Origin of the sequence: Ruegeria sp. HKCCD6119, assembly GCF_013110585.1 — a bacterium.
GTDB lineage: Bacteria > Pseudomonadota > Alphaproteobacteria > Rhodobacterales > Rhodobacteraceae > Ruegeria.
This window is the reverse complement of record NZ_WVQV01000001.1, coordinates 621459-1451879: the sequence shown is the minus strand read 5'-3', so window position 1 is coordinate 1451879 and position 830421 is coordinate 621459. Positions and strand designations below refer to the sequence as shown.

Here is an 830421-nt window from a genome sequence, read left to right as displayed (position 1 = left end):
GATCGAGCCAAAAAGCTCGGGATCACGATCAGAAAGGGACTGGGTGAAAAATCCGGTATCACGAAGATTGGCGTTCATGGGCGCTCCACATGGCTGGGTAAAAATCTTGCGGATTTCCTATCGGAAACGCCACATTCGCAAAAGGCTTAAAGCGACGATTTGGCCCGCTGCGGCGTCAAGACTGGCCTATCGGGGAAAGGTATGTTTGTTTCGGAACCAAATGTGCAGCACCGGAAACCGGAAAACATGAAAAAAAGAATCGCCTTTCTTGCCAGTGAGGTCAAAGTGGCGCAAACGGCCCGGGATATTCTGGTGTCCAAACACGGTAATGTGGCGCCCCGCGACGCAGATGTTGTGGTTGCTCTTGGGGGTGATGGCTTCATGTTGCACACTTTGTACAATGTGCAGCATCTCGATACTCCGGTTTACGGGATGAATCGCGGCACGATCGGCTTTCTGATGAATGAGTATCACGAAGACGATCTGATGGCGCGGTTGGAGGATGCCGAAGAAGAGGTTATCAACCCGTTGGCCATGCAGGCGATGGACCAATCAGGAAAACTGCACCAAGCCTTGGCGATCAACGAAGTGTCATTGCTACGCGCCGGTCCTCAGGCAGCAAGGCTCAAGATCAGCGTAGACGACCGGGTGCGCATGGCCGAATTGGTCTGTGACGGGGCATTACTTGCCACTCCTGCGGGATCGACCGCCTATAACTATTCCGCGCATGGGCCGATTGTTCCGATTGGCGCTGACGTTCTGGCCCTGACACCCATCGCGGCGTTTCGCCCACGGCGGTGGCGCGGTGCCTTGTTGCCGAAAATGGCGAAAGTCAGGTTCGATGTGGTCGAAGCTGACAAGCGACCGGTCATCGTGGCTGCTGATTCCGTTTCTTTCCCGGATATAGACTGGGTCGAGATCAGGTCGGAACCAGCCATTGCGCACCGTATCCTTTTCGACCCCGGCCATGGGTTGGAAGAACGTCTAATATCCGAACAATTCACGTAAAATCGGCCATCTCCCAATTTTTTCTCACGCCTATGTGAAGCAGTTCACAGGAATTCCCTTAACGATTGGCTAATGTGAAATAGCCCGGAGAACACGCCAAGGTGGGAGTGAGTGGCCACCTGAACGGCGTATTCGAATGATTGCGCAGATTTTGCGCTGGCGAGGGTGGGTGGTGCTACGCTCGTCATCAGAAATCCGGGCTTATTTTAGCAGTCGGACCCCGGGTACAATGTCCCGGGGTCTATTTTTTGCAGCCGCCCTGCAACTCTGACTTCTCCCAAAGCGGCAGGCACATTTGGCCCACGCGTGCCTCGATTGCCGAGGCCGCATCCACCGCCAGATCTTCGCGCCAGCGCTGTGCTGCAATCTGAACATTGATCGGCTGTGGGCCCTTTGGCAATTCAGCCAGCCGGGCCGGGACACATGCCGCAGGCAGGCCCAGAAAGTTCATCGCATAGGAATAAACGGCGCACCCCAGAACCTCATGCACTCCGTCGGCGCCTTCGGTGTCCCGGTCAGGTTTGAAGAACGGCTGTGGCAGGAAAGGCGACAGCACCAAAGGGTAATCTTGTAAAAACAGGGACCATTCCCGCGCATAGTGGCTTCGTTTGGCCAGCATCTGAACCATCTCGGTTTCGACAATTGGCGGGAACTCCTGGAAATAGACCGCAAAGATATTCTGAATGGTTTTCGAACCGACCGTTTCGATATCTGATTGCATGAGCGTGAGCACTTCGCCCATCAGCGTACGGTAACCGATCCGACCGCATTCAAATACATCAGGCGGGTCAATCTCTTGCACCACATAACCCGCATCGGTCAGTGCGTCCCGTGCCGTGTCGAGCGCTTTTTCCACCTCGGGGTGCAGGGCATAGCCGAATGTGTTCTTGGTAAAGGCCACCTTGACGGGCGCGTCAGGATCGGGACCACGCCAGGGCATCGGCACGTGAAACGGGTCACGCGCGTCGGCGGCGATCAGGCTGGGCATGGACAGATGCAGGTCAGCAGCCGACCGGGTTATCAGACCCTGAACTGACATCGACTGCGCCAGCAAACCGCGTTCGACTTTCTGGCTTGGGTTCCATGCCGGGACACGCCCCAGCCCGGGTTTCACGGTCACGGCTCCGTTGGCCGCCGCGGGAAAGCGCAGGCTGCCGCCGATATCGTTGCCATGGGCCAGCGCGCCGATTCCGGCCATGACCGCGACGCCAGCGCCACCGGAAGAGCCGCCGGGCGAGATATGCCGCCCCCAGGGGTTGTGCGTACGCCCATACAGCGGATTGTCCGTGTCGGCGCGGAAAGAGAACTCGGGCGTGTTGGTTCGCCCGACAACAACAGCCCCTGCCTTTAGCAGATTGCTCACAACCGGGGCGTCATCCGGTGCAATCACATCTTTCAATGCGACGACACCGTTGGTTGTGGCATGGCCTTTTTGGTCAACGTTCACCTTGATCGTGACCGGCACGCCATGCAGCGGACCCGTGGGTTTGCCGCCAGCCCGCGCATTGTCCAGCGCTTCGGCACGTTCCAACGCTTGCTCGCGCAGGTCTTCCACCACCGCATTCAAACCGGGGTTGACCTCATCCATTCGCTCGATCGAGGCCCGAACCGCCTCGGTTGCACTCAGGTCGCCGCGTCTTGTCAGGGTGGTCAGGTCTGTGGCGCTGAGACGCCAGATATCGGTGTGTGTCATGGGTCCTCACTGTCTTAACGTGACAGTAGAGGGGCTGCTTCCGGTTGCAAGAGAAGACAAAAAATGGGCGGCTAATGCCGCCCCTCGGGTTACTTGGCGTAACCGATTGTCTGCAAGGCCTCTTTGATCTCGTCAAGAATGGCTGGATCATCGATCGTTGCAGGCATTTTGTAATCCTGACCGTCTGCAATCGACACCATCGTACCCCGCAGGATTTTACCCGAACGTGTCTTGGGCAACCTGTCGACGACGACGGCCAGTTTAAAGGCCGCCACCGGGCCGATCTTTTCCCGCACCATCTTGACGACCTCCTGAACCACGTCGCCATGATCCCGATCAGCGCCGGCATTCAGGCACAGGAACCCAACGGGCATCTGACCTTTAAGCTGATCCGATACGCCGATCACCGCGCATTCCGCGACGTCCGGGTGAGCGGCAAGCACTTCCTCCATCCCCCCGGTCGACAGGCGGTGACCCGCGACGTTGATGACATCATCGGTGCGGGCCATAATGTAAAGATATCCGTCCTCGTCGATCATGCCGGCATCGCCGGTTTCATAATACCCGGGGAAATGCTCCAGATATGACTTCCGGAACCGTTCTTCGGCGTTCCACAAGGTCGGCAGGGTGCCCGGAGGCAATGGCAGTTTGACCGCGATGGCCCCCAGTTCGCCGGCTTTCATTGGGTGGCCGCCTTCGTCGAGAATTTGCACATCATAGCCGGGCATCGGTTTCGCGGGCGAACCCAGCTTAATCGGAAGCTCTTCGATACCCAGCGGATTTCCTGCGATGGCCCATCCGGTTTCGGTCTGCCACCAATGGTCGATCACCGGAACCTTCAGCGCATCCTGCGCCCAGATGATGGTGTCGGGGTCAGCCCGTTCCCCCGCAAGATACAGTGCCCGCAGATGAGACAGATCGTACTTGGCGATCAATTCGCCTTTGGGGTCTTCTCGTTTCACGGCACGGATCGCCGTAGGGGCGGTGAAGAAGCTTTTAACCTTGTGTTCCGAGATCACGCGCCAGAAGGTTCCCGCATCAGGGGTGCCGACCGGTTTGCCTTCGAACACAATCGTCGTGTTGCCGTGGATCAGGGGGGCATAGCAGATATAGGAATGTCCAACGACCCAACCCACATCGGAGGCCGCCCAGAATACATCACCGGGATCAACGTCATAGATGTTCTTCATGGTCCAGTTCAGTGCCACCAGATGTCCGGCAGTGGGACGCACGACACCCTTGGGTGCCCCCGTGGTGCCCGATGTGTACAGGATGTAGGCCGGATCATTGCCGTCGACGGGAACACATTCCGCCGGTTCGACACCGTACTGGAACCCGTGCCAGTTGTAGTCGCGCCCTTCGATCAGCTGCGCAACTTCCTGTTCGCGCTGAAAGATGACGCAGAAATCCGGCTTGTGCTTGGCAAGTTCGATGGCACCGTCCAGAAGCGGCTTGTAGTGTACGACCCGGCCAGGTTCCATACCGCAGGACGCTGCAATGACGGCTTTGGGTTTGGCGTCGTCGATACGGACCGCCAGTTCGTTGCTGGCAAATCCGCCGAACACAACGGAATGCACAGCGCCCAGACGTGCGCAGGCCAGCATCGCCTCAAGCGCCTCGGGGATCATCGGCATGTAGATGATGACGCGGTCACCTTTCTCGATACCTTTCGCCCGCAGCGCGCCGGCAAGATTGGCCACGCGGTTGCGCAGCTCGACATAGGAAATCTCGCGCTTGGTATGGGTGATCGGGCTGTCATAGATGATGGCTGTCTGCTCGCCGCGCCCGTTTTCCACGTGGCGGTCCACGGCGTTCCAGCAGGTATTGACCCGTGCGTCGCTGAACCATTCATACAAAGGCGCGTTGTCGTCGAACAGAGCTTTGCTGGGTTCTTTGACCCAATCGATCCCCTTGGCGGCGTCCATCCAGAACGCCTCGGGGTCTTTCTTCCAACTGTCATAAACGTCCTGATACGCCATCTCGTCCTCCTCACAACGACTTGGTCTTTGTGTTAGGACCCAGAAAACTATCGGGCAAGCGCGTCAAATGACGACGCGTCAGTTTATCGCAAAATATTTGCAGTAATTCGCGCAACAGCTTGCAAATTTTTGCAAACATCTTTTCCAGCATTGGATTTTCTGCGCCAAAAAGGCCATTTTGCAAACTTGCAAATTCGACTGTGCAAAAGATCACGTCCGAGGCGACTCGGCGCAAAGCCAATTCACCATTCTTTCGTGTGCCCCATGGCTACCAAGGAGAAGCAACCACATATAGCAGTCAAAAGGTGAGAATTGTGTTAACCGCACCCCTATGGGGGATGCGGTGCAGGGCGTGGGGCGGCCGGCTTAGCCGTAATGCGCCACCGGTGTCCCCGCGATGGCAGCCATGTTCAGCAAACCGCGTGCGGTAATGGACGGGGTGACGATGTGCGCCTTGTTGCCCATTCCCATCAGAATGGGGCCAACTTCGATCCCGTCCGCTTTCATTTTCAGGATATTGCGCACGCCGCTGGCCGCATCCGCATGAGCAAAGATCAGCACATTTGCCGCGCCCTGTAGGCGAGAACCCGGAAAAATTCGTGCCCGAAGATCCGCATCAAGGGCCGCATCTAGGTTCATTTCGCCTTCATAGACAAAGTCGCGCGGTTTCTGGTCCAGGATGTCCAATGCAGCGCGCAGGCGCTTTCCCGATCCTTCTGCCTGATTGCCGAATTGTGATTGCGAACAGAATGCGATCTTGGGTTCGATCCCAAATCGGCGAACATGCCGCGCGGCGCCAATGGTGGATTCCGCCAGTTCTTCGGGTGTCGGCAATTGCCGGACATGCGTATCGGCGATGAACAGGGGGCCGTCTTCCAAAATCATCAGCGACAACGCGCCGTGCGGACGCAGGTTTCCATCGTCAAGCACCTGTTCAACATAATTCAGATGCCAGCGATACTCGCCGAACGTGCCGCAGATCAGGCTGTCAGCCTCGCCCCGATGCACCATAATCGCGCCGATGGCGGTTGTATTTGTGCGCATGATCGCCTTGGCCAGATCCGGGGTCACACCTCGGCGCTGCATGATCTGATGATACGAGTTCCAGTAATCGTAATAACGCGGATCGTTTTCCGGGTTCACGATCTGGCAGTCTGTGCCCGGGCGAATGGTCAGGCCCAGTTTTTCGCATCGGGATTCGATGACTTCGGGGCGTCCGATCAGGATCGGTGTTTCCGTTGTTTCCTCAAGAATGGCCTGTGCAGCCCGCAGCACCCTTTCATCTTCGCCTTCGGCAAATACGATGCGACGGGATGCGACGGCCGCGGCCTCGAATACGGGGCGCATCAAAAGCGCCGACTTGAAAACAGACTGGTTGAGTTTTTCCTTATAGGCCTCAAGATCCTTGATGGGGCGCTTTGCGACGCCGCTTTCCATGGCTGCCTTGGCAACGGAAGACGAGACGACACCCACCAAACGCGGATCAAAAGGTTTCGGAATCAGGTAATCCGGCCCAAAGGTCAGTTGCTCGCCCTTGTAGGCGGCTGCGGCCTCGGCGCTTGTCGTCGCGCGGGCCATTTCCGCAATGCCGTCAACGCAGGCGATCTGCATTGCGTCATTGATCTCGGTGGCGCCCACATCCAGAGCGCCCCGGAAGATAAACGGAAAGCACAATACGTTGTTGACCTGATTGGGAAAATCGCTGCGCCCCGTGGCGATGATCGCGTCCGGTGCAACCTCACGCGCGGCCTGAGGCAGAATTTCTGGCGTTGGGTTGGCCAGTGCGAAGATGATCGGACGATCGGCCATTTTCTGAACCATTTCAGGCTTCAGGACATTCGGGCCACTCAGGCCCAGAAACAGATCCGCATCGCCGATTACATCATCCAGAGTCCGCAATTCCGTTTTCTGCGCAAACTGCGACTTGTGCGGGTTCATATCCTCGGCGCGCCCCTCGTAGACGAGCCCGTGAATATCGCACAGCCAGATGTTTTCCTGTTTCACACCCAGTTTCACCAGCATGTTCAGGCAGGCAATCCCCGCAGCCCCGCCGCCGGTTGATACGACTTTGATGTCCGCAAAGGATTTCCCCGCCACATGCAAAGCGTTCTTGGCCGCAGCCCCGACGACAATTGCGGTTCCGTGCTGATCGTCGTGAAAAACGGGAATGTTCATGCGCTCGCGGCACAGCTTTTCGACAATGAAACAATCCGGTGCCTTGATGTCTTCCAGGTTGATGGCCCCGAATGTCGGTTCTAGTGCGCAGACGATATCCGCCAGCTTTTCCGGATCAGGCTGGTCTACTTCGATATCAAAACAGTCAATACCAGCGAATTTTTTGAACAGGACGGCTTTGCCCTCCATCACTGGTTTCGAGGCCAGCGCCCCGATATTGCCCAGACCAAGAACCGCGGTGCCGTTGGATACCACGGCGACAAGGTTGCCGCGCGCCGTGTACTTTTCCGCGTTTGCGGCGTCGGCTTTGATTTCAAGGCTGGCCTCGGCCACGCCGGGCGAATAGGCGCGCGCCAGATCGCGACCGTTGGCCATCGGTTTCGTGGCCTTGATCTCAAGTTTTCCGGGTTTCGGATGGGCGTGATAGTCAAGCGCGGCCTGTCGCAGGCTGGGGGTGTCAGACATTGAAGTTTCAGTTCCCTCTTAGAATTTGATTTAACATTAAACTATTCGTCCAAGCTTGGCTACGTTGCGTAATTTTGCCGACGTGGCGCAGTTGCACACCCGAAATGGGTTGAATTTTGACATATTTTTTTTACATCTAGGCAACTTTGCGAAACGAACAAACACTCAGGCAAGACGAAGCAGTAATGACTTTCAAGGCAAATGATCAGGTCGATGGCCTGTTTTCCGGTTCTGTGTCGGATACCGGAGTTGTGCGGCTAATCCTTTGGTTGGCGGTGCTGTCAGGTGTTGTGCTTCTTGGTGCTGTTGGCATCTGGCCAGAACAGGCACTGGTTTTCAATCAGGAAGGCGGGTTGTTTGAAACAATTTCCGCCGCGTGTTTGTTTGCAGCAGGTGTGGCGGCTTTGTGGCGATATCCAGGTGTCACCCGGCTGTATATCGGGCTGACATTCCTGTTGTTGGCCGAGCGTGAGCTGGAAGCAGGCGTTTATCCTGAAGGCAGTTTGCCGTTCCTGATCCTTGACGGTCTGGATGTGGTGCTGGACGTCACTCTGGTCAGGGTCGTTCTGGCCTGCGTTGTTCTGGGCGGTGTCATCTGGCATGGGATCCCGACGGGATGGTGTGCTGTCAAACAGCGCGCGTCTTTTCTGATCGTGTTCATTGCGGCCGGCTGTCTTGCCGTCATCGCTCAGCTTCTTGAAGAATTCACCGGTCTGCACGGCCAAGCTTTGTCGTCAGTTGTGAAGACGCGCCTTTTTGTGATGGAAGAAACGCTCGAGATGTTCTTTTCGATTGGCATTTTGGCCTCTGTTCTGATCGGATGGTCAAAATCTAATTCTGACGAGACATCTCATGACAAAGACATACGTGCCTTCCCGGACCCAAGCTGAATTCCGGTTGCCTACCCAGGAAATTCGAAACGACATCCCCTTTTATACCAAGGTGTTGGGGATGCAGATGGACATGATCTATCCCGCGGACGATCCGCGCGTCGCAGTGTTTTCGGGGCACGGTCTGCGGCTGCGGATTGAAAAAGACGCGCCCGAAGCTCCGGGAACATTGCGCATCCTGACAGATGACCCGGAAAGCTTTGCAGATGGCCAACGCGTTCTTGTCGCGCCGAATGGGACCCGGATCGAAATCGAAGAGCGTAATCCGCCGCTGGTGATGCCTGAAACAGTTCATTCCTTTGTGGTGCGCAGGCTCAAGGATCAGGCGCCATGGATCATCGGTCGGGCGGGGATGCACTATCGCGATCTGGTGCCGGATCGTCTGGGTGGATCGATCATCGCCAGCCATATCCGCATCCCGGACGGGGGCCCGGTGCCCGATATGGTGCATTTTCACAAAGTCGGGTTCCAGCTTATATTCTGCATTCATGGCTGGGTGGATGTCGTCTACGAGGATCAGGGAGAGAAAATGCGCCTGACCGCAGGGGATTGCTTTATCCAGCCGCCGGAAATTCGTCACCGCGTGCTCGAGGCGTCAGACAATGTTCAGGTCATCGAGATAGGTGTGCCAGCGGAACATGTCACGGAAATCGACCATGATATGCAGCTTCCCACGCCGCATTTTCGCCCGGACCGTGAATGGCAGGGGCAGCGCTTTGTCTACAACCAGGCCAAGGATGCTGAATGGGTGCCATTCCGTCTTCCAGGTTACATCTGCCGCGATACGACAATTGCCGAGAACACCAAAGGGGTCGCTGGCGTCCAGGTCGTACGCAAAGGGCAGGGCGATACCGAATGGGCCAGTCACGATACGGACATTCACTTTACCTTCGTGATGGACGGGGCGGTAACACTGGAAGGCGAGGGGCGCGAGCCCTACCGGCTGGAGCAAGGAGATGCCTTTGTCATCCCGCCCGGGATGCGCACGCGCTTGTCCTCGCCCTCGGACAACATCGAGTTGCTGGAAGTAACCTTGCCCGGTACGTTCACGACAACACTGGGCTGACTGAAAAACACTGGCTGGGGGCTTCAATTCCTCGGCCTTTTTACGTAACGATCCAAATTTCTGACCAGATGATCAAAAAACGGGGAATCGCCATGTCGCTCAAAGACGCTGCCTTGTCAGTCCGCGAAAACGCCTATGCGCCTTATTCGAATTTCAAGGTTGGCGCAACGCTTCGGACTTCGACGGGTCAGATCTTTTCCGGGTGCAACGTTGAAAACGTGGCCTATCCCGAAGGCACTTGTGCCGAGGCCGGCGCAATTGCCGCGATGGTCGCCGCAGGTGAGCAGGAACTGACCGAGGTCTATGTGGTCGCCTCCAGCCCTCAGCCTGTGCCGCCTTGCGGTGGGTGTCGCCAGAAACTGGCCGAGTTTGGCAAGCGCGACGTTAAGGTTACTCTGGCAACCGTGGACGGTGCTGAATTTAAGACAACCATCGGGGATTTGTTGCCGGGCGCATTCGACGCTTCTCATATGGAGGATGTCTGAACGCATGGATGCCCGCTCGATCATAGCAAAACTGCGCAGGCAGGAGGTGCCCGGTCGCGAGGAGCTGACCTGGTTTGCGCAGGGGCTTGCGGATGAAAGCGTCAGCGACGCGCAGGCCGGGGCATTCGCCATGGCTGTCTGCATGGGCGGATTGGGCCCTCGGGGGCGTGCGGATCTGACGATTGCGATGCGCGACAGCGGTGACGTTCTGACGTGGGACGTGGACGGGCCAGTGATCGACAAGCACTCGACCGGAGGGGTCGGGGATAGCGTCAGTCTGGTTCTTGCTCCGGCGCTGGCGGAATGTGGGGCGTATGTCCCAATGATCTCGGGCCGGGGTCTTGGGCATACCGGCGGAACGCTGGACAAGCTAGAGGCGATACCGGGAGTCAGCACTCAGATCGGGCAAGACCGCCTTGCGCAGATTTTACGCGATACCGGCGCGGCCATCGTCGGGGCGACCGGCCAGATCGCGCCGGCAGACAAGCGCCTTTATGCGGTGCGGGATGTGACCGCGACGGTCGAGAGCCTGGATCTGATCACGGCGTCGATCCTGTCCAAAAAACTGGCCGCCAGCCCGGACGCGCTGGTTCTGGATGTCAAAACCGGCAGCGGTGCTTTCATGAAAACGATGGAAGATGCCCGCAAATTGGCCACCGCATTGACCGAGACAGCAAACGCAGCAGGCTGCCGCACGTCGGCGGTGATCACGGATATGAACCAACCATTGGCCCCGGCGTTGGGGAATGCCTTGGAAATCGCGGAAGTGATGAAGGTGCTGACCACGTCGAATGCGTCCCCTTTGGCAGACATTTCCGCCGAGCTGGGGGGGGTCCTGCTGACCGATGCAGGAATGTGCGGAACGGTTGAGGAAGGGCGTGAGAAGATCTTTGAAACCATCCGTGACGGCCGCGCTGCCGAACGGTTCGGGCGTATGATGGCAGCGGTTGGTGGCCCGGTTCAGTTTGTCGATACCTGGGCCCGCTTCCTGCCTGAGGCGAATGTCATCCAAGAGGTTCCGGCCCCGCAGGACGGCTTCATCTCGGCCGTTGACGGAGAAGCTCTGGGTCTTGCCGTGGTTGCGCTGGGCGGTGGCCGTCAGGTCGAAAGTGATGAGATCGACCCCGCCGTCGGAATATCCAGTGTTCTTCGGCTTGGGGATCGCGTGTCAAAAGGCGCGCCGATTGCAGTGATCCATGCTGCTCGGGAAGATGCCGCGCGCCGAGCAGCTGAAACCGTGCTGAGCGCGATTGAGATCAGCGATATGGCTCCGACGCTTCCGGATCTGATCCACGAAAGGATCAGCGTATGAGCCGTGCATTTCTCGTCGTCATGGACTCCGTTGGAATAGGCGGTGCGCCTGATGCCGATCGTTTTTTCAATGGCGACGTCCCGGATAGTGGGGCAAATACGCTGGCCCATATCGCGCAGGCCTGTGCCTTAGGGCGGGCCGAAGACGGGCGCTCGGGCCCTTTGATCCTGCCGACCCTCGATGCGCTGGGTTTGGGTGCGGCTGCGCGACTGGCGTCTGGGGACGCAACCCCCGGATTGAACGCGAAACCCAATGGGCTGTGGGGCTGCGCGCGCGAGCATTCGCCCGGCAAAGACACGCCCTCGGGCCACTGGGAACTGGCAGGTCTGCCGGTGCCGTGGGATTGGCACTATTTCCCGGATACTGTTCCGGCTTTTCCCGCGGACCTGAGCCGCGCAGCCGCTCAGGCCGCCGGGACCGAAGGCATCCTTGGCGATTGCCATGCCTCGGGCACGGCGATCATCGCCGAACTGGGTGCCGAGCATATGCGAACCGGCTGGCCGATCTGCTACACCTCAGCCGACAGTGTGTTTCAGATCGCAGCCCATGAAGAGAGTTTCGGACTGGACCGTTTGCTGGGTATGTGCCGCGCACTTGCACCGCGCTTGCACAAGATGAAAGTGGGCCGTGTCATTGCGCGCCCCTTTGTCGGCTCGCCAGAGGCGGGATTCGAACGGACTGCCAACCGCAAGGATTTCGCCATTCTGCCGCCCGCACCGGTTCTGACCAATTGGGTGCAGGATGCCGGGCGGAAGGTGCACGCGGTGGGCAAGATCGGCGACATCTTTTCCATGCAGGGTATCGACACGCTGCGCAAAGGGTCGGACGCTGAACTCATGCGGCACCTTTCAGAGCTGGTGGATGACGCCGAACAGGGTAGCCTGACTTTTGCCAACTTTGTTGAATTCGACAGTCTTTACGGCCACCGCCGCGATATCAGCGGCTATGCCCGAGCGTTGGAATGGTTCGATCACGAGATCGGCAAGATCCTGGCCGGGCTGCGCTCCGACGACCTGTTGTTGTTGACCGCCGATCATGGCAATGATCCCAGCTGGACCGGGACAGATCACACACGTGAACAAGTGCCGGTTCTGATTTCCGGGTCGGGCACGGGGCAGATCGGCCAGGTAGACTTTGCCGATATTGCCGCCAGCATCGCCCACCACCTGAACATTCCGGCGCAAGGGCCGGGAAGGAACTTTCTATGAGCGTCGCCGATCTGCCGAAAATAGAACTGCACCTGCATCACGAAGGCGCCGCGCCACCGGCATTCATACGTCAGCTTGCGCATGAAAAACGAGTGGATCTGAGCGGTATCTTCAAGCCGGACGGATCCTATGATTTCCGCGATTTCGCGCATTTCCTGAATGTGTATGAAGCTGCTTGCGAAGTCCTGAAGACGCCCGAAGACTTCCGGCGGCTGACATTGGCCATTCTTGAAGAAAGCGCCAAAAACGGTGTCGTCTATTCTGAGACTTTTCTGAGCCCCGATTTTTGTGGCGGCGGCGACCTGCACGCCTGGCGGGACTATCTGAACGCCATTCAGGACGCGGCGGACGAGGCCGAGCGCAAGTTTGACATCACCCTGCGCGGCGTCATTACCTGTGTGCGCCATTTCGGCCCCGATCAAGCCAAGCGCAGCGCCTATTGCGCGGCAGAGACTGCGGGCGACTGGATCACCGGTTTTGGCATGGGTGGCAATGAATCCGTTGGCACTCAGGGCGATTTCAAATGGGCGTTTGACTGCGCGCGCGAGGCCGGCCTGCGGCTGACGACACACGCCGGTGAGTTTGGAGGCCCTCAAAGCGTGCGCGATGCCGTCCGCGATCTGGGGGTCGAGCGCATCGGGCACGGTGTTCGCGCCATCGAGGATCCGGACCTTGTTCGCGAACTGGTCGACCGGGACATCACTCTTGAGGTCTGTCCGGGATCGAATGTGGTTCTGGGGCTTTTCCCGGATTTTGCGACACATCCAATCGCGGCCCTGCGTGATGCGGGCGTGAAGGTCACCGTCTCAACGGATGACCCGCCATTTTTTCACACGACCATGCGGCGGGAATATGAAATGCTGAACGTAGCTTTCGGCTGGGAGGCCGAAGATTTTGCGGCCCTGAACGAGACCGCCCTGAATGCGGCCTTTTGCGATGACGCCACCCGTGCGCGGGTCAAGAAGAGACTGGAGAAAACATGAGCGAACATCTGACCATCGTCGATCACCCTCTGGTGCAACACAAACTGACGCTCATGCGGGACAAGGGCACTTCGACCGCCGTGTTCCGGCAGTTGCTGCGCGAAATAACGCTGCTGCTGGCCTATGAGGTCACGCGCGACATTCCCCTGACCACGCGTAATATCGAAACGCCGATGGAAGAGATGGACGCTCCCATACTGGCGGGCAAGAAAATGGCGCTGGTGTCGATCCTGCGTGCCGGAAACGGGATGCTGGATGGGGTGCTGGAGCTTGTTCCCTCTGCGCGTGTCGGCTTTGTCGGTCTGTATCGCGACGAAGAAACGCTGAAGCCCGTGCAGTATTACTTCAAGGCACCCGAGAGCCTGAAAGACCGTTTGGTTATCGCGGTGGATCCGATGCTGGCCACCGGCAACAGCTCGGCCGCGGCGATTGACCTGCTGAAAGAGGCGGGGGCGACGGATATCCGGTTTCTGTGCCTGTTGGCCGCGCCGGAAGGTGTGGCGCGTATGAAAGAGGCGCACCCGGATGTGCACATCGTCACTGCCGCATTGGACCGCGAGCTGAACTCGAAAGGCTATATCATGCCGGGTCTGGGTGACGCGGGCGACCGGATGTTCGGAACCAAGTAACCCGGCTTATTCACCGCATATGTTTTGTAGCCGGACCCAATCACGGTCCGGCAACACCTGTTCCAGTGTCCGGCCGGCCATGGGATCGGCCTCGATCAGACCCAGTACTGATTCACCGGTAATGTCCTGAGCGTAGGCGTAAGGGGTAGAGGGCAGGGCGTTTTGCGAGAACATCGCCAGCAAGTCATCGTCCGGAAGGGAAGGTCGGGGCTGCGAAAGGACCTGTTCGGTATAGGTGTCGATGATCTCAGGTGTCAGTTCCCCGGTCGTCAACAGCCGAAAGGCCGAGGCCGCTCCGGTTCTGTCCAGCAGATCATCCAGCGGGTCGTTGAGCGCCGCCCGCGCGCGTTCTGCAATAACATAGCCTGCTGCGACAGCAGGGTCTTCGTGGTCTTCAACCAGCGCCCGGTTCAACAGAACGGTGCCACCCGGCAAGCTGAGACTGTCCTGAACGCCGGCGGGCAGAATAATGATTTGCCGTACGCCCGTACGACTGGCCAACCGATCCAGTGACGCCTGCGCATCCACAGACGAGCAGGCCTGTCCCGAGACGCGCTCGATCCGACGCAGTATCGTGTCTCCGATTTCCTGTCGTTTGATTTCGGGCACGACCGAGACAACATGGTTTTGCAACGCACCGGGCAGCCAAAACAACAATACGGCCAGAACCGCGGCCACAACGCCTCCGACGCTCATCCAGCGCAAACGGCCGGGATGGGGGCGCGAACGTTCGATGGCATGTTGCAGCCGATCGATCGCTTCAAGCATCGTGGTTTCGGATTCTCCCAGTTCCAGTGTCTCATCCGGATCACCGTCGGGGCAAAAAACAGCCGGAAAGACACCGGGGTTCTGTCTTTCAAGCGCCGCCAAAGACCAATGCGTCAAAGCCCTGTCATTGAAATCGGAGATGGTCAGGGTCGCCTTGCCAATCGATACCACAACTTCGCGCCGCTGTTCATCGGGCGAAGGGCGCCACAGACCGGTGGCTTCGATCCGCTGGTACTGTTTCAGGGCCGTCATCTGGTTGGGGTCTGCTCGAAATTGTTTTGCCGCAGCTTAGCATGGTGAAAACGCCGTGCGCAAACCTGTTGCGCAGGTATTCCGATTTGTGCTGGATACCCGTCAGGAAAAAGATCGCCGATCTTTGATTGCAACAAGGGCGCGAACATGCAGGCAGATACGACCACCTCTCCGGTGCTGGCTTCAGCCCTTATGGTAGCAGCTATGGCAATTATCGGCGTGATCGACAATGTTGTGATCCTGCTGGCCGAGACGGTCGGGCTGTGGCAGTTCCATTTTATGCGGGCATTGCTGATGCTGCCGCTGATTGTCGGGCTGTCCCTATTGGGGCTGGGCGGGCTGAGGCCGCAACGGTGGAGGGCGGTCATCTTACGTAGTCTTCTGATTACGACGGCCATGTTTTTCTATTTTGCATCGCTGTCGATGATGCCGATTGCGCAAGCTCTGGCAGGGTTGTTCACCTCGCCGATTTTCGTGCTGTTGATTTCGTCCATTGCGCTTGGGCAAAAGATCGGGCCGTGGCGCATTCTGGCTGTGTTGGTCGGTTTTTCGGGCACTCTTCTGGTTTTGCAGCCAAACCCTGTCGAATTTGACATGCGTTCGGTTTTTCCAGTTGCGGCAGGTTTTTTCTATGCCTTGAGTTCGATCATGACGCGGACATATTGCGCGCGTGAAAGCACGGTTGCGATGCTGGCTGCGATGGTCATTACCCTTGGGCTGTCGGGGGCCGTGGGCGCCGCCTTGTTCACGCTTGCACCCGTTGCCACGCTGGACGGGCCGGACGGCTTTGTTACACGGGGTTGGGTCTGGGAAGTGGGGCCCGCGCTGCAATGGATTGTTATTCAGGCGGTCGGGTCGACGATTGCGGTCTTCATGCTCATCAAAGCCTATCAGGTAGGCGAGACCTCTTACGTGGCCGTGTTCGAGTACTCGGTGATGATTTTCGGGCCGCTCTTTGCATTCGTCGCACTGGGTCAGACCCTCGATTTGATGCAAGTGTCCGGGATTGTCCTGATCGCGACGGCAGGGGTTTTGCTGGGCTGGCGGGCCAGGCGGTCATCCACCCAGCAAGATTTTGCCTGACACGTACAATAGCGCTCTGCCAACGTTTTTTGCACGCTGCAACCTCAACAAGCAGGTTCATTTCAACGGAACAGGTGCAAATGGATTCGTAAGATCCATTCATGCTGACCGTTTCGGAAATTGCACAAAAGCCTGTCTATGTCTTGCAAGTGTTTACCAAATCGCCCCGGAAATGCGCTGTGACGGCCCAAAATGGGCAAAAATATGTCTGAAATAAGACAGCCCCGATTTTTGATGTTAGCTGTTTGGCATAGTGAGTTTGTGCCAAAGGGGGTTAGGCACGTGTCTGAAGTTACGAGTATTTCTGTTTATCTTGATCAGTCGTCCGACACTGATCCAACCAGTTTGAACCATGCCGTGAACGCGCGCCGTGGTGGTTTTTTGAGCGACACGAAGGTTGCGACAACCAGCGGATGGAAACCGGTTGAGCGCATTGCAGTCGGCGATCTCGTCCGAACTCTGGATCACGGGTTCAAAGAGGTGCGCCGCATCTCGACCAGCGTCGTGGTCATTCCTGCTGAAGAGCGCCGTTCCGAGTATTTGCCGGTTTTCGTGCCGGCACGCGCCGCGTATAACGGGCGCCCCGTTTGGCTGATGCCCGAGCAGGGCATCGCTCTGAACCTGTCGCAGTTTGATGCCAATGTCAGCGGATGTTCCGTCGTATCCGCAAGACTGCTGAATGGCGTGGGTCGGCTTATGTCGCAGGCACCGGGATCGTCGTTCGAGGTCCGTTCCCTGTTTTTCGACGAAGATCAGGTGATCTTTATCGAGGGCGGCCTGCAAGCTTACTGCCCTTCCGGTCTGTTTAACATGCGCGGCAGGGTCAGCGGGGCTGGTTACGATGTCGCCGATGAAGAGACCGGCCCAAAGCTGGTCAACCTGATTGCAAGCAGGGGAGATATGTCAGCCCTTGCCAACCCATTGGGTGCCCTGCCTGCACCCATTCCGCAGGAACCGATATTTCCGATCCGTCCGCCCTCTGGGGTCAGGCGGCCGGGTCGACCGGGGCGTCCAAACGCGCCGGTGCTGTTTCTGCGGCCCGAATGGCAGATCTAACCAAACACTGACAAAAACGATGCAGGCGCGTGATCTCACGCGCCTGCGTCACTGATTCAGGCAGCCTTTGCTTCGGGGTTGAAACGCCCGTAGAAGGTTTGACCCTTTTCTGCCATCTCACGCAGCAGCGGCGGGCAGGCAAAGCGTTCGCCATATTTCTCGGCCAGCTGATCACATCTTTCGGCTGCGTAGGGCGTACCGATTATGTCGAGCCAGCTGAGCGGACCACCGGACCACGGCGCAAAGCCCCAGCCCAGAATGGCGCCCACGTCGCCTTCACGGATGTCTTCCAGAACACCCTCTTCCAGCGCGCGGACAGCTTCCAGAACCTGAGCAAACATCAAACGTTCCTGCACTTCGATCAGGTCAGGCTGGTCATCGGCAAGCGGATACTTGTCTTGCAGGCCCTTCCAGTATTCGACGCGCTTGCCCTTCTCGTCATAGTCGAAGAAACCGGCATTCGCCTTGCGGCCCAGGCGGCCCTGTTCTTCCATCCAGAAGATCAGATCGTCCGAGGGGCTTTCCGGATAGGCATTGCCCATGGCTGCCTTGGTCGCCCGAGCGATCTTGGCCCCCAGATCAATCGAGGTTTCATCGGTCAGTTGGATCGGACCAACCGGAAAGCCCAACTGACGCGCAGCGTTGTCGATCAGCACGGGGCTCACGCCTTCGGTGATCATCCGTGCGCCTTCGTTGATGTACGGAATGATGCAGCGATTGGCGTAGAAGAAGCGCGCATCGTTGACCACGATCGGCGTCTTGCGGATCTGGCGCACGTAGTCTAGCGCCTTGGCAACGGCGCGATCACCAGTTTCCTTGCCCTTTATGATCTCGACCAGCAACATCTTCTCGACCGGTGAGAAGAAGTGGATGCCGATGAATTGGTCGGGACGCACGCTTGCCTTGGCCAGATCGGTGATCGGCAGGGTCGAGGTGTTCGAGGCAAAGATGCAGTCCTCGGGGATGATTGCCTCGACCTTTTTGGTCATCTCGGCCTTTACGCCCATGTCTTCAAACACGGCTTCGATGATCAGGTCACACCCATTCAGATGGTCCAGATCCGGTGTCGACGTGATGCGGGCCAGCATGGCCTCTTTCTTTTCGGCCGTGACCTTGCCGCGCTTGATACCCTTGTCCAGATAGGTTTCGGTGTAAGCTTTGCCTTTGTCGGCCGCCTCTTGATCGCGGTCGACCAGAACGACTTCCATGCCAGCTTGGGCCGAAACCAGCGCGATACCGGCCCCCATCATCCCAGCGCCCAGAACGCCGATCTTCTTAACACGCTGATCGGGCACACCTTTCGGACGGACCGCGCCTTTTTCAAGCGCTTCCTTGTTGAGGAACAGTGACCGGATCATCGCCGACGAGGACGGGTTCATCAGAACGTTGGTGAACCAGCGGGCTTCAATTTTCAAAGCGGTGTCAAAGTCGACCAGCGCGCCTTCATAGATTGCGCTCAGAAGGGCTTTGGCCGCGGGGAAGGCGCCTTGCGTTTTCCCATGAACCATGGCGCTCGCGCCCACGAAGGTCATGAAACCGGCAGGATGGTAGGGCGCACCACCGGGCATCTTGTATCCCTTCGCGTCCCAGGGTTTCACCAGGTCGGCGTCCTTGGCATTCAGAACCCATTCCTTGGCAGCGGCAACCGGATCGTCGGCAACTGCGTCGATCAACTGCGCGCCCTTGGCCTTGGCCGGGTCCATCATCTTGCCCTCAAGCAGCACCGGGGCCGCCGCCATGGCGCCCACCATGCGGCTGTAACGGATGGTGCCGCCGCCGCCGGGGAAGATGCCCAGCAGGATTTCGGGCAGCCCGATCTTGGACTTTGGATTGCTGGTCATGACGCGGTGATGACATGCCAGTGCGATCTCGGTCCCGATCCCGGCGCAGGTTCCGTTGATCGCGCAGGCGATGGGCTTGCCACCTTTCTTGGTCTTGGGGTCCATGCCCGCCAATTCCAGTTTGCGCAGGATGTGATGCCCGCCCATGACGAAATCAAACAACGCCTGCGCAGGTTCGTCCCCCGCTTCCTGACGGATAGTGGCCAATGTGTTCAGGTCCATTCCGCCGGCAAACGAGCCTTCCTTGCCCGAGGTAATGACAATACCTTTGATCTCGTCGTCGCTCAGGGCCTGATCAATCAGTTGGCTGACTTCTTGAAAAGCCTCGCGGGTCAGCACGTTCATGGATTTTCCCTGGGCGTCCCAGGTCACAAAGGCGACGCCGTCCGCGTCTTTGGTCAGAGTGAAATCAGTCATTGTCATCTCCAATCTGGTCAGCCGTCAGCGGGCTGCCGTCTTTCCGGGTGAAAGAGAATCCGTTTTCATCATCCTTCACCATCATGTCTATGTCGCTGTAATAGCCAGTCTCGGTCGGGGTCCGTGTACCCACCACCAGAAAGGTCGCGGGCGCATCGGTCTTGTTCACAAGGTGGTGGCCATTGGCCTCACCAGCGGGCCAAGCGGCGCAGTCACCGGGCAGCATCTCATGCTCACCATCGTCATCGATCAGCACGCATTTGCCGCTGAGCATGATGGCAAACTCGTCCTGCTCCATATGGTAGTGGCGCAGCGACGAGAGGCCCTGAGGCTCCAGCCGCACGATGTTGACCCCGTATTGGGTCAACCCGCCCGCATCCCCGACGCGCTGCACGAAACGACCAGCGGTCGCCTCGGCCAGCTTGCCCGGATAGGACGAGCCCCTCTTGAACGGGATCTGAGAGAGATCCAGCTTGGGCATCAGACCCGCTCGATAATCGTTGCCGCACCCATGCCGGACGCAATGCAAAGCGTGGCCAGACCGGTTTCCTTGTCCTGACGCTCCAGTTCATCCAGCAAGGTGCCGATGATGATCGCACCGGTTGCGCCCAGCGGGTGACCCATCGCGATTGACCCGCCGTTGACGTTCACCAACGCCGGGTCGACATCAAACGCCTGTTGGAACCGCAGTACGACCGAGGCGAAGGCTTCGTTCACTTCGAACAGGTCCAGATCGCTGATCTTCATGCCGTTGTCGGCCAGAATTTTCTCGGTCACTGGAACTGGGCCGGTCAGCATGATGGTCGGGTCGGTACCGATTTTGGCGGTGGCCTTGATGCGGGCGCGCGGTTTCAGGCCGTATTTCTCGCCGAATTCCTTGTTGCCGATCAGCACGGCCGCAGCCCCATCCACGATGCCCGAGCTGTTGCCCGCATGGTGGATGTGATTGATCCGCTCAAGATGTGGGTATTTCAGCATCGCCACCTTGTCGAAGCCGGGCATCTGCTCGCCCATCATCTGGAAGGACGGGTTCAGCGCGCCAAGGCTTTGCATGTCGGTGCCCGGGCGCATGTATTCGTCGCGGTCCAGAATGGGCAGGCCGTTCTGGTCTTTGACCGTGATGATCGACTTTTCGAACCGGTTGTCGGCCCAAGCTTCGGCCGCGCGCTTTTGCGATTCAACCGCCAGAGCGTCTGCGTCATCGCGGCTGAACCCGTACTCTGTGGCAATGATGTCGGCCGAGATGCCCTGCGGCACAAAGTAGGTCTCCATCGCCAGAGAGGGGTCAACGGCAATCGCCGCCCCGTCGCTGCCCATGGGAACACGGCCCATCATCTCGACGCCACCGGCGATATAAGCGTCGCCCGCGCCGCCCTTGACCTGGTTTGCGGCCAGGTTCACGGCTTCCATCCCGCTCGCGCAGAAGCGGTTGATCGCCAGGCCGGGGATCGACTGGTCCAGATCCGAGGCCAGAACCGCCGAACGTGCCAGACAGCCGCCTTGCTCCATCACTTGCGTGACGTTGCCCCAGATCACGTCTTCGACGGCGTGGCCTTCCAGGTTGTTGCGTTCCTTCATCGCGTTCAGGGTCAGGGCGGACAGGCGTACCGAGGTCACCTCGTGCAGGCTGCCATCCTTGCGGCCCTTGCCGCGCGGGGTGCGCAGGGCGTCATAAATATAAGCTTCGGTCATGGGTCTTCTCCTCAAGCTCGATCCGACGGGTTGCCGGGCATCAGGTCATAGGGGTGTTTCCAGCCGGGCTGTTCGGACAGGCGAGTCAGCCAGGCGTCGATGTTGGGCCAGTCGGCACGGTCAAAGCCGAATGGTTCGGGGTAATACAGATAGCCGCAGCAGCTGAGATCGGCGTTGGTCACGCCGTCGCCGACGATCCAGTCACGGCCTTCCAGATGCGCGTTCAGCACCTGATAAGCGGCCTTCAGGCGGCCCTGGTTGAAGGCGATCACATCCGGGTTGCGATGCTGTTCGGGCAGAAAGTTGATCAGGAACCGGGTCAGGCCCACCATCGAGCTAAGCTTGTGATTGTCCCACAGCACCCAGCGCAGGATGTCATAGTTCTCTTCCCGGTTTTTGCCTCCGAACTTGCCTGATTTTTCAGTCACATAGGCCTGAATGGCACCGGATTGGGAGGTTTGGAAATCGTCATCGACCATGAAGGGCGCTTCGCCCATCACGTTGATTTCCGAACGGAACTCGGGGCTTCGGGTGACGCCGTTGAAGAAATCGACAAAGACCGGTTCCCAATCGAGGCCAGACATTTCCAGCGCCAGAGCGGCCTTGTAGGAATTGCCGCTTTCTCCGAAGCAGTGCAGTTTTATGGTCATGCAATCGCCCCTCCCGTGGCGTTTAGTGCATCTTTCATCCTAGCTTGGCGGTTCTGGTGCCTAGCGCTTGCGCGCCTCCAACTCGGAATTGAAAAGACGCAATCGATGGGTAAGGTTGTCTTCATCAATGACGCTGTTGAAATTTTCGAACAGAAAAGACAGCGCTTCGCCTTCATCTAATCCTGCCTCACGGGCAAAAGCCCTGAGCTTTCGATAGCCGTCCTCGGTCATGGCGACCGGGAATCGGCGGGTCAGGCGAAATCGTTTTGGCATTGTATCTCCTCCGAAAACCGGCTCCGGGGCGGGCCCCCAGAACCGGAGAAAGATCAGAAGTTTGCAGCCTCCAGCGCCATGACCGTATCTGCGCCAGTTTGAATGCGCGACAGATGCAACGCCGTGGCGGGCAGACGGCGGGCCATGTAGAAGCGGCCGGTGTCGATCTTGGTCTCGTAGAACTCTTTGTCCGACGTGCCACTGTCCAGCGCTTCTTGTGCGGCCTTGGCCATACGGGCCCACATCAGGCCCAGGCAGACATGGCCAAACATGTGCATGAAGTCATAGGAACCGGACAGCGCGTTGTTCGGATTTTTCATGCCTTCCTGCATGAAATACATACCAGCCGCCTGCAGATCCTTGGACGCAGCCTTCAGCGGTTCGATGAAGGCTTTGTCATAAGCCTCGTTCTGGCCTGAGTTTTCCTTGCAGAAGGTTTTGACCATGTCGAAGAAGGCCATGACGTGCTTACCGCCATCCTGCGCCAGTTTGCGGCCAACAAGGTCCAACGCCTGTACGCCGTTGGCGCCTTCATAGATCATGGCGATCCGCGCATCGCGGGTATATTGCGACATGCCCCATTCCTCGATGTAGCCGTGCCCGCCATAGACTTGCTGCGCCTGAACGGTCATGTCGTAACCTTCATCCGTCAGGAAGCCCTTGATGACCGGGGTCAGCAGCGAGATCAGCCCGTCCGCATCCTTGTCACCCGACCGGTGCGCCTTGTCGATCATGGTCGCGCCCCAAAGGATGAACGCGCGTGCGCCTTCGGTGAAGCTTTTCTGATCCATCAGATTGCGACGGATGTCAGGGTGAACGATCAGCGGATCAGCCGGGCCATCGGGGTTCTTTACACCGGTTACATCGCGCCCCTGCAAACGATCCTTGGCATATTCCAGAGCGTTCTGGTACGCCGCTTCGGCCTGCGACAGGCCCTGCATACCCACACCCAGACGCGCTTCGTTCATCATGGTGAACATGGCGCGCATGCCCTTGTGCTCTTCGCCCAGCAGCCAGCCGGTGGCTTCGTCATAGTTCATGACGCAGGTCGAGTTACCGTGGATGCCCATTTTCTCTTCGATCTTGCCGACCGAGACGCCGTTGCGTTCGCCCAAAGAGCCGTCTTCGTTGACGATGAACTTGGGGACGATGAACAGCGATACGCCTTTGATACCCTCGGGGCCGCCCGGAATCTTCGCCAACACCAGATGGATGATGTTGTCGGCCATGTCGTGATCGCCAGCCGAGATAAAGATCTTCTGGCCCGAGATTTTGTAGCTGCCGTTGCCCTGCGGTTCCGCTTTGGTGCGCATCAGGCCCAGATCGGTGCCGCAATGCGGTTCAGTCAGGTTCATGGTACCGGTCCATTCACAGCTGACCATTTTGGGCAGGTACTTGTTCTTCTGCTCGTCCGTTCCGTGCGCCAGAATCGCCGAGGCCGCGCCGTGCGTCAGGCCCTGGTACATGGTGAAGGCCTGGTTAGAGCCCGAGAACATCTCACCCACAGCAGTGCCCAGCACATAGGGCATGTTTTGGCCGCCATACTCTTCCGGCATGTCGAGGCCAGTCCAGCCGCCTTCCTTCATCTGCTCGAAGGCTTCCTTGAACCCGGTCGGGGTGTACACAATACCGTTTTCCAACCGGCACCCTTCGGTGTCGCCAACCACGTTCAGCGGATGCAGAACATTGGTGGCAACTTTGCCAGCTTCTTCCAGAACCGCGCCGGTAAACTCGGCTTCCAGTTCGTTATAGCCGGGTATGTCCGACTGCGAGACATTCAGTACGTCGTGCAGGATGAACTGCATGTCTTTGGTTGGCGCGTTGTAAACGGGCATGTGAAGCTCCCTTAATTCATATGTCCGGATGACAGGTCGAGGTTACTCGGCTGCCTTCTTTTCCTGTTTCATCGAGGCGATGACTTTCTCGCCCCAGCGCAACTGCTCTTTCAGATCGTCGATGGCCTGCGTCAGCTCTTCGCGGCGCGCTTCCATGTCCTCCAGACGCTCGCACGCGATTTCATAGGTGCGGGTCATCTGTGTGACCTGCTGGTCGCCGACATGGTACAAATCCAGCAATTGCCGAATTTCTTCCAGGCTGAACCCAAATCGTTTGCCGCGCAGGATCAGTTTGAGCCGCGCCCGATCACGCTTGGTGAACAGACGTTTCTGGCCTTCACGGATCGGGAACAGAAGTTCCTTGGCCTCATAGAACCGCAAGGTGCGTGGCGTGACATCATAGGTCTCGCACATCTCACGGATGGTCATCACATCTTCGGTCATTCGTCATACTCTCGTCACTGGCGTCATGAGATATGAGTTGCGCAGTTGGTACGCGCTTTACAACACGAGAGTGACGTTTACGTAATCCAGACGCTACGTCATTTCAAAGTTGACGTAACATCCGGTCACGTAAGCACGGTCTGACGCAATTTTCTTTCCGTAGCGTCATGCGGAATTTCCCGCCAAAGCTGTCGCAATTGCGGAAACACCGCGCATCTGCTTGCGCAGATTCAGGGTGATCAATTCGAATTTTCGGATTGGGGGCGGCTATCCCAAGGACTTGGCCGTCTGGTCGCGCAGACGCTTGAGCTCGTCCATGGCTTCGTCCAGTTGCTGGCGCTGCTGCTGAAGCTCGTTCATCTGGCGATCCGCCATCTCGACGAAGGTGGCCATTTGCGCCTCATTGCCCTGATCTTCGTAGATCAAAAGCCATTGGCGGATCTCTTCCAGAGGAAATCCGAACTTGCGGCCGCGCATGATCAGCTTCATCCGCGCGCATTCGCGCGGGCCGTAAAACCGGGACCGACCTTCACGGTCCGGTTGCAAAAGTTCGATGTATTCGTAATAGCGCAGAGTGCGCGGGGTTACGTCGAACTCGGCGCACATCTCTTTGAATGACAAACGGTTGTTGGACATTCCCGATCTCCTTGTCAGCAACCTAGGCGGTCCCGATCCCAAGCGCAACAGGTGGGCTTGCCCTTTGCGGAAACAGCGGCTCATAAAGGACGGGCAGAGAACAGGACGCAAACCAATGGTCGACAAGACAGTTTTAGCCCGCCAGTTTATCGAGGCGATCCCCCATGCACGGGCATTGAACCTCAAGCTCACGCAGATCGGCGAGGGCGAGGCAGAGATCACGTTGCCCTACAATGAGGATCTGATCGGTGATCCGCGCACAGGGGTAATTCACGGTGGGGCGATTTCCACAATTCTGGACACGTGCTGCGGTGCTGCCGTGATGAGCCACCCGTCGGCCCCAGGCGGGACAGCCACGATCGATCTGCGCATTGACTACATGCGCGCGGCGACACCGGGTCAGACGGTGACTGCGCACGCCGTCTGCTATCACATCACGCGGAACGTGGCGTTTGTTCGAGCGACGGCTATGGACCATGACAAAGACCTGCCGGTGGCCACGGCCTCGGGGTCCTTTACGGTTGAGGGGAAATAACATGGCAAGACCTCGTCCCGAACCAATGCAGGTGGTCAAGCAGCGACGCGATGCAGCGTTGCGAGCGCTGGTTGACGGCGTCCCGTATATCCGCTTTCTCAATATCAGCTTCGACCGGCGCGGGGACGAACTGACCGGTGTTCTGAACTTCGACGACAAGTTGATCGGCAACCCGTTTCTGCCTGCGATTCACGGCGGTGTAACCGCGGCATTCCTCGAAGTGACCGCTGTCATCACCCTCAGTTGGGAACATATGTTCCCACGTATCGAAAGTGGCGAGATCGACGGAGAGGCGATTGTGACCGACCCGAATATCCGCTTTCCCAAGACCATCGACTTTACCGTCGACTATCTGCGCTCGGGCCTTCCACGGGACGCATATGCACGGGCCTTCATCAGCAGATCCGGGCGGCGGTATGCCTCGGTCCGGGTCGAAGCCTGGCAGGATAACCATGCGAAACTGTTTGCGCAGGCTTCCGGACATTTCCTGATGCCGCAACCTCCCAGAGATAAGAGCTGACCGTGCAGGACACCTCGGCGCCCATCACGCACAGGCGGGTGCTGAAGATCGCGGTGCCCATAGTTCTGTCGAATGCCACCGTGCCGATACTGGGTGCGGTGGATACGGGCGTTGTCGGTCAGATGGGCGAGGCGGCCCCGATCGGGGCGGTCGGCATCGGGGCTGTGATCCTGTCCACAGTCTATTGGATCTTCGGTTTCCTGCGGATGGGCACGACCGGGATGGCGGCGCAGGCACGCGGAGCAGGCGATACCGTCGAAACCCGGGCGCTGCTGATGCGCGGCCTGATCCTGGGAGGCGCGGCAGGGCTGTTCTTTATCCTTGCGCAGGTGGCCGTGTTTGCGGGTGCGTTCGCGCTTTCCCCGGCAAGCCCCGAAGTTGAAGCTCTGACCCGATCCTATCTGGAAATCCGCATCTGGGGGGCGCCCGCCACCATCGCGTTATATGCCGTTACCGGCTGGCTGATCGCCGTCGAACGTACGCGCGGCGTGTTCATCCTTCAGGTCTGGATGAACGGGTTGAATATCGGTCTAGACCTGTGGTTCGTTTTGGGCCTTGGCTGGGGGGTCGAGGGGGTTGCCATTGCCACCCTGATTGCAGAATGGACCGGATTGGCTTTGGGGTTGTGGCTTTGCCGGGATGGGTTCGCAGATGGAATCTGGCGCGATTGGGCTCGGGTTTTCGATGCCGCCCGGCTGCGGCGTATGTTGCAGGTCAACGGTGATATCATGCTGCGATCGGTTCTGTTGACCGGATCGTTCACGACATTCCTTTTTGTCGGCTCGGATCTGGGTGACGTGAATCTGGCGGCCAATCAAGTTTTGCTGCAATTTCTTGAAATCACCGCCTTTGCGCTTGATGGGTTTGCCTTTTCCGCCGAAGCGCTGGTCGGAGGCGCAGTCGGTGCCAGAGACAGGTATCAGGTGCGTCGCGCCTCTGTCATGGCCTCGCAATGGGGTGTCGGGGGGGCGCTGTTACTGGCGGCGGTTTTCTTCGTTGCCGGACCGGCACTGATCGACCTGATGTCAACTTCACCACAGGTGCGTGAAGCCGGGCGCGAATACATGTTCTGGGCCGCGATCGCCCCGGTGATCGGGGTGGCAAGCTGGATGTTCGACGGTATCTACATCGGCGCCACCTGGACCCGCGCCATGCGAAACGCGATGATTCAGTCGGTGGCGATCTATGTGGTCGCTTTGTTCATGCTGGTGCCTGTCTTCGGCAACCACGGCCTGTGGGCTGCGCTGATGGTTCTCAATATCGCGCGTGGTGTGACGATGGGCTGGCGCTATCCCAAGCTTGAGGCCCAGGTGGCCTAGAGCAACGTCAACAGGTTTTCCGGCGGACGCCCGATGGCGGCTTTGTCTCCGGCAATTGCAAGAGGGCGCTCGATCAGGATCGGGTCTTCGGCCATGGCACGGATCAGATCTTCGTCGGGCGAGGTTTTGGCCAGACCCAGTTCCTTGAACCGTTTTTCTCCTGTGCGCATCATTTCGATCGGCGACAGCCCAAGGGCGGATTGTGCAGCGCGCAACTCGTCGATTGACGGCGCGTCTTCCAGGTACTTTCGAACGCAGACCTGTGCACCGTTTTCTTCCAAAAGCGCCAGACCGGCGCGGGATTTGGAACAGCGGGGGTTGTGCCAGTATTCGATCACAGCCAATCCTCTCGTTTGCTGCCGACGGCTTGGGATACGGTGTCAAAACCGTCACGCGCCAGCAAGTCATCCAGCCCTTTGGCGATGTCGGCCGCCAGGGAAATGCCGCCATACACCATTGCGGTATAGAACTGCACGGCCGATGCCCCGGCACAGATCTTGGCATAGGCTTGCTCGGCAGTGCTGATGCCGCCCACGCCGATCAGGGGGATATCCCCGTCAGTCAGTTTGCTCAGCCGAGCCAGTACGCGGGTCGACTTTTCAAACAGCGGGGCGCCCGACAAACCACCACGTTCGTCTTTCTGCGCGCTGCGCAACCCGTCGCGGGACAAGGTGGTATTGGTGGCGATCACAGCGTCCACCCCGGTTTCGCGTGCGACCTCGGCAATGTCCTGCAATTCCGCCTCGGTGAGATCCGGAGCGATTTTCAGGAAGATCGGCAGCGGGCGCGGCAGCGCGTCACGTGTCTCGATCACACCGCTCAACAACGCGGTGAGAGCGGCTTTGCCCTGCAAATCCCGCAGCTTCTCCGTATTCGGGGATGATACGTTGACGGTTGCAAAATCCAGGTGTTCGGCACAATGGGCCAGCACTTTGACAAAATCGCCGGCACGGTCTTCGCTGTCCTTGTTGGCCCCCAGATTCAGGCCGATGACCGCGTCTTTGGGGCGGTCTGCCAGCCGTTTGGCCATCACCTCCATGCCTTCATTGTTGAAGCCAAAGCGGTTGATGGCTGCCTTGTCCTCGGTCAGGCGAAACAGGCGGGGTTTGGGGTTTCCCGGTTGCGGGCGCGGCGTGACCGCCCCGACCTCGACAAAACCGAACCCGGCGCGGGACAGCGGGGCCAAAACCTCACCATTCTTGTCGAACCCGGCGGCCAGCCCAACCGGGTTCGGCAAGGTCAGCCCGGCAACGACCGTTTTCAGGCGCGGCGTCGTTACCGGCCCGGGTGCAGGAGCAAGCCCTGACTTCAACGCCCTGATCGACATCCCGTGGGCGGTCTCGGGGTCCATGCGGTGCAGGGCGGCAAGGCCCAGTTTTTCTATCAGTTTCATCCGAATGTCGCCCCGGCTTCACCAGAACCGCATCGGATCAGGCGCGACGTTTCCACCGCCGCCTGACGGTGGATCACCGCCGCCTGATAGGCCGGGTCGGTGACCATTTCCAAAAATGCATGTACCGTCGGATAGCGGGCAATGAAAACGGCATCCCACACCTCGTCCGCCGGGCCAATCAGGGTTGATTCAAACACCCCACGCCAGAGAATGCGCGCCCCGATACGTTCAATGATCGCAGCGGTTTCAGCCCCGTAGTTCTGATAGGCTTGCGCTCCGGTCAGGTCTGCATCCGCCAGTTCATGCGCGGGTGGGTACTGCGCCTTGGCCCGAAAGTTCACCAGGTTGAGCATTTCGATCGGCTTGTCCCGATCCAATGCCTTGAAGGCCTCGAACTGGTCGCGGTCCGGGTCAATATAGGATGTCATGACATATCCTTTGGGAACTGGTGCGCGGTGCCGTCAAACGGCAGAGGGCGTGACCAGACAACATCGCTCATCCGGATCTGGCGATAGAGATGCGGGAACAGGGCACCGCCGCGCGAGACCTCCCATTTCAGGTCGTCGCCCATCGCATCTGCGTCACAGGCCAGCAAAACCAGACCATCGACACCGGCAAAATGTTTGGCTGCTGTTTCAGCGGCTTGTTCAGCGGTGGAAAAGTGGACAAACCCGTCAGCGACGTCGATCGGAGCACCGTCCGAGGCACCCTGGTTCTGCAAGGTGGCCCACTCTTCGGCTCGGAAAATCTTGTAAATCAGCATACGGACCTGATGCCCCGCGCGGAAGATGGAATCAAGTCGGATTTCTTCTTTGACTCTCTGCCGTCATGCGCGCACGATCACCACAAATAATAACTGGGAGTACCATAATGCAGACCCGAATTTTGACTTCAGTCGCGGTTCTGAGCCTGACCGCCGGAGTTGCGGCAGCCGACTACAAGTTGACAATTTTGCACACCAACGATTTTCATGCTCGTTTCGAGCCGATCAACAAATACGACAGCGGATGCGATGCGGAAGACAATGCCGAAGGGAAGTGCTTTGGTGGATCGGCGCGCCTGGTCACAGCCGTGAAAGACGCACGTGAACGTGCCGACAATTCGATTTTGGTGGATGGCGGCGATCAGTTTCAGGGGTCTCTTTTCTACACGTACTACAAGGGCAAGGTTGCTGCCGAGTTCATGAACAAGCTGGGCTATGATGCCATGACCGTGGGCAATCACGAGTTTGACGACGGCCCGGAAGTGTTGCGTGGCTTTATCGACTCGGTTGATTTCCCGGTCCTGATGTCCAATGCCGATGTTCGCGACGAAGAACTTCTGACTGACCACATCAAGAAATCCACCGTGATCGAGGTGGGGGGCGAAAAGATTGGCCTGATCGGGCTGACGCCGATCGATACGCATGAACTTGCGTCGCCCGGTCCCAACGTGACCTTTTCAGACCCGGTGCCCGCGGTTCAGGCCGAGGTCGACAAGCTGACGGGCGAAGGCGTCAACAAGATCATCGTACTCAGCCATTCGGGCTATGGCGTCGATCAGCGTGTCGCGGCTGAGACAAGCGGCGTCGACGTGATCGTTGGCGGCCATTCGAACACCTATCTTTCGAATGCATCGGACAAGGCCGTGGGCCCTTATCCGACGGTGGTCAACGGTGTGCAGATCGTTCAAGCCTATGCCTACGGCAAGTTTCTGGGCGAACTGAACGTCACGTTTGATGATGACGGCAATGTGGTCGAAGCGGTTGGTGAACCCTTGATCATGGACAACACCGTGACCGAGGATCAGGCCGCATTGGATCGGATCGCGGAACTTGCTCAGCCTCTGGATGAAATCCGAAACAAGGTTGTCGCCAGCGCGGCCGAGGCCATCGAGGGGGATCGCTCTGTATGTCGCGTACAGGAATGCCAGATGGGCAATCTTGTTGCCGATGCGATGCTGGCGCGGGTTGCCGATCAGGGCGTTCAGATTGCCATCGCGAACTCGGGTGGTTTGCGGGCGTCTATCGACCCCGGAGACGTGACCATGGGCGAAGTGCTGACCGTGCTGCCGTTCCAGAACACGCTGTCCACTTTTGAGATCACCGGGCAGACCGTTATTGACGCGCTGGAAAACGGCGTAAGCCAGGTGGAAGAGGTCAAGGGCCGGTTCCCGCAAGTGGCAGGCCTGCGCTTTACCTGGGATCCCAGCGTAGCGCCGAACGAAGGGCGTATCATTGATGTGATGGTCGCCGAGGGTGATGGGTTCGTTCCGATCGACCCGAACAAAACCTACCTGGCCGTAACCAACAACTACGTCCGCAATGGCGGCGATGGGTATTCAATGTTCGAGGGCGACGACAAGAACGCCTATGACTTCGGTCCGGATCTTGCGGATGTAACCGCGGAATATCTGGCCGAAAACGCGCCGTACCAGCCTTATGTCGACGGACGCATCCAGCAGAAGTGACACTGTTTTTGAAAAGAAAAGCCGCGTCACCATGATGCGGCTTTTCTTTTATTGCGGGTCAACTGAAATCGTATTCCGGCCAAAGTTCCGGGTCAAAGCCATCCAGCATCGGTTTGATCTGATCCGCGACCTCGCGCCAGCGTCCGATTGACTTGGTCGAGATCTTGTTGCGCACCTGATCCACGCTGGCCGTTCGCACCTGTCTGGTGTTCTTTTCGGGATGTACCATGGATTGGCACCACTCAATACCGCAAAACTCGGCAACGCGCTGGCTGTGGGTCAGGGGGTCCGCCACCAGTTCTTCATAGGGCATTGTCAGAATGCGGTTTCCGAACAGCTTATCCCAATGAGACATGTAACGGCGATACAGATTTGCGGTATGCGCGATCGCTTCAAGGTTGGATGTGTCGTTCATGCCATCTGCTAGGAACCGCTGGATCCATTTTGACAAACCGACATCGCGTGGATCCCGCAACATGTTGATGATCCGGGCATTCGGGAAGGCTGCAAGAATGAAGCCGACATTTTGATAGTTGTGCGGCATCTTGTCGACAAAGGCGATTGAATCCGCCGGAATCCCAGGCATCTGGTCCAGGTAGCTTTGGGCAATCGCCTTCGCGGCTTCTGAATCGAGCGACGTGCCAGACGAATAAAACTTGGCGGAAAGGTCGGTCATCAGCATTAGCTCGCCGCAACCGGCGATACCGGGCGCAGAGCTCAGCATCATCTCCATCAAAGTGGTTCCGGATCGCGGCTGACCGATAACAAAAATTGGTACCGGCATACTGTTTTGCTCTGCACTGACCCCAGGCGACCCTTCAGGGAACAGGTTCAGAATATCGGATATTTTGTTCTCTTCGATTTCGGGGTCGTAGGGCAGAATACTCTGTTGGATTGCGTTTGCCTTTGCAAATTGCGGCAACGCCTTGGCCAAGCCTTCGCTTTTTTCGATCAGATGTGCTTTGGCAAACTCGAGCTCTTGCAATGGTTGATCTGTCTGAGCGATGGCCTCGTTCAACGCAGGGATCATCTGCGGCACGTTTTCCGGTGCGGTCAATATTGCGGATTGCAACAGGGCATTCGGGTTGTGGGGATCGGTTTCCAGTATGTTTTGCAGAACTTTGATCGCTTGGGCTCTGTCACCGGCCTGATGCAGATTGATGGCCGTTTGCAATGCAATCGTTGTGTTCTTTGGTGCCAACTCGTACGCGCGTTGGATATCCCGCGTGCTTTCTTCGACAAAACCGATGCTTTGGAAGGCGCGGGCACGCTTTGAAAGCAATTCCGCGTTGTCCGGATCTGACGCCAGTTTGTGTGTTGTGAACTGGATGATGGATCGCCAGTTTTCCCCTTGGCGCTGAATTTCGTCGATGACTCTGGTGAGTTCCCGATTGTTTGGAAATCGTTCAATCTTTTTCTTTGCGTAGGTCAATGCCTGCACAATTTGCCCTGTTTGCATCAAGGCGTTAGCCAGATTCTCGGCAAATTGTGGATCATCGGGCTTCATCCGCGAGGCTTCAATGAAATGCGGAATGGATTTCCTGTACTGCTTCATTTCGGTCAAAACGAAACCGGCGATGGCTTGGTAGTCAGCGTCCTTTGGGAATTTCTTGATACCCAGCTGGGCCTTTTTCAGCGCCTGTGGCAGCTTGCCCGCATCCAAAAGGGCCATTGCTTTGCTCTTGAGGGATTGCGTTATTTGGTTTTCCGTATGACCCCGTAAGATCCTGTGCCAGTATCAATGTAGCATCGGTGGTTCATTACCCATGTGCGGACGGTTTGCAATAACTCTTCCCAATGACGCGATGGCGCAGCTGTTTTCCGCGCGCCCGGCGAACGCATTGCCAACCGTGCCGAACTTCAATGTTTGTCCGACAAATCAGGTGCATGTTGTTCGGGGTGGTGACTCAGGTCGGCGTCTGGATGCGCTGCGCTGGGGGTTCTTGCCACATTGGTACAAGACGGAAACCGCCGGGCCTTTGCTGATCAACGCCCGTGCCGAGACTTTGGCGGAAAAGCCTGCCTTTCGTGATGCCTGCCGGTCGCGTCGCTGTCTGATTGTCGCAACAGGGTTCTACGAATGGACCAAGACGGACGAGGGAAAGCGCTTGCCCTGGTACATCCATCGCAGGGACGGCGCCCCCATTGCCTTTGCGGGGATCTGGCAGGACTGGGGGGTGGATGAAAACCGTCAGAGCACCTGTGCCATCGTGACGACGGCGGCCAACGAAAACCTTGGCACCATCCATCACCGGATGCCCCTGATCCTCGAACCCGAGCATTGGTCATTGTGGTTGGGAGAAGCGGGAAAGGGCGCTGCTCGTCTGATGCAGCCGGGGGCAGAGGATGTGCTGACGTTTCATCGCGTTGATCCGGTCGTGAACTCGAACCGGGCCAGCGGACCTGATCTGATCAAGCCTTTGCACGAGTGAGGGCGTGCGGCCTTTTCTTTGCAAACGCGGCAAGCTAGACCTTCGGCATGGCCCTGACCTTTTCTGATCTGACACAGCTTTATGCGCATGGTTTTGACACGGTCATCGATGTGCGCAGCCCGGCAGAGTTCGCTGAAGATCATCTGCCAGGCGCGATCAACCTGCCGGTTCTGAACAACGAGGAACGCGCCCGTGTCGGGAGCATGTATGTACAGGAGAGCCCGTTTCTGGCGCGTAAACTCGGGGCCGCTCTGGTGTTCCGCAATGCGGCCAACCACATCGAGCAACATCTAAGCCACCACGAAGGAAGCTGGCGCCCTCTGGTCTATTGCTGGCGCGGCGGACAGCGTTCCGGGTCGTTCACATGGATGCTGCAACAAATCGGCTGGCGCGCGGATGTAATCGAGGGCGGCTATCGCACCTACCGCAGGCTGGTGAATGCTTATTTGTACGATGATCCGTTGCCCCATCGGTTGGTGGCGCTGGATGGCTATACCGGAACGGCCAAGACAGAATTGCTGGCACTTTTGCAGTCACGCGGAGTGCAGGTTCTTGACCTCGAAGCACTGGCCAATCACCGGGGTTCCCTGCTGGGGGAAAGGCCGGGCGGCCAGCCCAGCCAGAAAGCTTTTGAATCGGCCCTGGCAGGGGCGCTTTGTGCGATGGATACGGCGCGCCCGGTCGTTATCGAAGCGGAATCGTCCAAGATCGGCAGCCTGATATTGCCGCCCAGCCTGTGGAACGCTTTGTGTTCAGCCCCACGGGTGAACATCACGGCTCCGCTCGAGGCGCGCGCCGCCTATCTCGTTCAGGCCTACGACGACATCCTGTCTGACGGCGACCGTTTGCGGGACCGGTTGTCGCCGCTGCGCTTTCATCGCGGGCACGAGGTCGTGGATGGTTGGATGCAGCTGATCGAAGCAGGTCAAAAACAGGTGCTGACCCAGGCCCTGATGGAGCAGCATTACGACCCGGCATACGCAAACGCGCGGCGATCCCGTTCCGTCAAGGTTCTGGCCGATATTGAGATCGCCCTTTTTAACGATGCCGGCCTGAGCGAGGCGGCCACCCGGATCGAAACCCTGCTGGATCAGTCCTGAAGGCGCAGTCCCGGTGCATCGGTGAGCTCGCCGATTGCCATGGCCGGATATCCGGCGTTCCTGAGGTCTTCCAGGACGGTATCGGCATCCTTTGCCGCCACTGCGGCCAGCAGGCCGCCCGCTGTCTGCGGGTCGAATATCAGGGCGGCTTTGCCCTCGGGGGGCAGGGCAGGTGCTATTGCCCGGTTGTCTGCAAAAAGGGTTGATCGAACACCCCGGTCCGTCAGTTCCTGCGCGCCATCCATCAACTCCACGGCATCCAGATCCATCGTGGCCCCGCATCCGGAAGCGTCGCAGATACCTTGCAGATGTCCGGCCAGACCAAACCCGGTCACGTCGGTCATCGCATGGGCCCCGGCCAATATGCGGGCCGCCTTTCCCTGCGGCTGCGCCATGTGCCGGTAGGCTGCGGCGACCCAGGCACCATTGGCCTGGCCTGCCATCTCGGCCGCCATAAGAACGCCGCTTCCTATGGGTTTGGTCAGGATTAGACAGTCGCCCGGTTGCCCGCCGGCCAGTGTTATCGGGTCGCCGTCGCACAGGCCGGTCAGTGTGAATCCGATTGTCATCTCGTCACCCATGGAACTGTGCCCGCCCGCGATATCGGCACCGGCGTCCCGCATGACGTCTCCTGCGATCGACATGATTTCCGACATGGTACGGCGTTGCAGGGCAGCAGACATGCGCGGAAGGATGATCGTTGCCGTGGCCGCCTGAGGTGCGGCCCCCATGGCCCACACATCCCCCAGGGCATGTACAGCGGCGATGCGCGCCATAAGTGCGGGATCATTGGTAAAAGCCCGCAGGTGATCTGATGTCATGACCTGCCGAACCCCGCCCGTCTGAAGCAGAGCCGCGTCGTCGCCGGGCAGGGGGATGATATCCGGGCGAACGGGATCGGGCTGCGATTTCAGCGCCACCTGCAATGCTCCGCGCCCGACCTTTGCACCGCATCCGCCACACATCGGTTTTTCGCCTAGCGCCTCGACAAGCCCGGCGGCATGTGCGCGCGGCAGCGCGGGGGGCTTCATCTGCGGCAGGTCCCGGAACTTGTTCATGAAAGTCTGGTCGATGTGGTTCTTCCATTTCCACATCATCGCTCCGCTGTGGGACAACCCCAACCGCTCGCCCAGCGCTGATTTGCCGCCCAGCGAAATCAGCTTCAGGTAATCTTTCTGCGGGACGTACTTGCGCATCCGTCCAGCCCCCAACGCCGCGCGCAGATTGTCGAACAGAACCGGTGCTTCGCGCACTGCATAAACACCGGCTTTGGGTCTGGGATTGTCCGTAAGATAGGCGCAATCACCGGCGGCAAAAACCACGGGATCGCTGGATTGCAGGTAGCTGTTTACCCGGATGAAGCCATCCTCAAGGTCCAGCCCGGTCTTTTCGATCCAGCCATAGGGGCGGGCTCCGGCCGCACCTGTCACGAAACCGGCCGGGATTTTGCGCCCGTCCTGCAAAGCGACGTGATCCGAAGCGATCCGGCTGATCGCGGCGTTTTCGATCACCTCTACACCAAGATCCTGCATCGCACGGCGGATCGTCTCTGCCGCTTTGGGTTTGGTGGCCGTCAAGGCAATGGCATTGTCGATCAGCGTAACCTGCGCTGACCGACCCTTGGCCCTGAGCGCATGAGCCATCGCCATGACCAGTTCAACCCCGGCGATTCCACCGCCGATCACGACGACCGAGGCAGGGCCGTTGCCCGCCAGATAAGCAGCCCATTCTGCCGCGAATGGTCCAAGTGGTTTGGCCGGTACAGCATGTTCCGCAAAGCCGGGCATTGCGGGCATGTCCGAAGTGATCCCAACATTGATCGATGCCACATCGAAACCCACCGGAGGACGCCCGGGAACATGGATTTCCTGACGTTCGGTATCGATTCCATCGACCGCGCCCAGAATGACGCGTGCGCCTGCGAAGCGGGCCAGTATGACCAGATCGATGTCCAGCCGCCACCGGTCATAGTGCCCGGCGACATAGCCTGGCAGCATTCCGGAATACGGGGCCGTCGGGCCGGGGTTTATCACGGTCACACGCGCCCCGGGCAACGGGTCCATCCCCCATTTGCGCAGCAGCAGCGCGTGGGTGTGGCCTCCGCCAACAAGAACCAGATCGCGGGTCAGGGGCAGCGGAGGAATATGCATCGGTTTCAATTCGCGCTATGATCCGGAACGTCTTCGACCTGCTCGACGGCGTGGGTGGCCCAAAGTTCATCCTCGCCGGCATCCGGCAGGTCTTCGGGTTTTTCATGCCGGTGTATGTGCCATTTTGCAATGAACAGGGCCGTGATCGGAGCGGTCAGGAACAGGAACAGAGTGATCAGCAGCTCGTGCAGGGACAGCTTTCCTTCCAGAAGAACAGAATGCACGATCGAAGCCAGAAGCACGCCGCCCACCCCCAAGGTCGTTGCCTTGGTCGGGGCGTGCAGGCGGGACATTGGGTCATTCAGCTTGATCATGCCAAAAGACCCGACAAAGCCGAAGATACCCGAGACGATCAGGAAAAAGGCGATCAGCAGTTCCACGATGAATGTCATCCCGCCCTCATTCGATAATGTTGCCGCGCAACATGAAGCGCGCATAGGCCACGGTGGAAACAAAACCGAGCATGGCAATGATCATGGCGGCCTCGAAAAAGATCTCGGTCCCCTGATCCAACCCATATAGGATCATCAGGGCGATTGTGTTGATTACCATAGTGTCCAAGGCCAGAACCCGGGTGCCGACCCCGTCAGCGGTGATGATACGCCACAGACACATCATGATCGCCGCACCGAAACAGGCAAATGCAAAATAAATCGCGTAGTCGATCATTCGAAAATCTCCTTCAGGCGACGTTCATAGCGCTGTTTGATCTGGTCCCGCACGGCCTCGGGGTCGGGGGCATCAAGACAGTGTACCAGCAGATTATGCCCCTGAGCTGACAAATCACAACTGACGGTGCCCGGAGTCATCGTGATGGTGCCCGCAAGAACCGTGATCGCTTCGGGTGTGCGCAGCTCAAGCGGGACACAGACCCAGTTGGGCTGGCGGTTGTCATTGCGTTTGAACAGGATGATCCGGGCCACCGTCACGTTCGCAACCACGATATCCCAAAGCACCACCAGCATGTATTCCACAACCATTGGCCAGTTGCGAAGTTTGGGACGATCCGGCCAGTAGGGTTGTGTGACGAATGGAATGATGATCCCGAGGATCAGGCCAAAGATCAAAGAATTCAGCGAAGGCTTGTTCGCCAGCAGAATCCAGACAAGCGTCAGCAAAATCGTCAGGTGAGGGTGCGGGAAAATTCGGCGCAGCAGTTTCATCACTCTTCCCTTCCCAAGACGGCAGAAATGTAGTTTTCAGGGGTAAACAACTGCTCTGCGGTTTTGCTCGTGTACTCCAGGGCCGGACCCGCGAACAGGGTCAGCAGGACCAGACCTGCCACGGCCCCGAACACAGCCGTAAAAGCAAGGCCGGGTTGCGGTTCGGGGGCGGCGGCAGACGCGTTTTCGCCTTCGGCGGTTTCATCGGTTGTGACAACCTCAGCGTCGTAGCTTTTCCAGAAGATCAGCGTCCCGGCACGGGCCAGCCCGACGATGGTGACGAATGATCCAATCAGGATAACGGCCCAGGCCGTGGTGGCATCGGATGCATCGCGCGAAGCGTCCAGAACCAAAAGCTTGCCAACAAAGCCGGACAGTGGCGGCATTCCAGCCATCGCGATGGCACCGACAAAGAACAGGGCGGCAATCAACCCGCTTTGCGGCATCGGCGGCTTGGGGGCTATGGCCCCTCCCTGCCGTTCCATGATCAGGTCAGCAATGAGGAACAGCAACGCGGTCGCAAGTGTCGAATGGAACACGTAATAAAGGGCGGCTGCCGTCGCGCCGGGCGTGAACTGTGAAATCGCGATCAGCAAAGTACCCATGGACGCGATGGCGCAAAAGGCAACCATGCGGGCAATATGCTGCGATCCCAAAATGCCGACGGCGCCGACAGCAAGCGTCAGCAGCGCCGCGGGTTGCAACCAATCGCCAACCAGACCCTGCGTGACTTCGACGTCGGGACCGAAGGCCAGAGTGTACATTCGCAGGATCGAATAGGCTCCTACCTTGGTCATGATTGCAAACAGGGCCGCAACCGGCAGCGGGGCGTTGGCATAGCTGGCGGGCAGCCAGAAGTGCAGCGGCAGAACGGCAGCCTTGATGCAGAAGACCAGCAGCAACAACACCGCACCAACCCGCAACAATGCGGTATCTTCGGCTGGGATCTCCGCAACGCGCACGGCGATGTCCGCCATGTTCAGCGTTCCGGTCACGCCATAGATCGTGCCAAGGGCAAACAGAAACAGGGTCGACCCCAACAGGTTATACGCCACATACTGCACACCCGCTTTCAACCGTACCGCGCCACCGCCATGGGTCATAAGGCCGTAAGACGCGATCAGCAGCACCTCGAAGAACACGAAAAGGTTGAAGGCGTCGCCGGTCAGGAAGGCGCCACAGACGCCCATGAGCTGGAAATGAAACAGCGCGTGGAAATGCTTGCCCCGGTCATCCCAGCCCGAGGCGATGGCATAAAGCACGATCGGCAGGGCCAGCAGGGCGGTCAGCAGAACCATCATTGCGGACATGCGATCCAGCACCATAACGATGCCAAAGGGGGCGGGCCAGTCGCCAAGCTCGTACACCTGAATGTCCCCGCCCGAGGCCTGAGCCGTGATTGTCAGCGCAATCCCAAGCAAAGCCACGACACCCGCGACCGAGAAGATACGTTGCAGGTCCAGATGGTATCGCAGGACCATGATGATGAAAGGGGCCAGAATTGCGGGCAGGACGATCGGCGCAACGATCCAGTGGTTCATGCGTCATCTCCCGGCGCGTCAACACTGTCCTGGGCGGTCATGTCGATATGGTCATTCTTGGCGGACAGGTATGCGCTGAGCGAGATCATCACGATCACGGCGGTCATCCCGAACGAGATCACGATGGCCGTCAGGACCAGCGCCTGTGGCAGTGGGTCGGTATAGGGCACGTCCTTGTACTTGTTCAGAACCGCAGGCGCGTTCAAAGCCAGTCGTCCGGTCGCGAACAGGAAAACGTTCACCGCGTATGTGATCAGAGACAGGCCCAGAATGACCGGAAACGTCCGGCGGCGCAGGATCAGGAAGATCCCGGCAGCGGTCATGATACCGACGGCAGAGGCTACGAGCGCTTCCATCAGGCCTGCTCCTTCTCTTGTTGCTCTTCCGGTGGGTTGTCTCGCAGGGGATTGATATCCATCGGGAATTCCTGTGCCATCCCCGGTTGCCACGCAAAGCGGGACAGGCTGTCCAATGCCAGCATGACCGCACCCAGAACCGCCAGGAATACGCCTGTATCAAACAGCATGGCGGTGGCCCATTCGAATTCCTCAAGCGGAGGCCAGTTGATGTAGCCGAAATCGCTGGTCAGGAAGGGGCGTTCGTTGAACCACGCGCCCAACCCGGTTGCCGCAGCGATCAGAACACCCCAGCCGATGGTGCCGTGGTAATAGAACCTCTGCCGCTCGATGGCCCAGGTATAGCCGCTGGCCATGTATTGCATCAGATAAGCGATGGCGACGATCAGGCCGGCAATAAAGCCTCCGCCGGGCTGGTTGTGCCCGCGGAAAAAGATATACGCCCCGACCATCAGTGCGATCGGCATCATGACGCGGGTGACCACAACCATCATCAGCGGATGCGAATCCCCGGATTGCGGCCAATGCGGTTTGCGGTTCAGCAGGTAACTGCGGACATTTGTCCCGAGAACGGATTCCGTCAGCGCAAAGATGATCAGCGCGGCGATGCCCAGAACGATGATCTCGCCAAAGGTATCAAAACCCCGGAAGTCGACGAGGATCACATTGACCACATTGGTGCCGCCGCCGCCTTTGTAGGAATTGGCCAGATGGAACTCTGAAATCGTCGGGAACGCGAAATCGCGCATCATCATCGCGTAGATCAGCGCACCGGTGCCAAGGCCCGCGACCACGGAAATCGCCGCGTCCCGCCAGCGCCGCGCCGCCGAACTGTCCCAGGGCGTTTCGGTCGGCAGGAAGTTCAGCGACAGCAACAAAAGGATCATTGTCACCACCTCGACCGAGATTTGCGTCAAGGCAAGGTCCGGGGCCGAGAGATAGTTGAAGGCAATCGAAACGATCAGGCCGACGACACCGATCAATACCAGTGACAAAAGACGATTCCGGTGGAACCACATAATGCCCAGCGTCGCACCCACAAGGCAGATCCAGCCAATGATCGGAATGATCTGAGCCGGCAGCGGAACGCGGGTTTCAATGCCGATGGTTCCGGTCGAATACGCGTAATAGCCCAGGCCAACGGTAAAGGCGACAAAGATGATCGCATAGCGGCTGAGGACCCCGTTGTGCATCTCATCGGTGATCCAGCGGCTCAGCCGGGTCAGCGCTTCTATGATTGCCTCAAAGATCTGCTTGGCTTCGGGGCGGGGCAGGGCGTTCCAGATCCGCTCACCTCGTCTGTGCAACGCCAGCAGGAATAGACCGCCCAGCGTGGCCACGACCGACATGTAAAGCGCCGGTGTGAAGCCATGCCAGAGTTTCAGCGAGTAATACGGAAGCTTCTCGCCGCCGATCACCGCGCTGGACACTACTGCGACCAATGGGCCGACAATGGTCGCGGAATAAAGGCCGATCAGAATGACAAGTACGACCAGGAAAGCGGGCGCAATCCACAACCCTACGGGCGGATCATGCGGATGTGCCGGATAATCTTCCCGCTGAGGTCCAAGAAAGACGTGGCTGACGAAGCGGAAGGAATACGCGGCCGAGAACAACGCAGCCAACAGCGCCAGCCCCGGCACCAGGTAATGAGAGTGCATCCATGTGGTGTGCACGGTTTCCTCAAGCATCATTTCTTTGGACAGGAAACCGTTCAGAGGCGGCAGCCCGGCCATCGAGAGGGCGGCAATCGTGCCGATTGTGAAGGTGATCGGCATCAGGTGGCGCAAGCCACCCAGTCTTTTGATATCGCGCGTGCCGGTTTCGTGATCCACGATCCCGGCGGTCATGAACAAGGCGGCTTTGAACGTTGCATGGTTGATGATGTGAAACACGGCAGCGACGGCTGCAATCTTTGTGCCAAAGCCCAGCAGCATGGTGATGAGGCCCAGATGCGAAACGGTCGAAAACGCCAGCAGCGCCTTAAGGTCGTCCTTGAACAACGCGATAGACGCGCCAATCAGCATGGTGACCAGCCCCGTCGTGGCGACGATATAGAACCACGCATCCGTGCCTGCCAGAACCGGCCACATCCGTGCCATCAGGAACAGGCCCGCTTTCACCATGGTGGCAGAGTGCAGATAGGCTGAAACTGGTGTCGGCGCGGCCATGGCGTGCGGCAGCCAGAAATGAAACGGGAACTGCGCCGACTTGGTAAAACAGCCCAGCAGGATCAGGATCAGCGCAGGCATGTAGTAGGGTGAGGCCTGGATCAGTTCTTTGTTCTGCAAAATGACGCTGAGATCGTAAGACCCCACGATATTGCCGAGGATCAGCATCCCGGCGATCATCGCCAAGCCGCCAGAGCCGGTGACGGCCAAGGCCATGCGCGCGCCCTGTCGACCTTCGGGAAGGTGCTTCCAATAGCCGATCAGCAGGAATGAGCTGAGCGATGTAAGCTCCCAGAAAACAATCAAAAGCAGGATATTGTCGGACAGGACAATACCAACCATCGCCCCCTGAAACAGCAGCAGGTAGGTATAGAACTGCCCCATCGGATCTTCGCGCGACAGGTAGAACCGTGCGTAGAGAATGATGAGCAATCCAATGACGAGGATCAGCAACGCGAACAAAAATCCCAGGCCGTCCAGCATGAAGTTCGCGTTCAGCCCCAGCCCCGGTATCCAGTTGAACCGGGCGGTCACGACGTCTCCGCGCATCACCGCAGGGGCATGGATCAACAGGCCCATCAGGGCCAGGAATGTGGTTAACCCGGCGGCGGAGGCGGCTGCGTTCCGACCTGCCCGGATCAGCAGGGCAGGAAAAACAGCGCCGAGGAAGGGAAGGGCCGCGATAAGGAATAGGGACAAGTGCGATACTCCGGTCTGGGCGGTCAGTGTGAAGCCAATTTTGTAAGGATATTTTCCCGACTGTCCAGATATTGTAACTTTTTTACAGAGTCCTATTGGCCCCATCAAAAACTCTGCAAGGATTCGAAAAAATGACGTGATCTTGATGCGGGCCGGGTTTTTCGGCGCCCCCGTTTCAGACCATCTGTGATAGAACACATGTCAGCGAACAGGAGGCTCAAGCTTGGCCGAGAAAGTGAACGGAGCCCGAAGATGGATGTTGATCGGCGTATGCGCGGCGATTGCAGGCGGGTTTGCGATCAGGGAATACCGTTTGATCCCCGAAGACCACGACGGCGGCCGGATAACGGTTGCCGAGGCCCATGAGCAGGCCTCGAAGGGAAACGTTCTGTTGATCGATATCCGCACGCCGCGTGAATGGCGCGCATCGGGCATAGCCGAAGGTGCCGTGCCGCTGGACATGCGGCGCGAGGATTTTGTCAAAGCACTGACGGAATTGGCTGGCGGCGATCCGGCGACCCCGGTGGCCTTGATTTGCGCGCGCGGCGTTCGCTCGGCACGCCTGAGCAACCGCCTGATCGAAGCTGGATTCACCAATGTGATCGACGTGCCCGAGGGTATGTTAGGTTCGGCCGCAGGGCCGGGATGGGTTCGGGCCGGATTGCCGGTGCGCAAATATGATGAGGATGCAGGATGATCCGGGAATTCAGTCTGGCGTTGGCCTTGGCAGTGACCGGGCAGACCGCTTTCGCGGGGTGTGCCGGTCAAGAGGATACCTGTGAGACACCCATGGGTGCCTATCACATCGAACTGCCCGACGCGGACAATGCGCCCATGGTGGTGTTCCTGCATGGGTATGGCGGCAGCGGGTCGGGCACGATGCGCAATCGCGGGATGGTCGAACCGCTGTTGGAGCGCGGCTATGCGGTGATGGCCCCTGAGGGGTTGGAAAGGCCCGACCGGGGCGGCACCAAAAGCTGGAATTTCTATCCCGGTTTTGGTGAGCGGGACGAAGCCGCCTTTCTGACCGAAGCGGTGCAAGACGCGGCACGGCGGTTTGGCATCGACACTGACCGTGTCCTGCTGGGCGGGTTTTCCGCCGGAGCTTTCATGGTCAACTATCTGGCCTGCGAGAGCCCCGATACGTTCTCGGCCTATGTCCCGGTGTCCGGTGGTTTCTGGCGCCCGCACCCCGAAACCTGCAAAGGTCCGATCCGCATGTTCCACACGCATGGCTGGACCGACAATGTGGTGCCGCTGGAGGGGCGCTTGCTGGGCGGAGGACGCTTTCAGCAGGGTGATATCTATGCGGGTCTCGAAATCTGGCGCGATGCGAACGGTTGTGTCGATCACAAACCGACCGCGTTCAGCACGACGAGTGATTTCATGCGCCGCCGCTGGACCACCTGTGCCGAAGGCAGCGCGCTGGAATTTGCTCTGTTCCCCGGAGGGCACACCGTTCCCGCGGGCTGGGCCGACATGATAATCGATTGGTACGAAGGGCTTCCCGGCAGTTGATCACTCGGCCGGGGTCATGTTGCCTTTGCCTTCGACCAGTCGCTTCAGTTCATCGCGATAGCGGCGCGCTGACCGGGTAATGGCGGGTTCGCTGAAGTCTTCCCGCATTCCGACCATCTTGCGCGCGGCACCTGCCGAGACACCGCTGAGCGCGGACAACGGGATAGCCAGCGCAAGGCTGATGGCGATTGGGGCCAGCCAGACCGACACCAGACCGGACAGGATACCGACGCTCAGCGCCACTCCGCTTACGGTTTCCAGCGCATGGCACAGGATCAGCGTTCGCAGACCATAGGTGCCACCGTCGCGGGCCTGAGGCGACCAGCCGCGCTGAATGCCAAAAGCCGTACGGAACACAGCGATCATCTGTTGAACCATCAGGATCGGAGCGTAAAGGATCGACAACAGAACCTCGGCCACGAAAGAGGCAAGGAATTTGCGCCCGCCACCGAAATCCGCGTAGCGTACACCGCTCAACGGCAGGGCCAGAACGCCCAGAACCTTGGGGGCCAACAGCATCGCGTACATGACCAGAATGATCAGCACGTGACGGGTTTCCGACATCTCGGGCCATTGTGGGAACAGAGGATTGTCGGGGCTGAAATAATGCAAGACAGAGGCATCCTGACCCTGACCGATCAGCGCCCACATCAACAATAGTGCAAACCACAACGGGGACATCAGATAGCCGACCGCGCCGTGGAACATGTGAAACCGCGACACCGCACGGAATCCGGAAGAACCGAGCAGTTTCAGGTGTTGCAGGTTGCCCTGGCACCAGCGGCGATCCCGCATGGCGTGATCGATGAGGGTCGGCGGTGTTTCTTCATATGACCCGCGAATACGCGGCAGAAATCGCACGGCCCATCCAGCGCGGCGCAGCAGGCCGGCCTCGACGAAATCGTGGCTCATGATCAGCTTGTCCTGACCGCTGAACGAACGCAGCTTGGGCAGGCCGGCGCTGGTGGCAAAAGCTTTGGTGCGGATAATCGCGTTGTGGCCCCAATAGTTGCCTTCTTGCCCGCACCAACGGGCCAGACCTTCGGCAAAGGCGATGCCATAGACACCATTTGCAAATTGCTGCATCCGGGCAAAGACTGACTGTGCGCCGATCAGCTGCGGATAGCTTTGAATCAAGCCCGCACCCGGATCGCATGCCAGTGCATCAGTCAGGCGATGGATTGCGCGCCCGGTCATCAGGCTGTCAGCATCCAGCACCAGCATGGCATCCCAATCCGCGCCCCAACGGCTGACCCAGTCGGCGATGTTGCCTACTTTGCGGTCGGTATTCTGTTCGCGGCGGCGATAATACAGCTCAAGCCCGGGTGCCAGGGTGGTGCGCAGTGCTTCGACGCTGGCCTGTTCCTGCGCCGCAATCTCGGGATCGCGCGTGTCCGACAGAATGAACATGGCATAGTGGTGTTTACCGCCGCGCGCCTGAAGATCCTCCAGCATGGTGCGGGCATTGCCCAACACGTTCCAGGGGACTTCATTGTAGACCGGGGTCAGCAGGGCCACCCGCAGGGGTTGCGCCGCGGTCCGACGCTCGGGCCGTTCCTGTTTCGCCAGCGACACCATGCCCAGCAAAACAGTGCAGACGGTAAAGGAAATCCAGAAGAAGTTGAACGAAATCAAGGTCAAAAGGATGGCTTCGACCACGTTGATGCCTTCCGCGTCAAACCAGTCACTCATGACCCACAGCAAGGCCAGAGTGGCGGCCATCGCGGGCGAAAAAGCCAGCGCGCGCCAGAAACCGGCAGAGGATTTGTGCTGACCGGAAGGCGCATCGGCATCCCGGAACCGTGCGCTGAAGTTCTGCGCAGGCATCGCCAGAGGGGCCTCGGGCGGCATGATATGCAGATCGCGGCTCATGTGGTCCAACGGTACAGCCAGACTTCCGAGGCAGGCTGTTTGTCTTTCAACAATTGTGCGCGCAACTCGACATGGTTGCGTTCGCCGGGCTGGAATGAAAACGCCAGCCGTGGACCGCCGGTATCCGGGTTGCGCTGCAAGACGCCTTCCGAAGTTTCCGCATGTGGCGAATCCACAAAGACCGTGATTGCGCCCAGGTCCTCGAACAGTTCGCTGCCTTCAAAATCGATGATGGCCAGCCGGCCTTCGCCAAAGGTGTTCTCGCCCATCGCGGTGTTGATCACGCGCGGCATCGGTGTGCGCTGGGGTTCTTCCCCCCAGATCAGGCGATAGGACAGATCAACCTGACTGCCTGCCGCATAGGGTTCAGCGGGCCTCCAATAGGCGACGATGTTGTCATAGATTTCCTGATCTGCCGGGATCTCGACCAGCGTGACCGAGCCTTTGCCCCAGTCTTCCTGGGGCTCGACCCACAGGCCCGGGCGCTTGTGGTAATTGGCCTCGAGATCGGCGTAGTCCGAAAACTCTCGTTTGCGCTGCATCAGACCAAACCCGCGTGGGTTTGTATCGACGAAGGATGAGACCTGCAATCGGGTCGGATTGGCCAACGGACGCCACAGGACCTCGCCCGCGCCATTGCGGATCATCAACCCGTCGCTGTCGTGCACAGCAGGGCGGAAATCGTCGAACCGGCTGTGGTTGGTCTGGTCGAACAGGAACATCGAAGTTCCCGGAGCGATCCCTACATGGGGCAGGTCTTCGCGCGGGAACAGCGTTGCCTCGACATCCATGATGCAATCCGCGCCCGCCGTGACGTTGAAACGATAGGCGCCGGTCACGCTGGGGCTGTCCAACAATGCATGCACGACCATGTTGCGTTGGCCCGGTTCGGGACGTTCCAGCCAGAAACGGATGAATTCGGGAAATTCCTCGCCGTCCGGGTCGCCGGTTTTCAACGCCAGACCCCGCGCGGACAGTCCGTAAACCTCGTGCAGGCCAATGGCGCGGAAATAGCTGGCCCCCTGCCAGACGCAGAATTCATCTGTCTTGCCGGGGCGGTGCATTTCAGTTCGCAGGCGCAGGCCCGAGAAGCCCAGCGTGTCATCGATCGGCAGTTGCGGCACGTCTTCTGACTTGTCGAACATTTCCAGATCGAAGGCGACCGGCTTGGTCATGCCGTTCTCGACCGTTTCCACCTTGACGGTGCGCGGGAAATAGAGGCCGGGGGTGAAGAAATCCACGTTGAAGGGCGTGTCGGTTTCATACCACAGCGCCCGGTCAAGCCGGAACCGGATGGAACGGTACTGCTGATAGGTCAGATCCTGCCATTCCTGCGGTACCATCTCGCGTTCCACATAGGGGCGGCTGGCCAGATCGCGGGCCACCTCGATTACATAGTCGCGGTCAAAAGGCGTCTCACCGCTCGTCGCATAAGCGGATGGAGCGAAGGCCAAAGCAGTCGTCGAGACGAGGAATGCGCGACGGGTAAAATTCATTTCTTCGACTTCCAGGGTTGTGACTTGAACCAAGCTGCCAGATAGGCAACGCCGATGATCATCGCAAACCCAATAATGTTGGCGACAAAGACAGTGGCGACATCCCGCCCAGCCTGATCCAGCGCGACACCGATCAGCCGTGCCGCAGCCATGGAAAACACAAATACGGCAAGGGATTGCTGGCCGACCTTGGTGACGACGGCCAGCAGGAATTGCCAGATACGTGCGCCCAGACCATGACCCGTCGCGATCAGGCGGTGGCCGTGTTCGCCCGCTGCAACCCATCCCAGATAGGCCAGCGACAGAAAGTGGACATATCGAAGAAGGCCGAACTCGGTTTTGCCACGCAGCTCTTCGGTCAGGGGCCAGCCCTTGCGGATCACTGCGCCAAGCTCGGGTGCAGCCGTGTTGATCCAGGTGAAGACTTTCCATGACCCGAACGGGGCTGACAACACGACAAAGGCAATCGCCACCCAGATCAAGGATTTCGACACGGGCGGGGCCGGAATCCAACCGCGCATGAAGGCGAAGCCTGTGAAAAACAGCAATTGCCATCCGAAGGGGTTGAAGAACCACTGGCGCTGGGACCAGGGTTCAGCGGGAAGGGCAAGCGCGCCGGTTTGCGCGACGAACCAGATGGCCACGCAAACTGCCGCCATCAGCCAGAAACTGACTCGATAGAGCGCCATGTAAAGCGGCATAAGCGCCAGTACGACCAGATACATCGGCAGGATATCGAAGTAGTTCGGCACATAGGTCAGTGTGAAAATCCCGACCATTTGCGGGGCCGGGTCATTGAAGAAATGCTGAAGGTTCAACGACGAGACATAGGTTTTCTCGAACGCGCCGGTCTGATCCAACGCGGCCATTGTCATTGCAACAAAGAAGAACAGGGCAATATGCGCCCAATAGACCTGCCAGATGCGGTAGGCCACTCGGGCGGTGCCCATCCACCATCCCTTGCGCAGAAATGCCCCGCCAAACGCAATGGCCGAGGCCATGCCCGAGCAGAACACGAAAATCTCGGTTGCGTCCGAGTACCCAAAGCGGGCAGGAATCCACTTTGCCCAGGGGTCGTTGGGAATATGGGCGATCAGGATGATGAACATCGCGATGCCGCGATAGAAATCCAGACGCGGATCACGCGCACTGGCAGGGGCTGCGGCCGGGGCCGCAGCGGGTACAAAATCAGAAGCGGGCGATATGGTCGCCATACGTTTTCTGTCCTTCTTGGTCTTCTTGTTATTCGGCGGGGACGCTTTGGACGTCACCGCTGTCGCGGGCCGCGTCGATCAGGGCGCGACGCGCGATGGCATAATTGTCTTCGCCCCCGGCGCGCTTGGCGCGACGGTCATCCAGAATGCGTTCCACCGCGTCCAGGCGACCTGCGCGCAGGCCGGAATCAATGGTAATGCGTTCAAATACATCACGTTGCGCGTGGCTGCCACCGGCCAGTTGCATGGAATCGCGCGCCGCGAGCAGATGATCAAAGGCGGTTCCATAGTGGCCGTCGCCAAAGGCCTCCAGGCCCATGGCCGCAGCGATACCGGGGTCTGCCATGCGGCGGGTGGTGTCGTCGTCGGCGCGGGCCGCATCCTTGTTCATGCGGTTTAGCATCTTGGCCGTGGCATCAGCGCGATTGTCACCGGTAAGCGCCAGCAGATAATGCAAATCCGCAAAGATCAGGCAGCCGTCTTCCGTTCGTGCGGCACTCAGATCAGCCAGCTCTTCCCAGCGATTTCCGACATTTACCCCCTCAAGTTCAAGCCGCATCAACAGCGAAGTGCCGTTTGAAATGTCACGATAATCGTCAGTTTTGTCCTTGCGGATATGGTTGTCATACAGTTCGATCACCTGATCGACCTGACCCAGATCCAGATGCATCAGTGCCTTGTGCCACCACACGTGGTAACGGAAGTTGTTGCAGTGGGCCCAGGCCGCCTCGCGACCGGCCAGCCAGTCAAGGCCCAGCTGCGCATTGCCCGTCATTTCGTGGACATGGGCCACCGCGTGCAGGCCCCAGGCATCATCGGACACCATCCACAGCGCCTGACGGCCCGCGATTTCGGCCTTTTCATAAGCGCCTGTTTCTTCCAGCGCGAAAGAATGACAGCCCAGCAGATAGCCGCGCCCGGGGTGGTCCGGCTCATAAGCGGGCATCACACGCTCGATCGAGCGGCGCATCCCGTTTGCATCACCCAGAACGAAGCGGGTCGCATGGCTTAGTTTCATCGCCAGGGTGTCCTGCGGATGGTCACGCAGAATCGCTTCAAATTTCTGAACCGCCTGTGCCTGTTGTCCGGCCAGATACAAGGCCAGCGCATCCACGTAGAGACGTTCGCGTTCAGTTACAGGTTGACGTTCCATCGCCGCGTTGGCAGCAGCCAGCGCTTCGACAGCAACCGCCATCATCTCGCGCCGCCCAAGCAGCGCCATGAACAGACCTTTGACCGCTTGACCCAGCGCGAAGTCGGGCTCGAGTTCCAGCACTTTGCCCAAGTGCTGGGGCGTGACAGCGGCATGAGCCATGAACCCAAGCAGAACACCATTCCACGCTTCGACTGCCGCCGGCTGGGTCAGGGTGTTCATCTGTCCGAAAACGTCTTGTTTCATACTTGGGTCCAATCTGATTGCGATATTTGACACTGTTCGATGTACCAGAGTGTGCGAGAGGGACGTAACAGTATCGACGCTGCTCTCGAATTGGTGAAATGACGTGTGCGAAAAAGATGAAAAAAACCGCCGATTCAAGGGCATGTTTCAGCGACATGTCGCCTAGATGTGCAAGTATTTCAATCCTCGAACGGGTTTTCGGCGCTCAGAACAGCCTCAGTATCGGCCCCGCAGACCGGTGGGGCGTTTCGATATGTTACAGGTGTACGAGACAGGTTCAGAGGATTCCCGATCAGGTTGACCTGACCCGGCTGGGCCTGCATGGCAATCTGCATCTGTCTTGCGGCCACTTGTTCCGTGTTGAACACCTGATCCAGCGTCTGCACCGGGCCGACGGGCACTTTGACAGCCTCCAGACCGGAAATGACGGTGTGGGTGTCCAGCGCCTTCACTGCGGGGCGAAGAATCGAATTCAGCGCATCACGATGTTCCAGACGGGCCGGGTTGGTCGCGAATCTCGGATCGTCTGCCAGTTCAGGAGCATTGATGAAGTTGCAGAGTTTTTTGAATTGGCCGTCGTTTCCGACCGCGAGAATCACGTGCCCATCGGCGGTTTCGTAGACGTCATAAGGAACGATGTTGGGGTGCCCGTTTCCGCGTCGTTGCGGAACATTGCCTGACGTCAGATAGTTGACGCCTTCATTGATCAGCCAGGCGATCTGAGAATCCACCAGCGCCAGATCGATCTGCTGGCCCTCGCCGGTCAAGTCGCGGTGGCGCAGCGCGGCCAGGATACCCACGGTTGCATACATCCCGCACATCACGTCAGCAATGCCAACACCCACTTTCATGGGCGCGCCCTCGGGGTCGCCGGTCAGCGACATGATCCCGCCATAGCCCTGCGCCATCAGGTCATAGCCGGGCTTGCTGGCATTCGGGCCGGTTTGACCATAGCCCGAGATTGAACAGTACACGAGGCTTGGAAACTCTTGCGACAGGGTGGCATAGTCCAGCCCGTATTTGGTCAGCCCGCCCGGTTTGAAGTTCTCGATCAGGATGTCCGCATGTGACGCCAAGCGTCTGATTTCCGCCTGACCCTCGGCCGAGGAGATATCCAGCGCCACGGATTTCTTGTTGCGGTTGGCAGACATGAAATAGGCGCTCAGATCCGAGCGGTTGCCCTGGGCATCGCTTACGTAGGGCGGGCCCCATTGCCGCGTGTCATCGCCACCGGTTGCCGGGTTTTCGATCTTGATGACGCTTGCGCCCAGATCGCCCAGAAGCTGCGTGCATGTTGGGCCTGCCAGGATCCGGCTAAGGTCCAGAACCTTGACACCCTTCAACGGGCCTTCAGATGCGGCCATCATAGCCTCCACGCTCAACTTCAGCAGCAATCACCGTAAATGTCTCAGCCTTTACAGCAGCTTCCAGTGCGGCGCGCAACTCTGTCCTGTTACGAACCGTATGGCCATTGCCGCCAAAGGCCCGGCCCATGGCAGCAAAATCATGATGGCCGAAATCCACGCCCGTGTTGCGCATCTGTCGCTGACGTTGTTTCAGCTCGATCAGGGCAAGGCTGGCATCCACGAAGACCAGAAAAATCGGGTTGCCGCCCATTTCAGCCGCTGTCGACAACTCGCCCGCAACCATCAGGAACCCCGCATCCCCCGAGAAGCTGATCACCGGGCGGTCGGGTTCGGCCAGTTTCAGGCCAATGGCCATGGGTACGGCGCATCCCATCGTGCACAACGCCGAGGACTGGATCAGCCCGCGTTCTTCGCTGCACGCCCACATCTGGCTCAGCAGAATGCGGTGTGCACCGCTGTCGGCCGTGGCCAGTGTTTCAGGCGGCAGGACAGCGCGGGTTTCGGCAATGACGGCAGCGGGCCCCCAGCTTTCATCGGTGGGGAAGGCCTTTGCCAGCGCGGCTTTGACCTGCGCGGGTTCGTTGCCCGGCCATGTTTCACGGGCCGGGTTGCCTTTGGCTATTGCCTCCAATGTCTCGCCCGTGTGGGCAACAAGGTTCAATCCAGCCTGATGCATGTAGTGGTCGTTGACCACGGCAGAGATATCGATGACGCGCTTTTCTTCCGGATCCCAGATCTCACGCCAGCCGGGGCGCATTTCGATCGGGTCATATCCCAGGCACAATACCAGATCCGATTGTTCGATCAGAGGCACAAGATGCTTGTCAGCCAGCGGCGACAGCCCCGCGCCGCCCAGACACAGCGCGTGATCCTCGGGCACGACGCCTTTGGCCTTGTAGGTCGTCACGAAAGGAATGCCAAAATGCTCCAGGAACGCCTGCACGACACTGCGCGAGTCGTCATAGAGGACATCCAGACCGATGATGGCGATGGGGCGTTCGGCCTCGGCCACCCAGCGGCGGGCCTTCTCAAGGCATTCCCCACCGGGGCTGACCGGCGCGACCTTGGCCAGCCGGCGGCGTTTCACGCCGTTAACAGGCGTGTCGGCAACCGAGATCGGGACATCGATATGAACCGGGCCGGGTCGTGGCTGCATGGCCAGCGACACCGCCTTGTCGGCAATGATATCCGCGCCTTTGGCTGTCAGCGTATAAGTGCCTTTGGTGATCGAGCGATAAACCCGGCTGTGATCCATGACCTGATGGGTATAGGTCAACGCTTCGTCCGCATCGACGCATCCGGTCAGAACGACCATCGGCACACGATCCTGCAAAGCGTTCGCTACCACATTGATCCCGTTCATTGCGCCCGGACCCAGAGTGGCCACCAGAATCGCAGGTGCACTGTCGCGATGATGAACGGCCTCGGCCATGAACCCGGCAGAGTTTTCGTGCTTGGTCAGATGAAAGGTGATCCCAGCCTTTTCCAGCGCATCGACCAGCGTCAGAACCTCGCCCCCCGGCATCCCGAATGCGTGTCGGCACCCCGCTTCATATAAGCGTTGGGCCAGAATATCCGCAGCGCGGGGCGAGGGGTCTTGCATCAGTCATGCTCCGATAGAACCGTTTCAAGCAGATTGCGGAGGACGTTCCCGGACGCAAGGCGGTTCACGCCAGTGTGACTATTTGACTGCGCGTTCAGCGATCGATTGAAACGTCGAGTCAAGCTCTGCTGCAATATCCATCAGGTTCTGACCGCCTTCCGAGGCGTAGGGCGCAAAGACGAAACTGGGGGTTTTATACGACAGGTTCGCCGTCCCGTCTTTGTTCTCGGTAACGTAAAACCGGATCGGGGCCTCGATCATCGCGTGGACCGAGGTTTCCAGAACCCGCACGGCGTAGTCATTGTTGAACGCGCCGATCACGCGATTTCCGGGAATCGATATCCCACGTGCTGCCGCCGCTTTGGTCGGGCCCGCCTGAGTCACGACGATCAGCCCGTTTTCCTTGATCGCGGCTTTGGTTGCGTCAACCAGTTCCGCATACGGTTTCTGGGTTGGGTATACGGCCCAGCCCTCGGGCGCATTCTGAGCCCACAGGGGCAACGCGATCAGGCAGAGCAGGGGAATGAAGGCTTTCATCAACGCGTCTCCGGTATCTTACTCTGACCTGTGTGCCAGACTTGAGAGTTCTGCGCAGTCACGAATCCGTGTTCGCCGCGCGCTGCTGCACGTCGCGTTTCTTCAGCACGTAGATATCCATGATCCAGCCATGGTCGGCTCGGGCTCGGGCGCGCGTGTCAAGGATCCGCTGCGCGACCTGATCCAAAGGGCCGCTGATCAGCAGCTCTTCTTTCATGCCCACATAGGCCCCCCACCAGATGTCATACTCTGCCATCCTGAGGGACTGGAACGAGCATTCCCCGTCCAGCATGACGGCGACTTTCGAAGCGGTTTCAGGCCAGCCTTCATCCCGGATACGACGCCCGGTGGTCACGACATAGGGTGCGCCCAGATCATTGATCGGGATCGCATGAGCCGCGGTCAAAGCCTGCAAGGCCGTGATGCCCGGAATCACCCTGGTGTTGGGCTTGGGGTCCAGACGCGCCGCAATGCGCAGCGAACTGTCATACAGGGACGGGTCGCCCCAAATCAGCAGAGCAATGTGCTGCGCCCCCGGGTGAGCCTCGATCGCCTCGTGCCAGCGCAGCGCAATGGCGTCGTGCCATTCGTCCACGCCGCGCAGATAGCCATCGTCCGCCCGGCGCCTTGGGATGTCAAAATAGGCTAACCTTGGCGGTGTCTCGGTTACCCGGTCGATGATGTCCTCACGCAGCCCGGCCAGATCGGCCTTGTTTTCGCCCTTGCGGGGAATCAGGATCAGATCGGCCGACCGGATCGCCTGCGCGCCCTGAAAGGTCACGTGATCCGGGTTGCCGGTGCCGATGCCAATCAGGCTCAGATCAATCATCTTCGAACTCCGCCAGCGGCCCGTAAAGGATCAGGGCCGGAGCCGTGCCGATCTCGGATTTTAGCTGTTCGGCCAAAGCACCGATGGTGTTGCGCGTCAGCTTTTGATCCGGGGTCGAAACAGATTCAGCCATCAGGGCAGGCGTGTCCAATGACAGGCCGTGTGAATGCAGCGCTTCTGCCAGAAGCGGGAAAGTACGTTTGCCCATGAATACAACGGTGGTGGCCTGAGAATCGGCCAGTGCGGTCAGGTTCAGATCGTCCGGCAGCGCGCCGCTGACGTCATGTCCCGTCACGAACTGCACGCGCCGTGCGGTCAGACGGCGCGTCAGCGGGATACCTGCGGCAGCTGCGGCAGCCACCGCAGACGGGATGCCGGGGATGATCTCGAATTCAATGCCCGCATCTCGAAGGGCAACAAGCTCTTCTTCAAGCCGCCCGAACATGCCGCCATCGCCGGATTTCAACCGCACGACATGTTGGCCGGTCCGGGCGTAATCCACAAGCAACCGGCTGACATGGTCCTGCTTGGGCGAGGGGCGACCGGCCCGTTTGCCCACGCCCACAAGATCGGCGTCTTCGCGCGCGTGGCTCAGAATCGGCCCGCTGCTGAGGTCATCGAACAAAATCGCATCGGCTTTTTGCATCCTGTTGACGGCCTTCAACGTCAGCAACTCCGGATCGCCGGGGCCCGAGCCGATGAAAGACACAAATCCGCTCATGCAGTTGCCTCCGCAATCAGGTGAAAGTACGTACCTGTGACATTGCCGCGAACAGAGCCGGTCTGAGGTCCCTCTGCGCCTTCGGCATCAAACACACGGGCCAGCGGCGGGTCAGGTTGATCCACGATCGAGGAATAGTGGAACTCATGCCCGCGCAGCGCTGCATTCCGCTCAAATCCCGGCATCGGGGCCAAAAGTTCGGCCTTGCGATAGCCCAGGTTGAATTTGCGTTTTTGGTAGGACGTCACCAAACCCAGCAGGCCAGCCATTTCATGCCGCACGCCATCCTTGTCGATCAGCGCATGACCCAGCGCCATGTATCCACCGCACTCACCATGCACAGGCCTTGTTTCCGCGTGCTTGCGCAGACCCGCGAGGAAGGTTTTTGCAGCAGCCAACGTCCCGGCATGCAGTTCAGGATATCCGCCGGGAAGCCAGACCAGGTCGGCATCCGCCGCCGGGGCTTCGTCTGCCAGTGGCGAGAAGGGTAGGATTTCGGCCCCGGCGGTGCGCCAGCCTTCCAGCAAATGTGGATAGGTGAAAGAAAAAGCCGCATCCCGTGCCAATGCAATCCGCTGGGCCGGAGGGCGCGGCAGCGCGTCTGACGATGGCCCAATGGGGCCTGAGGAAGCCGCCTGTTTGATCGCCTCGAGATCCACATGTTCGCGCAGAAATGCGGCATAGCCCACGATGGCGCTTTCCAGATCCGGGTGTTCGACGGCCTGGATCAACCCCAGATGCCGCTCGGGTAGGGTCAGATCGCCTCGGCGCGGAAGCACACCCAGAACCGGCAGGCCTGCACGTTCCATCCCGAGCCGGGTCAGACGCTCGTGCCGGGGGCTGGCACAGCGATTCAGAATGACGCCGGCAAAGGGCAGATCGGGGTTGTACATCCTGAACCCCAGCGCGGTGGCCGCCGCAGATTGCGCCTGACCGCCGACGTCCAGCACCAACACAACCGGCCAACCCATCCGTGCAGCGGTCTCGGCGCTGGACCCATGACCCAACTCACCCGGCTTGGCCACGCCATCGAACAGGCCCATCGAACCTTCCGCCACCACGATGTCGGCGCCTTCGGCCTGCGCAGAGATCGCGTTCAACAAAGGATCGCCCATCGCCCAGCTGTCAAGATTGAACGAAGCCCGCCCGGACGCGGCTCGGTGGAAGGCAGGGTCGATATAGTCCGGTCCGCTCTTGAACGGTTGAACGGTCAGGCCATCCTCGGCCAACGCGCGCAACAGGCCCAGCATGACCGTTGTCTTGCCCGTGCCCGAAGACGGGGCGGAAATCAGAAGGCCCGGAGGGTTAATCATCACCATGGCTCCAGCTTGACCAGGGGCTCTCGGCGCTTTGCGGGCGATAGCGGCGGTCGTAATCTTTCGAATACAGGCAGCTTTCGTCGAAACCTTCGCCCGCCAGTGCCGGACCGACCATGATCAACGCAGTCCGCGAGATGCTGTCATCCAGCGCCTCTTTGAGCGTTCCCAGCGTCGCGCGGATGATCCGTTCATCCGGCCAGCTTGCGCGATAGACCACGGCGACCGGACAGTCGGCCCCATAGGCCGGGGTCAGATCGGCAATGACGTTGTCCAGATTGCCGATCGACAGATGAATGGCAAGTGTCGCCCCCGTGCGTGCGAAATTCTCCAACGTCTCGCCTTCGGGCATGGAAGATGCACGGCCCGGCGTCCGGGTCAGAACCACGGATTGCGCCAGCCCGGGCAGAGTAAGCTCGGCTCCCAAAGCCGCCGCAGCCGCCGCAAAGGACGGAACGCCTGGGGTTACGCTGACCGGGATGCCCATTTCCTTGAGGCGGCGGATCTGTTCCCCCATCGCCGACCAGACCGACAGGTCGCCGGAATGCAGACGGGCCACATCCTGGCCGGCCTGATGTGCGGCCTCGATCTCGGCCATGATCTGATCCAGATCCATTGGCGCGGTGTTCACGATTCTTGCGCCTTCCGGGCAGTGGCTAAGAATTTCTTCCGGAACCAGGGAACCTGCATAAAGGCAAACGGGGCAGGATGCGATGATGTCGCGCCCGCGCAGCGTCAGCAGGTCGGCGGCGCCCGGTCCGGCGCCGATGAAATGAACGGTCATGTTTGTCCTCCGATGGCTATGGCGCATGTGGCCAGCCGGTCGTCTGAAATCTGTCTGGGTGAAAGCAGCCGCGCGCCCGAGCCAACAAGCTTTCCGGCGGCAGCCAAGGCGGATGCTTCGGCCACGCTTCCGGTGCCATAGGTGGCCCGGCTACGGGTCGAGCAAGTGAGTGTGCGTTGCCCGGCCAGATCGCCTGCGGCAACGAAATGTAAGGGCAGAGACACCTCTTCTGCAAAGGATGTCAGGGCCGAATGACCTTCCTTGTCGGCCACGGTTGCCAAGGCGGCGACGTCGTGGTTTGCGGCTGCCGCGTCAAACGCTTCACGCAAACTGTCGGCTGTCGCAGAAGAGGAGAAACCGAGGCCAGCAACGATCATAGCGTCACGCTCCACTGCACCACCGGATAGGCGGACTTCCAGCCGCGCCTTGGTCCTAGCGGGGCTGATTGTGCAAGTTCTATCCGAAGCAGGTCACCGCCCAAGTCTTCGTGCCAACGTGCCAGCAGGGCCTCGCTTTCCAATGTGACCGCATTGGCGACAAGGCGTGTGCCTTTAGGAAGCGCATCGCGCAGCCACGCCAGCAGATTGGCGCTCAATCCTCCGCCGATGAAAACGGCATCCGGCAGGTCGACACCTGACAGCGCTTCTGGTGCGGTTCCGTGTACTACATTCAATCGATCTTGCCCCAACGTATCTGCATTTCGGCGGATTCGCTCAGCCCGGTCGGCACGGGGCTCGAAACACGTCGCGGAAAGGGTCGGATCACACATCAGCCATTCGATGCTGATCGAACCTGTGCCTCCACCTATATCCCACAGATGTTCGCCGCGTTGCGGGGCAAGCGCCGAGAGTGTCAGGGCGCGGATCGGGCGTTTGGTGATCTGACCGTCCGTCTCGAAGATGTGGTCCGGTTTGCCAGACGCCTTGGAAAGGGCAGGTCCTGCACCGGAAACCTCCAGACCGACGCAGACCGGATGGTCGAACGTACCCAACAGCGCCTCGGTCAGCGTGACTGTTCGGGTGTTTTCGCGCGGGCCACCTAGGGCCTGCATCACATGCAGGGCCGAGTCGGCAAAGCCTGTCTCGGTCAGATACCGTGCCAGTTCCGCCACGGACTTTCCGTCACGCAGCAACAGGATCGCGTGCGCTCCCGGTGCCAGATGAGGACGCAAACGGGTCAGCGGCGCGGCGTGCAGGCCGAAGGTCAGTGTGCTTTCCAAAGGCCAGCCGAGCCGGGCAGCCGCCAGCGAAAAGGTGGATTGGCCGGGCAGGGCGGTCCATTCACCGGCATCGAAATTGCGCGCAATGACAGAGCCTGCGCCAAACCAGAACGGATCGCCCGAGGCCAGAACAACGGTCTGCCGGCCACGCAATCCTTTCAGGATCGGCAGACCTTCCGAGAACGGCACAGGCCATTCGACACGCTCCGCCCCTGTTTCGCGCAGCAATGACAGGTGGCGCGGCGGCCCCATGATCACTTCGGCCCGGTCCAGCACTTGACGGCCGGATGGCGACAGGCCATCAAACCCATCTTCGCCCAGTCCCAGAACGGTCAGCCACGGAGATTCAGACATGACAACCCTCCTGATCCTTGGTGGCACGACCGAGGCCAACGCGCTGGCCAAAGCTGTTTCGCAACAAGGGATTGCGGCTGTGTATTCCTACGCCGGACGGGTGAAAAACCCGCGTCCTCAGCCCTTTCCGGTAAGGGTCGGCGGTTTCGGCGGTCCGGAGGGTCTGGCTGCCTATATCCATGAGAATGCCATCACCCATGTCGTGGACGCGACCCATCCCTTTGCGGCCCGGATGAGTCGGAACGCGATCGAGGCATGCGCCGCGACGCGGGCGCCATTGGCCGCGTTGACCCGCGCGGCCTGGGTGTCGCAGCCCGGCGATGTCTGGCGTCATGTGCCCGACATCGCTGCCGCCGTCGACGCATTGTCCGGCGATGCTCAGCGTGTTTTCCTTGCCGTTGGCCGCATGCACCTTGAGGACTTCACGGTCCAGCCCCAGCATCGCTATTTGCTGCGTCTGGTGGATGCGCCCAATGAGCTGCCCTTGCCGAACGCAGAGGTGGTCGTCGCCCGAGGGCCGTTTACCGAAGCCGACGACCGGGCGTTGATGCAGCGCCATGGGACGCAGCTGGTCGTGTCCAAGAACGCAGGCGGCACGGGCGCGCGCGCCAAGCTGGACGCGGCGCGGGCGCTGGGCGTGCCCGTGCTGATGATCGACCGCCCGGTTCTGCCGAAGCGGACCGAGTTTTCGCAGGTCGCACAGGTTCTGGACTGGCTGTCTCATCCCTGATCCTCACCAGGGGTGAAGCGAGGGGTGTAAACGATGGGTGCGCCATCGCGCTCGATGACGCGCGTTCGGGATGACCCCACGATCACCACAGTCTGCATATCCGCCATGTCGGGCGTGGCTTCGGCCAGTGTCGAAATGCGCATCTCTTCATCGGCCCGCGATACGGCGCGGGCGAACAGGATCAAACGTTCGGGCTCACACTCTTCACGCAGGATTTCCAGCGTTTTTACAAAGCCTTCCGGGCGAGACTTCGAGCGGGGATTGTAAAAGGCCATCGAGAAATCCGCCTGTGCGGCAAGGCGCAGGCGTTTTTCGATCAATGACCATGGTTTGAGGTTGTCGCTGAGGTTGATGGCGCAGAAATCATGTCCCATCGGGGCACCCGCGCGCGCGGATGCAGCCAACATCGCCGTGATCCCCGGCAGCACATCGATCTGAAGGTCACGCCATTCCGCAGGGCCGTTTTCCAGTGCTTCGAAGACGGCCGCCGCCATGGCAAACACGCCGGGATCGCCCGAGGATACAACGACCACCCGTTTGCCATCGGCAGCCATTTGCAGCGCGTGTTGCGAGCGGTCGATTTCGACCCGGTTGTCACTGGCATGCAGTGTAAGGCCGGGGCGCTCGGCAATACGCGCCACATATGGGATATAGCCCACAACATCGGTGGCTTCGGCCAGCGAGGCTGTTACTTCTGGTGTAACAAGCGCCTCATCACCCGGCCCCAGACCGGCAATCTTGACCCAGCCGCTCATGGTCGCCGCCCCTGACCGTGCACGACGATGATCGAGAAATACGGGGTGATCTTCTCGCAGGCTTCGGACAGCTTGGTCACTGTCTGGTTCGGCATCTGCGCATATTCCACGATCCACGCCCGGTCATACAGGCCAGCGGTCTTCAGAGCGCGCTTCACCTTGTCGATGTTGCGTCCGATTTTCATCACGACCAACGCATCGGTCAGAGCCATGCGTTCCGCCAGCGTTTCTTCGGGCAGGGTGCCAACCAGCACGGTCAGCACGTCATCACCCCAGGTGATCGGATCGCCCGTGGCCGTCCACGCACCGGACATGCCGGTGATGGCTGGCACAACCTCGACCGGAGCTTCGTCACGCAACCGATTGTATAGATGCATGAACGAGCCGTAGAAAAACGGATCTCCCTCACACAAGACCACCACATCCTCGCCCTGTTCGGACAGGGCCTTGAGATGGGCGGTGCAGTTTTCGTAGAAAGCTGCCAGCAATTCGTTGTAGCGCGGGTCTGTCACCGGGATCTCGGTGGTTACGGGATATTCCATCGGAAACTCGACCGCGCCTTCAGGGATCATCCCGTTGACGATCTTGCGGGCCTGACCACTGCGACCTGGTTTGCGGAAATACGCCACATGCTTTGCATTGCGCAGCAGGCGATCAGCCCGGACGCTCATCAAATCTGGATCGCCGGGGCCAAGGCCCACACCGTATATGGTGCCCATCTTCATTCAGCCCGGCTTGCGATGGCGTTGATGGCCGCCACCGTGATGGCGCTGCCGCCCAGACGACCTTTGACGATGCAGGATGGCACCGGTTGCGCCTGCCACAGCGCATCCTTGGATTCCACCGCGCCGACGAAGCCAACCGGGCAGCCGATGATCGCGGCAGGGCGCGGGCAATCCGGGTCTTCCAGCATGTTCAGCAAATGGAACAGTGCGGTGGGCGCATTGCCTATGGCGACCAGCGCGCCCTCCAGATGCGGCCGCCACAGCTCCAGCGCAGCGGCGGAACGGGTGTTGCTCATCTCGGCAGCCAGGGGGCGCACGCGTTCGTCATGCAGGGTACAGATCACCTGGTTGTCGGCGGGCAAGCGGAAACGGGTGACACCTTCGCTGACCATGCGCGCATCACACAGGATCGGTGCGCCATTTTCCAAAGCAGTGCGGGCCGTCTGCACGAAGCCGGGCGAGAAATGCACGAACTCTTCCAGTCCGACCATACCCGCGGCGTGGATCATGCGAACGGCAACCTGCTCTTCATCGGCATCAAACCGGGCCAGATCAGCCTCTGACCGGATGGTGGCGAAGCTTTCCTTGTAGATCGCCGCGCCATCGGTTTCGTATGTATAGGGCATCAGGTGAAGTCCATAGTCATGAGTGTTTCCGGGTCGAGCCCGCGTTGGCTGGGCTCATCCCCCGCGCGGCCCTGTTTGACAAGATCAAATCGTCCGTTTGCGCCCACCAATGTGATGTCGGCAGGACCCATGCGAGCGCATCCCTTGCTACAGCCTGAAACATGCAGGCGTCCGGCCACCCGCGACGCCAACGCCCGGGCGATGTCGCGCGTCTCGGTCTGCGCCTGCGGGCAGAACGGCGCGCCGGGGCAGGCGTCGGTGGTCATCAACGGATCGGTTCCATTTTCGACAAAGGCCGGGGCAGGTATCGCCGCCCCGCCTTCCAGCAGGATCAGCCGCCACGGGGTGACGCGCAGGGCGCAAGCGCCGCTGTCCTCGATCAGGTCATACAGCTTGCGCGCAGGCAGCGACCCAAAAGCCGCGCCGTAAAGGGCACCCAGTTCACAGGGGCCCGGTTGAAGCTTTGCGCCAACAGAACCGGGCGCACATCCTTGCCATTCCTGCGGCAGGGCGTCGATGACACGCGCCATGCGGCGTGTCTCGGGCGTGTAGGTTTCGGCAAACCACATCGCCAGCGCGATCACGTGGTCAATGGCGTCGGTCTCGGTCACGCTCCGCCCGGTTTCGCAGCCATCGGCGCGCAGGATCAGGCCGCCTGCACTGGTTTCCAGACGAATATCAGCCGAATCCGACGCCAGCAGACGTTCGGGGCCCGTGTCGATTGCAAAACCGAACTTTGCCGGCAGGGCCGGCAGCTCCGCAAGCCGGTCAATCAGTTCATGGGTCAGCCGAGCAGTCAAATCGCCCGCCTGATAGAGCGGTGTAACCAGAATATTGCGGCGTATTTCGATACCGGGTTCCGCATCCAGCAGGTTCAGCGCGGCAAGCTCTTTGAGCAGAGGCTGATGGTCTTCCTCTTCCACGCCCCGCAATTGCAGATTGGCGCGATTGGTCAAATCGATCGAGCCGTTGCCAAAGCGGTCAGCCAGATCGCACAGTCCCAGTGCCTGATCGGCGTCCAGACGCGCCAGCCGGGGCCTGACCCTGACGACCAGACCGTCACCGGACATCATCGGACGATGGGCGCCCGGGCACCAGCCCTGAACGATCGGTGCACTCATCTCAATCCCTCCAGATCAGCCCTGATAGAGTTCCGGCGCGTGTTCCAAAGCCCGGCCTCAAGCAGCGCGCGAAACCGGTCCTGCATGGCCTGACGCGCCTTGGGATTGGCCTCTTGCAGGAACGCGTCGACCTCTTCGTTGCCCAGAGTGGCATCGTGGTAGAGGTCAAAAAGATGCGGTGCGACCGTGCCAGACAGATGCGCGAAAGAAGCCATATGATCCAGCGTTGCCGCGATTTCGGCCGCCCCCCGGAAACCATGGCGTTGCATTCCGGCGATCCAGCAGGGGTTGGCGGCACGGGCGTGGACGACTCGGCTGATTTCTTCACGCAAAGTTCGGGCACGCGGGTTTTCGGGGTTGGTGTTGTCCAGATGGTACAGCTGCGCGGTTCCGCCGGCGATCTTCTTGGCGGCGGCAAAGCCTGCCTCGTGCGTGGCATAATCGTTGGCCAAAAGAAGATCGGTTTCGGTCAGGTCCTGCAAGTGGACAAAGCTGTCCGCATTTGCAACGCGTTGGGTGATGCCGTCCTTGTCCTGCGAGATGTGTTCGCCTTCCAATGCAAAAGAGCTGGCCTCTAGCCACGCTTCACCGGCCTGCGCACGGGCCTCGTCGGTATACACTTCGGAAAGTTCGGTCATATTGACGCCGTAACTTCCGGGCGCAGGTCCATAGACCCGCGCTGCCGGCGCCTGCCCGGCATAGGGGTTCCAGTCCGTTGCCTCATCGCGCGCGGCCAATGCGCGAACCGCTTGGCCAAACAAGGCGGACAGCGTCGGGAAAACATCCCGGAACAGGCCCGAGACCCGCAGGGTCACGTCTAGGCGCGGGCGGCTCAGGTCGGTGATCGGCAGAACCTCGATGCCGGAAACCCTCTCGGACCCTTTGTCCCACACGGGTTTGACGCCCAGCAGGTGCAAGGCCATGGCGAATTCCTCGCCCGCCGTGCGCATGGTGGCTGACCCCCACAGATCGATGATCAGCCCCTTCGGGTAATCGCCTTCTTCCTGAAGATGGCGCCGCACCAGTTCCTCGGCCAGTTTCACACCCTGAGCATAGGCCGCACGGGTCGGAACCGACCGCGGATCGGTGGTGTAAAGGTTCCGCCCGGTGGGCAGAACATCTGACCGGCCACGATAGGGGGACCCCGAAGGCCCGGCATCAATCCGCTTGCCTTCGAGCGCTTTGATCAGCGCGTCGCGTTCGGCGTTGGCCGAAGGGGCCGGATCGAAACTGCCCGTCACCTCGGGCACGCGCCCAAAGATGTGCAGCCCGTCGCCAAACTGGCTTTCCTTGATGTCACAGACAAAGCGGTCGATGCGGGTGATGGCCTCGGCGGTGCAGGTTGCCTGATCGAGGCCGAGATCGCTTTCCAGCCCTATCGCCTGCGCCTCATCACGGATATCTTCCTGCAAGCGGTCGCGGCGTTTGGGGTCAAGCCCGTCGGCGTTCGAAAACTCATCCAGCAGCGATTCAAGCCGCACCATCCGATCCGGCGTGCCACTTTCCTTCATCGGGGGCGGGATGTGGCCCAGTGTGACGGCTCCGATCCGGCGCTTGGCTTGCGCGGCCTCGCCCGGGTCGTTCACGATGAACGGGTAGATTACAGGCAGATCGCCGATCAGCGCCTCGGGCCAACAATCGGCAGACAAGGCGACCGATTTTCCGGGCAACCATTCCAGCGTTCCATGCGCGCCGATATGGATCAGCGCATCGGCACCCAACCCTTTGCGCAGCCACAGATAGAAGGCGACATAACCGTGGCGCGGGGTGCGCAAGAGGTCATGATAGTCGTCATCCCGCAGCTCGGGCGTGCCGCGTTCGGGTTGCAGCGCGACCAGCGCCTTGCCGCGCCGAAGCGCGGTGAAATGGAAGGCCCCATCGGCACAGGCCGGATCATCCTCGGGCGCGCCCCAAACGGTGTGCAGATCAGCGCGCAGGGTCTCGGGCAATTCCGCAAGCGCATCCTGATAATCCCCAAGCGACCACGAAATCCGTGCGTCCAGAAGAGTGTCGGCAATCGGCTCGCCAGTCGCGATGTCATAGCCTTCTTCGTCAAGATCGGACAGCATCGCCTGGGCCGAGGCCAGCGCGTCGAGGCCAACCGCATGGGCCATCTGCCAGTCTTTGCCGGGATAGGTGGACAGGACCAACGCAGGAATCTGATCTGCCTTGGGTTTGTCGTTCAGTGCAAGCCAGCCCGATACACGGTCGATGATCGCTTCGATCCGGTCCGGTTCGGGACGGTGTGCAAAGCGCGCGTATTCCAGATGCGGATCGCGTTTTCCGGGTTCCTTGAAAGACGCAACTCCTGCTGAGATCCGTCCATCCACCTCGGGCAGTACCACATGCATGGCAAGATCGGCCGGGGACAAACCGCGTTCCGCCTCGGCCCAGGCTTTGCGGCGCGAGGTGGCGAGAGCGACCTGAAACACCGGCACGCCTGCAGCGTCCAGAGGCGACGTTCCCGACGCGCCTTTTCCCGAAAACGAAGTGGCGTTGACAATGGCAGATGGGTTCAGCGCAACAACCTGTTCCCGCAACCATTCGGCGGCTACAGGCGCCTTGAGAGACGGGGCAAACAGGCCCACCGCCGCGTATCCACGGGCGCGCAGGCTGCGGATCAGGGCTGCGATCGGGGCGGTGTCTGCCGAGGTCAGGTAAGCGCGGTAAAAGGTGACGAGGATTCGTTTAGTCTTGCCTTCGAATGCGGTTTCCACCGGGATTACGCCGCGATCCGGACACCACACGCCACTTTCGGGCAAGGTCTTGGCGCCCATCACCGGACCGGCATAAAGCCCCGCCGCCAAAGCCATCTGCGCCAGCGCGGCCTGTGCCGCGACCTCGCCGCCGGTATCGCACAGATGCGCCAGACGCCGCAGGGTCGAGACCGGCAGGGTGGAATAGTCATCCAGCCGCGTGTCCTCGCGCCCGTCGGCGGGCAGCACCGCCAGTGCGATGCCCTTGGCCTGCGCCAGCGCCAGAACCTGCTGCAACCCATAAGCCCAGTAGGGCATCCCGCCGATCAGACGGATCAGAATGCCCTTGGCGCCTTGAAGCGTCTGTTCGACATAGGTATCGACCGACAGCGGGTGTTTCAGAGCCGTCAAATTCGCCAGCCGCAGGGTCGGCATTCGCCCTTCCGGTCCGCCACCACGATGCCAGCCCGCCGCGAAAGCGCCTAGGTCGCTGTCCGAAAAGGACAGCACCACCAGGTCCGCCGGGCTCTGGCCCAGATCGGTTGGGGTCTCGGTTTCCTCGAGCCCGTGGCTTTCGCGAAAGACGACGTGCATGGCTTACTCGGCGGCCTCACGCACACCCACGAGGATTTCGCGGATTTCCGCCTCTTTGATATCGTCATGCTCGGCGATGACGACCAGACGCGAACGGCGTTCTTCACCGGGTTCCCACGGGCGGTCATACTGGTGACGCACGCGGGCACCCACTGCCTGGACCAGCAGGCGCATGGGTTTGCCCTGAACGGCGGCATACCCTTTGACGCGCAGGATGTTCAGTTCATTGGCCAGGCGTTCGATATTGGCGACCAGTTGGGCCGGATCGGTCTGCTCGGGCAGCTCGACGATGATGCTTTCGAAATCGTCATGCTCGTGATCGTGATGGCCGTCGTGATGCGAGGGTCGGGCGTCCATGTCATCCTCGGCGGCGGCTTCCAGACCCAGCACAACGCGCACGTCCACGGCACCTTCGGCCACTTCGACGACGGGCAGGGGGCGCGGCGCCTCGGCGGCGATGATCTCGCGCGCTTTGGCCACGCCTTCTGGGCCGGCGAGGTCGGGCTTGGTCAGCAGGATGATGTCAGCGCAGGAGATCTGATCCTCGAACACCTCGGACAGGGGCGTTTCGTGGTCGATCGAGTCATCGGCCATGCGCTGCGCATCCACTGCTTCGACATTGGGCGCGAAGCGGCCTGCGGCCACGGCCTCGGCATCGGCCAGGGCGATCACGCCGTCGACGGTGATCTTCGAGCGGATGTCAGGCCAGTCGAATGCCTTGAGCAGCGGTTTCGGCAGGGCCAGACCGCTGGTTTCGATCAGGATGTGATCCGGGCGTGGCTCCAACGCCATCAGGGCCTCGATGGTGGGAATGAAATCATCTGCCACGGTGCAACAGATGCAGCCATTGGCCAGTTCCATGATGTTTTCCGCCGGGCAATCAGGAATGGCGCAGGATTTCAGGATGTCGCCATCGACGCCTACATCGCCGAACTCGTTGACCACGACAGCAAGGCGCTTGCCCTGTGGGTTCTGCATCAGGTGACGCACCAAAGTGGTCTTGCCCGAGCCCAGAAAGCCGGTGATCACTGTGACGGGGAGTTTTTCGAGGTTCGACATGTCAGGCTCCAATGGGGGGAATGCGCGAGGCACAGTTCTTGCGAAAATGTTCGGGGCGTTCGCGCCATTTCACCAAACCATCTTCGGTGGCCAGATACTTGGTCGCGCCGTCGACGATGACGTCGACATGATCTGTTTCGTTCAGGTTTTCATACACGAAGGTCCAGCGGCCCGGCCCGCGCAACACGATCGAACAGCCTTGATCACAGTTTGACAGGCATTCAACGGCTTTCAGGGTGACACCGTCGGGCAGGTCCGCCTGTTCCAGAGCCTTGTGTAACAAAGCGCCCGGGCGTTGCGTGTCATCTTCCACAGGCAGGCCGCGACGGCAGGTGGTACAGACCAGCAACTCGACTGGTGCGGTATCGGTCATGTCTCTCATCCCCCCAAATCCTCTTCGCGGGGGACGGGGTTTCATGCGGGCCACGAATGGTCATGGACCCGACACCGGAACACCCCGCCCGGTTTCAACTTCGGTTGTTGGCAGGTCTCCCGGCTTGCGGATGCCAGAGGCGGGCCTCTGTCGGATGTCCCGCCTTCCCGGCTTTCGGGCCAGTGGCATTGGGCATCCTCTCCGTTCACGGTCGCGGGGGCGGCTGCGTTTGGCGGCAAGACCGTTGACGCATTCCCTTTTCATCGGCTGTCACCGACACCAACGAAAGGGACATGCGGCACCGCTGGCCTGCTTGTCAAGCGAGTCGCGCGCAACAATGATGCAGAGGCATGGAAAGCGACCTGTGGGCGTCGATGGGCGGCATGGCGTGCCGGGCTCCAGCCCGAGATGGGCCGGGCGACGAACAGTATGTTAGCAAGGGGCGTAGACTATGGTGAACGGGTGCCTTGACTGAACGTGTCAAGATGATGGGAAAGACCACCGAACACCCCGGATCCTCTTGCGCTAATAGATGACGTTGATCATGAGCAGCGAGACGACCAGAAACAGCGCCGTCATTATTCCGCCGGAGCGGACGAAATCCATCACCTTGTATCCGGCCGGACCCATGATCAACGCGTTTACCTGATGGGTTGGGATGATGAAGCTGTTCGAGGTCGATATGGCGACCGTCAGGGCAAAGACGGCCGGGTTTCCACCCGCCGCCACCGCAATCGATACTGCCAGAGGCACCAGCAGGACCGTGGCCCCCACGTTGGACATGACCAAAGAAAAGGCCGTCGCCAGAATGGCGATGCCGGTTTGCAACGACCAGAGCGGCCAGCCGTCCAGAATTATCATGATCTGCTGGGCGATCCACGCGGCCGTGCCTGTGTTCTGCACGGCTTGTCCCAAAGGTATGAGGCAGGCGAGCAGGAATACGGTGTTCCATCCGACCGCGCGGTACGCCTCGTCCACGCTGAGCACACGGGTCAGCATCATGCCCACCGCGCCGGTAAGAAGACAGAGTGAAAGCCGGACGTCCGTGAACAGGATCAACGACAGCGAAATGGCGAAGAATGCCAGGGCCCAGCCGACTTTTTGCGGCCTCAGCTCGTCCTGAGGAAAGTCTGTCGTCACAACGACGAAATCCGGATCTCGTTTGATCCGCATCAGGTTGTCCCATCTGGTATGGGCCACAAGCATGTCGCCCGCCTGAAACTTTTCGAGCCCGATCTGAGTGGATTCGTGATCCTCGGTCTCGACATGGCTCAGCGTCTCTTCGCCGCGGTGAATGGCCAGCAGCGACATCCCGTAGGTCTTGCGAAACAAAAGCTCGCGGGGGCATTTGCCGATCAGCTTGCTGTCAGGCGTGATGACCACCTCGGCCACGCCTGCATTGGTTGGGGCGAACTCTTCGACGAAAATGTCCAAGTCCGGAAGAACGGTCAGCCCGTATTTCTCGGCGAACTTCTCGACCTCCCAACGGCGGCCGACGATGGCCAGCCGACACGGCGCTGCAATTTCCGCTGTCAAAACCTGAACCATCGAGGTTTTGCCGCGATAGAAGGTTGAAATGATGTACAGGTGGTTTTCGTGGTTGATGTCGGCCAGAATCTCGCCGACCAGGGGGCTGTCCTCGGGCACCACGACTTCGAACACATCAGCTTTGAGGCCATAGACCCTTTGCAGGTATTCCTGTGTCCCTTGTCCGGTACCCGTATTGTCAGGTCCTTCAGCCTCGGGCAAAACCCAGCGTCCCAACAGCAGAAAGTAACCAATTCCCGTCAGGATCAGAACCGCACCGATCGGCGTGACCGAGAACAGGCCGAAGGGCTCCATTTTTTGAGAGGCCGGCAGACTGTCATTTGCCGTCAGGATCAGATCGTTCAGCAGGATAAGAGGAGACGACCCCACCATTGTCATTGTGCCGCCCAAAATGGCGCAGAATCCCATTGGCATGAGCAGGCGCGACAGCGGTATGCCTGACCGTGTGGAAATTCGGCTGACAACCGGCAGAAACAGAGCAGCGGCGCCGACATTCTGCATGAACGAGGATATGACGCCAACGGTGCCGGAAATGATTGGTACAACCCTGCCTTCGGATTTGCCGCCGTATTTGAGTATGACGGCAGCCACCTTGTTCATGATCCCCGTCTTGTCCAGACCGGCCCCGACGATCATGACCGCAATGATCGAGATGACGGCATTGGATGCGAAGCCGTCGAACAGAAGGGTGACATCCGCCAGATTTTCCAGCCCGGGCGCGTAGCTGAGCAAGCCTATGAGAACCAGAACCAATATGGCGGAAAGGTCGATCCTTATGATCTCGGAAACGAACAGAAAAACGGTGAAAGCCAGAAGGGTGCAAACGACCCCCATCTCGAAGGTGAAGGCAATATGTTCCACAATACGTCCAGAACTTTTTCTTTGTTAGAGTCCTAGTTCATCTCTCCCGACTTGTCATGAAGTTTCGTTTTTCGGCGATGTTGAGACATAATGTTGCTCAATGGTTGCTGTGGGAGCAATGCTTTCGGGAACCCCGTTTGACGAACACGTCAGAAAGAAGGATTGACCAAATTGCATGAAGAAACCAGCACGTTTCGTACCGGCGCGATGCCGTTCCAACCAGGTCGAAGCAGCACAGGTAATGGCGGGTCAATTTTAGCCACGAACAACAGACAATCCGACAGCTTTGTTTGCAGTACCATTCTGCCGCCGCCTGAACCGCGCAAAAGGCCGGCTTGGCCGTCCCTGATCGCAAACTGCGCACAAGAATGGTTTACACCTAAACGGGCCGGACAAATAATTCAGGTCACCAATTCTGATCATTTCGAGGTGAAGATGCCAAGGAAGTACGGCGGGGTGTTGCCTGAACGCAAGCTGGCGGCATATGCCCAGAATGCTCGCTGTCGGATGGAACAGAAGAAGATCGCAACACGAAAAATCCAATAGTTGGTTGGATATTGAACCTCGAGGAGGGAAAAAGTATCGCAAGTCGTTGGGGGTATTGGAGGCGAGTACCGGAATCGAACCGGTGTACACGGATTTGCAATCCGCTGCGTCACCACTCCGCCAACTCGCCTTTTCAAGTAAAATCAAATACTTGCCGTGGTGTGCGTGGGGTTTTAGCAGCTTTCCCAAGGGGCGTCCAGAGGATTGCGCGCATTTTTGACGACCAGATTGAAATTTGCCGAAGCCCGCAACCGCAAACGCACAGGTGCAAGGGGGTTGCGTCAACAGGGCCGTTGCTGGGCGTTTCAGGATGTGGCAAAAGCCGGGTAACTTTGGGAATGACTCGAGAGATCCTATGACAGATTTCGCTGCCCGGCGCCGCACTATGGTTGATACGCAAATCCGGCCTTCGGATGTTACAAAGTTCCCGATCATTGAGGCGATGTTGAACGTCCCGCGCGAAAACTTCGTGCCTGACGCACAGCGTGAGGCCGCCTATGCCGACAGTGTGATCGATCTGGGCAACGGGCGCTGTATGCTCGAACCGAGAACGCTTGCTAAAATGCTGGATGCGCTCAACATTTCGAACGACGAGATGATTCTCGATATCGGTCCGGCGACGGGGTATTCCACTGCGGTTGCCGCGCGTATGGCGCAGTTGGTTGTTGGTGTGGAAAGCGACGACTCGCTGGCGTCCGAGGTGCAAAGCCTATTGGCTGAGGCCGATGTGGACAATGCCATTATCCACGTCGGTCCTTTGGAGCAGGGTGCGGCTGAGCACGGCCCTTACGATGCGATCATGGTGCAGGGCGGTGTTGAACGGATTCCCGACGCCCTGTTGGATCAGCTCAAGGAACATGGCCGGATTGCATGCCTGTTTGTTGAAGGCAATCTTGGAACTGTGCGGATCGGTCGAAAGACCGGAGGCCGGGTCAGCTGGAGGGATGCCTTCAACGCCAGTGCACCGATACTAGAGAGCTTTTCGGCGGAGTGTGCATTTTCGCTATAGTTCGCCGATAGATTCTGCTGGCGCCTTGATTAGTTGAAAAGAAGACCGCAAACTGCCTTCAGGGCAGTGTAATTTCGTTTGAGAGGATTTCGGTATGCGTGGTTCAGCGACAGGCAAGCTGGTCAGGGCATTCGCAGTGACCGCAGGACTTGCCATCAGCGTTATGCCAGGGCGTCCGGCGTGGGCTGACAACATAACAGACGCCTTCATCGGCGCGTATAATACAAGCGGCTTGCTGGAGCAGAACCGGGCGCTGCTGCGCGCGGCAGATGAAGACGTGGCAATCGCGCTTTCTGCATTGCGGCCAATCATCAACTGGACTGTACAGGTCAGCCAAGATTATACCCGGTCTCGGACCAACAATGTGGTCACAACGACCGAGCCGTCCCGGTTTTTCACCGGGCTGAGGCTTTCCCAGCTTCTGTATGATGGTGGCGCCTCGGTTCTGGGCAAACAATCTGCGCAGGAAACGGTTCTGTCGACCAGACAAACCCTGATCGACATTGAGCAACAGGTGCTTATCCGCGCTGCAAATGCTTACCTGGGCGTTCTGCTACAGGAAGAAACAGTCGCAATTCGCCAGAACAACGTGGATGTTTCGGCGGAAGAGCTTCGCGCATCGAATGATCGCTTCGAGGTTGGCGAAGTGACGCGCACGGACGTGGCGCTTTCCGAAGCGCAGTTGGCAAGTTCTCAAGCTGATCTGGCTGTCGCTCGTGGTGAACTGAGCATCGCGCAGGCTGAGTATGTCAATGCGGTCGGCAAGGCGCCAGGGAGGACGGCCGGTCAACCCAGCCTGCCCAATCTTCCACGGAGCGAGGCAGAAGCGATCAGCCTCGCGCAACGCAACCACCCGGCGATTCTGTCGGCGCAGCATCAGGTCCGCGCTTTTGATCTGATTGTACAGCAGCAGCGGGCCAACCTTGGGCCGAATGTCAGTTTGAATGCTGATGCGGGTGTGCGTGAAAGCTATGACAACAACGACTATGTGAATGACGCGACCGTGTCGCTGGACTTTACACAGCCGATCTACGCCGGTGGCCGGTTGGCCGCGAACGTGCGGCGCGCTATGGCAAACCGGGATGCGTCTCGTGCGAATCTTCTGAACGTACAAAAGAATATCACACAGGGCGTTACGGACCGGTATGCAGCGTTCCAGGCAGCCAGTGCCAGCCTCAGGGCGTCGACGGAACGGGTTCGCGCATCACAGGTTGCATTTGATGGCATCAGGGAAGAAGCGACCTTGGGTGCCCGGACCACTTTGGACGTTCTGAATGCTCAGCAGGATTTGCTGGACGCGCAGCTGGCCGAAGTGGCGTCGCGAACGGAACGATCCCGCGCAGCGTATCAGCTGTTGCAGGCGCAGGGCCTTTTGACGGCGGAACGTCTTGGCCTGGCGGTTCAGATCTATGACCCGACTTTGTACTATAATCTGGTCAAGAAAGCCCCCGCGCGTGTCAGCAAACAGAGCAAGGATCTGGATCGAGTCCTCAAAGCGTTGCGTCGGGACTAACCGGCAATACTATTTGTTGTAGGGCTCGGATTGTTTGGCTACACTCGATCCAACGATAGAGCGGTAGAGAACAATGTCTGATAATGTCGTGAAAGCAGGGATCGAAGACGTTCTGTCTTCGGTCAAACGTCTGGTCAGTGAAGACAGTCGCGGTAAATCCTCCTCGGATCAACAGGGTGCTACGCGAAAGCCGGGGCGTTTGGTGCTGACGGACGCGCTGCGCATCAGCAAACCCGCTCAGCCCGAGATCATGCCCGCCAAGCCGTCTCCTGATGTTGCCGACTCGGCCAAGCCGATGCTGCTGCGTGCCTGCGACATCGTCAGGGCAGGTGATCCTGCCAACACTGCGGATGACGCGACCGAGGGACATTCCGCGGCAACCGGCTCAACCGATGATCCCGCGATCAGTCTGAGTGCCAAGATCGAAGCGCTGGAAGCGGCGATTGCGCAAACCGAGGATCAATGGGAGCCGGATGGCGACAGCGCAGACGCCTATTCCGGCACACCGACGCATTCCCTGCCGTGGAACGTCGAAGAGGAGTTTGCGGCCGCAAGGACCGTCGTTCTGACTGATCAGGAAGATACGGACGATCCGCAGCCCGAGTCCGCTTCGGTACAAAACGCAGAGTTCATCCGGGCGGGACGACCGGCTGAATCCGATCGTGCCACTGAAGTCGTTGAAAACGTGTCGGCAACGGATTTGGATGAAGAAACATTGCGTGAGCTGATCGCGGAAGTTGTCCGCCAGGAGTTGCAAGGCGCGATGGGCGAGCGGATCACGCGAAACGTGCGCAAAATGGTGCGGCGGGAAATCGCGCGCGCGCTCGCCGCGAAAGATCTGGGATAAGATTCAACCGCTCTGTGGTGGCTGGGCCAGGCTCAGCATCCGGTCAAGATTCATGTGGCGCTCCAGATGATCGGCCAGATCATCCAGCGCCTGCTCTACACCGTCTTCGTAGGCAATGTCCGACGTCACGCCCAGCGTTGACAAATAACGGGCACGAAATGCGTCTGACGAGAAAATTCCATGCAGATAGCTGCCCTTGACCCGACCGTTGCTGCTGGCGGCGCCTTCTGGTCTGCCTTCGACCTCAAGCCATGCGCGGGCGCGGTCCGGGCCGTCGGTATGGCCCATGTGGATTTCGTATCCGCTGACCGGTTCTCGGTCTGGCAGGGCATGGGCGGAACGCAGGATGACCTGTTTCTGCCCGCCCATTGTGGTATCGACGTTCAGCAACCCCAATCCATCAACTTTGCCCGGCCGGCCGTCCACGCCATCAGGATCGGAAATGGTCTTGCCCAGCATCTGATAGCCGCCGCACAACCCAAGGACATGTCCACCGCGGCGAACATGTGCATACAGGTCGATATCCCAGCCCTGTGCACGAAAATAGCTCAGATCTCCGATCGTGGACTTGCTGCCGGGAAGCAGAACCAGATCCGCATCGCCGGGCAGGGGACGTCCGCCTGGAATGACCTCGACGCTCACGCCGGGCTCGGCGGACAACGGATCGAGATCGTCGAAATTGGCCATACGCTCCAGTTGGGGCACAACGACCTTGCACGCGCCGCCTGTATGGGAACGGATGTCCATCATGTCTTCGGCCGGCAGTTTCCAGGCGTCGTGAAACCAGGGCACAACCCCAAGGCAGGGCCAGCCTGTTCGGGCCGAGATGTCATCACGGCCTTCGTCAAACAGGGACACGTCGCCCTTGAAGCGGTTGATGGCAAAACCCCTGATCTTCGCCACGTCGCCTTCGTCCAGAACGGCCTGAGTACCGACGATCTGCGCAATCACTCCGCCACGATGAATGTCCCCGACCAGTACAACAGGGATGTCCGCTGCACGGGCAAATCCCATATTGGCGATGTCACCTTTGCGCAGGTTGGTCTCAGCCGGGCTGCCAGCGCCCTCGATCAGAACCAGATCAGCGTCGGCGCAAAGCCTGTCAAAGCTTTCCAGCGCTGCGCCCAGTAGCTTGGATTTGTCCTTGCGATAGTCACCGGCCTTCATCGTGCCAGCACGCTGCCCCTGAACGATAATCTGCGCGCCGGTATCCGTCTCGGGTTTGAGCAGAATAGGGTTCATGTCCGTGTGTGTTGCCCGCTTTGCCGCACGGGCCTGAAGGGCTTGTGCGCGGCCAATTTCGCCACCATTTTCGGTGACGGCTGCATTGTTCGACATGTTTTGTGGTTTGAACGGCGCGACCCGAAGGCCCCGGCGCGTGTAGGCGCGCGCCAGCCCCGCCACCAGAACCGATTTTCCGACATTGCTGCCGGTCCCTTGAATCATGATGGCGCGAACCATGCCTTGTCTCCTATAAGTCTGGGCGCAGATGATCTGATTTGAGCCGAAAGGGAAAGCCCCGGATGAATACGCCTGCGCATCTTTTGATCGGGGCTGCCGTGTTTGCCCGGCCGCCGCAAGGACGTATCCTCTGGGCTGCGCTGCTGGGAGCGTTGTTGCCGGATCTGTCCCTGTATGTCATGGCGGGCGTGTCCCTGTTTGTTCTGAGCATCCCTGAGCAGGTGGTCTTCGGGCAGCTTTACTTTTCCCCGGCGTGGCAGACCGTATTCGCCATAGACAATTCCTTTATCCTCTGGGGGCTGGCATTCCTGCTGGCAGTCTGGAGAGGTTGGCACGTTCTGGCTGTCGGTGCAGCGGCGGGTCTGTTGCATCTAGCGACAGATTTCCTGCTTCATGCGGGCGACGGACGGCCACAGTTCTGGCCCATCAGCGACTGGGTGTTCAGCAGCCCTGTCAGCTATTGGGACAGCGACTATCATGCTTTGTGGGTGGCTCCTGTGTCAGCCTTTGTCTGTCTGGCCGCATATGTTCTGCTTTGGCAGCGTGGATTGCCGGTCTGGGGCAAAGCCCTGTTCGCGACCATGCTGGCAGCTGAATTCTGGGTGGTGCGGCAATGGCTGTTGTTCTTTTGAGCCATTGGCTTCTTACCTGACGATCAGGCATAGAAAAACGCGCTCTGATAGGCAGAGCGCGTTTGTTCAATCCAAATCTACTTTGGTTCAGGCAGCTTCAGCCTGCTGTGCGGCGTTGCGACGCTCGCTTTCCTCGCGTGACAATGCGACTGAGGTGCGCACGCCACGGCCAACGAACTCCATCAGCCCGCTGACAACCCGTTCGTTCGGGTCAATGCCTGCGCAGGACAGAACTTCGCGCCCATCGCGCGAACGCGCCCAGCGGGCGATTTGTTCGGGGCCATTGCCGTATTTCTTGTCATCGGCGATAGCATCATCAAGCGCAGCCAGGACAACGGCCGCGAAAAGTTTGCGCGCACGATTGCCTTGCTCATTGTTAAAGGCAGTGCCGTCAACGAAATCTCTCATCTCGTCTTCCTTGTTGTTCTTGCTCTTGCATTTTCGGCGTGAGGGTCCTTATGACCGATTAGGTGCGATTCGGATACAGCTAAAATGCATAGTTGCGTTGCGTCACTTGCATGGCTTGCTGCACCTGCAGCACTAGGTGTCGTTGTCTTGTCAGGTGTGTTCCCGCCAGATATAGGGACCGCAACTGATGCATCAACCGTTTGTGAAGGATTTATGTAATGCCCAAGATAAATGGGAACGAAATTCGCCCCGGCAATGTGCTTGAGCATAACGGTGGCCTGTGGGCAGCGGTCAAAGTTGACCATGTAAAGCCGGGCAAAGGTGGGGCTTTTGCACAGGTGGAACTGCGCAACCTGCGCAATGGCTCGAAATTGAACGAACGCTTCCGCTCGGCGGACAAGGTCGAACGCGTGCGTCTGGAGCAGAAGGATCAGCAATTCCTGTACGAATCCGACGGGATGCTGGTGTTCATGGATTCAGAAACCTACGAACAGATTGAATTACCAGCAGAATTGCTGGGTGACCGTCGTCCGTTTCTGCAAGATGGCATGACCATTGTTGTCGAATTCTACGAAAGCGAGGCGCTGAACGCGACGCTGCCGCAGAAAGTGACCTGCAAGATCGTCGAGACCGAACCGGTCGTAAAGGGCCAGACGGCGGCAAACTCGTTCAAGCCCGCGCTGCTGGACAATGGCGTGAAAGTCATGGTTCCCCCCTTCATCGGCCAGGACGAAATGATCGTCGTGAACACGGAAACGATGGAATATTCCGAACGCGCGTGACGTTTCGTCACTTTTTATAAGAGACCGGGCAGGCATTCGCCGCGCGGTCTTTTTTATGCGTTAGGGCGATAACGATACCGTGTTGGGTCGGGGCCAAACAATTCCAGCATCAGTTCATACTTGATGCGATTGGCACTGACCTGACGATAGAATGCGATCAAAAAGGCAGTGGGTCCTTGAATGCGGCTGAGCCCACTGGTGGCGGCCACCACGGTGCCCACATCCGTTTTGCCCTGCAAGACCAGATATCCCCCCAGCATCAGGATACCGACGGTGCCGGCCCCGTTGATCACGCTCAGCAGGAACTTTGCCGACAGTTTCCATAGAAACATCCGCCGCCGCGTGTCGTAAATGTCATCGAACATGGTGTTGATATCCCGCTCGACGGCTTCGATATCCTCGGTTGTCAGCCGGTCGGTGGCACCGCGCAGAATGCGAACCCGTTCCGCCACGAAAGTGTTCACTTTGCGCTGCGAGACCAGAACGATGATGATTTGCGGCACGATCATTGACAACGCAATCAACCCCAGACCTGGTTGCGTCGACGAGATATAGCCGATCACACTGATCAGCGTTCCAATCTGAACGACCGGATCCGAAAAGGCTCCACCGGCAAACTTGCCCAACTCTTCGGCTTCGGCCGAAATGGCGGTGGTCATGGTGCCTTTGCGTAGGCCTTCGTCTGAATCCTTCAGGTCGGTCGAACGCCAAAGCAGGCGTTGGCGGATCAGCCGGATCATGTCTTCGCCCAAGGTTCCGGCGCGATAGCTTAGTACCCATTTCAGGGCGAGGCTCAGCAGGATGACGGCCATCATGCCGATGCCCAGCTGGATCAGTTTTTCAGTCCCGACATCGTCGGATGTCAGGTGGTTGACGATGTCGCGCTGAAACTCAAGCGGCACGGCGGCAAGGCCCGCAATTGCGACGGACAGCATGATGAGGATGATCTGCCGCCCCGCACTGGCGCGCCAGATCGCGGAATAAAGTCGAAACATGCGGGAATCCGGTTCGTCCTGTTTGCCTGCACTTTGGCAGTGCAGGACAACGGGTTCAAACTTTTCGATACAAGCTGATGCGCGGGTCGTGCCGATTTCGCAACAAGGTGGGCTCAGTCCTCCAGCCGCACCGTGGCGTCTGCGGCCTGCATCTCAGGGCCTGCGCGATCAAATCGCAGATACGCGATCCCGTTTCCGCCGGCCTGTGTGTACAATGTTCCGACAGGTTTGCCATTTGCACTGATCTCGGTCCTCACCGGGGCCGAGCCCTGGACAACGACGCGTCGCAGACCTTTGCGCAATTCGGTTTTGTGCTTCATGCGCGCGGTCACTTCCTGCCCGACATAACATCCTTTTTTGAAATCCACGCCATTCAGCGCTTCGAACCCGGATTCCAGGATGTAACTGTCCGGGGTCAGTTCAATGCCTGACTCGGGAATGCAGTGCCGGACGCGCAGTGCATCCCAGTCGGTTCCGTCATCGCCCTCGGGTTCGGGGGAGTAGTTGCGCCAGCCCATCTCCGGGTGGCGGGGATCGGGCAGGGCGGTTTCCGGCGCAGCCTTGGTGCCGCGTTGCAGGTTCAGATCGGTTCCCTCGATCGTCACATCCGCACGCAGCTTGTACATCGTCAGACGTTTGACCAGATCATCCGCAAGGTGTTCGGCCACATCCAGAAGAACTCCGTCGTCATCTCGTTTCAGGAAGAAATCCGCCAGGTACTTTCCCTGCGGAGTAAGCAGAGCGGCATAGACCAGCCCGTTGTCCAACCCCTTAATGTCGTTGGTAATCAGATCCTGCAAAAAGCTTTCGGTATCCGAGCCGGACAGGCGCAGAATGCGGCGGGTGGGCATGGCTTGGTCCTCGTCATTTCCTCAGGCCTCGTGATATAGGAAGTTCCGATGCCAAGACCAGAGGTTATCAGACGTGCCCGCGCCTATTACCGTCGTGATCCCGACCCTCAACGCTGCCGACGCTTTGCCCGAATGTCTTGGGGCTTTGATGGAAGGGGTGCATGCCGGGTTGATCCGGGAATTGATCATCAGCGATGCCTGCTCAACCGATCACACGCCGGATATTGCGGAAGAGGCCGGTGCGATGGTCGTGACCGGCCCGCCATCCCGAGGCGGCCAGTTGCGCCGAGGGTGCGCGCAGGCCAAAGGGGATTGGCTGCTGATTCTTCATGCCGATACAGTGCTGCAAAAGGGGTGGAGCGAGACCGTCAGCGCCCACCTGCCGTCAGCCAAACCTGCCGCGTTTCAGCTGGCGTTCCGCGCGCGCGGGATCGCGCCGGCCTGGGTGGCTGGCTGGGCCAATCTGCGCAGCAGGATGCTGGGATTGCCCTACGGAGATCAGGGGTTGCTGGTTCCGCGTCACACCTATCAAGCGGCAGGCGGGTTTCCCGACCAGCCGTTGATGGAAGATGTGGCTTTGGTGCGCGCGTTGCCAAAGGTAACTGTTCTGAACACACGCGCCTTTACGAGTGCGGAGCGGTATGAGCGGGCGGGGTGGATTCGGCGCGGAGCTCGGAACCTGTGGACTCTTCTGCGTTACTTTCTTGGGGCTGACCCGCAAGTTTTGGCGCAGACGTATCGTCGCTGAGCGTGGTGCGCAGCTCGACGACGGATTTCCCCAGCCGAAACGGTGCCGCAAAACTGACAAGGCATAGTGCCACGATTTGCAGGACAAGAATATGAGCATTGTCCTGTAGGTATTCCCATTCTTCTTTCAGCTTCCCGACCTGCGCGATCAGGTCATCGTAGCTCTGCGCAAGTATCAGATAGTCGCCCGCAATCGCGGGAACCTTGCGACGTATATTGTCAATGGCGGTCTGTGTGCTTTCGTCCAGTGAAGTGAAGACAAGGAACTGGTCGATGTCAAAGGCATCGGCCTTGGCGGCCATGTCACGTATTTCGTCCATTTCGTCCCTGGACTGACCCCCAACCAGGAAGTGAAGCCCCTGTAGGGGGGCCACTTCGTTCGTGACCGCGATGAACAGGGGTAGTTCCGAGTTGCTGGCGGTCGAAGCAGAAAGGAATTCAACCTTTTCGCATAAAACGGCGGTATCCGGATCATAGGCCGGATCACAGAACCGCAGGCGGAACCGGGCCGCGTCCCTGTCAAATGCCAGCGTCGCGGCATAGGCTACGTCGATCTGTCGGTCCAGTCGCGAGCTGTCCGAGGTGTAAAGCCCGGCCAAAACAGCCACCAATGCCCCGATGCCACCCAGCACAACCCATACCAGATCAGCCAGTTTCCACGCCCGGTGCCCGGCCGGTTTGCGAAACAGAAAGGCAGTGCCGATAGAGCCGATGATAAAGAACAGGATCAGCAGGGGCAATTGATTGTCGGTCACAAAACTCATGGGTCCAATCTTAGGACCTGTGCTTCGACCTGCAACAGGGATCACGGGCAGTTGTAACGTCTTACCATATCCCCATACTGGAAACAGCGCAGGGGGGACTTCGATGACCAAAGAAATCGTTCTTATCCACGGAGCATTTGCCGGACCTTGGTGTATGCAGGATTTCGCGGACTTCTTTCGGGACCGAGGTTGGACGGTTCACGTTCCTGCCTTGCGGTACCATGACGGTGATCCGAAAGCGGACCCCGACCCGGGTCTGACCGATACTAGTGTCATGGACTACACCAACGACATCGCCGATTTTGTAAAAGGACTGGATCGCAAACCTGTCATTTTGGGGCATGCCATTGCTGGGGTGGTGGCACAGCAAGTGGCGTCTTGTGGTTTGGCCAGTGCCATCGTTTTGATCAATCCCAATGCGCCTTGGGGCACCTTGCCCGAAACCGATGATGAACGCGCTGTACCGCGCACCTTGATGGAAGGCGGCCCATTCTGGAAGCAGCCGATGCGGGTCGGGTTCGATTTGATGGCCCCGTTTGCTCTGAACAAGATGGATGAGGCGCAACAACACGCTGTATTCGACCGATTGGGCGCAGAAAGCGGGCGCGTGATGTTTGAAATGTTCTTTTGGATGTTTGATGACCATCACGCAATCAAGGTTGATTTCGACAAGGTTGACTGCCCGGTTCTGGTGGTCTCGGGTGCCGAAGACAGGGCTGTTAACCCCGATACCTGCCGCGCACTGGCAGCGCGCTATGGGGATCGCGGAACCTTTTTGCTGGTCGAAGACCATGCGCATTTCCTGTTCATGGAGCCGGGTTGGGAAGGGCCGGCCTCGATGATCGAGACTTGGATGACAACCCAGGTGACCTGAAACGGGCTTGACAACAATCCACCCTTTGCAGACATGGCGCCAAGTGAATAGGGCAGTTGACCCTTTTGGCGCGAAACCTCTGCGGGAAAGGTCCGGACATGACCCTGTTCGTTGTCCTTATTATTCTTTCGGCTGCTTTGCTGCACGCGGTGTGGAATGCAATCGTGAAGACAGCGGCTGATCGAACCACGATGCTGGGTTTGGTCGCTCTGGGTCAAGTGCTGCCTGCGGCGGTCATGGTGATGCTGCTGCCGCTGCCAAACCCAGAGAGCTTTATTTACATCCTGCTCTCGACCGTTGTGCATTTCGGTTATTATTTCATGCTGGGTAAAGCCTATCAGCACGGTGATCTGAGTGTGGTCTACCCCATCGCCCGTGGGATTGTCCCGGCGCTGGTTTCGCTTTGGGCAATGGTCCTGGTCGGAGAAGTGCTGCCTTTTCAGGCCTGGACAGGTATCGCCCTGATTGCCGTGGGCATCCAGCTGAGCAGTTGGAAAGCTCTGCGCTCGGGCGTTGGGCGCAGTGCACTGATGTTTGCGCTGGGCACCGGGTTCTGCATTTCGATCTATTCGGTTGTTGACGGGATCGGTGTTCGGCTGTCGGGCAACACGCTCAGCTATTGGGCATGGGGGGCGTTTCTGCACCTGTTCATTGCCGGGTTTGTCGGGGTTCGGAAACGTGCGACCTTAAAAGACCTGCCGGCCAAAGTATGGATGATCGGCATTCTTGGCGGGCTGGTATCGATGACAGCTTATGGTCTGGTGCTGTACGCCAAGAATTTCGCACCGTTGGGCGCGGTTTCGGCGCTGCGGGAAACTTCGGTCATCTTTGCCGCACTGATCGGGTTCGTATTCCTCAAGGAAGGGAACTGGGCGCGACGGTTGGGTGCCGCGGTGCTCATGGCCGTGGGTGTCGCCCTGATCGGAATGACGGTCTGATCCGGCGGAAAAGCCTCGGGCGACAGTGATTCCTCTGGCTTAGCGACCGACCTGAAACGTGCATTGTGGCTTGCAGTGCATGGTGCCTTTGTCGCTGCTTACGCATCGCAGCAAGCGTTCCTCGCGCGTGTTGATCGTTTCTGTGACGGTGTTGTGGCCAGAGATCACGATGAAGGAATCCGGGGAAAAAGCCAGCCCCTTGTAATAGCAAAACCGTGTTTCCGTTCCGTCCGGGATCGGAGATGCCAGGCTGAGCGTCTTTTGCGCCGGGGCCTGGGTCGCCAGCATAGCAAAGGCCAGCCCATAGGTCAGTGTTTTCAGGTCGTCCTCTCGTCCTGCAAATCTGTTGTCGATCAAAAAGGGTTTGGACGCCCGGACCTCAATCATGGTTTCTTGTTTCAGCAAGTTTGAACGAGATCAACGGGTTAGGCAACGAAAATCCTACGCGCTCAGCGACAAGCCAAGGGGACGATTTTTACGGTCGGTCACTTCTGTGGTAACATGGCCGCATTGTTTAAGGAGAATTGAGAGATGTTCAGACCCTCTGTGGAAGCGATTATGGATGTCATGTCCCAAAAGGATTACGTAGTTTTCGACACCCCAACTGTCGATTGGAACCTGAACATAGTGGGCATTCGCGCCCACCCGGTTTCACCCAAGAAATTCGATGATGTCATGACGGTGTTTCACCGGTTTCTTGGCGTTTGGGATATAGCGTATTACCCGATGACGGCCGATCCCAGCGATCACTACCTGAAGAACCCGATAAACCCGGATGGGACGGCCATTCTGGCGTCGGGGCAATATCGGTCCTGCTACAAGATCGATATTCATAAACGAGGCCGGCCCGGAGGCCACAAGGCGCTGTGTCAAAGGCTGGGAAACGTTACCGTGTTTCGGGACAACAACAGGGATGGAAACCTGAACCTTGTTAATCCTCAAAGCGGGATGTTCGGCATAAATCTGCACAAGGGGCCAAACAACGGTGACGATGACACGGCGAATACGATCTATTCCGCCGGGTGTCAGGTATTCGCCGATCAGCGTCACTTTGCCGAGTTTCTGCTGAAATGCGAAGCCGGGCGCGACGCGTTTGGCAACAAGTTCACCTATACGTTGCTGGATCAGGCAGATTTCGAATAAGGCGGTGCCTTGCGAAGGTTCTGCAAGCGCCGGGGCAGGACAGGGGCTGGGGGCGTGCCCGGATCTTAAACCGGGCCTTGGCCCTAGGTCTCGACTTCGGCCTGAAGGTCTCGGAAATACCGGATGGTTGCGTGCAATCCTTCTTTCAGTTGCACTTTGGGTTCCCAGCCTAGCAGGGTCCGCGCCAGTGTGATATCGGGCTGGCGCTGTTTCGGGTCATCCTCTGGCAACTCCTTGAAACTGACAGGGGTCTCGGCCCCCACAAGGGCCTGCACTTCGCGGGCAAGTTCGTTCATCGAGAATTCGTTGGGATTGCCCAGATTGACCGGGCCGGTCACGTCCGCGCCGGTCTCCATCAGGCGGATGAACCCTTCGATCAGATCATCCACGTAACAGAAAGACCGGGTCTGCGTACCGTCGCCAAAGATCGTGATCGGCTCGCCCGTCAGGGCCTGCATAATAAAGTTCGACACGACGCGCCCATCGGCGGGGTGCATTCTGGGCCCGTAGGTGTTGAAGATTCGGGCGACCTTGATCTCCAACCCCATCTGCCGGTGATAGTCGAAGAATAAGGTCTCGGCGCAGCGCTTGCCTTCGTCATAGCAGGATCGCGGACCAACCGGGTTGACGTTGCCCCAATAATCTTCGGTCTGCGGATGAATGGTCGGGTCGCCATAGACCTCGGAGGTCGAGGCCTGAAAGATCTTGCATTTCAGCCGTTTCGCCAGACCCAGCATATTGATCGCGCCATGCACGCTGGTCTTGGTCGTCTGCACCGGATCGTGCTGATAATGCACGGGTGAGGCCGGGCAGGCGAGGTTATAGATCTCGTCGACCTCCACAAACAGAGGGAAGGTCACATCATGGCGCATGAACTCGAACCGCGGGTTGCTGTGCAGATGGTCGATATTGCGCTTGGTGCCGGTGAACAGGTTGTCGACGCACAGAACCTCATGCCCCTGATCCAGAAGCCGGTCGCACAGATGCGAGCCTAAAAACCCGGCCCCACCGGTTACGAGAACACGTTTTCGACTGTCATAAAGGCGGGCCATTGCAAATCCTTAATCGTTAAATCCAAGCCAGCTTGTCACGGGGAAGCTGGGTCTTGATCTGATTAGTAAACCGAAGGGATTTGAATTGCAGTAGATTTTGGTTTTTTGAGGGCGTGTTTGGTGTTGGTGGGTTTTCCCATCCATCCAATGCTTGATGCAAAGCATCAAGCACGCGCCCGACCCGCCCCCAAGGGCAGGCGCGTTCCGCACCCACCCTCGGGCCGAACGAGAGGTTTGTGATAACCTAGTCTAGGTGTTCGCTCCCATCTCAACGCAGGAAACTCGATGGGTAAGAGCCCCCCATCCTACCCTTGTTACGTGGCCGTTTGATGGACTTGGCTTCAGTCCCATCCTCGACATTCAAAAGAAAGTAATTTGGACCACACGTGCAAAAAGATCGCCACTTGGTATGATGATCAAAAGGTATCCCACCATGGCTAAAAAAATACAAAGAATTAGAGAGCTTCTGCGGCTTCGAACTCCCCTAATATAGTAGTCAATTACCAATGCTCTGATCATACCTTCAAAACGAGATTGTGTTTCGGTGAAGTGCACTTTATCGCCGTAGACCTTCTTTGAGCTTTCGAATTCCTTACCTCCTACGAGTATTTTGAAGTCTTCCCATTGGTCCAAATGATCTTCCCCATAAATTGAATAGGCACCTTCTTTGCAAATCTCGTCATAGATGTCCTCATAGTTCCTAAAAGTGAAGTTTCTTTTTGCAAACTCGAGGTACCCGGCTTGGTTGGTTGAGCGCGACATGACGCTTGGTCTTCGCAGCAAATAGATAGCATATGCAATGCCGACAAAAATCATTCCAAAGTAAACAAAACGCACCCGTGAACCGGGGGAAATTACGAAGGTAGTTTTTTCGTTGCCGACAAGTGTGGAAAAATCAGCGCTCTCTATGAAATAGTCGTTAAAAATAATAAGATAACCAAAAACCGGTATTAAGAAGAAACTTTTGGTCATGGGGCCATCTAACAGATAAACGAAGTTATCCCATCTAAGGTTCTTCCAACGAACTTTTCCGTCCTTGACTTTTCCATCAAACATCCAGCTCCTCCACAAACCGCGCGTTCTCCTGAATGTACTGGAACCGCAGCTCGGGTTTTTTCCCCATCAGACGCTCGACCAGATCTCCGGTCTCGCCGGGTTCGTCCTCGTCGATGGTGACCCGGATCAATTTCCGGGATTTGGGGTCCATCGTGGTCTCTTTCAGGTCCTTGGCGTCCATCTCGCCCAGACCCTTGAAGCGGGACACGTCGATCTTGCCCTTGCCGCCCAGACCTTTCTTCAGCCACTCGTCGCGCTCGGCCTCGTCCAGACAATAGACGCGTTTGGCACCCTGGGTCAGGCGGTACAAAGGCGGGCAGGCCAGGTACAGGTGACCCGCGTCAATCATCGGGCGCATCTGGGTAAAGAAGAATGTCATCAGCAAGGACGCGATATGCGCCCCGTCCACATCCGCGTCGGTCATGATGATGACCTTGTCATAGCGCAGATCGTCGAGGTTGAACTTGCTGCCCAGCCCCACGCCCAGCGCCTGCGTCAGGTCGTTGATCTCGGCATTGGTGCCCAGTTTCGAACTGGCCGCGCCCAGCACGTTGAGGATCTTGCCGCGCAAGGGCAGCAGGGCCTGCGTTTTGCGGTCGCGCCCCATTTTGGCCGAGCCGCCGGCCGAGTCGCCCTCGACGATGAATAGTTCGGTGCCTTCGCGTGTTGAACTGGAACAGTCCACCAGCTTGCCGGGAAGACGAAGTTTTTTAGTGGCGGACTTGCGTTGTGTTTCCTTCTCGGCCCGTCGGCGCAGGCGTTCTTCGGCCCGCAGGATCAGGAAGTCGAGGATCGCGCCGGCGGATTTCGTGTCGGCGGCCAGCCAGTTGTCGAAATGGTCGCGTACCGCGTTTTCCACCAGCCGCTGCGCCTCGACCGTGGCAAGGCGGTCTTTGGTCTGGCCGACGAATTCCGGTTCGCGGATGAAGCACGAGACCAGCGCGCAGCCCCCGGTCAGCAGGTCGTCGCGCGTGATCTGGGCGGCCTTCTTGTTGTTGATCAACTCGCCATAAGCCTTGATCCCCTTGAGGATCGCGGCCCAGAAACCGGCCACATGGGTGCCGCCTTCGGGGGTGGGAACGGTGTTACAATAGGACTGGATGAACCCGTCACGCGACGGTGTCCAGTTGATCGCCCATTCGACCTTGCCGGGGGTGCCGAATTTCTCGTTGAAATCGACGGTGCCCGCAAAAGGTTGCTCGGCATAGGTGGACGAGCCGTTCATCGTCTCTTTCAGGTAATCCGACAGGCCGCCGGGAAAGTGGAACGAGGCCTCGGTCGGGGTTTCACCGTCGTCGATGGCTGATTTCCAACGGATTTCCACACCCGAGAACAGGTAGGCCTTGGACCGGATCGATTTGAACAGGCGTGCCGGTTTGAACCGGTGGTGGCCAAATATTTCCTCATCCGCGTGGAAGGTTACGGTCGTGCCGCGCCGGTTGGGGGCGGCGCCGACCTTTTCCACAGGGCCCAGCGGAACACCGCGCGAGAACCGTTGTTCGAACAGCGTCTTGTCACGCGCCACCTGTACTACCATCGAATCCGACAGCGCGTTCACCACCGAAGCGCCCACGCCGTGCAGACCACCCGAGGTCTGATACGCCTTGCCCGAGAACTTGCCGCCGGCGTGCAATGTGCACAGGATCACCTCGAGCGCGGATTTGTCCGGGAACTTGGGGTGCGGATCGATTGGGATGCCGCGCCCGTTGTCACGTACGGTCAGGGCGTAATCGGCGTGCAGTTCCACCTCGATCCGGTTGGCATAGCCTGCCACGGCCTCGTCCATCGAGTTGTCGAGGATCTCGGCGACCATATGGTGCAAAGCGCGCTCATCCGTGCCGCCGATATACATGCCGGGTCGCTTGCGGACCGGTTCCAAACCTTCGAGCACCTCGATCGAGGAGGCGTCATAAGTTGTGGTCGCTTCTGGCGTCAACAGATCGTCGGGCATGGGTGCTGCTCTTGTTTTTGAGTTTCCCCCATTATGGCAGGTGATGTGGTCCGGGGGAAGAGGGGCGCGAGGTGTTGTGGACGGATAGAAGGCGCGGGGCCGCGGATTGCGTGGGCAATTCGTCGAACGTCACGATTGGCGGTTTTGCTTGAAACCACCGCCCCTGGCCATGGCGCGGGAAGGTTCCGCACTGCGTTATCGATAGTTGGTCAGGGCCTGTATTCCAGGCCGCAAAATTCACGATAACCCCGTCCGATAAAACCAGCGACGCGACAAATAACGTTACGCGATCGGGTTGAAGTCAGCCTTGCTGCGTCTCCGGCTCATTGACGGAATCGCTTTAAAAATATATCGTGAAGGCAGACTCCCAAAGTATCTATCTATCAGTTCCAAGCGTTCAAGAGTTACGTTCATTTCGTAATTGGAAGGCTGCTATGGCTACGTTTCAGGACGTTCAAGCAGCAGTGCATGATATTGCTGCCCGTTTGAATGTCACCCCAGAGCTTGCTCGTGCTGCGCTGATTAACCCCGTGTTGGCGCTTGAGGAGCTTGGGTTCGAATTGGACCTGTCTGGCCGACTTGAGCTGGAGGACAGAGCGCGGTTTTCCAAGAAACAGATCGTTGAACGCAAAAGTTTGCGAAAAAAGATTTTCGCCGCGTCCGGGCATGAATTTGACCCCGGGCAAGAACACGATCTGGCTGTGGTCCTTTTCGACGAGTTGAAGCTGGTCGATGATACTTCGAAACGCCCTGACCTGTCTCCCTTGTCCTTGCCGATGCGAAAAGTGCGCTATTCCACCTCCAAAGTGAAGGTGGCCAAGGTCAAGGCATCAGAAATCGCGCGCCAGTTTCCTGGGAAAGCCAAAGGCAAATCCGTCGCCGGGATCGATCCAAGTTTGATTGAGCCCGTGAAGATTCCTGATCCGCTGGAAGCGCTGGGTAAGGCGCACAAAATCATCTCTCCGTTACTTGCCTACCGGCAACTTGATGCATCGACACCGCGTTTTGCGACTGAGGCGCTGTATCGTGCCGTGCGAACCGGGAAACGTAGGCTGGTCAATATCACGCCCCGCGCCGTTGTCACCGGCACTGCTTGAAGACACCCGGGCGCGATTTCCTCGCGCCGTCACACCGAGGACGTCAGGATGGCAAATACAAGAGGATACCAAGTTGTCGTCGAAGCCTCAGAAGAGGTCCTGCGAAAGGTCATTCGGGGGGCGTGGAAGTCCGCGGAATGCGACGATGATCCCGGCGATGAAGGCCGCATTCCCGAATTCATGGATGTTCCCGCAGGTGAAACCTTTGGCGGTTTTGTCGTCGCTGACGGGTCTGTTCAGATTCCCGAAGACCAGTTGGACGCCAGCTTGCGTCCGGACATCACCGGTGCCGAAATTCGACTTGGTGTCCTGATCCAGATCGAAATCGAAAACCCCCCGGTTCCATCGGCGCAAATGCTGACGATGACGGCCGATCTTGCTGCGGCTGCGCCGATCGGTCTAATTCCCGAGCGTCAGGATGTGGGATGGCTGTTGGATGGCCTGCCTCGCAACCAGGTGTCCGCCACGCTGACCAGCGGCGATCCGATTGCGTCCAATATCGAGTTGTTCGCAAGTGAATTCGTGGACAAAGCCTATGAGAACGGTGGCCCCGGCGGACCGATCGATCCGGCCTTTCCCTCCATCCCCCATGTCATCGATGAGACCGAGCTGCAATTTGCCTTGGGAGCGTTGACGACGGATGTCCATGCGGAAATCTTCAACGACGCCTCGGACGCGGCGCACGATATTGAAACCACCGTGTCAGGCGGTGACATAACAATTTCGTTGCCGGTCTATCTGCGCATGTTCAACATTGTCGTTGGGCCGACGGTACAGCTTTTTTTCAATCCGCAGGATCCCATGGGGATCGAAACGCGGATCAACATCACGGCACCATTCAATCGGGTCGGTTCGGAATTCCGGACGGATTTAAACGCGGCCATCGTTACCGTGGACGCGATCAACCCCGCCGGTCCGGAATATGGGCCAGAGGGTGACAATTACATCGACAACCGAGATCAACTGGCGGCGATCCCGTTGGTCGCGATTGACCTCGACGCCCAGATATCCAGCGAACTGGTGTCGCGGGGGCAGGAATTGGCCAGTGGGCTGGGCGAGATTTCAATTGCGGCCCCGACAGTAGCCGAGATCGAAGAATTCATCGGCGACTTTTTTCATCAGGATCTTGAGGCCCGCGATTTCGTTTACATCTGGGGGCCAGAGGCAACGGACGAAGAGTTTGAAGTCGACAGTATCACCGTCGGCGTGACAAACGAGTTTCTGGCGATCGCCTTGAACGATGATGGCGGTGGTGACGTAGGCGGGCTTGCCAATTTCATCCCTGCTGACAGGGATTTTGCAATTGCCATCAGCGCGGCCCAGGTTGAAGCATCGATTGAAACGGCGCGCATCGAAGCCGAATTGTCGGATGATGACCTTCCGAAGACCTTTACACCTGACGGGCGCGAAGTCCGGCTGACCGATCTGGACGTGAGCCTCAGGGCCGGGGCGATCAGAATATCGGGCAAGGTGACGGTCGTAGACGCGATCCTGGGCAGTATTGATGTGGATGCCGACTTTTTCAATGATGTCGGATTGCGCTGGCAGCCGAACGGTTCGCTGGGCCCAACCGGTGGGCAGCAAATGGATCACTTTGAAATCGACAGCGATGTCGATCCCGAAGAATCCGTGCTGCTTTGGGTGCTGACGGCAATCGCCGCGATATTGTCATTCGGCGCTTTCGGAATTCTGGGTGCATTGGTCGTTGTGATCGTGGCCCTTGTCGTCCGGGGAATTGCCGAAAGCATGGGCAGTGAAATCTTGTCAGATGAAGTTACCAATACGGTCACGGGTATCACCGGCTGGCCGGAGAACCTTGCCAGGATCGGGCGGGTCGAAGCGGTATTTTCGGACCCGATCGTGATTGATACCGACGGTCTTGAAATTGCCGGAGATTTCACTGTCATAAGCAGTTGCGAAGCCACGGATGTCGTCCCGGCGGATTCGGGTGGTGCACGGTCGGGTGCGGCCGCATCGGCCATGTCGCTTGCGGCTGCGAATGAACATCCTGACGCAGGGTACGAGTGGTTGCCGGGTGACGGAACACCGGCCGCGGTCTTGCCCTCGATTCAGCATGTCTATGCTGCAAGCGGTGTCTACACTGCAAAACATGCGCTGACGATCAACCAGCCGGGCGGCGCGCGCAGTCGCAGTTTCTCGCTTGTTACCGTCGAAAATGTGCCGCCGACAGTGGATGCCGGCCCTGATCTGACGGTGCAGGAGGGCGAAGAGGTCACTCTGGTCGCACGGTTCCGAGATGTCGAATACCCCGACACCCACGAGTCCATGTGGTATTTCGGTGATCACCACGCGCCCAAACCCGGCGTTATTTCTGAAACCAATGCTCCTCCTGCGGCGACAGGCACGTCGACCGTGACCCATGCCTGGTGCGACAATGGCGAATACACCGTCACGGTGCGTATTCGCGACGTCAACGGGGGCGAGGCCATCGACACCTTGCGTGTCACCGTGACCAATGTTCCGCCCGAAGTCGAAGCTGGCCCGGACCTTTATGCATATGTCTGCACACCGATCACGCTTGTCGCCGATTTCGGGGATCCCGGCTGGTGCGACACGCATACGGCCAAGTGGGATTTCGGCGATTGCAGTGAACCCCGCACGGCCCTGATCGAGGAAACGAATGAACCACCGGCAGCCGAAGGCACGGCGACCGCCTCACATATCTATGAAAACTGTGGTGACTTCCGGGCCATCTGTACCGTCATGGATGACGATGGCGCCTTTGGTCAGGATGACCTGACCGTCCGGGTCGTGCATTTGCTGAACCCTGGTTTCGAAGATGGTTTCCGTTCGCTTCCAGCGGGCAATGTCGGTCGCTTCTGGACACCCTATGCATGGCTGACCGACTTGGCAGCCTTTCATGCCGGAAAGGGAAATCCCGTTCCGCAATTGGCCCCGATCCCCGCCGATGCCTTTGACTGCGAAGGTTGCATCGTCCGGACCGGGGACAGGTCCCAAAGGGTCATCGCGCAGCGCGGCCTTCGTGTCGGCCTGTGGCAATCGCTGGGTTCGAATCCGGGGTGGGACTATGAGTTCTCATGTTGGTTCGCGAAGGAGGCCGGCGACGCAGGCGGCTATGCTCTGGGGTTGGATCCGCGCGGTGGTGATGATCCGCGGGCGCCCTGGGTGGAATGGTGGACCGGCAATCTGGACGGTGCCTGGCGGCAATTGCGGGGTCGCGTGACGGCGGAAGCCGAAGCCGTGACGGTATTTCTGGAGTTCAGCGGAGATGATCCGCGCAACGATGCGCTTGGCTATATTGATGATTGCGCTTTCATCGCGATTCAGCCGCATTGTCCGGAGCAGCCGAAGCCCGATCCGGAAGTTCCCCCGCGTGAACGTTGCATTGATTTTCGCGGCCAGAAACTGCCTTCCCGCCACCCGGTATTGAACGTCGGCGGTGTGCGGTTCCTGCCGACCAAGGGCAGCCTTCTTCAGATCATTGGCGGGTTCCAGCCGCAAGGCACACCCAAACTGTTGCTTTCCATCGCCGGTGTCTTTGCCCATCTGCCGGTCGTTGCTGATTGGGCCCGCCTCAAGCTGAGCTTTGCTGGCGGAAAGCCCATAACGATCATCGCAATTGATGCGGCGGGCAATGTCCTGACGACCCAGACAGGAACGCAGCAGCAGGGGGTACAGATTATCGAAGTTCAGGCGAGCGGTATGGTGACCCTCGCCATGCGCGCGCAGGAAGCGGCGTTGATCGAACTGTGTTTCCGGCCGGAACACCCGCGCAGTACGCCCTCGGCAGAACCTGAACCGGGGCCTGGCATTGTCGTGAATCCGCGCTTCGACCGTGCCGTCGCACCGGCCATGTTCAGTGCAGGGACGACCACGGAGGACAGAACCTTGACCGAAACCAACAGCCCTCATCCGTTCGGCCTGTCCGAGGCGGCTTGGGGCAAGCTGGACACTCAGCTGCGATCGGAATTGGCGAAGGCTGCAACAGACGGCGATGATGGGAACTCGGTGCAGGTCATATTGCGCTTGGCGCCAGACACCGAAGGCAATGCGCCCTCTTTCCGGCGCGCCGAAACGAAGGCACGCGAAGATTATTTCCGCCGACGCACACGGCCCCTGGTCGGCACCCTGGAAAGCCTGGGCGGTGTCGGGATTACCGAACTGTGGCTGATCGACAGTGTTGCCGTTGAACTTTCGCCCGGGGCCATCGCGACAATGGCCAACGATCCTTCCGTGGTGATGATCACCCATTCCACCAAACGTCAGGCCATTCCTGAAAACCCCATAAGACCATGATCTAAAGGAGCACGAAATGTCCGAGTTAAGCCGGGAACACGTTGATCGCTTCGAAAGAGCGGAACGTCGTGAAATCGAGAAGCTTCGTGCCGAGTTTGGCAGCGAGTCCATCTTGAAGATGGACAGCATTATCTTGCGCGACCTCTTGGCCAACCGAAAAGAGGCGCGCCTGAACGCCCTGCTTGGCCAAACCGAAACCGCCCAGCTTCCCCGGCATCGCGTGCTGGTCTCGCTGCGCAGCGGCAGGGCATCGCCGGATCGCCCGCCCCGTGCGTTCGACCGGCGCCAGCGCCGCCGTTCAATCATGCAACACCGACGCCATGGTGAAGACGTGGTGGGCAAAATCGCCCGAAGCTTTGAAGAGCGGGGGATTGAGGTCGAACGGTCGTTTTGGCTGACTCACAGTCTGGTTGTCCTTGCCGATGATCAGCGCCTTACGGATATCGCGGGGCGCGCCGATGTCCTGAAGATGGTTCATTGCAAAAACCAGATCCTGATCGACCTGGATAACAGTCGTCCGCTGATCAATGCCGATGTCGTGGAAGCCAGCGGGATCAACGGTGCCGAAGTGGATGTTGCCGTTCTGGATACGGGCGTGGACCAGACACATCCCGAACTTGCCGGAAATTTCGGCACCCAACAGGATTTTACCGGCGAGGGGTTGGGCGACCTGAACGGGCACGGTACTCATTGTGCGGGTGTTGTCGCCAGCAATGGCGCGACGTTCCGTGGTGTCGCCACGGGGGCGGTTATCCACGACTACAAGCTGCTGGATCAGTTTGGCAGTGGGAACGCTCCAAACTGCGTTTCGGCAATCCAACAGGCCGTCGCGGACGGGATGGATGTTCTTTCCAATTCCTGGGGCTTTTCGCACAGAAACGGCAATTGGGTCGATCCGGACGGAACATGCGTTTTGTGTGTCGCCGCTGATGCGGCTTCGACCGCCGGGGTGACCTTTGTGGTGGCCGCGGGCAACGAGGGCAATGACAGTTGCGGCACCTATGACACGCGCATTCGCTGTCCGGGTATTGCGCAGAGCGTGATCACCGTCGGCGCAAGCGATGACAGCGACAACATGGCCGGTTTCTCCAGTCCCGGACCAACGCCGGATGGACGCGACAAACCGGATGTCACCGCCCCCGGCGTGGATATCGTGGCATCGCGATCGGCGACCGGCAACGACATGAATGGCGGCGCGACGGTGATAGATCCGCTTCATCTCGAGGCCAGCGGCACCTCGATGGCCTGCCCCCATGTCGCCGGGGTCGCGGCGCTGATGTTGCAGCGAAACCCGACACTGCTGCCGGCTGACATCAAGGCAGTTCTCATGGCCACCGCCGTCGATATCGGCGCACCGACCACGCAGCAGGGCGCCGGGCGTGTGGATGCTCGGGCGGCGGTCGGCTCGGTCTGATTTGGAAATTCTGGAACGGAGGATACGAACGTGGCAGACTATGAACAGCGGATGCAGCCGGAAGAGGGTGCAAAGGCAGTCGAAAAACTGGCCGAAGATGCTTTGGCGGGTTTCAAGGCGGACGCCAAGAAGGAATATGCTGAACTGGTCAAGCAGTACGAGGGCGCCAGTGCAACGGTTGGTGTTTTTGGTATGGGGTCGGTCGAAGTTTCGGTGATGAGCGGTGAAGTTCACATCAACCCGAGCCAAAAGCGCAAAGGGAAAGGCCGGGGCGTCGGCGCGATCTCACCGGAAGCTCTCGTGGCCATTTCCGAAGGCAGGATGACCGTAATGGACGCTTTCCACCGTGGTGAGATTGTTGTTCGCGCCGAGTCCGCAGCACTGCACGAGGGCTACGACAGTTTCATCAGGAACTCTGAAGCGGCGCTCAGGTCGAAGCGTTTGCAGAAGACGCTGGCGCAGTTCCGCAAGATTGCGGATGTCTGACTGGGTGCAGGACGAACAGGTCCGGGCCACGATACCCCAGGTTGAAGCATCCATGTTGAATGCTGTCGCCTCGGACCAGCCGGGTTTCGAAGAGATTGCCCACTGGCTTATCGGCGCTGGCGGGAAACGGTTGCGGCCAATTCTTCTGCTGCTTACCGCGCGAAGCCTCGCCGACACAGAAGGCCGCAAGCGCGCAATTCAGGCGGCGGCGGCTGTCGAAATGATCCATGTGGCGTCGCTCTATCATGACGACGTCATGGACCGGGCCGAACTTCGGCGTGGAGCGGAAAGCGTGAACCGTCGCTGGTCTTCGCCCATCGCCAGCTTCGCCGGAACATTCATTCTGGCCCGTGCACTAAACCTGTTGGATTCCATCAGCCCCAAAGCCTCTGAGCTGGCTGGCAAACATTGTTCCGCGCTGTGTCTGGGGCAGTTGCGCGAAGCAGAAAACGCCTACAACGCCGGTTGGACCATTGAAGAGCATCTTGAAATGCTCGAGGGCAAGACGGCCGAGCTGTTTGTTCTCGCCGCATCGCTGGGGGCGATGTTGGCAGACGTAAGTGATCAGGAACGAGACGCACTGATCACCTATTCAAAGTGCCTCGGCCTTGCATTTCAGCTGCGCGACGATGTTCTGGACTACATTGCAAGCAGCACCGAGCTTGGAAAGGGGTCCGCCTCTGATCTGCGCGAAGGGGCCTATACGATGCCGGTGCTCCTGTGCCTGGGTCAGAACGGTCAGGCCGCCGATGAATTGCGGGCCAGGTTGAGGCTGGCTGAAATGCAGGATGCAGACGTTTCGCGTGCTGTGGAAATCATTCGCAATTCGGGTGCGGTTGAAGCCACGGAACAGCTGGCGCGGGACAAATCCGAGGCAGCCGTCACGGTCATCTCGGGGCTTGACGATCATGTGCTGCGCGCCTCGCTGGCAAACCTCGCCCGGCTTTCGGTCGAAAGGAGGGCCTGACATGGACGGTTACGGCCCTCTTGCCGAGGATCTGCCGCTTGCGACACCTGCGGAAGCCGCCGCCGAGACATGGGACGCCATCATTGTCGGTGCGGGGCCCGGCGGCAGCGCTGCCGCCATCGAGCTGACGCGGAGAGGTCGAAAGGTCATTCTGATCGACCGTGAGGATTTCCCTCGGGACAAAAGCTGTGGAGACGGGATCACCCGGTCCGGTATCTCTCAGCTGAAACGCCTCGGCATCCTGTCCGCGCTTACAGATCAACAGGAGGTCGAAGGTGTGCGTGTCCATATGCGCAACAGGGGCCACCGGGATTTTCGATACGAGGGCGAAGACGACTATGGGCTGGTTGTACCCCGTTTGATACTGGATGACTGTCTTTTGCGTCAGGCCCGCGCGGAAGGAGCGGCTTTCTTGCCGAAATGCCGTGCCGACGATCTGGTAACGGATGAAAGCGGGACTGTCACAGGTGTCACCGCTCGGATGCAGGATGGCACGACAGTGGTTCTGACCGGGTACATGGTCATCGCCGCAGACGGGGCCGCGTCTCGATTGGCGAAAGCAGCGGGATTGCGGGAAACACCGGAACAAGGCTATGGCACCGCGCTTCGCGGTTATGTCGATGGCTGCGGAGACACTCCGCCACTGCTGGAAATAATGCTGCCGTTGACTGATGTTACGGACCGGTACTTGTTGCCGTCCTATGGCTGGGCATTCCCAACGGGGAAGGGAACTGCAAATGTCGGTGTCGGGCTGTTCTGCAGGGCGTTTGACACCAATGTCAGAACATTGTTCGACCAATTTCTGGACGTGCTCCGAAAGGATTATCCGGAATATTCGGGCATTCAGTTGTCCGGTACGACCTTGGGGGCACCGCTGAGGTTCGATTTCGCACCGGAACGCGCCGCCCATTCAGGTCTGTTGCTGGTAGGGGACGCCGCCGGTCTTATCAGCCCGTTTACAGGCGAAGGAATTAGCTTTGCGCTGGAATCCGGTGCGCTTGCGGCGCAAACCACTGATCGATGTCTCCGCACAGGGGCAGGCCCTTGGGTGGCGGCAGACGACTATGCGCTTTTGTTGGGGGATCGCTTTGCCGGGTACTTCACGCTCGGGAACCGCGCAAGCCGCCGATACGAGTTCATCTGGCGCGTGTTGGACGATACGTTTGAAAGCGACAAGCCGGTCCACAACATGCTGCGCCGCGCCGTTTTGGTGCCTGAAGGCACGGGCGGTGATGTGGAAAGCGCCATGTTGGATGACGTGTCGCCCCTTGTACGCGTGCCCGAGATGCCGCTTGGGGACGACCTGCGCGATGTGGGCGCACGCCTCAATCACATCGTGCGCACCGATTGGCCGTTTCTGACGCGCATGTCCTTCGCGGGCAAGCGGGCTGACATGGTTGCGTTTCGACCTTCGCTGTTGCTTTTGCTGACGTCCTATCTGGGTGATGTTGAGGCAAAAAGGCGTCGTGCCGCGGCCACGGCGCTGGAACTTGCGTATCTGGGGTTTCTTGCCCAAAGCGGTATTCGAGGGGTCGAGGCCGCGGCCGCAACATCCGACGCCAAGGCCAACTGGGGCGACAAGCTTGGGATACTCACAGGTGATTATCTTCTGGCGAAGGCGCATGAAGTCGGCGCACGGGACTGCCCGGATCTGGTGCCATCAATCCTGAGTGCCATGGCCTCGGCCTGTGAAGGCCGGGTGTCCGAGCTTCGGACCGCATGGCAACCGGATCTGGCGGTCGAAAAGCGTATCGCGCAGATGCGGCAATGCATGGCTGCATTCTTCCGACTGCCTTGTGAACTCGGTGCGATGCTTGCCGAACAAAACGATCTGTCAGACGCCCTTCGCGACTATGGCGAGAATCTTGGCCTGGCTTACCTGCTGACCGAGGATGAACTGGCCCTGGACCGCCCCCCGGGCAGCACCCCATTTGCGTCAGACCTCTCGAGCGGCCTGTTCAGCGTGCCTGTTCTCGAGGCAGCCCAGCGGCAAACCGGGGGCGCGGCAGTCCGTGCTTTCCTTAGTCACCGTGACCCTGCGCGGTTTTTGGCAGAGCTTTCTCCGGCCGCGCGCCATATCAAGAGGCAGAAATTGCCTGAAGAATACCGCGATCAGGCAATAGCAGCGCTAAGCCCCGTGCCACGGGGCGGCGTGGCAAAATCGCTTTCGGCGCTTGCAGGTTACGCGGTAAGTCGACACGTCCCAAAACGCCGCGTGCTGTAAAAGTGCGATCCAGGTTCAGTGGTATCCCGCTGTAGGTCAAAAGCGCAACCGTTCGCGTTGCCTTGCCCCATGCGCCGGGTGCTTCATTCGGGAGCAGGGGGTATGTGTGGACAGCCCATGTTTCGGGCGGACGGTTCAGGTTCCAACCCGCTGCCATGAGCATGCCGCTTAGGACGATTTCCACCCGTGGCTCAATTTGGTTCGATAATGTCGACACAGCGCCTCGTGGATGACCGCCTCTTCCGCGGCGGTTCCCCAGTGGAGGATCCGGTTGATGGACATATGAGCGAGGCTTCCCAGAACGTCGGCCAAGCCGCTTCCCAACCGGCCATCCTGTTCTTCTCGCTGAAGGCGTCCAAGATCCGGATGAAGCCTGGCCGCACGTGCGTTCCAGCGCGATGGCCGCGAATGAATGCCTTTGCCCACCCCGAGCTCACTCAGAACAACACACGCACTTCTCCATTCCTTTCCAATAGCACGACGCGCAATCCGGCCCGACGCCGGGCCGCCGCCGTAGTTTTGCGAACAGCGCTCGGAGATCGCCAGCCGAACACCTGTAGGCAATTCCAAATCTTCGAACAGGGCGTCGATACTGGCGGCCGACGCCATCCACCGTCTGGACCGGCTGATCTTCGGATCGTTGAGCACATCAAGCGCAGTGATCGAGTCGGCGCCGAATATCCTCTCGCATGCGCCGAGCCCCAGTTCTCCGCCGTAGCGCGCCGTTTCAGGCAGGTATTCGTCAACAAGAAACCTGTCCACCAATCCACCGGCCGTTTTCTGCAAGTGAACAAGCACCCGGTTCCTCAGAACTCTGTCATGATCATTTGAAAACTTGATGCGGAAGCGCAGTTCAAGCTCCGGGTCTGCATATCTTACGAAGAACCAGTTCTCGATCAGATTGCGTTTCTGCCACAGCGCCAACCTGTTCGATTGCAGTTTCAGGAACTGTTCCAGCTTCATGGCATCCCCGAAAAGCCGCAGATACAACCATGACCCGGCCTCTTCAGTGCCGTGCCCCAGCGGTTGCCATGCGGTCGGGTTGGCATCGTATTCGACAAAGGGCGTATCAACTGGCTTTGCTGGGGCATAAACCAGTTCAGAGGCCAATCGACCATGCGACGAGTCGATCCACCAATCCTTGGGCGTTGGAAGGTACTCGCAGATCGAAAGCGGCCCTTTTTTCAACGTCTTGATCAGGTTCGCAGTGGAAAAGGGGTTGTCCAGATCCCATGGCGTGGCCATGTCGCTGGCCTCATCCGTAGGGGCCACGTATCGCGGCAATTCCAGTTTTTGTCGGTTGGCTTCCAGCCAGAATTCCGCTTTGCCCGACCTGACCACCTGTGTCGGGATGCAAAGACGCCACCGTTGCGGCGCAAGGACCACATTTCCAGCACAGACCCTGGGCAGTCGGTTCCGATTGCTTTGCGATTGCCACGACCAGATCACCGACGGTTGCCGCATGTGCATGGCGATGTCGATGAGCAGAAGATAGACAGCCGGCGCCCCGGGAGGGCTTTGGTGGGCAGCGTGCAGTTGTGGAATGACCTCGACGCCTTGGCTGCCCCAGAACAGTCGGAACCGACTGCCATCGTGGCGAATCCACAGATCGTGCAGCGGAATCCTCAGTTCGGGCGGTAACCCGCTGTCGCCGAGGATCTCGATGACATACCGTGAAAGGCTGGCGCGTCTGAGGATGTTTGATGACCGGGGGTCCGTGGCGCACAGGATGTCTGCTTCGACAATTGTCGAATCCTCTTCACGCGTGGGGCTGTGTTGCATCAACGTGTCTGCGATCAACTGATTTCGCCTTGAGAAACGGCCGAAAATCGCCTTGGGCCCGCCCGGGAAAATACCTTCGGGATAGGCCGTCCAGACGGGGTTGTGCCCGACACTGCGTCCTACTTTGCTTAGAAGAACGCCATCCTGGATGGCGAAAGGGGTCTGGTCCGTGTTGCGGGCATGCAGGATCTCGATATCCTGCGCGCAAAGCACCCACTTGTGCGCGTCCCAATCGGGTTCCAGCGGAAATTTCTGAAGGTTTTGCCTAGGGGCATCACTTGACGACCCCGTACCTGTAACGAAATCCATTCGCAGCGGCATGCCGAGATATGCAAGCCCGCTTTCGGCATCCACGGCCTGACCCAGCAACACGGCGCGGTCACCGTAACGGTCAAGGAAACGCCGTTCAAATTCCAAAAAACGGTTTGGCTTTGGCACGCGAAAGCCGATCTTTTCCAAAATGTTCCATGCGTCGGTCAGTGCCTGCACCGCGCGCAGTGGTGTTTCCAACGTGCCGACGCAATGCGCATCGACATGCAGAAAATCACCTCTCCAACCCGGGGCGAAAGAGTCAGCTGTTCGCCCTAGTTGCTTTAACGCGATCATCGAAGGGGTTTCACGCGCGGCATCAAGATCATGCCGGAGTGCCGCCAAGCCTCTCTTTTGGCGGGCGGTCATATCTCTTTCCAGCCGCTTCAGGGTTCTGGCGGTTGCGTCATGCCCCAGAAGTATTGGGTCTTTCCGTGGTATCAGAGCCTCGGACCGACAGAGATCCGAGATCGTCACGGCAGATTTGAAAGAGCGGTCTTTAAGGGCCGTTTCCAGATCGGAAATCGGGACGGAATCGACATCAAAGATGAACTCTGCCAGATCGGAATCCGCCGCTGCAATGATCTGTTCGTGGTTCCAGGGTCCGTCGAGATCACCGTTGGTTATCCAGTGCAGAACGTCCTGTTCCCACCAGGCCGATGGATTGCACCGCACCCTTGTGCTTTGCGTTTCGGCGAGTCCGGCGGCAATATGAGACAAAAACCCACAGTCCAGATCCATATCCAGATGGTGGTCTGCCACGGTGACGATGTCCTTGCCTGCAACAGGTACTGCCGTGCCCACTGCCGCGAATGCGCCGAACGGCGTCGGGCGAAAACACATTCGGTAAACAAACCGAAACAATGTGCCGAGGACTGCGGGGGAGAGGCCTTCGCCTTTCTCGAGTTCCCGCTTGACCTTCGAAAAGAAACCGGGTCGTGCAATGAACAGCGACAAGGCAAAGGCCGGATCGCGAATTAAATCTGAAGCACGCTTTTCCAGATCCTTTTTTCGGGTGCTTTTTGTGACTCCGCCAAGATCGTGCTGCGGTGAACGCGTACTAACACGAATTCCGAGGAACGGACGAGAGTTGTGCGATTCTGGTCGGGACGGACAGTGTGCACTCTCTTCAACATCCAGCCCCATGAACTTCAGATATCCGAGGTAACCCGTGTCCCTTAGGGCAAGCAGTGCCAACAAAACGCCGCTCGACCCGGTCAAAAGATCCGTCGATTGAAACGTCTTCCAGCCTGCGCCGATCGCGGGAAGCCCGTCCGGGCTCAATTCCCGTTCAACGAGGGACAAAAGCCGTTCGGCGTGCTTTCCGATCAGGGGATCGACGTCCGCGTTGGGAAAAAGCGATCGAATGGCAAGGGCCATCACGACAATTCCGGCATCGCCATGGCACAGCCCACCGTCATTGATACCTGTCTCACGAATAGGTCTGTCGACGCAGGATACCAGAACCCGCGATGCGACATCGCGTATTTCGTCCTCCATACCCACCAGCCTCGCCGCCGCGAGCGCGGTGTATATGATACCTAGGTCGCCATAACACCACGCAAGACGTGACGGTACCTCCCACGCATGACTGAGCGCTGACATGCAGGGAAAGCAGGATGACAGGCCGCTGTCTGAAAACGCGCCCCGGTGCGAAAGGAGAAACAGGACCGCGTCTTTGAGGTCTTCGATGTGTCGCGGTGTGAACGCGTGCCGCCGACCCAGGCGAGCCAGAGCCAGAACGGCGCCAGGAGAACCATGCGCCAGCCCCATGTTGACGAGGTACCGCGTTGTTTTCAGGGGGCCGGTCTCGTCTTCCGGAGAGGAAAAAGGTTCTGTCCACGCAAGCCCCCGTTCTGTGCGTGCCGAGTGCCTCCAAAGCTCCTCGGCTAAACGCAGGCACAGCGACTTTCCCCCAAGACGGGCCGTCCGGGATTTCGGTTCGCACAAAAATACGGATATACCCGCAAGACCGGACACGTGATCGAAATGCCCCATCCAGGGGGCTTCGAGAAGGCGTTGCGCAACCGAACGCAGGGCACGGTCAAGCGCCAGTTGCGCTTCGGGATCGTTTGGATTGGCGTCCAGAGCATGACAGGCCAGCAACCCAAGGCCGGCGCGGCCATCGAACAGTGAAACAGGGGCTCCGCGCAGGTCTCGGTCGCAAGCCCAGATGGTCGCAAGGCGACGTGACGCGGCGGATCGCACGCGATCATCCTTTAGAAACTTGTCTGCCGCCAGCAATGCCATCGCCTCTCCGGCGACGGCGCTTCCCAGTCCGATAGCATCAGTTCTGATCGGGGCCGCCACAATCGACCCTGCAATGGACTGTATTGCCGCTTCAATCCGCGTTGATGAAATAGACATTGAACAAAATAAATTCTCCGCCACGCGAGATTTACCATTCAGCAGGCGTTTGGATGGCACCCTTTGCTGCTGGCACGGATGCTGCACCAATTCTTGCAGCAATTTTTGGCCCAGCTGAACGTGCGGCGCGTCGGGGCCCCAACGCTGCCGGCGTCAACGAAGCCGAAGGCAGGACCGGTGGACGTGGGATTGAAGCCAGAAGAATGATCCCCCAACTCGCCCAGGAATTCGATGGATGTCAAAAGCGCGTCCACGCGATGTTCGACGGTTTCTAGCCTGTCTTCCGGGCCTGGTTCCATGACGCGCATCAACTGGTCGAGGCGCTGCTCGATCGCGGTCAGCCTGTCATCGACAGACCGGCATTCCGGATCTGTCTTTTCGCTTTCGGTGTAATCGTGTTCTTTGCGATTGTCGTTTTCGTCAGCACTCATTTCTCTCTCCGGAATCTGAGGTGGTCGAATAGTCGACTTGGGACCGCCTGTGGAAAAATGTGTCGTCCAAATATCAACTCCGATGGAATCGGAGGGTCTTTGTAATGAGAGATTTCAATAATAGACGAAAATGACCGTTTTGTCATGAAGCCGTCAGAACAGCGCGCGGATACTTGGTGGCATTGCCCGCGATGCATGAGCCGGTTTCAGGCAGGCGAACCGGCGCGGTCCGCCCTGCCGACGGTTCCGTGCGTCAGCCGTTGTCCGCTTCTTTCAGCCCCTCGATCTGCAAATCGAACCCGGCCTGAATATGGGCGGTAAAGGTTTCCAGTGCTTCTGTCACGTCTCCGGTTTCAATCGCGTCGACAAGCGCCTGATGATCACCCAGAGACTGTGAGATATCGACATTTTCGATTGCGGAAAACAGGTGAAAGGCCATGGCCTTGCCCCAGATCATGTCGAACATGTCCAGCAGGAACTTGTTTCCCGCTTCAACCATGAAGGCGCGGTGAATGCGCCGGTTGGCAATGAAATAGTCGCGCGTCGTAGGATTGGTCAAGTTTTCTTCACGACGAATCAGCGCGCGCAAACCCTCCAGAACCGCGGGGTCTGCGTGGGCCGCAAGAATCCGGGCGGCCTGACCTTCGATTGCGGCGCGGGCCTGATACAGCTGCCGGACTTCGGCTTGATCCATGCGGGCCAGCCGGAAACCACCGCTTGCGGCGACTTCCAGAACACCTTCGGTTTCCAGCCGCATCAAAGCCTCGCGAACCGGGGTGCGGCTGATGTTCAGTTCCGCTGCCAGCTTTTCCTGAACCAATCGGTCTTCGGCAGAGATTTCGCGGCTCATTATGGCTTCGACCAACTGATCATAAACCTCGTCCGCCAGCCGTCTGCGCTGTGTTTTTATCTGTTTCAGAGCCACTCGGAGCCTCTCTTTCCGTGTTTTGTGAATTCTGTATTCAAAAAAGCATCTGGTGCCAAGGCGAATGGGCTTGCTATTGTCCGTGTACTGTATACAGTATACAAACGCAGTTGAACAGGGAGCTCTTCATGTGTGGAATCGCTGGAAGGATTCTTACCGCACCCGGGCAGGTCGGGGCGGACCTGGTAGACCTGATGGATGCGCAGGAACACCGTGGCGCAGACAGCACCGGGTTTGCAGTTTATGGACCGCCACGAGACACCGGATATGTTTTACGAGGGATGGGATTTGACAAATCCCGGCAGGATGCTGACCTGAATGCGTTTGAGGCGGTGTTGAAGGATCACGGCTCTTGCTTTCTGTCCGATCCGAAGATCGTAACCGATGAGAACCGGCATTATTGCTTTCGCGCGGAAATCTCGGACCCGACTGATTTGCAGGCCTGGGTGCGGGATGCAGATGAGCTGACGGACCGGTTCGAAGTGCAGTCCTGCGGCCGCAGTCTTGAGATCATCAAGGACATCGGCGGCGCCGAAGCGGTTGCCGAAAAGCATGGCGTGCGCGACATCATCGGCACCCATGGTCTTGGCCACGCGCGGCTTGCGACGGAAAGCTCGGTTCTGCCCAACGCTTCACACCCGTTCTGGGCGCGGCCGTTTTCGGATGTGGCGATCGTGCATAACGGCCAGATCACCGATTATTTCACATGGCGCGACAAGTTGAGCCGAAAGGGCTATCGCTTTCTGACCGAGAATGACAGCGAGTTGATTGCGGTCTGGGTCAGTGACCGGATGAAAGCGGGTCTGACGATGGAACAGGCGCTGAAGAAGTCGATTACCTCTATCGACGGAGTATTCACCTACATGATCGCAACGCCGGACGGGATCGGATTTGCCAAGGATCGGTTCGCGATGAAACCGTTAGTTGTGGTCAATCGCAATGGGGACCTGGCCGCCGCGACCGAAGAACAGGCGGTGCGTCGCGTGATGGCCGAAGAATGCGACGTGATCAACTATGATGGCCCGTCGCTGACCGGCATCTGGGGTGTCGGCAACCGGAGCCTGGCAGCATGAGCGAGGTAGCAAGACAGATGGATGAAATCGTCATCGAAGTCGGCAAGCGGCATATTCGTGAGGTGAACAGGGATATCATGGCAGCCTGCGCATCAGGACGGCCGATCCGGGTTGTCGATACGCTGTCGCGACACAATCTGGGCGTGGGCCTGCCGGACAATGTGGACATCACTTTCGAAGGTTCGGTGGGATACTATTGCGGCGGTCTGAACACTGGCGCCAACATCTCTATCGAACGCAATTGCGGATGGGCCGTGGGCGAAGGGATGGCCAAGGGTCACATCACTGTCGGCGGCTATGCGGGCATGTCCTGCGGGGCGGCGATGATTGGCGGCACCATTCATGTCAAAGGTGATGCCGGGCCGCGTGTCGGTGTTGCCATGAAGGGCGGCAACATCGTGGTCGAGGGCAAGATCGGATACCAATCCGGTTTCATGGCGCATGCGGGACGCATCATTGCGCTGGGCGGTGCGGGTGAATCCTGTGCGGACGCTTTGTGGCAAGGCGAGGTTTGGGTCGCAGGCGAAGTTGACAGCCTGGGTGTGGACGTCTCGGTGATCGAACCCACTGCCGAAGAGGTGGCCGAGGTCGATGCGATCCTTGACCCTCTGGGGCTTGTCGACAGCTCTCGTAACTGGCGCAAAATGGTCTCTGGCCAGCGCCTTTGGTATTTTGAAAGCAGGGACGCAAGCGCATGGCTCATGATCTGAGTAAACCCTATGACTACCCGTTCGAGGTCGCGTCAGAGGAAGAAATACGGTTCCGCGACGCAGGTGCGGTCGATGGACGACCGGCTGGTGTGCCTTCGTCTTATGATGAAGGGGGATCAACCCGCTGGACGCCCGAAGCGATATCGGAAGTTCACGCATTGGCGCAGCTTGGGCGGTATCAGGTGCGTGGCTACAACACGTTCAACAAGCAGTTGCCGACATTCGACGATCTGACATTTGTCCCGGCGACGATGACCCGCCTTCCGCTGGAAGGATACCGCGAGAGCTGCGATACGACGACGGTTCTTGGCGGCGGGCGCGGATTGGTGGAACGGCCACTGGAACTGAAAATCCCGATTTATATCGCATCGATGTCTTTCGGTGCGCTCTCGGCCTCGGCCAAGGCGTCGCTTGGTTATGGTGCCTCGAAGGTGGGCACCATGACCTGCACCGGCGAAGGCGGCATGCTGGAAGAGGAGCGCGAAGCCTCCCAACGCCTGCTCTACCAGATGTCGCCTGCCCGCTATGGGGTCGATCTGGATCACCTGCGCCGCGCCGATGCGCTTGAACTGGTGGTCGGGCAGGGGGCCAAACCGGGCACCGGCGGTCTGCTGCTGGGAATGAAGGTCAGCCCGCGGGTCAGCGAAATGCGCACTTTGCCCGAAGGGGTCGATCAGCGATCCACCATCCGGCACCCCGATTTCCTTGGGGCTGACGATCTGGCCGTCAAAATCGAGGAATTGCGCATCGCCACGAACTATCAGGTGCCGATCTTTATCAAGATGGGGGCCACGCGGCCGCGGTTCGACGTGGCCGTGGCTGCAAAGGCGGGCGCGGATGTCGTCGTGGTGGACGGGGCCGAGGGCGGCACCGGTGCGTCACCCGAGTTGCTGCTGAATCACACGGGCATACCGACCATGAGTGCCATACGCGCGGCACGCGAAGCGCTGGATGAGTGCGGGATGAGCGGCAAGGTCTCGCTTGTCGCCGCGGGCGGGATCCGATCAGGTGTGGACGCGGCCAAATGTCTGGCGCTTGGGGCGGATGCGGTCATGATCGGGAATGCCGCGATGGTCGCGCTGGGATGCAACACTCCCAGATATCTGGACGATTACCAGGCGCTGGGAACATCGCCGGGGGCGTGCCATCACTGCCATACGGGCCGTTGCCCGGTTGGGATCGCAACGCAGGATCCTGACCTTGAGGCGCGTATGAACCCGCATGCAGGTGCAGAGCGCGTCGCGCGGTATCTGACCGCGATGACAATGGAGATCACGGCGCTTGCCAAGGCCTGCGGCAAATCTTCGGTGCACAATCTGGAAACCGAAGATCTGCGTGCGCTCAGTTTTCAGGCCTCGGCCTTTACCGGCGTCAAGATGGCGGGCATCGACCGGGCCTTCGACTGGTGAGGATCGCGCTTCTTGAGTTGACCCTTCATCCATTGCCGCTGCTTGAGGGGCTGCCGCGTACGGCCCAGCAGATCCGCGCATGGCTTGAACCACATCTGCCCGAAGCCCGATTTTCCACGGTGGATGTGGTTGATGGCGAGGCATTGCCTCAGCTCGGGGATTTTGATGGGGTTGTTGTCGGAGGGTCCGAATTCGGCGTCTACGATGACACGAAGTGGATGCGGCCCCTTCGCGATTTCCTGGAGTTGTGCCGGGACCATGCCAAGCCGGTCTTCGGCATCTGCTTTGGTCATCAGATCATGGCGGATGTCTATGGCGGCAAAGCCGAGAAGGCCGAGATCGGCAATGTCGTCGGCGCACGAGGCTTCGACTATGGTGGAACCAGCGTAGATGCCTTTGTCTGGCATCAGGATCAGGTCACGCAGGTTCCGCCTTCGGCGCAGGTGACAGGGTCGGCGGATCACTGCCCGGTAGGGGCCTTGGATTATGATTTCCCGGCCCGTTCCGTGCAATTCCATCCCGAATACCGGGCAAGCCATCTGCGTGAATTGTTCGTGCGCGGGCGCTACGTGTTCCTTGCACCGCAAAAGGCGGATGAGGGGCTGGCCTCGATTGAGATGGCACATGTGCCGAAGGATCTGGCCGCCGCGCAGGCGGTTGACTTGTTTCGCAATGCCTGCGGTCGGCCGTAAAACCTGAAAACCCGCTTGATCCTGATCAATTCCGGCTTTGAAACACTGTGTATACTGTATCCATAACGTGGTGGAGGAGGCCGCGATATGTCGGGATACACAGATTTCTTTCAGAAAATAGCGCGCATCGTCAGCTCACCTCGGGATGAAAACCTGAGTGACAGAGAGCTTTCAGACCTTGGCTTGTCCCGCGCGGATCTGGCCATGTTGCGATCGGGCGCACCACAGGCACGAGAGCGTATACTCGCCATGGCCGGACAATTCGGACTGACCGAGGCAGACCTGAACGCGCACCCCGAGCTGGGGTTGGAACTGGCGGAAAAATGCGGGCACTGCCTTCAGGCCGAAACCTGCCGTGACGCGATCCGGGCGGGCGCGCGACTTCCCCAGGGCAAATGCCCAAATGCTGGAATTTATCGCGCCCTCCTGGATGGTTAGCGTCCACTGGGGCTTTCCTTCGGGCTCAGCTTTCTGCGGCCGCTGATCTTGAACCGGTCCGCGGTTCCAAAATCCTTCAGCCCAACGCCTGCTGCAAATTCTGCAAACACCGGGGCGTGCTTGAACAAATGGCCAGAGCATCCGCCGGCGAACAGCACGTTTTCATGCTCGGGGTGCCAGTCGACAATGAAATGTGTATCCGGGGTCAGAATGATCTGGTTGAACTTGGAATCCACAACCCTTTGCCCCTCTAAACCCGGAAGCCGGTGGCGGATATAGCTGCGTGTGCGGCCCAGTGTTTCCTGGCGGATCAGCCGTTCATCATTGTCCAGATCGATCTTGTCCGGGATGACAACCGCCGCCTTTACGCCGGAGCCTTCGGACGACGGCAGACCAAATGACCCTTGCCCGTGATCGATCCAGCAGGGCATCCGGCTCATGTCGAAATCTTCCGACCCGTCGGGTGTTGAGGTGTAGAGGACATTAACGCCAACCACGGTCGAGATCGGCTTGATCGTTCTGGGAAACATGTCAGCCATCCATGGGCCAGTCGCCATGATGATCAGATCAGCCTCGAGCGGTTTGCCGTCAAGCATCGGACGTTCCGATCCATCCGTGGTGACGCGACCACGTTGTACTTTGCCTCCTGCCTTTCGGAACAGATCCAAACCGGTCAGAACGCATCGATGCGCCATCAGCATTCCGGCTTCGGGTTCGAACAGCGCATATTCGATGTCGGTGACCTTGAACTGAGGGAACCGCGATTCGATATCCGACCGACCGAATTTGTAATAGGGCACCCCGACCCGGTCGAAAGTTTGTGCGGTTGCGTCTTCCCAGTCGCAATGCCCCGCCGTCGCCAGAATCAAGGCGCCGCATTCATACATCAGGTTCTGGCCGCTTTCGGCTTGCAGCTCCAGCCAGCGCAGGCGGCTTTCGCGCGCCCAGCTTGTATAGAACTCGTCCCGCCCGGATATGGCGCGAATCACCCGGTTGTAATCTGTTGAAGATGCACGGGAATGTCCCGGCTCCCACCTGTCGATCAATGTCACGGCCTCGCCGCGCCGTTGCAGTGTAAGCGCCGTCATGACGCCGACTATGCCGCCTCCGACAACGATGACCGAGCTTTTGGACATGGCGCAGATTTTCCTTGTTTCCTGACTGGCTTTGTGAATACTGTATACAGAATACAACAATTATAAAGCTAAAAACAGGGAGCACGCGCAAATGAGTTCGGGGTTTGATCTGCCCGAGGGCACACATACCGTCATTCTTGGTGTCGGGGATCTCAACGGCATCATGCGTGGCAAGCGCATTCCGGCCAGCCATTGGGATCATGTCTGCAAAAGCGGCAATGCTCTGTCGATTGCACTGCTGGCGATCGATATGACCTGCGACGTCTGGGATACGCCTTACGTCAATTTCGACAACGGCTATCCCGACATGCATGTCTTTCCGATGACAAAGCCTGTCGCTGTCCCGTGGGAACCGGGCGTGGCCGTCTGTTTTGGCCGCGCTGAGGGCATGGATCACAAACCTGTGCCGATCGATCCGCGTCAGGCTTTGGTGCGGCAGGTGGACCGGGCCCGCGACATGGGGTTCGAGGTGAATGTCGGCACGGAACTGGAGTTCTATCTGCTGGACCCGGAAACCGGCCAGCCCCGCGACACGGGCATCCAGGTCTATGGTCTGGGCCGCGCCGCCCGGATGGAACACATCGTTGGCCCGATCCGTCAGCAGATCAACGAATGTGGCATTCCCATCGAACAGTCGAACCCGGAATATGCGGCCGGCCAGATCGAGGTCAACATTCGTTATGGTGAAGCTTTGGCAGCTGCGGATCGTGTCGTTCTGTTCAAATCCCTGATCCGCCAGTTGGGGATCGCGCACGACTATCTGGCGACTTTCATGCCCAAGCCGTTTTTTGATCAATCGGGCAACGGGTTTCATACGCATTACTCGTTGTGGAAAGACGGCAAAAACGCGTTTGCCGACAACGGCAAGATCAACGGCACCGGAAAATCCTTCATCGCAGGTCTGCAAAAGCGCATGTGCGAGACGGCGATTTGCGGCAGCGGCACGGTCAACGGATACCGCCGTCGCCAGCCCTATACGTTCTGCCCGATCAACACGAGCTGGGGCTATGACAACCGTACGGTTGGTATCCGTGTCATCGAAGGCTCGGACAGTGCCGTGCGGGTGGAAAAGCGCGATGCCGGTGCGGACGCCAACCCGTATCTGTTGCTTGCGGCCGAGATTGCCGCCGGGCTTGACGGGATCGAACAGGGGCTGTCCCCTTCGGAGCCGACGACAGGCAACGGGTATGAAGAAGGGATCGGAGACCCAATTCCAACCGATTTGCCAACCGCCATCGATCTGGCGCGCGGATCGGAATGGCTGCGCGATGTCATAGGCGAAATGCAGTGGGAACTGGTCCTGCAACAGGCCGAGCGAGAGCTGGAATTCTTCAATCAACAGGTCACACAGGTCGAACTTGACCGCTACCTGAGGGCGTTCTGATGCACTTGGGCAAGGTCGCTGGAACTGTCACGGCAACTGCCAAGGACGCCAGGCTGGTCGGAGCAAAGCTGCTGGTGACGGATCTGGTCGACAGCAAGGGCAGCTTGATCGATCCCGCACGGGTTGCGGTCGATACCTGCGGCGCTGGGGTCGGGGACACGGTGCTGGTTGTCAGCGGGTCTGCCGCCCGCATGGCGGCCGGGTTGTCCACTGCCCCCGTGGACATGGCCATCATCGCGGTGATCGACCGCGTCTCGACAACCTGAATCACACAACGCGAATCATCTATTTTTGGAGGAACAGAAAATGGCGAAACCAGTGGCGGGGCAGATGGCCCTGGGCATGATCGAAACACGCGGCCTGGTCGGCGCGATTGAAGCCGCGGATGCGATGGTCAAGGCAGCCAGCGTTGCCATCGTGGGTCAGACCAAAGCTGGCGGCGGGCTGGTGACAACCCTTGTGCGCGGCGAGGTCGGCGCGGTCAAAGCCGCCACCGATGCAGGCGCGACAGCGGCCAACAAGGTGGGCGAGGTGGTCTCGGTTCACGTGATCGCGCGGCCGCATGACGAGCTTGAGGCAATCATCGACGGGCTGGGTGCCGGGTCGTCGGCCTGATCAACCCCTTTGAGGAGGTACCATGTCAGCCGGTTTCGAGGATTTCACGCGCGCGGTGACACGTGGCGCGACACGGGATGCACCCGTTGCCCAAAGGTTTGAGCGCATTGCTGTATTGGGTGGCGGCCCGGATGCCCGTCTTCTGGCAGCGCTGTGTCTGGCCGAACGGGCTGAGGTTACGCTGTTTTCGGCCTATGGGGCGGAACTGTCATTGCTTGCCCAATCCTCGGGCATTGGCATTCGCGGCGAAGGGCCTGTGGGCACGTATCAGGTGGATCGCGACGGGCCTTCGATCCGCACCACGGCAGAGTTGGATGCAGCAGTGCGGGACGCACAGGCGATCTTTCTGACCGGACCGATCCACAAACAGCGCACCTATGCGATGGTGCTGGCCGATCATCTGCACGATGGGCAGGTGCTTGTTCTGGCGCCCGGTCGCTCTTTGGGCGCGGTCGAAGCGGTCTGGATGCTGCGAATAGGCGGCTGCACTGCCGACGTCACTCTGGTCGAGGCGCAGGGCCTGCCATACTGGTACCAGGCCGAAGGTGCGGGCCTGACCCTGACGCAGGCGGCACCGATGGCTGCTGCGACATTGCCCCGAGGCCGCGCGGACGTTCTTGAAGCGCTGCAACCCTATCTTTCGAACATCCAGCCGCTGGATTCGGTTCTGGCCTCAGGCTTTGCCGATCTTTCCGCAGCGGTCGAGATTCCGGCGTTGATCCTTGGTGGCGCGGGGCTGGGGGCCGGTGGACCGGATGTGCCGATGGGCGGGGTGCCGCTGGAAGGCAACCGGACATTCTCTGCGCTCATAGGGCCGGAACAGCATGAGGTGATCCACGGGTTGGCTGGCGAAAGGCGGCAGGTCGCTAAGGCCTTTGGCGTTCGAAACCTGCCCGAGACCGATGACTGGATCGCGACCTATGCCGGCGCCGAGCGGGGGGCGGGCGCGCGTCCGGTCCCGGATCGGCAGGCCGCGCGCCAATTGATGCGCGACGGCGTCTTGGGATCATTGGTGCCCCTTGTTTCCGCCGCAAAGCTCGCAGGTTTGACTGCGCCTCTGACGGAAAGCCTGATCTGCATGACGGATCGCATCCTGGGCGCTGACGTGGCCGCGTCCGGGCGCAGGCTGGAAACCATCGGAATTTCCGCAGGCGATGTCGATCAGGCCCGCCGTATCTTTGACACCATTGCCACCGGAGCCTCGTGATGGACGCTGATCTGAAATCCATCGCCGCCGCACGGCGCGCTGCTGAAACGGCTTTCGAAGCCTATCGCGCCTTTCTCGGCACCGACCCGGCACAGGTGGATGCCATCGTCGATGCCATGGCTCGGGCGATCGAACCTGAAGCCGAACGTTTGGGGCAATTGGCGGTCGAGGAAACCGGGTACGGCAACATAGCAGACAAGCGGGTCAAGAATCTGTTCAACGCCTTGTCGGTCGCCGATTACCTGCGGGATGTCACGACGCTGGGTCTGTTGTGGCGGGACGATGCGACAAAGATCGCGGCTTTCGGAGAGCCGATGGGTGTGGTCGCGGCGCTTATCCCGGTGACAAATCCGACCTCCACGATCATCTACAAGGTTCTGTCTGCGGTGAAGGCGGGAAATGCCGTCGTCTGTGCTCCGCATCCGCGCGGCGTGGAATGCGGGAAGGAAACCGTCCGTATCATGGCGCGCGTTGCCGAACAGATGGGCGCGCCCAAAGGGTTAATACAATGCCTGGACGCTGTGACCATTCAGGGCACCGCCGAGTTGATGAAGCATCGCCGCACGTCGGTTGTCATGGCGACAGGTGGCCCTGCCATGGTCAAGGCTGCCTATTCCAGCGGCAAACCGACGCTTGCGGTCGGGGCGGGGAACGTGCCGTGTTACGTGCACAAGTCCAAGGCGCGCGATCTGTCCGAAGTTGCCGAGATGATTGTGACGTCAAAAAGCTTTGACTATGGCACGGCTTGTGTCAGTGAACAGGCCGTGGTCGCCGATCCTGAAATTGCACGCGATCTGCGCCATGAACTGAAACTCAAAGGCGCTTATTTCTGTACCCCGGCCGAGGCCGATCGGCTGGCTCGGGTCATCTTCAAGGGTGTTCAGGCAATGGATCCCGAACGCGTCGGCCAAAGCCCTCAGGCGCTGGCCGATGCTGCGGGGTTCTCGATTCCGCCGCGCACGCGCTGCCTGGTGTCGGAAGAGACCGAAGTGGGGTGGCAACGCCCGCTTTCGGCTGAAAAGCTGAACCCGGTGCTGGCCTTTTACGAGGCGAAGTCCACCGATCACGGCATCGAACTGGCGCAATCCATTGCCAAATTCGAAGGTTGGGGACATTCCTCGGTCATCCATGCCGATGACCCCGAGGTAGTCGCTCGGTTTTCCACCGTGCCCACGGGGCGGGTCCTGGTGAATACGCCGGGGATCATGGGCGGCATGGGGTATTCCACCGACCTTGAACCATCCTTTATGCTGGGTACCGGTACGTGGTCGGGGTCGATCACCTCGGACAACGTCACCGCCCTGCATCTCATCAACATCAAGCGGGTCGCGTATGAAAGCAGACCCTGGCGCGACATTTACGAGGAGTATGGCGCATGAGCGAGATCACGATCCGGGCGCTGATGCAGATCGACAACCTGCAACCGAAATTCGCCGCCTACAACGGCGCGACGGTGCAAGGGTCAGTGCCTTTGTCCGGTGACACCGTGCTGATCGGAGAGTTCGCGCCGGGCAATGGTGTATTCTCGCTGATCGACCGGGCGCTCAAGGCGTCCTCGGTCGAAGCGACGACGCAGATGGTCGAGCGCGAGTTCGGATTCTTCATCCTCCGCTCGCCTTCAAACGCCGAAGTGTCCGCTGCACGGGACGCGATGCTGGCCGAACTTGGGGCTTCCATGACGGATCGATTGAAGCCTGCCATCAGTTCCACGCAAATCATCACAAGTGTCGAGCCCTATCAGGCGCAGCTTTTGAACAAATGGCGCAAGGGCGCATTGATCGTGCCGGGGCAGACGTTGGGGATCGTGGAATGCGCGCCGGCCGCCTATATCTCGATTGCCGCGAATGAGGCCGAAAAGGCCGCCGAGATTGACATCGTCGAGGTGCGTGCGGTGGGGCGGTTTGGTCGCTTGTTCATCTCGGGGTCCGAAAATTCGGTCAAAACCGCCGTCGAGGCCGCGACGCGTGCAATCGAGGCGGTGGACGGGCAGGACAGCTGATGGCAACCCCTCGCGTCATAGGCTCGGATGCGGTCGAGGATGCGCGCCGTCGGGGCAGGATCGTATTCGAGGTTTTGCCGGGTGACATCGTGACGGCCCTTGCGCGTGAAACCGCAGAGCGTGTTGGTATCTCCTTGGTGGATGGCCCGCTCGAGCGACCGAAACCGCCGCGTACGGATGGTGCTGTTTCCATGCGCCGGGTGCTGTACCGCCGTTCACCCAAATGGGTTGCCCCTTCGCGTGCGCCGCGCAAAGCCCGCAGGCTGGGCAAACTTGCCTTGATCGGGGCGGGGGGTGTTGGCGGCAATATCGCGCATCTGGCGGCACTGGCGGACATGGCGGATGAAATCGCGCTGATCGACATCACTCCGGGTTTGGCGGCTTCGACTGCGCTGGACCTCAATCATACCTCCGGGATCACCGGTGCGCGGGCCCGATGTGTCGGTGGCGAAGCGATGGATCTGGTGGCCGGGGCGGATGTGGTCGTCGTCACGGCCGGACGAGCCCGCCGTCCGGGCATGACACGTGCCGATCTGATCGATGTGAATGCCCGCGTGATCCGTCAGTCCGCCGAAGCGATCCGGTCAGCCGCACCAAATGCCATCGTGATCGTGGTGACCAACCCGCTGGACGAAATGACGGTCGAGATGCTGCGTGCAACAGGTTTCCCCCGCGAACAGGTTTTGGGTATGGCAGGAACGCTGGACAGCAGCCGGTTTCGCAACGCGCTGGCAATGGCTGCGGGTGTCACGCCTGCGGACGTCGAAGCCTTCACGCTTGGCAGTCATGGGGACGAAATGGCCCCGATCCCCAGCCGCGCCAGGATCAAAGGCCGTCCGCTGGATGTATTTCTGTCCTGCGAACAGATCGAAGCCTGTGTTCAGGATGCGATCACCGGGGGCGGTCAGGTGGTCGCGCTTCGGAAATCAGGTTCTGCAACGATAGCTCCGGCTCATGCCTCGATCGAATTGATTGATCACATTCGGGGCGCGCGTACAGGCCCGGTTCCGGTTTCGGTCATGCTGCACGGGGAATACGGCATCGACGGTGTCGTGCTGGGCGTGCCAGCCCATCTGGGTGCAGGCGGATTGGTTGAGGTCGAGGAGTTGCGGTTAACCGCCGAAGAAAACGCGGCATTGCAAAACGCGGCCGAAGCGATCCGGGTGAGGCTGGGCCTGTGACCCTGCGTTTTTGGAAATCCGGCGGACGGTTTGAAGAGGTGGCCTCGTACTCTCGGGCCAAGCGCATCGGCCCCTTTGTCTGGGTTGCCGGAACAACGGCCATCGAGCCGACGGGCCGCATCCACGCGCCCGGGGACGTTGGTGCGCAGACCTTTTACATCCTGTCTCGCATCGATGACGCACTGAAAGAGGTTGGCGCCGAACTGCGACATGTGGGGCGGGTTCGCGCCTATCTGACCGATCTCTCCCAAGCGGGCGCGTTCGCGCAGGCGCATGGCGAAGTTTTCAAGGGGATCGATCCGGTTCTGACGGCTGTTCAGGCTGGGCTGACTCAGCCGGGGCTGATGGTGGAAATCGACGTGGATGCCGTGATCCACCATGAAAACGGCGAAATCAGCGGATTCTGAACATGAGTCTTCAAGAAAGGAATTGATCGAACCATCGTCTTGTGTACTGTATACAGAATACAAGAAGGCATAATGAGACACAGGGAGCTAATGTGATGATCAAGACAGCGCTGCTCAGCGGAACATGCATCGCGCTCATGGCCTCGGCGGCCGGAGCGGAAATCAAGGTAGGATTCATTGGGTCGCTTTCCTCGGACACCGGATTGTCGACGCTGCGCGGGGCCGAGATTGCGATTGAAGAGCTCAACGCAAATGGCGGCGTGATGGGCGAACAGATCACCCTGGTCTCGGCGGATACCGGACAGGACCCGACCGAGGGCATCCGGGCCTATGAATACCTTGCGGAAACGGAAGAGGTTGATTTCATCATCTCGGGCTCGATTGACGATGTGTCGCTGGGATGGCTGCCCCGCATGCAGGAATACCGGATTCCGACGCTGGACACCTGGACATCCTACATCGGCATCATCGACATGGTGGTCGAAGACCCTGAAAGCATGGCGCCCTATTTCATGAACATCGCCTCGGATGAGGCGCTGGCCACGTTGTACATCAACTTTGGCGCGGATGTTCTGAAGGAAAAAATGGGGTGGGATTCCGTCGTCATTCTGGCGGAAGATACGGCCTTTGGCGAGGCGATCACCGGCCTTGTCACCGAAGCGCTTGCACCGGTTGCGGGTATCGAGGTCAAGGACATCATCACGTATGACGTCGCCACCGTCGATTTTGCTCCGATCTTCAGCCGTGCGCAGGATACCGGGGCGGACTTCATCTATCAGGTCTCGTCGGTGAATTCGCAGGTTGTGTCATCGCAATACGTGAAACTCCAGGTACCGATGGCGATGACGGGCGTGAACGTCGCTGCGCTGGGTATGGAATATTGGGAAGATACGGGTGGTGCCGGTGGCGGTATCTCGACCCTGTCTCCGATCCCTTCGGTCGGGTTTCGGCTCGATCCGGCCAGCCAAGAGTTTGTCGATACCTATCAGGCGAAGTATGACAGCCGCCCGCTGCTGCCGCATTTCAACGGGTTCAACGCCTATCATGGGCTAAAACAGGCGATGGCCGCAGCCGAAGAGGCTGGCGGTTTCGACAATGTCGAAGGCTGGGCCGATGCGATGAAGAAACAGGATCTGGTTCTAGAACTGGATGGCCAGTTGTGGCTGCGTTACGCATTCTGGGGCGATGACGAGGTAGAGCCCGTGACTGGCCGTACTTACCCGCACAATATCCGTTTTGATCTGTCCGAGCCGTTCGACGATGCCGCGCCGTCAATGGTCGTGGTCCAGTGGTACGAGGACGGCACCGCCGCCGTTGTCTATCCCGAGAAATACGCGACGGGTGAATTCACTTTGCCAAGCTGGGTCAAACAGTAACCTGTCCGTTCGCTTAGCTTGAAATGGGTGCGCGGGCGCGCGCACCCGCAGCCAGGGATCCTTACATGTTGCAGATACTGATCCAGGGGCTTTTGCTCAGCGGTCTCTATGCGCTTATCGCAATGGGTTTCACGCTGATCTTCAGCATCGGTCGGGTCCTGAACCTGGCCTACGGTGCCTATCTGATGGTCGGCGGGTATATGTATTTCTGGGTGTCCCAGACGCTGGGAATGCCAAAGCTGATGGGCGTCGCAGTGGCCGTGGTTCTGGGCGTTCTGATGGGGGTGCTGAAATACCGCCTGATCGTCAAGACCCTGAAAGGGGATCACGTAGCCGTCGAAATATCGACGCTGATCCTGGCGGTCGTGATTCAGGCCGGGATCGTTCTTGTCTTTGGCGACAGCAGCAAGATCCTGCTGCCGATCGTGCCGGGCGTGATCAACGTGGCCGGAGCGTCCGTCACCTATAATATCCTGATCGCAACGATGATCAGTTGGGCCATTTTGCTGGGCCTGTATGCTTTTGTCCGCCTGACACATACGGGGCGGGCGATGCAGGCGGTGTCGATGGACGCCAAGGGGGCCGCTATTTCAGGGATCGACCCGGATCGGATCAACCTGATCACATGGGGTATCTCAGGGGCACTGGGTGCGCTGGGCGGCGTATTTTTCGCCAGCTATACGCAGCTTTCGCCGTCAATGTGGGTTGCACCTCTGATCATCTCGGTGGCCGTCGTCATTGTGGGCGGCATCGGGTCGATCATCGGCACGCTGGTCGTTGCTCATATCGTCGGCTTTCTCGAAGTCATCGTTGTCGCCACCCTGGCGCCGGAACTGCGCGGTGTCTTCACCATGCTGCTGATCATCGGCGTGCTGGTGACGCGACCGCAGGGCCTGTTCGGCCGCGAGGAGTTGTAACATGGGTTTGCGCTGGTTTCACTTTGTCCTTTGGGGCGGCCTGATTGCGGGGATGCTGCTGTTGCCCCAGGTCGTCTCGAACGGGACGCTGCGCACGATGATCTTTGCCAACTATCTGGCCATCTTCGCCATCAGCTGGGATGTGCTGTCGGGCAGGACCGGGTATGTGAGTTTCGGGCATCCCTTCCTGATCGGTATCGGGGCCTATACGACTGCCATCCTGACCAAACGGTTTGACGTGCCAGTCGAAATCTCAATCCCTGTGGCCGTGTTGGTTACGATGATCGCAGGCCTGATTGTGTTGTTGCCCGCTCTGCGCATTCGCGGCAGCTACTTCGCGCTGGTCACACTGGCTTTCATGGAGCTGCTCTATCAGCTGGTTCAGGTGATCCGTCCGGATCTGACCGGCGGCACACGCGGGATGTCGGGAATTCAAACCCTGACACGAGGCGCGGCAAACGGCTACTACCTGTCCACGGCCTTGATGCTCAGCGTGGCGGTCAGCATGTGGCTGCTGATGAAAACCCGGCTGGGCACTGCACTGGCCGCCATCGGGATGAATGAAGAAAGCGTGCGCGGTTCGGGCCTCAGCACCACGCGGTTGAAGGCCTTTGCGTTTCTGACCAGCGCGTTCATCGCAGGTCTGGGCGGAGCGTTCTATGTCCATTATCTGGGCTCACTTGCGCCCCGCGCGCTGTTTGACATCAACTTTCTTTTCACCATCATCGTGGCGGCCTTGCTGGGCGGAACATCGACCATCATCGGCCCCATGATCGGTGCGTTCTTCATGACGTTCCTTCTGGAATACCTGCGCCCCGTGCTTCCCGGGGCTGAACGGTATTTCGTCTACGGTGCCATCGCATTGCTTCTCTACATGTATCAGCCAAAAGGATTGGTTGAACTTGTGCAACGCGGCTTTCAAAGACTGCGGAAAGGGGGGCTGGCATGACCGTTGCGCTGAAAGTTTCCGGTCTTGTCAAACGGTTCGGCGGGCTGGTGGCCACGAATGATCTGTCCTTTTCCCTGCAAGAAGGAGAGTCGCTGGGCCTGATCGGTCCGAATGGCGCGGGAAAGACGACGGTATTCAGCCAGATCATGGGCGAATTGCGGCAGAACAGCGGTACGATCGAGCTGTTCGGCAATGAGATTTCGGCGCTGTCGACGCCTCAGCGTATCCGGGCCGGGGTCAGTAGAACCTATCAGATACCTCGGCCGTTCGGCGACATGAGTGTTGCAGAAAACATCAGGGTGGGCCTGATGCCGGACGACGTCTGGCGCATGATCGTTTCGCCGCCGGATACGGACAGGGAAAAAGAGCTCGCGCTGAGTGTCGGGTTCACGGAAACGGATCTGAGCCGCTCACCCGCCGAACTGGCCATGGGTGATCTGCGCAAGCTTGAAATGGCCCGAACCATGGCCACCGCACCGCGTGTCATGTTGCTGGACGAGGTGTTTGCAGGTCTGACAGTCGGTGAAATCGCGCAGATTTCCGATCTCATACAATCCATGCGCAAGGACGGGATGACCTTTTTGATCGTCAGCCATGATTTGCCGGCGCTGGAACCGCTGATCGACCGCGCCATCGCCATCGAGCGGGGCACCATGATTGCCGAAGGCGCGTTCAGCGACGTGATGAACGACACGGCCGTTCAAGCCTCGTATCTGGGGAGCGTCTGATGTCCTATCTGGAAATCGAGAAGCTGTCCGCGTTTTACGGCAAGGCCCAGGCGTTGACCGATATATCGATCACGGTGCAGCCCGGTGAGATTGTCGCCGTGGTCGGCCCGAACGGTGCAGGTAAATCCACCTTGTTGGACAGCATCATGGGCCTTGTGAAAATCGAAGGCGACATCCGATTGCGCGGGCACAGCCTTGCCGGTCGAAGCCCTTCGGAAATCGTGCGTCACGGGGTGGGCTATGCGCCCGAGCGGTTCAACCTGTTCCCCTATATGTCGGTGCGCGACAACCTGATGGTGGGGGCCTTCACCGCACGAGACGACATCGAAAACAACCTTGAGATGGTGCACAGTCTTTTCCCGCGTCTGCAAGAACGGGAAGGGCAGGAGACGTCGACCCAATCCGGCGGGGAAAGGCAGATGGTGTCCTTTGGCAGGGCCTTGATGACCAGCCCGGAACTGCTGCTTGTCGATGAGCCGACGATCGGTCTTGCCCCGAAGATCTGTCACGAGATTGCCGAAGTCGTCCGTCAGCTGAACAAGGAATACGGGCTGACCGTCGTCATCACGGAACAGAATGCCAATTTTGCCCTGTCGCTTGCCAGCCGCATCTATGTGCTGGAGTCCGGGCGGATGCAGACGTCGGGCACGGCTGACGAACTGAGAAATGACAAACGCTTGCTCGAGGCCTATTTCGGCGGCCATTGAGTGGCGTGGTTGGAAAGCCGGGCAGGTGCCGTCCGGCCATTCGATGGCGGGTGATTTCAGTTTCAGCCAAGTGCGGCCAGAACCTCGGTACTCACGGCGATGCCTTGGGCTTCGGCGGCTGCCCGTTTTGCAAGGCGACCGTCGCCCGGAACCCGGGCGGACCCGTTGCCGGAAATCTCGGCGCAGATGCGGGCGACATATTCGTTGAAGGCCGCGTTGCCGAACCGGGTGGGATCGATGGCAATCAGGGTCGCTCCACCTTTGATGTTCAGGGCACCGAAGGATTCGCGCTCTTTGTTGTCCACGGACAGGGTTCCTCCCGCCAGCGCGGCGCCCAACACCTCTACCATGAAGGCGATCGCGGCCCCTTTATGCTCTCCGAACGGCAATAGGCTGCGGGTTTCAAGGATGGCATTTGGGTCTGTCGAGGGCTCGCCTTGGGGATCAAGACCGGCAGGGCGGGGCAGGTCGTGCCCCTCGGCGGCGGCCATGCGGATATCCATGAGGGCCACCATGGACGAGGCCTGATCCCAGACCACGGGCGCATCGCCATCACGCGGGCAGGCAAAAGACATGGGGTTGGTGCCAAAAACCGGGCGAACCCCACCTTGCGGAACCACCATGGACAACGAGTTGATCACGGCAAAGGCCACCAATCCGGCTTCGGCCAAAGGTTCTGTGTCAAACCGTAACGCACCCAGATGGTGGCAGTTCGCGCAGGTGAACGCGGCAATCCCGTTTTCCCGGGCCATCGCGATCAGATCCTCGCGGGCTGCTGTCGCTGCAACCTGATAGTACCCGTTGTCGGCATCACAGCGCAAAACGCCCGGGGCAACCTTTTCGGTTTTGGGCTTCGCGTGCCCGTTGGCATAGCCGGACGTGAAGCTTTGGACATAGACCGGCAACATGCGCAACCCGTGGCTGCGCGGGCCGTCCCGTTCAGACCGGGTGACGATATCGGCAAGTACATCACTGCTGCGCGTGTCCGCTCCGGCAGAAACAAGAACCGATTTGGCCAAGTCCCGAACTTCGGCAAGAGAAAGCGTTTTTGTCGGTTGTTCGGTCATCCGTTCGAGTCCCGTCTTTCTGTTTCGCACTCAAGCGCGCGGGCGTGTGTTTGCGGGATCGACAGCACATGTGTCGATGACCACGGCGTCGCGCATCTCATTGTGGACCAGCACCTGCATTTTCGTTCCGGGCGCCGTCATGTTCTGTGGCAGTAGTGCCATCGCAATGTCGTGGTTGCAATAATAAGAGAACCCGCCCGAGGTAACACGTCCGATCAGCTTGCCCTGAGCATAGACACCCTCGTCAAACATCACCGATGTTTCGCCAAAGGGCAGTTTCAGCGTGACCAACCGCCGGTACGCGCCATCCTTTTTCTGTTTCAAAAGAGCGGCCTTGCCTATGAAGTCGCGACCATCTGTTACCACGAACCGATCAAGGCCGGCCTCGTATGGCGTCATGTCCTTGCAGATTTCGCGATTGATGGCGCGATAAGACTTTTCAAGACGCATGGATTCCAGTGCCTCAAGCCCGAAAGGTTTCACACCGGCCTTCAGCAGCAGGTCAACAAGATGGCGGTTGTAACCGACCGGATGATGCAGTTCCCACCCCAGCTCGCCGGTATAGGACACGCGAAGCAGATGAACGCCCTTGGCGTAGCCCACTTCACCCATTTGCGCAGAAAGCCAGGGGAAGGTTTCGTTCGACAGATCATTGTCGGTCAATGGTTGCAGGATCTCTCGTGCCTTGGGGCCTGCCAGTGCAATCACGCCCAGTTGTTCTGAAACATCCTCAAGAAGGATAGAGCTGTCATTGGGCAGCAAACGTTGCAGTTGATCCCAGTTGTAGGCGCGCCAATTCGGGGTGGAGACCAGGTAAAAATCATTCTCGGCATAGCGGACGACCGTATATTCCGCATCCATGCCGCCCTTTGGGTTCAACAAAAACGACAGGGTCATTCGCCCCACTTTGGGCAGCCTGTTCGCCATAACGCCATCCAGCCATTTGGCAGCCCCCGGTCCGCGCACGGTGAACTTGGTCATCGGCGACATCTCGATGAACCCGGCCACGTCACGGGTGGTGCGCACCTCTTCCTGAACGCGTTCCATGTGGTTGGTGCGTCGGAAGGAATGTTCCGGAACAGCTTCCTTGCGCGATTTGGCGAACCAGCGCGGAAACTCATATCCGTTGAAGCTGGTCCAGACGGCGCCATGCGCGCTCAGCAGATCGTAGGACCCCATCGTTTTCATCGGGCGCGCGCCGGGAAAATCCTCTCCGGGGATGTGCGCGTTCATGTGGGTTCCCCACGTTTCGCGCACCTTGTCCATGGTCCACCGCTTGGACGCGTAATCCGAAAAACGGCGGGGGTCGAGTTCGGACATGTCCATGCCCGGATCCCCATCGACAATCCAGCGGGCCAGACGTTCACCAACGGTTCCACCCCACAATATGCCGCCGGGCATGCCTTCGGCCAGCCACAGGTTTTCATGCCCCGGTGCGGGTCCCGCAAGCGGCAACTCGTCCGGTGTCATCTGGAACGGACCTCGGGTGTTGGCCTTGATACCTACCTCTGCAAGTGTCGGAACCCTCTCGATGGCACGTTCCCACTGCGCTTGGACCGCGTCGAAATCTTCGGGCAAGATGTCGGCGCCAAAGTCAGGCGGCACGCGATCTTCGGCAAATAGCTTGAGGTCTTTGGTGAACTCATATGGGCCGAACTGAATGCCGCCCACATCTTCGCGCAGATAGGCACCGTAATCTTCATCCCGCAGGATCGGGAACTCGGGCAACCCTTGCGCGCGGCGTTCTTTCAGCAGCGGAACGGTTTCGGTCGTCCAATATTGGTGAACGATTGGAATGCAAGGCAGATCCAGACCAACACGGCGCGCGTTTTCGCGGGCATAGTTTCCGGTCGCGAAGACAAGATGTTCGCAAGTGATCTCACCTTGATTGGTTGTCACCTTCCAATGACCGTTTTCCAGTTTTTCGTAAGCCTGCGCTTCGGTGTTCTGAAACACTTTGGCGCCTTTCTCGCGCGCCAGCCTGGCCATTGCCATGGTGATGTCAGCAGGGTTCACATAGCCGTCCTCGGTATGCAGGATGCCGCCGCGAATATGTTCCGATTGGTTGAGCAGAGGGTGCAGTTCGGCGATTTCTTCTGGCGTCAGCAGTTTGCAGGGCACACCGGCAGCTTCGGCAATCGAGACATAGGACAGGAACTCGTCCCAGCGTTCCTGCGTATTGGCAACGCGCAACTGGCCCACCTGGCGCAGTCCGACCGAGGCGCCGATCTTCTTTTCGACTTCGGAATAGATGCGGATGGTCTCCATCGTCATCTTCGAAACGTTGTGGGATCGCACGAAGGTGACCAGCAGACCCGCCGCATGCCAGGTAGAGCCGGAGGTCAGCGTCGTTCTCTCCAGCATGACTGCATCTGTGCACCCGTGCTGCGTCAGCCCATAAAGAACCGAAGCCCCAACGCATCCGCCTCCTACGACGACAACCTTGGCATGTGACTGCATTCGACGCATTCCTTCCTGAGGCTGTTTTCGTTTCCAGAGGGTCAGTCAAAACGAAATCAGCGGGCTGAGAACTGGTTGAACTGTTTACGTGAAATCCGCGTCAGGCAATTCGAAAAATTTTCCGGTCCAGCTGAGTTCAGTTAAACCATGATCGGGTTTGCCGGCGATCTCACGCGGTCTGTGAGGCGGCCCGCAAAAATACCGGCCATCTTTTGTTTCGGATTGTTGTGTTAGCGCAAACTGTGCTGGTAAGGTCTGACATCGGCTTGGGGTGCGCTTTGTTGCGCCCGCGATCCGTGCGGCATACGAAGGGGGAAAATCGCGTGTATCTCGGTCTGGATTTGGGGACGTCAGGTCTTCGGGGAATTGTGGTCAGCGAAGAGGGCAAAGTCGTCGCCGAAGCCGAAGCAGGTGTTGAGACATCGACGTTGCATCCCGGCTGGTCGGAACAAGATCCGTCCGATTGGGTGGAAGCCTGCCAAAACGTCGTTGCCCAATTGCGCGCGTTGAATGGTGCTGCATTTTCTGCGGTGCGCGGCGTTGGTCTGAGCGGCCACATGCACGGTGCCACGTTGCTGGATCGGGATGGCAAAGTGCTGCGGCCCTGTATCCTTTGGAACGACACGAGATCAGCGCAGGAAGCTGCGGAGCTGGATGGTCTGCCATCGATGCGCGCGATCACCGGGAACATCGTTTTTCCGGGTTTCACCGCACCCAAGCTGGAATGGGTGCGCAGACACGAGCGCGACGTGTTTGAAAAGACATCCAAAGTGTTGCTTCCGAAGGATTATCTGCGTTTCTGGCTCACCGGTTCCTATGTCAGCGACATATCCGACAGCGCCGGTACGGCGTGGCTGGACGTTGGAAAGCGAGAATGGTCAGTCACCGCGTTGGATCAAAGCCACATGCGCTGGGACCAAATGCCAGACCTGGTTGAAGGCAGTTCGGCGGGCGGAGAACTGCGGTCAGAGATCCTCGGGCAGTGGGGCTTGACCGGGCCCGTCGTGGTTGCCGGCGGGGCCGGTGACAATGCGGCAGCGGCCTGCGGTATCGGAAGTATTGGTGAGGGCAGCGGATTTCTTTCCTTGGGCACTTCGGGTGTGCTGCTGGTCGCAAAGGAAAGCTATGCGCCCGCGCCGGAAACAGCTGTTCATTGCTTTTGTCATGCGGTTCCGGATCGCTGGATTCAAATGGGTGTGATCCTGTCGGCCACCAACAGTCTCAACTGGCTGTCGCGTCACCTCGGTCAACCCGTCGGTGCGCTGGCGTCGACCCTGCCGGATTCGGTGAAGGGGCCGTCAAAGATCACCTTCCTTCCGTACCTGTCCGGTGAACGGACGCCCCATAACGACAGTGACATACGCGGGGCATTCCTGGGGCTGGATATCGCATCGGAACCCGCTGACCTGACGCAATCCGTGACAGAGGGGGTTTCCTTTGCCATGCGCGATTGTTTGGAGGCGCTCAAAAGCACGGGCACCAATCCCGAAAGTCTGCTGGTCGTCGGTGGCGGGGCGCGGTCGCGGTTTTGGCTGGAAACGCTGGCCACGGTTCTGAACACGCCGCTTGCTGTGCCCGATGGAAGTGGGTTTGGCGCAGCCATAGGCGCAGCGCGTCTTGCTGCATGTGCGGTGGACGGCGCCGACCCCAAGGATGTCATGCTGTCCCCGGAAGTCGCTGAGCGTGTTGAACCACGTCTCGAACTGACCGGCGCATATGAGGCGGAATATCAGCGGTATCGCGAATACTATGCTGCTTTGTCCCCTTTGGCCGCGCGCTGATGGCTGATCCCAAACGCATGCCTGTCGAGCAGGTCCTTCTGGAAGACGGAAACATGTCCGTTTCCCTGTTGAACTATGGCGCAATCACGCAAGGCTGGTGGCTTGGCGAAACACCTTTGATATTGGGCTACGAAAACCCGCAGGATTACCTGTCGGACCCGTTCTACCTTGGCGCGATGGTCGGGCGAGTGGCCAACCGCATCGGCGGGGCACAGTTTGCATTGCAGGGGCGTGTTCATCACCTGACAGCAAACGAAGGGCCGACCACGCTGCATGGTGGTCCGAGCGGGCTGTCACGCAAATACTGGGATATCGTGAAAACCTCTCCAAATCAGTCGGTTCTGTCCTTGACTTCACCTAAAGGTGAAGGCGGTTTTCCCGGAGCGGTCAATTTCGAGGTGCATGTCGAACTGACCTGTCCGCGTCTGATCTATACAATCAGGGCGCGCCCGGATCGCCCAACGCCGATCAGCATCGCGCAGCACAATTATTACACTCTGGGCTGTCCAGAGGATATCATGGACTGCCGGCTCAGGTTAAGATCGAACCGGGTGCTGGAGCTGGACGCGCGTTCCGTTCCTTCTGGAGATATCTCAGCCGCCGGCGATAATGTGCCAGATTTCGCGTTGTCCCGCACCGTCGGGGCAGAGGGGCGCGAGCTGGACCATTATTTTGTGTTTGATCAAAGTGGAAACCGTGACCATCCGGTGGCAGAGGTCACGGCACCTTCGGGATTGAGGATGAACCTGTATTCAGATCAACCCGGCGCACAGGTCTATGCCGGGGCACATCTGTCAGGCCGATTTAGCCCGTGTGCGGGGCTGTGCATTGAGCCGTCAGGATATCCGAACGCCGTGAATGTCCCTGCGTTCCCGTCCGTCATCCATACGCCGGACAACCCGTATCGACAAACTCTGACACTTGAGATTTCCGAGGAACGATCATGAGACTTCAGATTGCAGCAACTGCCGTAGGCATCTGGATGTCGCTTTCAATTGCTCAGGCGCAAGACTTTGGTCCGAAACCGGAATTCATCGAACCTGACTTTGCTAACGCAGAGTTGGGGCAACTGCTGTTCTACGATCCGATCCTGTCGGGCAACAAGAACATAAGCTGCGCAACCTGTCATCATCCGAAGCTGGGAACGTCCGACGGGTTTTCACTGGGTATCGGCGAAGGTGGGGTCGGGCTGGGTGGTCAGCGCAAGGTCACACAAGACAACAGACCCGAACAGCGCATTCCCCGGAACTCGCCCGCAATGTGGAATCTCGGGGCGCTGGAATTCACGACGTTTTTTCATGACGGTCGCCTCGAGGCGGATCCGTCACAGCCCAATGGCATTAGAACGCCGTTGGGGACGCATATGAGGCCGGGGTTCAAATCGGCTTTGGCAGCGCAGGCGATGTTTCCGGTGCTGTCGCCTGACGAAATGGCGGGGCATTATTCTGAAAACGAGGTGAGCAAGGCCGTACGACTCGGCTTGCTGACCCAAGAGGGTGGCGCCTGGGATCTGATCGCCGCGCGCGTGGCGGCGATACCAGAGTATCAAAGGCGATTTGATGACATCGCGCCCGGAGAAGACATCTCCTTTACCGCAATCGCCAATGTCATTGCCGATTTCATCGCGTTTGAGTGGCGGGCTGACAACAGCCTGTTTGATCGTGCGATGCGAGGCGAAGACAGGCTGCCCGAACAAGCGCAGCTGGGGATGGCGCTGTTCTACGGAAAGGCTGGATGCAGTGTCTGCCATTCCGGCTGGTTCCAGACCGATCACGGGTTCCATTCCATCGCCATGCCTCAGATCGGCCCCGGAAAATCAGCCCGTTTCGAAAATCATGTGCGGGATGACGGGCGACTGCGCGTCACGGGCGACAAGGATGATGCCTTCGCATTCCGCACGCCTTCGCTGCGCAACGTGACCCTGACGGCGCCATATGGCCACAGCGGTGCCTACGCACGGCTTGAGGATGTCGTGCGTCATCATCTGGATCCGGTTTCCGCGTTGCGGAACTACGCTATCGAAATGGCTGACCTGCCAGAGTTTTTCGGGGCAGAGGATCAAAAGCCTTTGCTTGACCCCCAGCATGTCGAAGCCATAGCAGCGTCGAACGATCTGGCGCCCATCGACCTGAGTGAAGACGAGGTCGATGCCATCTTGAGTTTTCTGGGCACGCTGGAAGATCCGGCTGTGCGGCTGGGTGTTCCCCAAACGGTTCCCAGCGGAATGCCCGTCGATCAGTGATCAACGGCTGAGGCGGATCACCTGATTGGCATCTACCTTCTGCCAATCTCCATGCTCACCATCAGGCCAGATCACCCTTATTTCCGCAGTTTCGAAGTTTCCTAGACCAAAGTGGTGGAACCCTGCAATTCCGCTGGCGTGCCCCCCGCCAATGGTCACTTCACGGGTTTGAACGCCCTCGGGCGTCCTGACCTCGATAAAACCGCCGACTGCCTGTCTGTTGGGGTGGCTCTGGCCGAGATCAATCATGAGCCAGTTGCCGGTCGTCGGTTCATTCTGGAAAACCTCAAGGTCCGAGCCGCGATTGACCACCACCAAATCCAACCACCCATCCCCGTTGAAATCCGCCAGCGCCCCGCCGCGGGACTTTGCCATGGACGCGACACCAGCCTCTGATGCTGTTTCGACAAACTGACCGTCGGCGGTCTGCATCAACAGGTTGTTGGGGTCGTTCTGCGCCGCGTCGGGCATCTGCTCAACATTGCCTTTGGCGACGAAAATGTCGTCCAGCCCGTCATTGTTGACGTCCCCGAACTGTGCATGCCAGCCGGTCGAGGGGCGGCCGTCTTCTCCTGCATGTGGCCTGTGTGCCGTTGTTCCACGGTCGTAGGTTGCATCCCGCCATGTTGGCCCATCTGATGCAGGATCAAAAACCTGGAATTTCTGGTCCCCCATGGACGTCAGGTAAACATCGGAAAAACCGTCACCGGTCAGATCCCGCGAGGCGATCCCCATGCCCCAGATCGAATAGGGCAGCCATCCATCGGCCTTGCTGTACAGGCGCGGGGTGTCTTCCATAGCCCACAATTGCTCTTGCCCACCACGCACATAGTAGTGGCGGTCATTGCTGACACGCAGATCCGCGCGGCCCGTGCGCGCCCAATCGGAAAACAGGATCGAAAGGGAACAGTGACCGGGTTCCAAACGGACAGGATCGCCATACTTTTCGCCTTGGGGTCGGTACAGAAGCGTCGGCCCGCAAGCCTCAAAAGGTCCGTCCGGATTGCTTCGGTCGACATAGGTTCCAAAGGCCAGCGTTGGCAGGGTTTGCCCGCGTTCCCAAGTGGCGGAAAAGCCGGTGGTCCAATGGTCCTGAGGCTGAAAACCCAGTGCCGTGAACGGCTCGAACGCGCAGTTCGGTTTGCCGCGCAGCAACAGGTCTTTGCCTAGGCGTAAGACCGCAAGGTCCAGGATCCCATCGCCATCAATGTCTACCGGGTATGCGCCGGTCACACGGGTCAAGGATAACTGACCTGGCGCATCCGGAAGAAAACTGACATCTGTGTCGGATGTGTTGATGAACAATTGTGCTGGGTTTGATCCGCCAGCCACGAACATTTCAGGGCGGTCGTCATCATTGCAGTCGAAGACCGCGACACCCCCGCCGACGAAATGTTCCCAGCCGCCATCGTAAACATGGCCGGGGGTTTCCACCTTTTGAAAGCGGGGTGGAGCGATGTCCGCAGCGGCAGCGGAACCTACCGCAAGCAAGATTGCCATCTTAGTTCGCATGAGCCGCCAGTTCCCTGACCTTCAAGATAGAGACTTGTTCAATCCCATAAGCCGCTGCCCCTTTTGCCCACATTGAATCGCCCCAGTGGTTGACCTTGATTTCCGGCAACGGCGCGTCGACGCTGACGACGCCGTTTTGGACACGTGCCATCACCTCGTCCGAATGCAGGTAATCAAAGCGACCTCTGGCGCCGGACAGGATAATGCATTCGGGGTCGAACAGATTGATCAGGTTCGAAACCCCCATCCCGAACATTTGGCCCGCGCGGGCCAGAACGGAAATGGATCGGGCGTCGCCGGCTTTTGCTGCCGCGAGTATATCGACAAGAGTGCGGGGATCCGTTGCTTCACTGGCGATCGTGGCTTCGCGGATCAGGGCGTATTCCCCCACATAGGCCTCGAGGCATCCGCGCTGCCCGCACTGACACAAGGCGCCGTCCAACTGAACTTTGAGGTGCCCGAATTCTGCGCCGCATCCGCGTTCACCGCGATAAAGCTTGCCATCAAGAACGATGCCCAGGCCGATGCCGTGTTCGATCGTAACAACCAAAAAATTCTTCAGCCCCTTTCCCAATCCGAAAAGCTGTTCTGCCTTTGCGACCAGATTGGCGTCGTTTTCGATGAAGGCAGGGCAGGGGAGCACCTCGGACAACAGCGGGCTCAAATCCACATTTCGTTCCGTCAGCGAAGATGACCAATGCACGAAGTTCTGATTTGCATCGATAAGGCCAGCGATGCCGATGCAGACACCTGACAAATCGGCAAGGGATCGGTTTGCCGAGGCGCAGGCCTGATCAAGCACGGCGCGGATCTTTTTGGCAAACGCATTCGGGGCCATGCGGGCTTGGTCCAGCGGATGCGTGTACGAAGTGATTTCGGTTCCTTCGAAATCCACGAGAATGACTGAAACCTGCTGGCGGGCGACTTTCACGCCCGCAATCAGATGTGACGCGCCATTCAGTTTCAATTGTACCCGCGGTCTGCCGCGGCGCGCTGATTTGGAAGATGTTTCGCTTTCTATTTCCTCAATCAGACCGGCAGACAGCAGATCGGCAGTGGCGGTCGTGATGGTTGCTGGGCTGGTCTCCAACGCGCTGGCGATGTCGATTCGCGAAATGGTGCCTGTGGCCCGGATTTTTTCCAGAACGCGCAGGCGAGTGACGTTCCTTTGGTCCGTGGCATTTGAAGAAGCTTTGCTTTTCAGCATCTTGCCCTCGCGAATCTGATCCCTGTTTCAACCTAGGTGATTTTTTTAGTTACCGATAGCATAAATATTTTACCGACTGAAATAAATATGCTACTCAGAATTATCGGGGCCACGAATCATGAAGCGATGGCCCAATGAAACCGGGAGGAAATCATGAAACGAATTCTCAGCGCCTCTGTCGTGGCGGTCCTGATGGGGACAGCCGCATTCGCAGAGCCCACGGTCGGCGTAAGCTGGTCGAATTTCCAGGAAGAGCGTTGGAAGACCGACGAAGCGGCGATCAAGGCTGCACTGGAAGCGGGCGGTGCGGAATACATCTCGTCTGATGCCCAATCTTCTTCTGCCAAGCAATTGTCGGATATTGAAAGTCTGATCGCCCAGGGCGTTGATGCGCTGATCATTCTGGCGCAGGATTCCCAGGCCATCGGCCCGGCTGTGCAGGCGGCGGCAGACGAAGGCATTCCGGTCATCGCGTATGACCGTCTGATCGAAGATGACCGTGCCTTCTATCTGACATTCGATAACGTTGAAGTTGGCCGGATGCAGGCCCGCGCGGTGTTCGAGGCGATGCCGAAAGGCAACTATGTGATGATCAAGGGCTCGCCCACGGATCCGAACGCGGATTTCCTGCGCGGCGGTCAGCAAGAGATCATTCAGGCCGCCGTTGACAGCGGCGATATCGTCATCGTGGGTGAAGCTTACACCGACGGTTGGCTGCCTGCGAACGCACAGCGCAACATGGAACAGATCCTAACCGCGAATGAAAACAACGTTGATGCCGTGGTCGCCTCGAATGACGGTACTGCTGGTGGCGTTGTTGCAGCCCTGACCGCGCAGGGCATGGAAGGCATTCCGGTCTCGGGTCAGGATGGCGACCACGCGGCGCTGAATCGTGTTGCCAAGGGCACGCAGACCGTCTCGGTCTGGAAAGACGCACGCGAGTTGGGCAAAGCTGCCGGTGAAATCGCGGTTGCGTTGAGCAACGGAACAAGCCCTGCGGATGTCGAAGGCGCGATCAGCTGGACTTCGCCCGGTGGGACCGAGATGAACTCGGTCTTCCTTGCGCCTGTACCGATCACCAAAGACAACCTGTCCGTCGTGGTCGATGCTGGCTGGATTCCGTTGGAAGACCTGTGTCAGGGCGTCGAAAACGGCCCTGCACCCTGTAACTAAACCAGGTTCCAAACCAAAATATCTCTGGCCCGCAAGGGTGGGCCAGAGATCATAGCTGAACATGAAAGATCGGATATGACCGAAACTTCGTCTCAGCCGGTACCCCAAAAAGCAAAGGCCAACCTGTTTCAGCAACTGGAACTGGATATGCGGCTATTGGGCATGATCGGCGCCTTCATCATCCTGTGCATTGGCTTCAACATCGTGACGGATGGCCGCTTTCTGACGCCCAGAAACCTGTTCAACCTGTCGATCCAGACCGTCTCGGTTGCGATCATGGCCTGCGGCATGGTGTTCATCATCGTCATGCGCCACATTGACCTGTCGGTTGGGGCGCTGCTGGCGACCACATCTGCCGTGATGGCGATGACCCAGACCGAGCTCTTGCCGAATGTTCTGGGCATGGGTTTGAACCACCCGGCGACCTGGGCGATCACGTTGGTGGTGGGCCTTGTGGTTGGCACATTGATCGGCGCGTTCCACGGTTGGATGGTGGGGTATCTGACCATACCAGCCTTTATCGTGACGCTTGGCGGTTTTCTGGTCTGGCGCAACGTCGCCTGGTACATGACCGACGGCCAGACGATCGGCCCGCTGGACAGCACGTTTCTGATGTTTGGCGGCACCAACGGAACCTTGGGAACAACCGTCAGCCTCCTGTTCGGCCTGGCCGCCACGGCTGTTGCGATCTGGGCGTTGTGGAGCGGTCGCCGGTCCAAAGCCGCTCATGGTTTCCCTGTTAAGCCGGTCTGGGCTGAAACAACGCTGGCCGGGATCATCGGCCTTGCCATCATGGGGTACGTGTTGATCGTCAACAGCTATGCGATCCCGACCCGTCGTCTTGAACGCATGTTCGAAGCGCGCGGCGAGACCATGCCGGAAGGGTTGGTTGTGGGATACGGCATTCCGATCTCGGTGCTGATCCTGATCATTGTGGCGGTGACATTGACCGTCGTGGCCCGCAAAACCCGCTTTGGCCGCTACATCTTTGCCACCGGCGGCAACCCGGACGCGGCCGAGTTGTCGGGCATCAACACCCGTTTGATGACCGTCAAGATCTTTGCCCTGATGGGGTTCCTGTGCGCGCTGTCGGCGGTTGTGGCCTCGGCCCGGCTGGCCAATCACTCGAATGATATCGGAACGCTGGATGAGCTTCGCGTGATTGCCGCTGCCGTGATTGGTGGAACCGCGCTGTCCGGCGGCATCGGAACGATCTACGGCGCAATCCTTGGCGCGTTGATCATGCAGGCGCTGCAATCGGGCATGGCCATGGTTGGCGTTGACGCGCCGTTCCAGAACATTGTCGTCGGCACCGTCCTGGTTCTGGCCGTCTATATCGACATCGTCTATCGCAAACGTCTGGGGGCGAAATGATGCAAGCTCAAGAAACACAGAACCAAGCTTCGGGCCGTGGGTCCGGCCAGCCTCCGCTGGTGGAAATGCGCGATATCTCGATTTCCTTCGGGGGTATCAAGGCGGTAGACCATGTGTCGGTAGATCTCTACCCGGGCGAGGTCGTGGGCCTTCTGGGCCACAACGGGGCCGGTAAATCCACCCTGATCAAGGTTCTTTCGGGCGCCTATCAGATGGACCATGGCGAAATCCTGATCGACGGCAAAAAGGTCGAGATCAACAACCCCCGCGACGCGCGCGCCAACAATATCGAGACGATCTATCAGACGCTGGCGCTGGCGGACAACCTGGATGCAAGTTCAAACCTGTTTCTGGGCCGCGAAATGGTCACGCCCTTTGGCCTGGTCAACGACGCCGCGATGGAGGCGGAATGCCGCAAGATCATGGCGCAGCTGAACCCGAACTTTCAGAAGTTCAATGATCCGGTCTCGGCCCTGTCGGGCGGTCAGCGTCAATCGGTGGCCATTGCACGGGCGGTGTATTTCAACGCGCGTATCCTGATCATGGACGAGCCCACGGCCGCACTTGGTCCGCACGAAACACAGATGGTGGCGGACCTGATCCAACAGCTTAAGGCGCAGGGGATCGGGATTTTCCTGATCGACCACGATGTACACGCGGTGATGGAGCTGTGTGACCGGGCCTCGGTCATGAAGAACGGGCAATTGGTTGGAACGGTCGATATCGCAGACGTCACCGATGACGATCTGTTGTCGATGATCATTCTGGGCAAAAAGCCCGGCGAAAAGACGGAATGAGGTAAGCGAAATGACGAGCGGTTTCTTTCAGGGAATTGAAGAAGTCCAATTTGAAGGCGAGGACAGCAAGAACCCGCTCGCATTCCGCCACTACAACCCGGACGAGATCATCTTGGACAAGCGCATGGAGGATCACCTGCGTTTTGCCGTGGCGTGGTGGCATTCCTTCGCGTGGGAGGGTGGAGATCCGTTTGGCGGCCCCACTTTCGAGCGCCCCTGGCACCCACAGGATGACATGGGCCGCGCCAAGATGAAGGCCGATATCGCGTTCGAGATGTTCCAGATTCTGGGACAGCCCTATTTCTGCTGGCATGATGCCGATATCCGACCTGAACAGGGGAACTTCGCCGAAAATCTCCACACGTTGAACGAGATCACCGACTATATCGGTGAAAAGATGCAAGTGTCCGGCACCAAGCTGTTGTGGGGTACGGCCAACATGTTCAGCCATCGCCGCTGGATGGGCGGTGCCAGCACCAATCCCGACCCCGACGTCTTTGCCTTTGCTGCCGCCACGGTGAAATCCTGCATGGATGCCACCCACAAACTGGGCGGCGAAAACTATGTGCTGTGGGGCGGGCGCGAAGGGTACGAGACGCTGCTCAACACCGACATGAAAACCGAGCTGGATCATATGGGCCGGTTCCTGAACATGGTGGTCGAGTACAAGCACAAGATCGGGTTCAAAGGTGCGATCCTTGTCGAACCCAAACCGCAGGAGCCATCAAAGCACCAATATGATTTCGATGCCGCGACCTGCATCGGTTTCCTGCGCAAATACGGGCTTGAGAATGAGGTCAAGCTGAACCTCGAACAGGGTCACGCGATTCTGGCGGGGCACAGTTTTGAACATGAGATTGCCGTAGCCGCAGCCGAAGGGATGCTGGGCTCCATCGACATGAACCGGAACGATTATCAATCCGGGTGGGATACGGATCAGTTCCCCAACAACACTCCCGAGGTTGCGCTGGCCTATTACCACATCCTGAAAGCGGGTGGATTTACCACCGGCGGTACCAATTTCGATGCCAAGCTGCGCAGGCAGTCGATCGACGCCGAAGATCTGATCGCCGCGCATGTGGGCGGGATGGATATCTGTGCCCGGGGCCTGAAAGCAGCGGCAGCGATGATCGAAGATGGCGGATTGGAACAAGCGCTGGCTGATCGGTACACGGGCTGGAATACGCCCGAGGCGCAGGCAATGCTGACCTCTGGTCTTGACGAGATTGCAGCGCGGGTGCTGGCCGAGGATCTCAATCCAGATCCGCGCTCGGGGCGTCAGGAAATCCTCGAGAACTACGTGAACCGATTTGTTTGATCCCCGTGGGATCAGCCGGTCCTTAAAATAACTTGTGTACAATGCCCCGGAAACGCGTGAGTTTGCTTCAGCGTTGCCCGGGGCTTTCCCTTGCTGGGCGCAACGGCATCAAAGGCCCGTCGGGGTCGAACAAGTGGGGCGAGCAGGGTTTTGGCGGATCAATCGGCAGGCAAAGCGGTGTTTCTGAGCGGCAGTCTGATGCTGCATGTGACACGCATGTCATTGACCACCAGCATTGGCCTGATGGCCATTTTTGCCGTCGACTTTGTCGATATGATCTTCATCTCGATGTTGGGCAACGATGCGCTGGCGGCGGCGGTGGGCTATGCCGGGACGCTGCTGTTTTTCACCAACGCGATCAATATCGGATTGTCGATTTCCGCCGGGGCGCTGGTTGCGCGCGAACTGGGGGCCGGGCGGGCTGAACAAGCAAGGCATTACGCGTCCAGCGTGGCCGTTATCGGGCTGATTGCCGGGCTGACGACCTCGGGACTGGTCTTGTTTAACCTCAGCTACCTGCTGTCCTTGCTTGGCGCGGAAGGAGAGGTTCTGAGGCTGGCGACGCGTTATGTGTCGATCATCCTTCCGACCATGTTCGTGATGTCCATTGCGATGACGGCGATGGCCGTGCTGCGCGCCCATGGCGATGCGCCGAGGTCAATGATGGCCACGATTTACGGCGGAGTGGTGAATGCGGTTCTGGACCCGATACTGATCTTTGCGGTCGGGCTGGGGCTGGATGGCGCCGCTATCGCCTCGGTCCTGGCGCGGCTGTGCATGTTGGGGGCGGCGTTGTGGCCAGCGCTTCGGGTGCATCGGGGATTTGCGCACCCTTCACTGAAGCAGGTTGCAAAGGATTTGCGCCCCGTGCGGGCGATTGCAATTCCAGCGGTGCTGACAAATGTCGCCACGCCGATCGGCAATGCAATCGTTGTGCGGGAAATCGCGCTATATGGAACGGATGCGGTTGCGGGCATGGCGGTGATCGGGCGCCTTTTGCCAGTGGCATTTTCGGTCATCTTCGCGCTGTCCGGCGCGATAGGGCCAATCATCGGGCAGAATTTCGGGGCCGAAAAATTCGATCGTGTGCGCGCTGCCTTTCTGGCAGGGATCAAGTTCACGGCCCTTTATGTCGTTTGCATGTCGGCCATTTTGTTTTTGCTGCGCGCCCCGATTGCAGATTTGTTCGCAGCCGAGGGCGAAACCCGAAGTCTGATCTATCTGTTCTGCGGTCCGTTGGCTTTGGCTTCGTTCTTCAATGGCGTGATCTTCGTGACAAATGCCAGCTTCAACAATCTGGGGCATCCGGTCTATTCCACATGGATAAACTGGGGTCGTCACACTATCGGCACTTGGGTTTTCGCGACGATTGGTTCACAGATCGCCGGCGCATCCGGCGTTCTGCTGGGGCAGGCGTTTGGAGGCGTCATCTTTGCAGTCATAGGCTGGGTTATGGTCGCGCGGGTCGTGGCGCGGTTGGAGCGCTCGCAAGCGCTCGAGCCTTTTTCAGATCAGGGTCGGCTTCATTCGCTGTTCGGGCGTCGCGGCTGGTGATCAGGTCGGATCAGTTCCCCTGATTGCGTGCTTCCAGCCGTTCCAGATTGACCACGGTTGACAGCATCAGGCGGTCATGGCTCCAGTCCTGCGTTTGCTGGATCGACGCAGACCCCAATGCAAGAAGGGTGGCGAAGGTCAATGCCATCCCCAGGAACAGAGCGGGCAGGGTGGGCACCGCCGGCTGTGCATCGGTCAATGCAAGCACGCGCTGACGCAGCACGCGCTTGGCCTTGCCGCCCGTCACAAACGCAACATTAAGAACGCGAGGATTGTTTGCCGAGATCGTACGCGCGCAATAATCCAGCAGGCAGGAAGTGTATTCGCGCGCATCGATCCGTTTGCGGGCCACCACGGACTGGTCGCATGCCAGTTCACGCAAGCGGCCGAACTGATACTTGAGCATCAGATAGGCTGGGTTCCAGAACAACAACGGGCGCAGCATTTCAAAGCCCAGTTCCCATTCCACGTCACCGGCCCGAACATGCTGAAGCTCGTGTGCCAAAGCAAAGCGCAGTTCGTGCGGGGTATCCAGCAGATGGCTTGGCAGAACGACATGGCGACGGCGCAATCCGCGCACAGCGAACGGTACGGTGATGCGATCCGAAAGACGAATGTCTACCTTGGCCGACTGCCGCCAAAGAAAGCTGGATTTGACTGTCTGACGGATCATCGCCGCGTCCCTCAGAGCGCGGGCCGCAAACAGGGCGGCGACCAAAACAAGCAGCGTTGCAAGGGCAGTTATCACCGGCTGTTGCCCTGACAATGCAAGGTCCACCCACCGTTCACGGGTGTTCAGCAAGGCCTCGAACTGGGTGGCGGGCATGGCGATATCGCCGCGCAGATAGGCGGCAACGGCGATGTCGCCAAGCGCCATGGCGCTGCCCGGCCATGCGTAAGAGGCGAATGATGACACGCCCAACGCAAGAAACGGGCTGATCAGGACGCACACGCACAGCGCCTTGAGCGCACGCAACTGCGCGACATAGCTGTGGCGCAGGGCTGTTCGGGTCAGGGCTGCGCGGGCCGCCAGCCAGATGACGGCTGACAAGGCCAGCACGATGTTGAGTTCGATAAACGTGTCGAGAACCGGTCTAACCGCTGTCATTTTGCAGTCTCCTTTCTACCAGTGCTCGAATTTCCTCCAGGTCGGCTTCGCTCAGCCCCGCATCATCGACAAGCCGGGCCACCAGTGTGGCGGGTGTGTCGTCGAACAGAGTGCGGGACAGGTTTTGCAAAGACCGGGCCTGATATCTGTCCTTTTCCAGAAGCGGCGTATAGATCAGGGTCTTTCCTGTCTTGCGGCTTTCCACAAAACCTTTCTCGTCCAGGATACGCAGGATCGTGGCACCGGATGTATAGGCCAGATTGCGCTCCGAAGGCAGGCGGTCCAGGACATCTCGCACCGAGCCTTGCCCGAGGGCCCAGAGCTCGTTCATGAACTCCAGTTCAACCTCGGTCAGCAGATTTGTTGTCTTTTTCTTTCGCATCGATCTCGGTGTTGTCATGTTTAGTATGCCTGACAGACAAGCATCCTTTCGCGATTTCTCAAAGTCTAAACTTTCCAGAACACAAAAACGCCCCAGCCGATAGACAGGAAAAGAGGTGTCCATACCGGCTGCCCGACAAGGCCCAGCCAGGCGAGGAAGATATAGGCGGACCCCAGAAGGGTGATGAAGAGCCGATCGCCCAATGTGGTTGTCAGCCCCAGTACACCGCGCCGCTCTATGCCATCTCGATACTTGAAGCCCTCAAGAATGCCAATCAGTGCGATGGCCGAAAAGATGCCGACAAATACGGCAAGTGTCGCCGGGGTCCAGGCCATCCAGAAATCGGGCCACAGTGGCGCAGTCCAGGAAAAGCCTTTTTCCTCTGGCTGGCCGACGCTGCCCCATCCGGCCTGCTGGGCAAAGGTCGCGGAAGGCAGAAAAAGAAGGGTGAGAAGAAGTTTACGCATATCGAACCTCACACACGTCCCATCGCGAAACCACGCGCGATGTAGTTGCGGACAAACCAGATGACGATGGCGCCGGGGATGATGGTCAGGGTGCCGGCGGCGGCCAGCAGGCCCAATTCATAGCCCGCGCTGGACGCGGTGCGGGTCATCACGGCGGCGATGGGTTTGGCCTCGACCGCCGTAAGCGTCTTGGCCAGCAGCATTTCCACCCACGAGAACATGAAGCAGAAGAAGGCCGCCACGCCCACGCCCGCTTTGATATTGGGCAGGAAGATCGTCACGAAGAAACGCGGGAAGGAATAGCCGTCGACATAGGCGGTTTCATCCAGCTCTTTTGGAATTCCCCGCATGAAGCCTTCCAAAATCCAAACTGCCAGCGGCACGTTGAACAATGTATGCGCCAGTGCCACAGCCAGATGCGTGTCGAACAGGCCGATCGAAGAATAGAGCTGGAAGAACGGCAAGGCGAAGACCGCTGCCGGGGCCATCCGGTTGGTCAGCAGCCAGAAGAACAGCTGCTTGTCGCCCAAAAACCGATACCGCGAAAACGCATAGGCAGCGGGCAAGGCAACGCTGACCGAAAGCACCGTGTTCAACGTCACATAGGTGATCGAGTTGATATAGCCCCAGTACCACGTCGGGTCCGTGAAGATGGTGATGTAATTCTCCAGCGTAAAGGTCTGGGGGAACAGGGAAAAGCCCGACAGGATCTCGTTCGTAGTCTTGAAGGACATCGCCACCAGCCAATAGATCGGCAGCATTAGGAACGCGATATAGAGGATCGGGATGAGAGACCGCTTCTTCATTGCGCGTCATCCTTTGTCATGAGGGTGTAGAAGAGCCACGAAACCAGCAGCGTGATGGCGAAATAGATCAGGCTCATCGCAGCCGCAGGGCCAAGGTCGAACTGCCCCAGCGCGATCTTCACAAGGTCGATCGACAGCAGGGTGGTCGAGTTGCCGGGCCCACCCCCGGTCAGCACGAAGGGCTCGGTATAGATGTTGAAACTGTCCATGAACCGCAACAGGACCGCGATCGTCAGAACCGTCTTCATCTTGGGCAGCTGGATGTAGCGGAACACCGACCATGGGCTTGCGCCGTCGATCTTGGCCGCCTGATAGTAGGCGTCCGGGATCGACACGAGGCCTGCATAGCACAGCAACACGACCAGCGACGTCCAGTGCCAGACATCCATGACGATGACGGTGATCCAGGCCGAAAGCGGCTGTTGCGTCATGTCATAGTTGATGCCCAGAACGTCATTCAAGAAATATCCCAACAGACCGATTTTGGGCAGGGTGAAGATGTTCCACATGGACCCAACGACGTTCCACGGGATCAGCATCGGCAGGGCCATCAGCACCAGACAGACAGGCACCCAGAAACCTTTGCGCGGCATCGACAGGGCCACGATGATGCCAAGAGGCACTTCGATGATCAGGATCAGGAAAGTAAACAGGAACTGTCGTCCAAGTGCTGCCTGAAACCGGTCCGACCGCAGGATCTGTTCGAACCAACCCAGGCCTTCCCAGAAAAACTGGTTATTGCCAAAGGTTTCCTGCACCGAATAGTTGACCACTGTCATCATCGGCACCAACGCGTTGAACGCGACCAGTGCCAGCACGGGTAGGACAAAGAACCACGCTTTTTGATTTTCTGTTCTCATTGGGCCCGCTCCTCGGTTGCGATCCAGCCGTCGCGGTAGACGCGGGATTGTTCGGGTTTGAATTGCAGGAAGACCTGTGATCCGGGTTCGGGCGCGCTGTGTTCGGTCACGGCCTTTAGGGCGGTATTGCCGACCATCGCGCTGACCACAAAGTGGCGACCGATGTCGGAAACCTTAGTCACATGCGCCGGGATGCCGGTCTCGCCGAAGCCGACATATTCCGGGCGAATACCCAGATCGGTGCGGCCACCATCACCATGAATGGGACCTTCCAGCATGACTTCGTGCCCTTCGAACAGGGCGCGGTCGCCGCGCGCTTCGCAAGGCAGCACGTTCATGCCGGGCGAGCCGATGAAATGGCCCACGAACGTATGCTGCGGGCGCTCGAACAATTCTACCGGGGTGCCGATCTGCACCACTTCGCCCTCTTGCATCACCACGACCTCGTCCGCGAAGGTCAGGGCCTCGGTCTGGTCGTGGGTGACATAGATCATCGTCGCCTTGACGCGCTGGTGCAGTTCTTTCAGCTTGGACCGCAGCTTCCATTTCAGATGCGGGTCGATCACGGTCAGAGGTTCATCGAACATCACCGCGTTTACGTCGTCGCGGACCAGGCCGCGACCCATCGAGATTTTCTGCTTGTTGTCCGGGCTGAGGCCGCTGGCACGGGTGTTTAGCATGTCGGTGACATCCAGCATCTCGGCGATCGCATCGACGCGGCGCTTGATCGTCGCCGGATCGACGCCGCGATTCTTCAGCGGAAAGGCCAGGTTCTCGCCCACGGTCATCGTGTCGTAAATCACCGGAAACTGGAACACCTGTGCGATGTTGCGCTGATCAGGGGGCAGAGCGGTCACGTCACGGTCGTCGAACAGGATCTGCCCTTCGGACGGGGTCAGCAGGCCCGAGATGATGTTCAGCAGCGTGGACTTGCCGCAGCCTGACGGCCCCAGCAGCGCATAGGCCCCGCCATCACGCCAGGTCACGTCGATTTCCTTCAGCGCATAATCCTCGGGGCCTTTTGGCGACGGCATGTAGCTGTGGCGGAGGTTTGAAAGTTTGATCTGTGCCATGTCAGGCCACCCTTTTGCCGTCTTGGCCGAAATACCGGCAATGGGCCGGGTTCATGAAGAATGTGTGGTCCTCGCCCACCTGATAGGGGTGGACCCCGGCGGCCAGCGACACCCAAGCGTCTTCGCCATGCTGGAAATGCGCGCTGGAATCCGAGCCCGAAAGCTCGGTCACGATCACTCGGCCGGTCAGTTCCACGTCCGCGTCAGACGTACGGAACGGCGTCACGCGATGCGGCCGCACCGCGACCATGTAATCTCCGTCGGCCATGTCGGTTACGGCCCAGCCACCTCCTCCAGCCAGTTGCGCCTGCGCAGCGGAAACGGTGATGCGTGCGACATTGATCGGCGGGTCCGAAAAGACCCGCGCGGCGGCGATGTTCTCGGGGTTGCGATAGATGTCAGCGGTTGGCCCGAACTGGGTCACGCGGCCATCTTCCATCAGGGCGGTGTAGCCGCCCAGCAGCAGCGCCTCTTCGGGCTCGGACGTGGCATAGACCACCACGGCCCCGCGACCTGCGAACAGGTCGGGCAGCTGCTCGCGCAGTTCTTCACGCAGTTTGTAGTCAAGGTTGGCCAGCGGTTCGTCAAGGAACACGGCGCGGCTTTCTTTGGCAATGGCACGCGCCAGCGCTGTGCGTTGTTGTTGCCCACCCGACAGCTCGTGCGGGCGGCGGTGCAGCATCGGTCGCAATTGCAGCAGGTCGGCGGCCTCTTCCACGCGACCTTCGATCTCGGATTGCGCCATGCCTGCCACGCGCAATGGCGAGGCGATATTGTCGAATACGGTCATATGCGGGTAGTTCACGAAGAACTGGTGCACGAGGCTGATTTTTCGCTTCTGCGTATTCAGCCGTGTGACGTCCTGCCCATCCATCAGGACCTTGCCCGAGGCGATCGGGTCCAGCCCGGCCATCATCTTGATCAGAGAGGTCTTGCCCGAGCCCGTCGCGCCCAGCAGCACGTTGAAGTGGCCTGTTTGAAGGGTCAGGTTTGTGGGCTTGATATGTATGACGTTGCCGACCCTTTTGGTCGCGTCTTGAAGTTCGATCATGTCCGTGGGTTCCGGTCCTTCAGTGCAATGCACTGGTCTTGAAGTGGGGGTGCCTGATGCGGCACCCCCGGGTTTCAACGGCTTACTGAGATTGCCAGCGCTGAACCAGTTCGTCATAGTTGACAGTCTGGCCTTGCGGCTTTTCGTTCTCAAGCTTGGCCTTGGGCGAACCTGCTTTTTCTAACCAGAAGGACGGATCCTGCGGCTCGTTCAGGCGTGGACCGCAGCCGCCGTAGACACCGGCGCTTTCATCCGCGGCCTGCATCCGGGCCATGGTGATGTCCATCTCTTCGGCCAGACGATCCATCGCCTCTTGCGGGGTGAAGGCGCCCGAGTTCACGTCACCGATCTGCTGCCACCAGATCTGGGCCAGCTTCGGATAATCCGGCACGTTGATGCCAGTCGGCGACCATGCCACGCGGTCAGGCGAGCGGTAGAACTCGACCAGACCACCCAGCTTGGGTGCGCGTTCGGTGAACGACTCGTGGTTGACCGAGCTGTCGCGGATGAAGGTCAGACCCACATGGGACTTCTTCACGTCGACAGTTTTGGAGGTCACGAACTGGGCATAAAGCCAGGCTGCCTGGGCACGATCCGAGGGGGTCGATTTGAGGAACGTCCAGGACCCCACGTCTTGGTAGCCAACCTTCTGGCCTTCTTCCCAATAGGGGCCGTGCGGGCTGGGTGCCATCCGCCACAGCGGCGTGCCTTCGTCATCCACGGTGTTGTTGCCTTCGGACTTCGGCTTGACCATGTCGGCAGTGAAGGCCGTGTACCAGAAGATCTGCTGGGCCACATTGCCCTGGCTGAGTGCGGGCAGCGACTGGTAGAAGTCATAAGACGCGGCACCCGGAGGCGCATAGGCCCGCAGCCATTCATCCCATTTCCGGATCGCATAAACCGCAGCCGGACCGTTTGCAGCACCACCACGCGACACCGAAGCGCCAACAGGGTTACAGGTGCCCGCTTCCATGCGGATGCCCCATTCGTCGACAGGCACACCGTTCGGTTCGCCCTTGTCGCCGGCACCGGCCATCGACAGCCAGGCATCGGTCATGCGCCATCCGAGGTCGGGCGCGCGCTTGCCGTAATCCATGTGGCCGTAGATCGTGGTACCATCGACTTCTTTCACATCATTGGTGAAGAACTCGGCGATATCTTCATACGCGGACCAGTTGACCGGAACGCCCAGATCATAGCCGTACTTTTCTTTGAACGCGGCTTTGTTCGCCTCATCATCGAACCAGTCCTTGCGGAACCAGTACAGGTTCGCAAACTGCTGATCGGGCAGCTGATACAGCTTGCCGTCCGGTCCGGTGGTGAACTGAATGCCCATGAAGTCATCCAGATCCAGCGTCGGCGAAGTCGTCGCGGCCCAGTCACCGCCCATCATGTCCGTCAGCGGATAGGCCAGCTGCAAACGCGAATGGGTGCCGATCAGGTCACTGTCGTTGACATAGCCGTCATAAAGGTTCCGACCCGTTTGCATTTGGGTTTGAACGGCCTGAACCACTTCACCTTCACCCAGAATCTGGTGGTTGACCTTGATACCGGTGATTTCCTCGAACGCCTTGGTCAGCACCTCGGATTCGTAGGAATGTGTCGGGATACCTTCGGACAGGACATTGATTTCCATACCTGCGTAAGGCTGTGCAGCTTCGATGAACCACTGCATCTCGGCCATTTGTTCGTCTTTCGACAAGGTCGATGGCTGGAATTCGTCGTCGATCCAACGTTGTGCTGCGGCTTCGTCGGCCCAAGCAGGACCGTGCCCCGCAATGACGGCAGCCGCCGCCACTGCGGAAAGTAGATGTCTCCGCATCTGTCTCCTCCCAAAAATTTATGGTTCTCCGGCGGAAACCGGATGACGCACAGCATCAGCGATTTCTTGCGTATGTGTCAAACTAAAAATTTAGTAATTGACGTTCAGGCATTTCGAAAGGGGCGGGGCCGAACTCGTTTGCCAATTTTTGAATTCGTTGTAAGCTAGGATTGTCATTACAAAAATTACCGCTGAGACGTGCGGCGCGAATTACGAAAAACGACTTGGAACAGTGAGGATAAGCAATGTCCCGAAGTCTGTTGAAGTACACGCGTGTTCTGGAAATCGTCGGGGACACAATCAAAGTCCGGGTTCCGATCCAGAACAAAGGAGAGTCGGCTGTCCGGTTCAACGACCTCGCTGTGATCGAGACGGTGGATGGCCGAAAAACATTGGCCCAGACGATCTTCATCGACCGGGATATCGTCACGTTGCAGGTGTTTTCCGGCACCAAGGGCATATCGACCGAAGCAACGGCAACCTTTCTCGGTCACCCAATGCAGACACCTTATTCGGCCAACATTCTGGGCCGCGTTTTTGATGGCGCCGGTGTGGCCATTGATGGAGGCCCCGACCTGTCTGCGGAACCGCACATCGATATTGGCGGACCGACCGTCAACCCGGCGGAACGCGCGGTTCCAAACAGAATGATCCGCACGGATGTGCCGATGATCGACGTGTTCAACACATTGGTCGAGAGCCAGAAAATTCCGATCTTCTCGGTTTCAGGCGAGCCATTCAACGCGTTCCTCAGCCGAATCGGTATTCAGGCCGACGCGGATATCGTGATCTTTGGCGGGCTGGGGCTGATTTTTGACGACTACCACACGTTTCGCACCTCTTTCGAAGATGCGGGTGTGTTTTCGCGCACCGTCATGTTCGTCAATCAGGCGATGGATCCTTTGGTCGAACGTCTGCTGGTGCCGGACATGGCATTGGCAGTGGCCGAGAAGTTCGCTGTGGAAGAGGGCAAACGCGTGCTGGTCCTGCTGACGGACATGACCGCCTATGCTGACGCGATGAAAGAGGTAGGCATCAGTCAGGAGAGGGTGCCATCTCAGCGCGGCTATATGGGGGACCTGTATTCGCAGCTTGCGCGCCGATACGAAAAAGCCTGTGACTATGCCAAAGGCGGGTCGGTCACGGTTCTGACCGTCACGACCATGCCCGGCAACGACGTAACCCACCCGGTGCCTGACAACACCGGCTATATCACCGAAGGGCAGTTCTATCTGCATTCCGGCGTGATCGATCCGTTCGGCAGCCTGTCGCGCCTCAAGCAGAACGTGATCGGCAAGAGCACCCGTGAAGATCACGGGCAGATCATGAACACGATGATCCGTTTCTATTCTGAAAGCCGCGATGCCTCGCAAAAACAGGCGATGGCCTTCGACCTGTCAGACTATGATCACCAATTGCTGAAATTCGGCGGCCTGTTCCGGTCTCGGTTCATGGACATCAATGTTTCGATCCCGCTGGAAGAGGCGCTGGATGTCGGCTGGAAGACGCTGGCAGAGTGTTTTGCGCCGGAACAGTTGCTGATGAAGCAGGCGTTGATCGACAAGTATTTCCCGAAGGATGCCAATGGCGCGGTTGCAGCTGAATAAATCGTCGCTTGCGCGCGAGCAGACGCAGCTGAAAAGCTATGAGCGGTTCTTGCCGTCGCTGGACCTGAAGAGACAACAGTTGATGGCTGAACGGCTCCGGGCCCGGGAAGAGGTCGACCGCCTTGAGCAAAATGTGCAGGCGTTGGTGCAGCAGGTTGGCGAAAAGCTGCCGATGCTGGCCCAGCAGGGTGTCGCTCTGGATGGGCTGGTCAAACTCAAGGACTACAAGGTCAAAGAGGTCAATGTGGTAGGGGTCAAACTGCCTGACCTTGATCGGATCGAGTTGGTGGTGCGCCCGTATTCCGTTTTGGCCAAGCCCCATTGGGTCGATGCCGCTGCGCTTTTGCTGCACGACGTCATCGAAGCGCGGGTGCGGGTGAAGATTGCCGAAGAACGCGTTCGCATCTTTGACAAGGCGGTGGCCACCATTACCCAGCGGGTCAACTTGTTCGAAAAGGTTCTGATCCCGCGCGCCAAAGCCAACATCAAGAAAATCCGCATTTACCTGAGCGACGAACAGATGCAGGCCGTTGTGCGGTCGAAGATATCGAAACGCAAACACGCGCAGGAGGCTTTGATATGAGCGTTGCGCGTCTGAAAAAGATGTCTCTGATCGGGCCTGCTGCCCGAAAGGCGGAAACGCTTGAGGCGCTTCAGGCCCTTGGCTGCATGCATGTTTTGCCGCTTGTTCCCGCACCGAAAGAGCCGGAAAAGATCAGTGAGCGCGGTGCAAGAGAGGCGTATAAGGCATTGCGTTTCCTTGCAGAAGTGCCTGACCCGCGCCGCCAGGTCCAGCGTGCGCCTGATTTCGACATGGATCGTTTCGTGCGCGAGGTGACCGACCTCATGCAGCGCGTTCGGGATACGATGGACCGGCGTGACTTTCTGGCGCATCGCATCGCCCAGGTGCGACCCTGGGGTGATTTGGATTTTCCGCCGACCGATGTGCTGGCTGGCAACAGGCTGTGGTTCTATCAGCTGCCGCTGAAGCACCGGGATGCCATGTCCGAGGTCAAGCTTCCTTGGGCAATATTGGAGGAAGATCACCGGTACCTTTACGCCGTTCTGATTTCACCTGACGAACCCGATGATGGTGTTCTTCCTGTTCCGCGAACCCATGTCGGTTCGCTGCCGGTACACGAGCTTGAGGCCCAGTTGGAAGAGGCTGAGATCGCCCTCGAGGCGTTGGAAGCCGAACGCGTGGCGCTGACGCGCTATCTGACATTGATGCGCCGGAACCTGTCCGTCGCCGAAAGTGCCGCCGAGCTTGCCCATGCAACGCAGAAAGTACGCGACGAAGAGGCACTATTTGCTTTGCAGGGGTGGGTTCCCGTGGATCAGGTGGATGCTGTTCTTGCCATGGCAAACGCCAAGGGCTCGGCCGTCCTGATTGAAGATCCGGGGCCGGGCGACGCGCCTCCGACCTTGCTGGAGCAGCCTGAAAACCGCAGGGCCGCTGTCGATCTGGCGCTGTTCTATCAAGTGCCCGGATATCAGGACTGGGATCCCAGCGTCATCGTCTCAACGTCCTTCGCGATCTTCTTTGCCATGATCGTGGCGGATGCCGGGTACGGTGCTGTCATCCTGCTGGCGGTGCTGGCCTTTTGGAGACGGATGGACCGCACCGCTGGTCAAAGATCTTGGCGTCTGTTCGGCCTGATCATCTCGGCTGTTACGATATTTTACGGGGTCATGGTGGGCAGCTATTTTGGGGTATCACCGGCTGCGGACTCGATTTGGGCAAGGCTCAAGGTGCTGGATTTGAACGATTTCGGCGCGATGATGATGGTCTCGATCGTCGTTGGCGTTATCCACCTTGTCCTGGCCAACGCCCTTGCGGCCCGTGTGGCGTGGGGGCAACGCAAGGCGGTTGCCAATCTGGGCTGGATTGCGGCCCTGATCGGCGGGTTTGTCCTTTGGCTCGGCTACATGAACGGCAAGTCGCCGGTGCCGGGCGCAGCTATCCTGACCGCCGGCATCGTGGCGATTGTCCTGTTTTCCAGCGAGCGGGTCATCCAGCGGCCGATGGACTGGATCTGGCGTTTGCTCGAAGGGGTTCAAAGCCTTGCCGGGGCGATGGGCGCGTTTGGGGATGTTCTCAGCTATATGCGTCTTTTCGCGTTGGGCCTTGCTTCGGCCTCGCTGGCGATCACGTTCAATGATCTGGCGGTGTCGGTCATGCAGGCCCTTAGGGGGCCGGGCATTCTGTTTGGGTTGCTGATATTGATCATAGGTCATGTATTAAACTTCGCGCTCGCGATGATGAGCGGCGTCGTGCACGGCTTGCGTCTCAATTACATCGAATTCTTTAAATGGGGTCTGCCGGATGAAGGTGTCATCTTTCGTCCATTTGCCCGCAAGGAGGTTCAGGAATGAATGAGCTTGTTCTTACACTGGGTTGGCTGGGTATTTATGCGCCAATGGCGTTGGGGGCTGGGGCCAGCGCCATAGGGTGTTCGATCGCCGGTATGGCCAGTATCGGGGCCATGACGGAAACCGAGGGCGGCTATGGCCGTTTCGTGGGTGTATCCGCGTTTCCCTCAACGATGGTCATCTATGGGATAGTCATCATGTTCACCCTGAACCGCGACGTGACACCTGAAAACGCGGGCGGTCTGTTCGGAATTGGCATCCTGTCGGGTATCGCGCTGATGTTTTGCGGCATTTGGCAGGGTCGGGCCTGTGCAGCTGCGATCAATGCGACCAAGGAAAAGCCCGAGATTTTTGGCCTTGCTCTGGCCCCTGCCGCGATCATCGAAGGGTTTGGTGTTTTTGCGTTCGTGTTTGCGTTGGTCATCAGTGCGGGGATCAGCTGATGGCACAAGACAGAACGATTGCGCATGGGGTTGACGCGCTGATCGACAAATTGCGCAACGATGGGGTTGCCGCTGGTCAGGCCGAAGCCGAGAAATTGCGCGCAGACGCCAAGGCCGAAGCCGCGCGCATCGTGGCAGAGGCAAAGCGCGAAGCCGATGAGTTGAAAAAGAAAGCCCGCACGGAGACAGATAATTACAGGGCCGCCGGCGAAGAAGCATTGAACACGGCGATGCGGGATGCCGTGCTGACCATGAAGGCGGGTCTGACGGATCGCTTCAGGGCAGACGTCGAACGCCTCGTGACCAAAGAGATGTCCGATCCCGAGCTTCTGAGGCAGATGATCCTCGAGGTGGTAGGCCGGGCCGGGGAAGGTGCAAATTTGAATGGCAGGGTTTCCGTCGTTCTTCCTGCCCGGGTCGCCACGCAGGAAGACATCAAGCAAAACGCCGATGACATTCAATCCGGCAAGCTGACAAAATATGTTCTTGGGCTGACTGCGAAGATGCTGCGCGAGAATATCGAGTTGCACGCAGCCGATGACGTGCAGGAAGGCATCCGCGTTCGCGCAGAAGATCAGGGTGTTGTTCTGGACCTGACGGATAAGGCGGTGGCGTCGCTGTTGATGGAGCATTTGCAGCCCCGGTTCCGCGCCGTTCTGGAAGGGGTCATCCGCTGAGATGTCAAAGCAGGACGCCTATATCGCGTTGATGTGCAGCCTTCCGGGTTCGGAACGGTTGTTCGTTGACAGGCAGCCGCCCTTGTCACGTATCAGGCTGGACCGTCGATTGACGGCTTTGACACCGGAGGACAGCAAAGTTCTAAAGATCCTCGAGCACGCGTTGAGCTGGAACGCCTACGACATGGATGTCACCGACGTACAGGCGATCCAGCGCTGCAAACAAGCGATGGTGGACATCCCTCAGCCCACCTTGCGTAAACTCCTCATGGACCGCATGGAACTACGCTCTGTGGTCGCGGCGCTGCGATTGCGGAAACGCGGAGAACCAGCACCTTCAGGCGCCTTCGGAGTCGGACGATGGAGCCGCCACATCCCCGCCAATTGGGGTGATCCCAGCTTTCGGCTGGAACGGCTCATGCCCTGGATGAAAGAGGCAACTCAATTGCTGGAAAACGACGATCCGCTGGGTCTGGAACGTCTGCTTTTGTCGATAAGCCACAAGCAGCTCAAGCGGCACGCGGCTCGTCACATGTTCGATTTCGAGGCGGTCGCCATCTACGTTCTGATCTGGAACATCTTCGACCGCTGGGCGCAAAGCAGCGCTGCGGAAGCCGCCAAGAGATTTGAGAAACTGGCACAACAGGCCATGGCCGACTTCGCTGATGTCGATTTTGAGGGAGCAAGCGCATGACAGCCCCAATCTCAGCCAAACATTCATCGACCGCACGCGTCGTCCTGGTTCAGGAAGGGCTTGTGCGGATACAGGCCAATCCGGACGCGACCGGCCACCCCGGTCAACTGGTCAAAAACGAAGTGGTTTACATATTGCCTTCGCGTTCCGGTCCCGGTGGGCGTCAGGAAAGGCTCAAGGGCGAAGTGCTGCGCGTACGTGGGGATATGGCGGACGTTCAGGTCTATGAAAGCACTGATGGGGTGGCGGTCGACGACCCGGTGGAGCAATCAGGTCAGCTCTTGTCGGTAGAGCTGGGTCCGGGGCTGCTGGGGCAGGTGTTTGACGGGTTGCAGTCGCCTTTGCCCAAGGTGGCGGCAGCATTTGGTACCTTCCTGCCGCGCGGCGCAGATGTCGCGCCCTTGGATGAAAACGCGAAATGGTCCTTTACGCCGTCCGTTAAGGTGGGCGACACGGTCACTGCCGGGGACAGTATCGGAACGGTGCCCGAAGGCCATTTCAGCCACAAGATCATGCTGCCGTTCAACTGGACCGGCGCGTACAAGGTGGTCTGGGTGCAAAAAGGCGCGGCCACGATCCATGACATCGTGGCCCGCCTGGAAGACGAAGACGGTGGCGAGCATACGCTGACGCTTTTGCAGAAATGGCCGGTTCGGCGACCATTGCCGGAAAACATACTGAAGCGCGCACTGTCCGAGCGGTTGTATCCCACGGAACCGGTTCTGACGTCGCAACGGCTGATCGACACGTTCTTTCCGATTGCACGCGGCGGCACCGCCTGTATTCCCGGGCCGTTCGGTGCGGGCAAGACCGTGCTGCAAAACCTGATCGCACGGAACGCGAAAGTTGATATCGTGATCGTCGTGGCCTGCGGCGAACGTGCAGGTGAGGTGGTCGAGACCATCGAGGAATTTCCGAAGATGACCGATCCAACCACCGGTGGCAGCCTGATGGATCGGACGATCATCATCTGCAACACGTCATCCATGCCGGTTGCCGCGCGCGAGGCGTCGATCTTCACCGGGATCACGTTGGGGGAATACTACCGCCAGATGGGCTATGATGTCTTGTTGATCGCCGACAGCACCAGCCGGTGGGCGCAAGCCATGCGCGAGACCTCGGGCAAGCTCGAAGAGATCCCGGGCGAAGAGGGGTTCCCGGCCTATCTGGAAAGCTCGATCAAGGGTTTGTATGAACGTGCCGGGGCGCTGAAAACGAATGACGGCGATCTTGGCAGCCTGACGCTGATCGGAACGGTTTCGCCTGCTGGAGGCAATTTTGACGAGCCGGTAACCCAGTCGACCTTGTCGACGGTCAAGTGTTTCCTCGGGTTGTCATCCGAACGCGCCTACAAGCGATTTTATCCAGCGGTCGATCCGATGCTCAGCTGGTCTCGGTATACTGACCAATTGTCCGACTGGTATGACAGGAACGCCGAACCGGGGTGGACAGCCAAAGTGCGCACCCTGTTGGCCCTGATCGAAAAAGGCGAACAGGTCGATCAGATGATGCAGGTCACTGGGGAAGAGGGCGTCACAATTGACGACTTTGTAACCCAACAGAAAGCCTTGTTCGTCGATATGGTCTACTTGCAGCAGGACGCATTTGACACAGTCGATGCGACAGTGCCGCTTGAACGGCAGATAAAGACGTTCAAGCTTGTGTACGATGTGACGCAATCCAAAGCGGTCTTCTCGGACAAAGCCGAGGTAAGGCAGGTGTTTACGCAACTGACCGGGCTGATGAAAAACTTTCACTACGCGGCAGAAAACACACCCGAATACAAATCCACCTGGCAAAAGATCGAGAACCTGTGCCGAGAAAAGTTTGGGGTTTGATCAGGAGAAATGGTAGCCCGTAGGGGAATCGAACCCCTCTTTCCAGGTTGAAAACCTGGCGTCCTAACCGATAGACGAACGGGCCACTTGGTAGTGACGCAAGCGCAAGTGGTAGCCCGTAGGGGAATCGAACCCCTCTTTCCAGGTTGAAAACCTGGCGTCCTAACCGATAGACGAACGGGCCACGCTGGCTTGTGGAGGGCCTTTTACGGTTTCACCGTGACCCCCGCAAGCCGAAAAACGCAGGGATGAGAAAGTTTTTTATGCCGTCCGAGCGAGACGTCAATTTGCCTCTGCCGCGTCCTCGAGCCTGAGCTGCACGGATTGCCGCCCGCCCCAGGTGTTCACCTCAAGCCGGCCTGCAAAATGAAAGCGTGCGCCACCATGATTTGACAGTCTCTCGCCCATCGGAACGTCAAAGGCACCAAAGGCAATCGCATCCAGCCCACCACCCATGCCATCGGATAATGACAACTTCAGGTGCGTTTCCCCGACACGTTTGGCAAAACGCACCTGAAGATCCGGAAGTGCGTATCGCGGGGCAGGGGCTCCGGCGCCAAACGGTCCGGCCTGTTCGATCTGTTGGACAAGGTCCACTGTCGCGGCACCCGGCATGAGGGCGCCTTCCAGCTTCATATCGGCAGGGCCGCCCTGACCTGCGCCTTGTTTTGCCAGCAGCTCGCTGAGGCGTTCCATGGCGGGTTCCAGTTTGTCGCGCATGACGGTTAGCCCAGCGGCCATCTTGTGACCGCCACCCTTGACCAGCAACCCTTCGGCCGCGAGCCGCTGGATCGACGCCCCCAGATCCACGCCCGAGACCGAACGCCCCGAGCCTTTACCCTCATCACCGTCAAAGCCGATCACGATGGCCGGACGGTTGGCGGTTTCCTTCAAACGAGACGCCACGATGCCCACCACACCCGGATGCCAGCCTTCACCGGCGGCCCAGACCAGGGGCGCGTCGAGCCCGCGACCCTCGGCCTGCTCCATCGCGGCGGCGCGCACGGCGTTTTCAATATCCCGGCGTTCCGTGTTCAGCGCGTCCAGACGTTCGGACAGGGCCTGTGCCTCGTGCAGGGAATCCGTGCTCAGCAGGCGGGCGCCCAGATCGGCCTGCCCGATGCGACCGCCTGCGTTCACGCGGGGGCCAAGCAGAAAACCCAGGTGATAGCTGTTGGGCGCCGTGTCCATGCGCGAGACATCGGACAACGCGACAAGTCCGGGGCGTTGCCTTTGCGCCATCACTTTCAGGCCTTGTCGAACCAGGGCGCGATTGGCACCGATCAAAGGCGCAACGTCAGCTACGGTTGCCAGGGCCACCAGATCCAGCATCGATATCAGGTCAGGCCCTTTTGCGCCTGCCGCGCGCAGCTGGCGGCCTGCTTCGACCAGCATCAGAAACACGACACCCGCCGCGCAGAAATAGCCCAGATCACCGCTTTCATCTTGCCGGTTGGGATTCACGACTGCAATGCAATCCGGCAGGGTTTCGCCGCCGAGGTGGTGATCCAGAACAATCACGTCCGCCCCCGTGGCTACGGCAATCGGTTCATGGCTGAGCGTGCCGCAATCGACGCAAATGATCAGGTCGTGGCTGGTTGCCAGTTCCCGCATTGCCGGAACATTCGGACCATATCCCTCATCAATCCGATCCGGCACATAAAGCGTCGCCTGCAACCCCATCTGCCGAAGCCAAACCAGCAACAGCGCGGCAGAACAGCCGCCGTCAACATCGTAATCCGCGAACACCGCGATTTTCTGGCGATGGCGTACGGCGTCCAGAAAACGCGCCGCCGCCGTTTCCATGTCCTTCATATCGCGGGGATCTGGCAGCAGCTCTTTGAGCTTGGGGTCCAGAAAGCCGCGCGCCTCCATGACCGGCACGCCACGACGGGCCAGAACCTGACATACCGCACGCGGCAGGTCGGTCTGTTGTGTCATCATCTCGGCAGCCCGTTCCAGCTCGGCTTCCGGGCCAACCCAGCGCCGCCCGGTCAGTGATTGTTCTACGCCAAGAAAACCCATTGCCTGCCCCTTGTGAACCAAGGCCGGATCCTTTCGGACCCGGCCTTTTCATCTTTTCCCAAATACTCCCGCCGGAGGCAACGGCGCAAGCCGTTAGGCGTTATCGTGCGGCCACGTGGGGGTGCGATACGACATGCGGCGTACGGACCCGGTCTTTGAACGCATCAGCAACGTCGTGGTTTCCACCCAACCCGGCTCGCGCTTGATGCGCGGCAACAGAGAGCCGCCGGTTACACCCGTTGCGGCAAAGATCACATCCGCGGTCACCATTTCATCGCGCGAATAGACCCGGTCCAGATCGGTGATGCCCGCCTTGGCAGCACGGCCCCGCTCGTCATCGTTGCGGAACAACAGGCGACCAAAGATCTGACCGCCCATGCATTTCAGCGCGGCGGCGGCAAGCACGCCTTCGGGGGCGCCACCCTGGCCCATATACATGTCGATGCCGGTCACTTCGCTTTCTGCGCAATGCATGACACCTGCCACGTCACCATCGGTGATCAGGCGGATCGATGCTCCGGTTTCGCGCACTTCGGCGATCATCGCCTCGTGACGCGGGCGTTCAAGAATGCAGACAGTGATGTCCGCAGGCTTGCAGTTCTTGGCCTTTGCCAAGGCTTCCACCCGTTCACGTGGAGACATGTCCAGATTGACGACACCCTCGGGCAGGCCCGGACCAACAGCCAGCTTGTCCATGTAAACGTCGGGCGCATGCAGCATCGAGCCGCGCGGGCCCATGGCAATCACGGTCAGCGCGTTGGGCATATCCTTTGCGGTCAGTGTTGTGCCTTCCAGCGGATCCAGCGCGATGTCCACGCCGGGGCCGTTTCCGGTGCCGACTTCTTCGCCAATATAAAGCATCGGAGCTTCGTCGCGTTCGCCTTCGCCGATCACCACGACGCCAGCTATGTCCAGCAGGTTCAGCTGTTCGCGCATCGCATTTACGGCGGCCTGATCGGCGGCTTTCTCGTCACCACGCCCCACCAGCGAAGCCGAGGCCAGCGCAGCCTGTTCCGCCACCCTTGCCAGCCCCAGAGACAGCAGGCGGTCGTTGAAATCGGTTTTGGCAGCACTCATTGTCATGTATCCTCTGGTCATTTAAGCCGTTTCTATCGGCATAGCTTGCGTTTCATACAGGTCGCAAGTTCAAACCTCTTCAATCCGCAACGCGACGGGGGCACCGGCAACCACATCCGTTTCCAGGAACCCGTCCAGCGCAACGTCCAGCGCGGCGCGGGTGGTTTTGTGGGTAACGATCAGCACAGGCGCCGTGCTTTCGGCATGGGCGTACTGGCGCATCCTGTCTATGGAAACACCGGCATCGCCCAGAATGGCTGCAACCTTGGCCAGTGCGCCCGGTTTATCCAGCAGACCCAGCCGCAGATAATAAGGCGCTGGCAGGCCCGTGACGGCGGGCGCCGCAGCCTCAAGCGATTTGGCCGGTCGGCCAAAGGTCGGGATTTGCAGCCCGCGTGCCAGATCGCACACGTCGCCCATCACGGCGCTGGCCGTCGGGCCTTCACCCGCACCGGGGCCGCGCAGAACAACCTGTTCAACCGCGTCGCCTTCGATCACCACCATGTTGGTGCCGCCTTCCAATTGCCCCAAGGGCGAGTCGCTGGGCACAAGGCAAGGCTGCATGCGTTGTTCCAGCCCGCGCGCGGTGCGCTGTGCCACGCCCAGCAGTTTGATGCGAAAGCCCATATCCTCGGCCTGGTCGATATCGTCGAGGCTGATTTGCTGAATGCCTTCGATCTCAATCCCGTCAAAATTCGGCTTGGTGCCAAAAGCGATCGAGGCCAGCAAAGCCAGTTTGTGCGCGGCGTCGATGCCACCGACATCCAGATTGGGGTCGGCCTCAAGATACCCAAGTTCTGCACATTCATCGAAAAGGGCGTTATAGCCCTGACGCTGCGATTGCATCCGGGTCAGAATGTAGTTGCAGGTACCGTTCATCACGCCCATCACGCGTGTGATCTCGTTTCCGGCCAGCCCCTCGGTCAGGGATTTGATGACGGGGATACCGCCCGCGACTGCGGCCTCAAACCGGATGACGCGGCCAGCAGCTTCGGCCTGTTCGGCCAGTTCCTGCCCGTGAATGGCCAGCAATGCCTTGTTGGCGGTCACGACGTCTTTGCCGCTGGCCAGCGCGGCTTCGACCGAGGCCTTGGCCGGACCGTTTTCACCGCCCATCAGTTCGACATAGACATCGATATCGTCACGTTTCGCCAGCGCAACCGGGTCGGTTTCCCAGGCATAATCCGACAGGTTCACACCGCGGTCCTTGTTCGGATCCCGCGCCGATACGGCCACGATTTCAATCGACCGGCCCGTGCGCGCCTTCAGCAAATCTGCATGGCGGCGAACAATTTTGACGACACCCACGCCGACAGTTCCCAAGCCCGCAATTCCCAGCCGCAGTGCCTGTGTCATGTCGTGGGTTCCTTTCCGCTCGAAACTTGTCTGAATTCGGACGCCTGCCCGATCAGCGCTGCCTTATCGGGTTCAGGCCAAGGGTGCAATCCGTCACCGGGGGATTGTCGAGGTCAAATGTCACGCTTTAGTTGGTTTGCGCGTTTTGCAACGCCTGAGCCTTTTTCGCCAGCGCCTCGCTGCGCTGCGTCAGGTCTTCTTCCACCTCTGCGGCCTGGCTGACGGGATCAATCGAAGGCCCCAACGTTTCCTGCACCGGAATAAGACGCGGGTAGGGGGCCGATTTGACCGAGGCCGGTTCACTGCCTTCAAGTTCGGGAAAGTCTGAACACCCGGCAAACACAAGAATAATAGGCAGAACAGGCAGCAGTTTCATGTGGCACGCTTTTCGGTTTCGTTCGTCCTTTCGTGATGCACCTTTTGCCGGCGCCGATCAAGCGGGGTTCTATATGAACATTTGTTCAGATACTGTGGGCGGATGGCACGTACTCAAGGCTCCCACTCTGATATCACAGGCCCGCGCATTCGAAAGGCGGCCCTGAACCTGTTTGCGCGCCACGGTTATGCGGCGGTTTCGATGCGGCAGATCGCGAAAGAGGTCGGCGTTCAGGCGGGGGCGCTATACAATTACACGCCGGACAAGCAGAGTTTGCTGTATCGGTTGATGCGAGAGCATATGCAGGATCTGCTTTCGGCGCTCAACGCGCTGGAGCGCTGCGATGACTGCCAGCAAGCGTTGCGCCGATTTGTCGGTTTTCACATACGTTTCCACCTGCAACGCCCGGACGAGGTGTTCATCGCCTATATGGAACTGCGCAACCTCTCACCCGAAAACTTCGCCGAAATCGAAGATCTTCGGCGTCAGTATGAAAACGCGTTGGAAGACATCCTTCACTCTGGCCAGAAGGCTGGTCAGTTTGCGATACCGGACACCAAGATCGCCACGCTGGCGGTGATTGCCATGTTGAACGGTGTGATGACCTGGTACAGGTCCGGAGGGCGACTGTCACTGGACGAGGTCGAACAGATTTATTGGAACATGGTGCATAAGGCAGTAACGGCCTGACAGGGCCAGACCGTCACTGTGTCAGTGCGCAGGGCGAATGAAGGTCCCGTTACGCAACTCCCGAAAGGCTTGTTCCAGTTCGGCCCGCGTGTTCATCACAATAGGCCCGTGCCATGCGACGGGCTCATTGATCGGAGCCCCCGAGATCAACAGAAATCGCACGCCTTCGGGGCCAGCCTGAACGGTGATTTCGTCCCCCGTCCCGAAACGGACAAGCGTGCGGTCGCCCGACATATCCCGGATATTCACCTCTTGCCCGGCGACCTCTTTTTCCAACAGCACACCGGACGGGCGTGACGCATCTGCAAAGGCTGCCTGACCTTGAAAGACATAGGCAAAGGCTCGGCGGTAAGTGTCGATGCGGAAGGTCTTCTTCACACCCGCGGGAACCGAGATGTCCAGATATTGTGGATCTGCCGCGATGCCATCCACGGGGCCGGTTTTGCCCCAGAACTCTCCTACAATCACACGAACGGTGGTGCCGTCGTCATCAGTGACTTCGGGGATATCATTGCTTTGAACATCCTGATAGCGCGGGGCAGTCATCTTCTGATCCGAAGGCAGGTTGCCCCAAAGCTGAAACCCGTGCATCTGCCCCGAGGTGTTTCCCTGCGGCATTTCCTGATGCAGGATTCCGGACCCCGCCGTCATCCACTGCACGTCGCCCGCGCCCAAAGTGCCGGTGTTGCCCAGCGAATCCGAGTGCTCGACCGATCCGGCCAGAACATAGGTGATCGTCTCGATTCCGCGATGCGGATGCCAGGGAAAACCGGCCTGATAGTCCTGCGGGCGTTCGTTCCTGAAATCGTCGAACAGCAGGAATGGATCAAGTTCGGACGGGTCCTGAAATCCGAATGCGCGGTGAAGTTTCACGCCAGCCCCTTCCATCGTCGGGGTGGCCCTGCGTGTTTCAAGTGTGGGTCTAAGGGACATATTCGCCTCCGGTTCGTTTGATCAGCATGTAACCCCTGCGTGAATGCGGTCAATCAGCGTCAATTAACCGGAGCTGTGCAAATTTGCTGCGCAACCAAAGCCCTGTTGTTTCCCCCGGAAAATCGCTAAGTCGAAGCGGAACGGAAAGGAGACATCCATGCAGGACGAAGTGGTGGCAACGATTCAGGCATCATCCCCCAGACGGTGGATCGGAGTAGGGATGCTGTCGACGGTTGGGATGCTGGTCACATACGTCGCTTTGGCATCGCCGCCCGAACCGGCGTGGCAAGTATTTCTTTTTGCTGTAGGGGGCGCGTCGCTTTGGCTGGCCTATCGTGTATGGCACGCGACCCAGGACCATATTGAACTGACACAGTCGGAGTTGCGTACCGGGTCAGGCCGATTGATCGCGAAGGTGGCTGATATTGAATCGGTGGATCGCGGTGTGTTTGCGTTCAAGCCGTCAAACGGTTTTCTGGTTCGCACCAAGCTCAAAGATACGAACCAATGGGCCCCCGGCTTGTGGTGGCGGATCGGTCGCCGGGTTGGCGTGGGCGGCATGACATCTGCCGCCGAGGCCAAGTTCATGTCCGAAATTCTATCCGCTATTTGTGCAGACGAACGGGGTCTGAGTTAAGTTACAAGCAACTTCGTTTGTAAAGCGGGGACGGGTAAAGATGAAGTTCTCAAAGGTGATACCTGTCGCAAAATCCCAGCCCGGTCTGAACGTGGGGATGTATTCATTGGACGTTTCAACTAGAATAACGGTGTCCTGATTGGGCATCGGTGGCAGGCGGTCTTCGATTTCATCGATCCTGTTGTCATCCCATTCCTGATCAAAGCCGCGTACGGTCGACCAGCGAACGTAGTGGCGATCATCGTCCTCATCGTAAATAATCAGAGAAATACGCATCTTCACATCTGACCGGTTGTTGACCATCTTGCCTGCCAAATCGTGCAGCGAGTCGATATACACATCGGTCACGGCCCGCGTTTCACGCGAAATCAGATCGCTGATCGTATAAGCTGCCTTCAGATTGGAGGCGCTTTGACGAAACCCCTCGAATGCAGTGAACGTGAACGTGATCGTCCATAACATCAATGGAAAAATCATGAGGGCTTCAACGGTCAGTATGCCGCTTTCGTCTTTCTTGAAGACTTTGACGCGATTTTTCAGATATTGGAGTACAGACATGATCTTACTCTGGCTCCTGTACGAATGCCGTTGTTGCGGTCACCGCATAGTGGCCGGTAGCGTCCGGGACAAGCTTGGCAATGGCTGAGGTCTCAAGAACCGGATCTATGCGCAGGCAGGCTCGCAGGATCATCAACTCATTGGATTGGCCGCTTTTGAAATCCAAAACCGGCTTGGGATCTTCGGAACTGTCCGTGCAGGGGATGCTGTCTGAAAGCACGATACCAGCGAACGCGTCCTGCTTGACCATTTGTAGTCGCAAATTCCCTGTACAATCCTTGATTCCGGACACTTCGCAAATCCGATCCCTGATCACGTCGTGATTCCAGTTTGTACCCGTACCCAGCCGAATATCCCTTACGATCAGGTCAACTCCACGCTCCAAAGCAGCATGCTTCATTGTGATGATGGACAGTTCGGCTCCTGCCACGAGAAGCGCCAGGAAGAAGGGTACGAGCATGATGAACTCGATTGTCGCATTCCCTGCCTCGGATTGCCGAAACAGACGGAGTTGCGACAGCTTTCCGCTGATCATTGGGTTAGCCTCAGTTTGCGGATCGACGATGCGATGGATTCAAAGGCTTTCTCAAGGTTCAGGCCACTTACGTCATAGACGTGGCTGTCAGAGCTGGCACAGTCTTTGAGGGTCCTGTACCCGCTTCTGGGCGCTTCGAAAGCGATGCCGTAAACAATGATACCCTGGTCTTTGGCCGCATCACAAATATGCTTGGTGCGCTGGTTCTTGGCCGACGTTTCAACTTTCGCGTAGGCCTTTGAATACCATTCCGCCCAACCGCTGGACTGCCAGTAATAGTTGTACCGTGCGTTCCATGCCAAAGATACTCGGTTAAACAGTTCAGGATATGACAACCTAACGGCTGTTCCAGGTTCTTCGTTCAGCTGCGTCTCAGGTTCCGGGTTTCCGTAGGGATGATCCGCCCAAACATCTTGCTGAGGCCAGAAAAAATTCGGACGACCCTGAGAATGGTACACGGTGTATTCATCAGCTTCCGGGTTGTACCAGACGTCTGACATACCTTCGCGCAGCGATGGGTTAAGCATGTATTGATCGGTGTTCTGACCATCGGTCATAACAATGGCGATCTTCAGAACGTCGGTGCCATAGTCCGAGGGACGGACCGAGAATTTTGATGGCACAATTGTTGTACCTGCATGGGACGGATCCTGTTCCAGCGACAGGTCGCGAACAATTCCGCGCATGCTCGGGTCCAGCAGGGCAGTTCCCCACTTCATCCCAATATCGATCGACGTGTTCCCACCGGGGGTGAGGGACGCAATCTGAGCAAGCAGTTTGTTCATATTGTCGGTGACAGGGGTGATTGCGCTTCCTGCGCGGACCGGACAAACGGGCAGGTCGATTGACCCTTCAGAATAGGTGAAAGGATCGAAATGGGCGGTGCGCTCCAACGTGTCATCGCGTTCCAGATCAGAATCGCTGTACTGTTCCGGAATGAAGTTTACGCAGTGCGAATAGCTGTGTTCTTGGGTGACATTCGTGAACTTGTCCAGAATCGATGCTCCTGCGTTGACCTGCGTTGCGTAAGGAACAATCGAGATTGAAATCTGCGTTTCGTTCGGTTTGTCCAGCATGAGCCTGACAAATTCTGACGCAGCTTCTCTCAAAACCGCGATTTTTGTCTTCGATGGTGTGGCAGACGAGCGCGACATTGAGCCGGAGATGTCGAGAATCAATGAGATTTCAACGGCGCCAATGGATTCTTCAGCTGCACTGGTCGCAACGAGACCCAGTTCGGTGACTTTGCCGAACCTCAGATAGCGGGTTGGAACAACGGCTTCGGCTGTAGCACTTACTTTTTTGGAGCCGAAACCTTCAACAACCGTCGTAATGGCGTTCAAATTGCCCAGCCCGGCCTTGTCCATGTAAGAATCGACGACCGCCTTGGCGGGAAGGTCCTGGTCGAGGTCCGCGGCGGCAAGCACAGCGCGATCCAGTGTGGATTGCAGGCTGGCACGGTCGCGTTCATATTTCATGACATCCATGGCCATGCCGGTAATCGCCAGCATCAAGACCACCATAAACAATACGAAAATAGTGAAGGCGCCATCTTCGTTGCGAGCGAACTGCTCTAATTTGAACGTTTTGCGCTTCGGTTTCGAGCCGTCGTTACAAAGCAAGGAATTCAGCATTCTGGTTACTCCGCTTCACACGTCGAATTCGTGCGTCAAAGAAAAAGAGATTTGGGACAAAGTTAATTTTCAAACGTGGCGTGAATTGGGCGAAAAAGGCTTGGTTTTGGCCTTTTTGGGCGCTCAGGGGGTATAATTTTCACGTTTTCCCATGGTCTGTCGATGAAATGAAAACAATCCGTTAAGCGATTGACCGGATTGGGCGACTCACCATCAGAAACTTAAGTCTGTGTTAGGTAGGTGATGAAAAAAAGTGCATTGTTTGATTGCAGCCAGACTTGAGTGGTGCGACAAAACGTCATGACGTTTCGTCATCCAGCGGTACGGAGGATTTTATGACCGGCATCCAAGAACCAAGCTTTCGCCAGAGTGTTGACCTGATGTTCAACAGGGCGGCCGCCCTGATGGAACTGCCGCCGGGGCTGGAGCAGAAAATCCGGGTTTGCAACGCGACCTACACAGTTCGGTTCGGTGTGCGTCTGCGCGGTGAGATCCACACCTTCACCGGGTACAGGTCTGTCCATTCCGAACATATGGAGCCGGTCAAAGGCGGCATTCGCTATGCCACTGCGGTGAATCAGGATGAGGTCGAAGCGCTGGCTGCGTTGATGACGTACAAATGCGCCCTCGTCGAAACGCCTTTTGGCGGATCGAAAGGCGGTCTTTGCATTGATCCGCGGAAATACGAAGAACACGAACTGGAACAGATCACGCGCCGCTTTGCCTATGAACTTGCCAAGCGGGATCTGATCAACCCGTCGCAGAACGTTCCGGCGCCCGACATGGGAACGGGCGAACGCGAGATGGCCTGGATGGCGGACCAATACGCGCGGATGAACACCACCGACATCAATGCACGGGCCTGTGTGACCGGCAAGCCATTGAACGCAGGTGGCATCGCCGGGCGGGTCGAAGCGACCGGACGCGGCATTCAATACGCTCTGCGTGAATTTTTCCGTCACCCCGAAGACGTCAAGACGGCCGGCCTGTCGGGCAAGCTGGACGGCAAGCGTGTTGTGGTGCAGGGGCTCGGCAACGTGGGGTATCACGCCGCGAAGTTTCTGAGCGAGGAAGACGGTTCACGCGTTGTAGGTATCATTGAATGGGACGGAGCGCTTTTTAACCCGGATGGTATCGACGTCGAAGCCGTCCGCCAGTGGATCGTCAAGCATGGCGGCGTCAAGGATTATCCGGACGCGACTCATTCAGCGGAAGGTGCAAGCGTTCTGGAGGCTGAGTGCGACATTCTGATCCCGGCTGCCCTTGAGGGTGTCATCAACCTTTCCAACGCCGAGCGGATCAAGGCACCTTTGATCATCGAGGCAGCGAATGGCCCGGTCACCGCTGGCGCGGATGAGATTCTTCGCAAGAAAGGCACCGTTATCATCCCGGATATGTATGCCAACGCGGGTGGTGTGACGGTGTCTTATTTTGAATGGGTCAAGAATCTAAGCCACATTCGTTTCGGCCGGATGCAGCGCCGCCAGGAAGAGGCGCGACATGAACTGATCGTCAGCGAACTGGAGCGGCTGGACAGGTATCTGGGTGACGCGTGGTCGATGTCTCCGGACTTTAAAGCAAAATACCTCAAGGGTGCCGATGAGCTTGAACTGGTGCGCTCGGGCCTCGATGACACGATGCGGATCGCCTACCAGTCCATGCGTGAAGTGTGGCACAGCCGCGACGATGTCGAAGACCTGCGTACTGCGGCCTATATCGTGGCGATCGACCGCGTGGCCAAAAGCTATCGCGCCAAGGGGCTGTAAAGCAGGCGGGCGGGGTGATCATTTCGCCCCGCCGGTTCGCGCTGCGGCTTGAATGTCGATGGCGGCCCGTTAGTTTGACGGATAGTAGACACTCAGAGAAACGAATCCCGGAGACCTCCATGTTGCGTATAGCCATTGTCGCGGCTCTACTGGCCACCCCTTTGGCCGCTCAGGAAACTAAGGAACAAAGCTGCAAATATCAGGCGGATGTGGTGGCCGCGATCCAAAAGGCGCGGCTGGACCGCGTGAAAGAACGCGATGTGGCGCAAGCCGTGGCGGATAGTGGCCCGACATGGCCCGAGAACTACAATGCCGCGATTCCGTTGATCACGCCGTGGGTCTATGAACAAAAGATGCGCGATGTGCGCAAAAAGGATCTGGGCGCTGCTTGGCTTGAGTTGTGTTTGCAGCAATAATCCACAGCCCGGACATTTCCCTGTGGACAAACGCGCGCCATCCCCTTGGCGCGCGTTCCTGTTTCTGTCAGGTTTGACATATGTCACTGCCCCCCGGATTTCTGGATGAACTGCGCACCCGCCTGAGCCTGTCTCAGGTCGTCGGGCGCAAGGTGATGTGGGATCAGCGCAAATCCAATCAAGGCAAAGGTGACATGTGGGCGCCTTGCCCGTTTCATCACGAAAAGACGGCCTCATTCCATGTCGATGATCAGAAGGGGTTTTATTACTGCTTCGGCTGTCACGCCAAGGGCGACGCGATCAGCTTTGTGAAAGAAACGGAAAATGTTTCGTTCATCGAAGCGGTTGAAATCCTCGCCCGAGAGGCTGGCATGCCGATGCCTGCGCGGGATCCGAAAGCACAGGAAAAGCAGGATCGCCGCAGTCAGCTTGCCGATGTGATGGAACAGGCGGTGCAGTTTTTCCGCTTGCAGCTGAAAACAGCGGCGGGGGCAGAGGCACGGGATTACCTGTCGCGCCGGGGTTTGGATCAAAGCGCGCTGGATCGGTGGGAGATCGGGTTTGCGCCGGACAGTTGGCAGGCGCTTTGGGATCACCTGCGCGGCAAGAGCATCCCAGAGGAACTGATCTTTGGCGCCGGGCTGGCCAAGCCTTCAAACAAAGGCAAAAAACCCTATGACACCTTCCGCAACCGGATCATGTTCCCGATCCGGGATCCGCGTGGGCGCTGCATTGCATTCGGTGGCCGCGCGATGGATCCGAATGACAACGCGAAATACCTTAACTCGCCCGAGACCGAGTTGTTCGACAAGGGGCGCAGCCTTTACAATCAAGGTCCGGCGCGGCAGGCGGCGGGCAAAGGGCAGCCGCTGATCGTTGCCGAAGGGTATATGGACGTGATCGCGCTGGCCGGGGCGGGGTTTAGCGCGTCGGTTGCACCTTTGGGAACGGCCATTACTGAACATCAGTTGCACCTGCTCTGGCGGATCGCGGATGAACCGATCATTGCACTAGACGGGGATGCCGCGGGTCTGCGGGCGGCCATGCGGGCGGTTGATCTGGCACTGCCGCTGCTGGAGGCCGGAAAATCCCTGCGTTTTGCCTTGATGCCCGAAGGCAAGGACCCGGACGATCTGTTGCGCACAGAAGGCCCGGGCGCCGTTCAGGCCGTTCTGGAAGGGGCCATACCGATGGTCAAACTGTTGTGGCAGCGCGAAACCGAAGGAAAGGTATTCGACAGCCCGGAACGCAAGGCAGCACTGGACAAGGCACTGCGGGACAAGATCAAGCTGATCCAAGATCCCTCGATCCGCTTGCATTACGGTCAGGAAATCAAAGACCTGCGCTGGCAACTGTTCCGCCCGCGACGACAACCTCAAAACCGTCCGTGGCAACCGCGGGGAAAATGGCAGCCGCAGCAGACCGCGACGCCGGGCGCGCGCAGTTCGTTTCTGGCCTCATCGGAAAACGCGGATATCCAGCTGCGCGAAGCCGCTATTCTGGCGATCTCAATTCTGAATCCCAAGGTTGTTGTCCAATTTGAGCAACAGTTGGAAGAAATGGAATGTCACAATCCTGACTATGCGGCATTGCGCGATGCTGTCCTACGTCACGCAATTGATGACCCGGACAACCTGAAAGACCACATTATCGCATCAATGGGGCCTGACGCCCTTGAAAACCTGCTGACCCTTCGCCATGTGGCAGTCATCCCCTGTGTGTCCAAGCCAGGCGACGTTGAAAAGGCCGAGATGACATTGGCCGAGGAACTCGCAAAGATCAAAGCGCTCCGGGGGTTGGATGCCGAGATTGCCGAAGCGGCAGAAGAGTTGTCTGATCTGCCCGATGAGGCGCTGACTTACCGGCTGGCGCAAGCCGCCGAAGAGCGCAACCGCACGAGTCGAAGCCAGAACGAGGATAGGGCCGTTTTCGACATTGCTGACAATGGGGCGCGAATCAATCGTGACGAGAAAGACGCGTTTGCGGCGATCATGTCTGGCATCAAATTCGAGCGGAAACGCCGATAAGTGGTGTTTTCGTAAGGCACTGGAAAAGAAAAACGGGTAAACGGGTGGCCGAATCACTTATACGCGCTAATGATTCGGCTGAGACGAATCACCCATCCCTGCAGGAGCATTGAATGGCCGCCAAGGATACGAACGAAGACCGCAAATCCGACGAGCAGGAACAGGAAATCTCGCTGGACATGAGCCAAGCGAACGTCAAGAAGATGATCGCCGAGGCTCGCGAGAAAGGTTACATTACCTACGACCAGCTCAATCAGGTCTTGCCGCCTGATCAGGTCAGTTCGGAACAGATCGAAGACGTAATGTCGATGCTGTCCGAGATGGGCATCAACATCATCGAAGATGAAGAGGCCGAAGAAGAAGAGAACAAAGGATCGACCGAACTGGTTGCCGCGGAAAGCAACCGTGAGGTTGCACTGGCCGGTTCCGGTACAGAAAAGCTGGATCGCACCGACGACCCCGTGCGCATGTATCTGCGTGAGATGGGGTCGGTCGAACTGCTGAGCCGCGAGGGTGAGATCGCAATCGCCAAGCGGATCGAAGCCGGTCGCAACACGATGATTGCGGGCCTGTGTGAAAGCCCGCTGACCTTTCAGGCGATCACAATCTGGCATGACGAATTGTTGTCCGAAGACATTCTTTTGCGGGACGTCATTGATCTGGAAACCACGTTCGGAAACCAGTTGGACGAAGACGGTGACGTTGAAGAGCCGGTCGTCGATACCTCGGCCGTGCAGGCGAACAAGCCAGCCAAGGATACCGGCCCCGAGCTGGATGCGGATGGCAACCCGCTGAACAACGATGACGATGACGATGACGACGATCAGGCCAACATGTCGCTGGCCGCGATGGAAGCGGCGCTGAAGGATCAGGTCTTGACCACGTTGGAGCGTATCTCGACCGACTTCTCGATGCTGTCTGAAATGCAGGACAGCCGGATTTCGGCCACGCTGAACGAAGACGGTACGTTCAGTGAAAAGGATGAAGAAACCTATCAGAAACTGCGGGCTGAGATCGTCGAACTGGTGAATGGCCTTCACCTGCACAACAACCGGATCGAGGCGCTGATCGACCAGCTTTATGGCATCAACCGCCGCGTCATGTCTCTGGACAGCGCGATGGTCAAGCTGGCCGATCAGGCACGCATCAACCGCCGTGAGTTCATCGAAGCGTATCGGGGCCGTGAACTGGATCCGAACTGGCTGGCCGAGATGGCCGAAAAGCCGGGCCGGGGATGGCAGATGTTCATCGAACGCTCGACCGCGAAGGTCGAAGAGCTGCGCAACGACATGGCTCAGGTCGGCCAGTATGTCGGTCTGGATATCTCGGAATTCCGCCGTATTGTGCAGCAGGTTCAGAAGGGCGAGAAAGAGGCGCGGCAGGCCAAGAAGGAAATGGTCGAAGCCAACCTGCGCCTGGTGATCTCGATCGCCAAAAAGTACACCAACCGTGGCCTGCAATTCCTTGATCTTATTCAGGAAGGCAACATCGGCCTGATGAAGGCGGTGGACAAGTTCGAATACCGTCGTGGCTATAAGTTCTCGACCTATGCGACCTGGTGGATCCGCCAGGCGATCACCCGCTCGATCGCGGATCAGGCCCGCACGATCCGTATTCCGGTTCACATGATCGAAACGATCAACAAGCTGGTGCGCACGGGCCGTCAGATGCTGCATGAAATCGGCCGCGAGCCGACGCCGGAAGAACTGGCCGAAAAGCTGCAGATGCCGCTCGAGAAGGTGCGCAAGGTGATGAAGATCGCCAAAGAGCCGATTTCTCTGGAAACACCCATCGGCGACGAGGAAGACAGCCAACTGGGCGATTTCATCGAGGACAAGAATGCCGTGCTGCCCCTGGACAGCGCCATTCAGGAAAACCTCAAGGAAACCACCACAAGGGTTCTGGCCTCGCTCACCCCGCGCGAAGAACGGGTTCTGCGGATGCGTTTTGGCATCGGTATGAACACCGACCATACGTTGGAAGAAGTCGGCCAACAGTTCAGCGTGACCCGCGAACGGATCCGTCAGATCGAGGCCAAGGCGCTGCGGAAGCTGAAGCATCCCAGCCGTTCACGAAAACTCCGGTCTTTCCTGGATCAATAAGAACAAAGATCTATCAGAACAAAGGCGCCCCGTCAGAGGCGCCTTTTTTTGTTCACATTGGCTGGTTCTCGCATCACGTTGGCGCGATAGCACAAGGCCGTGGTGGTGTGCCTTTCTATATCGGTCTTGTCCACTCATGGGACAGGCCGGGGCGAGGTTTTTCAGGCTGATGACCCCCGGCCAGCTGTCCGAATGGGATGTTCCACTCGGGTCTTGAAGGCGCTGGGCGGCTGACCTGTCCACCGTTTGAAGGCGGTCGAAAAAGCAGCCTGATCGGCATACCCCAGCGCGTATGAGATTTCAGACAGAGTCATGCCATTTGTGATGAAAGTCTGGGCCAGATCACATCTTAGATCGTCCACAATATCGCGATAGCTTGTGCCTTCATCCTTGAGGCGTCGACTGAAGGTTCTGAGGCTCATCCCTAGGTCAGCCGCCGCATCTTCGGCTTGCAGGATTGCGCCGGGCAGGGATCGGGTGATCAGACCTTCGACACGGGCGCGGGTCTTGTGCTTGGTGGGTGGTTTTTCGGCCAGCAGACGTTCACCGTATTCCAGCAAATGCTCACGCAGCTTTGGATCATAGGTCGGCACTTTCAATTCCAGCGCAGATAGCGGCAGAATGATCTCGATTTTTTCAGCGTTGAAAACCACCGGGCAGCCTGCCAGCTTTTCGTAGGTTTTGGCGTGGCTTCCAACTTTGTGCTGAAAGCGCATCTCGATCGGGTGCAACTTCACCTGCGTGAGGTTTCTCATCCTGGCCAGCGCAGCGAACAACAGGAATTCCGTGCGCCGATGATAGCGGGCAAAGCTGGCGTCTTTCCAATCGGCCTCAAGGGCCGCGAAGTTGCCGGCAACACGAAAGCTGAGCCCGATGGCCGGATCGATGATGCCATGAAAACGGGACAGGTTTTCCATCACCTGCCTCAAATCGCGTGAGTATTTACTGATATACCCTGTTACGGTCGAGGCCGACGTGACCTCGAGCCCAGTGCGCGCCGCAAATGTGATGTCACCAACGGCGTCACAGGCGTGCCGGATGACCAGGGCCTCTTTATGTGCGCTGTAGACTGCGGCAGGGGGCGCGATATCCTGCTGACACAGCCCGGTCTGTTGCAATACCCGCTGGGATACTTCGCTGTTGCCGGCGTGGCGATCCAGCGCCTGGATCAAAAAATGTAGTCGGTCGATATCTACATCCATCGTGGTACAACACCTTACGTTCTCAAATACATTAACAGTTTATCAGGGAAATCCCTTTGTTGACTTTGGCTTTTGGCAGAAAGGATTTTGCACTTGAGTACTACTTGTTGGCAAGTTCTCGAAAGGTTTTGACCGGAACGCGCATGAAGTGTAGCGCGCGGCTGTCCAAATCAGCTTTGTTGCCGGGTCGGGACCTTCATGGGGATGAGGTCAGAGCCTCGGAGAAATCACCAATCTCTGCTCAGGGCTCCCCGGCACGCTCTTTTTCTGCAAGTGACGCGTTGTTCTGCGACGCCGGGCTTGGGCCTGCTGATCCGCTGTCAAGGCTGGCTCACGCCGGATCACGCTATGTACCAGGCGGGCTGAATTGATCGTGAGGCACCCTGTGCGCGCAGTGAAGTTCGACTAACCTATTCAGAGGTCACAATTTGGAACAAACAATCAGGGAAGAAATTACCATGAAACAGTCATACACTTTCGCCGCGTTGGCAGCCTTGGCCTTCAGTGTTCCATTGACAGCAGACGCTGCGCGGAACGGGTTTCGAACGGAACCCATAAACGCCACTGATTTCGAGGTCATCCCCCGCGGCGACATGCGCGCCGAAGGCTATTGGTGCGCCGCCGCGGATTATGCACGTCGAACCTTGGGGTCGGGCTGGACGGACCGGATTTACGTGTTGCGAGGATACGGGCCCAGTGTCACAACCGGTCGCAGAACAGCGGTTCAGTTTTCCATCAAGCCGCCTCAAACGGTCGATGCACAACCAAGCAGCTTTGTCTCGTTCGGGTTTCAGCCTGGCAACAGTGAATCTGTACAAGGTGCGAATGCACGGTGTAATTATCGACCGTTCTTCAACGACTGACCAACCCGCAGGATAGTCACGATGCAGACCGAGTTCGTTTTGCACACCCATGGACCGGGGCTTTACGAATTCACGTCCGACGTTCTGCAATGGCTTGAACGGGTGGCGAAAGATGGGGTCTTGACCCTGTTCGTTCGCCACACTTCCTGCTCATTGCTGATCCAGGAAAACGCGGACCCCGAAGTTCAAACAGATCTTCAGGCGTTCTTTGAACGGCTGGTTCCACCGTCAGACAACCACGCCATGTCGTATCTGCGGCACACCTACGAAGGCCCGGACGATATGCCTGCGCATATCAAGGCCGCGCTCTTGCCGGTTTCGTTGACGATCCCGGTGTCGCAGGGACGACCCGTTCTGGGAACATGGCAAGGGATTTACCTGTTTGAACACCGCACTGCGCCGCATCAAAGGAAGGTTGCGGCGTATCTGGCCTGACCCACTATTTAGCGGTTTGAATTTCCGACTACCCAAACCCTAGCGGCTGCCCTATAGTTGTGGATAAGTAAGCCGCAGCGCTTACAAAAAGAGGCCGAACATGGGACGAGGAGACGGCGGATGCGCTGCCCGTTTTGCGGAAATATCGACACTCAGGTGAAAGATTCACGCCCGGCAGAGGACCACGTGGCAATCCGCCGACGCCGGTTCTGTCCGGCCTGTGGCGGACGGTTCACGACCTACGAACGTGTGCAACTGCGTGATCTGGTTGTCATAAAGACCAATGGTAAACGCGAAGATTTCGATCGCGACAAGCTGGAGCGTTCGATCCGCATCTCGATGCAGAAACGCCCCGTTGATCCCGAACGGATCGATCAGATGATTTCGGGCATCGTGCGCCGTCTGGAAAGCATGGGCGACACGGATATCCCGTCCAACAAGATCGGTGAGATCGTTATGGAAGCTCTGGCGCGGATCGACACTGTCGCCTATGTTCGCTTTGCGAGTGTGTACAAGAATTTCCAGGCGGCCGATGATTTCGAGGAGTTCGTCCACGAACTGCGCCCGCCGCAGCCTTCGACTGACGAGTGAACGAAACAGATAAGCGATTCATGGCGCTTGCCCTGTCTTTGGGGCGGCGCGGTCAGGGGATGTGCTGGCCGAACCCCGCTGTGGGGTGTGTCATCGTTCGTGATGACCGGATCATCGGGCGGGGCTGGACACAGCCGGGTGGCCGCCCTCATGCCGAGACCGAAGCCTTGGCTCAGGCCGGGCAGGGTGCGCGTGGTGCGACCGCCTATGTAACGCTGGAACCCTGTGCCCATCACGGCAAAACGCCGCCCTGCGCCGAGGCCTTGATTGCGGCAGGAGTATCCCGTGTTGTGGCCGCTGTCGAAGACAGCGATCCGCGCGTGGCCGGGCAGGGTTTTGCCATGTTGCGCGAGGCGGGAATTGACGTTGTAACTGGCGTTCTTGCGGAACAGGCAGAACGGGATCTGGAAGGCTTTTTCCTCAAGACTGAACAAGGCCGGCCTTTTGTGACGCTGAAGATGGCCAGCAGTTTTGACGGGCGCATCGCAACCTCGACAGGGCACAGCCAATGGATCACCGGACCGCAGGCACGTCGTGTGGTCCATGCCATGCGTGCACGTCACGATGCGGTGATGGTCGGGGCAGGGACGGCGCGCGCCGACGACCCCTCGCTGACCGTGCGGGATCTTGGCGTTGAGCATCAACCCGTCCGCGTCGTGGTGTCCCGCCATATGGATATTTCTCTGATGGGGCAGCTGGCGCGCACAGCCTCAAAGATACCTGTCTGGCTCTGCCATGCGCATCACCCGGATGCCGAACGTGCACAGGCGTGGGAGGGATTGGGAGCAAAGCTGATCCCCTGTGCGTTGAAAGATCACCATATCGACGCGGTGGATCTGCTTCAGCAACTGGGTCAGGCCGGTTTGACCAGTGTCTTCTGCGAAGGCGGTGCCGCGCTTGGGGCCTCGCTGTTGGCCGAAGATCTGGTGGACGAGCTGATCGGGTTCACTGCCGGCTTAACCATCGGGGCCGAAGGCCTGGCCGCGGTCGGGACACTAGGTCTGGAAACGCTGGAGGCCGCCCCCAAATTCGAATTGATCGAGACGCAGGCGGTCGGCGGGGATGTATTACATCGTTGGCGCAGAGCGTCGGAATAACGTCAACGCCAAAGATGAGCGTGCGTTGCGAACGCGCCCTGAAGCTTTGACAGAAACCGGTTGAACGGACCGGACGGTGCCGAATACCCCAGCGCCAAACGTTCAACAGCCACTTCGACAGGGCAGGGTCGTCTGGTGATCGGATCGAAATAGCGTGGATAGTCAATCAAGGTGGCGTGTACCAAGCCCATCAGCGACGGCCGTGCACCTCGCCTGACGGGGACGGTATCCAGATCGGTGGTCAGGCCCCATCCCGCATAGAAGGGCGCGCCCAGAGTCGTGACCTTCACCCCGCGCAACAATGCCTCGAACCCCAATAGCGATGTCATCGTCCACACCTCGTCCACCTGCGTCAGCAGCGAGGCAGGGTCAGTTCGGGTCACGACAAGGTCCGCAATTGACTCTGCGTCTATCTGGCCATCCCGCAACCCAGCTTCGACATCAGGGTGCGGTTTGTAGATCAGGATAGCTTCGGGGTTGGCCTCGCGCGCTGTTTGCAGCAGGCCCAGATTGCTGCGCACCGTGTTGGTGCCCAGCAGGATCGAGGCGTCATCTTCAACCTGTCCGGGCACCAGAATTCGGTGCCCATGGGGCAGAACCGGCGCGGATTGGCCCGTGTTGTATTTGCTCAAACCATCGGCCAGCAATCTCTCAACAAGCCGTTCAGCGCGCAATTCCTGATCCGGGCGCAAAGTTGCACGCTCGCTGATCAGGTTTTCCAACTGGCTGGGCTTTGTGGGGTCATAGTAGATACCGACTTCGTCGGTTACCAGGGATAGGGGCGGAACAAGCGCCGCCCCCAGTCCGCGGGAACGCAAAAAACCGTCTTCCACACGAACGGCCCCTTCGCTGTCGCGCGCCTGACTGGCCCAGACCATGTGGGGGCGATCCGAGGCATCAGGTTGTGTGGCCGTAAAGCGCAACGTGCCATGCCGCCCGAAAATCTGCTGCATGTGCCTGCGTTTCCACAGGCGCATACCGGCGGCCGTCCAACCGTGCCTGTCCTGCCGCCATGCGCGGGTCTGCGCCTCCAAAATGTCCAGAACCGTTTCCAGTTCGCACAGCTGATCGCGAAAGGGGTCGTACCAGGTCGGGTAAAGCAGCATCGCGGCCGCGAACAGTTGCGCGCGGGTCAGGTTGCGCTGACGGCGCTGGACTGGGAATTCATCCTGCGTCAGGCCCCACCCGGCATAGAACGGTTGACCGAAAACGCGCGGTTTGTGACCGGCCAGGATTGCTTCAAAGCCCAGCTGCGAGGAAACGGTATAAACCGCAACGGCGCCCTCGAGCAGGGGCCAGGGGCTGATGGGCTTGTCAAACCACGTGACCCGGTCTGACAGGTCCTGATCGGTGAAATGCCCCTGACGATGACCTGCCATCGTTTCTGGATGTGTCTTGATCAGAATGCGCACGCCTGGGTTTTCCTCCTGCGCGACCACAAGCATTTCAAGAAAACGGGCACGATCGGCATCGCTTGCCGAGACGGCGGCATCGCCAACCGTCTGATCGATGACCAGTACATAACCGGGGTCAGGTGCGGCAAGATCGGGGTCAAACGCGGAGTACTTGCTGAGGTGCAATTCCCTGACCCGCTCCATCGCGCCACGTGCGCGGTTCAGCAGCGCGGTGTCGTCCAAGGGATCGGTGTTCAGCAGCTTCTCAAGGTCCGAAGGTTCGGCTGCATCGAAATGCGGGCCCGAACGGTCCAGCAAAAGACCCAAGGGCGGTTCACCGGCGCGCCCCGGGTGCAGAGACCTGAGAAAGGCATCCTCGACCCGCAGAACCGGGGCGCGGTGTTTTTCGGCGATGCGCAGGCCCCGATACGCGGTCGGGCTGTTGCCCCAAATGCCCACGCAATCGCCATCCTTGGGAAGACCCAGACGAATGTCATATCCGGCAAGCGTCAGAATCCGTCTCAGGCGTTTTTGCGTAAGAAACCCGCCGTTGTAGACGAACAGCCGGGTGCGCTCGGCCCCGGCTGCGCTGTCCGGATCGGCTACCATGCATCAGTTGCCGGTCAGCGTGGCGACGTTTGCGATGGGGGTCAGGCCACCAGCGATCAGCGAGATCGATTTGCTCCACTGTGCATAGGGTGCTTCGGTCACATAAATCGTATCATCGTCGCGGATCACGAAATCCCGCGCGATGAACAGGCCGTTGGGGGCCGTCAGGTTCAGCAGGTAGATCATGCGTTGATCCCCCTTCAAGTCGGCGCGTCCCGTGATGCTGCGCGCGATGTCCTGACGCTCTTTCCGCAGAATGAAAATGCCGGTTGGATCAGAGGACAGTGTTAGCAGACCACCGACCTGAGCCAAAGCTTCCAAGGCGGTAAGGTCCTGACTGTCAAAGGCCACGCGAGACTGACCCCCGGTCGCACCGAGTGCTATGTATGATCTGCTGTCTTCTTCCACCAAGATGCGGTCGCCGCCACGCAAAGCGACGTCCAGTTTCGGGTTGCGGAACAGATCTTCGTACCAGACGGTGCCCTTTTGATCCCCCCGGATCAGCGTCACCAGCGCGATATCCGACGCTACTGAGACCCCGCCCGCCTTGGACAGCATGCCAAGCAAGGAACGGGTTGGGCGTTCGATCGGATAGATGCCGGGGGTTGCGACTGTACCCGTCAGCGAGACGGTGGAACCGTCACCCGCAACACGCCGCACTTCGATCTGTGGGTCGGGTGTCTGTTCCCGCAGCTTGTTCGTGATCAAAACGCGAAGCTGTTCGGGCGTGTTGCCCGCGGCCCGAATCCGACCCGCATAGGGGACGAAAATGAAACCATCGCTGTCGACCTGAACTTCATCTAGAATGGTCGCCGCACCGGTTTCGCCGGACAGCAACCCGTCGTCCACGTTTTCCCATATGGTCAGGCCCAGCACGTCACCGGGGCGGACAGTGTCGGCGGTCAAGGCCTGGGCGCTGCTGAACGAGGACGAAAAGCCAAACTGAGGCACGGCGGATGTAAGGCGTGTCACGCGGTCATCGACTTCGACGACAAACGCGTTGCCGCCATTCTGGACTGCACCCGCCAGAATTTCGGTCTTGTTCGGCCCGGATTTCGGAAGTTGGCAGGCCGCCATCAAGCCGATTGCGGCCACAAGGGAAACCCCCCGCATCCATCGCTTAGGAGAGAATTGCACTGCCGGATATCCTCAGTCTTTTGTTGTTGCGGGAAGATTAGCCGGTAAGCAGCACAACTTCCAGTCACAGGGCGACCGAATTACTCGACGATTTTCAACTGTGGCGTCGGTGCCTCGTTCTTGTTCAGAAGGGCCTGATAAGGGTCACTGCTGCTGAGCATCATGTCCACGGCGCGGCGCAGCAACTGCCGCCTGCCGCGCCGGGAATAAAACCCGCCCGGAACCTGGCTGGTTTCCAGCAGGAATTGCCGGTAACAGCGATAGGCGTCGACATCCGGCGCGTCTGGTTCAGCAAAAAATGCGGCGATCGACTGCTGTGATACGAAGTCGGTCTTGTCATAAACCGAACGTCCGAAAATACGCAGCGGAATACCCCGCCACAAGACCTGCTGCCCCGCAGTGGAATTCACGGTGACGGCCGAATTTGCCTCATCCAGCAAACCTGCCAGTTTTCCGCCTGGGACATAGTGAACACGGTTCTGCACCCCGTGTTTCCTGGCAATCTCCATGGCGCGCAGGTGCAATGGTTCACGGTGGTTTTCCAAAGGGTGCTCTTTCACGACCAGCCTGTGATGTGCCGGTGCGCCTTGCGCGAATCCTGCGATGACCAGTTCCAGAAAATCGGACATGCAGGAGAATTCGGAATGGGCCTGAACCGAACTGTCATGCCCCAGTTGCAGCAACACGAGGTGATAGGGGAAGCCCCCCCATCTGACGCGCGCCGTGGCAATGCCGCGTTGCAGGCGATGAACAGGCATCAGCATCAGACGTCTGAAATACAACCGGAATTCCTGTGAAACCGACAGATCACGATGAGGCCGGAAATTGCGGTATCTCTTGTTCAGGAACATGACGAACCAATGATAGAGGGCACCGTAGAATATGTGTTGCCGCATATCCCCCCAATGCGACGGTGGCGGGGGCGTTTTGCTGTCCGACCGGGCCAGAGCCTGCCGCATCTGGTCGACATCCAGTGACATCAGGCGCGAATGCCCGTTTGACCCGTCCCGCTCGTACGTGACCCACCAGGGCCGCAGGTAGCCTTCTTCGAAAACGTGAACTGTCAGCCCTTGAGACTTCGCAATCTCAACTGCGCGGGCGTGGACCGGTCTCGTGTCGCCATAAAGAACGATATCCGTGACGCCTTTGTCGGCAATCAACCTGTTCAATGTCTCGGGCCAATCGCCGGGCGTGTTCCGGAATGCGATGAAACTTGCCTTGTCGAACCAGAACGCCTGATCCCCCGCATTGAACCCAACCCGCCAGACCTGTGCCCCCGTGGCGCGCAACATCTGCCCGAGTGTCGAGAAAAACGGCCCGTGAGGTCCCTGAAGAAACAGGAAGACCCGTTTGTCTGAGCCTGAAGGCATTTGCGGCATCTGGACTGCTCTTTTTTTGGTTTTGTTGCCGAAACTATGCCCGTTTGGGCCTTGTACGGCAAGGCGGGGCTTGCCCGCGCGGCCCATTGGGCTTACCTCGACGGTGAAAAGCAGGCACAGGTTATGAACTGAGGGTTAACGGAATGTTCACAGGGATCGTCACCGACATCGGCACCGTCACCGAGCTGGAACAGCAGGGGGATCTGCGCGCCCGGATCAAGACGGCCTATGACACGGCCGGTATCGATATCGGAGCCTCGATTGCCAGTGATGGTGTGTGCCTGACGGTGATCGCGCTGGGCGACGATTGGTATGATGTTCAGATCAGCGCCGAGACGGTTTCGAAGACCAATCTTGATACCTGGGCCGTCGGCAAACGTGTCAATCTGGAGCGAGCGCTGAAAGTCGGTGATGAACTGGGCGGTCACATCGTTTCGGGTCATGTGGATGGCGTGGCCGATGTGGTCGCGGTCGAAGATGAAGGCGACAGCACACGTGTCACCTTGAGTGCACCGAAGGAACTGGCGCGGTTCATAGCGCCCAAAGGGTCGGTTGCGCTGAACGGGACATCGCTGACGGTCAATGACGTGAATGATTGCGAGTTTGGCATCAATTTCATCCCTCACACCAAAGAAGTCACGACCTGGGGCGACGTGGGTGTGGGCGATCGCGTCAATCTTGAGATCGATACGCTGGCCCGGTACGTCGCGCGCCTGTCCGAGATGTCCTGATACGTCGCGTCGGAAAACCCCAGCGCCGTTTGTGGACTGGTCTTTGCGCCCTCAGTGGTCTATTCCGCCGAGCAAACCTGCCATGTGAAAGGCTGCCCCATGAGCTTTGAAACCCCCGGACCGGTCGAGGCCCAGTTGCGTGACGCGATCAGCCCGATCGAAGAAATCATCGAAGAGGCGCGCGCCGGCCGGATGTACATTCTGGTCGATCACGAAGATCGCGAGAACGAAGGCGATCTGGTGATCCCGGCCGAGTTTGCGGATGCCGAGGCGATCAACTTCATGGCCACCCATGGGCGCGGCCTGATCTGTTTGCCAATGACGGCGGAACGGATAGATGCGCTGGGCTTGCCGATGATGGCCGTGAACAACTCATCCCGCCACGAGACGGCCTTTACGGTTTCGATTGAGGCGCGCGAAGGTGTCAGCACCGGGATTTCAGCCACCGACCGGGCGCTGACCGTGGCGACCGCAATCAACGAACAGAACACGATGGCGCATATCGCCACCCCGGGCCATGTCTTCCCGTTGCGGGCAAAGCGGGGCGGGGTGCTGGTGCGCGCAGGCCATACTGAGGCCGCTGTGGATATCTCGCGTCTTGCCGGGCTGAACCCGTCAGGCGTGATCTGCGAGATCATGAATGAAGACGGAACCATGGCGCGCCTACCGGATCTGGTCGAGTTCGCCAAAAAGCACAACATGAAAATCGGCACGATCAGCGATCTGATCAGCTATCGGTCGCGCAATGACAATCTGGTTGTCGAGACTTCTCGTCAAACAGTCACCTCGGAATACGGCGGTGAGTGGGAAATGCGGATTTTCACCGATCAGACCCACGGCATTGAACATGTTGTCATGATCAAAGGCGACATCACCACGCCCGAGCCCGTTCTGACGCGCACGCACGCCCTGCATGAAGCGCCGGATATCCTGGGGCTTGGCCCGAAATCATCGCGCGAGCTGCCGCGCGCGATGGAAAAGATCGCCGAAGAGGGCCGCGGAGTGGTCTGCCTGTTCCGCCAGCCGCGCAACTCGTTGTATGCGGTCGAGGATGAAGGCCCGCGCACCATCAAGCAAACCGGTCTGGGGGCGCAGATTCTGTCCAAGATGGGGATTCAGGAACTGGTGCTTCTGACCGACTCTCCTGAAACGGTGTATCTTGGGCTGGACGCGTTTGGCCTGTCAATCGTCGGCACCCGCTCGATTCTGAAGGAAGACTGAACATGGCTGAACAAGACAAACACGGAATTCTGCCGACACCCAGCTTCGACAAGCCGGTGAAACTGCTGATCGTGGCCGCTCCGTTCTACCGCTCGATCGCCGACAACCTGATTGCGGGTGCCACGGCCGAGATCGCAGCGGCTGGCGGCACCTGGGAAGTGGTCGAAGTGCCCGGCGCGCTGGAAATTCCCACGGCCATCGCCATGGCCGACCGACAGTGCAACTTTGACGGCTATGTCGCGCTTGGCTGCGTCATCCGCGGTGAGACCACGCATTACGAAACCGTCTGCAACGACTCCAGCCGCGCGATCCAGCTGCTGGGCCTACAGGGGCTGTGCATCGGCAACGGCATCCTGACGGTCGAGAATGACGAGCAGGCCGAAGTCCGCGCCGGTCCTGAAAAGATGAATAAAGGGGGTGGCGCGGCCGCTGCGGCCTTGCATCTGATCGCGCTCAGCCGTAAGTGGGGCGCTTCGAAAAAGGGCGTCGGATTCAAGCCGCCGTCCGAGTCCATCCTGGTGGCGGGCGACAGCAACGGATCAACGACAACATGACCCAGACAGACACGCCGAAACCGGCAAACCGGAAACGCCTGATGAAATCCGCAGCGCGGCTTTATGCCGTGCAGGCGCTGTTCCAGATGGAACAGTCGGGCCAGACGACCGAACAGGTGGTCAACGAGTTTCTGGACCACCGGTTCGGCGCGGTCTACGAGGGCGACGAGATGCTTGAGGGCGACAGCACGCTGTTCCGCAAGCTGGTGGATGACGCGGTGAACTATCAGGCGCCGATCGACCAGATGACCGACCGCGCGCTGGTGGCGAAATGGCCGATCGCGCGCATCGACCCGACCCTGCGCGCGCTGTTTCGCGCGGCGGGTGCGGAACTGACCCAAAGCGGCACACCGCCCAAAGTGGTGATCACCGAGTTTGTCGATGTGGCACGTGCCTTTTTTCCAGAAGGTAAAGAACCCAAATTCGTCAATGCCGTGCTGGATCACATGGCGCGCGAGGCGCAGCCCGAGGCGTTCTGACACGTTTACCTGAACCAGACATGCGCTAGCATTGTTGTCGAAGCGCAAGGAGGTTCGCCATGCCCAAACTGATCCGCCTGTATATCACGCAAGTCGCCTGGGGTTTTGTCATTTCGGCCGTGTTTGTCGGGGTGCTCTTGGCGCTGAACGTCGCGAACCTTCGGCATCTGATTACCGGGTCGGAAATCGGGCTGATCGCGTTGGTGATGATCTGGTTCATGAACGGCATCGTCTTTGCCGGCGTTCAGTTCGCGTACAAGATCATGAGCATGGCGGAAAAGCCGCAGGGGCCGCGTCGGGGAACACCGGTCGCACACAGCTTCGAGCCGGCAACCGTGAAACAGGAAGCCCACGCAGGGCGCTGATATTTCAGGGAAAGTGCGGCGGGACCACCAGTCAACCGTGCGGTTTGATTCCCGAGGACCTGTATGTACAGGTGGGCGCCGGGTAATCAGGCCAGGACCTGAACAGAGCCAGCCCCCTCGGAATTGCTTAAGGCCACCAGAATGCTACCTGTCACAAGAAGGGCAGAACCCGCCACGCGCTTAAGTAGGGTGTCTGACGGGTTCGCGCAAGAGGTCAGGCGTCAACAGTTTCGTGCAATGACACACGCAACTTGCCGAAATGTTCATCCCACCCTTTGTCCAGAGCCAGGATCAGATCAAATGCTGCGACGCCTTGCGGTAATCCTTCGTGCACAAGCTCAAGACGTGTGCCGCCCAAGACCGGTTCCAATGTCCATTTGACCACGCTTACAGCGTCCCCCATCGGTTTGACGGTAAAGGTGTGTTCAAGATATTTGGGGGGGCGGGCGATACGGACCTCTCCCCAGATCAGTAAGTCGCCGCTTGTCGTGCCGAACATCTCAAGCTTCTGACCTTCTGCCAGTGTTCTTTCCGGTTTGTGGAACCATTCCGCCAGATGGTCAGGTTCTGTCAGATAAGCCCAAACGGTTTCCGGTTCCGCCCTGAGGAAAATCGATTTCTTCAATACGGCATCAGTCATTTTGTTTCCTTTCAATAGCTTCCTTGAGAGAGTTGAGGCGATCATCCCAGAACTGGTCAAAATAGCTGAGCCAGTCGAGCACCGGGGCCATACCCTGTGGTTCAAGTCGATTGATGCGTTCCCGGCCGCGCGCTTCGACTGTGATCAACCCACCGTCGGACAGAATCGTCAGGTGTTTTTTGACCGCAGCGCGGGTCATGTCGAACCGGTCCGTCAACTGCCCGATCGTCATGTCCTGTGACGAGAGCAGTCGCACGATGTTCCGGCGTGTGGGATCGGCCAGCGCGCGAAACGCGTTTTGAGTTTGGTTCTCCATAAGCAACCTCAGGAATAGTACCGTTTGGTACTATATTAATGCGATACCAAAAGGTACTATGTCAAGACGCAAAGGTGCTTTACTTTTGTTCGCTAATTGTTCACATTTTCGGCTATGACTTTGGATCTGCAACCTGGACAGAGACTGGCACGTGGCGTAGCGCGGCATCTTGCGGCGCATGGCTTTGTTTCCGTAGAGGAATTCGTACCCGCGCGCGGGTTGCGCGTTGACGTGATGGGGCTGGGGCCAAAGGGTGAGTTGTGGGTGATTGAGTGCAAATCCAGCCGTGCCGATTATCAGTCGGATTCGAAGTGGCAGGGCTATTTGGAATGGTGTGACCGATTCTTCTGGGCCGTCGACACAGAATTCCCGACCGATCTGTTGCCTGATGAAACAGGCCTGATCATCGCCGATGCCTATGATGCGGAAATCGTGCGCATGGCGCCCGAGGACAAAATCGCACCGGCGCGGCGCAAGAAGATGATCCAGAAATTTGCAACGGATGCCGCGCGCCGTTTACACGCGCTTCGGGATCCCAGGCTGTAAGGTCAGCCTTTGACCGCAAGGGCGGCTTGTACCGCAGCGCGAATTTCGTCGGCGATTTCTTCTGCTTCTTCCGGGTCAAAATCCATCGGTATTTCGATGCCGTCAGCTTCGATGAACAGGCGGACCATACCCTGATCGGTCGGACCGATTTGCAGGTTTGCCTGAATGTCGCGTTCGGTATTGATGCCCATCTGTGCCTCCGAGACTGAACGTTCCTGCTAGCGCGCACAGGGTTGAGAATCAAGTCACCTTTGCGGTCAGATAAGATATGAAAGACGCCGTTCTCAGACCCTTTCACCCCGATGACGCCGCGTGGCTGGTTGAACAGCACGGTCTGCTTTATGCGCGCGACGAAGGGTTTGATGACAGCTTTGCGCCCCTGGTGGCCAGCATCCTTGACGACTTCATGGCCAACAGTGACCCCGAGCTTGAAAGAGGCTGGATCGCCGAGCAGGACGGGCAGCGTCTGGGCAGTATTTTCTGCGTTGCTGTTGACCGGAATACCGCCAAGTTGCGGCTGTTTCTGCTTGTTCCGAAAGCACGAGGGCTGGGGCTGGGAAAGCGCCTGTTGCAAGCATGCACTGCCTTCGCACGCGGGGCAGGATACAAAGAAATGGTTCTGTGGACGCACGAAAGCCATACCGCCGCCTGCGCACTTTACAAGGCGTCCGGCTGGGAATTGACAGACAGCAAAGCGGTGCATTCCTTCGGTGTCGATCTTGTCGAACAAAGCTGGAAATTTCGGCTTTAATCCTCTTGCATTCCGCGGGCGTGTTCGGTACATCGCCCCTCACGAGTGCCGCCTTAGCTCAGTTGGTTAGAGCGCTGGATTGTGGATCCAGAGGTCCCCTGTTCAAGCCAGGGAGGCGGTACCACTTCTCCCCTTTTGAATGTGCTGTAAAGCGCGCGGGCGCGCGGTGATTGGCGTTGATTTGGTTTGGTGTCCAGACGTGACTGGCGCGCCGAAACTCAGCGCGCCAGATTCAGTTTGAACCGCATCTTGGCCCGTTTTGCGACCGGTAGGTGCCGGTTCAGGCGTTTGTTGATCAGGCCAAAGCCCCCGACGATTACCAGCGTCAGCAGGATGAAATAGAACGCCAGTATCGGGTATGGGATGAACGGGTTGAACGTCTTGTCCGCAAAGTAACTGGCGTAATACAGGGCGTCTCCGCGTTGCTGCCAGGCCGGGAAGGCTGAAAAAAAGACCAGCGTTGTCGCGTGGAAAAGAAAGATTGCTTCGTTTGTGTAGGCAGGCCAGGCAAGCCGCAACATGGTGGGCCAGACGATCCGGCGAAAACGGGCCCAGCCTGACATGCCATAGGCATCTGCGGCTTCGATATCGCCCTTGGGAATGGACCTTAGCGCTCCGTAAAAGATCTCGCCTGAATAGGCGGCAGTGTTGAGGAACAGCACGATCAGCGCCCCCAGCCAGGCCGAGGTGAAGGCGTCGAACATCGGGTTGGATTTCTTCAGCGACAGGAACAGGAAATAGGCGAAGAAAAACTGGATAAACAAGGGCGAGCCGCGAAACAGGAAAATGAACCATTCCGAAGGCTTGCGAAGCCATTTGTTTGCTGACGCCTTGCCGACGGCCAGGGCCGTGGCCAGAAAGAAGCCGGTCGCCAGCGCCATGATCCCGAAATAGACATTCCAGATCATCCCCGACCCGATCAGCGTGAACTGTTCGCACAGGGTGAAGTCACTTTTGGGCAGTAGCCGCTCGCCGATACCCAGGGACCGAAGGCCGTAATCTTGAATCGTCTGCAAGCAGCTCATGCCGTGGTCTCCTTGCGCAGAAGCTCGCCGCCGGACGTGGCCTGCCCGTGGGATAGTTTCCGCATCAGCTTTTCAAGCCCAAGTTCAGACACGCGCGTCATGCCGAGGTAGAAGACAAGCAGGAACAGGAAGTACCACATGCGCCAGTCGCCATGCGGATACTGGGTGAACTTGGACGTCTTGGTGCCGCCAAGTTCGCGGGCCCAATAAACGATGTCTTCGATCCCCAGCAGGAACAGCAGCGGAGTAGCCTTGATGAGAACCATCCAAAGATTCGACAGGCCGGGCAGGGCATAAACCCACATCTGCGGCACAAGGATGCGCCAGAAGGTCTGACGACGGGACATGCCATATGCTTCGGCGGTTTCAAGCTGCGCGTGGGGCACGGCGCGCATTCCACCAAACAAAACGTTTGCCGCAAACGCCCCGAAAACAATCGAGAAGGTAACGACGGCCAGGAAGAAGCCATAGGTTTCATGCACCCATTCCGGTGCGGTCCCCAATGGCAGCTTGGCCGCCTGACAGACGATAAAGTCATTTCCCTGCCGGATCGGGTCGGTCCATTCGGGGCACAATATCTTGTGCCGCGTCCATTCGAACGCCTGATCCAGGGCTATCACGAAAAACAGGAAGAAAGCGATGTCCGGGACACCGCGCACGATGGCAATATACCCTTTGCCCAGCCAACTCAGGGGCGGGAAATGTGATCGGGCGGCCATTGCGCCAACAAAACCAAACGCCAATGCGACCGGCGCGGTCACCGCCAGCAATCCCAACACCTTGAGGAACGACAGGTAGAAGGACCAGTGCACGCCGTTGGTCAGGTAGCAGGAGAACCAGCGGAATGTTCCGAGCGTGTCAGGGTCAGCGCAATAGGAAAACATGAAGCGTCTTTCGAACGTCATACCCGGTTATTCCACCGGGCAGGGTTCGGCGCAACGGACGCGCCGAACCGCTTGATACGGATTAGTTTGTAACGACCGAACCGTCAGCGTTGTAGGTCGGAACGCCTTCGCCGAACCACTTGATGATCAGTTCATTCAACGAACCGTCCGCTTTCATCGATGTGATCGCCTCATCGAACTTTCCACGCAGTTCGCCATCCGATTCACGGATGCCCAGCCCGATGCCACCGCCCAGCGGCACGTCATCACCCACAAAGACCAGCTCTCCGTCGGATTCCTCGACGATCGGCACCAGGAAGTCCTTGTCGGCAAACACGGCATCGGCTTCACCGTTGCGCACGGCTGCGATGGTTTCTTCCGGAGTTGCAAACTCGACCAGTGTCGCGCCCGACTCGGCTACGTGGCCTGCCTGAATGGTGGCGGTCTGTGCGGCAACGACGCCGGTGGAGACATCAACATCCTCGGACGCACCGACATAGGCCGAAGCCGCAGGCGGGAAGTAGTTCTGGGTGAAGTCGATGACTTCGTCACGTTCGTCGGTGATCGACATGCCTGCGATGATGGTGTCGTAGTTGCCCGAGACCAGGTTCGGAATGATCGAATCCCAGTCATTCTTGACCCATTCACATTCCAGATTTGCGCGCTTGCACAGTTCGTCGCCGACTTCACGCTCGAAGCCGTCGATTTCGCCCGCATCATTGATGAAGTTGTACGGAGGGTAGGCGCCCTCGGTCCCCATGCGGACCGTGTCGGCCATGGCGATACCGGCGGTCAGGGCCAGTGCGGCAGTGGACAGAATCAGATTTTTCATTGGTTGCTCCCCAGTTTGGTTCTGTTTTTGAAGTTAAGCCGCCTGAGTGGCGGAGAGAAAACCCCGAAGCCGTTCGGATTCAGGAGATGTGAAGATATCTTCCGGCGTGCCTTCTTCCTCGATCAGGCCCTGGTGCAGGAACACCACGTGGCTTGAAATGTCGGCGGCCATTTTCATGTCATGCGTTACTATGATCATGGTGCGCCCTTCGGCGGCCAGGTCCTTGATCACCTTTATCACTTCCTGTTCCAGTTCAGGGTCCAAAGCCGAAGTCGGTTCATCAAACAGCAGGGCTTCGGGTTCCATGCACAGGCCGCGGGCGATGGCGGCGCGTTGTTGCTGCCCCCCCGACAATTGCGCCGGATAGGCGTCGCATTTGTCGCCGATGCCAACTTTGTCCAGATACTTGCGCGCGCTGTCTTCAACCTCGGCCCTGTCGCGCCCCAGAACGGTCACTGGGGCCTCCATCACATTTTGCAGGATGGTCATATGAGCCCAAAGATTGAACTGTTGAAACACCATCGACAGGTTGGTGCGTATGCGCAGAACCTGTTTGGAGTCGGCGGGGCGGCGCCCGTGCTTTTCCCCGGACCATTTGACAGGCTCACCCTTGAAAAGGATTTCTCCTTGCTGGCTGTCCTCCAAAAGGTTGCAGCACCGCAAAAGCGTCGATTTGCCGGACCCAGACGACCCAATCAGTGATACCACGTCACCGCGATGTGCCGTGATATCGACCCCCTTCAACACCTCTAGATTTCCGAAGCTTTTGTGAAGGTCTTTGATTTCGATGACGGGGGCAGTTTCTGTCACGGGCAGTCCAGTGGTTGGTGGTGTTGGTGCGGTACTAGGACCGAAAAAAAAGGTCAATGCAATGCGCAAATGACAGAATCAAGCGGAGAAACATCCAAACTGGCCAAAATCAGTCGTCAAATTGGGCAGTCGCTGATCCGCTATCTTTGGGAGAAGGCGGAGTGGGGACCGCCAGGTAGTGCGCCGCGGGAATATCGATCAACCCGCGTATATGCAGAAATCGTTGGTCGTCGTCGCAAAGCTGGTCAATTGCGGCCCGAACAGCGCCTGCAATGACCTGCGGATTCTGACTCATCGATGTGATGTAGGGAAGGGTCGGAGTCGGAGTCGTTCTTGCCAGTTCGCGCAGTTTGGTTCCCAAATTGCTATGTTGTTGCAGCATCAGCCACGTCAACATGTCCAGCGCGGCAAAGTCCGCTTTGCCACCTGCGACGGCTTGGGCAGACAGCGCATGCCCGCCGGTTTCCAACAGTCCGGCGGGGTGCAGGTTTGCCTGGATCATATGTGTGATCGGGGCTGCCCAGCCGGATTGGGACAAGCCCTCATTATACGCGAAAACCCCTGTGCTCAGCCCCGCCAGATCCCGGTCGTCGTCATTCCGTGCCACAAAGACAGAGCAATAGTATCCGGGGGGACATCCAGGCAGGCCATAGTCCGGAGTGCCAACCAGTTGCACGTGACCATGCAATCGGGTTCGAAACGGCATGCCGCAGGTTTGTGCCAGAATCAGGTTTGGGTCCTGCCAGACCGCCCATTCGTCTTTATCGCGGGTAAGGGTTTGGGGGCCTGACTCAAGTTGCGCGCGAATCAAGCTCCAGAACCTGTCATTGGCGGCTTGCAGGGGGGGCATGTCATACATGCCCAGCATGGCAATCACGATTTTGCAGCCTTTTGCCGTGCCAAAGCGGAATCCACGTCACTTACGCCCAGAAGACTGACCACCAGACGCAGCAGCGAATCTTCCTCGCTGGTGCGGTGCCCATCGGCCAATGCCACGGACCACAGCGCCTGAACGACCGCAAGCCGATCTTCATAGGCAACCGCCTCTTTGATGGCTCGGGTAAAGCGGACGGTGTCCGGGGCCTCGGCCTCAAGATCTTCGGCGCGGGCACGCAGGGCGGCGCATTCGAACGGGGACAGGCCATAGCGTTGCGCCGAAATTCGGTCGATACGGGCCATTTCGGTATCGGAATAGTCATTGTCGGACCGCGCCAGACGCACCAGCAGGGCCGTAAGGGCCAGGCGGGCATCATCGTCGACAAGAGGATCGGGCTGAGGCTGCGTAAGCCTGGAAAGAAACTCACTGAACATGCGTTAGATATAGCGAGCGTCTAACCCACATCCAAGCGGCTTTGAACGCGTTCACGCGCAGCCTTGCTGTCGTTGAAGCTCAACCCCATGGCAACGCGGGCTTCCTCGACGATTTTCACCTCGCCTTCGTCGGTGTTTCCATCTGCCAGGACAACTTCCCACAGCGCATCCAGAGCGGCCAGGCGTTCCTTCAGATCCGTGGTCTCGCGGATCAGCTTGCCGAAGGTATCGGTATCCGGCGCGGCCGCATGAAGCTTTTCGCAAGTGGCGCGCACCTTGGCTGCTTCGATTGCGTTATGCTGGTAAAGACGGGCCAGGATTTTGTCGATCAGGCGGATCTCTTCCAGCTTGTAGTCCCGATCAGCCTGCGCCACGCGAACCATGAGCGCGCCCAGAGCAAGTTCGGCATCCGGGTCCGGAAGATGTTCATGCTGGGGCGGTCTGAGCGCCTGAAGGAACTTTTTCAACATGGTAAAAGATTATTCCATATTTTGTGGTGCGCCAAGCGTAGTCTACCCGTCATAGCCCTGAATGATCACAAGATCGCCCATCGATACCGGGGCGCGCAGTGCTTTGGCTTTCTGGTATGCTTCGCTTTCGTAACAGGCAAGCGCATCCTCATAGCTGGGAAATTCGATCACAACGGTCCGGGCGCGCGCTGCGCCTTCCTTCACTTCGCGCTTTCCTCCGCGTGTCAGAAAGCGCGCACCATAAGCTGCAAAGGGCTCCGCATTTGCAGCAATGTAGGTCTTGTACGTGTCCATGTCGTCCACATCGACATGTGCAACCCAATAGCCTTTCATCAGGCTTGCCTCCTGTTCGGTTTCAAAAGCAGGGTGATGAGAAGTGGCGGCAATTGCAATCCCACAACTTCAGGGTGATCAGTCGCGGTAGTGAATAGCGGCGTGTGCCTGATCTGTTAACCACTTGATCATCTGACGATAAGGAACCGGGCCATAGCTGACGCGCGCAACCCCCAGTTCAGCCAGGCGGAGAGTGCCGGGGGTGCCGGGCAGGGCGATGATGTTGACTGGCAGGTTGGTACGCTCGCACAGATGGCCGATCATCGCCTCGTCTTTCAGCCCCGGAGCAAAAAAACCGCTGGCACCCGCTGCCTCATAGGCCGAAGCACGGGCAATGGCGTCGTTCAGCATGGCCTCATCATGTGTTTCTGCCGGGGCCTTCAGGAAAATGTCAGTTCTTGCGTTGACATAGGCAGGTATGCCCACGTCTTCGCAGGCCGCGCGCATGGCTTCGATACGTTTGGCCTGAACCGCTGTATCGTACAGCCCGTCGCCGCCGATGATCTGATCTTCGAAGTTGAAACCAACCACGCCGCAATCCAGCGCACGCTTGACGTTTTGCGCGATGCCCTGTGGATCTTCGGCATATGCCCCTTCGAAATCCAGTGTCACCGGAAGATCAACCGCTGCAACGATGCGGCGCGCATTGTCCAATGCGGTCTCAAGCGGGATGTTCTGACCGTCGCCAAAACCCTGTGCCATGGCGACAGGTGCACTGCCGGTTGCAATGGCTTGCGCGCCAGCATCCCGCACCGCGCCGGCACTGCCGGCATCCCAGATGTTGAACAGAATGACGGGGGCGCCCTTTTTGTGAAGGCTGGCAAAGGTCTTCGCGCGTTGGGATTGATCGCTCATCGAGGCTCTCCTGTCGTGGTGTGATCAACAGTTAACCCCATGAGGGCAGACCGAGTAGAGGTTTTTTTGCTCGGCAGCGTCACATTGAAGTGACGGAAACCGCACGGCCCGGTCCACGGCAAGATGGTCCGGGCCATGCTGGTGCATGGGCAAACGGCGGTGCGTGCCTCAGGCTTCTTCTGCCGCGCCGGATACAAATTTTGCGCTGAAGTTGGCCTCACCCAAACGCTTCAACAGGTTCAGCTGAGTGTCCAGCCAGTCCTTGTGGCCTTCTTCTTCCAGCAAGATGCGTTCGAACAGGGTCCTTGACCCGACATCGCCGACCTCGGCGGCCTGCAACGCGGCCTTGGTATAGAAGTCGACCGCCTCGGTTTCATCCTTCAGGTCCGCGGCAAACATGTCTTCCAGAGACCCCGCTGCGACTGGGTTTTTCTGAAACGCAATCTCGGGCACGCCGCCAAGGAACAGGATACGCTCGATGAACGCGTCGGAGTGACCCAATTCTTCCTGCATTTCAGCGCGCATTTTTTCGGCAAGGATGTCCAGCCCCCAGTCCTCCAGCACATGGGCATGCAGCTGGTACTGGTGCGCTGCCGTCAGCTCCATATGAAGCGCTTGCTGGAGGTTGGTAATCGTTGTTGCGTTGCTCATCGGAAATCTCCTGAAACTCTGAACGGCATAGAGCCTGCGAAGCAGAAATTCTGCTTGCACATACAGTTAAGAGATCAGCCCGCACAAAACAACGCGGGGTGACAGTCCGACACAGCTCAGGGTTAGACCAAGCGCGAGGTGTCTTTCGCAGCGCGCACGAAATCGCGAAACAGCGGATGCGGGTCGAACGGTTTGGACTTCAGTTCCGGATGGTACTGAACGCCGATGAACCATGGGTGATCCGCCCATTCCACGATTTCGGGCAGGCGTCCGTCCGGCGACATGCCCGAAAATTTCAGACCCGCTTTTTCAAGCTGCTCACGGTACTTGATGTCCACTTCATAGCGGTGACGGTGGCGCTCTTCGATCTGTGTGCCGCCATAAACTTCAGCGACTTTCGATCCTTCTGCCAGCACCGCATTGTAAGCGCCCAGGCGCATGGTGCCGCCCTTGTCGTCACCGACCTTGCGTTCGACCTTGTGATTGCCCTGCACCCATTCCTTCAGATGGTACACGACAGGTTCAAAACGTTTCTTCCCGGCTTCGTGGTCGAATTCTTCCGAACCAGCTTCCTTGATGCCAGCCGCATTTCGGGCGGCCTCGATCACGGCCATCTGCATCCCAAGGCAGATGCCCAGGTAGGGGACTTTTTGCTCGCGCGCATATTGCGCGGCCTTGATTTTGCCCTCTGTGCCGCGTTCGCCAAAGCCTCCGGGGACGAGGATGGCGTGGAAACCCTCAAGATGGGGGGCGACGTCTTCGTTATCGAACACCTCGGCGTCAACCCATTCGACCTTGACCTTGACCCGGTTGGCCATGCCGCCATGGGTCAGCGCCTCGGCAATCGATTTATAGGCGTCTTCAAGCTGCGTATACTTGCCTACGATGGCGACCTTCACTTCGCCCTCGGCGTTGTGGATGCGGTCGCTGACGTCTTCCCATTTTGCCAGATCGGGTTTGGGCGCTGGGCTGATCTGGAACGCGTCCAGAACGGCCTGATCCAGACCTTCGCGGTGATAGGCCAGCGGCGCGTCATAGATGGTGCTCAGGTCCTGCGCTGCGATCACGCTGTCGGGGCGCACGTTACAGAACAGCGCCAGTTTCTCGCGCTCCTTGGTCGGGATCGGACCTTCAGAGCGACAGACCAGAATATCCGGCGCCAGACCGATCGAGCGCAGTTCCTTCACCGAGTGCTGAGTCGGTTTGGTTTTCAGCTCGCCCGAGGCCTTGATATAAGGCAGCAGCGTCAGGTGCATGAAGATGCACTGCCCGCGCGGCTTGTCCTGACTGAACTGGCGGATCGCCTCGAAAAACGGTAGGCCCTCAATATCGCCCACGGTGCCACCGATTTCGCACAGCATGAAATCAACCTCATCCTCGCCGATGGCGATGAAATCCTTGATCTCGTTGGTGACGTGCGGGATCACCTGAATGGTCTTACCCAGATAGTCCCCGCGGCGTTCCTTTTCGAGCACGTTGGAATAGATCCGCCCCGAACTGACCGAGTCGGTCTTGCGCGCGGCCACGCCGGTGAATCGTTCGTAATGGCCCAGGTCCAGATCGGTTTCGGCCCCGTCATCGGTGACGAACACTTCGCCATGTTCAAACGGAGACATCGTGCCGGGATCGACGTTCAGATAGGGGTCCAGCTTGCGCAGCCGCACCGAATATCCCCGGGCTTGCAAAAGCGCGCCCAACGCCGCCGAAGCCAGTCCTTTGCCCAAGGACGAAACCACACCACCAGTGATGAAAATAAATCGCGCCATAGTTTTTCGGCTGCTCCCGTGAGACGTCAAAATCAGCTGCCCGACGGTTTCGAAAAACCGCTGCATCACGGGACTTCACGTATAAAGGATTCGCGCCAAAAGCGCAAGAGAACCGCAAGATGCTGTTGCAGTCCTCTTCCATGTTTCTAGGTTTTGTAGGTCAGTCGGCCTGCGGGATCAGCGGCGCGTTGTCGCCCTGTGCAGGCGGCAGAAGGTCATCCGCCGACGGAATTGCCGGAGTATTTTCTTCGCTTGAAGCCGGAGCCGGCACGCCCAAACGGTCGATCACCGAGCTGCCCGAAGATTTCTGCGCCGCCAGAATGGTCAGCGTGATCGAGGTCACGATGAAGCAAGCGGCAAGGATCCAGGTCAGTTTGCCCAAAGCGGTCGCTGCTGCACGGCCTGTCATGGCTCCGCCACCACCGCCACCCATGCCAAGGCCACCGCCTTCGGACCGCTGCATCAGAACAACGGCAATCAAGCCAAGGGCCAAAAGAAGGTGGATGATGAGAACGACGTTTTCCATGGTGTTCCTGTACAGCGTGGCGTGTATCGCGTGGTATCTATGCAAGTTTGCCAGCGGGGGCAAGTGAGGAGTTCGCATCACCGCACGTGATATGTCATATCACGTCAAAGGGACTGGACAGAACGCCGATGCGTGACGCAGGCTGCGGCCCATGCCTCATGACGACCACGACCACCCGCACGCCCTTTTGCCGCCCGAACCCGCGCTGCGCGTCAAAGCGCTGGAAACGATTCTGACCCGCAAGGGCTTGATCGACCCGGCGGCTCTGGACGAAATCATAGACACCTATCAGAACAGGATTGGCCCGCAGAACGGCGCGCGGGTGGTTGCCAAAGCCTGGAGCGACCCAGCTTTCAAGGCCGCTCTGCTGGAAGACGCCACCTCGATGGTCGCGGATCTTGGTTACTATGGACGCCAGGGCGAACACATGGTTGTTGTCGAGAACACGCCAACCCGACACAACATGGTCGTCTGCACCTTGTGCAGCTGCTATCCTTGGCCGTTGCTGGGTATCCCGCCGGGCTGGTACAAATCTGATGCCTACCGTGCCCGAGCGGTGCGTGAACCCCGCAAGGTACTGGCCGAATTCGGCCTCACCCTGCCTGAAGACACTTCGGTGCGGGTGTGGGATTCGACCGCCGAGGTTCGCTATCTCGTTCTGCCGATGCGTCCCGATGGAACTGATGGGATGAGCGAGGAGGCGCTTGCCGCACTTGTGACACGTGACAGCATGATCGGCACGGGTTTGCCGAAGGCCCCTTCATGACCCGCGTTCACGATATGGGCGGCCGCTTTGGAGATGGTCCGATAAATCCCGAGGCCGAGGACGCGCCGGTTTTTGCCGAAGACTGGCACGCACGGGCGCTGGCAGTGACACTTGCATCCGGCTTTCTGGGGCAGTGGAATATCGACGTATCCCGCCACGCAAGGGAACGGTTGTCGCCAAAGGACTATACCCGGTTTTCATATTACGAGAAATGGATTTCGGGCCTGGCTGACTTGTTGGTAGAACACGGCGTTCTTTCCCTGGATGACCTGCGCAGCGGCGGAGAGGATGGGCCGCATCCGTTGGCGGAACGGATGCTCAAGGCGGACGCCGTGTCAGCCGCTCTGGCCAAAGGTGGACCGGCGGACAGACCTTCGAACGTGGCGGTGCAGTTTTCTGTCGGTCAACAGGTGGTCACGACCCGTCCGGCGGGAAATCGCATTGTGGATGGCGGGCACACACGCCTGCCGAATTATGCGTCCGGTGCCAGGGGTCGAATACTGCGCCTGCACGGAACCCATGTCCTGCCCGATTCCAATGCTCATGGGCTGGGCGAAGCGCCTGAACCGATCTATGCCGTGGTCTTTCCCGCATCGCAACTTTGGACCAGCCCTGAGCATCCGGATGACGAAGTGGTACTGGATCTCTGGCAAAGCTATCTGGAACCGGCATGAGCGGCTGCAACGAACATTCAGCCCCAGAACCGGTGTTTGCCGAACCCTGGCACGCTCAGGTCTTTGCCGTCACCGTTGCCCTGAACGAGGCGGGGCGGTTCGAATGGGCGGATTGGGCGGCCCGGTTCTCGGACACGTTGAAGCGCCACGGGCTTGCGCGAAAGCTGGACGGCGGCGACGACTATTTCCGTGCATGGCTGGAAACGCTCGAGGGGTTGCTGGCCGAGCAGGGCGTCGCGCCGCCACGGGAGGTAAAATGGCTACATGAGTCCTGGGAAGAGGCTTATCTGACGACACCTCATGGGCAACCGGTGCATCTGCGTTGATGCCGGGCAGGGGGCTCTGCCCCCGCCGCCCGTTCCGTGCGGCTCCCCCGGGATATTTTCAGCCAGATGAAGCAGGGGATCCGCTTTTCATCTGGCCATAAATATCCCCGCCGGAGGCATCGCGTGTTCGCGCGATTTTCATCTGCGGCGAAATATCGGTTTCCCTGCCGTTTCCGCCCAGCTATACGAGCCGGGTTTGATAACTCAGCGCAAAAGGACCGGATATGGCCAACGTGGTTGTTGTCGGCGCCCAGTGGGGTGACGAAGGAAAAGGCAAGATCGTCGACTGGCTCAGCGAACGGGCGGACGTGATCGCGCGTTTTCAGGGCGGGCATAATGCCGGACATACGCTGGTGATTGATGGCGAAGTTTACAAGCTGCACGCTCTGCCGTCCGGTGTCGTGCGCGGCGGTAAGCTGAGCGTCATCGGCAACGGCGTGGTGTTGGACCCCTGGCATCTGGTCAAGGAAATCGCGACCATCCAGGCACAAGGTGTAGAGATCACCCCCGATACGCTGATGATTGCCGAGAACACCCCGTTGATCCTGCCGATCCACGGTGAATTGGATCGCGCTCGTGAAGAGGCGGCCAGCAAGGGGACCAAGATCGGCACAACAGGTCGTGGGATTGGACCGGCCTATGAAGACAAGGTCGGGCGTCGTTCTGTTCGTGTCGCGGATCTGGCGGATGAAGCCACGCTCGAGGCTCGGGTGGACCGTGCTTTGCAGCACCATGACCCGCTGCGCAAAGGTCTGGGAATCGAACTGGTCGACCGCGACGCGCTGATTGCCCAATTGAAAGAGATCGCGCAGAGCATCCTGCCTTTTGCCGCACCTGTGTGGAAAGTGCTGAACGAAAAGCGCAAAGCCGGAAAACGCATCCTTTTCGAAGGGGCGCAAGGCGCGCTGTTGGACATCGATTTCGGCACCTATCCATTTGTGACCTCGTCCAACGTGATCGCAGGCCAGGCCGCGACAGGGGTGGGGATTGGACCGGGATCGATCGACTTTGTGCTGGGGATTGTAAAAGCCTACACCACCCGTGTCGGCGAAGGCCCATTCCCGACCGAACTTGAGGATGCGGACGGTCAGCGCCTTGGGGAACGCGGGCATGAGTTCGGAACAACGACAGGTCGCAAGCGCCGCTGTGGCTGGTTTGATGCGTGCCTGGTCCGTCAGACCTGCGCGACCAGTGGCGTGAACGGTATCTCATTGACAAAGCTGGATGTTTTGGACGGGTTTGAAACGCTTAAAATCTGCACCGGATATGAGCTGGATGGCCAACGGCTGGACTATCTGCCCACCGCGGCCGATCAACAGGCACGGTGCACCCCCATCTATGAAGAAATGCCGGGCTGGAGCGAATCCACTGAAGGCGCGCGCAGCTGGGCCGAATTGCCCGCCAACGCAATCAAGTATGTGCGCCGGGTGGAAGAGCTGATCGAATGCCCTGTGGCCCTTTTGTCCACCAGCCCGGAGCGGGACGACACCATTCTGGTGACCGACCCGTTTGCAGATTGATGAACAAAGAGCAGAAAACAGGCCTGAGCTACAAAGCGCGCCGGCGCTGGTCGTTGGTTATACTTGTGATCGGCCTGCCACTTTACATTGTGGCGGTGGTGACGGTTTTGAACTGGCTGGAGCGCCCCCCGATATGGGTGGAACTTCTGGTCTATATCGTTCTTGGCATTCTTTGGGCCCTGCCGTTCAAGTTCGTTTTTCGCGGCGTTGGCAAAGAGGACCCGGATCAATCCTGAGCCGGGTTTGGCACTGCAAAAGATTAAGCGGGCAAACGCCGTGCGCGTAAACGCGCGCAATTATACGTGGGTTCTGTGACTTTGCTGAATTGAGCCGGGCCATTGCTCGGACCAAGGCGGCTGGTCGGGCCCGGCACAATGGGCAACGTTGGGTCGTGTTTAACAGCGGGCGTTTGTCTCTGGACGTGCCATAGCAAAAGGGCCGGGGTTCACCCGGCCCTTTTTGTCAATTGGCGCGGCAGTCAGCCGACTGCGCGCTCATCATCAGGACGGAAGCCGATCAGGTCAGAGGCCGCAAAACGGCCGCCGCCGGCTTTTTCGATTTTTCCATCGCGCAGCAGCTGTCCGAAGGAACGCAGGCTTTCTTCGCGATTGAACTCATCCTGCTTCAAAGAACGAACCTTGTTCATCAGTTGCGGGCGCGAGAATTGTTGCTGTCCTTCGATGAAAGACAGGTAGGCCGCGGCCGCTTCAAGCAGGTCCTGAAGCGACTGTGCACCCTGATCTTGTGCGAATTGCGCAAAACCGCCTTCTTCCGACTCGGTTTCTTCTGCCTGAGTGGTCACGCGACGCGGCATCACGGGGCCGTTGGATTCGCTTTGATCGTCCACGCGCTGCTCGGCAACCAGCTTCAACGGAGCCGGAGCGTCTGCTTCCGGGCGTATGCTGGTCACGTTTACTTCGGGGCGGCGCGGGCTGACCGCTGACGCAAGATCAACGCGATACTCATCAACAGGCGAGGTGTTCGGGGCCGGTTGGTCATCACGGTCGGCCTCGGTCGCGGCAACGGCGGTGCGAAGGTGCGAATAGGTTTCTCGCGCGTCGCTGCTGGACGGATCCTCCATATGTTCACCGGTTTTGGCCATCAGTCGCGAGATATCCTGATCAGGATCGGCGTCATCCGTCAGTTTTTGGCTAGAACGGCCTGCCATGTCTTTTTCGATTTCGGAAATCTCGGACAGCAGCTGAATTTCGTCCTCTTCCGACAATACTCCTTGCGCCTGATCGTCTTGCGGCTCGTCACTTGCTTCATCTTCGGATTCGATCGCCACGTCTTCGACGTTGAGGATGTTTGGAACATCCTCCTCGTCGATTTCCTCGTCGGTATCCTCTTCAAGATCCGAGAACAGGGGCTCAACAGGAAGCTGCGCGGAGTCGGTTGCGACCTTGATATCTTCATCCCGCAGGTGGTCGGGGGTCAGCTGCACCTGCTGTTCGGAACTGCTTTCGATATTCGGCTCGGCGGATTCGAAGGCCTGGTTTTCAGATTCTGCCGGCGCGTCGTCTTGCACGTCTTCGGCGTCAAGCGCTTGCATATCCTCGATTTCCGAAGCCTCGGGCTGGGCAGGTTCAGCAAAGTCTTCTTCGTTGAGTGCGCCTGCTTCGAACGCGGCGGCCACGGCGTCCACTGGGGGGGCGGTGTTGGCCAGCAGCGAAGATTCCTCGTCTTCGGAATAGGCAGTGGAGGGGACGTCCGAATGGGAAACAACGGCCCGGATGCGTTGCAGTTTTGCGGCAATGCTGTCGGCCGGCGGAGATGTGGTGGCGTCGACGGCCTCCGCGTCCGTGAACGCGGTCCGCCCCGGGCTTGCTTGGGTATATTCGGGAGGGGGGGTGGTCATGGCACCTGCATTTTGCGCTTGCGGGACCGGTGCGTCAGACGCGACCGGTGCCGGGGCTTCGGTGTTTGGAGCGGCACGCAGCAGAAGCCCGGATTCGTTTTGGCTGGCTTCGACGCGTTGCGATGCGTCGCGGCGTGCGATACGGGTCAGCATTTCGGCGTCTGGTTGTGGAGGCTCTGAGCCGAAGTAACGATCATCCGCGGCAAGATCGCGGAAATATTCGGCAATGGCTTTCATCGTTTCAAAGGAATCGTCGAATCCTTCCAAAGTGCAGGAGAAGGTTCCATATGAAACGGTTAATACCTTGTTATTCTGTACCATCAGACGCACGTCCTTTACAAACTACGAGAGCCCACTTACCCGGAATCGGGAGCACACGAAGGCTCTGAACTTTATGCATGAACCTATCATTTTGTGGTCTTAATGTGTCCAAATCCGGGAAAAATGGCCAATCTTAGGAAAAATGAACCAATTGTACGCTCTGCCGATCCAATCGGGCTGTTTGGGGGTGGTTTTGTTGGTTCCGAGGACCTGAATTTGGTGCTGAACCGCGTCACTTCTGTCGTAGCGGCGGATGGTGGGGCGGCAGTTCTGACAGAATCAGGCCGGATTCCGGACGCGGTCATCGGGGATTTCGATTCGCTGGACAAAGCAACAAAAGCCAAAATCCCGTCTGACCGGCTTTTTGCCATTCGTGAACAGGACAGCACCGATTTCGACAAGGCCTTGCGCAATGTGCAGGCTCCACTGGTTTTGGGGGCCGGTTTTCTGGGCGGACGGCTTGATCATCAGCTTGCTGTTCTGAACGTGCTGGTCAGACGTCAGGAACAGGCCTGCATTCTGCTGGGCGCGCATGAGGTGGTTTTTCACGCGCCTCGCCAAATCCGGCTGCCGGTTTTGCCCGGGGATGTGGTGTCGCTGTTTCCAATGCGCCCTGTGACCGGGCGCAGCACCGGGCTGGAATGGCCCATCGACGGCCTGCGGTTGCAACCGGACGACCGGGTGGGCACCTCTAATCGCGCGCTGTCAGTGGTTGAATTGCAGATGGATGGCCCGGGCCTGTTGGTGATGGTTCCCCGCGCCGCACTCGATCCGCTCATGCAGGTGTTTCTGTCGGGGCAGAGCGAGCGGTGGCCCGTTCGCGAAGAATAACGTACAAACCGGCGGCGACGGTGATCATGATCCCAACCGCTGCCAGTCCGTCGGGCAGGTCGCTGAAGATTGCCCAGCCAATCAGGGTTGCCACCGGGATTTCCAGATATTGCATCGGGGCCAGCGTGGCCGAAGGTGCATAGCGCAGCGACCATGTCATCAGCAGATGCGCGACAGTTCCCAGAATGCCGATAGCGATCAGCAGCCAAAACATGTCGGGGGCGGGCAAGGCGGCTGACAGGTTCCAGATACCAAGCGATGTTCCGATCACAAGGACAGGAACCAGCCCCACAGTGGCCATGACACCAGACACCGCCTGCAAGGAAATCGGATCAGTTTCCTTGGCGATTTGCCGCGTGACCAGCATGAAAAGGGCAAAGACCACGGCAACGATCAACGGCAGCAGGGCAGGTAAGCCCACCTCGGCAAAGCTGGGCTGGATGACCAGAAGTGTGCCGATGAAACCGACGATGCAGGCCACGAGGCGCCGCGCGCCGACCTCTTCGCCCAGAACGTATCTGCCCAGCAGCAACATGATGAACGGCATGACAAAGGCAATGGCGATCGCATCAGCCAGGGGCAGGAACTGCAACGCACTGAACATCGCGGTTATGCCGATGATGTGCAGCAGCGTGCGGATGACTGTCAGGCGCAGGATGCGCCCGTGCATCCGCCAGGGCCGGCCTGTCATCATCACCAGCGGAATGAGAATCAGCGCTTGCACCGCGAACCGGGCTGCAACCAGCAAACCCAACGGTGTCGTTTCGCCCAACAGCTTTGCCATCGCATCCCCCAAGGGTGCAAGCACGCAAAAACCGAGCATCAAAAAGATGCCCAAGACGGGACGATCCTGAGTCATGCGCGCGACGCTATCTGCTTCGCGGCGCGGTGGAAAGGTCGAATGTCAGGCGTCGGGCAGGGGGTGAACCTTTGTGTAATCCGGTCCGGTGCAGGTGGGCAGGTTGTCATCCAGATGCAGCCAGCTCAGTCTTTCCTCATGAGCCACGTGCAACGTGGGCTGCATTGCCTCGGGGGTCTCCAAAGTGGCGACGTATAGATGTAGCACATCCGACATTTTGGCCGAGCGGAACGAGATTGGCGTGCCACAATCCGGGCAAAAGCTGCGCTCGACTCCGGGCGAAGAGTTGAAGCGTTTCGGCTCTTCTCCGATCCAGCGCCAGTGACCGTCACGAACCGCGAAATAGGTTGTCATCGGCGCGGCGCATTGGCGTCGGCAGCTGTCGCAATGACAGGTGACGCAGGACAGGGAAGGAGGGTCGATCTCGTACTTGATGCTGCCGCACAGGCAATGTCCACGCATATCGACCCCCATTTGTTGCGATATCAGCAGTTTGGCACGTTCACGGCCAATCCGCCAAGCGAGGTTTCCTTGTATTTTTCGTGCATGTCATGGCCGGTCTGACGCATCGTCTCGATCACCGCATCCAGCGGCACGAAATGCTCTCCATCCCCGCGAAGGGACAAAGACGCAGCGGACACAGCCTTGATGGCCCCCAGCCCGTTGCGTTCGATACAGGGCACCTGAACCAGCCCGGCGACGGGATCGCAGGTCATGCCCAGATGATGCTCCAACGCGATCTCGGCGGCGTTTTCAACCTGTTCGGGCGTACCGCCCATCACGGCGCAGAGCCCCGCCGCGGCCATGGCTGATGCGCTGCCGACCTCGGCCTGACACCCCGCTTCGGCACCCGAGATGGACGCATTGTATTTGACCAGCCCGCCAATCGCGGCCGCGGTCAGAAGGAAATCTTCGATATGGCTCTCCGAGGCACCGGGAACGTGATCCAGGTAATAGCGCAACACCGCAGGAAGAACGCCCGCTGCCCCGTTGGTCGGTGCCGTTACGACTTGCCCACCGGCGGCGTTTTCTTCGTTGACCGCCATGGCGTAGACGCTCATCCAGTCGTTGATCGTGTGCGGCGCGGTCAGGTTCATGCCGCGTTCGGCGATCAGCGCGTCATAGATACCCTTTGCCCTGCGTCGCACTTTCAGCCCGCCGGGCAGAATGCCGTCGGTCCTCAAACCCCGTTCGATACAGGCATTCATGACGTCCCACAGACGAGCGCATCCTTTGGCGAAACTGTCGGCGCAGCCGCGCGCGATCTCATTGGCGCGCTTCATCTCGGCGATGGTTTTGCCGCTGGACTTGGCCATCTCAAGCATTTCAGCCGCGGATTTGAACGGGAACGGCACCGGTGCGCCCTCATCCGTTGCCTTGCCTTCGGCCAGTTCTTCTTCGGTCAGGACAAAGCCGCCACCGATGGAATAGAATACCTGGCGCAGGATCACGTCCCCCTGCGCGTCCGTGGCCATCAGGATCATCCCGTTGGCGTGTCCCGGCAGGTTGGTGTCATAGTCGAAGATCAGGTCTGTTTTGGGATCGAACTGAAGCGTCGGCAGGCCGTCGGGGGTAACCGTGTGCGTCTTGGCGATATCCGCCAATGCGGCCTCGGCCTTGTTGTTGTCATAGGTGTCCGGAACAAAGCCGGCCAGGCCCAGAATGGTCGCCCGGTCGGTCGCATGGCCGACGCCGGTAAAGGCGAGCGAGCCATGCAGCGAGCCCTTCAGGCCCGCAAATTCGAAAGGTGAAGCACGCATCATATCCAGAAAGCGCGCCGCTGCCACCATGGGGCCCATGGTGTGCGAGGAGGACGGGCCGATGCCCACTTTGAACATATCGAAGACAGAGAGGAACATGTCAGGTAGCTGAGCCTTCTAAGGGGTTGGCGTAAATAGGAGAGGTGTACGGTGCGGGGCCCAGGCCCTCAGCCACGATGGCCGTGTGGGTGGCAGGGCGTGTCTCGAGCTGTGCCAGGATGGTTTGCAGGGCCGGGGTGTCGGCCAGCGCATACCAACTGCGATCCGCATCGGCCGGATACAAGGCCATCCAACGCATCATGCAGGCGACATAATAGGTCAAAACCGACGGGCATTCCGCGCAAAACCAGGCTGGTGCGCGTTTTGCCAGCGCGTCCAGCAGTTGCAGGTGCTGCTTCAAACGGGGTCGGATGCCTGCACGCAGGGTATCAGCCTGTGGCGGGGTGATGTATTTCTCGGCATAGAACAGAATGCGCAGATCGGCGTGCAGCGTGTTGGACGCAAAGAACAGCCATTTCAAAAACTCGGTGCGTTCGGGGGCGTCTGCCGCCGGGGCCAGTTGCCCGTGGCGCTCGGACAGCCACAGCAGAATTGCCGCCGTTTCAAAGATCGGCCCTTGCGGAGTTTCAAGCACCGGGATCAGCCCGTTGGGGTTCAATGACCTGTACGCCGCGCTGTCCTGTTCGTTTCGACGGCGATCGACCAGCACAGCTTCATAGGGCACACCCATTTCTTCCAGCACCAGCCGGATCACCAGCGAGGCGTTGTCAGGGGCGTAGTGCAGGCGGTATCGGTTCAACATGCGGGCAATCTATATGACAAAGATGAGGGCGTAAGACATGATTGCGACGTTTCCGATAGGAAACGCGCAGTCTTCAGGCATCTTTACGCTTGCCGAACCGCAAAATGTGGTCGCAGTCGCGCGGCGCATTCCCTATAACTCCGGCAGGCCAAACTGGGAAAGCTGCCATGACCGGAGAACTGTCGCCCTTCGACACCGCAAAATACGTGGCCGCATGTCGTGCCGCCGAGATGGTCGAGGACGGCATGCGCGTGGGTCTTGGAACGGGATCCACTGCGGCCTGGCTGGTCCGTCGTTTGGGCGAACGGGTGCAGGACGAAGGTCTGCGGATCAAGGGCGTTCCCACGTCCACCCGCACCGCGCAGCTGGCACGCGAAGTCGGGATCGAAGTCATTTCTCTGGATCAGGCCGGGTGGCTGGACATGACCATCGACGGCGCGGATGAATTCGACCCTGACCTGAACCTGATCAAGGGCGGCGGCGGCGCGCATTTGCAGGAAAAGATCGTTGCCACGGCCAGCGATCAGATGGTTGTCATCGCAGATGCCGGGAAAGAGGTGGAAACGCTGGGTGCTTTCCCCTTGCCGGTCGAGGTTGTTCCATTTGGCTGGCAAACCACGCGAACACTGATCGAAGAAGCTCTGGACGCGATGGATGTACTTGGAACCTCGTCGGCGCTGCGTATGAATGGCGCGGCCCCGTTCGTGACGGATGAAGGCAATCACATTCTGGACCTGCACCTGAAACGCATCGGCAATCCCCGTCAGATGGCCCTGATCCTCAACCAGGTTCCTGGCGTGGTGGAAAACGGCCTGTTTATCGATATTTGTGACAAGGTCATCATCGGCCACGGCGACGGGCGGGTCGAACTGCGGGATATCAACGCGGGCACCCTGGAACTGGATCAGCTGCTGAGCGGATCCCGTGAAAACCTGTTTTCCGACCAAACGGACTGAGTTTTATGCAAGCCAATCGGACAAGCGTCGGCAAAAGATCGAAAATTCCGCGCCCGGGGGTTGGCACCGGGGTTTTCGCGCCCAGATATCCAGAGGAATTTTGCAAGTTGAACGAAGGAACCCGGCATGAGCTTTGACTATGATCTTTTTGTCATCGGCGGAGGCTCGGGCGGGGTCCGGGCGGCACGCGTGGCGGCGGGTGAAGCCGGTGCAAAGGTCGCGCTGGCTGAAGAAGACCGCTATGGCGGCACCTGTGTGATCCGGGGCTGCGTGCCTAAGAAACTGATGGTCTTTGCCAGTGAATACTCGGGCATGATCGAAGATGCGCAAGCTTATGGTTGGGATGTTCAGCCCGGCGCGTTTGATTGGGACATGTTTCACGGCAAACTGGTTGCCGAACTGGACCGGTTGGAAGGGATTTATCGCAGCATCCTGAAAAACAACGGCGTTGAAAGCTTTGATCAGCGCGCGCGCCTGGTGGATGCGCACACGGTCGAGCTGGCCGATGGCACCCGAAAAACCGCCAAACACATCTTGATTGCAACAGGCGGTCGACCGGTGGTGCCGGACTTCCCGGGATCGGATCTTGCGATCACGTCGAATGAGATTTTCCATCTGGACAAGCTGCCCGAAAGCATTCTGATTGTTGGTGGCGGTTATATCGCCAGCGAGTTTGCCGGCATCATGAACGGTCTGGGTGTCAAGACCACGCAATTCTACCGCGGTGCGCAGATCCTGCGTGGCTTTGATGAAGAAGCGCGTGGGCTGATCTGCGAAGAGATGCGCCAGAACGGCATCGATGTCCGTCTGGGCACCAATGTGCTGGAAATGGCCAAAGATGGCGACCAGATACGTGTAAAGGCGACGGACGGCACCGAGGATCGTTTTGACGTGGTCATGTACGCCACGGGCCGGGCACCGAATGCCGATAACCTCGGGCTGGAAGAGCTGGGCGTTGAACGTGGGCGCAAGGGCGAGATCGTCGTGGATGAATACAGCCAGACCGCCGTTCCGTCGATCTATGCCATTGGCGATGTGACCGACCGGGTCAACCTGACACCCGTGGCCATCCGCGAGGGTATGGCTTTTGTGGAAACCGTCTTCAAAGGCAACCCAACCCCTGTGGATCACGCGCTGATCCCAACCGCCATTTTCACCCAACCGGAATTTGGCACAGTCGGCCTGAGCGAGGAAGAAGCCTCGGCCCAGGAACCGATCGAGGTGTATGCCACTTCGTTCAAACCGATGCAGAAGGCGTTTGCCGGTGGCACGCAACGGGTTCTGATGAAACTGATCGTGTCTCAGGCCACGCGCAAGGTACTGGGTTGCCATATTGTCGCCCCCGGAGCAGGAGAGATGATCCAGCTGGCCGGAATTGCCGTAAAGATGGGCGCGACAAAGGAAGATTTCGATCGCACGGTTGCAGTACATCCCGTTATGGCGGAAGAACTGGTGACAATGCGGCAACCTGTACGCTCCGCTTGATTTGCAAGCGCGCGCACACAAGTTACAAGTGTGCCCGTGATCACACGGGCCTAAACGAAGGAATTGATACATATGGCGGGCAACAGCGGTGGCCCCTGGGGGGGCGGAGGCTCATCCGGAGGTGGAGGAAATCGGGGCAACAACGGTGACGGGCGCAAGCCCCCCGAAGGCGAAGGCCCGCAGATCCCCGAGATTGATGAGCTGATGAAAAAAGGCCAGGAGCAGCTTCGCGTCCTGATGGGCGGTCGCGGCGGCGGTGGCCGTAGTGGCAGCGGTGGTCAGGGCGGTGGAGGCCCGGCCTTTACCAAAGGTACGGTTGCGATTGGTCTGGTGGCAGCTGCCGTTTTGTGGGGGCTGGCCAGCTTTTATACTGTAAAACCGGAAGAACAGTCAGTTGAGCTGTTTCTGGGCGAGTTTTCGGCCGTGGGTAATCCGGGTCTGAACTTTGCGCCATGGCCGTTTGTCACTGCCGAGGTGATTCCGGTCACCCGCGAACAGACCGAAGATATGGGCGGAGCCCGGGGCAGCGACGATGGCCTCATGCTGACCGGCGACGAAAACGTGGTCGATATCGACTATCAGGTCGTCTGGAACATCAACGACCCGGCCAAGTTCCTGTTCAATCTGCGTGATCCGCGTCAGACGATCCGCGCCGTGTCGGAATCGGCGATGCGCGAGATTATCGCGCAGAGCGAGCTGGCACCAATCCTGAACCGGGATCGCGGTATCATTGCCGAACGCCTTCAGGAACTGATCCAGACGACGATGGACAGCTACGATTCGGGTGTGAACATCATCCGCGTGAACTTTGACAAAGCCGACCCGCCGCAGGACGTGATCGCCGCCTTCCGCGATGTTCAGGCCGCCGCGCAGGAGCGTGACCGGCTGCAAAACGTCGCCGACGCCTACGCCAACCGGGTTTTGGCTGAGGCGCGCGGTGAAGCTGCCCAGGTACTGGAAGAAGCCGAAGCCTACCGCGCACAGCAGATCAACAGCGCCATGGGTGAGGCGAGCCGTTTCAGCGCGGTTCTGGAAGAATATTCCAAAGCGCCTGATGTGACACGCAAACGTCTGTACCTGGAGCGGATGGAGCAGGTTCTAGGTGACGTGGACAAGATCATTCTGGACGAAAACTCGACCGGATCGGGGCAGGGCGTCGTGCCTTACCTGCCGCTGAACGAACTGCGCCGCAATTCCGGACAGGAGAGCAACTGATGCGTAAAGCGACCTTTATTCTGCCGATCGTTTTCATCGCGATTGTTGGTGTACTGTCCTCGATCTTTATCGTGGATGAACGTGAGCGCGCGTTGGTTCTGCAATTTGGCCGCGTTGTTGCGGTCAAGGAAGAGCCGGGTCTGGCGTTCAAGATCCCGCTGATACAGGAAGTTGTCCGCTATGACGACCGAATCCTGTCCATCGACGTTCAGCCGTTGGAGGTTACGCCTCTGGATGATCGCCGACTGGTGGTTGATGCCTTCGCCCGCTATCGGATTTCCGATCTGGAACAGTTCCGCCAGGCCGTTGGTGTGGGTGGTATTCCGGTCGCCGAAGACCGTCTGGATCGTATCCTGCGCGCTGAAACCCGCGAAGTACTGGGTTCGGTGTCCTCGCGTGACATCCTCAGTTCAGACCGTGCCGCGCTGATGCTGCGCATCCGCAACAGCGCGATTGCCGAAGCGCGCGCGTTGGGCGTGAATGTGATCGACGTGCGTTTGAAGGCGACCGACCTGCCTCAGGCCAACCTTGAGGCCACGTTTGACCGGATGAAAGCCGAGCGTGAGCGTGAAGCCACCGATGAACGCGCACGTGGTAACGAAGCCGCGCAGCGCGTGCGGGCGCAGGCCGACCGGACCGTGGTGGAACTGGTGTCGGACGCCAACCGCGAGGCCGAGATCATTCGCGGTGAAGCTGACGCCGAACGCAACGCCATCTTTGCAGAAGCGTATGGTGCAGACCCGGAGTTCTTCGAATTCTACCGTTCGCTGACCGCGTATGAAAATGCGCTGCAAGGTGGTAATAGCTCAATGATCCTGAGCCCGGATTCCGAGTTCTTCAACTACCTCGCTTCACCAACCGGACGGCGGGCACCGGCGGCTGCGGCGTCTGAATAATGGGTATGATCCTTCTGGCTTTCGGGCTGGTACTGATTGTCGAGGGGCTGGCCTATGCGCTGGCCCCTTCGCTTATCGAGCGGATGCTGGAAGCCTTGCGGGACATGCCAGAGCAAGCCCGGCGCCTGGTCGGATTGCTGTGTGTGATCAGCGGGCTGATCCTGCTTTGGGGCGCGCAACACCTGGGATTTTGACGCTGCGGTTTCACTTGCCGGTGATTTCGTTGCGATCCCGAGTTGCTCGTGGGGTCAAACTGACTACATTGGTTTGTAAGAAAGGCCGTGAACAAGCGGTCTTGGCGTGAATGTCGACAAGGAGAGCTCTAGTGCAGGCGAAAGCGCGCAGTGTATCCGTCCGGTGGGACGTAGTGAGTGTTTGGATGCGGCCTATGTGGCTGGCCTTTGCCGGTTCATTGCTTTTGCTGGCGCAATCGGCGATGGCACAGGCCAGGGGCGAAAGCCTGGCACCACTGGCCGAGAAAGTCAGCCCGGCGGTTGTGAACATCACCACCAGCACCCTGATCGAGGGCCGGACTGGCCCGCAGGGCATCGTGCCCGAAGGTTCTCCTTTCGAAGATTTCTTTCGCGAGTTCCAGGACCGAAATGGCGGAGATAACGACAACGCGCCGCGTCGCAGCAATGCGCTGGGGTCGGGGTTCGTGATCTCGGAGGACGGTTTTATCGTCACGAACAACCATGTAATTGCCGAAGCTGATGAAATCCTTGTGGAATTCTTCCCCGGCGATGGCCAGCCCAAGAAAGAACTGGTGGCCAAGGTTATTGGAACGGACGAGAAAACAGATATCGCGTTGCTCAAGGTCGAGGCTTCGGGCCCGCTGAAATACGTGAAGTTCGGCAACAGCGACACCGCGCGCGTGGGTGACTGGGTTATCGCCATGGGCAACCCGCTTGGGCAAGGCTTTTCGGTATCGGCAGGGATCGTTTCTGCCCGCGACCGAGCGCTGAGCGGAACCTATGACGATTACATTCAAACGGACGCGGCGATCAACCGGGGCAACTCGGGCGGGCCGCTGTTCAACATGGAAGGCGAAGTGATCGGTGTGAACACCGCAATCCTGTCGCCTAACGGCGGTTCGATCGGCATCGGATTCTCGATGGCGTCGAATGTTGTCGTGAAGGTCGTGGATCAACTGCGGAAATATGGCGAGACCCGTCGGGGTTGGTTGGGCGTCCGCATTCAGGACGTAACCGAGGACATGGCCGAGGCCATGGGTCTGGAAAAACCTGGCGGCGCGCTGATCAGCGATGTACCGGACGGCCCCGCCAAGGAAGCTGGGTTGAAGGCGGGTGACGTGATCCTCAGCTTTGATGGCGTCGAGGTGGAAGACACCCGAGGTCTGGTGCGTCAGGTCGGTGAAGCAGAAGTTGGCAAGTCGGTCAGAGTGGTCGTGCACCGCGACGGCGGAACCCAGACCGTACTTGTGACACTAGGGCGTCGGGAAGATGCGGAACGCGCTGACAATGGCGAGGAGGAACCGCAGGAAGCTCCGATTGAGGAGAATGCGGATATTCTGGGCCTGACGATTTCCCCCCTGACCGATACGCTGCGTGCAGATTTGGGGCTGGATGGTGATGCAGACGGCCTTGTGATTACAGATGTCGATGAAGCATCTGAGGCGTATGCCAAGGGAATGCGGGCAGGTGATCTGATCACCGAAGCAGGCCAGCAAAAGGTGGAAACCATCGGAGATCTCGAAGCCCGTATGGAAGAATCGCGCGAAGCTGGTCGCAAATCTCTGCTGCTGTTGGTGCGCAGGGGCGGCGATCCGCGTTTTGTGGCGCTGAGCCTTGAGAACTGATTGAACAGGCCGGGACAACCTCCCGGCCTTTTTTATTGCGGGCCAGACCGGGTATCACCGCCACGCAAAAAATGAGCCACACGCAGTGAATGCGTATGGCTCAGATACAGGGAGAGGTCAGTGGACAGATATCGGGGATGATTCTCTGACCTCCTACGGTAACAATCTCACGTTAGGTCAAAGCGTAATCGATGGTCTGTGAACAAGATCACACCGGATCAAATAAGATCTGAATCAGCCAGTTCTCGCAGGGCTTCAAAATCCTGGATCAGCAAACCGCCACGAGAGGCTTCGACCATGTTGTCGCGTTTCCAGATCGAGATGGTTTTGGATACTGCCTCGCGTGTGGCACCGACAAATTCGGCCAGTTCGCTCTGCGACAGGGTGATGCGCGCGGCCGGGTCGTCCTGTAAACTGGACAGGTGCAGCAGCTTGCGGGCCAGCCGAATAGGCATGGGCAGAAAGACCTGCTCGTTCAGTTGCAGCCCCATCCATCGCATCCGCAATCCGGCCAGACGGATCATATCCACGGCAAGGTCAGGCTGTTGTCTGATCTGGTTCATAACGTCGTTGCGGCGCACACGCAGTACACGCGACTGTTCTGCCGCCGCAATGGTGGCCGTACGCGGACCATTGTCGAACAACGCGATCTCACCAAAGACTTCGCCGGGGCGCATCAGGGTAAGCGTCAGTTTGCGGCCGCTCATGGCCAGAAAGGAAACCTCTAACGTGCCTTCCAGAATGGCATAGAGAGAGTCGCCCTCGTCACCTTGTTCAAAAAGTATTTCACCTTGGGACAGAGATATGTCGGTCGCTTGCGCCGAAAGCATTTCTCTGAGCCCGTCGGAGGCTTCGGAAAGGAAGCCGCTGTTGGGAAAGGCCGTCATGTGTGCACCGATCTTGGGCAAGCTGTGAGTGTGGGTGGTGGCACAACTTCCCATAGCTCGGCGCTCAAGCCAAGAATTTTGTTTGTTTTGGCAGGTCTGGCGGGTGCAGGGGCCGTTATTTCTGCTCGGGATCGTCCATATAGCGTTGCAGAATGCTGAACTGAAGCATCAGGAAGGCCATCAGAGCGATGGGAAAGCCGAAGGTCTCGATCTTGACCCACAGATCCGTCGACATGGTGCGCCAGACGAATTCGTTTGCGGCGGCCAGAACGGCGAAACAGGCGCACAGGCGGCGTGTCAGGATCATCCAGCCTTCGTGCTTCATCGGCAGCATCTCATCCAGCACATAGGCGAGATAGGATTTTTTCTGCATCAGGCCAATGCCGAGGATCAAGGCAAACAGACCATAGACAAGTGTGGTTTTCATCTTGAAGAACCGCTCGTCATTGAACCAGGCCGTGAGACCGCCGAAGAAAATCACCATGAAGGCCGTGAAGATCTGCATCCGGCTGAGTTTGCCGGTCAGATACCACAGGATACCCATTGCCCCCAGCATCAGGGGGACAAAGATAATCGTGGCGACAATGAAGCCGGAATACTCGATGCCGCCGATCAGAAAACTGTCGTCGCGCAGGCGCAGGTAGATGAAGAAGAAGGCCAGCGGGGGGCCAAGTTCCAGAATCTGTTTCAGAAACGGGTTGATGTCTTTTTTGCCTGTCATCTGTACTTCCTGCTGCTTACCCGCCCATTTCAACTATTACGGCGCCAAGTGCAATCAATGCCATCAGGGCAATGCGTCTTGGGCCAACCGTTTCCTTTAGCGCAAGCCAGCCGATCAGCGCAGCGAAGACTGTTGAGGTTTCGCGCAGAACGGCTGCTTCACCGACCTTATCCAGCCGGGTGGCCAGCATGATTGCCCCGAAGGACAAAGGAGCGATGATACCGCCAGCGAGGCCGCGCAGCATCAGCGGGCCAGGTGCAGGTCTGTGTGCCATCACGCGCCACCTGAGATATGCGTAGATCGGCATGGCCGCGCCGTCGATCATGAAGAACCAGGCCAGAAAGGTGAACGGATCGGCGGTGGCGCGAATGCCATAGGCGTCATAGGTGGTGTACAGGGCCACAAACAGGCCAGTGATGATCGCCAGTGTCAGCGCGATACCCAGCGTATCCCTGTTGGTTTCCAGGAACCTGAAGTTGTAGGCGGCCAACCCAAATATCCCGGCCAGCAAGGTGGCCACGCCCAGCCATTGAACGGCCGAGAATGTTTCGCCGAACAGAAGATAGGCACCGATAACGGTGAACAGCGGACCCGTACCGCGCACCACCGGATAGACGACGGTGTAAGAGCCTTTGGTATATGCCATGGCTTGCAGGGTTTTGTAGGCGATGTGGATCAGCCAGACGAGCGCGAAGATCGGCCACATATGAGGTTCGGGCCAGGGCACCACGAAAAAGGCGAAGGGGGCGGCCATGAGGCAATAGCAGGCGTCGATGGCGCCGCGGGACAGCCACGGGTCGTGTCTGCCTTTTTGCAGTGCACCGAAGACCGCGTGCAGGAACGCCGCCATCAAAGCCAGCGCCAATGCCAGCTGGTGTCCGGCTTCGGTGCCTTCGAGAGAGATCAGCCAGTCGCTCAAATACGCGGACCTTTTGCGGAGCGGAGAAGGTGGGGGGCTGTCTGCCCCCCACACCCCCCGAGGATATTTGGGGCCAGATGAAGCCTAAGATCAGCCTTTGTCGAGACCGGTGAGGGCGGCAGCAAATTCTTCGGGGTCGAAAGGGGCAAGGTCGTCGATCTGTTCGCCGACGCCGATCGCGTGGATGGGCAACCCGAATTTGTCTGCCAAGGCAACAAGAACACCGCCCTTGGCCGTGCCATCCAGCTTGGTCATGACCAGACCGGAAACGTCCGCCAGTTTGCGGAACGTTTCCACCTGGCTCAGCGCGTTCTGACCGGTGGTGGCGTCGAGTACGAGCAAAGTGTTGTGCGGAGCAGTGTCATCAACCTTGCGGATGACGCGGACGATTTTGGCGAGTTCCTCCATCAGGTCGGTGCGGTTTTGCAGGCGGCCGGCCGTATCTATCATCAGCAGATCAGCGCCCTCTGCCTGTGCACGGGTCAGCGCGTCAAAGGCGAGGCTGGCGGGGTCCGAGCCTTCGGGGGCGGTCAGTACCGGAACTCCGGCGCGATCCCCCCAGACCTGCAACTGTTCCACGGCCGCAGCGCGGAAGGTATCGCCGGCGGCGATGACGACCTTTTTGCCGGCCTCTTTGAACTGGCTGGCCAGTTTTCCAATTGTCGTGGTCTTGCCCGAGCCGTTGACGCCGACGACCAGTACCACTTGTGGTCGTTTGGGATAGATCGGCAGAGGCTTGGCCACAGGCTCCATAACGCGGGCGATTTCTTGTGCCAGAAGTTGCTTGATCTCTGTGGTCGACAGTTTGCGGCCAAAGCGGCCCTCGGCCATGTTCGATGTGACACGCAAGGCTGTGTCGACGCCCATGTCCGAGGCGATCAGCAGTTCTTCGAGCTGCTCCAGCATGTCATCGTCCAGGGTGCGGCGCATTTCCGTGACGGCGCCTCGATTGAACAGGCGGTTCAGGATGCCCTTGGCTTCCGGTATTTCCGGCGGTGGAGCGACAGGCGTGGGGTCAGCCGGGATCGGTGCCGGAGGTTCAGCCGGTTGCGGGGCCGGGGCAGGCTCTGGCACTTCTGGAACCGGTTGCGGATCTGGCTGCGGCTGGGGGATCACAGGGTCCGGAGCCGCCGTCTCCTCGCCGCCATCCTCGACGATGGCTTCCAGCCCTTCTTCAAGACGAGATGAAGATTTGAACAGCTTGTCCTTTAGCTTTGAGAAAAACGCCATACTTGGTCTCCACAGGTGTTCCTTTCACCTAATGCGGATTTGCGGCAGTTGCAAAGGGTCACGCAAATGCAAGGACAAAGCCAAGCTGAGCACCCCAGTAAAGGGGCCATACAAGATAGGGCGTCACCTTGAGGGCCGGATGGTGTGGCGGCAGCAGGAATTTCTCGGTTGCGAGGATCAGATCTGACGCGATGAAGGCCATGGCGGCGGGAAAGGCCCACCGAAGAGGACCGGCATCCGGCAGTGCCAGCACCGTGACCCCCATGCCAAGAATGATGGGGATATATGCCAGAACGGGCCCCTTCAGGTCTCCGGCGCGGGGCGCGAGCAAAGTGGCCATGATGATGCCCAGAATGATCAAGGACCATACAATCGCAGGCGCGCTGAGGATCAGCCCGGCAGAACTGATCGGCAGAGTCAGGAACAGAGCGATATAAGTCAGATGCCCGGCGGCAAATGCGGCGATGCCCATCATGAAGGTGGCATCTGTTTCGCGCGACAGCAGCGCGTCGCCTGTCGCACATAGAGCGAGCGCAAGAACCAACAGCCAAGGCTCACCGTTCATGATGGCGATGACCGCCAATAGGGCGACTGATGCGGTTTTCAGTACAGTGCGCAAAGAACCGACGGGCCAGGAGGTCAGTGGCAGGTAACCAAGGGCGCAGCCACAGGCGATCCAGAACAGTAGGGTTGTCATGTCATCTCCTCGCCGGTTCAGAATGATCTGATCTGGGGCGTGGCGTGAAATCAACCGCTTACGTTGAGTTAAGCGCCTTGTGAAGACACCGGTTCAACAGGCGAATGGCATGACCGAAGCGCTTCTGACAAAATGGAAACATGTTCAGGTTCCTGATGATTCTCGCGACTTTGGCCGCACATTCCGTGGCGGCACAAACGCCTTTGTCTGGCTCGGAGTTCGACAAGTATACGCAGGGCAAAACTCTGTTCTACGGGTTCGAAGGTCAGGTATACGGGGTGGAGCGGTATCTTCCGAACCGTCGTGTGATCTGGTCTTTTCTCGACGGGAATTGCAAGGAAGGTATCTGGTATCAGCAGGGCGAGCAGATCTGCTTTGTCTACGAAGACAGGCTGGATCCGCAATGCTGGGTTTTCACTGAATCCGGTGGCGGTTTGATTGCGCAGTTCGAAGGTAATCCGCAAGCGACTGAACTGTATGAGGCCGAGGATCTTGGGGAAGAAATGGTTTGTTATGGACCGGACGTTGGCGTTTGATCAGTTTGCGCGCAGCTCATCATAATTGATCATGACATGGGTTTGGTAAGCTGTCCTGTCTGTCAAGCCTTCGTAATAGCGGCGCAAGTTGGGCAGTGATGCGCGCGAAATATCGATGTCATAGTAGCGATAGAGTATGTGCCCCAACTGGATATCGGCCAAAGTCAGGCAGGAACCGCACAGGAAAGCGTTTTCAGAAAGTTGCGCATCGGCGATCGCCAGCGTGTTCTCGAGTGCTGTGACGGCCGTTTCGATCGCTTGGTGATCGCGCTCTGTCTGCGGGGTCCGCACGACCCGCCAGAACACAGGTACCGTGAAGGCCATCGCGACATTGATCTTGGCCCATTCTGCCCATTTGTCCACTTCGGCTTGCCGGGTCGGATCGCGTGGCCAGAAATCATCCGCTCCATACATGGAGGCAAGGTAGCGCAGGATCGGCCCCGTCTCCCACAGCGAGGGATTTGGGCCGTCCTGTATCACGGGGATGGTGCCGTTCGGGTTCAGCTTGCGAAACTCATCTGTGTCCAGCAAACCGAACGTGTGCCCGGCATCGTGGCGCTGAAACTCCAGCGCCAGCTCACCCACACACCACATCAGGGCCTGTACATTTGATGATGTTCTTCGGCCCCAGATGGTCAGCATGGCTCAGAACAGTGATCCCTGATCCGGGGTGTCCGGCCTGGGTTTTTTCGAGGGTGATTTCGCGCCCGGGCCGGTGCTGAGAACGCCATCGGCGAATTCGATCTCGAGCGCCGTTTGTTTGGTGGCCTGAGCCTTGGTGGTAATCACATTCCCTTCGGCTCGGACGACCGCGTATCCGCGGTCCAAAGTGGCTTTGTAGCTCAGCGTCTCGCGCAGGCGGTCCGTCGCTTCGAGTTGCTGCTTGAGGCGGTCCAGTCGCGTGGTTTGGGCCGTGTGCATTCGATCGCGCAAACGATCTAGGTTTTGCCGCTGTTGATCGATTTCCCTTTGGATCGGTCGCAAGGACAGGCGCGATGACAGGTTGCGCAGCGATTCCTGTCGCGTCGATATCAAGCTTTGCAGGGTCGAGGGGCGCAGATGAGCAGACAATTCCACCACTTGCAGGCGACGGTTCTGCACCCCGCGTATCAAGGCGGGTGTGAGACGATCTGCAATCAAATCAAGGCGTTGTCTGGGGGAGTTCAACAGACTGTCCGGGCGCGGCAGGGCGCGGGACAAATCGCGCAGCCTTTGCGAACGGCGCTGCACCGCGTCCGTTGCCGCGCGCGACAGGCGCGCAGCTTGTTCTTCGGTCCAGGCGAGCAGTTCGATGCGGACCGGCACGGCCAGCTCTGCCGCAGCCGTGGGTGTAGGCGCGCGGCGGTCCGAGGCAAAATCAATCAGGGTGGTGTCGGTTTCATGCCCAACGGCCGAAATCAGCGGTATGCCCGATGCGGCGGCTGCGCGCGCGACACTCTCTTCGTTGAAGCCCCAGAGGTCTTCGATCGATCCGCCGCCACGGGCGACGATGATCAGGTCGGGCCGCGGCAACGCGCCGCCAGGTGTCAGTTGGTTGAAGCCTTCGATGGCGCGGGCGACCTCGGGCGCGCAGTTGGCCCCTTGAACCGCCACAGGCCAGATCAGCACCTTGCGCGGAAACCTGTCCCTGAGCCGATGCAGAATGTCGCGGATCACGGCACCGGAAGGGGATGTCACAACGCCAATGATCTGCGGCAGGTACGGCAGGGGTTTCTTGCGTTCCGGCGCGAACAGACCTTCGGATTCCAGTTGTTTCTTGCGCTTCTCCAGCAGCGCCATAAGAGCGCCCTGACCCGCGACGGAAACCTCATCGACGTTCAGGTTGTATTTGGATTGCGCCCCGAAAGCCGTAAGGCGACCGGTGACGACAACCTCCAGCCCTTCCTCTGGCACGACCGAGAGGCTGGAAACCTGACCTTTCCATGTCGTGCAGGCCAAAACGTTCCGGTCGTCCTTGATGTCGTAATACAGATGCCCGGATCGGGCTTTGAACACGCGCCCAACCTCACCGCGCACGCGGATTCGGCCGAATGAGCCTTCGAGCGTCCGTTTCACCTCACCCGAAATTTCGGACACTGTGTATTCAGGGGTGTTTTGGCCCGGAATCGGGTCATCAAGCAGGTCGGACATTTCAGCGCCTTGTTTCAAATGCGCGCCCAGCTTAGAACGCCGCGCAGGCAAGGCCAAGCAGATCGGAGAGCTTTCATGAATATCCTCATTCTCGGCAGCGGAGGGCGCGAACACAGCCTGGCATGGGCAGTGCTGCAAAACCCCAAATGTGATCGCCTGATCGTTGCTCCGGGAAATGCGGGGATCGCGCAGATCGCTGACTGTGCCGCTCTGGATGTTGAAAACGGCGGGGCTGTTGTCGGCTTTGCCGAAGAAAATGCGATTGATTTCGTGATCGTTGGGCCCGAGGCGCCTTTGGCGGCCGGTGTGGCTGATCGGTTGCGCGAAGCCGGAGTATTGGTTTTTGGGCCCTCAGCTGAGGCGGCGAAGCTGGAAGCGTCGAAAAGCTTCACCAAGGAAATCTGCGACGCGGCCAACGCCCCCACCGCAGCTTATGCCCGGTTTACCGAAGCCGAACCCGCCAAAGCCTATATCCGCGAACAGGGCGCACCGATTGTGGTCAAGGCCGATGGTCTGGCCGCGGGCAAGGGCGTTATCGTTGCGATGGACGAAACGACCGCACTGGACGCCATTGACGACATGTTTGGCGGTGCGTTTGGCGGTGCTGGTGCGGAAGTCGTCATTGAAGAATTCATGGATGGGGAAGAAGCCTCGCTGTTCGTTCTGTGTGATGGTGAGGACATTCTCTCAGTCGGCACGGCCCAGGATCACAAACGGGTTGGCGAGGGCGATACCGGGCTGAACACGGGCGGGATGGGCGCGTATTCTCCGGCGCCGGTGTTGAGCGAAGAGGTGGAGACGCGGGCGATGGAAGAGATCGTGCGCCCCACCATCGCCGAGATGAAGCGCCGGGGAACGCCGTTTCAGGGCGTTCTTTATGCAGGTTTGATGATCAAGGACGGGCAGCCAAGGCTGGTTGAATACAACGTCCGCTTCGGTGATCCGGAATGTCAGGTGTTGATGATGCGGTTGGGCGCGCAGGCGATGGACCTGATGCACGCCGCGGCCGAGGGCAGGTTGGGTGAAATGCGGGTGAATTGGGCGGATGACCATGCGATCACGGTTGTAATGGCGGCCAATGGTTATCCGGGTGCTTACAAGAAAGGCACTGCGATCAAAGGGCTTGAAGGCCTGCCGGAAGACAGCCAGAACATGGTGTTCCACGCTGGTACAAAGAGTGTCGATGGGCAGGTGGTTGCATCGGGCGGGCGTGTGCTGAACGTGACCGCCCGTGGGAGCACGCTGAAAGAGGCGCGCGACCGGGCCTATGAAATGGTTGAAGCTGTGGATTGGCCTGACGGGTTTTACCGGCGCGATATCGGATGGCGTGCCCTGGAAGGTTGACGGGGCAGGGCGGTTGACCCCTCGGCTTTGCGGCTTCCCGGCGCTGCGCGCGTTCGCGGTCGAAATCGTCCATTGGACGAATTCCTTTCAACCGCTCACGCCCCGGGATATTTTTGGCTAGATGAAGAGGCGGATCAGCAGTTCAGGGCTTGGGCAAGGCTTTTGCGGCCGTGGAACGGGCCCCGGTCGGATGTGATCCAGCCGTTGTCGTAGAAGACGCTGACGATCCGCGTCCAGTCGGCGCTGGCCACGATCAGTTCCGGGCGGTCGCCGCAGGTGCGCAGACCACCGGAAATGAAATCTTCACCGATCCTGTGGTTGGTCAATCCGGGCAGAGCCGCGACTTCGCCCAGGGCGTTGTCTTTGTAGCGCCAGATGCGCAGCGTTTTGGCAAGGTGCGGACGATCAATATAGGCGATCTCGACATGTCCGTCGCCGTCCAGGTCGGCTGCCCCGATCGGGGCGAGCCAGCGGAAGCGGGTACCGATATGAGGCGTGGCCGCGATCTTGTCTCCGGCGGCGTCGTAGATCGCAAGTTGAGCCCCTGATTTGTCGTGGGATTCAACGACAATTGCTTCGCGCGCGCCGTCCAGGTTGACGTCTGCCAAACGCGGAGCGAGGTCTTCGAACACGCGATCCTGCGGCAGTCGAACAGTTACGACCGTAGTGTCGGTCGTGAATTCCACCGCGCCATATTCGATCGTATCACCCAGGACGCCATGGGCGTAACGGGTGGTTGGCTCTGTGAAGCGGGCGTCGTTGATGGTTTCCGCCGCGCCAGCCGGTTGCAGCGAGAGCGAAAGTCCGAAAGATAGCAAAGCGCCGCGTGCCCGGCGTTGACAAAAGCGGCGGGGCAGGCGCGGCACATTGTTGTGCATCAGATCTGTTTTTCGGGCATCTGAACGACCAGACCGTCTAGCGCGTCGGTGACCTTGATCTGGCAGGTCAGGCGCGAGCGGGCCGGGTCGGGCTCATAGGCAAAGTCCAGCATGTCTTCTTCCATGTCATCCTTGGCCGGGATTTTCTCGACCCAGTCGGGGTGGACGTAAACATGGCAGGTCGAGCAGGCGCAGGCGCCGCCGCAATCGGCCTCGATGCCGGGAATGTTGTTGTCACGGGCCCCTTCCATGACGGTCAGTCCGTTGGCGACCTCGACTGTGTGTTCGGTACCGCCGTGCTCGACATAGGTGATCTTTGCCATTGCGTGCGTCTTCCTTTTGCGATGTTCGATTTCTTCCTTAGTGAAGGCATTTAGGTCTTTCCAGCCTCATTTGCGACTCAGCGCGCCGTGTCTGGACTTTCTTGTCGTTTGTTCTATTTTTGTTCTCATGCTTGTTACACCCATTCGCCCTGTGGTTTCAAACCGGGATTGGCCGCGCCCGCCGTCCTGTCTGCCTTCCAGCCAACTGGATTCCCCGCCCGAGGGCGCGCGCGTGGCTGTGGCCGGGCTTGTGATCCTGCGGCAGAGGCCGGGGACGGCCAAGGGCGTGATCTTTCTGACGCTTGAAGATGAGACCGGGATCGTGAATGTGGTGGTCTGGCGCAAAATTTACGAACGGTTCCGCCGTGCGGTGATTTCGGGGCGGTTGCTGAAGGTGACGGGCCGGATGCAGCGGGCGCATTCAGTGACCCATGTGATTGCGGAAGAAATCGAGGATATTTCGGGGATGCTGGATATGCTGGTGCAGGGCGCAGGGGCGGCCTGCCGTGACGGACAATAGCGGGCGGCTGCCTTGCCGCCTTGCGCCCAGCAAGACCTGTGCGCGATGAATGTCGGTAAGTTTCCGCATATCACGCTGGGTCAAAGGCGCTTTTCCGCCAATTCGGCATTGGCCGGTCGACTCTTTGATGCCGTGTTAGTACTGCGGGCATCTCTATGCGTCGGCCTGTGTCTGAACGCAGGCGCGACGGAACGCTACTCAACACCTTCTCAGAGTCAGTTCAGATGCCCGAAGTAACACGAAATGGATCGTTCGAAAAAACCGTCCAGCTGGATGAGAGCCAGATTGCCGGTCGCCTTGGCGAACTGTTGGAGCATACGCGTTCAAAAGGATACGTGCATACCGCCAGAATGATCGAGGAAGCATTGAGTGCCCACTCTTTCGAGCGCAGACACCTTGGGAACACCCAAAAATACCTCTCGGAATTGCAGCGTCTAAAGCGCAAAGAGATGACACGCTTGGTGAGGGAAACGGATGGGAAGAAGCAAGCGGCTTTTGTCCTGACGCCCCGGATGCGCGTTGACCACAGAAATCCTGCCGCGCTGCGCAGTGGAGCTTGGAGGAACACCCCGATGCCTTTCCCGGCAGAACCCGAATTCAAGTTTCGCTAGCCGAACCTGCCGTGGCCAAGGCGGACAGGGTTGATGATCCGCGTCAATCCAAACGGGTTTTCAACGCAGTCATCGTTTGAACAAGACCTCCTGCGCCTGCTTGTCACGATTGTCTCCTCGCAGCTCTGCGTGCAGAGCGCGCCCGGCCTGAACACCGGGGCGGGCGCCGACGGTCTTCAGCCAGCGCGCAAAGTGGGGTTTGTCCTCCAGCACTTGCTGCTGCCCTTCCCACAGGCTGGCCCAGCCCCAGATCGACATGTCTGCAATTGAATAGAAGTCTCCGGCAACGTATTCGTTCTCGGCCAGCCGTCTGTCGAGCACCCCGTACAGACGACCGACCTCGGCCCGGTAACGATCTTTGGCATAGGGCAGGTCCTGTGGCGGGTTCAGTTGCGGGGCGTATTTCAGGAAGTGATGCGCCTGACCGGCCATCGGGCCAATACCGCCCATCTGCCACATCAACCATTCTTCGACGGCGATCCGGTCACGCTCGGTCCTGCCATAGAACTGCCCGGTCTTGCGGGCCAGATACATCAGAATTGCCCCGCTTTCAAAAACCGAGATCGGTGCACCATCCGGCCCGTCAGGGTCCACGATTGCGGGCATCCGGTTGTTCGGGGCAATCTTCAGGAACTGCGGGTCGAACTGATCGCCCTTTCCGATATTGACCAGATGTGTGGTGTAGGGCAGCTCCATCTCCTCCAGGGCGATGGACACTTTCCAGCCGTTCGGTGTGGGCCAGAAATACAGATCAATCGGGTCGGCCATGTGTTCTCCTGATGTTGAAGGGATCATGCGGGTTTCTGCCGCTTCGGCAAGTACCGCTTACGAAAGCGTGACCGAAACGCAGGCCGGGCTTGACCGCAAACCGCCCGGGGCGTATTGCCATCCCAAAGCTTCGTGGCGATTTGTTACCGGATTGCGGGCCACGCTAAACAACACCGCTAAAAGGTCAGGATGAAAGACCCCTTTCGCTTGGCCGCGTCTGGGGTTTTTTGTTTGCCTCCTCCGGAGGCTGAAAGGGAATGAGATGAGCGAGAACTGGAACAAACGCACCCAAGCCGTCCATGGCGGTGTCCGCCGCAGTCAGTACAACGAGGTGAGCGAGGCGATTTTCCTGACGCAGGGCTTTGTGTACGAAACCGCCGAACAGGCCGAAGCCCGGTTTCTGGAATGCGGCCCTGATGAGTTCATTTATGCCCGCTATGGCAATCCGACGGTCTCGATGTTCGAACAGCGCATCGCGGCCCTTGAAGGTGGCGAGGATGCGTTTGCGACGGCTTCGGGCATGGCAGCGGTGAACGGTGCGCTGACCTCGATGCTGAAGGCCGGGGACCATGTTGTTTCAGCAAAGGCATTGTTCGGGTCCTGCCTGTACATCCTCGAGAACATCCTGACCCGTTTTGGCGTCGAGGTGACCTTTGTGGACGGCACCGATCTGGAGCAATGGCAGGCAGCGATCCGCCCGGACACCAAGGCGGTCTTCTTCGAATCGATGTCGAACCCGACTCTTGAAGTGATCGACATCGCATCCGTGTCCAAGTTGGCCCATGCCGTCGGGGCGATTGTGGTGGTGGACAACGTGTTTTCGACGCCCGTCTTTTCGCGCGCGATAGAACAGGGCGCGGATGTGGTCGTTTATTCGGCGACCAAGCATATTGACGGACAGGGCCGTGCGCTGGGCGGCGTCATCATCGGCACCAGGGAGTTCATCCGCGGAACCGTTGAGCCGTATCTGAAGCACACCGGCGGCGCGCTCAGCCCGTTTAATGCCTGGGTCATGCTCAAAGGTCTGGAAACCATGGCGCTGCGCGTCAATGCGCAGGCCGACAGTGCACAAAGGATCGCCGAGGCGCTGGAAAGGCACCCGGCGCTGGCGCGCACTCTTTACCCAGGTTTGAAGACCCACGCGCAAAATGCTCTGGTTCAATCGCAACTTGGCGGAAAGGGCGGGACTGTGTTGTCCCTGGATATCAAGGGCGGCAAGGACGCGGCTTTTGCTTTCCTGAATGCGCTGACCATTCCTGTGATCTCGAACAACCTGGGCGATGCCAAGTCGATCGCGACGCACCCGGCGACCACAACGCACCAGCGTCTGAGCGATGCGCAGAAGGACGAGCTGGGCATTACGCTGGGCCTGATCCGTTTTTCCGTAGGCCTGGAAGACGCCGAAGACCTGCTGGCTGACATCCAGCAGGCATTGGAGGCTTCGCAGAAGCAAACAGCAGCACAGTGAAAAGCCTCTTGCCCGTCGGGGCCGTCGCGTTGTCTGTGAACGCGGCGTCTTTTCGGGTGGTATTCGCGGTTGAAGCCTGGCCTTTATGTCTGCGAAAGGCGTATTTCGTTGCAGAATGACGGTTTTGCGCCGGTTTTTTCAATCCGGACTGCTATTGCCTGCGTATTGGGTTAAACTGGTAAATCACCTGTAGTCGTATATATTCCTACGACCAATCGAGGAACCGCAGCCGATGAACATTCACCCGCGCGACATTGATGAGACCCCGGATAAAGAACAAGCCGCCGAGGCCCTGAAGGTTCTGCGGCAATGGGCGGAATCTGCGACGGCATCCGAGATCACCCAGCTGGATCCGGCTATTGCGCGGCTGGTGCCCGGCCTGACGCAGGTGAACTATCCTTCGCTTTCGCGCGAGTACCCGGAGGGTTTCTCGGTTGACGCGAATTACCGCGCGTCTTTGCCCGACTTGCAAAACGGCCCGTCCAGCTTGATACGCGGTGCCAAGCAGCAGATCCAGCATGTTGGCATCTCGAACTTTCGCCTGCCGATCCGTTTCCATCGGAAAGATGGGGAAGACCTGACGCTTGAGACGTCTGTTACGGGCACCGTCAGCCTTGAGGCTGAGAAAAAGGGCATCAACATGTCCCGGATCATGCGGTCTTTTTACAAACATGCCGAGCGTACTTTCAGCTTTGAAGTCATGCAGGCGGCGCTTGACGACTATATGACCGACCTGGACAGCTTTGACGCGCGTATCCAAATGCGGTTTTCTTACCCCGACAGGGTCAAGAGCCTGAGATCGGGTCTGGAAGGGTATCAGTATTACGACATCGCTCTGGAACTGGTGGAGTCCGGCGGCGTGCGCCAGAAGATCATGCATCTGGACTATGTCTATTCCTCGACCTGCCCGTGCTCTCTGGAGCTGAGCGAACATGCCCGTGCCATGCGGGGACAATTGGCAACACCGCATTCGCAACGTTCCGTCGCGCGAATTTCCGTGGTCGTGGATTGCGATGCCGATTGTCTTTGGTTTGAAGACCTGATCGAGTTGTGCCGACGCGCGGTGCCGACCGAAACTCAGGTCATGGTCAAACGTGAAGACGAACAGGCTTTTGCCGAGTTGAACGCAGCCAATCCGATTTTTGTCGAAGATGCGGCGCGCTTGTTCTGCGCGGAATTGCTGGCCGATCATCATGTCGGTGATTTTCGCGTTGTCGCAAGCCATCAGGAAAGCCTGCACAGCCATGACGCCGTGTCGATTCTGACCGAAGGCCCAACCTTCGCCGCGTCCAGCCTGGACCCGAAACTGTTCACGACCCTGTTTCACGTTGGCTGAACTTCTCGGGTAAGTGGCTAGAATTTAATCAGAGAATTATCTGATCGGCGCTCATTCGCCGCAATGCAGCAAAAATGCTGCAATTGCGTGAGAAACTCCTGTATCCTGACGGGGAATGCAGCTTCGGCACACCCGCGCGCTCAATGGTGTGTCACCCCAAAAGGAAGCCGAGACGTGAGACGCCTTGGACTGCAAGACCCCAACCTCCGCCCGGATCCCCCGAGCGGGCAGGGCGCTTTACCCTCTCTCTTCGGGCTGCATCGTTTTCACAGGAGATCTATGGAATGAATTCGATTACCCAACCGCTGGAGCTTCAGGCCGCGGCTTTACGCATGGCTGGCTATGCGATCGTCAACCAGATCAAGATCGCACAGATCATGACACGTTCAGCACTTGAACTGCCGATGGTGTCGGTCCACGCGCTACACCTGGCAGCGTCAGCACCGGGTCCAGTGGTGGAAACTCCGGCGGCAAAACCGGTGGCCAAAGCCGCTGCGACGCGCAAAAAACGCGTACCGGCGAAATCGCCAACGACCAAGAACAAGCTGGCCCGCAAACCTGCACCGACCAAACCGGTGACCAAGCCGGCGGCAAAACCGGTTGAGTTTTCAGCCAGTCCGCGGCCCACGGCAGCAGCCAAACCGACACCAGCGGTTAGCGATGAAATAGCAGTGAAGCCTGTTGAACGCTCGGCGACACCTGCGGCCGAAACCGTTTTGCCCGTAACACCCAAGCCAGCCCCCGCAAAACCGGCGCCTGTCCAGGCAGCGCAGGTCAAGCCGGCACCGGCCGATCCTGCCCCGGCCAAGGTGCAGGCAAAACCAGCCCCGGCGACGGAACCGCGCAAACCGCAGGCGCGAAAGACTCGTGCCCCGTCCAAACCACCCGTGATGCCCGAAGCAGATGTTAAAAACTGACGGGTAAACCGGGATCATCTGCTTGACACGGTCGGGCTGGCGCGCCAACGCTGCGCGTCATGATGGATCTTCGCCCGGTCGGATATGTGATTGGCTTGCTGGTCGCCATTCTTGGGGCGACCATGCTGCTGCCTATGCTCGCGGACATTATCGAAGGTCGCGGCGAATGGAATGTGTTTCTGGAAAGCGCGATAATCACGATGCTGACCGGATCCGTTCTTGCGATGAGCTGCTCCAACGGCGTGGGCGAGGGTCTGACCATCCGGCAGACCTTTTTGTTGACGGCGGGGGTCTGGGTCGCGCTACCTGTATTCGGGGCAATTCCGTTTCTGTTCGGTGAAACCGAACTGCGCTTTGTCGATGCCTATTTCGAGGCGATGTCGGGCCTTACGACGACCGGTTCGACTGTGATATCAGGGTTGGACACGCTGCCGCAGGGGCTTTTGTTGTGGCGCGGTATCCTGCAATGGCTGGGGGGCATCGGCATTATCGTTGTTGCGATGGTGTTCCTGCCGGAATTGCGGGTTGGTGGCATGCAAATCTTCCGATCGGAAGGGTTTGAGACCATGGGGAAAATCCTGCCTCGCGCGCAGGAGATTGCGGGACAGATTTCCCTGATCTACGTCTTCCTGACACTCGTATGCGTGCTGGTCTATGCCGCATTGGGGATGAGTTTCTTTGACGCGTTGGTGCATGCTTTCACGACGGTGTCCACGGGTGGTTTCTCGAACTATGATGCCTCGTTTGGAACATTTTCAGGCCCGGCCGAATATGCTGCATCCGTCTTCATGATTCTGGCGGCTCTGCCCTTTGTGCGATATGTCCAATTGGCCAATGGTCATACGGCGTCCTTATGGAAAGACAGTCAAATCCGGGCATTTCTGGCGACCATTCTGGTTCTGGTTGTCATCATGTCAGTCTTTCTGACCTCGGTCTTTCCGCATCACTGGGAACAGGCGTTCCGCGAGTCATTGTTCAACATCACCTCGATCATCTCGGGGACAGGATATGCCAGTGTCGATTACATGGGGTGGGGCAGCTTTCCGATCATGTTGTTTTTCCTGATCGGATTGATCGGTGGATGTGCGGGGTCGACGGCGTGTTCGATCAAGATTTTCCGCTATCAGTTGTTGTTCGCCTCGATCAAAAGCCAGATCAAACGGATCCGGTCCCCGCATGGCGTGTTCATGCCGCTCTATGATGGAAGGCCGGTCGGGCGGGACGTTCTGACATCGGTGATGAGCTTTTTCATGTTCTTCGTTTTGTCGATGGGGGTGTTGTCCTGGGCGTTGGCGCTGACAGGTCTGGATTTCGTCACGTCCGTATCCGGGGCCGCGACGGCGCTGGCCAATGTCGGACCGGGACTCGGCGATCAGATCGGACCGGCGGGCAATTTCGCAGGTCTCAACGATACGGCCAAGTGGCTGCTGACTTTCGGGATGCTGGCCGGGCGGCTCGAACTTTTGGCCGTATATGCGATCTTTACCGTTCAATTCTGGAGAGGCTGATGAAAAGACCCCTTGGCGCGCAAATCTCGCATATGCTCAAGGATCGCGGTGTGGATGTGATATTCGGCATTCCCGGTGTCCATAATCAGGAAATGTATCGCGGTATCGAAGAGGCCGGGATCACGCACGTTCTGGCCCGGCACGAGCAGGGGGCCGGATTCATGGCTGACGGTTACGCGCGCGCGACCGGGCAGCCCGGCGTCGCCTATGTGATCACCGGTCCCGGCCTGTGCAACATCATGACCCCGATCGGACAGGCCTACAGCGACTCGGTTCCGATGCTGATTCTGTCCTCATGCCTGGATGAAACGCAGGCTGTCCGGGGTCAGTTGCACCAGATGAAAGATCAACGTGCCGCCGCCGGTACGGTTGCGGATTGGTCCGTACAGGCCAACTCCGCCGAAGCTGCCTATGGGCTGATAGAACGGGCGTTTGAAGAATTCGAGCTTTCGCGCCCGCGCCCCAAGCACATTCAGGTGCCCATCGCGCAGTTGCAGGCCGAGGCCGACCCCGCGCCGTTCCCCAACCAGCCCGCGCTGCGCACCAAAGCCTTGCCGCCTGACGTGTCATCGGTCGTGTCCATGTTGAACCTTGCCCGCAGGCCGCTGTTCATCCTGGGTGGCGGATGCAGGTCGAATGATTGGCGTCAGATTTTGTCACAGCTGGGGGCGGCCTGTTTTACCACCTATGCCGGGCGCGGGCTGCCGGGCGCAAATTATCCGCTGGACTTCGGGTCCATGTTGCCGCGTCCCGGCAGCGCCGAGGTAATCGCGTCGGCGGATCTGGTCGTTGCGGTCGGGGCCGAGCTGGGCGAGGTCGATTTGTGGCGGCAGGATTTGGGGCAGAAGGCGACCTTGATACGCGTCGACCTCGACCCCGAGGTTCTTTCCGATTGCCATCGCGCCGCCATCAAGCTGCAAGTCGACAGCCAGAGCTTTGCCCGCGCCTTGTGGCACGCAACTCAGGACATGAAACCGGCAACAGGCTGGTCACCCGAGGAAGTCGCCGAGATGCGCGCCCGCTGGCGTGCCGAGGTGGATGCAGAGCGGCCCGGAATCGTGCCGATCGCGGACGCTTTGCGCGCGGCCATGCCGGCCGACACCATGATCTATTCGGACATGACGCAGTTTGCCTATGTCGCCAAAGAGGTGTGGGACATGGCCTATCCTCATCACTGGCATCATCCGACGGGGTTTGGCACTCTTGGCTATGGGTTGCCCGCCGGTATTGGCGGGGCGGTTGCCCGGCGCGGCAAACCCACGGCGGTTATCGCCGGGGATTACGGGTTCCATTACACGATGCAGGAACTGGGCGTGGCAGTTGAGTTGGGATTGTCGCTTCCAATCATTTTATGGGACAATGGCAAACTTAAGGAAATCGAGGACAGTATGGTGCGCAGCCAGATCGCGCCCAACGCGGTCATGGCGCACAATCCCGATTTCTGCAAACTTGCCGAAGCCTTTGGTGCGCGCTCCTCGGCGCCTTCGAATGTAGCAGAGATGCAAAGTGCAGTAAGGGCCGCATTCGATGCGCCTGTGCCGACCTTGATCCACGTGACACCTGACATTCTTTAACGAAAAAGCGCCGCACTTTCATGCGGCGCTTTTTTTTTGAGGTGCTGTCGGATCAATCCCAGCAGTGAACCAGAACCGTCATGCCGGTTGCGCGCCGGTTCAGCTCATTGGGTGAGATCCGTGTGGTTTCCTCGCTCGACTGACCGGACACTCCGGCCTCTGCAAGAATTTCGGTCAACCGATCAACGGTGGCCGCAAGGCTGACCGAAGCGGGCAGGGTGCGCCCTTCGGACGGTGTGGGCAACAACATTCCGACGACGTTGCCGCTGTCATTGAAGACGGGGCCGCCCGCATCGCCGGGTTGGGCGTTCAGCGCCAGACGCTTGACGCCGGTCTCACCGTTCAGCCCACGAATGTCCGCGACCTGCCCGTAGGTCAGGGTGGGGCCCCCCAATGCGCCCTGATAGGAATAGCCGGACACGGCCACCTCTGACTTGATCTGCGGCTTGGCCGCACTGAACGCGGCGACGCTCATGGGGGCGAGCGTTTTTGCAGGGCGCAGGACCGCCACGCCAAGTTCAGGGTCCGTGAGGGCCAGTTGAACCTCGTGATCGCCATCCAGCGTGATCCGCGTGCAGCTGTCTGCGGCCTCGGAAACCGTCAGTACTGTCCCATTCTCATCCGCGAAAAAGCCAGAGCGCGTCAGTCGGGGCTTACGGACCTGAAGGCCCGACACCAGATCGATGCGCTGTTCTGCGGATGCACCGGCGGCGGCATCCAGAACCGCATCCGTCGTGCTGAAGCTGGATGTCATCGCTGACAGGACACGCAGGCGACGTGCCTCGTCTCCTTCGGGCCAGACAAGGGTGAAGCCCTTGATTTTTCCATCGGCCAATTGCGCTTGCGTAAAGGACACTATGCCGTTGCCGCGTCCTTCAAGGGTAAACCGGTCGCGGCCCAGTTCACGAGGGCCATTCAGTGGAACGATCTCAAGCGATTGCATCACCTCGTACAAGGCGCGGAGCGTGTTCTTGTCCCCCTCCTGACTGATCAGCAGCGCCTTGGCGTTCAGGTCAGAGGTGCTTTTGAAATGTGCGAAGGGGGCCTCATAGCGATCAAGGCTGACAGCGGCCAGAGGCATGTCGAGCACGATCCCGGCCTTGTCGTCGGAATACCGCTCCATTCCAACAGAGATCAGCGGCGCGTTGTATTCATCCATCAGGGCCTTGCGCTGCAACGTCGTCAGAACGCCCGTGGCGTCAAACCCGTTGTAGCGCTGCCAATCGCTCATCGAACGGCGGGTGCCTTGCCCGAACGCACCATCGATGGTCGAGTTGTAAAACCCCGCCGCGCGCAGAGCCGTTTGCAGATCCTTGCGTTCCCGCGCGGTCAACAGACGTTCGGACTGAAGCGCCTGCGCACGGGTTTCATCCGAATCCTGTGGTGTGGTAACCGCCGGAGCCTCTTCCGGTTGTGCCACAGGTTCAATCGGTGCCGCGACGGTGCCACGGTTCAGCACGTTTGCCCCGATGGGCCAGAACTGTTGCCCCATCGCGCTGGAAAACGCGATGTAACTGTCGCGCGGTATCTGGCCTTCGGCCCGATAGACGCGCAGCACCTGTTCGGCGTCGGTCCGCGCGTAGGGGCCGATCACGATCGCGTACCAGCCGCTGTTCAGGCGAAACCCGTTCACATCCGGCAAAGCACTGGCATAGGCCTGTGCCCGTTCCTGCGCTTCGCGCAGCGAGGGCTGGGCCTCGACCTGGACCCAGACGCCGGGATCTTGTTGTGCGGTTGCGGCGCGCAGGCCGACCAGAAGAAACAATAGGATTGCTGAAAATACGCGTGTCATAGTCTGCCCGTCTTATGCAGTGTTCGTGCTTTGGCGCAGAATACGCGAATTCATTTGCGAAACGCCATGCCGCGAATGCGGGGAATTTACGGTGTGGCTCTGCAGATACAGGCTTGGCCCCAAGCCCCGTTGACGCCCCTTTGCCCCTTGCATAGGAAGGGCAAAACCGACCGGAACCGGGCGCAGAGGCGCCCAGAGGGAATGCCATGACCGAACCGACCAGCGCACCGCGTTCATTTCAGGAGATCATCCTGCGGCTTCAGACCTATTGGGCGTCTAAAGGCTGTGCCATTCTACAGCCCTATGACATGGAAGTCGGGGCCGGAACGTTCCATCCCGCGACCACCCTGCGCGCGCTTGGCTCGAAAGCCTGGGCTGCGGCTTACGTTCAGCCGTCACGCCGCCCGACAGATGGGCGTTATGGCGAGAACCCGAACCGGTTGCAGCACTACTATCAGTACCAGGTGCTGATCAAACCCAGCCCACCGGATTTGCAGGAGCTGTATCTGGGAAGCCTCGAGGCGATTGGCATCGACATGGACCTGCACGACATCCGTTTTGTCGAAGATGACTGGGAAAGCCCGACGCTCGGCGCGTGGGGTCTGGGTTGGGAAGTCTGGTGTGACGGAATGGAAGTCAGCCAGTTCACCTATTTCCAACAGGTTGGCGGCCATGACTGCGCGCCGGTATCAGGCGAGCTGACCTATGGGCTGGAGCGTCTGGCCATGTATGTGCTCGGCATCGATCACGTGATGGACATGCCGTTCAATGACCCCCAGTCGCCCAGTCCTTTGACTTACGGCGATATCTTCAAGCAGACCGAAGAGGAGTACGCCCGCTGGAACTTTGACGTGGCCAACACCGAAGTTCTGCTGCGCCACTTCGAAGAGGCCGAGACCGAGTGCGCGGCGATTCTGAGCCAGGCGCATGTGGACCCGAAGACGGGCAAACGCATCATCATGGCGCACCCTGCCTATGATCAATGCATCAAGGCCAGTCACATCTTCAACCTGCTGGACGCGCGCGGCGTGATCTCGGTGACTGAACGGCAGGCCTATATCGGGCGCGTCCGGGCGTTGGCCAAACAATGTGCGGATGCGTTTGTGCAGACCGAGGCCGCCGGGTTTCAGGCCTGATGAGGCAATCAGGCCAGCCCGGGCAAAAGCGCCTTGAGCCCGTCTGCGATCATGCTGACGGCAATGGCGGCAAGGATCATACCCATGAAGCGGCTCATGATCACGCGCGCGTTGCTGGACAGGCGTTCAGCCAGCCAGGCGGCGTTCCAGAACGTGATCAGAAGCAGGCCGACCACAACGAGAAATACGCCTGCAAAAACAAAGGCCTCGACCGCAGTTTTAACCTGATGTGCGTACAAGATCAGGGTGGTTATCGTGCCGGGGCCCACAAGAATGGGAAAGGCCAGCGGGTAAAAGGCCACCGTATCGGTTTCGGGGTAAGCTTCCTTCTCTCCTTTTGTTCCGTGATGAGAGGTGCTTTCGTTTCCGTTCAGCATGTTGAGACCGATCATCATGACGACCAGGCCGCCGGCGACGCGCAGGTGATTGACGCTGATGCCAAAAAGGCCAAGCGCCTGACTTCCGACCAGCGCAAAGGCACCGCCGAGGATCAGGCAATAGATCACCGTCTTCACCGCAATCTTGCGCTGGTCGGCGGCAGGCAGATCCTGAGTGACGCTCAGAAACACCGGCAGGTTGGAAACCGGGTTCATGATGGCAAACAATGCGCCGAAAAAACCGACAGCAAGCGTGGATTCCATGGTGTTGACCTCATTGATGCCTATACCCGGACGAAACCTGTCCTATTTTACAAGAACTTGAAAGAGGCAGCCTGAAACATGACGGGAAAACTGCTGGCAATTGTTCTGTTGTTGTCGGCCTTGGTGGCCGGGGCCGGAATGTATTATTTGCAGATTTACGGTTTCTACTACGAGGTCGAACCGCAACCCGGCCAGGACGTGGTCCTGATGACGGACCAAAGCGATGCGCCTGTCCCGATCACCTATTCAGACTTTCAGGCGATTGATGCAGACAGTTCTCCGATCCGCTACCGTGGCTGTTTTGAAACGGATCTGAAACCGGATCAGATGGCCGGGTTTATTGCTGTCGAAAACCCCGACCCCTTGACCGCGCCGGGTTGGTTTGACTGTTACGACGCCGTGTCGTTGGGCGATGCGCTGAAATCGGGGCAGGCGCAGGCGTTTTTGAGCGAAAAGAACATCCATTTCGGCGTCGACCGGATCGTGGCGATTACCAGGGATGGCAAGGGATATGTCTGGCACGCGTTGAACAACTGCGGAGAAAAAGCCTATGACGGTACGGTGGTGGGTGAGGAGTGCCCGACGCGCCCTGAAAACTGAGGAAAACCATGGCTGACGCCGTTTTGATCCCGGACTTCATTACTGCAACTCTGGGGTTTGCGGTGTATTTGTTGGGTGCCCGGATCAACAGCAAAGTCGCAGTTTTGAGGCAGTTCAATATTCCTGAACCGGTCACGGGCGGCCTTTTGGCCTCGCTCGTGGTCTTGTTTCTGTATCTTGGTGCCAATGTAGAGCTGTCATTCGAGTTGCAGACCCGGGACGCTCTGCTGGTTTTGTTCTTTGCCGGAATCGGACTGAACGCGCGGCTTTCTGACTTGATTGCCGGTGGTAAGCCTTTATTGATCCTGTTGATTTTGACGCTTGTCACGATTGTTGCGCAGAACGTTATCGGCGCGGCAGGGGCTTCCTTGTTTGGCTATCCGGCGCAAGCAGGCGTTCTGTTCGGTTCGGCCGCGTTGATTGGTGGACACGGAACCGCAATTGCATGGGCACCCGAAGTTGCCAGCGCAACGGGTCTGGACGGTGCAACTGAACTTGGCGTTGCCGTGGCGACGCTCGGACTGGTGCTTGCAGCGCTGGTCGGTGGCCCCATCGCCCGTCTTCTGGTGGAAACACGAGGCCTGTCGCCGGACCGACCTGACGAAGAACATACCGTTGGACTGCCGGAAGAAACGACCGCAGCCACCGAAATTGACCATGTGACCATCATGCGCGTGCTGCTGCATCTGAACCTTGCGATAATTCTGGGCTATGCGCTGGGCGAGGCGATTTCGGCCGCTGGGCTGAAACTGCCGTTGTTTGTGCCCTGTCTGATTATGGGCATCGTGATCTCGAATGTCCGAGCGGCCATCGCTCCGTCCGCGCCGCCGGTTGCACGGACACCGTCGCTGGCATTGCTGTCTGAATTTGCGCTTGGGGCCTTTCTGGCAATGTCACTGATGAGCTTGCAGTTGTGGACCATCGCGGAACTGGGTGTGGCAATTGCCGTGATCATGACGGCGCAAACGGTGTTTACGGTTGCCTTCGTGATTTGGGTACTGTTTCCCCTGATGGGCTCGAATTATCGCGGAGCGGTGCTGGCAGCGGGCTTCGGAGGCTTTGCCCTGGGCGCCACACCCACGGCGATTGCAAATATGACGGCTGTAACCAAGCGATATGGGCCGTCGCCTATTGCCTTTATCGTGTTGCCCCTTGTATCCGCCTTCTTTGTGGATATCGCCAATGCCATCGTCATTCAGACGATTGTGAACTTCTAAGGACCGACTATGCCCGACCTGCTGATCGAACTGTTTTCCGAAGAAATTCCTGCGCGGATGCAAACCCGTGCAGGTGAGGATCTGAAAAAGCGGATTACCGATGGTCTGGTCGAGGCCGGTTTGACCTATTCAAACGCGGCCGCACTGACGACACCCCGCCGTCTGACATTGGCGGTGGAAGGTCTGCTGGCGCAAAGCCCGACAATCCGGGAAGAGCGCAAAGGGCCCAAGGTCGGCGCGCCGGACAAGGCGATTGAAGGATTTCTGCGGGGTGCTGGCCTGACCCGCGACCAACTGGAAGAGCGCGAGACCCCCAAGGGCGCCGTTTACTTCGCCACCATCGAGAAACCGGGCCGTCCGGCCGCCGAGATCATTGCCGAAGTGCTGGAAGCCACTATTCGCAACTTCCCATGGCCCAAATCCATGCGTTGGGGCAGTGGCAGTCTGCGGTGGGTGCGCCCGTTGCATTCGATTCTGTGCATCCTGTCGGATGAATCAGGGGCGCAGGTTGTTCCGATGCAGGTCGATGGCATCCGTTCCGGTGACACTACAGCCGGTCATCGTTTCATGGCCCCCAACCGGTTCTCGGTTACGTCTTTCGAGGACTATGCCGCCAAGCTGAAACGCGCATTCGTTTTGCTGTCACAGGATGAACGTGCCGAACACATCTGGAATGATGCGCAGAACATGGCTTTTGCCGCCGGTCTGGAAATCGTCGAAGACAAGGGGCTGTTGGCCGAGGTTGCCGGGCTGGTGGAATGGCCTGTGGTGTTGATGGGGAAAATCGACGAGGAATTCCTCGAATTGCCGCCCGAGGTGTTGCAGACCTCGATGAAAGAGCATCAGAAGTTCTTTTCGGTGAAGAACCCCAAGACCGGCCGGATCGAGCGTTTCATCACCGTCGCCAACCGCGAAACCACCGATAACGGCGCGACCATTCTGGCCGGCAATCAAAAGGTGCTGTCGGCGCGTCTGGCCGATGCCAAGTTCTTTTGGGAAAACGACCTGCGCGTTGCCAAATCGGACATCGCCCAATGGACCCGCGCGCTGGAGAACGTGACCTTCCACAACAAACTGGGCACTCAGGCCCAACGTATCGAGCGCATCGCCGCGCTGGCCCGCGAACTGGCTCTGGTGACGGGCGCCGACCCGGATCAGGCCGAGAAAGCCGCGCGTCTGGCCAAGGCCGATCTGAGTTCAGAGATGGTCTATGAATTCCCCGAACTTCAGGGGCTCATGGGGCGGTATTACATCGAAGCCGCCGGCGAGGATGCCGCGGTGGCTGCTGTTGCGCAGGAACATTACTCGCCGCTGGGGCCGTCGGATGATGTGCCTGCGGCACCCCTGTCGGTCGCCGTGGCGCTTGCGGACAAACTTGATACTCTGGCAGGCTTCTGGGCGATCGACGAAAAGCCCACCGGGTCGAAGGACCCGTTCGCGCTGCGTCGCGCGGCATTGGGGGTGATCCGGTTGATCCTGAACAATGATCTGCGGCTGAAGCTGGATCGTTTCTTCGACGCGCAACTCGTTCGGGCCGAAGCGGCTTCCAACGAAGCCTTGCACGACGGGCATGTCGCAGAGCTGTTGGATGAGATTGCCGACCACGGTGTTTTCGGAGCGGCGTTCCGTACGGTGAAGGAGAAGCTTGCGGGCGACAAGGCCGGGACGCAACAAATGACGGACTTTCTGCGTCTTGAACGGACGGTACCCGATACGTCCGATGACCTTTTGTCCTTCTTCCACGACCGCCTCAAAGTCTTTCTGCGTGACGAGGGCATCCGCCACGACATCATCGATGCGTGCATCGCGATGGAGGGGAATGACGACCTCAACCTGCTGGTCAAACGTGCCCGCGCGTTGAATGCCGTGATCGCGACCGAGGATGGGGAAAACCTTGTGCAGGGGTTCAAGCGGGCCAACAACATCCTGACCCAGGCCGAGGAAAAGGACGGCGTGGAATACTCTTACGGTGCGGATGTGAAATTCGCCGAGACCGACAGCGAGAAGGCGCTTTTCATGGCTTTGGATGGGGCGCAGACGCAAATCGACGTGGCCCTGAAATCCGAAGACTTTCCAACTGCAATGGCGGCCATGGCGGGGCTGCGCGGGCCGGTGGATGCGTTCTTTGAGGACGTGCAGGTCAACACCGACAATGACGTGATCCGCCGCAACCGGCTGAACCTGCTCAGTCAGATCAGGCAGGTTTGTTCCAGCGTGGCCGATCTGTCGCGGATCGAAGGTTAAAACCTCGGGCACGCAGCGATGCGTGCCCACAACGCCCTTGCACGAAGGGCGCAAGCGCTTATGCTGCAGGCAAATCAAAAGGTGCTGCAGTGCAGAATAATCCGCATACCACGCTCATTACATCCGATGCGCCGGTCACGGCCCATACCCATGGCGGGCGGGCCAAGTGTCTGCAACGGCTGGTCCGACTGGACCTGCCGGTGCCCCGGACCGTCGCCTTGTCGTTTGATGCGGTCCATCAGATTGCGGAAGGCGACGTTCCGAACCTTGACGCGATCCTTGAGCAATTCGACCCCACGACCTTGCTATGCGTCCGACCAAGTTCTGAAGATCCCGATTGGGGCGGGCCCGGTGCGGTTCTGAACATTGGCATGAATGATGCCCGCTATGTGGATCTGTCCGATACCATGGGGGCAGAGGCCGCTGCTGCGCTGTATCTCAGGTTCGTTCAAAGCTATGCGATCCACGTGGCGCGGCTGGACGCGGATGTGTTTGATGACATCGACATGGATGGCAGCGAAGGCTTGCGCCACTCCCTGCGCGCCTACGAAGATGAAACGGATGAAGCCTTCCCGCAGGACCGGGGTGAACAGCTGATCGGCGTTCTGCGCTCGATGGCACGTGCATGGGACGGGACGTCCGCCCGGCTGCTGCGGCAGGCCAAGGGTGCCCCGGCAGATGCGGGTCTTGGGCTTGTCATTCAAGAGATGATCCCGGGCGTCGGGCAGGGTGAATGCGGATCAGGCGTGCTTCAACTGGTTGATTCCACAACAGGAATGCCACAGATCACCGGTCGCTACCTAAGCCAGAGCCAGGGGCGCGACGCGCTAGGCAAAGATGTGGCAGCCCTGTTTCTTGAAAAAGACCCGCGCGGCCCCTCGCTGGAAGAGGTTGCGCCCAAAGCCTTTGCCGACGTCAAAACGCATGCCGTCCTGATGCGCGAAAAACTGCGTGAAGAAATGCAGGTCGAGTTCGTCATTCAAAACGGCAAAGTGCATATTCTGGATGGCGTCCGGGTGCAGCGATCGGCCCGCGCGGCCATGCGCATTGCCGTACGTCTTGCCGAAGACGGTATCATACCGCCGCAAGAGGCGGTGATGCGTGTCGACCCGCACGCGCTGAACGAACTACTGCACCGTCAGGTCCACCCCGATGCGCGCCGCGATGTGCTGACCACCGCCATTGGTGCCAGCCCCGGTGCCTCGACCGGCAAGATCGTGTTCACCTCGGCCGAAGCGCAGGCCAGTGCCGCCCGTGGCGAGGCGTGTGTTCTGGTGCGCCGGGAAACCTCGCCCGAGGATGTGCGCGGGATGCATGCCGCCGTTGCAGTTCTGACGGAAAAGGGCGGCATGACCAGCCACGCGGCCGTGATCGGGCGCGGATTGGGTCTGCCCTGTATCGTCGGGGCCTCGGAAATGCGGTTTCAGACGAAAGACAAGATGCTGACCGCACCGGATGGGCGGGTGTTCAAAACCGGCGATATTGTCACCATTGATGGCAGCTCGGGTCAGGTGCTGGCCGGTCAACCCGCCATGCTCGAGGCCGCATTGGATGACTGTTTCCAGACGCTGATGGGCTGGGCCGATGCCGAGCGTGACATCGACATCCGCGCCAACGCCGACACACCGGCTGACGCGCAGACAGCCCGGAACTTTCAGGCTCAGGGGATCGGTCTGTGCCGGACAGAACATATGTTCTTTGATCCCGGCCGTCTGATCGTGATGCGTGAAATGATCTTTGCCCAAACCTCGGCGGGTAGGGCGGCGGTGCTGGAACGCCTGCTTCCGATGCAGCGCGAGGATTTTGTTCAGCTGTTCAGGATCATGGAAGGCCAGCCTGTCTGCATCCGCCTGTTCGATCCACCCTTGCATGAATTTCTGCCGACAACGCGCACCGGGCAACGGGAACTGGCAGAGGCGCTGGACCTTCCTGTGTCCGACGTTGAACGCCGGGTTGAGGCGATGACCGAATACAACCCAATGCTGGGCCTGCGCGGCGTTCGTCTGGGTGTCACCGTGCCCGAGATCTACGACATGCAGGCGCGCGCGATTTTCGAAGCCACGCTGGAGGCCAGAAAAAACGGTGCCCCGGTGGTGCCCGAAGTGATGATCCCGCTGGTATCTGCCAAGCGCGAGGTTGAACTGGTCAAATCCCGCATCGATTCGGTCGCCGCCGCCGTTGAATCTGAACGGGGACAGAAGTTCGAATATCGGCTGGGCGTCATGGTCGAAACACCACGCGCCTGTCTGCGCGCGGAAGAAATCGCGCCGCAGACCGCCTTCATGAGTTTTGGTACAAACGACCTGACACAGATGACCTACGGCCTGTCCCGCGACGATGCCGGTCGTTTCATGTCCGCCTATGTTCGGCAGGGAGTCTTTGGCGAAGATCCGTTCCACGTTCTTGATCCGGATGGGGTCGGGGAATTGCTGAAACTCGGGGCGGAACGAGGGCGTGCCGCGAAACCGAATGTGACCCTTTCGGTCTGTGGCGAACACGGCGGGAACCCCGAATCAATCGCCATTTGCAGGGATTTGGGGTTTGACTATGTTTCGTGTTCGCCGTTCCGGGTTCCGGTCGCTCGGCTGGCTGCCGCTCAACTGGCGATTTCCTCCAGACTTGGGGGTTGACACCGCGCTGAACCCCAAGGATTAGTGGGTTATTCGGTCACTCGTAGGCGAAAATTATTTTCGCCACGGGCAGTTTTCCACTTGCTTTTTTCAGGATACTGGACCTTTGCGCAGGATTGCGTTAGATGCCTCGTCGCGCCCGCCGGGGGAGGGTATGGCGCGTGATGTGCCTGTGCGAGGTTATCTGATGCTACGTTACATAATGGCTGTTGCTACAATGGCGGCAACCGTGCTGCCGAGTGCGTCCTTCGCCGAGAGGGAAGCAATTGATACTGCAAAGAAAGAACTTGTCGCCCGCAGTGAGCTGCCGGCGCAAAGCTTCCGGGACTATTTCAAGCTGTTCCAGCCCCGCAAGGCGGCTGAACCTGTCGAAGTGTCCTTCTCCAAAGACTGGCTTGACCAGCAACCAAAGGCCTCCGGTGGTGAAAACTGGAAATGCCTGTCCGAAGCCCTGTATTTCGAGGCGCGCGGCGAAAGCGTGCGCGGCCAGTTCGCGGTTGCCGAGGTGATCCTGAACCGGGTCAAAAGCGGCCGTTTCCCGGATTCCCTGTGCGGGGTGATCCATCAGGGGACCGGCAAGAAATACCAGTGCCAATTTACATACACCTGTGATGGCCGCAAAGAGGTCATCCACGAGAAAACGGCGTATGAGCGTGTGGCAAAAGTCGCGCGGGCAGCTATTGATGGTGTGGCGGATGAGTTGACCGAAGGGGCGACGCACTATCACACGACATCGGTTCGCCCGTCCTGGTCGCGGGTCTATAAACAGACGGCGAAAATCGGCGTGCACATTTTCTACCGCCACAACTATCGGACAGCGAGCAACTGATTGACGCACCCGCGCTGGAAGCTTGCTGGCGTGGGGCAGGTTGCATCCTATATTGCGGGCCAGGAGGCCCGCAATGATTTTGAACCGCAGACATCTTTTGCAATCCGCCGCCGCAGCATTTCTGATGCCGCGTGTGGCCAGCGCGGGTTTTGCACCGCTTAATGCGCGTGTAGCCAAATACCCGATCGCGCCAGCAAGTTATCCTGAAACGGTAGTCTGGACATATGACGGGTCTGTTCCCGGCGTTGAACTGCGCGTCAGGCAGGGCGACCGCATCCAGCGCACCCTGATAAACCAGCTCCCGCAAGCCACGTCGGTCCATTGGCACGGCATTCGCATCGAAAACGCCATGGACGGCGTGCCCGGCCTGACGCAGGACGCGGTGGAAGCGGGCGCAAGCTTTGATTACTCCTTCGTCGTTCCCGATGCAGGGACCTATTGGTACCATGCGCATAACCAGTCGATTGAACAGGTTGCGCGCGGGCTTTATGGGCCGCTGATCGTCGAAGAAACCGTGGCCCCCGATGTGGATCAGGATTTGGTGCTGATGCTGGACGACTGGCGGCTTGATCCGGAAACCGCCCAGATCACGGATAATTTCGACAATGGCCATGATCTGAGCCATGCAGGTCGGATTGGGAACATCCTGACCGTCAACGGATCATTCGATCCCGCGTTTGCGGTACGCAGAAACGAGCGTCTGCGACTGCGATTGGTCAACGCCTCAAATGCCCGGATATTTGACCTGGATCTTGATGGTCTTTCAGGGTGGATCGTCGCCTTGGATGGAATGCCCTTGGACACACCGCTGCGGCTGTCGGGCTCTTTCCCGCTGGCACCTGCGCAGCGCGCGGATCTGATTGTGGATGTCGTCACCGAGGGCGAAACGGCAAGCCTGGTCAGCGTCGAAAGAGATGGTTCCTTTGGGCTGGCGCGGTTCGAGGTTGGTGGAAACGCTGCCGGGGCGCACAGGCAGGGCGTGTCAGCATTGCCGCCTAACCCTCTGCCTGAGATCGGGAATTTTCAACGTGCCAGAGCGCACCAGATGGTTCTGCAAGGTGGCGCAATGCGGTGGCTGGAAAGCGGCCGGCTGGGTGGAACGGAACTGTCAGGCCGCGAACTGGCGCAGTTGGGCAAATTCTGGGCGCTGAACGGTTACGCCGAGCGCCCCGAAGATCCGTTTCTGGATGCGGCCGTCGGCAGTTTGCACAGGATCGAGTTCGTAAATGAAACCGCATTTCCGCACGCAATGCATCTGCACGGGCATCACTTCCGGCTGATCATGGACGATGGCTCTCTGGGCCCCTGGCGTGATACCGTTCTGGTCGGGCGGGGACAGACTCGCCAAATCGCATTGATCGCGGACAATCCCGGGAACTGGTTGCTGCATTGTCATATGCTTGGGCATGCTGCTTCCGGGATGATGAGCTGGTTTCGGGTCTCGTGACGCCGCATTCGGCGGTTGGAATGGCGCTTGTTTGAATGCTATAGGCCCTCGCGACGCCTATAGTAGGCAAACTATGCAACGAGCCCGAAAAGGCCTGACCCATGAGTTCTGAAATCCGCTTGGCATTCGCACACCCGTCCGAACGGTCCGAAGCGACGTCTCCTCGGGGGCCGTTGGATCGTATCTCTTTGCGCGACCATATCGTCGAAGTCGAAATCGGTGCCTTCCAGGCCGAGCGGGGAACAACCCAGCGGATCTGTTTCAACATCGTGGTCGAAGTCCGGCCTCTGACAGACCCGATTGATGATGATGTGGATCGCATCCTGTCATATGACCGCGTAACGGAATCCATCGCCTATGAGCTGGCGGCCGAGCGCCTGAACCTGCTTGAGACATTGGCCGAACGCGTTGCGGAACGCATCCTGCTTGAACCTCAGGCTGTAAGGGTCTTTGTTCGCATCGAAAAACTGGATCGAGGCCCGGGTGCGTTGGGGGTTGAGATCGTGCGTGGAAAAGACTCGGTCCATCATGAGGTGGCCGAAGAAGAACGCCCGCATCCCCGCCTTGTCTTCCTGTCGAATGACGCCATCGCCTCGGAAAACCTGAAGGGTTGGATCGATCAGTTGGAGAACCGCCAGCGCCCGCTGATCCTGTGTGTCGGGGCGTCCGAACTGGCCGCTCCGCAAACGGGTCATGCGATGACGCAACGCCGAATTGACCTGTTGGCAATTGAACAGAATGCCTGGGTTCTGGCGGCACGGGACCATCGCTGTGTGGTGGTCTCAACGCGGACCGAATTGGATTGGGCGATGAAGAACGGCCAGATCTGTGTCTGGGCCCCATCCAAGATCGTATTGGACGCCGTTGACGGCCCGTCTGCCGCCCCGTCGGATGCCGTGGCGCTGGCTGCATGGTTCGCGGCGACCTTTGAAGCGAGCGAAATGATGGTGATCGGCGGCGCATTGCCGACGGAACCCAAAACGCCCTTGCGCGCTGTTGCGGTGGATCAGGCCCAGCTGTGAGAACCTATTTCAGACCACTGGTTCAGCATGGAGCGACCCGTCCGGCAGGCGCTGTGCCGCTGGCGGGCCAACCCCTTTGGTTCACTCACGCCGAGGCCCTGCGGCGCGGGTCAGAACCCGAAATCGTCGCGGCCTCGGACGTTCCGTCAGATTACCTGAGCCGTTTGATCCAACCGCGGGCTGACGTGGCGGGCCTTGATATGCAGGTGCCTCATATCATGGGGATTCTGAATGCCACGCCGGACAGTTTCTCGGATGGCGGTGTTCACAGCTCGGTAGATGCTGCTCGCGTGGCTGCGGTGAATATGGTGGCGCATGGTGCCACGATTCTGGATATCGGCGGAGAGTCCACCCGTCCGGGGGCGGATTTTGTCCCGGCCGGGGAAGAGATCGCGCGAACCCGCCCGTTGATCGAAGCGATCCGGTCGGAAACAGGCGCTTTGATTTCCATCGATACACGAAAGGTCGATGTCGCCAAGGCTGCCTGCGCGGCCGGGGCAGGGTTGGTCAACGATGTCTCGGGCTTCACCTTCGATCCGGCATTGGCACCGTTCTGTGCCGCGCAGAGAGTGCCTGTCTGTGTCATGCACATGCAGGGTGATCCGGCGACGATGCAGATCAATCCGCAATACGACAATGTATTGCTGGATGTTTACGATTTTCTCGAAGGCCAGATTGCGTTGCTGGAACGTCTTGGCCTGAGCCGCGATCAGGTCGTTGTGGATCCCGGGATCGGGTTTGGGAAGACCGAGGATCACAACCTGATCCTTCTGCGAAATCTCAGCCTGTTCCACGGCCTAGGCTGCCCGATCCTGTTGGGCGTGTCGCGCAAGGGCTTTATTGGCGCCATCGGAAAAGAGCCTTGCAAGACTGCCCGCGCGCCGGGATCAATCGCGGTGGCTCTGGCCGGATTGTCTCAGGGCGTGCAGATCATCCGCGTTCATGACGTGGCCGAGACCTCTCAGGCCTTGCGCCTATGGGCTGCTGTCCGGTAATCCGGTCGCACGGCAAATCACGGAGTAACACCTATGCGCAAGCTGTTCGGAACCGACGGGGTGCGGGGCACCGCCAACACGCATCCGATGACGGCAGAGATGGCGTTGCGCATCGGGGCCGCTGTAGGGCGGTATTTCCGACGCGACGCGACAGGGGTGCACCGGGTTGTTATCGGCAAGGATACGCGTTTGTCCGGCTATATGCTGGAAAACGCGCTGACGGCCGGTTTGACATCCACTGGAATGAACGTGCTGCTGCTGGGGCCCGTTCCGACGCCCGCCGTTGGCCTCATGACGCGGTCCATGAGGGCTGATCTGGGCGTCATGATCTCGGCCAGCCACAACCCTGCCGAAGACAACGGAATCAAGTTCTTTGGGCCGGACGGCTATAAACTGTCCGATCAGGCCGAGGTCGAGATCGAAAGGCTGATCGACGAAGGCGTCAGACCCGCCCAGGCGCAGAATATCGGCCGGGCGCGCCGGGTTGATGACGCACGGTTTCGCTATGGCGAACGTGTGAAGTCGTCGTTGCCGCGGAACGTCAGTCTGGATGGTTTGAAGGTGGTGATCGATTGTGCGAACGGCGCAGCCCACCGCACCGCGCCAGAAGTTCTGTGGGAGCTGGGCGCAGAAGTGATCCCCGTGGGAATCGCGCCCAACGGCAAGAATATCAATCTCAACTGCGGATCGACCAAGCCGCAACTGGCCGCAGAAACCGTTGTCGCGCATGGCGCCGACGTGGGCATTTGTCTGGACGGCGACGCGGACAGGGTGGTTGTGGTCGACGAAACCGGCCAGGTGGCTGACGGCGATCAGCTTATGGCTTTGCTGGCAACGGCATGGAAGAAATCGGGCCAGTTGAAAGGCGACGCCCTGGTCGCGACCGTCATGTCCAACCTGGGCTTGGAACGCCATCTGACAGCGCAGGGTTTGCGTCTGGAGCGAACGGCCGTCGGTGATCGCTACGTGGTCGAACGGATGCGTGAAGGTGGGTTCAACCTTGGTGGGGAACAGTCCGGCCATATCGTTATGAGCGATTATGCCACAACCGGTGATGGGTTGATGGCTGGGCTGCATTTCCTGGCGGAAATGGTTTTGTCGGGGCGCAAGGCATCTGATCTGTCCAAGCAGTTCGAAACCGTTCCGCAGTTGCTGAAGAATGTGCGCTATTCCAGCGATCAAACACCGTTGGAGGTTCAAAGTGTTCAGGCGGCCATCGCCGATGCCGAGGCGCGGCTGAACGGGCAGGGCCGGTTGTTGATCCGCAAATCCGGGACCGAGCCTCTGATCCGCGTGATGGCTGAATGCGAAGACGATGGGTTGCTGACCCAAGTTGTCGACAGCATCGTGGCAGAGGTCGAAGCCGCCACAAGCTAGTGCCCGAACAATACCTTTCGCAGGCTGAACCACTGGCTGATGGCCATGCCGGTCAGGATCAGCGCCAAAGCGATGTAAAAGCGCAGGGGCAGGGCCTCGGACAGGATCCATGCGCCGAACACCATCGACCAGATCGGCACCTGATAATTCACCAATGTCAGGAAAACCGACCCGGCGCTGCGGGTGATCGAAACGCGCAAAAGGGTGGCAAACGCGGTTGGCAGCAATCCCAGAACGATCAGGGCGATTGTCGGGCGTGGGCCTTGCCAGGTCGGCAGCCCCTCGGTGACCAGCATTATGGGCAGAAGAAGCACGGCCCCGACAACCAGCGTCAGAGCAGCCAGTACCAAAGGGTCAACCGGCGGACAGCGTCGCGTCAGCACGGATGAACTTGCATAACACAACGCTGCCGTGATGCAGGCCAGTTGTGCGACGGGTTCTGCCCCCTGGCCCAATTGTGCAAGGCCGGGTCCGATCAAAACCAGGGCCCCGGAAAAGCCAAGGCACACCCCCATAAATCGGCGCAGGTTCAGTGGTTCATCCGAGAAGAAATGCGCAAGCGGCAGCACCATCAGCGGGATAGCAGCCATGGACAGCCCCGCAAAGGCAGATGGCACAAATTGCTGCCCCCAGCTCAGCAACATGAATGGCACGGCAGTGGACAGCACGCCAATAAGGACAATCGAAACACTCAGCGCCGGCGTCAGAACCGGCAGCTTGCGACCGGTCGCCCTCATCATCAGCAACAGGGTAACAGCGCCCAGCGTGGTTCGTGAGGTGGCAACGGTGATTGGGCCATACCCTTCAAGCGCCATGGCAACGACCATGAAGGTCGCGCCCCAGATCAGGCCCAGCGTGAAGACGCCGCTCCAGTCCTGTCTTGTCGGCTGTTGAACCATTGATTGTCCTGTCGGAACGCGCGGGTGCGCCAAAAAATTTAACCTGACCGGCTGTTTATGTGCCTTGCCGGACCTTTGTTCTAACGAAAAAGGCGGCCACGCGGGCCGCCCTGTGAAAGGCTTCCGCCCTACTTAGTTCTTTTCTTTGTCAACCATCTTCCCGGCCGAAATCCACGGCATCATGCCGCGCAGCTTGGCGCCGGTTTCTTCGATCATATGCTCGTCATTGGCACGGCGCGCCGCTTTGATGGTCGGCTGGCCAACGGCGTTTTCCAGCATGAAGTCACGAACGAATTTACCCTGCTGGATGTCGTCCAGAACCGCTTTCATGCGCGCTTTGGTTTCGTCGTATTTCAGGATACGCGGCCCGGTGACGTACTGGCCGTATTCGGCGGTGTTCGAGATCGAATAATCCATGTTGGCGATGCCGCCTTCATAGATCAGGTCAACGATCAGCTTCACTTCGTGCAGGCACTCGAAATACGCCATTTCAGGGGCGTAACCGGCTTCGACCAGAGTTTCAAAGCCGCAGCGGATCAGTTCGACCAGACCACCGCACAGAACGGCCTGTTCGCCGAACAGGTCGGTTTCACATTCTTCACGGAAGTTGGTTTCGATGATGCCCGAGCGCCCGCCACCGATGGCCGAGCAGTAGGACAGGCCGATTTCCAGCGCCTTGCCGGTTGCATCGTTGTGGACAGCGACCAGGCAGGGCACGCCGCCGCCTTTGGTGTATTCGCCGCGCACGGTGTGGCCGGGGCCCTTGGGGGCCATCATGATGACGTCGACGCCTTCTTTCGGCTCGATCAGGCCGAAATGGACGTTCAGGCCGTGGGCAAAGGCGATGGCCGCGCCCGGCTTGATGTTGTCGTGGACATATTTTTTGTAGGTCTCGGCCTGAAGCTCGTCGGGCATGGTGAACATGATCACGTCACACCAGGCAGCCGCTTCGGCGATGCCCATCACTTGCAGACCTTCCGCTTCGGCTTTCTTGGCCGAGGGCGAGCCTTCGCGCAGGGCGATGACCAGGTTCTTTGCGCCTGAATCGCGCAGGTTCAGCGCGTGGGCGTGACCTTGCGAGCCATAGCCCAGGATAGCCACTTTCTTGTCTTTGATCAGGTTGATATCGCAATCGCGATCGTAATAGACGCGCATTTCGCCGGTCCTTTCTGGTTTGATTGCGGCGGTTGTATCTGCCTGTTCGCGCAATGGCGATAGGGTTGGGCTTGAGTATTTGCAAAAAAGATGAAGAATAATTCGTAATAGTTAGAGAAAGTGAAAAAATCATGTTTGATGATATTGATCGGCGCATTCTGCGTCACTTTCAAGCAGACCCGAGCCTGACAACAGCGGAACTGGCTGATCTTTGCCGGATCAGCGCGGGCGTCTGCTGGCGGCGAATCGAAAAGATGCAGACCGCAGGGATCATCGAAGGGCAGGAGGCCGTGATAGACTGGGCCGCGATGGGATATGCTGTCGAAGTTTCGCTTCGGATCACGCTCGACAAGACGCAGGCCCGAGCTTTCGACGATTTCACGCAGGCGGCGCGTGACGTGGCAGAGGTAATCGAAATCCAGACCTTTCTGGGTCGTGTCGATGTTCGTCTTTCCGTCATTGCAAGAGATATGAAGCATTATCAGCAGCTTTATCGCGACCGGATTCTGACCCTGCCTCATATTGCCGATATCGAGGCCCTTATGCACATCGCGCGGGTCAAGCGGGACGAGGTGCTGCCGGTATGATCGAACTGGATGAGATTGATCGCCGTCTTCTTCGCGCGCTGCAACAGGATGCCACGCAAAGTGCCGGAGCATTGGGGCGCCGGTTCGGGTTGTCCCAACCCGCCACGTGGCGCCGCATTCGTCGGCTGGAAGAGGCAGGAATAATCAAGGGCCGTCGGCTGCGTCTGAATGCCGAGGCGCTGGGGTTCGGTGTCACAGTCTTTCTGGGCATCAAGCTGGGGCGCAAGGGCCAAGTCAGTCTTGAAGATTTTGAGCGCGCTGTCAGTGCCGTGCCCGAGGTGCAGACAGTCGAACACGTGCTGGGGCTGTATGATTATCGACTGCGTGTCGTAGCCCGGGACTTGGCCGATTTCGAACGTGTTTTGCGGCGTCGGATCATGACTCTGCCGGGTGCAGGCGACGTCGAGGCCAACGTTCTGCTGAGCGAAGAACGTCTGCCCGGTCCCATCGGCTGAACAGAGTCAGTATTTCGTGCGGATGCAATAGCCCGGATGATGCGTCATGCGCGCAAAGGTAAGCGGCCTGTCTTCTTTCCAGGTGGTGCGCTCCATTTGAATCATGGATGTTCCCGCCGTGGTGCCCATGAATTCTGCCAGTCGCGCATCTGCGGAAATGGCACAGAAAGCGACCTCGGCATCGGTGAAAGGTGCGGCCGTCAACAGCCATTCATGTGGCCCCTGTTCGAACAGGTCCGCGTCCTCCACGTCAGGTACGGCCTCGATGTTGATCCATCGTTCTTCCATCTGGAAGGGCCGATTATCTGCATAGTGCATACAAATTACATGTAGAACACGCGCGTCCGGTGCCACGTTGATCTGCGAGGAAAGCCATCCTGGGCTGGTGACCACATTCCTTTCAACAAGCGCATAGCGATAGTTTGCATTCTGGTTTTCGACCACTTGCCGCGCCAGTGACAATTCAAGTTTGGCGTGTTTGCTGGGCTCTTTCTTGACACGTGTCCCGCTCTTGCGTTTGCGCTCGACAAAGCCCTGGTCGGCCAGTTCTCTCAAGGCTCTGTTCACAGTGGCCCGGGCGCAATTGAACTCCTCTGCCAGCTGGGTCTCCGTCGGCAAAAGCGATCCTTGTGGCCAGACACGGCTTTCAATGCGTCGTTTTACTTCGTCTCGAACGAACTGGAAGCTGATCCGCTTTTGTATCGTCACGGGTGAATCTATCCCTTCAAGTATAAAGTGTGCGCATCTGTTCAGAAGCAAGTAGAAGTGTAAAGGGGAAGTGACACTGGTTGGCGTCATTTTTCTGTCTTCAGGAAACTAAGTGAGAAAAATTAAGTGTTTGTTAAGCTTTACGTTGGGTCAATTTTTGCAGCGAAAGGGCTTTACCCGCACTGACAAAGCGGACAAGACTTCGAAAACGCTTTGGAGAGGATGCGCCATGCCAGGCTTGCTGGAAACCGTTGACCCGGACGGGCTCGAAGAATTCTCGGTCGTATTTACCGACCGCTCGCTGAACCATATGTCGCAAAAGTTTCAGCAGGTGATGCGCGACATTTCGGATATGTTGAAGGGCGTGTACAACGCGGATGGCGTTGCCGTTATTCCCGGTGGTGGAACCTATGCCATGGAAGCGGTCGCCCGACAGTTTGCGCGCGGCGCAGATGTGCTTGTGGTTCGCAATGGTTGGTTTTCGTACCGGTGGAGCCAGATCATTGAAAGCGGTTCTCTGACAAACTCGACCACGGTCATGAAGGCGCGCGAGACTGGCAATTCCAGCCCATCGCCTTTTGCGCCTGCTCCACTCGAAGAGGTCGTCGCCGCGATTCGCGAACAAAAGCCCGGTGTTGTTTTTGCTCCGCATGTCGAAACGTCGGCGGGGGTCATTCTGCCGGATGATTATGTGACCGCGCTGGCAAGCGCGGCGCATGAGGTGGGTGCGCTGATGGTGTTGGATTGCATTGCGTCGGGTTGCGCCTGGGTGGACATGAAAGCCACCGGTGTCGATGTTCTGATCTCGGCGCCGCAGAAAGGGTGGAGCGCCTCGCCATGTGCCGGTCTGGTCATGTTGTCTGAACGCGGAGAGGCACGTCTGGAGCAGACCAGTTCCGACAGTTTCGCCCTTGATCTGAAGAAATGGCGGCAGATCATGCAAGCCTATGAAAACGGCGGCCACGCCTACCACGCCACGATGCCGACCGATGCGTTGCTGGCCTTCCGCGACACCATGGCAGAGACTCGTGAATACGGGTTCGAAAAGTTGCGTGCGGCGCAATGGGCGCTGGGTGACGGTGTGCGGTCGATGCTGAAGGACAAGGGTGTTGTTTCGGTTGCGGCCGACGGTTTCGGCGCGCCCGGAGTTGTGGTCAGCTATACCTCGGATCCCGAAATCCAGAACGGCAAGAAATTTGCGGCACTTGGCATGCAGATTGCCGCGGGTGTTCCGTTGCAATGTGATGAGCCCGAAGGGTTCAGCACGTTTCGGTTGGGTCTGTTCGGGCTCGACAAGCTGTACGACGTGGACGGCACCATCGCGCGTTTGAAACGGGTGCTGGATCAGGTTCTTTAAGCGGACCGGGCCTTAGCGAACGCCGAGGCCCATCTGCATCAAAGTCTTGCGCACGGGGGGCAGGGAATAGAGCGCGCTCAGCCCCATCGCCCGTGCATCCCGCAGCGGCCGCGCCTCGATCATCGAGGCGCGGTTCAGCAGATCAATGCCTTTGACGCGCATCTCGATCTCGGTGTGACGGGCCTTGTGATAGGCACCCAGCATCTGTTCGTCTCCCAGACCTTCGGGCCGGGCCTGTGCCAAATCCAGCAGGCAACGCAGGTCGCCCAGAGACATGTTCAATCCCTGTGCCCCGATGGGAGGCACCACATGCGCCGCCTCGGCCATCAGCGCAATGCGTTCACCCGCCAACCGTTCCGCCGATTGGCTGATGATCGGCCAGATCGTTCTGCGGGATGCCAATTTCAGCGGGCCGAACAAACCGCAGGACCGAGAGGTCATGGCGGCCTCGAATGCCTCGGGTTCCAGGTTCAGAAGTTCAACGGCCTTCGGGCCGCGCTCCATCCAGACGATAGCGGACGAGGGCTGCCCGTTCCAGTCCGGCAGAGGCACCAGCGTGAACGGCCCCCCGGATCTGTGAATCTCAGTCGAGACATTCTCGTGTGGAATGGGGTGCGTCACCGCAAATGCCAGCGCCTTTTGCCCATATCGAGTTGTGTGCACCTCGATGCCGGCCGCTTCGCGCATTGGCGAATTACGACCATCGGCAGCAATCACAAGTCTGCACCGAACGCGGCGGCCATCGCTCAGGCCCACGCGGGCCTCGGCGGTTCGGGTGAACAGGCTGGTGGTCGCGGTGCCGGGGCGGAAATCGACATTTGGCAACTCGGCCAGTCGTGCCACCATTTCACGGCGCAACAGCCAGTTGGGCAGGTTCCAGCCGAAAGGTTGTTCGGAGATGTCGGCCGCGTTGAAGTCGCGAACGACGCGTGGCTCGGGCAAGTCGCCCCCGGCGTCAACGATCCGCATGACTTGCAACGGGGCTGCCTGTGCATCCAGTCTTGCCCACAGACCGCATTGTTCCAGCAGGCCACGCGCAGGCTGCAAGAAAGCCGTTGTACGCAGGTCCGACCCGTCCACGTCCCGCTCGGTGATCGGAGGGCTCGGATCAACGCAGATCACTTCAAAACCTGCTGTTCCGAATACCGCCGCAGCGGTCAGACCGGCGATCCCGCCACCGGAAATCAGGATGTCACAGCTGTCGGACATGGCGCCTCTCATCATTCTGGGCAGAACCTAGTTCGGATCTGCCCCAAGTGCCAAGTGACATCCTGTCCCGTATTTCAGCCCCGTGAAATCAGGATGAGGATCAGAAACATCAGCGGCACCATCATAAGGGCAGGGATGTAGAGGCCGGGAAGGCCGAACAACATGATGGAACAGCCCCACATGCTGAAAATCGCAGCGGCGGTGTAATACAAGTCTTCTGCCTTGGCGTTGACCGCGTCGCGCGCCAGCCATCCAAAGACGGGAATTGCAAAGAAAAGGCGCTGCCAAATCGGTAGGCGCAGCGGCATGTCAATCGCGCTCATCGGGGTCTCCATCTGTTCGTCGCTGCCGCGCATATAGGGGTGTGGAAGCGCGTGCAGAACGTGCAGATCGTCGCAGTGTGACAGCCTATCGCAGGCGTGACAGAAACGCGGTCAGATCGTCCGTGTGATGGTGGATGTGATCGGCTCCATGCGGGTCGGGGGAAACATGAACCGTACGCATTCCCATCTCGTGCGGGGCCGCGAGATTGCGTGGTTCATCTTCGAACATGGCCGCCGTTTCTGTCTGAAGGCCGTCCTGTTCAAAAATCGCTTCGAACGCAGCTTTTTCGGGCTTTGGTCGGTACCCTGCATGTTCAACACCGTATATCGCGTCGAACAGGCCTGTCAGGCCGCGTGCCTCGAGGACCCGTTCCGCATAGGGCGCGCTGCCGTTGGTGTAGACGATCCGCCGGCCGGGAAGGGCGCGGATGTGATCGGCCAGTTCCGCATCCGGGTCCATGTGGCTCATGTCAACCTGATGTACCGCGTGCAGGTAAGGGTCGGGGTCCAGATCATGTTCGGCCATCAACCCGGCCAGCGTGGTCCCGTATTCCCGCCAGTAATGCGCGCGCAGCCGGTCGGCCTCGGCCCGGTCAACACCGATGGCTTGCACCACATAATCCGTCATCAGAACTTCTATCTGATCGAACAGCCGCATATGCGGTGGGTATAGGGTGTTGTCCAGATCGAACACCCATTGTGTGACATGACTAAACGAAGGTTTGACCATGGCTTGGGTTTAGGGCGCAGTCGGTCGGTTTTCAATGCTGTACTTGATCGCCGCCCCCTGTCACGGCTAGACATGTCCGAACGAGGAGACAAACGATCCCATGAGCCAGACCCGATCCCCGACCAAGGACGCTTACAGCCTTATCCTGGAAGCCATTGATGTGGGTGTCTACAAACCCGGTGATCGGTTGGTGGAAAGCGAACTGGCAGAGCGTTTCGGAGTGTCACGCACCCCGATCCGCGAAGCGTTGCAACGGTTGGAAACCCAGTCTTTGCTGGAACGGGACGGGCGGTCGTTGATCGTCGCATCCCTGGATCACAACCAGATGGCCGAGCTTTACATCGTGCGCCGGGAACTTGAAGGGCTGGCTGCGCGCCTTGCCGCAAAGCACGCCACTGAGGAAGAAATCAAGGTTCTTCAGGATATGGTCGTCGAAGACGACAAGTTGATCGATGACCCAACGGCTTTGTCGCGCGCCAACCGGCGGTTTCACGAACAGATTCATCTGGCGTCACACAATCGCTATCTGGTTCAGCAGCTTGATCTGGTTCACCGGACCATGGCTTTGATGGCGACCACTTCGCTGGCTGTTCAGGGTCGTGGCGAGATTGCGCAAAGTGAGCATAAGGGAATCGTCGAGGCCATCGCGGCCCGAGACGAAGAAGCCGCAGGGCAGGCGTTGAAGGAACATATTTCAATCGCCTTCATGACACGTCTGAAACAGGATGCCAGTCGTCGCGACAAGTGAACGTCAGGCCAGCGGAACGTCTTCGCTGGCCTGCCCGTGTTGGGTTTTGTCCCAAAAAAACGGATTTGTCGCCAGTTCCCACAGGGCTTTGTAACCGGCGACCACCCCCAGCGGGAAATACAGACACATCGTCGGGACCCACGGCAGCAAAAACCGACGTTCACGCGCGGATACAGCGATGATCCCGACGCATATGTTCAGGGCCTCGGTTGCCAGAAACAGCCAGATCAGCGCCGTCGTGATCTGCTGCGGCAGGATCTGCTCCATCGGATTGGGCATGCCCAGGGCGTACAACCAGAAAATCCATAGAACAGGGGCCAGCAGGAACTGACCCAGAGTGCCCAGAAAGAATGCCTGTAGGCCGATAAACTGGGCCGCACCCAAATCTGCATACAGTTTCCGCGGGTCCCGCATGTGCACAAGATAGGTGACCATGAACCCCTTGAGCCAGCGTGAGCGTTGCTTCACCCACGGCCAGGCACGGAAATTCGCCTCTTCGAAGGTGGCGGTGTCCACCATCTCGGTCCGGTAACCCGCCCGGCAAAGCCGCACGCCCAAATCGGCATCTTCGGTGACATTGTGGGCGTCCCAACCGCCCAGTTCCAACAGCTTTTCGCGGCGGAAAAAGAACGTCGTTCCCCCAAGCGGGACGACCAGCCCCATACGTGCGATGCCCGGTAGGATCACGCGAAACCAGCCGTTGTATTCGATGGTGAAACAGCGTGACCGCCAGTTCGTGCGAGGGTTGTAGTAGTCCAAAACACCTTGCAGGCAAACCACCTCGGGCGAAGCTTGGGTGAAATGCGCAACCACTCGTTCAATCTGATCTGGCTGTGGTGCGTCTTCGGCATCCCAAACGCCAACAATGTCACCACGGCAAAAATCCAGCGCGTAATTCATGGCGCGCGGTTTGGTGGTCAACCCGTTCAGTTCCGGGACTTCATCAACACGCATCCAACTGGGCAGAGCCACTCGCGCAAGGGCGTCGCGCGTCACGTCATCGGTCGCCTCGAGCACGAGAATGACGTCCAGCAGCGCTTTGGGATAGGTCAGCCTTTGAAGCCGTTGCACCAGAGCACTCGCGATTTCTCGCTCCTTGTACAACGGCACCATGATGGACACGCAGGGGTGACGCAGCGCGATCGCCGCCTCTGTTGGCTGGGTCGGCTTTTTCATGCGGTCGCTGAGACAGGCCAGGGCGCCCATTATCCGAAAGGCTGCAAAAAGAACCAAACTACCTACGGCCGCGCCCAACAAAACCATCAATCCAAACGAAGGGAACAGGGCGAAAAGACACAGCACACCCAGCGTTGTTGCTGATGATACGAGCCGGGACCCGGCGGTCCAGTTGCGGCAGCTTTGTGCCGCGTTCACACGGGTTTCGGCCGCTTTTGCGAGCGTCCGCGCGAAGTGCTGTGCAATGACCCTGTCGATCTGATGAGAATCCGCAAGAACCGGCAGGATGGCACAGTCGCAATCCTGCATCTCGGCTGCCACGGTTGCAAAACGATCGGGCCGGGCAGTGGCGACCAAAACCAGAGGGCCGATGCGCATCCAAGGAATGACATTGTTCTCAAGCCAGAAATCTACCGGCTTCAGGTTACACAATCCGGGCATCGGTGGAATTTGTTCGAGGTCCGCGATCTGCCACCCGAACTGCGTCGACAGGGCCTTCAGAACGTCCTGCCTGGTGGCATACCCCTCGCCAACCAGAATCTCGCCAAGCGGCGCTTTCTGCCTGGTCTGCAAGCTCAACGCATGGTCCAGTTGCGAGCGCGTGATAACCTCGGTTTCCAGCAGGCAAGCGCCCAGCGGTTTGCGAAAACCGGGCGCAGGAATCGGGGTGGCGGTTGTAAAATTCTGAAGGTTAAGTTCAACCATAAAGAAACCCTGGCACAGTTACCTGCGCTCAGGGTTGATCAAACAAGGTTAATGTGCCGTTAACTCTGGTAACTTAAGGGTTTATGCCTGCTCTTTTTTCTTTTCCATCGCATCGGCGAAACGTTCGAACAGGTAAAAACTGTCCTGGGGTCCGGGCGACGCTTCGGGGTGGTATTGTACCGAGTATACAGGTCTGTCAGTCATGCGGATCCCGCAGTTCGAGCCGTCAAAAAGTGATCTGTGGGTCTCGACCACGCCCTCCGGTAAAGACTGTGCGTCCACGGCGAAACCGTGATTCATCGACGTGATTTCGACCTTGCCGGTTTCCAGATCCTTGACCGGGTGGTTCGCGCCGTGGTGGCCGTGGTTCATCTTGACTGTCTGACCGCCCAACGCCAGCGCCAGCATCTGGTGGCCAAGGCAGATACCAAAGACGGGCAGATCGGTTGTATCCAGAATTTCCTTGATCATCGGCACAGCATAGGCACCCGTTGCGGCCGGGTCGCCGGGGCCGTTCGACAGGAAAACGCCATCCGGCTGATGGGCCAGCACTTCGGCAGCCGTCGCCGTCGCTGGCAAAACGGTTACATCACATCCAGCCGAGGCGAGACAGCGCAGAATATTGCGCTTTGCACCATAGTCGACAGCCACGACTTTGTGGGCGGGGGCCTCTTGCCGCTTGTATCCTTCCGGCCAAGCCCAGCGCATTTCATCCCAGCGGTAGCTTTGGGCACAGGTGACTTCCTTGGCCAAGTCCATACCTTCCAGCCCGGCAAAGCCGCGGGCCGCAGCAACCAGTGCTTCGATGTCGAAATTGCCCTCGGGATCATGAGCCAGCGCCACATGCGGCGCGCCCTGCTGGCGGATGGCGCGGGTCAGACGGCGGGTATCAACGCCGCCGATGGCGATGCGTCCACGGCGGGCAAGCCAGCCCTTGAGTTCTTCGGCCGAGCGCCAGTTTGACGGCTCGGTCGGATCCCATTTGACGACCATTCCAGCGGCGACCGGATCACCGGTTTCGTCATCTTCCGGGTTCACGCCGACATTGCCGATATGGGGGAAGGTAAAGGTGACGATCTGCCCGGCATAGGATGGATCGGTCATGATTTCCTGATATCCGGACATCGCTGTGTTGAAGCAGAGCTCAGCCACGGTCTGTCCGGTTGCTCCGAAACCGATGCCGTAAAACAGCGTTCCGTCGGCCAAAGCCAGACATGCGGTGGGCTTGGACGGGGCGTTCTGGGCCATGGCGCGACTCTCCTGCAAGGTAAACCGGCGCATACCTAAGGGGGTTAAGCGCTTGGGTCAAGTCTGTTCAATTTTTGGGCTATTGTTATTTTTCAATGGGTTAAGCTTGGTCGCCCCCGGTTGTAACACGCTTTTTGTTTAGATATGTTCGGGGTTCCGTTGTCATGGGGATGGACAAGCCAAATGGACATGCGATCACGGGTGAATGCCGCCCTGAAGCAAGCAATGAAAGACAAAGCAGCCGAGCGTCTGTCGACACTGCGGTTGATCAACGCGGCCATCAAGGACCGCGACATCGCCGCGCGCGCCTCGGACAATGAAGAGGTCAAGGGCTGCGGTGATGCAGAGGTGCTTGAAATACTTGGTAAAATGACCAAGCAACGTAAGGAAAGTGCGCGCGCTTATGAAGAGGGCGGACGCCTGGACCTGGCCGAGCGCGAGATGCAGGAAGTCACCGTAATCGAAGAGTTTCTGCCCAAGCAGCTGGATGATGATGAAGTGTCAAAGGCGATTCATGCCGCGATTACTTCAACCGGTGCCGGTTCCATTCGGGACATGGGCAAGGTCATGGGCGAGCTGAAGACCCGCTATACCGGACAGATGGACTTCGGCAAGGTCGGACCCATGGTCAAGGACCAACTCTGCGCCGCATCAAACGGCGACTGCTGAGACACCTACTGCGCGACAGGATCGCGCAGTTTTCTGGCCAGGTCGTCGTAGAGCGTGATACGCTCGTCTTCCGACAAAAACGCCCCGATTTCGACCTCACGCCCGTCTCCGACGAGCGTGACGTAGTGTGGCACCGGACCACCTTTTTCGTACATCTCAGGTCGTGCCCAATAGCGATTGCACGACCATTCCTGTTGGTCCTTGCCCGGGGTGTGATGCACCAGGCGGGCTTGTGAACCGGACAAGGTGAAAACCTCAAACGCACTGCGCGCGCGATAGTTCGCCTGAATCCCCAGCCAAAGCCCAAGCACCGTCAACAGCAGAAACGGTAACAGGCCCCACAACACGACCGACCCAAGCACGGCCAACAATGGGATCAAACCGAACAGAAATACAGACAGGATGGCAATCATCGCCCCACGTCGCGGCAGAGAGTTATGCGGCCAGAGGCGCAGTTCCTGTTCGGTTTCGGATGTCTGATTCCATTTGTACGGCATACCGGAAACATATCGCAGTGACGCCTCATGTCGACGGATTTTGATCAGACCACGTGGCCCACACGCGCCCAGGACAAGGCGTCATCCAAACGGTCGTCGCCCCAGAACACCTCTTGCCTCACCACGAAGCTGGGGGCGCCGAAAACACCCAGTTTCACGGCGACGTCTGTTTCAGCTTCTAGCGCGGTGACGATATCCGGGCTGCGCGCGCGGGCCAGTGTCAGACGAGGGTCCTGCTGGCACCGTAGCAAAGCTTCGGACAGGGCGCTTTCGCTGCCCGCCTCGACGCCATCCTCGAACCAGATGCGGTATAGGTTCTGGGTAAATGACTTGCCCCACCCATCCGTCATACCAAGCAAAGCGACCTGATTGGCCAGGGCAAGATCGGAAATCGGATAGGGTACGGGCAGGCTGGCGTGGATGTGATACTTGGCACAGCGCCGTTCGATATCACGCCACATATATGCGGATTTTTCGGGTTTTCCGGCGAACGGGATATTCTGCTGGGCTGACATGACCGTGCGCACATTAAAGGGCCGCCAGTTAACGGTGGCGTCATGTTCAGCGCACCAGTCGTCCAGACGCATCACGGTAAGGAAGCTGTAAGTGCTGCCGATTGAATACCAAAAGTCGATTTCCGGCATTGCCGATCCTCCGACTGTTCTGTGCGGGTATCATAGCGGATTTTGGTACACTTGGCGAACCGGCAGAGGTGGAAACGAAAAAACCCCGCCACGTGGGCGGGGTTTCCTTGGATCAGATCGGGATCAGTGCGCGTGGCCTTTGTCCCAGTCTTCCTGCTTGGGCAGCTGCTCGAACGTGTGTTCGGGCGGCGGCGTCGGCAGGGTCCATTCCAGCGTATCCGCGTATTCGTTCCACGGGTTCGGACGTGTCTCTTTCGCGCCACGGAACAGGGCGTAGAACACGATACCGAAGAACAGCAGGAACGAGGCGAACGAGATAAATGCGCCGATCGACGAAACGAAGTTCCACTGGGCGAATGCCTCGGGGTAGTCGATGTAGCGGCGCGGCATGCCCTGACGGCCCAGGAAGTGCTGCGGGAAGAAGGTCAGGTTGGCGCCGATGAAGAACAGCCAGAAGTGAACCTTGCCCCAGAACTCAGAGTACTGACGGCCCGTCATCTTGCTGAAGTAGAAGTACACCCCAGCAAAGATCGCGAAGACAGCACCCAGCGACATCACGTAGTGGAAGTGTGCCACAACATAGTAAGTGTCATGATAGGCACGGTCGACACCGGCCTGCGACAGAACCACACCGGTCACACCGCCGACGGTGAACAGGAACAGGAAGCCGAAGGCGAATAGCATCGGTGTCTTGAACTCGATCGAGCCGCCCCACATGGTGGCGATCCACGAGAACACCTTGACCCCCGTCGGAACCGCGATGACCATCGTTGCCAGCATGAAATAGGCCTGCTGACGCAGCGACATGCCGACGGTGTACATGTGGTGCGCCCACACGACAAAGCCCAGCACGCCGATTGCGATGATCGCCCATACCATCGGCAGATAGCCGAAGATCGGCTTGCGCGAGAAGGTGGCGATCACGTGGCTGATGATGCCGAAACCGGGCAGGATCACGATGTACACTTCCGGGTGACCAAAGAACCACAGGATGTGCTGATACAGGATCGGGTCACCGCCACCGGCCGGATCAAAGAAGGTGAAGCCAAAGTTGCGGTCCATCAGCAGCATGGTGATCGCGCCTGCCAGAACCGGCAGCGACAGCAGAATCAGCCATGAGGTGACGAAGATCGACCAGCTGAACAGCGGTACCTTGAACAGGGTCATGCCCGGGGCACGCATGTTCAGGAAGGTAGTGATCATGTTGATCGCGCCGAGGATCGAGGAGGCGCCCGATACGTGCACGGCGAAAATCGCCAGGTCCATGGACATGCCGCCTTCGGTCGTCGACAGCGGCGGATACAGAACCCAGCCCACACCCGAGCCGAGCTGATCGTTACCACCCGGGCTGAGCAGCGAGGCAACACCCAGCGAGGTGCCGGCGACATACAGCCAGAAGGACAGGTTGTTCATCCGCGGGAACGCCATGTCCGGCGCACCGATCTGCAACGGCATGAAATAGTTGCCAAATCCGCCGAACAGGGCAGGGATGACAACGAAGAACATCATCAGAACACCGTGATAGGTGATCATCACGTTCCACAAGTGTCCGTTGGGGGTACATGGGTCAGCCATGAAGCCTTCCAGGCACATGTACTGAACGCCCGGGTGCATCAGCTCGAGCCGCATGTAAACGGTCATCGCCACCGAGATCAGACCGGCAAGGGCCGAAACGACCAGGTACAGAATCCCGATGTCCTTGTGGTTGGTCGACATGAACCAGCGCTGGAAAAAGCTGCGCTGATCTTCATGGTCGTGACCGTGAATGGCTGCGTCTGCCATTATAGGTGCCTCCTGTTGCAACTGCACCGCGCAGTCGGACCTCTCCAACGCGCGGGATTCCTGCTGGTTTTAGAATGTGAAGAGGGCACCTTCAATGGCCGAGTTTGATCTGGATCAAGATTAATTGTCGCGGGCACGCGGGCGCCGCACGATTTTCCGGCCTTGAATGTGGGGTATCTGGGCATGGCGGATGAGAATTCAAGCCCGTACTGTCGATGCGGCATGAGCGTTGGCAGAGTTCCGCCTTGACCGTTGCCCGCGCGCGTCTCAGAACTGTGCCAACACCCGCAATCCAGAGGTTTGAGATGGCTGATTACGACCCCGACAATATCTTTGCCAAAATCCTGCGCGAAGAAATCCCGTGCATGCGCGTTTACGAGGATGATGAAACGCTGGCTTTCATGGATATCATGCCGCGCGCGGACGGGCATCTGTTGGTGATCCCCAAAACACCATGCCGCAACGTACTGGATGCCACGCCCGAGCAACTGACGGCGGTTGTGAAAACGGTGCAGAAGATGGCCCGGGCGGTCAAGTCCGCATTCGACGCGGACGGGGTGACGATTCAGCAATTCAACGAGGCGGCAGGCGGGCAGGAAGTCTTCCACCTGCATTTCCACGTCCTGCCGCGCCACGAAGGGGTTTCGATGCGCCCGCCGGGCAAGATGGGGGATTTCGAGCTTATCGGTGAACACGCGAAAAAGATCAGCGCCGCTCTCGCCTGATCATTCGGCGCCATGGGGCCCCATGCATGCGCCATGATCCTGAAACGCGTGCAGCACGGCACAGACATGATCGTGCTGCCCGTCGCAGGCCGCTGCAATTCGGGTCAGTTCAGCCTGGAGGTTTTGCAGACGGGCGATCCGGTCCCGGAGATCGGCCAGTTGTTTTTGGGCAATTTCGTGCGCCCGGTTAAGGTCGCTGCCAGACGCGCCTTCTAGGGACAGCAAGCCCACGACGTCGGCCAGTGGCAATCCCAGATCACGGCAATGGCGAATGAAGATCAGCCGTTTCAACGCGGTATCGTCATACCGGCGTTGATTGCCCGCCGTTCGCTCTGGCTTGGGCAACAGGCCTTTGTCTTCATAGAACCGGATTGTCGGAATTTTCACTCCGGTTCGGAGCGATAAGTCCCCGATCGAATACATTTTTCGGTTTTGACCTCTTGAACCTCTAGTGGCTAGAGGAATTACATGCTCTGGGAAGCCGTAACAAGGGACATGAAACGATATGGCACACCAGCATTCCCACACCGGTCATGGTCACCAACACAACCACAATGATCCAGACGCTGGCGATGCGCGCGTCGCCTGGGCGATTGCGGTGAACATGTTCCTGACATTGGCTCAGGTCATCGGGGGCATCATTTCGGGTTCTCTGGCGTTGATTGCCGATGCGCTGCACAATTTTTCGGATGCTGTTGCGTTGATCATCGCGTTTTTTGCCCGCAAGATTGCACGGCGTCCGGCCGATCCACGGATGAGCTTTGGCTATGGCCGGGCCGAAGTCGTTGCGGCCTTGGTCAATTACACCACGTTGATCGTGTTGTCGGTCTATCTGTTCTACGAAGGCGTCATGCGGTTTTTTGAACCCGAGCCGATCAACGGATGGCTTGTGGTCTGGGTCGCCGCGCTGGCATTGGTGGTCGATCTCATAACCGCTGCTCTGACGTATACTATGGCCAAGGACAGCATGAATATCCGGGCCGCATTCATCCATAATGTTGCGGACGCCTTGGGATCAATCGCCGTGATCGTAGCGGGCACCGCAGTGATCCTGTTCGGCTGGACATGGGTGGACCCGGCGGTGACGATCCTGATCTCGGTCTACATCATGTGGCATGTCAAAGAAGAGATAGGCGAGACGGTCCGCGTTCTGATGCTGGGCGCTCCGCCCGACCTGGAGCCAGAGCAGGTTGCCGCGGCGATCGAAGAAACGGATGGGGTGGCCGAAGTGCATCACGTGCATTTGTGGAGCATGCAGGAACGGCAGCCCGCGCTGACGGCGCATCTGGTCATCGATGCGAACGCGTGGGCAGATGCCGAAATGGTACGGGACAGTGTCAGGCAGACGCTGCAAGTTCGTTTCGGGGTGGGGCATGCGACGCTCGAACTGGAACAGGCCGACCGCGCCTGCGTCGGTTCGTCCCGATTTGGCCATCAGGAAGAATAGCAGTGTCTGAAAGAGAATTGCCGTTCCGATTTGGGGTCGGAACGGCAGACTCGTAACCAAACACTTCTCGGATTTCGAGGGCGAGCCCTGGATCACCGGTTAACATACCACTCACTCTTGATTGGCAGTTCCATATTACTCGTTAACAGGGCCTTTGTATCTACCTGAGTTAAAAAATGCTTAAAGACTTCCATAAATCCATCGAATTCAGGGTTAATTGCCTTACGCATGGGAAACAGAGCCAGCCGGCCACAGGGATTGTTGTTTGCAACAGAGGCGCGCAGCGATTCGCTGCGCAGTGATCGACAGATGGATTCAGGGCGCCACAGGGCCAAAAACGTCTGCGAATGTCTTTTTCAGCGCGGCATCAAGGTCTGCCATCGTTACCGGCAAGCCCAGATCGACCAATGAGGTCACGCCGTATTCGCTGATCCCGCAAGGGACGATGCCGGAAAAATGTTCCAGATCCGGTTCGACATTCACCGAGATTCCGTGAAAACTGACCCATTTGCGCAGGCGCAGTCCAATGGCGGCGATCTTGTCTTCTGCCGGTTTGCCGGTCACTGTCAACGGCTTGTCATCACGCCGAACCCAAACCCCTACGCGCCCATCACGGATCTCGCCTTGCACGTTGAATTCCGCCAGCGCCGAGATCACCCAGGTCTCCAGCTGTTTCACAAACTGACGCACGTCGCGACCACGTTTGTTCAAGTCCAGCATGACATAGGCCACACGTTGACCGGGCCCGTGATAGGTGTATTCGCCGCCGCGTTTGCTTGCGTAAACCGGAAAACGATCGGGGTCGGTCAGATCCTCGATCTTGGCCGAAGTGCCGGCCGTATAAAGCGGCGGGTGTTCCAGCAGCCAGACACATTCTTCGGCTTCGCCATTTGCGATTGCGGCGACGCGCGCCTCCATAAAGGCAACGGCGTCGTCATAGCTGGTCAGACCATCGGTGATTTTCCATTCCATGCCGGTCTCATATCCGTCTGGATCGGTCAAGAAAAGGGGTCAGGCGGCCTCGGACAGGCAACGTTGCAGCACCTGGGTATAGGTTTCAGACCCCTGCGCGCCGGTCAGCAGGTATTTCCCGCCAAAAACCATGGATGGAACGCCTGAAATGCCCCGGCTGGTCCAGAACAGCTGCTTTTCACGCACCGGGGCCATGTGTTCTCCGCTTTCAAGCGCTTGTCGCGCCGTATCCGCGTCCAGCCCGATGGATCGAACAGCCTCCAGCAGAACATCCATATCGGAAACATCCCGCTGCGCTGTGAAATATGCGTCGAACAGAGCCAGTTTCAAAGGATGCTGTCGGCCGACTGATTCCGCCCAATCCAGCAACTGATGCGCCGCGAATGTGTTCACCATTCTGCTGTCATCGTCGAAGTTGAAGGCAAAGCCGAGCTTGGCCCCGATCGAGGTAAGCTTGTCCCGTGCCTGCTGACTTTGCTCGGCGGTCGAGCCGTATTTCGCCATGATATGTTCACGCAGGTTTTGGCCTTCGGGTGGCATGTCCGGGTTCAACTCGAACGGATGCCAGCGAAGCCGGGCAAGGACACCCTGTTGCTGCGACGCCATGTCAAGCTGTCGAAACCCGACAACGCACCAGGGACACACAACATCCGAGACGATATCGATCTGAACGATCGGGCGGTTATCGGGCGGTGGCATTGTGTGGCTCCTGTCAGGTCAATAGCGTGTTGTCCACTGGAGAGATATGCCCGTGGCGAAGGAATTTAAACCACTGCGTTTTTGCCTCTTCACATCGCGCGCACCAACGTCTATACGCCGCGTTACCAAGTCATTGGCAGTGCGGTCGTGGCGGAATTGGTAGACGCGCAGCGTTGAGGTCGCTGTGGGGTAACTCCCGTGGAAGTTCGAGTCTTCTCGACCGCACCAGAAATTCTCGCAAAAAAGTAAGATAGAAAGCGATATCAACGCCTTATCCTTGCAAATCGTCACACATTTCGTCACACATATATGTGTGACGATTCTAGTTGGAGTGATGAAATGGCATTGCCAAGGGTTGATGGAACTATTCAGCTTCGCGGGCGTTACCATGCCAAGATTCGAGTGCCTGAAGCTATCCGCAAGCATTGGCGTGGCAAAGATGTCTATCAGAAAAGCCTGAAAACATCGGACCCAAAAATCGCCGAAAAGGAAGTTCGGGCCATCCGCGCGATCATGGATGCTCAGCAGGATCAAGCTAAGGCGGAGGATGGTTGGCGGGCATTGGCCCGACACTTGCCGCCAGACCAAAAGGCGTTGCTGGACAAAGCGGGCGGATTGTCCGGGCTTTTGGGTGAGTTCGAGCAAAGCAAGAAAGCGTTGGCATTCTTTGAGGCTGGAAAGCCCGCTGACGCGGGCGCATTCGACGTCGAGGTCGGGCCAAAGGGCGCGCCCTCAAAGGTACTGATTAACGAGTTTGCCGACCCAGAAGAGTTACAGATACAGCAAGCAGAGCACTACGCCGCGTCAGTGGCGCTACGCGCGCAGACAAACGCACGAGGCAGGGTATTGCGCCAGATCGGGCAAGACGTTGATCTTGACGGCGACGTGTTCAGCTTGCGCGACCTGATCGAAGATTGGGCACCGTCCGTTGATGCGCATACAGCAGAAAACGGGCGGACATACGTTCGGCGTTTCACTGAATTACATGGAGAGATTGGATTACTGGAAATTACTGGCGCTCACCTGCGAGAGTTTACCGACGCGCTCAAAGGTCTTCCCAAGGTCCAGAGCGGTAAACGCCGTGATATGACCGTTCAGCAGCTTATTGCAGATGCCAAGAAGACCGGGGCAGACACCATCAGCTATGCAACCCAAAAGAAATACTTCGACATGCTCAAAGGACTTATGTCTCACGCTGTAGGGCGTCGGTTTGTCGAAGCCGACCCTTGGGCGGGCATGAAGCTGGTTAAGCCCAAAGTAAAGCATAGCGCCGAAAAAGCCCGCCGCGCCTTCACGGCGGAAGAGGTCGGTAAAATATTGGAATTCGTCAAAGGATCGAACGCGGATCAATACGGAAGCACGACCGTAGACCGCTGGGCACCGTGGATTGCCGCGTACCATGGGTTGCGAATTCAGGAGGCTTGCCAACTGCGAACGAATGACTTCAAAGAAATCGGCGGCGTCTGGTCAATGAAAATCACTGATGAAGGCGAAGACCAAAAAACTAAAAACGCTGCCTCCGTTCGTTGGGTGCCTGCCCATCCCGCTCTGATCGATGCCGGATTGCGTGGCGTGGTCGAAGCCCGACCGGCTGACGCCTTCGCATTCAACCAATTTGGGCGGTACGCGAAGAAGCTGGAGGAAATGACGCCGGACACTCGTGGACGCGTTAGCGCCGACTACGGCAAGCGGTTCTCATATCTGCTGCGCACTAAGCTGGGAATCAAGGACCCCAAGGCGGTCTTTCACAGCTTCCGCCATCGCTTTCAGGACGCCTGTGACAACGCCAACATTTCTGATGCGCATCGCCGCTACCTGACGGGCCGCGCCAACAAGGATGCTGTTGAGGGTGGCTATGGTGATGGCGCTGGGATGAAGTACCTGTTTGACAGCTTGAAGCAGGTTGACCCTCTTGCGCGCTAGGCTGGTTCAGCGCAGCGACGGTGCTATCGGGATTACTATGGGCAGAGGTCTAGGGGCATCTGAGGAACTGCAAAACACGCTTGAATGACGCGCCTGAAGATTTGGCGATCCTTCGGGAAGCGCTGGATGCTGTTGAGTATTGGTGAGTGCCCGCGTTAGCGGGTAGCTTCTAATTCGCACCCTAAGTGGGACAGGCTACCTTTGAAACTCGGCAATTTTCATTGCGTAGGAGTACTCAGGAGGATGCCTTTTGGAGGCCTCGCCGCCGATTGCTGCTGTGATTGCCTTGAATGATTGCAATGCAGCTTCTTTCCCAGCAGATGGGATTCCCCCAGAAAAATACGCCGATCCGATAGCTGGGATACCTTCTCTCCAAAAGGACGCTCCAGCAGACTTAAGCGTCCTCTCGGGCGCTTTTCTTACAGCCTCTTCCAGTATTCTTGCTTTCGGTGCGAGCTTTAGCATTGTTTCATTCTCCGCCCAGCGAATTAGGTCCGCATGATCGGAATCGCTAAATCGCTCAAACGCACCCGTCGAAATGTCAGAAATGACGGACAAGTAAGCAGCACGCTCTTCGCCGAATGTCTCCTTCAGTCGTTCGAGTTCATCAGTGGCTAAAAGATCGAAGTTGATATTTGGTAGCATGATATCCAAGCCGACAGCCGCAAGAGAAAGGGTCACCGTGGTGGCGTTCAGGCTGTTATCTGAAAGATAAGCTTTGTTCACTAACTCACTGTCAGAAAGAACGAAATCACGTGTAGGTGCACGGATTGGTAACTTGCTCTCGTCAGTATTTTCATCCCAATCTATCTCACGCATGCACACCAGACGTGGCATGTTTTCACTGTCGGCTCTTTCCGGCAGTAGTTCTTCGGCTGACAGGAGGTCTCTCTGAGTTGCAGTCAGGTTATCAGGGTCAATTCCGATCTTTAGTAATGCCTCGCGCTTGCTCCAATCGCTTTGCACGTAGAATAGCGCTGGAGCGCATTCGTCAGCCACAAGGTAAACGCAACTATAGAACCGTTTTCTGAGTTCGGTGCTGTCCCCTTTGTTGTCTAGTAAAACGTGCTGAAACATTCGTGCCACGATCCCTCGATTTTCGAGCAGTTTCCCGCAGGCTTGCAGGCTTTTTCCATTTTACCACTTTCTTATAGGTCAGAAATGCTGACCTTGACCCATTTTTACGGTTTTCTTGCTTTGTTCTCAGCTCAGGCGCATAATACACACACAACAGGATGAATGATCCAAAGAAAACTTTCTATATTTGTGAGTAGGTTAACAAGTGCTGACAGTAAGTCAACTCGATCTGGCCCATGCGGTCGGGCTAACTCGAAATACAGTAACAGCTCGGACGCGTGGGCTGAAGTACACCACGGAAGCAATGGGCGTGCGGCTCTATAGGTTGGCGGATGTTTTGCCGTCTATCAAGCCGAGAGAAAGAGGTGCTGTTCCCGATCTTTTCAACGCTGCTCGGAGTGATGGCGAAGAGCTTTGGGTGGGTGATAACGCCGTTGCCCGTGCTCGCTGTTTGGAGAGATGGTTACAGGGTGAGCGGGTTGAACGTCTGTTTGGCGCAAGAGTTGCATTCACCAATGCGCTCGCGCTGTCTGTACAGTCTTCCGTGCTCTTTGAACACTTAGAGGCGTTGAGGCTCAAGATTGTTCTAACTGACCCGGTTCTGCGTTGGACCGTCCTTGGCGATGCTGACGCGCTACCGCCGTTTGAACACTGGTCTGTGCCGTACGCAATTACTAACGCCCGATACGAAAATCTCTATGAAAAGGAGGCCGCATAGTTGAGCGACCCAAACGAAACTTTCCGCGACATGGTCGCTACTGACCCGGTTATGCGGGACCGCTGGCTAAGCACGCGTGAGCGTGCCCAGCAAGTAGCTAGTCAACTCGGTGTCACAATCGACTCCGATGATGACTTGATCGCGCTTCCGTCAGTCCGGTTGGCCGTTCTGGCCGACGACTACAATGCCGAGCAGATGCTGAGCGAGATGCAGACCATTGAAACAGTGAAGGAACAGGTCAGGCAGCGAGAACTGCGCGAGGCATTGCAACAGGGCGAGGAAGACTCGCATGCCGAACTTAACCGTTTGCCGCGCTTTCAGCGCATGGCACGTGCCCGCGAACTCGGGCTAATTGGTGCTGCGCCTGCGAATGATCCGTCATCAGTGGCAGACGAGGCTACTTTGCTTCGTCGTTTGCTAACCCTCAGCCCGTCCGAGAGGCTCGCCAAGGCGCGTGCGTGGGGGCTGGCATGACCTTGAACCAGATTGAGTCCGTCATTCGGGAAGATCATGGCGGCGCTTGGTGGGCACTGTTCCACCTTTCTGGCGAGGGATTCTTATTCCTTCCTACGGGTCACAAGCTTACGGCGCGCGCATACGGCGAGATTAAGCGCCGCTTCGGTGCAGGGGGATCGGATCACCTGACGAAGGAAGAACGGTTGCGTAACCGCCTGCGGTGGAAGGCAGATCAAGCATGACGGCTCTTCCACCAGACAAATCAATTTTCGCTGGTGGCCCGTTGCCGCCACCAATGACCGCCACTCAACAGAAACGGAAATTGGCACGCGATGCCAAATGGAACGATGCCCAACTGCTACGCGCGCGCATGTCGGATCAGGAACAGGCTGAAGAGCAAGCACGGCTAGAGTTGGAAATTCAAGCTTATTTGGAGGCGCTCAATGAAGCGGCATAGCGACATGGAACGGGCACGTACACAGTACTTCCGACGCATTGCATTGTGGCACGCTGCTTATCAAGCAGCGCCAACTTACGAGAGATTTCGTGAGAACATTGGAGCAATCGAACGGGCGATTGCGGCCCAAATAGAACGCGAGTTTGAGGCCTATTCCTGACAGGCCGGGCCCCCGGTGGCAAAGCCCACTGTACCGCCGGAGACCTAATAATCAAACTGACTATGGAGAACAAAAGATGCAGGCATTTCACAACGGGCGCTTGCCCGAAACGAAGATTTTTGACCGACATGGACGGCGCAAGCGCGGAGATGATGCGCTGGCTTATGAGGCTTCCTCCATGTTGCAGGGCGTCGTCAATCGGTATCCACGTTATCGTTCCTGTGGTGGGCTGAACGTTTCCTTTGATTGGCTCAAGGCTCACCTAGATGATGATGTCAGCCTTACCACTCGAGTACTGACCTCCGCTGGCTTCGTACCCGGTGAAGATGGAAAGTGGTGTTGGCGGCAGGGCGCTTGGCCGATTTCAAAGGTGGTCAACATGGAGTCGCTCGGCGACGCGCTAGCCGATGTTGTCGATTTTCACCGTCCAGTATTGACGGATTGATTCGGTCGGGCAACTTTCACCCAAAACGCGAAATTGAGCTTCAAGCTGAGTTATTGAAATTGCTTTTCAACTTGAAGCCCAAATTGCGATTTTAAGTGAAACATCAAAATAAGCTTCAAGCATAACTTATTGAATAAAAACAATAAAAATCACGAATTTTCTTGCCTCAACTTGAGCGTGCGGCATAGCTTCCACTCACAACAGCCCCACTAGAAGGAGGAACGGAATGGAAGAAATCATCGTGCTGGCTCACCTGATCAAGGAGGAGTCGGAAAAGGAAATGACCCAGAAACAGCAGGACGAGCTTGCAGCGCTTTCAATGGAGTTGATCTGCCTTTTGGGCACTGCTGAAGCAGCATAACCGAACGGGCCGCGTCAGCGGCCCCAACACCAGAAGGGATAAAAATGAAACACTGACCAAAGGAGAAAAGATGGCAGAGACCAAGAGCACAGACGTCACGATTATTGGCAACGCCCGCATGACTAACGGCGCGCGCAAGGTGCTAAGTGAACTGACGCAAAAGCAATGCGATGCGATTAAGAAATGCGAACCTCTGACGTATTCAGCCACGTTGGAAAAGAAATGGAAGGCAACTCCGCAGACCTTCGACCTTGCCGCTATGCTGGCGGGCTTGATCAAGAGTGGTGAAGGCGAAGTCGTGATCCGCAACTTCATGAATACGATGAAGGTCCACTGGCCTGCATTGGACTTGAGATACCTAAGGGATATCAGGGGCGCGGTAGACACTATCCTCGACGCTGACAAGCGGTCAGCAGCAAAGGGTGATGACACGAATGTAGTAGATGAGGATGACTTTCAGGCTCACTGCAACTACGCCCTGACCACAATTGAGCGCGAGAACCGTTGGACGCCGAGCATATTCCAGCGCGACGGCAAGTGGGTCGAAATCCAGAGATCGGGTGAGGATCAAACGGCAACCGTTGTAGAGCTTGATCGGGATACGTTCTCAGCGAGATTGAACATGGCGACGTTCTGGCGCAAACGTGTTGGCGACGGAACGTCCTTTCGGTACGTCAGCGCGCCCAAGGATGTTGTGAACCAGATTTACGCGCATCCTGAAAAGCCGGTCCCTGAACTACGCGCAGTTATCAGCGCGCCCATGTTCACCGCAGACGGCGAGTTGGCGATTACGCCTGGCTATCACAACTCGGGGTATTATTACGCTCCTCCTGCTGGACTGAGCGTTGCCCGACCACCGCGTCGGATTACGGAAGAACATCTTGCGGAAGCGCGTGAAACTCTTATGGACATTCTTTGCGATTTTGAGATGGACGGCGTTAGCCGTGCGGAACTGGAAGATGCTGTCTTGCGTATGAGCGGAGAAATAAAGTGGGGAAGCGGTGAAGGTGTGACCGCAGTCCCGCCGTCCTTCCTGTCTGCCGTTGGTTTCATGCTGGAACAGATCGTGCGTCCGATGATCGATGGTCCAGTGATGCCGTTGCTCATCTCCAAGACTGCCAGACGGGCCGGTGGTGGCTTGTTGGCAATGGTGATGCAGACAGTAATTCGTGGTTCCGCTGGAGTGCGCCCGCTTGCTCGGAATGAAGATGAAAGGCGCAAGGCCATTCTGGCCGCACTCAAGTCCGGTTCGAGTGTTATTGCTTGGGATAACTTGCCCACTGGTCGGACCATTGATTCACCAACTCTGGCGACGCTCTTTACTGAGGGTGTCTATGTGGACCGGGAATTGGGAAACAGCATTGAACGCAGTATTCCAGTTCGCGCGTCCTTTGTGATGATTGGCAACCGTCCTCCGTTTAGCGACGAATTGGTGCAGCGGCTGACGCTATTGGAGCTTGTGCCGCAGACTGCGTCACCGGAAACACGCTCAGGTTGGAAGCACGGCGACCTGCCGACCTACGTTCAGCGCAACCGTGGGCGCATCCTTAGCGCGTTGTTGGTTTTGGTTAAGCATTGGCTGGATAAGGGTCAGCCGGCACCAAAGCACCCGCCGGTGATCGGGAGATTTGAACGCTACCGCCATGTGATCGGCGGCATTCTCGAAGCGGCATCATCTAACTGGACAAGTTGGCAGAGCAATCGCGCCAAGTTGGAAAAGGTGGCAAAGGACGGCGAAGAGGATGGTTGGTCTGTGCTTTTCGAGAAGTGGGCCATAGATCGCGGAACCGGTCTTGGCGGGAAGATCGAAGCCCGTGATCTTGCAGATATCGCACAGGAGTACGAAATTCCGTTGGATGTAGCCCGCATTCGCGATGGTGGACAGTTCGAATATAACCCCCGCTCGCTAGGCAAGGCCCTGCCGGGAATGCTGGAGCGTATTTTTGATCTGGGTGAATTCGGTAACGTTTCGCTCTTGCAGTCAGACAAGCGTGGCAATGGTGGTTATCCTTGGTATCTCAAGCCTGTCGAGACGCGTGGGGCAACGGAAGTCGATGAACCTGCGCCCGTGGAGAACGCAAAGCCGCTGACGCGACCAGTGGAAGAGCGAACCAATGTGCCCCCTCTTTCACGATCCGAATGGAAGCGAATGACCCGACAGGAGCGCGCAGATTGGGCCAGCCTGACTTCAGATGAAAGACGCGAACGAACCTTGGAAATTCGAGCGAGGGCCAACAAGGCAGCATAGCAGAAACCAGTTTTCCAATTCGTCGAAGGCCGCGTCAGCGGCCTTTTGCGTTACTGGCGGTGTCGCATATTGTTAGCGAGGGGGCGTCAGCCCCCTAATACGGTTCAAATACGGCGCTTAAACGGCCCAAATACGGTATAAATAATTCAATAATTACAGTGAATTAGGTGGGGTACCGTTTTTACCGTATTTGTTTACTATACCGAACTGCATACTAAATCGTCTTTCATAATCAAATATTCGATTCAGAGGGGCGTCTTGGCCTCGAAAGTCGCGCCAAACACGGTGATTTAGGTTAAGCGGCTGAATTATCACCACTTTTCGACCGTATTTCCCGACCGTATTTGAGCCGTTTGTCGCATTGAAGCTACTTCGAAGGGAACAGAACGGGGAATTGGCCTTGGAGATATGCCGCCAACAACGTTGCCGCTACCGCCGATGTGACTGCGATCAGCCAAGATATGGCGTTCGCAGCAAACACCCCCCTTGGTTTTGGCACCAAAGAGATCGCCGCGTGTGGAAGAAATCGCATGTGCAACCAGTTTACACTTTGTATGATTAGCAAAACACCAATCATGAGAATTGCCCTATCTCTCAAGGTCGACAAACTCGGTAGGTAAACTAAGGCCCCCACAAACAAGACTTGGTTGATGCCGAAATTGAGCTTTTTGAATTTCGTTGTGTTGGTTCTTTCCAGAGGTCTTGTGTAGCGTTTGAGCTTTTCAACCATCCCAAGTACCCAAGCTTCATCGGCACCTTGCACCATCACCATGTTGACATGCTGCCCAAACTCCACGGTAGCGACGCGATTCACTCCGTTAGTCTCTGGTTGCTGTACGTAGAGTTTCACTAGGTCAGCTTGCTCAGCCGCCAAGTTAGCTGATCTAAAGTCGCTGAGCAGGCGCGTTTGCTCTGTTCCGGAAGCGATAGTTACAACTACTTCTGAAGACGTGAAATCGTCTTGCATTGCCTCAGCCAGATCGATGATCTGTTGCCTGTCCAAAGCAACGGCTTCAAAATTGTGGCGCGCAGTATAGATTTGGCTAGGTTCTGTTAAGTCAGTTCCCTTAGCGTTTTCAATGCTTTCATGAGGAAAAAGGACGAAGGTTCCACTAGACCCTATATCAGTATGCCACTCGCCCTTTAGTTGGCCCTTTGAGTCGAGCACGGCAGAGGCTGTCAGTTTGCCGAGTTCCGTGCCTTCGATCTCTTTTTGCGGTTGCCCGCTCATCTCTAGTTTGAAGCCATCGAACGAGCCATCAACGCTGTAGACAGTCAACCCATAATCTGGGTCATTAAGGTGCAATGCGCCGGAAAGCGAACCGTCTTCACCTTCGAGTTTTAAAAACAGATTTCCAGTATTCGTACCGTAAGCTCTTCCTGCCCAAAGTTTACCTAGTGCCAATTCTCACCTCAAAGACAATGTGCTTCATTCAATAGTTGGAGCGTCGGAGATCGGTTGCGACAGACCTTGTACGACCGAAACTAATGCAGCGGCTGTGGCAGCGTCTGACATCTCAATTGCATCAATTAGCCTATCCGTAGTTTCTTTCTGGCTCTCGCGCAGGGCTTCTAACTCGCTGCGAAGGTCAGCTACTGACTGCTGCAAGACGGCAGTGTCAGGGTCCTGCATAACGTACGTGCCAAGGAACTGCGCACCCAGAATTACGACTGGGACAAGCACAGCCATCCATACTGCCTGACGCCCAACGCTGATCGCTTTGTCTGCAGATTCATCGTTTTTCTCTGCTGCAGCCTCAAACTTCTGTAGAAAAGCAGCAGCGGCTTCTTGCAACCCAGTAGCAATGGTCGCGGATTCTCTGGCGATAACCTGAAACTGGCTAAATTGGCGCTCTATTCTCTCAAGACGTTCGTTTGTCTCAATAATTGGGTTCTTGAGGTCAGGAATACTAATGCCGCCAAGCGGTTCGGCAAAATCTACGGACGGCTTCGCCAAGTCTTCAATTACTCGATGTTGTCTTGCAATGTTCTTTGCCAGATCAGCGAGCTTTTTGTTTCCCTTGGCCGAGGTTTGAAAGGAATCTAGTTGTTGGCGGATATCCTTCATTACAGGGCTTTCAGTGAAACGCTTCATTGCGTCCTTCGCTGATGAGACGTTGTCGAGCATTTCTTTATATTTTTCGCCTTCCGAGAACTGCCCAAGTAAATCCGCTTGCTGCGACTTCATTGCAGCGCCATGCTTAGCCATAGATTCTAAAGCTTCTTTAGTAGCGGGGTTTAAGCCAACACCTGTGCCGCTGGTTTTGACTTTCGGAAGACTGGTGTCTGAAGCGCCAATTTTGGCTACATCGATCCCTTGATTTCCGTTGCTGTTATCTTTTGTTTCGTCCGCCATATACCAAAATTGCTCCGCTATTCCCTCCAACATACACTATATAGTGTGCTTGAGCAGATATTCCAGTCTGCGCCAAGGCAATGACAACTCGTAAGGCAGGCAAACAAGGCCTGTCGGACGCCGTCGCCGACGAAAAATACAACAACGATAGGTCAGCTATGTTTTCGTTAAGTAAACGATGCCCGCCTGTGAATTTGCTCATCAAACGAAAAAATAAGTGTAAAATATTGAAAAGAAGCGAAAATCATGCGTTTCGGATGATACAAAATGGCGTGACAGTAAAAAGGCCGTTTCGAAATCCTACGTAACAAATGCTCTCCGCCACCCAACCGCCGATTGGCATGGCTTGAGAGATAGCTTGCCGCACAAGATTCAGCGAAATTGACGGAACAGCTATTACGGACGTCCATTTTTGCAACTCTGAAAAAGTTGCATAGCTCGTTAACTAGAGATTAACAAAAAGGCAGCGTTTTCCGACACTGAGGTGCCGAACTATTTTCATATAAACGATTGAAAAACATAGCGAATCGACTGGCAGTTCTGTTATAAAATGCACAACCAACGATGCCATTTTATATGAGGGTAAGCATGACCAAGAAATACGTGATTTACCGGCGAGTCAGTACTCGTTCCCAAGGTGAATCTGGGCTTGGCCTTGAGGCTCAGGACCGCGATATTGCCCTCTTCCTCGATAACTATTCGGACGTTCCTTTTGAGGTTCTAGGCACCTTCACAGACGTTCTGAGCGGCGCTGACGCGCATCGCCCGGAACTACAGAAAGCCATCGCATTGGCGAAATCTGCGGGGGCAGAATTGCTTGTTAGCAAACTTGACCGCCTATCGAGAAAAGTCAGTCAAATAGCGGGCTTGATGGACGATTCAGCGCTGAAAATTAGGGTTGCAAGCATGCCAAATGCAGACAAATTTCAACTGCACATTTATGCGGCCTTGGCTGAGCAAGAACGCGACTTCATCAGCCTTCGAACCAAGCAAGCACTTGCCGCCGCCAAAGCCCGTGGCGTGCAGCTTGGGGGCCTACGCGACAAGACCATGAAGCGCAACGAGGCGGCGAAGGAAGCCGCTGACGCGGCTGCTAAACGAGTGGCGTCCATCATCGTTCCAATGCGGGAATCCGGTGCATCTTTTAAGAAGATCGCAGATGCACTGAACGCCGCAAATGTGCCGACACCACGCAGTAAGCAATGGGCTGCTATGAGCGTCAGAAATGCGCTGAACCGCCTTGCTGCAGCATAACCTGATATAGCCGCTCGCAACAGCCACAGAATTGCTCGCTAAGCGATGTCAGGTGCGGCGGGGGTCGGCTAAGGCACCTACAAATAGAGCCTCAGGGGACCCGTCAGGGGGGGTATGGGTGGGGGTCTCGCAGCGGCGTAGGGACTGTCAGTGCCTGTGCAACCCAATTTTGCAACTGTAGTTGCATTCGACAGAGACGTGTGTGTTAACTCCACCAAAAACTGCGAGCGCGGCCTCGTATGAGCGCGTGAAAGAAAGGCGAAGAAGGAACATGGACGAATTTGAACAAGAACCATTTGTGGATGCCGTATTACAGGAAAACCCTGAGCCAAGATGTCCAGTCCTATTGCTACTGGATACATCCTATTCGATGAGCGGCGCGCCAATTTCTGAATTGAATGAAGGATTGGCAACGCTTCGCGAAGAATTGTTGGCCGACTCGCTTGCATCAAAACGGGTCGAATTGGCTATGGTAACTTTTGGCCCGGTTGAAACCCGAAGTGAGTTCGCGACCGTTGACCATTTCTATCCAGAAACACTTGAAGTTGGCGGAGCCACGCCAATGGGAGAAGCTATCGTTACCGGGTTGGAAATGCTACGCGCGAGGAAAGATCACATCCGGTCAAATGGCCTCAAGATATTCCGGCCTTGGGTGTTCCTCATCACTGACGGTGCCCCAACGGATAACTGGGACGAAGCAAAACGCCGGGTCCATGAGGGCGAAGAGCGGAAAGAGTTCATGTTCTATGCCGTGGGCGTCGACCAGGCGGACATGGGTGTACTCGGGCAGATCGCGACACGCCAGCCGCTCAAGCTTAAAGGGTTGGCCTTCAAGGAATTGTTCCAGTGGCTTTCCAGTTCGCTGAGCGCTGTTTCGCAATCCAACCCCGGCGATCCGGGCGTCGCGCTCGCAAACCCCACCGCCCCAGACGGCTGGGCTGTAGCGGAATAACCCCATGGATTGGCGGTGGGCTGCTGCGTCAGAAGTCGGCACGTCCCATATTCGGAATGGCGACAGGTTGCAGGACGCCTATGCCGTTTCGATGATGCGGGGCGATAGTGTATTTGCCGTTGTTTCAGACGGTGCTGGAAGTGCAGAATTTGGCGCATTTGGCGCATGGCTTGTCTGCCGTACGCTGAAAGTGCTCTTTCGGGATTGGTTCCGTGCAAATTCAGAACTTCCAAGCGACGAATTACTTGCGGATTGGATTGATGAAGTTCGGGACAGAATTGCCGCCGTCGCAGAGGGTCGACAGAGAAAGCCTCGCCAATTCGCATCCACATTGGCGGCGGTTGTTTCAACACCAGACGAAACCCTGACTTTGCATATCGGAGACAGTGCCATTGTCGGACGGCGCACCGAAGATTGGGACGTTCTTTGCTGGCCTGAAAACGGGGAATACGCTTCAACGACATATTTTGTGACTGATGATCCCGAACCCCGTCTCAATATTGCGCGCTGCGCGCGCGAGCACGACGCCTTCGCCTTGTTTTCTGACGGCATTGGCGACCTAGCACTTTCGCACCAAGATCAAACCGCATCGCCTCAGTTCTTCAACCCTATGCTGCGCCCTGTTGACGCCGCACCCGGTGCGGGGAGGTTGCCTGAGTTGTCCGCGAAGCTGGGCAGCTATCTCGCTGGGCAGGCTATCTGTGAACGCACTGACGATGACAAAACGCTCATTCTCATTTCGGGGGTTTGACCGTGCAAGAAATAGTAATCGGAAAGGACCGCGTTTCCGTCGCCGAACTGATTGGTAAAGGCGGCGAAGGCGAAGTCTATGCGATTAGAGGGCGAGCCGGACAAGCCGTAAAGATATACAACGCCAACCTACGCTCGAAACGAGAAGGCAAGGTACGCGCGATGGTGGGCGAAGGTCTTGCTGTAAAGACAGAATTGATTGCCTACCCCGGTGAAGTCGCAACAGACCGCAAAGGGAACTTCCTTGGTTTCGTTATGCGGCTCGTTTCGGGCTATCGTCCACTTCACGAATTATACAGCCCCAAGTCGCGGATGCGCCATTTTCCGAAGGCGGACTACCGGTTTCTGATACATGCGGCGTTAAACGTTGCCCGTGCCGTTGGTAAAGTCCACCAAACGGGATGTGTGATCGGAGATTTGAACCATTCCGGCATTCTTGTCGCGCCCGATGCAACTGTTGCGTTGATTGATGCTGACAGCTTTCAGTTTCGCCTGAATGGCACGTCATACCCCTGTGTAGTTGGAGTGCCTGACTTCACACCACCGGAACTGCACGGCAAAAACCTAGCGTCGGTAGAGCGCACGATTGCGCACGACAACTTTGGCTTGGCGGTCGCGATCTTCCATTTGCTGTTTATGGGAAAACACCCATACGCCGGAATCCGCAATGGCCCTGAAACCTCAATGGGCGAAGATATTGCCCAGAATCGTTTCGCCTACTCGCAGTTGCGGCAATCTCATACACAGACCAAACCGCCGCCAGGTGCGTTGACGCTTGATCTGTTTCCAGATGTGGTTTCAAAGGCATTTGAAGACGCATTCGGACTATCACCGGGCGCGCGTCCTAGCGCGCTGGACTGGGTACATGCCTTATCGAGTCTGGAAGGCTCACTAAGCCGCTGTAGCAAGGTCAAGACTCACTATTACCCCAGCGCTGCCAAAGGCTGTGTATGGTGTAAGCTAACGGCAAAAAGCGGTCTGGATATGTTCCCGGACCAATCGGCGGTTACCCCCAATATCCCAACCGATGCGAAAGGCACCGAACAGGCCATTCGAGAGATATTGGCGTTCCGCTTCCCAACCGTTCACGACTTGCTTCCTACAGTCTCTGTCCGCGGTGCAAGTTCAGCGCTGCGCGAAGCCAAGAGCGGGAAACGCTGGCGCGCGCTTCTGGGCCTACTTATGATGGGCGGGGCGGTCGCAGGGTTCATATTCGCCGCGCCAGCATGGTTCATATGGATCGGCATGGCGTTTTGGGGTTGGTCTTTCGTCGGCGACCGCGAGGTATCGTCCAGCCCATTTGTGCAGGCCTTCAAGGATGCAGATGAAAAGGTACAGCGCGAGTTGAACGCATTCGTTCAGCGCAACGGGTTGACTGAGGTTGTGAAGGTGCGTGGCGATTTGGACGTCGCAATCGCCGCCTACAAGGGTCATGACGATGCGCTTGCCCGTGAGTTGATGATGCTCAAATCCAACCGAGAGTCGCGTCAGCGACAAGCTTATCTTGACCGTTTCTCAGTTCGCCGGGCAAACATTTCCGGTATCGGCCCGGCGAAGACGGCAACTTTGATTTCCTTCGGAATCGAAACCGCAGCCGATGTAAATCGTTCCGCCGTATTGCGGGTTCCGGGCTTCGGCGATGTGATGACGGGTAAACTGGTGGCATGGCGGCGTCGGCACGAGTCCCGGTTCAAATATGAAAGGACGCCCAACGCTCAAGATATAGCTGACGAACGTGCACTACGCGGGCGGTTTGCCGCTGAGAAATCCAAACTGGAGTCCACTATCCGCAACGGGTTGGGCACCCTACGCAACGCGCGTGCAAAGCTCGACCCGTTGCCCGCCCGCGCGAAGAACGACCGGGCACTCTCTGAGGCGCTGAACGCAAGGGCACAGGCCGAACGTGATTTGAAAGAACTGGGAGCTTCTGTCCCGGCGTCTACTGTGGCCTTGACGGTGACGCCGCCGCCGCGCCCTGTCCCGCAACCGCAAAAGGCGCTGCGCGTCGCGACGCCGCAGCCAAGGCAAAAGGCAAGAGTTTCCGGCAACCCAAGCTGCCCACGTTGCGGGTCCGCTATGCGGCGACGCTCAGGTCGCTACGGGCAATTTTGGGGTTGTTCGCGCTATCCGCGCTGTAAAGGAACACGGAACATCTGAGCGAAAAAACGTCACACATCACGTATCCTATCGACGTGTGACGATTGAAAAAAACCCTTAAAAATAAACGGTTGGAGTGTCGAATTGAGTTTCGAGTCTTCTCGACCGCACCAGAACTAGCTTGATCGGTTAGTTTTCGGCCTTATAAACAAGGGCATTCAGCATTTTCCGAGTGTGTCGCATAACGCAAACAGCACACACGGACAGCACACAATGGCCTTCAAATTGACTATCAAATACGTAGACCAAATCAGTGACACTCAGTGGCGTTTCCGTAGAAGGTGGCCAAAGAGGGTGCGCGAAATTCTTGGTGAGGACGCTTACCAGAAGCACATTAAGGCACGTGATGGAGCTGCCTTTCAGCGCGAGTATCAGTTTCACCTGAGAAATTTTGACGCCATTGTTGAGGATACCCTTAGGCGGCACCCTGAGGTTGATAACAGGTCGGCCACTCAGAAGTTCATCGATGCCCAGCGCCTAGCAGAGCAATACATGGAGGGTGTTCAAGGGTTGGACCCCGACGATAGCTGGACCCGTGGGGTAGTAGGGCACAGTCTGGCAGCCCGTGGTGAGGCCCCCGAAGTTGTTGCTGCTGTCCTTAACCCTGATCAGGAACCTCCCAAGCCAACACTGGCCGACATGCGGGACATTTATGCGAAAGACAATGGGCTTGCTGATGACAGGAAAGAGATGGTCAGGATTGACCGTACCTTTGGCCGACTAAGCGACGCGCTAAGGAAGTCTCTGGACGAGGTGACTATTGAGAGTATCGACCGGCTGACGGCCCGCGCGTTCAAGGACCATCTACTAGGACTTAAGAAGGCAAACGGGAAACCACTGGCACTAAAGTCGTGTCAGCGTGAGATGATTATTGTAGCCGCCGCTTATCGCCATGCAGTCAGGGAGCTAGAGATACCAGCGGGGCGCGACCCATTCGAGCGTCTAGCGTGGCCAAAAGAACAAGTCAGTTCACTAGACAAGAACGTCCCGCTACCTGACAGTGTTGTCGACGCTGTGCAGAAGACCTTAGAGGGTGGTCGAAGCAAAGACCTTCCTGATATGTGGCGGGTGCTGAAAGGAACCGGGATGCGACTTGGTGAAGCCTGTGGTCTACGCGTGAGCGATGTGGACCTGACCGGGGAAACACCTTCCATTCTGATCACCCCCAATGAAATCAACGGCATCAAGAATAGCAATAGTGACAGGTACGTTCCGATAGCCTCAGACAGCCTCAGGGAATCCCTCAGGGCGCGTGTTGAGGGGCGCAAGGGTGACCAGCCTTTGTTCCCTTCGTATGGCCGTGACGGAGGCCCTACGGCTGCCTCTGCGGCTTTGATGAAAGCGGTCAGAAAGAACACTGACGACAAGCGCATGAAGGTTCACGGGCTGCGCCACAGAGCAAGCGACAAGCTGAGAGATGCAGGGGCACCTGTGGAAGTACGTCATGGCTACCTAGGGCATTCCGCTCAGTCGGTTGCCGAGAATACTTATGGTGGGCGTGAGGCGCGGCTTAGAGAGTTCGCTAGGTGGGGCGTGAAGGCGGGGCTTTAAGAGGTTTGTTGGACAACTGAAAGGGCGGCACTTACACCGCCCTCAAAATGTTCTTCACTATTCAAAGTATGCCTTGGCCCTGCTAGCCAATTGGAGCGGGTTGTCGTTTTTCGCAATCCATTGACGAGGACAATTAGACCGCTTTAGATGAAAACGTGAACTTGCCTACTCAACTCGCATAGAGTTAGGAGCGGAACGCGCCTAGCTGCTTCCTCTGTCAACGTTTCGACCATTAGCCCGAGGCTGGAGGCACTCTCAATATCCGTTATCCATTTGTCGGGATAGTATCGAGCGTAATTACCTGAGATGAAGAGAGCCACATAGAAATAACCAAATTCGTTCAGCGGCAATTTGTCAGTATGATAGAAATTCTCCCCATGTTCTGAGTTCATGCAGTCTTGAAATGATGCGGAATATTGATTGTGGCGCGGCATGTCGATTTGGACAGTAGCTCCGCCTCCGCTAGGTATTGATACATTCACATTAGGAACGAGTGCAGGGGAAACCTTAACAAATTCAAAGAACGCTTCGACTTTCTCACTTTGGGCTGGGTGGATTATTGTTGTGAAAGTGCGACCGTCTGGTCCTGCAGTTAGGTTTGTCTCACCGCGTAGCAGTGAACTGTCGATCCCGTGAGTTCGCAAAAACTGTATCAGTGGGGGCAATTGACACAGGCATTCTAGAAGCGTCAGCCCCTTATCTGGGATTTCTGGCATTCTCTCATCAGAAACATCCGTCAATGCCCGTTTTCCTTTGATGCCGTGCGAAGCGTCAAGGAGTTCTCCATATGCTGGATGCTGCCTTGCAGACTGGTGCCACAGTTCGAAAGTCCCAAAACGGTCGCCTGTTGTTCCACTCAGCATTGGCTTTGCGAACAGGCTGGATGCAGAAGTCGTGAGGTCGTCAGTAGGTTTGGGATTACCTACTGTTGTGAGTAGTCCGTGGTGACGATGCTGTTCTCTAGCTCTATCGAGGCTGCTCTTCCCTGATTGCTTGAACAGTATTTCTGCTAACGCCAAGTTCATCGCTGAGTAATACAACAACACTGGACGCGTACCGAGAGAGACGGTTTTGGCCGCAAGGTAGTAGTCGTGGGCTAGGGAAAGACAGAGCCTAATTTGCCCAGCTTGCTTCTTCGCGTTCGATAAATGCTTGGCGGGTATTTGGTGAACTTCCTGAAGTATTTTTGTGACCAACTCAACGTTGTGGAATCTCCGCAACTGCCTCCACGCATAAGCGCTCGGGTCGGAGGAACGTGTTACGGTCACTTCTCTGATGATCAATGAAAACCTCTTGTGATTAATGCACCCACAGATGTGGCTCTTGGTTCCGATCTAGGTGTTGATAACAGCGAAGATAAAGCTGGGGAATGCAATTTGTTCAAGCGCCTCGTTAATACACTTCAGGGCAAAATAGCCGGATGTCTTCGTACTTAGGCCGCGCCGCTATATCAATCATGCGAAGTATCACCCAACAACCCATTAGGGTCAGTCTTAAGCCAGTGCTAGAATACACCAGAAAGAGGTCGGGAGAGATGAACTCTCCTAGGGGTCAACTTTTTCGTTTTAAATTAGCCACTTAATACGTTGTTCCCGTTAGATAAAAGTTTTGATTCAGTCCCTTCTTAAGGGGCGCCATCAGGGGGCACTCAAGGGTCGCATTCGCTCCGAAAGACCAATTGAGGATTGATGATGGTTTGCCATCACTTCTGGCACATACTTCATCACCATGTTCGCAAGAACAGGTAAGTCTGCGCCTTAAGGTTAGCACCTGATAGGGCACCTGAATAATTCAGGGATACCATCAGGGGCACCTTCACTATAAAGCTCGCGTCGTTACTCGCCATCGAATGAGACATGCCGTTCTTGTTCAATAACGGGACCAGCACCTCGCACGTGGGGGTTCCTCCAGCTTATTCCTCCCGCCCGGTTACGCATGAAGTGGCCCTGCACCCAATGGGCGCGACGCATTGACTTGCTCTTCTCGTCGCTCAAAGCACTCTCTTGGCTCGCTTGAACCTGACGCTTTCCCAATTCGCCCAGCTTAACCTTGACTATACTTTTGTTTGGTAGTGTTCGGCCTGACTTTTGCGCCCGACGCCTTTCCGCGCGCGGGAAGGCTGGCACTTCCTCTTTCTCCAGCATTGCCTTGTGTTCGAACAATATAGACATGCCAACAGCTATGCTTAAGAAGTCGAAGCAGAGGGTTTTCTCTTGTTTGATGGCGGCTTCTTCGGTGATCTCGTCACCAATCGCGTTGGCAAGCTTCAGTGTGGGTGAATGCAAAACTTCTACTGAAGCCCTTTGAGATTTGAAGACAAGAAGGTTGGGCAGCAAGCCCTCCTTGTTGGCATGAAATACTTGCGTGTAGAGGTTGTCTTGGTCTTGGGTGATAAGAGCAGCAGGCCACAAACCCGTTGCAGGTTCCGGTATTGTCAAAAGCATTGCGGGAAAGGGCAGTCGTACACTGCTGAACATGCTGTCGAGTCCGTCTTCCTGCATCTGAAAAGACAGATTGCGAAGCATCAGTTCAGCCTGTTCATCAATTTGAAATACTTGCGCGAACTCGAAAATTTCTCGTTGCCTCTCCCCGTGGAAGTCTAACTCTTCCAGAAGATCAGGAGCAAAAGCAGAGCGCGATGTGTTTTTCAGTGAAAACAGAACCGTAGGATAATGGTCGTAAAATTTCAGAAGGTTAGCGAGCATAGTTCAAATCCTAAGTTGACCGGAATAAAGCGCATTTCGTTTTCCCTCGACCCGGTCTATGGCCATTGGGTTGCCACTGCTAGCTACTTTTCACGATGATTGAATGTGACGGGCATGTACCAAACGACGGTGAGAACCTAAAGGTGACCCTAATGGTTGACCGTAGAGGTGACCCCAGAGGATTCTTCTAAGGTGTTGGCAGAGCTTGTTAAATGCTCGTTTCTTTCATGGTCTTTACCACCATCACGTTCCTAATTTTTGGCGAAAAATTGTGAGTGCCAGAGATAGAGCATAGAGCCACGCGATACCCCCCGGTGCCCCTGATCGAACCACCTAACAGCACACAAACAGCACACCTAGGTAGGTTCTATGTCACCACACGGGGCACCATCAGGCCGCCCGAGCGTTGAAAACAAGGGACATGCAGGGGATATGCAATCCTTTTTGCCTCATCAGGCACCACTAGAGGCGCAGGCAGCACATCGAACTGCCATGGTCTTTTTCCTGAGCGGCAAAGCGTCCGTGCAATGGGGCGTACAGACCAGTACACCTTAAGCGGAAACCTAAGCCACCACCTCAGGCCGCCATCAGGTCCCAGTAATATAATACCTTTTGGTATCGCGTTTGGTCAAGGATGAGGGGCACAGCATCATCGACCGTTAGGTATCGCCAACATGCGCGCCATCAGAACCACCAGTGAAGCTATATCATGACGCCCTGCCGTGGTACGTGTCGGTTGATGTGGAGAATGCGCTAGGTATGACCAAGGACGCCTTGAAGTATCACCGGAAGCAGACGTAGTCGGAAGATGAAAAGGGGGTAATTCAACTACCTCTCAATGGGAGGAAGGGGAAACTCCGGCGCGCTGTCATTTCTGAGAGCGGTCTGTACAAGCCCATCACTTGCACCGACAGCCTCAAGGTCAAGCCATTCCAAGAAGGGGTCACTCGCGCGGTGCTGCCAGCCATCCGAGACTTGGCCACGTAGCTGCCGTTCGCCGCCTTTGCAGTACTAGGCGCTACAAATGGCAGCTTCGTGTATATAGCGGACGGCGGACTTGTTAGTCAGTGCGTTCAGGAATCACAGAAATCTCGCGCATTTCCTTTGATATTATCGAAGAAAGTCTTAGTGTTCGTATCGACCGCTCTTTCGATGCCTCGCCGTCGACCAAAGCACATAGTTCCATGATCCAGCCTTTTTCCGATGAAACGGGATCGTAGCCAAAGCCTCCTCGATACCTGTATGCTAACGCTCGCCGAATATGGCCAAAATCTATTGCGTCTAAGTTTTTGACCGCTTCCCAAAAGCACTCGGCTCTCATCTCCGAAAGAAATGGTGCTTCAATGTTAACTTTTCGGTGTCTGCTGTAACGAACACACTGATAGAACGCCCACGGCTCTTCGGTGATAAACTTTAGGGTTTTTTTGGCTCGATTTTCTCGATCACTCGCATACAGATCCTCCCTAACTTTTATGATGTGTTTACGTATACGTTCAAAGTTATCCTTGTAATCTTCGAGCGTCAAAAAAACTTGGCCGAGTGCGCTATCTCTTTCCAAATACGTTTCATAATCACTAGGTCCGAGCGGTTTGAGTTGACCTTCGGCAGCAAGCTCGGTGATGTAGGCGATGGCTTCGCTCTCAATTTCCGCCAAGCTTTTTTCAGTAACCCCGGAGGTAGAAAGGAAGAGGAGAAAGGCATAACTGTGGAGGATGTCTCCGGGATCTGTTATTTCACGCCGGTCAATTTGGGTGAAAAGTTTCTCCAACACTGCACTGCTAGTCGCATCCGGTGTGTCCTGATATGAATAGAGTGTCCTCCAACATGCGATTTTCTCCTTGTCGGCCAGATGGTGGCTTCGAGCCGCTCGGGCCAGTATCAAGTCTGAGTTAAAACTACCGTCACATATCGCCTCGACCATGATGTCTTCGCCTAGAATTTGAAAGTCTGGGCTGATGTCTCGATGTCGGCTGTCAAACTCACCTCTAGGGTCGCCGCCTTTAGCCTTGCCGTCAGTCAAATGCTGCGCGACGCGTTCTTCTGTAGTTTGGTCCAAATGCTCTCGACGAATAGCGCCAACACGAATGGAACATGAATATACAGCAAATTCGTAAACGAGCTGGTTTAAGAAAGGTGCATTTTCCAAATACTCTTTTTCAAGGCAGTTTAGGCAGCGTTCGATGTCCCTAACTGTATGCCTAAGAATTCTCAGCGAATGAACCTTGGCTTCGTCAAACGCTGAGATTACTTGTCCTCGATTGGACAGTATCGCGGCTTTGATGTTCTCATCTTCAATCGCGCAACAAAAGTGGTCGAAAACGTCTCCTAGCTCTGGCGTAACAGTTATAGTTTGCCCGAACACCTTTTCTTTCCGCTCAGACAACTCATCTACAATTTTTTCATCGTGGGCGATGACAACGACTTTGCACTTTATTTGTTCAACGAGAACCGAGATTATTCCGAGTGCTGCGTCAACGGCTTTACATCTTTCCAAATCATCGAACACTACGATGTTTTCGTAAGTTAACTGGCTTCGGACTATTGAAGAGGTAGGTACACTTATTTGCGGAAGGCTTCTGTGGAAAATTGCCCCGTAGCTCTTGAGCTTTTCGAGGACATCTGCGGCTGTTGGGTGTAAAGCTGAGAAGATAGCCCTCTCTATTTCTTCGAGGTTAGACAACCCGTTGAGGCTCACGTACAAATAATTCGATGTTTCCAGTTTTTTGCAGACCCGGTAGGTCTTCCCGCACCCCCACTCTCCTCTGACTAGAATGGCATACTCTGGTTTTTTGATGTTGATGTAATAATCTAGGTATTTGTCGAGAGTAGACACAAGAAATCCTTGAAATATTGGAATCAGCGCATGGTCGCTCAAGTCCAAATGACCCGCAAGCAATTATGGAAAACCATATTTGCGATTTTTGACTTGCTGCATGAGCGAAAAGCCTTTTGTGATCAAAGGCAGCATCGGGGCTCAGAGCGGGCAGTCCCTGACGGCTGACGCCCAGCGTGCCAAAGCCATCAACGAAAAGCACCGTGAAGTGGTGACGCTAGGTCGCACCGCTAAGGAGATCGCTGCGGAGATCGGAGAAGAACTGATCGCGGTGAAGGCTGAGTTGAAACACGGGGAGTTCAAACCACGGGTCGCTAAGAACTGCACGTTCAGCTACAGCGCAGCCAAGGACTACATGAGTGTCTCGAAAGCAAAAAGACAGCACGCTGTCCTTTTCAACTGCGCTCAATCCATCCGCGAAGTCCTTGCCCTCGGCAAACCCAAGCCAACCCCCAAGCCAGAGACCCGAGCGGCGACCCTCGACGATCTCCGTAAGGTCGAACGCTTACGTGCCCTAAGGGACAACCCAGCGGCCACTGAAGGGGAGAAGAGGGCGGTTGGCAACTTTACCTTTGGAAAGCGGGGTGCCATATAGACCGCCCTAAATCCAGTCGTGGTAGTTTCCAGCCTATGTCTCAGAAAAAAGAAATGCCTCTCATCGGTTGGGTCATAATGACAGCGCTTGCTTGGCTCGGCTTGGCCGGTCTCAGTGACGGGGTAGTAGAGTGGAAAAGCTGGTTTGAGCAGGGCGTCATGCAACACTGGCGTTCCGTGAAAGAGTGGATTACTGCTGTGCTGCTTTGGTGGGTGCCTTTTCGGGTGCCGTCGTGGTTGATTGACTATTTGGTCATTGCAATGATCGTGGTCCGCACTTCACCTGTTCCGAGATGGAAAGAGAACTGGCGTTTCGGGCCGGAAGACGCGCAGGAAAAGTATGGATACATCCCGTTCACTTGGAAGTTGGAATGGGCAATGAGCCAAGTGTTCATTCGCTGGCCGCGCCTAGCGCTTTTGTTTTTCTCTTGGCCAATACTTTTCCCGCTCATGACGGTCGAAGCAATACGGGGTAGAGCGTTCGCGCCCGAAGTTAACGTTGACCCAAAAGAGAGGAGAAGCAAGGTAATTGGCTGGTATCGTCGGATTTCGTGGTCTTTTATCAGTTTCATCCCGGTTCTCTTTGTTTGCTCAACTATGCTTTATGAGCATGGTTAAACTCGATTGATTTCATTGGGCTTTCAATTCGCCCCCATACACGCCCGTTAGATTTCTATTGCAACTGCCTTGAATGATGGGTGGCGGCTGTTCCCCAGCAACAACAAGTTCCACGAATGGATGGCGTCCCGGCAACTTGCCGGAACAGAGGACAAGGACCGAGCCGCAGCCATGTGGGCGGCAGCCAACCCGACAGACTTCGCGGCCACCAAAGAGGCGCACCTTAAGGTTCGAACTGTGCGAGGACTTCACGCGAAGTTTAAGGCGGAGCTGAAGGCGGCGAAAACCGCATAATATCAGGTGCTTCGGCTATTTTGGTGGGCGCATTCGGTTATTCACCCCCACTTTAGCACAAACTGAACGGTGACAATCACTACTGATGAGCCCCGAAGGTTGCCGCTAATCTCGGCTGAAAACGTTCGTGAAGTCATGCGGTTATGGCAATTTCATCGGGCGCAATCGGTAATTCACCCACACTTTTGCACTCACAGAACCGCCGTGATCACCGCTGAGGTACCTTATTCCAGCATCTTCACTCGGCCCTTCCGGTCACCATAACCCGACCCCCAACATCATCCAAAGGATACCCATGACAGACACATGGACGATGCCCACGCCTCAGAGCATGGGATGTAAGCCGCTGACCCGACCCCAGCAGGATGCCTTCGCCAATCTCTGGAAGGCCAAGAAGATGAAATACAAGCCGAGGGCAGAGCGTGAGGAGCTTTGCCGGAAGGTTTACACTAGCAAGTCACGGGTGGCACTGTGTCGTGCGCTCATGCCGAAGCAAACGAAGAAGCAAGAGAAAGAGCACAAGAAGAATAGGCGACCTTTGACCAAGCCCCAGATTGAACGTGAAGCCAAGCAAGTCGCCACCAATCAAAAGCGCAGTGAGACCATGAAGGAGCTTTGGGCAGAACAGAAGGCCGCCAATGAACTTGCCGAGCGCCGCCGACAGTGGGTGAGCATGAAGGTTGCCGAGTGGCGACAACATAGGGCAGCCGAGTTTGAAGCCGAACTGAAGGCAGAGGTACCGCTCCGCGAAGATAACCCGGATTGGTTCGAACAGATGAACAAGGCGGCACTCAAGGCGCGGGAACTCGCTGCTGGTCTGGATGCGTCGGCAGTTGAGACCGGGCTGATTGCTGAGTTTGAAAGACGAAACAGTGTCTTGCACCAGAACCAATATGAAAATGTCGTGAAAACAGCGGCTTACCAACAACACATACTACATGAATAACACATGGTAGTTTTGTTCCCCCTTACGGCGTTTCTTATCCTTTGGCCGTGAGGGGACCTTGGCGGGCGTCCTAGATGTGTGCTTCGGGACGCCTGCCGCCCTTCTCCCAATCAATCCCCATTCCCCCAATCACCTGTCACCGAAAGGAAGGTAGACATGACCAAGATCACTTTCATTGACCGCCCTTGCGGAACAGGGAAGACCACGGAACTCATCGACGAATTGAAGCAGTGGAACCCGGACACGCATATGCCTGTACTTGTGGTGACCCCGCGATTGTCAGAGGTCCAGAGGATAGTTTCAGGTGCCCCTGAGGCCATGCTAACAGTCCCCGAGGGTGCCAACAAAACGGTAGACATTGAGGGGCTGCTTAAAGCTGGCGCAAACATCGTCTGCACGCACGCCCTCTACATTCGCCTTGAGCATCTGGCGATGGCAGGATTGCTAGACCGTTACCGTCTGGTGATCGACGAATGCCCGACGCCTCTTGAGATTGGTCCTGCCATCAGCAAGCGCAACTTTCAGGAACAGGTGCTGGATACAGGCTTTGCCAGCGTCGACACACTTACACAGAAAGTCACTCCGAACCCGCTTTGGTTCCAACACATGACCAACACGGGACTAATGGGCACCCTAGGCCGACTATTGCAGGAAGCCTCAAGGGGTCGCCTGTTCGTTGCAGAGGATGGCCGACCCATCGTTCTGGCAATCCCCACAACACTGCTTACGGCACCTTCAAGCCTGACAATCCTCACGTATCTCACAGAGGGCAGCATGATCGCAGCCTATCTCGACCGGATTGGTGCCCCGTATGACGTCCAGAAGTGGAAAGGTGAGGGAGACTGGATATGCGCCCAGCGCGACCTGATCAGCGTCGAAACGATGGACCTTCCGATGGTCAAAGGGAAGCCTATGAAGTTGACCCATAGCGGCCAGACCAATCGGCTACCCCCTAATGTTGCCAAGACGCTGGGTAGCAAACTCCGTAAGATGTACTTTGATGGACCCCTGAGAGACACCCCGAAGGAAAACATCATGATCACCTGCGCGGCCAACCTCTACTTCGACGGTGGTGCTGACAAGCGCAGGAAGGCAAGTGCGATGATGAAAAGTACAGGTCTGTACGGACGCTGGTCTGAGGTCGACGGACAGTGGAAAGTGAAGGGGGGTCTGCAATGGGTTGCCAACCAGACCCGAGGAATCAACGACTACATCAAATGTTCACATGCCTTCTACCTGTACGATCAGCACCCCAATCCTGTCTTGTGTGGTTATCTGAAGAAGGACCCAGACAAATGGGGCGAGCAGTATGCTCTGACTGAGTTCGTACAATGGCTCTATCGTTCCCGTGTTCGCATTGGGGAACCTGTCACAGTCTATGTCCCGTCTGAAAGGATGAGACGCATCCTGACCGACTGGCTTAACTCTGCCAAACCCAGACGACTGCCGATAGCAGCCTAAGTAGAACCCTTACAGTTCACCATCGCACCCAAATTTCTCGCCCTGCCTTCCTGCCCGAAGGTGGGGCCTTTTCTATTTCGAAAGGATAACCCCATGCCGAAACCTATGGTGCCCCCTAGGACGGGACCAAAGAAGCGCGTGCTTGTCCCCGGCAAACTTAAAGGCCGTAAGGCACGGACCGAGTTCGCCCGCGAAAGATACATGACGCCGATGCAGAAGGCCGAAGCTGAACGCAAGTCTCTGAGGTCTGCCAGTCACCCCATAAGGCGCATCCAAACGACCCGCTTAGAGAACGTCCTGTGGGACATGTTCGGTGACGTTGAGGTGGGCCGGATGTTGGACAAGATGAGAGATCGCCGCTCAGCCCTTGGCTACGAAGGCTACAAGCTGCCGGTGAACGTGCCCGTGAGGTTGAAGCCGACCACTTATGTCTTGCTGGACATAATCCGCGAACGCTTCGCTGAAGCACACCCAGAAATCCCGTTTGAACTTGGAAACCAAGAGATCGTCGCTGGTCTCTTGGCGAAGGGTTTGGAGGCCATCGCGGCCTCTGAGGACGACGTATTCAGCGACACTCTCCCAACAAAAGGATAAGAATATGAAGACTAAGCGTATCGTCGTAGCGCACCAACGCCGCAGCAATCAGACGGCATCGACTGACTACAGCGGTGACGACAACTGGAAGATCACCAAGGCACAGGATGCAGACCTGTATTCCTTCGAATGGCGGGACCACCCGCAAGCGCCTTGGAAGGTGGTTGTGAGCTATGTCAAACCTATCGACCTCTACAACCGTGTCCGCGTTCACTTCGCCTCTAAGGCTGGCGAAGATGCTGAACAAGTGGACCTGCGCGCAGACATTGGCAACGCCCTGCTGCGGACGATCTACGGCAACGCCAAGGGTCACTTCACAGGCATGAAAGCGGCCAACTCAGGGCCGTCCCTAGAAGAACGCCTGAACGCAGAACTGGCGGCTGGCCAGATCACCACCACGCGAGTGGACCAGATCAAGCGCACAGTCGCCAAACGCAAGCGCGAGACCTTCAACCGCATCGCTCGTGAGAGATCACAGACGCAACCCAACACCTGAAAAGGACTGAAAAACAATGAACCCATATGAAGGCATGAGCCTCGAAGAAGCTTCCGCCGCAATGGACGCTCGAGGTGTCACCAAGGGCATCCTGATGGAAAACGGGATGACGGCTGGTGGTGAATACATCGCTGGTCAGGAAACACCACAAAATGTAGCTGCTTCCGTCCGCAATGATGGCGGTTTTCGCACGGTCGAAGTTGAACCCGGAAACCCCGCAAGCCGAACCTCTGTTGAGGCTGCACTGGCCGCAGGTCTGATCACAAAAGAACAGCTTGAGGCGAACCCTAAGGTCGAACCGGAAGGCAAGCCCGAAGGGTCCCAAGGTGACGACGATCTGACAGACCAACTAGGGCCTCAGGACTTGGACCAACTGCTTGGCGAAGAAAACACTGACATCGTGAACACGCTGCTCGATAGCATGGGCGAAGAGGCGACAAGTGCCATCCTTGGCCAATCGATTGAAGACGGCAATGTGATCGACGTTGACGCCATTCGAGAGGCGCTGGGTGAAGGTGCACCCGATGAAGCCGTTGAAGACGCCCTTAATGACATTGCAGACGTGCTTGAAGATGGTCTGGACTATCTGAGTGAACAAGTCGCTGCCGCAGGTATGGACCCCGATATGGTGGCCCAAGTCGTCGCCAATGACCCCGAACTTCTGGCCGAAGGTAAAGCTGCCTTCGCTCAATTCCTGACCGACGGTTCGATGACAGGCATCAAAGCCATCATCGACAAGGTCTACGCATAACCCAACCCCCAAAAGGATTTACTACTCATGAACGAACTAGACCAATTCCTACCCCAAGGTATCCGCTCGTATGAACTTAAGGCGGAAGCCAACCGTGCAGCCCGTGAAGTGGCCGCTAAGGAACTCTCGGAAAGCATAGCTAAGGAAGCTGAAGCCACGGCTGAACGGCTGAGACAAGAGCGCCTGCGCGAAGGTGGCACTAATGCTGTCGTTATTGACGCCTATAAGGAACTCGTGAACCAACGCGCAAAGGACGACGAAGAGGCCGCCCGCAACGCTGTGTATAGGGTTCAGCAACCTGATGAAATCCAGTTTCACTTCCGCCGCGTTGGCAATGTGGTTTGCCGTGTCTCCGGTCCTATCCCTGAGGGTTGTGAGAACAGCCCTTACTACGGCTACACATACGCCGAAGTTGAACCCCCAGCCGATCCAGTGGCCGAAGCTGTGAAGGCGGCGAAGGAAGCCAAGGACCGGAAGATGAACGAGTTCCGTGCCACCATGGCGCAACAGGCAGCCGCACAAGATGCCGATACGTCGAAGGGTATGGACATTCCCAAGACTGACGCGGAACGGATTGCAGAGCTTGAGGCGCAGGTTGCAGACCTGACCGCCAAGTCCAAGCGGAAAGCGTATGGCTCCAAATGAGCGAACGGGACGACCACTATGGGGGCATCGAGCAAATCAGGGTTCTGTTGAGGGAGAAATTCCTCGACGGTCTGACCTACGGTGTCCCTGAGATTGACCCCGCCTCTGGTGAGGTCATCTCTCGCTCTGAGCCTAAGGCAAGCTGGTTGGCAGAAGCCCACAGGTTCTTGAACTCTGAGGACAAGAAACGTGAGGCCGAAGAAGCCGAAGCCAAAGAGAAGGCACGACAGAGTACCGCCTTAGAGGAAGCCATAGGAGAACTGCCTGAGTTTCCCGAGGATGAAGGTAACGCACTCAATCCGAATACAACCATCAACTGACCCTTAACTCCCCCCTGAAGAGGCACTGAGTGGCTGCTACGGTTTACCCCCGTGGTGGTTGCTTGGGGCCTCATTGCGATCTGGGTCTAAGTGAGAAAGAGAAAATGACATATACCGACATGATCACCGCCTTAGGGGCGGCCCATAAGGAACTCCGAGAGGCTGGCCTGAGGGCGTCCGATGCCTACGTCGCACTCGAAACTGTGACCCACCGAATGGCTGATTTCGACGGTTCCGAGACTGACGCCAAAGTGACGGCTCTGGACTACGTTGTAGCCAAAGCCAACCTCGAAGTTGCTGAGCGCGTTCGTTCCGCTGCCCGCGATGAGTTCAACCGTTCTTACCTTGTCCTACTGAGGGCTGGGGTACCCCAATTCGAACGATAGAATGCCAAATCGGGCCTCCACAAATTCGCGTGCGCGGTAAACCGTTTAGGCCACTGGAACCAATGTCTCTGAAGGCAAGTTTGGTCAGCGAGCAGATATGATGCTAAACTTGCCTCAAACTCATTTCGCAATGAAGTGTTGAAAGTTTGGAGGCGTTGTCATGGCAAGTCCAACATGGAGCAAACTGGAGTACGATGGAGTCATCACCGCCGCAGACGGTTCTGTGAAGTGGTTTGAGATAAGAAGAGAGTTCAAGACCCAAGACCGCTGGGAGACGTTGGTATTGTCGGAAGACAGAACACCTCCGGATTGTTGGGTGAAGCTGTCAAGTACGTTGTACAGCGTTGTTTCATTTCGGACGATCAAATGTGAGTTTCAGCTTCGAGACCTGAATGAACGTGGCAAAGTTGAGAGAAACTTTGGGACGCTAGTAGCTGGAATAGGTGTCGCCGGGCTTTTTGCCGCCGCAACCGTGCTTACTGGGGGACTTGCAGCGGGTGTCGCTGTCGCAGGCGCGGGCTTGTTGATTGGTGGCGCGAAAATTGGGAACGATGGAGTTGAAAAAATGAACGGGCCGAGGTGGGGCAAGGGCGGAACACTACCCTGTTTGCCACCTAGTGCTTGGTCAGTACAAAGCAGATCGACAATTCTGGGTCCTGTGGTAAGAAATGTTAAGATCAACTGTACGCGCCCGATCACGGGTCTGAGTTCATGGCATCCTCAAGATCCGTTAGACGACGGAGAAATCCCAACTCCTCCTAGTTTCAGTGAAGAAACCCTACAGCCCGAAGAAAACTGACGGCACCGAAAATGGCATCAAGAAAAAGCGACGGTTTCACATGAGTTTGGATGAAGTTGAACACAGTAGGTATGTTTGACCAGTTTTCATTCCTCCCAATTAATTAACACGCGTTGACAGTATAAACAGCACACATTACCACAGGATACAGCACACATTTGGGGAAAGCTGAAGGACGCCTTGGGGCGCTTTGTCCATAAAAATAAGGGGCTTGGGGCGCTAGTTCGATTGTTCTAGATGCTTCTCGACCGCACCAACTTTTAGTGAAAGAACAGGTAGTTGAGGGCGGGTGCGAAGATTTCATTCGGTGTGGTGCCCACTGTGCGACGTCCGAAAGGGTTGCCGAAGACAGAGGTGCCATGTGAAAGATCCGCTTTCAGAACTTGAATCAGTTCCGCATTTTGGACGTTCATCGGAATGCCGAGGTTTCTGCCCGGTAGAACCCCTAGGGTATTTTCTTGGTCGGCCATTCTGAAACACGAACAGGCCGCAGTCTCGCTGAGTGTGACATTTCAGGTGTTCAGGTGACGGGCGCAACCTGACCCGTGACCTGAACCCAAGGCCCGGTCCTCTCTAGACCTTTTGGAAATAGACGCCCACACCATCGATTTCGTTGATCGCGGGTGGCTGATAGCCCACTTCGTCAAGATAGTCATGAACGGCAGCTTTGGCTGCGGGAACCACGTGATAGTCGTCAACGATGATCCAACCACCTTTCGAGACCTTGCCGAAAAGGTGCCGCAAAGGATCTATGGTTGATTCATACATGTCGCCGTCAAGACGCAGCACTGCAATCTGCTCACTGGGCACCAGTGGCATGGTGTCCTTGAAAAAGCCCTCGATGAGCACGACATTATCGTCCAAAAGCCCGAACTTTTCAAAATTCGCCCTTACAGAATCGGCTGACACGGCCAGGGCATCGTACTTGTGGAAATCAGACCCCTTGTCGTGAGGATACAGTTCTTCATTCGGCTCGGGCAACCCCTTGAAAGAGTCACACAGAACGACACGTCTGTCATTCTGGCCATATGTAAAGAGAACTGCTTTCGCAAAGATGCTGGCACCGCCACGCCATACTCCGGTTTCTACAAAGTCGCCGGGAATCTGGTTGCCGATGACGGATTCCACCATGGCGCGAACATTGGCCAATCTCTTGCTGCCCACCATAGTGAAAGCAACAGACGGCCAATCCCAACCGTATTCGCGGTGTTTGGAGTTGTAATCCGGTTTGGTGTCTCCAAACAGAATTGGTGGGTCTTCATAGATCGTGCCATCCAGGGCACGGGCAACCGTGGTCAGATATTGTTCCCGAAGTTCCGCGAGCATAGATAATAACCTTGCATAGATGTCTGGCTGGTTCTGACCTCTCAGCTGTGAAGTTTCAACAAGATTCGCTGGAAATCGCCTATAGGGTTGGTCAAATGGAGGCACATTTCCTGTGAACTGCGTTTTTTTCAACTCAGACGTGCCTTAACTCTCAGCTTTGACGTCCAGAATGAAACATATCTTTTTTGACGCTACGAATTACGCGAATGTTTGCGCCAACTTCAGCATCAGTCTTGGCGAATATGGTCGGACCCAACTCATTTGTTAGGCCGTGAAATGGCTGCCTCGCACTTTCTTTCTGCGTTTGATGTAAAGGAAGCTTGTAAACCTGTGCCTTTCAGGAGATGAAGCACACCAGCCATCAGGTAAGGGCATAGTGGTGAGCAAATTTACGGAAGTTGTCTCGACTGTCTTGCGCTCAGTTTCAGGCGGTTCGCAACAGAAGAAAATTCAACCGATAGCCTGGTCCGAGCGGAACAGATGTACCGTTGACGGCGTCAATTTTTTCGCCACGGTCGATATTGCGGAATACCACGAAATCACATCGAACGATAACGAGTTTCTGCTGGTGAAAACACGCGAAATGATCGAGGCTGAACTGGATTGCACCTCGAAGATCGATGTTAACAATATCGTCGATATCGGAGTATGGCAGGGTGGGAGCGTGGCACTTCTCGATCGTGTATTTCAGCCTGACAAACTGGTTGCAGTTGAATAATCGACGCGCGAACTGCCTCACCTTGACGCCTATATCGAAAGGTACTCGCGGCAGGATAACGTGCGGCTGTACAAGGGGATAAGTCAAGCGGACATCAATCGGTTCGGAGAATTGCTGGACGCAGAGTTCGGCGACGAGAAGATTGATCTCGTCATAGATGACGCATCGCACCAGTATTTGGAAACGTTGTTGTCGTTCAACCTCGTTTTTCCGCGCATGTCGGAAGGCGGCGTCTTCGTCCTTGAAGACTGGCAATGGTCCACGATGGAAGAACATTACAATTCCGACTATTTCGAAGGGAAAAAGGCGCTGGCGAATCTGGTGCTTCAATGCGTCATGTCCTGCGCCTGCCGGCCAGATATCGTTCGCGAAGTCATCGAGAAAAATCACTCTGCAATGGTTGTTCGGGGCGAGGCTGAACTGCAAAGCGGTGCTTTTGACATTACCGAGATCGCCCGCAATCGAGGCGAGATTGTTCCCCTGATGCTATAGATCCGCAATGTTTTGGTAGGCGTGCTCTGCCGTCACGACGCCAATTGTTGTGAAGCCGGGTTTCTCAAATCAGGCTTGGTTATCCGGCGGGCAAGGCGGATGAATGGAACTTCGACAGCATAATAGATAACAGTCGCAATGGGTATCGCTACGGCTAGGGTAATAACACAGACAATTGGCACCACAAAATCCGGATTGTCCGTAAGTGTTGCGGCCCATCGGGTCAGGTTTGTGTTATAGATAAGAAACGGATGCATCAGATATAGGCTGTAACTGATCTTTCCAAGAAAGCGGGTAAAAGGGTTATAGAGAAAAAAAACAGGTCGAAGTGCCTGCGATAGCGCCAGGCTTGCAAAGGCGAAGCCCCAGCCCAAAACCAGTGCGAGTGGAACCGGTTTGTTTAGCGTTTGCGCCTGATCAAGAACCGGGCCAAACAGATACATGTAAATCAACCCGGCGATCCCGGCACCGAGCGCTAGATAGCCGACGGGGCGCTCGCATGACTTAGGTGTCCAACGGTAGGCGCACCAAACGATCAGACCCAACGCAAAGTACGGGGCGTTCGTGAAAAAGCTGGTCCAATAGTAAAAATCGGGAACTTCACCCTGACTAGACAAGTTTACAAACCCCCATCCCAAGCAGGCGAGCAAAAAGAGAAGCACCGCTGACCAAATGTTCCGCCAAATCCAAAGGAAGGGGAACAGAAGATAGAAGATAGCTTCGACGCCGATTGACCAACCCGCCGGAACAAGACTGGTTTGTTCACTGGGGACAAACCCGAACAGAAATGTAATATTCCTGATGATCGTACCTGTTTCGGCCTGGACCCCAATATACAGCCAAGCAAAGAGCATCACGTAGAAGAGTGGGGCAATTCGAAAAAATCTGCGCAAGGCATAGGCCCAGCTTCGATCAAAGGACACTCCCTTTGGATAAGCTAGCGACATGGACATCGCGCTTATTATGAAAAACAGCGGCACTCCCATCGCATAGTAGTCGGCACCCCAGTTCTTGTAGTAGACGCCGAGTGGATGAATGTGCACTGCGTGTACAAACACGACCGCAGACGCAGCGATACCGCGCAGTGAATCAAGGCCATGCGCCCTTTGATCTTTAAGATTACCTGCCATGATCCACTCGAGATACCGCTTCCTTGCTGCCAAAAACCTTTGGCGACATTGAACGCCAGCTATAAATGGTTGGCGCCCGAAGGCAATCAAATTGTCGTTTTCAAGCATAAAGCCCTACGCATCGAACGCTGCCCACAGGGCTGCGATCGTCTGCGGAGTTTGGAGTTGGCGGACGTTGAACCGGCGGGCTCGTCCACTTGCAATGCATTTCCGGGGCCCGTAACAAAGCCGCAGGCAGGGATGCGCGCTATACATCTGCAAAGATGCGTTTTTTCCCGCTATCCTGAATTTGCGGGCCACGGGTACAGGTAGACGCGATGAGACTTGTCATATCCACGATGAAAGACGAGGGGCCGTTCATCCTGGAATGGATTTCATACTATCTTTCGATCGGCTTCACCCATTTTATCGTCAATTCGAACGATTGTTCCGATGGCACCGACACGATCCTTCAGCGGTGCCAGGAACTGGGGTTTCTGGCGCATATCGGCAATCCCGGCCCGTGGGAATTTGGACCTCAGGCTTCAGCTTATGCAAACGCCATGGAACACCCCTGGTGCAAAGAAGCCGAATGGATATTGGTCTGCGACGTGGATGAATTTCTTGATATTCGCGTCGGCGACGGAACACTGGACGATTTGTTTCGTGCATTGCCGCATGCGGACGGATTTGCCGCAATCTGGCAGTTGTTCGGACACAACGGAATCGTCGAGTTCGAAGACAGGTTCGTTTTCGAGCAATTCACCCGTGCGGGCGAGCTTGGCGCCGTCAGCCCCCATAACTTGCGGGCGTTCAAATCGCTCTTTCGCAACAACGGATCGTATCGCACAATCAGCACGCATCGACCGCGCGGCCCGATACCCAACAAGGCGGATCGATTTGCCTGGGTCGACGGGGACGGTGATCCGTTGCCGCCGGCCATGCGAAGACGAGGATGGGCGTATTCATCAACGGGCGCCGGGTTTGGGCGCAGGCTTTTTCGGATGAACCACTATGCGGTGAGGTCCGTGGAAAGCTATCTGATGAAGCGGTTGCGTGGGGATGTGAATACCTCGAGTTTTCATCCGAAGATGGAGGCAACAGGTCAGGCCTACTGGAAGCTGCATTGCTATAACGACATCGAAGAAACCTCGATCCTGTCCAAAGTTGCACGACTTCGGGAGGTTTATGAAAAGCTGCGATCCGATACTGTTCTGGGGCAATTGCATCATCAGGCAGTTGCATTTCACAAGGAACGCATCGCAAGCCTCAGAAAAACCGAGGTGGCGCAGGATTTTATCGCTAAGTTCAGCCGCTTTCGCAGCGGGCGCTATGTCAAGGCGCTGGAACTCGGCGTGATGGAAGATGGCGATCTGTCTTTCAACGCCGAAATGTACAAGGATCCGGACATCACATTTGCCCAGGTCGCGAAATGGACGCGGCTCGGCAAGATGTCCAAGCCCGAGAACTCCAAGCCATACAATTTTCCTTGGTTCGTTCGGCTCGATGCCCTCGAAACCTCGTTTGATTACGAAGAGGCCGCCGCGCAGCATGCGCAAATTACGGATGCCAAACAGGTTTCGGTGCCGTTCGACCCCAAGGATCCTGTCTACCTGCCTTCTGCCCCTCCGGAGGTTGAAAGAACAAAAGACCAGCGGCAGAGTTTTCTTCGATCAATCAGTGGTAAGAAGAATTGGGTGCTGATCGGACATGTTGAGATTGAAATCATCGAAGAAATACTTGATCTGGACGCTGTCGAGAAATTGACGGTCATAGGACCGTGGGGGCTGTCATGGGACGGTTTCACATGTCCGGATGCAACTCAGGATCCCGAGCTACAGGCTTTGGATCGCACGTTTTATGCATTGCTGGAATACTTCCGCGCCCCCATTCTTGCCGGACAATTGCGTGTCTACCGGGCGCTGCCCCCCTTGATGCTGAAGCTGTTTGAAGACGAAAGCGTCGGCGTCGTCATCATCCGCGGGGTGCGGGCAGAGCAGGTGATGAACCAGCTGTTGCGTCGGATCGACCGGGTTCTTGCGCCCGGGGGGAGTATCGCGTTCACATCTTATCGCCGTCACGGAGGCGGGTCGTATACGGGTATGAATGCGGCGATAAACAGTTTCCTCGGGCGTAATGCTGCACGATACCGGATAACCAGCTTGCAGCCACCGTGGCTTGGTATCGACAAGTTGCCACCGCTTGGCAAAAAGGACACATAGCTTCTGGTTCTTGAGGCTGTGGCGTGGTAGCCATGGCGCAATGAACAAAACGGGTTCTGAGTAAATGGGATACCCGTCTGCGAGTGAGGTCGAGATGTCAAACGAATCCAAGGTTATCGGTGTTGCGCCCGGCAGCCAGAAGAAACCGAAGGCTGACAAAGCGACCAAGCGCAAAAACAGCAAAGACGCAATCCGCCGCACATTCCTTTCCCGTTTGCCAAAGGGGGGCCTAGCCGTAGAAATCGGTGTCTGGCAGGGTGAGTTCTCTCCGACCATTCTGAAACTGATCGAGCCCAGTCAGCTTTTTCTGATCGATCCATGGAAGCATATCGGTGAGGAATCGCACACAACCGCGTTTGTGGGTCGGACCGAAGACGAAAAGATGGAGGCCATCTTCCAGAAGGTCGTAAAGACTTTCGAGGCCGAGATCGAAGAAGGCAAGGTTGGTATTATACGCGATTTTTCGGTACCTGCGTTGAAGCTTTTTGATGATGAAAGCATCTCGTTCGCCTATGTCGACGGAGACCATTCATACGAAGGCGTGACCGCTGATCTGGCCGCTTTGTTTCCCAAGATCAAACCCGGTGGGATCATGGCATTCGACGACTACCACCGCCGCGGCTGGTGGGGCGACGGGGTGATCCGTGCGGTCAACGAGTTTCTGGGCCAGCACCCCCGAGAGTTGCGCATCCGCGCGATTGCCGGCGCACAGATCGCCATCGAAAAGATTGTCCCGCAAGATGACAGCAAAGGTCAGAACGGCTAGGCGGCGGGGATAAGTGGCAGCGATGGAAAAGCCTGAAAAAGTCCTCATCACCGCGATGAAGAACGAGGGTCCCTATATTCTGGAATGGGTGGCCCATCACAAGGTGCTGGGGTTTGACCGGATCACTGTCTACACCAATGATTGTACAGACGGCACCAACCAGATTCTGAGACGATTGCAGGACTTGGGCCATGTGGAATTTCACAGGAACCGGGTTGGAACCGGAGGGATACACCGGTCTGCGCTGAGGCAGGCACGGCGCTTGCCGGTAGTGAAAGACGCAAAGTGGATATACGTCGGGGACGCGGATGAGTTCCTGAATATTCACGTTGGAAATAACAGGGTTGATGATCTGATCGAGGCAACGCCCGGCGTTGACGTTATTTCCATACCCTGGAAGATATTCTCGAACGGTGGTCGGCATGTTATGCGCGATACGCTGGTGACGCGGCAGTTCTTCGATTGTGAGCTGGATTTCGAACAAGGCGGGGCAGGGCGCCGGTTTGTCAAATCCCTGTTCAGGCAGGGCGATTTCTATCTTCGTTTCGGGTTGCACAACCCGCACCCCCGTCCCGAACTTCAGGCCGGCGTGTTCCGGTCCGTGCCCGGAGGGCACGCCACGGAACCTGCGCCCTTCGGCAACCATGTCTCGCCTCCGTTTGGATTTGAAGTCGCACAGATCAACCACTATGCCGTCAGATCCACGCAGGCCTATTTGGCCAAGCGCAGCCGAGGTCGGGCAAATCATTCCGCGCAGACACTTGGAACCGAATATTGGGACCGCTGGAACCGTGGCGGTGCCAAGGATGAAACAATCCTGCGGTACAAGGACGAAGTGGATGCGGTGCTGGAAGAGTTTCGCGCTGACGACAGGCTTCGACGGCTACATAGAAGAGCGTTCCGCTGGCACAAGGCCCTGATCAACGATCTGCTGAAACTGCCAGAGTATGATGAGCTGTACCAGAAACTTCTTGAAAAACCGGCCGTGGATTTTGTCGCAAAGGACCGTGGCGTAAGGGAACGCCTGTCGGCCAGCGCGCCGTCTTCGACTGACGAAAACCGGACAGAGTCCTGACAAAACAGCCCCTGGAGAAATAGACGAATGGTTGCGGATCACTCTCTTCCGACGATTGGGATGCTGTGGATGGAAGGAAGCCTGAGCTTTCTGGAGCAGATGTGCATGCTGTCATTCGTCGAATGCGGTCACAGGGTCGTTTTGTTCCACTATGGGCAAGTCGACAACGTTCCGGATGGTATCGAACTGGTGTCGGCAAATGAAATCCACGAACCCAGGCAGTTCATCGTGAACAACCAGTTCAAGACGCCGGTGCCCCAATCCGATATCTTCAGATTGCACCTGATGAAGAAAACGGATTTTCTGTGGTGCGACACGGATGTTTTGGCGCTTGCCCCGATCCCAAGGGCCGATCATGTTTTTGGGTATTTCAACCGCGATACCATCTGCAATGCTGTTATGCGGCTGCCTTTCGACAGCCCCACGTTGAACGCGTATTCCGAATACTGCCAGGACCCCTATCCGATCCGCCCCTGGGTTGAAGGGGAGGAGCGGAAGGAACTGGAACGCCTGAAACAGGCTGGTGAGTTGCCTCATGCGTCAGATCAGGAACACAGTGTTTACGGCCCCGGTGTCATGACATGGTTTCTGCGCCATTTTAACGAGTTGAAGCATGCCAGCCCCATACCGGTCTTTTATCCTTTGCCGTTCAGACGTGCAGGGCAGGCCAATGACATTCACGTCCGAGAGTTCAGGGACGCGTATATCAAAGAGGAAACGCTTGCCGTGCATCTGTGGGGACGCCGGATGCGGTGGTGGATTGCAAACGGGATCAAGCGGCATTCGTTTCTGGATCGACGTTTGCGGAACCTGGGGGTTAGACCGGGCGACGCGCCTTTGCCGCGCCACGGCCGAGGGGGCCTCAAACCGGTGGAGTTTCCCGCAAACCTGCCCACCTTGCGCGCTACGACCGAAGAAATCCACGACGCCACCGGCGGAGTTGTTTCTGTTGCTCTGCTCTCTGACCGGGAAGACTATCTCAAGGCGGCACAGGCTGATCTCGACGCAATTGCAGCTGACAATCTGTACGGTGCCAACACCCCGCCGCGCGTGGGTTTTTCGCGCGGTTGGGAACACTATGACAGTGACCCTGCTAGGCTGAATGCGCTTGGTATGGCTTTGTACAACTATGCGGATAGTCATCGGTTTTTACCCGACCTGCGCGCGCCAAAGACATTTGCCGAAAAGCTGGTGGTCATGAAGCTGTTTGGCGAAGTCCCTGATGCGTTGATTTCTGACCGGTCCAAATACGTGGGCAGCGCCTCGGAATTGCTCGCCTGCCCACAGCGCATGTGGGAGGCGCACATTCCGGCATTGCCCGAAACACTCGACCTCGGGCCCGGCCAGTATTGGTTGAAAGGAACGATGAGCCATGGTCACAAGCTGGCCCTGTCGTTCTCGCTGGATGCCACGCAGCGCGATGATGCCAACCAGAAACTGGCAGCGTGGCACAAGACAAAAACGCCCGAAGGTTTCTGGACAAGCGAATGGTGGCGCGCCAAGCAAAAGCCCCTCTATTGCATCGAAGAAGACTTGACCGCCGGGGATCGACAGGTCGGCACCTGGAAATTCTGGGTGATCGCCGGACGCGTGCAGCTGGTGCAGGTTGACCGTGACCGGGGGCGTGGGCGCATCCAGATGCTCCATGATCGCGACTACAATTACCTTGCAGATGAGCTGTATTCGCCAACCAGCAGCACCGTTGAACCCCGGCCCGACCGCTTTGAAGACATGATCCGGATCGCTGAAACCCTGGGGCAAGACGTTGAATGCGCAAGCGTAGAGCTTTTCCCGGTTGGTGACAGAGTTTGCTTGGGTGACATCATATTGGCGCCGGTGTCAGGCAAGCACAAGATGCGGTCGGATGCGCTGGATCAGCGTCTGGGTGCTGCGTGGACCGGAACTCGGCTGTTCCCCGGCTGAGGCTGGACAATCCCCGGATCTTTCATGCCGCCGGAACAGGTGGCAGGGCCTATTCGACCGCGATTTCCTGGCGCAGTTTTCCAGTTGTTTTGTCAAAGATCAGAATGCGATTGTCATCGGTTGCGACGGCATACCAGTTTGCCCCGATGGTCAGGGCCTGCGCCCGGGCGCCGTCGGGCAGCGCGATCTGATCCGGCAAGGTGGGTGTGCGGTCCGATAGGCGGATGACAATCAGGGCGAATGTCACTAGAACCCCGCCAATCATCACCGCGGTCAACAGCATGACCATCCGCCGCAGCAATCGCAGTTGCGGAGTTTCCTGCGGTTCTTGAGGTTCGGAAGGGACAGTCATGGGCACCCGCCAGATTGAGTTTCAGATCGCGGCCGATCCGCCGCCTCGCCTTGATAAGGCGCTTTCCCGCGATGTGCCAGACGGGGAAAGCCTGTCGCGCACCCGACTTGCGCGTCTGATCGAAGAGGGCGCGGTACAGATCGACGGTGCCGAGGTACGCGACCCCAAGGCCAAGGTGGCCGAAGGGGCGCGTGTCACGATTGTCGTGGCCGAGGCCGAAGACAGCCATATCGGCCCCGAGGACATCCCGCTCGAGATCGTCTTCGAGGATGCGGACGTAATCGTCGTCAACAAACCCGCAGGCATGGTCGTACACCCCGCGCCGGGATCACCCAGCGGGACTTTGGTGAATGCTTTGCTCCACCATTGCGGAGACGATCTGTCGGGCGTCGGCGGGGTGAAACGCCCCGGTATCGTGCATCGCATCGACAAGGAAACCAGTGGCCTTCTGGTGGTCGCAAAGTCAGACGCGGCGCATCACGGGCTGGCCGAGCAGTTCGCGGCGCATAGCGTCGAGCGGTATTACCGTGCGGTGTGTTACGGGGTGCCGGATGCCAACGATCCTCGGTTGCGCGGTGTCAAAGGGATCAGCTTTGAACCCGGCAACATCATGCGCGTTACGACGCAACTTGCGCGACACAAGACCGACCGTCAGAGACAGGCGGTTCTGTTCCATGGCGGGCGGCATGCCGTGACACGCGCGCGCGTTGTCGAGACATTTGGAGTGCCTGCGGGTCTTGCCCTGATCGAGTGCTGGCTTGAAACCGGCCGAACGCATCAGATCCGCGTTCATATGGCCCACGCGGGGCACGGGCTGGTGGGCGACCCGGTTTATGGCGGCAAGCGCAAGTTGTCCGCCAAAGCGTTCTCTGCCGCTGCCGCCGGTTTTGCAGGCGCTTTTCCCCGTCAGGCACTTCATGCCGCTGTTTTGGGATTCGAGCACCCTGTCACTGGTGAATCCCTGCGGTTCGAGGCCGGTTTACCGCAAGATATGCAATGCCTTGTCGAACGTCTGCGGACACCGCTGTCATAATAAGCAAACTCCTGTGAAAAAGGGCTTTTCACCTTTCCTTAACGGAAGATTAATTCCAGACTGTTAGCAGCACCTCTTGAATGGGAAGGGTTCCTTACCCATATCCTATGTTAAACATCTAAACATTTGTCGGAGGGACACAATAATGGCAAACTACGCAAATCTTCCCGCACCGACGCCCGAGGGCGGCCTGAATCGCTATATGCAGGAAATCCGCAAGTTTCCTCTGCTGGAGCCGGAAGAAGAATACATGCTGGCCAAACGCTGGGTCGAAGAGCAGGACACCGAAGCCGCGCACAAGATGGTGACGTCTCACCTGCGTCTGGCGGCCAAGATCGCCATGGGCTATCGCGGCTATGGTCTACCGCAGGCCGAAGTGATTTCCGAGGCCAATGTGGGCCTGATGCAGGCTGTCAAACGGTTTGACCCTGAAAAAGGCTTCCGTCTGGCGACCTATGCCATGTGGTGGATACGTGCCTCGATCCAGGAATACATCCTGCGGTCGTGGTCATTGGTGAAGCTGGGCACGACCTCGGCGCAGAAAAAGCTGTTCTTCAATCTGCGCAAGGCCAAGGCCCGCATCGGTGCACTGGAAGAGGGCGACCTGCGCCCTGAAAACGTCAAGAAGATCGCCACTGATCTGGGTGTGACCGAAGAAGAAGTGATCAGCATGAACCGCCGGATGTCCGGTGGCGATGCGTCCCTGAACGCCACGGTCGGGTCCGAAGGCGAAGGCACCATGCAATGGCAGGACTGGCTTGAGGATGAGGATGCAGATCAGGCCGGTGACTACGAAGCACGCGATGAACTGGAAGCGCGTCGGGAATTGCTGGCGGCGGCTCTGGATGTGCTGAATGATCGGGAAAAGGATATCCTGACCCAGCGTCGTTTGATGGATCAGCCGGTCACGCTCGAAGAGTTGAGCACTCAGTATAACGTAAGCCGAGAGCGCATTCGCCAGATCGAAGTGCGCGCGTTCGAGAAGCTGCAAAAGAAAATGCGGGATCTGGCGCGGGAAAAAGGCATGTTGGGCGTCAGCTAACAGTTGCGCCCTTCTTGCCTCGCAGGAAGATTCTTCGCGTTCAAGCAATGACGGAAAACGCCCTCTGATGATCAGGGGGCGTTTTTTGCGGATGTTGGCGGAAACTGAACCAAAGGCCTAAATCAATGGCTGAAGGTCGAAAGCTGTGTTAGGAAAAGACGTGTTTTGTCTTTGATTTCGCAGCAGAACGAGCGCTGGTGACCCCTCGGGAAGCGCGTAATTTGAAACAAGCCGAGTACGGAGGGCGCAATGCAAAGACCGGTTCAATTTGGTGTATTGGGTGCCGCGAAATTTGCCCGCGAATACATGGCCCCGGCGATACATGCCGCCAATGGGGCGCGCTTGGCCGCGCTGGCAACCTCGGATGCAGCGAAAGCAGAACCGTTTCAGTCCTTTTGCCCGGATTTGCAAGTATTTGACAGCTATGATGCGTTGTTGGCAGACGCCGGAATCGACGCAATCTACATCCCGTTGCCCAACCATATGCATGCGGAATGGAGCCTTAAGGCTTTGAGCGCTGGCAAGCATATTCTGTGCGAAAAGCCCATGACCATGAAGGCGGATGAATTCGACGCATTGATCCAAAAGCGGGACCAAAGCGGCCTGCTGGCCGCCGAGGCCTACATGATCGTCCATCACCCTCAATGGCAGCTTGCAAGGAAACTGATCGCTGATGGTGCCATCGGCAATTTGGTACATGTGACCGGGGCGTTCAGTTTTGACAATCGGGCAGATACCCAGAATATTCGAAACCGCGCGGAAACGGGTGGCGGCGGATTGCGTGACATCGGGGTCTACGTGATCGGCGGGGCGCGCTTTGCAACCGGGCAAGAGCCTGTGTCGGTGCAATCCGCGATCCGTTGGCAGGATGATATCGACATCTTCACTGAAATTCGCGCGCAGTTCCCCGGATTTACCTATTCCAGCTATGTTTCCATACGGATGCATCCCCATCAGGAGATGGTGTTTCACGGCGAAAGCGGTTTGGTCCGTCTGACGACCCCGTTCAATGCACGTGTGTTCGGAGAGGCTCGGGTCGAGCTGCACCGGCCGGGGCTTGAAGTTCAGGTCACCCGCTTCCCCGGAGCAGACCATTACAAGTTGCAGGTCGAGGCCTTTTGCCGATCAATCAGGGACGGGGCGGAGTATCCCTGTCCTTTGGAATTCTCACGCGGGACGCAAGAGGTGATTGATCGTGTATTCGAAGGCGCGATTTCGCTGTAACTTGCGTTGCGGCCAACGGCTCAGCTATCCTGAGTGTCACAATTTCAGGAGATGACCGATGGCCGGAGGTTGGGCGCGCGACGGCGCTGTGAGCGAACAGATCGAAGCGTCGATCTCAGATGAACTGGCGCGGATGCAGGCGCAAAAGCGGCCCCAGGGCGAAAGCTTGACCCATTGTGCCGAATGCGAGGAACCTATCCCGGAAAAGCGTCGCGTCGCGTTGCCCGGAGTAAAGCTCTGCCTGGATTGCCAGCAGGAACGGGACGGCGCGTTCAAGGCGCGCGGCGGCGTCAATCGGCGGGGGTCGAAGGACAGTCAGTTGAAGTGATCTTGGGTATGGCCGCGATGAGCCAAACGTACATGGGCTTCGATCGCGTCAGTAATCAAGACTTTAAACAGAACTGTCACATCGATGCATGATCACTGCTAATCTGCATGATCCCACCCACCCGCTTTTTAGCAGCAAAAACCAACCGTCAACGATGTGGTCTTCCTGACCTTTCTGGGCGTATTGTCGACTGCGCAGGCCTATTTGCTTTGGTACGAGGCCGCCGCACGTGTCTCGATCCTGACGGCCACCTGATTGGTCGCCACCTCAGTGGTGTTCACCTTCGTCAATCCGGCTATTTTTCTACGGGCGCCGATCATCCCAAGTGGCCGCTCTGGGGGCGACTTTGATCGTTTCGCAGTGTTTCTGGCGACCGGGAAAAACTAGGTGAAAGCCAAACCCGAGTTACCGGCGGCGCCACCAACGTCGCAGCAGGTTGACGTCCATGGCGGCCACCATGATGCCCAAAGGGATCATCCAAAAGCCCAGGACAGGAAGAAAACCGAAGACGCCCGCGACGATCAACAATAGCCCCACGACAAACCGCAGCCCCCGCGGGACGTTGCGGCGGATCCGGGCCAAGACAGGGTGCAGGCGGTGCTGGATGGCCCGCCAGCGCCCCTTGTCGCCCGGGTCAGTCACCCCTCCATCGCCTCCAACTCGTCGATAAAGCCCGAGATCATCGACAGGCCCTTGTCCCAAAAGTTCGGGTCGCTGGCATCCAGCCCGAACGGGGCCAGCAATTCCGTGTGGTGCTTTGATCCACCTGCGCGCAGCATTTCGAAATACTTGTCCTCGAAACCTTCGGCGCCGCTTTCATAGACCGAATAGAGCGCGTTCACCAACCCGTCGCCGAAGGCATAGGCGTAAACGTAGAAGGGCGAGTGAACAAAGTGCGGGATATAGGCCCAGAAGGTCTCGTACCCGTCCATGAATTCAAACGCGGGGCCAAGGCTTTCGGCCTGAACGCTCATCCACAGGGCGTTGATGTCATCCGGAGTCAGTTCCCCCTCGCGGCGGGCGGCGTGCAGTTTGCATTCAAAGTCATAGAAGGCGATCTGGCGGACCACCGTGTTGATCATGTCCTCGACCTTGCCGGCCAGCAGAACCTTGCGCTGTTCGGGCGTTTCGGCCTGATCCAGCATCTTGCGGAAGGTCAGCATCTCGCCGAAGACGCTGGCGGTTTCGGCCAGTGTCAGGGGCGTCGAGGACAGCATCTCGCCCTGATCGGCGGCCAGCACCTGATGCACGCCGTGGCCCAGCTCGTGCGCCAGGGTCATCACGTCGCGCGGTTTGCCCAGGTAGTTGAGCATCACGTAAGGATGCACCTCGGTCACGGTGGGATGTGCGAAGGCGCCCGGGGCCTTGCCGGGCTTCACCGCCGCGTCGATCCAGCCTTTCGAGAAGAACGGCGCCGCGATGTCGGCCATACGGGGATCGAAGGCGGCGTAAGCCTCCATCACGGTTTTCTCGGCGTCCTCCCACGACACGGTGCGGGTGTCTTCCATCGGCAGCGGCGCGTTGCGGTCCCAGACCTGCATCACATCCAGCCCCAGCCACTTGCGCTTGAGCTCATAGTACCGATGGCTGAGTTTGGGGTAGGTGGCCACAACCGCCTCGCGCAGGGCTTCGACCACTTCGGGTTCGACATCGTTCGACAAGTGACGCCCTGTTTGCGCGGTCGGCATCTTGCGCCAGCGATCGACGATTTCTTTCTCTTTGGCCTGCGTGTTGTGGACACGGGCAAATGTTTTAATGTTCTCCTGAAACACGCGGGCCAGTTCGCGCGCCGCTGCCTCGCGCTTGGAGCGGTCCTGTTCGGTCAGCAGGTTCAGGGTGCCCTCGATGTTCAGTTCATTGCCATCCACATTGAACGTCAGACCGGCGATGGTTTCGTCGAACAGACGCTCCCACGCGTCGCCGACAACGCCCAGATCGTGCAGGAATTTTTCCAGCTCGTCAGACAGCTGATAGGGCTTCATCGCGCGGATACGCCGGAACACGGGCTCGTATCGGGCAAGATCCGGGTTGGCAGCAAAATGCGCCCCAAGCACATCATCTTCGATCCGGTTGATCTCGAGCGTGAAAAACACCAGAGGCGTCGTGAACACGGTGATCTTTTCCTGCATGTCCGACAGGAACTTGGCCCGCTCTGCGTCGGTCGTCAGCTGGTAATAGCGCAGACCGGCAAAGGACATAATACGGCCTGCGACCGCGTTGATCTTTTCATTGCGCTGAACGCAGGCCAAAAGGGCCGCGGCGTCCAGCTCTGCCAGCTTGCCTTCATAGTCGGCCGCAAAGGCGGCACATTCGCCTTCCAGCCAGTCCAGGTCGCGCGCCAGTTCGGGCGCTTCTTCGGATGTGTAGAGATCCGTCAGATCCCATTCGGGAAGATTGCCCAGATTGTCGGCGCCGCCCATTGCGTTTGCGTCACGGACGGGAAAGGGAAGGTCGCGCATGGATCACCTTTTGTAGACTGCTTTTGCAAACATCTAGGGGTGGCGCGCGCGGATCACAAGCGGCCAATCCCAAGGTGAAAAGGTTTACGTGGAAACCAGCTCGGACGCCCCATTTGATTGGTTGGCCCGGAAATGCCTGGCAAGCTGGTCCAGAACCGGGCCCCGAACGTCCGGTGCTTCCATCAGCACTTCATGTTCACCGTTCGGGATTTCGATCAATGTACCATTCGGCCAATTGGCCATGCGCGCCCGTATGGCCTTGCGATCGACGATCTGTTCGTGGCTGCCCAGAAAAGTCAGACAGGGTGTCTTCGGGGCGGGCTGTTCCATCAACCATTCGCATTCGTCCAGCGACTCGCGCAGCCAGCGGTTGGAAGGGGCACCAAGAGCCAGTTCGGGATGCGCATTCAGCTGATTTTGCATCATCCGGTACATGTCCGGGTCGCGGGTCAGCATATTCCCATCGAAAGGTTGCGACAGGACATAGCTTTCAAGCGTCGTGGTCGGGGGGGTGCGTTCGCCAAGGCCAAGCGCGGTGCCCCAATACGCTGTAACGCGGCTCAGAGGTTTCATGACCGGAGTGAAGAAAATTCCCCACATTGGGCCGGTGAACGCGCACGCGGCAAAACACCCTTTTTCGATGACGGCACGCAACCCGATGGCACCGCCCATCGAATGCCCGACGACATACCACGGCTTGGGCAGATCCAGAGCGTTCGCAAGGTCCAGGGTTGACTGAACATCGTATTGGTAATCGGTGAAATGATCGACATGGCCGATGCGTGGGTTGTCCAGCAGCCGATCCGCAAGACCCTGACCGCGCCAGTCCACGGCCAGCATCGCAAAGCCGCGTTTCGTGAATTCACCGGCTGTACTGCCATATTTTTCGATATATTCGGTGCGTCCGGGGAACATCATGACGGTGCCATGTGCACCATCATCCGGAAGCCAGTGACCCACGCGAATGCGTGTTTGGTCAGACGTCGTCAACCAGTGGGCCTTTCCACCGGCAGGTCCGCCGGCCACGTCTTCAAAAAAGGGGGCCGGCGACAACTCCATCAGGCCAGTACCGAGGCAAGCTTCATGGCAACACCCATGTCGCCGTCAATGCTCAGCTTTCCGGACATGAACGCGCCGGTCGGATTCAGCTCACCGCTGAGGATCTGTTCGAACGTCTCTGCATCAGCGCTCATGGTGACACTGGCCTCTTCATCGCTGACCCGCGCACCGTTTTCGTCCAGAACGATCGAACCCAGATCGGTGATGGCAAACTTGGCCGTGTCATCAAACGCGCCGCCTTCCAGTTTTTCGTTCAGTGCGGCAGCCGCCTTTTCAAGAGTCTCGCTCATGCTTTTCCTCATATTGTTAGTGCGCCGTGAATGGACATCCCCGGTCGCAACGCTACACTGACTATTGTTATGAGCATTGCAATTCACAATCTCAAAGGTACCGTTGCGGCACTTTTTGTCCTAGTCACGTTTTCCTCCAATTGTTTCGCGCAGCAGGCGGATTCACGGGACGAGGATGAGTTGCTGCAAAAACTGGCGCAGTCGACCCCGGAACAGGCAATTGCACTGGATCGGCAGTTGCAGGCGCTGTGGTCGCAATCGGGGTCTGCGTCGGCTGATCTGCTGCTGGAGCGGGGACGCGAAGCCTTGGATGAGGGCGACGTCGGCGCTGCTCTGGATCACCTGACCGCGCTGACGGATCACGCGCCTGATTTTGCCGAAGGCTGGCATCTGCGCGCCTCCGCCTTTTTCGGGGTCGAGCGATTTGGTATGGCGGCCGCCGATCTGGAACATGTGCTGACGCTGAATCCAAATCACTATGAGGCGATTTACGGTCTGGGTCTGATCTTTGAGGTTATCGGGGAACCTCGGAAAGCCTACGAGGCTTATTCTCGGGCCTTGGCTATACATCCCCATCACGAAGAAGTAACCAATGCCGTGAATCGGCTGAAGCCTCAGGTTGAAGGCAAGGCGCTGTAAGGCTCGGGGCAGGGGGCGAATGTGAGCGGGTCATCCCGAATCGTGGCCGTACTTGGCCCGACCAACACTGGTAAAACTCATTACGCTATCGAACGCATGCTGGGCCATCGGACCGGCGTGATCGGTCTGCCGCTGCGCCTGCTGGCGCGCGAGGTCTATGACAAGATCGTTGCGATCCGTGGGCCGTCGGTGGTGGCGCTGGTCACGGGCGAAGAACGGATCGTACCGCCCCGCGCCCAGTATTGGGTGTGTACGGTTGAGGCGATGCCGGAAGGCATGGGTGTTGATTTCGTTGCCATCGATGAGATTCAGCTTTGTGCCGATCCGGAACGGGGTCACGTCTTCACCGACCGTCTGCTTAGGTCTCGCGGCACGAACGAGACACTGTTCCTTGGCTCGGACACAATGCGTGGCCCTATTTCGGCGCTGGTCCCCCAGGCGCAGTTCGTGCGGCGAGAGCGGATGTCGCAGCTGGTTTACTCGGGCTCCAGAAAGATCAGCCGGATGCCTGCGCGGAGCGCCATCGTGGGGTTCTCGGTTGAAAACGTCTATGCCATCGCCGAATTGCTGCGCCGCCAGAAAGGTGGAGCTGCGGTGGTCATGGGGGCGCTCAGCCCGCGGACCCGGAATGCACAGGTGGACCTGTACCAAAACGGTGAGGTTGATTACCTGGTTGCCACGGACGCTATCGGGATGGGGTTGAACCTGGATGTGAACCACGTTGCGTTTTCATCCCTGTCCAAATTCGACGGGCGCAGGATGCGTCCGCTTGCGCCGAACGAGCTGGCGCAGATCGCGGGCCGGGCAGGTCGCGGGATGTCGGATGGCACATTCGGCGTAACCGGAGAGGCCCCGCCGCTGGACGAGGGCGTGGCGCAGGCGATCATGGACAGCCGGTTTACGCCGATGAAAAAGCTGAACTGGCGAAATGCCGCCCTTCGGTTCGGCTCGATTGATGCGCTGATCGACTCGCTTGAGGTCGGCCCGGATGATGAACACCTGATCAAGGCCCGCCCTGCTGATGACCTGAACGCGTTGAAATCGCTGTCGCAAGTAACCGAAGTTATCGCCCGGGCAAGCGACGGCCCGTCCATCCGGTTGCTGTGGGATGTGTGCAGAATCCCTGATTTTCGCGGTATCAGCCATGCGGAACATGCCAGCTTGCTGGAGGTGATCTATGGCCATCTGCATGAACGGGGATCCATTCCCGACGAGTTCATGGCACGGCAGATCAGACGGATCGATCAGACCCACGGCGATATCGACGCTTTATCTAAAAGATTGGCATATATTCGCACGTGGACATATGTTGCGCAGCGGAAAGGGTGGGTTCGTGACGAATCACATTGGCGTAACGAAACCCGCACTGTAGAAGACAGACTGTCCGACGCTCTGCATGAGCGTCTCACGCAAAGATTTGTGGATCGGCGCACATCCGTTTTGTTGCGCCGGCTCAAACAGAAGGAGGCCCTTTTGGCCGAAGTAAATGACAAGGGTGAAGTGACCGTCGAAGGCGAATTCGTCGGTCGTCTGGAAGGGTTCCGGTTCATCCCGGACAAAAGCGCGCAGGGAACCGAGGCAAAAGCTCTGAAATCGGCGTCTCTGCAAGCACTCGCGCCGCAATTCCATCTGCGCGCCGATCGCTTCTACAACGCGCCCGATACTGAAATTGATTTCACTGATCAGGGTGGCCTGATGTGGGGTGAATACGCCGTTGGCAAGCTGGTTGCCGGGGCGGAACCTCTCAAACCTATGGTCGAAGTGTTCGTTGACGAAGCGGCGGGGCCGGATGTCGAGCAGAAAGTGCAGCGCCGTTTGCAGCACTTCATTGACCGCAAGGTGGCCGCTCTGTTCGAGCCGCTGCTGAACCTGTCCCGCGATGAGGAACTCAGCGGCCTTGCCAAAGGCTTTGCTTTCCGCATGGTCGAAGCGCTGGGTATCCTGCCCCGCGCACAGGTCGCACAAGAGGTCAAGGATCTTGATCAGGACGCCCGCGGCGCCTTGCGCAAGCATGGTATCCGGTTCGGCCAGTTCACCATTTTCATGCCGCTGCTGCTGAAACCGGCCCCGACGCGTCTGCGTCTCGTGCTTTGGGCGCTGTCCAGCGGGTTGCAGGAATTCCCCGAAGCGCCGCCTCCGGGCCTGGTGACCGTGCCGGTCGCCAAGGATGCGCCGCAGGGCTATGACACCATGTGTGGCTACCGCGATGCAGGCGAGCGTTCGATCCGTATCGACATGCTGGAACGTTTGGCGGACATGCTGCGCGCAGAAGACAGCCGCGGCGGTTTCGAAGCCAAACCCGATATGCTGTCGATCACCGGTATGACGCTGGATCAGTTCGCAGACCTTATGCAGGGGCTGGGATACAAGGCGGAACGCGGCGAGCGGCCGAAAGTCAAACCTGCACCGGCCGAACAGCCGGCGGCAGCTGAAGCGGACAAACCGACCGCCGAGGAAGCCCCGGCAAGTGAAGTCGCGGCAGAAGACGTCGCCGCACCCGCCGAGGCGGCAGCCGAGGCCACCGACGGCACCGAGGCGGCAGCCGAGGCTGGTGCGGACAGCCTTCCCGCAGAACCAGTGTCAGACGAACCCGAGGTTGAAGTGTTCTACACCTTCACCTGGGCCCGTCAGCGACAGCCCAACCGAGGTCCGCGCCGCGAGCAGGGGCAGGGCAAGGGCAAACCGCGCGGCAAGCCGCAGGATGGCCGTGGCAAACCGCATGGCAAGAAGGGCGGCAAGCCTCAAGGCGCCAAGACCTTCTCGTCCCGGCCGCCGAAAAAGGAAAAGGCGATTGATCCCGACAACCCGTTTGCAGCCGCGCTGATGGGTTTGAAGGACGGCAACTGATCCGAAATGGCCGAGGCCAAGCTGCGGATTGACAAATGGTTGTGGCAGGCGCGGTTCTTCAAGACCCGCAGCCTGGCCGCCAAACAGGTCAGCGGGGGCCATGTCAGGTTGAACGGAAGCCGGGTGCAAAAACCGGCGCAGGCCGTGGCCCCGGGCGACGTTCTGACCTTTCCTCAGGGCCGTATCGTCCGCGTTGTGCGCATCGAAAAAATCGGGGATCGCCGTGGTCCGGCCCCCGAAGCGCAAACGCTGTATTTCGATATGACCGAAAAACAGGACGTTCCGCCCAAAAATCCGGGGTTTGAGGGAAAAGGTCGCCCGACAAAGAAAGATCGCCGTTCTCTTGATCTTTCTCGCACCGAAGATCGCTGATCATATCTTGAAGAGTAGGCCAGACTGAATTAGCTAAACGCTCAAACCGCAAACGGGAATCCGATCATGACCTATGTTGTCACCGAAAACTGTATCGCCTGCAAATATACCGACTGTGTCGAAGTATGTCCGGTGGACTGTTTCTATGAAGGTGAGAACACGTTGGTCATCCATCCCGACGAATGCATCGACTGCGGTGTTTGCGAACCAGAATGCCCGGCCGACGCGATCCGCCCCGATACTGAACCGGGCATGGATCAATGGGTCGAATTCAATCGCAAGTACTCGGAAATGTGGCCCGTGATCGTCACCAAGAAAGATCCGCTTCCCGATGCGGAAGAACGCGACGGTGAAGAAGGCAAGATGGAGAAGTATTTCTCGGAAGCACCGGGCGAGGGTGGTTGAACGATTCGCGCTCAAACCTCTGTTTGATGCGAAAAGAACGCGGCTCAACCTGTTGAAAACAGGTTTAATATGAAAATTTACCGCCGGGTAAACTTTCGGGTGTCGTATTTTTGTGATATACTTGGTTCTTGTATGATGACCGAGATTGGGATGCGCTCCACAAGTATGCTCGCTTTGGAGATTTGAATTTGTGACAATATCGCCGCCTGTCGGGGCTGAGAAAGTCCCCGCATGTGGTGCTTTTGTTGTCTGTGTCCCGTCCGCAAGCAAGGAAAAAACTGAATGACAAAGTCGAAAAAGCTCGAGTTCCGCCCGAACGACTATGTTGTCTACCCCGCTCATGGCGTAGGCCAGATCATCTCGATCGAAGAACAGGAAGTCGCGGGATTCTCTCTGGAGCTGTTCGTCATCTCATTTGAGAAAGACAAGATGACTCTGCGCGTGCCGACCAACAAGGTTACCGAATCCGGTCTGCGGTCGCTCAGCTCGCCCGACGTGATCAGTCAGGCGATGAAAACGCTGAAGGGAAAGGCAAAGGTCAAACGCGCCATGTGGTCGCGCCGTGCTCAGGAATACGAGCAGAAAATCAACTCGGGCGATTTGATTTCGATTGCGGAAGTGGTCCGCGATCTGCATCGCACGGACGACCAGCGCGAGCAGAGCTATTCCGAACGTCAGCTGTACGAAGCTGCGCTGGAACGCCTGACCCGCGAGGTCGCGGCGGTTTCCGGCACCGGCGAAGTATCCGCTGCCAAACAGGTGGACGAAGTTCTGACCTCTCGCGCTGCCTGACAGCGAGTTCGATATGACAACAGGCCGCTCCACCATCGGAGCGGCCTTTTTCGTGGCTTGGTGAATTCCGCAAGTACCGCTAATTCTACTGTATATGCAGCAAGCTACAGGGCGGACATGAAGCAGACAGTTAGATATCTGTATATCGGACATGACCCGATTTCGGTCTGGTTTCGGTACGCTCTGATCCTGTTCGATGTTGCGACAATCATTTTCTTTGTCGCAACGGCTCACGTCCCTCATGGTCCCGGCTTGATCCTTGCAAGCCAGTTGATCGGTTTTTTAATTTTCTTGGACTTTTCAGCGCGGCTTTGGATTTCAAAGGATCGTTGGAAGCTGCTGCGCCAGATTTATACGCTGGCGGATATTGTCGTTATCGTCTCGCTGGTTCTGGATCCGTTTCTGACGGGCAACCTGGCTTTCCTGAGGATTCTGCGGGCCTTGCGCCTGATCCATTCATACCACCTGCTCAGGGACTTGCGACGCGACAGTACCTTTTTTCGCACCCATGAAGACGCGGTGATTGCAGCAATCAATCTGATGGTTTTCGTCTTTGCCACCTCTACGGCGGTATTGGTGTTCTTCATTCCGGAAGACGCCCAGACGCCTTACATAGACGCGCTGTATTTCACCATGGCCACCCTGACCACAACCGGGTTCGGCGACATCACGCTGAGCACACCTTGGGGCAAGCTGTTTTCGGTCTTCATCATGGTCGTGGGCGTCGCGTTGTTTGTCCGTTTGGCGCAGGCGATATTCATGCCGCAGAAGGTACGTCACAAATGCCCAAGCTGCGGGTTGTATCGGCATGATCCGGATGCCGTGCATTGCAAGCACTGCGGTGGAACACTGCGGATCGAAACAGGCGGCGCGTCCTAAATCTGCGCGCTGATGGCAAGCAGAAACGCGATCTCGGCCAGTTGTTGCGATGCCCCAAGTATGTCCCCGGTCTGGCCGCCGATCTTCTTGCGCGCTGTCAGCGCCAAGATGGCGGCAACCAAGGCAGCAGAGAATATGGCGGTGATCGCCGAACCCCCGCACATGAAAACGGCGATTGTAACGGCCAGGCCCAAGGACATGCTGACCGAAATCGCGCCGGGGGTTCCCACCGAATGGCTCAGCCCCGATTTTCTGGCGTTTGGCAGGGATGCCATCAAAACCGGCATCAGGGCGCGTGAGAACACGCAGGCTGCCAGAATCGGCCAAATCGACCCGGTTGCCAAAATCGTGGCAACTGCCGAAACCCGAGCAAGCTGGGAAACAACCAAAGCGAGAACACCATAGGTTCCGATCTGGCTGTCTTTCATGATTTCAAGTCGACGTTCAGCGGTGAACCCGCCCCAGAGGCCGTCGAACGTATCGGCCAGACCGTCCTCGTGCATCGCGCCCGTCGTCATGATCAACATTGCAACCAACAGTGTCGCGGCAACAAAAGGGGGCAGATGAAAGACCATTGCCAACCATCCGACCAGACAGGCGATCGCTCCGACGGCCAGCCCGGCGATGGGGAAGGCCCATGCCGCCTGTGCCTGCCGCTTGAATACAGGTTCCGGCAATCGGGGCAGGGGCAGGCGGGTCAACAGCACCAGAGCCAGAGGAATATCCCACAGGGAAAAGGGATTGGTGTCGTTTTTCTGCACGCCCGTGCCTTTCGGGGTCTTGTTGGTTTCGATGCTTCGGTTAAACACACAGGACCACTCTGATGCAATGAGGCTTTCATGTTGCCTGAACTGAATGATTTGAACGCGTTCCGTGCTGCGCTTGCAGCGGCTCCGGGGCCGGATGCCACCGCGGCGCAGGGCGCGGCAGAGCGAAACAGACAACTGACGAAACCCCCGGGCGCGCTGGGGCGACTTGAAGATTTGGCAATCTGGTACGCAGGATGGCGCGGAGATGCCCGTCCAAAGATCGCGGCGCCACAGGTCATCGTCTTTGCCGGAAACCACGGAGTCACCGCACAGGGGGTCTCGGCTTTTCCGTCGGAAGTGACCGTGCAGATGGTGATGAACTTCGAACATGGCGGTGCGGCGATCAACCAGCTGGCCCGGGCGGCGGGTGCAACGATGGATGTTCACGCGCTGGATCTGGACAACCCGACCGCAGATTTCACCCGGGCACCGGCCATGACGGAAGCCGAATTGCTGGACGCGCTGCGCACTGGCTGGCAGGCCGTGGATCCGCAGGCTGATCTGTTGGTCGTGGGCGAGATGGGCATTGGCAACACCACCCCGGCAGCCGCGATTGCCTGCGCGCTGTTCGGTGGTGACGCGGCCGATTGGACAGGTCGCGGGACGGGCGTCGATGATGCGGGGCTGACCAACAAGACCCGTGTTGTGGCCGAAGGTGTAGCGTTGCACAGGTCAGAGGATGGCCTTGAAATTCTGCGCTGCCTCGGAGGTCGTGAGATTGCGGCGATGGCCGGGGCGATTGCCGCCGCGCGGATATTGCGCATTCCTGTGATCCTGGACGGTTTCATCTGTACCGCTGCCGCTGCCTGCCTGTGGAGGCTGTCGGACACCGCGCTGGATCACGCCGTGGCCGGCCACCAAAGCGCCGAGGCCGCACACGGTGCCGTATTGGTGAAGCTGGGCAAGGAACCGCTGCTGAGCCTTGGTCTTCGGCTGGGCGAAGGCTCGGGCGGGGCGCTGGCGATCAATATTCTCAAAAGCGCCGTGGCCTGCCATTCCGGTATGGCAACCTTTGCCGAGGCAGGAGTGTCTGACGGTTGATTCATTGCCTGACCCGGGCACAGGCTTGGGTCAGGCGGACTTCTTGGCGTGTTTTTCGGCCAGTTCCAGCAGCGCGGTTTCCAGATCCTTTTCCAGCTGCTGTGCACGCTCGATGTATTTCTTGTTTTCGGCAGTTGGCAGACCCGGGACCCACAGCTCGGCGAGATCGCGAACAGACATCCGGTCATGATGATAAAAAGTCTGTTCCGCCTGTGCGGCCTCGTACTCACTCAGCCCGATATTCTCCAGAACATAGCGGCCTGCGCGCAATGAGCTGTCGAAAAGTTCCCGCACGATGTCGTTGGCACCAGCCTGATAGAGCTCGTACACATGAGTCCGGTCGCGGGCGCGTGCGATGATGTGCAGGTCAGGGCGCTGCCGTCTGGCATACCCGACAAGCCGCGTGACTTGTTTGTGGTCATCCATGGCAGCGACAAGGACCGACGCTTTTTCCAATCCCGCAGCGCGCAGCAATTCAGGGCGTGTTGGATCGCCCAGAAACCCTTTGACGCCGAAACGGCGCATCAGCTGAATAGTTTCGATGTTGTGGTCCAGCACAACCGTCTTGAACCCGCTGGCCCGCACCAGCCGGTTTACAATCTGCCCGAACCGACCGATCCCGGCAATGATGACGGGGCCTTTTTCGTCAATTTCATCCGGCTCGGGTTCTTTGGAAGTGTCGCCGATCTTTCGCGACAGAAGATCGTAGATGATAAACAGAAGCGGTGTGATCAGCATCGTCAAAGCGATGATCATCAGCAGTTTTTGGGACAGGTCGGGGGGGATGACATTCTGTTGCGTAGAAAATGCCAGCAGAACAAAGCCAAACTCACCCGCTTGCGCCAAGCCCAAGGTAAACAGCCAGTGATCGCGCCCACGCAACTTGAAGGCCTTGCCCACAAGATACAGGATGATCCCTTTTGCAAGGATCAAAAGAAGCGCCAGACCGATCAGGTCAAGGGGGTCATCAAAGAAATAGGCAACATCGATCCCGGCACCGACCGTGATGAAGAAAAGCCCAAGCAAAAGCCCTTTGAATGGCTCAAGGTCGCTTTCCATTTCATGTCTGAACTCGGAACTGGCCAGAACCACGCCCGCCAGGAAGGCGCCCAGGGCAGGGGAAAGTCCGACGAGGGTCATCAGGAAGGAAATCCCGACCACGATCATAAGCGCCAGAGCGGTATACATCTCGCGCAGGCGGGTCGCGTGAATGAAGCGAAACAGCGGACGGGTCAGGTAGACACCGGCCAGAATGACAAACACCACTGCCCCGATCGTGACCAGCGTGACGGCCCAACCCGGCAGACCTTCGACCAGAGAAAGGCTGTGATGGTCCGCGCCGTGAAGTCCTCCGGCCCCGCGGTCAATCGAACCATCCGATTTGATCTGAGGCATGGCCGGCAAGGCCAGAAGTGGAAGCAAGGCCAAGATCGGAATGACCGCTATGTCCTGGGTTAACAGCACCGAAAACGTAGCTCGACCGCCATTTGTTCGCATCAGGCCCTTTTCGGAAAGGGTCTGAAGAACGATTGCCGTGGATGACAGCGACAAAGTCAGCCCTACGGCCAGGGCGACCGACCAGGGGTGGTTGGCGTACATTGCCACGGCAGCAATCGCAGCCGTCGACAACGCAACCTGCAACCCGCCCAACCCCAGCAACTTGTCGCGCATATCCCACAGGGCGCGCGGCTCCAGTTCCAGACCGATCAGGAACAGCATCATCACCACACCGAATTCGGCAACGTGCTGAAGGTTTTCCGTTTCCGCGCCGACAAGGCCAAGAACAGGACCAATGATAATCCCGGCAGCCAGATACCCCAGAACCGACCCCAACCCCAGCCGTGCAGACAGGGGAACGGCGATCACCGCTGCCGCCAGATAGATTGAAGCCTGATATAGGAATACGTCCATAGGTGTCCTCTCGGGCCCGTTCAGGTGGGCAGGGGGGCGTCGCGTTTCAGTTGGTCCATTACGATCTGGCTCTGAACTCTTGCAACGGCAGGATGCGGCAGGATGACCGAATGTAGCAAGCTGTTGAGCGCGGAAAGATCGTCACAATAGATGTGCAGCAGGTAATCTGCCTCACCGGTCATCGTCCATGCGCTGGTAATTTCGGGGCGGGTGTCGACCATGCGGGCGAAGCTTGCAGATTGTTCAGGGCCATGAGTTCCCAGATGGACCTGAACAAAGCCTTGCACTTGCAGACCCAGTTTCAACGGGTCCAGCCGCGCGGCATACCCGGTTATGTACCCTTCGGCTTCAAGCCGCTGGCGGCGGCGTCCTGCCTGACTGGGTGACAGGTTCAGCATTTCGCCCAGTTGGTGCGCGGTCAGGTGTGCGTCCTTTTGCAGGGCGGAAAGCAATCGCTTGTCGGTCGCGTCCAGCATGTGCGGAAAAATCCTGCCTTTATTAACTTTTATGCGCGTTTTGCGCGCCTATCGGCAGTTTACACGAAAACAATGCGCAGAAACAGCGTCATAAAAGTCATATTTTTGAATCAGCAAAGAAATTCCTGTTTTCGAAGGAGACGCGCCATGGGTCCTTTCCCACACAACGCCCCGAAATCTGTTATCAGCGAAGAAAACCCTGCCGGTACCGATGGGTTTGAATTCGTCGAGTTTGCCCATCCTGAGCCGCAGGAGCTGCGTGATCTGTTCGCGAAGATGGGGTTTGACCTGGTGGCCCACCACAAGGAAAAGCCCGCCGTCGAGCTGTGGCAGCAAGGGGATGTCACCTATATCTTGAACGCGGATCCCGACAGCTTTGCCGCGAGGTTCGTGGACGAGCACGGACCTTGCGCGCCATCCATGGGGTGGCGAGTTGTTGACGCGCAAAAGGCCTATGACCATGCCGTATCAAAAGGTGCGGAACCTTACGACGGCGCTGACAAAACCATGAATGTGCCTGCGATCAAGGGCATCGGCGGATCGTTGATCTATTTCGTCGATCAATATTACGACACATCGCCATACAATCAGGAATTCGAGTGGATCAAAGAATCCAAACCTCGGGGCGAGGGGTTCTTCTATCTCGATCACCTGACGCACAACGTCTACAAGGGCAACATGGACAAGTGGTTCAAGTTCTACGGCGACCTGTTCAACTTCCGTGAAATTCGTTTCTTTGACATTCAGGGCAAGTTCACCGGGTTGTACAGCCGGGCGCTGACGTCTCCTTGCGGTCGTATCCGCATCCCCATCAACGAAGACCGCGGTGAGACGGGGCAAATCGTATCCTACCTGAAGAAATACAAAGGTGAAGGCATTCAGCATATTGCTGTCGGCAGTGACGATATTTACGCCTCGACCGATGCAATTGCGGAAAACGGTCTGAAATTCATGCCGGGCCCGAACAAGGCATATTACGAGATGTCCAGGACCCGCGTGGCCGGCCACGAGGAGCCGCTGGACCGGATGATGAAACACGGCATCCTGATCGATGGTGAAGGCGTTGTCGACGGTGGTGAGACCCGGATTCTGCTACAGATTTTCTCGAAAACCGTCATCGGACCGATCTTCTTCGAGTTCATTCAGCGCAAGGGCGACGACGGTTTCGGCGAGGGAAATTTTCAGGCGCTATTCGAATCCATCGAACGCGAACAGATCGAAAGCGGCGAGATTTCCGCAGCCTGATTGCAACGCACTGACACGCCGGGGGCAGTTCATCTGCCTTCGGCGCTTTTATGTGACGGTTGGTGCGTCAGAAGATCGATTGCCGGTTTTCAGCTGCGCGGCATCGCCAGGGTCACGTTGCGGCCCTTTTTCTGATATCGGAGCTCACTGTCGCTGATCGCGATGACTTTCCCGCCATCAAGGCGGTCTCCGACTTTCAGCTTTTTGTAACGCCCGCTGGGAAGCCGCACCAATGCGCGTCTGTTGGCCGGCGTTCCGTAGACCCCGATCAGGTTCAGCCTGCGCAGGTTGATTGCGTTGTCGATCGTGGCTTGTCGTGCGACCGACGCGGTCGAAGGGATTTTGGGCGCGACGGTCTTTGGTTGGAACGATCCTGCGTCATCGGATTTCTGATCCAATGCTGCTGTGGACCCAAGATTCGAACTGTTTGAAGCAGGTGATTTGGCAGGGGCCAATCCGGCGGGGCGGGATTTGGGCCGCGGGACTCTTACGACAGCCAAGGCCGTTGGTGCCTCATCGACCTGTGGTTCGGTCTGAAGGTTTTCCGGGCGCGCTTTCGGTCGCTTGGATGCCAATTCCTCCAGTGACCGGCCACCCAGTTGACCGCGCTCGAAATTCTCGACCAGATCAGCGGGGCGCGGCTTGGGTCGAATGCCTGCCAATCTGTCGTCGACCTCGTCAACCACAGGTTCTTCTTCGAAACGAACCGGAGTTTCAGGTGGAACCTTGGAAGGGCGCCCCAGATAAACAACGACCCCCGCCGGATTAACGGTGCCTTCCGGTGTAGGCACGACCAGGCCGTTCTCATCCAGATCAAACCGAGTGCCCGCAATGTTGGGGGATACGTCGGGTTCAAAAGGAGCGTCGGTGTCAAAACTGGGGTCGGGCGGTAAGGCAACCGCATCCTCGAACAGATCGGCGTGGTCCAGCGATGCCAGATACAATTCCTGCGGTTCCGCGGTCTCAGGTATTTCCGGTGCCGCAGGCGCTGTCGTGCTTATGCCCGTAACGGCCTCGACACCTTTTAGTGTTTCGGGGTCCTGAGCGACGGAGTCCACCGCGGTAGGGGCAACTTTGAGGGCCTCCAGAATGGCTGCATCTGTGGCAGTCAGATCCGGCTGGGTGCCGGTCTCGGTTTCCGAGGCCTCGTTCGCAGGCACTTCGGCGTCATCGGTCGCAAGGTCCGGAACGGTTTGTTGCGGGGCTTCCAGCGCCGCCGTGTCCAGCTCCGATTCAGGCAGGGGCTCTGCGGCGGGTTCAGTGGCGGGAACCGCAACCTGAGCCGGGCTCTGTTCGGCCTGATCCTGTTCAGGGTCGGACCCCGATGCCAGCCAAACGCCAACAAGTCCACCAACGAGAAGCACGGCGGCAAAGAGCGGAATGGCAGACCGGTTTACCCCTGAAGATGCATCAAGATTGTTCGTTGTTTCCCGGGGTGCTCGGAAAGCCTCGGGCGCGGCGGTTCCGGCAATCGGATGGGTGGGCAGGTCGGAATCATCAGCCTGTTCAACTGCGTCCGTTTCCACCGGAGATGGCTGGTTTTCCGGGTGTGACAGATCGGAAGCGTCCGAGGTTTCGCGAAACAACGCCTCACGCGGGAACGCGCCCTCTTTGTCTTCGGCGGTGAACGCCACCACCACAAAACCATTTTCCGAGGCAAAGGTCCGCGCTTCGGCCAGAGTTTCAACCGCCACGGCGGCAACAAAGGTCGTGTCGCCTTCGGTCTGGCTGTCATAACTCAGTTCCGACAGGGCGTAAGGCGTGGCCTCGGTCAGAGCAGTTTCGATACGTTCCGCCCGGTCTTCCGGCGGCAACCTATCGGTCGAAAGCTCTAGAAACCGAATCTGATCCTCTGGCAGCACAAGCTTGCAGCTCAGATCATTTTCCAGCGCAAATGCCTTTTCCCGCAACGCCTGCATCTGTGCGGACAAGTCCGGAACATCCAGCGGAATCGTACCGACAACAAACCAGTCGTCATCGGAACGGTGGTGCAGTGTTATTCCGGTCGCAGAAAAAGACAGCGCAAAGGCGGGTTTCATATTCCGGAGGAACCATAATTATCAATGTCAATGCAAACGACTTTGCGTTTGCAGACCGACATTAAAGCAGGAACCCGCCGAGGGAAAGAAAAAGGCGGTATCTCCTCTTGTATCGCAAGGGCCCGTCAACCCATCTAAAAGCAGAGTAATTTGGAGTGATAACCTTGAAGACATTCGCTTTTCTGGCCGCGATGATGGCGGCTACGGCTGCCGGGGCCGCTCATGCGGAAGAACGTCGCATCAACGTTGATGCAACCGGAACAGTGCAGATTGCGCCTGATATGGCGACGATAACCTTGGGCGTGACCAACGAAGACGCCGAAGCCTCGGCTGCGATGCAGGCGACGTCAGATGCCGTTTCCAAAGTCTTGGCGCGCCTGACCGAGATGGGTATCGAAGATCGTGACGTCCAGACACGGGACCTGTCATTGTCGCCCGTCTGGTCGGGTCGTCATGGACAGAATGGGGAGACGCCCGAAATCACCGGCTTTACGGCGTCCAACCGCGTGTTTGTGCGCGTACGCGACCTGACCCAACTGGGGAAGATCATGGACGCGGTCATTCAGGACGGCGCCAATGATTTCGGGGGCTTGAGCTTTGGCGTACAGGATCCCAAACCGATCGAGGCGCAGGCGCGTGCCAAGGCCGTTGGCGAAGCCACTGCCAAAGCACAGCAGTTGGCAGAGGCAGCGGGCGTGACGCTTGGTCCGGTTCAGTCGATCTCGGAGCAAACAGCTGGCATTCGTCCGATGGCAGAAATGCGTGCGCTGAGCATGGCGGATGCGGGTGGTGTTCCCGTCGCGGGCGGCGAGGTGTCGGTTTCCGTCAGTGTCTCGATGGAATTCGAGATTTCAGACTAAGATCACGCTTTCACACGGGCCATCAGCGGTTTGCGCTGCTGGCCCGTGCCGTCAAAATTGTCGGGCGACAGCCAGGCTTCGAATGCATCGCGAATGCGCGGCCATTCAGTGTCGATGATCGCGTACCACGCCGTATCCCGATTGCGGCCCTTGTAGTGGGTCGCCTGTCGAAACACCCCTTCGAAAGTAAATCCCAGCCGTTCAGCGGCATTGCGTGACGGTGCATTCAGTGCGTCGCATTTCCACTCGTACCGGCGATAGCCGAGCTCGTCGAAAACCCGCTTCATCATGAGGTACATGACCTCGGTCGATTGCGGCTTGCGTTGCAGCAGCGGCGAGAAGTGGATGTGGCCGACTTCGATGGCACCCGCTGCGGGTTCGATCCGAAGATAAGAGGCCATGCCGACTGGCACTTCGTCCGCATCCAATACGGAATGAAACATCGGGTCCGCATCCATGCAGTTGGCGCGGGCCCAGTCTTCAAATTCCGGTTCGCTGACAAACGGGCCATAGGGCAGGTAAGTCCAGTTACGGCCATCCCTGTCATTGGCAAACGCCCGAAAAAGTCCGGGCGCATGGCGATTCACATCCAGTGGCACGACAGAACAGTACCGGCCTTCCATCGGTGTGTAAGGCGGCGTCGGGCGCGGAAAGTCACCCGACACCGGCAAACCGATGGGCTGGCCAAGGTCGTTTGTGTCGTGCCCGGCCATAGTCAGGCGCTGGCCTTGGCGAGGGCCTGATCAAGGTCCGCGATCAGGTCGTTCACGTCTTCGATGCCGATTGACACCCGCACGACTCCGGGGCCTGCGCCCGCGGCTTCCTGTTGTTCCGGCGTCAGTTGTCGGTGGGTGGTCGAGGCCGAGTGGATGATCAACGAGCGGGCATCGCCCAAATTGGCCACGTGGCTGAAGATTTCCAGCGCGTTGACCAGTTTGATACAGGCGTCATAGCCGCCCTTCACCGCAAAAGTGAACAATGCGCCAGCGCCACGTGGATACTGCGATTTGACCCGGTCCTTGTAAGGTGATGACGGCAATCCCGCATAGGTGACGTATTCCACCCGGTCATCCGCTTCCAGCCACGTTGCGATTTTCTGGGCGTTCTCCACGTGGCGCTCCATACGCAGCGACAGTGTTTCGATCCCCATCAGCGTGTAATGAGCTGCCTGCGGGTTCATGGTCATGCCCAGATCACGCAGACCGATGGCAATGCCGTGGAAGGTGAAGGCCAGCGGGCCAAAAGTCTCATGGAATTTCAGGCCGTGATAGGCAGGCTCGGGTTCGCTCAGTGACGGGAATTTGTCATTCGCGGACCAGTCGAACTTGCCAGAATCCACGATGCACCCGCCGGTGACGGTGCCGTTGCCGGTCAGGTATTTGGTGGTGGAATGCACAACCAGTGTCGCGCCATGCTCGATCGGACGGCACAGGTAGGGCGTGGCCGAGGTGTTGTCGACAATCAGCGGGATGCCAGCAGCATCAGCAACATCCGCCAACGCGCGGATATCAGACACATAACCGCCCGGATTGGCGATGGATTCGCAGAACACGGCGCGGGTGTTTTCGTCGATGGCATCCTTCACGGCGTCCAGATCATCGGTGTCCACGAATTTGGCGGACCAGCCAAAGCGTTTGATCGTCTGGCTGAACTGCGTGACCGTGCCGCCATACAAACGGGTCGAGGCGACCACGTTGCAGCCGGGCCCCATCAGCGGGAACAGCGCCATGATCTGTGCCGCATGCCCGGACGAGCAGCACACCGCCCCGACGCCGCCTTCAAGCGTCGCCACGCGTTCCTGCAGAACGGCGACGGTTGGGTTGGTCAGGCGAGAATAGATAAAGCCCACCTCTTGCAGGTTGAACAGGGCCGCTGCGTGGTCCGCATCCCGGAACACATAGGCCGTGGTCTGATAAATCGGTGTCTGGCGTGCTCCGGTCGCCGGGTCGGGGCGGGCACCCGCATGAATTTGCAATGTGTCGAAACCGTAGGTCGGGCCGTCAGACATCGTGAAAATCTCCTGTTGGTATCTGTCTTGCGGAATCTGTAGGCCATTGCCCGCCTGCGCACAACGATCCTGTCAGCGCAGCCAGAGTCCTTTGCTTTTGATCGCGTTGCGCAGTGCCTGTTCCCGCCGCGGCAGATTGTCCTGATCAAAGAGCGCACGGATTTTTTCGCCTTTGCCCTGAAGAACCAGTTTTTTCAACGGATCATACTGTTTGAGCACTTTTTTGACCTTGTTGGGGGCCACGACGGTTTCCAGCACATCGATCACGTGATCGCTTTCGCGGGCATAAAGCAAAGGGAACAGGCGATAGTGGCAGCTGACGGACCCATCCAGAAGCCCGTCCGGCAAAGCGTCCCGCCCGCCGCCGAAAGAATGAATGACCAGCGGCAGGGCCGCCTGATCCAGCCATGGGTCAAGGTTCTGGCCCGTCAGTTCGGGAATGTTCTCATCCCGGATCGTTCTTGCGTAGTCCAGGTACCGTTCACCGAACATCCTGGGGCATTTGAAAAAAAAGTAACCTGCGTTGAAGTAAAGGTATCGCCGCCAGTAATCATGGGGTTGGCCCGGATCCACCGAGCTTTCGAAATCCAGCCCGAAGCGCGCATAAAGCGCCCGCCAGATACCGTCAAAGCCGGGGCCGTACAGCGTCGGCTTTGGCCATGTGCCCTCGACCTTCAGTGAGGCTCCGGGGTGGTTGAAATCGAACGGGACGCTTGTGATGTCGCCGGTGATCAGCGTGTCTGTGTCGAAGAACACAAAGGGTTCACCTTCCGGCAGGGCCGACAAGGCTTCGATCTTGTTGCCATAAGGGTAGCTTTCGCCGAAAACATGCGAGTCGAAGGGTAGGATTTCGGCATCCAACTGTTTCAGGGCCTTCAGAACGTCTTCGTCCTGGATGCTCGGGTTGTGGGTCCAGCGCGGGCCCGGGTTGGGTGTGGCGACAAACAGCCGGCCTTTGAACCCGGGCGAACAATGGCGAAGCGAGGCCGCGAACAACAGGGCCTCATATTGCAGGCGGTTGTTTTGCCCGACAACCGCGATGTTGAATTTCCGAGAACTTGCCTGCATCTATGCCCATTCCTGAAAGCTGCCGGAACCGGCACCCTTTGATCCGGGTTACAGCAAGCGGGGTGGGGCGTCAAAAGCCGAAAGTTTGATTTCTTGTTATCTATGGCATTCCTCTCATCGCGCCGAGAAAGGGCTGAGCAAGGTCATTTTGCGGATTTTCCGAGGTTGGCCCGGTTCATGTCGTAAGGGAAAATCGGTGGCGTGCGATGCTGACCGAACCTTGAATGCCCATACCCGCACAGCCCTTTCCTGGGCAAATCCTGCCTTCGGACCCAATGATTCAACGCTTTTCGTGCTTAACCCCTAAGCGAAGTGCCCAAAAACACGGTTGTTTTTGCAAGGCTTTTCATTTTTTGACCATTTGGCAAATTTTACCAATTGATAAAAAAAATATTTGTGGCAAGCTGAGAGTATAACAAACATATCTACAGGGAGTAGAGTGATGGCACAGGGCCAGATGGCACCCGGCATCGTAGCCGGGCGGCTTTCAAGCGATGAGCTGACCTCGAATTTCACCGATCTGCATCCGCCACTTGCGCAGCACGAGGCCGCAGTAGCCGCAGATCGCTGTTATTTCTGCTATGACGCGCCATGCGTAACGGCCTGTCCAACGGATATCGATATCCCGTTGTTCATTCGCCAGATTCAAGCCGGTCAACCGCAATCAGCAGGGCGCACGATTCTGGAACAGAATATTCTGGGCGGAATGTGCGCTCGGGTCTGTCCAACCGAAACGCTGTGCGAAGAGGCCTGCGTTCGCGAGGCCGCCGAAGACAAACCGGTTGAGATCGGGCGCCTGCAACGTTTCGCCACCGATGAAATCATGGCCTCGGGCGTGCATCCGTTTGAACGTGCGCCTTCGACCGGCAAGACAGTTGCCGTTGTAGGGGCCGGGCCTGCGGGTCTGGCCTGTGCCCATCGGCTGGCGATGCTGGGCCATGACGTGGTGATCCATGAAAGCAAGCCCAAACCCGGCGGCCTGAATGAATATGGTATCGCGGCCTACAAATCGACCAACGATTTTGCACAGGCCGAGGTGGACTGGCTTCTGAAAATCGGCGGGATTGCAATCGAGACCGGTTCGGTTTTGGGCGAAAGCATCTCATTGGATGGGCTGGTCGAAAACTACGACGCGGTGTTTCTGTCCATCGGTCTAGCCGGCGTCAACGCCTTGCGTGCAGGCGGTGTTGACAAGGACGGTGTGCGGGCCGCGGTTGATTTCATATCGGACGTGCGGCAGGCCAGCGACCTTGCCGATCTGCCCGTTGGACGGAATGTGGTCGTCATCGGCGGGGGCATGACGGCTGTGGATGCCGCCGTGAAATCCAAGCTTCTGGGCGCCGAAAACGTCACGATTGCCTATCGCCGCGGCCGGGATGCCATGGGGGCCAGCCGGTACGAGCAGGACCTGGCAGCGTCACATGGCGTTCGGATCATGACCAATGTTCAGCCAGTGGCCATCCACGGCAATGGCGCCGCGACCGAGATCGAGCTGGAATATACCTCCAGCCAGAACGGTCAGCTCATCGCAACCGGAGAAACGATCCGCTTGCCGGCCGATCAGGTTCTCAAGGCCATCGGACAGACCTTGGAGGGCGCACCCGAAGGCCTGACGCTGGATGGCAACAAGATCGCCGTCAGCGGCGCTGGCCGAACCTCTTTGGCTGGTGTTTGGGCTGGTGGTGACTGCGCTGCGGGCGGCGAAGATCTGACCGTAACGGCCGTTGCCGAAGGTCGGGACGCGGCGATGGACATCCACGCGACGCTCGTTTCGTGATAGGGTGGGGTATTCACCCCATTCCTTTCGCTGCTGAGGTATTCCCATGTCCCAGATCGAACAAGCTGTTGCTCAACACTATACCACCGGTGCACTGACCGAACGCGTCCGCGCGGCGCTGGAGGCCAGCGGCATCGACCCGGATGCGGCCACTGTCGCTGATCTGAAGGCGGGGGATGAATTCCATACCGGCGGCGTTCTTGCGACCGACAACCTGTTTGCGCAACTTTCTCCGACCCATGCGACACGCGTTCTGGACATCGGATGCGGCATCGGAGGCACATCCCGGTACATAGTGGACAAATATGACTCAACGGTTACAGGGGTCGACCTGACGCCCGAGTTCGTGGAAACCGCAACTGCGCTCAGCGATCTGGTCGGACATTCCGAAAAGGCCAGCTTTCTTGTTGGCAGTGCTCTGGACATGCCTGTGCCGGATGCCGGGTTCGACCTTGCCGTCATGATGCATGTGGGCATGAATATCGAAGACAAAGCGGGGCTGTTCGCGGAAGTGTCACGGGTTCTGGCCACCGGTGGCACCTTTGCCTTGTTCGACGTCATGGGCGGAGAGGTGGATGAGCCGCTGGCTTTTCCGCTTCCCTGGTCCACATTGCCGGAAACCTCATTTGTTCACGCGCCGGATGTATACAAGGACGCCGCGGCCGCGGCCGGTCTTGAGCTGGTTGCCGAAACAGACCGCACCGCGTTTGCGATCCAGTTCTTCGAAGACGTATTTGCCAAGATAGCCGAGACCGGACCAGCGCCGCTGGGAATCCACCTGATGATGGGCGAAACGGCGCCCGAAAAGTTCCAAAACTACGTCAAAAACCTCAAGGCCGGGCGTATTCGCCCGACCGAAATGATATTCAAAAAATCCGGCTGAGCCGGGAAGGGAGAAGCCATGGCCGATCTGACGACAAACTTTCTGGGCATTTCCAGCCCCAACCCGTTCTGGCTGGCCTCTGCGCCGCCGACGGACAAGGAATACAATGTGCGCCGCGCCTTCGAGGCCGGGTGGGGAGGAGTTGTCTGGAAAACGCTGGGGTCCGAGGGGCCTCCGGTCGTGAACGTGAATGGCCCGCGCTATGGCGCAATCTACGGGGCCGACCGCCGTTTGCTGGGCCTGAACAATATCGAACTGATCACGGATCGTCCTCTCGAGGTGAATCTCGAGGAAATGGCGCGGGTCAAATCCGATTACCCGGATCGCGCCTTGATCGCGTCGATCATGGTTCCGTGCGAGGAAGAAGCATGGAAGGCCATTCTGCCACGCGTGGCAGAAACCGGTGCGGACGGGATCGAGCTGAACTTCGGCTGCCCTCATGGGATGAGCGAACGCGGCATGGGCTCGGCCGTGGGGCAGGTGCCGGAATATATCGAGATGGTCACCCGCTGGTGCAAACAGTATTACGACCGCCCGGTCATCGTTAAGCTTACGCCGAATATCACAGATATCCGCAAACCGGCTGCGGCCGCCAGAAACGGTGGTGCGGATGCGGTGTCGCTGATCAACACCATCAATTCGATCACCAGCGTCAATCTGGACACGTTCAGCCCTGAACCGTCCATTGACGGCAAAGGCAGCCACGGTGGGTATTGCGGCCCGGCAGTAAAGCCCATTGCATTGTCGATGGTGTCCGAGATCGCGCGGGCCGAGGCGACGCGGGGCCTGCCGATTTCCGGCATCGGCGGCGTCACCACTTGGCGTGACGCGGCCGAGTTCATCTCGTTGGGTTGCGGCAACGTTCAGGTGTGCACCGCTGCGATGACCTATGGCTTCAAGATCATTGACGAACTGACGGCAGGGCTGTCGGAATGGATGGATGAGAAAGGCTATTCCAGCATTGATGAGGTGATCGGACGTGCGGTGCCCAATGTCACCGACTGGCAGTATCTGAACCTCAACTACGTCGCCAAGGCGAAGATCGATCAGGATCAGTGCATCAAGTGTGGCCGGTGTTATGCTGCCTGCGAAGACACCAGCCACCAGGCGATTTCCATGTCCGAGGACCGCGTGTTTGAGGTGATGGATGACGAATGCGTCGCTTGCAACCTCTGCGTCGATGTTTGTCCGATCGAAGGCTGCATCGATATGGTGCCGATGGCAGCGGGCGAGGTTGATCCCCGGACCGGAAAAGAAGTTCAGCCAACTTATGCGAACTGGACGACGCATCCGAACAACCCGATGGCCAAGGCGGCCGAATGAGGGGATTGCGACAGATCGTCAAGGGGCCGTTATTGCGGCCCCTTTTTTCAGGGGCTCAGAAGTTTGCGGTACAACGTGTCAACAAAGGCTTCTGCACCCTCGAACGGATCTTCGTTGCCCAGAATTGCACGAACCTGAACATCGAAATCTGCATAGTGCTGCGTCAAGGCCCAGATCGAGAACACCAGGTGGTAGGGGTGCACCCGCGCGATTTTTCCCTGATCCATCCAGCCGGTAAGGATCGTGACCTTTTCGTCGACCAGTGTCTTGAGATCATTGGACAATGCATCGTGAATACGCGGCGCGCCCTGTACAAGCTCGTTGGCAAAAAGGCGGCTTTCCCGTGGTAGCTCCTGACTCATCTGCAACTTGCGCCGAATGTATGCCAGGATTTCCTCCATCGGATCGCCATTGGCGTCCAGATCATGCAGCGGAGCCAGCCAGGTATCCAGCAGGCCGGACAGCAATTCAGTATGGATCGCTTCTTTTGATGGGAAATAGTACAGCAGGTTCGGCTTGCTTAGACCTGCTTCTGCTGCGATCTGGTCTACCGTTGCGCCGCGAAACCCGTGGGCTGAAAACACGTTCAAGGCGGCCTCTAGAATCGCGGCGCGGTTCTTTTTCTGAATACGGGTTGGTGCGCGGTCTTTTGGCATGTTTTCAGCGTGTCTCTTTTTTCGTCGAACAGGTGCGGGACGTACTGAAAATTTCAGCTGAACCGCGCAAATTCTTGACTGATACCGAACCCGTGATAGCGTGAGTTTGACCATATGGTCAAATCAAGACATCAAAAGCGAGCCAACTCGCCAGCAAACAGGGAAGATGAACATGGCAGCTCCGGCGCAGAATCTCAGGATCAATGGCGACAGGTTGTGGGACAGTCTGATGGAGATGGCCAAGATCGGCCCGGGTGTCGCCGGTGGCAACAATCGCCAGACCTTGACGGATGAGGACGCGGAAGGCCGCGCCTTGTTCCAGAAATGGTGCGAGGAAGCAGGGTGCACCATGGGGCTTGACCAGATGGGCAACATGTTTGCCCGCCGCGAAGGCACTGACCCGGACGCGCTGCCGGTTTACGTGGGTTCGCATCTGGATACGCAGCCGACCGGCGGCAAATATGATGGCGTGCTAGGTGTCCTGGGAGGGCTGGAACTGATCCGGACGCTGAACGACCTGGGGATCAAGACGAAACATCCGATCGTCGCCACCAACTGGACAAACGAAGAAGGCACGCGTTACGCGCCGGCGATGCTGTCTTCGGGCGTTTTTGCCGGGATGCACACGCAAGACTGGGCATACAACCGCGAAGATGCTGAGGGCAAAAAGTTCGGGGATGAGCTGAACCGGATCGGCTGGCGTGGTGATGAAGAGGTGGGCGCCCGCAAGATGCATGCGTTCTTTGAACTGCATATCGAACAGGGCCCGATCCTTGAAGCCGAAGGCAAGGATATCGGCGTCGTCACCCATGGTCAGGGGCTGAGCTGGACGCAGATCACGGTAACGGGCAAGGATGCGCATACCGGATCGACACCGATGCCGATGCGCAAGAATGCCGGGCTGGCCATGGCGCGGATCCTGGAGAAAGTCGACGAGATCGCATGGTCTCATGCTCCGCATGCGGTGGGTGCGGCAGGGCATATCGATGTCTACCCGAACTCACGCAATGTGATCCCGGGCAAGGTGGTGTTTACGGTCGATTTCCGCTCGCCCGAGCTGGAGGTGATCACCGACATGGAAAACCGCCTGCGGGTGGCTGCCGAGGACGTCGTTGACGAGATGGGTCTTCAGATCGAATTCGAGAAAGTCGGCGGTTTCGATCCGGTGAAATTTGACGATGCTTGCGTATCGGCCGTGCGAAACGCAGCCGAACGGCTGGGCTATTCGCACACTGATATCATCTCGGGCGCGGGGCATGATGCCTGCTGGATCAACCGGGTTGCGCCGACCGCGATGATCATGTGCCCCTGTGTTGACGGGCTGAGCCACAATGAAGCCGAAGAAATCAGCAAGGAATGGGCCGCAGCCGGAGCGGATGTTCTGCTGCATGCCGTGGTCGAGACTGCCGAAATCGTGGAATAGGGGGCGCTGCCCCCGTCGCCCCAAGGGCGACTCCCCCGGGATATTTTTGGCCAGATGAAGCAAGCGGCGCAGACCGCATCAGGGAGTTCAAAATGAGTACTGTCATCAAAAACGGAACCGTTGTCACCGCGGATTTGACTTACAAGGCGGATGTATTGGTCGAGGGTGGCGTGATCACCGAAATCGGCATGAACCTGACGGGGGACAAGGAACTGGACGCAACCGGCTGTTTTGTGATGCCGGGCGGTATCGATCCTCATACCCATCTCGAAATGCCGTTCATGGGCACCTATTCCAGCGATGACTTTGAAAGCGGGACGCGGGCGGCCCTGGCGGGCGGCACGACCATGGTTGTTGATTTTGCACTGCCCAACCCCGGTGAAAGCCTGCTGGATGCGCTGAAACGTTGGGACAACAAGTCGACACGGGCCAATTGTGACTATTCGTTCCACATGGCGGTGACCTGGTGGGGGGAACAGGTGTTCGACGACATCAAAACCGTGATCGAGACGCGCGGTATCAACACCTTCAAGCATTTCATGGCCTACAAGGGCGCGCTGATGGTGAATGATGATGAGCTGTTCGCCTCGTTCAAGCGTCTTGCCGAGCTTGGCGGTACCGCCCTGGTGCATGCCGAGAACGGAGATGTGGTGGCAGAGCTGAGTGCCAAGCTGCTTGCCGAAGGCAATACCGGCCCCGAGGCACATGCGTATTCGCGCCCGCCGCAGGTGGAAGGTGAAGCCACCAACCGAGCGATCATGATCGCGGACATGGCGGGTGTCCCGCTGTATGTTGTTCACACCTCGTGCGAAGAGGCGCATGAAGCCATCCGCCGGGCAAAAATGCAGGGTAAACGGGTGTGGGGAGAACCCCTGATCCAGCACCTGACATTGGACGAAAGTGAATATTTTAATCAGGATTGGGACCATGCGGCGCGACGGGTCATGAGCCCTCCGTTCCGCAACAAACAGCATCAGGACAGCCTGTGGAATGGCCTGCAATCGGGAACGCTGAGCGTGGTTGCAACCGATCATTGCGCCTTCACAACCGAACAGAAACGCTTTGGCGTAGGGGATTTCACCAAGATCCCGAATGGTACCGGCGGGCTGGAAGACCGGATGCCGATGTTGTGGACACATGGGGTCAACACTGGACGTCTGACACCGAACGAATTCGTGGCTGTCACTTCAACAAACATTGCCAAGATATTGAATTGCTATCCTAAAAAGGGTGCGGTTCTGGTCGGGGCGGATGCTGATCTTGTTGTTTGGGATCCTGAGAAAAGCAAGACAATCAGCGCCGCGTCGCAGCAATCTTCGATCGACTACAATGTGTTCGAGGGCAAAGAGGTCAAAGGTCTGCCGCGCTTTACTCTGACGCGGGGTCAGGTGGCGGTGCATGACGGTGAAATCCGGACGCAGGAAGGTCATGGGGACTTTGTCGCGCGTGAGGCGAACACCACCGTCAACAAGGCGCTGAGCACCTGGAAAGAGCTGACCGCCCCAAGACCGGTCGAGCGGACAGGAATTCCGGCGACCGGTGTTTGATCGGTTGGGGCCGCTTTGCTGGCGGCCCTGACACCACTCTTTTCAAGGCAATAAAATGAACACTGAAAGCACGACCCAGCCCGTCATCGAGGCAAGGCAGCTAGACCTGACATTCCAGACCAATGATGGGCCTGTACACGCGCTTAAAGACGTGAACCTGACAATAGACAAGGGCGATTTCGTCAGTTTCATCGGGCCGTCCGGCTGTGGCAAAACCACCTTTCTGCGTTGTATCGCAGCCCTGGAGACACCTACGGACGGGACGCTGACCGTCAATGGCATGACGCCTGATGAGGCGCGTCGAAACCGGGCGTACGGGTATGTCTTTCAGGCGGCGGGCCTATATCCCTGGCGTACTATTGCAAAGAACATAAAACTGCCTCTTGAGATCATGGGATACCCTGCTGCCGAACAGGATGAACGGGTGAAAAAAGTCCTGGAACTAGTTGATTTGGAAGGGTTTGGCGGCAAGTTTCCCTGGCAGTTGTCCGGTGGGATGCAGCAGAGGGCCAGTATTGCTCGGGCCCTTGCGTTCGACGCGGATATCCTGCTGATGGACGAGCCGTTCGGGGCGCTGGATGAGATCGTGCGGGACCATCTGAACGAGCAGCTTCTTGAGCTTTGGGCGCGTACGGAAAAGACGATCGGATTTGTGACGCATTCCATTCCCGAGGCGGTTTATCTGAGCACAAAGATCGTGGTGATGAGCCCACGGCCCGGGCGGATCGCCGATGTGATTGACAGCCCGCTGCCCAAGGAACGGCCGCTGGACATCCGCGACACCCCGGAATTCATCGAGGTCGCGCATCGCGTGCGCGAAGGTTTGCGGGGTGGGCATTCCAATGACGGCTGAGCTGAATGCGGATAAGATCCGGCGCGCGGCGCCAGACGATGTGCCTGCCTGCGCCAGGGTTGTTCACGACTGGGCCACGCAAACGGACTGGATGCCCGACGAACTGCCGGTCGATGAACTGGCGAAGCTGATCAGCGACGCATTCGACAGCCGTGAAATGTGGGTCGCCGGTGATCCGGTCGATTGCTACATGTCAGTGGACCCGGCACAGAATAAAATCGGCGCGCTGTATTGCAGCCGGACGGGGCAGGGTATCGGCAAGCGCCTTGTCGACAAAGCAAAAGAGGGCCGAAATTTTCTCTGGCTGACGACGCACCGGCCCAATACGGCGGCGCAACGTTTTTATCGCCGTGAAGGGTTTGAAGTGACGGCCGAGGAACCCCCTGTGCCGCCGGATACCGTGCCCGTCTATCGGATGGAGTGGCGTGCATGAAGCAAGTCATCGCCGTATTCACAGTCATCGCCGCAATTGTTTTGTTCTGGTACGTAGCCTGTATTCCGATGAACATAAAGGGCGTGTTGACCGAACAGGAACGCGCGGGGGCCGTCGTACAGCCGCCGTCTGCCAAGGACCGGCGGGACATGTCCGAGGTTGGTCTTGTTTTGAACAACACATTCGCCATCCCGGCCACATGGGAACAGGACCGGCCTCGACTGCCGGCCCCGCATCAGGTCGCCATCGAGATGTGGGAAACGACGGTCCAGAAAAAGATCACTTCGAAACGGTCGCTGATCTATCATGGCTGGGTCACGCTCAGCGCGACGATACTGGGATTTGCGATTGGCACCGGCCTGGGGATCCTTCTGGCCGTGGGTATCGTGCATAGCCGCGTTATGGACCTGTCGGTCATGCCATGGGCCATTGTCAGTCAAACCATTCCGATCATCGCGCTGGCGCCGATGATCATTGTGGTGCTGTATTCCGTTGGTATCCAGGGCATCATTCCCAAGGCGATCATATCGGCCTATCTGAGTTTCTTTCCGGTTGTCGTCGGCATGGTCAAGGGCCTGCGCAGCCCCGATGCGATGCAGCTGGACTTGTTGCGGACGTATAACGCCAGCCGGTCTCAGGGCTTTTGGAAATTGCGCCTGCCGGCATCCATGCCGTATCTGTTCACCTCGCTGAAAATCGGGATCGCCGCGTCGCTGGTCGGCGCCATTGTTGGTGAGCTTCCGACAGGGGCTGTTGCCGGTCTGGGCGCGCGGTTGCTTGCCGGCAGCTATTACGGTCAGACGGTACAGATCTGGTCGGCTCTGTTCGCGGCTGCCATTCTGGCGGCATGCCTGGTCGGGTTGCTGGGGCTGATTGAACGTGCCGTATTGAAACGGATGGGGATGGCGCAATGATACTGGTTTTGTGTGCTGTCCTGCTTTGGCTTTTGGGCTGGTGGTTGAACAGCCGGTTGGCCAGCGGGCCTTATGCCGACACCCGAATGGTGCGATTTCTGGCCCCGCTGATCTTTGGCCTGACGGTCATCGGGATCTGGGAGCTTCTGGTGCGCGGGCTTGAGGTTCCTCTGGTCATCCTGCCAGCGCCGTCGGTAATTGCGGTACGGTTTGCGGACAGCCTTCCGATCCTGTGGGCTGATTTTGTGCAGACCATCATCAAGGGCGCGCTCAGCGGCTATGTCATCGGGTGCATCGCGGCCTTTCTGATGGCGATTGCGGTGGATCGCTGGGATTTCCTGCGTCTGGGCCTGTTGCCGGTCGGCAATTTCGTGGCCGCCCTGCCGATTGTCGGAACCGCCCCCATTCTGGTGATGTGGTTTGGGTTCGACTGGCACTCCAAGGCGGCGGTGGTGGTTGTGATGGTGTTCTTTCCGATGCTCGTCAACACCGTGGCAGGCCTGCGGGAAGCCACCTCGATGCAGCGCGATCTTATGGAGACCTATGCCGCAACCTATTGGCAGAGCTTCATGAAACTGCGTTTGCCCGCAGCGATGCCTTTCATTTTCAACGGGTTGAAGATTTCCACCACTTTGGCTCTGATCGGCGCTATCGTGGCCGAGTTCTTCGGTTCACCGACACTTGGTATGGGGTTCCGGATCTCTACCAGCGTCGGGCAATTGTCGCTGGACATGGTCTGGGCCGAAATCGTTGTTGCGGCACTGGCCGGCACGGCCTTTTATGGGCTGGTGGCGGGGATCGAAAAAGTGGTGACCTTCTGGCACCCGTCACAGCGCGGATAAAACAAAGAAATCAACAGACCCCGAAATTGGGGCACAACAAGCAACTAGGAGAAATGAAGATGAACAAGCTACTCAGCGGGGCGGTTGCCGCCTTTAGCCTGGCAGCCAGTGCGGCGCTGGCGGCGGATGAGGTGACATTGCAACTGAAATGGGTCACGCAAGCACAGTTCGCGGGCTATTATGTTGCCAAGGACAAGGGCTTTTACGAAGAAGAGGGGCTGGACGTCACCATTCTGCCCGGCGGGCCTGACATCGCTCCGACGCAAGTGATTGCAGGCGGTGGCGCCGATGTGACCGTCGAATGGATGCCTGCCGCGCTGGCTGCCCGTGAAAAAGGGCTGCCGCTGGTGAACATCGCGCAACCTTTCAAAAGCTCGGGCATGATGCTGACCTGCTGGAAAGACGCCGGGATCTCGTCGCCCGAAGACCTTAAGAACCGCACGCTGGGTGTCTGGTTCTTTGGCAACGAGTTTCCCTTCATGAGCTGGATGAGCCAGTTGGGCATCAGTACCGATGGCAAAAGCGAAAACGGAGTTGAAGTTTTGAAGCAGGGCTTCAACGTCGACCCGTTGCTTCAGCGTCAGGCGGATTGCATCAGCACCATGACCTACAATGAATACTGGCAGGTCATCGATGCCGGTGTCAGCCCGGATGAGCTGGTGACCTTCAAATACGAAGACCAGGGCGTGGCAACGCTGGAAGACGGTCTTTATGTGCTGGAAGAGAACCTGAGCGATGCGGCCTTCGCCGACAAGATGGAGCGGTTCGTTCGCGCGTCGATGAAGGGGTGGAAATATGCCGAGGAGAACCCGGACGAAGCGGCGGAAATCGTTCTGGAAAACGATGCAACCGGTGCTCAGACGGAAGAGCACCAAAAGCGTATGATGGGTGAGATCGCCAAGTTGACCGCAGGGTCGAACGGCGCGCTGGACCCGGCTGATTTCGACCGCACCGTCAACACATTGCTGGCAGGCGGGTCCGATCCGGTTATTACCAAAAAGCCCGAAGGGGCCTGGACACATCAGATCACCGATGCTGCACTGAATTGATCTCAGCCTTTCCTTGGGGAATTGAGGCGCGGTCCCAATCGGGGCCGCGTTTTTCATTCTAAATGCCGTATATGTGTCTGTACTCGACCTGAAATCAGAGTAGTATTTACCTGTAAACGAACGCATTTCATACGAATTGTGAACCTCACGGGATAAAATGCAGGTATTTGCATCAGAATTCAGCTCTGCCATCGCGCTGATCTTTGAGGGAAACTCAGAGCTGTGGGCGATTGTGCTGTTGTCCCTGAAAGTATCCGTGTTTGCGGTTCTGATTTCCGCCCTGATCGGCATGCCCGTCGGTGCCGCTCTGGCTGTGGCCAGGTTTCCGGGGCGGCGGATGCTGATCGTTCTGATGAATGCCCTGATGGGGTTCCCGCCCGTGGTCGTGGGGCTGCTGGTCTATCTGATGCTGTCCCGTTCCGGCCCGTTGGGTGTGCTAGAGCTTTTGTATACCCCGACGGCCATGATCATTGCGCAGGTCGTGTTGGTCACTCCCATTATCGCGGCATTGACCCGGCAGGTGGTCGAAATGCTGGCCGAGGAATATTCCGAACAGCTGCGATCACTGGGCGTGTCGCGGCTGGCATCGGTTCCCGTGCTTCTCTGGGATGCGCGGCTGGCACTGGTTACCGCCTTGCTTGCGGGGTTTGGGCGCGCCATTGCCGAGGTCGGCGCGGTGATCATCGTGGGCGGCAACATCAACCATGTGACCCGCGTAATGACGACGACGATCGCGTTGGAGACGTCGAAGGGAAATCTGGCGTTGGCTCTGGCGCTGGGGGCAATCCTGATCGGGATCGCGGTGGCCGTGAACGCGATGGTCAGCGCGATCAGCCTGCGGGCCGAACGGGAAGGGGTGCGTCATGCGTGACCTGCTCTGCGACAGGGTGAACTGCCTCAAGGTCGAGAACCTGCAAATCCGCAGTAACGGCAAGGCGTTGTTGGACGTCTCGTCATTGGTTCTGGATGGGCCGGGGCCAACCTTGATTCTTGGCCCCAACGGTGCAGGCAAAAGCCTGTTGCTGCGCTGTCTGCACGGGCTGATCACGCCGGATCGGGGGCAGGTCGTCCAGGGTGGAAAACCGCTGGGCGCGGCACAGAAAGCCCGCCAGGCCATGGTGTTTCAGAAACCGGTTCTGCTGCGTCGATCTGTTGCGGCAAACCTTGACTTCGTTCTCAAGCGTCAAGGCATGGGGCGAAGGGCCCGTAAGGCCCGTATCGCCGAATTGCTGACCGAAGGCGGGCTGGACGGCAAGGCCAGACAACCCGCGCGGTCATTGTCCGGGGGAGAGGCGCAGCGATTGGCGATTCTCCGTGCGCTGGCGCTGGACCCCGAGACCTTGTTTCTGGACGAGCCCACCAGCGCTCTGGATCCCAGCGCGACCCAGATGATCGAACGAATGATATTGCGGGCATCGGCTCGGGCCGTGCGGATCGTGATGGTGACGCATGATATCGGTCAGGCCCGTCGTTTGGCCTCGGACGTGGTCATGATGCAGGGCGGGCATGTCGTGGAACACGGTGTGGCAAAACAGGTTTTGAATTCACCCGAAAGCGATGCGTCGCGCCGCTATTTGGGGGGCGGGTTGGTTACATGAAATACAGAAAGCGGAGAGTGTGATGTTCCGGAAATCAATTCGGGCAGCGGTGGTGGCTGTGGGCCTGTTGACCAGCGCGGTTTCGGCGGAAGAACCGTTTATTGTGGTGCAGTCGACCACGTCTACACAGAACTCGGGACTGTTGGATTACATCCTGCCGTGGTTCGAAGCCGATTCAGGTATCGATGTCCGTGTCGTGGCGGTTGGAACCGGTCAAGCCATTCGGAACGCCGTCAACGGGGACGGGGATGTTCTTTTGGTTCACTCCAAACCGGCCGAGGAGAAATTCGTTGCTGATGGTTGGGGCGTAGAGCGGAAGGATCTGATGTACAATGATTTCGTTCTGGTCGGCCCCAAGTCTGACCCTGCCCGAATTCGCGGCGGCGTCGATGTGTTGGCCGCGCTGTCGAAAATCGCCGAGGTGGAAGCGCCGTTTGCATCACGCGGTGACGACAGCGGAACACACAAGGCCGAGCTGGGCTATTGGTCCGCAGCCGGGCTGGACCCTGCCGAGGCTTCGGGTGCTTGGTATCGCGAGACCGGATCTGGTATGGGCGCGACGCTGAACGTGGCCAGTGGAATGGATGCCTATACGCTGACGGATCGAGCTACGTGGCTGTCTTTTGGAAACCGGGGAAATCTTGAGGTATTGGTCGAAGGGGATCCGCGCCTGTTCAATCAATACGGTGTGATTCTTGTGAACCCTGACAAGCACGCGCATGTGCGGGCGGCAGCCGGCCAACGTTTCATCGACTGGCTGACGGGGCCGGACGGGCAGGAAGCGATTGCGTCGTTCAGGCTGGACGGACAGCAGGTGTTCTTTCCGAACGCCGACTAAGCCGGCCTGCGGCGGGCGAATCCTGACAAGGTAAAAGGCGGGTGAGGGCTCACCCGCTGGCACCGTTGTGGTGTATCGTGCCCAGGCCCGACAGGTCGTAGCCACCGAATTCACGGGCCCTTTGCGCAAATTGATCCGAGCGCAGCAGCGTTATCAGTTTCTGCATTGGCGGATCAAAATATGACCTGCGCCAAATCGCCAGATCCAGCCTCTCGGAATGGGTGGGGACGAAACCCAGGTTGTAAAGCCCTGCCAAAGCCCCCAGCCCAAAGCCGGCCTCGGCCTTTTCGCCGTGAAGGGCGATGGCCAGTTCCTCTTCGGTGCGTGCGCAGCCGGGGGTTGCGTCCAGATCGTCTCGGCTCATGCCATGGGCTTCCAGCTGGCTATCGAACAGGTGTTGGCTGGCCGCACTGTCCTGACGCATGATCACGCGGCGCGATTTGAGATCCTTAAACGTTTTGATATCCGATATGCCCGGGGCAAGAAGCAGCCCGCGCTTGCGTCGGGCGATTTCGTACAATACCACCGGCCCTTCGCCCAAGGCGTCACGCAGGGATTTTTCGTTGAACCCTCCGTCTTCGTGGATATGCAACACGGCCGCCTGTGCGCTGCGTTCGCTCAGCCGTGTCAGCCCGTCAAAGGAGCCGTCGTAATAGGTGGCAAGCCCCGATCCGCTTTCACGCAGCGCCCAGTCCAACAGAGGATCATGGCTGCCTGCTACAATCGGAGGCAGAGGCGGTTCGGCCACCTGCGGGCCGGATCGCGACGCGTTGAGCCAGGCTATGATTTCGGCCCGCGGGAACAACAGCTTGCCCATGGCGCGAACACAGGGCACCTCGCCCGAGGAGGCAAGATCATAGGCTTTGCGCTCGCCGATGCGCAGCAGATCAGCCAGTTCGCGGGTGGTCAGGTATTGCGACATTCAGTCGAGGCGCACGGCAGAGCCGGACGTGGCGTCGGCGGCGGTGAACCCGATCCGATCCAGCACGACAGGGGCTGCCACTGCAATGACGACCATTGCGGCGACCGCGGCAAGAAAGGCTTTCATGGTCTCCTCCAGTTCAGTTCCGGGCACCCGTTGCGCGGCGCAGAAAAACAATAAGATCCTGACGATCCTGAGCTTGTGTAATTCGCTGCATCGGCATCTTGGACCCCGGAATGTAATGGTCTGGCCCTTCGTCGAAAAGAGCATTTATCGTTTCGTCATTCCAAATGATATCAGAGCCTTGCAGCGTATCCGAGTACAAATATCCCGGTAACGTGCCCGCGCGCCTGCCGAAAACCCCGTGCAAGGAGGGGCCTGCGCGGCGCTGGCTGTTGGGGGTGAGGCTGTGACAGATCGAGCATTTCCGCGCGAACTGACGCTCACCATTGTCCATCTCGTCGGGGTTTTGCAGAAAACTTGGCTCGGCAAAAGCCATCTGTTGCCGATCGGACAGGGCGGTGACCGGCCAACTGTACATGGCCTCGTCGATCCCGCCAGCATGGATGTTTTCACCATCGACCGAGAAGGCCAGGGCCCAGACTGGCCCCCGCAACGTTGCGCGAAAGTCCTGCGCGATGCGCCAGTCCGAGGTATCGATGACCATTATATAGCCTTCGCCGTCGCCCACGGCCAGAAACCGACGATCCGGGCTGAGCGCCATGGCCAGGATCGGGCGACGATCCAGAGTGAAATCGCGTTCTTCACCGGTGGAAAGGTCCAGTATTCGGGTCACTCCGTCGACGGCACCGTAAGCGATCCAGTTGTCCTGTTCATTCAGGACCAGCTCGTTGATACCGAACCCGTGTTCGATGAGCCGGTTGATCTCTTGCCCAGTCGAGATATCCCAAATGCGCAGCGACCCATCCATGCTTGCTGAATAAAGCCGTGTGCCGTCAGAGGAAAAAACTACGGCGTTCACACCGCTTCCCGTCGGTCCAAGAGTTGTGGGCGCGGCTCCGTTCACGGGCCAAAGCCCTATCATTCCGTCCCAACTGGCGGTTGCGACGTGGGTCTTGGACGCTGCCAGACCCACGATCTTGCCCTGATGTCGCCCAACCACGTCGCCACCGGGCCACTTGCGCAGGGTGAAGTCATCTCCCGCCGAGTAGATGGCCGTGCCATTGAAGGCAACGGCGTTCACGGCGGCTTCATGACCTTCCAGCCATTCGGGGGTCCGATCAGCCCACAGCCCGACGGAATTGTCGAAACTGGCTGTTGCGATACGCCCGTCCGGGGCTGTGGCGATCCCCATGATTGGGCCGCCGTGTCCCTTGAGTGTGAAGAATTCGGCCAAGGCGGGCAGAGGGATCAGCGCCAGGGCCAGTACCAGCCCCCGCATCTATTCAGCAGGCGAGGCGGCGGTTTTGCCTGCCTCTTTTTCCTGAACTTCTTCCAGCCACAAAGAGTGGTGTTCACGGGCCCATTGTTCTTCGACCTCGCCGGTGCCCATGGCGTCAAAGGCGCCCTCCATTCCGACAGAGCCGAGATAGATATGCGCCACGATGATCGCAATGAACACATAAGCAACCATCACGTGCCAGACCTGGGCATATTGCATTTCTTCCTGCGGCGACATCTGCACCGGCAGGTTCAGGCCCATCATTTGCGGAATACCGGTCGCATTGGCGATCTGGAAGGTTTTGGCAAACAAGGGCATCTCGAACGGGAACAACAGCGACAGACCCGACAGGCTGATGGAGGCGCCCAGCAGGATGCAGGCCCAGAATATGATCTTTTGACCAGCGTTGAATTTCTTTGCCGGTGGATGGCTGTTCTTGGTAAACAACCCGCCACCCGCGGCCAGCCATTTCAGATCGACGCGGTTGGGGATATTATGGGCAATCCAGTTTACCGTGACGATGATCAGGCCCAGCATGAAGGCCCAGGCCAGATTGTTGTGCAACCACTTGCAGCCCTGTGCGAGGGCTGCAAAGCCCTCTTTCCCGAAAACCGGGATCAGGAAGTCGCGCCCATAAAGCGTCAGCAGGCCCGTGACGCCAAGGATCAGGAATGACCCGGCAAACAACCAGTGGCCGAACCGCTCGAACCCGTTGAAACGCGTGACCGTACGGCCGGTTTTCTCACCATCGATGCGAATTTTGCCTCGGATCAAGAAAAATAACAGGATGATGCCCAGCATCCCGGCAATGATATAGGTGCCGTATTCGCGCAGCGGTCCGGTGCGGAAGGTCAGCCACCACATGCCGCCATCCTGAATCAGCACGCTGTCTGCCGGACCATGAGAAGACACCGTCACATCAGCCGAGCCATAGCGCAAAGCGCGATACACGTCACTGTCCGAGGCCACACCACGCGTGCCAAGCTGACCCAGCAACCCCTCGGCGTTGCCCTGACCAGTGTTCTCGGAACGATAGCTGTTGTCGACGGTTTCACCACGCTGCCGGGCGAGAATGTCTTCCAGCGTTGTCGCTCCGCCGGTCGAGGTGCGCTCATCCGTCGTGGGTTCAGAGGTCTCTTGCGCCCATGCGGCTCCGGTCAGAAAAATCGAAACGAGCAGAAACTGAATCAGACGCATAGGGATATCCTCCTGTGCATTTTCATATCAGCGGTCAAATCCACCGATTTGCTGGTGAAAAACGGCGCCGACCGGTGCGAGCGCTTCGCGAAGATCATCCTTGGCCGGACCATACACGTCCAACCCCACTGGCGTCAGAAGCGCCAGAAACCGTTCCGCAAAATTAGCACCAAAATTTTGCATATGTATCATGGCATCTTCGGAACTGGCATAGCGTTCATAGATATGAACGGCCGAACCGGTCATGTGCCATTCATAGCTTCTGGCGCCGGTTTCTTGCAGCGTGGCCGCGACCATTTCCGCCATAAGCGCTTCGAACTCATCCTTTTTATCCAGATCGAGGTCAAGCTTCAGCAGCCAGTAAACATCATTGGTCATGCGCGCCTCTCAAATTTGTTTGCTGTGACGTTACGGGAAACGGATCCCCGATCACATCACCTGAAAAGCCCCCCGCAAAGGGCGGGAGGCTGTTTTGTCAAAAGCCGGATTTCAACCGTCTTTCTGGTCGTAGGCCGTGCCCCAGCCCCAGGCGCCCGAGCCGAAACCGCGCGCCACGACGCGTTCACGGTAAACTGCGGAAACCACGTCGCCGTCACCGGCGAGCAGGGCCTTTGTGGAACACATTTCGGCGCAGATGGGCAGCTTGCCCTCGGCGATCCGGTTGCGACCGTATTTGGCGAACTCTGCGGTCGAGTGCGTTTCCTCGGGGCCGCCGGCGCAGAAGGTACATTTGTCCATCTTGCCGCGCGATCCAAAGTTGCCCGCCTGCGGGTATTGCGGCGCACCGAAGGGGCACGCATAGAAGCAATAGCCGCAGCCAATGCACAGGTCCTTGGAGTGCAGCACGACCCCTTCTTCGTTCTGATAGAAGCAGTCGACCGGGCACACCGCCATGCAGGGCGCATCCGAACAATGCATACAGGCGACCGAGATCGAGCGTTCGCCCGGGTTGCCGTCATTGATCGTCACCACCCTTCGGCGGTTGATGCCCCACGGCACCTCGTGTTCGTTCTTACACGCGGTTACGCAGGCGTTGCACTCGATGCAGCGTTCAGCGTCGCAGAGAAACTTTGCTCTAGCCATTAATCGTCCTCCTTACGCTGCCCAGATCTTGCAGAGAGTCGCCTTGGTCTCCTGCATCTGGGTCACTGAATCATAGCCATAGGTCTGGGCGGTGTTGGTACTTTCACCCAGCACATAGGGGTCTGCACCTTTGGGGTATTTCTCCCTGAGGTCCTCGCCCTGGAAATGGCCGCCGAAGTGGAACGGCATGAAGGCCACGCCGGCACCGACCCTGTTGGTCAGCATCGCCATCACCTTGACCTTGCCGCCCTCGGGGCCTTCGACCCAGACCTGTGATCCGTCCCGAATGCCAAGGTTGTTGGCATCGCGCGGATTGATCTCGACGAACATGTCCTGCTGAAGCTCGGCCAACCACGGATTGGACCGTGTCTCATCACCGCCGCCTTCATATTCGACCAGACGACCAGACGTTAGGATTATCGGGTAATCCTTTGAAAAGTCGTTCTTCTGGATTGAGGCATACAAGGTCGGAAGGCGATAGGCATGACGGTCCTCATAGGTGGGATAGTCGGCCACCAGATCGCGCCGCGGCGTGTAGAGCGGCTCGCGATGCAGCGGGATCGGATCCGGGAAGGTCCAGACAACCGCGCGGGCCTTGGCGTTCCCGAAGGGCGCACAGCCATGTGCAATCGCGACCCGCTGGATGCCGCCGGACAGGTCGGTTTTCCAGTTGGTCTTTGGTCCGGCCACGGCGTCGATGGCCGCGCGTTCCTCGGCCGTCAGATCACCGTCCCAGCCAAGATCCATCAGCATCTGCATCGTAAACTCTGGATAGCCATCCTGAATTTCCGACCCAACGCTATAGACCCCTTCGGCCAGCAGGTTGTCGCCGTCGCGTTCCACGCCAAAACGGGCGCGGAAGGTCAGGCCGCCTTCGGCCACCGGTTTGGACATGTCATAGAGGTTTGGTGTCCCCGTATGGCCCATTTCCGGTGTGCCCCAGCAGGGCCACGGTAGACCGTAATATTCGCCGTCGTTTGGTCCACCAATGGCTTGCAGCGTGGTTCTGTCGAACGTGTGCTGGTTGGCCATATGGCTTTTCAGACGTTCCGGCGACTGACCGGTATAGCCGATGGTCCAGAGGCCCGAGTTGAATTCACGCGTGATGCTTTCAACATTCGGGGTTTCGGGGTCTTCCATCTCGATATTGCGGAAGAACCGATCCGCCCAGCCGAACTTGTTGGCGAACTTGGCCATGATGACCTCGTCCGGCAGACTTTCGAACAACGGATCGACCACCTTGTCGCGCCACTGCAACGACCGGTTCGAGGCCGTGACCGAGCCACGGGTTTCGAACTGCGTACAGGCCGGCAACAGGTAAACGCCATCGGTCCGGTCATGCAAAACGGCGGAAACGGTGGGATACGGGTCGATCACGACCAGCATGTCCAGCTTTTCCATCGCCGTCTTCATTTCCGTCATCCGGGTCTGCGAGTTGGGCGCGTGGCCCCACAGAACCATGGCGCGGACATTGTTGTCCTGATCCATGTTGGCCGGGTCTTCCAGAACACCGTCAATCCAGCGGGAAACGGGAATGCCGCGCTCGTTCTGCAGCGGTTTGTCCTTGCCGTCCTTGTCCTTGATCGTGGCGAACTGACCGGCCAGCCATTCAGGTTCTTCGCCCCAGACACGGGCCCAGTGACCCCATGCGCCTGCGGACAGGCCATAATAGCCGGGCAGGGTATGGGAAAGAACACCAAGGTCCGTTGCGCCCTGAACGTTGTCATGACCGCGGAAGATGTTGGTGCCACCACCCGAGGTGCCCATGTTGCCCAGTGCAAGCTGAAGTACGCAATACGCGCGGGTGTTGTTGTTGCCGTTGGTGTGCTGCGTTCCGCCCATGCACCAGACAACCGTTCCGGGACGGTTGTTGGCCATCGTGCGGGCAACCCGCTTCAACTGCGACCCCGGAGTGCCGGTGACACGTTCCACCTCATCCGGGTTCCACTTGGCAACTTCTTCGCGGATCTGATCCATGCCCCAGACACGGGTGCGGATGAACTCTTTGTCTTCCCAACCGTTGTCGAAGATGTGCCAGAGGATACCCCAGATCAGCGCAACGTCCGTCCCGGGGCGGAAACGGACATATTCATCCGCGTGCGCCGCAGTGCGCGTAAAGCGCGGGTCGCAGACGATCAGCGGGGCGTTGTTCTGCTCTTTTGCGCGCAGAATATGCAGCAGCGAGACGGGATGCGCCTCGGCAGGGTTGCCGCCGATGATGAAGATCGCCTTGCTGTTGTGCATGTCGTTGTAGCTGTTGGTCATGGCGCCGTAGCCCCATGTATTCGCAACGCCCGCAACAGTGGTCGAGTGGCAGATCCGGGCCTGATGGTCGACGTTGTTCGTGCCCCAGTAGGCGGCGAACTTGCGGAACAGATAAGCCTGTTCGTTGTTGTGCTTGGCCGAACCCAGCCAGTAGACGCTGTCAGGCCCGCTTTCTTCGCGGATGCTCATCATGCCGTCGCCGATCTCGTTGATCGCCTCTTCCCAGCTGATGCGCTTCCACTCTCCGCCTTCTTTTTTCATCGGATATTTCAGGCGGCGCTCGCCATGGGCGTGCTCTCGAACCGAGGCCCCTTTGGCGCAATGAGCGCCCAGGTTGAACGGGCTGTCCCAGCCGGGTTCCTGCCCGATCCAGACGCCGTTCTGAACTTCGGCAACCACGGTGCAACCGACCGAACAATGCGTGCAGACGGATTTGATGTTCTCGACTGCCGTGTTGGCTGCGGTCTGGGCGTTGGCAGGCGTCACGGTTCCACCCGTGGCGCTGATCGCGGCAAGGCCGCCGATCGTCAGGCCCGAGCCACGCAGGAATGCGCGGCGATCGACGGTATTCTCGCCGATTTGGGACAGGATACTTGTCCGCTGGGGGCGTCTCGCAACCCCGTTGGTCTTTTTCCTAAGCATTTGTTTCCTCCCTTGCGCGCCGTGTATGCCACGGCTGGCTTGGTACTGCTGAAGCCGACGTCGGGGCCAATCGCAACCGTCAGTCGGGTGTGAAAACGTCCGATCCTAGAACCGGGTGCTTTCGATGTAGGCGCGTGTATGCGCGGTATCCTGGATGCGGGTGTCGTCTGTCGGCGTTTCGGCCGCTTCGGCTTTTCCGGTCAGGCTGGCGGCGGCAACGGCAGCAGGTGCTGCGGTTCCGGCCAGTTTGAGGAAGTCGCGGCGTGTGGCGCCTTCTTCCTTGGTCTTGCTCATGGGCTCCTCCTGTCCCAATTGCGGTTTGGTGCCCATGGGGCACCGGCGATGTGCGGGCTACCCCGCTGTCATCCGGAACGCTTCGCGCTCGATCTCCATGAATACCCGACCGGCGGTGCCGACGGATGCATAGAGAACCGAGTTTTCAGCAGCTTCCAAATCCGAATAGAAATGTGCGGCCCATGGGCCGATATGTTTGCTCCAGAACGCTTTCTGGTCTTCAAGCGATGCCGGGCTGCCAAAACGCCCAACGATCATGCCTGCCATCATCTCCATCAATGAGGCGATGTTGTCCTCGGGCTCAAACACGTTCTGGGCGCGTGTGATCCCACGCACGGCCATGTCATTGCGGAGCTGCGCAAGAGGTTTCTCGTTCAGAAAACCAGTGAGGTAGAAGCTGGCATAGGGCAGCAGTTCGCCCCGACCCAAACCGATGAACAATGCATTGAATTCCCGTTCAGCGGCGGCGGGCTTGGTGACCTTTGCAACCCGCGCCATGGCTTGGATGGCCTGACCAAGATCAGTGTCATCACCGCTGAGGCCCGCCATTTGATCCAGCAGCATCTGGTCGGGTGGACCGGCCAGCAGCAAGCCCAGAAAGTTGTAGAAATCCGCGCGCAGGCGATCCTCGGCTGAAACGTCCAGAGTGTGCGCGTCACTTGCGGTCATTCGGTCATCCTTCAAATTCAAATGTCATTCGACGTGGCGCCGGAGGAAGGTCGATTTCTTCCGGCTCGTCCGCCAGCGCGAGCGACACCGGCTCGGGCCGGGGATCGGGTTCGACCGGCACAGCCTCGGGTTCAGCGCGCGTATCGGCTTCGCTTTCAGCAGCATCGTCTTTGGCCTCTTCCGCGTCGGCCGCCAGTGCTTCGATATGTGCCAGCATACCTTTCCCAACCTGATAGGCGGTTTGCATGTTTTCGATCACGCAGGCCGCATCGGTGTAGTCCTCGCCGTAATCAACCAGCCCGTCGACATTGGCCAGAACCGGGTTCAGCCGCCACAGCCGACGCAAAGCACGACGACGCAGGCGATCAGGCACGGCCTTGGCCATGAAGCCCGAAACATCGTCGCCGGGTTGCAGGGTCTCTGGGTCAGGAAGGTTGAACTCGGCGAGGATCTCGGCGTCATCCTTTTCTTCCAGCTCCGCTTGCCGTTCTGCGATCACCTGTTCTTCAAGGGCCAGTGCCTCTGCCTTGGCTTCGGCCTGAACGGCGGCCTTTCGGCGAGACCAGAAATCATCGGGCCGGTTCATTGCAGCGCCTTTCTCGGGGCGCGGTACACGTCCGACGTCTGCCGGATACGAGCATCACCCTTGCCGTCTTCAACCAGATCTGTCCGCTTTTTGTCGCGGCGGCGCTTGACGAAAACTTCGTGCTGATGATGTTTCAGGGTAAAATCGCGAACCCAGGCAATCAGCCCTTCGGTCATCGCGATCTTCTCGACAATTTCTTCACCGGTATCCGCGTAATCCTGCCCCTCGAACGGAGAGGCGGTGATCAGAACTGCATTCAGGGGAGTTTCGCCTTTCAGTTCGTCCCGCAGCACAAGGTACAGCGAAGGCTGCCCATCCGACAAATTGACCATGTAGGCTTCGGTTTCATCTGCCCAGAGCGTCAGGGGCAGGGTGGCTGCGTGATACTCGACCGCATCGCCTTCGCGGCGCAGTTCCTGCCAGTCGGCCGGCCCCGCGCCAGGTAAAAGGGCCACAGCGCGCCAGTTCCACCGGGCCCACCGTGTGACCCCGGGTGTCTTGCGCACAATGACGCCAACCGGCATTTCAGTCTGGCTTGCGGCCTTGGCCACTGGCTCCTCCCCGAAAGGCTCTCCCCTGCCTTTCCAAGTCCACTATGGTACACAAACTAGCTGTGTGCCAAGCCTAAGCTCTACGACTTTGGTCGTAGTCCAGGGTAGCAACTGCGTGAGCAGGTCCTGTGAATGCTTGTGTTTCGTGGCATTTATTGCCGAAATTCAACCCTGTGCAGGAAACGCGGCAAGGGGTTGAAGTTGCTTTCCCAGGGGTACAGCCTAGTGTGCATGGAACCGGGGCGGTTGCCCGAGGAGAGGATATGGCCACGAAACTACTGCTATGTGATTGCGCCGGAACACAGGCAATCGATCCGGACAAGATCGAAAGCGCCTGCGGCGTTGCCTGTTCCAGGTTGCATACCGCGCTTTGTACCGATGAGTTGCAGTCCGCCGCTGCCTTGATGAAAGAAGGTGATACCGTCATCGCTTGTGCGCAAGAGGATGACGTATTCAGGTCACTGGCCGAAGACCTGAGTATCGACGTGCCCGGATTTGTCGATCTGCGCGATCGGGCCGGGTGGTCTGACCAAGGTGCGGATGCGACCCCCAAGATGGCGGCATTGGCGGCCGAGGCCGTTCTGACGCAACCGGTCACACCCAGCGTGGATGTCTTCAGTGAAGGCACCTGTTTCATCATCGGGCCCGGTGCGGTGGCCTTTGATCTGGCAGAGCGTTTGGCGGATTCGTTGGCAGTGACCGTCATGACGACCGATTTGTCAGAGCCCCTCTCGCGCGCCTATGACGTGGTACGGGGGCAGCTTCGATCGGTTTCCGGTGCGCTTGGTGGGTTTTCGTTGCGTCTGGACGCGCTTCAGCAGGTCGTGCCCGGTGGGCGCGGCGCGTTTGCTTGGACCGATCCAAAGGACGGTGCGCTTTCATCGTGTGACATTGTCATCGATCTGGCAGGAGAAACGCCCTTTGTTCAGGCCCCGGCCAAGCGTGAAGGCTATCTGCGGGCTGATCCCAGAAATGCGGTTTCCGTTGAACGCCTGGCTTTTGAAGCCGCGCAATTGGTGGGGACATTCGAAAAGCCACTTTATGTGCGCGTGGAAGAAACCCTCTGTGCCCATTCCCGGGCCGAGCAGGTGGGCTGTACCAACTGTCTGGATATCTGCCCAACCGGTGCGATTTCCCCGGCGGGCGAGCATGTGGCGATTGACCCGATGGTATGTGCAGGCTGTGGTGCTTGCGCCGCGCTGTGCCCTTCAACGGCCATAACCTATGAAGACCCGCCTGTTTCGGCGCTGCTGTCGCGGATGCATATTCTGGCCCGTACCTATCGACGGGCCGGCGGCACCGCGCCTCGGCTGCTTGTACATGACGCCCACGGGGCCGAAATGATCCGGTTGGCGGCGCGTTTCGGGCGTGGATTACCTTCGGACGTGATCCCATTGGAATTGAACGTGATATCTGGCTTTGGCCATGCCGAGATGCTGGCTGCTCTGGCGCATGGGTTCGCTCGGGTGGACGTGCTGTTGGCGCCGACGACTGAACGCGAGGCGCTGAACCGCGAGCTTGAATTGGCACATGCCATTGCAGGCCCCGAGTGTATAGGCCTGATTGACGAAGCGGACCCCGATGCGATGTCCGATCTGCTGTACGGGCAAGCGGTGCCCCGGCCTTTGTCCGATCCGGTCTTGCCTATGGGCAATCGCCGGCAAATCGCACGGCTGGCAGCACAGGCGCTGAACCCGCAGGCTGAATCGCCTTTGCCGCTGCCCGAAAATGCGCCTTACGGGGCGGTTGCAGTGAATACCGACAGCTGCACCCTGTGTCTCAGCTGTGTGTCGCTGTGCCCATCCGGTGCGTTGATCGACAATCCGGACAAGCCGCAATTGAACTTCCAGCAAGATGCCTGTCTGCAATGCGGGATGTGCAAGACCATATGCCCCGAGGATGCGATCACGCTTGTTCCACAACTTGATCTCAGCGATGCGGCCCTGTCACAGCAGGTTCTGAACGAAGAAGAACCTTTTGCCTGCGTGGAATGCGGGGCATTGTTCGGCGTGAAATCCACGGTTGAGCGGATCATGGAGAAGCTGTCGGGCACACATCCGATGTTCGCGACGTCGGATCAGGCGCGGATGATCCAGATGTGTGACAATTGCCGGGTGAACGTGCAGTTCCAACAGCAAGACAATCCTTTCCAATCAAAACCCAAGCCCCGGGTCGTCACGACCGAGGATTACTATTCAGACAGAAAGGATCACTGAAGTTTCAAGGGTGCACCCAGATCCGCAGCGTCGATGCGCGATACGAACGCCAGGATCGCGTCAAGATCGTCCAATGTCATCTCAACCGGGTGAATAGGAGATGGGCGTTCGGGATCGAAAGGCGGTGTCAAACCGTCGATCTGTGTGAATGCGGGGTGGGGGTTCAGGGCGAAAAACGCTTCGAATCGCTGCGACCAGTCGGGCATTGCGCGCAGAACGGCGAAAGAGGGCGTCGACCCCAGGCCATTCATGCGGTTCCTTGGCCCGATGACATGACAGCGCCCGCAATGAGTCATCGAAAGTTCTTCGCCAAGTTGGGTGTCGCCCTCGACGATGTCACCGGACTCAACCTCGACAATATCAAAATTGGCAGAGTAGGGCCCTCCGTCTGCCGGGGCAAAGCTTTCCACCGTGCGCTTGCCGATATCCGACTTCAGCCATTCAAGAAAACGGGCCTGGCGGTCACTGTCTTCGATACGCAGGTGATAGATCACACCGTCGCGGGCAAAGACCGGATCACCGGGCGGCGCGGTTTCCAGCGCCATGACCCCGGCGTCGTCTGCAATAACACGGATCCCGGTCTTGAGAGAGAAGCGAGGAAGGATATGTTGCAACAGGCCAGAGTCTTTAACCTCTGCCGGGGCCGCAAGGCCAATCGCCTCTTGTGACCAAGAGGGGGTGGCAGAGAGCGTCAGGCTCAGGCACAAGAGGACAAAGCGCATGGCTCAACGTAACTTCGCGGGGCGGGATGCGTCAAATGTACAGACAAAGACGGAGACACGTGCAATGAGCGGCGAGTCGATACGCACGCCCCTGTCAGCAGGGCGGATCAAGGGGAACAAGCATGAGTGTTCGTGACGCGGTTCTGGCGAACCTGAAAAAGATCACCGACCCGGTATCCGGGCAGGACATCGTAAGCGCAGGCATCGTGCGCGCCTTGAACGTGGAAGGCGACACGGTACGCTTCGTGCTTGAGGTCGACCCGAAATATGCGGAAAAGATGGAACCCGTCCGCGCCACGGCTGAAAAGGCCGCTCAGATGGTGGAAGGCGTGGCAAATGTTTCGGCCTTGATGACCGCGCATTCCGACAAGGCACCGCCGGATCTGAAACCGAAGCCCAAGCCATCGCAAACCGGGCCGCAGGCAGTGCCGGGTGTGGACCGGATCATCGCCGTTGCCTCCGGCAAGGGTGGGGTTGGCAAATCCACCGTTTCGGCCAACCTTGCCTGCGCATTGGCTGCGGAAGGCCGGCGTGTAGGTCTGCTGGACGCGGATGTTTACGGGCCGTCGCAACCCCGGATGTTGGGTGTCTCGGGCCGTCCGGCCAGCCCTGACGGCAAGACAATCCTGCCGCTGCGCAACCACGGCGTCACCATGATGTCGATGGGTTTGATGACCAACGAAGGTCAGGCGGTTGTCTGGCGCGGGCCGATGCTGATGGGTGCGCTGCAACAGATGATGAGCCAGGTGCAATGGGGCGCGCTGGATGTTCTGATCGTCGATCTGCCGCCCGGCACCGGTGACGTGCAACTGACGCTGAGCCAGAAGTTCCAGGTGGATGGTGCCATTGTCGTTTCAACGCCGCAGGACGTGGCCCTGATTGATGCCCGCAAGGGGATCGACATGTTCAACCAGCTCAAGACACCCATTGTCGGGATGATCGAAAACATGTCCACGCATATCTGTTCGACCTGTGGGCACGAAGAACATGTTTTCGGTCATGGTGGTGTCAAGTCCGAGGCAGAGGCGCTGGGCGTGCCATTGTTGGGTGAAATCCCCTTGCATCTGGACATCCGTGTCGCCGCTGACGGAGGCGCGCCCATCGTGGTCAGCAAACCTGACAGCCCGCAGGCCGAGGCATTCCGCAAGATCGCCCGCGACATGATCGCCAAAGGCAACGCATGAGCCAGCCGGTTTTCCCACCCTTGCTGACGGGCCACCCGGTTCAGGGTGGGGAAGACCCGTTCGAGCGCGCGCAGGCCATGGCTGCGCTGGGCTGTGATGCGGGTACGGTTGTCTACAATATTCAGGCGGATTTCCTGCGCGTGGCAATTGTTTTTGCCCCCGAGGTACCGTTGCAAGATGCGGTGGCGATGCTGCCGCTTTGTGCTGTGGGATTCCAGAACGCGCTGGGCGCTTTGGCCCCGCCAGAGGTTGCGGTGCATCTGGGTTGGGATGGTCTGATTTGCGTGAACGGGGCGCGGTGCGGCCGGTTCCGCGCGGCTGCGTCAACATCAATGCCCGAGGAAGAGCCGGACTGGCTGGTCGTCGGTTGGGAGCTGACGCTGTTGCAAACAAGTGATGCGCCGGGTGAAACCCCTGATATCACAGCGCTGTACGATGAAGGCTGTGCCGAGGTTTCTGCAACGCAGCTGGTGGAAAGCTGGTCACGACACATGTTGACCTGGCTCAACCGTTGGCAAGAGGATGGCAACGCGTCCTTGCACGCCGAATGGATGGGCCTGCTGCGCGGCGTGGGCGAACCGCTGATCGCTGGTGGCGTATTCCTTGGAACGGATGAACGTTTCGGGATGCTGATCCGCGATGGGGTCGATACACATCTGCGCCCCCTGACTGACATGTTGGAGAACCGAGAATGAAACTGGCCCGAGCGATCCATTTCGACGAAAGCGACATGAACGTGTTTCATTCGCCGGCGCGCACCGGAGAGTGGTGCGTTTCGGGTGGGTTTGAGTTTTCCAACTGGGGGCAGGGCGATCTTGAAGGCAAGGCACGACAGGCATTTGCGAATGGCTGGCTGGGGTTGGAAACCTTTGGCCGGGTGACTTTTGTCGCCGTGACGCAGATCGAAGCCGCAGAGAAAGATCAGATTACGCGTAATCTGGCCGAACATTTTGTGCAGTTCTATGGCGCACCCTCGGTCGAGGCCGCATTGGGCGTTGCGCAAGCTGAAATCGACCACATGTCAGAGTTGTGTGAAGACCATCCGGCCAACACGCTGTTGACCGTCGCAAGGGAATTGACAGAGACAGGCGTGCACGAAGCCTTTCGCGTGATCACTCCGCAGGACGCGGAGTTGGAGGCGTTGGCGGTTCACGGGTCGCTGGACGATTAGATCAGGTCGACAAACCCGCCGAACTGCCCGCGTTTGAAGATCAGCCCTTTGCCGGTGCGATACATGACCTGATCTACCTGACCCACGATGATCAGATGATCCCCGGCGTCATGACGGGCATGAAGGCGGCAATCGAACCGGGCCAGACACTGGGCCAGATGTGGGCGCCCGGCCTCATCCTCGGTCCAGTCTGCATGTGAGAAATCCGCCCCATCGCGTGCAAACCGCAACGCCTGATCCTGCTGATCCTGTGCCATGACGTGGATCGAATAGAGATCACAGGTACTGAACGTATCGAATCGAAATGATTCCTTGGCCAGACACCACAGGACCAGTGGCGGGTCCAATGAGACTGAGGCAAATGAATTCACCGTAATGGCACGCGGGCCATTGTCGGATTGCGCGGTAATCACCGTGACACCGGTGCCAAAGCATCCCAGCGCTTCCCGAAAGGCGGGGCTTTGATCCGGGGTCGGTCTAAAGGTCTTTTCGGTCATTGCGCGCTTAATCCTTGGCCGCGCATCAGGTGCCATGCGTGGCCCGGATTGTCCATGAAAAGCTGACTGCCGGGTGCAATTTATACCGTCAGTTCAGATCTTCCAGCAAACGACCGTGTTTGCGGGTTTCCATAATCACCTCGCCAAAAGTCGTCAGGCCGCGTGCTTGCAGGATCGGCAGCACCTTGATCAATGCCTCGGCCGTGGCAATCGCATCGCCAAGTGCGGTATGGCGCAACGCTTCGGGGATCGTGATTTCCAACCGTTCACACAAGGCGTCCAGTGTGTGCGTGTCGCTTGCCCCGAACAGCACCGCAGACAGCAAGACCGTGTCGAGTATCGGATGATCCCACTCGACACCCATCCGTTTGGCATGGCGGCGCAGAAACGCCATGTCGAACGGGGCATTATGCGCCACGATCACGGCGTCGCGCGAAAACTGATGGAATACGCGTCCGGCTTCGGCGATATCGGGCGCCCCCTGGACCATACGATCGCTGATCTTGTGTACCTTGGTCGAGGCCGGGGGAATCGGAATGCCGGGATCAACCAGCATGTCCAGATGCTCACCCTGAACGATTTTACCATTCAGAACGCGCACTGCGCCGATCTGTACGATCTCATCCTTGTGAGGCAGCAAACCGGTTGTTTCCGTGTCAAAAACCACGAAACACAGATCCGTCAGGGGGCGGTTCTCGAACGCATCATCCCCCGGTTTATTGAGAAGTTCGAAATCATAGACCAGCGGGCGGGCATCGTCCGGCGACATATGTGTCGCGCTGTCTTCGAAGACAAGCATATATCCGGGTGCATCGCCCAAGGGTTTCATCCGGGCGGAATATGTCTGCCGCCCGTCCACGCTGGACAGGGTGCAATAGACGTCCTTTCCGGTTTTGCACATCTTGGCATATGCGTCTGTCAGGCCGGTGGCTTCAAGGTATTCGAAAAGAGATGCGTTCAGACGAGGATGCGCGATCTGGGCAAGAACCTCGGCGGCCTGCCCGTCGTACAGAACGATCTGATGTTTCGGACTGGCCAGCAGCATGGCCACCGGAATTTCCGTCAGCAGCGCGGTCAGGCGCTGTTTTTCTGCGGCCAGATGCGCGGTTTCGGCGGCCACGGCCTCGGCTGTGCGCATGGCGTTCGAGGCCAGTTGTTCCGCCAATCCCGCCGCAGCCGGGGCAAGATCGCCCAGATACCGCGCGGCCTGCATGTCCAGGTCGGTGCTTACACCGGCATGTGCACGGGCACGCAACTGGGCGGAAAGCCGTTCGATCGGTTTGGCGACGTTGTCGTCGAACAGCAGCCAAACACCCGCGACCAGTGCCAGAAATCCAAATCCGATCAGGATTTCGGCGAAGACGAAATCATTCAGCAGACCGGGGTTTCCCGCACGGGAATAGGTGATCCAGAGAGCGGTGGCGCTGATGGCAACCCCGCCCAGGGCGAGGAGGCAGAAAAACAGAAAAATCCTGAGCCTCAAACTCAATCCGGTCAGCATGATCAAACCCCGCAAGTGGCTGCGATGACGGGGTCATTGGTTCCGGCTGCAATCCAGTCAGCGTTCACCAGACGCCCGTCCTCGGCAAACTCGGCACCATCCGCCAGGTTGGCGCGGCGGCCTTCTGCACAATTCACGGCCACCGGCAGTTTCGAAACCGGAGCCCAGCGGCCAAAGAAGTAAAGATCGACAAGCCGTTGTTCCGGAACGTTTTCGTTTGTGCGCACCGATACGGTGTCGATTGCGGCAAACCGGTCAACGAACGGCACCGCGTAGGTCCAGGGGCGATAAAACGCGCGGCTTTCGACCTCTTGCACGATGGTCATCTCTTCAGGCAGTTGGTCGCGCGTGCGATCGTACCAGGAATATTCGCTGGTGATGGTCATCGCGATCATTCCAAGACCGGCCGCAACCGGCGTTGTCCATTTCGGCAGGCGCCCTCCGGTCAGCTTGTTCAGCAGAAGAACGATTCCGGCAAATGCAATCCCCGCAAAAACCGTGCCGATCAGTTCCAGAAACATGTGGTCTCTCCGTTGGTCAGTCGCATGTCAGCCCAGCATTCCCTTGCCGTGGCCAACTGCCGATTGCATCGTTTTTACCACCACAAAAGCATCACGCAGATGACTTCGCTCAAAGTCCGACAATTCAGACGGTGGCAGATAGTTGTCGGGCATCGCTCCGGACTTAACCAGCCGAACCTGATGTTCGAGCCGCGTTTCCGCGATCAGATCATAGGCGTCCAGCAGGTCACGCGCACCAGAAGGGCTGAGCACGCCGCTGGCCTCGGCGGCTTTCAGGCGGGCGCGGGTGTTGGCCTCGGTCAGCTCGCCTTGCAGCGCGTAGATGCGCGCCAGATCGACGACGGGCACAACTCCGTTGTGTTTCAGGTCCAGCGTATTGCGATGCTCACCCGAGCGGATCGTCGCGAAACCGCGCAGCAGGCCCAGTGGGGGCGTATGCTTCAGCGAGTTCGAAATCATGTGTGCGACGAAGATCGAGTTTGCCCTGGCCGCTGCCAGAGTGTGGGCTTGCAGGTCGGCAAACAACTCAAATGCGCCGCCGATGGGGCGCAGGTCGAACATGACCGAGGCCAGCATTTGCGCCTCGGGGTTTGGCTTGGCAATCCAGCCCTTGAAATAGTCGCGCCAGACACGAACCGGCTGACACCAGCGCGGATTGGTCGCCATCATGTCGCCGGGGCAGTAAAAGTACCCGCAGACATCCAGCCCGTCAGAGACGAATTTGGCCAGTTTGGTGAAATAGGACATATCGGCGTCGGTGACGCTGTCGTCCAGCATCAGGCAATTGTCCTGATCCGATACGCCGGTTTGTTCTTGCCGTCCCTGTGAACCGCAGGCCAGCCACAAATAGGGTACAGGCGGCGGGCCCAGTTCAGTTTCGGCCAATTTCAGCAGGCGACGGGTAACCGTGTCGGCAATATCGGTGATCAGCCGCGTGACGATCTCGTGCCGGTTCCCGCCGGCAACCAACTGAACCAGCAACTGCGGAATTTCCGCCGTCACCCTCGCCATCTCTTCTGCGCTGTCGGCCTTTGCGATCCGACCAACCAACTCGGCCGAGTTGACGGCCTGATAGTGGGTCAGATCGGTCTGCGTCACGATCCCGACCAGACGACCGCCTTCGGAAACCGGGATGTGGCCAATGCCGCGCTCCATCATGATATGCAGAACGTCCGAGCCGATATCGCTGGGCGAGAGGGTTACGGGATTTGCAGTCATGATTTCGGATATCCGTGTTGTTACGGGTAACCCGTCGGCAACAAATTTGCCCGAAATGTCCCGCAGGGTGGCGATACCCTGCAACGTCTCTCCATCTGTCACGCATAGCGACGAGATGTGTTTGTCACGCATGATCCGTGCCGCTTCCTGAACTGTCGTGTCCGCAGGGCAGGTGGCGGGATCGCGCGCCATCAGAACTTCAATCGAACTGGTCGCAAGGCTTTGAGGGCCGCTGCGATTACCGCGGGTTCGATTGAAGAATTTGGCGACGACGTCGTGGTTGTCGATCAAAGTCCGGACCAAATCCGGAGGCAGAACCATCAGGACAGATGGTGTATCGGCGCGGGCCTTGGTCGCAGCCTTGCCGTCCTTCAACAGGCCGCGTTCACCGAAGGAATTGCGCAACCCCAGATGAGAAACGACTGCGCCGTTCTCGTCGGTGATCTCAACCTGTCCTTCATAAATCACAAAGACCCCGGGCAGGGAATGGCCGAGCTCATAGACCGAGGCGTCTTCCTCAACCTCCCAGACCTCGATCTGCTTTACGATCTGATCGAGGGTGTCCGACGGCAGCGCGTCATAGGGATGAACGGATTTCAGAAACCGGGTAATTTCATCGTGGGATAGGGGCATCTGATGTCTCCGGTATTCTGGTGAAAAAATCCCGCCCGGTGGTGTGCCGGGCGGGAACAGTGGATCGAAAGACGCGGCCGAAGGCAAGTGCCGACAACCGCATCATACTCAGTGATCCTGAGCTGCGCCCGCACCACGGGGAATGCGTACGCTTTCGACCAGATCCTTGATCTCCTGCGGAGTCTCCTTGGTCATACCGGCAACGATGTAGGCCGTTGCAAAGTTGACCATGGCACCGATCGCACCGAACGAGGTCGACTTGATCGGACCCAGCAGCGGATCTGCATCAGTGAACGAGTTGGTGCCCGGAATGAACAGCCAGCCCTTGTGCAGGAAGATGTAGACCAGAGTGACGACCAGACCAGCCAGCATGCCTGCGACCGCGCCGGTGTTGTTGATGCGGGTCGAGAAGATCCCCATCATCAGCGCCGGGAAGATCGAAGCAGCCGCCAGACCGAACGCAAGCGCCACGGTTTGTGCCGCAAAGCCCGGTGGGTTCAGACCCAGATAGGTCGCAACCACAATCGCCACGGCCATTGCGATACGCGCTGACAGAAGCTCGCCCTTTTCCGAGATTTGCGGGTTGATGGCACCCTTGATCAGGTCGTGGGACACAGCCGACGAGATTGCAAGCAGCAGGCCCGCAGCGGTGGACAGAGCAGCCGCAAGACCGCCGGCTGCGACCAGACCGATCACCCAACCCGGCAGGTTGGCAATCTCGGGGTTGGCCAGAACCAGGATGTCACGGTTGAACTTGGTCAGCTCGTTTCCAACCCAGCCTTTTTCTTCGGCAAGTGCCTGCATGTCGGCATTCTTGTCGTTGTAGTACTGGATCTTGCCGTCGCCGTTCTTGTCTTCCCAATCCAGCAGACCGGTTTTTTGCCACGTGGCCATCCAGTCATAGCGTGCGTCATTGTCGATTTGTTCAACAGTCACAGCACCGCCTTCGATGCCGCCATTGGGCCACATCATGTCACTGATGTTCAGACGCGCCATGGCACCAACCGCAGGCGCGGTCAGATACAGCAGAGCGATGAAGACCAGCGCCCAGCCAGCCGACCAACGTGCGTCAGCCACTTTGGGAACGGTGAAGAAGCGCATGATGACGTGCGGCAGACCCGCAGTACCGATCATCAGCGACAGGGTGAACAGTACCATGTTCAGCGTGTTCGAGTGGTGGGCCGTGTATTCATTGAAGCCCAGCTCAGTCACGATGGCATCCAGCTTGGTCAGCAGGGGTTCACCGCTGGCGGTGTCACCAAACAGACCCAGCGCCGGAACCGGCGTGCCGGTCAGCTGCAGCGAGATGAAGATAGCCGGGATGGTGTAGGCAGTGATCAGCACGCAGTACTGAGCGACCTGAGTATAGGTCACGCCTTTCATCCCACCAAACACCGCATAGGCAAATACAACCGCTGCACCGATCAACAGGCCCGAGGTGTTGGACACTTCGAGGAAGCGGCCAAAGGCCACGCCGACGCCGGTCATCTGACCGATTACGTAGGTCACCGAGGCCACGATCAGGCAGATCACGGCAACGATACGCGCAGTCTGGCTGTAGAAGCGGTCGCCGATGAATTCCGACACGGTGTATTTACCAAACTTGCGCAGGTAAGGCGCAAGCAGCAGTGCCAACAGCACATAGCCGCCAGTCCAACCCATCAGGAACGAGCTGTTGTCGTAGCCGGTGAAGGCAATCAGACCCGCCATCGAGATGAACGAAGCCGCAGACATCCAGTCCGCCGCCGTTGCCATGCCGTTGGTGACCGGATGGATGCCGCGACCAGCGGCGTAGAATTCAGATGTGGACCCAGCCCGGGCCCAGATCGCGATGCCAATGTATAGCGCAAAGGACGCGCCAACAAACAGCAGGTTGATGGTAAACTGATCCATGGGGTTTACTCCTCAACACCGTATTCGGCGTCTAGCTTGTTCATGCGCCAGGCGTAGTTGAAGATCAGCACCAAAAAGACCAGGATCGATCCCTGTTGTGCGAACCAAAAGCCCAGATCGGTTCCGCCGACGGCGATCCCCGACAACATCGGACGCAGCAGAATGCCGAATCCAAACGACACCAGCGCCCAAATCGCGAGGCTGATGTAGATGAGGCGCAGGTTGGCCTGCCAATAGCCCTTGTCGGACTCGGCAGTCTGCGCGGAGTTTGTTGAATGATCCGCCATCGCGGGTTCCTCCTTCGCTTCCTCGTTGGACGGCCCGATGCCCACATCCTCCAGTGCGTCGGGCCGCTTCTCACTTGTGCCGGACGCCATGTGACGTCAGGCAAAACTCCTCCAGTCCGCCAAAGCGGTCTTTTGAAGTATTCTGTTTGGGATCAGAGCCTTGCGGCCCTAAATCCACCCCCTAATTCATGACTTCGCCAACGATTCCTTCAAGGTCATTGGCAATGTCTTCGATCCTGCCCATGGCGTTTGTGCGCTGCAGCACGCCCTGACCGTCATAGTAGGCGATCAGTGGTGCCGTCTGCGCGTGGTACGCCGCAAGGCGCGAGGCCACCGTTTCGGCATTGTCATCCGCGCGGCGCTTGAATTCGGTATGGCCACACTTGTCGCATTTGCCTTCTTCGGCAGGTTTCTTGAACTGGTCGTGGTACCCTTCACCACAGCCGGCGCAGGTGTAGCGGCCCGAAATACGGGTCACCATTTCCGCGTCTTCCACTTCAAGGCTTATCGCGGCGTTGATCTTCTGGTTGTTCGATGCCAGCAGATTGTCCAGCGCTTCGGCCTGAACCGTCGTGCGCGGGAAACCGTCCAGAATGACGCCCTTGGCGCAATCCGGCTGTGCCATGCGGTCGCGCAGGATGGCGATGACGATCTCGTCGCTGACCAGATCGCCGGCTTCCATAACGGCTTTTGCCGCTTTGCCGGCGTCGGTTCCGGCCGCGACGGCTTCGCGCAGCAGGTCACCGGTGCTGAGTTGTACAAGTCCGAATTTCTCTTCCAACATCCGGGCTTGCGTGCCCTTCCCGGCACCCGGAGGGCCGAGAAGGATGAGAACGGCGGGCGTGGTGATCGTGGCAGCGTCCATCACACCCTCACTTATTCGCACGGTTTTCGATCAGGTCTTCGACCACCGACGGATCGGCCAGTGTCGAAGTATCGCCCAACGATCCGAAATCGTTCTCGGCGATCTTGCGCAGGATACGGCGCATGATCTTGCCCGAGCGCGTTTTCGGCAGGCCAGGTGCCCACTGTATCACATCCGGAGATGCAATCGGGCCGATTTCGGTGCGGACCCATGTGCGCAGCTCTTTCATCAACTCGTCCGACGGCTCGCGATCATTCATCAACGTGACGTAGCAATAGATGCCTTGCCCTTTGATTTCATGAGGGTATCCAACCACGGCAGCCTCGGCCACAGCAGCATGCGCAACCAGCGCGCTTTCCACCTCGGCCGTGCCCATGCGGTGACCGGACACGTTAATCACGTCGTCTACACGACCGGTGATCCAATAGTCGCCATCTTCGTCGCGACGGCAGCCGTCACCCGTGAAGTAATAGCCTTTGTAATCCGAGAAATAGGTTTTCTCGAACCGCTCATGATCGCCCCAGACGGTGCGCATCTGGCCGGGCCAGCTGTCTTTGATACACAGAACGCCCTCGACACCGTTGCCTTCGATTTCAACACCGGATTGCGGGTCCAGAACCACCGGTTCGATGCCAAAAAACGGCTTCATCGCCGATCCGGGCTTCATCGCATGTGCACCGGGCAGCGGCGTCATCAGGTGGCCGCCGGTTTCTGTCTGCCACCAGGTGTCGACGATGGGGCATTTGCCTTTGCCGACAACGTCGTTGTACCAGGTCCAGGCCTCGGGGTTGATCGGTTCACCCACGGTGCCCAGAATGCGCAGATCGCTGAGGTCGCATTTTTCGACAAACTCATTGCCCTGACCCATCAGCGCGCGGATCGCGGTCGGTGCGGTGTAGAACTGGTTGACCTTGTGCTTTTCGCAGACCTGCCAGAAGCGCGAGGCGTCGGGATAAGTGGGCACGCCTTCGAACATCAGCGTGGTTGCGCCATTGGCCAGCGGGCCATAGACGATATAGCTGTGCCCGGTGACCCAGCCCACGTCAGCGGTGCACCAATACACGTCACCTTCGTGATAATCGAATGTGATCTCGTGCGTCATCGAGGCGTAAACAAGATACCCCCCTGTGGTGTGCACAACGCCCTTGGGCTGACCGGTCGAACCCGACGTGTAAAGAATGAACAGAGGATCTTCGGCGTTCATTTCGGCAGGGGCGCAGTAGTCGTCCGCCTCAAGCGCCATTTCGTTGTAGTCAAAGTCGCGACCGTCGATCCAGGTGGTCTGACCGCCGGTGCGCTTGACCACAAGGCATTTTACCGTGTCTTTGCAGTGCAGCAGGGCGGCGTCTGCGTTGGATTTCAGCGGCGTTTTGCGGCCGCCACGCGGGGCCTCATCTGCCGTTATCACGACCTTGGCGTCGCACCCATTGATCCGCGCTGCCAGAGCGTCGGGCGAGAAGCCCGCGAAAACGATCGAATGAATTGCGCCGATCCGCGCACAGGCCAGCATGGCGTAAGCAGCTTCGGGGATCATCGGCAGATAGATGACCACGCGATCGCCCTTGCGCACGCCCAGGGATTCCAGAATGTTGGCCATCCGGCAGGTGCGGCGGTGCAATTCTGCGTAAGAGATATGCTGGGCCGGGTCATTCGGATCATCCGGCTCCCAGATGATCGCGGTCTGGTCGCCGCGGGTTTTCAGATGACGATCCAGGCAGTTGGCCGACACATTCAACGTGCCATCGGCATACCAGTTGATCTTGACCGAGCCAAACTCGTAACTGACGTCCTTGACCTGGGTGAAGGGCTTGATCCAGTCGATGCGCTTGCCTTGCTCGCCCCAGAACGCGTCGGGGTCGCTGATTGAGGCTGCGTACATGTCAGCATACTTTGCCGCATCGACATGCGCACGAGCGACGGTTTCTGCGGATGGCGGATAAGTCTTGGCATCTGCCTGGGCAGCGGTGGTCATCTTTGAGGCTCCTCCCTCTGGACTGGATTGCTTGTGGATTTTTTGCCTGTCATTCAGGCAATGTCGATCCTGTTCCTCCCCAAGTTTGAATATTACCGCGTTCTGAAAATAAATAAATAAATAGGTGTAATCCTTGGATTTCTTTGTAAAGAAATTTTAACAATACGGCCATATTAGTAAAAATATTGGCAAAAGAATCGCTAAAATAAAACAAAAACAGTTACTTAAAGGTAACGAGAATTGAGGGCGCTGTGTGTCAATTGTGGTTGCAACGACAGGTGACCTCAAGGCTTCTGTCGTTTTGAGTCATTTCTGGGGCTTATTCTGCAAAATACGCAAATCCCGGTTAGGGTTGGCACAACCGATTGTTGGCGCTAGCTTGATCGGCAAGCGCCTCGGTAGGGGGCGCACCTATGGGAGACAAAACTATGAAAAAGATGTTGAGCGGTGCCGCAGTCGCCGCCCTTGGCGTTGCTTTTGTGACCGAAGCCGCGGCGACAGAATGGAACGCATCCGTCTGGGGCAAGCGCCGCGCCTTTACGGAACATGTTGAAAAACTGGCCGAACTGGTCAGCGAGAAAACCGGTGGCGAATTCACCATCAATGTCAGCTATGGCGGGTTGTCCAAACCTAAGGAAAACCTGGACGGGATCGAAATCGGCGCCTTTGAGATGGCGCAGTTCTGTGCCGGCTATCACCGCGACAAGAACCGGGCGATTACCGTTTTGGAACTGCCATTTCTGGGTGTGAACAACCTGCAGGAAGAAGTTGCGGTAAGCCATGCAGTATACGACCATCCAGCGGTCAAGGAAGAGATGGCGCAATGGAACGCCCGCATCATCATGACCTCGCCAATGCCGCAGTATAACCTTGTCGGCACGGGCGAGCCGCGGGATGAACTTGCTGAATTTGACGGAATGCGGGTCCGGGCGACCGGTGGCCTTGGTCAGGCCTTCGAGGCGGTCGGAGGGGTGCCGACATCGGTTCCGGCGACCGAAGCCTTCAATGCGATGGAATCGGGCGTCGTCGACACCGTGGCCTTTGCCCAGCACGCGCACCTGTCATTCGGAACGATCAACGAAGCGGACTGGTGGACCGCGAACCTGAATCCAGGAACGGTGAACTGCCCGGTTGTCGTCAACATCGATGCCTACGAGGCGCTGCCAGCCGAACATCGTGAGGCTCTGGACAGCTCGATTGACGAGGCGATCGATCACTACCTGGCGAATTACGGCGGCTTGCTCGAACAATGGGACAGCGTCTTGGAAGAAAAGGGTGTCCAGAAGGTCATGATCGACGAAGCGGTAATTGAAGAGTTCCGCACAAAGGCCGCTGATCCGATCCGTGAAAAATGGATTGCGGACATGACCGCACAGGGCCTGCCGGCACAGGACCTTTACGATCTTGTCCAGACGACGCTGAAGCAACAGCGCGGCGGCAACTGATCCATAAGGCCGGGTGCTTTCAAGGCGCCCGGCAACAAACAACAAGGAAACACCGGAATGGCAGGACAAGCCACGGTTCTGGTAGACGGCAGCCGTCTGAGCCAGTTGGATCAGCGTTTGCTCGTGCTCGAACGGTTTCTGGCACTGATCAGCGGATTGGCGGTTTTTTCACTGATGGTATTGGCCGTTGTGTCGGTCAGTGGCCGAAATGCGCTGAATGCTCCTTTGCCGGGCTATGTGGACTGGATCGAACAGGCGATGCCTCTCATCGCTTTTCTGGGCATTTCATATGTTCAGCGTGATGGGGGGCATATCCGGATGGATATCGTTATATCCCGCTTGCACGGTCGGGCTTTGTGGCTGTTCGAACTGCTCTCGGTGGTTCTGATCCTGATCCTGATGCTGGCTTTGGTTTGGGGCAGTTGGTCTCATTTCGACCGGTCCTTTGATTTTGGCGCCCCAATGTGGAGCCGGGACAGTTCGATCGACATCGGTATACCCTTGTGGCCGGCCAAGCTGCTGGCACCCGTTGCATTTTCCGTTCTCTGCCTGCGCCTTGCGCTGCAAGTCTGGGGGTATGGTCGGGCGTTCTGGCTGGGGCTGGACGCTCCGGCGGCCGTTCCGTTGATACAGGATGCAGCGGCGCAGGCGGCGGCCGAGGCTGAACAGTTCGAAGGGCAGGACTGATAGATGGACACGATTGATATTGGCCTCTGGGTCACTGGCGGCCTTCTGGTCCTCGTCGTGGCGGGCATGCGGGTTGCCTTTGCAGCCGGTTTGGCAGGGCTTGTCGGACTGGTTTGGATTTTCTGGGCCAAGTTCGGTTACGATCCGGAACGGTTTGGCAAGGCGCTGACAGTGGCGGTCAAGACCGCGGGGCAGGTGCCACATTCCAAGGTCGCGTCCCACACTCTCAGCCTGATTCCGACCTTCATCCTGATCGGGTATCTGGCATATTACGCGGGGCTTACCCGCGCTTTGTTCGAGGCCGCAAAACGCTGGGTCGCATGGGTGCCCGGCGGGTTGGCGGTTTCGACCGTTTTCGCCACGGCCGGCTTCGCTGCGGTGTCCGGAGCTTCGGTTGCGACGTCCGCCGTCTTCGCCCGTATCGCGATTCCGGAAATGTTGAAGGTGGGCTATAACAAACGCTTTGCAGCAGGCGTGGTTGCCGCGGGCGGGACGCTGGCCTCCCTGATCCCGCCTTCGGCCATTCTGGTGATCTACGCGATCATCGTCGAGCAGGATGTCGGGAAGCTGCTGTTGGCGGGGTTCATTCCGGGTGCGTTTTCCGCAATCGTGTACGGCCTTCTGATCGTCGGGATTGCAGTGATCTTCAAATCCGTTGGCCCGCCGGTCACGGGGTTTTCCTGGAAACAGCGCTTTGCCGCTCTTCCCGGTGCTATTCCGATTGTCGCCGTCATTCTGATCATCATTTGCTTTGTCTATAACCCGTTTGGTGAAAAAGCATGGGGCACTCCGACGGAAGGCGGTGCCATTGGCGCCTTCATCGTATTCTGTTTCGCCTTGTTCCACGGAATGCGCTGGGCCGAGTTCAAATCTGCGCTTTTGGAAACCGCCAAACTGACGGCGATGATCTTTTCGATCATCTGGGGCGTTCTGATCTATGTCCGCTTTCTTGGGTTCGCCGACCTTCCGGGTGCCTTCTCGGATTGGATTACGGGGCTCGAAATGTCGCCCATGATGATCCTGATCTGCATTCTACTGGCATATGCGGTGTTGGGCATGTTCATGGACGCGATCGGGATGCTGCTTTTGACTTTGCCCGTCGTCTATCCGGCGGTGATGGCCCTGAATGGTGGTGAAACCGTCAGTGCCGCCGACAGCGCGTTTGGAATGTCCGGCCCGATGTGCGCGATCTGGTTTGGCATTCTGGTCGTCAAAATGGCCGAGTTTTGCCTGATTACACCGCCCATCGGGCTGAACTGCTTTGTCGTTGCCGGTGTGCGCCCGGACCTGAGTGTTCAAGATGTGTTCAAAGGCGTCACGCCCTTTTTCATCGCGGACGCCCTGACCATCGCAATGCTTGTGGCATTCCCGGGTATTGTCCTCTACCTGCCATCGCTTGCGGGATAGCTCGGAAGCGAGGCTCTGCCTCGCGCTCCGGGGTATTTGTGGCCAGATGAAGTTCGGATCCCCTGCTTCATCTGGCTGAAAATATCCCGGGGGAGGCGCGCGCAGCGCGGCGGGGGCAGAGCCCCCAAGATCGCGTGTTATCCAGCTCGCATCAACATTCCGAACAGATCGCGCGGATCGTCCGGGTCGGCCAACATGTCCAGAGGTTCAAAGAAGGTTGTGCCTTCAATCGCCTGTTTCACATAGCGCAGGGCCGAGAAATCCTCGATGGCAAAGCCGACACTGTCGAACAAAGTGATCTGCCGCTCATCGATGCGCCCCTTGGCGGCGCCGGTGATGACCTGCCACATCTCGGTCACAGGGTGATCCGCGTCCAGCGCCTGAATTTCGCCTTCGATCCGGGTTTGTTCAGGGTACTCGACGAAGATGTCCGAACGTAACAGGATGTCGCGATGCAGCTCGGTCTTGCCGGGGCAATCGCCTCCGATGGCGTTGATGTGCACGCCGGGCCCGACCATGTTGTCGGTCAGAATCGTTGCGTATTTCTTGTCTGCCGTGCAGGTGGTGATGATCTGGGCACCTTCAATGGCGTCTTCCGGCGTCTTGCAAGGGATGACGGTCAGGCCCTTGCCCTGCAAGTTCGCAGCGCATTTCGACGTGGCATTCGGGTCGATGTCATAAAGCCGAACGGTGTCGATTCCGCACATTGCCTTGAAGGCAAGGCATTGGAATTCGGACTGTGCGCCATTGCCGATCATGGCCATTGTCCTGGCATTTTTCGGGGCCAGATAGCGCCCGACCAATGCCGAAGTCGCAGCCGTGCGCAGCGCGGTCAGCATTGTCATTTCGGTCAACAGCGTCGGATATCCTGTATAGACGTCTGCCAACAGACCGAATGCAGTTACTGTTTGCAGCCCCTCGGAGGTATTCTTGGGATGGCCGTTTACGTATTTGAACCCGTACGCCTCACCATCCGAAGTTGGCATCAACTCAATAACGCCATGAGGAGAATGCGCCGGAATGCGAGGTGTCTTGTCGAAGCTTTCCCATCGTTTGAAATCGGCCTCGATCTGAGCGGCAATCTGCGTGATCATCTGTTCGACGCCAATGTGGTGTACCAGTCGCATCATGTTGTCGACGGAAACGAATGGTACCAGGGCCTTGTCTGAAGGTTGCATGGTGCTCTCCTATCGGCGGGCAAGGTGAACGCCTGCAATCATGCAGCGCACGGACCCACCGGCGGTTTCAATTGTAGGAACGGACAGCGGCAACGGTGTTGCACTGTCCTGGATTGTTGCGATTTGGTCTGGTGTGAGGGCGGCAAGTGCCCTGCTGGACAGGGCCAGACCCAACCCATCCCGTCCGGTCAGTTCAATGGCGTTACCTGCGAACTCGGCAATTTGGTCGTGCGTCAGGTCAATGACCGTTCGACCGGATTCTTCCAGCCGATTGCGAACGGTCATGCGGCGGGCCGGGTCCGAAATCATGTCGAGGCAAATCAGGGCGTAATGCGTTCCGATACCCATCAAAACGTTGGTGTGATAAACGTCTCGGCCCTTGGCATCGCGGGCTTCGAAGGCGATTGGTTCATAGTTGAAATGTGTGCAGAACCGTTCCAACAGGACCGGATCGGCGCGATTGGACGTCACCGTGTAAGCGATACGGGCCACATGATCCAACACCATCGCGCCGGTCCCTTCCAGGGCCAGGTTGTCTTGTTCCAGCCCGGAATAGTCGATGACATCCTGCACACGGTATTCCTGTTTGAGCAGTTCGATTACATCGGTCCGGCGTTCGCGTCTGCGCGATGGCACGTACATCGGGTAGATCGCCACATGGCCGCCGGGATGCGTCGAGAACCAGTTGTTTGGAAAAACGCTGTCAGGTGTGTTGAGGTCCCCGAAATCGTCAAACACATGAACAGTGACACCGGCGTCGCGCAATTGCTGTACCGCCCGATCATGTTCATCCCTGGCCGCTTCCGACGTGGCCTGGGCGGATGCGGTGCTCAGCGTTTGAAAGGCATTGTCATCGCGTGTTTCCGGGTTGGACGCAAAAGCGTGCGGCCGGATCATGACGGCGGCAGATGGCGCTTGCAGAGACAGCATCAAAAACTCCGGGTGGGACGGTCGAAGATACGGCGACCCATCAACGAGGCGGCCAGATCGACCATCAGTTTTGCGGTTCGGCCCCTCTCATCCAGAAACGGGTTCAGTTCGACCAGGTCCAGCGAGCAGACAAGCCCGCTTTCATGCAGCAGTTCCATTACCAGGTGGGCTTCGCGCTCGGTTGCACCGCCGGGCACGGTCGTGCCGACTGCGGGCGCCACTGCCGGGTCGAGGAAATCGACATCCAAAGATACATGTAGCAGAGCGTTTTCTGCCTTCACGCGATCAAGAAAGGCCAAAAGGGGGGCTTTGATTCCATTTTCATCGATGCTGCGCATATCCGCCAGCATGGCGCGGTCTTGCTCCAGCGCCGCCCGTTCCGCCGGGTCAACAGAACGCAATCCGATCATGCCGACGCGATCCGTCGGTATGACGGCCGGCAAAGGGGGGAAATCCTCGAATCCGGGTCTGCCGGTGAAATACGCCACCGGCGTTCCGTGCAGGTTGCCGCTGCCGGTACTGTCCGGAGTGTGAAAGTCGCTGTGGGCGTCAAGCCATAGCACAAAAAGAGGGCGGTCGATCCGAGCAGCATGGGCGGCCATCCCGGCCACCGTACCCATGGACAGGGCGTGATCACCCCCCATGAAAATCGGAATGCCCTGACCCGCCGCGTCTTGTGCAGCTTTGCTGAGAGCGTGCGTCCACCCCACGCATTCGGGCAGGGCGAACAGGTGCGGGTGTCGGGGAATGTCGACGTTTTCGGCCTGCACGTCGCCCCAATCTTGAACGGTGTGACCAAGATCAGACAGCGCCTCATCCAACCCTGCCACGCGATACGCATCAGGTCCCATCCGGCATCCCTGACGACGTTTCCCGGCGTCCATTGGGGCGCCGACCAGTATGATATCCTTGATTTCCATGTGTTCATTTAGGCCGTCGAGCTGTCTTGCGTGAAGTCGGCAAAATGCTCAAAATGGTCTCGGAAGTTCCTTTATGAGAAGATGCTATGGACGAATTGGACAATCGGCTGCTCAATGCGTTGCAACGGGATGCACGGGCAAGCCTGTCAGAGCTGTCGGAAACACTGGGCGTGACACGCACCACGGTCCGCAGCAGGTTGCAGCGGCTGAAACAGTCCGGTGAAATCGTCGGCTTCACCGTCCTGACGCGTCGCGACCTGGCGCAAAGCCCGGTGCGCGGGTTGATGATGCTCGAGATTGAGGGGCGCGGGACGGAACGCGTCATGGCCCGGATCGGTGCCATGCGTCAGGTGACGGCAGTTCATTCGACAAATGGCAGTTGGGATCTGATCGCCGAGATCAGCGCGGAAACCCTGGCCGAACTGGATGAGGTTCTGTTTCAGATCCGACGGATCGACGGCGTGACGCGTTCGGAAACGAACCTTTTGCTGTCAACACGCAAGGGGCGGCTCTAGCGCTTTGAGATAAAACCAAAATGTGCCAGAGTCCGTTGGCAGATGATGTCTGAATCGTCGACGGGCGGGTGAGCCGCGCGTGGTATCTGCGATCAGAAACTGGCGGGGACGTGCAGCATGACCAATGCGGAAAGTGACGGTGAACCTCTGGCCGTACACTGGGCCGAAAAGCTTACGGCCATGTTGGAAAAACCGTGGCTGCGGATTGCAATACCGGTTCTCGTGACCGGGATCGCGCTGACGGTTCTGCATGATTTGTCGGCGCATGTGAAATGGTCAGATGTCCAGACCGATATCGCAACGACGTCGTGGAAACTGATGTTTTTCGCATTGTGCTGGACCGCGTTCAGTTTCCTGTCGCTGTCGCTCTATGATGTGTTTGCCGTGCAAAGCGTGGCGGGCGGCAAAGTGCCATTGCCTGTTGCCGGAATGGCAGGAGCCAGCGGCTATGCCGTGTCGAACTGTCTGGGTTTTTCCTACATTACCGGAACGGCGATCCGGTATCGGATATATGCGTCGCTGGGCTTGGATCTGGGGCGGGTGGCCGGGGTTATCGCAACGTCCTGGGTCGCGTTCTGGATGGGGCTTGTTCTGGTTCTGGGTGTGTTGCTGACCGTGCATCCGGATGGGATCTCGAAAGTGATGCCTGTCAGCGAAACGGTGGAAACCGCCATCGGGCTGAGCCTTTTGGGGGCATTGGTCGCGATGTTCATATGGTTGTCCAGCGGCGGCAGGCGGTTGGCCGTCGCCGGTATCGGGTTCGACTTGCCGGGTGGCAAACTGGCCAGCCTTCTGACACTGGCCGCCATCGGAGATCTGGTTGGCGCGTCCATGGCGCTCTATGTCCTGATGCCGGACGATCTGGGCGTTGGCTATCCCTATTTCTTCACGATCTACATCGCCGCCATCGCCGTTGGAATCCTCAGCCACGCGCCGGGCGGGCTTGGGGTATTCGAAGCCACGCTGATCGCGGGGCTTGGAGCGTCGGGACGTTCGGATGTGATCGCAGCCTTGTTGCTGTATCGCGTCGTTTACACCTTCTTGCCGTTCGGTATCGCCAGCGTGTCCATTGCGATCGCGTCCGCACTGACGCAAAGGCACAGGATCGGCGGCGCCGCGACATGGGTCTATCGGGTTATCCGCCCCATTGTTCCGATGGTGGCAGCCGGGGTTGCGGCCGTGGCAGGGGTGGTCCTGCTGATATCCGGCGCATTGCCAGCGGGCACGCAGAACCTTGGCGTTCTGAGAGAGGTCTTGCCGCTGTCGTTTGTCGAGGCATCGCACCTTGCCGGCAGTGCTGTCGGCGTGCTGCTTTTGCTGGTGTCCCGCGGTTTGTTTCGAAAGCTCTACCGCGCATGGGTGGTGGCCATGCTGTTGATGGTGGCCGGGTTCTTTGCCTCGCTGGCAAAGGGGCTGGACACTCACGAAGCGCTGTCGATGCTGGGCACGATTGGCCTTCTGGCGATGTTCCGCGGGGCGTTTTACCGGGTCAGTGGCGCGTCGATCTTCAGGCTGAATATTCCTTGGTTGGTCAGTGTCGTGGCGCTGCTGGCGGTGATATTCTGGATCGGATTGTTCGTCTATTCCCATGTCGAGTACCAGAACGCCCTGTGGTGGGAATTTGCCTGGAACGGTGACGCTTCGCGCTTTTTGCGCTCCAGCCTCATCGTGGCGGTGATCGTGGGCGTCGTGGCCGTGAACTCTCTGTTCGGGCGAGATATTCCGACGCCTGTGCGCACGGAAATCCCCGAGGTCGTTGAACGGCTTGTGATGGAGTGCGAGGACACCGAATCCCAAATCTCGCTTACCGGTGACAAGCAGTTCCTCATCTCACCGGATGAGACCGCATTTATTGCCTATGCAGACACGGGCAACGCTCTGATCTCGAAGGGAGAGCCGGTTGGCGATGAAACGGCGGGGCGGCAGTTGATCTGGCAACTCAGGGAATTGGCGGACCGAGAAGGAAAACTGTGTGCCTTCTACAGTGTTTCAACCAAGTACCTGCCGACATTTCTGGATCTGGGCCTGTCGATCCTGAAGATCGGCGAGGTCGCGCGGGTGCCACTCAGGGATTTCTCGCTGGACGGAAAGTCGCGCAAGCGGTTCAGACAGGCCAGAAACCGGGCCGAGAGGGAGGGCTATGTATTCGAGATCATCCCGAAAGAGAACCTGGCCCCGGTATTGCCGGAACTGCGCGCGATTTCAGACCATTGGCTGGCGCAAAAGGCGGGTGCCGAAAAGGGCTTTGCGTTGGGGGGCTTTGACGATCAGTACCTGTCATATTTCGATCATGCGGTTCTGCGTGACGGTAAGACCGGCAAGATCATGGCCTTCGCCAACCTGTTTCAGGGCGGCAACAAATCCGAGCTGTCACTGGATTTGATGCGCTATGAGCCTGACAGCCCGAGCTTTGTCATGGATGCGCTTTTTGCCGAGATGATGAACTGGGGATCGCAACAGGGGTTCCACTGGTTCTCATTGGGTGCGGCGCCGTTCTCAGGCATCGAAAACCGTCAGCTTGCATCACTTTGGAACCGCATCGGCGGCTTTGTCTATGAGCATGGCGAGCAATTCTATCATTTCGAAGGTTTGCGCGCCTTCAAACAGAAATTCGATCCGGAATGGAGCCCCAACTATCTGGCCAGCCCCGGCGGGCTGGCCGCCCCCCGCATCCTTTACGAGGTCAATATTTTGATCTCGGGTGGTCTGCGCGGGTTGACCAATTAGCGCCTAGTTCAGGCTGGCCCGGGTTGGGGTTTTTTCAAGCAGATCGCCCCAATCGGTTCGATAGGCCATTTCCGCCAGCACGGTTTCAGGCAGGAATTCCTGGTTTTGCCGGATCTGCCATCCGCCGCCCAGACCCTTGTAAACGGCAACCAGATTGCTGGACACCTGCTGCCGCGCTTCGATCAGGTTTGCCTGCGACCGCAAAAGCGCGGTCTGCGTGTTCAGAATGCGAGAATAGCTGGCGATTCCATCCCTGTACTGGCTTACGGCGATATCTGCGGCCTTGCGCGAAGCTTCGACGCTTTTCTGATAGAACCCAACTTGTTTGCGTGCTTGCGCATAGGCGACCATCGCACTTTCCACCTCGGAATACGCGGTCAGAACGGTGTTCTGATAATTGGCAATCAGCGCTTGATATGCCGCATCCTGCGCACGGACATTGTTTTTGATGCGGCCATAGTTGAGCACGTTCCAGACCACGCCGGCACTGGCCAGACCGGTGGTGCTGTTGCCGCTGAACAGATCGCGCCCGCCCGAAGCCTGTAAACCGATCGCGCCTGACAGCACGAACTGAGGATACAGGTCAGCCATTGCGATACCCACCTGCGCGGATTGAGTCGCAGCGGCCAGTTCCGCCGCGCGGACATCCGGGCGGCGGCGCAGCAATTCTGCTGGCACCCCAACGGCCACATTTGTTCGCGCTGACGGGATACGGCCGGAATTCCCCAGCAGGTTGGTCATCCGGGACGGCGTGGCCCCTAGCAGCACGGCCAGCGCATTCTTGGTCTGTTGCAGGTCGCTTTCCAACTCGGGCACCAAGGCTTTGGTATTGTTAAGCAGGGCAGTGGATTCCTGAACGTCCAGTTCGGTCGTGACCCCGTTGTTGAACCGCAGCTGGGTCAGGTCCGCCGATTCCTGCTGCAATTTGATGTTTTCCCGGGCGACCGCCAACGATTCCTGCAGCGCGCGGATATTGACGTAGAGCGCGGCCACGTCGCCGGTCAGTGTCACCAATGCGTCGTCATAGTTTGCGACCTGCAAAGCCAGATTCGACCGCGCCGCCTGCACACCGCGCCGTTGTGCGCCCCAGACATCCAGCTCCCACTGGGCGTCGAACCCAACCTGAGACGTCGAGAATTCGGTATCCAGGGGGATGATCCGGTTGATATCGGCAACAGGCCCAAGGTTGTCGCTGATTTGCCGCCGCTGCAAAGACGCGCCTATGGCCTGGGATTGTGGGTACAATTCGCCGAAAGCGATCCCCAGCTGTGCCCGCGCTTGCAGCACCCGCGCTCCCGCGACCTGAAGCGTCAGGTTCTGAGCATAAGCTTCGGCAATCAGCCGGTTGAGGGTCGGGTCATTGAATGTCTCCCACCATTTGACCACGGGTGCGCTGCGCGATGTTAGGCCGCTTTGACCGACGCTGGGGCTGTTTACCTCGATCCACTGCTTGACGACCGGAGAGTTCGGGCGCACGAAATCGGGCCCCACGGGCGTGCAGGCCGCGAAAGTGGCGGCGCAAAGTGCAGTTCCCATCAACCGGCTAAGTGTCATGGCGCGCATCCTCAGATATCCAGCGGTCGAATGAAGTTGGCGAAGGAATAGAGACGGATGTTGATGCGTCTTAGGAACTCAAAGCTTTTGCCCATGCCGGTGTAGATCGCCACTGCGGCGTGGCCGCCAGCCGGGAAAGTGTGCCCTTCCGGGATATCGACGGTGATCTGCACGGCAATTCGACCGGGCAGTTTCGGCAGTTCAAAGCCGGGCAGGCGGCCTGAAGGGATCAGTTGCCCTTGGCGTGTGGCCCACCAGATCGCCTCGACCTTGCCCGTCAGGATTTCGCCCGGGTAAAGATCCAGCGCCACTTCGACCTCTTGCCCCGGTTCCACGAATTTCAGATTCTGCTGGCGAAAGGTCGCAAGAAGATAGGGGCTGTCCTCGGTCACGAAACTGGCTATCGCGCCCAGTCGAACATCGCCGACGACCAGCCCGGGGCGGGCTTGCTGCGATACGATCATGCCGTTTTCAGGCGCGTAGATCGTTGTGTTTTCAAGAAAATACTCAGCCTCGGCCAACTGCGCCCTTGCCTGGAGAATACCCGTGTTAACACCGTCTATCTGGGACTCCACAGCCAGTTGCGCCTTTTCCAGATTTGCTTCGGCCTGTTTGACGGCAGCAAGGTCTTCGGTCACCTGCTCGTTCCAGCGGTCCAGTTCGTCTTGCCGCGCTCCACCGGCGGGCACAAGAGTTTCATACCGGGCTTGCTGAGTCTGCGCATAGGCCAGCTGCGCGTTTGCGCGTTCAACAGCTTCGGTCGACGCGATCACATCCTGTTCCAGAATCTTGGAATTCTGTTCAGCGGCGACCAATTGCGCCTGCGCATTGTCCACCGCCAGTGAAAACACCGTGTCATCAAAGCGGTAGAGTGGATCGCCCTTGGTGACAGGTGTGTTCGGTTCCACAAGAACTTCGGTCAGGATCGTCGGTTGTGTCAGTTTGGGAATGATCTGTATGGTCGAACGCACCACGTGGCTGTCGGCCGAGAAGGGTTGAAAGAACCGCAATGCGACCAGAAAAATCAGCAACAGGTGCGCGCCAACCCAAAAGGATACGATGCCCCAGGCGATGTTGAATTTCAGCAGTTCCAGCTTGAAGAAAATAAGCCAGACGAAAATGATGTAAAATAACGTGATGCCAAGGGCGACGAACATGTTTTGTGACTTCCTCTGGCCTTAGCTTTGCTGCGGATCGTCTGTGTCCAGACGACCTTGATATTCAGGTCGGACATCGCCACCCAGACGTTTGATTTCATCACGAATGGCGTCTTTTTCCTCGTCAGGGCCACGGCGAATGTCGACCGTAACGCCATCATGGAACGCCCACATAAAGGCATGGACCCAGGGCACCACGGCCAGAAATCCCATCCAGCCCATGATCTTTACGGCCTCGGCATGGGGATGGTTGCGCTTGATGGCGATCCGACCCGGAAGACCCATGAGAAAAAGAAACAACGCCATCACAGCCGCCAGAAGCAGGATCAATGCCACGAAAGTCAGATAGTCATAATAGCCAAGCGGCTGTCCCAGTAGTCCCATGCTCGCTCCTCCTTTTCGGGAAGGTTACGGTATCTTCAGTTGCCGGCGTCCAATTCGTCAATCAACTTGTAGCTTGTCGGCGGGTCAGCGCAGATACCCGGCCCGCATTCCAGCAAGGTCGAACCCGCGTTCAGCACCGCCAAAGCCAGCATGACGAAAAACGCGATCTTTGCCAGAGCATTTCCTCCGAACCTTGGTTCCTGACCAGAAGGGTCGGCGTATTGGCGATCAAATAACAGCATGATCGACGTGCCCAGCAACACAAGGAAAAAGGCGATCCCGGCCCAGGTATAGTAGTGCAGACCCAAAACAGGAGAGCCGTAATGCCCGGTGCCGGGTACGATATGCAGAAGAATTTGGCGGATCGATACAGTGCCGCCATACAAGGCCGCAATCAGCACGATGGCATAGTGTTGCGGCCGTGGACCGTAGAGCAGGTTCAAACCAAGCCCCACACCGACGGCAACGAACCCAACACGTTGCAGCAGGCAAAGCGGGCAGGGCAGTTCATAGAGGACAAGCTGATAGAAAAACGCCAACGCCAGTACAAGGCAGACGGCAAGCATACCGATCGCGTTGAGGGTGCGGGACAGTTCAGGTGTCATGGCAAGCCCCTCAGAGTTGAATTGTAAGCGGTGTGGTGGCGTGGAATTTCAACCAGTAGATACACATGGTCAATGTGACGAAAAACAAGGCGTTGCCAGCTTTGGTCAACTTGAAATAGTTCAGCCCCATCGTGGCGATAAACAACGAAAATAAAAGCGCAATCATGGCCCGGTCCTCCCCTCCCGTGCACAAATTCTTGTATGAAGGATAGTGTCAGGCCAAGTTCGATCTGGCAAGCCGCGCAACTCGCCCGGACGTTGTTATTTGCCCGCCTCTAGTCGCAGATGACGACATCAGTCTGCCACTCGCGACAATGCTCTGGCAGCTTGCCGGGCAGGGGCAGGTCGCTATACACCGTGTCAAGTTCGGCAATTGATCCTATCCGCGCCGGGGCCGAGCGTTGAAACTTTGAATGATCGGCAACCAGAAAAGTTCGGCGCGCCTTCTCGATGATGGCCTGGCTGACCTGAACCTCCTGAAAGTCGAAGTCCAAAAGATCGCCATCCGCGTCCAGCGCCGAACATCCTATGACGGCGATGTCGAATTTGAACTGCCGGATGGCTGATACGGTCAGGTTGCCGATCAGCCCCCCGTCTGTCCGACGCAAAACGCCGCCGGCCATGATGATTTCGCAGTCCGGGTTTTCGACAAGAATGTTTGCAACGTTCATGTTGTTGGTCACCACCAGCAGGTTCTTGTGGTTCAGCAACTGCCTTGCCACGGCCTCGGTCGAGGTTCCGATGTTCATGAAAATTGATGCACCATCCGGGATATCAGCCGCGCAGGTTTGAGCGATGCGGGTCTTGGCGTCCGCGTTCAGCGCGCGGCGGTCCTCGTATCCGATATTTGAAACACCCGAGCGGAGAACAGCGCCCCCGTGAACCCGGTCCAGCTTGCCCGCATCTGCAAGCTCGGTCAGGTCGCGCCGGATCGTCTGAACGGTGACGCCAAAGCGTTCAGCCAGCCCCTCGACGGTAACGCGCCCATCGGTGCTGGCGATTTCCAGAATGTCGGATTGGCGAAAGGACAAGGACATGGGCAGTTCCGGTGTAGAGGATTGATTTTCGTTTTTGTTCTTTTTGTCGATTTTGGCAAGCCAACTTGCTGAAAATTCATACCAGTGTTGCAAAAAGAAAAAAAACGAACATAAACATTGACGAAGCGAAGGTCATTCTGGCTAATGCCCGCAACCGTGTCAGGCAGGGAATCAATGGATATGCAGTCAACGGACAACCTGATCACAGACCTTTTCATCATCGGCGGCGGGATCAATGGCTGTGGAATAGCGCGGGACGCCGCCGGGCGGGGTCTTTCGGTGACGCTGGTCGAGATGAACGATCTCGCTTCTGCCACGTCCTCTGCCTCGACCAAGTTGTTTCACGGCGGATTGCGGTATCTTGAGTATTTTGAATTTCGCCTGGTGCGTGAGGCCCTGATCGAGCGTGAAACCCTGCTGCGCGCGATGCCGCATATCAGCTGGCCCATGCGTTTTGTGCTGCCCTACCACAAGGATATGCGGTTTGATTCCGAAACGCCGACCTCGCGGTTGCTCAGCACGGTCATGCCGTGGATGCGCGGGCGGCGTCCGGCCTGGCTGATCCGGTTGGGCCTGTTCATGTATGACAATCTGGGCGGGCGCAAAATCCTGCCGGGCACGACGTCATTGAACCTGCGGTCAGCGCCCGAGGGGGCCCCGTTGCAGGACAAGTTCGAAACGGCTTATGAATATTCCGACTGCTGGATCGAAGACTCGCGATTGGTGGTCCTGAATGCGCGTGACGCCGAGTCGCGCGGCGCGCAGATCATGGTCCGAACCGAAGTGACCTCGGCCGAGCGGGTCGGCGATCTTTGGGAAGTGTCCGTTCGGGATCGGGTCAGCGGTGAGACCCGTTTGGTCCGGGCCAAGATGCTGATCAATGCAGGTGGGCCCTGGGTGGGCGACATTATTCAATCCAAGATCCGCGTGAACTCTCGCGAGGGCGTGCGGCTTGTGCGGGGCAGTCATATCGTGACGCCCAGGCTTTACGATCACGACAAATGCTATTTTTTCCAGGGCGAAGATGGCCGCATCATTTTCGCCATACCATACGAGCAGGACTTTACCTTGATTGGGACAACGGATCAGGATCATCCGGACCCGTCGACCAAACCGGTCTGCACAGAGGCCGAGCAGGATTACCTGTGCGCCTTTGCATCAAAGTACTTCAAAAAAAGCATAACGCGCGACGATGTCGTGTGGACCTATTCCGGCGTGCGGCCTCTTTATGATGACGGAGCAAGCAGTGCCACTGCGGCAACGCGGGATTACACGTTGAAAGTCGATGCGCAGGGCGGGGCGCCCGTTTTGAATGTATTCGGCGGCAAGATCACGACCTATCGCAGGCTTGCAGAAAGCGCGCTTGAGAAGGTCGGTGAGTATTTTCCGCACCTGCCCGGCCCCTGGACCGCAGGTGTCGCACTGCCGGGGGGTGATTTTCCGGTGGATGCTGTCGAAACCCTGAAAAGCGATCTTATGGCGGCCTATCCTTTTTTGACCGAAAGCTGGGCTGCCCGCCTGATCAGAGCTTACGGGACTGAAGCAAGGGATGTTTTGGATGATGCAAAACAGGTATCCGATCTGGGAGAGGAGTTTGGCGCAACCCTGACAGCGAAAGAGGTCGCGTGGCTGATGAACAAGGAATATGCCCGCTCAGCCGAAGATGTGGTTTGGCGCCGCAACAAGCTGGGCTTGCGGCTGAGTGCCGAGCAGATTGCGCGGATCGATCAATGGATGTCTGAACGGTCCGAGGATAAGGGATAGCCTGAAAACGCCTGAATCCTAGTAGCGGAATTGCAAAAAAGCCCCATCAGTTCAGATGGGGCTTTCGGTGTTCAGGCGGCTTTTTCCGTAGGGTCGGGGTCGCTCTTGTTGCCCTTCAACCATTCCCGCATGCCTTGCATCAGGGCATAGAGCACGGGCACCACGATCACACCAACCAGCGTTGCGGCCAGCATCCCGCCAAATACCGCGACACCAATCGCTTTCTGGCTGGCGGCACCGGCTCCGTTGGCGGCCAGCAGGGGGACAACGCCAAGTAGGAAGGACAGCGCAGTCATCATCACAGCGCGGAAACGCTGATATGCCGCCTCTGCTGCGGCCTCTTTGATGGACAGCCCCTTGGCGCGTTGCTCCATGGCGAACTCGACGATCAGAATACCGTTCTTCGAGGCCAGCCCGACAAGCATGATCATACCGATCTGCGTATAGAGGTTGATGTCACTGCCCACGATGGCCACCGCCGCCACGGCCCCAAACAAGGCAACGACAACGGAAAGCAGGATTGAAACAGGTAGCGTCCAACTTTCATACTGACCCACCAGGAACAAGTAACCGAACAGGATGGCAAGCCCGAGGATGATGATCACCAGACTTCCCGAGGCCAGCTGCTGCTGCGCTGTCCCTGTCCATTCGAACGCATAGCCCGGGGGCAGGGCGGTCGCGGATTCTTCGGTCATCACGTTGATTGCATCGCCGCTGGACAAGCCGGGTGCAGGGACCGCCGTCACCGTGGCCGACCGGAACAGGTTGTGGCGCTTCAGCAGAACCGGACCCAGCACGTTTTCAACGTCGATCAGTGTCCCCAGCGGCACCATGTCTCCGTTTTGAGAACGGACATAGAGGTTCGCGATATCTTCGACATTGTCCCGATAGGTCCCATCGGCCTGAATCATCACGCGATAGACACGGCCGAACAGGTTGAAGTCATTGACATAGTAAGATCCCAGCTGCGCCTGCATGGTCTGAAATATCTCGGCGACCGAGACATTCAGCGTTTTGGCTTTTTCGCGGTCCAGATCAACGAACAGCTGTGGGACGTTGGCGCGGAAGGTCGTATAGGCCTGCCCAATCTCGGGCCTCTGATTGGCCGAATACACGAACGAACCCACGGCCGAGGCCAGATCCTGCGGAGTGCCACCACCGGTTTGCTGAACTTCCATCTCGACACCGGCGGACATGCCAAGGCCCTGGATGGGCGGTGGGTTGAAAGCAAGGACCGAAGCTGCTGATTCACCGTTCGCGATCGCCAGCACTTTGGCCAGAATGGCGTCCGCGCTCAGATCCTCTTCCTGCCGTTCGCTCCAGTTTTCGAGGTTGACGAAAATCGCAGCGCCGTTGGTGATCGTGCCGTTCAGCATCGAAAAGCCGTTGACAAGAACCGTGCTCGCGACGCCCGGGATTTCACTTATCTGTTCGTCCAGACGAGCAGTGACCGCCTCGGTCCGTTCCAACGTTGCGGCATCAGGCAACTGAACATCGACGAACAGATACCCGTTGTCTTCAAGCGGAATAAACCCGGCCGAGGTGTTGGACATGATTGTTCCGGTTCCCATGCCAAGCCCAACCACGATGGCCAGCGCAATGGCCGGAAAAACCAACAGCTTTCGTACAATGGCCACATAGCCGTTGCGCACGGTGCCGATGAAGTTTTCGAACATCGCAAGCACCCCTTTGGGAGGGCCGGACCGGGGACGAAGAACCAAGCCGCACAGGGCAGGCGAAAGGGTCAGAGCGTTGATGGAAGAGATTACGACAGCGGTCGAGATCGTTATGGCAAATTGGGAATACAGCCGCCCCGAGATGCCGGGCATGAACGTGACCGGCACGAACACCGCCAAAAGAACCAGTGTGGTCGCGATGACCGGCCCCGTGATCTGGCCCATGGCTTTACGGGTGGCTTCAGCAGGGGGCAACCCTTCATCGGCAATGATGCGCTCCACGTTTTCGACGACGACGATGGCGTCATCCACCACGATACCGATGGCCAGCACCAAGGCGAACAGCGAGATGGTGTTCAGCGACATCCCAAACGCCAGCAGGAAGGCAAAAGTACCGATCAGGGATACCGGGATTGCCACCGCCGGAATGATCGTTGCGCGCCAACTTCCAAGGAACACGAACACAACCGAAATAACCAGAATGAAGGTCAGGATCAGGGTCGAGACCACATCGTTTAAAGACGCCTCGACAAAGTCGGTCGTGTTGAAGGGGACATCATATTCGACATCTGTCGGAAAGGCGCGGGACAGCCGCTCCAATTCCGCCTGCACGCGTTCCGAAACCGCCAAAGCGTTTGCACCGGGGGCCTGATAGATGCCGATAACCGTGGCTGGAACCGCCTGAAAATAGCCGGAAGCCGCATAATATTCCGCGCCAAGCTCTACCCGGGCGATGTCTTTGACGCGGACGATGGCACCGGCGTCACCTGTCCGGATGACAATGTCACCGAATTCCTCTGCGGAGGTCAGACGGCCTTTGGATTTAATCGTGTATTGAAACGTCTGCCCTTCGGGAACGGGTGGCGCACCGATCGAACCGGCGGATACTTCGATATTCTGTTCCCGGATCGCATTGATGACATCCCCCGGTGTGATGGACAGCGCCGCCATCTTGTCCGGGTCCATCCAGATCCGCATGGCGTATTCAAGGTTGGTCAGAACATCGGCCTTGCCGACGCCCTGCACGCGGGCCAGCGCATCGCGCAGATTGATCGAGGCATAGTTCGACAGGAACACACTGTCATAGGTCCCATTTGGTGAGGTCAGAGTGACCAGCATCAGCATGTTGGTCGAAGATTTCTGTGTCACCACGCCGGACGAAGTCACTTCGGCTGGCAGCGACGACATGGCCTGCGCCACCCGGTTTTGAACGTTGACCGATGCGATGTCAGGATCGGTGCCGACCTCAAAGGTCACATCCAGCGAATAGGACCCGTTGTCCGATGATCTGGACGTCATGTAGATCATGTCGTCCACACCGTTGACCTGCGCCTCGATCGGCGCGGCAACGGTATTTTCAACGGTCTCGGCGTTTGCGCCGGTATAGGTGGTCGAGACGTTGACCACGGGCGGGGTGATATCGGGAAACTGCGCGACCGGCAGCACAAGGTATCCGATACCGCCCATAATGGTCAGCACCAGCGAAATGACGAGCGCCAGCTTGGGCCGGCTGATGAACAGGGCTGAGAACATCTGTTACTCTCCCGGTTGCTCAGAGGCGACGACTGCGTCAACAGCGACGCCGGGGCGAACCCGTTGCAGGCCCTCGACAATGACGCTTTCGCCTTCGCGCAGCCCGTCCAGCACGATAATCGCGGTTCCGACCGTGTCACCGGTGGTGATGTAACGCTGTTCAACCATCTGCTTGTCGTTGACCACCAAGACAAACTCACCCCGCTGATCGCGCTGCAAGGCGGCTTGAGGCACCAGAACCTGCAAGGTCGGTTCCAGCGCTTCGATCTGCACATTCACAAAGGCGCCATCCAGAATCAGCCGGTCCGCGTTGTCGAACTGGGCGCGAATGGTAATTGCGCCGGTCAATGGGTCGATACGGTTGTCAACGAATACAATTCTGCCGACTTCATCCATCTTGGTGCCGTTGGGCAGGATGACGTGTACATTCGGGCTTTGCGGGCTTTCCGCCAGCGATGCCGAGTTTTCACCATAAGTCTGCAAGACTGAGGTGAAGAGCTTTTCGTTCAACGAGAAATTCACATATATGGGCGTCTCGCTGACGATATTGACCAGAGGAGGGTTGTTTGGGCCTACCACATCTCCGACGCTGGTCGTGATCCTGCCGATACGGCCGTCGAATGGCGCATGTATCTGCGTGTAGCTCAGGTCAAGCTCGGCCTGCTGGATTGCGGCATTGGCCGCCTTCACCTCTGCCTCGGCGACCAGTTCGTTGGCGCGGGCAATGTCGCGTTCTGACTCTGGTGTCGCGTCGCGTTTGTAAAGTTCTTCTTTACGCGCCAGATCGACCTTTGCCAGTTCAAGATTTGCTTCGGCCCGGTTCAGATCGGCCTTTCGGGCCTCAAGCGTCGCCTCGTACAGGTCGGGTTCGATGGTGAACAGCAGATCGCCTTCTTTGACGGTCGCCCCATCCTCGACCTCGCGGCTGTTGAGAAATCCGTTCACCCGCGCCACGATATCGACCTTGTTGATTGCCTCGGCGCGTCCGATGAACGTGGCTTCGTCGGTGATTTCCTCGGTATAGGCCGCCGCTATCGAAACCTTTGGCGGTGCCCCTTCTTCCTGCGCGGTCGCCGGATGCGCCAAACCCAAGGACATCAGCATGAATGCGGCGGCCAAATGCCTGCTGGTCTTGTTGGGTGAAAGGAATGCTGGGGACATGGCGAAAGCCTCGATCGATGCAGAAACAAAAGATACCGACCCAGTCGCCACGGCGACGCGAGTCGGAGGAACCTTGTCTCAGGATGACTTTTTTGTGCCGATATCTCAAGCGTGATGAGTCCCGCGCTGGTCAGGGCGGAGGTCAAAAGTTCAAGCACTTATGCTGGCTTAGGCCCTGACGCGGCCGCGTGGCCCAAACAAAAGGGGCCCGAAATGGGCCCCCCGGGTCTATTGTGCCGGACCGATCAGTCGCGGGTTCCCGCGAACCTGTCCTGCCATTCTTCGCGCTGTTCATCCGTTATCTTGGCGAACAGAACGTCTGGCACGGCAAAGTCGTGGCCGGACGGCAAGGCGTTCAATGCGGTGGCAACATCATCGGGCCAGCTGGTATCCAGAGTGTTCATCGCGCTCAGCATGCGGGCCGAGGTGTCGGGGATGAACGGTGCGCTGAGAACGGCGTAAAGCCGGATCAGGTTCAGGCCAAGACGTACCTGCGCGGCGGCCTGCTCGGGGTCTTCCTTGAATGTGGACCACGGAGCTGCGGCCTGTAGATATTCATTTCCTGCGACCCAGATTGCCCGCAGCTCCTGCGCGGATTTGCGAACCTCCATCGCCTCCATATGGCCTTCATAGGCGCGGACACGTTTGGTGAGCTCTTCGATCAAGGCCTGTTCGCGGGGGCCGAACTGTCCACCTTCGGGCACGGTCTCACCAAATTTCGAGCGGCAGAATTTGGTGATGCGGCTGACAAAGTTGCCCAGAACGTCTGCAAGGTCCTTATTCACCGATTGCTGGAAATTCTCCCAGGTAAATTCGCTGTCGCTGCTTTCGGGTGCATGGCTCAGCAGCCACCAGCGCCAGTAATCGGCAGGCAGAATGTCCAGCGCCTGATCCATGAACACGCCACGGCCCTGGCTGGTCGAAAACTGGCCGCCGTCATAATTCAGGTAGTTGAACGACTTGATGTAATCCACCAGCTTCCAGCGCTCGGGTGATCCGGCCTCTTCATTATGCGCGTTGGTGCCTAGGATGGTGGCTGGGAAGGACAGGGTATGGAACGGCACGTTGTCCTTGCCCATGAACTGGACATAGCGCACGTCGTCCGCGCCCTTGTCGGTGCGCCACCAGCGTTCCCAATCCGCATCAGTCCTGCCGTTGGCGTCCGCCCATTCCTTGGCGCAGGCGATGTATTCGATGGGGGCGTCGAACCAGACGTAAAAGACCTTGCCTTCCATCCCCGGCCAATCCTGATCGCCTTTCTTGACCGGTACACCCCAGTCCAGATCGCGGGTAATGCCACGGTCCTGCAAGCCGTCGCCATCATGCAGCCACTTCTTGGCAATCGAAGTGGTCAGGACCGGCCAGTCCGTCTTGCTGTCGATCCACGCATCCAGCTTGTCCTTCATCGCGGATTGACGCAGATACAGGTGCTTGGTCTCGCGCACTTCCAGATCGGTGGATCCGGAAATGGCCGAGCGCGGCTCGATCAGGTCGGTCGGATCCAATTGTTTGGTGCAGTTTTCGCACTGGTCGCCGCGTGCGCGATCATAGCCGCAATTGGGGCAGGTGCCTTCGATATAGCGGTCAGGCAGAAAGCGGCCATCGGCGTTGGAATACACCTGTTTCTCGCTGACTTCGCGGATCAGGCCCGCGTCATCCAGCTTGCCCGCAAAATGCTGGGTCAGGCGCTTGTTCTGGTCGCTGGACGAGCGGCCGAAGTGATCGAAGCTGAGACCAAACCGGTTGGCGATATCGGCCTGAATCGCATACATGTCGGCGCAATATTCCGCCACCGGCTTGCCAGCCTTGGCGGCGGCCAGCTCGGCGGGTGTGCCGTGTTCATCCGTGGCGCACAGGAACATGACCTCGTTCCCCCGGCCACGCTGGTAGCGTGCGTACAAATCAGCCGGCAATTGCGAGCCGATCAGATTGCCGAGGTGTTTGATCCCGTTGATGTAGGGGATCGCCGAGGTGATGAGAATCCGAGCCATGATCCGTTTCCGCGTAACTGTCTGCGCGCCCGTCTACATGATGTGATCGCCCAGCAAAAGCCCGGCATTGACTTGCTTGTCGATTTAGATCCCGAAGGGATCGAAAATCGTGCTGCCGCGACGGTCTGGATCGCGTTCCGGAGACGTAAAATGCCACTGAAGTGAACAGAGGGATCTCAACGCTTCGACTCCGAGTGGCAGCGCCTTCTCCTTGTTCCATACCGAACCGACCGAAAAGGCCGGGGCGATCACAAAAGATATTCAAAAAACGGGGGCGTTGGGTTGTTCAGTCTTCCCGTGATCGTTTCAGAAGGCGACCAATCGTGAATGAGGTGCGCGGGGCGTAAACATAATTCGTGCGCTCCTCGGGGGTGGGGCGAGACCGCATCCGCGCCAGACCAAACACGATCAGGAAGACATGCCCGAACGCCACGAAGGCAAAAAGGGCACCGGGACCAAATTGCTGGATCAGGGTCGAGGTTATGTAGGGCGATGCAATCGCCCCCAAGGCAAACCAGAACATCAGGGCAGCCGAGAGTTCCACCCGTTCCTCGGACGTGGCAAAGTCGTTTGCGTGGGCGGAAGAGACCGAGAAGATCGGGAAGGTTGTCAGACCAAAGAACACGGCCGCCGACATGACTCCGATCGTTCCGGTGCCGCTGGCCGCCATGGTGACGCCGCAGCTGAATACCGCGGCAGCTGACAGCCAGATCAGCACCCAGCGCCGGTCATATTTATCAGCCAGCCAGCCGACAGGGTATTGAGCAAGCGCTCCACCCAGTACGAAAGAGGCCAGGAAGAATGCGATCTGATCGACGCCCAGTCCGACCTCTTGCCCGTAAACCGGACCCACCATTCGGAACGAGGCCGAGCTGAGCGCGGCCACGATCACGCCAGCCACGGCCAAGGGTGAGCTGCGCCAAGCCAGCTTGGGTTTCAGACGGGGCGCGTCGGGTGTTTTGGGTTGGCTTGCTTTGGTCAGCGTCAGCGGCAGAAGTGACGCACAGCACAGGATCGCCAGCAGGTTGTACGAGACGTAAGAGGCCGGGGGCAGAACGGCGATAATCAACTGGGCGCACAGGGACGCGCCCATATCCGCGATCCGGTACGTTCCCATTGCACGCCCTCGGGTTTCATTGGTGACCTTTGCGTTCAGCCATGCCTCGATCACCGTGTAAGCGCCTGCGACGCAGGTGCCCGAGGCCACACGAAGGGCGGCCCAGATATATGGGTTTTCGGTCAGCGTATGTCCGATGAGACCCATCGCGCCCAACGCGGTGCAAACTGCAAATGCGCGTGAATGACCGACATTGCCCATCAGACGTGGCGCCCACCAGCAGCCGATGAAAAACCCCAGAAAGTGCGAAGACCCCAAAAGACCGATCTGTTCGGTCGTGAAATCCAGCGTGATGCCGGAAATGGCATCGAGCGGCCCGACGCCTCCTGTCGAAAGCTGAAGCAGAATGACCGAAAGAAACAGGGCGGCAAATGAAATGATCGTGCGCATGGTGGTCTCAGATTGGCAGGGTCGCCGCACAATGCGCGCATCAATTCGACTTTAGCGAGTCGTTTTTTGCCGTTCGGCGATCAGGTCGCGCGTATGATCTCGGCGCGGATGTCCAGGCCGACAGTGTCATCAACCAGGTCAGGATAGCCCGAAGCTCCGAAGTCGTGCCGGTTCAAGGCGCCCTTCAGACCAAAGGTCAGACGGCTGAGATCGTTTGCCGCACTTCCCGCCTGCCGGTACAGATTGGCCTCCAATGTGATCGGGCGGGTCACGCCGCGGACCGTCAGATCACCCGTGATCCGAGCGCCATCTGATATTCGCCCTTCCGCGCCCAGTTGTATGTCTGTTGACACAAACCGGATCGTTGGGTGCTGTTTCGCGTCCAAAACGCTGGGGCTGAGCATGGGCATACGGGCAAAGGGCAGCCGTGTTCTGGCTTTGCTGACGTCCAGTGTCACCGTGACCTGGCTGTTCTGTAGCCGACCTGTGTCAATCTGAACATCGGCGGTCCGGATCGGCATCGTCCCTGACTGTGTCACCCCCGCAAGATCAAAGGTGAACCCGACCCGGGTGCCTTCATCCGACAGGATGTATGGCCGCAATGCGGCTTGTGCTGCCCGGGTCAGGGGCAGGGTTGCCAGCCCGGCAAGCAGGCTGCGACGGGTCAGAAGGGTCATGCCATGACGCCTTCCCGTGTAGGGCGGGATCTTCTGAGCAGCATCAGAACGATTGCAATGTTCAGACCGTTCCAAAGGATGCCATTCACGAACGCCAGTTGGTAGCTTCCGGTGAGGTCGTAGATCCATCCTGACATCCAGCCACCGAGTGCCATGCCAAGAATAGTCATCATCATGACGAACCCGACGCGCGCACCAGCTTCTTGCGGCGGCATGTATTCGCGGACAATCAACGCATAGCTGGGCACGATGCCGCCCTGTGCCAGACCAAAGAGCAGACTGATGGCATAAAGCGACACCATTCCATCGTAGGGCAGGAACAGGAACAAGGCGATACATTGCAGGAGCGAACCGATCAAAAGCGTCAGGACCCCGCCCAGCCGATCTGCCAACAAACCCGAGATGATCCGGCTGACAACACCACCCAATAACATCAGTGACAGCATCTCGGCCCCGACCGCGGGCCCATATCCCAGCCCGACGCAATAGGAGACGATATGAACCTGTGGCATCGACATGGCGACACAACAACCGATCCCGGCCAGGCCCAGAATATATTGCAGCGCGCGCGGTGATACACCGACACTTCGTGCATTGATTTTGGCGGATGCTGCGGCGGTGCTGTGTGCCTCGACCGGAACCCTGCGGCGTAGCAGCAGCGACAGGGGAATGACGACGACAAGCGTCAGCACGGCGAGCGTCAGATAGACCTGTTGCCATCCATCCCGCGCCAGAATTCCGGACAGCATGGTGGGCCAGATGGCGCCGGACAGGTAATTCCCACTGGCGACCAACGCGACGGCAATGCCGCGCCGTTTCATGAACCAATGTGAGATATCTGCGATCAGCGGGCCAAACCCAATCGATGTGCCCAGCCCCAGCAGGAGATGTGCCGCGGATAGCAACATTATGCTTGGTGCCAGCGTTGCCAGCACGTAGCTCAGCGCACTTAAGACGGCTGCTCCGATCAGGGCGCTGGTGACGCCCAGCCGGTCCACTACCTGCCCCAGCCACATGTTGCCCAGGGCAAAACCGATCATTGCCAGAGTGTACGGCATCGAGGCTTCGGCACGACCGGCCCCGAATTCGGTTTCAACTGCGGGCATGACCACGATCACGGCCCACATGCCGACATTCGCCACTGTTGCAATGGCGAGCGTGATCAGAAGGCGAAGCCAGGAATAGCGGCTGTCATGGATCGGATGGCTCATGTCGTGACGCTAGGGCGCGGCCCGGGTTTTGACCAGTCACTTCTTGCGTGATCCGTGTGGCTTTATGCCGGTGTGTCTTCGGTTTCGATCCGTTCCAGATGCAACCCGGCACGAGCGGCGGTCATGGTGGCCTGCCATGTGACCGGGGGCAGGGCACGGGCGCGGCGGCGTGTCAGAGCCCAGATCCGAGCCTCATCCCGATGGGTGGCCGCCATGTGCCAGCGCGTTTCAACCCCTTGCGCGCCGCCATCTCCGGGTGTCAGCAGCAAACCAAGCGGAGCCCGCCCCATCGCACCCCCCTGTTCGGCAGCCAGATGCATCCGGCGTATCGGCGTGAGCCCCGGTGCGCCGGGCAGGTCGCCGATTATCAGCGGAATGGCCCCGCTGCGCAGCGCCTCCTCCAGGCACCACAGCAGATCTTCGGCACGGGTGGGATGAACAAATATGAACCGGGCCGGATCGGCAAAGGCCATCATCCCATCGGGGTTCAGCTGGCCGGGTTCCCAGGCGGGGGAAATCCACAAGACCGGCCCCTGCGTCTGACTGGCCAGCCACATGGCAAAGCTGCGCCGGGCGGGGCCGCATGCCTCGTGCACGCGGCCCAGTTCCAGGGTGATCTGCGGATGGAGCTTTACCCCCGGTGCCTGACGCGCAGTTTTGTGGCCAAGAAGCTGAGTGGACATGCCGGAACACTAGCATGTTCTATTTTTGTTCTCAAGCTGCCCGGGCCGTCAACGAGACAAGATCAACTTACCATTTGCAAATTGGACGCTCGAGAAACGATGCAGATATTCCATCCCCAGAAGCGACTTGTCCAGCTCGCCCTCATTGACCCAGGCCGATACGTTCTGGTCGGTAATGGGCCCTGCGGTCAGGGTGTCAAGCCGCACCGGCGCCGTGCGCACCTCGCCGTTGGCGGTCAGGGCGCGGCCGAAATAGTTCAGTTGATCGGGATCGATGCCTACACGTTCTGCGTCCCGGGCACTGAGAACGATCTGGCTGGCGCCGGTGTCGACAAGAAAGTTGATCGGCTCACCATTCACCAAAACCGGAAGGTAATAGTGACCATCATAGGCACGAGGCACCTCGATCGCGTTGCCGGTGACGGTCATCTGCGGGGCAGGGCCAACCGAAGACCGTATGTCTTCCCACAAGCCGATGACGGCTATCACGCCAATAAAGATGAACACCCAGGCCATCATCTGTTGCAGGGTCTTGTTCAGCGATTGCCGGTTCTGAGAGATGAACCAGGCCACCACCGCTGCGCCGAGCAAGCTCAGATACGCCAAACGTGCAATGCTGTCGCCATCCATACCGTTATCCCAACAAGACTATCTGAGTGATACATGGGAATTCAGGACGCAAATCCAAAGGCCTTGAGGCCATCCAAGATGAACTGAACCGACAAAGCTGCCAGCAACATGCCCAGCAGGCGGGTCAGTACGTTCAGCCCGGTCTTGCCCAGAATACGGGCCACAGCGCCGGATGTCAGATACATCACGAACACCATCGCCAGCACGACCAGCATCACACCGATGACGATGGCCAACCCCTGTATACCGGGCTGCTGACCCGCAAGCAGGATCATCGTTGCAATCGATCCGGGGCCTGCAATCAGCGGGATGCCCAGCGGAAAGACCGATGGATCCGGGTGCTCTTCTTCCTCGGCGCTGGTTTCACGCCGTTTTGTTCGGCGTTCAAACAGCATGTCGAGCGCTGTCAGGAACAGCAGGACGCCACCTGCGACCCGGAATGCCTCCATCGAGATACCGACAAACCCCAGCAGGGCTTCGCCAAAGGCGGCAAACATGGCCAGAATGACGCCCGCCGTCAGACACGCGCGGATTGCGATCGAGCGGCGCGTGTTCCAATCCATGCCCTGGGTCAGTGCCACAAAGATCGGTGTTTGCGCAGGCGGGTCGAGCACCACGAATAGCGTCGTGAACGCAGTAATCAGGAATGCGCTGTCTATCACTGTTTGCTGCTCCGTTGCAGGTCTTGTAGGACCCGCAAGGCGTCTTGCGACTGCGCTGCGGGGACATAGATGTGGTCGTGGTGATATCCCGCGACCATGTTTGCAGGTATTCCCTGCCGCGCCAAAGCACCAGATACGGCAGTGGTAAGGCCCACGCCCTCCAGAGAGGAATGAACCTGCAATGTGATGCAGTGCATGGCGACCGTGTCTTGTGGCGCGCTGTCAATCGGGACGATCAGGGACAACCCCTCCGCCTCGACGCAGCTTGCACGTGTTCCGTCAGGCCAGGGTTTGTTGTCAGGCCAGACGACAAAGGCAAATTCACCGGGCTGCAAGTCGGGCTGCATACCTGCGATCATGGCGTCGGTGTCCGTGATGGGCGTGCTCATGCGGTTTCTGCCTGTTCAAGCCGTTCGGCGGCCGCGACCCACAATGCCTCGGCTTTTTGCATGGCCTCGGTGACTTCGGTGAACTTGCGGTTCCAGGTTTCCAGATCGTTGATCCTTTCGTCCTCGTACAGCGCCGGATCGGCCAGTTTGGTCGAAAGCCTGTCGTGCATTTCCGTCAGCTTTTCGATTCGGTCCTCGCATTTGCGCAGATCCGCACGCAAGGCCAGTATCGTCTCGCGTGGGGGGCGTTTCGATTTGACCGCGCGGGGCTTTTCCCTGACAGGTCTGTCGCGCGCCAGCAGCAGGGACCGATAGGCTTCAAGGTCGCCGTCGAAAGGTTTGACGGCACCGTCCGAAACCAGCCAGAGACGATCCGCGACAAGGCTCAGCAGGTGCATGTCGTGACTGACCAGAACCACCGCGCCGGAATAGGCCGTCAGCGCCTCGACCAGCGCCTCGCGGCTTTCGATGTCAAGGTGGTTGGTCGGCTCATCAAGGATCAGCATATGGGGCGCGTCGATCGTGGCGAGCAGCAGTGAAAGCCGCGCTTTCTGTCCGCCCGACAGGCGCCCGACCTCGGTTTCCGCCTGATCCGCATTCAACCCGAACCCGGCCAGACGCGAGCGCCACTTGCCCGGCGCTTCGTCAGGGCGCAGACGGCGCAGGTGGTCCAGCGGCGTTTCGTCCACGTAAAGCTCATCCACCTGATGCTGTGCGAAATACCCGATGCGCAGCTTGTTGCTGCGGGTCATCTTGCCCGCCATGAGGGGCAGCCGGTCCGACAGCAGCTTGGACAAGGTCGACTTGCCCTGTCCGTTCTTGCCCAACAGCGCGATACGGTCATCCTGATCGATACGCAGGTTCAGGCGGCGCAGCACTTCGGTTTCGCCATAGCCGGTGACGCCGCCTTCGATCTGGATGATCGGCGGCGACAGTTCCTCGGGTTCCGGAAAGCTGAAGGCGCGCAGGGCGGCCTCTTGCGGGGTCGAGACCAGTTGGATGCGTTCGATCATCTTCAGGCGCGACTGGGCCTGAACGGCCTTCGACGCCTTATAACGGAACCGATCCACAAAGCTTTGCAGATGTGCGATGCGGGCCTTGGCCTTGGCGTTTTCCGATTCCGCCTGTGCCAGCCGTTCCGCACGGCGTTCCGCGAACTTGTCGTAGGGCACCGAGTAATAGGTCAGCTTGCGGTCTTCCAGATGCAGGATCGACCCCACGGCGCGGTTCAGAAGGCCGCGGTCGTGGCTGATGATGATCACAGTGTGCGGATATTTGGCCAGGTAGCTTTCCAGCCAAAGCGCGCCTTCGAGGTCCAGATAGTTGGTCGGTTCGTCCAGCAGCAGCAGATCGGGCTGAGAAAACAGCACCGCCGCCAGCGCAACGCGCATCCGCCACCCGCCCGAGAAATCTGAACAGGGGCGCTGCTGGTCTTCGTCGTCAAAGCCCAACCCCTTGAGGATCGAAGCTGCGCGGGCCTCGGCGGACCAGGCGTCGATATCGGCCAGACGTGTCTGAATCTCAGCGATGCGTATCGGGTCTTCGGCGCTTTCGGCCTCGGCCATCAACGCACTGCGTTCGGTATCGGCGGCCAGAACTGTATTGATCAGCGAGACGTCGGAGGAGGGCACCTCTTGCGCCACGCCACCGATCCGAGCGCGTTTCGGGACCGAGATATTTCCCGATTCCAAAGCCAACTCGCCCCGGATCAGGCGGAACAGCGTGGTCTTTCCGGTTCCGTTCCGACCGACAAGGCCAACCTTGTGACCATCGGGAATTGTCGCGGTTGCGCCGTCAAACAACGGGCGACCTTCAACGGCATAAGTGATGTCTTCGATCCGTAACATGGGGCGCTCTTAGCAGAGCTGTGTTGCCGCCGCCAGCGGCTCGGCATGTTCAAGCTTTCAGCAATGTGATAGCGCTGTGTCGTTTGCTATTCAGAACGGTTTTTACATGCGCGCGGCCCGGACACCTCCGCACTTGGTCACTCTGATCTTTGCCACGGCACTGTCGGTTTTATCATTGAACATGTTCCTGCCGTCTTTGGCCCACATGAGTACGGATTTCGGTGTGGATTATGGCTTGGTTAACCTGTCGGTTGCCGGGTATCTGGCGGTCTCAGCCGTGTTGCAACTGATCATGGGTCCGCTTTCCGATCGTTACGGACGCAGACCGATACTTTTGATGTGCATCACCATCTTCGTCATCGCCTCAATCGGATGCTCTCTGGCCGAGGCCATTTGGACCTTTCTGGGCTTTCGTCTTTTGCAGGCCGCGGTGGTGGCTGGGTCGGTTCTTTCCAGCGCATCGATCAGAGATCAGTATCCGCCGAACGAGGCTGCAAGCAAACTGGGGTATGTGGCGATGGCCATGGCTTTGGCGCCAATGCTTGGCCCGATGCTGGGTGGGACACTCGACATGCTTTTTGGCTGGCGCTCGGGGTTTGTTCTTTACACTGTGCTGGGGGCAGGGCTGCTGGTTTTGCTTTGGTTCGACATGGGCGAGACCAATACAAACCGCTCTTCAACCTTTACAGCCCAAATGCGCGAGTATCCGGATCTTTTTCGCGCCCGTCGATTCTGGGGTTATGCCTTATGCGCTTCGTTTTCGATTGGTGGGTTCTACAGCTTCATCACCGGTGCGCCATTAATCGCCGCCGCGTGGTTTGATCTGAGCCCTGCCATGTTGGGCCTTGGGATTGGTATCATAACAGGCGGGTTCATGGTCGGTAACTTCGTTACTGGTCGGATCGCGGCACGGACACGTCTGACCACAATGATCCTGATCGGCCGCGTTGTGGCTTCGACCGGGCCATTCTGCGGATTGCTTCTGTTCATCGCCGGGCTGGGGTCAGTCTGGGTATTCTTCGGTTCGGCCATCTGCGTTGGGTTCGGCAATGGACTGACCAATGCAAACGCTTCGGCAGGGGTCATGTCCGTGCGACCCAAACTGGCAGGCAGCGCGGCAGGGTTGTCCGGGGCGATGGTGGTCGGGCTTGGCGCGATCTTGACCTCGATGACGGGTGCGTTTGTCAGCCCTGAAAACGGGCCGTTTCTGGTTCTGGGCATGATGTGGGCCAGCAGTTTTGCAGGTCTGCTTGCAGTGCTTTACGTTCGGCGTCTGGACCGGACAGACCCTTTGCCGGATACATTCTGAGCGCCAAAGCGGCAGGCAAACCATCATAACACTTTTCATGAGCGAAAGACCGTGATACGCGGCGCGCGATGGATTTCGGCGCGGACCCGCGCCACATTGTAAGGAGAGGCCGACATGGCACTGGAACGTACATTCTCGATCATCAAACCCGACGCAACGCGCCGCAATCTGACTGGAAAGATCAACGCCAAGTTCGAAGAAGCCGGGCTGCGTATCGTTGCGCAGAAGCGCATCCACATGACCAAGGAACAAGCCGGCAAGTTCTACGAAGTGCACGCCGAGCGCCCGTTCTATGACGAACTGTGCGAATTCATGTCTTCGGCTCCGGTCGTTGTTCAGGTTCTGGAAGGCGAAGGTGCCATTGCGAAGAACCGTGAAGTTATGGGTGCAACCAACCCGGCGGACGCAGCACCGGGCACCATCCGCGCCGAGTTCGCTGAATCGGTTGGCGAAAATTCGGTTCACGGTTCCGACGCTCCGGAAACCGCGGCTGTTGAGATCGCATATTTCTTCTCGGGCATCGAACTGGTCGGCTAAGCCGGTTTTTTGCCGAAGGATCGGGCCGCTCCGCCAGGAGCGGCCTTTTTTATTCAGACCTGCTTTAGATCTTTGGTTGCAACGCGGACCCCGATGGCATCCAGATCGGCAACCATCTGGTTTTCCGGCGCGGCGCTGTTGCCGGCCTTGATCGCGTCGAAACGCTGTCGCAGCTTCTTCTTCTCTTCACCCTTGCAATCATTCCAAGGGCGTCCCTGAAGCCCCATCACCAAAACATAGTAGCCGATGAAATGTGCTTTGGTGCCAGCCCGCAAAAGCCGGGCATAGGCTTCATCCGGTCCCAGCTGTCGCAGTTCTTCAGCCGAGTGGATGCCGGCGCGCGCGCAGGCCTGCTCGAAAGCCGGGCCAAGGTTGCGGATCGAAGAAACCGGATCGCTCATGAGCCTGTCTTAATTGCACCTCCGGGGTCTGTCACCCATGTTTGCGCATTGTCGAAACATAATGTCTTGCTGTCTTGTGGTGTTTCCGCTCTCATGAGGTCATGCTGCCTCGGCGGTCCGGGTTTCAAAAGCCGAAAGACACAAAAGCGGGTCGGTCCAGGGCCAGACAGTCTGCTGACCAAGGTAACAGTCGAATAGGCTGAACGTGATGAAGGATCAGAACCGTCGAAGAAGGAACCAACGTGCCGAAGATCGTTGAGACCAGCGTCAATGAATACCTGAAAACGCCCCGGATTGGTGGATCATGACGGAACCTTCAGGTATTCAGTGCATTCTGTCCCGTTCCATTGACCAGTCGCTTGTTGAAAAGCTCATTCCCGGGTTTGCGATCAGGATCGGTCCACCGACGGAATCGAGGTCTTTCGTGCTTTTGGATTGCCACGATCAATCGTTGCGGAATTCAGGTCGTGTTCTGCTTGAGGTCGCAGAAACATTGTGGCTTTTCCGAAATGGCCGTGCGCCGCTGTCTCAACGCTGCAAGGGGCAGGGGCGGTTTGTTCAAGAGCTACCGCAGGGCCCCGTGAAAGCGGCTTTGAAGGGTTTCCCCAAACTGCGTGCGCTGATGCAGATCGGAGCCGGGGAGATTCAGGTGAAATCCCTCGCCGTATTGGATGAGCTTGACAAAACGCTGGTCAGGGGAACGGTTTGGTGCCTGTCTTCGCAGACGGGTCAGGCAGCAATCGTTCAGCTTCAGCGGCTGCGGGGGTATGAGAAAGAATTTCAAAAGGTGAACACCGCGATTTCCGCCTTGTCCGGGGGCGGGCCGGGTGTCGAAGCGCTTTGTGCCGGACTTTTCCCTGGCATGGCCGCCTATCGGGCCAAGCCAGAGATCAAGTTGGGGGAAGCTGAGCCGTCTATTCAGGTCGCGGCAGATATTATTCAAACATATCTGGAAGTTGCCCGGCAAAACGAATATGGGGTGATAGCCGATATCGACACAGAGTTTCTGCATGATTACCGGGTGTCATTGCGAAAGGTCCGCTCCGTGATCAGCCTGTTCAAAGGCGTTTTTTCAGACACGCAGACAGTGCAATTGAAACGTGTCTTTTCCGATCTCATGGCCGCCACCGGGCGTATGCGTGATCTGGATGTCTATCTTCTGGAAAAAGATAAATACTTCAGTCTTGTACCGCCCAGTCTTCACGCGGGCCTTCAAGAGATGTTCGACCTTTTCGAGAAAGAGCGTGCCAAGGAACTGTCACGCTTGTCCCGCCGGTTGCGCAGTGACGAATACAACGCCCGTATGTCCGATCTGACGGCGATGTTCAACGGAACAGACAGCCTGACGCCCGGATCAAACGCGAAACGGGCAGCACATGAATACGCGTGCGCATTGATCTGGAAACGGTATCGCACGGTCTGCAAAATCGCACGCGGTGTCACTGACGAAACTCGGGACGAAACCGTGCATGACCTTCGTATCGATTGCAAGAAACTGCGCTATCTGATGGAGATTTTTGGGCCTCTGTTCGATGAAAAGAGCTTCAAGACAATCATCAAACCGTTGAAAAAGCTACAGGACAATCTGGGCGTGTTCAACGACTGTGCTGTTCAGCAAAAGTCCTTGACGGCTTTTGTCGCGCAGCACAGCGACACGCGGGGCCGTGTGGATGCGCGGATGGGCCTGGCCGTGGGGGGATTGATTGCCGTTCTGGATCAGCGCCAAAAGGCCGAGCGGAGCCGTGTGATTGCCAGCTTTCAGAAGTTTGACGGGCCAGATACCCGGCGCCTGTTTCGGAACTTGTTTCACCGAAAAAAGGAGTGAGGAATGAAGATCATTGCCTGTTACAGCAACAAGGGCGGTGTCGGCAAAACCGCTACTTCGGTGAATCTGGCTTATTCCTATGCGCAGGCGGGGCAACAGGTGCTGTTGTGCGATCTCGACCCCCAGGGCGCTTCAGGGTTCTACTTTCGGGTGAAGCCATCAAAAAAGCTGAAGGATGCGCGGTTTTTCGAGGATGTGGAGCGGTTTATCAAGGCGATCCGGGCCAGCGATTTCGAAGGGCTGGACGTTCTGCCGGCGAACCTGACCTTCCGCGACTTCGACGTGTTCCTGTCGCGGATGCGAAACAAACGCTCGCGGCTGAAAAAAGCTTTGATGGCCGCGGGCAGCGACTATGACGTGATCGTTCTGGATTGCCCGCCCAACTTTTCGACTTTGTCTGAAAATGTCTTCAAAGCTGCCGATGAAATCGTTGTGCCGGTCATGCCGACAACCCTGTCCGAGCGGAGTTTCGATCAGTTGGTAAGCTTTTTTGAACAACACAAGCTGCGCAAGAAAAAGCTGCGCGCCTTTTTTTCGATGGTGCAACACCGGAAGGTTTTGCATCAGGAAACCATGAAGGCGATGCGCAAGCTGTATCCGAAACGCTTTTTGCGGACGGTGGTTCCTTTCGCTGCGGATATTGAAAAGATGGGTCAGAATCGTGCCCCGGTCTGTACTTATGCCGGGCGCAGTGCGGCCTGTGCGTCTTACTGGGCGCTGTTTGAAGAGCTGGAAAACGGAGTGATTTCGAACCAATGAGCAAGGAAATCGAGCGCAAGTTTCTGGTTTCAAGCCTGCCGGACCTGAGCAAAGCGAAAAAGGCCGTCGTAAGACAGGGTTATCTGACGGCCCCCGACGATTCCACCGAGCTGCGGCTGAGGCAAAAGAACGATGCGTATTTTTTGACCTTGAAAGGGGTTGGTGGCCTGGTCCGGTTAGAGCGAGAGGCTGAGATAACTGCGGATCAGTTCGAAACCTTCTGGCCGGAAACAGAAGGGCGCAGGGTGGAAAAAGAGCGCTACACCGGCCATTTGCCGGATGGCTTGCTGTTCGAGCTGGACGTCTTTTCAGGTGATCTGGTGCCGCTACGCTTGGTCGAGGTAGAATTCACTTCAGAGGAGCAGGCCAAAGCATACGTGCCACCGGATTGGTTCGGTGCGGATGTCACCGCCGACACGCGATACAAGAACAAGACCATGGCGATATACGGTGTTCCGGATTAACGCAGTTGTGCCAGATTGATCGTGGTTTCCAGCCCGGGGTCGCAGTTCCGGGCGGCAAATTTTCCGCCGTGCATATGTGAGATTGCGGCCACCAGAGCCAGGCCCAAACCCGCATTCCGTTCCGTCCGCGCGGGGTCAAGTGTCACGAAGGGAAGCTGAAGGCGATCCAGTTCTTTAGGCGGTACGCCGGGGCCACGATCCCTGACGCTCAGTTGGGTGAAACCGTCGCGAGTACCGATCGAAATCGTGATTGCAGTATGTTCCGGCGCGTAACGCATTGCGTTTTCCAACAGATTGGAAAGAGCTTGCGACAGAAGGGGCCGGTGCCCCTGAATGGCAGGGGCGGAACCTTTGACTTCAAGCTGCACGCCTTGATCGGCGGCCACCGGGTCATAAAGCTCGACAACATCACCAACAAGTTGCTGCAAATCGATGGTTTCGAATTGCTCGCGCCCCAGGCCGGCCTCGGCCCGAGAGATTTCAGTGAGCTGCCCCAGAACCCGCAGGACGTGATCGATCTCACCGGTCGCCCGCGCAATGTCGATCTCGCGATCCAAGTCGCTTTTGTCGGGTTCAGAGAGGGCCTCGACCCTTTGCCGCAGACGAGACAAAGGTGAGCGGAGATCATGAGCAATTGAATTGGATGTGGTCCGAAGGTTGCTTATCAACTCCTCGATCCGGTCAAGCATGTTGTTCAATGTGCCTGAAACCTGATCGAATTCGTCCCCGGTTCCGCGCAGCGGCATCCGTTTTGACAGGTCGCCTGAAACGATATTCTCGGCCGTGCTGGCGATATCCGAAAGGCGTGAAAACACCAAGCGTGTGAACAACCAGCCGGTGATGACACTCAAAACCAAAGCTATCCCAAGCGCCAGTGCAACCGAGCGAAACAGTACCCTGTCGAATTGCTGGCGCGACGCTGCATCCCGCCCGACCAGCAGGCGCTCGCCGCCCGGCAGGCGGATGGATGCGGCTGAAACGGGCACAAGCTGATCGTTGTCGGCCCGGCGCAATTCCAAGTCCACCCAACCGCTTCCGGCAGCAATGTTCACCGGCCAGGTCTTGAGATTGCCGACAAGTTTGACCCCCAACCTGTCTGTCAAAAGGTAAAGCGCATCCCGCTCGGCGGCACTTGGCAAACGGCGCTCAATTGCAGTGATCAAACCTATCAGCCCACGCCTTTCGTATTCATCCGCAAGCCCCGTCAACTCGGCTGACACGACCGAGCGGGTTTCGGCCTCGATGCTTCGGTTGGCGGTCACATAGACGATGGCGAGCACAGACGCCGTCAGAATCGTGCTCAGAAACATGCTGGTTGCAACCAGCCTTGTGCGGGAATTGTTTAGGGAAAGCCTAAGGTTATCCATCGGACATCATGTAACCCGCTCCGCGGACGGTTTCAATCAACGGCGCGTCACCGCCTTCGTCCAACTGGCGTCGCAACTTCGAAATATGCACGTCCACGACGTTGGTGTTCGGGTCAAAATGATAATCCCAAACCCCTTCAAGCAACATGGTGCGCGACACCACACGGTTTTTGCGGCGCAGGAAAAATTCGAGAATCTGAAACTCACGCGGTGTCAGAGTGATCTCGTGCCCATCGCGTGTGACTTTGCGAGTCAACAAGTCCATCTGAAGGTCTTTGCAAGTCAATGTCGGCGTCTCTTCGGATTCCTGAGGGCGACGCAAAAGGGCTTCGATTCTGGCGTGCAACTCCTGAAACGAAAAAGGCTTGACCAGGTAGTCGTCAGCGCCCGAGCGCAGCCCTTTGACCCTTTCGTCCACAGCGCTCATCGCCGTCAGCATCAAAACCGGGGTTTTCAAACCGGCGGCCCGCATTGACTTGATCAGCGACAGCCCATCCAGACCGGGCAGCATCCTGTCAAGAACAATGGCGTCAAACCCACCGTCCGTGGCATGGTACAACCCCTCACGACCGTCAGCGGCGGTTTCGACCACATACCCCTCTTCGCCAAAACCTTTGGCGATGAAGTCCCTGGTGTCAGCATCATCTTCGACGATCAACAGACGGCGGCTCATGGTCGGGATCCTTTCTTTTGATATTTAAACACAAATTTTAACTAAAGCATATGGTTAGAAGAAGTTCTTGCCGGGTGCTGGGCCGGCACCCGGCAAGCCCGGCGGATAGTGGACAACTCTGATCCGCCGGGTGAGGCGTGCGCCGAAAATCCCCATCAAGCGGCGCGCGCATGTTCAAGGTCAGGCCAGTTCGACCGCGACAAAAATCTGGCTGCCGCCACGGTTGATCAGCACCAGGGCAGGATCGGTTTTCTCACTGTCCAGCGCAGATTTCAGCGCGTCCGGAGAGACAGTGTCCTGATTGCCGAGCTTGACGATCACATCGCCGCGTTGCAGGCCGGCCTTTGCCGCTGGGCTGTCGGGCTTCAGGTCGGTGACGACGACGCCCTGGACGGTTTCAGCAACACCGGTTTCTGCCCGAACCGCTTCGGTCAGGGGGGCCACGGTCACACCCAGTGTTGTTCCCGCAATTTCCGCCTCGACCGGCTTGTCGGCCTCGGCCGATGCGGCCTGATGCTGGCCAACCGTCAAGGTCACCGTTTCCATCCTGCCGTCACGCAAAACGGTCAGAGTGCTGTCGGTGCCGACCTTGGTCGTGCCCACAAGGATGGGCAGGTCACCGCTGGATTCCACGGCATCGTCGTTGAAGGTCAGGATAACGTCTCCCTGCTTCAGGGCGCCGTCTGCCGGGCTGCCCGCAACCACGTCAGACACCAGCGCGCCCGAGGAAGCGTCGATTCCCAACGCTGCCGCAAGTTGTGGGCTTACGTTCTGGATCGACACGCCCAGCCAACCGCGGCTCACCTGTCCGTCATCCCGCAGATCGGCCGCGATGTGTTCAACGATGTTGGACGTGACGGCAAATCCAAGCCCCACCGAACCACCGCTGGGCGAATAGATGGCCGAGTTCACACCGACCACTTCGCCATCCATGTTGAACAGGGGGCCGCCCGAGTTGCCCTTGTTGATCGCTGCATCCGTCTGGATGAACTCGGCATAAGGGCCTTCCGAGATGTTGCGGCCTTTTGCCGAAACGATGCCCGTGGTCACGGTCGAGCTGAGGCCGAAGGGGTTGCCGATGGCGACCACGTCTTCACCTACGCGGATTTCATCACTGTCGCCAAGCTCTACGGCTTGCAGGTCAGTTCCCGCGTCGATTTTCAGAACCGCGATATCCGTCAGCGGGTCCGTTCCGACCACTTCGGCGTCGAAGGTACGGTCATCGCTGAGCCTTACGGTCACGGTCGAGGCATTGTCGACGACATGGTGATTGGTAACAATGTATCCGGCTTCGTCCAGAACAAATCCCGAACCCAGGCCCTGAGACGGGCCGCGTTGCGGCATGTTGAACCCTTCGGGGCCGCCGAAGCGTTTGAAGAATTCACCAAACGGGTGTCCTTCGAAGTCAAAGTTCTGCCCCTGGGCTGGGGTCGGCACTGCGTCTTGTTCAGCGATGATGGTTACGACCGACGGTGAAACGGTCTCAACCAGGTCAGCCAATGCCTCGTCCGCCATGGAAGGGATAGCCGTCGTTGCCAGTAGGGCCGCGCCGAGCGCACTGACACCGACCCAGTTGGAAGTGCGGGGAAGTAAAAGCGAGGATTTGCGGATGCTCATTTGTGTCTCCTGATTATCGTCGCGCAGTTGCGGCTGCGCGTTGAGACAACAGATGCATGCTCAGAATTGGCGTTTCCTGACTGATCAATTAATAAATCTTAATTTTGCCACAAAGTCGGTGTTGGCTTGCGGTCGACTTCAATCGGGATTCGCGGAAATTCACCGACCAAGACCGCAGCGAATCGGAGGATTGTTGCTAAAAATTGCGTCAAACTTTCAAAAACATTGAATTTGTTTTGTTTTGTTGACAATCATCCTTCCAAATGATGGGGAAAAGAACTGCTCTTCCAATGGTTGTGGGTGGGTTTGGTTGAGACATGGCTTGACACAAAAAAAATGTGGATGATTACGGATATTGGCTAATAAGTTTGCGTTTAATCACGAATCGCTACCTCTTGTGAAAACAGTCTATCGCCTTTAAGTTGATTTCTGGTTGGCGCGATGTTGCGTAAAAGCCATTTGAACAAGACCCAAATTAACCCTTCCTTCCAATTTTACGTTGTTTCGAACGATCGGATAAGTGAGGATGAAGGTGCCCAAGTGAGGGGAGCCAAAAGCGCTAGGGGGCGCTGGCGGCTAACTCGATCACCAAAAGTGATAACGGCGTGTTAACGAGGGGGTCTTGTTTAGGTTTGGCTGTTTGAGAGCCGGGGTGTTTCTGAAAGCACACTGGCCGCGCTTTGGAGATTGAGCAAAGTGGTAGTCCTGTTTTGGGCACCGGCCCGGTCGATAAGACCGGGCCGTGTTTGTTCAGGGGGCATGTTTTTTGCTCCAGGCCTTCCAGTCACCCGGGGTATCCAGATCCAACAGTGCGTTTCGGCCGGGCAGGGGATGCAGATGAACACTGTTTTGATGCTTTCGCACGATCTTCTGGGCACCGTCGTCCCCCTGCAATTGTGACAGTTGATCAAAAAGGGATCTGTCAAACACCACCGGATGACCGGGCTTTCCTTCCTCGGTCGTCCCACGCCAGATCAGGTTGTCGGGATGGGTTTCTCGCGCTTTCAGGATTGCTGCCAGGTCAGCTTCTGTCAGATCGGGCAGATCAGCCAGAAAAACCATCGCGGCGGGTGCATCAGGTGGCAGGTTTTGGATCGCGGCGCGCAAACTGGCGTTCATGCCTTCTGCCGCATCCCGGACCGGAACGATCTGAACATCCATGCCATCAAGCGCGCCATATCTTGGATTTGGTTCAGGGGGCAGGGCGACGATCACAGGTCCCACGGCGCAGGCCACGCTTGCAGAGCGGGCGATCAACGGGATGCCGTTGATCGGCTGCATCAATTTGTCGATGCCGCCCATGCGGCTGGATTGGCCAGCCGCCAGAAGGATAATGGGTATTTCAGTCATTTCAGCACAATGCCGTCAGCCCGAGCCCGAGTCATCCCCTCATTCGGGCGCCATCTGCGTCAAACATGGGTGTCGAGATGACCTTTGCCTTGCGCATCTGGCCCAGTATTTCGATCTTCGTTTCAAGCCCATCTGCTGCGCGTTCGGTTGGCAGAAAACCGATGGCGACGGACTTGCGGGCATAATGCGAATAACCGCCCGAGGTGCAAAAGCCCACAACCTTGCCGTCCAGCCAGATCGGTTCATAGGCGTTCACGTCAGCATCGACTGCATCGACTTCGAAGGCCACCAGCCTGCGCGCGGGGCCGTTGGCACGTTCCGCCTCGGCGGCGGCGCGGCCGATGAAATCGGCGTCCTTGCCAAAGGCGATGAAGCGATCCAGCCCGGTTTCGGCGGGGGTATAGTCGGGTGAGAATTCGCGCATCCACGAGCCGAAGAACTTGTCCAGCCGCAGGCTCATCATCGCGCGCATGCCGAAGGGGGTGATGCCGTGCGGTTGGCCGGCCTGCCAAAGCGTCCACCACAGCTGCCGCTGCGCCATCGGATCGCAGTAGATCTCGAACCCCAGGTCGCCGGAATAGCTGACCCGCTGCACGATGCATTCGGTCATGCCGACGACCATGCGGCGCACGTCCATGAAGCGCATGTCGCTGATATCGGCGCGGGTGCAGGCAGCCAGAACCTCGCGGGCATTGGGGCCTGCAATCTGGAACCCGTTGCGTTTGTCGCTGATATTCTCGATGGTTATGCCGTCTTCCTGATGCTGCCGGAACCAGCGCATGTGGAAATTCTGCGCACCATATGAGGCGGTGAGCTGGAATTCCTCCTCGCCCAGGCAGGACACGGTGAAATCGCCGATCAGCTTGCCCTTGGGCGACAGCATCGGGGTCAGCGACAGGCGGCCCGGGGCGGGGATGCGCCCGGCCAAGATCCGATCCAGCCAGTCGCGGGCGCGCGGACCTGTCACAAGGTATTTGCCGAAATTGTGCACCTCGTTGATACCCACGCCTCCGCGCACGACACGCACCTCGCGGTCCGTTGCGTCGAAGGCGTCCGAGCGGCGGAAGGACGGGGTTTCATAAGTCGGCTCGTCCGCTTGCGCGAAATAGTTGGCGACCTCGAGCCCGTATTGCTGGCCCCAGACGGCGCCCAGACCGCTGAAGATGTCATACATCGGCGTGGTGCGGTTGGGCCGCGCGGCGGGCAGTTCCTCGTTGGGGTAGGCGACGGAGAATCGTTTCTGATAGTTCTCGATCACCTTGGGGCGGGTGTAGCCGGGGGTGATCCAGTCGCCGAAGCGGGCCACGTCCATGGCAAAGACGTCGCGCTCGGGCTCGCCCTCGATCATCCATTGCGCCAGCGTCAGGCCGACGCCGCCGCCTTGGCTGAACCCGGCCATCACGCCGCAGGCCGACCAGTAGTTGCGCACGCCCGGCACCGGCCCGACCAGCGGGTTGCCGTCGGGGGCAAAGGTGAAGGGGCCGTGGATCACCGATTTCACTCCGGCCTCGGCCAGAACCGGGAAGCGGCGATAGGCGAATTCGATACTGTCGGTGATCTTGTCGAAATCGTCGGGCAGCAGCTCATGTCCGAACTCCCACGGCGTGCCGTCCACCGCCCAAGGCTTGCAGGGTTGTTCGTAGAAGCCGATGCACAGGCCGCGCCCTTCCTGCCGCAGATAGCTCTCGCCGGCCGGGTCCATGACGTGCGGATGCTCGCCGCCTGCGTCGATGATCGCCTCGATTTCGGGGATGTTGTCGGTGACCAGGTATTGGTGTTCCATCGGGTGCAGCGGGAAGTAGATGCCCGCCATCGCGCCCACCTCGCGCGCCCAGAGGCCGCCGGCGTTGACGATATGCTCGGCGTGGATGGTGCCCTTGTCGGTCACAACGTCCCATGTGCCGTCGGGGCGCTGGTTGGTCTCGCGCACCATGCAGTGGGTCTCGATCGTGGCTCCGCCCATGCGCGCGGCCTTGGCATAGGCGTGGGTCGTGCCCGAGGGGTCGAGGTGTCCGTCCAAAGGGTCATAGAGCGCGCCGATGATGCCGTCGGTGTTGGTGATGGGGGCGATCTTCTTGATCTCGTCGGGGCCGACGATCTCGGTCTCCAGCCCCATAAAGCGATGCTTGGCGCGTTCGGCCAGCAGCATGTCGAACCGGTCCTGATTGTCGGCCAGCGTGATGCCGCCCACATGGTGCAGCCCGCAGGACATGCCGGTGATCTCTTCCAGCTCTTTATACAGCCGGATAGTATAGCCCTGCAGCGCGGCCATGTTGGTGTCGCCGTTGAGCGTATGAAACCCACCCGCCGCGTGCCATGTCGATCCGCTGGTCAGTTCCGACCTCTCCAGCAGCATCACGTCGGACCAGCCCAGCTTGGTCAGGTGATAGAGCACCGAGCATCCGACGACGCCGCCCCCGATGACGGCAACCTGACAGGTGGTTTTCACAGTGTTCCTCCCCATGACTTTGGAAAAAACTGTAGAGCCGATGGGGATATTACTCGTCTGTTAGCGACAACAAGTGTCGCATGTCATCTATTGCACCAGCTTTGGATTTGCACAGCCTTCTCGCGCAGCCAATGTCGTCAAATCCTGTAGCCGAGGGCAAACAAACAGGCGGTCTGCGCCTCGTTCAGCACGACATCGCCCGGTGGTTTTTCGGCCTTGAAGGCTGCTTTTCCACTTTACTGCACAGCTGAAACAAAGTTGGGGTGATCAAACTGGCCCATCTCGCCCAGCTCCGTGCTTGGGTCGAACTGTGCGATGATCGGAATATCCGGGCCCGGTTCAGTGCAATTGGGTCGTTCAGTTGACGACAGGCACTTGGGCAGCGCGCGGAACATTTCAGAAAAATCGCAGGCGCTACAGGGGGCGCACTTTCAGTCCCGTGATACGGTTGCCTTCACGCGCCGTGACCTCGAACCGGAAACCGTGGAACGAAAACACCTGACCGACGTCAGGGATCATCTGGGCCTCGTGAATCACCAGACCGGCCAGCGTGTTCGCCTCGTCATCCGGCAGAGACCAGTCCAGCGCCCTGTTGGCATCCCGGATCGTCATGGATCCTTCAACCAGATACTGGCCATCTTCGGTGCGCATTACCGGCACCTCTTCGTCTATGTCGAACTCATCGGCGATCTCGCCCACGATTTCTTCAAGAATGTCTTCAAGCGTGATCAGGCCTCGCAGTGACCCATACTCATCCACAACCAATGCAAAATGGCTGTGCATGCGCAGGAATTCCCGCATCTGGTCGTCCAGCGTCGTGGTTTCGGGCACAAAGTAAGGGTCGTTTGCCACCTTTCCGATGTCAAAGCTTGCCAAACGGTCGGTCCCGCCGTCGCTGCTGCCTGCCTGCGCATACATGGCGCGAAAAAGGTCCTTGGCGTGGACAACACCCACGATGTTTTCCGGCTCGTCCCGGAACACAGGCAGACGGGTGTGGGGGCTTTGCAGACATTGTTTCAGGATTTCCTCTGGGGCGGCATTGGCGTCGATCATCTCGATATTCGATCGGTGCAGCATGATCTCTTCCACCGTCCGGTCGCCCAGATCCAGCGCACCCAAGATGCGGTCGCGGTCTTCCTTTTCGACCACGCCTTCGGAATGACCAAGTTGCAAGGCGCCGGCAATCTCTTCGCGTACAGCCAGAATGTTGCTGTCGGGATCGATCTGCACGCCGAACAGGCGCAACACACCGCGCACCAGCAGCCGCACCGCCGCCACAATGGGCGAAAACACCGTCACGACAACGCTGATGATCGGGGCAACAGCTGCCGCGGCCTTTTCGGAATTGGTGATGGCGTAGGTCTTGGGCAGCACTTCGGCAAAGATCAGCACCAGCAAAGTCATGACCAGGGTCGCCAACGCCACACCGCTTTCGCCGAATATACGGGTGAACAAGGCCGTCGCCAGCGAGGCGGCCAGGATGTTGACAAGGTTGTTGCCCAGAAGAACCGAGCCGATCAGGCGTTCATTGTCATCGGTGATTTCCAGCGCCTTTTTTGCGCCCCGTGATCCCTTGTCGGCCTGCGCCCGCAGTTTTCCGCGAGACGAAGCTGTAAGCGCCGTTTCCGAACCCGAGAAAAAGCCGGACAAAACGAGCAACAAGAGGATCGCGCCTGACGTAATCCAGAATGTGCTGTCGATCAGAGAAGATGAGGGTTCCATTGGTCCTTGGTGGGTTAGGGTGACGCATCCGTTATGGGGATGCCGCGCTGCTGGATCAAGGGCTTAGCCCCGGTCTTCGTCAGGGTCTTTGCTCAGCGGGTGGTGTTGCAACACCAGTTCCGACAGCCGTTCATCCAGAACATGAGTATAAATCTCGGTCGTTGCAACGTCGGCATGACCCAACAAGGTCTGGATCGAACGCAGATCCGCGCCGTTGGCCAGCAGATGCGTGGCAAAGGCGTGGCGCAGGGTATGCGGGGTGACTTTCTCGGGTGAAACGCCACCCTGAACGGCCAGTTCCTTGACCAGCAGAAAGAACCTGTGCCGCGTCAGGTGGCCGGATTTGCCGCGCGACGGAAACAGAAAACGGGATCTTTGACCGCCTTTCTCGACGGTCTGGTCTTCGGCTTGGTCCCGCGCGATCAACCAGGCAGCCAAAGCATCCCGCGCCGGTGGGGACAGGGGTACCATGCGTTCCTTGCCGCCTTTGCCCATCACCAGCAACATACGGGGATCGCCACGGGCCGAGGAAACGGGCAGGGACACAAGTTCGGTCACACGCATCCCGGTGGCGTACAGAACTTCCATCAAACAGGTATTGCGTATGCGATCGCCCTTGCTGCGCCCGGTTTGTCGGGCGGCTGCCAGAAGACGGTCGACTTCGGGCACGTCCAGCGTTTTGGGCAGTCGCTTCTGCCGCCCCGGACCTTTGATCTGGATGGCGGGGTTCGTCTCGTTCCAGCCTTCCTCGAACGCAAAGCGGTACAGCTGTTTTATCGCCGACAATCGCCGCGCGCGGGTGGAACGTGACAAGCCCTGTGCCTGGCAGTCGATCAGATAGGCCTCGATCTGATCACGATCTGCCTGATCGAATCCGGATCCCCTCTGCTGCAACCAGGATGCAAAGTCTTTCAGATCGCGGCCATAGGCCAGCAACGTGTTTGTCGCCGCGCCAAGTTCCGCCGCCTGGGCCTGTAGAAAGGTCGAAATCCATAGCTCATTTGTCGCCGGAATAGCCATCTTCAGCGCTCTTGCAGGATCAACAGGCTCAGCGCGGCACGCCGCGCGGTGTCTTCCAGGCCCACGCGTCGGAAGGTTGCGATTGCTGCGGTCAGATCCACCAGATTGCCCCGTGCACCATGCGCAAACAACTGCATGGCTTCCAGTATGGCTTCACCAAGTTGACCATTGTCCAGCAAGGCGTCGATGTCGTTGGGTACGGGTGCCGCCCATGCAAACCCCTGAGAAACCGCGTCGGCCAACGGAGAAGGAGAAACCGCCCGCCCCGGATCACCCTGCGCCAGCGCCGCAAGAAACAGGGTATCGATCGAGTTGTCCGGCGCTGATTGCGCAGCCTGTTCGTACAGGCCAGACAGCATCAGAATGCGCCAGCGCAGGTTTTCAGTCGCCGGCACCGACAGCGAAACCTTTGACAGACGCTCGGCGAACAATTCGGCGAAGGGCACTTCAAGCCCGACGCTGCGCATCTGCTGCCAGACCGCCGGCAGCGTTTTTCCGATGGCTTCAGCGTTTCGCGTATCCAGCGCGCTTTCAAATCGTTGGATGGCCGCGACCCTGTCCCAAACTGCACCGGACGCTGCCGGGGACCTTTCGGTATAAAGTCCAAGCAATTGATTGGGCGTCAAAGCGCCAATGCGTGTAAGCCGTTCGGCGGCTTCGATCTGCGCTTTCCATCCGGCCACATCCCGAAGATCCGCGTTGGCGAAAGCGCGTGGCAACGAGGCGGAAGGAAGCCGTTCTCCGATCGCTTCGAACAGTCGGAAACTCAATGGATCCGGGTTTTCAGGTTGGGGCAGATAAGCCGCGCCTTCATAGAGTTCAGGGCTTAGAAAACGATCCAGAACCGCCAGCTCTGCCGGCGGCAGGATGTTCAGGGCATGCGCTGCCTCAAGCGTCAACGCGGCCGATGCCCAATCTCCGCGTCGGGCTTTACAGAACACTTGCGCGGCGTAGTCCTTTGACAGGTGCGGATCGGCGATAAGGGCGGTGCAGCTGCGATCCTCATCACCGGTCAGCAGCGTTGCGTCAAACCAACGCTGAAACCGATCCTGTGTATCGGTCGGCCCAGCCAGTTGAACCAGCGATTGCACGGGATCAGCCGCACCCAGTTGCATCAGACGGTCCAGCCGCGCCAGCAGCATAATCTCTTGCGCATCAGGGCCCGCCGGTGCGCGGGTTTCCGACAGAAGCAATGTAAACAACAGGCGTTGCATGGTCGGGTTGTCGCGAACGGGCGTCTTCGCGATCAGCTCTGCCAGCCGGTTCGCATCGCTGCCTTGCCACAAATCCACGGGCAACCCGGTGACGGATGATGCGACCAAGCCCAAAGGTTGCGACAACGCTTCAAGCGGCGTGACCTCAATTTCGGGCAATCCGCCGTTCTGTGCCACCGGCGGTTCCAGCAATACGGTTCCGGGCAGGTTTTCTGGCGGATCCGCAAGCCATTCGATCGCTGATAACGGGGTTTGCGCATGTGCCGATCCCGCCAGAAAGACCGCCAACAACGCCTGTTTAGTTGACATCCAATACGACCGGTTCGCGGATTTCACTTTGAGGCGCAGAAAAATCCGCGCCAAAGAATGGGCCAACATAGGCGTAGGCGACGAGCCCAATGAACACCAGGCAAAGAACATATATCAGGAATTTGATCAGTCGGCCCATGGCCCCACGCTGCCTCAATTTTTGATTTTGGCCAAGTTATAACTGGCATTTTTTCCAAGATCACGTCATTCACGTTTAAATGAGCGAAATTAAGCATAACACACATTCGACAGACACACAGGGTGGTTTTGATCTGCACAAAACCGTGGTTCTGGTGGGTATGATGGGGGCTGGCAAGACAGCGGTGGGTCGCGCGTTGGCCGCACGTCTGGGTGTTCCGTTTCTGGACAGCGATGCCGAGATCGAATCAGCCGCCAACATGACCATTCCTGAAATCTTTGAGCGTGACGGCGAACCTTTCTTTCGCACCAAGGAATCGCAGGTCATCGGGCGCTTGCTGGATGAACAAAAAGGCATTCTTTCAACGGGTGGGGGGGCGTTTCTCCAGCCGGAAAATCGTCGCATCATCGCCGAAAAGGGTGCTGCCGTCTGGCTGCGCGCGGATCTGAATGTTCTGTGGAACCGTGTGCGCCACAAAGACACCCGTCCTCTGCTGCGCACCGCCGATCCCTATGCGACGCTGAAATCCCTCTACGAGGCCCGCGTGCCGGTTTATGCTCAGGCCGATCTGACAGTGGATTCGGATGGCGAGACCTCGATCGAAAATATGGTTGGCCGCGTTGTCGACGCTCTGTTGGCGCGCCCTGATGTTTTGGAACTCAAATAAATGCACCAAACAGTACATGTGGACCTGGGTGACCGATCCTATGATGTTGAAATCGGTCCGGATCTTCTGACGCGGGCAGGGGGCTGGATATCACCACTTCTGGCCCGGCCAAAAGTCGCGGTTCTGACGGATGAAAACGTGGCCGGTCTGCATCTTGAGGCGCTGCGCGCCGGGCTGAATGCCGCGGGGATCGAGATGACCGCACTGGCGCTGCCCGCCGGAGAGGCAACCAAAAGCTGGCCGCATTTCGAGCGCGCCGTCGAGTGGCTGCTTGCAGAAAAAGTCGAACGCCGGGATGTCGTCGTAGCCTTGGGGGGCGGCGTCATCGGAGATCTGGCAGGCTTTGCAGCGGCGGTTTTGCGGCGCGGTGTTCGCTTTGTGCAGATTCCAACGTCATTGCTGGCGCAAGTGGACAGTTCGGTCGGTGGAAAGACCGGGATCAACGCACCACAGGGCAAAAACCTGATCGGCGCGTTTCATCAACCCTCGCTGGTTCTGGCGGATACCTCTGTTCTGGGGACCATGACCCAAAGAGACTTCTTGTCGGGCTATGGCGAGGTCGTGAAATACGGATTGCTTGGCGATGCAAAGTTCTTTGATTGGCTCGAGGCGCACGGGCCAAGCGTTTCCTCGGGTGACATGGCGGCCCGTGTGCATGCGGTGACGCGCTCGGTGCAAATGAAGGCCGACATCGTCGCGCGGGATGAAACCGAACAAGGTGACAGGGCTCTTCTCAATCTGGGTCACACGTTCTGCCACGCCCTGGAAGCTGCAACAGGGTATTCTGACCGCCTTCTGCATGGCGAAGGTGTGGCAATTGGCTGCGCGCTGGCGTTTGAGTTGTCGTCTCGGCTGGGTTTGTGTTCGCAAGAGGACCCAAGCCGGGTGCGCGCGCATTTGCGTGCGATGGGGATGAAGACGGATCTGGCCGATATTCCGGGCGAATTGCCAAGCGCCGAGGCGTTGGTGGATCTTATGGGACAGGACAAGAAAGTCGTGGATGGCCAGCTTCGGTTTATTCTGGCGCGTGGGATCGGAGAGGCGTTCGTGACCTCAGATGTGCCGAAAGATGCGGTCCTTTCGGTTCTGTCGGATGCGCTTGCCACGGCTTGACCTAAAAGCCTAGCGCCCCTGAATGACCATCAGTTCACCGATGTTCTCGCGCGTGATGTAACCCATCATGCGACCACCCCGAGTGACCACAGCGATGGCCGGAGCGCCGTTGTGCAAGTGCTCCAGAACGGTCTCGAGACCGGTGGTAAGCGAAACTGCGGGGACCGCCGCGTCCATGATCGACGTGGCGGGCGCAGATCTGGGTTGGTCACTTGCCAGCGCAGCAAACAGCCGTTCACGCGTGACGAATCCCAGCAGGGCCTGGCTTGAGTCCAATACAGGGAATTCGTGTTGAGTGGTGTGGATCACGGCTTGCGCCGCGGTACTCAGCGTATCTTCGGGGGAAAGCGCGTGAAATTCCGTGATCATCGCGTCCCGCGCCAGAACCCGGCGCGCTGCGGATCGCAGGGCGACTTCCTGGCTTTCGGCGTTGGCGGCGATGAACACGAACACGGCGATGAGCACCAGAAACGGGTTGCCTGAACTCAGCCCCAAAAACCCCAGACCCACCGCAACGATCTGACCTCCGACAGCAGCCACGCGTGTTGCTTTGACGCGATCCATGCGCAGGCACAGAAGGGCGCGGAAAACGCGCCCTCCGTCCATGGGGAAGGCCGGGATCATGTTGAATACGGCCAGCAGCAGGTTGATGTAGGCCAGCCTGTTCAGAAACCCGATACCCGGTGAATCGATCTGGGAAAGCGTCTCGATCGGCACTCCTGCTCCGAAGGCGACCAGTATGACCCAGATCACGATGTTCACCGCCGGACCTGCAAGTGCCACAAGCACTTCTTGCATCGGTTTTTCCGGCATCCTTTCAAGACGGGCCAACCCGCCGATCGGCAACAATGTTATGTCTGGGGTCTTGATTCCAAAGCGCCGCGCCATGAGGGCATGACCGAATTCATGCGCGACCACACAGGCAAACAAGGCCAGAACAAACAACAGGTTGTCTATGGCGACCGGCAGGCCACCGGCAGAATAGGCCGCAAAGCCCACCCAGGTCAGAAGCAGGAAAAACGTGACATGGACCCTCAGTTCGGAACCGAGCAATCGGCCGAGAGAAAAGGACCATGTCATGTCGTGTCTCCGAATTTCCTAGAACGGAATCTCGTCGTCGTCGATGCCACCCGATGCCGGTGCCGGGGAACTGGACGGACCGCCGTAAGGGTCTCCGTACCCGCTGCCACCGGCCTGGCCGCCGCCGTAACCACCGCCGCTGCCTTCGCCGCGCGCATCCAGCATCACGAGGGTTGAGCCAAAGCCCTGCAGGACAACTTCAGTAGAATACCGGTCCTGGCCAGACTGGTCCTGCCACTTGCGGGTCTGAAGCTGCCCTTCGACATAGACTTTAGAGCCCTTGCGCAGGTATTGCTCGGCCACACGGACCAGACCTTCGTTGAATATGGCGACCGAGTGCCATTCCGTGCGTTCGCGGCGTTCGCCCGTGTTGCGGTCTTTCCAGGTCTCTGACGTGGCAATGCGTAGATTGCATACTTTTCCGCCGTTCTGGAATGTCCGCACTTCGGGATCACGACCCAGATTTCCGACCAGAATGACCTTGTTGACTGAACCCGCCATGTAATTCCTCGTTCTGTTTTCGCGTATGTGCGCCGAATCTGGCGCGACTTGTTTCGTGAGACCCTATACGGCCTGCATCATGGATGAAAACAGTAGATACAACAGTGTTGGGCAAGAGTCTTACTTTGGTCTTTACCAAGCTTTCATTTTTCGTGGGAATACCTATAATCCGACTGGTTTCTTATCGAGCAGGATAGGCATTGATGCGTTCTTGGGTTGCTGGGTTTTCTGTTGTCTGCCTTGTGCTGGCCGTTTTGCCTGTGCAGGCGCAAACTCTGTCTACCAAAAGCCGCAAGGATATCTTCCTCAAGCAGTCGAAGATTCTGGATTCCCGTGCGGCGACGCAGTATCGCGACTCCGCGCGGTTGAAACCCAAGACATCCCGTACGCATACCGGCAAGCGATATACTGGCAAGTATCGCGGCCAGTATCTGGATCTGGCGAAACAGGCTGCCCGCCTTCACAACATTCCCGAAGACTTGTTCCTGCGCCTTGTTCAGCAGGAAAGCGGATGGAACCCGCACGCGAAGTCTCACAAGGGTGCTCTGGGATTGGCGCAATTGATGCCTCAGACCGCCGAGCTTTTGGGGGTCAACCCGCATGACCCCAAGCAGAATCTCGAAGGTGGGGCCAGATACCTGTCCTGGCAGTATCGCAAGTTCAAATCCTGGCCACTGGCTTTGGCCGCCTACAATGCTGGCCCAAAAGCGGTGGAAAAGCATGGCGGCATACCGCCATACAAGGAAACCCAGAACTACGTGAAGGTTATCTGGGGCGGTTAAACCCGATGCCGCGGCGCAGAACGTCCGGTTCTTGATCCGACGCAACCAGTCCAACTAACCTGAAAGGGTATCGTCCAGCAACTGGTGAGGTCGCCTGATGCCTGTTGACCACCCTGAGATCCCGCAAGAAACGCTGGTTAACTGGCAGCAACTGGTTGATCTGGTCGCGGAATTGGCGGATGTGCCCGCAAGCCTGATCATGAAAACCGACGCACCGGATCACGCGGTGCTGATCACTTCGGATCATCCCGAAAACCCGTATCCGGTTGGTTTGAGTTTCCAGTTGAATCCCAAACTTTATTGTCAGGGCGTATTGCAACGGGACGGAGAACTGGTGGTTGAGGATGCAGCCTGCGATCCGGATTGGGCCGACAATGACGATCTGGAACATGGAATGACATTTTACATCGGCCTGCCGCTGAAATGGCCCGATGGATCGGTGTTCGGAACGATTTGTGTTCTGGATCGAAAGCAGAACCGGCGTGCCTTGTTGTTCCGCGAAGGGTTGGCGCAGTTCGCACGCATGGTCGAGTCGGATTTGGCTTTGTTGCAAGAGGTTTACCTGCGCCGCGCGCTGGAAGAGAAACTCAACGAAACACTGGCGCAGCTTGAAACCCGTGTCGCGGATCGTACCCGTGAATTGCAGGAAACCAACACGGCGCTGCGCGTCCTGCTGTCCAGTCTGGATGACGAACGCAAAAACCGCGATCACGAAATTGTCGAACAGGTGCGCGGCCGAGTTCTGCCCTATCTGGAAAAGGTTCGAACGCAGCTTTCCGGGGACGAAGCGCAGTATGTCTATCTTGAGTTGGCCGAGAAGAACCTGAACGAGATCACGTCTTCATTGTCGGACAAACTGACGGATGCGTTTGCAGCAATGACCCCGACGGAGATCGAGATTGCGCAGATGGTCATGTTTGGAAAAACAACCAAGGACATCGCCAAGGCCCTGTCCCGAGAAACATCGACAATCGATTTTCACCGCAACAACATCCGCCGCAAGCTGGGCCTTGAAGGGCGCAGCAAGAACCTGCGCAGTCATTTGCTCTCGATTTCGTGAACACGGAATATGGGGGTTTCCCCCATATTCCGCCCCCATTTTTTCGGTCTGAGCCAAGATGCCTTGGCTTGTTACCTTTGATTGGGACGTGTGGAAAACCTGCATATGTCCAACAGAGAGGTACGCAAAAATGGATCGCAAAGATCTGAAACCAACCATCCTGAACGGGGACAAGGATCATTTGGCGCCGGGGCTGTCTCGCCGGTCGTTCTTTATGGCGGCGGGGGCTGCCGGTGTCGGTGCGACTGCTTCCGTACTGGGCGCAAGACCGGCTCAGGCGCAGTCTCAGGCGTGGCTACAGCCGGGCAACAACAACCACGTGATAGATCTGCAAGGCGCAACGGGTCAGGCCAGCACCGGGACGGTTGGCATCGACTATTATGGTCATTGTGCGATCAAGATCACCTCGCCCAATGGCGCAACAGTGCTGTTTGATCCCTGGCGCGATGATCCGTCGGGCGCTTGGGGGCTTTGGTTCCGCAACGAATTCCCGCAAATCCCGGTGGATATCACCCTGTCGACCCATGCCCATTTTGATCACGATGCGATTGAACGCCCAAGTTCGACCATGGTGCTGGATCGCATGGTGGGCAAGTTCGAGTTTGCAGACATCAAGATCACCGGTTTTGCCGACAAGCACGCCTGTGTCGCGCCCGGATGGTATGACTGGACCAATGCGCTGGCCGAGTTCGGTGTGGAAGCCTGCCCGCCGAACAACGTGGGCCACATGGATATGGTCGTCTATCTGGTCGAGACCGGCGGCATTCGAACGCTGATCTGGGGCGACAACCGCCACAACCCGCCACAGGAGTTCTGGGACGCGATCGGTCGGGTGGATGTTCTGACGCTGCCGGTTGATGGCTCGGAACATATCCTCAGCTTCGATCAGGGCAACGACATCGTATCCAAGCTCCAGCCCAAGGTGATCATCCCCACTCATTACCTGAATGAGGTCACATCCTACACGCTGACCACTCTACAATCTGCCGACGACTGGGTGAAAGCTCAGCAGAGCTACAAGATGCTCGACAGTGCCAGCCTTCTGCTTGAAGCCGGTGGCATTGCAGGAATGAACCAGGAATTCATGCATTTCGGCAACAACGTCATGACCGGCTGACGAATTACCGGGGTCGCCACTCACGCCACTCCCAAGCGCCGCCTGTCTCCCCACGAACCGCGGCGCCAATAGAAAGGGCCGGTTCCTGACCGGCCCTTTCTCAAGGTTCAGAAACGGGTTTACTCCGCCGCGACTTTGATCACCGGCTCCATCCGGGCCAGAATATCTTCGGCCAGGTGGCATTTGATCTGGTGGCCATCCGCCAGCGTCTGCACCGGCGGCACGTGGGATTCGCACCGACCGTCAGGCACCTCGGATTTCCATCGGCAACGCGTCTGGAACGGACAGCCTGGTGGCGGGTTCATGGCCGAGGGAATATCGCCTTCCAGAACGATATGCTGCTTTTCGATCGAGGTATCCGCAATCGGAACCGCGCTCAGCAGCGCCTCGGTATAGGGGTGATAGGGCGGGGCAAAGACCTGATCCGTGGTGCCCAATTCCACAACATGGCCCAGATACATCACCATGACCCGGTCACTGAGGTAACGCACGATGGACAGATCGTGGCTGATGAACAGCAGCGTGGTCTTGTGCTGTCGCTGTATCTCCATCAACAGATCCGTCACGGCAGCCTGAACCGACACATCCAGCGCCGAGACGGGTTCGTCCGCCACAACGATACGTGCATCGCCGGCAAAGGCGCGCGCGATACCCACGCGCTGTTTCTGACCACCGGACAGCTGTCGCGGCATCCTGTCTGCAAAGGCGCGCGGCAGCTTCACCAGATCAAGCAACTCCAGCATCCGCTTCTTGCGCTCGGCTTCAGAGTTTCCGACACCAAAGATTTCAAGCGCCCGGATGATCTGACGGCCAACGGTCATCGACGGATTCAGCGTGTCGAACGGGTTCTGGAAAACCATCTGAACTTCGCCGATCGTCTTGGCATCGCGTTCTTCGATGGGCACCTGTTCGATGTTGCGGTTGTCCAGCAGGATCTGCCCGTCTGTGGCCGTCTCCAATCCCATAAGCACCTTGGCGAAGGTGGACTTGCCGCAGCCGGATTCCCCCACGATGGCCAGTGTCTCGGATTCGTGCGCCTCGAAGCTGAGCGTTTCGTTGGCCTTCACAACCTTCTTCTCACCGCCGCCAAACAAGGCATTTGCCGCAACCTCGTAATATTTCTTGAGGTTGTCCATTTTCAGAACCGTTCGGCCAATCTCACCCTTTTCTTTCTGATCGGCCAGCGCAAGTGGGGCGTTCCAGTCGATTTCCTGGAATTTAAGGCAGCGGGTGTGGTGCCGGTCATTTCCGGGAACGGCCTCCATCAGGATTTCCTTCGCGTCACAGCGCCCCTCTTCGAAATAGTCGCAGCGCGGTCCGAAGTTGCAACCCGGAGGCCGCTCGTGGGGCAATGGGAAGTTCCCCGGAATAGCCACCAGCGGACGCGTGTTCTTGTCAGCCCCCGGCAGCGGGATCGAACGGAACAGCGCCTGTGTATAAGGGTGCTGCATCTCGTCGAACACATCCTTGATCGAGCCACGCTCGACCGCTTCACCCGAATACATCACGCACAGACGGTCGCAGGTTTCCAGAACCAGCCCGAGATTGTGCGAGATGAACAACATCGAGGTGCCGTATTTCTTGCCCAGATCCTTGACCAGTTCAACCACGGCGGCCTCGACGGTCACGTCCAAAGCCGTTGTCGGCTCGTCCAGGATCAACAGCGCCGGTTTCGACATCAGCGCCATCGCAATCACGATCCGCTGCTGCTGACCACCCGACAGTTGGTGCGGAAACGAATTCAACATCCGTTCGGGGTCTGGCAGGCGAACGTCCGTCACCACTTCCAGCGCACGGGAATAAGCCTCTTCCTGACTTACCCCCTCGTGGATCATCGGCACTTCCATCAATTGTTTGCCGATCTTCATCGCCGGATTCAGCGATGCCATCGGCTCCTGATAGATCATCGCGATTTCATTGCCGCGAATGTCGCGCAACTCTTCAGCCGACATCTCTGCCAGATCGCGGCCCTTGAACTTTATCGTGCCCCCGACGATGCGACCGTTCTTGCCAAGATCCTGCATCACGCCCAGTGCCACGGTCGATTTGCCACAACCGGATTCACCAACCAACCCTACGGCTTCGCCGGGTTCTACGCTGACTGAGAAATCCATCACGGCGGGGATTTCCCGCAGGCGGGTAAAGAATGAGATGGACAGCTTGTCGATCTCCAGGATCGGGCCGTCATAATCCGCCATTTTGCTCATTTTTCTTACTCCTCACCAAATGCGGGTGTCCCCTTCATCTGGCCAAAAATATCCCGGGGGGTCCGGGGGGCTGGCCCCCCAGCCTCGATCACATCAGTCCTTCAGGCTTTCCTCGCGAAGACCGTCCGCCAGCAGGTTCAGACCAAGAACCAGCGACAGCAGGGCAAAGGCAGGAGGAAGGGCAGGGTGCAGGTAGATCGACAGCAGCTTGCGCCCCTCGTTGATCGTGGATCCCCAGTCCGGGCTTTCCGGCGGAAGGCCCAGTCCGAAGAAGCCCAAAGTCCCCAGAAGAATGGTGGTGTAACCGATGCGCAGACAGAAATCGACGATCAGAGGGCCACGGGCGTTGGGCAGGATTTCCCAAAGCATGATGTACCACGGCCCTTCGCCGCGTGTCTGGGCCGCAGCCACGTAATCGCGGGTTTTGATATCCAGCGCCAGGCCGCGCACGATACGGAAGACCGTGGGCGAGTTGACGAAGACCACCGAGACGAACACCACCAGGATACCGCCGGGGATATCGAACAGGTCCAGATAGGTCGGCAGGCCCCAGATCCGGTAGGCGTCGGTATTGATGATGTAGCCACCGGTCGAAATCAGCGACAGATACAGCCAGATCGCAACACCCAGAACACCGATCAGCAACGGTGTACGGAAATTCGGGCGCGTGTAATAGCGCGAATTCAGCAATACGCCGATGAACAGGATCGGAAACACGAACAGCACGGCCGCCATGTAGTTCGGCACCCCGGTCGCCACGATCTCTGGCGTCACCAGCAGGTAGAACAGCAGGATCACCGGAAAGGCGAGGATCAGGTTGGCGAGGAAGGACAGGAACGTATCAAAACGTCCCCCATAGTAGCCGGCGGGAAGCCCCAGCGTAATGCCGACCATGAAGGCGAACATCGTTGCCAGCGGTGCAATCTGCACCACGACCCAGGCCCCCTTGACCATCCGGCTGAATACGTCTCGCGCCAGATTGTCACCGCCCAGAAGATACCAGGCATACTCGCCGTCCTCCAGATTCGGCAGAGGTGTTCCCGGCACTTTGTTCTTCATGCCAGAGATCTGTGTCAGCGGGTCATGGGTCACGATCAGATCAAGCGCGCCGAAGATGCCGGTAAAGACCCAGAACATCACAAGGCCAAAGCCGATCATTCCGATGGGGCTGTCATACAGTTTGCCGTACAACCCCAACCGTCGTTTGAAGGCGATGGACATGGCGAACATGATGATCAGCGCGACCCATACGGGCAGGAATTGCTGGGAAATGGCGCCGATGATCCCTGCACCAGTGCCCATCAGGATGCCCAGCACCAGATAAGCCACGGCCAATCCCACGCTGGCAAGGAAACTGTAATGCAGCACAAGCTGGATCAATCCACGGACACCGCCGCCAGAACTGACGGATCCATCCGGATTCACGACAATCTGCTGTTCAGGCAAAAAGATACTGGCGATGATCCAGACCAGGATCGACAGGAAAAGTGCTGCCAGTGCAATCATCAGCAGCGGGTTCAGGAAGGCGATAGAGCCGGTCCAGGTTAGTGGTTCCATAATCTCACCCTCCTTATGAAATGCGAATGCGCGGGTTGAGGTAAACGTAGCCGATATCCGAGATCAGCTGCGTTATCAGAACCACAAAGACCGACACGACCGAAATCGCCAGCAGAAGCTGGATGTCGTTGTTGCCAGCGGCCTGAACCAGCGCCCAGCCGAAACCCTTGTAGTTGAACAGGGTTTCAACAATCACCACGCCGTTCAGCAGCCACGGGAACTGCAACATGATAACCGTGAATGGCGCGATCAATGCGTTGCGCAAGGCGTGTTTCATGACGATGTTCGGGAACGAGACACCTTTCAGCCGTGCGGTCCGGATGTATTGCGCAGTCATCACTTCAGTCATCGAAGCGCGGGTCATCCGGGCGATATAGCCCATACCGTACAGCGCAATGGTGAGAACCGGCAGAAAGAAGTTCTCGAATGTCGGGTTCTCCATCGCTTGAGTCGCGGTTCCTTTGAACCATTTCAGCCCCACGGTGGACGAGGTAAAGATCGCGATGAAGATAACGCCCGATACGTATTCCGGTGTCGCTGTCGTGACGATCGAGAAGGTCGACAATGATCGATCCAGGGCCGATCCCTCTCGCATCCCGGCCAGAACACCAACGATCAGGGCGGAAGGCACCATCAGGACCAGAACCCAGAACATCAGGTATCCTGTATTGCCCAAACGCTTGCCAACGATGGTTCCGACTTCTTCCTTGAAAACGGTCGAGTATCCCCAATCGCCCTGAAGAACACCGCAATATCTTGCCGTGTCCTCTGCCGTCGAACCGGGCCTTGTGCAGGTTCCCACGAACTGGCCGTCTTCCAGGGTATTCTGGAACCCGGGCATCACGCCCAGCCATTGGCCGTATTTCACGAGCGTCGGCTGCAAGTAGCCGCGGTTTTCCAACCAGGCTTCGACCTGCTCATCCGACATACGCTGGTTGCCCTGCGTTTTCGCCAGCTTTTCAAGGTTCGGGTATAGGTTGGTCAGGAAAAAGACGACGAATGTCAGACATAATGCCGTAAGCAGCATCACTCCGAACCGTCGTAGGATGAATAGTCCCATGGTGGCCCCTGTTGTTCAGGTATTCCGCAGATCATTGGACCATTTTCTGGCCTCGGACGTCCGACCCCGCGTCGGCAAGTCTGCGGCTGGAAAGGGGCGCCCGTGTCAGGCGCCCCTCGTGTGTGGATTGCAGTGCTTAGGCAGCCCAGCCCCACTTGTAGTGATGGTGTTCGAAGGTCACATGCATGTCGGTTCCAACAAGACCCTCTTTCATGTGGCGATAGAGCGAGCGCCAATAGGGCTGAATAGTAACCCCATCTTCCTGAAGCAGTGCTTCGCCACGCGCCATGACTTCGCGACGCTTGTCCGCGTCGGCAATGGCCAGCGCCTCTTCCAGAATGGCGTCAAACTCGGGGCTAGCATAGCCGAACTCGTTCCAGGCTTCGCCCGTACGATAAGCAAGCGCCCAAATCTGAACACCCAACGGACGCGGGTTCCAGTTGGTCGAGCTGAACGGGTACTTGGCCCAGTCGTTCCAGAAGGTATTGCCCGGCAGAACGGTCCGCTTGACCTTGATCCCGGCATCGCGCAGTTGCGCGGCAACGGCATCTGTGGTGTTGCGACGCCAGTCATCGTCGATCGAGATGATCTCGTGCTCGAAATCTCCGAAACCGGCTTCGTCCATCAACGCCTTGGCTGCTGCGGGATCAACCTTTTGCGGCGGAAGCTCGGCGTATTCCGGATGCAGCGGCGCCACGTGATGGTTTTCCGCCGGCGCTCCGCGACCGCCATAGCCCAGTTCCAGACAAACTGAATTGTCTACGGCCATCTGAAGGGCTTGCCGGACACGTTTGTCCGCATAAGGCTTTTGCCCGTCGATCTCGGCCAGCTGGTTGGGACGAATAACGATGGTCGCGGCGGTCACCACTTCTGACTTCACATAGCCAAGCCCGTCCATCACGTCGATGAATTCACCCACCGATTCATACAGCATGTCGACTTCGTCGGATTCCAACGCTGCCAACCAGGCAGAAGGGTCGGTTCCGTAGTCGATGTACTCGATACGGTCCAGGGCAGGGCGGCCGTACACTTCTTCGCCCCACCAGGTGTGATCCGGGTTGCGAACCAGAACGGCTTTAACGCCAACCTCAAGTTCGTCCATCAGATATGGGCCGGTTCCCACATTGTTCAGCAGGTCAGTCTCGCTGAACGAGCTGTGAACAATCGCGCCGGGATAGTCGGCCATGCCCGGAATAAGGGTGATATCCGGCTTTGGCAGGTTCAGTTTGACCGTGGTTGCGTCGACGACTTCGATGACACCCTCACCGGCCTGACCGGTATCCGCGTCAATCAGGGTTGCAAAGCGGCCCGCCATCGAGTTGGTTTCCGAGCTCTTGTCACACCAGCGCGCGATGTTGCGGGCAACGTCGTCAGCCGTGAAATCGTCGCCATTGTTCCACTTGACGCCCGGACGGACATTCAGAGTGTATTCGGTTGCGTCATCGTTGACTTCCCAGCTTTCCAGCAGCATGCCGCGGAATGAGCCGTCCGAGTTGTACTCGACCAGATATTCCAGCGTGCCGCGCGTCACGTTTGCGATCTGCGACCAGTCATAAGTTCTGGGATCTTTGAGGGCGCGGACTTCCTGCTGCACACGCAGCGTGCCGCCTTCCTGCTTTGCTGTTTCGGCCGAAGCAGGTGTCGGCAATCCGATCATGCCATAGGCCGCTGCGGCAGTAACCCCAAGACTGGTTGCGCGTGTCATGAATTCCCTTCGGCTTAGCTTGCCGTCGCGGTATTCCTGAGCGTGCATCGCTGCCGCCCAGTGCACCTTGTCTTCGGTGGATACGGTATTCGTCATGGATGTCTCCCTGTGACACTGATTTTGTTGATTGATTTTGGCTCTACGCGACCCGGTTTCTTACGGTCGCCAGAGTGAAGGATTTTGTTTTTTGGACTCTGTTCATCCCCATGTCGTTATTCGGCACCAGATTTCAGATAAGGTCAATGTTCGAAATCGTCATAAGTAGTACAAAAACGACATTCGCGATCAGTTGAAGTCGTGGAGAAGCATTTCTTCTGGCAGCCCAAAGCGATGCCGGTTTCCCCATTATTTTCTTAGTTTGTTAAGGGAAATCGCAGCAAATCATTAAGTTCTCTTAAGCTTTGAGACTTGGCGGCGCCTTGCTTTTGCAGAGTCAAAAGTGCCGGGTACTAACAAGAGGGATCGACGTGATTCCAGGCCTTCATTCGGGCGCGAAACCAGGTGCGCTGACGCTTGGCGAACTGCCGCGTCGCTATGGTTGCGCGCTCTCGCGCCTGATCCAAAGTCATCGCGCCGTCCAGATATGCCCTGAGTTCCGGCACGCCTATGGCCTTGCAGGACGGAAGGGTGGGATCGAACCGGTCCTGCATGGCACGCACTTCCTCGATCGCGCCCTGTTCCAGCATCTGGTCAAAGCGGCGTTCTATCCTGTTCAGCAGCCATGCTTTATCAACGTCAAAAACGATCGGCAGGGTCTCGTTCAGCGGAAGTGCCGGTGGGGGCGTTTCGGCTTGCCACGACAACAGGCTGCGACCTGTGGCGCGCTGCACCTCCCATGCGCGTTGCACGCGGGCACGGTTGTGTATGTCCAGCTTTGCAAGCGTGTCTGCATCGACCCCCTCCAGAAGGTCTACCATGGGCATCTGATCGGCCTCGGCCCGAACTTCGGGTGGCGTCGCAGGAATTTGGGCCATGCCTTCGGTCAGGGCCGAGAAATACAATCCGGTCCCACCGACAATGATCGGGCGCTGGTGCCCCGTTAACAGAGGCAGGACCTCTCGCAGCCAATGGCCGGTAGAATAATCCTGATCATAGGCGACGTGCCCGTACAACAGATGCGGCGCGCGGGCTTCTTCCTGGGCGGACGGCCGGGCCGAGATGACGCGCCAGCAGTCATAAACCTGACTCGCATCCGCATTGACGATAACCCCGCCATGCCGTTCGGCGATCTCCAGAGCCAGTGCTGATTTCCCGGACGCCGTGGGCCCCGCGATCAGAACCGGCTTGTCGTCCGGAACAGGCGGCAGTTGCCGAAAAAGCAGGTCTGTTGATCGCCGGGTCATGCGCGGTTGCCTCTATCCTCACCAACCGCATTGAACCTGCGGAGCTTTTGCTTCATTTTGCGCCGGAAATTAACCCCGTGCCAGCCCGGAGCGCAACATGAGCCTTTCCCCTTCTTCTGAAACAGCCGAGACCCCGAAAACAAAGTACAATCGGGTCATGTTGAAAATCTCAGGCGAAGCATTGATGGGGGATCAAGGATTCGGCTTGCACCCACCAACAGTTCAACGCATAGCGCAAGAAGTGAAATCGGTTCACGATCTGGGCGTTGAGATTTGCATGGTCATCGGCGGTGGAAACATTTTTCGCGGCCTGAGCGGTTCAGCCCAGGGCATGGAACGGACAACGGCGGATTATATGGGCATGTTGGCCACGGTGATGAACGCGCTGGGGATGCAATCCGCACTGGAAGAGATCGGAGTGTTCACCCGCGTGATATCGGCCATTCGCATGGACGAGGTGTGCGAACCCTATATCCGCCGCCGGGCTGTTCGACACCTCGAGAAGAAGAGGGTCTGTATCTTCGCCGCCGGTACTGGCAACCCGTATTTCACGACAGACACCGCAGCCACCCTGCGCGCCAACGAAATGGCGTGCGAGGCGATCTTCATGGGCAAGAACGGAGTGGATGGCGTATATGACAAAGACCCAGCGGAACACGCTGACGCCGTACGCTATGATACCGTGACCTATGATGACGTGCTGGCCAAACGGTTGCGGGTCATGGATGCTTCGGCCATCGCGCTGGCACGCGACAACAATCTGCCCCTGATCGTCTTTGGGCTAGATGAGCCCGGCGGCTTCCGCGGAATTCTCGCGGGCGAGGGGACCTATACCAAGGTTCAGGGTTGAAGCCAAAGGAGTCGCCTGACAATTCCGCAAGCTTTCAAAGCCCCGGCATCGAGCCGGGGCTTTTTTGTTTTGCTTTCGCTTGACGGTTGTGAACGGCCCTGTCTAAGTATCGCTGTCCTTCCAAGACGAAGGGCTGCCCCGTGTTTCGTCGGCCAAAGGCCCAAGCACAGGCTGGGCTGGAAGACCTGCCATGATTTCTGAGATGTCCGGAAACATGCGCGGGCATCTCATTGATCTGACTGCACAACTAAGGAGCAATGAGGCATGAAATCTCTGGATATCGATTTCGTTCGGGCGCAGTTCCCGGCCTTTTCAGAACCCAGCCTGCAAGGGCAGGCGTTCTTCGAAAATGCAGGTGGGTCTTACACCTGCAAACCAGTAATCGACCGGCTGACGCGGTTCTACACGCAGCGCAAGGTTCAGCCTTACGCCCCATATGAGGCCAGCCGCCTTGCGGGTGCCGAAATGGACGAGGCGCGTGCGCGTATGGCTGCAATTCTGGGAGTCGACACGGATGAGTTGAGTTTTGGCCCTTCAACCACCCAGAACACCTATGTCCTGGCGCAGGCGTTCCGGCAATGGATGAAGCCCGGCGAGGCGATCGTCGTGACCAATCAGGATCACGAAGCCAACTCTGGCCCATGGCGTCGTCTGGTCGAGGCCGGGATAGAGGTGAGGGAATGGCAGATCGACCCCGAAACCGGGTCGCTGAACCCTCAGGATTTGGAAAACATGCTGGACGAAAAAGTGCGTCTGGTCTGTTTCCCGCATTGCTCAAATGTCGTTGGCGAGATCAATCCGGTCACCGAGATCACTGCTATTGCGCATGCGGCGGGTGCGTTTGTCTGCGTTGACGGCGTATCCTACGCCCCGCACGGATTTCCTAATGTTGGTGATCTGGGGCCGGATATCTATTTGTTTTCTGCCTACAAGACCTATGGCCCGCATCAGGGGTGCATGGTCATCCGCCGCACATTGGGTGCGCTGTTGCCCAACCAGGCGCATTATTTCAACGGTGACGTGCTTTACAAGCGGTTCACCCCGGCTGGCCCCGATCACGCGCAGATTGCGGCCAGTGCAGGCATGGTGGATTATGTTGAGCTGCTTTGCGCCCACCATGGCGGGCCCGAGACGGGCGCGGCGGAACAGGGCGTATTTGTCCACGATCTGATGCGATCACACGAAGTGTCGTTGCTGCAACCGGTTCTGGATGCGGTAAAGGATCGAAACGCTGTGCGCCTGATCGGTCCTTCCGATGCCAGCCGGCGCGCGCCCACCGTCGCGCTTTCGTTGAACCGTCCGGCTGAACCGGTTGCGGCGGAACTGGCGCAATACGGTGTCATGGCGGGTGGCGGAGACTTCTATGCGGTGCGCCCCTTGCAGGCGATGGGCGTCGACCCGGCGCAGGGTGTTTTGAGGGTCAGCTTCACCCATTACACCACGAAGCAGGAAGTTGATCAGCTTTTGGAGGCTCTTGAGCGCGTTTTGTGATCCACTACTCTTGAGGGTGCGTAGAAATCAAAAAACCTCAAGGGCGTATTGTGAAGCAACAGCAGGCTCCGATCATTTTGTGGTTTCGACGGGACTTGCGTCTGTCGGACCACCCCGCGTTGACTGCGGCGGCCGAAAGTGGCCGTCCGGTCATACCTTTGTTTATTCATGACCATCTGGTCGAACAGATGGGGGCCGCGCCGAAGTGGCGGTTGGGCTTGGGGTTGGAGGCTTTCAAAGCGTCACTGGCCGATATGGGCAGCCGACTTATTTTCCGACGCGGCGCCGCGCTTGAACAGGTGCAGCAGGTTGTGGCCGAGACCGGCGCAACCTCCGTCTTCTGGTCCCGCGCTTACGATCCGGCCTCAATCGAACGTGACAGGAAGATCAAGTCTGTGCTTACAAAAGAAGGAGTGACGGCAAAGTCATTTGCCGGGCATCTTCTTTTCGAACCCTGGACCGTCGCCACCAAGTCGGGGCATCCATTCAGGGTCTACACACCCATGTGGCGTGCGGTTCAGGGGCGGGATGTACAATTTCCCAATGCGCGGGTTGCCGATTTGCAGGCGCCGGTGTCGTGGCCCGCTTCTGACAAATTGAGCGATTGGCAGATGGGGAATGCCATGAACAGGGGCGCGGCCGTCGTTCGCCCTCATGTAAAACCCGGCGAACAGGCCGCTCTGGATCATCTAGAGGCGTTTCTTGAGCGAATTTCTCACTATTCCAACAACCGGGACAGGTTGGATCAGGACGGAACGTCCAACCTGTCGGAATACCTGTCTTTGGGTGAAATTGGACCGCGTACAGTCTGGCATATGGTCCAAAGGGCCGCATTGACCGGTACACCCGGTGCCGATGCCTATCTACGTCAACTCGTCTGGCGCGAGTTTGCCTATCACCTGATGTATCACACGCCCCAACTGGTGGCTTCCAACTGGAAGCCGGAATGGGACAGTTTTCCCTGGAATACTGATCCGGACCATCCCGAAGTCACTGCGTGGCGGCAGGCCAGAACTGGAATACCTGTTGTCGATGCCGGGCTGCGGCAAATGTATGTGACGGGTCGAATGCACAACCGGGCGAGGATGATTGTCGCAAGCTATCTGACCAAGCACCTGATGACTCATTGGAAAATAGGGATGACATGGTTCGAGGATTGCCTGATCGACTGGGATCCGGCCTGCAATGCCATGGGTTGGCAGTGGGTTGCTGGATCTGGGCCCGATGCATCCCCGTTTTTTCGGATTTTCAATCCCCAGACACAAGCCGAAAAATTCGATCCTGACGGGAATTATACGCGTCGCTGGATCGCTGAAGGTTACACCGAACCCAGTCAATCCGCTTTGTCGTATTTTGATGCCGTCCCGCGTTCATGGGGGCTGCGTCCGGATGCGGATTACCCCAAACCCATAGTTGAATTGCCCGAAGGGCGGACACGCGCGTTACGCGCATATGAAAGCCGAAAACCCCACTAAGGAACTGAAAACTTGCCAGAAACAATTTCGCCGCCTAGCTTTGTGGGCGTACCGCAGAGGGGAGAGCGGATGATCCTGACGACGACCGAAGGGCAAAAAGACCTGCCCAGATATTTCACCCAGGTCTTTAAAATGTTGAACCGGATGGAAACCGGGCGTCTTGATATCAGACTACCCGACGGTCGCACGTTTCGCGCAGAAGGCGCAAAGGCCGGGCCGGTGGCACAGGTCGATATTCACGACGACGATGTCTTTGCGCGCCTGATCCGCGAAGGAGAACTGGGTTTCTCCGATGCGTATCTGGACGGACATTGGAGTACACCCGATCTGCGATCTTTCATGGATCTTGTGCATCTTGGAACCGAGACCGTTTATGACGGGTTTACGGGTCAGTTTCTTGTTCAGGCCTATGAACGGCTGCGGTTCTGGCTGCACAGAAACAACAGGGCCCAAGCCAAGAAGAATATCTCGTATCACTACGATCTGGGTAACGACTTTTACAGTTCTTGGCTGGATGACACGATGACCTATTCCAGCGCGATTTTTGAGTCTGGGCAGGAAAGCCTCGAGAAGGCCCAGATCGCCAAATACGCAAGTCTTGTGGATGAGATGGGTGCCAAACCGGGTGATCATGTGCTGGAGATCGGATGTGGCTGGGGCGGCTTCGCGGAATATGCCGCAAAGGAACGAGGTTTGCGTGTCACCGGCCTGACCATCAGTGAGGAGCAATTCAAGTACGCCAAGGAACGTATTGAAAAAGCTGGTCTATCAGATCGGGTTGAATTCAAGCTGCAAGACTATCGGGACGAACGCGGGGTCTATGACGGCATCGCTTCGATCGAAATGTTCGAGGCCGTGGGTCAGAAATACTGGCCGGTCTATTTCGAAACCGTTCGTGAGAGGTTGAAGCCCGGTGCCCAGGCAACCTTGCAAATCATCACGGTGGGTGATCACCGCTGGGATTTTTACAAGAACGGCGTTGATTTCATTCAGAAATATATCTTTCCCGGCGGGATGCTTCCGTCGCCGACCATCCTGCGTCAGCAGATCGATCAGGCCGGGTTGAAAGTCGTGCATTCGAAGGAATTCGGGAAAAGCTATGATCTGACTCTGCGCCGTTGGTATGAAACGTTCAACGACAAATGGGATCAGATCTCGGACATGGGGTTTGATGAGCGTTTCCGCCGCATGTGGAATTATTATTTGACTGCGTGCGGCGCGGCCTTTGACACGGGCAATTGCGATGTGACACAGATCACAATAGCAAAATCAAGTTAACTCACGGACCGTCACATGCCCACTGCCTCGCGTCTCGTCGCCGCTGTTTGTCTCGTCGTGCTGGCCTTTCTTGTTTCAGGCATGGTTATCGAAAACGGTGAAGAGGGTAAGGACTATGGCTACTTCACCTATGTGAACATGGCTCTTGGTGCGATCTGTGGTTGGAAAATCATGGGCAAGCGCGCTGGGCGTGGTTGGACCGCGGGCATAAACAACGGCCTGACCGGCGTTGCTTCGCTGATTTTCTGGGCACTGTTCGTGCAGGGGTGCTACCGCATGTTCGACCTTGCGATGCGCAATCGATATGGCGGCCCGTTCGAAGCTGTGATGGCGATTTTTTCGATCGGTATCGATTATGGCAAGCAGCTGATCTATCCCGAAATTCTGGTTACGCTTGCAATAGGCGCCGTTGTCGCCGGTCTGGCCACGGAACAGGCCAGTCGCAAATGGCGCTGAATCGTTTCGTCACAAGAGAGATTGAATTTGTCTGATTTGTTTTTCTATGGAACGTTGCGGTATCTGCCGCTGTTGCAGCGTGTCCTGGGTCGTCCGCTGAGCGAAATAACGTTTCACGCTGCCAAGCTGTGCGATCACGCGGTTCACGCGGTCCAGGGGCAGGATTTCCCGATGATCCTGTCCGCCAAGGGCGCCGCTGTCGAAGGTCTGCTGGTGCAGGGCCTGTCCTCCGATGATCTGGCCAGACTGGCTTATTACGAAGGATCCTTCGACTATGACCTGAAATCGTTGACGGTCATTCTGGAGGACGGGGGCGAAGCACAGGCGCAGGTCTTTTTCCCGACCCCGGGCGCGTGGCAACCCGGTGAGTTGTGGTCGTTGCAGGGCTGGGCGGACAAATTGGGCGAGGTTACGGCGCTCGCCGCCGAAGAAGAAATGGCCTATTTCGGCAAAGTCGATCCCAAAACCATGGCGCGCAGCGTCCGTGCCATTCAAACCCGTGCCTGGGCAAAGATCATGGCCAGGCAACGGCGAACCGGCGATCCACGGAACATAGCCGAAGACGTAATCGTGCACCGGCACGAACGCGTTTACGTCGACTATTTCGGGATGGAGGAAATAGACCTTCAGCACCGGCAGCATGACGGCAGCATGGGTCCGGTGCTGCACCGGGGCGGTTTGATGCAGGGCAGCGCCGTGTCCGTTCTGCCCTATGACCCGATCCGCGACACCGTGCTTCTGGTCGAGCAGTTCAGACCGCCGGTGTTTTTGATCGATGATCCAGAGCCCTGGCTTTGGGAAGCGGTTGCCGGGATGATCGACCCCGGCGAAACGCCGGAACAGACGGCACATCGCGAGGCCATGGAGGAAGCAGGAGTTAGATTTGACAGGCTGGAATATGCGGGCGGCGCGTATTCCTCCAGCGGGTCGTCTACGGGTTTCATGTATCTTTATGTCGGACTTGGCAACTTGACCCAGACAACCATCACCGGTGGCTTGGACACAGAGGGTGAAGATATCCGCAGCCGGATTCTGCCGTTCGACGAGTTTATCGATATGACGGACCGCCATCTTTTCAAGGATTTGCAACTGGTGTCCCTTGCGTACTGGCTGGCCCGCCATCGGGATCGTTTGCGCGCGTGACTATCTCGCTTGTGGTCGCGGCAGTGCGGCTGTAAATCTTCGAATATACCAAATGACAAGGGGCGACCATGCGCATTGCACGAGATCTTGCTGACGCAGTAGGAAAAACACCGTTGATCCGGCTGCGCCGCATCAGCGAAGAGACTGGATGCGAGATTCTTGGCAAAGCCGAGTTCATGAACCCGGGTCAGTCGGTAAAGGATCGTGCTGCTCTTTTTATCATCAAAGATGCCATCGCACGCGGGGATCTGAAACCGGGCGGTACCATCGTGGAAGGCACTGCCGGCAATACTGGTATTGGTCTGGCTCTGGTCGGTGCGTCGATGGGATTCAAAACGGTTATCGTTATCCCCGAGACCCAGTCGGAAGAAAAGAAGGATATGCTGCGTCTGGCTGGCGCTCAGTTGGTTCAGGTGCCAGCAGCCCCGTATCGCAACCCCAACAATTTCGTGCATTATTCCCGCCGTCTGGCCGAGGAACTGGCGCAGACAGAACCCAATGGCGCCATCTGGGCCAACCAGTTCGACAATGTGGCAAACCGACAGGCACATGTGGAAACCACGGGGCCCGAGATCTGGGAACAGACAGGCGGCAAGGTTGACGGGTTCGTCAGCGCGGTCGGGTCGGGTGGGACATTGGCAGGCGTGGCCCAGGTTTTGCAGCCCAAGGGCGTCAAAATCGGTCTTGCCGATCCCATGGGGGCTGGCCTGTATTCGTATTACACGACGGGTGAGATCGCGATGGAAGGTGGGTCGATCGCCGAAGGCATCGGGCAGGTGCGTATCACCAAGAACCTGGAAGGGTTTACACCGGATTTTTCTTATCAGATCACCGATAACGAAGCGCTGCCCTACATCTTTGATCTTCTGCGTGAGGAAGGTCTTGTCATGGGCGGCTCAACCGCGATCAACATGGCAGGGGCGGTGCGCCTGGCCAAGGAAATGGGGCCAGGTCATACCATCGTGACCATCCTGTGCGATTACGGCACTCGGTATCAATCAAAGCTGTTCAACCCCGAGTTCCTGCGAGAAAAAGAGCTTCCGGTTCCGGATTGGATGACCGAGGCACCACGCAGCATTCCCGGCGTATTCGAGGACGTGTGATGCTTGGACAGGTCCGCCTGTTTCTGACCCTGCTGTTCCTGAGTTTCGTCGGCTTTTCGAATAGCGCTGTCGCGCAACTGACGGATCGTCAAAGCGAGTATTACCAAGGTTGGATCAAAACGGCGAGCCGGGCCGAAGCCGTGATCGAGGCGAACCGGGCATCCGACGCTGCGCTAGAGAATTTACGTTCGGAAATAAGCAGATACAGGGAAGACTTCAATCAGGCTCGTGGGGCAAATACCGACCGGATCACAACGCTTGAAAGTCAGCTAAAGGCGTTGGGCCCCAAACCCGAAGGGGACGCGACCGAACCCGAAGACATAGCCAAGCTTCGCGCGCATTTGGAAGAACAGCTCAACAGTCTGCGTGTGCCGCGCATCATCTCCGAAGAAGCCTACAGTCGAGCAAATGGGCTGATCAGCGAAATTGATCAGATCATTCGCGCGCGGCAGAAAAAAGAGTTCTTCGAACAGGGCCCGTCGCCGATCAACCCGGCGTATTGGGGGCCGGCATGGGTGGACGTCAAAGAGGCCATTCTAAGCCTGGCAAACGAAACGATCACTAACTTTCGTTCAGATGTCGTACGCGAACAAATTCGCGCGCGCGGGCTCGCGATCTTCATACTTCTGATCATTTCAGCCGTGTTGCTGATCTTTGGCAAACGGTGGTCCGAAATTGGAGGCGACTACCTGAGGTTGCTCGGCGGGGCCGGGACGGGGGTCTGGTCGTTCGTAATCTCACTACTGCGCATTTTGTTGCCATGGATCGGTGTGGTGGCCGTGGTCACGGCGATCAGTCTCACCGGCGTTCCGGGGCTGCGGGGCAGCCTTTTGCTTCAGAATGTTCCGTATTGGGCTGCGATCGTGTTTTTCTATGACTGGATTGGTCGCCAGGTTTACGTGATCGGCGCGTCGCAAGGGTTCAAGCGTCTGTCCGCGGCACGCATCACCGAACTGCGCGTGTATATCGATCTGCTCGCCCTGATGCTGGTTCTGCACGAATTGGCGTTGCTGTTCGAACGGATCGAAAACATCTCCGACGCGACCCGTGCCGTGGTCAGTTTCCCGATCATTGTCGCTACAGCTTTGTTGTTGTTGCGAATACGCCAGATTCGAACAACGGACGGGCCACCGGATCAGGCTGCCTCGACCCGTTCCGCAGGGTTCAGCCAATTGGTCGAATTCCTGCGCCGGGCTTTGTTCCTGTTGGGGATCGTGTCTCCTTTGTTGGCAATTTTCGGATTCACCAATGCGGCCGAAGCCATCGTGTTTCCTGCGGTCAAGACACTGGTGCTGATCGGGGCCTTGGTCATCCTGCAACGGTTCATCAGTCAGATTTACGGCTGGGTCACCGGGCAGGGCGAAGCCGCGGGGGATTCGCTTTTTTCCGTACTGGTCGGGTTTGCATTGGCCATCTTGGCGCTGCCAGTTCTGGCGATCTATTGGGGTGCGCGGGAAACTGATCTGCTGGAAGCATGGTCGCGCCTGCTGCTTGGTTTTGATATCGGTGGCGTCACAGTTTCGCCCAGCAACTTTCTGACCTTTGTCGCCGTGTTTGCAATCGGTTATACGCTGACGCGTCTGTTGCAAAGCGGGCTGCGCAATTCGCTTCTGCCGAAAACCAACATAGATCCGGGTGGCCAAAACGCGATTGTCGCTGGTTCGGGATACGTTGGCATATTCCTTGCCGCGTTGGTGGCAATCATGGTGGCCGGTTTTGATCTGTCATCGCTGGCGATCGTCGCTGGCGCGCTGTCTGTTGGCATCGGCTTTGGTTTGCAGACAATCGTGTCGAACTTCGTTTCTGGCATCATCCTTTTGGTCGAGCGTCCGATTTCCAAGGGGGATTGGATCGATGTGAATGGCATGATGGGATATGTTAAGGACATTTCCGTTCGTTCGACCCGAGTCGAGACCTTTGACAGGACGGATGTCATCGTTCCTAACTCTGACCTGATCAGCGGTGTTGTAACAAACTATACCCGCGGCAACACGATCGGGCGGGTGATCGTTCCGGTGGGTGTTGCATACGGAACTGACACGCGCCAGGTCGAAACCATTCTGGGCGAAATCGCCAACAACCATCCGATGGTTTTGGCCAACCCGGCGCCAAGCGTTGTGTTCCAGGGGTTCGGCGCAGATTCCTTGGACTTCGAAATACGGGCGATCCTGCGGGATGTGAATTGGGCTCTGTCGGTAAAATCTGACATGAACCATGAAATCAACAGCAGATTCTCGGAAGCAGGGATCGAGATCCCGTTCGCACAACGTGATGTCTGGTTGCGAAATCCCGAAACCCTGCGGGCATCTGGCCCGAGCAAGCAGGAGCCTTCTGTTTCTGTGCAGGATGAGCCACGCAAAGTCGCAGAGACTCCGGCGGATTTGACCGAGGCGGATATGGACCTGGGTGCCAGTGATGAGACATGAGTGGCCCAAACGCGGCACGTGTTGACCGTTGATCACCCCTCGGTGGGCGCATTGATTAAATTGCGCTATTCCCCTGAATTCGTCGAATTGAGGCCTTGCAAATCCGACAGCATTCGTCCAAATATCGCCGGCACGGAGAGGTGGCCGAGTGGTCGAAGGCGCACGCCTGGAAAGTGTGTAGGCGGGAAACCGTCTCCAGGGTTCGAATCCCTGTCTCTCCGCCACTTGCCAATCGCGAACCCGATATCAGGTCCCTAGCGGGGCCTTTTTCTTTCTGTCTCAAAAGGGTTTAACGATGGCACTCGACTTTCAGAGAATGGCCCTCGGGCCTACAGGCGCACGCCGCGACGTGGATGGCGGAAACGGTCCTGCGCTATGTTTCCGACGCGAAGGAAGAAGTGCTGCGCCAATGGGATGAGCGTCTGGCTGCCGTTCGCGCTCAGTATCACACCTATCCGCAGCGCCTGCTCCGGATACCGACCAGCACGGAAGAGTGCCTGATCAGACAGCAAGACCTCGGCGTCGAGCGATATATCTGGCGCACTGAAGATGATGCCAGGGCCCGCGCCAGCCATGCGATGAAACGATGCTCCGGCAGTTCCTCGGGTGTCGAAGGCGCCCCGTGCTGGCTACCGCATGACGAACGGGTTCGACATTGGCTGTTCCGACGTATTCAGCCAGACGGTTTTGGTCCTTGTGTAATCGTGAATGGCCTCGATCCCGGCTTCTCTGCCATAGCCGGATTGATTGTAGCCTCCAAACGGAGCGATCGGGGACACTGCGCGATACGTGTTGATCCAACAAATTCCCGATTTCAGGCGGGATGAAACCCGATGGGCGCGGGCGACATTTTCAGTGAAAACGCCGGATCCAAGCCCGAACTGCGAGTCGTTGGCCAATGCGATCGCTTCTTCTTCCGTATCGAATGGCAGCAGAGACATCACGGGGCCGAACATTTCGACCTTCAGCGTCTCGGTCTCTGGGCTCGAACACTCCACCAGCGTAGGGGCCATGAAGTTGCCCGGCCGGTCCAGAGGTTTTCCCCCGAAGCGGATGCGTGCGCCTTGTTCTGTGGCTTTCGCCAACGTCGCCTGAATTCTTTCCACCTGAGCTGTGGTGCAGAGCGGGCCAATATGGGTGGCCGTTTCCAACGGGTCGCCGATTGCGACGCCCTTCATCTTCTGTTCGATCTTGTCAACAAGCGCTTCCAGTACCGGGCGATGTATCAACCCGCGCGAGCCGGCCACGCAGCTTTGACCCGAGGCACCGAAGTTTCCCGCAATCAAACCATTGGCGGCGCCATCCAGATTGGCATCATCAAAAACGATGATCGGGGATTTCCCGCCCAGTTCCAAAGTGGTCACCGCAAAGTTCTCAGCCGAATTGCGCACGACATGGCGCGCTGTTTCCGGGCCGCCGGTGAATGCGATCCGGTCCACGTCCGGGTGCCGGGTAAGCGGGATGGCGCAGTTTTCGGCATCCCCCGTAATGACAGAGACGACACCGGGCGGAAAGCCGGCTTCATCGATCAGCCGTGCGAACTCCAGCATCGGAGCGGGCGCAATTTCAGAGGCCTTCAGCACGACCGAACAGCCTGCCGCTATTGCGGGGCCAAGCTTGGTTGCGGTCAGGAACATCTGTGCGTTCCAGGGGACGATAGCAACCACCACGCCAATCGGTTCGCGTTTGGTGAAGACGTGCATGTCCGGTTTGTCGATCGGCAAAACCGCCCCTTCGATCTTGTCCGCAAGCCCTGCATAATATCGATAATAGTCACCGACATAGGCTGTTTGGCTTGCGGTTTCGGCAAGCAGCTTGCCGCTGTCTGTGGTCTCAAGCTGGCCCAGCTGTCTGGCGTTTTCCTCGATCAGTTCGGCAAGTTTGAACAACAGTTTGCCGCGTGCGGTTTGCGTCATGTCGCGCCAGGCGGGATCATCAAGTGACCGTCGCGCGGCGGACACGGCGCAGTCAACGTCTTTGGGTGCGGCGCAGGCGAAACTGGACCAGTCTTTGCCCGTCGCCGGGTTTTGCGAATGCATCACTTGCCCGCGTGCCCCTTCGGTCCACGCACCGTCGATATAAAGCTGGAAATGTGGTTTCTGATGCATCATCGATCCTCACTGAAACTTTGGCATGACGTCGTCGATGAAACGGGCCAGCGATGCGCGTTTGCGTTCGAAACTCATACCGCTGTCTATCCAGAACGAATACTCATCATAGCCCAGATCTTCATAACGTTTCAGACGTTCCGTGACCCCATCCGGGGTTCCGACAGTCAGATCGCGCGCCAGGTTTTCCGGTGCCATCATCGTGTTGGCCGCCATCTCTTTGTCCGTCAACGTCTGGATCAAGCCCTGCCGGACCGGCCGCTTGTTTTGAAACCAGGCCCCGAAGTAGTTGTAGAAGCGCGACAATTCCCGAGCGGCCTGACCCAGATCACCATCGTCGCTGCCAACGTAAGTGTGATGTAGCAGCATGATCTTGGGGCGCGGCCCCTCATGGTTTGCGCATGCATCTTCAAAGCGCCCCATCAGCGTTTCAATCTCATGCATGCCCTGCCAGAGCGGTGTGACCTGAATGTTAAAGCCGTTTTGCACACCGAATTCATGACTGTTCGGATCCCGCGCCGCGATCCAGATGGGCGGCCCGCCGGGTTGCACGGGTTTGGGGGCCGAGGTGGTGGCGGGGAATTTGAAATATTCTCCATCATGGGCACAGTCACCCTCCCACAGCCGGGGCAAAAGTGGCGCGATTTCTCGCATGCGCTGGCCAGCATCCCATGCATCCATTCCCGGCATCATCCGTTCATATTCATACGAATAGGCGCCGCGGGCGATGCCCAGCTCGATACGGCCGCCTGTCATCAGGTCTGCCGCAGCCGTTTCGCCCGCCAGTTTGATCGGATGCCAGAACGGTGCAACAACTGTACCCGTGCCAAGCCGTACGTTCTTGGTGTGATGTGCGATATCCACCAAAGACATCAAAGGGTTGGGCGCGATCGTAAAGTCCATCCCGTGGTGCTCGCCGGTCCAGACGGCACGCATTCCCGCCTCATCGGCCATTTTACACAGCGCGATGAACTCTTCATACAGCTTCTCATGGGGTTGATCGGGGCTCAGCCGTTCCATGTGTGCAAAAAGGGAAAACTCCATCCATCAGGTCCTTTCAGAAAAGCTGTGCACGTCGCCTAGCTGCGCACTGCCCAGATACAGTGAGAAGTCGCGGGTCCGGCTTTCCAGCGCGAAACGGGAAATCATGGTGGTGATTGGCGTCGTCGTGTAGGAAAGGGTTGCCAGGTCTTCAATCGCGACGGCCTCAAGCTTGCCGTGTTTGGGAAGTTCCGGCGCATTGCCCAATATGTAGACATGATGCGCTGTGGCATCGTCATAGACCGAGTAGACGACGCCAAGACGTGCGTCGATGCCACGATCATGCAGATTCTGCCACAGGCCGTTGCGCAACTGTCGCCGGTCGGACAATGTGACCTGCGGCGGCCTGAAACCGGCTTCCGTTTTCTCAAGCAGCACGCGGCCTTCGTGTTCGATGATTGCGCCACAGACGATCCTGCGCCCCGTCGGTTCAAGTGCGCCGCGTTCCAGGCCAAGGCTGAAGTACTGCCCGTTCGCGTAGCCCAGCGCCGGGTGGTCGTTGTGGGAATAGGCTTCGACTTGTCCGATCAGAACGCAATGGTCTCCTGCCTCGATCACTTGGTGGGTCCGGCAGGAAAATGTTGCGACCGCGCCGTTGATCAAAGGGATCTCTCGCGCGTCGAGATCATGGTCGGTTTTGGCGAACCGGTCACCTTTGAAGCCGGCGAAGGTATTGGACACATCCTCTTGCCCCTCGGCCAGAACACTCACCGTGAAATGGGTGCAGGTCGAGAATTCGCCGTATGAAGACAAGTTCTTGCCGGGGCAGACGATCAACAGCGGCGGGTCGAGCGAAACCGAAGTGAAGGAGTTTGCCGTGAAGCCCAGGGCCATGCCAGAGGCGCTGCGCGTGGTAACGACGGTCACGCCGGTCATGAATTTGCCGAATGCCCGCCGAAGGTCGCGGGGATCATGTTCGGTCATGATTGCACCTCGCTTTGAAAGCTGGAAATGGCAGCGTTGACCTGATTTGCATGGGTCATCGGCATCATATGGGCCGCCCCATCGATGATCAGCGCGCGGCCGTTCGGGGTGACTTCGGCCATTTTGTGCGACATGTCTGGGGTGGAGTTCGGCTCCTGACTGCCGGTTATGAACAGCGCGGGGCAGGCGAGTTTCTCCAGCGCGTCGCGCCGCGGAGTTCGGCTTTGGGCAAAAACCGAATAGGCCAGCTTGTAAGCAGCCGGATCCATTGCCGTCAGCCATTCGCGGCAGGCATCACGTTCAGGCGAACCGATGTCACCAAACCACCGGCGCAGCGTGCTGGTTGGATCAACCGGTGTTTCCCCATCCAGCCCCGCCGCTCGTTCCTGAACCGCCAGCGCGGCCTTTGCGCCGCGTTCAAAAACGGCATTCATTGCCACGACGCCGCAAATCCGGTCGGGCGCCTTGGTGGCAAGGTCTAATGCGATCATTGCGCCCATCGAGTGGCCGACAACAAGGACGGGCCCGTTCAGATCGCGAAGCACGTTGTGTGCAGCATCACTGTATTCCGACAGTTCCGTGCCGAAAAAACTCAGTGGGCTTTCTCCGTGACCGGGCATGTCCGGCGCTGTCAGTCGAGCTACAGACGCCAAACCGTCCAACTGCGCACCCCAGGCTTCGGCCCGCAGGCCAACCCCGTGCAGCAACAGGATGTCCGGACCTGTGCCTGCCTGAATGGCGGCCAGCCCGCCGATTTCAGACCGCGGCCGGGTTGTCCACGTCATGACCCAAATCCTTGAGATCCTGATACCGGTCGCCGATACGGTGATGCGGTCTGCCCGATGTTGCCGCCCCCAGTACCACCACAATTTCGTCGTCGCGCGGTGCGTCCGGGATCGAGAATTGAACGGTCAGGTAGTGAGACCGCCGCCCGGCATCGTTTTTGTCCATCAATGGCACCATTATCGGCGCATTTGCGGGGCTGCGCGTATTCGTGAAAGCCAGATAGGATTTTGCGCTGACCGCCTGGCGGTAGTGGTTGCCGAACCGAAGGGTATGAATAATGCCCGAGGCGTGCTCGACCTCGCCATTCAATCCGACGACGGCTGCCTTGCCATAGGCTTCGATTGTGTCGCCACTGCCGGCCAACGCGATCATGCGGTCCGTCATCATCTTTCCCAGTATGGGGCCATATGCGTGGATTTCCGGTTTGAGGTCTTCGACATATCGACCCGCCCAGGGATTGGTAATCACTGCGGCCACGGCGAACATGCGCCATGGGATTTCCGCAGGGCGAAATCCCTCGACAAGAACTTCCTCCTCGTAGGTTACAATCTTGCGTATTTCCGGCTTCATCACACCTCTCCTGTCGCGCTGGGAAAAGGTAGAAACGGGTGTGATTTTTGACAAATGATTGAATTATGTGCTTTCGCATTAAAAAGATTAATGGCTAACTTGATCAATGGCAAAATCACTTCCCCCCCTGACCTGGTTCCGATCCTTCGAGGCGGCGGCCCGGACCCTGAGTTTTACCGCAGCGGCCGAGGAAATCGGCCTGACCCAATCGGCAGTCAGTCAGCAGGTGAAATCCCTTGAGATGCGTCTGGGGACAGCGCTTTTCATAAGGCATCCGCGCAGTCTGGCCCTGACGGATGCAGGGCGGAAACTGCTGCCCGAAGTCGGCAGTGCGCTTGAGGCGCTAGCCGCCGCCGCCGGAAGGGCCGACGCTAGCGCACCAGGAGATGTCCTGACAGTGGCCACATCTGTCAGCGTCGCGCAATGGGTCATCGCCCCAAACCTCGCGGACTTCACCGCACGTAATCCAGAGATCAGTGTGCGGCTGCTCAGTGCAATCTGGCCTGACGATTTCCACGCGTCGCAAGCTGACGTTCAGGTCAGGTTCGGATCGGAAAAACAAGTGGGCAAGGGGGGCGAACGTTTGTGGCCGGACAGGCTTGTCGCTCTCAAGGCGCCGACGCTTGCAGGGGATCCGTTTGACCTTCCCCTGATAGAGGCAGTCGGCACGTCAAGCGGATGGAAGTCGTGGTTCGACAAGCAGGGCGTGCAGCGGCAGCCTGCCGTTTTCGTCGATACGTTCGGCATGGCGCTTCAATTGGCGGTTCATGGCAGTGGGGTTGCCCTAATCAGCGAGTTCCTGGCGAAACATGCGATGATAACCGGTCTTGTCGAAAGCGCACATGACAGCACTGTAGACTGCAACGAAGGGTATTATCTTTCCGCTGACGCCAGCAATCCAGCGGCCGCATTATTTCGTGACTGGTTGCTTGATCAGATACGTGTTTGATCAAGCGCGGGCCTTGGATCGTTCGAATATCTCTTAGGGCTTGACGCATACTTTGCGTGGTCGTTTGCACAGACACTCTGCGGGACCGTTTTCCTTGATCAGGATGGTTTCGGTGATCGCAAGCCCCCAATCGTCCATCCAGAGCCCGGGCATGAAGTGAAATGTCATGCCAGATTCGAGGATCGTATTGTCTTCTTCCCGCAGCGAGATCGTGCGTTCGCCCCAGTCCGGAGGATAGCTGAGGCCGACAGGATAACCACAGCGGGCGCCGCGTTCGATCCCCGCACGTTCGAGAGGCGCCGCCAGCGCTTTGGCAATATCTTTTGCGCGATTGCCGGGGCGCGCAGCCTCCAGACCCGCTTCCAACCCTTCAACCAAGGCCGCCTCAGCCCTTTTGAGATAATCAGGCGGTTGACCCAGAAATACCGACCGGCAGAACGGAGCATGATATCGGCGGTAGCAGCCGGAGAGCTCGAAGAAGGTGCATTCGCCCGATTTGAACACATCTCCATTCCATGTCAGATGCGGCGCGGCGGCGTCTGACCCTGACGGTAAAAGTGGGACGATGGCTGCGTAATCCCCCCAGTCATCACCGACGCCCGTTATCGCGTCATGGTAAATCTGTGCGACCAGCTCGTTCTTGCGCAGGCCGGGTTCAACGCGCTCAAGCACGCCGTCAGTCACAAACTCTGAAATCCGGGCCGCCTTGCGCATCAGGGCGATTTCTTCGTCAGATTTCACGACCCGTTGCCAGTTGACCAAGGCCGTTGCATCGATCAGGGTTGCCCCGGGCAGTTCCGTCGTCAGAGTAATATGGGCTTTGGCCGAATAGTAATAATTGTCAAGTTCCACCCCAATGCGGCTTTGGCCGTGTCCGCAGTCCGCAATAAGTTTGGCCAGATCCTGCATTGGATGTCGTGTGGTCGACTGCACGAAGTGATCCGCGTATCCAAAAACCCGATCGTCCCCCATCCACACCGTGCGCAGCGCACCGTTTGCATCCTGCCGGCGCCCCCACCAGATCGGGTCCGCGTCAAGAAAGATCAAGGCACCTTGGTGAACGTAAAAAGACCAGCCCTCATACCCGGTGAGCCATCCAATGTTCGAAGGGTCTTCGACAAAAAGGCAATCAATTCCTTTTGCGGCCATCGCCTTTCGGGTCTTGGCAAGACGGCGATCATATTCCGCCCGGCTGAAGGCTGGATCAGAGTGGGTCATTGGCGCCTCCGGTCAACAAAAGACTTTGGTTGACAGAACCCTACCGATCCGCTCACGTCAACGAACGAAAATTCAGGGGGCTGCATGAAAACCGATATCAATCCGCACCGAACGGGCCGAAGCATCGGGCCATTCAAGCGGTGTCATTTCCACGTTTCAGGCTGCATGCGGCGCCCCACCTCTGAGGTCGCCGGATGAGAGGGTTCGAGCCAGCAGAATTCTCAGCGCGCACCGAACGCGCACAGGTGATGATGAATGCCGCTGGCCTGTCGGCGCTGCTGCTGACCACGGAAACCGACGTGCGTTATTTTACCGGATACCTGACCAGATTCTGGGAAAGCCCGACCCGTCCTTGGTTCCTGATCCTGCCTGCGGTTGGTAAACCGGTTGCAGTCATCCCCTCGATCGGCGCCTCGTTGATGGGGCAAACCTGGATCGATGACATTCGAACGTGGAGCTCACCCGATCTTCAGGATGACGGCGTCTCGCTTTTGACGGACACCCTGACGGAATTGACACCCCCCAAAGGCCGTATCGGAATGCCCGATGGTCACGAGACGCACGCGCGTATGCCCATGTCGGATATTGAACGCCTGCGAAACAGGCTCGGTTCGCGCCACATCACCGGAGATCACGGTATTTTGCGCCAACTTCGCATGGTCAAATCCGAGGCGGAAATCGCCAAGATCGAAACCGCATGCGCCATAGCCGGTCGGGCCTTCGCCCGGGTTCCCGAGGTTGCTCGGGTTGGCGTGCCTTTGGATGAAGTATTTCGCGGTTTCCAGATACTCTGTCTGGAAGAGGGCGCGGACTGGGTGCCGTATCTCGCAGGTGGGGCAGAGCAGGGCGGTTACTCTGACGTGATTTCTCCGGCGTCGTCGTCCCCCTTGAAGGCTGGCGATGTACTGATGCTTGACACCGGCTTGGTCTGGGATGGCTATTTCAGTGACTTCGACCGCAATTGGTCTGTCGGCCCGGCAAGTCCGGACGTGAAATCTGCTTACGCCAGACTGATTGAGGCGTCGGATGCTGCATTCGAAATCGCGCGCCCCGGCGCCACCGCAGCAGAGCTGTTTCATGCCATGAACACGGTGCTGACCAAGGCGTCCGAAGGCACAGATGCCGGTCGGTCGGGGCATGGGTTGGGAATGTCGCTGACCGAATGGCCGTCGCTCATCCCGACGGACCAGACCGTTCTTGAGCCGGGCATGGTGCTGACCTTGGAGCCGGGCATTGCGGTTGGTGGCAAGATCTTGGTTCACGAAGAAAACATCGTCGTAACAGACGATGTTCCGCGCTTTATCAGCCCGCGTATCGGGCCGGAGATGATCCAGCTATGACCTACGTGCCATACACGCTTGACGAGGACGACCCGCAAGCCCCGCCGCTTGGATTGATTGTTCTTCAGGTCGACGAGACGATTGAGCCGGAGTTCGGCAAGATTTTCTCGGACCGGAAAAACCCGTTGTATGTAACACGGATACCCAGCGGCATTGAAGTGACACCAGAAAGTCTGTCCGAGATGGAAGAGGCCCTGCCGGCGGCGGCAGGGTTGCTGCCCAGCGCGCGTCCTTTCGAGGTGGTGGGTTATGGCTGCACGTCCGCAAGTTCCGTCATTGGTTCAAAACGTGTGGAGGAACTTGTCAAACAGTCGTGCAATACAAAAGAGGTTACGAACCCTTTGCGCGCGGCCACGGCCTGCGCCGCGGATCTTGGGGTGTCCAGGTTTGCGTTGCTGTCGCCTTACATCGAAGAGGTCAACGTACCGCTGCGTGCCGCGTTTTCGGAGAACGGGATAACCATGGATGTTTTCGGGACATTCGGGCAGGCCGAAGAGGCAAAGGTTGCTCGGATTTCTGTGCAGTCGGTGATCGAGGCCGCGACGAAACTGGGATCTGATCCATCGGTCGAGGCCGTTTTCCTCAGCTGTACCAACCTGCGCACGATTGAAGCGATTCCTGAGATTCGCAAGCGGATCGGTAAGCCAGTTCTTTCAAGTAATCAAAGCCTTGCATGGCATATGTGCCGCCTCAATCTTGCTGATTGAAACAGCAGAAATGACATGAAAATTCGCAAAAGCGTCATCTATTGTTGCCAAGTGCCCACTGCATGGTCTTAACTGCTGACTACAGATCAATGAAATCCGCAACACTCGGATAATCATTTGACGCAACAGGGGGTCTTGTGACCGACACAAATACCGATGCCGCGTTTGTTGAATTTCAACGCGTACAAAAATCTTATGATGGCGAGAATCTCGTCGTCAAAGATCTCAACCTTGCAATGCCAAAAGGCGAATTCCTAACCATGCTCGGGCCGTCCGGGTCTGGAAAGACAACCTGCCTGATGATGCTTGCCGGATTCGAAACCGCCACTCATGGCGAAATCCTTCTTGATGGGAAGCCCATCAACAATATCCCTCCACACAAGCGTGGGATTGGCATGGTCTTCCAGAACTATGCCCTGTTTCCCCACATGACAGTGGCCGAAAACCTCTCGTTCCCCTTGGAAGTCCGCAAGTTGGGCAAGTCTGAACGGGATGAAAAGGTACAACGTGCCCTGGACATGGTTCAGATGGGGGCGTTTGGAGGCCGGCGCCCGGCTCAGTTGTCTGGCGGTCAGCAACAACGAATAGCCTTGGCGCGCGCCTTGGTTTTCGAACCCGAACTGGTGTTGATGGATGAACCACTGGGCGCACTGGACAAGCAGCTGCGCGAGCATATGCAGTTCGAAATCACACGTCTTGCGCACGAATTGGGAATCACCACGGTTTATGTGACCCACGACCAGACCGAAGCATTGACGATGTCGGATCGTGTGGCCGTGTTCGACGATGGCCGCATTCAGCAGCTTGCACCGCCTGATCAGCTTTATGAAGAACCCGAAAACAGCTTTGTTGCCCAATTCATCGGGGAAAACAACACTTTGGAAGGTGTCGTTAAATCGATTGATGGCGACACATGCCTTGTCCAGCTGGACGATGGGTCCGAGATCGACGCGGTTCCGATCAACGTTCACAATCCGGGCGAAAGGACAAAGGTGTCAATCCGGCCTGAGCGGGTGGAATTCAACAAGGATCGCTTGCACGCCGATGCTCATACGCTGAAAGCGACTGTCAAAGAATTCATCTACATGGGTGACGTATTCCGTTTCCGCATGTCCGTTGCAGGAAATGATGAGTTCATCGTCAAGACCCGGAACGCGCCAGATGCCGTCCGCCTGACCCCCGGTCAGGAGATCGAGATCGGCTGGCTGGCCCAGGATTGTCGTGCGCTCGACGCATAGACCAAGCTGCGCGAAACAAGCACAGCTCTATCAGAGGGACCGGCTGATGAAGGCCCGTGCATCAGCTGACCACACATATAAACGGGACTAACTGGGAGTTATTTACACATGAAAGCAACCAAAACCCTTCTGACAACGGCCGCCGTCGCCATTGCGGCGGGTGGTGTTTCGGCCGAGGAAATGACCATCGTTTCCTGGGGCGGGGCCTATTCCAAATCGCAGTTGAAGGCGTATCACGAGCCCTATTCGGAAAAGACCGGCGTCACCATTCTAAACGATGACAGCTCGAACGAGGCGGTGGCCAAGCTGCGCGCGATGAACGAAGCGGGGAACATCACCTGGGATGTGGTCGATGTCGTGGCGTCTGACGCGATCCGCTTGTGCGACGAAGGTCTGGCGATGGAAATCGACCATGACGCGATGCTGGCCCCGGCGCCCGATGGCACGCCGGCATCTGAAGACTTCGGTGATCTGATCGTCAGCGATTGCTACATCCCGAGCATCGTGTATTCGACCACGTTCGGATACCGCACCGATTTGGTTGGTGACACGCCGCCGACGGACGTCTGCGCCGTCTTCGATCTGGAAACCTATCCGGGCAAACGTTCGCTGGAGAAACGCCCCATCAACAACATGGAATGGGCACTGATCTGCGACGGCGTTCCCAAGGACGAAGTTTATGACGTTCTGGCCACTCCGGAAGGTCAGGATCAGGCTCTGGCCAAGTTGGACACCATCAAAGACAGTGTTGTTTGGTGGTCCGCCGGTGCGGACACACCCCAGCTGCTGGCCGACGGCGAGGTCATCATGGGCTCGACCTATAACGGTCGTCTGTTCAGCGTGATCGAGGAGCAGAACCAGCCCGTCGCCATGCTGTGGGATGCGCAGGTGTTCGATATTGACGGCTGGATCATTCCCGCCGGTCTGAGCGAAGAGCGTAAGCAACGCGCGCTGGATTACCTCCGCTTTGCGACCGACACCCAGCGTCTGGCGGATCAGGCCAAGTACATCTCGTACGGCCCGGCCCGTGCATCGTCGGCTCCGCTGGTGGGTGAGCATGCCGAACTGGGTATCGATATGGCGCCCCATATGCCAACCGATCCGGAAAACGCCAAGAACACGTTCCTGTACAACTACGAGTTCTGGGCGGATTACCGTGACGACATCGACGCCAAATTCCAGGCGTGGCTGGCGCAATAAGCCGGTTTTGAATTGGTGACACTGTCAGGGGCGGGAAACTGCCCCTGACCCAGGAAAAGCCAAGGGACAACAATGACTGACGCCACCCAAAACGCGGGCCCCATGCTGGCCGCTGATGGAACACCGCTCAAGCAGTCGCTGGCGCGCTCTCTACGCAGGCAGAAGCTCCGGGCGTTGATGTTGATTGCGCCGCTTCTTCTTTTTGTCCTGCTTTCATTCATCGTTCCCATTGCATCGATGTTGTTTCGGTCCGTTGAAAACAGCATCGTGTCCGACACACTTCCCTTGACCGTCGAAGCCCTGAACAACTGGGACGAACAGTCGGGTGAGTTGCCGGGCGAGGATGTTTACGAGGCCTTTGTCCGCGACATGATCGTCGCGATTGACAACAAAGAACACACAAGGCTCGGTTCGCGTTTGAACTACGAAGAGACTGGCATGTCTTCGATGTTCCGCAGGTCTGGGCGCCAGATCAAAAAACTGGATCCTGAAACGGATGGGCCGTTCAAGGAAACATTGATCGAGATTCATGACGGATGGGGAGATCCGCAAACCTGGCGGGTGATCAAGACCCACTCACCTGTGATTACCAATGGTTACTTCCTGAATGCCGTCGACATGCGCAGAACCCCGGAAGGCGCGCAGGCTCAACCTGAAGACAAGCAAATCCTGATAAAGCTTTTTGGACGTACTCTGTTCATGTCGCTCGTGATTACGGGTGCTTGTATCCTGCTTGCTTACCCTGTCAGTTATCTGTTGGCGACGCTGCCTATGCGGGTATCTAACCTGTTGATGATACTGGTCCTTTTGCCCTTCTGGACGTCCCTTCTGGTGCGAACCTCCGCTTGGAAGGTCATGTTGCAGCAACAGGGGGTTATTAACGATACCCTCGTTTGGCTGGGGCTGGTCGCTGATGATGCTCGCCTTATCATAATCAACAACCAGATCGGCACTATCGTCGCGATGACACATATCCTGCTGCCCTTCATGATCCTGCCCATGTATTCGGTGATGCAGACCATTCCGCCGTCTTATACACGCGCGGCCAAATCCATGGGTGCAACGAACTGGACGACGTTCTGGCGCATCTACTTCCCGCAATCCGTGCCCGGAATCGGTGCCGGTTCGATCCTCGTGTTCATTCTGGCGATTGGGTACTACATCACGCCCGAGATCGTGGGCGGCACAAAGGGTGTCTTCATCTCGAACCGGATTGCCTATCACATCTCGTCCTCACTGAACTGGGGGCTGGCCGCGGCCTTGGGTACGATCCTTCTGGCGGTCGTGCTGTTGCTCTACTGGGTCTACGACAAGATCGTGGGCATCGATAACGTGAAGTTGGGATAATCAAGATGGCAGCACTGACACCGATATCCCGCAAACCCATGTCCATGGTTTTGCCCAGTGTCGCACTTGCCGGGGCATTTGCCGGCATTTTCGTCGGGGCCGGAAATGGTTCGGTCCTTCTGGGCATACTGGGCGGGGCCGTCCTGATCGCGGGGCTGGCCTGGGTCTACATAAATATCGTGAAGAACGAAAACCTCGCACGCTGGATCAATATCATCGGGTTCGGCGTCATAGGTTTCATAATGGCCGGTCTGATGGGCGGTGTATTGGGCCTGCTCGGCGGCTGGTTTTTCGCCTGGTTTATCTATTGGTTGTACGAGGGGCGGTATCGGCGCAAGCTGCTGCCGTATCTCACGGCACAGCAGGTTTTCTATCACTACCTGTTTCGCGTGACCTGTGGTGCGATCTTCGTGTTCCTGATCACGCCGATTCTGGTGGTGTTGCCGTTGTCTTTCAACGCGCAGGATTTCTTTACCTTCACGCCCGAGATGCTGCGGCTTGATCCCGAAGGCTATTCGCTGAAGCATTACCGTGATTTCTTCACCAACAACGAATGGCAGCGCAGCTTCAAGAACTCGCTGATCATCGCGCCGATTGCGACGGTTATCTCGGTAACGTTGGGAACGCTGGCCGCGATCGGGCTCAGCCAGTCTCACGTTCCCGGACGCCGTGCGATCATGGGAATTCTGATTTCGCCGATGATTGTTCCGCTGATCATCTCGGCGACGGGTATGTTCTTTTTCTACAGTGATATAGGGCGTTTCCTCGAAGGAACACTGGGCATGAACAAGAACTTCGTAGGCTATCTGAAAGTTATCCTGGCCCACGCAGTGCTGGGTATTCCCTTTGTGATCATTACCGTGACGGCAACACTGGTGGGCTTTGATCGATCTCTGACGCGGGCGGCAGCCAATATGGGCGCCGGGCCGGTGCGGACCTTCTTCAAGATACAGATGCCGTTGATATTGCCGGGCGTAATCTCGGGCGGCCTGTTTGCCTTCATCACATCGTTCGACGAAGTGGTCGTGGTCTTGTTTGTGGGATCCTCATCGCAAAAGACGTTGCCGTGGCAGATGTTCACCGGCCTGCGGGAACAGATCAGTCCAACCATTCTAGCGGTTGCGACAATCCTCGTGGTCCTGTCCATTGCCCTGCTGACGACGGTCGAACTGTTGCGGCGCCGGTCGGAGCGTCTGCGAGGTCTTTCGCCCGCTTGACGCAGCAAACCGTCTGATCTAACGATTCACCTGTTCATCTCTGCCGCGATGGCGTCGCGGCGACTACGGAGGTGATCGGCTCTCGGACCCCGAGACCGCCTGTCCTGAACGCCGGGACATGTGGCCGGGAGATGCACGCCCGGCATAGATGAGAGACCAAGGATGACTGACATTTCTAACCGCCCTCAGTTCTTCACCTGCCACAATGGCGACAAAGCCCCGTTGCCGTTCAGCAAATCTGAGTATGACCGCCGTCTTGGCAAGCTGCGCGCGATTATGGCCAAGCGGGATATCCCGGTGGTGCTGCTGACATCGATGCAGAATATCGCCTATTATTCGGGCTTTCTATACTGTGCGTTCGGGCGCCCTTATGGCTGTGTTGTAACCCAAGACAACTGCACCACCGTTTCCGCCAATATTGATGCCGGGCAACCCTGGCGCCGGTCGGTTGAAGACAACGTGATTTATACTGACTGGAAACGCGACAACTACTGGCGGGCAGTTGCGAGCCTGATCGGGAATGCAAAGCGGATCGGCATCGAAGGCGACCACATGACGCTTGCAGCGCGGGACACGGCGCTGAACATGCTGGGCGAGCCAGAACTGGTTGACATCGCGGCCGACACCATGGCCGCGCGGATGATCAAATCCGCTGAAGAAATCGAATTGATCAAGGGAGGAGCGCGCACGGCCGATGTGGGTGGTGCTGCGATCCATGCCGCAATCCGCGAAGGAGCAACCGAAATCGAAATCGCGATGGCTGGTCGAGACGCGATGGAAGTGGAAATCGCGCGAGCCTATCCGGATGCTGAATACCGTGACACATGGGTTTGGTTTCAATCGGGTTTGAACACCGACGGCGCGCATAACCCGGTCACCAAACGCGCGTTGCAAAAAGGCGATATACTTTCGCTGAACACCTTTCCGATGATCTCGGGCTATTACACCGCCTTGGAGCGGACCCTGTTCCTGGGCGAGCCGGATGCCGACAGTCTGCGCCTGTGGAAGGCCAATGTGGCCGCGCATGAACTTGGCCTGAGCTTGATCAAACCCGGTGCCACCTGTTCCGGTATCACCGCCGAGATCAACCGGTTTTTTGCCGACGAAGGCCTGCTTCAATATCGTTCCTTCGGCTATGGGCACTCGTTTGGTGTTCTGAGCCACTACTATGGTCGCGAAGCCGGTTTGGAACTCCGTGAAGACATCGACACAGTGCTGGAACCCGGCATGGTGGTCTCGATCGAGCCGATGCTGTGGATCCCCGAAGGCCAGCCCGGTGCAGGCGGCTACAGGGAACACGATATTCTGGTTGTGGGCGAAGACGGAGCCGAAAACATCACAGGCTTCCCCTACGGGCCGGGACACAACATTATCGACGCCTGAGGTTTGGGGTGGAGCTTCTGCTCCACCCGCTTTTACGCGCGTCGGGCACGTTCGTGAAAAATGAAACCCAGAAAATTCAACAGCAGCTGTGCCGCCAGAATCTGAGTGCTTTCAGTGGGGTCGTAGGCGGGGGCCACCTCGACCAGATCGATGCCCACCACGTCGCCCCTTTTCGCCAGTCCCTGAAGGATTTCCAGAACGTCATAGTACAAGAACCCTCCGTGGCTCGGAGTGCCGGTTCCTGGCGCGATCGAGGGACAGAACGCATCGATATCGATCGTTACATAGTACCGTTTGCCTTCGGGAATGCGGTCAAGAACAGCCTCTGTTCCCAATCTGCGAACCTGCCGCACGGACAGGATGTCCGATCCGCGCGCACGCGCGTCGTCATACCCTTCCTTGGCGGTGGACGATACGTTTCGAATGCCCAGCTGGGTCATCCCTGAAACATAGTCTTTCTCGATCGCGCGGCGCATGGGATTTCCGTGCCCGTTGGTGACGCCGTGACGTTCATCCACAAAGTCCAAATGCGCATCGATTTGAACAACATGGATCGGGCCGTTTTCAGCGCAGTCGCTTTCAAATGCGGAAATGCAGGGGATGTTGACCGAGTGATCACCGCCAATCACCAGCGGAAGTGCCCCGGCCTCGAGAATTTTCTGCACGCCAAAGGCTATGTTCTTGTGGCTCGTCTCGGTCTTGGTGTGGACAATATCCGCATCGCCCAGGTCGACGATCCGAACCGAATTGTCCAGATAGGTAGCGTCATCCTCATGATCATAGGCGCCGGCATGGCCAAAACTGAAAAGGGTCGATGCCTCTCGCACGGCCCGAGGACCAAAACGCGCGCCGGGGCGCCATTGGGTTCCAAAGTCGAACGGCGCGCCGAGCACGCAAACGTCGGCCTCGATTCTGTCCCAGTTCTCGACATATGGAGATTTTGCGAAGGTCGATATTCCGACAAAAGGAAGATTCAGTCGCCCGGACGCATATCCATGTTCCTGCACTTTGGGTCCTTTCGATTGTTGTGCCGTTTTCCTGCATGTGAACATGAGGACACGCCGTTTTGAAACCAAATTCTCTTTGAACGGCGGATTTTGGGGGACCAGAGGAAATTTTCTTCCAGAAGGGCGGGCTGGCTTGCGTTCAAAGCTGATCCGGCCCAGCCCATCAGAGCGCTTCAAGATCAGTCAAAAGATAATCCCGCTGATGGTGTTGCATTTCTTTCATTTCCCATACCCAAAGAACGTATGAAAGATCCCCTTCGGCCTCAGCGGTGCTCTGGCAGATTTTCCTTTTCAGCAAGACGGTTTTTGATCCGTCTGGGCCAGAAAATCATAAGCGTTAACAAAAATATCGATTTGATATAAAGTTGTGGGGTTATTGATTGGTAACGCGCGGGTATTCGTGTGGCACAGACACTTTATGAGAAATATGGCGGTTTCAAAACGATCAGCCGGGTCGTGATGACCTTCTATGAAATGGCGCTGGATTCGGATGAGATCGGCCATCATTTCGAAGACATTGATATGCCGCGCCTGATCGACCATCAAACCAAGTTCGTCTCGTCCTTGATTGGTGGGCCCGCATCTTTCAGTGATGACAGGATCGAAGCAGTTCATCGGCATCTGAACATTTCGCACAATGAGTTTGACGTCATGGCCGAGCTGTTTGGCGACGCGCTAAGTCAGCATGGCATGTCCGACGGAGACATCAAAACTGCGCTGACCGCAATCGAAGGCAAACGTTCGATCATAGTCACCCGGAACGCGGCATGAGCATTCTGGCGATAAACGAGCAATTGCTGCGTGCGATCGGAGTCGGCGTCGCCGTGGTGCGCGCATCCGACCTGCAATTCGTGTTTCACAACGGGCCTTTCACGGAATGGTTCGGCACTCCTGAAAAGGGCAGCACCTTAAGCGACGTTCTGCCGGATCTCGACCCCAAGGAACTGGAGGATGTAAAGCAGTCCGGCCTTCGGTACTCGGTCGAATTGCAGATAAAGCCGAAACGCAGGACCTTGATCTTTGCAGTCGCCGTCTCACTGGCCAATGGCTTGTCCGAGCAGGTGCTGATTGTGGAATGTCAGAACATCACTCGCATTCGCGAATTGGAAAGCATGATCGACAGCTATTCCACCATGGTCGAGCGCAACACCCGAGAGCTTGAGCGCGAAAAGGAAAGAGTGGAACGCCTGTTGCTGAACCTGATGCCCCGAGCCGTGTATGAAGAGTTCAAGACGTTCGGCGTTGTCACACCGCAGCTGTATCAGCAGGTTTCGGTGGTGATGCTGGATTTTGTCGGGTTCACGGATTTTGCGGCCAAGACCGACCCGACGGTCACCTTGAGTGAACTGAACGACATCTTCACGGCTTTCGACCGGATCGTGGAACAATTCGGGTGTGAGCGGATAAAAACGATCGGTGATGCTTATCTGGCCGTGTCAGGCATGCCCGATCCAACACCGGATCATGCGACCGCCGTGGCGCATTGTGCGGTAAGGTTCCTGCGCTATCTCGAACGCCGCAACGAAAGCCATCCGCATAAGTGGCAGGCGCGGATCGGATTGGGGATGGGTGCGGCGGTTGGATCGGTCGTTGGCATTCAGAAATATGTCTATGACGTGTTTGGCCCTGCCGTAAACATCGCGTCCCGGTTGCAGGTCTTTGCCAACCCCATGAACATCGTGGCCCCGGAAGAGATGAAATATGCCTTGATTGACGAGTTTCAGGTCTCGGATCTGGGGTGCGTTGATATCAAGGGCATGGGTGAGATGGATCTGATCAACGTGACATCGGGCTTGAGTATGCCTCAGGGCAGCCGTTCGTTCTGACCGCGTCACTCGTCCTGGGGGATCAGGCCCAGACCGCGCAGGTAGATGCCAATACCGCTTTCCAGCAAATCTTCGGGAGGAAAAGGCGAAGTTGCGCCGGTATTTCGGGCGTACAGCTCGACGACGCCGTGGCTCATCGCCCAGATATGGGCGCTGAACATCGATGCGGGCGGGCGCTTGTCAGGCGGAATATGCTGGGACAGGTCCGCGGCCGCTTTTTCAAGAACGGCCTTCGCCCGATTGGCGGCCAAGGACAATTCGGGTGTCCGGTTCAGGGAAATCCCGCTTTCGAACATGGCGATGTAATGCCCGGGATTTTTGCGCGCAAAAGCCAGATACGCACGCCCCGTTGCTTCAAAAGCGGCAAGGGCTGAAGGCTGTCCCTCGTCATAGGCGTATTGCATCAGGTCTGCGAACATCTCAAACCCCTGCCGTGCGGCTTCGGCAATCAGGTCCTCGCGCCCTTGAAAATGACGGTAGACGGCGGCAGGCGTGACACCGGCCGTTTTGGCCGCCTCGGACAGCGTGAAACCGGTCGGGCCCTTGTCTTCGATCAGGGACAAGGCAGCCTCGATCAGGGCTTGCTTCAGGTTTCCGTGGTGATAACCGCGTTTCGTCATCCCGGCCTCAGTTGCATTGATTGCGTGTTGGAAGACAAGGACATAGACCACCGACGCATTGTCGTCCAATACATGATCGTGAAGGCATCGACGGGGCAGGGCGGGGAGACAATTTACGCCTCCCACATATCCGGGCCACCGCAGATACGGGCATCAATCTCGCCGATACTCTTCTCGTCCTTCTCATCATAGTCCAAGGCATGCAGAACCGTTCGGATGGCCGCAAGCCGCGCGCGTTTCTTGTCGTCAGAACGCACAATCGTCCACGGGCAGGCATCAGAATGCGACCGGGTCAGGGTTTCCGAGATCGACTGCGTGTATTCGTCCCATTTGCTCAGCCCTGCGATGTCGATCGCGCTGAGCTTCCAATGCTTCAAAGGGTCGTTTTCGCGCGCCAGAAAACGGTTCAGTTGTTCTGCGCGCCCGACATTGAGCCAGAACTTGAATAAATGGATGCCGTCATTCACCAGGCCCGTTTCAAGTGGCAGGACCTGACGGAAGAACCTCTCACGCTGTTCCTGAGTGCAGAAGCCAAAGACATTCTCGACGACACCTCGATTGTACCAGCTGCGATCAAAGAACACGATCTCTCCTGCGGCGGGCAGATGCGGGATGTAGCGCTGAAAATACCATTGGCTGCGTTCGGCGTCTGATGGTTTGGCCAGCGCAACGTTGCGCGCGCCGCGCGGGTTCAGGTTTTCGCGAAACCGTTTGATGGTGCCACCTTTGCCGGCGGCATCGCGGCCTTCGAAAATGATGGCAACCCGCTGGTCGGTTTCCTTGACCCAGGATTGCATTTTGACCAATTCGATCTGAAGCAGGTCCATCTGCTCTTCATAATCCTTGGTCTTCATTTTTTCGGAATACGGGTAGGTCGGGTTCAGAATATCGCCTTTTTTCGCGTTTTGAATCTCTTCCCGTACAGATCTGGGCGCGTCTTTCAGAAAATACTTCTCGATTGAGCCTTTTCCTGACCGGGCCATATGTCACCTCGCGATAAAATCCATATCTAACTATGGATTAGAGCGTGGGTGAACGCAAACCCGCGCGCTGCGCCGCGCGATCTATCGCGGCGGCCACCTCGGGTGCCGCGACCACCTGTGGCATATGACCGACACCCGGTAGCTCGATCAACTCGGCCCCGGGGATTTGTTCGATCAGACGTTCAGAATGCCATTCAAGACCAACGGTGTCGTCGGCCGCTCCGTGGATGATTTCCGTCGGAACGGAGATCTCGCCATATCTGGGTTGCAGACGGGTAATTTCGTCCAGCAGGTTGGCGCGCTGCTTGGCGTTTGCATGCATCGAGCCACGCCGGATCGTCAGCCCGGGCCCGAAATGTTCCGCATAACCTTCGGGCGCCGTTTGCGGTGCAAAAACTTTGTCCAACACCTGTGTGACGTACCACTCGGGCACGAAAGAGCTGATCAAGGGCAAGGCCAGCAGATTGCCCGCCGTGGTTGACGCAAGCCGGTTGAACCCATCCAAAGGCGTTTCCCATGGGATAGCGGCCGGGGCGATCAGAACCAGAGCCGAGATATTCTGGGGTCGGGTCACGGCCCAGGCCAACGAGACCGATCCGCCATAGCTCTGCCCGGCCACGATGGGTTTTTCCGCACCAAGCTGAGCCGCCGCCCGTTGCAGGATATCCGCCTGTTCAATGATGGTTTCGCCATCCGGATTGAAGCTTTCGGAATAGCCCAGGCCCGGTCGGTCAAAAACGATCACGCGGTATGACCTGGCCAGAATGGGGGCCAGCGCAAAGGTCATGTCGCGCGTGTTCCCGCTGGAACCATGGATCAGAACGACATCAGGGCCGTCCCCCATGACCACGGCGTGCACGGCGATGCCGCCCACATCCAGAATCCGACCCTCGGGGGGGAAAGCCGCCTCGGCCAGCGCTTCGTTCCGGGCGCTGCGCCAGGTTGTCAGTATGACAAGGCCCAGAACGGCCAGGCCAAGGGATATCAAGACTTTAGTGGCCAATTTTTGTCATGTCGAAAGGCGTGGTCTGATAGATTTCGTTGATCCAGTTGCCGTACAGCAGATGTGCGTGACTGCGCCACCGGTTCTGCGGCGTTTTGGATGGATCATCATCGGGGTAATAGTTTATCGGCACGTTGATAGGCGTGCCGTTGCTGACGTCCCGATCATATTCCTGTTTCAGCGTATCACTGTCGTATTCGAAGTGATTGAAGATATACAGCGCGCGATGGCCGGGATCTTCGACCAGACAGGGGCCGACATCGTCGCTGCCCAACAGGGTCCTCAGCCCGGGTGCGCGATCGATTTCATCCTGTTTCATTTCCGTCCATCGGCTGACCGGAATGACACAATCATCTGAGAAACCGCGCAGGAACGGAGACGCCGGGTCCAGGTTGCGATGCCGGAAACACCCAAAGGCTTTTGCGTCCAGCATGTACTTTTTGACACCGTGAAAATGGTTGATCATCGCCATCCCGCCCCAGCACACACCAAAGGTGGAATGCACGTTGGTTTGGGTCCAGTCGAAGATCTCGCTGATTTCGTCCCAATAGGTGACATCATGAAATTCCAGATGTTCGATCGGGGCACCGGTGATGATCAGGCCGTCGAATTTCTGATCCTTGATCTCCTGAAACGGGCGATAGAATTCGGACATATGCTCGGCGGCGGTGTTCTTGGTCCGGTGTTCGGTCATGCGGATCAAAGACAGATCGATTTGCAACGGGGTTGCCCCGATCAGACGCGCGAACTGGTTTTCGGTCTGGATCTTCTTGGGCATCAGGTTCAGTAATCCGATGCGCAGCGGGCGGATGTCCTGACGCATTGCCTGATCTTCGTCCATGACCATGACGCCCTCTTTGGTCAGGACGTCAAAAGCAGGCAGTTCCGATGGGATTTTGATGGGCATATGTCAGGCTTCTAAGAGATCAGTGAAAACTGGTAGTTAGGCGTTATTGCGCGTCGTCTCAAGTGTGTGTTCGATCAACTCATCGAAATCGGCGGCATCGCGGATTTTTCCGATGTCGTTGGCGGCAATCGTCACGCCCCAGTTGTTCGCCATGGCTTCGTAACGCGGCTGGCGGTGCGCCAAGGCCTGTGCATAGGTCCAACGGACGAAATCATCGGGATCAACATCCGCTTCCGAACAGCCTTGCAGATCCAGATAATCTGTCCACGCCTTGGTCAGGAATTCGGCCTGATAGGACATCGGCTTTGGGGCTTTGTCAAAACGGCGTACAAGCTCTGCCGTGTGTTCCTCATCCCCCTTCAGCCAGATCATCAGGGTGTGTTGCGAAAGCTCGGACAGTACCCGATCGTTCGGATCTTCGGGGTCTACCCATTCGCAGATCGATCCACCGGTGTCGCAGATGAAATGGGGGTATTTGTACAATCGCTCGGCCCGGTCGATGAAATACTCGGTATCCAGCAGAGCGTGTATTTCGGCCAGCCGAAACTGTTCCTGCCTGCGGCGGTATTCCGGCATTTCCAATCCGCCAAGGGCAGGGTTGCCCGGTTTGCCCAGATAGGCTGCGACCGGAGTCAGATTCGCGAACGAGATATTCGAGCCGATGTAAATGGAATCCGACAGGAGCAGGTCACGCAAGAACGGGACTTTCATCGCCTCGGCCTTCGCATTGTCGGTTATGTATTCGCCCATGTACCGGGTGCCGATGCGATAGTCGATCGAGTAGTGAAACCAGTTCCCTGAGTCCCGAAGAATGTTCGAGACATATGTCTTGCCCAGACCGGACATACCAAAGAACAGCACCTTCTTGCGGCTTGCCGTGCGCCAGTCTTCGGCTGAGTTGTAGATCATCTTGTGCTGTCCCTTTTTTGCCTTTGCTAAATCGGGCAGCGCACGGCGTCAATCACGGCGGCCGGCTCGGTTCAATACCAGAAGACCCATGGCAAGGACAACAAAGCCAAAATAGGCATTCGACGGCAGCGCTTCGTTTCGCAGAATTGCGCCAAGCACGATGGCGACAGGAGGGATTACAAGCGTCACCAGCATCAGGTTGCCGCTGCCCGCCATCGCCAGGACTCGATAGTACAAAAGATATGCCCCTGCTGTTGCCACAATGGCGTAATAGCCAATCGCAGCCCAGGTGATCGCGGGCAGCGCGAGCGTTGGCACCCCGTCCGTCATCAGCGCCAGGGGCAGGATCAGCAGGGTCGAGCCGGTTAACATGCCAGCGGCCGCGACGACGGGGTGAAGGTCAGACAAATGATACCGCGCCCAAGCTGCCGCAAAAGCATACGAGAGCGTTCCGGCCAACACGGCTAGCTGCGCTGTGTTTTGCAGGCTGAAAGACGTGAAGGTCTTTAGTCCGATGGTGATCGAGACACCGAGAAAGCCCAAGACGACACCGATCACGCGCGCTTGTGTCAAACGTTCATCCTTGAAAAACACAGCCGCAACCAGAACACCAAAAATGGCCGTGGTCGCGTTCAGAATGGCCGTAAGCCCAGAGTCGATGTAAAGCTGACCCCATGCCATCAAGCTGAACGGTATGACATTGTTCAGCAATCCCATGATCAGAAAAGCACCCCAGATGCGCAGAGAACGGGGCAGCGTAAACCCCTTGCCCAATGCCACCAGCCACAGCACCAGCATCGCCCAGAACGTGCGGTGCAAAACCGATGTCATAACGGGAATGGAATCCAGAGCGACCCGGATGGCCACAAAGGATGCGCCCCAAATGACGGCCAGAAGAATGAGCTCGGACCAGGCGCGCCGAGAAAGGTGTTTTTGGGTGTTCATGACCGCACAGTTTCATTCAATCGAAATATACGCGACCCGAAACCTGCGCATAAAAAGGCCCCGCTGAAACAGCGGAGCCTAAGATGAAAACACCTTGGATTTAGTTCAGAGCGTAAGTGATCTGAAACCCAACACTCCAGGCGCTGTTGCCGCTGAAGGTGGCTGTTTGCCCAAAGGCGCCATCTGCCGTTGCATCACCGATGTCAGTGTAGCGTACGCCACCGGAAATTTTGGCATTCTCCAACGAATATGTTCCGCCCAGACCAATGCTCCAGAACCCGTCAGTCGGGCCGAGGTTGGATACAGGAGTACCCTGAGAAGACTCATAGCCTAGTGTTACAGCACCGCTGAACTCTTCCGAGAATTGATACCCCAAGCCCAACGAATAGGTGAAGGTCGCATCGTCGTAGTCAACAAGGTTGCTGGTCGGTGGGTAGTTTGGCGGGTTGTACACCAGCTGTGGCCAGTCGACCCAACGAACAGAACCAAACAACAGCGTTTTAGGCGCGACGCCCGTCTGGAAGTCCAGGTTGATCGACTGGGGCGTCTCAATTTCGCTGTTTGTGTTGAAGGTGGCCACGGTCCCGGGTGGAATCGGAGGGAACGGTGGTGGGTTCAGAGATTCTGTTTGCGATAGATCGTGGCTGATCTTGGAGTTGTATGTCAGTGACACACGTGCTGCGATTTCCGGTTTCTCCCATGCAACCCCGATAACGTAGCCGAATGCAGTGTCGGCATCGGTGTCAACCTGGTACCCTGCTGCAAGCGGGACGGTGACAGAAGCCTTCACACGCTGTGCTCGAATACCGCCGATTGCGCTGAACCCGCCATCGAATTTGTAACGCAGCAATGCCGTAATGGCGTCCGTGTCTGCTGTAGCCCTCAAAACATCGGTACGACCACCCGGAATAGGGTTGATCGAAAGAGGGTAGGTGTTTGCGTATTCAATGTCTGCGCCAAAGGGCTGGTCATACATGATCGCGAAATCGAGCTTTTCGGTCAGTGACGTTTTGTAGCCCAGATGCGGTGTGAAAAAGTCGTTCGCAACCTCTCCGGAATCGACCGGCTGCCCGATGTTTGGTCCGGCCAAAGCAGGCATGGTGCCCGTTACGCTGGGATTGGTGTATCCCAACCGGAACTGAACAGCTGATCCTTCTTCGAAGATCAGGTTGATGCCCTGACCGCTTCGATCTAGGCCGCCTGCATATCCTGCCGTCGCTCCAACGCACAAAGCGCAGGTCGCGAGAAGTGTTTTTTTCATTCTGTCCTCCCTAACAATCCATGGCGGGCTTCACTGGCGTTTGGTTGAGTGTAATGAACGCCTGTCCCGTGTATGATGATGAGCGATACTCTCTTTTTGGTTACTTTAAGGTCAACTGGTGACGGTGCGTTACGTATTGCGACTAGTGTTTTCAACTGTTGCTAAACTGTTACGGCTTTCAGACCAAATATTCAGGAAAATACCGGAAAAGATGACCGCCGCCCCGATCAGGACCCAGTGGTCTATGGGTTCGTGGTACAGGATCATTCCGACCACTGCGATCGTGGGAAGCCTCGCAAAATCAAATGGGATCACAACTGTCGCCGGGGCAATGGCCAATGCGTTGGTTATGCAGAAATGGGCCAGCAGCCCCGCCAACCCGACCAGAACCAAAAACGGAACGGTTTGCGCCGTGGGCAAGGCAATCTGCCCATCAAAACCGGCTGCGATGGCCCCAAGCACCGCCTGCATGGAAGTAAGCCAGAAAACGATGCACCCGATGCTGGCAAAACGAGTGAGGTTTTTTGTCGTAATCGTTGTAAATGCGAAGAAAATCGCAGACGCGGCTGCGGTCGCAAGGCCAGGGCTCAAAGGCGCACTGCCTGGGCGCGTGACAATCAGAACGCCCGCAAAACCGATAAGCGCTGCCGTTATCTTAAGGGGCGTCAGACGTTCGTTCAGCAGCAGCGGCGACAGCAGGATCACCCAAAGCGGCTGTGTGAATTCCAGCGCGAATACCTGCGCCAGAGGCGCAACAGCGACCGCATAGAACCAAAGATTCTGCCCTGTGAAATGCAGGGTGTTTCGCAGGGCGTGCAACCCCAGGCGTTGCGTGGAAACCTGAAACCAACCGCCTGTGGCCGTAAGTACGAGGGCGACAACAAGAAACCCCACGAGGCTTCGGTACATCATGATCTCGAACGTGTCGTGCACGAGGCTCAGTTCGCGACCGGCAACCGCCATCGAGGAGAAGGACGCGATGGCTCCGGTCATCCACAAGGCGGCTTTGAATGTGTTTTTTTGTGTCTGATTCACGTGCGCACCCCGACCTGGCCGCGCGGTCACGGCCCCGGTACCGGGGCTTTCGCTACGCGATCAAAAAGATTGAATTCGTTGAATCATTGAAACGCTTATGAAGCGTCAGGTTCAAGGTCGTGCCCGACATTTTCAGGCACGGCTTGGCAAGATTTCCCGGGATCGGGTCGTTTTGGCGTCGAACGCCGTTGCGGTTTGCCGGATCATTCCCACTCGATGGTTCCGGGCGGTTTCGAGGTGATGTCATATGTGCATCGGTTGATGCCCTTGACCTCGTTGATGATCCGGGTTGCCGTTTCGCCAAGGAACTCATGGCTGAACGGGTAATAATCCGCGGTCATCCCATCGACCGAGGTGACGGCCCGCAGCGCACAGGCATAGTCATAGGTGCGCCCGTCGCCCATCACGCCGACGGTGCGGACGGGAAGGATGGCAACGAAAGCCTGCCAGATGTCATCATAAAGCCCGTGTTTGCGGATCTGATCGATGTAGATCGCGTCGGCCTCGCGCAGAATCTCCAGCTTTTCGCGGGTGATCTCGCCGGGGCAGCGAATGGCCAGACCCGGCCCGGGGAAGGGGTGGCGCCCGATAAAGCTCTGCGGCAGACCAAGTTCGCGACCCAAGGCACGGACTTCGTCCTTGAACAATTCGCGCAGCGGTTCGACCAGTTTCAAGCCCATCTTTTCCGGCAGGCCGCCCACGTTGTGATGGGATTTGATCGTTACGGAAGGCCCGCCCGAGAACGACACCGATTCGATCACATCGGGATAGAGAGTGCCCTGCGCCAGGAATTCGGCGCCGTCGATGGTATCGGCGTGTTTCTGGAACACGTCGATGAACAGCTTTCCGATGATTTTGCGTTTGGTCTCGGGGTCGCTCTGACCTTCCAGTTCGCCAAGGAACAACTCGGATTCGTCGGCGTGGATCAACTGAATGTTGTAGTTGTCCCGGAACATGCCAACAACTTCCGCGGCCTCGTTCTTGCGAAGCAGCCCATGATCGACAAAGACGCAGGTCAGCTGATCCCCGATTGCTTCGTGAATAAGGATCGCGGCAACCGAGCTGTCAACGCCACCGGACAATCCGCAAATGACCTTTTTGTCTCCGACTTGTTCGCGGATCTTGCGGATCATCTCTTCGCGATAGGCACCCATGGTCCAGTCGCCCTTGAACCCGGCCAGCTTAACGAAGTTTTCATACAGTTTCGCGCCCTTTGGCGTATGGTGTACCTCGGGGTGAAACTGCACGGCGTAGAAGTGCCGCGATGGATCGGCCGTGATCGCATAAGGTGCGTTGGGCGAGGTTCCGAATACCTCGAACCCAGGTGCGATTTCACTGACATGGTCACCATGGCTCATCCAGACTTGTTCAGCGCCGTCCGCGAACCAGCCATCCAGGATATCCAGCTTGTCTTTGGGTGTAACAAAGGCACGACCAAACTCGGCTGTGCCATGGCCGCTTTCGACTTTGCCGCCAAGCTGATGCATCATCACCTGCTGGCCATAGCAGATGCCCAGAATCGGAACGCCATAGTCAAAAATCTCTTGCGGGGCGCGGGGCGAGCCCTCGCGCGTCACGCTGTCCGGACCGCCCGAGAAAATCACGGCGCGCGGCGCCATTTCCCGCACGAAATCCATCGTGACATTCTGGTAAGGGTGAATTTCACAATAGACATTCAGCTCGCGCAGGCGGCGGGCGATAAGCTGCGTAACCTGGCTGCCGAAGTCGATGATCAGAAGGCGGTCGTGGGATGTCTGGGTCATAACCGGCTCATAAGTTGCAAGCCTTGCATGTGCAAGCGGTATGGCGTCATTTGGTACAAAAGCTGAGTCAAACCGGCGGAAAGATCAGGTGCCATGTCGAAGATAGAGTTCAGAACGGCTGCTGTGGTGGATGCGGATAAGGTAACGCGGTGTCTGGAAAATGCTTATGAAGATGCAATAAGCCGGATCGAGGATCTGCCTGACGTTACTGCCGGAATCGCGGAAGACATCAAGACCCATCGCGTCTTGCTTGCGGTATCTGGCGGTATAGTTGGGGTCATCGTTTTTGACCAAGTTGACGACGCAATCATGGTGTTCAACCTTGCGGTTGCGCCCGAAGCCCAAGGGCAGGGGGTTGCGCGGCAATTGATGCAGTTTGCCGAAGAAGAAGCACAGGCGCGGAATCTATCCAAGTTGAAGTTGCGAACTCATAAAATGATGAAAGACACGATTGCGATGTACCGGCACATGGGCTGGAAAGTGACGGATCAGGTGGGTAGCGGCCTTACCATGGAGAAAGCGTTGGCGGCCGATCCTGACTGACCGCCTGGTTCGCGGTGGGGCAGCAATGTCGCTTTTCCCCCCAGAGCGCCGCAATCCCTATGCTTGAGTTCTGGCAAACCTGTATCAAAACGCTCAATCTAACCAACCAGACGGGATTTTCTCATGGCAGAGGCAAACACCCGGCGCAGGGCGAGAGGTGGCGGTGGCGCCGCCCGCCGTGCCGAGCGTACCGCAGTTCGTATCGAGACTGCGAAATACATCGAACGCAACATTCCGAATTTCGAGATCCTCAACGAAGAGGCGCTTGAGATTATCGAAAACAACGCTGAAACCGTGTTGGAAGAAATCGGCGTCAACTTTGTCGACAATCCAGCAGCTTTGGAACGGTGGCGTGACGCGGGCGCAGATATCGACGGTGAGCGTGTGCGCATTCCGCGTGGTCTGGCGCGTGAGCTGATCAAGACAGCCCCCAGCCAGTTTACCCAGCACGCCCGCAACCCCGAAAAATCGGTTGTAATCGGTGGCCGCAACATGGTTCTGGCCCCGGTATACGGTCCTCCGTTCGTGCGTGATGCACAGGGTGGGCGCCGCTATGCAACCATGGACGATTTCAACAAGTTCGTGAAACTTGCTTACATGTCCAAGTGGTTGCACCACTCGGGCGGTACGGTGTGCGAGCCGACCGACATTCCGGTGAACAAGCGCCATCTGGATATGCTGAAGGCGCATATGACCCTGTCGGACAAGCCTTTCATGGGCTCGGTAACCGATCCCAGCCGGGCACAGGATTCGGTTGAAATGTGCGAAATCCTGTTCGGCAAAGAGTTCGTGCAGGAAAACACCGTGATGACCTCGCTGACCAATATCAACTCGCCGATGACATTCGACGATGTGATGATGGGCTCGTTGGAGGTTTATGCGCGCAACAATCAAGCCTGCATCATTTCGCCCTTCATCGTGGGTGGAGCGATGGCGCCGGTCTCGGTGGCTGGTACTTTGACACAGGTTCTGGCCGAGGTGATGGCCGGCGTTGCCTACAGCCAGATCATCCGTCCGGGTGCCCCCGCGATTTTCGGCGCGTTCGTGACGTCGATCGATATGAACTCGGGCGCACCCACCTTCGGCACACCAGAAGCCGCGCATATCACATATGGTGCAGGCCAGCTGGCGCGTCGTCTGAACCTGCCATACCGCTCAGCCGGGTCGTTCTGTGGCTCGAAACTGCCGGATGCGCAGGCGGCTTACGAAACAGCGAATTCGCTGAACATGGGGCTGCTTTCGGGCGTGAACTTCATGCTGCATTCCTGCGGCTGGCTGGAAGGCGGTCTGGTTGCCGATTTCGAAAAGTTCGTCATGGATGCGGATCAGTTGGGAGTGCTGCATTCACTGGCCAAGGGCGTTGCTTATGACGAAAACGCGCAGGCCATGGACGCAATCCGCGAAGTAGGGCCGGGTGGTCACTATCTCGGCTGTGCCCACACGCAGGCCAACTTCAAGGAATCCTTCTGGAAATCCGAAGTGCTGGACTACAAACCATATGAAACCTGGCAGGAAGAGGGCGCGCGTGACACGCGGGCTCTGGCCACGGCGCGGGTTGAACATTTGCTGGCCAATTATCAGCAACCGCAGATGGACCCGGATACCGCGGCGGCGCTGGAAGCCTATATCGCCGAGAAAAAGGCCTCCATGCCGGACGCATTCTCCTGATTATTGAAGAACCGAGGCGCGGCTGGCCTGATACAGCTGCGCCTCACCCAGCAGCGCTATAAGCAGATCCAGATGCCGCACCAATGAGTAGGCGGCATCATCTTCTTTTCGCTGTTCATTTACCTCTTTCTCCATCTCGAGCAAACGCAGCAGCGCCTGACCTGAACCGGGCAGCGACCCGTATCCCAGAATGCGTTGCAGATGCCTGTCCCGATTGTAATCCCGCGCCCCGAATCTGGCAGCACGCGCCAACATGCGTGGGCGGCGGAGGGTTGCGATCATTGTCATCAGGTCCTGCATGTTATGTGTCCCTTTTTTGGAAATTGATGGATCCTGTTTTGCACAACCTAAGCGGGTGTTGCCTTAGTCAGAGTCCTCCCGAACGATGGTTTCACGACTGTTTATCTTTTTGAATCAAATCTGGTTCTTGCCTTGTGTGGTTAACGAACGAGTAACGAATGGACCTCTAGTTAGATTTGGTTAACCCACATTCCGAGGGCGAAAAGTGGCAGTTTGTTTTGTCGACGAGGGCAAATAATTATGGAAAACAACATGGCTTTCACCATTCCGGCATGGGTTCCAGAAGGGGCGCAAAGATACCTTGCTCATACCGAGACCGGTCGCTCGATCCGCGATATCGCGCGATCAGCCGGGTGCCATGCGTCAACTATCCTCAGACAAATTCGACGCATCGAAATGCGCCGCGACGATCCATTGGTGGATGCCGCCTTGCAATCGCTTGCAGAGACACATTTTTCAGTTTCGGAGTGCGCCGACGGCCCGACAAGCGGGTCAGAAAACGCGGTTGAAGAAGAATTTGAGAATGAGGCACTGCGTGTGTTGCGCCGCCTGAGCGAGACGGGTTCGGTCCTTGCCGTGGCCGAGGAAATGGACAAGGCGGTCGTCGTACGCGACACCGGCAATGCCGGGGCTACAAGAACCGCAGTCGTAGAATGCAGGATCGCGCAGGCCCTGGCTTTGAAAGACTGGATCACCTGCGACAGTCCCGGACGCATTTCGCGATATCGGATTTCCGCAGCGGGACGAACGGCGCTAAGCCATCTGATCGCCAAGGCAGAAAACAAGGCGCGTGCCGGGACTGACTTTGGTTTTGCCGAAGCTCAGAGTAGCTTTCAGGGCAAGCCTTCGGGCGGGTCCGCCGAGCGGGTCAAACGCATTCGGTACAGTGCTGCGGAAAGCCCGCTGATTGCTTTGTCGCGCAGACGGGATCGTGACGGAAAACCGTTTCTGGATGACTCCCTCGTCAGCGCCGGCGAGCGCTTGCGCGAAGATTTTGAGCTGGCACAGATCGGCCCTCAGGTTTCGCAGAACTGGGATCGTTTTCTGACGACAGGTGGTCGAAGCAGTTTTGCCAGTGAAAGCCATGGGGGAAAGGGGGCTTCCGATGCGAAGGACCGCGTTGCACGTGCCTTATCCGACCTGGGACCGGGTCTGAGTGATGTTGCGTTGCGATGCTGTTGCTATCTGGAAGGGTTGGAGCTGGCGGAAAAGCGAATGGGTTGGTCTGCGCGGTCCGGCAAGATTGTCCTGCGGATCGCCCTGCAACGCCTGAAACGGCATTATCAGGAGCAGGCGGAACGAGATCGGATGATCGGCTGAACAGAAAAAGGCCCGGTGTATACGGGCCTTTTCTTTGGATTTGAGGCTTAGGCCATTTCAGGTTCTGCTGACGCCTTCAGGTGTTTCATCAGGTTTTCCGGCGAGGACACGCCATAGGGGTCCTCCGGGCAATTATCCATCAGGCCGGGCTCTTCGAACCACGCCTCGACAACGCCATCATTGACGATGGCCGCATAGCGCCACGAGCGCATTCCGAAACCCAGATTGTCCTTGTCGACCAACATGCCCGTTTTCCGGGTGAACTCCCCCGATCCGTCGGGGATGACTTTCACGTTCTTCAGGTCCTGATCCTGTGCCCATTTGTTCATCACGAAACTGTCGTTGACGGACATGCAGTAAATTTCGTCGATCCCCATGGCCTTGAAATCGGCATAGCCGTTCTCAAACCCAGGCAGCTGATAAGTCGAACAGGTTGGGGTGAACGCACCCGGCAATGAGAACAGGATTACGCGCTTTCCGGCGAAATAGTCAGCTGTCGTCTTGTCTTCCCAACGGAACGGGTTTGGTCCTTCGATGGAATCGTCACGGACACGGGTGTGAAAGGTCACGTCGGGCAGTTTTGCGCCGGTTTTCATAGTCAAACTCCTGTGATTCACATATGATTTTGGTGTGAATTAAAACAGTTCTAAACCGCATTCAATCGCGTAAACGCTGCGATTGCGAATAAGGCCAACGTCTTGCTAGATATTGAAATTAAATCGCAAATACGAATACGCGCATGATATCTTTCTGCGCTTGCGAGGGTACAACGCATAGCGGCTATGCGCCGCTGGTCTAACACCGCGCTTCTGTCTATGTTATGAGTAACAAGAGTTGACCCAAAGTCAGGAAAACGACCGTGCGAGATCTGAAGATCCCCGAAGAGCGCCATCCGGAAAAAGCCCATCGTCCGGACAATGCACAGCCCAAAAAGCCAAATTGGATCAGGGTCAAGGCACCCGGTGGCAAGGGCTATGCGGATACACGGCGGATCATGCGCGACAACAATCTGGTGACGGTCTGCGAAGAAGCAGGGTGCCCCAACGTAGGAGAATGCTGGAGCCAGGGTCATGCCACCATGATGATCATGGGCGAGATTTGTACGCGCGGCTGCACCTTCTGCAACATTGCAACCGGTCGCCCCGACGATCTTGACGCATTTGAACCCGGTCGCGTGGCCCATGCGGTCGAAAAACTTGGCCTGAACCACGTGGTTATCACCTCGGTGGACCGTGACGATTTGCAAGACGGCGGGGCCGAGCACTTTGCGCAGACAATCCGCGCGGTACGTCATCGTTCTCCGAAAACCACGATCGAGATCCTGACACCGGATTTCCTGAAATGCGACAACACTGTCCTTGAGACCGTGGTCGAAGCGAAACCGGATGTATTCAACCACAATCTGGAAACGGTGCCGGGTCTCTACCCCGAAGTGCGCCCGGGGGCGCGGTACTTTCATTCCCTGCGCCTGCTACAGCGCGTGAAAGAACTTGATCCGTCGATCTTCACCAAATCAGGCATCATGGTCGGGTTGGGCGAAAACGAACAGCAAGTGCGCCAGGTCATGGACGACATGCGCGCGGCGGATATCGATTTCCTGACCATCGGCCAGTACCTGCAACCGACTCCGAAACATCACGGAGTAGATCGGTTCGTAACCCCGGAAGAGTTCGCATCTTACGAAAAGGCGGCCTATGGCAAGGGGTTCCTGATGGTATCCGCGACACCTCTGACCCGGTCTTCGTACCACGCCGGCGACGATTTCGCCCGGCTTCGCGCGGCCCGGCAAGCAAAGCTACAGCAAGCGTGACACCCGAGCGGATCGCGCAGCTTATCCGCCTGCGCCACGAGTTTCACCAACAGCCAGAGCTTTCGGGGCAAGAGGAGCATACCGCGGCGCGGGTTGCGGATCTTTTGCGCCAAGCGGGTGCGGACAGAGTTCTGTGCGGCATAGGCGGGCACGGTGTCGCGGCCCTTTACGAAAGCGGTACTGCCGGACCCACGGTTGGAATTCGATGCGAACTGGATGGGCTGCCAATTCAGGAACGCTCGGATCTGGAATACGCGTCTCAGATTGCAGGCAAAGGGCATCTGTGCGGCCATGATGGCCACATGGTGATGGTCCTTGGGGTGGCGGAGGCGTTGAAAGAACAGCGCCCGAAATCTGGCCGCGTGGTTCTGATTTTCCAACCCGCGGAGGAAACCGGACATGGCGCTATTGCTTATCGGGTCGATCCTCAGTTCGCTGAGGTTTCCCCTGACATCGTGCTGTCTCTGCATACTTTGCCGGGGCTGGAGCTGGGCGCGGTGGAACTGTGTGAAGGTCCCGCGAACTGTGCCTCGCGCGGGATGCAAATCGTTCTGACAGGCAAAACCTCACACGCAGCGGCCCCTCAGGACGGCGTGTCACCGGCAGGTGCTTTGTCGACGTTGATGCCGGCATTGGCCAGATTGGGGGCGGGTGGCGACTTGGATGACACCTACACTTTGACCACTGTTACCCATGCCACTCTGGGCGAGCGCACAGTTGGTGTCGCACCGGGGTGGGCCGAATTGTGGGTAACCCTACGCACGGTTTCGGACGCGCGTATGGCAAGCCTGATGACGGATGCGGAAACTCTGGTAAAAAACACGGCGAAGGCCGAGGGGCTGGCGTTCGAAATCAGCTATGACGAGGTATTCGAAGCCTGCGTCAATGACCGTGAAGCCGTTTCGGTTTTGGCCAAAGCCTGTGCCGATCGGGGCGTCGTGTGCCGGCTGGTCGATCGGCCACAGCGTTTTTCCGAAGACTTTGGCCAATTTGGGAAAGGCGCGCAGGCGGCCATGTTCTGGTTGGGGGCGGGGCAGGACCATCCACAACTGCACAACCCGGATTACGATTTCCCGGATGCGCTTATTCCGATTGGAACCGGGATTTTCCTGAGCGCGATTGATGTCGTGCTTGGCAAAACCTGCTAGTCACGATCCACTTATTTAACCAGATCGCCAACGATTCCAACGGCTTCTATAACTGTCTTCGTATCATCAGATATCGAGAGTATTTCATCATCCACTCGGATATAGCGCTGGCCGGGCCCCAAAGGCTTGAGCTTCCATTTGTCGAGATCGTCGATATAGTCAAAACTCAGATCACCCGGCAGCTTCTGCCCTCGCGTGTATCTTTTGATTTGACCGGGCGGTACGGCTTTGCCGTTTGACTTGATGGATTTCTCTACCTTGCTTTTATTGGCACCTTGCCCTTTACCCTTGTTGTCTTTTGCAGCACCCGAACTTGCAAGTGCCACGATCGCCATAACGACAGCAGCTGTCGCAACTACACGCTTCATACATAATCCTCCCGTGCTGATAGGAAGAGTAAGGGCGCGCAAATAAGTTTGTCTACTATTATTCGGGTTTTTGAATTTGGGGCGCTGGGTAGCCACTCAAATTGCCTGGGTAAAGTGCAGCTAGTCCTTGGTGAACCGGACTTTGCCGATAAACGGCAGGTTGCGGTTGCGCTGAGCGTAATCGATCCCGTAACCCACGACGAATTCATCCGGAATTTCAAAGCCTATCCAGTCTGACCGGAATTCAACTTCGCGACGGCTGGGTTTGTCGAGCAGGGCAATCGACTTGAGCCGTTTCGGCTTGCGGCTGCGCAGCAGGTTGGTGACGTGGTTCAGCGTGTGCCCGGTGTCGACGATATCTTCGACCACCAGCACGTCGCGGCCTTCGATCGCGCCGCGCAAGTCTTTGAGAATGCGCACTTCCCGGCTGCTCTCCATCGAATCGCCATACGAGGACGCCTCAAGGAAATCCACTTCGATCGGCAGGTCCAGTTCCCGCACCAGGTCGGCGATGAAGACGAAACTGCCGCGCAGCAATCCCACGACGACAAGCTTGTCGGTATCGCCGAACTCATCCGTGATTTCGCGGCATAACTCTTCGATCCGCGCCGCGATGGCCTTGGCCGAGATCATCTCATCTATCACATATGCGCGGTTAGTCATCGCAGCCCCCTTGATCTTTGGCGCGCAACATACGACATGACGCGCCATTGTCACCTGCAAATACCGGACATCATGCCAATCCATTCGGAAACCCGCCACCTGCCATACACAGCCCAGCAGATGTATGATCTTGTTGCGGATGTGGGCAACTACCCAAAGTTTCTGCCCTGGTGCGCCGCGTCCCGGATCCGCAAGACCTATGCGGTTGGTGAGGCCGAGGTGATGGAGGCCGATCTGGTCATCTCGTTCAAGGTATTCCGCGAACGGTTCGGCAGCCGGGTGACCCTGTTTGCAGATCAGAAGAAGATCGATACCGAGTATCTGGACGGGCCTTTCAAATACATGAAATCCGACTGGCAGTTCGAGGACGCGCCCGATGGGGGCTGCAACATCTCGTTCCATGTGGATTTCGAATTCAAGAACGCCATCCTTCAGGGGATCATCGGCGTTGTGTTCAACGAAGCCATGCAGCGGATCGTCCGCGCCTTCGAGGCGCGTGCGAAAGAACTCTACGGCTAGGTCTTTACGCGGCAAGGGCGCACGCTAGACTGCGCTCATGACGGATTTCACAGCAGCATTGGCCACCTTCGCGGCGGGCCAGGTTTCAACGACGGCTCAGGCACGGATTGTCACGTCGCTATCCGTTCTGGATTGGATGGCAGTTGGTCGTGCAGGGGCGTCCGAGCCGGTGTCCTGCATAGTTCGCGATATGGTTCTGGCCGAGGGCGGGAACGCTCAGGCCCATCTGTTCGGAGGGGGCGCGGCCCCATTGCGCGGCGCAGCTTTGGTGAATGGAACCATATCCCACGCGCTGGATTACGATGACACGCATTTCGCGCATATCGGGCATCCGTCAGTCGCCATCCTGCCTGCGGCCCTTGCTGTGGCCGATTGGGATGACCGCATTCTGGTTGATCTGCTCGAAGCCGCGCTGGTCGGTATGGAAACGTCAATCCGTGTCGGCCTGTGGCTGGGCAGGGGGCATTATCAGGCCGGGTTTCACCAGACAGCGACATCCGGTGCATTCGGGGCCGCTGTCGCCGCGGGGCGGTTGCTTGGATTCGACAAGGTTCAGATGCGATCCGTATTGGGTTTGACGGCAACGCGCGCGGCCGGGCTGAAGGCCCAGTTCGGAACAATGGGCAAGCCTTACAATGCCGGGCTTGCCGCTTCGGCAGGGGTCGAGGCGGCTGTGCTTGTTCAGCGTGGATTTCAACCCAACGCCGACGCGCTGGAAGGCACGTATGGATTTGGCGCGACCCATCAGGGTGCAGCGGATCAAAGCGCGCTGGATGGTTTGGGCGATGAATGGTTGTTCGAAACGGTAAGCCACAAGTTCCACGCCTGTTGTCACGGCCTGCACGCGGCGTTGGAAGCGGCGCGCGCGCTGGACATCGCGGAACCCGAAGTGGCCGAGATTAAAATCAAAACCCATCCCCGTTGGATGAGTGTGTGCAATCAGCTTTCGCCCACAACCGGGCTGGGGGCCAAGTTCTCTTACCGGACGGTCATCGCGATGCAGGCGCTGGGGTATGATACGGCTTTGCCGGGCAGCTACACCGACAAGATCTGTGCGGACCCACGCATTACGTCTCTGCAAGATCGCATCACGGTCGAAGCAGATGAAAACCTGTCGGAAACGCAGGCGCATCTGGCCTTGTTGCGTCGCGACGGTGTCCGCCGCGAGGCGACGCATGACCTGATGACCCCAATGTCGCTGTCTGACCGCGAGGATCGCGTGCGCGTCAAAGCGTCGAAGCTGATCGGATCGGATGAGGCGGACGCGATCTGGTCGATGCTGCGCACCGGTGGTCGCGCCCGTGATCTGGCCGAACGTATGGCGGGTTAAGCCACGCTCCAGCGCAGCGGAAAACCGGGGTCGAACACCGTGACAGGCCCTTCGCCGGTGTCGATCTTTGACGGGTATGCAACCGGCTCGCCTTTGGTCAGGGTAATCGTCTCTTCGTTCACAGGCAGGCGGTAAAAGCCCGGCCCGTTGAGCGAGACGAACGCCTCGAGCTTGTCCAGCGCACCTTTGCGGTCGAACATCTCAGCCACCAGAGACATGGTATTCGTCGCGGTGAAACACCCCGCGCAGCCGCAGGCCATTTCCTTGTTTGCATCCGTGTGCGGAGCGCTGTCTGTGCCCAGGAAGAATCTCGTGTCGCCCGAGGTGGCGGCAGCCAGCAGGGCCAGGCGATGTTCCTCGCGCTTGGCGACCGGAAGGCAATAGTAATGCGGTTTGATCCCGCCCACCAGAATATGGTTGCGGTTGATGATCAGGTGGTGCGCGGTGATCGTCGCGCCCAGATCCGTTTCGTTGGCTTTGACATAGTCCACGCCATTGGACGTGGTGATATGTTCCATCACCACGCGCAGACCCGGCGTCGATTTTCGGATCGGGTCCAGAGCGCGGTCGATGAACACGGCCTCGCGGTCAAAGATGTCGATCTCGGGGTCGGTCACTTCGCCATGGACACACATGGGCAGGCCGATCTCGGCCATTTTCTCCAGAACCGGGCGCACTTTGTCAAAGTCACGCACGCCCGAGGCCGAATTGGTCGTGGCCCCTGCCGGGTACAGCTTGACCGCTTTTATCAGCCCGCTGGCATGGGCGGCGGCGACGTCCTGCGCATCTGTATCCTCGGTCAGGTACAGGGTCATCAGTGGTTCGAACACCATGCCGTCGGGCAGGGCGGCCAGGATTCTGTCGCGGTAAGCGGCGGCCTGATCCCCGCGCACGACCGGCGGCACGAGGTTCGGCATTATGATTGCACGGGCGAAATGACGTGCAGTTTCGGGCAGAACGGCCTGCAACATGGCGCCATCGCGCAGATGCAGATGCCAATCGTCGGGGCGGCGGATCGTGAGGGTATCAGTCATGGCCTTCCGCTAGCATAGCTGCCCCGAAAGACCAACCAGCCCGGAACGAGTTGCTGAAAAAACTTGTCAACCAACCGGAACGTCGTAGCTCTGACAGGGGCTAGGGCCTTGACGCAATGGCGCTTGCGTGACCTGTTTGTCCGCGAAGTAGAGAGGAATTCCATGACGCAGCCAAATTCCATCGATACCGTGCAGCAGATGCTGGGACGTCAGGGCTATGTCTGCGGACGAGCCCTTGCCACGGTTGTGTTCCTGTCGCTGAAGCTGGGACGCCCGTTGTTTCTGGAAGGCGAGGCCGGAGTTGGCAAAACGGAAATCGCCAAGGCGCTGGCATCCGGTCTGAACCGCCGTTTGATCCGGTTGCAGTGCTACGAAGGTCTGGACGCATCCTCGGCCGTTTACGAATGGAACTTTCCGGCACAGATGGTTGCGATCCGAACGGCCGAGGCTTCGGGCGGGGCCGACCGGGGCGCGTTGCAGGCGGAACTGTTTTCGGATGAATACCTGATCGAACGCCCCTTGCTGCAAGCAATGCGCCCGGACGAAAACGGAGCACCGGTTCTTCTGATCGACGAACTGGACCGGACCGATGAACCGTTCGAAGCCTTTCTGCTGGAAGCTCTGAGTGATTTTCAGGTCACGATCCCTGAACTGGGCACCGTTGCAGCACCCCAACCACCCATTGTGATTGTCACGTCGAACCGGACTCGCGAAGTGCACGATGCCCTCAAGCGTCGCTGCCTGTATCACTGGGTCGATTATCCCGATTTTGAACGCGAGATCGAAATTCTGCACGCGCGCGCGCCCGAGGCCGCCGATGCGCTCAGCCGCGAAGTCGTGGCTTTCGTTCAGCGTCTGCGCACCGAGGATCTGTTCAAGAAACCCGGCGTGGCCGAAACCATTGACTGGGCCAAATGTCTGCTGGCGCTGGACGTGATGAACCTTAGCCCCGAGGTGATCGGTGACACGCTGGGGGCGATCCTGAAATATCAGGACGACATCCAGAAGCTGCAAGGGTCCGAGGCCAAGCGCATTCTGGATGAGGCCAAAGCGACCCTTGAGCCGGCCTGACGCGCTATGGCCGAGCAGATCCCGCTGGAGATTCCCGACAACCCGAAGCTGGCGCAGAACATCACCCATTTTGCCCGCGCATTGCGGAAGGCGGGGCTGCCGATTGGTCCGGGGCGGGTGATCGATGCAATTCGCGCGGTACAAGCCGCGGGTTTCACTCAGAAACGGGATTTCTACTGGACGCTGCACGCCTGTTTCGTGAACCGCCCCGAACATCGCACGGTGTTTGCGCAGGTCTTCCGAATGTACTGGCGCGACCCGCGATACATGGAACACATGATGGCCATGATGCTTCCTGCCATTCGGGGCGTGCAAGAGGAACGCAAGGCGGATGCCGGTGAAAAGCGTGCAGCCGAGGCCCTGCTGGAGGGTGTCGAACGTGACGCGCCCCAGCAGGCTGCGCAAGACGAGGGGGAAACCGAAATCGAGATTGACGCCACGCAAACGGCATCGTCAGAAGAGCGTCTTCGCAATCTGGACTTCGAACAGATGAGCACCGCTGAAATCGCGCAAGCCAAACGCGTATTGGCGCGGATGGCCCTGCCGGTCAAACCCATTGAGTCGCGCCGCGGACAGGCCAGTCATCTGGGGCACCGTATCGACCGTGCCCGCACCTTGCGCGCAGCCATGCGGCAAGGGGGCGAATTGCGTGATATCGCCCGGCTGCAACCCAAACCGCGATGGCCAAATCTTGTTGCGCTTTGCGATATCTCGGGTTCGATGAGCCAATACAGCCGAGTCATTCTGCATTTCCTGCACACGGTCTCGAACGCCAAGGGGGCAGGTTGGGCCAAGGTTCATGCCTTCACGTTCGGCACGCGCCTGACCAACATAACCCGCCACTTGCATCATCGGGATGTTGACGCAGCGCTCGCCGCTGCCGGGGCCGAGGCGCAGGACTGGGAAGGGGGCACACGCATCGGCGACTGTCTGCATCAGTTCAACAGGGACTGGTCAAGACGTGTCATGGGGCAAGGTGCGGTTGTTCTTTTGATCACCGACGGTTTGGAACGGGGTGACCCGGAGAGCCTCGAGAAAGAGATCGAGCGGCTGCACCTGTCCTCCAAACGCCTGATCTGGCTGAACCCTCTGCTGCGCTGGGACGGGTTTGCCCCCAAGGCACAGGGTGTGGCGGCCATGCTGCCCCATGTCGACAGTTTCAGGGCAGGGCACTCGATTGCCTCGCTCGAGGACCTGGCCGCCGTGATTTCACAACCCGACGACCAGGGGCAGAAAGCACGGCTGATGGCCGCTCTTTCCGATTAGACCGTTACGACAACTGTTCTTCGTTGCACTTCCGGGCCATTTCCATGGCCTTGTAGGTGCCGGTCAGATCGACGGTAAATGCATAGGATGTCTCGGGGAACACGATCATGACCTTCTTCTTGGCCAGATCATCCGCGAATTGCGGGTTGTCAGACAGAATGTAACCACCGGAATAACCCTTGGTGATGTTGCCTTTCATACCTGTGGCTTCACCCAGATAGATGTTGTCCCCAATCAGGATAGCCACTTCTTGGGTTTCGCCACGTTTGATGTCGGTATCGGCTTTGGTGAACACCCCCACATACCCCACGCCGCGATCTTCGGTCAGGCCCATCTGAACGACGTTTTCCGCATCGTCCACGGCCTCGATCAGGCAGGATTTCTTTTCGTTGTCGATGAAGACTTTCCAGCCCTCGACCTCTCCATAACGTTCGAATGTGTCAGCCCACGCTGCGGTCGAAGCCAAAAGGCCAACCACTGCGCCCAGTGCAAGATAATGTTTCAACTGCTTGTCTCCGAAAAAATGTGTTTGGTATGCAGCTTGGGCAACTGGCCCGCTGCCCGCACAAGCTAAAACCCGGGCCCTTAACAATCAATACTATGATTTATTGAATATTGTTCAGGCTTTAGCATCGGCTTGCAGGGCTCAACATAGACGTTTTGACAGGGGTGTTGCGCTTTTCATCACGCCAATCCTGCCTATGTTGGAGACAGACGACGTCTGGAGGTCCTGATGGAACGATTCGACAGCAGCCCGGAAACGGCATTGAAGTGGCACCGCAATGGCAGCGGCGCCGCGCTTGCCACGGTTGTCGAAACCTGGGGCAGCGCGCCACGCCGGGTGGGTTCCCAGCTGGTGATCGGCGGCGATGGCCGGATCGAGGGTTCTGTGTCGGGCGGCTGTGTCGAAGGCGCGGTGATCGTCGAGGCGCTTGAGGCCATTGACGAAGGCGAAGCCCGCTTGCTGGAATTCGGAGTGAGCGACGAAGATGCCTTTGCGGTCGGGCTGGCCTGTGGCGGGACCATTCGCGTTCTTGTCGAACCCGTTGGAAAGGTTCTGCCCGAACCGATGCTTGCGGAACTGGTTGCAGCCCGCGCAGCGCGTGAACCCATCGCTTACGAAGTCAATATCGATACCGGGCACAGAGCCTTGCGTCGTAACGCCTATGCGGAACGGCTGCGCATGGATCGGTCTGGTTTTGAAGAAGATGGTCAGACCTTTGTGGCCGTTCACAACCCGCCGCTGCGATTGATCGTAGTTGGTGCGGTGCATATCGCGCAGGCACTGGTGCCGATGGCGCGAATTGCCGGGTATGATCCGGCCATAATAGACCCGCGCGACGCGTTTGCATCCAGCGCCCGTTTTCCGGGCGAAACGATCCTTACGGATTGGCCGGATGAGGCCGTTGCAATACTCGGGTTGGATGCGCGCACCGCAATTGTCCTGCTGACGCATGATCCAAAGCTGGATGATCCGGCATTGCAAGCTGCACTGGATGCGGGCGTGTTTTACATTGGTGCCTTGGGATCGACACGTACCCACGCCAAACGCGTCGAGCGTATGAAAGCGGCCGGTTTCAGTGATGAGCAAATCTCGAGGATTCATGGGCCAATCGGGTTGGATATCGGGGCTGCCGGCCCATCCGAGATTGCCATTGCAATTCTGGCGCAGATGACGGCCGTTCTGCGAGGCAAGGCATGAGGTTTGGTCCGGTACCCGTCTCTGAAGCAAAAGGCGCCATTCTGGCCCATTCGGTGACGGCTGACGGTCAAAAGCTGCGCAAGGGGCTGTCACTGCGCGCAGAGCATGTGGCGCAGTTGACGCAGGCGGACATCCGCGAAGTGATCGTTGCGCGCCTCGAACCCGGCGATTGTCACGAAGACGAGGCCGCACGTCGTTTGGCCGCAGCTCTTGCGCCAGATGCGGCGTCGGCCAATCTGCGCGTGACAGACGCGTTCACCGGCCGGGTCAACCTGTTGGCGGACGGGCCGGGCGTCGCGGTTCTGGATGTGGATGCGCTGGAAATGTTCAATCAGGTCAACCCGATGATCACGGTTGCGACGGTTCCGCAATACCAGCAGATGGGCCCGAAGAGCATGGTCGCCACCATCAAGGTCATCTCATATGCCGTGCCAGAGGCTGATGTTCTGCGGGCTGCCAATTTGGCGCAAGGGGCCGTGCGTCTGGCAAGACCCGTTCACAAGACGGCAGGTTTGATCGTCACGGATATCCCCGGCGGCCCGCCCAACGACAAGGGGATCGCCGCCATTCGCGGACGGACCGAAGCCCTGGGTCTGGATTTGTGTGATGTTCAGATCGTGCCGCATCGCGTGGATGCGCTGGCCAAGGCGGTTTCCAGAACGACCGGTGATCTGCTCATGATCCTGACCGGATCCGCGACTTCGGATCCGGACGATGTTGCCCCGTCTGCTGTTCGGCTTGCCGGCGGGCGGGTGGATCGGTTCGGAATGCCGGTTGATCCGGGAAACCTGCTGTTTCTGGGTGCGATGCAGGATCGACCGGTGATCGGGTTGCCCGGATGTGCACGATCTCCAGCGTTGAACGGGGCGGATTGGGTTCTGTCACGGGTTGCCTGCGGGATCGAAACGACCGGATCGGATATTGCCGGAATGGGTGTCGGAGGATTGCTGAAGGAAATCCCGACCAGACCGCAGCCGCGCGCCAAACGAAAAGAATGATCCGCCACTGATCCTGAGCGGGGCTGAATTCTGAGGTTGACCCCAGAGGCTTTGACCGAACCGGCTTATGGTTTTCTGAGCTTTGGCAATACGCCGGGTCGCCAATACGCACCGGTATCTTCCCGCGCTTTCTGATAGGCATCCACTCTTTCCCTGGCGGTCTCTCCGCCGGCGGCAAACAAATGGCCCAGCAGGCATTCAAGTACAGCCATTGCCCCCGAAAAACTGGAAAACGGGTGCAAGGTTCGCGTGCTGACAGGCAGGACGACATCCGGTTCAACCCCCGGGGCGATGACCTCGCTATCCGACAACAGGACGATGCGCATCGACCGGTCCCGAGCATACCGCATCGCCTGAATCGTGTCGGCTGAATAGGGGTGAACCGTGATTGCAAACAGACAATCCTCGGCGGTGGCTTCGACCAGATCGTCGATGGCCGAACCCATGTGGCGGGGCACCAGCTGAAGCCCGGGATGGGCCATGCGTGCGGCGTAGTGAAAATAATAGGCCAGCGCATGGCTGGATCGTGTGGCCGTCACATAGCAGCGGCGCGCCGACCTGATGTGTGCGACGGCCTGTTCCGTCAAATGGGGGGCCATGAGGCGCAGCGATCTGGCCACGACATTTATTTCGTTCTGCGCAAATCGTGCCTGCGCCGCACCAAACTGCCCTTGTTCCTTTAGGTGTTCCAGCCAATCCTGCCCAAACCTGTCCTCACCATCGGTTGTCAGAGCGTTTCGAAATGGGAGCCGAAAAGCGTCAAAGCTGTCATACCCCATGCGTTGCGCCAGCCGGATCAGAACGTTCGAGCTGATGCCGATGCGATCGGTGGTGGTGCGGATCGAATTCAACGCGAATTCGCCGGGATGATCGATGATATACTTTACAGCGACCTGCATTTGCGCAGGCATTTCATCGATCTCGCGGCGCAATTGCGTAACGATGGCAGTTAGAGTGCGGGTCATGCGGAAAACAAAACATATGTTTTCTAGTTGGTAAATTGAAAACGAAACTTGGGCTCATTAGCTGAGGACAGACGATCACGAGGGCGCAATGACCGAGAGCACAGTGAAAACCACCGGGAAACCATATATACTGGTTGCTCCGAACGGGGCCCGGCGGGGCCGCGCGGATCACCCTGCTTTGCCAGTCACGACGGATCAGATCGTCGCAACGGCGCGGGGCTGCCACGAGGCTGGTGCAAATGGCATACACCTGCATGTACGGGATGCCGACGGACATCACACGCTGGATGCCGGATTGTATCGCGAAACAATCGCGGAACTGAAAAGGGAAGTGCCGGGCATGGATGTTCAGATCACCACCGAGGCAGCAGGCGTGTTCGATGTCCAGTCGCAGTTTGAATGCCTGCAACTGGTTCAGCCTGAATGGGCCTCGATCTCAGTCCGGGAAATCGCGCGGGCCCTTGATCTTGCGCCTCGGGTCTATGCGCTATGTGCGGCTCAGGGCACGCGGGTTCAGCATATTCTCTACGACTTGGAAGATGTGAAGCTGCTGGAAGGCTGGCATTCAAAAGGTATCGTCCAGCCGGACCAGACAGACCGATTGCTTGTGTTGGGACGCTACAGTCAGAATCAGCAATCCGTGCCAGCGGATCTGGATGCGTTTCCATCCAGCCCGGCCAAATGGATGGTGTGCGCCTTTGGGACGCAGGAACATGATTGTCTTGTCGAAACCGCGCGGCGCGGCGGTGACTTGCGTGTTGGATTCGAAAACAGCCTGACGGCACCGGATGGCACGCTCTGGACGGACAACGCGGCCTCGGTCGCGGCTTTGGTAGAAACACTTGGAAGGACCGGAACATGAGTCATGTTTTCCCACGCCACACCAAATCTGAACTTCCCGTCGCGGCGGGTGGCGACGGCGCATACCTAATTGATGCCGACGGCAAGCGATATCTGGATTGCGGCGATGCGGCCGTGTCCTGTCTGGGGCATTCCAACGCGGCAGTGATCCGGGCCGTGCAACAGCAGGTGGAACAGATCGCATTCGCCCATACCGGGTTCATGACTTCGGAACCGGCCGAGGCATTGGCCGATCTTCTGATCCAGCACGCGCCGGGGGATCTGGACCGGGTGTATTTCGTATCGGGTGGGTCCGAGGCGACCGAAGCGGCCATCAAATTGGCGCGCCAGTATTTTCTGGAAATAGGGCAGCCCGAGCGCCGCCACGTGATCGCGCGCAAGCAAAGCTATCATGGCAACACTCTGGGGGCCTTGTCTGCCGGGGGAAATGCCTGGAGACGGGCCCAATTCGCGCCGATGCTGATCGAAATGACCCATATCTCGGCCTGCTATGAATATGCCGAAAAGCCCGAGGGTGAGAGCAGCTTTGACTATGGTCAGCGCGTCGCCAATGAGCTGGAGGCGGAAATTCTGCGCCTTGGTCCCGAAACGGTTATGGCCTTCATGGCCGAGCCGGTTGTTGGTGCTACACTTGGCGCGGTTCCGGCGGTTGAGGGGTATTTCAAACGCATCCGGGAAATCTGCGACCAATATGGCGTGTTGCTGATTCTGGATGAGGTGATGTGCGGCATGGGGCGCACCGGTCATCTGTTCGCCTGCGATCACGACGGTGTTGCACCGGATATTCTGTGCATCGCCAAAGGGTTGGGCGCAGGATATCAACCAATCGGGGCGATGCTGTGCACCGGTAAAATCTATGGCGCAATTCGCGATGGGTCAGGGTTTTTCCAACATGGGCATACCTATATCGGCCATCCCGTCGCCACGGCTGCGGCTCTTGCGGTGGTCCGTGAACTGACAGAGGGTGATTTACCGGCGCGCGCCGGACGTATGGGCAGCAAAGTGCATTCCGCACTGGAAGCCGCGTTTGGACAGCACCCGAACGTGGGCGATTTGCGTGGCCGGGGCCTGTTCCGGGGTGTGGAATTGGTAGCGGATCGCGAGACGAAGACCCCCTTTGATCCATCGTTGGGCATTGCCGGAAAGATAAAGAAGGCGGCGCTGGCCGAAGGCCTGATCTGTTATCCCATGGCGGGCACCCGGGATGGCCGGAACGGAGACCATATACTTCTCGCGCCGCCTTTCATCATAGAAGAGGCCCAGATAGGCGAACTTGTCAGCAAACTGAAACGCTCTTTTTCAGCCGTTCTCTGACAATACCGTGAGCACCCTGTTTGCCTGCGACACGTTTGCTATGTGTCGTGGGCAATGGATCTGGAAAAGGCGACGTCCATGGTGCTGGATATCTGGCGCAGTTTCCGAACGCTCCCTGTGTGGGTTCAGGTCTGGGTAGCGTTCATTTTGGTACCGGTAAACCTGCTTCCGCTGGCATTTCTGGATCAGCCAAAGGGGCACCTGATTGCATTGCTTGCAATTTCGGGCATGGCGCTGAACGTGCCGATCATGTTGGGTGCACGCGGGATGAGCGGCGCGATGGCGTTGCCACACATTCTGTGCTGGGTGCCGTTGGTCATCATCGTGACGCTTCTGCTGTTTTCCGAAGACCCCCTGAGCCCAGCCTTTGTTTGCTTTCTCCGGGTGCTTCTGATCGTCGATATCACCTCGCTGGTGTTCGATTTCCGGGACGCGGCCCGTTGGTTGCGCAGCAGGCAGGCGCCCTGAACGAAAAAGCCCCTTCAAAAGAGAAGGGGCTTGGACCGTTTCGATCTTTGGACCGGATTATTTCTGCGGCAGCGGGCCGATCATCATGATCATCTGACGACCTTCCATCTTGGGCATGTTTTCGATCTTGCCCAAGTCCTTGACGTCCTCGGCAACACGCTGCAGCAATTCGCGGCCAAGGTTCTGGTGTGCCATTTCGCGACCGCGAAAACGCAGGGTAACTTTGACCTTGTCGCCTTTTTCCAGAAACTTGAAGACGTTCTTCATTTTGACGTCATAGTCATGCGTGTCGGTGTTGGGTCGGAATTTGACCTCTTTTACCTCGATGATCTTTTGCTTCTTGCGGGCTTCGGCTTCGCGTTTTTGCGTTTCATATTTGAATTTGCCGAAATCCATGATCTTGCAGACCGGTGGGTTCGCATTGGGCGAAATTTCGACCAGATCAAGACCGGCCTCAGCGGCCATCTGCATGGCTTTGGCGGGATGAACCACCCCGACATTTTCACCTTCGGCGCCAATCAGGCGAATTTCGGGGGCACGGATCTTATCATTGACGCGCGGGCCGGTGTCTCGTTGTGGCGGCGCGTTGTGAGGTCTGCGAGCTATGGGTTCATTCCTTTGATAATTGCAGAATTTCGAGCCCGGAATTTAAACCGGGCCGGGCCACACTTCAAGCGGCATAAACACCGGCAGTTGCGAAAAAACAGTGTTTTGTCCGCTGAATTTTGCGTTCGGGGCTGCAAAGCTCCGAACGCAAGGTGCCTTTAGCCGACAAAGGCTTTTTCGATCACAAACTCTTTGGGTTCGGAATTCGCGCCTTCGCGCAGACCAAAACCTTCAAGGATTTCCTTGATGTCCAGGTTGAAAGCCAGCGACCCGCAGACCATGGCGCGATCGGTTTCGGGTTTGATTCCGCCTTCAATGCCCAGATCGCTGAACACGGTGCCATCCTTCAGCAGGTCGGTGATCCGACCCATCTTGGGGCTCTCTTCGCGCGTGGTTGTCGGGTAATAGCGGATCTTGTCTGCAAAGCCTTCGCCTATAAGTTCGGCCAGCATTTCATCCTGTCGGATGCTGTCGATCAATTGGCGGCCGTATTCCAGTTCGGCCACTTCGCGGCAGGTATGGGTGATGATCACCTCGTCATAATCTTCATATGTTTGCGGTTCACGCAACAACGAAGCAAACGGGGCAAAACCGGTGCCGGTGGCAAAAAACCACAAACGCTTGCCGGGCAGAAGGGCGTCATGCACCAACGTGCCAACCGGCTTGGGGCGCAGGATGATCTGGTCGCCGGGCTTGATGTGCTGAAGCTTCGACGTCAACGGGCCGTTCTGAACCTTGATCGAATAGAACTCCAGCTCATCGTCCCACGACGGCGAAGCGATTGAATAGGCGCGCAGCAATGGCTTGCCATTGTCGCCCAGCAGACCGATCATCACGAACTCGCCCGAGCGGAAACGCAGCGTGGCGGGGCGCGTCACCTTGAAAGAGAACAGGCTGTCGGTCCAATGCTTGACCTCGGTTACAGTTTGCGCGTCCGGCAGGACCGGGGCCTTCACGGCAGTTGCTTCGCTCACGGGCTTCATCTCTGTCATCGTTTACCTGCCGGTCTGCTAAACCGACATCTCCGTTTAATCTTTGATCCAAGTCAGGAAAAGGGGACAGATTGCCCCCTTTGTGTTTCAAGCCGGCGATGGGCGGCTTTTAACCGCGCAAACGCGCCTGATAATTGTTCTCTTTCCAGTTGGCCCGGGAAAGCCACTGATCTTCGGGCTGGCGATCTGCCAGGTCTCCGTCAATCTCAACTTCGTCAAAGCCGCAGCGACGCGCCATGGCGTACTGGTCTGCCAGAACATGACCCTTGGCGCGCAAACGTCCTGTATAGCCCTTAAGGCGCAGGGTGCGGGCGATGGTAAAGCCGCGACCGTCGGCAAAGGATGGAAAATCCACCCGGACCAGCTTGGCACTGCCCAAACGGTCAAAAAGCTCATCCGGGTCCGTGTCCGAGCTGACGTCCAGCGCAACCACGTCATTCGCGGCATCATCCAGAGTGACAAAGCCGTCGGTCCAGTCATCGGGCGAAAAGCCCTCATCTGTTACGATTACGTTCATGTTTTTTCTCCGATGCGCACCATCTTGCCATCGACAAAATGAATGCCGCATTCTTCCTTGTTCTGATCGCGCCAGCGGCCGGCGCGGGGGTCTTCGCCTTCCTTCACCGGCGAAGTGCAGGGCGCACAGCCGATCGAAGGGTATCCCTTGGCCACCAGCGGATGCCGGGGCAGGTTGTTTTCTTCCATATAGGCGCGCACATCGTCCGGCGCCCAATGGGCCAGCGGATTGACCTTGATCCGGCCCGTGCCGTCTTCGACCTCGAAAAACTCGAGCGCGGCGCGCGTGCCGGACTGAAACCGTTTCCTGCCGGTAATCCAACCGCAATACCCGGTCAGGGCTTGCTGCAAGGGAAAGGTCTTGCGCAGGTTGCAGCACGCATCCGTATCCCGCAGGCGCAGCGCGCCATAGGGGTCTTCGCGTTGCAGTTCTTCGTCATCCGCCCGGATGATCCGGATGTTCCTGAGCCCCAGGCGCTCGCTGACTTCCTGCTGGTACTCCAGCGTTTCGGTGAACAGCAATTGGGTATCCACGAACAACACCGGCGTCATCTTATCGATCACCGCAGCCATGTGCAGCAGCACCACCGATTCCGCGCCAAAGCTTGAGACCAGAGCAAGCGCATCGATCTCTTCAAGGGCGCCATGCATCACGTCATGGGCGCTGTGGTGACGGAACCGGGCATTCAATGCGCTGACCTTCTCGGTCAGGTCGCTGCGGTCTTTGCCCAGTTCCGTTTGAATCAGATCAAGCGGCATTCGCCCGAGCCTCGGGGTAGAGGGCGGCCTTGAACGGCTCCATGCCGACGCGGCGATAAGTCATCAGAAAGGTTTCTTCAGCATTCTCGCGCAGATCCAGGTAGGTGTCGACGATGCGTTCCACGGCCGGTACGATCTCGTCATAGGCAAAACCCGGACCGGTGCGGTCGCCGATCGCGGCCGTCTCGGTGGCGTCGCCACCCAGTGTGATCTGGTAGTTTTCGACGCCTGCACGATCCAGGCCCAGGATGCCGATATGGCCCACATGGTGGTGGCCGCAGGCGTTGATGCAGCCCGAGATCTTGATCTTCAGGTGCCCAATGTCATGCTCCAGCTTCAAATCTTCAAAGCGGGTCGCAATTTCCTGAGCAACCGGGATCGAGCGCGCCGTCGCCAGCGCGCAGTAATCCATGCCGGGGCAGGCGATGATATCGCTGATCAGCCCGATATTGGCGGTGGCCAGTTCGTGTTCCTTCAGCTTTGCGTGGATCGCGGGCAAGTCCGATTTGTGGACATGCGGCAGGATCACGTTCTGCTCGTGGCTGATACGCAGCTCATCATAGGCGAATTCTTCGGCCAGATCGGCCATCACGCGCATCTGCTCGGCGGTCGCATCACCCGGCGTCTGGCCGTGTTTCTTGATCGAGATCGTAACGATCGCGTGGTCCGCGTTCTTGTGGGGCGCGATGTTGGTATCGACCCACGACCGGAAAACCGGATCGTTGGAATAGGCGCTTTCAAACGACGCAACCGAACCTTTGCGGAAGGCCGGAGGCGCAAAATGGCCTTTGATCTCATCCAGCAGCGCCATGTCGGCGCCCTTGAACTGTGGGCGAACCTGCAAGAAACGTTCATTCACCTTGGCGCGGATGGCGTCGATGCCGTGTTCATGCACGGTGATCTTGATGCGCGCCTTGTACTTGTTGTCGCGGCGACCGATCTGGTTCCAGACCGACACGGTGGCTTCCAGATAGGCCAGCAGATCATCGAATGCGACGAATTCGGACAGTTCCTTGCCGATCATGGGCGTACGGCCCAGGCCGCCACCGACGATGACGCGCGCACCCAGAACGCCGTCACGTTCGACCAGTTGCAGGCCGATGTCATGCGCTTTGATCACGGCGCGGTCGTTTTCCGAACCGGTGATGGCGATCTTGAACTTGCGCGGCATGAACTGGAATTCCGGGTGGTCGGTCGACCACTGGCGCAGCAGTTCGGCATAGGGGCGCGGGTCGGCGACCTCATCCGCGGCGGCACCGGCGAAATGGTCGGCCGTCACGTTGCGGATGGTGTTGCCCGAGGTCTGGATGGCGTGCATGCCCACCTCGGCAAGCGCGTCCAGCATGTCTGGCACATCTTTCAGTTTCGGCCAGTTGTACTGGATGTTCTGACGGGTGGTGAAATGGCCATACCCCTTGTCCCACTTTTCAGCCAGAAGGGCCAATTGGCGCATTTGTGTGCTGTTCAGCGTGCCGTAGGGAATGGCGACCCGCAGCATGTAGGCGTGCAGTTGCAGATACAGGCCGTTCATCAGGCGCAGCGGCTTGAATTCATCTTCGGTCAGCGAACCGTCGATGCGGCGCTCGACCTGAGCGCGGAACTGCGCGTTACGCTCTGCCAGAAAATCTTTGTCAAACTCGGAGTAGCGATACATGTCTAGCTGTCCTTGGTTGCAGCCCCGAACCTGGGGCCTTGAAGGGGAGAGAGAAGGGCCAGAGGTCAGGCCCGGGGCTGCGGGGAAGCTTCCTGTTTGCCGTGGGCATAGTTGGACGGACCAGTGCGGCGGAAGTCTTCCCGGAAATGGGTGGGCTCGGGGCCGTTTTCGCCAGCAACGGCATCGGCCAGATAGGCGCCCACAATTTTGTTTGCCTGACGCGCGGCATCCAGCAGGCGAACCTGCGCATGCGCCTCGTCGGTGATCAGTTCTGCCTCGCTCAGGTCACGGGACCAGCGGTCATCTTCGGTCAGATAAATCACGTCACCTTCGAGCAAGTCATTTGCAGTGACGACTTTGGGGGTAAAAGCGCGGGCCATCAGGCAAGCTCCTTGTTGAATTCGGTTACAGCCTGCGCCGCTTCGCGCGGGGCAAGGCCATAGAAGGTCAGGGCCGGTCCATCCATTTCGGCGGCGGCCAGATCGGTGGGCAACTGGTCCAAAGTGGTGGCCAAAATCCGTTGGTCGGGACGCGAGGCATTTTCGACCAGGGTAATGGGCGTGGCGCGATCGGCGCCGTGCATGATCAGGCGACCCTGAATGAACCGAGCGGACTTCTTGCCCATGTAGATTGCCGCCACGGAACCCGGCTTGGCCAAAGCGTTCCAATCGTGATCCGCAAAACCCTGCATGTCGTGCCCGGTCAAAAAACGCACCGATGAGTTGCGTCCGCGGCGAGTCAGGCTTTGACCGATGCTTGCCACTGCGGCAGAGGCCGCCGTGATGCCGGGAATGATCTGCCAGGAAATACCGGCCGCGTCGACGGCCTCGATTTCTTCGTCCAGACGACCAAAAACCGTGGGATCCCCCGATTTCAGGCGCACCACACGGTTGCCATTCAGGGCGTGTTCAACCAGAAGCGCGTCGATATCGCTTTGCTTCCACGAGGGGCCGAACCCGGCCTTGCCGACATCGACCAAAGCGGCGTTCTGGGCGGCAATGTCCAGCACAGGCTTGCTGATCAGGCGATCATGCAGCACCACATCCGCGCGCTCGAATGCGGCCAACGCCTTGAGCGTCAGCAATTCGGGGTCACCGGGTCCGGCGCCGACAAAGTCGACATGACCTTTGGGACTGGTTGTGTGAAAATCCTGCATCGGATCGTCTCGGACATTGTTTGACTTGACCCTCAATATAGGAAATATTCCCACCGAAGCGCCATATCACCGCTAAAATAAGGACAAATGTTCCGATTTTCGGAAAAGCCGGAACATAGGTGTCGAAACAGAAGGAAAATTGGAATGTCGGTGCGGATAGATGACACGGATCGAAAAATTCTGGCCGAGCTGCAACGGGACGCAGGCCAATCATTGGACGAAATTGCGGCTCGGGTCGGCAGTTCAAAGACGCCTGTTTGGAATCGCATTCGGAAGCTCAAGGGGGCGGGAATCATCGGCCAGCAAACGGTGCTGCTGGATGCCGAGGCACTTGGGTTCGAAGCCACCTTTTTTGTTTTGATCCGCACCTCGGAACATGAGGCGGACTGGCAACGTAAATTCCTGAAAGCATTGAAGGATCACCCCGAAGTGCAAGAGGCGCACCGGTTGGCGGGTGATATCGACTATATCCTGAAAGTCCGGGTTAAAAACGCGCGTGCCTATGATCAGTTCTATCAGTCGCTCATCTCGGAAGTGCGCGTGCACAACGTCACGGCGTTGTTGTCCATGGAAGAGATCAAGTCCACAACGATGCTGCCGCTGAATGCGTTGGCAGAGGGGGCTTAGAACACTCGACCGCGGCTCCTCCGCCCGTGTCTTTCAATGGGCTTAGAGCCAGATGAGCTGATGGGTGTTTTCATCCGGCCGGAAGCAAAATCGCCAGAGGGATCGTGTAGGTATGCGGAAGGTGATGGCTAAGGTCTGACCAGCAGCTGATTCAGCCCGTGAAAGTGATAGCTGTCCGAATAAAGCGGCGGCGCAGCCAGTTGCAGGTTTGGACAGCTTTCGAACAGGATCGGCAAAGCAATGCGCATTTCCAGACGCGCCAGAGGTGCCCCGACACAAAAATGAATTCCGCCCCCAAAGCTTGTGTTGACTTCAATCGGACGGTTCGGCTGAAACGTGTTCGGTTCAGCCCAGACAGCGGGGTCGCGGTTGGCCGCGCCAAGCAACAGTGCCACTTGATCGCCACGTTTGAATGAATGGCCGAACAGATCCACGTCCTCATACGCGTAACGTGTGAACATGTGCAGAGGCGGGTCATAGCGCAGGATTTCTTCGATGGTTCCGTCGAGTCCATCCGGTGCCAGGCCGTCAGGGGCGGTGCGGGTCTGCAACAGGGTTTTCACCCCGTTCCCCAGTGAGTGCACGGTAGCCTCATGGCCTGCGTTGAGCAGCAAGATGCAGGTAGCAACCAGCTCGTCCAGTGACAGTTTCTGGCCTTCTTCCTCGGCGCTTATCAACCGGGTTATCAGATCGTCGCGGGGATCATTGCGCCGCAGCTCTATGTATTCCTTCAGGAATTCGGTGAATTCCTTAGATGATTTGGCGGCCGTGTCTTCGGTGTCCTGCGTGCGATTGGCCTGATACATGGCAACCATATCGTGAGACCATTGTAACAGATCGGGCGCCATGGCTTCGGGGACGCCCAGAAGCCGGCAGATCGTGACCACCGGAACCTGAGTGCAATAGGCTTCCAACAGGTCGAACGTGTTCCGAGGGAAATCTTTGATCAGGCTGTGGCACAGATCTTCGATGGAAGGTTGCAGCGCAGAAATCGCCCGTGACGTGAAGGCGCGCATCACCAATGACCGAAGGCGTGTGTGCCTTGGTGGTTCTGCCTCAAGCAGTGAATGGGCCTCGATGGCCAGCCAGGGCGCCAGATGGGCGGGACCTTGCTCTGCCAGTTCGGGCGGTACCTCGCGGCCAAACCTGCGGTCCCGAAACAGGGCGCGAACCGCGCGGTATGAAACCGCGGCGACCATACCATAGTCCTGCCAATAGAACAGATCGCCCGAGCCTCGCGCCATGTCGTAGAACGGGTAGGGGTTTTGGACGAAACCCGGGTCTGTCGGTGATTGCGAAAAAGACTTCATGCGCCGCACACTTGCCATGCGGCGCGTTGAATGCAAGACCCTGTCTATGCACAGGGTTTGGTTCATTTCCGGTTTCTTGCTCGCCGTTGGGTTATTGTCGGGGTTTGTCTGGTCTTATGGATATCGACAGGCCCTGTCTCAGCTGAGCGAGAAGGCAGAGGCAGATCTTGAGCTGGCGGCTGACCGGCTGAGCACGCAGATGCAAGTGTATCAGGAACTTGCCGTGCTGATGGCAACTCATCCCGTTTTGCATGAACTGGATACGCAGGCCGGTATTCGCCAAGCCCGGGCAACGCTGCTGGACGTCGCTGACAAAACGGCCGCCGTAAACATGATGTATCTGGATACGAACGGGCAGGTGCTGGTATCGGCGCAGCCTGTGTCCCAGCGCAACATGGCCCATCATCCGGCTTTCCGCCGTGCGATGCAGGGCGCCTTGGGCAGTGCGCATGAGGTTGTACCGTCGGGCGAAGACCGGATCTATTCCTATGCCGCCCCCACTTTTGGCCCGTCTGGCCAGATTGAAGGCGCGTTGATGGTCGTTGCTGATGTTCAGGACGTTGAACAAACGTGGCGCGGCAGTACCGAGGCGGTTTTCTTTGTCGATTCCGATGGTGTCGTTTTCATTTCCAACAGATCCGACCTGCTGTTCTGGCGCCGGGCGGACGGTGAGGCGGGATTGACGCCGCCAGATGGTGCGACCGTTGATTTTTCTTCGAAACAGGTCGGCAGGCACGAGTTGTGGCACTTGAACTGGGGGCGTTACCTGCCGCGCGATGCGCTGCATCTGACCCTTGATTTGCCGGTGATCGACATGACTGCCGAGGTGCTGGTGGACGTGGCGCCGGCCCTTCAGCTTGCCAGGCTTCAGGCGGCGGCCGTCGCAGCGATCTGTCTGGCCTTTGGGGCCATGCTCTTTCTTGCCATGGAGCGGCGGCGGGCGTTGGCCGAAGCGAATGCCGTTCTGGAAAGCCGTGTGGCCAAACGCACCCATGACCTGACAGTGGCAAATGCCAGTTTGCGCAAGGAAGTGGCGGAACGGGAAGAAGCCGAGGCGGCGCTGCGGCGGGCCCAGGCAGACCTGGTGCAGGCCGGAAAGCTCAGCGCTTTGGGGCAAATGTCGGCGGGCATCAGCCATGAACTGAACCAGCCGCTTATGGCCATACGGCAATTTGCGGATAACGGTTCAGCGTTCATGACGCGGGGAAAACCTGAAATGGCTGCCGAGAATCTGGGCCGGATCTCGGAAATGGCGGCGCGGATGGCGCGGATCATCAAGAACCTTCGCGCCTTTGCCCGCAACGAAAGCGAACCGATGGGACGGGTTGACCTGATTCAGGTTCTCAACACTGCTGTTGAACTGACCGAGGCCCGCCTGCGAGACGACAATGTAACCCTGAACTGGGCCCCCCCGAATGGGGCTGTGTATGTTTGGGGGGGTGAAGTACGTTTGGTGCAGGTGTTCGTGAATCTGATCAACAATGCGGCGGATGCAATGCTGGGACGACCAAAACGGATTATAACGATAACGCTGCGAAAAGGTGCACGATTGAGCGTTTCCTTGCAGGATACTGGCCCGGGCATTGAAGATCCCGACCGGATGTTCGAGCCCTTCTATTCCACGAAAAGCGTTGGATCGTCAGAAGGTTTGGGGCTGGGGCTTTCCATTTCCTACGGGCTGGTTCAGAGCTTTGGTGGGGACATAAGGGGCGCGAACACGGCGGATGGGGCCATGTTTACCGTCGAACTGGAACCCTGCGACAAGGAAGAGGCTGCGTGATGCGCAGGGTTTTGTTGGTCGATGATGATGCCGCCGTACGCGAGGCCTTGTCTCAAACTCTGGAATTGGCGGACTATCAGCCAACGACCGCCGGATCCTTTGTGGCGGCCAAGGATCACATCAGCCGCGAGTTTCCCGGTGTCATCATCTCGGATATACGCATGCCGGGGCGGGACGGGTTCCATCTTTTGTCTTATGCCCGAGAGGTCGATCCGGATCTTCCCGTGGTTCTTCTGACGGGTGAGGGCGATATTCCCATGGCCGTCGATGCCATGGGAAAGGGCGCGTTCGATTTTCTGGAAAAGCCGTGCGCCGCGTCCGACCTTCTCGAGGTGCTTGAACGCGCGTTTGCAGCCCGTTCGCAGATATTGGAGCAAAGAGCGGCAAAATCCGAGCTGGAACGAGGAGACCCCACCGCGCGTTTGCTGTTCGGACTGTCGCCGCAGGCCGAGGCCCTGCGCGAACGGGTTCGGACCGTTGCGCCAACAGGCGCCGAGGTTCTTGTGACGGGACCGCCGGGCAGCGGCATCTCGAAGGTCGCCGAGGTCGTGCATCTGATGTCGCCAGCAGGGCAGGGACCATTTGTCAAACGCACGGCCTCCAGCCTCAGCCCCGACGACTTGGCCAAGAGCTGTGAAGATGCGGCAGGTGGGTCATTGTTTCTGGACGAAGTCTCGGCCATGCCCCATGCCACGCAATTTGCGGCGTTGGAGATCATCGAGCATGGACCGGGCGGGCGTATCATTGCGGGAACGACCGCTGATCTGTCGGCGCTGAGTTCTGAAGGCCGGTTCAATGCAGACCTGTTTTACAGGCTGGATGTCATGCGGGTTCGTATTCCATCGCTGGCAGAACGTCCCGACGACATTCCGGTGATCTTCCGCCATTACGTTGCACAGGCCGCGGAACAGGCGGGGATCGTGGCGCCGGAAATCTCGTCCGAGCATCTGGCGTCGCTTATGGCCAGCGACTGGCCGGGGAATGCGCGATCCCTGATGTCAGCCGCGATGCGCTTCGTGCTGGGAATGCCGGAAGAAGTCGCGCAGGCAACAGACCTGGGCCTTAGCGAACAGATGGCGCGGGTGGAGCGGTCGCTGCTCATCGCGGCGCTGGGTCGTCACAACGGCAAGGCATCAGATGCGGCGAAGGCATTGAAACTGCCGCGCAAGACATTTTACGACAAGCTGGCACGGTACCAGATTCGGGCCGAGGATTACCGACGGTAACGGCCGGGCTCCCGCCACCTTTTTCCGCATTAACATGCGTCTAAAGCTGTTGGGCCGGGCAGCCCGCTGTCGCGGGCTGCGGTTTCGCGTCAGTTGATTCGGGGGTTTTGATTCGCGGCGTGTGCGGATTTTCGCACAAACTGGAAGATTGCTGTGCGGAATCTCGCACTCGGGGTTTCGAATGGGTCCAATATCCATTGCAAAGCGCTTTATAACCTTCTGAAAGAAAATCACTAAATAGAAAATCGAGGGACAGAAAACAAATCGTTGAGTGGATCGTGCCGATTCGTTTCACTTCGCTGCATCTGATACCGAATTGGTGTCGAAGGACAATTTCAAGGAAGTCTGGGAGGAAAAGACAGATGAAATTCCTGACAACGGCAGCGACCGCTCTGGCGCTGACAGTCACAGCCACCGCAGGGATGGCAGCCTGTGACGATGGTGAAATCGTCGTCAAGTTCGCGCATGTGACCAACACTGATAAACACCCCAAGGGCATCGCCGCATCGCTGCTGGAACAGCGCGTCAATGATGAGATGAACGGCGTGATGTGCGTGGAGGTCTATCCGAACTCGACACTGTACAACGACGACAAGGTGCTGGAGGCGATGTTGCAGGGCGACGTTCAGCTTGCCGCGCCGTCACTGTCGAAGTTCGAGAAGTTCACCAAGCAGTTCCGCCTGTTTGACCTGCCGTTCATGTTCAAGAACATCGACGCTGTGGATGCATTCCAGGCTTCGGCTGATGGTCAGGCGATGAAGGACAGCATGCAGCGCCGTGGCCTTCAGGGGCTGGCCTTCTGGCACAACGGCATGAAGCAGATGTCGGCCAACAAGCCGCTGGTCGATCCGTCGGATGCAAACGGTCTGAAGTTCCGCGTGCAGTCTTCGGACGTTCTGGTGGCACAGATGGAGGCTATTGGTGGCAGCCCGCAGAAAATGGCGTTCTCGGAAGTTTACGGCGCGCTGCAACAGGGGGTTGTGGATGGTCAGGAAAACACCTGGTCGAACATCTATGGCAAGAAGTTCTTCGAAGTTCAGGACGGCATCACCGAGACGAACCATGGCATCATCGACTATCTGGTCGTGACCTCTGTGGACTGGCTGGACAGCCTGGATCCGGACGTGCGTGATCAGTTCCTGACCATTCTGGCTGAAGTCACGGAAACAAGGAACAAAGAAGCCTTTGCCGTGAACGAAGCAGCCAAAGCTTCGATCGTTGAAGCAGGCGGAGTCATCCGCGAGTTGACCCCGGAACAGCGTCAGGCCTGGGTTGATGCGATGAAACCCGTTTGGGACCAGTTCGCAGGTGACGTGGGTCAGGACAAGATCGACGCGGCTCAGGCCATCAACGCCGGCTTCTGAATCTGGCCAAAGGCCGCGCGTCCGGGGACTGGGGAGTATTCGACGCGCTGGCCGGGCGGGCTGAACAAGCCCGCCCAACACTCTCTCATCACAAAAAATGCGGGGACAGAAAGATGTCTGGTGCGAATTCCGGCCAAGGCGGGCTGGTCGACCATATCGAAGAAACCCTGATCGCGTGTCTGTTGGGCCTGATGACGGTCGTGACATTTGCCAACGTGATCGCGCGGTTTGTTTTCAATTCCAATATCCTGTGGGCGCTTGAACTGACGGTGTTCACCTTTGGCTGGCTGGTGCTGCTTGGCGCCTCTTATGCGGTCAAGAAACACTCTCATCTGGGTGTTGATGCGATCCTGAACATGCTGGCCCCGGCGCCACGTCGCATTCTGGCGCTCATCGCCGTGGGGTGCTGCCTGGTGTTTTCGTTGCTGCTGCTGAAGGGCGCCTATGACTATTGGGCGGTTTTCGCGGATCTGCCGCCGACATCCGGACGCTGGTTCCCGACCGGGTTCAACTTCGACGCCCGCAGCCAGAGTTTCTATGAGGTGGACGATATCCCGATGGTCGCTCCGCTGCGGTTTCTGGAAGACCTGATCAACTATGGCGAAGGGTACGAGAAGCTTCCCAAAGTGGTGCCTTATCTGGTGCTGCCGGTATCGATGCTGCTGCTGGTGATCCGGTTCGCCCAGGTTGCCGTTCAGATATGGCGTGGCGAAACGGATCGCCTTGTCGCCAGCCACGAAGTCGAGGACGAGATCGAAGAAGTCCGCGCTCAGCAAGGAGAGCATAACTGATGGACGTCGTACTTCTTTTCTCGATGGTCGTCGGCCTGCTGCTGATCGGTGTGCCGATTGCAGTTGCGCTTGGCCTCAGCTCGACCCTGTTTCTGCTGATCTACTCAGACAGTTCACTCGCGTCTGTCGCGGGTACGCTGTTCGAGGCTTTTGAAGGGCATTTTACCCTGCTGGCGATCCCGTTCTTCATCCTGGCGTCGTCCTTCATGACTACAGGTGGTGTCGCACGACGGATCATCCGGTTCTCGATCGCCTGTGTCGGGCATTTGCCCGGCGGTCTGGCGATTGCGGGCGTCTTTGCCTGTATGCTGTTCGCAGCCCTGTCCGGGTCGTCCCCGGCGACCGTGGTCGCCATCGGCTCGATCGTCATCGCGGGGATGCGTCAGGTGGGCTATTCCAAGGAATTTGCCGCCGGTGTGATCTGCAACGCGGGGACATTGGGTATTCTGATCCCTCCATCCATCGTCATGGTCGTATATGCCGCCGCTGTTGAAGTCTCGGTTGGGCGCATGTTCCTTGCGGGGGTTATTCCCGGTCTGATGGCCGGTTTGATGCTGATGATCACCATCTATGTCATGGCCAAGGTCAAGAACCTGCCCAAGGGGGAATGGAAAGGCTGGGGAGAGGTCTTTACCTCGGCCCGCGAGGCCGGTTGGGGTCTTTTCCTGATCGTCATCATTCTGGGTGGTATCTATGGTGGCATCTTCACCCCGACCGAAGCCGCCGCAGTTGCCGCAGTCTACGCGTTCTTCATTGCCAGCTTTGTGTACAAGGACATGGGCCCGCTGAGCACGGAAGAAGGCACACAGAACCTGCCGCTGCTGAAAAAACCCTATGCGCTGATCACGGCGTTCTTTCACCCGGACACCAAGCATACGCTGTTCGAGGCAGGCAAGCTGACGGTCACGCTGCTGTTCGTGATCGCCAACGCGCTGATACTCAAGCATGTTCTGACCGACGAGCAGGTGCCGCAGCATATCGCCGAAGCGATGTTGTCGGCCGGCCTTGGCCCTGTCGCTTTCCTGATCGTGGTGAACGTGATCCTGCTGATCGGCGGTCAGTTCATGGAACCGTCAGGCCTGTTGGTTATCGTGGCGCCCCTTGTGTTCCCGATCGCTATCGAGCTGGGCATTGACCCGATCCATCTGGGTATCATCATGGTGGTCAACATGGAGATCGGGATGATCACGCCTCCGGTCGGTCTGAACCTGTTCGTGACTTCGGGTGTTGCGGGTATGCCGATGATGAGCGTTGTGAAGGCGGCGCTGCCCTTCCTTGCGGTGCTGTTCGTCTTCCTGATCATGGTGACGTATATTCCGTGGATATCGACCTTCCTGCCCAACACGTTCATGGGGCCGGAAATAATAACCAACTAGACTGTTTGAAAACTGAACAAAGCCGGGTGGTGTCAACTGCCCGGCTTTTTCGTGTCTTGAAACCACGCGATGGGTTCTTATCTGAGGCACAGAGGACGACCTCTGCTTTCTGGGACATCATTCGGGACGACCCGTACGGATATGAGGTTGTCTTATGCCCTGGATCTTTCTTCTGTTTGCTGGCCTTTTGGAAATTGTCTGGGCGGTTGCCATGAAGCAGTCGGCCGGTTTTACCCGATTGTGGCCGACGGCCGTGATGGGCGTTTCGATGTTGGGCTCATTTGGTCTGCTGGCGCTTGCAATGCGCAACTTACCGTTGGGCACCGCATACACGATCTGGACTGGGATCGGTGCGGTGGGGGCGTTCAGTGTCGGTATTCTGTTTCTTGGCGAAGCCCTGACACCTGCGCGGATCGCAGCTGCGGTTCTGATCGTGACAGGCCTTGTGGTGATGAAGCTGGCCTGATGTGCTTGACTTGCCAAGCCAAAGTACTTCGGCAGTTTACAGCACACACTCGAAGCGGAGCTCGGAATTTTGACCGGCTCTGACAGACGCATTTTGCGTGGCTCCTGAAAAGGCGAAGGCCGGATTTGACGACGGCGGATGTCGCATCGGATCGGTTCTGGCGCGGGATGGCGGAGTTGTCTCACAAGGTCGCAATCAGCCTGTACAGGGCGGCAACCCGACCGTGCTGGAACAGATGGAAGCCCTGCGCAAGGCGGGGCGTCAGAAAACCTGTTCCCGCATACCTCGCCATTGCCCAGTGCAATTTGTTCGCTTCCCATCGCTCAGTTCGGAACCCCGCGTCTCTTCGTCAACTCACGGAATTTCGCGCGCAAGGCAGGATTTTTTGCGATCAAAGGGGAGGGGCCTGTTGCAGTGAACAACCCCGACCGCATCGCGTTGAAGCGACGATCTATTGAAAAAACCGATCCTTGAGCCGAAGAAACTGCGGGGCGAAGTCTGGAATTAGGCGCCTTCCAGCGCTTGAATGATTCCCGAGAATTCAGTCGCTTTCAGGCTGGCCCCGCCCACAAGTGCGCCATCGACGTTGGAAACTGAAAATATATCCGCCGCGTTGCCGGGTTTCACCGAGCCGCCATAAAGCAGGCGGACGGAACGGCCCACGCCTTCGCCAAAGCGGCGCTCCAGCCGGGCGCGCATGAAGTCGTGAACTTCCCCGATTTCTTCCAGGGTGGGAACTTTGCCGGTGCCAATTGCCCAGATCGGTTCATATGCGACGATCAGGTTCTCGCCGGTCGACTGATCCGGGATCGACCCGGACATCTGGCCGCCGATGATGTCCAGCGTATTGGCCGCTTCGCGCTGCTCAAGGCTTTCACCGACGCAAATGATCGCCTTCAAACCTGCATCCATCGCTGCGCGCGCCTTGGCCCGCACATCTTCGTCATGTTCACCGTGGTCCACGCGGCGCTCGGAATGGCCCAGGATGACCGAAGTTGCACCGGCATCCACCAGCATATCCGCACTGATATCTCCGGTATGCGCGCCTGATTTTGCCGCATGACAGTCCTGACCACCGACAGAGATGGCGGTGCCCTGAACGGCAATTGATGCGCGGCTGAGCAATGTTGCCGGCGGGCAAATCAGGATATCCACCGAGGCTGCCGGGTGGATCTGAGACAGCGCCTTCAACTCGGTCAACTCAGCGCCGGTCCCATTCATTTTCCAGTTTCCAGCCGCCAGCTTCTGCCGCATTTTGGTATCTCCCTGATCATCCGATGATTTTAGCATGCGGATAGCATTGTAAGGACCATCTTACAATTCTGCTCGCATGCTGATCCCGGGCGCAAACATCGAAGATCGGCCCGCATGCGACGTTCAAATGAAAAGGGATGAGGCAGGCTTAGCCTTGTTGGCCGATGCTTTCGTCGAATTTGATCGATTCTCCACAGCCGCAGGCGTCGACGACGTTCGGGTTCTTGAACTTAAAGCCGGATTCCAACAACGACACTTCGTAATCGATTTCGGTTCCGAACAGGAACATCTGGGCCATGGGCGCAATCATGATGCGCGCGCCATCCTGTTCGACCACTTCGTCATGAGGATCTGCGTGATCAACATACTCCATGGTATATTCCATGCCTGCACAGCCGCCTTTTTTGACGCCGATGCGCAAACCAGCGTGACCGCCTGATTTCATCAGGCGGGTAATCTGTTCTGCGGCTTTGGGCGTCATTGTCACAGCCTGTTTGCCAGGGATGCCGAACATGTAAATCTCCGTTGTCGCGCGTTACACCCAATCTAGGGGCCAAGGCTCTTTTGCTCAAGGCAATGTCGTGTAAAGAAATTGAATTCGCTGGAAAGCTTAGTGTTTCTGCGTCGCCGCTCTGCAAACTTGCTTTGATACGGGAGGCGGGGTTAGCATCGGTCTTATGACGTTTTGGAACCCCGTCCGAATAGATGGCATGACATGAAGTGGTAGAAATATGAATTATTTATGGTCGAAAGTTAAAGTAGCTTTACTTGCGGCCGCATTTTTTTCCGTAAGCGTGTGCGCGGTGTCCGACGAAGCTTGGGCGGCCACGGGATCCGAACGGCACCCGGTGAATTGTGCAACGGCGGAAGGGGATCTGCGCGCGATTGCATCGGAAAAGAAACATGCGGAAGACAAACAACTGGAAAGCATTGCCGCCATAACACCTGCCGGGGCTCTGTTGGGGCTGGTCACGGGAACCGAGCAAAAAAGGCTGCAAATGCTGTCAGGTGACTACGTCAAGCAACTGGATGCCAGAACGGCAGAGATCAAGGAAACCTGCAATCTGAATTGATCGTCGTTGTCGGAACAAAAAAGGACCGTTCTCGGGCAAGAACGGCCCATATTCTTGAGCTGGGAAGCGGGGGGCGGTCATGGCGTGCCCAGCCCACGGCACCGCATACGCGACGGCCACCTTAAGATGATATCCGTCTGGAGTGTGACGGGGACTGCACGATAAGGTGACGAAAATGCCAAGTTTTCGTGACGGTTGGAAGGGCAAGTGCCTGATGGCTACATAAAGCCCAATTCCAGGCGCGCCTCATCCGACATCATTTCCATGCCCCAAGGCGGTTCCCAGGTCAGTTCGACATCGACTTCCTTGACGCCCGCAACAGGTTCAATCGCCTCGACAATCCAGCCAGGCATGTCGCCCGCGACCGGACACCCGGGTGCCGTCAGGGTCATGATGACCTTCACGGCGTTGTCCGGAGAAATGTCGATCGTATAGATCAGGCCCAGGTCATAGATGTTGACCGGAATTTCCGGATCGTAAACCGTGCGGCACGCTTCGACGACTGCCTCGTACAGCGGGTGTTCAATCGTTGACGGCGCAATCAGCGGGGTGCCTTCAAACTGTTCGCTCGGGTGGGTCATCTTTGCCTCGGGTCAGTTGCCTGAGTGATTATATAGGGAATACCTGCAACAGCGTCCAGTAGGGGCGTGACGCTCGGGTGAGCGTCACTGTGTCTTAGTCATTGATGTCATGCGTGAAGGTTTTGACCTGACCATGCGGCAAGGCAAAAAGCCGGCGCAGGACTAGCCATGCGATCAACGAAAGAACTGCGAAGATCAGCGCGATCACATGCAATGACAGTGTCAGACCGGGGATGACAAGGATGAGACCGGTGATCGCGGCCCCGATCGCAAAGCCCAAGAAGATGAATCCGGGCAGAACGATTTCCAGGATCCCCAGAGCCAGCGCGGCGGCCAGCCAGATCCACCAAGTCAGCCAAAAGGGATCAGCCATCATCTACCTCCTTTGAGCATTTTGAACGCGTCACCAAAGGCTTCGAGAGCATTGGCGGGCACAACTATGGTCTGCTTGCCGGAACCGTTGCCCAGTGCATTAAGGGCTTCAACCTGTTTCAACGCAACCTGATACTGCGCAGCCTCGATGCCATTGTCCTGAATGGCCTTGGCGACGACGCCTGTCGCGTATGCCTCGGCCTCGGCCTGAATGCGCCGCGCCTTGGCGGTTTGTTCCGCTGCGTACAGCTCAGCATCGGCGTGCAATTCGACGGCGCGTTTTTTGCCTTCGGCTTCGGTCACCTGCGCACGGCGGGCGCGTTCTGCGTTTAGCTGTTGCAGCATGGCATCGCGGGTGGCCTGATCCAGATTCACATCCAGAATCTCGGCCCGGGTAACTTCGATTCCCCAATCATCCACTGCTGTTTCGACGCTTTCCTGAATGCGTGTGATCAACTGTGCACGGTTCGACTGCACTTCGTCCAGATCCATCTTGCCGATCTCGGCACGAACGATACCGGCAACCGTGGTTGCAATCGCTCCATCAACGTCGCGGATACGATAGACCGTCTTTTCCGGTTCGAGAATTCGGTAGAAGACAGAGGTGTCGATTTGCACCAGCACGTTGTCCTTGGTGATCGCGTCTTGGGTCGCGTTCGGCAACTGGCGTTCAAGGATCGAGATCTTGTGGCGTGCAACGTCCAGTAACGGAACAATGAAATTGATGCCGGGGCCAAGCACCGAATGCAGGCGTCCAAACCGTTCAATCACGTATTTTTCGGATTGCGGAACGATCTTGATGCCCTTGAAAATAACGATGACCACCAGCACGGCGGCCAGCAGGTAAATGATATTTGACGAAAGCAGTCCGATGATCTGATCTTCGGTCATTCTGTCCTCTTTTTATTGTGTACTATGGTATACATATATGGTTGAGTCGCTCGATTTCAACTCTGGTATGGAGGGAAAGCTGGCGGATGCAAACGCCTCACTACGGGAATTCAGCATTGAACCGAACTGCTGTGACTGCTTTGCATCCCGGCTTGTTTGCGGTATCGGGCGGGAATGAAACTGATAATCGATACAGACCCCGGCATCGACGATGCCATGGCGATTGCCTATGCCGCCGCTGCGCCTGAATTTGACCTGATCGGCCTGACCACGGTGTTCGGCAATACGCATGTTCATCAGTCCAGCCGCAATGCCCGTTTCCTGCTGGACAAGCTGGGCCTGGACCTTCCAGTGGCGGAAGGCGCGCCTTTCCCGTTGGGGGCTGACATGCACGTCCCATCGGACCATGTCCATGGTCCCGAAGGGTTTGGCGATCTGACCGAGATACCCGAGATCGGACGGAATCATGATCTTCCTGCCGCAGAGTTTCTGGCCGAGATGGCCCGGAAGCACAAAAACGAATTGGTCGTGTGTGCGGTCGGACCGCTGACCAACATTGCCAACGCCATGCGATTGGACCCGGAATTTGCCGGTAATCTCGGCCGGTTGGTGATCATGGGCGGTGCCGTCTACTGCAAGGGCAACGTTACCGACCATGCAGAAGCCAACATTTATCACGATGCGGTTGCCGCGGATGCGGTCTTTTCCGCACCGCCCGAGACCGTGCTGGTTGGTTTGGACGTTACCCTGAAAACACTTTACGAGACCGCGGATTTCGAGGCGCTGGCTCGGAAATCGCCCGGCATGGGATCTTTTCTGCGTGATATCTCTCGGTTTTATCTGAAATTCTATAAAGAAATCGGAGGATTGGAAGGGTGCGGTCTGCATGATTCAACCGCTGTGATCGCCTGTTCGCACGGGGCCATGTTCGACGTGGTCGAAACCGGGCTGCGTGTAGTGACGGAAGGCGACCGGATAGGTGCGACGCAACCTGACCGGGATCGTCCCGCAGTTCGTGTTTGTCGTGATGTGGATGGAGCGGGGGTCGTGCGTCTGTTTACTGACCGCGTTGCATCCTTGCCCTGACGGGTTGCAAAGACCGATCGGATCGGGCAAATCCTGCCCGGTTCGGCGATCCGAGGCGATAACATGACCCAGCAATTCTCTTTCAAGCTCAAGGCCACAGACGGCAAGGCGCGCACTGGTGTGATCAACACTCCGCGTGGCGAGGTGCGGACACCTGCCTTCATGCCAGTTGGTACCGCCGCGACGGTCAAGGCGATGATGCCGGAAAGCGTCCGGGCCACCGGGGCCGACATCCTGCTGGGCAACACCTATCACCTGATGCTGCGCCCCACCGCCGAACGGATTGACCGTTTGGGCGGGTTGCACAGGTTCATGAACTGGGACCGACCGATCCTGACGGACTCGGGGGGGTTTCAGGTCATGTCGCTGGCCGGCTTGCGCAAGCTGACCGAAAAAGGCGTGACCTTCAAATCCCATATTGATGGATCGAAGCACGAGCTGACGCCAGAAAGATCAATGGAAATTCAGCGCCTTCTGGGGTCCGACATCGTGATGTGCTTTGACGAGTGCCCTGCATTGCCTGCAAATCGCGACCGGATCGCCGAATCCATGCGTTTGTCGATGCGTTGGGCCGACAGGTCCCGTGACGCCTTTGGGGATCGTCCGGGGCATGCTCTATTCGGAATCATGCAGGGTGGTCTCGAGCGGGACCTGCGGGAAGAAAGCGCCGAAGCGTTGAAGAAGATTGGTTTCGAAGGCTACGCCGTTGGCGGTCTGGCAGTGGGCGAGGGGCAAGAGGCCATGTTCGACTGTCTGGATTATGCGCCTGATTTCCTGCCCAAGGACAAGCCACGTTACCTGATGGGCGTTGGCAAACCGGATGACATAGTCGGAGCAGTGGCGCGTGGGATCGACATGATGGATTGCGTTCTGCCCTCGCGTTCGGGCCGTACCGGTCAGGTGTTCACGCGCCATGGCGTCGTGAACATCAAGAACGCGCGTCATGCGGACGATCCACGCCCGCTGGATGAAAACTGTTCTTGCCCGGCCTGTTCGAACTACTCACGTGCTTACCTGCACCATGTGTTTCGCGCCAACGAGATGATCTCGGGCATGTTACTGACCTGGCACAACCTTCATTACTTTCAGGAAATCATGCAGGGCATGCGGGACGCGATCGCTGAAGGCTCATTTGAGGCGTGGCAGGCCGCGTTCCACGCGCAACGCGCGCAGGGCGATATCGAGCCCCTGTAACCTGTCCGTTCAGGTGACAATTGCGGGGTCTTCCGGTATTCTGAAACAACTTTATTCAAAGTTGTTTTTGTATGTGACCCGGAGAACTGTTGATGTCCCGCCTTTTCCTCGGCGCAGTCATTTTTTTGTACAAGCCCTGCAATTGCAGATGTCTGGACCTTTGAAACCCCATCCGAAAACACTCAGTGCTCGGTGGGCGAAGGCGCCGAGTCCTCGGACACTCGGTGCACGATCATAAAAAGATACGGCCCTCCGGCGTTGCCGCGCCCCGCGAACTGTCAATCTGACTGGGGGGCATGATTTTCAGATGTTCGACACCGGTCCCGTGGAAATGCTGTGCCAGCCGCTGAATCGGAACCGGGACGGATTTGACCGTGCGGAATACGGTGTAACCGGTCGGTTCGGAGGATTTACCTGCGCCTCTTCCACGAAAGGTCTGGAATGCCGCAACCTCGGTGGCCGCGGTTTTTTTCTGTCCCGGGCGGTGCAGCAGGTGTTCTGATAGTGAATATGCGCATTGCATATGCATGTCGCACTAATTTCGGTGGATATGTTCCCGGGACATCTTGCAGTCCCGAAAACCTCGGTTCATGCTGCGACACGATACATGGCGGTAAGGTTGAAAAAGGGCGATGAGGCCCCACCTTTATCGTCCAAGACAGGAGATGGCCGGATGTTGCCTCGATGAGGGACAAGCGCCGTCTTGCCAACGATAAGGATAGAGCATGCAAGAGCCTCTGAATTCCTCATACCCCGTCCTGCCGCTGCGCGATATCGTGGTGTTCCCGCATATGATCGTGCCGCTTTTCGTGGGCCGAGACAAATCGGTACGCGCGCTGGAAGAGGTGATGCAGGATGACAAACAAATTCTGCTGTCCAGCCAGATCGATCCCGGCGTAGACGACCCGGATGAGGACGGTATCTACCGATCCGGTGTTCTGGCCAATGTGTTGCAGCTGCTGAAACTGCCCGACGGCACCGTCAAAGTGCTTGTCGAAGGGCAGGCGCGCGTGCAGATCACCGAGTTTCTTGAAAACGAATTGTTTTTCGAAGCACGGGCGGAATATCTGACCGAAATCCCGGGTGACGTCACCACGACCGAAGCCCTGTTGCGCACCGTTGCGGACGAGTTCGAGCGCTATGCCAAGGTGCGCAAGAACATCCCCGAAGAAGCGCTGACGGCCGTGGGTGAAACCACCGAGCCGGCAAAGCTGGCCGACCTTGTGTCGGGCCATCTGGGCATCGAGGTCGAACAAAAGCAGGACCTACTGGAAACACTCAGCGTCAGCGAGCGGCTTGAAAAAGTTTATGGCCTGATGCAGGGCGAAATGTCGGTTCTGCAGGTCGAGAAAAAGATCAAGACCCGCGTCAAATCCCAGATGGAGAAGACCCAGCGCGAGTATTATCTGAATGAGCAGATGAAGGCCATTCAGAAAGAGCTTGGCGATGGCGAGGACGGCGCGAACGAGATCGCCGAACTGGAAGCCAAGATCGCCGAGACCAAGCTGTCGAAGGAAGCGCGCGAGAAGGCGGAAGGCGAGCTGAAGAAGCTCAAGAACATGTCGCCCATGTCAGCCGAAGCAACCGTGGTGCGCAATTATCTGGACTGGATTCTGTCTTTGCCGTGGGGCACCAAATCCCGCGTCAAAAAGGATCTGGGTCGTGCGCAGGATATTCTGGACGCCGATCACTATGGCCTTGAAAAGGTCAAGGAGCGGATCGTCGAATATCTCGCCGTTCAGCAACGTTCGAAAAAGCTGAAAGGCCCGATCCTGTGCCTTGTCGGCCCTCCGGGCGTGGGCAAGACCAGCTTAGGTAAATCGGTCGCCAAAGCCACGGGGCGCGAGTTCATTCGCATTAGCTTGGGTGGGGTGCGCGACGAATCCGAGATCCGCGGCCACCGCCGGACCTATATCGGTTCGATGCCCGGCAAGATCATTCAGGCGCTGAAAAAGGCGAAAACCACCAACCCGCTCATCCTGCTCGATGAAATTGACAAGATGGGGCAGGACTTCCGTGGTGACCCGGCCTCGGCGATGTTGGAAGTGTTGGACCCGGAACAGAACAACACGTTCATGGACCACTACTTGGAGGTGGAATATGACCTGTCGAACGTGATGTTCCTGACCACGTCCAACAGCTACAACATGCCCGGGCCCTTGCTGGACCGGATGGAGATCATCCCACTGGCCGGCTATACCGAGGACGAAAAGCGCGAGATCGCCAAACAGCACCTGATCGCCAAGCAGGTCAAAAACCATGGCCTGAAAGCCAAGGAATTCGAACTGACCGATGAGGCGCTGCAAAAGATAATCCGCACCTATACCCGCGAGGCCGGTGTGCGGAACCTTGAACGTGAAATCGCCAAGGTTGCGCGAAAGTCGCTGACCAAGATTATCAAGAAAGAGGCGGACACTGTGACGGTGACGCCGGATAATCTGGATGAGTTCCTGGGTGTGCCCAAGTTCCGCTATGGTCTGGCCGAGCAGGACGACCAGATTGGTGTCGTGACCGGTCTGGCCTGGACCTCGGTCGGGGGCGATCTGTTGCATATCGAGGCGTTGAAACTGCCCGGCAAAGGTCGGATGAAGACGACAGGCAAGCTGGGCGATGTGATGAAAGAATCCATCGATGCGGCATCGTCATATGTGCGGTCGATTTCTCCCAAGATCGGAGTGAAGCCACCTCAGTTCGACAAGATCGACATCCATGTGCACGTGCCCGATGGTGCAACGCCCAAGGATGGTCCGTCAGCGGGTCTGGCGATGGTGACATCGATCGTATCGGTTCTGACGGGCATTCCCGTACGCAAGGATATCGCCATGACGGGCGAGGTTTCGTTGCGCGGGAACGCAATGCCGATCGGTGGCTTGAAAGAGAAACTGTTGGCTGCGTTGCGCGGTGGTATCAAGACGGTCCTGATCCCAGAGGAAAACGAAAAGGACCTGGCGGATATCCCGGACAATGTGAAGGAAGGGCTGAAAATCATCCCGGTCAAGCACGTCTCGGAGGTTCTTGAGCACGCTCTGGTTCGTACACCGGAACCGATTGAGTGGGACGAAGCCGCCGAGGAGGCCGCCGCGGCCGCCGCAGCCTCGTCTGAAACGACCGGGCCATCGGCCACTGCGCACTAAGCAGATTGAGAGAATGAAAAAGGCGGGGCGAATGCCCTGCCTTTTTTACAATCCAATGACGGGTTGCTTTGCATCAAGTATTTCTTCTTCGGCTATGTATTCATTGAATTTTTTCGATGGCAGTGCCGAGCGGACGGCAAGAACAAAAATGATCGACGAAAACAGGATACAAAGCAGAAGGTCCCACCCAAACGGGATCTGTTTCAACGATCCGGCTCCGAATTGCCCAAGGAATGAGATCAGCCCAAGGCCTGAGAAATAAGGCACAAGCCACAGGGCCTCGGTAACGTCCATTTCATCCAAACGTCCCCGGAACCGGATCAGCAACAGAATTTTCCCGACAATCAGCGCAATGCCAAGCCGCCAGACCGTGTCCCATCCGCTCCAATAGACGATCAGCGTGGCGATGGCGAAAGCGGACAGCGCGACAAGACGCACGGCCGGTATTCGGATCGATCTGGGATGATCTGGCATAAGGTTTCTCAGGCAAACCACGGCGATGGGCCCGACGGCAAATGACAAGACGATGGCCGCACCGTTCAAGGCAATGACGGTGGTAAAGGGTACTGTCAGCAGGAAAACCGTTCCGATCACAAAGTTCAGCCCCAGCGCCCACAGTGGAACCCCGAAAGACGATAAAACCTGCAACCGTCTGGGCAGGAACCCGTTTTTTGAAAGGGCGAGGGCGATACGGGCGTTCGACCCGGTTGCGACCAGCCCGTTTCCAAAAGGGCCTATCACGGATCCGACATTCAGCAGGCTCAGAAACCAGACCAGCCCAACGGACATGATGATGGCGTCCAGTGGTCCTTCACCCCCAAAGCTCAACTGTGCCCATCCTTTGGACAGCATGGATGGGTCCAGCGCACCGATGAAGGCCACTTGCAAGCCAAGGTAGATGATGGCGCACAGAACTATCGACAACACCAATGCGGCCGGAATTGCAAATTTTGGATTTCGAACTTCGCCAGCCATATCAACTACATGGCGAAAGCCGATGAATGAAAAAATAACGCCCCCGGTGGAAACGGCGGCCATGATTCCCTGCGCGCCGTAGGGCGCGAAACCATCGGGCTGTGTGAAGTTCTCGGTGTTGAACCGGCTTGCGACAAGCAGAACGGACAGGACAACTGGTATGGCGATCTTGGCCCAGGTCAGCGCAGCATTGACGCGCGTGAAGAACTTGACCCCAAGCGCATTCACCGCGACGAACAGCAGCATGAAAACCAGCGCGACGAAAATACCCGCCCCGGTTAAATCACCTGTCTCGGCCGTATGCAGCCAAGGCGCATACGGCGCCAGGTACTTCAACATGGCCTCGACTTCGATGGGCGCTGTGGTGTTGTAGCCGATCCAGGCAGTCCATCCCATGGCCATCGAAACGATGTTGCCATGCGAAAACTGAGGCACGCGCGCGATCCCTCCGGGAATGGGCAGCATGGCGGAAATCTCTGCGAAGGTGATGGCCAAAATGAACATGGCAACCGCGCCGATAATCCACGAGATCGTAGCCGCGGGCCCTGCATGCTGAACGGCCAGAAGGGGGCCGAATAACCAGCCCGAACCGATGATTCCTCCGACTGAAATGAAGGTCAGTCCCAGAAGGCCAATGTCGCGCTTCAACCCCGTCATGGTGACCTCAGCGTTTGCGTGTGGCCTGTTGTCAGGCCAAATAGGACACGATAGCCGTGGAACGCACGACGTGGCAAGCCCGCTGGCTCCAAGCGAAAATCCGAAAAGGGGGTGGTGGGTGATAAGAGATTTGAACTCCTGACATCTTCGATGTGAACGAAGCGCTCTACCACTGAGCTAATCACCCATGACATGCGGTCATATCTTCCGCGGGGGTGCACTGCAAGGGAAATTGAGCAATTCGCGCGGGCAAAAAACAGCGGGCAAACAAAAAACTGGATTCTGACAAAAAACTTCAAAACGCCGCTTGACGCTGCCCGACCGTGGCCATAATACACCCAAACGTTCAGCAATGAACATGCAGCGGGCGGTTGTAGCTCAGTTGGTTAGAGTACCGGCCTGTCACGCCGGGGGTCGCGGGTTCGAGCCCCGTCAACCGCGCCATCGCTGCCTACCTTGGTCCAGGACAAAGGCCATGAAATAGATGCGCGGTTGTAGCTCAGTTGGTTAGAGTACCGGCCTGTCACGCCGGGGGTCGCGGGTTCGAGCCCCGTCAACCGCGCCATTTTCCCCTTAAAATCATAAGTTCGCCAGATAGCCAGGCATTGAGCTGTTCGATTCCATGCCCATCGTTTGATTTGGTCGGCGAAAACCTGTACGTTCACTAAATGTTCTAACTTTTCTGTTGGAGACTCGGGCAAGCTCGCCTATCTCTAAACCACTTGTTTGTTGGGGGCCGGAAATGGCTGAGCTGAAGAATATAGAGGTGCGCGGCGCGCGCGAGCATAACCTCAAAGGCATCGATGTCGATATCCCTCGGGATCAGTTGGTGGTGATCACCGGGCTGTCCGGTTCGGGGAAGTCGTCGCTGGCGTTCGACACGATTTATGCCGAAGGTCAGCGCCGTTATGTCGAAAGCCTGTCCGCCTATGCGCGGCAGTTTCTCGACATGATGGAAAAGCCCGATGTTGACCATATCAGTGGACTGTCTCCAGCGATCTCCATTGAACAGAAAACGACCTCGAAGAATCCGCGTTCGACCGTGGGGACCGTCACCGAGATCTATGACTATCTGCGTCTGCTCTTTGCTCGCGCAGGCACGCCGTACAGCCCGGCCACCGGCCAGCCGATCGAGGCGCAACAGGTGCAGGACATGGTCGACCGCATCATGGCGATGGAGGAGGGCACGCGGGGGTATCTGCTGGCTCCGATCGTGCGCGACCGCAAAGGTGAGTACCGGAAGGAATTTCTGGAACTGCGCAAGCAGGGGTTCCAGCGCGTGAAGGTGGATGGTGAGTTCCACGAGCTGGATCAGCCCCCGACATTGGACAAGAAGTTCCGTCACGATATCGACGTTGTGGTTGACCGCCTGGTTGTTCGTGAAGGCATGGAAACGCGTTTGGCCGATAGCCTGCGCACCGCTCTGGATCTGGCGGACGGAATCGCGATTCTGGAAACCGCCCCACGAGAAGGAGAGCCGGAACGAATTACCTTCAGCGAGAATTTTGCCTGCCCGGTCAGTGGTTTCACTATCCCCGAGATTGAACCGCGCCTGTTTTCGTTCAATGCGCCATTCGGAGCCTGCCCGGATTGTGACGGATTGGGGGTCGAGCTGTTCTTTGACGAGCGTCTCGTGGTGCCGGATCAGACGCTGAAATTGTATGACGGGGCCCTGGCGCCGTGGAGGAAAGGCAAGTCGCCGTATTTCCTTCAGACCATCGAGGCCATCGCGCGTCATTATGAGTTTGACAAGAACACGCCCTGGAAAGACCTGCCCAGCAAAGTGCAGCAGGTGTTCCTGCGGGGCTCGGGCGATGAGGAGATCCAGTTCCGCTATGACGAGGGCGGACGTGTGTACCAGGTGACACGCAGCTTCGAAGGCGTGATTCCGAATATGGAACGGCGTTATCGCGAAACGGATAGCGCGTGGATACGCGAGGAATTCGAACGGTACCAAAACAACCGCCCGTGCGGCACCTGCGAAGGGTATCGTCTGCGCGCCGAAGCCTTGGCCGTGAAGATCGCGGGACTGCATGTCGGTCAGGTGGTGCAAATGTCCATCCGCGAAGCGCTTGCCTGGATCGAGGATGCTCCGAACCATCTGAGCGCTCAGAAGAATGAGATCGCCCGGGCCATTCTGAAGGAAATCCGCGAGCGGCTGGGATTCCTGAATAATGTTGGTTTGGAATACCTTACGCTGTCTCGTTCAAGTGGAACCCTGTCAGGCGGCGAAAGTCAGCGCATTCGTCTGGCAAGCCAGATCGGATCAGGCCTGACCGGGGTGCTTTACGTATTGGACGAGCCCTCGATCGGCTTGCACCAGCGTGACAATGACCGGTTGCTTGGTACGCTCAAGAATCTGCGGGATCAGGGCAACACCGTGATTGTTGTCGAACATGACGAGGAAGCCATCCGCGAAGCCGATTATGTGTTCGACATTGGCCCCGGTGCGGGTGTGCATGGCGGGCAGGTGGTCAGCCACGGCACGCCCGAGCAGATCGCTGCGGACGCGGCCTCGATCACGGGGCAGTATCTGTCGGGCGTACGCGAGATTCCAGTGCCCGCCGAGCGGCGCAAGGGGAACAAGAAAAAGGTAACGGTCGTAAAGGCTTCGGGTAACAACCTCAAAGACGTGACGGCCGAGTTTCCCTTGGGCAAGTTCGTTTGTGTCACGGGGGTATCTGGTGGCGGTAAGTCGACCCTGACGATTGAGACGTTGTTCAAGACCGCCTCGATGCGCCTGAATGGCGCGCGTCAAACGCCTGCGCCGTGTGAGACCATCAAGGGTTTGGAGCATCTGGACAAGGTCATTGATATCGACCAGCGCCCGATCGGGCGGACTCCGCGATCGAATCCGGCAACCTATACCGGGGCCTTCACCCCGATCCGCGACTGGTTCGCCGGGCTGCCCGAGGCGAAAGCGCGGGGATACAAGCCGGGCCGTTTCAGCTTCAACGTGAAAGGCGGCCGCTGTGAGGCCTGTCAGGGGGACGGCGTCATCAAGATCGAGATGCACTTCCTTCCCGACGTCTATGTCACCTGCGAAACCTGCAAGGGCGCGCGGTACAATCGCGAGACGCTCGAGATCAAGTTCAAGGGCAAGTCCATTGCGGATGTGCTTGATATGACGGTGGAAGATGCGCAGGAGTTCTTCAAGGCCGTGCCCTCGATCCGAGACAAGATGGATGCGCTGGCCCGCGTTGGTCTTGGCTATATCAAGGTGGGTCAACAGGCGACCACGCTGTCGGGTGGTGAGGCGCAGCGCGTTAAACTGTCCAAGGAACTGTCGAAACGATCAACCGGGCGGACGCTCTATATTCTGGACGAACCGACAACAGGCCTGCATTTCGAAGATGTACGCAAGCTGTTGGAAGTGCTGCATGAATTGGTCGACCAGGGCAATACTGTCGTGGTGATCGAACATAATCTGGATGTGGTCAAAACCGCGGATCATATCATCGACATTGGACCTGAAGGTGGTGATGGCGGTGGCGAAATCGTCGCCACCGGAACACCGGAAGACATAGTCGATGTTGAACGCAGCCACACCGGGCGATACCTGAAGCCGATGCTGAAAGGCGCGCGCGTCGCGGCAGAATAACTGCCCAGACGCGGCCTCAGTTCAGAATATCTGCGATCGCGCCGATCAGGTTCAGGACTTTGCGTGTCTCGGGGTCGACCCGGTACACGTAATCACCTGCACGGACATATGAATAGTTTCGGTTCAACCCATAGCGATAGGGGTCATTGATCCAACGGTAGTCGTTGGTAATGAAGTCTCCATCTCGGTAGATTTTCTTAGCCTGACCAGGCGGCACACAGGGAACGGATTTCTTGGCCAGACCCGGAGGGCAATGCCCGGCCTTGTTCTTTGCCGCCGCGGCAACTGGGGAAAGGGCCAAAGCCGCCAGAGTTGCCGTCGTCACCAAGAATCTCGTCATGTCGCCTTCCTTTGCGATTTGGCCAGCCGGGGCCATTTGTTCATGACTGCCTAGATGGTCACTTGCCCAATATCTGTCAAATCGTTGGGCAAGATGCCGCCAGTTGTCTTATTCACGTCCGCGTTTTTCGAACCGTGGCAACATGGCACTGAAATCGCGTCCCTTGCCGTCTTCGGTCTCGACGAATTGCTCGTAAAGAGCAGTCGCGGCCTGTCCCATCGGTGTATCCGCATCCGCACTGGTTGCGGCCTGTTGGCTGAGGCGCAGGTCCTTCAGCATCAACTCGGCTGCAAATCCAGGAGTATAGTCATTGTCGGCTGGGCTTTGCGGGCCAACGCCCGGGGCAGGGCAATAGGCGTTCATTGTCCAGCTGTATCCGGATGAGGTGCTTACCACATCGAACATCTTTTGGCGGTCCAGACCCAGTTTGTCGGCCAGGGCAAAGGCCTCGCACGTGGCGATCATGGTCACTCCGAGGATCATGTTGTTGCAGATCTTGGCGGCTTGGCCGGCTCCGGCTTCGCCGCAGTGAACCGCTTTCTGCCCCATGATGTCGAACAGAGGAGCCGCCTTTGCAAATGCGTCGTCTGACCCGCCGGCCATGAATGTCAGGGTGCCACCTGCCGCGCCGCCGACACCCCCCGAAACCGGAGCGTCCACGAACAGCAGACCGGCGCCGCTGGCCTGTTCCGCGACTGCGCGTGCACTGTCCACGTCAACTGTCGAGCAATCGATCAGCACGGCACCCTTCGCCATGGCGGGAATGATCTGATCTGCAACGGCCCGCAGGATGGCGCCATTCGGCAGCATGGTTATGACTGCATCGGCAGAGGCGACGGCTTCTGTCGCGGTATCGGCTAGAGTCACCCCGTCAACGACAACACCGGCCGTGTCGAATCCGAGAACCTGATGGCCAGCCTTTGCCAGGTTGGCCGCCATGGGCGCCCCCATGTTTCCCAGCCCTATGAACCCGATCTGCATCTCTCAGTCCTCCTCGAATGTCAGGGTGTCCGCACCCAATGGCTGCAACATTTTCGAGACGGCCACCAGGGGGATGTCCGTATCGGAAAACTGCCAGTTCGGGTTGCGGTCTTTGTCTATGATCTGCGCGCGGATACCTTCCAGAAAATCACCATGCTCCATCGCCCGGTGGGTAAAGCGGTATTCCATCTCCAACGCGCGCCGCACGGTCAGAGAGGGGCCACGCAAACGGTGCAGCATCTCGATCGTGCAGGCCACGGAAAGCGGCGCGTTTTTCATTATTTTTTCCAGAGTTTTGTCTGCAAATTCCTGATCGTCATTGCGCAGGCTGATCAGGATGTCGCCCAGAGTTTCACCGGAAAAATGTTTGTCGATTTCCGTCAGCACCCCTGCCAATTCACCATTGGGTGGTATTTCGGCATGTTCGGCCACCAGTTTCGCATTTCCAGACGCTTCCAGAATTTCGATCAGATCAGACCATTGCGATTGCGGGATGAAATGGTCGGCAAACCCCGCAAAGATCGCGTCCGCAGGCCCCATCCTGAAGCCCGTAGTCCCAAGGAATTCACCCAGTCGCCCCGGTGCGAGGGCCAGCATCAGTGACCCGCCGACATCCGGAATCAAGCCAATCGAGCATTCGGGCATGGCAATCCTGGAGCTTTCTCCGACGACACGGTGGCTGCCATGGCAGCCGATGCCGACACCCCCGCCCATGGTAAACCCCTGAAGAAAACTGATGACTGGTTTGGGATATTCGAAGATCAGGGCATTCAGACGATATTCGTCCCGCCAGAACTTCTGACCATACGCATAATCTTCTTTGGTGCCCGTTTCATAAAGTTCGGCGATGTCGCCCCCTGCACAAAAGGCTTTTTCCCCCTCGGCGTCCAGAACGATCAGGTCAACGGCATCGTCTTCCCGCCAGTTGCGCATCGCCGTGTCGATGGCCATGCACATGTCATAGCTCAACGCGTTCAGCGCTTGGGGACGGGTGAGGGTGATGCGACCGGCACGGCCTGTGGTGCGGATTTCAATGTCTGACATCGGGGCCTCAGCGATTGGCGAGCATTTGACGCGCGACGATCACGCGCATAATCTCGTTCGTGCCTTCCAAAATCTGATGCACGCGAAGATCGCGCACAAGCTTTTCGATGCCGTAATCCGCAAGATATCCGTACCCGCCATGCAGTTGCAGGCACTGATCCACCACCTTCGACCCGGTTTCGGTTACGAATTTCTTCGCCATCGCACAGAATTTCGTGGCATCGGGCGCGCCGTTGTCCAGTTTCCACGCCGCCTGGCGCAGGAAGGTGCGTGCCGCCTGTAATTCGATCTCCATATCCGCCAGACGGAACTGAAGGGCCTGGAACTGATCGATGGATTGGCCGAACGCCTTGCGCTCGGACATGTATTGCAGGGTCATATCCAGCCCGGCCTGAGCAGCCCCAAGAGAACAGGCCGCGATATTGAGACGTCCGCCATCGAGGCCCATCATCGCGTATTTGAAGCCGTCGCCTTCGGTGCCCACGAGGTTGCCAGCGGGAATTTTGCAGTCGTCGAACTGAACCTGCGCAGTGGGTTGGCTTTTCCAGCCCATTTTCTGTTCCAGCGCCCCAAAGCTGAGCCCCGGCGTGCCGTCCTCGACATAGACGGTCGAGATCCCCTTGGGCCCGTCCTGACCGGTGCGTACCATGCAAACATAGGCATCCGAATAGCCACCGCCCGAGATGAACGCCTTGGTACCGTTCAACGTATATCCTTCGTTGGTGCGTTCGGCGCGGGTTTTCAAGGCCGCCGCGTCAGAGCCGGAACCGGGCTCGGTCAGGCAATAGCTCAGAACCGTATTCAGGCTCAGAACATCCGGCATGATGCGCGCCTTTAGGTCATCATCCGCGAAATTGTCCAACATCTTGGCGCACATGTTGTGGATCGACAGGAAGGCGGCGACTGAGGGGCAGGCCATCGACAGCGCCTCGAAAACCAGCGTGGCATCTAGGCGGGTCAGATTTGACCCTCCGCTTTCCTCGGATACGTAAAGCGCGCCGAAACCAAGCTCGCCTATCTGGGGCCACAAGGTTTTGGGAATGGTTCCGTCCGCCTCCCACTGGCGCGCAAAGGGGGCGATGTTTTCCTGCCCGAACGCGTGCGCCATGTCGAATATGGCTGTTTGCTCCTCGCTGAGTGCGAAATCCATGACGCTCCCTCCCGTCGGCAATGAATTGAACGGTTGTTTATTTCTGAATTCTTACAGAAATTTTGCAGGCGCAACAATGAGTCGGTTGAAACGGGTCGCAAGCCGGAAACGTTCAGAGATCGGCGTGAAATTCCTCGATCAGGTGGCGCACGACGGCTTGGCCGGGATCATCACCGCGCGCTGATGCCTCGGCATGAATACGGCGTTGGCGCGTGGCGGAAGTGCCGTTTTCCGCGATCTGCCTGAGCTGTGCAAGCTCGGTCATCGTGCCAAGTGCTTCGGTGTCTTCTGCCAACAACCCCATGAGGTCGCCGATCAGTTCAGACATGGGTTTGACTGACCGGTCGCCGAAATCGATCAGCCCTTCACCCACTCCGTAGCGCTGTGCGCGCCAGCGGTTTTCACCGATCAGGAAACGATCATATTGCCGCCAGCGCAGGTTGCGATCCTTCAGACGGCACAGCATCCGGGTCAATGCCTGAACCAGTGCCGCCAACGACAAAGTGTGCTCCAGACGGGGTTGAACATCCATGATCCGCGTTTCCAAAGTTGGGAAACGATGTGAGGGGCGCAGATCCCACCAGATCTTTGTGGTGTCTTCGATGACCCCAAGCTCGACCAGAATGCCTGTGTTCCGTTCATACTCGCCCCAGCTGGCGAACACGGGCGGCAGCCCGGTGCGGGGCAGGTTGTCGAACACCGTCAGCCGGTATGAAGACAGGCCGGTATCCTCGCCGTTCCAATAGGGCGAAGACGTGGACAACGCCAGAAGATGAGGAAGAAAGTATGACAGTTGCGGCATCAGATCGGCACGCAGGGCAGGGTCCTCGACTCCAACATGTACATGCATCCCGCATATCAGCATCCGCCGGGCAACGCCGCCCAATGCATGTTGCAGCGCGTCATACCGTTCTTTCCGGGTGTGGTGTTGATCCTTCCAGTTGGCGAACGGGTGGCACGAGACGGCGATAGGGGAAAGGTTGTATTCGGCGGCCCGTTTCGAAACGCATGACCGCAGCCGCTTCAGGTCTTCGCGCGCCGAAGCGACCGTGGCGTGTGGTCTGGTTCCAACCTCGATTTGACATTGCAGGAACTCGGGGCTGACCTGACCTTCGAAATCGCTTTGGCAGGCCGCCATCAGCGCTTCGGGGGCTTCGGACAATTGCAGGCTGTCACGATCCACCAACAGGTATTCTTCTTCGATCCCGAGTGTAAATTCCTGCTGCATGGGGCCCCTCACAGTTGTCCGTTCCATCAGTGAATACGGAAATTTACGTTTTGCCAAGGGTTTGACAGGCTTGCCCTTGCAGAGAAACGGTTCGCAACGGTAAGGAACATTGCATCACAGATCGCGGAGCCAGCGCCTTGAAACCCAGAAAATTCCCGAAGATCAATGCCGCCCTTGAAGAATTGGGGGTGAAACTGGTCGACAGAGTTACGGAACAGGATGAACGGGCGCGGCTGGAAGCCTTCGAAGCGGCGGGTGGGTTGACGCGCCCCGCTTATGCTTTGTCGCCAGGGATGGAGGGGTTCGACATCTCTCAACTTGTGGCGGAATACGAGCGTCACAAAGCTGCCCTGGAGGCGCTGAAAGATCCCGCACGCAACCAGACCGGTTATCGTACCGGCAATGGTTACTATGACAGCCCGGATGCGGATGCATTGTATCTGATGATCCGCCGTTTTCAGCCCAAACGCGTGATAGAGGTCGGATGCGGTAATTCCACCCGTGTGTCCCGTCAGGCAATCATCGATGGCAATCTGGATACCACCATTACCGCGATTGATCCGTACCCTCGCGCCGATATTGCCCATGTGGTCGACCGGTTCGAACAAAAACGTCTTGAAGAAACTGACCCGGCGCTATTCGCAGAGCTGGAGGCTGGAGACATTCTGTTCATCGACTCCAGCCATGTTGTGCGGATGAGCAACGATGTCGCACATCTGTTCTGCCGCATTATACCGTCTCTGAATCCCGGGGTGGTGATCCACGTTCACGATGTTTTTTTGCCCTACGAATATCCCAAGCGCTTCTTCTATGATTGCCCAGGCTGGGGAGAGCAGTACGTATTGCACAGCTTGCTGCAATCTGGCGCGTATTCAATGCTTTGGCCGGGGTATTACCTGCAACAGGATCGGCCTGATGCCGTTGTTGCCTTGCCGTTCCTGGCCGAGGGGCGGGCGCAAAGCATCTGGGTGCAGCTCAAAGAAAACTGAAACCAAAGTGATCCATTGCGGCAAAAGGTCCGTAACCCTTTCCATAACACGCTGGAGAGGAGAAGACAGCTATGTTCCGTCGTACATTCATGGGCGCAGCCGCCGCACTTGCTTTTGCTATGCCGCTCAAAGCTCAGGCCGCTGATATCGTCGACACCGCCGTTGCCGCCGGGTCGTTCAATACTCTGGTCGCCGCCGTTCAGGCTGCAGGCTTGGTTGACACCCTGAAAGGGGATGGTCCGTTCACGGTATTTGCACCCACAGACGAAGCCTTTGCTGCGCTTCCTGAAGGCACTGTCGAGACGCTTTTGAAACCAGAAAACAAGGATCAACTGGTCGCGATTCTGACCTATCACGTGGTACCGGCCAAGGTTATGTCTGGAGATATCGCGGGCAAACGCGCCAAGGTTCTGACTGTTCAGGGCGACCGGCTGAGCGTCAACGCCAAAAACGGCGTGAAAGTGAACGACGCCAAGGTCGTACAGGCCGACATTGAAGCCAGCAATGGCGTCATCCACGTCGTCGACGCGGTAATCCTGCCGGAATAAATGCCGTCTTCCGAAGACAAGAAAGCCCCGGCGACCGACCGGGGCTTTTGCGTTTTAGAGAGGGTGGATCAGACCAGTCGAACCTGTGTGCCAACTTTTACCAGCGGATACAGCTCTTCGACATGCTGGTTGTACAGGCCAATGCAACCTGACGAGCTCTGACGACCGATCTTGCGCGTGTCGTGCGTGCCATGGACAAGATAGGCAGGCCAACCCAGATACATGGCGCGGGTTCCCAGTGGGTTGCCGGGATCGCCACCTTCCATCCGAAGTGGCAGCGAAGGGTCTCGTTCGCGCATTGATGCCGTAGGTGTCCAGCTTGGGAATTCGGTTTTACGCACAACTTTCGTGTACCCGCGTTTGGTAAGCTCTTCGCTCATGGGCACGGAACTTGGGTACAGTTTGTAGGTGCCGTCAGGCCCCCAGTAATGGACGGCGCGGCTGGTGATGTCGGCCAGCAGGCATCCAACGCCCAATTCATCGAAATGGTCCTGCCAACTCTGTTGCGAGAAGGACGATATATTGCGTCGGACCGGCAATTGCGTACTGATCGCGTCTTCCGTTTCAGGGAAAGCATCCGTGCTTTGTGCCCGAACAAGGGCAGGTGTTGCCACCAAAGAGGCCACGCCCAGCAAGGCAGAGCGACGGGTTATACGAGATTGGGACAAGGTTGCCTCCGATAAGTTCACTGCTCAGTACAATGTTCACGCCAAAATATGGGTGTTGGTTGGATTTTTCCAGAGTGAACCACTTGAATTTCCTGTGACCGATTGGACGAAAGCAGGTTTTTCGGCGGAAAGATGCAAAAAGCCCGGCCGTTGAACGGGCCGGGCTTCAAGCGTCATGAAACTGTAGGATCAGTCCATTGCTTTGAAGTTAAACTCGCCACCTTCCTTGATGCCAGACGGCCAGCGTGCGGTCACGGTTTTGGTGCGGGTGTAGAACTTGAAGCTGTCCGGGCCGTGCTGGTTCAGATCGCCGAACATGGATTTCTTCCAACCGCCGAAGGTGTGATAGGCCAGCGGAACCGGGATCGGAACATTGATGCCGACCATTCCGATGTTTACACGGCTGGCAAAGTCACGTGCGGTATCACCATCGCGGGTAAAGATCGCGGTGCCGTTTCCGTACTCGTGATCCATCGCCAGTTTAAGGGCCTCTTCGTAAGAACCCGCGCGCACGGTGGACAGAACCGGGCCAAAGATTTCCTGTTTGTAGATGTCCATCTCGGGCGTCACGTTGTCGAACAGGTGCGGGCCGACAAAGAAACCGTCCTCATAGCCTTGCAGGCTGAAGTCGCGGTTGTCGACAACCAGTTTCGCACCCTGTTCGACGCCTGAATTGATCAGGCCCAGAATGCGCTGTTTCGCGGCCGCTGTTACTACAGGGCCCATGTCGACATCGTCACCAGCGGTGTAGGGGCCCACTTTTAGCTTTTCGACGCGCGGGATCAGCTTTTCGATCAGCTTGTCTGCGGTTTCTTCCCCAACGGGAACCGCGACAGAGATTGCCATGCAGCGTTCGCCGGCCGCACCGAAACCAGCGCCAACCAGCGCGTCCGCGGCCTGATCCAGATCGGCGTCGGGCATGACGATCATATGGTTCTTGGCACCGCCGAAGCACTGTGCTCGTTTCCCATTCGCGGTTGCGCGGCTGTAGATATACTGTGCGATCGGGGTTGAACCCACAAAGCTGACGCCTTGAATAATCTCGCTGTCGAGGATGGTGTCGACAGCTTCCTTGTCGCCGTTTACGACCTGGAAAACGCCTTTGGGCAGGCCGGCTTCGACGAACAGTTCAGCCAGCATCAGGGGCACGGACGGGTCGCGTTCGGACGGTTTCAGAACAACGGCGTTACCGCAGGCCAGAGCAGGGCCAACATGCCAGAGCGGCATCATGGCCGGAAAGTTGAATGGCATGATCGAGCCGACAACGCCCAGAGGCTGGCGCATGGAATACATGTCAATGCCGGGGCCCGCGCTGTCGGTAAACTCACCCTTGAGCATCTGCGGCGCGCCAATGCAGTATTCGATCACTTCCAGACCACGCTGCAAATCACCCTTGGCGTCGGGGATGGTTTTGCCGTGCTCGCGACTCAGCGCTTCGGCCAGTTTGTCCATGTCGCGGTTCATCAGGCCGACCATGGCCATCATGACGCGCGCGCGCTTTTGCGGGTTGGTTGCGCCCCATGCGGGCTGGGCCGCAGCGGCGGCCTCGATCGCGGCGGTGGTTTCCGCTGCACTGGCCATCGGGCACTTGTATTGAACTTCACCCGTTGCCGGGTTGTAGACGTCGTCGAAACGACCGGACGTTCCGGCGACCATTTCGCCGTTCAGGAAATGGGTCAGGTTTTGCATCAATAGCTCCTCCGATAGATTTGCGCGCAGAATAGGCTTGCAGAAATCCCGCGAACAGAGGCAATGTCTCAAAAGAGTTTTGCAAAAATGCAAAAGGGATCAAAATGACCCCAAATTGGGATGATATGCGGATATTCTTGGCTGTCGCGCGCGAGGAAAGCCTGTCATCCGCTGGTCGTATCCTGAAGATCGACCCGGCCACCGTTGGTCGGCGCATTGCGCGCCTGGAGGCGACGCTGGATTCCACATTGTTCACCAAGTCGCAGCAAGGCTATATTCTGACCCCGGCGGGACAGCGGCTGTTGGAACACGGGCTGCACGCAGAAGAAGCGATGCGCGCGGCGGCCGGGGCGGTAACAGGACCAACGAAAACCCTGAGCGGGCAAATCCGGATTGGCGCGCCGGACGGCAGTGCCAACTATCTGCTGCCGCAGGTGTGTGCCAAAATCAGCGACGCAAACCCTGATCTGGACATTCAGATCCTGGCGCTTCCGCGTGTGATCAACCTGTCCCGTCGCGAGGCGGATATGGCGGTTACGGTCAGTGCGCCGACCGCCGGTCAGCTGCTGGTGAAGAAAATCAGCGACTACAAGCTGCACATGGTCGCGACCGAAGAGTATCTGAAGCGACATGATCCGATCCGGAGCATAGCTGACCTGAAGGGCCACAGGTTGATCGGCTATATCCCTGATATGATCTTTGACCGGGAACTTGACTACCTGAATGACATTGGCGTTGACCGTGTCGCTCTTGCATCGAATTCGGTATCGGTTCAACTGCGGCAGGTCTGCCTGGGAACAGGGGTTTGCGTGGCGCATGATTTCACGTTGCCATTCCACCCGGGGCTTCGGAAAATCCTGACGGATCAAGTGAGTTTGACGCGCAGCTTCTATCTGGTCAGGCATCAGGGTGACCAGCGCAACGAGCGGTTGAACCGCTTTGCGGATGCCCTGACACGCGGTATTCGCGATGAAGTGCTTCGTTTGGAAGCAGGCCCCGACGCTTGACAGGTCGCGGCAATCGCGCAACGCTTTGGAATAAGTGTTATTATTCCGGAGGTATTCTTCATGCTAGTTCAGGCCATCCTGAAGTCCAAAGCGACAGATGGTGTCGTGACCGTGGCGTCAACGGCGACAGTCTCAGAGGCCTCGAAGATTCTTGCGGACAAGCGCATCGGTACGGTCGTTGTTTCCGACGACGGTGGCAATACCGCGGTCGGCATCCTGTCAGAACGTGACATCGTCCGGGAATTGGCGGCCAGCGGCAGTGGTTGTCTGAACCAACCGGTTAAGTCTTATATGACCCAGAACCTCGTCACGGCGACGCGCCAGACCACCGTGGAAGACATCATGTCCCGTATGACAGAGGGGCGATTTCGCCACATGCCGGTGGTTGAAGACGGAAAACTCGTAGGTATTGTCACTTTGGGTGATGTGGTGAAGGCTCAGCTTTCCGAACTTGCGATGGAAAAAGATGCCCTTGAAGGCATGATAATGGGGCACTGACGACAAGGGTTGCCCAAGCAATCACTTGCACCTGCAGCAAAGTTATGTTTGCTTGCGCAGAAATTTTGTTGCGCAGGAGGGCGCGATGCGGGTTGGATTGTATCCTGGAACCTTTGATCCCATCACCATGGGGCACATCGATATCATCCGTCGGGCGGCAGCTTTGGTGGACAAACTGGTTATCGGTGTGGCCATCAACCGGGACAAGGGCCCTCTGTTCTCGCTGGAAGAGCGCGTGGCCATGATCGAAGCGGAATGCGCCCGGCTGTCCGAGCAGACCGGAACCGAAATCATCGCGCACCCCTTCGAAAACCTGCTGATTGATTGTGCGCGGGATGTAGGCGCACAAATCATCGTGCGCGGCCTGCGTGCGGTTGCCGATTTCGAATACGAGTTTCAGATGGTCGGCATGAACCGGGCTCTGGACGATTCGATCGAGACCGTGTTCCTGATGGCCGAAGCGCGCCATCAGGCGATCGCGTCCAAGCTGGTGAAGGAAATCGCCCGGTTGAACGGGGACGTGTCGAAATTCGTCACGCCCCGTGTCAATGATGCGCTGAAAAAAAGGTTAGGCTAGGGCACCCATTGCGGCCGCCGTATCAAGCATCCGGTTCGAAAAGCCCCATTCATTGTCATACCACGCCAGCACACGAACCAGCGTGCCATCAGTAACCTTGGTTTCAGCCAGTGACACGGTCGAGCTGTGCGGGTCGTGATTGAAGTCGATGGAAACCAGAGGACGGCTTTCCGCGGCAAGAACGCCGGGGATTTTGGCAGCCGCATCGACGAACAGTTGGTTGACCTCTTCTTCGGTCGTGGGGCGTGAAACCTCGGCCACAAGATCAACGACCGAGACATTCGGGGTTGGAACGCGGATGGCCTGACCGGTCAGTTTTCCTTTGAGTTGCGGCAGCACCAGGCCCACGGCAGCGGCCGCACCGGTTGTCGTAGGGATCATCGACAGCGCTGCCGCTCGGGACAGGTAGGGATCTTTTCCCACTGTATCATGCACAGGCTGGCTGGCAGTATAAGCGTGAACAGTGGTCATGTTGCCGTGCTTGATACCAAGGCCGGCATCCAGAGCGGCAGCAACAGGAGACAGGCAGTTGGTGGTGCAGGATGCGTTTGACACCACCAGATCATCGGCGGTCAGTTCGCCATCGTTGACGCCAAAGACGATGGTTTTCACACCGCCGTCACCTCGGGCCGGGGCAGAGATCAGAACTTTCCGGGATCCGTTCTTGAAGTGACGTTCCGCCGCCTCGCGCGTACGAAACACACCCGTACATTCCAGAACGACGTCAATATCCGACCAGGGCAGATCCTCGGGGTTGCGCTCGTTACTCAGCCGAATTGGACCACGACCCACGTCCAGACCTGCATCGCTGAGCGTAACCGGGTTGGGATAGCGGCCGTGAACGCTGTCAAATTCAAACAGGTGCGCGTTCATTTCGGGTTTTCCAAGATCGTTGATCGCGACGATCTCAACGTCTGTACGTCCGCTTTCCATCACCGCGCGCAGAACCCCGCGCCCGATCCGTCCAAATCCGTTGATCGCCAGTTTCAAGGTCATGGTCTGCTCCGTCCAAATGTCTCAGTAAGATGAGTTAGCGCTAACAATGACAGATCAAGCGAAATGTCAAGGAAAACCTCTGTCAGCGCCAGAAAGCGAGCCAGTCCAGAAAGTCGTAAAGCTTCTTTCCGAGGAAAAGCAGATGTTCGGTGCCGTACAGCGCTACATCCAACATGATAACGCCGAGAAGAAGAAGGCCGAGCCAGATAGCGATTTGGTTGGTCATGGCTGTCCCGAACGTAAAATGCCCGCTCAGATAACCTGAGCGGGCATCAAGGTACAAGCGAAGTCCGAAGGGTCAGTTAAGGCGGCCCATCGCAACAGCTACGTCGGCCATACGAACCGAGAAGCCCCATTCATTGTCATACCAGGCCAGAACGCGGACCATGCGGTCATCGACGACGCGGGTCTGATCCGGTGCAAAGATCGAGCTTTCCTCGGTGTGGTTGAAGTCGGTCGACACCAGCGGAGCGGGCTCATATCCCAGAACGCGCTGCATCGGGCCTTTGGCGGCCTCTTCGACGATCGCGTTGATTTCCGCCGTGCTTGTGTCGCGTGAGGCACGGAACGTCAGGTCCACCGCCGAAACATTCGGGGTTGGGACGCGAATGGCGGAACCGTCCAGGCGGCCTTTCAGGTTCGGCAGAACTTCACCCAGCGCCTTGGCGGCGCCGGTCGAGGTCGGGATCATCGACATTGCAGCAGCGCGGGCGCGGTAGAGGTCGCTGTGGCGACGGTCCAGTGTCGGCTGGTCGCCTGTGTAGGCGTGGATGGTCGTCATGATACCGTGTTCGATACCGACGCCCTCGTCCAGCACCTTGGCCAGCGGGGCGAGGCAGTTGGTCGTGCACGAACCGTTCGAAACCATGTTGTCATTGGCGGCCAGCGTGTTGTGATTGACGCCGAAAACGATGGTCTTGTCCACGTTCTTGCCCGGAGCCGACAGCAGTACCTTGCCGGCGCCACGTTCCAGATGCGTTTTGGCCTTCAGGCCATCGTTGAACTTGCCGGTGCATTCGAGGACGACGTCACAGCCTTCCCAGTCCAACTCGGTCATGTCGTAGGTCGAGAACATCTGCATCGGGCCGCGACCCAGATCCATGGTATTGCCGTCAATGGTGACGTCGCGCGGAAAACGCCCGTGAACACTGTCATATTTCAACAGATGCGCCGAGGTTTCCAACGGGCCAGTTGCGTTGACTTTGATCACTTCGATGTCGTTGCGCCCGGACGCGGCGATGTGCGACAGGGTGCAGCGGCCAATACGGCCAAAACCATTGATACCGACCTTGATGGTCATATGACGTCTCCAGATGCGCTTGCTTTGAGGGCCATATAACGGCGAAAAGGGAATCTCAAAAGGGCAAAAGCGGCATATTTTTAAGGTGTTAGCGCAAACCTGCGCCGGTTGCGCTAACGCTTGCGCTAGCCGTTGGATCAGGTAGGGTCCGGTTGGCGACAGCAGATTGAAGGGAAACGCGATGAGTGGTCTTTTGGCCCTGTTGGATGATGTGGCGGGCATTGCCAAGGTTGCGGCGGCATCAGTGGACGATGTGGTTGCGGCGGCAGGCAAAGCGGGGGCCAAAACCGCCGGTGTGATCATCGATGACGCAGCGGTGACGCCGAAATATGTGCAGGGTTTCGCCCCGGCGCGCGAGTTGCCGATCATCTGGCGCATTGCGCGCGGGTCGATCTTCAACAAGATCATACTCTTGCTGCCCGTCGCCTTGTTGCTGGCCAATTTTGCGCCGTGGCTGATCACGCCCTTGTTGATGCTTGGCGGGTCATATTTATGTTTTGAAGGGGCCGAGAAGATTTTTCATGTTCTGTTTCCTCATGGCAGCCATGTGATTGAGGACGACATGAAAATCCGCGATCCGGGCCACCTGGAGGAGCAAAAGGTCAAGGGCGCCATCAAGACTGATTTCATCCTGTCTGCCGAGATCATGACCATTGCACTGGCGGCGATAGAAGCCCCGAACCTGTGGATGCAGGCCGCGACGCTGGCTGTTGTCGGGATCGGCGTGACGGTGGCCGTCTATGGATCCGTCGCGTTGATCGTGAAAATGGATGATGTGGGACTTTTTCTGGCGCAGAACGCGCCAACACCTATCGGTCGCGGTCTGGGCCGAGGGTTGGTCAAGGCAATGCCCGGGGTGATGAAAACACTGTCCATTGTCGGAACTGCCGCGATGCTGTGGGTGGGGGGCTCGATCGTCATCCACGGGATGGAGGTTCTGGGTTTTGGCTGGCTGGGCCATCATATCCATGATTGGGCCTATGCCATTGGACATTCCGTGTCTGATCAATGGGTTGGTGCGGTTGAGTGGGTATCCAAGGCCACGATGGATGGCGTATTTGGTTTGGCTTGGGGATTGGTTTTGATCCCGGTGGCAACCAAGATAATCATGCCCCTGTTCAGCAAATCCGAAACGCATTGAAACCAAAATGAAAAGAGCGGCCAAAGCCGCCCTTTGCTCGATCAGAAGGGACTGTCTTACAGTCCCAACAATTCCTTGACCTTGGCCACAGTTGCTTCGGCCGTAATGCCGAAATGCTTGTACAGCTCACCGGCAGGGGCCGAGGCGCCAAAGCTGGACATGCCGATGAAGCCTGCCTTGGCTTCGCGGCCACGCTCGCCCAGCAGCCAGCGGTCCCAGCCACCCGCGCGGACGGCGGCTTCGATGCCGACGCGGACGGGGCCGGAGGGCAGAACGCGCTTGCGATAGGCTTCGTCCTGCTGCGCGAACAACTCCATGCAGGGCATGGAGACGACGCGGGTGCCGATGCCCTCAGCCTCAAGCATCGCTTTGGCTTCCATCGCCAGCGACACTTCCGAACCGGTCGCGATCAGGATGGCCTGACGCTTACCCTCGGCCTCGGCCAGAACATAAGCGCCCTGAGCAACAAGGTTCTTGGTCTTGTGATCCTTGCGCACGGTCGGCACGCCCTGACGGGTCAGCGACAGGACCGAGGGGCTGTCCTTGAAGGTCAGCGCCAGTTCCCAGGCCTCAGCCGTTTCGACGGTATCAGCAGGGCGGAACACATAGGTGTTCGGTGTCGCGCGCGAAATGGCCAGATGCTCGACCGGTTGGTGGGTCGGGCCGTCTTCGCCCAGACCGATTGAGTCATGGGTCATCACAAAGACCGACGGGATTTTCATCAGCGCCGCCAGACGCATGGACGGGCGGGCATAGTCGGTGAAGGCCATGAAGGTGCCGCCATAGGGGCGGATACCGCCATGCAGCGCCATGCCGTTCATCGCAGCAGCCATGCCGTGTTCACGGATACCGTAATGGATGTAACGACCCTTGCGGTTTTCCGGCAGGAACACGCCCATATCAGCCGATTTTGTGTTGTTCGATCCGGTCAGGTCAGCCGAGCCGCCAACAGTCTCGGTCATGATCGGGTTCACGACGTTCAGAACTTTTTCGGACGAGGCGCGGGTGGCCAGTTTCGGCTGCTCTTCAGACATCTGCTTTTTGAACGCACGAATGGCGCCAGCCAGCCGCTTGGGGGCCTCAAATGCATAGGCGCGTTTGAATTCGGCCTGTTTCCTCTCGGAAAGCTGGGCAAAACGTTCTTCCCAAGCCCCACGTTCGTCTGCGCCGCGTGCACCAATGGCTTCCCATGCGGATTTGACGTTGGCTGGAACTTCGAATGTGTCGTGGGGCCAACCATAGGCCTCTTTCGCGGCTTTCAGCTGATCCTGATCCGTCAGTGCCCCATGACCTTTCGAGGTGTCCTGCGCAGCATGACCCAGAGCGATATGGGTTTCACAGGCGATCATGGTTGGTTTTTTGGACTTTTTCGCCTGAACAATGGCCGCATCGATGGCCTTGGGGTCATGGCCGTCGATTTCAATCACGTGCCAGCCAGAAGCCGCAAACCGGCGGACCTGATCGGTGCGATCAGCGATATCGACAGTGCCGTCGATGGTGATGTTGTTGTTGTCCCAGAAGACGATCAGTTTGCTCAGCTCATGGCGGCCGGCCAAAGTGATCGCTTCCTGACTGACGCCTTCCATCAGACAGCCGTCGCCCGCGATCACGTAAGTATAGTGATCCACGACCTTCTTGCCGAAATGCGCGCGCTGGATTTCCTCGGCCATGGCGAAACCCACGGCATTCGAGATACCCTGACCAAGCGGGCCGGTCGTGGTTTCAACACCATCGATCAGAAAGTTTTCAGGGTGGCCCGCGGTCTTGGCGCCCAACTGGCGGAAATTCTTGATCTCTTCCAGAGTCACGTCGGCATGACCGGTGAGATAGAGAAGTGAATAGACCAGCATCGAACCGTGGCCAGCCGACAGGATGAACCGATCGCGGTCCGGCCAGTTCGGGGCCGAGGCGTCGAATTTCAGGTGCTTTTCGAACAGAACGGTCGCAACATCGGCCATGCCCATCGGCATGCCGGAATGGCCGGAATTTGCGGCGGCGACGGCGTCAAGGGTCAGGGTGCGGATGGCCGCAGCTTTGTCCCAGTGTTCGGGGTTGGCTTTGCGCAGCGCAGTCAGGTCCACGGGCGTTGTTCCTTTGGATAAAAAGCAGATTGCGCGCTCAATACCATTCAGCACCCAAAGTGCAAGCGGAACCGGGCTTTGGCAACGCCCGATAGGTGAAGAGCGCGGCCCAAGTGATTGAAACCAAACAGTGGGTATTTTCTGTCGCATTCCGTTAGACTGTCGGCAAGCGGGATTCGGTTTTGATTCGGATCACTTCGCGACAGAATGAACCTTGATAAAGAGGTGACAGGGGCATGAGCCAGTTAGAGGAACTACAGCACCGCATTATTGCTGCGATGGATCGTATCAGTGCGGGCGTCGAAGGGTTGGACGGTGCGTCCCGGAATGCTGAGGTAAGTGAGAGGCTTCAGGCCGAACTTGAAGACGAAAGAGTTGCCAATGCGCAGCTTCAGGAACGACTGAAGACCCTGAAAGAGCAGCACGAAAAACAAGTGGACGCGCTGCGTGCCGATCTGGAGGAGCTGCGCACGGAACCAGCGGGTGCCGCCGACGCGGATGCGCTGCGCGCAGAGCTGGAAGAAGCCCGGGCGAAAATCGCGTCTGTCGAAGCGGCCCGCGCCGAGCTGGCCGAGGCCAAGGCGGCCTTGGACAACAATGCCGAACTGGATGCGTTGAAGGCCGAGAACGAAAGGCTGCGCGCCGAACTTGACGGCATCGAAGATCCTTCGGCGGTGAAAGCCGAGCTTGAGCAATTGCGTGAATTGCTTGCTCAGGCAAAAGAAGTCGAGGCGGAAAACAGCCGCCTCAAGGCACAACTTGAAGATACGGTACGGGTCGATGATCTGAGCGCCGAGCTTGAGATGCTGCGGGCCGAACGGGCCAGCCATGGCGCTGCGATGTCCCGGCTGGATGACGATCTGCAACGTTTGCGCAAGGCGAACGAGCAGTTGCGGAATTCCGTAGAAGAGTTGCGTTCCGCGGCCGCAGAAGGGCTGACGGATGCTGAATTGCTGAACCGCGCCACCGTTGCCGAGCTTGAGGCGACGCGTGCGGCGCAGGCTTCGGACGCCGCCGAAGCGCAGGCCGTGTTGGCACGGTTGGAACCTCTGCTGTCGCAGGCAAAACTTGTAGAAGGTGAGGTAGAGTAATGCCCGAGGTAACCATTCATATTGGCGGGCGGGGTTTTGATGTGTCCTGCCGGGACGGGGAAGAACCCTTTCTGCAGGCGGCCGCCAAAATGCTGGATGACGAAGCGCAGGTTCTGTCCGATCAGATTGGGCGGATGCCCGAAGCGCGTATGTTGCTGATGGCCGGTCTGCTGCTGGCTGACAAGACGGCGGCAACGGAAGACAAGGTCAAGTCGCTGGAGGCCAGGCTGGCCGAGGCCGAGGCCGAGCTTCAATCGCTGAGAAATGCGCCCGTGCCGGAACCTGAACGTATTGAAGTCGCGGTGGTGCCGCCATCCGTCACGGATACGCTGGCCGAACTGGCAGCACGTGCGGAAGCGCTGGCTTCCGTCGTCGAGGAGAAGAAGGCACAATGACCTATCTGCGCAATTTCTTCTGCGGTGCTTTGCTTGTTTTCCCGGCAACATCCGCACTCGCCGAAATCGACATTCTGTCTGTCACCTTTACCTGCGAGAACGGCGTGCCGTTGCCGGTGACCTATTTCAACGCACCCGACGGTTCAGGCGCGGCGGCGACGATGGTGGACAACACTCTGGTCGCGATGCGCCAGGTCGAAAGCGGATCGGGCATCCGCTATGAATCTCTCGGAGCCGAAGGAACCTATATCCTGCGCTCAAAAGGTTGGAACGCGACAATCAGCTATTTGGCGGCAGGCGCCGCCAATGAGCAGGCTATTTATCAGAATTGTTCCAGCCGATAAGCAGGATTACGCGTTTGCTTCGCGGATTTTGTCGGCTGCTTCCTTGTTGTAGCCGACACCGTTTTCATCAAAAAGCGTGTCCAGCTCACCCGAAAGGGTCATCTCGGTGATGATGTCGCAACCGCCTACGAATTCGCCTTTGACATACAGCTGCGGCACGGTCGGCCAGTCGGAATAATCCTTGATCCCCTGACGCACTTCCTCGTCGGCCAGCACGTTTACGTCGGTGTATTCAACGCCCATGTAGTTCAGCACGCCAGCCACGCGTGAGGAAAACCCGCATTGCGGCATTTCCTTGGTGCCTTTCATGTACAGCACCACGTCATTGGCTTTGACGGTTTCGTCGATCTGGGTTTTTACGTCGGTCATTTTGCGTTTCCTGTTCGTTTCTCCAACGGGAGAGTCATATGTTCGCCTCGAAAGAAGCCGAGAAGCTTATTCCGGCACTTTGGTGGTGAGCGCCAGCGCGTGCAATTCTCCGTCCGGGCCGTCCATCTTGCCCTTCAGAGCTGCGTAAACAGCGCGCTGTTGCTGAACCCGGTTTTTGCCGCGAAAGCTTTCATCCACCACCATGGCAGACATATGAACACCGTCATTTCCGCCGACCTGAATCTCGGCGTCGGGAAAGGCTTCGCGCAGCAGGTGTTCGATTTCGTGGGCGCTCATCGGCATGTAGATAACTCCAGAAGGTCTTTCCCAAGATGTAGAGCGCATGAACCGGGCGTGCAAGAGCACTGGCACATGCAAAAACAACCAAACCCGCACCGGATCACAGCGCGGGTTTCGATTGGCATTCGCGTTGCGTTGTTAGGCGACAGCCTCGGCAAAGCTGTTGCGGTAAATCGCGGCAAGTTCATCAAGCGAGGCTTCCGAGCTGCCGATCTTCACCGTATCGCCGGTGAAACGACCAACCGCATTCAGTGGAACGCCGGCCTGACCGGCCGCAATCATCAATGCCTCGGCCTGATCGAAATTGCACGCAACAAGATAGCGGGCCTGATCTTCACCGAACAGGAATTCAGTCGGGGCGTCGTCAAGACATACGCCAACGCCTGCGGCTTCTGCCAGTTCGAAGGCAGCCAGAGCGATGCCGCCATCGCTGACGTCGGTGCAGGCCTTGATCATCTCGCGGTTGGCGCGGATGAAATCACCGTTGCGCTTTTCGGCATCCAGATCGACATGCGGGGCGTCGCCGTCTTCGCGGTTGAACACCTCGGCCAGAAGGGCGGATTGACCCAGATGCCCCTTGGTTTCACCGATCACAAGCGCAACGTGGCCTTCGCGCACCTCGTTGCCGATGATCTCGTCCGAGTGCTGCAACAGGCCGACTGCGCCAATGGTGGGGGTCGGCAGAATGGCCTGTCCGTCAGTCTCATTGTACAGCGAGACGTTACCCGACACGATCGGCATATCCAAGGCGCCGACTGCGGCGCCGATGCCCTGTATGGCACCGACAAACTGGCCCATGATCTCGGGCTTTTCAGGATTGCCGAAGTTCAGGTTGTCGGTTGTGGCCAGCGGCTTGGCTCCGACGGCGGTCAGGTTGCGATAGGCTTCGGCCACGGCTTGTTTGCCGCCCTCAATAGGGTTTGCGCGCACATAGCGCGGGGTCACGTCGGATGTGAAGGCAAGCACCTTGTCGGTCCCGTGGACGCGGACCATGCCCGCACCCAGACCCGGCGTGCGGACGGAATCCGCCATCACCATGGTGTCGTACTGTTCATAGACCCACTGTTTGCCTGCGTAGTTGGGCGAAGCGAGCAGGGCGCGCAGCCCGTCAATCGGGTCGATCTGGGGCACTTCGGCCAGTTCCTCTGCCTGTGGCGTAGGCTCCCATGGGCGGTCGTATTCCGGCGCGGTAGAAGACAGTTTGGACAGAACCAGATCGGCTTTGACTTCACCGTTATGCATGATCAGAAAGCGGTCTTCGGCAATGGTTTCGCCAACGATCGCGAAATCAAGATCCCATTTTTCGAACACGGCGCGGGCCTCGGCCTCAAGCTCGGGCTTGAGGACCATCAGCATACGCTCCTGAGATTCGGACAGCATCATTTCATAGGCTGTCATGTTTTCTTCGCGCTGAGGAACGTTTTCCAGATCAAGGCGCACGCCAAGGCCACCCTTGTCACCCATTTCAACGGCCGAGCAGGTCAGGCCCGCCGCGCCCATGTCCTGGATCGAGATCACCGCACCGGTCTGCATCAGTTCCAGCGTCGCCTCCATCAGGCGTTTTTCAGTGAAGGGGTCGCCGACCTGAACGGTGGGACGCTTTTCTTCGATTGTGTCGTCGAATTCGGCGGATGCCATGGTTGCACCACCCACACCATCACGCCCGGTTTTTGCGCCCAGATAGACGACGGGCATACCCACGCCCGACGCGGCCGAGTAGAAAATCTTGTCGCTGTCGGCCAGACCAGCGGCAAAGGCGTTAACAAGGCAGTTGCCATTGTATGCGGGGTGAAAGCGCACTTCGCCACCGACGCAAGGCACACCGAAGCAGTTGCCATAGCCACCGATGCCCTCGACCACGCCGTTGACCAGTTGACGGGTCTTGTGATGGCCGGGTTCGCCAAAAGACAATGCGTTCATGGACGCAATGGGACGCGCGCCCATGGTAAAGACGTCGCGCAGGATGCCCCCCACGCCGGTCGCCGCACCCTGATAGGGTTCGATGTAAGACGGGTGGTTGTGGCTTTCCATCTTGAAGACCACGGCCTGACCGTCGCCAATGTCCACCACGCCTGCGTTTTCACCGGGTCCGCAGATCACCTGGGGCCCAGAGGTGGGCAGGGTGCGCAGCCATTTCTTCGAAGATTTGTAGGAACAGTGCTCGTTCCACATGGCCGAGAAAATGCCGAGCTCGGTGAAAGTAGGTTCACGCCCGATGATCTCGAGGATCATGTCATATTCCTCGGGCTTGAGCCCGTGTGCGGCAATCAGATCGGGTGTGATGGCGGGCTCTTGCATCTTCTGTCCTGTGTCCAAGTGGGCCGAGATTGCGCGCCTTGTAGGGCAAGCGCGCGCGTGTGGAAAGGGTCAAGACGGCGCAGGTTGCGTCTTTCAAAGAAAAACGGAACCGGCATCACTGCCGGTTCCGGATGAATGCGTCCCAAAATGGGTGCATGCAGCTGGCGTGGACCGCGAAGCTTACGCCGATCCCTGATCCTTGTTGAGCTGCGCTGCGGCTGCGGCACCAACAGCTGTCTTCTGTTCCGGGGTCAGGTTTTCATTGTCGTCCAGACCCGGAATTGCAACGCGCACCTCGCGGCGGGCAAAGTCGATGCCGTTTTCCTTGAAGGCCGCCTTGACCCGGTTGAAGATCTCCTTGCGCAGTGTGAACTGCTTGCCGGGCTTGGCCATGAACTTGCCGCGGATGATCATGCCGACATCGTCAAAATCGAACACACCTTGCGACTTGAACGGTTGCAGGAAGCCATCCTTGTGGGTCTCGTCCTCCATCATCTCAGCACCGATCTTCTTGAAGATCTTCTTGACCTTGTTGGGATCGGTGTCGAACGGCACGGTGAATTTCAGCTTCATGATCACCCAGTCGCGGCTGAAATTTGTCAGCTTCTGAATCTCACCGTAGGGTATCGTGTGTACAGGGCCGCGATGGTGACGCAACTGCATCGAGCGAACCGAGATTTTCTCGACAGTGCCCATCGTGCCGCCGACATCGACATATTCTCCGACGCGGAAGGCATCGTCGATCAGGAAGAAAACCCCGCCCACGATATCAGCAACCAGCTTCTGCGCACCAAAACCGATCGCCAGTCCCAGAACACCGGCACCGGCCAAAAGCGGTGTTATATTGATGCCCAATGCGCCCAGCGCCAGCAGGCCAAAAATCACGGCAATCGTAATCTGGGCCGTGATCCGCATCAGGGGCAGAACCGTCGCCAGACGAGAGCCGCCGACACCGCCGCCTTCACCGCCTGCTTCTTCGTCCAGCGCCTCGGCCGCAGTCTGTTCCTTGGCCAATCGGCGGTTGATCCAGAGCGAGACGACCTCGTTTAGGATATAGCCAACGGCGATGATCAGCAGGAATTCGATCACGGCACCGCCGACTTCGGCACCGACACCGGCCGAAGCGACATTGCGCAGGTCAAGATGCCATACGCGTGCAATCATGAAAACTACGACCAAGCCGGCGATAACGCGACCAATCCGGATGTAGCTGCGTTTCGCGGAACGGTAGGCGCGTTCAGCAAGAGGGCCTTCGCCCGACATTGGCGGTTGCAAATGCCGCACAAGACCGCGGATCAGCGTATCCAGCGCAGGTGCAATCAACAACCAGAACATCGTCGTGAAATGCGCGCCGCTGGTCAGCAATCTCAATGTTGCCGGATCACGCTGCGCGACCAGGAACTCGACCAGCAGCCAGATTGCCACCGAAACGCCGATGGCAAAATAGGGGTAATAATGTGCAACTTCTTCATCGAATTTCGTGTGATCCGGGTCTGTCCCCAGCATCATCTGCGACAGACCTTCACGCGCGGTCCAGGCGATTGCGGCGATATAGACGTGAATTGCCGCGTTCAGCCAGAAGCCAATGCGGGTATCGTCACCCGTGACGCCATTGAGTGCGTTGAACCGAACGACGAACAGCGTGAACCCGATCAGGATCAACAGACCGATCAGGTTACGGTGCAGGTACTTTGCCCAGTGGTCGTCGATATTGACCAACCGAAATTGCGGCTTCTCCGGCGCCAGAACAAACCGGGACGCTGCTGCACCCAATCGCGGCACCCAGATGAGATAGAATACAAACGGTGCAGCATAGGTGATCTGTTCCGTCGTCAGAAGACCGCGGCCAACCGCGCGGATCACGACATAGAAAATGATCAGCCCGGCGATTTCGCGGCAGAACCGGCGAAACAGGTATCTGACGGCGCCCCAAAGGTCGGCCTCGTCCGCGGCTTCGGTTGCTTCATGCCAGCGTCGGGTCAGGAAAATGAACAGCTTTTCCGCAATGAACCCGACAACAAGCACAGAGAGGACAAGCCCTATAAGTGTAAAGACACCGGTCGATCCGAACGTATCGCTAAAATTGCTGAACGCGGTAATCTGCGCCGTCACTATGTTGGGAAGCGTGGTCAGGACATGTGTCCAAGACGCGACCATTTCAGCCCAGATCTCGCCTATCTCGGTCAACGGGTCTTCTACGTTTGCTTTTTCGGCGGCTTGTTTTTCCGCCACGGCATCAAGGCGTTCCAACAGAATTGCGCGAACCTGATCATCGGACATGCGAGCAACAAGATCGTCGACCTGCTCGGGTGTCAGGTCTTCCGGGATGGTCACTGTAGAAGTTGAACCGGAGTCCTGTGCATATAGTGGCACTGCCATGAATAACGCGGAGACGAGCGCCAAAACCAGACGGAGTGGGTGGAACATGTATTTTCCCTCAAACACGAAATTGTATCGTTTTTTGAGGATCATATGCCTATGCGTGTATTTTTCCCAGAGCTTTCGCTGACTTAATGCAGGGTCCAGCCAAAAAAAAGGCCGAGCTATAAGCTCGGCCGTAGTCCAACAGGGAGGTATGAAGATGATGAGCGTTTCAGCATCACCGCCTTCGAGTGCTCATTTAGGGGTCAGTTAGTGAACGTTCAAGACAATTAACCCTGTGAACACTTCATGTCCGTTATGCTATTTGCGCATAGCTACAGTTTTCCCATCTGTTTCAGTTGTTTACGCTGTGCGATGATTTCGTCCTGCACGAAATCGCGAAACGCTCCAACGCGTTTTGAATGCCGTAATTCTTCCGGGTAAGCCAGATAAACCGGAACATCTGCGGTTTCTATGTCTGACAGGATGGGCACGAGGTGCGGAAAATCCTGTGTGACGTAATCGGGCAGAACACCGATGCCCAGATTGTGCAAAACGCCCTGAAGCACGCCAAAATAGTTGTTCACAGTCAGCAAAGAGCCGGGATTATAGGTCATCAGGTGGCGCACCATGGCGGCACTGGCGCCAACCTGCGGCGCCGCAGGGGTCTGACAAATCAGACGGTGGTCCTTGATCTCTTCCAGGGACTGCAACATGCCGCCGTGGTTTTCGATATAATCCTGGGTTGCATACAACATCATCTGAACGGTCATAAGGCGCTTGCGCACCAGGTCGGCCTGGCTTGGCTCTTTCATGCGGATGGCGACGTCCGCTTCGCGCATCGGAAGATCCAGAACGCGTTCTTCAAGCATCAGGTCGATGTTCAGGTCAGGGTATTGCTCATACAGTTTCGGCAAGCGCGGTGCCAGCCAGAGTGTACCAAAGCCGAAGGTCGTCGTGACCCGCAAAACACCGAAGACTTCTTCCTCGCTGTCCCGAATACGCGCGGCTGCGGCATCCAGCCGTTTCGACATGGCAGATGTGGCGTCAAACAACAACTCGCCCTGTTCGGTGAGAATCAGCCCCCGCGCGTGACGGTGGAACAGAGTGGCATCCAGAGACTCTTCCAATGCGCGGATCTGTCGGCTTACGGCGGATTGAGACAGGTTCAGCTTGTCTCCGGCGTGCGTAAGGCTGCCCGCATCGGCCACCGCATGAAATATTCTAAGCTTGTCCCAATCCATTACCGCAACTTTCGTTATCTTTCAGAAGCCCTATATGAAATAGGTGACAAGTTCTACATTCAATGGACGAAATCGTTACATATCAGTGGATAAATTCTATACAGGTCAGAAATTATGACCTAAAATAAGTCCAAGTATAGCACACTGATCTGACGAGGGGAGACGTCTGATGAGCCAGCCACAGATAACGCTGAACGACCGGTTCGATCTTGAGAAAAACCCGGTTCTTCTGAATGGAACGCAGGCGCTTGTGCGCTTGATGCTGATGCAAAAGGCCAGAGACCGGCAAGCGGGCCTTAACACCGCGGGATTGGTCACCGGATACCGCGGGTCGCCTTTGGGGGCAGTGGATCAGCAAATGATGCGGGCCCAAAAGCCACTGGCCGAAAGCGATATCACGTTTCAATTCGGTTTGAACGAAGACCTGGCGGCCACCGCGCTTTGGGGCAGCCAGCAGGCGGGCCTGCGCGGCGACGGCAAATTCGATGGGGTCTTCGGGCTTTGGTATGGCAAGGGGCCGGGCGTTGACCGGTCCGGTGACGTCATGCGCCACGCAAACATGGCAGGGACAGCCAAACATGGCGGTGTGCTCATGGCGATGGGCGATGACCATACCGGCGAAAGCTCGACGGTGCTGCATCAGTCGGAATGGTCGCTGGTCGACATGTACATGCCGATCGTCAGCCCCGCTGGCGTTCAGGAAATCCTTGATTATGGAATTTACGGATTTGCACTCAGCCGTTTTGCGGGGGTCTGGGTGGGCCTGAAGACGATGAAGGACACGATCGAAGTCACCTCGGTCGTGGATGGAAGTCCGGACCGGATGCAAATGGTCATCCCAGAATTCGACATGCCGGAAGGTGGGTTGAACATCCGGTTGGGCGACACGCCGCATCTGCAGGAAACGCGTGTCATCGATTACAAAAGGTTCGCGGCCGAAACGTTTTCACACGCCAACAAGCTGGACAGGCGGATGTGGGGCAAACCCGGCGCCAAGATCGGTTTTGTCGCGGCGGGCAAGAACTGGCTGGACCTGACACATGCGCTTTCGCTTCTGAATATCAACGAAGCCGAGGCCGAGCGTCTGGGGATTACCACATACAAGGTGGGGCAGACTTTCCCGCTGGATATGGTCGGATTCCACGATTGGGCCGAGGGGCTGGACCTGATCGTGATCGTCGAGGAAAAGCGCAAGCTGATCGAGGTTCAGGTCAAAGAGGCCATCTTTGACGACCGGCGCGGACGCCGGGTCTATGGCTGGTACAAAGGCGGTGCCGGGACACTGCACCGCGAAGAACTGTTCCCGACGCGCGGTGCGCTTGACCCGATCATGATCGCTGAAAAGCTGGGCGAGATCCTGATTGAAGAGGGGCGCGAGACCGATGGTATCCGGGCCGGGCTGGCGTCTTTGTCAGAAGCGCGCCGGGCCGACAACGCACAGGAAATAGCCACGCGGCTTCCGTATTTCTGTTCTGGCTGCCCGCATAACAGCTCGACAAGGGTACCGGAAGGCAGCCGCGCCTATGCCGGTATTGGCTGTCACTACATGGTTCAATGGATGGATCGAGAGACGACCGGTTTCACTCAGATGGGAGGGGAAGGCGCCAACTGGATCGGCGAGGCTCCGTTTTCGACGACCAAGCACGTGTTCCAGAACCTTGGCGATGGCACGTACAACCATTCGGGCGTTCAGGCGATCCGGGCTGCATTGTCCGCAGGAACGAACATCACCTTCAAGATATTGTTCAACGACGCGGTTGCCATGACCGGCGGGCAGGACAATGAAGGCGACCTGACCGCCGAACGGATCGTTGCCGAGGTCAAGGCAATGGGTGTCCGAGAGGTAGCCGTGGTTTACGATGAAAAAGAGGACGTCAACTTCAAGGCTCTACCCGCCAGCGTTCAGACATACGAGCGTGCCGATCTCATGCAGGTGCAGGAGAAGTTTCGCGAGATCGAGGGCGTATCGGTCATCGTCTACGTACAAACCTGCGCTGCCGAAAAGCGCCGCCGCCGCAAGCGCGGCACATTCCCCGATCCCGACAAGCGTGTGTTCATCAACACCGATGTCTGCGAAGGCTGCGGCGATTGCGGTGTACAGTCAAACTGCGTGTCGATCGTTCCCAAACAGACCGAGCTGGGCCGCAAGCGGGCCATTGATCAATCGAGCTGCAACAAGGATTACTCGTGCTTGAACGGTTTCTGCCCGTCATTCGTGACGCTTGAGGGCGCGAAAATTCGCAAAGAGGCGACGACCGAAATTGATCTGCCAGATTTGCCAACACCAGATCTGCCGAAGATCACCGGCACGCACAACGTCGTGATTACCGGCGTCGGCGGTACTGGTGTCGTCACCATTGGCGCTATCCTTGCGCAGGCGGCGCAGATCGACGGAAAAGGCGCGGGCATGATGGAAATGGCGGGGCTGGCGCAAAAAGGCGGCGCAGTCCACATCCACTGTAGATTGGCCAACCGCCCCGAGGACATCAGCGCGATTCGCGTCGCCACTGGCGAGGCCCACGCGCTGATCGGTGGCGATCTGGTGGTCTCGGCCGGCGCAAAGACGTTGGGCCTGACGCGCACCGGACGTACGGGGGCCGTCGTGAACAGCCATGAAACGGTGACGGGCGACTTCACGCGTGATACCGAGTTCCGCATTCCGGCGGATCAGCTGGAACTGGCCCTGCAAGCGCGGCTGAAAGAAGATGTCTCGCTGTTTGATGCGACCGAACTGGCGCGCGCGGTGATGGGGGATTCAATCTATTCCAACATGATGATCTTTGGCGCGACCTGGCAGCGCGGGCTGTTGCCGGTCAGCCATCAGGCGATCTTTGAGGCCATCGAATTGAACGGCACGGCGGTCGAACGCAACAAACGTGCGTTTGATATCGGACGTTGGGCGGTTCTGCACCCGGAAGACGTGCAATCCATCCTTGCGCCGACCGTGGCCGAGATGCCCAAGACACTGGACCAAATCATCGCTTTTCGCGCACAGCACCTGACGGAATATCAAAGCGCCCGGCTGGCCAGGCGGTACCGCAAGCTGGTGGACAGTGTCGAGGACGCATATGTGCGCGAAGCGGTGGCGAAAGGGTATCACAAGCTGTTGTCATACAAGGACGAATACGAGGTTGCACGTCTTCTGCTGACCAGTCGGGAAAAAGCGGCGGCCGAGTTTGATGGTGACTTCAAGATGACCTTTCACCTTGCCCCGCCGATATTCGGCGGATCGGGTAGCAATGGCAGGCCGAAAAAGCGCGCGTTCAGCGAATCCATCCTGACTGCATTGAAGCTGTTGACCAAACTCAAGGCATTGCGCGGCACACCACTGGACATTTTTGGATATTCATCCGAACGCAAGATGGAGCGCGCCCTGATCCGACAGTATGAAAAGGACATGCGCGAGGTACTGCCCTTGGTGTCGCAGGACACCCGTGATGCGATTGCTGCCCTGGCTCGTTTGCCGCTGGATATCCGCGGATTTGGGCCGGTACTGCGGGAAAATGAGGCCAAGGCTGCGAAACGGCGAGAAGAGCTGCTGGCCGTCATCCGCAGCGGTGGGCCTGAATTGCAAGCTGCGGCAGAGTAATTCGTCACAAGGGTGTCACGATAGCTGGTCAAACCTGTTGCTTGTACTTATTTTGCGGGCAGCAAAACGGAGCCCTTCATGTCTTCTCGTCGTCATGTCGTTCGTGAGATCTCGTATGCGCATTCCGCCGAAACCAAGGGGGGGCGGTTGGTCATCAGGCTGATGGAGAACACCACGGGACGGTTGCGTCTGATCAAACGGGCGGACGGATACGAAAAAGAAGTCGCAAAGGGTCGGGATTTTTGGTCGGTCATGGTCGATCGCTATGGATTGACCTTGGATGTCGTTGGTGGCGCGCTGGCGAATATCCCCAAGGAAGGTCCGCTTATCCTGATTGCAAACCATCCATATGGAATTCTGGATGGGCTGATGATGGGGCATATATTGTCTCAGACCCGTGGTGATTTCCGAATTCTCGCAAATCGCGTTTTCCGCAAGGCTGAAGACCTGAACCGTATCGTTTTGCCTGTTTCGTTTGATGAAACGAAAGAAGCGGTGAAACTGAACCTGGATACGCGGAAGACTGCATTGAATTACCTTGGCGATGGCGGCGCGATCGGGATTTTCCCTGGGGGTACGGTCAGCACCGGCGTTAATCCGTTTGCCCATCCTATGGATCCGGGTTGGCGCGGTTTCACGGCCCGAATGGTGGCGAAATCCAACGCCACTGTCGTTCCGGTGTTCTTCGACGGGCACACGTCACGTCTGTTTCAGATTGCTAGCCATATGCACAACACCCTGCGCATGGGGTTGCTGATCAAGGAATTCAAAAAACGTGTCGATACTCCGGTCAAAGTGGTGATTGGCACGCCTATCGGGCGCGACATTCTGGATCCGCTGGGCAAGGATACGCGCAAGATGATGGATTTCCTGCGCAAAGCGACGTATGAGCTGTCTCCGACACCGCTGAAGTCTTATGACTATGGCTATGAATTTGAGGAACGGCATCGCGCCTGAAGGGGCTAATGGCAGTAGGTATCTTTGATTCCGGATTGGGCGGTCTTACCGTCCTGAGCGCCGCGCAGACACGACTGTCTGACGTTGATTTCCTGTATTACGCGGACAGCGCGCATGCCCCATACGGTGTGCGCGATGCCGAGGACATCTATCAGCTGACCCGAAAGGCCGTGCAGGACCTTTGGGATCGCGGCTGCAACTTGGTGATTCTGGCCTGCAACACAGCCAGCGCGGCGGCGCTGCGCCGGATGCAGGAAGAGGGCGTGCCCGAAGGCAAACGTGTGCTTGGTGTCTTTGTTCCCTTGATCGAAGCCCTGACCGAACGGCAATGGGGCGACAATTCCCCACCACGCGAAGTGGCGGTCAAGCATGTCGCCTTGTTCGCCACGCCCGCCACTGTATCCAGCCGGGCCTTTCAGCGCGAGCTGGCGTTCCGGGCAATTGGTGTGGATGTCGAGGCGCAGGCATGTGGTGGAGTCGTGGATGCCATTGAAGACGGTGACATGATCCTGGCCGAGGCGCTGGTGCGCAGCCATGTGGAAGCCCTCAAGCGCAAGATGCCTGAACCGCAGGCGGCCATTCTGGGCTGTACGCATTACCCGCTAATGGCTGACGTGTTTCAGGCGGCATTGGGACCTGACGTGCAGGTCTATAGCCAGGGGGAGTTGGTCGCGGAAAGCCTTGCGGATTATCTGCATCGCCACCCCAACATGCTGGGTAGTGGCCCGGGAGGGTTCCTGACGACGGGGAAACCCAATGTGGTGAGCGATCGGGCGACACAGTTCCTCCGACGACAAATCACATTCGAGGCTGCCTGACTTCGGTCAAGGACGCGGCCGCTCTGCTTTCATTATTTCAAGACCGTCGCATCGGCGGTCGTAACATGTGACACACGTTGAGAAGAGGTCTGACATGACCCATAAAATCGCAATTCTGGGCGCTTCGGGTTATACCGGTGCGGAACTGGTGCGGCTGATCGCCGAACACCCTAACATGGAAATCGCCGCGCTGGCCGCGGAACGCAAGGCGGGGATGACCATGGCGCAGGTTTTCCCGCATCTGCGCCACATGGACCTGCCGGATCTGTGCAAGATTTCCGAGATCGATTTTTCCCGGATCGATCTGTGTTTTTGTGCCCTTCCGCACAAGACCAGCCAGGAAGTGATCAGTGCACTGCCCAAGGATCTGAAGATCATCGATCTGTCTGCTGACTTCCGGCTGACTGACCCGGATGAATATGAAAAGTGGTACGGAAACCCGCATACCGCGCTCGAGCAGCAGGAAGAGGCCGTTTATGGCCTGACCGAGTTCTATCGCGACGAAATCCGGGGCGCACGGCTGGTGGCGGGTACGGGGTGCAACGCGGCAACCGGTCAATACGTTCTGCGGCCGCTTGTTTCTGCCGGGGTGATTGATCTGGACGATATCGTGCTGGATCTGAAATGTGCTGTATCCGGGGCAGGGCGGTCGCTGAAGGAAAACCTGCTGCACGCCGAACTGAGCGAGGGCACCAACGCCTATGCCGTCGGCGGGACCCACAGGCATCTGGGCGAGTTCGATCAGGAGTTTTCCAAGCTGGCCGGGCGTACGGTTCATGTGCAGTTCACTCCGCACCTGATCCCTGCAAACCGGGGCATTCTGGCCACGACCTACGTAAAAGGTGACCCGCTGAGCATCTATGAAACGCTTGCAAAGGCTTATGCGGATGAGCCTTTCATTCAGATGCTGCCGATGGGCGAGACACCATCGACCCACCATGTGCGCGGGTCCAACTTCTGTCATATCGGAGTTGTGGTAGATCGGATCGAACGGCGTGCGATCGTGATCGCGGCGCTGGATAACCTGACAAAAGGTAGCAGTGGCCAAGCCTTGCAGAACGCCAATCTGATGTTAGGTGAGATTGAAACCCGGGGCCTGATGATGGCACCGTTATTCCCGTGAGGACGGTATGAAAACGCTCAAGAAACGTCGCCGAGTACAAGTCATTCTGGTAGCTGTCGTTGCCTTGGTGGCATCGACGGCGTTGATTGGCTATGCCATGCGCGACGGGATCAACTTTTTCCGCTCGCCAAGCCAGGTGATTGCCGAACCACCCAAGCCGACCGAGGTCTTTCGGATTGGCGGCCTGGTCGAAGAAGGTTCGATCATCCGCGGGCAGGGCGAAACCGTACATTTTGTCGTCACCGACGGCGGCGAAAGCGTCAAGGTTTCTTTCACCGGGGTTCTGCCTGATTTGTTTTCGGAAAATCAGGGCATGGTCGGCACCGGACGTTACGTGAACGGCGTGTTCGAAGCCACGGAAATTCTTGCCAAACATGACGAAACCTATATGCCGAAGGAAGTCGTGGACGCGTTGAAAGAGCAGGGCGTGTACAAAGAGGCTGAAGAAAGCTGACCTGACCCACATTTGTGTTGAGGGCGTTGCGCGCGGGATGCAGGCAGCGCCCTCGGTCGTTCAGGCTTGTTAATTCTTTTTCGGGATCGTCAGCGCCATTCAACGAAATGAGGGCGCTATGCAAACGGTTCGGCAGATTGCCAATGAAATTGTGCGTCGGGAAGGCGGGTACGTGAATGACCCGGACGATCCGGGCGGGGCAACCAAATTCGGTGTCACCATCCATACGATGCGCCGGCTTGGATTGGACCTGACCGGGGATGGGCTGGTTGACGTGGCGGATGTCCGGGCGCTTACTCAGCGCGAGGCGGTCGACATCTTTGTTCAGCACTACTTTGAAAAGCCACGCATCGCGCTGTTGCCGGATGTTCTGCATGCCCCTGTCTTCGACATGTACGTCAATGCCGGTGCGCAAGCAGCAATAATCCTGCAACGGCTTTTGCGTGATATGGGGTTTGACGTCGTGGCAGATGGCGTGATCGGCGCGCAAACGGCACAGGCGTGCGAAGACGCGGCCCAACCAGACCCCAACGCGTTGCGCGATGCGTATGGCGTGGCGCGGCGGAACTATTACTTTCGGCTGGCCGACAAACGCCCGGCATCCAGAAAATACGCGCGCACCCGATCCGGTGGCAAAGGAGGCTGGATCAAACGGGCCGAAGAGTTTCTGTCGCCACGCTATCGTCTGACGGAAAGTGAATTCAAGGAAAGGGTTGCGGCATGGGGTTGATCTCGGGGGTATTGGCGCTGCTGTTTGGGGGCGGTCGCAACGCTGTGCGTGAGACGGTTGAAATATACCGGGAAAACGCCGAGTCCCGTGCCGAGCGCGCGACAGAGTTGCAAAGTCAGGCAATGACGCAGTTCGGCCGAGAGTTCGTGGTTCCTCAAAAAGGCCTGTTCGACCGCGTTATGGATGGCGTGAACCGGTTGCCGCGACCGGCGTTGGCACTAGGAACGCTGGGATTGTTTGTTGCCGCGATGGTGGATCCGCTGTGGTTCGCTGAACGCATGCAGGGCATTGCGCTGGTGCCGGAACCTCTTTGGTGGTTGCTGGGCGTGATTGTGTCTTTCTATTTTGGCGCGCGCCATCAGAGCAAAATGCAGGATTTTCAGCGGGATATAGGCGCAGCCATGCAGCGGTTGCCGACGGTCATGGGGAACATAGAAACAGTACGGGCCATGCGCAGCGACAGCCCGGGCGTCGCCGACCCCGGCCCTGATGGCAACCTGATACAGAACGCCTCGCGTCCTGATGCGAATCCAGCATTGACCGATTGGCGCAAGCTTCGGGGGCTTTGACCCGCGACACTATGTGCCCCCGGATCGTGCGAAAGTTAATGGCCCCCGGTTCAGCCTCGCAGTATATTCCGGGGCATGATTACAGAGCTTGGCCACTTCGCCCTCATCCTCGCCTTTTTCGTCGCCATCGTGCAAAGCGTGGTGCCTCTGATCGGTGCGTCAAAAAACTGGACCGGCTGGATGGCTTTTGCCGAGCCTGCTGCCATCGTCCAGTTTCTGCTGACTGCATTTTCCTTCGGTGCGCTGATCTGGGCATTCATCGTGTCGGACTTTTCGCTGCGGATCGTGGTCGAAAACAGTCATTCGGCCAAGCCGATGATCTACAAGATCAGCGGGACGTGGGGAAACCACGAAGGATCGATGTTGCTTTGGGTGCTGATTGTCACGCTGTTCGGAGCGATGGCGGCGTTCTTTGGGGGCGGGTTGCCCCCAAGCCTGAAGGCGCGTGTGCTTGCGGTTCAATCTGCCATTGCCGTGGCATTTTTTGCTTTCATTCTGTTTACCTCGAACCCGTTTGACCGGCTGGCAATTGCGCCGTTTGACGGGCGGGACTTGAACCCGTTGCTGCAGGATCCCGGTTTGGCCTTCCACCCGCCGTTTCTGTATCTCGGCTATGTGGGGCTGAGCATGGCGTTCAGTTTTGCCATCGCCGCGCTGATCGAAGGGCGTATCGATGCGGCTTGGGGGCGCTGGGTTCGCCCATGGACGCTGGCGGCCTGGGTCTTTCTGACCATCGGCATCGCCTTGGGGTCCTGGTGGGCCTATTATGAACTAGGCTGGGGCGGCTTCTGGTTCTGGGATCCGGTTGAGAACGCTTCTTTCATGCCGTGGCTCCTGGCGGCAGCGCTGCTGCATTCGGCAATTGTTGTTGAAAAGCGCGAGGCGCTGAAAAGCTGGACCATCCTGCTGGCAATCATTGCCTTCGGGTTTTCGCTGATCGGAACATTCATCGTTCGTTCGGGGCTGCTGACCTCGGTTCACGCCTTTGCCAATGACCCGGAACGCGGGGTGTTCATCCTGTTCATTCTGGTGGTTTTCATCGGCGGGGCGCTGACTTTGTTTGCCGCGCGGGCGCAGGCGATGGAGGCCAAGGGTGTTTTCGGCATGGTCAGCCGCGAAAGCGCGCTAATCGTAAACAACGTCCTGCTGGCGGTCAGTTGTTTCGTGGTCTTTGTCGGTACCATGTGGCCGATGGTGGCCGAGATGATGTTTGATCGCAAACTCTCGGTCGGAGCGCCGTTTTTCAACGCTGCATTCTCCCCATTCATGGTTTTGCTGGGATTGATCCTTCCCATCGGGGCCATGTTGCCGTGGAAACGCGGGCGGATTGGAAAAACGGCCTGGTCGCTGCGCTATGCCTTTGGTCTCGCCTTGGCGATTGCCCTGTTGGTTTGGGCGATGCAGACCGGCCGCAGCGCTTTGGGGCCGGTGGGTCTATTCCTTGGGGCGTGGATTACATTTTGCGCGATCGTTGATCTGTGGAGCCGTACGGGGCGCAATGGCAGCCTGAAACGCTTGTTCCGTCTGCCTGGGGCGGATTGGGGTAAAGCCGTTGCTCATACCGGGCTGGGTGTTACCATCTTTGCCATTGCAGGCCTGACTGCGTGGGAGGACGAGGATATTCGTGTCGCCCAACCCAACCAACCTTTCGAAGTGGGACAGTTCACGCTGACGCTGCAAGATGTCCGTCGGGTCGAGGGGCCGAACTATTTTTCGACTACGGCGGATGTTCTGGTTGAAAAGAATGGCCGTCCGATCGGGACATTGCACCCGGAAAAACGGGACTACCCCGTTGCGCGGATGCCCACGACCGAAGCGGCGATCGATTATCGTTTCCTCGGGGACCTTTACGTCGTGATCGGCGATCAACAGGCAGATGGTGGCTGGGTTATGCGAACCTATATCAAGCCGCTGGCAAACTGGATCTGGGGCGGCTGTATCCTGATGGCGCTTGGCGGTGTCCTGAGCCTGTGTGACAGGCGCTTCCGCGTGGCCGCAGGCGCAAGAAAAACCCCGGTCGGCGGAGTACCTGCGGAATGAAACGCATTGTTCTGATTGTGATGATGTTCGCAACCCCTGTCTTTGCGGTGCAGCCTGACGAGGTTCTGGATGATCCGGTTCTGGAACAGCGTGCGCGGGATCTCAGCGCCGGACTGCGTTGCCTTGTGTGCCGCAATGAGAGCATCGACGAAAGCAACGCGGATCTCGCGCGCGATCTGCGTGTGTTGTTGCGGGAACGGCTGGTGGCTGGGGATACGGATGAACAGGCGATCGCGTTTATCGTTGATCGGTATGGCGAATACGTACTTCTGAAACCGACTGCCAGCGGCTCGAACCTGTTTTTGTGGCTGGCCGGGCCAATCATGCTGTTGATCGCTGCCGCGGTTGGGTTGAACTTTCTCCGTACCCGGGCCAAGGCCCGTGCGTCAGTGGACTCTGCCGCGTTGAGTGAGGACGAAAAAGAACGTCTGCGTCAAATTCTTGAAGACTGACGCGTGGTTCTGCTTTTCCCGTCCCGTCCGGGCCAGTAAGTGTGCAAAAACACATGGCGCGACGGGAGGGTTTTCATGAATTACGAAACGGTTGCTCTGGAGATTGCAGATGGTCTGGCAGTTCTGACGCTGAACAGGCCGGACAAGATGAACGCGCTGACCACCCAGATGCGGGCAGAGATTACGCATGCGATGAAAGATGCAGCGGTCAAGGCGCGCTGTGTCGTCATCACCGGTTCGGGCCCTGCGTTTTGTTCCGGGCAGGATCTGGGCGATGCGTCTTCAACCGGCAAGATCGATCTGGAACGGTCGCTGCGCGATGAATATGAACCGATGCTGGAGACGATCCACAATTGCCCGGTGCCCACGATTGCCGCGGTGAACGGACCGGCGGCCGGGGCAGGCGCGAACCTTGCCCTTTGTGCAGATGTGGTGATTGCCACCGAAAGCGCCTATTTCCTACAGGCATTTGCCCGTATCGGTCTGCTTCCCGATGCCGGGGGGACATGGTTCATGCCCCGCCAGATGGGGTTGGCCAAAGCAATGGGCGCGGCCTTGTTTGCCGACAAGATCACCGCAAAGCAGGCGGATGAATGGGGCATGATCTGGGAAGCCGTGCCGGATGACGCCTTCGCCGATCATTGGCGCAAGAGGGCAGAGTATCTGGCAAAAGGCCCCACGGCCGCCTATGGCGCAATCAAGCAATCCATTCGCGGAACGTATGAAAACACCCTGCAACAGCAGCTTGCGACCGAGGCGCACCTGCAAGGCGAATGTGGCCGTTCGCGGGACTTTGCCGAAGGTGTTGTGGCCTTCATGGAAAAACGCCCTCCGAAATTCGAAGGGCGCTGATCAGGCTGGCATCATGCGCGGCGGCGGCGGCGTGTGCGGCGATCCGGTGCCGCATCATCGTCCGTCCCGTCCGAGGCGGATGTGAACGGACCCAGCGTATCAGTGATCTGATCGAGTGTCGGGCGTTCGCCACGAGGTGTGGTATCCAGCGCCTCACGCATCTTGCGCAGGTGGTCGGGCATGGTTCCGCAGCACCCGCCAATGATGGTCGCGCCGGCATCCCGCGCCATGGCGGCATACTGCCCCATCAGTTCGGGCGTGCCGTCATAATGGATGTGACCATCCACATATTTCGGAATGCCTGCATTGCCCTTCGAAATCAGCGGGCGTTCAGTCCCTTGCGCGGCAAATCCCAGTACGGTGCGCAGAATGTCGGATGCGCCGGTGCCGCAATTCGCACCGAAAGCGATGGGAGGATTCGGCAGGGTTTCGACCAGTTGTGCCAGATCGGCCGAGGTGACACCCATCATCGTGCGTCCGGCCGTGTCAAAGCTCATTGTGCCGCACCAGGGCATGTCGGCCAGGGCAAAGGCTTCGGCGGCGGCGCGAAACTCTTCCGGGGCGCTGATGGTTTCCACCCACAGAACATCCACCCCACCTTCTTTCAGCGCTTCCGCCTGTTCGTGGAACATTTCCACGGCTTCCGCGTGCGACAGGCTGCCGACCGGTTCCATGATTTCACCAGTCGGGCCGACCGATCCTGCAACGACGACAGGTCGTCCCGCCTTGTCGGCGATTTCGCGCCCCAGCTCGGCGCCGATGCGGTTAAGCTCGCCCACGCGGTTGTGCGCGTCATGCAGTTTCAGCCGTGCCGCTGTGCCGCCGAACGTGTTGGTCAGGAACAGATCGCTGCCTGCATCAACCGACCCCTGATACAGAGCCCGGATCTTGTCCGGGGCATCCACGTTCCAGAGTTCGGGAGCGTCACCAGATTGCAGGCCCATGTTGAACAGATTCGTTCCCGTGGCACCATCGGCCAGAATGGCGTCATTGGATTCCAGAAGCTTGCTCAGCGCGTTTGTCATAGGGTTGTTCCAGGAAAAGGCGCAAAACGCCGTTAAAAAAAAGAGACGCCCCGTGTCTCATGACCAAGGCGTCAAATCAAATTCATAAAACTCATGAAGATCATGAGTCGGACGCCCTGGGCTCAGTTGGTCTCGCTCAGAACCTGTGCCTTGGCTTCCGGCAGAAGCTCGGCCATTTTTGCGCGGATTTCCTCGACCGAGGACAGGTTGCCCAGGTCACCCGAAACCTTGCGAACGACATCTTCGTGCCCGGCTTCCTCGAAGTCGGAAATCACGACCGTCTTTGCATATTCTTCGGCGTCGGCACCGGATTTACCCAGTTTTTCAGCAGCCCAAAGACCCAAAAGCTTGTTGCAGCGGGCTTGTGCCTTGAACTGCATCTCTTCATCATGGGCAAACTTGGCTTCAAAGGCGTTTTCGCGTTCGTCGAACGTCGTCATAGGGCAAGGACCTCTTGGGTTATGTCTTCTTTCCTGATGATATGACTATACGACGTCCCATGCGCAAGGGATTTGCGCTGCGTCAAAGCCTCTCGGGTACATGAACTTGCGGGAAATGGGTGCTTGGACTATGAGGACGCCAACGTGAGGGGACTCAATCCCTCTGTGCAGAGTGGAAAGGTCGCTTATGGCGCGTCGCAAGAAAATCTACGAAGGCAAGGCCAAGATTCTGTACGAAGGCCCCGAACCGGGCACCATCGTCCAGTATTTCAAGGATGACGCCACCGCCTTCAACGCGGAAAAGAAGGACGTGATCGACGGCAAGGGTGTGCTCAACAACCGTCTGTCGGAATTCTTCATGACCGGCCTGACCCAGATCGGCATTCCGAACCACTTCATTCGCCGCCTGAACATGCGTGAACAGCTGGTTCGCAACTGCGAAATCGTTCCGCTGGAAGTGATCGTGCGCAACTATGCCGCCGGATCGATGTCCAAGCGCTTGGGCATTGCAGAGGGCACGCAGCTGCCGCGCCCGATTGTCGAGTATTGCTACAAGGACGATTCGCTGGGTGATCCGCTGGTCACCGAAGAACATATCGCCGCGTTTGGCTGGGCCAGCCAGCAGGACATGGACGATATCCTCAGCCTTGCCTTGCGCGTGAACGATTTCATGAGCGGTGTGATGCTGGCGGTGGGCATTCGTCTGGTCGACTTCAAGATCGAGATCGGCCGCGTGTTTGAAGGCGATTATCAGCGACTGATTGTTGCTGACGAGATCAGCCCGGACAGCTGCCGCCTGTGGGATATCGAAACCGGCCAGAAACTGGACAAGGACGTGTTCCGCCGTGATTTGGGCAGTTTGACCGACGCCTATTCCGAAGTTGCACGCCGTCTGGGTGTCCTGCCCAGCAACAATGTCACCAAGCCGACGCTGATCAACTAGGAACAGCCGGACCACAAGTTTGCCAAAGCGCCGCAACCGTGTTTGCGGCGTTTTTTCGTTCGCGGTTGAAATTGACAGTTTCCCGTTTCCCCAGCATGTTTGCCTCGGGCAGGCACAAAAGGTTCAGGATGGGTGTCAAATGGCGGAACTGTTTGATCAGACAGTATTTCTGAAGTTTCTGGCCGCCGTGCTTGCAATCTTCAATCCGCTTTACAACATCCCGATTTTTCTGAGCATGACGAAAAACTGCACCGCGGCAGAACGGCGGCATGTTGCGGTTGTTGTCATGATCTCGGTTACCGTCATTGCACTGACCGCTGTTGTGATCGGGGAAGAGGTGCTTGGGGTTTTTGGCATTGATGTGCCGGCTTTCCGGATAGCCGGAGGGATCATCATCTTCGGAATCGGGATGTCGATGTTGAAGGCCGAGGACCGGCCGCCGGGCGATCAGGCCGCGATGGACGACGGGCACGAGCGGAAACTGAATTTTGCCGTCGTACCGCTGGCGATACCTTTGACCATCGGGCCGGGCACGATTGCCATCACGATCGTTTTTTCGCACCAACTGTCGAACGGTGCCGAAATCGTGACGCTGGGTTCGGCGATCCTGATTGCCTGTGCGATCGTGGGGCTGGGATTGTTGTTCGCAGATCAGATCTCGCGCCTGTTGGGTGAGACAATGATCAACGTCCTGACCCGGATCATGGCCATCCTGCTGGTCGCCGTCGCGGTCGAGATGGTTCTGACTGGCACGTTCCATGCGATTGATGCGCATTATCCGGGATTGGTCAATGAAGGCGAATAGTTGGATTGCTGCGGCAAACTGCTTTGCAAACAGGGTTGTCGAAAGCCATTTGGCGCGCTATCCCCCGCGCAACGAAATGGGTCCCGGATTGCGGCCCGCAGGTGGAGTTGCCAAAATGAAAGCACGGGTTCATGTGATGCTCAAGAACGGGGTGCTGGACCCGCAGGGCGAAGCGGTTCGGCACGCATTGGGCGCAATGGGCTTTGATCAGGTCGAAGGTGTGCGGCAGGGCAAGGTGATCGACCTTGAACTGGCCGACGGCGCGACCGAAGCAGATGTGACCGAGATGTGCGAAAAGCTTTTGGCCAACACGGTTATCGAACGCTACGAGATCGAACTGGTCTGACGGAATGCGGGCCGCGCGTCTGATCACTTACCGTCAGCCGCTTGAGGTAACGACGATCCCGGATCCCGCACCTGCGGATGACGGCGTGGTCGTGCGGGTGCTGGCCTGCGGCGTGTGCCGGTCTGACTGGCACGCGTGGTCTGGTTCGGACCCGGATGTCATCCTGCCCATGACCCCCGGTCATGAATATTGCGGCGAGGTTGTTTCCGTCGGCGCGCGCGTCACCCGGTGGCGTGTCGGGGATCGGGTGATTGCTCCTTTCATTCTGGCCTGTGGCCGGTGTCCGGATTGTGCGCAGGGTCATCAGACGATCTGCGCGGATCAGGTTGTGCCGGGGTTCACCTGTGACGGCGCTTTTGCAGAATATGTCGCGGTGGCCCATGCCGACGCGAACCTGACATCCTTGCCGGACAGCATCGCGCCGGACATCGCGGCCGCGTTGGGTTGCCGCGTGACGACAGCGTGGCAGGCATTGGTCGGTCGGGCACAGGTTCAGGGTGGTGAATGGATTGCCGTCTTCGGCGGCGGCGGTGTCGGGATTTCCACTTTGCTGCTGGGCAAGGCGCTTGGCGCACGTGTGGTAATTGTCGACATCACGGATGACAAACTGAACTATGCCCAGACTCTGGGCGCTGACGCGGTGGTCAATGCGGCAACCTGCGATGCGCCTAAGGTGGTGAAGGAAATCACCGGTGGCGGCGCCCATGTTGCGATCGAGGCGCTTGGCGTCGAAGCTACGACCGTTTCCGCGATGCGTTCCCTGCGCAAAATGGGGCGCATGGTGCAGATCGGGATGCCTGCCGGAGATCACACCCAGATGGCGTTGCCGATGGATGTGCTTTACTCTGACCAGCTTTCCGTCTTTGGCACACGCGGAATGCCAAGCTGGCGCTATCCGTCTTTGTTGTCGCTGATCGCGGGGGGTGGAATTGACCTGAGCCCGTTGGTTACGCGAAAAATATCTCTCAACCAGGTGAGCGCCGAGCTTGCCGCCTTTGACCACCCAACCCCTCCGGGCGTTGCGGTCGTCACCGATTTTGTCTCGTAGGAGGGCCCGCCATGCGCGCAGCCGTAATCGTTTTCCCCGGATCAAATTGTGACCGAGACCTCGCGGTCGCCTTTGAGCAGGCTGGTTTTCAGGTCGACATGGTCTGGCACAAAGATGCGGCGCTGCCGGACGGTATTGATATCGTGGGTGTTCCGGGCGGGTTTTCTTACGGTGACTATCTGCGGTGCGGTGCAATCGCTGCGCAGTCGCCGATCTGCAAGGCCGTGGTCAACCACACTGAACGCGGCGGTTATGCGGTCGGGATCTGCAACGGATTTCAGGTTCTGACGGAAACAGGTATCCTGCCGGGGGCGCTGCTGCGCAATGCCGGGCTGAAATACATTTGCAAGACTGTGGGCCTGAAAGTCGAAACCAGCGACAGCGTGTTTACCGGTGGCTATAACGCAGGCGATGTGATCGGTATTCCGATCGCGCATCACGACGGCAACTATTTCGCGGATGACGCAACGCTGGCGGCGTTGAGAGATCAGGACAGGATCGCATTCACCTATACCGAGAACCCCAACGGATCAGTCGGTGATATCGCGGGGATCCTTTCCGAAAACCGTCGTGTTCTGGGTATGATGCCGCATCCCGAGCGTGCGGCCGATCAAGGGCAAGGCGGCACCGACGGGGCGGCGCTGTTCCGCGCATTGTCAGGTGTGTTTGAAGCGGCGTGACTTGAGGTCACGCGCGCCCGCGCGTAACGTCTGATCATGAACTCGGACGTGCGATCAGGCTGGTCAAAGCTGCTGAAACCGTTTCGCGGCGCCCCGTTGGGGTGGCGGCTGCGGCTGGCTGTTATTGTATTGATGGTGGCAACAATCGCAACGGTTTGGATCACCAACCGCTTGTTGACCGACAGGTTCACCGAATCCACCCGCAACCGGGCCGAGCTGCGCCTTGCGCTGTATTCGGGCAATTTGCTGAGCGAACTGCGCCGCAACTCGATCGTGCCCCAGTTGCTGGCGCGGGACCCGACACTGATTTCGGCGCTGCAATCCAGAGACTATTCGTTATCGACGCAGCGTTTGATTTCGTTCGTTGAGGAAATCGGTGCGGCGTCGTTGATGCTGTTGGATGGTGATGGGCGAACGGTTGCGGCGACGGATCGGAACAGGCTGGGCGAGGCGCACAGGAATATTCCGTATTTTGTGGACGCGATCCGGTCAAATGCGACGATCTTTTCCGTTATTCCCAAGGAATCCGGCGGATACAGCTTTGTCTATTCGCGCCGGCTTGAAAACAGTGCGGAAATACTGGGCGTGATCGTTGTCGAAGTTGATCTGCAAAAGTTTGAACAGGCATGGGCCGGTATTTCGGATGCGGTGATGGTCACTGACAGCACCGGGACCATCATTCTGTCCACCGAACCGCGCTGGCGGGGTCTGGATGAGGGGGCGGCCCTGCTGCGTCAACCGCCGCAAGGGGCGATCCAGCGGGCCATTCGCGCGACCACCGATTGGACCGCTTTGCCACCTGACGCCTACCTGCAAGGCGAGGCCGTGATGCGTCTGGAGACGCGCATCCCGTTCCGCGGCTGGCAAATGACATCTTTCACGACCTATGCCTCGATCCGCGAGAAAGTGAACAGCGTTCTGGCGCTCGAGATCATGGGCTTTGCGATTCTTCTGGCGCTGGCGTTCTACGCGCTGAGCCGAAGGGCGACGCTGCGCATGACCCTGTTTCAGCGCGAGTCGGCAGAGCTTCGCGCATTGAACGCCAGGCTACAGCGGGAAATCGCTGAACGCGAACGGGTTGAAAAGACGTTGGATTTGGCCGAACAGACCCTTGCCCAAAGCTCGAAACTTGCAGCTCTGGGTGAGATGTCAGCGGCGGTCAGTCACGAGCTGAATCAACCTCTGGCTGCAATGAAAACCTATTTGGCCGGCGCCCGTCTGCTGTTGCGTCGAAACCGGCCGGAAGAAGCGTTGGCAAGTTTCGGTCGCATCGATGGTCTGATCGAGCGGATGGGGGCGATTACGCGGCAGCTAAAATCTTACGCGCGCAAGGGGGCAGATGCGTTTTCACCTGTAAATCTTGGCGAAGCGCTGGCCTCGGCCTTGTCGATGATGGAACCGCAGTTGCGTCAGCGCCATGTAAAGATCACCCAGATCCTGCCGGAAGAACCGGTGGTGGTGATGGGGGACCGGATGCGGATCGAGCAGGTTATGGTCAACCTCTTGCGCAATGCGCTGGACGCCACCAAATCAGTGGCAGAGCCGGATGTGGAAATCATCCTGGCGGCGGGTGACACGGCTGTCCTGACGGTACGCGACAACGGGCATGGGATCGAGGATATCGAGAACCTGTTCGAGCCGTTTTATACCACCAAACAGCCCGGAGACGGGGTGGGCCTGGGGCTTGCCATCTCGTCGGGGATCGTGAACGACCATGGGGGACGGCTGACTGCGCGCAACGGCCAACACGGCGGCGCGGTGTTTGAAATGCAGTTGCCAGCACTGGGAAGCGACGGCCTTGAGGCCGCGGAATAACGAGGAATGACTATGGCACAGGCCATGAAAATCGCCATTGTGGATGACGAACAGGACATGCGCCAATCGATCAGCCAATGGCTTGCTTTGTCCGGGTATGACACGGAAACCTTTGCCAGCGCCGAGGACGCGCTCAAGGTTCTGGGGCCGGATTATCCGGGGATCGTGATCTCGGACATCAAGATGCCGGGAATGGATGGCATTCAGCTTCTGAAAAAGCTGATGGGGGCCGACAGCACCTTACCGGTGATCATGATCACCGGCCACGGTGATGTGCCGATGGCGGTTGAAGCGATGCGCGTTGGCGCGTTCGACTTCCTTGAAAAACCGTTCAACCCCGATCGGATGTCCGAACTGGCCAAACGCGCCAGCAATGCGCGCCGTCTGACTCTGGACAACCGCGCCTTGCGGCGCGAGCTGTCCGGCGGCACCCAGATCATGAACAAGCTGATCGGTGCCAGCCCGGTCATGGAGCGGCTGCGTGAGGATATTCTGGATCTCGGCCAGGCCGACGGCCATGTGTTGATCGACGGTGAAACCGGCACCGGAAAAACGCTTGTAGCTCACGCGCTTCATGCCGTTGGCAGCCGTGCCGGTAAGAAGTTTGTTTTGGTGTCCTGCGCCGCGCTTGAAGAGGATGCACTGGCCAAGCGCCTGTTTGGCCCGATGATGCCCGAAGATGCGCAACTGCCCGCCATCGAAGAGGCGCGTGGCGGCACGCTGGTTCTGGAAGACGTGGAAGCGTTGAGCGATACGTTGCAGGCCAAACTGCTAAGCGTGATGAACGAGCAGGGCACACCTGCGGAGACCCGGATCGTTGCCATCTCGAACTTGCAGGAGGCGGGCAAGACGTCGGAAGACGTGCTGCGCCCGGACCTGTTTTATCGCTTGGCGGCGCTGCGCATCACCATGCCACCGTTGCGGCAGCGGGGCGAAGATATCCTGACCCTGTTTACCCGTCTCAGCGAGCAGTTTGCCGAAGAATACGGTTGCGATGCACCCCAGGTGAGCGCGCAGGAGGCTGCGCAATTGTTGCAGGCCCCTTGGCCCGGCAATGTGCGCCAGTTGATCAACATTGCCGAACGGGCGGTGCTGCAATCGCGCCGTGGCTCGGGCACCATCGCGTCTCTGTTGATGTCCGATCACGAAGAGATGCAGCCGGTGATGACCACCGAGGGCAAGCCGCTGAAGGAATATGTCGAAGCGTTCGAACGAATGCTGATTGATAATACGATGCGCAGGCACAAAGGCTCTATCGCGTCAGTCATGGACGAGCTTTGCCTTCCTCGCCGGACGCTGAACGAGAAGATGGCCAAATACGGCCTTCAGCGTTCGGACTATCTGTAAGCGATGCGATTTGGGGGCTCTGCCCCCGTCGCCTGTGGCGCCTCCCCCGGGATATTTTTGGCCAGATGAAGGGGGCGTCACCGCTGGTTTGGGCGCAGAATGCAGTTTGCCCATTGTCTTTTCCACAGGGTTGCTTTTATTGTGTCGGAACGGGCCGGGCGAATTTGACGCCTGCAAGTCCCGAATCTTTGAGTTTCGCTGCTGATCCGTTGGTGAGGGTCAAGACCTCGCGGTTCAGCAGACCGATTATGCCCATCAACGGGCAGTGGAGTACCTGAGCCCGGGATCACTGGGCGAAAGGAATAAATGGGCAGGCTGCGTTCAGACGCGCCTGTCGGAGAAGAACCGCGATGACGCGCGCGCAACGATTGAGAGAACGGGCAGGGGGCCACAGCGCCAGACCCTGCCGCGCGCCGTCTGATATCGCCCTGACAAGACACCTCCCCAAAAGCGCCTGTCCGCCTGGACAGGTCAGGACAACGCGTTTGGCGCGGTGCACCAAGGACAAATGGCTAAGAAAATGCTTATCGATGCCACCCACGCGGAGGAAACCCGCGTCGTGGTGGTTGACGGAAACAAGGTCGAGGAGTTCGATTTTGAATCCGAAAACAAACGCCAGCTTGCCGGCAACATCTATCTTGCAAAAGTAACGCGGGTTGAGCCGTCGCTTCAGGCGGCCTTTGTGGATTATGGCGGGAACCGGCATGGTTTCCTGGCATTCTCTGAAATTCACCCGGATTATTACCAGATCCCTGTCGCTGACCGTGAGGCGCTGATGGAGGAAGAGCGCGCCTATGCCGAGGCTATGAAGGCGCGCGATGAGGCTGAGGAGGCCAAATCCAAGAAGCGGCGGACCCGGTCTCGTGCGAAGGCTGCTGACGTGAAATCGGATGATCCGGTTGAAACGATGGAGGTTTCGACCGAACCAACCGGCATGGAAACCATCGATCTGGACGAGGGTGAAGAAGCAGATGTTGATGTTCCGGAAGGAACGTCGCCGATGGAAGTCGTCGCTGAAACTCCGGTAGAGGAGCCGGTTGACGATGACGCGGCGGCCACTGAAGGAGCAACCGAAACCGCTTCGGGTGAGGCTGCGCTGGACGACGTTGCCGAGGAAGCAACTGAACAGGCTGTCGAGGTCTCGGACGACGACGCGGAGGATCAGGCCGAAGAGGCGGTGGAGGCCGTTGAAGACGTTTTATCGGAAGGCGATGAAGCCCAATCCGAGCCCGAGCAAGCAGAAGAACCTGTCGAAGCTGCGGATGATGAACAAGACCCTGATGAGGACGTTGACGAAACCAAAGGTACAGACGCTGCATCAAAAGACGCATCGATTGAATCGGTTGCTGACGATGATGACAGCGAAGACATTCGTCCGCCGCGCAAACCGCGCCCGCGTCGTTACAAAATACAGGAAGTCATCAAAGTACGTCAGGTTCTGCTGGTGCAGGTTGTCAAGGAAGAGCGCGGAAACAAGGGTGCTGCGCTTACGACCTATCTTTCGCTGGCAGGACGGTATTGCGTTCTGATGCCCAATACCGCACGTGGTGGTGGCATCAGCCGCAAGATTACCAACGCGGCGGACCGGAAAAAGCTGAAAGAGATCGCAACGGATATCGATGTGCCAACCGGGGCGGGTTTGATCATTCGAACCGCCGGAGCCAAGCGAACCAAATCCGAGATCAAGCGCGACTATGAATACCTCCAGCGTTTGTGGGAGCAGATCCGGGCGCTGACACTGGAATCCATCGCGCCGGCAAAGATCTATGAAGAAGGTGATCTGATCAAACGGTCGATCCGAGATCTTTACAACCGTGATATCGACGAAGTCTTGGTCGAAGGTGAGGGCGGGTACCGCATCGCCAAGGACTTCATGAAGATGATCATGCCGTCGCACGCCAAGAACGTGAAACGGTACGAAGATGCGCTGCCTCTGTTCGCGCGCTATCAGGTGGAAAGCTATCTGGCCGGGATGTTCAATCCCACCGTACAGCTGAAATCCGGTGGCTATATCGTGATCGGCGTGACGGAAGCGCTGGTGGCGATCGACGTGAACTCGGGCCGGGCGACCAAGGAAGGCTCGATCGAGGAAACCGCACTCAAGACCAACCTTGAAGCTGCGGAAGAGGTTGCACGTCAGTTGCGCCTGCGCGACCTCGCAGGTCTGATTGTCATCGATTTCATCGATATGGACGAGCGCAAGAACAACGCTGCTGTCGAAAAGCGTCTGAAAGACAAGTTGAAAACCGACCGCGCCCGCATTCAGGTTGGTCGTATTTCGGGTTTTGGTCTGCTGGAGATGAGCCGTCAGCGTCTGCGCCCCGGTATGATCGAGGCGACCACACAGCCATGCCCGGCATGCCACGGCACCGGCCTGATCCGTTCGGACGACAACATGGCGCTGTCGATCCTGCGTCAGATCGAAGAGGAAGGCACCCGCCGCCGCTCGCGCGAGGTTCTGGTGCGCTGCCCGGTCAGTATCGCGAACTTCCTGATGAACCAGAAGCGCGAGCATATTGCCCAGATCGAGGCGCGGTATGGGCTTTCGGTGAGGATCGAAGGGGATATCCATTTGGTCAGCCCGGACTTCTCGATGGAGAAATTCAAGACGGCCAGCCGGATTGTTCCCGAGGCCACGGCGCCTGTTGTTTCTGTCGATGCGTCGCTGATGGATCTTGTCGATTCATCGGACGCGGAAGAGACCGAAGAGGAAATCGTTCAGACCGAAGAAGAGGCAAAGCCCAAGCGCAAGCGCCGTCGTCGTCGTCGCAAGAAAGGCGCGGGCAATGGGGATACGCCGGAGCAGACCGCAGAAGAGGGTGAAGCGCCAGCACAAGAAGACGCAGAGAGCGATACGCCTGACGTCGAAAGTGCTGAGCCGGCTGAAGCTGAGGCTTCGGAGGAAGAAAAACCGGCAAAGCCCAAGCGCAAACGCGCCCCGCGCCGTCGCAAGAAAGATGCGGTGGCCGAAGAAGTTGCGGATCAGCCTGAAGAGCCATCCGCCACGACGGCGGACGCCGTGACGGAAGAGCCGGCAGCCGAGGAAACCGGCGAGAGCATCGAGGGCGAAAGCGCAGAGGTCGTGGCGGAACAAGTTGAGGTGGCCGCTGAACCAGCCGAAGCACAGGCTGACGCTCCGCCGTCGGAAGAGCAACCTGCAAACGGTGTGGATGCGGCACAAGCGGTTGAAGAAGCGGATGAGGGTGAAAAGCCTTCTGCGGAAGCTGTAGAAGCCGCTGACGTTTCAGAAACCGACGATCCTGCCGAAGACGGGCCAGCGGAAACAACGCCCGAGCCGGTGCTTGAAAGCGTGGCGGAAGAGCCTGAACCTGTACCCGCCAAACCCAAACGTCGCGGTTGGTGGTCGCTGGGAAGTTAACAAAAAAGGCGGGCTGATCGGCCCGCCTTTTTTGACCTGCAACGTAGGTCAGCCGGATTTTTTGATCAGATAGATCTGATGTGCGCCGTCAGTGTTCTGGGAAAGCAGTGTATGCCCGGCCTCAGCACAAAAATGCGGAACATCCACGATGGCCGCAGGGTCATCGGCCAGCACCCGCAGAACGGCACCCTCGGGCATGGATTTCAATCGTTTGCGGGCTTTCAGGACGGGCAAGGGGCACAACAGGCCCAAAGCGTCCAGGGTATCTGTAATCTCTGACATGATTTTCGGGATAGGGCGAAGTTGTAATATTGTCCAGATTCCGAGCACGAGGATGTGACTGTTTGGCCCCGTGACGGATTGCTCTTCATCACATATGTGCAGAAACATGTTCGGAATCGAAATCATAGACGCGGGACTGCTGCCCGCCATGTTGGTCGCGCTTCTGGGTGGCCTGATCAGCTTTCTGTCGCCTTGCGTATTGCCAATCGTACCGCCTTATCTGGCGTATATGAGCGGCGTTACCATACATGAGATGCAGGACGAGGCCCGTGCGCGGCGCAAGGCGACCCTGTCGGCGCTGTTCTTTGTCATGGGCCTGTCGACCGTGTTTCTGCTGCTTGGCTTTACCGCATCGGCCTTTGGCGCGTTTGTGCTGCAAAATCAGGTTCTGTTCGCCAAGCTATCCGGTGCCGTTGTCATCGTCTTTGGCCTTCACTTTCTGAGTGTTTTCCGGATTCCTTTTCTGGATCGCGAAGCACGGATTGAAACCGGTGATTCCGGTGGGTCGGTCTTTGGCGCTTACATCCTTGGCCTGGCTTTCGCATTTGGCTGGACCCCCTGCATTGGTCCTCAACTGGGTGCGATCCTGTCACTGGCGGCGAACGAAGCGTCGGTCGCGCGTGGCACGTTTCTGCTGGGGGTCTACGCTGCGGGTTTGGGTATTCCGTTCTTGTTGGCAGCCATGTTCCTGAATCGCTCCATGACCGTGATGAACCGGATCAAACCGTATATGGGCACGATCGAAAAGATCATGGGCGGGCTGTTGCTGTTTGTGGGCATCATGCTGATAACCGGGCTTTTCACCCGTTTCAGCTGGTGGTTGCTGGAGACTTTTCCGGCGCTGGCAAATTTCGGGTGATCAACTGACCCTCTTACCTTGGCTGCAAGCCTGCGTTAACCTGCGCATCAGAAGGTAAGGGCATGAGCAGTCACACAAATCAGCCGCAGGTGCGCAGACGTCGGGTGTTCTATATACCCGGCTATGATCCGATGCCGCCCCGGCGATATCGCGAGCTGTATCGCAGTGAATCGCAGAATCAGGCCCGGATCTCGGGGTACGAGATCGCCATATCCCCAAAGGCCACGGACGGGCGTTTTGGGTGGCGTGTGACCTCGGAACAAGATGGCCTGAATGTTGATACGGAATTCGAGGTTCTGGTCTGGTCCGACATCGTGCGCGACAGCATGTCGGCCTCGATCCCGGCGACCTATTGGCAATTGGCCCGCACGGCGTGGATTTACATGTCAACCGGTACGTTGTGGCGTCTGATGCGATTGCGCAAGGGCCCGGTGATCGCCGCGTTGTATCCTGTGGCGATGTTGGTGTCTCAGCTGCTGATCGCGCTTGCGTTGGCATGGGCGTGCATAGCCATGGCAGGTTGGTGGGGGATATTCCCCGGAGCGGCCATCGCCGTCGCGTTACTGCTGTGGTTTCGCAAGGTCGATAACCGGTTGTTTGCGTATTACCTTATGCATGATTACGCCTATTCAGCGCAGTTGAGCGGGCAAATGCCGGTCGAGCTGCGGGACAGGTTGTCTTCGTTTAGTGAAGCGATCCAAGAGGCGCTGAATTCCGATGTGGATGAAGTGCTGGTCGTTGGCCACAGCTCGGGCGCGCATCTGGGGGTGTCTGTTCTGGCCGAGCTGATCCGAAAAACGAAAGTGCACGAGCAACGCGCGGTGCTGTCGTTTCTCAGCCTGGGACAGGTGGTTCCCATGGTCTCGTTTCTGCCCCAGGCACACGATTTGCGGTCCGATCTGCATTTCCTGTCCACACGGTCCGAGCTCAGCTGGATCGATGTCTCGGCCCCCGGTGATGGCTGCGCCTTTGCGCTTTGCGATCCGGTTGCGGTCACGGGGGTGGCCGATGCTGATAAACGCTGGCCGCTGGTCCTGTCAGCGGCTTTTTCGCAAACCTTGTCTCCGGAACGCTGGAAGGCTTTGCGATGGCGGTTTTTTCGCCTTCATTTTCAGTATCTTTGCGCCTTCGATAAGCCGGAAAGTTATGATTATTTCCGGATAACGGCTGGCCCGTTGACGTTGGGGCAAAGGTTTGCGGATCGTGAGGCTTCGCGCAGCCGCATCGAGACGCCTGTCTCCAAGTTCACCTCGGTACAGCCATGACCATGACCCCGCCCAAGCCAGACCCGCGCCCCGAGAAAGTTTCGTTGCTGCGCTATGTGAAACTGTTCAGACATGACCTGCTGTCGGCGCAGCCAGCCCGGTTGTATCGCGCGTGGATGGCAGAATTCAAAACCCCGTTCTTCCGATCGTTCCTGATCAATCAACCGGACCTGATTCAAACCGTCCTCAAGAAACGGCCTGACGATTTCCCCAAATCCGGCAGGATCAGCGAAGGCCTGCGACCGTTGCTTGGCAATTCGGTGTTTCTGACCAATGGCGAGGTCTGGAAACGGCAGCGGCGGATTATCGATCCGGCGTTCGAAGGCGGGCGTCTGAAGGATACATTCCCGGCCATGCTGGCCGCCGCCGAGGCGTGTGTAGAACGGCTGCGGCCTCATGTCGGAGGGGAGCTCGAATTCGAAGAGCAGACAAGCCATGCGGCAGCGGATGTGATATTTCGCACCCTGTTTTCCGTTCCTATCGACAACGCTATCGCCAGCCAGGTGTTCGAAAAGTTCCGGACCTATCAACGCGCGCAACCTTTGCTGAATCTGGCGGCTTTTGTTCCCTTGCCAAAGTGGCTGCCCCGGTTTCATTCCGGGGCGACCAAACAAAACGCGCGGGATATCAGGGCGCTGATTGCCGAACTGACCAGAACACGCGCAAAGGCCATCAAGGACGGAACGGCACCTGATGATCTTGCGACCAAGATCATGACGACGGCTGATCCCGAAACCGGGCAATTCTTCGACCCCGAGGAAATGGTTGATCAGGTGGCGATCTTTTTTCTTGCCGGGCATGAAACCAGCGCGTCAGCCTTGGCCTGGACGCTGTACCTGATGGCCCTTTACCCGGAATGGCAGCAGAAGGTTGCAGAGGAGGCCGCCGTTCTGGATGATCCTTCATTTGCCTCTGTTTCAAAACTTCGGATCAGCCGGGATGTGTTCCGTGAAGCGCTGCGCCTTTATCCTCCGGTGCCCATGATGGTCCGCGAGACCACGTGCCCCGAACGGTTCCGTAACCGGGATGTTCCGGTTGGCGCGCAGATCGTGATCAGCCCGTGGCATTTGCACCGTCAGGCGCGTTTGTGGGACGATCCGGACGGTTTTGATCCCAGCCGTTGGGGCACGGAAAACGGCAAGCGGTGCCAGCGCGACGCTTACATCCCGTTCTCAGCAGGCCCCCGAGTGTGCACCGGGGCAGGGTTTGCAATGGTCGAAGGGCCGCTGATCCTGTCAATGCTCTTGCGCCGCTACCGGTTCGAAACAATCCCGGGAAAAACACCCGTTCCGGTCGCTCACCTGACGGTTCGATCCAAAGATGGTATATGGTTGCGCCTGTTTGAGCGCTAACAACCTACCATCGGTTCACGCCCTGTTGTATGCGGGGAAGAACATCGGAATCATCATTGAACGGGAAAACAATATGTCCAAAGCAGAACAGCGCGCGCAGATGATCAACGGCACGGGCTTTATCGCGGCACTGGATCAAAGCGGCGGATCAACCCCGAAAGCGCTTGCGTTGTATGGTGTCGAGGCATCCGACTACAACTCAGACGAAGAGATGTTCGGTGAAATCCAGAAGATGCGTGCCCGCATCATTCTGGCCGACGATTTCACAAAGGACAAAGTGATTGGTGCAATCCTGTTCGAACGTACCCTGGGCGAAGAGATCGAAGGCCGCAAGGTTGCCGATTACCTGTGGTCGGTCAAAGGTATCGTGCCTTTCCTGAAGATCGACAAAGGCTTGGAAGAACAGGCAAATGGCGTTCAGATGATGAAACCGATCCCCAGTCTGGCCGAGACCCTGGCCAAGGCCGATGGTGTGTTCGGCACCAAGGAACGCTCGGTCATTCACGAAGCGAATGCCGACGGCATCGCGGCGGTGGTTGCGCAACAGTTCGACGTCGCCCGCGAAGTCACCGATGCCGGTATGGTTCCGATCGTGGAACCCGAAGTGAACATCCATTCGGAAACCAAGGCCGAGGCGGAAGACATTCTGAACGCTGAAATTCTCAATAACCTCGATCAACTGGCCGAAGGCCAGGAAGTGATGCTGAAGCTGACGATCCCGACACAGGCAAACCTGTATGACGCGCTGGCTGACCACCCGCGGGTCTTGCGCGTTGTGGCCCTGTCGGGCGGTTATTCGACGGAAGAAGCCTGTGATCTGTTGGGCCGGAACGGCAAGATGATCGCATCCTTCTCGCGGGCCTTGACCGAAGGTCTGTCGAAGCAGCAGTCAGATGCCGAATTCAACGCGGCCCTGGGTGCCAACATCGACAAGATTTTCAAAGCCTCGGTCTGATCCGTCAGACAGGTTTGACGAAAGAGCGGCGCAACTGCGCCGCTTTTTTTCTGCCGATGCAGGTCTCGGCATGATCATTGACCAGCCCCATGGCCTGCATGAACGCAAACACGGTTGTAGGGCCAACAAACTTCCATCCCCGTTTCTTGAGATCTTTCGACATGGCCACCGACTCGGGCGATGTGGACGCCGTTTGCGGAGGCGGAGGTGTTTCAGCCTCGTAACGCCAGACATAGGCCGCCAGAGATCCTTCGGCCGCCACAAGGTCCTGCGCGCAACGCGCATTGTTGATCACCGCTTCAATCTTGCCGCGATGACGGATGATCCCGGAATCCCGTAGCAGGCGTTCCACATCGGCATCAGAAAACGTGGCCATCTTGTTGAAATCAAACCCGCAAAAAGCCTTCCTGAAGTTTTCGCGCTTGTTCAGGATCGTTCGCCAGCTGAGGCCTGACTGAAAGCTCTCGAGGCACAGTTTTTCAAACAGCCGTTGGTCGCCGCCGACAGGGTAACCCCATTCATTGTCATGATATTCAAAGAATTCGGGCGCGGCCTGACACCATGCGCATCTTTGCTGCCCATCCGGCCCGGTAATGGTGTCGCTCATGGTTGTACCCTTTTTGTTCCAACTCACGTTACACGTCCAGGCGAGGGCGTGACAAGTCTCAATCAGGGTTGCGGAACCAGTTCAGCACAAAGACGCGTATGGCCGATGCAAGACCCGTTTCCGGGTCGCGGGCCACATCAATTTCAGCCGCCAAGACATTGATTGGCTTACCTTGTTCCTGAGCGATTTCGCGAAAAGCACGCCAGAATTCATCCTCGAGTGATACCGAAGTTCGGTGTCCTTTCAGGGTCAGAGAGCGTTTGACAGGACGGCCGCTCATTCGTCCAGCTCATGATTGTCGAGGTCGCGCTTTTGTTTTTTCTGTTGAAGCTTCACGACTTCTTTTTCAGCTTTTGTACGCCCAAATGCGACGGCGTTCCGGTCAGCGCGGGCCTTTCTTTCGGCCCGCGCTTTTTCCTTTCGATACCGGTTCAGATTGACCGGCTTGCCCATCAGTCTTTTGGGCCGATCATCTGTTCGGGGCGGACGACAGCGTCAAAGGTCGCTTCGTCCACAAAGCCCAGCGCGATGGCTTCTTCCTTGAGCGTGGTACCGTTCTTGTGGGCGGTTTTCGCAACGGTGGTCGCATTGTCATAACCGATGGTAGGGGCAAGCGCCGTGACCAGCATCAGCGATTCCTTCATCAGCTTGTCGATGCGCGGCTCGTTCGCTTTGATGCCCATTAGCATCCGCTCGGTAAAGCTGTCGGTGGCATCCCCCAACAGCTGGATCGATTGCAGCAGGTTGTAGGACATCATCGGATTGTAGACGTTCAATTCGAAATGCCCTTGCGACCCGGCAAAATTCATCGCCGCGTTGTTGCCCATCACATGCGCGGCGACCTGCGTCAGCGCTTCGGCCTGCGTCGGGTTTACCTTGCCGGGCATGATCGACGAGCCGGGCTCATTTTCCGGCAGAATCAGCTCACCCAGGCCGGAACGAGGCCCGGAGCCCAGGAAACGAATGTCGTTTGCGATCTTGTAGCAGCTGCCGGCAATCGTCGCCAAAGCGCCCGAAAGGAAGACCATGGCATCATGCGCGGCCAGCGCTTCGAACTTGTTCGGCGCCGTCACGAAGGGCAGGTCAGTGATCTGGGCCATATGCCCTGCGACCGCTTTGTCCCAGCCGTGCTGGGTGTTCAGGCCGGTGCCAACGGCCGTTCCGCCCTGGGCCAGTTCATAAATCCCCGGCATCGCCGCATGTACGCGTGCGATTCCCTGACGAATCTGGTGGGCATAGCCACTGAACTCCTGACCCAAGGTCAGCGGTGTCGCATCCTGCGTATGGGTTCGGCCGATCTTGATGATGTCCTTGAACTCCTCGGCCTTCTGCTCGAGCACGGACGCCAGTTTTTCAAGGCCGGGAAGCAGGACGTCGCGTACGCTCATCGCTGTTGCGATATGCATGGCGGTTGGGAAAGTATCGTTCGACGATTGTCCCATGTTGCAGTGGTCATTCGGGTGTACCGGGTCTTTGGAACCGATCTTGCCGCCCAGAATCTCGATGGCTCGGTTGGCGATGACCTCGTTCGCATTCATGTTCGACTGGGTGCCCGAACCCGTCTGCCACACGACCAACGGAAAGTTGTCGTCGAACTTGCCCTCGATCACCTCGCCTGCGGCCTGAATGATCGCATCTGCTATCTTTGCGTCCAGCTTGCCCGTTGCCTTGTTTTCCATGGCGCAGGCTTTCTTGATCACGCCCAGCGCGCGCACGATGGCGACCGGCTGTTTTTCCCAGCCGATGGGAAAATTCATGATCGAGCGCTGCGTCTGTGCGCCCCAATACTTGTCGGCAGGAACCTCGAGCGGGCCAAAGCTGTCGGATTCTGTGCGGGTTTGAGACATCGGTCACTCCGTCTGGTATGCAGTTGTATGCCGTTTAGCCGCAGCCACGCCGTGACGCAATCGGCCAGTTGCGCGCACCTTAAACTTAAGGGCGTCAAAGGTATAGGCGCGGGGTGCGTCACTTTAATCGTCATAGGCGGGGAATGTGCATTGTTTGCCGATACCGCTGGGCTACAATGGAGCAATAGACGCCATGGAGGACAAAATGCCAGATTTCCATCGCCTTACGCTTGGAAAAGCAGTCGCGATACTTGCAGTTTGCGCTTTGTGGCTGTCGGTTCTGAGCGCAGCGGCCCGCGCGGCAGACATTACACCGTTCACAGGAGATTATATCGGTTCAGCCGAAGTTGTGGACGCGGATGGCACGACAACGCCCCGCGACATGAGCGTTTCCATCTTCGAGACCAAGAACGGTTTCAACGTCAGTTGGCGGACGACGACATACAAGTTGGATGGACGCGTAAAGGAACAGAAGTTCTCGATTGATTTTGTTCCGTCGGATCGACCGGATGTGTTTTCGGCGGCGATGAAACGCAATGTCTTTGGTCACGAAGTCCCGTTGGACCCGATGAAGGGCGAGCCATTTGTATGGGGCCGCATCGTCGGCGAAACACTGACCGTGTTTTCTTTGTTCATTGACGAGGACGGAGGATATGAGTTGCAGCAATTCGACCGCACGCTTGCACAAGGTGGGCTGAACCTCGCGTTTTCACGATTCATAGATGGTCAAAAATCACGATCGGTCGAGACTTTCCTAATGAAACGATAAACCCCGCGCCGGGCGGGGTTTGAAGGTTCACTTCCGAAAGCTGTCCAGCGACACGATATCCGCATCGTGATGTATTTCTTCGTCTTCGACTTCGATGTCGTCTTCGATGATTTGATCTTCTTCGATTTCGTCTTCCGGGCTTTCGAAGCGAAGGCCGAATTCCACGGATGGATCGACGAAAGTCTTGATTGCGGAATAGGGGACGTACAGAGGTTCCGGGGCGTCGCCAAAGTTCAAAGTGATGCCAAAGCCGAGGTCACCGACTTCGAGGTTCTCGAACCAGTGCTGCATGACGATGGTCATTTCTTCGGGATATCGTTCACGCAGCCAGTCGGCGATTTCCACACCATCTTCACGTGTGTCGAACGTGATGAAAAAGTGATGCGCCCCGGGTAAACCGGTTTCAGAAACGTCCTTCAGCACTGTTTTGATCAAGCCGCGCATGGCGGTGTGCATCAGGTTTCCATAGTCGATGCCTTGCGACATGTGTGATCCTCAAAAGTGGTTATGCTCAGCATAGGGGTTTTGTTCGGAAACGAAAGGGCGGGTACGACCGGATTGATCAGATATTGTGTGCAGCCAGGCCGGCAATCGACATCAGGGCAAGCACGGTTCCCATCCCTAATTTCAGTCGAAAAATCAAGGCCCCAGCAAGGATAGTTAGACCGAATGCGGTAAAATTCAACGCGGAAATCTGCGGCATGGGGATTGCCAGAGGACCCCATGATTTTTCAGACACCGATTCGAAAAGAACATTCAGGGCGAACCACACGGAAAGGTTGAGAATCACTCCGACGACGGCCGCGGTGATTCCATGCAGGGCCGCGGACAGGCGAGGACGCGCGGCCAGACGGTCAAGATATGGGGCCGCAAGAAAAATCCAAAGAAAGCACGGAACGAACGTCGCCCACAATGCAACCGCACCGGCTGCAAGCGCCAGCGTGAACCCGCCGGTCAGTTGCCCGGTCAGCATGGCGACAAACTGTGTCACAAGTATGAGCGGTCCCGGAGTCGTTTCCGCCAGACCCAGCCCATCAATCATCTGATCCGTGCTGATCCAGTGGTACTGGTCGACAACCGTTTGGGTCATATAGGCCAATACGGCATATGCGCCGCCAAAGGTCACAACGGCGAGTCGGGCAAAAAACCACCCCAGATCGCTCAGCAGTTGATGGCCTGTGACGCTCAGAGTAACGAGCGGGCCCAACCAAAGGGGCAACCAGACAGCAATCGTTCGCAGAGACCGCGCCAGATGTGGTGTTCCTTCTCGCGTGGGAGTTTCTACGGGTCCTTTGAAGGTCACGTACCCCCAAGCTGCGGCAACGAATATGATCGCCGGAAAAGGAAGGTTCAGCAGAAAAATGGCCAGGAAGGACAGGATTGCGATTGTTCGATGCTCGCGATCATTCAATGCCTTGCGCGAAAGATTGCGGAGCGCCTGCAAAACGATGACGATGACGGTTGCCTTGATGCCCGTGAAGGCCGACTGCACTAAGGGTACATCGCCAAATACTGAATAGAGCGCGACCAGAACCGCAATCACCAACGCGCCGGGCAACACGAACAAGCTGCCGGCAATCAGCCCGCCGGCAACGCCGCGCAGGCGCCACCCCGCATAGGTTGCCAGCTGCATCGCCTCGGGGCCCGGCAGCAACATGCACAGAGACAGGGCGCGCAGGTAAGTCTGTTCATCCAGCCAGGGTCGGCGTTCGACCAATTCCTGATGCATCAAGGAAATCTGAGCCGCAGGACCACCGAAAGACAGCAGACCGATCCTGCCAAAGACCTTGAAAATCTCGGCCAGTGTCGGTGTCATGAAGTTCGCCCGGTGGGCCAGTCATGGCTTTCGTCAAACCCATCGCGCGCCCAGCGATACATCGCGTCGTAAAGGTTCATCCCGGCTTTCAGGTTTTCATGGTCATCGCGGTACTGCCTTGAAAGCCCGACAGACACCGCCAACAATCCCGCCGCTTCGGGTGCAAGCGCGTGCCGGTTCGTGTCCGCTGCCCGGATGACCGTCGCCAACCGGTCCAGCGCAGGGGAGTGAAGCTCGAATTCATCCAACATGGTGTCAAACGTGCAATTGTCGCCTCGGTGGCTCCAGAACGTGTTCTCGATATCAAAAGGTGACGCCCCGAAAGCAGTCGCAACGCTTTCGACTTCGCCGGGTGCCACAAACAGGAACTTGGCGTCGGGATCAACAAACCTGCGTATCAGCCAGGGACATGCGATTCTGTCGATCTTGGGTCGGTGACGTGTGACCCACAGCGTATGGCCACCAATTCGATCAGGAATGCGTGTTGCGGGCACACGTGGTGCATCGGCGATGTCGCGCCAGGCATGCATTCCACCTTCCAGATATTCGGCTTGATGCCCTTCGCCGCGCAACCAGGAGACAACGCCCTGGCTCAGCTTTTTGCCTTTTTGACAGATAATCACGACCGAACGGCCCGAGATCTTGCACAAAAGCCCCTGAAGATCCGTGGCCGGGTGCCGGATTGATGCGGGGATCAGATAGGGATCTTCTTCAAAATCGTCATTCAGGCAGACGTCGAATAGAACGGGCGCATTCGGAGTACCAATCAGACGCAGGAGTTGTTTGGGAGAAATAGAGTTGGGCGATGCCATGGCATGTTTCCTTGTGACCGCGGATACATGCGAAACTTGGGCTGTCGCCTCACGGGGCGTTCGCAATCTTACCCCATGGCACTTGCTAGCGCGCAAGGGTCATGGGGGTCAAGATTGCTTTGGGTTCACGCCCAGTCCAGGCGTTGCCCGGTCATGCATACGGGCAGGGTGTCCGATGGAAACTGGCCCAGCTCTTCAAAAAACGAGATGAAGTCAAAATGGTTGTAGGCTTCAACCATCTTTTCGGCCTTGAACCGCGCCATGACCTGGCCCGTGACTTCCAGTGGCGCGCCATTGTCAGCCCGAAAAGTACGAACATGCAGAATGGCAGACACCCAGTCGCCGTTTTCGATGATCTTGGGCAATTCGACCTTGATGTCCCCCAGAATATGGCGGAACGCCATGACCAGATCCCGAAAATCGTCCGCACCGACCTGCATTTCCGGAATCAGCCCCTCGGCCATCGTTTCGGGTGCAAAGAACTGATCAATTGCTTCGGTGTTTCCATTTTCCCAAACTTCGGAGTACCACTTTCTGAGTATCTCTGAATTCGTCATCCCAGTTCTCCTGTCCAAGTGCTGGCAAGATGGCAAAAAGGAATGAATAAACTCTGAATCTGCCAAGGGACGGGTGAATAAAATCAGACATGTGGGGGATTAATGCAGGTTTCTGTTGCCAGGTACCTGCGAACCCCGCCTTACGCGGCTAGGCGCAAGGGCTTAAGTTTCGGTCTTGCTACTGCTTACGCAGCAACTGCAACCGGAGCACGATTGTCGTTTGCAATTGTACTGTTTTCGCCGGTAACGGTGGCAGACAGCCGAGACAAAGCTAACCCCTTTAGACGTTCGTCGATCCTGTTTCGGCCCCAAAATCCCCAAACGAAGGATGGTTGGTGGAGCCGCCGGGTACCGCCCCCGGGTCCGATCCGCTTATTACGAGCGCGTTTATGTCCATAGTCCCGAAGGACGATTCTTATATAGGTGAGGTGATGGGTGGATGCAAACTCAGAATGAACTCAGCCGTGTTTAACATTTCCAATCTGTTAGGTGGCTTTGTTGAAGTTTGCAGCGATGAGCCAGACGGCCAGAACCAGTTCGATTCCCCCAAAGATCAACGCCTTGGCCAAGGGGGGATTGTCCAGCGCGACTGACACAAACCGGCCCAGCGCCGCACCGGAATAGACAATGCCCAGCATGACATAGGCCATTGGGTTGTTCAGCCAGATAACGGCGATCCCCGTCACAACAAACAAACCACCGACCGAGGCGCGCATCTCGGACAACCCCATCGTGCTGTTGGTCGGGGCCAGATCCAGGGCCGACGCGGTGTGGGCCGGCGCCAGAAACCCGAATGCGCCGAACCCGATGGTCAGCAATGCCGCGATGACGTTCAGAGTTGCGACCATTCCGGCCCCCTTATGGTTCGGGCCGCGTAGGCGGCGTCAAAGAAATCACGTTCCAGTTCGACAGCGCGATGGAACAGTCGCGTGACCTCGGCCTGTTCGGCCGCATCCAGCGTCGGCCAGACGTTATCCAACTGACTGCGCAGATACTCCACGACGCTTTCGAACCCTTCGCCCGCATGTAGCGTGATCCATTCTGCAAACCAGAACGGCAAGCCGTCTTTGGGCGGGTTTTCTGGGCTGGCCCAGCTCAGGTATACCCATTCCGCCACGACGAGTACCGCCAGCATGTTCTGATAACGGTCAGAGGCTGCGGCTTCGGCCATCAGATCTTGAAACGCCCGCGTGGCAGGCGCGGGCTCGGTGCTGGGCTCAGTGCCCAAAGCGTCCATCGCGCGCAGGAAATAGGTGTTCTCGGGGCCTGTGATCACCGCCAGAAACTGCGCGGCCGGTACGCTGTCAGCAAGGGTCGGCGCATGCGCGATGGCGCTGGCCAAAAGACGCACGAAACCGTCGACGAACTGATAATCCTGTTGCAGATACCAGCGCATCTTGTTCTCGGGCAGGGTGCCGTCAGACAACTCGCGGGTGAAAGCATGGGTTGTGGCGGCCGTCCAGTCGTCGATTTTGCCCTGACGCAGCACTTCGGTTGGGCGGGTTTGGTCCTGCATTCGGAAGCTCCAGTTTTGTTTCGATGCAGACAAAGCGCGTTTCAAAACAAAGTACAAGGTCAGCCAAGGGTGGACCAAAGACCCAGACCACCGACCAGAATGAGACTCAGGGCCCAGATGAGTTCCAGGTTGAACCAGCTGCGCGACAGGAATTGCAGACCAAGCCAACGATAGACCGCAAAGGCCAAAAACCCGCCACCCAGAACCATGGCGGCCGTATGCAGCGCGGCGACGCCCAGAACCAAAAGGGTGTTCGTGGTCATGATCTGAGAAATCGCTTGATGGCCCGCGTCCAGTTCATCCACGGCACACAGGCCCAGATAGATTGGAACCAGCATCAGGGCAGCCCCGTGGGCAAGCGCCACAAGAAAAGACCACAGCGCGAGCCTGCTTGGCGGGATCCGCGAAAGAAAGCGGGGATGACGGCGGGTTATCGCGATGTACAGGCCCATGCCAATCACGACCAGAGCCGCGCCGATGCGGATTTCATTCTGATAATCGACCAGTACGGCCATCAGGGCAAAAGGAAGAAGTACGCCAAGCATGGCCACGAAATGCCCGCCAGCCAAAGCCGCGAGTGCACCCCAAAGCGCGGATTGGCGTTGTTCCATCAGAGCCGAAGACACCGCCAGCGGCCAGCCCATGCCGGGGTTCAGGCCGTGATAGGCTCCGCTCAGAACAACGGCCAGCCACAGGCCAGCCGTTGATGACATCAATAATTCCAACTCAGACCGACGGATAGCAGAAGCTGTCGGTTGAACAGTCTCCGCCCTCCAACCGTATCTGGTGGCTGCGATAGCCCTTGGGAAACTCTACCCAGAACTTCGGATCCAATGTCAGACCACCATTCTCGCCGACATCAGCCTTGACCATGGCCGCACCACCTTCCTCGGGGTAGAACTGATCGTCCCACGTGGAATAAAGCGAATTGGTCCAATAGACGCGTTTGCCGTCGCGGCTGATTTCGACCATCTGTGGACCATAGCCAAAGGTTTGACCATTTGGATGCTTTGTCTTTTTGACGATTCCGCCGATCTCGACCTTGCCTGCCAGGGTTGGGTTCATCGGGTCGGATACATCGTATTGATGCATCTCGCCGGTTCCCCAGCACGCGACATAGAGGTACTTGTCGTCCAGGCTCAGGTCGATATCAGTGACCAGCGGCGGAACGGCAGAGAAGCCCTTCAGAAGGTCAGGAAGATCATCAGGATCAGCGGGTTGCGGATCGATTGTTATGGTCTTCTTGGCTTCGAACGTGCCGTCATCATTGCGCCACCAGGTGAAGATCGCCCCTTGCAGGTTGGTCGTATCGACGACAACGCCGCAGAACCCGTATTGTTTTACGGGATCATGCGCGGGGCGGATTTCCAGGGCCATCTGATGGTTTTCGCCCAGATCGATGGTTTGAATATTCGTCCGGTTCCGAAGGTTCCAGAAATGGATCCGGTGGCCGTACTTGTTGGACAACAGATCCTCGGCCACCAGCCCGTTTTCGAATTGCGGCGGCAGGCCCCATTCGGAACTGACCATGTAGTCACGCGGCAGGTTCCACCAGAAATCATAATGCTTGTCCTGCACGCCGCGCTCGATCTCATAGCGCCCGATGATATCGAAGGTCTCGCAATCCATGATGAATATGCCCGGAGGGCCATCTGTGCCGTCGGGGCCGCCGCCACCAAGGGTGCTGACATAGATGCCCTCGGGCCCGCAATGGATCGTGTGCGGACGGGAATACCCTGTCTTTGCAAAGACTTCTTCGGGTTCGATGATCTTGTGAATCTTGGCCTCAAGCGGGTTCTTCACGTCAATGACATAAATCCGGCTGGACCGGATGCCCGGGATGATCAGATAGCGCCGCTCCAGAAACGCATGACCGCTCAGCGGCGACAGGGAAGAAGAACAGGCGTTCCAGCCAAAATGGTGAAATTCGTCGCCCTTTTCGGGCATGATCACCTGATGCACGATCTTTCCGAAATCGTCCGAGCTTGGATCGACATTCACAACCGCCAGCCCGTCGGGTTGAGAAAAGTCAGGGCTGAGCATCAGCGTGAATGCAAGCGTCTCGGCGGGGCCCTCCATCGCCAGTTTCGCGGATGGATAAAAACTAGGGTCCGGTCTTTGGTTCATAACGTCCTCCCGTAAGTCATTGAACTTCAATTCATATTGAAAGTTCCGATCTTGGCGCCGGATGAAAATCTGCCCGCTTTTTTGCCCCTTGTTCTGATCTTGTTTCGAATGCGGCCCTCAGGTCGGTTTACGTTTGTTTTCGGCCACGTCATGGGCCAGCCGTCGTGTGTAATGTTCCAGATCAACAAGTGCGGAGTCTACGGTGTCCGCGTCTTTTGCCTCAAGCGCGTCCACTATTCTGCTGTGCAGTCCGATGATCTCTTCGCGGGATCGCGCCGTGAATGTGATCATGTTCATCAGCGGTTGCATCGCTTCCACGGCGCCCGCCAGCTGATAGGACAGGACCGGGTTGCCAGCCCCATCCACCAGCGCGCGATGGAAAGTCACGTCCGAGGCGCAAAATGCCTCGTCCGTCAGGCCCGGTTGGGACTGGCGGAATATTTCTGCCCGCATGGTCGCCAGGTGATCTGCCGTGCGCCGCTGCGCTGACAAAGGCGCACAGGCCCTTTCCAGGGCATATCGCGCCTCGCATGCGGTATCGAAGCTGACCGCATTCATCGACAGCAGCAATGTCGAAGTCGTGACTTGCTGAGAATAGGCATCCTCAAAGCTCAGGCGATTCACGAACGCCCCGCCGGAAGCGCCGCGTTGTGTGCGGATCAAGGATTGCGCGGCCAGCCGTTTCAATGCCTCACGCACGGTCGGGCGAGAGACCTGGAACTGATCCGACAGCTCGGCTTCGGACGGCAGGCGCGCGTCCACGATCAGTTCACCCGATACGATCGCATCCCGAATAGCCTGGGCGATCTGGGCAGACAGGTCTGCGGTTTTCCGGGGCGCGGTTTTCATCTTCAGACGGCCTTGGGCAAATTTTTATTTGTCTGACATTTAAAAGTCTGACATTTGAAAAGCAAGGGAGTTGAGTCGGGAGGCCGAAGTGAGTCGTACGTGGCTGCGCAGCGGAATGTGGCTGGGCTTTTATGTTCTGATCTTGTGGGCGTGGTGGGTCATGTTCTCGATGAGCCGGGACATGGGCCTTGATCTGATCGGCCGTCCGGGGCCGATGGGGCAGGCGATGGCCGCGATGGATCCGCGCATGGACATGTACATGCCCATGGCCGAGTTCGGGCCGCTGTTTTCAATGTGGGCGATCATGATGGCGGCCATGATGCTGCCGACCCTGATCCCGACCCTGCGCAGTTACGATGACCTGATCCGCAGCGCAAATGGCAGCCGCGCCGGCTGGCTGGGGGTTCTTGCCGGGTATTCCATCGTCTGGGTCGGGTTTGCGGCCGTGATCGCAGGAATTCAGTTGGTTCTGCTGTTTGGCGGTGTTGTCGATATGCTGGGAATTGCCAAATCCGGCTGGGTCGCGGGCGGCTTGATGATTGCCGTGGGCGCCTTTCAGTTTTCCCGCGCCAAAGAGGTGTGCCACGGTGTCTGCCATGCCCCGATGACCTATTTCCTGGGACATTGGAGAACCGGTTTTGCAGGTGGCGTGCGCATGGGCCTGGGTCTTGGCGCCTTTTGCGTCGGCTGTTGCTGGGGCTTTATGGCACTCGGCTTTGTAGGCGGTGTCATGAGCCTGTTGTGGATGGGGCTCGCGACCCTGTTCATGGTTTTGGAGAAACTTCCTCAGATCGGGCACGCCGTGACCCGTCCAATGGGGTTTGTGTTGATTGCGGGCGGTCTCGTCCTGCTCGTGTATCCAATTAGCTACGGAGGATAAGCCAATGGCTAAAAACAGAAAACCAGATGCCGATCGGCTGCCCGTCAGTCAGCGTATCGACAGCCGCATGCCCAATCCCAAGCGGCGAGAGATGAGTCCGACGGAATGGGCCATCAAGGGTGAACTGATCCTGAACTGTTCATGTGACGTGTTTTGCCCCTGCGTGGTGTCGCTGGGCGCACATCCCCCTACGGAAGGTCACTGCCATGCTTGGATGGGCATCATCGTTGATGAAGGCCACTATGAAGGCGAGGATCTGTCGGGTCTGAATGTCGGCTTGCTGGTCGATATTCCGGGCCGGATGGGGGAAGGCCAGTGGAAAGTCGCCGCTTATGTCGACGAGCGCGCAAGCGGCAAGGCTTACAACGGATTGTTGCAAATCTTCAGCGGTCAGGCGGGCGGCACGACGGGTCTGTTTACCATGCTGGTCAGCGAGATCATCGGTGCGGAACGGGCGCCGGTCCAGATCGAGCGCGACGGAAACAAACGTCGGATCGCGATTGGTCGCAAGATACAGGGAGAGATCGAGATGCTTGCGGGCAAGGACCCGGAGCATCCGGTGATGGTCTCAAATTCCAAATACTGGATGGGACCTGACATCATCGTGGCGCGTGGCACCAAATCGAAGGTGCGAGACTATGGCCGGGTCTGGGACTTTGGCGGCAAGTCCGCTGAAATCTGCCCGATCGACTGGCACGGGCCCAAATGATGATCACGGGCGGGTATGCGCAGGAAATGGCGCGTTACAATCGCTGGCAGAACAATCAGTTGGCAGAGTTTTTGCAATCTCTGACACCGAAGGAACTGACCCTTGAACGCGGAGCATTCTTTGGCTCGATTATGGGCACGGTGAACCATCTGCTGTGGGGTGACTGGATGTGGATGTCGCGTTTCGAAAAGCGCGACGGGCCAGATGGCAATATTCACAAGGCGGGCGGGGGTATCCATGAAAGCGTATACCTGTGCCCGGACCTGCAAAGCTGGTTGGCGTTACGCGAAAAGATCGATGCGCGTATCCTGAACTGGGCAGAAGGGCTGGGGGATGATCCGCTGACCGGCTCGTTCACGTGGTATTCCGCCGCAAAAGAGGCTGATGTCACAATGCCTTACGCGCTGTGCGTGATCCATTTCTTCAATCATCAGACCCATCACAGGGGGCAAGTGCACAAAATGCTTACCGAGACGGGCTCGGAAGCGCCTGTCAGTGATATCGTCTTTATGCCGCAGGAGGTATGAATGCCGCAGATTTCCGCCTCACGCCGCTTGCGGCGCACTCCGTTCTCTGAAGGAGTCGAAGCTGCCGGGGTCAAGGGTTATACGGTCTACAACCGTATGTTGTTGCCGACGGTTTTTGAAAGTGTTGAAGCCGATTACCGGCATCTTAAGACCCATGTGCAGGTCTGGGATGTGTCGTGCGAGCGGCAGGTTGAATTGCGTGGCCCTGATGCTGCGCGTCTGATGCAGATGCTGACCCCGCGCGATCTGCGCGGTATGCTGCCGGGGCAATGTTTCTATGTGCCGATCGTTGACGAAACCGGCGGCATGCTGAACGACCCGGTGGCGGTGAAGTTGTCCGAAGACCGATGGTGGATCTCGATTGCCGACAGTGATCTGTTGCTGTGGGTCAAGGGTATCGCCGTTGGGTACCGTCTGGATGTGCTGGTGGATGAACCGGACGTGTCGCCGCTTGCCGTTCAGGGCCCAAAGGCGGACGAGCTGATGGCGCGTGTCTTCGGGGACCGAGTGCGCGACATCCGTTTCTTTAAATTTGACATGTTCGAGTTCGAGGGGCGCGATCTGGCCGTCGCGCGATCCGGTTATTCGAAACAGGGTGGTTTCGAGATATACGTTGAAGGTGGCGATATCGGCATGCCTTTGTGGAACGCCCTGTTTGCCGCCGGCGAAGACCTGCACGTGCGCGCGGGCTGCCCGAACCTGATCGAACGCATTGAGGGCGGGCTGTTGTCCTATGGGAACGACATGACCGACGACAATACCCCGCATGAATGCGGTCTGGGAAAGTTCTGCAACACGCATACCGCGATTGGCTGTATCGGTCGGGATGCTCTGTTGCGTGTCGCCAAGGAAGGGCCGGTGCAGCAAATCCGGCCAATCGCCATCGCCGGTGAGCCTGTACCGGGCTGCGATCGTCCCTGGGACCTGTTTGCAAGCGGCAAGCGCGTGGGGCAGGTGACATCAGCGGCCTGGTCTCCGGATTTTGAAACCAATGTGGCGATCGGTATGGTGCGCCTGAGCCATTGGGATGCCGGGACGGAACTGGAAGTGGAAACACCGGCCGGGATGCGCCGCGCGACCGTGCAATCGCATTTCTGGATCTAGCAGAATCAAGGACGCTGCCGCGTCGACCTCGGGAAATTTTGAACCAGTTGACGACATGGGCTGGTCGCTGAACACGAAAGGAATGACAGATGTTCAATGCACTTGTGATGGACAAGGATGAAGAGAGCGGACTTGCCACCGGCTCGATCAAACAATTGTCGGTGGATGACCTGCCGCATGGTGATGTCACGGTTGCGGTCGAATATTCTACGGTGAACTACAAGGACGGCCTGTGCCTGTCTCCGAAAGGGGGCGGGCTGGTGCGGGCCTATCCGCATGTCCCCGGCATTGACTACGCCGGCACGGTCGAGGCCTCATCGGATGACCGCTACAAACCCGGAGACAAGGTTGTTCTGACCGGATGGCGCGTTGGTGAGGCACACTGGGGCGGCTATTCGCAAAAAGCCAACGCGCGGGCCGATTGGCTGGTGCCGCTGGCCGATGGGCTGACAACGCGTCAGGCAATGGCAGTGGGCACTGCCGGGTTTACTGCGATGCTGGCGGTCATGGCGCTGGAGGATCATGGGCTGACCCCGGATCGTGGACCGGTATTGGTAACCGGGGCCGCGGGCGGCGTCGGGTCGGTGGCCACGGCCATTCTTGGCAATTTGGGCTATGAGGTCGCCGCGGTCACCGGACGGCCCGAAACCGGTGACTATCTGAAATCACTTGGAGCGACGACCATCGTGCCGCGCGACGACCTGAACGAGACCACAAAACGCCCTCTGGAAAGCGAAACATGGGCGGGCTGCGTTGACGCTGTGGGCGGCGCCATGCTGGCACGCGTTCTGGGCCAGATGAAATACGGATGCTCTGTTGCTGCGGTAGGTTTGGCAGGGGGGGCTGCTTTGCCTGCGACGGTGATTCCGTTCCTGCTACGCGGCGTGAACCTTTTGGGCATCGACAGCGTGATGCAGCCCTATGACAACAGGGTGCGCGCGTGGAAACGGATCGCAACGGATCTGCCGATGGACAAGCTTGAGGCGATGGTTCAACCGGCCGGTTTGTCCGATCTGCCGCAACTGGGCGCCGACATTCTGAAAGGTCAGGTCAAGGGCCGCGTCGTGGTGGATGTGAACGCCTGAGGCTGACCCATGAAAGCAACCTGGCCGAAGAAACTCGGCCAGGTTCCGGAAAACGATGTTTGTCCAAATTGGTCGCAACACCTCTGGCCATTGATACAATTCCCGATCATGATTGCTATACATCCCAATTGCGATGGCGTAAGACCCATCCAAAGAGTACCTGAAGACGGGGAGTGAGCAGAATGTCTGACGACTTCGAACTGGACACCAATGATCTGCAGCGCCGCATGGATGGCGCAATGGCCAATCTGAAAACCGAATTTGCATCATTGCGAACAGGGCGTGCTTCGGCCTCGATGCTGGAACCTGTCATGGTTGACGCTTACGGCTCGATGACACCGATCAACCAGGTGGGCACCGTGAACGTGCCCGAACCGCGTATGGTCACTGTTAACGTCTGGGACAAGTCACTGGTGGGTAAGGTGGAAAAGGCCATCCGCGAAAGCGGCCTTGGTATCAATCCGCAATTGAACGGAACCATCATAATGCTGCCGATTCCCGAGTTGAACGAAGAACGCCGCCGCGAGCTGAGCAAGGTCGCCGGTCAGTACGCGGAAAACGCGCGCATTGCGATCCGCAACGTGCGTCGCGATGGCATGGATCAGATCAAGAAGGCCAAGGCGGACGGCATGTCGGAAGATGACCAGAAGCTTTGGGAAAGCGAAGTTCAGGACATGACGGATGAGATGATCAAGGCCGTGGATGCTGCGCTCGAAACCAAGCAAGCCGAAATCATGCAGGTCTGAGCCGAACTGATGCCAAAAGACCCGCAAACCGAGCTGGAGTCCGGCCCGCGCCATGTGGCCATCATCATGGATGGCAATGGTCGTTGGGCGCAGGCGCGCGGCCGTCCCCGGCTGTTCGGCCACCATGCCGGCGCGCGGCGCGTGCGCGAGGTTGTCGAGGCCTGCCCTGGTTTGGGGATCAAGTACCTGACGGTGTTCGCTTTTTCGACCGAAAACTGGAAGCGGACCCAGGTCGAGGTGGCCGGCCTGATGAACCTGTTTCGCCGCTACATCATCAAGGAAACCCGGACACTTGCGGATAATGGCATCCGCGTTCGGTTCATCGGAGATCGGGTCCGGCTGGATTCCAAATTGATCGAGTTGATGGACTCGCTGGAAGAAGAAACCAAGAACAACGATCTGGTTCATTTGACCGTCGCGCTGAATTACGGTGGTCGCGACGAGGTCGCACGCGCCACCAAGCGTCTGGCACGGGATGTGGCTGAAGGGCGGCTGAAACCCGAAGAGGTGGATGAAGAAACTCTTCCTAAATATCTGGATACGCGTGTTCTTCCTGATCCCGACCTTGTTATCCGAACCAGCGGTGAAGCGCGGATTTCAAATTTTCTTCTTTGGCAATCGGCTTACTCGGAATATGAATTCATCGACACCCTCTGGCCGGACTTCACTGCTGCTGAACTGGCCCGTCTGTGCCAGAATTACGGCACCAGAGATCGGCGGTTCGGAGCGGTTCTGGCATGAGAGACGGCCGATGGTCTGACCTGACAACACGGGTTCTTTCTGCTGCTGTTCTTGTCGTGATCGGATCAATCGAAGTCTGGCTTGGCGGGTGGTGGTTCGAAACCTTCATCGCCGCAGCCTGTGGTCTGATGACGTGGGAATTGGTTCGGATGATCGACCCGCAAGCCCGCGGCGTGGCTGTTCAATTGGGGATTCTGACAAGCATCACCGTGGTTCTCAGCTATCATCTGCCGACGATTTACACTTTGCCGGTCGTGCTTGCGCCTGCGCTTGTGGGAGTGGGGCAGATCAGTCGTTCGAAGGTTCTGTTCGGGTTGTTCGTGGTCTGGATCGTCGGGGCCGGGCTGGGTTTCATTTCGATCCGCGAAAATTCCGGTTTTGGCTGGATGGTTTGGCTGATTGCTGTCGTGGTCGCCACGGACGTCGCGGGCTATTTCGTGGGCAAGGCGGTTGGTGGCCCGAAATTCTGGCCCAAGGTCAGCCCGAAGAAGACGTGGTCGGGAACCGCCGGAGGGTGGGCCGCCGCGGCATGTGTCGGCGCGGTTTTTGCAAGCCTGGCCGGCTTTGGATTCGCTTTTGTCCTTGTTTCCGTTTTGGCTTCAATGGCAAGCCAAGCCGGTGATATTGCTGAAAGTGCGGTCAAACGCAAGTTCGGTGTCAAAGACAGTTCGAACCTGATACCGGGCCATGGCGGCTTTCTGGATCGGTTCGATGGCATGATGGGGGCCGCGCTGTTCGTTCTGATCGCGGGGCTGATCTATTCGCCGGGTGAAATGTAATGCGAAAGGTATCTGTTTTTGGAGCCACCGGGTCGATCGGGCAGAATACGATTGATCTGATTTCGCGTGCACCGTCCGAGTATGACGTCGTGGCCTTGACCGGTGGCGCCAATATTCAAAGACTTGCGGATGACGCGCGTCGGCTCGGTGCCGATATTGCCGTCACTGCTCATGAAGACCGGCTTGATGACCTGCGTTCCGCTTTGGCCGGCAGTGGCGTCGAGGCGGCTGCGGGCCCGCGTGCCATCGTCGAGGCTGCGGCACGTCCGGCGGATTGGATCATGTCGGCCATTGTCGGCTCGGCCGGGTTGGCGCCGGGCATCGAGGCGTTGAAACAGGGGGCGACCCTGGCACTGGCCAACAAAGAGACATTGGTCTGCGCAGGATCGTTGGTTCTGGAAACGGCCAAACGGCATGGTGCGCGATTGCTGCCGGTCGACAGCGAACATTCGGCGGTGTTTCAGGCTTTGGTCGGTGAAGACATCGAAACAGTCGAGCGTGTGATCATCACCGCCAGCGGCGGGGCGTTTCGTGATTGGCCCCTGAGTGAACTGGTGAACGCGACGGTGGAACAAGCCTCGAGCCATCCGAATTGGGATATGGGGCAGCGTATCACCATCGACAGCGCATCCATGTTCAACAAGGCGCTGGAAGTTATAGAAACAAAAGAATATTTCGGTGTCAATCCGGATCAGATCGAAGTGCTGGTGCATCCGGAATCCATAGTACACGCCCTGGTCGGGTATCGTGATGGTGCGGTGATGGCCCATATGGGGGCACCCGATATGCGCCACGCCATCGGTTACGCACTGCATTGGCCCGAAAGACGGGAATTGCCGATACAGCGCCTTGATTTGGCCAAGCTGGGGCAGTTGCGTTTCAACGCTCCGGATCTGGCACGTTATCCCGCATTGAAACTGGCCCGGGATGTGATGGCGCGTGGCGGCCTGGCGGGTGCTGTTTTCAACGCCGCGAAGGAACGTGCGCTGGATCATTTCATCGCGCGCCGGACCGGATTTCTGGATATGGCTGATGCCGTCGCGGCGGTTCTCGACAGGTTCGACGCGTCAGACAGCCTTATTGATGCCCCGATGACCCTTGATAACGTACAGCAAACAGACCATCTGGCACGTCAGTGGGTCGATGACGCTGTGGTGGAACGAGCAGGATAGAATTTTGGACGTACTTTCCCTAATCCCGCAATTTGGGAATCTTCTCTGGACGATTGTCGCGTTTGTCATCGCATTGTCGGTCATCGTCGCGGTGCACGAATACGGCCACTACATTGTGGGGCGTTGGTCCGGTATCCATGCCGAAGTGTTCTCGATCGGGTTTGGCCCGGTTCTCTGGAGCCGTGTCGACAAACGGGGGACAAGATGGCAGATCGCGTTGCTGCCGTTTGGGGGGTACGTAAAGTTCCTGGGCGATGCCAATGCAGCATCGGGCAAGGATGAAAAGGCGATGGAAGGCATAGCTACCCAAAGCCCGGAAGAGCTGCGCCGCACCATGCATGGTGCCCCTTTGTGGGCACGGGCCGCAACGGTCGCGGCCGGACCTGTCTTCAACTTCGTCATGTCCATTCTGGTGTTTGGCCTGATTTTCTGGTCACAGGGCGTATCGAAGGAGCCGCTGACGGTCGGAACGTTGCAACCCTTGCCAGGCACTGTGCAGGAACTGAGAGAAGGTGATGTGATCACCGCAATCGCCGGCACACCGACACCTGACTATGATGAAGAGGGGGCCTGGCAGGACTTTATCGATGCGCTGCCTGTGGAACCGGTTCTGGATTACACGGTGATCCGGGACGGTGAGACGCTGGATGTACAAGCACCATGGATGTTTCCACCCCTGATCCGCCAAGTGGCCCCACGCAGCGCGGCGATGGATATTCAACTGAAACAAGGCGATGTCATCACGGCGGTGAACGGAGAGCCGATCTTTGCCTTCGAGCAGCTGAAGGATTTTGTCGAAGGGTCCGACGGCCGGGTTCTGCTGTTGGACGTCTGGCGGGATGGGTCCGAGCTGGAATTCGCATTGGCCCCCCGACGCACGGATGAACCTCAGCCGGATGGCGGTTTCGTCACCCATTGGCGGATTGGGATCATCGGGGGCATGATGCTGGAGCCAGCAACTGAACCGGCCGGTATTCTGGATTCACTGACCGGCGGTGTCAGACAGACGGGCCGCATTATCGAAGGGTCGCTGTCTGGTATGTGGCACATGGTGACGGGGGCAATCAGCACCTGTAACATCTCGGGGCCGATCGGGATTGCCGAAACCTCGGGGGCAATGGCCAGCCAGGGGGCGCAGAACTTCATTTTCTTCATCGCGGTTCTGTCGACGGCGGTCGGATTGCTGAACCTGTTTCCGATCCCGGCATTGGATGGCGGGCACCTTGTGTTCTACGCCTATGAAGCCATTGCAGGGAAACCACCCAGTGATGGGGCCTTGCGGGTGCTCATGGGTGTAGGGATCACCTTAATTCTCACCCTCATGCTGTTTTCAGTGAGCAACGATTTGTTCTGCTAATTGTGGCGCGTGGCGCAAGATTGGGCCGCAAAATTGCCTCATTCTGACGTTATGATTTTTGCGTCTGAGGGAAAAACCATGACCAAAACGCTGAAAAAATCGTATCAGAGCTTTAGCTTCCTGTTCGTGCTGAATTGGGATGTTCTGCTGAGCTTTGCAGTTACGGCGTTGGCTATGGCAGGTGCCGCCTATCTGGCGGCCATGTGATTCTTACTGAAATTAACGTCGTCAATTTGAATGGCAGTCTTCGCGGCTGCTTCTATTTCGCCTTTTGACAAGCTCATTCAATCCCGTTACTCAGCATTAAAGTCTTAAAATTCTGGGTAGAGCATAAAATGACTGACAGGCGAGGGGCGGGCACATCCTGCGGGCAGCAAATGCCAACAAACAATATTTTGTGGCAGGCGCTAGCGGTTCTTTTCCTTTTTGTTGCTGCAAGCTTAATGACTTTTCCGCATGCAGCACTGGCGCAAAATTTCACGATCAATTCGTTTGACGTTGAGGGCAATCGCCGGATCGAAACCGGTACGATCATCGCCCGAACGGGAATCGAACCTGGCCAAACCGTAACTGCCGGCCAGCTCAATGATGCCTATCAGCGATTGCTTGACAGTGGTGTATTTGAAACAGTCGAACTGACGCCGCGCGGCTCGACGCTGGTCATTAAGGTGCAGGAATATCCGACGATCAACCAGATCAGCATCGAAGGTAACGCCCGCGTCAAGGACGACGTGTTGCTGGACGTCATCGAATCGCAGCCGCGCCGCGTCTTTACCCCGCAGGTGGCCGAGTCTGACGCTGATATGATTGCCGAAGTGTATTCAGCCCAAGGCCGTGTTGCCGCGACCGTGATCCCTCGGATTATCCGCCGCAGCGACAACCGGGTTGATCTGGTTTTCGAAGTGGCCGAAGGCACGACCATCGAAGTGGAACGTGTCAGCTTTGTCGGCAACCGTGCCTTTTCGGACCGACGCTTGCGCCGCGTTCTGGAAACCAAGCAGGCAACTTTCCTGCGGACGTTCTTCAGGAACGACACCTTCATCGGCGATCGTATCGAGTTCGACAAGCAGGTCATCCGGGATTTCTACCTGTCACGAGGCTATGTCGACTTCCGCGTGAACAGCGCCAATGTCGAGTTTACCAGCGAACGGGATGCGTTTTTCCTGGTGATGAATGTAACCGAGGGCCAGAAATTCTCATTTGGTAAGATCACGACCGTCAGTGAGATTCCGGGCGTGGATCCGGCCCCTTATCAGGACGCGCTGAAGATCAAGCCCGGCGTGACATATACGCCGACGCTGGTTGAAAATTCGATTACGCGACAGGAACGGCTGGGCCTGAAGCAAGGTGTGGATTTCCTTCGCGTGGAACCACGTGTTACACGCAATGACCGCGATCTGACTTTGGATATCGAATTTGTTCTGACAAAAGGTCCTCGGATCTTTGTCGAGCGGATTGATATTGAAGGTAACACAACCACCTTGGACCGGGTGATCCGCCGTCAGTTCGATACCGTCGAAGGTGACCCGTTCAATCCCCGCGAAATCCGTCAGGCCGCCGAGCGCATCAATGCCCTGGGCTTTTTCGCCGTCGCGGAAGTCGAGCCGCGCGAGGGATCGTCGCCCAGCCAGGTCATTCTGGATGTAGACGTTGAAGAACAACCTACCGGCTCGCTGAGCCTCGGAGGCAGCTACTCGGTTACGGACGGCTTCGGGATTGCCGTTGCCCTGAACGAATCCAACTTCCTGGGTCGTGGCCAGAACCTTGGTGTGTCGATCTCGACCGCGCAGGACTCGGAACAATATACGCTCAGCTTCACAGAGCCTTACCTTCTGGGTCGCAAGCTGCGCTTTGACCTTGGTCTGGGGCTGTCTGCCACCAATTCCGGGTTTGCAAGTTACGACACAAGCAGTCTTTTCTTTGCACCGCAGCTGACCTATGCGATCGGTGAATTGTCGGCTCTGCGGCTCCGCTATGGCTGGGACCGCAGCGAGATGACGCAGCAGGACAACGAAGTTAACGGCGCGGTGATTGCTTCTGAAATTGCGCAGGGCAAACGGACGTCCAGTTCTTTGGGACTGTCCTACATTTATGACAGCCGTATCGGCGGTCTGGACCCCAATACCGGCGTTCTGTTCGAGGTTGGCGTTGATGCCGCTGGACTTGGCGGGGACAACAAGTACTTCAAGACCACGGCGCGTGGTATCGCGCAAACCCGGGTATGGAACGAAGAAGTGGTGCTTCGGGCCACGATGGAGCTGGGCGCGCTGCACTGGCGCGGAAACGATTTCAGCCGTACTGTTGACCGCTTTGTGCTGGGCCCCAATACCTTCCGGGGTTTTGAACCTGCGGGTATCGGACCGCGTGACCTGTCCAACGGTCAGGATGATGCGATCGGCGGCAACTACTACTGGGTTGCCCGTTTCGAAACCGACTTCCCACTGGGTCTGCCCGAGGAGCTGGGTCTGCGTGGCGGCCTGTTCTATGATGTCGGCAACCTCTACAACATCGACAACGTCAATACGGCAGGTGCAACCATTGTCGGTGCAAACGGATCGATCCGGCACGTGATCGGTATTTCGGTGCTCTGGGAAACTCCGTTCGGGCCGTTGCAGTTCAACTTTTCGCAGCCTCTCAAGAAAGAATCTTTCGACAAGGAGCAGAACTTTGACTTTACGATCCAGGCCCGGTTCTGATCCGCGATGCTGAACAGATTGCTTGGCAGAACACGGGGCCCGCTTTGGGCCCTGTGTGCATTTATGGCGATGGTCCTGGCGTCTTTGGCAAATGCTCAGCAGCTTGGTGTGCCTCAAGCCAGTGTGGTCACCCTGTCCAGTGAAGAGCTGTTTGCCAAGTCCGCTTTCGGACAGCGCGTTTTGCGTGAAATTGAAAAGGAAAGCGCCTTACTGTCCGAAGAAAACCAACGGATTGTCGCGGAACTGAGCCGCGAAGAAAAGGAACTTACCGAGCAGCGCGCCACCATGTCGGCCGACGAGTTCCGCCCCTTGGCCGAGGCGTTTGATCTCAAGGTTCAGTCCCATCGCGAGGGGCAAAGGGCAAAGCTGGACGTACTGGCCCGTCGCAGCGAAGAAGCCCAGCAGACCTTTTCCGAGATTGTGCGCCCGGTGCTTGTCGATCTGTTGCGCGAAATTGGGGCCAGCGTGATGATCGAGCGATCTAATGTTGTCGTCAGCACATCTGACATCACCGAAGCCGCAATCATCCGAATAAACGCCGCGATTGGTGATGGAAGCGATTTGCAACAGGGTCAGGGCGAATAGGTTCGCTTGCCCTTGCAGTGCTGTATTGCTAACCACGCAAAAAAAGAAACATCCAAAACGGGATATCTGCATCATGAGCACAGAAACCAAAAGCGCAGACATTCAGCTGATCCAGAGGATCCTGCCGCACCGCTATCCGTTTTTGCTGGTCGATAAGGTGGTAGATATCTCGGGCTATCAGTCGGCGCGCGGAATCAAGAATGTCACCATGAACGAACCGCATTTTCAGGGGCATTTCCCCGGTACGCCAATCATGCCGGGTGTCACCATTGTCGAGGCAATGGCGCAGACCGCCGGTGTGATGCTGGGTGTGGGAATGGACGTCATCGACACCGAGCTGTTGATTTACTTCATGAGCATCGACAAGTGCAAATTCCGCCGCAAGGTGGTGCCCGGTGATGTGCTGGAAATGCATGTGGAAACAGTGCGTGGGAAAAAAGGCGGAAAGCTGTTCAAATTCAGCGGCCGTGCAACTGTCGAAGGCGAAGTTGCCGCCGAGGCGGAATTCTCGGCTTATGTCGACTGGGATATGGAAAAGACAACATGAACGGAGTCCATCCCAGCGCAATTATTGAAGACGGTGCGCAGATTGGACAGGATTGTATCATCGGTCCCTTCTGCCACGTGGGCCCACAGGTGAAACTGGGCGATCGGGTCGAGTTGAAATCGCATGTGGTCGTGACGGGCGACACCTCGATCGGCGACGATACCGTCGTGTTCAATTTCTCGGTGATTGGTGAAATCCCTCAGGACCTGAAATTCAGCGGCGAAAACACCCGGCTTGAGATTGGCAAACGCAACCGCATTCGCGAGCATGTGACAATCAATACCGGGACCGAAGGTGGCGGAGGGGTCACGCGGATCGGTGACGACTGCCTGTTGATGGCGGGTGTTCACGTGGCCCATGACGTTCAGATCGGCAACCGTGTGATCATGGTGAACCATGCCGGCGCGGCGGGGCATTGCATCGTCGAAGACGACGTGATCGTCGGTGGCATTTCAGGGCTGCATCAATGGGTGCGCGTTGGACGCGGGGCCATTATTGGCGCGCTGACCATGGTGCCGAAAGATGTTATTCCTTACGGCCTGGTACAGGCGTCGCGGGGTGAGCTGGATGGCCTGAACCTCGTCGGTCTCAAGCGCAAGGGTGTATCGCGTGAAGATATCTCGGCGCTGCGCGCGGCATTCAAGGAATTGTCCGACGGCGAAGGCACCTTTATGGATCGCGCCAGCCGGATCGGTGAAGGTAACGAAAGCGACTATGTGCAGCAGATCGTGGATTTCGTCACCGGCCACAGTGACCGATCCTTCCTGACCCCGAGGAAATAGGGTCATGCTTGCGTTGATTGCGGGAACCGGGACGCTGCCGACGGAAGTTGTTGCGCAGTTGCCAGAACGCCCTCTGATCTGCGCAATGGAGGGGTTTCTGCCTGACAGCCTGAGTGCAGATGTCGTGTTTCCTCTGGAACAGCTGGGCAGTTTCATCGCTGACCTGAAGGCGCGGGGCGTGACCGATATCTGTCTGGCCGGCGCTGTTCGACGCCCGCCAATCGACCCATCGCGCATCGACGCCGCGACGCTGCCATTGGTTCCGATCATCCAAAAGGCCATCCTGTCCGGGGATGACGGAGCTTTGCGCGCGGTGATCGGAATTCTTGAAGGGGCCGGCCTCACCCTCAGGGCCGCACATGAGATCGCGCCCGGTTTGTTGCCGCCTGTGGGATGTCTGACCGAGGCCCAGCCCTCGGACGCCGACATGGCCGACGCTGACCGCGCCGCCGGGATTCTTCGCGCAATGGGGGCGGCGGATACCGGGCAGGCTTGTGCCGTGTCCAAAGGGCAGGCGCTGGCCATCGAGGGGGTGTTCGGCACCGCGTGGATGCTGCAATCCCTGACCCAACGCCCCGACGCTGGCGGGGGCATTCTGTTCAAAGGCCCCAAACCCGATCAGGATCGGCGCGCCGATTTGCCCGCCATCGGGCCGGAAACTGTTACCGACACGGTTGCGGCAGGTTTGTCCGGGATCGTTTTGGAAAAAGGCGGTGTGCTCGTTCTGGAAAAGGAACGCGTCATCGCTGAATGCAACCGTCTGGGTCTGTTTCTCTATATCCGCGAGCGGGCAGTCTGATGCGTGTCTTTCTGGTCGCCGGTGAACCTTCGGGCGACCGGTTGGGTGGCGCGCTGATGGAGGGGTTGAAAACCCTGGTGCCCGAGATTGAATTCGACGGTGTGGGAGGCCAGCTGATGCAAGCGCAGGGCCTGCGCAGCCGGTTCCCGATGTCCGAGCTGTCTGTCATGGGGCTTGTCGAAGTGCTGCCGAAGTTTTTTCACCTGAAACGGCGGATATCCGAGACGGCACAGGCGGTGCTGGACACGAAACCGGATGTATTGATCACCATAGACAGCCCGGATTTCAGCTTGCGCGTCGCCAAAATCGTAAAAGCCAACAGCAAAATCCGAACCGTGCATTATGTTGCGCCCAGTGTCTGGGCTTGGCGCCCCGGGCGTGCAGACAAGATGGCAAAGGTCATCGACCATGTGCTGGCTCTTCTTCCTTTTGAACCTCCGTACATGGAGCGGGCAGGGATGGAATGCGACTTTGTCGGCCATCCTGTGGTTGGCGAACCGACTGCCACACCAGATGAGATCGCCGCCTTTCGCCACCGCTTTGATCTGGGTAATGCGCCGATCCTGCTGGCCTTGCCCGGGTCGCGGCGGGGTGAGATTGAACGTCTGGCAGAGTCTTTCGGCGGCGCGTTGGGGTTGTTTTTCGATGACCACCCGAATTACCGCGTGGTGATCCCGACCGTAGGTGCGACAACAGATCTGATAAATGAACTGGTACCAGAATGGCCTGGCGCGCCCGTGGTGCTGGATCCCCGCCGGGTGGGTGCGGAACAAGCCATGGCCGACAAACGAGCGGCCTTTGGCGCCGCAGATCTTGCCCTTGCTGCTTCGGGAACGGTTTCGCTGGAACTTGCAGCGCAGAATACGCCGATGGTCATTGCGTACAAGCTGAACTGGCTGACGCAGAAAATGGCGGAACGGATGGTCAAGCTGGACACCGTTACACTGGTCAATCTGGTTTCGGAAACACGCGCCGTGCCGGAATGCCTGCTGGATGATTGTCAGCCTCAGAAAATCGCCGAAGCCTTGCGAAAGGTCGCCGACGCACCCGATGCGCAACAGCATGCCATGAACCTGACCATGGACAGGTTGGGGCGTGGGGGCGAAGCACCCGGCTTGCGCGCAGCGCGGGCGGTTTTGAACAGAATGCAGCCACGCAATGCTTGATCACGCGCTGTTTGCAGTCTCTGCGGGGATCGCGATGATCTCTACCAATCTGGACAATCTGGCTGTCTTGTTGGGCTTGATCCTGGTGATGGAACAGCGCCGCGCGATCGTGGGTTTTGCCGTCGCTCAGACGATCGTACTTTCCCTGGCCATGACCGTGGCCGTGGGCCTGAACCAGAGTGGCCTTCCGTTTTGGATCGGCTATCTCGGCCTTGTCCCGCTGGTGTTTGGCTTGCGCGGAATCTGGCATCAGTTTCGCGACGCGGACACCGAAGGTGCGGAGTCAAAAGGGGCGGTGACTTCGGTGGTGACGCTTTTCCTGAGCCTCTCGATAGACAGTTTTGCGGTAATGACCCCTCTGCTTGCGGACTCTGCGCCGTCCTATCGGATTGTTGCGTTGATCGGTGCCGCCAGCGCGGCCGTCTTGCTGGTTGTTGTTGCGGCATGGGGGGCGCCCCACGCCAAAAGCCTTGGTCCGCGCGTTGCCCGGCTGGATCGGATTGCGCCCTATATCATGGTCTGCGTCGGGCTCTATATTCTCTTCAACTCTCCCACCGATATGGTGTGACCCGGCAAAGAGAGCGCGTTGTCTCGCATATGTGACCTGCAAAGGTCTGTTGCTGGGGCGCAGGTCCAAGGTATCGTGACCCAGAAAAGGAGTTTTCAACATGACCCGCATCCCCCCTTTGTCGGATCAGGAAATGACCGCCGACGCGCGCGCGTCCCACGCTGCATTGGGCGCCTATGGCCCGTTTGATAACTGGGCCCGCGTCGCAGCGTATTGCCCTCCGGTTCTGAACCATGTCACGGGAATGCTGACAACCCTGCGAGAGCAAGAGAACTTGCCGCGCCGTGCGTTGGAGCTGGCGATGGTGACGGTTTCAAAACTGAATGCCTGCGATTATTGCGTCTCGCATCACACACCGCTGCTGACCGTCGCGGGGCTGAGCCCCGAAGGGGCGGCGCGTCTGCCGGACGTCGAGGATCATCCGGAACTGGATGCCTGTGACAAGGCGGTCGTGCGCTATGCCGAAGCCGTGACGATCCGGTCGGGCCGTATGAAGGATGCCGAAGTGGCGGATCTGAGGGAATGGTTCACCGATGCTCAGATCGTCGAGCTGACCTGGCGCATCGCCTTGTGCGGTGCGTTCAATCGGTTCAACGATGCATTGCAGATTCAGATTGAACCCGAGGTCGAGCCGGTTTCAGCCTAATACCCACGCCAGATCCAGCCACCGCCGAACACGCGGCTGCCTTCGTTTGCGTAAAACACGCAGGCCTGCCCCGGCGAGATGCCTTCCTCGGGGGTCAGCAGTTCGACCTCGGCCGTAGTGTCCGACAGCGGCCGAATGATTGCCTCGCGCGGCGGGCGGGTCGAGCGGACTTTGACGGAAAGATGCCATTCATCGCGTGACGAGAAGGGGTCATCGCCCAGCCAATTGATCTCGCGCACCGGAACGACTCGCGTTGCCAGCATCTCTTTCGGGCCGACAACGACCTGCTTTTTGTCGACGTCCAGTTTGACGACATAAAGCGGCTCGCTGAGGCCGCCGATGCCAAGACCGCGACGTTGGCCGATCGTATAGTGAATCACACCGTTGTGTTGCGCCAGTACGCGGCCGTCGGCGTGAACGATCTCGCCGGGTTCCGCGGCTCCGGGGCGCAGTTTTTCGATGACGCTGGCATAATTGCCGTCGGGCACGAAGCAGATATCCTGGCTGTCGGGCTTGTCCGCCACCGACAGCCCATACTGCGCCGCCATCTCACGGGTTGCGTCTTTTGACGGCAGGTGGCCCAGCGGGAAGCGCAGAAAATTAAGTTGCTCTGGCGTGGTCGAGAACAGGAAATAGGACTGATCGCGATTGGCGTCTTCGGCGCTGTGCAGTTCCGGTCCGTTGGCGCCCATCTTGCGCTGAATGTAATGGCCGGTGGCCATGCAGTCTGCCTCGAGATCCTTGGCGGTTTCCAGAAGGTCCTTGAATTTCACCCGCTCGTTGCAGCGGATGCAGGGAACCGGCGTCGCGCCTGCCAGATAGCTGTCGGCAAACTCGTCGATCACGGCATCCTTGAAGATGTTCTCGTAATCCAGAACGTAATGCGGAAATCCCCGTTCTTCCGCCACGCGTCGCGCATCATGAATATCGATTCCAGCGCAACAGGCACCTTTCTTGGCCAATGCCGCGCCGTGGTCATATAGCTGCAAAGTCACACCGACCACATCATAGCCCTGATCGGCCAGATAGGCCGCGACAACGGAACTGTCGACGCCCCCCGACATCGCCACAACGACCCGCGTTTCCGAGGGTGGTTTGGCAAAGCCAAGCGAGTTCAGCGGGGTCTCGGTGTCGAGGGCCATTGCAGATTCCAGTCCGGGTTAAGAAAGACCGGCAGAATATAGGAAAATTCTACACACTCTCAAGGGGCGGTTTCACGCGACTTTAAGTAGGCTGAGGGCAGCTTTGGTGCAGCAAGAAGGGTAAAGCGATGTATTTGCACAAAGTTGAAGGGCCAAGGTCTGTTGCTCTGCCGGATGGATCCATTTTGACGCATGCGGATTTGCCGCCCGCGAACACAAGGCGATGGGTGGCGTCACGCAAGATTCTTGTCGTGCGTGGCGTGCTTTACGGGTTGATCAGCCTGTCTGACGCAAAAAAGAAATACGGCCTGAGCGACGAAGAATTCAACGGTTGGGTTTCTTTGATCGCGGAACACGGCGTCGAGGCGTTGAAGGCGACGGCGCTAAAAAAGTATCGACAACCTAAAGGAGAGCGTGAATAAATGATTCAACGGTAACGTCAGATTAACCATTCTTGGTCAGGTTTAATTTTAATTGGAACTATTGACCCGAATTGGAGCAGTGAAAAATGCGCATACTTCTTGTCGAGGATGATCCGACCACGTCCAAAAGCATCGAACTGATGCTGACGCATGCGAACCTGAACGTCTATGCGACGGATCTTGGCGAAGAAGGAATCGATCTGGCAAAACTCTATGATTACGACCTGATCTTGCTGGATTTGAACCTGCCGGACATGAACGGGCATGAGGTTCTGCGCCAGTTGCGGATCGCCAGGGTGGAAACACCGATTCTGATTTTGTCCGGTGCCGATGATACCGAAAGCAAGATCAAGGGATTCGGCTTTGGCGCCGATGATTATCTGACCAAGCCTTTCCATCGCGAAGAACTGGTGGCACGCATACATGCCATCATCCGCCGTTCCAAAGGGCATTCGCAATCGATCATTCATACAGGGCGAATTGCGGTGAACCTTGATGCAAAAACCGTGGAAGTGGATGGCAAGACGGTTCATTTGACCGGCAAGGAATACCAGATGCTCGAGTTGCTCAGCCTGCGCAAGGGGACGACTCTGACCAAGGAAATGTTTCTGAACCACCTGTATGGCGGCATGGATGAACCTGAGCTGAAAATTATCGATGTGTTCATCTGCAAACTGCGCAAAAAGCTCAGCAATGCGACCGGTGGAGAGAACTATATCGAAACCGTCTGGGGCCGTGGCTATGTGCTGCGAGACCCGCAAAGCAACACGCTGGACGAAACACGGATGGCAGTCGGACTTTGAATTGAACCACCAGTGCCGCCGGTGGTCCAGGGTGGCACTTTGCACTCACGGCTCAGCACGTCTGGACCTGGCCATGGCCTCGCCCTATCACTGAGGTCCAAGTACGCGTGACAGGGCGAGGCCATGAGCAACTTAATTTCCATATCCGAGCTGACGGAAGATGAGGCGCGTGCCGAGCTTGCACGTCTGGCCGAACTATTGTCGAAGGCAAACACGCTGTATCACACGGCTGATGCGCCTGACATGTCGGATGCCGACTATGACGCTCTCAAACGGCGCAATGCCGAGATAGAAGCGCGTTTCCCTCATCTCAAGCGTACCGACAGCCCGACGGATCAAGTGGGTGCAAAGCCTGCCGATGGTTTTTCGAAAGTCACGCACGCCGTGCGCATGATGTCGCTGGGCAACGCTTTCGATGATGACGACGTGGCCGATTTCGACAGGTCGATCCGGAAATACCTGGGCCTTGGGGCTGGTGAAAGTCTGGCCTACACCGCCGAACCCAAGATAGATGGCCTGTCGCTGTCATTGCGGTATGAAAACGGACAGCTTGTTCAGGCTGCCACGCGCGGAGATGGCGAAATCGGTGAAAACGTAACGGCCAATGCCCGCACGGTTTCCGATATCCCGCAGCACCTGAAAAACGCGCCAGAGGTTCTGGAAGTCAGGGGTGAGGTTTACATGTCTCACGCGGATTTCGAGGCGTTGAACGCGCGGCAGGCAGAGCGCGGCGGCAAACCCTTTGCCAATCCAAGAAACGCGGCGGCGGGGTCTTTGCGGCAACTGGATCCGGAAATCACGCGCTCGCGCCCGTTGCGTTTCTTTGCTTACGCCTGGGGAGAGGTTTCAGAGCCATTGTCCGACTCGCAGATAGGGGCGGTCGAGCGGTTGAAATCACTTGGATTTTCGACGAACCCCCTGACCCGCCTGTGCAAAACGACGCAAGAGATGCTGGAGCATTACCAGGATATCGAGGCGCAACGTTCCACCTTGGCCTATGACATCGACGGGGTTGTCTACAAGGTGAATGATCTGTCGCTTCAGGCGCGTTTGGGGTTCCGCTCAACCACGCCGCGATGGGCGATCGCACACAAGTTCCCGGCCGAACTGGCCTGGACGAGGCTGGAGGCGATCGACATTCAGGTCGGTCGTACAGGCGCGCTTAGCCCGGTTGCACGGTTGCATCCGGTGACGGTGGGCGGTGTTGTTGTGTCCAACGCCACATTGCACAACGAAGACTATATCGCGGGACGCGATGCCAAGGGCGGCACGATCCGCGATGGCAAGGATATTCGTGTCGGTGACTGGGTTCAGGTATACCGCGCCGGGGATGTGATTCCGAAACTGTCAGATGTTGATCTGTCCAAGCGCCCGGCCGGTTCGCAGCCGTTTATCTTTCCGACGCGCTGTCCGGAATGTCAAAGCGAGGCGATCCGTGAAGAAGGTGATGCGGTCCGCCGCTGCACCGGTGGCTTGATTTGCCCCGCGCAGGCCGTTGAAAAACTGAAACATTTCGTCTCACGCAAGGCGTTTGACATAGAAGGCCTTGGTGCAAAACAGATCGAGATGTTCTATGATGATCCGATCCTTCCGATAAAGACTCCGGCGGATATCTTTACACTGGAGCAGCGTGACAGGACCAATCTGGCACGGCTGAAAAACCGGGATGGGTGGGGGGAAACCTCGGCCAGAAATCTGTTTGCCGCGATCGACGAAAAGCGGACCATTCCGTTTGCGCGCCTGTTGTTCGCTTTGGGCATTCGACATGTCGGCGAGGTCGGAGCGCGCGATCTGGCGCTGTTTTACCGCGATTGGGAGACCATGACGCAAGCCCTGGACACGGCCCGCCCTGCGGCTTTGGCGCAGCGGCAAGCAGATGAGGCCGAGGATGCCGAACGGGCGGCCGCGCTGGCAGAAGGTCGTCGGGCACGTGTCAAGGAAGTGCGGGATGCGGCCATAACCGCGGCGCGTGTTCCGCCCGATGCCAATGCCGCCTGGGCTGAATTGATCGGAATAGACGGGATCGGCGCAACGCTGGGTCTGTCCCTGTCCGATGCGTTTTCGAACGTGGAAGAGAGGCGCGCGTTCGATACGTTGCGCAAGGAACTGACAATCGTCGCACCTGATGCGCCTGCCTCAGACAGCCCGGTGGCTGGCAAGACGGTTGTGTTCACCGGTACTCTGGAAAAGATGACTCGAGCCGAGGCAAAGGCACGGGCCGAGGCGTTGGGTGCGAAGGTTTCTGGTTCCGTCAGCAAGAAAACCGACATTCTGGTCGCCGGGCCCGGTGCGGGTTCGAAAGCCAGGAAAGCCGCAGAGCTGGGTATCGAAACTCTGGATGAGGATGGCTGGTTGCAGCTGATCGAAGGCGCATGAGCGGGAGGCCGGAACAGCTGTTCCCGCTGTTTGCGGGGCTTGAAACACTCGATGGCGTCGGCCCCAAGACCGCTCAGGTCCTGCAACAGGCCGGCGTTGAGAGCCCACGCGACGTTCTGTTCGGCCTGCCTTACGCGGTCGTCGACCGACGTCGACGAGAGACGATTCAGGGTGTCGATCTGCCTGCGACGTTGACGGTCGAAGTAACGGTCGGCCCGCACAGGCCGCCTCGAAACAAGGGGGGCGCGTATCGGGTGCATGTCGAAGACAGCCAGGCCGATTTTCAGCTGGTTTTCTTTCACGCGCGCGGGGACTATCTGAAGAAAGTGCTGCCTCAGGGCGCACGCCGCGTGATCTCGGGCAAGCTGGAGCTGTTCGATGGTATGGCTCAGATGGTGCATCCGGATCATATGTTGCCGGTCGAGCAAGCCAGTGAAATTCCGGAATTCGAACCGGTATACCATCTGACACAGGGGCTGACTCAAAAGACGGCTTTCAAGGCTACCCGCAGCGCATTGGCGCGGGCGCCAGAGCTGGCGGAATGGATCGACCCGGCGCAGATGGCACAGCAAAACTGGCCGGATTGGATTTCGGCAATTCGTGCCGGCCACAATCCTCAGGGGGCTGATGATGTCTCACCATTTGCGCCCGCGCGTCAGCGTCTGGCCTATGACGAGCTGTTCGCGCATCAGATGACGCTTGCTCTGGCGCGTCAGCGAGAGCGGAAATCCCGTGGTGTCGTCAGCGTAGGGACAGGCGCGTTGCAATCCAGGGTGTTGGCCAGTCTTCCTTATCGTCCGACCAGCGCACAAAGCCGCGCAATCGAGGAAATCGCGGTCGATATGGCATCTGATTCCCGCATGAACCGATTGTTGCAGGGTGACGTGGGGGCCGGCAAGACATTGGTGGCCTTCATGGCCCTTCTGATTGCAGTCGAGGCCAAAGGGCAGGGCGTGATGATGGCCCCGACCGAGATACTCGCCCGCCAGCACCTGGAAGGGTTGCGCCCGTTGGCGGAAGAGGCCGGAGTGGTGCTGGAGCTGCTCACCGGGCGTGACAAGGGCGCAGAGCGGCGCGCCAAGCTTGAGGCTTTGAAAAATGGCAATATCCAAATTCTGGTCGGCACCCATGCCGTGTTTCAGAGTGATGTGGAATTCAAAGCGCTACGCTTGGCCATAGTTGATGAACAGCACCGGTTTGGCGTGCGCCAGAGGATGGAGTTGTCAGAAAAAGGGCAGGGCTCGGATGTATTGGTGATGACCGCCACCCCGATTCCACGCAGTCTGGCACTGGCGCAATATGGCGATATGGATGTGTCGGTGCTGGACGAAAAACCGCCGGGGCGCAAACCGATCAAGACAGCGATTGTCAGTACGCAGCGCATGGACGAGGTCGTGTCGCATCTGCGTCGGGCGATTGATGAGGGGCGGCAATGTTATTGGGTCTGCCCCTTGGTCGATGAATCCGAGGTTTCAGACCTGACGGCAGCTGAAGAACGGTTCAAACGCTTGCGTGCGATATTGGGCGAAGGTGTGGTCGGGCTGGTTCACGGGCAAATGCCGCCATCGGAAAAAGACGCGGCAATGTCCGCATTCCAGAACGGGGACACCAAGGTTCTTGTGGCCACGACCGTCATTGAAGTGGGGGTCAATGTGCCCAATGCCACGATCATGGTCATCGAACGGGCCGAAATCTTTGGTCTGGCCCAACTGCATCAATTGCGCGGCCGCGTGGGCCGGGGTGATGCGGAATCGACGTGTTTGCTTCTGTATCAGCCGCCGCTCAGCGAAGGGGGGCGCAAAAGGCTGGAGGTTCTGCGTGAAACCGAAGACGGGTTCCGTATCTCGGAAACCGATCTTGAGATGCGCGGTGCCGGGGATCTGATCGGAACTGCGCAGTCCGGTCTGCCAAAGTTCCGCATTGCGGATCTGGAGCGTCAGGCCGGATTGATGGCCGTGGCCCAATCCGATGCCCGGGCATTGCTGAATGCGGATCCCAAGCTGACCTCGGACCGGGGGCGCGCGGCGCGCGTACTTTTGTGGCTGATGAAGCAGGATCAGGCGATCCGTTTGATTTCAGTGGGTTAGGCAAAAAGTTCCAGAAAGTTCACAAATGTTCTCAAAAAGTTCTTTACCGACTCGGGTAAATATGAGAACAAAAGGTCAACAAAGGATTAAAGCTCTGACCGGAGGTGACCCTATGCTGACCCAGATCAAGACCGTATTCAGCCGCTCGCAATCGACGATCCTGCAGGATGCCGTGGGCGTGATGTCTCTGGTCGTGATCCTGATGGTCGCCTTGCACCTGCCGGTTGGCTTCTGAACCTTTCTGCCTGCGATCTCGTGCCGAAAGAACCGCGCTGTCATCCCCATTTCAGTCAAGGGTGACCTGCCTGTCCCAAACCCCTTGAGGGGCCTTGCCTCGGCCCCGTGCGGTAATCCGGACCCCACGCGAGACACGCATTGCCTGCCGCCGCCCTTTCGCCCGGAAGGTGCGGCGGTTTTTTTACAACTGGCCGGTTTTGAAAATCTCAAGCAATGCGGACAGAACCGAATTGACCGCGACCGAGGCCAGGATCATCCCCATGATACGGCTGATGATCGCTGCTCCTGAATGGCCAATCAGGCGGATGATCGGTTCGGCCAGAAGCATGAGAACAAAGGCGACTACCAAAACCGACAGCATGACCAATGCGGTAATCCCCTGATCGGCTGCACTGTATCTATGGTTGTCCGTCAGGATCACCACTGCAAGCATCGCGCCGGGCGAGGCCAGAGATGGAACAGCAAGAGGAAATATCGCGGGATTCTGCTTGTGATACTTATCTTCCTGATCCTCTTCGGCCTGACGCTGTTCTATGTCTTGTTTGCTTTCACCAAAGATCATGGTCAGAGCGAACAGAAACAGGATGATGCCGCCTGCGACCTGAAATGAATTCAGTCCTATATCCAGCGCCTCGATCAGCAATTGCCCAAACACGAGAAAGAACAAAAGGACACCGGCGCTTATCAATGACGCCAACAGCGCTGTTTTGCGACGGGCGGCGGCCTCTAGCCCCGCAGTGACGGCAATAAAAACGGGAATAGTTCCAATCGGGTCAATCACGACCCAAAGAGTGACAAAATGCTCGAGTAGATTTTCCAAAACCCATCCCTCCTTAAATTTAAGCGGAAGGTAAACGGGTTTACATCAAATAGCTATGATCAGGCGCAATCTGCCTGCTCGGCCTGCGCCATGGCTTCGACGGCGGCATCCAGCACCAGCAGGATTGAAGCGTGGCGGTTCTTGTAGTCCCGCGCCGGCATCAAGACCTCAAGACCGTCAAACGGCGCATCCGGGGCGGGGCCATCCTTTTTTAACATGGCCGCAAGCTGATCGCGCGCTGCTTCGACTTGCGCGCGTGTGGCACCAATGATCGCGTCGCCAACCACCGAAGCAGAGGCCTGTCCCAGCGCGCAAGCTTTGACGTCCTGACCGAAGGCGCTGACACGTCCATCCTGAACCTTCAGATCAACGGTCACGGTAGAGCCGCAAAGAGGCGAGCGTTTCTTGACTGTTGCATCCGGATCTTCCAACCGGTCCAGATGCGGGATGTCGGCCGCCAACGCAAGAATGCGTCCGGAATACAGCTTGATCAGGTCGTTCTCGCCGCTCATGGCTTTCCCTCGTCGTGTGTTCCTCATACATAGTGGCCAACCCAACGGATGCAAAAGGTTTTTGTCATGTCTCACCCCGTCGCGTTTGATCCATCGACTCTGAAATATAACGAGGCGGGACTGATTCCGGCAATTGCGCAGGATGAGGTGTCGGGCGAAGTTCTGATGATGGCTTGGATGAACGCACAGGCCGTTGAAAAGACACTGGAAACGGGCAGGGTGACCTATTGGTCGCGCTCGCGTCAGTCTTTCTGGATCAAGGGCGAAACCTCGGGTCATGTGCAGGAACTGGTGGATTTCCGCATCGACTGTGACCGCGATTGTCTGTTGGTTCTGGTGCGTCAAACCGGTGCTGCCTGTCACACCAACCGCCGGACGTGCTTTTACACTGCGGTGCGGGACGGGGCCGAGACCGAACTGATGGCCCCGATGGCGTAACCGAGCCAGATCAAAGCCCCACCATATGCCGGACGTCTGCCGGGCTGGCACCGTCGGCCCGGTATTTCGCGATGGCACGCGCATCGTCGCGTTTCGCCAGTCGTTTGCCGGCGTCATCGCGGATCAGATCGTGGTGGTAATATGCAGGCGTCGGCAAATCCAACAGCACCTGAAGCAGCACATGTATGCGGGTGGCTTCGAACAGATCCTGACCGCGAACCACATGGGTGATCCCCTGGGCCGCGTCGTCAAGAACGACGGACAAATGGTAGGACGTGCCCATGTCTCGGCGGGCCAGAACGATATCGCCGACACTGGTTTCCATCTCATCCGGGGTGAACGTGACTGTACCTGTTTCGCCATCGGGGCCGGTGCCCAGTTCCATGAATTGGAATCTGGCCGGATCGTGGATTGTTCGACAGGCCTTGGCAACATCCAGTCGCAAGACTTGGTCCTTTGGGTGAGGATTTTGGCTTAAGTCTATACCTATGTTAGCTTTTCGGCACGTTCCGGGATAGATAATTCCGTCTGGCCCAAGCAATGGCGCGCCTTCCTGGGGGGCGCTTGCGGCGGCGGCAATATCTTTGCGATTGCACAGGCAGGGATACAGAAGACCCTTCTTCCACAGCCGGTCCAATGCTCGATCATAGATACTCAGCCGGTCTGATTGACGCAGCACCGGCTCCGGCCATGTCAGCCCCAACCAATTGAGGTCATCGTAGATCTGATCCTCCCAATGCAGACGCGAGCGGGACCGATCGATATCTTCGATGCGCAGCAAGAACTGGCCGTGTTCGGATCTGGCCATGTCGCTAGCGATCATCGCAGAATACGCGTGCCCAAGGTGAAGCGGGCCAGTCGGGGATGGCGCGAAACGCGTTACGAAAGTCACGCTTTTTCTAATACATACACGTCAGAGTTAAGGTTGATGCCGGGCATGTGCGGCCCGTATTCGCGAAATAGCAAACGTGCGGCACCCATGTCGACCCAATCCGTCAGTCGGCAGGTGAATTTGTGATCTGACAGCGCATGGTCGTTCAGGGAATACGCCAGCAACCCACCTTTGGGCAAGGCGTGCATCAACTGGTCGAATGTCTCGGGCGGGGCCGCGCCCTGACCGATGACACCGATGGCGGTGATCACCGAATACGCACCGCGCCTGAGCGGAGCCGGTTTGGTGATGTCAAACCCGGTCAGGGTTCTGTAAACACTCTTGGCCGCTGCCTCTTCCAGCATTTTGGGGGTGGGGTCGATACCATCGATGACCTCAAATCCCGCCGCCCGCATGGCGAGTCCGGAAAGCCCCGTTCCGCAGCCGAAGTCCAGAATCGGCGTTTGGGGGTGAGGGTGGAATTGCCACAAAGCCGCGGCCACCCGTCCCGGGGTTGCATATCCTTGTTCCGCGACCTCTTTTTCGTAGGTCGCGGCCCAGTTCTGATAATGCGTTTCAGTGTCTTCAGGCGTGTCGAGTTTGTAGGTGTTGTCCAGGAACTTGTCGCTCATCCCGTCATGCTAGGCCGAGATCACGCCGCGCGTCCAGTCAGCATTGATCCAACCAGGTTTGCCATTCTGTCTTGGCACGATCGGTATAGGCCTTGTACCGGTCTTTCCGGCCGCGCCGCCCGCCTTTCAGGCCGTCCACGGGGCGGAACAGGCCAAAGTTTACGTTCATCGGCTGAAACGTCTTGGCTTCGGCCCCGCCGGTAATGTGATGGATCAACGCACCCATTGCACTGTCTTTGGGCACTTCGGGCAAGTCACGCCCCTGTATTTCCGAGGCGGCCATGCGACCGGCAAGCAATCCCATTGCGGCACTTTCAACATAGCCTTCGACGCCCGTAATCTGCCCGGCAAAGCGGATGTTGGGCTTGGACTTCAAGCGCATCTGTGCATCGAGCAGGGTAGGAGAGTTGATGAACGTGTTGCGGTGGATGCCGCCCAGCCGGGCAAAGCTGGCGTTTTCCAGGCCGGGGATCATGCGGAACACGTCGGTCTGGGCGCCGTATTTCATCTTGGTCTGAAACCCCACGATGTTGAACAATGTGCCCAATGCGTTATCGCGCCGCAACTGAACCACGGCATGGGGTTTGACGTCAGGCGCATGAGGGTTTGTCAGCCCAACAGGCTTCATCGGACCATGGCGCAGTGTCTCACGCCCGCGTTCGGCCATGACTTCAATGGGAAGGCAGCCATCAAAATAGCCTGCGGTCTCACCTTCGTGAAACTCGGTTTTTTCCGCTGCCAGAAGGGCGTCGATGAAAGCCTCGTACTGATCACGGCCCATCGGGCAGTTCAGGTATGCCGTGCGTTCTTCCTCGGTTTCGCCTTTGTCATATCGGGATTGCATCCACGCTTTGCTCATGTCGATGCTGTCGGCATAGACAATGGGCGCGATTGCATCGAAGAAAGCCAGCGCGTCCGATCCCGTTTCCGCCCGGATGGCTTCCCCCAATGCGGGTGAGGTCAACGGGCCGGTCGCAAATATCCAATGGCCGTCATCAGGCAGCGAGGTGACTTCCTGATCGGTGATGCTCACGCGTGGGTGGGCGCGGAGTTTTGCGGTGACCGTTTCGGCAAACGGGTCGCGATCCACGGCCAGAGCCCCCCCGGCAGGAAGCCTGTGTGCGTCGGCGGTTGTCATGATCAGCCCATTGGCTGCTCGCATTTCCCAGTGCAGCAGACCGACAGCATTCTGTTCATCATCATCCGATCGGAACGAGTTCGAACACACCATTTCCGCCAGGTTTCCTGTCTGATGTGCGAAGGTGCTAACGGTGGGACGCATTTCATGAATGATCACGTCAACGCCCATTTCAGCGGCTTGCCAGGCCGCTTCGGACCCGGCCATTCCACCGCCGACGATATGCAAAACTTGTGTCATGTGCAGCCACATAGGGCACCGCACACACAGGCGCAACTGCCGTATTGTATCTGACTGATTTGCTGGAGGGGTCTTGGGGTCGCCGCTGCGGGAATGTCAGCGCTGGTGAGAGAGACCAGCTGGAGGGACCTTCCGCCCACGGCGACCCAAAAGTGTCTTGAGGCCTTGGCCTCGACCCAGCTTTGCCACAGAGTTGCCCTTTTGAAAAGTGCAAAAATGAAGACAGTGGCAAAAAATGTTCAAAACAATTGCGTCATTGGGTCCAATTCGGGGGGCGCTTTTCAATAAAGGCGGAAATGCCTTCTTCTGTATCGCGGTACAACATATTCTGCGCCATTGCGTCTCCGGTATAGGCATAAGCCTGATCCAAAGGCATTTGCAGCTGTTGATAGAACGCTTCCTTGCCGATCTTCACGGCCATGCCAAGCTTGGATGCGACCAGTTCCGCAAGCCCGTTGGCTTCTTGTTCCAGCAGCGCTTCAGGAACGACGCGATTTACCAGCCCCAATTCGGCGGCGCGCTCTGCTGAAATGAATTCGCCGGTGGTCAGCATTTCAAATGCCTGCTTTCTGGGGATGTTGCGGCTGAGAGCAACCATCGGCGTGGAACAGAACAGGCCGATATTGACCCCGTTGACGCCAAACCGCGTTCCTTCTGCGGCCACCGCCATATCGCAGGTTGCAACCAGTTGACATCCGGCGGCGGTCGCAATGCCATGGACTTGCGCGATAACGGGTTGCGGCAGGGACTGGATCGACATCATCATCTGGGCGCAACGGGAAAAGAGATCTTGAAAGTAGGCCTTGCCACCATCTTCGGATTGGCGTCCGGCCGTCATCTGCTTCAGGTCGTGCCCGGCGCAAAACGCCTTTCCTGCCCCTTTCAGGACCACGGCCCGGATCGAGCTGTCGTCGCGCAGTGTATCAAGTTCGGCTTGCAGTGCAGCCAGCATCTCATCACTTAATGCGTTCAGCCGGTCCGGGGCGTTCAGTGTCAGCCGTGCCACCGCGCCCGTGTCGTAACGTTCCAGAATTGCCATCTTGCCCTCCATTCCCAAGTTGGGCCAACTCTAGGTCGGCAAGAGCAGGAGGGGAAGTATGGCTTTGGCAATGAACCGGGACGAACTGTCACAATACCTGAAACAGGTGTTCCCGCAGGTGCACAAGGATTTCTTCGTTGAAGATTTGACCGAAGATACGATCACCATGCGCCTAGTGGTTCAGAATCAACATCTGCGCCCCGGGGGCACGGTTTCCGGCCCGTCGATGTTCGGGCTTGCCGATGTCAGTGTCTATGCGATGGTTTTGGCACGGAAAGGGCGCCAGTCACTGGCTGTTACCACCAACAGTTCTTTTGATTTCCTGCGCAAGCCGGAAGGCGGCGCCGATATGATTGCGGCCTGTCGTTTGTTGAAGCTGGGAAAAACACTGGCCGTTGGGGATGTGCTTTTATACTCGGAAGGCAGTGATCTTCCGGTTGCACGGGCAACGATGACCTATTCCCTGCCGCCAGCAGGGTCCGCTGCCGCGAATTTCGGATAAAAAAGGCCGGGGACAGGCCCCGGCCCAGGAAGAGGTCCCAATAATTGGGACTGGGGATCAGTCAGGGCTGCCAGAAAAAGCGCTTTGTTTCCCAGCCAGCCTGATGGCGGGTCAGCCCGACGTCCTGAAGCAGACGGTCATCCAGATAGCTCAGATTGACGCGACTGCGGCGACGGCGTTCCCATTGAGTGACCGCCGCCGCAAACCGCACGGCCAGAGCCGCGAGCAGAGGCAGCCGTGGGCTGTCGTTCAGCAGCAGAAGGGCGGGGGTGTGCATTGTGCGTGTCATCTCGGAATTCCTTTCAAATTGTATTGACACAAAACAGTATTGCTTGGTACATAAGTTTGATACATTCGAAATTGTGTCAAAGGCAAAGGAAGAATTGTAATGGATACAATTTGGCCGGACGCTCTGCCAAAATCCAAGGGTCCGAAATACACATTGGTTGCTGACGCAATAAGAAAAGCTATTGGTGACAGGAAATTAGATGTTGGCGCCAAGCTTCCGCCGGTTCGTGAGCTGGCGTATCGCCTGCAAATCACACCTGGTACAGTCGCACGTGCCTATACGATCCTGACCGACGAGGGCTTGCTCCACGCCGAGGTTGGGCGTGGTACATTTGTGGCCCCGCCGAAATCACCGATTCTGGATGATGTCTGGGCCAGGCAACTGCATCTGAGGGAAGACAAGTACAACGCCAATGTCAGCCTGTTCAGCCCGCGTTTGCCGGATGCGGGGCAGGTCGCGCTTATCCGGGAATGCCTGCAAAAGGTTTCGCAAGCTGATCCCGGCCTGTTTCTGAATTACCCCACGCGGGACGCGTATATACCCATGAGGCAATCGGTCGTGGATTGGCTGTCGGATTTGCCGCTGGGCCCGCTGACCCATGATGACATCGTCTTGACCCATGGCGGGCAGAACGGATTGTGTCTGGTGTTCCAGACCATCCTGCGCGGACCCAAGCCTATCGTGTTGGTTGAAGATCTCTCTTACGCCGGGTTCCGTCGGGCCGGAGAGTTGATGCGCGCCGAAGTCATTGGCGTCAAGATGGATAAATGGGGCATCGATCCGGCGTCGATGGATCATGTTTTGCGGCAAACCAATGCTCAGGCCGTTTGCGTTTCGCCAGAAGTTCAGAACCCCACCGGCATCCACACGCCGCTGGAACGCAGGAAAGAGGTCGTGGACGTCGCCCGGCGCTTCGACCTTCAGATTGTGGAAGACGATTGCTATCGCATGGGAGAGGCGCGTGAACCCAGTTATCGCGCGCTTGCCCCCGAGCGGGGTTGGCACGTGTCGTCCATTTCAAAGATACTCACACCCGCTTTGCGCGTTGGCTTTGCCATTGCCCCAAAGGATCGCAGCGTCGATCTGCGCCGATCGGCCGAATATGGGTATTTTGGCCTGGCTCAACCCTTGGCCGAACTGACCCGGCTGCTGCTGTCGGATCCGCGTACCCGCCAAATTGCACAGGATGTGCGCAAACGGATGGGCGATTATGTTCGGATCACCGTCAACGCGCTGGGTGGGTTCGATCTGAACTGGGCACCGGATGTGCCTTTTGTCTGGCTGAACCTGCCATCGGGGTGGCGGTCTGCCGCGTTCAGCCGCGCGGCAGAGCGGGAAGGCATTCAGCTCAGATCAGCGGATGAGTTTGCCCTGCGCGACGGGCGTGCTCCAAACGCAGTGCGCATCGCAATGAATGGTCACGTTTCGTTGGAACGGTTCGAGGACGCAATGCTGAGGTTGCGCGCTTTGCTGGACAATCCGCCTGAACAGATCAGCGTCTAGCATTCAACTCAGCGGCGGCGGGTCGCCAAAGAATCCGGCCAGATGGGCAATTTTTCCGTCCTCGTCCAATCGAATGAAATCATGCCCGGCCACCATGATTGCGCCGTTCGGGGCCACCATATGCCAAGTGAAGTGGACGACATCATGGTGCGACACAGGGCTGCTGGTGATTTCGACACGCCCATTCGAATTCAAAAGGACTTCGCCGATATGTGTACTCAACCGCTCACGGCCTGAAACATCGGCTGTCGGATCCACGTACCGACCGTTTTCCACAAAGCACTGGGTCAGAAGCGCAAGCCGTTTTTCGGCCGACTTTTCCTGCCAGGCCGCGCCATAGTTTTCAATCGTGCGCATCAATTCCTGCATTCGACCCTCCGTGGTTGGGCATGATCAATTCCAACCGAGTGTATCAGAGTGTCGAAATTGGGGCGATCTCGGTGCTGAAAGCGTGGGGTAAAATAATACCTATTTAACAAGCCATTGTTTTGAAACGTTTTAAATGGCGTTTGGTCGCTTGACGTGGCGGTCATGGGTGTCTAGATACGCATCCATCGAATTCGGGCCGCCTCGCTTGGGGCGGTCTTTCACATCAAACAGGACTATCCTGCCATGAAAACCTTTTCTGCAACACCTGCAGACATCGACAAGAAATGGATCCTGATCGACGCCGAGGGCGTTGTTATGGGCCGTCTTGCGTCGATCGTCGCCATGCGTCTGCGTGGCAAGCACAAAGCGTCGTTCACCCCGAACATGGACATGGGCGACAACGTCATCGTAATCAACGCTGACAAGATCCAGATGACCGGCAAGAAGCGCGAAGAAAACTTCTACTGGCACACTGGCCACCCGGGCGGCATCAAGTCGCGCACCAAACAGCAGATCCTTGAGGGCGCACACCCCGAGCGCGTCGTGACCCAGGCGGTCAAGCGCATGCTGCCGGGCAACCGCCTGTCGCGCAAGCAGATGACCAACCTGCGCGTTTATGCCGGTGCCGAGCATCCCCACGAGGCGCAAGCGCCCGAAGTTCTGGACGTCAAGTCCATGAACAAGAAAAACACCCGGAGCTAATGACCGATGGCTGATCAGATCAATACTCTCGAAGAGCTGAGCGCCGTCGCAGGCGTTGAAACCGTGGCCGAAGAAGTCATCGTGCGTGAACCCGTACGTGACGAGCTGGGCCGTTCGTACGCCACCGGCAAGCGTAAAGACGCTGTTGCCCGCGTTTGGATCAAGCCGGGTTCCGGCAAGGTCACCGTGAACGGCAAAGACCAAGACGTCTATTTTGCACGCCCCGTTCTGCAACTGATCCTGCGCCAGCCGTTTCAGGTTGCTGGTGTCGAAGGCGAGTTCGACGTTGTCGCCACTGTCAAAGGTGGTGGCCTGACCGGTCAGGCCGGTGCGGTCAAGCATGGCATCTCGAAAGCGCTGCAACTGTACGATCCCAACCTGCGCGGCGCTCTGAAAGCTGCTGGCTTCCTGACCCGCGACAGCCGCGTTGTGGAACGTAAGAAATTCGGTAAGCGCAAAGCCCGCCGTTCGTTCCAGTTCTCCAAGCGTTAATTCGCCGGGAACACCCAACAAAGAAAGGGCTCGCAATTGCGAGCCCTTTTGCATTGTGTTGCGGGAAATTTTATTCTTCGTAGACGAGCTTCCACGCACCGTTTTCAACGACATTGACGAACACGGTATCCGCGCCCTGATGGTCGTCAGGACCATAGGTGATGTGATTGCCGACCAGATCGTCCTGATAGTCCAGTGACTCCATCGCTTCGATAAAGCTGTCATGGGTCAGGTCAGGGCCCGCGGCTTCAAGCGCTTTGACCATCATTTCGGCAGCGGAATAGCCCAACATGGCAAATCCAACCGGATCTTCGCCGGTCGCGGCCTTGTATTCTTCGATAAATGCCGCCGGGGCAGGTTGATCCGCACGCGCCCAAAGATCCTGCCACGAGGCTGCTGCATAGAACCCGTCAGTCACTCCACCAGGAACCTGTGCCACGACTGTCAGGAAACTGGCCGAAGTCCCAAGGAACTTCATGTCCGTCAGGCCCATCTTCTTGGCCGTGCCAACTACGGTGATCGCCTGACGCACCCCAAGCGCCATGGTGACGATATCGCAGCCTTCTTCCTTGAGCTTGCTGAGCGACCCGACAAAATCCGTCTCATCCGGTTTGTGGGTTGTTTCAGATCCAAAAGCGATCCCGGCTTCTTCGGCACCGGCCTTGCTGCCTTCAAGAATTTCCTCGCCAAAATCTGTTGGCAGATACATGGTGCAGACCGTCTTTGATCCAAATTCTCCGGCCAGGTATTTCACACCGACACGCGCCTGATCATAGTAGGTCGAGAAAGACGTGAACTTGTTTCGCATCGGCTCTTGCAACATCTGACGCGCAGCGGTCAGAGGTGCCACGTTGGGAATTCCCTTGGGATCCAACAGCTTGAACCCAGCCATGTTCATCGGCGTGCCAAGCGATTGCAGCATGGCGAACACCTTGTCGCGGTTCAGCAGTTTGTTGTAGCCCTGCATCGCACGCGGCATCTGGTATCCGTTGTCCTCGACCACATAGCGGATTTTGCGCCCGTGTATGCCACCGGCTTCGTTCACCCGGTCGAATACCACATTCGCACCTTTGGTCGCCGGGACACCCACCGCGGCAAAGATGCCGCTCAGGTCGTTGACGGACCCGATGACAATCTCGTCATCCGTCACGCCCTGCGTCTGAGCCCAACCGATGCTTGCCGAGGCGGTCAACGCCGTGGCTGCGGCCAGCCATTTGAATGACTTCTTCATCTTTCTCCTCCCGAAAACTCTTTGGCTAAGTGTACATGTCTTCAATCAGATGTCCGTGTTTCTTTTCGACCAGGCCGCGTTTCAGCTTCATCGTGGCGGTAAGCTCGTCATCCTCGGCGGTCAGCAGAACGTCGATCAAGCGAAAATCCTTGATCTGCTCGACCCGTGCGAATTCCTTGTTCACCGCGGCCACTTCGGCGCCGATCAGTTCTTTGACTTCGGCCGCGGCGCAAAGCGAGGCAAAGTTCGAGAAAGGGATTTTCTGGTCCTGCGCATATTTTTCGACATTTTCTTGATCGATCATGATCAGCGCCGTGAGGTATTTGCGCCGGTCGCCGATGATCACCGCGTCCGAGATGTAATGGCTGAACTTCAGCCGGCTTTCGATTTCGGCCGGGGTGATGTTCTTGCCGCCGGCGGTGATGATGATGTCTTTCAACCTGCCGGTGATGGTAACGTACCCGTCCTTGTCGATACGTCCCATATCGCCGGTGCGCAGCCAGCCATCGGCAGTAAAGCTTTCCGCCGTCTTTGCGTTGTTGCGCCAATAGCCCTGAAAGATGTTCATGCCCTTGAGTTGAATTTCACCCTCGTCCGAGATGCGGATATCGCACCCCGGGACGACCTTGCCGATGGTTCCGATCTTGTTGCTTTCCACAGTGTTGAGTGTGGCAAGGCCGGACGTTTCGGTCATGCCGAAGCCCTCGACGATCGGCACGCCGATGGCCCAGTACCATTTCAACAAATCCGCCGAGATAGGCGCAGCACCCGTGCCACCCCGGCGCAGTTTGTCCAAACCGAGCATCCGGCGCAAATTCTTCAGAACCAACTGATCCCAAACCCAGAACCGGGCTGCGATGGCGGCGGGAACGGGTTTTCCCGAACTCACGTACCCGGCCCGCCGTGCGCCGGCCTTCAGGGCAAGACCGTATGCCATTCGACCCAACGGCGTTGCATCCTGCGCCAGGATTTGCACATGCGCATAGATCTTTTCCCAAACTCTCGGCACTGCCGTGAAGGTCGAAGGCGAGACCTCTTGCAGATTTGCAAAGACCGTCTCAGGGCTTTCCGCGAAATTCACCGTGCAGCGGGCGGCCAGCGGGAAATAGACGGATACGTCGCGTTCCAGGATATGGCAGAGCGGCAGAAAGCACAGTTGTTCGTCACTGGCCTGTGTTGGCAATGACCAGGCACCGGCCTCGATGCCGGCCAGGATGTTTTCATGGCTTAACATCGCACCCTTGGGCTGGCCGGTGGTGCCGGATGTATAAACCAGCAAGGCTGTATCCTGAGGTTTGGCCAATGCGATTTCGGCCTCGAACCGTCCCGGATCTTCCTGTTCGGCCTGCTGGCCCAAAGCGTAAAGATCGTCGATCATCATGCAGCGCGGATGGGTCAGGTCGTGCAAGCCTTCGTCTTCCAGAATGATCACCTTGATCAGATCCGGAACTTGATTTTCGACTTCCAGAAACTTGTCCAGATGCTCTTCGTCCTCGACGATGAGGAACTTGCTGCCACTGTCGTTGACCAGATATTGCAGTTGATTGGCCGAATCCGTGGTGTAGACGCCAGAAGAAATGCCCCCGACGCACTGAATGCCCATATCGAACCACATCCATTCCTTGCGGTCCTCGGACAGGATTGAAACAACGTCACCGCGTTCCAGGCCCAGCTTGCGCAGGGCAAGCCCGATCCACTTGGCGTGCTGCCAGTAGTCGGCCCAGGAATATGACTTCCAGATGCCCAAATCCTTTTCGCGATGGGCTGTACGATCCCCCAGTTCCGCGCAACGGTGTTGAAACAGCATGCTGATGGTGGTGCACCCATCCACGCGCAACGGGCGTTGTCCGGGGGTTGCATTCAGTTCAACGCCGTTGATCTTGACCTGCGAGGCGAGGGGCGTGGCATCCATCTTGCTTACCTCCACGTCTTCTTGCGTTTCCAACGGCGACTTTCGCGTGCGCCTTCCTCCTGCACGCCAAGATAGAAGTTCTGGATGTCTTCGGATTTCAGCAACGTATCCGCAGCGCCGTCCATGACGATGCGGCCTACCTCCATCACGTATCCATGATGCGCCAGCCGCAACGCCGCATTGGCGTTCTGTTCGACCAGCAGCATCGTCATATGCTGTTCTTCGTTCAGACGTTTCAGAATGGCGAATATTTCCTGCACCAAAAGCGGTGACAGACCCAGCGACGGCTCATCCAGCAGCATGATGCGGGGACGGGCCATCAGTCCCCGTCCGATTGCCAGCATCTGTTGCTGCCCGCCCGAAAGGGTGCCGGCCTCTTGCGTGCGACGATCTTTCAGAACGGGAAAGTAACTGAAAACAAGCTCGCGATCTTGGTCGATCTGCACTTTGTCCGTTCGGGTATACGCGCCGAGGCTCAGGTTTTCATCGACGGTGAGCAGAGGAAACACCTCGCGCCCTTCGGGCACATGCACGAGTCCGCGCTGGACGACGGTATGCGGCTCGGCCCCCTGAATGTCGTCTCCATCAAAGGTGATCGTGCCTTTTTCCGGATCCATCACCCCCGAGACGGTTTTCATCAACGTCGTCTTGCCGGCACCGTTTGCGCCAAGGATCGAAACGATCGTGCCTTCGTGAACGTCCAGCGAAACACCGCGAATGGCCATGATCGGGCCATAAAAGCTTTCGACATTTCGGATTTTCAGGATTGGCGCGCTCATGAAGCTTTCCCAAGATAGGCTTCGATCACTGCCGGGTGCGATTGAACTTCGGCCGGGGTCCCAAGCGCCAGTTTTGCGCCGTCTGCCATGGCCAGAACCCGGTCTGACACGCCCGAGACCAGGCCCATGTCATGTTCCACCATCAAAACGGTGATGCCCATCTGCCGACGGATATCATCGATCCACCAACGCATGTCCGTTGTTTCTTCCACGGACAACCCCGAGGCCGGCTCATCCAGCAGCAAGAGTTTTGGGTCAGTCGCCAAAGCCCGTGCAACTTCGACCACTTTGCGCACGCCGTAGGGCAGCCCCGATATCATCTTGTCGCGATAGGCTTGCAGGTCGAGAAAGTCGATGATCCGTTCCACTTTCTCGCGGTTTTCCAGTTCCTGTCGCTTTGCCGACGGGGTGAAAAGAATCTCGGAAATCAGGTTTGTCCTGCGGTGGCGGTGGCGTCCGACCAGCAGGTTTTGCAGGACGGTTGCGTGTTCGAACAACTCGATGTTCTGAAATGTCCGTGCGACGCCATAGGCGGCGACACCGGACGGTTTGACCCGAAGCAGATCATGACCGTCATACCGGATCGCCCCGTCAACGGGATCGTAGAACCGGGAAATCAGGTTGAATACAGTGGACTTGCCCGCACCGTTTGGGCCGACGATGGCAAAGACTTCACCTTCCCGAACGTCGAATGACAGGTTATCCACCGCCGTCAGGCCGCCGAACTTGAGGGTGACATTTTCGAACTCCAGCAAGCTCATCTCAGACGCTCCGTCTTGAGATAGGATTTCTGCCGTTTGAACATGTCTTTTCGATAGAAGGGGAACAGCTCGAACCAGGTGCGGATCTTCAGCCAGCGGCCATAGATGCCCATGGGTTCGAACAGGATGAAAGCGATCAGGATCATGCCGAAGATGCCGAACTCCAACCCCGGAATGGCGACTGTATTGCCGCCGAACAGGGCGCCGGCATATTCTTTTGAGATCGACAGAAACTGCGGCAGGAACCCGATCACGATCGCGCCCAGAAACGCGCCGTGGATCGACCCCAGCCCGCCGATGACGATCATCATAAGCAGTTGGATCGAGATCAGAACACTGAAGGTTTCGTTGTTAAACGCTCCGGCGAACAATCCCATCAGCGCCCCGGCCCAGCCCGTCACCGCGCAGGACAACGCGAAAGAGATCATCTTTGTCCGCGCGATGTCGATGCCCATCGCCTGGGCCGAAACCTCAGAGTCGCGCACCGCGATGAAGCTGCGCCCCAAAGGCGCGCGCAGCAGGTTGATATATCCCAGTGTGACCAGAACGGCGACGGTCAGGACCAGCCAGAAAAACTGATCGGGCGTTCCCCAGCGGTCTACCAGATGGCCGAAGATTTCGACCCCGCCGACATATTTGCCCGCAACACCGCCGGTGATGGGTTCGGACAGAACGATGATGTCGTCCATCAGGATAGAAAGCGCCATGGTGAAGATGGCCAGATAGATGCCATGCAGGCGCAGGGCAGGGATCGCGACCGTCACGCCCGCTATCCCGGTCAGAATGCCCGCCAGCGGGAAAGCAACCAGAAAGGGCACCCCGGCTTCAATCAGGGCAACGTTGGCATAGCAGCCAAAAGCCAGAAAGGCTGCGTGGCCCAGACTGACTTGCCCTGTATGCCCGGTCAGGACCATCAGACCCAACCCGGCGATGGCCCAGATCAGGACGTTGGTCAGCTCGCCCAGATAGAACTCATCCAGCCACCACGGGGCTGCGGCAACGACCGTCAGAAGGATCAGATGCAGGACAAGCTGGTAACGGTCTTTCCACGGGCGGATATCCTGCATGTAGTCGGTTTTGAAGATGATCCGCATGGCTCAGACCTTTTTGACCCGAACCTGACTGAACAACCCGTTGGGGCGAAAGATCAGCACGGCCAGCAGCAGGGCGTATGGCGCGATCTGGCTGTAACCCGCCGCTATATAGCGGCTGGCGAAGGGCTCGATCACCCCGACGACAAGACCACCAGCCAGCGCCCCGGGCAGGCTTCCGAACCCGCCGATGACGGCGGCGGCAAATGCCTTGATTCCCAGCAATCCCGTTGTCGGATCCACGGCGCCCTTGGCGGCGAACAGAATTCCTGCAATCCCCGCAACGATCCCGGCCAGCGCCCAGATGAACCCCTGAACCCGCTTGACAGGCACGCCCATGTAATACGCCGCCAGCTGGTTTTGCGACGCCCCCTGCATCGCCAGCCCGAGTTTGGAACGGTTGAAAAAGACGTAAAGGCCCCATGTCAGCAGGATGGTGACGACGATCACGGCGACATCCTCCAGCCCCAGTACAAGGCCGCCAAAGCGCAGCTCTTTCCCCGCAAGCGGGTTTTGCAGCGTTTGCGGTTCGTGCCCCCAGATCAATCCGGCCACGAAACGGATCACAAAGCCCAGGGCGATGGTCAGGATAACGACGGCGGTCTGACTTTCGCCAAACAGGCGACGGATGATCAGGCGATCCAGAAGATATCCCAATGCCCCCATGATCCCCAGTGAGATCGGCAGGGCCAGCCAGAACGGCAGGCCCATATATTCGGTGTTGGTCAGGCCGATGGTGACAAAGGCCCCCAGCATCATGAAATCGCCCTGTGCGAAGTTCACCGCTTCGGTCGCCTTGTAGATCAGAACAAAGCCAAGCGCGATCAGGCCATAGACACACCCGTTTGCCAGTCCGCTGATCAGCAGCTGCGCGTTATCCAAACTGTCCTCCCTCGACCGGTTTGCCGGTGTCGCGTTCCGCCCGCGCGCATCCTCCGGTGACGCGGGTTTGTTCTACTATGGCGTTATTATCACCTTGCCGTCACTCTTTTTCAGCGCATCAGCCAGGTTTGGCACAAGATTTCTGAGTGTAAGGTGTTCAGAAACATCCGTTTTCCAGCGCCCGTCGGCAAACCGGGCCTGAACTTCGGCCACAACTCGCATCTGATCGGCGGGCGGGGTCGACATCATCCAGCTTGTCAGCCAGAACCCTTCGATCCGCTTTCCCATGAAAATCAACTGCCCTGTCTGAGTCAGTGTCGGCGCCTCGGTAGACAGCTTGCCATAACTGATCCAGCGCGCCCGGTTGGGCATGGCGCAGAACAATTGTTCGGACAATTGGTCCGTCACGGCATCCAGAAACACGCGCGGTTTCAACTGCGCGCTCAGATCCGCAAACTTTGCGACAATGTTTTCGTCGGTTGTCACAAGCACTTCGACCGCGCCAAGGTCTTTCAACATCCCTGCCGTCTCGGCCCGGCGTACCAAAGCGATCGGCTTCAAACCCAGATCCCGACCAAGGCTGCACATCAGCTTGCCCAACTGGCTGGTCGCGGCTGATACCACAAAGGCATCGCCGTCGGCCTTGGCCATATCCACCATAGCCATCGCCGTCATTGGATTGACGATCTGAGCGGCCCCGTCATCGTCCGAGATATCAGGGCGCAGAGGGATGCACATCTGCATCTGTGTGACGACATATTCCGCCCAGGCCCCCGATCCGGCGGCGACGAACGCAACGCGTTGCCCTTGCAAGGCCTCGGCGCCCTTTCCTGCGGCCACGACGTCTCCGCATCCTTCAAATCCGGCGGGGGATCCCTTTACCCTCGGCTGCCCGTATTCACCCTTGATGAAATGCAGATCGGACGGATTGACCGAAGCCGCGCGCAAACGGATCAGCACCTGGCCCGGGCCGGGTTCAGGCGTGGGAACTTCGGCTTCTTCCAGCCAGTCGGCGGCGGTTTCAATGGCCGGTCCGGTGGCCGTACCGGAATACCCGTCATGCTTTAGGATTGCGGCGAACATAGTCTGGGGCAGGTCGGTCATCGGTTGATCCTCGAATTTGGCTGAATCAAAGCGCGCGCCTTGTCCGAAAAGCCTTCAGACCAGTCGGGCAGGGCGCGGGCATTTTGTCAGGCACAGCCAATCAAAAGCCGCGCAAGAGGTCAATTCAACGACACCGTAACGTAGGGGCAGCGCAGATGCGCCCAGGGGCAAAGGCCGACCCGTGGATCGGCCTTCAACACTTTACTGTTGGGTCAGCAGGTTGGTTAGTTCCTGAATTTTCTGAACAATCGTTTCAGGCGAATCCTTGATATCGTTCACAATCTTGATCGCCTGATCTTTCAGATCGGTGGCCAGAGTGCTGTCCTGAATGGATGTCATAATGCCATCATAGTCGAAGTTGGTCGGGTCCAGCTTGCCTTCCTGAATCCATGAGTTCAGCAACTCCTGCCCTTGACCGGCCAGCGCGGCCACCTGATCGCTGGCCTCCTGAGCAGCATCAGAGGCCTGATCCGCCACCGATGACGCTGCTTCGCTTGCCTGATCTGCAACCGATGACGCGGCTTCTGTCGCTTGGTCCGTCAGCGACGAAGCTGCTTCGGCGACTTGTTCGGTCGCGGCATCGACAGCGTCAGAGGCAGCGTCCTGTACAGATGAAGCTGCGTCGGTCACCGCTTCGGCGGCTTCTTCTGCCGCAGTTTCCAAACGCTCAGCGGGTGTGGGTTCGGGTTGATTGAGGTAATAGTATCCGCCAGCGCCAATTGCGGCGATGACGATGGCAAGAATAAGAGTACGCGACATGTGTGTCTCCTTTGGAAATTGTGTCGCCGGGATGCGCTAAAAATAACTCAGGTACAAAGGGGAATTCCCGATAATTCTCAGCAGAATAGAGTATAAGCCGGGCTATGCTCATTGTCCTTTGAAACGCGGCAAGAACACGCCTGCACAAAGATGAGGCGACCGGTTTTGGCAGCGATCCGCCGGGAATGGCCTGCAGACGCAACCAATTTTCGGGCGCTTCCTGAGGGCCCAAAAGGCAGCATTGAGCCAGCATTGGGATAGTGGCGGAGAGACAGGGATTCGAACCCTGGGTGGGCTTGCACCCACAACGGTTTTCGAGACCGCCCCGTTCGACCACTCCGGCACCTCTCCGCGGGGGTCTGTGAGGGGGGGATTTAGTGAGGAACGGGCAGGGGTGCAAGCAGAAAATTCGGGAATTGAAGAAACCCGGGATTTTCCGTTGCCTGCCAGCGCAAAACTCCTAGTCTGATATCTATGATACAGTTTGTACGCCGCTCCGCCTTTTGGTTTCTGGCCCCGCTCTTTGCGCTTGTTCTGATCCCCATGGAACTTTCCGCCGCCAGCCGCGATCGGATAGAGGCCTTTCTGACCACGACCGGGTTTGACGTTGCCCTGGAAAGCATCGCGCTAAGCTCGAGGTCTGCCCCCCAGATGCTGGGGATTGATCCGGATGGATTCGGATCGGATTGGACGCGTCTGGCAGACGAAGTCTTTGACGTCGGCGCCATGCATGAGACCGCGGTTTCCATCCTCGAACAAACCCTGAGTGATGAGGCCCTGACACACGCGGTTGACTTTTATGCGTCGGATCTGGGGCAGCGCCTGGTAGAGGCCGAGAACGTCTCGCATATGCTTGAGGACGATGAAGCTAAGCAGCTGGAAGGCCAAAAAATCATCGCAAACCTGATCAAGGACGGATCGCAACGGGTCGAAAGTTTCAAGCGTATGAACAAGGCGATCGATTCGACCGGTACCGCAGTGCGGGCCCTGCAAGAAATTCAGGTGCGTTTTCTTCTGGCAGCCAGCGCTTCAGGTGTCATTGACCTGCAACTTGATGCGGATGAATTGCGTGCGCTGATGAAGCGGAACGAAGCCGGTATGCGCCAGTCACTGCAACTGTCCAGCCTTGCGGGGGCAGCCTATACCTATCAGGACTTTTCCGATGCGGATGTCGACTCGTATGTCGAGGCGCTGGAACAACCCCTGATGCAGGAAGTGTATGAATTGCTGAACGCGATCCAATACGAAATTATGGCCATGCGGTTCGAAGTACTTGCGGCCCGAATGGCCGAACTGCATCCCGCGCAGGATATTTGATGCACCGCGTTTTTCTGACGATTGCGTTTGTTCTGTGGGGCGCACAATTGCTGGCCGATCAAAAGGTCGACCGGCTGGCGCAGGCCATGCACTTGTCGCATGTGATGGAAATTCTCGTACAGGAAGGTCAGGGTCACCGCGAGGAACTTGACGAAACGCTGTTGGACAATACCGGGGGCGCCTATTTTGAAGCGCAGGTCAAAGATATTTACGACCCGGTCTGGATGCAGGAATTCCTGACGGATGCCTTTGAGGCGGGTCTGTCCGTTGCCCAGCTTGATCAGGCGATCCTGTTTTTCGAAAGCGATCTTGGTCAGACGATCGTGTCGCTGGAAAACTCGGCCCGGCAGGCGATGTCGGACCAGGCCATCGAGGACATGGCCCGCGAAGCTTACGAGTCCGTTGAGCGCGACTCGACCCGTTTCGAGTTGGTCGATGAGTACATCCAGGCGAATGACCTTGTCGAAAAGAACGTTCATGGGGCGCTGAGTTCCGACTTCAGCTTCTTTCAGGGTCTTGATGTCGATGCGCAAGGCGACGATCAGGAATTGCTGGCCGAACTTCTTTCACAGAAAGAAAGCCGCGCAGCAGAAACCGAGGCGTGGCTTTATTCTTTTCTTCTGATGGCCTATCGGCCCTTGGACGAGGCCCAGATGCGCGAGAATATTGCGTTTTCCAGAACCGAAACCGGGCGCGCCCTGAATGAGGCGCTGTTTGACGGCTTTGACCGGATGTTCAACGATATCTCTTTCCGATTGGGGCGGACGGTCGCACAGACACTTAGGGCGTCTGATCTCTGACGACGCTTTGGTGTTGACTTTTCCCGGCGATCTATGGATAAGCGCGCATCCCGGCCGGTTTTCCGTGCCGGGTATCGTTATTATTTGACCCTTGGGATGTCCTGATGGTCATTCACACAGCCCGAAAAGGGCGCGCTGTTCGAGGTGGCTTTCAAGTGTCTTGGGGCCGAAAACTCCCGGAAGGGGACCACAGAACGCGGTTAGACAAAGGAAAGACGCATGTTTGCGGTCCTCAAGACTGGCGGCAAGCAGTACAAGGTTCAGGCGGGTGATATCCTCCGCGTTGAAAAGCTGGCTGCCGACGCAGGTGAAAAAGTTCAATTCAACGATGTTCTGATGCTGGGCGGTGACGCTCCGGTTGTTGGCGCACCTTTCGTTGAAGGCGCAGGCGTACAGGCCGAAGTGATCGAACAGATCAAAGGTGACAAGGTCATCAAGTTCGTCAAGCGCCGTCGTAAGCACAGCTCGAAGCGTACCGTTGGCCACCGTCAGAAGCTGACTCTGGTCAAGATCACCGACATCCTGTCGTCGGGCGCTGACAAGTCGGGCATCAAGGCTGCAACCGGTTCGGCTCCGGCTGGCGAAGCGGCACCTGCTGCTAAGCCTGCCAAGAAAGCTGCAGCCAAAGCAGAGGCACCCGCCGCTGCTGCCGCTGACGATCTGACCAAGCTGAACGGTGTCGGCCCTGCCGCTGCCAAAAAGCTGGTTGAAGCCGGTATCGAGAGCTTTGCCGCTCTGGCCGCCTTGTCGGACGAGCAGATTGCTGCTATCGAAACGGTCAAAGTGAAACCCGAATGGGTTGAGCAGGCCAAAGAGCTGGCCAAAGGCTAAGGAGAGAGAGAATGGCACATAAAAAAGCTGGCGGTTCCTCCCGTAACGGCCGCGACTCAGCGGGTCGTCGCCTTGGCGTGAAACTGTATGGTGGCCAGGCTGCCATCGCAGGCAACATCATCGTGCGTCAGCGCGGCACCAAGTTCTGGCCGGGCGAAGGCGTCGGTATGGGCAAGGATCACACCATCTTTGCAACTGTGGATGGCGCCGTGAAGTTCCACAAGGGGCTCAAAAACCGCACCTTCATTTCGGTCCTGCCAGTGGCGGAGGCCGCAGAGTAAGCCGAAACCCAGAAGGTTTAAGAAAAATTCATGGGGGACCGGCACAAAGTGCCGGTCCCTTTTTCGTTTTAACGCAGTCGTGATCAAACAAACCGATGACAGTTGCAACCACCAGTTTCCTGATCTTTGCCGCCAGCCAGGTCGGCACGCCAGGACCGGCCAACATGGTCCTGCTGGGTACTGGTGCGCGTTTTGGATTTCGCGCCGCGTTGCCTTTTGTCGGGGGTGTTATCCTTGGGAAGCAGTTGATCATTTGGCCGGTCGGCTTTGGATTGCTGCATCTCGCGGATCAGGCACCCGCGGTGTTTACGGTGCTTAAATACGCGTCAGCGGCCTATATTTTTTGGCTGGCGTGGAAGATCGCCAACACGCGTTTGTCGCGACAACAGGCTGAAGGGAACGCCCCCGGCTTTCTGGCCGGGCTGATTGTTCATCCGCTCAACCCCAAGGCCTGGGCCATGATCATTGCCGGGTTCACCGGGTTCGTGGCTGCGGGCACCCCCAGTTTCGAAGCGACGGTTACGATTGCTCTGTGTTTGTTGTTTTGCCAGGTGATCCTTCATCCGATCTGGACTTTTGCGGGCGATAGAATTGCCCATGCGGTTGAAGGACGACCCGTTGAAAAATATCTGATGTGGACGTTGGCAGGCCTTACGGTTGCGTCCGTACTTTTCGTGTTGTTCGGAGGAGGAACACACCCATGAAACTTGAAACAATAATAAATCAGCCGGTCATAGAAACCGAGCGGTTCGATCTGCGCCCTCTGCGTCGTTCGGATATGGGGCTGATCGAGCACTATGCCGGTGATGAGCGTGTGGCGCGCATGACGACGAGTATCGCGCATCCTTTGGCCCCCGGCTCGACCGAGGCCTTTGTGACGCGCTCAATGGCCGAGGACCGGGACGAGGACGTCTGGGTCATGGATGCCACCAAGGACGGCGGTCCGGAACTGATTGGTCTGATCACGCTGAAGCGGCTGGATCGGAACCAGTCCGAAGTCGGCTATTGGGTGGCGCCGATCTACTGGAACACTGGCATTGCGTCGATGGCTGTTGAAGCACTGGTAAATGCCAACCCGCTGAAAAACGCGACGATGTTTGCCAGCGTGTTTCAGGACAATCCGGCGTCGGCCCGGGTCCTGACTCATTGCGGGTTCCAGTATCTTGGCGATGCAGAAAGCTATTCGGTGGCGCGTGATGCGAATGTGCCCACCTGGACATACAGTAAAAAACTCTGACTTGTGGCCGATGGGGCCTTTGCAGTAGGGGACAGACCATGAAATTTCTCGATCTTGCAAAGGTCTACATCCGGTCCGGGGCCGGCGGTAGCGGCTGCGTCAGCTTCCGACGCGAAAAATACATCGAATACGGCGGCCCTGATGGCGGGGACGGCGGTAAGGGCGGTTCTGTCTGGGCCGAGGTCGTGGACGGGCTGAACACCCTGATCGACTTCCGGTATCAGCAGCATTTCTTTGCCAAGAACGGCCAGCCGGGCAGGGGGCAGCAACGTACCGGCAAGGATGGCGATGACATTGTCCTGCGTGTGCCTGTTGGCACCGAGATCCTGGATGAGGATGAAGAAACCGTCATCTGCGATCTGACCGAGGTGGGACAGCGCGTTCTACTGGCGAAAGGGGGCAATGGCGGTTTCGGCAATCTGCACTTCAAATCGGCCACCAACCAGGCCCCCCGGCGTGCAAATCCGGGGCAGGCGGGCATTGACCGCACGATCTGGCTGCGTCTGAAGCTGATCGCCGATGTGGGCCTGCTGGGCATGCCGAATGCAGGCAAATCGACCTTTCTTGCAGCCACGTCAAACGCGCGGCCCAAGATCGCGGATTATCCGTTTACCACGCTGCACCCAAATCTGGGTGTCGTGGGGGTCGACAACGTGGAATTCGTGGTGGCTGACATCCCCGGCCTGATCGAAGGCGCGCATGAAGGACGCGGGATAGGCGACCGCTTTCTTGGTCATGTTGAGCGCTGCGCCGTGCTGCTGCATCTTGTCGATGGTACCTCGGAAACGGTAGCCGATGATTACCGCACAATTATCCACGAGCTGGAGGCCTATGGTGGCGAACTGGCCCAGAAACCCCGGATCACCGTCCTGAACAAGGTCGATGCACTGGATGACGAAGAACGTGATTTGGCCAAAGCCGAGCTTGAAGAGGCCGTTGGCGGCCCTGTGATGATGATGTCCGGTGTTGCTCATCAAGGTGTAACCGAGGTTTTGCGTGCGTTGCGCGGCCAGATCGATGACAATCGTGTTCTTCAGAAATCCGCTGAGGAGACGCAGCCTTGGCAACCCTGACTTCAGCCCGCCGATTGGTTGTCAAAATCGGGTCGGCTTTGCTTGTTGATCGCGAAACCGGCCTGTTGCGCAAGGAATGGTTGTTTTCGTTGGCGCAGGATGTCGCATGGCTCAAGGGGCAGGGGATAGATGTAATCCTCGTCTCGTCCGGGTCGATTGCACTGGGCCGCGGCGTTTTGGGGCTGTCCATGGCGACATTGCCTTTGGAAAAGTCGCAAGCCGCCGCTGCCGTCGGGCAAATTCGTCTGGCGCGCGCATATGAAGAGGCGTTGACGCCTCATGGGATCACCACGGCGCAGGTTTTGGTGACATTGGAGGACAGCGAGGATCGCCGCCGCTATCTGAATTCACGCGCGACCCTGGAAACTCTGCTGGGTTTGGGTGTCGTGCCGATCGTCAACGAAAACGATACCGTGGCAACGGATGAGATCCGGTATGGCGACAATGATCGTCTGGCCGCGCAAATCGCGGTGACCGTGGGGGCGGACCAGTTGATCCTGCTGTCGGATGTCGATGGTTTCTATTCGGGCAACCCCAACGAGGACGCCTCGGCCACGCGTTTCGAAACAATCGACAAGATCACGCCCGAGATCGAAGCCATGGCGGGCGATGCGGGCTCTGGCTTGTCAAAGGGCGGAATGAAGACAAAGCTGCTGGCCGCCAAGATGGCCACCGCGGGCGGATGTGCGATGGCGATCACGGAAGGGTCGGTTCTGAACCCTCTGAAAACGCTGGAAAATGGCGCAAACTGTACGTGGTTTACCGCAACGCTGGATCCGCACGCTGCGCGCAAGCGTTGGATTTCAGCCATGAAACCGCGTGGCGAAATCACCATCGATGAAGGGGCTGCCAACGCCCTGGCAAATGGCAAAAGCCTGTTGCCCGCGGGTATTGTCGAAGTGACCGGCGATTTCGGGCGCGGCGACCCTGTCGCGATCCTTGACCCCAAAGCCCGCCGGCTGGCGCAGGGGATCAGCCGTTACACCGCGCAGGAGGCTGACGCGATCAAGGGGCGCAAGTCGTCCGAGATCGAGGCGACCCTTGGATATCCCGGCCGTGCGGCCTTGATTCACCGGGATGATCTGGCCCTGTAAATACTGAAAAGACGACCTGAAAGGCACGCGACATGAAAGATTTCGACAGCATTCCCGCTCTGATGGCTGATCTTGGGAAACGTGCCAAAGCGGCATCGCGCGATCTGGCTTTTGCGAGCCCAGAACGCAAACATGCCGCCCTGATTGCAGCGGCCGACGCGGTTTGGGCCAATCGGGCGCAGATCATCGAAGCCAACCGGAAGGATCTGGAGTTCGGCCGAGAAAAAGGTCTGAGCCCGGCGATGATGGATCGGCTGATGCTGGATGAGGCGCGTGTTCAGGGCATGGTCGATGGTCTGCGCGCGGTGGCTGAACAGACCGATCCGGTGGGCGAAGTGCTGGCCGAATGGGACCGCCCGACCGGATTGAAAATCCAACGCGTACGCACCCCGTTGGGTGTGATCGGCGTGATCTATGAAAGCCGCCCCAATGTCACGGCCGACGCAGGTGCGCTGTGTCTGAAATCCGGAAATGCCGTCATTCTGCGCGGCGGCTCCGAGAGCTTTCATTCTTCGACTGCTATTCATGCCTGCCTGGTCGAGGGGCTGAAGGCCGCCGATCTGCCGGAAGATGCGATTCAACTGGTGCCGACGCGTGACCGTGCGGCGGTTCAGGAATTGCTGACCATGACCGACTATGTCGACGTCATCGTTCCGCGCGGCGGCAAGGGGTTGGTCGGGCTGGTCCAGCGTGAGGCCCGTGTGCCTGTTTTTGCCCATCTTGAAGGCATCGTGCACATCTATGTCGACAAGGCCGCTGATCCGCAGAAAACGCTGGACGTGGTGTTGAACGCCAAGACGCGCCGTACCGGGATTTGCGGCGCTGCCGAATGCCTGCTGATCCATCAGGACATCGCCGAAACGCTGGGGCGTGACGTGATCGCCGCGCTGCTGAAAGCAGGGGTCGAGGTACACGCCGAAGGTGCACTTGCGGTCGAGGGTACAATTCCCGCGACGGCGGAGGATTGGGGAAAAGAGTTTCTGGACAGCGCGATCGCGGCCAAGCCCGTCGTCGATATCGACGCCGCCATCGCGCATATCCAACATTACGGGTCGAACCATACCGACTGTATCATGACCGAGGATGACAGGGCCGCGGCCCGTTTCTTTGAGCGCTTGGATAGCGCGATTCTGATGCACAACGCTTCGACTCAGTTCGCCGATGGTGGTGAATTCGGGATGGGCGCCGAGATCGGTATCGCCACGGGCAAAATGCATGCCCGCGGCCCGGTGGGGGCCGCCCAGTTGACCAGTTTCAAATATCTGGTGCGCGGGAACGGAACGATTCGGGATTAAAAACGCAGCACAAGGCGGGTCGCAGCGGTTTCCACGGAAACGCGCCGACCCATCGCGTTTGCCGTTTCCGGCAGCAGAGCGAACTGGACCTGTGCGGGGGTAATCTTGTTGGGGAACCGGCCGGTTGCAACGTGTTTCCATAGGGTTTTGTCTACGTTCAACTTGTCGGCAGTTCCGGTCACTGTCCAATTGGCGCCTTGGTTCTCGATCTCAACCTCTCCGCCCATCGGCATGGCACTTTCGCAGCACATGAGCGCAAGGAGCGCCAGCTTGATTTGGTTGCGCGGCATGGGCTCGGTCATAAACCAGTTTACCCGCACCCGTCCGGTGCGTTCGATGTCCTTGAGCAGTTCGGCCACTTCGGCGCGGCCCAGCGGCTGTTCTCCTGCAGATCCGAAGGCAACCCGAAAAAACCGGATACGCGCGCCCGCACTGCCGACGCTGCCCGAGATCAACTCCATCTCGGGGCCCTGGACAGCACCAACCATGTCCAACAGCTCCAGCCCGTTGGTGATCGCCCCGATCGGGCTGATCAGATCGTGGCAGATCCGTGAGCCGATCAATTCAGCCAGGTTGACGTTCGTGTTGCCCATGCATACCTCCTGCGGTATCTGCCTCAGGAACCGGAAGCCCCAAATGACAGACATGAATGCTATTCTTGCACCGGGCATGTTTGTTCGCCACCCGGATTTCCCCGAATGGGGTGTCGGACAGGTTCAGTCCAACATCGCAGGCAAGATCACCGTAAACTTTCGCGAGCAGGGGAAAGTGGTAATCGACGGAACACGCATCGCCCTGATGCCGGTCTTTGATCCGTGAAACTGGTTTAAGAAGAGTTAACGGAAAAGACCAGATTCCCACTTGTTGCCTTCCCCCGAAGAACTGAGGTATCAGCCGCGTTGATAAAACAGGATTGATAAGTCTGACATGCCGGACGCTGGCCCCTCGTTCACGATCAAACTGGCGGAAACCCAGGACGAACTGCGCGCAGCGCAGCGGTTGCGTTATGACGTATTTGTGCGCGAACTCGGCGGAGGAGGGGCGCTGGTCGATCATGTGGCCGGGCTGGAACGGGACCGGTTTGATCCCTATTTCGATCACATGCTGGCCCGTGATGATGCGACCGGAGAAGTTGTCGGCGTTTACAGGCTGTTACCGGGGGATCGCGCCGCTGAGTTGGGGCAGTTTTATTCCGAAGACGAATACGATCTGAGCATTCTCAAGCAAAGTGGCCGCAAGTTGCTGGAACTGGGCCGGTCGTGCCTGCACAGGGACTACCGGGGCGGTACGGCCATGTATCATCTCTGGAATGGTCTCTCTCGCTATGTGGCCGAACGCCAGATCGAAGTTCTGTTCGGCGTCGCCAGCTTTCACGGCACGGATGTTCAGGAACTGGCCCAGCCGCTGTCGATGCTGCATCACAATCATCTGGCGCCGCCAGACCTGCGGGTGCGCGCCCAGCCGAGCGTGTTTCAGACCATGGATATTGTCGCACCGGACGCGCTGGATCGTCGCCGTGCCATGGTGCAGGTTCCAGCCCTGATCAAAGCCTATCTGAGGCTTGGCGGGTTTGTGGGTGAGGGGGCGTTCATCGATCATTCCTTCAACACCACCGATGTGTGCCTGATCCTGGATACGAGCCGTATGAACGAGCGGCAGAAGCGCATCTATGGCGGAGCTTGATCCGGTGAATGATCCGCTTTGGAACAGTGAGGATGCGCCGGATCCGATCGAACTGGGTTTTGTCGGCTGGATTCTGGTGATCCTGAGGGGCTTGCCCTTGGCCATCCTTGTGTTCGGTGGGCTGATAGTTCTATTGGCCATTCGACTGATCGAGTTGCCACTTTGTGGTGTTCGTCGCCCCGTCACACCGTTCATCAGCCAGTTCGTGTGCCGAAACGCGTTCCGAACCCTGGGAATCGGATTTCGTTGCTCGGGCGCGTTGATGAAGGAACACGGTGCCGTTGTCGCCAATCACACATCCTGGCTGGATATCTTTGCCTTGAACGCCCGCAAAAGGGTCTACTTCGTGTCCAAGGCAGAAGTTGCGAACTGGCCGGGTATCGGATGGTTGGCACGGGCCACCGGGACCGTATTCATCGAGAGGGATCGCAAACAGGCCCGCGAGCAGACGGCGATCTTCGAAGAACGTCTGAAGGCCGGACATAAGCTGTTGTTTTTTCCCGAGGGCACCTCGACCGACGGATTGCGTGTTTTGCCATTTAAAACAACGCTCTTTGCCGCTTTCTTCGCGGACGAGCTGCGGGATTTCATGTATGTTCAACCGGTCTCGGTGGTGTTTCACGCGCCGAAAGGTCAGCCTGACCGGTTCTATGGCTGGTGGGGTGATATGGATTTCGCGCCCCATCTGCTCAAGACATTGGGCGCGCGCAGGCAGGGGTCCGTTGAACTGATCTATCACGCACCAGCCCGGGTCAGGGATTTCGCCAACCGCAAGGAACTGGCGGCCCATTGCGAGGCAGCAGTGCGCCACGCGCATGCATTGGCGCGGCTTGAAAAATAAGGGTTTGACCCTTGCGCTGCCTTCAAACCTGCCGTATACGCGCGCCATTCAAACCCGCAGGCGGGGTTTGGGCCTTGTAGGGGAGACATCCCTATCTGGCCCGCCGGTTGGAGCATTCGCTTCTTTCACCCCCGCCGAGGCGAAAACCGGAAAAGGAAAACATAGCATGGCTCTTCCCGAGTTCACCATGCGTCAGCTGCTGGAAGCTGGCGTACACTTCGGTCACCAGACACAGCGTTGGAATCCCCGCATGGGCCCGTTCATCTACGGCTCGCGCAATGGCATCCACATCATGGACCTGACCCAGACCGTTCCGATGCTGGACCAGGCGCTGCAGGCCGTTCGTGACACCGTTGCCAAAGGCGGCCGCGTTCTGTTCGTTGGCACCAAGCGTCAGGCTGCTGGCCCGATCGCGGAAGCGGCCGAAAAGTCGGCTCAGTACTACATGAACCACCGCTGGCTGGGCGGCACGCTGACCAACTGGAAAACCGTTTCCCAGTCGATCAACCGTCTGAACCAGATCGACGAAGCGATGGAAACGGGCGCCGAAGGCCTGACCAAGAAAGAGCGTCTGGGCATGGAGCGTGACCAGGCCAAGCTGCAGGCTTCGCTGGGCGGTATCCGCGAGATGGGCGGCGTTCCTGACCTGCTGTTCGTTATCGACGTCAAGAAAGAAGCACTGGCCATCGCCGAAGCCAACAAGCTGGGTATCCCGGTTGTGGCTGTGGTTGACACCAACTGCTCGCCCGACGGCGTTGACTACATCATCCCCGGCAACGATGACGCAGCCCGCGCCATCGCGCTGTACTGTGATCTGGCCGCACGTGCCGCTCTGGACGGCATGACCGCTCAGATGGGTGCGGCAGGCGTTGACCTTGGCGCATTCGAAGAAGCACCGGTTGAAGAAGTCGTTGCAGAAGAAGCGCCCGCCGAAGCAGAAGCCGCACCGGAAGCCAAAGCCGAAGCGTAAGCTGCCCGTCACGTAAATGACATATGGGGCAGGGTATGACCTGCCCCAATTCCGTTTGAATTGAGGAGAGCCTAAAGATGGCAATCACAGCAGCAATGGTTAAAGAACTGCGCGACTCGACCGGCGCAGGCATGATGGACGCAAAAAAAGCGCTGACCGAAACCGGCGGCAACATGGACGAAGCCGTTGACTGGCTGCGCACCAAAGGTCTGGCCAAAGCGGCCAAGAAATCGGGCCGTACCGCAGCAGAAGGTCTGGTTGCAGTCCACGTCAACGGTGGCAACGGTGTTGCTGTCGAAGTGAACTCGGAAACCGACTTCGTTGCGAAAAACGCCGAGTTCCAGGAAATGGTTGGCAAGATCGCATTTGCCGCAGAAGGCGTTGCAGATGTTGACGCGCTGCTGGCTGCTGATCTGGGTGGCAAATCCGTTGCCGACACCCTGACCGACAAGATCGCCACCATCGGCGAGAACATGTCGGTACGCCGCATGGCCAAACTGTCGGGCGACACTGTTGTGTCCTACGTCCACAACGCAGCCACCAGCGGCATGGGCAAAATCGGCGTTCTGGTTGCTCTGACCGGTGGCGACGTAGCGATCGGCAAGCAGGTTGCAATGCACATCGCGGCTGTGAACCCGGCGGCCCTGTCCGAAGCAGACATGGACCCGGCAATTGTCGAAAAAGAAAAGCAGGTCCAGATGGACATCGCCCGCGAATCCGGCAAGCCGGAGCAAGTGATCGAAAAGATGATCGAAGGCCGTATGAAGAAGTTCGTCGCGGAATCGACTCTGCTGAACCAGCAGTTTGTCGTGAACCCTGACCTGACCGTCGAAGCAGCGGCCAAGGAAGCCGGCGCAACCATCACCGGCTTCATCCGTCTGGAAGTTGGCGAAGGTATCGTGGTTGAAAAAGAAGATTTCGCTGCTGAAGTCGCCAAAGCCGCGCAAGGCTAAAACGTTACAGGGAAAGTACCGGCAACGGCCTTTCCCAACAAATCTAAAGGGTTACGCACTGCGTAACCCTTTTTTTCTGCCACCGGCAAAAAGCATACTTCCATAAGTAGAGAAGGATTGGAGGGCCCCGCATGATGGGGATGGTCGAGGCCCCCCAAAATTCCGACACCGGTACGCGGACAAATAAGCGCCCCCTTGTCAGAGTGATCGGAGAGCTTTGTTATTGCAAAGATCCAATCCAATGTTCCCTGGCTAAAGCCACCACTCACGGAACACTCTCACTTTGCAACTTTTACGATTAGTTTGAAAAGTAGTGATTTCCTTACCTAGGGTAAACTGACGCGGGATAGCGTCAAAATATTGCGGTTATGCTTCCATAATGAACATCTGGTTGTGCAGTGACGCCTTGAGAACCGCTTGTGCCGTCGTTTCGACCGAAAGCGCCTCACGCGCGAGTCGCAGGTGCTTCTCTACCGTTGCAGATGTCAGTCCCATCAACAGCGCGATATCCTGAGTGGTTTTCCCGTCACCAACCCACTGCAAAGCTTCGCGTTGGCGTTTGGTAAGTGCCCGGTTCGGCGGAAGAAACGGCAATGTCAGGATTTTCAGGTGGGCGACATTGTTCATAAGCAGAATGTCGTCGCCGTGCTCTTCCCAGACCGCATCCACATCTTCCTGGCTCAGCCCATCATTGGCCGACAGGGAAATCGCCCCCTTCGAGCGCATGGAAACCGAGTTGAAGCTTACGGTATAGCCGGAAACCACGCCCATGGATTTGTTGAACTCGAAAACTTCGCGCTCCTTCGCGGTCATCGTTCCGCCCGAGCTCATGTCCTGCAACATTTTCCAGCTGGCGGCGCCTTCGTTGTCCAAGGCCCACTTCAACATCGGAGCGTGAAAATACAGACCATCCTTGATGAACCCGTCCACATAAGCCCGTTTGTGGTTCGTCAGGATTACGAAATCTTCCGGGTCACCCAAGGACGTGGCCGTCCGGAATTGCGTGTACCCATAGATCAGGCGGGTAAATCCGAACTCGGCCATTTGGCGGCAATGTGCATCCCACAGGTCTTCCAGGGTTTTGGCGTAGCTGACAAAGCGAAGATATTCCTTGAGCTTCATGTCGCGCTGCCCGCCTTCAGATGGGCCGCGAGCGCGTCCAGCGCGAGAATATAGCTGTGGGCACCGAAGCCACAGATCTGACCCAGTGCGACAGGGGCTATGTAGGACCTGTGCCGAAAGGCTTCCCGGGCATGAATGTTGGAAAGATGCACTTCGACAACCGGCAGTTCCACCGATGCAATCGCATCCATGAGGGCAATCGACGTATGCGTGAACGCGCCTGCGTTCAGTATCAGCCCGCTTTGTACACCGCGGGCCGCGTGAATGGCGTCAAGCAGCACACCTTCGTGATTGGATTGCAGGTGGGTGACGTCCAGCCCAATGGAGGCGCCATGCTGAACGCAACGGTCCTCGATCATATGTAGTGTCGTGCTGCCGTAAACCTCGGGCTGCCGTGTGCCAAGCAGATTGAGGTTTGGGCCATTCAATACCAAAACGTTATGCATGTTTTCACGATCCCCATACTTGGTTCATAGACGCGAAAAGGCCGGGTTGTCTACCTGACTTTGGTGGATTGAATACAGACAGTTGCCCTGAAAACAGACCTGGAGATGGAAGAGTAAACCAAGTTCAGTCCTTCGACATGACGACGCCGCGCGTCCGTTTGGACTTGGGCCGCACATCTACATCCGCTTTTCGTTAGCGGGAAAACAGGTTTTCGGGCGCATTGTCGTCGGTTTCAGTATCCGAACATTGAAACTACCCGGGCTTATCGGCCGGCCCTTTGCGACGCTGAGTAATCCTTGCAAACCGTGTCTAATGCGATTGAAGATTGTCATGTGGAATTTTGGTGCAACCCGGTTTCGCGCCAACGCAGCGGACGGCTAATTGCTGTAAAGACGACAAGGTTTTGAATCTGGTCGGAATGCAACCGAAATCAGATTTAGCAGAGGAACACGACAATGACCCCCGATACCCTTTTCTCGCTGCCCGGCAAAACCGCATTGGTCACCGGAGGCGCCACGGGTATCGGTCGGATGGCCTCAGAGGCGTTGGTCAGGGCCGGCGCGCGCGTGTTGATCGCTTCTCGGAACGGGGACGCGTGTGTCGCGGCCGCCGCCGATCTGAATGCGCTGGAGGCACCGGGAAGTGCCGAAGGGTTTGCCGGAGACATCGGCAGCGAGGCAAGTATAGCTAAACTGGTTTCGGACATTCAGGACCGGACGGAAAGACTTGATATTCTTATGAATAATTCTGGCGTGACCTGGGGAGCACCCATGGGCCAGTTTCCGTATGACGCGTGGGACAAGGTGATGTCGGTCAACGTGGCCGGGGTATTCGAGCTTACCCAGAGGCTGCTGCCGATGTTGATGCAATCCGGAACCGCAGACGATCCGGCCAGGGTCGTGAACGTCGGGTCCGTGATGGGAGAGGTTCCCATGGGGGATGGCGCCTATAGCTATTCAGCCTCCAAGGCTGCGGTACTGCATCTGACAAAAATCATGGCCAAGGAACTGTCGCCCTACCACGTAACGGTCAACGCGCTGGCTCCGGGGCCGTTCGTATCGCGGATGACAGCCTTTGCTACGGCGGATGAGGACAAGCGTGAAAAGGTCGGCAAGTCAGTGCCGCTTGGGCGCGTCGGCTGTGATGAAGATATAGCGGGGTGCGTGCTGTTTCTGTGCGGACGCGGGGGCAGTTATGTAACCGGTTCGATTGTCCCGGTTTCTGGTGGGATCAACGTTGTAACATCGGGCAATATCTTCGCCGAAGCCTTCTGAGTCGCGCTGCGGTCAAAGCCGCTCCTGCTCACAACGTGTTGGATTTGTTTCGTTTCTTGTTTTTCGACAGCTCAATTTCCAGGTTCGGCAAGCTGTTCTTGCCAAAGAACATTTCAGAGCCGTAAAACAGGCTGGGAACGCCAAAAACGCCGCGGCGCACGAACGATTTGGTCTGATCCTTCAGGTCCTGTTTGATTTCAGGGCTTGTCATGGCCTCGCGCAACTTGCGAACCGGCAGTTCGTTTTCGTGTAGAATGTCAATCAGAACGGCCAGCTCATCCGCCTTTTGCCCATGCACCCATATGGCATCAAATATGGCGTTTATGTACTTAATTTCCCATGATTTACCGCTGGCGAACCGGGCGCCGCGCATCGCAAACTTCGTATTGATCGGAAAATGCGGGCTCATGTGAAAGCTCAGCCCGCGACGCCGCGCGAACCGATGCAAGTCGTGGGTAAGATAGGCGGTTTTCTGGCGGTTTTCGGAAAACGCCTGAAACGGGCTTTGGTTATGCGTTGCCTTGAAAACAACAGGCAGAAGGACGGGGTAATACGTGATCTTGGCATTATGCCGCGCGGCCAGCTCTGGCAGCATCTTGTGGGCCAGAAAGGCATTTGGGCTGCAAAAATCGTAAACGAAATCTAAGCTTTGCGTCATGCTATTCCTCCCGGCCAATACGGCACGTCGCCGTCCAACAATTTACAAGCGAATCTGTATCGGTTTCACTGTATCACTTGGATTTAAGGCGTGCCTCTTGGCTCTGCTGGTATAACCATTCATTTCAGCCCGGGTTATGCGGTTGTTTCAGGCCCTACGCGTACACGATATTAGTCAACTTCTGGTGGAACTCAAAAATGCTTCGAAAACAAGTCATGTTCGATGAAACGCGCCTGAACCGGATTCGCATCTGGATGGACCGCTATGTTGAGCAGCGCAAATACGCGGGCTCGTCCTTTTTGCTGAAGCACAAGGGGGATGAGGTCTTTTTCCACTCCAGCGGCCTGCGAAATCTTGAACAGGACTTGCCGTTCCAACGCGACGCGCTGGTACGCATCTACTCGATGACCAAACCCGTCACGTCTGTTGCCTTGATGATGCTGGCGGAACGTGGGCTGTTTCACCTCGACGCGCCGCTGTCGGATTTCCTTCCCGAGTTCAAACAGATGCAGGCTCTGGTACCCGGCGCGGACAAGCTGGATCAAACCGAGGACGCGGCAAGCCCGACCCTTCATCAGTTGCTGACCCATACTGGCGGTTTCAGCTATCCGTTCAATCCCGGGATACTACCGGAGGCGATGGATGAAAAGGACCTTATTTTCAAACCAAATCAGGGCCTTCTGAAAGATCGCGTACGTGAACTGGCAGAGCTACCCTTGGCTTTCCAGCCCGGAACACGGTGGGAATATTCGGTTGGAACCGATGTGGTTGGGCGCGTTGTCGAGGTCGTCTCGGGACAGACCTTGGAACAATTCTTCCGGCAGGAAATCCTGGCGCCCCTCGAGATGCGCGAAACCGGGTTTTCCGTGCCGGCCGGGGCAGGGGACCGGTTCGCCTCGCTTTATACGCCGCTGGCTGGCGACGCGATGGCGTTGAATTCCGCGGACCAAAGAGGCGATACCTTGCGGCTGGTGGATGCCCACGAAACCTCTCCATTCGCGAATGCGACAACGTTCTCGGGCGGCGGTGGGCTGGTTTCCACAATCGATGACTATGTCAAGTTCGTTGACATGCTTCGCAATCGCGGGTCCGGCAACGGGCATCAACTGTTTGGCCCGAAAACGGTGGACTTCATGATGCGCAACCACTTGCCGGGTGATATCGCTTCGATGGGACCAAAGAGCTTTGCGGAACAGCCCATGGAAGGCATGGGATTTGGCCTTGCAGGGTCGATTGTCCTCAACCCGGGTCGGGTGCGCGTGCCAGGGTCCGTCGGTGATTTCAGCTGGGGTGGCATGGCCTCGACCTATTTCTGGATCGACTGGCAGAACGATCTGACGGCTGTGTTCTTCACGCAATTGTCGCCGTCCAGTTCCTATCCATCCCGGGCTGAACTCAAGGCCTTGGTGCACGCCGCCATGATTGAATGATATTGCTTAGGCTGATACCCGGGTTTCGATCAATTAGCCCATGAGCAGACAATGACCGAAGCGGAACGCATCTTATTGGACCTTCTGGATATCGAACGGCTTGAAGTCGATCTTTTCCGCGGCACAGGATCGGGTGGAGAAACACCGACCCGAATTTTCGGCGGTCAGGTCATCGCGCAGGCCCTTGCCGCAGCATACAAAACCGTGGAAGACCGGTTGTGCCATTCCCTGCACGCCTATTTTATCCGCCCCGGGGATCCAGATAAACCTGTTATTTATCAGGTGGATAGGGCGCGTGACGGCGGGTCGTTCACAACCCGTCGCGTTGTCGCCATTCAAAATGGAAAGCAGATCCTGAACATGTCAGCTTCCTTTCACGTTCAGGATGAAGGTTGGGATCATCAGCATCCGATGCCAACCGTGAATCCTCCGCAGACGTACCCATCGCGATCCGAGCTTCGACACGCATATGTGGATCGCGTGCCCGAAGGTTTTCGCGGTGAGCTTCTGCGTGAACGCCCGATCGAAGTCCGGGAGGTGGACCATCTGGATCCGTTCAACCCCGAAGTGTCGGATGACCGCAACAAAACCTGGTTTCGCATGGCGGCTGCCGCGTCTGCGGACGCAAAAACTCAACACCTGCTTTTGGCCTATGCGTCTGATATGAACCTGATGTCGTCAGGTTTGCGACCGCACGGGCTAAGCTGGTTTTCCGGAGAGTTCAACGGCGCCAGTCTGGACCATGCTTTGTGGTTTCATGCACCTGTGAAATTTCAAAACTGGCATCTGTATGTGATGGATTCTCCGTGGACGGGGCAGGGACGCAGCTTTAATCGCGGATCGATCTATTCAGAAGACGGAACCCTGGTCGCGTCGGTAGCTCAGGAAGGTCTTATGAGGAAGGTTCAGAGAAAACGTCAAGTATCCGGCGTAAAGTGTTGATTCAACTTTCGCATTCCGCCCAGCCAGCGATCGTAGTCGGCCGCTTTGAGTTGCAGGTAATCCAACACCTGCGGATGCGGAAGAACCAGAAATCGTTCTTCCCGGATGGCTTGTACGCAGGTTTCAGCGACGTCTTCGGGTTCCAGCACTCCGTCGATCGATGCTACTGAAACCTCATGTCCTTCAGTCATTTTCGACCGAACCGCCTGAGGACAAAGAACCGAAACCCGCAGACCTTTGGCGCCATATGTCAGCGACAGCCACTCGGCAAATCCGACCGCCGCGTGTTTCGTGACACCGTAGGGCGCCGCACCGGGTTGGTTTAGCAAACCTGCCGCAGAGGCCGTCGTCAGAATATATCCGCCGCCGCGACCGATCATACGAGGCACCAAATGGCGCGCGGTCCACACGTGGGACATCACGTTGATTTTCCAAATTTTTTCCCATTGATCATTGGGAACATCCAGACCGCCAAGCGTCAGGATTCCGGCATTTGCACAGAACAGATCAATTGGGCCAACGGTATCTTCGGTGAAATCAATCAACGCCTCGATCTGTTCCTCATCCGAAACGTCACATGTGAAGGCAACGCCGCCAGTTTGGGTTGCGACTTCACGGGCTCCGGCCTCGTCAATATCCGAACAGATGACGCGCGCACCTTCCTGAGCAAAGCGTTCCGCCAAGCCCCGGCCAATGCCATCTGCGGCACCGGTCACGATGACAGTTTTATCTCTGAGCTCCATGGCGCGTTCCAAAACAAGTTTTGCGTGTTCTGGGCAGAGTGTTCACTTTGCGGCCAAGTTACAAGGAGCTACTAATTACCATAATACCGATTATGCGAATACCAGTTACCGCCACGGGGGCGCCACCCACAAATACGAGTTCTGCAAAAAATCAAACGATTTTGGCGTCATGTGCGCAGGATGTGGTTACCCCAAGGCGTATCCAGCGCCCCGGACGGTTCGTACTGGGTCGGTCCCGCCATATTGCGTCAGAGCTTTGCGCAATCGCCCGATATGCACATCAACGGTTCGGGTATCGACATAGATGTCGCGACCCCAAACCCGGTCCAGCAATTGCTCGCGGCTCCAGACCCTGCCCGGCTTTTCCATGAATGTGCTGAGAAGCCGGAACTCGGTCGGCCCAAGTTTTAGGGGTTTGTTGTCCCGGCTAACCTTGTGCGTCTCGGAGTCAAGAATGATGTCATCGAATTCTAGGCGCAAACCAACGGTCGAAGGACGGACGCGGCGCAATTGCGTGCGAACGCGCGCCATCAGCTCGACCACGGAATATGGTTTGACCACGTAATCATCCGCGCCGGTTTCAAGACCGCGAACTTTGTCGACTTCCTCGGTCCGGGCCGACAACATGATAATCGGGATTGAACGCGTGTCCGGGCGGCTTTTCAGGCGTCGGCAGACCTCGATACCGCTCAGATTGGGCATCATCCAGTCCAGAACAATGATGTCCGGACAGTCTTCGTCTACCAACAGCATGGCTTCTTCGCCGTTGCCAGCCTTTGAAACCCGAAACCCTTCAGCTTCAAGGTTGTAGGCCAAGACTTCACGCTGGGCCATTTCATCCTCTACAACCAGAACGGTAGGTTGATCTGCGGACATCTCACTCGTCTCCTACACGGTTTGCGACGTGTTGTCAGCCTTGGGCCGGGCTTCGGCCGGGCGGTCGCCGGTGACCAGATACACGACCTGTTCGGCGATCGAGGTTACGTGATCGCCCATGCGTTCGATGTTCTTGGCAATGAAATGCAGGTGCATGCAGGCCGAGATATTGCGTGGGTCTTCGGCCATGAACGTCAGAAACTCCCGGAACAGCCCGTTATACATCTGGTCAACCTCTTCATCACGGTTGATGACGTCTGTGGCCAGTTCCGCATCGCGCTGGATATAGGCATCCAGTGCATCACGCAGCATCCGTTCGACCTCGCGTGCCATACGGCGCAGGGCCGCAGCGCTTCCGTTGATCTCGCTGGCATTGACCAGAACCGTGGTTCGTTTGGCGATATTCTTGGCATAGTCGCCAATACGCTCAAGGTTGCCGGATACCTTCAGAACCGACAGGATCAGCCGCAAGTCACCGGCGGTGGGTGCACGCAGCGCAATCAACCTGGCCGTTTCTTCGTTGATCAGTTCTTCAAGCGCGTCGATGGCTTTGTCGCCTTTTCGCACCTCTTGCGCCAACTCTTCATCGCGGGTTTCCAGCGAGCGGGCCGCGCCTATGATGGCGGCCTCGACCAGCCCGCCCATCTTCATGATATGCGCTTGGATCGCCTCGAGGTCGCGATCAAAAGCAGTTGCAATATGTTGTTCGCTCATTGTCAGATACCTGTGCTTAGCCGATGCGGCCGGTAATGTAGCTTTCCGTGCGCGGATCTATCGGATTGGTAAAAATCTGCCCGGTTTCACCGAATTCAACCAGATTGCCCAAGTGGAAAAAGGCCGTTTTCTGACTGACCCGCGCCGCCTGCTGCATCGAGTGGGTGACGATCACAACGGAAAACCGCGACCTCAGTTCGTCGATCAACTCTTCGACCTGTGCGGTCGCAATCGGATCAAGGGCCGAACACGGCTCGTCCATCAACAGAACTTCGGGTTCGGTGGCGACGGCCCGGGCGATGCACAAACGTTGCTGCTGGCCGCCGGACAGGCCGGTGCCAGGTGCATCCAGACGATCCTTGACCTCATCCCAAATCGCGCCGCGGCGCAGAGATTTTTCCACGATTTCATCCAGTTCCGCCTTGTTGCGGGCCATGCCGTGAATGCGCGGGCCATAGGCTACGTTGTCATAGATCGATTTCGGGAACGGGTTGGGTTTTTGGAACACCATCCCGACCTTGGCGCGCAACTGGACCGGATCGACACGCTTATCATAGATGTCTTCACCATCCAGCAGGATGTCGCCTTCGACGCGGCAGATATCGATGGTATCGTTCATCCGGTTCAGGCAGCGCAGGAAGGTGGACTTGCCACAACCAGATGGCCCGATAAAGGCCGTGACGGTCTTGTCTTCGATCTCAACGCTCACGTCCTTGATGGCGTGGGTTTCACCGTAGAAAACCTGTACGTTCTTGGCGTTGATCTTGATGTCTTTGGAGTCCACGGTTCTCTCCACTCGTGTCATGTCGTTCATTCCAGCCCCCATTTACCAGCGGCGTTCAAAGCGGCGGCGCAAGATGATTGCGATGATATTCATGGTCAGCAGGAACATCAAAAGTATGATGATCCCACCCCACGCCTTCTCGTAAAAGCCAACGTCAGCACGTGCGGCCCATGTATAGATCTGGGCGGGCATGGCTGAATTCGGCTCGGTAAAGCCTGCCAGAAAGCCGTCAGGATAACCGCGCGCGACAAATCCAACCATGCCGATCAGCAAAAGAGGTGCGGTTTCTCCCAAGGCTTGCGCCAGACCGATGATGGTACCCGTCAGAATGCCCGGCGCAGCCAGCGGCAGCACGTGGTGAAACACCGCCTGCATTTTTGACGCCCCTACCCCAAGCGCCGCGTCGCGGATCGACGGAGGCACGGCCTTCAAAGACGCGCGGGTCGAGATGATGATCGTCGGAAGCGTCATCAGGGTCAGAACCAGACCGCCGACCAGCGGTGCCGATTGCGGCAGGTGCATGAACTGAATGAAAACGGCCAGGCCCAGAATACCGAAGACGATGGACGGAACCGCGGCCAGGTTCGAAATGTTCACTTCGATCAGGTCGGTCAACTTGTTCTGCGGCGCAAATTCTTCGAGATAGATCGAAGCTGCAACGCCAATCGGCAGAGACAGACACAGAACGACCAGCATCATGAAGAATGATCCCACAACCGAGACACCGATGCCTGCGCCGCCGGGGTTGTCCACGCCTGCGTCCGCTCCGGTGATGAAGGGCCAGTTGAATGCCTGCTTGATGATGCCGGCCTGTTCCAGCGCATCGACCAGATCCAGATCGCTTTTTTGCAGAAACCGGCTGTCTTGTATCGTGTCGCGGGATACGCGGCCTTTGAAGTATCCGTCCACCCGGCTGGATGCTGCCAGATCGAATTGAACCGGCTGGCCCAGCTTGTCAGGGTTTTCTGTATAGAAGGTCCGGATCGTTCCGCCGACTTTACCCAAAAGACGCTCGATCGCGGCCTCATCAAAATCAACGCTGATTCCGCGTTCAGCAAGTTCACTGTTCAACTGGGCGACGAACAAGTCGGAATAGACTTTTGTCTTGAACAGGGCCCCTTCGGCCTCGTCCCGCTGCGGTTCGGTCAGTGTGAATTCAATGCTGACGACCGTGCGTTGGAAGGCCGGAATCCCCTGCGACAGGATCGAAGCGAACAGAACAACCAGAAAGAACAGACCGGTTGCGATTGCGGCGATGCCATAAGCGCGGAACCGTTTCTCGGCTTTGGCACGTTTCGTCGTACGTTCATCCGGAGCCGTAAGCGAGATCATATGGCGACCGGATTGGGGGCTTTGCATACTGGTGTCGGTCATTCGTACTGCTCCCGATACTTGCGCACGATATACAGGGCACACACGTTGAGCCCCAAGGTCAGAATGAAAAGGGTCATGCCAAGTGCGAAGGCGACCAGCGCCTCGGGCGAGGCAAAGTCGGCGTCCCCCGTCAACTGGCTGACGATCTTGGCTGTCACGGTTGTCATGGCTTCGAACGGGTTCAGGCTGAGGCGGGCCGCGGCCCCTGCCCCGAGAACCACGATCATGGTCTCGCCGATGGCGCGCGATGCCGCCAGAAGGATCGCGCCGACGATACCGGGCAACGCGGCGGGCAGAACGACCTGACGGATGGTTTCCGATTGCGTGGCGCCAAGACCGTAGGAACCATCGCGCATTGCCTGCGGCACGGCGTTGATGATGTCGTCAGACAGCGATGAGACAAACGGGATCAACATGATCCCCATCACCAGACCCGCAGTCATGACGGCGGTGCCGGCTTTCATCCAGCCCAGGCCATTTTCACCAAAAACATCCAACAGCAGCGGACCAACGGTCAACAAAGCGAAGAGACCGTAAACGATGGTCGGAATACCGGCCAGCACCTCAAGCAGCGGCTTGGCGACAGAGCGCAAGCGGGGCGAAGCGTATTCGCTGAGATAGATCGCGGCAAACAACCCGATCGGCACTGCAACCAGCAACGCCACGACAGAGATGTAGAGCGTCCCCCACAGCAGCGGCAAGATACCAAGTTCGGACAACCCGCCGCGGCCCGAAAAGCTGGGCGCCCAGGTCATGCCGAAAAAGAAATCTGACGCCGGGTATAGTTTGAAGAACTCCCAGGTGTTGAACACAAGAGACAGGACAATGCCCACCGTTGTTAGAATGGCAACCGACGCGGCCGCCATAAGCAGGACACGAACCCCCTGTTCCACAACGTTGCGCGCACGGTATTCGGCGTTGGTTTGCAACCAGCCCGCTACGGCACCGATCAAGGCAACCGCGACAACGGCAATGGACATGATCGCATACCCGGTCGAGCTCATGGCGCGATAGCTCTGCGCAGCGCGCAATACCGGTTGAGTGATGTCCGAGGTCACCACCTGCCCCGCGTCCTTCAAAAGCTGGGTGATCTCGGCGACATTCGCATCGGCATCACTGGCGGCGTTCTCGGTCAGGTTTCCTTGCGCAACCGCATTGTCCAGCCCGGCGGCTGTGCGGCGTACTTCGGCCATCACCAGGCTGCGAGAGGAACCTTCCTTTATCACGGAGTCGGATATCATGCCCGACACCTGCGCATTGAGAAAGAAAGGCTGCGCCAACAGCCACACGATCAAGAGGCCGAAGGCCGGCACAAGCGTCTTCAGCGCAACGTTTGCACCATAAAATGAAGGCAGGGAATGCAGATTCCGACTGTCACCACCAGCGTTTTGCAGCGCGCGTTTGCGTCCCAACAGATAGCCGACAGCCGCGATCGCCGAAACGATCAGAAAGAGCCAAAGTATCGGCATAACACCCCCATTGCCTTCGATTGCGTGTAGTAAAAAGACAGTGAAGGGGCGACTGATCCGTCGCCCCTATTTGCGTTAAACTGACGTCAGGCTCAGCTGCCCGAACCCATGGTGACTTCGTTGGAGATCGCGTCCTGAGTTTTTGCCAGTTCGGGATCGGCGACCAGGCCATAGTTGGCAAGCGGGCCCGACGGACCGGCGATTTCGTCATGGGTGAAGAACTGCGCGTATTCCTTCAGGCCCGGGATCACGCCGATATGAGCTTTCTTCACGTAGAAGAACAGCGGGCGAGAAACCGGATATTCGCCGGTCGAGATGGTTTCGGTCGACGGTGCGACACCCGACATGGTGGCAACCTTCAACTTGTCGGTGTTGTTCTCGTAGAACGCCAGACCAAACACGCCGATACCGTTGGGGTTGGTGTCGATACGCGCCAGGGTTTCGGTGTAGTCACCGTCGATATCGACCGATTTGCCGTCGGTGCGAACCGCAAGACAGGCGTCTTCAGCGTCGTCCTCGCTCATACCGCCCGCGATCATGGCTTCCATGGCGCCGGTTTCTTCACAGCCGATCAGCAGAACTTTTTCTTCGAATACTTCGCGGGTGCCGTGCTTGGTGCCCGGGATAAAGCCTGCGATTTCAACATCGGGCAGTTCCGGGTTGAACTCGGCCCAGGTGTTGTACGGGTTGTCAACGATCTGGCCGTCTTTCAGAACTTTTGCACCCAGAGCGTTGAAAATGTCGGACGGTTCGAACGCGGTAAAGGCAGGCCCGGTCTGCTGGCTTGCGAATACGATGCCGTCATAACCGATGCGGACTTCCATGATGTCGGTCACACCGTTTTCGGCACAGGCTTTGATCTCTTTTTCACGGATCGCGCGGGATGCGTTTGCAACGTCGATGGTGTTTTCGCCAACGCCTTCGCAGAACCGCTTCAGACCAGCCGACGAACCGCCGGATTCAACAACCGGAGTTGGAAAGTCTGTGTTTTCACCGAACAGTTCGGCTACGATCGAGGCATAAGGCAGAACGGTCGACGAACCGGCGATCTGAACATTGTCACGCGCCGCAGCAGTGGTCGCCGAGACGGCAGCGATAGCCAGCGCAGATGCCGACAGTTTTACAAAGGACATTTCAGTCTCCCTGAAAAGATGTGCTTGATCACCACCATGATGATCCTGCGGGGACCCCTATGGCGCGTGCGTAAGCCTTTTGTGACACATGCGTAACGGTTTTATGACAGCAGGGGTTTTTTTGCGTTTTTTCCAATGAAACGCCAATGCCCCACGGGGTCAGATCAAAAGCAGACTTACATTCCAAGCTGTTTCAACGGGGCAAAATAACCGTAAAAACAGAGCCTTTTCCCAATTCGCTTTCGACACGAAGTCTTCCACGATGGCGATTGACGATATGCTTCACGATCGCAAGGCCAAGCCCGGTTCCGCCCAGCTGCCGCGACCTGTGGCTGTCGGCGCGATAGAATCGCTCTGTCAGGCGCGGCAGGTGAACGGCATCTATGCCGGGGCCTTTGTCTATGAACTGGATTCGGACCGCCGGGCCGCGCATCGCCGGATCCCTGTCCACCGGCAGGACACGTACCGTAACACTACCGCCACTGGCACCATACTTGATCCCGTTCTCGATAAGATTGGTGAAAACCTGTCGCAACTGGTCGCCGTCACCGGTGGCTGAAAGCGGGCCGTTTTTCACGTCCAGCGACAAAACCACACCGGCGTCTTCGGCAAGGGGCCGCAGCGAGTTTATCGTGGATTGAAGAAGACCGGTAAGTTCCAGCTGTTGCCTGGGTCGAACACGTTCTTCGCTTTCGACCCGGTTCAACGACAACAGATCCCCGACCAGACGGTTCATCCGGTTGGCCTCATCGGCCATGATCTTGAGGAACCGGTCACGCGCGGCGGGGTCATCCCGGGCCGGACCGCGCAAGGTTTCGATAAACCCCATCAAGGCAGTCAACGGTGTGCGCAATTCATGGCTGACATTGGCCACGAAATCCCGCCGCATCTGGCTGGCGTGTTCCAGATGGGTGGTATCCTGAAACGTGACCATAACGGCCCCTTCCGAAGCGACCCCGTTCATGTATCTGCATTCAACTGCGTATGTTGTGTCCTGCGCACCGTCATTGGACAGATGACGTGCTTTCTTTGCGCTTCTGCTTGTCAGGCTTTGCTCGATCGCGTCCAGAACCTGTGGCTGTCGCAATATGGTCGCAAAATGACGTCCAACAATGTTCTGGCCCAGAAGGGACGTTGCATCTGTGTTCGCGGCAATGATCCGTTCGGTCTGATCCACCATCAGCGCCGGCAACGGGATCGCAAGAACAATGTCCTTAAGAACGTCTTCGGTCATGCGTCAAAACCCACTCATTCCTTCGCGTCAAAGCGCAGGTTTCAGGGTATCGCGGAATTTGCGCATGTTCTCCTGATAGTGCAGCGCACTGAACGTGATCCTTTGCGCCGCAGCCTCATCAAGCTGGCGTACGACCTTGCCCGGCGATCCCATGACAAGCGAATTGTCGGGGATTTCCTTGCCCTCCGTGATCAGGGCCCCTGCTCCGATCAGACAGTTCCGGCCGATCTTTGCCCCGTTCAGGACGATTGCGCCCATTCCGACCAACGTGTTTTCGCCTATGGTGCAGCCATGCAGCATCACCTTGTGGCCGATGGTGCAGTTTCGACCAATCATCAGGGGAAAACCGGCGTCGATATGCATCACGCAGTTTTCCTGAACGTTGCTGCCCTCGCCGATCCGGATTTCTTCGTGATCCGCGCGAATCGTGCAGCCGAACCAGACCGAGGCTCCCTGCTCCAGCACAACCTTCCCAATCAGATTGGCATCCGGCGCGACCCAGGTGTCGTCGTGAATGTGCGGAGCGTGCTCGCCCAAAGCGTAAACTGTCATGACAGTCCCTCGAATTCTCTCTGCAACTTGCGGACGTGCTGTTGCAACCTGGGTTGCTGAATGCGGCGCATCCGTTCCGCGCTGACGATGGTTTTCAGCTTTTCTTCGGTTGCCTCGAGGTCATCGTTGATCAGGACGTAGTCGTAATAGCCCCAGTGACTGATTTCATCCCAGCTTTTGAGCATCCGACGGGCGATGACGTCATCACTGTCCTGCCCGCGCGTTTCCAGCCGGCGGCGCAGCTCGGGGATGGACGGCGGCAGAATGAAAATCGATAACGCGTGTTTGCCCAGATCCGAATTCCGGATCTGCACTTCGCCCTGCCAATCGACGTCGAACAATACGTCCTTACCGGCATTGATCGAATTTTTGACCGGCTCGGCAGGCGAACCATAGAAGTTTCCGAATACATGGGCGTGTTCCAGCATCTGCCCATCAGCGACCTGCTGTTTGAACTCGTCCTCGGACAGGAAGAAATACTCGCGCCCATGCTCTTCCCCGGGGCGCGGGGCACGGGTCGTCGCCGAGATCGAGAATTCCAGATCCGTATCCCAGGCCATCAGCCGTCTGGCCAGGGTCGATTTGCCCGCTCCGGACGGAGAAGACAGGATGATTAGTAGGCCTCGGCGGTCCGCCATGTCAGTCGTTCCCATTCTTATTCCACATTCTGCACTTGCTCGCGCATCTGATCGATCACCGCTTTCAGTTCCAGCCCGACCGATGTCAGGTCCGAGCTTTGCGCCTTGGAACACAGCGTGTTGGCTTCGCGATTGAACTCTTGCATCAGGAAATCCAGCTTGCGGCCCACGGCCCCTTCCTGTGCCAACAACTCACGAGCGGCCCCTACATGCGCGGTCAGGCGATCGATTTCTTCGGTGATATCCGCCTTGACCGCGATCATCGCCAGCTCTTGCGCGACACGATCGGGATCCGCGCCCTGCGCATTCTCCAGCACCCGCGCGAGATTCTCGCGCAGCCCCTCGATCATCTTGTCTTTGCGTTGCTCGGCAATCTCTGCGGCCTGCGCCGTCAGTTCCGCGACCTGATCCAGTTGCGTGTTCAAGACCGCGGCCAAAGCTGCCCCTTCGGTTTTGCGCATATCTATGAACGCCGCCAGAAGATCTTTGAATTCGGACGTCAGATGAGCAACAAGCGGAGCCGGATCGTCGGCCTCGGTTCCTGCGTCCATCATCCCCTTGAGCGCCAAAAGATCTGACGCACGCGACGGCGCAAGCGTGATGCCGCGCGCAGCTGCCAGCGCTTCCGTTCGCTCAAGAGCGGTCAGGGCCGCAGCCATCGCGGTTTCGTTCAAGGCCAGTTCCGGGGCAGAATCCTCGCGGTTCAAGCGCATCGACAGGGTCACGTTTCCCCGGCTCAGGGATTTGGACAGGGACGCCCGCAACGCGACTTCGAGACCGGTCAACCAATCGGGCACGCGCAGACGCATGTCCAGCCCCTTACCGTTTACGCTGCGAAGTTCCCACGACCAGCTGTGCGGGCCAAAAGTTCCCTTCCCCGAGGCAAACCCGGTCATGGATCTGATCATGATGGCCCTTTCCTGTTCCCCAGCTGTTTCGAGCATGTGCGCACCTAATGCCATTGACTGGTGCAGAGCAAGAGTTTGCTGAAGACGCATTTGTTTGGCGCAAGTTAACCATTCGTTAAAGAATTGCTCCAAAATTGAATTAACCCGAGTCAAAATACCCTTAGCAATGGTTTGCGGGCCGTAGATGCTTCCATTGTGTTGCATTTTATGAAAAAGGCGGCCAATTGACGGTAGGGTGATGAAAATGAAAACCTTTTTCGGGATAGGTTCCGGGTCAGAATTTGGAAAGATCGTCGCAATGGATCGCTTTGACAGTGGGCGCAGCCTATCGCCGATCCGCCAGGCCGAGGCGTATTGGACCGCATTGTTGAGCGGCGACAGCGTGCCGATGCGGTCTCAAATCGACCCGCGCGGTCTTGAGAATGTTCTTGAATATACTTTCATCCTGGAACGCATCGCACCCGGCCTGGCCCGTTTTCGTCTGGCAGGCAGCCATCTGAACGCGCTTGCAGGGATGGAAGTGCGGGGGATGCCGTTGACCGCGTTCTTTCAACCCGATGCCCGCGCGCAGACCAAGGATGTACTGGAACAGGTATTTGCGTCCCCTGCTGTTGCCGAATTGAGTCTGAACTCGGACGGGGTGTTGGGACGTACCCGGATGCAGGCCCGGATGATCCTTCTGCCGCTGAAAAGTGACCTTGGGGATGTCAGCCGTATTTTGGGGGTCATGATCGCCGATGGCGCAATCGGCAAGACACCGCGCCGGTTTTCACTGACCGATACGCGGATCAAACCGGTTTCTGAAATTCAGGTTCCCGCGCCCACACTGCGACGCCCTGTGGAAGGTTTTGCCGAGGAACAACGCGAACTCAAGCGCTCTGCCGGCCATCTACATCTGGTGGTGTCTCGCGACGATTGAGACCCGCCAATTGCCTTGATCAGAAACAGCGGGCCGATGGCCCGCTGTTGTCAGTGTTTCGGATGCGCTCAGCTTACCGCGCGTTTCGAGCCGTTGCGACGCAGGTTGGTCAGCTCTTCCGCCACCAGGAACGCAAGTTCCAGCGACTGCGATGCGTTCAAGCGCGGATCGCAGGCGGTGTGGTAGCGGTCCGACAGGTCTTCTTCGGTCACGGCACGTACACCGCCGGTGCATTCGGTCACATCCAGCCCGGTCATTTCGAAATGCACACCGCCGGGGATGGTTCCCTCGGCCTGATGCACTCCGAAAAAGTCACGCACCTCGCGCAGAACAGAATCAAACGGGCGGGTTTTATAGCCCGTGGCCGATTTGATCGTGTTTCCGTGCATGGGGTCGCAGACCCAGGTGACCTTGGCGCCCTCTTCCTTGACCGCCTTGATCAGACGCGGCAGATGCTCGCCCGCTTTGCCCGCGCCGAAGCGCGCGATCAGGGTCAGCCGCCCCTCTTCGTTGTCCGGGTTCAGCTTTGACATCAGAACCTTGAGGTCCTCGGCCGTAGTGGTTGGGCCGCATTTCAGACCTATCGGGTTCAGTACCCCGCGGCAGAACTCGACATGCGCGCCGTCGGGCTGACGGGTGCGGTCGCCGATCCAGATCATGTGACCGGAGCCAGCCAGCCAGTTGCCCGAGGTGGAATCCAGTCGCGTCAGTGCCTCTTCGTATTCCAGCAACAGCCCTTCGTGGCTGGTGTAGAATTCGACGGTCGAGAATTCATGGGTTGTTTCCGCAGTGATTCCAGCGGCTTCCATGAAGTCGATGGTGTCCTGAATACGATCGGCAATCTCGGAATATTTCTGAACGTCCTGTTCATCCGCGAAACCCAAAGTCCAGGCATGCACGCGGCTCATATCCGCGAAGCCGCCGGTTGAGAACGCCCGCAGCAGGTTCAGTGTCGCCGCCGCCTGCGTGTAGGCCTGCAACATCTTGTTGGGATTCGGAATCCGGGCTTCGGGCGTGAAGGCCAATTCGTTGATGATGTCGCCGCGGTAGCTTGGCAGTTCCACACCATTCACGACTTCGGTCGGGGCACTGCGTGGTTTGGCAAATTGCCCGGCCATACGACCGACTTTGACCACTGGCACCTTGGCGCCATAAGTCAAAACCATCGCCATTTGCAGCATCACTTTGAAAGTGTCGCGGATCGCATCAGCGCTGAATTGTTCAAAGCTTTCAGCGCAATCCCCACCTTGCAGAAGGAAGGCCTCGCCGCGCCCGGCGGCACCCAGATGCTGTTTGAGACGCCGCGCCTCGCCTGCAAAGACCAGCGGGGGATACTTTGAAAGCTGAGCCTCGACCTTGGCCAGCGCGGCCGCGTCGGTATAATCTGGCATCTGAACCCGGGGCTTGTTGCGCCAGTTCGATTTTTGCCATTCGGTCATAGCTTTGATCTCCGCTGAAGTTTTCAGGTGGTCTCTATACAAAATGCAATGAAGAGTGACCATATCCCATTTGCGCCTCTTGACGACGCAAACAAGCTTTGATCATGGTGGCTGTCAAATCTGCGGCTGGATAATCACACGTCCAGCAGCGAAGCAAGGACATCTCGCCATGCAAGAGCAACGCCAAGTTGTCACGGTGGAAGACACTGCGGCCCCACCCCGGAATTTCGTGTTTGTCCTTTTGGACAAATTCTCGCTTCTGTCTTTTGCTTCGGCGCTTGACAGTCTGCGCATCGCCAACCGCATGGCGAACAGACAGCTTTACACCTGGAAGCTGATAGGAGAAGGCGGAGAAACGGTAACCTGCTCGGCCGGGACCGAGTTCAGTCTTGACAGTGATCTGGTGGAGTTGCAGCGAGATGACGTTGTTCTGATTTGCGGTGGCGTGGACGTTCAGGCGGCCACCACCAAGCGCGTGCTGAACTGGCTGCGGCGTGAAGCGCGAAGGGGATTGCGGATCGGTGGCCTCTGCACTGCGGCCTATACTCTGGCAAAGGCCGGGTTGATGGACAATAAGAAGGCAACGATCCATTGGGAGAACTCTGACAGTTTCATCGAAGAGTTCGACGAGGTCAAACTGACCAAAGCCGTCTTTCAGATCGATGGAAGTCGCATGACGACTGCGGGCGGCACCTCGTCGATTGACCTTATGCTCAAACTGATTGCAGATGACTATGGCGAGGATCTGGCCAACGCGGTGGCGGATCAGATGATCTATTCCTCGATTCGAACCGACCAGGACACGCAGCGTTTGTCAACTCCGACCCGAATCGGTGTGCGGCATCCGAAGTTGAGCCAGGTTATACTGATGATGGAAAAGAACATCGAAGAACCGATCTCGCCCTCGATCCTTGCCAAGGAAGTGGGTATGTCAACCCGCCAGCTGGAGCGTCTGTTCCGCCGGTATCTCAGCCGTTCCCCCAAGCGCTATTACATGGAACTGCGCCTGCACAAAGCCCGCAACCTGCTGATGCAGACCGATATGAGCGTCATCAACGTGGCGCTGGCCTGTGGTTTCGCCTCGCCCAGCCATTTTTCAAAATGCTACCGGGCGCATTACAACACCACGCCCTATCGCGAACGTGGTGCGCAAAGTGGAAGACTGTCAGTCTAAGGTCCAGCGTCAAAGCTCTTTGACGAAATAGTGCAAGTACGGTCGGAGCATGGGCTGATCTTTGTAGGTTGTTGTCTCGATCGGAGTGTCCAGTTCCACAAACCCGAGCTTGGGATACAAAGATCTCATTTCCACATTTGGGGTGAGTGTATCTGCGATCAACCGCTTCAGCCCCATAGCTCTGGCGGCTTGTTCTCGTGCTTGAATCAATGCGCGCCCCACTCCGGTGCCCCGAGCGTCTTCGGTTACAAATACACGTTTCAACTCGCCGGTAGACTGATCAAACCGTTTCATCATTCCACACCCCACGATTTTGCCACCGTGGTTTCTTGCGACGATCAGGCATCCGTTCGGAGGCATGTAGTCATCCGTGTTCGCCCAGAATTCCTCCAGTGCGCTTTGCGGCGCGGAAGGATCCAATTCGAACCCCATACCCTGCATTCTTAGAGCGATAAGAGCATAATATTGCTCCAAAATCATATTCAGCTCGGTTCTTGGCGGGATACTTGTGCACAATTCAATGTCGAAATCACTCATTAATATCCCCTTAACCGTGTAACCTGTTGGACAGAGTGACTGCGACGATGGAAACGCGCAAATGGAATTGAAAAGTCTGCTGGCATGCTTCGTATGTCACTGTTTGACAGACATCCTGTAAACCGCGCCCTGCCCGACTGAAATGAACCAGATCGCCCCATCCGGGGCCTGCACGATGTCACGGACCCGTTCGGTCTCGGGGCCCTTGATCTGCTCGACCTCGCGCAGCGGATCTTCGGACAGCCGCGCGATATAGTCGAATTTCAGCGAGCCCACGAAAATGTCGCCCCGCCATTCTGGAAACATGTCGCCGGAATAGACCATCAACCCCGACGGCGCGATCGACGGGTCCCAGTACAGGCGCGGCTGTTCCATACCGGGCTTGCTGGTGCCCTCGCCGATCTTCTCTCCGGAATAATGTGTGCCGTAAGAGATAACCGGCCAGCCGTAATTGGCGCCGGGTTTGACAAGGTTCACCTCGTCACCGCCGCGCGCACCGTGTTCCGACACCCAAAATCGGCCGCGCGTATCCAAATCGGCCCCCTGTGGGTTGCGGTGCCCATAGGTCCAAATTTCAGGTCGGATATCTGCCTGCCCGATGAAAGGATTGTCTGAAGGCACCGAGCCGTCGCGGTTGATACGGATTACGGAACCCATGGCGTTCGAGCGATCCTGCGCCTGTGGCGCATCCCCTCGATCTCCGATGGTTACAAAAAGAGTGCTGTCATTGGCTTCTACAACGCGTGAGCCGAAATGCCGCCCGCCTGATCCGCCGGGGGAAGCCTCGAAAATGACCCGCAGATTCGTCAGGCGCGTGCCGTTCTCGGACAGGCGCGCCACCGCGACAGCCGTGCCCGCGCCACCCTTTTGCGGTTTTGAAAAGGTCAGAAAGACCTCGCGGCTTTGATTGAAATCGCGCGGGATCGTAACGTCCAGCAATCCGCCCTGCCCCGAAGCTGCGACTTTGGGAACGCCGGATATGGCATTCGCCTCTCCGCCCTGAACATACAACAGGTTTCCGTCGCGTTCGGTGACAAGAAAACTGCCGTCAGGCAAGATGCCGACGGCCCAGGGCGTATCCAGCCCACCTGCCATTTCGGTGAGTTCAATTTTCCCGACCGAGGTCGACAACGCCTGTGCCAAGGCGCTTTCACTGTAAATAGTGAAGAACAGAATCGCGGCAGCTCTGAGCATGTTGACACTTCTCCGGACAATCTTAGGCAAACCCTAACAAAACAGATAGATTTCCGATCGATAAAAACACGATTGCGTTAGGACTTTTCTTTTCCGGGCAGCTTGCCTAGGTTCGTGGCCAGAACGAATACGTTCACAATAGGGAGTAACCATATGAAAAAGCTGCTTACAGCAACTGCAGCATCCGCTTTGCTGGCCGGACCTGCGCTGGCCGAAGACATTACGCTTGGTGTTTTGTTCGGATTCACCGGCCCAATTGAATCGCTGGCACCCGCAATGGGTTCGGGCGCTGAATTGGCGATGGCGGAAGTCACCGAATCCGGAAAACTGCTGGATGGATCCAAAGTGACCGCATCGCGCGCCGACACCGGCTGCATTGATAACGGTCTGGCCACTTCGAACGGCGAACGCATGATTGCCGACGGTGTTGCCGGCATCATCGGCGGCGATTGCTCGGGCGTGACCGGCGCGATCCTTCAGAATGTCGCGATTCCGAATGGCATGGTCATGATCTCGCCCTCGGCGACCTCGCCGGGCCTGTCGACCATGGAAGACAACGGCCTGTTCTTCCGGACCGCGCCTTCAGATGCGCGCGAAGGCCAGGTGATGGCGGATATCCTGAAGGATCGCGGCATCAACTCGATCGCTCTGACCTATACCAACAACGACTACGGCAAGGGTCTGGCGGACGCGATCCAAACCTCTTTCGAGGCAGCAGGTGGTGAAGTGACCATCGTTGCAGCGCATGAGGATGGCAAGGCCGACTATTCGGCCGAAGTTGGTGCTCTGGCCTCGGCCGGTGGCGACATTCTGGTTGTTGCGGGCTATCTGGATCAGGGCGGTCTGGGCATCATCCAGTCGGCGCTGGACAGCGGTGCGTTTGACACCTTTGGCCTGCCCGGCGGCATGATCGGTGACTCGCTGCCGGCCAATGTCGGCCCCGACCTGAACGGTTCGTTCGGTCAGATCGCCGGTTCGGGCGGTGAAGGCGCCGAGAAGTATTTCGCCATGGCCGAAGCCGCAGGGTTCGACGGTTCGTCGCCCTATTCGCCCGAATCCTATGACGCTGCTGCTCTGTTCATGCTGGCCATGCAGGCTGCCGGATCGACCAATCCGGCCGACTATGGCGGCAAGATCATGGACGTCGCCAACGCTCCGGGAGAAAAGATCTATCCCGGCGAACTGGCCAAGGGTCTGGAATTGCTGGCAAACGGTCAGGACATCGACTATGTCGGTGCGTCCGGTGTCGAGCTGATCGGCCCCGGCGAAAGCGCGGGGTCCTATCGTGAGATCGAAGTGACCGACGGTGAAAACAAGACCGTCAACTTCCGTTGATTGATCGCCAAAAGCTATGAATGCAAGCAGCCCGGGCCTTGTGTCCGGGCTGTTTCAATGAAAAAAGACCGCACCCGGCAAACGGGGTCGAGACAACAGCGCCGAACAGGCGGCAAGGGGAAAAGATGATCGTCGTCGAGGACGTGCACAAGCATTTCGGCGGATTTCATGCGGTGGACGGGGCATCGCTGGAAATCCAGAAAGGGTCGATCACCGGCCTGATCGGGCCCAACGGGGCAGGAAAAACCACTCTGTTCAATGTGATCGCAGGTGTTCTGCCGCCGACCAGCGGCAAGGTGGTGATGGACGGCGAGGATATTACCGATCTGCCCCCTCATGAATTGTTCCACAAGGGTCTGTTGCGCACGTTTCAGATTGCACATGAATTCCCGTCTATGACCTGCCGCGAAAACCTGATGATGGTGCCCGGAGCGCAATCAGGTGAGTCGCTGTGGAACACGTGGTTTGGCCGCAAACGCATTGCTGATGAAGAACGCGCGCTGAAGGCCAAGGCCGATGAGGTGCTGGAGTTTCTGACGATTGAACATCTGGCTGACCACAAGGCGGGCCAGGTCTCGGGTGGTCAGAAAAAGCTGCTGGAGCTGGGCCGCACGATGATGGTGGACGCCAAGATCGTGTTTCTGGACGAGGTCGGCGCGGGTGTGAACCGCACCCTGTTGATGACTATTGCCGACACGATCCTGCGTCTGAACAAGGAGCGTGGATACACCTTCGTCGTCATCGAGCACGACATGGATTTCATCGGCAAGATCTGTGATCCGGTCATCTGCATGGCCGAAGGCAAGGTACTGGCCGAGGGTACCTTGGACGAGATCAAGGCGAACGAGCACGTGATCGAAGCCTATCTGGGCACCGGCCTGAAGAACAAAGACAAACTGGAGGCAGGCGCGTGAGCGACAACCCCTATCAGGATGACAAGGGCAACAAGGACGCCTCGATCACCAATCCGCATGGTGTCGGCACCATGACCCCGGCCCATCGCAAAAGTGGTGCGACGCATAAGGTCGAAGGCGGCCCGTTTCTGATCGGCGACACCATGACGGGTGGTTACGGCAAAGGGCCGGACATTCTGCATGATTGCACCATCGCCGTGGACAAGGGTGAAATCGCAGTCATCGTCGGCCCAAACGGTGCGGGCAAGTCGACGGCGATGAAAGCTGTGTTCGGGATGCTGGATGTCCGTTCAGGGTCCGTGCGTCTGGATGGCGAGGATATCACCAACCTCTCCCCGCAGGACCGGGTCATGCGTGGCATGGGTTTCGTGCCGCAGACACAAAACATCTTTACCTCGATGACGGTGGAAGAGAACCTGGAAATGGGTGCCTTCATCCGTCGCGACGACATCAGCCAGACGATGGAGCAGGTCTATGACCTCTTCCCGGTCCTCCGCGACAAGCGCAATCAGGCCGCCGGAGAGTTGTCGGGCGGACAACGCCAACAGGTCGCAGTTGGCCGCGCGCTGATGACCCAGCCCAAGGTGCTGATGCTCGACGAACCCACGGCAGGCGTTTCGCCGATCGTGATGGATGAACTGTTCGACCGGATCATCGAAGTGTCCCGCACCGGCCTGCCGATCCTGATGGTCGAGCAAAACGCCCGCCAGGCCTTGGAGATTGCCGACAAGGGATACGTTCTGGTTCAGGGGCGCAACGCCTATACCGGAACGGGCAAGGAACTGCTGGCCGACCCCGAGGTGCGAAAGTCGTTTTTGGGCGGCTGATCGACGCTTTTCAATGGAAGATTTTAATGTGGGGCCAGTCGAGATTCTCGGCTGGTCCTTTTGCTTGACCGCAATGCGCAAAATTGAAGGCCAGAACATGGCAACCGGTGCTTCAAACCGAGGCTCAGGACATGAGAGCCTTTATTAGGTATCTGAAAAATATCAATTAATCTCCCGCGGACCGTTGCGGAAAAAAGACTTTGAAAACGCGCCGAATGCCAATCTGCTGCTTTAATCAGGCCCAATTTCAAAAATATCGCTGCGCACGAACACCTAAACCAATCCCCGAAACGCGCCCCGGTTGGGGACACAAGAATTGGAAGTCAAAATGAAAAAATGGATGATCGCCGCCCTGGTCGCACAACTGGCAACCGGTGCCGTCGCTCAGCAGCGCGAATTTGTGTGTACATCGGAAATTGATGGAACCGAGTATCGGCTGACACGGTTCGAAGGTGCGCAAAAGGGATCGGTCAAATTCGGTGACACGACCGGGGACGCGCAGGTGTTTCCGGGGCTGAACAACTTGACGTTCATTCTGACGACCGAGCAGCATGTCATGACGTTCTTCGTCAAAAGCCCGGATCTGTCCTACAACCTGTCTATCCGCCGCCCGGTTCTGCAAAATGATCGCGGCCAATGCATGGAAACCGGTGCCTAGCCCCGCGATCTTTCACGATTTCGGACCGCGCCCCTCAGTGTGGCGCGGTCTTTTTCTTTGGGGAAGAACCAAGGGGCCTCTGCCAGCGTGTCCGAAGCCTGCCAAGCGGCATAAAAACATGCATAAAGCCCTAAAAATCATGTTCCAAATTGTTGTGTCTTTCGTCGGCGTCGTGCCATAAAGCCGCACCCGGACAGTGAGAAGAAATAATGGATCTACTCAACGCGCTTGTTGCGCTTGCGAATTTTGTGTTGGTGCCAGCGGTCGCTTATGGCAGCCAACTGGCATTGGGCGCGCTTGGCGTGACCCTAATCTACGGCATCCTGCGGTTTTCGAACTTTGCCCATGGCGACACCATGGCCTTTGGCGCGATGGTCGCCGTACTGGTCACATGGGGGTTGCAGGCTGCCGGGATCAGCTTTGGACCGTTGCCAACCGCCCTGCTTGCCCTGCCCTTTGCCATCTTGGGCTGTATCGTGCTGGTGCTGATCACCGACAGGCTGGTCTACAAATTCTACCGCGAACAGAAGGCGAAGCCCGTTATTCTGGTGATCGTTTCCATGGGCGTGATGTTCATCATGAACGGCCTTGTCCGGTTTATCATCGGGCCGGATGACCAACGGTTTTCGGATGGGGCTCGGTTCATTGTTTCGGCGCGCGATTTCAAGGCGATGACCGGTCTGCGCGAGGGTCTCGCCATCAAGACGTCGCAAGGCATCACGGTGATCGTGGCCGTTGTTGCCGTGGCGCTGCTGTTCTGGTTTCTGAACAAGACGCGCACCGGCAAGTCGATGCGGGCCTATTCGGACAACGAGGATCTGGCGCTGTTGTCAGGCATCAACCCGGAACGTGTGGTGATGATCACATGGATCATCGTTGCGGCACTGGCCACAACTGCTGGCGTTCTTTACGGGCTGGACAAAAGCTTCAAACCCTTCGTCTACTTCCAGCTTCTGCTGCCGATCTTTGCCTCGGCCATCGTGGGTGGTTTGGGCAATCCTCTGGGCGCCATCGCAGGCGGGTTTATCATCGCGTTTTCCGAAGTGACGATAACATACGCTTGGAAGAAGGTGCTGACCTATGTGTCGCCTGAAAGTCTGGCGCCGTCAGGTTTGGTGCAACTTCTCTCGACCGATTACAAATTCGCGGTCAGCTTTGTCATCCTGCTGATCGTGCTTCTGTTCAAGCCCACGGGACTTTTCAAGGGAAAGGCCGTATGACCGACTCTGTCAAAAACACGCTGCTGTTCACAATTGTCGGCGGCCTGATCCTGTTGACCGGTTTCACGCAAAGCTGGAACACCGCGATCCTGATCCTGAATATGGGGCTGATTTCCGCCATCATGGCGATCGGAGTAAACCTGCAATGGGGTTTTGCCGGTCTGTTCAATGTGGGCGTGATGGGCTTTGTCGCACTGGGCGGTCTGGCCGTCGTACTGGTTTCAACGCCGCCCACGCCCGGTGCTTGGGCCGCCGGAGGTTATGGCATCGTTCTGTCTTTGCTGCTGGGCGCCGCGACAGTGGTTGCCGCCGTTCTGGTGGCAACAAAGCTGCCGAAGGGCCGTGTGCAAACCCTGACGATCATCGCCGTTCTTGTCGTGGGCTTTTTTGTCTATCGCGCGGTGTTCGATCCCAGCATTGCCGCGGTCGAGGCCATCGACCCGGCAATTGCCGGCAATATCGGAGGTTTGAATCTGCCGGTTCTGCTGGCCTGGCCGGCGGGTGGTTTGCTGGCGGCGGGTGCTGCGTGGCTGATCGGTAAAACGGCGCTGGGCCTTCGCTCGGATTATCTGGCGATTGCCACATTGGGTATCGCCGAAATCATTATCGCGGTCATGAAAAACGAAGACTGGCTGGCCCGGGGCGTCAAGAATGTCTACGGCATCCCACGCCCGTCCCCTGTTGTGGGCTACGAAGTGGATTTGCAGAACGACCCGGCCTTTCTGGCGCGGGCCGAATGGTTGGGGTTGGACCCCGTCACCGCATCCACCCTTTCGGTCAAACTCGGTTATTCGCTGCTGTTCCTGATTGTGCTTCTGGTTCTACTCTGGATGGCTCAGATGGCGCTGAAAAGCCCGTGGGGCCGGATGATGCGCGCAATCCGTGACAATGAAGTGGCGGCTGAGGCCATGGGCAAGGATGTCACCCGTCGTCATCTGCAAATATTCGTACTGGGTTCGGCTGTTTGCGGTATCGCGGGTGCGATGATGACAACGCTGGACGGCCAGTTGACGCCAAGCGCGTATCAACCGCTGCGCTTTACCTTTCTGGTCTGGGTGATGGTGATCGTAGGTGGTTCGGGCAACAACTTCGGGGCCGTTCTGGGCGCATTCCTCATCTGGTTCCTGTGGGTTCAGGTTGAACCGATCGGCTTGTGGCTGATGAATGTCATTACCGCCGGCTTGCCGGACGGAAGTGCATTGAAAGTCCACCTGTTGGACAGCGCCGCACATATGCGTCTGTTCACGATGGGTCTGATCCTGTTGATTGTTCTCAGATTCAGCCCAAGAGGGCTGATCCCAGAGAAATAGATCGCTTCCACCTTCAATATGCGAAACCGCGCCTCTTATCCGGCGCGGTTTCTTGATTCTTAACGATTTTTTGAATAAACGGACACACCGCAGTGATTTCTTTTTGCGGTATGTCGCCGGCACTCACATCCGTCTACGCCGATCTGTAACGATCATTTACACGTTTTGAAAAGAGTCAAAAATGAAAGCACCACGGTTCAAGACACTGCTTCTATTTCCGGTTGTTGCCATCGTAACAACCGCCTGCATTCCCACTCCGGAAGAACTTGAAACAACTCCCGTCAAAGTTCAAACGCCCAAAGGTGTCGTAACCTGTCAGCTATATCGTCACGACCGGGTGACCTGGGACCGGGCGATTGACTTCCCGGCTTCGAAAATGTCCGTGCCGGAGGCTGACGCCTACTGCCGTCGGGAAGGCCAGCGCCGTCTGAAGTAAATATTGCGGCGCCCTTGATGGGCGCCGTTCCGTCATCTGTTGCGGAACAATCCACCCAGAATACCACGAACGATTCGGCGTCCGGTCGTTCCTTTCAGTTCTTTGATAACTGCGTCGGTCATCGCCGATGCAAACGTGTCTTTCCGCCGTTGCACCCGGGACGAGGATCTGCCGACCCGGCTTCCCGAATATCTGCGAGCCGAAGAATACTCTCGTTCCATCGGTGATTGTGCCTCTAGAACTTCATCGGCCTCTGCCTGTTCAGCGGCCTTGGCGGCCGCCTCGGCCCGAGCCTGGAGGATTTCAAAGGCCGATTTTCGATCAATACCATCGTCATATTTAGACGCCATCGGCGAGGCATCGAGAATGGCCCTCCGCTGCGCATCAGAAATGGGCCCCAACTGGGAACCCGGCGGACGAATCAATGTGCGCTCGACAATTCCGGGAACACCTTTTTTCTGCAGCATCGACGTGACAGCCTCACCAACGCCCACCTCACGAATTGCGGCTTCGGTGTCAAAGGCGGGGTTTTCGCGATAGGTTTCAGCCGCCAGACGCAGGTTCTTTCGGTCACGCGCCGTGAAGGCCCGCAAAGCGTGTTGAACGCGATTGCCCAATTGCCCCAGAATATCCTCGGGAATATCGGCGGGATTCTGGGTGATGAAATAGACACCCACCCCTTTGGACCGGATCAGGCGCGCAACCTGTTCAACCTTGTCCACCAACACTTTCGGAGCGCCGTCAAACAACAGATGCGCCTCGTCGAAGAAGAACACCAGCTTGGGTTTGTCAGGATCACCGACTTCGGGAAGCTCCTCAAACAATTCGCTCAGCACCCACAGCAGGAATGTCGCATAAAGCCGTGGCGCTGCCATCAGTTTGTCCGAAGCAAGGATGTTCACCATCCCCTGCCCGTTTTCATCGGTGCGCATCAGATCGGACAGATCCAGCGCGGGTTCGCCAAACAGTTTTGTTCCACCCTGGTTTTCCAATACCAGCAATCGCCGCTGGATCGCGCCGATCGAAGATGTCGATACATTGCCATATCGCAATGAAAGCTGGGCCCGGTTCTCGCCGATCCAGACCAGCAGCGCCTGAAGGTCTTTGAGATCCAGAAGAGGCATTCCCTCTTCATCGGCCACGCGGAACGCGATGTTCAGGATACCTTCCTGCGCTTCGCTCAATTCCATCAACCGGGACAGCAGCAACGGGCCCATTTCAGTGACCGTCGTCCGCACTGGATGCCCCTGTTCACCAAAAAGATCCCAGAACGTAACCGGGCAGGCGGAATAAGCAAAATCGTCGAACCCTATGCGTTTGGCACGATCCATAAATGCCTGATGCAGTTTTTGCGCGTCGCTTCCGGGCAAAGCCAGGCCCGACAGATCACCTTTGACATCGGACAGAAACACTGGAACTCCGGCTTGGGAAAACCCTTCCGCGAGGATTTGCAACGTTACGGTCTTACCGGTCCCAGTGGCGCCGGCAATCAGCCCATGGCGGTTGGCATATTTCAGTGCCAGTTCCTGCGGCTGGCCATAGCCTTCGCCTCCGCCACCCAAAAATATATTCTTGCCCATTAACATTGCCTTATGTTTCACCGATCCTTGACCAGCATACAAAGTTAACCTTTGACTGCGATAGTCAATTTGCCCCGCGTTTGTTTCCTTCACGTGGGGCAGACTTCCTCCCTGTCGACTGGCCGTGCCTTCGGGCACGGCTTTTTTGCAGGTTCAAAAATGGTTTCAAAGCTCTGACCGCAGTATTAAAATTTGAGGATAGCTGTTGACCCGTCTGCGACCCTCTCGTAGGGTTTGCGCATAAATAAGTCGGCCAGTCCGACGGGGAGAACCTTTTGGAAAAGAGAGCTGGCTTATGCAGCTCTCTTTTTCTGTCTCAGGGCAGTTGGTTTCTGGTGTTCTGGCAAGAATCCGTTCACGTTCAGACCAGCCGTTCTGTTAGTGCCTGACACCAGTTCAGAAGAGTGTTAAACGAAGCAAAAAGCTCAAGCATCAAGTCGAGGCATTCATGATCAAGCAACTTCTAACCGCAAATACAGTGGCCGTCGCCTTTCTTAGCAGCGCAGTCTATGCCCAAGAGGCCAACGACGAAAGTCCGCAGCAGGCCGAGCCCGCCCAAACCGAAGCCGCGCAAGAACTGGATCTGGGAGAGACTGGCCCACGTATCGGCGAGCAATACGTCAAAGAAACAAGCGGTGCTTGGAATATAACCTGTCTACGGACCGAAGAAGGCGACGATCCTTGCCTGCTGCGTCAAGTTCTTTCCGGCGCCGAGGGCCAGCCGATTGCGGAAATCTCGATCAACAAGCTTCCCGAAGGAGCGGAGGCCGTTGCCGGAGCTAGGTTGACTGTGCCGCTGGAGACCATGCTGCAAGCACAAATTGCTGTGTCCATAGACGGCGCACCGGGTAAAAGATACAACTATCATCACTGCAACCCAGTAGGCTGCGTCGCGCAATTGGGCTTTACGCAAGGCGATATAGACGCCATGAAAGCGGGCAGTGAGGCAACAATCTCGCTGGTGTCAATTCTGGCCCCGAGCCAACTTTTGCAAATCGAAATGTCGCTGGCTGGATTTACCAGTGGCTACGATCAGCTGGAAGTCCTGCAAAACTGACAGATCGCAGACAAAGGCCGCTCTGAATGCGGCGGCCTTGTTTTGTACGTTGTTCGTTATATCCGCTTCAGCGCCAAAACCGCATTCAGCCCGCCGAAAGCAAACGCATTGCTGAGCGCGACGTCAACTTTGGCTTCCCGAGCTTCGTTCGGCACAACATCAAGCGCGCATTCCGGATCGGGTTCCTCGTATCCGATGGTGGGTGCGATCACACCGTCCCGCAGCGCCATGATACATGCCAACAGTTCCACCGCACCGGTTCCACCAATCAGGTGACCATGCATGGATTTGGTCGACGATATCATCAGGTCGTCAGCATGGGGCCCGAAAACATCCGCCACGGCGGCACATTCGGTTTTGTCATTCGCAGCCGTCCCGGTGCCATGCGCGTTGATATAACCCACATCGCTTGCATTCAATCTGGCATCAGCCAAGGCACCTGACATGGCCCGTGAAGCCCCTTGCTTGCTGGGCATCACGATATCGGCCGCATCCGATGACATGGCAAAACCAACGACTTCGCACATGATCTCGGCGCCACGGGCGCGGGCGTGTTCGTATTCCTCGAAAACAAAGACCCCGGCCCCTTCGCCCTGTACCATTCCGTTGCGATTGGCGCTGAACGGTCGGCACGCATCCTTGGACATGACGCGCAACCCTTCCCAGGCCTTGACGCCTCCAAAGCACAACATGGATTCGGACCCGCCTGTGATCATGACCGGGGCCATGCCGCTTCGGACCATCTGAAAGGCCTGAGACATGGCATGGTTCGAGGACGCACAGGCAGTCGACACGGTGAAGCTGGGGCCTTTGAGGTTGTGTTCCATGGAAACATGGCTGGCCGCCGCATTGTTCATGAGTTTGGGAACAACAAACGGGTGTACCCGGTTCTTTCCGTCCTCATAAACCGAGCGATAATTGTCATCCCAGGTCGATACGCCACCGCCGGCGGTCCCCAGAACAACACCTGATTTTGCGGCCAACTCTCCGTGAAACTCGATGCCGGACTGATCGATGGCCTCTTTGGCGGCGGTCAGAGTGAATTGAGTGAACCGGTCATACAGCGACATCTGCTGACGGTTGAACCGACCTTCAGCCTCAAAGCCGCGAACCTGCCCGCCGATTTTGATGGCTAACCGATCAACGTCCCGAAATTCCAGTTCCGAGATGCCGCAACGGCCTTCGCGCATGGCTTCCAGCGTGTCAGGAACCGAATGGCCCAGTGAATTGATCGTACCTGCGCCGGTAATGACAACACGTTTCATGAGCGTCAGTCAGACCTTTTCAGACACGAGCTTTTCGATCCCGGAAGTGATCGCAGCGACATTGGATATGTCAAAATCGTTAGCCTCGGGTTCATTGGCGTTGAACGGAATTGAAATGTCGAACTCTTCCTCGATGGCGAATATGCTTTCCACCAGACCAAGGCTGTCGATTCCCAGATCTTCCAGCGTGCTTTCGGGCGTCACATCCGATGGCTCCAGCACGGCCTGCTCTGCAATGATTGCGATGACGCGGTCGCTGATGCTCATGTCGATCCCCTGATTTTCAGTTTGACGATGATTTAATCGCTTGGGGTCTGTTTGAAAACAGCCTTTTTCAATGCCTCAACGTCGCGTGCCATTCGGGGCAGTCGGCGCTGCGCCTTGTAGACATCGGTGTGGGTCTCCATTTTGATGCCCGGATACCCCATGATCACGCGCCCGGCGGGCACATTTGACAGAATCTTCGTGCCCCCACCCGAAATAACGCCGTCCCCTATGAAAATGTTGTCGACCACTCCGGTCTGACCACCCAGAACGACGTTGTTGCCGATCTCGACCGAGCCGGAGACACCTGTCTGACCGCACAGCAGACAATCCCGCCCGACGCGGGTGTTGTGCCCGACATGGACAAGATTATCCAGCTTGGTGCCATCACCGATCCGCGTGTTGCGGATTGTTCCATTATCGACAGTGCAATTGGCGCCAACCTCGACATCATCACCGATCTCAACCGCGCCCAAAGAATGGATACGGAGCCAACTTTGGGCCTTGGCGTCGCCCTGATCGCCCAACGTTTTGCGGGCGTTCTCAGCGCCAGAAACCTCGGGGGTCACGAAACTGAACCCGTCACTACCAATCCTTGCACCGGGCTGCGCGATGAACCGATCCCCGATTTGTGCGCGCGCGCCAATGCTGACCATTTCACGCAACAGGGCCTGTTCGCCAAGAATGGCGTCCATTCCCACCACGCAGTGTGCTCCGATGACCGAGCCCGAACCTATTCGCGCCCGAGCACCAACAACAGTCAGAGGTCCTATCGCCACATCTGGTCCAATTTCGGCCGTTGGATCGATCACTGCGGAAGGATGAATGCCCGGTTCAATCCCTTGCCCGCGATCCAGCATTGAGGTGATCCCCGCCATCGCCATGCGCGGACGCTTCACGAATATGGCCGCGCGCAGCCCCATGTCCTGCCAATCCGCGCCCTCCCACAGAACGGCGGCGCGCGCGCGCCCTTTCGAAAGCGCTTCGGCGTATTTCGGAGACATGGCCATGGCCAGATCGGTTGGGTCAGCATCGCCCGGTTCGGCCGCCCGCACGATCGTCAGGCCACCGTCGCCTTGGCATTCAGCACCCAAAGCGTCGGCGATTTGTTGAATGGTAAACTGCATCTCGGGCTTCCTTTTGGCAGGATTTGCCCTGTGCTTAACTCTGAACGTCCGGCAGGGCCACCCCTGCCTTTTGCAGGGCCTCCCAAATCTTGCCGTCCCGGCCATAGACATCACGGCGATACTGCACCTCGCCTTTTGGCCCGACATATGCCGTTCGATAGATCAGGTGGACCGGAACATTTTGTTCCAAATTGACCTTGGTTTCCTTTCCCGTGCTCAGAACACGATGAAAGAATGCCTTGGGGTCCTCTTCCTGTTTGGCCAGCAACGCATATGCAAATTCGAAAGGCTGCGCCAGCCGGATGCAGCCGTGCGAGAACGCCCGCACCTCGCGCGCGAACAGGCTTTTCTGAGGCGTATCATGCAGATAGATATTGTACTTGTTGGGGAACATGAACTTGACCAGCCCCAAAGCATTGCTTTTGCTGGGCGGCTGGCGCATCGCAAAAGGAAAGCTTCGCGCGGTGAACTGATTGAAATCAACCGCCCCGCGATTGACCTGCCGCCCCCTGCTGTCCGTGATCTGAATATGACCGACCGCGTTGGGGTTCGCTTTCAGCTTCGGCAGGTATTCCTTGGTGATGATCGAGCGCGGAACATACCAGCTGGGGTTTATCACCATATGTTCCATCACATCCGAGAACTCAGGGCTGCGGCGATCATGCGTGTTCTTGCCGATCACCGCACGGGTTTCAAAGGTGACTTGCCCGTCATCCACGATCTTTGCCGAAAAATCTGTCTGGTTGACAAGGATATGACGTGCGCCGCGTTCCCGAGGCAACCAGCGCTCCCGTTCCAAAGCGACATAAACAGCCTTGAGCCGGTCCACGGCGGGGCGATTCAACTCGGCAATCGTGCCCTTGCCTGCAACGCCATCGGGTTCCAACCCATGCGCGATTTGAAAGGCCCTGACCCCTTCCAGCAACGCGGCGTCGAACGACGGGCTGGCCGAGGGTTTCATGTAGCCCATCAACACCAGCCGATTGCGAAGCTTCACGACATTGGGCCCGGTATCCCCGAATTCCAACTTAGTTTCCGGAACTGTCGCCCCCCAACCGCCTTGATCTACCAAATCCTGAAGCGCCAGCTTCTGTTTCATCAGAGCCCGGTACTGACGGGTTTGAGGAGCTAATTGCGCAAGATACGCGGCGCCATGTGTGTTCAGGGCGTTCAGATGCTCGGCCGCGCTGCGACGATCCACCGACCGAACAAGCCCGTCGTCGATGTTTCCGGGCCGAATAAAACCCGAGTACAATGCGTCGGCAAAATCCACAAAAACCCGGCTCAGTTCCGCTTCAACGGCGCCAAGATCGCGTGTCGAGCGTGCATCCTGCATTTTCTGCATCAAGGATGAAACTGTCGCATCGGCCCTCGGCAGACCGTGCAGATGCGCATGTGACAGTGCCTGGATCAATGCGGCCCGGCGTTGCATATGCTCATCGGATTCACCCACCCAAATCGGCGAAAACCCGGTTGTCCGGTAAAACTCTGCGATCTGCGATTCCCGTGGGGTATGTTCTGCAACGGCCATCTGAAACGCCGTGTTGTGCGCAGGTTCAGAAGTGGTGTTTGCCATACTCGCAGTGGCCGCAAAACAGCCGGCAAGCAGGATACTGGTACAGGTTCGGAATACAGAAAGCATTGGATGGCCTTGGAATCAATGGCTTGGTTGGTGATATGTGCGTCGAACAACTATGAGTTTGGCTGCGCAGACTTGTCTATTCACAAATTCCTTACCGAATTGCTTCTGTTGGCGTCTGATGCGCGTTTGCATCGGCCCGGTGATGTGCAGCCCACACCTGCAAATATTCTGTGCTCGGCTGTGACATTTGCGCAAAAATCTGCCGAAAATTCCCCCTTGAAAAGGTGCCTATGAAACACTTCTTGGCCGTCGAATCCGATTGTGTCATAAATTCCGCATCTGGGATGGGAAAAAATTAAGACAGCGCGCGTAACATCGTGCGCAGGCAGGAACAGTACGGGACGAACCAAAATGACCAAGAGCAGTTCCTCGGGCTTGACCCGACGTGCCCTATTGGGTGCGTTTGCAGCAACAGCAGTCGCAGCAGCACCCACCTACTCCAAAGCAGCAGGCTTTTTGCGCGGCGGCGGCGATATCCGTCGCATTCGCATGTATTCCGGTCGCACGGGCGAACGGTTGGACATGATTTATTGGGTCGATGGTAAGTATATCAAGGACGCAGTCAAAGAAGTGAACCATTTCATGCGCGATTGGCGCACGGATCACGTAAAATCCATCGATTTACGCACGATTGATATTATGGCGGCATCACACAACCTTCTGGATGTCAACGAACCTTACATGTTGCTGTCGGGCTATCGCTCCCCCCAGACCAACGCCATGCTCCGCGCCCGCTCTCGCGGCGTCGCCCGGAAGTCGCTTCATATGAAGGGACAAGCGGCAGACCTGCGCCTGTCTTCCCGCTCCGTCTCGCAGATGGCTAAGGCTGCTATGTCATGCCGGGCCGGCGGTGTCGGTCAATATAACGGGTCCAATTTCGTGCATATGGACTGCGGTGTCGTCCGCACCTGGCGCGGCTAAGACAGCGACTTCGCGATCTCGGCTTATATGACAGGGGTTTGACGGGGGCGGCCAGTTACATCCCCGCGTCTCCCCCTCCGCCGCTGGCATCACCGCCTCCGGTGTCATTGCTGGATGCTGTCGCCGCAGTGGAATTGCTGGTCTCACGAGACTTTTCATCGCCGACGTCAGCGGGAACACTGGAACCGGAAGCATTGTCGCTTTCTGAATCATCATCGCTTTCGGGTTCTTCATCATCGGTCAGCTTTCCAAGGATAAACGCCAGAATTACGGCGACCAAGATCCATCCTAAAACGCTTGAAGCTGAAACCCCGGTAATCGCGCTACCCAATAGTGCTACAATCACGACAACGATTATCAGCTTCTTATTTGAAGAGATGACTTTCACATTCCTTCCTCCATTTGAGCTGACGCGCGCCAGCCTCGTTCGGAAAGTGTACATCAAAAAAACCACTGCTTGAGGGGTTAAGCCTCAAAATGATTGTCAGGATTGTTCGCGTGGTGGCAAGCAGGCGAAAAACAGAGGCGTGCAGACACTATCCATGGCCCGAAAGGGTATTCGCATGGAAAATATCCCGAGAGCGGATCAGCCAGGGCACCTTTCATAGTTTCAACACTAGATGCTGTTTGGAACTGTTGTAAGCCAAGATGTTTCGGGCGCTGGAAACCGAAAACGCGAAAACTAAAGAAGCGCTTGACCGGGGCAGATGTTGAATAACGCTATGCTGCGGCATATCCCCGGAGCAGCGCAAGACCCTTGTCCTTCATTAGCGATAGCTATGCGGCTCGGGAACTTCTCCCAATTTGGTGCGGAAGTTCCTGCTTTGCCCAATAAACCTTAGAAATATAGCATGGTGGCGCACCTGAGAGGATTCGAACCTCTGGCCTCTGCCTTCGGAGGGCAGCGCTCTATCCAGCTGAGCTACAGGTGCCTTGGCCGTTAGCTAACCTTGTTCCAATCCGGGTGCAACTGAAAATCGTGATTGTTGCACCCTCTTTGAAACCAAAATCAGGCGAAAAGATCATGCGCCAATTCAAGCGCTTCGATCAGTGTGTCGACCTCATCCGTCGTGTTGTAGAGACCAAAGCTGGCACGGCAGGTCGCCGTGACGCCCAGGTGATCCATAAGCGGGCCCGCACAGTGATGCCCGGCGCGGACGGCAACCCCTTTTTTGTCCAGAATCGTGGATACATCATGGGCATGGCCGGCCCCGTCCAGCGTAAAGCTGAAGATGGCTGCCTTGTCTGGCCGCGTGCCCTGAACCTGAAGCCAGTTGAGACCGTTCAGGCGCTGCATGGCATAGTCCCGCAGGCCGGATTCATGGGCGGCAATGTTGTCCATTCCCAAATCCATCATGTATTCCAGCGCAACGCCCAGGCCAATTGTTTGGACAATGCCGGGTGTTCCGGCCTCGAACTTCATCGGCGGGTCGTTGTAGATCACCTGATCCTTGCTGACCTCTTTGATCATGTCACCGCCACCGACAAAGGGGCGCATCTCGGCCATGCGTTCGGACTTGATGTAGATCGCACCCGACCCCGACGGGCCATACAGCTTGTGGCCGGTGATGGCGTAAAAGTCGCAACCGATGTCCTGCACGTTCACCGGCATATGCACCGCGCCCTGACTGCCATCAACCAGCACCGGGACGCCCCTGGCATGTGCACCTTCGGTGATGGCTTTGACATCCACGACGGTACCCAGAACATTGGAACATTGCGTCACGGCCACAAGTTTGGTTTTCGGGCCGATCGCATCGATTACCGCCTGCGGATCCAGCCCCCCGTCAGCGTCCACATCCACCCACTTCAGAACAACGCCCTGCCGTTCCCTCAGGAAATGCCAGGGCACGATGTTGGCGTGATGCTCCATGACGCTCAGGACGATCTCATCCCCGGCTTCCAGGCGCGGCATGGCCCAGCCATAGGCAACAAGATTGATCCCTTCGGTCGTTCCTGAATTCAGAACGATCTCATCCTCGTTCGATGCCCCCAGGAAACGGGCGATGATCCCCCGAACAGCTTCGTATTTCTCGGTCGACAGATTGGACAGATAGTGCAATCCACGGTGAACATTCGAATACTCTTCGGAATAGGCACGGGTCACCGCATCGATGACGACCTGAGGCTTTTGAGCCGACGCACCGTTGTCCAGATAGGTCAACGGCTTGCCATTCACCTGACGTGACAGGATCGGAAAGTCAGAGCGAATTTTCTGCACATCATACATGATACGGTTTTCCTAGACAGGCGCGGCCGGTGTTAAATACAGGACGAAGGGAACCGCAATCAGGGCTGACAACAGAATTACGGCGAAGGATTTCCAAAGGGATCCGAATTGATGCGCTTCGTTCAGGAAATGAAGCGTGATGTAAAGGCTCAGGATCGCCGTCGCGAACAGCATTATCATCATCAGAAACGGCATCGTCAGGCTTAGAACAAGGGTCATGACAAGGGCGACGATTTGCAGGAACTGCAACCACACCGTCAGGACCATCAGATCGTCAAAGCTTGCTTTGCCGCCTATTGCTTTTCCGACGACGAAGAACGCAAGGATGCTCAGCAGCATTGCTCCGGCGGATCGCAGCAAAACAACGGGGATACTTTCGGGAGGCGGTGCGATCTGACCTTGCGGCACGGGCACCGACAAATCGATTCCCAACTGGACGAGACAGTTCAAAACCACTGCCAGCGCAAAGGCCAGCCACAACCCTTCCCGCCCCGGTTTCAGGGACAAAAGCTGGCGGGCGGCTTGGTCGGGGCTTCTGATCGTCAGAACCGCCAGAGCGCCGAGGGAATTGATAGTCATGCAGCGGACCTTTGTACTTGTCTCAGACCGGATAACCAGAACCAGACAAAAACAGCAACCCAGGCGATGCCCACAGTTGTCAAAGCGGGCCCGGGCCCGATGAACCCGGCAACCAGACCATTCAACAAGACCAGGGGGGCGGATGCCAACAAAGCCCAGAACAGGGCAAGTCGTGCGCCATAAGCAGTGCCCTGCCCGCCCGCCATCCGCGCCGCCCAATAGGAAATCAGCGCCAGCGTGTAGAAAAACAACGGCAGTATGAACACCGACCCCAGCAAAGCGCCGCCCAGAAGCATGTTCAGCTCGACGCCTTCAAGATGCGCTTTGCGGGCAAGGCTGGGCATTTGCGCGACAAAGGCCACAACGCAAAACGCCATGACAAACACCAGTGCCCTGTCTTCCCGCTGACCCATTTCAAGAAGCCGGCGCACCACGCGCCCCGGCCCCCGGTATGTGGCCAATATGTCAGACGAGACGGCCATCAGCTACGACGCGCCAGCCACCCTTCCAGACGGCTTACGATCTCTTCCGCCAAGGCGCTGTCTTCGATCTCATCCACCGCTTCGGCAAGAAAGGCCAAAGTCAGCATGTTGGTTGCGTCCTTGACCGGCACGCCACGGGACCGCAGATAGAACAGCGCGGTTTCGTCGATCGCACCCGAGGTCGAGCCATGCGAACACGCCACGTCATCGGCATAGATCTCAAGCTCGGGCTTGGCGAGGAACTGGCTGTCATCATCCAGCAGCAACGATTGGCTGATCTGGTAACCGTCGGTTTTCTGTGCGCCTTCCTTCACAAGGATCTTGCCCTGAAACACGCCGGTCGCCCCGTTGCGCAGCACTTTCTTGAACACCTGACGGCTTTCGCAGTTTACCGCATCATGGGTGATGAAAACCGTGTCGTCATGATGGAAGTCTCCATCGCCAACACAGGCCCCGGCCACATGGGCCACCGCGTCATCGCCTGTCAGCTCGACGACCTGCTCGTTGCGGGTCAGCACGCCATTCACTGTCAAAGTGAAGGATTTATAGACAGACTCCGTGCCCAGACGGGTAAACATATGGGTCGCGGCCCGGCGTTCATGGTCCCTGCCCTGGGCGCGCACATGGTGCAGCGTGCCCTTGTCGGCGATGTCGATCTCCATGCATTTGTTGAAGCGTGACGCAGCCGGGCCGGTTTCCAGAATGGTTGCCTCGGCCCCGCCTTCCACGCGAATGACGTGGTGCAGGATCGCATCCGAGGTCGGCGATGCATGACGATAGACCAGGTTGATCGGTTTGGACGGTTTGCCGGTGATATGGATGGCCACACCATCCGACGCAAAAGCCGTGTTCAGCGCCGCCAGCGGACGCTGGACCGGAGACTGACCGCGCGTCTCAAGCACGCCATACAGGTCTTTCGCCCAATGAATGTCCTTGCAGCAGATATCCTCGAGCCGGTCGATGGTCACGCCTTCCAGCGTCAGGTCGTCCGACTCTTCGGCGCTGAATTCACCGTCCACGAAGACGATGTTCAGCCGGTCGAGTCCGCTGAACATCAACGGCTCATCATCGGCAAACACCGCAGCCGGAGGCGCGTCTGGCGAGACCAGAGTGTCCGGTTGAGTGTATTTCCAATATTCGTCACGCCGTCCGGGCAGACCAGTTTCCAGAACACGGGCCAGCGCGTCTTCGCGCGCGGCGCGGGTGCATCCCGCGTCGGGCATGGTCAAGGCAGACAGCCGGGCCTCGGTCGCGGTTTGTTTGACTTCGGGCAAGGCCATCAGTTCACCTCGGCAAGAATGTCGGCATAACCGTTGTTTTCAACCTCGAGCGCCAGATCTGGGCCTCCGGTTTTGACAATGCGGCCATCGGCCATGATGTGCACGACGTCGGGCTTGATGTGATCCAGCAGGCGCTGGTAATGGGTGATGACCAAGAACCCGCGACCTTCATCGCGCAGCGCATTCACACCTTCGGCGACCAGCTTCATCGCATCCACATCCAGACCCGAGTCGGTTTCGTCCATGATGCACATCTTGGGTTCCAGCATGGCCATTTGCAGGATTTCATTGCGCTTTTTCTCACCGCCCGAGAAGCCCACATTGACCGGACGCTTGAGCATATCCGCGTCGATCTTCAGCGTCTTTGCCTTGGCACGCACTTCCTTGAGGAAATCAGCGGCGGACAGCTCGTCCTCACCCCGCGCCTTGCGCTGTGCATTCACGGCGGTGCGCAGGAAGGTCATGTTGCCCACGCCCGGAATCTCGACTGGGTATTGGAAGGCCAGAAACACGCCGGCAGAGGCGCGCTCTTCCGGTTCCATCTCCAGCAGGTCCTCGCCATCCAGCGTGGCAGAACCCTCGGTCACTTCGTACCCGTCGCGGCCCGACAGCACGTAGCTGAGTGTTGACTTGCCTGACCCGTTCGGCCCCATGATCGCGTGTACCTTGCCGGCTTCAACCGTCAGGTCCACACCCTTTAGGATCTGCTTGTCTTCTTCTTCAAGCTTCACGTGCAAATTCTTGATTTCCAGCATTTTTTATCCTTTAGCGCATCGCAAGGGGCACCGTGGCCCCGAAACCTTCTTATCCCAGCAACTTGCGGATCAGACGCGCGACGATCCAACCCAGGATCGCCCCTCCGCCAACCGCCCAAACCGGGTTGATGAATTCCATGTGGTTGATGTTGACGTAAGCCATACCCAGCAGACCGCCAAGAACCGGCAACGCGTAACCCAGCCAGGTCAACACGTCTTCTTTCCGGATGCCGCTTCGTGACGCCCGCGTCATCAGCCAACCGACCCTTCCAGCGAGATTGCCACCAGTTGCTGCGCTTCCATGGCGAACTCCATCGGCAGTGCTTGCAGAACGTCCTTGCAGAACCCGTTGACCACCAAAGCCACGGCCTCTTCTTCATCCATGCCGCGCTGACGGCAATAGAACAGCTGATCGTCATCCACCTTGGACGTCGTCGCCTCATGCTCGACACGAGATGAGTTGTTTTTGACCTCGATATACGGAACCGTATGCGCGCCGCATTTGTCGCCGATCAGCAAGCTGTCACACTGGGTGTAGTTGCGGCTGTCCTTGGCCTTCGGATGCATCGAGACCAGACCGCGATAGGTGTTCTGCGCCTTGCCCGCACTGATGCCCTTGGACACGATGCGAGACTTGGTGTTCTTGCCCAGATGAACCATCTTGGTGCCGGTATCGGCCTGCTGATAGTTGTTGGCAATCGCGATCGAATAGAACTCACCTTGGCTTTCGTTGCCGCGCAGGATGCAGGACGGGTATTTCCACGTCACGGCCGAGCCGGTTTCGACCTGCGTCCACATCACCTTGGACCGGTCGCCCCGGCAATCGGCGCGCTTGGTCACGAAGTTGTAGATGCCGCCCTTGCCGTTCTCATCGCCCGGGAACCAGTTCTGAACGGTCGAGTATTTCACTTCGGCGTCTTCTTCGACAATGATCTCGACCACGGCCGCGTGCAGCTGCGCGGTGTCGCGCTGGGGCGCGGTGCAGCCTTCCAGATAGGACACGTACGAACCTTTGTCGGCGATGATCAGCGTGCGCTCGAACTGGCCGGTGTTTTCGGCGTTGATGCGGAAATAGGTACTCAGCTCCATCGGGCAGCGGACACCGGGCGGAATGTAGACGAAGGACCCATCCGAAAACACGGCCGAGTTCAAAGTCGCATAAAAGTTGTCCGACACCGGAACCACAGTGCCCAGATACTTCTTGACCAGCTCAGGATGTTCCTTGATCGCTTCGGAAATCGAACAGAAAATCACACCGGCCTTTTTCAGTTCGGCCTGAAAGGTCGTGCCGACGGACACCGAGTCAAACACCGCGTCCACAGCAACCTTGCGCCCCTCGGCCGGAGCATCCTCAGCACCTTCGACACCAGCCAGAATCATCTGTTCTTTCAAAGGGATACCAAGCTTTTCGTATGTGGCCAGCAGCTTGGGGTCGACATCGTCCAACGACTTGGGTTTCTCTTCCATCGATTTCGGACGCGCATAGTAATACTGGTCCTGAAAATCGATCTTTGGATAAGTGACCATGGCCCATTTCGGTTCTTCCATCTTGGTCCAGCGTTCAAACGCGGCCAGACGCCACTCGGTCATCCATTCCGGTTCTTCATTCTTTTCCGAGATCAGACGAACGATGTCCGGGTTCACACCTTTCGGCGCGTACTCCATTTCGATGTCCGTGTCCCAGCCGTATTTATAGGTTCCGACCTCGCGCACCGCATCCACGGTTTCCTGGTCGACACCCTCTTTCACCTGGGTCTGGTCCAAAGCGGCCATAACTTGCCCTCCGTCAGATCACGCGGCGCGCGCGCGATGCTTTTTCTCTTTCTCAAGCCACGTTTCGGCGAAACGCAGCACATCTTCTTCCGTTGTCCGAGGTCCCAGCGATACGCGGATTGCGCTGCTGGCTGTCACCTCGTCGTATCCCATTGCGGTGAGCACCGCGCTGGCACGAACCTTGCCGCTTGAACAGGCAGAGCCCGCACTGACCGCAAAACCCGACAGATCCATCTGCATGACCTGGGTCTCACCTTTCCAGCCGGGGGCGGCAAAACACAGGGTGTTCGGCAGGCGTTGCCGCCCTTTCCCGACAAAAATAGGTGATTTTACAGCAGCCTCAAGAGCGTTTTCTAGAATATTTCTAAATTCCTCGACCTGCTCCCAAACGCCATTGGCCAGGTCCCGCATCGCAGCTTCAGCTGCGGCGCCGAACCCCGCGATACAAATGACATTTTCGGTTCCTGACCTGCGGCCCATTTCCTGGCCGCCCCCCTTGATCTGTGCCGCCAGATCGGTTCCGCGTTGCATCACAACGGCACCGACACCTTTTGGACCGCCCAGTTTATGCGCCGAGACCAGAGCCATCTGGGCATTCATCCAGTTGAACGCGACGGGCAGCTTTCCAAAAGCCTGTGTGGCGTCTGTCACGGCCAGGCCGGACGGCAGTGTTTGAACAATCCCCGTCTCTGAGTTTGCCAGTTGCAATGTCGACATTTCAGGCGCGATTACCTGCACGTCTCCGGCCTCGGAAACCGTAAGATCCTCATTGATCCAAGATCTTACCGCGTCATGTTCAATCGCCGCGCCGTGCAATTGGCGCCCCGACAATGCCAGCGCCGCACCTTCGGTTGACCCAGATGTAAAGACGATATCCGCCCCATCCGCCCCAAAGGCCGATGCAATTTGGGCCCGGGCGCGCTCGATCAGAGCTTTGGCGGCCCGACCTTCCGCATGAACCGACGAGGGATTGCCGCAGACATCCATCGCCGCAATCATCGCGTCCCTCGCTTCGGGGCGCAGCGGCGTTGTTGCATTGTGATCCAGATAAACACGTTTCATGGATACATCTTTTTGCCAGCAGACTTCATTTCATATCCCGCCCGTTCAGATCATTCATCTACAACAGAGAACAGGCTCGGCACGGCCGGGCACGGGGCGAGGTCGTTCTTGATCACATCTGACAAACGGGTTTGATGCAGGAACACATAGACATGCGCGCTGAGACTTTCCCAAAGCCGATTGGTCAATGATTGAGCGCGGCTGCCGGACGAGGCCCCGGACGCGCCTGCCCCTTTTTGCAGCGCATCAACGGTTTCGTCCACGGCGGCCAGAATTTCGACGACACGAATTTCGGATGCCGGGCGTGCCAGTCGATACCCGCCGCCGGGCCCCCGCACGGAAGACACCAAGTCCGCCCGGCGCAGTTTGACGAAGAGCTGCTCGAGATATGGTAACGAAATGTCCTGCCTCTCGGAGATTTCTCCAAGCGTCACCAGTCGTTCCGTCGGCTGGAGCGCAATATCCGCCAGGGCGACCATTGCGTAACGCCCTTTGGTCGACAGCTTCATTCCATGTCCCCTTTCAGCAGGATTTGCGCGAAATCATTGACGCCGACGTTGCCAGTGCGTATCTCCGACTGACAGCGCTGGTATGCGCCAAGCAATGTAATTAGAACCGTTCTAAGGTGCCCGACGATTATCGTCAAGTATATCCGGGCATCGGCACGAAAAAGACAGGACCAAAGCACACATGCCCGAGGTGATTTTTCCCGGACCCGAAGGCCGCCTGGAAGGCCGCTACCACCCGCAAAAGGAAAAAGACGCACCGATCGCCATCGTGCTTCACCCGCACCCTCAGTTCGGCGGGACCATGAACAACAAGGTGGTCTACAACCTGCACTATGCCTTCTACAACATGGGCTTCACCGTGTTGCGCTTTAACTTCCGCGGTGTCGGTCGCAGCCAGGGCGAGTATGATCAGGGCGTGGGCGAGCTGAGCGATGCGGCGTCGGCGCTGGATTACCTGCAATCGATGAACAACAATTCGAAACACTGCTGGGTCGCAGGTTTCTCGTTCGGTGCATGGATCGGTATGCAACTGCTGATGCGCCGCCCTGAAATCACGGGGTTCATCAGTGTATCGCCCCCTGCAAACATGTATGACTTTTCGTTCCTTGCCCCCTGCCCGTCTTCCGGCCTGATCATCAACGGCACGGCTGACAGGGTGGCGCCACCGGCTGACACGACCTCGCTGGTGAACAAGCTGCACGAGCAGAAGGGAATCACCATCACGCACACCGAAGTGGAAGGTGCAGATCACTTCTTTCAGGATCGTCATATGGACACGCTGATCACCAATGTCAGCGACTATGTGAAACGCCGCCTGACCGAGAACACCCGCTGATGTCCGACACCATCACATCTCTTGCCGCCAAACTGGCCGAAGATACGATGAAGGTTATGGATGAGACAGGCGAAGACAGGTTCTTTGTCGAAGTTGGTGAAGTGCTCGGGGCCGCTTCTCAGTCTCTGGAAGAGGCGTTTCTGACGGAAATTCGTGTTCGGTTGGCTGAGCGGAAAGCCAGGCAGTTCGTGATCAAACGCTTGTCTGCGCATCGCGCAAAGCAGAAGGCGATCGAAAAGCAATGACCGACCGTATGTCGGCGCAAATCGCGTTTCTGAAACGGGCCGACGAACTGAAAATGGTCGAGCGGGCAAATGTCCTGCTTGACCAGTCCAGACCCGAAAATTCGGCAGAGCACAGCTGGCATCTGGCCTTGTGGGCCCTGGTCATGGCCCCGTTGGCAGGGCCGGATGTCTCGATTGATCGGGTCATACGTATGCTATTGCTGCATGACCTGGTTGAAATCGTTGTCGGCGACCACCCAATTCACCTTGAGACCGATTGGACCTCGGTTGCCAAGGCCGAGCAAGCTGCAGCCAAAGATCTGTTTGGGCTGTTGCCAAAGGATCAGGCCGATACGTTTCACGCTGTCTGGCGTGAATTTGAAGAGGATCAGACCGCCGACGCCCGATTTGCCAAGGTTTTGGATCGTTGTCAGCCACTGTTTCAGGTTCTGTGTGCCCCGAACCCCGATCCGGATCACGTGGACATAGCGCGTTCAAATCTCGAAGGCGGTCGCGCCGCCTATCTGGAACAGGTTTTTCCATTGGCCTACGAGCACGCCGCAAACCTGCTGGCTGGTGCAAATACGCAGGCCAACGCGTTTACGCAACGGCTGGCGTTTCTGACCGAAGCTGATCAGCTGAAGTCCGTTCTGCGTGCCTCGCGGCTGATGGCGGGTGATCGTTTCGAAAACTCGGCAGAACACTCGTGGCACATCATGCTCTACGCCTGGGTCCTGGCTGAAACTGCGCCCTCAGGTATCAGTGTTGATCGGGTCCTTCAGATGCTGTTGCTGCACGATATCGTCGAAATCGACGCCGGCGACAATCCGATCCACGGGCAGGTCGATCACGCAGCGCAAGCAGCCAAGGAACAAGCGGCGGCCATGCGCTTGTTCGGACTGCTGCCCGACACCCAATGCAACACCTTCACTGCCCTGTGGCAGGAATTTGAAGCGGCAGACAGCCCGGACGCCAGGTTCGCCAAAGCCGTTGATCGGTTTCAGACACCTGTCGCCAATCTGGAAACCGGCGGCGGGTCGTGGGTCGATTACAAGGTTACATATGCCCAGCTTGAGGCGCGCGTGCAGCCTGCGATTGCAGCAGGTTCTCCTCGGCTGTGGGATTGGCTGCAACCGAAACTGGCAGCACACTTCCAAAGCGTCGAGGTTGTACACCCCTAGACAGAAAAGAAAAAAGGAGCCCGACGGCTCCTTTTTCCCTGCTAAGCTCTACGTGGTATTTAAAAAACACTACTACCATCAAACTGTTGAACCATGTTGGCTGCTTCAACTTCGACGGACCCCCCGTCAGCAAGCCACCCAATCACCACTATCAGACCCGCAGCAAATATTACGGATTTCGAAAATGTCGTCATAACTCAATACTCAAAAACAAATCCTAAAATACGCTGAGAAGATTACACTAATTCGATTCTCTGAATAGTCAGGTATACCTGACCTCAGGTGGTTTTCTTCCATCTTCAGATCCAAAATTGCCTTGCCCACTCCTTCGGTTTCATGCTCAACGCGGGGTATCTTTCCTGTTTCGAGGATCAAAATGCCCCAAGCGTATCTGTATCTGATGCTGGCTGTTGTTGCGGAAACCATCGGCACCACGGCCTTGCAGGCCAGTCAACAATTCACGCGGTTCTGGCCGTCCGTCCTTGTGGTCGTGGGGTACGGAGTCGCATTTTATCTCATGGCGCTGACACTGAAATACATGCCTGTCGGTATCGTTTATGCAATCTGGTCCGGTCTGGGCATCTTTCTGATCGCCGTGATTGGGTTCATCGTGTTCGGCCAAAGGCTGGATTGGCCTGCAATCCTGGGATTGACGTTGATCTTGTCCGGAATCCTGATCATTCACCTCTTTTCCAAGACTGCCGGTCACTGATCCACGGTTAGGGCTGGTATATTTTGTCGCGCCGCGCTATGCGCGCGGCAACTTCCCGTTCAAAGGCTGACCTCTCATGGACCTGCGCAATATCGCAATCATCGCTCACGTGGACCACGGCAAGACGACCCTGGTGGATGAGCTGCTCAAACAATCCGGCGCGTTCCGGGAAAACCAGGCCGTGGCGGAACGCGCCATGGACAGCAACGATCTGGAGCGCGAGCGCGGCATCACCATTCTGGCCAAGGCAACTTCGGTCGAATGGAAAGACACGCGCATCAACATCGTCGACACGCCGGGCCACGCCGATTTCGGTGGTGAAGTCGAGCGTATCCTCAGCATGGTCGATGGTGTCGTCCTGCTGGTTGACGCGGCCGAAGGCCCGATGCCGCAGACCAAGTTCGTGACGTCGAAAGCCTTGGCGCTGGGCCTGCGCCCGATCGTGGTTCTGAACAAGGTCGACAAGCCGGATGCGGAGCCTGATCGCGCATTGGACGAGTGCTTTGACCTGTTTGCCAACCTCGGCGCCGATGATGATCAGTTGGATTTCCCGGCCATGTATGCCTCGGGCCGTTCAGGCTGGGCGGATATGGAGCTGGACGGCCCGCGCAAGGACCTGAGCGCACTGTTTGATCTGATCGTCGATCACGTTCCTGCCCCGAAACAGATCGCGCATAAGGGGGAGCCGTTCCGGATGCTGGCTACCACTTTGGGCAGCGATCCATTCATCGGCCGCATTCTGACGGGTCGTGTGGAAAGCGGCACATTGAAAGCTGGCGACAGCCTGAAAGCCCTGAGCCGTGACGGATCGTTGATCGAAAACTTTCGCGCCTCAAAAATACTGGCATTCCGCGGGCTGGCTCAGCAACCTATCGATGTGGCCGAAGCCGGTGACATCGTCACCATCGCCGGCATGAGCAAAGCCACCGTGGCGGATTCTCTGGTTGCTCCGCAGGTCGAAGAAGCCCTGCCTGCACAGCCCATCGACCCGCCGACGATCACCGTAACTTTCGGTATCAACGATTCACCGTTGGCCGGTCGTGACGGCAAGAAAGTTCAGTCACGCGTCATCCGTGATCGTCTGATGAAAGAAGCCGAATCGAATGTCGCGATTCGCGTCACCGACACACCCGGCGGCGAGGCTTTCGAGGTCGCCGGCCGTGGCGAATTGCAAATGGGCGTTTTGATCGAGAACATGCGTCGCGAAGGGTTCGAGCTCAGCATCTCGCGCCCGCAGGTTCTGTTCCGCGAGGAAAACGGCCAGCGGCTGGAACCGATCGAGGAAGTCACCATTGACGTAGACGATGAATACTCGGGCGCCGTGATCGAAAAGATCACTGGGGCCCGCAAAGGTGAGTTGGTCGAGATGCGCCCGGCAGGTGCAGGCAAGACCCGCATCATCGCGCATGTACCGTCCCGTGGCCTGATCGGTTATCACGGCGAATTCCTGACCGATACCCGCGGCACAGGCGTTCTGAACCGCGTGTTCCATGACTGGGCGCCGCACAAAGGCCCGATCCCGGGCCGCCGGGCTGGGGTTCTGATTTCGATGGAGAACGGTCAGGCCGTCGCTTATGCTCTGTGGAACCTCGAGGAGCGTGGCCGGATGTTTGTTGGTCCTCAAACGGATGTCTATCAAGGTATGGTGATTGGCGAGCATTCTCGTGACAATGATCTGGAAGTGAACCCGCTGAAGGGCAAGAAACTGACAAACGTACGCGCCAGTGGCTCGGACGACGCGGTTCGTCTGACGCCACATGTTCAGTTCTCGCTAGAAGAGGCAATTGCCTATATTGACGACGATGAACTGGTCGAAGTCACCCCGAACGCGGTGCGCTTGCGCAAGCGTTTTCTTGACCCGCACGAGCGCAAGCGGATGGCCAAGTCGGCCTGATTTACCTGGCAGACCGCTACCGCAATCGGAAACAATTGCCCAAGTGTGGCAATTTTGCGTCCAAACGGACAAAAGATGAAAAACGGACAACCGGGCAATACGCCCGGTTTTCTTCTGAAAACAGGGATTTTTCTTCTTTAGGTTGCATTAATTTTCCCCCGCTCCCTCGATCCACATATTGTGATTGAGACCCGTTTAAGGTGAAAATGTGCCAGTTGTGTGACGTCGTTCATAAACACCTTCGCTCCGATGGTTCATATGAACACGTAGTAAAGTATCGAGTTTCGAGGAGTTCCAAATGGGTATCCGGTCCCGCAATATCCCGCTGTTTTTTGTTGCTACGACGTTTTTGTTTTCGCCCGCGGGCGAAGCTTTCGCAGCAGGTACATGTACCGTTCAAACAGCCAGACAATCCGCAGCATCCGCACAGGTATTATGTGAGTGCGACGCTGTAACATCGGGCATGATCCGATACATTCAGCGCCGGCACGATTTCGATCAAATTCTGGCGCGTGTCGGAGCTGAATGCACACCACTTGCAGACTTGCTTTCTGATTTTCCAACGGCATCGATCGGCGCAAGTGATCAGCGGTCCGGAGATGGGCCGTCTGATGAGACTGTCGACAGCAGCCCGGCTTTCGGTGGCGGCGGCGGTTCAGGCGGTGGAGCTGGCACCACTGGCGCTGGAGACGGTGGTGGTGGCACTGGCGGTGAAGGTGGCGGCACTGGCGGTGAAAACGAAGGTGGCGGCGAAAACGAAGGCGGCGGCGAAAACGAAGGCGGCGGCGAAAACGAAGGCGGCGGCGAAAACGAAGGCGGCGGCGAAAACGAAGGCGGCGGCGAAAACGAAGGCGGCGGCGAAAACGAAGGCGGCGGCGAAACGTTCTAATTGGGAAGCAATACTACCGGTGCAAGATACGATTGCACCGGTATTCAGTTTCTCAAAAAGATCTCCAGGTTTCGTCAGCTATGGCCGTACACACCAACCCAACGTCCGGGCCGATTCGGGTCTTGCATGCGAAGAAACAGGTACCGCGTTGCCGTCCAGGGTTTGATACGGTTTGTGAGGTTGTCCAAAACCAAATCACCCTTGGAAGAGCGATACACCAGCACCGCATGAGGCACGCGACGCGTGTCCAGAACCGTAGCGATCAACAGTTTACTTGGATCGACGCCGGCATGGATCAAATCTCTTTTCTTCAACAGCGCGAAGTCTTCGCAATCGCCACCCCTGGCTGTCGGAAGCGCCCAACGCTCGGTCATCTTGTACTGGGATTGATCGGTGACTTCTCGCGTCGATCTGTTCACGCGCCGATTTACCTGTTCGACAACCTTCAGTTCTTGCTGGCTGGACAGGGATACGGAGCGTTTTTTGGCACAGGCCCATTTGTACTCGGCGCACAGATTGGCCGCCCCTGACGGTGGCGGAGAGGCCGCGACACTTGGGATAAATCCGTTACCGGACGCATGTGCGATGGGGGCCACGGCTAGGGTGCAGACGCCCAAAAAACTGATGCTGAAGGCCCGTACTGAAACCGGCAGAAGTCTTGCACCAAACCGCTTGGCCAGATTTGTGAAGTGTTTCATGCCTGTACCCCAATCCGATGTTCTTCGCACGATTGCACGTCAAACAGGGTCGCATTCCGATTCGTGAAACTATCCGCGAACAACCCCGCCCAGGCAATCACCTAAAAAGTTGAAGGGGAAAAAGGGCGGAAATTCGTCCGTCAATCTGACCTTTTTGCGCAAGAATTTGGGTGGCGCGGCCACAATTCGGGTGCCGATCGCGCAAATACGCGACAGCGTGGCCTGATAAGTGATTGAAATAATGAAAAAATAAAATCAGCCCCCTGTTGACGGGCTGAGTTCCCTTGGCCGAGTGGTGGTATAAGCCAATGATTGCCTATTGGCTGCCCCTTTACCGGGCAAACCGCGCTACACGTCGTGAACGCAGTCGTTCACTCCGTGATTTCAACCACAACCAATTCACGTTCGCTGGCGTCGCGCGCATGACTCAATGCTTCTTGATAGTCATCCGAGTTGTAGCATTCGACGGCTGCTTCTAGCGACGGGAAACGGGCAACAACGTTGCGTGGCCGTTCCTTGCCTTCCAACTGAACGTAACGCGCCGCACGGGCGATGAAAGTGCCCCCGTGCTTGGCAATGGCTGGCCCGGCCAATTCGGCATATTTTCCATACGCCTCGGCATCGGTCACCGTCACGTGTGCAATCCAAAGTGCAGCCATCTTACCCTCCCAAAACCTGTTCTGCAGCCTTGATCGCCGAATCCGCATTCGACGCATCCCGTCCACCGCCCTGGGCCATGTCCGGGCGGCCGCCGCCGCCCTTGCCGCCCAATTCCACTACTGCGGCCTTGACCAGATCGACCGCCGAAACGGTTCCTGTCAGGTCTTCGGTGACGCCAGCCGCAACCGCGGCCTTGCCGCCCGTATCCGCGATGAGCAACACCGCCCCCGATCCAAGACGCGCCTTGTGTTCGTCGATCAATGCCGGAAGATCCTTGCCGGACACCCCGCTGAGGGCCTGCGCTATGAACTTCACACCGTTCACATCACGCGCTTCGGCACCGCCGCCCTGCCCGCTCCCGCCGGCCATCGCCAGATCTCGACGCAGTTGAGCCACTTCGTTCTGCAATGATTTGCGTTCCTCCAGCAGGCTTTTCACGCGGGCCACCACATCATCCGGCTGCGCCTTCAGTTCCGAAGCCACCTGCGCAAGACGATGATCCTGTGCCGAAAGGTAACGGAACGCTTCATCCCCGGTCAGTGCTTCGATGCGGCGCACTCCGGCACTGCTTGCGCCGTCACCCAGGATGACAAAGGTGCCGATATCACCCGTCTGACGCACATGAGTACCGCCACACAGTTCGATCGACCAGGTTTCGCCATCATGGCCCTTGCCCGTAGGTGCCTTGCCCATCGAAACAACACGCACCTCGTCACCGTATTTCTCGCCGAACAGTGCCTGCGCGCCCAGTTTGCGCGCGTCATCCGGTGTCATGACCCGTGTCTCGACAGCCGAGTTCTGGCGGATGAAATCGTTCACCTCACGCTCGATCTTCCGGATTTCCTCCAGGCTCAGCGCTTTGGAATGGCTGAAGTCGAACCGCAGACGATCCGCCGCATTCAGCGAGCCGCGCTGCGCCACATGGTCCCCCAGCGTGTCCCGCAGCGCTTCATGCAGCAAGTGCGTGGCCGAGTGGTTGGCCCGGATTGCGGTCCGGCGCGCATGATCGACTTCCAGCTCGACAGCATCGCCTTTTGAAACGGCACCGCTGACGACCGTCACCTTATGCGCATAGACCTTCCCATCAGCGAATTTTCTGGTGTCTTCCACTCGGCTGAGGTGATCGCGATCTTCAAGGCGACGCATCTCGCCAGTATCGCCCACCTGGCCACCAGCCTCGCCATAGAACGGCGTCTGGTTCACCACGACCCAGCCGCTGTCGCCCGCTTCGATCTTGTCAACCAAAGCACCGTCAACAACCAGTGCCACAACCTGAGCTTCGGCTTTCTCGGTGTCATAGCCAAGGAAGTCGGTCGCCCCGGCGCTGTCCAGAACATCGAACCATACCGCCTGATCCGCGGCTTCACCTGACCCGGCCCAGGCAGCCCGCGCCTTGGCCTTTTGTTCGGCCATCGCCGTTTCAAAGCCTTCGGTGTCAACTGTCCGGCCTTTTTCGCGCAGCGCATCCTGTGTCAGGTCCAGTGGGAAACCGTAGGTGTCATACAGTTTGAATGCCGCCTCACCAGACAAAGGCGCCCCCTCGGAAAGGCCGGACACCTCATCGTCCAGCAGCCTCAACCCCCGGTCCAGCGTCTGCTTGAAACGCGTTTCTTCAAGCAACAAGGTCTCTTCGATCAATGGCTGTGCCTGAGTCAACTCGGCATAGTGACCGCCCATCTGTTGAACGAGGGACGGGACAAGACGGTGCATGACCGGATCCTTGGCGCCCAACAGATGCGCATGACGCATGGCACGACGCATGATGCGGCGAAGAACATAGCCGCGGCCATCATTGCTGGGCATCACGCCATCAGCAATCAGGAACGAAGTCGAACGCAGGTGGTCCGCGATCACGCGGTGGTGCACGTTCTGATCCCCGTAAGGATCCACGCCAGTTGCATCGGCTGATGCCTCGATCAGTGCCTTGAACAGATCGGTGTCATAATTGTCATGGCTGCCCTGCAACAATGCACCGATCCGCTCGAGACCCATGCCCGTATCGATCGACTGCATGTCGAGCTCGACCATCGAGCCGTCTTCGAACTGCTCGTTTTGCATGAAGACCACGTTCCAGATCTCAATGAACCGATCGCCGTCTTCCTCGGCAGAGCCCGGAGGACCGCCCCAGATGTGGTCTCCGTGGTCATAAAAGATCTCGGTACACGGGCCGCAGGGGCCGGTCGGGCCCATCTGCCAGAAATTGTCGCTGGTGGCGATGCGGATGATCCGGTCTTCGGGAACACCGACCTTTTTCCAGATTTCAAACGCCTCGTCATCAGTATGATAGACCGTTGTCAGCAGGCGGTTCTTGTCGATCCCAAATTCCCTGGTGATCAGCTCCCACGCGAATGGGATCGCTTCGTGTTTGAAGTAATCACCAAACGAGAAGTTCCCCAACATCTCGAAGAATGTATGGTGGCGCGCTGTGTAACCCACATTGTCGAGATCGTTGTGCTTGCCGCCGGCACGCACACATTTCTGCGCCGTGGTGGCGCGCTTGTAGTCACGTGTTTCCAATCCTGTGAACAGGTTCTTGAACTGCACCATGCCCGAATTGACGAACATCAGCGTCGGGTCGTTGCGCGGCACCAGCGGGCTGGACGCCACGACCTCATGCCCCTGTTTTTCAAAGTAATTCAGAAAGGTCGATCGGATGTCGTTCAGGGTTGGCATAGGGCTCTCTCGGCGCACAAAAAACTTGGTCCCCGCAGGTTTATCCCCCTGTCAAACGAGTGTCCACAGCAGAGGCGTGTCCGAACGAAACAAGGCGACCCGGGGGACCGCCTTGTTCATAGTATTTTCAACACAACACCTCGGACCGGGAACGTATCGCACCCCGTCAGCGACCGTCAGGCTTCAAGGATGTCATCATCCTCGGCTGCGCCCGGAGGCATGTCGAACTCCAGCCCGTGAGCCGCCCGAATCTTGTCTTCGATCTCAAAGGCAATGCGGCTGTTGTCGCGCAGATATTGTTTGGCGTTCTCACGCCCCTGCCCGATCCGTTCGTCGCCATAGCTGAACCATGACCCTGACTTTTCGACCACACCGGCTTTGACACCCAGATCCAGCAATTCGCCCATCTTGCTGATGCCTTCGCCGTACATGATGTCGAATTCCACCTGCTTGAAGGGGGGTGCAACCTTGTTCTTGACGACCTTGACGCGCGTCTGGTTGCCGACAACTTCGTCCCGGTCCTTGATCGCGCCGATGCGGCGGATATCCAGACGAACCGAGCTGTAGAATTTCAGTGCATTACCGCCGGTGGTGGTTTCGGGGCTGCCGAACATCACGCCGATTTTCATCCTGATCTGGTTGATGAAAATCACCATGCAGTTCGAGCGGCTGATCGAGCCCGTCAGTTTCCGCATCGCCTGGCTCATCAGACGGGCCTGAACGCCGACATTGCTGTCACCCATGTCGCCTTCCAGTTCGGATTTCGGCGTCAGCGCCGCAACCGAATCGACCACGACCATGTTGACCGCGCCCGAGCGCACCAGCGTATCGGTGATCTCCAGCGCCTGCTCTCCGGTATCGGGCTGCGAGATCAGAAGCTCGTCCAGATCAACACCAAGCTTTCGCGCATATTGCGGGTCCAGCGCGTGCTCGGCGTCGACAAAGGCGCAGACGCCGCCGCGTTTCTGCTGTTCCGCAATGCAATGCAGCGTCAGCGTCGTCTTCCCCGAGCTTTCCGGGCCGTAAATCTCAACAATCCGCCCCATTGGCAGACCACCAATTCCCAACGCAATATCCAACCCGAGCGAGCCTGTCGAACTTGCATCGATGTCCTGTTTGGCGCCTTCGCCAAGCTTCATGATAGAGCCTTTGCCGAACTGCCGTTCGATTTGGGCCAGCGCGCTGTCGAGCGCCTTTTGCTTATCTGCGTTTTTCTTGTCGCTCATTGTCAGAAGATCCGCCATTGTCCTGTCGCCTTCCCTTTTGTCACACCCTTGATCGGGCGGCAATCGCTGCTTTGTTCGCCTCTTGTTCCTTATGGGACCAAAAGAAGAACATTTCAATAAAAACTTACGGGATTTAGTCTTCAGCAATTGTATTAAGAAGTCCTTTACGACAATCTGCGCGCATAGCCGGATGACAATTGGAGCAATTAAATGCTTGTTTTCTATGAGGAACGCCTTGCCTTCCTTGCCGTTCCGAAAACCGGCAGCACGGCTTATCACACGGCGTTGCGGGATCGCGCTGATATCGTCGTCACTCATCCTCCCGAGCTCAAACATGCTCCGGTGCGCAGGTATGATCGGTTCTTCCAGAACATTTTTCGGAAAATGTACGATACCGAGATGGAGATCCTGGCAGTTGTTCGCGAACCCGTTGACTGGCTGGGCAGCTGGTATCGATTTCGCAGCCGCGCCGACCTGATCGGTCACGTCCATTCGACCCGAGACATGAGTTTCGACACGTTTGTGCAGGCCTATATGACAAACCCCCGTCCGGATTTTGCCGATGTTGGTAGCCAAAGCCAGTTTTTCCGCACCCGCAGCAACGGTCGCGGCGCCACGCATATTTTCAAATACGAAAACCAGGACAAAATTCTCGACTTCCTGCAAGCGCGACTGAATATGCAGATCGACCTGCCACGAGAGAATGTATCACCACCGGGTGATCTGACGCTGACGCCCGAAACACGGCAGAAATTTCGCAAAAGACACGTAGAGGAATTCGCGCTCCACGATGCAGCCTTGTAGGGTGCTCAGTTCAGCTGTTGGAAAACCGCCTCGGTCAACTGGGTGAGGGAAAACGGCTTGGGCAGGAAGGTCGAGTTGGCGATCTCGGGTTCTGAATCGCCAAAGGCACCTTCCGTGTAACCGGATACGAAGACCACGCGGGCATCCGGGCGTGATTCCCGAGCTTTACGCACCCAGGTCGGACCATCCATGCCGGGCATGACCACATCCGTTACGAATACGTCGACGTTCAAAGATGGATCCTCCAGAAGCCGCAGAGCTTCCTCGGCCGAATCCGCCTCCAGCACGGTATAGCCCTTGAGACGCAGGGCCCGGGTTGCGAAGGCGCGGACCGGCGCTTCGTCTTCAACCAAAAGCACGACGCCCTCTCCTTGCCGGGCGCTTTGGGTTTCGGGCTGGGCCGGAATGTCCTGTTCAGCCTCTGCCACCGTGGCGCAAACCGGTAGAAAAACGGTGAACTCGGTGCCTCGACCCACCGTGCTGTCGACAAAGATGAAACCGCCCGTCTGCTTGACGATGCCATACGCTGTTGAAAGCCCAAGCCCTGTGCCCTCACCCGTACGCTTTGTCGTATAGAACGGCTCGAAAACCTTTTGCAGTTTGTCGGCGGGTATTCCCACACCGCTGTCCATGACCCTGACCGTAACGTATTCGCCGGGCTGGACGGTCGCCCTGTCCCTGCTGAGCGGTTGCGACAGGTTCAATACCTCGGTCTCGATACGGATCTCGCCCCCGTCTGGCATGGCATCGCGCGCGTTTACGACAAGGTTCATCAACACCTGTTCCAACTGCCGTTTGTCCGCCCGAACCGGCTTTAACACCGGATCATGGCTGAGGGTCAGCAGAACTTTCTCGCCCACCAACCGGTTCAACAAGTGAATGAGATCCGAGATCGTGTCGCGCAAATCCAGAACTTCGGGCCTGAGAGTCTGTTTGCGCGAGAATGCCAGAAGCTGGCTGACTAGCGCAGCGGCCCGGTTGGCGTTCTGATTGATCTGAACCAGATCCCCATAATCCGGGTCATTCTGATCGTGACGCAACAACAGCAGGTCGCAATGCCCGGAAATGGCCGTCAGCAGGTTGTTGAAATCATGTGCGACCCCGCCGGCCAATTGACCCACAGCTTGCATTTTCTGCCCTTGGACGAATTGAGCCTCCAGAGTCTTCAACTCGGTCGCATCATTCAGAACCGCGATCAGACAGATCTTGCCATCGACAACGACACGGCTCAGCGTGACCTGTACGAAGACTTCCTTGTCTTTTCGGGTCAACTGAAGAAACTCGGATCGTTGCGCATCTTCTTGCGCGGCCGTCCGCGCCAGCCAATCCAGAATGGGGTGCCCCATACCCCGCATGATGTCGGCTATGTTCGTGCCTTCCAGGCTTTCATTTCCAAGCAACTTATTCGCCAGCCTGTTGGCATTCAGAATGGCCCCCGCCGGAGACAGGGTGAGAACCGGAACCGGAAGATCTGCAAAAGACGTGCTGGCCCCGGGCGCCGGAGTTTCAATGAGCGGCACCAAACCAAGGCTTCGTTCCTTGCTGGATCGGGAAAGCTCCGTCACAGCGACCGGTATCATTCCGTCCTGTGACTTGATAATGTTTGAGGCTCCGACCCGGGGGTCAGCATCACTGAAGACGTCGCGAACCCGACCGGGACGCAGCCCAAGCAACTTTTTCGCCGCCGGATTCGGGCACACCACATCATCCGCGCATCCGATGGTCAGGACCGGCAGGTTGAGAGACTGCCAGCTTTCCTGTTCTGACTGTTGAAACCGCCAGCAAAAAATGTCGGGAGCCAATTGAAACACGGTTACACTGCTTGTGTTTCCCCTGATCACGCAGTCTTCCCGGGCCCGACCGAATGATCGGGCCTGAGATTGCAACCTCAACAAAATCACCTGAGGCGTCGAGAACGTCGAACCGAGGCAGTTTTCAAGGCTGGCTCCTTTCGCCGCGCCGAATTGTTCCCGCGCTGGTGCGTTGGATGCCAGAATGTCGCCATAGGCATTTGCGATCAGGAAAGGTGACTCGTCCTGTTCTGCAAACGCGGCCATGACGGCAGTGGTTTGTTGCGCATGTCTGACGTCGACCTGGCCTTTGATCACGACGCATAGTGCCACAATCAAAAGCGAAGTTCCCGCGACCATCATGCCCATGGTCCAATCCGGTGGCAACAACCCGACCATGGGGGCAATGCTGATCAGTAATGCCACCGCCACCAACGACCATAGACGAGATGCCAAGGGCGTGTGGACAAGAGATGGGTCGCTGAAAAATTCTACTGTGTCAGACATAAACGGCTCGGGCGCAAAGTTATCGGCTATAACGGCCAAAATTGGTTAATTCCCGCTTAACGACGTTCGGAAAGCAGCAATCTACCCAAGGTTGTTATTTGCCAAAAGCTCAGCGCGTCAAGTGCGACGTAAAGAACCCGTCAGATTCGTGTGTAACGTGCCACGTTTTCCGGAAGGTTTCCCGCCACTGGGAAAAGTGATCCAGAAAATCGTCTATGATCGCGCCGTTTTCATCGTTCAGAACCGAACAGGTTGCGTAAGCCAACAGGCCGCCCGGATGCACCAAAGGCGCAATGTCGGATAAAATACGGGCCTGAATGGTGGTGAGGTCCAGCAAGCGATCCTCGGTCAAGGCCCATTTCCCGGCCGGCGCCCTTCGCCACGATCCGCTGCCAGAGCACGGCGCATCAACTAAAACAACATCAAACGGATCAACACCTGAAAGGTCATCGGTGTTGAGGATGGTTATCTTTGCGCCTGCTCGTTCCGCCCGCGTCGGAATATCTTTCATGCGGCCGGAATTCACATCATGGGCGTACACTTCGACGCCCTCGTGCGCTGCAAGCGCCAGCGCCTTGCCGCCACCACCCGCGCAATAATCCAGAACGCGCATTCCCGGCCGCAGATCCAGCGCGGCCACAACCGCCTGGCTTGCAGCGTCCTGAAGTTCGACCAGGCCCCGGGCATAGGCCTGGCTTTGGGCAATGCGCCGGGCCCCCTCTGTCACTTCAAGGGCGGTTTGGCATACCTGAACCGGATGGGCGACAATACCCTCGGACTTCAAGGCGTCGATGGCCTCGCCCAGATCGGTTCTTCCCAAGTTGACCCGCAGATGAACGGGTGCCCGGTTCTGCAAAGACATCGCGCAAGGAACCATGGCATCCTTCAGAGAGTCAACGAACCGAGGCCACAGCCACTCCGGAATGTCATATCTCTCGGCCTCGGACGCGAAATCCCGCGCCGCTTCCGTTTCCTGAACCGGCATCGGAGCGTGACGGTCGCCGGTGAACAACTCGGCCAGATCCCCGCCTGACGCACGGGTCGCACCGATCATCAAACCGCGCCCGGTGTCGGACCCTCCCAACGCAGCGTACGAGCGCTTGCGTCGCAGCGCGTCGAATACGTGATCGCGAATGGCTGCCCGATCCTTGGATCCGGCGAAGCGACTGCGCCGAGCCCAGCCGGTGAGTGCTTTTTCGACCGGCGCGCCAGCCAGAATATCATCCAGAATTTCGATCGAGGCCTGAACACGGGCGGCGGGTGTCATTGTGGAATACCTCGGCGGAAATGGGCCCGGCTGGCCGATCCAAGTGGCAAATAGGCACCCGTATACGGGTGCCATGTGTCTTGCTGGATGGCTTACATGACCCGGTAGTTCGGGCTTTCGCGGGTGATCTGAACATCATGCACGTGGCTTTCCTTCAGACCAGCGCCTGTAATTTTCACGAAATTGCAGTTCTTGCGCATCTCTTCGATAGTGGCGCAGCCGGTATACCCCATCGCCGCACGCAAGCCGCCAACCAGCTGGTGGATCACGGCACTGGCCGAGCCTTTGTAGGGCACCTGCCCTTCGATGCCTTCGGGCACCAGTTTGTCATTGGCTGCATCTTTCTGGAAATAGCGGTCGGCTGAACCGCGCGCCATTGCACCCAGGCTGCCCATCCCGCGATAGGATTTGAACGAACGGCCCTGATACAGGATCACCTCGCCCGGGCTTTCGTCGGTGCCCGCAATCATCGACCCGACCATGGCGCAGGACGCCCCGGCCGCGATCGCCTTTGCAAAGTCACCCGAGAACTTGATGCCACCATCCGCGATGACCGGAACGTCGCCCGCTGCCGCCGCACAATCGCTGATCGCGGTCAACTGCGGGACGCCAACCCCCGCCACCATCCGTGTGGTACAGATCGATCCCGGGCCGATGCCCACCTTGATCGCGTCGGCACCAGCATCGATCAGGGCTTTGGTCGCTTCTCCTGTTGCAACGTTCCCGGCAATGATCTGAACCTCGTTCGACAGGGTCTTGACCCGCTTTACAGCGTCCAGCACGCCCTGAGAATGACCATGCGCCGTATCGACGACGATGATGTCGACACCCGAATCCACCAATTGCTCGGATCGTTCGAACCCGGCATCCCCGACTGACGTCGCCGCAGCGACCCGCAGGCGACCCAGGCGGTCCTTGCAGGCGGTTGGGTTCAAAACGGCCTGCTCTGTATCCTTAAGCGTCAGTAGACCGGTCAGCTTGCCGCCACCATCCACGACCAGCAGCTTTTCGATACGGCGCGCCCGCATCAGGCTTTTGGCTTCTTCCAGATCGGCCGGTTCCTGTAGCATCGCCAGGTTTTCCGAAGTCATCATCGCGTGTACCGGCGTATCGTCCGAGTTCGCAAAGCGCATGTCGCGGTTGGTCAGAATACCCACCACGCGGCCCTGCTCGTCGACGACCGGAAAACCGGTGAAGTTGTAGCGCTGTACCAGCGCGTTGGCGTCCGCCAATGTCTGATCCACCCGCAATGTCACCGGGTTATAGACAATACCGGATTCAAACCGCTTGACCCGGCGGACTTCGCGGGCCTGTTCTTCCACCGAAAGGTTCTTGTGTACCACACCGATGCCGCCCGCCTGAGCCATGGCAATGGCCATGCGCGCCTCGGTCACGGTGTCCATGGCCGAACTCAGCAATGGGATGTTCATGGTGATTTCGCGCGTCACACGCGTGGTCGTATCCGCGGTTGCCGGCAGCACGGAAGATGCGCCCGGAACCAGGAGAACGTCGTCAAAGGTAAGTGCCTCACGAATCTGCATCTGAATACCCCATGCAAAAGCCCGTTTGGCGGTGACCCTATTACATGGATTGAACCAAAGGAAAAGCCCTTGGGGGCAACTCTTTGGCTCTGGTTGTCGTTGCAGTGGAAGAAAACGACGCTCGTTGTGCAGATCGTGCCGCAGATGGTCTTTCCCTTTTCGCGCAAACCCATATCTTGCCCGGCATACGCGCGAATATGAAAAGGTATGTCACTGATGACCACCGACCCTCTTGTCGTCTTTACCCCTTCCGGCAAACGCGGGCACTTCCCCGTCGGCACCCCAATTCTGACGGCAGCCCGTCAATTGGGGGTGGATCTGGATTCGGTCTGCGGGGGCCGCGGCATCTGTTCAAAGTGCCAGATCACACCCAGCTATGGTGAATTTCCCAAGCACGGCGTCACGGTGTCAGAGGATGCGTTAAGCGAATGGAACGCCGTCGAACAACGTTATGAGGACAAACGTGGTCTGAAACCGGGCCGCCGTCTGGGCTGTCAGGCCTCGGTTCAGGGCGACGTGGTGATCGACGTACCGCCGGAAAGCCAGGTGCACCGGCAGGTCGTGCGCAAGGCGGCAGCCGCGCGTGCCATCACGATGGACCCGGCCACGCGCCTTTACTTCGTTGTGGTGGAAGAACCCGACATGCATTCGCCCACCGGCGATCTGGAACGGCTCGAGCGCGCGTTGCGCGAACAGTGGGACATCGAAGCCGTCACGGCGGACCTGACGCTGATGTCCAAACTTCAACCGGTTCTGCGCAAGGGTAAATGGGAAGTCACCGTGGCGGTCCACAAAGGTCACAAGGACAGCGTGGCGCGTATCGTCGAAATCTGGCCCGGCCTGCATGAAGGCGGGCTGTATGGTCTGGCCATCGACCTCGGATCGACCACCATCGCCGCGCATCTGACCGATCTGGAAACCGGCGAGGTCAAGGCATCCTCCGGCCTCATGAATCCCCAGATCCGGTTCGGCGAAGACCTGATGAGCCGCGTTTCGTATTCCATGATGAACCCCGGCGGCGATCAGGAGATGACCAAGGCAGTGCGCGAGGCAATCAATGACCTGGCCACGTCGATTGCCGAAGAGGCAGGCATCGATGCCTCTCTGATCGTGGAAACTGTGTTCGTCTGCAACCCGGTCATGCATCACTTGCTGCTGGGGCTGGACCCGGTGGAACTGGGTCAGGCCCCGTTTGCGTTGGCAACGTCGGAAAGCATGTCCCTGCCCGCCCGCGACATGGATCTGACAACCATGAACCCACGCGCGCAGGTCTATATCCTGCCCTGTATCGCAGGCCATGTGGGCGCGGACTGCGCGGCGGTGGCCCTGTCTGAAGAACCCGGAAAGTCGCAGGATCTGGTTCTGATCGTCGACGTGGGCACCAACGCCGAAATCCTGCTTGGCAATACCAGCCGCGTGCTCGCCTGCTCCTCGCCCACCGGGCCTGCTTTCGAAGGCGCTCAGATCAGTTCAGGCCAGCGCGCCGCACCCGGGGCGATCGAGAGAATTGAGATAGACCCTGTCACCAAGGAACCCCGGTTCCGCGTCATCGGGTCTGAAAAATGGTCCGACGAAGAGGGCTTTGATCAGGAAATCGCCACGACCGGGATCACAGGCATCTGCGGATCCGGTATCATCGAAGCAGTGGCCGAGATGCGTATCGCAGGCCTGCTGGACGAAGGCGGCCTGATCGGATCGGCGGAACAGACCGGCACTGCACGCTGCGTGCCCGAAGGTCGCACACACGCCTATCTGATCCACGATGCCAGCGCCGAAGGCGGCCCCCGCATCACGGTCACGCAGGGTGACATCCGTGCCATCCAGCTTGCGAAATCCGCATTGTACGCAGGTGCACGCCTGCTGATGGACGAAATGAAAGTCGAAAAAGTGGATCGCGTGGTTCTGGCCGGTGCGTTCGGCGCGCATATCTCGACCAAACACGCCATGGTGCTGGGAATGATACCCGATGCGCCGCTGGAAAAAGTCTCGAGCGCGGGCAACGCCGCAGGCACCGGCGCACGTATCGCGCTGTGCAATATCGGATCGCGCGCCGAGATCGAGCGCGTCGTGCGCGAGATCACCAAGATCGAAACCGCCATTGAGCCGAAGTTTCAGGATCATTTCGTGGCCGCCAATGCGATCCCGCACAAGACGGATCCGTTTCCGGAACTGGCCCAGGTTGTCACACTGCCCAACCCAAGCTTCAACACCGGCGGCGAAACCGAAGCAGGCGGCGGGCGGCGTCGCAGGCGCCGCGGTTAAACCGACAGTTCAATGCCCCGTGGGAAACCTCGGGTCATTGCCGTCACCCACATCAGGCGTTGCGTCTGACCTCGTCCAGCGACGTGACGCCCAGCTGGGCCATGGCGATGCTGATTTCTTCGCTGAGTACCGACCATAGCTGCGCCAGACCCTTTTCGCCTTCGGCCGCAATTGCAAACTGAAGGATACGGCCGAAAAAGGCAAAGTCCGCCCCGTTCGCAAGTGCCTTGAGGACGTCTTCACCCGAGCGCAGCCCGCTGTCGTAGAAAAGCGGAAAATCCGGACCGACGGCCTTGCGTATCTCGGGCAGAACCGTGATTGGCGCGGGCGCACTTTCCAACTGGCGCGCACCATGGCTTGAGACCTGAATGGCGTCCACGCCCGCTGACTTGAGCCTTTGCGCGTCGTCTGTATCCAATACGCCTTTGACCACCAGATTTCCGGTCCACTGGTCGCGCAGACGGGCCAATGTCTCCCACGTGGCCTTGGCGCGGCTTTCGGTGCGGTCGAAGTCGTAGCCATCCATCCGGAAATTCGCCATTTCCGGCTTGCCTTTCAGCAGGACCGGCAAGGACCACCGGGGGTGCAGGGCAAAATCCATCACCTGCTTTGGCCCCATTTTGAAAGGCATCTTGAACCCATGACGCAACTCGCGCGGGCGTCGGCCAACCTCGGGCACATCCACGGTCAGCACCAGTGTCTCGTACCCCGCTGCCTTGGCGCGATCGACCAGCTTGAACGTGCCGCTGCCATCGCCGCTGAAATACAGCTGGAACCAGGCATGGCCTTCCGCTTCGACGATCAGATCCTCCATCGCGGTCGAGGCCACAGTCGAAACCCCAAGCGGCACCTCGTGGCGTGCCGCGATGCGGGCCAGCATCAAGTCGGCCCCCGGTGCAGACAAATTGCACATACCCATCGGCGCGATACCAAACGGGCGTTTCGCGGGCCGGTCGAACAGCGAACTTGCCAGAGATCTTTCACTGACGTCGCGCAGGATACGCGGGCGCAAAGTCATTGCATCCAAAGCGGACCGATTGCGACCGGCACCCATCTCGGCCCCGGCTGCACCATCAATATAGTCGAACACCATCCACGGAAGACGCCGCCGCGCCAGGCGGCGGGCGTCCTCGGCGCTGTGGATGGCGCTTGCGCCCATCAGGCCTGAACGGCCTTCATGAAGCGGTCGCGGATGACCACCGGATCCATCGTGATCGGCGGCATCTTGGCATTGCCGCTTTCGCATTTGCTGACGATGATGGTCATCTGTTTGGCATCCAGCGCCTCTTGCAGTACGCGCCCGGTGTCTTCGGCGGCACATTCGATCACGCGCTCACACCCGGCGGCCTCGGCCATTTTGGCCAGCGAGGTCTTCTGCCCCGCATAGGTCGGCTGATCGCCGGTCGAGCCGTACGAGCCATTGTCCACGATCAGCAGGATGTAATTGTCCGCCACGTTGTTGGCGATCGTTGGCAGGGTGCCCAGATTGGTCAGGATCGAGCCGTCGCCGTCGATGACGATCACCGGCTTCGGCTGTGACAGCGCCAACCCCAGACCGATCGAGGACGCAAGCCCCATGGTGCCGAGCATGTAGAAGTTGGTTGGCTGGTCGTCGATGGCATGCAGTTCCTGGCTGGGGATGCCGATGTTACAAACAACCAGTTGATCACGCAGGATCGGGGCGATTTCCTTCAGGATTTCAGAACGGATCATTGGTCGCCATAGCCTCCCCAGAAATTGGCGTCGGTCAGGATGGCGACCGGCTTGTTGCACATGAAGGTATATTTCAGGATCGCGTCGAGCTCTTCGACATCGGCCTGATGGTGGAAGTGGTAGGTGGGGATGTTCAGCTGAGCCAGCAGCGCCTTGGTGTGAACCGCCATTTCAACCTGGCAGGCAATCGGTTCGCGCAGTTCCCCCCGGTACGATATCAGCATCGGTAGCGGCATCCGGTAATACTGGATCAGCGTCGCCAGCGTATTGATCGTCACGCCAATGGCTGTGTTCTGCATGATGATCGCGGGCCGCTTGCCGCCCATCCACGCTCCTGCACACAGGCCCATCCCTTCGTCTTCCTTGTTGGACGGGATGTGATAGATGCCTTCGCGCTCGTCGATTTCCGCGATGACACCTGCCAATTGCTTGCACGGGACAGTGGTGACAAACGAGATATCGTTGGCCAGCAGATCGTCGGTGATCTTTTTGTCTATGTTCATGATCCAGCTTTTGGTCCTGTTTGGGGCGCTAGACGCGCGATTGAGGAATTCAGGCCCTTCGGTGCACGTGTACGGCACAGGGGGCATGGCGGACGACGCGCGAAGCGGTCGATCCCAGGAAGTAGTCGCTCAGGTCCGGCTTGTGCGAGCCGATTACGATACAGTCGACATTCTTGCTGCTGGCATAGTCGATGATTGACCGCGCGGTATGGCCTTTGACGATTTCGGCCCTCACCCCTTCAAGCCCTTCGACTTTTTGCAACAGTTGCAAACGGGCCCGTTCGAACCCTTCGGCGACAACCGATTTGTCCAGATAGGCGCTGACCGATCCCTGAGGCATCTCGTAGACATGCAGCGCAATTATTTCTGCGCCCTCTCCTGACAAGGCCCGTGCGATTTCCAGCGTGTGTTGCGATATGCCGTGATCCAAAGCTAACGGGACCAGTATTTTCGTGTACATGAAGGTCTCCAGTTCTGTCAGTTCTATCCCCAGGGTCTCAGGATAATCTTCGGTGCGGCCACGGCGCCAGACCGGATATCGCAAAACGCTTGCGCTCCGTCGGCCAGGGCGCGTTCTTCTATCCAGTCCAGAGCCCCCAGCCGCCCGTCAAAGATCGCCTGAGCCGTCTGGCGAAAGTCTTTGGTGGTGTATGTGTAAGTCCCTATGAATGTGATTTCCTGCAAGGTCATCCGGCGAATATCCAGACCACCGGTATCCTCACCCAAACCCACATGCGCGATCACGCCGCCCGGTTCGGCCTTGGCCGAGGCAACCGACCGCGTCGCAGCGTACCCCACGGCATCTATGACCAACGGGTAAGTCCCTTTGGCTGACTCCACCAGCGCAAAGCTTTCGATTTTCGCCAGGTAGTTGCGACGCAGCTGGTTTGGTTCCGCGATGGTCACATCGTCAACGCCCATTGCCCGCAAGGCCAATGCCGCCGCAAGGCCGATGGCCCCGCCGCCAATCACCAGTGCGCGACGGTCCATTGCAGGATGCAGAGCCTCGATCCCCAACCGGACCGTATGCCAGCTGACGGCAAGCGGTTCCGCCAGCGCGGCTTTGGCAAACGAAACATCCTTAGGTACTTCAACAAGATTGCTGGCAGGCATTGTAACGTATTGAGCAAACGCCCCTTCGCGCGGAGGCATCGAGATGATCTGGCGATCCGGGCACAGGTTTTCCCGGCCGGCAAGGCAGGCTGCGCATTGCCCGCAGCTTACCAGCGGATTGATCGTGACACGATCACCGGCACGTATCCCGTCAACAATCGCACCGGCCGCCTCGTGCCCCAGGATCAGCGGAGCCGGACGGCGGGCATCATGGCCCAGATAGGCGTGCATGTCCGAGCCGCAGATGCCGACCGCTTCGATCCGGATCAAATGCTCGGACGGACCGGCCTCGGCATCCGGCACATCACCGAACACCATCTGTTCCACTCCTTGGTAAACCAGTGCCTTCATTTGGCTGTGAACCCTCCATCAACCATAAGAACCTGCCCCGTGACATAGCCGGACGCGTTCGAGCACAAAAACAGGATCGGCCCGTCGATATCCTGCATCCGCCCATTGCGCCCTATGCAGGTTTGAGCGGCGTTGCGTTCCGCGCGCTGGGGGTCGTCAAACACGGCCTGGGTCAGCTCGGTCGGAAAGAACCCCGGACCGATTGCGTTGGCGGTAATGCCAAATGGCGACCAGGCTTCGGCCATGGCACGGGTCAATTGCGCGATCCCGGCCTTGGTGGCCCCATAGGCAATGCCGCCCGGAAAGGCCCGCGTCGTTTGCAGCGAGGCGAAATTGACGATGCGCCCCCACCCCTTCCTTTTCATTTCGGGCACCATCGCCTGGCTGAGGAAAAACGGCGCGCTGAGGTTCAGGGCAAGCGTGGCATCCCAGCCATCAGGTGTCACCTCGTCAGCGGGCTCACGCGTGTTGACCCCGGCCGCATGCACCAGAATATCCGGTGCGCCGTACTTGGAATTGATCACCTGCACCAGCCCGCCGATTCCGGCTCGATCCGCGACATCAGCAACAACGGCTTCTGCGTGTTCGCCGATTTCAGCCTGCATCTGCGCCAAAGCGTCGCCGCGCCGCGCCACGCCGACAACACGCGCGCCGGCCGCGGCAAGTGTCCGCGCCACCTGCCGCCCCAGCCCCGAACTGGCGCCGGTGATACAGGCCACCCGGCCCGTCAGGTCAAACAATGTGCGCGGGTCATCCATCAGCGGTCAGATCAAACTGTTCATCCGGGAAATACTTGGCCAGACGCACATCCGCTGCGCGAGCGTGACCTTCCATACCTTCCAGTCGGGAAATCCGTGCGGTAGCTTCTGCGATCGATTTCGATCCTTCACGTGTAGCCCGCTGCCAGGTGACGATCTTCATGTATTTGTGAACACTCAAACCGCCGGTGTAACTGGCCGCACCCGAAGTCGGCAGAACATGGTTCGTTCCGGTTGCCTTGTCCCCGTAGGACACGGTGGTTTCCTCACCCAGGAACAGCGAACCATAGCAGGTCAGGCGATCCAGCCACCAATCCAGATCCTCGGCCTGAACCGTCAGGTGCTCGGGCGCATATTCATCGGAACAGGCGGCCATCTCTTCGCGGTCGGAACAGACAATGACTTCGGCATAGTCGCGCCACGCGGCCGAGGCGTTTTCCCGGTTCAGCTCTGGCAGATCATCGATCAAAACCGGAACCAGCTCCATGACTTTCTGCGCAAGGTCGCGATCATCCGTCACCAGCCAGACGGGCGAATTGTACCCGTGCTCGGCCTGACTAACCAGATCGGTTGCCACCACGTGGGCGTCCGCGGAACTGTCGGCAAGGATCAGGCTGTCGGTCGGACCCGCAATCATGTCGATACCAACCTTGCCGTACAGGATGCGTTTGGCCTCGGCCACGAACTGGTTTCCCGGCCCCACAAGGATATTGGCGCGCGGCAAACCGAACAAACCATAGGTCATGGCGGCCACGCCCTGCACACCGCCCATGGCCAGAATGCTGTCGGCTCCGCAAATATGCGCGGCATAGACAATCGCTGGCGCCACGCCCTCGCCCGGACGGGGCGGAGAACAGGCCGTGATATGACGGCATCCGGCGACCTTGGCCGTTGTCACCGTCATAATCGCGCTGGCGATATGGCTGTAGCGCCCACCGGGAACATAGCATCCTGCTGCATCCACCGGGATCGCCTTTTGCCCCGCAACAAAACCGGGAACGATCTCCATCTGTACGTCCGACACGGTGGCCTTCTGCGTCTCGGCAAAGCGACGGACGTTGTCGTGGGCAAAGCGTATATCGGCCTTCAGTTTTTCCGGCACCTGTACGATGGCCGCATCAATCTCGTCCTGCGTCATCAGGACATTTCCTTCGTACTTGTCGAACTTGAGGGCATATTCCAGTGCTTTGTCGTCGCCACCCGCCTCGATGTCGGCAAGGATGGTCTTGACCGTATCATGCACCTCAGAGGCATGCGATTGAGCGGTGAGAGTCGCCTTTTTCAAATATTCACGAGGCATTTTCAGCAGGTCCTATTGGTAGATTTCAGGAAGCAGGGTGGTCGACACAGCAGGCACGTAGGCAATCAGGATCACCACGATCAGCATGGTCAGTACGAAAGGAACGGCCCGGGCGGCAATCTTCAGAATGGACTCACCGGTAATGCCAGATACGACGAACAGGTTCAGTCCCAGCGGCGGCGTGATAAAGCCCACACCCAACGCGGTGATCATCATGATGCAGAACTGAATCTCGTTCATGCCGATATTGTCGGCCAGCGGTTTCAGGATTGGTGCCAGGATCACGATATTCGGCGTTGTCTCCATCACGCAGCCTGCTGCGATCAGGATGCCGATCATCAGCAAGATCAACAGATAGGGATCATCGGTCAGCGACGTGACCGAGGCCACGAAACCCTGCGGGACACCCATGATCGCAAGTGCTTCGGCCAAAGGTGCCGAGAAGGCGATGATCGGCAGGATGACTCCGTTCACCTTGGCCGAACTGACCAGCATCGATGGAAAATCTGCCAGCGTCAGGGTGCGCAGGATAAAACCCATGATTATAGTGACGACAACGGCCGTTGCGCCGGCTTCAGTCGGGGTCAGGCGACCTGAGAAGATGCCGTAGAAGATGATCCCCGGCACAATGAACGCGTACCAGCCCGATTTCAGCGCCTTGCCCAGATTGGCCAGCCATTCCCCCATGGTCATCATGCCGCCGCCCTCATAGGCATAAAGGCGGTTCATGATGATGTTGGTGATCAGGATCGACACCAGGATGGCCAGACCCGGGATCAAGGCTGCAAGGAACAGGGTCGAGGCGGAAATACCCAGCACGAGGCCGATGATGATATAGGCGATCGAAGGCGGGATCAGGATGCCGGTACAGGCACCAGCCGCAACCAGAGCACAGGCATAGGGGCGCGGATATCCGCTTTCCACCAGCCGGTTGATGGTCATGCGACCCACCGCAGCCGCCCCGGCAGCATCCGACCCTGAAATCGCGGCAAACATACCGCAGACCAGAACCGTGGCCGACCCGAACCCGCCTTTGGCAAAGCATGTCAGCGCCTCGGCCACGTCCAGGAATTTGCGCGACAGACCGGTCCGCACCAGAACGTCTCCGGTCAGAATGAACAACGGAACAGCGGTCAGGGCAAATGCGTCGATACCTGTGAACAGGCTTTCTCCGACCAGGCTGAGGGGCAGATCACCGGACATGATCAGCATCACGATCGCCGCTGTGCCAATGGCGGCCCAAACGGGCACGGCCAAGGCGATCAGGCCTACGAACAGGATCACCGGCAGGTAAAAATCCCAGCCCAGTTCAACGGTTTGATTGAGGGAATTCCAAAGCATTCGTGTTCTCCTCAGTCAAACAGCTTGTCGCCTTCGAAGACGGGGGTGCCGTCCCGAAGCGATTTCACGTCACGCAGGAAAGATTGGATCAGCCGCCATATCATCAGGGCGAATCCGGCGGGCACCGCCATAAGGAACCAGACTTTCGAGACCCGAAGACCATCCGTGACCGAGCCGAACTTGGCCGAGACATGAACCGCCTCATACGACCAGTAGAGCGCGATGATCGCCACGCCGAACATCACGAGATCGCCGAAAATATACAGCACCGCCTTGGGGCGTGGTCCGATGTAATGCATGATCACATCGATCCGGATATGCGCCCGCTCTTTCACCGCAGCCGCGGCACCGATCCAGGCCAGATAGATGAAGGAATACCGAACGATTTCCTCGCCCCAGATCGACGAATAAGCAAAAATCTCGCGCCGCAGCACTTCGATGGCCATGGTAATCACCAGCATCACGTAGAACACCAGCAGCAACCAGCGCTCTGCGTTTCGGTCTATGTTTTGAAGAATGGTCATCTGATCCTCCGGCGCAGGGACAGCCTGACCCGCGCCTGACGTGGCGGGTTGTTGCCGGGCTGACTGAAAGTAAAGTTCGTGGACGCCTGTCTGGCGCCCACGGCTTGGGCCTTAGGCGTCGTGGACGTAGTATTTGCCCTGAGTACCCGCGGCTTCGACCAGCTTTTCGAAGTTTTCCATCGATCCGGCCAGTTCTGTCTTGAACGGATCCCAATCGGCGTTCTGATACCCGCCGGCATCCTGCCATTCCGCCAGTTGGTCGTCACTGAGCGAGTGGAACTGCACCCCGGCCTTGTTCAACTCGGCCATGGCATAGGCGCGGGCCGACGGAACCTTGGACAGGTTCTGATGGCTGGTCATTTCCGACCCCCACATGATGCCTTCCTGCACATCTGCCGGCATCGAGTTGAACCATTCCAGGTTGCAGGAATAAACTTGGCTGTCCGGCACCGCCTGTGTGAAGGTCACATGGCTGAGTATGTCCTTGAACCCAAAGACATAGAGCGCGCCAACCGAAGGATCGAGCGCATCCGCAACGCCCTGCTTGATGGCCGAGGGGGTCTCGCCCCAGGCAACGGGTGTCGGGTTGGCGCCGACCATCCGGTAGTATTGTTGCAGCATCTTCGATCCCGGCACGCGGAACTTGATCCCGCTCATATCACCGGGTGTGAGCACGGCATTGCCGCCCTGACGAACCGCAACCACCCGCGGGTCGATGTTAACATAGAACAGAGCCTTGAACCCTGCCGCTTCGACCTTGGGGTGAACCTCACTTTTCCATGTGTCCGAATGGACGAGGTTGGTGAAACGCTGGTTCGAGCCACACAGGTACGGCATGTTGATCAGGTCGACTGTCGACGCGAACGGCGCGAAATTCGACAGCGAATGCTGCGCGGCCTGGATGGTACCGCCCTGCACTTTCTGCACCAGCGCGCCGCCTGCACCAAGCTGACCGCCGGGGGCCAGTTTGACATAGACCTTGCCGTTGGTGGCGTTCTGAATGTTTTCCTTTAGGTCCAGCTGCATGATCGGATAGCTGCGCGACGCGCCAAGCACATAAGCCGTGGCCACCGTCATCACGTGATCTGCGGCCTTTTCACGCTCGCTCTCTTCCTTCGCGGTCTGCGCGGCGGCCTCGGAAGACCACAAAACGCCCCCTGCCCCAGCGACCAATGCGGCTGTGAATGCGCCACTGGCGCTCAGTTTCAGAAAATTGCGGCGCTCGGCCGATGCCAGTTCGGTCTTGTCGGTTTTCATCAATTGCCCTCCCAAGCAAAAGTTCAGCTGCCGTCTTGTGCGTCCCGGTCAGCTTCCTTTTTCAGAATTGCGACAACGAACAGGATCGAAGCCGCGAACAGAACCAACATCTCTCCAACGTCGCCAAGAAACGCGCTGCTCGCAAAAGCACCCAAAGCGACATTTGCGAAATAGATCGCAAAAACGATGACTGATGCAGCGAGATACATTTCCGGGACTCCCTTCAGAATCGGCTCAGATACCTTTGTAAGCGCTTACATCACAAATGCAAGCGCTTACATAAACGCTTTCATCCCTGGAAAAATGCGACTAACTTAGGCGAACCGGAATTGAGAGTTCGAGAATGTCAAAACATCGGTCCGCACCGACGCTGGATGACGTTGCCAAGGCAGCAGGCGTTTCAACTGCCACCGTGTCACGGTGCCTGAACACCCCGCAACAGGTGGTCGAGGCAACGCGGAAACGTGTTCTGTCTGCCGTAGACACCCTTGGCTACACGCCGAACTTTGCAGCCCGAGTGATGGCTGCACGGCGTTCTTTCACGATAGGTGCGATAATTCCGACGATGGAAAATGCAATCTTTGCAAGGGGGTTGCAGGCGTTCCAAGAGGAGATCCACAAACAGGGCTACACCTTGCTGGTCTCCAGCTCGGCCTACCAGCCGGCCGCAGAAGAAGATCAGATCCGAACGCTGGTTGCACGGGGCGTGGACGGGCTGTTGCTGATCGGGCATGACCGGGACGTACAAATCTACGACTATCTCGAAAAGCGAAAAGTGCCGGCCCTTGTAGCGTGGTCTTTCCTGCCAGACGAACCAATACCGTCCGTCGGGTTTGACAACAGGCGGGCGATGGAGGCTTTGACAAGCAAGATCATCGAATTGGGCCACACACGCCTGGCAACGATTTCAGGCATCAGCAAAGGCAACGACCGTGCGCGTCTTAGGATCCAGGGGATAAAAGACGCGATGTCCCGACATGGACTGTCGCAGGATGAACTGGCCGTGATCGAAACCTCGTACGAGATTGAAAACGGCGCCGATGCGTTCAAGCGTCTCATGTCGAATGACAACCCGCCGACCGCGGTGTTGTGCGGCAACGACGTTCTGGCCGTCGGTGCGGTACGGCAAGCTCAGCAGATGGGACTTCGGGTGCCCGAAGATGTATCGATCACCGGATTTGATGATATCGAGCTAGCGCGCATTGTCGCCCCTGCGCTGACAACTGTCCATGTTCCTCATCGTGACATGGGACGCAAGGCTGCTCAGGCGCTGATTCAGATGATCGAATCCAACGCACCGGGCAAATCTGTTGAACTGCCGACGCACATAGTTGGCAGAGAGTCCTTGCTTGGCCTCAACAGCTAGAACCGGCTTTGCAAACCCGTTGAGCAGATCCGTGGAAACACGTGCCAGCTAGATCCGTAAAGGCGATGGCTAAGCCACGTAACGTCACCTTTTTGATGAATTAACAAAGCCTTACAGTCCGAATTGGAGCGGGTAGCGGGAATCGAACCCGCGCGTTCAGCTTGGGAAGCTGACAGGCTACCATTACATCATACCCGCCTTGTCAGATGAAATAACACCAGAACATCCAGACGTTCAACCCGGATCGTAACCAACCTTTTTCGGGTTCTTACTCGGTTCGGGCCCGCAGGCTGTCAATCAGGGACTGGTCGACGGCCAAGGTCTTGCCCGCTGCTTCCAAAGTACGGCGATCCAGATGCTGGGGGTTCAGATCAACCCCTTCCGAAAACGCCTCGACAATAGCCTTCATGGCCGTAATCCTGGCATATTTCTTGTTGTTGGACGGGATCACGTGCCAAGGGGCAACTTCCGTAGACGTCCGTGCCAGCATTTCATCCACGGCCACCTCTGCGACATCCCATTTTTCGCGGTTTCTGAAATCTTCATAAGTCAGCTTCCAGCGTTTCATCGGGTTGGTCAGCCGTTCGGTAAATCGGCGCATCTGCTCTTCCTGTGAAATGTGGAAGAACAGTTTCACGATTCGAGTCCCGTCATCGACCAGCATTCGTTCGAAATCATTGATTTCCTGATACGCGGCCCGCCAGCGTGTTTCCGGGGTCAGCTTTTCGATCCGCTCAACCAAAACTCGGCCATACCAGCTGCGGTCGAAAGCGGAAATCGCACCCGAAGGCGGCAGGCGTTCCCAGAAACGCAACAGATAATGCCGGTTGAGATAGTAGTTCCGGGGCGCACCGATCGGCCAAACCTTGAAGCTGCGCGGGTCCAGGGCCTGACTGATCCGGCGAATGGTCCCCCCTTTTCCGGCAGCGTCCCACCCTTCGAAAACCAACACGCCCTTGAGCCCGTGAAACAGATAAGCTTGCTGAATTCTCGCCAATCGTGTCTGCAACTTGATCAGCTGATCGAAGTAGACCTTTTTGTTCAGTTTCCTGGTCAGATCTGCATCTGAGAGTTTTGGGGGGTGATGTTTGCTCATGCTGCCACCTGATCAATGCATCCTGGATCAGGGTATTCTGAAACCTTCTGCAAATTCGACATTGATCAGGGTCAAATGCAAAAGGCCGGGCGCTGAGCCCGGCCTTTGCAGTCTGTGTCGTTCAGATCAGGCGCGGCGCCGACGGCCACCACCGCGACGTCCACCTACGGGTCCTGCGGCACCCGCTTCGTCCGGTGCTTTGTTGAACCGGATCCACTCGCCGCCATGCGGGTCGTTGTTGGTCAGCAGGTTGGCGGCGCGGATGGCCTCCATCTCTTTGCCGGCGCGCGGCTTGGTGGAGCCCAGGCCGAACATCTGCACGAACGCCTCGTCATCCATGCCTTCGGGCAGGATGATGCCCGCCGCGGCAACGGCCTCTTTTTTCTCGGCGATTTTTGCCTGCGTCACCGGCAGAGCCACCGGGTTCATGATGGCCGAGGTCATGCCCGCGCCCATCGCCATCGGCAGGAACGCGTTGTTGATGCCGTGACGGTTCGGCAGACCGAACGAGATGTTGGACGCTCCGCAGGTGGTGTTCACGCCCAGTTCTTCGCGCAGACGACGGACCAGCGCGAATACTTGCTGACCGGCGGTCGCCATCGCACCGATGGGCATGACCAGCGGGTCAACCACGATGTCATGTGCAGGGATGCCGAAATCGGCAGCGCGTTCGACGATCTTCTTGGCGACGTCAAAGCGCACATCGGGGTCTTCCGAAATACCAGTGTCATCGTTCGAGATCGCCACGACCGGTACGTTGTACTTTTTGACCAGCGGCAGAACCAGTTCCAGACGTTCTTCTTCACCGGTGACCGAATTCAGCAGCGGACGACCTTCAGCCGCCTCAAGACCGGCTTCCAGCGCGCCCGGAACCGACGAGTCGATACACAGCGGCACGTCAACCAGACCCTGCACCAGCTCGACGATCTTGCGCATCAGCGGTGGTTCGGTCTCGTTCGGGTTGGGGTTCGAGTTGTAGACAACGCCCGCATTGATATCCAGAACGGTCGCGCCAGCCGCTACCTGAGCAATGGCGTCTTTCTCAACGGTCGAAAAGTCGCCCGCTTCCAGCTCGGCGGCCAGTTTCTTGCGGCCGGTCGGGTTGATCCGCTCACCGATCACGCAGAACGGTTCATCAAAGCCCAGGACGGCTGTTTTTGTTTTTGATTCTACGACTGTTCGGGTCATGTCCGTTCCTTAGGAGTTTACAGGCTTTGCCGAAGCGCCGCCGTTATTGATCGCCCAGTTGGCGTTGGTCTTGATCCCGCCCAGCGGGAAGAAGTGCACGTTCGTGATGTTGAAATCCGGGTTGGCCGCCTTGTGGTTGGCCAGTTCGGTCACGACATCGGTCGGCTCATAGGGCAGCAACAGCTTGGAGACATCCATGGCGCGCTTTTGCAGAACCTTCAGAGACGGCCCAACGCCACACGCGATGGCGAATTTGATCAGGGTTTGCAGCTTGGCCGGACCCGCGATTCCGATATGGATCGGCAGATCGATGCCCGCTTCTTTCAGGCTGTCGGCCCAGGCGATGATCGGCTTGGCGTCAAAGGCGAACTGTGTTGCCAGCGCCATTTCGGCATCCGTGGTCTCGTTGAACTTCTGCTTCCAGCGCAACGCGTCATCGACGTTCTTGGTCGAACCGTCCGGGTCGATGTCCTTGTTGCCTTCGGGGTGACCCGCCACGTGCAGGCGCTTGAAGCCCGCCTTGTCAAACAGACCGGTTTCCAGCAGCTGCATCGAGCTGTCGAACTCGCCGTGCGGGTTGGCGACACCGCCCGCCAGCAACAGCGCCTGTTCAACGCCTGCTTCGCCCTGATACATGGCGATCCAGTTCTCCAACGTCGCCGCATCCTTGATGATGCGTGCCGGAAAATGCGGCATGACAGGGTAACCTTCCGCCGCAATTCGCTTGGCCGTCTTGACCATGTCTTCGATGGGCGTGCCCTCGATATGGGCGATATAAACGCGTGTACCCTCGGGCAGCAGCGCGCGGAAATCGTCGACCTTTTCGGCGGTACGCGGCATGACCTCGATCGAATAGCCTTGCAAAAAGGCTTCGACGGTCGGATTTACTGGGCCGCTTTCGACCGCATCACGTTTCTTGAAGTTCAGCAAAGCCATTTCGGCCTCCCATAAAGTCTGGGGCTCATGCCCAACCGTCATTTGCGATCAGCGCTTTGACGCGGTCCTGATCGTATTCCGTTTCCAGACGCACAGCCTCGGCTTCGGCAATCTCGGCAGGATCGCCTTCAATCGCGAAAGGTTCGGCTTTGCGCCATTCGGCCAGATAGGCATCACTGTCCTTGGCGTTCACCTTCATGGCCGCACGGTCGATGGCTTGTTCAAACCGTTCTTCCAACTGCCGCTTTGCGCCCCGACGGCCTTTGCCGACGATGACCTGAGCGGGAATGTCGCGCCAATACACGATGGTGACGTCAGGCATTGCTGTGATTCCTCCTAACCCGATGGGCCGGTTCTAAACTTCAATGTAGGCCTGGGTCGGTCGATTTTCGACACACGACGCTTTCCAAGCGACGTTTTGTGCCCACTGCGGTGTACGTGGCTTTTACCCAGTTTCTGGCAAAACGCGCATATCAAAATTCTCATCGTCTCTATGAAAGCGCTGCATGAAAAAGAAAAACCCCGGACGGTAAAAACCGTCCGAGGCAAGAATTGATGGAGCAAATGGCCTTAGCCGACCAAACCGCCATCTTCGCGCGTAATGGCGATAATGGCCGAGCGCGGCACCGAGTCCCCGCCTTCAGGCCAGTGGCTGTTGCCGTCTTCGCCCGGGTGCTGAATACCGACAAACATCGTACGACGGTCCGGTGACCAGCTGAGACCGGTGACCTCGCATTCGTTGGGGCCAACCAGAAAACGACGGATTTCGCCGGTGACAGGGTCGCCTGCCAGCATCTGGTTGTTGCCCTGCCCGGCGAAGTCACCTTCGTTGCCATAATTGCCATCGGTCTGAATCCACAGCAAGCCGTTGCTGTCGAACTTCAATCCGTCGGGTGAGTTGAACATATTGTCGGCGTTCACGTTCTCGGATCCGGCATAGGCGTCTTGGTGGACGGTGGGATTGCCTGCAAGCACGTACAGATCCCAGCCAAAGCCAGCCGCAGCATGATCGCCGCCATCCGGGCGCCAGCGAACGATCTGACCGTAGTTGTTCTTGTCACGCGGGTTCGGGCCGTTGGCCGAGGTATCGTCTCCCCCTGCATTCGGCTTAACGCCACGGTTCTTGTTGTTGGTCAAGCAACAGTAAACCTCGGGCGCGTTTGGATTAGCCGCAACCCACTCGGGACGATCCATGGTGGTTGCTCCAACCGCCGAACCAGCCTGACGGGTGTGGATGCTGATCTCGGCCTGCGAGGCCATGCCAGTGCTTTCCGGCGTCAGATCAAGCCACTCACCGGTTCCATCGTCGTTGAACTTGGCAACCGAAAGTGTGCCTTGTTCCAACAGCGCGTTTGTGTCCACACCAGCGGCATAAACACCTTCCGAGACAAAGCGGTAAAGAAACTCGCCGCGTTCATCATCGCCCATGTAAACGACCACGCGACCGTCATTGTTCACTATGACTTCGGCGTTTTCGTGCTTGAAGCGTCCCAGAGCGGTCAGTTTTCGCGGAGTCGAGGTTGGATCAGTCGGATCGATCTCAACCACAAAACCAGCACGGTTCGGTTCGTTTGGGTTTTTCGAGACGTCGAACCGGTCATCAATCTTGGCCCAACCGTAACCCCAGTCTTTTGACGATACGCCATAACGTTTCAGATCAGCATTGACCTCGTGATTTTCGTCTTCGGCCGAGAAGTAGCCGTTGAAGTTTTCTTCACAAGCCAGATACGTGCCCCACGGTGTCACGCCATTTCCGCAATTGTTCCATGTTCCCTTGCACGTCGTGCCGGACGGATCGGCGGCCGTTTTCATCAAGTCATGACCGGCGGCCGGACCCGTAATGGACATTTCGGTCTGCGGTGTAACGCGGCGGTTATAGGGGCTGTCCTTAACGATGCCCCACTTGCCATCGGTGTTCGCGATTTCCACGATCGTGACACCATGCGCCATCATGCCCTTTGCGATGTCGTCATCGGATGCTGGCTTGGCGTCCGGATTGTTGCCCCACAGGATGTCACGATTGGTATATTCGTTGTTTACAACCAGCAGAACGTGACCGTCATGCAAGAAAATGTCCTGACCATCGGTATTGTCACCAAAGGCGCGTTCCTGGCTGGCAGCTGTGCCCCGGGTCGCGTGATCAAACTCAGGCGCGTCCGACCAAAGCGGATCGCCCCAGCGCACCATGACCTCGGCCTTGTAACCAGCGGGAACAATGACCTCGTCCGCGGTCGACACTGGAATCGCCTCAAACGCGAAACGGTTCGAAACCGCGTGAGCCCCTGAAGGAATCAGCGAACCACCAACAGCTGTGAAACTACCCATCGCCAAAACGCCGCCCAGAAAACCGCGACGGGACAATGCGCGTTCGACAACGCGATCAAATTCACATTCTTCTGGGCGCGGATTTACAACTTCATCGAATTCGTCGAAGGAAAGGATGCGCTCATCTTTCATTGCGGTCTCCGTATCTGGCTGAGAGCTAATAGATAAACCCGAACGTGGGTTCGCCCATGGAGATCGCATCATTTTGTGAACGGCATGTGACACGCGCGTTAATTTCAAAATTGAAATCACTTGCACGTCAGCAATCCCCCGCCTAGGGTCGGGGTAACTCGAAAATCGGAGGGCGTAAAGATGGCGCCCAAGCGTCCCAAAGGTGCGGGCGCGTTCCCGAAAGCGGTCGAAAGCCCCGCGCCGGCAAGACCCGATCCGGATGCTCTTTATGCGGCACTGGATCTGGGGACAAATAGTTGCCGCATGTTGATAGCCCAGCCCAAGGGAAGTGGGTTCCATGTGGTCGACAGTTTCTCCAAATCCGTGCAGTTGGGCGCGGGTCTGGAACGCACCGGACGACTGTCGCGGGCGTCGATGTCGCGTACCGTTCAGGCATTGCGAATCTGTCAGCAAAAGCTGAAACGCAACAAGGTCAAACGGATGCGTCTGATCGCGACCGAGGCGTGCCGCCGCGCCAAGAACTCGCGCGAATTCATCCGACAGGTGAAGCGCGAAACCGGCCTGACGCTCGAGATCATACAGCCCGAGGAAGAAGCCCGTCTGGCGGTGATTTCCTGTGCCCCACTGGTTTCGACCAAGACCGAGCAGTTGCTGGTCGTCGATATCGGAGGCGGCTCGACCGAATTGGTCTGGATCGACATCTCGTCCGTTCCACGCCGCGACCGACCCGCGGCCATCATGCGGCTGCATCACGGGTTTCACACTGTCGACAGCCCTTTTCCAGCCGCCAAGGTCGTTGACTGGATCAGCGTACCGCTGGGCGTAGCTACGCTGCGGGACCAGTTCAATGATGTTGAGGATGACGCGGCCCGATTTGCGTTGATGAGTTGGTTTTTCGAGGAAAACCTTGCCGACTTTGCCCCCTACAAGGACGAACAGGCGCGCGAAGGGTTTCAGATCGTCGGCACCAGTGGCACGGTCACTACTGTCGCGGCATCGCATCTGGGCCTCAAGCGCTATGACCGGACCAAAGTGGACGGGCTGCGCATGACCAGCGATCAGATTGACAAAGTCATACGCGGGTATTTAGAACTCGGCCCTCATGGGCGGCGCCGAGACCCTCGCATTGGTGAAGACCGGCAAGCCCTGATCATGTCCGGCTCGGCCATATTGCAGGCGTTGCTCCGTTGCTGGCCCACTGACCGCCTTTCGGTGGCGGACCGGGGGCTGCGCGAAGGTCTGCTTTACGCACAGATGAGCGCGGACGGTGTATTGGAAGACGGACCGTTCTAATGGCGAAGACACCAAGTGGAAAAAACAACTCGGGCCGCGGGCAACGCGACCTGAAGGTCAAGGTCAAGACGGCGCGCGGGCGCAAGCTCAGCTCGACCCGCTGGCTGGAACGACAATTGAACGATCCGTATGTCAAACGCGCGCAATCCGAAGGCTATCGGGGACGCGCAGCTTACAAGATTTTGGAACTGGACGACAAATTCCGCTTTCTCGTGCCCGGGGCGCGGGTTGTGGATCTGGGCTGTGCGCCCGGCGGCTGGTGTCAGGTGGCGGTCAAACGCGTGAACGCGCTGGGCGAAAAGTCAGGCAAACGGATCGGAACCGTGCTGGGCATCGACCTGCAAGAAGTCGAACCAATCGCCGGGGCCGAAATCCACGTTCTGGATTTCATGGAGGATGACGCTGACCAGAAGGTCAAAGACTGGCTGGGCGGCAAGGCAGACGTCGTGATGTCGGATATGGCGGCGGCATCTTCGGGGCACAAGCAGACCGATCACCTGCGCATCATGGCGCTGTGCGAAACTGCCGCCTATTTCGCCTTTGACGTTCTGGAAGAAGGCGGCACTTTTGTTGCCAAGGTTCTGGCTGGGGGGGCTGAGGGCGATCTGCAAAAGTTGCTCAAGCAGAAATTCCAGAAAGTCGCCCATGTCAAACCGCCGGCGTCTCGCTCGGACAGTTCGGAAAAATTCGTTGTGGCAACCGGGTTTCGAGGCGGCTCTTAATCATCTAGCCGGATAAGATTTCCGCTCAGACGCTGTTCACGCAAGGACGTGACAGCCATTCCCTGCAACATCAGCGTATCTCCGTGCGTAACGTATGATGGTTCACGGTTGCGCAGGTCTTCGATGCGCTGGGCTAGTGACACCGAACTTGAACCCGGCATCTTCCGCATTGTTGCATCGTTGGACATGGCTCACCTCGGATCAGCACTTTGTTCTTGGCTGTAACAAGGAATTCTGCCGTCAAAATGAAAGAATTCGGGCACGGATGTGCCGGGTCAGCGCCCAAACTGTTGCGACAATTGCAGCAGGTTCGGATCATCCGGCAACCTGTCCAGCGCCTCTTGCAGCACTGTGCGCGCAGCTTCCGGGCCACGATTGATCTGCGCCAGTTGCACTAACATTGGCCACGCCTCTGCCCTCTGCGGGTCCAGCGTCACGACCTCTCTAAACGCCTGTTCCGCCGCTTGCGCGTTGCGAAGCGTCAATGCCATGCCCCCCAGAACGAGATGGGTTTCCGGGGCGTCCAGCCTGTTCGAAATGACCTGCTGCCATTCCGACATGCCCTGCCCAAGCCTGGTCCGCTGCTCGGCCGTCAAGCCCTGCTGCGGTATGCTCAGGAACTCTTTGGCGGCAGCGATGCGCACGTTTCGCAGAGGATCAGACAGCAACGGCTCGAGCCTGCGCACCTGATCTGCCGGGCTGGCCTGACGTTGCAGCGCCGCTGCATTTGCTCGTATCAGCGGGTCAACGTCCTGCAAAAGCGGCGCTGTGTCAGCGGCGATCTGTGGCGACCCAAACGGTTGCAACAGATACGCGGCGGTCGCTCTGACGATCCCGGGCTGCGACGCATCCATTGCGACGGCAAGCAAACCTTCGGGCGTGTCGAGCTGCCCTTCGGCCGCGGCTTTGAAAACTGTCCCATAATGCGGGCGTCGATTTGGCGATCCCGGAAACCAGCCCTCTATCTGGCTTGCGGCCCAGGCCTGATCCTGGTCTTGATGGCAGTCCGTGCAGGCATCAACGCCCAGCCCAAGATCCGGTCGCGGTATGCGAAAACTGTGATCGCGTCGACCGTCGACACCCATGTAGATTCGCTCGATCATGTGGCAGCTTTTGCACTGGGCGCCTTCGCTGTCTTCCGGGTGATTGTGATGCGCAGACGTGTCATAGTCCTTTGCGGAAAGGGTTGCGAATTCCGGATTTCCGGCAGGCGAATGGCACTGTGTGCAAACCCCGTTTCCTTCGGCTTTCAATTCTGCGCTGTGCGGTTCGTGGCAGTTCATGCATCCGACGCCCTGTGCATACATCCGGGATTGCAGGAACGAGCCGTAGACGTAAACCTCATCCAGAATTTGTCCGTCGGGATGATAGGAACCGGGGCGCAGCACGGCCAGATTATAGGCATCATGATACGGGGTTCCCGGAACCGGGTTTCCGTTGCCATGCGCCTCGCGCCGGGAATGACATCCGGCGCATTGCTGTATTTCTTCTTCGGTCCGCCCCTTGCCCCAACTCAACAAAAAGCCGGCATTGGCCAGGCCATCTGAAGAACCCCGTTCCCGGACCCAATCGAGATGTGCGGACCCCGGCCCATGGCAGGCCTCGCACCCGACCCCGATTTCGACCTGTTGTGACGTGTAGCTTCTGGTTTGAGGGTCGTAGTTCTTCTCAAAACCCGTGGCATGACATTCGGCGCAGCGCGCGTTCCAGTTTTTGTAAGGGCCGGTCCAATGCAATCCGTCATCAGGCGGCAGGTCCTGATCAGGGTACAGGTGATACCAGCGCTTTTGCTCTATGTCCCAAACCACGTCGAAACTTTGCAACCGGCCCGGTTCGGTTTCGAAAAGGTATTGCTGCAAGGGTTCGATTCCAACGACGGAATGCACGTCATATTCCGTCGTTGCACCGTCTTTCTCCGTTACACTAGCGGTGAAGCTGCCAGCCTCATTTTTGAACTGGACGGACATCCCGTCATGATCGAACCGGGTACCGTCGAAATCCGCCACAACAGCGCCGCCAGTAGGGTCTGTCCAGGCCAGCGCATGGTGTGACGCGGCCCAGGCTTCGGCTTCTTGTTGATGACAATCGGTACACTGGTCTGAGCCCACATACTCTGGCGTCTGCGCCTGAACTTCACCAGCAATTGCAAGGCAGGCCAGTATCAGGGCAAATCTCATGCCGTATCTCCTTCGGCGGCTTTTTGCAGGTCAATCAATGCACCGTTGTATTCGGCCCCCAAGATCAGGATCGCCGAAAAGAGATACAGGAAAATCAATGCCGCCATGGCCCCCGCCAATCCAGCATAGGTGGCGCTGTAGGTGGCGAACTGGCTGATATAAATTGAAAACGCCCACCCACCGGCAGCCCACAAGACCAAAGTCAACAAGACGCCGGGCAGGATTTGCGTCAAGCTGTGCCTGCGGGTCGGCAGCACGAGATGCGCCAGAAGAACGGTACCCGCAGGAACCGCCACGGTGAACGTCCAGCGCAGGCGATCCACGGAAAACCAGTTGGCCACGGCAACCTCCGTGTGTTCAGCCACCAGTTTCGTATAGACCGGCAAAACCACCTCGACCGCGGCAATGATCAGAATGGCCGACCCGCCCAGAATGACTAGCACCAGACAGAGCAGCCGGGTTTTCCAGAACGGCCAACTGTCTTCGTCGTGGTAGGCCTGATTCATGGCTGCACGTACGGCAGCCACGCCGTTGGAGGCAAAGTAAATCGCCAGCAGCCCCCCCAAGGTGATGACACCCGAGCCGGATCCGGCCAGAACGGCCCGCAGTTCGGCCACGATCGGATCTGCGACGTCCTTGGGCCACGCTCCGAAAATCAGGTCGATCAACTCATCTGTGACATAGCCTTGAGACAACGCCCCTGCCAGCGCCACGGTGAACAGCACAAAGGGAAACAGCGCCATCATCAGCGACATGGCCACATGGCTGCTCATGACAAAACCGTTCTTTCTGCTGAACCGGCGGATCGACAGCCAAAGCGCCTGAACAGGTCGGCCAAACAAGGGATTCGCGGCAGTTGTCATGCTGCAACCCTAACCTGCCGAAATAGAACACAGAACCCGTCGTGATAATCTATTTGGCTAATGAGGGCCAACAAACGCCTGAACGCATTGCATAAACAAGACCTCGCGTGCAGGATTGGGCGGCGCAGGACGGGAAATGGGCCAGATACAGGATACCGAATGACCCCGGATCAAAAAGACATCACGGTTAGACCCAAGCTTCGATTGTCCGTTGTCCGGGATACATGCATCATCGCGACCCTGATCGTGCTGGGTCTCTATGCCGGTGCGAACTTCCTGATCCCGCTGGCCATGGCGCTGTTGGTCAATGTATTGATCATCGCGCTTAGCGATCGCGTCGTCGCCCTGACCCGCGCTCCGGTCTGGCTGGCCAATATTGCCGGTGTGACTGTCGTTCTGGCCGGTTTGTTCATGATCATGTACGTGCTGGGCAGTCAGGCGACACAGTTTGCACGATCCATCAGCACCTATGAAAACCAGTTTGACGGTGCGGTCGAGCGTGTAACGGGGCTGGTCGGCAACGACGTGACCACCTTCATTCGTGACAATCTGGTCAGTATCGACATGTCCTATGTCGCACGCGTGTTGCTGGGCAGTGCCACCTCATTGTTGAACCAGTTCTTCCTGATCAGCCTTTATGTCGCCTTTCTGATGGCCGAACGACTGGCCTTTCGGAAAAAGATCCAACTGGCCGCCGGAAACCCCGTCGCCGCAGCAGAATTTTCCGCCATGCTCGATGCGATTTCGGTCAGCTTGCAGCGCTATGTCGGCGTCAAAACCCTGATCAGCCTGATAACGGCAACGATCAGCTATACGGTTTTCCGCTTGCTTGGTCTGGAATACGCGGAAACCTGGGCCGTATTGACCTTTGCCCTGAACTTCATCCCCTCGATCGGTTCGATCATAGCGGTGCTTTTTCCGGCCATGATCGCGCTTGTTCAATTCGAAACGATCATCCCCTTCCTGGTGATCGTGCTGGGATGTGGTACGATCCAATTCCTGATCGGCAATTTCCTTGATCCGGCCATGCTTGGCCGATCCCTGAACATGTCGACCTTTCTTGTCATTCTGGCCCTGACCTTCTGGACAACGGTCTGGGGACTGATCGGTGCGTTTCTGAGCGTACCTCTGACCGTATGCATCCTGATCGTGTTCAGCCACATCCCGGCCCTTCGGCCCGTCGCCATACTGATGTCACTGGATGGCAGGTTGGGCGAGGACAACAGTCAGGCCGCAGCAAGCTAGGTCATGAAACGCCCCCTGTTCATCGGATCGGATATCTACCGCAACTCGACCTACGGTTCAAAACATCCGCTGGCCATCCCGCGGGTGTCAACCGTCATCGATCTGTGTCGCGAACTGGGATGGTTGACCCCCGAGAACTACCGCGTCAGCCCCTGCGCAAAGCCAAGTGTATTGGAAAGGTTTCATACGCCGGACTATATCGCCGCCCTGCAAAAGGCCGAAGCGGACCAGCACGTCACGGACGAAATACGGGATAAATACGGTTTGGGGACTCTGTCGAACCCGGTCTTCGCCGAGATGTACCGGCGGCCGGCAACCGCCGCCGGTGGGTCCATGCTGGCCGCCGAACTGATCCGGGATGGAGGGATCGTTTTCAACCCTGCGGGCGGCACCCACCATGGCCTTGCGGACCGGGCGAACGGGTTTTGTTATCTGAACGACCCGGTTCTGGCGATACAGACCCTTTTGAGCGCTGGCCTGGATCGCGTGGTCTATGTCGACATCGACGCCCATCATTGCGACGGGGTTGAACTTGCGTTTCACGGGTCGGACAGAGTGCGTATGATCTCGGTCCATGAAACGCGTCGATGGCCGTTCACGGGTCAACTTGAGGAAGACGCCGGTGGCGCGGCCTTCAACCTGCCGGTTCCACGACATCTGAACGACGACGAATTCGCCGCCATTCTGGATCACTTGATCCTACCTGCGACCGAAGCGTTCAAACCGCAGGCGATTGTCCTGCAATGCGGGGCCGACGCCGTGGCCGAGGACCCGCTTTCGCGTTTGACCCTGTCCAACAACGCGCATTGGCGAACGGTGGCGGCGCTGAAGCCTCTTTCGCCTCGTTTTCTGGTTCTGGGTGGCGGCGGATACAATCCCTGGTCCGTAGGGCGCTTGTGGAGCGGCGTTTGGGCCACCCTGAATGATTTCGAAATTCCTGACACACTTGACGTCGGTGCCCAGAAAATCCTGCGGGATCTGACCTGGAGCAGGGCCGCAGGACAGGCGCCTCACCCCCACTGGCTGGACAGTTTGCGCGACGCGCCCAACACCGGGCCCATACGACAGGAACTGAGGAACGATTTGCGCCACCTCACCGCCAGGCATTCACGGTAGATCGGTCCGCAAAAGCCTGTTAGCATTCCGATATTTCGGGATATTCCTGACCGGCTTACCCCCTGTTCCGCTATCAATTCGTTTCTTCCAGCTTGGCACCGATTGGACCACTACCCATGAATGCACTTAATCAGATACTTGATCTCAAGGCCCGCATGGGCCAGTCCATCATCGGGCAAACCGAGGTCATCGACCGACTGCTGATCGGCATGCTGGCCAACGGAAACCTTCTGATCGAAGGTCTGCCCGGATTGGCCAAAACACGTGCAGTCAAGGCGATGGCGCGCAATCTGGATGCAGACTTCAGCAGGATCCAGTTCACGCCCGATCTGCTGCCTTCAGACGTGACGGGAACCGAAGTGTTTCAACAAACTGACGAAGGCGGCACCTTTCGGTTCGAACCCGGGCCGATCTTTGCCAATATCGTCCTCGCTGACGAAATCAACAGGGCACCGGCCAAGGTTCAGGCCGCATTGCTGGAGGCGATGGAAGAACGGCAGGTCACGGTTTCCGGGACCACCCACAAAATGGAACCGCTGTTCATCGTGATGGCAACCCAGAACCCTATTGAACAAGAAGGCACCTATCCCCTGCCCGAAGCGCAGATGGACCGGTTCCTGATGCATGTTCAGATCACCTATCCACCGGTCGAGGACGAGGTTGAAGTGATCCGGCTGGTGCGGGGCGAAGAGATCGCCGCCGGGAAAGGCGCGTCAAGCGAGCCACCACCGACAATCCCGCAAGATGCCGTTTTTGCAGCGCGTTCGGAAATCGGGCAGATCCATGTTTCGGATGCAATGGATCGCTATATCGCCGATCTGGTTCAGGCGACCCGGACGCCTGCGGCGCTCAGCGCAGAACTGGCCAGCTGGATCGAAATCGGTGCCAGCCCGCGTGCCTCATTGGCACTGGACAAATGCGGTCGGGCGCATGCGTGGATGAACCAGCGTGACTATGTGGACCCTGCGGATATTCGAGCCATTGCACATGACGTTTTCCGTCACCGCATCACGCTGAGCTTCGAGGCGCAGGGAAACGCCAAAACGGCAGATGACGTGATCGCGGACATCCTGCGTCTCGTCGCGCTGCCCTGACTTTTAGGGTTGGCCGGGTGCAGCGATCCACAGCATATCCCGATGATCCCCGCATTCACGTCAGTGCGGATCACCTGTTGCGTCTGGAACTGCATTCCCGTGCCCTGAGCTTTTTGCCACGTCAGCCTGCCGGGTCGATCCTGAATGGCAGACACGCATCGCGCCTGCGCGGACGCGGCCTGAATTTCGAGGAATTGCGCAACTACCAACCGGGTGACGATATCCGCACAATTGACTGGAAAGTCACGGCGCGAACCGGTGAGCCCCATGTTAGGGTCTATACCGAGGAACGAGACCGCCCTGCCCTGTTGCTGGTCGATCAGCGCGTTTCGATGTTTTTCGGAACCGAAGTCTTCATGAAATCGGTCATCGCCGCCGAAGCTGCCGCAATCACCGCGCATCGCGTTCTTGGTCAGGGCGATCGTGTCGGTGGTCTGGTATTCAACGACACAAGCGTTGCTGAACACAGGCCGCAGCGCCGCGCGGCGGCGCTCATGCGGTTTCTGTCTTCCATCGGGGCTGCCAATTCGGCCTTGCATGCTGCCTTGAACCCGCAACCCATCGTAACTTTGAATGACATGTTGTCGGAAGCCGCGCGTATGACCCAAACCAACGGGCTGGTTTGCCTGTTTTCCGACTGCGACGGGCTTGACGAAAAATCGGAATCCCTGCTGCGCCGCGTTGCGGTCTCAAACGATCTGATCGTGTTCAATATCGCTGACAAGACAGCCAAGGAGCTGGCGCCCGATCTGAAACTCACGGTCTCGGACGGGCGCGACCAGATCGAAATCGACAGCGCCGACCCCGAATTGTCCGGCAAAATTCGCAAATCCATGGAAGACAGGTTGGACCACCTGCACACATGGTCCCGTCGATACGGCTTTCCGGTTGTTCCATTGACGACCGCGGAACCTGCCCTGGATCAGTTGCTGTATCTGTTCGGACATCGCAGGGGGCAGAAATGAGCATCGACACGACAGGGAAATCTCTGGTTGATCTGCTGAATATGCTTGAGCCGGCACCGGAACCCACGCTTGTTTCGATGTTTCCGCAGACATGGGGGTGGTTGGCGCTGGCCGTCATACTGCTTGGCCTTGCCGTACTGGCCAGTGTTTTTTTCATCCGGCGAAGGCTGGCGAACGCGTATCGCCGCCATGCGCTGGCCGAGCTGGCAGACCCGGATATCACGTCGGCAAAAGTTGCCGAAATCCTTCGCCGCACCGCTTTGGTCGCATATCCGCGCAGGCAGGTTGCAGGGATTCACGGGGATGACTGGTTAAATTTCCTTTCGCAAACCTCTGATGACAAGTCCTTTTTATCAGACATTGGGCAAACGCTGATCGACGCGCCGTACAAGGACCTGCCGCCAAACCGCGCCTTGACCCAGCTTGCTAGGCATTGGGTCAAGTCCCATAAACGGTATCGGGGAACCTGATGTTTTCCTTCTCTGCGCCCTGGGTGTTTCTGCTCTTGCCGCTGCCGCTGCTGGTGTACGCCATTGCTCCGCCCCGGCGGGAAACAGCCGTGTCCATTCGCATTCCGTTTTTTCGCCGCGTGGCCCAGGCGGCTGGCGTCGAGCCGCAATCCGGGTCAATGATCCGAACCCGGGCCCGGCTGCAAACGGCCAGCGCCGCCTTGATCTGGATACTTCTGGTTCTGGCGCTGGCGCGTCCGGAACGTCTGGGCGATCCCGTCGTGATGGAAAAATCTGCACGCGATGTGGTTTTGGCGCTGGATATCTCTGGCTCGATGGATCAGCGCGACTTCCGGACCGGATCAGGTGCCCCGATACAACGGTTGGAGGCGGTCAAAGAGGTTCTCAGGCAGTTCATCTCTGAAAGAGATGGTGACAGGATAGCGCTGATCATCTTTGGAACACGCGCGTTCATTCAAGCGCCCTTCACGGAAGATCTGAACAGTTTGAATGGGTTCCTGGATCAAACTCAAGTTGGCATGGCGGGTCCGAACACGGCTTTGGGCGATGCGATCGGGCTTGGCATTCGAACCTTTGAATCCAGCGAGGTTGACCAGCGCCTGATGATTGTCCTCAGCGATGGTGCCGATACGTCCAGTCGCATGACACCCGTCAATGCCTCGGCCATTGCTGCGGAAAAGAACGTGGTTGTCTATACGATTGGTGTCGGAGACCCGAATGCCACGGGCGAAGACCGTGTCGACCTTCAGGCACTGAAGGACATAGCCGATCGCACGGGCGGAGAATATTTCTTTGCCGACGATGCAACGGCCCTTGAACAAACTTACGCACGCATTGACTCTCAGAACCCCAGAATGGTGGAAACGCAAAGCTATCGCCCCAAGCAAAGCCTTGCCCATATTCCGTTACTCATCGCGCTGATCGTCATCATGGTCAGCATGACTTGGTTCCATTTCTCACAGCGACACCAGGGGGCCGTCTGACGATGGATCTGGCTGATTTTCATTTTATCCGAGGCTATTACCTGCTGCTTCTCATCCCCATCCTTGTGTTGTGGTGGCGGATCAGGCCCAGACCGATGGCAGACACCAAACTGCCATCAGGGATCGCCCCGCACCTTGCAGAGGCCTTGCTGCTGGGCAAGGAAGAAAACAGGCGCATCCAGCCCATTGACGTTGCGCTGATCATTGCGGCGCTTGTCACTTTGGCGGCCTCGGGCCCGACATGGTCGCGCGCGCCCAACCCGTTGATCGCAGACACGGCCCCGTTGGTGATCGCTCTCAAAGTCACCAACAGCATGGAAAGCTCGGATCTTGCGCCATCGCGGCTGGATCGGGCACGGTTCAAGATTTCCGACCTGATCACCGAACGTGCCGGCGCACGTACCGCTTTGATCGCCTATGCAGGAACGCCGCACCGAGTTGCGCCGTTGACCGAAGATGCGAACATACTTCGTCCGTTGCTTGAGGGGTTGACCCCCGCGGTGATGCCGAAGGATGGCGATGCGGCAGCCGATGCGCTTGCGTTGGCTCAGTCCATTCTGGAAGACAGCGACAGCCCTGGGGCGGTGCTGTTTGTATTGGACGATCTTGATCCATCTCAGGTAACGGGGCTAAGCTCCTCTTCTTCTGATATTTTCGTTCTCACCATGCTGCCGGATGGTGGTCGTATCGCGCAGCTGGACAACATCCCCAACGCCTCAGCGGTCGCGTTTTCGGACGACGATCGGGACATCAATCAACTGATGCGCCGCATTCAATCGGCCTATACTGCAGCGCTGGATGAGGATGATCGCCTAGACTGGCAGGACAAGGGCTGGATCTTGGCCTGGCCTGCTGCGGTGTTGTCTCTGCTGTGGTTCCGCAAGGGCTGGGTAATTCGTTGGGCGGTTCTGGTTTTGATTGCGTTGCCTTCATCCGGCGCGCGGGCAGAAGGATGGCGAGACTGGTTTTTCACCCCCGACCAACAAGGCCAGATCGCGATGACCCAAAAACGATTTGGCGACGCGGCCGAGATGTTCGAAGACCCATATCACAAGGGATATGCCTATCTCAGGGATGGTCAATACGAAAAGGCGTCGTCCGTGTTTTCCACGCTGGACACGCCGGAAGCTGCGTTCGCCGAAGGTATGGCCCGCATAAAAAACCGCGAGTATCGCCCAGCCATATCAGCGTTCGAGACCGCCTTGGAACGTCGCCCCGACTGGCCCGAAGCCCAGCATAATCTCGACCTGTCCAAGGCCATCCTGGATTATGTCGAAACGACGCGTGAACAGTCTGACACGGGGGAAGAGGCTGGCATCGGTGCCGATGATACCGTGTTTGACAACGATGCAGCACGTGGCAGTGACACTACGGTTCAAGCCCCCAATGACGGGCCACAGTCACTGTCCGCCGACCAGTGGATCAGTATGATCGACACCGACATGCAGGATTTTCTGAGAAACCGTTTCCTTTTGGAAATACAGGAGCAAACTGAATGAGATACCTAGCTGTCTTCATCCTGTTGATGCCGTTATCCTTGTCCGCACAGGAAAACTCAGCCTATCAACCTCAGGTATCAGTGGACGTCCCGAACGAGGCCGTCATCGTCGGCCAGCCCGCCATCGTCCGCATCAAGGTTCTGGTTCCGACCTTCATGCCGCAGCCGCCTGTATTTCCATCATTGGAGCAACAAAATATCCTGGTTCGCCTGCCAGAGCGAGCTTCTGGTCCGGTAAGCGAAACGGTACACGGAGAAACGTGGTCCGGTGTACAGCGCAGTTATCGACTGTATCCGCTGACATCAGGGCCGGTCGCGTATGATGCGCAAGAGGTTGTCGTGACATTTGCCGATCCGCAGTCCAATGACCCGGTTCAGGTTTCGGTGGCGCTTCCTTCCATACAGCTGAACGCAGAGATCCCAGAGGGCGCTCAAGGTCTTGACCCGCTGATCATCGCAAGTGGTTTCTCTCTTGATCAGAAGCTGGACGGTCCGACCGATATGCAGGCCGGTGATTCCATCACGCGCGAGATAAGCGCGCAGATCTCTGGCACCACGGCCCTGACGATCCCGGCGCTGACGCCGCAGGATCAAAGCCAACAGCTGCGCGCCTATCCCAAGGAACCCCGCTTTTCGGAAACAGAAGACCGGGGCATCCTGTCCGGGCAACGGGTCGAAGAAACCGTGTACATCGCCCAAGACGGGGGCGAAACACAATTGACGGCCGTTTCCATCGACTGGTTCAATCTGGACACCGGTCAGATCGAAACGGCATCACTTCCCTCGACCAAGCTTACACTGGCCCCCCCAAGGCGGCAGCCGCCTGACGCGCAAACCATCATCAAATCAGTTCTTTACCTTGTCATTGTTGTATTCGCATTGTGGACTTTGGGAAGGTTTCTGCGCCCGCGCTATGCAACCTGGAAAACGGAACGGCGCCGCAGGTATCTGGCATCGGAGAAATATGCCGTCGATGCCTTGCGATCCGCTTTAAAATCACGGGATTTGCCCGCGGTTTATCAGGCATTGGATCTTTGGAAATCACGCAGCGCGTACCCCGAGCGTTCTTTGGATCTTGAAAGCAGTCTAATGAATATCGGTGCGGCGCGGTATTCAGCGACGGCTGGCAACAGCCCGGAAGACTGGCAAGCGGCCATGCAACACCTGGGCGCACTGAAAAGCGCAACAGAAAGAAAGAGCGAGTCTTTACCCCCGCTCAACCCTTAGACTTCAACTTTGACAGTTGCTGATCAGCTTGCGCCGGTCGATCAACCGTAGCCGGCCATACCCCAATTCCACAAGGCCCAGATCTGCCAGATGATGCAGATGTCGGTGCAACGTCGGCTGAGATACCGCAACCATTTCAGCAAGTTCTTCCTGAGACACAATAATCCATCCGTCCGAACTCAAAGCGCCTTCGTCAAGGTGCAACAGACGCAGCACAAGGCGCTTTTCAGATCCCGTAACCGCAAGATTGGCCATGATGCGCAGTGCAGTCTTCATGTTTTCATGCGTCAATGCATAGAAATCACGGATGTATTCCGGGTTTGTCTGAATCATGCGTTCTACCCGCGAGCCGGGAAAAAACAAGGTGCGGGTCTTTTGCGTTGCCACGACGCTGACCAGTCGTTTGGCTTCGGCAAACAGCGCAAGATCCCCGATCCAGAATCCTGATCCATCCTGATGCAATACGAATTCCTGTCCATCATCGGCAGGTGCCGTGATCTGAAGCGCGCCTGCGAGCACCGCATGAATACCGTTGGCGCGGTCGCCGTGGTGGTACAGGGTTTCTCCGGAATCGAAGGTTCTTTGAATTGCGCATGTCATAAGATCGCTCTGAAACTTTGAATCGCGCGTGCCAAACCAGTCGGTCTTGGCCAGAATCCGCATATCGTCATCAGAATCAAACATTTGTATCTTTCAAAGTGATCATATGATAAGTTTTCGATGCGTTTCATCGCGTAAAATAGCTGTGTTCACTGCCCGAACAAGAAATTGTTTTTATTCGGGCAATCAAAAACTTGCTTGCAGCTTCAAGTTATAAGCTAGCGGCTTCAACTAAATTTCAATTTTCCGAGTCATTAAGGCTCGACTGATCAGGAGCACTTCATGTCTTCTCCACGAATGATTGCAGATAATTGGCGTAGAACACTGCGCCGGTTCGCAGTGGCGACCGTAACTGTCGCCCTTGCCGTGCCCGCCTGGGCGCAGGATCAAAAGCCCAATATTCTTGTGATATGGGGCGACGATATCGGTCAATCCAACATCTCGGCCTATACCATGGGTCTGATGGGATATCAGACACCCAATATCGACAGGGTTGCCAAAGAAGGCATGATCTTTACCGATTACTACGGTGAACAATCCTGTACCGCCGGCCGTTCGTCATACATCATGGGGCAATCCGTGTTCCGCACCGGTCTGTCCAAAGTCGGCCTGCCCGGGGCAGATCTTGGAATGCAGGTTGAAGACCCAACTATCCCGGGACTTCTCAAAGACCACGGCTATGTGACCGGTCAATTCGGCAAAAACCACCTTGGTGACAAGGACGAACATCTTCCGACAAATCACGGATTTGATGAGTTTTTTGGCAATCTTTACCACCTGAATGCCGAGGAAGAACCGGAAAACGAAGACTATCCGGGTGATCGCGTTCTGGCGGATGGGCGCACCTTCCGCGAGGCCTATGGCCCGCGCGGCGTCATCAAATCCAAATCCGATGGCACGATCGAAGACACCGGACCGTTGACCCGCAAGCGTATGGAAACCGTGGATGACGAAACTGTGGCCGCGGCCATCGACTTCATCAAGCGGGCGCATGAGCAAGGTCAACCCTTCTATGTCTGGTGGAACGGTACCCGCATGCACTTCCGCACCCACGTAAAAGACGAGATGCGCGCCAAGGCCAATGAGTTGTCGGGGCGGGTCGCTGATGAATACACCGCCGGTATGATCGAACACGACATGCATGTTGGGCAGCTGCTGGATCTGCTGGACGAGCTTGGCATCGCTGACAACACGATCGTCCACTATTCCACTGACAACGGTCCCCACATGAACACCTGGCCGGATGCGGCTGCCACGCCGTTCTGGGGCGAGAAGAATACCAACTGGGAGGGTGGCTGGCGCGTTCCGTCGATGGTGCGCTGGCCGGGCAAGATCGAGGCCGGATCAGTCACCAACGAGATCGTTCATCACATGGACTGGCTGCCCACTTACCTCGCCGTGGCCGGCGATCCCGACATCAAGGAAAAGCTGAAGGCCGGCTACAGCTCATCGGGCATGGGTCGCGACTACAAGGTGCACCTTGATGGTTACAACATTCTGCCGCTGCTGACTGGTGAGACTGCGGCAAGCCCCCGGAAAGAAATCTTCTATTTCTCGGATGATGGTGACCTCACGGCGCTGCGCTTCGAAGACTGGAAGCTCATCTTCCTGGAGCAGAAAGCCTGGGCCACGTTGCGTGCCTGGATCGAGCCATGGACCGAACTGCGCATCCCGCTGATCATCAACCTGCGCCGCGATCCGTATGAACGCGCGTACCGCACGTCCAACACCTATTACGATTGGCTGTTGGACCGGGCCTATTTCCTTGTGCCCGCCCAGCAATACGTTGGCAATTTCCTCAGCACGTTCGAGGAGTTCCCGCCACGTCAGAAAGCAGCCAGCTTCAACCTGGATCAGGTCATGGAGAAGCTGACAACGCCGACCAACAACTAGGCCCGGCGACCCCACGCTGTAGGCCGCCCTGCGCAGGGCGGCCTTTTTTCAACACAACAGTTATCGAGAGCTTCATGAAACACGTTCTTTTAGGTGCTTTTCTGACCTGTGTTCCCATATCCCTGCTCGCTGATCCGCTGCCCAGTTGGAACGCCACTGCGGCAAAAGAGGCGATCCTTGAATTCGTGTCCAGTGTTACCGACGCAGAAGGACCTGACTATGTGACACCTTCAGATCGGATCGCGGTATTTGACAATGACGGCACACTCTGGGCCGAACAGCCGGTTTATTTCCAGTTTATCTTTGCCATGGATCGACTTTCTGAACTGGCTGAACAAGATCCTTCGATCTTGTCCACACCCGCTTTGAAAGCCGCTGCCGAAGGTGATTTAGCAACGGTTCTTCAAGGCGGCCACGATGCGTTGATCGAAGTTGTTAACGCCTCGCATTCCGGAACCAGCGTCGAGGCGTTTCAGGCCGAAGTTGCGCAATGGCTGGCCAAGGCCCGACACCCGGACACCGGATTGCCCTATGACCAGATGACCTATCAGCCCATGGTCGAGCTGTTGCGCTATCTTCGGGACGAAGGGTTCAAGACCTATATCGTCTCGGGCGGCGGTATTCATTTCATGCGGGTCTTCGCGGAACAGGCCTATGGCATTCCGCCGGAACAGGTTCTGGGCACCTATGGAAACTCGACATTCGAAGACGTCGATGGCGTTCCGACTGTCATCAAGGCCCCCGGGATTGCCTTCATCGACGACAAGGAAGGCAAACCCATCAACATCGAACGCACGATCGGCAAACGCCCCATTCTGGCCGGAGGAAACTCAGACGGCGATTTCGCCATGCTGAATTGGACAACCTCGGGTAGCAGACCACGGCTGGGTGTTCTGATCCACCATACGGATGCCGAACGTGAGTGGGCCTATGATCGGGAAAGTCCGATTGGGCGGTTGGTTGACGGTCTGGATCAGGGGCCGGACAAAGGCTGGATCATCGTCGATATGGCGAAAGACTGGTCGCGGGTCTACACTGGAGGAAACTGAACGACCCGAAAGACTTACCGCCCATGTGGACTTTGCTTGTATCCATCTTTGTTTTTGCGTTGTACGCAACTGCAGTTGTGTTTTCGGTGCGCGCGGCACAAACCGCGCGCACACCGCAAGGAGCCGTTGGCTGGGTGGTCTTTTTGGTATCTGCGCCGATCTTTGCGGTGCCGATGTACCTGTTTCTGGGGCACCACAGGTTTCGCGGCTACCGCATCTCGCGCCAACAAAGCGAACGGGTCGTCGAAGGGATCAAGACCTTTGCCGACTATTCCAGGCCTGATCCGACAACGATGTCGATCAATCCACGACCATTCGAATTTCTGGCTCATCTTCCGGTATCCAGTGGCAATGGCGCTCAGCTTCTGATCGATGGTCAGGCAACGTTTGACGCCATTTTCCAGTCGATAGACGAGGCCAGGAACTATATCCTGATCCAGTTCTATATCGTCAGAGACGATGCCTTGGGCCGAAAACTTCAGACCAAGCTGATCGAGGCTGCGAAACGTGGGGTGCATGTCCGTTTCATGACCGATGCCGTCGGCAGCTATGGATTGGAAAACACCTATCTGGACACGATGCGCGATGCGGGTATCGACGTCGCCGACCCGCGCGAGCAACGCGGGCCAAATTTCAGGTTTCAGCTGAATTACCGGAACCATCGCAAAACCGTCGTCATTGACGGTGAAACAGGTTTTATCGGCGGTCACAACGTGGGCGTTGAATATCTGGGAGAAGACCCGCATTTCGGCCATTGGCGCGACACGCATATCAAGATGACCGGCCACATCGTCCGGCAATTGCAGCTCATCTTCACCGAAGACTGGCACTGGGCCCGCGATGAAGACCTGATTGACGACCTCGACTGGGCAGGCAGCGAGGCCGAGCAGGACATGAATGCCCTATTGGTGGCCACTGGACCCGGAGATGAAACCGAAACTGGCGCCATGATGTTCTTTTCGGCCATCGCCGAGGCGAAAGAAAGATTGTGGATTGCCTCGCCCTATTTTGTGCCCGACATCGACGTCATGACCGCATTGCAACATGCAGCGATGCGCGGTGTGGACGTGCGCATCCTTGTGCCCGATATCATAGACCATCGGCTGCCATGGCTGGCTGCTTTTGCCTATTTCGACGAAATCCGCGACTGCGGCGTACGCGTGTTCCGATATACGGACGGTTTCATGCACCAGAAGGTTTTCGTGGTTGACGACACGCTGGCTGCGGTCGGCACGACCAATCTGGACAACCGGTCCTTCCGGCTGAACTTCGAAGCGATGGCCCTGTTTTTTGATGCCCGAGCAGCCTTGGCAGTTGATCACATGCTGCGCGCGGATTTCGAGGCAAGCTATGAGTTGACGCGCAGTTTGGCCCAGCAACCTGCCCATATCCGGTTTGGCGCACCGTTGGCGCGGTTGTTTGCGCCTATCCTTTAGGAAAAGAACTTTTCTTGAAAAACGCGCGTCATCATCGCCACCAGATAAGCGGTCGACAGACCAAAGGCCAGAAGACCGGCAACCGCGGCAAAAGACCCAAAAATTCGCAACCCTTCGCCCAAAACGATATCGCCGTATCCCAGGGTCGTGAACGTCACCAGTGAGAAATAGATGGCCGAGTTCCAATCCGGCAGAACCTCAAGCAACACCCAGACGATGGCCCAAATCCAGACCTGAATCGTGTGCGTCGCGACAATAAAGGCCAAAGATACCGCGATCGGTGCTGCCGTTCCAAAGAACACCCCCTTGGCGGACCATCTTTCATCCCACTTGATGATCGTGACGGTACACCAGGTCAACAAAAGAATCTCGACCAAGAAGCAGAGCGCCAGAAATGAACTGCCCCAAACGATCTGATGCAGCAACGTCATGTTTTTCATCCCGATTTACGACAGTGTACCGTCCGGGCAGAATGACCCGTTGAGGTGCAGGGCACAACCCCGGCGATCGTGAAGAACGCCTGCGGCGAATGGAACCGAGTGCGGGTCCGCACTGGACAGTTTGGAATTCCGTCGCACATCCTTGGAAGAAAAAAGGCCAGACCATGCTGTTGACCATCGACCGTGTTCAGAAAACCTATCCCGGCGGGCGCCCGGTTCTGCGCGACGTGTCGCTGACATTGGATGAAGGGCAGACACTGGCCCTGACCGGCGAAAGCGGCAGTGGCAAAAGCACTCTGCTGAACCTTGCCGCAGCGCTTGACTGTTTCGACAGCGGTGAAATCATCTTGAACCGAACCCCTCTGTCCCATCTGGACGATGCCGGGCGGGCCGAATTGCGGCGCAGTCAGCTTTCGTTGGTGTTTCAGCAGTTCAATCTGATCCCTTCGCTGACCGTTGCGCAGAACCTTTCCTTTCACGCCCGCCTTGCCGACGCCGAGGATGCCGGGTGGACCGCGCATCTGACCGAACGTCTGGGCCTATCCGATCTTTTGGACCGATATCCCGAAAACCTGTCCGGCGGGCAACAGCAGCGGGTGGCGATTGGTCGTGCCATGGCAGCGCGTCCGAAACTGCTGCTGGCGGATGAGCCCACGGGCAATCTGGATGAAACCGCCAGCGCAAGGGTTCTGGATCTGATGTTGGCCTTGGTGGCTGATACCGGCGCAGCGCTTCTGTTGGTCACGCATTCCCAACAGATTGCGGCCCGACTGGATCGAACCGTCCAGCTCTGCGGTGGTCGTATCCAATGACTCGCGCCGTCATTCAGGCTTTGATGTCACACTGGCGGGTGCACTGGTTGCAACTGGCGACGCTTTTGACAGGCATCGCGTTGGCCACCGGTCTCTGGTCCGCGGTTCAGGCCATCAATGCCGAAGCGCGCGCCAGCTATGCCCGGGCCAACGCGCAGCTTGCCCTTGGGCAGTTCGACGAGCTGCGCGATCCTTCCGGTCTGATTCCGGTTTCTCGTTACGTAGATCTGCGTCGTGCTGGCTGGCAGGTGGCGGCCGTTCTGGAGGGCCCCTATCGAATCCGGGGCCGCACATTGCGCCTGATGGGTGTGGACATGGTCGCCTACCCGGCCCTGCCCGCCGTCACCGAAGCCGACCAAAGCACCGCGCCGACTGAGCCGGCAGACATGCTGACCGCTCCGGGGCGGCTTCTGGTCGCGGCAGAGCTGGCGCCGCTGTTGCGCGACCAGAACAACCTTCCGCCGGTTTCGTTCACCACGGCGCTGCCACCGGACGTTATTCTGACGGATATCGGCACAGCCGAAGCCCTGCTGAACCAAACCGATTTCATCTCGCGACTCATTGTGTTGCCGGATCAGCCGCGTGATCGGCCACCTTTGGCCGAAATCGCGCCCGAACTGGAGCGCGCCAGCCCATCCTCGCAAGTCGATACTGCTCGGTTGACTGACAGTTTTCACCTGAACCTGTCGGCTTTTGGCCTGCTGTCCTTTGCCGTTGGCCTGTTCATCGTGAACGGCACCGTCGGGCTGGCTTTTGCCCAACGCCGAGGCATGATCCGCACCCTGCGTGCGCTAGGCGTTTCGATGCGGCGGCTGGTCTTCCTGATCCTGACCGAACTCACGGGGCTGGCCCTGATCGGTGGAACCCTGGGGCTGCTTCTTGGGTTCTTTCTGGCCGGCGCGTTGTTGCCCGATGTCGCAGCAACCCTTCGTGGCCTGTATGGTGCGCCCGTGACCGGACAGCTGACATTGCACCCCCATTGGGTGTTTGCCGGGATGGCGATGGCTGTCTGCGGCACCTTGTTTGCCAGTGGCCATGCGCTGTGGCGATTGTCTCGTATGCCCCTGCTGGCGGGGCCCGGTGTGCAAGCCTGGCAGGGCAATGCCGGCACACGTCGTGTGACAGGTTTGCTCGGCTTGTCCCTGATCCTCGGCGGTGTCATCGCCTATCTCGGCATCGGTGGGCTGGTTGCCGGTTTCGTGCTGTTGGCCGGATTGCTGACGGGTGCCGCACTTTTGTTGCCGGCGCTTCTGACCTTTGCGCTTTCCGTCTTTGGCAACAGGTCCCGTGGTGCCGTCGCGCAGTGGGTCTGGGCCGACATGCGCGCACAATTGCCCGGGCTGTCGCTTGCCCTGATGGCCCTGTTGCTTGCGCTTGCGGCAAATATCGGTGTGGGTACAATGGTTTCAAGTTTCCGGCTGACCTTTGTCGGCTGGCTCGACCAGCGCCTGACCTCAGAGCTCTATCTGACCATCCGTGACGAAGAACAGGGGCGCGAGATCACGGATTGGCTGCGTCCGCAGGTCGACGCCATCCTTCCAATTCGCAACATGGAACTGTCGCACGAAACGGGCCCCCTGTTTCTGTACGGGGTCATTGACGATCCGGTCTATCGGCAACACTGGCCCTTGATATCGGCAAACTCGACCGTATGGGACGACGTGATGGCCGGAGACGCGGTTCTGATCAACGAACAACTGGCACGGCGCGCGAACCTATGGCCCGGAGATACGCTGACACTGTCCCCGGCTCACACGCTGACCATCGCTGGGGTTTATTCGGATTATGGAAACCCAACCGGGCAAGCCATTGTATCGATGAGCCAACTTGACCGGATCGCACCAGGGGCCGAAACTCGACGGTTTGGCATCCGTTTGAACCCCGAACAGGCGACTGAAATGGCGCAAGCCTTGCGCGAGCGGTTTGCCCTGCCGCGTCAGGCCGTGGTCCAGCAGGCCGCCATGAAGGCGCAATCATTGGCAATCTTCGAAAAGACCTTTGTCGTGACATCGGCGCTCAATGTTCTGACCCTCGGTGTGGCGGGATTTGCCATACTCACCAGCCTGCTGACCCTGTGGACCCAGCGCTTGCCTCAGATTGCTCCGGTATGGGCGCTAGGACTGAATCGGGCGCAACTGGCGCGGCTGGAGCTTTTGCGCAGCGTGCTGCTCGCGGCTCTGACCGCGAGCCTGGCGTTGCCGCTTGGTCTGATCCTCGCCTGGGTTCTGTTGGCGGTGATCAATGTGCAAGCCTTTGGCTGGCGGTTGCCGATGTTCGTGTTTCCCTGGGATTGGTTGTGGCTGTTCCTGTTGACCCTGCTGGCCGCCCTGGTTGCAGCGGCCCTGCCCGCGCTGCGCATGTTGCGTCTGCCCCCTGCCTATTTGCTGAAGGTGTTCGCCAATGAACGTTAAAACCCTTTTGGCCGTTCTCGTGTTTTTGTGCCCATCGCCTCTTTGGGCGCAGGGCTTTGCAGGTCTTGGAGGGTCGGCGGAAGGGTTCGAGGTTCCGCAGACGGGCTTTGAATTCGACTTTCCCAAAGACCACGGGCCTCATCCCGCCTATCGGATCGAATGGTGGTATCTGACGGCCAACCTCGAAGGCGAGGACGGGCGTGACTATGGCATCCAATGGACCCTTTTCCGGTCGGCCCTGAAACCGTTTGAAACAGATGGATGGCACAGCCCGCAGATCTGGATGGGCCATGCGGCTGTCACCACGCCTGACACCCACTATTTTGCCGAACGCCTGTCGCGTGGGGGGATTGGGCAGGCAGGTGTTGCGGTGCAACCGTTCGAGGCCTGGATCGACGAATGGCGCATGGCCGGACCGGATATGGATACCCTGACCTTGACCGCGAACGGGGCTGATTTCGGGTACGATCTTGCGCTGAGCGCACAAGGCCCGTTGGTGTTTCATGGCCAAGCGGGCTATTCTGTCAAATCCGCCGACGGGCAAGCCAGCTATTACTATTCGCAACCCTTTTATTCAGTCGAAGGCGTACTGCACCTGCCGGATGGCGATATGCGCGTCACCGGTCAGGGCTGGCTGGACCGGGAATGGTCTTCGCAACCCCTGGCCGAGGATCAAACCGGCTGGGATTGGTTTTCGCTCAGCTTCGAGGACGGGGACAAGCTGATGGCCTTTCGCCTGCGCGGTGGTCGCGGCGATTTCACTTCGGCCACATGGATCAATTCAGACGGCAGCACCGATGCCATCCCCGACGGATCCGTCAGGCTTGAGCCGCTTGCGACCGATCAGGTGGCAGGGCGCGACGTCCCGACGCAATGGCGCGTCGTGCTTGCGGACCGAGGCATCGACGTCAAGGTATCCGCCCTGACGCCGGACGCCTGGATGGGGACACGTTTTGAATATTGGGAAGGTCCGGTCACGGTCACCGGCAGCCACGAGGGCGTTGGGTATCTCGAGATGACGGGCTACTGACCTGGCTGCGGGAGCCCGAACGGCGGCAGGCGACCGTCGGGGCTCCGGCACCTCTGTGCACGGCATCTGCTTTTCGCGTCAGCGCACCACGTAAACCGAGACGTTGGAATGTCGCACCACGCGTGCCGCATTCGGGCCCAGCAGGTAATCCTTGAAATCCGGCTTGTGGGCTCCGATTACGATCAAATCAGAGCCGGCACTTTCGGCCGTCTTCAAAATCTCCTGATAAGCTGTTCCTGTCGCAACCACATGGCGGATGGTTTCGTTGCGCTCGGCCCCCAGGGCCGATACGCACAGCGCCGTCAGTTTGGCCTGCGCTTCCTCCAACGCCTTGTCGTGAAAACCGGATTCGAAAAACCCCGACACCCAGCTTTCCCCGAAATCGGGCAGCACTGTCACCACGTCAAGTTGCGCCCCTTCCATATCCGCCAGCGCGGCTGCTTTTTTCAGAACCGGTGCATCAATCTCGCCATTGCTGATATCAACGGCACACAGAACGGAACGTGTCATGCGAGCACCTCTTGTCTGGCGGCACGGCCGCGTTGCAGAAAAGCGATCAGACCCAGCAGGATCAGCGCCGGGATATAGACCAGTTGCTTCGGAGGCTGGCTGGACGGCAGGCTGGCCGAGCTCAGACGCACGGCCTCGTCACCGTAATAGTCAAAGTTGGCCAGATCTTCGGCAACCGGTGATCCAAACATCGGCTCGTCAAGTTTGACAAGGCCATCCTCTTCCAGCAACAGCAGCCCCATGGCATCGACGCGCGCTTCACCGCCCTCTTCGGATCCGACTGGCACGACAACCGTGGTGTCCACCATCTTGCCGGTATCAAAATCCGGCCCGCTGATCACCATGCGAACCTCGGTTCCCGGTGGAGTCTGGCCAATGGTTTCGACAAACGCCGCAGGCTCGACCGAAGTGTATGGAGGCGCGATGCGATCCATGAAGAAATCCGGCCTGAACAGGGCGAAGGCCACGGCGATCAGCGCGATACTTTCGTAGATGCGGCTGTGGGTCAGGAAGTACCCCATGGTGCCTGCCGTGAAGACAAGGATCGCTATCGTCGCGAAAATCGCCACTATGATCCCTTCGACCCATGTCACATCGATCAGCAGAAGATCGGTGTTGAAAATGAACACGAAGGGCAGCGCCACGGTGCGCAGGCTGTAGAAGAAGGCCGTGAAACCGGTTTTGATCGCGTCACCGCCCGACACGGCCGCGGCGGCAAAACTGGCCAGCCCGACCGGAGGTGTCACGTCGGCCATGATCCCGAAATAGAACACGAACAGGTGGACAGCGATCAATGGAACGATCAGCCCGCTTTGGGCGCCCAACTCAACAACCACACCGGCCATCAAAGAGCTGACAACGATATAGTTCGCGGTTGTCGGCAGACCCATGCCCAGGATCAGGCTGAGCAGCCCGACCATGACCAGCATCAGGATCAGATTGCCACCCGACAGGAACTCGACCAGATCGGCCATAACCTGACCAACCCCCGTCAACGTGACGGTTCCCACGATCACGCCCGCGGTTGCCGTGGCAAGCGCGATGCCGATCATGTTGCGTGCCCCGTCGATCAGACCTTGCCACAGGTCGGCAACACCATCGATGAAAGTGTTGTACAGGTTGCTCTGCCCGCGGAACATCGCTTTCAGCGGCTTCTGCGTCAGCAGGATGACAAACAGCAACGATGTGGCCCAGAAGGCGGACAGGCCCGGTGATTTCTGTTCGATCATCAGGAAATAGACCAGCACGATGATCGGCAGCAGGTAATGCAGGCCAGCTTTGTAGATATCGGCGATGACCGGAAGCGTAACCTCTTTGGCGTTAGGGTCGTCGGGTTCCAGGTCAGGCACCTTCGCCGCCAGATAAAGCAGTGCGACATAGACCGCGCAGATAATCAGGCTGAGCACGATCCCAGCGGCCGACGGCACCCAGCTTGTCACGGCATCCACCGGGAATTGTGAGCCATAGCAAAGACCTGCAAACACCAGGAAAAAGCCCAGCATCCCCACTACGGTCCGCGCCAGATGTACATCGCGGTCGCCCAGCGTGGGCATGTTCCGCTTCACGGCCTCAAGGTGCACGATGTAAACCAGTGCGATGTAGGAAATCGCAGCCGGCAGGAAGGCATGGGTGATCACCTCGACATAAGAGATGCCCACATATTCCACCATCAGGAATGCAGCGGCCCCCATCACCGGCGGCATGATCTGCCCGTTGACCGAGCTGGCAACCTCGACCGAGCCCGCTTGTTCACTGCTGAACCCGACGCGCTTCATCAGCGGGATGGTGAAGGTACCTGTGGTAACAACATTGGCAATCGACGAGCCCGAGATCAGGCCGGTCGCAGCCGAGCCCACAACCGCCGCCTTGGCCGGACCACCACGCAGGTGACCCAGGGCCCCAAAGGCCATCTTGATAAAGTAGTTCCCTGCCCCGGCTTTATCCAGCAATGCGCCAAACAGCACGAACAGGAAGACGAATTTCGTGGAAACACCCAATGCAATACCAAACACGCCCTCGGACGTGATCCACATGTGGCTCATCGCCTTTTTCAGGCTCGCGCCCTTCCAGCGGATAACTTCGGGCACCCATTCCGAGGCACCGAAGAAGACATAGGCCAAAAATATGGTCGCGATAATTGCCATGGCAGGGCCAAGCGCACGGCGCGCGGCCTCGAACAACAGCACCAGGCCAAGCAACGCAACCCATTTGTCAGTGTCGTCGGCCAAACCGCCCGCATTGACGATCTTGTCATAGAAGAAATAGCCGTACAGCGCGACGAACGCGCCCACCAATCCCATGATCCAATCCTGAACCGGAATATAGTTCCGGGGGCTGGATTTGAGCGCCGGATAGGCCGCAAAGGCCAGAAACAAAGCAAAAGCCAGATGGAATTGCCGTGCATTGTTCACGACGCTTCCGGGCAAGACATAATTCGCCAAGGGCGAAGCCAGAACAACTTGAAATATCGACCAGATCGCGGCCACGACCGCCAGGAAAACGCCCACGTTCCCGACCGGATTTCGCCCTCCTGCGTCAGAAGATGCAACCAGATCCTGAAGCTCTTCTTCGGAAAGCGGACGATTGGATTGAGTGTCGGAATTCATCAAATGTCTCCCCGTCGCGGCCATTGTTCGGCCTTCTGAAATCCCGTTTCACACGGGTTTTGTGCAGGGCGCCCTTGGGCACCCTGCGTCAGGTCTGGTTTACTGAATCCAGCCTTTTTCTTTGTAGTACTTCTCGGCACCCGGATGCAGCGGAGCCGACAGGCCATCCGCAATCATCTCTTCGGGCTTCAGGTTCGCAAACGCCGGGTGCAGCTTTTTGAAGTCATCGAAGTTCTCAAAGACCGAGCTGACGACCGCGTAAACCGCATCTTCCGATACATCGGCCGAGGTCACGAAGGTCGCGCCCACACCAAAGGTCGAGGTGTCTTCGTCAGACCCACGGTACATGCCACCGGGAATGGTTGCCTTGCGGTAGAACGAGTTTTCGTTGACCAGCTTGTCCACGGCCTCACCGCTGACGTTCACCAGAACCGAGTCACATGCGGTGGTGGCTTCCTGAATCGAACCCGAGGGGTGGCCAACAGTGTAAACCATTGCGTCGATCTGGTTGTCGCACAGGGCCGCCGACTGTTCAGCCGCTTTCAGCTCGGTCGCCAGTTCGAAATCGTCTGTGGTCCAGCCCATTTCGCCCAGCAGGACTTCCATGGTGCCGCGCTGACCGGAACCGGGGTTGCCGATGTTGACGCGCTTGCCCTTCAGGTCTTCAAAGTTGGTGATGCCGGAATCGGCACGAGCCACCACGGTGAAGGGTTCGGGGTGCACCGAGAACACGGCGCGCAGGCCTTCGAACGGGCCGGCTTCTTCGAATTTTGAGGTGCCGTTATAGGCGTGGTACTGCCAGTCGGACTGGGCCACACCAAACTCCAGCTCGCCTTCGCGGATGGTGTTGATGTTGTAGACTGAACCACCGGTCGATTCGACCGAGCAGCGCACGCCGTGCTCTTTCCGGCCCTTGTTGACCAGACGACAGATCGCGCCGCCGGTCGGATAGTAAACGCCGGTGACACCACCGGTACCGATCGTAATGAACTCTTCGGCATATGCCGCCGGAGCCAGAAGGGCTGCGGTGACGAAGGCGCCGACGCTCAGTTTGCTGCTGTTTTTCATCTGTTAACTCCCACTTTTTTTGTCTGGCAGTTGGAAATCAAGTTTGATCACCTGCTCAGGGAAGCGTGCCGATAATACAAACCGGCCCGCATCGCAACGGCTACAAATCTTTGAATTTCCCAATTTCTCCCAACCCTTTCGAGGTTTCATTCAGATACCCGCAATGTCAAGGCCGGCACCGGTCTGACCTGCGCCAATTCGCATATATGAGCATAAATCCCGAACTTTCCCCATCAGTTCACAGCGAGCCGTCTGGGTTCATGCGGTCACTCCAAATCCAAAACCTACCCTCATTCCCGGCGCTAATCACCGCGAAACAGAGCGAACCGCGTTTCGGATAAGGAGGCAGGGCAAGTCACGGTTGTGCGTTCCGGCGAATCTGGCAAAGGCCCTTCAACACCAACCCGGTTCAAGATCCCCCCGGCCGGGGGCCTGATGACCTGTCTGCTGATGCAGGCCCGGAACGTTGTGGCATTCACAGCCCGCTACAGAGAACCTCAAACAGGACGTGAAGATCGAGGTTGCGGATCATCACCTTGATCACGGCACCCCGCCAAGAGGACGGGCGGTGTTCTGAGATTGTCGGAACTGTGGTGCCCAAGGAGAGACTCGAACTCTCACGCCCGTGAAGGCGGGGGATTTTGAATCCCCTGCGTCTACCATTCCGCCACTTGGGCCACGAACACTGGATTAGCGCCCATCCGAGCGAAGGTCCAGAGGCAAAAACCATCCAATATTCCATTTGTTTCGCCCTCGACTGTTGACGGTCCGTCAGGCGCATGGTTTGGCTGGGCTTCAGACCGAAAACGGGATTTGAGTGCTTTATGTTACGATCGCTTTATGACTGGACTATTCGTCTGGCCGAACACCCTCACGCGCTGTGGGCGCTGGCCATCGTGGCTTTCATCGAAAGTTCGTTCTTCCCGATTCCCCCAGATGTGCTGATGATTCCGATGATTCTGGCCCGCCCGTCCCGGGCATGGCTGATCGCAACCGTGGCACTGGTGGCTTCGGTTCTGGGGGGCATGCTGGGCTATGCGATTGGTGCGTTTTTCTATGAAAGCATCGGGCAGCCCATTCTGGAATCCATGGGGAAAGCCCATGCCATGGAAGAATTCAATACCCGGTTCAACGACTTCGGGTTCTGGGCCGTTCTGGCCGCTGGTGTGACCCCCTTCCCCTACAAGGTCATCACCATTATGTCCGGCTGGACCGGCATGCCGCTTGGAACCTTTATCGCGACCTCGATTCTGGCCCGCGCGTTGAGGTTCTTTCTGGTGGCAGGCCTGCTCTGGGGATTCGGTGAGCCGATCCGCGACTTCATCGAAAAGCGCCTGGGGCTAATGTTCACTTTGTTCATCATCCTCCTGTTTGGCGGATTCCTGGTGGTGAAATACTTATGACGAGACGTTCGCAACTTGTCGCAGTGGCAAGTCTTGGATCACTGGCGCTTCTTCTGGCCGCTTTTGGCTTTCAGCATCTCGGCGGACTTGCGCCGTGCAAGATGTGCATCTGGCAGCGCTATCCTCATGCAGTGGCAATCGCGATCGGCGCCGCGGCGCTGGCATTGCCCAGGCTGACCTTTCTTCCCTTGCTGGGCGCCGCGGCGGCCGCGACGACTTCGGCGGTGGGCGTATTTCACGCCGGCGTTGAACAAGGCTGGTGGGAAGGCCCAAGCAGCTGCACATCCGGCAGCATCAGCGGTCTGTCCGCTGACGATCTGTTCGATCAAATCATGTCCGCGCCTTTGGTGCGATGCGATGATATCCCCTGGGAGATGTTCGGTATCTCGATGGCTGGCTGGAACGCCATTGCTTCTGCCATGCTGGTGCTGATCTGGCTGGCCGCATGGAAATCCCGCGCGGCTTAGAACTCGTCCAGCTCTGCATCCCAGTACAGGAAATCGATCCAGCTTTCATGCAGGTGGTTCGGTGGGAATTTCCGTCCGATATTGCGCAACGCTTCGGCATCGGGCTGACGTGGCGGCTTGCGCAAGGTCATCCGAGCCTGGCGCAGAGACTTTGACCCCTTGCGCAGATTGCACGGGCTGCACGCGGCCACCACGTTCTGCCAACTGGTCACACCACCGGCGGCCCGCGGCACCACATGATCGAAGGTCAGGTTGTCCCGGCTGCCACAGTACTGGCAGCGGAATTCATCCCGCAAAAATAAATTAAAGCGCGTGAAGGCCACGCGCTTTCTGGGTTTTACATAGTCTTTCAAAACAACGACCGAGGGTATTCGGATTTCGGTGCTCGGGCTGCGGACGACCTCGTCATATTCAGCCACGATATCGACCCGATCCAGCCAGGCCGCCTTGATCGCTTCTTGCCAGGGCCACAGTGACAGCGGGTAATAGGACAAGGGGCGATAATCGGCGTTCAAAACCAGGGCCGGGTGTTGTTTGAGCGCACCCGGCTCCCTTACAAATTCGGTTCTGAAGTCTCCGTCCATCACAGAATCGCTCCTCGCTCTCAGCTGCCCGTTTGTGACACCAGAGCGGGGAGCACCCGCCCCGGTCTTTTTATAACTATATATCGTGTTAAAACTCTGACAAGCCCTGATTTTCCACAATATGTCGCAGACGGGGTAACGCGAATCCGTAACAGGCACGTGACAGTTATCCACAGCTTGCACCGGGGGTGACCTTCGGGCTATGCGCAGGTCATGTCCTGGTTCATTCGCTTCAACAAACCTTATGATGTTCTGCCGCAGTTCACGGACCGCGCCAATACGGACGGCCCACGCAGCACGCTGTCCGATTTCATCGATCTTCCCGGCGTCTATCCGGCGGGCAGGCTGGACCGTGACAGTGAAGGTTTGATGCTGCTGACAGATCATGGAAAGTTGCAATCCCAGATCTCTGACCCAAAGCACAAGATGGCCAAAACCTATTGGGTTCAAGTTGAAGGCACCCCCGACGAGGCGGCCCTGAAAACGCTCCGCAACGGGGTCGAATTGAAGGATGGTCTGACCCGCCCAGCCAAGGCCCGCCAGATCGACGAGCCCGAAATGCTTTGGCCGCGCACCCCGCCGATCCGCGAACGCAAGACTGTGCCGGACAGCTGGCTTGAACTGACCATACGTGAGGGCAAAAACCGACAGGTGCGTCGGATGACAGCGGCAGTTGGCCTGCCGACGCTGCGCCTGATCCGGTACCGCATCGGAGACTGGACCCTGGATGATCTTGAGCCCGGGCACTGGGACAGTCTGCCAATGCCGACACTGAGCGCGGCCCCCCAACGCAAGCGCGACCGTCGCCCGCGCCGGTGACAGACCCTGCCCCGATCTGCTAAACTGGGGTCATGAAGAAAACGCCTGACATCCCGGCCCCTTCGGCCATTCTGGAAGCCGCGCTCTATGTTGATGATCTGGACGCGGCAGAACAGTTTTACGGCGAAGTTCTTGGGCTCGAACGCATCCAACGCGTCGCTGACCGCCATGTTTTCTATCGCATCGGCGGATCGGTCCTGCTGATTTTCAATCCCGACCAGACCGAACAACCGCCGCTCGACCCCGGCATGCCGGTTCCGCCCCACGGCGCGCGCGGCCCCGGACATGTGTGTCTTGTGCTGTCACGAGAGGAAATCGCAGTGATGCGCAAACACCTTCTGGATTGGAATATTCCAGTAGATGCCGAGTTTGACTGGCCCGGCGGCGTGCGATCCCTGTATGTGCGCGACCCGGCCGGAAACTCGGTCGAGTTCGCCGAAGCGCACCTTTGGACTTGATCCGGTGCGGAACGCATGGGCGCTCCGCAGATCAGATTCCAAACACTAAAGGCTCAGCTTGTCGCGCATGAAAGCCAGCGCAACGCTCAGCCCATCCGGGGCGATACCGTGCCCGGTGCCTTTCATGACATGGGCATAGACCTCTTTGAAACCCGCAGCTTGCAAGGCTTCGGCCGCTTCCGGCAGGGATTGAGGCGGAACAACGTCGTCAGCGTCGCCATGCACCAGCAAGACAGGCATCCGGCTGACGGTTTCATCCACCAGCAAATCGGGTTCCAGCAAACGGCCTGAAAAGGCTACGATCCCGGCCACGGGATCTTCCCGCCGCGGCGCAACGTGCAAGCTCATCATGGTGCCCTGGCTGAAGCCAAACAACACAACCTGTTCGGGCAGAACATCTTCGTCCACCATCAGCGCGTCCAGAAAGGCGTTGAAGTCCTCGACAGCCATTTCCATGCCCCGGCGGGCTTCTTCTTCGGAAGATCCATCGATCCAGGGAATCGGAAACCACTGATACCCGTTGGGCATTCCGGGGATCTGCTCGGGCGCGTCGGGGGCCACGAACAACGTGTCAGGCAGGTGTTCACCCAGCGGATCGGCCAATCCCAGCAGATCGGCACCGTTTGCGCCATAGCCATGCACGAACACCACGACCGAGCGCGTGTCGCCCGAAACAGGCTCTTTCCGGAGCGCATTCAAAACCCGTGTCATCTGATCCCTTCTCTTTGTTTTGCAACCCGGTAATAGGCCCACAGCACCCGTGCCGCAACCGAACGCCAGGGCGACCAGGCCTCGGCCATATTGCGCAATTTCTTGTCCGTTGGACGTTCAGGCAAGTCATAGAGGATGCGCGCCGCCTCTTGCAGGGCGAGATCACCGGGTGCGATGACATCTGCGCGACCCAGTGAGAACATCGCATAGATTTCGGCTGTCCAGACACCGATACCCGGAACTTGCGTCAAAGTAGCGACGACATCTGCGTCAGTTGCATCGCGCAGTGCCTTATAGTCGATACGTGCCTCGGCCAGAGCGCGTGCATAACGGATCTTCTGTCGGCTCAACCCAACTGCCCGCAGATCGTCATCCGTTGCCCACAGGATCTTGCGCGGACCGGTCAAGCGGGCATCCTGAAGCCGTTTCCAGATCGCATTGGCCGAAGCCACGCTGACTTGCTGACTGACGATTGCACTCAATAATTGCGCAAACCCATCGGGGCGGCGGCGCAGCGGCAAGGGGCCGGTCTGATCCATCGCATACGCCATCCGCGGACAGGTTTGGGCCAGCCATTCGGCCCCTTCCGCCACACAGTCCGATGTTTCGATGATGCGGCCTGCGGGCATGCGGCCTCCCTGCTCTGTTATTTCGGGCAGGTTAGGCGCATGTGACGCAGATGCAACCCGCTTGTGCCGCAAACACTTAGCCGATAACCATTCGCCCATGACCATGATTTCAACCCTTCCGGACGACCGGCAGGCCAAACGCAATGTGGCCGTGCTGGTGGCTGCCCAAGCCATCCTGGGTGCGCAGATGCCGATGATGTTCATCGTCGGCGGGCTTGCAGGTCAATCGCTGGCCTCGAACCCTTGCCTGGCGACGCTGCCGATATCCCTGATCGTTCTGGGATCGATGCTGGCAGCCACGCCGATCTCGGCCATCATGCAAAAATGGGGCCGTCGCGTGGGGTTCCTTGTCGGGGCAACCGCCGGTGCACTGGGCGGGCTGATCGGGGCCTATGGCCTGTTTCTGGGCTCGTTCCCCATTTTTCTTGTCGGCAGCCTGCTGACCGGCATCTACATGAGCGCACACGGGTTCTATCGCTTTGCGGCAGCAGACACCGCGTCAAACGACTACCGCCCAAAAGCGATTTCATACGTGATGGCCGGTGGGCTGGCGGCCGCCATCATCGGGCCTCAGATTGTGAAACTTACGTCTGAAGCTTACGTCATCCCTTTTTTGGGAACATATATGGCCGTAATCGGGATCAACGTTCTGGGCTCGGCGCTGTTCTTCTTTCTCGACATTCCGACGCCTGCGAAACCTGCGGCCGATGAACCTAAGGGGCGGTCACGGATCGAGTTGTTGAAAACACCCCGCATCGCCGTCGCGATCATCTGTGCCATGGTGTCTTATGCGTTGATGAATCTGGTGATGACCTCGACGCCGCTTGCCGTTGTCGGATGTGGATTTTCTGCCAATGACGCAGCGGATATCGTGACCAGTCACGTGCTGGCAATGTATGTCCCCAGCTTCTTCACCGGGCACCTGATTGCCCGGTTTGGCGTTGAGAAGATCGTCGCTCTGGGTTTGGCCATACTTGCTGCATCAGGGGTGGTTGCGCTGCAAGGCGTTGAATTGGGTAACTTTTTTGTCGCCCTTGTTCTTCTGGGCATTGGTTGGAATTTCGGTTTCATCGGCGCGACCACGATGCTGGCCGCGTCGCATGAACCGCATGAACGCGGGCGGATGCAGGGCCTCAACGACCTGCTGGTGTTTGGCGGTGTGACATTGGCATCGCTGGCCTCGGGCGGGTTGATGAACTGCTCGGGCGGATCCGCGATCGAGGGGTGGAACGCCGTCAACCTTGCCATGATCCCCTTGCTGACACTGGCAGGTGGCGCATTGCTGTGGCTGGTTTTGCGCCCGGCCGATCCCGAAAGGGTCTGATCACCAGCGCCCGCTGCCGACGGTCCACATCAGGGACAGTCGCTGACGCATTTCGCCTGGTTCCAGCGCTCCAGCCGCCACCCGCTTGGGTTGGGCGATGGCCTGCTTAAGCACCCGTTCCGCCAACCAACCTGCATACAGCGCGGGACGCGCCTCAGGTGCGATGTCGGCCCGGTTTGATCGCGCCTTGCGCAATCGGTCCAAAGCGGATTGGGCCAGTTGCTGAACGCCACCCGTCGACCCATTAAGCAAAGGTACGCGACCCCGCTTTTCCAGTTCGGGAATGGCGCGGAACCAATTTGCCACACCGACTCCGTACCCGAAATCGCGCAACACGCTTTCATCCGCCGCACCCAGCGCTTGCGCCGAGGCGACGAAAAGAGATCCGGAACTGTGGTTGATATAGGCGTCAAAATGTTCCTGATCCTCGAACGGATCCCGGTATATATCCCAACGTCTTACGGCAACAAATTCATCCAGAACGCCTGCCAGATGCGGCGACAGGACCCGCGACAAAGGCGTCACCACCTCGTGCCGCCGCACCGCGGCCCCTTCTGCAATCTCCTGCAACGCGTCGCGCCACCATTGCAGCCGCATTTCGGCAATCATGGCCTCTTGCGTCACCCATGGCGCGCGGGCGACTTCGACATTCAACGCATAGATCGGAAACAAAACAACGCGGGCCGCGACCGGAGCAGCCATCGTCGCGCGGAACCGATCAGGATCCGCACGCTGTACCAGCGCGGCGCAGGCTTTGACATCATCGTCGAAGGTCCCACTCACTCGGCCGCAGCCTTTTGCGGATCGCAATCACGGACCAGTTTCCACTGGATCGCATCCAGCAGCGCCTCAAAGGACGCATCAACTATGTTCGCACTAACACCCACCGTCGACCAGCGCCGCCCCTGACCGTCTTCGCTGTCGATGATGACGCGGGTCACCGCTTCGGTCCCGCCCTGGGTGATACGGACCTTGAAATCGACAAGGCGCATGTCTGACAAAACCTGCGAGTATTGTCCCAAATCCTTCGCCAGCGCCTTGGCCAGCGCGTTCACAGGCCCCCTGTCGTTTCCGGAGTCGTCCATGGACTCGCTGACCGACAGTTTCTTTTCACCGCCCACTTTGACCACGACGACAGCCTCGGACAGGCTGACCATCTTGTTGTATTTGTTCTTCCGACGCTCAACAGTGACCTTGTAGCGTTTGACCTCGAAGAACTCAGGCAGTTGCCCCAGTTCATCCCGCGCCAACAGTTCGAAACTGGCCTGCGCGGTGTCGTAGGAATACCCAACCGCTTCACGATCCTTGATCCGCTCAAGGATGCGGCCCAATGCGGGATCACCGGCTTTGACGCTCAGCCCCGCCTCGGTCAGGCGTTTGCGCAGGTTCGACTGACCCGCCTGGTTCGACATCGGAATGATACGTTCATTGCCTATGCTCGCAGGGTCCACATGTTCGTAAGTCGACGGGTCCTTAAGGATCGCGCTGGCGTGCAACCCCGCCTTATGCGCAAAAGCCGACGCGCCCACATACGCCGCCTGCTTGCTGGGAACGCGGTTCAGGACATCGTCCAACATGCGGCTGATGCGGGTCAGCCTGGCCAGCGCATCAAGGCTGACGCCGGTTTCGAACTGCGAGGCGTAGGGTTCTTTCAGCAGCAATGTCGGGATCAGCGCCGTCAGGTTTGCGTTGCCGCAGCGTTCCCCCAGACCATTCAGCGTTCCCTGAATTTGCCGCGCACCTGCTTCGACCGCCGCCAGAGAACAGGCCACTGCGTTCTCGGTATCGTTATGGGTGTGAATACCCAACCGTTCACCCGGCAGGCCGGCCGCGATTACTTCGGACACGATCCGCCCGACCTCAGACGGCAACGCGCCGCCGTTGGTGTCACACAGCACAACCCATCGCGCGCCCGCCTCCAGCGCGGCCCGGCAAACTTGTGTCGCGTATTCGGGGTTGTCCTTGTACCCGTCAAAGAAATGTTCGGCATCGAACAGAGCCTCGCGCCCTTGCGCCACGATATGCGCGACCGAAGCACGAACGTTTTCCGTGTTCTCTTCAAGCGAAATGCCAAGCGCATGGGTCACGTGATAATCATGTGACTTGCCAACCAGACAAACGGCCTGCGTACCCGCATTCATCACCGCAGCCAGCACATCGTCATTCTCGGCCGAGCGCCCTGCCCGTTTGGTCATGCCAAAGGCCGTCAACCGGGCCGCGGTCTTTGGCGCCGCCTCGAAAAACGCGCTGTCGGTGGGGTTGGCACCTGGCCAACCGCCTTCGATGTAATCCACCCCCAATGCGTCCAGCGCCTGTGCGATCTGCACCTTTTCGGCGGTCGAGAACTGAACGCCCTGGGTCTGCTGCCCGTCACGCAGGGTCGTGTCGTAAAGATAGAGGCGTTCTTTGGTCATCAGACCTCCTCCAGCTTGGCAGCATCAAAACCGGCGCCCGGCACCAGTTCAACACCTTCCTTGCTCATTCGCACCTCAAGCCCCGCCGCAACATACGCCGCCTTGAGGCGATCGACCTCCGAGAAATCCTTGTTTTCCATTGCAGATACGCGCGCCCTTGCCAAGCGATCTGCATGGGCCGACAGATCGACCTGCGGCGTCTGAGCCCACGACGGGACATCGTTGCCCAACAATCCCAAAAATTGCAGCGAATGCCGCAACCCCACGACATCGTCAGCGATGGATAACTGGTGGAGTTCGGCGATGGCACCGGCTGTGTTCAGGTCGTCGGCCAAAAAGTTAACGATTTGAGGATGCGGCTCGCCATAACCAACCCCTTGCGCGGCCTGCGCGTAGAATTTGCGCAAGGTTCGCTCCGCTTCACGGGCCTTTTTTTCAGTCCAATCCATCGGCTTGCGGTAATGCGTCTGCAAAAAGACAAACCGGATCACTTCACCCGGCACGCCTTGCTCCAACAGATCGTGCACTGTGAAGAAATTGCCCAGAGATTTGGACATTTTCTTACCTTCGACCTGCAGCATCTCATTGTGCAACCAGTATCGAGCGAATTCACCTTCCGGGTGCGCGCAGCAGCTCTGGGCAATCTCATTCTCGTGGTGCGGGAACATCAGGTCGTTGCCGCCACCATGGATATCAAAACTCTTACCCAGCAACTCATAGCTCATGGCCGAGCATTCGATGTGCCAGCCCGGACGTCCCCGCCCCCATGGGCTGTCCCACCCCGGCAGTTCATCGGTCGAGGGTTTCCACAGAACGAAATCCATCGGGTTCTTCTTGTAGGGCGCCACCTCGACCCGCGCGCCGGCGATCATGTCATCCACCGAGCGCCCCGATAGCTTGCCATAGCTTTCTTTCCAGCTATCCACCGCAAACAGAACATGACCTTCGGCGGCATAGGCATGGCCCTTGGCGATCAGGTCTTCGATCATCGCAATCATCTGTGCGATGAACTGGGTCGCACGCGGCATCTCGTTCGGCTCCAACGTGCCCAAAGCGCCCATATCATGCAGGTACCAGCCGATGGTTTCATCCGACCGTTGCTGCACCAGTTGCTCCAGCGTGCCTTCCGCGCCCGCCTGTTTGCGGGCCAGCGCGGTGGCGTTGATCTTGTCGTCCACGTCGGTGAAATTGCGCACATAGGTCACGCGCTCTGCGCCATAGACGTGGCGCAACAGACGATAAAGAACGTCGAACACGACCACCGGGCGGGCATTGCCCAGATGGGCGCGGTCATAGACCGTCGGACCACAGACATACATCCGCACGTTGTCAGGGTCGATCGGTACGAAATCTTCCTTCGTCCGCGTCCGCGTGTTGTGCAGCTTGATCGTCGTCATCGGTCGGGCTCCTAGAAAACAGCAAAGGCTTGCGCGTTGGCGCGGGCTTAGCAACTTGTCTCAGGGATGAAAACGAAAGAAACCGGCCCGCTTGATAAATCAGCAGGTAATGCAGCAGATAATGATGCAGGTCACCGGGTTCATGCCCCTCGGTTAGCACGGGATTCCCGCCAAGCCAAGCGTTGAGTTTGATCACCCGGTCCGGCAGAGTGGCTGTCATGGATCGAGACTTCATCAATTCCATCTGCAAGGAATTTCCCGGTGCAGAACTGTCAGACCCATGGGGCGGCGGTCATGACGCATGGAAAGTTGGCGGCAAGATGTTTGCCTGTATCGGAATTGCAAATGACGGTGTTTCCGTCAAAACGCCCGACGTGGAAACGGCTCAGATGCTGATTGATGCCGGTGTCGCGGTGAAAGCCCCCTATTTTCACCGCAGCTGGGTCCGCCTGCCGTTTGATGCCGAGACCGAGGAGCTGCGCCATCGTTTGACGGCCTCCTATGACCTCGTGCGCGCATCGCTGACAAAAAAGCTTCAGGCAACGCTGGCGCCGCGAAGCTGATTGACAAACGGCCACTGCTCTGCCCCATTCAGCGCAAAGCAACCAGAGGCGATTTCATGAGATTGTCTGAACGCATCACGCAGATCACCGGCGGCCGCAGCGATGGCTGGGACGTGTTCTATCGCGCCCGCCGGATGTTGAGCGAAGGACAAGCCGTAACCGAATTGACGATCGGTGAACATGACACCCGAACCGACCCTTCGATTCTTCGGGCGATGGAGCTGTCGACCCGCAACGGCCATACAGGTTACGCGATGGTACCCGGCACGGACCTGCTGCGCGACACGGTCGCCGCGCGGGTTCAGACCCGCACTGGCGTTCCGACCTCTCGGAACAATGTTCTGATCACCCCCGGCGGGCAAGCCGCCCTGTTCGCGGCACATATGGCCGTTTGCGATCCCGGTGATGTCGGATTGTATCTCGACCCGTACTACGCCACCTACCCCGGCACGATTCGGGGTGTTGGCGCCGTCGCCCGCGCGGTTCAAACCGCCGCTGACGACGCTTTCCAGCCCCAGGCCGAGCGGATCGATGCCGCTGCTGAAGGCGCGGTTTCGCTGTTGATCAACACGCCGAACAATCCGACCGGCGTGGTCTATTCCCGTCAATCGCTCGAGGCGGTCACTGACGTGTGCAAGCGACGCGATCTTTGGCTGATCTCGGATGAGGTATACGACACGCAGGTCTGGGACGGTGAACATCTTTCTCCGCGTGCGCTGTCCGACATGGCAGAGCGAACGCTTGTGGTTGGATCCATGTCCAAGTCCCACGCCATGACGGGGTCTCGGTGTGGATGGGTCGTCGGCCCCGAGGAGGTCATCGCCCATCTGATCAATCTGGCGACCCACACCACCTACGGCGTTCCCGGGTTCGTGCAGGACGCGTCGAGTTTTGCGCTGACCGCGGGTGTTGAACTTGAAGAAAAAATCGCCGCTCCGTTCCGCCGCCGCCGATCCTTGGCCATGGATATTCTAGCCTCGCAAAACATCGTCGGCCTCGTCCCCGCGCAGGGCGCCATGTATCTGATGCTGGATATCCGCGCGACCGGGATGTCGGGGGACGCGTTTGCCAACGCGCTGCTGGACGCACACAAGATTGCCGTCATGCCCGGCGAAAGCTTCGGCAAGGCCGCTGCCGGGCACATACGGGTGGCCATGACCGTGGCGGATGAACGTTTTGCGGATGCGCTGAAAACGCTGTGCGAATTCGCGTCGCAACTTGCGAGGAAGCACGCAGCTGAATAAGCCCGTTGTCAGAAACGGAACGTTGTGCGCAGGTTGAAGACGTTGGAATCCAAACCACCGGTGGATCGGGTAACATCATCGAAATCTTGCCGCAACGCCTCGCCACTTATGACAAAATTGTCGCCAATCGGATAAGCGATGCCGATCCCGTAAACAGCGGCGGTATCGCTGTCGACGGATGTTTCGGCCCGTGCCGCGCCAACGACGACATACCCCAGCGCGCTGCCGAAATCGTACCCGCCACGCAGTTTCAATCGGGTCATGCTGTCCAGACTGCCCTGAGACTGGCTGAGGTTCAGGGAAAGGCGGTTGTATTCAAGTTCACCGCCCAGAACGAAAGCCCCGAAATCCCGATCATAGCCTACATGCGCACCAAAGGCGGTGTCGTCCCCGCTTGATCCACCCGGTCCATCCGCATCGCCATACCCAAAGCTGAGCCCAACGTACCCCCCTGTCCAATCCTCTGCCAAAACCGGGCTGGCGTTGGCCGTCAGAGCCACGACAATCAGGACAGAAAAAAGTTCAAAAGTCTGTTTCAACGCGATTTCACTCGGGCTTCAGATCATGTGTTAACTTACAATTCAACTGGGATCGCTTTTGTCAGAGTTCAATTCCTTGCACGCAAAGCTCAAGAGTAAGTGAATGCAGTATAACAGATTTCTGTCCTCGAGGGAGAAAATCTGCCTCAGAATTCCGTCAGAGGTTTGTTGGGCAGATATTTGCTGAAGTAAATTCCGTTGAGGTCGCAAACAGAACAGATTGCGTCGCCGTGTTTTGGAATTGTTGCGCCAAACGTTGAGAGGCGGAATGACTGACCACGACTGGAAAATCAGCCTGATCAGCCGCACCATTGGTGCGGACCGGGGACGTGCAGCGAGAGGACGGCCGTAAGCGGCCATTTGCCAGTTCCCCAAACATCTCTCACAGATCGGAAATAGAAATGAACGACCAATCCCGCAACACATCGCGCAGCGGCGGTCGCGCTGCGCGTCGCGCTGCCCGTGCAACCGCATTGCCTGAACATCTGCGCCCCGTGCGCCCCGGTATGGAAGGCGGTGTCCTGAATGTCCTGACCCAAGCACAGATCGAACGTATCCACGAGGCCGCCCTGACCGCATTGGAAACAATTGGTCTGGCGGACGCGCCGCAAAGCGGGATCGACTATCTGGTTGGTGCAGGCTGCGCATTGGGCGACGATGGCCGCGTCCGCTTTCCCCGTGCGCTTGTCGAAGACACGATCGCAAAGGCGAACCGCAATGTCACTTTGTACAGCCGTGACGGGAAATCCGATCTGGACCTGACAGGTACAAAAGTACATTACGGCACGGCTGGTGCAGCCGTTTCAATGGTCGACGTGCATGGTCGCGAGTATCGCGATTCAACCGTTCAGGATTTGCACGATGCCGCACGTATCTGCCAACAGCTTGACAATATTCACTTTGTTCAGCGCCCCATGGTCTGTCGCGACATCACGGACAACCTGGAAATGGACCTGAACACGATCTACGCCAGCTGTTCAGGAACATTCAAACACGTCGGCACATCCTTCACGGAACCCAGCCACGTCGCCCCCGCGATGGAGATGATCTATATGATCGCGGGCGGCGAAGATAAATATCGCGAGCGACCATTTGTGTCGAACTCGAACTGCTTCGTCGTCCCACCGATGAAATTCGCCACTGAAAGCTGCGAAGTGATGGAGGAATGCATCAAGGCCGGAATGCCGGTTCTGTTGCTGTCAGCCGGAATGGCCGGCGCCACCGCGCCATCAACCATCGCCGGAGCAATCGCCCAGGCCACGGCGGAATGCCTTGCGGGATTGGTTTATGTAAACGCCGTAAGTCCCGGCGCGCCCGCAGTTTTCGGCACCTGGCCCTTTGGTCTTGATCTACGGACCGGCGCAATGTCCATCGGCTCCGGCGAACAAGCCCTGCTGACGGCAGGCTGCGCCCAGATGCACCGTTTCTACGACTTGCCGGGGGGCGCGGCAGCCGGCGCATCAGATTCGAAGCTGCCCGACATGCAGGCCGGGTGGGAACAGATGTGCTCGAACGTGATGGCCGGGCTGTCCGGTCTGAACATGGTATATGAAGCCGCTGGCATGCACGCCTCGCTGCTGGGGTTCTGCTTTGAAAGCCTCATCCTCAGCGACGACCTGATCGGTCAGGCGCAGCGCTGTGTGCGCGGGATCGAAGTGACCGATGAAACCCTGGCACTGGATCAGATCGCATCCGTATGCATGGGCGGCCCCGGTCATTATCTGGGCACCGATGCGACCCTCAGCCGGATGCAGGCCGACTATGTCTATCCGACCTTTGGTGACCGCTCTTCCCCCAAGGAATGGGTGGAGCTTGGCAAGCCGGATCTGGTTGAAAAGGCAGTGGCCCGAAAGAATGAGATCCTGTCCACCCCGTCGGCGGCCCGGTTCGACCCGGTTCTGGATGCTGAGATTCGAGAAAAATTCAACATTCACTTGCCGTTATAGCATCAGAAAAAGCGGCCCGATGAGTGTCGGGCCGCCCTTTCTTGTCTACCCGTTGCTGGGTGGAAGCAAACCTGCCTCTTGTGCAACGGCCACTTCATCAGCATCCAGCGCCCCGTCGCCATTTGCGTCCATCGCCGAAAATGTATCAGCGTCAACGTCGGGCAACACGGCCTGAATTTCTTCGATGGTCAGAACGCCATCGCCATTGGCGTCGGTTGAGGACTGCGCCGAGAGCACTCCCGGCAAGGTCAGTGCAGCAATGGAAATCCCAATCAAGTACTGCGGTTTCATTTTCGTGCCTCCTGGATAAGTTGATTATGTCTTCGTCCGGACAGGCCCCAGAAACACCGGAACAGCCGCAGGCGTCACCCGTTTTACGTGATTTCCGGGAAATCGCGCCAATCTTTGCGTGTTTGCCCGAGTCGGTGTTGCGACACACCGCCGGGCAAAACCTTGCCAGACCCGTTTCGGCAGAACTTGCCCGACAGGCATGGCCCGATCCGGCAGGACCGCGCTTATCCGGGCAACCAGTCGCAAAAAAGAAAGGGGGCCGAAGCCCCCTGTCAGTTTCGCCATCCAGGCTCATTTCGTTGACCGCCCGGTGTTTTTTTTGCCTGCGGCCTGGACGTCGCATGGAACGAGCGCACCCGTTCCGTGAAAGAGTGGGAGGGAGCAAATATTCCGCCCCACCCTGTTTCCGGCCAACACGGGCATGTCGGCCGAGTGGACCAAGGCATCAACGGTAAGTCTCAGTGCCTTGCTCCGTATTCGTCGGGGTCGGTACCTGTGGCAGCTATCCGACCCCTGCACCCCGGGATGCCGGGGCGCTAAACTCAGCTACACCCGCTTGTCGCGCCACAGGTGTTGCATTTCATGCAGGTGCCGTTGCGCACCAGCGTGTAGTTTCCGCATTCGCCGCAGGGATCGCCCTCGTACCCCTGCATCTTGGCCTTTGTGCGGGCGTCCATTCCGGTGGCCACCGCCGTTTCGGCTGCCGGTGCTTCGAAGGAAGCCGCTGGTTCAGCCATACCGTTTACCTCGACCTGACCCGCGTTGAACACAGCCAGATCTTGCGGCAAGCGCTTGCGCAGATAGCCGGTGGAGCTGATTTGTTTCAGCACTTCCAACGACTTGGACGCGGCTGTATCGCTGATTTCCGATACATTCGAGACACCCTCGTCCTCGCCCCGACCCAAATCGTCAAAGGTTGCGCCTTCGGGTTTCACGTGGGCCAGATCGGTGCGGTCCAGATAGGACACGGCCAGTTCGCGGAAGATGTAATCCAGGATCGACGTTGCGTTCTTGATCGAGTCGTTGCCCTGCACCATCCCCGCGGGTTCGAACTTGGTGAAGGTGAAGGCGTCCACGAATTCTTCCAGCGGCACGCCGTATTGCAGACCGACCGACACGGCGATGGCAAAGTTGTTCATCATCGCACGGAAGCCAGCGCCTTCCTTGTGCATGTCGATGAAAATCTCGCCCAGCTGGCCGTCTTCGAACTCACCGGTGCGCAGATAGACCTTGTGGCCACCAACGATTGCCTTCTGGGTATAGCCCTTGCGGCGATGCGGCAGTTTCTCACGATGGCTGCGGATGATCTCTTTGACCACAACCTTCTCGATCACCTTTTCGGCCAGAACGACAGCCTTTTCCTGCGCCGAGCCGCTCTCCAGCACCTCTGCCGCCTCATCGTCATCCTCGACCAGTGCTGCCGCCAGCGGTTGAGACAGTTTCGAACCGTCACGATAGAGCGCGTTGGCCTTCACACCCAGCGACCAGCTGAGTTCATAGGCTTTCTGGCAATCCTCGATGGTCGCGTCATTCGGCATGTTAATCGTCTTCGAGATCGCACCCGAGATGAAGCTCTGTGCCGCCGCCATCATGGTGATATGGCTTTCAACTCCAAGGAAACGCTTGCCTTTTTTCCCGCACGGGTTGGCGCAGTCGAAGATCGAATAATGCTCTTCCTTCAGATGCGGCGCACCTTCCAGCGTCATGGTTCCGCAGACATGGTCGTTGGCCGCGTCGATATCCGCCCTGGTAAAGCCCAGATGGCGCAGCAGATCGAAGGTCGGATCATTCAGCTTGGTCGCCGGGATGCCCAGAACACCGGTGCAGAAATCCTCGCCCAGTGTCCACTGGTTGAAGACAAACCGGATGTCGAACGCGCTTTCCAGCGCGGCGTCCACCTTGGCCAGTTCATTCGGGCCAAAGCCATGACCGGTCAGCGAGGTGTGGTTGATCCCCGGCGCATTGCCGATGGTGCCGTGACCAACTGCGTAGGATACGATCTCTTCGATCTGCGACGAGGAATAGCCCAGCTTTTCCAGCGCCGAAGGCACCGAGCGGTTGATGATCTTGAAATACCCGCCACCGGCCAGCTTCTTGAACTTCACCAGCGCAAAGTCAGGCTCGATTCCGGTGGTGTCGCAATCCATCACCAGACCGATGGTGCCGGTGGGCGCGATCACGGTGGCTTGCGCGTTGCGATAACCGTTCTTCTCACCAAGGCTCAGCGCCTCGTCCCAGGCGGACATGGCCAGATCGACCAGGCGCTTGTCCGGGCAGTTGCCGTGATCCAGCGGCACCGGTTTGACGGCCAGTTTCTCGTAGCCTTCCGTCACACCCTGCGCCGCGCGGCGGTGGTTGCGGATGACACGCAGCATATGCTCGGCGTTGCGCTCATAGCCTTTGAACGGGCCAAGCTCTCCGGCAATTTCAGCCGATGTCGCATAGGCCACGCCGGTCATGATCGCGGTCAGCGCACCGCAGATCGCCCGGCCTTCGTCCGAGTCGTAGCTATAGCCCATGTTCATCAGCAGACCGCCGATATTGGCATAACCCAGACCCAGCGTGCGAAAGTCATAGGACAGTTGCGCGATTTCCTTCGACGGGAACTGCGCCATTGTCACCGAGATTTCCAGCGTCAGTGTCCACAGGCGTGAGGCATGCATGTAGTCCGCCGCCTGGAACTCACCATCCTTCAGGAAGGTCAGCAGGTTCATCGAGGCCAGGTTACAGGCCGTGTCATCCAGGAACATGTATTCCGAGCACGGGTTCGAGCCGCGGATCTCACCATCTTCGGGGCATGTGTGCCATTCATTGACGGTATCGTGGAACTGGATGCCCGGATCGGCGCAAGCCCACGCGGCGTGGCCGACCTTTTCCCAAAGATCACGCGCCTTGACGGTGCGGGCAACCTTACCATCAGTGCGGTTGATCAACTCCCAATCGGCGTCTTTTTCAACGGCGGTCAAGAACGCGTTGGTCACACGGATGGAGTTGTTCGAGTTCTGACCCGAAACCGAGCTGTAAGCTTCCGAATCCCAGTCTGTGTCGTAGGTTGGGAACTCGATGCTGTCGTGGCCCTGCTTGGCATAATCCAAGACACGCTTGATGTAAGTTTCCGGGATTGCGACCTTTTTCGCTTCACGAACCGCCTTTTTCAGCGCGTCGTTCTTGTTCGGATCATAGGCGTCATCGGCAGATCCATCCCAAGACCGGATGGCCTCGAAAATGCCGTTCAGCATCTTCTCGTGCATCTTCGATCCGGCAACGATCGAGGCCACCTTCTGTTCTTCAATCACCTTCCATTCGATGAATTGCTCGATGTCCGGGTGATCTGCATCGACGATCACCATCTTTGCTGCCCGACGGGTTGTCCCGCCTGATTTGATCGCGCCAGCGGCGCGGTCGCCGATCTTGAGAAAGCCCATAAGGCCCGAGGACTTGCCGCCACCCGACAGTGCCTCGCCTTCGGCCCGCAGATGGCTGAAGTTAGTGCCTGTTCCGCTCCCGTATTTGAACAGGCGCGCCTCGCGCACCCACAGATCCATGATGCCGCCTTCATTCACCAGATCATCATCGACTGACTGGATGAAGCACGCGTGCGGCTGAGGATGCTCATAGGCCGATTTCGACTTGGTCAGCTTGCCGGTCTTGTAATCGACATAGTGGTGCCCCTGCGCCGGGCCATCGATTCCATACGCCCAGTGCAGGCCCGTGTTGAACCACTGCGGCGAATTCGGCGCCGCGCGCTGGGTTGCCAGCATATAGCGCATCTCGTCGAAATAGGCGCGCGCGTCTTCCTCGGTCGAGAAATAGCCGCCCTTCCAGCCCCAATAGGCCCAGGCACCGGCCAGACGGTCGAACACTTGCTTGGATGATGTTTCTCCTTCGAACTCTGCGCCGTCCGCGGGAACCGATCGCCACAGGAATTCAGGAACGTCTTTTTCTTTCACTTTCTTGAGCTTGGTGGGCACCCCCGCCTTGCGGAAGTATTTCTGCGCAATCACATCACTTGCGACCTGCGACCAGCTCGAGGGGACTTCGATGTCATCCAGACGAAAAACGATTGTACCGTCCGGATTTCGGATTTCAGATGTTGCAGACACAAAATTCAGTTCCGCATAGGCGTCCTGATCCGGTTTGGTGAATTTTCTTTCAATCTTCATGTCCGCAGCCCTGGTTAATACAGCTCAATTTCCGATTCCCGACACCAAATCTTGTGTTGCAGGGTGTCGCCCACAACGCCCTGAGACGCGCGCAAAAAGGTACTGTTCGCTGTCTGAAACAGCGCAAAGCCGCAAATGCGACCGCACGTAAAACGATTGTGCTTTTCCGACCCTCGCCCGCTGCCTTTTCCGGATTATACACCAGATATTGTGGCAATCTCGTTGGCCCATACAATTTGACGTATGTTCCCATAGAAGGTCAACGCCCTTTTTCGGTCATTTTCCAAATCTTTTTTGTTGACCTGATGGTTGCGTGAAGCCTTCTGCGTGCAGGTCGCGATTCCTCCACAACTTCATCCACGGCGTATTTCCGCCGATATTTTGAACTCTCAAAATGAATTCCCGTTTTTACCAGCATAGTTATCTGCATTTGATCAACCAACGACATGCTGGTTACGCTGAAACGGAATCAATGCTGTCCGGGCGGACTGTCCCGCGCCATGTGCCGAACGGTCTACCCACGAGCGAGGGAGCTCAAGCGAATGAAGTTGTTTCATTTTATCCCGGCCACAGCCTGCATCGTGGCCTGCGCACCACAGGATGTGCCCATCCCGTCACGCAGCGCACAGTTCGACTCCTTCCCTCAACGACTGTTCGACACGTTTGAAACCAGCTGCTCGGGCCCTGGCGAGTCTTTCACGAAAACCGGGAATCAAATCTTTGAATGCAGCGAGTTCCTGCCCCCCAAGGCGACAGCTTATCTGATTCTGAACTATGACGGCCATCCGCAGGAGCTGCCGCAAAGCGTCATGCGCCTTACGTCAACAAAAACAAACGCAGGGTATCGCGTGGACGCGCGTGTTTTCTTCCGCGTCCCGCAAAAATCCGGTGCGGCAGTTGAAGTTCCGGTTGAAAGCAAGGTTCTGAACCAAGCCATCAGCGAGCTCTACCAGACAATGGGTGGCTCGCCGAATTAGCTTGATGGAAGTGGTCGGGGCGGCAGGATTCGAACCTACGACCCCCTGTACCCAAAACAGGTGCGCTACCAGACTGCGCCACGCCCCGGACCGTGCGCCTTCCTAACGACGCCGATCTGATTTGAAAAGCCCTAACAGGGCCAAATTGCAGGTCCTTGCGAAAAAATTTCGTGCTTCATCTGTGTCCCGGGCCCGATAGAGTAGCGCGCGGACAATCCTGCATTGATTTCCAGCACCGCAAATACGGAATCGCCCCCTTCAATCGGCGTAAGATCACCCGGAATCGCCTCTTCATGCACACGCGTCACCAAACCGGTGCGATCCAGAAATACCATATCGAGCGGGATCAGGGTGTTCTTCATCCAGAACGCAACGGGCTGCGGCGGATCAAAGACGAACAGCATACCGGATCGAGCCGGCAACGATTCGCGAAACATCAAACCGCGGGATCGCTCTTGCGGAGTAACGGCGACTTCCACATTAAATTGCACTGTCGCACTGTCATTTCTGAGCGTGACACGGTCCGATCTGCATGCGGCAGCGGCAACTCCTGTCCACAAAGTTACGAAAATGGTCAAGAGGATCCGAAGCCGTTTCATTCGGTTCAGCTATCCAAAGCCGCTTCCCAGGCCAGAACCTGCGCGGCCATCCGACCCCGCTTGCCGTCGATCACCCTCATGGCCAGCGCTTCACCAGGTTGCAGATCGGCAAGCCCCGAGCGGCGCAGCACCTCGATATGAAGGAATACGTCTTCGTTGCGCCCAAACACATTGGCGAATCCGAAACCTTTGCCCTTGTCGAACCATTTCACCCGCGCGGCTTCCAGCGGCGCTTTTGCAATGACCTCCGGATCCAACTCGGCAAAATCAGCTAGCATCATCGAGTCGGTCCGCGCCGGCGGATCAATCGCAACGACCTCGACCGCCTGAACCCCTCGGTCCGTGCGGTGAGTCATGATTTCAATGCTGGCGCCATCCGCAACCGAGCTCTGGCCGTAGTTGCGCAGAACATTCACATGCAACAGAATATCCGGGCCGCCCTCTTCGGACACAACAAAGCCAAACCCCTTGGCGGGGTCGAACCATTTTACGTGTCCACGGACGCGGTACATGTTGTTCAGGTCTTCTGGCACGGTTTTCCCATCGCGAATTTCAGCAGTTCGTTAAGGGTTTGTTGTTTAGGGGAATGGCAGACAAATTCAAGCTGAAAAGATTGTTTGTTTTCTGCCTGTTGCATTTCACGACACGTGAACGTCATGGATTCAACCTTTCAACATGCCATGCCGATCCCGGCTCAATTCGTTGCCATCTAAACCGGTCATGCAAGCGGAATGCACCATCGGCCCAGAACTCAATCTCGGTGGGCGTCAATCTGTACCCGCCCCAATACGGCGGACGCGGTGGATTTGGCCCAAGTTTCGCCGTCACTTTCGCGACCTCTGCCATCAAAGCTGCCCGGCTTGAAAGCGGTTGCGACTGCTTTGAAGCCCACGCGCCCAGGCGGCTTTTCAATGACCTTGATGCATAATATTCATCAGCCTGGGGCCCATTTTCACGACGTATTATACCACGAACACGAAGCTGACGCCGCAAAGATTTCCAATGCATCACAAATGCAGCTTTTCCGGCTGCATCCAGTTCCTTGGCCTTGGCGCTTTCGTAGTTCGTATAAAAAACAAACGAGTCCGCTTCGATTTCCTTGAGCAACACCATGCGAGCATTTGGCATGCCATCTGGATCAACGGTTGCAAGCGCAATCGCATTCGGGTCGTTCAATTCGCTTTCTTCAGCCTCGGCAAGCCACCGGGCCGCTATTTCAAACGGATCGGAGCCAGCAAAGATGCCATCACGCTCGGTCATTTCCATCCCCTGGAAAGTATTAACGACGAACCTAAGGCGAGAACCCGCTGCGGGCAAGAGCGCACGGCCTTGATGCAACGCAACCAATGGCATAAACCAACTCAACATAACGCGAAGACAGGCGGAGAACCGAACATGTCAAATCAGTTGATGGCCGGCAAGCGCGGCCTCATCATGGGACTGGCCAATGACAAATCAATCGCATGGGGAATCGCCCGCGCCTTGTCGAACGCCGGGGCCGAGCTGGCCTTTTCCTATCAGGGCGAGGCTTTGAAAAAGCGCGTCGACCCGCTGGCGGCGCAATTGGGCAGCGAAATCGTTCTGCCCTGCGACGTCAGTGACGAAGCGTCCATAGACGCGCTGTTTGCAGCGCTGGAAGAGAAATGGGGCAAGCTGGACTTCGTCGTCCACGCCATCGGCTTTTCCGACAAGAACGAGCTGCGCGGTCGCTATGTCGACACCAGCCGCGCGAATTTCAAACTGACGATGGATGTGTCGGTATATTCCTTCACAGCCGTGATGCAGCGTGCCGAAAAGATGATGTCAGAAGGCGGCAGCGCTGTGACCCTGACCTATTACGGCGCCGAGCAGGTCATGCCGCACTATAATGTCATGGGCGTTGCCAAGGCCGCGCTGGAGGCGTCGGTCAAATACCTGGCCGAGGATCTGGGCAAGGATGGCATCCGCGTAAACTCGATCTCGGCCGGCCCGATCAAGACGCTGGCCGCCAGCGGCATCGGCGATTTCCGCTATATCATGAAGTGGAACGAATATAACTCGCCCCTGCGCCGGAACGTGACCATTGACGATGTCGGAAACTCGGCGCTGTATCTTCTGTCGGATTTGTCCAGCGGCGTAACCGGTGAGAATCTGCATGTGGATTCGGGGTATCACATTGTCGGCATGAAGGCCGTTGACGCCCCGGACGTTGAAAAAGGTTAAGAACATGAGCGCCAAGGACCGCCTGCCCCACGAAAAAGGCTTTCACATCAGCTGGGACCAGATTCATCGCGATTCGCGTGCACTGGCCTGGCGTCTTGACGGGCAAGGTCCCGATGATGGCAACTGGCGGGGTGTTGTCGCAATCACGCGCGGCGGCATGGCGCCTGCGATGATCGTCAGCCGAGAACTGGACATCCGTACGGTCGATACGATCAGCGTGCGTTCATACCACCACCAGGAACAGGGTGAAGCAGAGGTGTTGAAATCTCCGGACGCCGACCTGATGGGTGACGGAACCGGTATTCTGATCATCGACGACCTGGTCGACAGCGGAAAGACGTTGGAACTGGTTCGGGACATGTACCCGAATGCGCATTTCGCGACGGTTTACGCCAAACCCAAGGGCCGCCCGATGGTGGATACCTTCATCACCGAGGTCAGCCAGGACACATGGATCTTCTTCCCATGGGATATGGCCCTTCAATATGTCGAGCCGTATCGCGGCACCGATTGATTTCTGAACAGTAGACCGCTCATGACGCTCAGCCGCACCGCCGCAACATTCGCCCCTCCGGTGATGGAGGCGCGCCGATGGGTCGAGGGCGTTGCCTTCCCATCCGACCGCCCGTTGATCAACGTAAGCCAGGCGGCCCCGGTCGATCCGCCGCCGCTGGCCTTGCGGAAGGCTATGGCCGAGTTCGCCGTTCGCGAAGACAGCGCACATCTTTACGGCCCGGTATTGGGCAATGACGATCTGCGCGCCGAACTGGCGGCGCAGATCAGTTCTCACTATGCGGCGCAGGTAGATGCACCTCGGATCGCCATCACCTCGGGCTGCAATCAGGCGTTTTCGGCCGTGATATCGGCGATTACCGGCGAAGCGGATGAGGTCATTCTGCCAACCCCCTGGTATTTCAACCACAAAATGTGGCTGGACATGGCCGGAGTACAGGCCGTGGACCTGCCGACCGGAGAGGATCTTTTGCCCGATCCAGAGCGTGCGCGCGGATTGATTACCGACAAGACACGCGCCATTGCGCTGGTCACGCCCAACAATCCGGGCGGCGTAGAATACCCTACCGAACTGGTCAGGGCCTTTTTCAACCTGGCCCGTAAAACCGGGATCCGCCTGATCGTCGATGAAACCTATCGCGATTTCGACAGCCGCAGCGGCCCCCCGCATGATCTGTTTCAGCAACCCGGGTGGGACGAAACGCTTGTCCACCTTTACTCTTTCTCCAAGGCTTATCGTCTGACGGGCCACAGGGTGGGTGCCATCGCAACAAACCCGGCGTTGTTGGCCGAGGTCGAGAAATTTCTGGATACGGTCGCCATTTGCCCGGGCCAGATCGGCCAGTTCGCAGCGTTGTGGGGAATGCAAAACCTGTCGCAATGGCTGGCCGGCGAGCGTGACGAAATTCTTGACCGTCGTGCGGCCATTGCAGAAGGAATGCCGGCGCTTGAAGCCCGGGGGTGGCGGCTTTTGGGACTTGGCGCCTATTTTGCCTATCTCGAACATCCGTTCGACATGCCGTCAGACGAGCTTGCGCGCCGTCTGGTCAGCGAAGCTGGCGTGCTGCTGTTGCCCGGCACCATGTTCATGCCCGATCATGACCCGGCTGGAAAACGGCAGGTCCGCATTGCTTTTGCCAATCTGGATCGGGCCGGGCTGGGCCAATTGTTCGACCGGTTGCAGGCCCTGTCCTTCTAAGCTTGCCCCTCGGCGGTGTGCGTCGTATTCAGGGCCGCAACCGACAGGGCAGAACTCTGCCGAAAAAACAAGAGGGCATCATGGCCGCAGGCGCTAAAAGTCTTTCGAAAACCTTTGTCTGGATTCTGATGGGCCTGCTGATGCTGGGCCTTGCGGGATTTGGCGCGGTCAACCTCAGCGGGACGATCCGCACAGTTGCGACAGTCGGCGACGAAAGCATCTCGGTCGATGACTACGTGCGCGAATTGCAGCGCGAGATTCGAGCGGTGGAGGCACAATCCGGGCAACCTTTGCAGATGTCGCAAGCCCGCGATCTGGGTCTGGACCGAAACGCCCTTGCCCGCCTGACCGCTTTGGCGGCGCTGGACAACGAGGTCGGTCAGCTTGGGATTTCCATCGGCGATGAGAACCTTCAGCAAGAGATCATCTCGATCCCGGCATTTCAGGGTGTCAACGGAACTTTTGACCGTGAATCCTATCGCTTTCAGCTTGAACAGGTCGGCATGACCGATTCCGAATTCGAATCCGATCTGCGCAAGGAATCCGCCCGAACCATCGTACAGGGCGCAATCATGGGCGGCGTGAAAATGCCGGCAACGCTGACGGACACGATGATCGATTATATCGGCGCGCGGCGCAGCTTTGCTGTTGCAACTGTTGGAACGGAAGCGCTGGATACACCTGTGGCCGATCCAACGGACGCACAGATCCAGGCATTCTATGATGACAATGGGGACCAGTTCATGCTGCCCCGCACCAAGCAGCTGACTTACGCGATTCTGTCGCCAGCAATGTTGGTGGACACGGTCGAAATCGACGAAGACGCGCTGCGCAAACTCTATGAAGAACGATCCGACGAATACAACCAGCCTGAACGCCGTTTGGTCGAACGTCTGAACTTCCCAAGCGAACAGGCCGCCAAGGACGCTTTGGCGCAGCTTGAGGTTGGCGGCACAACGTTCGAACAGTTGGTTCGGGATCGCGATCTGGAACTGAATGACATCGATCTGGGCGACGTGACGCGTGAGGATCTGGGCGAAGCTGCGGACGCCGTTTTTGCGGCCGAGCTTGACACTGTCGTGGGCCCGTTGCCTTCGGTGTTTGGTCCGGCCCTGTTCCGCGTCAACGGATCACTGGCTGCGAACACTGTTCCATTTGAAGAGGCCGAGCCGGCACTTCGCGAAGAGTTGGCGACTGAACGCGCCCGCCGTCTGATCGAAGCGCAATCCGAAGATATCAACGACATGCTGGCAGGCGGTGCCACGCTGGAAGAACTGGCGGAAGAAACCGAAATGGAACTGGGTCAGATCGACTGGACTCGTGACAGCGACGAAGGTGTTGCGGCCTATGACGGGTTCCGAGCGGCCGCAGAAGCCGTGCAGGAAGGAGATTTCCCTGAAATCGCATTCCTGGAAGATGGGTCAATTTTTGCCCTGCGCCTGGACGAGGTTCTGCCGCGTCGCCCGGAACCGCTGGAGAGCGCGCGCGACCGTGTCGCCGAGGCCTGGCAACAGGCCGAGATCAACAAAGCCCTGCGCGAAAAGGCGGATGCCATTCTGAACCAACTGGCACCTGACGGTGATTTCGCAGCGACCGGCCTGCCCTTCCGCGTCGAAAACGCCCTGACCCGCACAGCGTTTCTGGATGATGTTCCGGCCAGTTTCATGAACGAAGTTTTCGCGATGGAACCGGGCGAGATGCGCGTTGTTGAGGGCAATGGTGCGGCTTGGATAGTGCGTCTGGATGAAACCCTGCCGCCGGCGGATACGGATGAACTGCGTCAGTTGCGTGATGCCCTGAGCTCGCAGATGGATCAGGCTTTGGCACAGAATATCTTTAACGCCTACGTACGTGACGCCCAGACCCGGGCGCGCCCCGTGGTGGATCAACAGGCGCTGAACGCCGTGCAGGCGAGCTTTTAAACGAGACCGATATGGCCCTGACACCCGATTTCGAAACCTTCGCGCGCGCCTATGATGCGGGCGAAAACCAGGCTGTATATACGCGTCTGGCCGCCGATCTGGACACACCTGTGTCACTGATGCTCAAGCTGACGGGCGCGCAGAAAGATGCGTTCATGCTGGAATCGGTTACAGGCGGAGAGGTTCGTGGCCGCTATTCGATCATTGGCATGAAACCTGATCTGGTCTGGCGCTGTCATGGGGAAACCTCGGAACTGAATCGCTCGGCTCGGTTCGATGCCGAGGCGTTCTCGCCCCAAGATGGCAACCCGATGGACAACCTGCGTGCGCTTCTTGCCGAGAGCCGCATGGAATTGCCCGATGACCTGCCACAGGCCGCTACCGGGCTGTTCGGGTATCTGGGTTATGACATGGTTCGGCTGGTGGAACACCTTCCGGATGTGAACCCTGATCCGCTGGGTTTGCCCGATGCGATCATGCTGCGCCCGTCTGTCATCGCAGTGCTGGATGGGGTCAAGGGTGAGGTGACGGTGGTTTCACCCGCCTGGGCCAGCGACGGTCAATCGGCCAAGGCGGCCTATGCGCAGGCGGCTGAGCGTGTGATGGATGCGGTCCGCGACCTGGAACGTGCCATGCCCGCGGAAACCCGCGATCTGGGCGACGCGCGCGAGGTCGCCGCGCCGGTGTCGAACTTTACCAAGTCCGGCTATATGGAGGCGGTTGAAAAGGCCAAGGAATACATCCGCGCGGGTGACATCTTTCAGGTTGTCCCGGCACAGCGCTGGACGCAGGATTTTCCGCTGCCGCCTTTTGCTCTCTACCGATCCTTGCGGCGCACCAATCCGTCACCCTTCATGTTCTACTTCAACTTCGGCGGTTTTCAGGTGGTGGGCGCAAGCCCCGAAATCCTGGTGCGTGTGTTTGGCAATGAAGTCACCATTCGCCCCATCGCAGGCACGCGCCCACGTGGCGCGACGCCCGAAGAAGACAAGGCGAACGAGCTGGATCTGCTGGCCGACAAGAAAGAACTGGCCGAGCATCTGATGCTGCTGGATCTGGGTCGCAACGATACCGGTCGTGTGTCAAAGATCGGAACCGTGCGTCCGACAGAAGAGTTCATCATCGAACGCTACAGCCACGTGATGCACATCGTATCAAACGTTGTAGGCGAACTGGCCGAAGACAAAGACGCTTTGGATGCCTTTTTTGCGGGTATGCCGGCAGGTACGGTTTCGGGCGCGCCCAAAGTGCGCGCGATGGAGATCATCGACGAGCTGGAGCCTGAAAAACGCGGCGTTTACGGCGGCGGCGTCGGCTATTTCAGCGCGGGCGGAGACATGGACATGTGTATTGCCCTGCGCACCGCCATCGTGAAAGATCAGAAACTCTATATCCAAGCTGGGGGTGGTGTTGTTTACGACAGCGACCCCGAAGCCGAGTTCATGGAAACTGTTCATAAATCCAACGCCATACGGCGCGCGGCAGCTGACGCCGCCCGGTTCACCGGCAACGGAAACGGCTAAAAAAGGGGCGGCCGATCAGATGATCACCGCCTCTTTTCGTTGCTGTCTGTGCGGGTCACTGCACCTGTTTCATCATGACAGCCGAGATCGGAGCCATTGCCACGCGGTTGCCCCGATCTTCCAGCCCCCACAGCAACAGGGCTGAAATCGTCTCGGCACGCACGCGCCCCAGCATGACCACTGTCCCTTCCTGCCCCGCACGGAACGCGGCCTGATCCAGGAATCTGCGCATGATTTTGGGATCCTGCCGTGCGCCGTCGATATCGCGGAAAACGACACTGGACGGAATTCCGTTTCGCGCCGCCAGTTTCTGCACGGTGTTGAGCCCATTGTCCTGCGTAATCAGCCCCCGGCCGGTTCCCGCAGCAATCGCGGCGACCTGATCAGCCAGTTTGCGATTGCCCTGAATCCCGCTGTTCACACCTTCCAGAATACCAACCGTTTCCGGCAGGGTATCCAGCCACACCGACAGCGACACCTCGGCGTCCTGCGCGCTTGCCGCCTCGGGCAGATCCGCCAGGACCAGCACCTCGAACCCGGCGTTGCGGTGACGGGCCATCTTTTCTGCCGCGTCAGGATCCGATGGGTTCACGGCAAAGCTGATCGGATAGGGAAAGTCCTGCAAAGCCTCGGACCCGAATGCACCCTCGTCATCGATCAGAATGATGGACATCAGCGGCTTGGATTCGGGGTTTTCGAACTTTGCCGCAAAACGCTCGATCGGCTTGGCCGATTTCGCCGGTTCAGCCGAGGCCTGTTCCACGACGGGCTCATCATCCCGTTCCGTCAGCGGAACGACGCGTTTTCCGATGATCGAGCTGGCACTTGCTTTCTGCTCACCCCCGATCTGGGGCAGCGCAGCGATGCGCGGCAGCTCCCGAGGCATGGTGTCTTCATCCCCCTCCACGGCAATCGGGCTGTTTTCAAAGGGGTTCTGTTCTTCGGCTTCTGTCGACTCTGGCTCCGGTTCTGGCACCGCCCGTGGCAGAGGGTCTGGCTCGGGCGCAAGCGCGGCCACCTCGGTGTTCTCGGGCTCTGTTGGCGGGGCCGGTGTTTCATCAATGACGGCAGGCAGCGCATCGTCTGGCTGAATCGCGGGAACCTGACTTGGCTCTGGCAGGGCGGCGGGCGCTTCGATCACGAATGACACTTCATTTGCACCTGCCGCTTCCGGTTGGTTCAGCGCGTCCGTTGCCGCGCCGACAACCGGCTGGGAATCGATTGACGTTTCCAGCCCCGACAGATCGGCCAGATCCTCGCCTGCGTCATCGGCGGCTTCTGGCGCACGCGGGGCAAGTTCCACCAGATCGGCGTCAGAACCGGCGTCTGCCACTTCAGCCGGAGCCTCGGGAGTCTCAGAAATCGTCGGCGCCGGTGCTTCGGTTGCAACAACCGGGGTATTCACCATCGGCGTCTTGAGTGACACAACCGCACCCAAGATCAAAACAACGATCGCGCCCGCGACCATTCCTCCGAAAAATCCGCCCATTTTCCTGCCTTTCGCCTCTTTCCTCTGCCTCGTCCAGCTCTGCGCCATCTGGTGTGGCGCTCGGCCAATTGAACGCGCTAGAAACGGGATGTCCTCTTGACGCTGCCGCTCAAGCCTGAGCATGTATGTGCGGACATTATACCGTGGCCCGGGGCTGCATCGCCAGCCCGAAATGCCCAAGCGAAGATAAGTGCCCAAATGCTGCTGCTGATCGACAACTACGACTCGTTTACCTACAATTTGGTACATTATTTAGGCGAACTTGGTGCCGAAATGGTCATTCGCCGAAATGATGCGCTGGACGTGCAGGAAGCGATGGCCATGAACCCCGCCGGCATACTGCTGAGCCCCGGCCCCTGCGACCCGGATCAGGCGGGGATTTGCCTGGCACTGACGGAAGCCGCCGCAGAAACCAAAACGCCGCTAATGGGGGTTTGCCTGGGCCATCAGACCATAGGCCAGGTGTTTGGCGGCAAGGTGGTTCGGTGCCACGAGATCGTTCATGGCAAGATGGGCACGGTGAAGCACACCGGCAAGGGGTTGTTTGCCGGGCTGCCCTCACCCTTTGAGGCAACGCGCTACCATTCGCTGGTGGTCGAGCGCGAGACCCTGCCCGATTGCCTGGAGATCACGGCCCAGCTGGACGACGGCACGATCATGGGATTGCAGCACAAGGAATTGCCGATCCACGGTGTGCAGTTCCATCCGGAATCCATCGCATCCGAGCACGGTCACGCCCTTCTCAAAAACTTCCTGCAAGAACTGAAAGTCCCGGCATGAGCGACGCGCTGAAACCGCTGATCGGAGCCGCTGCCGATCGTCCTTTGACACGTGCCGAGGCTGAAAAAGCCTTTGCCATACTGTTCGATGGCGAAGCCACGCCCAGCCAGATCGGCGGATTGCTGATGGCCATGCGGACACGCGGTGAGACGGTCGATGAATACGCCGCGGCAGCCGCCGTGATGCGTTCGAAATGCAATGCCGTGAACGCACCCGAGGGGGCGATGGATATCGTCGGCACCGGCGGCGACGGCAAAGGCACCCTGAACATCTCGACCGCGACCGCTTTTGTCGTGGCCGGTGCCGGAGTCACGGTCGCGAAACACGGCAATCGCAACCTGAGCTCCAAATCCGGCGCGGCGGACGCATTGGGCCAGATGGGTATCAACGTAATGGTCGGCCCGCAAGTTGTTGAAAATGCGCTGAAAGACGTTGGAATCGGCTTCATGATGGCGCCAATGCACCACCCTGCCATCGCCCATGTGATGCCGTCCCGGCAAGAATTGGGAACGCGCACGATCTTCAATATTCTTGGCCCCCTGACCAACCCTGCCGGCGTCAAACGGCAATTGACCGGCGCCTTCAGCCGCGACCTGATCCACCCGATGGCCGAAACGCTTGGCCTGCTGGGCTCGGACCGGGCCTGGCTGGTGCATGGTTCGGACGGGACCGACGAGCTTACGATCACCGGCATCAGCTGGGTCGCCGCTCTGGAAGACGGGATTGTGAAAGAGGTCGAACTGCACCCCGAAGACGCAGGTCTTCCGGTGCATCCGTTCGAGGACATCATCGGTGGCTCGCCCGAGGAAAACGCCGTTGCGTTCCGGGCTTTGCTGGAAGGTGCCCCGTCTGCGTATCGTGACGCGGTGCTGCTGAATTCGGCCGCCGCTCTGGTCGTCGCCGAAGCGGCAAAAGATCTGCGCGAAGGCGTGGCCATGGCTGCTGAAAGCATTGACAGTGGCAATGCCAAAATTAAAATTACGGCCTTGGCCGCCAAGACACAGGAAGCCGCATGACCGACACCGTTCTGGATAGAATCAAAGCCTACAAACTGGAAGAAGTCGCGGCGGACAAAGCGCAGAAATCCCTGGAAACACTGGAAAGTGAGGCCCGGTCCGCCTCGGAACCTCGTGGCTTTGCCAATGCGCTGCAACACGCCTCGCGGCAAGGCTATGGCCTGATCGCAGAGGTCAAGAAAGCCAGCCCGTCCAAAGGACTGATCCGGCCGGATTTCGACCCGCCGGTTCTTGCAAAGGCTTATGAAGATGGTGGCGCGACATGTTTGTCCGTCCTGACCGACACCCCCAGTTTTCAGGGTCAAAAAGAGTATCTGACGCAGGCGCGCGAGGCGACATCCCTGCCCGCCTTGCGCAAGGATTTCATGTACGACCCGTATCAGGTGGTCGAAGCACGCGCCCTGGGGGCGGATTGCATTCTGATCATCATGGCCTCGGTCAGCGATGATCAGGCGGCTGAACTGGAAGACACTGCATTCGATTGGGATATGGATGTTCTGATCGAAGTACACGACGAGGCAGAGCTTGAACGCGCGGCACAGCTGAAAAGTCCGCTGATCGGTATCAACAACCGCAATCTGAAGACCTTCGAGACAACGCTCGACACGACGCGCCGCCTGTCCAAGCTGGTGCCCGCCGATCGCACCATCGTGTGCGAAAGCGGTCTGGGTACACCAGACGACCTGAAGGACATTGCACGCTATGGGGCCCGCTGCTTCTTGATCGGAGAAAGCCTGATGCGCCAGGACGATGTGGAAGCGGCAACGCGCCATATCCTGTCAAACCCGCTGATCCCCGGAGTGATGTGATGCCACTGACCCATTTCGATGCCCAAGGTCAGGCACATATGGTCGATGTCTCGGACAAGGAGGTGACAGATCGCGTCGCCATTGCCGAAGGTCACATCAGGATGGCGCCGGAAACTTTTGAAATCATTTCCGAAGGTCGCGCCAAGAAAGGCGATGTTCTGGGCATTGCCCGCTTGGCTGGCATCATGGGCGCAAAGAAAACGCCGGACCTTATTCCGCTGTGTCATCCTTTGCCGGTGACCAAAGTGGCCGTCGAGCTGACTCTTGACCCGGACCTGCCGGGTGTTCGGATCCAGGCCACCGTCAAGACCTCGGGCCAGACCGGGGTAGAGATGGAAGCGCTGACCGCCGTATCGACAGCCGCCTTGACCGTATACGACATGACCAAGGCCGTCGATAAGGCGATGGAGATAGGCGGCATTCGCGTTCTGCTTAAAGATGGCGGTAAATCAGGGCGTTACGAGGCGAAATGATTACTGTCGAAGAGGCGCGCGCCCTGTTGTTCGATCTCGTGGGGCCTTTGCCGGCCGAAGAGGTACCACTGGCCCAGTCCGCAGGGCGCGTGCTTTCGCGGGATGTCACGGCCACGCGGGATCAGCCGCCTTTTGCCGCCTCTTCCATGGATGGCTATGCAGTCAAATCTGACGAGGTCGAACTGCACGCCATGTTCAAAGTTGTGGGCGAGTCAGCCGCCGGGCGTCGTTTTGAGGGCGCTGTAGGCCCCGGACAGGCCGTTCGCATCTATACCGGCGCCCCTGTGCCCGAGGGCGCGGATTTCGTTGTGATTCAAGAGGATACGGACCGCCGCGGTGATCTTCTGACGATCACGGACACACCCGGCGCAAAAACGAACATCCGACCCGCTGGCGTGGATTTCAAGGCTGGCACGTCCATATCGGCCCCGCGTTTGATCCGCGCTGAAGATGTGGCCTTGATGGCCGCGATGAACATCCCTCGCGTCCCTGTGTCGCGCAGACCCGTGATCGCCCTCATCTCGACTGGTGATGAGTTGGTCATGCCCGGGGAAGAACCCGGCCCGGATCAGATCATTGCATCGAACACATTTGGCCTGAAGGCAATGCTCGAAGGATTGGGGGCTGTGGTGCGCGTGCTTCCGATCGCGCGGGATACTGTTTCGTCGCTTGAAACGGCCTTTGGCCTTGCGCAGGGGGCGGATCTGGTCGTGACGATCGGCGGAGCGTCGGTTGGCGATTATGACCTCGTGTCGGACGTCTCGCAGGGGTTGGGGATGAAGCAATCCTTCTACAAGATCCGAATGCGCCCCGGAAAACCTCTGATGGCCGGTCGTATCGGCAACGCGGCGATGGTCGGGTTGCCGGGCAATCCGGTCAGTGCCATGGTCTGCGGCTATCTGTTTCTGGCCCCGATGGTGCGCCGGATGCTGGGGCTTGAACAGGTGCTGCCGCCCTTCCGCACGGCCCGGCTGAGTGGTCCTTTGCCCGAGAATGGCCCGCGCGAGCATTATATGCGCGCCGTGGTGACGGATGCCGGTATCGAAGCTTGCGCAGATCAGGACAGTTCCCTTCTCAGCGTATTGGCTCAGTCCAACGCGCTTTTGGTCCGCGCCCCACACGATCCGGCGCGCGACATCGGGGAAATGGTCGAATATCTGCCAATCTGATGTAACCTCAAATTCGTTGACACAAAACGTGAACATGCGTAGAACAAAAGAAAACGCATGAGCGACGAGGTGTGAGCGATGCTGACCAAGAAGCAATTGGATTTGCTGGAATTCATCCACAAACGCGTGCAGGCAGACGGTGTTCCGCCCAGTTTTGATGAAATGAAGGCTGCTCTCGACCTGCGGTCGAAATCCGGCATTCACCGGTTGATCACCGCACTGGAGGAACGCGGGTTTATCCGCCGCCTTGCCCATCGCGCTCGGGCCATTGAGATCGTGAAATTGCCCGAAAGCCTTGGCGGCGAGCCGACGGCCGGCTTTACGCCACGTGTGATCGAAGGCGACCGGCCCAAGGGCCCCCGCCCTGCGAATATGGAGCCTGTATCGGTGGACGCGCTCGAACTGCCGGTCATGGGCCGGATCGCAGCCGGTGTTCCCATCGAAGCAATCAGCCATGTATCGCATCACGTGGCCGTCCCCGGCCCCATGGTTTCGGGACAGGGTCAGCACTATGCATTGGAAGTTCGCGGCGACTCGATGATCGACGCTGGCATCAATGACGGTGATGTGGTCGTCATCCGGGAAACCTCGACCGCGGATAACGGCGACATCGTGGTTGCCTTGGTCGAGGATCAGGAAGCGACCCTCAAGCGGTACTTCCGCCGCGGCAACGCAATCGCGCTTGAGGCTGCAAACCCGGCTTATGAAACGCGCGTCCTGCCCGAAGAAAAGGTCAAGGTTCAGGGCCGGTTGGTCGGACTGATCCGCACCTATTGAGCCTGATTGGAATGACGGTCCCCGGCAGGTTTCGGGGACCAAAGCCGATGACCTGTCATGTCCGCGCTCGAGGTCAACTTTCCGTTCGAAACCGACAGGCTGCCGGTTTCGTACAACCGTTCCGGATCGAACACCCCGCACGAACCTTGCAGGGCAAGCGCAACGGCCGAGATGATAATCTGGTTTTTCTGGCATTCATCAAACGCCCGCGCCGCCCGTTTTCCGGTGATATGGATGATCTCAAAATCATTCAACTGGTATCGTTGCACGATGTCGCTGTCCGGCCATCTGAGCGCCGCCTCGATCTGATCAACACCGTCTCCGTCATTTTCAAGCCAAACACCGGCGACAAACCCGCTGCCTTTGCTTTTGCTGAGGGCCCGCCCCTTGTCGGTCATGACCCCCACCAATCCGCCGTTTTCAGCGATCAGGACATCCGGTCTGTGCCCCGAGTTCCAAAGCAGAAATGCCAGGACAACAGGCACTGCTCCGGCCCACCGTGCTTGTCCCTGCCACAAGGCCATCCACAAGGCGCCGAGTGCGACCAGGGGCAGGATGTACCAAGGCGGGCTGACCACAAAACCCTGCGCGCCATCAAGGTGCGACACCCAGTCCGAAACCGTAAGGATCCAATGCAACGCCCACCCCATGACGGTCAGGGCAATTGCCTCCAGTCCAAATGGGGCCAGAAGCGCCGCAACGACGGCGGAGGGCACGACAGAAAGACCCATGACAGGAACGGAAAGCAGGTTGGCAAGCAGACCGTAATGGGACATCGTATTGAAATGCGCGGCACCTATGGGGGCTGTTGCAAGGCCTGCAATTGCCGATGACATCACCACGCCGACGACGGGCTTCAACCAGTTTGGGCCGGGCATCGGGCGCATCTCTCGCAACGCTCCGAAGACGGCGACCAACGCTGTGGTTGCGGCGAAAGACATTTGAAATCCGGGGCTCAGCAGCGACTCGGGCCGAAGAACCAGCACGATGACGGCGGCAACAGCAACCGCACGCAGCGAAATCGCGCGTCGGTCGATCAACACGGCCCCCAGCATGACGCTGACCATGACAAAGGCCCGTTCGGTTGCTACGTTGCCGCCGGACAACAACAGATAAAGGGTTGCGGCACAAAGCGCGAGAACAGCAGCCACCTTCCGAACCGGAAGTCGCAACGCCACGGGGGGGCACAACGACAGCCCCAACCGACACGCCACGAATACGAAGCCTGTCAGAAGCCCCATATGAAGCCCGGAAATGGCCAGCAGGTGCGCCAGATTGGACGCCCGCAAGGATGATAGCGTCTCCTGCCCCATCCCGCTGCGATCTCCGGTGGTGACGGCGGCGGCAAATCCACCGATTTCACCGGGCAGGATCTGCCTGACCCGCTGCGAAATGGCCATGCGGATCGCAGTGACCCGAATGCCGTCGATCCCTTCGGTCGCTGGTGCGATGGTCATGATCGGGACGCGGGTATACCCGACCGCGCCCAATCGTTGAAACCAGGCATGACGGCGAAAGTCGAAACCTCCGGGCTCGACCGGGCCCTGCGGCGGCGAAAGATGACCTGTGGTCATAATACGCTGCCCCGGTGCGATTGCGCCCGTTGGAACATGAACGGAAAGACGGATGCGCTGCGGTCTGCGCTCCTGAGGTACATCCCCTATGCGTACCTGATCAAGCGTCAACCGCAACGCATCCGAGGCAGACCGATCCATGGCGACGACCCTCCCCTCGACAGGGCCATAATATCGCCACGACAGTACCGGTTCTGCCACCATATGGGCGCGAACGCCTGCCAGAATGAAACCGGCAGCGATCAGCGCCCCCCCGATTGCCAACGTTCCCACCCCCGGTGGCAGCCGGCGGCGCAAGGCGACAAGAGCGATTCCAAGACAGACAAGACCGGCATAAACTGACCAATCCGGCTCGACGCGGACGCCGAAATAAAGACCAATCCCCGTCGCCAGCAAAACCGGCGTCCAAGGGAAAAGGTAGCCTGTCTGGTGCAGCAGCGCGGCCTCGACCCGTGCAAGAACACGCATGGTTGCCCCCGTCCTTCGGGCTCGTTAGACAGGCTTCAAACTATGCCAGATACGGTTACCAAAAGGTTAATCCTCACCATGACTGAACAGGTCGTCACTCGTTTTGCCCCCTCGCCCACCGGTTTCCTGCATATAGGCGGCGCGCGCACTGCATTGTTCAATTGGCTGTATGCGCGTGGTCGGGGCGGCAAATTCCTGCTGCGGATCGAAGACACCGATCGCGAACGTTCGACACCCGAGGCGACCGCCGCGATCCTTCAGGGCATGGCCTGGCTTGGCCTTGATCACGACGGCGATGTGATCAGCCAGTTCGAAGGGGCCGCCCGTCACGCCGAGGTCGCGCATCAGTTGCTGGCCGAGGGCAAAGCCTACAAGTGTTTCTCGACCCAGGAAGAAATCGCGGCTTTCCGGGATCAGGCGCGCAGCGAAGGGAAATCAACTCTGTTCCGCAGCCCATGGCGTGACGCCGATCCTGCGACGCATCCGGATGCACCTTTTGCCATACGCATCAAGGCGCCTCAGGACGGGGTGACCGTGATCCACGATCAGGTTCAGGGCGATGTGAGCATCCGCAATGACCAGTTGGACGACATGATTCTTCTGCGCTCGGACGGAACACCCGTCTACATGCTGGCAGTCGTTGTCGACGATCACGACATGGGTGTCACCCATGTCATCCGCGGCGACGATCACCTCAACAACGCCGCGCGGCAAATGATGATCTACGAAGCCATGGGCTGGGACGTTCCGGTCTGGGCGCATATCCCGCTGATTCACGGGCCGGACGGCAAGAAGCTGTCCAAGCGCCATGGTGCTCTTGGAGCGCAGGAATATCAGGCCATGGGCTATCCCGCAGCCGGGATGCGCAATTACCTTGCCCGGCTAGGCTGGAGTCATGGCGACGATGAGTTTTTCACGGACGCGCAGGCAAAGGAATGGTTCGATCTGGACGGGGTCGGCAAAAGCCCTGCGCGGTTTGATCTGAAGAAGCTTGAAAACCTGTGTGGACAGCATATCGCAATCTCGGACGATGCTGCGCTGCGGCAAGAGATCGAGGCGTATCTGGCCGCAGCAGACCTTACGCCCCTTACTGAAACACAATCCAGTGATCTGGAACGTGCGATGTATTGCCTCAAGGACCGGGCGCGCACCTTCCCGGAACTGCTTGAAAAGGCTCATTTTGCATTGACAAGCCGCCCTATCGTTCCGGATGAAAAGGCAGCAAAGGCATTGGCAACTGTATCCGATGGTATACTGACGGAATTGACGCCGCATCTGCAAAATGCTAGCTGGTCGCGGAACGAACTGGAGGAGGCACTGAATTCCTTTGCCGAGTCAAAGAAGCTCAAGTTCGGCAAGCTGGCCGGTCCGCTGAGGGCCGCCCTGGCAGGTCGGGCCGTTACGCCTTCGGTTTTTGACATGATGCTTGTGCTGGGAAGGGAAGAAACCCTGGCGCGGCTTTCTGAAGCAGCGAAATAACCCAAGCTTCATAAACGGGTAACGCTGCTCCGCTAACACCCGGACTGCGCGTCCACGCGCAGTCATTGCCCGTATCACCGGAGGTATCTCTGGCGTGCGCATGAATGAAGAAGGGACAACCATGACTGATAGCAACAAAACAGCCACTCTGACCGTTCACGGCAAAGAGTATGAGTTGCCTGTTCATTCTCCGACTGCTGGTCCGGATGTCATTGATATCCGCAAGCTTTATGGTCAGGCCGGCGTCTTCACCTACGATCCTGGGTTCACTTCGACCGCAAGCTGCGACAGCACCATCACCTATATCGACGGCGAAAAAGGCGAACTGCTGCACCGCGGCTATCCGATCGACCAACTGGCCGAGAAATCGCATTTCCTCGAAGTCTGCTATCTTCTGCTGTACGGAGAACTGCCGGCGGCAAAGGATCTTGAGAAATTCGAGACCACGATCACACGCCACACCATGCTGCACGAGCAGATGCAGTATTTCTATCGCGGTTTCCGCCGCGACGCGCACCCAATGGCCATTATGGTCGGCGTTGTCGGCGCGATGTCGGCCTTCTATCACGATTCAACGGATATCTCGGACCCGCAGCAGCGTGAAATCGCATCGCATCGTCTGATCGCCAAGATGCCGACTATTGCTGCATGGGCCTATAAGTACCACACCGGTCAGCCTTTCGTGTATCCGCGCAACGATCTGGACTATGCGTCGAACTTCCTGCGCATGTGTTTCAGCGTTCCTGCCGAGGAATATGAGGTCAACCCGATCCTTAGCCGAGCGATGGACCGGATTTTGACCCTGCACGCGGATCATGAGCAAAACGCCTCGACATCTACCGTGCGTCTGGCCTCATCTTCAGGTGCGAACCCGTTTGCCTGTATCGCAGCCGGTGTTGCTTGCCTCTGGGGCCCTGCCCACGGTGGCGCAAACCAAGCCTGCCTGGAAATGCTGGAAGAGATCGGCACCGTCGATCGCATTCCCGAATACATCGCCCGGGCCAAGGACAAAGACGATCCGTTCCGCCTGATGGGCTTTGGCCACCGCGTCTACAAGAACTTCGACCCGCGCGCCAAAGTGATGAAGCAATCGGCAGACGAGGTTCTGGATCTGCTAGGCATTGAAAACAACCCAAAACTGCAGGTCGCCAAGGAACTGGAACGCGAAGCGCTGGAAGACCCGTATTTCGCCGAAAAGAAGTTGTTCCCGAATGTCGACTTCTATTCGGGCATCATCCTCGAAGCGATGGGTTTCCCGACCTCGATGTTCACGCCGATCTTCGCCCTGTCACGCACTGTTGGTTGGGTAAGCCAGTGGAAAGAGATGATCGCCGATCCGCAAAACAAGATCGGCCGCCCGCGTCAGCTGTACCTGGGCGAAACGCTGCGCGATTACGTGGATATCGAAAATCGCTGATACGCGCCTTACGGCAATCTGTTTCGAAGGCCCCGGTACTGCCGGGGTCTTTTTGTTTGGGCTGAAGCAATGAGAGCGCGAAGACCCGGTGTTTTCCAGCACAAGACAGCACCGAACAAGCCGGGGCGCATGACCTCAGAACAGGCTCAGCTGATCGCCGGGCTGCGGCGGCACCACAAACAAATCGCAACGCAACGGGGCCGTTTTTATGGACAGCCCCAGACGTTTGCAGGTCTTCAAGAACCTTTGAGCGATAATCCCGGCATACTCACCCTCGCCCCGCATTCTGTGTCCCCAACGCGGATCGTAGTCCCGACCCCCATGCATTTCCCGCAGTTTGGACATGACCTTTTCCGACCGCGATGGCTCATGATCGGCTAGCCAGCCCTGCCAAAGCTGCGATACTTCGCGCGGCAGGCGCAACATGATCCAGCTTGCGGCATCCGCTCCAGCCTCTTTCCCGGCCTCCAGAAGGCTTTCCAGTTCATGATCCGTCAGCCCCGGCACGATGGGTGACGTCATGACACGCACCGGAACGCCCGCTTCCGTCAGCGTTCGGATCACGCGCAACCGACGAAGGGGCGACGGCGCCCGTGGTTCCATTCGGCGGGACAATTCCGCATCCAACGTGGTCAGCGAAACACCAACCCGCACCAGCCCCCGGCCTGCCATGTCGGCAAGCAACTCCAGATCCCGCTCTATCAGGGTACCCTTGGTGACGATCGCGACCGGGTGGTTGAACTCGCTCAAAACCTCAAGGCATGACCTTGTAATCATGTGCTTTTTCTCAATCGGCTGATACGGGTCCGTATTCGTACCAATTGCAATCGGCGCGACTTTGTAGGATCTGGCGGACAATTCCTTGCGCAGAACACGCCCCATGTTGGGTCGAGCGATCAGGCGGGTTTCGAAATCCAATCCTGCCGATAGCCCAAGATACGCGTGGCTGGGCCGCGCAAAACAGTAAACGCAACCATGTTCACATCCCCGGTACGGGTTGATCGACCGATCGAAGGGCAAGTCGGGGGATCGGTTGTAAGTAATAGCGCTGCGCGCAACCTCTTCACGTGTCTCGGTTCGCAGCGGCGGCAATTCTTCCTCAATGTCCCACCCGTCTTCGGTGGCCGTGGTGGCAAAGCATTCAAACCGACCAGCTTCGTTCGTCGTTGTTCCTCTTGCCTTGATCGTCCGCGCGATACTCATGTCATTCTGTTCTCTTTTTGTTCTAACGCAAACATAGGCTTGTCGCCAATTTGGCGCAAGCCCCGCCAAATCACAGATGGATTGAAGCGAGATGAAATCTCCGCAGGATGATCTTGCAGACTTTTCTATCGAGCCCCCCCATTTTTTGCCCTATAGGTCGGTCCCGAAACGACCGACGTCGCAATCGTCACAGTCACGATGCGACGTTTTGGCCAAAACGGAAAAAATGCCACCACGGGCCGATGGCCCGCCCAGCACAGGGAATACCCCATGTCCGACGAAGAAGACATCGTCCTGTCCGAATTGAATGACGACGAACTGGTCGAGCAGATGTTCGACGATCTCTATGACGGCCTGAAGGAAGAGATCGAAGAAGCCACCAATATCCTGCTGGAACGCGGATGGACGCCTTATGACATCCTGACCAAGGCTCTGGTTGGCGGTATGACCATCGTGGGCCATGACTTCCGCGACGGCATCCTGTTTGTCCCCGAGGTTCTGCTGGCCGCAAACGCCATGAAGGGCGGCATGTCCATTCTCAAGCCGCTGTTGGCCGAAACCGGTGCACCGCGCGTCGGCAAGATGGTCATCGGCACCGTGAAGGGCGACATCCACGACATCGGCAAGAACCTTGTTTCGATGATGATGGAAGGCGCTGGCTTCGAAGTTGTCGATCTGGGCATCAACAACCCGGTCGAAAACTACCTGGAAGCGCTGGAAAACGAACAACCCGACATTCTGGGTATGTCGGCCCTACTGACCACTACGATGCCTTACATGAAAGTGGTCATCGACACGATGGTCGAACAGGGCGTCCGCGACGACTACATCGTTCTGGTCGGCGGCGCGCCCCTGAATGAAGAGTTCGGCAAAGCCATCGGCGCGGATGCCTATTGCCGTGACGCAGCTGTTGCAGTGGAAACCGCCAAGGAATTCGTGGGCCGCAAGCACAATCAACTGGCTGGCTAAGACCCGAATAATACTGATTGAAAGGCCGTCCGATCCGGGCGGTCTTTTCGATTCCGAAGCGCTTTGTCACCGGAAAATCCGGATTATCCAATTCTAAACCAAAGCAGGTCTAAAAGAACGAGGCATCCACATTCCCAGGGGGTCTCGTGCCGACTACGTTCACAGCCATCTCGCTCGGCAAACTTGCCGATATCGACAGTTTCGAAGGCAACAACACAGCTGAAAACGCTTCGGTGCTTGTGGGAAAAACCTTTGGCGGGTCCGACGATCCGCTGGCTCATAACAGCGTCACCTGGAGCCCGGTCGGCAATCCGGGTTCGTACTACAACATGAACAACATGTCGGCCAATGATCGGCTTTCGATCAATGGCGGACCGCCTCAGACATTCGATGGCACTTCGGTCTACAACGCCACGATCACCTATTTTGACGGATCAACTGCCAGGATTTCCGCAGTTGTGGCGCAGGATGTGGATGGCAACACCTATCTGATGCCGGAATTCTCGGACAATTTGGACCAGTCCGCCTTGGAGGCTGGCCCTGTCCGCTCGATCACTCTCAACAGCCTTGCCGGAAACCGGTATTCAGGCCTGACATCCCGCCGTGAAGATTGGGATCTGGTGCCCTGCTTTACCCCCGGAACGATGATCCGCACCGAGCAAGGCGTGCGACCGATTGAAACCCTGTCCGTCGGCGACCGGATTGAAACCCATGATCATGGGCTGCAACCCCTGCGTTGGATGGGGCGGCGAACCGTCAAGGCAACGGGTCCGCATGCGCCAATTCTCTTCAAAGCAGGCGTCATCGGAAACACGCGCGACATTCTGGTGTCGCAACAGCACCGCATGCTGATTGGGGATTGGCGTCTCGAGCTGTACACCGGACATTGCGAAGCCCTGGCGCCTGCCAAACATCTCGTGAACGGGTCCGACATCATACTGCGGCCCGGAGGGCTGGTGACCTACATCCACTTGCTGTTCGACCGGCATGAGCTGCTCTGGGCCGAAGATTGCCTGAGCGAGAGCTTTCATCCCGGCGCGCAAATCTGGGACAGTCTCGGGTCTGCCGCACGGCAAGAAATCCTGTCGCTGTTTCCGGAACTGTCGCTGAACGGTGTTGCCGCGTACGGCCCGCTGGCCCGGCCGCTGCTGACCGCGTTCGAAGCGCATGCGTCGGCGGCCTGACATGAGATGTCGGATCGGGGCTTGCCCAACGGCCTCAATCATCCTCCTATGGCAGCAGCCCCGGAGGATGCCAAGTGACGTCAAACGAATCCCTGCCAGATGATGCAGCCCTGACCACGAAGGGCTATGAGGATACGGGCAAGGGAAGCATCCTGTTGATTGCCTGCGGCGCTCTTGCGCGCGAAATACTGGACATCAAAACACGGAATGGCTGGGATCACATGGCTTTGACCTGCCTGCCTGCGATCCTGCACGTTCACCCGGAACGGATCACCCAGGCTGTGGAAGACGCCGTGGCCAAGCATCAGCGCAATTATGACAAGATCTACATCGTTTACGCCGATTGCGGCACAGGGGGCCTGCTTCAGGCCGCCTGCGAAAAGCTTGGGGTCGAAATGGTGAAGGGGCCCCATTGCTATTCCTTCTTCGAAGGAAATCAGGCTTTTCAGGACCGCGGAGAAGACGAAACAACCGCGTTCTATCTGACAGATTTCCTGGCCCGGCAATTCGACGCCTTTGTCTGGAAACCACTGGGCCTGGACCGCCACCCGGAACTGCGTGACATGTATTTCGGCAATTACACCAAACTTGTCTATCAGGCCCAGATCGACAGCCCAGAGCTGACGGAACGCGCGCGCGAATGCGCAGACCGGATGGGGCTTGAATTCGAACGCCGGTTCACCGGTTACGGCGATCTGGAAAACACGCTGTCGGACTGGGCAAACCGCCCAAGATGAGATCAGGCGTTTTCCTGTGCGACCTGCCGGATGCGTTCGATCATCGACCGCAGGCCGTTCGAGCGCTGAGCGGACAGGTGGTCGTTCAGCCCAAGGCGTGCCAGTTCAGCCCCCGCATCGACTTTGGGAACTTCGGCCACGGGCAAACCGTTGTACAAGGACCGAAGAACAGCGATCAGGCCGCGCACGATCAGTGCATCGCTGTCACCATCGAACTTGAAGACGCCGGATTCAATCATCGGATGCAGCCAGACCTGGCTGGCGCATCCATGGACTTTTGTCGCCGGAACCTTGAATGCGTCGTCCAACGGCTCCATCGCCTTGCCCTGCTCGATGACATGGCGATACCGGTCTTCCCAATCCTCGAGAAACTCGAAATCCTCGACAATCTCTTCAAAGGCGGGCGTGGCCATGATGCGGTGGTCCTTTGTTTGCATTCACAATTGTGACCTAAGCCGGTGACCCGCCACTGTCCAGCCCCCGCGGTGGCTTTTCAACGCGAAGAAATTGCGCTAACCCATTGCCTGAACTCGTGTGAAAGTCTGTGGGTCCATGCAAAAATCTCTGTCCGTTCTCATCATCGCCACGCTGACCCTGACTGCATGCAGCAGCTGGCGTGACTCTCGGGTGAACCCGTCAAACTGGTTCGGATCCAGCAGATCTGTCGAAGCCGAAACACCGCCCGACCCAAATGCCGCCGACGCATTGGTTCCGAAGCAAGGCGGAGGAACCGGCCTGTTTTCCCGCCCCGATGCTGAAGACACCAGCATTCCAATTGGTCAGATCGACGAATTGCGCATTGACCCGACCCCCTCTGGCGCGATCATCTATGCGTCTGGCACGGCTGTCCGGCAGGGGGCATTCAACGCGCGTCTGGTTCCTGTTGAAAAGGAAGAAAACCAGAAGAACGGAACTTTGGAATTTGTGTTCCGTGTGAACTACCCCAGCTATGAGACGCCGCAAGGGTCGGAACGTACTCGGATGGTATCGGACGCCATCAATATCTCGAAACAGGAACTGGAAGGTATTCGGCTGATCCGCGTGGTCGGACAACAGAACGCACTGGAATCACGGCGCCGGTAAGCGCCGTTACAGGGACACGACCTTGACCGACTGTCCTTTGGCCGCCAGGGCAATCTTTCCCTCGCACAGCTTGAGAGCATCCTCGCCAAAGACTTCGAACCGCCATCCCGACAAGGCTGGAACATCCCGCTCGCCGGCTGCAATCTGATCCAGGTCCGAGCTTGTGGCGATCAATTTCGCCGCCACACCTGAACTTTCGGTTTTGGACTTCAGCAGAACCCTTAGCAGGTCAGCCAGCGCCGGATTGACCTTGAGCTTGTCGCGCGAAGTGTCGACCTTGGGCAATTTGTCGGGCGGGCAATTCACGCCGCGCTTGACCGCTGCCAGAATACCTTCGGCGACCGCCCCTTTGCGGGCTTCGCGCAGCAACAGGCGGGATCCGCCCAAATCCGAATGTGTTTTGGGTTTGGTCGATGCCAGCTCGATCAGCGCGTCGTCTTTGAATACGCGGTTCCGGGGCACGTTGTTTTCCTGCGCATAGGATTCGCGAAACTGCGCCAATTCACGCACCACAGCCAGAAACTTGGCCGAGTTCGTGCGCGTTTTCACCCGCTTCCATGCGTCTTCGGGGCGGATGTCATATGTGGCAGGCTGTGTCAGCGTCCGCAATTCTTCGGCAACCCAGTGGCTGCGCTGCGTCTTTTCAAGTTCTGCGGCCAGACGCTCGTAGATCCCGCGCAAATGGGTCACATCCGCAAGAGCATAGTTTTTCTGAGCATCGGTCAGCGGGCGCCGGGACCAGTCGGTGAACCGAGAGGTCTTGTCGACGCCCTGCTTGCAGATTTTCCGAACCAGAGTTTCATAGCCAACCTGTTCGCCAAAGCCACACACCATCGCTGCGACCTGTGTGTCGAACAGCGGTTTGGGGAACACACCGGCTTCGACCCAGAAGATCTCAAGATCCTGGCGGGCGGCATGGAACACCTTGACCACGCTTTCATTCCGGAAAAGATCGTAAAGCGGGTCAAGCGACAAGCCATCGCCAAGCGGATCGACCAGAACCGCGCTGTCTTCATCCTCGGACGGGACAGCCAATTGCACCAGACACAGCTTGGAGTAGTACGTCCGCTCACGCAGAAATTCGGTGTCGACCGTGATATAGGGATAGCCTTCGGCGGCCTTGCAGAAATCGGCCAGCTCTTGCGTCGTCGTCAGGGTTTTCATGCGCCGTACTAGTATCGCTCTTGTTTTTGTGCCTGCCCGTTTTTGTCCTCGTCCCGAGCGTCGTCGACGACCATAGGCCGATTATTACACGGGTGTAAATCACCCACAGAGCCTTCACGGCAACAGGACGGGCGACCTGTTGCCTTCTGCAAAGCGCCGCAGCACTTCGGGGTAGAGTTTATGCTCCCACACCAGCACCCGCGCAGCCAGCGATTCCGGTGTATCATCGGCTTTGATCGGGACCCGTGCCTGACCCAGAATCGGGCCATCATCCAGTGCCGCCGTCACCTCATGCACCGAGCAGCCGTGTTCGGAATCTCTGGCTTGAATCGCGCGGGCATGGGTGTGTAACCCTTTGTATTTTGGCAATAATGAAGGGTGGATATTCAGCATCCGGCCTTGAAACCGAGACACGAAATCCGCTGTCAGAACCCGCATAAAGCCGGCCAGACAGACAATGTCGGGGTGCGCCTCTTGCAGGGGCTTCAAAAGCTCGGCTTCAAAGGCGCTGCGGTCCCCCTTGAAAGGGCGATGATCAACCACTGCGGTCGGAATGCCACGGTCCGCAGCTTTTTTCAGCCCGCCTGCCTGCGCATCATTGGACAACACCAAACAGGGCCGCGCCGGATGATCTTTGGTCATGCTGTCAACAAGCGACACCATGTTCGACCCGCCCCCGGAGATCAGGATCGCGACGCGCTTCTGGCTCACAGCAGTTTGCCCGAATAGGCAACGCCGGGCGTTTCCGTGACGGCACCGATCCGAGCGACGGTTTCACCGGCATCCGCCAGCAGGGCCGACAGCTCATCCGCCTTTTCCGCGGCGCACACGACAATAAGGCCGATACCGCAATTGAAGGTCTTGAGCATTTCCGCCTCAACGATACTGCCGGTCTTCGCCATCCAGCCGAAGACAGGGGGCAGTTGCCAACTGTCCAGATCGATCCGGGCCCCCATCCCTTGGGGCAGCACGCGGGGAAGATTTTCGGTCAACCCACCGCCGGTGATATGCGCCAGCGCATGCACACCACCTGCGCGAACCGCAGCCAAAGCCGGTTTTACGTAAAGGCGTGTGGGCGTCAGAAGTGCCTCACCCAGATTGCCCTCTCCAAAGGGCGACGGCGAATCCCAGCCCAGACCGGACAGTTCGACCAGCTTGCGCACAAGCGAATAACCGTTGGAATGCACCCCGTTCGAGGCCAGACCCAAAAGGACGTCACCGGCTTGAACGCCCGCAGGCAGATCTGCGCCGCGTTCCATCGCACCGACCGCAAACCCGGCCAGATCAAAATCGCCATCAGGATACATTCCCGGCATCTCGGCGGTTTCACCACCGATCAGGGCACAGCCAGACTGCGCACATCCTTCGGCAATCCCTTCGATGATCCGCGCCGCCGTATCGGTATCCAGCCTGCCGGTCGCGAAATAATCGAGGAAGAACAGCGGCTCGGCCCCCTGACAGATCAGGTCATTCACGCACATGGCCACCAGATCGACGCCGACCCCGTCCACGACGCCGGTATCAATCGCAATCCGCAGCTTGGTGCCCACGCCATCCGTCGCACCGACCAGAATCGGGTCCTGGTACCCGGCAGCCTTCAGATCGAACAGCGCGCCAAATCCACCCAGGCCGCTCATCACACCGGGGCGGTTGGTCCGCTTGGCGGCGGGTTTGATCCGATCGACCAGGGCGTTGCCCGCGTCGATATCCACACCTGCATCGGCATAGGTGATTCCGTTTTTACCCGCTGTCATGTCCGGTCCCTCAAGAAAGCTTTGCGGGCGGGTTAGTCGATTGTGGCGTTTGTTGCAACGGTCAGGCTTGACGCGGCCGTTCACCGTGATACCCAAGCGCCTAGGCGGGCCTGTAGCTCAATTGGTTAGAGCAGAGCGCTCATAACGCTTTGGTTGGGGGTTCGAGTCCCTCCGGGCCTACCATTTCGCCGAGACATCCAGGTGGGTTGTTGCCGTCTGGACGTTGATGCGCTGGCTCATCCGTCCGAATCTTCGAACCCAAAATAGGCGTCGAGCTCCTCTTGGGTTACTTGCCATTCATAGGAATAGCCGTCGCGCCCACCAAAGCTGTAATCCTCGTGACTGCCGGACAGGCTCGGATCTTGATGCACCGCCTCCAAATAGGTCTCGAATTCATCAGGATCGACCCAGAACGACGCATCCATGATCATCATGTAATAATCATAGGCGAGAGGCTCGTCGAACTTGCCGAAGTCATTCTGCAAATAGTCCAGCATTTCAGCGCAAAATATCGCCATATTGGCACGCACCTGAACCGGAAGAGGTGCCAGATCCTCGTCGCCATCCACCACGTCCTGCTGCGACGCATGCCACAACTCGGATGCCAACGATTCGATCAGGTCGGACCGCAACCATTTCAGACATGTATCGCCTGCCCCGATAAAACCGGTCAAACGTTCCACCCGCCTTTCATCGGTTTCGTCATACCACTGCCAAAGAGGCAGCAAGGCCGCAAGTGTCGCGCACCCGACAAACCCCTTTTCGGCCAATTTCACGAATCCTGCGATACCCATCCTGTGCGCCCCCAAAAAAGCAAAAAACTATGGGGACAGGATGCCATGGCCAGACAAATTAACAAAATTGAACCCCAAGCGCAGACATAACAGGGGGTCTATCGCCCGATTATTATGTCTGCGCAGAGCCCTCCGAGACGTTCGCTTTTCGACAGGCGCAAAGCTCCACCATGCGCGCGCGCGACATCCGCCACAATCGCAAGACCAAGGCCAACGCCACTGCCCTGATTCTGATTGCGAGCCGGGTCGAGCCGCGTGAAAGGCTTTACCGCCTCTGTACGTTGGTCCGCAGGTATACCGGGGCCGTCATCCTCAACACGGATGCGCATCGATTTCGCGTTCAGAAACAGGCTGAGCTCGGCCCGGCTGCCATAGCGCATGGCATTTCCAATCAGGTTTTCCACCGCCCGGCGTACAGCCATGGGGCGTATCATGACCGTCCCCTGCCCCTCGACCGCGATCAGCTCTGCCTGATGACCGGCCCGTTTTGCATCATCCACAATCTGGCGGAGAAATTCATCCGGTTGGACCTCTTCTGCCGATCCCTCGGCAGCCCCACGCGAAAAGTCCAGAAACGCATCCAGCAAGGACTGCATTTCCGTGACATCCTTTTGCAACGGTGCGGCCTCGTCTTCCGGCAACATCGACAGTCCAAGCTTCAGGCGCGTCAACGGGGTGCGCAGATCGTGGCTGACACCCGACAGCATCAACGTCCGTTGCTCGATCTGGCGTTCGATACGGGACCGCATATCCAGAAACGCATTTCCCGCCGCACGAACCTCGATGGCTCCACCGGGTGAATACGGAACGATTCGCCCCCGCCCGAATGCCTGCGCCGCATCAGCGAGGCGCGTAATGGGACGCAATTGATTCCGCATGTAAAGAAACGAGATCGTCGTCATGATGACTGCAAAGAACACCATAGTGACGATCAATTGATGCGGGGCCGCGGGCGACAACCTGCGCCGATCGAACGTCAATTGCAGCACTCCCAGATGCGTATTCAGATAAACCCGCGCCTCTTTGCTGCTGGGTAACGCCACGGCGGCAAGATTGGGCAACCTGGCATACAGTTCGGATTCGACCTGCGGGGCGATGAAATCGTACCATCGCCGCGCGCCAATCTCAGGCTGTTCGTTGACGCCCAGAAACTTGGCCTTCATCTCAAGGGCCTGCAAATCGGGACGAATCGACGCCAGCGCCTGTTGTTGCGTTTCCGCGTCCTCGATCATTGTCGAAATCAGCATCACCTCGCGGGATGCCGCGCGTGTCATCTGGCCGGTGACATCCTCAAGATGCTTTTGAAGGAACGCGATTCCCACGACCAGCAACAGCACGATCACAGGTAAAACCAGGATCAGCGCTGCCCGGGCGTAAAGACTGCGAGGCATATAAGGTTTGAGCCAGTGCGAAGACATGCGCTAAACCTAACGGGCTGACCGGACAAGAGAAAGAGCACAGAATGCAGGCACCAGATGATTTCGATCCGCCCGTCGGCCAGCCAGAGGAACTGCATCCGGGTTTGCGGCGTATTCTGGCCCCGAATCCCTCTCCGATGACCTATCGTGGCACCAACACGTATCTGCTGGGTGAACGCGACATTGCCGTCATCGATCCAGGCCCCGCAAGCGAGGCACATCTGGGCGCAATTCTGGATTCCTTGGCGCCGGGTCAAAGGATCAGCCATATCATTGTCACACATACGCATGTGGACCATTCACCCCTGGCGGCTCCGCTGGCGGCGCGCACAGGGGCGACGATTTATGCTTATGGCGGGCCCGAGGCGGGGCGCAGCGCCGTCATGACCGATCTTGCCGCGCAGGGGCTGACCGGCGGCGGCGAAGGCATCGACACCACGTTTCGCCCTGATGTCGAAGTTGCGGATAGTGAGACCATCAATGGCGACGGGTGGCAGCTTGAGGTCATTCACACACCGGGCCATCTGGGCAACCACATTGCTCTGGCCTGGCAGAACATCTGTTTCACGGCGGATCATGTCATGGGGTGGGCCAGCTCGTTGGTGTCCCCTCCGGATGGTGATCTGACCGACTTCATGACTGCCTGCCATCGGCTGCGCGCGCGCGACTGGTCGGTTTTCCATGCAGGCCATGGCGCACCGATCACCAGCCCTGCCCAACGTTTGGACTGGCTGATTGCACATCGCCAGACCCGCGAGGCCCAGATTCTGAGCGCATTGGAAGAAGAAGACGGGACAGCGCGGGATCTGGCTGGCCGCATCTATACGGATACGCCAGCGGCATTGCTGCCCGCAGCCGAGCGCAACGTTTTCGCTCACCTCGTTGATCTGACTGGAAAAAACAGAGTGACGCCCATTGGCCCACTGTCAGTTTCATCTGTTTTTCGGCGGCTTCGCTAAAACAGCAAAATTTTTTGATGGTTCTCGTACTTAACCACTGGACGTCCGGAATCGGGGTTGCTATATGCGCCTCAGTTCCGGCGTAGCTCAGCGGTAGAGCAGTTGACTGTTAATCAATTGGTCGTAGGTTCGATCCCTACCGCCGGAGCCAAAATCCCCCTTCGTTCAGACCTGCATTACCGTCAGAAAACACATCGATTTATGCCGGTTTTTTCGTCGAAAAACACACGCACCCTCTGGACGTCTGGAAACCGGATTGCTATACGGCGCGAACCGTTCCGGCGTAGCTCAGCGGTAGAGCAGTTGACTGTTAATCAATTGGTCGTAGGTTCGATCCCTACCGCCGGAGCCAAAATCCCCCTTCGTTCAGACCTGCATTACCGTCAGAAAACACATCGATTTATGCCGGTTTTTTCGTCGAAAAACACACGCACCCTCTGGACGTCTGGAAACCGGATTGCTATACGGCGCGAACCGTTCCGGCGTAGCTCAGCGGTAGAGCAGTTGACTGTTAATCAATTGGTCGTAGGTTCGATCCCTACCGCCGGAGCCAATTCCCCAAAACGCAGCAGACCTACCCTGTCAGGGCGTCGCCGAACTCGGCCCGAAGCTTGCGTTTCAATACCTTTCCGGTCGCGCTCAGCGGCAATGCGTCGACAAAGACAACCTTGTCCGGGATCTGCCACTTGGCGATTTTGCCTTCGAAAAAGGCAAGCAAATCCTCTTCGCCGGGATTTTCACCATCGGCTTTGACAGCAACCAGCAAGGGGCGTTCATCCCATTTCGGATGCGGAACACCGACCACGGCGGCCGTCGCAAGCTGGGGGTGGGCCACGGCGATGTTCTCAAGCTCGACCGAACTGATCCATTCCCCACCGGATTTGATGATGTCCTTGGATCTGTCGCGAATGGTCATGTAGCCATCCGGGTCCAAAGTGGCCACATCTCCGGTGGCGAACCAGCCATCCTGCAACAGATCCTGATCCTGCAACTGGAAGTAGCTGTCCAGAACCCAGTGACCCCGCACCATCAAATCGCCCTGGGTTTCGCCGTCATGCGGCAGATCATTCCCATCTTCGTCCACGATTTTCAACTCAACCCCAAAGGGTGGTCTTCCCTGGCTCAGGCGGATCTTGTGCTGTTCTTCCGGTGGCAGCTTCAGGTGTTTGGCCAATGGATAATTCGTCGTGCCCAGCGGGCTCATCTCGCTCATGCCCCAGGCGTGGACCGTGTCAACGCCATAGGTTTCGCGGAAGGTTTCGATCATCGACGGAGGGCACGCGGCGCCGCCAATAACCGTGCGTTCAAGGCTTTTGAGTTCGGTTCCGCATGCCGCGGCATGGGCCAGCAAGCCTTGCCAGATGGTCGGCACGCCCATGGCCAATGTCACGCCATAGGTATCGATCAGGTTGACCAGCGCTTCACCATGTAAATCCGGTCCAGGCAACACAAGCCGCGATCCGGACATGGCACAGGCGTAGGGCGACCCCCAGGCGTTGACGTGGAACATCGGCACAACCGGCATGACAACATCCATCGCTGAATACCCGATCACATCTCGTGTGTTCGATGCGAAACTGTGCAGCAGTGTTGACCGATGGGAATACAACACGCCCTTCGGATTGCCCGTGGTTCCCGACGTATAGCACAGACCGCAGGCCGTCTTTTCATCCAGATCGGGCCATTGGAAACCTGCATCCCCGGTCTCCAGCAACTCGTCATAGAATTTCAGGCCGGGAATCTGAGCCGCAGCCTCTTTATTGCGAGGCCCCATGAGGACAAAATGCTGCACCTCGGTCAAAGCGTCATGCAGCGCGGCGACCAGCGGAATGAACGTCGCATCAAAGAACAACACCCTGTCCTGGGCATGGTTGATGATAAAGGTCAGCTGCTCGGGGAACAGGCGGGGATTGACCGTATGACAGACAAAGCCCGCACCGGAGGTGGCAAAATAGATCTCAAGATGCCGCCGATTGTTCCAGGCCAGTGTCCCGATCCTGTCCTGCGGTTCCAGCCCCAGATTCGTCAAGGCCGACGCCATTCGTCGGGCATTCACGGCAATCTCGGACCAGTTGGTTTCAGTGACCGTTCCGTCCGTTTCGACCGAGACAATCTCGGTCTGGCCGTGACAGCGCTCTGCGTGATCGATCAGCGACGAAACCAGCAGGGGCTGCGTCATCATCTGTCCTAGCATGAACATCCTCCCGTCCTTGGCGAGACCTTGGATGGCCTCTGCCTTATCCATCTTGCATTGACGGCTTGAGGTGTGACCCGACGCGTCAATACAGTCGTTTCCTACGGAAGAACCCTGCCAATCATTTAATTGTCTGACAATAAAAGAATGCAGCCCAACACGGCCGTGGGCGGCATTTTTTCGCTCTTAGTTTCGGTGTTTCAGCGCATAGGCGACCAATGCGGCTGTTGATCCGTCTTTACCTTCAGCGCTCGCAACACCTTCCACGACAGGACCAAGCGAGTTGGCAAGCTCTTTGCCCAACTCCACCCCCCACTGATCAAAGGAATTGATGCCAAGCAGAACGCCTTCGACAAACACGCGATGCTCGTACAGCGCGATAATCTGCCCCAGAACGAACGGTGTGAGTTTCGGATACATCAGCGTTGTAGAGGGGCGGTTGCCCGGGAACACCCGGTGTCGCGCCTGCCGATCAAGTTCGTCGCCATCAAGGCCTTTCTCCGCCATACGCTCACGGGCTTCATCCAAAGAGCGACCACGCATCAAAGCCTCTGACTGGGCCAGACAGTTGGCCAAAAGCAGGCGGTGATGGTGGGTCAACTCGGGTTCGTGCCCTTCGGCGGCGACCATGAATTCGCAGGGAATGACATCCGTGCCCTGATGGATCAGCTGATAAAATGCATGCTGACCGTTGGTGCCCGGCTCACCCCAGACCACCGGCCCCGAAGGGACGGCCAGCGAAGATCCGTCCATCGCTACGGATTTGCCGTTCGATTCCATTTCCAACTGCTGGAGATATGCGGGCAGACGCAACAGACGCTGATCATAGGGCAGCACGGCCCGGCTGGTGCAACCCAGAACCTGACGGTGCCATATACCGACGAGCGCCAGCATCACAGGCATGTTTTCAACCCAATCCGCCGAGCGGAAATGCAGATCCATCGCCTGCCCGCCCCGCAGAAACGCATCAAATGCATTCGAACCGACGGCAATCATGACCGGCAATCCGACCGGCCCCCAGACCGAATAGCGCCCGCCCACCCAATCGGCGAAACCAAAAACATGAGCCTCGGGAATGCCGAAGGCCTGCGTCTTGTCCAGCGCGCTGGATACGGCGGCAAACTGGCGGGACGGATCACCTCCGCCTTCGGACATCCAGGCGCGGGCCGTGCGCGCATTGGTCATCGTTTCGATCGTGGTGAATGTCTTCGACGCGACAATCACCAGCGTCCGTGTCGGGTCCAGCTGGCGCAACGTATCAGCGATATGGGCCCCATCCACGTTCGAGACGTAGTGCACCCGCGGACCATCGTGATAGGGGGCCAGTGCGTGCGTGGCCATCACCGGGCCAAGGTCGGATCCCCCGATGCCGATATTGACCACGTCGGTAAAACTGCCCCCTGCCCCTGCAATAGCGCCGCCACGCACCTCCTCGGCAAAGACACGCATCCGTTGCAGCGTGTCCAGAACCCCGGGCATGACATCCTGACCGTCCACCTCGACGGGCCCGCCATCCAGGTTGCGCAGGGCGGTGTGCAGCACCGCGCGCCCTTCGGTTTCGTTGATCTTTTTCCCGGCAAACATGGCGTCGCGCCGCGTCGCTAGCCCGGCATCTTCGCACAATTGCAGCAGCGCCGCGCGCACGTCTTCATCGATCTGCGTTTTCGAATAATCGAACAGCATATCCCCGGTTGAGGCTGAAAACGACCGGGCCCGGGTTGCATCCTCTGCGAACAAATCGACGATACGGCGGTCAGCCGCTGCAAGCGCCTTCAAAGCATTCAACTGCATTGCCTCACTCCGCCCAATGAACCGTCATGCCACTGAGAACGGCGGCGATCGGTGCTTCTTCCGGCGGCATCGACATGGCCTTTTCCAAAACGTCTCGTTTTGCCTGCCCGTAGATGACCAAGTGTTTCGACAAAGCCCCGTCCAGAACAGGGGCCGTCAAAGAAATCCGGGGCTCTGGCTGAACATCGGTCCGGGCAACGATCAGGGTCGGCGCCTGGCTGTCGAGGGCCTTATCCAGCCCGTCCATTCCGGGGAACAATGAGGCCGTGTGCATGTCTTCGCCCATCCCGAGGACCAGAACCGACAATGGCAGTACCGGCGCGATCAGCGATTCAACCTCTGGCAAAGCCGCTTCAGGCTCAGCGCCCGGTACATAGAGTGGAATGTACTGCGCCACGGATGCCCGGTTGGTCAGCAGTCTCTCCCGGATCAGCCGTTCGTTCGAACGTTCGTGATCAACCGGTACGCAGCGCTCATCCGTAGGCAGAACGCGCACGCGGTCCCACTCGAGATCAGCGGCGCACAGACTGTCAAAAATCGGCCCCGGTGTTGTCCCGCCGGGGACAGCCAACGCAACCGTGTCGTTGTGCAACAAAGCGGTCTCAAGCTCACCCGCCAACGCGTTTGCCACATCGATGGCAAGCATTTCCCGATCGGCATATTCCTGAATGTTCATGGCTTTATTCCTTGCCAGCGGCGACCATCGCGTTTCATCAGCAGCTCGGCGTCGCCCGGTCCGGTGCTGCCGCTGTCATAAGGTTTGGGCACGTCCCCACGCGCCAGCCATCCGGCGATGATCGGATCAGTCCAGGCCCATGCGGCCTCGACCTCGTCCCCACGCATGAACAGCGTCTGGTTGCCCCGTATCACGTCCATGACGAGGCGCTCGTAAGCATCTGGCGGGTCTTGATTCTCGGGCCCCAGCGCTTCGGCGAAACTCATGTCCAATGGCACGTCGATCAGCCGCATCCCGCCTGGCCCCGGTTCCTTGATCGTCACTTTCAGCGTGATCCCCTCGTTGGGTTGCAACCGGATCGATAGCGCATTGGCGTGACGCCCGGCCTCTTCCCCGAAAATCGAATGCGGCGCGTCCTTGAACATCACATTGATAATCGACGAACGCGCCACCAGCCGTTTGCCCGTACGCAGATAAAACGGCGTGCCTGCCCATCGCCAATTGCTGACATGCGCCTTCAGCGCCACATAGCTTTCAGTGGTCGAGCGTGGGTTGCCGACACATTCGCGGTATCCCGCCCCGTCCGGCCCTGCCGAAAACTGGCCGCGCACGATGTGATGCGGCTCCACCGGATCAAGCGCCCGGATCACCTTGAGCTTTTCATCTCGCACCGCGTCCGGATCGAACTTTGCCGGGGGTTCCATCGCAATCAGGCACAGCAGCTGCATCAGGTGATTTTGCACCATGTCCCGCATCGCGCCGGCGCGTTCATAGTATTCTTCGCGCCCATCGATACCGACGGTTTCGGCAACGGTGATCTGGATATGGTCGACATACTGGCTGTTCCACAGCGGTTCGAACAGCATATTGCCAAACCGTACGGCCATCAGGTTCTGGACGGTTTCCTTGCCCAGGTAATGATCGATTCGGTAGATCTGGCTTTCATCAAAATGCGCAGCCAGTGTGGCATTCAGCTCTCGCGCGCTGCCCAGATCATGCCCGAACGGTTTTTCCACCACGATGCGCGTATCTTCGGTCGCCAGATCATAGGCCCGGACCCGCTCGGCCAAAGGGCCGAACAGGCTTGGGCCGACCGAGAAATAGAACGCGCGCACGCGGTTAGGCGACAGTTTTTCACCCAGCAGGTCCCATCCTTCGGCTGATACTGCATCCAGCGGGACATAATCGACCCGCTGTAGAAAACGGGACACTCTCTGGGACTCCGAAGCGCGGACCGCAGCATGACGGTGCAGCGATTCTGCGACCATCTGCCGGAAATCTTCTGCGGAATGGCCCGCACGCGCTGCTGCGATAATCCTGGCATCCTCATGCCATTGCCCGGCGCAAAACCGACGGTAAAGCGCGGGCAGAATCTTGCGCTGCGCCAGATCGCCGGTGCCGCCGAAAATGATCAGATCAAAGGGATCAACAGGTATGACGCGTGAAACCATGAATTGTCCTTACCCCGCCCCTTCCGGCATGTCCAATGTTAGCGCAACCATACGGCAACAAATCACTCTCTTCAAAACTCTGTCAGAACCGCTGCGTCACCCTTACCAAATCCGCGACAAAGGGCTAGATCGGATTGATGACCTTTAAGAACCGGATGCGGGAATGAAAGACAACGCCCCACAGCTCGCCAATATTGGCAAGTTTCAAAACAAATCGGTGACAGCTGACGGCCAGACCCGCGCAAAGGTTTCCCTGACACGGCCCGAGACCCTTTGGTTCAATACGGGCACTTTGTGCAATATCGAATGCGTGAATTGCTATATCGCCAGCAGCCCGACCAATGACGCTTTGGTTTACATCACCGCTGACGAGGTCCGGAACTACTTTGATCAGATCGAAGCTCGCAACTGGCCCGTGCACGAGATCGGGTTCACGGGCGGTGAGCCGTTCATGAACCCGGACATGATCGACATGACACGCGCCGCGCTGGAACGAGGGTACAAGGTTCTGATTCTGACCAACGCAATGGCGCCGATGATGCGCCGCAAAGTGCGCGACGGGTTGCTGGGATTGCAAAAGGAATTCAACCACATGTTGACTCTGCGCGTTTCGGTCGATCACTTCCGCCCGGCCCTGCATGACGAAGAACGCGGTGACGGCAGTTTCGACAAAACCCTGGCCGGTATGGAATGGTTGCGCGACCACGGTTTCAACATGGCCATCGCCGGGCGTACGGTCTGGGGGGAGTCAGACGCGGAAAGCCGTGCGGGCTATGCCAGGTTCTTTGCCAGGCACAGATTTGACATTGACCCGCAGAACCCGGCTCAGACCGTTCTGTTTCCCGAAATGGACGAAACTGTCGAGGTTCCAGAAATCACCACCGCGTGCTGGGGAATTCTTGACAAATCCCCCAACGACGTCATGTGCGCCAGCGCCCGTATGGTGGTCAAACGCAAGGGGGCCGAAAAACCTGCTGTCCTGGCCTGTACCCTGCTGCCCTATGAACCCGAGTTCGAGATGGGTCATACCCTGGCCCAGGCCGAGGCGGACGTGCATCTGAACCACCCTCATTGCGCCAAATTCTGCGTTTTGGGCGGGGCCAGCTGTTCTGGCTGATCAGTTCAGCTCGGGCGATTTCCAGAACTTGGTGCCGGACGCGCCGGCCGATACGCGCCAGCCCTTTTTGTTGAGAACAAAGAACGAGCGTCCATCAGTGAAACGCAGGGTTTCGCCCGTTTTATCCTCGCCATACATGGCCCCCGTTTCTGCGGTCGCGTCATAGCCCTGGTTTATGAACTTATCCAGATCAGCGGGGGTTTCGAACAGGATTACGAATTTGGTCTCGAAACCACCGATGCCGATGGCGCCGCCAACGCCGCCCGTTCCCATGTTCATATATGTGTGTTGCCCGGTGTCTTTCGACACCGCCACGCCCCGGCCATAGCCCGCCGACACAGGGGATACCGTAACCTTACGGGAGTCGAACACCGCATACCCGGCACTGACGTCATAAAGTGGCCGCGCATCGGGGTTTTCCGCCAGAAGCTGATCCAAAATCTCGCCTGCCATCGCGTCAAGCTTTGCGCGCGTTTCTTCAGGTGTTGCCTCGTTGGACAGCAGCTCCGAAGTGGACGTGATCGTATCGTCAACCGCTTCGGCACCTTTGTCGATCGTCTTCCCGACGCTCTCGGCACCTTTCTTGATCTTGTCCAGAACACCCTCGGCAAAAACGGGGCTGCTCATGCAAAGCGCTGCAACAAAGAGAACGGCTCTGATCATTGTTTTTTCCTGTGACGCCATTAGATTGGCAGTCACCATACGCGACTTGCCTCAAATGAGAACAGGAATTCCGACGCACAGGCGGACCTGGCCAATCACTCAGTTCACGCGAAACTCACCAACCATGTTGCGCCACTCGCCCGGTGCGATCATCTTGCGGTGCGTGAATTTCACGGAATGCAGCGGCCCTTCTATTTCTCGTTGCCAAAACTCGATGAATTCGAAGAGTTTCGGATGATCCGGCGCAAGGTCATATTCCTGCCAGATGAAGGTATTCAGGACGTGGACGTAATCGGGCATGTGATAGAAAAATTCGGCCGTTGTCAGGCCATAGCCCTTGAGCATCAATTCGGTTTCACTTGTCTTCATGCAGACCTCCGGTTTGTTGCACGGTATTCTCAGGCTAGCACGAAAACCCCCTAATACTTAGATAACAATATGTTACTTGGGTGTTACCGAGGATTCGAACCTTGGGGAGCGCTGCTTGCTTGCACCTTATGTGCCGGGTCTGATAAGGTGCATCCACAAGATATAGACCCAGCACAAAATACGGGCAGTTTACGTGAGCGATACGCCAGAAATCCCCGAAAACATGGATGAAACCCCGCCCGAGCGCCCTGTCTATGACGGCCCGACGGTCTCGATCGAATCCGAGATGCGCACGTCCTATCTGGACTATGCGATGTCGGTCATCGTCAGCCGCGCGATCCCCGATCTGCGCGACGGTTTGAAACCGGTGCATCGGCGCATCCTCTATGCGATGCACGAGACCGGAAATACCCATGACAAGGCCTATCGCAAATCGGCCCGTCCGGTGGGTGACGTGATGGGTAAGTATCACCCCCACGGCGACAGCGCGATCTATGATGCGCTGGTGCGGATGGCGCAGGATTTCTCGATGTCGCTGCCGCTGCTGGATGGTCAAGGCAACTTCGGCTCGATGGACGGCGACAATCCGGCGGCCATGCGTTACACCGAAGTGCGGATGGACAAGCCCGCCGCAGCCCTGCTGGCGGATATCGAGAAAGAGACGGTCGATTTCCAGGACAACTACGACGGCAAGGACAAGGAACCGACTGTCCTTCCCGCCCGTTTCCCCAACATGCTGGTCAACGGCGCCGGCGGTATCGCCGTGGGCATGGCCACCAACATCCCGCCGCACAACCTGGGCGAAGTGGTTAACGCGACGCTGGCCCTGATCGACGACCCGGACCTGACGTCCGAGCAACTGATCGAATACGTTCCCGGCCCCGATTTCCCGACCGGCGGCGTGATGCTGGGCCGATCCGGCGCGCGCAAGGCCTATCTGGAAGGCCGCGGCAGCGTAATCATCCGCGCCAAGACCCGCGTTGAAGAGCTGCGCAAGGATCGCTATGCCATCATCGTGGATGAGATCCCCTATCAGGTGAACAAGGCTTCGATGATCGAGAAGATCGCCGAAGCCGTGCGCGAAAAGCGCATCGAAGGCGTCAGCCATGTTCAGGACGAATCCGACCGCAACGGCGTACGGGTGGTGGTCGAGCTGAAACGCGACGCAACGCCCGAGGTGGTGCTGAACCAGCTGTACCGGTTCACGCCTATGCAAACCTCGTTCGGCTGCAACATGCTGGCGCTGAACGGCGGCCGCCCCGAGCAGCTGACCCTGCGCCGTTTCCTGACCAGCTTCATCGATTTCCGCGAAGATGTCGTTGCCCGCCGCACCGCCTTTGACCTGCGCAAGGCGCGGGAACGCAGCCATATCCTGTGCGGTCTGGCCGTGGCGGTATCGAACGTTGACGAGGTCGTGGCCACGATCCGGTCTTCGGCCGACGCGGCCGAGGCACGCGAAAAGCTGATGACCCGGCGCTGGCCGGCCGCCGACATCGCGGACTATCTGCGCCTGATCGACGATCCGCTGTCCAAGATGAACGACGACGGGACCTATAACCTGACCGAGGTTCAGGCCCGCGCCATCCTTGACCTGCGCCTGCAACGCCTGACGCAACTGGGCGTCAAAGAGGTCACGGACGAGCTGGAAGACCTGGCCGCAAAGATCAAGGAATACCTGGATATCCTGTCCTCGCGCGAACGCATAATGGGCATCATCGCTGATGAACTGCGCAGCGTCCGCGAACAATTCGCGGTACCGCGCCGCACCGAGATCGTCGACTGGTCGGGCGACATGGAAGACGAGGACCTGATCGAGCGCGAAGACATGGTCGTGACCGTGACTTCGGGCGGCTATATCAAGCGCACGCCGCTTGCCGATTTCCGCGCGCAAAAGCGGGGTGGCAAGGGGCTGTCGGGCATGCAGACCAAGGAAGAGGACGTGGTCACCACCCTCTTCGTGGCCAATACGCACACCCAGCTTCTGTTCTTCACCACCGACGGGATGGTCTACAAGCTCAAGACCTGGCGCCTGCCCCAGTCGGGGCGCACCGGCAAGGGTAAGGCAATCGTCAACATCCTGCCGATTCCCACCGGCGTTTCCATTGCGGCGATCATGCCGGTCGATGTGCCGGATGAAGAATGGGAAAACCTTCAGATCGTCTTCGCCACCAGCGCCGGAGACGTGCGTCGCAACGCGCTGAGCGACTTCACTAACGTCAAGCGCAACGGCAAGATCGCGATGGACCTGCCCGAGGGCGTGGAACTGGTCAACGCGCGCATCTGCTCGGACGATGACGATGTGATGCTGGTCACCAATTCCGGCCGGGCGATCCGTTTCTCCACAACAGACGTGCGGGTGTTCAAGGGGCGCAAATCGACCGGCGTGCGGGGCATCCGACTGAACGCGGGCGACCGCGTGGTCTCGATGTCGGTGATCCGTCATTTCGAGGCCACCCCGGACGAGCGCGCCGCCTATCTGAAAATGCGCCGCCTGATGGCCGGCGTGACCGACGACACCGACGCCGACGAGGATGGCGGCAATGCCGACAGCATCCTGCCGCAGGAACGCTATGCCGAGATGTCGGCGGCCGAGAACCTGATCCTGACCATCACGGCCAAGGGGTCCGGCAAGCTCAGCTCGTCGCATGACTATCCGGTTCGCGGCCGTGGTGGCATGGGCGTGATGGCGATGGACAAGGCGATGCGGGGAGGCCCGCTGGTGGCCTCGTTCCCGGTCGAAATCGACGATCAGATCATGCTGGCCACCTCCAAGGGACAGTCGATCCGGGTTCCGGTCGACGGCATCTCTTTCCGCTCGCGCAGCGCCGGCGGGGTCAAAGTGTTCAACACCGGCAAGGGCGAAGAGGTCGTCAGCGTCGCCCGGATCGCCGATCAGGGTGATGAGGAAACCGAAGAATAATCCTCACGCTTAATTACGGATATGAAACAAAACGCTCGCTCTGCGGGCGTTTTGTCATTCTGGATCACGATATCGATAGCTCTCGGGATGATCCGCTTGCCCGAAGCCATTCTGACGCCTAGCTTTTTCATATGTGGTCATTTGCACATATCCGACCAGCTTACAGCCGCACAGAACGTATCAGCGACGGGGTGGTCCATGTGCTCGGTGTCTCGAGTGCGTTGATTGCGGTTCCCCTGCTGATCACGATGACCATCAATTACCGGTATGATCAATCTGCGGTACTGGGTGCCTCGATTTACGGGGTGACGTTGATACTCATGCTGACGTTTTCTGCGTTGTACAACATGATCGAAAGCAAGGAATGGCGCGGGTTTCTGCAACGGCTCGATCATTCCGGCATCTACGTCAAGATCGCAGGGACCTATACGCCGTTTTTACTGTTGTCCGGTGCTCAGTCCCCCGGGCTGTTGCTCGGGTTGTGGTCCTCGGCAACGCTTGGGTCAGTTCTCAAGATGTTAGACCCAAACCGGTTCCGCTGGTTCGGGCTTGCGTTATACCTATTGATGGGTTGGGCGGTGGTCTGGGCCGGACAATCCATGTTGGCAGACCTGTCCCCCACAATCGTCACGCTGATGATTGCCGGAGGGCTCGTGTACACGGCCGGGGTCGCCTTCTACCTGCTGGACTGGCTGCCGTTCCACAATACGATCTGGCACGTATTTGTGTTGGTCGGCAGCGTTTTGTTCTTTGCAGCCGTCGCGGCCCGAATCGAACTGGTTCAGGTCGTTTAGGATAACCTGTTCGTGTTTGTCAGGGAAAAAGTTTGCGCAAAACGAGAGTTGGCGTCGCCCAATAAAGGGTTCCGCGTGAAGCCGAAGACAAATTGCGCGGCATGTCCCGCGACCATCTCTCCGTCTTCACCAGTCCAGTTTTGTGTTGGAAGCCCCTATTCCAAGGCATTCACCGTCTCAAACCAGTCAAGCATCAGATCGCTCCAGCCACTTGGAACGCCATGCCCGGCCTCATAACCGATCACCGAAATGGTCAAGCCAAAGCCAATGTTGCAACGCAAATGGCGAGAAACCTTACCAATCGGCTACCGTTTCATACTGTCACAGCCCGTACAATCCGCTGAACTTCTGTTCCAGATAGTCCAGCAAAGGTTCGGGTCCCGGCTCTACTCCACTCGCCCGTCGGATAATCTCGCGCGGGGCATAAAGCCCGCCGTGCTGCTGGACGTGTTCGCGCAGCCAAGCGGTTGCGCCTGATGTGTCACCTTCTGCCAGTTGGGCATCCAGCCCCGGCGCCGCTGCTCGCAGGGCCTGATACAGACATCCTGCATAGACATTGCCCAGCGAATAGGTCGGGAAGTACCCGAACAGTCCAACCGACCAATGCACATCCTGCAAACAGCCGTTCGACGGTTTGTCGACCGCATAACCGAAGTCGGCCTTGAACCGATCATTCCAGGCCGCCTCAAGTTCGTTGACCTGTAAGTCCCCGGCCATCAAAGCGCGCTCAAGATCGAACCGAAGCATGATGTGCAGATTGTATTGCACTTCATCGGCTTCGGTCCGGATATAACCGTTATGAACCCGGTTGACGGTAGCGTAGAAAGCATCTGCATCGGCAATTCCGAAATCGCCGAATGCGTCTTTCATCTGATCGAACAACCATCCCGTAAACGCACGCGAACGGCCAAGCTGGTTTTCATAGATTCGGCTTTGGCTTTCATGCACACCCATGGACACGCCGCGCCCCAGCGGCGTCAGCAGGTAGTCGCGGTCGATCCCCTGTTCGTAAGCCGCGTGGCCGACCTCGTGAATGGTGGAAAAAAAGCAGTTGAACGGGTCCGTTTCGCTGGTTCGCGTGGTGATGCGCACATCCAGGCCCGAACCCGAGCTGAACGGGTGAACCGCCTTGTCGACACGGCCGTTGTTGAGGTCATAGCCGAAGGCGACCGCCAGTTTTTGCGTAAGCCGCATTTGGGTCAGCTCGTCAAAGCTTCCGGTCAGCGCAGCAGGTTCCGGGCGTTCCAGAACGGCCGCACGCAAGGCCACAAGACGTGGGCGCATTTCATCAAAAATGGCCGCGATCTGAGCGCCGGTCGTATAGGGTTCATAATCCTCGACCATGGCATCATAGACGTCTCCGCCCTGTGCCAGCGCCTCGCCTTCCTGACGCTTCAGCGATACGACCTCTTCCAGCACGGGAACGAAGGCCGAGACATCTTCATCCGCGCGCGCCTGTGCCCATGTTCCCTGTGCGGCGGACGTGGTCCGGGCAATCGCCGTGGCCAGATCAGCGGGCACCTTGACCGCCCGATCATAGGCGCGCCGGATTTCCCGAAGCTGCGCCTTTCCGACTTCATCCTGTGGCGCGGCCTGATCCAGCCACTCTGCCACGCGCGGATCCGATCGGCGCGCGTGCAGGACGGCCTCGATCGCTGCCATTTCCTCGGCGCGTTGAGGCGCGGCCCCACGCGGCATGACGGTTTCCTGATCCCAACCCAATCGTCCGGCAATCTGGCCCAATGCCGAGGTTTCACGCTGAAAAGCCATCAGTTCGTCGAAAGCGGTCATGTCAATTTACTCCGCGCACAGATGTTGCGATTGGATATGCAGTCAGGAACCGCGCGCGCAGGATCAGGGTCCAGACGACAACAGCCATGAACTGGTGGAAGATGGCGATCTGCCACGGCGCTCCGTAGACGACGGTCACGATACCGACGACAACTTGCACCGACAGGGCCGCGAAAGCCGCGTTGAAGGCGAAGCGCGTCTGAGGATGCGCGCTGGCGCTGCCGCGGCGCCAGACGACAATCGCAAAGATGAACAACAGGTAGCCTGCGCAGCGGTGGATGAACTGCACAAGCCCCGGGCTTTCGAAGAAATTGCGCCACATCGGCTCCAACGCGGTGGCATCCGGCGGCAACAGCTGCCCGCCGATCAGCGGCCAGTCGGTATAAGACCGACCAGCGTCGATCCCGGCGACAAGCGCGCCAATAAGTATTTGCAAAAAGGCGAAATGCATCAGGCCGGTGGACAACGAGAACAGTTTCGCTTCCTTCATGCGACGCGCCTGCATCAGGTCACGTTCTTCCCTGCCAAGCTCGAATATATACCAAGCGAGGAACCCGAGAATGACGAATGCCAGTCCCAGATGGGTGGCCAGGCGATAGCTGGCGACGGCGGTCATCCCCTCGCCCTGCGTCACACCCGAGGCGACCATCCACCAGCCGACAGCACCCTGCACACCGCCCAGAAGGCCGGGGATCAGCAGCTTGCCGGTCCAACCCGTGGGTATCTTGCGGGCCACGAGGAAGCTCAGGAAACCGATGGCCCAGACCAGCCCGATCACGCGGCCCAGTTGGCGATGCCCCCATTCCCACCAATAGATGGTTTTGAAGTCGCTCAGCTGCATCCACTGGTTCTGAATGCGCCACTGGTCAATCTGCTTGTACTTGTTGAACTCGGCCTGCCAGTCGGCCTCGGACATCGGCGGGATCGCCCCTGTAATCGGACGCCATTCAGTGATCGACAGCCCGCTGTCAGTCAGCCGCGTCAGACCGCCGACAGCGATCATCACCACGACCAAAGCGAACAGGATCATCAGCCAGGCACGGATTGCCTTACGCGCACCGCCACGCCCTCGGTCGATCATACCGGGTTGAACGGCCTGTTGTTTTTCGGTGTCCGAGACCTCTTCGAAGATGCTGCGCTTACCGCTCATGCTGTCCTCATGTCCTGATTTCGTCGCAAGCTAGGGCTTGATGGAAGATAGGTCCAGCCTCAGCCTTTGTCTTTCCAGCGGACCATCTGCCGCATGATCCCATGCAGCATCTGCACGTCGGCCCGCGTCATCCGCATCCGCGACCACAGGTTGCGCAGGTTGGTTTTCATGCCCTCGGCCTTTTCAGGGGGATAGAAGAACCCGGCCTCTTCCAGCCGGTCCTCGTAGTGTTCCACCAGTTTCTCAACTTCAATCCCCGTGGCCCAGTCCCCCTTGCCCAAATCGGTGGATTCATGCACCACGTCGCCGGTCTGGCGCATCCACTCATAAGCGGTCAGCAAGACGCATTGGCCCAGGTTCAGCGACGCGTATTCCGGGTTCACGGGCACCGAGATGATTGCATTTGCCTTGGCGATGTCTTCGTTCTCCAACCCCGCGCGTTCGGGGCCGAACAGAACCGCAACCTTTTCGCCCGCCGCGACCTTTTCAGCGGCGATCTGCATGGCGCGCTCGGGGCTGTAGACGGGTTTTGTCAGCCCGCGTTGCCGTGCAGTGGTGGCGAAGACAAAAGTGCTGTCGGCCAGCGATCCGGCCAGATCGTCAAACAGCTGCGCTTCGTCCAGCAACCGGCCGGCACCGCTGGACATGGCCACCGCCTTGGGGTTTGGCCAGCCGTCGCGGGGCGCCACGATGCGCATCCGGTCCAGTCCAAAGTTCCACATCGCCCGGGCCGCGGCACCGATATTCTCACCCATCTGCGGGCGAACAAGCACGAAGGAAGGCTGGGATTTGTCGCTGGGCATGGTTCACCTTGTAAAAACTTGGCCTGCTGTAATCGGCAGGCTCTTGCAGGGCAAGGCGCTGGGGCTGGAATTTGCGTGGTCTCGGCCATAAAAGTTTGCTTCCCCGCCGCAATCCGCTAAACCGCGCCAAAGACCAAAAGCCGAAGGACGCGCCCATGGACACCCCCGAGCAGCCGCAGATTTACCTGATAACGCCTCCGACCATCGAGCTGAGCACGTTTCCGGCCAAACTGGCATCGGTTCTGGACGGGGCCGAGATCGCCTGCATCCGCCTGGCGCTGGCTGGCAACGACGAAGACACCATCGCCCGTGCCGCTGATGCCTGCCGCGAAGTGGCCCACGCCCGCGACGTGGCCATCGTAATTTCAAACCACGTGCTGCTGGCGCAACGTCTGGGGCTGGACGGGGTGCACATGGATGACGGCGCACGTTCGGTCCGTGCCGCGCGCAAGGAGCTGGGTCCGGATGCGATCGTCGGAAGCTTCTGCGGCGCGTCCAGCCATGACGGCATGACGGCAGGCGAACACGGCGCAGATTATGTGGCCTTCGGCCCCGTTGGCACCGCCACGTTGGGCGACGGAACCCGCGCCGAAAAAGATCTGTTCCAATGGTGGTCCGAGATGATCGAAGTCCCGGTCGTGGCCGAAGGCGGCCTGACGCCCGAATTGATCGGCGATCTGGCCCCCTGCACCGATTTCTTCGGCATCGGGGACGAGATCTGGGGCGATGACGACCCGCTGGGTGCGCTGAACAAGCTGCTGGCGGCAATATCTTAAGCCAGCAACCAGGGTTCAGCCATCCAATACACGCCGATCCCGGCGATCAGCATCGAGGTCAGAACCGAAATCCGGCCTCGTTTTCTGTGTGACCCGCCTGCAAGCAAAAGCGCGCAGGCAAAGGCCAGAACAGCCACAAAGACGACAGGAACTAGATTCCCGACACCAAACCCCAAAACAGCCGGGGCCAGATGATCGGGCGGCACCCCGATCTTTGTCAAATCCGAAGCCAGTGCCAATCCGTAAACACAGCCTGCGGCAAGCACGGCCAACAGGCGCCAGACCTGCAAGTGCCGGGCCACCAGGTTCCATAGCGCCAGAATGATGATCGCAGCCACCAAGGCCTGATCCTGCATGTTTTCTGGTACGTCCAGCACGCCGTACATGCCCAACCCGAGCCCGACAAAAACCCCTGCTGCCAAAAACGCCACCTGAGACATCACAGGCCGCAGGCTCAGCGTCAGCATCACGAGTGTCAGAACAAGGATGGATGGCTTGAGGGGGCTTTGAACAAATCGGCTGATCCCCTTGGCGAAATACGTCTGCAGTGTCTGCTCGGTCGTCAGCGATGCCCCGCCCTGCAACGGGATCAGTGGGCTGATTTCTCCGGCCGCCAGAAAGCCTGTATACGGGGCCACAACCTTTTGCTGGCGAAGCACGACTGACCCGCTGTGCAGCGGCCAGGTCAGGCGAAGGTTAGATGCCTGATCCGACAAAGGAGCGGTCAACAACAATCTGGAAACACGCACTTTTTCCACATCCCCCACAACGGGAATGCGCACACCTTCATAAGACAGGTCTAGGCGTTCAGGCGCTTCGACCACGAGGTTCTGCTTCCAGACCTGAACGAAATTTCTGATCTGCGGTTCCAGTTCCGACGACACCATGCGCCGCAGAGATCGGTACTGTGAGTTGCCGGAATAAGCGTCGGGTTGTGTCGGATCGGCACCGACCAGCATGGCCTCGGCGTTCAGTTTCACCTCGAGAAACAGAGTGTCATCCTTGACCCAGAAATCAATGACCGTCGGCGGGGCAGTTTGCGCCTTTGCGGATCCGGGATGCAAGGTCAGAAGAACGATAAAACTCAGGGCGCAGATATTGAGGGCTCGGAGGATGGCACGGAAGACAGGGCCATTCATACGAAACGCTCCAACAGGAAAATATAATCACCAATCATTGCTATTGATTGTTCCCGCGAAGGCCACGGATCGCAAGCCCAAAGGCCATATCGGCCCGGGCGGGTCGGGAATCTCTTGTTGCGATGACGTTCCGGCTTGCACGGGCAACACCGCTGCGGCATGACGTCCCCTATGACTCAGAACTCCAATATCCTGTGCATCGGCTCGGTCCTGTGGGACGTGATCGGCCGATCGGCCAGCGCCATGCGACAGGGCTCGGACGTGCCGGGCCGGATCACCCGCCTGCCCGGCGGCGTTGCGATGAACATTGCCATGACACTGGTTCGGTTCGGCATGACACCCACCCTGCTGACCGCCATTGGCCGCGATCCCGAAGGCGACGAGCTTGTCCATGCCTGTTCGCGCCTCGGCATGGTGACGGATCACATCTATCGGTCGCAGGATTTGCCGACAGACCGCTATATGGCCGTCGAAGGTGCGAACGGGTTGATCGCGGCGATTGCCGACGCGCATTCGCTGGAGGCCGCAGGCGCTAAAATACTGCATCCCTTGATGCACGGGCCTCTGGGCTATGAGAATGCACCATTTGAGGGCCCGATCGCACTGGATGGCAATCTGACACTGGACCTGCTGGAAGAAATTGCCCAAAGCCCTGCTTTTGCGCGTGCGGATCTGCGCGTGGCACCGGCATCGCCGGGCAAGGCCGAACGACTGCTGCCGTTCCTGAAACACGCCCGCGCCACACTGTACGTGAACCTCGAAGAGGCCGGTATCCTGTGTCAGCGCGAGTTCACCGATTCCGAATCCGCGGCCAAAGGCCTTCTGGATCGCGGCGCGCTGCGTGTGCTGGTCACCGACGGCGGCAATTCGGCAACCATCGGCAGCTCGACAGAAATCCTGACGCAAACACCCCCTGCCGTCCTGGTCACCCGCGTGACCGGTGCCGGGGATACCTTCATGGCGGCCCATATCGCCTCAGAATCCGGCGGTGCATCCAGTGACGAGGCTCTGACCCGCGCTCTGCACGCCGCTGCAACCTACGTTTCCGGAGAAACCCCACTGTGATCGACATCAAATACTCTGCCGAGGTTCGCGCCGCCAAGGACGCGGGCCTGCCCATCGTTGCGCTGGAAAGCACCATCATCACCCATGGGATGCCCTATCCGCAGAACATCGAAGTCGCGGCTCAGGTCGAACAGGACATCCGCGATGCGGGTGCGGTTCCTGCAACCATGGCCGTGATCGAAGGCAAATTGCATGTCGGGCTGGAGCAGGATCAGCTGCAATGGCTGGGTCAGGCCCAAGGCGTTGCCAAGATTTCGCGCGCGGACATGGCGGCATGCATCTCGACCGGTGGCACCGGGGCCACCACCGTTGCCGCCACGATGATCGCCGCGCACTATGCCGGGATCGAGGTTTTTGCCACCGGCGGTATCGGCGGCGTGCATCAGGGGGCCGAGACCACCTTCGACATCTCTGCCGATCTGCACGAGCTTGGCCATACGCCCGTGACCGTCGTCGCAGCCGGGGCGAAAGCCATCCTGGACCTCGCCAAAACGCTTGAGGTTCTGGAAACGCTGGGCGTGCCTGTGATCTCACATGGCCAGGACGAGTTTCCTGCGTTCTGGTCGGCAAAGTCGCCCTTTAACGCGCCCCTGCGCATGGACAGTGCCGATGCCATCGCCAAAGCCCACACGACCCGCCGCGCGCTGGGTCTGCCCGGCGGGCAGTTGGTGGCGAACCCGATTCCAGCCGCCGATCAAATCCCGGCCGAGGAATTGGCCCCCATCATCGCCGAAGCCCAGTCAGATGCAGATGCCCATCGCATCACCGGCAAAGCCGTGACCCCCTATCTGCTGCAACGTATCTTTGAAAAGACCGAAGGCCGGTCATTGGTCGCCAACATCGCCCTTGTTCGAAACAATGCGCGTTTGGCGGCCAAGATCGCGCAAGCGCTCGTCAAACAGAGGTGACGTTAACCTATTGTACCAAGGCCGTGGATTGACTACCTAAATCCGGAAACCATTCGGAACCGCAATGAATACACCCTTCGACGAAGAGCCTCACCGCCGCCCGGGCATGCTTTCACGGCTGCGCGCGTCCTTTCTGACGGGCATCGTGGTCATTGCGCCTGTCTGGTTGACGGTCTGGCTGATCTGGTCCGTGGTCGGCTGGATAGACAGTGCGGTTCTGCCGCTGGTGCCCCAACAGTTCCAGCCCGAACAATACGTGGGCATCAACCTGCGCGGCGTGGGCGTGGTGATCTTCCTGATCTTCACCGTTCTGGTCGGCTGGATCGCCAAGGGCATTCTGGGCCGTTCCCTGATCCACTTCGCCGAAAGCGTTGTTGACCGGATGCCCGTCGTGCGCTCGGTCTATTCCGGGATCAAGCAAATTTCGGAAACGGTGTTTGCCCAGACCGAGCGTTCTTTCGAAAAAGCCTGCCTGATCCAGTACCCGCGTCGCGGGATCTGGGCCATCGGCTTTGTCTCGACCAGCGCCAAGGGTGAGGTCAGCCAACGCGCCGAAACCGGTGGCGAACTGCTGAGCGTATTCGTACCCACGACACCCAACCCGACATCGGGGTTTCTGTTGTTCTTCCCCGCAGAAGACGTGATCCTGCTGGACATGAGCATCGAAGACGCCGCCAAACTGGTGATTTCGGCAGGGCTTGTCTATCCGAATGGAAAAGATCCGACACAGCCGCCCGAGTGATCAGCTGAACATCGCAGGCAGATCAATTGTGCTGGTCTGGCCCAAATCCTTCTTGTGGTTGGCAAGAAAACCGTCTGCGGCGTTCCGTCCGGCCTGTTTCAGCTTGTGCAGAATGACCGGATTGGGCACGGTTTTGGTGGCAACAGACAGGCTGTTCATCAAGTCGTTATCTGCAATCATGTGAACCAGAACGCGGCTCATCTCTCCGGCTGTCAGCTTGCCTTCTTTCAACAACCGTTGGACAAAGCTGATCGCCCGCAACTCGCGAAACAGGGATGAGTTGAAGCTGATCTCGTTGATCCGGTTCTGGATTTGCTGCGGCGTGATCGGAACTTCGTCACGCTCCAGCGGATTGATGTTCACGATCACCACGTCATCCGGCAAATCATCGTTGAACAGCGGATAGAGCGCCGGATTGCCGGTATACCCTCCGTCCCAATAGGCTTCGGTCCGGTTTGTCTTCGGGTCAAAAATCTCAACCGCCTTGAACAGGGTCGGCAAACAGGCCGAGGCCAGGATGGCGTCGGTGCTGATTTCGTCGCCGGTAAAGACGCGGATCTTGCCGCTGCGTACGCAGGTGGCACACACAAACAGTCGCGGGCCTTCATCTGCGCACACCTCGTCAAAATTGAACCTGTCCACCACCGGCTTCAAAGGGTTGCTGTAAAACGGCCCGTACGCATAGGGCGACACCATCCGCGACCAGGCATCCCCAATCGAAAACGGCACCGAATATTCCATCGCCTGCGCAATGGCCGCCGGTTCAAGGCCGCGAAACCAGTTGGCAAAGCGCATGTCGCCAATAGCGCCCATGCGCTTCCACAACCCGTCCAGGCGTGCCCGCGCGCCTTCGCGCCCGGAATGAACCATACCAGATTTGTAGGCCGCACCGTTCAGCGCACCTGCGGAAGTTCCGGTAATGGCAGCGACCTCGATGTCGTCCTCGTCCAGCAGCCGGTCGAGCACACCCCAGGTGAACGCCCCATGCGCCCCACCCCCCTGCAAAGCCAGATTGATCCGCTTCATGCCGCAACCCCTTCATCTTTTCCAAAATACTCTGGGGGTGTGGGGGCAGCTCCCCCGCAAAACCTCAAAGCGCGGTCCAGCCACCATCGACGGAAATTGTGGTTCCGGTGATCTGAGCGGCCGCGTCCGAACACAGGAAGATAGTCGTTCCACCCAGTTGTTCGACCGTGGCGAATTCCTTGGACGGTTGCCGTTCCAAAAGAACGTTCTTCACAACGTCCTCACGGCTCATGTTGTATTCTTTCATCGTGTCGGGAATCTGGGACTCGACCAGGGGCGTCAGCACATATCCCGGGCAGATGGCATTGCAGGTGATCGGTTCCAGCGCAGTTTCCAGCGCTACGGTCTTGGTCATTCCCACCACGCCGTGCTTGGCCGCAACATATGCCGCCTTGAAAGGGGATGCCGTCAGACCGTGGGCCGAGGCGATGTTCACCACACGTCCCCAACCTGCCTTGCGCATCATCGGCAACGCGGCCGCCGTTGTGTGAAAGGTCGAGTTCATGTTGATTGCGATAATCGCATCCCATCTATCAACCGGGAATTTGTCAATCGGTGAGACATGCTGAATCCCGGCATTGTTCACCAGAATGTCACAAGACCCCGCCTGTTCGATCAAGGATCGGCATTCCTCGCCCTTGGACATGTCGGCCTTGATGTAGCGCGCATTGGTTCCGGTCTCTTTCGCAATCTGCGCGGCAAGCGCGTGATCTTCATCGCGATCGGTAAAGGAATTCAGAACCACATCGGCACCGGCCTTGGCCAGCTCGCGTGCGACGCCCAGGCCGATGCCCGAATTTGATCCCGTGATGATTGCCGTTTTGCCGGACAGGCTCATGTCCATTCTCCCTCAAGCGTTGATCAGGCGCACCATGCCATGCTGCACCTGCAAAGAAAACGGGGAAACATGTGGGATTGGAATACCGGCCTGAGACTTCCACAGGCAAAAAAAACGCCCGCACGAAGCGGGCGTTAAGTTATTGAGGCAGGTTTCATACAGGCAAGAAACCTATCGAGCAGTGCAACCTTTATAAGCAATTCTGCGCCTTGGTCCAAGCTAAAAGTTTGATAATAAGAAAAATCATCACTACGGTGAATACCAACAAAATAAGGCCAGAGCAGGATTGTTTCCAAAATGAGCCCGGATTTTCTCCGTCCGTTTCGATCACTTGTGGCAGGAATCGCCACCATTTTCGTGATCTCTGTCGCCCATGCAGAATCGTCTCATGGCATAGCTATGTATGGGGACCCGGCCCTACCACCGGATTTTGTGTCCCTCCCATACGCCAACCCGGATGCGCCCAAAGGCGGCAACGCCGTGTTCGGAAACACTGGCGGCTTTAACAGCCTGAACCCGTTTTTGCAAAAAGGCACCTCGCCTTGGCAATTGCCTTTCTGGACCCATGAAAGCCTGATGGGGCGGTCATGGGACGAACCTTTCACACTTTATGGGCTGTTAGCCGAATCAGTTGAGACCGATCCAGCCCGGTCCTGGGTCGAATTCACCCTGCGGGAGGAGGCGCGGTTTTCCGACGGTAGTCCGGTCACGATCGATGATGTTATCTGGTCTTACGAAACGTTGGGCACGCAGGGGCATCTGCGCTATCGCGGTCTATGGGGCAAGATCGACAGTATCGAACAAACCGGCCCGCGTTCGGTGCGTATCACGTTCAATGAACCCGACCGAGAGCTTGCGCTGCTGGCCGGGATGCGCCCGATCCTGAAAAAAGCGCAATGGGAGGGCAAGAATTTCGCGGATGCACAACTGCATGATGTGCCGATTGGAACCGGCCCCTACGTGATTGAAAGCTACGAAGCGGGACGCTTTGTGAATCTGCGACGCAATCCGGACTATTGGGGAAACGACATCCCGTTTCGCAGCGGCACCATGAACCTTGATGAGCTGCGGATCGAATTCTACGGCGACGGCAGCGTCTTGTTCGAAGCGTTCAAAGCCGGAGAGCTTTCAGCCGTGCGTGAATTCAACGCCGACAAATGGGACACGCAATACAACTTTCCCGCCGTGCAGCGCGGCGATGTCATCAAGACCGAAATTCCGCATGGAAAACCTTCGGGAATGACCGGGTTCGTGATGAACACAAGAAAGGCTCCGTTCGACGACTGGCGCGTGCGCGAAGCGCTGACGCTTGCGTTCAACTTCGAATTCATCAACGACACGGTAACCGGTGGTGCGCAACCAAGGATCGCGTCTTATTTCTCGGGGTCCGACCTTGCCATGCAGCCTGGCCCGGCCCAGGGGCGGGTAAAAGATCTGTTGCTTCCTTATGCTGACATCCTGTTGCCCGGCACGCTGGAAGGGTATGAACTGCCGAAAGGCGACGGATCGGCCCGGAACCGGGCAAACCTCCGCAAGGCCGCGGGACTATTGGCCGAGGCAGGCTGGACCGTTCAGGAAGGCGTGCTGCGCAATGCAAATGGTGATGCCTTTCAGATGACTTTCCTGCTGCAACAGGGTGACAGCGAGATGGCAACCGTGGTCGAGATCTATTCCCGCGCGCTGGAACGTCTCGGCATCGGGGTCACGACGGAACAGGTCGACAATGCCCAATATGTCGGGCGCACGTCTGAGCTGGACTTTGACGTCACGACGTTCCGCCGGGCGCTTTCCCTGTCTCCTGGCAATGAGCAGCGTCTTTATTGGGGCAGCGAAACTGCCGATGCCCCCGGCACTCGTAACCTGATGGGCGTATCTTCGCCCGCAGTTGATGCCATGATCGATGCCATGCTGGCCTCAAAAACCCGCGATGACTTTACCGCGGCCACCCGCGCGCTGGACCGGGTACTGACCGCAGGCCGCTATGTCATCCCGATCTGGAGCTTTGACATCGGGCGCATCGCGCATGTCAAAGAGCTGAAGCACCCGGAAACTCTGCCCATCTATGGCGACGGTCCGCAATACATGCCCGAAGTCTGGTGGTACGACGCCCAGTAAAAGGCGCAAACCCAAGACCAGCCGTTGTACATGTGAATCCGGCTGGTCTTTCCAACTGAAGTTTCCGAAAGACGGAAGCTTAAAGTGCCAGCAATTTCATACAAACAGCGCTCGGGAAATTTCCGCCAATCGGCAAATTTCAGCACATTATTATCCCACACAAGATATCGTTTGGCCGCATTGGAAGCATCGTAATCAGCGTCCAGCATCGTCACATGCAAGCGATCCGGAAAGAAACACCCACAAACAATTTTACTTTTCTGGAAAATATGCATATAAATTGGGCATTTAGGCTTAATAGCGAGCTGGCGATGACCCCGCCTCTCTGCCTGCCGGGACAATATGGCGCTGCGGATTACAGAACAACCGGGCCCGCCACCACTCACACCAAATGTAGGCCCGTAGGCCCGTTGCGGAAACTTCGCAGCGGGCACAAATCCCCCTGAAAAAAGCGCGGTCCAGCGCTGCGACATTTTGTCATGTCTTACGTGGCGGCACCCTGTCCGTACTCTGGTGTGGGGGAGAGCAGTCCTAATCGTTGCTAAGGGAAGCTCATTGATGATGAACTGGACCGATCTTACAAACGACTGGAATGCGGCATGCGAACGCGCAAAGCGGCGTTTTCCGAACCTGCGTGACAAGGACATGATGCGCGTGTTGAAGGATCGAAAAGGGTTTGAAGCCTATTTGGCCGAACGTCACCAACTTACGATGAATGAGGCGCATGAAGAGGTCGAAGATTTCCTGTTCACCGAAGGGCTGAACCGGGAATTCAGCAGAACCGCTTTAGGCAAGTGATGTAACCCAAAGGATCGTCGCGTCTTCGTCACTGACGGAAATCACGTTGTGGCCCATGCTGCCGTCGTAATACGCGCTGTCCCCTCTGCGCATCTCAACCGGCTCGTAAAACTCGGTGTAAAGCTTGACGACACCGGTCAGCACATACATGAATTCTTCGCCGTCATGGCGCACCCAGCCGTCAAATTCATCCATTGATCTTGCGCGGACCCGCGCACGATAGGGCAGCATCTGTTTCTTGGTCAGGGTTTCGGCCAGCAGCTCATGCTCATAGGTGGTGGTGGCATGAGCCGTGCCGTCGCCCACACGGGTGATCGCCATGCGTCCGATCACCTGATCGCGCTGGGGCGGCGTAAACAGTTGCGGAACAGAAATCTCTAGCCCGGTCGCAAGCTTCTTGAGCGCGTCGTAAGTCGGCGACATCTGCCCGTTTTCAATCTTGCTGAGGGTCGAGCGTGCCAATCCGGCCTGACTGGCGGCCTGTTCCAATGTCCATTCCCGCGCTTTGCGCAGCTCTCGCACACGGGCGCCAAGGTCCAGGGGTTCGACTTCGGTATGGTCGCCAGAATCGCGGGCAATTCGGATCAGAGATTTGGGATCTTGAGTGCTCATGACCCTTCTATAGGCCCGGCCAGCCATGCTTGCAACGCGGCAGGCGGCGCGATAGCCAGAGGCCATGTTGTCAATCTTCGATCAGGGGTCGCCCGCACCCTGCCCCACGCCATTCAATCTGGCGGCCCATGTTCTGGGCCGCGCCGATCACGCGCCGGATAAAGTGGCTTTGTCGATATTGCGCCCGAACGGCGCGCAAGACTGGACCTATCGCGATCTGAAAGCGGCTGTGCTGGGCACAGGCATGGGGTTGCTGCGGGCCGGGTTGAAACCCGGTGATATCGCGCTGATGCGGCTGGGAAACACGGTGGATTTCCCGATTGCCTATCTGGGGGCAATTGCCGTGCGCATCGTACCGGTGCCGACATCGTCACAACTGACGGAACCCGAAACCGCCAAGATGATCGACGAGCTTTCTCCGGCGGTGATTCTGCGTGATCCGGGCGTCGCCTGCGCCTCGCATTCCAAACAGATCGGGCTGGACGCGTTGAAAGCCATGCGAAACCTGCCCCCGGCAGAATTTGACATGGGCGATCCGGAACGTATGGCCTATGTCGTCTATACCTCTGGAACCTCGGGCAAGCCTCGTGCCGTGGCCCATGCCCACCGAGCAATCTGGGCGCGGCAGATGATGGTCGATGGCTGGTATGGTCTGCGCGAGACCGACCGGCTGTGTCACGCCGGAGCATTCAACTGGACCTATACGCTGGGCACCGGTCTGATGGATCCATGGACCATGGGCGCAACTGCCCTGATCCCCGTGCCCGGCACCAAAATCACGGCCCTGCCTGCCCTGCTGCGCCAGCATGGCGCAACGATCTTTGCAGCGGCCCCCGGGGTCTATCGCAAGATGGTGCAAGGGTGCGATCGGGCTGAGCTGCCTGACCTGCGCCACGGCTTGTGCGCGGGTGAGAAACTGTCGCGCGCGCTGCACGAACAATGGCGAAAGGCCACCGGCACCGAGTTGTTCGAAGCCTATGGCATGTCCGAATGCTCTACCTTCATTTCCTCCAGCCCGGATCACCCCGCGCGCAGCGACGCATTAGGACAACCGCAACCCGGGCGTCGTGTGGCGATCCTTGGTCCGGACGGTCCGGTGCCAAAGGGCCAAGAAGGCACCATCGCCATTCACCGCTCTGACCCCGGTTTGATGCTGACCTATCTCAACGCACCCGATGAGGTTGAAACGCGGATGCAGGGAGAGTGGTTTCTGACCGGCGACCAGGGCGTCATGGCCGTGGATGGTCAGATCAGCTATCTGGGCCGCGACGACGATATGATGAACGCGGGTGGCTATCGCGTGTCCCCGGTCGAGGTCGAAGCCGCCCTGTCCCGCTTTCCGGGCATCACTCAGGTCGGCGCCGCCGCGGTCGAGGTCAAACCGGACACATTTGTGATAGCGGCCTTCTATACGGGCCCGGAAAAGCTGGACGATGCGGCCTTGCGCACCTATGTCGAAGCCAACCTGGCGCGTTACAAACAACCACGCGCCTTCATCCATCTGCCCGCCCTGCCGACCGGCGGAAACGGCAAACTCCTGCGCCGGGCGCTGCCGGCCTATTTCGAGGCACCAACAAAATGACCCAGACCGTCAAGCTCGACATCCTGTCCGATCCGATCTGCCCGTGGTGCTATATCGGCAAGACTCAACTGGACAAGGCACTGGCCAACGTACCCGACCACCCCTTTGTCATTGAATGGCATCCGTTCCAGTTGAATCCTGACATGACGGATGCGGGAATGGATCGGCGCGAGTATCTCGAGCGCAAGTTCGGCGGCAAGGACGGCGCGGTTCGCGCCTATGCGCCGGTGGTGGAACACGCCGAAAAGGCCGGTCTGAACATCAACTTCGAGGCCATGAAACGTACCCCCAACACGCTGGATGCGCATCGCCTGATCCATTGGGCTGGCATCGAAGGCAAGCAGAATGCCGTCGTCGATGCGCTGTTTGACGCCTATTTCGTGCAGGGTCGCGACATCGGCGACCACGAAGTCTTGGCCGATATCGCGGACAGCGCCGGAATGGACGCCGCCGTGGTCATGAAGCTGCTGAAATCAGACGCCGACCGCGAGGATATCCGCAATCGCGATGCTCATTCCCGCAAAATGGGTGTGAGCTCGGTCCCGACCTTCATTGTCGCCAATCAACATGCGGTTCCCGGCGCCCAACCTCCTGAAATGTGGGAGAAAGTGATCGCTGAAATCATGTCTCAACTTGAGGCTTCCCCTGCAGAATAGCACAGAGGTCTGTGCAAATTTCCAGTCTGGCCTATGCCGACCCGCCGTGATAGCGCGAACGGGTTAGGAGGTCTTCATGGCCAATCGCATGTCGAAGGCGGAATTCATTGCACTGATTGCAATGATGTTCGCCACCATAGCCTTTTCGATCGATTCGATGCTGCCTGCGTTGCCCGAGATCGGCGCGCAGCTCAGCCCCGATGACGTTAACCGTGCCCAACTGATCCTGACGTCATTTGTGTTGGGCATGGGGATCGGCACGTTTTTCACCGGCCCGCTTTCGGATGCGCTGGGACGCAAGCTGGTCATTTACGGCGGCGCGGCTTTGTACATTGCGGCGTCTGCTGTCGCATGGGCCAGTTCTTCACTGGAACTGGTCTTGATTGCACGTGTGGTTCAAGGCCTGGGCGCCGCAGGTCCGCGCGTGGTGGCCATGGCGATCATCCGCGACTTGTATTCAGGCCGCGAAATGGCGCGGATCATCTCAATCGCGATGATGATTTTCACGTTGATACCCGCGGCGGCACCGATGCTGGGCGCCGGAGTAATCGCTTTGTTCGGATGGCGCGGGATCTTTGTGTCTTTCATTCTGTTTGCGTTGATCATCATTTCCTGGATGGGCGTTCGGTTGCCGGAATCTCTGGCCCGGGAAAACCGTCGCCCCTTTCGCATTCCGTTGATGTTCTCGGCCACGAAGGAAATGTTCTCGCATCCGACCGTGCGCCTTTCGATCATGGTTCAGACCCTGTGCATGGGGGTGCTGTTCACCATGCTGACAATGGTTCAGCCCGTTTATGACGTTATCCATGACCGCGCCGAAAGCTTTCCGTTCTGGTTCGGGTTCGTGGCGCTGATGTCCGGGTCGGCCAGTTTGCTGAACGCGGCACTAGTGGTGCGTGTGGGCATGCGCCGGATGGTGACATGGGCGCTGGGGGGGCAAATCCTGATTACCACCTTTGTCATGACCCTGAACGCCGCGCATCTTTCGCCAGACGCCTCGTTCGCATTGTTCGTGTTCTGGCAAACCATGGTGTTTTTCATGGCCGGCGTGACGCTGGGCAACCTGAACGCCATCGCGATGGAGCCGATGGGGCATATTGCCGGAATGGCAGCCTCGGTCATCGGATCGATTTCGACGGTGCTGGCCGCTGCCATCGCCGCCCCGATCGGGCTGTTGTTCGACGGTTCGATCACGCCTTTGACCTTCGGCATCTTGAGCATGTGCATTCTGGCCTTCGGGCTTATGCTGCACATGGGCCGCGTTGAAGAACGTCTGCCAGCCTGATCTGTGCGACTCGTCAGAAACACGCTACCCTCGACCTGAACCAACCGGAGGGCTTCTGATGCGTGAATATTATGATCTGGGCAGCTATTCCTGTCCGGTAACGACCTCCGTTCCCGAGGCTCAGCTGTGGTTCGACCGCGGCCTGAACTGGACCTATGGGTACAATCACGAAGAAGCCGTGGTTTGTTTCCAGCGCGCAGCTGAACACGACCCCCAATGCGCCATGGCATATTGGGGCGTCGCCTACGCGGCGGGGCCGAATTACAACCTGCCATGGGACTTGCAGGACGAGCGGGGACACCGCAAGGCGCTGGCGCTGGCTTATGATGCCATGCAAAACGCCCTTCGATTGACAGACGGCTGTACGCCCGTCGAGCAAGCTCTGATCCGAGCCCTCCCTGCGCGCTATCCGCAACGAGATCCGGTAGAGGACATGCACCGGTGGGATCACGATTTTGCCGAAGCGATGCGCGCAGCCTTCGCCGCGCACCGCGATCATGCGGACCTGCGCGCGATCTACGTCGAGGCGCTTTTGAACTTGACACCCTGGAAAATGTGGGACCTGAAAACCGGCCAACCAGCAGAAGGCGCTGCAACGCTTGAAGCGCAAGAGGCGTTGGAATGGGCCATTGCCAACGATCCGGCCGCCATGTCACATCCCGGCCTGCTGCATCTTTATGTTCACCTGATGGAGATGTCGCCCACGCCGGAAAAAGCTCTGAAAGCCGGTGATGTCCTGCGCACATTGGTGCCCGATGCGGGGCACCTGGTGCATATGCCGACACATATTGACGTGCTGTGCGGCCATTATCACAATGTGGTGCAGTGGAACGAAAAAGCCTCGAATGCGGATCTGAAGTATTACGAACGCGAAGGCGCGTTCAATATCTACACCGGCTACCGTCAACACAATTATCACTTCGCCATCTATGGCGCGCTGTTTCTAGGTCAGATTGAACCTGCCCTACGCGCCAATCAGGGATTGTGGGATACAACGCCAGAGGAGATGCTGCGCATCGAAAGCCCCCCAATGGCGGATTACTTCGAAAGCTACATGTCCATGGGGCCGCACATCCTGATCCGCTTTGGCCGCTGGGAAGAGGCCAAGGCGCTGGAGCTGCCCTCTGATCCGGATCTTTATCGCACCCTGACGGCCACGACCCACTACGCCCGCGCCATCGCGCATGCCGCAACCGGTGATGTTGTCCATGCCGAAGCGGAAGAGAACCTGTTTCTCGCAGCCAGAGAATGCGTTCCGGAAACACGCAGGTTGCACAACAATCGTGTGATCGACCTGCTGGAAATCGCGGGGGAGATGCTGCGCGGTGAGATCGAGTACCGAAAAGGCAATTTCGAAATCGCCTTTGCCCATCTGCGCCGCTCGGTCGAACTGGACGACACCCTGCCCTATGACGAACCCTGGGGCTGGATGCAGCCCACCCGCCACGCGCTTGGCGCATTGCTGTTCGAACAAGGTCATGCGGCAGAAGCAGAAGCCGTCTATCGCGAAGATCTTGGCCTTGGCGGCTCGCTCAGCCGCGCTTCGATCCATCCCGACAACGTCTGGAGCCTGAAGGGACTGTACGATTGTCTCAAAGCCCGCGGGGAAGATGTTGAAATGCGACAAGTCAAACAACGCCTGGATCTGGCTCTGGCCCGTGCTGATCGGGCGGTTGCAGCGTCTTGCTTCTGCGCGCAGGCTGCAATGCGAGTATAGGCGGGATCGCGCTGCCGCGCGATGCCTCCGGCGGGGATATTTTCAGCCAGACGAAGCTGGGATCCGTGACTTCATCTGGCCGCAAATATCCCGGGGGAGATGCGCGGAACGCGCAGCGGGGGCAGAGCCCCATCTTGCCCATCAGCCAGCCTTGGTCTTCTTCTTTTCCGCGACCACTTTTTCAGCAAGGTCGCGGGCAATCGCAAAGGCCCCTTTGATCTTGTCGCTGTCTTTCTTCCAATCCCGGCGCACGACGATCTTGTTATCCTTGACCTTGGCCATGCCGCGCTGGTTCTGAATGAATTCGACCAATCCCTGAGGCGACGCGAACTTGTCATTGTGGAACTGGATCGTTGCACCTTTCGGGCCTCCGTCCAGCTTGGCGATGCCTGCCCGTTTGCACATGGCCTTGATGCGCACGACCAGCATCAAGGTATTCACCTCTTTCGGCAATTTGCCAAAACGGTCGATCAATTCCGCGGCAAAACCTTCCAACTCGACCTTGGTCGACAGCGACGACAGGCGGCGGTAGAGGCCGAGACGAACATCCAGATCGGGCACGTAATCATCGGGTATCAGAACCGGCACGCCCAGATTGATCTGTGGGGCCCATTGGTCGTCGGCATCTGACAGGCCCTCCATCTCGCCCGCCTTGATCTTGGCAATCGCTTCTTCCAGCATGGATTGATAAAGCTCATAGCCCACATCGCGCATCTGGCCAGACTGCTCTTCGCCCAGCAGATTGCCAGCGCCCCGAATGTCGAGGTCTTGACTGGCCAAAGTAAACCCGGCACCCAGCGTGTCCAGCGAGCCCAGAACCCGCAGGCGTTTCTCGGCAGTGGCGGTCAGTTTCTGTCGTGGCTTGGTGGTCAGATAGGCATAGGCGCGGGTTTTGGACCGGCCCACCCGGCCCCGGATCTGATAAAGCTGCGCAAGACCGAACATATCGGCGCGGTGCACGACCATCGTGTTCGCCGTTGGAATGTCCAAACCACTTTCCACAATAGTTGTGGCCAACAGCACATCATACTTTCCGTCATAAAACGCGTTCATTCGGTCATCGAGTTCACCCGCCGCCATCTGGCCGTGTGCAACCACATAGGTCAGTTCGGGCAGCTGGCTTTTCAGGAACTCCTCGATCTCGGGCAGATCCGAAATGCGCGGAACCACGTAGAAACTCTGCCCGCCGCGATAGTGTTCGCGCAGCAGCGCCTCTCGGATCGTGACCGCGTCGAATTCGCTGACATAGGTTCTGATCGCCAGACGGTCGATGGGCGGTGTGCCGATGATCGACAGATCGCGCACCCCTGTCAGTGACAATTGCAAGGTTCGCGGAATCGGGGTTGCGGTCAGGGTAAGAACATGGATGTCACTGCGTAGTTGCTTCAGCCGTTCCTTGTGTCCAACACCGAAATGCTGTTCTTCGTCGATGACCAGCAGACCCAGATTGTGAAACCGTATGTTCTTGGCCAACAGCGCATGGGTCCCGATCACGATATCGACCGTGCCCTTGGCCAGCCCGTCACGTGTCTGCTGCGCCTCTTTGGCCGAGACGAAACGCGACAATTGCCGCACTTCCAGAGGGAAGCCGCGAAACCGTTCCCTGAAGCTTGCGGCATGCTGTCGGGCAAGCAGTGTTGTCGGTGCCACCACCGCAACCTGCACGCCGGACATGGCGGCGACAAAGGCGGCGCGCATCGCCACCTCGGTCTTGCCAAAGCCGACGTCACCGCAGATCAGCCTGTCCATCGGCGCGCCCGAGTGCATATCCTCCATCACCTCGGCGATGGCGCGCAACTGATCATCGGTTTCCTGATAGGGGAAACGCGCGCTGAATTCCTCCCACGCGTGCGGCGGTGGATCCATCACGGGGGCTTTCCGCAGCGCACGTTCCGCCGCGATGCGGATCAGCTTGTCCGCCATCTCGCGAATGCGCTCTTTCAGCTTGGCTTTCTTGGCCTGCCAAGCGCCACCGCCGAGTCGATCCAAAAGCCCTTCGTCATGGCCGTATTTCGACAGCAGTTCGATGTTTTCGACCGGCAGGTACAACTTTGCCTGCTCGGCATATTCCAGCAGCAGGCATTCGTGGGCGGCACCGGCGGCCGTGACGACCTCCATCCCCATGTATCGACCGATGCCGTGATCCACATGCACCACCAGATCGCCGGGGCTGAGCGACTGAGTCTCGGTCAGGAAATTCTCGGCCTTGCGGCGCTTCTTGGGTTGCCGGATCAAGCGGTCGCCCAGTACGTCCTGTTCAGCGATCACCGTTAGATCAGGAGTTTCGAACCCGTGCTCCAACGCCCAGACGGCAAGGTGCAAGCCGCGCTTTCCGATGCGCGTTCCATTGGCAATGGGAATCGCCTCGGCCAGACCTTCATCCTCGATCAGGCCGGTCAGACGTTCGCGCGCACCTTCTGAATAGGACGCGATCAGCACCGGACCTTTGTCAAGCTTGGCGCTGATGTGGCTGGCCAAAGCACCGAACAGGCTGATGCTTTCCTGCTGACGTTCCGGAGCAAAATTGCGCCCGATCCGCCCGCCCGCATCGATGACACCGGGACCCGAGGCCTGCGGCAAGGGGCTGAACTGCATGACACGCCGATCCGCGACAGCCGCCTCCCACGCGGCATCATCCAGATACAGCAACCCCGGAGGTGTCGGTTTATAGACCGTATCCATGCGGGATCGGTTTTCCAGCGCCAGACGCCGGGTTTCGTATTGATCGGCAATCGTCTCCCATCGGGCCAATCTGGCCGGTGTAACCTGATCATCGACGGTGATCGTGGCATCTGGCAGATAATCAAACAGTGTTTCAAGCTTCTCGTGGAAGAAGGGCAGCCAATGTTCGATACCCTGATGCTTGCGACCGGCGCTTACCGCTTCGTATAGCGGATCATCCGTGCCCGCGGCGCCGAATTCGATGCGATAGTTCTGGCGGAACCGCGTAATGGCCGCATCATCCAGAATGACCTCGGACACCGGCGCAAGTTCAACCACGTCCAGCTTTTCAGTCGTGCGCTGAGACACGGGATCAAAACGGCGCGCGCCGTCCAGTACGTCTCCGAACAGGTCCAGACGGACGGGGCCCGATTCACCCGGCGGGAAGATATCGATGATACCACCGCGAATGGCGTAATCGCCCGGCTCCATCACGGTGGGGCTTTGCGTGAAGCCCATGCGCACCAGGAAGTTGCGCAGCGCGGCCTCATCAATGCGCTGATCTACACGGGCGGTAAACGCCGCCTCGCGCAGCACGTCTCGCGCCGGGACGCGTTGGGTTGCCGCATTCAATGTCGTCAACAACACGAATTTCTGCGGCATCTGGTGAACCAGAGCCGCCAGCGTGGCAACGCGGGCCGCTGAAATGTCGGCGTTGGGTGACACCCGGTCATAGGGCAGACAATCCCAGCCCGGAAACACGAAGACCGGCATGTCGGGGGCAAAGAAGGCCAGTGCCGCGCGCATCGCCTCCATCCGCTTGTCGTCACGTGCGACATGGGCCACCGGCCCGTTGCTGCGGGCGATTTCGTTCAGCACAAGCTGCGCGTCAAACCCTTCGGGGGCGCCGCCAACTGTCACGTGGTTCGGAGCCTTCATCGCCTCGCCTTTCAGATTTTGCTATCCCAGAACGCCAATCGAGATGTTCTGATACATGCCCCAGAACGAAGTGACCAGTATCGAGATCATGCCTATGATCTGGGTATAGAGCCGGCAGCGCGCAATGGTTTTCGAAACAGACTCGAGCGTCAGTTCCTGCCGCCGCAATCGTCGCGCGTGCACGATGTTCACCACCAGAACAAGCGTCAGTGGAAACAGAAGAAGGAACACGGCCTGCGCGAACTCGACACCGTAATAGAATCCAAGCGTGGCCAGCCCGGTGAACAGAAAACACCCGAATGCCAACAGGATGGTGCCTGACATGTCGACGATCAACAGGATCCGGTTGGTGTGTATGCGAACGATGTCCAGAAGGTCGATCTCGACCTGCCCGCCAATGCGTCGGGCACGTACCACCAGATCGTAGGGAATGCCCATTACCCAGTGACTCGCCGAAGACCAGACAACCGCCAGCACGATCCAGAACCAGAGATTCGAAAAGCTGCGCATGTCGATGACTTCAAAGATCGAAGAGTACCAGTCCAAACCCAACCCTTTATTCAAACCACTCAGGGAGGTTCGGCCACGCTGCCGCGTCCATTGATACCCTTGAGACCTTTGTGAATTCATGCCACCCAATGCACGAATGTTCAAGGAGAACGCGCCATGAAACCGACCGTTGCCCCCTATCCCATGACCCGCTTTCGGCGTGCCCGTCAATTCCGGGCAATCCGCGGACTTGTGCGCGAGAATGTCTTGACCACGGACGACCTGATCTGGCCCGTTTTCGTCCGCGACGGCGAAGGGGTTGAAGAACCCGTTCCCTCGATGCCGGGCGTGGTTCGCCGGTCGGTGGATCTGATTGCAAAAGCGGCCGTCGAAGCGCAAGCGCTTGGAATCCCGGCGATATGCATCTTTCCCTACACGGATTCCGCGCTCAAGACCGAAGACTGCGCCGAAGCCTGGAACCCCGACAACCTGTCGAACCGGGCCATCCGGGCGATCAAGGCGGCAGCCCCCGACATCGCGGTGATGACGGACGTGGCGCTGGACCCGTACAATATCAATGGTCATGACGGTTATGTCGTCGACGGCGAGATCGTGAATGATCAGACCATCGAAGCGTTGGTCAAGATGACCCTTGCCCAGGCCGATGCCGGTGCCGACATCATCGGACCGTCGGATATGATGGACGGCCGGATCGGGGAAATGCGCCGCGCATTGGAAGGCGCCGGGCATCACAACGTGATGATCCTCAGCTATGCCGCGAAATACGCCAGCGCTTTTTACGGCCCCTTCCGCGACGCCGTCGGCGCCTCGGGCGCGCTGACCGGCGACAAGAAAACCTATCAGATGGACCCGGCCAACTCGAACGAAGCCCTGCGCCTGATCGAACGCGATCTGACCGAAGGCGCGGACATGGTGATGATCAAACCCGGAATGCCCTATCTGGATATCTGCCGTCGTGTGAAAGACTGCTTTGGTGCGCCCACCTATGCCTATCAGGTATCGGGGGAATACGCGATGATCCAGGCGGCCGCCCAGAATGGCTGGATCGACGGAGAAAAGGCGATGCTGGAAAGCCTGCTGGCCTTCAAGCGCGCCGGGTGCGACGGTATCCTGACCTATTTCTCGCCTCAGGTTGCCCGGATCCTGCAGGGCTAAAACCCCGAAGAGTCGCAACTTTTCGCCGACAAGCCCCCTTGAGCGGGCAGCTTTCCCGTGACACAACGCCCTAATCGGCGTATCCTTGCCGTCAAGATCGGGATCACCCGACATATCAGGCACAGTTACAGAGAAAACAACCATGAGCAGTTCCAACTCCCCCCGACTGAACCGTCGCGGCTTTGCCTTGGGCATGGCAGGCCTGTCCCTGACCGCTGCCTGTGGCAACGGCGTCGGCAACTCAAACTCGGCCACGATCGACGCCCGCGTCGATGCCACGCTGACCGAAATGTACAGCCGGTACCCCAACACCGTGGAAATCGCGAACAAAGCCAACGGCATGTTGGTTATGCCCCTGATCACCGACGCCGGATTGATCTTCTTTGGCGGTGCCTACGGCCAAGGCGCGCTGCGCATCAACGGCGCCACGGTCGATTACTATTCTGCAATTTCCGGAACCGCAGGTCTGCAAATCGGTGCGCAGCAATATGCGCATATCCTGTTCTTCATGACCGAAGATGCGCTGAACGATTTCCGCCGTTCCAGCGGATGGACCGCCGGTGCCGATATCGGATATGTGGTTGACGCAACCGGGAATTCCTTGTCCACGGACACGACAACACTGCGTTCGCCGGTGCTGGCGGTGGTCTTCGGCCAGGCCGGTCTTAAATTCGGCGCGACCGTCGAAGGTACGAAATACACCCGCATCATCCCATAACCCGGATTACCACTTCCCCCACACACGGCCCCGTCGCAGAACAACACTGCGGCGGGGCATTTGATTTCAACCCTTTCCACGCAGGTTCTTGCCGCGTTCCTCTTTCGGTCGGACCGACCATCCTCTAGTCTTTGCCCAACCTTCATCTGAATAAGAATCTGGGGCAGTAATGGGTCTTGTTTTCCGCTGGCTAGTGCGCATCGCGTCGGGTCTGATCATTCTGATCCTCGCCGCCATGGGCCTTGTCTATTTTCTGGCCAGCCAATCCCTGCCGGACTATGACCAAACGCTTGAGGTCGACGGCCTGACCGCCCCGGTTGAAATCGTACGCGACACCGCCAACGTGCCGCATATTCTGGGCCAGACCGATCCCGATGTGTTCTTTGGATTGGGATATGCCCATGCACAGGATCGACTGTGGCAGATGACGGTCATGCGCCGTACCGCGCAAGGCCGACTGTCCGAGGTCTTTGGCCCGCGCACGCTTCACATCGACAAGCTGCTGCGCAGACTGGACCTTTACGGGCTGGCCCACCGCTCGGTCGAGGCGCAGGACGATTATACCAAGGCCGCCCTGCGCGCCTATTCCGCCGGGGTCAATGCCCGCCTGACCGAGATCAACGAAGAGGCGCTGGGTCGCGGCGCACCCGAGATGTTCCTGTTCAACGCCACGGTCTCACCCTGGCAACCGGGTGACAGTATCGCGATGATCAAGCTGATGGCGCTGCAACTGTCAGGCCACCTGACCGATGAAGTTCTGCGTGCGCGCACGTCCCTGATGCTGAACAACCCCGAGCGTCTGGCCGATATCCTGCCCGACGTTCCCGGACCCGGGATCGCGGCGTTGCCGGAATATGCCACCCTGTTCCCAAATCTTCCGCGGTATGCGGCGGGAACGGACATTCCCGACACACCTCTTTCGCCCCTTCCCAAACGTGGTCTGGCCGGAGCTTCAAACGCCTGGACCGCCGCGCCGTCACGTTCTGCAAGTGGCGGAACCCTGTTGGCCAACGACCCTCATTTGGGTTTCACTGCGCCCGGGATTTGGTACCTGGCACATCTCGGATTGGAAAAAGGCGGTGTCATCGGGGCCTCGATCCCCGGTGTGCCCGCCATCATGACCGGACGCAGCGACCGGCTGGGATGGGGGCTTACATCCTCGTATCTTGACGATCAGGACGTACATATCGAGCAACTGAATCCTGACAACCCCGAGGAATACCTGACCCCGACCGGCTTCAAGGAATTCCAGACCCGCCCTTCGATCATCGAGATCAAGGGGGAAGCTCCGGTTACGCTGACCCTGCGCTGGACAGACAATGGGCCAGTGCTGCCGGGCACGGATTACAAGCTGGAAACGATCACGCCGCCGGGCCATGTGGCGTCGCTGTCCTGGACGGCGCTCAGCCCGCGGGACACGTCGATGTCGGCGTCCATGGCGCTGATGAACGCCGACAACGTGGAGCAGGCCATCGCGGTCGGTGAGCAGTTCATCGCGCCTTCTCAGAACCTGTCGCTGGTCGACAAGACGACCATCGGGATGAAGCTGATCGGCGCCATGCCTCGGCGTGATCCGCTAAACCAAAGCCGGGGGCGCATCCCCTCGCCCGGCTGGATCGAGGCCAATCGCTGGCAAGGCCGCCTGCCCTATGCCGGCAACCCGGAATTCGTGGCCCCCGTCGGCGGTGTTCTGGGCAACACGAACAACAAGATCATAGACCGCCCCTTCCCGGATCACGTCTCGTATGAATGGGGCGATACGCAGCGCGTGCATCGCTGGGAACGCCTGATGCAATCGCGCGAGGTGCATACCCGCGACAGCTTTATCGAGGCGCAGCTGGACACGGTCAGCTTTACCGCACGGTCTCTGCTGCCGCTGATCGGTGCCGATCTGTGGTTCACCGGGGCTTCGGCCCCCGAAGGAACGCCGGAGCGCCAGCGCCAGATCGCGCTGTCGCTGCTGGCGGACTGGAACGGTGAGATGAACGAACACCTGCCCGAGCCGTTGATCTATGCGGCCTGGCTGCGTGCGCTGCAAATCCGGCTGATCTCGGACGAGATTGGGCCTTTGGCCAGTGAATACAAACATGTCGAACCGCTGTTCATCGAACGGGTCTACCGCGACATTGACGGCGCGGGTGTCTGGTGCGACGTGATCCAAAGCGCACCGGTCGAGACATGCACCGAGATGGCACGGCTTGCGCTGGACGACGCGCTGATCTGGATCTCTGAACGATATGGCAGCGCACTTGAATCCCTGCGTTGGGGCGACGCGCATCAAGCAACGCATGATCACCCCGTGCTGGGCTCTGTCCCTATATTGCGTTTTTTTGTGAACATTCGCCAATCGACCAGCGGCGGCGACAACACATTGCTGCGTGGCCGAACATCGGGCGAAGGGCCTGATCCGTTCCAGAATGTGCACGGCGCCGGGTATCGCGGGGTTTATGACTTTGCCGACCCCAACAGCTCGGTCTTCATTACGGCGACCGGGCAATCGGGTCATTTCCTGTCGCGTTACTATGACGATCAGGCGCAGCTGTGGCGACGTGGCGAATACATACCCATGTCACTGGATCTTGATCTGGCCCGCGCTGCGGCTGTCGGGGTTACCAATCTGATCCCGCGATAATCCGCCTATTCGGCAAGTCCCCGCCCTGTTCGCGGGGGCATCGTGGCACCGACAGCTTTATTCGCCTAACATAACGGCACCGATCATGTGGGACCAAAAGGGGGCGAGTATGGCCAGCATTCGGGATACTCTGAATAACCTCGCGCGAGACTACGCAATAGCGTGGAGCTCGGGTGACCCCGACGCGGTTGCCGGCTTCTTCGCGTCAAACGGGCAGGTCACCATCAACCGGGGCGACCCGATCGAGGGGCGCGTGGCGATCGCCGACATGGCCCGGAGTTTTTACGCGGATTTTCCGGATCTCGAGCTGCGTTGCGACATGATGCGATGGGCCGGATCTCATGCCATATTTGTCTGGACCCGCGAAGGGCACCATTCCGTAACCGGCAATCACGTCATAGCGCGCGGCTGGGAAGAGTGGGAACTGACGTCAGATTATCTTGTACAATCATCATCGGGCTGGTTCGACGCGGACGACCATCAACGGCAGATTGACGGGGCCTGACTCAACGTCCACTGAATGCGCGTTCTATCCTGTAGTCCCGCGGTATCCCCTGAGTGACCCGCGACCAGTCAGACGCCCGTGTCCGGGCCTGATGTGCATCGAAAGCCTGCTGATCTGCAAATACTTCTGACACGTTGAACCGACCCGGACAGGTCTGATCCTCGATCACGTCAAAGGATATGCAGCCCTGTTCCGCACGGGTCAGTTTCACATGGTCCGGCAACGCCGCGCGCACCTCTTCCAGCCGGTCCACAGGCACATCGATATGGCCGGTCAGGAACACTCTTTGGTCCGGCTTGTCGGACATATCCGGCCCCATCGCTAATTCTTCAGCGCCTCGAACTGAGCCGCCTGTTTATCGG

Annotated in this window: 794 protein-coding genes, 18 tRNA genes, 1 other RNA gene, 1 pseudogene and 2 riboswitches (1 of these 816 cut by a window edge); of the genes and pseudogenes, 410 read left to right on the top strand and 404 right to left on the bottom strand. The window is 58.0% G+C overall.

Annotated features, from left to right (window positions below; genetic code table 11):
* Positions 1 to 246: 246 nt before the first annotated feature.
* Positions 247 to 1008 (top strand): NAD kinase, encoded by a 762-nt coding sequence (locus GS611_RS07220; protein WP_245217987.1) that lies wholly within the window; start codon positions 247 to 249, stop codon positions 1006 to 1008.
* Between the two features lie 241 nt (positions 1009 to 1249).
* Here GS611_RS07220 and GS611_RS07215 read toward each other — a convergent pair whose 3' ends face one another.
* The 3 genes from GS611_RS07215 to GS611_RS07205 form a co-directional block, all read right to left on the bottom strand.
* Positions 1250 to 2701: an amidase family protein gene (locus tag GS611_RS07215; RefSeq protein WP_171633738.1), complete on the bottom strand. Its 1452-nt coding sequence runs from the start codon at positions 2699 to 2701 to the stop codon at positions 1250 to 1252.
* Between the two features lie 89 nt (positions 2702 to 2790).
* Positions 2791 to 4680, bottom strand: a complete 1890-nt coding sequence (gene prpE, locus GS611_RS07210; RefSeq protein WP_171633735.1) for a propionate-CoA ligase PrpE — start codon at positions 4678 to 4680, stop codon at positions 2791 to 2793.
* A 366-nt stretch (positions 4681 to 5046) separates the two neighbouring features.
* Positions 5047 to 7320 carry an NADP-dependent malic enzyme gene (locus GS611_RS07205; RefSeq protein ID WP_171633733.1) on the bottom strand — a complete coding sequence of 758 codons (2274 nt, stop codon included), beginning with the start codon at positions 7318 to 7320 and terminating at the stop codon, positions 5047 to 5049.
* Positions 7321 to 7505: 185 nt separating this feature from the next.
* Here GS611_RS07205 and GS611_RS07200 point away from each other — a divergent pair, with 185 nt between their 5' ends.
* From GS611_RS07200 to upp, 7 genes are all read left to right on the top strand, one after another.
* Entirely contained in the window at positions 7506 to 8210 is a 705-nt protein-coding gene (locus GS611_RS07200; protein WP_171633731.1) for a hypothetical protein, read from the top strand.
* Positions 8173 to 9276, top strand: coding sequence for a cupin domain-containing protein (locus GS611_RS07195; protein WP_171633728.1), 1104 nt, complete (start codon positions 8173 to 8175; stop codon positions 9274 to 9276). Before GS611_RS07200 ends, GS611_RS07195 begins: the two co-directional genes overlap by 38 nt.
* Before the next feature lie 68 nt (positions 9277 to 9344).
* Positions 9345 to 9761, top strand: a complete 417-nt coding sequence (locus tag GS611_RS07190) for a cytidine deaminase (protein WP_171633726.1) — start codon at positions 9345 to 9347, stop codon at positions 9759 to 9761.
* 4 nt (positions 9762 to 9765) lie between these two features.
* Positions 9766 to 11073 carry a thymidine phosphorylase gene (locus tag GS611_RS07185; RefSeq protein WP_171633873.1) on the top strand — a complete coding sequence of 436 codons (1308 nt, stop codon included), beginning with the start codon at positions 9766 to 9768 and terminating at the stop codon, positions 11071 to 11073.
* Positions 11070 to 12281, top strand: coding sequence for a phosphopentomutase (locus tag GS611_RS07180; RefSeq protein WP_171633723.1), 1212 nt, complete (start codon positions 11070 to 11072; stop codon positions 12279 to 12281). Before GS611_RS07185 ends, GS611_RS07180 begins: the two co-directional genes overlap by 4 nt.
* Positions 12278 to 13264 (top strand): adenosine deaminase, encoded by a 987-nt coding sequence (locus GS611_RS07175; protein ID WP_171633721.1) that lies wholly within the window; start codon positions 12278 to 12280, stop codon positions 13262 to 13264. Before GS611_RS07180 ends, GS611_RS07175 begins: the two co-directional genes overlap by 4 nt.
* Positions 13261 to 13893, top strand: a complete 633-nt coding sequence (upp, locus tag GS611_RS07170; RefSeq protein WP_171633718.1) for a uracil phosphoribosyltransferase — start codon at positions 13261 to 13263, stop codon at positions 13891 to 13893. Before GS611_RS07175 ends, upp begins: the two co-directional genes overlap by 4 nt.
* Before the next feature lie 6 nt (positions 13894 to 13899).
* Here upp and GS611_RS07165 read toward each other — a convergent pair whose 3' ends face one another.
* Positions 13900 to 14913: a hypothetical protein gene (locus GS611_RS07165; RefSeq protein WP_171633716.1), complete on the bottom strand. Its 1014-nt coding sequence runs from the start codon at positions 14911 to 14913 to the stop codon at positions 13900 to 13902.
* Between the two features lie 147 nt (positions 14914 to 15060).
* On the opposite strand from GS611_RS07165, the gene GS611_RS07160 reads away from it, so the two are divergent.
* A complete protein-coding gene (locus GS611_RS07160) occupies positions 15061 to 15996 on the top strand; it encodes a DMT family transporter (protein ID WP_171633713.1) in 936 nt (311 codons plus the stop codon).
* A 282-nt stretch (positions 15997 to 16278) separates the two neighbouring features.
* Complete coding sequence (locus GS611_RS07155) at positions 16279 to 17052, top strand: Hint domain-containing protein (RefSeq protein ID WP_348539514.1); 774 nt, start codon at positions 16279 to 16281, stop codon at positions 17050 to 17052.
* 56 nt (positions 17053 to 17108) lie between these two features.
* Here the strand turns inward: GS611_RS07155 and GS611_RS07150 are convergent, their stop codons facing one another.
* From GS611_RS07150 to GS611_RS07115, 8 genes are all read right to left on the bottom strand, one after another.
* Positions 17109 to 19310: a 3-hydroxyacyl-CoA dehydrogenase NAD-binding domain-containing protein gene (locus tag GS611_RS07150; RefSeq protein ID WP_171633708.1), complete on the bottom strand. Its 2202-nt coding sequence runs from the start codon at positions 19308 to 19310 to the stop codon at positions 17109 to 17111.
* Positions 19303 to 19791: a cupin domain-containing protein gene (locus GS611_RS07145; protein WP_171633706.1), complete on the bottom strand. Its 489-nt coding sequence runs from the start codon at positions 19789 to 19791 to the stop codon at positions 19303 to 19305. Before GS611_RS07145 ends, GS611_RS07150 begins: the two co-directional genes overlap by 8 nt.
* Complete coding sequence (locus GS611_RS07140) at positions 19791 to 21002, bottom strand: acetyl-CoA C-acetyltransferase (RefSeq protein WP_171633703.1); 1212 nt, start codon at positions 21000 to 21002, stop codon at positions 19791 to 19793. The genes GS611_RS07145 and GS611_RS07140 overlap by 1 nt, the downstream gene beginning before the upstream one ends.
* 11 nt (positions 21003 to 21013) lie before the next feature.
* A complete protein-coding gene (locus GS611_RS07135; protein WP_171633700.1) occupies positions 21014 to 21652 on the bottom strand; it encodes a glutathione S-transferase family protein in 639 nt (212 codons plus the stop codon).
* A 60-nt stretch (positions 21653 to 21712) separates the two neighbouring features.
* The gene (locus GS611_RS07130; RefSeq protein ID WP_152457422.1) at positions 21713 to 21925 is read right to left on the bottom strand and encodes a hypothetical protein; all 213 of its coding nucleotides are present in this window, start codon (positions 21923 to 21925) and stop codon (positions 21713 to 21715) included.
* Positions 21926 to 21978: 53 nt separating this feature from the next.
* Positions 21979 to 23760 (bottom strand): acyl-CoA dehydrogenase C-terminal domain-containing protein, encoded by a 1782-nt coding sequence (locus tag GS611_RS07125; protein ID WP_171633697.1) that lies wholly within the window; start codon positions 23758 to 23760, stop codon positions 21979 to 21981.
* Positions 23761 to 23802: 42 nt separating this feature from the next.
* The gene (locus tag GS611_RS07120; protein WP_152457424.1) at positions 23803 to 24204 is read right to left on the bottom strand and encodes a MerR family DNA-binding transcriptional regulator; all 402 of its coding nucleotides are present in this window, start codon (positions 24202 to 24204) and stop codon (positions 23803 to 23805) included.
* A 267-nt stretch (positions 24205 to 24471) separates the two neighbouring features.
* Positions 24472 to 24840, bottom strand: a complete 369-nt coding sequence (locus tag GS611_RS07115) for a MerR family DNA-binding transcriptional regulator (RefSeq protein WP_152457425.1) — start codon at positions 24838 to 24840, stop codon at positions 24472 to 24474.
* Positions 24841 to 24955: 115 nt separating this feature from the next.
* On the opposite strand from GS611_RS07115, the gene GS611_RS07110 reads away from it, so the two are divergent.
* From GS611_RS07110 to GS611_RS07100, 3 genes are read left to right on the top strand one after another with little or no spacing between them, the layout of a single operon-like run.
* Positions 24956 to 25375, top strand: a complete 420-nt coding sequence (locus tag GS611_RS07110) for a PaaI family thioesterase (protein WP_152457426.1) — start codon at positions 24956 to 24958, stop codon at positions 25373 to 25375.
* A 1-nt stretch (position 25376) separates the two neighbouring features.
* The gene (locus GS611_RS07105; RefSeq protein WP_152457427.1) at positions 25377 to 25895 is read left to right on the top strand and encodes a PaaI family thioesterase; all 519 of its coding nucleotides are present in this window, start codon (positions 25377 to 25379) and stop codon (positions 25893 to 25895) included.
* Between the two features lie 2 nt (positions 25896 to 25897).
* Complete coding sequence (locus GS611_RS07100; protein WP_171633694.1) at positions 25898 to 27214, top strand: MATE family efflux transporter; 1317 nt, start codon at positions 25898 to 25900, stop codon at positions 27212 to 27214.
* On the opposite strand, the gene arsC is transcribed toward GS611_RS07100, so the two are convergent.
* From arsC to GS611_RS07080, 4 genes are read right to left on the bottom strand one after another with little or no spacing between them, the layout of a single operon-like run.
* Positions 27211 to 27552 (bottom strand): arsenate reductase (glutaredoxin), encoded by a 342-nt coding sequence (arsC, locus tag GS611_RS07095; RefSeq protein ID WP_171633692.1) that lies wholly within the window; start codon positions 27550 to 27552, stop codon positions 27211 to 27213. The two genes, GS611_RS07100 and arsC, sit on opposite strands and share 4 nt — an antisense overlap.
* On the bottom strand, positions 27549 to 28607 hold the full coding sequence (locus GS611_RS07090; RefSeq protein WP_171633689.1) for a quinone-dependent dihydroorotate dehydrogenase: 1059 nt from the start codon (positions 28605 to 28607) through the stop codon (positions 27549 to 27551). Before GS611_RS07090 ends, arsC begins: the two co-directional genes overlap by 4 nt.
* Positions 28604 to 29035, bottom strand: coding sequence for a DUF1330 domain-containing protein (locus GS611_RS07085; RefSeq protein WP_171633687.1), 432 nt, complete (start codon positions 29033 to 29035; stop codon positions 28604 to 28606). The genes GS611_RS07090 and GS611_RS07085 overlap by 4 nt, the downstream gene beginning before the upstream one ends.
* Positions 29032 to 29370, bottom strand: coding sequence for a DUF952 domain-containing protein (locus GS611_RS07080; RefSeq protein WP_171633684.1), 339 nt, complete (start codon positions 29368 to 29370; stop codon positions 29032 to 29034). Before GS611_RS07080 ends, GS611_RS07085 begins: the two co-directional genes overlap by 4 nt.
* Positions 29371 to 29477: 107 nt before the next feature.
* On the opposite strand from GS611_RS07080, the gene GS611_RS07075 reads away from it, so the two are divergent.
* Positions 29478 to 31055, top strand: a complete 1578-nt coding sequence (locus GS611_RS07075; protein ID WP_171633681.1) for a bifunctional UDP-sugar hydrolase/5'-nucleotidase — start codon at positions 29478 to 29480, stop codon at positions 31053 to 31055.
* 58 nt (positions 31056 to 31113) lie between these two features.
* Here GS611_RS07075 and GS611_RS07070 read toward each other — a convergent pair whose 3' ends face one another.
* A complete protein-coding gene (locus tag GS611_RS07070; RefSeq protein ID WP_171633679.1) occupies positions 31114 to 32727 on the bottom strand; it encodes a tetratricopeptide repeat-containing sulfotransferase family protein in 1614 nt (537 codons plus the stop codon).
* Positions 32728 to 32821: 94 nt separating this feature from the next.
* On the opposite strand from GS611_RS07070, the gene GS611_RS07065 reads away from it, so the two are divergent.
* On the top strand, positions 32822 to 33487 hold the full coding sequence (locus GS611_RS07065) for an SOS response-associated peptidase (protein ID WP_171633676.1): 666 nt from the start codon (positions 32822 to 32824) through the stop codon (positions 33485 to 33487).
* Between the two features lie 47 nt (positions 33488 to 33534).
* Entirely contained in the window at positions 33535 to 34587 is a 1053-nt protein-coding gene (mnmH, locus tag GS611_RS07060) for a tRNA 2-selenouridine(34) synthase MnmH (protein ID WP_171633674.1), read from the top strand.
* On the opposite strand, the gene selD is transcribed toward mnmH, so the two are convergent.
* Genes selD through GS611_RS07025 form a run of 7 tightly spaced genes read right to left on the bottom strand, consistent with a single transcriptional unit; the run spans position 34578 to position 42667 of the window.
* Positions 34578 to 36737 (bottom strand): selenide, water dikinase SelD, encoded by a 2160-nt coding sequence (gene selD, locus GS611_RS07055; protein ID WP_171633671.1) that lies wholly within the window; start codon positions 36735 to 36737, stop codon positions 34578 to 34580. The genes mnmH and selD overlap by 10 nt on opposite strands.
* Before the next feature lie 5 nt (positions 36738 to 36742).
* The gene (locus GS611_RS07050) at positions 36743 to 37129 is read right to left on the bottom strand and encodes a Na+/H+ antiporter subunit G (protein ID WP_171633669.1); all 387 of its coding nucleotides are present in this window, start codon (positions 37127 to 37129) and stop codon (positions 36743 to 36745) included.
* 7 nt (positions 37130 to 37136) lie between these two features.
* Complete coding sequence (locus GS611_RS07045; protein WP_152457439.1) at positions 37137 to 37406, bottom strand: K+/H+ antiporter subunit F; 270 nt, start codon at positions 37404 to 37406, stop codon at positions 37137 to 37139.
* Positions 37403 to 37900, bottom strand: coding sequence for a Na+/H+ antiporter subunit E (locus tag GS611_RS07040; protein WP_171633666.1), 498 nt, complete (start codon positions 37898 to 37900; stop codon positions 37403 to 37405). Before GS611_RS07040 ends, GS611_RS07045 begins: the two co-directional genes overlap by 4 nt.
* A complete protein-coding gene (locus GS611_RS07035; RefSeq protein WP_171633664.1) occupies positions 37900 to 39441 on the bottom strand; it encodes a monovalent cation/H+ antiporter subunit D in 1542 nt (513 codons plus the stop codon). Before GS611_RS07035 ends, GS611_RS07040 begins: the two co-directional genes overlap by 1 nt.
* On the bottom strand, positions 39438 to 39797 hold the full coding sequence (locus GS611_RS07030) for a Na+/H+ antiporter subunit C (protein WP_171633661.1): 360 nt from the start codon (positions 39795 to 39797) through the stop codon (positions 39438 to 39440). Before GS611_RS07030 ends, GS611_RS07035 begins: the two co-directional genes overlap by 4 nt.
* A complete protein-coding gene (locus GS611_RS07025) occupies positions 39797 to 42667 on the bottom strand; it encodes a monovalent cation/H+ antiporter subunit A (protein WP_171633658.1) in 2871 nt (956 codons plus the stop codon). Before GS611_RS07025 ends, GS611_RS07030 begins: the two co-directional genes overlap by 1 nt.
* A 256-nt stretch (positions 42668 to 42923) precedes the next feature.
* Here GS611_RS07025 and GS611_RS07020 point away from each other — a divergent pair, with 256 nt between their 5' ends.
* Both GS611_RS07020 and GS611_RS07015 read left to right on the top strand, forming a co-directional pair.
* Positions 42924 to 43364 (top strand): rhodanese-like domain-containing protein, encoded by a 441-nt coding sequence (locus GS611_RS07020; RefSeq protein ID WP_171633870.1) that lies wholly within the window; start codon positions 42924 to 42926, stop codon positions 43362 to 43364.
* Positions 43361 to 44185, top strand: coding sequence for a PHB depolymerase family esterase (locus tag GS611_RS07015; RefSeq protein WP_171633655.1), 825 nt, complete (start codon positions 43361 to 43363; stop codon positions 44183 to 44185). Before GS611_RS07020 ends, GS611_RS07015 begins: the two co-directional genes overlap by 4 nt.
* Here the strand turns inward: GS611_RS07015 and mdoH are convergent, their stop codons facing one another.
* From mdoH to cbiE, 13 genes are all read right to left on the bottom strand, one after another.
* Entirely contained in the window at positions 44186 to 46057 is a 1872-nt protein-coding gene (mdoH, locus tag GS611_RS07010) for a glucans biosynthesis glucosyltransferase MdoH (RefSeq protein ID WP_171633653.1), read from the bottom strand. It lies immediately after the preceding gene.
* Positions 46054 to 47553 (bottom strand): glucan biosynthesis protein, encoded by a 1500-nt coding sequence (locus GS611_RS07005; protein WP_171633650.1) that lies wholly within the window; start codon positions 47551 to 47553, stop codon positions 46054 to 46056. Before GS611_RS07005 ends, mdoH begins: the two co-directional genes overlap by 4 nt.
* On the bottom strand, positions 47550 to 48767 hold the full coding sequence (locus GS611_RS07000; RefSeq protein ID WP_171633647.1) for an OpgC family protein: 1218 nt from the start codon (positions 48765 to 48767) through the stop codon (positions 47550 to 47552). Before GS611_RS07000 ends, GS611_RS07005 begins: the two co-directional genes overlap by 4 nt.
* 28 nt (positions 48768 to 48795) lie before the next feature.
* Positions 48796 to 50166, bottom strand: coding sequence for a tetratricopeptide repeat protein (locus tag GS611_RS06995; protein WP_171633645.1), 1371 nt, complete (start codon positions 50164 to 50166; stop codon positions 48796 to 48798).
* A gap of 179 nt (positions 50167 to 50345) precedes the next feature.
* Positions 50346 to 51530, bottom strand: coding sequence for a CaiB/BaiF CoA-transferase family protein (locus tag GS611_RS06990; RefSeq protein ID WP_171633642.1), 1185 nt, complete (start codon positions 51528 to 51530; stop codon positions 50346 to 50348).
* Positions 51517 to 53136, bottom strand: coding sequence for a thiamine pyrophosphate-binding protein (locus tag GS611_RS06985; protein WP_171633639.1), 1620 nt, complete (start codon positions 53134 to 53136; stop codon positions 51517 to 51519). Before GS611_RS06985 ends, GS611_RS06990 begins: the two co-directional genes overlap by 14 nt.
* 78 nt (positions 53137 to 53214) lie before the next feature.
* The gene (locus GS611_RS06980; protein WP_171613504.1) at positions 53215 to 53673 is read right to left on the bottom strand and encodes a DUF302 domain-containing protein; all 459 of its coding nucleotides are present in this window, start codon (positions 53671 to 53673) and stop codon (positions 53215 to 53217) included.
* A gap of 58 nt (positions 53674 to 53731) precedes the next feature.
* On the bottom strand, positions 53732 to 54502 hold the full coding sequence (gene cobF / locus GS611_RS06975; protein ID WP_171633636.1) for a precorrin-6A synthase (deacetylating): 771 nt from the start codon (positions 54500 to 54502) through the stop codon (positions 53732 to 53734).
* Positions 54495 to 55223 (bottom strand): uroporphyrinogen-III C-methyltransferase, encoded by a 729-nt coding sequence (gene cobA, locus GS611_RS06970; protein WP_171633633.1) that lies wholly within the window; start codon positions 55221 to 55223, stop codon positions 54495 to 54497. The genes cobF and cobA (GS611_RS06970) overlap by 8 nt, the downstream gene beginning before the upstream one ends.
* Positions 55220 to 56542 (bottom strand): cobyrinate a,c-diamide synthase, encoded by a 1323-nt coding sequence (locus GS611_RS06965; RefSeq protein WP_171633630.1) that lies wholly within the window; start codon positions 56540 to 56542, stop codon positions 55220 to 55222. Before GS611_RS06965 ends, cobA (GS611_RS06970) begins: the two co-directional genes overlap by 4 nt.
* On the bottom strand, positions 56529 to 57323 hold the full coding sequence (gene cobM / locus GS611_RS06960) for a precorrin-4 C(11)-methyltransferase (protein WP_171633627.1): 795 nt from the start codon (positions 57321 to 57323) through the stop codon (positions 56529 to 56531). The genes GS611_RS06965 and cobM overlap by 14 nt, the downstream gene beginning before the upstream one ends.
* Positions 57320 to 57700, bottom strand: a complete 381-nt coding sequence (locus GS611_RS06955; RefSeq protein ID WP_171633625.1) for a cobalamin biosynthesis protein — start codon at positions 57698 to 57700, stop codon at positions 57320 to 57322. Before GS611_RS06955 ends, cobM begins: the two co-directional genes overlap by 4 nt.
* Positions 57697 to 58896 (bottom strand): precorrin-6y C5,15-methyltransferase (decarboxylating) subunit CbiE, encoded by a 1200-nt coding sequence (gene cbiE / locus GS611_RS06950; RefSeq protein WP_171633622.1) that lies wholly within the window; start codon positions 58894 to 58896, stop codon positions 57697 to 57699. Before cbiE ends, GS611_RS06955 begins: the two co-directional genes overlap by 4 nt.
* Between cbiE and GS611_RS06945 the strand changes: the two genes are divergently transcribed.
* A complete protein-coding gene (locus GS611_RS06945) occupies positions 58895 to 59626 on the top strand; it encodes a cobalt-precorrin-6A reductase (RefSeq protein WP_171633620.1) in 732 nt (243 codons plus the stop codon). The two genes, cbiE and GS611_RS06945, sit on opposite strands and share 2 nt — an antisense overlap.
* On the opposite strand, the gene cobJ is transcribed toward GS611_RS06945, so the two are convergent.
* From cobJ to GS611_RS06905, 8 genes are all read right to left on the bottom strand, one after another.
* Positions 59617 to 60381 (bottom strand): precorrin-3B C(17)-methyltransferase, encoded by a 765-nt coding sequence (cobJ, locus tag GS611_RS06940; RefSeq protein WP_171633618.1) that lies wholly within the window; start codon positions 60379 to 60381, stop codon positions 59617 to 59619. The genes GS611_RS06945 and cobJ overlap by 10 nt on opposite strands.
* Positions 60378 to 61106, bottom strand: coding sequence for a precorrin-2 C(20)-methyltransferase (locus GS611_RS06935; RefSeq protein WP_171633615.1), 729 nt, complete (start codon positions 61104 to 61106; stop codon positions 60378 to 60380). The genes cobJ and GS611_RS06935 overlap by 4 nt, the downstream gene beginning before the upstream one ends.
* Positions 61103 to 61732: a precorrin-8X methylmutase gene (locus tag GS611_RS06930; protein ID WP_152457460.1), complete on the bottom strand. Its 630-nt coding sequence runs from the start codon at positions 61730 to 61732 to the stop codon at positions 61103 to 61105. The genes GS611_RS06935 and GS611_RS06930 overlap by 4 nt, the downstream gene beginning before the upstream one ends.
* Positions 61732 to 62853: a cobalamin biosynthesis protein CobG gene (locus GS611_RS06925; protein ID WP_171633613.1), complete on the bottom strand. Its 1122-nt coding sequence runs from the start codon at positions 62851 to 62853 to the stop codon at positions 61732 to 61734. Before GS611_RS06925 ends, GS611_RS06930 begins: the two co-directional genes overlap by 1 nt.
* Complete coding sequence (gene cobN / locus GS611_RS06920; protein ID WP_171633611.1) at positions 62850 to 66143, bottom strand: cobaltochelatase subunit CobN; 3294 nt, start codon at positions 66141 to 66143, stop codon at positions 62850 to 62852. Before cobN ends, GS611_RS06925 begins: the two co-directional genes overlap by 4 nt.
* Before the next feature lie 3 nt (positions 66144 to 66146).
* Positions 66147 to 67202: a cobalamin biosynthesis protein CobW gene (cobW, locus tag GS611_RS06915; protein WP_171231961.1), complete on the bottom strand. Its 1056-nt coding sequence runs from the start codon at positions 67200 to 67202 to the stop codon at positions 66147 to 66149.
* 1 nt (position 67203) lies between these two features.
* Complete coding sequence (locus GS611_RS06910) at positions 67204 to 67575, bottom strand: DUF1636 domain-containing protein (protein ID WP_171633608.1); 372 nt, start codon at positions 67573 to 67575, stop codon at positions 67204 to 67206.
* Between the two features lie 91 nt (positions 67576 to 67666).
* A riboswitch (cobalamin riboswitch) is annotated at positions 67667 to 67874 on the bottom strand.
* A 226-nt stretch (positions 67875 to 68100) separates the two neighbouring features.
* Positions 68101 to 69957 carry an SLC13 family permease gene (locus GS611_RS06905; protein ID WP_171633868.1) on the bottom strand — a complete coding sequence of 619 codons (1857 nt, stop codon included), beginning with the start codon at positions 69955 to 69957 and terminating at the stop codon, positions 68101 to 68103.
* 189 nt (positions 69958 to 70146) lie between these two features.
* Here GS611_RS06905 and GS611_RS06900 point away from each other — a divergent pair, with 189 nt between their 5' ends.
* Positions 70147 to 70530 carry a hypothetical protein gene (locus GS611_RS06900; protein WP_171633606.1) on the top strand — a complete coding sequence of 128 codons (384 nt, stop codon included), beginning with the start codon at positions 70147 to 70149 and terminating at the stop codon, positions 70528 to 70530.
* A 56-nt stretch (positions 70531 to 70586) separates the two neighbouring features.
* Here GS611_RS06900 and GS611_RS06895 read toward each other — a convergent pair.
* A tRNA-Cys gene (locus GS611_RS06895) sits at positions 70587 to 70660 on the bottom strand.
* 225 nt (positions 70661 to 70885) lie between these two features.
* On the opposite strand from GS611_RS06895, the gene GS611_RS06890 reads away from it, so the two are divergent.
* From GS611_RS06890 to GS611_RS06880, 3 genes are all read left to right on the top strand, one after another.
* On the top strand, positions 70886 to 71539 hold the full coding sequence (locus GS611_RS06890; protein ID WP_171633602.1) for a protein-L-isoaspartate O-methyltransferase: 654 nt from the start codon (positions 70886 to 70888) through the stop codon (positions 71537 to 71539).
* 94 nt (positions 71540 to 71633) lie between these two features.
* Positions 71634 to 73052, top strand: coding sequence for a TolC family outer membrane protein (locus GS611_RS06885; RefSeq protein ID WP_171633600.1), 1419 nt, complete (start codon positions 71634 to 71636; stop codon positions 73050 to 73052).
* 73 nt (positions 73053 to 73125) lie between these two features.
* Positions 73126 to 73899, top strand: a complete 774-nt coding sequence (locus tag GS611_RS06880) for a hypothetical protein (RefSeq protein ID WP_171633597.1) — start codon at positions 73126 to 73128, stop codon at positions 73897 to 73899.
* Between the two features lie 3 nt (positions 73900 to 73902).
* On the opposite strand, the gene GS611_RS06875 is transcribed toward GS611_RS06880, so the two are convergent.
* The gene (locus tag GS611_RS06875; RefSeq protein ID WP_171633595.1) at positions 73903 to 75360 is read right to left on the bottom strand and encodes a cobyric acid synthase; all 1458 of its coding nucleotides are present in this window, start codon (positions 75358 to 75360) and stop codon (positions 73903 to 73905) included.
* 62 nt (positions 75361 to 75422) lie between these two features.
* Between GS611_RS06875 and GS611_RS06870 the strand changes: the two genes are divergently transcribed.
* On the top strand, positions 75423 to 75992 hold the full coding sequence (locus tag GS611_RS06870; RefSeq protein WP_171633593.1) for a cobalamin biosynthesis protein CobQ: 570 nt from the start codon (positions 75423 to 75425) through the stop codon (positions 75990 to 75992).
* A gap of 87 nt (positions 75993 to 76079) precedes the next feature.
* Here the strand turns inward: GS611_RS06870 and GS611_RS06865 are convergent, their stop codons facing one another.
* Complete coding sequence (locus tag GS611_RS06865; protein WP_037310273.1) at positions 76080 to 76400, bottom strand: DUF6280 family protein; 321 nt, start codon at positions 76398 to 76400, stop codon at positions 76080 to 76082.
* A gap of 218 nt (positions 76401 to 76618) precedes the next feature.
* Between GS611_RS06865 and efp the strand changes: the two genes are divergently transcribed.
* Positions 76619 to 77182: an elongation factor P gene (gene efp, locus GS611_RS06860; protein ID WP_170346480.1), complete on the top strand. Its 564-nt coding sequence runs from the start codon at positions 76619 to 76621 to the stop codon at positions 77180 to 77182.
* Positions 77183 to 77235: 53 nt separating this feature from the next.
* Here efp and GS611_RS06855 read toward each other — a convergent pair whose 3' ends face one another.
* Complete coding sequence (locus tag GS611_RS06855) at positions 77236 to 78177, bottom strand: ABC transporter transmembrane domain-containing protein (RefSeq protein WP_171633590.1); 942 nt, start codon at positions 78175 to 78177, stop codon at positions 77236 to 77238.
* A gap of 113 nt (positions 78178 to 78290) precedes the next feature.
* Positions 78291 to 79028, bottom strand: a complete 738-nt coding sequence (locus GS611_RS06850) for a folate-binding protein YgfZ (protein WP_171633587.1) — start codon at positions 79026 to 79028, stop codon at positions 78291 to 78293.
* Positions 79029 to 79101: 73 nt separating this feature from the next.
* Here GS611_RS06850 and GS611_RS06845 point away from each other — a divergent pair, with 73 nt between their 5' ends.
* Positions 79102 to 79776: a TIGR04283 family arsenosugar biosynthesis glycosyltransferase gene (locus tag GS611_RS06845; protein ID WP_171633584.1), complete on the top strand. Its 675-nt coding sequence runs from the start codon at positions 79102 to 79104 to the stop codon at positions 79774 to 79776.
* Between the two features lie 7 nt (positions 79777 to 79783).
* Here GS611_RS06845 and GS611_RS06840 read toward each other — a convergent pair.
* Positions 79784 to 80539, bottom strand: a pseudogene (locus GS611_RS06840) (hypothetical protein); the annotation flags it as partial.
* Between the two features lie 103 nt (positions 80540 to 80642).
* Here GS611_RS06840 and GS611_RS06835 point away from each other — a divergent pair.
* On the top strand, positions 80643 to 81413 hold the full coding sequence (locus tag GS611_RS06835; protein ID WP_171633581.1) for an alpha/beta hydrolase: 771 nt from the start codon (positions 80643 to 80645) through the stop codon (positions 81411 to 81413).
* Positions 81414 to 81511: 98 nt separating this feature from the next.
* The gene (locus tag GS611_RS06830; protein WP_171633580.1) at positions 81512 to 82351 is read left to right on the top strand and encodes a DMT family transporter; all 840 of its coding nucleotides are present in this window, start codon (positions 81512 to 81514) and stop codon (positions 82349 to 82351) included.
* Positions 82352 to 82390: 39 nt separating this feature from the next.
* Here GS611_RS06830 and GS611_RS06825 read toward each other — a convergent pair whose 3' ends face one another.
* The gene (locus GS611_RS06825) at positions 82391 to 82738 is read right to left on the bottom strand and encodes a hypothetical protein (RefSeq protein ID WP_171633577.1); all 348 of its coding nucleotides are present in this window, start codon (positions 82736 to 82738) and stop codon (positions 82391 to 82393) included.
* A 144-nt stretch (positions 82739 to 82882) separates the two neighbouring features.
* On the opposite strand from GS611_RS06825, the gene GS611_RS06820 reads away from it, so the two are divergent.
* On the top strand, positions 82883 to 83494 hold the full coding sequence (locus GS611_RS06820; RefSeq protein WP_171633575.1) for a hypothetical protein: 612 nt from the start codon (positions 82883 to 82885) through the stop codon (positions 83492 to 83494).
* Positions 83495 to 83577: 83 nt separating this feature from the next.
* Here GS611_RS06820 and GS611_RS06815 read toward each other — a convergent pair whose 3' ends face one another.
* The 3 genes from GS611_RS06815 to parE all read right to left on the bottom strand — a co-directional run bounded on the left by GS611_RS06815 (position 83578) and on the right by parE (position 87553).
* Complete coding sequence (locus tag GS611_RS06815) at positions 83578 to 84546, bottom strand: UDP-glucuronic acid decarboxylase family protein (protein WP_171633573.1); 969 nt, start codon at positions 84544 to 84546, stop codon at positions 83578 to 83580.
* A 360-nt stretch (positions 84547 to 84906) separates the two neighbouring features.
* On the bottom strand, positions 84907 to 85602 hold the full coding sequence (locus tag GS611_RS06810; RefSeq protein WP_171633570.1) for a hypothetical protein: 696 nt from the start codon (positions 85600 to 85602) through the stop codon (positions 84907 to 84909).
* Positions 85595 to 87553: a DNA topoisomerase IV subunit B gene (gene parE, locus GS611_RS06805; RefSeq protein ID WP_171633568.1), complete on the bottom strand. Its 1959-nt coding sequence runs from the start codon at positions 87551 to 87553 to the stop codon at positions 85595 to 85597. The genes GS611_RS06810 and parE overlap by 8 nt, the downstream gene beginning before the upstream one ends.
* A 353-nt stretch (positions 87554 to 87906) precedes the next feature.
* On the opposite strand from parE, the gene GS611_RS06800 reads away from it, so the two are divergent.
* From GS611_RS06800 to GS611_RS06775, 6 genes are read left to right on the top strand one after another with little or no spacing between them, the layout of a single operon-like run.
* The gene (locus tag GS611_RS06800) at positions 87907 to 88650 is read left to right on the top strand and encodes a hypothetical protein (RefSeq protein WP_171633565.1); all 744 of its coding nucleotides are present in this window, start codon (positions 87907 to 87909) and stop codon (positions 88648 to 88650) included.
* Between the two features lie 48 nt (positions 88651 to 88698).
* Positions 88699 to 92928 carry a PKD domain-containing protein gene (locus GS611_RS06795; protein ID WP_171633562.1) on the top strand — a complete coding sequence of 1410 codons (4230 nt, stop codon included), beginning with the start codon at positions 88699 to 88701 and terminating at the stop codon, positions 92926 to 92928.
* A 16-nt stretch (positions 92929 to 92944) separates the two neighbouring features.
* Positions 92945 to 94342 carry a S8 family serine peptidase gene (locus GS611_RS06790; protein ID WP_171633559.1) on the top strand — a complete coding sequence of 466 codons (1398 nt, stop codon included), beginning with the start codon at positions 92945 to 92947 and terminating at the stop codon, positions 94340 to 94342.
* Positions 94343 to 94372: 30 nt separating this feature from the next.
* Positions 94373 to 94828: a hypothetical protein gene (locus GS611_RS06785; RefSeq protein ID WP_171633556.1), complete on the top strand. Its 456-nt coding sequence runs from the start codon at positions 94373 to 94375 to the stop codon at positions 94826 to 94828.
* Positions 94821 to 95795 (top strand): polyprenyl synthetase family protein, encoded by a 975-nt coding sequence (locus GS611_RS06780; RefSeq protein ID WP_171633553.1) that lies wholly within the window; start codon positions 94821 to 94823, stop codon positions 95793 to 95795. The genes GS611_RS06785 and GS611_RS06780 overlap by 8 nt, the downstream gene beginning before the upstream one ends.
* 1 nt (position 95796) lies before the next feature.
* Positions 95797 to 98019, top strand: a complete 2223-nt coding sequence (locus GS611_RS06775) for a geranylgeranyl reductase family protein (protein ID WP_171633551.1) — start codon at positions 95797 to 95799, stop codon at positions 98017 to 98019.
* A gap of 168 nt (positions 98020 to 98187) precedes the next feature.
* Here the strand turns inward: GS611_RS06775 and GS611_RS06770 are convergent, their stop codons facing one another.
* The 3 genes from GS611_RS06770 to GS611_RS06760 all read right to left on the bottom strand — a co-directional run bounded on the left by GS611_RS06770 (position 98188) and on the right by GS611_RS06760 (position 103833).
* Positions 98188 to 102477 carry a thiopeptide-type bacteriocin biosynthesis protein gene (locus GS611_RS06770; RefSeq protein ID WP_171633548.1) on the bottom strand — a complete coding sequence of 1430 codons (4290 nt, stop codon included), beginning with the start codon at positions 102475 to 102477 and terminating at the stop codon, positions 98188 to 98190.
* Between the two features lie 38 nt (positions 102478 to 102515).
* On the bottom strand, positions 102516 to 102908 hold the full coding sequence (locus GS611_RS06765; protein WP_171633546.1) for a hypothetical protein: 393 nt from the start codon (positions 102906 to 102908) through the stop codon (positions 102516 to 102518).
* 253 nt (positions 102909 to 103161) lie between these two features.
* The gene (locus tag GS611_RS06760; protein ID WP_171633543.1) at positions 103162 to 103833 is read right to left on the bottom strand and encodes a GntR family transcriptional regulator; all 672 of its coding nucleotides are present in this window, start codon (positions 103831 to 103833) and stop codon (positions 103162 to 103164) included.
* Between the two features lie 128 nt (positions 103834 to 103961).
* On the opposite strand from GS611_RS06760, the gene GS611_RS06755 reads away from it, so the two are divergent.
* From GS611_RS06755 to GS611_RS06735, 5 genes are all read left to right on the top strand, one after another.
* Positions 103962 to 104906, top strand: coding sequence for a glutamine amidotransferase (locus GS611_RS06755; protein ID WP_171633541.1), 945 nt, complete (start codon positions 103962 to 103964; stop codon positions 104904 to 104906).
* Positions 104903 to 105616 carry a glutamate synthase gene (locus tag GS611_RS06750; protein ID WP_152457491.1) on the top strand — a complete coding sequence of 238 codons (714 nt, stop codon included), beginning with the start codon at positions 104903 to 104905 and terminating at the stop codon, positions 105614 to 105616. The genes GS611_RS06755 and GS611_RS06750 overlap by 4 nt, the downstream gene beginning before the upstream one ends.
* On the top strand, positions 105601 to 107025 hold the full coding sequence (locus tag GS611_RS06745) for an FMN-binding glutamate synthase family protein (protein WP_152457492.1): 1425 nt from the start codon (positions 105601 to 105603) through the stop codon (positions 107023 to 107025). Before GS611_RS06750 ends, GS611_RS06745 begins: the two co-directional genes overlap by 16 nt.
* Positions 107022 to 107717 (top strand): type 1 glutamine amidotransferase, encoded by a 696-nt coding sequence (locus GS611_RS06740; RefSeq protein WP_171633538.1) that lies wholly within the window; start codon positions 107022 to 107024, stop codon positions 107715 to 107717. The genes GS611_RS06745 and GS611_RS06740 overlap by 4 nt, the downstream gene beginning before the upstream one ends.
* Before the next feature lie 87 nt (positions 107718 to 107804).
* Positions 107805 to 108155, top strand: a complete 351-nt coding sequence (locus GS611_RS06735) for a DUF1127 domain-containing protein (RefSeq protein ID WP_171633536.1) — start codon at positions 107805 to 107807, stop codon at positions 108153 to 108155.
* On the opposite strand, the gene GS611_RS06730 is transcribed toward GS611_RS06735, so the two are convergent.
* Entirely contained in the window at positions 108152 to 109291 is a 1140-nt protein-coding gene (locus GS611_RS06730; protein WP_171633534.1) for an FAD-dependent oxidoreductase, read from the bottom strand. The two genes, GS611_RS06735 and GS611_RS06730, sit on opposite strands and share 4 nt — an antisense overlap.
* 91 nt (positions 109292 to 109382) lie before the next feature.
* Between GS611_RS06730 and GS611_RS06725 the strand changes: the two genes are divergently transcribed.
* The 13 genes from GS611_RS06725 (at position 109383) to GS611_RS06665 (ending at position 120761) form a co-directional block, all read left to right on the top strand.
* Complete coding sequence (locus tag GS611_RS06725; RefSeq protein WP_171633531.1) at positions 109383 to 110675, top strand: glutamine synthetase family protein; 1293 nt, start codon at positions 109383 to 109385, stop codon at positions 110673 to 110675.
* Positions 110675 to 110941, top strand: a complete 267-nt coding sequence (locus tag GS611_RS06720) for a EutN/CcmL family microcompartment protein (protein WP_152457497.1) — start codon at positions 110675 to 110677, stop codon at positions 110939 to 110941. The genes GS611_RS06725 and GS611_RS06720 overlap by 1 nt, the downstream gene beginning before the upstream one ends.
* A 40-nt stretch (positions 110942 to 110981) precedes the next feature.
* Positions 110982 to 111290, top strand: a complete 309-nt coding sequence (locus tag GS611_RS06715) for a BMC domain-containing protein (protein ID WP_117869464.1) — start codon at positions 110982 to 110984, stop codon at positions 111288 to 111290.
* 22 nt (positions 111291 to 111312) lie between these two features.
* Positions 111313 to 112497 (top strand): hypothetical protein, encoded by a 1185-nt coding sequence (locus GS611_RS06710; protein ID WP_171633528.1) that lies wholly within the window; start codon positions 111313 to 111315, stop codon positions 112495 to 112497.
* Positions 112497 to 113876, top strand: a complete 1380-nt coding sequence (locus tag GS611_RS06705) for an aldehyde dehydrogenase family protein (RefSeq protein WP_171633525.1) — start codon at positions 112497 to 112499, stop codon at positions 113874 to 113876. The genes GS611_RS06710 and GS611_RS06705 overlap by 1 nt, the downstream gene beginning before the upstream one ends.
* Positions 113873 to 114496: a BMC domain-containing protein gene (locus tag GS611_RS06700; RefSeq protein WP_171633523.1), complete on the top strand. Its 624-nt coding sequence runs from the start codon at positions 113873 to 113875 to the stop codon at positions 114494 to 114496. The genes GS611_RS06705 and GS611_RS06700 overlap by 4 nt, the downstream gene beginning before the upstream one ends.
* The gene (locus GS611_RS06695) at positions 114496 to 115677 is read left to right on the top strand and encodes a malate dehydrogenase (RefSeq protein ID WP_171633520.1); all 1182 of its coding nucleotides are present in this window, start codon (positions 114496 to 114498) and stop codon (positions 115675 to 115677) included. The genes GS611_RS06700 and GS611_RS06695 overlap by 1 nt, the downstream gene beginning before the upstream one ends.
* Entirely contained in the window at positions 115674 to 116084 is a 411-nt protein-coding gene (locus tag GS611_RS06690; RefSeq protein ID WP_171633517.1) for a Rid family hydrolase, read from the top strand. The genes GS611_RS06695 and GS611_RS06690 overlap by 4 nt, the downstream gene beginning before the upstream one ends.
* A 95-nt stretch (positions 116085 to 116179) precedes the next feature.
* A complete protein-coding gene (locus GS611_RS06685; RefSeq protein ID WP_171170476.1) occupies positions 116180 to 117460 on the top strand; it encodes an ABC transporter substrate-binding protein in 1281 nt (426 codons plus the stop codon).
* Positions 117461 to 117525: 65 nt separating this feature from the next.
* Positions 117526 to 118377 (top strand): branched-chain amino acid ABC transporter permease, encoded by an 852-nt coding sequence (locus GS611_RS06680; RefSeq protein ID WP_171633515.1) that lies wholly within the window; start codon positions 117526 to 117528, stop codon positions 118375 to 118377.
* A gap of 1 nt (position 118378) precedes the next feature.
* On the top strand, positions 118379 to 119326 hold the full coding sequence (locus tag GS611_RS06675) for a branched-chain amino acid ABC transporter permease (RefSeq protein WP_171119494.1): 948 nt from the start codon (positions 118379 to 118381) through the stop codon (positions 119324 to 119326).
* On the top strand, positions 119323 to 120054 hold the full coding sequence (locus GS611_RS06670) for an ABC transporter ATP-binding protein (RefSeq protein WP_171633512.1): 732 nt from the start codon (positions 119323 to 119325) through the stop codon (positions 120052 to 120054). Before GS611_RS06675 ends, GS611_RS06670 begins: the two co-directional genes overlap by 4 nt.
* Entirely contained in the window at positions 120054 to 120761 is a 708-nt protein-coding gene (locus GS611_RS06665; RefSeq protein ID WP_171613573.1) for an ABC transporter ATP-binding protein, read from the top strand. Before GS611_RS06670 ends, GS611_RS06665 begins: the two co-directional genes overlap by 1 nt.
* Before the next feature lie 62 nt (positions 120762 to 120823).
* On the opposite strand, the gene GS611_RS06660 is transcribed toward GS611_RS06665, so the two are convergent.
* Positions 120824 to 121828 carry an Ldh family oxidoreductase gene (locus GS611_RS06660; RefSeq protein ID WP_171633509.1) on the bottom strand — a complete coding sequence of 335 codons (1005 nt, stop codon included), beginning with the start codon at positions 121826 to 121828 and terminating at the stop codon, positions 120824 to 120826.
* Between the two features lie 30 nt (positions 121829 to 121858).
* Complete coding sequence (locus tag GS611_RS06655) at positions 121859 to 124288, bottom strand: FAD-dependent oxidoreductase (RefSeq protein WP_171633507.1); 2430 nt, start codon at positions 124286 to 124288, stop codon at positions 121859 to 121861.
* 323 nt (positions 124289 to 124611) lie between these two features.
* Between GS611_RS06655 and xylB the strand changes: the two genes are divergently transcribed.
* From xylB to GS611_RS06640, 3 genes are read left to right on the top strand one after another with little or no spacing between them, the layout of a single operon-like run.
* Complete coding sequence (gene xylB, locus GS611_RS06650; protein WP_171633504.1) at positions 124612 to 126069, top strand: xylulokinase; 1458 nt, start codon at positions 124612 to 124614, stop codon at positions 126067 to 126069.
* On the top strand, positions 126069 to 127016 hold the full coding sequence (locus GS611_RS06645) for an aldose epimerase family protein (RefSeq protein WP_171633501.1): 948 nt from the start codon (positions 126069 to 126071) through the stop codon (positions 127014 to 127016). The genes xylB and GS611_RS06645 overlap by 1 nt, the downstream gene beginning before the upstream one ends.
* Positions 127013 to 128311, top strand: a complete 1299-nt coding sequence (locus tag GS611_RS06640) for a cytochrome-c peroxidase (RefSeq protein WP_371732230.1) — start codon at positions 127013 to 127015, stop codon at positions 128309 to 128311. The genes GS611_RS06645 and GS611_RS06640 overlap by 4 nt, the downstream gene beginning before the upstream one ends.
* Here the strand turns inward: GS611_RS06640 and GS611_RS06635 are convergent, their stop codons facing one another.
* Both GS611_RS06635 and GS611_RS06630 read right to left on the bottom strand, forming a co-directional pair.
* Positions 128312 to 129811: a CRTAC1 family protein gene (locus GS611_RS06635; RefSeq protein WP_253284954.1), complete on the bottom strand. Its 1500-nt coding sequence runs from the start codon at positions 129809 to 129811 to the stop codon at positions 128312 to 128314.
* 1 nt (position 129812) lies between these two features.
* Entirely contained in the window at positions 129813 to 131030 is a 1218-nt protein-coding gene (locus GS611_RS06630; RefSeq protein WP_171633497.1) for an ROK family transcriptional regulator, read from the bottom strand.
* A 153-nt stretch (positions 131031 to 131183) separates the two neighbouring features.
* Between GS611_RS06630 and xylF the strand changes: the two genes are divergently transcribed.
* The 5 genes from xylF to GS611_RS06605 all read left to right on the top strand — a co-directional run bounded on the left by xylF (position 131184) and on the right by GS611_RS06605 (position 137246).
* Positions 131184 to 132203: a D-xylose ABC transporter substrate-binding protein gene (xylF, locus tag GS611_RS06625; protein ID WP_171633494.1), complete on the top strand. Its 1020-nt coding sequence runs from the start codon at positions 131184 to 131186 to the stop codon at positions 132201 to 132203.
* A gap of 75 nt (positions 132204 to 132278) precedes the next feature.
* Positions 132279 to 133577, top strand: coding sequence for a sugar ABC transporter permease (locus GS611_RS06620; RefSeq protein WP_171633491.1), 1299 nt, complete (start codon positions 132279 to 132281; stop codon positions 133575 to 133577).
* Positions 133577 to 134374, top strand: a complete 798-nt coding sequence (locus GS611_RS06615; protein WP_171633864.1) for an ATP-binding cassette domain-containing protein — start codon at positions 133577 to 133579, stop codon at positions 134372 to 134374. Before GS611_RS06620 ends, GS611_RS06615 begins: the two co-directional genes overlap by 1 nt.
* A 10-nt stretch (positions 134375 to 134384) precedes the next feature.
* Positions 134385 to 135692: a xylose isomerase gene (xylA, locus tag GS611_RS06610; protein ID WP_171633489.1), complete on the top strand. Its 1308-nt coding sequence runs from the start codon at positions 134385 to 134387 to the stop codon at positions 135690 to 135692.
* Positions 135693 to 135890: 198 nt separating this feature from the next.
* Positions 135891 to 137246: an MATE family efflux transporter gene (locus tag GS611_RS06605; RefSeq protein WP_171633861.1), complete on the top strand. Its 1356-nt coding sequence runs from the start codon at positions 135891 to 135893 to the stop codon at positions 137244 to 137246.
* A 10-nt stretch (positions 137247 to 137256) separates the two neighbouring features.
* On the opposite strand, the gene GS611_RS06600 is transcribed toward GS611_RS06605, so the two are convergent.
* The 8 genes from GS611_RS06600 to GS611_RS06565 form a co-directional block, all read right to left on the bottom strand.
* Positions 137257 to 138354: a M56 family metallopeptidase gene (locus GS611_RS06600; RefSeq protein WP_171633486.1), complete on the bottom strand. Its 1098-nt coding sequence runs from the start codon at positions 138352 to 138354 to the stop codon at positions 137257 to 137259.
* Positions 138341 to 138736 (bottom strand): BlaI/MecI/CopY family transcriptional regulator, encoded by a 396-nt coding sequence (locus tag GS611_RS06595; RefSeq protein ID WP_170346648.1) that lies wholly within the window; start codon positions 138734 to 138736, stop codon positions 138341 to 138343. Before GS611_RS06595 ends, GS611_RS06600 begins: the two co-directional genes overlap by 14 nt.
* A 65-nt stretch (positions 138737 to 138801) precedes the next feature.
* Positions 138802 to 139203, bottom strand: a complete 402-nt coding sequence (locus tag GS611_RS06590) for a DUF2160 domain-containing protein (RefSeq protein WP_171633483.1) — start codon at positions 139201 to 139203, stop codon at positions 138802 to 138804.
* An 8-nt stretch (positions 139204 to 139211) separates the two neighbouring features.
* On the bottom strand, positions 139212 to 140009 hold the full coding sequence (locus tag GS611_RS06585) for a carbohydrate ABC transporter permease (protein WP_152457520.1): 798 nt from the start codon (positions 140007 to 140009) through the stop codon (positions 139212 to 139214).
* Positions 140006 to 140869, bottom strand: a complete 864-nt coding sequence (locus GS611_RS06580) for a carbohydrate ABC transporter permease (protein WP_152457521.1) — start codon at positions 140867 to 140869, stop codon at positions 140006 to 140008. The genes GS611_RS06585 and GS611_RS06580 overlap by 4 nt, the downstream gene beginning before the upstream one ends.
* Positions 140866 to 141942 (bottom strand): ABC transporter ATP-binding protein, encoded by a 1077-nt coding sequence (locus GS611_RS06575; RefSeq protein WP_171633480.1) that lies wholly within the window; start codon positions 141940 to 141942, stop codon positions 140866 to 140868. The genes GS611_RS06580 and GS611_RS06575 overlap by 4 nt, the downstream gene beginning before the upstream one ends.
* Before the next feature lies 1 nt (position 141943).
* Positions 141944 to 142993: an ABC transporter ATP-binding protein gene (locus GS611_RS06570; protein WP_171613596.1), complete on the bottom strand. Its 1050-nt coding sequence runs from the start codon at positions 142991 to 142993 to the stop codon at positions 141944 to 141946.
* An 82-nt stretch (positions 142994 to 143075) separates the two neighbouring features.
* The gene (locus GS611_RS06565) at positions 143076 to 144815 is read right to left on the bottom strand and encodes an ABC transporter substrate-binding protein (protein WP_171633478.1); all 1740 of its coding nucleotides are present in this window, start codon (positions 144813 to 144815) and stop codon (positions 143076 to 143078) included.
* Positions 144816 to 145060: 245 nt separating this feature from the next.
* Here GS611_RS06565 and GS611_RS06560 point away from each other — a divergent pair, with 245 nt between their 5' ends.
* Genes GS611_RS06560 through GS611_RS06530 form a run of 7 tightly spaced genes read left to right on the top strand, consistent with a single transcriptional unit; the run spans position 145061 to position 152447 of the window.
* Positions 145061 to 146422: a V-type ATP synthase subunit B gene (locus tag GS611_RS06560; protein ID WP_171633475.1), complete on the top strand. Its 1362-nt coding sequence runs from the start codon at positions 145061 to 145063 to the stop codon at positions 146420 to 146422.
* Positions 146400 to 147005: a V-type ATP synthase subunit D gene (locus GS611_RS06555; RefSeq protein WP_171633473.1), complete on the top strand. Its 606-nt coding sequence runs from the start codon at positions 146400 to 146402 to the stop codon at positions 147003 to 147005. Before GS611_RS06560 ends, GS611_RS06555 begins: the two co-directional genes overlap by 23 nt.
* Positions 147002 to 148798: a V-type ATP synthase subunit I gene (locus GS611_RS06550; protein WP_171633470.1), complete on the top strand. Its 1797-nt coding sequence runs from the start codon at positions 147002 to 147004 to the stop codon at positions 148796 to 148798. The genes GS611_RS06555 and GS611_RS06550 overlap by 4 nt, the downstream gene beginning before the upstream one ends.
* Entirely contained in the window at positions 148795 to 149238 is a 444-nt protein-coding gene (locus GS611_RS06545) for an ATP synthase subunit C (RefSeq protein ID WP_171633467.1), read from the top strand. The genes GS611_RS06550 and GS611_RS06545 overlap by 4 nt, the downstream gene beginning before the upstream one ends.
* A complete protein-coding gene (locus GS611_RS06540; protein ID WP_171633464.1) occupies positions 149238 to 149915 on the top strand; it encodes a hypothetical protein in 678 nt (225 codons plus the stop codon). The genes GS611_RS06545 and GS611_RS06540 overlap by 1 nt, the downstream gene beginning before the upstream one ends.
* 1 nt (position 149916) lies before the next feature.
* A complete protein-coding gene (locus tag GS611_RS06535) occupies positions 149917 to 150609 on the top strand; it encodes a hypothetical protein (protein WP_171633462.1) in 693 nt (230 codons plus the stop codon).
* Positions 150606 to 152447: a V-type ATP synthase subunit A gene (locus GS611_RS06530; RefSeq protein ID WP_171633460.1), complete on the top strand. Its 1842-nt coding sequence runs from the start codon at positions 150606 to 150608 to the stop codon at positions 152445 to 152447. The genes GS611_RS06535 and GS611_RS06530 overlap by 4 nt, the downstream gene beginning before the upstream one ends.
* A 10-nt stretch (positions 152448 to 152457) precedes the next feature.
* On the opposite strand, the gene GS611_RS06525 is transcribed toward GS611_RS06530, so the two are convergent.
* The 6 genes from GS611_RS06525 to GS611_RS06500 form a co-directional block, all read right to left on the bottom strand.
* Positions 152458 to 152532: transfer RNA gene (locus GS611_RS06525), tRNA-Glu, on the bottom strand.
* Positions 152533 to 152556: 24 nt separating this feature from the next.
* Positions 152557 to 152631 (bottom strand) — tRNA-Glu (locus tag GS611_RS06520).
* 98 nt (positions 152632 to 152729) lie between these two features.
* Entirely contained in the window at positions 152730 to 154472 is a 1743-nt protein-coding gene (recJ, locus tag GS611_RS06515) for a single-stranded-DNA-specific exonuclease RecJ (protein ID WP_171633458.1), read from the bottom strand.
* Positions 154473 to 154565: 93 nt separating this feature from the next.
* Complete coding sequence (glpX, locus tag GS611_RS06510; RefSeq protein WP_171633455.1) at positions 154566 to 155549, bottom strand: class II fructose-bisphosphatase; 984 nt, start codon at positions 155547 to 155549, stop codon at positions 154566 to 154568.
* A gap of 69 nt (positions 155550 to 155618) precedes the next feature.
* Positions 155619 to 156905 carry a homoserine dehydrogenase gene (locus tag GS611_RS06505; RefSeq protein ID WP_171633452.1) on the bottom strand — a complete coding sequence of 429 codons (1287 nt, stop codon included), beginning with the start codon at positions 156903 to 156905 and terminating at the stop codon, positions 155619 to 155621.
* A 127-nt stretch (positions 156906 to 157032) separates the two neighbouring features.
* Complete coding sequence (locus tag GS611_RS06500; RefSeq protein ID WP_171170524.1) at positions 157033 to 157281, bottom strand: hypothetical protein; 249 nt, start codon at positions 157279 to 157281, stop codon at positions 157033 to 157035.
* A 102-nt stretch (positions 157282 to 157383) separates the two neighbouring features.
* On the opposite strand from GS611_RS06500, the gene GS611_RS06495 reads away from it, so the two are divergent.
* Positions 157384 to 157971, top strand: coding sequence for a TetR/AcrR family transcriptional regulator (locus GS611_RS06495; protein ID WP_171633449.1), 588 nt, complete (start codon positions 157384 to 157386; stop codon positions 157969 to 157971).
* Between the two features lie 21 nt (positions 157972 to 157992).
* Here GS611_RS06495 and GS611_RS06490 read toward each other — a convergent pair whose 3' ends face one another.
* The gene (locus GS611_RS06490) at positions 157993 to 158904 is read right to left on the bottom strand and encodes a pirin family protein (protein WP_171633448.1); all 912 of its coding nucleotides are present in this window, start codon (positions 158902 to 158904) and stop codon (positions 157993 to 157995) included.
* Positions 158905 to 159061: 157 nt separating this feature from the next.
* Here GS611_RS06490 and GS611_RS06485 point away from each other — a divergent pair, with 157 nt between their 5' ends.
* Complete coding sequence (locus tag GS611_RS06485) at positions 159062 to 159541, top strand: hypothetical protein (RefSeq protein ID WP_171633445.1); 480 nt, start codon at positions 159062 to 159064, stop codon at positions 159539 to 159541.
* Here GS611_RS06485 and GS611_RS06480 read toward each other — a convergent pair.
* From GS611_RS06480 to GS611_RS06470, 3 genes are read right to left on the bottom strand one after another with little or no spacing between them, the layout of a single operon-like run.
* On the bottom strand, positions 159503 to 160099 hold the full coding sequence (locus GS611_RS06480) for a TadE/TadG family type IV pilus assembly protein (RefSeq protein WP_171633443.1): 597 nt from the start codon (positions 160097 to 160099) through the stop codon (positions 159503 to 159505). The two genes, GS611_RS06485 and GS611_RS06480, sit on opposite strands and share 39 nt — an antisense overlap.
* Before the next feature lie 4 nt (positions 160100 to 160103).
* Positions 160104 to 160634, bottom strand: coding sequence for a TadE/TadG family type IV pilus assembly protein (locus GS611_RS06475; protein ID WP_171633441.1), 531 nt, complete (start codon positions 160632 to 160634; stop codon positions 160104 to 160106).
* Complete coding sequence (locus GS611_RS06470; RefSeq protein WP_171633439.1) at positions 160631 to 162268, bottom strand: TadE/TadG family type IV pilus assembly protein; 1638 nt, start codon at positions 162266 to 162268, stop codon at positions 160631 to 160633. The genes GS611_RS06475 and GS611_RS06470 overlap by 4 nt, the downstream gene beginning before the upstream one ends.
* A 335-nt stretch (positions 162269 to 162603) precedes the next feature.
* Between GS611_RS06470 and GS611_RS06465 the strand changes: the two genes are divergently transcribed.
* The 4 genes from GS611_RS06465 (at position 162604) to rpoD (ending at position 168579) form a co-directional block, all read left to right on the top strand.
* On the top strand, positions 162604 to 164034 hold the full coding sequence (locus GS611_RS06465) for a Glu/Leu/Phe/Val dehydrogenase (RefSeq protein ID WP_171633437.1): 1431 nt from the start codon (positions 162604 to 162606) through the stop codon (positions 164032 to 164034).
* Between the two features lie 119 nt (positions 164035 to 164153).
* On the top strand, positions 164154 to 164450 hold the full coding sequence (locus GS611_RS06460; protein ID WP_152457544.1) for a hypothetical protein: 297 nt from the start codon (positions 164154 to 164156) through the stop codon (positions 164448 to 164450).
* Between the two features lie 80 nt (positions 164451 to 164530).
* Entirely contained in the window at positions 164531 to 166477 is a 1947-nt protein-coding gene (dnaG, locus tag GS611_RS06455; RefSeq protein WP_171633434.1) for a DNA primase, read from the top strand.
* A 113-nt stretch (positions 166478 to 166590) separates the two neighbouring features.
* Positions 166591 to 168579 carry an RNA polymerase sigma factor RpoD gene (rpoD, locus tag GS611_RS06450; protein ID WP_171633431.1) on the top strand — a complete coding sequence of 663 codons (1989 nt, stop codon included), beginning with the start codon at positions 166591 to 166593 and terminating at the stop codon, positions 168577 to 168579.
* Positions 168580 to 168740: 161 nt separating this feature from the next.
* Here the strand turns inward: rpoD and GS611_RS06445 are convergent, their stop codons facing one another.
* Positions 168741 to 169781: an AraC family transcriptional regulator gene (locus GS611_RS06445; RefSeq protein ID WP_171633429.1), complete on the bottom strand. Its 1041-nt coding sequence runs from the start codon at positions 169779 to 169781 to the stop codon at positions 168741 to 168743.
* A gap of 458 nt (positions 169782 to 170239) precedes the next feature.
* Between GS611_RS06445 and GS611_RS06440 the strand changes: the two genes are divergently transcribed.
* The 4 genes from GS611_RS06440 to ribD all read left to right on the top strand — a co-directional run bounded on the left by GS611_RS06440 (position 170240) and on the right by ribD (position 172767).
* Positions 170240 to 170644 (top strand): hypothetical protein, encoded by a 405-nt coding sequence (locus GS611_RS06440; protein ID WP_171633427.1) that lies wholly within the window; start codon positions 170240 to 170242, stop codon positions 170642 to 170644.
* Positions 170645 to 170665: 21 nt separating this feature from the next.
* Positions 170666 to 171079 (top strand): secondary thiamine-phosphate synthase enzyme YjbQ, encoded by a 414-nt coding sequence (locus GS611_RS06435; protein WP_171633425.1) that lies wholly within the window; start codon positions 170666 to 170668, stop codon positions 171077 to 171079.
* 120 nt (positions 171080 to 171199) lie between these two features.
* Entirely contained in the window at positions 171200 to 171670 is a 471-nt protein-coding gene (nrdR, locus tag GS611_RS06430; RefSeq protein WP_117869416.1) for a transcriptional regulator NrdR, read from the top strand.
* The gene (gene ribD / locus GS611_RS06425; RefSeq protein ID WP_171633422.1) at positions 171667 to 172767 is read left to right on the top strand and encodes a bifunctional diaminohydroxyphosphoribosylaminopyrimidine deaminase/5-amino-6-(5-phosphoribosylamino)uracil reductase RibD; all 1101 of its coding nucleotides are present in this window, start codon (positions 171667 to 171669) and stop codon (positions 172765 to 172767) included. Before nrdR ends, ribD begins: the two co-directional genes overlap by 4 nt.
* 2 nt (positions 172768 to 172769) lie before the next feature.
* Here the strand turns inward: ribD and GS611_RS06420 are convergent, their stop codons facing one another.
* From GS611_RS06420 to GS611_RS06410, 3 genes are all read right to left on the bottom strand, one after another.
* Positions 172770 to 174770 carry a capsular polysaccharide biosynthesis protein gene (locus GS611_RS06420; RefSeq protein ID WP_171633420.1) on the bottom strand — a complete coding sequence of 667 codons (2001 nt, stop codon included), beginning with the start codon at positions 174768 to 174770 and terminating at the stop codon, positions 172770 to 172772.
* A gap of 3 nt (positions 174771 to 174773) precedes the next feature.
* A complete protein-coding gene (locus GS611_RS06415) occupies positions 174774 to 175907 on the bottom strand; it encodes a polysaccharide biosynthesis/export family protein (protein WP_348539510.1) in 1134 nt (377 codons plus the stop codon).
* An 80-nt stretch (positions 175908 to 175987) separates the two neighbouring features.
* Complete coding sequence (locus tag GS611_RS06410) at positions 175988 to 177277, bottom strand: capsule biosynthesis protein (RefSeq protein WP_371732229.1); 1290 nt, start codon at positions 177275 to 177277, stop codon at positions 175988 to 175990.
* A 152-nt stretch (positions 177278 to 177429) separates the two neighbouring features.
* On the opposite strand from GS611_RS06410, the gene GS611_RS06405 reads away from it, so the two are divergent.
* The 5 genes from GS611_RS06405 to GS611_RS06385 all read left to right on the top strand — a co-directional run bounded on the left by GS611_RS06405 (position 177430) and on the right by GS611_RS06385 (position 180636).
* The gene (locus GS611_RS06405) at positions 177430 to 178017 is read left to right on the top strand and encodes a riboflavin synthase (RefSeq protein ID WP_171633415.1); all 588 of its coding nucleotides are present in this window, start codon (positions 177430 to 177432) and stop codon (positions 178015 to 178017) included.
* A gap of 99 nt (positions 178018 to 178116) precedes the next feature.
* Positions 178117 to 179238, top strand: a complete 1122-nt coding sequence (gene ribB / locus GS611_RS06400; RefSeq protein ID WP_171633412.1) for a 3,4-dihydroxy-2-butanone-4-phosphate synthase — start codon at positions 178117 to 178119, stop codon at positions 179236 to 179238.
* Positions 179239 to 179240: 2 nt separating this feature from the next.
* The gene (locus GS611_RS06395) at positions 179241 to 179792 is read left to right on the top strand and encodes a 6,7-dimethyl-8-ribityllumazine synthase (protein WP_171633409.1); all 552 of its coding nucleotides are present in this window, start codon (positions 179241 to 179243) and stop codon (positions 179790 to 179792) included.
* Positions 179789 to 180271: a transcription antitermination factor NusB gene (gene nusB / locus GS611_RS06390; protein ID WP_171119535.1), complete on the top strand. Its 483-nt coding sequence runs from the start codon at positions 179789 to 179791 to the stop codon at positions 180269 to 180271. Before GS611_RS06395 ends, nusB begins: the two co-directional genes overlap by 4 nt.
* 59 nt (positions 180272 to 180330) lie before the next feature.
* A complete protein-coding gene (locus GS611_RS06385) occupies positions 180331 to 180636 on the top strand; it encodes a hypothetical protein (RefSeq protein ID WP_171170548.1) in 306 nt (101 codons plus the stop codon).
* 214 nt (positions 180637 to 180850) lie between these two features.
* On the opposite strand, the gene GS611_RS06380 is transcribed toward GS611_RS06385, so the two are convergent.
* Positions 180851 to 181276 (bottom strand): SRPBCC domain-containing protein, encoded by a 426-nt coding sequence (locus GS611_RS06380; protein WP_171633406.1) that lies wholly within the window; start codon positions 181274 to 181276, stop codon positions 180851 to 180853.
* Complete coding sequence (locus GS611_RS06375) at positions 181269 to 181592, bottom strand: helix-turn-helix transcriptional regulator (RefSeq protein WP_152457560.1); 324 nt, start codon at positions 181590 to 181592, stop codon at positions 181269 to 181271. The genes GS611_RS06380 and GS611_RS06375 overlap by 8 nt, the downstream gene beginning before the upstream one ends.
* Before the next feature lie 114 nt (positions 181593 to 181706).
* Between GS611_RS06375 and GS611_RS06370 the strand changes: the two genes are divergently transcribed.
* Positions 181707 to 182138 carry an MmcB family DNA repair protein gene (locus GS611_RS06370; protein WP_152457561.1) on the top strand — a complete coding sequence of 144 codons (432 nt, stop codon included), beginning with the start codon at positions 181707 to 181709 and terminating at the stop codon, positions 182136 to 182138.
* Between the two features lie 2 nt (positions 182139 to 182140).
* On the opposite strand, the gene GS611_RS06365 is transcribed toward GS611_RS06370, so the two are convergent.
* Entirely contained in the window at positions 182141 to 182329 is a 189-nt protein-coding gene (locus GS611_RS06365; protein WP_152457562.1) for a DUF6324 family protein, read from the bottom strand.
* A gap of 77 nt (positions 182330 to 182406) precedes the next feature.
* Between GS611_RS06365 and GS611_RS06360 the strand changes: the two genes are divergently transcribed.
* Together GS611_RS06360 and GS611_RS06355 are read left to right on the top strand one after the other, a co-directional pair.
* Positions 182407 to 182889 (top strand): GNAT family N-acetyltransferase, encoded by a 483-nt coding sequence (locus GS611_RS06360; protein ID WP_171633403.1) that lies wholly within the window; start codon positions 182407 to 182409, stop codon positions 182887 to 182889.
* 47 nt (positions 182890 to 182936) lie between these two features.
* A tRNA-His gene (locus GS611_RS06355) sits at positions 182937 to 183013 on the top strand.
* Between the two features lie 94 nt (positions 183014 to 183107).
* Here GS611_RS06355 and GS611_RS06350 read toward each other — a convergent pair.
* The 12 genes from GS611_RS06350 to secG all read right to left on the bottom strand — a co-directional run bounded on the left by GS611_RS06350 (position 183108) and on the right by secG (position 192352).
* Positions 183108 to 183914, bottom strand: coding sequence for an ABC transporter permease (locus GS611_RS06350; RefSeq protein WP_152457564.1), 807 nt, complete (start codon positions 183912 to 183914; stop codon positions 183108 to 183110).
* The gene (locus GS611_RS06345) at positions 183911 to 184798 is read right to left on the bottom strand and encodes an ABC transporter permease (protein WP_171170555.1); all 888 of its coding nucleotides are present in this window, start codon (positions 184796 to 184798) and stop codon (positions 183911 to 183913) included. Before GS611_RS06345 ends, GS611_RS06350 begins: the two co-directional genes overlap by 4 nt.
* Before the next feature lie 82 nt (positions 184799 to 184880).
* Positions 184881 to 185630 carry a transporter substrate-binding domain-containing protein gene (locus tag GS611_RS06340; protein WP_171633401.1) on the bottom strand — a complete coding sequence of 250 codons (750 nt, stop codon included), beginning with the start codon at positions 185628 to 185630 and terminating at the stop codon, positions 184881 to 184883.
* 33 nt (positions 185631 to 185663) lie between these two features.
* Positions 185664 to 186440 carry an ATP-binding cassette domain-containing protein gene (locus tag GS611_RS06335; RefSeq protein ID WP_171633399.1) on the bottom strand — a complete coding sequence of 259 codons (777 nt, stop codon included), beginning with the start codon at positions 186438 to 186440 and terminating at the stop codon, positions 185664 to 185666.
* Between the two features lie 109 nt (positions 186441 to 186549).
* On the bottom strand, positions 186550 to 187308 hold the full coding sequence (locus GS611_RS06330) for a phosphate/phosphite/phosphonate ABC transporter substrate-binding protein (RefSeq protein WP_216598215.1): 759 nt from the start codon (positions 187306 to 187308) through the stop codon (positions 186550 to 186552).
* Between the two features lie 5 nt (positions 187309 to 187313).
* Complete coding sequence (locus GS611_RS06325) at positions 187314 to 187751, bottom strand: TerB family tellurite resistance protein (RefSeq protein WP_152457569.1); 438 nt, start codon at positions 187749 to 187751, stop codon at positions 187314 to 187316.
* Positions 187752 to 187771: 20 nt separating this feature from the next.
* On the bottom strand, positions 187772 to 188221 hold the full coding sequence (locus tag GS611_RS06320) for a TerB family tellurite resistance protein (protein ID WP_171633393.1): 450 nt from the start codon (positions 188219 to 188221) through the stop codon (positions 187772 to 187774).
* Positions 188222 to 188263: 42 nt separating this feature from the next.
* Positions 188264 to 188557, bottom strand: coding sequence for a DUF1330 domain-containing protein (locus GS611_RS06315; RefSeq protein WP_152457571.1), 294 nt, complete (start codon positions 188555 to 188557; stop codon positions 188264 to 188266).
* A 75-nt stretch (positions 188558 to 188632) separates the two neighbouring features.
* Positions 188633 to 189409 carry an isocitrate lyase/phosphoenolpyruvate mutase family protein gene (locus tag GS611_RS06310; RefSeq protein ID WP_171633390.1) on the bottom strand — a complete coding sequence of 259 codons (777 nt, stop codon included), beginning with the start codon at positions 189407 to 189409 and terminating at the stop codon, positions 188633 to 188635.
* Between the two features lie 168 nt (positions 189410 to 189577).
* Complete coding sequence (locus GS611_RS06305) at positions 189578 to 190060, bottom strand: bacterioferritin (protein ID WP_171633387.1); 483 nt, start codon at positions 190058 to 190060, stop codon at positions 189578 to 189580.
* Positions 190061 to 190182: 122 nt separating this feature from the next.
* On the bottom strand, positions 190183 to 191826 hold the full coding sequence (locus GS611_RS06300; protein WP_171633385.1) for a CTP synthase: 1644 nt from the start codon (positions 191824 to 191826) through the stop codon (positions 190183 to 190185).
* A 160-nt stretch (positions 191827 to 191986) separates the two neighbouring features.
* The gene (gene secG, locus GS611_RS06295) at positions 191987 to 192352 is read right to left on the bottom strand and encodes a preprotein translocase subunit SecG (RefSeq protein WP_171228482.1); all 366 of its coding nucleotides are present in this window, start codon (positions 192350 to 192352) and stop codon (positions 191987 to 191989) included.
* Positions 192353 to 192503: 151 nt separating this feature from the next.
* On the opposite strand from secG, the gene nthA reads away from it, so the two are divergent.
* The 5 genes from nthA (at position 192504) to GS611_RS06270 (ending at position 195874) form a co-directional block, all read left to right on the top strand.
* A complete protein-coding gene (gene nthA, locus GS611_RS06290; protein WP_171633382.1) occupies positions 192504 to 193118 on the top strand; it encodes a nitrile hydratase subunit alpha in 615 nt (204 codons plus the stop codon).
* Complete coding sequence (gene nthB / locus GS611_RS06285) at positions 193115 to 193792, top strand: nitrile hydratase subunit beta (RefSeq protein ID WP_171633380.1); 678 nt, start codon at positions 193115 to 193117, stop codon at positions 193790 to 193792. The genes nthA and nthB overlap by 4 nt, the downstream gene beginning before the upstream one ends.
* Entirely contained in the window at positions 193789 to 194118 is a 330-nt protein-coding gene (locus tag GS611_RS06280) for a nitrile hydratase accessory protein (protein ID WP_171633377.1), read from the top strand. Before nthB ends, GS611_RS06280 begins: the two co-directional genes overlap by 4 nt.
* Positions 194119 to 194342: 224 nt before the next feature.
* Positions 194343 to 195638, top strand: a complete 1296-nt coding sequence (locus GS611_RS06275) for an adenylosuccinate synthase (RefSeq protein WP_171633375.1) — start codon at positions 194343 to 194345, stop codon at positions 195636 to 195638.
* Complete coding sequence (locus GS611_RS06270; RefSeq protein WP_171228487.1) at positions 195638 to 195874, top strand: DUF2842 domain-containing protein; 237 nt, start codon at positions 195638 to 195640, stop codon at positions 195872 to 195874. The genes GS611_RS06275 and GS611_RS06270 overlap by 1 nt, the downstream gene beginning before the upstream one ends.
* 242 nt (positions 195875 to 196116) lie before the next feature.
* Here the strand turns inward: GS611_RS06270 and GS611_RS06265 are convergent, their stop codons facing one another.
* Positions 196117 to 197817, bottom strand: coding sequence for a hypothetical protein (locus tag GS611_RS06265; protein WP_171633372.1), 1701 nt, complete (start codon positions 197815 to 197817; stop codon positions 196117 to 196119).
* Positions 197818 to 198036: 219 nt separating this feature from the next.
* Between GS611_RS06265 and GS611_RS06260 the strand changes: the two genes are divergently transcribed.
* Complete coding sequence (locus GS611_RS06260; protein WP_348539509.1) at positions 198037 to 198648, top strand: thiamine diphosphokinase; 612 nt, start codon at positions 198037 to 198039, stop codon at positions 198646 to 198648.
* On the opposite strand, the gene GS611_RS06255 is transcribed toward GS611_RS06260, so the two are convergent.
* Genes GS611_RS06255 through GS611_RS06240 form a run of 4 tightly spaced genes read right to left on the bottom strand, consistent with a single transcriptional unit; the run spans position 198593 to position 202069 of the window.
* Positions 198593 to 199507, bottom strand: a complete 915-nt coding sequence (locus tag GS611_RS06255) for a DMT family transporter (RefSeq protein WP_171633366.1) — start codon at positions 199505 to 199507, stop codon at positions 198593 to 198595. The two genes, GS611_RS06260 and GS611_RS06255, sit on opposite strands and share 56 nt — an antisense overlap.
* A 45-nt stretch (positions 199508 to 199552) precedes the next feature.
* Positions 199553 to 199969, bottom strand: coding sequence for a GFA family protein (locus tag GS611_RS06250; RefSeq protein ID WP_171633363.1), 417 nt, complete (start codon positions 199967 to 199969; stop codon positions 199553 to 199555).
* A gap of 23 nt (positions 199970 to 199992) precedes the next feature.
* Positions 199993 to 201366 carry an L-serine ammonia-lyase gene (locus GS611_RS06245; RefSeq protein ID WP_171633361.1) on the bottom strand — a complete coding sequence of 458 codons (1374 nt, stop codon included), beginning with the start codon at positions 201364 to 201366 and terminating at the stop codon, positions 199993 to 199995.
* A 1-nt stretch (position 201367) separates the two neighbouring features.
* Positions 201368 to 202069 carry a glutathione S-transferase family protein gene (locus tag GS611_RS06240; RefSeq protein ID WP_171633358.1) on the bottom strand — a complete coding sequence of 234 codons (702 nt, stop codon included), beginning with the start codon at positions 202067 to 202069 and terminating at the stop codon, positions 201368 to 201370.
* A gap of 167 nt (positions 202070 to 202236) precedes the next feature.
* Between GS611_RS06240 and rpiA the strand changes: the two genes are divergently transcribed.
* From rpiA to GS611_RS06210, 6 genes are all read left to right on the top strand, one after another.
* Positions 202237 to 203025 carry a ribose-5-phosphate isomerase RpiA gene (rpiA, locus tag GS611_RS06235; RefSeq protein WP_171633356.1) on the top strand — a complete coding sequence of 263 codons (789 nt, stop codon included), beginning with the start codon at positions 202237 to 202239 and terminating at the stop codon, positions 203023 to 203025.
* Between the two features lie 126 nt (positions 203026 to 203151).
* Positions 203152 to 204510, top strand: a complete 1359-nt coding sequence (gor, locus tag GS611_RS06230; protein ID WP_171633353.1) for a glutathione-disulfide reductase — start codon at positions 203152 to 203154, stop codon at positions 204508 to 204510.
* Between the two features lie 72 nt (positions 204511 to 204582).
* Positions 204583 to 205725 (top strand): FtsH protease activity modulator HflK, encoded by a 1143-nt coding sequence (gene hflK / locus GS611_RS06225; RefSeq protein WP_171633351.1) that lies wholly within the window; start codon positions 204583 to 204585, stop codon positions 205723 to 205725.
* Complete coding sequence (hflC, locus tag GS611_RS06220) at positions 205725 to 206621, top strand: protease modulator HflC (protein WP_171633347.1); 897 nt, start codon at positions 205725 to 205727, stop codon at positions 206619 to 206621. Before hflK ends, hflC begins: the two co-directional genes overlap by 1 nt.
* On the top strand, positions 206621 to 206815 hold the full coding sequence (locus GS611_RS06215) for a DUF2065 domain-containing protein (protein ID WP_171633344.1): 195 nt from the start codon (positions 206621 to 206623) through the stop codon (positions 206813 to 206815). The genes hflC and GS611_RS06215 overlap by 1 nt, the downstream gene beginning before the upstream one ends.
* Before the next feature lie 110 nt (positions 206816 to 206925).
* Positions 206926 to 208440 (top strand): Do family serine endopeptidase, encoded by a 1515-nt coding sequence (locus tag GS611_RS06210; RefSeq protein ID WP_171633341.1) that lies wholly within the window; start codon positions 206926 to 206928, stop codon positions 208438 to 208440.
* A 218-nt stretch (positions 208441 to 208658) separates the two neighbouring features.
* Here GS611_RS06210 and GS611_RS06205 read toward each other — a convergent pair whose 3' ends face one another.
* The 5 genes from GS611_RS06205 to GS611_RS06185 form a co-directional block, all read right to left on the bottom strand.
* Positions 208659 to 209327, bottom strand: coding sequence for a Crp/Fnr family transcriptional regulator (locus GS611_RS06205; RefSeq protein WP_171633338.1), 669 nt, complete (start codon positions 209325 to 209327; stop codon positions 208659 to 208661).
* Between the two features lie 115 nt (positions 209328 to 209442).
* Positions 209443 to 210048, bottom strand: a complete 606-nt coding sequence (locus GS611_RS06200; RefSeq protein WP_171633335.1) for an inner membrane-spanning protein YciB — start codon at positions 210046 to 210048, stop codon at positions 209443 to 209445.
* A 16-nt stretch (positions 210049 to 210064) separates the two neighbouring features.
* The gene (locus tag GS611_RS06195) at positions 210065 to 210967 is read right to left on the bottom strand and encodes an EamA family transporter (protein WP_171633329.1); all 903 of its coding nucleotides are present in this window, start codon (positions 210965 to 210967) and stop codon (positions 210065 to 210067) included.
* Positions 210968 to 211057: 90 nt separating this feature from the next.
* A complete protein-coding gene (gene ftsY / locus GS611_RS06190; protein ID WP_171633327.1) occupies positions 211058 to 212197 on the bottom strand; it encodes a signal recognition particle-docking protein FtsY in 1140 nt (379 codons plus the stop codon).
* Positions 212198 to 212255: 58 nt separating this feature from the next.
* Positions 212256 to 212894, bottom strand: a complete 639-nt coding sequence (locus GS611_RS06185; RefSeq protein WP_171633324.1) for a lysoplasmalogenase — start codon at positions 212892 to 212894, stop codon at positions 212256 to 212258.
* Between the two features lie 155 nt (positions 212895 to 213049).
* On the opposite strand from GS611_RS06185, the gene GS611_RS06180 reads away from it, so the two are divergent.
* Entirely contained in the window at positions 213050 to 213430 is a 381-nt protein-coding gene (locus tag GS611_RS06180; RefSeq protein WP_171633322.1) for a hypothetical protein, read from the top strand.
* On the opposite strand, the gene GS611_RS06175 is transcribed toward GS611_RS06180, so the two are convergent.
* Positions 213431 to 214072 carry a glutathione S-transferase family protein gene (locus tag GS611_RS06175; RefSeq protein WP_171633319.1) on the bottom strand — a complete coding sequence of 214 codons (642 nt, stop codon included), beginning with the start codon at positions 214070 to 214072 and terminating at the stop codon, positions 213431 to 213433.
* Positions 214073 to 214075: 3 nt separating this feature from the next.
* Positions 214076 to 215560: an exodeoxyribonuclease VII large subunit gene (gene xseA, locus GS611_RS06170; protein WP_171633318.1), complete on the bottom strand. Its 1485-nt coding sequence runs from the start codon at positions 215558 to 215560 to the stop codon at positions 214076 to 214078.
* 75 nt (positions 215561 to 215635) lie between these two features.
* On the opposite strand from xseA, the gene purD reads away from it, so the two are divergent.
* A complete protein-coding gene (purD, locus tag GS611_RS06165) occupies positions 215636 to 216904 on the top strand; it encodes a phosphoribosylamine--glycine ligase (RefSeq protein ID WP_171633315.1) in 1269 nt (422 codons plus the stop codon).
* Positions 216905 to 217038: 134 nt separating this feature from the next.
* On the opposite strand, the gene GS611_RS06160 is transcribed toward purD, so the two are convergent.
* Together GS611_RS06160 and GS611_RS06155 are read right to left on the bottom strand one after the other, a co-directional pair.
* Positions 217039 to 217782 (bottom strand): VCBS repeat-containing protein, encoded by a 744-nt coding sequence (locus GS611_RS06160; RefSeq protein WP_171633313.1) that lies wholly within the window; start codon positions 217780 to 217782, stop codon positions 217039 to 217041.
* A complete protein-coding gene (locus GS611_RS06155; RefSeq protein WP_152457603.1) occupies positions 217782 to 218105 on the bottom strand; it encodes a 2Fe-2S iron-sulfur cluster-binding protein in 324 nt (107 codons plus the stop codon). The genes GS611_RS06160 and GS611_RS06155 overlap by 1 nt, the downstream gene beginning before the upstream one ends.
* Before the next feature lie 127 nt (positions 218106 to 218232).
* Between GS611_RS06155 and GS611_RS06150 the strand changes: the two genes are divergently transcribed.
* On the top strand, positions 218233 to 218625 hold the full coding sequence (locus GS611_RS06150; protein WP_152459842.1) for an OB-fold nucleic acid binding domain-containing protein: 393 nt from the start codon (positions 218233 to 218235) through the stop codon (positions 218623 to 218625).
* Between the two features lie 224 nt (positions 218626 to 218849).
* On the top strand, positions 218850 to 219236 hold the full coding sequence (locus tag GS611_RS06145; protein ID WP_171119571.1) for a hypothetical protein: 387 nt from the start codon (positions 218850 to 218852) through the stop codon (positions 219234 to 219236).
* A gap of 69 nt (positions 219237 to 219305) precedes the next feature.
* Here GS611_RS06145 and GS611_RS06140 read toward each other — a convergent pair whose 3' ends face one another.
* On the bottom strand, positions 219306 to 220004 hold the full coding sequence (locus GS611_RS06140; protein WP_171633310.1) for a glutathione S-transferase N-terminal domain-containing protein: 699 nt from the start codon (positions 220002 to 220004) through the stop codon (positions 219306 to 219308).
* Positions 220005 to 220126: 122 nt separating this feature from the next.
* Positions 220127 to 220204, top strand: a riboswitch (SAM riboswitch).
* A 62-nt stretch (positions 220205 to 220266) separates the two neighbouring features.
* Here GS611_RS06140 and metZ point away from each other — a divergent pair.
* The 5 genes from metZ (at position 220267) to GS611_RS06115 (ending at position 226807) form a co-directional block, all read left to right on the top strand.
* Positions 220267 to 221472 (top strand): O-succinylhomoserine sulfhydrylase, encoded by a 1206-nt coding sequence (gene metZ, locus GS611_RS06135; RefSeq protein WP_171633308.1) that lies wholly within the window; start codon positions 220267 to 220269, stop codon positions 221470 to 221472.
* A gap of 232 nt (positions 221473 to 221704) precedes the next feature.
* Positions 221705 to 222808, top strand: coding sequence for a GTP cyclohydrolase FolE2 (gene folE2, locus GS611_RS06130; RefSeq protein WP_171633305.1), 1104 nt, complete (start codon positions 221705 to 221707; stop codon positions 222806 to 222808).
* A gap of 284 nt (positions 222809 to 223092) precedes the next feature.
* Positions 223093 to 223725 (top strand): hypothetical protein, encoded by a 633-nt coding sequence (locus GS611_RS06125; RefSeq protein ID WP_171633303.1) that lies wholly within the window; start codon positions 223093 to 223095, stop codon positions 223723 to 223725.
* A gap of 59 nt (positions 223726 to 223784) precedes the next feature.
* A complete protein-coding gene (locus GS611_RS06120) occupies positions 223785 to 225233 on the top strand; it encodes a TrkH family potassium uptake protein (RefSeq protein WP_171633300.1) in 1449 nt (482 codons plus the stop codon).
* Entirely contained in the window at positions 225233 to 226807 is a 1575-nt protein-coding gene (locus GS611_RS06115) for a thiamine pyrophosphate-binding protein (protein ID WP_171633298.1), read from the top strand. The genes GS611_RS06120 and GS611_RS06115 overlap by 1 nt, the downstream gene beginning before the upstream one ends.
* Positions 226808 to 226859: 52 nt before the next feature.
* On the opposite strand, the gene GS611_RS06110 is transcribed toward GS611_RS06115, so the two are convergent.
* Complete coding sequence (locus GS611_RS06110; RefSeq protein WP_171633295.1) at positions 226860 to 228599, bottom strand: serine protease; 1740 nt, start codon at positions 228597 to 228599, stop codon at positions 226860 to 226862.
* A gap of 206 nt (positions 228600 to 228805) precedes the next feature.
* Here GS611_RS06110 and GS611_RS06105 point away from each other — a divergent pair, with 206 nt between their 5' ends.
* Positions 228806 to 229735, top strand: coding sequence for a glycine--tRNA ligase subunit alpha (locus GS611_RS06105; RefSeq protein ID WP_171633292.1), 930 nt, complete (start codon positions 228806 to 228808; stop codon positions 229733 to 229735).
* An 8-nt stretch (positions 229736 to 229743) separates the two neighbouring features.
* On the opposite strand, the gene GS611_RS06100 is transcribed toward GS611_RS06105, so the two are convergent.
* Positions 229744 to 230376: a MarC family protein gene (locus tag GS611_RS06100; protein WP_171633290.1), complete on the bottom strand. Its 633-nt coding sequence runs from the start codon at positions 230374 to 230376 to the stop codon at positions 229744 to 229746.
* A 78-nt stretch (positions 230377 to 230454) separates the two neighbouring features.
* Here GS611_RS06100 and GS611_RS06095 point away from each other — a divergent pair, with 78 nt between their 5' ends.
* The 9 genes from GS611_RS06095 (at position 230455) to glmM (ending at position 242737) form a co-directional block, all read left to right on the top strand.
* Positions 230455 to 230976, top strand: coding sequence for a DUF6446 family protein (locus GS611_RS06095; RefSeq protein ID WP_171633287.1), 522 nt, complete (start codon positions 230455 to 230457; stop codon positions 230974 to 230976).
* A gap of 8 nt (positions 230977 to 230984) precedes the next feature.
* Positions 230985 to 232193, top strand: coding sequence for a sodium/glutamate symporter (gltS, locus tag GS611_RS06090; protein WP_171633284.1), 1209 nt, complete (start codon positions 230985 to 230987; stop codon positions 232191 to 232193).
* A gap of 9 nt (positions 232194 to 232202) precedes the next feature.
* Positions 232203 to 234437, top strand: coding sequence for a glycine--tRNA ligase subunit beta (glyS, locus tag GS611_RS06085; protein ID WP_171633282.1), 2235 nt, complete (start codon positions 232203 to 232205; stop codon positions 234435 to 234437).
* An 89-nt stretch (positions 234438 to 234526) separates the two neighbouring features.
* Positions 234527 to 237067 (top strand): putative PEP-binding protein, encoded by a 2541-nt coding sequence (locus GS611_RS06080; protein WP_171633281.1) that lies wholly within the window; start codon positions 234527 to 234529, stop codon positions 237065 to 237067.
* Between the two features lie 187 nt (positions 237068 to 237254).
* Entirely contained in the window at positions 237255 to 237896 is a 642-nt protein-coding gene (locus GS611_RS06075) for a cell wall hydrolase (RefSeq protein WP_171633280.1), read from the top strand.
* A 73-nt stretch (positions 237897 to 237969) separates the two neighbouring features.
* Positions 237970 to 239343: a multicopper oxidase family protein gene (locus GS611_RS06070; protein WP_171633279.1), complete on the top strand. Its 1374-nt coding sequence runs from the start codon at positions 237970 to 237972 to the stop codon at positions 239341 to 239343.
* Between the two features lie 101 nt (positions 239344 to 239444).
* The gene (locus tag GS611_RS06065; RefSeq protein WP_170346604.1) at positions 239445 to 240365 is read left to right on the top strand and encodes a dihydroneopterin aldolase; all 921 of its coding nucleotides are present in this window, start codon (positions 239445 to 239447) and stop codon (positions 240363 to 240365) included.
* A complete protein-coding gene (gene folP / locus GS611_RS06060; protein ID WP_171633276.1) occupies positions 240362 to 241360 on the top strand; it encodes a dihydropteroate synthase in 999 nt (332 codons plus the stop codon). Before GS611_RS06065 ends, folP begins: the two co-directional genes overlap by 4 nt.
* Before the next feature lie 33 nt (positions 241361 to 241393).
* Positions 241394 to 242737: a phosphoglucosamine mutase gene (gene glmM, locus GS611_RS06055; protein WP_171228515.1), complete on the top strand. Its 1344-nt coding sequence runs from the start codon at positions 241394 to 241396 to the stop codon at positions 242735 to 242737.
* Here the strand turns inward: glmM and GS611_RS06050 are convergent.
* A complete protein-coding gene (locus GS611_RS06050; RefSeq protein ID WP_171633273.1) occupies positions 242734 to 243636 on the bottom strand; it encodes a DMT family transporter in 903 nt (300 codons plus the stop codon). The two genes, glmM and GS611_RS06050, sit on opposite strands and share 4 nt — an antisense overlap.
* Positions 243637 to 243768: 132 nt before the next feature.
* The gene (gene ilvC / locus GS611_RS06045) at positions 243769 to 244791 is read right to left on the bottom strand and encodes a ketol-acid reductoisomerase (protein ID WP_171633271.1); all 1023 of its coding nucleotides are present in this window, start codon (positions 244789 to 244791) and stop codon (positions 243769 to 243771) included.
* 131 nt (positions 244792 to 244922) lie between these two features.
* On the opposite strand from ilvC, the gene GS611_RS06040 reads away from it, so the two are divergent.
* Both GS611_RS06040 and GS611_RS06035 read left to right on the top strand, forming a co-directional pair.
* Positions 244923 to 245378 carry an Lrp/AsnC family transcriptional regulator gene (locus GS611_RS06040; protein WP_171633268.1) on the top strand — a complete coding sequence of 152 codons (456 nt, stop codon included), beginning with the start codon at positions 244923 to 244925 and terminating at the stop codon, positions 245376 to 245378.
* Positions 245375 to 245833 (top strand): Lrp/AsnC family transcriptional regulator, encoded by a 459-nt coding sequence (locus tag GS611_RS06035; RefSeq protein ID WP_152457626.1) that lies wholly within the window; start codon positions 245375 to 245377, stop codon positions 245831 to 245833. The genes GS611_RS06040 and GS611_RS06035 overlap by 4 nt, the downstream gene beginning before the upstream one ends.
* A 6-nt stretch (positions 245834 to 245839) precedes the next feature.
* On the opposite strand, the gene GS611_RS06030 is transcribed toward GS611_RS06035, so the two are convergent.
* A complete protein-coding gene (locus GS611_RS06030; protein WP_348539704.1) occupies positions 245840 to 246541 on the bottom strand; it encodes a GntR family transcriptional regulator in 702 nt (233 codons plus the stop codon).
* A gap of 229 nt (positions 246542 to 246770) precedes the next feature.
* Here GS611_RS06030 and GS611_RS06025 point away from each other — a divergent pair, with 229 nt between their 5' ends.
* Positions 246771 to 247898: an aminotransferase class V-fold PLP-dependent enzyme gene (locus GS611_RS06025; RefSeq protein WP_171633264.1), complete on the top strand. Its 1128-nt coding sequence runs from the start codon at positions 246771 to 246773 to the stop codon at positions 247896 to 247898.
* A 12-nt stretch (positions 247899 to 247910) separates the two neighbouring features.
* Here GS611_RS06025 and GS611_RS06020 read toward each other — a convergent pair whose 3' ends face one another.
* The 3 genes from GS611_RS06020 to GS611_RS06010 all read right to left on the bottom strand — a co-directional run bounded on the left by GS611_RS06020 (position 247911) and on the right by GS611_RS06010 (position 250160).
* On the bottom strand, positions 247911 to 249107 hold the full coding sequence (locus GS611_RS06020; RefSeq protein ID WP_171633262.1) for a UbiH/UbiF family hydroxylase: 1197 nt from the start codon (positions 249105 to 249107) through the stop codon (positions 247911 to 247913).
* A 74-nt stretch (positions 249108 to 249181) separates the two neighbouring features.
* Positions 249182 to 249430 (bottom strand): hypothetical protein, encoded by a 249-nt coding sequence (locus GS611_RS06015; protein WP_171228521.1) that lies wholly within the window; start codon positions 249428 to 249430, stop codon positions 249182 to 249184.
* A gap of 85 nt (positions 249431 to 249515) precedes the next feature.
* A complete protein-coding gene (locus GS611_RS06010; protein ID WP_171633260.1) occupies positions 249516 to 250160 on the bottom strand; it encodes a pyrimidine 5'-nucleotidase in 645 nt (214 codons plus the stop codon).
* A 100-nt stretch (positions 250161 to 250260) separates the two neighbouring features.
* Between GS611_RS06010 and GS611_RS06005 the strand changes: the two genes are divergently transcribed.
* Positions 250261 to 250908, top strand: coding sequence for a GntR family transcriptional regulator (locus tag GS611_RS06005; RefSeq protein WP_171633258.1), 648 nt, complete (start codon positions 250261 to 250263; stop codon positions 250906 to 250908).
* A gap of 3 nt (positions 250909 to 250911) precedes the next feature.
* Here GS611_RS06005 and GS611_RS06000 read toward each other — a convergent pair whose 3' ends face one another.
* Positions 250912 to 252789, bottom strand: a complete 1878-nt coding sequence (locus tag GS611_RS06000; RefSeq protein ID WP_171633255.1) for a glycosyltransferase — start codon at positions 252787 to 252789, stop codon at positions 250912 to 250914.
* An 81-nt stretch (positions 252790 to 252870) separates the two neighbouring features.
* Positions 252871 to 254037, bottom strand: a complete 1167-nt coding sequence (carA, locus tag GS611_RS05995) for a glutamine-hydrolyzing carbamoyl-phosphate synthase small subunit (RefSeq protein WP_171633252.1) — start codon at positions 254035 to 254037, stop codon at positions 252871 to 252873.
* 183 nt (positions 254038 to 254220) lie between these two features.
* On the opposite strand from carA, the gene GS611_RS05990 reads away from it, so the two are divergent.
* Positions 254221 to 254706, top strand: a complete 486-nt coding sequence (locus GS611_RS05990; protein WP_171633249.1) for a GatB/YqeY domain-containing protein — start codon at positions 254221 to 254223, stop codon at positions 254704 to 254706.
* Between the two features lie 5 nt (positions 254707 to 254711).
* Here GS611_RS05990 and GS611_RS05985 read toward each other — a convergent pair whose 3' ends face one another.
* From GS611_RS05985 to ctaD, 3 genes are all read right to left on the bottom strand, one after another.
* Positions 254712 to 255203 carry a DUF2244 domain-containing protein gene (locus tag GS611_RS05985; RefSeq protein ID WP_171633245.1) on the bottom strand — a complete coding sequence of 164 codons (492 nt, stop codon included), beginning with the start codon at positions 255201 to 255203 and terminating at the stop codon, positions 254712 to 254714.
* A gap of 44 nt (positions 255204 to 255247) precedes the next feature.
* Positions 255248 to 255847: a 2-hydroxychromene-2-carboxylate isomerase gene (locus tag GS611_RS05980; protein ID WP_171633243.1), complete on the bottom strand. Its 600-nt coding sequence runs from the start codon at positions 255845 to 255847 to the stop codon at positions 255248 to 255250.
* Positions 255848 to 255970: 123 nt separating this feature from the next.
* A complete protein-coding gene (gene ctaD / locus GS611_RS05975) occupies positions 255971 to 257629 on the bottom strand; it encodes a cytochrome c oxidase subunit I (RefSeq protein WP_170346621.1) in 1659 nt (552 codons plus the stop codon).
* Between the two features lie 305 nt (positions 257630 to 257934).
* On the opposite strand from ctaD, the gene GS611_RS05970 reads away from it, so the two are divergent.
* Positions 257935 to 258354 carry an HIT family protein gene (locus GS611_RS05970; RefSeq protein WP_171228527.1) on the top strand — a complete coding sequence of 140 codons (420 nt, stop codon included), beginning with the start codon at positions 257935 to 257937 and terminating at the stop codon, positions 258352 to 258354.
* Here GS611_RS05970 and GS611_RS05965 read toward each other — a convergent pair whose 3' ends face one another.
* Positions 258355 to 258777 carry a helix-turn-helix domain-containing protein gene (locus GS611_RS05965; protein ID WP_171633240.1) on the bottom strand — a complete coding sequence of 141 codons (423 nt, stop codon included), beginning with the start codon at positions 258775 to 258777 and terminating at the stop codon, positions 258355 to 258357. It lies immediately after the preceding gene.
* Between the two features lie 82 nt (positions 258778 to 258859).
* Between GS611_RS05965 and GS611_RS05960 the strand changes: the two genes are divergently transcribed.
* Positions 258860 to 259801, top strand: coding sequence for a cation diffusion facilitator family transporter (locus GS611_RS05960; protein ID WP_171633238.1), 942 nt, complete (start codon positions 258860 to 258862; stop codon positions 259799 to 259801).
* A gap of 315 nt (positions 259802 to 260116) precedes the next feature.
* Here the strand turns inward: GS611_RS05960 and lipB are convergent, their stop codons facing one another.
* The gene (lipB, locus tag GS611_RS05955; protein ID WP_171633236.1) at positions 260117 to 260773 is read right to left on the bottom strand and encodes a lipoyl(octanoyl) transferase LipB; all 657 of its coding nucleotides are present in this window, start codon (positions 260771 to 260773) and stop codon (positions 260117 to 260119) included.
* A gap of 39 nt (positions 260774 to 260812) precedes the next feature.
* Positions 260813 to 261472: a DsbA family oxidoreductase gene (locus GS611_RS05950; protein WP_171633233.1), complete on the bottom strand. Its 660-nt coding sequence runs from the start codon at positions 261470 to 261472 to the stop codon at positions 260813 to 260815.
* A 141-nt stretch (positions 261473 to 261613) separates the two neighbouring features.
* On the opposite strand from GS611_RS05950, the gene GS611_RS05945 reads away from it, so the two are divergent.
* Positions 261614 to 261700, top strand: a tRNA-Leu gene (locus GS611_RS05945).
* A gap of 111 nt (positions 261701 to 261811) precedes the next feature.
* On the top strand, positions 261812 to 263395 hold the full coding sequence (locus tag GS611_RS05940; protein ID WP_171633231.1) for a site-specific integrase: 1584 nt from the start codon (positions 261812 to 261814) through the stop codon (positions 263393 to 263395).
* Positions 263396 to 263590: 195 nt separating this feature from the next.
* On the opposite strand, the gene GS611_RS05935 is transcribed toward GS611_RS05940, so the two are convergent.
* Positions 263591 to 264472 (bottom strand): hypothetical protein, encoded by an 882-nt coding sequence (locus GS611_RS05935; protein WP_171633229.1) that lies wholly within the window; start codon positions 264470 to 264472, stop codon positions 263591 to 263593.
* A gap of 205 nt (positions 264473 to 264677) precedes the next feature.
* Between GS611_RS05935 and GS611_RS05930 the strand changes: the two genes are divergently transcribed.
* From GS611_RS05930 to GS611_RS05905, 7 genes are all read left to right on the top strand, one after another.
* On the top strand, positions 264678 to 265190 hold the full coding sequence (locus GS611_RS05930) for a hypothetical protein (protein ID WP_171633227.1): 513 nt from the start codon (positions 264678 to 264680) through the stop codon (positions 265188 to 265190).
* Positions 265191 to 265664, top strand: a complete 474-nt coding sequence (locus tag GS611_RS05925) for a hypothetical protein (protein WP_171633225.1) — start codon at positions 265191 to 265193, stop codon at positions 265662 to 265664.
* Positions 265661 to 265888: a hypothetical protein gene (locus GS611_RS05920; protein ID WP_171633223.1), complete on the top strand. Its 228-nt coding sequence runs from the start codon at positions 265661 to 265663 to the stop codon at positions 265886 to 265888. The genes GS611_RS05925 and GS611_RS05920 overlap by 4 nt, the downstream gene beginning before the upstream one ends.
* Complete coding sequence (locus GS611_RS05915) at positions 265885 to 266103, top strand: hypothetical protein (protein WP_171633221.1); 219 nt, start codon at positions 265885 to 265887, stop codon at positions 266101 to 266103. Before GS611_RS05920 ends, GS611_RS05915 begins: the two co-directional genes overlap by 4 nt.
* Before the next feature lie 236 nt (positions 266104 to 266339).
* On the top strand, positions 266340 to 266708 hold the full coding sequence (locus GS611_RS05910) for a hypothetical protein (protein ID WP_171633219.1): 369 nt from the start codon (positions 266340 to 266342) through the stop codon (positions 266706 to 266708).
* Positions 266709 to 266934: 226 nt separating this feature from the next.
* A complete protein-coding gene (locus tag GS611_RS21260; RefSeq protein ID WP_256419281.1) occupies positions 266935 to 267069 on the top strand; it encodes a hypothetical protein in 135 nt (44 codons plus the stop codon).
* Between the two features lie 70 nt (positions 267070 to 267139).
* Positions 267140 to 269317, top strand: coding sequence for a hypothetical protein (locus GS611_RS05905; protein WP_171633217.1), 2178 nt, complete (start codon positions 267140 to 267142; stop codon positions 269315 to 269317).
* Positions 269318 to 269684: 367 nt separating this feature from the next.
* Here GS611_RS05905 and GS611_RS05900 read toward each other — a convergent pair whose 3' ends face one another.
* Positions 269685 to 270722: a hypothetical protein gene (locus GS611_RS05900; RefSeq protein ID WP_171633215.1), complete on the bottom strand. Its 1038-nt coding sequence runs from the start codon at positions 270720 to 270722 to the stop codon at positions 269685 to 269687.
* Positions 270723 to 270746: 24 nt separating this feature from the next.
* A complete protein-coding gene (locus GS611_RS05895; protein WP_171633212.1) occupies positions 270747 to 271673 on the bottom strand; it encodes a hypothetical protein in 927 nt (308 codons plus the stop codon).
* Positions 271674 to 272261: 588 nt separating this feature from the next.
* Between GS611_RS05895 and GS611_RS05890 the strand changes: the two genes are divergently transcribed.
* The 5 genes from GS611_RS05890 (at position 272262) to GS611_RS05870 (ending at position 278337) form a co-directional block, all read left to right on the top strand.
* Positions 272262 to 272927, top strand: a complete 666-nt coding sequence (locus GS611_RS05890; RefSeq protein WP_171633210.1) for a recombinase family protein — start codon at positions 272262 to 272264, stop codon at positions 272925 to 272927.
* A 271-nt stretch (positions 272928 to 273198) separates the two neighbouring features.
* The gene (locus GS611_RS05885) at positions 273199 to 273879 is read left to right on the top strand and encodes a VWA domain-containing protein (protein WP_171633207.1); all 681 of its coding nucleotides are present in this window, start codon (positions 273199 to 273201) and stop codon (positions 273877 to 273879) included.
* Between the two features lie 4 nt (positions 273880 to 273883).
* The gene (locus GS611_RS05880) at positions 273884 to 274630 is read left to right on the top strand and encodes a PP2C family serine/threonine-protein phosphatase (protein ID WP_171633204.1); all 747 of its coding nucleotides are present in this window, start codon (positions 273884 to 273886) and stop codon (positions 274628 to 274630) included.
* 161 nt (positions 274631 to 274791) lie between these two features.
* Entirely contained in the window at positions 274792 to 276786 is a 1995-nt protein-coding gene (locus tag GS611_RS05875) for a topoisomerase DNA-binding C4 zinc finger domain-containing protein (protein ID WP_371732228.1), read from the top strand.
* Positions 276787 to 276999: 213 nt separating this feature from the next.
* A complete protein-coding gene (locus GS611_RS05870; RefSeq protein WP_171633201.1) occupies positions 277000 to 278337 on the top strand; it encodes a site-specific integrase in 1338 nt (445 codons plus the stop codon).
* Between the two features lie 143 nt (positions 278338 to 278480).
* Here GS611_RS05870 and GS611_RS05865 read toward each other — a convergent pair whose 3' ends face one another.
* The 3 genes from GS611_RS05865 to GS611_RS05855 all read right to left on the bottom strand — a co-directional run bounded on the left by GS611_RS05865 (position 278481) and on the right by GS611_RS05855 (position 283917).
* Positions 278481 to 279620 carry a YaaC family protein gene (locus GS611_RS05865; protein WP_171633199.1) on the bottom strand — a complete coding sequence of 380 codons (1140 nt, stop codon included), beginning with the start codon at positions 279618 to 279620 and terminating at the stop codon, positions 278481 to 278483.
* Between the two features lie 552 nt (positions 279621 to 280172).
* Complete coding sequence (locus GS611_RS05860) at positions 280173 to 281042, bottom strand: hypothetical protein (protein ID WP_171633197.1); 870 nt, start codon at positions 281040 to 281042, stop codon at positions 280173 to 280175.
* Between the two features lie 1060 nt (positions 281043 to 282102).
* A complete protein-coding gene (locus GS611_RS05855; protein ID WP_171633194.1) occupies positions 282103 to 283917 on the bottom strand; it encodes a hypothetical protein in 1815 nt (604 codons plus the stop codon).
* A gap of 58 nt (positions 283918 to 283975) precedes the next feature.
* Between GS611_RS05855 and GS611_RS05850 the strand changes: the two genes are divergently transcribed.
* The 10 genes from GS611_RS05850 (at position 283976) to GS611_RS05805 (ending at position 291779) form a co-directional block, all read left to right on the top strand.
* Positions 283976 to 284470, top strand: a complete 495-nt coding sequence (locus GS611_RS05850; protein ID WP_171633192.1) for a hypothetical protein — start codon at positions 283976 to 283978, stop codon at positions 284468 to 284470.
* Between the two features lie 77 nt (positions 284471 to 284547).
* The gene (locus tag GS611_RS05845; protein WP_171633190.1) at positions 284548 to 285087 is read left to right on the top strand and encodes a hypothetical protein; all 540 of its coding nucleotides are present in this window, start codon (positions 284548 to 284550) and stop codon (positions 285085 to 285087) included.
* A gap of 589 nt (positions 285088 to 285676) precedes the next feature.
* Positions 285677 to 286327 carry a hypothetical protein gene (locus tag GS611_RS05840; RefSeq protein WP_171633188.1) on the top strand — a complete coding sequence of 217 codons (651 nt, stop codon included), beginning with the start codon at positions 285677 to 285679 and terminating at the stop codon, positions 286325 to 286327.
* Between the two features lie 156 nt (positions 286328 to 286483).
* Positions 286484 to 287788, top strand: coding sequence for a hypothetical protein (locus GS611_RS05835; RefSeq protein ID WP_171633185.1), 1305 nt, complete (start codon positions 286484 to 286486; stop codon positions 287786 to 287788).
* Between the two features lie 93 nt (positions 287789 to 287881).
* Positions 287882 to 288382 (top strand): hypothetical protein, encoded by a 501-nt coding sequence (locus tag GS611_RS05830; protein ID WP_171633182.1) that lies wholly within the window; start codon positions 287882 to 287884, stop codon positions 288380 to 288382.
* 4 nt (positions 288383 to 288386) lie between these two features.
* Complete coding sequence (locus GS611_RS05825; RefSeq protein WP_171633180.1) at positions 288387 to 288878, top strand: hypothetical protein; 492 nt, start codon at positions 288387 to 288389, stop codon at positions 288876 to 288878.
* A 16-nt stretch (positions 288879 to 288894) separates the two neighbouring features.
* Complete coding sequence (locus GS611_RS05820; RefSeq protein ID WP_171633177.1) at positions 288895 to 289629, top strand: hypothetical protein; 735 nt, start codon at positions 288895 to 288897, stop codon at positions 289627 to 289629.
* Between the two features lie 27 nt (positions 289630 to 289656).
* Complete coding sequence (locus tag GS611_RS05815) at positions 289657 to 290274, top strand: hypothetical protein (RefSeq protein ID WP_171633174.1); 618 nt, start codon at positions 289657 to 289659, stop codon at positions 290272 to 290274.
* Entirely contained in the window at positions 290271 to 290594 is a 324-nt protein-coding gene (locus tag GS611_RS05810; protein ID WP_171633173.1) for a hypothetical protein, read from the top strand. The genes GS611_RS05815 and GS611_RS05810 overlap by 4 nt, the downstream gene beginning before the upstream one ends.
* A gap of 546 nt (positions 290595 to 291140) precedes the next feature.
* On the top strand, positions 291141 to 291779 hold the full coding sequence (locus GS611_RS05805) for a hypothetical protein (protein WP_171633170.1): 639 nt from the start codon (positions 291141 to 291143) through the stop codon (positions 291777 to 291779).
* A 260-nt stretch (positions 291780 to 292039) separates the two neighbouring features.
* Here the strand turns inward: GS611_RS05805 and GS611_RS05800 are convergent, their stop codons facing one another.
* On the bottom strand, positions 292040 to 292249 hold the full coding sequence (locus tag GS611_RS05800) for a hypothetical protein (protein WP_171633168.1): 210 nt from the start codon (positions 292247 to 292249) through the stop codon (positions 292040 to 292042).
* A gap of 103 nt (positions 292250 to 292352) precedes the next feature.
* The gene (locus tag GS611_RS05795) at positions 292353 to 293105 is read right to left on the bottom strand and encodes a TylF/MycF/NovP-related O-methyltransferase (protein ID WP_171633165.1); all 753 of its coding nucleotides are present in this window, start codon (positions 293103 to 293105) and stop codon (positions 292353 to 292355) included.
* A 379-nt stretch (positions 293106 to 293484) separates the two neighbouring features.
* On the opposite strand from GS611_RS05795, the gene GS611_RS05790 reads away from it, so the two are divergent.
* Together GS611_RS05790 and GS611_RS05785 are read left to right on the top strand one after the other, a co-directional pair.
* Entirely contained in the window at positions 293485 to 293823 is a 339-nt protein-coding gene (locus tag GS611_RS05790) for a hypothetical protein (RefSeq protein ID WP_171633163.1), read from the top strand.
* Between the two features lie 12 nt (positions 293824 to 293835).
* On the top strand, positions 293836 to 294315 hold the full coding sequence (locus GS611_RS05785; RefSeq protein WP_256419627.1) for a class I SAM-dependent methyltransferase: 480 nt from the start codon (positions 293836 to 293838) through the stop codon (positions 294313 to 294315).
* Between the two features lie 32 nt (positions 294316 to 294347).
* Here GS611_RS05785 and GS611_RS05780 read toward each other — a convergent pair whose 3' ends face one another.
* A complete protein-coding gene (locus tag GS611_RS05780) occupies positions 294348 to 295445 on the bottom strand; it encodes an acyltransferase (protein WP_171633158.1) in 1098 nt (365 codons plus the stop codon).
* A gap of 317 nt (positions 295446 to 295762) precedes the next feature.
* Here GS611_RS05780 and GS611_RS05775 point away from each other — a divergent pair, with 317 nt between their 5' ends.
* The 4 genes from GS611_RS05775 (at position 295763) to GS611_RS05760 (ending at position 301410) form a co-directional block, all read left to right on the top strand.
* On the top strand, positions 295763 to 297646 hold the full coding sequence (locus GS611_RS05775; protein WP_171633156.1) for a glycosyltransferase family 2 protein: 1884 nt from the start codon (positions 295763 to 295765) through the stop codon (positions 297644 to 297646).
* 94 nt (positions 297647 to 297740) lie between these two features.
* Complete coding sequence (locus GS611_RS05770; RefSeq protein ID WP_171633153.1) at positions 297741 to 298412, top strand: class I SAM-dependent methyltransferase; 672 nt, start codon at positions 297741 to 297743, stop codon at positions 298410 to 298412.
* A gap of 22 nt (positions 298413 to 298434) precedes the next feature.
* A complete protein-coding gene (locus GS611_RS05765) occupies positions 298435 to 299487 on the top strand; it encodes a glycosyltransferase family 2 protein (RefSeq protein WP_171633151.1) in 1053 nt (350 codons plus the stop codon).
* Positions 299488 to 299556: 69 nt separating this feature from the next.
* Positions 299557 to 301410 (top strand): ATP-grasp fold amidoligase family protein, encoded by a 1854-nt coding sequence (locus tag GS611_RS05760; protein WP_171633149.1) that lies wholly within the window; start codon positions 299557 to 299559, stop codon positions 301408 to 301410.
* A 49-nt stretch (positions 301411 to 301459) separates the two neighbouring features.
* Here GS611_RS05760 and GS611_RS05755 read toward each other — a convergent pair whose 3' ends face one another.
* The gene (locus tag GS611_RS05755; RefSeq protein WP_152457651.1) at positions 301460 to 301762 is read right to left on the bottom strand and encodes a DUF6476 family protein; all 303 of its coding nucleotides are present in this window, start codon (positions 301760 to 301762) and stop codon (positions 301460 to 301462) included.
* Between GS611_RS05755 and GS611_RS05750 the strand changes: the two genes are divergently transcribed.
* The 4 genes from GS611_RS05750 (at position 301761) to GS611_RS05735 (ending at position 305389) form a co-directional block, all read left to right on the top strand.
* A complete protein-coding gene (locus GS611_RS05750; protein ID WP_171633146.1) occupies positions 301761 to 302795 on the top strand; it encodes an RluA family pseudouridine synthase in 1035 nt (344 codons plus the stop codon). The genes GS611_RS05755 and GS611_RS05750 overlap by 2 nt on opposite strands.
* Before the next feature lie 145 nt (positions 302796 to 302940).
* Entirely contained in the window at positions 302941 to 303837 is an 897-nt protein-coding gene (gene rpoH / locus GS611_RS05745; protein ID WP_171116444.1) for an RNA polymerase sigma factor RpoH, read from the top strand.
* A 249-nt stretch (positions 303838 to 304086) separates the two neighbouring features.
* Complete coding sequence (locus GS611_RS05740) at positions 304087 to 305061, top strand: Gfo/Idh/MocA family protein (protein WP_171633143.1); 975 nt, start codon at positions 304087 to 304089, stop codon at positions 305059 to 305061.
* A gap of 58 nt (positions 305062 to 305119) precedes the next feature.
* Entirely contained in the window at positions 305120 to 305389 is a 270-nt protein-coding gene (locus GS611_RS05735) for a DksA/TraR family C4-type zinc finger protein (RefSeq protein ID WP_170346639.1), read from the top strand.
* 405 nt (positions 305390 to 305794) lie between these two features.
* On the opposite strand, the gene GS611_RS05730 is transcribed toward GS611_RS05735, so the two are convergent.
* The 4 genes from GS611_RS05730 to GS611_RS05715 all read right to left on the bottom strand — a co-directional run bounded on the left by GS611_RS05730 (position 305795) and on the right by GS611_RS05715 (position 309197).
* On the bottom strand, positions 305795 to 306031 hold the full coding sequence (locus GS611_RS05730) for a hypothetical protein (protein WP_171633140.1): 237 nt from the start codon (positions 306029 to 306031) through the stop codon (positions 305795 to 305797).
* Entirely contained in the window at positions 306028 to 307848 is a 1821-nt protein-coding gene (locus tag GS611_RS05725; protein ID WP_171633138.1) for a M3 family oligoendopeptidase, read from the bottom strand. The genes GS611_RS05730 and GS611_RS05725 overlap by 4 nt, the downstream gene beginning before the upstream one ends.
* Positions 307849 to 307932: 84 nt before the next feature.
* A complete protein-coding gene (locus GS611_RS05720; RefSeq protein WP_171633135.1) occupies positions 307933 to 308907 on the bottom strand; it encodes an alpha/beta fold hydrolase in 975 nt (324 codons plus the stop codon).
* Entirely contained in the window at positions 308907 to 309197 is a 291-nt protein-coding gene (locus GS611_RS05715) for an SCP2 sterol-binding domain-containing protein (protein WP_171633132.1), read from the bottom strand. The genes GS611_RS05720 and GS611_RS05715 overlap by 1 nt, the downstream gene beginning before the upstream one ends.
* Positions 309198 to 309227: 30 nt before the next feature.
* On the opposite strand from GS611_RS05715, the gene GS611_RS05710 reads away from it, so the two are divergent.
* The 6 genes from GS611_RS05710 to GS611_RS05685 all read left to right on the top strand — a co-directional run bounded on the left by GS611_RS05710 (position 309228) and on the right by GS611_RS05685 (position 315131).
* Positions 309228 to 309836, top strand: a complete 609-nt coding sequence (locus GS611_RS05710) for a tetratricopeptide repeat protein (RefSeq protein WP_171633129.1) — start codon at positions 309228 to 309230, stop codon at positions 309834 to 309836.
* A gap of 21 nt (positions 309837 to 309857) precedes the next feature.
* Positions 309858 to 312683 (top strand): helicase-related protein, encoded by a 2826-nt coding sequence (locus tag GS611_RS05705; protein WP_171633127.1) that lies wholly within the window; start codon positions 309858 to 309860, stop codon positions 312681 to 312683.
* Between the two features lie 6 nt (positions 312684 to 312689).
* Positions 312690 to 313055 carry an RNA-binding S4 domain-containing protein gene (locus tag GS611_RS05700; protein WP_171633125.1) on the top strand — a complete coding sequence of 122 codons (366 nt, stop codon included), beginning with the start codon at positions 312690 to 312692 and terminating at the stop codon, positions 313053 to 313055.
* 66 nt (positions 313056 to 313121) lie between these two features.
* Complete coding sequence (fdxA, locus tag GS611_RS05695; protein ID WP_152457680.1) at positions 313122 to 313460, top strand: ferredoxin FdxA; 339 nt, start codon at positions 313122 to 313124, stop codon at positions 313458 to 313460.
* Positions 313461 to 313742: 282 nt separating this feature from the next.
* On the top strand, positions 313743 to 314252 hold the full coding sequence (locus tag GS611_RS05690; RefSeq protein ID WP_171116428.1) for a CarD family transcriptional regulator: 510 nt from the start codon (positions 313743 to 313745) through the stop codon (positions 314250 to 314252).
* A 117-nt stretch (positions 314253 to 314369) separates the two neighbouring features.
* Complete coding sequence (locus GS611_RS05685; protein WP_171633123.1) at positions 314370 to 315131, top strand: ion channel; 762 nt, start codon at positions 314370 to 314372, stop codon at positions 315129 to 315131.
* Here the strand turns inward: GS611_RS05685 and cobS are convergent.
* Complete coding sequence (gene cobS, locus GS611_RS05680; protein ID WP_371732226.1) at positions 315128 to 315940, bottom strand: adenosylcobinamide-GDP ribazoletransferase; 813 nt, start codon at positions 315938 to 315940, stop codon at positions 315128 to 315130. The genes GS611_RS05685 and cobS overlap by 4 nt on opposite strands.
* 30 nt (positions 315941 to 315970) lie before the next feature.
* On the opposite strand from cobS, the gene cobT reads away from it, so the two are divergent.
* Positions 315971 to 316981, top strand: a complete 1011-nt coding sequence (cobT, locus tag GS611_RS05675; RefSeq protein WP_171633121.1) for a nicotinate-nucleotide--dimethylbenzimidazole phosphoribosyltransferase — start codon at positions 315971 to 315973, stop codon at positions 316979 to 316981.
* Between the two features lie 30 nt (positions 316982 to 317011).
* Here cobT and GS611_RS05670 read toward each other — a convergent pair whose 3' ends face one another.
* Both GS611_RS05670 and GS611_RS05665 read right to left on the bottom strand, forming a co-directional pair.
* The gene (locus tag GS611_RS05670; RefSeq protein ID WP_171633117.1) at positions 317012 to 318892 is read right to left on the bottom strand and encodes a monovalent cation:proton antiporter-2 (CPA2) family protein; all 1881 of its coding nucleotides are present in this window, start codon (positions 318890 to 318892) and stop codon (positions 317012 to 317014) included.
* 20 nt (positions 318893 to 318912) lie between these two features.
* Complete coding sequence (locus GS611_RS05665) at positions 318913 to 319368, bottom strand: Lrp/AsnC family transcriptional regulator (RefSeq protein WP_171633115.1); 456 nt, start codon at positions 319366 to 319368, stop codon at positions 318913 to 318915.
* A 147-nt stretch (positions 319369 to 319515) separates the two neighbouring features.
* On the opposite strand from GS611_RS05665, the gene hppD reads away from it, so the two are divergent.
* Positions 319516 to 320613: a 4-hydroxyphenylpyruvate dioxygenase gene (gene hppD, locus GS611_RS05660; protein ID WP_171633112.1), complete on the top strand. Its 1098-nt coding sequence runs from the start codon at positions 319516 to 319518 to the stop codon at positions 320611 to 320613.
* Between the two features lie 89 nt (positions 320614 to 320702).
* Here hppD and GS611_RS05655 read toward each other — a convergent pair whose 3' ends face one another.
* The gene (locus tag GS611_RS05655) at positions 320703 to 322652 is read right to left on the bottom strand and encodes a hypothetical protein (RefSeq protein ID WP_171633110.1); all 1950 of its coding nucleotides are present in this window, start codon (positions 322650 to 322652) and stop codon (positions 320703 to 320705) included.
* Positions 322653 to 322807: 155 nt separating this feature from the next.
* On the opposite strand from GS611_RS05655, the gene GS611_RS05650 reads away from it, so the two are divergent.
* Entirely contained in the window at positions 322808 to 323512 is a 705-nt protein-coding gene (locus GS611_RS05650; protein WP_371732225.1) for an SIMPL domain-containing protein, read from the top strand.
* A gap of 2 nt (positions 323513 to 323514) precedes the next feature.
* Here the strand turns inward: GS611_RS05650 and GS611_RS05645 are convergent, their stop codons facing one another.
* The 3 genes from GS611_RS05645 to GS611_RS05635 all read right to left on the bottom strand — a co-directional run bounded on the left by GS611_RS05645 (position 323515) and on the right by GS611_RS05635 (position 326588).
* A complete protein-coding gene (locus tag GS611_RS05645) occupies positions 323515 to 324225 on the bottom strand; it encodes a GNAT family N-acetyltransferase (RefSeq protein WP_171633105.1) in 711 nt (236 codons plus the stop codon).
* 2 nt (positions 324226 to 324227) lie between these two features.
* The gene (locus tag GS611_RS05640) at positions 324228 to 325520 is read right to left on the bottom strand and encodes an O-acetylhomoserine aminocarboxypropyltransferase/cysteine synthase family protein (protein ID WP_171633102.1); all 1293 of its coding nucleotides are present in this window, start codon (positions 325518 to 325520) and stop codon (positions 324228 to 324230) included.
* Between the two features lie 72 nt (positions 325521 to 325592).
* Positions 325593 to 326588 carry a hypothetical protein gene (locus tag GS611_RS05635; protein WP_171633098.1) on the bottom strand — a complete coding sequence of 332 codons (996 nt, stop codon included), beginning with the start codon at positions 326586 to 326588 and terminating at the stop codon, positions 325593 to 325595.
* Positions 326589 to 327030: 442 nt separating this feature from the next.
* Here GS611_RS05635 and GS611_RS05630 point away from each other — a divergent pair, with 442 nt between their 5' ends.
* Genes GS611_RS05630 through preA form a run of 3 tightly spaced genes read left to right on the top strand, consistent with a single transcriptional unit; the run spans position 327031 to position 330571 of the window.
* Positions 327031 to 328365, top strand: coding sequence for an NAD(P)-dependent oxidoreductase (locus GS611_RS05630; RefSeq protein WP_171633096.1), 1335 nt, complete (start codon positions 327031 to 327033; stop codon positions 328363 to 328365).
* A gap of 46 nt (positions 328366 to 328411) precedes the next feature.
* A complete protein-coding gene (locus tag GS611_RS05625) occupies positions 328412 to 329248 on the top strand; it encodes a methyltransferase domain-containing protein (RefSeq protein WP_171633094.1) in 837 nt (278 codons plus the stop codon).
* A gap of 18 nt (positions 329249 to 329266) precedes the next feature.
* Positions 329267 to 330571, top strand: coding sequence for an NAD-dependent dihydropyrimidine dehydrogenase subunit PreA (gene preA, locus GS611_RS05620; RefSeq protein WP_171633091.1), 1305 nt, complete (start codon positions 329267 to 329269; stop codon positions 330569 to 330571).
* 47 nt (positions 330572 to 330618) lie between these two features.
* On the opposite strand, the gene GS611_RS05615 is transcribed toward preA, so the two are convergent.
* Positions 330619 to 331227 carry a TetR family transcriptional regulator C-terminal domain-containing protein gene (locus GS611_RS05615; RefSeq protein WP_171633089.1) on the bottom strand — a complete coding sequence of 203 codons (609 nt, stop codon included), beginning with the start codon at positions 331225 to 331227 and terminating at the stop codon, positions 330619 to 330621.
* A 172-nt stretch (positions 331228 to 331399) separates the two neighbouring features.
* On the opposite strand from GS611_RS05615, the gene GS611_RS05610 reads away from it, so the two are divergent.
* The 10 genes from GS611_RS05610 to GS611_RS05565 all read left to right on the top strand — a co-directional run bounded on the left by GS611_RS05610 (position 331400) and on the right by GS611_RS05565 (position 340724).
* Positions 331400 to 332650: a Zn-dependent hydrolase gene (locus GS611_RS05610; protein WP_171633086.1), complete on the top strand. Its 1251-nt coding sequence runs from the start codon at positions 331400 to 331402 to the stop codon at positions 332648 to 332650.
* A 92-nt stretch (positions 332651 to 332742) separates the two neighbouring features.
* Entirely contained in the window at positions 332743 to 334197 is a 1455-nt protein-coding gene (gene hydA / locus GS611_RS05605) for a dihydropyrimidinase (RefSeq protein WP_152457698.1), read from the top strand.
* A 55-nt stretch (positions 334198 to 334252) separates the two neighbouring features.
* Positions 334253 to 335050: an ABC transporter ATP-binding protein gene (locus tag GS611_RS05600; RefSeq protein WP_171633083.1), complete on the top strand. Its 798-nt coding sequence runs from the start codon at positions 334253 to 334255 to the stop codon at positions 335048 to 335050.
* On the top strand, positions 335040 to 335483 hold the full coding sequence (locus GS611_RS05595; RefSeq protein WP_245217983.1) for a GNAT family N-acetyltransferase: 444 nt from the start codon (positions 335040 to 335042) through the stop codon (positions 335481 to 335483). Before GS611_RS05600 ends, GS611_RS05595 begins: the two co-directional genes overlap by 11 nt.
* Positions 335480 to 336397, top strand: a complete 918-nt coding sequence (locus GS611_RS05590; protein ID WP_171633081.1) for an ABC transporter permease — start codon at positions 335480 to 335482, stop codon at positions 336395 to 336397. Before GS611_RS05595 ends, GS611_RS05590 begins: the two co-directional genes overlap by 4 nt.
* Complete coding sequence (locus GS611_RS05585) at positions 336394 to 337239, top strand: ABC transporter permease (protein WP_171231810.1); 846 nt, start codon at positions 336394 to 336396, stop codon at positions 337237 to 337239. Before GS611_RS05590 ends, GS611_RS05585 begins: the two co-directional genes overlap by 4 nt.
* A 59-nt stretch (positions 337240 to 337298) precedes the next feature.
* Positions 337299 to 338288 carry an ABC transporter substrate-binding protein gene (locus GS611_RS05580; RefSeq protein ID WP_152457702.1) on the top strand — a complete coding sequence of 330 codons (990 nt, stop codon included), beginning with the start codon at positions 337299 to 337301 and terminating at the stop codon, positions 338286 to 338288.
* Positions 338289 to 338445: 157 nt separating this feature from the next.
* Positions 338446 to 339159: an ABC transporter permease gene (locus GS611_RS05575; protein ID WP_171633078.1), complete on the top strand. Its 714-nt coding sequence runs from the start codon at positions 338446 to 338448 to the stop codon at positions 339157 to 339159.
* Entirely contained in the window at positions 339152 to 339886 is a 735-nt protein-coding gene (locus GS611_RS05570) for an ATP-binding cassette domain-containing protein (RefSeq protein ID WP_171633076.1), read from the top strand. Before GS611_RS05575 ends, GS611_RS05570 begins: the two co-directional genes overlap by 8 nt.
* A gap of 22 nt (positions 339887 to 339908) precedes the next feature.
* Entirely contained in the window at positions 339909 to 340724 is an 816-nt protein-coding gene (locus tag GS611_RS05565) for a substrate-binding domain-containing protein (RefSeq protein WP_171633073.1), read from the top strand.
* A gap of 49 nt (positions 340725 to 340773) precedes the next feature.
* Here the strand turns inward: GS611_RS05565 and GS611_RS05560 are convergent, their stop codons facing one another.
* The 11 genes from GS611_RS05560 to GS611_RS05515 all read right to left on the bottom strand — a co-directional run bounded on the left by GS611_RS05560 (position 340774) and on the right by GS611_RS05515 (position 350335).
* Positions 340774 to 341646: a helix-turn-helix transcriptional regulator gene (locus GS611_RS05560; protein ID WP_171633070.1), complete on the bottom strand. Its 873-nt coding sequence runs from the start codon at positions 341644 to 341646 to the stop codon at positions 340774 to 340776.
* Entirely contained in the window at positions 341647 to 341772 is a 126-nt protein-coding gene (locus GS611_RS21255; protein ID WP_256367747.1) for a hypothetical protein, read from the bottom strand.
* A 13-nt stretch (positions 341773 to 341785) separates the two neighbouring features.
* Positions 341786 to 343048, bottom strand: a complete 1263-nt coding sequence (locus GS611_RS05555; protein WP_171633068.1) for a c-type cytochrome — start codon at positions 343046 to 343048, stop codon at positions 341786 to 341788.
* On the bottom strand, positions 343049 to 344245 hold the full coding sequence (locus GS611_RS05550) for a formate dehydrogenase subunit gamma (RefSeq protein ID WP_171633065.1): 1197 nt from the start codon (positions 344243 to 344245) through the stop codon (positions 343049 to 343051). It lies immediately after the preceding gene.
* A gap of 27 nt (positions 344246 to 344272) precedes the next feature.
* Positions 344273 to 344623, bottom strand: a complete 351-nt coding sequence (locus tag GS611_RS05545) for a putative quinol monooxygenase (RefSeq protein WP_171633062.1) — start codon at positions 344621 to 344623, stop codon at positions 344273 to 344275.
* Positions 344624 to 344734: 111 nt separating this feature from the next.
* Positions 344735 to 345328: a formate dehydrogenase FDH3 subunit beta gene (gene fdh3B, locus GS611_RS05540; protein ID WP_010439472.1), complete on the bottom strand. Its 594-nt coding sequence runs from the start codon at positions 345326 to 345328 to the stop codon at positions 344735 to 344737.
* Positions 345329 to 345340: 12 nt separating this feature from the next.
* A complete protein-coding gene (locus GS611_RS05535; protein WP_171633060.1) occupies positions 345341 to 348235 on the bottom strand; it encodes a formate dehydrogenase subunit alpha in 2895 nt (964 codons plus the stop codon).
* 105 nt (positions 348236 to 348340) lie between these two features.
* The gene (locus GS611_RS05530) at positions 348341 to 348529 is read right to left on the bottom strand and encodes a ubiquinol-cytochrome c reductase iron-sulfur subunit N-terminal domain-containing protein (protein WP_171633057.1); all 189 of its coding nucleotides are present in this window, start codon (positions 348527 to 348529) and stop codon (positions 348341 to 348343) included.
* A 57-nt stretch (positions 348530 to 348586) separates the two neighbouring features.
* Positions 348587 to 349198 carry a molecular chaperone gene (locus tag GS611_RS05525; protein ID WP_171231802.1) on the bottom strand — a complete coding sequence of 204 codons (612 nt, stop codon included), beginning with the start codon at positions 349196 to 349198 and terminating at the stop codon, positions 348587 to 348589.
* Between the two features lie 4 nt (positions 349199 to 349202).
* Positions 349203 to 349784: a DUF3306 domain-containing protein gene (locus GS611_RS05520; RefSeq protein WP_171633054.1), complete on the bottom strand. Its 582-nt coding sequence runs from the start codon at positions 349782 to 349784 to the stop codon at positions 349203 to 349205.
* Positions 349781 to 350335: a DUF3305 domain-containing protein gene (locus GS611_RS05515; protein ID WP_171633052.1), complete on the bottom strand. Its 555-nt coding sequence runs from the start codon at positions 350333 to 350335 to the stop codon at positions 349781 to 349783. Before GS611_RS05515 ends, GS611_RS05520 begins: the two co-directional genes overlap by 4 nt.
* Before the next feature lie 263 nt (positions 350336 to 350598).
* Here GS611_RS05515 and GS611_RS05510 point away from each other — a divergent pair, with 263 nt between their 5' ends.
* The gene (locus GS611_RS05510; protein ID WP_171633050.1) at positions 350599 to 352551 is read left to right on the top strand and encodes a 4Fe-4S binding protein; all 1953 of its coding nucleotides are present in this window, start codon (positions 350599 to 350601) and stop codon (positions 352549 to 352551) included.
* Here GS611_RS05510 and GS611_RS05505 read toward each other — a convergent pair.
* Positions 352545 to 353273, bottom strand: a complete 729-nt coding sequence (locus GS611_RS05505; protein WP_171633047.1) for a hypothetical protein — start codon at positions 353271 to 353273, stop codon at positions 352545 to 352547. The genes GS611_RS05510 and GS611_RS05505 overlap by 7 nt on opposite strands.
* A gap of 122 nt (positions 353274 to 353395) precedes the next feature.
* Between GS611_RS05505 and GS611_RS05500 the strand changes: the two genes are divergently transcribed.
* The 3 genes from GS611_RS05500 to GS611_RS05490 are packed head-to-tail and all read left to right on the top strand — an operon-like array spanning position 353396 to position 355628.
* Positions 353396 to 354457: an Mrp/NBP35 family ATP-binding protein gene (locus GS611_RS05500; RefSeq protein WP_171633045.1), complete on the top strand. Its 1062-nt coding sequence runs from the start codon at positions 353396 to 353398 to the stop codon at positions 354455 to 354457.
* Positions 354454 to 355152: a biotin/lipoate--protein ligase family protein gene (locus GS611_RS05495; protein ID WP_171633043.1), complete on the top strand. Its 699-nt coding sequence runs from the start codon at positions 354454 to 354456 to the stop codon at positions 355150 to 355152. The genes GS611_RS05500 and GS611_RS05495 overlap by 4 nt, the downstream gene beginning before the upstream one ends.
* Positions 355149 to 355628 carry a DUF6505 family protein gene (locus GS611_RS05490; RefSeq protein WP_171633041.1) on the top strand — a complete coding sequence of 160 codons (480 nt, stop codon included), beginning with the start codon at positions 355149 to 355151 and terminating at the stop codon, positions 355626 to 355628. The genes GS611_RS05495 and GS611_RS05490 overlap by 4 nt, the downstream gene beginning before the upstream one ends.
* Here GS611_RS05490 and GS611_RS05485 read toward each other — a convergent pair.
* The 8 genes from GS611_RS05485 to acs form a co-directional block, all read right to left on the bottom strand.
* The gene (locus GS611_RS05485) at positions 355625 to 356125 is read right to left on the bottom strand and encodes a flavin reductase family protein (protein ID WP_152457720.1); all 501 of its coding nucleotides are present in this window, start codon (positions 356123 to 356125) and stop codon (positions 355625 to 355627) included. The genes GS611_RS05490 and GS611_RS05485 overlap by 4 nt on opposite strands.
* Before the next feature lie 88 nt (positions 356126 to 356213).
* Complete coding sequence (locus GS611_RS05480; RefSeq protein WP_171633039.1) at positions 356214 to 357626, bottom strand: PolC-type DNA polymerase III; 1413 nt, start codon at positions 357624 to 357626, stop codon at positions 356214 to 356216.
* A gap of 2 nt (positions 357627 to 357628) precedes the next feature.
* On the bottom strand, positions 357629 to 358147 hold the full coding sequence (locus GS611_RS05475; RefSeq protein WP_171633037.1) for a hypothetical protein: 519 nt from the start codon (positions 358145 to 358147) through the stop codon (positions 357629 to 357631).
* 27 nt (positions 358148 to 358174) lie between these two features.
* Positions 358175 to 359998 (bottom strand): DUF294 nucleotidyltransferase-like domain-containing protein, encoded by a 1824-nt coding sequence (locus GS611_RS05470; protein WP_171633035.1) that lies wholly within the window; start codon positions 359996 to 359998, stop codon positions 358175 to 358177.
* A gap of 108 nt (positions 359999 to 360106) precedes the next feature.
* On the bottom strand, positions 360107 to 361891 hold the full coding sequence (locus GS611_RS05465; RefSeq protein ID WP_171633032.1) for a sodium:solute symporter family protein: 1785 nt from the start codon (positions 361889 to 361891) through the stop codon (positions 360107 to 360109).
* 5 nt (positions 361892 to 361896) lie between these two features.
* Positions 361897 to 362178 (bottom strand): DUF4212 domain-containing protein, encoded by a 282-nt coding sequence (locus GS611_RS05460; RefSeq protein WP_170344753.1) that lies wholly within the window; start codon positions 362176 to 362178, stop codon positions 361897 to 361899.
* A 181-nt stretch (positions 362179 to 362359) separates the two neighbouring features.
* Complete coding sequence (locus tag GS611_RS05455; RefSeq protein WP_171633030.1) at positions 362360 to 363043, bottom strand: adenylate kinase; 684 nt, start codon at positions 363041 to 363043, stop codon at positions 362360 to 362362.
* Between the two features lie 7 nt (positions 363044 to 363050).
* Positions 363051 to 365015: an acetate--CoA ligase gene (gene acs / locus GS611_RS05450; RefSeq protein ID WP_171633027.1), complete on the bottom strand. Its 1965-nt coding sequence runs from the start codon at positions 365013 to 365015 to the stop codon at positions 363051 to 363053.
* Positions 365016 to 365443: 428 nt separating this feature from the next.
* Between acs and GS611_RS05445 the strand changes: the two genes are divergently transcribed.
* Genes GS611_RS05445 through GS611_RS05435 form a run of 3 tightly spaced genes read left to right on the top strand, consistent with a single transcriptional unit; the run spans position 365444 to position 368554 of the window.
* Positions 365444 to 366460: a C4-dicarboxylate TRAP transporter substrate-binding protein gene (locus GS611_RS05445; RefSeq protein ID WP_171633024.1), complete on the top strand. Its 1017-nt coding sequence runs from the start codon at positions 365444 to 365446 to the stop codon at positions 366458 to 366460.
* A gap of 57 nt (positions 366461 to 366517) precedes the next feature.
* Positions 366518 to 367147, top strand: a complete 630-nt coding sequence (locus GS611_RS05440; RefSeq protein WP_152457727.1) for a TRAP transporter small permease — start codon at positions 366518 to 366520, stop codon at positions 367145 to 367147.
* Between the two features lie 3 nt (positions 367148 to 367150).
* Positions 367151 to 368554, top strand: coding sequence for a TRAP transporter large permease (locus tag GS611_RS05435; protein ID WP_171633021.1), 1404 nt, complete (start codon positions 367151 to 367153; stop codon positions 368552 to 368554).
* A gap of 137 nt (positions 368555 to 368691) precedes the next feature.
* Here GS611_RS05435 and GS611_RS05430 read toward each other — a convergent pair whose 3' ends face one another.
* The 3 genes from GS611_RS05430 to rocF are packed head-to-tail and all read right to left on the bottom strand — an operon-like array spanning position 368692 to position 371582.
* Entirely contained in the window at positions 368692 to 369732 is a 1041-nt protein-coding gene (locus GS611_RS05430; RefSeq protein WP_171633019.1) for an ornithine cyclodeaminase, read from the bottom strand.
* A gap of 9 nt (positions 369733 to 369741) precedes the next feature.
* Positions 369742 to 370662 (bottom strand): citrulline utilization hydrolase CtlX, encoded by a 921-nt coding sequence (ctlX, locus tag GS611_RS05425; RefSeq protein WP_171633016.1) that lies wholly within the window; start codon positions 370660 to 370662, stop codon positions 369742 to 369744.
* On the bottom strand, positions 370662 to 371582 hold the full coding sequence (rocF, locus tag GS611_RS05420) for an arginase (protein ID WP_171633014.1): 921 nt from the start codon (positions 371580 to 371582) through the stop codon (positions 370662 to 370664). Before rocF ends, ctlX begins: the two co-directional genes overlap by 1 nt.
* Before the next feature lie 86 nt (positions 371583 to 371668).
* Between rocF and GS611_RS05415 the strand changes: the two genes are divergently transcribed.
* Positions 371669 to 372097 (top strand): Lrp/AsnC family transcriptional regulator, encoded by a 429-nt coding sequence (locus GS611_RS05415; protein ID WP_171633011.1) that lies wholly within the window; start codon positions 371669 to 371671, stop codon positions 372095 to 372097.
* A 117-nt stretch (positions 372098 to 372214) separates the two neighbouring features.
* Entirely contained in the window at positions 372215 to 374824 is a 2610-nt protein-coding gene (gene mprF / locus GS611_RS05410) for a bifunctional lysylphosphatidylglycerol flippase/synthetase MprF (protein ID WP_371732223.1), read from the top strand.
* 3 nt (positions 374825 to 374827) lie between these two features.
* On the opposite strand, the gene GS611_RS05405 is transcribed toward mprF, so the two are convergent.
* The 6 genes from GS611_RS05405 to GS611_RS05380 form a co-directional block, all read right to left on the bottom strand.
* Positions 374828 to 376378, bottom strand: a complete 1551-nt coding sequence (locus GS611_RS05405; protein ID WP_245217982.1) for an efflux transporter outer membrane subunit — start codon at positions 376376 to 376378, stop codon at positions 374828 to 374830.
* An 11-nt stretch (positions 376379 to 376389) separates the two neighbouring features.
* Positions 376390 to 377535 (bottom strand): HlyD family secretion protein, encoded by a 1146-nt coding sequence (locus GS611_RS05400; RefSeq protein WP_171633005.1) that lies wholly within the window; start codon positions 377533 to 377535, stop codon positions 376390 to 376392.
* Positions 377536 to 377556: 21 nt separating this feature from the next.
* Positions 377557 to 377919 (bottom strand): DUF3302 domain-containing protein, encoded by a 363-nt coding sequence (locus GS611_RS05395; protein WP_152457735.1) that lies wholly within the window; start codon positions 377917 to 377919, stop codon positions 377557 to 377559.
* Between the two features lie 35 nt (positions 377920 to 377954).
* Positions 377955 to 378524, bottom strand: coding sequence for a disulfide bond formation protein B (locus GS611_RS05390; protein WP_152457736.1), 570 nt, complete (start codon positions 378522 to 378524; stop codon positions 377955 to 377957).
* A gap of 10 nt (positions 378525 to 378534) precedes the next feature.
* A complete protein-coding gene (locus tag GS611_RS05385; RefSeq protein WP_171633003.1) occupies positions 378535 to 378690 on the bottom strand; it encodes a DUF5993 family protein in 156 nt (51 codons plus the stop codon).
* 109 nt (positions 378691 to 378799) lie between these two features.
* Positions 378800 to 379561, bottom strand: a complete 762-nt coding sequence (locus GS611_RS05380) for a DeoR/GlpR family DNA-binding transcription regulator (RefSeq protein ID WP_171633000.1) — start codon at positions 379559 to 379561, stop codon at positions 378800 to 378802.
* Between the two features lie 180 nt (positions 379562 to 379741).
* Here GS611_RS05380 and glpD point away from each other — a divergent pair, with 180 nt between their 5' ends.
* The gene (gene glpD, locus GS611_RS05375; protein WP_171633848.1) at positions 379742 to 381325 is read left to right on the top strand and encodes a glycerol-3-phosphate dehydrogenase; all 1584 of its coding nucleotides are present in this window, start codon (positions 379742 to 379744) and stop codon (positions 381323 to 381325) included.
* Positions 381326 to 381396: 71 nt separating this feature from the next.
* On the opposite strand, the gene GS611_RS05370 is transcribed toward glpD, so the two are convergent.
* The 11 genes from GS611_RS05370 to GS611_RS05320 form a co-directional block, all read right to left on the bottom strand.
* Complete coding sequence (locus GS611_RS05370) at positions 381397 to 384534, bottom strand: efflux RND transporter permease subunit (RefSeq protein WP_171632997.1); 3138 nt, start codon at positions 384532 to 384534, stop codon at positions 381397 to 381399.
* Positions 384535 to 384537: 3 nt separating this feature from the next.
* Entirely contained in the window at positions 384538 to 385638 is a 1101-nt protein-coding gene (locus tag GS611_RS05365; protein ID WP_171639648.1) for an efflux RND transporter periplasmic adaptor subunit, read from the bottom strand.
* A gap of 302 nt (positions 385639 to 385940) precedes the next feature.
* Positions 385941 to 387686: a methionine--tRNA ligase gene (metG, locus tag GS611_RS05360; protein WP_171632992.1), complete on the bottom strand. Its 1746-nt coding sequence runs from the start codon at positions 387684 to 387686 to the stop codon at positions 385941 to 385943.
* A 286-nt stretch (positions 387687 to 387972) separates the two neighbouring features.
* A complete protein-coding gene (locus GS611_RS05355) occupies positions 387973 to 389193 on the bottom strand; it encodes an MFS transporter (RefSeq protein ID WP_171632989.1) in 1221 nt (406 codons plus the stop codon).
* A gap of 80 nt (positions 389194 to 389273) precedes the next feature.
* On the bottom strand, positions 389274 to 389870 hold the full coding sequence (locus tag GS611_RS05350; RefSeq protein ID WP_171632986.1) for a YceI family protein: 597 nt from the start codon (positions 389868 to 389870) through the stop codon (positions 389274 to 389276).
* Complete coding sequence (locus GS611_RS05345; protein WP_171632984.1) at positions 389867 to 391081, bottom strand: CynX/NimT family MFS transporter; 1215 nt, start codon at positions 391079 to 391081, stop codon at positions 389867 to 389869. The genes GS611_RS05350 and GS611_RS05345 overlap by 4 nt, the downstream gene beginning before the upstream one ends.
* A gap of 62 nt (positions 391082 to 391143) precedes the next feature.
* The gene (locus GS611_RS05340; protein WP_152457744.1) at positions 391144 to 391764 is read right to left on the bottom strand and encodes an ImuA family protein; all 621 of its coding nucleotides are present in this window, start codon (positions 391762 to 391764) and stop codon (positions 391144 to 391146) included.
* A 48-nt stretch (positions 391765 to 391812) separates the two neighbouring features.
* Positions 391813 to 392394, bottom strand: a complete 582-nt coding sequence (locus GS611_RS05335) for a TIGR02281 family clan AA aspartic protease (RefSeq protein ID WP_171632981.1) — start codon at positions 392392 to 392394, stop codon at positions 391813 to 391815.
* A gap of 41 nt (positions 392395 to 392435) precedes the next feature.
* Positions 392436 to 393056: a MarC family protein gene (locus GS611_RS05330; protein WP_171632979.1), complete on the bottom strand. Its 621-nt coding sequence runs from the start codon at positions 393054 to 393056 to the stop codon at positions 392436 to 392438.
* Entirely contained in the window at positions 393053 to 393445 is a 393-nt protein-coding gene (locus GS611_RS05325; RefSeq protein ID WP_171632976.1) for an ACT domain-containing protein, read from the bottom strand. Before GS611_RS05325 ends, GS611_RS05330 begins: the two co-directional genes overlap by 4 nt.
* Positions 393442 to 395292, bottom strand: coding sequence for an ABC-F family ATP-binding cassette domain-containing protein (locus GS611_RS05320; protein WP_171632973.1), 1851 nt, complete (start codon positions 395290 to 395292; stop codon positions 393442 to 393444). Before GS611_RS05320 ends, GS611_RS05325 begins: the two co-directional genes overlap by 4 nt.
* A gap of 106 nt (positions 395293 to 395398) precedes the next feature.
* Here GS611_RS05320 and GS611_RS05315 point away from each other — a divergent pair, with 106 nt between their 5' ends.
* Entirely contained in the window at positions 395399 to 396601 is a 1203-nt protein-coding gene (locus GS611_RS05315; protein ID WP_171633846.1) for a multidrug effflux MFS transporter, read from the top strand.
* Between the two features lie 114 nt (positions 396602 to 396715).
* Positions 396716 to 397138 (top strand): nucleoside-diphosphate kinase, encoded by a 423-nt coding sequence (gene ndk / locus GS611_RS05310; protein WP_068334875.1) that lies wholly within the window; start codon positions 396716 to 396718, stop codon positions 397136 to 397138.
* A gap of 53 nt (positions 397139 to 397191) precedes the next feature.
* Here the strand turns inward: ndk and GS611_RS05305 are convergent, their stop codons facing one another.
* Positions 397192 to 397539: a TfoX/Sxy family protein gene (locus GS611_RS05305; protein ID WP_171632970.1), complete on the bottom strand. Its 348-nt coding sequence runs from the start codon at positions 397537 to 397539 to the stop codon at positions 397192 to 397194.
* 304 nt (positions 397540 to 397843) lie between these two features.
* Between GS611_RS05305 and GS611_RS05300 the strand changes: the two genes are divergently transcribed.
* From GS611_RS05300 to GS611_RS05290, 3 genes are read left to right on the top strand one after another with little or no spacing between them, the layout of a single operon-like run.
* Entirely contained in the window at positions 397844 to 399364 is a 1521-nt protein-coding gene (locus tag GS611_RS05300) for a CHAD domain-containing protein (RefSeq protein ID WP_171632968.1), read from the top strand.
* 3 nt (positions 399365 to 399367) lie between these two features.
* Entirely contained in the window at positions 399368 to 400123 is a 756-nt protein-coding gene (locus GS611_RS05295) for a ParA family protein (protein ID WP_171632965.1), read from the top strand.
* A complete protein-coding gene (locus tag GS611_RS05290) occupies positions 400120 to 400587 on the top strand; it encodes a CYTH domain-containing protein (protein ID WP_171632963.1) in 468 nt (155 codons plus the stop codon). The genes GS611_RS05295 and GS611_RS05290 overlap by 4 nt, the downstream gene beginning before the upstream one ends.
* On the opposite strand, the gene GS611_RS05285 is transcribed toward GS611_RS05290, so the two are convergent.
* The 8 genes from GS611_RS05285 to GS611_RS05250 form a co-directional block, all read right to left on the bottom strand.
* On the bottom strand, positions 400584 to 401897 hold the full coding sequence (locus tag GS611_RS05285) for an ATP-binding protein (RefSeq protein ID WP_253284951.1): 1314 nt from the start codon (positions 401895 to 401897) through the stop codon (positions 400584 to 400586). The genes GS611_RS05290 and GS611_RS05285 overlap by 4 nt on opposite strands.
* A 49-nt stretch (positions 401898 to 401946) precedes the next feature.
* The gene (locus GS611_RS05280) at positions 401947 to 402627 is read right to left on the bottom strand and encodes a response regulator transcription factor (RefSeq protein WP_152457754.1); all 681 of its coding nucleotides are present in this window, start codon (positions 402625 to 402627) and stop codon (positions 401947 to 401949) included.
* Between the two features lie 180 nt (positions 402628 to 402807).
* Positions 402808 to 404244, bottom strand: a complete 1437-nt coding sequence (locus tag GS611_RS05275) for a DegQ family serine endoprotease (protein WP_171632958.1) — start codon at positions 404242 to 404244, stop codon at positions 402808 to 402810.
* Positions 404245 to 404994: 750 nt separating this feature from the next.
* The gene (locus GS611_RS05270; protein WP_171632956.1) at positions 404995 to 405594 is read right to left on the bottom strand and encodes an NTP transferase domain-containing protein; all 600 of its coding nucleotides are present in this window, start codon (positions 405592 to 405594) and stop codon (positions 404995 to 404997) included.
* A 31-nt stretch (positions 405595 to 405625) separates the two neighbouring features.
* Positions 405626 to 408043, bottom strand: a complete 2418-nt coding sequence (locus tag GS611_RS05265; RefSeq protein ID WP_171632952.1) for an FAD-dependent oxidoreductase — start codon at positions 408041 to 408043, stop codon at positions 405626 to 405628.
* 414 nt (positions 408044 to 408457) lie between these two features.
* Positions 408458 to 409765 (bottom strand): HlyC/CorC family transporter, encoded by a 1308-nt coding sequence (locus tag GS611_RS05260; RefSeq protein WP_171632949.1) that lies wholly within the window; start codon positions 409763 to 409765, stop codon positions 408458 to 408460.
* Positions 409766 to 409828: 63 nt separating this feature from the next.
* Complete coding sequence (locus GS611_RS05255; protein ID WP_171632947.1) at positions 409829 to 410785, bottom strand: site-specific tyrosine recombinase XerD; 957 nt, start codon at positions 410783 to 410785, stop codon at positions 409829 to 409831.
* 2 nt (positions 410786 to 410787) lie between these two features.
* Positions 410788 to 412308 (bottom strand): hypothetical protein, encoded by a 1521-nt coding sequence (locus GS611_RS05250; RefSeq protein ID WP_171632944.1) that lies wholly within the window; start codon positions 412306 to 412308, stop codon positions 410788 to 410790.
* 218 nt (positions 412309 to 412526) lie between these two features.
* On the opposite strand from GS611_RS05250, the gene GS611_RS05245 reads away from it, so the two are divergent.
* Positions 412527 to 413114 carry a shikimate kinase gene (locus GS611_RS05245; protein WP_171116289.1) on the top strand — a complete coding sequence of 196 codons (588 nt, stop codon included), beginning with the start codon at positions 412527 to 412529 and terminating at the stop codon, positions 413112 to 413114.
* Positions 413115 to 414227 carry a 3-dehydroquinate synthase gene (gene aroB, locus GS611_RS05240; RefSeq protein ID WP_171231767.1) on the top strand — a complete coding sequence of 371 codons (1113 nt, stop codon included), beginning with the start codon at positions 413115 to 413117 and terminating at the stop codon, positions 414225 to 414227.
* A 9-nt stretch (positions 414228 to 414236) separates the two neighbouring features.
* Here aroB and GS611_RS05235 read toward each other — a convergent pair whose 3' ends face one another.
* Together GS611_RS05235 and ssb are read right to left on the bottom strand one after the other, a co-directional pair.
* A complete protein-coding gene (locus GS611_RS05235) occupies positions 414237 to 415307 on the bottom strand; it encodes a site-2 protease family protein (protein ID WP_171632940.1) in 1071 nt (356 codons plus the stop codon).
* An 18-nt stretch (positions 415308 to 415325) separates the two neighbouring features.
* Positions 415326 to 415808 carry a single-stranded DNA-binding protein gene (gene ssb / locus GS611_RS05230; RefSeq protein WP_171632938.1) on the bottom strand — a complete coding sequence of 161 codons (483 nt, stop codon included), beginning with the start codon at positions 415806 to 415808 and terminating at the stop codon, positions 415326 to 415328.
* Between the two features lie 203 nt (positions 415809 to 416011).
* Between ssb and GS611_RS05225 the strand changes: the two genes are divergently transcribed.
* The 3 genes from GS611_RS05225 (at position 416012) to GS611_RS05215 (ending at position 418767) form a co-directional block, all read left to right on the top strand.
* Entirely contained in the window at positions 416012 to 416590 is a 579-nt protein-coding gene (locus GS611_RS05225; RefSeq protein ID WP_171632935.1) for a lytic transglycosylase domain-containing protein, read from the top strand.
* Between the two features lie 97 nt (positions 416591 to 416687).
* Positions 416688 to 417650: a LuxR C-terminal-related transcriptional regulator gene (locus GS611_RS05220; protein WP_171632933.1), complete on the top strand. Its 963-nt coding sequence runs from the start codon at positions 416688 to 416690 to the stop codon at positions 417648 to 417650.
* A gap of 130 nt (positions 417651 to 417780) precedes the next feature.
* Entirely contained in the window at positions 417781 to 418767 is a 987-nt protein-coding gene (locus GS611_RS05215; RefSeq protein WP_171632932.1) for an MBL fold metallo-hydrolase, read from the top strand.
* A 119-nt stretch (positions 418768 to 418886) separates the two neighbouring features.
* On the opposite strand, the gene GS611_RS05210 is transcribed toward GS611_RS05215, so the two are convergent.
* The 5 genes from GS611_RS05210 to miaA form a co-directional block, all read right to left on the bottom strand.
* Complete coding sequence (locus GS611_RS05210; protein ID WP_152457768.1) at positions 418887 to 420974, bottom strand: ABC transporter ATP-binding protein; 2088 nt, start codon at positions 420972 to 420974, stop codon at positions 418887 to 418889.
* A gap of 93 nt (positions 420975 to 421067) precedes the next feature.
* Positions 421068 to 422531, bottom strand: a complete 1464-nt coding sequence (locus GS611_RS05205) for an ABC transporter permease (RefSeq protein WP_171632930.1) — start codon at positions 422529 to 422531, stop codon at positions 421068 to 421070.
* 13 nt (positions 422532 to 422544) lie between these two features.
* Positions 422545 to 423591 (bottom strand): ABC transporter permease, encoded by a 1047-nt coding sequence (locus GS611_RS05200; RefSeq protein WP_171632927.1) that lies wholly within the window; start codon positions 423589 to 423591, stop codon positions 422545 to 422547.
* Between the two features lie 136 nt (positions 423592 to 423727).
* Entirely contained in the window at positions 423728 to 425392 is a 1665-nt protein-coding gene (locus tag GS611_RS05195) for an ABC transporter substrate-binding protein (protein ID WP_171632924.1), read from the bottom strand.
* A 353-nt stretch (positions 425393 to 425745) separates the two neighbouring features.
* Positions 425746 to 426639, bottom strand: coding sequence for a tRNA (adenosine(37)-N6)-dimethylallyltransferase MiaA (gene miaA, locus GS611_RS05190; RefSeq protein WP_171632922.1), 894 nt, complete (start codon positions 426637 to 426639; stop codon positions 425746 to 425748).
* A 97-nt stretch (positions 426640 to 426736) separates the two neighbouring features.
* Here miaA and pyrH point away from each other — a divergent pair, with 97 nt between their 5' ends.
* The 9 genes from pyrH (at position 426737) to GS611_RS05145 (ending at position 437085) form a co-directional block, all read left to right on the top strand.
* The gene (gene pyrH, locus GS611_RS05185; RefSeq protein WP_152457773.1) at positions 426737 to 427489 is read left to right on the top strand and encodes a UMP kinase; all 753 of its coding nucleotides are present in this window, start codon (positions 426737 to 426739) and stop codon (positions 427487 to 427489) included.
* A gap of 264 nt (positions 427490 to 427753) precedes the next feature.
* Complete coding sequence (locus tag GS611_RS05180) at positions 427754 to 428980, top strand: aminotransferase class V-fold PLP-dependent enzyme (protein ID WP_171632918.1); 1227 nt, start codon at positions 427754 to 427756, stop codon at positions 428978 to 428980.
* Positions 428981 to 429030: 50 nt separating this feature from the next.
* Positions 429031 to 430455 (top strand): FAD-binding domain-containing protein, encoded by a 1425-nt coding sequence (locus GS611_RS05175; protein WP_171632915.1) that lies wholly within the window; start codon positions 429031 to 429033, stop codon positions 430453 to 430455.
* Positions 430456 to 430524: 69 nt separating this feature from the next.
* Entirely contained in the window at positions 430525 to 431733 is a 1209-nt protein-coding gene (locus GS611_RS05170; protein ID WP_171632913.1) for a cyclopropane-fatty-acyl-phospholipid synthase family protein, read from the top strand.
* A gap of 15 nt (positions 431734 to 431748) precedes the next feature.
* On the top strand, positions 431749 to 432189 hold the full coding sequence (locus GS611_RS05165; protein ID WP_171632910.1) for a TrgA family protein: 441 nt from the start codon (positions 431749 to 431751) through the stop codon (positions 432187 to 432189).
* Positions 432190 to 432216: 27 nt separating this feature from the next.
* The gene (locus GS611_RS05160; RefSeq protein WP_171632907.1) at positions 432217 to 433332 is read left to right on the top strand and encodes an NUDIX domain-containing protein; all 1116 of its coding nucleotides are present in this window, start codon (positions 432217 to 432219) and stop codon (positions 433330 to 433332) included.
* 68 nt (positions 433333 to 433400) lie between these two features.
* Positions 433401 to 434435, top strand: coding sequence for a cysteine synthase A (locus tag GS611_RS05155; protein ID WP_171632905.1), 1035 nt, complete (start codon positions 433401 to 433403; stop codon positions 434433 to 434435).
* Complete coding sequence (locus GS611_RS05150) at positions 434435 to 436861, top strand: DUF3772 domain-containing protein (protein ID WP_171632902.1); 2427 nt, start codon at positions 434435 to 434437, stop codon at positions 436859 to 436861. The genes GS611_RS05155 and GS611_RS05150 overlap by 1 nt, the downstream gene beginning before the upstream one ends.
* 134 nt (positions 436862 to 436995) lie before the next feature.
* Positions 436996 to 437085, top strand: a tRNA-Ser gene (locus GS611_RS05145).
* Positions 437086 to 437490: 405 nt separating this feature from the next.
* Here GS611_RS05145 and GS611_RS05140 read toward each other — a convergent pair.
* From GS611_RS05140 to GS611_RS05120, 5 genes are read right to left on the bottom strand one after another with little or no spacing between them, the layout of a single operon-like run.
* Positions 437491 to 438969, bottom strand: a complete 1479-nt coding sequence (locus tag GS611_RS05140; protein WP_171633843.1) for an aldehyde dehydrogenase — start codon at positions 438967 to 438969, stop codon at positions 437491 to 437493.
* 9 nt (positions 438970 to 438978) lie between these two features.
* A complete protein-coding gene (locus GS611_RS05135; protein ID WP_171632899.1) occupies positions 438979 to 440013 on the bottom strand; it encodes an LLM class flavin-dependent oxidoreductase in 1035 nt (344 codons plus the stop codon).
* A gap of 3 nt (positions 440014 to 440016) precedes the next feature.
* The gene (locus GS611_RS05130; protein ID WP_171632897.1) at positions 440017 to 440934 is read right to left on the bottom strand and encodes a flavin reductase family protein; all 918 of its coding nucleotides are present in this window, start codon (positions 440932 to 440934) and stop codon (positions 440017 to 440019) included.
* Complete coding sequence (locus GS611_RS05125; protein WP_171632894.1) at positions 440931 to 441719, bottom strand: alpha/beta fold hydrolase; 789 nt, start codon at positions 441717 to 441719, stop codon at positions 440931 to 440933. The genes GS611_RS05130 and GS611_RS05125 overlap by 4 nt, the downstream gene beginning before the upstream one ends.
* Positions 441691 to 442290 (bottom strand): amino acid synthesis family protein, encoded by a 600-nt coding sequence (locus tag GS611_RS05120; protein WP_171632892.1) that lies wholly within the window; start codon positions 442288 to 442290, stop codon positions 441691 to 441693. Before GS611_RS05120 ends, GS611_RS05125 begins: the two co-directional genes overlap by 29 nt.
* A 106-nt stretch (positions 442291 to 442396) precedes the next feature.
* Here GS611_RS05120 and GS611_RS05115 point away from each other — a divergent pair, with 106 nt between their 5' ends.
* Positions 442397 to 443239: a LysR family transcriptional regulator gene (locus tag GS611_RS05115; RefSeq protein WP_171632889.1), complete on the top strand. Its 843-nt coding sequence runs from the start codon at positions 442397 to 442399 to the stop codon at positions 443237 to 443239.
* Between the two features lie 33 nt (positions 443240 to 443272).
* On the opposite strand, the gene GS611_RS05110 is transcribed toward GS611_RS05115, so the two are convergent.
* Positions 443273 to 444457, bottom strand: coding sequence for a M24 family metallopeptidase (locus GS611_RS05110; RefSeq protein ID WP_171632887.1), 1185 nt, complete (start codon positions 444455 to 444457; stop codon positions 443273 to 443275).
* A 194-nt stretch (positions 444458 to 444651) separates the two neighbouring features.
* Between GS611_RS05110 and GS611_RS05105 the strand changes: the two genes are divergently transcribed.
* The 7 genes from GS611_RS05105 to GS611_RS05075 all read left to right on the top strand — a co-directional run bounded on the left by GS611_RS05105 (position 444652) and on the right by GS611_RS05075 (position 452889).
* Positions 444652 to 445797, top strand: coding sequence for a Xaa-Pro peptidase family protein (locus GS611_RS05105; protein WP_171632885.1), 1146 nt, complete (start codon positions 444652 to 444654; stop codon positions 445795 to 445797).
* Positions 445794 to 446504 carry an aspartate/glutamate racemase family protein gene (locus GS611_RS05100; protein WP_171632882.1) on the top strand — a complete coding sequence of 237 codons (711 nt, stop codon included), beginning with the start codon at positions 445794 to 445796 and terminating at the stop codon, positions 446502 to 446504. Before GS611_RS05105 ends, GS611_RS05100 begins: the two co-directional genes overlap by 4 nt.
* Before the next feature lie 137 nt (positions 446505 to 446641).
* Positions 446642 to 447742, top strand: a complete 1101-nt coding sequence (locus GS611_RS05095; RefSeq protein WP_171632879.1) for an ABC transporter ATP-binding protein — start codon at positions 446642 to 446644, stop codon at positions 447740 to 447742.
* Between the two features lie 108 nt (positions 447743 to 447850).
* Positions 447851 to 448942 carry an extracellular solute-binding protein gene (locus tag GS611_RS05090; protein WP_171632876.1) on the top strand — a complete coding sequence of 364 codons (1092 nt, stop codon included), beginning with the start codon at positions 447851 to 447853 and terminating at the stop codon, positions 448940 to 448942.
* A 72-nt stretch (positions 448943 to 449014) separates the two neighbouring features.
* The gene (locus GS611_RS05085) at positions 449015 to 450289 is read left to right on the top strand and encodes an ABC transporter permease (protein ID WP_171632873.1); all 1275 of its coding nucleotides are present in this window, start codon (positions 449015 to 449017) and stop codon (positions 450287 to 450289) included.
* A gap of 5 nt (positions 450290 to 450294) precedes the next feature.
* Positions 450295 to 451506 (top strand): ABC transporter permease, encoded by a 1212-nt coding sequence (locus tag GS611_RS05080; protein WP_171632871.1) that lies wholly within the window; start codon positions 450295 to 450297, stop codon positions 451504 to 451506.
* 162 nt (positions 451507 to 451668) lie between these two features.
* Positions 451669 to 452889, top strand: coding sequence for an aminopeptidase P family protein (locus tag GS611_RS05075; protein ID WP_171632869.1), 1221 nt, complete (start codon positions 451669 to 451671; stop codon positions 452887 to 452889).
* A 32-nt stretch (positions 452890 to 452921) separates the two neighbouring features.
* Here GS611_RS05075 and speB read toward each other — a convergent pair whose 3' ends face one another.
* Positions 452922 to 453896, bottom strand: a complete 975-nt coding sequence (gene speB / locus GS611_RS05070; protein WP_171632866.1) for an agmatinase — start codon at positions 453894 to 453896, stop codon at positions 452922 to 452924.
* A 402-nt stretch (positions 453897 to 454298) separates the two neighbouring features.
* On the opposite strand from speB, the gene GS611_RS05065 reads away from it, so the two are divergent.
* Together GS611_RS05065 and GS611_RS05060 are read left to right on the top strand one after the other, a co-directional pair.
* Positions 454299 to 454667 carry a group 1 truncated hemoglobin gene (locus tag GS611_RS05065; RefSeq protein WP_152457802.1) on the top strand — a complete coding sequence of 123 codons (369 nt, stop codon included), beginning with the start codon at positions 454299 to 454301 and terminating at the stop codon, positions 454665 to 454667.
* Positions 454664 to 455722, top strand: a complete 1059-nt coding sequence (locus GS611_RS05060) for an adenylate/guanylate cyclase domain-containing protein (protein ID WP_171632863.1) — start codon at positions 454664 to 454666, stop codon at positions 455720 to 455722. Before GS611_RS05065 ends, GS611_RS05060 begins: the two co-directional genes overlap by 4 nt.
* A 5-nt stretch (positions 455723 to 455727) precedes the next feature.
* Here GS611_RS05060 and GS611_RS05055 read toward each other — a convergent pair whose 3' ends face one another.
* The 9 genes from GS611_RS05055 to guaA all read right to left on the bottom strand — a co-directional run bounded on the left by GS611_RS05055 (position 455728) and on the right by guaA (position 465148).
* A complete protein-coding gene (locus GS611_RS05055) occupies positions 455728 to 456342 on the bottom strand; it encodes a TetR/AcrR family transcriptional regulator (RefSeq protein ID WP_152457804.1) in 615 nt (204 codons plus the stop codon).
* 113 nt (positions 456343 to 456455) lie between these two features.
* Positions 456456 to 457325, bottom strand: a complete 870-nt coding sequence (gene ppk2 / locus GS611_RS05050) for a polyphosphate kinase 2 (protein WP_171632860.1) — start codon at positions 457323 to 457325, stop codon at positions 456456 to 456458.
* Positions 457326 to 457362: 37 nt separating this feature from the next.
* Entirely contained in the window at positions 457363 to 458328 is a 966-nt protein-coding gene (locus tag GS611_RS05045) for an alpha/beta fold hydrolase (protein ID WP_171632858.1), read from the bottom strand.
* Positions 458318 to 459235: a homoserine O-succinyltransferase gene (gene metA / locus GS611_RS05040; protein WP_171632856.1), complete on the bottom strand. Its 918-nt coding sequence runs from the start codon at positions 459233 to 459235 to the stop codon at positions 458318 to 458320. The genes GS611_RS05045 and metA overlap by 11 nt, the downstream gene beginning before the upstream one ends.
* Before the next feature lie 36 nt (positions 459236 to 459271).
* Complete coding sequence (locus tag GS611_RS05035; protein WP_171613846.1) at positions 459272 to 460144, bottom strand: ATPase; 873 nt, start codon at positions 460142 to 460144, stop codon at positions 459272 to 459274.
* A 48-nt stretch (positions 460145 to 460192) separates the two neighbouring features.
* Positions 460193 to 461089, bottom strand: a complete 897-nt coding sequence (locus GS611_RS05030; RefSeq protein WP_171632853.1) for a DMT family transporter — start codon at positions 461087 to 461089, stop codon at positions 460193 to 460195.
* A 100-nt stretch (positions 461090 to 461189) separates the two neighbouring features.
* On the bottom strand, positions 461190 to 462350 hold the full coding sequence (locus tag GS611_RS05025; protein WP_152457810.1) for an OmpP1/FadL family transporter: 1161 nt from the start codon (positions 462348 to 462350) through the stop codon (positions 461190 to 461192).
* Between the two features lie 129 nt (positions 462351 to 462479).
* The gene (locus tag GS611_RS05020; protein ID WP_371732222.1) at positions 462480 to 463385 is read right to left on the bottom strand and encodes a DMT family transporter; all 906 of its coding nucleotides are present in this window, start codon (positions 463383 to 463385) and stop codon (positions 462480 to 462482) included.
* A gap of 203 nt (positions 463386 to 463588) precedes the next feature.
* Positions 463589 to 465148, bottom strand: a complete 1560-nt coding sequence (gene guaA, locus GS611_RS05015; protein WP_171632850.1) for a glutamine-hydrolyzing GMP synthase — start codon at positions 465146 to 465148, stop codon at positions 463589 to 463591.
* Positions 465149 to 465241: 93 nt separating this feature from the next.
* Here guaA and GS611_RS05010 point away from each other — a divergent pair, with 93 nt between their 5' ends.
* Entirely contained in the window at positions 465242 to 465691 is a 450-nt protein-coding gene (locus tag GS611_RS05010; protein ID WP_171632848.1) for an N-acetyltransferase, read from the top strand.
* Between the two features lie 123 nt (positions 465692 to 465814).
* A complete protein-coding gene (locus tag GS611_RS05005; RefSeq protein WP_171632846.1) occupies positions 465815 to 467359 on the top strand; it encodes a trimethylamine methyltransferase family protein in 1545 nt (514 codons plus the stop codon).
* Here the strand turns inward: GS611_RS05005 and GS611_RS05000 are convergent, their stop codons facing one another.
* Positions 467360 to 467659, bottom strand: coding sequence for a DUF6477 family protein (locus GS611_RS05000; protein WP_171632843.1), 300 nt, complete (start codon positions 467657 to 467659; stop codon positions 467360 to 467362).
* Between the two features lie 240 nt (positions 467660 to 467899).
* On the opposite strand from GS611_RS05000, the gene GS611_RS04995 reads away from it, so the two are divergent.
* Positions 467900 to 468979, top strand: coding sequence for a DUF6456 domain-containing protein (locus tag GS611_RS04995; protein WP_171632840.1), 1080 nt, complete (start codon positions 467900 to 467902; stop codon positions 468977 to 468979).
* 47 nt (positions 468980 to 469026) lie between these two features.
* Here the strand turns inward: GS611_RS04995 and GS611_RS04990 are convergent, their stop codons facing one another.
* Positions 469027 to 469575, bottom strand: a complete 549-nt coding sequence (locus tag GS611_RS04990; RefSeq protein ID WP_171632837.1) for a peroxiredoxin — start codon at positions 469573 to 469575, stop codon at positions 469027 to 469029.
* A 263-nt stretch (positions 469576 to 469838) separates the two neighbouring features.
* Here GS611_RS04990 and lipA point away from each other — a divergent pair, with 263 nt between their 5' ends.
* On the top strand, positions 469839 to 470789 hold the full coding sequence (lipA, locus tag GS611_RS04985) for a lipoyl synthase (protein ID WP_152457817.1): 951 nt from the start codon (positions 469839 to 469841) through the stop codon (positions 470787 to 470789).
* A complete protein-coding gene (locus GS611_RS04980; protein WP_171632834.1) occupies positions 470786 to 471937 on the top strand; it encodes an amidohydrolase in 1152 nt (383 codons plus the stop codon). The genes lipA and GS611_RS04980 overlap by 4 nt, the downstream gene beginning before the upstream one ends.
* An 11-nt stretch (positions 471938 to 471948) precedes the next feature.
* Here the strand turns inward: GS611_RS04980 and GS611_RS04975 are convergent, their stop codons facing one another.
* Entirely contained in the window at positions 471949 to 472305 is a 357-nt protein-coding gene (locus GS611_RS04975; RefSeq protein ID WP_171632832.1) for a hypothetical protein, read from the bottom strand.
* A gap of 120 nt (positions 472306 to 472425) precedes the next feature.
* Positions 472426 to 472968 carry a hypoxanthine phosphoribosyltransferase gene (hpt, locus tag GS611_RS04970; protein ID WP_171632829.1) on the bottom strand — a complete coding sequence of 181 codons (543 nt, stop codon included), beginning with the start codon at positions 472966 to 472968 and terminating at the stop codon, positions 472426 to 472428.
* 72 nt (positions 472969 to 473040) lie between these two features.
* Here hpt and GS611_RS04965 point away from each other — a divergent pair, with 72 nt between their 5' ends.
* Complete coding sequence (locus GS611_RS04965) at positions 473041 to 473487, top strand: type II toxin-antitoxin system RatA family toxin (protein ID WP_171633839.1); 447 nt, start codon at positions 473041 to 473043, stop codon at positions 473485 to 473487.
* Between the two features lie 37 nt (positions 473488 to 473524).
* The gene (locus GS611_RS04960) at positions 473525 to 474817 is read left to right on the top strand and encodes an MmgE/PrpD family protein (protein ID WP_171632827.1); all 1293 of its coding nucleotides are present in this window, start codon (positions 473525 to 473527) and stop codon (positions 474815 to 474817) included.
* Here GS611_RS04960 and pyrC read toward each other — a convergent pair.
* Positions 474814 to 475851 (bottom strand): dihydroorotase, encoded by a 1038-nt coding sequence (gene pyrC, locus GS611_RS04955; protein ID WP_171632824.1) that lies wholly within the window; start codon positions 475849 to 475851, stop codon positions 474814 to 474816. The genes GS611_RS04960 and pyrC overlap by 4 nt on opposite strands.
* Before the next feature lie 162 nt (positions 475852 to 476013).
* Here pyrC and GS611_RS04950 point away from each other — a divergent pair, with 162 nt between their 5' ends.
* A complete protein-coding gene (locus tag GS611_RS04950) occupies positions 476014 to 476922 on the top strand; it encodes a MoxR family ATPase (protein ID WP_171632821.1) in 909 nt (302 codons plus the stop codon).
* Positions 476923 to 476928: 6 nt separating this feature from the next.
* Positions 476929 to 478188 (top strand): VWA domain-containing protein, encoded by a 1260-nt coding sequence (locus tag GS611_RS04945; protein WP_171632820.1) that lies wholly within the window; start codon positions 476929 to 476931, stop codon positions 478186 to 478188.
* Positions 478189 to 478192: 4 nt separating this feature from the next.
* Here GS611_RS04945 and GS611_RS04940 read toward each other — a convergent pair whose 3' ends face one another.
* Positions 478193 to 478693: a hypothetical protein gene (locus GS611_RS04940; RefSeq protein ID WP_171632817.1), complete on the bottom strand. Its 501-nt coding sequence runs from the start codon at positions 478691 to 478693 to the stop codon at positions 478193 to 478195.
* A gap of 228 nt (positions 478694 to 478921) precedes the next feature.
* Between GS611_RS04940 and GS611_RS04935 the strand changes: the two genes are divergently transcribed.
* Together GS611_RS04935 and GS611_RS04930 are read left to right on the top strand one after the other, a co-directional pair.
* Positions 478922 to 479890 carry an XdhC family protein gene (locus GS611_RS04935; RefSeq protein WP_171632814.1) on the top strand — a complete coding sequence of 323 codons (969 nt, stop codon included), beginning with the start codon at positions 478922 to 478924 and terminating at the stop codon, positions 479888 to 479890.
* Positions 479887 to 480888 carry a molybdopterin-binding protein gene (locus GS611_RS04930; protein ID WP_171632812.1) on the top strand — a complete coding sequence of 334 codons (1002 nt, stop codon included), beginning with the start codon at positions 479887 to 479889 and terminating at the stop codon, positions 480886 to 480888. Before GS611_RS04935 ends, GS611_RS04930 begins: the two co-directional genes overlap by 4 nt.
* 65 nt (positions 480889 to 480953) lie before the next feature.
* Here the strand turns inward: GS611_RS04930 and GS611_RS04925 are convergent, their stop codons facing one another.
* Positions 480954 to 481853 (bottom strand): MurR/RpiR family transcriptional regulator, encoded by a 900-nt coding sequence (locus GS611_RS04925; RefSeq protein ID WP_171632809.1) that lies wholly within the window; start codon positions 481851 to 481853, stop codon positions 480954 to 480956.
* Between the two features lie 88 nt (positions 481854 to 481941).
* On the opposite strand from GS611_RS04925, the gene GS611_RS04920 reads away from it, so the two are divergent.
* Genes GS611_RS04920 through GS611_RS04910 form a run of 3 tightly spaced genes read left to right on the top strand, consistent with a single transcriptional unit; the run spans position 481942 to position 484496 of the window.
* Entirely contained in the window at positions 481942 to 482715 is a 774-nt protein-coding gene (locus GS611_RS04920) for a 3-keto-5-aminohexanoate cleavage protein (RefSeq protein ID WP_171632807.1), read from the top strand.
* A complete protein-coding gene (locus GS611_RS04915; protein WP_171632804.1) occupies positions 482712 to 484028 on the top strand; it encodes an aspartate aminotransferase family protein in 1317 nt (438 codons plus the stop codon). Before GS611_RS04920 ends, GS611_RS04915 begins: the two co-directional genes overlap by 4 nt.
* 54 nt (positions 484029 to 484082) lie before the next feature.
* The gene (locus GS611_RS04910) at positions 484083 to 484496 is read left to right on the top strand and encodes a hypothetical protein (RefSeq protein ID WP_171632800.1); all 414 of its coding nucleotides are present in this window, start codon (positions 484083 to 484085) and stop codon (positions 484494 to 484496) included.
* A gap of 57 nt (positions 484497 to 484553) precedes the next feature.
* Here GS611_RS04910 and infC read toward each other — a convergent pair whose 3' ends face one another.
* The 7 genes from infC to cobA (GS611_RS04875) form a co-directional block, all read right to left on the bottom strand.
* On the bottom strand, positions 484554 to 485102 hold the full coding sequence (infC, locus tag GS611_RS04905; protein WP_171633836.1) for a translation initiation factor IF-3: 549 nt from the start codon (positions 485100 to 485102) through the stop codon (positions 484554 to 484556).
* A 158-nt stretch (positions 485103 to 485260) separates the two neighbouring features.
* Positions 485261 to 486094, bottom strand: coding sequence for a ferredoxin--NADP reductase (locus tag GS611_RS04900; RefSeq protein ID WP_152457833.1), 834 nt, complete (start codon positions 486092 to 486094; stop codon positions 485261 to 485263).
* Between the two features lie 109 nt (positions 486095 to 486203).
* The gene (locus GS611_RS04895) at positions 486204 to 486611 is read right to left on the bottom strand and encodes a DUF934 domain-containing protein (RefSeq protein WP_171116164.1); all 408 of its coding nucleotides are present in this window, start codon (positions 486609 to 486611) and stop codon (positions 486204 to 486206) included.
* A complete protein-coding gene (locus tag GS611_RS04890; protein WP_171632798.1) occupies positions 486608 to 487369 on the bottom strand; it encodes a phosphoadenylyl-sulfate reductase in 762 nt (253 codons plus the stop codon). The genes GS611_RS04895 and GS611_RS04890 overlap by 4 nt, the downstream gene beginning before the upstream one ends.
* A complete protein-coding gene (locus tag GS611_RS04885; protein ID WP_171632795.1) occupies positions 487359 to 489023 on the bottom strand; it encodes a nitrite/sulfite reductase in 1665 nt (554 codons plus the stop codon). The genes GS611_RS04890 and GS611_RS04885 overlap by 11 nt, the downstream gene beginning before the upstream one ends.
* Before the next feature lie 65 nt (positions 489024 to 489088).
* Positions 489089 to 489403 (bottom strand): DUF2849 domain-containing protein, encoded by a 315-nt coding sequence (locus tag GS611_RS04880; protein WP_171328572.1) that lies wholly within the window; start codon positions 489401 to 489403, stop codon positions 489089 to 489091.
* The gene (gene cobA, locus GS611_RS04875; protein ID WP_171632792.1) at positions 489403 to 490179 is read right to left on the bottom strand and encodes a uroporphyrinogen-III C-methyltransferase; all 777 of its coding nucleotides are present in this window, start codon (positions 490177 to 490179) and stop codon (positions 489403 to 489405) included. The genes GS611_RS04880 and cobA (GS611_RS04875) overlap by 1 nt, the downstream gene beginning before the upstream one ends.
* A 144-nt stretch (positions 490180 to 490323) precedes the next feature.
* On the opposite strand from cobA (GS611_RS04875), the gene GS611_RS04870 reads away from it, so the two are divergent.
* Positions 490324 to 490806, top strand: a complete 483-nt coding sequence (locus tag GS611_RS04870) for an Lrp/AsnC family transcriptional regulator (protein WP_117869097.1) — start codon at positions 490324 to 490326, stop codon at positions 490804 to 490806.
* Between the two features lie 128 nt (positions 490807 to 490934).
* On the opposite strand, the gene GS611_RS04865 is transcribed toward GS611_RS04870, so the two are convergent.
* Complete coding sequence (locus GS611_RS04865; protein WP_171632789.1) at positions 490935 to 492116, bottom strand: cytochrome P450; 1182 nt, start codon at positions 492114 to 492116, stop codon at positions 490935 to 490937.
* On the opposite strand from GS611_RS04865, the gene GS611_RS04860 reads away from it, so the two are divergent.
* The 6 genes from GS611_RS04860 (at position 492115) to GS611_RS04835 (ending at position 499119) form a co-directional block, all read left to right on the top strand.
* Positions 492115 to 493896, top strand: coding sequence for an ATP-binding protein (locus GS611_RS04860; RefSeq protein WP_171632787.1), 1782 nt, complete (start codon positions 492115 to 492117; stop codon positions 493894 to 493896). The two genes, GS611_RS04865 and GS611_RS04860, sit on opposite strands and share 2 nt — an antisense overlap.
* Positions 493893 to 495122, top strand: coding sequence for a response regulator (locus tag GS611_RS04855; protein ID WP_171632786.1), 1230 nt, complete (start codon positions 493893 to 493895; stop codon positions 495120 to 495122). The genes GS611_RS04860 and GS611_RS04855 overlap by 4 nt, the downstream gene beginning before the upstream one ends.
* A 362-nt stretch (positions 495123 to 495484) precedes the next feature.
* Positions 495485 to 496486 carry a DctP family TRAP transporter solute-binding subunit gene (locus GS611_RS04850; RefSeq protein WP_171632783.1) on the top strand — a complete coding sequence of 334 codons (1002 nt, stop codon included), beginning with the start codon at positions 495485 to 495487 and terminating at the stop codon, positions 496484 to 496486.
* A 113-nt stretch (positions 496487 to 496599) separates the two neighbouring features.
* Positions 496600 to 497277: a TRAP transporter small permease gene (locus GS611_RS04845; protein ID WP_152457843.1), complete on the top strand. Its 678-nt coding sequence runs from the start codon at positions 496600 to 496602 to the stop codon at positions 497275 to 497277.
* Entirely contained in the window at positions 497277 to 498653 is a 1377-nt protein-coding gene (locus tag GS611_RS04840; protein ID WP_171632781.1) for a TRAP transporter large permease, read from the top strand. Before GS611_RS04845 ends, GS611_RS04840 begins: the two co-directional genes overlap by 1 nt.
* A gap of 154 nt (positions 498654 to 498807) precedes the next feature.
* On the top strand, positions 498808 to 499119 hold the full coding sequence (locus tag GS611_RS04835; protein WP_171632779.1) for a multidrug efflux SMR transporter: 312 nt from the start codon (positions 498808 to 498810) through the stop codon (positions 499117 to 499119).
* Between the two features lie 504 nt (positions 499120 to 499623).
* On the opposite strand, the gene tpiA is transcribed toward GS611_RS04835, so the two are convergent.
* Together tpiA and GS611_RS04825 are read right to left on the bottom strand one after the other, a co-directional pair.
* A complete protein-coding gene (gene tpiA / locus GS611_RS04830) occupies positions 499624 to 500373 on the bottom strand; it encodes a triose-phosphate isomerase (protein WP_171632776.1) in 750 nt (249 codons plus the stop codon).
* Between the two features lie 148 nt (positions 500374 to 500521).
* Positions 500522 to 500887: an iron-sulfur cluster assembly accessory protein gene (locus GS611_RS04825; RefSeq protein ID WP_171632773.1), complete on the bottom strand. Its 366-nt coding sequence runs from the start codon at positions 500885 to 500887 to the stop codon at positions 500522 to 500524.
* A gap of 289 nt (positions 500888 to 501176) precedes the next feature.
* Here GS611_RS04825 and GS611_RS04820 point away from each other — a divergent pair, with 289 nt between their 5' ends.
* Positions 501177 to 501446 carry a hypothetical protein gene (locus GS611_RS04820; protein ID WP_245217979.1) on the top strand — a complete coding sequence of 90 codons (270 nt, stop codon included), beginning with the start codon at positions 501177 to 501179 and terminating at the stop codon, positions 501444 to 501446.
* Positions 501447 to 501664: 218 nt separating this feature from the next.
* On the opposite strand, the gene GS611_RS04815 is transcribed toward GS611_RS04820, so the two are convergent.
* From GS611_RS04815 to GS611_RS04805, 3 genes are all read right to left on the bottom strand, one after another.
* Positions 501665 to 502027 carry an SUF system Fe-S cluster assembly protein gene (locus GS611_RS04815; RefSeq protein ID WP_152457849.1) on the bottom strand — a complete coding sequence of 121 codons (363 nt, stop codon included), beginning with the start codon at positions 502025 to 502027 and terminating at the stop codon, positions 501665 to 501667.
* A 94-nt stretch (positions 502028 to 502121) separates the two neighbouring features.
* Complete coding sequence (locus tag GS611_RS04810) at positions 502122 to 502400, bottom strand: NfeD family protein (RefSeq protein WP_171168340.1); 279 nt, start codon at positions 502398 to 502400, stop codon at positions 502122 to 502124.
* On the bottom strand, positions 502400 to 503290 hold the full coding sequence (locus GS611_RS04805) for an SPFH domain-containing protein (protein ID WP_171632769.1): 891 nt from the start codon (positions 503288 to 503290) through the stop codon (positions 502400 to 502402). Before GS611_RS04805 ends, GS611_RS04810 begins: the two co-directional genes overlap by 1 nt.
* A gap of 174 nt (positions 503291 to 503464) precedes the next feature.
* Between GS611_RS04805 and GS611_RS04800 the strand changes: the two genes are divergently transcribed.
* The 4 genes from GS611_RS04800 to lon all read left to right on the top strand — a co-directional run bounded on the left by GS611_RS04800 (position 503465) and on the right by lon (position 508704).
* The gene (locus tag GS611_RS04800) at positions 503465 to 504376 is read left to right on the top strand and encodes a nucleoside hydrolase (RefSeq protein ID WP_171632767.1); all 912 of its coding nucleotides are present in this window, start codon (positions 503465 to 503467) and stop codon (positions 504374 to 504376) included.
* Positions 504377 to 504439: 63 nt separating this feature from the next.
* The gene (gene tgt / locus GS611_RS04795; RefSeq protein WP_171632764.1) at positions 504440 to 505570 is read left to right on the top strand and encodes a tRNA guanosine(34) transglycosylase Tgt; all 1131 of its coding nucleotides are present in this window, start codon (positions 504440 to 504442) and stop codon (positions 505568 to 505570) included.
* A gap of 307 nt (positions 505571 to 505877) precedes the next feature.
* Positions 505878 to 506072: a DUF6636 domain-containing protein gene (locus GS611_RS21095; protein ID WP_253284950.1), complete on the top strand. Its 195-nt coding sequence runs from the start codon at positions 505878 to 505880 to the stop codon at positions 506070 to 506072.
* A 223-nt stretch (positions 506073 to 506295) separates the two neighbouring features.
* Positions 506296 to 508704, top strand: coding sequence for an endopeptidase La (gene lon / locus GS611_RS04785; RefSeq protein ID WP_171632762.1), 2409 nt, complete (start codon positions 506296 to 506298; stop codon positions 508702 to 508704).
* A gap of 45 nt (positions 508705 to 508749) precedes the next feature.
* On the opposite strand, the gene GS611_RS04780 is transcribed toward lon, so the two are convergent.
* Both GS611_RS04780 and GS611_RS04775 read right to left on the bottom strand, forming a co-directional pair.
* The gene (locus tag GS611_RS04780; protein ID WP_171632760.1) at positions 508750 to 510336 is read right to left on the bottom strand and encodes an APC family permease; all 1587 of its coding nucleotides are present in this window, start codon (positions 510334 to 510336) and stop codon (positions 508750 to 508752) included.
* A 112-nt stretch (positions 510337 to 510448) separates the two neighbouring features.
* Positions 510449 to 510523: transfer RNA gene (locus tag GS611_RS04775), tRNA-Val, on the bottom strand.
* A gap of 180 nt (positions 510524 to 510703) precedes the next feature.
* Between GS611_RS04775 and GS611_RS04770 the strand changes: the two genes are divergently transcribed.
* The 3 genes from GS611_RS04770 to uvrA all read left to right on the top strand — a co-directional run bounded on the left by GS611_RS04770 (position 510704) and on the right by uvrA (position 513937).
* Positions 510704 to 510780, top strand: a tRNA-Asp gene (locus GS611_RS04770).
* Positions 510781 to 510824: 44 nt separating this feature from the next.
* A tRNA-Asp gene (locus GS611_RS04765) sits at positions 510825 to 510901 on the top strand.
* 177 nt (positions 510902 to 511078) lie between these two features.
* A complete protein-coding gene (gene uvrA / locus GS611_RS04760; protein WP_171632757.1) occupies positions 511079 to 513937 on the top strand; it encodes an excinuclease ABC subunit UvrA in 2859 nt (952 codons plus the stop codon).
* Positions 513938 to 513953: 16 nt separating this feature from the next.
* On the opposite strand, the gene GS611_RS04755 is transcribed toward uvrA, so the two are convergent.
* The 5 genes from GS611_RS04755 to GS611_RS04735 form a co-directional block, all read right to left on the bottom strand.
* Complete coding sequence (locus GS611_RS04755) at positions 513954 to 514277, bottom strand: hypothetical protein (RefSeq protein WP_171632755.1); 324 nt, start codon at positions 514275 to 514277, stop codon at positions 513954 to 513956.
* A gap of 108 nt (positions 514278 to 514385) precedes the next feature.
* Entirely contained in the window at positions 514386 to 515258 is an 873-nt protein-coding gene (gene mmsB / locus GS611_RS04750; RefSeq protein WP_171632751.1) for a 3-hydroxyisobutyrate dehydrogenase, read from the bottom strand.
* Between the two features lie 3 nt (positions 515259 to 515261).
* On the bottom strand, positions 515262 to 516302 hold the full coding sequence (locus GS611_RS04745) for an enoyl-CoA hydratase/isomerase family protein (RefSeq protein ID WP_171632748.1): 1041 nt from the start codon (positions 516300 to 516302) through the stop codon (positions 515262 to 515264).
* 7 nt (positions 516303 to 516309) lie between these two features.
* Positions 516310 to 517452, bottom strand: a complete 1143-nt coding sequence (locus GS611_RS04740; protein WP_171632745.1) for an acyl-CoA dehydrogenase family protein — start codon at positions 517450 to 517452, stop codon at positions 516310 to 516312.
* A 112-nt stretch (positions 517453 to 517564) separates the two neighbouring features.
* Complete coding sequence (locus tag GS611_RS04735; RefSeq protein WP_171632742.1) at positions 517565 to 518680, bottom strand: carboxylate-amine ligase; 1116 nt, start codon at positions 518678 to 518680, stop codon at positions 517565 to 517567.
* Positions 518681 to 518817: 137 nt separating this feature from the next.
* On the opposite strand from GS611_RS04735, the gene GS611_RS04730 reads away from it, so the two are divergent.
* Both GS611_RS04730 and GS611_RS04725 read left to right on the top strand, forming a co-directional pair.
* Entirely contained in the window at positions 518818 to 519669 is an 852-nt protein-coding gene (locus GS611_RS04730; RefSeq protein WP_171632739.1) for a class I SAM-dependent methyltransferase, read from the top strand.
* 71 nt (positions 519670 to 519740) lie between these two features.
* Positions 519741 to 520217: a fasciclin domain-containing protein gene (locus GS611_RS04725; protein ID WP_152457864.1), complete on the top strand. Its 477-nt coding sequence runs from the start codon at positions 519741 to 519743 to the stop codon at positions 520215 to 520217.
* Between the two features lie 68 nt (positions 520218 to 520285).
* On the opposite strand, the gene GS611_RS04720 is transcribed toward GS611_RS04725, so the two are convergent.
* A complete protein-coding gene (locus tag GS611_RS04720) occupies positions 520286 to 520885 on the bottom strand; it encodes a L,D-transpeptidase (protein ID WP_171632735.1) in 600 nt (199 codons plus the stop codon).
* A gap of 189 nt (positions 520886 to 521074) precedes the next feature.
* Positions 521075 to 522574: a CoA-acylating methylmalonate-semialdehyde dehydrogenase gene (locus tag GS611_RS04715; protein WP_171632733.1), complete on the bottom strand. Its 1500-nt coding sequence runs from the start codon at positions 522572 to 522574 to the stop codon at positions 521075 to 521077.
* 104 nt (positions 522575 to 522678) lie between these two features.
* Here GS611_RS04715 and GS611_RS04710 point away from each other — a divergent pair, with 104 nt between their 5' ends.
* The 3 genes from GS611_RS04710 to coaD all read left to right on the top strand — a co-directional run bounded on the left by GS611_RS04710 (position 522679) and on the right by coaD (position 524656).
* Positions 522679 to 523581, top strand: a complete 903-nt coding sequence (locus GS611_RS04710) for a LysR family transcriptional regulator (protein WP_171632729.1) — start codon at positions 522679 to 522681, stop codon at positions 523579 to 523581.
* 60 nt (positions 523582 to 523641) lie between these two features.
* Positions 523642 to 524079 (top strand): CBS domain-containing protein, encoded by a 438-nt coding sequence (locus GS611_RS04705; RefSeq protein ID WP_171632726.1) that lies wholly within the window; start codon positions 523642 to 523644, stop codon positions 524077 to 524079.
* Between the two features lie 85 nt (positions 524080 to 524164).
* Positions 524165 to 524656, top strand: coding sequence for a pantetheine-phosphate adenylyltransferase (coaD, locus tag GS611_RS04700; RefSeq protein ID WP_152457869.1), 492 nt, complete (start codon positions 524165 to 524167; stop codon positions 524654 to 524656).
* Here coaD and gap (GS611_RS04695) read toward each other — a convergent pair.
* The 3 genes from gap (GS611_RS04695) to gap (GS611_RS04685) all read right to left on the bottom strand — a co-directional run bounded on the left by gap (GS611_RS04695) (position 524648) and on the right by gap (GS611_RS04685) (position 526952).
* The gene (gene gap / locus GS611_RS04695; RefSeq protein ID WP_171632724.1) at positions 524648 to 525652 is read right to left on the bottom strand and encodes a type I glyceraldehyde-3-phosphate dehydrogenase; all 1005 of its coding nucleotides are present in this window, start codon (positions 525650 to 525652) and stop codon (positions 524648 to 524650) included. The genes coaD and gap (GS611_RS04695) overlap by 9 nt on opposite strands.
* Before the next feature lie 82 nt (positions 525653 to 525734).
* Positions 525735 to 525878, bottom strand: a complete 144-nt coding sequence (locus GS611_RS04690; RefSeq protein ID WP_171632722.1) for a hypothetical protein — start codon at positions 525876 to 525878, stop codon at positions 525735 to 525737.
* A gap of 72 nt (positions 525879 to 525950) precedes the next feature.
* A complete protein-coding gene (gene gap, locus GS611_RS04685) occupies positions 525951 to 526952 on the bottom strand; it encodes a type I glyceraldehyde-3-phosphate dehydrogenase (protein ID WP_152457871.1) in 1002 nt (333 codons plus the stop codon).
* A 181-nt stretch (positions 526953 to 527133) separates the two neighbouring features.
* Between gap (GS611_RS04685) and GS611_RS04680 the strand changes: the two genes are divergently transcribed.
* Positions 527134 to 528093 (top strand): DUF808 domain-containing protein, encoded by a 960-nt coding sequence (locus tag GS611_RS04680; protein ID WP_171632720.1) that lies wholly within the window; start codon positions 527134 to 527136, stop codon positions 528091 to 528093.
* 56 nt (positions 528094 to 528149) lie between these two features.
* Here GS611_RS04680 and tkt read toward each other — a convergent pair whose 3' ends face one another.
* Complete coding sequence (gene tkt / locus GS611_RS04675) at positions 528150 to 530174, bottom strand: transketolase (RefSeq protein ID WP_171632717.1); 2025 nt, start codon at positions 530172 to 530174, stop codon at positions 528150 to 528152.
* Positions 530175 to 530410: 236 nt separating this feature from the next.
* On the opposite strand from tkt, the gene GS611_RS04670 reads away from it, so the two are divergent.
* Genes GS611_RS04670 through GS611_RS04660 form a run of 3 tightly spaced genes read left to right on the top strand, consistent with a single transcriptional unit; the run spans position 530411 to position 532004 of the window.
* On the top strand, positions 530411 to 531265 hold the full coding sequence (locus tag GS611_RS04670) for a hypothetical protein (RefSeq protein WP_171632715.1): 855 nt from the start codon (positions 530411 to 530413) through the stop codon (positions 531263 to 531265).
* Positions 531265 to 531660, top strand: coding sequence for a cell division protein ZapA (locus GS611_RS04665; protein WP_171632712.1), 396 nt, complete (start codon positions 531265 to 531267; stop codon positions 531658 to 531660). Before GS611_RS04670 ends, GS611_RS04665 begins: the two co-directional genes overlap by 1 nt.
* Positions 531657 to 532004 (top strand): MliC family protein, encoded by a 348-nt coding sequence (locus GS611_RS04660; protein WP_171632710.1) that lies wholly within the window; start codon positions 531657 to 531659, stop codon positions 532002 to 532004. Before GS611_RS04665 ends, GS611_RS04660 begins: the two co-directional genes overlap by 4 nt.
* A gap of 6 nt (positions 532005 to 532010) precedes the next feature.
* On the opposite strand, the gene grxD is transcribed toward GS611_RS04660, so the two are convergent.
* The 5 genes from grxD to GS611_RS04635 form a co-directional block, all read right to left on the bottom strand.
* Entirely contained in the window at positions 532011 to 532373 is a 363-nt protein-coding gene (gene grxD / locus GS611_RS04655) for a Grx4 family monothiol glutaredoxin (protein WP_171632707.1), read from the bottom strand.
* 66 nt (positions 532374 to 532439) lie between these two features.
* Positions 532440 to 532676 carry a BolA/IbaG family iron-sulfur metabolism protein gene (locus tag GS611_RS04650; RefSeq protein ID WP_152457878.1) on the bottom strand — a complete coding sequence of 79 codons (237 nt, stop codon included), beginning with the start codon at positions 532674 to 532676 and terminating at the stop codon, positions 532440 to 532442.
* Positions 532677 to 532811: 135 nt separating this feature from the next.
* On the bottom strand, positions 532812 to 534971 hold the full coding sequence (gene purL / locus GS611_RS04645) for a phosphoribosylformylglycinamidine synthase subunit PurL (RefSeq protein ID WP_171632705.1): 2160 nt from the start codon (positions 534969 to 534971) through the stop codon (positions 532812 to 532814).
* A gap of 180 nt (positions 534972 to 535151) precedes the next feature.
* Positions 535152 to 537398 (bottom strand): mechanosensitive ion channel family protein, encoded by a 2247-nt coding sequence (locus tag GS611_RS04640; protein WP_171632702.1) that lies wholly within the window; start codon positions 537396 to 537398, stop codon positions 535152 to 535154.
* Positions 537399 to 537667: 269 nt separating this feature from the next.
* Positions 537668 to 538576, bottom strand: coding sequence for a LysR family transcriptional regulator (locus tag GS611_RS04635; RefSeq protein ID WP_171116088.1), 909 nt, complete (start codon positions 538574 to 538576; stop codon positions 537668 to 537670).
* A gap of 169 nt (positions 538577 to 538745) precedes the next feature.
* On the opposite strand from GS611_RS04635, the gene GS611_RS04630 reads away from it, so the two are divergent.
* The 10 genes from GS611_RS04630 (at position 538746) to GS611_RS04585 (ending at position 550160) form a co-directional block, all read left to right on the top strand.
* Positions 538746 to 542165, top strand: coding sequence for an indolepyruvate ferredoxin oxidoreductase family protein (locus tag GS611_RS04630; RefSeq protein ID WP_171632700.1), 3420 nt, complete (start codon positions 538746 to 538748; stop codon positions 542163 to 542165).
* Positions 542166 to 542243: 78 nt separating this feature from the next.
* The gene (locus tag GS611_RS04625) at positions 542244 to 543122 is read left to right on the top strand and encodes a lysophospholipid acyltransferase family protein (protein ID WP_171632698.1); all 879 of its coding nucleotides are present in this window, start codon (positions 542244 to 542246) and stop codon (positions 543120 to 543122) included.
* Positions 543123 to 543130: 8 nt separating this feature from the next.
* Complete coding sequence (locus GS611_RS04620; protein WP_171632695.1) at positions 543131 to 543940, top strand: glutamate racemase; 810 nt, start codon at positions 543131 to 543133, stop codon at positions 543938 to 543940.
* A 94-nt stretch (positions 543941 to 544034) separates the two neighbouring features.
* Positions 544035 to 545063 carry an N-acetyl-gamma-glutamyl-phosphate reductase gene (gene argC, locus GS611_RS04615; RefSeq protein ID WP_171632692.1) on the top strand — a complete coding sequence of 343 codons (1029 nt, stop codon included), beginning with the start codon at positions 544035 to 544037 and terminating at the stop codon, positions 545061 to 545063.
* A gap of 7 nt (positions 545064 to 545070) precedes the next feature.
* Positions 545071 to 545517, top strand: coding sequence for a cytochrome c maturation protein CcmE (gene ccmE, locus GS611_RS04610; RefSeq protein WP_171116077.1), 447 nt, complete (start codon positions 545071 to 545073; stop codon positions 545515 to 545517).
* Positions 545518 to 545635: 118 nt separating this feature from the next.
* The gene (locus GS611_RS04605; protein WP_171632690.1) at positions 545636 to 546247 is read left to right on the top strand and encodes a holin-associated N-acetylmuramidase; all 612 of its coding nucleotides are present in this window, start codon (positions 545636 to 545638) and stop codon (positions 546245 to 546247) included.
* Positions 546238 to 546816: a holin family protein gene (locus tag GS611_RS04600; RefSeq protein WP_171632686.1), complete on the top strand. Its 579-nt coding sequence runs from the start codon at positions 546238 to 546240 to the stop codon at positions 546814 to 546816. Before GS611_RS04605 ends, GS611_RS04600 begins: the two co-directional genes overlap by 10 nt.
* A 75-nt stretch (positions 546817 to 546891) precedes the next feature.
* On the top strand, positions 546892 to 548856 hold the full coding sequence (locus tag GS611_RS04595) for a heme lyase CcmF/NrfE family subunit (RefSeq protein WP_171632683.1): 1965 nt from the start codon (positions 546892 to 546894) through the stop codon (positions 548854 to 548856).
* On the top strand, positions 548853 to 549308 hold the full coding sequence (locus GS611_RS04590) for a cytochrome c-type biogenesis protein (protein WP_171632679.1): 456 nt from the start codon (positions 548853 to 548855) through the stop codon (positions 549306 to 549308). The genes GS611_RS04595 and GS611_RS04590 overlap by 4 nt, the downstream gene beginning before the upstream one ends.
* 75 nt (positions 549309 to 549383) lie before the next feature.
* A complete protein-coding gene (locus GS611_RS04585) occupies positions 549384 to 550160 on the top strand; it encodes an enoyl-CoA hydratase-related protein (protein WP_171632676.1) in 777 nt (258 codons plus the stop codon).
* An 11-nt stretch (positions 550161 to 550171) separates the two neighbouring features.
* Here GS611_RS04585 and bmt read toward each other — a convergent pair whose 3' ends face one another.
* Together bmt and GS611_RS04575 are read right to left on the bottom strand one after the other, a co-directional pair.
* Positions 550172 to 551185, bottom strand: coding sequence for a betaine--homocysteine S-methyltransferase (bmt, locus tag GS611_RS04580; protein WP_171632672.1), 1014 nt, complete (start codon positions 551183 to 551185; stop codon positions 550172 to 550174).
* Positions 551186 to 551307: 122 nt separating this feature from the next.
* Positions 551308 to 551625 (bottom strand): DUF1476 domain-containing protein, encoded by a 318-nt coding sequence (locus GS611_RS04575; RefSeq protein ID WP_171632670.1) that lies wholly within the window; start codon positions 551623 to 551625, stop codon positions 551308 to 551310.
* A 187-nt stretch (positions 551626 to 551812) separates the two neighbouring features.
* On the opposite strand from GS611_RS04575, the gene purC reads away from it, so the two are divergent.
* The 8 genes from purC to GS611_RS04535 all read left to right on the top strand — a co-directional run bounded on the left by purC (position 551813) and on the right by GS611_RS04535 (position 561988).
* On the top strand, positions 551813 to 552568 hold the full coding sequence (purC, locus tag GS611_RS04570; RefSeq protein WP_117869044.1) for a phosphoribosylaminoimidazolesuccinocarboxamide synthase: 756 nt from the start codon (positions 551813 to 551815) through the stop codon (positions 552566 to 552568).
* A 139-nt stretch (positions 552569 to 552707) separates the two neighbouring features.
* Positions 552708 to 553373, top strand: a complete 666-nt coding sequence (locus GS611_RS04565) for a MarC family protein (RefSeq protein ID WP_171632666.1) — start codon at positions 552708 to 552710, stop codon at positions 553371 to 553373.
* Positions 553374 to 553488: 115 nt separating this feature from the next.
* Complete coding sequence (gene purS / locus GS611_RS04560) at positions 553489 to 553719, top strand: phosphoribosylformylglycinamidine synthase subunit PurS (RefSeq protein ID WP_117872765.1); 231 nt, start codon at positions 553489 to 553491, stop codon at positions 553717 to 553719.
* Positions 553720 to 553723: 4 nt separating this feature from the next.
* The gene (locus GS611_RS04555) at positions 553724 to 554767 is read left to right on the top strand and encodes a zinc-dependent alcohol dehydrogenase family protein (protein WP_171632663.1); all 1044 of its coding nucleotides are present in this window, start codon (positions 553724 to 553726) and stop codon (positions 554765 to 554767) included.
* An 11-nt stretch (positions 554768 to 554778) separates the two neighbouring features.
* Entirely contained in the window at positions 554779 to 555447 is a 669-nt protein-coding gene (purQ, locus tag GS611_RS04550; protein ID WP_171632659.1) for a phosphoribosylformylglycinamidine synthase subunit PurQ, read from the top strand.
* Between the two features lie 132 nt (positions 555448 to 555579).
* Entirely contained in the window at positions 555580 to 557262 is a 1683-nt protein-coding gene (locus GS611_RS04545; RefSeq protein WP_371732232.1) for an ATP-binding protein, read from the top strand.
* Positions 557263 to 557274: 12 nt separating this feature from the next.
* Positions 557275 to 558609 carry a sigma-54 dependent transcriptional regulator gene (locus GS611_RS04540; protein ID WP_050603452.1) on the top strand — a complete coding sequence of 445 codons (1335 nt, stop codon included), beginning with the start codon at positions 557275 to 557277 and terminating at the stop codon, positions 558607 to 558609.
* A 508-nt stretch (positions 558610 to 559117) separates the two neighbouring features.
* Positions 559118 to 561988 carry a ribonuclease E/G gene (locus GS611_RS04535; protein WP_171632652.1) on the top strand — a complete coding sequence of 957 codons (2871 nt, stop codon included), beginning with the start codon at positions 559118 to 559120 and terminating at the stop codon, positions 561986 to 561988.
* Positions 561989 to 562036: 48 nt separating this feature from the next.
* On the opposite strand, the gene GS611_RS04530 is transcribed toward GS611_RS04535, so the two are convergent.
* Positions 562037 to 562270, bottom strand: a complete 234-nt coding sequence (locus GS611_RS04530; protein WP_171632649.1) for a sulfurtransferase TusA family protein — start codon at positions 562268 to 562270, stop codon at positions 562037 to 562039.
* Positions 562271 to 562376: 106 nt separating this feature from the next.
* Here GS611_RS04530 and GS611_RS04525 point away from each other — a divergent pair, with 106 nt between their 5' ends.
* The 4 genes from GS611_RS04525 to GS611_RS04510 all read left to right on the top strand — a co-directional run bounded on the left by GS611_RS04525 (position 562377) and on the right by GS611_RS04510 (position 566701).
* The gene (locus tag GS611_RS04525; RefSeq protein WP_171632647.1) at positions 562377 to 563129 is read left to right on the top strand and encodes a cytochrome c biogenesis CcdA family protein; all 753 of its coding nucleotides are present in this window, start codon (positions 562377 to 562379) and stop codon (positions 563127 to 563129) included.
* Positions 563130 to 563191: 62 nt separating this feature from the next.
* On the top strand, positions 563192 to 564394 hold the full coding sequence (locus GS611_RS04520; RefSeq protein WP_171632645.1) for a hypothetical protein: 1203 nt from the start codon (positions 563192 to 563194) through the stop codon (positions 564392 to 564394).
* Between the two features lie 2 nt (positions 564395 to 564396).
* Positions 564397 to 565746, top strand: coding sequence for a cytochrome P450 (locus tag GS611_RS04515; RefSeq protein ID WP_171633833.1), 1350 nt, complete (start codon positions 564397 to 564399; stop codon positions 565744 to 565746).
* 73 nt (positions 565747 to 565819) lie between these two features.
* Positions 565820 to 566701 (top strand): fructose bisphosphate aldolase, encoded by an 882-nt coding sequence (locus tag GS611_RS04510; RefSeq protein ID WP_171632642.1) that lies wholly within the window; start codon positions 565820 to 565822, stop codon positions 566699 to 566701.
* A gap of 4 nt (positions 566702 to 566705) precedes the next feature.
* Here the strand turns inward: GS611_RS04510 and GS611_RS04505 are convergent, their stop codons facing one another.
* From GS611_RS04505 to fumC, 4 genes are read right to left on the bottom strand one after another with little or no spacing between them, the layout of a single operon-like run.
* Positions 566706 to 567308: a DNA-3-methyladenine glycosylase I gene (locus tag GS611_RS04505; protein ID WP_171632640.1), complete on the bottom strand. Its 603-nt coding sequence runs from the start codon at positions 567306 to 567308 to the stop codon at positions 566706 to 566708.
* A gap of 58 nt (positions 567309 to 567366) precedes the next feature.
* Positions 567367 to 567588 (bottom strand): ribbon-helix-helix domain-containing protein, encoded by a 222-nt coding sequence (locus tag GS611_RS04500; protein WP_152457905.1) that lies wholly within the window; start codon positions 567586 to 567588, stop codon positions 567367 to 567369.
* Positions 567585 to 567761 (bottom strand): DUF4169 family protein, encoded by a 177-nt coding sequence (locus tag GS611_RS04495; RefSeq protein WP_171231680.1) that lies wholly within the window; start codon positions 567759 to 567761, stop codon positions 567585 to 567587. The genes GS611_RS04500 and GS611_RS04495 overlap by 4 nt, the downstream gene beginning before the upstream one ends.
* Complete coding sequence (gene fumC, locus GS611_RS04490) at positions 567761 to 569155, bottom strand: class II fumarate hydratase (protein WP_171632636.1); 1395 nt, start codon at positions 569153 to 569155, stop codon at positions 567761 to 567763. The genes GS611_RS04495 and fumC overlap by 1 nt, the downstream gene beginning before the upstream one ends.
* 205 nt (positions 569156 to 569360) lie before the next feature.
* On the opposite strand from fumC, the gene GS611_RS04485 reads away from it, so the two are divergent.
* Complete coding sequence (locus tag GS611_RS04485) at positions 569361 to 569924, top strand: hypothetical protein (protein ID WP_171632634.1); 564 nt, start codon at positions 569361 to 569363, stop codon at positions 569922 to 569924.
* 27 nt (positions 569925 to 569951) lie between these two features.
* Here GS611_RS04485 and GS611_RS04480 read toward each other — a convergent pair whose 3' ends face one another.
* The 10 genes from GS611_RS04480 to GS611_RS04435 form a co-directional block, all read right to left on the bottom strand.
* Positions 569952 to 570410: an SspB family protein gene (locus GS611_RS04480; RefSeq protein ID WP_171632630.1), complete on the bottom strand. Its 459-nt coding sequence runs from the start codon at positions 570408 to 570410 to the stop codon at positions 569952 to 569954.
* A 76-nt stretch (positions 570411 to 570486) separates the two neighbouring features.
* On the bottom strand, positions 570487 to 571740 hold the full coding sequence (chrA, locus tag GS611_RS04475) for a chromate efflux transporter (protein WP_171632627.1): 1254 nt from the start codon (positions 571738 to 571740) through the stop codon (positions 570487 to 570489).
* A complete protein-coding gene (locus GS611_RS04470) occupies positions 571737 to 572552 on the bottom strand; it encodes a sulfurtransferase/chromate resistance protein (RefSeq protein WP_171632625.1) in 816 nt (271 codons plus the stop codon). Before GS611_RS04470 ends, chrA begins: the two co-directional genes overlap by 4 nt.
* A gap of 125 nt (positions 572553 to 572677) precedes the next feature.
* Positions 572678 to 573109 (bottom strand): ester cyclase, encoded by a 432-nt coding sequence (locus tag GS611_RS04465; RefSeq protein WP_171632620.1) that lies wholly within the window; start codon positions 573107 to 573109, stop codon positions 572678 to 572680.
* Between the two features lie 101 nt (positions 573110 to 573210).
* Positions 573211 to 573558, bottom strand: a transfer-messenger RNA (tmRNA) gene (gene ssrA, locus GS611_RS04460).
* A 36-nt stretch (positions 573559 to 573594) separates the two neighbouring features.
* Positions 573595 to 573957: a DUF4345 family protein gene (locus GS611_RS04455; RefSeq protein ID WP_152457913.1), complete on the bottom strand. Its 363-nt coding sequence runs from the start codon at positions 573955 to 573957 to the stop codon at positions 573595 to 573597.
* The gene (locus GS611_RS04450; RefSeq protein WP_171632617.1) at positions 573942 to 574625 is read right to left on the bottom strand and encodes a TenA family protein; all 684 of its coding nucleotides are present in this window, start codon (positions 574623 to 574625) and stop codon (positions 573942 to 573944) included. The genes GS611_RS04455 and GS611_RS04450 overlap by 16 nt, the downstream gene beginning before the upstream one ends.
* A gap of 59 nt (positions 574626 to 574684) precedes the next feature.
* A complete protein-coding gene (locus tag GS611_RS04445) occupies positions 574685 to 575338 on the bottom strand; it encodes a hypothetical protein (RefSeq protein ID WP_171632615.1) in 654 nt (217 codons plus the stop codon).
* Between the two features lie 13 nt (positions 575339 to 575351).
* The gene (locus GS611_RS04440) at positions 575352 to 576752 is read right to left on the bottom strand and encodes a selenium-binding protein SBP56-related protein (protein WP_152457916.1); all 1401 of its coding nucleotides are present in this window, start codon (positions 576750 to 576752) and stop codon (positions 575352 to 575354) included.
* Positions 576753 to 576869: 117 nt separating this feature from the next.
* Positions 576870 to 577601, bottom strand: a complete 732-nt coding sequence (locus GS611_RS04435; protein WP_171632612.1) for a FadR/GntR family transcriptional regulator — start codon at positions 577599 to 577601, stop codon at positions 576870 to 576872.
* A 115-nt stretch (positions 577602 to 577716) separates the two neighbouring features.
* Between GS611_RS04435 and GS611_RS04430 the strand changes: the two genes are divergently transcribed.
* From GS611_RS04430 to GS611_RS04345, 19 genes are all read left to right on the top strand, one after another.
* A complete protein-coding gene (locus tag GS611_RS04430; protein ID WP_171633831.1) occupies positions 577717 to 578481 on the top strand; it encodes a DUF2182 domain-containing protein in 765 nt (254 codons plus the stop codon).
* Between the two features lie 4 nt (positions 578482 to 578485).
* Positions 578486 to 579190 (top strand): DUF1326 domain-containing protein, encoded by a 705-nt coding sequence (locus GS611_RS04425; protein WP_152457918.1) that lies wholly within the window; start codon positions 578486 to 578488, stop codon positions 579188 to 579190.
* A complete protein-coding gene (locus GS611_RS04420) occupies positions 579187 to 579717 on the top strand; it encodes a DinB family protein (protein WP_371732221.1) in 531 nt (176 codons plus the stop codon). The genes GS611_RS04425 and GS611_RS04420 overlap by 4 nt, the downstream gene beginning before the upstream one ends.
* Complete coding sequence (locus tag GS611_RS04415) at positions 579718 to 580821, top strand: dimethylsulfoniopropionate demethylase (protein ID WP_171632609.1); 1104 nt, start codon at positions 579718 to 579720, stop codon at positions 580819 to 580821. It abuts the gene before it with no gap.
* Between the two features lie 89 nt (positions 580822 to 580910).
* Positions 580911 to 581906, top strand: a complete 996-nt coding sequence (acuI, locus tag GS611_RS04410; RefSeq protein WP_171632607.1) for an acryloyl-CoA reductase — start codon at positions 580911 to 580913, stop codon at positions 581904 to 581906.
* A 182-nt stretch (positions 581907 to 582088) separates the two neighbouring features.
* Positions 582089 to 582652 (top strand): ribosome recycling factor, encoded by a 564-nt coding sequence (frr, locus tag GS611_RS04405; protein ID WP_171632603.1) that lies wholly within the window; start codon positions 582089 to 582091, stop codon positions 582650 to 582652.
* A gap of 9 nt (positions 582653 to 582661) precedes the next feature.
* Positions 582662 to 583393: an isoprenyl transferase gene (locus GS611_RS04400; RefSeq protein WP_171116012.1), complete on the top strand. Its 732-nt coding sequence runs from the start codon at positions 582662 to 582664 to the stop codon at positions 583391 to 583393.
* Complete coding sequence (locus GS611_RS04395; RefSeq protein WP_171632601.1) at positions 583390 to 584172, top strand: phosphatidate cytidylyltransferase; 783 nt, start codon at positions 583390 to 583392, stop codon at positions 584170 to 584172. The genes GS611_RS04400 and GS611_RS04395 overlap by 4 nt, the downstream gene beginning before the upstream one ends.
* Positions 584172 to 585344, top strand: a complete 1173-nt coding sequence (gene dxr, locus GS611_RS04390; RefSeq protein ID WP_171632598.1) for a 1-deoxy-D-xylulose-5-phosphate reductoisomerase — start codon at positions 584172 to 584174, stop codon at positions 585342 to 585344. The genes GS611_RS04395 and dxr overlap by 1 nt, the downstream gene beginning before the upstream one ends.
* A 4-nt stretch (positions 585345 to 585348) precedes the next feature.
* Positions 585349 to 586701, top strand: a complete 1353-nt coding sequence (gene rseP / locus GS611_RS04385; protein ID WP_171632595.1) for an RIP metalloprotease RseP — start codon at positions 585349 to 585351, stop codon at positions 586699 to 586701.
* A gap of 78 nt (positions 586702 to 586779) precedes the next feature.
* Complete coding sequence (locus GS611_RS21250; protein ID WP_256367495.1) at positions 586780 to 586908, top strand: hypothetical protein; 129 nt, start codon at positions 586780 to 586782, stop codon at positions 586906 to 586908.
* Between the two features lie 236 nt (positions 586909 to 587144).
* Positions 587145 to 589397: an outer membrane protein assembly factor BamA gene (gene bamA, locus GS611_RS04380; protein ID WP_371732220.1), complete on the top strand. Its 2253-nt coding sequence runs from the start codon at positions 587145 to 587147 to the stop codon at positions 589395 to 589397.
* Positions 589398 to 589460: 63 nt separating this feature from the next.
* On the top strand, positions 589461 to 589982 hold the full coding sequence (locus GS611_RS04375; RefSeq protein ID WP_171632589.1) for an OmpH family outer membrane protein: 522 nt from the start codon (positions 589461 to 589463) through the stop codon (positions 589980 to 589982).
* Positions 589983 to 590055: 73 nt separating this feature from the next.
* Positions 590056 to 590529 (top strand): 3-hydroxyacyl-ACP dehydratase FabZ, encoded by a 474-nt coding sequence (fabZ, locus tag GS611_RS04370; protein ID WP_152457928.1) that lies wholly within the window; start codon positions 590056 to 590058, stop codon positions 590527 to 590529.
* Positions 590526 to 591311 carry an acyl-ACP--UDP-N-acetylglucosamine O-acyltransferase gene (gene lpxA, locus GS611_RS04365; RefSeq protein WP_171168239.1) on the top strand — a complete coding sequence of 262 codons (786 nt, stop codon included), beginning with the start codon at positions 590526 to 590528 and terminating at the stop codon, positions 591309 to 591311. Before fabZ ends, lpxA begins: the two co-directional genes overlap by 4 nt.
* A 4-nt stretch (positions 591312 to 591315) precedes the next feature.
* Positions 591316 to 592110, top strand: a complete 795-nt coding sequence (locus tag GS611_RS04360) for an LpxI family protein (protein ID WP_171632585.1) — start codon at positions 591316 to 591318, stop codon at positions 592108 to 592110.
* Entirely contained in the window at positions 592110 to 593276 is a 1167-nt protein-coding gene (gene lpxB, locus GS611_RS04355) for a lipid-A-disaccharide synthase (protein ID WP_171632583.1), read from the top strand. The genes GS611_RS04360 and lpxB overlap by 1 nt, the downstream gene beginning before the upstream one ends.
* On the top strand, positions 593269 to 593844 hold the full coding sequence (locus GS611_RS04350; protein ID WP_171632580.1) for a cadmium resistance transporter: 576 nt from the start codon (positions 593269 to 593271) through the stop codon (positions 593842 to 593844). Before lpxB ends, GS611_RS04350 begins: the two co-directional genes overlap by 8 nt.
* 100 nt (positions 593845 to 593944) lie before the next feature.
* Positions 593945 to 594490 carry a carboxymuconolactone decarboxylase family protein gene (locus tag GS611_RS04345; protein WP_152457933.1) on the top strand — a complete coding sequence of 182 codons (546 nt, stop codon included), beginning with the start codon at positions 593945 to 593947 and terminating at the stop codon, positions 594488 to 594490.
* Here GS611_RS04345 and mnmA read toward each other — a convergent pair.
* Positions 594487 to 595632 carry a tRNA 2-thiouridine(34) synthase MnmA gene (gene mnmA, locus GS611_RS04340; RefSeq protein WP_171632577.1) on the bottom strand — a complete coding sequence of 382 codons (1146 nt, stop codon included), beginning with the start codon at positions 595630 to 595632 and terminating at the stop codon, positions 594487 to 594489. The genes GS611_RS04345 and mnmA overlap by 4 nt on opposite strands.
* A 128-nt stretch (positions 595633 to 595760) precedes the next feature.
* Between mnmA and GS611_RS04335 the strand changes: the two genes are divergently transcribed.
* From GS611_RS04335 to GS611_RS21245, 5 genes are all read left to right on the top strand, one after another.
* Positions 595761 to 596054 carry a DUF1153 domain-containing protein gene (locus GS611_RS04335; RefSeq protein WP_171632574.1) on the top strand — a complete coding sequence of 98 codons (294 nt, stop codon included), beginning with the start codon at positions 595761 to 595763 and terminating at the stop codon, positions 596052 to 596054.
* An 86-nt stretch (positions 596055 to 596140) separates the two neighbouring features.
* A complete protein-coding gene (ctrA, locus tag GS611_RS04330; protein ID WP_152457936.1) occupies positions 596141 to 596857 on the top strand; it encodes a response regulator transcription factor CtrA in 717 nt (238 codons plus the stop codon).
* Between the two features lie 123 nt (positions 596858 to 596980).
* A complete protein-coding gene (gene ligA / locus GS611_RS04325; RefSeq protein ID WP_171632570.1) occupies positions 596981 to 599233 on the top strand; it encodes an NAD-dependent DNA ligase LigA in 2253 nt (750 codons plus the stop codon).
* Complete coding sequence (gene recG / locus GS611_RS04320) at positions 599230 to 601320, top strand: ATP-dependent DNA helicase RecG (RefSeq protein WP_171632568.1); 2091 nt, start codon at positions 599230 to 599232, stop codon at positions 601318 to 601320. The genes ligA and recG overlap by 4 nt, the downstream gene beginning before the upstream one ends.
* 112 nt (positions 601321 to 601432) lie before the next feature.
* Positions 601433 to 601555, top strand: a complete 123-nt coding sequence (locus tag GS611_RS21245; RefSeq protein ID WP_256367496.1) for a hypothetical protein — start codon at positions 601433 to 601435, stop codon at positions 601553 to 601555.
* A gap of 183 nt (positions 601556 to 601738) precedes the next feature.
* Here the strand turns inward: GS611_RS21245 and GS611_RS04315 are convergent, their stop codons facing one another.
* A complete protein-coding gene (locus GS611_RS04315; RefSeq protein WP_171632566.1) occupies positions 601739 to 602377 on the bottom strand; it encodes a MarC family protein in 639 nt (212 codons plus the stop codon).
* A 59-nt stretch (positions 602378 to 602436) separates the two neighbouring features.
* Complete coding sequence (locus GS611_RS04310) at positions 602437 to 602889, bottom strand: iron-sulfur cluster assembly scaffold protein (RefSeq protein WP_171632563.1); 453 nt, start codon at positions 602887 to 602889, stop codon at positions 602437 to 602439.
* 48 nt (positions 602890 to 602937) lie between these two features.
* Between GS611_RS04310 and hisI the strand changes: the two genes are divergently transcribed.
* The gene (hisI, locus tag GS611_RS04305; RefSeq protein ID WP_171632561.1) at positions 602938 to 603327 is read left to right on the top strand and encodes a phosphoribosyl-AMP cyclohydrolase; all 390 of its coding nucleotides are present in this window, start codon (positions 602938 to 602940) and stop codon (positions 603325 to 603327) included.
* A 10-nt stretch (positions 603328 to 603337) separates the two neighbouring features.
* Here the strand turns inward: hisI and gluQRS are convergent, their stop codons facing one another.
* The 4 genes from gluQRS to GS611_RS04285 all read right to left on the bottom strand — a co-directional run bounded on the left by gluQRS (position 603338) and on the right by GS611_RS04285 (position 607247).
* A complete protein-coding gene (gene gluQRS / locus GS611_RS04300; protein ID WP_171632558.1) occupies positions 603338 to 604219 on the bottom strand; it encodes a tRNA glutamyl-Q(34) synthetase GluQRS in 882 nt (293 codons plus the stop codon).
* Positions 604216 to 604830 carry a class I SAM-dependent methyltransferase gene (locus tag GS611_RS04295; RefSeq protein ID WP_171632555.1) on the bottom strand — a complete coding sequence of 205 codons (615 nt, stop codon included), beginning with the start codon at positions 604828 to 604830 and terminating at the stop codon, positions 604216 to 604218. Before GS611_RS04295 ends, gluQRS begins: the two co-directional genes overlap by 4 nt.
* A gap of 37 nt (positions 604831 to 604867) precedes the next feature.
* A complete protein-coding gene (gene trmFO, locus GS611_RS04290) occupies positions 604868 to 606208 on the bottom strand; it encodes a methylenetetrahydrofolate--tRNA-(uracil(54)-C(5))-methyltransferase (FADH(2)-oxidizing) TrmFO (RefSeq protein WP_171632553.1) in 1341 nt (446 codons plus the stop codon).
* Between the two features lie 253 nt (positions 606209 to 606461).
* The gene (locus GS611_RS04285) at positions 606462 to 607247 is read right to left on the bottom strand and encodes an enoyl-CoA hydratase (RefSeq protein WP_171632551.1); all 786 of its coding nucleotides are present in this window, start codon (positions 607245 to 607247) and stop codon (positions 606462 to 606464) included.
* A gap of 58 nt (positions 607248 to 607305) precedes the next feature.
* Between GS611_RS04285 and GS611_RS04280 the strand changes: the two genes are divergently transcribed.
* Positions 607306 to 607749, top strand: coding sequence for a PaaI family thioesterase (locus GS611_RS04280; RefSeq protein ID WP_171632549.1), 444 nt, complete (start codon positions 607306 to 607308; stop codon positions 607747 to 607749).
* 61 nt (positions 607750 to 607810) lie between these two features.
* On the opposite strand, the gene GS611_RS04275 is transcribed toward GS611_RS04280, so the two are convergent.
* A complete protein-coding gene (locus tag GS611_RS04275) occupies positions 607811 to 608038 on the bottom strand; it encodes a DUF1127 domain-containing protein (RefSeq protein ID WP_171632546.1) in 228 nt (75 codons plus the stop codon).
* Positions 608039 to 608137: 99 nt separating this feature from the next.
* Between GS611_RS04275 and GS611_RS04270 the strand changes: the two genes are divergently transcribed.
* The gene (locus GS611_RS04270; protein ID WP_171632543.1) at positions 608138 to 609541 is read left to right on the top strand and encodes a PLP-dependent aminotransferase family protein; all 1404 of its coding nucleotides are present in this window, start codon (positions 608138 to 608140) and stop codon (positions 609539 to 609541) included.
* Between the two features lie 3 nt (positions 609542 to 609544).
* Here the strand turns inward: GS611_RS04270 and GS611_RS04265 are convergent, their stop codons facing one another.
* Positions 609545 to 609910: a nuclear transport factor 2 family protein gene (locus tag GS611_RS04265; protein ID WP_171632540.1), complete on the bottom strand. Its 366-nt coding sequence runs from the start codon at positions 609908 to 609910 to the stop codon at positions 609545 to 609547.
* A gap of 243 nt (positions 609911 to 610153) precedes the next feature.
* On the opposite strand from GS611_RS04265, the gene rplM reads away from it, so the two are divergent.
* A complete protein-coding gene (rplM, locus tag GS611_RS04260; protein ID WP_171632537.1) occupies positions 610154 to 610612 on the top strand; it encodes a 50S ribosomal protein L13 in 459 nt (152 codons plus the stop codon).
* 6 nt (positions 610613 to 610618) lie between these two features.
* A complete protein-coding gene (gene rpsI / locus GS611_RS04255; RefSeq protein WP_152457951.1) occupies positions 610619 to 611104 on the top strand; it encodes a 30S ribosomal protein S9 in 486 nt (161 codons plus the stop codon).
* Between the two features lie 70 nt (positions 611105 to 611174).
* On the opposite strand, the gene GS611_RS04250 is transcribed toward rpsI, so the two are convergent.
* The 9 genes from GS611_RS04250 to GS611_RS04210 all read right to left on the bottom strand — a co-directional run bounded on the left by GS611_RS04250 (position 611175) and on the right by GS611_RS04210 (position 619974).
* The gene (locus GS611_RS04250) at positions 611175 to 612335 is read right to left on the bottom strand and encodes an ABC transporter substrate-binding protein (RefSeq protein WP_152457952.1); all 1161 of its coding nucleotides are present in this window, start codon (positions 612333 to 612335) and stop codon (positions 611175 to 611177) included.
* A 25-nt stretch (positions 612336 to 612360) separates the two neighbouring features.
* Positions 612361 to 614247: a long-chain fatty acid--CoA ligase gene (locus GS611_RS04245; protein ID WP_171632534.1), complete on the bottom strand. Its 1887-nt coding sequence runs from the start codon at positions 614245 to 614247 to the stop codon at positions 612361 to 612363.
* A 5-nt stretch (positions 614248 to 614252) separates the two neighbouring features.
* A complete protein-coding gene (locus GS611_RS04240) occupies positions 614253 to 615026 on the bottom strand; it encodes an ABC transporter ATP-binding protein (protein ID WP_171632531.1) in 774 nt (257 codons plus the stop codon).
* Entirely contained in the window at positions 615023 to 615787 is a 765-nt protein-coding gene (locus GS611_RS04235) for an ABC transporter ATP-binding protein (RefSeq protein ID WP_171632529.1), read from the bottom strand. The genes GS611_RS04240 and GS611_RS04235 overlap by 4 nt, the downstream gene beginning before the upstream one ends.
* On the bottom strand, positions 615784 to 616881 hold the full coding sequence (locus GS611_RS04230) for a branched-chain amino acid ABC transporter permease (RefSeq protein WP_171632527.1): 1098 nt from the start codon (positions 616879 to 616881) through the stop codon (positions 615784 to 615786). Before GS611_RS04230 ends, GS611_RS04235 begins: the two co-directional genes overlap by 4 nt.
* 3 nt (positions 616882 to 616884) lie before the next feature.
* Positions 616885 to 617760, bottom strand: coding sequence for a branched-chain amino acid ABC transporter permease (locus GS611_RS04225; protein ID WP_171168199.1), 876 nt, complete (start codon positions 617758 to 617760; stop codon positions 616885 to 616887).
* A 75-nt stretch (positions 617761 to 617835) separates the two neighbouring features.
* A complete protein-coding gene (locus tag GS611_RS04220; RefSeq protein WP_171632525.1) occupies positions 617836 to 618864 on the bottom strand; it encodes an alcohol dehydrogenase catalytic domain-containing protein in 1029 nt (342 codons plus the stop codon).
* Positions 618865 to 619065: 201 nt separating this feature from the next.
* Positions 619066 to 619623 (bottom strand): hypothetical protein, encoded by a 558-nt coding sequence (locus GS611_RS04215; protein ID WP_171632522.1) that lies wholly within the window; start codon positions 619621 to 619623, stop codon positions 619066 to 619068.
* Positions 619624 to 619884: 261 nt separating this feature from the next.
* A tRNA-Ser gene (locus GS611_RS04210) sits at positions 619885 to 619974 on the bottom strand.
* Positions 619975 to 620097: 123 nt separating this feature from the next.
* Here GS611_RS04210 and GS611_RS04205 point away from each other — a divergent pair.
* From GS611_RS04205 to GS611_RS04165, 9 genes are all read left to right on the top strand, one after another.
* A complete protein-coding gene (locus GS611_RS04205) occupies positions 620098 to 620940 on the top strand; it encodes a DUF2059 domain-containing protein (RefSeq protein WP_171632520.1) in 843 nt (280 codons plus the stop codon).
* Positions 620940 to 621740, top strand: coding sequence for a DUF2059 domain-containing protein (locus GS611_RS04200; RefSeq protein WP_171632517.1), 801 nt, complete (start codon positions 620940 to 620942; stop codon positions 621738 to 621740). The genes GS611_RS04205 and GS611_RS04200 overlap by 1 nt, the downstream gene beginning before the upstream one ends.
* Positions 621741 to 621959: 219 nt before the next feature.
* On the top strand, positions 621960 to 622571 hold the full coding sequence (locus GS611_RS04195) for a 50S ribosomal protein L21 (RefSeq protein ID WP_171632514.1): 612 nt from the start codon (positions 621960 to 621962) through the stop codon (positions 622569 to 622571).
* 11 nt (positions 622572 to 622582) lie between these two features.
* Positions 622583 to 622852 carry a 50S ribosomal protein L27 gene (gene rpmA / locus GS611_RS04190; RefSeq protein ID WP_010440093.1) on the top strand — a complete coding sequence of 90 codons (270 nt, stop codon included), beginning with the start codon at positions 622583 to 622585 and terminating at the stop codon, positions 622850 to 622852.
* A gap of 95 nt (positions 622853 to 622947) precedes the next feature.
* Positions 622948 to 623556, top strand: coding sequence for a LysE family translocator (locus tag GS611_RS04185; protein WP_152457963.1), 609 nt, complete (start codon positions 622948 to 622950; stop codon positions 623554 to 623556).
* Entirely contained in the window at positions 623553 to 624089 is a 537-nt protein-coding gene (locus tag GS611_RS04180) for a GNAT family N-acetyltransferase (protein WP_152457964.1), read from the top strand. The genes GS611_RS04185 and GS611_RS04180 overlap by 4 nt, the downstream gene beginning before the upstream one ends.
* A gap of 38 nt (positions 624090 to 624127) precedes the next feature.
* On the top strand, positions 624128 to 625162 hold the full coding sequence (obgE, locus tag GS611_RS04175) for a GTPase ObgE (RefSeq protein ID WP_171632510.1): 1035 nt from the start codon (positions 624128 to 624130) through the stop codon (positions 625160 to 625162).
* Positions 625150 to 626256: a glutamate 5-kinase gene (proB, locus tag GS611_RS04170; RefSeq protein ID WP_171632507.1), complete on the top strand. Its 1107-nt coding sequence runs from the start codon at positions 625150 to 625152 to the stop codon at positions 626254 to 626256. The genes obgE and proB overlap by 13 nt, the downstream gene beginning before the upstream one ends.
* 32 nt (positions 626257 to 626288) lie before the next feature.
* Entirely contained in the window at positions 626289 to 627551 is a 1263-nt protein-coding gene (locus GS611_RS04165; protein WP_171632505.1) for a glutamate-5-semialdehyde dehydrogenase, read from the top strand.
* Here GS611_RS04165 and GS611_RS04160 read toward each other — a convergent pair.
* On the bottom strand, positions 627548 to 628144 hold the full coding sequence (locus GS611_RS04160; RefSeq protein ID WP_171632504.1) for a histidine phosphotransferase family protein: 597 nt from the start codon (positions 628142 to 628144) through the stop codon (positions 627548 to 627550). The two genes, GS611_RS04165 and GS611_RS04160, sit on opposite strands and share 4 nt — an antisense overlap.
* A gap of 43 nt (positions 628145 to 628187) precedes the next feature.
* On the opposite strand from GS611_RS04160, the gene GS611_RS04155 reads away from it, so the two are divergent.
* The 5 genes from GS611_RS04155 to tsf all read left to right on the top strand — a co-directional run bounded on the left by GS611_RS04155 (position 628188) and on the right by tsf (position 631998).
* Positions 628188 to 628370, top strand: coding sequence for a DUF3553 domain-containing protein (locus tag GS611_RS04155; protein ID WP_050602459.1), 183 nt, complete (start codon positions 628188 to 628190; stop codon positions 628368 to 628370).
* Positions 628371 to 628478: 108 nt separating this feature from the next.
* On the top strand, positions 628479 to 629234 hold the full coding sequence (locus GS611_RS04150; protein WP_171632503.1) for a GNAT family N-acetyltransferase: 756 nt from the start codon (positions 628479 to 628481) through the stop codon (positions 629232 to 629234).
* Positions 629221 to 630075 carry a 1-acyl-sn-glycerol-3-phosphate acyltransferase gene (locus tag GS611_RS04145; RefSeq protein ID WP_171632502.1) on the top strand — a complete coding sequence of 285 codons (855 nt, stop codon included), beginning with the start codon at positions 629221 to 629223 and terminating at the stop codon, positions 630073 to 630075. The genes GS611_RS04150 and GS611_RS04145 overlap by 14 nt, the downstream gene beginning before the upstream one ends.
* Before the next feature lie 166 nt (positions 630076 to 630241).
* The gene (rpsB, locus tag GS611_RS04140) at positions 630242 to 631045 is read left to right on the top strand and encodes a 30S ribosomal protein S2 (protein ID WP_171632500.1); all 804 of its coding nucleotides are present in this window, start codon (positions 630242 to 630244) and stop codon (positions 631043 to 631045) included.
* 77 nt (positions 631046 to 631122) lie between these two features.
* Entirely contained in the window at positions 631123 to 631998 is an 876-nt protein-coding gene (tsf, locus tag GS611_RS04135) for a translation elongation factor Ts (RefSeq protein ID WP_171632498.1), read from the top strand.
* A 366-nt stretch (positions 631999 to 632364) separates the two neighbouring features.
* Here tsf and GS611_RS04130 read toward each other — a convergent pair whose 3' ends face one another.
* Entirely contained in the window at positions 632365 to 633120 is a 756-nt protein-coding gene (locus tag GS611_RS04130) for an autoinducer binding domain-containing protein (protein WP_171632496.1), read from the bottom strand.
* Entirely contained in the window at positions 633117 to 633566 is a 450-nt protein-coding gene (aroQ, locus tag GS611_RS04125) for a type II 3-dehydroquinate dehydratase (protein ID WP_171632493.1), read from the bottom strand. Before aroQ ends, GS611_RS04130 begins: the two co-directional genes overlap by 4 nt.
* 456 nt (positions 633567 to 634022) lie before the next feature.
* On the opposite strand from aroQ, the gene GS611_RS04120 reads away from it, so the two are divergent.
* Positions 634023 to 634841 (top strand): SDR family NAD(P)-dependent oxidoreductase, encoded by an 819-nt coding sequence (locus GS611_RS04120; protein WP_171632490.1) that lies wholly within the window; start codon positions 634023 to 634025, stop codon positions 634839 to 634841.
* A 28-nt stretch (positions 634842 to 634869) separates the two neighbouring features.
* On the opposite strand, the gene GS611_RS04115 is transcribed toward GS611_RS04120, so the two are convergent.
* Complete coding sequence (locus tag GS611_RS04115; protein ID WP_171632488.1) at positions 634870 to 635499, bottom strand: 2-hydroxychromene-2-carboxylate isomerase; 630 nt, start codon at positions 635497 to 635499, stop codon at positions 634870 to 634872.
* Between the two features lie 197 nt (positions 635500 to 635696).
* On the opposite strand from GS611_RS04115, the gene GS611_RS04110 reads away from it, so the two are divergent.
* Complete coding sequence (locus tag GS611_RS04110) at positions 635697 to 636929, top strand: serine hydrolase (RefSeq protein ID WP_171632485.1); 1233 nt, start codon at positions 635697 to 635699, stop codon at positions 636927 to 636929.
* 51 nt (positions 636930 to 636980) lie between these two features.
* Complete coding sequence (locus GS611_RS04105; protein ID WP_171632482.1) at positions 636981 to 637871, top strand: acyl-CoA thioesterase II; 891 nt, start codon at positions 636981 to 636983, stop codon at positions 637869 to 637871.
* Here GS611_RS04105 and GS611_RS04100 read toward each other — a convergent pair.
* From GS611_RS04100 to GS611_RS04050, 11 genes are all read right to left on the bottom strand, one after another.
* A complete protein-coding gene (locus tag GS611_RS04100; RefSeq protein ID WP_171632479.1) occupies positions 637847 to 638614 on the bottom strand; it encodes an SDR family oxidoreductase in 768 nt (255 codons plus the stop codon). The genes GS611_RS04105 and GS611_RS04100 overlap by 25 nt on opposite strands.
* 186 nt (positions 638615 to 638800) lie before the next feature.
* A complete protein-coding gene (phoB, locus tag GS611_RS04095) occupies positions 638801 to 639490 on the bottom strand; it encodes a phosphate regulon transcriptional regulator PhoB (RefSeq protein ID WP_152457978.1) in 690 nt (229 codons plus the stop codon).
* A 12-nt stretch (positions 639491 to 639502) separates the two neighbouring features.
* Positions 639503 to 640204, bottom strand: coding sequence for a phosphate signaling complex protein PhoU (gene phoU, locus GS611_RS04090; protein ID WP_171632476.1), 702 nt, complete (start codon positions 640202 to 640204; stop codon positions 639503 to 639505).
* Between the two features lie 16 nt (positions 640205 to 640220).
* On the bottom strand, positions 640221 to 641018 hold the full coding sequence (pstB, locus tag GS611_RS04085) for a phosphate ABC transporter ATP-binding protein PstB (protein ID WP_152457980.1): 798 nt from the start codon (positions 641016 to 641018) through the stop codon (positions 640221 to 640223).
* 12 nt (positions 641019 to 641030) lie between these two features.
* Entirely contained in the window at positions 641031 to 642362 is a 1332-nt protein-coding gene (gene pstA / locus GS611_RS04080; RefSeq protein ID WP_171632473.1) for a phosphate ABC transporter permease PstA, read from the bottom strand.
* Positions 642359 to 643831 carry a phosphate ABC transporter permease subunit PstC gene (gene pstC / locus GS611_RS04075; protein WP_171632471.1) on the bottom strand — a complete coding sequence of 491 codons (1473 nt, stop codon included), beginning with the start codon at positions 643829 to 643831 and terminating at the stop codon, positions 642359 to 642361. The genes pstA and pstC overlap by 4 nt, the downstream gene beginning before the upstream one ends.
* A gap of 92 nt (positions 643832 to 643923) precedes the next feature.
* A complete protein-coding gene (locus tag GS611_RS04070; RefSeq protein WP_171632468.1) occupies positions 643924 to 644964 on the bottom strand; it encodes a substrate-binding domain-containing protein in 1041 nt (346 codons plus the stop codon).
* 193 nt (positions 644965 to 645157) lie between these two features.
* Entirely contained in the window at positions 645158 to 646198 is a 1041-nt protein-coding gene (locus tag GS611_RS04065; protein WP_171632465.1) for a cell wall metabolism sensor histidine kinase WalK, read from the bottom strand.
* A gap of 27 nt (positions 646199 to 646225) precedes the next feature.
* Positions 646226 to 646750 carry a gamma carbonic anhydrase family protein gene (locus tag GS611_RS04060; RefSeq protein WP_171632463.1) on the bottom strand — a complete coding sequence of 175 codons (525 nt, stop codon included), beginning with the start codon at positions 646748 to 646750 and terminating at the stop codon, positions 646226 to 646228.
* Positions 646747 to 647388, bottom strand: a complete 642-nt coding sequence (gene gmk / locus GS611_RS04055) for a guanylate kinase (RefSeq protein WP_152457986.1) — start codon at positions 647386 to 647388, stop codon at positions 646747 to 646749. Before gmk ends, GS611_RS04060 begins: the two co-directional genes overlap by 4 nt.
* Before the next feature lie 17 nt (positions 647389 to 647405).
* Positions 647406 to 648296, bottom strand: a complete 891-nt coding sequence (locus GS611_RS04050) for a YicC/YloC family endoribonuclease (RefSeq protein ID WP_171632461.1) — start codon at positions 648294 to 648296, stop codon at positions 647406 to 647408.
* Positions 648297 to 648540: 244 nt separating this feature from the next.
* Here GS611_RS04050 and GS611_RS04045 point away from each other — a divergent pair, with 244 nt between their 5' ends.
* Positions 648541 to 649215 carry a PAS domain-containing protein gene (locus GS611_RS04045; RefSeq protein WP_171632459.1) on the top strand — a complete coding sequence of 225 codons (675 nt, stop codon included), beginning with the start codon at positions 648541 to 648543 and terminating at the stop codon, positions 649213 to 649215.
* Positions 649216 to 649283: 68 nt separating this feature from the next.
* Here the strand turns inward: GS611_RS04045 and GS611_RS04040 are convergent, their stop codons facing one another.
* On the bottom strand, positions 649284 to 650654 hold the full coding sequence (locus GS611_RS04040; RefSeq protein WP_171632456.1) for a class II 3-deoxy-7-phosphoheptulonate synthase: 1371 nt from the start codon (positions 650652 to 650654) through the stop codon (positions 649284 to 649286).
* 169 nt (positions 650655 to 650823) lie between these two features.
* Here GS611_RS04040 and GS611_RS04035 point away from each other — a divergent pair, with 169 nt between their 5' ends.
* Complete coding sequence (locus GS611_RS04035) at positions 650824 to 651828, top strand: GlxA family transcriptional regulator (protein WP_171632453.1); 1005 nt, start codon at positions 650824 to 650826, stop codon at positions 651826 to 651828.
* Positions 651829 to 651837: 9 nt separating this feature from the next.
* Here GS611_RS04035 and GS611_RS04030 read toward each other — a convergent pair whose 3' ends face one another.
* Positions 651838 to 652365 carry a GNAT family N-acetyltransferase gene (locus GS611_RS04030; protein ID WP_171632451.1) on the bottom strand — a complete coding sequence of 176 codons (528 nt, stop codon included), beginning with the start codon at positions 652363 to 652365 and terminating at the stop codon, positions 651838 to 651840.
* 96 nt (positions 652366 to 652461) lie between these two features.
* The gene (locus GS611_RS04025; protein WP_171632449.1) at positions 652462 to 653559 is read right to left on the bottom strand and encodes a PQQ-dependent sugar dehydrogenase; all 1098 of its coding nucleotides are present in this window, start codon (positions 653557 to 653559) and stop codon (positions 652462 to 652464) included.
* A 153-nt stretch (positions 653560 to 653712) separates the two neighbouring features.
* On the opposite strand from GS611_RS04025, the gene GS611_RS04020 reads away from it, so the two are divergent.
* From GS611_RS04020 to GS611_RS03990, 7 genes are all read left to right on the top strand, one after another.
* Complete coding sequence (locus GS611_RS04020; protein ID WP_152457993.1) at positions 653713 to 654894, top strand: ABC transporter substrate-binding protein; 1182 nt, start codon at positions 653713 to 653715, stop codon at positions 654892 to 654894.
* Between the two features lie 125 nt (positions 654895 to 655019).
* Complete coding sequence (locus GS611_RS04015) at positions 655020 to 655808, top strand: ABC transporter ATP-binding protein (RefSeq protein ID WP_171632446.1); 789 nt, start codon at positions 655020 to 655022, stop codon at positions 655806 to 655808.
* Positions 655805 to 656635: an ATP-binding cassette domain-containing protein gene (locus GS611_RS04010; RefSeq protein WP_171632444.1), complete on the top strand. Its 831-nt coding sequence runs from the start codon at positions 655805 to 655807 to the stop codon at positions 656633 to 656635. Before GS611_RS04015 ends, GS611_RS04010 begins: the two co-directional genes overlap by 4 nt.
* Before the next feature lie 328 nt (positions 656636 to 656963).
* A complete protein-coding gene (locus tag GS611_RS04005) occupies positions 656964 to 657293 on the top strand; it encodes a hypothetical protein (RefSeq protein ID WP_171632441.1) in 330 nt (109 codons plus the stop codon).
* A 209-nt stretch (positions 657294 to 657502) separates the two neighbouring features.
* On the top strand, positions 657503 to 658513 hold the full coding sequence (locus tag GS611_RS04000) for a branched-chain amino acid ABC transporter permease (RefSeq protein WP_152457997.1): 1011 nt from the start codon (positions 657503 to 657505) through the stop codon (positions 658511 to 658513).
* Positions 658510 to 659823 carry a branched-chain amino acid ABC transporter permease gene (locus GS611_RS03995; RefSeq protein ID WP_171632438.1) on the top strand — a complete coding sequence of 438 codons (1314 nt, stop codon included), beginning with the start codon at positions 658510 to 658512 and terminating at the stop codon, positions 659821 to 659823. Before GS611_RS04000 ends, GS611_RS03995 begins: the two co-directional genes overlap by 4 nt.
* A 181-nt stretch (positions 659824 to 660004) precedes the next feature.
* Positions 660005 to 660259, top strand: coding sequence for a hypothetical protein (locus tag GS611_RS03990; RefSeq protein WP_171632436.1), 255 nt, complete (start codon positions 660005 to 660007; stop codon positions 660257 to 660259).
* A 32-nt stretch (positions 660260 to 660291) separates the two neighbouring features.
* On the opposite strand, the gene GS611_RS03985 is transcribed toward GS611_RS03990, so the two are convergent.
* The gene (locus GS611_RS03985) at positions 660292 to 661839 is read right to left on the bottom strand and encodes a helicase HerA-like domain-containing protein (RefSeq protein ID WP_171632434.1); all 1548 of its coding nucleotides are present in this window, start codon (positions 661837 to 661839) and stop codon (positions 660292 to 660294) included.
* Positions 661840 to 662287: 448 nt separating this feature from the next.
* On the opposite strand from GS611_RS03985, the gene GS611_RS03980 reads away from it, so the two are divergent.
* A complete protein-coding gene (locus GS611_RS03980; protein WP_171632421.1) occupies positions 662288 to 662896 on the top strand; it encodes an invasion associated locus B family protein in 609 nt (202 codons plus the stop codon).
* Positions 662897 to 662952: 56 nt separating this feature from the next.
* On the opposite strand, the gene GS611_RS03975 is transcribed toward GS611_RS03980, so the two are convergent.
* From GS611_RS03975 to GS611_RS03960, 4 genes are read right to left on the bottom strand one after another with little or no spacing between them, the layout of a single operon-like run.
* On the bottom strand, positions 662953 to 664161 hold the full coding sequence (locus GS611_RS03975) for a beta-ketoacyl synthase (RefSeq protein ID WP_171632419.1): 1209 nt from the start codon (positions 664159 to 664161) through the stop codon (positions 662953 to 662955).
* Between the two features lie 9 nt (positions 664162 to 664170).
* Positions 664171 to 664428 carry an acyl carrier protein gene (locus tag GS611_RS03970; protein ID WP_171632416.1) on the bottom strand — a complete coding sequence of 86 codons (258 nt, stop codon included), beginning with the start codon at positions 664426 to 664428 and terminating at the stop codon, positions 664171 to 664173.
* Positions 664429 to 664460: 32 nt separating this feature from the next.
* Positions 664461 to 665552 carry a UDP-3-O-(3-hydroxymyristoyl)glucosamine N-acyltransferase gene (gene lpxD / locus GS611_RS03965; protein ID WP_171632414.1) on the bottom strand — a complete coding sequence of 364 codons (1092 nt, stop codon included), beginning with the start codon at positions 665550 to 665552 and terminating at the stop codon, positions 664461 to 664463.
* 34 nt (positions 665553 to 665586) lie between these two features.
* Positions 665587 to 667194 (bottom strand): L,D-transpeptidase family protein, encoded by a 1608-nt coding sequence (locus GS611_RS03960; protein WP_171632412.1) that lies wholly within the window; start codon positions 667192 to 667194, stop codon positions 665587 to 665589.
* 351 nt (positions 667195 to 667545) lie between these two features.
* Here GS611_RS03960 and GS611_RS03955 point away from each other — a divergent pair, with 351 nt between their 5' ends.
* Complete coding sequence (locus GS611_RS03955; RefSeq protein ID WP_171632409.1) at positions 667546 to 668115, top strand: DUF882 domain-containing protein; 570 nt, start codon at positions 667546 to 667548, stop codon at positions 668113 to 668115.
* Between the two features lie 55 nt (positions 668116 to 668170).
* On the opposite strand, the gene GS611_RS03950 is transcribed toward GS611_RS03955, so the two are convergent.
* The 11 genes from GS611_RS03950 to GS611_RS03900 form a co-directional block, all read right to left on the bottom strand.
* On the bottom strand, positions 668171 to 668503 hold the full coding sequence (locus GS611_RS03950) for a hypothetical protein (protein ID WP_171632405.1): 333 nt from the start codon (positions 668501 to 668503) through the stop codon (positions 668171 to 668173).
* Positions 668504 to 668970: 467 nt separating this feature from the next.
* Positions 668971 to 669047: transfer RNA gene (locus tag GS611_RS03945), tRNA-Arg, on the bottom strand.
* A 77-nt stretch (positions 669048 to 669124) separates the two neighbouring features.
* Positions 669125 to 670345, bottom strand: coding sequence for a cysteine desulfurase (locus tag GS611_RS03940; protein ID WP_152458008.1), 1221 nt, complete (start codon positions 670343 to 670345; stop codon positions 669125 to 669127).
* A 12-nt stretch (positions 670346 to 670357) separates the two neighbouring features.
* Positions 670358 to 670924, bottom strand: a complete 567-nt coding sequence (locus GS611_RS03935; protein ID WP_171632402.1) for a YIP1 family protein — start codon at positions 670922 to 670924, stop codon at positions 670358 to 670360.
* Positions 670921 to 671406: a YIP1 family protein gene (locus tag GS611_RS03930; RefSeq protein WP_171632399.1), complete on the bottom strand. Its 486-nt coding sequence runs from the start codon at positions 671404 to 671406 to the stop codon at positions 670921 to 670923. The genes GS611_RS03935 and GS611_RS03930 overlap by 4 nt, the downstream gene beginning before the upstream one ends.
* Positions 671406 to 672686 (bottom strand): SufD family Fe-S cluster assembly protein, encoded by a 1281-nt coding sequence (locus tag GS611_RS03925; RefSeq protein WP_171632397.1) that lies wholly within the window; start codon positions 672684 to 672686, stop codon positions 671406 to 671408. The genes GS611_RS03930 and GS611_RS03925 overlap by 1 nt, the downstream gene beginning before the upstream one ends.
* The gene (sufC, locus tag GS611_RS03920; protein WP_171632394.1) at positions 672686 to 673441 is read right to left on the bottom strand and encodes a Fe-S cluster assembly ATPase SufC; all 756 of its coding nucleotides are present in this window, start codon (positions 673439 to 673441) and stop codon (positions 672686 to 672688) included. The genes GS611_RS03925 and sufC overlap by 1 nt, the downstream gene beginning before the upstream one ends.
* A 49-nt stretch (positions 673442 to 673490) precedes the next feature.
* Complete coding sequence (locus tag GS611_RS03915; protein WP_152458013.1) at positions 673491 to 673694, bottom strand: hypothetical protein; 204 nt, start codon at positions 673692 to 673694, stop codon at positions 673491 to 673493.
* Positions 673694 to 675214: a Fe-S cluster assembly protein SufB gene (sufB, locus tag GS611_RS03910; RefSeq protein WP_171204775.1), complete on the bottom strand. Its 1521-nt coding sequence runs from the start codon at positions 675212 to 675214 to the stop codon at positions 673694 to 673696. The genes GS611_RS03915 and sufB overlap by 1 nt, the downstream gene beginning before the upstream one ends.
* Before the next feature lie 18 nt (positions 675215 to 675232).
* The gene (locus tag GS611_RS03905) at positions 675233 to 676276 is read right to left on the bottom strand and encodes a cysteine desulfurase family protein (RefSeq protein WP_171632391.1); all 1044 of its coding nucleotides are present in this window, start codon (positions 676274 to 676276) and stop codon (positions 675233 to 675235) included.
* A 50-nt stretch (positions 676277 to 676326) separates the two neighbouring features.
* Positions 676327 to 676785 carry an Rrf2 family transcriptional regulator gene (locus GS611_RS03900; protein WP_152458016.1) on the bottom strand — a complete coding sequence of 153 codons (459 nt, stop codon included), beginning with the start codon at positions 676783 to 676785 and terminating at the stop codon, positions 676327 to 676329.
* A gap of 181 nt (positions 676786 to 676966) precedes the next feature.
* On the opposite strand from GS611_RS03900, the gene GS611_RS03895 reads away from it, so the two are divergent.
* The 6 genes from GS611_RS03895 (at position 676967) to GS611_RS03870 (ending at position 682520) form a co-directional block, all read left to right on the top strand.
* Positions 676967 to 677620, top strand: a complete 654-nt coding sequence (locus GS611_RS03895) for an alpha/beta hydrolase (protein WP_152458017.1) — start codon at positions 676967 to 676969, stop codon at positions 677618 to 677620.
* On the top strand, positions 677620 to 677865 hold the full coding sequence (locus GS611_RS03890; protein WP_152458018.1) for a hypothetical protein: 246 nt from the start codon (positions 677620 to 677622) through the stop codon (positions 677863 to 677865). The genes GS611_RS03895 and GS611_RS03890 overlap by 1 nt, the downstream gene beginning before the upstream one ends.
* Positions 677862 to 679025 carry an HD domain-containing protein gene (locus GS611_RS03885; protein WP_171632387.1) on the top strand — a complete coding sequence of 388 codons (1164 nt, stop codon included), beginning with the start codon at positions 677862 to 677864 and terminating at the stop codon, positions 679023 to 679025. The genes GS611_RS03890 and GS611_RS03885 overlap by 4 nt, the downstream gene beginning before the upstream one ends.
* Positions 679026 to 679401: 376 nt before the next feature.
* Positions 679402 to 679737: a multidrug efflux SMR transporter gene (locus GS611_RS03880; protein WP_171632384.1), complete on the top strand. Its 336-nt coding sequence runs from the start codon at positions 679402 to 679404 to the stop codon at positions 679735 to 679737.
* Positions 679738 to 679813: 76 nt separating this feature from the next.
* A complete protein-coding gene (gene typA, locus GS611_RS03875; protein WP_171632381.1) occupies positions 679814 to 681631 on the top strand; it encodes a translational GTPase TypA in 1818 nt (605 codons plus the stop codon).
* 463 nt (positions 681632 to 682094) lie between these two features.
* Positions 682095 to 682520, top strand: coding sequence for a hypothetical protein (locus tag GS611_RS03870; protein WP_171632380.1), 426 nt, complete (start codon positions 682095 to 682097; stop codon positions 682518 to 682520).
* 74 nt (positions 682521 to 682594) lie between these two features.
* Here GS611_RS03870 and GS611_RS03865 read toward each other — a convergent pair whose 3' ends face one another.
* From GS611_RS03865 to recA, 4 genes are all read right to left on the bottom strand, one after another.
* Positions 682595 to 683218: a transglutaminase-like cysteine peptidase gene (locus tag GS611_RS03865; RefSeq protein WP_171632377.1), complete on the bottom strand. Its 624-nt coding sequence runs from the start codon at positions 683216 to 683218 to the stop codon at positions 682595 to 682597.
* 371 nt (positions 683219 to 683589) lie between these two features.
* Positions 683590 to 683877, bottom strand: a complete 288-nt coding sequence (locus GS611_RS03860; protein WP_152458023.1) for a DUF1330 domain-containing protein — start codon at positions 683875 to 683877, stop codon at positions 683590 to 683592.
* A gap of 1 nt (position 683878) precedes the next feature.
* The gene (alaS, locus tag GS611_RS03855) at positions 683879 to 686551 is read right to left on the bottom strand and encodes an alanine--tRNA ligase (protein WP_171632375.1); all 2673 of its coding nucleotides are present in this window, start codon (positions 686549 to 686551) and stop codon (positions 683879 to 683881) included.
* 176 nt (positions 686552 to 686727) lie between these two features.
* Positions 686728 to 687795 (bottom strand): recombinase RecA, encoded by a 1068-nt coding sequence (gene recA, locus GS611_RS03850; protein WP_171632372.1) that lies wholly within the window; start codon positions 687793 to 687795, stop codon positions 686728 to 686730.
* 192 nt (positions 687796 to 687987) lie between these two features.
* Here recA and GS611_RS03845 point away from each other — a divergent pair, with 192 nt between their 5' ends.
* Entirely contained in the window at positions 687988 to 688581 is a 594-nt protein-coding gene (locus tag GS611_RS03845; protein WP_171632370.1) for a sulfotransferase family 2 domain-containing protein, read from the top strand.
* A 5-nt stretch (positions 688582 to 688586) separates the two neighbouring features.
* Here GS611_RS03845 and GS611_RS03840 read toward each other — a convergent pair whose 3' ends face one another.
* From GS611_RS03840 to guaB, 3 genes are all read right to left on the bottom strand, one after another.
* Entirely contained in the window at positions 688587 to 690878 is a 2292-nt protein-coding gene (locus GS611_RS03840; RefSeq protein ID WP_171632367.1) for an ATP-binding protein, read from the bottom strand.
* A gap of 109 nt (positions 690879 to 690987) precedes the next feature.
* Entirely contained in the window at positions 690988 to 692145 is a 1158-nt protein-coding gene (locus GS611_RS03835; protein ID WP_171632364.1) for an RsmB/NOP family class I SAM-dependent RNA methyltransferase, read from the bottom strand.
* A gap of 92 nt (positions 692146 to 692237) precedes the next feature.
* Complete coding sequence (gene guaB / locus GS611_RS03830) at positions 692238 to 693686, bottom strand: IMP dehydrogenase (RefSeq protein ID WP_171632362.1); 1449 nt, start codon at positions 693684 to 693686, stop codon at positions 692238 to 692240.
* Positions 693687 to 693902: 216 nt separating this feature from the next.
* Between guaB and GS611_RS03825 the strand changes: the two genes are divergently transcribed.
* The gene (locus GS611_RS03825) at positions 693903 to 695948 is read left to right on the top strand and encodes an ASKHA domain-containing protein (protein ID WP_171633826.1); all 2046 of its coding nucleotides are present in this window, start codon (positions 693903 to 693905) and stop codon (positions 695946 to 695948) included.
* A gap of 52 nt (positions 695949 to 696000) precedes the next feature.
* Here GS611_RS03825 and GS611_RS03820 read toward each other — a convergent pair whose 3' ends face one another.
* The 11 genes from GS611_RS03820 to GS611_RS03770 form a co-directional block, all read right to left on the bottom strand.
* A complete protein-coding gene (locus GS611_RS03820) occupies positions 696001 to 697107 on the bottom strand; it encodes an alpha-hydroxy acid oxidase (RefSeq protein ID WP_171632359.1) in 1107 nt (368 codons plus the stop codon).
* On the bottom strand, positions 697107 to 697661 hold the full coding sequence (gene comE / locus GS611_RS03815) for a sulfopyruvate decarboxylase subunit beta (protein ID WP_171228302.1): 555 nt from the start codon (positions 697659 to 697661) through the stop codon (positions 697107 to 697109). Before comE ends, GS611_RS03820 begins: the two co-directional genes overlap by 1 nt.
* On the bottom strand, positions 697658 to 698164 hold the full coding sequence (gene comD, locus GS611_RS03810) for a sulfopyruvate decarboxylase subunit alpha (protein WP_171632355.1): 507 nt from the start codon (positions 698162 to 698164) through the stop codon (positions 697658 to 697660). Before comD ends, comE begins: the two co-directional genes overlap by 4 nt.
* Before the next feature lie 49 nt (positions 698165 to 698213).
* A complete protein-coding gene (locus GS611_RS03805; RefSeq protein ID WP_171632352.1) occupies positions 698214 to 698624 on the bottom strand; it encodes a universal stress protein in 411 nt (136 codons plus the stop codon).
* A 23-nt stretch (positions 698625 to 698647) separates the two neighbouring features.
* Positions 698648 to 699628, bottom strand: coding sequence for a zinc-binding dehydrogenase (locus GS611_RS03800; protein WP_171632350.1), 981 nt, complete (start codon positions 699626 to 699628; stop codon positions 698648 to 698650).
* Positions 699625 to 700386 carry an SDR family NAD(P)-dependent oxidoreductase gene (locus tag GS611_RS03795; protein WP_171632347.1) on the bottom strand — a complete coding sequence of 254 codons (762 nt, stop codon included), beginning with the start codon at positions 700384 to 700386 and terminating at the stop codon, positions 699625 to 699627. Before GS611_RS03795 ends, GS611_RS03800 begins: the two co-directional genes overlap by 4 nt.
* Complete coding sequence (gene hisD, locus GS611_RS03790) at positions 700379 to 701686, bottom strand: histidinol dehydrogenase (protein WP_171632344.1); 1308 nt, start codon at positions 701684 to 701686, stop codon at positions 700379 to 700381. Before hisD ends, GS611_RS03795 begins: the two co-directional genes overlap by 8 nt.
* A gap of 12 nt (positions 701687 to 701698) precedes the next feature.
* A complete protein-coding gene (locus GS611_RS03785; RefSeq protein ID WP_152458037.1) occupies positions 701699 to 703027 on the bottom strand; it encodes a TRAP transporter large permease in 1329 nt (442 codons plus the stop codon).
* Positions 703028 to 703038: 11 nt separating this feature from the next.
* Positions 703039 to 703551: a TRAP transporter small permease gene (locus tag GS611_RS03780; protein ID WP_171115839.1), complete on the bottom strand. Its 513-nt coding sequence runs from the start codon at positions 703549 to 703551 to the stop codon at positions 703039 to 703041.
* Positions 703552 to 703662: 111 nt separating this feature from the next.
* On the bottom strand, positions 703663 to 704808 hold the full coding sequence (locus GS611_RS03775; protein ID WP_171632341.1) for a TRAP transporter substrate-binding protein: 1146 nt from the start codon (positions 704806 to 704808) through the stop codon (positions 703663 to 703665).
* A gap of 23 nt (positions 704809 to 704831) precedes the next feature.
* Positions 704832 to 705017 carry a hypothetical protein gene (locus GS611_RS03770; protein ID WP_171115836.1) on the bottom strand — a complete coding sequence of 62 codons (186 nt, stop codon included), beginning with the start codon at positions 705015 to 705017 and terminating at the stop codon, positions 704832 to 704834.
* A 134-nt stretch (positions 705018 to 705151) separates the two neighbouring features.
* Here GS611_RS03770 and GS611_RS03765 point away from each other — a divergent pair, with 134 nt between their 5' ends.
* Positions 705152 to 706174, top strand: a complete 1023-nt coding sequence (locus GS611_RS03765) for a LacI family DNA-binding transcriptional regulator (RefSeq protein WP_171632337.1) — start codon at positions 705152 to 705154, stop codon at positions 706172 to 706174.
* A 124-nt stretch (positions 706175 to 706298) separates the two neighbouring features.
* Here GS611_RS03765 and GS611_RS03760 read toward each other — a convergent pair.
* The 6 genes from GS611_RS03760 to GS611_RS03735 form a co-directional block, all read right to left on the bottom strand.
* Positions 706299 to 706372 (bottom strand) — tRNA-Gly (locus tag GS611_RS03760).
* A 70-nt stretch (positions 706373 to 706442) separates the two neighbouring features.
* On the bottom strand, positions 706443 to 707270 hold the full coding sequence (locus GS611_RS03755; RefSeq protein ID WP_171632335.1) for a polyphosphate kinase 2 family protein: 828 nt from the start codon (positions 707268 to 707270) through the stop codon (positions 706443 to 706445).
* Between the two features lie 126 nt (positions 707271 to 707396).
* Entirely contained in the window at positions 707397 to 708458 is a 1062-nt protein-coding gene (locus GS611_RS03750) for a methyltetrahydrofolate cobalamin methyltransferase (RefSeq protein WP_171632332.1), read from the bottom strand.
* 9 nt (positions 708459 to 708467) lie between these two features.
* On the bottom strand, positions 708468 to 709394 hold the full coding sequence (locus tag GS611_RS03745; protein WP_171328330.1) for a methylenetetrahydrofolate reductase: 927 nt from the start codon (positions 709392 to 709394) through the stop codon (positions 708468 to 708470).
* 25 nt (positions 709395 to 709419) lie between these two features.
* Complete coding sequence (locus GS611_RS03740) at positions 709420 to 709716, bottom strand: virulence factor (RefSeq protein WP_171632330.1); 297 nt, start codon at positions 709714 to 709716, stop codon at positions 709420 to 709422.
* 248 nt (positions 709717 to 709964) lie between these two features.
* On the bottom strand, positions 709965 to 711851 hold the full coding sequence (locus GS611_RS03735) for a PhoX family phosphatase (protein WP_171632328.1): 1887 nt from the start codon (positions 711849 to 711851) through the stop codon (positions 709965 to 709967).
* 180 nt (positions 711852 to 712031) lie between these two features.
* Here GS611_RS03735 and GS611_RS03730 point away from each other — a divergent pair, with 180 nt between their 5' ends.
* Together GS611_RS03730 and GS611_RS03725 are read left to right on the top strand one after the other, a co-directional pair.
* Positions 712032 to 713144: a Ppx/GppA phosphatase family protein gene (locus GS611_RS03730; protein ID WP_171115826.1), complete on the top strand. Its 1113-nt coding sequence runs from the start codon at positions 712032 to 712034 to the stop codon at positions 713142 to 713144.
* Positions 713144 to 713866, top strand: a complete 723-nt coding sequence (locus GS611_RS03725; protein ID WP_171632325.1) for an RlmE family RNA methyltransferase — start codon at positions 713144 to 713146, stop codon at positions 713864 to 713866. The genes GS611_RS03730 and GS611_RS03725 overlap by 1 nt, the downstream gene beginning before the upstream one ends.
* Positions 713867 to 714141: 275 nt before the next feature.
* Here the strand turns inward: GS611_RS03725 and GS611_RS03720 are convergent, their stop codons facing one another.
* Both GS611_RS03720 and GS611_RS03715 read right to left on the bottom strand, forming a co-directional pair.
* The gene (locus GS611_RS03720; RefSeq protein WP_171632322.1) at positions 714142 to 716043 is read right to left on the bottom strand and encodes a cytochrome c3 family protein; all 1902 of its coding nucleotides are present in this window, start codon (positions 716041 to 716043) and stop codon (positions 714142 to 714144) included.
* Positions 716040 to 716906 (bottom strand): YihY/virulence factor BrkB family protein, encoded by an 867-nt coding sequence (locus tag GS611_RS03715; protein ID WP_171632320.1) that lies wholly within the window; start codon positions 716904 to 716906, stop codon positions 716040 to 716042. Before GS611_RS03715 ends, GS611_RS03720 begins: the two co-directional genes overlap by 4 nt.
* 159 nt (positions 716907 to 717065) lie before the next feature.
* Between GS611_RS03715 and GS611_RS03710 the strand changes: the two genes are divergently transcribed.
* The 8 genes from GS611_RS03710 (at position 717066) to GS611_RS03675 (ending at position 725504) form a co-directional block, all read left to right on the top strand.
* Positions 717066 to 718151: an AI-2E family transporter gene (locus GS611_RS03710; protein ID WP_171632318.1), complete on the top strand. Its 1086-nt coding sequence runs from the start codon at positions 717066 to 717068 to the stop codon at positions 718149 to 718151.
* A 3-nt stretch (positions 718152 to 718154) separates the two neighbouring features.
* Complete coding sequence (locus GS611_RS03705; RefSeq protein WP_171632315.1) at positions 718155 to 719267, top strand: acetoin utilization protein AcuC; 1113 nt, start codon at positions 718155 to 718157, stop codon at positions 719265 to 719267.
* 116 nt (positions 719268 to 719383) lie between these two features.
* Positions 719384 to 720361 (top strand): MoxR family ATPase, encoded by a 978-nt coding sequence (locus GS611_RS03700; RefSeq protein ID WP_171632313.1) that lies wholly within the window; start codon positions 719384 to 719386, stop codon positions 720359 to 720361.
* 17 nt (positions 720362 to 720378) lie between these two features.
* Positions 720379 to 721326, top strand: a complete 948-nt coding sequence (locus tag GS611_RS03695) for a DUF58 domain-containing protein (protein WP_171632310.1) — start codon at positions 720379 to 720381, stop codon at positions 721324 to 721326.
* On the top strand, positions 721323 to 721796 hold the full coding sequence (locus tag GS611_RS03690; RefSeq protein ID WP_171632308.1) for a DUF4381 domain-containing protein: 474 nt from the start codon (positions 721323 to 721325) through the stop codon (positions 721794 to 721796). The genes GS611_RS03695 and GS611_RS03690 overlap by 4 nt, the downstream gene beginning before the upstream one ends.
* Positions 721796 to 722779: a VWA domain-containing protein gene (locus tag GS611_RS03685; protein ID WP_171632305.1), complete on the top strand. Its 984-nt coding sequence runs from the start codon at positions 721796 to 721798 to the stop codon at positions 722777 to 722779. The genes GS611_RS03690 and GS611_RS03685 overlap by 1 nt, the downstream gene beginning before the upstream one ends.
* A gap of 95 nt (positions 722780 to 722874) precedes the next feature.
* On the top strand, positions 722875 to 724278 hold the full coding sequence (locus GS611_RS03680) for a VWA domain-containing protein (RefSeq protein ID WP_253284948.1): 1404 nt from the start codon (positions 722875 to 722877) through the stop codon (positions 724276 to 724278).
* The gene (locus GS611_RS03675; RefSeq protein ID WP_171632299.1) at positions 724275 to 725504 is read left to right on the top strand and encodes a BatD family protein; all 1230 of its coding nucleotides are present in this window, start codon (positions 724275 to 724277) and stop codon (positions 725502 to 725504) included. Before GS611_RS03680 ends, GS611_RS03675 begins: the two co-directional genes overlap by 4 nt.
* Positions 725505 to 725507: 3 nt before the next feature.
* On the opposite strand, the gene GS611_RS03670 is transcribed toward GS611_RS03675, so the two are convergent.
* Positions 725508 to 726188 carry a Crp/Fnr family transcriptional regulator gene (locus GS611_RS03670; RefSeq protein WP_171632296.1) on the bottom strand — a complete coding sequence of 227 codons (681 nt, stop codon included), beginning with the start codon at positions 726186 to 726188 and terminating at the stop codon, positions 725508 to 725510.
* 198 nt (positions 726189 to 726386) lie between these two features.
* Between GS611_RS03670 and GS611_RS03665 the strand changes: the two genes are divergently transcribed.
* The 3 genes from GS611_RS03665 to cls all read left to right on the top strand — a co-directional run bounded on the left by GS611_RS03665 (position 726387) and on the right by cls (position 730482).
* A complete protein-coding gene (locus tag GS611_RS03665; RefSeq protein ID WP_245217974.1) occupies positions 726387 to 727997 on the top strand; it encodes an arylsulfatase in 1611 nt (536 codons plus the stop codon).
* A 74-nt stretch (positions 727998 to 728071) separates the two neighbouring features.
* A complete protein-coding gene (locus tag GS611_RS03660) occupies positions 728072 to 729046 on the top strand; it encodes an HAD family phosphatase (protein WP_171632294.1) in 975 nt (324 codons plus the stop codon).
* A gap of 23 nt (positions 729047 to 729069) precedes the next feature.
* Complete coding sequence (gene cls, locus GS611_RS03655; protein ID WP_171632292.1) at positions 729070 to 730482, top strand: cardiolipin synthase; 1413 nt, start codon at positions 729070 to 729072, stop codon at positions 730480 to 730482.
* On the opposite strand, the gene GS611_RS03650 is transcribed toward cls, so the two are convergent.
* Positions 730479 to 730913 carry a potassium channel family protein gene (locus GS611_RS03650; RefSeq protein ID WP_171632290.1) on the bottom strand — a complete coding sequence of 145 codons (435 nt, stop codon included), beginning with the start codon at positions 730911 to 730913 and terminating at the stop codon, positions 730479 to 730481. The genes cls and GS611_RS03650 overlap by 4 nt on opposite strands.
* 173 nt (positions 730914 to 731086) lie before the next feature.
* Between GS611_RS03650 and GS611_RS03645 the strand changes: the two genes are divergently transcribed.
* From GS611_RS03645 to GS611_RS03635, 3 genes are read left to right on the top strand one after another with little or no spacing between them, the layout of a single operon-like run.
* Positions 731087 to 731734, top strand: a complete 648-nt coding sequence (locus GS611_RS03645) for an ABC transporter ATP-binding protein (RefSeq protein ID WP_171632288.1) — start codon at positions 731087 to 731089, stop codon at positions 731732 to 731734.
* Positions 731731 to 734145 (top strand): FtsX-like permease family protein, encoded by a 2415-nt coding sequence (locus tag GS611_RS03640; protein WP_171632284.1) that lies wholly within the window; start codon positions 731731 to 731733, stop codon positions 734143 to 734145. The genes GS611_RS03645 and GS611_RS03640 overlap by 4 nt, the downstream gene beginning before the upstream one ends.
* Positions 734135 to 735175 (top strand): lipocalin-like domain-containing protein, encoded by a 1041-nt coding sequence (locus GS611_RS03635; RefSeq protein ID WP_171632282.1) that lies wholly within the window; start codon positions 734135 to 734137, stop codon positions 735173 to 735175. Before GS611_RS03640 ends, GS611_RS03635 begins: the two co-directional genes overlap by 11 nt.
* A gap of 78 nt (positions 735176 to 735253) precedes the next feature.
* Here the strand turns inward: GS611_RS03635 and GS611_RS03630 are convergent, their stop codons facing one another.
* From GS611_RS03630 to GS611_RS03615, 4 genes are all read right to left on the bottom strand, one after another.
* Entirely contained in the window at positions 735254 to 735685 is a 432-nt protein-coding gene (locus GS611_RS03630; RefSeq protein WP_171632280.1) for a universal stress protein, read from the bottom strand.
* Positions 735682 to 738291, bottom strand: coding sequence for a TRAP transporter permease (locus GS611_RS03625; RefSeq protein WP_171632278.1), 2610 nt, complete (start codon positions 738289 to 738291; stop codon positions 735682 to 735684). The genes GS611_RS03630 and GS611_RS03625 overlap by 4 nt, the downstream gene beginning before the upstream one ends.
* Positions 738292 to 738390: 99 nt before the next feature.
* Positions 738391 to 739359, bottom strand: a complete 969-nt coding sequence (locus GS611_RS03620) for a TAXI family TRAP transporter solute-binding subunit (RefSeq protein ID WP_152458069.1) — start codon at positions 739357 to 739359, stop codon at positions 738391 to 738393.
* 591 nt (positions 739360 to 739950) lie between these two features.
* Positions 739951 to 740036, bottom strand: a tRNA-Leu gene (locus GS611_RS03615).
* A 147-nt stretch (positions 740037 to 740183) separates the two neighbouring features.
* Between GS611_RS03615 and GS611_RS03610 the strand changes: the two genes are divergently transcribed.
* Together GS611_RS03610 and GS611_RS03605 are read left to right on the top strand one after the other, a co-directional pair.
* Positions 740184 to 740762 carry a YqaA family protein gene (locus GS611_RS03610; protein ID WP_152458071.1) on the top strand — a complete coding sequence of 193 codons (579 nt, stop codon included), beginning with the start codon at positions 740184 to 740186 and terminating at the stop codon, positions 740760 to 740762.
* Positions 740759 to 741229 carry a disulfide bond formation protein B gene (locus GS611_RS03605; RefSeq protein ID WP_171632275.1) on the top strand — a complete coding sequence of 157 codons (471 nt, stop codon included), beginning with the start codon at positions 740759 to 740761 and terminating at the stop codon, positions 741227 to 741229. The genes GS611_RS03610 and GS611_RS03605 overlap by 4 nt, the downstream gene beginning before the upstream one ends.
* On the opposite strand, the gene GS611_RS03600 is transcribed toward GS611_RS03605, so the two are convergent.
* Positions 741226 to 741813, bottom strand: a complete 588-nt coding sequence (locus tag GS611_RS03600) for an HNH endonuclease (protein ID WP_152458073.1) — start codon at positions 741811 to 741813, stop codon at positions 741226 to 741228. The genes GS611_RS03605 and GS611_RS03600 overlap by 4 nt on opposite strands.
* Positions 741814 to 742026: 213 nt before the next feature.
* Between GS611_RS03600 and GS611_RS03595 the strand changes: the two genes are divergently transcribed.
* Positions 742027 to 742632 carry an rRNA large subunit pseudouridine synthase E gene (locus GS611_RS03595; protein ID WP_171632272.1) on the top strand — a complete coding sequence of 202 codons (606 nt, stop codon included), beginning with the start codon at positions 742027 to 742029 and terminating at the stop codon, positions 742630 to 742632.
* A 32-nt stretch (positions 742633 to 742664) separates the two neighbouring features.
* The gene (locus tag GS611_RS03590; protein WP_171632270.1) at positions 742665 to 743090 is read left to right on the top strand and encodes a VOC family protein; all 426 of its coding nucleotides are present in this window, start codon (positions 742665 to 742667) and stop codon (positions 743088 to 743090) included.
* Between the two features lie 45 nt (positions 743091 to 743135).
* On the opposite strand, the gene GS611_RS03585 is transcribed toward GS611_RS03590, so the two are convergent.
* Both GS611_RS03585 and GS611_RS03580 read right to left on the bottom strand, forming a co-directional pair.
* Complete coding sequence (locus tag GS611_RS03585; RefSeq protein WP_152458076.1) at positions 743136 to 743801, bottom strand: alpha/beta hydrolase; 666 nt, start codon at positions 743799 to 743801, stop codon at positions 743136 to 743138.
* A complete protein-coding gene (locus GS611_RS03580) occupies positions 743798 to 744430 on the bottom strand; it encodes a DNA-3-methyladenine glycosylase (RefSeq protein WP_171632267.1) in 633 nt (210 codons plus the stop codon). The genes GS611_RS03585 and GS611_RS03580 overlap by 4 nt, the downstream gene beginning before the upstream one ends.
* Before the next feature lie 97 nt (positions 744431 to 744527).
* On the opposite strand from GS611_RS03580, the gene GS611_RS03575 reads away from it, so the two are divergent.
* Complete coding sequence (locus tag GS611_RS03575; protein ID WP_171632265.1) at positions 744528 to 745754, top strand: MFS transporter; 1227 nt, start codon at positions 744528 to 744530, stop codon at positions 745752 to 745754.
* Here GS611_RS03575 and GS611_RS03570 read toward each other — a convergent pair whose 3' ends face one another.
* The 3 genes from GS611_RS03570 to cysS are packed head-to-tail and all read right to left on the bottom strand — an operon-like array spanning position 745755 to position 749565.
* Positions 745755 to 746537, bottom strand: a complete 783-nt coding sequence (locus GS611_RS03570; protein WP_171632262.1) for a squalene/phytoene synthase family protein — start codon at positions 746535 to 746537, stop codon at positions 745755 to 745757. It abuts the gene before it with no gap.
* Complete coding sequence (cimA, locus tag GS611_RS03565) at positions 746534 to 748168, bottom strand: citramalate synthase (RefSeq protein ID WP_171632258.1); 1635 nt, start codon at positions 748166 to 748168, stop codon at positions 746534 to 746536. Before cimA ends, GS611_RS03570 begins: the two co-directional genes overlap by 4 nt.
* On the bottom strand, positions 748168 to 749565 hold the full coding sequence (gene cysS, locus GS611_RS03560; RefSeq protein WP_171632255.1) for a cysteine--tRNA ligase: 1398 nt from the start codon (positions 749563 to 749565) through the stop codon (positions 748168 to 748170). The genes cimA and cysS overlap by 1 nt, the downstream gene beginning before the upstream one ends.
* A 218-nt stretch (positions 749566 to 749783) precedes the next feature.
* On the opposite strand from cysS, the gene GS611_RS03555 reads away from it, so the two are divergent.
* Together GS611_RS03555 and GS611_RS03550 are read left to right on the top strand one after the other, a co-directional pair.
* On the top strand, positions 749784 to 750128 hold the full coding sequence (locus GS611_RS03555; RefSeq protein WP_171632253.1) for an MmcQ/YjbR family DNA-binding protein: 345 nt from the start codon (positions 749784 to 749786) through the stop codon (positions 750126 to 750128).
* A 56-nt stretch (positions 750129 to 750184) separates the two neighbouring features.
* A complete protein-coding gene (locus GS611_RS03550) occupies positions 750185 to 751372 on the top strand; it encodes a pyridoxal phosphate-dependent aminotransferase (protein WP_171632250.1) in 1188 nt (395 codons plus the stop codon).
* An 8-nt stretch (positions 751373 to 751380) separates the two neighbouring features.
* Here the strand turns inward: GS611_RS03550 and GS611_RS03545 are convergent, their stop codons facing one another.
* Complete coding sequence (locus GS611_RS03545) at positions 751381 to 751911, bottom strand: outer membrane protein (protein ID WP_245217972.1); 531 nt, start codon at positions 751909 to 751911, stop codon at positions 751381 to 751383.
* Positions 751912 to 752312: 401 nt separating this feature from the next.
* Between GS611_RS03545 and GS611_RS03540 the strand changes: the two genes are divergently transcribed.
* Positions 752313 to 753857 carry a trimethylamine methyltransferase family protein gene (locus tag GS611_RS03540; protein ID WP_171632248.1) on the top strand — a complete coding sequence of 515 codons (1545 nt, stop codon included), beginning with the start codon at positions 752313 to 752315 and terminating at the stop codon, positions 753855 to 753857.
* 45 nt (positions 753858 to 753902) lie between these two features.
* On the opposite strand, the gene GS611_RS03535 is transcribed toward GS611_RS03540, so the two are convergent.
* Both GS611_RS03535 and GS611_RS03530 read right to left on the bottom strand, forming a co-directional pair.
* Complete coding sequence (locus tag GS611_RS03535) at positions 753903 to 754148, bottom strand: hypothetical protein (RefSeq protein ID WP_117868858.1); 246 nt, start codon at positions 754146 to 754148, stop codon at positions 753903 to 753905.
* 542 nt (positions 754149 to 754690) lie between these two features.
* Positions 754691 to 758311 carry a vitamin B12-dependent ribonucleotide reductase gene (locus GS611_RS03530; protein ID WP_171632245.1) on the bottom strand — a complete coding sequence of 1207 codons (3621 nt, stop codon included), beginning with the start codon at positions 758309 to 758311 and terminating at the stop codon, positions 754691 to 754693.
* 542 nt (positions 758312 to 758853) lie between these two features.
* On the opposite strand from GS611_RS03530, the gene GS611_RS03525 reads away from it, so the two are divergent.
* Entirely contained in the window at positions 758854 to 759288 is a 435-nt protein-coding gene (locus GS611_RS03525; RefSeq protein ID WP_171632243.1) for a hypothetical protein, read from the top strand.
* Positions 759289 to 759299: 11 nt separating this feature from the next.
* On the opposite strand, the gene GS611_RS03520 is transcribed toward GS611_RS03525, so the two are convergent.
* From GS611_RS03520 to pdxH, 4 genes are all read right to left on the bottom strand, one after another.
* Positions 759300 to 759376 (bottom strand) — tRNA-Pro (locus GS611_RS03520).
* Positions 759377 to 759419: 43 nt separating this feature from the next.
* Positions 759420 to 759887, bottom strand: coding sequence for a DUF192 domain-containing protein (locus tag GS611_RS03515; RefSeq protein ID WP_171632240.1), 468 nt, complete (start codon positions 759885 to 759887; stop codon positions 759420 to 759422).
* A 5-nt stretch (positions 759888 to 759892) separates the two neighbouring features.
* Positions 759893 to 760399, bottom strand: coding sequence for a cold-shock protein (locus tag GS611_RS03510; protein ID WP_216598188.1), 507 nt, complete (start codon positions 760397 to 760399; stop codon positions 759893 to 759895).
* 142 nt (positions 760400 to 760541) lie between these two features.
* Positions 760542 to 761147 carry a pyridoxamine 5'-phosphate oxidase gene (gene pdxH / locus GS611_RS03505; RefSeq protein ID WP_171632234.1) on the bottom strand — a complete coding sequence of 202 codons (606 nt, stop codon included), beginning with the start codon at positions 761145 to 761147 and terminating at the stop codon, positions 760542 to 760544.
* A gap of 135 nt (positions 761148 to 761282) precedes the next feature.
* On the opposite strand from pdxH, the gene fabI reads away from it, so the two are divergent.
* The 5 genes from fabI to trpE all read left to right on the top strand — a co-directional run bounded on the left by fabI (position 761283) and on the right by trpE (position 767245).
* Positions 761283 to 762089: an enoyl-ACP reductase FabI gene (fabI, locus tag GS611_RS03500; protein WP_171228263.1), complete on the top strand. Its 807-nt coding sequence runs from the start codon at positions 761283 to 761285 to the stop codon at positions 762087 to 762089.
* A 4-nt stretch (positions 762090 to 762093) separates the two neighbouring features.
* The gene (gpt, locus tag GS611_RS03495; RefSeq protein ID WP_152458089.1) at positions 762094 to 762603 is read left to right on the top strand and encodes a xanthine phosphoribosyltransferase; all 510 of its coding nucleotides are present in this window, start codon (positions 762094 to 762096) and stop codon (positions 762601 to 762603) included.
* Between the two features lie 21 nt (positions 762604 to 762624).
* Entirely contained in the window at positions 762625 to 763800 is a 1176-nt protein-coding gene (locus GS611_RS03490; protein WP_171632232.1) for an aminotransferase, read from the top strand.
* Between the two features lie 80 nt (positions 763801 to 763880).
* Positions 763881 to 765722: a peptidylprolyl isomerase gene (locus tag GS611_RS03485; protein WP_171632230.1), complete on the top strand. Its 1842-nt coding sequence runs from the start codon at positions 763881 to 763883 to the stop codon at positions 765720 to 765722.
* A gap of 11 nt (positions 765723 to 765733) precedes the next feature.
* Positions 765734 to 767245, top strand: a complete 1512-nt coding sequence (gene trpE, locus GS611_RS03480) for an anthranilate synthase component I (protein WP_171632227.1) — start codon at positions 765734 to 765736, stop codon at positions 767243 to 767245.
* A gap of 55 nt (positions 767246 to 767300) precedes the next feature.
* Here trpE and GS611_RS03475 read toward each other — a convergent pair whose 3' ends face one another.
* Complete coding sequence (locus tag GS611_RS03475; protein ID WP_171632224.1) at positions 767301 to 768734, bottom strand: polysaccharide deacteylase family 2 protein; 1434 nt, start codon at positions 768732 to 768734, stop codon at positions 767301 to 767303.
* Positions 768735 to 768932: 198 nt separating this feature from the next.
* On the opposite strand from GS611_RS03475, the gene GS611_RS03470 reads away from it, so the two are divergent.
* From GS611_RS03470 to lexA, 6 genes are all read left to right on the top strand, one after another.
* Positions 768933 to 769514, top strand: a complete 582-nt coding sequence (locus GS611_RS03470; RefSeq protein WP_171632221.1) for an aminodeoxychorismate/anthranilate synthase component II — start codon at positions 768933 to 768935, stop codon at positions 769512 to 769514.
* Entirely contained in the window at positions 769511 to 770530 is a 1020-nt protein-coding gene (trpD, locus tag GS611_RS03465; protein WP_171632218.1) for an anthranilate phosphoribosyltransferase, read from the top strand. The genes GS611_RS03470 and trpD overlap by 4 nt, the downstream gene beginning before the upstream one ends.
* A complete protein-coding gene (gene trpC / locus GS611_RS03460) occupies positions 770527 to 771339 on the top strand; it encodes an indole-3-glycerol phosphate synthase TrpC (protein ID WP_171632216.1) in 813 nt (270 codons plus the stop codon). Before trpD ends, trpC begins: the two co-directional genes overlap by 4 nt.
* Complete coding sequence (moaC, locus tag GS611_RS03455; protein WP_171328258.1) at positions 771339 to 771812, top strand: cyclic pyranopterin monophosphate synthase MoaC; 474 nt, start codon at positions 771339 to 771341, stop codon at positions 771810 to 771812. The genes trpC and moaC overlap by 1 nt, the downstream gene beginning before the upstream one ends.
* Entirely contained in the window at positions 771809 to 772981 is a 1173-nt protein-coding gene (glp, locus tag GS611_RS03450) for a gephyrin-like molybdotransferase Glp (protein ID WP_171632213.1), read from the top strand. Before moaC ends, glp begins: the two co-directional genes overlap by 4 nt.
* Before the next feature lie 78 nt (positions 772982 to 773059).
* Entirely contained in the window at positions 773060 to 773758 is a 699-nt protein-coding gene (gene lexA / locus GS611_RS03445) for a transcriptional repressor LexA (protein WP_171632210.1), read from the top strand.
* Here lexA and GS611_RS03440 read toward each other — a convergent pair.
* Positions 773752 to 775800: a ComEC/Rec2 family competence protein gene (locus GS611_RS03440; RefSeq protein WP_171632208.1), complete on the bottom strand. Its 2049-nt coding sequence runs from the start codon at positions 775798 to 775800 to the stop codon at positions 773752 to 773754. The genes lexA and GS611_RS03440 overlap by 7 nt on opposite strands.
* A 78-nt stretch (positions 775801 to 775878) precedes the next feature.
* Between GS611_RS03440 and gltX the strand changes: the two genes are divergently transcribed.
* On the top strand, positions 775879 to 777279 hold the full coding sequence (gltX, locus tag GS611_RS03435; protein WP_171632205.1) for a glutamate--tRNA ligase: 1401 nt from the start codon (positions 775879 to 775881) through the stop codon (positions 777277 to 777279).
* Between the two features lie 121 nt (positions 777280 to 777400).
* Positions 777401 to 778696 carry a citrate synthase gene (gltA, locus tag GS611_RS03430; RefSeq protein WP_171632203.1) on the top strand — a complete coding sequence of 432 codons (1296 nt, stop codon included), beginning with the start codon at positions 777401 to 777403 and terminating at the stop codon, positions 778694 to 778696.
* Between the two features lie 135 nt (positions 778697 to 778831).
* Here gltA and GS611_RS03425 read toward each other — a convergent pair whose 3' ends face one another.
* Positions 778832 to 779899 carry a PA0069 family radical SAM protein gene (locus GS611_RS03425; RefSeq protein WP_171632200.1) on the bottom strand — a complete coding sequence of 356 codons (1068 nt, stop codon included), beginning with the start codon at positions 779897 to 779899 and terminating at the stop codon, positions 778832 to 778834.
* A gap of 270 nt (positions 779900 to 780169) precedes the next feature.
* Here GS611_RS03425 and GS611_RS03420 point away from each other — a divergent pair, with 270 nt between their 5' ends.
* The 3 genes from GS611_RS03420 to GS611_RS03410 all read left to right on the top strand — a co-directional run bounded on the left by GS611_RS03420 (position 780170) and on the right by GS611_RS03410 (position 782789).
* Positions 780170 to 780868 (top strand): B12-binding domain-containing protein, encoded by a 699-nt coding sequence (locus GS611_RS03420; protein ID WP_171632198.1) that lies wholly within the window; start codon positions 780170 to 780172, stop codon positions 780866 to 780868.
* A 146-nt stretch (positions 780869 to 781014) separates the two neighbouring features.
* Positions 781015 to 782052, top strand: a complete 1038-nt coding sequence (locus tag GS611_RS21090) for a Hint domain-containing protein (RefSeq protein WP_171632196.1) — start codon at positions 781015 to 781017, stop codon at positions 782050 to 782052.
* A gap of 74 nt (positions 782053 to 782126) precedes the next feature.
* Positions 782127 to 782789: a DUF1638 domain-containing protein gene (locus tag GS611_RS03410; protein WP_371732219.1), complete on the top strand. Its 663-nt coding sequence runs from the start codon at positions 782127 to 782129 to the stop codon at positions 782787 to 782789.
* A 2-nt stretch (positions 782790 to 782791) separates the two neighbouring features.
* Here GS611_RS03410 and GS611_RS03405 read toward each other — a convergent pair whose 3' ends face one another.
* Positions 782792 to 783202: a SufE family protein gene (locus GS611_RS03405; RefSeq protein ID WP_117868838.1), complete on the bottom strand. Its 411-nt coding sequence runs from the start codon at positions 783200 to 783202 to the stop codon at positions 782792 to 782794.
* A 139-nt stretch (positions 783203 to 783341) separates the two neighbouring features.
* Between GS611_RS03405 and GS611_RS03400 the strand changes: the two genes are divergently transcribed.
* Positions 783342 to 783872: a hypothetical protein gene (locus GS611_RS03400; protein ID WP_171632194.1), complete on the top strand. Its 531-nt coding sequence runs from the start codon at positions 783342 to 783344 to the stop codon at positions 783870 to 783872.
* A gap of 6 nt (positions 783873 to 783878) precedes the next feature.
* On the opposite strand, the gene rnd is transcribed toward GS611_RS03400, so the two are convergent.
* The 3 genes from rnd to purM all read right to left on the bottom strand — a co-directional run bounded on the left by rnd (position 783879) and on the right by purM (position 786790).
* Complete coding sequence (gene rnd, locus GS611_RS03395; RefSeq protein ID WP_171632192.1) at positions 783879 to 785036, bottom strand: ribonuclease D; 1158 nt, start codon at positions 785034 to 785036, stop codon at positions 783879 to 783881.
* Between the two features lie 114 nt (positions 785037 to 785150).
* Positions 785151 to 785747, bottom strand: coding sequence for a phosphoribosylglycinamide formyltransferase (purN, locus tag GS611_RS03390; RefSeq protein ID WP_171632189.1), 597 nt, complete (start codon positions 785745 to 785747; stop codon positions 785151 to 785153).
* The gene (gene purM, locus GS611_RS03385; protein ID WP_171632187.1) at positions 785744 to 786790 is read right to left on the bottom strand and encodes a phosphoribosylformylglycinamidine cyclo-ligase; all 1047 of its coding nucleotides are present in this window, start codon (positions 786788 to 786790) and stop codon (positions 785744 to 785746) included. Before purM ends, purN begins: the two co-directional genes overlap by 4 nt.
* 106 nt (positions 786791 to 786896) lie before the next feature.
* Between purM and GS611_RS03380 the strand changes: the two genes are divergently transcribed.
* A tRNA-Ile gene (locus tag GS611_RS03380) sits at positions 786897 to 786973 on the top strand.
* A gap of 53 nt (positions 786974 to 787026) precedes the next feature.
* Here the strand turns inward: GS611_RS03380 and GS611_RS03375 are convergent.
* Together GS611_RS03375 and GS611_RS03370 are read right to left on the bottom strand one after the other, a co-directional pair.
* Complete coding sequence (locus GS611_RS03375) at positions 787027 to 787584, bottom strand: hypothetical protein (RefSeq protein WP_171632184.1); 558 nt, start codon at positions 787582 to 787584, stop codon at positions 787027 to 787029.
* Between the two features lie 98 nt (positions 787585 to 787682).
* A complete protein-coding gene (locus GS611_RS03370) occupies positions 787683 to 789002 on the bottom strand; it encodes an ATP-binding protein (RefSeq protein ID WP_171632181.1) in 1320 nt (439 codons plus the stop codon).
* Positions 789003 to 789046: 44 nt separating this feature from the next.
* Here GS611_RS03370 and GS611_RS03365 point away from each other — a divergent pair, with 44 nt between their 5' ends.
* From GS611_RS03365 to GS611_RS03350, 4 genes are all read left to right on the top strand, one after another.
* Positions 789047 to 789961, top strand: coding sequence for an MBL fold metallo-hydrolase (locus tag GS611_RS03365; protein WP_171632178.1), 915 nt, complete (start codon positions 789047 to 789049; stop codon positions 789959 to 789961).
* A gap of 76 nt (positions 789962 to 790037) precedes the next feature.
* Positions 790038 to 790112 (top strand) — tRNA-Asn (locus GS611_RS03360).
* Positions 790113 to 790238: 126 nt separating this feature from the next.
* A tRNA-Asn gene (locus tag GS611_RS03355) sits at positions 790239 to 790313 on the top strand.
* A gap of 126 nt (positions 790314 to 790439) precedes the next feature.
* Positions 790440 to 790514 (top strand) — tRNA-Asn (locus tag GS611_RS03350).
* Between the two features lie 21 nt (positions 790515 to 790535).
* Here GS611_RS03350 and GS611_RS03345 read toward each other — a convergent pair.
* From GS611_RS03345 to zwf, 4 genes are all read right to left on the bottom strand, one after another.
* Complete coding sequence (locus GS611_RS03345; RefSeq protein ID WP_171632176.1) at positions 790536 to 792155, bottom strand: long-chain-fatty-acid--CoA ligase; 1620 nt, start codon at positions 792153 to 792155, stop codon at positions 790536 to 790538.
* A 186-nt stretch (positions 792156 to 792341) separates the two neighbouring features.
* Positions 792342 to 793946, bottom strand: coding sequence for a glucose-6-phosphate isomerase (pgi, locus tag GS611_RS03340; RefSeq protein ID WP_171632173.1), 1605 nt, complete (start codon positions 793944 to 793946; stop codon positions 792342 to 792344).
* 4 nt (positions 793947 to 793950) lie between these two features.
* Complete coding sequence (gene pgl, locus GS611_RS03335; protein WP_171632171.1) at positions 793951 to 794622, bottom strand: 6-phosphogluconolactonase; 672 nt, start codon at positions 794620 to 794622, stop codon at positions 793951 to 793953.
* Positions 794619 to 796073 (bottom strand): glucose-6-phosphate dehydrogenase, encoded by a 1455-nt coding sequence (zwf, locus tag GS611_RS03330; RefSeq protein ID WP_171632169.1) that lies wholly within the window; start codon positions 796071 to 796073, stop codon positions 794619 to 794621. The genes pgl and zwf overlap by 4 nt, the downstream gene beginning before the upstream one ends.
* A gap of 163 nt (positions 796074 to 796236) precedes the next feature.
* On the opposite strand from zwf, the gene GS611_RS03325 reads away from it, so the two are divergent.
* Positions 796237 to 797190 (top strand): radical SAM protein, encoded by a 954-nt coding sequence (locus tag GS611_RS03325; RefSeq protein ID WP_171632166.1) that lies wholly within the window; start codon positions 796237 to 796239, stop codon positions 797188 to 797190.
* Here the strand turns inward: GS611_RS03325 and GS611_RS03320 are convergent, their stop codons facing one another.
* A complete protein-coding gene (locus tag GS611_RS03320) occupies positions 797191 to 797853 on the bottom strand; it encodes a hypothetical protein (RefSeq protein WP_171632163.1) in 663 nt (220 codons plus the stop codon).
* A 99-nt stretch (positions 797854 to 797952) separates the two neighbouring features.
* Entirely contained in the window at positions 797953 to 798222 is a 270-nt protein-coding gene (locus GS611_RS03315) for an usg protein (protein WP_152458119.1), read from the bottom strand.
* 193 nt (positions 798223 to 798415) lie between these two features.
* Here GS611_RS03315 and gyrA point away from each other — a divergent pair, with 193 nt between their 5' ends.
* Both gyrA and GS611_RS03305 read left to right on the top strand, forming a co-directional pair.
* The gene (gene gyrA, locus GS611_RS03310; protein ID WP_171632161.1) at positions 798416 to 801142 is read left to right on the top strand and encodes a DNA gyrase subunit A; all 2727 of its coding nucleotides are present in this window, start codon (positions 798416 to 798418) and stop codon (positions 801140 to 801142) included.
* Between the two features lie 131 nt (positions 801143 to 801273).
* Complete coding sequence (locus GS611_RS03305) at positions 801274 to 801936, top strand: hemolysin III family protein (protein ID WP_171632157.1); 663 nt, start codon at positions 801274 to 801276, stop codon at positions 801934 to 801936.
* A 321-nt stretch (positions 801937 to 802257) separates the two neighbouring features.
* On the opposite strand, the gene GS611_RS03300 is transcribed toward GS611_RS03305, so the two are convergent.
* From GS611_RS03300 to GS611_RS03290, 3 genes are read right to left on the bottom strand one after another with little or no spacing between them, the layout of a single operon-like run.
* On the bottom strand, positions 802258 to 803727 hold the full coding sequence (locus GS611_RS03300; RefSeq protein WP_171632154.1) for a carboxypeptidase M32: 1470 nt from the start codon (positions 803725 to 803727) through the stop codon (positions 802258 to 802260).
* Between the two features lies 1 nt (position 803728).
* Positions 803729 to 804877, bottom strand: a complete 1149-nt coding sequence (gene ctaA / locus GS611_RS03295; RefSeq protein WP_171632152.1) for a heme A synthase — start codon at positions 804875 to 804877, stop codon at positions 803729 to 803731.
* A 59-nt stretch (positions 804878 to 804936) separates the two neighbouring features.
* Positions 804937 to 805680 carry an RNA methyltransferase gene (locus tag GS611_RS03290; protein ID WP_171632149.1) on the bottom strand — a complete coding sequence of 248 codons (744 nt, stop codon included), beginning with the start codon at positions 805678 to 805680 and terminating at the stop codon, positions 804937 to 804939.
* 155 nt (positions 805681 to 805835) lie between these two features.
* Between GS611_RS03290 and GS611_RS03285 the strand changes: the two genes are divergently transcribed.
* Entirely contained in the window at positions 805836 to 806456 is a 621-nt protein-coding gene (locus GS611_RS03285) for a thiamine phosphate synthase (protein ID WP_171632147.1), read from the top strand.
* On the opposite strand, the gene GS611_RS03280 is transcribed toward GS611_RS03285, so the two are convergent.
* A complete protein-coding gene (locus tag GS611_RS03280; RefSeq protein ID WP_171632144.1) occupies positions 806453 to 807595 on the bottom strand; it encodes a HupE/UreJ family protein in 1143 nt (380 codons plus the stop codon). The genes GS611_RS03285 and GS611_RS03280 overlap by 4 nt on opposite strands.
* A gap of 171 nt (positions 807596 to 807766) precedes the next feature.
* Here GS611_RS03280 and GS611_RS03275 point away from each other — a divergent pair, with 171 nt between their 5' ends.
* The 3 genes from GS611_RS03275 to GS611_RS03265 all read left to right on the top strand — a co-directional run bounded on the left by GS611_RS03275 (position 807767) and on the right by GS611_RS03265 (position 810310).
* Positions 807767 to 808660, top strand: coding sequence for a PfkB family carbohydrate kinase (locus tag GS611_RS03275; protein ID WP_171632142.1), 894 nt, complete (start codon positions 807767 to 807769; stop codon positions 808658 to 808660).
* Positions 808657 to 809568 (top strand): pseudouridine-5'-phosphate glycosidase, encoded by a 912-nt coding sequence (locus GS611_RS03270; protein WP_171632139.1) that lies wholly within the window; start codon positions 808657 to 808659, stop codon positions 809566 to 809568. The genes GS611_RS03275 and GS611_RS03270 overlap by 4 nt, the downstream gene beginning before the upstream one ends.
* A gap of 64 nt (positions 809569 to 809632) precedes the next feature.
* On the top strand, positions 809633 to 810310 hold the full coding sequence (locus GS611_RS03265) for a DUF502 domain-containing protein (protein WP_152458130.1): 678 nt from the start codon (positions 809633 to 809635) through the stop codon (positions 810308 to 810310).
* Here the strand turns inward: GS611_RS03265 and GS611_RS03260 are convergent, their stop codons facing one another.
* Complete coding sequence (locus tag GS611_RS03260; RefSeq protein ID WP_171632136.1) at positions 810311 to 811336, bottom strand: patatin-like phospholipase family protein; 1026 nt, start codon at positions 811334 to 811336, stop codon at positions 810311 to 810313.
* A gap of 64 nt (positions 811337 to 811400) precedes the next feature.
* The gene (locus tag GS611_RS03255) at positions 811401 to 812174 is read right to left on the bottom strand and encodes a 3-hydroxybutyrate dehydrogenase (protein ID WP_171632133.1); all 774 of its coding nucleotides are present in this window, start codon (positions 812172 to 812174) and stop codon (positions 811401 to 811403) included.
* A gap of 297 nt (positions 812175 to 812471) precedes the next feature.
* Between GS611_RS03255 and GS611_RS03250 the strand changes: the two genes are divergently transcribed.
* Complete coding sequence (locus GS611_RS03250) at positions 812472 to 814289, top strand: extracellular solute-binding protein (protein WP_171632130.1); 1818 nt, start codon at positions 812472 to 812474, stop codon at positions 814287 to 814289.
* On the opposite strand, the gene GS611_RS03245 is transcribed toward GS611_RS03250, so the two are convergent.
* Positions 814235 to 814762: a hypothetical protein gene (locus tag GS611_RS03245; protein ID WP_171632128.1), complete on the bottom strand. Its 528-nt coding sequence runs from the start codon at positions 814760 to 814762 to the stop codon at positions 814235 to 814237. The two genes, GS611_RS03250 and GS611_RS03245, sit on opposite strands and share 55 nt — an antisense overlap.
* 85 nt (positions 814763 to 814847) lie before the next feature.
* Here GS611_RS03245 and GS611_RS03240 point away from each other — a divergent pair, with 85 nt between their 5' ends.
* Positions 814848 to 815087 (top strand): hypothetical protein, encoded by a 240-nt coding sequence (locus tag GS611_RS03240; RefSeq protein ID WP_170344111.1) that lies wholly within the window; start codon positions 814848 to 814850, stop codon positions 815085 to 815087.
* On the opposite strand, the gene GS611_RS03235 is transcribed toward GS611_RS03240, so the two are convergent.
* Positions 815076 to 815699, bottom strand: a complete 624-nt coding sequence (locus GS611_RS03235; protein ID WP_171167898.1) for a helix-turn-helix domain-containing protein — start codon at positions 815697 to 815699, stop codon at positions 815076 to 815078. The two genes, GS611_RS03240 and GS611_RS03235, sit on opposite strands and share 12 nt — an antisense overlap.
* Positions 815700 to 815763: 64 nt before the next feature.
* Between GS611_RS03235 and GS611_RS03230 the strand changes: the two genes are divergently transcribed.
* The 4 genes from GS611_RS03230 to GS611_RS03215 all read left to right on the top strand — a co-directional run bounded on the left by GS611_RS03230 (position 815764) and on the right by GS611_RS03215 (position 820939).
* Positions 815764 to 817281, top strand: coding sequence for a class I adenylate-forming enzyme family protein (locus tag GS611_RS03230; protein ID WP_171632125.1), 1518 nt, complete (start codon positions 815764 to 815766; stop codon positions 817279 to 817281).
* Positions 817278 to 817937, top strand: coding sequence for a DsbA family oxidoreductase (locus GS611_RS03225; RefSeq protein ID WP_171632123.1), 660 nt, complete (start codon positions 817278 to 817280; stop codon positions 817935 to 817937). The genes GS611_RS03230 and GS611_RS03225 overlap by 4 nt, the downstream gene beginning before the upstream one ends.
* A 76-nt stretch (positions 817938 to 818013) precedes the next feature.
* The gene (locus tag GS611_RS03220; protein WP_171632121.1) at positions 818014 to 819222 is read left to right on the top strand and encodes a multidrug effflux MFS transporter; all 1209 of its coding nucleotides are present in this window, start codon (positions 818014 to 818016) and stop codon (positions 819220 to 819222) included.
* Between the two features lie 58 nt (positions 819223 to 819280).
* Complete coding sequence (locus tag GS611_RS03215) at positions 819281 to 820939, top strand: tetratricopeptide repeat protein (protein WP_171632119.1); 1659 nt, start codon at positions 819281 to 819283, stop codon at positions 820937 to 820939.
* A 141-nt stretch (positions 820940 to 821080) separates the two neighbouring features.
* Here the strand turns inward: GS611_RS03215 and mfd are convergent, their stop codons facing one another.
* Both mfd and GS611_RS03205 read right to left on the bottom strand, forming a co-directional pair.
* Complete coding sequence (mfd, locus tag GS611_RS03210) at positions 821081 to 824539, bottom strand: transcription-repair coupling factor (protein ID WP_171632117.1); 3459 nt, start codon at positions 824537 to 824539, stop codon at positions 821081 to 821083.
* A 21-nt stretch (positions 824540 to 824560) separates the two neighbouring features.
* Positions 824561 to 825085 carry a component of SufBCD complex gene (locus tag GS611_RS03205; RefSeq protein WP_152458141.1) on the bottom strand — a complete coding sequence of 175 codons (525 nt, stop codon included), beginning with the start codon at positions 825083 to 825085 and terminating at the stop codon, positions 824561 to 824563.
* 120 nt (positions 825086 to 825205) lie between these two features.
* Here GS611_RS03205 and hemB point away from each other — a divergent pair, with 120 nt between their 5' ends.
* The 4 genes from hemB (at position 825206) to GS611_RS03185 (ending at position 830059) form a co-directional block, all read left to right on the top strand.
* A complete protein-coding gene (gene hemB, locus GS611_RS03200; protein WP_171632113.1) occupies positions 825206 to 826204 on the top strand; it encodes a porphobilinogen synthase in 999 nt (332 codons plus the stop codon).
* Between the two features lie 142 nt (positions 826205 to 826346).
* Positions 826347 to 826922, top strand: coding sequence for a YSC84-related protein (locus GS611_RS03195; protein WP_171362765.1), 576 nt, complete (start codon positions 826347 to 826349; stop codon positions 826920 to 826922).
* 169 nt (positions 826923 to 827091) lie between these two features.
* A complete protein-coding gene (locus tag GS611_RS03190; RefSeq protein ID WP_171632110.1) occupies positions 827092 to 829554 on the top strand; it encodes a penicillin acylase family protein in 2463 nt (820 codons plus the stop codon).
* Positions 829555 to 829663: 109 nt separating this feature from the next.
* Entirely contained in the window at positions 829664 to 830059 is a 396-nt protein-coding gene (locus GS611_RS03185) for a nuclear transport factor 2 family protein (RefSeq protein ID WP_171632108.1), read from the top strand.
* 1 nt (position 830060) lies between these two features.
* Here the strand turns inward: GS611_RS03185 and GS611_RS03180 are convergent, their stop codons facing one another.
* Both GS611_RS03180 and hflX read right to left on the bottom strand, forming a co-directional pair.
* Positions 830061 to 830366 carry a putative quinol monooxygenase gene (locus GS611_RS03180; RefSeq protein WP_171632104.1) on the bottom strand — a complete coding sequence of 102 codons (306 nt, stop codon included), beginning with the start codon at positions 830364 to 830366 and terminating at the stop codon, positions 830061 to 830063.
* Positions 830367 to 830380: 14 nt separating this feature from the next.
* Positions 830381 to 830421, bottom strand: partial view of a GTPase HflX gene (hflX, locus tag GS611_RS03175; protein WP_171632101.1) — the 3' end only. The gene runs 1237 nt beyond the window's last position; 41 of the gene's 1278 nt are visible here — the last part of the coding sequence; the start codon falls outside the window, past its right edge — the gene reads right to left on this strand; its stop codon occupies positions 830381 to 830383.

Coding starts and splice junctions, on each gene's coding strand:
- GS611_RS05305 (WP_171632970.1), bottom strand. CDS start 397,539: ATGAGCGATCCGGTTTCTTCGATCCGCAACCTTGGCCCGGCTTTCGAG.
- GS611_RS05180 (WP_171632918.1), top strand. CDS start 427,754: ATGAAATCTCTGGATATCGATTTCGTTCGGGCGCAGTTCCCGGCCTTT.
- GS611_RS06145 (WP_171119571.1), top strand. CDS start 218,850: ATGCCCGAAGTAACACGAAATGGATCGTTCGAAAAAACCGTCCAGCTG.
- GS611_RS05725 (WP_171633138.1), bottom strand. CDS start 307,848: ATGCGCGACCTTCCCTTTCCCGTCCGTGACGCAAACGCAATGGGCGGC.
- GS611_RS06240 (WP_171633358.1), bottom strand. CDS start 202,069: ATGTTGAACCGATACCGCCTGCACTACGCCCCTGACAACGCCTCGCTG.
- GS611_RS06720 (WP_152457497.1), top strand. CDS start 110,675: ATGCACTTGGGCAAGGTCGCTGGAACTGTCACGGCAACTGCCAAGGAC.
- GS611_RS03755 (WP_171632335.1), bottom strand. CDS start 707,270: ATGAGCAAACATCACCCCCCAAAACTCTCAGATGCAGATCTGACCAGG.
- GS611_RS05795 (WP_171633165.1), bottom strand. CDS start 293,105: ATGCTCGCGGAACTTCGGGAACAATATCTGACCACGGTTGCCCGTGCC.
- GS611_RS03865 (WP_171632377.1), bottom strand. CDS start 683,218: ATGAAACACTTCACAAATCTGGCCAAGCGGTTTGGTGCAAGACTTCTG.
- GS611_RS03550 (WP_171632250.1), top strand. CDS start 750,185: ATGAGATTGTCTGAACGCATCACGCAGATCACCGGCGGCCGCAGCGAT.
- GS611_RS04625 (WP_171632698.1), top strand. CDS start 542,244: ATGTCTTCTCGTCGTCATGTCGTTCGTGAGATCTCGTATGCGCATTCC.
- GS611_RS06160 (WP_171633313.1), bottom strand. CDS start 217,782: ATGCACAACAATGTGCCGCGCCTGCCCCGCCGCTTTTGTCAACGCCGG.
- trpC (WP_171632216.1), top strand. CDS start 770,527: ATGACCGACACCGTTCTGGATAGAATCAAAGCCTACAAACTGGAAGAA.
- GS611_RS06795 (WP_171633562.1), top strand. CDS start 88,699: ATGGCAAATACAAGAGGATACCAAGTTGTCGTCGAAGCCTCAGAAGAG.
- GS611_RS05815 (WP_171633174.1), top strand. CDS start 289,657: ATGAACGAACTAGACCAATTCCTACCCCAAGGTATCCGCTCGTATGAA.
- mnmH (WP_171633674.1), top strand. CDS start 33,535: ATGGCCCTGACCTTTTCTGATCTGACACAGCTTTATGCGCATGGTTTT.
- GS611_RS03805 (WP_171632352.1), bottom strand. CDS start 698,624: ATGTACACGAAAATACTGGTCCCGTTAGCTTTGGATCACGGCATATCG.
- GS611_RS07175 (WP_171633721.1), top strand. CDS start 12,278: ATGAGCGTCGCCGATCTGCCGAAAATAGAACTGCACCTGCATCACGAA.
- GS611_RS05755 (WP_152457651.1), bottom strand. CDS start 301,762: ATGACTGTCCCTTCCGAACCTCAAGAACCGCAGGAAACTCCGCAACTG.
- parE (WP_171633568.1), bottom strand. CDS start 87,553: ATGCCCGACGATCTGTTGACGCCAGAAGCGACCACAACTTATGACGCC.
- GS611_RS04480 (WP_171632630.1), bottom strand. CDS start 570,410: ATGTCGCAAGGCATCGACTATGGAAACCTGATGCACACCGCCATGCGC.
- GS611_RS05340 (WP_152457744.1), bottom strand. CDS start 391,764: ATGTCCACTCAGCTTCTTGGCCACAAAACTGCGCGTCAGGCACCGGGG.
- GS611_RS05820 (WP_171633177.1), top strand. CDS start 288,895: ATGAACCCATATGAAGGCATGAGCCTCGAAGAAGCTTCCGCCGCAATG.
- GS611_RS04065 (WP_171632465.1), bottom strand. CDS start 646,198: ATGACCGAAGACGTTCTTAAGGACATTGTTCTTGCGATCCCGTTGCCG.
- GS611_RS03285 (WP_171632147.1), top strand. CDS start 805,836: ATGGACACCCCCGAGCAGCCGCAGATTTACCTGATAACGCCTCCGACC.
- recJ (WP_171633458.1), bottom strand. CDS start 154,472: ATGGGTTTTCTTGGCGTAGAACAATCACTGACCGGGCGGCGCTGGGTT.
- recA (WP_171632372.1), bottom strand. CDS start 687,795: ATGGCGGATCTTCTGACAATGAGCGACAAGAAAAACGCAGATAAGCAA.
- GS611_RS04540 (WP_050603452.1), top strand. CDS start 557,275: ATGGCACAGGCCATGAAAATCGCCATTGTGGATGACGAACAGGACATG.
- GS611_RS05110 (WP_171632887.1), bottom strand. CDS start 444,457: ATGACCCACTCTGATCCAGCCTTCAGCCGGGCGGAATATGATCGCCGT.
- GS611_RS07050 (WP_171633669.1), bottom strand. CDS start 37,129: ATGACATTCATCGTGGAACTGCTGATCGCCTTTTTCCTGATCGTCTCG.
- rpiA (WP_171633356.1), top strand. CDS start 202,237: ATGACCGGAGAACTGTCGCCCTTCGACACCGCAAAATACGTGGCCGCA.
- GS611_RS04865 (WP_171632789.1), bottom strand. CDS start 492,116: ATGAAGTCTTTTTCGCAATCACCGACAGACCCGGGTTTCGTCCAAAAC.
- GS611_RS04595 (WP_171632683.1), top strand. CDS start 546,892: ATGATTACAGAGCTTGGCCACTTCGCCCTCATCCTCGCCTTTTTCGTC.
- GS611_RS06100 (WP_171633290.1), bottom strand. CDS start 230,376: ATGGAATCCACGCTTGCTGTCGGTTTTTTCGGCGCATTGTTTGCCATC.
- GS611_RS05575 (WP_171633078.1), top strand. CDS start 338,446: ATGCAGGTATTTGCATCAGAATTCAGCTCTGCCATCGCGCTGATCTTT.
- cobT (WP_171633121.1), top strand. CDS start 315,971: ATGTTGCCTGAACTGAATGATTTGAACGCGTTCCGTGCTGCGCTTGCA.
- GS611_RS04515 (WP_171633833.1), top strand. CDS start 564,397: ATGACCCCGCCCAAGCCAGACCCGCGCCCCGAGAAAGTTTCGTTGCTG.
- GS611_RS06410 (WP_371732229.1), bottom strand. CDS start 177,277: ATGCCTTCAGGCTCAGACAAACGGGTCTTCCTGTTTCTTCAGGGACCT.
- GS611_RS05150 (WP_171632902.1), top strand. CDS start 434,435: ATGCTTGGACAGGTCCGCCTGTTTCTGACCCTGCTGTTCCTGAGTTTC.
- metA (WP_171632856.1), bottom strand. CDS start 459,235: ATGCCCATCAAAATCCCATCGGAACTGCCTGCTTTTGACGTCCTGACC.
- GS611_RS04220 (WP_171632525.1), bottom strand. CDS start 618,864: ATGACCGACCTGCCCCAGACTATGTTCGCCGCAATCCTAAAGCATGAC.
- GS611_RS04005 (WP_171632441.1), top strand. CDS start 656,964: ATGAAAAAATGGATGATCGCCGCCCTGGTCGCACAACTGGCAACCGGT.
- GS611_RS04535 (WP_171632652.1), top strand. CDS start 559,118: ATGGCTAAGAAAATGCTTATCGATGCCACCCACGCGGAGGAAACCCGC.
- GS611_RS06340 (WP_171633401.1), bottom strand. CDS start 185,630: ATGAAAAATCTGATTCTGTCCACTGCCGCACTGGCCCTGACCGCCGGT.
- GS611_RS05910 (WP_171633219.1), top strand. CDS start 266,340: ATGCAGGCATTTCACAACGGGCGCTTGCCCGAAACGAAGATTTTTGAC.
- GS611_RS05920 (WP_171633223.1), top strand. CDS start 265,661: ATGACCTTGAACCAGATTGAGTCCGTCATTCGGGAAGATCATGGCGGC.
- acs (WP_171633027.1), bottom strand. CDS start 365,015: ATGACCACCGCTGCCCAGGCAGATGCCAAGACTTATCCGCCATCCGCA.
- GS611_RS05935 (WP_171633229.1), bottom strand. CDS start 264,472: ATGTTTCAGCACGTTTTACTAGACAACAAAGGGGACAGCACCGAACTC.
- GS611_RS04705 (WP_171632726.1), top strand. CDS start 523,642: ATGCTAGTTCAGGCCATCCTGAAGTCCAAAGCGACAGATGGTGTCGTG.
- GS611_RS03485 (WP_171632230.1), top strand. CDS start 763,881: ATGGCCGCAGGCGCTAAAAGTCTTTCGAAAACCTTTGTCTGGATTCTG.
- GS611_RS06440 (WP_171633427.1), top strand. CDS start 170,240: ATGAAACAGTCATACACTTTCGCCGCGTTGGCAGCCTTGGCCTTCAGT.
- GS611_RS05655 (WP_171633110.1), bottom strand. CDS start 322,652: ATGAAACCCGCCTTTGCGCTGTCTTTTTCTGCGACCGGAATAACACTG.
- GS611_RS04310 (WP_171632563.1), bottom strand. CDS start 602,889: ATGAGCGGCGAGAACGACCTGATCAAGCTGTATTCCGGACGCATTCTT.
- nrdR (WP_117869416.1), top strand. CDS start 171,200: ATGCGCTGCCCGTTTTGCGGAAATATCGACACTCAGGTGAAAGATTCA.
- GS611_RS04715 (WP_171632733.1), bottom strand. CDS start 522,574: ATGCAAAACCTGACCCATTTCCTGAACGGCGAAATGGTCGCCGGAACG.
- obgE (WP_171632510.1), top strand. CDS start 624,128: ATGAAATTTCTCGATCTTGCAAAGGTCTACATCCGGTCCGGGGCCGGC.
- GS611_RS03525 (WP_171632243.1), top strand. CDS start 758,854: ATGAAGTTGTTTCATTTTATCCCGGCCACAGCCTGCATCGTGGCCTGC.
- ligA (WP_171632570.1), top strand. CDS start 596,981: ATGAGCAACTTAATTTCCATATCCGAGCTGACGGAAGATGAGGCGCGT.
- GS611_RS03625 (WP_171632278.1), bottom strand. CDS start 738,291: ATGAATTCCGACACTCAATCCAATCGTCCGCTTTCCGAAGAAGAGCTT.
- GS611_RS05480 (WP_171633039.1), bottom strand. CDS start 357,626: ATGCTGACCGGATTGAGTTTGAGGCTCAGGATTTTTCTGTTTTTCTGC.
- GS611_RS07195 (WP_171633728.1), top strand. CDS start 8,173: ATGACAAAGACATACGTGCCTTCCCGGACCCAAGCTGAATTCCGGTTG.
- glyS (WP_171633282.1), top strand. CDS start 232,203: ATGCCCGACCTGCTGATCGAACTGTTTTCCGAAGAAATTCCTGCGCGG.
- lpxA (WP_171168239.1), top strand. CDS start 590,526: ATGAACGGAGTCCATCCCAGCGCAATTATTGAAGACGGTGCGCAGATT.
- GS611_RS06710 (WP_171633528.1), top strand. CDS start 111,313: ATGTCAGCCGGTTTCGAGGATTTCACGCGCGCGGTGACACGTGGCGCG.
- GS611_RS03890 (WP_152458018.1), top strand. CDS start 677,620: ATGTCCGACACCATCACATCTCTTGCCGCCAAACTGGCCGAAGATACG.
- gltA (WP_171632203.1), top strand. CDS start 777,401: ATGACTGATAGCAACAAAACAGCCACTCTGACCGTTCACGGCAAAGAG.
- GS611_RS04130 (WP_171632496.1), bottom strand. CDS start 633,120: ATGAAGCTCAAGGAATATCTTCGCTTTGTCAGCTACGCCAAAACCCTG.
- prpE (WP_171633735.1), bottom strand. CDS start 4,680: ATGGCGTATCAGGACGTTTATGACAGTTGGAAGAAAGACCCCGAGGCG.
- GS611_RS04285 (WP_171632551.1), bottom strand. CDS start 607,247: ATGGCAATTCTGGAACGTTACGACACGGGCGCGGTGGCACGGCTGACA.
- GS611_RS07165 (WP_171633716.1), bottom strand. CDS start 14,913: ATGACGGCCCTGAAACAGTACCAGCGGATCGAAGCCACCGGTCTGTGG.
- GS611_RS05465 (WP_171633032.1), bottom strand. CDS start 361,891: ATGGATCAGTTTACCATCAACCTGCTGTTTGTTGGCGCGTCCTTTGCG.
- aroB (WP_171231767.1), top strand. CDS start 413,115: ATGCACCAAACAGTACATGTGGACCTGGGTGACCGATCCTATGATGTT.
- GS611_RS06880 (WP_171633597.1), top strand. CDS start 73,126: ATGTCTGATAATGTCGTGAAAGCAGGGATCGAAGACGTTCTGTCTTCG.
- GS611_RS05435 (WP_171633021.1), top strand. CDS start 367,151: ATGGACACGATTGATATTGGCCTCTGGGTCACTGGCGGCCTTCTGGTC.
- GS611_RS05055 (WP_152457804.1), bottom strand. CDS start 456,342: ATGACGAAACGCGGTTATCACCACGGAAACCTGAAGCAAGCCCTGATC.
- GS611_RS03535 (WP_117868858.1), bottom strand. CDS start 754,148: ATGAAACCGCAGTACTTGATTGGGATTTCCATTGCTGCACTGACCTTG.
- GS611_RS06675 (WP_171119494.1), top strand. CDS start 118,379: ATGGGTTTGCGCTGGTTTCACTTTGTCCTTTGGGGCGGCCTGATTGCG.
- GS611_RS05275 (WP_171632958.1), bottom strand. CDS start 404,244: ATGAGCATCCGCAAATCCTCGCTTTTACTTCCCCGCACTTCCAACTGG.
- pyrH (WP_152457773.1), top strand. CDS start 426,737: ATGAGCCTTTCCCCTTCTTCTGAAACAGCCGAGACCCCGAAAACAAAG.
- GS611_RS06730 (WP_171633534.1), bottom strand. CDS start 109,291: ATGTCCAAAAGCTCGGTCATCGTTGTCGGAGGCGGCATAGTCGGCGTC.
- GS611_RS03730 (WP_171115826.1), top strand. CDS start 712,032: ATGGCGCCCAAGCGTCCCAAAGGTGCGGGCGCGTTCCCGAAAGCGGTC.
- GS611_RS04935 (WP_171632814.1), top strand. CDS start 478,922: ATGGAACGATTCGACAGCAGCCCGGAAACGGCATTGAAGTGGCACCGC.
- GS611_RS06835 (WP_171633581.1), top strand. CDS start 80,643: ATGACCAAAGAAATCGTTCTTATCCACGGAGCATTTGCCGGACCTTGG.
- GS611_RS07130 (WP_152457422.1), bottom strand. CDS start 21,925: ATGCCAAAACGATTTCGCCTGACCCGCCGATTCCCGGTCGCCATGACC.
- lipB (WP_171633236.1), bottom strand. CDS start 260,773: ATGGAATGGAAAATCACCGATGGTCTGACCAGCTATGACGACGCCGTT.
- GS611_RS03215 (WP_171632119.1), top strand. CDS start 819,281: ATGCGTGAATATTATGATCTGGGCAGCTATTCCTGTCCGGTAACGACC.
- GS611_RS05860 (WP_171633197.1), bottom strand. CDS start 281,042: ATGCTCGCTAACCTTCTGAAATTTTACGACCATTATCCTACGGTTCTG.
- GS611_RS03940 (WP_152458008.1), bottom strand. CDS start 670,345: ATGTATGATGTGCAGAAAATTCGCTCTGACTTTCCGATCCTGTCACGT.
- GS611_RS04850 (WP_171632783.1), top strand. CDS start 495,485: ATGAAATTCCTGACAACGGCAGCGACCGCTCTGGCGCTGACAGTCACA.
- rplM (WP_171632537.1), top strand. CDS start 610,154: ATGAAAACCTTTTCTGCAACACCTGCAGACATCGACAAGAAATGGATC.
- GS611_RS05715 (WP_171633132.1), bottom strand. CDS start 309,197: ATGAGCGAGACTCTTGAAAAGGCGGCTGCCGCACTGAACGAAAAACTG.
- GS611_RS06360 (WP_171633403.1), top strand. CDS start 182,407: ATGAAAGACGCCGTTCTCAGACCCTTTCACCCCGATGACGCCGCGTGG.
- GS611_RS05980 (WP_171633243.1), bottom strand. CDS start 255,847: ATGCCGGAAATCGACTTTTGGTATTCAATCGGCAGCACTTACAGCTTC.
- GS611_RS03260 (WP_171632136.1), bottom strand. CDS start 811,336: ATGAAGCGGATCAATCTGGCTTTGCAGGGGGGTGGGGCGCATGGGGCG.
- hflC (WP_171633347.1), top strand. CDS start 205,725: ATGCGTAAAGCGACCTTTATTCTGCCGATCGTTTTCATCGCGATTGTT.
- GS611_RS03880 (WP_171632384.1), top strand. CDS start 679,402: ATGCCCCAAGCGTATCTGTATCTGATGCTGGCTGTTGTTGCGGAAACC.
- GS611_RS05395 (WP_152457735.1), bottom strand. CDS start 377,919: ATGGGACTACTGGGACAGCCGCTTGGCTATTATGACTATCTGACTTTC.
- GS611_RS05805 (WP_171633170.1), top strand. CDS start 291,141: ATGGCAAGTCCAACATGGAGCAAACTGGAGTACGATGGAGTCATCACC.
- GS611_RS07200 (WP_171633731.1), top strand. CDS start 7,506: ATGACTTTCAAGGCAAATGATCAGGTCGATGGCCTGTTTTCCGGTTCT.
- GS611_RS05195 (WP_171632924.1), bottom strand. CDS start 425,392: ATGACGAATACCGTATCCACCGAAGACAAGGTGCACTGGGCGGCAGCG.
- GS611_RS03970 (WP_171632416.1), bottom strand. CDS start 664,428: ATGAGCATCAGCGACCGCGTCATCGCAATCATTGCAGAGCAGGCCGTG.
- GS611_RS04350 (WP_171632580.1), top strand. CDS start 593,269: ATGCTTGATCACGCGCTGTTTGCAGTCTCTGCGGGGATCGCGATGATC.
- secG (WP_171228482.1), bottom strand. CDS start 192,352: ATGGAAAACGTCGTTCTCATCATCCACCTTCTTTTGGCCCTTGGCTTG.
- GS611_RS03275 (WP_171632142.1), top strand. CDS start 807,767: ATGACTCAGAACTCCAATATCCTGTGCATCGGCTCGGTCCTGTGGGAC.
- ppk2 (WP_171632860.1), bottom strand. CDS start 457,325: ATGGCCCGGTCAGGAAAAGGCTCAATCGAGAAGTATTTTCTGAAAGAC.
- chrA (WP_171632627.1), bottom strand. CDS start 571,740: ATGACACCGACACTGGCCGAGATTTTCAAGGTCTTTGGCAGGATCGGT.
- GS611_RS06180 (WP_171633322.1), top strand. CDS start 213,050: ATGATTCTCGCGACTTTGGCCGCACATTCCGTGGCGGCACAAACGCCT.
- GS611_RS06875 (WP_171633595.1), bottom strand. CDS start 75,360: ATGGTTCGCGCCATCATGATTCAAGGGACCGGCAGCAATGTCGGAAAA.
- GS611_RS06670 (WP_171633512.1), top strand. CDS start 119,323: ATGACCGTTGCGCTGAAAGTTTCCGGTCTTGTCAAACGGTTCGGCGGG.
- GS611_RS06245 (WP_171633361.1), bottom strand. CDS start 201,366: ATGTTCCTCTCTGTCTTCGATATGTTCAAAGTGGGCATCGGCCCGTCC.
- GS611_RS03995 (WP_171632438.1), top strand. CDS start 658,510: ATGACCGACTCTGTCAAAAACACGCTGCTGTTCACAATTGTCGGCGGC.
- GS611_RS04890 (WP_171632798.1), bottom strand. CDS start 487,369: ATGCCGCTTGATCTGATTCAAACGGAACTGGGCAAAGACCGCAGCGAC.
- GS611_RS07140 (WP_171633703.1), bottom strand. CDS start 21,002: ATGACCGAAGCTTATATTTATGACGCCCTGCGCACCCCGCGCGGCAAG.
- GS611_RS07120 (WP_152457424.1), bottom strand. CDS start 24,204: ATGACCGAAGATGTGATGACCATCCGTGAGATGTGCGAGACCTATGAT.
- GS611_RS06175 (WP_171633319.1), bottom strand. CDS start 214,072: ATGCTGACCATCTGGGGCCGAAGAACATCATCAAATGTACAGGCCCTG.
- GS611_RS04245 (WP_171632534.1), bottom strand. CDS start 614,247: ATGGATGCCACGCCCCTCGCCTCGCAGGTCAAGATCAACGGCGTTGAA.
- GS611_RS03975 (WP_171632419.1), bottom strand. CDS start 664,161: ATGAAACGTGTTGTCATTACCGGCGCAGGTACGATCAATTCACTGGGC.
- GS611_RS06255 (WP_171633366.1), bottom strand. CDS start 199,507: ATGACTCAGGATCGTCCCGTCTTGGGCATCTTTTTGATGCTCGGTTTT.
- GS611_RS03400 (WP_171632194.1), top strand. CDS start 783,342: ATGCAAAAATCTCTGTCCGTTCTCATCATCGCCACGCTGACCCTGACT.
- GS611_RS06655 (WP_171633507.1), bottom strand. CDS start 124,288: ATGCAGTCACATGCCAAGGTTGTCGTCGTAGGAGGCGGATGCGTTGGG.
- pstB (WP_152457980.1), bottom strand. CDS start 641,018: ATGAACGACATGACACGAGTGGAGAGAACCGTGGACTCCAAAGACATC.
- GS611_RS06150 (WP_152459842.1), top strand. CDS start 218,233: ATGCTTGTTACACCCATTCGCCCTGTGGTTTCAAACCGGGATTGGCCG.
- GS611_RS03665 (WP_245217974.1), top strand. CDS start 726,387: ATGTCTTCTCCACGAATGATTGCAGATAATTGGCGTAGAACACTGCGC.
- pyrC (WP_171632824.1), bottom strand. CDS start 475,851: ATGACTGATACCCTCACGATCCGCCGCCCCGACGATTGGCATCTGCAT.
- pgl (WP_171632171.1), bottom strand. CDS start 794,622: ATGAACATTCAGGAATATGCCGATCGGGAAATGCTTGCCATCGATGTG.
- GS611_RS03325 (WP_171632166.1), top strand. CDS start 796,237: ATGAAAGACAACGCCCCACAGCTCGCCAATATTGGCAAGTTTCAAAAC.
- glpD (WP_171633848.1), top strand. CDS start 379,742: ATGCAGTCAACGGACAACCTGATCACAGACCTTTTCATCATCGGCGGC.
- GS611_RS06755 (WP_171633541.1), top strand. CDS start 103,962: ATGTGTGGAATCGCTGGAAGGATTCTTACCGCACCCGGGCAGGTCGGG.
- GS611_RS06775 (WP_171633551.1), top strand. CDS start 95,797: ATGGACGGTTACGGCCCTCTTGCCGAGGATCTGCCGCTTGCGACACCT.
- GS611_RS04000 (WP_152457997.1), top strand. CDS start 657,503: ATGGATCTACTCAACGCGCTTGTTGCGCTTGCGAATTTTGTGTTGGTG.
- GS611_RS04740 (WP_171632745.1), bottom strand. CDS start 517,452: ATGGATTTCGCACTCAGCGAGGAGCAAACAGCCATATTCGACATGGCG.
- GS611_RS06200 (WP_171633335.1), bottom strand. CDS start 210,048: ATGACAGGCAAAAAAGACATCAACCCGTTTCTGAAACAGATTCTGGAA.
- GS611_RS06600 (WP_171633486.1), bottom strand. CDS start 138,354: ATGACAGCGGTTAGACCGGTTCTCGACACGTTTATCGAACTCAACATC.
- GS611_RS04195 (WP_171632514.1), top strand. CDS start 621,960: ATGTTTGCGGTCCTCAAGACTGGCGGCAAGCAGTACAAGGTTCAGGCG.
- pdxH (WP_171632234.1), bottom strand. CDS start 761,147: ATGACCGAGCGTGATGGCATCTTTGCTGGCTCCGATCCGTTTGAAATA.
- GS611_RS05585 (WP_171231810.1), top strand. CDS start 336,394: ATGATACTGGTTTTGTGTGCTGTCCTGCTTTGGCTTTTGGGCTGGTGG.
- GS611_RS03470 (WP_171632221.1), top strand. CDS start 768,933: ATGCTGCTGCTGATCGACAACTACGACTCGTTTACCTACAATTTGGTA.
- xylA (WP_171633489.1), top strand. CDS start 134,385: ATGACGAGCGGTTTCTTTCAGGGAATTGAAGAAGTCCAATTTGAAGGC.
- GS611_RS04470 (WP_171632625.1), bottom strand. CDS start 572,552: ATGGCATCGCCCAACTCTATTTCTCCCAAACAACTCCTGCGTCTGATT.
- GS611_RS03320 (WP_171632163.1), bottom strand. CDS start 797,853: ATGATCAGAGCCGTTCTCTTTGTTGCAGCGCTTTGCATGAGCAGCCCC.
- ctrA (WP_152457936.1), top strand. CDS start 596,141: ATGCGCATACTTCTTGTCGAGGATGATCCGACCACGTCCAAAAGCATC.
- GS611_RS03190 (WP_171632110.1), top strand. CDS start 827,092: ATGGGTCTTGTTTTCCGCTGGCTAGTGCGCATCGCGTCGGGTCTGATC.
- GS611_RS06495 (WP_171633449.1), top strand. CDS start 157,384: ATGGCACGTACTCAAGGCTCCCACTCTGATATCACAGGCCCGCGCATT.
- selD (WP_171633671.1), bottom strand. CDS start 36,737: ATGCATATTCCTCCGCTGCCCCTGACCCGCGATCTGGTTCTTGTTGGC.
- GS611_RS06250 (WP_171633363.1), bottom strand. CDS start 199,969: ATGCGTGGACATTGCCTGTGCGGCAGCATCAAGTACGAGATCGACCCT.
- cobA (WP_171632792.1), bottom strand. CDS start 490,179: ATGCAGGATTTTCACACAACCAGTCCCAAAGGTCATGTCGACTTTGTC.
- GS611_RS05780 (WP_171633158.1), bottom strand. CDS start 295,445: ATGGCAGGTAATCTTAAAGATCAAAGGGCGCATGGCCTTGATTCACTG.
- GS611_RS04605 (WP_171632690.1), top strand. CDS start 545,636: ATGCAAACGGTTCGGCAGATTGCCAATGAAATTGTGCGTCGGGAAGGC.
- GS611_RS06075 (WP_171633280.1), top strand. CDS start 237,255: ATGCTACGTTACATAATGGCTGTTGCTACAATGGCGGCAACCGTGCTG.
- GS611_RS04650 (WP_152457878.1), bottom strand. CDS start 532,676: ATGCCGATGAGCGCCCACGAAATCGAACACCTGCTGCGCGAAGCCTTT.
- GS611_RS06685 (WP_171170476.1), top strand. CDS start 116,180: ATGATCAAGACAGCGCTGCTCAGCGGAACATGCATCGCGCTCATGGCC.
- GS611_RS06405 (WP_171633415.1), top strand. CDS start 177,430: ATGTTCACAGGGATCGTCACCGACATCGGCACCGTCACCGAGCTGGAA.
- GS611_RS06310 (WP_171633390.1), bottom strand. CDS start 189,409: ATGAGCGATCAATCCCAACGCGCGAAGACCTTTGCCAGCCTTCACAAA.
- GS611_RS04950 (WP_171632821.1), top strand. CDS start 476,014: ATGACGCAGCCAAATTCCATCGATACCGTGCAGCAGATGCTGGGACGT.
- GS611_RS03905 (WP_171632391.1), bottom strand. CDS start 676,276: ATGAAACGTGTTTATCTGGATCACAATGCAACAACGCCGCTGCGCCCC.
- lpxB (WP_171632583.1), top strand. CDS start 592,110: ATGCGTGTCTTTCTGGTCGCCGGTGAACCTTCGGGCGACCGGTTGGGT.
- GS611_RS04630 (WP_171632700.1), top strand. CDS start 538,746: ATGAGCCAGCCACAGATAACGCTGAACGACCGGTTCGATCTTGAGAAA.
- argC (WP_171632692.1), top strand. CDS start 544,035: ATGACCCATAAAATCGCAATTCTGGGCGCTTCGGGTTATACCGGTGCG.
- hisD (WP_171632344.1), bottom strand. CDS start 701,686: ATGCCTCGTGAATATTTGAAAAAGGCGACTCTCACCGCTCAATCGCAT.
- GS611_RS03580 (WP_171632267.1), bottom strand. CDS start 744,430: ATGCCCGCAGGCCGCATCATCGAAACATCGGACTGTGTGGCGGAAGGG.
- GS611_RS06545 (WP_171633467.1), top strand. CDS start 148,795: ATGAATGAGCTTGTTCTTACACTGGGTTGGCTGGGTATTTATGCGCCA.
- GS611_RS04400 (WP_171116012.1), top strand. CDS start 582,662: ATGCCAAAAGACCCGCAAACCGAGCTGGAGTCCGGCCCGCGCCATGTG.
- GS611_RS04995 (WP_171632840.1), top strand. CDS start 467,900: ATGGAAAACAACATGGCTTTCACCATTCCGGCATGGGTTCCAGAAGGG.
- GS611_RS07205 (WP_171633733.1), bottom strand. CDS start 7,320: ATGTCTGACACCCCCAGCCTGCGACAGGCCGCGCTTGACTATCACGCC.
- mdoH (WP_171633653.1), bottom strand. CDS start 46,057: ATGAGCCGCGATCTGCATATCATGCCGCCCGAGGCCCCTCTGGCGATG.
- GS611_RS04810 (WP_171168340.1), bottom strand. CDS start 502,400: ATGGCTGATCCCTTTTGGCTGACTTGGTGGATCTGGCTGGCCGCCGCG.
- GS611_RS04735 (WP_171632742.1), bottom strand. CDS start 518,680: ATGCAGCAGGAATTTACACTCGGGATCGAAGAAGAATACCTGTTGGTG.
- GS611_RS06265 (WP_171633372.1), bottom strand. CDS start 197,817: ATGGTACAGAATAACAAGGTATTAACCGTTTCATATGGAACCTTCTCC.
- GS611_RS03540 (WP_171632248.1), top strand. CDS start 752,313: ATGAACGACCAATCCCGCAACACATCGCGCAGCGGCGGTCGCGCTGCG.
- GS611_RS06790 (WP_171633559.1), top strand. CDS start 92,945: ATGTCCGAGTTAAGCCGGGAACACGTTGATCGCTTCGAAAGAGCGGAA.
- gmk (WP_152457986.1), bottom strand. CDS start 647,388: ATGGCGGACCGCCGAGGCCTACTAATCATCCTGTCTTCTCCGTCCGGA.
- GS611_RS04060 (WP_171632463.1), bottom strand. CDS start 646,750: ATGACAGTTTACGCTTTGGGCGAGCACGCTCCGCACATTCACGACGAC.
- rpoD (WP_171633431.1), top strand. CDS start 166,591: ATGGCCGCCAAGGATACGAACGAAGACCGCAAATCCGACGAGCAGGAA.
- GS611_RS04200 (WP_171632517.1), top strand. CDS start 620,940: ATGCACCGCGTTTTTCTGACGATTGCGTTTGTTCTGTGGGGCGCACAA.
- GS611_RS04030 (WP_171632451.1), bottom strand. CDS start 652,365: ATGAGTGATTTCGACATTGAATTGTGCACAAGTATCCCGCCAAGAACC.
- GS611_RS04250 (WP_152457952.1), bottom strand. CDS start 612,335: ATGAAGAAGTCATTCAAATGGCTGGCCGCAGCCACGGCGTTGACCGCC.
- GS611_RS06095 (WP_171633287.1), top strand. CDS start 230,455: ATGACGGGAAAACTGCTGGCAATTGTTCTGTTGTTGTCGGCCTTGGTG.
- GS611_RS06490 (WP_171633448.1), bottom strand. CDS start 158,904: ATGTCCCTTAGACCCACACTTGAAACACGCAGGGCCACCCCGACGATG.
- GS611_RS03835 (WP_171632364.1), bottom strand. CDS start 692,145: ATGACACCCGCCGCCCGTGTTCAGGCCTCGATCGAAATTCTGGATGAT.
- GS611_RS04120 (WP_171632490.1), top strand. CDS start 634,023: ATGACCCCCGATACCCTTTTCTCGCTGCCCGGCAAAACCGCATTGGTC.
- GS611_RS04105 (WP_171632482.1), top strand. CDS start 636,981: ATGACCGAAGCGGAACGCATCTTATTGGACCTTCTGGATATCGAACGG.
- GS611_RS06560 (WP_171633475.1), top strand. CDS start 145,061: ATGTCCCGAAGTCTGTTGAAGTACACGCGTGTTCTGGAAATCGTCGGG.
- GS611_RS06890 (WP_171633602.1), top strand. CDS start 70,886: ATGACAGATTTCGCTGCCCGGCGCCGCACTATGGTTGATACGCAAATC.
- GS611_RS05475 (WP_171633037.1), bottom strand. CDS start 358,147: ATGTTTCTGGAACTGATCGGCACGGTTTTTGCGGGGATTGCATTTGCC.
- GS611_RS05215 (WP_171632932.1), top strand. CDS start 417,781: ATGGATCGCAAAGATCTGAAACCAACCATCCTGAACGGGGACAAGGAT.
- GS611_RS06765 (WP_171633546.1), bottom strand. CDS start 102,908: ATGAGTGCTGACGAAAACGACAATCGCAAAGAACACGATTACACCGAA.
- GS611_RS05850 (WP_171633192.1), top strand. CDS start 283,976: ATGAGCGAAAAGCCTTTTGTGATCAAAGGCAGCATCGGGGCTCAGAGC.
- GS611_RS05345 (WP_171632984.1), bottom strand. CDS start 391,081: ATGAGCCATCCGATCCATGACAGCCGCTATTCCTGGCTTCGCCTTCTG.
- GS611_RS04815 (WP_152457849.1), bottom strand. CDS start 502,027: ATGACCCACCCGAGCGAACAGTTTGAAGGCACCCCGCTGATTGCGCCG.
- GS611_RS05615 (WP_171633089.1), bottom strand. CDS start 331,227: ATGCCAAAAGACCGCGCACCAACCCGTATTCAGAAAAAGAACCGCGCC.
- GS611_RS03715 (WP_171632320.1), bottom strand. CDS start 716,906: ATGACAACTGCCGCGAATCCCTTGTTTGGCCGACCTGTTCAGGCGCTT.
- GS611_RS05750 (WP_171633146.1), top strand. CDS start 301,761: ATGGGCACCCGCCAGATTGAGTTTCAGATCGCGGCCGATCCGCCGCCT.
- GS611_RS05005 (WP_171632846.1), top strand. CDS start 465,815: ATGGCAGAGGCAAACACCCGGCGCAGGGCGAGAGGTGGCGGTGGCGCC.
- ssb (WP_171632938.1), bottom strand. CDS start 415,808: ATGGCGGGTTCAGTCAACAAGGTCATTCTGGTCGGAAATCTGGGTCGT.
- GS611_RS07085 (WP_171633687.1), bottom strand. CDS start 29,035: ATGACATCCTATATTGACCCGGACCGCGACCAGTTCGAGGCCTTCAAG.
- GS611_RS04440 (WP_152457916.1), bottom strand. CDS start 576,752: ATGAACCAAAGACCGGACCCTAGTTTTTATCCATCCGCGAAACTGGCG.
- carA (WP_171633252.1), bottom strand. CDS start 254,037: ATGGCCCAGAACGCCCCGTCCAAGCCCACCGCATGTCTGGCTTTGGCC.
- GS611_RS03510 (WP_216598188.1), bottom strand. CDS start 760,399: ATGTACCGCGTCCGTGGACACGTAAAATGGTTCGACCCCGCCAAGGGG.
- GS611_RS06635 (WP_253284954.1), bottom strand. CDS start 129,811: ATGGCAATCTTGCTTGCGGTAGGTTCCGCTGCCGCTGCGGACATCGCT.
- GS611_RS05100 (WP_171632882.1), top strand. CDS start 445,794: ATGACCTACGTGCCATACACGCTTGACGAGGACGACCCGCAAGCCCCG.
- GS611_RS05115 (WP_171632889.1), top strand. CDS start 442,397: ATGGCAAAATCACTTCCCCCCCTGACCTGGTTCCGATCCTTCGAGGCG.
- GS611_RS05255 (WP_171632947.1), bottom strand. CDS start 410,785: ATGGCTATTCCGGCGACAAATGAGCTATGGATTTCGACCTTTCTACAG.
- GS611_RS05405 (WP_245217982.1), bottom strand. CDS start 376,378: ATGACACTTAGCCGGTTGATGGGAACTGCACTTTGCGCCGCCACTTTC.
- GS611_RS03650 (WP_171632290.1), bottom strand. CDS start 730,913: ATGACGTTGCTGCATCAGATCGTTTGGGGCAGTTCATTTCTGGCGCTC.
- GS611_RS04150 (WP_171632503.1), top strand. CDS start 628,479: ATGCCGGACGCTGGCCCCTCGTTCACGATCAAACTGGCGGAAACCCAG.
- GS611_RS07020 (WP_171633870.1), top strand. CDS start 42,924: ATGTTGATCGGCGTATGCGCGGCGATTGCAGGCGGGTTTGCGATCAGG.
- ribB (WP_171633412.1), top strand. CDS start 178,117: ATGAGCTTTGAAACCCCCGGACCGGTCGAGGCCCAGTTGCGTGACGCG.
- GS611_RS06480 (WP_171633443.1), bottom strand. CDS start 160,099: ATGTCTGTACTCCAATATCTGAAAAATCGCGTCAAAGTCTTCAAGAAA.
- GS611_RS05600 (WP_171633083.1), top strand. CDS start 334,253: ATGAACACTGAAAGCACGACCCAGCCCGTCATCGAGGCAAGGCAGCTA.
- GS611_RS03840 (WP_171632367.1), bottom strand. CDS start 690,878: ATGTCTGACACAGTAGAATTTTTCAGCGACCCATCTCTTGTCCACACG.
- GS611_RS04585 (WP_171632676.1), top strand. CDS start 549,384: ATGAATTACGAAACGGTTGCTCTGGAGATTGCAGATGGTCTGGCAGTT.
- GS611_RS05890 (WP_171633210.1), top strand. CDS start 272,262: ATGACCAAGAAATACGTGATTTACCGGCGAGTCAGTACTCGTTCCCAA.
- hflK (WP_171633351.1), top strand. CDS start 204,583: ATGGCGGGCAACAGCGGTGGCCCCTGGGGGGGCGGAGGCTCATCCGGA.
- GS611_RS06460 (WP_152457544.1), top strand. CDS start 164,154: ATGTTGCGTATAGCCATTGTCGCGGCTCTACTGGCCACCCCTTTGGCC.
- GS611_RS06990 (WP_171633642.1), bottom strand. CDS start 51,530: ATGGCCGCATCTGAAGGCCCGTTGAAGGGTGTCAAGGTTCTGGACCTT.
- GS611_RS04930 (WP_171632812.1), top strand. CDS start 479,887: ATGAGGTTTGGTCCGGTACCCGTCTCTGAAGCAAAAGGCGCCATTCTG.
- GS611_RS06645 (WP_171633501.1), top strand. CDS start 126,069: ATGGCTGATCCCAAACGCATGCCTGTCGAGCAGGTCCTTCTGGAAGAC.
- GS611_RS05455 (WP_171633030.1), bottom strand. CDS start 363,043: ATGGACGCTGCCACGATCACCACGCCCGCCGTTCTCATCCTTCTCGGC.
- GS611_RS06965 (WP_171633630.1), bottom strand. CDS start 56,542: ATGGTGATGATTAACCCTCCGGGCCTTCTGATTTCCGCCCCGTCTTCG.
- GS611_RS05075 (WP_171632869.1), top strand. CDS start 451,669: ATGACTGACATTTCTAACCGCCCTCAGTTCTTCACCTGCCACAATGGC.
- GS611_RS06585 (WP_152457520.1), bottom strand. CDS start 140,009: ATGAAGAAGCGGTCTCTCATCCCGATCCTCTATATCGCGTTCCTAATG.
- GS611_RS04925 (WP_171632809.1), bottom strand. CDS start 481,853: ATGACCCGCACTCTAACTGCCATCGTTACGCAATTGCGCCGCGAGATC.
- purL (WP_171632705.1), bottom strand. CDS start 534,971: ATGCAAGAGCCCGCCATCACACCCGATCTGATTGCCGCACACGGGCTC.
- GS611_RS05085 (WP_171632873.1), top strand. CDS start 449,015: ATGACTGACGCCACCCAAAACGCGGGCCCCATGCTGGCCGCTGATGGA.
- GS611_RS03700 (WP_171632313.1), top strand. CDS start 719,384: ATGAATGCACTTAATCAGATACTTGATCTCAAGGCCCGCATGGGCCAG.
- GS611_RS05245 (WP_171116289.1), top strand. CDS start 412,527: ATGAGCGAAATTAAGCATAACACACATTCGACAGACACACAGGGTGGT.
- GS611_RS03800 (WP_171632350.1), bottom strand. CDS start 699,628: ATGAAGGCACTGGTTTACCAAGGAGTGGAACAGATGGTGTTCGGTGAT.
- GS611_RS05510 (WP_171633050.1), top strand. CDS start 350,599: ATGGCCACGAAACTACTGCTATGTGATTGCGCCGGAACACAGGCAATC.
- GS611_RS06185 (WP_171633324.1), bottom strand. CDS start 212,894: ATGACAACCCTACTGTTCTGGATCGCCTGTGGCTGCGCCCTTGGTTAC.
- GS611_RS03785 (WP_152458037.1), bottom strand. CDS start 703,027: ATGCTTTGGAATTCCCTCAATCAAACCGTTGAACTGGGCTGGGATTTT.
- GS611_RS05485 (WP_152457720.1), bottom strand. CDS start 356,125: ATGACCGAAAAGACCTTTAGACCGACCCCGGATCAAAGCCCCGCCTTT.
- GS611_RS05170 (WP_171632913.1), top strand. CDS start 430,525: ATGATCCTGACGACGACCGAAGGGCAAAAAGACCTGCCCAGATATTTC.
- GS611_RS04465 (WP_171632620.1), bottom strand. CDS start 573,109: ATGACGAATTCAGAGATACTCAGAAAGTGGTACTCCGAAGTTTGGGAA.
- mprF (WP_371732223.1), top strand. CDS start 372,215: ATGACCAATGCGGAAAGTGACGGTGAACCTCTGGCCGTACACTGGGCC.
- GS611_RS04015 (WP_171632446.1), top strand. CDS start 655,020: ATGATCGTCGTCGAGGACGTGCACAAGCATTTCGGCGGATTTCATGCG.
- GS611_RS05320 (WP_171632973.1), bottom strand. CDS start 395,292: ATGTTACGGATCGAAGACATCACTTATGCCGTTGAAGGTCGCCCGTTG.
- GS611_RS06020 (WP_171633262.1), bottom strand. CDS start 249,107: ATGTCCGACAGCTGTGACATCCTGATTTCCGGTGGCGGGATCGCCGGT.
- GS611_RS06870 (WP_171633593.1), top strand. CDS start 75,423: ATGAATACGCCTGCGCATCTTTTGATCGGGGCTGCCGTGTTTGCCCGG.
- GS611_RS05835 (WP_171633185.1), top strand. CDS start 286,484: ATGACCAAGATCACTTTCATTGACCGCCCTTGCGGAACAGGGAAGACC.
- GS611_RS07015 (WP_171633655.1), top strand. CDS start 43,361: ATGATCCGGGAATTCAGTCTGGCGTTGGCCTTGGCAGTGACCGGGCAG.
- GS611_RS05710 (WP_171633129.1), top strand. CDS start 309,228: ATGGACATCCCCGGTCGCAACGCTACACTGACTATTGTTATGAGCATT.
- GS611_RS03240 (WP_170344111.1), top strand. CDS start 814,848: ATGATGAACTGGACCGATCTTACAAACGACTGGAATGCGGCATGCGAA.
- GS611_RS21245 (WP_256367496.1), top strand. CDS start 601,433: ATGCTGACCCAGATCAAGACCGTATTCAGCCGCTCGCAATCGACGATC.
- GS611_RS04345 (WP_152457933.1), top strand. CDS start 593,945: ATGACCCGCATCCCCCCTTTGTCGGATCAGGAAATGACCGCCGACGCG.
- guaB (WP_171632362.1), bottom strand. CDS start 693,686: ATGCAGATTCGTGAGGCACTTACCTTTGACGACGTTCTCCTGGTTCCG.
- GS611_RS04180 (WP_152457964.1), top strand. CDS start 623,553: ATGAAACTTGAAACAATAATAAATCAGCCGGTCATAGAAACCGAGCGG.
- GS611_RS06025 (WP_171633264.1), top strand. CDS start 246,771: ATGCCAGGCTTGCTGGAAACCGTTGACCCGGACGGGCTCGAAGAATTC.
- GS611_RS21250 (WP_256367495.1), top strand. CDS start 586,780: ATGACCAAAACGCTGAAAAAATCGTATCAGAGCTTTAGCTTCCTGTTC.
- ftsY (WP_171633327.1), bottom strand. CDS start 212,197: ATGGCGTTTTTCTCAAAGCTAAAGGACAAGCTGTTCAAATCTTCATCT.
- GS611_RS04450 (WP_171632617.1), bottom strand. CDS start 574,625: ATGCAGGACCAAACCCGCCCAACCGAAGTGCTGCGTCAGGGCAAAATC.
- GS611_RS05120 (WP_171632892.1), bottom strand. CDS start 442,290: ATGAAGCCGGAAATACGCAAGATTGTAACCTACGAGGAGGAAGTTCTT.
- GS611_RS03745 (WP_171328330.1), bottom strand. CDS start 709,394: ATGGCTTTGCTGAACTTCAAGAAACGTGATGCGGTCGAAAGCGGCCCA.
- GS611_RS05220 (WP_171632933.1), top strand. CDS start 416,688: ATGCCTGTTGACCACCCTGAGATCCCGCAAGAAACGCTGGTTAACTGG.
- GS611_RS03490 (WP_171632232.1), top strand. CDS start 762,625: ATGACGCTCAGCCGCACCGCCGCAACATTCGCCCCTCCGGTGATGGAG.
- GS611_RS05895 (WP_171633212.1), bottom strand. CDS start 271,673: ATGGCGGACGAAACAAAAGATAACAGCAACGGAAATCAAGGGATCGAT.
- GS611_RS03870 (WP_171632380.1), top strand. CDS start 682,095: ATGATCCGATACATTCAGCGCCGGCACGATTTCGATCAAATTCTGGCG.
- GS611_RS03250 (WP_171632130.1), top strand. CDS start 812,472: ATGAGCCCGGATTTTCTCCGTCCGTTTCGATCACTTGTGGCAGGAATC.
- GS611_RS07215 (WP_171633738.1), bottom strand. CDS start 2,701: ATGACACACACCGATATCTGGCGTCTCAGCGCCACAGACCTGACCACC.
- GS611_RS03595 (WP_171632272.1), top strand. CDS start 742,027: ATGTCCTGGTTCATTCGCTTCAACAAACCTTATGATGTTCTGCCGCAG.
- GS611_RS06630 (WP_171633497.1), bottom strand. CDS start 131,030: ATGCTGAAAAGCAAAGCTTCTTCAAATGCCACGGACCAAAGGAACGTC.
- rpoH (WP_171116444.1), top strand. CDS start 302,941: ATGGCAAACTACGCAAATCTTCCCGCACCGACGCCCGAGGGCGGCCTG.
- GS611_RS06540 (WP_171633464.1), top strand. CDS start 149,238: ATGGCACAAGACAGAACGATTGCGCATGGGGTTGACGCGCTGATCGAC.
- GS611_RS05140 (WP_171633843.1), bottom strand. CDS start 438,969: ATGCATCAGAAACCACATTTCCAGCTTTATATCGACGGTGCGTGGACC.
- GS611_RS04280 (WP_171632549.1), top strand. CDS start 607,306: ATGGCTTTGGCAATGAACCGGGACGAACTGTCACAATACCTGAAACAG.
- GS611_RS03280 (WP_171632144.1), bottom strand. CDS start 807,595: ATGAATGGCCCTGTCTTCCGTGCCATCCTCCGAGCCCTCAATATCTGC.
- trpE (WP_171632227.1), top strand. CDS start 765,734: ATGGCCCTGACACCCGATTTCGAAACCTTCGCGCGCGCCTATGATGCG.
- hydA (WP_152457698.1), top strand. CDS start 332,743: ATGAGTACTGTCATCAAAAACGGAACCGTTGTCACCGCGGATTTGACT.
- rocF (WP_171633014.1), bottom strand. CDS start 371,582: ATGGAAATCAAGGATATCATACTGGTCGGCGCCCCAATGGACGCCGGG.
- GS611_RS06855 (WP_171633590.1), bottom strand. CDS start 78,177: ATGTTTCGACTTTATTCCGCGATCTGGCGCGCCAGTGCGGGGCGGCAG.
- phoU (WP_171632476.1), bottom strand. CDS start 640,204: ATGAGCGAACAACATATTGCAACTGCTTTTGATCGCGACCTCGAGGCG.
- GS611_RS03345 (WP_171632176.1), bottom strand. CDS start 792,155: ATGCTAGGACAGATGATGACGCAGCCCCTGCTGGTTTCGTCGCTGATC.
- GS611_RS04020 (WP_152457993.1), top strand. CDS start 653,713: ATGAAAAAGCTGCTTACAGCAACTGCAGCATCCGCTTTGCTGGCCGGA.
- GS611_RS05555 (WP_171633068.1), bottom strand. CDS start 343,048: ATGCGGGGGCTGGTACTGGCCCTGGCGCTGATCCCTCTGCCCGCCTTG.
- GS611_RS04415 (WP_171632609.1), top strand. CDS start 579,718: ATGCCGCAGATTTCCGCCTCACGCCGCTTGCGGCGCACTCCGTTCTCT.
- GS611_RS03960 (WP_171632412.1), bottom strand. CDS start 667,194: ATGCTTTCTGTATTCCGAACCTGTACCAGTATCCTGCTTGCCGGCTGT.
- GS611_RS05350 (WP_171632986.1), bottom strand. CDS start 389,870: ATGACCCTTCTGACCCGTCGCAGCCTGCTTGCCGGGCTGGCAACCCTG.
- GS611_RS05520 (WP_171633054.1), bottom strand. CDS start 349,784: ATGAACCGGCCCGATGATTTCTGGTCTCGCCGAAAGGCCGCCGTTCAG.
- GS611_RS05740 (WP_171633143.1), top strand. CDS start 304,087: ATGCAAAGACCGGTTCAATTTGGTGTATTGGGTGCCGCGAAATTTGCC.
- GS611_RS04960 (WP_171632827.1), top strand. CDS start 473,525: ATGACGGATTTCACAGCAGCATTGGCCACCTTCGCGGCGGGCCAGGTT.
- GS611_RS06065 (WP_170346604.1), top strand. CDS start 239,445: ATGAGTTCTGAAATCCGCTTGGCATTCGCACACCCGTCCGAACGGTCC.
- GS611_RS05810 (WP_171633173.1), top strand. CDS start 290,271: ATGAGCGAACGGGACGACCACTATGGGGGCATCGAGCAAATCAGGGTT.
- tpiA (WP_171632776.1), bottom strand. CDS start 500,373: ATGCGGCAGAAGCTGGCGGCTGGAAACTGGAAAATGAATGGGACCGGC.
- GS611_RS05985 (WP_171633245.1), bottom strand. CDS start 255,203: ATGCCGTACAAATGGAATCAGACATCCGAAACCGAACAGGAACTGCGC.
- GS611_RS05525 (WP_171231802.1), bottom strand. CDS start 349,198: ATGACCGCAAGTGACGCGCACACTCTGGACGTTTCAGCCGAGGATCGC.
- GS611_RS07070 (WP_171633679.1), bottom strand. CDS start 32,727: ATGGCCCTTTTGGATGCGGGCAAGCTGCCACAGGCGCTGAAAAAGGCC.
- GS611_RS03985 (WP_171632434.1), bottom strand. CDS start 661,839: ATGGGCAAGAATATATTTTTGGGTGGCGGAGGCGAAGGCTATGGCCAG.
- GS611_RS05830 (WP_171633182.1), top strand. CDS start 287,882: ATGCCGAAACCTATGGTGCCCCCTAGGACGGGACCAAAGAAGCGCGTG.
- GS611_RS05500 (WP_171633045.1), top strand. CDS start 353,396: ATGAGTGTTCGTGACGCGGTTCTGGCGAACCTGAAAAAGATCACCGAC.
- GS611_RS05390 (WP_152457736.1), bottom strand. CDS start 378,524: ATGACACCTGAACTGTCCCGCACCCTCAACGCGATCGGTATGCTTGCC.
- GS611_RS04600 (WP_171632686.1), top strand. CDS start 546,238: ATGGGGTTGATCTCGGGGGTATTGGCGCTGCTGTTTGGGGGCGGTCGC.
- GS611_RS07075 (WP_171633681.1), top strand. CDS start 29,478: ATGCAGACCCGAATTTTGACTTCAGTCGCGGTTCTGAGCCTGACCGCC.
- GS611_RS07125 (WP_171633697.1), bottom strand. CDS start 23,760: ATGCCCGTTTACAACGCGCCAACCAAAGACATGCAGTTCATCCTGCAC.
- GS611_RS06345 (WP_171170555.1), bottom strand. CDS start 184,798: ATGTTTTCCTATTGCGCTGACCCTGACACGCTCGGAACATTCCGCTGG.
- GS611_RS06850 (WP_171633587.1), bottom strand. CDS start 79,028: ATGCCCACCCGCCGCATTCTGCGCCTGTCCGGCTCGGATACCGAAAGC.
- GS611_RS04205 (WP_171632520.1), top strand. CDS start 620,098: ATGATACAGTTTGTACGCCGCTCCGCCTTTTGGTTTCTGGCCCCGCTC.
- fabI (WP_171228263.1), top strand. CDS start 761,283: ATGTCAAATCAGTTGATGGCCGGCAAGCGCGGCCTCATCATGGGACTG.
- GS611_RS07180 (WP_171633723.1), top strand. CDS start 11,070: ATGAGCCGTGCATTTCTCGTCGTCATGGACTCCGTTGGAATAGGCGGT.
- GS611_RS05545 (WP_171633062.1), bottom strand. CDS start 344,623: ATGACCAATGATGTTTACTGGCTGCTGAAGCTTGACCTCGATCTGGAT.
- GS611_RS06825 (WP_171633577.1), bottom strand. CDS start 82,738: ATGATTGAGGTCCGGGCGTCCAAACCCTTTTTGATCGACAACAGATTT.
- gltS (WP_171633284.1), top strand. CDS start 230,985: ATGGCTGACGCCGTTTTGATCCCGGACTTCATTACTGCAACTCTGGGG.
- hisI (WP_171632561.1), top strand. CDS start 602,938: ATGCAAAAGGTTTTTGTCATGTCTCACCCCGTCGCGTTTGATCCATCG.
- GS611_RS05445 (WP_171633024.1), top strand. CDS start 365,444: ATGAAAAAGATGTTGAGCGGTGCCGCAGTCGCCGCCCTTGGCGTTGCT.
- GS611_RS05250 (WP_171632944.1), bottom strand. CDS start 412,308: ATGTCAACTAAACAGGCGTTGTTGGCGGTCTTTCTGGCGGGATCGGCA.
- GS611_RS06210 (WP_171633341.1), top strand. CDS start 206,926: ATGTCGACAAGGAGAGCTCTAGTGCAGGCGAAAGCGCGCAGTGTATCC.
- GS611_RS06275 (WP_171633375.1), top strand. CDS start 194,343: ATGGCCAACGTGGTTGTTGTCGGCGCCCAGTGGGGTGACGAAGGAAAA.
- GS611_RS05595 (WP_245217983.1), top strand. CDS start 335,040: ATGACGGCTGAGCTGAATGCGGATAAGATCCGGCGCGCGGCGCCAGAC.
- GS611_RS05000 (WP_171632843.1), bottom strand. CDS start 467,659: ATGCAGGACCTGATGACAATGATCGCAACCCTCCGCCGCCCACGCATG.
- GS611_RS05845 (WP_171633190.1), top strand. CDS start 284,548: ATGACAGCGCTTGCTTGGCTCGGCTTGGCCGGTCTCAGTGACGGGGTA.
- GS611_RS06395 (WP_171633409.1), top strand. CDS start 179,241: ATGGCTGAACAAGACAAACACGGAATTCTGCCGACACCCAGCTTCGAC.
- GS611_RS03680 (WP_253284948.1), top strand. CDS start 722,875: ATGGCAGACACCAAACTGCCATCAGGGATCGCCCCGCACCTTGCAGAG.
- GS611_RS03845 (WP_171632370.1), top strand. CDS start 687,988: ATGCTTGTTTTCTATGAGGAACGCCTTGCCTTCCTTGCCGTTCCGAAA.
- GS611_RS05155 (WP_171632905.1), top strand. CDS start 433,401: ATGCGCATTGCACGAGATCTTGCTGACGCAGTAGGAAAAACACCGTTG.
- GS611_RS04050 (WP_171632461.1), bottom strand. CDS start 648,296: ATGATCAGATCCATGACCGGGTTTGCCTCGGGGAAGGGAACTTTTGGC.
- GS611_RS05430 (WP_171633019.1), bottom strand. CDS start 369,732: ATGCAACCTTCAGACAAGGCCCTGGTACCATTCGTTTCCGTCGACAAC.
- GS611_RS03195 (WP_171362765.1), top strand. CDS start 826,347: ATGAGCAGTTCCAACTCCCCCCGACTGAACCGTCGCGGCTTTGCCTTG.
- GS611_RS04660 (WP_171632710.1), top strand. CDS start 531,657: ATGACCTATCTGCGCAATTTCTTCTGCGGTGCTTTGCTTGTTTTCCCG.
- GS611_RS04435 (WP_171632612.1), bottom strand. CDS start 577,601: ATGAAAACCGCGCCCCGGAAAACCGCAGACCTGTCTGCCCAGATCGCC.
- GS611_RS03640 (WP_171632284.1), top strand. CDS start 731,731: ATGACTCGCGCCGTCATTCAGGCTTTGATGTCACACTGGCGGGTGCAC.
- GS611_RS06930 (WP_152457460.1), bottom strand. CDS start 61,732: ATGCCCTATACATACGAAACCGATGGCGCGGCGATCTACAAGGAAAGC.
- nthB (WP_171633380.1), top strand. CDS start 193,115: ATGACCCGCGTTCACGATATGGGCGGCCGCTTTGGAGATGGTCCGATA.
- GS611_RS06955 (WP_171633625.1), bottom strand. CDS start 57,700: ATGATCGTTGCTGGCCTCGGTTTCTCCTCTTCTGCGACAGCCGACAGT.
- GS611_RS04070 (WP_171632468.1), bottom strand. CDS start 644,964: ATGTCCTTTGTAAAACTGTCGGCATCTGCGCTGGCTATCGCTGCCGTC.
- pstA (WP_171632473.1), bottom strand. CDS start 642,362: ATGACCGACACCAGTATGCAAAGCCCCCAATCCGGTCGCCATATGATC.
- GS611_RS03635 (WP_171632282.1), top strand. CDS start 734,135: ATGAACGTTAAAACCCTTTTGGCCGTTCTCGTGTTTTTGTGCCCATCG.
- GS611_RS04590 (WP_171632679.1), top strand. CDS start 548,853: ATGAAACGCATTGTTCTGATTGTGATGATGTTCGCAACCCCTGTCTTT.
- GS611_RS06780 (WP_171633553.1), top strand. CDS start 94,821: ATGTCTGACTGGGTGCAGGACGAACAGGTCCGGGCCACGATACCCCAG.
- GS611_RS06015 (WP_171228521.1), bottom strand. CDS start 249,430: ATGAGCGCGATTGACATGCCGCTGCGCCTACCGATTTGGCAGCGCCTT.
- GS611_RS03690 (WP_171632308.1), top strand. CDS start 721,323: ATGAGCATCGACACGACAGGGAAATCTCTGGTTGATCTGCTGAATATG.
- GS611_RS04545 (WP_371732232.1), top strand. CDS start 555,580: ATGGTGGCAACAATCGCAACGGTTTGGATCACCAACCGCTTGTTGACC.
- GS611_RS05580 (WP_152457702.1), top strand. CDS start 337,299: ATGAACAAGCTACTCAGCGGGGCGGTTGCCGCCTTTAGCCTGGCAGCC.
- GS611_RS05270 (WP_171632956.1), bottom strand. CDS start 405,594: ATGACTGAAATACCCATTATCCTTCTGGCGGCTGGCCAATCCAGCCGC.
- efp (WP_170346480.1), top strand. CDS start 76,619: ATGCCCAAGATAAATGGGAACGAAATTCGCCCCGGCAATGTGCTTGAG.
- sufC (WP_171632394.1), bottom strand. CDS start 673,441: ATGCTGGAAATCAAGAATTTGCACGTGAAGCTTGAAGAAGAAGACAAG.
- GS611_RS05825 (WP_171633180.1), top strand. CDS start 288,387: ATGAAGACTAAGCGTATCGTCGTAGCGCACCAACGCCGCAGCAATCAG.
- GS611_RS04665 (WP_171632712.1), top strand. CDS start 531,265: ATGCCCGAGGTAACCATTCATATTGGCGGGCGGGGTTTTGATGTGTCC.
- guaA (WP_171632850.1), bottom strand. CDS start 465,148: ATGACCCAGACATCCCACGACCGCCTTCTGATCATCGACTTCGGCAGC.
- GS611_RS04160 (WP_171632504.1), bottom strand. CDS start 628,144: ATGGGCAACACGAACGTCAACCTGGCTGAATTGATCGGCTCACGGATC.
- GS611_RS04505 (WP_171632640.1), bottom strand. CDS start 567,308: ATGAGCGACACCATTACCGGGCCGGATGGGCAGCAAAGATGCGCATGG.
- cobM (WP_171633627.1), bottom strand. CDS start 57,323: ATGACCGTTCATTTCATCGGCGCCGGACCGGGCGCCGCCGACCTGCTG.
- hpt (WP_171632829.1), bottom strand. CDS start 472,968: ATGACTAACCGCGCATATGTGATAGATGAGATGATCTCGGCCAAGGCC.
- comD (WP_171632355.1), bottom strand. CDS start 698,164: ATGAACATAGACAAAAAGATCACCGACGATCTGCTGGCCAACGATATC.
- GS611_RS06350 (WP_152457564.1), bottom strand. CDS start 183,914: ATGAGCTGCTTGCAGACGATTCAAGATTACGGCCTTCGGTCCCTGGGT.
- GS611_RS06820 (WP_171633575.1), top strand. CDS start 82,883: ATGTTCAGACCCTCTGTGGAAGCGATTATGGATGTCATGTCCCAAAAG.
- GS611_RS04990 (WP_171632837.1), bottom strand. CDS start 469,575: ATGAAAACCGGCGCAAAACTGCCCGACGTGACCTTTCACACCCGTGTC.
- GS611_RS06745 (WP_152457492.1), top strand. CDS start 105,601: ATGGCTCATGATCTGAGTAAACCCTATGACTACCCGTTCGAGGTCGCG.
- GS611_RS05400 (WP_171633005.1), bottom strand. CDS start 377,535: ATGTTCGTCGCCCTTGGCATCACGTTATTTTACATCATTTTCGTCTGG.
- GS611_RS03180 (WP_171632104.1), bottom strand. CDS start 830,366: ATGTCCGACAAGCCGGACCAAAGAGTGTTCCTGACCGGCCATATCGAT.
- fdxA (WP_152457680.1), top strand. CDS start 313,122: ATGACCTATGTTGTCACCGAAAACTGTATCGCCTGCAAATATACCGAC.
- pstC (WP_171632471.1), bottom strand. CDS start 643,831: ATGCCGATACTTTGGCTCTTTCTGATCGTTTCGGCGATCGCGGCTGTC.
- GS611_RS06535 (WP_171633462.1), top strand. CDS start 149,917: ATGTCAAAGCAGGACGCCTATATCGCGTTGATGTGCAGCCTTCCGGGT.
- GS611_RS04430 (WP_171633831.1), top strand. CDS start 577,717: ATGTGGCTGGGCTTTTATGTTCTGATCTTGTGGGCGTGGTGGGTCATG.
- GS611_RS06885 (WP_171633600.1), top strand. CDS start 71,634: ATGCGTGGTTCAGCGACAGGCAAGCTGGTCAGGGCATTCGCAGTGACC.
- GS611_RS03555 (WP_171632253.1), top strand. CDS start 749,784: ATGGATCGAGACTTCATCAATTCCATCTGCAAGGAATTTCCCGGTGCA.
- GS611_RS07005 (WP_171633650.1), bottom strand. CDS start 47,553: ATGAATTTTACCCGTCGCGCATTCCTCGTCTCGACGACTGCTTTGGCC.
- GS611_RS06115 (WP_171633298.1), top strand. CDS start 225,233: ATGAAAAGACCCCTTGGCGCGCAAATCTCGCATATGCTCAAGGATCGC.
- mnmA (WP_171632577.1), bottom strand. CDS start 595,632: ATGGCCCTCGACACCGAGACCCCGCTGAACTCGCTTGGCTTTGCCAAA.
- GS611_RS04040 (WP_171632456.1), bottom strand. CDS start 650,654: ATGACCGAATGGCAAAAATCGAACTGGCGCAACAAGCCCCGGGTTCAG.
- GS611_RS03780 (WP_171115839.1), bottom strand. CDS start 703,551: ATGACCATTCTTCAAAACATAGACCGAAACGCAGAGCGCTGGTTGCTG.
- GS611_RS03530 (WP_171632245.1), bottom strand. CDS start 758,311: ATGAAGATTGAAAGAAAATTCACCAAACCGGATCAGGACGCCTATGCG.
- GS611_RS04270 (WP_171632543.1), top strand. CDS start 608,138: ATGGATACAATTTGGCCGGACGCTCTGCCAAAATCCAAGGGTCCGAAA.
- GS611_RS03710 (WP_171632318.1), top strand. CDS start 717,066: ATGACCCCGGATCAAAAAGACATCACGGTTAGACCCAAGCTTCGATTG.
- GS611_RS21255 (WP_256367747.1), bottom strand. CDS start 341,772: ATGAAAGCCTTTCTTGCCGCGGTCGCCGCAATGGTCGTCATTGCAGTG.
- ctaA (WP_171632152.1), bottom strand. CDS start 804,877: ATGAGCGGTAAGCGCAGCATCTTCGAAGAGGTCTCGGACACCGAAAAA.
- GS611_RS06980 (WP_171613504.1), bottom strand. CDS start 53,673: ATGAAAGCCTTCATTCCCCTGCTCTGCCTGATCGCGTTGCCCCTGTGG.
- GS611_RS03300 (WP_171632154.1), bottom strand. CDS start 803,727: ATGACCGCTTTCGACGAACTGATGGCTTTTCAGCGTGAAACCTCGGCA.
- GS611_RS04265 (WP_171632540.1), bottom strand. CDS start 609,910: ATGCAGGAATTGATGCGCACGATTGAAAACTATGGCGCGGCCTGGCAG.
- bamA (WP_371732220.1), top strand. CDS start 587,145: ATGACTTTTCCGCATGCAGCACTGGCGCAAAATTTCACGATCAATTCG.
- GS611_RS04230 (WP_171632527.1), bottom strand. CDS start 616,881: ATGCGGATCATCTTCAAAACCGACTACATGCAGGATATCCGCCCGTGG.
- gap (WP_171632724.1), bottom strand. CDS start 525,652: ATGACCTTGAAACTGGCGATCAACGGATTTGGACGGATCGGGCGCGGG.
- GS611_RS04975 (WP_171632832.1), bottom strand. CDS start 472,305: ATGAAGCGTGTAGTTGCGACAGCTGCTGTCGTTATGGCGATCGTGGCA.
- GS611_RS04870 (WP_117869097.1), top strand. CDS start 490,324: ATGTCGGTGCGGATAGATGACACGGATCGAAAAATTCTGGCCGAGCTG.
- GS611_RS03365 (WP_171632178.1), top strand. CDS start 789,047: ATGCAGGCACCAGATGATTTCGATCCGCCCGTCGGCCAGCCAGAGGAA.
- GS611_RS05565 (WP_171633073.1), top strand. CDS start 339,909: ATGTTCCGGAAATCAATTCGGGCAGCGGTGGTGGCTGTGGGCCTGTTG.
- GS611_RS05550 (WP_171633065.1), bottom strand. CDS start 344,245: ATGCGTCTGATTCAGTTTCTGCTCGTTTCGATTTTTCTGACCGGAGCC.
- GS611_RS06205 (WP_171633338.1), bottom strand. CDS start 209,327: ATGACGGCCTTTCCCAACAGCGGCTTCCTTTCCGAAGCCTCCGACGGG.
- GS611_RS05765 (WP_171633151.1), top strand. CDS start 298,435: ATGGAAAAGCCTGAAAAAGTCCTCATCACCGCGATGAAGAACGAGGGT.
- ilvC (WP_171633271.1), bottom strand. CDS start 244,791: ATGCGCGTCTATTACGATCGCGATTGCGATATCAACCTGATCAAAGAC.
- GS611_RS04835 (WP_171632779.1), top strand. CDS start 498,808: ATGCCCTGGATCTTTCTTCTGTTTGCTGGCCTTTTGGAAATTGTCTGG.
- GS611_RS05380 (WP_171633000.1), bottom strand. CDS start 379,561: ATGTCCTTGTCCTTTCGCCAATCCGACATTCTGGAAATCGCCAGCACC.
- cysS (WP_171632255.1), bottom strand. CDS start 749,565: ATGACGACGATCAAGCTGCACAACACGCGGACGCGGACGAAGGAAGAT.
- hppD (WP_171633112.1), top strand. CDS start 319,516: ATGGGTCCTTTCCCACACAACGCCCCGAAATCTGTTATCAGCGAAGAA.
- GS611_RS04110 (WP_171632485.1), top strand. CDS start 635,697: ATGCTTCGAAAACAAGTCATGTTCGATGAAACGCGCCTGAACCGGATT.
- coaD (WP_152457869.1), top strand. CDS start 524,165: ATGCGGGTTGGATTGTATCCTGGAACCTTTGATCCCATCACCATGGGG.
- cls (WP_171632292.1), top strand. CDS start 729,070: ATGTGGACTTTGCTTGTATCCATCTTTGTTTTTGCGTTGTACGCAACT.
- purC (WP_117869044.1), top strand. CDS start 551,813: ATGGCGCGTCGCAAGAAAATCTACGAAGGCAAGGCCAAGATTCTGTAC.
- GS611_RS05080 (WP_171632871.1), top strand. CDS start 450,295: ATGGCAGCACTGACACCGATATCCCGCAAACCCATGTCCATGGTTTTG.
- GS611_RS04725 (WP_152457864.1), top strand. CDS start 519,741: ATGTTCCGTCGTACATTCATGGGCGCAGCCGCCGCACTTGCTTTTGCT.
- GS611_RS04360 (WP_171632585.1), top strand. CDS start 591,316: ATGCTTGCGTTGATTGCGGGAACCGGGACGCTGCCGACGGAAGTTGTT.
- GS611_RS06985 (WP_171633639.1), bottom strand. CDS start 53,136: ATGCAAGACCCCTCGCCCCGCGCTGCGGATATTCTGGCCCAACGCTTA.
- GS611_RS03605 (WP_171632275.1), top strand. CDS start 740,759: ATGACGAGACGTTCGCAACTTGTCGCAGTGGCAAGTCTTGGATCACTG.
- GS611_RS05365 (WP_171639648.1), bottom strand. CDS start 385,638: ATGCTGATGTCCTTGGGTTTGGCGCATCCGGCGACCGCGCAGGAAGAA.
- GS611_RS03590 (WP_171632270.1), top strand. CDS start 742,665: ATGAAGAAAACGCCTGACATCCCGGCCCCTTCGGCCATTCTGGAAGCC.
- GS611_RS06010 (WP_171633260.1), bottom strand. CDS start 250,160: ATGGTCAAACCTTCGTTTAGTCATGTCACACAATGGGTGTTCGATCTG.
- GS611_RS03935 (WP_171632402.1), bottom strand. CDS start 670,924: ATGACTATCAATTCCCTCGGCGCTCTGGCGGTTCTGACGATCAGAAGC.
- gltX (WP_171632205.1), top strand. CDS start 775,879: ATGACTGAACAGGTCGTCACTCGTTTTGCCCCCTCGCCCACCGGTTTC.
- lon (WP_171632762.1), top strand. CDS start 506,296: ATGCAAGAGCCTCTGAATTCCTCATACCCCGTCCTGCCGCTGCGCGAT.
- GS611_RS06500 (WP_171170524.1), bottom strand. CDS start 157,281: ATGAAACTGCTGCCTGTTCTGCCTATTATTCTTGTGTTTGCCGGGTGT.
- GS611_RS06280 (WP_171633377.1), top strand. CDS start 193,789: ATGAGCGGCTGCAACGAACATTCAGCCCCAGAACCGGTGTTTGCCGAA.
- GS611_RS06475 (WP_171633441.1), bottom strand. CDS start 160,634: ATGATCAGCGGAAAGCTGTCGCAACTCCGTCTGTTTCGGCAATCCGAG.
- GS611_RS06715 (WP_117869464.1), top strand. CDS start 110,982: ATGGCGAAACCAGTGGCGGGGCAGATGGCCCTGGGCATGATCGAAACA.
- GS611_RS04860 (WP_171632787.1), top strand. CDS start 492,115: ATGCGCCGCACACTTGCCATGCGGCGCGTTGAATGCAAGACCCTGTCT.
- GS611_RS04910 (WP_171632800.1), top strand. CDS start 484,083: ATGGATCTGGAAAAGGCGACGTCCATGGTGCTGGATATCTGGCGCAGT.
- GS611_RS04565 (WP_171632666.1), top strand. CDS start 552,708: ATGGCGGAACTGTTTGATCAGACAGTATTTCTGAAGTTTCTGGCCGCC.
- phoB (WP_152457978.1), bottom strand. CDS start 639,490: ATGTCCGCAGATCAACCTACCGTTCTGGTTGTAGAGGATGAAATGGCC.
- GS611_RS07160 (WP_171633713.1), top strand. CDS start 15,061: ATGCAGGCAGATACGACCACCTCTCCGGTGCTGGCTTCAGCCCTTATG.
- GS611_RS05130 (WP_171632897.1), bottom strand. CDS start 440,934: ATGACCGAACATGATCCCCGCGACCTTCGGCGGGCATTCGGCAAATTC.
- GS611_RS05700 (WP_171633125.1), top strand. CDS start 312,690: ATGGCCGAGGCCAAGCTGCGGATTGACAAATGGTTGTGGCAGGCGCGG.
- GS611_RS04235 (WP_171632529.1), bottom strand. CDS start 615,787: ATGAGCTTGCTGGAGTTCGAAAATGTCACCCTCAAGTTCGGCGGCCTG.
- GS611_RS07190 (WP_171633726.1), top strand. CDS start 9,345: ATGATCAAAAAACGGGGAATCGCCATGTCGCTCAAAGACGCTGCCTTG.
- GS611_RS06270 (WP_171228487.1), top strand. CDS start 195,638: ATGAACAAAGAGCAGAAAACAGGCCTGAGCTACAAAGCGCGCCGGCGC.
- GS611_RS06575 (WP_171633480.1), bottom strand. CDS start 141,942: ATGGCACAGATCAAACTTTCAAACCTCCGCCACAGCTACATGCCGTCG.
- GS611_RS05315 (WP_171633846.1), top strand. CDS start 395,399: ATGCGCGCGGCCCGGACACCTCCGCACTTGGTCACTCTGATCTTTGCC.
- GS611_RS04885 (WP_171632795.1), bottom strand. CDS start 489,023: ATGTATCGCTACTCCGAGTTTGACAAAGATTTTCTGGCAGAGCGTAAC.
- GS611_RS06555 (WP_171633473.1), top strand. CDS start 146,400: ATGGCGCGGTTGCAGCTGAATAAATCGTCGCTTGCGCGCGAGCAGACG.
- GS611_RS06470 (WP_171633439.1), bottom strand. CDS start 162,268: ATGCTGAATTCCTTGCTTTGTAACGACGGCTCGAAACCGAAGCGCAAA.
- GS611_RS06050 (WP_171633273.1), bottom strand. CDS start 243,636: ATGGTTCAACAGCCGACAAGACAGGACTGGAGCGGCGTCTTCACGCTG.
- fabZ (WP_152457928.1), top strand. CDS start 590,056: ATGAGCACAGAAACCAAAAGCGCAGACATTCAGCTGATCCAGAGGATC.
- GS611_RS03675 (WP_171632299.1), top strand. CDS start 724,275: ATGAGATACCTAGCTGTCTTCATCCTGTTGATGCCGTTATCCTTGTCC.
- GS611_RS05990 (WP_171633249.1), top strand. CDS start 254,221: ATGGACATGCGATCACGGGTGAATGCCGCCCTGAAGCAAGCAATGAAA.
- GS611_RS03515 (WP_171632240.1), bottom strand. CDS start 759,887: ATGAAACGGCTTCGGATCCTCTTGACCATTTTCGTAACTTTGTGGACA.
- GS611_RS06330 (WP_216598215.1), bottom strand. CDS start 187,308: ATGCTGGGCATGTATGACATGCCCCCCCTGCAAGCCGCCAATGACAGG.
- GS611_RS03475 (WP_171632224.1), bottom strand. CDS start 768,734: ATGGGCGGATTTTTCGGAGGAATGGTCGCGGGCGCGATCGTTGTTTTG.
- GS611_RS05495 (WP_171633043.1), top strand. CDS start 354,454: ATGAGCCAGCCGGTTTTCCCACCCTTGCTGACGGGCCACCCGGTTCAG.
- nusB (WP_171119535.1), top strand. CDS start 179,789: ATGACCCAGACAGACACGCCGAAACCGGCAAACCGGAAACGCCTGATG.
- GS611_RS06305 (WP_171633387.1), bottom strand. CDS start 190,060: ATGAGCAACGCAACAACGATTACCAACCTCCAGCAAGCGCTTCATATG.
- GS611_RS06445 (WP_171633429.1), bottom strand. CDS start 169,781: ATGGATGTAGATATCGACCGACTACATTTTTTGATCCAGGCGCTGGAT.
- GS611_RS07150 (WP_171633708.1), bottom strand. CDS start 19,310: ATGACTGATTTCACTCTGACCAAAGACGCGGACGGCGTCGCCTTTGTG.
- GS611_RS07090 (WP_171633689.1), bottom strand. CDS start 28,607: ATGAAACTGATAGAAAAACTGGGCCTTGCCGCCCTGCACCGCATGGAC.
- GS611_RS05875 (WP_371732228.1), top strand. CDS start 274,792: ATGGTGGGCGAAGGTCTTGCTGTAAAGACAGAATTGATTGCCTACCCC.
- GS611_RS04525 (WP_171632647.1), top strand. CDS start 562,377: ATGTTCGGAATCGAAATCATAGACGCGGGACTGCTGCCCGCCATGTTG.
- GS611_RS06380 (WP_171633406.1), bottom strand. CDS start 181,276: ATGACTGATGCCGTATTGAAGAAATCGATTTTCCTCAGGGCGGAACCG.
- GS611_RS04755 (WP_171632755.1), bottom strand. CDS start 514,277: ATGACGAGATTCTTGGTGACGACGGCAACTCTGGCGGCTTTGGCCCTT.
- GS611_RS03885 (WP_171632387.1), top strand. CDS start 677,862: ATGACCGACCGTATGTCGGCGCAAATCGCGTTTCTGAAACGGGCCGAC.
- GS611_RS05210 (WP_152457768.1), bottom strand. CDS start 420,974: ATGAGCAAAATGGCGGATTATGACGGCCCGATCCTGGAGATCGACAAG.
- GS611_RS04185 (WP_152457963.1), top strand. CDS start 622,948: ATGACAGTTGCAACCACCAGTTTCCTGATCTTTGCCGCCAGCCAGGTC.
- GS611_RS05235 (WP_171632940.1), bottom strand. CDS start 415,307: ATGACATGGTCCTTTTCTCTCGGCCGATTGCTCGGTTCCGAACTGAGG.
- GS611_RS04335 (WP_171632574.1), top strand. CDS start 595,761: ATGTATTTGCACAAAGTTGAAGGGCCAAGGTCTGTTGCTCTGCCGGAT.
- GS611_RS05470 (WP_171633035.1), bottom strand. CDS start 359,998: ATGCCCCTATCCCACGATGAAATTACCCGGTTTCTGAAATCCGTTCAT.
- trmFO (WP_171632553.1), bottom strand. CDS start 606,208: ATGACACAAGTTTTGCATATCGTCGGCGGTGGAATGGCCGGGTCCGAA.
- GS611_RS03900 (WP_152458016.1), bottom strand. CDS start 676,785: ATGAAGCTGTCGACCAAAGGGCGTTACGCAATGGTCGCCCTGGCGGAT.
- GS611_RS07220 (WP_245217987.1), top strand. CDS start 247: ATGAAAAAAAGAATCGCCTTTCTTGCCAGTGAGGTCAAAGTGGCGCAA.
- GS611_RS06550 (WP_171633470.1), top strand. CDS start 147,002: ATGAGCGTTGCGCGTCTGAAAAAGATGTCTCTGATCGGGCCTGCTGCC.
- GS611_RS03630 (WP_171632280.1), bottom strand. CDS start 735,685: ATGACACGTTCCGTTCTGTGTGCCGTTGATATCAGCAATGGCGAGATT.
- GS611_RS03290 (WP_171632149.1), bottom strand. CDS start 805,680: ATGCCCAGCGACAAATCCCAGCCTTCCTTCGTGCTTGTTCGCCCGCAG.
- tsf (WP_171632498.1), top strand. CDS start 631,123: ATGGCAATCACAGCAGCAATGGTTAAAGAACTGCGCGACTCGACCGGC.
- GS611_RS03645 (WP_171632288.1), top strand. CDS start 731,087: ATGCTGTTGACCATCGACCGTGTTCAGAAAACCTATCCCGGCGGGCGC.
- cbiE (WP_171633622.1), bottom strand. CDS start 58,896: ATGTCTGAATCTCCGTGGCTGACCGTTCTGGGACTGGGCGAAGATGGG.
- GS611_RS04025 (WP_171632449.1), bottom strand. CDS start 653,559: ATGCTCAGAGCTGCCGCGATTCTGTTCTTCACTATTTACAGTGAAAGC.
- GS611_RS06680 (WP_171633515.1), top strand. CDS start 117,526: ATGTTGCAGATACTGATCCAGGGGCTTTTGCTCAGCGGTCTCTATGCG.
- GS611_RS06925 (WP_171633613.1), bottom strand. CDS start 62,853: ATGAGTGCACCGATCGTTCAGGGCTGGTGCCCGGGCGCCCATCGTCCG.
- GS611_RS04100 (WP_171632479.1), bottom strand. CDS start 638,614: ATGGAGCTCAGAGATAAAACTGTCATCGTGACCGGTGCCGCAGATGGC.
- GS611_RS03575 (WP_171632265.1), top strand. CDS start 744,528: ATGACCATGATTTCAACCCTTCCGGACGACCGGCAGGCCAAACGCAAT.
- GS611_RS04840 (WP_171632781.1), top strand. CDS start 497,277: ATGGACGTCGTACTTCTTTTCTCGATGGTCGTCGGCCTGCTGCTGATC.
- GS611_RS06615 (WP_171633864.1), top strand. CDS start 133,577: ATGCAAGCTCAAGAAACACAGAACCAAGCTTCGGGCCGTGGGTCCGGC.
- GS611_RS04895 (WP_171116164.1), bottom strand. CDS start 486,611: ATGAACGTAATCGTAACAGATGAGGGCTTTTCGCCCGATGACTGGACC.
- fdh3B (WP_010439472.1), bottom strand. CDS start 345,328: ATGGCTAGAGCAAAGTTTCTCTGCGACGCTGAACGCTGCATCGAGTGC.
- GS611_RS06565 (WP_171633478.1), bottom strand. CDS start 144,815: ATGCGGAGACATCTACTTTCCGCAGTGGCGGCGGCTGCCGTCATTGCG.
- GS611_RS05905 (WP_171633217.1), top strand. CDS start 267,140: ATGGCAGAGACCAAGAGCACAGACGTCACGATTATTGGCAACGCCCGC.
- GS611_RS05960 (WP_171633238.1), top strand. CDS start 258,860: ATGGCACACCAGCATTCCCACACCGGTCATGGTCACCAACACAACCAC.
- GS611_RS06420 (WP_171633420.1), bottom strand. CDS start 174,770: ATGGTAGCCGATCCGGACAGCGCAGCCGGGGCCGAGCGCACCCGGCTG.
- GS611_RS04690 (WP_171632722.1), bottom strand. CDS start 525,878: ATGACCAACCAAATCGCTATCTGGCTCGGCCTTCTTCTTCTCGGCGTT.
- GS611_RS06605 (WP_171633861.1), top strand. CDS start 135,891: ATGCTGCATGTGACACGCATGTCATTGACCACCAGCATTGGCCTGATG.
- glmM (WP_171228515.1), top strand. CDS start 241,394: ATGCGCAAGCTGTTCGGAACCGACGGGGTGCGGGGCACCGCCAACACG.
- GS611_RS04495 (WP_171231680.1), bottom strand. CDS start 567,761: ATGGGCAAGCCGGTCAATCTGAACCGGTATCGAAAGGAAAAAGCGCGG.
- GS611_RS03915 (WP_152458013.1), bottom strand. CDS start 673,694: ATGACGCGGGCGTCACGAAGCGGCATCCGGAAAGAAGACGTGTTGACC.
- GS611_RS06300 (WP_171633385.1), bottom strand. CDS start 191,826: ATGGCGCGATTTATTTTCATCACTGGTGGTGTGGTTTCGTCCTTGGGC.
- GS611_RS04155 (WP_050602459.1), top strand. CDS start 628,188: ATGACAGACATGAATGCTATTCTTGCACCGGGCATGTTTGTTCGCCAC.
- GS611_RS05800 (WP_171633168.1), bottom strand. CDS start 292,249: ATGGCCGACCAAGAAAATACCCTAGGGGTTCTACCGGGCAGAAACCTC.
- GS611_RS06770 (WP_171633548.1), bottom strand. CDS start 102,477: ATGTCTATTTCATCAACGCGGATTGAAGCGGCAATACAGTCCATTGCA.
- GS611_RS03185 (WP_171632108.1), top strand. CDS start 829,664: ATGGCCAGCATTCGGGATACTCTGAATAACCTCGCGCGAGACTACGCA.
- gap (WP_152457871.1), bottom strand. CDS start 526,952: ATGACCATCAAGGTCGGTATCAATGGTTTTGGCCGTATTGGCCGCTGC.
- GS611_RS04215 (WP_171632522.1), bottom strand. CDS start 619,623: ATGTCGCGTACTCTTATTCTTGCCATCGTCATCGCCGCAATTGGCGCT.
- GS611_RS21260 (WP_256419281.1), top strand. CDS start 266,935: ATGGAAGAAATCATCGTGCTGGCTCACCTGATCAAGGAGGAGTCGGAA.
- purD (WP_171633315.1), top strand. CDS start 215,636: ATGAATATCCTCATTCTCGGCAGCGGAGGGCGCGAACACAGCCTGGCA.
- GS611_RS03305 (WP_171632157.1), top strand. CDS start 801,274: ATGTGGTCATTTGCACATATCCGACCAGCTTACAGCCGCACAGAACGT.
- GS611_RS06155 (WP_152457603.1), bottom strand. CDS start 218,105: ATGGCAAAGATCACCTATGTCGAGCACGGCGGTACCGAACACACAGTC.
- GS611_RS04240 (WP_171632531.1), bottom strand. CDS start 615,026: ATGAGCGCGCCAATCCTGAAAATCCGAAATGTCGAAAGCTTTTATGGC.
- GS611_RS03990 (WP_171632436.1), top strand. CDS start 660,005: ATGAAAGCACCACGGTTCAAGACACTGCTTCTATTTCCGGTTGTTGCC.
- mfd (WP_171632117.1), bottom strand. CDS start 824,539: ATGAAGGCTCCGAACCACGTGACAGTTGGCGGCGCCCCCGAAGGGTTT.
- GS611_RS04145 (WP_171632502.1), top strand. CDS start 629,221: ATGGCGGAGCTTGATCCGGTGAATGATCCGCTTTGGAACAGTGAGGAT.
- folE2 (WP_171633305.1), top strand. CDS start 221,705: ATGAACATTCACCCGCGCGACATTGATGAGACCCCGGATAAAGAACAA.
- xseA (WP_171633318.1), bottom strand. CDS start 215,560: ATGTCCGACCTGCTTGATGACCCGATTCCGGGCCAAAACACCCCTGAA.
- GS611_RS03765 (WP_171632337.1), top strand. CDS start 705,152: ATGTCAAAACATCGGTCCGCACCGACGCTGGATGACGTTGCCAAGGCA.
- GS611_RS03925 (WP_171632397.1), bottom strand. CDS start 672,686: ATGGCCTTGCCCGAAGTCAAACAAACCGCGACCGAGGCCCGGCTGTCT.
- metG (WP_171632992.1), bottom strand. CDS start 387,686: ATGGCTCGGATTCTCATCACCTCGGCGATCCCCTACATCAACGGGATC.
- GS611_RS05630 (WP_171633096.1), top strand. CDS start 327,031: ATGGCACAGGGCCAGATGGCACCCGGCATCGTAGCCGGGCGGCTTTCA.
- glpX (WP_171633455.1), bottom strand. CDS start 155,549: ATGAGTGCTGCCAAAACCGATTTCAACGACCGCCTGCTGTCTCTGGGG.
- GS611_RS21095 (WP_253284950.1), top strand. CDS start 505,878: ATGTTCGACACCGGTCCCGTGGAAATGCTGTGCCAGCCGCTGAATCGG.
- GS611_RS03820 (WP_171632359.1), bottom strand. CDS start 697,107: ATGGGCGCAAGCGCCATCCACAGCGCCGAGGACGCCCGCCGCCTGGCG.
- GS611_RS06910 (WP_171633608.1), bottom strand. CDS start 67,575: ATGACCGATACCGCACCAGTCGAGTTGCTGGTCTGTACCACCTGCCGT.
- GS611_RS05060 (WP_171632863.1), top strand. CDS start 454,664: ATGAGCATTCTGGCGATAAACGAGCAATTGCTGCGTGCGATCGGAGTC.
- GS611_RS05775 (WP_171633156.1), top strand. CDS start 295,763: ATGAGACTTGTCATATCCACGATGAAAGACGAGGGGCCGTTCATCCTG.
- GS611_RS07115 (WP_152457425.1), bottom strand. CDS start 24,840: ATGTCCAACAACCGTTTGTCATTCAAAGAGATGTGCGCCGAGTTCGAC.
- GS611_RS04485 (WP_171632634.1), top strand. CDS start 569,361: ATGCCAGATTTCCATCGCCTTACGCTTGGAAAAGCAGTCGCGATACTT.
- GS611_RS06700 (WP_171633523.1), top strand. CDS start 113,873: ATGAGCGAGATCACGATCCGGGCGCTGATGCAGATCGACAACCTGCAA.
- GS611_RS03740 (WP_171632330.1), bottom strand. CDS start 709,716: ATGCCTGACGTCACCATCGTGTATTGGCGCGACATTCCCGCTCAGGTC.
- GS611_RS04530 (WP_171632649.1), bottom strand. CDS start 562,270: ATGTCAGAGATTACAGATACCCTGGACGCTTTGGGCCTGTTGTGCCCC.
- GS611_RS04900 (WP_152457833.1), bottom strand. CDS start 486,094: ATGACAGAGATGAAGCCCGTGAGCGAAGCAACTGCCGTGAAGGCCCCG.
- GS611_RS05670 (WP_171633117.1), bottom strand. CDS start 318,892: ATGGACGTATTCCTATATCAGGCTTCAATCTATCTGGCGGCAGCGGTG.
- GS611_RS03775 (WP_171632341.1), bottom strand. CDS start 704,808: ATGAAAACCGACAAGACCGAACTGGCATCGGCCGAGCGCCGCAATTTT.
- GS611_RS03265 (WP_152458130.1), top strand. CDS start 809,633: ATGAATACACCCTTCGACGAAGAGCCTCACCGCCGCCCGGGCATGCTT.
- GS611_RS05460 (WP_170344753.1), bottom strand. CDS start 362,178: ATGGCGGATCATTCAACAAACTCCGCGCAGACTGCCGAGTCCGACAAG.
- GS611_RS03255 (WP_171632133.1), bottom strand. CDS start 812,174: ATGAGCCTGTCCGGCAAAACGGCAATCATCACGGGATCAAATTCGGGC.
- GS611_RS06325 (WP_152457569.1), bottom strand. CDS start 187,751: ATGTTCAGTGAGTTTCTTTCCAGGCTTACGCAGCCTCAGCCCGATCCT.
- GS611_RS04445 (WP_171632615.1), bottom strand. CDS start 575,338: ATGTCATCAACGGCTGGCCTGTGGCTGGCCGTTGTTCTGAGCGGAGCC.
- GS611_RS04825 (WP_171632773.1), bottom strand. CDS start 500,887: ATGTTCGGCATCCCTGGCAAACAGGCTGTGACAATGACGCCCAAAGCC.
- GS611_RS07000 (WP_171633647.1), bottom strand. CDS start 48,767: ATGGCGACCATATCGCCCGCTTCTGATTTTGTACCCGCTGCGGCCCCG.
- GS611_RS04745 (WP_171632748.1), bottom strand. CDS start 516,302: ATGTCAGACATTGAAATCCGCACCACAGGCCGTGCCGGTCGCATCACC.
- GS611_RS03795 (WP_171632347.1), bottom strand. CDS start 700,386: ATGGATGACCCGCGCACATTGTTTGACCTGACGGGCCGGGTGGCCTGT.
- lexA (WP_171632210.1), top strand. CDS start 773,060: ATGCTGACCAAGAAGCAATTGGATTTGCTGGAATTCATCCACAAACGC.
- nthA (WP_171633382.1), top strand. CDS start 192,504: ATGCCTCATGACGACCACGACCACCCGCACGCCCTTTTGCCGCCCGAA.
- GS611_RS06320 (WP_171633393.1), bottom strand. CDS start 188,221: ATGTTGAAAAAGTTCCTTCAGGCGCTCAGACCGCCCCAGCATGAACAT.
- GS611_RS03895 (WP_152458017.1), top strand. CDS start 676,967: ATGCCCGAGGTGATTTTTCCCGGACCCGAAGGCCGCCTGGAAGGCCGC.
- rpsB (WP_171632500.1), top strand. CDS start 630,242: ATGGCTCTTCCCGAGTTCACCATGCGTCAGCTGCTGGAAGCTGGCGTA.
- preA (WP_171633091.1), top strand. CDS start 329,267: ATGGCCGATCTGACGACAAACTTTCTGGGCATTTCCAGCCCCAACCCG.
- GS611_RS06905 (WP_171633868.1), bottom strand. CDS start 69,957: ATGGGGGTCGTTTGCACCCTTCTGGCTTTCACCGTTTTTCTGTTCGTT.
- purS (WP_117872765.1), top strand. CDS start 553,489: ATGAAAGCACGGGTTCATGTGATGCTCAAGAACGGGGTGCTGGACCCG.
- purQ (WP_171632659.1), top strand. CDS start 554,779: ATGCGCGCAGCCGTAATCGTTTTCCCCGGATCAAATTGTGACCGAGAC.
- comE (WP_171228302.1), bottom strand. CDS start 697,661: ATGATCCGTTCTGAAATCCTGAAGGAAATCGCCCCGATCCTGCGTGAT.
- GS611_RS06620 (WP_171633491.1), top strand. CDS start 132,279: ATGACCGAAACTTCGTCTCAGCCGGTACCCCAAAAAGCAAAGGCCAAC.
- GS611_RS05300 (WP_171632968.1), top strand. CDS start 397,844: ATGACGGAACCTTCAGGTATTCAGTGCATTCTGTCCCGTTCCATTGAC.
- GS611_RS03685 (WP_171632305.1), top strand. CDS start 721,796: ATGTTTTCCTTCTCTGCGCCCTGGGTGTTTCTGCTCTTGCCGCTGCCG.
- GS611_RS03230 (WP_171632125.1), top strand. CDS start 815,764: ATGTTGTCAATCTTCGATCAGGGGTCGCCCGCACCCTGCCCCACGCCA.
- rpmA (WP_010440093.1), top strand. CDS start 622,583: ATGGCACATAAAAAAGCTGGCGGTTCCTCCCGTAACGGCCGCGACTCA.
- GS611_RS06810 (WP_171633570.1), bottom strand. CDS start 85,602: ATGTTTGATGGAAAAGTCAAGGACGGAAAAGTTCGTTGGAAGAACCTT.
- GS611_RS03220 (WP_171632121.1), top strand. CDS start 818,014: ATGGCCAATCGCATGTCGAAGGCGGAATTCATTGCACTGATTGCAATG.
- GS611_RS05720 (WP_171633135.1), bottom strand. CDS start 308,907: ATGGAGTTGTCGCCGGCCCCCTTTTTTGAAGACGTGGCCGGCGGACCT.
- GS611_RS05940 (WP_171633231.1), top strand. CDS start 261,812: ATGGCATTGCCAAGGGTTGATGGAACTATTCAGCTTCGCGGGCGTTAC.
- GS611_RS05770 (WP_171633153.1), top strand. CDS start 297,741: ATGTCAAACGAATCCAAGGTTATCGGTGTTGCGCCCGGCAGCCAGAAG.
- GS611_RS05205 (WP_171632930.1), bottom strand. CDS start 422,531: ATGGAACCACTAACCTGGACCGGCTCTATCGCCTTCCTGAACCCGCTG.
- GS611_RS03420 (WP_171632198.1), top strand. CDS start 780,170: ATGTCCGACGAAGAAGACATCGTCCTGTCCGAATTGAATGACGACGAA.
- pgi (WP_171632173.1), bottom strand. CDS start 793,946: ATGCAGTTGAATGCTTTGAAGGCGCTTGCAGCGGCTGACCGCCGTATC.
- GS611_RS06705 (WP_171633525.1), top strand. CDS start 112,497: ATGGACGCTGATCTGAAATCCATCGCCGCCGCACGGCGCGCTGCTGAA.
- GS611_RS04555 (WP_171632663.1), top strand. CDS start 553,724: ATGCGGGCCGCGCGTCTGATCACTTACCGTCAGCCGCTTGAGGTAACG.
- GS611_RS04395 (WP_171632601.1), top strand. CDS start 583,390: ATGAGAGACGGCCGATGGTCTGACCTGACAACACGGGTTCTTTCTGCT.
- GS611_RS04500 (WP_152457905.1), bottom strand. CDS start 567,588: ATGAGCGGCCGTCCTGTCAAACGCTCTCTGACCCTGAAAGGACACCGA.
- GS611_RS06815 (WP_171633573.1), bottom strand. CDS start 84,546: ATGGCCCGCCTTTATGACAGTCGAAAACGTGTTCTCGTAACCGGTGGG.
- GS611_RS06000 (WP_171633255.1), bottom strand. CDS start 252,789: ATGGTTGAACTTAACCTTCAGAATTTTACAACCGCCACCCCGATTCCT.
- ctaD (WP_170346621.1), bottom strand. CDS start 257,629: ATGGCAGACGCAGCCATTCACGGTCACGACCATGAAGATCAGCGCAGC.
- grxD (WP_171632707.1), bottom strand. CDS start 532,373: ATGACCGACGTAAAAACCCAGATCGACGAAACCGTCAAAGCCAATGAC.
- GS611_RS05880 (WP_171633204.1), top strand. CDS start 273,884: ATGGATTGGCGGTGGGCTGCTGCGTCAGAAGTCGGCACGTCCCATATT.
- GS611_RS06120 (WP_171633300.1), top strand. CDS start 223,785: ATGATGGATCTTCGCCCGGTCGGATATGTGATTGGCTTGCTGGTCGCC.
- GS611_RS03735 (WP_171632328.1), bottom strand. CDS start 711,851: ATGAAAGATGAGCGCATCCTTTCCTTCGACGAATTCGATGAAGTTGTA.
- GS611_RS06485 (WP_171633445.1), top strand. CDS start 159,062: ATGCAGGACGAAGTGGTGGCAACGATTCAGGCATCATCCCCCAGACGG.
- GS611_RS03370 (WP_171632181.1), bottom strand. CDS start 789,002: ATGTCTTCGCACTGGCTCAAACCTTATATGCCTCGCAGTCTTTACGCC.
- GS611_RS05285 (WP_253284951.1), bottom strand. CDS start 401,897: ATGTTTCTGAGCACGATTCTGACGGCGTCTGTGCTCGCCATCGTCTAT.
- GS611_RS04915 (WP_171632804.1), top strand. CDS start 482,712: ATGAGTCATGTTTTCCCACGCCACACCAAATCTGAACTTCCCGTCGCG.
- GS611_RS04800 (WP_171632767.1), top strand. CDS start 503,465: ATGAAACTGATAATCGATACAGACCCCGGCATCGACGATGCCATGGCG.
- GS611_RS06125 (WP_171633303.1), top strand. CDS start 223,093: ATGAATTCGATTACCCAACCGCTGGAGCTTCAGGCCGCGGCTTTACGC.
- GS611_RS05295 (WP_171632965.1), top strand. CDS start 399,368: ATGAAGATCATTGCCTGTTACAGCAACAAGGGCGGTGTCGGCAAAACC.
- GS611_RS04045 (WP_171632459.1), top strand. CDS start 648,541: ATGAAAACCTTTTTCGGGATAGGTTCCGGGTCAGAATTTGGAAAGATC.
- moaC (WP_171328258.1), top strand. CDS start 771,339: ATGCCACTGACCCATTTCGATGCCCAAGGTCAGGCACATATGGTCGAT.
- GS611_RS03750 (WP_171632332.1), bottom strand. CDS start 708,458: ATGACCCGAACAGTCGTAGAATCAAAAACAAAAACAGCCGTCCTGGGC.
- GS611_RS03720 (WP_171632322.1), bottom strand. CDS start 716,043: ATGAGATTTGCCCTGATACTGGCCTGCCTTGCAATTGCTGGTGAAGTT.
- frr (WP_171632603.1), top strand. CDS start 582,089: ATGTCTGACGACTTCGAACTGGACACCAATGATCTGCAGCGCCGCATG.
- GS611_RS06110 (WP_171633295.1), bottom strand. CDS start 228,599: ATGACACGCGTATTTTCAGCAATCCTATTGTTTCTTCTGGTCGGCCTG.
- GS611_RS05355 (WP_171632989.1), bottom strand. CDS start 389,193: ATGCGCACGATCATTTCATTTGCCGCCCTGTTTCTTTCGGTCATTCTG.
- GS611_RS04620 (WP_171632695.1), top strand. CDS start 543,131: ATGGCAGTAGGTATCTTTGATTCCGGATTGGGCGGTCTTACCGTCCTG.
- rpsI (WP_152457951.1), top strand. CDS start 610,619: ATGGCTGATCAGATCAATACTCTCGAAGAGCTGAGCGCCGTCGCAGGC.
- GS611_RS03425 (WP_171632200.1), bottom strand. CDS start 779,899: ATGAGTATCGCGCGGACGATCAAGGCAAGAGGAACAACGACGAACGAA.
- GS611_RS05010 (WP_171632848.1), top strand. CDS start 465,242: ATGTCGAAGATAGAGTTCAGAACGGCTGCTGTGGTGGATGCGGATAAG.
- GS611_RS03225 (WP_171632123.1), top strand. CDS start 817,278: ATGACCCAGACCGTCAAGCTCGACATCCTGTCCGATCCGATCTGCCCG.
- xylF (WP_171633494.1), top strand. CDS start 131,184: ATGAAACGAATTCTCAGCGCCTCTGTCGTGGCGGTCCTGATGGGGACA.
- GS611_RS07040 (WP_171633666.1), bottom strand. CDS start 37,900: ATGAAACTGCTGCGCCGAATTTTCCCGCACCCTCACCTGACGATTTTG.
- trpD (WP_171632218.1), top strand. CDS start 769,511: ATGAGCGACGCGCTGAAACCGCTGATCGGAGCCGCTGCCGATCGTCCT.
- GS611_RS06595 (WP_170346648.1), bottom strand. CDS start 138,736: ATGCGAAAGAAAAAGACAACAAATCTGCTGACCGAGGTTGAACTGGAG.
- GS611_RS06215 (WP_171633344.1), top strand. CDS start 206,621: ATGGGTATGATCCTTCTGGCTTTCGGGCTGGTACTGATTGTCGAGGGG.
- GS611_RS05135 (WP_171632899.1), bottom strand. CDS start 440,013: ATGGAGTTTTCCCTTTTTGCACACATGGAACGGCTGAGCCCCGATCAA.
- GS611_RS05105 (WP_171632885.1), top strand. CDS start 444,652: ATGAGAGGGTTCGAGCCAGCAGAATTCTCAGCGCGCACCGAACGCGCA.
- GS611_RS04375 (WP_171632589.1), top strand. CDS start 589,461: ATGGCGATGGTCCTGGCGTCTTTGGCAAATGCTCAGCAGCTTGGTGTG.
- GS611_RS04165 (WP_171632505.1), top strand. CDS start 626,289: ATGAAAGATTTCGACAGCATTCCCGCTCTGATGGCTGATCTTGGGAAA.
- GS611_RS03705 (WP_171632315.1), top strand. CDS start 718,155: ATGAAACGCCCCCTGTTCATCGGATCGGATATCTACCGCAACTCGACC.
- GS611_RS06375 (WP_152457560.1), bottom strand. CDS start 181,592: ATGGAGAACCAAACTCAAAACGCGTTTCGCGCGCTGGCCGATCCCACA.
- GS611_RS07110 (WP_152457426.1), top strand. CDS start 24,956: ATGGTCGACAAGACAGTTTTAGCCCGCCAGTTTATCGAGGCGATCCCC.
- rnd (WP_171632192.1), bottom strand. CDS start 785,036: ATGAAAACCCTGACGACGACGCAAGAGCTGGCCGATTTCTGCAAGGCC.
- GS611_RS05870 (WP_171633201.1), top strand. CDS start 277,000: ATGGCCTTCAAATTGACTATCAAATACGTAGACCAAATCAGTGACACT.
- GS611_RS05950 (WP_171633233.1), bottom strand. CDS start 261,472: ATGCCACCGCCCGATAACCGCCCGATCGTTCAGATCGATATCGTCTCG.
- GS611_RS03930 (WP_171632399.1), bottom strand. CDS start 671,406: ATGGCCGTCTCGTCTGACATATTGGCCACATACCGGGGGCCGGGGCGC.
- GS611_RS03825 (WP_171633826.1), top strand. CDS start 693,903: ATGACCACCGACCCTCTTGTCGTCTTTACCCCTTCCGGCAAACGCGGG.
- GS611_RS05225 (WP_171632935.1), top strand. CDS start 416,012: ATGCGTTCTTGGGTTGCTGGGTTTTCTGTTGTCTGCCTTGTGCTGGCC.
- GS611_RS05440 (WP_152457727.1), top strand. CDS start 366,518: ATGGCAGGACAAGCCACGGTTCTGGTAGACGGCAGCCGTCTGAGCCAG.
- GS611_RS06435 (WP_171633425.1), top strand. CDS start 170,666: ATGCAGACCGAGTTCGTTTTGCACACCCATGGACCGGGGCTTTACGAA.
- GS611_RS06385 (WP_171170548.1), top strand. CDS start 180,331: ATGCCCAAACTGATCCGCCTGTATATCACGCAAGTCGCCTGGGGTTTT.
- metZ (WP_171633308.1), top strand. CDS start 220,267: ATGAGCGAGAACTGGAACAAACGCACCCAAGCCGTCCATGGCGGTGTC.
- GS611_RS04680 (WP_171632720.1), top strand. CDS start 527,134: ATGAGTGGTCTTTTGGCCCTGTTGGATGATGTGGCGGGCATTGCCAAG.
- GS611_RS06865 (WP_037310273.1), bottom strand. CDS start 76,400: ATGAGAGATTTCGTTGACGGCACTGCCTTTAACAATGAGCAAGGCAAT.
- GS611_RS03725 (WP_171632325.1), top strand. CDS start 713,144: ATGGCGAAGACACCAAGTGGAAAAAACAACTCGGGCCGCGGGCAACGC.
- miaA (WP_171632922.1), bottom strand. CDS start 426,639: ATGACCCGGCGATCAACAGACCTGCTTTTTCGGCAACTGCCGCCTGTT.
- GS611_RS05530 (WP_171633057.1), bottom strand. CDS start 348,529: ATGAGCAAGACCAAGGAAGAAGGCGCCACACGCCGCGACTTCCTCAAA.
- cimA (WP_171632258.1), bottom strand. CDS start 748,168: ATGACCAAAGAACGCCTCTATCTTTACGACACGACCCTGCGTGACGGG.
- GS611_RS06695 (WP_171633520.1), top strand. CDS start 114,496: ATGGCAACCCCTCGCGTCATAGGCTCGGATGCGGTCGAGGATGCGCGC.
- GS611_RS06660 (WP_171633509.1), bottom strand. CDS start 121,828: ATGACCGAACAACCGACAAAAACGCTTTCTCTTGCCGAAGTTCGGGAC.
- GS611_RS03375 (WP_171632184.1), bottom strand. CDS start 787,584: ATGGGTATCGCAGGATTCGTGAAATTGGCCGAAAAGGGGTTTGTCGGG.
- GS611_RS06830 (WP_171633580.1), top strand. CDS start 81,512: ATGACCCTGTTCGTTGTCCTTATTATTCTTTCGGCTGCTTTGCTGCAC.
- cobA (WP_171633633.1), bottom strand. CDS start 55,223: ATGAGCGGATTTGTGTCTTTCATCGGCTCGGGCCCCGGCGATCCGGAG.
- GS611_RS05490 (WP_171633041.1), top strand. CDS start 355,149: ATGAAACTGGCCCGAGCGATCCATTTCGACGAAAGCGACATGAACGTG.
- GS611_RS05125 (WP_171632894.1), bottom strand. CDS start 441,719: ATGACGTGGACAACCCGGCCGCGGTCTGAAATCGGCGGGCTGGCCGCC.
- GS611_RS04880 (WP_171328572.1), bottom strand. CDS start 489,403: ATGGCCCGCGCTTTTACCCCCAAAGTCGTCACTGCAAATGACTTGCTC.
- GS611_RS05970 (WP_171228527.1), top strand. CDS start 257,935: ATGGCTGATTACGACCCCGACAATATCTTTGCCAAAATCCTGCGCGAA.
- GS611_RS06590 (WP_171633483.1), bottom strand. CDS start 139,203: ATGCGTAAACTTCTTCTCACCCTTCTTTTTCTGCCTTCCGCGACCTTT.
- GS611_RS03610 (WP_152458071.1), top strand. CDS start 740,184: ATGTTACGATCGCTTTATGACTGGACTATTCGTCTGGCCGAACACCCT.
- bmt (WP_171632672.1), bottom strand. CDS start 551,185: ATGACAAACGCGCTGAGCAAGCTTCTGGAATCCAATGACGCCATTCTG.
- GS611_RS05760 (WP_171633149.1), top strand. CDS start 299,557: ATGGAAGGAAGCCTGAGCTTTCTGGAGCAGATGTGCATGCTGTCATTC.
- GS611_RS05645 (WP_171633105.1), bottom strand. CDS start 324,225: ATGGCCGGGCACGACACAAACGACCTTGGCCAGCCCATCGGTTTGCCG.
- recG (WP_171632568.1), top strand. CDS start 599,230: ATGAGCGGGAGGCCGGAACAGCTGTTCCCGCTGTTTGCGGGGCTTGAA.
- dnaG (WP_171633434.1), top strand. CDS start 164,531: ATGTCACTGCCCCCCGGATTTCTGGATGAACTGCGCACCCGCCTGAGC.
- ctlX (WP_171633016.1), bottom strand. CDS start 370,662: ATGCTGTCTCTGCAAGCGCCATCTGCCGCCGTCATGATCCGGCCGCAC.
- GS611_RS05560 (WP_171633070.1), bottom strand. CDS start 341,646: ATGTCGCAATACCTGACCACCCGCGAACTGGCTGATCTGCTGCGCATC.
- GS611_RS04510 (WP_171632642.1), top strand. CDS start 565,820: ATGTCCAAAGCAGAACAGCGCGCGCAGATGATCAACGGCACGGGCTTT.
- GS611_RS05030 (WP_171632853.1), bottom strand. CDS start 461,089: ATGAACACCCAAAAACACCTTTCTCGGCGCGCCTGGTCCGAGCTCATT.
- GS611_RS03405 (WP_117868838.1), bottom strand. CDS start 783,202: ATGGCCACGCCCGCCTTTGAAGAGATTGTCGAGGATTTCGAGTTTCTC.
- GS611_RS07065 (WP_171633676.1), top strand. CDS start 32,822: ATGTGCGGACGGTTTGCAATAACTCTTCCCAATGACGCGATGGCGCAG.
- mmsB (WP_171632751.1), bottom strand. CDS start 515,258: ATGCAGATCGGGTTCATAGGGCTGGGAAACATGGGGGCGCCCATGGCG.
- GS611_RS07145 (WP_171633706.1), bottom strand. CDS start 19,791: ATGCCCAAGCTGGATCTCTCTCAGATCCCGTTCAAGAGGGGCTCGTCC.
- gor (WP_171633353.1), top strand. CDS start 203,152: ATGAGCTTTGACTATGATCTTTTTGTCATCGGCGGAGGCTCGGGCGGG.
- GS611_RS03440 (WP_171632208.1), bottom strand. CDS start 775,800: ATGCGTGTTCTTGCACGGGTCGAGGCCGCGCTGCTGCACCAGACAGGC.
- GS611_RS05535 (WP_171633060.1), bottom strand. CDS start 348,235: ATGCTTAGGAAAAAGACCAACGGGGTTGCGAGACGCCCCCAGCGGACA.
- dxr (WP_171632598.1), top strand. CDS start 584,172: ATGCGAAAGGTATCTGTTTTTGGAGCCACCGGGTCGATCGGGCAGAAT.
- GS611_RS05685 (WP_171633123.1), top strand. CDS start 314,370: ATGAAGCAGACAGTTAGATATCTGTATATCGGACATGACCCGATTTCG.
- GS611_RS06530 (WP_171633460.1), top strand. CDS start 150,606: ATGACAGCCCCAATCTCAGCCAAACATTCATCGACCGCACGCGTCGTC.
- GS611_RS05025 (WP_152457810.1), bottom strand. CDS start 462,350: ATGAAAAAAACACTTCTCGCGACCTGCGCTTTGTGCGTTGGAGCGACG.
- GS611_RS06140 (WP_171633310.1), bottom strand. CDS start 220,004: ATGGCCGACCCGATTGATCTGTATTTCTGGCCCACACCGAACGGCTGG.
- GS611_RS04575 (WP_171632670.1), bottom strand. CDS start 551,625: ATGACGACGTTCGACGAACGCGAAAACGCCTTTGAAGCCAAGTTTGCC.
- GS611_RS03600 (WP_152458073.1), bottom strand. CDS start 741,813: ATGGACGGAGACTTCAGAACCGAATTTGTAAGGGAGCCGGGTGCGCTC.
- GS611_RS04710 (WP_171632729.1), top strand. CDS start 522,679: ATGACCCCAAATTGGGATGATATGCGGATATTCTTGGCTGTCGCGCGC.
- GS611_RS05965 (WP_171633240.1), bottom strand. CDS start 258,777: ATGTATTCGATCGGGGACTTATCGCTCCGAACCGGAGTGAAAATTCCG.
- GS611_RS06035 (WP_152457626.1), top strand. CDS start 245,375: ATGATCGAACTGGATGAGATTGATCGCCGTCTTCTTCGCGCGCTGCAA.
- GS611_RS05590 (WP_171633081.1), top strand. CDS start 335,480: ATGAAGCAAGTCATCGCCGTATTCACAGTCATCGCCGCAATTGTTTTG.
- GS611_RS04295 (WP_171632555.1), bottom strand. CDS start 604,830: ATGAGCGACAAGTTCCTGGACAACACCTACAAACTCGACACGCCTGAA.
- GS611_RS04805 (WP_171632769.1), bottom strand. CDS start 503,290: ATGACCGAAGATCAGATCATCGGACTGCTTTCGTCAAATATCATTTAC.
- GS611_RS05640 (WP_171633102.1), bottom strand. CDS start 325,520: ATGTCTGACGGCCCGACCTACGGTTTCGACACATTGCAAATTCATGCG.
- upp (WP_171633718.1), top strand. CDS start 13,261: ATGAGCGAACATCTGACCATCGTCGATCACCCTCTGGTGCAACACAAA.
- GS611_RS04520 (WP_171632645.1), top strand. CDS start 563,192: ATGAGCAGTCACACAAATCAGCCGCAGGTGCGCAGACGTCGGGTGTTC.
- cobF (WP_171633636.1), bottom strand. CDS start 54,502: ATGATTGATCTGAGCCTGATTGGCATCGGCACCGGCAACCCGGATCAC.
- GS611_RS05885 (WP_171633207.1), top strand. CDS start 273,199: ATGGACGAATTTGAACAAGAACCATTTGTGGATGCCGTATTACAGGAA.
- GS611_RS06750 (WP_152457491.1), top strand. CDS start 104,903: ATGAGCGAGGTAGCAAGACAGATGGATGAAATCGTCATCGAAGTCGGC.
- GS611_RS05165 (WP_171632910.1), top strand. CDS start 431,749: ATGCCCACTGCCTCGCGTCTCGTCGCCGCTGTTTGTCTCGTCGTGCTG.
- gpt (WP_152458089.1), top strand. CDS start 762,094: ATGAGCGCCAAGGACCGCCTGCCCCACGAAAAAGGCTTTCACATCAGC.
- ndk (WP_068334875.1), top strand. CDS start 396,716: ATGGCACTGGAACGTACATTCTCGATCATCAAACCCGACGCAACGCGC.
- alaS (WP_171632375.1), bottom strand. CDS start 686,551: ATGCCAACCCTGAACGACATCCGATCGACCTTTCTGAATTACTTTGAA.
- GS611_RS04965 (WP_171633839.1), top strand. CDS start 473,041: ATGCCAATCCATTCGGAAACCCGCCACCTGCCATACACAGCCCAGCAG.
- GS611_RS03585 (WP_152458076.1), bottom strand. CDS start 743,801: ATGACACGGGTTTTGAATGCGCTCCGGAAAGAGCCTGTTTCGGGCGAC.
- GS611_RS04845 (WP_152457843.1), top strand. CDS start 496,600: ATGTCTGGTGCGAATTCCGGCCAAGGCGGGCTGGTCGACCATATCGAA.
- GS611_RS07105 (WP_152457427.1), top strand. CDS start 25,377: ATGGCAAGACCTCGTCCCGAACCAATGCAGGTGGTCAAGCAGCGACGC.
- GS611_RS05290 (WP_171632963.1), top strand. CDS start 400,120: ATGAGCAAGGAAATCGAGCGCAAGTTTCTGGTTTCAAGCCTGCCGGAC.
- GS611_RS07135 (WP_171633700.1), bottom strand. CDS start 21,652: ATGACCATAAAACTGCACTGCTTCGGAGAAAGCGGCAATTCCTACAAG.
- GS611_RS04945 (WP_171632820.1), top strand. CDS start 476,929: ATGGCCGAGCAGATCCCGCTGGAGATTCCCGACAACCCGAAGCTGGCG.
- GS611_RS03235 (WP_171167898.1), bottom strand. CDS start 815,699: ATGAGCACTCAAGATCCCAAATCTCTGATCCGAATTGCCCGCGATTCT.
- GS611_RS05505 (WP_171633047.1), bottom strand. CDS start 353,273: ATGCGCTTTGTCCTCTTGTGCCTGAGCCTGACGCTCTCTGCCACCCCC.
- GS611_RS05690 (WP_171116428.1), top strand. CDS start 313,743: ATGACAAAGTCGAAAAAGCTCGAGTTCCGCCCGAACGACTATGTTGTC.
- GS611_RS06580 (WP_152457521.1), bottom strand. CDS start 140,869: ATGAGAACAGAAAATCAAAAAGCGTGGTTCTTTGTCCTACCCGTGCTG.
- GS611_RS06505 (WP_171633452.1), bottom strand. CDS start 156,905: ATGACACAGGCACTGCGGCTGGGAATTGCGGGCTTGGGAACTGTCGGC.
- typA (WP_171632381.1), top strand. CDS start 679,814: ATGGACCTGCGCAATATCGCAATCATCGCTCACGTGGACCACGGCAAG.
- fumC (WP_171632636.1), bottom strand. CDS start 569,155: ATGTCTCAAACCCGCACAGAATCCGACAGCTTTGGCCCGCTCGAGGTT.
- GS611_RS06105 (WP_171633292.1), top strand. CDS start 228,806: ATGACCGAACCGACCAGCGCACCGCGTTCATTTCAGGAGATCATCCTG.
- GS611_RS05280 (WP_152457754.1), bottom strand. CDS start 402,627: ATGAGCCGCCGTCTGTTGATCGTCGAAGATGATGCTGACACCAGGGAC.
- GS611_RS03770 (WP_171115836.1), bottom strand. CDS start 705,017: ATGTATCTCGCTGCATCAGTCATCGTTTTTGCGATCTATTTCGCAAAT.
- GS611_RS05415 (WP_171633011.1), top strand. CDS start 371,669: ATGGACGAATTGGACAATCGGCTGCTCAATGCGTTGCAACGGGATGCA.
- GS611_RS05735 (WP_170346639.1), top strand. CDS start 305,120: ATGGCCGGAGGTTGGGCGCGCGACGGCGCTGTGAGCGAACAGATCGAA.
- GS611_RS05385 (WP_171633003.1), bottom strand. CDS start 378,690: ATGATTGCGCTTTTATTTTCGTTGTTTATCGCCACGATGGGGCTGAAC.
- GS611_RS03670 (WP_171632296.1), bottom strand. CDS start 726,188: ATGTTTGATTCTGATGACGATATGCGGATTCTGGCCAAGACCGACTGG.
- GS611_RS05625 (WP_171633094.1), top strand. CDS start 328,412: ATGTCCCAGATCGAACAAGCTGTTGCTCAACACTATACCACCGGTGCA.
- GS611_RS06935 (WP_171633615.1), bottom strand. CDS start 61,106: ATGAAGATGGGCACCATATACGGTGTGGGCCTTGGCCCCGGCGATCCA.
- sufB (WP_171204775.1), bottom strand. CDS start 675,214: ATGGCCGCTTTGGACCAGACCCAGGTGAAAGAGGGTGTCGACCAGGAA.
- glp (WP_171632213.1), top strand. CDS start 771,809: ATGATTACTGTCGAAGAGGCGCGCGCCCTGTTGTTCGATCTCGTGGGG.
- GS611_RS05635 (WP_171633098.1), bottom strand. CDS start 326,588: ATGCAGGCAAGTTCTCGGAAATTCAACATCGCGGTTGTCGGGCAAAAC.
- GS611_RS05335 (WP_171632981.1), bottom strand. CDS start 392,394: ATGGATGGCGACAGCATTGCACGTTTGGCGTATCTGAGCTTGCTCGGC.
- GS611_RS05260 (WP_171632949.1), bottom strand. CDS start 409,765: ATGGAACCCTCATCTTCTCTGATCGACAGCACATTCTGGATTACGTCA.
- GS611_RS06995 (WP_171633645.1), bottom strand. CDS start 50,166: ATGAAACAAGACGTTTTCGGACAGATGAACACCCTGACCCAGCCGGCG.
- GS611_RS07035 (WP_171633664.1), bottom strand. CDS start 39,441: ATGAACCACTGGATCGTTGCGCCGATCGTCCTGCCCGCAATTCTGGCC.
- GS611_RS06725 (WP_171633531.1), top strand. CDS start 109,383: ATGAGTTCGGGGTTTGATCTGCCCGAGGGCACACATACCGTCATTCTT.
- GS611_RS07080 (WP_171633684.1), bottom strand. CDS start 29,370: ATGCTGATTTACAAGATTTTCCGAGCCGAAGAGTGGGCCACCTTGCAG.
- cobJ (WP_171633618.1), bottom strand. CDS start 60,381: ATGAGCGGCTGGGTCAAGATTGCCGGTCTGGGGCCGGGTGATGAGGCG.
- GS611_RS04115 (WP_171632488.1), bottom strand. CDS start 635,499: ATGACGCAAAGCTTAGATTTCGTTTACGATTTTTGCAGCCCAAATGCC.
- GS611_RS04455 (WP_152457913.1), bottom strand. CDS start 573,957: ATGGTCGCAACTCTGAACGTCATCGCGGCATTGCTGACCATCGGGTTC.
- GS611_RS05840 (WP_171633188.1), top strand. CDS start 285,677: ATGACAGACACATGGACGATGCCCACGCCTCAGAGCATGGGATGTAAG.
- GS611_RS03315 (WP_152458119.1), bottom strand. CDS start 798,222: ATGAAGACAAGTGAAACCGAATTGATGCTCAAGGGCTATGGCCTGACA.
- GS611_RS05090 (WP_171632876.1), top strand. CDS start 447,851: ATGAAAGCAACCAAAACCCTTCTGACAACGGCCGCCGTCGCCATTGCG.
- GS611_RS06040 (WP_171633268.1), top strand. CDS start 244,923: ATGTTTGATGATATTGATCGGCGCATTCTGCGTCACTTTCAAGCAGAC.
- GS611_RS07030 (WP_171633661.1), bottom strand. CDS start 39,797: ATGGAAGCGCTCGTAGCCTCTGCCGTCGGTATCATGACCGCTGCCGGG.
- GS611_RS05915 (WP_171633221.1), top strand. CDS start 265,885: ATGACGGCTCTTCCACCAGACAAATCAATTTTCGCTGGTGGCCCGTTG.
- GS611_RS07185 (WP_171633873.1), top strand. CDS start 9,766: ATGGATGCCCGCTCGATCATAGCAAAACTGCGCAGGCAGGAGGTGCCC.
- cobN (WP_171633611.1), bottom strand. CDS start 66,143: ATGCACGTCGTCTTTCGCGAAAGCCACGGGCTCGAGGAAACCGAGACC.
- GS611_RS04640 (WP_171632702.1), bottom strand. CDS start 537,398: ATGTTCCACCCACTCCGTCTGGTTTTGGCGCTCGTCTCCGCGTTATTC.
- GS611_RS05610 (WP_171633086.1), top strand. CDS start 331,400: ATGGCAGCTCCGGCGCAGAATCTCAGGATCAATGGCGACAGGTTGTGG.
- GS611_RS06665 (WP_171613573.1), top strand. CDS start 120,054: ATGTCCTATCTGGAAATCGAGAAGCTGTCCGCGTTTTACGGCAAGGCC.
- GS611_RS05370 (WP_171632997.1), bottom strand. CDS start 384,534: ATGTTCTCAGCCCTGTTCATCAGCCGGCCCAAGCTGGCGCTCGTCATT.
- GS611_RS04780 (WP_171632760.1), bottom strand. CDS start 510,336: ATGACGGGGTTGAAGCGCGACATTGGCCTTCTGGGACTGACCTTCATT.
- hemB (WP_171632113.1), top strand. CDS start 825,206: ATGAAACCGACCGTTGCCCCCTATCCCATGACCCGCTTTCGGCGTGCC.
- GS611_RS05570 (WP_171633076.1), top strand. CDS start 339,152: ATGCGTGACCTGCTCTGCGACAGGGTGAACTGCCTCAAGGTCGAGAAC.
- GS611_RS04425 (WP_152457918.1), top strand. CDS start 578,486: ATGGCTAAAAACAGAAAACCAGATGCCGATCGGCTGCCCGTCAGTCAG.
- GS611_RS06465 (WP_171633437.1), top strand. CDS start 162,604: ATGACCGGCATCCAAGAACCAAGCTTTCGCCAGAGTGTTGACCTGATG.
- ccmE (WP_171116077.1), top strand. CDS start 545,071: ATGAAAACGCTCAAGAAACGTCGCCGAGTACAAGTCATTCTGGTAGCT.
- GS611_RS06370 (WP_152457561.1), top strand. CDS start 181,707: ATGACTTTGGATCTGCAACCTGGACAGAGACTGGCACGTGGCGTAGCG.
- GS611_RS04920 (WP_171632807.1), top strand. CDS start 481,942: ATGACCGAGAGCACAGTGAAAACCACCGGGAAACCATATATACTGGTT.
- GS611_RS04035 (WP_171632453.1), top strand. CDS start 650,824: ATGCAAGAGCAACGCCAAGTTGTCACGGTGGAAGACACTGCGGCCCCA.
- GS611_RS04420 (WP_371732221.1), top strand. CDS start 579,187: ATGATGATCACGGGCGGGTATGCGCAGGAAATGGCGCGTTACAATCGC.
- lpxD (WP_171632414.1), bottom strand. CDS start 665,552: ATGCAGTTTACCATTCAACAAATCGCCGACGCTTTGGGTGCTGAATGC.
- GS611_RS04635 (WP_171116088.1), bottom strand. CDS start 538,576: ATGGATTGGGACAAGCTTAGAATATTTCATGCGGTGGCCGATGCGGGC.
- GS611_RS03245 (WP_171632128.1), bottom strand. CDS start 814,762: ATGTCGCAGCGCTGGACCGCGCTTTTTTCAGGGGGATTTGTGCCCGCT.
- uvrA (WP_171632757.1), top strand. CDS start 511,079: ATGGCTGAGCTGAAGAATATAGAGGTGCGCGGCGCGCGCGAGCATAAC.
- zwf (WP_171632169.1), bottom strand. CDS start 796,073: ATGGTTTCACGCGTCATACCTGTTGATCCCTTTGATCTGATCATTTTC.
- GS611_RS03660 (WP_171632294.1), top strand. CDS start 728,072: ATGAAACACGTTCTTTTAGGTGCTTTTCTGACCTGTGTTCCCATATCC.
- GS611_RS05200 (WP_171632927.1), bottom strand. CDS start 423,591: ATGGGACTATTCATCCTACGACGGTTCGGAGTGATGCTGCTTACGGCA.
- GS611_RS03980 (WP_171632421.1), top strand. CDS start 662,288: ATGATCAAGCAACTTCTAACCGCAAATACAGTGGCCGTCGCCTTTCTT.
- acuI (WP_171632607.1), top strand. CDS start 580,911: ATGTTCAATGCACTTGTGATGGACAAGGATGAAGAGAGCGGACTTGCC.
- GS611_RS03860 (WP_152458023.1), bottom strand. CDS start 683,877: ATGGCTGCACTTTGGATTGCACACGTGACGGTGACCGATGCCGAGGCG.
- GS611_RS03955 (WP_171632409.1), top strand. CDS start 667,546: ATGACCAAGAGCAGTTCCTCGGGCTTGACCCGACGTGCCCTATTGGGT.
- purM (WP_171632187.1), bottom strand. CDS start 786,790: ATGACAGCGGGTAAAAACGGAATCACCTATGCCGATGCAGGTGTGGAT.
- GS611_RS03620 (WP_152458069.1), bottom strand. CDS start 739,359: ATGAAAAACAGCAGCAAACTGAGCGTCGGCGCCTTCGTCACCGCAGCC.
- GS611_RS04670 (WP_171632715.1), top strand. CDS start 530,411: ATGAGCCAGTTAGAGGAACTACAGCACCGCATTATTGCTGCGATGGAT.
- GS611_RS06070 (WP_171633279.1), top strand. CDS start 237,970: ATGATTTTGAACCGCAGACATCTTTTGCAATCCGCCGCCGCAGCATTT.
- GS611_RS06570 (WP_171613596.1), bottom strand. CDS start 142,993: ATGATCGAACTTCAAGACGCGACCAAAAGGGTCGGCAACGTCATACAT.
- GS611_RS07045 (WP_152457439.1), bottom strand. CDS start 37,406: ATGATCGACTACGCGATTTATTTTGCATTTGCCTGTTTCGGTGCGGCG.
- GS611_RS06365 (WP_152457562.1), bottom strand. CDS start 182,329: ATGGGCATCAATACCGAACGCGACATTCAGGCAAACCTGCAAATCGGT.
- GS611_RS05325 (WP_171632976.1), bottom strand. CDS start 393,445: ATGAGCACGCCCATCACGGACACCGACGCCATGATCGCAGGTATGCAG.
- GS611_RS04275 (WP_171632546.1), bottom strand. CDS start 608,038: ATGACACGCACAATGCACACCCCCGCCCTTCTGCTGCTGAACGACAGC.
- GS611_RS06735 (WP_171633536.1), top strand. CDS start 107,805: ATGTCGGGATACACAGATTTCTTTCAGAAAATAGCGCGCATCGTCAGC.
- tgt (WP_171632764.1), top strand. CDS start 504,440: ATGACCCAGCAATTCTCTTTCAAGCTCAAGGCCACAGACGGCAAGGCG.
- aroQ (WP_171632493.1), bottom strand. CDS start 633,566: ATGCATAACGTTTTGGTATTGAATGGCCCAAACCTCAATCTGCTTGGC.
- GS611_RS05035 (WP_171613846.1), bottom strand. CDS start 460,144: ATGATCTACAACTCAGCCGAAGACTGGCGCACGGCAAGCCGCAAGAAG.
- GS611_RS05665 (WP_171633115.1), bottom strand. CDS start 319,368: ATGCTGGACGCGACCGACAAGCGATTGCTTTCCGCCCTGCAAAAGGAC.
- GS611_RS06005 (WP_171633258.1), top strand. CDS start 250,261: ATGAGCCAGACCCGATCCCCGACCAAGGACGCTTACAGCCTTATCCTG.
- GS611_RS06640 (WP_371732230.1), top strand. CDS start 127,013: ATGAGACTTCAGATTGCAGCAACTGCCGTAGGCATCTGGATGTCGCTT.
- GS611_RS06945 (WP_171633620.1), top strand. CDS start 58,895: ATGACAACCCTCCTGATCCTTGGTGGCACGACCGAGGCCAACGCGCTG.
- cobW (WP_171231961.1), bottom strand. CDS start 67,202: ATGTCGAACCTCGAAAAACTCCCCGTCACAGTGATCACCGGCTTTCTG.